This window comes from Novosphingobium kaempferiae (genome assembly GCF_021227995.1).
GTDB lineage: Bacteria > Pseudomonadota > Alphaproteobacteria > Sphingomonadales > Sphingomonadaceae > Novosphingobium > Novosphingobium kaempferiae.
Genome location: NZ_CP089301.1, coordinates 57,672 through 973,352, shown reverse-complemented (window position 1 = coordinate 973,352; position 915,681 = coordinate 57,672). Strand labels below are relative to the sequence as shown.

Annotated in this window: 840 protein-coding genes, 9 tRNA genes, 2 other RNA genes, 10 pseudogenes, 1 riboswitch and 1 other annotated feature (2 of these 863 running past the window's edge); of the genes and pseudogenes, 454 read left to right on the top strand and 407 right to left on the bottom strand. The window is 65.0% G+C overall.

Annotation, left to right across the window (positions count from 1 at the left end; translation table 11 throughout):
- The 5 genes from LO787_RS04575 to LO787_RS04555 form a co-directional block, all read right to left on the bottom strand.
- Nucleotides 1-1,112, bottom strand: partial view of a nitrilase-related carbon-nitrogen hydrolase gene (locus LO787_RS04575; RefSeq protein ID WP_232494668.1) — the 5' portion only. The gene continues 913 nt to the left of window position 1, outside the view; the window shows 1,112 of its 2,025 coding nt (coding positions 1-1,112); the start codon lies at nt 1,110-1,112; its stop codon lies off the left edge, out of view.
- A 142-nt stretch (nt 1,113-1,254) separates the two neighbouring features.
- Complete coding sequence (locus LO787_RS04570; protein ID WP_232494667.1) at nt 1,255-3,384, bottom strand: xanthine dehydrogenase family protein molybdopterin-binding subunit; 2,130 nt, start codon at nt 3,382-3,384, stop codon at nt 1,255-1,257.
- Nucleotides 3,384-3,857: a (2Fe-2S)-binding protein gene (locus tag LO787_RS04565; protein WP_232494666.1), complete on the bottom strand. Its 474-nt coding sequence runs from the start codon at nt 3,855-3,857 to the stop codon at nt 3,384-3,386. The genes LO787_RS04570 and LO787_RS04565 overlap by 1 nt, the downstream gene beginning before the upstream one ends.
- Nucleotides 3,858-3,945: 88 nt before the next feature.
- Nucleotides 3,946-5,151, bottom strand: coding sequence for an MFS transporter (locus LO787_RS04560; protein WP_232494665.1), 1,206 nt, complete (start codon nt 5,149-5,151; stop codon nt 3,946-3,948).
- A gap of 44 nt (nt 5,152-5,195) precedes the next feature.
- Nucleotides 5,196-5,552, bottom strand: a complete 357-nt coding sequence (locus LO787_RS04555; protein WP_232494664.1) for a YciI family protein — start codon at nt 5,550-5,552, stop codon at nt 5,196-5,198.
- A 227-nt stretch (nt 5,553-5,779) separates the two neighbouring features.
- Between LO787_RS04555 and LO787_RS04550 the strand changes: the two genes are divergently transcribed.
- From LO787_RS04550 to LO787_RS04530, 5 genes are all read left to right on the top strand, one after another.
- Nucleotides 5,780-7,246, top strand: a complete 1,467-nt coding sequence (locus LO787_RS04550) for an MFS transporter (protein ID WP_232494663.1) — start codon at nt 5,780-5,782, stop codon at nt 7,244-7,246.
- A 135-nt stretch (nt 7,247-7,381) separates the two neighbouring features.
- Nucleotides 7,382-9,850 carry a TonB-dependent receptor gene (locus tag LO787_RS04545; RefSeq protein ID WP_232494662.1) on the top strand — a complete coding sequence of 823 codons (2,469 nt, stop codon included), beginning with the start codon at nt 7,382-7,384 and terminating at the stop codon, nt 9,848-9,850.
- A gap of 78 nt (nt 9,851-9,928) precedes the next feature.
- The gene (locus LO787_RS04540) at nt 9,929-11,341 is read left to right on the top strand and encodes an MFS transporter (RefSeq protein ID WP_232494661.1); all 1,413 of its coding nucleotides are present in this window, start codon (nt 9,929-9,931) and stop codon (nt 11,339-11,341) included.
- Nucleotides 11,334-12,071, top strand: coding sequence for a cupin domain-containing protein (locus LO787_RS04535; RefSeq protein ID WP_232494660.1), 738 nt, complete (start codon nt 11,334-11,336; stop codon nt 12,069-12,071). Before LO787_RS04540 ends, LO787_RS04535 begins: the two co-directional genes overlap by 8 nt.
- Nucleotides 12,068-14,011 carry a glycoside hydrolase family 3 protein gene (locus LO787_RS04530; protein ID WP_232494659.1) on the top strand — a complete coding sequence of 648 codons (1,944 nt, stop codon included), beginning with the start codon at nt 12,068-12,070 and terminating at the stop codon, nt 14,009-14,011. The genes LO787_RS04535 and LO787_RS04530 overlap by 4 nt, the downstream gene beginning before the upstream one ends.
- Before the next feature lie 95 nt (nt 14,012-14,106).
- Here LO787_RS04530 and LO787_RS04525 read toward each other — a convergent pair whose 3' ends face one another.
- Nucleotides 14,107-14,919 carry a helix-turn-helix domain-containing protein gene (locus LO787_RS04525; RefSeq protein WP_232494658.1) on the bottom strand — a complete coding sequence of 271 codons (813 nt, stop codon included), beginning with the start codon at nt 14,917-14,919 and terminating at the stop codon, nt 14,107-14,109.
- Complete coding sequence (locus tag LO787_RS04520) at nt 14,916-15,683, bottom strand: helix-turn-helix domain-containing protein (protein WP_232494657.1); 768 nt, start codon at nt 15,681-15,683, stop codon at nt 14,916-14,918. The genes LO787_RS04525 and LO787_RS04520 overlap by 4 nt, the downstream gene beginning before the upstream one ends.
- 314 nt (nt 15,684-15,997) lie before the next feature.
- Here LO787_RS04520 and LO787_RS04515 point away from each other — a divergent pair, with 314 nt between their 5' ends.
- The 4 genes from LO787_RS04515 to LO787_RS04500 all read left to right on the top strand — a co-directional run bounded on the left by LO787_RS04515 (nt 15,998) and on the right by LO787_RS04500 (nt 19,328).
- Nucleotides 15,998-16,852: an MBL fold metallo-hydrolase gene (locus LO787_RS04515; RefSeq protein ID WP_232494656.1), complete on the top strand. Its 855-nt coding sequence runs from the start codon at nt 15,998-16,000 to the stop codon at nt 16,850-16,852.
- Nucleotides 16,853-16,928: 76 nt separating this feature from the next.
- Nucleotides 16,929-17,807, top strand: coding sequence for an alpha/beta fold hydrolase (locus LO787_RS04510; RefSeq protein WP_232494655.1), 879 nt, complete (start codon nt 16,929-16,931; stop codon nt 17,805-17,807).
- Nucleotides 17,804-18,565, top strand: coding sequence for an alpha/beta hydrolase (locus tag LO787_RS04505; protein WP_232494654.1), 762 nt, complete (start codon nt 17,804-17,806; stop codon nt 18,563-18,565). Before LO787_RS04510 ends, LO787_RS04505 begins: the two co-directional genes overlap by 4 nt.
- Before the next feature lie 79 nt (nt 18,566-18,644).
- Complete coding sequence (locus LO787_RS04500) at nt 18,645-19,328, top strand: isochorismatase family protein (protein WP_232494653.1); 684 nt, start codon at nt 18,645-18,647, stop codon at nt 19,326-19,328.
- Here LO787_RS04500 and LO787_RS04495 read toward each other — a convergent pair.
- The gene (locus LO787_RS04495; protein WP_232494652.1) at nt 19,316-20,110 is read right to left on the bottom strand and encodes a helix-turn-helix domain-containing protein; all 795 of its coding nucleotides are present in this window, start codon (nt 20,108-20,110) and stop codon (nt 19,316-19,318) included. The two genes, LO787_RS04500 and LO787_RS04495, sit on opposite strands and share 13 nt — an antisense overlap.
- Nucleotides 20,111-20,329: 219 nt before the next feature.
- Between LO787_RS04495 and LO787_RS04490 the strand changes: the two genes are divergently transcribed.
- The 5 genes from LO787_RS04490 to LO787_RS04470 all read left to right on the top strand — a co-directional run bounded on the left by LO787_RS04490 (nt 20,330) and on the right by LO787_RS04470 (nt 25,298).
- Nucleotides 20,330-21,187, top strand: a complete 858-nt coding sequence (locus tag LO787_RS04490) for an isocitrate lyase/PEP mutase family protein (RefSeq protein ID WP_232494651.1) — start codon at nt 20,330-20,332, stop codon at nt 21,185-21,187.
- 18 nt (nt 21,188-21,205) lie between these two features.
- Complete coding sequence (gene leuC, locus LO787_RS04485) at nt 21,206-22,642, top strand: 3-isopropylmalate dehydratase large subunit (protein ID WP_232494650.1); 1,437 nt, start codon at nt 21,206-21,208, stop codon at nt 22,640-22,642.
- Between the two features lie 2 nt (nt 22,643-22,644).
- Complete coding sequence (leuD, locus tag LO787_RS04480) at nt 22,645-23,238, top strand: 3-isopropylmalate dehydratase small subunit (RefSeq protein WP_232494649.1); 594 nt, start codon at nt 22,645-22,647, stop codon at nt 23,236-23,238.
- A 34-nt stretch (nt 23,239-23,272) separates the two neighbouring features.
- Nucleotides 23,273-24,034, top strand: coding sequence for a maleate cis-trans isomerase family protein (locus LO787_RS04475; protein WP_232494648.1), 762 nt, complete (start codon nt 23,273-23,275; stop codon nt 24,032-24,034).
- Between the two features lie 64 nt (nt 24,035-24,098).
- Entirely contained in the window at nt 24,099-25,298 is a 1,200-nt protein-coding gene (locus tag LO787_RS04470; RefSeq protein ID WP_232494647.1) for an FAD-dependent oxidoreductase, read from the top strand.
- Between the two features lie 67 nt (nt 25,299-25,365).
- Here the strand turns inward: LO787_RS04470 and LO787_RS04465 are convergent, their stop codons facing one another.
- Nucleotides 25,366-25,662 carry a putative quinol monooxygenase gene (locus tag LO787_RS04465; RefSeq protein ID WP_232494646.1) on the bottom strand — a complete coding sequence of 99 codons (297 nt, stop codon included), beginning with the start codon at nt 25,660-25,662 and terminating at the stop codon, nt 25,366-25,368.
- Nucleotides 25,663-25,666: 4 nt separating this feature from the next.
- Complete coding sequence (locus LO787_RS04460) at nt 25,667-25,969, bottom strand: putative quinol monooxygenase (protein ID WP_232494645.1); 303 nt, start codon at nt 25,967-25,969, stop codon at nt 25,667-25,669.
- Nucleotides 25,970-26,274: 305 nt separating this feature from the next.
- Between LO787_RS04460 and LO787_RS04455 the strand changes: the two genes are divergently transcribed.
- Nucleotides 26,275-28,767 carry a TonB-dependent receptor gene (locus tag LO787_RS04455; protein ID WP_232494644.1) on the top strand — a complete coding sequence of 831 codons (2,493 nt, stop codon included), beginning with the start codon at nt 26,275-26,277 and terminating at the stop codon, nt 28,765-28,767.
- Between the two features lie 171 nt (nt 28,768-28,938).
- A complete protein-coding gene (locus LO787_RS04450) occupies nt 28,939-31,050 on the top strand; it encodes a PQQ-dependent dehydrogenase, methanol/ethanol family (RefSeq protein WP_232494643.1) in 2,112 nt (703 codons plus the stop codon).
- Nucleotides 31,051-31,189: 139 nt separating this feature from the next.
- Here LO787_RS04450 and LO787_RS04445 read toward each other — a convergent pair whose 3' ends face one another.
- On the bottom strand, nt 31,190-31,627 hold the full coding sequence (locus LO787_RS04445) for a nuclear transport factor 2 family protein (RefSeq protein WP_232494642.1): 438 nt from the start codon (nt 31,625-31,627) through the stop codon (nt 31,190-31,192).
- A gap of 16 nt (nt 31,628-31,643) precedes the next feature.
- A complete protein-coding gene (locus LO787_RS04440; protein ID WP_420847789.1) occupies nt 31,644-32,345 on the bottom strand; it encodes a TetR/AcrR family transcriptional regulator in 702 nt (233 codons plus the stop codon).
- Nucleotides 32,346-32,605: 260 nt separating this feature from the next.
- Here LO787_RS04440 and LO787_RS04435 point away from each other — a divergent pair, with 260 nt between their 5' ends.
- Entirely contained in the window at nt 32,606-34,936 is a 2,331-nt protein-coding gene (locus LO787_RS04435) for a TonB-dependent receptor (protein ID WP_232494640.1), read from the top strand.
- A gap of 422 nt (nt 34,937-35,358) precedes the next feature.
- Here the strand turns inward: LO787_RS04435 and LO787_RS04430 are convergent, their stop codons facing one another.
- On the bottom strand, nt 35,359-36,861 hold the full coding sequence (locus LO787_RS04430) for a tetratricopeptide repeat protein (protein WP_232494639.1): 1,503 nt from the start codon (nt 36,859-36,861) through the stop codon (nt 35,359-35,361).
- A gap of 17 nt (nt 36,862-36,878) precedes the next feature.
- Between LO787_RS04430 and LO787_RS04425 the strand changes: the two genes are divergently transcribed.
- The 11 genes from LO787_RS04425 (at nt 36,879) to LO787_RS26325 (ending at nt 47,506) form a co-directional block, all read left to right on the top strand.
- Nucleotides 36,879-37,196 (top strand): putative quinol monooxygenase, encoded by a 318-nt coding sequence (locus LO787_RS04425; RefSeq protein WP_232494638.1) that lies wholly within the window; start codon nt 36,879-36,881, stop codon nt 37,194-37,196.
- Nucleotides 37,193-37,972: an SDR family NAD(P)-dependent oxidoreductase gene (locus LO787_RS04420; protein ID WP_232494637.1), complete on the top strand. Its 780-nt coding sequence runs from the start codon at nt 37,193-37,195 to the stop codon at nt 37,970-37,972. Before LO787_RS04425 ends, LO787_RS04420 begins: the two co-directional genes overlap by 4 nt.
- A complete protein-coding gene (locus tag LO787_RS04415) occupies nt 37,969-38,727 on the top strand; it encodes an SDR family NAD(P)-dependent oxidoreductase (protein WP_232494636.1) in 759 nt (252 codons plus the stop codon). The genes LO787_RS04420 and LO787_RS04415 overlap by 4 nt, the downstream gene beginning before the upstream one ends.
- Nucleotides 38,728-38,757: 30 nt before the next feature.
- Entirely contained in the window at nt 38,758-39,216 is a 459-nt protein-coding gene (locus tag LO787_RS04410) for a cupin domain-containing protein (protein ID WP_232494635.1), read from the top strand.
- Nucleotides 39,213-40,526, top strand: coding sequence for a M24 family metallopeptidase (locus LO787_RS04405; protein WP_232494634.1), 1,314 nt, complete (start codon nt 39,213-39,215; stop codon nt 40,524-40,526). Before LO787_RS04410 ends, LO787_RS04405 begins: the two co-directional genes overlap by 4 nt.
- 142 nt (nt 40,527-40,668) lie before the next feature.
- Nucleotides 40,669-41,685 carry a thiamine pyrophosphate-dependent dehydrogenase E1 component subunit alpha gene (locus LO787_RS04400; RefSeq protein ID WP_232494633.1) on the top strand — a complete coding sequence of 339 codons (1,017 nt, stop codon included), beginning with the start codon at nt 40,669-40,671 and terminating at the stop codon, nt 41,683-41,685.
- A gap of 14 nt (nt 41,686-41,699) precedes the next feature.
- A complete protein-coding gene (locus LO787_RS04395) occupies nt 41,700-42,692 on the top strand; it encodes an alpha-ketoacid dehydrogenase subunit beta (RefSeq protein WP_232494632.1) in 993 nt (330 codons plus the stop codon).
- Between the two features lie 9 nt (nt 42,693-42,701).
- Nucleotides 42,702-42,944: a biotin/lipoyl-containing protein gene (locus LO787_RS04390; RefSeq protein WP_232494631.1), complete on the top strand. Its 243-nt coding sequence runs from the start codon at nt 42,702-42,704 to the stop codon at nt 42,942-42,944.
- Between the two features lie 61 nt (nt 42,945-43,005).
- Nucleotides 43,006-44,421, top strand: a complete 1,416-nt coding sequence (locus LO787_RS04385) for an outer membrane protein assembly factor BamB family protein (RefSeq protein WP_232494630.1) — start codon at nt 43,006-43,008, stop codon at nt 44,419-44,421.
- A gap of 228 nt (nt 44,422-44,649) precedes the next feature.
- A complete protein-coding gene (locus LO787_RS04380; protein WP_232494629.1) occupies nt 44,650-46,995 on the top strand; it encodes a membrane-bound PQQ-dependent dehydrogenase, glucose/quinate/shikimate family in 2,346 nt (781 codons plus the stop codon).
- A gap of 352 nt (nt 46,996-47,347) precedes the next feature.
- A complete protein-coding gene (locus LO787_RS26325; RefSeq protein ID WP_476739347.1) occupies nt 47,348-47,506 on the top strand; it encodes a hypothetical protein in 159 nt (52 codons plus the stop codon).
- 31 nt (nt 47,507-47,537) lie between these two features.
- On the opposite strand, the gene LO787_RS04375 is transcribed toward LO787_RS26325, so the two are convergent.
- The 3 genes and pseudogenes from LO787_RS04375 to LO787_RS04365 form a co-directional block, all read right to left on the bottom strand.
- Nucleotides 47,538-47,783, bottom strand: coding sequence for a hypothetical protein (locus LO787_RS04375; protein ID WP_232496438.1), 246 nt, complete (start codon nt 47,781-47,783; stop codon nt 47,538-47,540).
- On the bottom strand, nt 47,719-47,931 hold the full coding sequence (locus tag LO787_RS04370) for a helix-turn-helix domain-containing protein (protein ID WP_232496261.1): 213 nt from the start codon (nt 47,929-47,931) through the stop codon (nt 47,719-47,721). The genes LO787_RS04375 and LO787_RS04370 overlap by 65 nt, the downstream gene beginning before the upstream one ends.
- Before the next feature lie 310 nt (nt 47,932-48,241).
- A pseudogene (locus LO787_RS04365) lies at nt 48,242-48,564 on the bottom strand (transposase); the annotation flags it as partial.
- Between the two features lie 65 nt (nt 48,565-48,629).
- Between LO787_RS04365 and LO787_RS04360 the strand changes: the two are divergent.
- Both LO787_RS04360 and LO787_RS04355 read left to right on the top strand, forming a co-directional pair.
- Nucleotides 48,630-48,967 (top strand): annotated as a pseudogene (locus LO787_RS04360) (transposase); the annotation flags it as partial.
- 268 nt (nt 48,968-49,235) lie between these two features.
- The gene (locus LO787_RS04355; RefSeq protein ID WP_232494628.1) at nt 49,236-50,240 is read left to right on the top strand and encodes a LacI family DNA-binding transcriptional regulator; all 1,005 of its coding nucleotides are present in this window, start codon (nt 49,236-49,238) and stop codon (nt 50,238-50,240) included.
- Nucleotides 50,241-50,269: 29 nt separating this feature from the next.
- Here LO787_RS04355 and LO787_RS04350 read toward each other — a convergent pair whose 3' ends face one another.
- The 3 genes from LO787_RS04350 to LO787_RS04340 all read right to left on the bottom strand — a co-directional run bounded on the left by LO787_RS04350 (nt 50,270) and on the right by LO787_RS04340 (nt 55,106).
- Nucleotides 50,270-51,235, bottom strand: coding sequence for an alpha/beta hydrolase (locus LO787_RS04350; protein WP_232494627.1), 966 nt, complete (start codon nt 51,233-51,235; stop codon nt 50,270-50,272).
- 41 nt (nt 51,236-51,276) lie between these two features.
- Complete coding sequence (locus tag LO787_RS04345) at nt 51,277-53,904, bottom strand: glycoside hydrolase family 3 C-terminal domain-containing protein (protein ID WP_420847788.1); 2,628 nt, start codon at nt 53,902-53,904, stop codon at nt 51,277-51,279.
- Between the two features lie 104 nt (nt 53,905-54,008).
- Complete coding sequence (locus tag LO787_RS04340; protein ID WP_232494626.1) at nt 54,009-55,106, bottom strand: glycoside hydrolase family 43 protein; 1,098 nt, start codon at nt 55,104-55,106, stop codon at nt 54,009-54,011.
- Nucleotides 55,107-55,288: 182 nt separating this feature from the next.
- Between LO787_RS04340 and LO787_RS04335 the strand changes: the two genes are divergently transcribed.
- Nucleotides 55,289-57,238 carry a sialate O-acetylesterase gene (locus LO787_RS04335; RefSeq protein WP_232494625.1) on the top strand — a complete coding sequence of 650 codons (1,950 nt, stop codon included), beginning with the start codon at nt 55,289-55,291 and terminating at the stop codon, nt 57,236-57,238.
- 63 nt (nt 57,239-57,301) lie between these two features.
- Nucleotides 57,302-59,383, top strand: coding sequence for an alpha-L-arabinofuranosidase C-terminal domain-containing protein (locus LO787_RS04330; RefSeq protein WP_232494624.1), 2,082 nt, complete (start codon nt 57,302-57,304; stop codon nt 59,381-59,383).
- 65 nt (nt 59,384-59,448) lie between these two features.
- On the opposite strand, the gene LO787_RS04325 is transcribed toward LO787_RS04330, so the two are convergent.
- Together LO787_RS04325 and LO787_RS04320 are read right to left on the bottom strand one after the other, a co-directional pair.
- Nucleotides 59,449-61,356: an NPCBM/NEW2 domain-containing protein gene (locus LO787_RS04325; RefSeq protein ID WP_420847787.1), complete on the bottom strand. Its 1,908-nt coding sequence runs from the start codon at nt 61,354-61,356 to the stop codon at nt 59,449-59,451.
- Between the two features lie 45 nt (nt 61,357-61,401).
- Entirely contained in the window at nt 61,402-62,940 is a 1,539-nt protein-coding gene (locus LO787_RS04320) for a glycoside hydrolase family 43 protein (RefSeq protein WP_420847810.1), read from the bottom strand.
- Between the two features lie 396 nt (nt 62,941-63,336).
- Between LO787_RS04320 and LO787_RS04315 the strand changes: the two genes are divergently transcribed.
- Entirely contained in the window at nt 63,337-64,305 is a 969-nt protein-coding gene (locus LO787_RS04315) for a LacI family DNA-binding transcriptional regulator (protein ID WP_232494622.1), read from the top strand.
- On the opposite strand, the gene LO787_RS04310 is transcribed toward LO787_RS04315, so the two are convergent.
- Nucleotides 64,269-65,900 (bottom strand): glycoside hydrolase family 43 protein, encoded by a 1,632-nt coding sequence (locus LO787_RS04310; RefSeq protein WP_232494621.1) that lies wholly within the window; start codon nt 65,898-65,900, stop codon nt 64,269-64,271. The two genes, LO787_RS04315 and LO787_RS04310, sit on opposite strands and share 37 nt — an antisense overlap.
- Nucleotides 65,897-67,150 (bottom strand): MFS transporter, encoded by a 1,254-nt coding sequence (locus LO787_RS04305; protein ID WP_232494620.1) that lies wholly within the window; start codon nt 67,148-67,150, stop codon nt 65,897-65,899. The genes LO787_RS04310 and LO787_RS04305 overlap by 4 nt, the downstream gene beginning before the upstream one ends.
- A 271-nt stretch (nt 67,151-67,421) precedes the next feature.
- On the opposite strand from LO787_RS04305, the gene LO787_RS04300 reads away from it, so the two are divergent.
- The 5 genes and pseudogenes from LO787_RS04300 (at nt 67,422) to LO787_RS04285 (ending at nt 74,584) form a co-directional block, all read left to right on the top strand.
- The gene (locus LO787_RS04300; protein ID WP_232494619.1) at nt 67,422-70,367 is read left to right on the top strand and encodes a TonB-dependent receptor plug domain-containing protein; all 2,946 of its coding nucleotides are present in this window, start codon (nt 67,422-67,424) and stop codon (nt 70,365-70,367) included.
- 53 nt (nt 70,368-70,420) lie between these two features.
- Nucleotides 70,421-72,523, top strand: coding sequence for a right-handed parallel beta-helix repeat-containing protein (locus LO787_RS04295; RefSeq protein WP_232494618.1), 2,103 nt, complete (start codon nt 70,421-70,423; stop codon nt 72,521-72,523).
- A gap of 168 nt (nt 72,524-72,691) precedes the next feature.
- Nucleotides 72,692-73,000: a helix-turn-helix domain-containing protein gene (locus LO787_RS04290; RefSeq protein ID WP_232496258.1), complete on the top strand. Its 309-nt coding sequence runs from the start codon at nt 72,692-72,694 to the stop codon at nt 72,998-73,000.
- A gap of 60 nt (nt 73,001-73,060) precedes the next feature.
- Nucleotides 73,061-73,210: pseudogene (locus tag LO787_RS26220) on the top strand (OB-fold nucleic acid binding domain-containing protein); the annotation flags it as partial.
- Between the two features lie 348 nt (nt 73,211-73,558).
- A complete protein-coding gene (locus LO787_RS04285; RefSeq protein ID WP_232494617.1) occupies nt 73,559-74,584 on the top strand; it encodes an IS110 family RNA-guided transposase in 1,026 nt (341 codons plus the stop codon).
- A 450-nt stretch (nt 74,585-75,034) separates the two neighbouring features.
- Here the strand turns inward: LO787_RS04285 and LO787_RS04280 are convergent, their stop codons facing one another.
- Nucleotides 75,035-76,450, bottom strand: coding sequence for an MFS transporter (locus LO787_RS04280; RefSeq protein WP_232494616.1), 1,416 nt, complete (start codon nt 76,448-76,450; stop codon nt 75,035-75,037).
- A 317-nt stretch (nt 76,451-76,767) separates the two neighbouring features.
- On the opposite strand from LO787_RS04280, the gene LO787_RS04275 reads away from it, so the two are divergent.
- From LO787_RS04275 to LO787_RS04215, 13 genes and pseudogenes are all read left to right on the top strand, one after another.
- On the top strand, nt 76,768-79,152 hold the full coding sequence (locus tag LO787_RS04275) for a CaiB/BaiF CoA-transferase family protein (RefSeq protein ID WP_232494615.1): 2,385 nt from the start codon (nt 76,768-76,770) through the stop codon (nt 79,150-79,152).
- Nucleotides 79,153-79,361: 209 nt separating this feature from the next.
- Nucleotides 79,362-80,873 (top strand): acetyl-CoA acetyltransferase, encoded by a 1,512-nt coding sequence (locus tag LO787_RS04270; RefSeq protein WP_232494614.1) that lies wholly within the window; start codon nt 79,362-79,364, stop codon nt 80,871-80,873.
- Between the two features lie 71 nt (nt 80,874-80,944).
- Entirely contained in the window at nt 80,945-81,874 is a 930-nt protein-coding gene (locus tag LO787_RS04265) for a LysR family transcriptional regulator (protein ID WP_232496257.1), read from the top strand.
- Nucleotides 81,875-82,107: 233 nt separating this feature from the next.
- Nucleotides 82,108-82,896 (top strand): enoyl-CoA hydratase/isomerase family protein, encoded by a 789-nt coding sequence (locus LO787_RS04260; RefSeq protein ID WP_232494613.1) that lies wholly within the window; start codon nt 82,108-82,110, stop codon nt 82,894-82,896.
- 49 nt (nt 82,897-82,945) lie between these two features.
- The gene (locus LO787_RS04255; RefSeq protein ID WP_232494612.1) at nt 82,946-85,330 is read left to right on the top strand and encodes a TonB-dependent receptor; all 2,385 of its coding nucleotides are present in this window, start codon (nt 82,946-82,948) and stop codon (nt 85,328-85,330) included.
- 555 nt (nt 85,331-85,885) lie between these two features.
- Complete coding sequence (locus tag LO787_RS04250) at nt 85,886-87,121, top strand: cytochrome P450 (RefSeq protein ID WP_232494611.1); 1,236 nt, start codon at nt 85,886-85,888, stop codon at nt 87,119-87,121.
- Between the two features lie 445 nt (nt 87,122-87,566).
- Nucleotides 87,567-87,767, top strand: a complete 201-nt coding sequence (locus LO787_RS04245; protein WP_232494610.1) for a hypothetical protein — start codon at nt 87,567-87,569, stop codon at nt 87,765-87,767.
- 296 nt (nt 87,768-88,063) lie between these two features.
- Nucleotides 88,064-88,984 (top strand): PAS domain-containing protein, encoded by a 921-nt coding sequence (locus LO787_RS04240; RefSeq protein WP_232494609.1) that lies wholly within the window; start codon nt 88,064-88,066, stop codon nt 88,982-88,984.
- 293 nt (nt 88,985-89,277) lie between these two features.
- Nucleotides 89,278-89,700: pseudogene (locus LO787_RS04235) on the top strand (GAF domain-containing protein); the annotation flags it as partial.
- Nucleotides 89,701-89,813: 113 nt separating this feature from the next.
- Nucleotides 89,814-90,260: a PAS domain-containing protein gene (locus tag LO787_RS04230; RefSeq protein WP_232494608.1), complete on the top strand. Its 447-nt coding sequence runs from the start codon at nt 89,814-89,816 to the stop codon at nt 90,258-90,260.
- Between the two features lie 281 nt (nt 90,261-90,541).
- Complete coding sequence (locus LO787_RS04225; protein ID WP_232494607.1) at nt 90,542-91,471, top strand: GNAT family N-acetyltransferase; 930 nt, start codon at nt 90,542-90,544, stop codon at nt 91,469-91,471.
- Between the two features lie 44 nt (nt 91,472-91,515).
- Nucleotides 91,516-92,481, top strand: coding sequence for a non-homologous end joining protein Ku (gene ku, locus LO787_RS04220; protein WP_232494606.1), 966 nt, complete (start codon nt 91,516-91,518; stop codon nt 92,479-92,481).
- A complete protein-coding gene (locus LO787_RS04215; protein ID WP_232494605.1) occupies nt 92,478-92,738 on the top strand; it encodes a hypothetical protein in 261 nt (86 codons plus the stop codon). The genes ku and LO787_RS04215 overlap by 4 nt, the downstream gene beginning before the upstream one ends.
- Before the next feature lie 4 nt (nt 92,739-92,742).
- Here the strand turns inward: LO787_RS04215 and ligD are convergent, their stop codons facing one another.
- Nucleotides 92,743-95,262: a DNA ligase D gene (gene ligD / locus LO787_RS04210; RefSeq protein WP_232496256.1), complete on the bottom strand. Its 2,520-nt coding sequence runs from the start codon at nt 95,260-95,262 to the stop codon at nt 92,743-92,745.
- Nucleotides 95,263-95,520: 258 nt separating this feature from the next.
- Here ligD and xth point away from each other — a divergent pair.
- Nucleotides 95,521-96,325, top strand: a pseudogene (xth, locus tag LO787_RS04205) (exodeoxyribonuclease III).
- Between the two features lie 166 nt (nt 96,326-96,491).
- Nucleotides 96,492-96,914 (top strand): cupin domain-containing protein, encoded by a 423-nt coding sequence (locus LO787_RS04200; protein WP_232494604.1) that lies wholly within the window; start codon nt 96,492-96,494, stop codon nt 96,912-96,914.
- A gap of 623 nt (nt 96,915-97,537) precedes the next feature.
- On the opposite strand, the gene LO787_RS04195 is transcribed toward LO787_RS04200, so the two are convergent.
- From LO787_RS04195 to LO787_RS04180, 4 genes are all read right to left on the bottom strand, one after another.
- Nucleotides 97,538-97,837, bottom strand: a complete 300-nt coding sequence (locus LO787_RS04195) for a leucyl/phenylalanyl-tRNA--protein transferase family protein (protein WP_232494603.1) — start codon at nt 97,835-97,837, stop codon at nt 97,538-97,540.
- A gap of 693 nt (nt 97,838-98,530) precedes the next feature.
- Nucleotides 98,531-98,905, bottom strand: a complete 375-nt coding sequence (locus LO787_RS04190) for a hypothetical protein (RefSeq protein ID WP_232494602.1) — start codon at nt 98,903-98,905, stop codon at nt 98,531-98,533.
- Nucleotides 98,906-98,985: 80 nt separating this feature from the next.
- Nucleotides 98,986-100,437 (bottom strand): L,D-transpeptidase family protein, encoded by a 1,452-nt coding sequence (locus LO787_RS04185; RefSeq protein WP_420847809.1) that lies wholly within the window; start codon nt 100,435-100,437, stop codon nt 98,986-98,988.
- 61 nt (nt 100,438-100,498) lie between these two features.
- The gene (locus tag LO787_RS04180) at nt 100,499-101,164 is read right to left on the bottom strand and encodes a murein L,D-transpeptidase catalytic domain family protein (RefSeq protein WP_232496255.1); all 666 of its coding nucleotides are present in this window, start codon (nt 101,162-101,164) and stop codon (nt 100,499-100,501) included.
- Nucleotides 101,165-102,268: 1,104 nt separating this feature from the next.
- Between LO787_RS04180 and LO787_RS04175 the strand changes: the two genes are divergently transcribed.
- The 4 genes from LO787_RS04175 to LO787_RS04160 all read left to right on the top strand — a co-directional run bounded on the left by LO787_RS04175 (nt 102,269) and on the right by LO787_RS04160 (nt 109,701).
- Nucleotides 102,269-105,130: a PAS domain S-box protein gene (locus LO787_RS04175; RefSeq protein ID WP_232494600.1), complete on the top strand. Its 2,862-nt coding sequence runs from the start codon at nt 102,269-102,271 to the stop codon at nt 105,128-105,130.
- Between the two features lie 205 nt (nt 105,131-105,335).
- Nucleotides 105,336-105,896 carry a PAS domain-containing protein gene (locus LO787_RS04170; protein WP_232494599.1) on the top strand — a complete coding sequence of 187 codons (561 nt, stop codon included), beginning with the start codon at nt 105,336-105,338 and terminating at the stop codon, nt 105,894-105,896.
- Between the two features lie 113 nt (nt 105,897-106,009).
- Nucleotides 106,010-109,354: a CheR family methyltransferase gene (locus LO787_RS04165; protein ID WP_232496254.1), complete on the top strand. Its 3,345-nt coding sequence runs from the start codon at nt 106,010-106,012 to the stop codon at nt 109,352-109,354.
- Complete coding sequence (locus LO787_RS04160; RefSeq protein WP_232494598.1) at nt 109,351-109,701, top strand: response regulator; 351 nt, start codon at nt 109,351-109,353, stop codon at nt 109,699-109,701. Before LO787_RS04165 ends, LO787_RS04160 begins: the two co-directional genes overlap by 4 nt.
- Nucleotides 109,702-109,729: 28 nt before the next feature.
- Here LO787_RS04160 and LO787_RS04155 read toward each other — a convergent pair whose 3' ends face one another.
- Nucleotides 109,730-110,110, bottom strand: a complete 381-nt coding sequence (locus LO787_RS04155) for a response regulator (protein WP_232494597.1) — start codon at nt 110,108-110,110, stop codon at nt 109,730-109,732.
- A gap of 156 nt (nt 110,111-110,266) precedes the next feature.
- On the opposite strand from LO787_RS04155, the pseudogene LO787_RS04150 reads away from it, so the two are divergent.
- Nucleotides 110,267-110,688, top strand: a pseudogene (locus LO787_RS04150) (IS3 family transposase); the annotation flags it as partial.
- Nucleotides 110,548-110,664 (top strand) — a sequence feature (AL1L pseudoknot). Its footprint overlaps the pseudogene before it by 117 nt.
- A gap of 99 nt (nt 110,689-110,787) precedes the next feature.
- Here LO787_RS04150 and LO787_RS04145 read toward each other — a convergent pair.
- Nucleotides 110,788-111,606 (bottom strand): DUF1206 domain-containing protein, encoded by an 819-nt coding sequence (locus LO787_RS04145; RefSeq protein ID WP_232494596.1) that lies wholly within the window; start codon nt 111,604-111,606, stop codon nt 110,788-110,790.
- A 449-nt stretch (nt 111,607-112,055) separates the two neighbouring features.
- Between LO787_RS04145 and LO787_RS04140 the strand changes: the two genes are divergently transcribed.
- The gene (locus LO787_RS04140) at nt 112,056-112,580 is read left to right on the top strand and encodes a hypothetical protein (RefSeq protein ID WP_232494595.1); all 525 of its coding nucleotides are present in this window, start codon (nt 112,056-112,058) and stop codon (nt 112,578-112,580) included.
- Between the two features lie 559 nt (nt 112,581-113,139).
- Here the strand turns inward: LO787_RS04140 and nhaA are convergent.
- From nhaA to infA, 6 genes are all read right to left on the bottom strand, one after another.
- Nucleotides 113,140-114,450: a Na+/H+ antiporter NhaA gene (nhaA, locus tag LO787_RS04135; RefSeq protein ID WP_232496253.1), complete on the bottom strand. Its 1,311-nt coding sequence runs from the start codon at nt 114,448-114,450 to the stop codon at nt 113,140-113,142.
- Between the two features lie 838 nt (nt 114,451-115,288).
- Nucleotides 115,289-115,546 (bottom strand): hypothetical protein, encoded by a 258-nt coding sequence (locus tag LO787_RS04130; protein ID WP_232494594.1) that lies wholly within the window; start codon nt 115,544-115,546, stop codon nt 115,289-115,291.
- On the bottom strand, nt 115,543-115,755 hold the full coding sequence (locus LO787_RS04125; RefSeq protein ID WP_232494593.1) for a hypothetical protein: 213 nt from the start codon (nt 115,753-115,755) through the stop codon (nt 115,543-115,545). The genes LO787_RS04130 and LO787_RS04125 overlap by 4 nt, the downstream gene beginning before the upstream one ends.
- A gap of 77 nt (nt 115,756-115,832) precedes the next feature.
- Entirely contained in the window at nt 115,833-116,042 is a 210-nt protein-coding gene (locus tag LO787_RS04120) for a cold-shock protein (RefSeq protein ID WP_232494592.1), read from the bottom strand.
- A 197-nt stretch (nt 116,043-116,239) separates the two neighbouring features.
- Entirely contained in the window at nt 116,240-116,440 is a 201-nt protein-coding gene (locus LO787_RS04115; RefSeq protein WP_232494591.1) for a hypothetical protein, read from the bottom strand.
- Between the two features lie 260 nt (nt 116,441-116,700).
- Nucleotides 116,701-116,967: a translation initiation factor IF-1 gene (gene infA / locus LO787_RS04110; protein WP_232494590.1), complete on the bottom strand. Its 267-nt coding sequence runs from the start codon at nt 116,965-116,967 to the stop codon at nt 116,701-116,703.
- Between the two features lie 533 nt (nt 116,968-117,500).
- Here infA and LO787_RS04105 point away from each other — a divergent pair.
- Nucleotides 117,501-120,866 (top strand): response regulator, encoded by a 3,366-nt coding sequence (locus LO787_RS04105; protein ID WP_232494589.1) that lies wholly within the window; start codon nt 117,501-117,503, stop codon nt 120,864-120,866.
- Between the two features lie 676 nt (nt 120,867-121,542).
- A complete protein-coding gene (locus LO787_RS04100; protein ID WP_232494588.1) occupies nt 121,543-122,523 on the top strand; it encodes a PAS domain-containing protein in 981 nt (326 codons plus the stop codon).
- A 2-nt stretch (nt 122,524-122,525) separates the two neighbouring features.
- Here LO787_RS04100 and LO787_RS04095 read toward each other — a convergent pair whose 3' ends face one another.
- Nucleotides 122,526-122,825, bottom strand: coding sequence for a hypothetical protein (locus tag LO787_RS04095; RefSeq protein ID WP_232494587.1), 300 nt, complete (start codon nt 122,823-122,825; stop codon nt 122,526-122,528).
- Between the two features lie 176 nt (nt 122,826-123,001).
- Here LO787_RS04095 and LO787_RS04090 point away from each other — a divergent pair, with 176 nt between their 5' ends.
- From LO787_RS04090 to LO787_RS04050, 9 genes are all read left to right on the top strand, one after another.
- Entirely contained in the window at nt 123,002-123,445 is a 444-nt protein-coding gene (locus LO787_RS04090) for a nuclear transport factor 2 family protein (protein ID WP_232494586.1), read from the top strand.
- Between the two features lie 334 nt (nt 123,446-123,779).
- Entirely contained in the window at nt 123,780-124,196 is a 417-nt protein-coding gene (locus tag LO787_RS04085; protein ID WP_232494585.1) for a cupin domain-containing protein, read from the top strand.
- A 454-nt stretch (nt 124,197-124,650) separates the two neighbouring features.
- Nucleotides 124,651-124,950 carry an EthD domain-containing protein gene (locus tag LO787_RS04080; protein WP_232494584.1) on the top strand — a complete coding sequence of 100 codons (300 nt, stop codon included), beginning with the start codon at nt 124,651-124,653 and terminating at the stop codon, nt 124,948-124,950.
- Between the two features lie 42 nt (nt 124,951-124,992).
- Entirely contained in the window at nt 124,993-125,817 is an 825-nt protein-coding gene (locus tag LO787_RS04075; protein ID WP_232494583.1) for an oxidoreductase, read from the top strand.
- 50 nt (nt 125,818-125,867) lie between these two features.
- Nucleotides 125,868-126,716, top strand: coding sequence for an alpha/beta fold hydrolase (locus LO787_RS04070; protein WP_232494582.1), 849 nt, complete (start codon nt 125,868-125,870; stop codon nt 126,714-126,716).
- A 56-nt stretch (nt 126,717-126,772) separates the two neighbouring features.
- Nucleotides 126,773-127,303: a VOC family protein gene (locus LO787_RS04065; RefSeq protein WP_232494581.1), complete on the top strand. Its 531-nt coding sequence runs from the start codon at nt 126,773-126,775 to the stop codon at nt 127,301-127,303.
- A 69-nt stretch (nt 127,304-127,372) separates the two neighbouring features.
- On the top strand, nt 127,373-127,681 hold the full coding sequence (locus LO787_RS04060) for a hypothetical protein (protein WP_232494580.1): 309 nt from the start codon (nt 127,373-127,375) through the stop codon (nt 127,679-127,681).
- Nucleotides 127,682-127,696: 15 nt separating this feature from the next.
- Nucleotides 127,697-128,365: an alpha/beta hydrolase gene (locus tag LO787_RS04055; protein WP_338045431.1), complete on the top strand. Its 669-nt coding sequence runs from the start codon at nt 127,697-127,699 to the stop codon at nt 128,363-128,365.
- Between the two features lie 30 nt (nt 128,366-128,395).
- Nucleotides 128,396-128,938: a GNAT family N-acetyltransferase gene (locus LO787_RS04050; RefSeq protein WP_232494579.1), complete on the top strand. Its 543-nt coding sequence runs from the start codon at nt 128,396-128,398 to the stop codon at nt 128,936-128,938.
- Here the strand turns inward: LO787_RS04050 and LO787_RS04045 are convergent.
- Complete coding sequence (locus tag LO787_RS04045) at nt 128,892-129,755, bottom strand: LysR family transcriptional regulator (RefSeq protein ID WP_232494578.1); 864 nt, start codon at nt 129,753-129,755, stop codon at nt 128,892-128,894. The genes LO787_RS04050 and LO787_RS04045 overlap by 47 nt on opposite strands.
- 204 nt (nt 129,756-129,959) lie before the next feature.
- Here LO787_RS04045 and LO787_RS04040 point away from each other — a divergent pair, with 204 nt between their 5' ends.
- From LO787_RS04040 to LO787_RS04025, 4 genes are all read left to right on the top strand, one after another.
- Complete coding sequence (locus LO787_RS04040) at nt 129,960-130,463, top strand: sigma-70 family RNA polymerase sigma factor (protein ID WP_232494577.1); 504 nt, start codon at nt 129,960-129,962, stop codon at nt 130,461-130,463.
- Complete coding sequence (locus LO787_RS04035) at nt 130,453-131,094, top strand: NrsF family protein (RefSeq protein ID WP_232494576.1); 642 nt, start codon at nt 130,453-130,455, stop codon at nt 131,092-131,094. The genes LO787_RS04040 and LO787_RS04035 overlap by 11 nt, the downstream gene beginning before the upstream one ends.
- Before the next feature lie 111 nt (nt 131,095-131,205).
- Nucleotides 131,206-131,787, top strand: coding sequence for a DUF308 domain-containing protein (locus LO787_RS04030; RefSeq protein ID WP_232494575.1), 582 nt, complete (start codon nt 131,206-131,208; stop codon nt 131,785-131,787).
- 26 nt (nt 131,788-131,813) lie between these two features.
- Nucleotides 131,814-133,097, top strand: coding sequence for an aspartyl protease family protein (locus tag LO787_RS04025; RefSeq protein ID WP_232494574.1), 1,284 nt, complete (start codon nt 131,814-131,816; stop codon nt 133,095-133,097).
- A gap of 149 nt (nt 133,098-133,246) precedes the next feature.
- On the opposite strand, the pseudogene LO787_RS04020 reads toward LO787_RS04025, so the two are convergent.
- Nucleotides 133,247-133,498, bottom strand: a pseudogene (locus LO787_RS04020) (tyrosine-type recombinase/integrase); the annotation flags it as partial.
- A gap of 152 nt (nt 133,499-133,650) precedes the next feature.
- Here LO787_RS04020 and LO787_RS04015 point away from each other — a divergent pair.
- The gene (locus LO787_RS04015) at nt 133,651-134,016 is read left to right on the top strand and encodes an Hsp20/alpha crystallin family protein (RefSeq protein WP_232494573.1); all 366 of its coding nucleotides are present in this window, start codon (nt 133,651-133,653) and stop codon (nt 134,014-134,016) included.
- 203 nt (nt 134,017-134,219) lie between these two features.
- On the opposite strand, the gene LO787_RS04010 is transcribed toward LO787_RS04015, so the two are convergent.
- From LO787_RS04010 to LO787_RS04000, 3 genes are all read right to left on the bottom strand, one after another.
- Nucleotides 134,220-134,501 (bottom strand): hypothetical protein, encoded by a 282-nt coding sequence (locus LO787_RS04010; protein WP_232494572.1) that lies wholly within the window; start codon nt 134,499-134,501, stop codon nt 134,220-134,222.
- A 74-nt stretch (nt 134,502-134,575) separates the two neighbouring features.
- Nucleotides 134,576-134,845 (bottom strand): usg protein, encoded by a 270-nt coding sequence (locus LO787_RS04005; RefSeq protein WP_232494571.1) that lies wholly within the window; start codon nt 134,843-134,845, stop codon nt 134,576-134,578.
- Complete coding sequence (locus LO787_RS04000) at nt 134,842-135,078, bottom strand: hypothetical protein (protein WP_103098421.1); 237 nt, start codon at nt 135,076-135,078, stop codon at nt 134,842-134,844. The genes LO787_RS04005 and LO787_RS04000 overlap by 4 nt, the downstream gene beginning before the upstream one ends.
- Nucleotides 135,079-135,349: 271 nt before the next feature.
- Between LO787_RS04000 and groES the strand changes: the two genes are divergently transcribed.
- Together groES and groL are read left to right on the top strand one after the other, a co-directional pair.
- The gene (gene groES / locus LO787_RS03995; RefSeq protein ID WP_232496251.1) at nt 135,350-135,664 is read left to right on the top strand and encodes a co-chaperone GroES; all 315 of its coding nucleotides are present in this window, start codon (nt 135,350-135,352) and stop codon (nt 135,662-135,664) included.
- 55 nt (nt 135,665-135,719) lie between these two features.
- Nucleotides 135,720-137,339, top strand: coding sequence for a chaperonin GroEL (groL, locus tag LO787_RS03990; RefSeq protein WP_232494570.1), 1,620 nt, complete (start codon nt 135,720-135,722; stop codon nt 137,337-137,339).
- Nucleotides 137,340-137,832: 493 nt separating this feature from the next.
- Here groL and LO787_RS03985 read toward each other — a convergent pair.
- Nucleotides 137,833-138,803, bottom strand: a pseudogene (locus LO787_RS03985) (IS110 family RNA-guided transposase).
- Between LO787_RS03985 and LO787_RS03980 the strand changes: the two are divergent.
- Nucleotides 138,687-139,064, top strand: a complete 378-nt coding sequence (locus tag LO787_RS03980; RefSeq protein ID WP_232496437.1) for a hypothetical protein — start codon at nt 138,687-138,689, stop codon at nt 139,062-139,064. The pseudogene LO787_RS03985 and the gene LO787_RS03980 overlap by 117 nt on opposite strands.
- 51 nt (nt 139,065-139,115) lie before the next feature.
- On the opposite strand, the gene LO787_RS03975 is transcribed toward LO787_RS03980, so the two are convergent.
- The 4 genes from LO787_RS03975 to LO787_RS03960 all read right to left on the bottom strand — a co-directional run bounded on the left by LO787_RS03975 (nt 139,116) and on the right by LO787_RS03960 (nt 144,462).
- Nucleotides 139,116-140,621, bottom strand: a complete 1,506-nt coding sequence (locus LO787_RS03975) for a DHA2 family efflux MFS transporter permease subunit (protein WP_232494569.1) — start codon at nt 140,619-140,621, stop codon at nt 139,116-139,118.
- A gap of 32 nt (nt 140,622-140,653) precedes the next feature.
- A complete protein-coding gene (locus tag LO787_RS03970; RefSeq protein ID WP_232494568.1) occupies nt 140,654-142,048 on the bottom strand; it encodes an OprO/OprP family phosphate-selective porin in 1,395 nt (464 codons plus the stop codon).
- 225 nt (nt 142,049-142,273) lie between these two features.
- Nucleotides 142,274-143,548, bottom strand: coding sequence for an MFS transporter (tcuC, locus tag LO787_RS03965; RefSeq protein ID WP_232494567.1), 1,275 nt, complete (start codon nt 143,546-143,548; stop codon nt 142,274-142,276).
- A 41-nt stretch (nt 143,549-143,589) separates the two neighbouring features.
- Nucleotides 143,590-144,462 carry a substrate-binding domain-containing protein gene (locus LO787_RS03960; RefSeq protein ID WP_232494566.1) on the bottom strand — a complete coding sequence of 291 codons (873 nt, stop codon included), beginning with the start codon at nt 144,460-144,462 and terminating at the stop codon, nt 143,590-143,592.
- Nucleotides 144,463-144,628: 166 nt separating this feature from the next.
- Between LO787_RS03960 and LO787_RS03955 the strand changes: the two genes are divergently transcribed.
- Nucleotides 144,629-145,903, top strand: coding sequence for a cation:dicarboxylate symporter family transporter (locus LO787_RS03955; RefSeq protein WP_232494565.1), 1,275 nt, complete (start codon nt 144,629-144,631; stop codon nt 145,901-145,903).
- Here LO787_RS03955 and LO787_RS03950 read toward each other — a convergent pair.
- Nucleotides 145,823-146,758 (bottom strand): LysR family transcriptional regulator, encoded by a 936-nt coding sequence (locus tag LO787_RS03950; RefSeq protein WP_232494564.1) that lies wholly within the window; start codon nt 146,756-146,758, stop codon nt 145,823-145,825. The two genes, LO787_RS03955 and LO787_RS03950, sit on opposite strands and share 81 nt — an antisense overlap.
- 101 nt (nt 146,759-146,859) lie before the next feature.
- On the opposite strand from LO787_RS03950, the gene LO787_RS03945 reads away from it, so the two are divergent.
- Nucleotides 146,860-147,282 carry a hypothetical protein gene (locus LO787_RS03945; RefSeq protein WP_232494563.1) on the top strand — a complete coding sequence of 141 codons (423 nt, stop codon included), beginning with the start codon at nt 146,860-146,862 and terminating at the stop codon, nt 147,280-147,282.
- On the opposite strand, the gene LO787_RS03940 is transcribed toward LO787_RS03945, so the two are convergent.
- From LO787_RS03940 to LO787_RS03910, 7 genes are all read right to left on the bottom strand, one after another.
- Nucleotides 147,236-148,819 carry a serine hydrolase gene (locus LO787_RS03940; protein WP_232494562.1) on the bottom strand — a complete coding sequence of 528 codons (1,584 nt, stop codon included), beginning with the start codon at nt 148,817-148,819 and terminating at the stop codon, nt 147,236-147,238. The two genes, LO787_RS03945 and LO787_RS03940, sit on opposite strands and share 47 nt — an antisense overlap.
- Nucleotides 148,819-149,910: a hypothetical protein gene (locus LO787_RS03935; RefSeq protein WP_232494561.1), complete on the bottom strand. Its 1,092-nt coding sequence runs from the start codon at nt 149,908-149,910 to the stop codon at nt 148,819-148,821. The genes LO787_RS03940 and LO787_RS03935 overlap by 1 nt, the downstream gene beginning before the upstream one ends.
- 1 nt (nt 149,911) lies before the next feature.
- Complete coding sequence (locus LO787_RS03930; protein ID WP_232494560.1) at nt 149,912-150,967, bottom strand: N-acetyltransferase DgcN family protein; 1,056 nt, start codon at nt 150,965-150,967, stop codon at nt 149,912-149,914.
- Between the two features lie 3 nt (nt 150,968-150,970).
- Nucleotides 150,971-153,205: a TonB-dependent receptor gene (locus LO787_RS03925; protein ID WP_232494559.1), complete on the bottom strand. Its 2,235-nt coding sequence runs from the start codon at nt 153,203-153,205 to the stop codon at nt 150,971-150,973.
- Between the two features lie 112 nt (nt 153,206-153,317).
- Nucleotides 153,318-154,568 carry a peptide MFS transporter gene (locus tag LO787_RS03920; protein WP_232494558.1) on the bottom strand — a complete coding sequence of 417 codons (1,251 nt, stop codon included), beginning with the start codon at nt 154,566-154,568 and terminating at the stop codon, nt 153,318-153,320.
- Complete coding sequence (locus tag LO787_RS03915; protein ID WP_232494557.1) at nt 154,565-155,557, bottom strand: dipeptide epimerase; 993 nt, start codon at nt 155,555-155,557, stop codon at nt 154,565-154,567. Before LO787_RS03915 ends, LO787_RS03920 begins: the two co-directional genes overlap by 4 nt.
- Nucleotides 155,557-157,593, bottom strand: a complete 2,037-nt coding sequence (locus LO787_RS03910) for a serine hydrolase domain-containing protein (protein ID WP_232494556.1) — start codon at nt 157,591-157,593, stop codon at nt 155,557-155,559. Before LO787_RS03910 ends, LO787_RS03915 begins: the two co-directional genes overlap by 1 nt.
- 129 nt (nt 157,594-157,722) lie before the next feature.
- Here LO787_RS03910 and LO787_RS03905 point away from each other — a divergent pair, with 129 nt between their 5' ends.
- Nucleotides 157,723-158,412 (top strand): helix-turn-helix domain-containing protein, encoded by a 690-nt coding sequence (locus tag LO787_RS03905; protein ID WP_232494555.1) that lies wholly within the window; start codon nt 157,723-157,725, stop codon nt 158,410-158,412.
- Nucleotides 158,409-159,665 (top strand): dipeptidase, encoded by a 1,257-nt coding sequence (locus LO787_RS03900; RefSeq protein ID WP_420847786.1) that lies wholly within the window; start codon nt 158,409-158,411, stop codon nt 159,663-159,665. The genes LO787_RS03905 and LO787_RS03900 overlap by 4 nt, the downstream gene beginning before the upstream one ends.
- A gap of 426 nt (nt 159,666-160,091) precedes the next feature.
- On the opposite strand, the gene LO787_RS03895 is transcribed toward LO787_RS03900, so the two are convergent.
- Nucleotides 160,092-162,074, bottom strand: a complete 1,983-nt coding sequence (locus LO787_RS03895) for a xanthine dehydrogenase family protein molybdopterin-binding subunit (protein ID WP_232494554.1) — start codon at nt 162,072-162,074, stop codon at nt 160,092-160,094.
- On the opposite strand from LO787_RS03895, the gene LO787_RS03890 reads away from it, so the two are divergent.
- A complete protein-coding gene (locus tag LO787_RS03890) occupies nt 162,030-162,299 on the top strand; it encodes a hypothetical protein (RefSeq protein ID WP_232494553.1) in 270 nt (89 codons plus the stop codon). The genes LO787_RS03895 and LO787_RS03890 overlap by 45 nt on opposite strands.
- Nucleotides 162,300-162,306: 7 nt before the next feature.
- On the opposite strand, the gene LO787_RS03885 is transcribed toward LO787_RS03890, so the two are convergent.
- The 4 genes from LO787_RS03885 to LO787_RS03870 form a co-directional block, all read right to left on the bottom strand.
- The gene (locus LO787_RS03885; protein WP_232494552.1) at nt 162,307-162,993 is read right to left on the bottom strand and encodes an Isoquinoline 1-oxidoreductase subunit; all 687 of its coding nucleotides are present in this window, start codon (nt 162,991-162,993) and stop codon (nt 162,307-162,309) included.
- A complete protein-coding gene (locus LO787_RS03880) occupies nt 162,990-163,460 on the bottom strand; it encodes a (2Fe-2S)-binding protein (protein WP_232494551.1) in 471 nt (156 codons plus the stop codon). Before LO787_RS03880 ends, LO787_RS03885 begins: the two co-directional genes overlap by 4 nt.
- Nucleotides 163,461-163,540: 80 nt before the next feature.
- Nucleotides 163,541-164,335, bottom strand: coding sequence for a MipA/OmpV family protein (locus LO787_RS03875; RefSeq protein ID WP_232494550.1), 795 nt, complete (start codon nt 164,333-164,335; stop codon nt 163,541-163,543).
- Between the two features lie 78 nt (nt 164,336-164,413).
- Complete coding sequence (locus LO787_RS03870) at nt 164,414-165,769, bottom strand: MFS transporter (protein WP_232494549.1); 1,356 nt, start codon at nt 165,767-165,769, stop codon at nt 164,414-164,416.
- 52 nt (nt 165,770-165,821) lie between these two features.
- On the opposite strand from LO787_RS03870, the gene LO787_RS03865 reads away from it, so the two are divergent.
- Nucleotides 165,822-166,817, top strand: coding sequence for an AraC family transcriptional regulator (locus LO787_RS03865; protein WP_232494548.1), 996 nt, complete (start codon nt 165,822-165,824; stop codon nt 166,815-166,817).
- 611 nt (nt 166,818-167,428) lie between these two features.
- Complete coding sequence (locus LO787_RS03860; RefSeq protein WP_232494547.1) at nt 167,429-168,361, top strand: SDR family oxidoreductase; 933 nt, start codon at nt 167,429-167,431, stop codon at nt 168,359-168,361.
- A gap of 16 nt (nt 168,362-168,377) precedes the next feature.
- On the opposite strand, the gene LO787_RS03855 is transcribed toward LO787_RS03860, so the two are convergent.
- The 3 genes from LO787_RS03855 to LO787_RS03845 are packed head-to-tail and all read right to left on the bottom strand — an operon-like array spanning nt 168,378 to nt 170,544.
- Nucleotides 168,378-169,193: an NAD-dependent epimerase/dehydratase family protein gene (locus LO787_RS03855; protein WP_232494546.1), complete on the bottom strand. Its 816-nt coding sequence runs from the start codon at nt 169,191-169,193 to the stop codon at nt 168,378-168,380.
- On the bottom strand, nt 169,190-169,654 hold the full coding sequence (locus LO787_RS03850) for a MarR family winged helix-turn-helix transcriptional regulator (protein ID WP_232494545.1): 465 nt from the start codon (nt 169,652-169,654) through the stop codon (nt 169,190-169,192). The genes LO787_RS03855 and LO787_RS03850 overlap by 4 nt, the downstream gene beginning before the upstream one ends.
- A 50-nt stretch (nt 169,655-169,704) precedes the next feature.
- Nucleotides 169,705-170,544, bottom strand: coding sequence for a helix-turn-helix transcriptional regulator (locus LO787_RS03845; protein ID WP_232494544.1), 840 nt, complete (start codon nt 170,542-170,544; stop codon nt 169,705-169,707).
- Nucleotides 170,545-170,643: 99 nt separating this feature from the next.
- On the opposite strand from LO787_RS03845, the gene LO787_RS03840 reads away from it, so the two are divergent.
- Nucleotides 170,644-171,537 carry an SDR family oxidoreductase gene (locus LO787_RS03840; RefSeq protein ID WP_232494543.1) on the top strand — a complete coding sequence of 298 codons (894 nt, stop codon included), beginning with the start codon at nt 170,644-170,646 and terminating at the stop codon, nt 171,535-171,537.
- Nucleotides 171,538-171,686: 149 nt separating this feature from the next.
- Here LO787_RS03840 and LO787_RS03835 read toward each other — a convergent pair whose 3' ends face one another.
- The 6 genes from LO787_RS03835 to LO787_RS03810 all read right to left on the bottom strand — a co-directional run bounded on the left by LO787_RS03835 (nt 171,687) and on the right by LO787_RS03810 (nt 182,010).
- The gene (locus LO787_RS03835) at nt 171,687-172,619 is read right to left on the bottom strand and encodes a formylglycine-generating enzyme family protein (RefSeq protein ID WP_232496249.1); all 933 of its coding nucleotides are present in this window, start codon (nt 172,617-172,619) and stop codon (nt 171,687-171,689) included.
- Nucleotides 172,620-172,746: 127 nt separating this feature from the next.
- Nucleotides 172,747-174,306 carry a sulfatase gene (locus tag LO787_RS03830; RefSeq protein WP_232494542.1) on the bottom strand — a complete coding sequence of 520 codons (1,560 nt, stop codon included), beginning with the start codon at nt 174,304-174,306 and terminating at the stop codon, nt 172,747-172,749.
- Nucleotides 174,307-174,353: 47 nt separating this feature from the next.
- Nucleotides 174,354-177,167 carry a TonB-dependent receptor gene (locus LO787_RS03825; RefSeq protein ID WP_232494541.1) on the bottom strand — a complete coding sequence of 938 codons (2,814 nt, stop codon included), beginning with the start codon at nt 177,165-177,167 and terminating at the stop codon, nt 174,354-174,356.
- A gap of 199 nt (nt 177,168-177,366) precedes the next feature.
- Nucleotides 177,367-179,253 carry a family 43 glycosylhydrolase gene (locus LO787_RS03820; RefSeq protein WP_232494540.1) on the bottom strand — a complete coding sequence of 629 codons (1,887 nt, stop codon included), beginning with the start codon at nt 179,251-179,253 and terminating at the stop codon, nt 177,367-177,369.
- A gap of 4 nt (nt 179,254-179,257) precedes the next feature.
- Nucleotides 179,258-180,394, bottom strand: coding sequence for a hypothetical protein (locus LO787_RS03815; RefSeq protein ID WP_232494539.1), 1,137 nt, complete (start codon nt 180,392-180,394; stop codon nt 179,258-179,260).
- A gap of 41 nt (nt 180,395-180,435) precedes the next feature.
- Nucleotides 180,436-182,010, bottom strand: coding sequence for a sulfatase family protein (locus LO787_RS03810; RefSeq protein WP_232494538.1), 1,575 nt, complete (start codon nt 182,008-182,010; stop codon nt 180,436-180,438).
- Between the two features lie 186 nt (nt 182,011-182,196).
- Here LO787_RS03810 and LO787_RS03805 point away from each other — a divergent pair, with 186 nt between their 5' ends.
- The 7 genes from LO787_RS03805 to LO787_RS03775 all read left to right on the top strand — a co-directional run bounded on the left by LO787_RS03805 (nt 182,197) and on the right by LO787_RS03775 (nt 196,150).
- Nucleotides 182,197-183,867, top strand: a complete 1,671-nt coding sequence (locus tag LO787_RS03805) for a sulfatase family protein (protein ID WP_232494537.1) — start codon at nt 182,197-182,199, stop codon at nt 183,865-183,867.
- Between the two features lie 111 nt (nt 183,868-183,978).
- Nucleotides 183,979-186,696, top strand: coding sequence for a TonB-dependent receptor (locus LO787_RS03800; RefSeq protein ID WP_232494536.1), 2,718 nt, complete (start codon nt 183,979-183,981; stop codon nt 186,694-186,696).
- 48 nt (nt 186,697-186,744) lie between these two features.
- Entirely contained in the window at nt 186,745-188,448 is a 1,704-nt protein-coding gene (locus tag LO787_RS03795) for an arylsulfatase (protein ID WP_232494535.1), read from the top strand.
- Between the two features lie 105 nt (nt 188,449-188,553).
- Nucleotides 188,554-189,915 (top strand): sulfatase family protein, encoded by a 1,362-nt coding sequence (locus tag LO787_RS03790; protein ID WP_232494534.1) that lies wholly within the window; start codon nt 188,554-188,556, stop codon nt 189,913-189,915.
- A gap of 227 nt (nt 189,916-190,142) precedes the next feature.
- A complete protein-coding gene (locus tag LO787_RS03785) occupies nt 190,143-192,851 on the top strand; it encodes a TonB-dependent receptor (protein ID WP_232494533.1) in 2,709 nt (902 codons plus the stop codon).
- 5 nt (nt 192,852-192,856) lie between these two features.
- Entirely contained in the window at nt 192,857-194,155 is a 1,299-nt protein-coding gene (locus LO787_RS03780; protein WP_232494532.1) for an MFS transporter, read from the top strand.
- Between the two features lie 42 nt (nt 194,156-194,197).
- Nucleotides 194,198-196,150, top strand: a complete 1,953-nt coding sequence (locus LO787_RS03775) for a glycoside hydrolase family 2 protein (protein WP_232494531.1) — start codon at nt 194,198-194,200, stop codon at nt 196,148-196,150.
- Between the two features lie 862 nt (nt 196,151-197,012).
- Here LO787_RS03775 and LO787_RS03770 read toward each other — a convergent pair.
- Nucleotides 197,013-197,825 (bottom strand): SDR family NAD(P)-dependent oxidoreductase, encoded by an 813-nt coding sequence (locus tag LO787_RS03770; protein ID WP_232494530.1) that lies wholly within the window; start codon nt 197,823-197,825, stop codon nt 197,013-197,015.
- A gap of 323 nt (nt 197,826-198,148) precedes the next feature.
- On the opposite strand from LO787_RS03770, the gene LO787_RS03765 reads away from it, so the two are divergent.
- The 4 genes from LO787_RS03765 to LO787_RS03750 all read left to right on the top strand — a co-directional run bounded on the left by LO787_RS03765 (nt 198,149) and on the right by LO787_RS03750 (nt 202,476).
- On the top strand, nt 198,149-199,477 hold the full coding sequence (locus LO787_RS03765; protein ID WP_232494529.1) for a cytochrome P450: 1,329 nt from the start codon (nt 198,149-198,151) through the stop codon (nt 199,475-199,477).
- A 59-nt stretch (nt 199,478-199,536) separates the two neighbouring features.
- Nucleotides 199,537-200,289 (top strand): SDR family NAD(P)-dependent oxidoreductase, encoded by a 753-nt coding sequence (locus tag LO787_RS03760; protein WP_232494528.1) that lies wholly within the window; start codon nt 199,537-199,539, stop codon nt 200,287-200,289.
- 91 nt (nt 200,290-200,380) lie between these two features.
- Complete coding sequence (locus LO787_RS03755; RefSeq protein ID WP_232494527.1) at nt 200,381-201,430, top strand: NAD(P)H-dependent amine dehydrogenase family protein; 1,050 nt, start codon at nt 200,381-200,383, stop codon at nt 201,428-201,430.
- Nucleotides 201,427-202,476, top strand: coding sequence for a phosphotransferase family protein (locus LO787_RS03750; protein ID WP_232494526.1), 1,050 nt, complete (start codon nt 201,427-201,429; stop codon nt 202,474-202,476). The genes LO787_RS03755 and LO787_RS03750 overlap by 4 nt, the downstream gene beginning before the upstream one ends.
- 50 nt (nt 202,477-202,526) lie before the next feature.
- On the opposite strand, the gene LO787_RS03745 is transcribed toward LO787_RS03750, so the two are convergent.
- Nucleotides 202,527-203,207 (bottom strand): TetR/AcrR family transcriptional regulator, encoded by a 681-nt coding sequence (locus LO787_RS03745; protein WP_232494525.1) that lies wholly within the window; start codon nt 203,205-203,207, stop codon nt 202,527-202,529.
- Nucleotides 203,208-203,459: 252 nt separating this feature from the next.
- Between LO787_RS03745 and LO787_RS03740 the strand changes: the two genes are divergently transcribed.
- The 3 genes from LO787_RS03740 to LO787_RS03730 all read left to right on the top strand — a co-directional run bounded on the left by LO787_RS03740 (nt 203,460) and on the right by LO787_RS03730 (nt 207,341).
- Complete coding sequence (locus LO787_RS03740; RefSeq protein ID WP_232494524.1) at nt 203,460-205,856, top strand: TonB-dependent receptor; 2,397 nt, start codon at nt 203,460-203,462, stop codon at nt 205,854-205,856.
- A 58-nt stretch (nt 205,857-205,914) separates the two neighbouring features.
- The gene (locus LO787_RS03735; RefSeq protein ID WP_232494523.1) at nt 205,915-206,232 is read left to right on the top strand and encodes a 2Fe-2S iron-sulfur cluster-binding protein; all 318 of its coding nucleotides are present in this window, start codon (nt 205,915-205,917) and stop codon (nt 206,230-206,232) included.
- A 233-nt stretch (nt 206,233-206,465) separates the two neighbouring features.
- On the top strand, nt 206,466-207,341 hold the full coding sequence (locus tag LO787_RS03730) for an SDR family NAD(P)-dependent oxidoreductase (protein WP_232494522.1): 876 nt from the start codon (nt 206,466-206,468) through the stop codon (nt 207,339-207,341).
- Between the two features lie 508 nt (nt 207,342-207,849).
- Here LO787_RS03730 and LO787_RS03725 read toward each other — a convergent pair.
- A complete protein-coding gene (locus LO787_RS03725; protein WP_232494521.1) occupies nt 207,850-208,848 on the bottom strand; it encodes a Ros/MucR family transcriptional regulator in 999 nt (332 codons plus the stop codon).
- Nucleotides 208,849-209,144: 296 nt separating this feature from the next.
- On the opposite strand from LO787_RS03725, the gene LO787_RS03720 reads away from it, so the two are divergent.
- Entirely contained in the window at nt 209,145-209,525 is a 381-nt protein-coding gene (locus LO787_RS03720; protein WP_232494520.1) for a DUF6771 family protein, read from the top strand.
- Nucleotides 209,526-209,915: 390 nt separating this feature from the next.
- Here the strand turns inward: LO787_RS03720 and aac(6') are convergent, their stop codons facing one another.
- The 3 genes from aac(6') to LO787_RS03705 all read right to left on the bottom strand — a co-directional run bounded on the left by aac(6') (nt 209,916) and on the right by LO787_RS03705 (nt 211,602).
- Nucleotides 209,916-210,386 (bottom strand): aminoglycoside 6'-N-acetyltransferase, encoded by a 471-nt coding sequence (gene aac(6') / locus LO787_RS03715; protein ID WP_232494519.1) that lies wholly within the window; start codon nt 210,384-210,386, stop codon nt 209,916-209,918.
- Nucleotides 210,387-210,471: 85 nt separating this feature from the next.
- On the bottom strand, nt 210,472-210,747 hold the full coding sequence (locus tag LO787_RS03710; protein WP_232494518.1) for an HU family DNA-binding protein: 276 nt from the start codon (nt 210,745-210,747) through the stop codon (nt 210,472-210,474).
- Nucleotides 210,748-211,104: 357 nt separating this feature from the next.
- Nucleotides 211,105-211,602 (bottom strand): hypothetical protein, encoded by a 498-nt coding sequence (locus tag LO787_RS03705; protein WP_232494517.1) that lies wholly within the window; start codon nt 211,600-211,602, stop codon nt 211,105-211,107.
- 376 nt (nt 211,603-211,978) lie between these two features.
- Here LO787_RS03705 and LO787_RS03700 point away from each other — a divergent pair, with 376 nt between their 5' ends.
- The gene (locus LO787_RS03700; RefSeq protein WP_232494516.1) at nt 211,979-212,398 is read left to right on the top strand and encodes a hypothetical protein; all 420 of its coding nucleotides are present in this window, start codon (nt 211,979-211,981) and stop codon (nt 212,396-212,398) included.
- Here LO787_RS03700 and LO787_RS03695 read toward each other — a convergent pair.
- The 21 genes from LO787_RS03695 to LO787_RS03595 all read right to left on the bottom strand — a co-directional run bounded on the left by LO787_RS03695 (nt 212,395) and on the right by LO787_RS03595 (nt 234,540).
- Complete coding sequence (locus LO787_RS03695; RefSeq protein WP_232494515.1) at nt 212,395-216,156, bottom strand: conjugal transfer protein TraG N-terminal domain-containing protein; 3,762 nt, start codon at nt 216,154-216,156, stop codon at nt 212,395-212,397. The two genes, LO787_RS03700 and LO787_RS03695, sit on opposite strands and share 4 nt — an antisense overlap.
- Before the next feature lie 8 nt (nt 216,157-216,164).
- Nucleotides 216,165-217,580 carry a conjugal transfer protein TraH gene (locus tag LO787_RS03690; RefSeq protein ID WP_232494514.1) on the bottom strand — a complete coding sequence of 472 codons (1,416 nt, stop codon included), beginning with the start codon at nt 217,578-217,580 and terminating at the stop codon, nt 216,165-216,167.
- Nucleotides 217,581-217,825: 245 nt separating this feature from the next.
- Nucleotides 217,826-218,407: a hypothetical protein gene (locus LO787_RS03685; RefSeq protein ID WP_232494513.1), complete on the bottom strand. Its 582-nt coding sequence runs from the start codon at nt 218,405-218,407 to the stop codon at nt 217,826-217,828.
- A complete protein-coding gene (locus tag LO787_RS03680; RefSeq protein WP_420847785.1) occupies nt 218,404-219,300 on the bottom strand; it encodes a conjugal transfer protein TraF in 897 nt (298 codons plus the stop codon). Before LO787_RS03680 ends, LO787_RS03685 begins: the two co-directional genes overlap by 4 nt.
- On the bottom strand, nt 219,297-219,902 hold the full coding sequence (locus tag LO787_RS03675; protein WP_232494512.1) for a S26 family signal peptidase: 606 nt from the start codon (nt 219,900-219,902) through the stop codon (nt 219,297-219,299). Before LO787_RS03675 ends, LO787_RS03680 begins: the two co-directional genes overlap by 4 nt.
- Entirely contained in the window at nt 219,874-220,746 is an 873-nt protein-coding gene (locus tag LO787_RS03670) for a type-F conjugative transfer system pilin assembly protein TrbC (protein WP_232494511.1), read from the bottom strand. Before LO787_RS03670 ends, LO787_RS03675 begins: the two co-directional genes overlap by 29 nt.
- A gap of 4 nt (nt 220,747-220,750) precedes the next feature.
- Nucleotides 220,751-221,815: a conjugal transfer protein TraN gene (traN, locus tag LO787_RS03665; RefSeq protein WP_232494510.1), complete on the bottom strand. Its 1,065-nt coding sequence runs from the start codon at nt 221,813-221,815 to the stop codon at nt 220,751-220,753.
- A 53-nt stretch (nt 221,816-221,868) separates the two neighbouring features.
- Nucleotides 221,869-223,725: a hypothetical protein gene (locus LO787_RS03660; RefSeq protein ID WP_232496247.1), complete on the bottom strand. Its 1,857-nt coding sequence runs from the start codon at nt 223,723-223,725 to the stop codon at nt 221,869-221,871.
- 251 nt (nt 223,726-223,976) lie between these two features.
- On the bottom strand, nt 223,977-224,990 hold the full coding sequence (locus tag LO787_RS03655) for a TraU family protein (RefSeq protein ID WP_232494509.1): 1,014 nt from the start codon (nt 224,988-224,990) through the stop codon (nt 223,977-223,979).
- Nucleotides 224,987-225,652 carry a conjugal transfer protein TraW gene (locus LO787_RS03650; RefSeq protein WP_232494508.1) on the bottom strand — a complete coding sequence of 222 codons (666 nt, stop codon included), beginning with the start codon at nt 225,650-225,652 and terminating at the stop codon, nt 224,987-224,989. Before LO787_RS03650 ends, LO787_RS03655 begins: the two co-directional genes overlap by 4 nt.
- A complete protein-coding gene (locus LO787_RS03645; protein WP_232494507.1) occupies nt 225,649-225,888 on the bottom strand; it encodes a hypothetical protein in 240 nt (79 codons plus the stop codon). Before LO787_RS03645 ends, LO787_RS03650 begins: the two co-directional genes overlap by 4 nt.
- Complete coding sequence (locus LO787_RS03640; RefSeq protein ID WP_232494506.1) at nt 225,885-226,154, bottom strand: hypothetical protein; 270 nt, start codon at nt 226,152-226,154, stop codon at nt 225,885-225,887. The genes LO787_RS03645 and LO787_RS03640 overlap by 4 nt, the downstream gene beginning before the upstream one ends.
- Nucleotides 226,155-226,207: 53 nt before the next feature.
- Nucleotides 226,208-228,751, bottom strand: a complete 2,544-nt coding sequence (locus LO787_RS03635; protein ID WP_232494505.1) for a TraC family protein — start codon at nt 228,749-228,751, stop codon at nt 226,208-226,210.
- Nucleotides 228,748-229,380 (bottom strand): TraV family lipoprotein, encoded by a 633-nt coding sequence (locus tag LO787_RS03630; protein ID WP_232494504.1) that lies wholly within the window; start codon nt 229,378-229,380, stop codon nt 228,748-228,750. Before LO787_RS03630 ends, LO787_RS03635 begins: the two co-directional genes overlap by 4 nt.
- Nucleotides 229,381-229,412: 32 nt before the next feature.
- Nucleotides 229,413-230,738, bottom strand: coding sequence for a TraB/VirB10 family protein (locus tag LO787_RS03625; RefSeq protein WP_232494503.1), 1,326 nt, complete (start codon nt 230,736-230,738; stop codon nt 229,413-229,415).
- Nucleotides 230,735-231,523: a type-F conjugative transfer system secretin TraK gene (locus LO787_RS03620; RefSeq protein ID WP_420847808.1), complete on the bottom strand. Its 789-nt coding sequence runs from the start codon at nt 231,521-231,523 to the stop codon at nt 230,735-230,737. Before LO787_RS03620 ends, LO787_RS03625 begins: the two co-directional genes overlap by 4 nt.
- Nucleotides 231,513-232,142, bottom strand: coding sequence for a type IV conjugative transfer system protein TraE (locus LO787_RS03615; protein ID WP_232496245.1), 630 nt, complete (start codon nt 232,140-232,142; stop codon nt 231,513-231,515). Before LO787_RS03615 ends, LO787_RS03620 begins: the two co-directional genes overlap by 11 nt.
- An 11-nt stretch (nt 232,143-232,153) precedes the next feature.
- Entirely contained in the window at nt 232,154-232,420 is a 267-nt protein-coding gene (locus LO787_RS03610; protein WP_232494502.1) for a type IV conjugative transfer system protein TraL, read from the bottom strand.
- A gap of 165 nt (nt 232,421-232,585) precedes the next feature.
- A complete protein-coding gene (locus LO787_RS03605; RefSeq protein WP_232494501.1) occupies nt 232,586-232,903 on the bottom strand; it encodes a hypothetical protein in 318 nt (105 codons plus the stop codon).
- Between the two features lie 198 nt (nt 232,904-233,101).
- The gene (locus LO787_RS03600; RefSeq protein WP_338045407.1) at nt 233,102-233,902 is read right to left on the bottom strand and encodes a DsbC family protein; all 801 of its coding nucleotides are present in this window, start codon (nt 233,900-233,902) and stop codon (nt 233,102-233,104) included.
- A gap of 350 nt (nt 233,903-234,252) precedes the next feature.
- Entirely contained in the window at nt 234,253-234,540 is a 288-nt protein-coding gene (locus tag LO787_RS03595) for a hypothetical protein (protein WP_232494500.1), read from the bottom strand.
- A 275-nt stretch (nt 234,541-234,815) separates the two neighbouring features.
- Between LO787_RS03595 and LO787_RS03590 the strand changes: the two genes are divergently transcribed.
- The 5 genes from LO787_RS03590 (at nt 234,816) to LO787_RS03570 (ending at nt 238,639) form a co-directional block, all read left to right on the top strand.
- Complete coding sequence (locus LO787_RS03590) at nt 234,816-235,226, top strand: helix-turn-helix domain-containing protein (protein WP_232494499.1); 411 nt, start codon at nt 234,816-234,818, stop codon at nt 235,224-235,226.
- A gap of 14 nt (nt 235,227-235,240) precedes the next feature.
- Nucleotides 235,241-235,861, top strand: coding sequence for a GntR family transcriptional regulator (locus LO787_RS03585; protein ID WP_232494498.1), 621 nt, complete (start codon nt 235,241-235,243; stop codon nt 235,859-235,861).
- Nucleotides 235,862-236,017: 156 nt separating this feature from the next.
- Nucleotides 236,018-236,152 carry a benenodin family lasso peptide gene (locus LO787_RS03580; RefSeq protein WP_232494497.1) on the top strand — a complete coding sequence of 45 codons (135 nt, stop codon included), beginning with the start codon at nt 236,018-236,020 and terminating at the stop codon, nt 236,150-236,152.
- Between the two features lie 84 nt (nt 236,153-236,236).
- On the top strand, nt 236,237-236,890 hold the full coding sequence (locus LO787_RS03575; RefSeq protein ID WP_232494496.1) for a lasso peptide biosynthesis B2 protein: 654 nt from the start codon (nt 236,237-236,239) through the stop codon (nt 236,888-236,890).
- Nucleotides 236,891-238,639, top strand: a complete 1,749-nt coding sequence (locus LO787_RS03570) for an asparagine synthase-related protein (protein ID WP_232494495.1) — start codon at nt 236,891-236,893, stop codon at nt 238,637-238,639.
- 38 nt (nt 238,640-238,677) lie between these two features.
- On the opposite strand, the gene LO787_RS03565 is transcribed toward LO787_RS03570, so the two are convergent.
- The 5 genes from LO787_RS03565 to LO787_RS03545 form a co-directional block, all read right to left on the bottom strand.
- Entirely contained in the window at nt 238,678-240,678 is a 2,001-nt protein-coding gene (locus LO787_RS03565) for an Atxe2 family lasso peptide isopeptidase (RefSeq protein ID WP_232494494.1), read from the bottom strand.
- Nucleotides 240,679-240,826: 148 nt separating this feature from the next.
- The gene (locus LO787_RS03560; protein WP_232494493.1) at nt 240,827-243,355 is read right to left on the bottom strand and encodes a TonB-dependent receptor; all 2,529 of its coding nucleotides are present in this window, start codon (nt 243,353-243,355) and stop codon (nt 240,827-240,829) included.
- Nucleotides 243,356-243,476: 121 nt separating this feature from the next.
- The gene (locus tag LO787_RS03555) at nt 243,477-244,562 is read right to left on the bottom strand and encodes a FecR family protein (protein ID WP_232494492.1); all 1,086 of its coding nucleotides are present in this window, start codon (nt 244,560-244,562) and stop codon (nt 243,477-243,479) included.
- Complete coding sequence (locus LO787_RS03550; RefSeq protein WP_232494491.1) at nt 244,559-245,137, bottom strand: RNA polymerase sigma factor; 579 nt, start codon at nt 245,135-245,137, stop codon at nt 244,559-244,561. The genes LO787_RS03555 and LO787_RS03550 overlap by 4 nt, the downstream gene beginning before the upstream one ends.
- A gap of 1,310 nt (nt 245,138-246,447) precedes the next feature.
- On the bottom strand, nt 246,448-248,754 hold the full coding sequence (locus LO787_RS03545; protein WP_232494490.1) for a TonB-dependent receptor: 2,307 nt from the start codon (nt 248,752-248,754) through the stop codon (nt 246,448-246,450).
- A 393-nt stretch (nt 248,755-249,147) separates the two neighbouring features.
- Between LO787_RS03545 and LO787_RS03540 the strand changes: the two genes are divergently transcribed.
- A complete protein-coding gene (locus LO787_RS03540; protein WP_232494489.1) occupies nt 249,148-249,594 on the top strand; it encodes a c-type cytochrome in 447 nt (148 codons plus the stop codon).
- Here LO787_RS03540 and LO787_RS03535 read toward each other — a convergent pair.
- Complete coding sequence (locus LO787_RS03535) at nt 249,572-250,594, bottom strand: AraC family transcriptional regulator (RefSeq protein ID WP_232494488.1); 1,023 nt, start codon at nt 250,592-250,594, stop codon at nt 249,572-249,574. The two genes, LO787_RS03540 and LO787_RS03535, sit on opposite strands and share 23 nt — an antisense overlap.
- 243 nt (nt 250,595-250,837) lie before the next feature.
- On the opposite strand from LO787_RS03535, the gene LO787_RS03530 reads away from it, so the two are divergent.
- The 6 genes from LO787_RS03530 (at nt 250,838) to LO787_RS03505 (ending at nt 259,349) form a co-directional block, all read left to right on the top strand.
- Entirely contained in the window at nt 250,838-252,340 is a 1,503-nt protein-coding gene (locus LO787_RS03530) for an aldehyde dehydrogenase family protein (protein WP_232494487.1), read from the top strand.
- A 301-nt stretch (nt 252,341-252,641) separates the two neighbouring features.
- Complete coding sequence (locus LO787_RS03525) at nt 252,642-254,906, top strand: TonB-dependent receptor (protein ID WP_232494486.1); 2,265 nt, start codon at nt 252,642-252,644, stop codon at nt 254,904-254,906.
- A 23-nt stretch (nt 254,907-254,929) separates the two neighbouring features.
- Nucleotides 254,930-255,439, top strand: a complete 510-nt coding sequence (locus LO787_RS03520) for a hypothetical protein (protein ID WP_232494485.1) — start codon at nt 254,930-254,932, stop codon at nt 255,437-255,439.
- Complete coding sequence (locus LO787_RS03515; protein ID WP_232494484.1) at nt 255,436-256,989, top strand: GMC family oxidoreductase; 1,554 nt, start codon at nt 255,436-255,438, stop codon at nt 256,987-256,989. The genes LO787_RS03520 and LO787_RS03515 overlap by 4 nt, the downstream gene beginning before the upstream one ends.
- 71 nt (nt 256,990-257,060) lie before the next feature.
- The gene (locus LO787_RS03510; RefSeq protein WP_232494483.1) at nt 257,061-257,966 is read left to right on the top strand and encodes a ketopantoate reductase family protein; all 906 of its coding nucleotides are present in this window, start codon (nt 257,061-257,063) and stop codon (nt 257,964-257,966) included.
- A 96-nt stretch (nt 257,967-258,062) separates the two neighbouring features.
- Nucleotides 258,063-259,349 (top strand): spinster family MFS transporter, encoded by a 1,287-nt coding sequence (locus LO787_RS03505; protein WP_232494482.1) that lies wholly within the window; start codon nt 258,063-258,065, stop codon nt 259,347-259,349.
- Between the two features lie 69 nt (nt 259,350-259,418).
- On the opposite strand, the gene LO787_RS03500 is transcribed toward LO787_RS03505, so the two are convergent.
- From LO787_RS03500 to LO787_RS03485, 4 genes are all read right to left on the bottom strand, one after another.
- Nucleotides 259,419-260,537, bottom strand: coding sequence for a major royal jelly family protein (locus LO787_RS03500; protein ID WP_232494481.1), 1,119 nt, complete (start codon nt 260,535-260,537; stop codon nt 259,419-259,421).
- Nucleotides 260,534-261,529 carry a 3-hydroxybutyryl-CoA dehydrogenase gene (locus LO787_RS03495; RefSeq protein ID WP_232494480.1) on the bottom strand — a complete coding sequence of 332 codons (996 nt, stop codon included), beginning with the start codon at nt 261,527-261,529 and terminating at the stop codon, nt 260,534-260,536. The genes LO787_RS03500 and LO787_RS03495 overlap by 4 nt, the downstream gene beginning before the upstream one ends.
- Nucleotides 261,516-262,598, bottom strand: a complete 1,083-nt coding sequence (locus tag LO787_RS03490) for an NAD/NADP octopine/nopaline dehydrogenase family protein (protein WP_232494479.1) — start codon at nt 262,596-262,598, stop codon at nt 261,516-261,518. Before LO787_RS03490 ends, LO787_RS03495 begins: the two co-directional genes overlap by 14 nt.
- Before the next feature lie 100 nt (nt 262,599-262,698).
- Nucleotides 262,699-263,220 carry a MarR family winged helix-turn-helix transcriptional regulator gene (locus tag LO787_RS03485; RefSeq protein WP_232494478.1) on the bottom strand — a complete coding sequence of 174 codons (522 nt, stop codon included), beginning with the start codon at nt 263,218-263,220 and terminating at the stop codon, nt 262,699-262,701.
- Between the two features lie 329 nt (nt 263,221-263,549).
- On the opposite strand from LO787_RS03485, the gene LO787_RS03480 reads away from it, so the two are divergent.
- The 12 genes from LO787_RS03480 to LO787_RS03425 all read left to right on the top strand — a co-directional run bounded on the left by LO787_RS03480 (nt 263,550) and on the right by LO787_RS03425 (nt 274,125).
- On the top strand, nt 263,550-264,611 hold the full coding sequence (locus LO787_RS03480; protein ID WP_232494477.1) for an alpha-hydroxy acid oxidase: 1,062 nt from the start codon (nt 263,550-263,552) through the stop codon (nt 264,609-264,611).
- A 184-nt stretch (nt 264,612-264,795) separates the two neighbouring features.
- Nucleotides 264,796-266,124 (top strand): MFS transporter, encoded by a 1,329-nt coding sequence (locus tag LO787_RS03475; protein WP_232494476.1) that lies wholly within the window; start codon nt 264,796-264,798, stop codon nt 266,122-266,124.
- Between the two features lie 2 nt (nt 266,125-266,126).
- Nucleotides 266,127-266,873, top strand: coding sequence for a class II aldolase/adducin family protein (locus LO787_RS03470; protein WP_103096348.1), 747 nt, complete (start codon nt 266,127-266,129; stop codon nt 266,871-266,873).
- Between the two features lie 2 nt (nt 266,874-266,875).
- A complete protein-coding gene (locus LO787_RS03465) occupies nt 266,876-267,802 on the top strand; it encodes an AraC family transcriptional regulator (protein ID WP_338045406.1) in 927 nt (308 codons plus the stop codon).
- An 81-nt stretch (nt 267,803-267,883) separates the two neighbouring features.
- The gene (locus LO787_RS03460) at nt 267,884-269,035 is read left to right on the top strand and encodes an amidase (RefSeq protein WP_232494475.1); all 1,152 of its coding nucleotides are present in this window, start codon (nt 267,884-267,886) and stop codon (nt 269,033-269,035) included.
- Nucleotides 269,032-270,201: an acyl-CoA dehydrogenase family protein gene (locus LO787_RS03455; RefSeq protein WP_232494474.1), complete on the top strand. Its 1,170-nt coding sequence runs from the start codon at nt 269,032-269,034 to the stop codon at nt 270,199-270,201. Before LO787_RS03460 ends, LO787_RS03455 begins: the two co-directional genes overlap by 4 nt.
- A gap of 20 nt (nt 270,202-270,221) precedes the next feature.
- Entirely contained in the window at nt 270,222-270,587 is a 366-nt protein-coding gene (locus LO787_RS03450) for a hypothetical protein (RefSeq protein WP_232494473.1), read from the top strand.
- Nucleotides 270,584-271,099, top strand: coding sequence for a nuclear transport factor 2 family protein (locus LO787_RS03445; RefSeq protein WP_232494472.1), 516 nt, complete (start codon nt 270,584-270,586; stop codon nt 271,097-271,099). Before LO787_RS03450 ends, LO787_RS03445 begins: the two co-directional genes overlap by 4 nt.
- A gap of 22 nt (nt 271,100-271,121) precedes the next feature.
- Nucleotides 271,122-272,378, top strand: coding sequence for an aromatic ring-hydroxylating oxygenase subunit alpha (locus LO787_RS03440; RefSeq protein ID WP_103096318.1), 1,257 nt, complete (start codon nt 271,122-271,124; stop codon nt 272,376-272,378).
- Nucleotides 272,375-272,875, top strand: coding sequence for an aromatic-ring-hydroxylating dioxygenase subunit beta (locus LO787_RS03435; RefSeq protein WP_232494471.1), 501 nt, complete (start codon nt 272,375-272,377; stop codon nt 272,873-272,875). The genes LO787_RS03440 and LO787_RS03435 overlap by 4 nt, the downstream gene beginning before the upstream one ends.
- Complete coding sequence (locus LO787_RS03430) at nt 272,872-273,618, top strand: SDR family NAD(P)-dependent oxidoreductase (protein WP_232494470.1); 747 nt, start codon at nt 272,872-272,874, stop codon at nt 273,616-273,618. The genes LO787_RS03435 and LO787_RS03430 overlap by 4 nt, the downstream gene beginning before the upstream one ends.
- A 63-nt stretch (nt 273,619-273,681) precedes the next feature.
- A complete protein-coding gene (locus LO787_RS03425; RefSeq protein WP_232494469.1) occupies nt 273,682-274,125 on the top strand; it encodes a flavin reductase in 444 nt (147 codons plus the stop codon).
- A 1-nt stretch (nt 274,126) separates the two neighbouring features.
- Here the strand turns inward: LO787_RS03425 and LO787_RS03420 are convergent, their stop codons facing one another.
- A complete protein-coding gene (locus LO787_RS03420; protein WP_232494468.1) occupies nt 274,127-275,104 on the bottom strand; it encodes a ketopantoate reductase family protein in 978 nt (325 codons plus the stop codon).
- A gap of 215 nt (nt 275,105-275,319) precedes the next feature.
- Nucleotides 275,320-275,796: an Lrp/AsnC family transcriptional regulator gene (locus LO787_RS03415; protein ID WP_232494467.1), complete on the bottom strand. Its 477-nt coding sequence runs from the start codon at nt 275,794-275,796 to the stop codon at nt 275,320-275,322.
- Between the two features lie 161 nt (nt 275,797-275,957).
- Between LO787_RS03415 and LO787_RS03410 the strand changes: the two genes are divergently transcribed.
- Nucleotides 275,958-277,148, top strand: a complete 1,191-nt coding sequence (locus LO787_RS03410; RefSeq protein ID WP_232494466.1) for an aromatic amino acid transaminase — start codon at nt 275,958-275,960, stop codon at nt 277,146-277,148.
- Between the two features lie 75 nt (nt 277,149-277,223).
- On the opposite strand, the gene LO787_RS03405 is transcribed toward LO787_RS03410, so the two are convergent.
- Nucleotides 277,224-279,983, bottom strand: a complete 2,760-nt coding sequence (locus tag LO787_RS03405) for a M14 family zinc carboxypeptidase (protein WP_232494465.1) — start codon at nt 279,981-279,983, stop codon at nt 277,224-277,226.
- Between LO787_RS03405 and LO787_RS03400 the strand changes: the two genes are divergently transcribed.
- The 3 genes from LO787_RS03400 (at nt 279,976) to LO787_RS03390 (ending at nt 284,158) form a co-directional block, all read left to right on the top strand.
- Nucleotides 279,976-280,302 carry a hypothetical protein gene (locus LO787_RS03400; protein WP_232494464.1) on the top strand — a complete coding sequence of 109 codons (327 nt, stop codon included), beginning with the start codon at nt 279,976-279,978 and terminating at the stop codon, nt 280,300-280,302. The genes LO787_RS03405 and LO787_RS03400 overlap by 8 nt on opposite strands.
- Nucleotides 280,303-280,595: 293 nt before the next feature.
- On the top strand, nt 280,596-282,809 hold the full coding sequence (locus tag LO787_RS03395; RefSeq protein WP_232494463.1) for a TonB-dependent receptor: 2,214 nt from the start codon (nt 280,596-280,598) through the stop codon (nt 282,807-282,809).
- Nucleotides 282,810-282,919: 110 nt separating this feature from the next.
- Nucleotides 282,920-284,158 (top strand): metal-dependent hydrolase family protein, encoded by a 1,239-nt coding sequence (locus tag LO787_RS03390; RefSeq protein WP_232494462.1) that lies wholly within the window; start codon nt 282,920-282,922, stop codon nt 284,156-284,158.
- A gap of 114 nt (nt 284,159-284,272) precedes the next feature.
- On the opposite strand, the gene LO787_RS03385 is transcribed toward LO787_RS03390, so the two are convergent.
- The 5 genes from LO787_RS03385 to LO787_RS03365 all read right to left on the bottom strand — a co-directional run bounded on the left by LO787_RS03385 (nt 284,273) and on the right by LO787_RS03365 (nt 290,288).
- On the bottom strand, nt 284,273-284,710 hold the full coding sequence (locus LO787_RS03385; protein WP_232494461.1) for a type II toxin-antitoxin system VapC family toxin: 438 nt from the start codon (nt 284,708-284,710) through the stop codon (nt 284,273-284,275).
- Nucleotides 284,703-285,020: a hypothetical protein gene (locus LO787_RS03380; RefSeq protein WP_232494460.1), complete on the bottom strand. Its 318-nt coding sequence runs from the start codon at nt 285,018-285,020 to the stop codon at nt 284,703-284,705. The genes LO787_RS03385 and LO787_RS03380 overlap by 8 nt, the downstream gene beginning before the upstream one ends.
- A gap of 56 nt (nt 285,021-285,076) precedes the next feature.
- Nucleotides 285,077-285,877: an IS21-like element helper ATPase IstB gene (gene istB, locus LO787_RS03375; protein ID WP_232494459.1), complete on the bottom strand. Its 801-nt coding sequence runs from the start codon at nt 285,875-285,877 to the stop codon at nt 285,077-285,079.
- Nucleotides 285,877-287,163 carry an IS21 family transposase gene (gene istA, locus LO787_RS03370; protein WP_232494458.1) on the bottom strand — a complete coding sequence of 429 codons (1,287 nt, stop codon included), beginning with the start codon at nt 287,161-287,163 and terminating at the stop codon, nt 285,877-285,879. The genes istB and istA overlap by 1 nt, the downstream gene beginning before the upstream one ends.
- Before the next feature lie 353 nt (nt 287,164-287,516).
- On the bottom strand, nt 287,517-290,288 hold the full coding sequence (locus LO787_RS03365; protein ID WP_232494457.1) for a putative bifunctional diguanylate cyclase/phosphodiesterase: 2,772 nt from the start codon (nt 290,286-290,288) through the stop codon (nt 287,517-287,519).
- Nucleotides 290,289-290,596: 308 nt separating this feature from the next.
- On the opposite strand from LO787_RS03365, the gene LO787_RS03360 reads away from it, so the two are divergent.
- Nucleotides 290,597-291,775, top strand: coding sequence for a GGDEF domain-containing protein (locus LO787_RS03360; RefSeq protein WP_232494456.1), 1,179 nt, complete (start codon nt 290,597-290,599; stop codon nt 291,773-291,775).
- A 123-nt stretch (nt 291,776-291,898) separates the two neighbouring features.
- Here the strand turns inward: LO787_RS03360 and LO787_RS03355 are convergent, their stop codons facing one another.
- From LO787_RS03355 to LO787_RS03330, 6 genes are all read right to left on the bottom strand, one after another.
- Complete coding sequence (locus LO787_RS03355) at nt 291,899-292,294, bottom strand: type II toxin-antitoxin system VapC family toxin (protein ID WP_232496242.1); 396 nt, start codon at nt 292,292-292,294, stop codon at nt 291,899-291,901.
- 10 nt (nt 292,295-292,304) lie between these two features.
- On the bottom strand, nt 292,305-292,964 hold the full coding sequence (locus tag LO787_RS03350; RefSeq protein ID WP_232494455.1) for an AbrB/MazE/SpoVT family DNA-binding domain-containing protein: 660 nt from the start codon (nt 292,962-292,964) through the stop codon (nt 292,305-292,307).
- Nucleotides 292,965-293,160: 196 nt separating this feature from the next.
- Nucleotides 293,161-293,703 (bottom strand): JAB domain-containing protein, encoded by a 543-nt coding sequence (locus LO787_RS03345; protein WP_232494454.1) that lies wholly within the window; start codon nt 293,701-293,703, stop codon nt 293,161-293,163.
- 32 nt (nt 293,704-293,735) lie between these two features.
- Complete coding sequence (locus LO787_RS03340; protein WP_232494453.1) at nt 293,736-294,176, bottom strand: hypothetical protein; 441 nt, start codon at nt 294,174-294,176, stop codon at nt 293,736-293,738.
- Nucleotides 294,177-294,226: 50 nt separating this feature from the next.
- Nucleotides 294,227-294,559, bottom strand: coding sequence for a hypothetical protein (locus LO787_RS03335; RefSeq protein ID WP_232494452.1), 333 nt, complete (start codon nt 294,557-294,559; stop codon nt 294,227-294,229).
- A gap of 58 nt (nt 294,560-294,617) precedes the next feature.
- The gene (locus tag LO787_RS03330; RefSeq protein ID WP_232494451.1) at nt 294,618-295,181 is read right to left on the bottom strand and encodes a helix-turn-helix domain-containing protein; all 564 of its coding nucleotides are present in this window, start codon (nt 295,179-295,181) and stop codon (nt 294,618-294,620) included.
- Between the two features lie 237 nt (nt 295,182-295,418).
- On the opposite strand from LO787_RS03330, the gene LO787_RS03325 reads away from it, so the two are divergent.
- From LO787_RS03325 to LO787_RS03295, 7 genes are all read left to right on the top strand, one after another.
- Entirely contained in the window at nt 295,419-295,910 is a 492-nt protein-coding gene (locus tag LO787_RS03325; RefSeq protein ID WP_232494450.1) for an RNA polymerase sigma factor, read from the top strand.
- A 290-nt stretch (nt 295,911-296,200) separates the two neighbouring features.
- Nucleotides 296,201-297,139, top strand: a complete 939-nt coding sequence (locus LO787_RS03320; protein WP_232494449.1) for a DUF7146 domain-containing protein — start codon at nt 296,201-296,203, stop codon at nt 297,137-297,139.
- Between the two features lie 33 nt (nt 297,140-297,172).
- A complete protein-coding gene (locus LO787_RS03315; protein ID WP_232494448.1) occupies nt 297,173-299,176 on the top strand; it encodes a ParB/RepB/Spo0J family partition protein in 2,004 nt (667 codons plus the stop codon).
- Nucleotides 299,177-299,486: 310 nt separating this feature from the next.
- Entirely contained in the window at nt 299,487-299,681 is a 195-nt protein-coding gene (locus tag LO787_RS03310) for a hypothetical protein (RefSeq protein WP_232494447.1), read from the top strand.
- Nucleotides 299,682-299,786: 105 nt separating this feature from the next.
- Entirely contained in the window at nt 299,787-300,032 is a 246-nt protein-coding gene (locus LO787_RS03305; RefSeq protein ID WP_232494446.1) for a hypothetical protein, read from the top strand.
- A 238-nt stretch (nt 300,033-300,270) separates the two neighbouring features.
- Nucleotides 300,271-301,467: a DUF932 domain-containing protein gene (locus LO787_RS03300; RefSeq protein ID WP_232494445.1), complete on the top strand. Its 1,197-nt coding sequence runs from the start codon at nt 300,271-300,273 to the stop codon at nt 301,465-301,467.
- Between the two features lie 149 nt (nt 301,468-301,616).
- Nucleotides 301,617-301,820: a hypothetical protein gene (locus tag LO787_RS03295; RefSeq protein ID WP_103096922.1), complete on the top strand. Its 204-nt coding sequence runs from the start codon at nt 301,617-301,619 to the stop codon at nt 301,818-301,820.
- Nucleotides 301,821-302,037: 217 nt separating this feature from the next.
- On the opposite strand, the gene LO787_RS03290 is transcribed toward LO787_RS03295, so the two are convergent.
- Nucleotides 302,038-302,709, bottom strand: a complete 672-nt coding sequence (locus LO787_RS03290; RefSeq protein WP_103096920.1) for a nucleotidyl transferase AbiEii/AbiGii toxin family protein — start codon at nt 302,707-302,709, stop codon at nt 302,038-302,040.
- 5 nt (nt 302,710-302,714) lie between these two features.
- Nucleotides 302,715-302,978 (bottom strand): hypothetical protein, encoded by a 264-nt coding sequence (locus tag LO787_RS03285; RefSeq protein WP_103096988.1) that lies wholly within the window; start codon nt 302,976-302,978, stop codon nt 302,715-302,717.
- A 780-nt stretch (nt 302,979-303,758) separates the two neighbouring features.
- On the opposite strand from LO787_RS03285, the gene LO787_RS03280 reads away from it, so the two are divergent.
- Nucleotides 303,759-304,052: a hypothetical protein gene (locus tag LO787_RS03280; protein ID WP_232494444.1), complete on the top strand. Its 294-nt coding sequence runs from the start codon at nt 303,759-303,761 to the stop codon at nt 304,050-304,052.
- 748 nt (nt 304,053-304,800) lie between these two features.
- Here the strand turns inward: LO787_RS03280 and LO787_RS03275 are convergent.
- From LO787_RS03275 to LO787_RS03265, 3 genes are all read right to left on the bottom strand, one after another.
- Entirely contained in the window at nt 304,801-305,067 is a 267-nt protein-coding gene (locus LO787_RS03275; RefSeq protein ID WP_232494443.1) for a hypothetical protein, read from the bottom strand.
- A 327-nt stretch (nt 305,068-305,394) separates the two neighbouring features.
- Entirely contained in the window at nt 305,395-305,601 is a 207-nt protein-coding gene (locus tag LO787_RS03270; protein WP_232494442.1) for a hypothetical protein, read from the bottom strand.
- Entirely contained in the window at nt 305,601-305,795 is a 195-nt protein-coding gene (locus LO787_RS03265) for a hypothetical protein (protein WP_232494441.1), read from the bottom strand. Before LO787_RS03265 ends, LO787_RS03270 begins: the two co-directional genes overlap by 1 nt.
- 97 nt (nt 305,796-305,892) lie before the next feature.
- Here LO787_RS03265 and LO787_RS03260 point away from each other — a divergent pair, with 97 nt between their 5' ends.
- Both LO787_RS03260 and LO787_RS03255 read left to right on the top strand, forming a co-directional pair.
- Entirely contained in the window at nt 305,893-306,078 is a 186-nt protein-coding gene (locus LO787_RS03260) for a hypothetical protein (protein ID WP_232494440.1), read from the top strand.
- Nucleotides 306,072-306,341, top strand: coding sequence for a hypothetical protein (locus LO787_RS03255; RefSeq protein ID WP_232494439.1), 270 nt, complete (start codon nt 306,072-306,074; stop codon nt 306,339-306,341). Before LO787_RS03260 ends, LO787_RS03255 begins: the two co-directional genes overlap by 7 nt.
- Nucleotides 306,342-306,676: 335 nt before the next feature.
- Here LO787_RS03255 and LO787_RS03250 read toward each other — a convergent pair whose 3' ends face one another.
- From LO787_RS03250 to LO787_RS03235, 5 genes are all read right to left on the bottom strand, one after another.
- Complete coding sequence (locus LO787_RS03250; RefSeq protein ID WP_232494438.1) at nt 306,677-307,576, bottom strand: PD-(D/E)XK nuclease domain-containing protein; 900 nt, start codon at nt 307,574-307,576, stop codon at nt 306,677-306,679.
- A gap of 2,522 nt (nt 307,577-310,098) precedes the next feature.
- On the bottom strand, nt 310,099-310,428 hold the full coding sequence (locus LO787_RS03245) for a PilZ domain-containing protein (RefSeq protein WP_232494437.1): 330 nt from the start codon (nt 310,426-310,428) through the stop codon (nt 310,099-310,101).
- 77 nt (nt 310,429-310,505) lie between these two features.
- Nucleotides 310,506-310,631 carry a hypothetical protein gene (locus LO787_RS26075; RefSeq protein ID WP_255700834.1) on the bottom strand — a complete coding sequence of 42 codons (126 nt, stop codon included), beginning with the start codon at nt 310,629-310,631 and terminating at the stop codon, nt 310,506-310,508.
- A gap of 349 nt (nt 310,632-310,980) precedes the next feature.
- Nucleotides 310,981-311,628, bottom strand: a complete 648-nt coding sequence (locus tag LO787_RS03240) for a YoaK family protein (RefSeq protein ID WP_232494436.1) — start codon at nt 311,626-311,628, stop codon at nt 310,981-310,983.
- A 19-nt stretch (nt 311,629-311,647) separates the two neighbouring features.
- Nucleotides 311,648-311,896, bottom strand: a complete 249-nt coding sequence (locus LO787_RS03235; protein ID WP_232494435.1) for a hypothetical protein — start codon at nt 311,894-311,896, stop codon at nt 311,648-311,650.
- A gap of 839 nt (nt 311,897-312,735) precedes the next feature.
- Between LO787_RS03235 and LO787_RS03230 the strand changes: the two genes are divergently transcribed.
- Nucleotides 312,736-312,939, top strand: a complete 204-nt coding sequence (locus tag LO787_RS03230; RefSeq protein ID WP_232494434.1) for a hypothetical protein — start codon at nt 312,736-312,738, stop codon at nt 312,937-312,939.
- A gap of 254 nt (nt 312,940-313,193) precedes the next feature.
- On the opposite strand, the gene LO787_RS03225 is transcribed toward LO787_RS03230, so the two are convergent.
- A complete protein-coding gene (locus tag LO787_RS03225; protein WP_232494433.1) occupies nt 313,194-314,087 on the bottom strand; it encodes a GGDEF domain-containing protein in 894 nt (297 codons plus the stop codon).
- 1,016 nt (nt 314,088-315,103) lie between these two features.
- On the opposite strand from LO787_RS03225, the gene LO787_RS03220 reads away from it, so the two are divergent.
- Complete coding sequence (locus LO787_RS03220) at nt 315,104-315,550, top strand: ferritin-like domain-containing protein (RefSeq protein ID WP_232494432.1); 447 nt, start codon at nt 315,104-315,106, stop codon at nt 315,548-315,550.
- 321 nt (nt 315,551-315,871) lie between these two features.
- Here LO787_RS03220 and LO787_RS03215 read toward each other — a convergent pair whose 3' ends face one another.
- Entirely contained in the window at nt 315,872-316,102 is a 231-nt protein-coding gene (locus LO787_RS03215; RefSeq protein ID WP_232494431.1) for a hypothetical protein, read from the bottom strand.
- A 261-nt stretch (nt 316,103-316,363) separates the two neighbouring features.
- Between LO787_RS03215 and LO787_RS03210 the strand changes: the two genes are divergently transcribed.
- Complete coding sequence (locus tag LO787_RS03210; protein WP_232496241.1) at nt 316,364-316,837, top strand: Hsp20 family protein; 474 nt, start codon at nt 316,364-316,366, stop codon at nt 316,835-316,837.
- 215 nt (nt 316,838-317,052) lie between these two features.
- Nucleotides 317,053-317,685 carry a plasmid pRiA4b ORF-3 family protein gene (locus LO787_RS03205; RefSeq protein ID WP_232494430.1) on the top strand — a complete coding sequence of 211 codons (633 nt, stop codon included), beginning with the start codon at nt 317,053-317,055 and terminating at the stop codon, nt 317,683-317,685.
- A gap of 405 nt (nt 317,686-318,090) precedes the next feature.
- Here the strand turns inward: LO787_RS03205 and LO787_RS03200 are convergent.
- The 3 genes and pseudogenes from LO787_RS03200 to LO787_RS03190 all read right to left on the bottom strand — a co-directional run bounded on the left by LO787_RS03200 (nt 318,091) and on the right by LO787_RS03190 (nt 320,560).
- Nucleotides 318,091-318,921: pseudogene (locus LO787_RS03200) on the bottom strand (nucleotidyl transferase AbiEii/AbiGii toxin family protein).
- Nucleotides 318,922-319,032: 111 nt separating this feature from the next.
- On the bottom strand, nt 319,033-319,611 hold the full coding sequence (locus LO787_RS03195) for a hypothetical protein (protein WP_232494429.1): 579 nt from the start codon (nt 319,609-319,611) through the stop codon (nt 319,033-319,035).
- A gap of 766 nt (nt 319,612-320,377) precedes the next feature.
- On the bottom strand, nt 320,378-320,560 hold the full coding sequence (locus LO787_RS03190) for a hypothetical protein (RefSeq protein ID WP_232494428.1): 183 nt from the start codon (nt 320,558-320,560) through the stop codon (nt 320,378-320,380).
- A gap of 746 nt (nt 320,561-321,306) precedes the next feature.
- Between LO787_RS03190 and LO787_RS03185 the strand changes: the two genes are divergently transcribed.
- Both LO787_RS03185 and LO787_RS03180 read left to right on the top strand, forming a co-directional pair.
- Nucleotides 321,307-321,846, top strand: a complete 540-nt coding sequence (locus LO787_RS03185; RefSeq protein WP_232494427.1) for a DUF736 domain-containing protein — start codon at nt 321,307-321,309, stop codon at nt 321,844-321,846.
- A gap of 82 nt (nt 321,847-321,928) precedes the next feature.
- Entirely contained in the window at nt 321,929-322,942 is a 1,014-nt protein-coding gene (locus tag LO787_RS03180) for a DUF2493 domain-containing protein (RefSeq protein ID WP_232494426.1), read from the top strand.
- A 154-nt stretch (nt 322,943-323,096) separates the two neighbouring features.
- Here LO787_RS03180 and LO787_RS03175 read toward each other — a convergent pair whose 3' ends face one another.
- Nucleotides 323,097-323,423: a hypothetical protein gene (locus LO787_RS03175; RefSeq protein ID WP_232494425.1), complete on the bottom strand. Its 327-nt coding sequence runs from the start codon at nt 323,421-323,423 to the stop codon at nt 323,097-323,099.
- A gap of 467 nt (nt 323,424-323,890) precedes the next feature.
- Here LO787_RS03175 and LO787_RS03170 point away from each other — a divergent pair, with 467 nt between their 5' ends.
- The 8 genes from LO787_RS03170 (at nt 323,891) to LO787_RS03135 (ending at nt 334,847) form a co-directional block, all read left to right on the top strand.
- Nucleotides 323,891-324,193, top strand: coding sequence for a hypothetical protein (locus LO787_RS03170; RefSeq protein ID WP_169476413.1), 303 nt, complete (start codon nt 323,891-323,893; stop codon nt 324,191-324,193).
- Nucleotides 324,190-326,238, top strand: coding sequence for a type IV secretion system DNA-binding domain-containing protein (locus tag LO787_RS03165; protein WP_232494424.1), 2,049 nt, complete (start codon nt 324,190-324,192; stop codon nt 326,236-326,238). The genes LO787_RS03170 and LO787_RS03165 overlap by 4 nt, the downstream gene beginning before the upstream one ends.
- Nucleotides 326,235-329,219: a MobF family relaxase gene (gene mobF, locus LO787_RS03160; protein ID WP_232494423.1), complete on the top strand. Its 2,985-nt coding sequence runs from the start codon at nt 326,235-326,237 to the stop codon at nt 329,217-329,219. The genes LO787_RS03165 and mobF overlap by 4 nt, the downstream gene beginning before the upstream one ends.
- Nucleotides 329,209-329,763 (top strand): lytic transglycosylase domain-containing protein, encoded by a 555-nt coding sequence (locus LO787_RS03155; protein ID WP_232494422.1) that lies wholly within the window; start codon nt 329,209-329,211, stop codon nt 329,761-329,763. The genes mobF and LO787_RS03155 overlap by 11 nt, the downstream gene beginning before the upstream one ends.
- Nucleotides 329,764-330,189: 426 nt before the next feature.
- Nucleotides 330,190-332,748, top strand: coding sequence for a GAF domain-containing hybrid sensor histidine kinase/response regulator (locus LO787_RS03150; protein WP_232494421.1), 2,559 nt, complete (start codon nt 330,190-330,192; stop codon nt 332,746-332,748).
- 224 nt (nt 332,749-332,972) lie between these two features.
- Nucleotides 332,973-333,194, top strand: coding sequence for a response regulator (locus LO787_RS03145; RefSeq protein WP_232494420.1), 222 nt, complete (start codon nt 332,973-332,975; stop codon nt 333,192-333,194).
- Nucleotides 333,195-333,282: 88 nt separating this feature from the next.
- Nucleotides 333,283-333,438 (top strand): DUF1289 domain-containing protein, encoded by a 156-nt coding sequence (locus LO787_RS03140; protein WP_232496240.1) that lies wholly within the window; start codon nt 333,283-333,285, stop codon nt 333,436-333,438.
- Nucleotides 333,439-333,881: 443 nt separating this feature from the next.
- The gene (locus tag LO787_RS03135) at nt 333,882-334,847 is read left to right on the top strand and encodes a YihY/virulence factor BrkB family protein (protein ID WP_232494419.1); all 966 of its coding nucleotides are present in this window, start codon (nt 333,882-333,884) and stop codon (nt 334,845-334,847) included.
- A gap of 418 nt (nt 334,848-335,265) precedes the next feature.
- Here LO787_RS03135 and LO787_RS03130 read toward each other — a convergent pair whose 3' ends face one another.
- Nucleotides 335,266-335,490, bottom strand: a complete 225-nt coding sequence (locus tag LO787_RS03130) for a hypothetical protein (RefSeq protein WP_232494418.1) — start codon at nt 335,488-335,490, stop codon at nt 335,266-335,268.
- Nucleotides 335,491-335,693: 203 nt separating this feature from the next.
- Nucleotides 335,694-336,008 carry a hypothetical protein gene (locus tag LO787_RS03125; protein ID WP_232494417.1) on the bottom strand — a complete coding sequence of 105 codons (315 nt, stop codon included), beginning with the start codon at nt 336,006-336,008 and terminating at the stop codon, nt 335,694-335,696.
- A gap of 491 nt (nt 336,009-336,499) precedes the next feature.
- Here LO787_RS03125 and LO787_RS03120 point away from each other — a divergent pair, with 491 nt between their 5' ends.
- Complete coding sequence (locus tag LO787_RS03120) at nt 336,500-337,294, top strand: hypothetical protein (RefSeq protein ID WP_232494416.1); 795 nt, start codon at nt 336,500-336,502, stop codon at nt 337,292-337,294.
- Here the strand turns inward: LO787_RS03120 and LO787_RS03115 are convergent.
- The 6 genes from LO787_RS03115 to katE all read right to left on the bottom strand — a co-directional run bounded on the left by LO787_RS03115 (nt 337,205) and on the right by katE (nt 345,490).
- The gene (locus LO787_RS03115; RefSeq protein WP_232496239.1) at nt 337,205-338,128 is read right to left on the bottom strand and encodes an iron-containing redox enzyme family protein; all 924 of its coding nucleotides are present in this window, start codon (nt 338,126-338,128) and stop codon (nt 337,205-337,207) included. The genes LO787_RS03120 and LO787_RS03115 overlap by 90 nt on opposite strands.
- A 513-nt stretch (nt 338,129-338,641) precedes the next feature.
- Nucleotides 338,642-339,778: a glycoside hydrolase family 130 protein gene (locus tag LO787_RS03110; protein ID WP_232494415.1), complete on the bottom strand. Its 1,137-nt coding sequence runs from the start codon at nt 339,776-339,778 to the stop codon at nt 338,642-338,644.
- Nucleotides 339,775-340,533 (bottom strand): SDR family oxidoreductase, encoded by a 759-nt coding sequence (locus LO787_RS03105; RefSeq protein ID WP_232494414.1) that lies wholly within the window; start codon nt 340,531-340,533, stop codon nt 339,775-339,777. Before LO787_RS03105 ends, LO787_RS03110 begins: the two co-directional genes overlap by 4 nt.
- Nucleotides 340,530-342,782: a hypothetical protein gene (locus tag LO787_RS03100; RefSeq protein ID WP_232494413.1), complete on the bottom strand. Its 2,253-nt coding sequence runs from the start codon at nt 342,780-342,782 to the stop codon at nt 340,530-340,532. Before LO787_RS03100 ends, LO787_RS03105 begins: the two co-directional genes overlap by 4 nt.
- Nucleotides 342,766-343,323 (bottom strand): ankyrin repeat domain-containing protein, encoded by a 558-nt coding sequence (locus LO787_RS03095; protein ID WP_232494412.1) that lies wholly within the window; start codon nt 343,321-343,323, stop codon nt 342,766-342,768. Before LO787_RS03095 ends, LO787_RS03100 begins: the two co-directional genes overlap by 17 nt.
- Nucleotides 343,316-345,490, bottom strand: coding sequence for a catalase (katE, locus tag LO787_RS03090; RefSeq protein WP_232496238.1), 2,175 nt, complete (start codon nt 345,488-345,490; stop codon nt 343,316-343,318). Before katE ends, LO787_RS03095 begins: the two co-directional genes overlap by 8 nt.
- 392 nt (nt 345,491-345,882) lie before the next feature.
- On the opposite strand from katE, the gene LO787_RS03085 reads away from it, so the two are divergent.
- The 5 genes from LO787_RS03085 (at nt 345,883) to LO787_RS03060 (ending at nt 349,872) form a co-directional block, all read left to right on the top strand.
- Nucleotides 345,883-346,410: a hemerythrin domain-containing protein gene (locus LO787_RS03085; RefSeq protein WP_232494411.1), complete on the top strand. Its 528-nt coding sequence runs from the start codon at nt 345,883-345,885 to the stop codon at nt 346,408-346,410.
- Nucleotides 346,411-346,514: 104 nt separating this feature from the next.
- Entirely contained in the window at nt 346,515-347,261 is a 747-nt protein-coding gene (locus LO787_RS03080; protein ID WP_232494410.1) for a Crp/Fnr family transcriptional regulator, read from the top strand.
- A gap of 235 nt (nt 347,262-347,496) precedes the next feature.
- On the top strand, nt 347,497-348,174 hold the full coding sequence (locus tag LO787_RS03070; protein ID WP_232494408.1) for a DUF6766 family protein: 678 nt from the start codon (nt 347,497-347,499) through the stop codon (nt 348,172-348,174).
- Between the two features lie 125 nt (nt 348,175-348,299).
- Nucleotides 348,300-348,857, top strand: coding sequence for a PRC-barrel domain-containing protein (locus LO787_RS03065; protein ID WP_146037351.1), 558 nt, complete (start codon nt 348,300-348,302; stop codon nt 348,855-348,857).
- Between the two features lie 70 nt (nt 348,858-348,927).
- On the top strand, nt 348,928-349,872 hold the full coding sequence (locus tag LO787_RS03060; RefSeq protein ID WP_232494407.1) for an NAD(P)/FAD-dependent oxidoreductase: 945 nt from the start codon (nt 348,928-348,930) through the stop codon (nt 349,870-349,872).
- Nucleotides 349,873-350,151: 279 nt separating this feature from the next.
- Here LO787_RS03060 and LO787_RS03055 read toward each other — a convergent pair whose 3' ends face one another.
- The 3 genes from LO787_RS03055 to LO787_RS03045 form a co-directional block, all read right to left on the bottom strand.
- On the bottom strand, nt 350,152-350,778 hold the full coding sequence (locus LO787_RS03055; RefSeq protein WP_232494406.1) for a cysteine hydrolase family protein: 627 nt from the start codon (nt 350,776-350,778) through the stop codon (nt 350,152-350,154).
- A 13-nt stretch (nt 350,779-350,791) separates the two neighbouring features.
- Complete coding sequence (locus LO787_RS03050; RefSeq protein ID WP_232494405.1) at nt 350,792-351,067, bottom strand: hypothetical protein; 276 nt, start codon at nt 351,065-351,067, stop codon at nt 350,792-350,794.
- A gap of 875 nt (nt 351,068-351,942) precedes the next feature.
- Complete coding sequence (locus tag LO787_RS03045; RefSeq protein ID WP_232494404.1) at nt 351,943-352,428, bottom strand: hypothetical protein; 486 nt, start codon at nt 352,426-352,428, stop codon at nt 351,943-351,945.
- 750 nt (nt 352,429-353,178) lie between these two features.
- Here LO787_RS03045 and LO787_RS03040 point away from each other — a divergent pair.
- Nucleotides 353,179-353,412 carry a hypothetical protein gene (locus LO787_RS03040; RefSeq protein WP_232493377.1) on the top strand — a complete coding sequence of 78 codons (234 nt, stop codon included), beginning with the start codon at nt 353,179-353,181 and terminating at the stop codon, nt 353,410-353,412.
- An 800-nt stretch (nt 353,413-354,212) separates the two neighbouring features.
- Here the strand turns inward: LO787_RS03040 and LO787_RS03035 are convergent.
- Genes LO787_RS03035 through LO787_RS03025 form a run of 3 tightly spaced genes read right to left on the bottom strand, consistent with a single transcriptional unit; the run spans nt 354,213 to nt 357,891 of the window.
- A complete protein-coding gene (locus LO787_RS03035) occupies nt 354,213-356,417 on the bottom strand; it encodes a xanthine dehydrogenase family protein molybdopterin-binding subunit (RefSeq protein ID WP_232494403.1) in 2,205 nt (734 codons plus the stop codon).
- Nucleotides 356,414-357,394, bottom strand: coding sequence for an FAD binding domain-containing protein (locus LO787_RS03030; RefSeq protein WP_232494402.1), 981 nt, complete (start codon nt 357,392-357,394; stop codon nt 356,414-356,416). Before LO787_RS03030 ends, LO787_RS03035 begins: the two co-directional genes overlap by 4 nt.
- A complete protein-coding gene (locus LO787_RS03025) occupies nt 357,391-357,891 on the bottom strand; it encodes a 2Fe-2S iron-sulfur cluster-binding protein (RefSeq protein ID WP_232494401.1) in 501 nt (166 codons plus the stop codon). Before LO787_RS03025 ends, LO787_RS03030 begins: the two co-directional genes overlap by 4 nt.
- 481 nt (nt 357,892-358,372) lie before the next feature.
- Here LO787_RS03025 and LO787_RS03020 point away from each other — a divergent pair, with 481 nt between their 5' ends.
- The 3 genes and pseudogenes from LO787_RS03020 to LO787_RS03010 all read left to right on the top strand — a co-directional run bounded on the left by LO787_RS03020 (nt 358,373) and on the right by LO787_RS03010 (nt 360,838).
- Nucleotides 358,373-358,807, top strand: a complete 435-nt coding sequence (locus LO787_RS03020; RefSeq protein ID WP_232494400.1) for a hypothetical protein — start codon at nt 358,373-358,375, stop codon at nt 358,805-358,807.
- A 32-nt stretch (nt 358,808-358,839) separates the two neighbouring features.
- Complete coding sequence (locus LO787_RS03015; RefSeq protein ID WP_232494399.1) at nt 358,840-359,724, top strand: cation efflux transmembrane domain-containing protein; 885 nt, start codon at nt 358,840-358,842, stop codon at nt 359,722-359,724.
- A 62-nt stretch (nt 359,725-359,786) separates the two neighbouring features.
- A pseudogene (locus tag LO787_RS03010) lies at nt 359,787-360,838 on the top strand (YihY/virulence factor BrkB family protein).
- Nucleotides 360,839-360,896: 58 nt separating this feature from the next.
- Here LO787_RS03010 and LO787_RS03000 read toward each other — a convergent pair.
- From LO787_RS03000 to LO787_RS02990, 3 genes are all read right to left on the bottom strand, one after another.
- Nucleotides 360,897-362,033, bottom strand: coding sequence for a glycoside hydrolase family 130 protein (locus LO787_RS03000; protein ID WP_103094834.1), 1,137 nt, complete (start codon nt 362,031-362,033; stop codon nt 360,897-360,899).
- Nucleotides 362,030-362,788, bottom strand: a complete 759-nt coding sequence (locus LO787_RS02995) for an SDR family oxidoreductase (protein WP_232494396.1) — start codon at nt 362,786-362,788, stop codon at nt 362,030-362,032. The genes LO787_RS03000 and LO787_RS02995 overlap by 4 nt, the downstream gene beginning before the upstream one ends.
- Nucleotides 362,789-363,078: 290 nt before the next feature.
- Entirely contained in the window at nt 363,079-363,696 is a 618-nt protein-coding gene (locus tag LO787_RS02990; RefSeq protein WP_232494395.1) for a cysteine hydrolase family protein, read from the bottom strand.
- 791 nt (nt 363,697-364,487) lie between these two features.
- Here LO787_RS02990 and LO787_RS02985 point away from each other — a divergent pair.
- Nucleotides 364,488-365,234 carry a dienelactone hydrolase family protein gene (locus LO787_RS02985; protein WP_232494394.1) on the top strand — a complete coding sequence of 249 codons (747 nt, stop codon included), beginning with the start codon at nt 364,488-364,490 and terminating at the stop codon, nt 365,232-365,234.
- A gap of 29 nt (nt 365,235-365,263) precedes the next feature.
- Here LO787_RS02985 and LO787_RS02980 read toward each other — a convergent pair whose 3' ends face one another.
- From LO787_RS02980 to LO787_RS02965, 4 genes are all read right to left on the bottom strand, one after another.
- Nucleotides 365,264-366,181, bottom strand: a complete 918-nt coding sequence (locus LO787_RS02980; RefSeq protein ID WP_232494393.1) for an NAD(P)H-hydrate dehydratase — start codon at nt 366,179-366,181, stop codon at nt 365,264-365,266.
- Nucleotides 366,174-366,935 carry a histidine phosphatase family protein gene (locus LO787_RS02975; protein WP_232496237.1) on the bottom strand — a complete coding sequence of 254 codons (762 nt, stop codon included), beginning with the start codon at nt 366,933-366,935 and terminating at the stop codon, nt 366,174-366,176. The genes LO787_RS02980 and LO787_RS02975 overlap by 8 nt, the downstream gene beginning before the upstream one ends.
- A gap of 22 nt (nt 366,936-366,957) precedes the next feature.
- A complete protein-coding gene (locus tag LO787_RS02970; protein WP_232494392.1) occupies nt 366,958-367,878 on the bottom strand; it encodes an iron-containing redox enzyme family protein in 921 nt (306 codons plus the stop codon).
- Between the two features lie 2,285 nt (nt 367,879-370,163).
- Complete coding sequence (locus LO787_RS02965) at nt 370,164-370,451, bottom strand: hypothetical protein (protein WP_232494391.1); 288 nt, start codon at nt 370,449-370,451, stop codon at nt 370,164-370,166.
- A 641-nt stretch (nt 370,452-371,092) separates the two neighbouring features.
- Between LO787_RS02965 and LO787_RS02960 the strand changes: the two genes are divergently transcribed.
- From LO787_RS02960 to LO787_RS02945, 4 genes are all read left to right on the top strand, one after another.
- The gene (locus LO787_RS02960) at nt 371,093-372,169 is read left to right on the top strand and encodes a catalase family protein (RefSeq protein WP_232494390.1); all 1,077 of its coding nucleotides are present in this window, start codon (nt 371,093-371,095) and stop codon (nt 372,167-372,169) included.
- Between the two features lie 12 nt (nt 372,170-372,181).
- Complete coding sequence (locus tag LO787_RS02955) at nt 372,182-374,446, top strand: FdhF/YdeP family oxidoreductase (protein WP_232494389.1); 2,265 nt, start codon at nt 372,182-372,184, stop codon at nt 374,444-374,446.
- A gap of 411 nt (nt 374,447-374,857) precedes the next feature.
- Complete coding sequence (locus LO787_RS02950) at nt 374,858-375,817, top strand: histone deacetylase family protein (RefSeq protein WP_232494388.1); 960 nt, start codon at nt 374,858-374,860, stop codon at nt 375,815-375,817.
- Nucleotides 375,818-376,474: 657 nt separating this feature from the next.
- A complete protein-coding gene (locus LO787_RS02945; protein ID WP_103094846.1) occupies nt 376,475-376,726 on the top strand; it encodes a DUF6894 family protein in 252 nt (83 codons plus the stop codon).
- A 601-nt stretch (nt 376,727-377,327) separates the two neighbouring features.
- Here the strand turns inward: LO787_RS02945 and LO787_RS02940 are convergent.
- The 4 genes from LO787_RS02940 to LO787_RS02920 all read right to left on the bottom strand — a co-directional run bounded on the left by LO787_RS02940 (nt 377,328) and on the right by LO787_RS02920 (nt 381,504).
- The gene (locus LO787_RS02940; RefSeq protein ID WP_170065837.1) at nt 377,328-377,495 is read right to left on the bottom strand and encodes a hypothetical protein; all 168 of its coding nucleotides are present in this window, start codon (nt 377,493-377,495) and stop codon (nt 377,328-377,330) included.
- A gap of 414 nt (nt 377,496-377,909) precedes the next feature.
- The gene (locus LO787_RS02935; protein ID WP_232494387.1) at nt 377,910-378,119 is read right to left on the bottom strand and encodes a response regulator transcription factor; all 210 of its coding nucleotides are present in this window, start codon (nt 378,117-378,119) and stop codon (nt 377,910-377,912) included.
- A gap of 1,181 nt (nt 378,120-379,300) precedes the next feature.
- The gene (locus LO787_RS02925) at nt 379,301-379,813 is read right to left on the bottom strand and encodes a DUF1543 domain-containing protein (protein ID WP_232494385.1); all 513 of its coding nucleotides are present in this window, start codon (nt 379,811-379,813) and stop codon (nt 379,301-379,303) included.
- Complete coding sequence (locus tag LO787_RS02920; protein WP_232494384.1) at nt 379,810-381,504, bottom strand: FAD/NAD(P)-binding protein; 1,695 nt, start codon at nt 381,502-381,504, stop codon at nt 379,810-379,812. The genes LO787_RS02925 and LO787_RS02920 overlap by 4 nt, the downstream gene beginning before the upstream one ends.
- A gap of 149 nt (nt 381,505-381,653) precedes the next feature.
- On the opposite strand from LO787_RS02920, the gene LO787_RS02915 reads away from it, so the two are divergent.
- Complete coding sequence (locus LO787_RS02915; RefSeq protein ID WP_232494383.1) at nt 381,654-381,917, top strand: DksA/TraR family C4-type zinc finger protein; 264 nt, start codon at nt 381,654-381,656, stop codon at nt 381,915-381,917.
- A gap of 293 nt (nt 381,918-382,210) precedes the next feature.
- Here LO787_RS02915 and LO787_RS02910 read toward each other — a convergent pair whose 3' ends face one another.
- Both LO787_RS02910 and LO787_RS02905 read right to left on the bottom strand, forming a co-directional pair.
- Nucleotides 382,211-383,476, bottom strand: coding sequence for a tyrosine-type recombinase/integrase (locus LO787_RS02910; protein ID WP_232496236.1), 1,266 nt, complete (start codon nt 383,474-383,476; stop codon nt 382,211-382,213).
- 143 nt (nt 383,477-383,619) lie between these two features.
- Nucleotides 383,620-383,693 (bottom strand) — tRNA-Cys (locus tag LO787_RS02905).
- Nucleotides 383,694-383,886: 193 nt separating this feature from the next.
- Here LO787_RS02905 and mobA point away from each other — a divergent pair.
- Nucleotides 383,887-384,417: a molybdenum cofactor guanylyltransferase gene (gene mobA / locus LO787_RS02900; RefSeq protein ID WP_232494382.1), complete on the top strand. Its 531-nt coding sequence runs from the start codon at nt 383,887-383,889 to the stop codon at nt 384,415-384,417.
- Between the two features lie 3 nt (nt 384,418-384,420).
- Here the strand turns inward: mobA and LO787_RS02895 are convergent, their stop codons facing one another.
- Nucleotides 384,421-385,158, bottom strand: a complete 738-nt coding sequence (locus tag LO787_RS02895; RefSeq protein ID WP_232494381.1) for a winged helix-turn-helix domain-containing protein — start codon at nt 385,156-385,158, stop codon at nt 384,421-384,423.
- Between the two features lie 149 nt (nt 385,159-385,307).
- Entirely contained in the window at nt 385,308-386,507 is a 1,200-nt protein-coding gene (locus LO787_RS02890) for an LL-diaminopimelate aminotransferase (protein ID WP_232494380.1), read from the bottom strand.
- 191 nt (nt 386,508-386,698) lie between these two features.
- Here LO787_RS02890 and LO787_RS02885 point away from each other — a divergent pair, with 191 nt between their 5' ends.
- The 5 genes from LO787_RS02885 (at nt 386,699) to lptG (ending at nt 392,918) form a co-directional block, all read left to right on the top strand.
- Nucleotides 386,699-388,558: a PHA/PHB synthase family protein gene (locus tag LO787_RS02885; protein WP_232494379.1), complete on the top strand. Its 1,860-nt coding sequence runs from the start codon at nt 386,699-386,701 to the stop codon at nt 388,556-388,558.
- Nucleotides 388,559-388,838: 280 nt separating this feature from the next.
- The gene (locus LO787_RS02880; protein ID WP_232494378.1) at nt 388,839-389,903 is read left to right on the top strand and encodes a phasin family protein; all 1,065 of its coding nucleotides are present in this window, start codon (nt 388,839-388,841) and stop codon (nt 389,901-389,903) included.
- 192 nt (nt 389,904-390,095) lie between these two features.
- The gene (gene clpS / locus LO787_RS02875; protein WP_232496235.1) at nt 390,096-390,431 is read left to right on the top strand and encodes an ATP-dependent Clp protease adapter ClpS; all 336 of its coding nucleotides are present in this window, start codon (nt 390,096-390,098) and stop codon (nt 390,429-390,431) included.
- 160 nt (nt 390,432-390,591) lie between these two features.
- Nucleotides 390,592-391,818: an LPS export ABC transporter permease LptF gene (gene lptF, locus LO787_RS02870; RefSeq protein ID WP_232494377.1), complete on the top strand. Its 1,227-nt coding sequence runs from the start codon at nt 390,592-390,594 to the stop codon at nt 391,816-391,818.
- A 2-nt stretch (nt 391,819-391,820) separates the two neighbouring features.
- Nucleotides 391,821-392,918, top strand: coding sequence for an LPS export ABC transporter permease LptG (lptG, locus tag LO787_RS02865; protein WP_232494376.1), 1,098 nt, complete (start codon nt 391,821-391,823; stop codon nt 392,916-392,918).
- A gap of 12 nt (nt 392,919-392,930) precedes the next feature.
- On the opposite strand, the gene LO787_RS02860 is transcribed toward lptG, so the two are convergent.
- Nucleotides 392,931-394,025, bottom strand: a complete 1,095-nt coding sequence (locus LO787_RS02860) for a fatty acid desaturase family protein (protein ID WP_232494375.1) — start codon at nt 394,023-394,025, stop codon at nt 392,931-392,933.
- A 146-nt stretch (nt 394,026-394,171) separates the two neighbouring features.
- Here LO787_RS02860 and LO787_RS02855 point away from each other — a divergent pair, with 146 nt between their 5' ends.
- A complete protein-coding gene (locus LO787_RS02855; protein ID WP_232494374.1) occupies nt 394,172-395,332 on the top strand; it encodes a GNAT family N-acetyltransferase in 1,161 nt (386 codons plus the stop codon).
- Nucleotides 395,333-395,383: 51 nt separating this feature from the next.
- The gene (locus LO787_RS02850) at nt 395,384-396,196 is read left to right on the top strand and encodes a shikimate 5-dehydrogenase (RefSeq protein WP_232494373.1); all 813 of its coding nucleotides are present in this window, start codon (nt 395,384-395,386) and stop codon (nt 396,194-396,196) included.
- A 152-nt stretch (nt 396,197-396,348) separates the two neighbouring features.
- On the opposite strand, the gene LO787_RS02845 is transcribed toward LO787_RS02850, so the two are convergent.
- Both LO787_RS02845 and lipB read right to left on the bottom strand, forming a co-directional pair.
- On the bottom strand, nt 396,349-396,666 hold the full coding sequence (locus tag LO787_RS02845; RefSeq protein WP_232494372.1) for a hypothetical protein: 318 nt from the start codon (nt 396,664-396,666) through the stop codon (nt 396,349-396,351).
- The gene (gene lipB / locus LO787_RS02840; RefSeq protein WP_232494371.1) at nt 396,663-397,346 is read right to left on the bottom strand and encodes a lipoyl(octanoyl) transferase LipB; all 684 of its coding nucleotides are present in this window, start codon (nt 397,344-397,346) and stop codon (nt 396,663-396,665) included. The genes LO787_RS02845 and lipB overlap by 4 nt, the downstream gene beginning before the upstream one ends.
- Before the next feature lie 79 nt (nt 397,347-397,425).
- Between lipB and LO787_RS02835 the strand changes: the two genes are divergently transcribed.
- Nucleotides 397,426-398,241, top strand: a complete 816-nt coding sequence (locus LO787_RS02835; protein WP_232494370.1) for a DUF7847 domain-containing protein — start codon at nt 397,426-397,428, stop codon at nt 398,239-398,241.
- A 313-nt stretch (nt 398,242-398,554) separates the two neighbouring features.
- On the opposite strand, the gene LO787_RS02830 is transcribed toward LO787_RS02835, so the two are convergent.
- The 6 genes from LO787_RS02830 to LO787_RS02805 all read right to left on the bottom strand — a co-directional run bounded on the left by LO787_RS02830 (nt 398,555) and on the right by LO787_RS02805 (nt 403,917).
- Nucleotides 398,555-399,187 carry a class I SAM-dependent methyltransferase gene (locus tag LO787_RS02830; RefSeq protein ID WP_232494369.1) on the bottom strand — a complete coding sequence of 211 codons (633 nt, stop codon included), beginning with the start codon at nt 399,185-399,187 and terminating at the stop codon, nt 398,555-398,557.
- A 117-nt stretch (nt 399,188-399,304) separates the two neighbouring features.
- Nucleotides 399,305-399,649 carry an arsenate reductase family protein gene (locus tag LO787_RS02825; protein WP_232494368.1) on the bottom strand — a complete coding sequence of 115 codons (345 nt, stop codon included), beginning with the start codon at nt 399,647-399,649 and terminating at the stop codon, nt 399,305-399,307.
- On the bottom strand, nt 399,646-400,191 hold the full coding sequence (locus LO787_RS02820; protein ID WP_232494367.1) for a (2Fe-2S)-binding protein: 546 nt from the start codon (nt 400,189-400,191) through the stop codon (nt 399,646-399,648). The genes LO787_RS02825 and LO787_RS02820 overlap by 4 nt, the downstream gene beginning before the upstream one ends.
- A gap of 3 nt (nt 400,192-400,194) precedes the next feature.
- A complete protein-coding gene (locus LO787_RS02815) occupies nt 400,195-400,929 on the bottom strand; it encodes a metallophosphoesterase family protein (protein WP_232494366.1) in 735 nt (244 codons plus the stop codon).
- 26 nt (nt 400,930-400,955) lie between these two features.
- Nucleotides 400,956-402,986: a TonB-dependent receptor gene (locus LO787_RS02810; RefSeq protein WP_232494365.1), complete on the bottom strand. Its 2,031-nt coding sequence runs from the start codon at nt 402,984-402,986 to the stop codon at nt 400,956-400,958.
- A 238-nt stretch (nt 402,987-403,224) separates the two neighbouring features.
- Nucleotides 403,225-403,917 carry a fumarylacetoacetate hydrolase family protein gene (locus LO787_RS02805; RefSeq protein ID WP_232494364.1) on the bottom strand — a complete coding sequence of 231 codons (693 nt, stop codon included), beginning with the start codon at nt 403,915-403,917 and terminating at the stop codon, nt 403,225-403,227.
- 161 nt (nt 403,918-404,078) lie between these two features.
- Between LO787_RS02805 and LO787_RS02800 the strand changes: the two genes are divergently transcribed.
- Nucleotides 404,079-404,588, top strand: a complete 510-nt coding sequence (locus tag LO787_RS02800; protein ID WP_232496234.1) for a YqgE/AlgH family protein — start codon at nt 404,079-404,081, stop codon at nt 404,586-404,588.
- Nucleotides 404,589-404,879: 291 nt separating this feature from the next.
- Here LO787_RS02800 and LO787_RS02795 read toward each other — a convergent pair whose 3' ends face one another.
- The 3 genes from LO787_RS02795 to LO787_RS02785 form a co-directional block, all read right to left on the bottom strand.
- Nucleotides 404,880-405,770, bottom strand: a complete 891-nt coding sequence (locus LO787_RS02795; protein WP_232494363.1) for an SDR family NAD(P)-dependent oxidoreductase — start codon at nt 405,768-405,770, stop codon at nt 404,880-404,882.
- Between the two features lie 143 nt (nt 405,771-405,913).
- Nucleotides 405,914-406,990, bottom strand: coding sequence for an LLM class flavin-dependent oxidoreductase (locus LO787_RS02790; RefSeq protein WP_232494362.1), 1,077 nt, complete (start codon nt 406,988-406,990; stop codon nt 405,914-405,916).
- A 23-nt stretch (nt 406,991-407,013) separates the two neighbouring features.
- On the bottom strand, nt 407,014-407,910 hold the full coding sequence (locus tag LO787_RS02785) for a TauD/TfdA dioxygenase family protein (protein WP_232494361.1): 897 nt from the start codon (nt 407,908-407,910) through the stop codon (nt 407,014-407,016).
- 218 nt (nt 407,911-408,128) lie between these two features.
- On the opposite strand from LO787_RS02785, the gene LO787_RS02780 reads away from it, so the two are divergent.
- The gene (locus LO787_RS02780) at nt 408,129-408,857 is read left to right on the top strand and encodes a TetR/AcrR family transcriptional regulator (protein ID WP_232494360.1); all 729 of its coding nucleotides are present in this window, start codon (nt 408,129-408,131) and stop codon (nt 408,855-408,857) included.
- A gap of 104 nt (nt 408,858-408,961) precedes the next feature.
- Here LO787_RS02780 and LO787_RS02775 read toward each other — a convergent pair whose 3' ends face one another.
- From LO787_RS02775 to LO787_RS02755, 5 genes are all read right to left on the bottom strand, one after another.
- The gene (locus LO787_RS02775; RefSeq protein ID WP_232494359.1) at nt 408,962-409,516 is read right to left on the bottom strand and encodes a nucleotidyltransferase family protein; all 555 of its coding nucleotides are present in this window, start codon (nt 409,514-409,516) and stop codon (nt 408,962-408,964) included.
- Nucleotides 409,513-410,517, bottom strand: coding sequence for an XdhC family protein (locus LO787_RS02770; protein ID WP_232494358.1), 1,005 nt, complete (start codon nt 410,515-410,517; stop codon nt 409,513-409,515). The genes LO787_RS02775 and LO787_RS02770 overlap by 4 nt, the downstream gene beginning before the upstream one ends.
- Nucleotides 410,517-411,149 (bottom strand): TetR/AcrR family transcriptional regulator, encoded by a 633-nt coding sequence (locus tag LO787_RS02765; RefSeq protein ID WP_232494357.1) that lies wholly within the window; start codon nt 411,147-411,149, stop codon nt 410,517-410,519. The genes LO787_RS02770 and LO787_RS02765 overlap by 1 nt, the downstream gene beginning before the upstream one ends.
- 226 nt (nt 411,150-411,375) lie before the next feature.
- Nucleotides 411,376-412,092 carry a murein L,D-transpeptidase catalytic domain-containing protein gene (locus tag LO787_RS02760; protein WP_232494356.1) on the bottom strand — a complete coding sequence of 239 codons (717 nt, stop codon included), beginning with the start codon at nt 412,090-412,092 and terminating at the stop codon, nt 411,376-411,378.
- A 267-nt stretch (nt 412,093-412,359) separates the two neighbouring features.
- The gene (locus LO787_RS02755) at nt 412,360-412,803 is read right to left on the bottom strand and encodes a hypothetical protein (protein WP_232494355.1); all 444 of its coding nucleotides are present in this window, start codon (nt 412,801-412,803) and stop codon (nt 412,360-412,362) included.
- A gap of 199 nt (nt 412,804-413,002) precedes the next feature.
- Between LO787_RS02755 and lptB the strand changes: the two genes are divergently transcribed.
- The 3 genes from lptB to LO787_RS02740 all read left to right on the top strand — a co-directional run bounded on the left by lptB (nt 413,003) and on the right by LO787_RS02740 (nt 416,284).
- Nucleotides 413,003-413,800, top strand: coding sequence for an LPS export ABC transporter ATP-binding protein (gene lptB, locus LO787_RS02750; protein WP_232494354.1), 798 nt, complete (start codon nt 413,003-413,005; stop codon nt 413,798-413,800).
- Nucleotides 413,801-413,826: 26 nt separating this feature from the next.
- Nucleotides 413,827-415,326, top strand: a complete 1,500-nt coding sequence (rpoN, locus tag LO787_RS02745) for an RNA polymerase factor sigma-54 (protein WP_232494353.1) — start codon at nt 413,827-413,829, stop codon at nt 415,324-415,326.
- Between the two features lie 271 nt (nt 415,327-415,597).
- Nucleotides 415,598-416,284, top strand: a complete 687-nt coding sequence (locus LO787_RS02740) for an energy transducer TonB (protein WP_232494352.1) — start codon at nt 415,598-415,600, stop codon at nt 416,282-416,284.
- A 101-nt stretch (nt 416,285-416,385) separates the two neighbouring features.
- On the opposite strand, the gene LO787_RS02735 is transcribed toward LO787_RS02740, so the two are convergent.
- From LO787_RS02735 to LO787_RS02725, 3 genes are all read right to left on the bottom strand, one after another.
- Nucleotides 416,386-417,795 carry a thiol-disulfide oxidoreductase gene (locus tag LO787_RS02735; RefSeq protein ID WP_232494351.1) on the bottom strand — a complete coding sequence of 470 codons (1,410 nt, stop codon included), beginning with the start codon at nt 417,793-417,795 and terminating at the stop codon, nt 416,386-416,388.
- A gap of 125 nt (nt 417,796-417,920) precedes the next feature.
- Nucleotides 417,921-418,328, bottom strand: a complete 408-nt coding sequence (locus tag LO787_RS02730; RefSeq protein ID WP_232494350.1) for a thiol-disulfide oxidoreductase DCC family protein — start codon at nt 418,326-418,328, stop codon at nt 417,921-417,923.
- Nucleotides 418,325-418,522, bottom strand: a complete 198-nt coding sequence (locus tag LO787_RS02725) for a hypothetical protein (RefSeq protein ID WP_232494349.1) — start codon at nt 418,520-418,522, stop codon at nt 418,325-418,327. Before LO787_RS02725 ends, LO787_RS02730 begins: the two co-directional genes overlap by 4 nt.
- A 393-nt stretch (nt 418,523-418,915) precedes the next feature.
- On the opposite strand from LO787_RS02725, the gene LO787_RS02720 reads away from it, so the two are divergent.
- The gene (locus LO787_RS02720) at nt 418,916-419,551 is read left to right on the top strand and encodes a hypothetical protein (RefSeq protein WP_232494348.1); all 636 of its coding nucleotides are present in this window, start codon (nt 418,916-418,918) and stop codon (nt 419,549-419,551) included.
- Between the two features lie 20 nt (nt 419,552-419,571).
- On the opposite strand, the gene LO787_RS02715 is transcribed toward LO787_RS02720, so the two are convergent.
- The gene (locus LO787_RS02715) at nt 419,572-420,198 is read right to left on the bottom strand and encodes an SOS response-associated peptidase family protein (RefSeq protein ID WP_232494347.1); all 627 of its coding nucleotides are present in this window, start codon (nt 420,196-420,198) and stop codon (nt 419,572-419,574) included.
- 407 nt (nt 420,199-420,605) lie between these two features.
- On the opposite strand from LO787_RS02715, the gene thiC reads away from it, so the two are divergent.
- Nucleotides 420,606-422,465: a phosphomethylpyrimidine synthase ThiC gene (gene thiC, locus LO787_RS02710; protein WP_232494346.1), complete on the top strand. Its 1,860-nt coding sequence runs from the start codon at nt 420,606-420,608 to the stop codon at nt 422,463-422,465.
- Nucleotides 422,466-422,597: 132 nt separating this feature from the next.
- Here the strand turns inward: thiC and LO787_RS02705 are convergent, their stop codons facing one another.
- Entirely contained in the window at nt 422,598-422,906 is a 309-nt protein-coding gene (locus tag LO787_RS02705) for an alkylphosphonate utilization protein (RefSeq protein WP_232494345.1), read from the bottom strand.
- A gap of 104 nt (nt 422,907-423,010) precedes the next feature.
- Here LO787_RS02705 and LO787_RS02700 point away from each other — a divergent pair, with 104 nt between their 5' ends.
- Nucleotides 423,011-423,319 carry a hypothetical protein gene (locus LO787_RS02700; protein ID WP_232494344.1) on the top strand — a complete coding sequence of 103 codons (309 nt, stop codon included), beginning with the start codon at nt 423,011-423,013 and terminating at the stop codon, nt 423,317-423,319.
- Entirely contained in the window at nt 423,316-424,056 is a 741-nt protein-coding gene (locus LO787_RS02695; RefSeq protein ID WP_232494343.1) for a DUF72 domain-containing protein, read from the top strand. The genes LO787_RS02700 and LO787_RS02695 overlap by 4 nt, the downstream gene beginning before the upstream one ends.
- A 467-nt stretch (nt 424,057-424,523) precedes the next feature.
- Here LO787_RS02695 and LO787_RS02690 read toward each other — a convergent pair whose 3' ends face one another.
- Nucleotides 424,524-425,150, bottom strand: coding sequence for a hypothetical protein (locus LO787_RS02690; protein ID WP_232494342.1), 627 nt, complete (start codon nt 425,148-425,150; stop codon nt 424,524-424,526).
- 237 nt (nt 425,151-425,387) lie between these two features.
- Here LO787_RS02690 and LO787_RS02685 point away from each other — a divergent pair, with 237 nt between their 5' ends.
- The 5 genes from LO787_RS02685 to LO787_RS02665 all read left to right on the top strand — a co-directional run bounded on the left by LO787_RS02685 (nt 425,388) and on the right by LO787_RS02665 (nt 427,718).
- The gene (locus LO787_RS02685) at nt 425,388-425,837 is read left to right on the top strand and encodes a helix-turn-helix domain-containing protein (RefSeq protein WP_232494341.1); all 450 of its coding nucleotides are present in this window, start codon (nt 425,388-425,390) and stop codon (nt 425,835-425,837) included.
- Nucleotides 425,838-425,935: 98 nt separating this feature from the next.
- Nucleotides 425,936-426,535, top strand: coding sequence for a hypothetical protein (locus tag LO787_RS02680; RefSeq protein WP_232494340.1), 600 nt, complete (start codon nt 425,936-425,938; stop codon nt 426,533-426,535).
- Nucleotides 426,536-426,575: 40 nt separating this feature from the next.
- Entirely contained in the window at nt 426,576-426,878 is a 303-nt protein-coding gene (locus LO787_RS02675; RefSeq protein ID WP_232494339.1) for a YciI-like protein, read from the top strand.
- Nucleotides 426,875-427,255 carry a nuclear transport factor 2 family protein gene (locus tag LO787_RS02670; RefSeq protein ID WP_232494338.1) on the top strand — a complete coding sequence of 127 codons (381 nt, stop codon included), beginning with the start codon at nt 426,875-426,877 and terminating at the stop codon, nt 427,253-427,255. The genes LO787_RS02675 and LO787_RS02670 overlap by 4 nt, the downstream gene beginning before the upstream one ends.
- A gap of 100 nt (nt 427,256-427,355) precedes the next feature.
- A complete protein-coding gene (locus LO787_RS02665; RefSeq protein ID WP_232494337.1) occupies nt 427,356-427,718 on the top strand; it encodes a hypothetical protein in 363 nt (120 codons plus the stop codon).
- Here LO787_RS02665 and LO787_RS02660 read toward each other — a convergent pair.
- Both LO787_RS02660 and LO787_RS02655 read right to left on the bottom strand, forming a co-directional pair.
- Nucleotides 427,715-428,185, bottom strand: coding sequence for a hypothetical protein (locus LO787_RS02660; protein WP_232494336.1), 471 nt, complete (start codon nt 428,183-428,185; stop codon nt 427,715-427,717). The two genes, LO787_RS02665 and LO787_RS02660, sit on opposite strands and share 4 nt — an antisense overlap.
- Nucleotides 428,186-428,387: 202 nt before the next feature.
- Entirely contained in the window at nt 428,388-428,660 is a 273-nt protein-coding gene (locus LO787_RS02655) for a hypothetical protein (RefSeq protein ID WP_232494335.1), read from the bottom strand.
- A 388-nt stretch (nt 428,661-429,048) separates the two neighbouring features.
- Here LO787_RS02655 and LO787_RS02650 point away from each other — a divergent pair, with 388 nt between their 5' ends.
- Together LO787_RS02650 and LO787_RS02645 are read left to right on the top strand one after the other, a co-directional pair.
- Nucleotides 429,049-429,411 (top strand): COG3650 family protein, encoded by a 363-nt coding sequence (locus LO787_RS02650; protein WP_232494334.1) that lies wholly within the window; start codon nt 429,049-429,051, stop codon nt 429,409-429,411.
- Nucleotides 429,412-429,725: 314 nt separating this feature from the next.
- Nucleotides 429,726-430,061, top strand: coding sequence for a hypothetical protein (locus tag LO787_RS02645; protein WP_232494333.1), 336 nt, complete (start codon nt 429,726-429,728; stop codon nt 430,059-430,061).
- Between the two features lie 150 nt (nt 430,062-430,211).
- On the opposite strand, the gene LO787_RS02640 is transcribed toward LO787_RS02645, so the two are convergent.
- From LO787_RS02640 to LO787_RS02630, 3 genes are all read right to left on the bottom strand, one after another.
- On the bottom strand, nt 430,212-431,363 hold the full coding sequence (locus LO787_RS02640) for a glycosyltransferase family 4 protein (RefSeq protein ID WP_232494332.1): 1,152 nt from the start codon (nt 431,361-431,363) through the stop codon (nt 430,212-430,214).
- A gap of 147 nt (nt 431,364-431,510) precedes the next feature.
- The gene (locus tag LO787_RS02635) at nt 431,511-431,981 is read right to left on the bottom strand and encodes a hypothetical protein (protein WP_232494331.1); all 471 of its coding nucleotides are present in this window, start codon (nt 431,979-431,981) and stop codon (nt 431,511-431,513) included.
- A 212-nt stretch (nt 431,982-432,193) separates the two neighbouring features.
- Nucleotides 432,194-432,550, bottom strand: coding sequence for a hypothetical protein (locus tag LO787_RS02630; protein ID WP_232494330.1), 357 nt, complete (start codon nt 432,548-432,550; stop codon nt 432,194-432,196).
- A 245-nt stretch (nt 432,551-432,795) separates the two neighbouring features.
- Here LO787_RS02630 and LO787_RS02625 point away from each other — a divergent pair, with 245 nt between their 5' ends.
- The 6 genes from LO787_RS02625 (at nt 432,796) to LO787_RS02600 (ending at nt 438,856) form a co-directional block, all read left to right on the top strand.
- On the top strand, nt 432,796-433,062 hold the full coding sequence (locus LO787_RS02625; protein WP_232494329.1) for a hypothetical protein: 267 nt from the start codon (nt 432,796-432,798) through the stop codon (nt 433,060-433,062).
- Between the two features lie 164 nt (nt 433,063-433,226).
- Entirely contained in the window at nt 433,227-433,955 is a 729-nt protein-coding gene (locus LO787_RS02620; RefSeq protein ID WP_232494328.1) for a response regulator transcription factor, read from the top strand.
- Nucleotides 433,955-435,280 carry an ATP-binding protein gene (locus LO787_RS02615; RefSeq protein WP_232494327.1) on the top strand — a complete coding sequence of 442 codons (1,326 nt, stop codon included), beginning with the start codon at nt 433,955-433,957 and terminating at the stop codon, nt 435,278-435,280. The genes LO787_RS02620 and LO787_RS02615 overlap by 1 nt, the downstream gene beginning before the upstream one ends.
- 139 nt (nt 435,281-435,419) lie before the next feature.
- Nucleotides 435,420-436,109, top strand: a complete 690-nt coding sequence (locus LO787_RS02610; RefSeq protein ID WP_232494326.1) for a carbonic anhydrase — start codon at nt 435,420-435,422, stop codon at nt 436,107-436,109.
- Entirely contained in the window at nt 436,106-437,659 is a 1,554-nt protein-coding gene (locus LO787_RS02605) for a SulP family inorganic anion transporter (protein WP_232494325.1), read from the top strand. The genes LO787_RS02610 and LO787_RS02605 overlap by 4 nt, the downstream gene beginning before the upstream one ends.
- A 345-nt stretch (nt 437,660-438,004) precedes the next feature.
- Nucleotides 438,005-438,856 carry a TorF family putative porin gene (locus tag LO787_RS02600; protein WP_232494324.1) on the top strand — a complete coding sequence of 284 codons (852 nt, stop codon included), beginning with the start codon at nt 438,005-438,007 and terminating at the stop codon, nt 438,854-438,856.
- A 61-nt stretch (nt 438,857-438,917) separates the two neighbouring features.
- On the opposite strand, the gene LO787_RS02595 is transcribed toward LO787_RS02600, so the two are convergent.
- Complete coding sequence (locus LO787_RS02595; RefSeq protein WP_232494323.1) at nt 438,918-439,535, bottom strand: YitT family protein; 618 nt, start codon at nt 439,533-439,535, stop codon at nt 438,918-438,920.
- A 132-nt stretch (nt 439,536-439,667) separates the two neighbouring features.
- Nucleotides 439,668-441,500 carry a translational GTPase TypA gene (gene typA / locus LO787_RS02590; protein ID WP_232494322.1) on the bottom strand — a complete coding sequence of 611 codons (1,833 nt, stop codon included), beginning with the start codon at nt 441,498-441,500 and terminating at the stop codon, nt 439,668-439,670.
- A 261-nt stretch (nt 441,501-441,761) separates the two neighbouring features.
- Here typA and LO787_RS02585 point away from each other — a divergent pair, with 261 nt between their 5' ends.
- A complete protein-coding gene (locus LO787_RS02585; protein WP_232494321.1) occupies nt 441,762-444,449 on the top strand; it encodes a TonB-dependent receptor in 2,688 nt (895 codons plus the stop codon).
- A gap of 231 nt (nt 444,450-444,680) precedes the next feature.
- Entirely contained in the window at nt 444,681-445,148 is a 468-nt protein-coding gene (locus LO787_RS02580) for a DUF805 domain-containing protein (protein WP_232494320.1), read from the top strand.
- A gap of 10 nt (nt 445,149-445,158) precedes the next feature.
- Here the strand turns inward: LO787_RS02580 and LO787_RS02575 are convergent, their stop codons facing one another.
- Both LO787_RS02575 and LO787_RS02570 read right to left on the bottom strand, forming a co-directional pair.
- Complete coding sequence (locus LO787_RS02575) at nt 445,159-447,651, bottom strand: ABC transporter permease (protein WP_232496233.1); 2,493 nt, start codon at nt 447,649-447,651, stop codon at nt 445,159-445,161.
- Between the two features lie 37 nt (nt 447,652-447,688).
- The gene (locus LO787_RS02570; protein WP_232494319.1) at nt 447,689-448,408 is read right to left on the bottom strand and encodes an ABC transporter ATP-binding protein; all 720 of its coding nucleotides are present in this window, start codon (nt 448,406-448,408) and stop codon (nt 447,689-447,691) included.
- Between the two features lie 50 nt (nt 448,409-448,458).
- Here LO787_RS02570 and LO787_RS02565 point away from each other — a divergent pair, with 50 nt between their 5' ends.
- The gene (locus tag LO787_RS02565; protein WP_232494318.1) at nt 448,459-449,157 is read left to right on the top strand and encodes an arylesterase; all 699 of its coding nucleotides are present in this window, start codon (nt 448,459-448,461) and stop codon (nt 449,155-449,157) included.
- 6 nt (nt 449,158-449,163) lie between these two features.
- On the opposite strand, the gene recF is transcribed toward LO787_RS02565, so the two are convergent.
- Complete coding sequence (gene recF / locus LO787_RS02560) at nt 449,164-450,252, bottom strand: DNA replication/repair protein RecF (protein ID WP_232494317.1); 1,089 nt, start codon at nt 450,250-450,252, stop codon at nt 449,164-449,166.
- A gap of 42 nt (nt 450,253-450,294) precedes the next feature.
- A complete protein-coding gene (locus tag LO787_RS02555; protein WP_232494316.1) occupies nt 450,295-451,047 on the bottom strand; it encodes a queuosine precursor transporter in 753 nt (250 codons plus the stop codon).
- A 98-nt stretch (nt 451,048-451,145) separates the two neighbouring features.
- Here LO787_RS02555 and LO787_RS02550 point away from each other — a divergent pair.
- The 3 genes from LO787_RS02550 (at nt 451,146) to LO787_RS02540 (ending at nt 453,046) form a co-directional block, all read left to right on the top strand.
- A tRNA-Arg gene (locus LO787_RS02550) sits at nt 451,146-451,222 on the top strand.
- Nucleotides 451,223-451,386: 164 nt separating this feature from the next.
- A complete protein-coding gene (locus LO787_RS02545; protein ID WP_232494315.1) occupies nt 451,387-451,653 on the top strand; it encodes a PilZ domain-containing protein in 267 nt (88 codons plus the stop codon).
- A gap of 139 nt (nt 451,654-451,792) precedes the next feature.
- Nucleotides 451,793-453,046: an MFS transporter gene (locus LO787_RS02540; protein WP_232494314.1), complete on the top strand. Its 1,254-nt coding sequence runs from the start codon at nt 451,793-451,795 to the stop codon at nt 453,044-453,046.
- Between the two features lies 1 nt (nt 453,047).
- On the opposite strand, the gene LO787_RS02535 is transcribed toward LO787_RS02540, so the two are convergent.
- The 8 genes from LO787_RS02535 to LO787_RS02500 all read right to left on the bottom strand — a co-directional run bounded on the left by LO787_RS02535 (nt 453,048) and on the right by LO787_RS02500 (nt 457,909).
- Nucleotides 453,048-453,842, bottom strand: a complete 795-nt coding sequence (locus LO787_RS02535; protein ID WP_232496232.1) for an NUDIX hydrolase — start codon at nt 453,840-453,842, stop codon at nt 453,048-453,050.
- Nucleotides 453,843-454,171: 329 nt separating this feature from the next.
- Nucleotides 454,172-454,501, bottom strand: a complete 330-nt coding sequence (gene grxD / locus LO787_RS02530) for a Grx4 family monothiol glutaredoxin (protein WP_232494313.1) — start codon at nt 454,499-454,501, stop codon at nt 454,172-454,174.
- 30 nt (nt 454,502-454,531) lie between these two features.
- Nucleotides 454,532-454,765, bottom strand: coding sequence for a BolA/IbaG family iron-sulfur metabolism protein (locus LO787_RS02525; protein ID WP_232494312.1), 234 nt, complete (start codon nt 454,763-454,765; stop codon nt 454,532-454,534).
- Nucleotides 454,766-454,772: 7 nt separating this feature from the next.
- The gene (locus tag LO787_RS02520) at nt 454,773-455,090 is read right to left on the bottom strand and encodes a DUF1476 domain-containing protein (protein WP_232494311.1); all 318 of its coding nucleotides are present in this window, start codon (nt 455,088-455,090) and stop codon (nt 454,773-454,775) included.
- A 126-nt stretch (nt 455,091-455,216) separates the two neighbouring features.
- A complete protein-coding gene (leuD, locus tag LO787_RS02515; protein ID WP_232494310.1) occupies nt 455,217-455,816 on the bottom strand; it encodes a 3-isopropylmalate dehydratase small subunit in 600 nt (199 codons plus the stop codon).
- Nucleotides 455,816-455,995, bottom strand: coding sequence for a hypothetical protein (locus LO787_RS02510; protein ID WP_232494309.1), 180 nt, complete (start codon nt 455,993-455,995; stop codon nt 455,816-455,818). The genes leuD (LO787_RS02515) and LO787_RS02510 overlap by 1 nt, the downstream gene beginning before the upstream one ends.
- Before the next feature lie 17 nt (nt 455,996-456,012).
- Nucleotides 456,013-457,461, bottom strand: coding sequence for a 3-isopropylmalate dehydratase large subunit (gene leuC / locus LO787_RS02505; RefSeq protein WP_232494308.1), 1,449 nt, complete (start codon nt 457,459-457,461; stop codon nt 456,013-456,015).
- 73 nt (nt 457,462-457,534) lie between these two features.
- Nucleotides 457,535-457,909 carry a hypothetical protein gene (locus LO787_RS02500; protein WP_232494307.1) on the bottom strand — a complete coding sequence of 125 codons (375 nt, stop codon included), beginning with the start codon at nt 457,907-457,909 and terminating at the stop codon, nt 457,535-457,537.
- A gap of 183 nt (nt 457,910-458,092) precedes the next feature.
- Here LO787_RS02500 and LO787_RS02495 point away from each other — a divergent pair, with 183 nt between their 5' ends.
- Nucleotides 458,093-458,608, top strand: a complete 516-nt coding sequence (locus tag LO787_RS02495) for a sterol desaturase family protein (protein ID WP_232494306.1) — start codon at nt 458,093-458,095, stop codon at nt 458,606-458,608.
- A 273-nt stretch (nt 458,609-458,881) separates the two neighbouring features.
- Here LO787_RS02495 and LO787_RS02490 read toward each other — a convergent pair whose 3' ends face one another.
- Together LO787_RS02490 and LO787_RS02485 are read right to left on the bottom strand one after the other, a co-directional pair.
- Nucleotides 458,882-459,241, bottom strand: coding sequence for a YbaN family protein (locus LO787_RS02490; protein ID WP_232494305.1), 360 nt, complete (start codon nt 459,239-459,241; stop codon nt 458,882-458,884).
- Complete coding sequence (locus tag LO787_RS02485; protein WP_232496231.1) at nt 459,242-459,652, bottom strand: SufE family protein; 411 nt, start codon at nt 459,650-459,652, stop codon at nt 459,242-459,244.
- A 199-nt stretch (nt 459,653-459,851) separates the two neighbouring features.
- Between LO787_RS02485 and LO787_RS02480 the strand changes: the two genes are divergently transcribed.
- Entirely contained in the window at nt 459,852-461,912 is a 2,061-nt protein-coding gene (locus LO787_RS02480; RefSeq protein ID WP_232494304.1) for an NAD(+) synthase, read from the top strand.
- 828 nt (nt 461,913-462,740) lie between these two features.
- Here the strand turns inward: LO787_RS02480 and LO787_RS02475 are convergent.
- From LO787_RS02475 to LO787_RS02445, 7 genes are read right to left on the bottom strand one after another with little or no spacing between them, the layout of a single operon-like run.
- Entirely contained in the window at nt 462,741-462,992 is a 252-nt protein-coding gene (locus LO787_RS02475) for a hypothetical protein (RefSeq protein WP_232494303.1), read from the bottom strand.
- Nucleotides 462,989-463,294 carry a hypothetical protein gene (locus tag LO787_RS02470; RefSeq protein WP_232494302.1) on the bottom strand — a complete coding sequence of 102 codons (306 nt, stop codon included), beginning with the start codon at nt 463,292-463,294 and terminating at the stop codon, nt 462,989-462,991. Before LO787_RS02470 ends, LO787_RS02475 begins: the two co-directional genes overlap by 4 nt.
- On the bottom strand, nt 463,294-463,614 hold the full coding sequence (locus tag LO787_RS02465) for a hypothetical protein (protein WP_232494301.1): 321 nt from the start codon (nt 463,612-463,614) through the stop codon (nt 463,294-463,296). Before LO787_RS02465 ends, LO787_RS02470 begins: the two co-directional genes overlap by 1 nt.
- Nucleotides 463,615-463,625: 11 nt before the next feature.
- Nucleotides 463,626-463,910 (bottom strand): hypothetical protein, encoded by a 285-nt coding sequence (locus tag LO787_RS02460; protein WP_232494300.1) that lies wholly within the window; start codon nt 463,908-463,910, stop codon nt 463,626-463,628.
- Nucleotides 463,911-463,944: 34 nt separating this feature from the next.
- On the bottom strand, nt 463,945-464,343 hold the full coding sequence (locus LO787_RS02455; protein ID WP_232494299.1) for a PspC domain-containing protein: 399 nt from the start codon (nt 464,341-464,343) through the stop codon (nt 463,945-463,947).
- A gap of 27 nt (nt 464,344-464,370) precedes the next feature.
- Nucleotides 464,371-465,183, bottom strand: a complete 813-nt coding sequence (gene pspA, locus LO787_RS02450) for a phage shock protein PspA (protein WP_232494298.1) — start codon at nt 465,181-465,183, stop codon at nt 464,371-464,373.
- Nucleotides 465,180-465,386, bottom strand: coding sequence for a hypothetical protein (locus LO787_RS02445; RefSeq protein ID WP_232494297.1), 207 nt, complete (start codon nt 465,384-465,386; stop codon nt 465,180-465,182). The genes pspA and LO787_RS02445 overlap by 4 nt, the downstream gene beginning before the upstream one ends.
- Nucleotides 465,387-465,546: 160 nt before the next feature.
- Between LO787_RS02445 and pspF the strand changes: the two genes are divergently transcribed.
- From pspF to LO787_RS02410, 7 genes are all read left to right on the top strand, one after another.
- Nucleotides 465,547-466,569, top strand: a complete 1,023-nt coding sequence (gene pspF / locus LO787_RS02440) for a phage shock protein operon transcriptional activator (protein ID WP_232494296.1) — start codon at nt 465,547-465,549, stop codon at nt 466,567-466,569.
- Between the two features lie 90 nt (nt 466,570-466,659).
- Complete coding sequence (locus LO787_RS02435; RefSeq protein ID WP_232494295.1) at nt 466,660-467,652, top strand: acyltransferase family protein; 993 nt, start codon at nt 466,660-466,662, stop codon at nt 467,650-467,652.
- A 168-nt stretch (nt 467,653-467,820) separates the two neighbouring features.
- Nucleotides 467,821-468,393: a ribosome maturation protein RimP gene (gene rimP, locus LO787_RS02430; protein ID WP_232494294.1), complete on the top strand. Its 573-nt coding sequence runs from the start codon at nt 467,821-467,823 to the stop codon at nt 468,391-468,393.
- A 3-nt stretch (nt 468,394-468,396) separates the two neighbouring features.
- Nucleotides 468,397-470,016, top strand: coding sequence for a transcription termination factor NusA (gene nusA, locus LO787_RS02425; RefSeq protein ID WP_232494293.1), 1,620 nt, complete (start codon nt 468,397-468,399; stop codon nt 470,014-470,016).
- On the top strand, nt 469,997-470,740 hold the full coding sequence (locus LO787_RS02420) for a DUF448 domain-containing protein (RefSeq protein ID WP_232494292.1): 744 nt from the start codon (nt 469,997-469,999) through the stop codon (nt 470,738-470,740). Before nusA ends, LO787_RS02420 begins: the two co-directional genes overlap by 20 nt.
- A gap of 22 nt (nt 470,741-470,762) precedes the next feature.
- Nucleotides 470,763-473,522 carry a translation initiation factor IF-2 gene (gene infB, locus LO787_RS02415; RefSeq protein ID WP_232494291.1) on the top strand — a complete coding sequence of 920 codons (2,760 nt, stop codon included), beginning with the start codon at nt 470,763-470,765 and terminating at the stop codon, nt 473,520-473,522.
- A 386-nt stretch (nt 473,523-473,908) separates the two neighbouring features.
- Nucleotides 473,909-474,445, top strand: coding sequence for a DUF1697 domain-containing protein (locus LO787_RS02410; protein ID WP_232494290.1), 537 nt, complete (start codon nt 473,909-473,911; stop codon nt 474,443-474,445).
- Between the two features lie 49 nt (nt 474,446-474,494).
- On the opposite strand, the gene LO787_RS02405 is transcribed toward LO787_RS02410, so the two are convergent.
- The gene (locus tag LO787_RS02405; protein WP_232494289.1) at nt 474,495-474,821 is read right to left on the bottom strand and encodes an RcnB family protein; all 327 of its coding nucleotides are present in this window, start codon (nt 474,819-474,821) and stop codon (nt 474,495-474,497) included.
- A gap of 110 nt (nt 474,822-474,931) precedes the next feature.
- Here LO787_RS02405 and rbfA point away from each other — a divergent pair, with 110 nt between their 5' ends.
- A complete protein-coding gene (gene rbfA, locus LO787_RS02400; protein ID WP_232494288.1) occupies nt 474,932-475,336 on the top strand; it encodes a 30S ribosome-binding factor RbfA in 405 nt (134 codons plus the stop codon).
- Between the two features lie 4 nt (nt 475,337-475,340).
- Here the strand turns inward: rbfA and LO787_RS02395 are convergent, their stop codons facing one another.
- A complete protein-coding gene (locus LO787_RS02395; RefSeq protein WP_232494287.1) occupies nt 475,341-476,906 on the bottom strand; it encodes a DUF1963 domain-containing protein in 1,566 nt (521 codons plus the stop codon).
- Nucleotides 476,907-477,027: 121 nt separating this feature from the next.
- Between LO787_RS02395 and LO787_RS02390 the strand changes: the two genes are divergently transcribed.
- From LO787_RS02390 to pnp, 5 genes are all read left to right on the top strand, one after another.
- Nucleotides 477,028-477,618: a thymidine kinase gene (locus tag LO787_RS02390; RefSeq protein WP_232494286.1), complete on the top strand. Its 591-nt coding sequence runs from the start codon at nt 477,028-477,030 to the stop codon at nt 477,616-477,618.
- A gap of 65 nt (nt 477,619-477,683) precedes the next feature.
- The gene (locus tag LO787_RS02385) at nt 477,684-478,190 is read left to right on the top strand and encodes a DUF2239 family protein (protein WP_232494285.1); all 507 of its coding nucleotides are present in this window, start codon (nt 477,684-477,686) and stop codon (nt 478,188-478,190) included.
- Nucleotides 478,190-479,119, top strand: coding sequence for a tRNA pseudouridine(55) synthase TruB (truB, locus tag LO787_RS02380; protein ID WP_232496230.1), 930 nt, complete (start codon nt 478,190-478,192; stop codon nt 479,117-479,119). The genes LO787_RS02385 and truB overlap by 1 nt, the downstream gene beginning before the upstream one ends.
- Nucleotides 479,120-479,124: 5 nt before the next feature.
- Entirely contained in the window at nt 479,125-479,394 is a 270-nt protein-coding gene (gene rpsO / locus LO787_RS02375; RefSeq protein WP_103098845.1) for a 30S ribosomal protein S15, read from the top strand.
- A gap of 204 nt (nt 479,395-479,598) precedes the next feature.
- Nucleotides 479,599-481,902: a polyribonucleotide nucleotidyltransferase gene (pnp, locus tag LO787_RS02370; RefSeq protein ID WP_232494284.1), complete on the top strand. Its 2,304-nt coding sequence runs from the start codon at nt 479,599-479,601 to the stop codon at nt 481,900-481,902.
- A gap of 64 nt (nt 481,903-481,966) precedes the next feature.
- Here pnp and LO787_RS02365 read toward each other — a convergent pair whose 3' ends face one another.
- The 3 genes from LO787_RS02365 to LO787_RS02355 all read right to left on the bottom strand — a co-directional run bounded on the left by LO787_RS02365 (nt 481,967) and on the right by LO787_RS02355 (nt 485,344).
- Entirely contained in the window at nt 481,967-483,769 is a 1,803-nt protein-coding gene (locus tag LO787_RS02365) for a hypothetical protein (RefSeq protein ID WP_232494283.1), read from the bottom strand.
- A 178-nt stretch (nt 483,770-483,947) separates the two neighbouring features.
- Nucleotides 483,948-484,628: a peptidylprolyl isomerase gene (locus LO787_RS02360; protein ID WP_232494282.1), complete on the bottom strand. Its 681-nt coding sequence runs from the start codon at nt 484,626-484,628 to the stop codon at nt 483,948-483,950.
- Nucleotides 484,629-484,645: 17 nt separating this feature from the next.
- Nucleotides 484,646-485,344 (bottom strand): GcrA family cell cycle regulator, encoded by a 699-nt coding sequence (locus tag LO787_RS02355; protein ID WP_232494281.1) that lies wholly within the window; start codon nt 485,342-485,344, stop codon nt 484,646-484,648.
- A 96-nt stretch (nt 485,345-485,440) separates the two neighbouring features.
- On the opposite strand from LO787_RS02355, the gene LO787_RS02350 reads away from it, so the two are divergent.
- Together LO787_RS02350 and LO787_RS02345 are read left to right on the top strand one after the other, a co-directional pair.
- Nucleotides 485,441-486,334, top strand: coding sequence for an ABC transporter permease (locus tag LO787_RS02350; RefSeq protein WP_232494280.1), 894 nt, complete (start codon nt 485,441-485,443; stop codon nt 486,332-486,334).
- 103 nt (nt 486,335-486,437) lie between these two features.
- Complete coding sequence (locus tag LO787_RS02345) at nt 486,438-488,654, top strand: putative bifunctional diguanylate cyclase/phosphodiesterase (RefSeq protein ID WP_232494279.1); 2,217 nt, start codon at nt 486,438-486,440, stop codon at nt 488,652-488,654.
- Nucleotides 488,655-488,657: 3 nt separating this feature from the next.
- On the opposite strand, the gene hspQ is transcribed toward LO787_RS02345, so the two are convergent.
- A complete protein-coding gene (gene hspQ / locus LO787_RS02340; RefSeq protein ID WP_232494278.1) occupies nt 488,658-489,038 on the bottom strand; it encodes a heat shock protein HspQ in 381 nt (126 codons plus the stop codon).
- Between the two features lie 155 nt (nt 489,039-489,193).
- Here hspQ and LO787_RS02335 point away from each other — a divergent pair.
- Nucleotides 489,194-489,283 (top strand) — tRNA-Ser (locus tag LO787_RS02335).
- Nucleotides 489,284-489,336: 53 nt separating this feature from the next.
- On the opposite strand, the gene LO787_RS02330 is transcribed toward LO787_RS02335, so the two are convergent.
- Nucleotides 489,337-490,281 (bottom strand): AraC family transcriptional regulator, encoded by a 945-nt coding sequence (locus LO787_RS02330; protein WP_232494277.1) that lies wholly within the window; start codon nt 490,279-490,281, stop codon nt 489,337-489,339.
- A gap of 96 nt (nt 490,282-490,377) precedes the next feature.
- Between LO787_RS02330 and LO787_RS02325 the strand changes: the two genes are divergently transcribed.
- The 5 genes from LO787_RS02325 (at nt 490,378) to rclC (LO787_RS02305) (ending at nt 493,950) form a co-directional block, all read left to right on the top strand.
- Nucleotides 490,378-490,716, top strand: coding sequence for a carboxymuconolactone decarboxylase family protein (locus LO787_RS02325; protein ID WP_232494276.1), 339 nt, complete (start codon nt 490,378-490,380; stop codon nt 490,714-490,716).
- Between the two features lie 18 nt (nt 490,717-490,734).
- Complete coding sequence (gene rclC, locus LO787_RS02320; RefSeq protein ID WP_276574172.1) at nt 490,735-491,331, top strand: reactive chlorine resistance membrane protein RclC; 597 nt, start codon at nt 490,735-490,737, stop codon at nt 491,329-491,331.
- Between the two features lie 288 nt (nt 491,332-491,619).
- On the top strand, nt 491,620-492,351 hold the full coding sequence (locus LO787_RS02315) for an isochorismatase family protein (RefSeq protein ID WP_232494275.1): 732 nt from the start codon (nt 491,620-491,622) through the stop codon (nt 492,349-492,351).
- A 28-nt stretch (nt 492,352-492,379) separates the two neighbouring features.
- Nucleotides 492,380-493,363 (top strand): dicarboxylate transporter/tellurite-resistance protein TehA, encoded by a 984-nt coding sequence (gene tehA / locus LO787_RS02310; protein ID WP_232494274.1) that lies wholly within the window; start codon nt 492,380-492,382, stop codon nt 493,361-493,363.
- 14 nt (nt 493,364-493,377) lie between these two features.
- A complete protein-coding gene (gene rclC, locus LO787_RS02305; RefSeq protein WP_232494273.1) occupies nt 493,378-493,950 on the top strand; it encodes a reactive chlorine resistance membrane protein RclC in 573 nt (190 codons plus the stop codon).
- Here the strand turns inward: rclC (LO787_RS02305) and LO787_RS02300 are convergent.
- From LO787_RS02300 to LO787_RS02290, 3 genes are all read right to left on the bottom strand, one after another.
- A complete protein-coding gene (locus LO787_RS02300; protein WP_232494272.1) occupies nt 493,947-494,831 on the bottom strand; it encodes an SMP-30/gluconolactonase/LRE family protein in 885 nt (294 codons plus the stop codon). The genes rclC (LO787_RS02305) and LO787_RS02300 overlap by 4 nt on opposite strands.
- A 176-nt stretch (nt 494,832-495,007) precedes the next feature.
- Nucleotides 495,008-496,030 carry an aldo/keto reductase gene (locus LO787_RS02295; protein ID WP_232494271.1) on the bottom strand — a complete coding sequence of 341 codons (1,023 nt, stop codon included), beginning with the start codon at nt 496,028-496,030 and terminating at the stop codon, nt 495,008-495,010.
- A complete protein-coding gene (locus LO787_RS02290) occupies nt 496,027-496,860 on the bottom strand; it encodes an amidohydrolase family protein (protein WP_232494270.1) in 834 nt (277 codons plus the stop codon). The genes LO787_RS02295 and LO787_RS02290 overlap by 4 nt, the downstream gene beginning before the upstream one ends.
- Nucleotides 496,861-497,029: 169 nt before the next feature.
- Here LO787_RS02290 and LO787_RS02285 point away from each other — a divergent pair, with 169 nt between their 5' ends.
- The 4 genes from LO787_RS02285 to LO787_RS02270 all read left to right on the top strand — a co-directional run bounded on the left by LO787_RS02285 (nt 497,030) and on the right by LO787_RS02270 (nt 502,424).
- Nucleotides 497,030-497,875, top strand: coding sequence for a fumarylacetoacetate hydrolase family protein (locus tag LO787_RS02285; protein WP_232494269.1), 846 nt, complete (start codon nt 497,030-497,032; stop codon nt 497,873-497,875).
- A gap of 68 nt (nt 497,876-497,943) precedes the next feature.
- Nucleotides 497,944-498,672: an SDR family oxidoreductase gene (locus LO787_RS02280; RefSeq protein WP_232494268.1), complete on the top strand. Its 729-nt coding sequence runs from the start codon at nt 497,944-497,946 to the stop codon at nt 498,670-498,672.
- A 147-nt stretch (nt 498,673-498,819) separates the two neighbouring features.
- The gene (locus tag LO787_RS02275; RefSeq protein WP_232494267.1) at nt 498,820-500,841 is read left to right on the top strand and encodes a right-handed parallel beta-helix repeat-containing protein; all 2,022 of its coding nucleotides are present in this window, start codon (nt 498,820-498,822) and stop codon (nt 500,839-500,841) included.
- Complete coding sequence (locus tag LO787_RS02270; RefSeq protein ID WP_232494266.1) at nt 500,838-502,424, top strand: alpha-L-rhamnosidase-related protein; 1,587 nt, start codon at nt 500,838-500,840, stop codon at nt 502,422-502,424. Before LO787_RS02275 ends, LO787_RS02270 begins: the two co-directional genes overlap by 4 nt.
- Nucleotides 502,425-502,813: 389 nt before the next feature.
- Here LO787_RS02270 and LO787_RS02265 read toward each other — a convergent pair whose 3' ends face one another.
- From LO787_RS02265 to LO787_RS02215, 11 genes are all read right to left on the bottom strand, one after another.
- Nucleotides 502,814-504,868: a glycoside hydrolase family 2 protein gene (locus LO787_RS02265; RefSeq protein ID WP_232494265.1), complete on the bottom strand. Its 2,055-nt coding sequence runs from the start codon at nt 504,866-504,868 to the stop codon at nt 502,814-502,816.
- A 10-nt stretch (nt 504,869-504,878) separates the two neighbouring features.
- Entirely contained in the window at nt 504,879-506,495 is a 1,617-nt protein-coding gene (locus LO787_RS02260) for a rhamnogalacturonidase (RefSeq protein WP_232496228.1), read from the bottom strand.
- Nucleotides 506,496-506,915: 420 nt separating this feature from the next.
- Complete coding sequence (gene lldD / locus LO787_RS02255; RefSeq protein ID WP_232494264.1) at nt 506,916-508,046, bottom strand: FMN-dependent L-lactate dehydrogenase LldD; 1,131 nt, start codon at nt 508,044-508,046, stop codon at nt 506,916-506,918.
- A complete protein-coding gene (locus LO787_RS02250; protein ID WP_232494263.1) occupies nt 508,043-509,014 on the bottom strand; it encodes a kinase in 972 nt (323 codons plus the stop codon). Before LO787_RS02250 ends, lldD begins: the two co-directional genes overlap by 4 nt.
- Nucleotides 509,011-509,970 (bottom strand): 2-hydroxyacid dehydrogenase, encoded by a 960-nt coding sequence (locus LO787_RS02245; protein WP_232494262.1) that lies wholly within the window; start codon nt 509,968-509,970, stop codon nt 509,011-509,013. The genes LO787_RS02250 and LO787_RS02245 overlap by 4 nt, the downstream gene beginning before the upstream one ends.
- Nucleotides 509,967-511,136, bottom strand: a complete 1,170-nt coding sequence (locus LO787_RS02240) for a fumarylacetoacetate hydrolase family protein (RefSeq protein ID WP_232494261.1) — start codon at nt 511,134-511,136, stop codon at nt 509,967-509,969. The genes LO787_RS02245 and LO787_RS02240 overlap by 4 nt, the downstream gene beginning before the upstream one ends.
- Nucleotides 511,137-511,139: 3 nt before the next feature.
- Nucleotides 511,140-511,910, bottom strand: coding sequence for an enoyl-CoA hydratase/isomerase family protein (locus LO787_RS02235; RefSeq protein ID WP_232494260.1), 771 nt, complete (start codon nt 511,908-511,910; stop codon nt 511,140-511,142).
- The gene (locus LO787_RS02230; protein ID WP_232494259.1) at nt 511,907-513,028 is read right to left on the bottom strand and encodes a type 2 periplasmic-binding domain-containing protein; all 1,122 of its coding nucleotides are present in this window, start codon (nt 513,026-513,028) and stop codon (nt 511,907-511,909) included. The genes LO787_RS02235 and LO787_RS02230 overlap by 4 nt, the downstream gene beginning before the upstream one ends.
- Nucleotides 513,025-514,215 carry a CaiB/BaiF CoA transferase family protein gene (locus LO787_RS02225; protein WP_232494258.1) on the bottom strand — a complete coding sequence of 397 codons (1,191 nt, stop codon included), beginning with the start codon at nt 514,213-514,215 and terminating at the stop codon, nt 513,025-513,027. The genes LO787_RS02230 and LO787_RS02225 overlap by 4 nt, the downstream gene beginning before the upstream one ends.
- Nucleotides 514,216-514,229: 14 nt before the next feature.
- Nucleotides 514,230-514,976, bottom strand: coding sequence for an SDR family NAD(P)-dependent oxidoreductase (locus LO787_RS02220; RefSeq protein WP_232494257.1), 747 nt, complete (start codon nt 514,974-514,976; stop codon nt 514,230-514,232).
- Nucleotides 514,973-516,151, bottom strand: coding sequence for an aldose 1-epimerase family protein (locus LO787_RS02215; RefSeq protein ID WP_232494256.1), 1,179 nt, complete (start codon nt 516,149-516,151; stop codon nt 514,973-514,975). The genes LO787_RS02220 and LO787_RS02215 overlap by 4 nt, the downstream gene beginning before the upstream one ends.
- A gap of 76 nt (nt 516,152-516,227) precedes the next feature.
- Here LO787_RS02215 and LO787_RS02210 point away from each other — a divergent pair, with 76 nt between their 5' ends.
- Nucleotides 516,228-516,587 (top strand): L-rhamnose mutarotase, encoded by a 360-nt coding sequence (locus tag LO787_RS02210; protein ID WP_232494255.1) that lies wholly within the window; start codon nt 516,228-516,230, stop codon nt 516,585-516,587.
- Between the two features lie 100 nt (nt 516,588-516,687).
- Here LO787_RS02210 and LO787_RS02205 read toward each other — a convergent pair whose 3' ends face one another.
- Nucleotides 516,688-517,431: a FadR/GntR family transcriptional regulator gene (locus LO787_RS02205; protein ID WP_232494254.1), complete on the bottom strand. Its 744-nt coding sequence runs from the start codon at nt 517,429-517,431 to the stop codon at nt 516,688-516,690.
- A 163-nt stretch (nt 517,432-517,594) separates the two neighbouring features.
- Between LO787_RS02205 and LO787_RS02200 the strand changes: the two genes are divergently transcribed.
- From LO787_RS02200 to LO787_RS02190, 3 genes are all read left to right on the top strand, one after another.
- Nucleotides 517,595-518,761: a mandelate racemase/muconate lactonizing enzyme family protein gene (locus LO787_RS02200; protein WP_232494253.1), complete on the top strand. Its 1,167-nt coding sequence runs from the start codon at nt 517,595-517,597 to the stop codon at nt 518,759-518,761.
- Nucleotides 518,758-520,038 carry an MFS transporter gene (locus LO787_RS02195; RefSeq protein WP_232494252.1) on the top strand — a complete coding sequence of 427 codons (1,281 nt, stop codon included), beginning with the start codon at nt 518,758-518,760 and terminating at the stop codon, nt 520,036-520,038. Before LO787_RS02200 ends, LO787_RS02195 begins: the two co-directional genes overlap by 4 nt.
- Before the next feature lie 81 nt (nt 520,039-520,119).
- Nucleotides 520,120-522,924 carry a TonB-dependent receptor gene (locus LO787_RS02190; RefSeq protein WP_232494251.1) on the top strand — a complete coding sequence of 935 codons (2,805 nt, stop codon included), beginning with the start codon at nt 520,120-520,122 and terminating at the stop codon, nt 522,922-522,924.
- Between the two features lie 58 nt (nt 522,925-522,982).
- Here the strand turns inward: LO787_RS02190 and LO787_RS02185 are convergent, their stop codons facing one another.
- Nucleotides 522,983-523,756: a DeoR/GlpR family DNA-binding transcription regulator gene (locus tag LO787_RS02185; protein ID WP_232494250.1), complete on the bottom strand. Its 774-nt coding sequence runs from the start codon at nt 523,754-523,756 to the stop codon at nt 522,983-522,985.
- 73 nt (nt 523,757-523,829) lie between these two features.
- Nucleotides 523,830-525,248, bottom strand: a complete 1,419-nt coding sequence (locus tag LO787_RS02180) for an FGGY-family carbohydrate kinase (protein ID WP_232494249.1) — start codon at nt 525,246-525,248, stop codon at nt 523,830-523,832.
- 99 nt (nt 525,249-525,347) lie between these two features.
- Here LO787_RS02180 and LO787_RS02175 point away from each other — a divergent pair, with 99 nt between their 5' ends.
- Together LO787_RS02175 and rhaI are read left to right on the top strand one after the other, a co-directional pair.
- The gene (locus LO787_RS02175; protein ID WP_232494248.1) at nt 525,348-527,483 is read left to right on the top strand and encodes a bifunctional rhamnulose-1-phosphate aldolase/short-chain dehydrogenase; all 2,136 of its coding nucleotides are present in this window, start codon (nt 525,348-525,350) and stop codon (nt 527,481-527,483) included.
- A gap of 24 nt (nt 527,484-527,507) precedes the next feature.
- Entirely contained in the window at nt 527,508-528,800 is a 1,293-nt protein-coding gene (gene rhaI / locus LO787_RS02170) for an L-rhamnose catabolism isomerase (RefSeq protein WP_232494247.1), read from the top strand.
- 33 nt (nt 528,801-528,833) lie between these two features.
- Here the strand turns inward: rhaI and LO787_RS02165 are convergent, their stop codons facing one another.
- On the bottom strand, nt 528,834-529,748 hold the full coding sequence (locus LO787_RS02165; RefSeq protein ID WP_232494246.1) for an EamA family transporter: 915 nt from the start codon (nt 529,746-529,748) through the stop codon (nt 528,834-528,836).
- Between the two features lie 86 nt (nt 529,749-529,834).
- On the opposite strand from LO787_RS02165, the gene LO787_RS02160 reads away from it, so the two are divergent.
- Nucleotides 529,835-530,314, top strand: a complete 480-nt coding sequence (locus LO787_RS02160; protein ID WP_420847807.1) for an Lrp/AsnC family transcriptional regulator — start codon at nt 529,835-529,837, stop codon at nt 530,312-530,314.
- Between the two features lie 57 nt (nt 530,315-530,371).
- On the opposite strand, the gene LO787_RS02155 is transcribed toward LO787_RS02160, so the two are convergent.
- The 3 genes from LO787_RS02155 to LO787_RS02145 all read right to left on the bottom strand — a co-directional run bounded on the left by LO787_RS02155 (nt 530,372) and on the right by LO787_RS02145 (nt 535,067).
- On the bottom strand, nt 530,372-531,709 hold the full coding sequence (locus tag LO787_RS02155) for an anti-phage deoxyguanosine triphosphatase (protein ID WP_232494244.1): 1,338 nt from the start codon (nt 531,707-531,709) through the stop codon (nt 530,372-530,374).
- A 208-nt stretch (nt 531,710-531,917) separates the two neighbouring features.
- Nucleotides 531,918-533,330, bottom strand: a complete 1,413-nt coding sequence (locus tag LO787_RS02150) for a hypothetical protein (protein WP_232494243.1) — start codon at nt 533,328-533,330, stop codon at nt 531,918-531,920.
- A 153-nt stretch (nt 533,331-533,483) separates the two neighbouring features.
- On the bottom strand, nt 533,484-535,067 hold the full coding sequence (locus LO787_RS02145; RefSeq protein ID WP_232494242.1) for an EAL domain-containing protein: 1,584 nt from the start codon (nt 535,065-535,067) through the stop codon (nt 533,484-533,486).
- Between the two features lie 141 nt (nt 535,068-535,208).
- Between LO787_RS02145 and LO787_RS02140 the strand changes: the two genes are divergently transcribed.
- Together LO787_RS02140 and LO787_RS02135 are read left to right on the top strand one after the other, a co-directional pair.
- Nucleotides 535,209-537,590: a GH92 family glycosyl hydrolase gene (locus LO787_RS02140; RefSeq protein WP_232494241.1), complete on the top strand. Its 2,382-nt coding sequence runs from the start codon at nt 535,209-535,211 to the stop codon at nt 537,588-537,590.
- Between the two features lie 85 nt (nt 537,591-537,675).
- Nucleotides 537,676-538,338: a response regulator transcription factor gene (locus LO787_RS02135; RefSeq protein ID WP_232494240.1), complete on the top strand. Its 663-nt coding sequence runs from the start codon at nt 537,676-537,678 to the stop codon at nt 538,336-538,338.
- Nucleotides 538,339-538,460: 122 nt separating this feature from the next.
- On the opposite strand, the gene rpsA is transcribed toward LO787_RS02135, so the two are convergent.
- Entirely contained in the window at nt 538,461-540,173 is a 1,713-nt protein-coding gene (rpsA, locus tag LO787_RS02130) for a 30S ribosomal protein S1 (protein WP_232494239.1), read from the bottom strand.
- Between the two features lie 384 nt (nt 540,174-540,557).
- On the opposite strand from rpsA, the gene LO787_RS02125 reads away from it, so the two are divergent.
- On the top strand, nt 540,558-541,499 hold the full coding sequence (locus LO787_RS02125) for a homocysteine S-methyltransferase family protein (RefSeq protein ID WP_232494238.1): 942 nt from the start codon (nt 540,558-540,560) through the stop codon (nt 541,497-541,499).
- Nucleotides 541,500-541,754: 255 nt separating this feature from the next.
- Nucleotides 541,755-542,255: an Mpo1 family 2-hydroxy fatty acid dioxygenase gene (locus LO787_RS02120; RefSeq protein WP_232494237.1), complete on the top strand. Its 501-nt coding sequence runs from the start codon at nt 541,755-541,757 to the stop codon at nt 542,253-542,255.
- Nucleotides 542,256-542,265: 10 nt separating this feature from the next.
- On the opposite strand, the gene LO787_RS02115 is transcribed toward LO787_RS02120, so the two are convergent.
- Nucleotides 542,266-542,898 carry a (d)CMP kinase gene (locus LO787_RS02115; protein ID WP_232494236.1) on the bottom strand — a complete coding sequence of 211 codons (633 nt, stop codon included), beginning with the start codon at nt 542,896-542,898 and terminating at the stop codon, nt 542,266-542,268.
- Nucleotides 542,895-544,211, bottom strand: coding sequence for a 3-phosphoshikimate 1-carboxyvinyltransferase (aroA, locus tag LO787_RS02110; protein WP_232496227.1), 1,317 nt, complete (start codon nt 544,209-544,211; stop codon nt 542,895-542,897). The genes LO787_RS02115 and aroA overlap by 4 nt, the downstream gene beginning before the upstream one ends.
- Before the next feature lie 220 nt (nt 544,212-544,431).
- Between aroA and LO787_RS02105 the strand changes: the two genes are divergently transcribed.
- The 9 genes from LO787_RS02105 to LO787_RS02065 all read left to right on the top strand — a co-directional run bounded on the left by LO787_RS02105 (nt 544,432) and on the right by LO787_RS02065 (nt 549,886).
- Nucleotides 544,432-544,752, top strand: a complete 321-nt coding sequence (locus LO787_RS02105) for a TIGR02300 family protein (RefSeq protein ID WP_232494235.1) — start codon at nt 544,432-544,434, stop codon at nt 544,750-544,752.
- 166 nt (nt 544,753-544,918) lie between these two features.
- Nucleotides 544,919-544,994, top strand: a tRNA-Ala gene (locus tag LO787_RS02100).
- 162 nt (nt 544,995-545,156) lie between these two features.
- Complete coding sequence (ffh, locus tag LO787_RS02095) at nt 545,157-546,611, top strand: signal recognition particle protein (RefSeq protein ID WP_232496226.1); 1,455 nt, start codon at nt 545,157-545,159, stop codon at nt 546,609-546,611.
- Nucleotides 546,612-546,648: 37 nt separating this feature from the next.
- Nucleotides 546,649-547,107 carry a 30S ribosomal protein S16 gene (gene rpsP / locus LO787_RS02090; RefSeq protein ID WP_232494234.1) on the top strand — a complete coding sequence of 153 codons (459 nt, stop codon included), beginning with the start codon at nt 546,649-546,651 and terminating at the stop codon, nt 547,105-547,107.
- 3 nt (nt 547,108-547,110) lie between these two features.
- A complete protein-coding gene (rimM, locus tag LO787_RS02085; protein WP_232494233.1) occupies nt 547,111-547,626 on the top strand; it encodes a ribosome maturation factor RimM in 516 nt (171 codons plus the stop codon).
- Complete coding sequence (gene trmD, locus LO787_RS02080) at nt 547,623-548,369, top strand: tRNA (guanosine(37)-N1)-methyltransferase TrmD (protein ID WP_232494232.1); 747 nt, start codon at nt 547,623-547,625, stop codon at nt 548,367-548,369. Before rimM ends, trmD begins: the two co-directional genes overlap by 4 nt.
- Nucleotides 548,366-548,734, top strand: coding sequence for a 50S ribosomal protein L19 (gene rplS, locus LO787_RS02075; protein WP_232494231.1), 369 nt, complete (start codon nt 548,366-548,368; stop codon nt 548,732-548,734). The genes trmD and rplS overlap by 4 nt, the downstream gene beginning before the upstream one ends.
- 373 nt (nt 548,735-549,107) lie before the next feature.
- Entirely contained in the window at nt 549,108-549,380 is a 273-nt protein-coding gene (locus LO787_RS02070) for an HU family DNA-binding protein (RefSeq protein WP_091148293.1), read from the top strand.
- A 92-nt stretch (nt 549,381-549,472) separates the two neighbouring features.
- Entirely contained in the window at nt 549,473-549,886 is a 414-nt protein-coding gene (locus LO787_RS02065; protein WP_232494230.1) for a GFA family protein, read from the top strand.
- 7 nt (nt 549,887-549,893) lie between these two features.
- Here LO787_RS02065 and LO787_RS02060 read toward each other — a convergent pair whose 3' ends face one another.
- Both LO787_RS02060 and LO787_RS02055 read right to left on the bottom strand, forming a co-directional pair.
- Nucleotides 549,894-550,712 (bottom strand): hypothetical protein, encoded by an 819-nt coding sequence (locus LO787_RS02060; protein ID WP_232494229.1) that lies wholly within the window; start codon nt 550,710-550,712, stop codon nt 549,894-549,896.
- A 33-nt stretch (nt 550,713-550,745) separates the two neighbouring features.
- On the bottom strand, nt 550,746-551,573 hold the full coding sequence (locus LO787_RS02055) for a TrmH family RNA methyltransferase (protein WP_232494228.1): 828 nt from the start codon (nt 551,571-551,573) through the stop codon (nt 550,746-550,748).
- Nucleotides 551,574-551,756: 183 nt separating this feature from the next.
- Between LO787_RS02055 and LO787_RS02050 the strand changes: the two genes are divergently transcribed.
- From LO787_RS02050 to LO787_RS02040, 3 genes are all read left to right on the top strand, one after another.
- Nucleotides 551,757-551,842, top strand: a tRNA-Tyr gene (locus LO787_RS02050).
- 127 nt (nt 551,843-551,969) lie between these two features.
- Entirely contained in the window at nt 551,970-552,719 is a 750-nt protein-coding gene (locus LO787_RS02045; protein ID WP_232494227.1) for a phosphatidylserine decarboxylase, read from the top strand.
- Nucleotides 552,716-553,606 (top strand): CDP-alcohol phosphatidyltransferase family protein, encoded by an 891-nt coding sequence (locus LO787_RS02040; protein ID WP_420847784.1) that lies wholly within the window; start codon nt 552,716-552,718, stop codon nt 553,604-553,606. The genes LO787_RS02045 and LO787_RS02040 overlap by 4 nt, the downstream gene beginning before the upstream one ends.
- Here LO787_RS02040 and LO787_RS02035 read toward each other — a convergent pair.
- Nucleotides 553,533-553,793: a hypothetical protein gene (locus LO787_RS02035; protein WP_232494226.1), complete on the bottom strand. Its 261-nt coding sequence runs from the start codon at nt 553,791-553,793 to the stop codon at nt 553,533-553,535. The two genes, LO787_RS02040 and LO787_RS02035, sit on opposite strands and share 74 nt — an antisense overlap.
- An 853-nt stretch (nt 553,794-554,646) precedes the next feature.
- Between LO787_RS02035 and rpsB the strand changes: the two genes are divergently transcribed.
- From rpsB to LO787_RS02020, 3 genes are all read left to right on the top strand, one after another.
- Nucleotides 554,647-555,402 carry a 30S ribosomal protein S2 gene (rpsB, locus tag LO787_RS02030; RefSeq protein ID WP_232494225.1) on the top strand — a complete coding sequence of 252 codons (756 nt, stop codon included), beginning with the start codon at nt 554,647-554,649 and terminating at the stop codon, nt 555,400-555,402.
- Between the two features lie 120 nt (nt 555,403-555,522).
- Nucleotides 555,523-556,446 (top strand): translation elongation factor Ts, encoded by a 924-nt coding sequence (gene tsf, locus LO787_RS02025; protein WP_232494224.1) that lies wholly within the window; start codon nt 555,523-555,525, stop codon nt 556,444-556,446.
- 200 nt (nt 556,447-556,646) lie between these two features.
- Entirely contained in the window at nt 556,647-557,186 is a 540-nt protein-coding gene (locus LO787_RS02020) for a carboxymuconolactone decarboxylase family protein (RefSeq protein ID WP_232494223.1), read from the top strand.
- A gap of 303 nt (nt 557,187-557,489) precedes the next feature.
- Here the strand turns inward: LO787_RS02020 and LO787_RS02015 are convergent, their stop codons facing one another.
- The gene (locus LO787_RS02015) at nt 557,490-558,098 is read right to left on the bottom strand and encodes an NAD(P)-dependent oxidoreductase (RefSeq protein WP_232494222.1); all 609 of its coding nucleotides are present in this window, start codon (nt 558,096-558,098) and stop codon (nt 557,490-557,492) included.
- Nucleotides 558,099-558,152: 54 nt separating this feature from the next.
- Here LO787_RS02015 and LO787_RS02010 point away from each other — a divergent pair, with 54 nt between their 5' ends.
- Entirely contained in the window at nt 558,153-558,590 is a 438-nt protein-coding gene (locus tag LO787_RS02010) for a winged helix-turn-helix transcriptional regulator (protein ID WP_232494221.1), read from the top strand.
- On the opposite strand, the gene LO787_RS02005 is transcribed toward LO787_RS02010, so the two are convergent.
- On the bottom strand, nt 558,591-559,445 hold the full coding sequence (locus tag LO787_RS02005) for a hypothetical protein (protein WP_232494220.1): 855 nt from the start codon (nt 559,443-559,445) through the stop codon (nt 558,591-558,593).
- Here LO787_RS02005 and pyrH point away from each other — a divergent pair.
- The 11 genes from pyrH (at nt 559,444) to LO787_RS01950 (ending at nt 570,015) form a co-directional block, all read left to right on the top strand.
- Complete coding sequence (pyrH, locus tag LO787_RS02000; RefSeq protein WP_232494219.1) at nt 559,444-560,166, top strand: UMP kinase; 723 nt, start codon at nt 559,444-559,446, stop codon at nt 560,164-560,166. The two genes, LO787_RS02005 and pyrH, sit on opposite strands and share 2 nt — an antisense overlap.
- Nucleotides 560,167-560,170: 4 nt before the next feature.
- Complete coding sequence (gene frr / locus LO787_RS01995) at nt 560,171-560,728, top strand: ribosome recycling factor (RefSeq protein ID WP_232494218.1); 558 nt, start codon at nt 560,171-560,173, stop codon at nt 560,726-560,728.
- A gap of 31 nt (nt 560,729-560,759) precedes the next feature.
- The gene (gene uppS / locus LO787_RS01990; RefSeq protein ID WP_232494217.1) at nt 560,760-561,449 is read left to right on the top strand and encodes a polyprenyl diphosphate synthase; all 690 of its coding nucleotides are present in this window, start codon (nt 560,760-560,762) and stop codon (nt 561,447-561,449) included.
- A complete protein-coding gene (locus tag LO787_RS01985; protein ID WP_232494216.1) occupies nt 561,436-562,209 on the top strand; it encodes a phosphatidate cytidylyltransferase in 774 nt (257 codons plus the stop codon). The genes uppS and LO787_RS01985 overlap by 14 nt, the downstream gene beginning before the upstream one ends.
- A gap of 17 nt (nt 562,210-562,226) precedes the next feature.
- Nucleotides 562,227-563,378 (top strand): 1-deoxy-D-xylulose-5-phosphate reductoisomerase, encoded by a 1,152-nt coding sequence (locus LO787_RS01980; RefSeq protein ID WP_232496224.1) that lies wholly within the window; start codon nt 562,227-562,229, stop codon nt 563,376-563,378.
- Nucleotides 563,379-563,391: 13 nt separating this feature from the next.
- Nucleotides 563,392-564,771: an RIP metalloprotease RseP gene (gene rseP / locus LO787_RS01975; protein WP_232494215.1), complete on the top strand. Its 1,380-nt coding sequence runs from the start codon at nt 563,392-563,394 to the stop codon at nt 564,769-564,771.
- 175 nt (nt 564,772-564,946) lie between these two features.
- The gene (gene bamA / locus LO787_RS01970) at nt 564,947-567,616 is read left to right on the top strand and encodes an outer membrane protein assembly factor BamA (RefSeq protein ID WP_232494214.1); all 2,670 of its coding nucleotides are present in this window, start codon (nt 564,947-564,949) and stop codon (nt 567,614-567,616) included.
- A complete protein-coding gene (locus LO787_RS01965) occupies nt 567,616-568,332 on the top strand; it encodes an OmpH family outer membrane protein (protein WP_232494213.1) in 717 nt (238 codons plus the stop codon). Before bamA ends, LO787_RS01965 begins: the two co-directional genes overlap by 1 nt.
- 19 nt (nt 568,333-568,351) lie before the next feature.
- Nucleotides 568,352-568,804, top strand: a complete 453-nt coding sequence (gene fabZ / locus LO787_RS01960; RefSeq protein WP_232494212.1) for a 3-hydroxyacyl-ACP dehydratase FabZ — start codon at nt 568,352-568,354, stop codon at nt 568,802-568,804.
- A 157-nt stretch (nt 568,805-568,961) separates the two neighbouring features.
- Nucleotides 568,962-569,189 (top strand): 50S ribosomal protein L31, encoded by a 228-nt coding sequence (rpmE, locus tag LO787_RS01955; RefSeq protein WP_232494211.1) that lies wholly within the window; start codon nt 568,962-568,964, stop codon nt 569,187-569,189.
- Nucleotides 569,190-569,445: 256 nt separating this feature from the next.
- Nucleotides 569,446-570,015 (top strand): superoxide dismutase family protein, encoded by a 570-nt coding sequence (locus LO787_RS01950; RefSeq protein WP_232494210.1) that lies wholly within the window; start codon nt 569,446-569,448, stop codon nt 570,013-570,015.
- 144 nt (nt 570,016-570,159) lie between these two features.
- Here the strand turns inward: LO787_RS01950 and LO787_RS01945 are convergent, their stop codons facing one another.
- Nucleotides 570,160-570,792 carry a prolyl hydroxylase family protein gene (locus tag LO787_RS01945; RefSeq protein ID WP_232494209.1) on the bottom strand — a complete coding sequence of 211 codons (633 nt, stop codon included), beginning with the start codon at nt 570,790-570,792 and terminating at the stop codon, nt 570,160-570,162.
- A gap of 179 nt (nt 570,793-570,971) precedes the next feature.
- Here LO787_RS01945 and LO787_RS01940 point away from each other — a divergent pair.
- The 10 genes from LO787_RS01940 to LO787_RS01895 all read left to right on the top strand — a co-directional run bounded on the left by LO787_RS01940 (nt 570,972) and on the right by LO787_RS01895 (nt 579,408).
- Nucleotides 570,972-571,048, top strand: a tRNA-His gene (locus LO787_RS01940).
- 134 nt (nt 571,049-571,182) lie between these two features.
- The gene (gene ccmC / locus LO787_RS01935) at nt 571,183-571,917 is read left to right on the top strand and encodes a heme ABC transporter permease CcmC (RefSeq protein WP_232494208.1); all 735 of its coding nucleotides are present in this window, start codon (nt 571,183-571,185) and stop codon (nt 571,915-571,917) included.
- Entirely contained in the window at nt 571,917-572,057 is a 141-nt protein-coding gene (locus LO787_RS01930; RefSeq protein ID WP_232494207.1) for a hypothetical protein, read from the top strand. Before ccmC ends, LO787_RS01930 begins: the two co-directional genes overlap by 1 nt.
- The gene (gene ccmE, locus LO787_RS01925; protein WP_232494206.1) at nt 572,057-572,515 is read left to right on the top strand and encodes a cytochrome c maturation protein CcmE; all 459 of its coding nucleotides are present in this window, start codon (nt 572,057-572,059) and stop codon (nt 572,513-572,515) included. The genes LO787_RS01930 and ccmE overlap by 1 nt, the downstream gene beginning before the upstream one ends.
- Nucleotides 572,512-574,473, top strand: coding sequence for a heme lyase CcmF/NrfE family subunit (locus LO787_RS01920; RefSeq protein ID WP_232494205.1), 1,962 nt, complete (start codon nt 572,512-572,514; stop codon nt 574,471-574,473). The genes ccmE and LO787_RS01920 overlap by 4 nt, the downstream gene beginning before the upstream one ends.
- The gene (locus LO787_RS01915) at nt 574,470-575,039 is read left to right on the top strand and encodes a DsbE family thiol:disulfide interchange protein (RefSeq protein ID WP_232494204.1); all 570 of its coding nucleotides are present in this window, start codon (nt 574,470-574,472) and stop codon (nt 575,037-575,039) included. Before LO787_RS01920 ends, LO787_RS01915 begins: the two co-directional genes overlap by 4 nt.
- Nucleotides 575,036-575,449, top strand: a complete 414-nt coding sequence (locus tag LO787_RS01910) for a cytochrome c-type biogenesis protein (protein ID WP_232494203.1) — start codon at nt 575,036-575,038, stop codon at nt 575,447-575,449. The genes LO787_RS01915 and LO787_RS01910 overlap by 4 nt, the downstream gene beginning before the upstream one ends.
- Nucleotides 575,446-576,114: a tetratricopeptide repeat protein gene (locus LO787_RS01905; protein ID WP_232494202.1), complete on the top strand. Its 669-nt coding sequence runs from the start codon at nt 575,446-575,448 to the stop codon at nt 576,112-576,114. The genes LO787_RS01910 and LO787_RS01905 overlap by 4 nt, the downstream gene beginning before the upstream one ends.
- Nucleotides 576,115-576,238: 124 nt before the next feature.
- Nucleotides 576,239-578,185 carry a potassium transporter Kup gene (locus tag LO787_RS01900; RefSeq protein WP_232494201.1) on the top strand — a complete coding sequence of 649 codons (1,947 nt, stop codon included), beginning with the start codon at nt 576,239-576,241 and terminating at the stop codon, nt 578,183-578,185.
- A gap of 104 nt (nt 578,186-578,289) precedes the next feature.
- Complete coding sequence (locus tag LO787_RS01895) at nt 578,290-579,408, top strand: TonB family protein (protein WP_232494200.1); 1,119 nt, start codon at nt 578,290-578,292, stop codon at nt 579,406-579,408.
- 24 nt (nt 579,409-579,432) lie between these two features.
- On the opposite strand, the gene LO787_RS01890 is transcribed toward LO787_RS01895, so the two are convergent.
- On the bottom strand, nt 579,433-580,104 hold the full coding sequence (locus LO787_RS01890) for an extensin family protein (RefSeq protein ID WP_232494199.1): 672 nt from the start codon (nt 580,102-580,104) through the stop codon (nt 579,433-579,435).
- Nucleotides 580,105-580,302: 198 nt separating this feature from the next.
- Between LO787_RS01890 and LO787_RS01885 the strand changes: the two genes are divergently transcribed.
- The 3 genes from LO787_RS01885 to LO787_RS01875 all read left to right on the top strand — a co-directional run bounded on the left by LO787_RS01885 (nt 580,303) and on the right by LO787_RS01875 (nt 584,261).
- The gene (locus LO787_RS01885) at nt 580,303-581,448 is read left to right on the top strand and encodes a phosphoserine transaminase (protein WP_232494198.1); all 1,146 of its coding nucleotides are present in this window, start codon (nt 580,303-580,305) and stop codon (nt 581,446-581,448) included.
- 182 nt (nt 581,449-581,630) lie between these two features.
- The gene (serA, locus tag LO787_RS01880; protein ID WP_232494197.1) at nt 581,631-583,214 is read left to right on the top strand and encodes a phosphoglycerate dehydrogenase; all 1,584 of its coding nucleotides are present in this window, start codon (nt 581,631-581,633) and stop codon (nt 583,212-583,214) included.
- A gap of 126 nt (nt 583,215-583,340) precedes the next feature.
- On the top strand, nt 583,341-584,261 hold the full coding sequence (locus tag LO787_RS01875) for a bifunctional helix-turn-helix transcriptional regulator/GNAT family N-acetyltransferase (protein ID WP_232494196.1): 921 nt from the start codon (nt 583,341-583,343) through the stop codon (nt 584,259-584,261).
- A gap of 10 nt (nt 584,262-584,271) precedes the next feature.
- Here the strand turns inward: LO787_RS01875 and LO787_RS01870 are convergent, their stop codons facing one another.
- Nucleotides 584,272-585,045, bottom strand: a complete 774-nt coding sequence (locus LO787_RS01870; protein ID WP_232494195.1) for an EF-hand domain-containing protein — start codon at nt 585,043-585,045, stop codon at nt 584,272-584,274.
- Nucleotides 585,046-585,199: 154 nt separating this feature from the next.
- Here LO787_RS01870 and LO787_RS01865 point away from each other — a divergent pair, with 154 nt between their 5' ends.
- Complete coding sequence (locus tag LO787_RS01865; RefSeq protein WP_232494194.1) at nt 585,200-586,324, top strand: ATP phosphoribosyltransferase regulatory subunit; 1,125 nt, start codon at nt 585,200-585,202, stop codon at nt 586,322-586,324.
- Between the two features lie 93 nt (nt 586,325-586,417).
- Here LO787_RS01865 and LO787_RS01860 read toward each other — a convergent pair whose 3' ends face one another.
- Complete coding sequence (locus tag LO787_RS01860; protein WP_232494193.1) at nt 586,418-587,275, bottom strand: alpha/beta hydrolase; 858 nt, start codon at nt 587,273-587,275, stop codon at nt 586,418-586,420.
- A gap of 248 nt (nt 587,276-587,523) precedes the next feature.
- Here LO787_RS01860 and LO787_RS01855 point away from each other — a divergent pair, with 248 nt between their 5' ends.
- The 7 genes from LO787_RS01855 to LO787_RS01825 all read left to right on the top strand — a co-directional run bounded on the left by LO787_RS01855 (nt 587,524) and on the right by LO787_RS01825 (nt 594,811).
- On the top strand, nt 587,524-588,813 hold the full coding sequence (locus LO787_RS01855; protein WP_232494192.1) for an adenylosuccinate synthase: 1,290 nt from the start codon (nt 587,524-587,526) through the stop codon (nt 588,811-588,813).
- A 5-nt stretch (nt 588,814-588,818) separates the two neighbouring features.
- Nucleotides 588,819-589,319, top strand: coding sequence for a L,D-transpeptidase family protein (locus tag LO787_RS01850; protein ID WP_232494191.1), 501 nt, complete (start codon nt 588,819-588,821; stop codon nt 589,317-589,319).
- Nucleotides 589,320-589,754: 435 nt separating this feature from the next.
- Nucleotides 589,755-590,207: a MarR family transcriptional regulator gene (locus tag LO787_RS01845; protein WP_232494190.1), complete on the top strand. Its 453-nt coding sequence runs from the start codon at nt 589,755-589,757 to the stop codon at nt 590,205-590,207.
- The gene (locus LO787_RS01840; RefSeq protein WP_232494189.1) at nt 590,204-592,270 is read left to right on the top strand and encodes an FUSC family protein; all 2,067 of its coding nucleotides are present in this window, start codon (nt 590,204-590,206) and stop codon (nt 592,268-592,270) included. The genes LO787_RS01845 and LO787_RS01840 overlap by 4 nt, the downstream gene beginning before the upstream one ends.
- Nucleotides 592,267-592,482, top strand: a complete 216-nt coding sequence (locus LO787_RS01835; protein WP_232494188.1) for a DUF1656 domain-containing protein — start codon at nt 592,267-592,269, stop codon at nt 592,480-592,482. The genes LO787_RS01840 and LO787_RS01835 overlap by 4 nt, the downstream gene beginning before the upstream one ends.
- The gene (locus LO787_RS01830; protein WP_232494187.1) at nt 592,479-593,390 is read left to right on the top strand and encodes an efflux RND transporter periplasmic adaptor subunit; all 912 of its coding nucleotides are present in this window, start codon (nt 592,479-592,481) and stop codon (nt 593,388-593,390) included. The genes LO787_RS01835 and LO787_RS01830 overlap by 4 nt, the downstream gene beginning before the upstream one ends.
- A gap of 2 nt (nt 593,391-593,392) precedes the next feature.
- Complete coding sequence (locus LO787_RS01825; RefSeq protein WP_232496223.1) at nt 593,393-594,811, top strand: efflux transporter outer membrane subunit; 1,419 nt, start codon at nt 593,393-593,395, stop codon at nt 594,809-594,811.
- Between the two features lie 101 nt (nt 594,812-594,912).
- On the opposite strand, the gene LO787_RS01820 is transcribed toward LO787_RS01825, so the two are convergent.
- Entirely contained in the window at nt 594,913-595,092 is a 180-nt protein-coding gene (locus LO787_RS01820; RefSeq protein WP_232496222.1) for a DUF1674 domain-containing protein, read from the bottom strand.
- A 54-nt stretch (nt 595,093-595,146) separates the two neighbouring features.
- On the opposite strand from LO787_RS01820, the gene LO787_RS01815 reads away from it, so the two are divergent.
- On the top strand, nt 595,147-596,379 hold the full coding sequence (locus LO787_RS01815; RefSeq protein WP_232494186.1) for an RsmB/NOP family class I SAM-dependent RNA methyltransferase: 1,233 nt from the start codon (nt 595,147-595,149) through the stop codon (nt 596,377-596,379).
- A gap of 82 nt (nt 596,380-596,461) precedes the next feature.
- Here LO787_RS01815 and LO787_RS01810 read toward each other — a convergent pair whose 3' ends face one another.
- Complete coding sequence (locus tag LO787_RS01810) at nt 596,462-597,364, bottom strand: M48 family metalloprotease (RefSeq protein ID WP_232494185.1); 903 nt, start codon at nt 597,362-597,364, stop codon at nt 596,462-596,464.
- An 82-nt stretch (nt 597,365-597,446) separates the two neighbouring features.
- Here LO787_RS01810 and LO787_RS01805 point away from each other — a divergent pair, with 82 nt between their 5' ends.
- Nucleotides 597,447-598,112 (top strand): TetR family transcriptional regulator, encoded by a 666-nt coding sequence (locus LO787_RS01805; protein WP_232494184.1) that lies wholly within the window; start codon nt 597,447-597,449, stop codon nt 598,110-598,112.
- Nucleotides 598,113-598,137: 25 nt separating this feature from the next.
- Here the strand turns inward: LO787_RS01805 and LO787_RS01800 are convergent, their stop codons facing one another.
- Nucleotides 598,138-599,313: an amidohydrolase family protein gene (locus LO787_RS01800; RefSeq protein ID WP_232494183.1), complete on the bottom strand. Its 1,176-nt coding sequence runs from the start codon at nt 599,311-599,313 to the stop codon at nt 598,138-598,140.
- Nucleotides 599,314-599,496: 183 nt separating this feature from the next.
- Here LO787_RS01800 and LO787_RS01795 point away from each other — a divergent pair, with 183 nt between their 5' ends.
- A complete protein-coding gene (locus LO787_RS01795) occupies nt 599,497-600,477 on the top strand; it encodes an NAD(P)H-dependent flavin oxidoreductase (RefSeq protein ID WP_232494182.1) in 981 nt (326 codons plus the stop codon).
- A 21-nt stretch (nt 600,478-600,498) separates the two neighbouring features.
- Complete coding sequence (locus LO787_RS01790) at nt 600,499-601,281, top strand: enoyl-CoA hydratase-related protein (RefSeq protein WP_232494181.1); 783 nt, start codon at nt 600,499-600,501, stop codon at nt 601,279-601,281.
- 42 nt (nt 601,282-601,323) lie between these two features.
- On the opposite strand, the gene LO787_RS01785 is transcribed toward LO787_RS01790, so the two are convergent.
- Nucleotides 601,324-603,873, bottom strand: a complete 2,550-nt coding sequence (locus tag LO787_RS01785) for a TonB-dependent receptor (RefSeq protein WP_232494180.1) — start codon at nt 603,871-603,873, stop codon at nt 601,324-601,326.
- A 304-nt stretch (nt 603,874-604,177) separates the two neighbouring features.
- Nucleotides 604,178-605,419: a CaiB/BaiF CoA transferase family protein gene (locus LO787_RS01780; protein WP_232494179.1), complete on the bottom strand. Its 1,242-nt coding sequence runs from the start codon at nt 605,417-605,419 to the stop codon at nt 604,178-604,180.
- 146 nt (nt 605,420-605,565) lie between these two features.
- Here LO787_RS01780 and LO787_RS01775 point away from each other — a divergent pair, with 146 nt between their 5' ends.
- Nucleotides 605,566-606,348 (top strand): SDR family NAD(P)-dependent oxidoreductase, encoded by a 783-nt coding sequence (locus LO787_RS01775; RefSeq protein WP_232494178.1) that lies wholly within the window; start codon nt 605,566-605,568, stop codon nt 606,346-606,348.
- A gap of 196 nt (nt 606,349-606,544) precedes the next feature.
- Here the strand turns inward: LO787_RS01775 and LO787_RS01770 are convergent, their stop codons facing one another.
- Nucleotides 606,545-607,456, bottom strand: coding sequence for a GGDEF domain-containing protein (locus tag LO787_RS01770; protein WP_232494177.1), 912 nt, complete (start codon nt 607,454-607,456; stop codon nt 606,545-606,547).
- 186 nt (nt 607,457-607,642) lie between these two features.
- Here LO787_RS01770 and LO787_RS01765 point away from each other — a divergent pair, with 186 nt between their 5' ends.
- On the top strand, nt 607,643-608,128 hold the full coding sequence (locus tag LO787_RS01765; RefSeq protein ID WP_232494176.1) for a VOC family protein: 486 nt from the start codon (nt 607,643-607,645) through the stop codon (nt 608,126-608,128).
- 120 nt (nt 608,129-608,248) lie between these two features.
- The gene (locus LO787_RS01760) at nt 608,249-609,529 is read left to right on the top strand and encodes an MFS transporter (protein ID WP_232494175.1); all 1,281 of its coding nucleotides are present in this window, start codon (nt 608,249-608,251) and stop codon (nt 609,527-609,529) included.
- Here the strand turns inward: LO787_RS01760 and LO787_RS01755 are convergent.
- Entirely contained in the window at nt 609,466-610,389 is a 924-nt protein-coding gene (locus LO787_RS01755; protein ID WP_232494174.1) for a substrate-binding domain-containing protein, read from the bottom strand. The genes LO787_RS01760 and LO787_RS01755 overlap by 64 nt on opposite strands.
- Nucleotides 610,390-610,584: 195 nt before the next feature.
- Here LO787_RS01755 and LO787_RS01750 point away from each other — a divergent pair, with 195 nt between their 5' ends.
- On the top strand, nt 610,585-611,772 hold the full coding sequence (locus LO787_RS01750; RefSeq protein WP_232494173.1) for an acyltransferase family protein: 1,188 nt from the start codon (nt 610,585-610,587) through the stop codon (nt 611,770-611,772).
- A 174-nt stretch (nt 611,773-611,946) separates the two neighbouring features.
- Here the strand turns inward: LO787_RS01750 and LO787_RS01745 are convergent, their stop codons facing one another.
- The 8 genes from LO787_RS01745 to LO787_RS01710 all read right to left on the bottom strand — a co-directional run bounded on the left by LO787_RS01745 (nt 611,947) and on the right by LO787_RS01710 (nt 620,406).
- Nucleotides 611,947-613,110 carry a thiolase family protein gene (locus tag LO787_RS01745; protein ID WP_232494172.1) on the bottom strand — a complete coding sequence of 388 codons (1,164 nt, stop codon included), beginning with the start codon at nt 613,108-613,110 and terminating at the stop codon, nt 611,947-611,949.
- Nucleotides 613,110-613,514, bottom strand: coding sequence for a Zn-ribbon domain-containing OB-fold protein (locus LO787_RS01740; RefSeq protein ID WP_232494171.1), 405 nt, complete (start codon nt 613,512-613,514; stop codon nt 613,110-613,112). Before LO787_RS01740 ends, LO787_RS01745 begins: the two co-directional genes overlap by 1 nt.
- Before the next feature lie 91 nt (nt 613,515-613,605).
- A complete protein-coding gene (locus LO787_RS01735) occupies nt 613,606-614,526 on the bottom strand; it encodes a TIGR03619 family F420-dependent LLM class oxidoreductase (RefSeq protein ID WP_232494170.1) in 921 nt (306 codons plus the stop codon).
- A 42-nt stretch (nt 614,527-614,568) separates the two neighbouring features.
- Entirely contained in the window at nt 614,569-615,771 is a 1,203-nt protein-coding gene (locus LO787_RS01730) for a CaiB/BaiF CoA transferase family protein (protein WP_232494169.1), read from the bottom strand.
- Nucleotides 615,764-616,924: a CaiB/BaiF CoA transferase family protein gene (locus tag LO787_RS01725; RefSeq protein WP_232494168.1), complete on the bottom strand. Its 1,161-nt coding sequence runs from the start codon at nt 616,922-616,924 to the stop codon at nt 615,764-615,766. The genes LO787_RS01730 and LO787_RS01725 overlap by 8 nt, the downstream gene beginning before the upstream one ends.
- Nucleotides 616,921-617,676 carry an SDR family NAD(P)-dependent oxidoreductase gene (locus LO787_RS01720; protein WP_232494167.1) on the bottom strand — a complete coding sequence of 252 codons (756 nt, stop codon included), beginning with the start codon at nt 617,674-617,676 and terminating at the stop codon, nt 616,921-616,923. Before LO787_RS01720 ends, LO787_RS01725 begins: the two co-directional genes overlap by 4 nt.
- Nucleotides 617,673-619,103, bottom strand: a complete 1,431-nt coding sequence (locus LO787_RS01715; protein ID WP_232494166.1) for an aromatic ring-hydroxylating oxygenase subunit alpha — start codon at nt 619,101-619,103, stop codon at nt 617,673-617,675. The genes LO787_RS01720 and LO787_RS01715 overlap by 4 nt, the downstream gene beginning before the upstream one ends.
- Before the next feature lie 19 nt (nt 619,104-619,122).
- Complete coding sequence (locus tag LO787_RS01710) at nt 619,123-620,406, bottom strand: amidohydrolase family protein (protein WP_232494165.1); 1,284 nt, start codon at nt 620,404-620,406, stop codon at nt 619,123-619,125.
- A gap of 233 nt (nt 620,407-620,639) precedes the next feature.
- Here LO787_RS01710 and LO787_RS01705 point away from each other — a divergent pair, with 233 nt between their 5' ends.
- From LO787_RS01705 to LO787_RS01690, 4 genes are all read left to right on the top strand, one after another.
- Entirely contained in the window at nt 620,640-620,975 is a 336-nt protein-coding gene (locus LO787_RS01705) for a 2Fe-2S iron-sulfur cluster-binding protein (RefSeq protein ID WP_338045405.1), read from the top strand.
- 95 nt (nt 620,976-621,070) lie between these two features.
- Nucleotides 621,071-622,402, top strand: a complete 1,332-nt coding sequence (locus LO787_RS01700) for a cytochrome P450 (RefSeq protein ID WP_232494164.1) — start codon at nt 621,071-621,073, stop codon at nt 622,400-622,402.
- Nucleotides 622,403-622,450: 48 nt separating this feature from the next.
- Entirely contained in the window at nt 622,451-623,308 is an 858-nt protein-coding gene (locus tag LO787_RS01695; RefSeq protein ID WP_232494163.1) for an SDR family NAD(P)-dependent oxidoreductase, read from the top strand.
- A gap of 42 nt (nt 623,309-623,350) precedes the next feature.
- Nucleotides 623,351-625,717 carry a TonB-dependent receptor gene (locus LO787_RS01690; RefSeq protein WP_232494162.1) on the top strand — a complete coding sequence of 789 codons (2,367 nt, stop codon included), beginning with the start codon at nt 623,351-623,353 and terminating at the stop codon, nt 625,715-625,717.
- A 163-nt stretch (nt 625,718-625,880) separates the two neighbouring features.
- On the opposite strand, the gene LO787_RS01685 is transcribed toward LO787_RS01690, so the two are convergent.
- From LO787_RS01685 to LO787_RS01675, 3 genes are all read right to left on the bottom strand, one after another.
- A complete protein-coding gene (locus LO787_RS01685) occupies nt 625,881-626,666 on the bottom strand; it encodes an alpha/beta fold hydrolase (RefSeq protein ID WP_232494161.1) in 786 nt (261 codons plus the stop codon).
- 171 nt (nt 626,667-626,837) lie between these two features.
- Nucleotides 626,838-627,590, bottom strand: coding sequence for an SDR family NAD(P)-dependent oxidoreductase (locus tag LO787_RS01680; protein ID WP_232494160.1), 753 nt, complete (start codon nt 627,588-627,590; stop codon nt 626,838-626,840).
- Nucleotides 627,591-627,808: 218 nt separating this feature from the next.
- Complete coding sequence (locus LO787_RS01675) at nt 627,809-628,300, bottom strand: flavin reductase family protein (protein WP_232494159.1); 492 nt, start codon at nt 628,298-628,300, stop codon at nt 627,809-627,811.
- Between the two features lie 394 nt (nt 628,301-628,694).
- Between LO787_RS01675 and LO787_RS01670 the strand changes: the two genes are divergently transcribed.
- From LO787_RS01670 to mmsB, 6 genes are all read left to right on the top strand, one after another.
- Nucleotides 628,695-630,119 carry an aldehyde dehydrogenase family protein gene (locus tag LO787_RS01670; protein WP_232494158.1) on the top strand — a complete coding sequence of 475 codons (1,425 nt, stop codon included), beginning with the start codon at nt 628,695-628,697 and terminating at the stop codon, nt 630,117-630,119.
- A gap of 85 nt (nt 630,120-630,204) precedes the next feature.
- Nucleotides 630,205-630,696, top strand: a complete 492-nt coding sequence (locus tag LO787_RS01665) for a hypothetical protein (RefSeq protein WP_232494157.1) — start codon at nt 630,205-630,207, stop codon at nt 630,694-630,696.
- 31 nt (nt 630,697-630,727) lie between these two features.
- Nucleotides 630,728-631,870 carry an acyl-CoA dehydrogenase family protein gene (locus LO787_RS01660; protein WP_232494156.1) on the top strand — a complete coding sequence of 381 codons (1,143 nt, stop codon included), beginning with the start codon at nt 630,728-630,730 and terminating at the stop codon, nt 631,868-631,870.
- A 10-nt stretch (nt 631,871-631,880) separates the two neighbouring features.
- Complete coding sequence (locus LO787_RS01655) at nt 631,881-632,936, top strand: enoyl-CoA hydratase/isomerase family protein (protein WP_232494155.1); 1,056 nt, start codon at nt 631,881-631,883, stop codon at nt 632,934-632,936.
- A complete protein-coding gene (locus LO787_RS01650; protein WP_232494154.1) occupies nt 632,933-633,718 on the top strand; it encodes an enoyl-CoA hydratase-related protein in 786 nt (261 codons plus the stop codon). Before LO787_RS01655 ends, LO787_RS01650 begins: the two co-directional genes overlap by 4 nt.
- A 205-nt stretch (nt 633,719-633,923) precedes the next feature.
- Nucleotides 633,924-634,793, top strand: coding sequence for a 3-hydroxyisobutyrate dehydrogenase (mmsB, locus tag LO787_RS01645; protein ID WP_232494153.1), 870 nt, complete (start codon nt 633,924-633,926; stop codon nt 634,791-634,793).
- An 88-nt stretch (nt 634,794-634,881) separates the two neighbouring features.
- Here the strand turns inward: mmsB and LO787_RS01640 are convergent, their stop codons facing one another.
- The 5 genes from LO787_RS01640 to LO787_RS01620 are packed head-to-tail and all read right to left on the bottom strand — an operon-like array spanning nt 634,882 to nt 637,798.
- Nucleotides 634,882-635,112 (bottom strand): hypothetical protein, encoded by a 231-nt coding sequence (locus tag LO787_RS01640; protein ID WP_232494152.1) that lies wholly within the window; start codon nt 635,110-635,112, stop codon nt 634,882-634,884.
- Entirely contained in the window at nt 635,112-635,666 is a 555-nt protein-coding gene (locus tag LO787_RS01635; protein ID WP_232494151.1) for an NUDIX hydrolase, read from the bottom strand. Before LO787_RS01635 ends, LO787_RS01640 begins: the two co-directional genes overlap by 1 nt.
- The gene (locus tag LO787_RS01630) at nt 635,663-636,346 is read right to left on the bottom strand and encodes a TPM domain-containing protein (RefSeq protein ID WP_232494150.1); all 684 of its coding nucleotides are present in this window, start codon (nt 636,344-636,346) and stop codon (nt 635,663-635,665) included. The genes LO787_RS01635 and LO787_RS01630 overlap by 4 nt, the downstream gene beginning before the upstream one ends.
- A 1-nt stretch (nt 636,347) precedes the next feature.
- A complete protein-coding gene (locus tag LO787_RS01625) occupies nt 636,348-637,178 on the bottom strand; it encodes a TPM domain-containing protein (protein ID WP_232494149.1) in 831 nt (276 codons plus the stop codon).
- 5 nt (nt 637,179-637,183) lie between these two features.
- Complete coding sequence (locus LO787_RS01620; RefSeq protein ID WP_232494148.1) at nt 637,184-637,798, bottom strand: LemA family protein; 615 nt, start codon at nt 637,796-637,798, stop codon at nt 637,184-637,186.
- Between the two features lie 200 nt (nt 637,799-637,998).
- On the opposite strand from LO787_RS01620, the gene mscL reads away from it, so the two are divergent.
- Together mscL and ssrA are read left to right on the top strand one after the other, a co-directional pair.
- Entirely contained in the window at nt 637,999-638,469 is a 471-nt protein-coding gene (gene mscL, locus LO787_RS01615) for a large conductance mechanosensitive channel protein MscL (RefSeq protein WP_232494147.1), read from the top strand.
- A 51-nt stretch (nt 638,470-638,520) separates the two neighbouring features.
- Nucleotides 638,521-638,884, top strand: a transfer-messenger RNA (tmRNA) gene (gene ssrA / locus LO787_RS01610).
- Nucleotides 638,885-639,036: 152 nt separating this feature from the next.
- On the opposite strand, the gene LO787_RS01605 is transcribed toward ssrA, so the two are convergent.
- Nucleotides 639,037-639,306, bottom strand: a complete 270-nt coding sequence (locus tag LO787_RS01605) for a hypothetical protein (RefSeq protein WP_232494146.1) — start codon at nt 639,304-639,306, stop codon at nt 639,037-639,039.
- 297 nt (nt 639,307-639,603) lie between these two features.
- Here LO787_RS01605 and LO787_RS01600 point away from each other — a divergent pair, with 297 nt between their 5' ends.
- Both LO787_RS01600 and LO787_RS01595 read left to right on the top strand, forming a co-directional pair.
- Complete coding sequence (locus tag LO787_RS01600; RefSeq protein ID WP_232494145.1) at nt 639,604-641,709, top strand: malate synthase G; 2,106 nt, start codon at nt 639,604-639,606, stop codon at nt 641,707-641,709.
- Between the two features lie 113 nt (nt 641,710-641,822).
- Nucleotides 641,823-642,173, top strand: a complete 351-nt coding sequence (locus tag LO787_RS01595) for a PilZ domain-containing protein (protein WP_232494144.1) — start codon at nt 641,823-641,825, stop codon at nt 642,171-642,173.
- Here the strand turns inward: LO787_RS01595 and LO787_RS01590 are convergent.
- Nucleotides 642,170-642,574, bottom strand: a complete 405-nt coding sequence (locus LO787_RS01590) for a winged helix-turn-helix transcriptional regulator (protein WP_232494143.1) — start codon at nt 642,572-642,574, stop codon at nt 642,170-642,172. The genes LO787_RS01595 and LO787_RS01590 overlap by 4 nt on opposite strands.
- Nucleotides 642,575-642,680: 106 nt before the next feature.
- Here LO787_RS01590 and LO787_RS01585 point away from each other — a divergent pair, with 106 nt between their 5' ends.
- Nucleotides 642,681-643,454, top strand: coding sequence for an SDR family oxidoreductase (locus LO787_RS01585; protein ID WP_232494142.1), 774 nt, complete (start codon nt 642,681-642,683; stop codon nt 643,452-643,454).
- A 7-nt stretch (nt 643,455-643,461) separates the two neighbouring features.
- Here LO787_RS01585 and LO787_RS01580 read toward each other — a convergent pair whose 3' ends face one another.
- The 3 genes from LO787_RS01580 to LO787_RS01570 form a co-directional block, all read right to left on the bottom strand.
- Entirely contained in the window at nt 643,462-643,905 is a 444-nt protein-coding gene (locus LO787_RS01580) for a nuclear transport factor 2 family protein (protein ID WP_232494141.1), read from the bottom strand.
- 11 nt (nt 643,906-643,916) lie between these two features.
- On the bottom strand, nt 643,917-644,603 hold the full coding sequence (locus tag LO787_RS01575; RefSeq protein WP_232494140.1) for an SDR family oxidoreductase: 687 nt from the start codon (nt 644,601-644,603) through the stop codon (nt 643,917-643,919).
- 280 nt (nt 644,604-644,883) lie between these two features.
- On the bottom strand, nt 644,884-645,582 hold the full coding sequence (locus tag LO787_RS01570) for a TetR/AcrR family transcriptional regulator (RefSeq protein WP_232494139.1): 699 nt from the start codon (nt 645,580-645,582) through the stop codon (nt 644,884-644,886).
- 263 nt (nt 645,583-645,845) lie between these two features.
- Here LO787_RS01570 and LO787_RS01565 point away from each other — a divergent pair, with 263 nt between their 5' ends.
- From LO787_RS01565 to LO787_RS01550, 4 genes are read left to right on the top strand one after another with little or no spacing between them, the layout of a single operon-like run.
- Nucleotides 645,846-646,373, top strand: a complete 528-nt coding sequence (locus tag LO787_RS01565) for a nuclear transport factor 2 family protein (protein ID WP_232494138.1) — start codon at nt 645,846-645,848, stop codon at nt 646,371-646,373.
- A 29-nt stretch (nt 646,374-646,402) separates the two neighbouring features.
- Nucleotides 646,403-647,728: an aromatic ring-hydroxylating oxygenase subunit alpha gene (locus tag LO787_RS01560; protein ID WP_232494137.1), complete on the top strand. Its 1,326-nt coding sequence runs from the start codon at nt 646,403-646,405 to the stop codon at nt 647,726-647,728.
- The gene (locus tag LO787_RS01555; RefSeq protein ID WP_232494136.1) at nt 647,728-648,276 is read left to right on the top strand and encodes a VOC family protein; all 549 of its coding nucleotides are present in this window, start codon (nt 647,728-647,730) and stop codon (nt 648,274-648,276) included. The genes LO787_RS01560 and LO787_RS01555 overlap by 1 nt, the downstream gene beginning before the upstream one ends.
- A gap of 15 nt (nt 648,277-648,291) precedes the next feature.
- A complete protein-coding gene (locus LO787_RS01550; RefSeq protein WP_232494135.1) occupies nt 648,292-648,711 on the top strand; it encodes a nuclear transport factor 2 family protein in 420 nt (139 codons plus the stop codon).
- Nucleotides 648,712-648,751: 40 nt separating this feature from the next.
- On the opposite strand, the gene LO787_RS01545 is transcribed toward LO787_RS01550, so the two are convergent.
- On the bottom strand, nt 648,752-649,117 hold the full coding sequence (locus tag LO787_RS01545; protein ID WP_232494134.1) for a putative quinol monooxygenase: 366 nt from the start codon (nt 649,115-649,117) through the stop codon (nt 648,752-648,754).
- A gap of 137 nt (nt 649,118-649,254) precedes the next feature.
- On the opposite strand from LO787_RS01545, the gene LO787_RS01540 reads away from it, so the two are divergent.
- Nucleotides 649,255-650,013 carry a glucose 1-dehydrogenase gene (locus LO787_RS01540; protein WP_232494133.1) on the top strand — a complete coding sequence of 253 codons (759 nt, stop codon included), beginning with the start codon at nt 649,255-649,257 and terminating at the stop codon, nt 650,011-650,013.
- Here the strand turns inward: LO787_RS01540 and LO787_RS01535 are convergent.
- From LO787_RS01535 to LO787_RS01525, 3 genes are all read right to left on the bottom strand, one after another.
- Nucleotides 650,010-651,236: a glycosyltransferase gene (locus tag LO787_RS01535; protein ID WP_232494132.1), complete on the bottom strand. Its 1,227-nt coding sequence runs from the start codon at nt 651,234-651,236 to the stop codon at nt 650,010-650,012. The two genes, LO787_RS01540 and LO787_RS01535, sit on opposite strands and share 4 nt — an antisense overlap.
- 6 nt (nt 651,237-651,242) lie before the next feature.
- Nucleotides 651,243-651,815: a helix-turn-helix domain-containing protein gene (locus LO787_RS01530; RefSeq protein ID WP_232494131.1), complete on the bottom strand. Its 573-nt coding sequence runs from the start codon at nt 651,813-651,815 to the stop codon at nt 651,243-651,245.
- An 84-nt stretch (nt 651,816-651,899) separates the two neighbouring features.
- Nucleotides 651,900-653,681: an ABC-F family ATP-binding cassette domain-containing protein gene (locus LO787_RS01525; protein ID WP_232494130.1), complete on the bottom strand. Its 1,782-nt coding sequence runs from the start codon at nt 653,679-653,681 to the stop codon at nt 651,900-651,902.
- A 245-nt stretch (nt 653,682-653,926) separates the two neighbouring features.
- Here LO787_RS01525 and LO787_RS01520 point away from each other — a divergent pair, with 245 nt between their 5' ends.
- From LO787_RS01520 to LO787_RS01505, 4 genes are all read left to right on the top strand, one after another.
- Entirely contained in the window at nt 653,927-654,229 is a 303-nt protein-coding gene (locus tag LO787_RS01520) for a PepSY domain-containing protein (protein ID WP_232494129.1), read from the top strand.
- A 92-nt stretch (nt 654,230-654,321) separates the two neighbouring features.
- Complete coding sequence (locus tag LO787_RS01515) at nt 654,322-654,999, top strand: response regulator transcription factor (RefSeq protein ID WP_232494128.1); 678 nt, start codon at nt 654,322-654,324, stop codon at nt 654,997-654,999.
- 58 nt (nt 655,000-655,057) lie between these two features.
- Nucleotides 655,058-656,374, top strand: coding sequence for a sensor histidine kinase (locus LO787_RS01510; protein ID WP_232496220.1), 1,317 nt, complete (start codon nt 655,058-655,060; stop codon nt 656,372-656,374).
- 99 nt (nt 656,375-656,473) lie between these two features.
- Entirely contained in the window at nt 656,474-656,677 is a 204-nt protein-coding gene (locus tag LO787_RS01505; RefSeq protein WP_103094562.1) for a hypothetical protein, read from the top strand.
- A gap of 141 nt (nt 656,678-656,818) precedes the next feature.
- Here the strand turns inward: LO787_RS01505 and LO787_RS01500 are convergent, their stop codons facing one another.
- The gene (locus LO787_RS01500; protein ID WP_232494127.1) at nt 656,819-657,121 is read right to left on the bottom strand and encodes a chorismate mutase; all 303 of its coding nucleotides are present in this window, start codon (nt 657,119-657,121) and stop codon (nt 656,819-656,821) included.
- Nucleotides 657,122-657,229: 108 nt separating this feature from the next.
- On the opposite strand from LO787_RS01500, the gene LO787_RS01495 reads away from it, so the two are divergent.
- Together LO787_RS01495 and LO787_RS01490 are read left to right on the top strand one after the other, a co-directional pair.
- The gene (locus LO787_RS01495) at nt 657,230-658,246 is read left to right on the top strand and encodes a polyprenyl synthetase family protein (protein ID WP_232494126.1); all 1,017 of its coding nucleotides are present in this window, start codon (nt 657,230-657,232) and stop codon (nt 658,244-658,246) included.
- 68 nt (nt 658,247-658,314) lie between these two features.
- Complete coding sequence (locus LO787_RS01490) at nt 658,315-659,082, top strand: energy transducer TonB (protein ID WP_232494125.1); 768 nt, start codon at nt 658,315-658,317, stop codon at nt 659,080-659,082.
- 9 nt (nt 659,083-659,091) lie between these two features.
- Here LO787_RS01490 and LO787_RS01485 read toward each other — a convergent pair whose 3' ends face one another.
- Nucleotides 659,092-660,969: a putative bifunctional diguanylate cyclase/phosphodiesterase gene (locus LO787_RS01485; RefSeq protein WP_232494124.1), complete on the bottom strand. Its 1,878-nt coding sequence runs from the start codon at nt 660,967-660,969 to the stop codon at nt 659,092-659,094.
- Nucleotides 660,970-661,189: 220 nt separating this feature from the next.
- Here LO787_RS01485 and hrpB point away from each other — a divergent pair, with 220 nt between their 5' ends.
- The 12 genes from hrpB (at nt 661,190) to LO787_RS01425 (ending at nt 673,784) form a co-directional block, all read left to right on the top strand.
- Nucleotides 661,190-663,640, top strand: coding sequence for an ATP-dependent helicase HrpB (gene hrpB, locus LO787_RS01480; RefSeq protein WP_232494123.1), 2,451 nt, complete (start codon nt 661,190-661,192; stop codon nt 663,638-663,640).
- A gap of 45 nt (nt 663,641-663,685) precedes the next feature.
- The gene (locus LO787_RS01475) at nt 663,686-663,964 is read left to right on the top strand and encodes an ETC complex I subunit (protein WP_232494122.1); all 279 of its coding nucleotides are present in this window, start codon (nt 663,686-663,688) and stop codon (nt 663,962-663,964) included.
- Nucleotides 663,965-664,017: 53 nt separating this feature from the next.
- Entirely contained in the window at nt 664,018-664,272 is a 255-nt protein-coding gene (locus tag LO787_RS01470) for a type II toxin-antitoxin system Phd/YefM family antitoxin (protein ID WP_232494121.1), read from the top strand.
- A gap of 7 nt (nt 664,273-664,279) precedes the next feature.
- Nucleotides 664,280-664,549 (top strand): Txe/YoeB family addiction module toxin, encoded by a 270-nt coding sequence (locus LO787_RS01465; RefSeq protein WP_232494120.1) that lies wholly within the window; start codon nt 664,280-664,282, stop codon nt 664,547-664,549.
- Nucleotides 664,550-664,585: 36 nt separating this feature from the next.
- Nucleotides 664,586-664,682: signal recognition particle sRNA small type (gene ffs / locus LO787_RS01460), an RNA gene on the top strand.
- A 109-nt stretch (nt 664,683-664,791) separates the two neighbouring features.
- A complete protein-coding gene (locus LO787_RS01455) occupies nt 664,792-666,690 on the top strand; it encodes a DNA polymerase III subunit gamma/tau (RefSeq protein ID WP_232494119.1) in 1,899 nt (632 codons plus the stop codon).
- A 1-nt stretch (nt 666,691) separates the two neighbouring features.
- On the top strand, nt 666,692-667,027 hold the full coding sequence (locus LO787_RS01450; RefSeq protein WP_103098110.1) for a YbaB/EbfC family nucleoid-associated protein: 336 nt from the start codon (nt 666,692-666,694) through the stop codon (nt 667,025-667,027).
- A 362-nt stretch (nt 667,028-667,389) separates the two neighbouring features.
- A complete protein-coding gene (lon, locus tag LO787_RS01445) occupies nt 667,390-669,738 on the top strand; it encodes an endopeptidase La (protein WP_232496219.1) in 2,349 nt (782 codons plus the stop codon).
- A 314-nt stretch (nt 669,739-670,052) separates the two neighbouring features.
- Entirely contained in the window at nt 670,053-671,426 is a 1,374-nt protein-coding gene (locus tag LO787_RS01440; RefSeq protein ID WP_232494118.1) for a DUF418 domain-containing protein, read from the top strand.
- Nucleotides 671,427-671,489: 63 nt separating this feature from the next.
- Nucleotides 671,490-672,515: an aspartate-semialdehyde dehydrogenase gene (locus tag LO787_RS01435; protein WP_232494117.1), complete on the top strand. Its 1,026-nt coding sequence runs from the start codon at nt 671,490-671,492 to the stop codon at nt 672,513-672,515.
- A gap of 32 nt (nt 672,516-672,547) precedes the next feature.
- Nucleotides 672,548-672,991 carry a GFA family protein gene (locus LO787_RS01430; RefSeq protein ID WP_232494116.1) on the top strand — a complete coding sequence of 148 codons (444 nt, stop codon included), beginning with the start codon at nt 672,548-672,550 and terminating at the stop codon, nt 672,989-672,991.
- Nucleotides 672,992-673,025: 34 nt separating this feature from the next.
- On the top strand, nt 673,026-673,784 hold the full coding sequence (locus LO787_RS01425) for an alpha/beta fold hydrolase (protein WP_232494115.1): 759 nt from the start codon (nt 673,026-673,028) through the stop codon (nt 673,782-673,784).
- Nucleotides 673,785-673,882: 98 nt separating this feature from the next.
- Here the strand turns inward: LO787_RS01425 and LO787_RS01420 are convergent, their stop codons facing one another.
- From LO787_RS01420 to LO787_RS01390, 7 genes are read right to left on the bottom strand one after another with little or no spacing between them, the layout of a single operon-like run.
- Entirely contained in the window at nt 673,883-674,578 is a 696-nt protein-coding gene (locus LO787_RS01420) for an ATP12 family chaperone protein (RefSeq protein ID WP_232494114.1), read from the bottom strand.
- Entirely contained in the window at nt 674,575-674,808 is a 234-nt protein-coding gene (locus LO787_RS01415) for a hypothetical protein (protein ID WP_232494113.1), read from the bottom strand. Before LO787_RS01415 ends, LO787_RS01420 begins: the two co-directional genes overlap by 4 nt.
- A complete protein-coding gene (locus tag LO787_RS01410) occupies nt 674,805-675,455 on the bottom strand; it encodes an HAD-IA family hydrolase (protein ID WP_232494112.1) in 651 nt (216 codons plus the stop codon). Before LO787_RS01410 ends, LO787_RS01415 begins: the two co-directional genes overlap by 4 nt.
- A gap of 11 nt (nt 675,456-675,466) precedes the next feature.
- Nucleotides 675,467-676,747, bottom strand: coding sequence for an RluA family pseudouridine synthase (locus LO787_RS01405; RefSeq protein WP_232494111.1), 1,281 nt, complete (start codon nt 676,745-676,747; stop codon nt 675,467-675,469).
- Nucleotides 676,744-677,151 carry a CrcB family protein gene (locus LO787_RS01400; RefSeq protein ID WP_232494110.1) on the bottom strand — a complete coding sequence of 136 codons (408 nt, stop codon included), beginning with the start codon at nt 677,149-677,151 and terminating at the stop codon, nt 676,744-676,746. Before LO787_RS01400 ends, LO787_RS01405 begins: the two co-directional genes overlap by 4 nt.
- A gap of 53 nt (nt 677,152-677,204) precedes the next feature.
- Nucleotides 677,205-677,591, bottom strand: a complete 387-nt coding sequence (locus LO787_RS01395; RefSeq protein ID WP_232494109.1) for a type II toxin-antitoxin system VapC family toxin — start codon at nt 677,589-677,591, stop codon at nt 677,205-677,207.
- On the bottom strand, nt 677,588-677,821 hold the full coding sequence (locus LO787_RS01390; protein ID WP_232494108.1) for a type II toxin-antitoxin system Phd/YefM family antitoxin: 234 nt from the start codon (nt 677,819-677,821) through the stop codon (nt 677,588-677,590). The genes LO787_RS01395 and LO787_RS01390 overlap by 4 nt, the downstream gene beginning before the upstream one ends.
- Before the next feature lie 225 nt (nt 677,822-678,046).
- Here LO787_RS01390 and rpsU point away from each other — a divergent pair, with 225 nt between their 5' ends.
- The 6 genes from rpsU (at nt 678,047) to gatB (ending at nt 682,959) form a co-directional block, all read left to right on the top strand.
- Nucleotides 678,047-678,253, top strand: a complete 207-nt coding sequence (gene rpsU, locus LO787_RS01385; RefSeq protein WP_008832565.1) for a 30S ribosomal protein S21 — start codon at nt 678,047-678,049, stop codon at nt 678,251-678,253.
- Nucleotides 678,254-678,421: 168 nt separating this feature from the next.
- Complete coding sequence (locus LO787_RS01380) at nt 678,422-678,973, top strand: FKBP-type peptidyl-prolyl cis-trans isomerase (protein WP_232494107.1); 552 nt, start codon at nt 678,422-678,424, stop codon at nt 678,971-678,973.
- Entirely contained in the window at nt 678,973-679,497 is a 525-nt protein-coding gene (locus LO787_RS01375; RefSeq protein WP_232494106.1) for an FKBP-type peptidyl-prolyl cis-trans isomerase, read from the top strand. The genes LO787_RS01380 and LO787_RS01375 overlap by 1 nt, the downstream gene beginning before the upstream one ends.
- Nucleotides 679,498-679,674: 177 nt before the next feature.
- Entirely contained in the window at nt 679,675-679,977 is a 303-nt protein-coding gene (gene gatC / locus LO787_RS01370; protein ID WP_232494105.1) for an Asp-tRNA(Asn)/Glu-tRNA(Gln) amidotransferase subunit GatC, read from the top strand.
- Complete coding sequence (gene gatA, locus LO787_RS01365; RefSeq protein ID WP_232494104.1) at nt 679,977-681,461, top strand: Asp-tRNA(Asn)/Glu-tRNA(Gln) amidotransferase subunit GatA; 1,485 nt, start codon at nt 679,977-679,979, stop codon at nt 681,459-681,461. The genes gatC and gatA overlap by 1 nt, the downstream gene beginning before the upstream one ends.
- A gap of 1 nt (nt 681,462) precedes the next feature.
- Complete coding sequence (gene gatB / locus LO787_RS01360; protein WP_232494103.1) at nt 681,463-682,959, top strand: Asp-tRNA(Asn)/Glu-tRNA(Gln) amidotransferase subunit GatB; 1,497 nt, start codon at nt 681,463-681,465, stop codon at nt 682,957-682,959.
- 299 nt (nt 682,960-683,258) lie between these two features.
- Here the strand turns inward: gatB and LO787_RS01355 are convergent, their stop codons facing one another.
- The 3 genes from LO787_RS01355 to LO787_RS01345 all read right to left on the bottom strand — a co-directional run bounded on the left by LO787_RS01355 (nt 683,259) and on the right by LO787_RS01345 (nt 686,996).
- A complete protein-coding gene (locus tag LO787_RS01355; protein ID WP_232494102.1) occupies nt 683,259-683,564 on the bottom strand; it encodes a hypothetical protein in 306 nt (101 codons plus the stop codon).
- 11 nt (nt 683,565-683,575) lie between these two features.
- Entirely contained in the window at nt 683,576-686,410 is a 2,835-nt protein-coding gene (locus LO787_RS01350; protein ID WP_420847806.1) for a M16 family metallopeptidase, read from the bottom strand.
- A 130-nt stretch (nt 686,411-686,540) separates the two neighbouring features.
- Entirely contained in the window at nt 686,541-686,996 is a 456-nt protein-coding gene (locus tag LO787_RS01345; protein WP_232494100.1) for a nuclear transport factor 2 family protein, read from the bottom strand.
- Between the two features lie 268 nt (nt 686,997-687,264).
- On the opposite strand from LO787_RS01345, the gene clpB reads away from it, so the two are divergent.
- The gene (clpB, locus tag LO787_RS01340) at nt 687,265-689,844 is read left to right on the top strand and encodes an ATP-dependent chaperone ClpB (protein ID WP_232494099.1); all 2,580 of its coding nucleotides are present in this window, start codon (nt 687,265-687,267) and stop codon (nt 689,842-689,844) included.
- 177 nt (nt 689,845-690,021) lie between these two features.
- Here the strand turns inward: clpB and LO787_RS01335 are convergent, their stop codons facing one another.
- Nucleotides 690,022-693,021, bottom strand: coding sequence for a TonB-dependent receptor domain-containing protein (locus tag LO787_RS01335; RefSeq protein WP_232494098.1), 3,000 nt, complete (start codon nt 693,019-693,021; stop codon nt 690,022-690,024).
- Between the two features lie 473 nt (nt 693,022-693,494).
- Between LO787_RS01335 and LO787_RS01330 the strand changes: the two genes are divergently transcribed.
- The 4 genes from LO787_RS01330 to LO787_RS01315 all read left to right on the top strand — a co-directional run bounded on the left by LO787_RS01330 (nt 693,495) and on the right by LO787_RS01315 (nt 696,668).
- Entirely contained in the window at nt 693,495-694,280 is a 786-nt protein-coding gene (locus LO787_RS01330) for an SDR family oxidoreductase (RefSeq protein ID WP_232494097.1), read from the top strand.
- 6 nt (nt 694,281-694,286) lie between these two features.
- Complete coding sequence (locus tag LO787_RS01325) at nt 694,287-694,925, top strand: TetR family transcriptional regulator (protein ID WP_232494096.1); 639 nt, start codon at nt 694,287-694,289, stop codon at nt 694,923-694,925.
- Nucleotides 694,925-695,188, top strand: a complete 264-nt coding sequence (locus LO787_RS01320; RefSeq protein ID WP_232494095.1) for a hypothetical protein — start codon at nt 694,925-694,927, stop codon at nt 695,186-695,188. The genes LO787_RS01325 and LO787_RS01320 overlap by 1 nt, the downstream gene beginning before the upstream one ends.
- Nucleotides 695,189-695,528: 340 nt before the next feature.
- Complete coding sequence (locus LO787_RS01315; protein ID WP_232494094.1) at nt 695,529-696,668, top strand: helix-turn-helix domain-containing protein; 1,140 nt, start codon at nt 695,529-695,531, stop codon at nt 696,666-696,668.
- 55 nt (nt 696,669-696,723) lie between these two features.
- On the opposite strand, the gene LO787_RS01310 is transcribed toward LO787_RS01315, so the two are convergent.
- The 7 genes from LO787_RS01310 to LO787_RS01280 all read right to left on the bottom strand — a co-directional run bounded on the left by LO787_RS01310 (nt 696,724) and on the right by LO787_RS01280 (nt 704,087).
- On the bottom strand, nt 696,724-697,737 hold the full coding sequence (locus LO787_RS01310; protein ID WP_232494093.1) for a type II secretion system F family protein: 1,014 nt from the start codon (nt 697,735-697,737) through the stop codon (nt 696,724-696,726).
- A gap of 10 nt (nt 697,738-697,747) precedes the next feature.
- Nucleotides 697,748-698,719 carry a type II secretion system F family protein gene (locus LO787_RS01305; RefSeq protein WP_232494092.1) on the bottom strand — a complete coding sequence of 324 codons (972 nt, stop codon included), beginning with the start codon at nt 698,717-698,719 and terminating at the stop codon, nt 697,748-697,750.
- Between the two features lie 15 nt (nt 698,720-698,734).
- Nucleotides 698,735-700,000 (bottom strand): pilus assembly protein CpaE, encoded by a 1,266-nt coding sequence (locus LO787_RS01300; RefSeq protein WP_232494091.1) that lies wholly within the window; start codon nt 699,998-700,000, stop codon nt 698,735-698,737.
- Nucleotides 700,001-700,005: 5 nt separating this feature from the next.
- On the bottom strand, nt 700,006-700,644 hold the full coding sequence (locus LO787_RS01295; protein ID WP_232494090.1) for a CpaD family pilus assembly protein: 639 nt from the start codon (nt 700,642-700,644) through the stop codon (nt 700,006-700,008).
- Between the two features lie 17 nt (nt 700,645-700,661).
- Nucleotides 700,662-702,212: a type II and III secretion system protein family protein gene (locus tag LO787_RS01290; protein WP_232494089.1), complete on the bottom strand. Its 1,551-nt coding sequence runs from the start codon at nt 702,210-702,212 to the stop codon at nt 700,662-700,664.
- Nucleotides 702,213-702,256: 44 nt separating this feature from the next.
- Nucleotides 702,257-703,273, bottom strand: coding sequence for a Flp pilus assembly protein CpaB (cpaB, locus tag LO787_RS01285; protein ID WP_232494088.1), 1,017 nt, complete (start codon nt 703,271-703,273; stop codon nt 702,257-702,259).
- 103 nt (nt 703,274-703,376) lie between these two features.
- Nucleotides 703,377-704,087 carry an A24 family peptidase gene (locus LO787_RS01280; protein WP_232494087.1) on the bottom strand — a complete coding sequence of 237 codons (711 nt, stop codon included), beginning with the start codon at nt 704,085-704,087 and terminating at the stop codon, nt 703,377-703,379.
- An 83-nt stretch (nt 704,088-704,170) separates the two neighbouring features.
- On the opposite strand from LO787_RS01280, the gene LO787_RS01275 reads away from it, so the two are divergent.
- The 3 genes from LO787_RS01275 (at nt 704,171) to LO787_RS01265 (ending at nt 706,620) form a co-directional block, all read left to right on the top strand.
- On the top strand, nt 704,171-705,133 hold the full coding sequence (locus tag LO787_RS01275) for an alpha/beta hydrolase (protein WP_232494086.1): 963 nt from the start codon (nt 704,171-704,173) through the stop codon (nt 705,131-705,133).
- A 132-nt stretch (nt 705,134-705,265) separates the two neighbouring features.
- Nucleotides 705,266-706,357 carry an NAD(P)/FAD-dependent oxidoreductase gene (locus LO787_RS01270; protein ID WP_232494085.1) on the top strand — a complete coding sequence of 364 codons (1,092 nt, stop codon included), beginning with the start codon at nt 705,266-705,268 and terminating at the stop codon, nt 706,355-706,357.
- Nucleotides 706,358-706,437: 80 nt separating this feature from the next.
- Nucleotides 706,438-706,620: a YegP family protein gene (locus LO787_RS01265; RefSeq protein WP_232494084.1), complete on the top strand. Its 183-nt coding sequence runs from the start codon at nt 706,438-706,440 to the stop codon at nt 706,618-706,620.
- Between the two features lie 3 nt (nt 706,621-706,623).
- Here the strand turns inward: LO787_RS01265 and LO787_RS01260 are convergent, their stop codons facing one another.
- The 4 genes from LO787_RS01260 to ispH form a co-directional block, all read right to left on the bottom strand.
- Entirely contained in the window at nt 706,624-707,739 is a 1,116-nt protein-coding gene (locus tag LO787_RS01260; RefSeq protein WP_232494083.1) for an FUSC family protein, read from the bottom strand.
- A gap of 167 nt (nt 707,740-707,906) precedes the next feature.
- The gene (gene rnhA / locus LO787_RS01255; protein ID WP_232494082.1) at nt 707,907-708,341 is read right to left on the bottom strand and encodes a ribonuclease HI; all 435 of its coding nucleotides are present in this window, start codon (nt 708,339-708,341) and stop codon (nt 707,907-707,909) included.
- Nucleotides 708,338-709,324: a homoserine kinase gene (gene thrB / locus LO787_RS01250; protein ID WP_232494081.1), complete on the bottom strand. Its 987-nt coding sequence runs from the start codon at nt 709,322-709,324 to the stop codon at nt 708,338-708,340. The genes rnhA and thrB overlap by 4 nt, the downstream gene beginning before the upstream one ends.
- Nucleotides 709,325-709,328: 4 nt before the next feature.
- On the bottom strand, nt 709,329-710,303 hold the full coding sequence (gene ispH, locus LO787_RS01245) for a 4-hydroxy-3-methylbut-2-enyl diphosphate reductase (RefSeq protein ID WP_232494080.1): 975 nt from the start codon (nt 710,301-710,303) through the stop codon (nt 709,329-709,331).
- A gap of 68 nt (nt 710,304-710,371) precedes the next feature.
- Between ispH and LO787_RS01240 the strand changes: the two genes are divergently transcribed.
- On the top strand, nt 710,372-711,031 hold the full coding sequence (locus tag LO787_RS01240; RefSeq protein ID WP_232494079.1) for a hypothetical protein: 660 nt from the start codon (nt 710,372-710,374) through the stop codon (nt 711,029-711,031).
- Nucleotides 711,032-711,272: 241 nt separating this feature from the next.
- On the opposite strand, the gene LO787_RS01235 is transcribed toward LO787_RS01240, so the two are convergent.
- The 6 genes from LO787_RS01235 to LO787_RS01210 all read right to left on the bottom strand — a co-directional run bounded on the left by LO787_RS01235 (nt 711,273) and on the right by LO787_RS01210 (nt 715,039).
- Nucleotides 711,273-712,022: a lysophospholipid acyltransferase family protein gene (locus LO787_RS01235; protein ID WP_232494078.1), complete on the bottom strand. Its 750-nt coding sequence runs from the start codon at nt 712,020-712,022 to the stop codon at nt 711,273-711,275.
- Between the two features lie 19 nt (nt 712,023-712,041).
- The gene (locus LO787_RS01230) at nt 712,042-712,485 is read right to left on the bottom strand and encodes a Fur family transcriptional regulator (RefSeq protein ID WP_232494077.1); all 444 of its coding nucleotides are present in this window, start codon (nt 712,483-712,485) and stop codon (nt 712,042-712,044) included.
- Between the two features lie 188 nt (nt 712,486-712,673).
- On the bottom strand, nt 712,674-713,120 hold the full coding sequence (locus LO787_RS01225) for a Ros/MucR family transcriptional regulator (RefSeq protein ID WP_232494076.1): 447 nt from the start codon (nt 713,118-713,120) through the stop codon (nt 712,674-712,676).
- A gap of 174 nt (nt 713,121-713,294) precedes the next feature.
- Complete coding sequence (locus tag LO787_RS01220) at nt 713,295-713,753, bottom strand: GNAT family N-acetyltransferase (RefSeq protein WP_232494075.1); 459 nt, start codon at nt 713,751-713,753, stop codon at nt 713,295-713,297.
- A complete protein-coding gene (gene tsaB / locus LO787_RS01215) occupies nt 713,750-714,430 on the bottom strand; it encodes a tRNA (adenosine(37)-N6)-threonylcarbamoyltransferase complex dimerization subunit type 1 TsaB (RefSeq protein ID WP_232494074.1) in 681 nt (226 codons plus the stop codon). The genes LO787_RS01220 and tsaB overlap by 4 nt, the downstream gene beginning before the upstream one ends.
- A 33-nt stretch (nt 714,431-714,463) precedes the next feature.
- On the bottom strand, nt 714,464-715,039 hold the full coding sequence (locus LO787_RS01210) for a NifU family protein (protein WP_232494073.1): 576 nt from the start codon (nt 715,037-715,039) through the stop codon (nt 714,464-714,466).
- A gap of 118 nt (nt 715,040-715,157) precedes the next feature.
- Here LO787_RS01210 and LO787_RS01205 point away from each other — a divergent pair, with 118 nt between their 5' ends.
- The 5 genes from LO787_RS01205 (at nt 715,158) to LO787_RS01185 (ending at nt 724,430) form a co-directional block, all read left to right on the top strand.
- Nucleotides 715,158-718,115 (top strand): M16 family metallopeptidase, encoded by a 2,958-nt coding sequence (locus LO787_RS01205; RefSeq protein WP_232494072.1) that lies wholly within the window; start codon nt 715,158-715,160, stop codon nt 718,113-718,115.
- A gap of 271 nt (nt 718,116-718,386) precedes the next feature.
- Nucleotides 718,387-719,760, top strand: a complete 1,374-nt coding sequence (locus LO787_RS01200; RefSeq protein WP_232494071.1) for a class II 3-deoxy-7-phosphoheptulonate synthase — start codon at nt 718,387-718,389, stop codon at nt 719,758-719,760.
- Nucleotides 719,761-720,160: 400 nt separating this feature from the next.
- The gene (gene egtB, locus LO787_RS01195; RefSeq protein ID WP_420847805.1) at nt 720,161-721,387 is read left to right on the top strand and encodes an ergothioneine biosynthesis protein EgtB; all 1,227 of its coding nucleotides are present in this window, start codon (nt 720,161-720,163) and stop codon (nt 721,385-721,387) included.
- Between the two features lie 4 nt (nt 721,388-721,391).
- Complete coding sequence (gene egtD, locus LO787_RS01190; protein ID WP_232494070.1) at nt 721,392-722,378, top strand: L-histidine N(alpha)-methyltransferase; 987 nt, start codon at nt 721,392-721,394, stop codon at nt 722,376-722,378.
- Nucleotides 722,379-722,528: 150 nt separating this feature from the next.
- Nucleotides 722,529-724,430 carry a CocE/NonD family hydrolase gene (locus LO787_RS01185; protein WP_232494069.1) on the top strand — a complete coding sequence of 634 codons (1,902 nt, stop codon included), beginning with the start codon at nt 722,529-722,531 and terminating at the stop codon, nt 724,428-724,430.
- A gap of 187 nt (nt 724,431-724,617) precedes the next feature.
- On the opposite strand, the gene LO787_RS01180 is transcribed toward LO787_RS01185, so the two are convergent.
- Both LO787_RS01180 and LO787_RS01175 read right to left on the bottom strand, forming a co-directional pair.
- Nucleotides 724,618-726,366: a chloride channel protein gene (locus LO787_RS01180; RefSeq protein ID WP_420847783.1), complete on the bottom strand. Its 1,749-nt coding sequence runs from the start codon at nt 726,364-726,366 to the stop codon at nt 724,618-724,620.
- Between the two features lie 189 nt (nt 726,367-726,555).
- On the bottom strand, nt 726,556-727,350 hold the full coding sequence (locus tag LO787_RS01175; protein WP_232494067.1) for an SDR family oxidoreductase: 795 nt from the start codon (nt 727,348-727,350) through the stop codon (nt 726,556-726,558).
- 211 nt (nt 727,351-727,561) lie between these two features.
- Here LO787_RS01175 and LO787_RS01170 point away from each other — a divergent pair, with 211 nt between their 5' ends.
- Both LO787_RS01170 and LO787_RS01165 read left to right on the top strand, forming a co-directional pair.
- The gene (locus LO787_RS01170) at nt 727,562-728,068 is read left to right on the top strand and encodes a nuclear transport factor 2 family protein (protein WP_232494066.1); all 507 of its coding nucleotides are present in this window, start codon (nt 727,562-727,564) and stop codon (nt 728,066-728,068) included.
- A 60-nt stretch (nt 728,069-728,128) separates the two neighbouring features.
- The gene (locus LO787_RS01165) at nt 728,129-728,926 is read left to right on the top strand and encodes a transporter (RefSeq protein ID WP_232494065.1); all 798 of its coding nucleotides are present in this window, start codon (nt 728,129-728,131) and stop codon (nt 728,924-728,926) included.
- A 1-nt stretch (nt 728,927) separates the two neighbouring features.
- Here the strand turns inward: LO787_RS01165 and LO787_RS01160 are convergent, their stop codons facing one another.
- The 8 genes from LO787_RS01160 to LO787_RS01125 form a co-directional block, all read right to left on the bottom strand.
- Nucleotides 728,928-731,309, bottom strand: a complete 2,382-nt coding sequence (locus tag LO787_RS01160) for a TonB-dependent receptor (RefSeq protein WP_232494064.1) — start codon at nt 731,307-731,309, stop codon at nt 728,928-728,930.
- Between the two features lie 116 nt (nt 731,310-731,425).
- Entirely contained in the window at nt 731,426-731,878 is a 453-nt protein-coding gene (locus LO787_RS01155; RefSeq protein WP_232494063.1) for an Rrf2 family transcriptional regulator, read from the bottom strand.
- A 122-nt stretch (nt 731,879-732,000) separates the two neighbouring features.
- Nucleotides 732,001-732,654, bottom strand: coding sequence for a YjbE family putative metal transport protein (locus tag LO787_RS01150; protein WP_232494062.1), 654 nt, complete (start codon nt 732,652-732,654; stop codon nt 732,001-732,003).
- Nucleotides 732,651-733,733, bottom strand: a complete 1,083-nt coding sequence (locus LO787_RS01145; RefSeq protein ID WP_232494061.1) for a D-alanine--D-alanine ligase family protein — start codon at nt 733,731-733,733, stop codon at nt 732,651-732,653. The genes LO787_RS01150 and LO787_RS01145 overlap by 4 nt, the downstream gene beginning before the upstream one ends.
- On the bottom strand, nt 733,726-734,781 hold the full coding sequence (locus LO787_RS01140; protein WP_232494060.1) for an AbrB family transcriptional regulator: 1,056 nt from the start codon (nt 734,779-734,781) through the stop codon (nt 733,726-733,728). The genes LO787_RS01145 and LO787_RS01140 overlap by 8 nt, the downstream gene beginning before the upstream one ends.
- A gap of 120 nt (nt 734,782-734,901) precedes the next feature.
- Nucleotides 734,902-736,203 (bottom strand): CitMHS family transporter, encoded by a 1,302-nt coding sequence (locus tag LO787_RS01135; protein ID WP_232494059.1) that lies wholly within the window; start codon nt 736,201-736,203, stop codon nt 734,902-734,904.
- Nucleotides 736,204-736,236: 33 nt separating this feature from the next.
- Entirely contained in the window at nt 736,237-737,721 is a 1,485-nt protein-coding gene (locus tag LO787_RS01130) for an OprO/OprP family phosphate-selective porin (RefSeq protein WP_232494058.1), read from the bottom strand.
- Complete coding sequence (locus tag LO787_RS01125; protein ID WP_232494057.1) at nt 737,718-738,830, bottom strand: ABC transporter substrate-binding protein; 1,113 nt, start codon at nt 738,828-738,830, stop codon at nt 737,718-737,720. Before LO787_RS01125 ends, LO787_RS01130 begins: the two co-directional genes overlap by 4 nt.
- Nucleotides 738,831-738,926: 96 nt before the next feature.
- On the opposite strand from LO787_RS01125, the gene LO787_RS01120 reads away from it, so the two are divergent.
- Nucleotides 738,927-739,604, top strand: coding sequence for a response regulator (locus LO787_RS01120; protein WP_232494056.1), 678 nt, complete (start codon nt 738,927-738,929; stop codon nt 739,602-739,604).
- A gap of 4 nt (nt 739,605-739,608) precedes the next feature.
- The gene (locus LO787_RS01115; protein WP_232494055.1) at nt 739,609-741,030 is read left to right on the top strand and encodes a sensor histidine kinase; all 1,422 of its coding nucleotides are present in this window, start codon (nt 739,609-739,611) and stop codon (nt 741,028-741,030) included.
- 10 nt (nt 741,031-741,040) lie between these two features.
- Here the strand turns inward: LO787_RS01115 and rlmN are convergent, their stop codons facing one another.
- A complete protein-coding gene (gene rlmN, locus LO787_RS01110) occupies nt 741,041-742,357 on the bottom strand; it encodes a 23S rRNA (adenine(2503)-C(2))-methyltransferase RlmN (protein WP_232494054.1) in 1,317 nt (438 codons plus the stop codon).
- A gap of 309 nt (nt 742,358-742,666) precedes the next feature.
- On the opposite strand from rlmN, the gene LO787_RS01105 reads away from it, so the two are divergent.
- Nucleotides 742,667-743,338: an outer membrane protein gene (locus LO787_RS01105; protein WP_232494053.1), complete on the top strand. Its 672-nt coding sequence runs from the start codon at nt 742,667-742,669 to the stop codon at nt 743,336-743,338.
- Between the two features lie 68 nt (nt 743,339-743,406).
- Here LO787_RS01105 and LO787_RS01100 read toward each other — a convergent pair whose 3' ends face one another.
- The 4 genes from LO787_RS01100 to greB all read right to left on the bottom strand — a co-directional run bounded on the left by LO787_RS01100 (nt 743,407) and on the right by greB (nt 746,493).
- Nucleotides 743,407-743,901, bottom strand: a complete 495-nt coding sequence (locus LO787_RS01100) for a hypothetical protein (RefSeq protein ID WP_232494052.1) — start codon at nt 743,899-743,901, stop codon at nt 743,407-743,409.
- Between the two features lie 240 nt (nt 743,902-744,141).
- Nucleotides 744,142-745,131 (bottom strand): TauD/TfdA dioxygenase family protein, encoded by a 990-nt coding sequence (locus tag LO787_RS01095; protein ID WP_232494051.1) that lies wholly within the window; start codon nt 745,129-745,131, stop codon nt 744,142-744,144.
- A gap of 97 nt (nt 745,132-745,228) precedes the next feature.
- On the bottom strand, nt 745,229-746,017 hold the full coding sequence (locus tag LO787_RS01090) for a TSUP family transporter (RefSeq protein WP_232494050.1): 789 nt from the start codon (nt 746,015-746,017) through the stop codon (nt 745,229-745,231).
- Complete coding sequence (gene greB, locus LO787_RS01085; RefSeq protein WP_232494049.1) at nt 746,014-746,493, bottom strand: transcription elongation factor GreB; 480 nt, start codon at nt 746,491-746,493, stop codon at nt 746,014-746,016. Before greB ends, LO787_RS01090 begins: the two co-directional genes overlap by 4 nt.
- A gap of 115 nt (nt 746,494-746,608) precedes the next feature.
- On the opposite strand from greB, the gene LO787_RS01080 reads away from it, so the two are divergent.
- Complete coding sequence (locus tag LO787_RS01080; protein WP_420847804.1) at nt 746,609-747,970, top strand: glycoside hydrolase family 27 protein; 1,362 nt, start codon at nt 746,609-746,611, stop codon at nt 747,968-747,970.
- Between the two features lie 3 nt (nt 747,971-747,973).
- Here the strand turns inward: LO787_RS01080 and LO787_RS01075 are convergent, their stop codons facing one another.
- Nucleotides 747,974-749,962, bottom strand: a complete 1,989-nt coding sequence (locus tag LO787_RS01075) for a lytic transglycosylase domain-containing protein (protein ID WP_232494047.1) — start codon at nt 749,960-749,962, stop codon at nt 747,974-747,976.
- Nucleotides 749,963-750,062: 100 nt separating this feature from the next.
- Here LO787_RS01075 and dapA point away from each other — a divergent pair, with 100 nt between their 5' ends.
- Nucleotides 750,063-750,944 (top strand): 4-hydroxy-tetrahydrodipicolinate synthase, encoded by an 882-nt coding sequence (dapA, locus tag LO787_RS01070; RefSeq protein ID WP_232494046.1) that lies wholly within the window; start codon nt 750,063-750,065, stop codon nt 750,942-750,944.
- 34 nt (nt 750,945-750,978) lie between these two features.
- On the opposite strand, the gene LO787_RS01065 is transcribed toward dapA, so the two are convergent.
- Nucleotides 750,979-752,922, bottom strand: a complete 1,944-nt coding sequence (locus LO787_RS01065; protein ID WP_232494045.1) for an alpha/beta hydrolase family protein — start codon at nt 752,920-752,922, stop codon at nt 750,979-750,981.
- A gap of 161 nt (nt 752,923-753,083) precedes the next feature.
- Between LO787_RS01065 and LO787_RS01060 the strand changes: the two genes are divergently transcribed.
- The 8 genes from LO787_RS01060 (at nt 753,084) to LO787_RS01025 (ending at nt 762,870) form a co-directional block, all read left to right on the top strand.
- Complete coding sequence (locus LO787_RS01060; RefSeq protein WP_232494044.1) at nt 753,084-753,518, top strand: hypothetical protein; 435 nt, start codon at nt 753,084-753,086, stop codon at nt 753,516-753,518.
- Nucleotides 753,519-753,620: 102 nt separating this feature from the next.
- Nucleotides 753,621-754,103, top strand: a complete 483-nt coding sequence (gene smpB / locus LO787_RS01055) for an SsrA-binding protein SmpB (protein ID WP_232494043.1) — start codon at nt 753,621-753,623, stop codon at nt 754,101-754,103.
- 18 nt (nt 754,104-754,121) lie between these two features.
- A complete protein-coding gene (locus LO787_RS01050) occupies nt 754,122-754,709 on the top strand; it encodes a DUF2062 domain-containing protein (RefSeq protein ID WP_232494042.1) in 588 nt (195 codons plus the stop codon).
- A gap of 22 nt (nt 754,710-754,731) precedes the next feature.
- Nucleotides 754,732-757,137 carry a hybrid sensor histidine kinase/response regulator gene (locus tag LO787_RS01045; protein WP_232494041.1) on the top strand — a complete coding sequence of 802 codons (2,406 nt, stop codon included), beginning with the start codon at nt 754,732-754,734 and terminating at the stop codon, nt 757,135-757,137.
- Nucleotides 757,138-757,259: 122 nt separating this feature from the next.
- Complete coding sequence (recA, locus tag LO787_RS01040) at nt 757,260-758,330, top strand: recombinase RecA (protein WP_232494040.1); 1,071 nt, start codon at nt 757,260-757,262, stop codon at nt 758,328-758,330.
- A gap of 502 nt (nt 758,331-758,832) precedes the next feature.
- A complete protein-coding gene (gene alaS / locus LO787_RS01035; RefSeq protein WP_232494039.1) occupies nt 758,833-761,481 on the top strand; it encodes an alanine--tRNA ligase in 2,649 nt (882 codons plus the stop codon).
- The gene (locus LO787_RS01030; protein ID WP_232494038.1) at nt 761,478-761,933 is read left to right on the top strand and encodes a hypothetical protein; all 456 of its coding nucleotides are present in this window, start codon (nt 761,478-761,480) and stop codon (nt 761,931-761,933) included. The genes alaS and LO787_RS01030 overlap by 4 nt, the downstream gene beginning before the upstream one ends.
- Before the next feature lie 49 nt (nt 761,934-761,982).
- Nucleotides 761,983-762,870 (top strand): glutaminase, encoded by an 888-nt coding sequence (locus tag LO787_RS01025; protein WP_232496217.1) that lies wholly within the window; start codon nt 761,983-761,985, stop codon nt 762,868-762,870.
- On the opposite strand, the gene LO787_RS01020 is transcribed toward LO787_RS01025, so the two are convergent.
- Entirely contained in the window at nt 762,867-763,814 is a 948-nt protein-coding gene (locus tag LO787_RS01020; protein ID WP_232494037.1) for a DMT family transporter, read from the bottom strand. The genes LO787_RS01025 and LO787_RS01020 overlap by 4 nt on opposite strands.
- 74 nt (nt 763,815-763,888) lie before the next feature.
- Here LO787_RS01020 and LO787_RS01015 point away from each other — a divergent pair, with 74 nt between their 5' ends.
- Complete coding sequence (locus tag LO787_RS01015; RefSeq protein ID WP_232494036.1) at nt 763,889-764,365, top strand: Lrp/AsnC family transcriptional regulator; 477 nt, start codon at nt 763,889-763,891, stop codon at nt 764,363-764,365.
- Here the strand turns inward: LO787_RS01015 and LO787_RS01010 are convergent.
- Both LO787_RS01010 and LO787_RS01005 read right to left on the bottom strand, forming a co-directional pair.
- Nucleotides 764,362-766,140 carry a cation:proton antiporter domain-containing protein gene (locus LO787_RS01010; RefSeq protein ID WP_232494035.1) on the bottom strand — a complete coding sequence of 593 codons (1,779 nt, stop codon included), beginning with the start codon at nt 766,138-766,140 and terminating at the stop codon, nt 764,362-764,364. The two genes, LO787_RS01015 and LO787_RS01010, sit on opposite strands and share 4 nt — an antisense overlap.
- Nucleotides 766,141-766,328: 188 nt before the next feature.
- Nucleotides 766,329-768,410, bottom strand: coding sequence for a molybdopterin-containing oxidoreductase family protein (locus LO787_RS01005; protein WP_232494034.1), 2,082 nt, complete (start codon nt 768,408-768,410; stop codon nt 766,329-766,331).
- Between the two features lie 159 nt (nt 768,411-768,569).
- Here LO787_RS01005 and LO787_RS01000 point away from each other — a divergent pair, with 159 nt between their 5' ends.
- From LO787_RS01000 to ligA, 5 genes are all read left to right on the top strand, one after another.
- The gene (locus LO787_RS01000; protein WP_232494033.1) at nt 768,570-769,364 is read left to right on the top strand and encodes an outer membrane protein assembly factor BamD; all 795 of its coding nucleotides are present in this window, start codon (nt 768,570-768,572) and stop codon (nt 769,362-769,364) included.
- Between the two features lie 1,050 nt (nt 769,365-770,414).
- Nucleotides 770,415-772,910, top strand: a complete 2,496-nt coding sequence (locus LO787_RS00995) for a TonB-dependent receptor (protein ID WP_232494032.1) — start codon at nt 770,415-770,417, stop codon at nt 772,908-772,910.
- A gap of 500 nt (nt 772,911-773,410) precedes the next feature.
- Complete coding sequence (gene recN / locus LO787_RS00990) at nt 773,411-775,075, top strand: DNA repair protein RecN (RefSeq protein ID WP_232494031.1); 1,665 nt, start codon at nt 773,411-773,413, stop codon at nt 775,073-775,075.
- A complete protein-coding gene (locus LO787_RS00985; RefSeq protein WP_232494030.1) occupies nt 775,072-775,458 on the top strand; it encodes a putative quinol monooxygenase in 387 nt (128 codons plus the stop codon). Before recN ends, LO787_RS00985 begins: the two co-directional genes overlap by 4 nt.
- A gap of 41 nt (nt 775,459-775,499) precedes the next feature.
- Nucleotides 775,500-777,647 carry an NAD-dependent DNA ligase LigA gene (gene ligA, locus LO787_RS00980; protein WP_232494029.1) on the top strand — a complete coding sequence of 716 codons (2,148 nt, stop codon included), beginning with the start codon at nt 775,500-775,502 and terminating at the stop codon, nt 777,645-777,647.
- Between the two features lie 95 nt (nt 777,648-777,742).
- On the opposite strand, the gene sciP is transcribed toward ligA, so the two are convergent.
- Nucleotides 777,743-778,045 carry a CtrA inhibitor SciP gene (gene sciP, locus LO787_RS00975; RefSeq protein WP_232494028.1) on the bottom strand — a complete coding sequence of 101 codons (303 nt, stop codon included), beginning with the start codon at nt 778,043-778,045 and terminating at the stop codon, nt 777,743-777,745.
- Nucleotides 778,046-778,317: 272 nt separating this feature from the next.
- On the opposite strand from sciP, the gene LO787_RS00970 reads away from it, so the two are divergent.
- Nucleotides 778,318-778,554, top strand: coding sequence for a PilZ domain-containing protein (locus LO787_RS00970; protein ID WP_232494027.1), 237 nt, complete (start codon nt 778,318-778,320; stop codon nt 778,552-778,554).
- 7 nt (nt 778,555-778,561) lie between these two features.
- Here the strand turns inward: LO787_RS00970 and LO787_RS00965 are convergent, their stop codons facing one another.
- Nucleotides 778,562-779,464 carry a 50S ribosomal protein L11 methyltransferase gene (locus tag LO787_RS00965; protein ID WP_232494026.1) on the bottom strand — a complete coding sequence of 301 codons (903 nt, stop codon included), beginning with the start codon at nt 779,462-779,464 and terminating at the stop codon, nt 778,562-778,564.
- The gene (gene bla / locus LO787_RS00960; RefSeq protein ID WP_232494025.1) at nt 779,461-780,372 is read right to left on the bottom strand and encodes a subclass B3 metallo-beta-lactamase; all 912 of its coding nucleotides are present in this window, start codon (nt 780,370-780,372) and stop codon (nt 779,461-779,463) included. The genes LO787_RS00965 and bla overlap by 4 nt, the downstream gene beginning before the upstream one ends.
- A gap of 151 nt (nt 780,373-780,523) precedes the next feature.
- On the opposite strand from bla, the gene sdhC reads away from it, so the two are divergent.
- The 6 genes from sdhC to LO787_RS26135 all read left to right on the top strand — a co-directional run bounded on the left by sdhC (nt 780,524) and on the right by LO787_RS26135 (nt 786,095).
- The gene (gene sdhC / locus LO787_RS00955) at nt 780,524-780,919 is read left to right on the top strand and encodes a succinate dehydrogenase, cytochrome b556 subunit (RefSeq protein WP_232494024.1); all 396 of its coding nucleotides are present in this window, start codon (nt 780,524-780,526) and stop codon (nt 780,917-780,919) included.
- 13 nt (nt 780,920-780,932) lie between these two features.
- Entirely contained in the window at nt 780,933-781,319 is a 387-nt protein-coding gene (gene sdhD / locus LO787_RS00950; protein WP_232494023.1) for a succinate dehydrogenase, hydrophobic membrane anchor protein, read from the top strand.
- A complete protein-coding gene (gene sdhA, locus LO787_RS00945) occupies nt 781,319-783,127 on the top strand; it encodes a succinate dehydrogenase flavoprotein subunit (protein WP_232494022.1) in 1,809 nt (602 codons plus the stop codon). Before sdhD ends, sdhA begins: the two co-directional genes overlap by 1 nt.
- A 144-nt stretch (nt 783,128-783,271) precedes the next feature.
- Nucleotides 783,272-783,859, top strand: a complete 588-nt coding sequence (locus LO787_RS00940; protein WP_232494021.1) for an HdeD family acid-resistance protein — start codon at nt 783,272-783,274, stop codon at nt 783,857-783,859.
- A gap of 56 nt (nt 783,860-783,915) precedes the next feature.
- A complete protein-coding gene (locus LO787_RS00935) occupies nt 783,916-784,314 on the top strand; it encodes a BlaI/MecI/CopY family transcriptional regulator (RefSeq protein ID WP_232494020.1) in 399 nt (132 codons plus the stop codon).
- Entirely contained in the window at nt 784,311-786,095 is a 1,785-nt protein-coding gene (locus LO787_RS26135) for a M56 family metallopeptidase (RefSeq protein WP_276574171.1), read from the top strand. The genes LO787_RS00935 and LO787_RS26135 overlap by 4 nt, the downstream gene beginning before the upstream one ends.
- 56 nt (nt 786,096-786,151) lie before the next feature.
- On the opposite strand, the gene LO787_RS00925 is transcribed toward LO787_RS26135, so the two are convergent.
- The 3 genes from LO787_RS00925 to ypfJ all read right to left on the bottom strand — a co-directional run bounded on the left by LO787_RS00925 (nt 786,152) and on the right by ypfJ (nt 788,572).
- Complete coding sequence (locus LO787_RS00925; protein WP_232494019.1) at nt 786,152-786,868, bottom strand: hypothetical protein; 717 nt, start codon at nt 786,866-786,868, stop codon at nt 786,152-786,154.
- 110 nt (nt 786,869-786,978) lie between these two features.
- Nucleotides 786,979-787,635: a hypothetical protein gene (locus LO787_RS00920; protein ID WP_232494018.1), complete on the bottom strand. Its 657-nt coding sequence runs from the start codon at nt 787,633-787,635 to the stop codon at nt 786,979-786,981.
- Nucleotides 787,636-787,693: 58 nt separating this feature from the next.
- Nucleotides 787,694-788,572 (bottom strand): KPN_02809 family neutral zinc metallopeptidase, encoded by an 879-nt coding sequence (gene ypfJ / locus LO787_RS00915; protein WP_232494017.1) that lies wholly within the window; start codon nt 788,570-788,572, stop codon nt 787,694-787,696.
- A gap of 207 nt (nt 788,573-788,779) precedes the next feature.
- Between ypfJ and LO787_RS00910 the strand changes: the two genes are divergently transcribed.
- The 4 genes from LO787_RS00910 to LO787_RS00895 all read left to right on the top strand — a co-directional run bounded on the left by LO787_RS00910 (nt 788,780) and on the right by LO787_RS00895 (nt 793,893).
- Nucleotides 788,780-790,330, top strand: a complete 1,551-nt coding sequence (locus LO787_RS00910) for a M28 family peptidase (protein WP_232494016.1) — start codon at nt 788,780-788,782, stop codon at nt 790,328-790,330.
- Nucleotides 790,331-790,690: 360 nt separating this feature from the next.
- On the top strand, nt 790,691-792,148 hold the full coding sequence (gene guaB, locus LO787_RS00905) for an IMP dehydrogenase (protein ID WP_232494015.1): 1,458 nt from the start codon (nt 790,691-790,693) through the stop codon (nt 792,146-792,148).
- A 22-nt stretch (nt 792,149-792,170) separates the two neighbouring features.
- A complete protein-coding gene (locus LO787_RS00900; protein ID WP_232494014.1) occupies nt 792,171-793,337 on the top strand; it encodes an RsmB/NOP family class I SAM-dependent RNA methyltransferase in 1,167 nt (388 codons plus the stop codon).
- A 13-nt stretch (nt 793,338-793,350) separates the two neighbouring features.
- Entirely contained in the window at nt 793,351-793,893 is a 543-nt protein-coding gene (locus LO787_RS00895; RefSeq protein ID WP_232494013.1) for a tetratricopeptide repeat protein, read from the top strand.
- Nucleotides 793,894-794,181: 288 nt separating this feature from the next.
- Here LO787_RS00895 and LO787_RS00890 read toward each other — a convergent pair whose 3' ends face one another.
- The gene (locus tag LO787_RS00890) at nt 794,182-794,664 is read right to left on the bottom strand and encodes an RNA pyrophosphohydrolase (protein ID WP_232494012.1); all 483 of its coding nucleotides are present in this window, start codon (nt 794,662-794,664) and stop codon (nt 794,182-794,184) included.
- A 269-nt stretch (nt 794,665-794,933) separates the two neighbouring features.
- Between LO787_RS00890 and LO787_RS00885 the strand changes: the two genes are divergently transcribed.
- The 3 genes from LO787_RS00885 to LO787_RS00875 all read left to right on the top strand — a co-directional run bounded on the left by LO787_RS00885 (nt 794,934) and on the right by LO787_RS00875 (nt 798,946).
- A complete protein-coding gene (locus LO787_RS00885) occupies nt 794,934-796,895 on the top strand; it encodes a 2-oxoacid:acceptor oxidoreductase subunit alpha (RefSeq protein WP_232494011.1) in 1,962 nt (653 codons plus the stop codon).
- A gap of 16 nt (nt 796,896-796,911) precedes the next feature.
- A complete protein-coding gene (locus LO787_RS00880) occupies nt 796,912-797,925 on the top strand; it encodes a 2-oxoacid:ferredoxin oxidoreductase subunit beta (RefSeq protein WP_232494010.1) in 1,014 nt (337 codons plus the stop codon).
- Nucleotides 797,926-798,007: 82 nt separating this feature from the next.
- Nucleotides 798,008-798,946, top strand: coding sequence for a metal-dependent hydrolase (locus LO787_RS00875; RefSeq protein WP_232494009.1), 939 nt, complete (start codon nt 798,008-798,010; stop codon nt 798,944-798,946).
- Here the strand turns inward: LO787_RS00875 and LO787_RS00870 are convergent.
- Nucleotides 798,915-799,619: a phosphatase PAP2 family protein gene (locus LO787_RS00870; RefSeq protein WP_232494008.1), complete on the bottom strand. Its 705-nt coding sequence runs from the start codon at nt 799,617-799,619 to the stop codon at nt 798,915-798,917. The two genes, LO787_RS00875 and LO787_RS00870, sit on opposite strands and share 32 nt — an antisense overlap.
- 42 nt (nt 799,620-799,661) lie before the next feature.
- Here LO787_RS00870 and LO787_RS00865 point away from each other — a divergent pair, with 42 nt between their 5' ends.
- The 3 genes from LO787_RS00865 (at nt 799,662) to LO787_RS00855 (ending at nt 803,288) form a co-directional block, all read left to right on the top strand.
- Entirely contained in the window at nt 799,662-801,026 is a 1,365-nt protein-coding gene (locus LO787_RS00865; protein ID WP_232494007.1) for a cryptochrome/photolyase family protein, read from the top strand.
- 153 nt (nt 801,027-801,179) lie between these two features.
- Nucleotides 801,180-801,911, top strand: a complete 732-nt coding sequence (gene mddA / locus LO787_RS00860; protein WP_232494006.1) for a methanethiol S-methyltransferase — start codon at nt 801,180-801,182, stop codon at nt 801,909-801,911.
- Between the two features lie 87 nt (nt 801,912-801,998).
- On the top strand, nt 801,999-803,288 hold the full coding sequence (locus LO787_RS00855) for an SAM-dependent methyltransferase (RefSeq protein WP_232494005.1): 1,290 nt from the start codon (nt 801,999-802,001) through the stop codon (nt 803,286-803,288).
- A gap of 152 nt (nt 803,289-803,440) precedes the next feature.
- Here the strand turns inward: LO787_RS00855 and LO787_RS00850 are convergent, their stop codons facing one another.
- From LO787_RS00850 to LO787_RS00825, 6 genes are all read right to left on the bottom strand, one after another.
- Complete coding sequence (locus LO787_RS00850; protein WP_232494004.1) at nt 803,441-803,785, bottom strand: PilZ domain-containing protein; 345 nt, start codon at nt 803,783-803,785, stop codon at nt 803,441-803,443.
- Between the two features lie 76 nt (nt 803,786-803,861).
- Nucleotides 803,862-804,590: an SDR family NAD(P)-dependent oxidoreductase gene (locus tag LO787_RS00845; protein WP_232494003.1), complete on the bottom strand. Its 729-nt coding sequence runs from the start codon at nt 804,588-804,590 to the stop codon at nt 803,862-803,864.
- On the bottom strand, nt 804,587-806,032 hold the full coding sequence (gene purF / locus LO787_RS00840) for an amidophosphoribosyltransferase (RefSeq protein ID WP_232494002.1): 1,446 nt from the start codon (nt 806,030-806,032) through the stop codon (nt 804,587-804,589). Before purF ends, LO787_RS00845 begins: the two co-directional genes overlap by 4 nt.
- Before the next feature lie 147 nt (nt 806,033-806,179).
- A complete protein-coding gene (locus LO787_RS00835) occupies nt 806,180-806,632 on the bottom strand; it encodes a tRNA (cytidine(34)-2'-O)-methyltransferase (protein WP_232494001.1) in 453 nt (150 codons plus the stop codon).
- Nucleotides 806,633-806,710: 78 nt separating this feature from the next.
- Entirely contained in the window at nt 806,711-807,079 is a 369-nt protein-coding gene (locus LO787_RS00830; RefSeq protein ID WP_232494000.1) for a hypothetical protein, read from the bottom strand.
- Between the two features lie 62 nt (nt 807,080-807,141).
- Nucleotides 807,142-807,975 (bottom strand): alpha/beta fold hydrolase, encoded by an 834-nt coding sequence (locus LO787_RS00825; protein ID WP_232493999.1) that lies wholly within the window; start codon nt 807,973-807,975, stop codon nt 807,142-807,144.
- Nucleotides 807,976-808,094: 119 nt separating this feature from the next.
- On the opposite strand from LO787_RS00825, the gene LO787_RS00820 reads away from it, so the two are divergent.
- The 5 genes from LO787_RS00820 (at nt 808,095) to LO787_RS00800 (ending at nt 812,469) form a co-directional block, all read left to right on the top strand.
- Complete coding sequence (locus tag LO787_RS00820) at nt 808,095-809,336, top strand: lipoprotein-releasing ABC transporter permease subunit (RefSeq protein ID WP_232493998.1); 1,242 nt, start codon at nt 808,095-808,097, stop codon at nt 809,334-809,336.
- A complete protein-coding gene (locus LO787_RS00815) occupies nt 809,329-810,012 on the top strand; it encodes an ABC transporter ATP-binding protein (protein WP_232493997.1) in 684 nt (227 codons plus the stop codon). The genes LO787_RS00820 and LO787_RS00815 overlap by 8 nt, the downstream gene beginning before the upstream one ends.
- Nucleotides 810,013-810,089: 77 nt before the next feature.
- Entirely contained in the window at nt 810,090-810,383 is a 294-nt protein-coding gene (locus tag LO787_RS00810) for a hypothetical protein (protein WP_232493996.1), read from the top strand.
- A gap of 21 nt (nt 810,384-810,404) precedes the next feature.
- The gene (locus tag LO787_RS00805) at nt 810,405-810,902 is read left to right on the top strand and encodes a glutathione peroxidase (protein ID WP_232493995.1); all 498 of its coding nucleotides are present in this window, start codon (nt 810,405-810,407) and stop codon (nt 810,900-810,902) included.
- 175 nt (nt 810,903-811,077) lie between these two features.
- A complete protein-coding gene (locus tag LO787_RS00800) occupies nt 811,078-812,469 on the top strand; it encodes a carboxylesterase/lipase family protein (RefSeq protein ID WP_420847782.1) in 1,392 nt (463 codons plus the stop codon).
- A gap of 3 nt (nt 812,470-812,472) precedes the next feature.
- Here the strand turns inward: LO787_RS00800 and LO787_RS00795 are convergent, their stop codons facing one another.
- Complete coding sequence (locus tag LO787_RS00795) at nt 812,473-813,678, bottom strand: GGDEF domain-containing protein (protein ID WP_232493994.1); 1,206 nt, start codon at nt 813,676-813,678, stop codon at nt 812,473-812,475.
- Nucleotides 813,679-814,021: 343 nt separating this feature from the next.
- Between LO787_RS00795 and dnaE the strand changes: the two genes are divergently transcribed.
- Nucleotides 814,022-817,621, top strand: a complete 3,600-nt coding sequence (dnaE, locus tag LO787_RS00790) for a DNA polymerase III subunit alpha (RefSeq protein ID WP_232493993.1) — start codon at nt 814,022-814,024, stop codon at nt 817,619-817,621.
- Nucleotides 817,622-817,776: 155 nt separating this feature from the next.
- Here the strand turns inward: dnaE and LO787_RS00785 are convergent, their stop codons facing one another.
- The 3 genes from LO787_RS00785 to LO787_RS00775 form a co-directional block, all read right to left on the bottom strand.
- A complete protein-coding gene (locus LO787_RS00785) occupies nt 817,777-818,061 on the bottom strand; it encodes a hypothetical protein (protein WP_232493992.1) in 285 nt (94 codons plus the stop codon).
- A 61-nt stretch (nt 818,062-818,122) separates the two neighbouring features.
- Nucleotides 818,123-818,920 carry an enoyl-CoA hydratase/isomerase family protein gene (locus LO787_RS00780; RefSeq protein ID WP_232493991.1) on the bottom strand — a complete coding sequence of 266 codons (798 nt, stop codon included), beginning with the start codon at nt 818,918-818,920 and terminating at the stop codon, nt 818,123-818,125.
- A 58-nt stretch (nt 818,921-818,978) separates the two neighbouring features.
- Nucleotides 818,979-820,049, bottom strand: coding sequence for a PA0069 family radical SAM protein (locus LO787_RS00775; RefSeq protein ID WP_232493990.1), 1,071 nt, complete (start codon nt 820,047-820,049; stop codon nt 818,979-818,981).
- A 191-nt stretch (nt 820,050-820,240) separates the two neighbouring features.
- Here LO787_RS00775 and LO787_RS00770 point away from each other — a divergent pair, with 191 nt between their 5' ends.
- Together LO787_RS00770 and LO787_RS00765 are read left to right on the top strand one after the other, a co-directional pair.
- Nucleotides 820,241-820,825 carry a TetR/AcrR family transcriptional regulator gene (locus LO787_RS00770; protein WP_232493989.1) on the top strand — a complete coding sequence of 195 codons (585 nt, stop codon included), beginning with the start codon at nt 820,241-820,243 and terminating at the stop codon, nt 820,823-820,825.
- Nucleotides 820,826-820,942: 117 nt separating this feature from the next.
- The gene (locus LO787_RS00765) at nt 820,943-821,788 is read left to right on the top strand and encodes a TauD/TfdA dioxygenase family protein (RefSeq protein WP_232493988.1); all 846 of its coding nucleotides are present in this window, start codon (nt 820,943-820,945) and stop codon (nt 821,786-821,788) included.
- Between the two features lie 98 nt (nt 821,789-821,886).
- Here the strand turns inward: LO787_RS00765 and LO787_RS00760 are convergent, their stop codons facing one another.
- The gene (locus LO787_RS00760; RefSeq protein WP_232493987.1) at nt 821,887-823,110 is read right to left on the bottom strand and encodes an NADP-dependent isocitrate dehydrogenase; all 1,224 of its coding nucleotides are present in this window, start codon (nt 823,108-823,110) and stop codon (nt 821,887-821,889) included.
- Between the two features lie 158 nt (nt 823,111-823,268).
- Between LO787_RS00760 and LO787_RS00755 the strand changes: the two genes are divergently transcribed.
- From LO787_RS00755 to LO787_RS00725, 7 genes are all read left to right on the top strand, one after another.
- Nucleotides 823,269-824,042: a crotonase/enoyl-CoA hydratase family protein gene (locus tag LO787_RS00755; protein ID WP_232493986.1), complete on the top strand. Its 774-nt coding sequence runs from the start codon at nt 823,269-823,271 to the stop codon at nt 824,040-824,042.
- A gap of 163 nt (nt 824,043-824,205) precedes the next feature.
- Nucleotides 824,206-825,513: a DUF418 domain-containing protein gene (locus tag LO787_RS00750; protein ID WP_232493985.1), complete on the top strand. Its 1,308-nt coding sequence runs from the start codon at nt 824,206-824,208 to the stop codon at nt 825,511-825,513.
- Nucleotides 825,514-825,624: 111 nt separating this feature from the next.
- Complete coding sequence (locus LO787_RS00745; RefSeq protein WP_232493984.1) at nt 825,625-826,671, top strand: glycosyltransferase family 61 protein; 1,047 nt, start codon at nt 825,625-825,627, stop codon at nt 826,669-826,671.
- A complete protein-coding gene (locus LO787_RS00740; protein WP_232496215.1) occupies nt 826,619-827,227 on the top strand; it encodes a serine O-acetyltransferase in 609 nt (202 codons plus the stop codon). The genes LO787_RS00745 and LO787_RS00740 overlap by 53 nt, the downstream gene beginning before the upstream one ends.
- Complete coding sequence (locus tag LO787_RS00735) at nt 827,224-828,795, top strand: AMP-binding protein (protein WP_232493983.1); 1,572 nt, start codon at nt 827,224-827,226, stop codon at nt 828,793-828,795. The genes LO787_RS00740 and LO787_RS00735 overlap by 4 nt, the downstream gene beginning before the upstream one ends.
- A gap of 13 nt (nt 828,796-828,808) precedes the next feature.
- The gene (locus LO787_RS00730) at nt 828,809-829,045 is read left to right on the top strand and encodes an acyl carrier protein (protein WP_232493982.1); all 237 of its coding nucleotides are present in this window, start codon (nt 828,809-828,811) and stop codon (nt 829,043-829,045) included.
- Nucleotides 829,042-830,331, top strand: a complete 1,290-nt coding sequence (locus LO787_RS00725) for a type III PLP-dependent enzyme domain-containing protein (protein ID WP_232493981.1) — start codon at nt 829,042-829,044, stop codon at nt 830,329-830,331. The genes LO787_RS00730 and LO787_RS00725 overlap by 4 nt, the downstream gene beginning before the upstream one ends.
- 43 nt (nt 830,332-830,374) lie before the next feature.
- Here the strand turns inward: LO787_RS00725 and LO787_RS00720 are convergent.
- Together LO787_RS00720 and cpdR are read right to left on the bottom strand one after the other, a co-directional pair.
- Nucleotides 830,375-830,449, bottom strand: a tRNA-Val gene (locus tag LO787_RS00720).
- Between the two features lie 165 nt (nt 830,450-830,614).
- Entirely contained in the window at nt 830,615-830,989 is a 375-nt protein-coding gene (cpdR, locus tag LO787_RS00715) for a cell cycle two-component system response regulator CpdR (RefSeq protein WP_232493980.1), read from the bottom strand.
- Nucleotides 830,990-831,148: 159 nt separating this feature from the next.
- On the opposite strand from cpdR, the gene LO787_RS00710 reads away from it, so the two are divergent.
- Complete coding sequence (locus LO787_RS00710; RefSeq protein WP_232493979.1) at nt 831,149-832,102, top strand: N-formylglutamate amidohydrolase; 954 nt, start codon at nt 831,149-831,151, stop codon at nt 832,100-832,102.
- 264 nt (nt 832,103-832,366) lie between these two features.
- On the opposite strand, the gene LO787_RS00705 is transcribed toward LO787_RS00710, so the two are convergent.
- Together LO787_RS00705 and LO787_RS00700 are read right to left on the bottom strand one after the other, a co-directional pair.
- Entirely contained in the window at nt 832,367-833,161 is a 795-nt protein-coding gene (locus LO787_RS00705; protein WP_232493978.1) for a SapC family protein, read from the bottom strand.
- A 124-nt stretch (nt 833,162-833,285) separates the two neighbouring features.
- Nucleotides 833,286-834,719: an FAD-binding oxidoreductase gene (locus tag LO787_RS00700; RefSeq protein WP_232493977.1), complete on the bottom strand. Its 1,434-nt coding sequence runs from the start codon at nt 834,717-834,719 to the stop codon at nt 833,286-833,288.
- Between the two features lie 159 nt (nt 834,720-834,878).
- Between LO787_RS00700 and LO787_RS00695 the strand changes: the two genes are divergently transcribed.
- Nucleotides 834,879-835,469, top strand: coding sequence for a hypothetical protein (locus LO787_RS00695; protein ID WP_232493976.1), 591 nt, complete (start codon nt 834,879-834,881; stop codon nt 835,467-835,469).
- A gap of 165 nt (nt 835,470-835,634) precedes the next feature.
- Complete coding sequence (locus LO787_RS00690; protein WP_232493975.1) at nt 835,635-837,044, top strand: DEAD/DEAH box helicase; 1,410 nt, start codon at nt 835,635-835,637, stop codon at nt 837,042-837,044.
- A gap of 89 nt (nt 837,045-837,133) precedes the next feature.
- On the opposite strand, the gene LO787_RS00685 is transcribed toward LO787_RS00690, so the two are convergent.
- Nucleotides 837,134-838,222 carry a choice-of-anchor A family protein gene (locus tag LO787_RS00685; RefSeq protein WP_232493974.1) on the bottom strand — a complete coding sequence of 363 codons (1,089 nt, stop codon included), beginning with the start codon at nt 838,220-838,222 and terminating at the stop codon, nt 837,134-837,136.
- 195 nt (nt 838,223-838,417) lie between these two features.
- Nucleotides 838,418-838,948 carry a peptide-methionine (S)-S-oxide reductase MsrA gene (msrA, locus tag LO787_RS00680; protein ID WP_232493973.1) on the bottom strand — a complete coding sequence of 177 codons (531 nt, stop codon included), beginning with the start codon at nt 838,946-838,948 and terminating at the stop codon, nt 838,418-838,420.
- A 132-nt stretch (nt 838,949-839,080) separates the two neighbouring features.
- Between msrA and LO787_RS00675 the strand changes: the two genes are divergently transcribed.
- The 4 genes from LO787_RS00675 to LO787_RS00660 all read left to right on the top strand — a co-directional run bounded on the left by LO787_RS00675 (nt 839,081) and on the right by LO787_RS00660 (nt 841,617).
- Nucleotides 839,081-839,941 carry a class I SAM-dependent methyltransferase gene (locus tag LO787_RS00675; protein WP_232493972.1) on the top strand — a complete coding sequence of 287 codons (861 nt, stop codon included), beginning with the start codon at nt 839,081-839,083 and terminating at the stop codon, nt 839,939-839,941.
- Between the two features lie 175 nt (nt 839,942-840,116).
- Nucleotides 840,117-840,992, top strand: coding sequence for an N-carbamoylputrescine amidase (gene aguB / locus LO787_RS00670; RefSeq protein ID WP_232493971.1), 876 nt, complete (start codon nt 840,117-840,119; stop codon nt 840,990-840,992).
- A 23-nt stretch (nt 840,993-841,015) separates the two neighbouring features.
- Complete coding sequence (gene folK, locus LO787_RS00665) at nt 841,016-841,513, top strand: 2-amino-4-hydroxy-6-hydroxymethyldihydropteridine diphosphokinase (RefSeq protein ID WP_232493970.1); 498 nt, start codon at nt 841,016-841,018, stop codon at nt 841,511-841,513.
- A gap of 28 nt (nt 841,514-841,541) precedes the next feature.
- Nucleotides 841,542-841,617 (top strand) — tRNA-Lys (locus LO787_RS00660).
- Nucleotides 841,618-841,658: 41 nt separating this feature from the next.
- Here LO787_RS00660 and LO787_RS00655 read toward each other — a convergent pair.
- The 6 genes from LO787_RS00655 to LO787_RS00630 all read right to left on the bottom strand — a co-directional run bounded on the left by LO787_RS00655 (nt 841,659) and on the right by LO787_RS00630 (nt 850,458).
- Nucleotides 841,659-841,922 carry a hypothetical protein gene (locus LO787_RS00655; protein ID WP_232493969.1) on the bottom strand — a complete coding sequence of 88 codons (264 nt, stop codon included), beginning with the start codon at nt 841,920-841,922 and terminating at the stop codon, nt 841,659-841,661.
- The gene (locus tag LO787_RS00650) at nt 841,919-843,430 is read right to left on the bottom strand and encodes a PepSY-associated TM helix domain-containing protein (protein WP_232493968.1); all 1,512 of its coding nucleotides are present in this window, start codon (nt 843,428-843,430) and stop codon (nt 841,919-841,921) included. The genes LO787_RS00655 and LO787_RS00650 overlap by 4 nt, the downstream gene beginning before the upstream one ends.
- A complete protein-coding gene (locus LO787_RS00645) occupies nt 843,427-843,720 on the bottom strand; it encodes a hypothetical protein (RefSeq protein ID WP_232493967.1) in 294 nt (97 codons plus the stop codon). Before LO787_RS00645 ends, LO787_RS00650 begins: the two co-directional genes overlap by 4 nt.
- 2 nt (nt 843,721-843,722) lie before the next feature.
- Nucleotides 843,723-845,861 (bottom strand): TonB-dependent receptor, encoded by a 2,139-nt coding sequence (locus LO787_RS00640; RefSeq protein ID WP_232493966.1) that lies wholly within the window; start codon nt 845,859-845,861, stop codon nt 843,723-843,725.
- A gap of 187 nt (nt 845,862-846,048) precedes the next feature.
- A riboswitch (cobalamin riboswitch) is annotated at nt 846,049-846,288 on the bottom strand.
- A 170-nt stretch (nt 846,289-846,458) separates the two neighbouring features.
- Complete coding sequence (locus LO787_RS00635) at nt 846,459-847,898, bottom strand: aromatic ring-hydroxylating oxygenase subunit alpha (protein WP_232493965.1); 1,440 nt, start codon at nt 847,896-847,898, stop codon at nt 846,459-846,461.
- Between the two features lie 262 nt (nt 847,899-848,160).
- Nucleotides 848,161-850,458 carry an ATP-dependent helicase gene (locus LO787_RS00630; protein ID WP_232493964.1) on the bottom strand — a complete coding sequence of 766 codons (2,298 nt, stop codon included), beginning with the start codon at nt 850,456-850,458 and terminating at the stop codon, nt 848,161-848,163.
- Between the two features lie 115 nt (nt 850,459-850,573).
- Between LO787_RS00630 and LO787_RS00625 the strand changes: the two genes are divergently transcribed.
- Nucleotides 850,574-851,191, top strand: a complete 618-nt coding sequence (locus tag LO787_RS00625) for a hypothetical protein (RefSeq protein WP_232493963.1) — start codon at nt 850,574-850,576, stop codon at nt 851,189-851,191.
- Between the two features lie 702 nt (nt 851,192-851,893).
- Here the strand turns inward: LO787_RS00625 and rsmD are convergent.
- Both rsmD and LO787_RS00615 read right to left on the bottom strand, forming a co-directional pair.
- A complete protein-coding gene (gene rsmD / locus LO787_RS00620; RefSeq protein WP_232493962.1) occupies nt 851,894-852,451 on the bottom strand; it encodes a 16S rRNA (guanine(966)-N(2))-methyltransferase RsmD in 558 nt (185 codons plus the stop codon).
- On the bottom strand, nt 852,448-853,788 hold the full coding sequence (locus tag LO787_RS00615) for a pseudouridine synthase (protein ID WP_232493961.1): 1,341 nt from the start codon (nt 853,786-853,788) through the stop codon (nt 852,448-852,450). The genes rsmD and LO787_RS00615 overlap by 4 nt, the downstream gene beginning before the upstream one ends.
- Nucleotides 853,789-853,885: 97 nt before the next feature.
- Between LO787_RS00615 and LO787_RS00610 the strand changes: the two genes are divergently transcribed.
- Nucleotides 853,886-855,205, top strand: coding sequence for an AmpG family muropeptide MFS transporter (locus LO787_RS00610; protein ID WP_232493960.1), 1,320 nt, complete (start codon nt 853,886-853,888; stop codon nt 855,203-855,205).
- A gap of 7 nt (nt 855,206-855,212) precedes the next feature.
- Here the strand turns inward: LO787_RS00610 and LO787_RS00605 are convergent, their stop codons facing one another.
- Genes LO787_RS00605 through trpB form a run of 4 tightly spaced genes read right to left on the bottom strand, consistent with a single transcriptional unit; the run spans nt 855,213 to nt 858,839 of the window.
- Nucleotides 855,213-856,526 carry a bifunctional folylpolyglutamate synthase/dihydrofolate synthase gene (locus tag LO787_RS00605; protein ID WP_232493959.1) on the bottom strand — a complete coding sequence of 438 codons (1,314 nt, stop codon included), beginning with the start codon at nt 856,524-856,526 and terminating at the stop codon, nt 855,213-855,215.
- A gap of 38 nt (nt 856,527-856,564) precedes the next feature.
- A complete protein-coding gene (gene trpA, locus LO787_RS00600; protein WP_232493958.1) occupies nt 856,565-857,341 on the bottom strand; it encodes a tryptophan synthase subunit alpha in 777 nt (258 codons plus the stop codon).
- Complete coding sequence (locus tag LO787_RS00595) at nt 857,341-857,592, bottom strand: hypothetical protein (RefSeq protein WP_232493957.1); 252 nt, start codon at nt 857,590-857,592, stop codon at nt 857,341-857,343. Before LO787_RS00595 ends, trpA begins: the two co-directional genes overlap by 1 nt.
- A complete protein-coding gene (trpB, locus tag LO787_RS00590) occupies nt 857,589-858,839 on the bottom strand; it encodes a tryptophan synthase subunit beta (protein ID WP_232493956.1) in 1,251 nt (416 codons plus the stop codon). Before trpB ends, LO787_RS00595 begins: the two co-directional genes overlap by 4 nt.
- A gap of 305 nt (nt 858,840-859,144) precedes the next feature.
- On the opposite strand from trpB, the gene LO787_RS00585 reads away from it, so the two are divergent.
- A complete protein-coding gene (locus LO787_RS00585; RefSeq protein ID WP_232493955.1) occupies nt 859,145-859,612 on the top strand; it encodes an outer membrane beta-barrel protein in 468 nt (155 codons plus the stop codon).
- 74 nt (nt 859,613-859,686) lie between these two features.
- On the opposite strand, the gene LO787_RS00580 is transcribed toward LO787_RS00585, so the two are convergent.
- Nucleotides 859,687-860,331, bottom strand: a complete 645-nt coding sequence (locus LO787_RS00580) for a phosphoribosylanthranilate isomerase (RefSeq protein WP_232493954.1) — start codon at nt 860,329-860,331, stop codon at nt 859,687-859,689.
- A gap of 74 nt (nt 860,332-860,405) precedes the next feature.
- Between LO787_RS00580 and LO787_RS00575 the strand changes: the two genes are divergently transcribed.
- Nucleotides 860,406-860,804: a DUF4019 domain-containing protein gene (locus tag LO787_RS00575; protein ID WP_232493953.1), complete on the top strand. Its 399-nt coding sequence runs from the start codon at nt 860,406-860,408 to the stop codon at nt 860,802-860,804.
- Here the strand turns inward: LO787_RS00575 and LO787_RS00570 are convergent.
- The 8 genes from LO787_RS00570 to radC all read right to left on the bottom strand — a co-directional run bounded on the left by LO787_RS00570 (nt 860,801) and on the right by radC (nt 867,370).
- Nucleotides 860,801-861,544: an SIMPL domain-containing protein gene (locus LO787_RS00570; protein WP_232493952.1), complete on the bottom strand. Its 744-nt coding sequence runs from the start codon at nt 861,542-861,544 to the stop codon at nt 860,801-860,803. The genes LO787_RS00575 and LO787_RS00570 overlap by 4 nt on opposite strands.
- 290 nt (nt 861,545-861,834) lie before the next feature.
- Nucleotides 861,835-862,512 carry an orotidine-5'-phosphate decarboxylase gene (gene pyrF / locus LO787_RS00565; protein ID WP_232493951.1) on the bottom strand — a complete coding sequence of 226 codons (678 nt, stop codon included), beginning with the start codon at nt 862,510-862,512 and terminating at the stop codon, nt 861,835-861,837.
- The gene (locus tag LO787_RS00560) at nt 862,509-862,841 is read right to left on the bottom strand and encodes a LapA family protein (RefSeq protein WP_232493950.1); all 333 of its coding nucleotides are present in this window, start codon (nt 862,839-862,841) and stop codon (nt 862,509-862,511) included. Before LO787_RS00560 ends, pyrF begins: the two co-directional genes overlap by 4 nt.
- A gap of 107 nt (nt 862,842-862,948) precedes the next feature.
- Nucleotides 862,949-864,259: an adenylosuccinate lyase gene (gene purB, locus LO787_RS00555; protein WP_232493949.1), complete on the bottom strand. Its 1,311-nt coding sequence runs from the start codon at nt 864,257-864,259 to the stop codon at nt 862,949-862,951.
- Nucleotides 864,260-864,338: 79 nt separating this feature from the next.
- Nucleotides 864,339-864,668 carry a hypothetical protein gene (locus LO787_RS00550; RefSeq protein WP_476739340.1) on the bottom strand — a complete coding sequence of 110 codons (330 nt, stop codon included), beginning with the start codon at nt 864,666-864,668 and terminating at the stop codon, nt 864,339-864,341.
- Nucleotides 864,635-865,507, bottom strand: coding sequence for an SGNH/GDSL hydrolase family protein (locus LO787_RS00545; RefSeq protein ID WP_232496436.1), 873 nt, complete (start codon nt 865,505-865,507; stop codon nt 864,635-864,637). Before LO787_RS00545 ends, LO787_RS00550 begins: the two co-directional genes overlap by 34 nt.
- A gap of 419 nt (nt 865,508-865,926) precedes the next feature.
- Nucleotides 865,927-866,682, bottom strand: a complete 756-nt coding sequence (locus tag LO787_RS00540) for an NRDE family protein (protein ID WP_232493948.1) — start codon at nt 866,680-866,682, stop codon at nt 865,927-865,929.
- 4 nt (nt 866,683-866,686) lie between these two features.
- Nucleotides 866,687-867,370, bottom strand: coding sequence for a RadC family protein (gene radC, locus LO787_RS00535; protein ID WP_232493947.1), 684 nt, complete (start codon nt 867,368-867,370; stop codon nt 866,687-866,689).
- Here radC and LO787_RS00530 point away from each other — a divergent pair.
- The 9 genes from LO787_RS00530 to LO787_RS00490 all read left to right on the top strand — a co-directional run bounded on the left by LO787_RS00530 (nt 867,281) and on the right by LO787_RS00490 (nt 874,342).
- Nucleotides 867,281-867,475, top strand: coding sequence for a hypothetical protein (locus LO787_RS00530; protein ID WP_232496435.1), 195 nt, complete (start codon nt 867,281-867,283; stop codon nt 867,473-867,475). The genes radC and LO787_RS00530 overlap by 90 nt on opposite strands.
- A 59-nt stretch (nt 867,476-867,534) precedes the next feature.
- Entirely contained in the window at nt 867,535-870,732 is a 3,198-nt protein-coding gene (locus tag LO787_RS00525) for an intermembrane phospholipid transport YdbH family protein (RefSeq protein WP_232493946.1), read from the top strand.
- Between the two features lie 47 nt (nt 870,733-870,779).
- Complete coding sequence (locus LO787_RS00520) at nt 870,780-871,022, top strand: YnbE family lipoprotein (protein WP_232493945.1); 243 nt, start codon at nt 870,780-870,782, stop codon at nt 871,020-871,022.
- On the top strand, nt 871,022-871,411 hold the full coding sequence (locus LO787_RS00515) for a YdbL family probable chaperone protein (RefSeq protein ID WP_232493944.1): 390 nt from the start codon (nt 871,022-871,024) through the stop codon (nt 871,409-871,411). The genes LO787_RS00520 and LO787_RS00515 overlap by 1 nt, the downstream gene beginning before the upstream one ends.
- Before the next feature lie 334 nt (nt 871,412-871,745).
- Nucleotides 871,746-872,066 (top strand): AtpZ/AtpI family protein, encoded by a 321-nt coding sequence (locus LO787_RS00510; protein ID WP_232493943.1) that lies wholly within the window; start codon nt 871,746-871,748, stop codon nt 872,064-872,066.
- Between the two features lie 54 nt (nt 872,067-872,120).
- Entirely contained in the window at nt 872,121-872,903 is a 783-nt protein-coding gene (locus tag LO787_RS00505) for a F0F1 ATP synthase subunit A (protein ID WP_232493942.1), read from the top strand.
- A gap of 39 nt (nt 872,904-872,942) precedes the next feature.
- Nucleotides 872,943-873,167: a F0F1 ATP synthase subunit C gene (locus tag LO787_RS00500; RefSeq protein WP_008833283.1), complete on the top strand. Its 225-nt coding sequence runs from the start codon at nt 872,943-872,945 to the stop codon at nt 873,165-873,167.
- 103 nt (nt 873,168-873,270) lie between these two features.
- Nucleotides 873,271-873,765 carry a F0F1 ATP synthase subunit B family protein gene (locus LO787_RS00495; protein ID WP_232493941.1) on the top strand — a complete coding sequence of 165 codons (495 nt, stop codon included), beginning with the start codon at nt 873,271-873,273 and terminating at the stop codon, nt 873,763-873,765.
- Entirely contained in the window at nt 873,758-874,342 is a 585-nt protein-coding gene (locus tag LO787_RS00490) for a F0F1 ATP synthase subunit B family protein (RefSeq protein WP_232493940.1), read from the top strand. Before LO787_RS00495 ends, LO787_RS00490 begins: the two co-directional genes overlap by 8 nt.
- Before the next feature lie 306 nt (nt 874,343-874,648).
- Here LO787_RS00490 and LO787_RS00485 read toward each other — a convergent pair whose 3' ends face one another.
- The 7 genes from LO787_RS00485 to LO787_RS00455 form a co-directional block, all read right to left on the bottom strand.
- Complete coding sequence (locus LO787_RS00485) at nt 874,649-875,437, bottom strand: alpha/beta family hydrolase (RefSeq protein ID WP_232493939.1); 789 nt, start codon at nt 875,435-875,437, stop codon at nt 874,649-874,651.
- A gap of 53 nt (nt 875,438-875,490) precedes the next feature.
- Nucleotides 875,491-876,129, bottom strand: coding sequence for an inner membrane-spanning protein YciB (locus LO787_RS00480; protein WP_232493938.1), 639 nt, complete (start codon nt 876,127-876,129; stop codon nt 875,491-875,493).
- Nucleotides 876,129-877,079 (bottom strand): signal recognition particle-docking protein FtsY, encoded by a 951-nt coding sequence (gene ftsY / locus LO787_RS00475; RefSeq protein ID WP_232493937.1) that lies wholly within the window; start codon nt 877,077-877,079, stop codon nt 876,129-876,131. The genes LO787_RS00480 and ftsY overlap by 1 nt, the downstream gene beginning before the upstream one ends.
- Nucleotides 877,076-878,254, bottom strand: a complete 1,179-nt coding sequence (locus tag LO787_RS00470) for a MiaB/RimO family radical SAM methylthiotransferase (protein ID WP_232493936.1) — start codon at nt 878,252-878,254, stop codon at nt 877,076-877,078. The genes ftsY and LO787_RS00470 overlap by 4 nt, the downstream gene beginning before the upstream one ends.
- The gene (dapF, locus tag LO787_RS00465) at nt 878,251-879,081 is read right to left on the bottom strand and encodes a diaminopimelate epimerase (protein ID WP_232493935.1); all 831 of its coding nucleotides are present in this window, start codon (nt 879,079-879,081) and stop codon (nt 878,251-878,253) included. The genes LO787_RS00470 and dapF overlap by 4 nt, the downstream gene beginning before the upstream one ends.
- 130 nt (nt 879,082-879,211) lie before the next feature.
- Nucleotides 879,212-880,846, bottom strand: a complete 1,635-nt coding sequence (locus LO787_RS00460; RefSeq protein WP_232493934.1) for a putative bifunctional diguanylate cyclase/phosphodiesterase — start codon at nt 880,844-880,846, stop codon at nt 879,212-879,214.
- A gap of 136 nt (nt 880,847-880,982) precedes the next feature.
- Entirely contained in the window at nt 880,983-881,918 is a 936-nt protein-coding gene (locus LO787_RS00455) for an isopenicillin N synthase family dioxygenase (RefSeq protein WP_232493933.1), read from the bottom strand.
- 99 nt (nt 881,919-882,017) lie between these two features.
- Between LO787_RS00455 and LO787_RS00450 the strand changes: the two genes are divergently transcribed.
- From LO787_RS00450 to LO787_RS00440, 3 genes are all read left to right on the top strand, one after another.
- Nucleotides 882,018-882,425, top strand: a complete 408-nt coding sequence (locus LO787_RS00450) for an EVE domain-containing protein (RefSeq protein ID WP_232493932.1) — start codon at nt 882,018-882,020, stop codon at nt 882,423-882,425.
- A 121-nt stretch (nt 882,426-882,546) separates the two neighbouring features.
- A complete protein-coding gene (locus LO787_RS00445) occupies nt 882,547-882,729 on the top strand; it encodes a CsbD family protein (protein WP_232493931.1) in 183 nt (60 codons plus the stop codon).
- 173 nt (nt 882,730-882,902) lie between these two features.
- Entirely contained in the window at nt 882,903-883,118 is a 216-nt protein-coding gene (locus tag LO787_RS00440; RefSeq protein ID WP_232493930.1) for a hypothetical protein, read from the top strand.
- Between the two features lie 100 nt (nt 883,119-883,218).
- Here LO787_RS00440 and LO787_RS00435 read toward each other — a convergent pair whose 3' ends face one another.
- Nucleotides 883,219-884,532, bottom strand: coding sequence for an MFS transporter (locus LO787_RS00435; RefSeq protein ID WP_232493929.1), 1,314 nt, complete (start codon nt 884,530-884,532; stop codon nt 883,219-883,221).
- Nucleotides 884,533-884,655: 123 nt separating this feature from the next.
- Here LO787_RS00435 and pgsA point away from each other — a divergent pair, with 123 nt between their 5' ends.
- Nucleotides 884,656-885,249: a CDP-diacylglycerol--glycerol-3-phosphate 3-phosphatidyltransferase gene (pgsA, locus tag LO787_RS00430; RefSeq protein ID WP_232493928.1), complete on the top strand. Its 594-nt coding sequence runs from the start codon at nt 884,656-884,658 to the stop codon at nt 885,247-885,249.
- 8 nt (nt 885,250-885,257) lie between these two features.
- Here pgsA and LO787_RS00425 read toward each other — a convergent pair whose 3' ends face one another.
- The 3 genes from LO787_RS00425 to LO787_RS00415 form a co-directional block, all read right to left on the bottom strand.
- Nucleotides 885,258-886,154 (bottom strand): hydrogen peroxide-inducible genes activator, encoded by an 897-nt coding sequence (locus LO787_RS00425; protein ID WP_232493927.1) that lies wholly within the window; start codon nt 886,152-886,154, stop codon nt 885,258-885,260.
- A 123-nt stretch (nt 886,155-886,277) separates the two neighbouring features.
- Nucleotides 886,278-887,483 carry a ribonuclease D gene (gene rnd, locus LO787_RS00420; RefSeq protein ID WP_232493926.1) on the bottom strand — a complete coding sequence of 402 codons (1,206 nt, stop codon included), beginning with the start codon at nt 887,481-887,483 and terminating at the stop codon, nt 886,278-886,280.
- A gap of 65 nt (nt 887,484-887,548) precedes the next feature.
- Complete coding sequence (locus LO787_RS00415) at nt 887,549-887,866, bottom strand: hypothetical protein (RefSeq protein ID WP_232493925.1); 318 nt, start codon at nt 887,864-887,866, stop codon at nt 887,549-887,551.
- 202 nt (nt 887,867-888,068) lie between these two features.
- Here LO787_RS00415 and aspS point away from each other — a divergent pair, with 202 nt between their 5' ends.
- On the top strand, nt 888,069-889,898 hold the full coding sequence (gene aspS / locus LO787_RS00410; protein WP_232493924.1) for an aspartate--tRNA ligase: 1,830 nt from the start codon (nt 888,069-888,071) through the stop codon (nt 889,896-889,898).
- A 12-nt stretch (nt 889,899-889,910) separates the two neighbouring features.
- On the opposite strand, the gene LO787_RS00405 is transcribed toward aspS, so the two are convergent.
- Complete coding sequence (locus LO787_RS00405) at nt 889,911-890,882, bottom strand: TRADD-N-associated membrane domain-containing protein (RefSeq protein ID WP_232493923.1); 972 nt, start codon at nt 890,880-890,882, stop codon at nt 889,911-889,913.
- Between the two features lie 286 nt (nt 890,883-891,168).
- On the opposite strand from LO787_RS00405, the gene LO787_RS00400 reads away from it, so the two are divergent.
- The 3 genes from LO787_RS00400 to mltG all read left to right on the top strand — a co-directional run bounded on the left by LO787_RS00400 (nt 891,169) and on the right by mltG (nt 893,799).
- Complete coding sequence (locus LO787_RS00400) at nt 891,169-891,405, top strand: acyl carrier protein (protein ID WP_007679564.1); 237 nt, start codon at nt 891,169-891,171, stop codon at nt 891,403-891,405.
- Between the two features lie 149 nt (nt 891,406-891,554).
- Nucleotides 891,555-892,814, top strand: a complete 1,260-nt coding sequence (gene fabF / locus LO787_RS00395; RefSeq protein WP_232493922.1) for a beta-ketoacyl-ACP synthase II — start codon at nt 891,555-891,557, stop codon at nt 892,812-892,814.
- Between the two features lie 10 nt (nt 892,815-892,824).
- Complete coding sequence (gene mltG / locus LO787_RS00390) at nt 892,825-893,799, top strand: endolytic transglycosylase MltG (protein WP_232493921.1); 975 nt, start codon at nt 892,825-892,827, stop codon at nt 893,797-893,799.
- A gap of 1 nt (nt 893,800) precedes the next feature.
- Here the strand turns inward: mltG and LO787_RS00385 are convergent, their stop codons facing one another.
- The gene (locus tag LO787_RS00385) at nt 893,801-894,211 is read right to left on the bottom strand and encodes a sugar transporter (protein WP_232493920.1); all 411 of its coding nucleotides are present in this window, start codon (nt 894,209-894,211) and stop codon (nt 893,801-893,803) included.
- 99 nt (nt 894,212-894,310) lie between these two features.
- On the opposite strand from LO787_RS00385, the gene LO787_RS00380 reads away from it, so the two are divergent.
- Both LO787_RS00380 and LO787_RS00375 read left to right on the top strand, forming a co-directional pair.
- On the top strand, nt 894,311-894,874 hold the full coding sequence (locus tag LO787_RS00380) for a 2'-5' RNA ligase family protein (RefSeq protein ID WP_232493919.1): 564 nt from the start codon (nt 894,311-894,313) through the stop codon (nt 894,872-894,874).
- Nucleotides 894,875-894,975: 101 nt separating this feature from the next.
- Nucleotides 894,976-895,052, top strand: a tRNA-Met gene (locus LO787_RS00375).
- 30 nt (nt 895,053-895,082) lie between these two features.
- Here the strand turns inward: LO787_RS00375 and malQ are convergent.
- Nucleotides 895,083-897,068: a 4-alpha-glucanotransferase gene (malQ, locus tag LO787_RS00370; RefSeq protein ID WP_232493918.1), complete on the bottom strand. Its 1,986-nt coding sequence runs from the start codon at nt 897,066-897,068 to the stop codon at nt 895,083-895,085.
- Nucleotides 897,069-897,218: 150 nt separating this feature from the next.
- Between malQ and LO787_RS00365 the strand changes: the two genes are divergently transcribed.
- A complete protein-coding gene (locus LO787_RS00365; RefSeq protein ID WP_232493917.1) occupies nt 897,219-898,085 on the top strand; it encodes an alpha/beta fold hydrolase in 867 nt (288 codons plus the stop codon).
- On the opposite strand, the gene LO787_RS00360 is transcribed toward LO787_RS00365, so the two are convergent.
- Complete coding sequence (locus LO787_RS00360) at nt 898,072-899,289, bottom strand: glycosyltransferase family 87 protein (protein ID WP_232493916.1); 1,218 nt, start codon at nt 899,287-899,289, stop codon at nt 898,072-898,074. The two genes, LO787_RS00365 and LO787_RS00360, sit on opposite strands and share 14 nt — an antisense overlap.
- 320 nt (nt 899,290-899,609) lie before the next feature.
- Between LO787_RS00360 and LO787_RS00355 the strand changes: the two genes are divergently transcribed.
- Nucleotides 899,610-900,446, top strand: coding sequence for an arylamine N-acetyltransferase family protein (locus tag LO787_RS00355; protein ID WP_232493915.1), 837 nt, complete (start codon nt 899,610-899,612; stop codon nt 900,444-900,446).
- A 77-nt stretch (nt 900,447-900,523) separates the two neighbouring features.
- Complete coding sequence (locus LO787_RS00350) at nt 900,524-900,985, top strand: VOC family protein (RefSeq protein WP_232493914.1); 462 nt, start codon at nt 900,524-900,526, stop codon at nt 900,983-900,985.
- A gap of 3 nt (nt 900,986-900,988) precedes the next feature.
- Here LO787_RS00350 and moaB read toward each other — a convergent pair whose 3' ends face one another.
- The 3 genes from moaB to LO787_RS00335 form a co-directional block, all read right to left on the bottom strand.
- Nucleotides 900,989-901,516, bottom strand: a complete 528-nt coding sequence (gene moaB, locus LO787_RS00345; protein WP_232493913.1) for a molybdenum cofactor biosynthesis protein B — start codon at nt 901,514-901,516, stop codon at nt 900,989-900,991.
- A complete protein-coding gene (locus LO787_RS00340) occupies nt 901,500-903,233 on the bottom strand; it encodes a lytic transglycosylase domain-containing protein (RefSeq protein ID WP_420847781.1) in 1,734 nt (577 codons plus the stop codon). The genes moaB and LO787_RS00340 overlap by 17 nt, the downstream gene beginning before the upstream one ends.
- Before the next feature lie 113 nt (nt 903,234-903,346).
- The gene (locus tag LO787_RS00335) at nt 903,347-904,165 is read right to left on the bottom strand and encodes a uracil-DNA glycosylase family protein (protein ID WP_232493912.1); all 819 of its coding nucleotides are present in this window, start codon (nt 904,163-904,165) and stop codon (nt 903,347-903,349) included.
- Between the two features lie 24 nt (nt 904,166-904,189).
- Between LO787_RS00335 and LO787_RS00330 the strand changes: the two genes are divergently transcribed.
- From LO787_RS00330 to LO787_RS00295, 8 genes are all read left to right on the top strand, one after another.
- Nucleotides 904,190-905,839 carry an electron transfer flavoprotein-ubiquinone oxidoreductase gene (locus LO787_RS00330; RefSeq protein ID WP_232493911.1) on the top strand — a complete coding sequence of 550 codons (1,650 nt, stop codon included), beginning with the start codon at nt 904,190-904,192 and terminating at the stop codon, nt 905,837-905,839.
- Nucleotides 905,840-906,014: 175 nt separating this feature from the next.
- Nucleotides 906,015-906,836: a 4-(cytidine 5'-diphospho)-2-C-methyl-D-erythritol kinase gene (locus LO787_RS00325; RefSeq protein WP_232493910.1), complete on the top strand. Its 822-nt coding sequence runs from the start codon at nt 906,015-906,017 to the stop codon at nt 906,834-906,836.
- A gap of 45 nt (nt 906,837-906,881) precedes the next feature.
- Nucleotides 906,882-907,619 carry an N-formylglutamate amidohydrolase gene (locus tag LO787_RS00320; protein ID WP_420847780.1) on the top strand — a complete coding sequence of 246 codons (738 nt, stop codon included), beginning with the start codon at nt 906,882-906,884 and terminating at the stop codon, nt 907,617-907,619.
- Between the two features lie 14 nt (nt 907,620-907,633).
- Nucleotides 907,634-908,188, top strand: a complete 555-nt coding sequence (locus tag LO787_RS00315) for a DUF805 domain-containing protein (RefSeq protein ID WP_232493909.1) — start codon at nt 907,634-907,636, stop codon at nt 908,186-908,188.
- Nucleotides 908,189-908,295: 107 nt separating this feature from the next.
- The gene (ilvD, locus tag LO787_RS00310; protein WP_232493908.1) at nt 908,296-910,152 is read left to right on the top strand and encodes a dihydroxy-acid dehydratase; all 1,857 of its coding nucleotides are present in this window, start codon (nt 908,296-908,298) and stop codon (nt 910,150-910,152) included.
- A 202-nt stretch (nt 910,153-910,354) separates the two neighbouring features.
- Complete coding sequence (locus tag LO787_RS00305; protein ID WP_232493907.1) at nt 910,355-910,720, top strand: hypothetical protein; 366 nt, start codon at nt 910,355-910,357, stop codon at nt 910,718-910,720.
- Nucleotides 910,707-912,134 carry an NAD(P)H-hydrate epimerase gene (locus LO787_RS00300; RefSeq protein ID WP_232493906.1) on the top strand — a complete coding sequence of 476 codons (1,428 nt, stop codon included), beginning with the start codon at nt 910,707-910,709 and terminating at the stop codon, nt 912,132-912,134. Before LO787_RS00305 ends, LO787_RS00300 begins: the two co-directional genes overlap by 14 nt.
- 39 nt (nt 912,135-912,173) lie before the next feature.
- Nucleotides 912,174-913,433, top strand: a complete 1,260-nt coding sequence (locus LO787_RS00295; RefSeq protein ID WP_232493905.1) for a class I SAM-dependent RNA methyltransferase — start codon at nt 912,174-912,176, stop codon at nt 913,431-913,433.
- Nucleotides 913,434-913,440: 7 nt separating this feature from the next.
- Here LO787_RS00295 and LO787_RS00290 read toward each other — a convergent pair whose 3' ends face one another.
- The 4 genes from LO787_RS00290 to LO787_RS00275 form a co-directional block, all read right to left on the bottom strand.
- On the bottom strand, nt 913,441-913,713 hold the full coding sequence (locus tag LO787_RS00290; protein WP_232493904.1) for a hypothetical protein: 273 nt from the start codon (nt 913,711-913,713) through the stop codon (nt 913,441-913,443).
- 32 nt (nt 913,714-913,745) lie between these two features.
- Entirely contained in the window at nt 913,746-913,976 is a 231-nt protein-coding gene (locus LO787_RS00285) for a hypothetical protein (RefSeq protein WP_232493903.1), read from the bottom strand.
- 254 nt (nt 913,977-914,230) lie between these two features.
- Nucleotides 914,231-915,202, bottom strand: a complete 972-nt coding sequence (locus LO787_RS00280; RefSeq protein WP_232493902.1) for a threonine ammonia-lyase — start codon at nt 915,200-915,202, stop codon at nt 914,231-914,233.
- Between the two features lie 157 nt (nt 915,203-915,359).
- Nucleotides 915,360-915,681: the 3' end of a DUF2490 domain-containing protein gene (locus LO787_RS00275; RefSeq protein ID WP_232493901.1), read on the bottom strand. 371 nt of this gene lie beyond the right edge of the window; the window shows 322 of its 693 coding nt (coding positions 372-693); its start codon lies beyond the right edge, outside the window — the gene reads right to left on this strand; its stop codon occupies nt 915,360-915,362.

Here is a 915,681-nt window from a genome sequence, read left to right as displayed (position 1 = left end):
CCGATGCCGCCGGGGCCGGTGAGCCAGAACTCAGGGAACACCACCAGCCGGACCGACGGGATGTTGGCCCGCGATTCCGCCAGTCCCAGCGATTCCGCGAGGTTGCGCATGATGATCTCGCGCGAGTTGTTGACGCCGAGCGGGATCAGGCGCGGGACAGACTGGATCACGCAGATGTCGTACTGTTCCTCGTACTTCTCGCGCTTCGGCCCGACGCGCGCGGCCTCGGCGTCCATGCGGCGCCTGGCTTCGGCGAGCCATCCGGCGCGGCTGTCGGGGCGGGGCAGTTCGCCCGCTTCGGCGGCCCACTTGCGGTAGCCGCGCGCATAGACGTCGGCGCGCACGATGGCGGGCATCGAGCCCTGCGGCGTGGCGCGCTTGCGGCGCATCATCTCGATGTCGAGTTCGACGAAGACGAAGCTCTCGTCGCCGATAGCGGAGACGACCTCGCGCTCCCAGTTGTAGAGCGCGGTGGAGGTCGGCACCTTGAGCGCGATGCCGTCGATCTCGACGGTGCGCGGGCTGGCCGAGGCGACATAGCCGGCGGAATCGGTGGCGCGGCCCCAGCGCGACATGCGGCGCGCGGGCGTCAGCGGGTCGGCGGCTTCGGTGGTGGGGTTGAGGATCACCTCGGCCCCGTTGAACACCAGCGCGCGGGCGTAGTGGCTGAACAGAACATCCTCGCCCAGCAACATGCCTACTTGCGCGAAGGGCAGCTTCGCGACCGGGAAATCGGCCTCGGCGGCAGGGAGGGCCTGCGTGTCGCCGAAGCCTTCGATGAGATCAGGCGTGATCTTGCCGGTGCGCAGCGAGAGCGCGCCGTCGGGGGCGAACACGAAGCCCACCGTCGCGACCGCGCCGCCTGCGGCGGGCTCCACCGCGAGCGATCCGGCGAGGTGGATGGCGTGGCGCTTCGCGGTGGCGGCCAGCGCCTCGAACGCTTCGGTCTCGGGCCAGACGACGCCGGAGTGGGGGAGCAGCAGTAGCATCCAGCCGTCGCCGCTCTCGCCGCCGTCACCGCGACGACGCGCTTCGATCACGGCGGCTCCGGCGATCTGGCCGAGGCGGGCGGGATCGCCGGCGGACCAGGCTTCCTGGGACAAGATCAGCATTCGCACACACTCCAAGTGGGACTCTTCATGCCATGCTTCTGGCGCGGTGGAAGCGGGCTTGCAGCTTTTGCCGAACGCGCCGTTCATGGTGCGGACGGGGAGCTTCGACAGGCTCAGCCTGAGCTTGTCGAAGGCCCATCGGTCAGCCGCTAAGCCCCGCCTGCAGCGGCAGCGTGCGCAGGCGCTTGCCGGTCAGGGCGAAGAGCGCGTTGGCGGTGGCGGGCATGGCGCAGGGGGTGCCGGTCTCGCCCACGCCGCCGGGCGGGGCGGTGGAGGGCATGACGTAGGTGCGCATCTCCGGCGTCTCGGCGAGCAGGAGCACGCGGTAGTCGGCGAAGGTGGACTGCTGCGTGACGCCCTGATCGATGGTGATCTCTCCGTGAAGTGCGGCGGAGAGGCCGAACACGGTGCCGCCTTCGACTTGCGCGATCACGTTGTCGGACTGCACGGCAAGGCCGCAGTCGATCACGCTGGTCGCGCGGTGGATGCGGATCTCGCCGTCGGTCACGGACAGCTCGATCACCTGCCCGAACCAGCTTTCGTAGCAGTTCACCACCGCGACGCCGCGCGCGCGACCCTTGGGCGCGGGCTTGTCCCATTCGGACAGGGTGCGCAGCTTCGCCATGACGGCGGCCATGCGCGGGTCGGTCAGGTGCGCCTGCCGGAAGTCGAAGGGATCGGCGCCCGCCGCGTGGGCAAGCTCGTCGACGAAGCTCTCCGCCGCGAAGGTGTTCTGCGACTGCGCGACCGAGCGCCAGTAGCCGATCGGCACTGGCGGGCGCACTTCCACCCATGCCGCGCGGGTGGCGGGCAGCTTGTAGAACTTCGGGACGAGGCCGTTCTGCACGGTCGGGTCGATGGGCGCGTTGGGGCTGTCGAACAGCGGCACCCGGCTGCGCAGGATCGAGGGGCCGGAGATCGTCACGCCGTAGTCGGCGATCCGGCCCGAGGCGTCGACCGCGCCCTTGCAGCGCATGGCATAGGCCGAGCGGTAGGGATCGCGCTTCATGTCCTCCCCGCGCGACCATTGCAGCCGGACGGGGGCCTTGACCCGCATCGCGATCTGCGCCGCCTGCGCGACGAAATCGCTTTCCGAACGCCGCCCGAAGCCGCCGCCGAGCAGGGTCTGGTGGATCAGCACCGCGTCGGGCGAGAGGCCCGATGCCTTCGCGGCGGCGGCCTGCGCGCGGAAGACCGCCTGCGTCGGCGCCCACATCTCCAGCCTGCCGTCATGGAACCACGCGGCGCAGCTCATCGGCTCCATCGTCGCATGGGCGAGGAAGGCGACCTGGTAGTCGGCCTCTACCATCTTGAGGCCATCGGCGGCGGGCGGTTCCCCGGCGACGGCAAAGGCCCGGCCCGGCTGGCCGAGCGCTTCGACCAGTGCGGTCTTGTAGGCATCGCTCGACGCGGGGGAGGGGCCTGCGTCCCACGCCGGCGCGGCGGCCTCCAGCGCCTTCATCGCGCTCCAGGTGTCGAGCGCCACGGCGACGAGGGTGGTGCCGTCGATCACGAACATGTCCTTCACGCGCGGATCGGCGAGCGCCGCGTCGCGGTCATGCGCGGTCAGCGCGAGGGCGCCGTAAGGCCCCTGCGCCACTGACGTGTAGAGCATCCCCGGCAGCTTCACGTCGGAGGCGTAAGTCGCTGCGCCGCGCACCTTGTCGGGCACGTCGCGCCGGGGCTGGGAGCGGCCGATCAGGGTGAACTGCCCGGCCTCCTTCAACGTGACCGCACCCGGCGCAGGCAGCTTCGCGGCATCGGTAGCGAGTTCGCCGTAGGAGAGGCTCGTCGCGCCATCCGGGTGGAGGACGCGGCCTTTCGCGGTGCGGCAGTCGGCGGCGGGGACGCCCCAGCGCGCGGCAGCGGCGCTCGTCAGCTGCATCCGCCCGCGCGCCGCCACTTCGCGCAGGCGGGTGAAGTAGCCGCGCGTGGAACTGCTGTCCGACGTCACCAGCATGACCGGCTTGTCGAGCGGCACGCGTTTCGCGGAATCGAGGGGGACGATCTCCACCCGGTCCCAGTCGGCGTCGAGTTCGTCCGCCAGCACCAGCGGCAGCGCGGTCGAGACGCCCTGACCCATCTCCGCCATGAGCGATACGATGCGCACGCGGCCATCCGGCAGGATCGCGATGAGGGGCTGGAGGTCGATGGCCTCGGCACCCTGCGCAGGCGTCATCGCCTCGGCCAGAGCACGCGGGATCGCCAGCGTGAAGGCGCCCGCGAGAATGCCGCCGAGCGCGGTGCGGCGCGAGAGGCGCAGGGCGTCCATCACTTCGCCTTCATCGCCGCGCGCGCCTTGGCGATGGCGTCGCGCATGCGGGGATAGGTGCCGCAGCGGCAGACGTTGCTGATCGCGCCGACGAGGTCGTCGTCGCTGAGCGTCGGGCTGTTGGCGAGGAGGTCCGCGACCTGCATCACGAAGCCCGGCTGGCAGTAGCCGCACTGCGGGATATCGGCGGCGATCCATGCCTGCTGGACGGGGTGGAGTGCCTTTGCGTCCAACCCCTCGCCCAGCCCCTCTATCGTGGTGACGGCACGGGCGCCGACCTCGCTGACGGGCAGGACGCAGGATCGCTCCGCCGCGCCGTCGATGTGGACCGTGCAGGCCCCGCAGACGCCGACGCCGCAGCCGTACTTGGTGCCGGTCAGCCCGGCGGCCTCGCGGATCGCCCAGAGGAGCGGCATGTCGTCGGGCACGTCGAGGCGGTGCGGCTCGCCGTTGATCGAGAGGGAGATGCTCATGCCGGAAGGCTAGGACGCGGCCGCGCGGCTCTCAAAAGCGGTGCGGCTGAGCGTTCGTCATGCGGGCGGGGCGTCATGCGGGCGGCGCTCAGGCGGGGGAGGAGCGCCCCGTCGCCCGGTCGAGCAGGAAGGCCACCGCGCCCACCGCCAGCAGGCACAGCGCGCCGAGCAGGAAGCTGTCGGTCAGCCCGATCCGCTGCGCGATCTGGCCCCAGGCGAAGCTGCCGATGCCGAGCCCGCCCGAGAACACGATCAGCACCACCGCGATCACGCGCGAACGGTAGTCGGCCCGCGCCTCCAGCAGCATGTGGCTGTTGATCCCGGCGGAGACGCCGATCCAGCCGAGCCCGGCGATGAAGAACCCGCCGAGCGTCAGCGGCATCGATTGCGAGACGCCGATGATCGCCAGCGCCACGGCGGAGAACACCGCGCCGATGGCGAGGACCACGCCGAACCGCGCGGTCGAGGTCAGCCGCCGGTTGAAGCCGCCGATCACCGCGCCGATGCCGAGCGCCATCAGGAACAGCCCGAAGATGCGCGTGTTGCCGTGGGCGAACTGGCGCGCGATCAGCGGCGCGAAGGCCCAGAGCGGCGAGATGGCGAGGAAATAGAGGCTCGTCAGCGTCAGCGGCTGGCGCATCGCGGCGTGGGTCCAGACGTAGCGGATGCCCTCCATCGACTGACGGTAGATCTGCACCCGGCCCATCGGCTGGCGCTGGTTGCGCCAGAGGTAGAGCACGATGCCCACCGCGAGGCACGACACGGCATAGCTGGCGATGGCCGCCACCGGCCCGAACCACGCGAGGATGAAGCCGCCCAGCATCGGCCCGATGGCGCGGCTGCCGTTGTAGCCGACCGCGCTCAGCATGACCGCGCCGCGCACTTCGTCCTCGGCGACGATGGAGGGCAGGATCGCCTGCCGCGTCGGCGCGGAGATCGCGGCGAGGGTGCCGTGGACGAAGGCGAAGCCGATCACGCCCCAGACCTCGATCCGGCCCATCCCGACGAGCACCGCGAAGATCGCCAGCACCGCGACGAAGGCGCACTGCACCGCGACGAGGAAGCGCCGCCGGTCGACTGCGTCGCCGAACGCGCCCGCAGGCAGCGAGAACAGGAATGTCGGCAGCATCCCCGCCGCCGGGACCAGCGCGACCAGCGAAGGCGAACTGGTGAGGCCGGCGATCAGCCAGCCCATCGTGAGATCCTGGATCCAGAAACCCAGGTTGGAAAGCAGCGTCGCGCCCCAGAGCAGCGCGAACGTGCGCTGCCTGAGCGGCCCCAGCAGATTCGACATGTAGGTAATCGCCCCCGAAACCGACCCCGAAAACCGATGCTGGCTCAGCGCCCGCCGACGCGCTCGACCGGCGTGAAGCGCGGGACGAGATCGGGGTTGCGCTCCAGCAGCCACGCGGGCGCGCGGGCATAGGCGGCGTCGAGGAGGTAGAGGTTCAGCTCCTTGATCTCGATCTCGGCATAGGCGCCCGCCTTGGTGAAGGGATCCTCGTAGACGTAGTGGTTGATCGAATCCCACGTCTCATGCCCCGAAATGGCAAGGACGCCCGCCATCTTGCCGTCTTCGTCGATGAGGTTGCTGGAGACGATGGTGCGGCTGTACGCGGCGATGTGGTCGTTGTGGGCCTGCTCCAGTCCCGCGACCAGCTTCGAGACGTTTTCGACGTGGCGTCGACGCACCATGAACATTCGCTTTCCCTTTCTCATGCCCGAAAGGTCGGGCGACCTTGGCCGATGCATGCGCTCTTGGCCGAGAGGGTGCGCGCATGGTCGCGCAGCGCGTCCATCTGATGAACAGAGGGTCTTGTCCTCATAGTGGTCATCGTGCGGCAGTTGCGTTGAAACGCAGGCGCTGAGCCACTCTAATCCCGGTAATAGTGCTGCGTTGCAGCGAACGGGGTCCGAAATCCATGCTCGACGACCGACTGAACCACAAGACCCGCTTCGCCTTCGGCGCAGGCGGCATTCCCGAGACCTTGAAGAACTCGGTCTGGGACATGTTCATCCTGTTCTACTTCACGCAGGTGCTGCACCTGCCCGGATCGCTGGCGGGCGTGGCCATCGCCATCGCGCTGACCGTGAACGCGCTCGTCGATCCCTCGATCGGCAGCTACTCGGACGCGATGCCGGTGACGAAGCTGGGGCGGCGGCAGATGCTGATGGCGATCGCCTCGGTGCCCTTCGCGATCAGCTTCACCCTGCTGTTCTGGGCGCCGCCGAGCTTCGGCCCGGTCGCGACCTTCGCGTGGCTGGTGGGCTTCTCGGTGATCGCGCGGGTGGCGATCTCCTTGTTCACGATCCCGTACTACGCGCTGGGCGTAGAACTCAGCCGCAACAAGTTCGAGCGGCCGATCCTGACCTCGTTCCGCTCGGTCGGCACTTCGCTCGGCCGGATGGTGATGCCCATCGTGGCGTTCACCTTCTTCTTCGCGGCGAGCCCGGAGTTTCCCAACGGCCAGCTCAACCGCGCCGCCTATCCGAAGTTCGCGCTCGCCATCTCGCTGGTCTCGCTGGTGCTGATGGCGTGGTGCATCTGGGGCACCAACGCGCGCTCCAAGGAGATCGAGCGGCGGGTGATCCGCACCGGCGCGGTGCGCAGGGTGCCCTCGCTCGCGGTGACGTTCGGGCAGATCGCCCATGCCTTCCGCTCCACCCGCAACGTGCGCTGGCAGGTGCTGCTGGGCGTGTTCATGTTCATCAGCCTCGGCGTGCTGAACGTCTATACCCTGCACCTTTGCACCTATTACTGGCGCCTGACGCCCGAGGACATCCGCAACGTCAGCGCCGCGCTGCCGCCGGGCGGCCTGCTCGCCGCTCTGGTCGCCCGCTACTACGTGCCCTACTTCGAGAAGAAGCGGCTGATGCTGACGTGCATCGTGCTCTACGGCCTCGTCGTGCTGGTGCCGATCGCCGGGCCGCTGACGCCGCTGTTCCCGCAGCCCGGCACGCCGCTGCAGGCGCCGCTGCTGATCGGCTTCAAGTTCATGGCGGGCTTCTTCTACGGCGCCTTCCTGACCACCTCCGCCACCGTCGCGGGCGACGTCGCCGACGAGCTGGAACTCAACAGCGGCGAGCCGCGCCAGGCGCTGCTGTCCAGCTTCACCTTCTTCACCATGTTCGCCGCGAGCGCGGTGGTGAACATCGCGGCGGGCATATTCCTCGACCTCATCGCCTTCCCCGTGGGGCTGCCGGTGGCGCAGGTCTCGGTGGCGACGTCGGACAAGCTGGCGATCTTCTCGTGCATCGTGATCGCCTTCGCCGTCTCGGGCGTGACCTACGTGGTCAGCCGGCTGGAGATCTCGGCGGAGAAGCAGCGCCTCATCAACGAACAGCTCGAGGCGCGCTACGCGCTGGCGGCGCAGGGCGCGTCCGCATGATGAGCGCGGGGCCGTCCGCCGTGTGACGGTTTAAAGTATAGATTCTAGGGAGGGGAAGACAAACGCCCAGAACCGGCAAACGGTTCCAGAACAGGGCGGATGGCAAGGGCGAAATTCATACCGATGGGGGTATCCATGAACTTCAGTAACCTGCGTGCCGACTACCGTGTTCTACTTCTGGCGACCGCCGCGGGCCTCATGCCCGCCGCCGCTTCCGCCCAGAGCGCTCCCGCTCCTGCTGCCGAAGAGCCGGTGAACGAGGGCACCATCACCGTCACCGCGCGCAAGCAGGCGGAATCGCTGGTCGAGGTGCCGCTGTCGATCCAGGCGTTCTCGGCCGAGGATCTGCGCCAGACCAACGTGCGCGACCTGCAGGATCTCTCGAAGTTCACGCCCGGTCTGTTCTTCGTCAATGCCGCACAGGGGCAGGGCGCCCGCACCATCTCGGAAGTGCGCTTCCGTGGCCTGTCCACCTCCAACCCGACGCCGACCAACCAGTCTGGCTCGGTCTTCGTGGACGGCAACTACGTGCTGAGCGGCGCGCAGTCGCTCGATTTCACCGACGTGCAGCAGGTCGAAGTCATCAAGGGGCCGCAGGCGGCATATTTCGGTGGTTCTACTTTCGCAGGTGCGGTGAATTTCATTACACGCGATCCCTATGACTATCTGCACGCCGATACGCTGCTCGATTACAGCCCGCGTTACGGTTCGTACCGCATCTCCGCGAGCATTGAAGGCCCGATCGCGGGCGACATGCTGACCGCCCGCCTCAGCGGCACCAGCAGCAAGCGCGGCGCACAGTTCAGCACCAGCGACGGCGGCAAGCTGGGCGAGCAGCTCACCAAGTCGGCCAACCTGACGCTGGTGTTCAAGCCCGCCGCCGGGCTCAAGATCAAGCTGCGCGGCTCCTACATCGAGGACGAGGACGGCCCGTCGGCGGGCGGCTACTACGCCTACAACGCGCGCGGCAACTGCGCGGTCGGCACGCCGGTGACGATCAAGACCACCGGCGGCGACCTCAATACGACGCTCAACCGCCGGTTCCAGTGCGGCAACATCCCGTACTCGCGCGATATCATGGACAAGAACACCTCGTTCTTCACGATCCCCGCGACCGGCAACCTGCCTGCGGTGAACCTCTACGACGTGCTGGTGCGCAACACGCTGAACGACCCGCTGCTGGCGGATGCGCCCAGCCTCGACCACTTCGGTCTCCGCGCGATCACCTACCGCCTGTCCGGCAACCTCGAATACGACTTCGGCAACGGCCTCACCTTCAGCGGCAACGCGGCCTACAACAAGAAGCGCATCAACGCGATCCAGGACACCGACGGCACGCCGAACCCTCAGGGCTATCAGGCGATCCCGATGGACTTCGAGGACGCCGGCTTCGAAGGTCGCCTGCGCTACACCAACGACAGCTGGCTCTCGGCGACGGCGGGCGCGAACTACTTCCTGCAGAACATCACCGCCAGCACCGACACCGGCGTCACGGTCAACAACCAGGCGCAGTCGGGCACGACGATCACCCGCACGGCGGCAAGCTCCACCACCAACCAGAACGACAAGATCCGCACGCTCGGCCTGTTCTTCGGTGTCGACATCAAGCCGGTGGAGTGGTTCACCCTGACCGCCGAAGGCCGCTACCAGTCGGACGACTACACGACCTTCGGCGGATCGAACGCCACCGGCAACCTCGTCGCCAGCACGGTCAAGACCAAGCGCTTCACGCCGCGCCTGATCGCCAGCTTCCACCCGATGCCGGACACGACGATCTACGCGAGCTATTCCTACGCCTACCAGCCGGGGCTCATCAACTCGTCGTTCCTCGCGCAGACGCCCGCCAACCAGGCGGCGATCCTGGCCGCCTTCCCCGACTTCCAGCTGCGGCTGGAGCCGGAGAAGCTGACCAACTACGAAATCGGCCTCAAGAAGAGCTTCGACGTGATGAAGGCCTATTTCACCCTGGCCCTCTACAAGATGGACTGGGACAACATCAAAACCTCGAACGCGATCATCGTCCCGCAGCTGGCCAACCCGGTCTACAGCGTGACGGTGCCGGGCACGGCCGAGATCAAGGGCTTCGAGTTCGAGGCGGGCATCACCCCGGTTGAGCAGCTCTCGCTCAAGGCGACGGCGGGCTTCAACGACGCCAAGTACACCGACTACGCCAACCGCGCCTACAACGGCTACTTCACCGGCGTCCCCACCGCGAGCACGTACCTTGCCGATGGCAACAAGCTGCCCCGCACGCCCGCATGGTCGGCATCGGGCAGCGCCAGCTGGCAGGACGAGCTGACCGGCGACTGGAGCTACCGCCTGCGCGCCGACGTGCTCTATCAGGGCAAGCAGTATACCGACGAAACCAATCTGACGACGCTAGCCGCCTTCACCACGGTCAACGCCGGGATCGAGGTCTTCACCGATGAGCTTTCGGTGCGCCTCTACGCCAACAACCTGTTCGACAAGCGCGCCTGGCTGACCGGCCGCCGCTACACCGACCTGTCGAACATCCCGTCGAACTTCGCGACCGCGGGGCAGGGCGCGTTCCTGTCGCCCAACGACGGCCGCGAGATCGGCCTGCAGATCCGCAAGAGCTTCTGATCTTGCGCCTTTCCCTCCCGCTGCCGCTCCCACCGGCGGCGGGAGGGGAGCCCGTTTCCAGCCTGACAGGATCGAGCCATGCCCGCGACGCCGCAAGCCATGGGTGACGAAGCGCGTCCCGCAGATCCGGGCGCCGTCACGCGCCTGCCGACGGGTCTGTGCCTCGGCTTCGGGGTCGGCTCGCTCGGCATCGCGATCCTGCTCAATACCGTCACGATCTATTTCCCGGTGCTGATGACGACGGTGCTGGGCCAGTCCGCCGCGCTGGCGGGGATGCTGCTGACGGTCTCCAAGCTCTACGACGTCGTTGCCGACGTGGCGATCGGCATGGCGAGCGACCGGGTGCGCTCGCGCTGGGGCCGCCGCCGCCCGTTCATGCTGGCGGGCGCGCTGGTGGCGGGGCTGAGCTTCGTGCTGATGTTCGCGCCCCCGGCACTGACCGGCGCGGCGCTGACGCTGTGGATGATGGCCGCGCTGATCGTCTATTCCACCGGCTACGCGCTGTTCACCGTGCCCTACATCGCCATGTCGGGCGAGATGACCGACGGCTATCACGAACGCACGCGCCTGCTGTCGTTCCGCGCCTTCTTCGTGAGCCTGGGCCAGACCTTCTCCGCCGCCGGGACCGCCGCGCTGGTGGGCTGGTTCGGCGGCGGCTCCACCGGTTACGCCTGGATGGGCGCGGTTTCCGCGCTGGTGCTGAGCGCGAGCATGATCGCCTGCTTCGCCTCCACCGCCCGCGCGCGCAGCGTGGAACGTCCGCCGAGCCCGCCGCTGCCGCGCGGCGCGGCGATCAGGGCGCTGGGCACCAATGCGCCGTTCCTGCTGCTGATGGCGATCAAGATCGCGCAGTACATGGCCATCGCCGTCATCACCACGACCAAGCTGCTGTTCCTGCTCAACGTGCTCAAGCTGGGCTACGCAGGGATGGCGCAGCTGACGCTGGTGCAGAACATCGTCGCGGCCGTCTCGGTGCCGCTGTGGGTCGCGCTCGCCCGCCGCATCGGCAAGCGCACGGCGTACCTTGCGGCAAGCGTGCTGCTGATGCTGGTCTACGCCAGCTGGTACGTGGCCGAGCCGGGCCTGCCGATGGCCGAAGTCTGGCTGCGCGGCGCGCTCAACGGCATCGCGGCGGCGGGCACGACGCTGATGAGCATCTCGATGCTGCCCGACGTCATGGAATTCGACCGCCTGCGCACCGGCCTTCGCCGCGAGGGCGTGTTCTCCAGCGCCTACACTATCGTCGAGAAGCTGGCCTTCGCGCTCGGCGCCGGGCTGATCGGGGTGCTGCTGACGGCGGCGGGCTTCGTGCCGACGCTGCAGGGCAAGCTGGTGGAGCAGCCCGCATCCGCCATCGCCGCGCTCTACGCCGGGGCCTCCATCGTCCCGGCCGCGCTGGTGGCGGTGAGCGCGGTGCTGATGCTGTTCTACCGCCTCGACGACCGCCGCCTTGCCGCCCTGCGCGCCGAAGAGGAGCCGATCCTTGGCTGAGGCCCCGACCATCGTTGCGGACATCGCCGCGCTCGACTGGCGACCGATCGTGCCGGGTCTCAGCGCCCGCTCGCTCCACGTCGATCCGCAGACCGGCGCGCGCGTCGCGCTGATCCGCATGGCGCCGGAGGAAGGCTACGTCGCCCCGCCGATTGCGCATTACCACGAGACTTACGAGGAAATCCTCGGCCTTCAGGGGCGCTTCACCTTCGACGGGCTCGTCTGGCTCGGCCGGGCGAGCTACGTGCTGCACCCGGCGGGGACCGTCCACGGCTTCGCCAGCGCGGTAGTGGAGGACAGCGTGTTCCTCTCGCGCGTCGGGCCCGGCCACAAGGCGCTGCTGGTGCCCGAGCCCGAGGGTGACGAGATGTATTCGATGCCCGGCTTCGCCCCGGCGCGCGCGGCGCTGGCGGTCGGCGATCCGGCCGGGTGCTTTGCCGTTGTCGAAGCCCCACTGCTCGGCACGGCGGCGCGCTGGCGCCCGCTGGGAGAGGGCAGCCCGGCGGCGCTGGTGGAGCTTCCCGTCGGCTGGGTCGCCAACGCCGCGACCTGTGACGCGGACCTCCAGATATTCGTCCTCGACGGGACGCTCGACTTCGGCGGCACGCGCATCGGCGGCGTCGAGGGCGGCTTCCTCTCGCTTCCCGCAGGCAGCGCGCTGCCCGCCATCACCGCCTCGGACGACGCCCTGCTGTTCGTCGCGCAAGGCACGCCGGAGCCCATCGCATGAAATCCACCTCGCTGCTGCTGGCGACGCTCGCCGCCGCCACCTTCCTGTCGACGCCGGTTGCCGCGCAACCCGAGATCGGCGCGCGCGAGAAGCCCGCCATCGCGGTCGACGGCAAGCGCTTCCATGACCTCGACGGCGACGGCAGGCTGTCGCCCTACGAGGACTGGCGCCTGCCGCCCGAGCGCCGGACGCAGGATCTCCTTGCGCGCATGACGCTGGAGGAGAAGGCCGGGATGCTGGTGCAGGGGACGCCGCCCAACATCGGCGGCGGGCTGATGGGCGACTGGGACATCGCCGCGCTGCGCCCGACCATCGAGACGCGGCACATCCGTTACTTCATCCACCGCTCCAGCGGCGACGGCGCGAAGCTTGCCGAAGCGTCGAACGCGGTGCAGGCGCTGGCCGAGCGCACCCGCCTCGGCATCCCGGTGGTGCTGAGTTCCGATCCGCGCAACACCTACCGCGCCTCTTTCGGCATCAACGTACCCGCCGGGCAGTTCACCCGCTGGCCGGAATCGCTGGGCCTCGGCGCGCTGGGCGACGCCGACGTGGTGCGCCGCCTTTCCGCCATCGCATCGCAGGAGATGCGCGCGATCGGCATCCGCATGACGCTTTCCCCGCAGGCGGACCTGTTCACCGATCCGCGCTGGGGACGCGGCAACGCCACCTTCGGCGACGACGCGGCGCTCGTCTCACGGCTTGCCGGGGCGGCGGTGGAGGGCCTCCAGGGCGGGCGCGACGGCGTCGGCCCGCAGAGCGTCGCCGCCGTGGTCAAGCACTGGGTCGGCTACGGCGCGCAGCCGGAGGGGCTGGATTCGCACAACCCCTATGGCCAGACGATGACCTTCCCCGGCGGCGGCTTCCCCGCCTTCGTGCGTGCCTTCGACGGCGCCTTCGCGGCGCACGCGGCAGGGGTGATGCCCACGTACAGCCGCCCCGTCGGGCTGGTGCTCGACGGCAGGCCGGTGCCCTCGGTCGGCGCGGGCTTCAGCCGCGAACTGATCGACGGACTGCTGCGCAGGCAGGCGCGCTTCACCGGCGTCGTCGTCAGCGATTTCAAGATCACCGACGACTGCGAGAGCGAATGCCAGGCGGGCACCATGAAGGTGCCGCTGCTCGGCATGCCCTGGGGCGTCGAGCATCTGTCCAAGGCGGAGCGCTACGCCATGGCCTTCGACGCCGGGGTCGATCAGGTCGGCGGCGCGGAGGACGTGGACCTCATCGCCGAAAACGTGCGCAAGGGCCGGACCTCGCAGGCGCAGCTGGACCTCGCGGCGGGGCGGATGCTCGAACTCGCGTTCCGGCTCGGCCTGTTCGAGAACGCCTATGTCGATCCCGCGAAGGCGCAGGCGACATTGGGCGCGGCGCAATCGGTGGCGCTGGCGCAGGACGTGCAGCGCCGCTCGATGGTCCTGCTGCGCAACGAAGGCGGCGTGCTGCCGCTGGCGAAACCGCGCAAGGTCTGGCTGTGGAACGTGTCCGAGGAAGCCGCCCGCGCCCACGGCCTCGAACCGGTGGCGGACCCGGCCCAGGCCGAAGTCTCGATCCTGCGCATCGCCGCGCCCTACACCAGCCACGCGGCATACTTCTTCGGGCAGGGCCAGCACGAAGGCCCGCTGTCATTCCCGCCCGGCAACGCCGACCTCGCCGCCGTCGAACGCGCCGCCGCGGCTGGCAAGCCGGTGATCGTCAGCGCCTACCTTGACCGTCCGGCGATCCTCGGCCCGATCGTGGCGCATGCTTCCGGGCTGCTCGCGGACTTCGGATCGAGCGACAACGCGGTGCTCGACGTGGTGCTCGGTCGGGCACGACCGGAGGGGCATCTGCCGGTCGAACTCCCCTCGTCGGACGAGGCTGCGACACGCCAGTCGCCCGATCTGCCGTCGGACTCCGCCAACCCGCTGTTCCCGCGCGGCTTTGGGCTGTCCTATACGCGCTGAGGGACGCTCAGGTGCCGCTAGGTGCCGTTCAGTGCATGGCGGGATTCGATCCTGAAAACCCGTCATCTCTGTGCAAGGGTGACGGGAAAAGGCTGCTAACTCAAAGCCATGCGGTCGGTTGGCGTGTCGTAGATCATCGCCCCGGTCTGGATGATCCGCCCGGCCAGCACTTCCGCCGCATCGCGAAGCTGATCGGCATATCGCGCCATGATCTGCTGGCGCGCATCGAGCGTCCCGTGCATCCGCATGATGAGCGCGCAGGAGATCGCGCCATGGCACCAGACCGGCACCGCCATCGCGCTGTGCGTGTCGAGATGGAGGTGCGCATAGCCGTGGCGCTGCGTCTCCGCGACCTTGTCGATCACGTCCTGCGCGCTCATGCCGAGCCGCTCCATCGTGGCGGTATCGGTGGCGAGGACGTGGTCGATATAGCGCCGCGCCTGCCCTTGCGGCAGGAACGCCATGTGCAGGTAACCGGCCGTGCTGACCAGCGGCGCGACCTCGGTTCCCGCGCAATCCCGCCGTTCCAGCATCTGCGAACCGTGGTCGGTCAGCGCCTCGATGATGAGCGCGCGGTCGTGCAGGCGGATCACCGCGAGCGGCCAGATCAGCTCCGCCTCAAGCTCGGCGAGGAAGGGCTTCACGACGCTGCGCAGCCAGGTTTCCTCCTCGTATCCGCAGGAAAGATCACGCAGGCGGCGGGTCGCGCGGTAGCGTCCGTCGGACTCCGAACGCATCACGTAGCCCGCCCCGCTCAGCGTGTTCAGCAGGCGCAGCACGGTCGGGCGCGGCAGGTCGACGAGGCGGCTGAGTTCGGTCGCCTGCAGCCCGTTGTGCCGGTTCAGGGTGCGCAAAATCGCCAGCGACCGGTCAAGCGCGCGGACATGGTAGCGGGCGCCCTCGCTCAATGCATCGCTCCGTCACGGTGGCCGAGGCTCTCGCTGATCCGCGCGGCGGTGGCGGTCAACGGGCCGAGGAAGCGCTCCACCGCGTCGCTGTGGCGCATCGCGGAGTTGAAATAGCGCAGGGCCAGCGCCGCAACAGCGTGGCCGGAAGCGTCCACCACCGGCACCGCCAGCGCCGACTGCCGGCCATGCGGCATCGGCAGGACATCGTACCCGCGCGTGCGGATCACGCCGCTGATCGTGTCGAATTCCTCCCCGCAGGTTCGGCCAAAGGGGCTGACCCCCTCGGGCTGGCAGCGCAGGTAGTCGATCAGGGTGCGCTGCTTGCGTTCGGGGGCATAGGCCAGCAGCACGCGGCCAGATGCGGTGTCGAGCATCGACATGCGATAGCCCGGCTTGGTCTCGGAGAAGACGAGGGTGCTTTCGGCGTCGGTCGTCTCGCGAACCAGCGCGATGCTGCCCGACTGCTCGCTCAGCGTCACCGGCCAGTGAACGCTGCGGCCCAGTTCGCGCATGATCGGGCGGGCGACCTCGCAGGCCCAGTCGTCGTCGAAGCCGTGGCTGAGCGTGCGCACCTTCTGGGTGATCCAGTAGCGGTTCTGGATGCGCTCCACGAGGCCGGAATTCTCCAGCGTGAACAGCATCCGGTAAGCCGTGCCGCGCGGCAGGCCGGAGCCTTCCGCAAGCTCCGTCAGGCTCTGCCCCGTCCTCATGTTGAGCAGGCGGAGGATCTCCAGCCCGCGTATCACCGATTCCACATTCGCCATCGAACCACACCCCCGGCAATTCAACTAAGCGCTGTCAGTAAGCCTCCCCGAAGGTGGCCGCTTCCGCCCTGAGCCCAAGGATCGTGAATCGCGGTTTACCGAAAGAATAGTGACATGTGTTCCGGCTATCGCGCAACCTGTGGGCCGGGGCGTTTCTTTGCGCACCCCTTGCTGACGCGAGTTGAACAAACTGCGCGGCGCTCTCCGATTCCCTTTTTACGATTCGTCCGCAGGGCGAACACGGCGTCCGCAGCGCGGACATTGATGCGCGTGCAATTGGCGGGGGCGGGGGCGGCAGTGCGAGCCTTGCACGCATGGAACCCGTAATCCGCCCGCTGATCGACGAGGACTGCTTCGAGATCGGCCTCAACCACATCTTCCCGATGGCCGACGCCGCGCGCATTGCGGGCGAGGAGTCGTGGCTCTGTCCCGATCACCTCGACCCGGCGATGGAGAAGGTGCGCCTCGGCATGAAGTCCTGGCTGGTGCGCGCAGGCGGGCGCACGATCCTCGTCGATACCTGCATCGGCCAGCACAAGGAGCGTCCGCGCCATGCCGCCTGGCACCGGCGCGGCAGCGACCGCCTGTTGCGCGATCTCGCGGCCGAGGGCCTGGCGCCGAACGACATCGACCTCGTTCTCTGCACGCATCTCCATGCCGATCATGTCGGCTGGAATACCCGGCTGGAGGACGGCCGCTGGGTACCGACGTTCCCGCGCGCCCGCTACGCCATGTCGCGCCGGGAGGTGGGGGACTGGCGCGCCCTTGCTGCGGCGAGCGACGTGCCGGTCAACCACGGGGCCTTCGAAGACAGCATCCTGCCGGTCGTCGACCATGGCCTCGCGCTCTACGTGACGGCGGGCGACGAACTGGCCGAGGGCGTGACGGTCGAGGCGTTGCCCGGCCACACGGTCGAGCATTTCGGGCTCCACCTGCATCGCCGTGAAGGTGCCGCGCTGTTCTGTGGCGACGCCATCCATTCCCCCATCCAACTGCGCGTGCCCGAATGGACGAGCGCCTTCTGCGGAGATCCCGATCTTGCCGTCGCCACCCGTATCGCCATGCTCGACCGTGCCGCCGAGGAAGGCATCGAGCTTTATCCCGCTCACTTTCGTGGCGCTGGCAGCCTGCGCGTCCGCCGCGACGGCAATGCCTTCGGGCCCGCCTGATGGTCAGGCCGGGTTTTCCGCGAAGGATGCTCCAACTGCGGCTGCTAGACCTGCAGGCCAGACAGGGAGGCAATCCGTGAACACGCTCGAAATTCTGCGCGAACGCTACGCCACGTACCGCTCGCGCTTCGCTGTGCTGGGCGGGGTGCCGCTACATTATACCGACGAGGGCGCGCGCGGCCCGGATGCGCCGGTGATCGTGCTGGTCCACGGTTCGTTCCTCGACCTTGCATCTTACGAGCCGTGGCTGGCCGCGTTTCCCGAGTATCGCGTGGTGCGCTACGACCGCCTGCGCTGGGGCCTGACCGGGCAGGGCGACGGGCCGACGATCACCTACGACGACGAGGAAGCGCTGCTCGCCGGGTTGGTCGATCACCTCGGCCTCAAGCGCTTCGTGCTCGCCGGATCGTCGAGTGGTGGGATGACGGTGGCGGCTTACGCGGCGCATAATCCGCAGCGCGTCTCGCGACTGGTCCTTATCAACTTTCCGCTCGGGCACGGACGCATCAACAACGCCTCGGAGCCGAAAAAGCCCGCGCCTGTGCCACTTCCCCCGGTAGAGGCCATGCGCAACCTGCTCAACGCGAACTTCGCAGATCCCTTGCTGGTGACCGAGGCGATGGTGCAGCGTTACGGTGATCTCATGAACCGCGAGGATCCGACCGGTTCGATCCGTTCCAGCTATGCGCAGGCGGCGCTGTTCGGCGAGGCGGAGCGGGCGAAGCTGCTCGGGCAGATCGCAACGCCGACGCTCGTCATGTGGTCGCGGCACAACCGCACGCTGGCGGTCGAACACGGCGTCGCCGCCTTCGAGGCGGTGGGGGGGGCGGAGAAGCAGTTCACCATTATTGAGGGCGCGGGGCACATGCTGCCGCTGGAGAAAGGCGCGCTGTCCGGCCACGTCGCCCGGCGCTTCGTGGATGGCGAGACCCTGCCGCCCGCCGTCGCGGAATGATCGCGACGTCCACCGTCCGGCTGGCCGCGAGCGGCGGCAGGGCGGTGGACGTGACGATATGCGCGCCGCTCGACTTGCCAGACGATCCGATCGGCATCGTCTTTTCGCACGGGGTGAACGCCGCGCCCTCGCGCTATGGTGTACTGCTGACGCGCTGGGCGCGGGCTGGGTTCGTGGTCTGCGCGCCGATGCACCTCGATTCCGAGGAGCACGGCGCGCGAGTCATCGACGATCCTTCGAAAGTCCGGCGCACCCGCGTCGAGGATTTCGCGCTGGTAAGCGCAACGCTCTCTCAAGGTATCGTCGGGTTGCCGCCCATCACGCGCCATGCGGCGGTGGGACACAGCTACGGGGCGTTGATCGCGCAGGTCGCGGGCGGGGCGCTACTTGATCCGGCGACCGGAACAGACCCGCTGCCTGGCCCGGAACCGCTCTGCGTTGTTGCCCTGTCCCCACCGCCGCCGATGCCGGGGGTGATCGACGCGGCAGGCTGGAGCCGCTGCACGCTGCCCATGCTCTGCGTCACCGGCACCGCCGACGTGATGCCCGGTTTCGTGGACGACTGGCGCCAGCATCTCGTCTCCTGCGATGCCGCGCCGCGCGGCGTGCCGATGGTGTTCGAAGGGATGGACCACTACTTCGACGGCGCCTTCGGACGCCTGCGGCCCGGCGACGCGAAGCGCGGCGAGGTGGTGGAGCGGCTCAACGCGGGTGTGGTCGGGTTCATCCGCGCCTGCGCCGGGCTTTCCACTCCATGAGGACAGCGCTGCGCAGGGCTTGCGTGCGGTGTGCCCGCCGCTAGCCCGATATGCTACCTATCCCAGCACCGGAGCACACATGACCCTCGTCGGCACGCATATGGTCGAATCGCCGCTGACCGCCCGCCAGTATTTCGAGCAGGTCATGGCCAATCCCGCCCGTCGCCCCTTCGGGTTCGGCAGCAAGCTCGCCATCGTCAACGTAGACATCCAGTGCGCCTACACGCGGCTCGACCGCTTCGTGACCGCATACGAGACCGACCCGCGCCAGATCGAGCACGTCAACACGATCTCCCGCTTGGCGCGTGAGAAGGGGATGCCGGTGATCTGGACGCGCGTCGCCTACATGGCGGGCGGCGCGGACTGCGGCGTCTGGGGCATGCGCGAGGATGGCGAGGACGCGCTCCAGTCGATCCGCGTCGGCAGCGAGCGCCACGCCTTCGACCCGCGCTGCGAGGTGGACGAGAGCGTGGACGCGGTGTTCGACAAGCGAATGGCATCCGCGTTTCACGAAACGCATCTAAATAGCCTGCTGACGTGGCACGGTGTCGATACGGTGGTCGTCACCGGCGGCTCGACCTCCGGCTGCGTGCGTGCGACGGCGGTGGACAGCGTCAGCCACGGCTACCGCACCATCGTTCCCATCGAGACGACGGCGGACAAGCACGAAAGCCCGCACTTCGCCAACCTGACCGACATGCAGCTCAAGTACGCGGACATTCTGCCCGTCAGCGCGGTGGTAGACTGGCTTCAGGCGCGCTGATCGGCTTCGGGCTCTCCGTCCGGCAATTCGGCGTCGATCGACAGTTCGGCGCTGATCGCGGCGGCGCAGGTGCGGATGAGTTCGGAGAAGCGGCTCACCGCGTCCTCCATCTTCATGGCCGAGGCGAAGAAGGCGAGCGAGATCGTGCCGACCGGCCGCTCGCCCTCGAACACGGCGGCGGCCAGCGAGGACGTCTTGCCGGGATTGCGGGTGAAGCGGTTGAAGCTGCGCGTCGCGTAGCCCTGATCGCGCAACTGGGCGAGGAAGCCCTGATCCTCGGCAAGTCCGATGGCGTGGTCCCATTCCGGGTTTTCGAGCACCTTCATCGAGGCGACCAGCGCTTCGCGCTCCGCTTCGTCGATGGAGGCGATGTAGATCAGTCCGGCGGCGGTCTCCAGCAGCGGGCTGGCGTAGCCGGGGAAGTATTCGTTGAAGGTCAGCGCACTCAGCGCATGGGTCGAATCGCGGATGACCATCGAGTGACCGACGTGCGTCGATAGCGTGATCGGCCAGCCCACCATCCGCGTCAGTTCGACGATGTGCGGGCGCGCAGCTTTCACCAGGCGAGCATCGCCCTGGAACCCATGCGCGAGGGTCTGGACCAGTGCCGTCGGACGATAGCGACGGCGGTTCGGCTCGCGCTCGATCAGGCCTTCGTGCTGGAGCGACTGGACCAACCGCGAGACGGTCGGAAACGGCAGATTGCAGGCCTTTGCGATGTCGGTAAGCGTCGCCGAGCCGCTCCGGTTGATCGCCTGGAGCACGGCGATGCCACGTGACAACGAGCGGATTGGAATTCCATTGTCCAAAGTCTGCGGCCCTCATGTTGGCGGCCGCCTGTAAGCGGTCCGACGCGGACATCATGCCAATGCTGCACTGCAATGTCCACAGGGTGAACATGTGCCGTAATCGCGGTTCGGCTGCGGCCGATCCCGGAATAGGACGGAAGGCGACAAGGGACGCCCGAGCGTCCGCACGCTTCACATCGAGACGAGGACACCATGGCGCAGCCGATCCTGAGACAGATGCTTGCCGAAGGCAGGTTCGTGACCGCACCGGGTATCCAGGACATGATCTCCGCCGTCGTCGCCGCGCAGTGCGACTTCGAGGTCGTCTACGGTTCAGGGTACTGGCTGACGGCCTCCGCGCATGGCCTGCCCGATGCCGGGATCGCATCGGTCACGCAGATGACCGATCGCATGGCGACGCTGGTGCAGTCGTCCAAGGCGGCGGTGATCGCGGATGCGGACACCGGCTTCGGCGGCCTGCTCAACGTCCACCACACCGTTCGCGGCTACGAGGCGGCGGGCGTCACCGCGATCCAGATCGAGGACCAGGAGTTCCCGAAGAAGTGCGGCCACACGCCCTTCAAGCGGGTGATCCCGGTCGAGGAGATGGCGCGCAAGATCGAGGTCGCCTGCGATGCGCGCTCGTCCGAGGACTTCCTCGTCATCGCCCGCACCGACGCGCGCCAGTCCGAGGGCTACGACGGCGTCATGCGCCGCATGGAGGCCTATGCGAAGGCTGGTGCCGACGTGCTCTTCCCCGAAGCGCTGACCAGCCATGAGGAAGTGCGCGCGATCACGTCCGCCTTCGACCTGCCGATGCTGGCGAACATGGCGCACGGCGGCCTGACCCCGATTGTCTCGCCAGCCGAGCTTGAGGCGTTGGGCTACTCCATCGCGATCTACCCGGCGATGGCATCGCTCGTCGCCGCGCAGGCGATGGAGCAGGCGTTCCGCCGCCTGCGCGCGGGCGACGCGCCAAGCAACGACGAGATGTTCGACTTCAAGCGCTTCTGCAGCCTGATCGGCTTCGAGGACGTCTGGGCGTTCGAGAAGCGCTGGGCGCAGGACTGAGCGAGGGGATCGAGAACCATGACCGCACGTACCCTCTACGAGAAGATCTGGGACGCACACGTCGTCTCCAGCCGCGATGACGGCACTAGCCTCATCTACATCGACCGTCATCTGGTCCACGAAGTCAGTTCCGCGCAGGCCTTCGAGGGGCTGCGCAAGGCCGGGCTGCCGGTGCGCCGGACCGACCTGACGCTGGCGATGCCGGACCATAACGTGCCGACGACGCCACGCGTCGATGCCTCCGGCGCGCTGATCCCGGTGGAGGATCCCGCCAGCGCTGCGCAGCTCGCCGCGCTTGAGGCGAACGTCGCCGAGTTCGGCGTGCCGTTCTTCACCGCGACCTCGCCCGAGCAGGGCATCGTCCACGTCGTCGGGCCGGAGCAGGGCTTCACGCTGCCGGGCTGCACTCTCGTCTGCGGCGACAGCCACACCGCCGCGCACGGGGCGCTGGGCGCGCTGGCCTTCGGCATCGGCACCACCGAGGTCGAGCATGTGCTGGCCACGCAGACGCTGCGCATGGCGCGTTCGAAGTCGATGGAGATCCGCGTCGAAGGCAGGCTTGGCCATGGCGTCTCGGCGAAGGACGTGATCCTCGCCGTCATCGCCCGCATCGGCGTCGGCGGCGGCATCGGCCATGTCATCGAGTATCGCGGCTCCGCGTTCGAGGGGATGACCATCGAGGAGCGCCTGACCGTCTCCAACATGTCGATCGAGGCGGGTGCCCGCGCCGGCCTCTTCGCGCCGGACGAGACGACGTTCGCCTACCTCAAGGGCCGCCCGATGGCCCCGAAGGGTGAGCAATGGGAACGCGCCGTCGCGCACTGGCGCACCCTGCGCAGCGATGACGGCGCGGTGTTCGACAAGTCGGTCGTCATCGACGCCGCGGAGATCGCGCCCAGCGTCACCTGGGGCACCAATCCCGAGCAGGTCGTCGCCATCACCGGCGCCGCGCCGAAGCTGGAGGACATCGCCGACGAGGGGCGCCGCGCCGCTGTTGCCCGTGCGCTCGATTACATGGGCATCGCGCCGGGGCAGGCCATGGAGGAGGTCGCGGTCGACCACGTCTTCATCGGCAGCTGCACCAACAGCCGCATCGAGGACTTGCGCGCCGCCGCGAAGGTGCTCGAAGGCCGCCACCTGTCGGAGCGCATCCAGTCCGCCATCGTCGTGCCGGGCTCGGGCCTCGTCAAGCTGATGGCCGAAGCCGAAGGACTCGACCGCATCTTCCTCGACGCCGGGTTCGAATGGCGCGAGCCGGGCTGCTCGGCGTGCCTCGGCATGAACCCGGACGTGATCCCGCCGCTGGGTCGCTGCGCTTCCACCTCCAACCGCAACTTCGTCGGCCGCCAGGGCCCGGACGCGCGCACGCACCTGATGAGCCCCGCGATGGCGGCGGCGGCGGGCGTCGCGGGGCACCTTGCCGACGTTCGCGACTACCTTGGAGAAACCGCATGACCATGACCGTGGTTGAAGGGCGCGCCTATCCGCTGGGCCTCGCCAATGTCGATACCGACCAGATCATCGGTTCGGACTGGCTCAAGACGATCAGCAAGGTCGGCCTCGGCGCGGGTGCGTTCGATGCGCTGCGCGAGAGCGGCGTCACCGTGTTCGGCGATCCGCGCTGGAAGGGCGCGCCGCTGCTCGTCGCGGGGGCCAACTTCGGCTGCGGATCGAGCCGCGAGCATGCCGCCTGGGCCATTGCCGACATCGGTATCCGCGTCGTGATCGCGCCGAGCTTCTCGGACATCTTTTCCAGCAACGCCTTCAAGAACGGCATCCTCACCGCCTTTGTCGACGAGGCGGCCATCGCACCGCTCATGGCGGTGGCGCAGAACGACGGCGCTGCCGGCACGCTGAAGGCCGACCTCATCGAACAGGTGATCGAGACGCCCGACGGTCAGCGCTGGCCGTTCCGCATCGACTCTTTCCGCCGCGCCTGCCTGATCGACGGCCTCGACGAGATCGCGCTCACGCGCGGCGAGGACGATGCGATCAGCGCTCACGAAGCGCGTGTCGCGACCGCAGAGCCATGGCTCGCGGGCGCGGTCTGAAATCCCCCCGGCTCCACCTCTTACGGAGAATGACATGACCACCATTCGCAGCAAGGACAGGCAGGGTTATCGCATGAAGTTCGGCGTGCTCGGGCCGTCGACCAACACCATCGTCCAGCCCGACTTCGATGACCTGCGCCCGCGCGGCGTGACCAACCACTACGCCCGCATCCACGTCGACAACGCGCAGGCGGTCTCCAACGAGACTTTCATGGCGGGTGCGTGGAAGATCAGCGAGATGACGCACGACGCCGTGCGCCGCGTGCTGACCTGCGAGCCGAACTATCTCGTCATGGGCATGTCCGCCGTCACCTTCTTCAACGGCGCCGAGGGCGGCCGCAAGTGGCGCGAGCAGGTGGAGGAAGTGTCCGGCCTTGGCGTCTCGACCGGCGCGGAAGCGACCGTGAAGGCGCTGGAAGCCTACGGCGGGATAAAGAAGGTCGCCTTCCTCTCGCCCTACTTCCCGACCGCCAATGCCGAAGTGAAGAACTTCCTCTCGGACTACGGCTACGAGACGGTGCGCGATGTCGCGCTGGAGCGGCCGAGCTGGATCGCCATCGCCGAGACGACCGAGGCCTCGCTGCGCGAAACCTTCAAGTACCTCGACGGGGATGACGTGGACGCGCTGATCCAAGTCGGCACCAACCTCGACTGCATGCGCTTCGCTGCCGCCGCCGAGACCTGGCTGGGCAAGCCGGTGATCGCGATCAACACCGCGACGTACTGGCACGCCCTGCGCGCCAACGGGATCGACGACCAGATCGACGGTTTTGGCCGCCTGATGGCCGAGTTCTGACAACGACTTTGAATCCGATCCGCGCCCGGCCTTGAATGAGGCCGGGCCAAGGAGAACAGGGAAAATGACCAATATCAAGCGGGTGCAGGTCGTCGTCGCGGGGGCGGGACCGGTGGGCAGTGTCGCCGCGATGTATCTGGCGATGAACGGCGTGGACGTGATCCTGGCCGAGACCGGTGCGGACAATGCGGCGGACCTTCGGGCCTCCACGTTCCATCCGCCGACGCTGGAGATGCTCGACCAGATCAAGGTCACCGACTACCTGATGGGCATGGGCCTCAAGTCGCCGGTGTATCACTGGCGCGACCGCAAGTCGGGCGAGATCTATCCCTTCGACTTCGGCGAACTGGCGGGCGACACCAAATATCCTTTCCGCCTGCAGTGTGAGCAGTACCACCTGTCGCGCAAGCTGTCTGACCGGCTGACCGAGGAGCCCAACGCCGAGGTGCTGTTCAACCACCGCCTCGTCTGGTTCCAGCAGGACGACGAGGGCGTCGACGTGGCGCTGGAGACGCCGACCGAGATCGTGCGCGTGCGCGCCGACTATCTGATCGGCGCGGACGGCGCGAGTTCGATCGTGCGCAAGTGGCTCGGCATCGAATTCGACGGGTTCACCTATCCCGAGCGCTTCCTGTGCCTGTCGACCGAGCAGGAGATCCGCGACGAGATCCCGGACCTCGCCTACGTCAACTACGTTTCGGATGCAGACGAGTGGATGGTGCTGCTTCGCGTGCCGACGCTGTGGCGCGTGCTTGTCCCCGCCAACGAGGAGACGACCGAGGAACTGCTGTCCGAGGACAAGAAGAACCGCGTCTTCGGCGGCTTCCTCAAGGACGGCGAGAGCGTCCAGACGCGCCACCGCACGATCTATCGCGTCCATCAGCGCGTGGCGAAGCAGTTCCGCAAGGACCGCGTGCTGCTGATCGGCGACTCCGCGCACCTCAACAACCCGCTGGGGGGCTTCGGCATGAACAGCGGCGTGCATGACGCGTTCAACCTGTGCGAGAAGCTGGTCGACGTGCTCAAGGGCGCGGACGACGAACTGCTCGACGTGTTCGACCGCCAGCGTCGCACCATGACGCACAGCTTCACGCAACAGCAGACCATCGAGAACATGGAGATCATGCGCGGCGGTCAGGGCGAGGCCCATGCCCGTCGCCGCGAGAAGATGCTCTCGATGCAGACCGACGACGATGCGCGCCGCCAGTACCTGCTGCGCCAGTCGATGATCGCAAGCTTGCGCGAAGCGGCGGCGATCGTCTGAGGCCGTAAAACCGCGTCATTGCGAGCGCAGCGAAGCCTGTGGCTCGCAATGACGACGGCTTATCTGCTCACGGCAGCGAGCGGTAGAACTCCAGCTTCATGTCCTCGGCCACGCATTCTAGGATCGGCGGGACCAGCCGGTCGTGGAAGTCGATGTGCATGTGCTTTTCGTAGGCGGCATCGTCCCGGAAGGTGGCGACGACTTGGAAGAGATCGGGATCGGCCTCCGACTGGAACAGTTCGTAGACGAGCGCGTCCGGCTCGTTCTCGAAGACGAGGCCCTTCAGTTCGGATTGCAGCGCGATCATGTCGGCGCGCTTCTCGGGACGGGTGCGCAGCTGGGCGATGAAGCTCTTCGCGGGCATGGGCTCAGGCTCTCCCGTGCGGAGCAAGGTCGAACAGCAGTTCGCGTTCGTAAGTGCCCTCCATGCAGCCGACGATCTTCTCGATCAGCGGCTTGTTGTGGTCGTAGGCCATGTGCGCCTCGTCCGCGGCCTCGTCCACGAAGCTCTCATGCACGGCGAACATGCCGGGTTCGGCGAGGCGGAAGAACTTGTAGGCCAGCGTGCCGGGTTCCTGCTTGGACAGTTCCTCCATTTCGCGGGCGAGGGCGATGAAGTCGTCCTGCCGGTCGTCTCGGACGCGGAAGCGGGACAGGAAGCTGAAGGCCATGTGCCGGTCTCTCCTTTCAGCGCGGGTGCGAGTCGCGTCCCGCAGGTCTCTCCGATGCCGCGCCCGTACCGGCGCGTGCTCTCGCTTCGAGCATATGCGATCGCGATATAAAAACAATCATGAATGCACGTTATATTGAGTTTCCGGGCCTTCCTCCGCGTTTGTGCGCAACCTTCGTCAATGCCGCGCAAGCGTCATGAAACGGCACATCAAAAAAACATACATGAATGATTGCCAAACCGCATCTTCGTGATAATCCTTGAGGCAACCCGCAAACAAATGGCGGGGCACAAGGAGAGAGAGGCATGTTCACCAGGCAGCTTTACTGCTCGTCTTGCGCGTTCGCGCTTGTGGCCGGATTGGGCGCAGCGCCGGCCTTCGCACAGGACAGCACCACCGACGCCGCGACGGCCGCCGAAGCACCGCCCCAACAGAGCGCCCAATCTACTGGGGGTCTGGCTGAGATCGTCGTCACCGCCACCCGACGCGCGACCGATCTCCAGTCCACCCCGGTCTCGGTCTCCGCCGTCGACAGCACGCTGATCGCGCAGGCCGCGCCGCGCGACCTTGGCGACATCGCGGCGTTCGTGCCGAACTTCTCGGCGGCGACCATCGCCAACTTCAACGCCGCCAGCTTCGCCATGCGCGGCGTCGGCCAGACTTCGATCATCGTCTACTTCGAGCCGCCGGTCGCGGTGCTGGTGGACGACTTCGTGGTGCCGTCGGTCCAGACGCAGCTTCTCGACACCTTCGACATCGCGCAGGTCGAAGTGCTTCGCGGCCCGCAGGGCACCCTGTTCGGCAAGAACACCACGGGCGGCGTCGTCACCGTGCGGACCAAGCGACCGCAGATGGAATACGTCGGCGTCGATGCGCGCGCCGAGTTCGGCGACTTCGGCCAGAAGAAGGTGCAGGCCGCGATGAACGTGCCGATCGGCGACATCGCCGCAATCCGGCTCGTCGGCGGGTACGAGAAGTCGGACGGCTTCTACCGCAACGGCGCCTGCTACGGCCCCGTCACCGGCTTCGTCGCCAACAAGTTCCAGGGCGAGCAGGGCTGCCTTGGCGGGGAGCGGCTCGGCGGCAAGGACGTGTGGCAGGCCCGTGCCAAGCTGCTGGTGGAACCGTCGCCCAACTTCAGCGCGCTGTTCCAGTACGAGTGGATCCGCGACCGTTCGGACTCCGTGCCCTCGGTGAACGAGAACTATCTCTACACCGGCACCAATCCTTTCGTGACCGACCTGCTCGGCCTGACGGACCCGAATGCGCAGGGCACCGATCCGCTCAAGCGCGCGGGCTATACCGGGCGGCATGACGGCCTGCTGTTCATGGACAAGGGTCAGCGCATCTCGGTCGACGGCTTCTACGCCAACCTCGAATACGACACCGGCATCGGCACGATCACCTCGGTGTCGGGATATCGCAACCAGCGCTCGCGCATCCCGAACTCCTACGCGGGCGCGACGGCGGTGGCGGATGATGGCCAGTACCTCTCGTTCTTCGACGCGACGCGCGACGACAATCGCAAGACCTGGCAGCAGGAACTGCGCTTCGCTTCCGACTTCAAGGGGCCGTTCAACTTCGTTGCGGGCGGGTTCTACCAGCGAGACAAGATCGACTTCTGCGTCGCGCAGATCCTCGGCTTCCTTGACCTGACGTCCGGCCCGCTGCCGTTCGGCAACTGGAACGACACGCCTTACGTGCTGTGCAACGCGCAGCGCGCCAAGTCGCGCGCGGTGTTCCTGGAGGGCACGCTGAAGCTGGGCGAGAAGCTGACCATCGCCGCGGGCGGCCGCTACACCTGGGACGACAAGACCTGGCTGGGCCGCCAGCAGACCTTCATTCCGGCGCTGAACGGCGGCTTCGACCCGTCGATCACTATCGACGAGGCGCTGGACGCCAGCGTCTACAACTATCCGGCGAACGTCGTCAGCGTGGATGGCAAGTGGCGCGAACCGACTTACCGCGCCAGCATCAGCTATCAGGCGACGGACGACCTGTTCGTCTTCGGCGGCTATTCGCACGGCTACAAGGGCGGCGGCTTCAACGACCAGATCGGCGGCTTCGCTGCCTTCGGCGCGGACCTCGACGCTTTCCGCGCGGCGGCGCGACCGACCGATCCGGAGAAGGCGGACAGCTACGAACTCGGCCTCAAGTCGCAGTTCCTCGACAACCGCCTGCGCTTCAACCTCACCGGCTTCTACGTGAAGTACAAGGATCTCCAGAAGCAGCTTAACGTGCCGATCGTGGTGAACGGCCAGCCCAATCAGGTCACGCTGTTCGTCAACGCCGCCAGCGCCACCGTGAAGGGCATCGAGGCGGAGCTTTCGGCCAACCCGGTCGAAGGGCTGACCCTGCGCGGCGTGCTCGGCTACCAGGATGGCAAGTACAAGACCTATACCGCCGAGAACGCGGGCTACGATCTTGCTTCCGCCCCGCTGGACCGTGCGCCCAAGTGGCAGTGGACGCTTGACGGCGTGTACTCGCTGCCGCTGGGAAGCGACTACAAGCTGACGGTCAACGGCAACGTCGCCTACACCGGGCGCAACCTCAACACGCAGGCGATCGACGATCCGCTGGGCAACACCTTCCTCAACGCGAGGACGCTGGTGAACGGCTCGATCACGCTCGCGCAGGCGGATGACCGCTACTACGTGCGCGTGATCGGCAAGAACCTGACCGACAAGCGCTATCGCATCGCGGTGCAGAACGTCGCGGGGCTGTGGCTCAACTCGCAATACGGCGCGCCGCGCTACTTCGGCGTCGAACTGGGACTGTCGTTCGGCGACCATCTTTGAAGCTGAAAACCATGGGAAGCGCGGGGGCATGAACCCCCGCGCCCAACGAGAGGTGGCTGAGTGGTAATTGACACCAAGGCGCGATCATTCCGTTCCGTTTCGTCATTGCGAGCGCAGCGAAGCAATCCAAGGCGTCGAGGCTCTTTGCTGGATTGCTTCGCTACGCTCGCAATGACGGCGTTGGGGAGCCTTGCGCTCGCGGCCTGCGGATCGGCGGACCAGCAGGCGCTGGCCGGCAAGCAGGGCGCGGAGGGCTGGGAGGTCCAGCTCGATGACGCCAGCGACGGCGACGACTGGCCCGCCTTCGGCCGCACTTACGGAGAGCAGCACTACAGCCCACTCGACCAGATCAACGAAGGCAACGTCAGGGATCTCGGGCTCGTCTGGGCGGTGGACCTGCCGCCCGGCAACCCCGCCACCGGGCCGATCTCGGTCGGCGGGACGGTCTACCTCGCCAGCGGGTATTCGGTGGTCCGCGCCATCGACGTCGCCACCGGCAAGGTGAAGTGGGAGCACGATCCCAAGGCGCCCGAAGCCTCGGGCATCCGGCTGCGGCAGGGCTGGGGCAGCCGCGGCATCGCCTACTGGAACCACAAGGTCATCACCGCCACGCAGGACGGCCGCCTCGTCGCGCTGGACGAGAAGACCGGCAAGCCGGTCTGGACCGTGCAGACGCTGGAGGAGGGCGCGCCGATGTTCATCTCCGGCCCGCCGCGCGTTTTCGACGGCAAGGTCATCATCGGCAACGCGGGCTCGGACGAAAGTGCGGTGCGCGGCTTCGTGACCGCCTTCGACGCGGACACCGGCAAGCAGCTCTGGAAGTTCTACACCGTCCCCGGCGACCCGGCGAAGGGCTTCGAGGACGAGACGCAGGAGATGGCCGCGAAGACCTGGAGCGGGGACTGGTGGAAGTACGGCGGCGGCGGTTCGGTGTGGAACGCCATCACCTACGACAAGGCGAACGACCAGATCCTGCTCGGCACCGGCAACGGCGCGCCGTGGAACCACAAGATCCGTTCGATGGGCAAGGGCGACAACCTGTTCGTCTGCTCGATCGTCGCGCTCGATGCGAAGACCGGCAAGTACAAGTGGCACTACCAGATCAATCCCGGCGAAAGCTGGGACTTCAACGCGGCGATGGACATGGAACTGGCCGACCTCACCATCGACGGCAAGCCGCGCCAGGTGGTGATGACGGCGCCGAAGAACGGCTTCTACTACGTGATCGACCGCAAGGACGGGAAGCTGATCTCCGCCGAGCCCTTCGTCGAAGTGACATGGGCGAAGAAGATCGACCTTGCCACCGGGCGTCCGGTGGAGAACTCCGGCGTGCGCTACGAAAGCGGGAAGACGACGTTCCGGCCGACGCCTCTGGGCGCACACAGCTGGATGCCGATGGCCTACAGCCCGAAGACGAAGCTGACCTACATCCCCGCCATCGACCTGCAGGCGCACTTCGACGACACCGGCATCACGCGCGAGAACTTCAAGTTCGCCGAGGGCATGGCGCTGTCTCCGGGCGTCGGCTACGCGATCGATGCGGGCGGCAAGGACGTGACCGGCTGGCTCGTCGCGTGGGATCCGGTGGCGCAGAAGGCGCGCTGGAAGCTGCCGATGCCGACCCACGGCAACGGCGGCATCATGGCGACGGGCGGCAACCTCGTGTTCCAGGGACGGCCCGACGGCGGCTTCTCCGCCTACAACGCGCAGGACGGCAAGCGGTTGTGGAACTATGACGCCCGCGCGGGCGTGGTGGCGCCGCCGATCACCTATCGCGTGAACGGCAAGCAGTATGTCACCGTGATCGCCGGGATAGGCACCAGCGTCGGCCTGTTCGGCCCGATGTTCGCCAAGTACGGCATCGACTACCGCACGCAGGCGCGCCGGGTGCTGACTTTCGCCATCGGCGGCAAGCAGCAGCTACCGCCGCGCGAACCGTACAAGGCGGTCGCCTTCGACGATCCGGGCTTCAAGGCCGATACGGCCAAGGCGGCACGGGGCGAGGGCATCTTCGGCGGGCGCTGCGCGGTATGCCACGGCACTTCGGTGATCGCGGGCGGCACCGCGCCGGACCTGCGCACCTCGCCGATCCCGGCCAGTGCGGAGGCATTCGCCGAAGTCGTGAAGAACGGCGCGCTCGTCCCGGCGGGAATGCCGCAGTTCGGGGAATTCACACCCGACCAGATCGAGGCGCTGCGCCAGTACATCCGCACCCGCGCCGAAGTCCTGCGCAGCGGTAGGGCGGACAGCGCGGTGGGCTCCGCGCACAAGACGGGGGAATGACCCCAATTCCTCCCCGAGCTTGTCTCGGGGAGGTGGCAGCGACGTAGTCGCTGACGGAGGGGGAATTGCTCAGCCTCTCCCCCTCCACCACCGCTTCGCGGCGGTCCCCCTCCCCGAGACAAGCTCGGGGAGGAATTTGTCAGGGCCACAGTATCCTCAACCCGATCCGCGCGAACTTCCACCGCCCGTCCACGCGCACGTATTCATCGTCGTAGCGCCCGATCAGCAGTAGCGGGTTCGCCGCGCCGCCCTGCGTGACGATGGCCGAGCCTTCATGCTGGCGCGTCACCAGGTCGAGGAGCAGGCAGTGCCCGCGCGCGGTGTCGGGGCCGGTGATCTCGATTGAGTGGTTGGCGACGTAGTGCAGCGTCTCCAGCGGCGCGCGCAGGTGCTTCCAGTGTTCCCGGAACAGGCCGAGCACCGCCTCCACGCCCTCGTAGCGGTCGGGATAGTCGCACACCACGTCATCGACGAAATTCCGGCGCACCAGATCCTCGTCCATGGTGTCGAACGCCGTCGAGTAATCGACGCGAAGCTGGCGGATGGCTTCGCGCGCGGTCAGTTCTTCCAGGGTCATCGCTCTCTCCTTTTTGTCATCCCTTTGCCTGTGCGCGCCGCAGCCGGGCGATCTTCTTCTGGATCGTCGCCAGCTTGCGCAGGTATGTCTCGCGGATATCGCCGATCAGGAGCAGCGCCGCGCTCTGGAGGAAGCAGGCGTGCAGTTCGAGGCGGCACACGTCGCCCGCGCACTGGCCCAGCGACCAGCGGCGATAGACGAGGAATTCGTGCATGACGTGGGTGTCCACCAGCGTCGGCAGGTCCAGATCGCTGCGCAGATGCCCCTTGGCGCGCTCCAGTTCCAGCCAGGCCGAGAAGCGCGCATGCGCCACCGATGTCAGCTCGCGCACTTCCAGTTCGCGCGGTTCGGAGGCGAACACGAAGTCGATCACCACGCGGGCGTAGAGGCTGTCGCGCTCAAGCTCGCTGACCATCCAGTCCAGTTCGCGGAACACCACGTCCAGCGTATAGGTCGCGCCGCGCCGGGCGATGTGTTCGCGCACCTCGATCATTCGGTCGACCACGGTGGCGCTGATGACGCCCTCCTTGTCGCCGAACAGGCGGTAGAGCGTGCGCTGCGCGACCCCGGCATCCTCCGACAATCGCCGGATCGTCAGCGCCGCGACTCCCCCTTCGCCGAGGATGCGGTGCGCGGTGTCGACGATGCGCGCGCGCCGCTCCGTCATCGCCGGACTCGTGTAGCGGCGGCGAATCGCCGGCGTTTTTTTCTCGGTCACTTCTTGCATCGCAGCAACGCGCGCGGGCGTGGCGGTTCTCTTTTCATTACCGCGAGAAAGTAGAGTTTCTCCGCGTTCCAAGACAATCCCCCTCGCCATTCCACCGCTGCATTGCGGCAAAACAAATCATACATGAATGTTTTTTCTGTCTTCACAAAAATGAACATGTGTACTCATTTATGCCTGTCCGGCGAAAACGTCGGCAAGTGATTCGAACTGCCCATGACCAAACGAAGGCAGTCGGTTCGGAGGGGAAGAACATGATCGGCAAACGACACCTGAATTGCGTCTTCAACACGCTTGCCACGGGGCTTCTGGCGAGCGTGAGCACCACGGCGATGGCCCAGAGCGCGCCCGAGACGGCCGCCCCGCAGGCTGAACCGCCGCCGCAGCAGGGCGGGCTCGAGGACATCGTCGTCACCGCGCGGCGCATCTCGGAATCGCTGCAGGACACCCCCGTCGCGGTCTCCGCGTTCACCGAGACCGCCATCCAGAACAAGTTCGCGACCGACATCCGCGCGCTGGCGGGCGACGTGCCGAACGTGGTCATCACCAACGTGCCGGGCTTCAACGCGGCCTCCATCGGCATCCGTGGCCAGTCGACCGGCGACATCATCCTGACCTTCGAGCCTGCGGTCGGCGTGGTGGTGGACGACTTCGTGCTCGCCCACGTCCAGACCCAGCTGTTCGACCTGTTCGACGTGGAGCGGATCGAAGTGCTGCGCGGTCCGCAGGGCACGCTGTTCGGCAAGAACACGGTCGGCGGCGTCGTCAACGTCATCACCAAGAAGCCGGAGCCCGGTTTCAGCGGCGAAGTGCGCCTCGGCTACTCCAGCTTCAACACCAAGGACGTGAAGGCGGCGATCAACATCCCGCTGGCCGAGAACCTCTACTTCCGCGCGGCGGGCTCGTTCCAGGAGAGCGACGGCTACTACCGCCTGACCAAGAACAACGATGTCGACGGATACGAAGGCGTGCCGGGACGCGGCCAGCGCTGGGGCGGATCGCGCTTCTTCAGCGCCCGCGCCAAGCTGCTGTGGGAACCGACCGACGACACCAACATCCTGCTCACCTACGAACTGCTGCGCGATCGCGGCGACAGCCCGCCGTCCGTCAACGAGACGCCTCCGGGCTTCCTGATCGACGTGGTCGGCTTCCCCGGCATCCAGACCACCGGCCAGAGCCCGTTCAAGACCGGCACCACGCTGTGCGAGGGTTCGTCCAGCGCACCGACCTGCCCGGGCACTCTCAGCGGCCATCGCGTCGACGTGGACGGCGTCTACCTTCGCGGCGAGCATTCGATGGACGATGTCGGCACGATCACCGTCGTCGGCGGCTGGCGCCGGGTCCGCTCGGAACTGCCGTCCGACTACACCGGCGAAAACGCCTACCTCTTCGTCTCCACCCGCGAGGATACGCGCAAGCAGTATAGCCTTGAAGCCCGGTTCAGCTCCGACTTCTCGGACGTCATCAAGTTCACCGTTGGCGGCATGTACTGGGGCCAGAAGCTGGACGCCAACGCCACCAGCTTCCTCGGCTTCCTGCGCTTCCTCGGCGATCCGACCGCGCTGACCGATCCGAACCAGTCCACCGCCAACTACAAGGTGGACAGCTATGCGGTCTTCGGCGAGGCGGAGTACAAGGTGGCCGACCCGTTCTCGGTCTTCCTCGGCGCGCGCTATACCAAGGAAAGCAAGGACTTCTCGGTTCGCCCGCAGGTCCGCCGCTCCACCATCGCGACGGGCTTCTGGCCCGAATACAGCGACAGCGCGAAGTTCTCCAAGCCGACCATGCGCGCCGGTTATCGCTGGGAGATCGCGCCGGGCATCAACAACTACTTCACCTACAGCCAGGGCTACAAGTCGGGCGGCTACAACGAGCAGGCGATGTCCGCCACCTCGGCGCTGCCGTTCCGCGAGGAGACCGCCGACAGCTTCGAACTGGGCTTCAAGACCGAGACGGCGGACCGTCGCCTGCGCGTCAACGTCGCCGCGTTCTACGTGAAGTACGACGATCTCCAGCGCGATGCGGTGGTGCCGTTCACCGATCCGATCACCGGCCTGCCGGGGCAGGAGACGCGCACGACCAACGCGGGCAAGGCCGAAGTGAAGGGCATCGAACTCGAAATCTCGGCAGCACCCGTGACGGGGCTGACACTCGGCGCATCGGTCGGCTGGCAGAAGGCCAAGTACAACGAGTTCAGCACCGACGTGAACGGCGACGGCATCAACGACGACGCCTCGTATCTCAAGCTGCGCAACGCACCCAAGTGGACCGCCAGCGGCAACGTGCATTACGAATTCCCGCCGACCGACTGGGGCATCGTCTCGCTCAACGCCGACATCAACTATCAGGCGCAGTACGAATCCACGACGCTCAACGCCGACTACTCGCAGGGCGAAGCACGGACGCTGGTTGGCGCGAGCATCGGCTGGACCGATCCGGCCGAGCGCTATCGCATCGCCGTGTTCGGCCGCAACCTGCTGGACGAGGTTTACCGTGTCTCGGCCAACTCGGTTGCGGGGCTGTTCAACTTCACCAACTACGCGCCGCCGCGCAGCTTCGGCGTCGAAGGCTCGGTGAAGTTCTGACGATGGCGGCGGCGGTCTCCCCCCGGGCAGGTGCGAGCCTCCGCGACGCCGGCCTTCCCCCACGGTTCGCTGCACCGTGGGGGAAGGTCACGGTGCCTGCCCTCCCTGTTCGTCATTGCGAGCGCAGCGAAGCAATCCAGCGTCGTCCTATGCCGCTGGATTGCTTCGCTGCGCTCGCAATGACGAACAGGGGTGGTGGTGGCGGATCTTCAGCGCTGGCCATGCGATCGGAGGCCGATGAAGGAAGTGACGCGCCAGCGCTTCTTTCCGGCGTACACCCGCTCCATAACCTCGGCCTCTCACTTCGTCATTGCGAGCGTAGCGAAGCAATCCAGCGCGGTTTGCACGACGTTGGATTGCTTCGCTACGCTCGCAATGACGAAGGTGGGTTGGGGAGGCGCAGGTGGCCGAACGTTGATTTTTCAGCGCAGCTTGTGCGGACGGCCTACGCCCTTGGGAACGAGGTCGAAGGCGAAGCTGATGCGCTCCCGCTCGCCGCCGAAGGGCAGGGTGGCGTGCCACAGGTAGGACGGGAACAGGATCATCCGCCCCGCGCGGGGCTGGTGGATTACCGGCGTGCCGCCGCCGCCCAGTTCCTCGGGCAGGAGGCCGATGGCGAAGGCGCCGTCCTCGCTCCCGGCTTCGAATTCGGCAAACTCGGGATAGTAGACGCCCGACAGCCAGTTGGGTGCATGGATGTGCGGGCCGACTTCGCCGCCGGGGCGCAGGATCGTGCCCCACAGCGTCAGGCTCCATTCGGCGGGCAGGGCGCGCAGGAAGGGGTGGTCGGCAGGCTCGGCGGCAAGGCGCGCATGGGCGGCGGCAAGGTGCTCGCGGGCCAATTGCGCCAGTGCCTTGAGCGCGGGCGTATCGGCATCGGCAAGATCGTCGCTCTGTCGCCCCTGCCGGGTGACGAGACCCTCGGGCTCGAAGGTGAGCGAAGGGTGCGCGCGCAGCTCCCTGACCAGCGCGGCGTTGAACGTGGCAAGGTCGGCGAAGCCCGGCGCGGCCTCGATATCGTGGACGGTGACGAAGCGGTCGAGCGCCATCAGCTTCGCCTGATCCTCGCTCCAGCCCAGCTTATGCTGCGCAGCAATTCCAAGCGCCAGCGGTGTCGTGACGCTGGGCTGTGTACCCACCAGCGTACCGCAGACGGCCAGCGCATCGCGTGCCTCTCCGGCCCGGATCATGCTGCGCACAAGATTGACGCCGAGGGCGTGGTTCGGCGCAGCAGGATCGAAGGCCGCGCGCATCGCCGAAACGGCTCCGGCGAAGTCGCCCGCCTGCTCGCGCAGGAGCCCAAGCTGGTTCGCCGCACGCACATTGCGCGGCTGCGCGCGCAGTACCTGGCGGACGAGATCTTCGGCCTCCACCCGCTGCCCCGAACCGGACAGCGCATCGACCAGATTGAGCGCAGTATCGAGATGACCGGGGCGCAGTTCGAGCGAGCGGCGGTACTTTCCGACCGCCTCGGCATGACGGCCCAGCCGGGCCAGCGCCACGCCGCTGTTGGTGAGCGCATCGGCGTTGTCAGGTGCCCCCTGGAGCACCTCAAGCGCCTCTTGGTGCCGTTCAGTACCGATCAGGCACGAGCCCAGATTTGCCAGCGTCGGCGCATGTCCGGGGCGCAGGTCGAGGGCTGTGGCGAAGGCCTCCAAAGCCTCGTCGAAGGCCGCCGCATTCTTGAGCGCGACGCCCAGATTCTGGTGCCGCGCAGCGTCGAGAGGCGCGGAATCCCTCGCTTTTCTGAAGGCATCCAGCGCCTCCTCCACGCGCCCCGTCCGCTGCGCCACGATGCCCGCCAGGGTCAGCGCATCGGCATCCTCGGGACGCTCCGCCAGCAGGCGATCCACCAGCGGCCGGGCGCTCTCGGGCTCAGGCCCCTGAGCAGCCCGCGCGGCCTCTGCCAGCAATTCCCCCCACATGACGAAAGGCCCTCTTCGTGATTGCAGTCATCATGCATGTGCGCACCAAGCCGGACAAGACGTTGCGTTTCATGGAGTTGATCACCCAGCTCCAGATCGACGTGCGCGCCAACGAGACCGAGACGCTGCTGTTCCAGGTCATGCGCTCGCAGGACGATCCGAACGCCTTCGCCTTCGCCGAAATCTTCACCAGCGAGGAGGCCAAGGAGGCCCACGCCAACCGCCCCTATCACGTCGCCATGTCGGCCGAAGGCTACGCCTGTCTCGACGGTGATCCCGACATCCGCGTCTTCGACATTCTGGGCGAAGCCGCCAAGGCAGGAGTACACGCATGACCCGTTCCCTCGAAGGCCGCATCGCCCTCGTCACCGGCTGCACCGGCGGCATCGGCAGCGAGATTTCCCGCACTCTGGCAGAGGCCGGCGCGACCGTGGTCGGCGCGGACCTGCCCGCCGATGCGGGCAGCTGGACCGGGGATTCCTACCTCTCGCTCGACGTGACGGACGAGGGATCGTGGCAGTCCGCCATCGGCGCGGTGGAGCAGCAGTACGGGCGGCTCGACGTACTGGTCCATGTCGCAGGTATCGTCGTCGTCGAGAAGATGGAGAATACGACGATCGAGCAATGGCGCAAGCAGATGGCGGTCAACGTGGACGGCGTGTTCCTCGGCACCAAGGTGGCGGCGCAGCTCCTGAAGCGGTCGGGCGAGAGCCTGCCGCACGGGGCCTCCGTGGTCGTGATCTCCTCGGTCGCGGGGAAGATCGGCTCGCCGCTGCATGTCGGGTACTGCACGTCCAAGGGCGCGGCGACGCTGTTCGTGAAGGCCTGCGCGATGGAGTTCTCCGCGCTCGGCTACAAGGTGCGCGTCAACTCGGTGCATCCCAGCGGGGTGAAGACCGGGATGGTGGACCACATCCTTCAGCGCATCGTCGATAACGGCTTTGCCAGCACCGTGGAGGAAGCCGCCGCCGGGCTCGCCCCGGCGCACCCGATCGGGCGCATGGCCGACCCCATCGACGTCGCCAAGACCGTGCGTTTCCTCGCCTCGGACGAGGCGGGTTACATGCACGGATCCGAGCTGATCGTCGACGGCGGGTTCACCGCGCAATGAGCGTCGCAGGCAAAGTCGCGCTCGTCACGGGCGGCACCAGCGGCATCGGCGCCGCCGTCTCGAAACTGCTGGCACAGGCGGGGGCCAGGGTCGCCGTGCTGTCCGATGCGGCGCAGGCCGATCTCGACAGGGAGGTTGCAGGGGGCACGCTCGCCCATGCGGTGCATGTCGACATCGCCGATGCGGATGCCGTCGCGGCGGCGGTGAAGGGGATCGAGGACAGCCTTGGCCCCGTCACGCTGCTGGTCAACAACGCGGCGGTCTGGGCGCCTAATCCGGTGCCGGAGAGCCCGCTCTCGCTGTTCGACCGGCACATCGACGTGAACCTCAAGGGCAGCTTCTACGTCACGCAGGCGGTGCTGCCCGCGATGATCGCGGCAGGCGGCGGCGCGGCGGTGTTCATCGGATCGGTGAGCGGCACCGCAGGTCGCGCGGGCGACAGCGCCTACAGCGCATCCAAGGCGGGCGTCGCGATGCTGGCACGCACGCTGGCCGCCGAACTCGGTCCCAAGGGCATCCGCATCAACTGCGTGTGCCCCGGCGCGGTGGCGACGCCGCTGACGGCCAACCTGCGCACGCCGGAGGGCGAGCAGGCCATCGCCGCGCTGATGGACGGCCATCCCAGCCCGCGCCGCAAGTTCTTCATGGACCCGGAGCAGATCGCCGAACTGGTCTGCTTCCTGCTGGATGACAAGTCGAGCGCGCTGCACGGCGCGGTCATCCCTGCCGACGAGGGCCTTACCGCAACGATGTGAGCCATACGAATACGAGAGAGGAGAACAACCATGACCGTTCAGCACGATGCCGGAAAACTCGGCGACCTCATCGTCAATATCAACGACTGCCACGAAGTCGCGCTCGGCACCGGCACCACCATCCGCCTGCTGCGCTACAGCGAGGAAACCGGCGACTGGGTGCTCTGGGTCCACATGGAACCGGGCGCGACGTTCGCCCCGCACTGGCACCTCGGCCACGGGCAGTACTTCGTGACCAAGGGCGAGCTGATCTACGACGTCGGCTCCGCGCCTGCGGGCACTTACGGCTACGAACCCATCGGATCGCGCCATAACGAGGCGCGCTGCGACGAAGTGACCGAATACCTCTTCATGGGCCACGGCGCCGTCGCGTTCCTCGACGATGCGGGCGAGATCCGCTTCATCCTCAACCACGAATTCCTGCGCGACGTGGCGAAGGGCGAGGTCATTTCCAACGTCGCCAACGAGGGGCTGGAGGAGGCGGCATGACCGCACCTTCGAACCCGCGCGCCGACCGCCTCCGGTCGATGATGGCGGCGGAGGGGCTGGATGCGGTCGTTCTCAGCCATCCGCACGATGTCCGCTATGCCGTGGGCTATCACTCGATCCTTGAGCGCTGGCAGCAGATGGAGCCGATGGCCGCCGCCATCGTCTACGCCGACCCGGCCAAGCCGCTGACGCTGGTAATCCCGGAGGCGAACCTCGGCCTCGTCGCGGTGCTCAACAGGGACGACGACGCCTGCACTTTCGCCGAAGTGCGCACGTTCGACATGCTCAACTTCTGCGAGGTCAGCCGCTACATCGACCCCGATCGCAACGGCGGCCAGCTTGCCGAGGATGCGGCGGGGATGCTCGGCGCCATCGCCGGAACCTGTCAGCCGGACGTCGCCGCCGCCATCGCCGAAGGGCTTGCCGATCACGGCATGGCGGGCAAGGCCATCGGCTTCGACGAGCACCGCGTCTCCGCCCGCATTTCCGGCAGGGTGCCGCACGAATATTCCGACGTGCTCGACTTCATGATGCGCGTGCGCGTGGTGAAGACGCCGGGCGAACTGGAACGCTACCGCAAGGTCGGCAAGCTGGCCGACCGCATCATCGCCCACGCCGGATCGCTGTTGCACGAAGGCGCGGACTGGAACGACGTGCAGGCGCGCATCTGCGACTTCATGGTCCGCAACGAAGTGATTCCGGTGGACGAAGGCGCTATGCTGTTCGGCGGCGCTTACGAGGCCGACGAGTTCATCCCCGACCTTTTCCGCACGCGCGGCAACCGCGCGCTGCGCCGGGGCGACATCGTCATCCTCGAGACGCAAGGCATCCACGACGGCTTCTGGGTGGACATCAACCGTACCGCCGTCCTCGGCAGGGCGAGCCCGGAATACCGCCACCAGCATGACGTGCTGCGCGACGCCTTCCTCAAGATGGTGGACCGGCTGCGCCCCGGCGTCTCCACCGCCAGCCTGCCCGCCATCGGCTACGAGCACTTGAAGGCCAACGGCATCGCCACGCCCGAAAAGCTGCTCGTCGTCGCCCACGGGATCGGCCTGATGCCGCTGGAAATCCCGCTGGCCTTCCCGGCGGCGGGACTTGCCGGGGTGAAGGACGGATTCGTGATGGAGGAGGGGATGCTGATCTCGCTCGACAGCCTCTACTTCGGCGCGAAGCTCGGCCCCTGCCACATGGAGAACGTCTACGCGATCACGGCAGGCGCTCCCGAACCGATGTACGCGGCCCCGCTCGAACTGTTCGAGGCGCAAAGCGAGGAGCTTGGGGCTGCGGAACCCGCAGATGCGACGTGAAGGCCGCGGGCGCCGCGCTGGATTGCCGCGCGGCTGCGCCGCTCGCAATGACGAATAGGGAACCCTCTTTCGTCATTGCGAGCAAAGCGAAGCAATCCAGCGCGTCCAACGATGACGCCGTGAAACAAACAAGGAGAGAGCGATGACCGCCATCGGCGACAATGACCGCAGGCTCGAAAAGTACCGCCGGATGCAGCGCATCCGCCAGTTCGAGACCAAGGCCGAGACCATCCACGCAGCGGGCGAGATCCCCGGCGCTCTGCATACTTACGCGGGGATGGAGGCATCGGGCGTCGGCGCCTGCATGGCGCTGCGCGACGACGACTACATGGTCGGCACGCACCGCAGCCACGGCCATCCCATCGCCAAGGGATCGACGCTGCGCCCGCTGATGGCCGAACTGCTCGGCAAGGCGACGGGCGTGTGCAAGGGGAAGGGCGGCTCCATGCACCTCTCCGACTTTTCGATGGGCAGCCTCGGCGAGACCAGCATCGTCGGCTCCGGCGGTCCGGTCGCGGCGGGCGCGGCTCTGGGCGCGAAGCTGCAGGGGCTGGACCGCGTGGCGCTGTGCTTCTTCGGTGACGGCGCATCCAGCGAAGGCGCGATCCACGAAGGCATGAACCTTGCCGCCGTGTGGAAGCTGCCCGCGATCTTCGTGTGCGAGAACAACCGTTTCGGCATGTCCACGCCCACCTCCTCGGCGGTGGCAGGGGCGAACGTCGCGGACCGCGCGCACGGCTACGGCATCCCCGGCGTCATCGTCGATGGGCAGGACGTGGACGCGGTTGAGGACGCCGTGCGCGAGGCGGTCGACCGTGCCCGCGCGGGCAAGGGCCCGACGCTGATCGAGACCAAGACCTACCGCTATTCCGACCATGCGGTGAACATGGGGCGCGACCTGACCCCGCGCGGGCCGGAGCATGAGGAATGGGTGGGCCGCGATCCCATCGCCCTCTACCGCGCGCGCCTGGTTTCCGACGGTGTGGCCGAGGCAGACCTTGCCGCGATCGAGAACGCCATCGCCGACGAAGTGGCTGACGCGCTCAGCTTCGCACGGGAAAGCGCCTACCCGACATTCGAGGAGGCTTTCGACCACGTCTTCGTCGAGCGCCTGCCGATCCCCGCCGACGTCGCCGCGCACGCGAACCTTGGCGCCTGAAAGGAGATACCATAATGGCCCGGATCACATTCCTCGAAGCGATCTATCAGGCGCAGGCCGAGGAGCTTGAGCGCGACCCCGCCGTCTTCATGATGGGCGAGGATATCCGCTGCAACGTCTTCGGCACCACCACCGGCTTCGTCGAGCGTTTCGGCGAGGAGCGCATCCGCGACACGCCGATCTCCGAGAACGGCTTTATCGGCGCTGCAGGCGGCGCGGCGATGGTGGGCATGCGGCCCATCGTCGATGCCACGCTGTCCTCGTTCCTCTACCCGGCGATGGACCAGATCTGCTCGATCATCGCCAAGTCGCGCTACATCTACGGCGGGCAGGCGCGGCTGCCGCTCGTGATCCGCTCCTGCATGTTCTACGGCAATTCCAACGCGGCGCAGCATTCGGACCGGCCCTACCCGATGTTCATGAACATGCCGGGCCTCAAGATCATCGCTCCCTCCGACGCCGCCGACATGAAGGGCCTGCTCAAGGCCGCCATACGCGACGACGACCCGGTGATGTGCTTCGAGGACGGCACATGCTGGATGAACAAGGCCGAAGTGCCCGACGATCCCGACTTCGTGGTTCCCATCGGCAAGGGCGACATCAAGCGCGAAGGCACGGACATCACCGTCATCGCCATCGCCGGCGGTGTGAACGTCGCGCTGAAGGCGGCGAAGCAGTTGCAGGGCGAGGGCATCTCGGTGGAGGTCATCGACCCCCGCACGCTGGTCCCGCTGGACCGCGAGTTAATCCTCAAGTCGGTCCGCAAGACCGGTCGCGCGATCTGCGTCGATCCCGCCAACCGGACGTGCAGCGCGGCGAGCGAGATCGCCGCCACCATCGTCGAGGAGGCCTTCGACGCACTGCGTTCGCCGGTTGTCCGGATCACGACTCCCGATACGCACCTGCCGTTCAGTCCGCACATCGAAAAGCCGCTCTACCCGTCGGTTGAGCGCATTGTAGATGCCGCTAGGCGCCTCGTAGGTGCCGTTCAGTACCAGTCAGCCTGAGGAGCGAAAATGGCCGAATTCACGATGGTCCTGCCGCAATACGGCATGGGAATGCAGGACGGCGAGATCGTGCGCTGGCTCAAGGAGCCGGGCGACCGGGTGGAAGAAGGCGAGAATCTCGTCGAGGTGGAAGCCGCGAAAACCACCGTCGAAGTGCCTGCTCCGGTATCGGGAACGCTGCTGCGGATCGTCGCGGAAGTGGGGGAAACCGTGGACGTCCGCGCTGCGATCGCGGTGATCGAAACGGGCTGAACACCGCGGTTTCGGCCGGATTTTCAGCATAAGGGCAGACGTTCCGGGAGAGGACGCGAGGATGAAGGGTGACAAGGAAATCCGCTGGCCGCGCTGGCTGGCGGCAGTGCTGCTGCTCGCGATCGGGGCGGTGCTCGTCCTCGGCGGGGTGAAGCTGCTGATGCTGAGCGGATCGCCCTACTATCTGCTGGCCGGCCTCGCCTGCCTGGGCTCCGGCATCCTGCTCTGGCGCGGCGATGCGCGCGGACTTTCGGTCTATGCGGTGATGCTGCTGGTCACGGTCGTATGGTCGTTCTGGGAGGTCGGCACGCAGTTCTGGCAACTGCTGCCGCGTCTCGCCGGACCGACCGTGATCGGCGGTTTTCTGCTGCTTTTGCCGTTGCGCCGCTCGGCTTCGGAACCCGGAAAGCCTGCCCGTTGGGGGCTGGGAGCGGTGACGCTGATCGCCGCTCTGGCACTCATCGGCACGTTCCTGACGGTGCCGGTCTTCGACGTTTCCTCCATCCGCGCCATTGCTCTCAAGGCGATGAACCCGCGCAGCGCCGAATGGACGGATTACGGCGCAAATCTCGCGGGAAACCGCCATTCTCCGGCAGCCGAGATCACGCCGGCGAACGTGCCCCAACTCGAGCAGGCATGGTCGTTCGAGACCGGCGACACCAAGGCGAAACGGCCGGAAATCAAGTCCATCTCGTTCATGGCGACACCGCTGATGGTGGACGACAAGGTCGTGTTCTGCTCACCTACCGGCAAGGTCTTCGCGCTCGATGCCGACACCGGAAAGCAGGTCTGGCTGCGCGATCCCCACACGAACATCGGCAACGCGCAGATGCTCAACTGCCGCGGCGTCTCGTATCATGCGGACAGCGCCGCCATTGGCCTTTGCGCCAAGCGCATCCTCAGCATGACGGTGGACGGCCGCCTGCTCGCCAGCGACCTCGCAACCGGCGCGCCATGCCCCGACTTCGGTAAGGGCGGCACGATCAACCTCGACGAAGGGCTGGGCGATGTCGATCCTTTCCGTTCCTATACCTCCTCTCCGCCGGTCATCGTGGGCGGTGTCGCGGTGCTTGGATCCTATGTCCGCGACAACTACACCAAGGACGATCCATCGGGCGTGGTGCGGGCCTACGACGTGAAGAGCGGCAGGCTGCTCTGGGCATGGGACAGCGGACGCCCGGACGATGCGCCGATGCCCGGGCCGGGAGAAAGCTGGACGCGCGGCTCCGTCAACGCATGGAGCGTGTTCAGCGCCGACCCCGCACTGGGGCTGGTCTACCTGCCCACCGGCAACGCCACCCCCGACCATGTCGGCACGCACCGCTCGCCGATGCTGGAGCGCTATGCGAGTTCCATCGTCGCGCTGGACGTCAAGACCGGGCGTATCCGCTGGCACTTCCAGACCGTCCATCACGATACCTGGGACTATGACATTCGTCAAGCGCCCGCGGAGATGAACCGCATTCAAAATATTTGATTTATTACAATAATTTATGAATTGGCTGATGCGTGCAATTGCGACGTCTGATCATCGCTAGGAGCCATATAGGAGCCAGCCAGATTTCAATTCCGGCGAACCACGACGTACTTAGGCGTAGCATATGCCCACTTTACTTTAAGATTGTTGCTTTGGTGCTCGGGGCGAAGAAAGCGATTTGATAAACGATCGCAGGCCCGGTTGCTCTGGAGAGGGAACATTGCGGATATGGTAACGACGAGCGGAAAATGGGTGCGATTGCTAATCGCCGCGGTGCTGCTCGCGATCGGCGCAGTGCTGGTCGTCGGCGGTGCCGAGCTGCTGACCCTTGGCGGTTCGTCCTACTACTTCGCGGCGGGGCTTGCCTGTGTAATGTCCAGCGGACTGCTGGCACGAGGCAATCGGTGGGGACTTCTTGTCTACGCCGCCATGCTGGCCTTCACTGTGCTCTGGTCCTTCTGGGAAGTCGGCGCGCAATTCTGGCAGCTTCTCCCTCGACTTGCCGGCCCAACGGTGATCGGTTTGCTGCTGGCGTTGCCGCAGATCCGCCGGCGCCTGACACCCGTTACCGATGCTGGGACGCGCTGGGGGCTGGGTTCGGTCGTCTGCTTGGCGGCACTTGTGCTGCTCGGCACTTTCCTGACCGTGCCGGTTTTCGACGTTTCATCCGATCGCACGATGGCGCTTTCCGCGCCCAGTCCTGCCGGCGCGGAATGGACCGATTACGGCGCGAACGTTTTCGGCACTCGCCATTCCCCGGCAGTACAAATCACACCCGCGAATGCCGCGAAGCTGGAACAGGCTTGGTCCTTCGAAACCGGCGATACCAAGGCGAAGCGGCCCGACATCAAATCTATCTCGTTCATGGCGACGCCGCTGATGGTGGATGACAAGGTCGTGTTCTGTTCGCCGACCGGCAAGGTCTTCGCGCTCGATGCGGATACCGGCAAACAGATCTGGCTACGCGATCCGCACACGCGGATCGGCAATGCCCAGATGCTCAACTGCCGGGGCGTATCCTATCATGCCGATCCCGCTGCAACGGGCATCTGCGCCAAGCGCATCCTCAGCATGACCGTTGACGGCCGCTTTCTTGCCAGCGATCTTGCGACTGGCACGCCGTGTCCGGACTTCGGCAAGAACGGGACTGTGAACCTCGACGAGGGGCTGGGGGATGTGGACCCGTTCCGCTCCTACACCTCATCACCCCCGGTGATCGTCGGCAACACCGCAATTCTCGGCGCCTACGTACGGGACAACTACACCAAGGACGATCCCTCAGGCGTCGTGCGTGCGTTCGATGTGAAAACCGGCATGCTGCTTTGGGCCTGGGACAGCGGCCGTCCTGACGATGCGCCACCGCTCAAGCAGGGAGAGAAGTGGACGCGAGGCTCGGTCAATGCCTGGACGGCGTTCAGCGCCGACCCAACGCTTGGTCTTGTCTATGTGCCCACGGGCAATGCCACTCCGGATCACGTCGGTACTCATCGTTCGCCGATGCTGGAGCGCTATGCGAGTTCGTTGGTCGCGCTGGATGTGACGACTGGACGTGTGCGGTGGTCGTTCCAAACGGTGCACCACGACCTTTGGGACTACGACCTGCCGGCTCAATCGAGCATTGTCGATCTCGCGCTGAACGGTCGCAAGTCAGCGGCTTTGATCGTGCCGACCAAGAGGGGTGAGATATTCGTTCTTGATCGTGCGACTGGTAAGCCGCTGACCCCTGTCGAGGAGCGGCCGGTGCCCCGCGGCACTTTGCCCGGCGAACGCTATTCGCCCACGCAGCCCTATCCGACCGGGTTCGCGTCTTTCGCTCCGCCGCCGCTTACCGAGGCAGAAATGTGGGGTGCGACCCCGCTCGATCAGATGTGGTGCCGCATCCGCTTCCGCTCGCTGGATTACAAGGGCATGTTCACACCGCCCTCCGAACGCGGCATGCTGCAGTGGCCGGGCACCTTCGGCATCCTCAACTGGGGCAGTGTCAGCATCGATCCGCAGCGTCAACTGATGATCGTGAACTCCGCTGCGATCCCCCAGGAGGTGCGCCTATTTCGTCATGGCGCAAAAACCGATCGTCCGGCTATGGCAAAGGACTCCCACGCGCCCGGCTACCTGCCGCAATACGGAACGAATTACGGCGTCAGTCTACTGCCTATGCTCTCGCCATTGGGCATTCCTTGCGAGGCGCCGCCATGGGGTAAATTGGCCGCCGTTGACCTGCGGACCGGGCGGATCGCCTGGAGCCGTACCTTCGGCACCTCAGCTGATACTGCTCCGTTTGGCGTGGCGGTGCCGGGAGCCTTCAATCTTGGCGGATCCGCTACTACCGCTGGCGGCGTCACCTTCATTGGGGCAGCCATGGATAACTATCTGCGGGCCTTCGACACGGCAACCGGGAAGGAACTATGGAAGGGGCGGCTACCTGCAGGCGGACAGGCGACACCAATTACATATGTATCGCGAAAAAGCGGGCGGCAGTACGTTGTAATTGCCGCCGGCGGTCACGCGTACATGCGGACTAAGCCTGGTGACGCAATTGTTGCGTTCTCGCTTTCCTCAAGCACTCAGCGATGAATGTGGCTTTGTACTCGTGTAATCGAAAGAGCGTCGATCTGGTCATTTCTGAAGGTCGTTCAGGCAATAGAGAAGCCCAGCGGCCAAATTTAGCTCTGCTAATCCGTCTATCGGTGGCCTCGTTCTTTACCCGGTATCTCCGGCTGCATCGTAATCCCCGATCGAGAGACTTCTTTAGCGGCGTCGTTATGACCGTCTCATGAGATTATCGTCATCAGGCTGGCGTTCTCAATCGGACGGTTACCCTGCAGCATTGTATGCAGCAGGAATTCGTCCCGGTCGGAAGCATACTCACGTGCCGGTTGCGGCTAGCGCCTTATTGGTCAGTTGCTGATCTCGAAACAAATGCGACATTCATGCGCGCGGCAAGGCGGGCTATGCTCAGCGCACCACCCAGTCCTTCGTGGACGATCCTGAAGCTGAGACAGATTTCGAGTTTCAGGACCTAGCGGCGCAGCATGTCGGTGCGGGCTCCGAACGCATCGAAATTGGTACCTGCCTTCGCTGCTAGCGTAACCGATCGCTTGCACCCTATTTACGCGTCACAGGAAGGCAAGCTTGGTGGGCGGGCAGATCTGGCAATTGCGGCGGGAAAGGATGTTTCCGGCGTATCGACTGTCCTCGGTGTGCGTGCGAGTCTCTGATTTTCCATAAGATGCATGATCGGAGGGAGAGGCGAAAAGTTCGGGGCGTGGAATGCGCGTGGCCGCGCCCGAGCAAAATTCAAAACTGAGATGTGCTGTCGAACCTGCGATCTTCAGCCCATTTTTGAAGATCGGCTTGGTCATACAGAACTCGTCTTCCAAATTTTCTGAATGGGGGTCCTCCTCCTACAACCCTTTGTTTCTCAAGTGTCCGAGGGGACAAGCGGAGGAAATCTGCAGCTTCAGAGTTGGTAAGGAAAGAGTTGGAATTCCTAATGTCGTCGCGGTCCATCTTGCTTAGGAACCTTTGCTTCTTGAGGAAGGTATAGGCGTCATGGTTTTGCATGAGCCATTCTTCAGGAGACGTACATAGGGAAGGCATTTAACTGCCGGTTGTGACATTTCTCGCCTCTTATTGCTTCAAGCTTTTCCGCGGGCGTCAAAGACGAATTTCGACTTAGGGTGTCGAGATCGAAGCTGATCAATTGCGCGCCTCTCCAAAGACGTTGTCCATCCACCGCCCTCGACCATCCATGTTGATGCGGACCTCGGCCTCGCGCAGCACGCTGGTGAGGCTAGCGAAGTAAACTGGCTGCCCTGAGGTGAGCAGGTTCGACCATCGCCCGCCTCCGGTCCACGCTCATCGACCGAAGGTTTTCGCTAAAAAATCCCGTTCGACGACCAGTTGCCCGATCTTGGCGTGCAGCTTCTCCACCTCGCTCTCGCTGACCGCCTTGGCCGCATCGCCGGCGCCGGAGAACGTGCTCGCCATCCCATCAATGGCCTGGCGTTTCCACGAGGCGATCATCGTGTGGTGCACGCCGTGCTTGGCCGCCAATTCCGCCAGCGTCAGGTCGCCCCGGATCGCCTCCAGCGCAACCTTGGCCTTGAAATCCGCGCTGTAGCGCTTCCTCGTCGTCTTCATTCCCGTACCATTCCATCAGGTCGGGAGTAGCTTAACACCCTGTCGAGAAAACCGGCACTACCTCAGACCGTGATGGCGCCATTGACCTGCTCAAGGATGTACGCTGGCGCTTCCCTGGCTGAGTCATATCTTTGCCAATGGCGGTTACGCCGGTGACAAACTCAGGAAAGCCCTCTCCAGCGCGGGGGATTGGACGATCGAGATCATCAAGCGCTCCGATCGAGTTAAAGGCTTCGAAGTCCTGCCCCGCCGTTGGGTCGTCGAACGCGCATTCGCCTGGCTGGGCCGCTGCGGCCGTCGCGCCAAGGACTGGGAGGCAACCGTTGCATCCTCAACCGCATGGGCCACGATAGCATCCATCAAAAAGCGCATCTGCAGAGCCGCAAGCTATTGCTACACTTGAAGAACTTTTGAATCAGGCACTAAGACTCTCGTTATGACCGAGGGACCGCAGGGGGGGCAGGTCAATGCCGTAACTCTTCTTGCTTACGCTTTGGCTGGCAGGCAATATTCCGTTCGAGAGGGTTGTGTGACGCCGATGCTTGTTATCGTTAACGTACTTTTGGTCAAAAAGGGCACAAATGAAGACTGGCCAGTATGATGCAAACGTCCGCGGTCGACGGGGAGCGCCAACGATCATAGATGTCGCCGAACACGCAGGTGTCTCCCCCATGACAGTCTCCCGCGTCATCAATAATCACATTGGCGTTCGCGAACTTACACGGCAAAAAGTCGTACGTTCCATCAATGCCTTGAATTATGCTCCAAACCCGGCGGCGCAGTCCCTCGCGGGGGGTGACGAGATGCGCATCGGTCTGCTCTACAGCAATCCCTCGTCATCTTATCTCAGCGAAGTGCTTGTGGGTTGCCTCGCAGAAGCAAGCCGTAGCAATATGGACCTGACGGTCGAACAATTTGACGATGCAATTAAACTCGATGAATTGGTCGATCGCCTGAGGCGTGGGGGGGTGAACGGGATAATTCTGCCTCCTCCGCTTTGCGACTCGCCCAAAATCCTGGCAGCGTTTCAGGCTGTCGACCTGCCGACCGTCCTCATGGCCACTGGTACGGGCCCAACAGGGACTGCGGCCGTGAGCGTCGATGATTTTCGCGCCGCCTACGAAATGGCAACCCATATCGTCGGGCTCGGGCATACGCGTATCGGATTCGTGCGTGGCAATCCAAACCAGCGCGCCAGTGAATTGCGGTTTAAAGGCTACGTGGCGGCGTTGGAAGCGGCAGGGATCGTTCCAGAAAGCATGTTGGTGGCGCAAGGCTACTTCACGTATCGTTCGGGACTGGATGCTGCGGAACAAATCCTTGACCTGACCAATCGTCCAACCGCAATTTTCGCGAGCAACGACGACATGGCCGCCGCCGCGGTGGCTGTCGCCAATCGTCGTGGCCTTGACGTACCGGGCGACCTGACGGTCTGCGGCTTTGACGACACATTGCTCGCGACCACGATCTGGCCGGAACTGACGACCATTCGACAGCCTATCAGCGACATGTCGCGCACCGCGGTGAATCTGATGGCGCGCCAGTTGCGCGGCGGCACCGCTTTTGCCGGGCAGGACGGGACGCAAGGCACACATGTCCAACTCGACCATTTCCTGATCCGTCGGCAATCAGATGCCGCCCCGCGCCGCCGGCCCCGCCATCGCGACGGCAGCTGAGGCGGCGGACAGCGGGGCGTCGCGGGAGTTCAGTTGCGGCGTCTGAGCATACCGTGCATATCCAGCCATGCGACGAAGGCATCATACCAACCGGTGCTGGTGGTCGCCTTCTTGTACATGCCAAAGCCATGCCCGCCGCGTTCGTAGAGGTGAAATTCAACGGGGCGTTTCGCGGCCCGCCAGCTATCTATCAGCTCGAAGCTCTTGTCTCCGAAGAGGGGGTCGTCCGCAGCGATCACGACAAAGAGAGGCGGCGCGTCGGCAGAAACAGTGGCCGGACCGAGCGGGCCGTAGATGTTGCCAATGAAAGCGGGCTTGGCATCATGGGCTTGCAAAGCGGTCGCCATCGTCAGCATCGCACCGGCGGAGAAGCCGATCATTCCGATACGGTCGGGATCGACGTTCCAGCCTGCCGCACGCTTGCGGATCAAGGCGAAGGCCGCACGGGCATCCTCGATCTGCGGCGCAAGATCCGCGGCGGGGCCCGTCGCAGCGATCTTAGGCGCAGACTTGGGAATGCTGGAGAACATTTCCTTCATCGCGCGTTCGAAGCCAGGCATGTCCGCCGGGGTCTGCCGCAGCCGATACTTGAGGACAAAGGCAGCGACGCCCCGCCCGGACAAGGCGCGGGCGAGATCCCATCCCTCATTCTGCATGGAAAGAGTGCGGAAGCCGCCGCCCGGGGCGATCACGACGGCGGCCCCCGTCGCACGCGCCGGATCAGGAAGGAAAGGCGTCAGCGTTGCGATCGTGACGTTGCGCGTGAACGTGCTGCCATATTGATTGTACCAAGTCTCCTTCACGGTTTTGCCTGGCAGTGGGCCGGTGTCGAGGACGATCGCATCGGGTTGTGGGGGCGCGGCAATGGGAGTCATCGCGTCCTTCGCCTGTGCCAGTGCCAGGCCCGGCAGGCCGGCAGTGAGGACGACGGCGAGGATGCCCGCCGCGATCGACCTGCGGCTGATCGGGCTAAACGAGGTGCTGCTTTGACGCATGAGTGCCTCTCCTTAACTGGGTAGATTGTATTGCCGGACAGTCACTTCGGTAGGGATACCTTTCTGGCAACCGTATAGGCCGCGCTCTGCTGTTGGGTGGTGGTGCCCGGCTGGCCGCTGCCGATCGTGACCTGGTAGCTGCCGGGGATCATCGCCCGCTCGCCGTCCCGGGTGACGAAGCTAAGGTCGCGTGGGGACAGCATGAATTCAACGGATCGGGTCTCACCCGACTTCAGCGAAAGGCGCTGGAATCCGCGCAATGCGGTTCGCGGGGCCCCGTCAAAGCCCGGCGGCGTCAGATAAGCCTGCGCGACCTCTTCGCCGGCGCGTTCGCCGGTATTCGTCACCGAAGTGCGCACGCGAAGGCCGTTCTCGATGGAACCGCCGATGGGCTCGACCGTCAAAGGTGCATAGCTGAACGTCGTATAGCTCAGGCCATAGCCAAAGGGATACACCGGCGTTCCCCGGAAGTACCGATAGGTCCGTCCTTCCATCGTGTAGTCACTGAAGGACGGAAGGTCGGCAACCGACTTGTAGAATGTCAGCGGCAAGCGGCCACCGGGGTTCGTCTTGCCTGCGAGGACGTTCCCGATGGCAAGACCACCTGCCTGTCCCGGATACCATGCTTCCACAATGGCGGCGGCGTTGTCTTTTGCCCAGGAAAGATCAACAGCGCTGCCGTTCATTGCGATCAGGACGATCGGTTTGCCCAGTCCCTTGGCCTTTTCGAGGAAAGCCCGCTGGTCGGCGGGAAGGTCGAGCGTGGTGCGATCGCCTCCCGAAAAGCCCTCGACGGTCACGGGCATTTCCTCGCCTTCAAGATCGGAAGTCAGGCCGACCACCGCGACAATGACGTCTGCATCCCGGGCTGCGGCGGACAGGTCACGGTCAAGGCTGTCGGTGATCCGCTTCCAGAAGATCGCGGCACCGGCGGGGTTGCCGCTTTCGGCCTGCAGCCGGATCGGATAACGCTGGCCCTTCACCAGGCGGACGTCTGTCAGCTTCAGCGGCTCGGCCCAGCGCGAATACTCGGTGGCGGCGATGATCGGCTTGCCATTCATCGCGATCTCGCCCTTTACGCCCGTGAGTGCAAGGCGATACAATCCGGTCTCCGGGGCTTCGAGGTAGCCCGTCCACACGACTTTGTTTCGTTCGGAAATCTGGCGGAATTCCGATGCGCGCGATACGATGCCGGTCTCGGTGCGGGTAAGCGCCGGTTTCGACGCAAAACCGTCAGAACCCTGGGCGTTGAAGTATTCCGCGCGGATACCAGGCTTGCCGTCGGGCGTCCGCAGAGCGCTGCCGGGTACCAGATCGCCATCGGTGATTGAGGCGGTGAATGGCACGACGGTGACCGAAGCGCTGTCGAAGACCTGCTTCAGACCTTCCGCGACGGAGATCGGCGTTCCACTGCGCGAGGATGAATAATTGCCCCGCAGCACCCGGGTGGCATCGGCCAGTGGTCCAGCGACTACGATGCGGGAGCGAGGTTTGAGTGGAAGGATGCCCCCTTCGTTCTTCAGGAGGACAAGGCTTTTTTCCGACGTCGCAAGCGCCAGGGCCTCATGCTCGGGTGTGCCGATGGCCCGGACCGGCGTTGCGTTGGGTCGCCGGGAGGACAGACCCGGCAGGTCGCCGTTGCGGTAGCGCGCCGAGAACAACCGCACGAGTGCCGTATCCATGTCGCTGACCGACATGTAGCCATGGTCCAGCGAATCCCTGTACCGCTGGCCGAGACCCTTTTTGCCTGCGACGGTGCCATTGTTGCATTCGTTGTCGACGCCGCGGCGCAGCGCGACGGCTACCCCGGTCGCGGAATCGGGGGCGTATTTGTGGTGATCGTAGATGTCGACGACGGCGTCACAGTCGGATACGACGTAGCCCTTGAAGCCCCAGGCATCGCGCAGATAATCCTTCAGCAACATCGGGCTGCCGCAGGCTGGTTCCCCATCGACGCGGTTATATGCGCACATTACCGAACCTGCCTGGCCTTCGACGATCGCAGCACGGAAAGCGGGAAGGTAGGTATCCTCCAGGTCGTGCGGCGTGGCGAAAATGTTGTCGATGTGGCGCGTTGGCTCGGGACCGCTGTGAACCGCGAAATGCTTTGGTGTGGCGACGACATCGGGCAGCGCCGGATTGTCGCCTTGCATGCCGCGCACGAAAGCAACGCCGATGCGCGCTGTCAAGAACGGGTCTTCGCCGTATGTTTCCTGGCCGCGGCCCCAGCGCGGATCGCGGAAGATATTGATGTTCGGCGACCACGTATCCAGCCCGGTGCCGATGCGTCCCAGATGCCCCGTCTGGCGCCCCAACGTGTGCAGTGCCTGAACTTCGGTGCTGATCGCGGAAGCCACGTTCTGGATAAGCGGCGCATCGAACGTCGCGGCGAGGCCGATGGGTTCAGGAAAATTGGTGGTGGGCACCGCTCCGATCGCGCCATGCAGGGATTCGGTCCACCAGTTATACGCCGGAATACCGAGCCGGGGGATCGCCGGCGCGACATTCAGCAACTGATCCACTTTCTCGTCGATCGTAAGTTGGCTGACAATGGCGCGGGCCTTGGCGTCCGCCTCGGACCACGGATCGTCGGCCTGAGCATAGGCAGTGGTGGCGGTGCCGGCCAGGAAAACAGCGCTCAAGGTACGCGTCATGAATTTATGCGTCATCGCTCATCCTTGCGAAAGGTGGGACCGTTTGGAACGAAAGCGCAGAGTCCGACTGCGCCGTGTTCGCGACTGTCTGATCGGACCCATTGCCGGTGGGCAGGGCGTCAGGGTGCTTTGGGCGAAGTGAACGGATTGATCGTGCGGATGGTCCCGTCCGCAGCATAGTGCAGTTCGGTTACCTTCACGTTGCGTAGCCGGGTCTGACCCGACAGTTGGCTATCTGCATAGAACAGCCACCAGCGCCCGTTCCACCGGACGATCGAATGATGGGTCGTCCAGCCTTCTACCGGTTCAAGGATTCGCCCTTTGTAGGTAAACGGACCATAAGGAGATTCGCCGATGGCGTAGACGAGATAATGCGTGTCACCCGTCGAATAACTGAAGTAGTACTTGCCCTTGTATTTGTGCATCCAGGATGCTTCGAAGAAGCGGCGGTCGTGATCGCCACCCAGGAGCGGCATGCCCTTTTCATCGAGGATTTGAACCGGACGCGGCGGTTCGGCGAATTCAAGCATATCGCCGGTCATGCGCGCGACGCGCGGTGCCAGTGCGGGCTTGTCGTCCTGCCCCAAGTCGGTCTTCGATCCATTCGGGTCGAAACGACCGTTGACGTTGCGCTGCAACTGGCCACCCCATATTCCGCCGAAATACATGTAGCTGGAACCGTCGTCGTCGGTGAATACGGCGGGATCGATCGAATAACTGCCCTTGATCGGGGCGGGCTGCGGCTTGAAGGGGCCCATCGGGTTGCGCGACGTGGCGACGCCGATGCGGAACGCGCCGTCCCGGTCTTTCGCCGGAAAATAGAGGTAATACGTGCCGTTCTTGACCGCCGCATCGGGCGCCCACATCTGCTTGTCCGCCCAGCCGACGTCCTTCACGTCGAGCGCGACGGGCCCCACCCTGACCGGGCCGCCGATCTTGTCCATGGATAGGACCCGATAGTCCCGCATTTCGAAGTGACTGCCGAGATCATCCTGTTTCGTCGGCCCATCGACATCGTGGCTGGGATAGACGTAGATTTTGCCGTTCCAGACATGCGCTGACGGATCGGCGGTATAGATTTCCCTGACGAGCGGCTGAGAGAGATAATCGGGCGCCGCGCGCCGAACCGGGCTCGCATCCTCCGACTTTTGCGTCTGCTGCCCGCAAGCTGCGGCCAGCACCGTTATCGTCAATACGCCCGCTGCCCATCGCTTCATCTTCTCTCTCCCGTTATTACCCGCAAGGATAGCGTTGCCGGTATGATAGCGCAATCAGCAGAAAAGCATTATATTAGATTGCGATAACAATAACGCTTGTCGGCACCGGCAAAATGGGGTTTCGTCGCTGTCGCGGCAAAAGCGCAACAGGCGGAGTCGCACTGTAACGGGAGAATGGACGAGTGCCGCGCCAAACGCATCGGCTTCTTGCAGCCGCCCTCGTCGCGCTGGGAGCTGAACCCTCGTTCTCAGCCACGCTAGACCCACAGTTCAGTGATCATGCGGTAATCCAGCGCGGCCACCCCGTCACTGTAACCGGCCGCGCCGATGCGGGCGAGACGGTGACCGTCACACTGGGTCAGGCCGACCGGAAAGTACTTGCCGACAAAGCCGGTCGTTTCGCCGCGCGATTTGATCCTCCGGGAGCGGCCGGGCCGGTGGCGCTTTCGCTTCGGAGCGAATCTGGCGACGCGGTTGCCCGCGACGTGGTGGTGGGCGACGTCTTCCTGTGCTCCGGCCAATCCAACATGGAGCTTGAAACGCGCAATGCCCAGGATTCGGCGGGACAGATCGGCAAGTCCGCCGATGAAGGCCTGCGGCTGTTCCTCGTTCCGCGCGCGGTCGCCGAAATGCCGCAGCGCGATTTCGCGCGAAGTGTCAGCTGGAAAGCCGCCGGGCCGGACACTGTACCCGAATTCTCCGCCGTCTGCCTTTACATGGCTCAGGCGTTGCGGGCCTATGCCGGGGTGCCGGTGGGAGCCATAGCCAGCAGCTGGGGCGGCTCGCAGATCGGTGCCTGGATGGGCGAGGGTGCCCAAGCCACGATTGGACGGGCCGACCAGACCGCGATGATGACGCTTCACGCCCGTGATCCGATCGCCGGAGAGCGCGCGGCCTCGGCCACGTGGGAAGCTTGGTGGCGGCGGGAAACGGGTGACGTTGCGGGCAGCGAGCCGTGGCAGGTCGATAGCGCGCTCTCCTGGGCGGGGGTTCCCGGGATCGGCCCCTGGGACAACTGGGGAGTGCCTGCTCTGGTGGATTACAAAGGCATGGTCTGGTTCCGGCGCGCCATCGATCTGACGCCAGAGCAGGCCGGACAGCAGGCTACCCTGTCGCTGGGCACGATGGACGACGTCGGGCGCGCGTGGATCAACGGGAAACCTGTCGGCATGAGCCCCCGCAGCTGGTCGCCGGCGGCGTTCACCGTGCCCCCGGGCCTGCTGCACGCTGGACGCAACGTCATCGTCCTCAACATCCAGAACGGGTATTCGACCGGTGGCCTGCTCGGCCCGTCCGCCGATATCGCGCTGCGATTTGAAGGTGACGACGATGTGGCGCTGGGGGAGGGGTGGGACTATGCCGTTGCCGTGAAGTCGCCTGCCGGGGCGCCGCGCGTTCCCTGGAGCGATGTGACCGGCGCGGGCACCCTTTATAACGGCATGATCGCGCCGCTCGGCGACTTCGGGCTCAGAGGCATTGCCTGGTATCAGGGGGAATCGGATGTCGATATCCCTGGTTACTCGCAACGCATGGCGGCGATGATGGCCGACTGGCGCAGGCAGTTCTCCGCGCCTGATCTTGCTGTCGTCGCCGTTCAACTGGCATCCTACGGCAGGCCTGCCACGCGCCCGGTCGAAAGCGGCTGGGCCGCAATGCGCGCGACGCAACAGCTTGCGATGGCGCAGGACGCGCATGGCGGACTGGCGACGGCGATCGACCTCGGTGATCCATTCGACATCCATCCCGGAGAAAAGCACGAGATCGGCCGACGGGTGGCGATGGCGATGCAGTCCACCGCCTATGGTGACGCCACGCCGCGACTGGGCCCGCAGGCGACAAGCGCGACAGCGACGGCCGATGGCGGAGCGATGATCGCATTTTCGGGGCTTACCGGGCAGTTGCACGCGCGCAGCTCGGCACAGGCAATCGGGTTCGAGCTGTGCGGCGCGGCGGCAGGAACATGCCGTTTCGTCCCTGGTCTGGTCGAGGGTTCGCGAGTAAGGCTGGCGGGTGACGGACTCCCCGCCACGCGCGTTCGCTACGCCTGGGCCGATGCACCGGTCGTCAATCTTTATGACGAGGCCCCGCTGCCGGTGGGCCCGATCGAACTGCCCATCGTATCGGGTCGCTGACCCGTCTTGCATGACAGGGCGCCCGAAACGTCAGTAGCGCGACCAATTTCGAGGGAGAAAGAGATGCGAGGGAATTTACGGCTGGGGGCCGCCTGCTGGCTTACGCTTTCCGGCACGCGAGCACTCGCGCAGCCGATCACTGCGACGATCGACGCCACGATCCGCAGTGCGCCGGTTACCGCTTATGAATACGGCATGTTCATCGAACCCATCGGTGGGCTGGTCAACGAAAGCCTGTGGGCGGAGATGCTGGACGACCGAAAGTTCTACTATCCCGTCGTTCCGCAAGGGCGGGACCCGGTGGTGCCCGACACCGTCGAGGGCCGCAAAGCTCCCACCTTCCGGAAATGGCGGCCGATCGGAGGCGACGATGCGGTCGACATGGACACCCGCGACGCTTTTGTCGGTGCGCAAAGCCCGTCGGTAATGCTGGCGGGAGGCACGCAGCGGGGGTTTGGACAGGCTGGCATCGCACTGGTTGCGGGCAAGGACTACACCGGGCGCATCCAGCTGAGCGGCGACGCTTCGGCCAAAGTCGAAGTCGCTCTGGTGTGGGGCCCCGGCAAGGCCGATCGCCAGATCATCGCGCTTCCCGCGCCGACCGGAGGCTGGACCGAAGTCCCGCTTGCCTTCAAACCGCGCCGTTCATCAGCCGACGCCCGCTTTGAAGTGACCGGGACGGGAGCCGGGTGCTTTCGCGTGGGCGCTGTTTCGCTGATGCCGGCGGACAACATCAACGGCTGGCGGGCGGACACCACCGCGATTGCGCGATCGCTCAATTCGGGGTTCTGGCGGCTGCCTGGCGGGAACTTCCTGTCCAATTGGGACTGGCATCAGGCGCTCGGTCCCCGCGACAGGCGCGTGCCGATGTTCGATCATGCCTGGAGCGCCATGCAGACCAATGACATCGGCATGGATGAATGGATGGATCTGACGCGAATACTTGGGGTCGAACCTTATGTGACTGTAAACGCCGGGCTGGGCGACGCGAACTCGGCGGCGGAGGAGGTTGAATACCTCAACGGCTCAGTGACCACCGAATGGGGGGCCAGGCGCGCCGCCAATGGCCGCCCGCAACCCTACCGGGTCAGGTGGTGGAATATCGGCAATGAGCCTTATGGGTGGTGGCAGATCGGGAAGACATCGCTCGATTATTACATGATGAAGCATAAGGATTTCGCCAAGGCCATGCGGGCCAGAGACCCCGGCATCGTCCTGCTCGCCTCGGGTGCGATGCCGGACCAGTTGAAGCCCAAGGGCACCAAGGAGAACGCCTCCCTCGAAAGCATCCAGCACAAGTTCGGTACGGAAGAGGACTGGACCGGAGGTTTTTTCGCCCGGGCCATGGGCACTTTCGACGGTATCACCGAACATTGGTACGACAGGGGCGAAGATCGGCCCGACGCCTCTCCCCAGCAGGACCTGATCGAATTCGCACGTTCCCCTGCGAACCAGGTGCGGATGAAGGCGGAAGAATGGAAGATTTACCAACAGCGCTTTCCGGCCATCAGGGATAAGGGCATCTTCCTTTCGATCGACGAATACGCGTACATGGCGAAGGATGGGGCGACGCTCAGGTCCGCGCTGGCCTATTCGATGGTGATGCAGGAAATGCTTCGCCACAGCGACTTTCTGAAGATGGCCGCTTTCACGTCCGGAGCATCGACGATGGACATCACCCCGACCGATTCGGTGATGAACACCACGGGACTCGTATTCAAGCTCTACGGTGAACATTTCGGCAAGGGGGTCACCCCGGTCGCGCTTACCGGCAACATGCCCCAGCCTGACCCGCAATATGCGGTCGGTTTCAGCCATCCGAAAATCAACTCCGGCAGCGAGACATATCCTCTGGACATGATCGCAGCGCTGAGCCCGGACGGCAGGTCGCTACGCGTCGGCATCGTCAACGCCACTCTGAAATCCCAGAGCGTGACTTTCGCAAAGTATCCGCGAACGAACGGAGCGGGAAAAGTGTGGCGGCTCGCTGGCCGCACGCTCGACGCGGCAAACAAGGTCGGCAAAAAACCGCAGGTCGCGATAACCGAAAGCCGTGTGCCCCCGCTTGCGGATCAGTTGACGGTGCCGGCGATGTCGACATCCGTTTATGAATACAGGCTGGAAGCCGAACCTTCGGCTCGATAGACATCGTCGAACGACACCTGGATCGCTATAAATGCGGTGCAGGCGTCGTTCGGTTCGGCTTGGGGTCAGCGCAGCAGGGCGGCTCCACCCCATGTTACGGGTACGGCATTTCCCTTCGCATCCGGCGCCCGGGCGACCATTTCGACAATGGAGATCCCACGTATATCAGCCGAAAGCGGGCGCGCCGGCTCTCCGCGACGAAGGGGGGGCGTATTGGCGAGCGGCTTGCCGTCGCCATAGAGGAAGAACTGGACAGGCTGACCGCCATCTTCTGCACTGTCATCCACTCCGACGTCCGCGCTGAACCGTGCAAAACCCTCATTGCGCACTTCGATCCGGGAATTTGCCAGGACACCCACGCCCGCCGGGTAAGGCTTGCCGGCTACAACCAACGGCTGGTTGTAAGGTGTGGCATCTGGCATCGCGCCGCCCCAGCCCGCATAGATCGGTCGTTCGCCCATACCCCGCGTGCCGCGCCAGCCGGGAACCGATCGGTAGATGGTCGGGTCGGGCAGAGGGTTCACGGTGCCGTCGTCTGCGGGATTGACCCGGCCTGGCTGTTCGGAAAGGTACAGTCCGGAAGCCAGTTGCCGGGTTCCGGATGCGCGGAAAACCAGCGTCTGACGCGGTTCGACATGCAGTTTGGCCTCCTTCAGGAACCGGCTGACTTCGCCGGTCCACAAGTCACGCAAGGTCACTTCGCGGGTGCCGGAGAACTTGAGATGATCCGACGTGAGAACCGCGTCCACCGGTGCCATCCCCCGGTTGAACAGGGCCACGGCCTTTTCTCCATTGGCCAGGGTCTTTACCAGGATCTGCAACGCATCGCTGTCGAATGCGACCACGGCCTGGTTGCCTGCGGGGTCCTGATTGACGGCGATCAATTCCGCATTGCCAAAAATGTCAATGAGAGCCTGCGGCGTCTTTCGCAGGTCCGTCCCGATCAGGAGCGGCGCGTTCATCATCGACCAAAGCGCAAAATGCGACCTCGCTTCGATAATATGGTTCTCGTCGAAGTCGCCTGTACCGATAAAGAGCATGTCAGGATCGTTCCACGATCCGGGATGCGCATAGAAAGCACGCCGCACGGCGCTATCGTAATTGGTGAGCATTCTGCTCCAGTTGGCAGAGATATCGTCGCTGGTGCGGGATATGTTGCCCACATCCTTTCCCCACGCCCTGACGTTGGCACTGCCCCAGATGCATAATGAAAGCATGTAGTCGCTATCGGGGCTGTACCGCCCCAGTGCGCGGTTGATGTCGGCAAACAGTTCGCGCACGGCGGGCACATCGGAGCGTGTTACCGAGGCCTGGTCGATGAGAGGCTTCAGCGCTCGAAACCTGCCCGATCGAACGATTTCTTCGTCCGGCGAGAAAGCGCGGATGCCGCATCCATCGATCTTTATCGCATCAAACCCCCAATCGGCGAAAAAAAGGCGGATATCCTGATCGACATGGCCGTAAAGCCCCACTTCCCGTTCCGCGACCGTACCTTGCGGCAGTTGCTCGCCTCCTGTCGCGTAGGCCTGGGAGCAGGTATTGCGTCCAAGGTCGGAATATATGCCCGCCTTAAGACCCATCGCATGAATGCGATCGGTGAGAGGCCGGAAGGATGGAGTACCTGACCGGTTCCGCGTGGACGGGAACTTGTCATCGCGGATCAGCAGCTTGCTGTCGGTGGTTCGGCGCTTAAGGGCCCATCCGTCATCGATGTTCACGTATCGATAGCCTTTGCGTGAAAGACCGCTTTCGACGATCTTGTTCGCGGCACCGAGCAGCTTTTCCTCATCAATCTGGGTGAAGAAGGCATTCCAGCTGTTCCAGCCCATCGGGGGTAGCGCGGCACTCCCGGCTTCGTTGGCGCTCCATCGACCGGTAGGGCCAAGCGGATCAGGGGTCTGGGCGGAAAGACCGGCGCTTCCCGCCAGCATCACCAATGAGATCAGGATACGACCTTTGCTGATCATCTGCATACTACTCTGTTGTACCTTAGCGAGAGCGGCCCGGGGTCCGGGAATTCACTGATCTGACGGAAGTTTTGAAAGCGTGAAGCTGTCGATGTCGAGATAGCCGCCCGAAGCACCGGGATTGTAGCAGGAGATGGCGAACTGCTCCCCTTGGAATGTCCCTGTGCGCCAGTCGTAGAGAAGCGGAAAGCTACCCCCGACCCCGTTCCAGTTGCGATTGTCCGTGCTGTAGGACAGACGCCCCTGCTTTTCGTCGAAGTTCATGTCGGTGCGCAGCCACAGCGTTGCACTGTCGATGCGAATGCCGCCTTCGCGTTGGACGGTATGGGGACCATCCGCGCGGGCATCGGTCATCTGCATCAAAAGAGTTCGCCCGCCGTTCCTTCCGCCCTCGACCGCAAGTTGCGCGCTGATCTTGCCGAAGGTTCCGAAGCCGCAAGTATCTCCTTGCCGGAGGCCGCTGATATCCACCTTCACCGTGCCGCGACTTTGTGGCCCCTGGCCTTTCTGAATCAGTGTATCGCGAGCAGCCCAGATGTTGCTGGCCCTGGTTGCGTGGAGGCGCAGGAATCCCGGTCGATCCGTCAGCGACCAGCGCGTATCGTCCGGGTTATGGTTCCACTGCCATTGCAAGCCAAGAACCGGCCGAGAGAAATCATCCGAAGTCGGAGGCTCGGCGAAGGACTTTCCGTCAATGGGCTTGGCCGCCCGCATCGGTACGCGCCCAGGTGCTTCGGGCGTGCCCCATACCGGCCAGTCGGCCTGCCAATGTATCGGGCTGATGTTGGTCATGCGTCCGATCGGCCCGGCATCGACCATGACGAAGCCAAACCATGTCCCGTCCGGAAGATCGACCAGCGCGCCCTGATGGCCGCCCGTGGTATCGTCGATTTGCGGACGTGTTTCCCAAGGACCCGCAAGATCGCGCGCACGCGAAACGGTGAGCGCCAGTTTGGAAGGAATTGCGTTGAACAGATAGTACCATCCATTCCGCTTGATGATCTTGGCCCCTTCCGCGCCCTTGTTATAATAGATGGTCTTCGCGGACGTTACGGCATCCAGCGTGTCAGTGAGAGTCAGCAGGGTGACCGTCCCGTCCGTGCCGATGGACGAAACCACGTAGTTGCGGCCATCGTCATCGAGGAACAGCGCGGGATCGAACGCTTCCCTGTCAAGTTCGGCATATGTCCATGGACCGTTTATCCGCGGCGCTCGATATATGCGGGTACGATGGCCCACCGGCGTCACCGCTACGTAGAATATCCCGTTTTTATGACGGATGCTCGCGGCGTAGAAGCCGCGCCGATAGGCATGTCCTCCATCAAGATCATAGTGCGGGTCGCCATCGAGACGATCTACAACATGACCGGCGATCGTCCAGTTCACCAGATCCCGGGAGTGCAGAACTACGATGCCAGGAGAGTTGGCGAACGTCGTCGAGACGAAATAGAAATCTTCGCCTACCCGAATGATATCCGGATCGGGATAGTCTGCGAACAGCACGGGGTTTCTATATGTTCCGTCGCCCTGATCCGCGCGCCATACCTGGGCATGAAGCCCACAAATGGGCAGAGCGATGCCGATCAACACAAAAATCAGCTTAACTTTGCGTGTCAATGTTACCGCTGCGCGTCGTGCCGGAGAGGGGCATAGCGGCTCGGTCCGTTTCAGGGCGCCGAAGACCCTGTCTGTCCTCATGATGTAAACGCGATCGATTCCACGCCCCACTGCATCAATTCCTCCCCAGATTTATCGTAGAGATTGTTAACGTTATCACATATGCTTGTCGATGGTTTTTGCCGGCTTGTGGCAAAGAGGCATTCGTGCGACGGACTGTGAGATGATGATTGAACCTGTGTTCCTAGTTCAACTGTTTGACGCGATTATCCGATCGTATCGTCTAGAGAGAGATTAATGACGAAATCAGCGCCATCTGGGCGGGGTGCAACGCTGGTCGACGTCGCAGCGCGGGCGGGCGTGTCTTCGATGACGGTATCGCGCGTCATAAACGGGCGGTCTGGAGTCAGCCCGGAAACGCGCGCTGCAGTAAAGAAGGCTATCAAGGCCCTCGCCTATATACCCAATGTGGCGGCACGCAATCTCGTCACATCGAACGAACTGCGCATCGGAGTCATCTATTCCAATCCGAGTGCGGCATTCATGAGCGACTTTCTTACCGGAGTATTCGAGGAGGCGTCGGCACGCAGTGCAAGGCTGGTCCTGCTCAAAGGTCGCGACGGCTGCCCGCCTGGAAGAGAGGCCGTGAAGGAGATGCTCGCATCAGGAATGAGCGGCGTACTGCTGGCCCCCCCTTTGGGAGAATCTCCGGAAATACTGCGCACTTTGCGAGAGGCTGGTTGCATCATGGCGGCGGTCGGTGCCTATCAAACGCCTGAAGCCGTCTGCGTGCGGATCGATGATCGTGGCGCGGCGTATGAAATGACGCGTCATCTGATCGGTCAGGGACACAAGCGTTTGGGATTTGTGCTGGGTAATCCCGACCAGGCCGCCAGCGCGGAACGCATGGCGGGCTTCTATGCCGCCGTACGCGAAGCCGGTGGCATTGACGTTCAGGTTGTCCAGGGGGATTTCACATACACCTCGGGACTCATGGCTGCAGAACAGTTGCTGAATGCGCCCGTCCCGCCCACCGCCATATTCGCCAGCAACGATGACATGGCCGCTGCCGTGGTCTCGGTCGCGCATCGCAAGCATCTGGACGTTCCGTCGCAACTGGCCGTCGCCGGCTTCGACGACACTACTGTCGCCACCACGCTCTGGCCGCCGTTGACGACCATCCGTCAGCCCGTCCGCGAAATGGCCGCCGAGGCCATGGGAATGTTGATCGCCCAGATCGGTTCACGCAGCCCCGCCCGCCCCGCGATCGAACGCATACTCCAGCATGAATTCGTGCAGCGTCAATCGACGATGCCGGAGTTCCCTTCCTCGACGTAAACGAACGACGCAAAGTCCGCAGGTGTGCCGGCACCGGAAAGATCCTGGCAGGCCATGCCTACGAATGCGCCAGTGAAGTTCGGCAGACCAGGCGAGGTCACCTCGTCCGACAGGATCGTTGCATCCAGCCGATGCGGCAGCCATTGCCATGCAGTCGCTCCCGCGACTCTCCAACCGAATTTGGCTACGGTCGTGTCGACCTCGATCCGCAGTTCATAGGGGCCATCCGGCAGATCACAGATGACTTCCAGCGTCGTCCCCGGGTCTTGTTCGGGCGATGCCTGCATCAATTGCAATTGCGGTATTTGACCCTCAGCGGTGACGTGCAGATAATAGAACTTTGTACTGTTATAGTAGTAGATCAACCCAGCTGCCTGTTGAAAGGACTGGGGAGCGAATGTCATTTCGGTTGTGGCTCTGAATTTGAAGTCCGTCTGTCGGCGGGCGACAAGTGCCTGTTCGAAGACGCTGCCAACCGTTTCGCGACCGTAAAGCCGCAAGTAGCCCGGATTGGCGGTGAGACTGAATAAGCGTTCCCCGTAAGGCGACCGGAGCCACTGGAATTCGCTCGGCAGTGTCTGCGTGTCGAATCTGCCATCCCATCGCTCTGCCGGCCATGGTGCGAGCGGCAGTTCAGGGCCGCGCGGTGTCAACTCCGGGCGGGCCCGGGCGGCTTTTGCCCGTAGCCAGCCATCGTGTCCCCACACCATTTCCTGAATTGCTGTTTCGCGTCCCATGATGCAGCGCGCGGTGCCGGACGCGGGCCTGCCGCATAGATAGGCCATCCACACCGTGCCGTTCTCCATTTCAACGAGGTCGCCATGGCCCGCGCGGGTCAATGGTCCGTCCGTGGACCCCGCCGCTGTGAGTACCTCACCATCAGGATGAACTTCATAAGGGCCGAGAATGTGACGCGAGCGCGCCATGACGACCGCATGGTTCCAGCCCGTACCGCCCTCGGCGACGAGAAGATGAAACCACCCGTTCTTTTGATACAAATGAGGACCTTCGGTAAATCCCCGTTCCGTGCCCTCGAAAATGGTGGTCGGTTCGCCGACCAGAGCCATCGTGTCCCGGTCAAGTTGCTGGATCTGGATGCCGGCGAAACGTCCCCGCCCGGGGCGGTGATCCCACAACATGTTCAGAATCCAGGTCTGGCCATGCTCGTCGTGAAAAAGGGACGGATCGAACCCGCTACTGTTGAGATGCACGGGATCCGACCAATCGCCGTCAATATGGTCTGACCACACCAGGTAGTTCGGAAAATCTCGGAGCGAAACGCCGGCAGCGCCGTTGACTGTGGTCATTCCGTACCGCTTGACGTCTGTGAAGACGAGCCAGAAGCGGCCATGAGCATGAGTCAAATCCGGTGCCCAGACACCGCAAGAATCCGGGTCTCCCCGCATGTCCAGTTGCGAGGCTCGGCGCAATGGCCGGGCGGCCAGACGCCAATGGACCAGGTCGCGACTATGGTGGATCTGGACACCCGGAAACCATTCGAACGTCGAAGTGGCGATGAAGAAATCATCCCCGACACGGACGATCGACGGATCAGGATTGAAGCCCCGAAGGATTGGATTGGAAATATTTGTCATTGGGGCTTGCGTATCAGTATCCAAAGGAGGGCGGCACCGACCAGGTCGAGCACACCGAGCAGTGCGAAAAAGGGACCGTAACCAACGGTGTCAACCATTTGACCCAGCATGAGCGAGAATACCAGAACCCCGAGGTTACCGGCCGCTCCGGCCATTCCAGTGGCCGTCGCGACTTCGTTACGTGCAAAAAGGTCCGAGGCCATCGTAATGACGGTGACCGACAGCGTCTGGTGCGCAAAGCCACCGAGGCAAAGCAGCGCAATCGCGGCATAGGGATTCGAAGCTAGGCCGACAAAGGCCATGCCCGTCATCATCAGCGCCCCAAGCGAGAAGGCCCAGCGTCGGGCATCGATCAGATGGATGCCGCGACGATGAAGGAAGGCGACGACGGCGGGGCCGAAGAGGCATCCGAGGTCGGCGGCAAGGAATGGCAGCCAGGCGAAAAGCGCGATCTGACCCAGGTCAAAACCGCGAACCCGTGCAAGATAGAGCGGCATCCAGAACGAGAGCATGCCCCATACGGGATCTGCAAGCAGGCGGGGCAGGGCGATTCCCCATAACTCCCTCCGTTGGGCCAATGTCATGAACGACGGGCGTTCGGCCCGGGCGACAAGCCGTTCCTCCTGGCCTGCCAGAATATAATCGAGCTCATTCTCGGTGATCGCGCGATGACGGCGAGGCGTGTTATAATGGATGTACCAAATAACCGCCCAGATCAGGCCGATCAGACCTGCGACCACGAACGCCAGCCGCCAACTGTGGACCATGACCGCCCAGGCCACGAGTGGAGGAGCGATCACAGCACCAAATGAGGCGCCGATGTTGTAGATTCCCCCTGCAGCGCCACGCTCTTTGGCCGGAAACCATTCCGCGATGAGCTTTTGCCCGGCTGGCTGCGCCGATCCTTCAGCGATGCCGAGCATGCCACGCAGCGCGGCGAAACCGAACCAGCCACTTACGAAGGCATGGCCCATCGTGATCGCCGACCATACCGCCACGCAGACGGCGAAACCCATGCGCAATCCTGCGCTGTCCAGAAAATAGCCAGCAAGCGGCTGCACCATGACGCCGATCTGGAACGCCCCGGTGATCCACCCGTACTGCTCGCTGCTAATCGATTGTTCGGCCAGAATGGCCGGCGCCGCGACCGACAGGATCGATCGGGCGAGATAATTCAGGATCATCGCTCCAACAAACAGCGTCACGATTTTCCAGCGAAGACCGAACCGACGCTGGCTACCCACGGACATCAACCGATAACGCAAACATGGTCGTTTCATCCCAATGTGATCGCCTCTGGGCGCTTCCGTGCCTTAAAAGCCTTCGCCATCGCCGTCCAGCGGCCTTGTAAAATCCCGTTCGGCAAGAACAAATCTTGTAGGACTATTGACAAACAAAATCAGCGACAGCAATACCGGTGTTATCGCTAACCATAGCGATTCTTCTCGATGAAAAGACGAAGTCTGCGCGGCATGCCGTGACGGGCAACTCGAGAGGGCAAGGTCGGGAAGGGGAGAGGACATGAGAAATTCAGGTTGCGCGACAGCTTTGAACCGGCTGGCTGCAGTGAGCGGGCTCGCCATGGCAGCAACTTTGCTCGCGATGCCTGCGCATGCACAGGCAGGCAGTTCCGAAAGCAAGCCGACGGCGCAGAATCGCGAGGAACCCGCATCAACGGCCGATATCATCGTGACGGGATCGCGCATTACGGCAAGCGGCTTCAATGCGCCCACGCCTACTACGGTGATCGACGCCGGAACGATTGCGGCAAATGCGCAGCCCAATATTTTCAATACGATCGCCCAGCTGCCGTCACTCCAGGGGTCGAGCGGCACTTCCGTCAACACGTTCAGCACATCGAGCGGCCAGCAGGGCCTCAGCTCGTTCTCGCTGCGCGGCGTGGGCGCTATCCGGACGTTGACGCTGCTCGACGGCCAGAGGGTCGTCGGCGCCAACGTAACAGGCGTGCCTGACATCAGCCTGTTTCCACAGCTCCTGATCCAGCGTGTCGATGTCGTGAACGGCGGCGCGTCGGCATCCTATGGGTCGGACGCGGTCGGCGGCGTCGTCAACTTTGTCACCGATACGCGCTTCACCGGGGTCAAGGGCAACGTTCAAGGCGGCATTACCCGCTATGGCGACAACGATCAGGTCCTGGTCCAGCTTGCCGCGGGCACCAGTCTTGCCGATAACCGTCTCCATCTGGTCGTCAGTGGCGAGTATGAGGATCAGGACGGCGTAGGTGGCGGAGATTTCGGACTTGAGCTTGCCGGCGGTCGAGACTGGTTTCGCCAGACAAGTCTGATCGACCGGGGTGTCGTCAACGACGGATCACCGCGTTATGTGCTGCGCGATCTGGCCCAGGCGTACAATTACACGAAGTACGGGCTGATCACCGCCGGTCCTTTGCAGGGGACTGCCTTCGACCAGTCGGGGGCGCCGTTCCAGTTCCAGTACGGATCCGGCGGCGTTCCCGCGCGCGACGGTACGACCAATGTTCGTGGATGCTTCCCCGGCTTTTGTATCGGGGGAGACCTTTCGGGCAACGTCGATGCCGGCCGTTCGCTGCAGTCATCGATCGAGCGGATCAACGGGTATGGTCGGATCGGCTACGATTTTGCCGACGACAGCGAAATTTACGCCACGTTCAACTTTGGACAGGTCAAGACCCAGAACCAGCCCGTTGGCGGCATGAACCGACCGGGCCTTACCATCCAGTGCGCGAACCCGTTTGTTCCTGCTCTGGTCAAAAGCGCATGCACCAGCGCAGGGATCACCAGCTTTACTTTCGGTACGAGCAATGCCGCGCTCGGCGATACGCAGGTTCATACGGACAGGCGCCAATATCGGGGGGTCATCGGCGCAAAGGGTCGTCTCGAAGTCTTGGGGACCGACTGGACTTATGACGCCTACTACGAACATGGTGTCAACTATACCGATATCGACGTTTCCAACATACTCCTCACGAATCGCTTCAACCAGGCGATCAATGCAACGACGATCGGGGGGGCGGTCGTCTGCGCCGATGCGGTCGCGCGGGCCAATGGCTGCCAGCCGCTCAACGTGTTCGGCGGCAATCCCTCGGCGGCCGCGCTGTCATATATCATGCCCGAAAACGGACCTTTTCAGCGGACCCGGCAAACCCAGGACGTAGTGAGCGTGAATCTCTCGGGTTCACCCGTGGATTTGTGGGCAGGGCCGTTGTCGATAGCCTTTGGCGCGGAATACAGGCACGAATTCTATCGCGTTCACGCCGATCCGTATGGTGCGGGTTTTGATAACAGCCCCGTAACTCCAGAATATCCGGCTGATCCGCTTCTGCTGAATGCCGGAAATAACTGGTATGCTGGCAACTACAAGAACGGCAATGGCGCTTATAGCGTGAAGGAAGCCTTTTTCGAAGCCGACCTTCCGATCATCAATTCCGACACCCTGGGGCGTGCCAATATCAATGGCGCCGTCCGCGTTACCGACTACAGCACTTCAGGAACGATCTGGGCATGGAAGGTCGGGGGCACCTGGAACCTGCCGATCGACGGGCTGCGCATTCGCGGGGTCACTTCGCGCGACGTTCGCGCGCCGAATCTTTCGGAACTGTTCGCGGCGCCCGTCACGACCACGCTGCCTAACTTCTTCGATCCGTTCCGGGGCGTTAACGTTCTGGCAATCCAGAACACCATCGGTAACCCTGCACTGCGCCCCGAGACCGCCCGCAACACCACCTTCGGCATCGCCCTTTCCGGAGCTTCCTGGCTACCGGGCCTGAGCCTCTCGTTCGACTATTACAAGATCAAGATCGACGACGTGATTTCGAGCATCGGGGCGACCGACATCGTCAACCTATGCTTCCAGGGACTGGTCCCGGAGACCTGCAGTGCATTCAATCTTGCGAATACCAGTGGGCCGAACTTCATAAACGTTCAGGCGTTCAATCTTGCCTCTATCGATACGAGCGGCTTCGACATCGAGGCAAGCTATCGCTGGCAGCAGCCGTTCGGCCTTCCCGGAAGCTTCACCGTCCGGGCCCTGGCGACGCACATCAACAAATTCGTCACCGACACGGGCCTGCCCGGTACTATTCCGGTGGATTCGGCGGGGGTCAACACGGGCAACACGCCTGACTGGAAGTGGCTGGCCATCCAGACTTATGAGAACGACAAATTCTCCATCCTCGTTCAGGAGCGCTGGTTCAGCGACGGCGTACTTGGCCATCAGTATGTCGTCTGCGAAACGGGACAATGCCCTGCTTCCACGCCGAATGCGCCGACCATCGACCAGAACTTCATGCCGGGTGCATTCTATATGGATGTCGGCGCCACCTATAACCTGACCAAGCAGGTGACGGCCTATGTCAAGGTCGACAATCTGTTCGACCGGGATCCCGCGAAGTCGCCGTTCTTCGTCAACCCCAACCTCTATGACGTGGTCGGCCGCACCTACCGTGCGGGCATCCGTTTCCGCTTCTGAAACACCGGACAATTACAGTGGGTCGGCCGGTCTGTTCGTAGCGGCCAGGAGAGATGGCATTGAGGCAGGCATTGTTCGGAGCGATCGCATTTCTTGTTCCCGGGGCTTTGTCGGCGCAGGAGCTTGCCTTGCCCGACCTGCCCGCCGCTTCCACCACACCGCGGATCGCGGAGCAGGCACACAAGATCGTCATCCCCAATCGACCGGCGCCGGTGCCGGTAGAAATTTATCTGGCACCTTCGGGACCCGATGAGGGCGATGGTTCCCCCGACCGGCCTTACCGCAGTTTCGAGAGCGCCCAGAAGGCGGTACGGGCCAACAACCGCGATCACGACGTCACCGTCAAACTCGCGCCCGGGACATATCGGCTCGAACAGCCGCTCCGCTTCTCTCCCGCCGACGGCGGGCAGAACGGATTCACCGTGAGATGGGAAGGAACCGGGACGGCGTTTCCGGTCCTCTCCGGCGGCCTTCCGGTGAGCGGCTGGTATCTGGCCGACCGCAAAAGGGAGATCTGGGCGGCAAAAATTCCCAAGGGGCTCGCTCCCCGGCAAATCACGGTGAACGGCCGCCTTGCGCCTCGCGCCGCAATCGAAATCCCGCGCAATGCCGTGACCTTCCATACCTGGGGCCTGCAGATAACCGATGCCTCCTGGGGAATGTTGGCGAGCCTGCCGGGCCAGCATCGGATGGAAGTGGAGGGTATGAGCTGGTTCACGCATCGCCATGCCGTCGTCGATCGCATAGAGGGCGACCGCATCGTCATGCAACAGCCTGGATGGCGCAACAATCTGGTCGGCTATGACACGCTCGCGCGGCCTGTCTCCGCCGACGTCGCCCGCATGTTCCTGGGCAATGCCCTCGCTTTCCTGCGTGAACCGGGCCAGTGGTTCGTGGATGCGGATGCCGGGCTTCTTTACTATCGCCCGCGTCCGGGGGAAGATATGATCCGTACCGAGGCGATCCTGCCCCGGCTCGATCATCTCGTTTCGATCAGCGGCACTTATGAACAGCCGGTTCGCGACCTGCAGTTCCGGGGACTTCAGTTCAGCCACACGAGCTGGGAAGGGCCATCAGGCCCGGGAGGCTATCCCAGCCAGCAAAGCGGCTCCTATCTGGCCGGAGAGCTGACGGATTATCCCGCCGACCCCATCCGCGACTGCAGTTGGGGCTGCTGGCCATTCGAACGGATGCGCAACAAATGGAAGCAGCAACCGGCGGCAGTGCAGGTCGCAGCGGCGAGGCGCGTGGCTTTTGACAACGATCGCTTCTCTCAGCTGGGCCAGATCGCGCTGGGCATCGGCAACAATCCCGAGGCGAATGAAAGCGGTATCGGGCTGGGCACATCAGCTATCGAAGTCACCTGCAGCTGGTTCTCCGATCTGGCGGGAGGGGCGATCATGGTCGGCGGCATCGAGCCGGACGCGCATCACCCTTCGCGGCCCGAAATGGGTCTTCGCGACATCCTCATCAGAAACAACCGGATCGATCATGTATCCGCCGACTACAAGGAACAGTCGGCAATCCTTGTTACGTATGCATCCGGGGCTCTCATTCTCAATAACGAGATTTCGGATACACCCTACGACGGGATCGACGTGGGCTGGGGCTGGGGCGCGAACGATCCGGGAGGGAGTGCGGAATACTGGCGTCAACAACGTGGCTACTATGACCAGCCGGGCAATATCGTCTACGATACGCCGACCACCTTGCGGGACACCGTCGTAAAGGGGAACCGGATCGCTCGGGTAAAGCAATGGTTCCCGGATGGTGGGGCGATCTATCACCTCTCTGCAGACCCGGGCGCGTTGATCACCGAAAACTATATTACCGATGTAGCGGGTTCCGGCGGGATCGCCATCTATCTCGACGAAGGGTCGCGTTATGTGACCGTGCGCGAAAACGTAATCGACAAGGTCGGCGGTGTTTGGCTCAACCTCAATTCGCAGTCGCATATCGCGCCCCGGCGCACGGCCATGGACAATTCGGCAATGGGCAACTGGTACAACAGCGGTCGGCTCAATGGTGAATGGAGCGACTACCTGAACAATACGATCCGGGACAATACCTCTGTGAAGGAGGATAGCTGGCCCGCGACCGCGCGCGGAATCATTTCCGCCAGCGGCGCGGGAAACAACTGCGGTTCGCACCATTGACCACTTTACGATGGACGCAGCCGTACACGGCAGCGGCGGGGGGCGCTTGCCATGCCGCATTTCTGGTGCAGGCAGCTTTGGGCAGGACGAAAGGTGATCGGCAATGGAAAAGAGGAGTATCGTTTGCGATGCGACGTGAGAGTGATGCAAGGTAACGGCAAAGTGCATATGGATGACGGCGGCGTTCATGCAGGTGAACCGGAGCTGCCGGATTTTTCCATCCTGACGCCTACGCAGATCAAGGTTCTTCGCTGCGTCTGTTCGGGCCTCTTTAATCGACAGATTGCGCAGGAACTGGGCATTGCCGAAGGGACGGTCAAAGTCCACGTTTCCGCCCTCATGCGTCGTCTCAAGGTGCGCAATCGTACCCAGGTCGCGATCGTCGGCGGCCGGATCGGGTCCGCCGATAGACGGCACAGGTTTGAAGCGCGCGAGGGCATTTCGTCAGCGATCGAACAAGCCGACGGTACTCCCTAGTTCGTTATTCGCATCGTGGATTATCATCCGATATTCGCTTGTTCGAGCAGCGCTCCCCAAGCAATAGGCGTGCTCCTCATCACGATCGAGGACGAACCCGGAATCGCCAACGGAGTCCTCTGGCCCGACCGCTTTGAGGCCTAGCGCCGTGCCGTGATGTCCACCTCGATGGTTGGGCTGAAGGGGCGGGTGCAGAAGAAGGGCGAGGTGCCCATCCCGGAAATAAAGCGGGTGCATTGCGCAGCGACCTTGGTAAAAGCCGCAGATCGCGGTCTGACGCTGCTAGAAATCACGCTCATCACGCCGACCGGTACACTTCCGAAGCGGACGCGCTTACCCTTCAGAACCATCCCAAAGCTTTACCCATAGACCAGCGCGTGGGGCCCGCGGGTTCCTGCACTGGAGGCTTTCGTACGCAAGCGCCCGAAACATGGGATAATCGCGGGAGCGAGTCGTCCTGACGCCCGGTGGGTGTAGTAGCAGGTGACTGTTCCCCGATAGGATGAAGATACGGGCTCACGATGGACACCGGGCCCAAGCATCCATGGAGGAACAGTCTTGGCAAAGTATATCGGACTCGACGTGTCGATGAAAGAGACCGCGGTCTCGATCCGGTGCGAAGGCAAGCGAATATGGCGCGGCAAGTGTGCCTCCGATCCCAAGGTCATTGCCCAGCTCGTGCGTAAGCGTGCGCCCGGGGTCGCACGGATCGTTTTCGAGACTGGTCCGCTCTCCGTGTGGTTCTGGCATGCGCTAACAGCTGAAGGGCTACCGGCGATTTGCATTGATGCGCGACATGCGGCCAAGGCGCTCGACATGGCACCCAATAAGACCGACGCGAATGACGCGGATGGATTGGCCCAGCTTGCCGAGATTGGCTATTTCAAGCAGGTAAGGGTGAAGACCTTCGACAGCATGTTGACGCGCGCGCTGGTCGCGGCCCGCACGCGATTGGTACAGATCACGGTTGAGCTATCCAATCAGATCCGCGGCCTCATGAAGACCTTCGGTCTCGTTGTCCCCGCCGGTCGAGGAAGCGTCTTCGAGAAGAACGTCCGGGATCTATTGGCGGAGGAGGCCTCTCTGGCTCGGATCATTCTGCCCCTTCTCGAAAGCTGGCGCAGCCTGCGTCAGCATGTGGCTGAACTGAGCCGCCAGTTGATTAGTGAGGCGCGGCAAAGCCAAGACTGTCAGATCCTGATGTCGATCCCAGGAGTCGGTAGCATCACTGCCACTTCGTTCATGGCGGCCATCGAAGACCCGGCAAACTTCAAGAAATCCCGGTCAGTGGGAGCTTGGCTCGGGCTGACGACCCGACGTTATCAATCGGGTGAGATCGACTACGACGGCCATATTTCCCGACGCGGCGACAAGCACCTTCGCGGATTACTTTACGAGGCGGCAGTGACTGTTCTCACCCGCAGCCAGGCCGATAGCGGTCTGCGAGAGTGGGGGCTGAAGCTCAGGGAACGGATTGGCTTCAAGCGGGCTGCGGTCGCCGTTGCCCGCAAGCTGGCCGTAATTATGCATACCATGCTCAAATCGGGCGAACTCTTCGACCCTGCCATAGGTGCAACAGCATGACTGCCCGCGTTTTGCTCATTTCTCCTTGGCGTTCATGATCTGACCGCCGGCGTCATGTCCCTGCCGGGGACGTGGGCCGAGCCATTCCGCTCGAAGGGTTGCACAGCTATTTAAGCTGAGTGCGCCCGAAACATTGGAAGGCTCTTCCCGCGAACCCCATCATGCGGCGGCCAATGCCGACCGCGAAGACGACCCTGCTCCCGGCATACAGCGATGGCGCCATGACGCTGAACAACAACCAAACACAGAAAGGACTTGCTCTATGACGCGCGATTAGACGACCCTTCACACATCGAGCCGTTCCCCAACCTCTGCCGGAACGGCGGCTTTTGCCGTCTGCGGACCGGCAGGTTTGGAGTTTACAACATGGGATGCTGCCATCGCGGCGTTACAAATCGAGGGGGACGAAATCGACAAAACTCCTCAGTACATACCACCAGTGCGCAGCCATCAATCGGGCCCGATATTAAGCTTATTGCCCGTTTCTTGATTAGTGAGAGGTTCAGCACGACCAACGTATTGTAAAGTAATTGCCGACATATTATTTTTAATTATCGGACACCTCCGCGACGCGTATAAAAGTAACAATGTGATGGCGATCGTGCATATGCCTGCCATAAGCGAAAGCGAAGTCGCCAGCGGGTATGATACCTGCGTTATGGAAATGGCATCGCTCAAACTGCCGACCGCCAGCGGCCCCATTCCTGTGCCGATGAACGCAGCGAAAATCGACAGGACGGCCAGCACCTTTGCGCGCAGTTCGGCCGGCGCGATGAGTTGGAAGGGGATCGAACTCATGCTGATCACGGCGCTGAGGATGAAGATCGCCGGCGTCAGCAGGGCGATGGTCTGAACCAGGCTGTTCGCCATCGGCGCGATGACCGCCGGTGCGATCATCGCGAAGGTGCCGCCGCACATCAGGCGTGTCGTGCGCCTCAGCATATGCTCACCGGGAAAACGGCCAACCACCCACCCAGCGATGATGGTCCCCAAAGCGCCCGCGATGATAAAGGCTGGGCCAAAGGATGCTCCGACGGTCGCTTCGTCCACCCCATGCCGCTGGATCAGGACGGTGGGCATCCATGACACGATCGCATTGAGCAACGTGACGAGCAGCGCGATCGCGAGCATGTATGGCAGGCAGAACGCCTTGTTCTCGGCAAGAAACGCAACGAGTGCATTCCTTGCGCTCGCCACCGGTAGAGAAGGCGCAGCCGTTCGGGGTTCGCGCACCGCGAGCAGCATGAGCGGTGCAAGGACAAGGCCCGGTAGGCCGGCTATCAGCAGAATAGCCTGCCAGCGCTCAGGGGTCCACAAGCCTGCGAGCGTCGGCATGTCCCATGCCGCCGACGCCGCGTAGAGCTTGCCGCCCAGCATCAGGGCCAGCCCTCCGCCAACGAACGGCGCGAGCATGAAGATCGAGGTTGCGCGTGCCAGACCGCGCCTGTCGTGCAAGTCTGCAAGCAGGGACTGCGCGGCGGGAGGGAGCCCGGCTTCGCTCACGGCGACGCCGACCCTGGCGACCATCAGCGCGGCAAAGCTGAAGGCCATGCCGGACGCGCAAGTGGCGATGCTCCATGCGACCATACAGATCGCCATCAGCCTGGGGCGATGGGCACGGTCGGCCAGCGCTGCCAGCGGCAGGGTGGCCAGGACATTGAAGATCGAGAAGCTTACCCCTTGCAGGATACCGATCTGGGTATCGCTCATGTCCAGTGACAGCTTGATCGGGGTTACCAGCAGGCTCAGGATCTGCCGGTCGATATAGGACAGCGTGAAGGCAAGCGACATGGCAACCGTGGCGATCCAGGCCGCGGCACGCTGTTTCGCGCGCCGCGCGATCGGCTCGGCGCTGGCTGTGTTCATCAGGCTCTCTCGCTCGGTTTATTACAGCCGCATCGGATTGCACGGCTTCGAAGGTACCTCGGGTACACAGTGCTGCGGCGGGCATCCAATATGTTTGAGAAATCTTTTGATAATCGATGTCTTATCAAAAGTTGATCGCCTTTATGTGGCATTAAGCCACTCCAAGAGTGCTGTCATTGATATGAAATCCTTATCGACTTTCGCCGTTTGCGTATTGGACAGGAATTAAAGCGTTCCGGATTGTTCCCGAGCTTCTTTCGATAATAGCCTTGGGAAACGTGGATGACTGCAATGGGTGCAGCGCGGTGTCAGCCGTGATGTTGGATGACGGCTTCAATTTCGCCGCCGGGCCGCTCGCGGGGCTGACGGTTCTCGATATGCTGGACAGGCCGGTGAGCGCGATCACGCGCATCTATGCCCAATTGGGCGCGCGCGTGATCCAGCTTCAGCGCGATGAAACGCCGTCCGTCCCGTCCGATGGCCGGGAGGCGATCGCGCGGGCCGTGGCGGATGCCGGTAAAGAGCGCATATGCATCGATCCCGATACCGCCGATGGCGAAGCGCGGCTGCGCAGTCTGGCACAGCAGGCGGATCTCGTCATCGTGAGCTATCCACCGGCGGCGGGGCTGAATAGCGTTCAGCAGCGTCTGTCGGCAGGGCTTGCCGACCGCGCTGCGTGGATGACCGTCAGCATGTTCGGCACCGGCAATGCCTGTTCCGACTGGCAGGCGACCGATCCTGTTCTGCATGCCCTTTCGAGCGAACTGTCCCGTTCCGGGCTCGCCGGGCGCGCGCCACTGCTGCCGCCCGGAAAGCTGGCCTTCAATTGCGCGATGTCGCAGGCCGCCTACGTCGGGATGGCGGCGCTCTATGCCGCGCAGGCGACGGGGCGCGGCGATCACATCGATTTCTCGATTCTGGACGGTGCGGTGCAGGGGCTTGATCCCGGCTTCGGTCTGGCCGGCAGCGCGACGTTGGGGCGGCCCGCCCGGAACCTTCCGCCCGGCCGCCCCGAGCCGGGAACGCTCTATCCGATCTTCCCTTGCGCCGATGGCCATGTGCGCCTGTGCGTGCTGGCGCCCCGGCAATGGCAGAACATGCACCGCTGGCTTGGTTCTCCGGTAGAGTTTTCCGGACCGGAGTATAACCGTATCGATGTGCGGCAGGCGTCAGGCGAACTGGCCCTATGCCTCGCGGACTTCTTCGCCGACCGCAGCTGGAGTGATCTGGAGAGCGAGGGGGCCCGGCAGGGCGTGCCCATTTCCGGCGTTCTGTCCCTTGAAGAGTGCCTCGCGACCGATCACGTGAAGACGCGCGGGGTGATTGGGGAATACCCGCTCACCGATGGCCGTGTCCTGCGCATGCCGCGCGGGGTGATCGGCATAGACCGCGGCGTTCAGACGCGACAGGAAGCGGCTGGCGAACCCAAGCGCAGGGGCCGGGGCACGCCTGCGCAGCCCCTGGCGGGCCTGAAGGTGCTCGACCTTGGCGTGATCGTGGTCGGCGGCGAGCAGAGCCGGCTGCTTGCCGATCTGGGCGCAGACGTCGTGAAGATCGAAAGCGCGTCTTTCCCGGATGGCACGCGGCACACCTATCTGCCCACCGGGCTGTCGGTGGGGTTTGCCGCAGGGCACCGGAACAAGCGCAGCCTCGGCCTTGATCTTCGCCATCCGGACGGCAAGGCGCTGTTCCTGCAGTTGGCCGAGGAAGCGGACGTCATCCTGTCCAATTTCAAGCCGGGAACGATGGAATCGCTGGGCTTTGGCTACGACGCGATCCGCCGGGTCAATCCGGGTATCATCATGGTCGACAGCAGTGCGTTCGGCGCGGATGGGCCCTGGGCGGGCCGCATGGGCTATGGCCCGCTCGTCAGGGCGGCTTCGGGCCTGACAAGCAAGTGGTGCTATCCGGATGACGCGCAGGCCTACAGCGACACCGTGACGATCTATCCCGACCATGCAGCCGCGCGCTACGGCACCGTCGCGGTGCTGGCGCTGCTGTACCGCAAGCTGCACACGGGCGAGGGGGGAACGGCGTCCATCGCGCAGCTGGACGTGATGCTCGATCACTTCGCGGCAGAGATCGCCGGGCAGGATCAGGGGATCACGGATTGGGAAACGCCCGGCGATGCGCCCTGGGGCGTATTCCCGGCGCGGGGCGACGATGCGTGGTGCGTGGTCACGGTGCGGGGCGACGACGACTGGCAGGCGCTGGCGACGGTGATCCAACCGGTCGATGCGCCATGGCCGTCAGCCTTTGCCGATCGCGAGGCACGATTGCAGCACCGGGCTTACATCGAGGAATGCGTGCGTGGGTGGATGTCCGGTCAGGGTGCGGACGAGGCGATGCACAGGCTTCAGGCCGCCGGCGTTCCTGCGGCGAAAATGCTGCGGATCGCGGACCTGCCGGAATTTCCCTACTTTCGTGAGCGCGGCCTGCTGCGCGTCGAGCATCACCCCCATCTGGCCGAAGAGGTGATTGCCGAACGGTTTCACGCCGTATCGGCCAATATCGGCGAATTGCCCAGCACGCCCGCACCCTTGATGGGGGAGCATAGCCTCGAGGTCGTGCGCGACTGGCTGGCACTTTCCGAAGAGGAGATTGATCGCCTCGTCGTGGCCAAGGTGCTGCGGGGAGTGGCGCCGGACATCGCGGGTATGGTCGCACGCGGCGAGGGGCGTGGTGAGGACATCGCCGCCTGAAGACCTAGCACAAGTAACAGCCAACCTGTTGTGACGCAGATTTGACTCTTCTTCCTTCGGCCAGATAGCATCCTTTCCCATAAACGAAGGAAGAGGATGAACGGCCGAAGGGCCGTTGGTGATGATGTTCCGGGCAGCGAACCGGGATGCATCGGGAAAGGTTCGGATATCTGCGTCGTCCACAAGCTAGCCTTGAAAAGGAGAGATGCATGAATTCCAATGTCGATGAAACGAGAGTCCCGGTCCTTATCGGTATCGGCGAGATTCTCGACCGCCCCGAGAACGATCTCGACGGGCTCGATTCCGTTGGCCTGATGCTGGCGGCGCTCAAGGCGGCAGAGGCCGATGCCGGTGTGGCCGTGCTTGATGCCCTCGACTGGCTGGGCGTGGAGGATCAGATTTCCTTCCCGGACCCCGCCCCGCAGGAGCAGCTTGCCGAGCGCATGGCAGTCCGTCCCGCGCAGCGCGTCAAGACGTACGAGGCCAGCGGCGACGGGCCGATCAAGCTCATCAACGATGCCGCGAACCTGATCGGCAAGGGAGAGATTCAAATCGCGGCGACCGTAGGCGGAGAAGCCCTGCGGACCGCCGCGAAGCGCGCACAGGCCGAGATCGCGGCCGGCCGCGAGCCCCCGAAAGTCTCGATCAGCGACGTTGCCGAAGCGGCGGCCAAACCCCTGGCCCGCCTGCATGGCCTGTTCACGCCCATCGATGTCTACCCGCTCTACGAGAACGCCGCCCGCGCGGCTTGGGGGCAGACGCTGGCGGAAGGGCAGGCGGAAAGCGGCGCGATCGGAGAGAGCTTCTCAGCGGTCGCGGCGGCAAATCCGTATGCCTGGCTGCGCAAGCCGGTTAGCGCCGAGACGATCGCCAGCGCCACGCCCGAAAACCGCATGGTGAGCTTCCCTTACACCAAGATGATGGTCGCCAATTCCAGCGTGAACATGGGGGCGGCGATCCTCATCACCAGTCTGGCCAAGGCGCGCGAACTGGGGGTGGACGAAAGCCGGATCGTTTATGTCGGCGCCGGCGCGGCGGCGCACGAGCATGACGATTTCCTGCTGCGCGACAGCTATGCGCGCGCCACCAGCCTGGAGACGACGGTGACGTCGGCCCTGGAGCGCAACGGTCTGGAGACGCGCGACATCGATCATGTCGAGCTTTACTCCTGCTTTCCCATCGTGCCCAAGCTGGCCCGCCGGGTGCTTGACTGGCCGCTGGACAAGCCGTGTTCGGTCTATGGCGGCCTGACGTTCGGCGGCGGCCCGATCGGCAACTGCATGATGCACGCCGCGGCGCGCATGGTCGCCAAGCTGCGCGAAGGCGGCGAACACGGGTTAATCGTGGCGAACGGGGGCTATGCGACGCACAGCCATTCGATGGTGTTCAGCCGCAAGCCGGTTCCCGCCGGAACCTTCCCGCAGGACTACAACGTTCAGCCGCAGGCCGATGCCCGGCGGGGCAAGGCGCCGGAGCTGCTGCAGACCTACGATGGTCCCGGCACTATCGAAACCTTCACTATCCCCTTCGACCGGTACGGCAATCCGCGTCACGCCACGATCGTCGGACGGTCTCCTGCCGGTGCGCGGTTCCTGGCGCGGGTGCCGCAGACCGATGCGGAGGCGATCGCCTTTCTGATGTCGGACGAGGGCCAGCCGGTGGGCGCGCAAGGATCGGTCGCCACGGGCGAGGACGGTCTGGCGATCTGGACCATGGCCTGAGGCGATGATGAAACGAGCACGGACAAAGCCCGGATAAACGGGCGTCCTTTAGGAGAGGAAGCGCAACGGTGATGACGATAGATATTCGACAGGTCCGCATGTTCGTGGCGGTTGCCGATGCGCTTTCCTTCACGCGGGCGGCCGAGAAGCTGCACGTCGCCCAGCCCTGGCTTTCGGTCCAGATCCGCAAGCTGGAGGAGCAGATCGGCTTTCAGCTGTTCTTCCGCAACCGCAACCGCGGCGTGGTCCTGACCCGGCAGGGCAAGGAGTTTCTCGAACCGGCGCGCCTTTACGTGGAGGCCGCGCACGATGCCGCTGAAGCGGCGCGCGAGATTCTCGGCCAGCAGGCGCAGTTTCTGAAGCTGGGCGCTCCGGATTTCTCGGGAGAAATACCGGCGCGCAGCATGCTGATCGACAGTTTCGAAAGCCGTTACCCGCGCATGGAGCTGGAGATCGTCAACGCCTGGACGTCGCAATTGCTGGACGCTCTGGCCCAGCACGAAATCGACATGGCCTTTACCGTCGGGCCGATCGACCGGCGTGGCTGCAAGATCCTGGATATCGCGCGCTATCGCTGGGCCGTGCTGGTCGAGGCGGAACAGGCGGCGGGCTGGGGAGCGGAAATACCGCTGTCCGCCCTTCGCGGCCGGCAGGTGGCGAGCTTCCGGCGCAAGATCAATCCGGCGTTCTTCGACAGCTTTGCCCTGCGACTGGCCGCGCATGACATCGAACTGGTGGCTCTGCCGGAGCCGTCGACCTGCGGCATTCGCCAGCATGTCGAAAAGGCGCATATCCCGGTTCTTGTCAGCGAGTGGCATGTGCCGTCGTTTGCGGCGCCCAACCTCAGGGTCGTCCCGATCGACGAGCCCGATTTCAATTTCGCGCTGCACCTTGCCTGCCGCGAAGATGATGAACGCCCGACCGTGAATGCGCTTTGGGGTCTGGCCGAAACGTTCGTGAAGCACAGCCTTGATAAGAATATGATCTCAACGGCGCACTGATACATATTAGACGTCTTGTGCCGCGGCCCATAGCATCGACAGGTAAGATGGCGCCGGGAAGAGCGCTTTCTACAAGAGTTGTTGAGGATGTCCTGGCGTTGCGTATTCGCGCAACCATCGATTTCACGCAATCGGGGTGATGTTGGTCATCATTCCGATCGGGACTTTTCTTCAACTTGCGATCGAGGCCGGCCGATGGTCGGCGCCTGAACCGGTTGGCGTTGGAGCGATGAATGATCGAAATGGTGGATGACGTTGTGCTTTTCGAAGTCGTCGATGAGCATATCGGGCTGGTAACGCTGAACCGTCCGGCAAAGCGCAACGCGATTAACGGCGCCGTGGCGCGCATGATCGACGATATCGTCAAGCGCACGGAGGCCGATCCGCAGATCTGGGCGGTCGTCATAACCTCGGCGGAAGGCCCGACCTTCTGTGCCGGTGCCGACCTTGCCGAAGTGGCGGCAGGGCGCGGGCATGAACTCAGCACCCCGGACGGCGGCTTTGCCGGCTTCGTGGAATCGAAGCGGGTCAAGCCGTGGATTGCTGCGGTTAAAGGCAGCGCGTTGGGCGGCGGTCTGGAAATATCCCTGGCCTGCGACATGCGGGTCGTTGCCGACACCACGGTCCTGGGCCTGCCGGAAGTCAAGCGCGGGCTTATGGCGGGCGCGGGCGGCATCTACCGTCTGCCGCTTCAGGTGCCGCGCGCGATCGCCCTCGAAATGATCGCCACCGGCGAACCCATGGCGGCGGATCGAGCCGCAGCGTTTGGCCTCGTAAACCGCGTCGTGCCCGCCGACGAGGTGGTCGGAACGGCCCTCGACCTCGCTCGGGCGATCTGCGGCAATGCCCCCGTCGCGGTGCGGGAAAGCTTGCAGGTCGCGCGCGCAGCTGCGGACATTCCCGAGCACGAATCCATTCTTGCCACGCGCGTGGCCTTCGAGCGCCTGTCGCAGACGGAAGATTACGCAGAAGGGCCGCGCGCTTTCGTGGAGAAGCGCGCGCCGCAGTGGACCGGACGATGAGGTAGCGCCCGCCAGCCCGGTCCGGGCGGTAGGAGACTGAATAGCACGATTGAAGATCGGACAGCCCGTGCCGGCAACCTTGGCGGCGCGACAGGAAAAGTGCGCGCTGATCCAGACTGGTGAGGCGGCTCGGGCCAACGGCAATAACGAGGGGAGAGATAACACAATGAAAAAGAGATACCTGCTCGCGGCCAGCATGGTCGCCATCAGCGCATCGCCGGCATTTGGGCAATCGGGGACTCAATCCGCACCGCAGCCCAGCGCCCAGACCGGCGCGGATGCCGTGGGGATCGGCGAGATCATCGTCACCGCCCGCGCGCGCTCGGAATCGTTGCAGACCGTGCCTGTCGCCGTGGCGGCGATGGATGCCGCGATGATCGAGCGCAGCTTCATTCCCGATGTGGATTCGATCGAGCGCTTCATGCCGAACGTCGAACTGGGGCGGCATCCCTTTACCGGGGGCGGCATGTCTGCGTCCATTCGCGGTATCAGCTTCGGCGATCTGGACCGGGCTTTTGAACCTGCCGTTGCTGTGTCGATCGACGGCGTCTTCCTCGCCTCGAACACAGGCGCGATGATGGACACCTTCGACCTGCAATCGGTCGAGGTCCTGCGCGGTCCTCAGGGAACGCTGTTCGGGCGCAACACCATCGGCGGCGTCATCAGCATCAAGCGTACGAAACCGACCATGGACTGGGGCCTAAAGGGGCAGGTCACGGTCGGCAGCTATGGCGTGCGCGAATACAAGGCCATCGCCAACGCGCCCATCGTCGAGGATGCCGTCGGCCTCAAGATCGGTGGCTACCGCGAGCGCAGCGACAGCTTCACGCGGCGCCTCAGCGACGGAAAGCATGAGGATGGCATCGATCGCTACTCGCTCTTCGGGGCACTGCGGGTGAAGCCCAGCGACACGTTCGACGCGACGCTGTCGATCGATCATATCAACGACAAGTCGCACTATCCCAGCCTGGTGCCGATGTCGGCCAGCAATCAGACTTTCTGTATCGCGTTCGGAGCCTGCATTGGAACGCAAGGCCAGACGATCCGGGACAGCGGCTATAAGGTCGCGCTCAGCGACTACCCGTTCTTCTCCACCCTGCGGCATACCTCGGGGACGTTGAACGCGAAGCTCGACGCGATCGACGGCATTTCGATCGAATCCATCACCAACTACACAAAGCAGCGCGACTCGCTCAACGTGGAGAACACCGGCGGGGCTCCGCTGGCGAGCGGCGCGCAAATCTATATCGCGCGGCGCGATCAGACAGCCAGCCAGTTCAGCCAGGAATTGCGGGCGATCAGCAACTTTGGCGGCGCCTTCGATTTCGTGGCGGGCCTGTTCTACATGAAATCGAAGTTCGATCTCGTCGCGTCCGCAGCCGTCGCCGGCGCGCCCTCGCAGCTTTACGACGCGGGCCAGAACCTCGACGCCTATGCCGCCTACGCGGAAGCTTACATCGAGCCGGTCGATCGCCTGCACCTGACCATTGGCGGGCGCTACACGTACGAGCAGAAGGAATTCTACATCCGCTTCCGCAATCCCACCAGCGGCGCGATCACCGGCCAGTGCCCCGATGCCACCTCACCTTACGGTCCTTGCTCGGACCCGTCCGTCACGTTCCGCAAGTTTACCCCGCGTGTAACCGTCGATTTTCGGTTCACGCCCGATATCATGATCTATGCGGGCTGGTCGCGTGGCTACCGCTCGGGCGGATGGAACAGCCGCGCTACTGTCACCACCGCGATCGGGCCTTACGACCCGGAAACCGTGGACAGCTACGAAGCGGGTCTGCGCACCAGCTTCTGGGGGAACCGCGCCCGCGCGAACGTCACTATCTTCCGCGCCGAGTATAAGGACAAGCAGGAAGAGGTTATCAGCGCTTCGCCGACCAATCCGCTGCTCACGCAGACACAGGTCCAGAACGCCGCATCGGCAACCCTGCAGGGTGTCGAGGGTGAATTCCAGCTGGCGCCTACCGGCTGGCTGAACTTCCGCGCGGCCGTCGGCTACATCGATGGAAAGTACGATTCCTTCCTATCCGGCGGCGTCGACATCAAGAACATGCGCAATCTGCGCTATGCGCCGAAATGGTCGGTCAGCTTCGGCGGCGACGCCACGATCCCGCTCGATGCGACCGGTGGCGAACTGCTGCTGAACGCCAACTACAAATGGACCGACAAGTTCGCGACCTCGATCATCCGCGATACCACCGGACTGAACCGCGATTTCATCAACGATTATGCGACCGTGGATGCCTCGATTGGCTATCGACACGAACTGGATGATCGCAAGAAGTTCAATCTCTCGGTCTTCGTGCAGAACGCCTTCCACAGCGATGGCCGCCTGTATCGCAAGGTGATCACCGGCCCCTTCGCGTTCGCAAGCCGCGAGGTCGCCCGCACTTGGGGGATTTCGTTAGGCTTCGAATACTAAGGGTCCCCAACCCTTATCCGCTATCGGTGCAAGGATACTTGCCTGATCGTTGGGCTCACAACCTCCCGTGACCCATTGAAACTTGAAGGAGCATGGCGCTCTCATGCCCCTTCATTTTTCCATTGTTAGGTTTAGTCTTGCAAAGATGCACGATTGATCTGGAAGTCTCCGTGGCGTCACTCACCCGGAGCCTTTGTTCTCTTGGTAAACGATCTTTGAATTCGAAGCCCTGACTTATTGCTAACGACAGTGGGCCTCGCCGATCGGGGCTCCGAACTGGCGGACGCCTTCATAAGCAGCAACACACGGTAATAGCCCCTTGGCCATCTACGACTGGTTTCAGGATCTCAGCTTGGCGAGATGTACGACTGAATTGGGCGCGAGACCGAGACTGTCTGCCTCTTTAACCACGCGACCTGCAGCCGTTCTGAAAACGCCCAACGCAGCCTGCAAACAGCACCACCTCCAAAGTGCTAGCTTGTCTGGGCACAATGGCCGAAAATACCATGGGAGTGGAGCGAAGCGCTGGTCACGAGCGCGATTGGAGAGAGAACCATGACTGATCCAAACGGGGCGCCGACAATGGCGCCCGGCACCGCGTCGATCCCGACACACGTTCCCCGCGACCGCGTGATCGATTTCGACGTGTTTTCGCCGCCAGGCTCGCAGGCGGACTATTTCGGCGCATGGATGAGGCTTCTTAACGGTCCCGACCTCGTCTGGACGACGGCCAACGGCGGCCACTGGATCGCAGCGGGTGGTTCGACCGTCCGCGGTATCTGGGAGGACGCTATGCGCTTCTCAAACGAGGCGTTGGCGGTGACGCCCGGGCTCGGCGAGGTCATGCAGTTCATTCCGCTGCAGCAGGACGCCCCCGAGCACAAGCCGTTTCGCAGCGCGGTGATGAAGGGCTTCGCGCACCAGTACATCGTCGCCACCGAGCCGCTAGTGCGTGAAGAAACAATCCGGCTGATCGAGGCCATACGCGCCGTTGGTGGTTGCGACTTCATGGCCGAATTCGCCGAGATCCTACCAGTTCATACCTTCCTTTCGGTGATCGGCTTGCCGCCCGAAGACCGGGTCCGGCTGCGGCCGCTCGGCCGCCAGTTGACACGGCCCGACGGCAGCATGACGGTCGTCGAGTTGCGCGATGCGGCGGACGCCTACCTCGAGCCCCATATCCGCGAACGGCTAGCTAACCCCGGGCCCGACCTTTTCAGCCGCATTCTTTCGGTCCCCATCGAAGGGCGCGCATGGACTTTCGAGGAGTCGCAGCGCATGTGCCGCAACCTGCTGTTCGGCGGGCTCGACACTGTCGTCGCGATGCTGGGCAACATAATGATGCACCTTGCGCGCCATCCTGCGGAGCAGGAAGAGCTGCGGGAGGCCCCGGGCATGATCCCCGATGCCGCCGATGAACTGATGCGCCGCTATCCCACCGTCGCAGTGACCCGCAACTGTGTCGAGACCTGCGAGATTGACGGCGTCACCATCGAGCGGGGCGACCTCGTTTACCTGCCCAGTGTGCTGCACAATCTCGACCCGCGCAGTTTCGAAACGCCCGAGAAGGTCGACTTTGCCCGCAAGCTGACCCAAGCCAGACACTCGACTATGGGTGCGGGACCACACCGCTGTGTAGGCGCGGCGCTTGCGCGAATGGAGGTAATCGTGGTTATGGAGGAATGGTTGGCGCGCATGCCCGCCTTCGCCCTAGACGAGGGTGCCCAGACTACATTTCGCGCTGGCAACGTGGGCGCGCTCGACCAACTTGCACTGAACTGGCAGACCTGATGGTCACGCCGAACGGAATCGGTGCTGAACCTAGCCGCTGCAAACGCTATCAAGGCGCGGGAAGGAACAGCTCCGGACCAGCCCAAGACATCCGAGACCACCACCCGCTGGGCAGGCGTCGAAGACATGCTAGCGCTGAGTGCGTCAATGCCGCCTGCTCCTCCCGATGGTCGTCGCGAGCCATAAGGTGTTAACCTCAGGTTCGCCACTTTAACCGGAGAGGTCACAATCGTCCCATAAGCAAAAGGTCCGCTTCCAAGCGCAGCAACATTACTATTGAACGACCCACTTGGGCGCAAGTCGTCTGTCGTGGGCTTGATCCAAGTTATTGAGAAGAGCCTCGCTGTCCGTAAACTACGTCATCGCTGGCTCCTTTTGGGCATGCTGGCGACTGAGAGCCAGCAGACTTTTACGTGCTCCCGCCTTTTGGAATCGGAGGGGCGTGATGGCATTGTTCAGTATTTTCCCGATACACGATATGAACAACATTATTGAGATCGAGACATCCGACCCATCGGTCGCGTTGCAACGGATCGATGCAGATCGCCTTGGTGAGGTGGATGTGTTCCAAGACGGTGTCTATTCGTTCTCATGCCAACCGCTCTATGACGAGGCCTGGAGAATTTTTGGCCGACGGATGGGGTGACCACTTTTGGGCGTTAGCCGTTCTGCCGCTTTTCCGTTTTCAGAAAAAATGACGCAAGCCTTACCCAATAGCTGCTTCCAAGAGATTGGCGAGCCTGCGGATGGCGCTAACGGGTGCGGTGCCTCTCCCCGCACAATGCGATCAATCGCGTATTAGGTGTTTGGCTATCTGTTCGACATCCAGAGGCTCGTCCTGTCCGACGTCAAACTTCATCCAGATTATGGAGAGGCAAATCGGAGCATGCTACGCAAAGCGATGGCGCGCTAAGTCGCTGAAATTGGGTGAGGGTCACAAGCATGGTGAGCGCTTCTTTCAGGGAGCTACTGGAAAAATCTGTTACTGGGCAGGAACTCGCCAGGACAAATTGGGGCAACACCTCGGTTGGAGACATCGGCGGATGGTCGGCGCCGCTGAAAACCCTGGTATCTGCCGTGCTCGCATGCCCTACTCCCATGTTCCTGGCGTGGGGGGACGAGCTACTCTCGTTCTTCAATGACGCCTACCGGCCCATCCTCGGGCAGCGTGCAGAGGGTGGCATCGGCATGCCTTTCCATGCGCTCTGGCACGATACCTGGACCGAGATCGGTCCACTCGTGAACCGAACTCTCACCGGCGAGAGTGTGGAGATGATCGATGCCCGGCTCGACATCGAGCGTCAGGGGAAGCCTGTCGAAAGTTGGTGGACGTTCAGCTATTCTCCAGTCACGAATGAAGAGGGCGTCATCGCGGGTCTTCTGTGCGTCACCCGCGAAACCACGCAGCATGTGCTTGCCACCATGACGCGGCAAGCAGCCGCCGAACAATTGCATGCAGCGCTGGCGAAAGGCGACAGGATCGGCGCCTGGGACTGGGATGTGCTCAATGACCGTCTCACGGCCGACAGGAGCTTTGCTCTGATCTACAACGTCGATCCGGTTAGCGCGGCGCGGGGTACCGGAATAGCCGAGTTTTTGGGCTGCATCCATCCGGATGACCTGCCGTTCGTGAAGGCTCAGATCGACGCTACGATAAGCTATGGCGACACTTACTGCGCCGAATACCGGATTCTGAATTCGAGCGGCGATGTGCGTTGGGTATCCGCACAGGGCAGGGCGGTGATGAATGACGACGGCAAATGCGTGCGTTTCCCGGGTGTCAGCTTCGACATTACGATCAACAAAAAACTGAAGTCACATCCGTGCAAAACAGCGCGGTCTGAGCATTACGCATCTAATTAATGCTCTCCACGTACTGATGTGCTTTAATATTCTCTATAGGGCTCATGAAGTTATCGGCTGTAGCGTATGTAAAACTCTAGAAACCGACGTCATTCGCACGGGAAGTCCGGCACTTAGCTGGACCCTAAACTTCGGAGGCGCTGCCAGTCATCTGAACGGGTCTCGCGACCGATGGGATTCGCGCGACCCCACCCTGTCGCAAGGCAGTGTTTTACAAGCACTAAACCTATGTTATCGCAGCCTTTTCGCTGATTCAGGGTTTAGTCGCTAGCCGTTCCGACATTCCAAAGCAGATGTTCCCCAGCGAGATGACACAACCCGTCCAGTTTGAAGCTGCACGTATTGCCGCTTTGTCGCGATACGAAATCATGGATACGCCGCGCGAGCCCGCTTTCGACGAGATCGTCGATCTGCTGGCCGAGGCTTGCGAGGCGCCCATCGCGGTGATCAACTTCGTCGCCCGCGGAAGGCAGTTCTTCAAGGCGGAAGTGGGGCTCGGCGTAGACAGCACGCCGCTTGCTACCTCGTTCTGCGCGCACGTCTTGCTCGAAGAGGAGTTCCTCGTGGTTCCGGATACCACTCTGGATCCGCGCTTCGACTGCAATCAGCTGGTGACCGCCGCGCCGCATATACGATTTTACGCCGGCGCTCTCCTCAAGACCGCGGAAGGCTTTCCGATCGGCACGCTGTGCGTCCTCGATTATCGCCCCCGCACTCTCACCGACCTGCAGCACAGGACGATACGGGTGCTGGCTCGGCAGGTCATGGCCCAGCTCGACCAACGCCTGAACCTCGCGCGGAACGCGCCGAGGCGAGGCAGCGTGCGATCGTGGACAGCGCCAGAGACTTCGCGGTGGTGGCCGTGGACCTTGAGGGCACGATCATCGAATGGAGTCAGGGTGCCGAACGGATCATGGGATGGAGCGAGGCGGAGGCGCTCGGACGCGAAGCTTCGCTGTTCTTTACCCCGGAAGATCGCGAAGCCGGCCGGCCCGCCCTTGAAATGCGTGAGGCGCGGCAGCACGGCAAGGCGAACGACGAGCGCTGGCACCTGCGCAAGGGCGGCGGAAGGTTCTGGGCAAGCGGGGATACGTCCCCTCTGACGGACAGGTCCGGTACGCACATCGGCTACCGGCGCACCGCTTTCAGCGTTTCGGATTATATGGACCATACCGCGTCTGGTCCGGCATTCCTTGAATGCCGCATGGTGATGCGGACCAGGCCCTTTGCAATGGAAGCGTTCGCAACCAGGGTTCGGAAGATGACCAAATGCTGACTGGCGGCGAGAATGCCTCGCGACTGCCCGCCGCATCGCGGTTCCGCCGCGATCGATGACCAGCGAAGGCGGAAGGGCCATCAGGGTTAGAAGTGCCATTCAAGCGTTCACCAAACCCCCTGCCAAGTCGTCAAAGGAGCGCTCGAGCCTGCGTGGCCCCCGCAACGCTTCGCGCAGTATCGCGTTTCCTTGGTCCTGAAGGAGAGCCAAATTGGCAGACAACGCAGATGCCCGCGGAACGCAGGACTGTTCAAGAATTGCGATAGCGGGTCGACGCATCCGTGAGTGACGAGCGTGATCCCGACTTTTCCCTGCGCGAGATGGCGCAACATCGCGGGTTCAAGCTGCTGAAATCCCGGCGGCGCAAGCCTGGCGCCGGAGACTTCGGGCGGTTCGGCCTCAGCGACGCTGCAGGCAAACCTGTCATGGGTGTAGGGCCCGGCGGCCTGACGGCTCTGCCTGACGAGATCGAAGCCTTTCTTCGCGCGGGCGCGCTCGACAGCTGGAAAGCCTCGGCAAAGGCGGCGCCCGATGCGCCCAGATCACCCAAAGCAGTCCGCGATCACGATGACACCGAGAAGGAGGGGTTAAACCGGCGCAGTGGCGCCCACGCCGAGCGCAGCGAAGACCGGCCGGCGCGCCGGATCTGGAACACAAAGCAGCCCGACCTCCCTCGCAGCCCCAGACCGACCAAAGCCCGATTGGAAAAGCACGCCCGTGGCGGCGCGCAAAAAGGGTCTGCGCAGTCCCGGGGGAGCGAGCTGGCACCGCCAACGGCTCTCACCATCAGAAAACCCAGGAAAGAGGATGTCGCTGCCATCGCTGCCTTGCTCGGAGAATTACCAGGCGTCGATCGCACAGCGCAGGACGTATCTGAAGGCATGGCGACTGCCCGCAAGGCTGGCGGCGGTGTGCTGCTGGCCGATCAAAATGGCACGATCGGCTGCATCGCCTGGGTATTGCTGCCCACCATTCACCGCGGCACAATCGGGCGGATTACCGCCCTTGTCGTGACCTCCAAGAAGCGGCGCAAGGGCATCGGTCGCAAGCTCGTCGATGGCGCGCTCGAGGCGCTTGCCCACGCGGGCTGCGACGAGGTGGAGGCTATGAGCGATATTGACCTGCGCAACGCCCATGGTTTTTTTCGCAGTCTCGATTTCGTGCAAGCAAGCTACCGCTTCACGCGATCGCCGAGACCAAAGGGAACGTAGGCGGCTACCGGGGATTTCTCGCTCGAGAACGAGAGGAAGTTTTCATGGCAGCACGTCCCTATTGGAAAGGCCAGATACGTCTGGCCCTCGTTTCGATCCCGGTCGAGGTCTACTCCGCGACCAAGAGCGGCGCGACCATCGCGTTCAATCAGATCCATGAGCCCTCGGGCAAGCGCATCAGGTATGAAAAGGTGGTGCCTGGCATAGGTCCCGTCGACCTCGACGAGATCGTCAAGGGCTTCGAATATTCCAAGGGCGAATATGTCCTCCTCGACGAGAAGGAGATCGAAGGCGTCAAGCTGGAGAGCAAGAAAACGCTCGAACTCACCCAGTTCGTCGATGCGCAGGACATTGATATGATCTATTTCGAAAAACCCTATTATGTCGTTCCAGCCGACGATCTGGCCGAAGAGGCATTCATCGTGCTGCGCGAGGCCTTGCGCCGCAGCCGCAAGATCGGGCTCGGACAACTCGCCATGCGGGGGCGCGAATATGTCGTCTCGGTCAAAGCGTGCGGACGCGGGATGGTGATGGAGACACTGCGCTACGCTGACGAGGTCAACAAGGCGGCGAGCTATTTTCGCGATATCGGCGACAGCGATCCCGACGAGGAATTGCTCGATCTCGCGACCACCCTGATCGACAAGAAGACCGGCAAGTTCGACGCCAGCGAGTTTCACGACCGCTACGTCGATGCGCTGAAGGATCTTATCGAGCGCAAGAAGAAGGGCAGGACCCTCAACATCGACGATGAGGACAAGGGCACCGGCGATCCGCGCGGGAGCAATGTGGTAGATCTCATGGCGGCGCTCAAGAATTCCCTGGGCAGCGGTGGGAGGTCCGGTGGCAACCGAAGCGCGGGCACGAAATCCGCGAGCAAGACGCCCCCCAAGAAGGCTCCGGCCCAGAAGGCTCCGGCCCAGAAGGCTCCGGCCCAGAAGGCTCCGGCGAAGAAGGCTCCGGCCAAGAAGGACGCGGCAAAACCGTCAGCGCGCAAGCGGGCTTCATGATGGCCGGATCAGAGGTCGATATGCCCACGTCCGATGACAGCGACGCCGCCTTCGCCGAGGGCGCGATCACGCTTTGGGCCAACTTCCTCACGTTGATGGGTACGCATATGGTCGATAGCGGCACGTCGCGAGAGGAAGTGCTCGGTATGCTGAGGATGCTGCACGAGACCAATGAGGAAACGATCCCGTCGCCCCGGGCCCGGGCCAGCGCCTCGCGGCATCTGATGGCGGTTTACCGCGCCCTCGCGCAAGCGTGAGGGGTCACAGGTCGGGCAGCACCTGATCGGCACGACCCCAGTTCTTGAGACTTTTCGAGGTCGCGCGCTCCACCAGCTGGGCGGCGTCGCCGATGTGCCAGCGTGAAGGTGTGTCGAGATCGCGAAGTTCTTCCCAGGTGAGCGGGACGGCAACGGGCGCGAACTCGCGCGAGCGGACGCTATAGGGCATTACTGCCGTGGCTCCGCGCTGGTTGCGCAGATAATCGACGAAGATCTTCCCCGATCGCCGGGCCCTCGCAAGCGCTGCCGTGAAACGATCGGGCTGGCTTTGCGCCAGGGCAAGCGCGAAACGGTGCGCGAAATCCTTGACCTGCGGCCATTCGGCCTGGGGCGTCAGCGGCGCGATGACATGGACGCCCTTGCCGCCGGTCACCATCGGAAAGGTGGAAAGGCCCATCTGCGCCAGAAGGTCCTGGACGTGGAACGCGGCGGAGACCACATCCTTGAAATCGAGGCCCTCATCGGGATCGAGGTCGAAGACGAGCCGATCGGCTTTTTCGACATCCTCGATCCGCGCGCCCCAGCCATGAAATTCAATCGTGCCCATCTGCACGCAGGTCAAAAGGCCGGCGGCGGAATCGATGAAGAGATAGGGCTCGTCATGGCCGTCCTTTTCGCGGATGGCGACCTGCTTCACCGCCTCGCCGAAGCTTCCCGCATCGTGCTTTTGAAAGAAGCATTTCTTGGCGCGGCCCTGCGGGCAGCGAACAAGGCTGATCGGGCGGCTGCCGGCCCAGGACAGCATGATCGGGGCGACGATTTCATAATAGTCCGCAAGCTGGCCCTTGGTGAGCTTGCCTTCGGGGAAAATCACCCGTTCCCGACTGCTGATCTTCACGCCTGTCGCTGCGCGCTCCCGTGCGGTGACCTCCCCGACCGGTCGCTCGGTTTCGATCACGACGGCCTCGGGCTTCTTGTCCTGGCGCAGCCCTAGATAGCTGGGATGACGCAGGACGCCTTCGGCCGTGAACTCGATGAAGGCGATCTCGGCGACGAGCCGGGGCTTGATCCAGTGCGCGCCGCGAACCGCTGCGCGGGGCGCTTCGACAGTAGGAGCCTTCAACTCGAGCGGCGCCATCAAGGTCATGAGCCGCTCGATCTCGTCACCGCTGAAGCCCGTGCCCGCCTTGCCCGCATAGCGCAGCTTGCCGTTCTCGTTGACCCCGAGGAGCAGCGAGCGGAAACCGCGTTGCTTGTCCGAGGGCATCCACCCGACAATCACGAACTCCTGACGCCGAATGCACTTGGTCTTGAGCCAGGTGCCGCCGCGTGATCCGTTATATGTGGCGTCGGCGCGCTTGGAGATCACGCCTTCCAGCCCGGCCTCGCAGAAGGTATCGAACAATTCCTCGCCGCGCCCGGCGATGTGGTCCGAATAACGGATATGGGGCGAACCTTCGCCGATGAGAGCCGCCAGCCGCTCCTTGCGTTCGAGAAGCGGTTTGCCGGTCAGGTCCTCACCATCAAGCGCTAGAAGATCGAATGCGTAATAGAGAATTTGCCCCGGATCTCCCTTGAGAGCCGCCTGAAGCGCCTGAAAGCTGGTCTTTCCCCTTGCATCGACGACCACAGCTTCGCCATCGATCAGTGCCGAACCGGCGTCGAGGCAGATCGCGTCGCCGATGATCGACGCGAAGCGATCCGACCAGTCGAGGCCAGACCGGGTATAGGCACGGCCTTCGCCGCCGCCGACCGCGATCAGCGTCCGATAGCCATCGAATTTCATCTCATGAAGCCAGCGGTCGCCGGGCGGCACATGATCGACCAGGGTAGCGAGCTGGACAGGCTGGAAAGGCGGGGGAGGGCCCAGGGCACGTGAACCGTGCCCGGTCTTTTTGCGTGGCGCTGCGACGGGCGATTTCGCCTTGCTCGAGATGCCGCCTGCAGCCTTTGCCGCCGCGCCGGTTGCGATTTGCGCCATTGTCCGGCCGCTCGTTATGCTGGTGAGATGGGTGGCCACCAGATCGTCGGAGCCGCCGGAATATTCATCGGCGATCTTTCGCAGGAGCCAATTCTCACCCTTCTCCTTCCCGCGGGGCTTCAGCCGGATCATCAGCCATTCGCCCTTCATCCGGTGGCCATGAAGGACAAAGTGCAGATGACCCTCGGCAAACGTCTTGACCGGGTCCTTGCCTGGTACCGGCTCCCAGGTTCCGTTGTCCCAGAGCATGACCGTGCCGCCGCCATATTCGCCCTTGGGTATCGTGCCTTCGAAGCGCGCGTAGTCGAGCGGATGGTCCTCGGTGCGAACGGCGAGCCGCTTGTCGTCCGGATTGAGGCTGGGCCCCCGCGTCACGGCCCAGCTTTTCAAGGTGCCGCCGAGCTCGAGCCGAAAATCAAAGTGGAGGCGGGTTGCCTCATGCTTCTGGACGACGAACCCGTTACCACCGGAAGTCGAGGTGCTGCCCGAAGGCTCGGCCGTCTTCTTGAAGTCGCGCTTCGAGCGATACCGAGCCAGGCCCTCGAGCGATTTGACCTCTGTCGCCGGCGCTTTGCGTGGCATCGAAACGTCCTTGCTGATCACCGAATAATTCGTTCCGCGCCCTGATCGTTCCCACATCGTTTTCTTCGTACCGTAGATGTGAACGCGAAGCGCGTATGCGCGTTGAGTGTTCCATGGAAACCCGGCTGACCGATAACACGCCCATTTCGTTTGCACGCTGACCAGATCACGCGTGCGGTGCCGGGCAAAGCTTTCTTGTCACGGACTCTTCCTCGGCGAAGGTATCCTATCGCTTCTCCTGCCCGAAAACGCTCGAACATGAAAATCGCTACCTACAATGTGCACGAGGTCAATGGTCGTCTGCCGGTGCTGCTGCGCTGGCTTGAGAAATCGGAGCCCGATGTGGTGGTGCTGCAGGAATTGAAAGCCCCGCAAGAGCGCTTTCCCGTGAGTGCGATCCGGGACCTTGGATACGATGCCATCTGGCATGGCCAGAAATCCCGGCGTCGCCATGCTGAGCCCGGCCGGAGAAATTCATGAGACGCGGCGCGGACTGCCCGACGATCCTGACCCAAGCCAGAGCCGTTACGTCGAGGCGGCGGTCAACGGCATCCTCATCGCCGGGCTCTATCTTCCCAATGGCAATCCCCGCCCCGGCCCCAGGTTCGAATAAAAGCTACGATGGCTCGACCGGCTGGTCGCTCATGCCGGCGGGCTGCTCGAGACCGGGCTGTCAGTGATGCTTGCCGGCGACTTCAACGTCATGCCGACCGATCTCGACGTCTATAAGCCCGAGCGCTGGCGGGATGATTCACTGTTCGCGCCCGAGGTGAGGGCAGGCTATCTGCGCCTGCTCGACCAGGGCTGGACAGATGCGCTCCGCACCCTGCATCCCGGTGAGGTCATCTACACGTTCTGAGATTATTTTCGAAATGCCTATGCGCGTAATGCGGGTCTTCGGATCGATCATCTGCTGCTGAGCCCGGCGCTCGCCGATCGGCTCGTCGATGCGCAAGTCGACGAACACGTGCGCGCGTGGGAAAAGAGCAGTGACCATGCGCCGGTGTGGATCGACCTTGCGGACAAGCCGAAGCGCAAACGCGCGAAGAAGGACGCCGGTTGATGAGAACGGAGAGCTTCCTGCTCGCCGAGAACAGCTCGGTGCCTGACAACGCCCGGCTGCCGTTCGCGCGCTATCGCGGCGCCGTGGCGGGTGAGGGTGACTATCTGGCCGAGCGGTTCGAGGCGTTGTCGCGGACAATGGCTGGCCTCCCGACTGGCGCGACGTCGTGTTCGACTACCATCATTATCATTCGGCCGCACATAAGGCGTTCGGCGTATTCGCCGGATGGGCGACGCTCGAACTCGGCGGTCCGCAAGGGCGGCGGCTTGAGGGCACAGCAGGCGATGCGCTCATGTTGCCGGCGGGCACCGGCCATCGCCGTGTCAGCGCAAACGAGGATTTTCAGATGGTCGGTGCTTACCTGACCGGGATTGAGTTGGGATATCTGCTGCGAAGCGCCCGACGATGCAGCGCGGGCGCGGATGGCGGCCCTGCCGGATCCACATCGCGATCCCGTTACCGGCGAAACGGGCGCGCGGACCGGGGCGTAAGCAAGATCAGTCGCAGCCGAGCGTCGATTTTCACCGCATCTATGCACATCGAGCCCGCGGCTTTGGTCAAATTCTCGGCCGAGGATTCGTGCTGGTAGCGTCGAGAGATAGCATGGTTACGAGCCGGTTCCCTTCTGATTTAGAGGAATCCCGATGCGCACCAGGGAAAAGTTAGCAGACGTAGTCGCCGGGCAGTCGGGGCGGCAGCAGCGTAAGCAGTTTGTTCGATCGCCTAAAGAGAAGGCCGTACGCGCAGTCTGACAGCTTCCGTAACTTTTGCCGTGGGCTGGGTTCTCAAACGGATGTTCGAAAGTTCGGTTGCCGATGCCGCGAAAGAAGGCGCGGCGGAAGGGGCTCAGCAAGATGCGCATGGGCAGGATTCTTCACCCGCAATTGAAGGTGCTGGGAAACGCGCAGAGTGACATTTGCGGGTGCTACGAAACCTCTAGCTCATGTTTCATATGGGGCCGGCCCGGGCGTCTAGCCCACCCCGAGTAGCTCGACGCGCAGCGTGCCCTGCCTTCGGCCGAGCTCAGCTTCGTCCACGCGCGTAGTGATGCGCAGACCGCCCGGGTTTCACTGTTCCAGGCGCTTGGAGGCGATTGGACCGAGACGGATGCCATCGCCATCGAAGCAGCCAACATTGCTAGCAAGTGAGAAAGCAATCTCCACGCGCGAGATCGCCATTGCTGCACCCGCTCGGATATCTGAACGGCGGCTCTCAGGTCCGTTTGGTCTGCCATTGATTGTCTGGGAAGGGCGCGTTCCCCCCCGTGAAGGCTAAAAGCTCGGGTGGGCAATCGGAACACTGCTCCGTCGCATCGAGGTCCCCGCGACGGTCGCTTTCGCTTAAATGCCGCAGCGTGCGAGCGGCGCGGCGGCTGATGCGGACGTCCGTCGGCTTACGGATTGCTCTGATGTCGGGAGAGGCGACGATCTGCGCACGCGCCTCATCGCCCTTGACGAAGGCGATTGCGTTCTCGATCCCGGCCATAATGCCTTCGAAGTTTTCGTCCGTCATTTTTCCAGCCCTTCCGTCAGCATGCCGATAGCTACCTTGACCGCATTCTCCTGAGCATCGGTCAGTGTCTCGTCATCCGACTTATCGATGATCCAGAAGATGGTACGGGACCGAGTTGGGATAGGTCTGCTTCGTCATTCCGGCCCTATGGGACGCCATCGCTTGTGCTCGACCCGATAGAGATCGATACCGCACCCCTTGCATTTCCCTACGAAATGAAGGCCATCCCATTCCACCCGGCGTCGATTAGGTTCGTGCTGGCCAAATGCGCATTTCCATGTCTGTGGCAGTATTTGCATTCGACGAAACCTGCCTCCGGTCATAAACCTAAGGTGATCGCAGGCAGCCCGTGGGACGGTCTGCCAACTTTATGGGACGCTGCGAGCCGGATTCGATACCGGCTATCGAGAAGGCCCCCCTTACTCGATCCTGCCCCTCTCAGCAGAGGCCGGGCACAACCATCCGTGCAGTCGCAGCACAACTTTCTGGCCTGATAACTTAGAGATTTGAATAAAATGTTTCTGATCAGTTCGCTGCGCTGCGATAGGCATTTTCGATCAATCGCGGCGGCATGAAGGTTGATGCGGGCAAGGTCAAGCGGTCACCGTTTCCATTTTCAGATCAGTCCTGAAACCGCCGCTCTTGTCCAGGCGATGGGTCACTTACGCGATCAGCCACATGGTCCCATGGACCTCAGGCTTGAACCCAGCGGCCGCAGCGCGAGCCTCTGGATAAAACATCGGCCCGGCCGAGCGCGAGGGTGATATCGAAGTTGGCAGGCGCGCGCTGCAACCGCCGCTGCTCGGCCTTGGCGGCGCGTTTGGCCGAGGCCTCGTCATGGGAGACCTTGCGCAACGTCTTGGCGCCGTGCGCCTTGCCCTCGGTCACAGTCTGCCTCTTCGCCACCTTGCGATCGTGCCACGTCGCCGAGACGCCCTGCTGCCCGTCACGCTTCTGGCGCTGCCACAAATGCCCATCGCCGTCGCGGCGACGGATGGTGAAGGTGGGGAGCGATCGCCCGTCGCTAGTCTGTCCGGCGCCTTTGGGCGCATTATGCTGCCCCGACATCTCCAATGGTGGTTGTTTAGCCCGCCCGGTCGGTTCCGGGTCGCCAGCACCGCATGCAGGCGATCCTTCCTCGGTCGGGCTCAAGGCCCGACGTCGGTGCCAGAAGTGCGCAGCCGGTAGGCTTGGCTGGAAGAAAAGCCTAGCGCGGCGGCCACGGGGTCGTTCCAACCGTAGGGGTCGGAGCGGATGACGGGCTCGCCATCTTCGCCGAGCACAACCGTTTGGTAGAGCAGTCTGACTGGAATCTCACGCGTTAGCGTGACGAACGTCTCCTTGCCGGTAGCGCGCGCCCTGCGCCATTCCTCAAATACACCCTCGTCCTTCGCGAGCATCTCGGCAAAGCCCAGCGCATCGTCCACCCGAACACAGCCGTGACTGCGCTGGCGCTGGACTTCTTGGAACAACTGCTTGGCTGGAGTGTCGTGCAGATAGATCTGGTGCTCGTTCTCCATGTCGAACTTCACCAGACCCAGCGAATTTTTGGGTCCTGGCTGCTGGACGACCCAGCCGTCCTTCCATGCCATGTTGTTGCGCTGAAGGTAGGCGCTACCCTTGCCGGCGATCTCCTTGTTCTGGATCGAGCGCGGCACTGTCCAGGTTGGATTGGCGACAAGGCGATAGATTGGCGATCCCAGCTGTGGTGTTTCGTTCTCGGGCTCGCCTACGACCACCTTGCGGCTATCGGCGACCTTGCCGTCTCGCCAGTATAGCAGCCGACCCGCGGCGACATTCACGTCGATGCGGGTGGAAGCGGGATTGCGCTCGAGCCAGCGCAGCCGCTCCATAGCCACGGCCATCGTCCGCGCCCGGTCCGCGTCCGACAGGTTCAGGATTTCGAGCGCATCGGCGCCGATGACGCCGTCCGGCTTGATCCCGTAGTCCGCCTGCATGCGCTGCACCGCGCGGACCATCGCTGGGTTGTAATTGGTGCCTTGCGCGGCAGAGCGGTCGAGGTAGTCTGAGGCGACTAGCTGGCGCGCGATCGCAGGGACCCGCGCGTCGGTGGCGCCTGGCTTCAGAGGCTCGCCCTTGTCGGGGATCGCGGAAGCGGGCGCCTCGGCCTGCTTGCGCAGCGCGAGGTATGCCTTGGACAATGCGCGGTAACCGTCGTCCTGCGGCGCCAGAGCGTCAAGCCATTCGCCCAGCTTCCCATTCTTGAGAGCTGCGCCGAGGCCGTTCAGCAGGTTCGGGTTGGGGCGTGCGACGGTATAGACGTCGTAGAGCTTGGCCGGATCGGATGACCCACGCGCAAGCGCCGAGGCATAACGCAGCGCGCTCTGCGTCAGGGCGCGGTCGCCTTCGGCATTTCCTGGCTGACCGTCCACAGCGAACTGCACTCGGTCGAGGCCATGCGCGGCGCGGCGGCCGATCGCGTCGCGCAACTGGCGGACCGCCTCGTCGTTCCACTGCACCTGCTCGATGCTGATCGGCGGCGCCTCGGCGGTCTGGGAAGTATTGTCGGGCTTCGAATGGCACCCGGGCAGTGCGACCGTCAGGGCCAGCAACGAGCAAGCGATCACACCTCTATACACACGGATCTCCTGGTAAGAACCGTGGGACAACTTGTGGAAATGCTTTAGGTTTCAGCCCATCTCAAGCACGCGCCGCAAAGACCATCCGTCCTTCGCCGAGGAAGCTGAAGACGTCGCTGAGCTTGTTCTCGCCCACCGCGAAGCAGCCTTGGCTGCGGCCCAGCTTGCCATGGGCGGGGATCATGTCGTCGTTCGCATACCAGGCGCTGTGGATGACTATGGCGCGGCTAAGCGCATTGTTGTTCGTCGGGTCGAGCCCCACCAGACGCTGTGAGCGGCCGTGCTTGCCGGTGTAGTAATCGCCCGTCAGGAAAGCGCCCTCGCTCGAGGCATTAGAGCCGAAAACGTTCGAAAACCGCTCGAGGAACCCGGTATGGCCGGGATCCGAACCGGAACCGTGCGCGACCAGAAGCCGCGAAGCCTTGCCGCTCACCACATCGAGAAAATGCAGGCGCGCATCGGACGATGGCGCGGTGAAATCGACGATTGCCATCCGGTCGCGCGCCTTAACCGATCCGGAGTGCTGGTCGAGCGCGGCGAGAGCCCGGCGCAGGAGCTCCGAGTCCACAGAAAAGCGTGCCGCATCCAGCGATGTCTGCGGCATACCCGGAGCATTGTGCGGTGCCGCCGGGACTGGGGCCGGGCGGCGTGGGTATGACGATCCTAGAAACGGCTTGGCGGCTGGCACGGTAAGCGCAGCGACCGCAAAGCCTGCACCCGAAATCATTACGGCGCGCCGATCGGGTCGAGAAGGAAGTTCAGGCATAACCCTAATGATGGGCATATGAGCCTGAATTTAAATAGCTTTTGACCGTCCTTTTTGGATCACTTCTGCACTTAAGGGGTGAACCGCCCTTGATTTGCGACAGGCTGCGCTAAATGTCCCGTTCGCACCGGAACCAATCTCTCGAAGCCCAAAATTTGAAATTGTCCACAATCACCTACTATCATCACGAAAGATCGCGCAGAGTTCCCGGACTACGGCTCCGACGTTTAAAGGGGGCAATGTACAAGGCAAACATCTGATAGCATGTGTGGTATTCTCACCCTGCGATCTCGTTAGTGCCGGCACCTTCGGATGCGGAACCTTGCTTCGAGACCCCCGAATCCTGTGCCGCCATGTCTTGCTGAGCGCCTTCCGCCGCACCCTCTTTCGCCGCGTCAGCGACTGAATTTTCGAACATCCTTTTGAGGACCCATCCTACGGCAAAGGTAACAGACGCTGTCACCACCGCGCGAACTGCAGTTTCCTTTAGCGAGCGAACGAACTGCTTGCGCTGCTGCCGCCCCGACTGACCAGCGACTACGTCTGCTAGCTTTTCCCTGGTTCGCATGGAAATTCCTTTAAATTTTTAGATGATCATCGGACAACGCCTAAGTGCAGCACTGGATGCACCGGCCGTTTGACACATAGCGAGAGAATGCAGGAACTCAGAGGTTGCTGGCGGCACCCGACCAATAGCCGGACATGCAGATCACCCGGTGAAGTCATCTTCACCTAGCAGAAGCCGCCGATCCCACGCCACGAGGCGGACCGTCGGGAAAGCGCCCCTATCGGACGCTCAGCCGTCAATTCTCGATCACTAGGTGCGGACGGTCCGCAACCAACCGTTCGCGGTTGGGACGCGTCCTTCATCTTGTCACCAAATCTCCATGGGCGGCCAGGTATGACGCGCCCAAACCGATTGCTGTGTGCCGCAGGAGAGAATGCCAAAGAGCTTGGACGACGCGCCCCTCTAAACTCTTTAGGAGATCAATTTTTCGTGGCGAAGTCGGGCACAAAAATGCGCGACAAGCGTTTCTCGGGCAAAATGCCCGGGGTGGTTTTGCGATGGACGAACTGACTGCGATCTTTCCTGGCAATAGCGAGATGGCGCGCGCCATGCGCGAGAAAGATTGGAGCGTAACCGCCTTAGGCGATCCGCGCTCATGGCCCGATGCTCTCAAAACGCCATTGCGGATGCTGCTGACCACCCGCTTCGAGATGTGGCTGGGGTGGGGCGACGAATTAAGTTTCTTCTACAACGACGCTTACATACCGACGCTCGGGATGAAGCACCCTGAGATGCTTGGCCGTCCGTTTCGCGAGGTGTGGGCCGAAGTCTACGACGATGTCGCCGACCAGGTCGAGCGAGTGCGCGGTGGTGAGGCCACCTGGAACAAAGCCTTGCTTCTGCTTCTTGAACGCAGAGGGTTTCCCGAGGAAACCTATCACAGTTTTTCCTACAGTCCGCTCTACCTTCAGGACCGATCCGTCGGTGGTCTGCTCTGCATCGTCAGTGAAGAGACAGCCCATGTTATCGGTGAGCGGCGTCTAGAGACCCTGCGACGGCTCGGTCTCAATCTGTCCGAGATTAACGACCCCGAGGGTATTATCCGAGGTGCCGAGGCAGCTTTCGCCACCAACGGTCGGGACTTCCCTTTTGTCGCTCTCCAACTGAACGATTGGGATGAGGACAAAATTTCATCCGACGGAAAAGTCGAGATAACTGAAGTGGGGAGCAATCCTGAACAGGAGGGCCGGGCCTCGTCGCGAGCATTGTTCTCGAAGCTCGCCTCAATATTGCCGGGAGCCGTCCCCGAAACAGGTATGCTGTTTGATCTGCCGCAAGGCCACGATTGGCCAACGGGTGACTGGGATCTGCCGCCGGTCTCGGCAATTGCCATCTCGATACCTTCTGCAGGATCGAGAACGATGGCGGGTACGATGGTGCTCGGAATCAACCCGTACACCGCCGATACCGCTGATCTGATTCCTATCGCCCAGCTTCTCGCGGGCCAGATCGGTGGAGCGGTTGCGAATGTCGCGGCGCTTGAGGCGGAGCGGCGCCGCGCGGATCGTATGTGGAGTGTCTCGCGCGATCTGATGGTGATCGTCGACGCCGAAGGCGTGTTTCGCGCGGTCAGCCCATCATGGTCCCGAATTCTGGGACATCCGGTCGAGAGCGTTATTGGCAGACCGTTCGCCGAGTTCATGCATCCAGACGACGTCGAGCCCAGCAATGCTGCGCTTGCCGAGGCGCTGGATGCTACCGAACTCAACAATTATGAGAACCGATTTCGCGCGGTCGACGGCGGCTACCATCGCATCGAATGGCACACAACGCTCGAAGACGGTCAGGTCTATGCCTATGGGCGAGATATCACTGACCGCCGGATGGTCGAGGCCAAATTGTCCGAAAGCGAGGCGCAGTTTCGTCATCTAGTCCAGGGTGTGACCGATTACGCGATCTACATGATTGATCCGGAAGGCAAGGTTTCAAGCTGGAACGAGGGAGCTCGCCGTATCAAGGGGTATGAGCCCGAAGAGATCATTGGATCACATTTCTCGCGTTTCTACACTCCAGAGGATCGCGAGAGGGGCGAACCGTCTCGCGCTTTGGAAACAGCGCGTTCGGAAGGTCGTTTTCTGGCCGAGGGATGGCGCGTGCGCAAGTCAGGCGAGCGCTTTCGCGCAAGTGTCGTCATCGATGCAATCCGGGATGATAAGGGCAAACCTATCGGCTTCGCGAAGATCACTCGTGATGTGACCGAGCGTGAACAGGCGCAAAAGGATCTGGAGGCTGCGCGCGAAGCCCTCTTCCAGGCGCAGAAGATGGAAGCCATAGGTCAGCTGACCGGCGGAGTGGCGCACGACTTCAACAACCTGCTGATGGCGGTTTCCTCGAGCCTTGATCTTCTCAGTCGTCGAATCGGCGACGACCCAGGGGCACGGCGCCTTCTCAACAATGCGATCGAAGGGGCGCAGCGCGGAGCGACACTCACCCAACGGATGCTGGCCTTCGCCCGGCGACAGCAACTGGAGGTGAGTCATGTCGATGTTCCGAGGTTGCTTTCAGGAATGAGCGACCTTGTTCAGCGGTCGATCGGACCGGAATGGCCCATATCGGCGAATCTTCCGTTGAGACTACCCTCCGTCCGCGCCGATGCCAACCAACTGGAAATGGCGTTGCTGAACCTCATCGTAAATGCGCGTGACGCGACACCCGGCGGAGGTCCAATCCTTATTTCCGCCAGCTGCGAGGATATTTTCGAACACAGCTCAATACGGCTACCCGCAGGCAGCTATGTCAGATTGGCAATCAAGGACTGCGGTCAGGGCATGGACGAGGAAACCTTACGGCGGGCCACAGAGCCATTTTTCACGACGAAGGGTGTCGGTAAGGGCACAGGTCTGGGTTTGCCGATGGTGCACGGTATGGCCCAGCAAATCGGTGGAACTTTCGAACTACTGAGCGAGCTTGGCCAAGGAACGAGCGCGGTATTGTGGCTTCCAGTGGCTGAGACTGATCCCGTCAATGCCATGCCGCAGGAAACGGAGGAGCAGCACCCGCCAAAGTCCTGTGGCCTGACCATTCTCGCCGTGGATGACGATCCGCTCGTGCTGATAAACACAGCAGCTTTGCTTGAGGATTTGGGGCATTCTGTCATCGAGGCAGGTTCAGGGGCGCGGGCAATAGACTTTTTCTCGGAACGGGCAGACATCGATCTGCTTATCACGGACCAGGCGATGCCCGGTATGACCGGCATTGATCTCTTCGCCTCGTTGGACGCCATCCGGCCCGGAATGCCCGTGATCATCGCCAGCGGATATGGTGAAGGGGTAGAGACTTCCGGTCGCTCCGTGGTCCGGCTCGGAAAGCCATACAATCAATCGCGACTTGCTGAGGCAATTGCCGAGGCAATGGGGTAGGGAAGGCTCAATGTTCAATCTGCACGGGGTGCAGCATCAATAGCGCGGCAATCAACTCCCCTTGCTTTCACCTCGAATTTCGCCGAAGCGGGCAGAAGGCCCGTGACCCGTCCGCACAAATCAGGCACATACGGCTCCGCAACCTGATCGGATCGCTGGGTTGATGTGCGACAGAGTGCAAGTGACGCTTGCAGGAGATATTGAAGTGCAGGACCTGAGCGTACCCGACGAGCTCAAGACGTTTTTCGAGAACTCGCCGATAGCGCTTGCTATCGCTCTTCCAGACGGAGACCACCCGCTGGCGCTGGTGAACCGCAGGTTCGTGGAACTGACCGGTTATCCGCCTTCGGAATTGATTGGGCGCAACTGTCGCGTGCTCCAGCGCGACGCCGAAGAGGGTGAAGCTCGGGCCAAGCTGCGCGCCTTTCTGGAAGACGACCTTTCTCCCAACGTGCGCACCCCGATCCTTAACTTCCGCAAGGACGGGACGCCATTCGTCAACCTGCTTTACATGTCCCGGCTCCGGTCACTCGCTGGCGAGACACGGTACATCTTTGCGTCGCAGTTTGACGTCAGCAGTGCCCAGCCAGAGCGTCTTCAGGGTTATGATCAAGAACTGAACCAGACGCTGACACGCCTAAGCCCCGTTGCTGCGGAAAGCGGGATCATCGTCGAGGGCACCTTGACCACAATTGCCAATTCGGCCGCGATGATTGCACAGGCCAGGCTTACCCTCGCTCACCTCGACGACAGTTCGATCCTTTGAGCTACAACGACAATCCGGATGATGTGGCGTTGCGGTCTGAGGGCACGTCTTCGATAGCGGTGCCGGTGGTCGGCATTGGTGCTTCGGCCGGTGGGCTTGAGGCGCTGCGTGAGATGCTGTCGGCTGCGCGCCGACCCACTGACATGGCATTCGTGATCGTCCAGCATCTCGATCCGAATTACGAAAGCATGCTCGCGCAGTTACTCGACCGGGCGTGCCCGCTCGATGTGTTGCAATGCGAGGGCGGCGAAACTTTGTTGCCCGATCGGGTGTATATCATCCCACCCGGTCGAGGGCTGGCGCTGCAGGACGGCAGGCTGCAACTGACCGAGTTCGCGCAGCCGCGCGGGCTGCGTCGGCCAATCGACGACTTCTTTATCTCACTGGCAACAGACCAGCAGGCGAATGCAGCCTGCGTCATCCTATCGGGGACCGGGGCCGATGGATCCACGGGCCTGCGCGCCATCAAGGAGCATGGCGGCGTCTGCGTCGTCCAGCAGCCCGAAACGGCACGCTATGACGGCATGCCGGTGTCGGCGGTTGGCACGGGTCTGGTGGATTACGTCAAGCGGCCGGCGGAAATCATCGGCTGCCTTTCCGCATTCTTTGAACGTCGCGGCGGCGAGCCTCGCGAGCAGCAGGCTGAACTTGTCGCCGATCATGTCGATGATCTGTGCGGCACGCTGCGGTCGGCGGTGGGGCATGATTTCTCCGGCTACAAGCGCTCAACGCTCGTGCGGCGCGTGGAAAGGCGGATGCACGTTCTGTCCATTGCCTCAGCGCGATCCTATCTGGATCGCGTACGCAGCGATCCTGCCGAATGCGAGGCGCTGTTTCGCGACCTCCTGATCAACGTCACGCGTTTCTTCCGTGATCCCGAGATGTTCGAGGCGTTGCGGACCCAGGTCATCCTCCCGCTCCTGCGCGACCGCGAGACCGACGACGAAGTTCGCGTCTGGGTGCCGGGCTGCTCCAGCGGCGAGGAAGCCTATACGCTGGCCATGCTATTCGCCGACGCTGCACGCGAGAACGGGTTCGCCAACCCGGTGCAGATTTTCGCGACCGACATTGATGAGCAGATGCTGCAGGTCGCGCGCGAGGGTAGCTATCCTGCTTCCGCGCTTGCCGACATTCCCAGCCCCTTGCGCGAACGATGGACTAACCCGCACGGCGAACGCTTCTCGATTGCGAACCAGATCCGCGATCTCATTCGGTTTTCCAATCACAGCGTGGTCAAGGATCCGCCATTTTCACGGATAGACCTGGTATCCTGTCGCAACCTACTGATCTACTTCGATGACCGCCTCCAACAGTCCGTCATGCCGATCCTGCATTACGCGATCCGGCCCGGCGGCTACCTGTTCCTTGGTCCGTCAGAGAGCATCGGCCGTTTCGATCACCTGTTCCCTCCCGTCGATCATCACGCCCGCATCTTTGAGCGGGGTGCCGGCAGCCCGAGCTATCCGATCGATCTTCCCGTCAGCGACCGCAATACTCAGCGGCAGCGTCAGGTGCCGAGCCGGATGGCGGTCGGGGGCAGGGCAGCAGAGAGTGAAATTGCCATCCAGCGGCTAACGGAACTCTACGCACCGCCCTCGATGGTACTGAACCAAGACGGCGCGGTGTTGGCCGCCTATGGGAAGCTGAGCCGCTACTTCGACTTTCCCGTAACCCGTACCGGCGGCGTAAACGCCATTTCACTCGCAAAGCCCGGCCTTCGCGACGTGCTGGGGCCGCTCGTGCGCCAGGCGCGTGACGGCAAGAAGCGCACCGTCGCGCGGGAAGTCGAAGTCAGGTCGGACTACGGCCTGCAGCCAATCGAAGCGGTTTGCGAGCCGCTGCCCGATGGCACCCTTCTGCTCGTGTTCCGCGACCGCGCGCCGTTCCGCCCCTTCGATGAGCATGAAGCCGCGGAGATCGAGGACGGCGAAGACCACATGGAGGCGCTGGAAGAGGAATTGCGCCTTACCCGCCACAAGTTGCGGACGGCAGTCGAGGAGCTGGAGACGGCCAACGAGGAACTCAAGAGTTCCAACGAAGAAATGATGTCGATGAACGAGGAGCTTCAGTCGACGAACGAGGAATTGTCCACCGTCAACGACGAGCTCAAAAGCAAGGTCGACCAGCTTACCGTCGCAAATTCTGACCTGCGCAACTTCTTTGAATCTACCGACCTTGCGGTGATCGTTCTCGACCGCAACCTGCGCATCCGGAGCTTCACCGAGGCCGCGACCAGCATCTTTCCGCTGCGCCCCACCGACCGGGGGCGGCTGCTCGCAGACGTCGCGACGCGGCTCGACGATAACGGCTATCTCGACGATGCGCTTCAGGTCGCCGAAACCGGAGAATCTCTGCAGCGGCGGGTCCATACGCGCGAAGGGGGACGTACGCTGGCACTGCGCGTGCTGCCCTATCGTACACAGCACGGAGGAGTGGACGGCGCCACGCTGGTGCTGACCGACATCACCGTAGCGCTGCTTATGGAAAGCGATCTTGCTGCCGAGCGCGAGCGACTCGATCTTGCGATCACGGCGGGTGGCATCGGCGTCTGGGAGTACTGCGAGAAGACCGGCGAACTCATTTGCGATAGCACCAATCGCATCCAGTTGGGCTTGCCGGTCAAAGGCGAAGTGACGGTGGCGGACGTGCTCTCGCGCATCAACAGCGATGACCGCGCTACGGTTGAGGAGGGCCTCCGCCGCGCTGCTTCGGGTGAGAAGGACTTCGCTGTCACGTTCCGCGTGCCGCAGCAGGACAAGGACGGAGCTGTTTCCGATCGCTATCTCAAAACCTTCGGGCGTACGATCGGAGGTTCGAACCCGCTGCGTATGGTGGGTGCCGCGATCGACATCACTGCCGAATACGCCCTTGCCGATGCGCGCGGCCTGATGCTGCGTGAGATGAACCACCGCGTCAAAAACCTCTTTGCGGTGGTCAGTGGCATGATTGCTGCGGCGAGCCGAACTCACGACGATGTCCGGAGCCTGTCGCTGGACCTGCGCGAGCGGATTTCAGCCTTGGGCACAGCGCATTCGCTAGCCGCCCCGGCGGGCGAGCCGCGACCGATATCATTGAAGGAGCTGATCGAGACGACGACTGCGCCTTATTCGGGTCAAGCGAGTATCGAGATTGACGGCCCTGACGTCACAGTCACGCGCACCTCGCTGTCCTCGCTGGCCCTCATCCTGCACGAATGGACGACCAATGCGGCGAAATATGGCGTGCTGGGCGCGCGAACCGGCAGCCTTTCGATCACGTGGGCGTTACGCGACCGGACCATCTCGATGGAATGGACAGAAGCAGGCGAGAATGAGATCGACGTGACGGAAGGCAAGGGATTTGGGACGTTGCTTGTGGCTACGTCGGCCCGTCAGCTCGGCGCGAGTATCGAGCGCACCGTGGAAGGCGGCAAGCTGGTACAGCGGATGGAACTGCCTGGTTCGGTGATTGCCGGATGACTTGCGCTGTCCTGATTGTTGAAGATGAACTGTTCGTGGCGCTTGATCTGGAAGACACTGTCGAAGCGCTTGGATACTCCATAGCGGGCACATGCGGGACGCTCGCCGGCACTTTGGCCGCGATCGAGCGCCAACTTCCGACGTGCGCCATTCTCGATGTTCGCTTACCGGATGGGGAGGTGTTTCCTGCCGCCGACCTGCTCAGGGACGCTGGTGTCCCGTTGATCTTCCATTCCGGCCATGCCGACGAAAATCAGCTGAAGACTCGCTATCCCGACGCCCAGGTTTACTCAAAGCCCTGCTCTCCCAACCGTCTGCGCGAGGCCTTGCTGCGCGCGGCAGCGTGATCATCTTCTGGCTCTATCGGGCGCAGTTCTAAAAGACTTTTCGGTTCTGCGCATGGGCATCGCGCATCACGCGCACGAGGTCGTCAAGCGAATAGGGTTTTTGCAGCAGGGGAAACCCATGCCGCATGTCTTCCGCAAGCACGTGGCTGTATCCGCTGGTGAGCACCACGGTGAGGCCCGGCCAGCGCGCGCGAATACGTCGGCATAGCTCCACGCCGTCCACGCGGGGCATGACGACGTCGCAAAACACGATGTCGATCTCGTCATGCTCGGCCTCAAGAACGGCTAGCGCGTCTCGCGCGTTTCCGGCCCGGCGTGCTGTGAAGCCTAGGTCGGCCAGCAGCTGGGCGGCGAAATCCCCGACCTGCTGATTGTCCTCGACGATAAGGATCCTCGCGTCGGTGACCATGAACTGATGCGGTCATCTAATCGCAACTCCGTTGGCAAGCAGATTTTGAGCTGACCGTATGCCGGGTTCAGGGTCGTCTTCGCAATCAGCATAGGCTGCCGCATGAACCGCCCCGGAATTGCCGGAGGCCCGAACTCCTGAGAGTGAGGGTCTACGATGAGCAAGACGACGAACAAGTTTGCCCCTGAGGTTCGGCAGCGAGCGATCCGGATGGTACTGGATCACGAGGGCGATTATCCCACTCGCTGGGCTGCGATCACATCGGTGGCCGAGAAGATCGGGTGTTCCGGGCACACGCTGCTGGAATTGGTGAAGAAATCCGAGGTGGACAGCGTCAAGCGCGGAGGCGTGCCGACGGAAACCGCTGAGAAACTCAAAGCACTGGAGCGTGAGGTCCGCGAACGGCGGCAAGCCAACGAGATACTGCACAAGGCGTCGGCATATTTTGCCCAGGCGGAGCTCGACCGTCCGTTCAAGCGATGATTGCCTTTATAGACGAGCATCGCGATGCATATGGGGTCGAGCCGATCTGCCGGGTTCTGCCGATCGCCCCATCCACTTATCACGAGCGCCTTGCCTCTGTATACTACGAGACAGGGTTCCCCAGCCTCAGGCGATCATGTGGTCTAGCCGGTAGAGTTGATTTCGAGACTACGAGCGGTTTGATTCGGCGAGGTTCAAAGCTGCAAGGGCCCCTGTACCTGCGGAACGGAAATGCGCCGGAAACGCGCTTCAACGAGACTGAAGACGCCGAACAGCATTAGCCCAACACCAATTATCGATAGAACCGCCACGCCTTTTGGTTGCGCGCGAAGTTCTTTCAATGCGTCCCCTAAACCGCCAGCCCGGGCGGGATCATGATGAAGCGCAGCGGCAATCAAAAGCCAACCGACCACGGCAAAAACCACAGCGCGCGAGCCGTATCCGAACCTGCCGATCCATCTCACATAAGCCGGGGCTGGCACATCTCCGCCCAGTTCATCAAAACTCGCCTGATATGCTTTGTGCGCCTGCGCAGCGGCGACAATAAACAAAACGATACCTACTCCGATCAACAGTGCCAGACCGCCAGGCATGTCGAGTACCCACGCCGACCAATTTTGCGCGGTCTCGTCCCCCGGACTACCTTGTCTTCCAGATGTCCGCTGTAGAGCAAGTTTTCCCGCTAGGAGGCAGAGCGAGATGTGAGCAGCTCCGCTGATGAGATAGGAGATGCGCTCCACTTTGCCTTTCATGGTACTGCCGCGACCCTCGGGGTCGAGGATACCCTCTGCAATTCTCCAAAAGGCATAACCTGCAAAGCCGACCGCGCAAATCGCCAGCATGACATGGCCCAGTGGCTTTTCGCTGAGGCTGCCGAGCGCGCCCTGGTTGTCGCTCGGTTCTGCCCCTGTCCGCGACGCGTTGAGCGCAAGCCATCCAATCACGATGTAAACGAGCCCGCGAGCAGCGAAACCGAGCCGGGCAAGCGCCGTCATTTTATCGCTGTATGCCATGTCTTTCTCCCAACGCATCCGAAATGCATGGAAGCAACCCGCGTTCCAGGAGCGCGCGTCAACCGGACCGTAGAGCTCACTGGCGACCTCGGCACCCGCGAGTAGCCAGGAGTTCGCTGATGAGTCCCGTTCTCCGCCCGCTGCCGAGACATGGCGCAAACGGTGGAGCTATCGAGGCCGAAGTGAACACGGTCAGCGATGGTTCCGACCTACGTGACCGACGCCGCCTTCCAGATCCCAGCCTCTATCCACCGCCGCAACCGACAATAGATCGTCTTCCAATTCGTGGTGGGTGGAGCCGACGAGCGAGCGGAGATGGAAAGGATCGCTCAAGTCCGCCAGGTTGTCAGCCGCCAGAATTGCACCTTCATGAGAACTGACGAGAACGAGGAACGCAAAGGCGTTTCGTCGCGTTTCTCCTGTGCCACTGCGTCGATGGGAAATGAAAGATGAGATCGCCCGCTTTCATTACAAGCGCGCTGATCATCGGCGTCGTGGGCGCAACCGCACTCGGACTGATCGCCGCGACCACCGTACCCACGCAAATCAGCTCAGTCGAGGACACCTGGCGCGACCGCTATGGCTGGAAAGCCGATATCACTTACGATGGCGGTTCGCAGGAGATCGAGAGCGATGCCCTCGCTGACAACGTGACGCCGACGTGGCTTTTCAATCCTGCATCGCTGCCGACCGGCTTCGTGCAGGACGATCGCGATATCTCGTACAATGACTATGCGCTGCCGTCAGATCGCTATGACTATGTCGAATATCCCGTCGATGATCTGGCCGGGGCTATGACCGCCAGCTACAATGCCGAATCGCTGGCGCTGGAGGATGCGGCCGAGACCGCTGCCCGGTCGGCAGAACAGGTGACGCGCGAGGTGCGAATGGCAGAAGCAGCGCCTGCGGATGCGCAGCTTCACGAGCCGGCGCCCAATTCGGGGGCGGATGCGCGTCCGGTCGGACGGCCCTGAGAACGCGGCCAGCCGTCCAGGCAGGACGCAAGGCTGACCTGCATGCTCGGCGTCGCGTGCTATATCAGTTAGCTCCGTCCTTGGAAGCGATGGATCATACCCATATCGTTCGCATTCAAGGCGTCTTTATCCGGGTTAGCGGCTTGCAATCATTCGCGACCCTCAGCCGTTAAGCCACCAAACGTCTTCCGGGGTGCGGACACTGCGCTTTCCCGCTGGGAAGCAATACGTAATTCATTGAGCGTCGGTTTTGGGAAAGGCAGTTCCCCATTCGACTTTTGCCGAAATTTCATTCATGATCGACGCAGCTATCTGGATTTAGGCGGAGTATAGGACCCTTCACTTTGGTCATTGCCCTTGGGGTCGAAATCTGTGAGGGCTGGCTGCGGTTGACGCGCCATCGTGGCGCTGGTCAGCGAATAGATTAGCTCGCTGCCCAGCCCAGTGGGGCTAGCTCGTCTGCAACATTTTGGATCGACGAGAGGACGCGGCCTTCACGATCGACGACCGCGGGTCGAAGATCGACGGCAGCGGCGATTCCAACGCCCTTCGTTACGGCTCACGTCTTCGGGCGATCACCTGCAAACCGAAGGAAGACATAGCCTGCAAGACCAGCCACTGCCGACGCGGCCAACGTCCCGAGGGATGCCTGCTCGACCAATCTGCTGTCTGCAAATGCCAGGTCGGCTATGAACAGGGAGATCGTGAAACCGATACCGGCAAGGCTGCTCATTGCGAGAACCATGCGCCATGTCACGCCGCTCGGCAGACGGGCAATTCCGGTCCGGGTTCCAAGCCACGAAGCAAACAGAAAGCCGATCGGTTTGCCAAGAACCAGAGCGACGACGACCGCCGGGGCGAGGGGCGATGCTACTGCGTCGGCAAGGGCATCAGGGGTGATAGCCACATGGACATTGCTCAGTACAAACAGCGGCAGGACGAAATAGCTGACCCAGGGGGTCAGGAGCCCGACGAGACGATCGCCGGTGACTTCGGTAGCCGCCGTCATCTCGTCGAGGTATCCGAGGTGCGCCTCAACCTCATGATGGACAGCGCGGCCTGTGCGATCGTCGCCATCGGCCTGGCGCAGCTGCCGGTAGGCATCCTGGAAATCATCGACCTTGCGTTGCACCCCGCGTGAAAAGGCATCCTTGTCCAGCCTCGGGCGGACAGGTGCGACGAAACCGATGACGACGCCGGCAATCGTGGCATGAATGCCGGATGCGAATATCCCGGCCCAGGTTGCTATCGACAGCAACACGTAAGGGAAAGATGAAAACCAGCGCAGCTTGCGCAGCAGCAGCATGATGCCGAACGAGACTGCCGCCACGACAAGGCCGACGACTTCGATCTGCCGGGTATAAGCGCCGGCGATGACCAGCAGTCCGCCGACGTCGTCGATGGCGGCAAACGCCAGCAGCAGCGCGCGGAGACCGGGCGGGAACCGGTCGGACAAGATTGCCAGCAGGGCGAGGCCGAACGCGGTGTCGGTGACGACAACCGTTCCCCATCCCGCCGCTTCCGGACCCTGGCCGGCAATCGCGAGGAAGAGGCCTACCGGCACCATCATTCCTCCGATGGCCCCCAGCAGCGGAAAAGCGGCCGAACGCCATCGCGAGAGTTCGCCCGTGCCGATTTCGCGTTTCATGTCCGTGCCGATGATGACGAAGAACAGAGGCAGGAGCGCGTGGTCGATCCACTCCGCCAGCGAGTGGGAAAGGGAATGCGCGCCCAGACTGATCTCCAGCGACAGGCCCCAGAAATCCTCCCAGCCCGACGCGAGAGGTGAACTGCTCAAGGCAAGCGCGACAAACGTTGCCAGCAGCATCGGCCCGCCGGAAATCTCGTTGCCCGCGAAAAGCGGTTCCACTTTCTTCAAAAAGGCCCTGGAGATAGGAGATGTGACAGCGCGGGCATGTTCGCGCCCGGCGATGCGCGGCCTTATCGCCATGAGCGAGCTTGGCGATACGACGGGCAGGCTGAAAACGGCACTCGTTCCGATCGGGTGAAAGGCAAGTCGGTACGTGGGCGTTTCTTTCCGAGCATAGAGGAGCCAACCGCCGGAGCGGCCGAGCGTTCCAGAGCAGATTCTCAGCGGGTTTTCTTAGGAGCCCCGTTTTTCAACAGCAAACCCGATCTTCGGTTTCGTTCGATGAAACCGCGGCGCGGATGTCTGTCATCGTTGCCCGGCAGTTCCGGGGCTATGGGAGTGCTGTGCGCCGTCGCGCCTAGAATGGATTACCTGAGGGTTCGAGAACGTTCGCGCGAAATGCCGGGCGAGCGCAGGTCTCGACTGCGCTGATTGTGGTCCCGGTGGTACGTTTAGCCAATAAATGGCGCCCAGACTTGGTTGCCCCGAACGGCCGCCTAGAGGCGATGTTGTCTCGCCTTCTACGGCCGAAATGGGCGCGTAAACGCCCTTGCTGCCCTCGACCCATCCCAGCCGTTCAGAGGCGATTTTTCGATTCCCAGGTGCAGACGGGCAGCTTTCCCATTTGGGATACGTTGGACTGGCCGGTAGGCGACTATCCGGTTCGGAGCCGGGTAACGGGATAGCTGACACTCGATCGGAATAGGCTGCCGACCACTTCCGGATGTTCGCAGATTAGCGCGTCAAGAGACGCTACTGCCGAACCCACCATCGGCGCTTCCCGCCGCTGCCAAGAAAGCAAAACTGCGGCTACGATCCTGATCGTTACCGTCCCAGGCTACTTCGGTGCAATGACGCCAGCAAACAACAGATCAAGGTTCAACTGCAAATCCTGGACAGCAGGGTTTCCGGCGTATTTCGGCAGGCCGAACGGGAGGCTCATACTTTCATACATGGCCGAAGTCTCTCCGTCCGTCAGGAAGTCGCGCATCCGCAAAATGTTGGCAAGGCAGACGATCCCATTGATCGCGGAAACGTCCGACGCTTCGTGAGCTTCAATCAGGTTCTTCTCAGTAAGGGTCGGGTTTTCGGTCATTGTGGGACGCTGCTCCATTGGCCTGCAGCAAGTTTCTTCTGAACGGCAAGCTCGCGGCCGCGCGCGACTTCGAGCACCTGGTTGGCCATCGTCCGCCACGCTGTTTCCGAGCGCAATGCGCGTTCCCGCACGTTTACCAGCACAGAGCATGCTGCTTCCTGCGCCGCCTGTTCCGCGCGTTCAATGAGGAAATCGTAGGAAAGTGCCATAAGCATCCACTCCGGGCGCGGGGCAAGAGTTAAGGTGTTCCAGCAATCCCCAAATTGAATGCCAGAACACCCATTGATCAGTCGGCGTTGCTGAGATTAATCGCCGATTCCTTGCCATTGCGGTCGGCCTCAACGTCATAGGACACGCGCTGGTCCTTGCTCAAAGTACCCAGGCCAGCCGCCTGCACGGCAGAGATGTGAACGAAGCTGTCCTTCCCGCCGTTATCAGGCTGAATGAAGCCATAGCCCTTGCCTTCGTCGAAGAATTTTACGGTTCCGATAGTCATGTTCGTTTCCCTTCAAGAAACGGAAGTTGCCGTTAGCGATTGCGGACGGTGTCGTGCGTCAAGTTGTTACTTGAAAGGAAGTCGTCGTCTTGCAGGAATGGAAACGGAGTTTCCAGTTCTGAAATCAAATCGTCGATACCCGCCGAATTTCAACGAGAGCAGGATTGAGGCACCAGCATAAGGCTGGCGAAGTGCTGTCAGGCGGGTACACGCCCAGCAACCTGGGTCATGCTCCATGCGCAGGCTGCTGCGGCGCCCAGTTCACGCTGAAAGACGCTGATCCGGTTAGCTATGGACGAGGCCTCGGCGAGATGCGCCCGGCGATCGTCGTTGCACGCCGAATGATCGGCCCGCATAAGCGCATGCTGGTGAGCAGCGTATTCTTTGTTGATATCCAAGGGCAATCTCCTGCCGGGTGCGGTCATGCCTCGGCTCGACCGCAGGTGTGTTTTTGTTCAGTCGACCATCGCAGCGACGAGACGTCGCAGTTCGAGGGTCGAAAGCATGGCGGAGAAAGACGGGCGCCGCTCCCTGGGCTCGTTGCCCGCCGAATTTTTACTCGACGAGGTGGTGTGGCGCCAAGCAGCGCCAGTATTCATACAATTCATTATATTCCTGCGCGCAGCGGTTTTGCCGCCGCCTTTTTGTTGAAATAGAGTCATTGCCTGATCACACGGCGCCGGACGCCGCCCGGACCTCGCCCGGGTGTCCGTTCGCGATAGATGATCCGACCTCTGGTCAGACCGTCGGGCGTCATTTCCACGTGTACGTAGTCTTCAACGACCGAACGGACCCGGTGAAAGCGCATTTTCCCTGCCGTGTAAGCGATGATCCGATGCCCATTATCGAGTGTCACGCTGAAGCGTCCGTCGGGCGAGATCTCGTTGATCTTGCCCTCCACTGTCTTGAGCTCTTCTTTCGCCAAACCAGTTCCTTGCGCACAAATAATCGCCCGCGAACGGGCGTATCCCGGCACGGAGCCATGAGGATTGAAAAGGAAGAGGTAGGCCGACGAGGCGGCTATCAAATTCCGTCGCAAAAAACGATTAGCTATTTTCTATATAGAGCTATGTTCAAAAAATTGCAAGCTATAACACCAACTGGTCTGAGGCACCCGTTATTGCTTCGCGGCCTCTTTTTTTTAATCGCACCATGCTCCCTAGATCTCCGACCCAAGGAGAAGACATATTGTTGTCGAACACCTTGGGTGGCCGCAAACCGACGACGGCGCCTGACCAAATTGCGAAGTTCGCGGGTCATCAGGCGGAGGCCGGTACACGACAGAATTTGCCGTTCACTCATATAGGCGACGCGAACGGGGCGGATGCGGCTAAAATAGACTTGAACTCGCTCCCTTGACCACGCAAGCGACCTTCTCCTGCCTTCCGCTTTGGAAACCACATGCCCTTCACCTCCATGCGTCCCGCTTCCCCCCGAACTCCTGGTCCTGGGAGAGCAATGTATCGCTGGACCGGGGTCGGGCTTGTTCTGACTATTCTGTTTTTTGTAACCAGCGGATCCGTCGCGTATTACAATGTAAGAGTTCTGCGAGACGATATGCACAAAATCATCCATTCGCACGAGGTGATCGTGGGAATGAACAAGCTCGCTGCTTTGATGCAGGATGCCGAGACGGGGCAACGCGGATATCTTCTGACGGGGAACGACAGATATCTGGATCCATACCGCAGGGCGGTGTCGGATATCGACGCGCAGTTGGACAGGATCGCCGTGCTGATCAGGGACAATGCGGCGCAGCAGGCGCGCCTCCGGCCCTTGCGGATACGGATCGGCGCGAAACTGGCGGAATTGAACGAGACTATCGAAGCCGGCAAATCGAACGGGGTCGCTGCGGCATCCGCGATCGTGAACAGCGACCGCGGCAAGAACGAAATGGACGAATTCCGGACTCAGCTTGAAGTGCTGACGCACGAGGAGGTCCGTTTGCGTGCCGAACGCATTGGCGAAATGGAACGCGCATACCGCTCGGCTTGGGTCAGCGGACTGCTGTCATGTGCGCTGGGAATCCTTCTTACTCTGGTCATCGGCATTTTGATCCGCAGAACGTCGATCGCGACCCAAAGGCAGCAATGGCTGCAAATGGGGCAGGTCGAACTCGCGGCGGCCATGCTCGGTGACCAGACGATCGATGCCTTGGGTGATAGCATCCTGGGCTTCCTCACGCGCTTCGTCGGCGCGCAGGCGGGCGCGATCTTCGCAGCGGAGAACGGACACTTTCGCCGCGTCGCATCCTATGGCGTCGCGCCCGACGCAAAGATCGTGGAGCGGTTCAACCGAAAGGAGGGCCTGCTGGGCCAGGTGGCTGAGAGCGGGGCGCCGGTGGTGCTTGCCGACATTCCTGATGGCTACCTCACCATCGGTTCTTCGCTAGGAAGCGACAAGCCGCGCCATCTCATCATCGCTCCTGCAATTTCGGACGGCGCGGTGCAAGGTGTTTTTGAACTCGGGTTTTTCCAGCCGGTGGGAGAAGACGCGTTGGCCCTTATGGCTGAGGCCTCGAACGGGATTGGCAATGCGCTGCGCTCCGCCCGCTACCGCTCGCAGCTTCAGCACCATGCCGAAGAACTGCAGGTGCAGAGCGAAGAACTGCGCGTCTCCAACGAGGAACTGGAGGAGCAGGGCCGCGCGCTCAAGGAATCGCAGGCGAACCTCGAACAGCAGCAGGTCGAGCTGGAACAGACCAACTCGCAGCTGGAGGAACAGGCGCAGCTGCTGGAAAACCAGCGCGACGATCTCGCCCGCTCGAACGAGGCGGTGGAGGCCAAGGCGGCCGAACTGGAGCAGGCGAGCCGCTACAAGAGCGACTTCCTGGCGAACATGAGCCACGAACTGCGCACGCCGCTGAACTCGCTGCTCATCCTGTCCAAGCTGCTCGGCGACAATCGCGGCGAGAACCTGACCGACGAGCAGGTGCAGTTCGCACGCACCATCGAGTCGGCGGGCAACGACCTGCTGGCGCTCATCAACGACATCCTCGACCTGTCGAAGATCGAGGCGGGGCACCTTCAGATCCGGCCGGAATCGGTGCTGGTGGAGCGCTTCGCGAACGATCTGCGGCAGGTCTTCCAGCCCATCGCCGCCAACCGTGCGCTCGCCTTCGAGATCGCCGTCGCGCCGGGCACGCCGCTGGAAATCGAGACGGACCGCCAGCGGCTCGAACAGATCATCAAGAACCTGCTGTCGAACGCCTTCAAGTTCACCGAGCGCGGCAGTGTCCGCCTCGAAATCGCGCCCGAGGCCGATGGACGGCTGGCGATCGCGGTAAGCGACACCGGCATCGGCATTCCGCCGGAACAGCAGAAGGCGATCTTCGAGGCGTTCCGGCAGGCGGACGGCACGATCAGCCGCAAGTTCGGCGGCACCGGCCTCGGCCTTTCGATCTCGCGCGAACTGGCGCGCCTGCTGGGCGGCTCGATCGCGCTCACCAGCGTGCCGGGCGAGGGCAGCCGCTTCACGCTGACGATCCCGGCGGTCTACGACGCCGCCGAGGTGCAGGCCCCGACCGTCCCGGTCAGCGCCCCGGCCCCGCAGGCCCCCGCCGCGCCGACGGCCCCCGCCCGCGCCGTGCCGATCCAGCGCCAGGTCGAGGATGACCGCGACACGCTCGCTCCCACCCAACGCGTGCTGCTGGTGGTGGAGGACGACGCCAGCTTCGCGGGCATCGTGCGCGACATCTCGCGCGAGATGGGCTTCCAGTGCCTCGTCACCGGCACCGCCGAGGAGGCGCTCAACCTTGCGCGCACATTCAAGCCGCATGCGGTGGTGCTCGACGTCGGCCTGCCCGACCAGTCGGGCCTTGCCCTGCTCGACCGGCTCAAGCGCGATGTCGAGACGCGGCACATTCCGGTCCATGTCGTCTCGGGCAGCGACCATACCCAGACCGCGCTGGCGCTGGGCGCGATCGGCTACCTCATCAAGCCGGTGAAGCGCGAGGAACTGGCGGGCGTGCTGGAAGCGCTGGCGGCCAAGCTTTCGTCCGAAGTGCGCCGCGTGCTGATCGTCGAGGACGACGCCGTGCAGCGCGATGCGGTCAGCCGCCTGCTCGCCACCGGCGATGTCGAGACGGTGGGCGTCGCCAGCGCCGCCGAGTGCCTGGAGGCGCTGCGCGAGGGCACCTTCGACTGCATGGTGCTCGATCTCAACCTGCCCGACGCCAGCGGGTTCACCCTGCTGGAGACGCTGAGCCGCGAGGGCGCCTATGCCTTCCCGCCGGTGATCGTCTACACCGGGCACGAACTGTCGCCCGCCGACGAGCAGCGCCTGCGCCGCTATTCGGATTCGATCATCATCAAGGGCGCGCGCTCGCCCGAGCGGCTGCTGGACGAGGTCTCGCTGTTCCTGCACCAGGTCGTCACCGACCTTCCGGCGGAGCAGCAGACGATGATCCGCGCCGCGCGCAACCGCGACGCCATCCTTGAAGGCCGCCGCATCCTCGTGGTGGAGGACGATGTGCGCAACGTCTTCTCGCTCACCAACATCCTCGAACCGCAGGGCGCGGTGGTGGAGATCGCACGCAACGGGCAGGAGGCGCTCGACGCGCTGGAGGCGGCCTCGGGCGACGATGCGAAGCGGATCGACCTCGTGCTGATGGACGTGATGATGCCGGTAATGGACGGCCTCACCGCCACCCGCGCCATCCGCAAGGATCCCCGCTGGGCGCGGCTGCCGGTCATCACGCTGACCGCCAAGGCCATGCCCGACGATCAGGAACGCTGCATCGAGGCAGGCGCTAACGATTACATGGCCAAGCCGCTCGACGTCGACAAGCTGCTCAGCCTCGTGCGCGTGTGGATGCCGCGATAGGATGCGGAGCCTCGATGATGAACGATGTCCGAGGCCGGTAATTCCCAGTTCCACTTTAAGGCGGAAGCGGTATGTTCAGAAATATCGCGTTCATCGGCGCAATCGTGGTTGCGACACCTGCACTCGCGCAACTTGCCCCAGGGGTCCGGATGGTTCCGGAGATCGGCGCGGCGTATGGGAGGCCTGGGCAAAGCGGAGCGGAAGCGGGCAGCACATCGCCCGTCAAACGACCATCGCGAAGGCAATGGGAGAGCGCAAACTTCCGCTCTCCACCCAATTGCGCCGCTGCCGATCGCGCTAGCCAGGGGAAAGCGGACCTGCAGGTGTCGGAAACGTCAAATCGCCCATCTCACGACCGACTTGGGCGCTCAACTGCCTTTCTTGAAGCCAATTAGTCGGCCCAAAAGGCCGTCGTTGGACTCCTATAAGGCTAAGGCGCCAGTATGTTAGGACATGGCCGATCTCAACGGACACTTTACTATCAGAGACACGAGCGTCCGTCCTTGTTCGATGACGTAATCTCAACGGGAAACCAGAAGGGCTCATTCCATCAGCTGTTGATGATCTGAATCGATCGCGCAAGAAAAGTGATAAGCCTTTTGACGGATGGTCAACCGGGGTCGCATGCAACCGTCTGGTAGCGGTAGAGTTTGATGCGCAGGCGACCTAACCGTGTATGATGGATTTCATGGCAACTCTTCCAGAATTTTCTCCAGCGTCGCTTTCTTCCGTCTCGCTCGCCAGTGTGCTTGATCAAAGCGTCGATTGTGTGAAGCTCGTCGGGCTGAGGGGCGACGTTCACTACATGAACCCTAACGGCCAGTGCGCGATGGAAATCGATGATTTCGATTTGGTGCGTGGCAAGCAATGGGTCGATTTCTGGCCGGAGGAAAGCAAGGCTGAAATCTTAGCTGCCTACGTAAAGGCCGCTGCGGGCGAGGTCGTGCGCTTTCGTGCGTTTTGTCCGACGATGAAGGGCGCTCCCCGGTGGTGGGACGTGACGGTATCCGCTGTTTTGAACGAGGAGCAGCAGCATGCCGGATATGTGGCTATTTCTCGTGACGTTACGGAAAATCAGCAACGCCTGGACACGGCCATCATAACCGCAGACGAACTGCGGCATCGCCTATTGAATTCCTTCTCGGTAATGTGCGCGGTCATGAACCATTATGCGCGTGGAGACGCCAGCCGCGGGGCCTTTGCGAAACAGATGTCGCTCCTGTTTGCAGCCATGGGGAGGGCGAAGACGCTGTTTGCCAACATGCAAGCTCCCCGCAATGTCGATGAGCTGATCTCGGCTGTCTTGTCGCCGTTTGAAAATACCGAGTGCTCCATCACCATCGAACAGCTACCCTGTGCCACGGTTGATCTTGAGTGGGCCAATGCGCTTGCCTTGGTACTTGGCGAGCTAGGCGTGAATTCGACCAAGCACGGTGCCCTTGGATCAGGCGGCAGTATTGTGATCACCGGCAAGCGTACCGAACATGGCTTCACGGTGGTATGGACGGAAAAGTCAAAGAAGGCGGTGCAATGCACCGAGCGCGATGGCGGCCATGGCATGCAGATTATGCAGCGGACCATGCGAACGCGCGGCGGCGCACTGGATATGCGCTGGAGGCGAGATGGGCTGACCGCAGAAATGGCAGTACGTTTCTGAAATCAGTCCGCGAGCATTGCCTCGATAGGCCATTTGAGCCGCATGACGTTAATAGTCACCGACATGCAAAGCCTTGGGTCTAGTTTGGGACGCTTCGTTTCCGCCGCAGCCACGGATTTCAGGTCGGTCATGAGCCCGATGAGGTGCCCAAGCTGAGCACTTATCAGCCCGGCGCCCATTTTCGCCAGCATGTTGTGCGACGGATGGTGCCAGGTTGCCATGAGTTTGACGAAAGCGCACGCGCTTCCTCTACGAACGACAGATAACCACTTATCTTTGCCGCTGGTGAACGCGACGGGCATGGGATACCGGACCGGCGGGTTCTGAGGTCCGCCAAAAAAGGCAGGAATGACCGACAAGGACGCAAAGCGGCTGGCAGATTGCGACCAACTATTGCCGCTCAGTAGGTCGGGTGCACCAAGCGCCCCAGTAGCGAACGTTGGAATGGACTGGTAGAGTTTCGACAAAGGAGAACCATATGCGCTGTCTTGCTGTACTTTGCGCTTCGGTCGCAACGTTGGTCACGCCGGCCAAGGCACAGGTGAGCGACGCGGTCCGGACGGAGATCGTCGAGGCAGAGGAATTATGGCGACAAGCCCGCATCAACGGCGATGTAGCTTTCCTTGAACACTTCTATGGGAAAGAAGCGCGCATCCAGGGAATGGACGGCAAGGCTCTCACGCGCGAGGCCGACATAGCAATGTTCAAGACTGGGCAGATAAAGCCTAAGTTTATCACACATGGCCCGCTCGAAATCCGAACTTATGGCGATATCGCGATAGTCACTGGTGTCGACCACCTCGGTGGAACCGCGTTTGGCCGCTACGGCGAGATGTTCCTGCGCTTCACCGACGTGCTCGTTAAGCGAGACGGGCGCTGGCAGTTGATTGTGCAGCAAGCCACCAGCACGACCGGTTTCTAGCGAAGGCTTCCCAACCCACTGTGGCCATTCCGGCCGGTCCGAGATCGCCCATCTCGCTCAAACCGAACAGGCCGAATCTGAACGTTATCTTCCCGTTGCCGTTGAACAAACCGGGTCGTTGCCGACGGTGCAGCGAATGGCAGCTCCGCTCAAACTGTCGGTGGTACGGTGGGGAGCCTTGTATGGTGTTTTTGCGGATAGAGGGCTATAGCACGGCATTCTTCGGACGCCCCGCCGGCGGTTGCCGTGCTGGTCGCCGGTCTTTCCGATGCTTGGTGGGCATTGCTGAACTCCTGAATAAACTTGCGAAAAGTGTCGGTGCGGAGGCCTGCAAATGCTTAGATACCTTTTGCCAGCGGCACTGACCATAATGGTGGGAGCGCCAGCAACGGCAGAAGAGCAGGACCCATTCGAGGCTGTTGTGGCTGCGCCAGCGAGCCATCATATCCTGCTCGAAACCGATCGGGTGCGCGTCCTGCGGGTTTCAGTCCCGCCGGGTGCGACTGAGCCCGTCCATGTTCACAAGTGGCCGAGCGTAATGTATTTCGAGCAGGCTCAGCCCATCACCTACATCACCTATGATCTGATCGGCGGAAAACCGATCGAGAGAGCCCGCGTGGACGTTCCCGCAGAGGCGTTGTCCGGCGCGGGAACGGCCGATCCCGAAGGTCTGCACGCCGTTCAAAACCGGGGAACGCAGCTATTCCTCGCGTTGAGGGTTGAGCTCAAGGATGGTCGCCCTTTGAAGTAACATCGCTTCAGCTTCCCCGAATTCAGATGCCGATGCTGCTGTTCCACGATGACCTTTGAACGACAACAAAGTTCCACGAGCTTCTGGCATTTCTCGACCAAAATGCGTCGCTGGGCAGTCGCGCTTCCAACGGCAGCTTCCGCCGAATCCTGTCGTTAGCACCGCTGGCGCCGGAGAACGATAGTGTACGCGCAATGCTCGGCATCAATGGTGGCATACGACCGGTCTGAAGGATTTGCGCTCCCGGAGATGGGCAGACATCAGACCGCAAAGGCCGGCGGCCCGAGCCCTTAGACCACCCGAACAAATCTGAACGGCAAGCGTGCAATGCTGGACGTTCAAGAACAGATTCAAGCATCTAAATTGCCGTCATCGTCGGAAAGGAGCCGATCGAACTCGAGCCGGTACGGATTGGCGGGGGAGATTCGGGCGCTCGCGAACAAGGACTTCGAGGATGATCACGATGCTGGTGACCTATGCGGGCGATGTGCACACGCCGTTCGACCGCGACTATTGGATCAACGTGCACTTCCCGCTCGTACGGGAAAGTTGGGCTCCCTATGGTCTCATCAGTGCGGCTGGCTTCTTCCCGCAAGCTGACGACGCCGGGCTGATCGCCGTGGGCGTCGTCAACTTCCGAGACAAGGCGGCCATGGAAGCGGCGCTCCAGGCGCCGGAGACGGCTCGGGTCCTGGCCGACGTGAGCATCGTCACCGCCGTCCAACCCCAGCGCAGCGTCCTGCAGCCGCTCTGAGCGGCGTGCCGTCATCGCCTTAAAACCAGTGGAGCGTATCTCATGAAAACTTGGCTCATCACCGGCTGCTCGAGCGGCTTCGGCCAGCGGCTCGCCCTCGCCGCGGCACGGCGCGGCGAGCGGGTCATCGCTACGGCGCGCAACGTCGAGACGATCGCGCATCTGGCCGAGCCGTTCGATGGTCGGATGCTCACCCTGCCGCTGGACGTGACCGATCCGGCAGCAGCCAGGGCAGTTGTCGCGCAGGCCGTCGATGCGTTTGGCGGGTTCGACGTGCTCGTGAATAATGCCGGCTACGCGCTGTTCGGCGCGATCGAGGAAGCCACGCCCGACGAATATCGGCCGATGTTCGAGGTCAATGTCTTCGGGCTGATCGAGACTACCAGAGCCGCCCTGCCGGTCCTGCGACGCGCGGGCGGATTGATCGTCAACATGTCGTCCGGTGCCGGCATCGAGGGGCGGGGCGGCGGGGGCTATTACCATGCCGCGAAATTCGCGGTGGAGGGACTTTCCGAGGCGCTCGCCGGCGAACTGAAGCCGTTCGGCATCCGCCTGCTGATCGTCGAACCCGGGCCGTTCCGCACCGATTTTTTGGGCAGGTCGATCGCCATGGCGGGCAACGAAATGCCCGAATATGCCGCGAGCTCGCGCAAGCAGTATCGCGACACGGGAAACGGCAACCAGGCGGGCGATCCGGACAAGGCGGTCACCGTGATCCTGAAAGCGGTCGACGCCGAGGACGCCCCGCTCCACCTGCCGCTCGGTCCTGCGGCGCACGCGATCGCCGAGCGGAAGCTCGCCGCCTTCCGCCGCGACATTGACGCCTGGCGCGACATCACGATCGCCACCGATTTCGATCGCGGCTGAGCAGGGGGCCAGCGCTCCGTTTGAACAGCCTATTCTGTGGGAGAGCGATCATGATCGCAGCACTACCGGGCTTTGTCCAGCAACTGGTGCCGGCGAACGGCATCAGTATCAACGCCGTCACCGGCGGCTCCGGCCCGCCGATCCTGCTGCTCCACGGCTGGCCGGAGACCTGGTGGGAATGGCACCAGGTGATGCCGCGGCTCGCCGAGCATTTCAGCGTGGTGGCGATTGATCTGCGCGGCGCGGGTTTCTCCGACTGCCCGCAGGGCGGCTATGACAAGGCGACGATGGCGCAGGATGCGCACGGGGTAATGGCTGCCCTTGGCCACGCACGCTACGCCGTGTGCGGGCACGATATCGGTGGCATGGTTGCATTGGCGCAGGCCGCGCTCTACCGAGACGCCGTCACCCATCTGGCGGTCCTCGATGTGCCGCTCCCCGGCTGGACCCAGTGGAAGGCGACCATCGCAGGCCTCTGGCATTTCGGCTTCCATGCCAACCGGGATCTGCCGGAACGCCTGCTCCATGGCCGGGAACAGCATTATATTGCGACCTTCATGGCCGAGCGCTTCTACGACCACAGCGGCTTCGATCCGGCGGACATCGAGATCTATGCGAGGGCGATGGCGCTTCCCGGCCGCACCCGTGGCGGCATGGAATGGTATCGCACGCTCGACGCCGACCATGAAGCCGCGCTCGCGTACAAGGAGCGGCCGCTTGAGATGCCGGTGCTCGGCCTCGGCGGAGACCAGCGTTTCGGTGCGCGGATGGTGCCGATGCTTGAGGAGTTCGCCACCAAGGTGACCGGCGGCGCGATCGCGCGGTGCAGCCATTATGTCGCGGACGAGCGGCCGGAAGAAGTCGCAGCCTCGCTGATCGCCTTCCTCAAGGCCGGATGAACCGGCGCCCGAGCCAATCCCCGCGTGCAATCGAACCAGCAACGAAGGAGACTGTCATGACCGCACCCGTCATTCGCGGCGTCAATCATATCGGCATCACGGTGCCCGACATCGAAGGCGCCAAAGCCTTCCTGGCCGAGGCCTTTGGCGCCCAGCTGATCTACCAGTCGTTCGGCCCGCAGGATCCGCCGCGGCACGGGGCCGAGTTCGAGCGCGCCGTGGGCGCGTTCCCAGGTACGGTTGTGCGCGCGCAGGCAATGGTCAAGATCGGCACCGGACCCGATATCGAGCTCTTCGAGATGCACGGACCCGAACAGGCCCCGCCGATCCGTGCGAGCGACTTCGGCATCACCCATTTCGCGCTCTACACCGATGATATCGATGCATCGGTCGCGCGCTTCGAGGCGGCGGGCGGCACCCCGCTGACGGCGCCGCGTGCCATTCCCTATGCGACCGAAAAAGGCCCCGGAAACAAGGTCTGCTATTGCCGCATGCCCTGGGGCACGACCATGGAGTTCATCACCACGCCGGATCGCATGGCCTATCATGACCAGACCGATCTGCGCAGGTGGCAGGACGACGATTGAGGAGAGCGGGCGAGGAGCCCGTATCCTCATTGTAAGACACGGAAAATCAACCAATCGAGGTTCGCGCTCATGGATGAACAAAGCTTCGGCGTGCGGTTGCCCGCCCGCGTGTTGCCCGCTCCACAATCAATCAGCGCGGAAGCGCGGGCCGCGCTGGACCGTCTGGTCGACGCCGATGGCATCCCGATCAATGCCAAGCACCCGCTGCCCGATCCCAAGGATCGTGATGGCTGGGTCCGGATCAAGGCGGCGGTGGATGCGCACTATGCCGCCGGCATCAAGGATCTTGCCGGCAGTTTGCGCGCCAGCGTCGAAACCGTCCAGCTCGGCGACACGGTCGTCCACGTCGCCACGCCCGATACCGCGACCATCGCCTAAGGGGCCTATCTTGATCTGCACGGCGGCGCGCTGGTATTTGGCGGAGGCGAGGCGTGCCGCGTCGGCGCGCAGATGCAGGCGGACTTACACGGCCTGCGTTGCTACGGCGTCGACTATCGGACGCCGCCCGCGCATCCCTATCCTGCGGCACTGGACGATACGCTGGCGGCCTATGCCTATGTGCTGGAACGTCACAAGCCTTCGGACGTGGTGATCGGCGGCAGGTCCGCAGGCGGCAACCTCGCTGTTGCCATGTTGCTGCGGGCGCGGGAGGCGGGGCTTCCCATGCCCGCCGGTCTCGTCCTGCTATCCCCCGAGGTGGATCTGACCGAGTCCGGGGACAGTTTCGCAGTGAACCGCCTGGTGGACCTGATGTTGCCCCTGCCGCTACGCGCGGCGAACCTGCTCTATGCCGACGGCGCAGACCTCTCCGAACCCGCGCTGTCCCCACTGTTCGGCGACCTGACCGGCCTGCCGCCGACGCTGCTGCAATCCGGTACCCGCGATCTGTTCCTCTCCAACACCGTGCGCATGCATCGCGCCCTGCGGAAGGCGGGCGTTTCCGCCGAGCTTCACGTCTTCGAGGCGATGCCCCACGGTGGCTTCCTGGGCTGCACGCCGGAGGATATGGAGCTGAGCGGCGAGCTCGTCCGCTTCGTCCGCAGCTGCTTGCGCGGCAGCTGAGGCCGTTGGCGCACTTCTTCCAGGACCCATATGATCGCCACCGAACGGCTCCTCCTGCGTTCCTATGAACCCGGTGACGTGCCGGCGATCGTGACGCTGGCGGCCGATCCCGCCGTGCGCAAGTTCATCGGCAATCTCCCCGACTCCGAGGAAGGCGCCTGGACAAGGGTGCTGCGCTGCGCGGGCCATTGGAGCCTCTTCGGCTTCGGCGCGCTCGCGGTCGTCGAACGGGCCGGCGGCCGCGTCATAGGCGAAGTCGGTGCGGGCTTCTTCCGGCGTGGTGTCGATCCGATGCCCGACACTGTGCCCGAAGCCTCGTGGCTCTTCTCGTCCGACGTCGGCGGGCGGGGTTTGGCGTTCGAGGCGATGACCGGCCTTCTGCGCTGGCTGGCACAGGCAACGTCCCATGATCGCGTCGCCTGCCTGGTCGAGCCGGTCAACCTTCCCTCGCTGAAATTTGCCGAAACGCTTGGGCTCCGGCAGATCAAGGATCTCTCCTACCGGGGATGGCCGTTCGTCCTGTTGGCTAGCCCGGCCCGACCTCCCGCAGGTGCTCGTCCAGCACCGCGATGAACGCGCGGAGGCGCTGCAGATGCTTCAGATCGCGATGATAGCCCATCCAGATGTCCCGGCTCGGCGGCGCCTCCGGCAGGTCGAGCAGGCGCAGCCCCGGGGTCTGGCTGCCGACGGCGCGGGGAAGGACGGCGATGCCGATCTCCTGTCGGCACATGCGCGCCTGCACATTCCGGTTGTTCGAGCGCATCACCGTCGTCGCGTTGGGGAAGCTTTCCAAGAGCCAGGCGATATCGGGAAAATGGCCCGTGGAGGTATCATGGGTGATCAGCCGGAAGCCGGTGCCGTCGCCGAACACCGGCTCGGGTGCGCTCGCGGCGATGTAGACGCCGTAGTGCAGCCGGGCCAGCCGCCGCTGCACGATGTCGGAGGTGTCGAAGGGCACGATCCGGAAGGCGATGTCCGCCTCGCGCTGCGCAAGGCTAAACAGGCGCGTGCCCGTCAGAATCTCGACATCGACGTCCGGATGCGCGCGCGTATAGTCGGCGACGATCGGGGGCAGGACATAGGCACCGAACCAGTCGGCCGAGGAGATGCGCAGGCAGCCGCGCAGATTTTGCTCCTGCCCGGCGAGCCGACGCTCCATCGCCAGCGCACCTTCCTCCATCTGCTCGGCCAGCGAGACGATCGCGCTCCCCTCCTCGGTGAGGATGAGCCCATCGGCGGTACGCTGAAACAGCGTCTGGCCGGTCGCCGCCTCGAGCGCGCGCAGCCGCCGGCCGATGGTAGGATGGCTGAGGCGCAGCGCGCGCGCCGCGCCGCCCAGCGTGCCGACGCGCACCACGGCCAGGAAGATACGGACGTCGCTCCATTCCATGGCCTGTCCTTACGCGTTGCCGATGCGGTGTACACCCTCCGGCAGAAAAGTTCGACCCAGAGTGACCGGGATCGTGTTGCGGGCGAATAAGGATTCATGCGCCCGGACTTTCTTTCGAGACTCATCTCAAGGCCGCCCTCGGGGGCGCCGCGGTCAGCGCGCACGCGGCCTTCCGGCATGGCGCCCGACAGCTGGAGCGGCCTGATGGAAGCGGCCCAGAACGGGCATGGCGGCGCGTATCGGCGGCTGCTGGGAGAGACGTCCGAATGGCTGACGCGCTACTTCGAGCGGCGGCTGCCGCCGGGCGAGGTCGACGATGCCGTCCAGGAAACCTTGCTCGCCATCCATCGGCGGCGCCACACCTATGATCCGCGCTATGCCTTCGCCCCCTGGCTCGCGGCGATCGCCAAGAACAAATGGGTGGACCAGCTGCGCAGCCTGGCGCGCCGTTCGGCGGACGAATTGCCGGATGCGATCGCCACCGGCGATCACGAGGCGGCGGTGGTCAGCAGCTCGGTTCTCGCCAGCCTGTTCGACCAGCTCCGCCCCGCCCAGGCCCGAGCGATCCTGCTGGTCAAGGTGCAGGGCTATAGCATTGACGAAGCCTCGGCTCAGACCGGCCTATCCCCGTCGGCCGTGAAGATGAATATACACCGCGGCCTCGCCCGCCTGACGGCATTGATCGAGAAGACCACCGATGTCGAATGAAGCCCTGATCCTCGACCTGTCGTCCGACCTCGCGCCGGTCCGGCGGCGCAGCATGGTCCGGGAAGGCGTGCTGCTCCTCGCGCTGTGCGCAACGGAGCTCGCCCTTGCCCCGGCTACGGGACTGATGCGTGCCGACATGCACCATATGGGTTGGGCACCCCATCTGATGTGGCGGGTAGCGAGCCTCGGCCTCCTCGCCCTCGCCGCCTGCGTGCTGGCGATCCGATCCTTCTCGCCTACGGCCCGGTCACGGAAGGGGCTGATTCTCGCCTGCGCGCTCGCAGCGCTGGCGATTGTCGGGGGTGCGTTCGTCACGCCAGAGGGCATGGCCGAGCTGGGGCTGCTCGACCGTATCAACCCGATGAGCGGCATGCGGTGCGCGACCTCGATCTTCGTGCTCTCGCTGCCGACCCTCTTATTGCTCGGTGCTCTGATGCGCCGGGCCGCGCCAACCCGGCCCCGGCGGAGCGCCCTCGCGAGCGGCATCGCCGCCGGGGCCTGCGGTGCCTTCGTCTTCGCGTTCTGCTGCCCGTTCAACGACCCCCTCTACGTGGTGGTCTGGTACAGCGTCGGGTGCAGCGCCGTGGCGGCCGTGGCGCGATGGTGCCTGCCGCAACGCTTCCGCCTCTAACCATCGCCCGGGGCCGATCACCCGCCGCACACTTCCTCCAGCGCCGACGATCGACCCACCCGGCTTGCCGGGCGGGCGACGTGCGCCTGCATCACAGAAAGGAATTACACCATGGAAACCATCACCGACGCGAAGTCCCCGGACCGCGATTGGCTCAAGACCTATTACTATCTGCGCTTCGCCGTCGCCGCGATCTGGGTCGTCCTCACCTTCGGCGTTGCCAGGACCATGCCGCCATTGGCCGCGGTGATGCTCGTCGCCTATCCGGCCTGGGACGCGCTGGCCAACTATCTCGACGCCCGCCGGAGCGGCGGCCTGGCGCGGAACAAGAGCCAGATGCTCAACTTCGTCGTCAGCATCGGGACCGCCGTCGCGGTCGCCATAACCCTGCCGCACGGCATGCACGCGGTCCTCCAGATCTTCGGCGTGTGGGCGGTCCTCTCCGGCCTGTTCCAGCTGCTCACCGGCGTGCGGCGCTGGAAATCCTATGGCGCGCAATGGGCGATGATCCTGAGCGGTGCCCAGTCCGGCCTGGCCGGCGCACACATGCTCAGCAAGGCGGCGGGCGCCGCCCCGGTCAGCATTGCCGACATTGCACCCTATGCGGCGTTTGGCGCCTTCTACTTCCTGGTCTCGGCGGTCTCGCTGACGATCAGCGACGTGCGTCGCCGCGCCAAGGCCCTTGCAGCGTGATCGGACTGGGATTGGGAGGCCACGGCATGGTGGTGCATGCCATTCTTACCGTGGCGGCTGCCGCCGCGACGCCCTCCAATGCCGCGTCGCCAGCTGAGAACCTGCTCCCGGTCGACGCCGCGCTTGCGCGATGGGATATGGCCGGCGCGCGTATACTGGCGCAGGCGATGCCGAAGGGCGCCGAGCGCTGCGCGGTGGAGGGGATCATCGCCAGCCGCGACAACCGTCTCGAGGAAGTGTCGAAGTCGCTCCCGCGATGCTTGGCAATATTGGAACAGACCCATTCTGCCCACGCACATGCCGCTTTTGAGGCGCTGCTGGACTCCTATGCCCGGCAGGGTGCGTACAGGAAGGAACATGCGTTGATCGTGCGGTGGCTCGCGGCCCATGGCGAGCCCGTCGATCCCGATGAGCTTGCCGATCTGCGTGAGGCGCTCGGAACGGCGGCGGTGTTGCGCGACGTGTCCAGCCCCAAGGCGACAGGCAGCAGCTCCGCGACCTTGCACAGTTACCGCAATGTGCTGGGCACGCAGAATGTCGATCTGACGGTGCGCGGCGTCACGCTTTCGTGGAATATCGATACAGGTGCCAACCTTTCCGTTGTAACCGAGAGTGCGGCCCGACGTATGCGATTGGCGGTTCGCGATACCGGCGCACGAGCGGTGGGATGGACCGGCCATTCGGTCGCAACACGAATCGCTGTCATACACAGGCTTCCGGTTGGCGGTGTGACCCTTCGGAATCTAATGGCGATCGTGGTACCGGACAGCGCATTGTTCATCCGGTCTCCGCTAGGCGACTATCAGATCGAGGCGATACTCGGCTGCCCTGCGCTCGGTCAGCTAGGTCGATTCAGGATCGATGCCGACGGCACGTTTGCGATCGATCGAGCGGGGCCGTTGCTCAGGTCTGGGGCGACGCTCTACATGAAACAACTGACACCTGTGGCCGAAGTGGAGATCGCGGGGCGCACGGTCTTGATGAGCATCGACACGGGGGCAAACCGAAGCAGCCTCCACGCGAGCTATGCTACCCGCTTCGCCGATCGCGCGCGCCTCTGGTCCAGCGAGCGAGACACGACGTTCGGTCTGGGTGGCAGCACCGAAGGCGACGTTGCAATCGAACCCCGAATGACGATCACGGCAGGCGCGGCAACCGTCGTCGAACAGGACGTGACCGTTACGTTGGAGGGCGACAAGACGGCGCCCGTTCTTGGCAACCTTGGACAGCGCGCGTTGACGGCCAGGGGCAGCTACACGTTCGACTTTCGTGCGATGCGGCTGTTGCTTGGGCCAGAGGCTTCGGATTGATGCGCGGCCCGCTTCGTATCTGCGTAGTTAGAAGCAACCGCTGAACGTCGGCCTTTGGCAATAACGGATGTTGAACTTATCGCCACCCAATGACGGCTTCGTCCCAGCGCCCGTGCCCGGCACGCCCCACGGCACGGGCGTCAGCAGGTTCAGATCTCGGTGTTCTCGGCAAGCGCAAGTGCGTCTTCCACGTCGATCCCAAGATAACGCACCGTGTTCTCGATCTTGCTATGGCCGAGAAGGATCTGGACGGCACGAAGGTTGCCGGTGGCCCTGTAGATGATCGATGCCTTCGTTCGGCGAAGTGAGTGCGTGCCATACTCACTCCGCATCAGACCGACACCAGGCACCCATTCATCGACAAGCCGAGCATACTGCCGTGTGCTCAGGAGATGACCATCATGGCTTTTCGTGATCTCATTCCCTAGAGTCGGCAGTAAAGCCGTCTCCCCGTCCCGGTCAGCGCCGAGCGCGGCCGCGACAATGGTAACCCACCCGTTGCTGTCGCTCTACCGCGAGGTGAACCGGCTGTTCGACGACGTCTTTTTGCGGCGTGCCCGCATTAGCCGGGTTCGACCGCGCTGTCGGCTGGCCCCATGCCGAGTTCGGCGAAACCGACAAAGAGATCTACGTCACGGCGGAACTGCCGGGTCTCGACGAGAAGGGCGAGGAGGTTACCGTCGAGGATGGTGCGCTGACGCTTCGCGGCGAGGAGCGGTCCGAAGTCGAAGACAAGGATCGTGGCTATACCGAACGCGGCTATGGACGCTTTGAACGCCGTATCGGACTGCGCCAGGGCATCGACCGTGACCACGCCGCCGCAACTTTCAGGAACGGCGTGCTGACCGTCACCCTGCCGAAGACGGAGGAGGCGAACGAAAATGTCCGCCGCATCTTGGTCAATGGCAAGGCGGCCTGACGATCTGGCCCGGGACTTCGGTTCCGGGCCATTCGCCAACGATAATCGCACTGTGCCATGCGCGTCGAGCGCGCTACCGGAAGCCTATCGGCCGCCGTGTTCGTCATGGGCCGCATCTCCGGCGTGCTTCTCGCCGGCCTCGCTGTCCAGTTCGTCTTCGACGGTCTCGCGGCCGCGCCGTTCCTGACCGGTGGAATCCGCCGCTATGCGGCCTCGTCCAATACCCGAAAAACTCGATCGAGCATCGCGGCGTTGGAAGCGGCCTTGGGCAGTTCGCGGCGGGCGAAGCGTTGAAGCGGCGCGAGGTCCCGTCGCGGCAACCGCAGCTTTATCAGGCTCTGCCCCAACGCATCGCGCGGGATGCGCTGCGCTGCCTTGCCGGAACGCAGGAAATGGTCGAGGAGCCGCTTGCGGTCGGCAAAGGTCCAGCCCAGCGTCTCAAGCTCATCAGGCGGCACTGACAGCAGCGCGAGCGCAAATCCCATGATGTCGTCGAAGGCAAGGGCGAGGCGGACCGTCCGTCCGCCTCGCCGGCGCCAGCGCTCGCCATGACCGCATATCATGGGAGCGGGATGATGCCATCGACCGCGCGCCATTCGGTAGGTCCGACCAGCCGGCCATGGGCGATCCGGACCGAATGGAGCGCGGCCTCGATCTCGCGTCGCCAATGGTCGAGGAAATCGAACAGCATAGGGAAGTCGGGCGCAAGATCATATTCCTGCCATATGAACAGCTGGAGAAGCGACGGCGCATCGGGCCGGTAATAATGGATTTCGGCGGTGGTGAGACTGTAGCCCTCCAGCTGCGCGATGAAGTCGCGATCACTCATTGCAGCGGTCGGCCGTCAGTCCGCTGCTCATCGAGCGATCGCATGGCGGCGAAGACCTCATCGATCGGAACGGCGCGCTTGGCGCCGGGCGGCTTTCGCATCGCCGGCTGGTCCTTCACCGCGGAGCGATCGGACGCCCAGGATGCCAGAATGGCGCGTTTTACTTCCGGCTCAAGGCTCGGATGGTGCGCAACGTCGAAGGGGTGCAAGAAATGGGAAAATGGCTGCGACATGGCCGTGGCTCCTTTCCTTGTGTCGCTCCTTTCTCATGCGTGCAGTGCCGCACGCGGCTCAAGATTTTGGTGCTGATCCGAGTCGCGTCAAGAGGGATGATGTCATCGCACGTTACTCAGAATGGCCGGTTTGGCACTCGGAGGAGATGAGTGCCAAAAAATTCCGTTCGCCCTCTTGACCCAAAAAATCTCTTTTCCTAGTTCACGCGAACCTGTTGTTCAGATGAACGGCAGGGACATCACAACCTGTTTTGCATCTGGAGGTTTTGCCATGCATTTCCGCCCCTTGCACGACCGTGTGGTCGTCCGTCGCATCGAAGCCGAGGAGAAGACCTCGGGCGGCATCATCATCCCTGACACCGCCAAGGAAAAGCCGCAGGAAGGCGAAGTCGTCGCCGTCGGACCCGGCGCCCGCGACGACAGCGGCCAGCTCGTCAAGCTCTCCGTCAAAGCCGGGGATCGCATCCTGTTCGGCAAATGGTCGGGCACCGAGGTCAAGATCGACGGCGAGGACCTGCTCATCATGAAGGAGAGCGACATCCTTGGCGTGATCGACAACGTCGTGCCTCTCAAGCAGGCGGCCTGATCGGTCGTCCTTATCCCTCGAACATTCAGGAAGGAAAGAGAAAGGAGTAGCAGCGATGGCTGCCAAGGAAGTGAAGTTTGCGTCGGACGCGCGCGACCGTATGCTGCGCGGCGTCGATACGCTGGCCAACGCCGTGAAGGTGACGCTCGGTCCCAAGGGCCGCAATGTCGTCATCGATAAGTCGTTCGGGGCTCCCCGCATCACCAAGGACGGCGTCACCGTCGCCAAGGAAATCGAGCTTGCCGACAAGTTCGAGAATATGGGCGCGCAGATGCTGCGCGAGGTGGCGAACAAGCAGAACGACAAGGCGGGCGACGGCACTACAACCGCCACCGTACTTGCCCAGGCGATCGTGCGTGAGGGCTCGAAGGCTGTCGCCGCCGGCATGAACCCGATGGATGTCAAGCGCGGCATTGATCTCGCGGTCAACGCCGTCGTCAAGGATCTCGAAAGCCACGCCAAAAAGGTCGGCGCCAACAGCGAGATCGCGCAGGTTGCCACCATCTCGGCCAACGGCGACGGGGAGGTCGGTCGCATCCTCGCCGAGGCGATGGAGAAGGTCGGCAACGAGGGCGTGATCACGGTCGAGGAGGCCAAGAGTCTTGAGACCGAGCTCGAGACGGTCGAGGGCATGCAGTTCGACCGCGGCTATCTGTCGCCCTACTTCATCACCAATGCCGAAAAGCTCAAGGTCGAGCTCGACGATCCCTACATCCTGATCCACGAGAAGAAGCTCTCTAACCTTCAGGCGCTCGTGCCCCTGCTCGAGAAGGTCGTCCAGTCCGGTCGGCCGCTGCTGATCATCGCCGAGGACGTCGAGGGCGAGGCGCTCGCGACGCTCGTCGTCAACAAGCTGCGCGGCGGGCTCAAGATAGCGGCGGTCAAGGCGCCGGGCTTCGGCGATCGCCGCAAGGCGATGCTCGAGGATATCGCCATCCTGACGGGCGGCAACGTTGTTTCCGAGGATCTCGGCATCAAGCTCGAGAATGTCACGATCAACATGCTCGGCCGCGCCAAGAAGGTGACGATCGACAAGGACAACACGACAATCATCGACGGTGTAGGCCAGAAGGACGATATCGATGGCCGCGTCGCGCAGCTGCGCCAGCAGATCGAGACTACTACGTCCGACTATGACCGCGAGAAGCTGCAGGAGCGCGTGGCGAAGCTCGCCGACGGTGTCGCAGTGATCCGCGTCGGCGGCGCGACCGAGGTCGAGGTCAAGGAGAAGAAAGACCGTGTCGACGACGCGCTCCATGCGACGCGCGCCGCGGTGGAGGAAGGCATCCTGCCGGGGGGCGGCATCGCACTGCTCCGTGCGATCAAGGCGCTCGATGGGCTTAAAGCTGCCAATGACGACCAGCAGTCCGGCATCGACATCATCCGCCGGGCGCTGCGCGCGCCCGCGCGGCAGATCGCCGAAAATGCTGGTGAGGACGGCGCCTATATCGTCGGCAAGCTGCTCGAAAGCTCCGATTATAACTGGGGCTTCAATGCCGCGACCGCTGAGTATCAGGACCTCGTCCAGGCGGGCGTGATCGATCCGGCCAAGGTCGTGCGCACCGCCCTCCAGGACGCCGCGTCGGTCGCTTCGCTGCTCATCACGACGGAGGCGCTCGTCGCCGAGCTTCCAAAGGAGGAGAAGGCCGCGCCGATGCCGGCGATGGATTATTGATTGGGGGAGGCCCGGCCACCCGGGCCTCTTCTGCCCGGGGGGGCAAAGTAAAGTCGTGAATGCCCTGCTTCAAACACCGCACAACTATTCGGCCACGGGGAGCTCGATGGCCTTAGATACACTTTTACCCGACCGTTATACGAGGATGACAAACTCACGTCCCGTCTTCTCGCGACCCATTATAGACCTTCAGGCAGTGAATTTTCGCATCCAAGTGCAGACCGTTCTCTGTGGATGGCTCCCGCGTTGTAAGTACAACTTGATGCTTTGACGTTCGGTCGGTTGCAGTCGTCTGTCCGGCTTACTGTTGCAGTCGGGAGGGACTGCTGGCCCTGATGGGGTCCGCGAACCAGGTCACAATCGGCTTAACAGGCTATAACGCCTCTGACAGTCCATGGGTTGTCCTGTTTCCCGGTCTGACCGGTATCGCCATCACATCGCATCGCGCTTACAACGTCGTGAAGCTGATCTCCTCAGCTCGAGCTCTTAGATGTCAGCCCGCCAGCATTGGGTTATGGCGTGCCTGATAGGTTTTCCCGCGCGTCATGAGCGCCCAGATGACCCTGGCGATCTTGTTGGCCATGGCCACCGTCGCGACCCTGACCGGCTTCTTTGCCAGCCACGCGAGAAGGCGCGGATCGGCAGTGTCGGGTTTGTATTTGGCATATCGGACCGATGCGGTTGCGCCGATGACGAGCAACTTGCGCAGATACTTGTCGCCCATCTTGGTGATACGGCCGAGACGATCCTTGCCCCCGCTCGACTTCTGCAGCGGTGTCAGACCCAGCCAGGCTGCAAACTGACGCCCCGACCTGAACTGATGGGGATCGGTTACCGACGCAGCAAAAGCCGTCGCGCCAACAGGTCCAATGCCGGGGATGGTGGACAGGCGTCGTGCAAGGTCGTCACTACGTTGCAAGGCGCCAAGGCTCTTGTCGATTTCCCGGAGCCGGACATGTGTGTCGATCACTTGCTGCGACAGCATGGCAACCACCATCGTTGCCTCCACGGGAAGGCCTGTATCGACTTCTCCATCAACAATCTGCCTTGCCATAGAAAGCGCCTTCTCAAGGCCTTCCGGAATGGCGATCCCGAACTCCGCCAACATACTTCGCATCATGTTCACCAGCTGCGTGCGTTGCCCCACCAGCAAGCTTCGGGCGCGATGCAGGGATAGCGCGGATTGCTGCTCGCGCGATTTCACAGCGACAAACCGCATCGTCGGGCGCGTGACCGCCTCGCAGATCGGACAGCGTCATTCTTACCGCGTTTAACATACGGTTTGACGTAGGCCGGTGGCATTAGACGCACCTCGTGACTCAACCCGATCACCTCGCGCGCCCAGTGATGGGAGGTGCCGCAAGCCTCGATTCCGACCAAGCATGGCGGCAAGTTCCTGAAGAACGGGAGCAACTGGGCTCGGCGCAACGCTTTGCGGACAACGACCTTGCCTGCTGCGTCTATGCCGTGAATCTGGAAAACATTCTTGGCCACATCCAGGCCGATCGTGGTAATCTCCATGGCGAATGGTTCCTTTGCTCGGGTTTGCCTTACAGCAAACCATCTTGGCACCTAGATGCCGCGAGCGGGAGCCATCCATCCCATCCGCTTTCGCGTTCCAAATGGCCGAAATCCGAAAGACATTACTTGGCCCCCGTTAAGCAGGCTGAGAAAAATGAAGCTGTCCGCTGCCGCGCCGGCCGCGTTTTCGCGAATGGCTATTGACCATAGTTCGGCAAAAAATCCGCGCTCGCATATTCAGTAAATTGTGGCATATCATCGTCGAGTTTGCGCAACATCTCGCAGAGCCGATATTTCCTCCTGGGGGGAGCTGCTTGCGCTAGATCCACCGTTCAGTTCTCGGCCTGCGTTGGAACTAAACCTTCGATTCCAAATCAACGCGCAGCCTGAAATGCAGGTGACCACAAGGAACGCCATCGTGAAATCGTCCAGAGACAGCGTCGTCCGGCCCGCCACGCGCGGCGTGAGTTCCAGTGTCGTCGCCGCCAGGCAGATGCCCAGAGACATGCTCAACTGCTGGAAAGTGGCATAGAAGCTCGTCGCCGAACTCATCCGCTTGTCGTCGATGTCGGCATAGGCGATGGCGTTGTAGGCGGTGAACTGGAACGAGGTGAAGAACCCAGCAACCAGCAGCACGGCGACGATCAGCGGTATCGGCCAGTCGGGTCGGAATGCGCTGCACAGCGCGTAGCCCGCCGTGCCCACCAGCCCCGACACGATCAGGCTCCGGCGAAAGCCCCATCGGCGCAGGATACGAGGGGCAAGTGCCTTCATCGCCAACCCGCCAATGGCGACGGAAACGGTCAGCGTGCCGGTCACCGCGGCTGAGTAGCCGAAGCCCAGCTGGAACATCAGGGGCAGCAGGAACGGTTGCGCTCCCTGCGTGATGCGCGCCAGCGATCCGGCTATGACCGAGAGGCGGAAGTTCTTCGTCCGCAACAAGGCGGGATTGAGGATCGGGCTGTCGGTGCGGCGAGCGTGGACAAGGTAGGCAGCTGCCAGCAGACTGCCACCTGCCAGCAGCGCTACGGCAACGCTTCCGGTGCCGCTGCGGCTCGACAGTTCCAGCCCAAACAGGATGCAGGCCAGCGCGGCGCCCGAAAGGACGAAGCCGATCCAATCGAACCGTGTCCGCACTCCGTGGACATTGGGCACCAGAATTAGCGCGAAGACGATGCCAGCAAGCCCGATGGGCACGTTGATGTAGAAAATCCATCGCCAGTCCACCCACGTCACGATCATACCGCCCAAGGGCGGCCCGAGGATCGGACCGATCAGCGCAGGCATGACCAGCCAGGAGAGGGCCTGGACTATCTCGCTCCTGTCAACGCTGCGCAGTACCACAAGCCGTCCGACCGGGACCATCATCGCACCGCCGATCCCTTGAAGGAAACGCGCCGCGACCAGCGATGGCAGATTGAACGCCATCGCACAGGCAATGGAGCCGATCAGAAAAATTGCGATGGAAAGGCAGAACACGATCCGCGATCCGAAGCGGTCCGCAAGGGTGCCGCTTGCCGGGATGAACAATGCCAGCGCGACGAGATAGCTGGTCAGCGCCAGGCTGAGCGTCGGCGCCGCCACGCCGAGGTCCCGCGCCATGGTGGGCAACGCCACCGTCAGCACCGTGCTGTCCAGTTGCTGCATGAACATCGCCGACGCGACGGCCAGCGCCGTGCTTCTGAACGTGCGGGGACGAGCCGCAAGGCGTGGCAAAAGCCCGCCAGGACTTTCGATCGCGTTATCCGTGTTCTCGTTCAATCCTAGATCCGATGCCTGTTGCCTGCCGTCCCTCAGAACGAGATCTGGGCCCGACCCAGAACCGTCTGTCCGTGGTCGTAGCCGACGTAAACGCCCGTGGGGTTGTTTACGGTCCAGTCCATGGCGTTCAACTGCAGTCGCACGAAATTGTTGAGATACCAGTTGATGCCCAGCGTCGCTGCCGTGCCCTTCCCGGCGGTCGGGTTGTCGCTGTAGTCGATCTCTTCGTAGCGCACGGCGACCTCGATCGCGCCGCGTCCGCCGTTCGTTACCGGATCGATTACGTTGGGCCGGCTCCAGACGCCGCCGCGCGCGAGATAGGGCGTGGTCTCGCCGGTGAGGAACCACCCGGCGGAAAGCACCCAGGCGGACTGATCCGTGGATGCCGCCGTGCGGCTCTCAAGGTGCCGGTGCCCCATTTCACCGTAAGCCCAGAGTGAACGATGGAACAGGCCCCCTTCCAGCCCATATGCGGTTCCGGAGTCGGGGTTCGCGAAAGTGCCGGGGGATACGCGCAGGTTGTCATTGTAAAAGCCCCCCACCGCGATGGAGCGTGTCGGACGGGTGGCGTCGCTGGCGATCCTCTCGTGGAAGCCCCATACGCCCAGATGGACGATGAGATCGGCGGTCTTCGCCGGGTTCCAGTGCATGCGCCCCGCCACGGTGAAGCCGTCGCTGGCCGTGCCCGGATTGGAGATGTCGTCGCCAGAGACCTGCACGCCGACGTGCCAGCGCTTTCCGTAGATGCGCGCCGCTGCGCCCAGTCCGAAGAAGCCGCGCACGGGGATGATGCCCTGTCCCACCACGTTACGCTCGATGAAGGGCACCGAGATGGTGCCACTCGATCCATCGATGCCGCGATCGTTCAAACGGTTGCCCAGCGCAAATTCGGCTTGCTGGCCCGCAAGGCGCGTGGTCCAGGCAAGATAGGCGGACTTGATCGCAACTTCGTTGTCCGCGAAGTCGCCCTCCAGAACATAGGACAGATGCTTGCCGATCGAGCCTTCCATGCCAAGACGCAGCGAGCGGGCCTGCGTGGCGGTGATGTTGCGCGCATCCGACCTGGAATTAATGGTGCGTCCCAGATCGATCTGGATACGTCCGCGCGGGCGAAAGGTCAGGTTGCCGTCGCTGCTCGAGAATTCGGGCGTGCCCTTGGACCAGTTGACGTGGACCATGTCCTTTTGCGCCGCCTCTATCTGTGCGAGGCGTGCGTCGAGCGGAACCGGGTGCGCATCGGATGGCAGCGGGCGACCGAGAGGCGCCGGCTCACGCCGTTTGCGGGCGGCCGGTGCAGGCGTTTGCGACATTTCGGTGGCGGCGACCTGCGCTTGCGGTGCGCTGGCGGATCGCATGGCCGCGACCATCTTTTCCATCGTCGCCAAACGGCTTTCCAGATCGGAGATCCGCGAACGCTGATCTTCCACGACCTGTTTCAACTGGGATACCTCGTTTGCCTCCTTCGCGGCGGCTGGCGAGACAAGGCAGGTCGTGGCGAGGAGTGTAGCCCAGGGAACATGGCCCTTATGGATCATGGGATCCTCTCTCGAGAGCGGAGCTTTGCGACCCGCTTCTTTATTGTGTCAATTATGGGAACCGTGCGGGCCATCTTCGGAAAGACGACCCGCACGGCGGTTGGGAGAGCGAAAAGATCAAGCCTTGGCCCAGCGGGCGCGCTGCGCCCCGACCAGAAGCGCGATCAATGACAGCAAGGCCGCTGCGGCGCACCATGCGCCCGGGATCGCCTTGTCACCGGTGGCGCCGATCAGCGCGGTGCTGATCGCGGGGGTGAAGCCGCCGAAGATCGCGGTCGCCAGGCTGTAGGCCAGGCTGAAGCCGACGGTGCGGACATGCGCCGGGATGATCTCGGTCAGGTAGACGATGAAGGCTCCGTTGTAGGTGGCATAGATCGCCGCCAGTAGCAGTTCGACCGTCAGCAGGCGCCCGAAGCTGGGCGCAGAGACGAGCCAGCTCATCAGCGGATAGGCGAGAATGGCACCCAGCAGCGTCGCGGTGATCAGCAGCGGCTTGCGACCGACCTTGTCCGAAAGCGCGCCCATGATCGGCAGCAGCGTGAAGTTGGTCAGACCGACGCAGGCGGTGACGAAGAGGCTCTCACCCGAGGAAAGGGCCAGTTCCTTGCTGCCGAAGGTCGGGGTGTAGGCGGTGATCATGTAGAAGAACACGGTCGTCATCACGGCCATCAGCGTGCCCTTTAACACAAGGCCCCAATTGGCGGCCACGATGCCCACGATCCGGTTGAGCTGCGGGTGCTCCTTGCGGTTGAGGAACGCCTCGGTCTCTTCCATGTGACGACGGATTATGAAAAGGAACGGGATCATCACGCAGCCGATGATGAACGGTACGCGCCAGCCCCATGCCTGCATCGTCTCGGGATCGAGCGAGGTCGACACCAGCAGGCCGATCAGCGCGGCGAAGACAACCGCAGCCTGCTGGCTTGCCGACTGCCACGAGCAGAAGAAGCCCTTGCGGTGCGGCGGAGCGATCTCGTTCAGATAGACCGAAACGCCGCCGACTTCGACACCAGCTGAAAGGCCCTGCACGAGGCGACCGATAAGGATGATGATCGGCGCGGCAAGGCCGATCTGGGCATAAGTGGGGGTGATGGCGATCGCCAGCGTACCCAGCGCCATGAGGCCGAGCGTCAGCAGCAGACCCTTGCGGCGTCCGTGATTATCGATGTACGCGCCCAGCACCAGCGCGCCTACCGGACGCATCAGGAAGCCCGCGCCGAAAGTCATCAGCGTCAGCATGAGCGAGGCGAATTCGCTGCCGGTAGGAAAAAACGCCTTCGAGATGTAAGTGGCGTAATAGCCGAACACCATGAAGTCGAACATCTCCAGGAAGTTGCCGCTGGCAACGATGAAGATCGACTTGAAGGCCGAACTGCGGGACGCCGGAGACATGCCCGGAGTCCCCTCTTGGGGGTATGCGATGGAAGCTTGGGTCATGGCTGGACCTTCTGCGATGCTGGCTCGAGCCCGCTTTCACGGATCACGGCATAGGCTTTGGGAGAGGCGAGGTACGCGATCAGCGCCTTCGCTTCGGCAGGGTGGGGCGAATAGGAAACGACGCCGGCGGAGAAGGCCGTGACCTTCTGCAGTTCAGCCGGCAGCAGCCCGACGATGCGGATGCCCTTCACGGGCTTGAGTTCGCTGAGCTGCTGAAAACCGATTTGTGCCTGGCCGCTGGCGACGATCTGGCCGACGGGCGTGGCGGGAATCATGCGGCCTTTGGGACGGACCTGATCGGCGACGCCAAGCTTGTCGAGCATGGTCGTCTGGATATAGACGCCCGAGGCGCTGTCCGACCATGCCACCGACTTGGCAGCCAGCAGCGCCGAGCGCACCGCTGCGGGGGTGCTGATATCCGGGGCCGGAGCGCCGGCCTTCACGGCAACGGCGATCTTGGAAAGAACAAGATCGGTTTCCGTACTCGGCACGATGGAACCGCCCGAAGTCAGCTTGTCCAGCGAGGAACGCGCCAGGATCACGACGTCGGCGGGCTCCTTGCGAGCAAGGCGGTTGGGGATCGCCTGCGGCGTGTCGCCCATCGAGGGGCCGTGTTCGGTGACGATGTGGATGCCGGTTTCGCGCTCATACTGTTGGGACAGGAGCGCAAAAGCGGAGGTGAAGCCGCCCGAGGTCATGACCCGCAGTTCCTTCTGCGGCTGCGTCGGCGCTTCTGCCTGCGTGCCGGCGGGGGTGTTCGCGGCACACCCCGCGAGCGCTGCGGCCGGCAGCAGCAGCATGGCCAATCTGCGGCTCAGCTTTTCCTGCGTCTTGCGAACACGCGGGAGCACGATAGATGGAACTTTCATGTATCCTCTCTCTGCTTGCTGGACGCGACAAGGCACGCCAATCGTTGGCAAAGGCTGCAGAGCCTCCGCGACGCCTATAGAAAGTCAGAATATGTGCCTTTCATCCAATGCAACGATCGGCGCACTTTATGCGTCAGGCGCATAAATTCATGGTGGGCGCGCTTCGATGATCCTAGCGATCCTGCGCCGGCTCTACGTCCAGATGCTAATCGGCATCGCCGCGGGCGCGCTGGTCGGCTGGCTGTGGCCCAGTTTCGGGGTAGAACTGGCGCCCCTGGGCGTGGCCTTCGTCAAGGCCATGCGGATGATGGTGCCGCCGGTCATATTCTGTACGATCGTCGAAGGCATCGTCCGGCAGGGCGAAGCGCGGGGCGTCGGGCGCACGCTTCTGCGCAGCATCGCCCTGTTCCTTGCAATCACGGCAGTGGCGCTGCTATGCGGATTGATCGCGGTTACCCTGTTCAAGCCCGGACAGGGTCTGGACATTCCACCGCCCTCCGCCGCGCTGGAGGAGATGCAGAGGCAGCTGGGCGTGCGCGGCATTGCAGGACCCGGCGACTTCCTCATTCGAATGATACCCGAAACGCTTTTTTCGGCGTTTACCAGCGGAGACGTGCTGCCCGTTCTTCTGGTCGCCGGGCTCGTCGGCTTCGGACTGCTCCAGATCAGGGACCATGCCCAGCCCCTGATCCGCGGGATCGAGGCAATGACCAAGCTGCAATTCGCGATCTTCGGGTTCCTGATCCGCGCCGCGCCGGTGGGCGCATTCGGCGCACTGGCGTTCACTGTCGGCACCTATGGCCTGGAATTCATCGGTTCGCTCAGCCTGATGATCGCTACGCTGGCGACCGGCTGCCTGATGTTGGCGGTTATCCTGCTCGCCTCCGTGCGCATCACGACGGGCCTGAGGATACGAACCCTGGGCCGTACCTTCCGGGACGAGATTGTAGTCGTTCTGGGTACCTCGTCCACCGAAGTGGTGCTGCCGCGCCTGATCGCCAAGCTGGAGACGCTGGGCTGCCCGCGCAGCATCGTCGGTCTTACGGTCCCGCTGGGCTATACGCTCAATCTAGCGGGTACTGCAGTCTATCTGATCGTCGCCACGATGTTCCTTGCAGAAGTCACCGGGCACGACCTTTCGGCCGAGCGCATCGTCGCCTATCTTGCGCTGATGCTCGTCACCTCGAAGGCTGCGGCCGGCATCATCGGCAGCGGCTTTTCGGCGTTGCTGCTGACGCTCTCGGTCATGCCGGACATTCCCGTCGCCTCGGCTGCGATGCTTATCGCGGTGGACCGCCTTATGTCCGAAATCCGCGCAATCACCAGCGGCATCGCCAATGTCAGCGCTTCGCTGCTGATCTCACGCTGGACCGGCGTCGTCTTTGCGCCGCACGCGCCAGGCGTCGGAGATGAGCGCGAGCAGGCGGCTGGCCGCGGGTGAAAGCTCCACCGACGGGCGGCGAAGCACCCCCAGCGTCCGGAAGATCGTAGCGCCCTGCAGCGGCTTCCAGACGAGATCGCGCGCCTCCGGTCCTTCGCACGCGAGCCTCGGCAGAACGGACGGGCCAAGCCCGGCATTGACCAGCGCCAGCGCCGAACTGAGCCGCGTGACCTCGTAGAACCACCGCAAGTCCAGCTTCAAGGGTGCCAGCCCTGCATCCAGTGTGGTGCGGTTGCCGCTCCCCGCATGGATCGTGACCAGCCGCTGCCCAAGCAAGTCTTCCCAGCGCGGGTTTTTCAGCGCCGCCAGCGGATCGTCCTTGCGACACACCAGCCCATAGTGATCGTCGTAAAGCGGTTCGTAAACCAAGTCAGAATCTCTTGAGACGGGAAGGGCGATCGCAAATTCCGCCTCGCCCGTGCGGACTGCTTCGGCGCATTCGGTCGCCGACAGGTCCAGCACGCGTACTCGCACGTTGCGGTAGTCACGCCCAAATTGCTCCAGAACTTCGGGAAGGAAGCGGACCGTAGCACTCGGCACGCTTGCCAGCACGATGCGTCCTTCCTGCCGCTCACCGACCGCCATCTTGCCAAGAAGCGAATTGTCGATCTCATCGAGCAGGCGCCGGACTAGCGGCATGATCTGCTGGCCTGCCGGCGTAAGCCGGACACTACGGGTACTCCGCTCGAACAGGGCCTCGCCGATTAGTGCCTCAAGTTTCTGAACTCGGCGGCTCAGCGCGGGCTGAGACAGGTTCAGTCGCTGCGCAGCACGCAGGAAACTGCGGCCTTCGGCAACCGCGACGAGCGCCCTGAGGTCGAGTATTTCGCAATTGAGCAAGTTCACCTTAGCCATCTAGCACGCAACCTGTGAGAGCGAAGCGTTATCACTGCATGGTTGGCGTATGCTGTCTCGGGGAAATTCTAGGTTTCTCTTCCCATGCAGACGGAAAATCGATGATTCCGGGTGCGTTTCAGTTTGGGATCATTCGACCCTTTGTGGCCATTCAGGAGCAAAATCCTAACCCTCAGGTGCGGACGGTCGCTATCCCGGCACTTCGCGACCAATTCAATCTTCTGCGCAGTGTCCGTATCAATTGTCCTTCACGCCGAACCACGCTTTCCTATTTTTCTAACGGTTGTGCGGCAGTGCGCGCCTGTCACCGTACAGCGGCTCAGTTTGATGGGCTCCTGACCGGTCATTCATTTAGGTTAGGTGTATTGAATACCCCACAAGACGCCGCCAGGCGTGATGGCGTCGAAACAGCCATTTCACCGTGTATCGATAACCTCGATTTTTCAATGTCTGCGCAGGATTTCGCAATCCTCGAAATTACTGTTCAGCAGGCTCGAACAGCAGATCGCCGTAGTCGAAACTGAAATCGGCGATCGGCGAGACCGGCTTGGCGGTGACCCGCGCAACCTTGCCATCGGCGTCGAGACCGAAGGTGAGGTAGGCTGGCTCGATCCCGGCGTCGTTGAATTTCGCGACGAAAGTGTCGTACTGGTAGTGCGTCAGCCGCCCTGTCATCCCCGGCGTCGTCGTGAAGTCCACGGTAAGACCCTTCTCATCCGATCCGACCTTTAAGGTGCCGTACCAAGCATCCTCGTAGCTGCCGGCGTAACGCGCCCGTGACAGCGAGGGGCCGATCTTCGCGGGCGCTGCCGCCTGCTGCTTCACCGCCTCCTCGGCCGCAGCGATGCGCGCGCGGCGATATTGGCCAAAGCGGGTGGGCCAGTCCTGGGAGGGAAGGCCGAGGTAATGGTCGATCAACTCGTACATCAGCCCGTAGCGCGGCTCGATCTCCTCGCTGTTGATGGTGATGGCGAAGCCGACGTCGCGCTCGGGGATCATCACAACAACGGTGGTAAAGCCGAATAGGCCCCCTGCGTGCCATACGATCTTCGAGCCCCTGTAGTCGCGCACCTCCCAGCCGAGCGCATAGGCGTCGAAGCCCGGCGTCGCGGCTTCGACGGGGGCGGGCATCGGGCTGATCGGCATCGGCGTCACCGGCGCCCACATTTCGTTGCTCGCCGCCTCGCTGAACAGGCGACCCTTTCCTTCGGGCAAGGCGCCGTGGGCAAGCTGGATCTGCAGCCAGCGGGCGAGGTCGGCGGCGCTGGCGGCGATGAGGCCGGCGGGCGCTCCCGCCTGTCCCAGCCGGTCACGCTCGTCGAGCAGCTTCATCGGCCCGGTCCCACGCACCGCGCCGCCATAGCGTGCATGGGGCTGCGCGCGGTCGGGGGTGGTGAGCTGGCGCTCCATCTCTGCCGTGGCGTTGCGCAGGCCGGCGGGCGCGAAGACATGGTCGCGCATGTACTCTTCCCAGGGCTGCCCGCTCACCTGCTCGATCAGCGCGCCCGCGACAATGTAGAGGATGTTGTCGTAGGCATAGCCGCTGCGGAAGCTCGTCGCGGGCTTGATGTAGCGTAGCCGCGCCACCGTTTCCGCGCGGGAGAGCTTGCCGCGCGGGACCATCAGCAGGTCTCCCGCGCCGAGGCCCAGCCCGCTGCGGTGGACAAGAAGGTCGCGCACCGTGATCTCGCGCGTGACCCAGGGGTCGTACATCTGGAAGCCCGGCAGGTGGTCGATCACCTTGTCGTCCCAGCCGATCTTGCCCGCATCGACCAGCGTGGCGAGCGCGGCGGAAGTGAAGGCCTTGCCGGTGGACCCGATCATGAACAGCGTGTCGGCGTCGACCTTCTCGGGCGCGCCCAGCCTGCGCAGGCCGTAGCCTTTGGCGAGGACGACCTGGCCCTGCTCGACGATGGCGACGGCCATGCCGGGCGTGCCGGAGGCCTCGCGCAACTGTTCGATCCGCGTGTCGAGGTCTGCGGGCGGGGCGGCAACCGCGGGCGTGGCTGGGATGGGGGCGACAGCGAGCAGGGGCAGGGCGAGAAGCGCGCGCAGTCTCATCAAGGCGTCTCCGGAAGCGGGAAGGGGCGGCGGCGGAATACCGCCATCGCCATGAGCGGAACGACGTAGATGGCGATCAGCGTCCAGGCGAGGACGCGGTAGCCCGAGGCGATCAGGCTGACGAGGCCGATGCGGTCGGCTACCAGCATGCAGGGGGCGAGCAACAGCAGCGCCGCTCCGGCGCGGCGCGCGCGGGACAGGGTGATACCGGTGCGGGCGATACGCTCGTTGATGGCGTGGACCGCGCCGGTCCCGCTTTCCAGCAGCGCGGCGAAGATCATCGCCTGGAACAGGACGTGGAACGCCGGATGGCCGAGGCGCGAGAGGATGTCGTCCGAGGGCAGGACGGCACTTGCGATCTCCGGCAGGAAAGCGGTCATTCCCGCGAAGAACAGCAGCGCCGGAGCCATGGCCAGCGGCCCGGCAAGGAGCCCTGCGGCGACGGCATCGCGGCCGCTGCGGAAGTGGCGGGTCACCGGCAGCACGATCACGGCGCCGACGATGTTGTATCCGGCATAGGTCACGCCGCCCAATGCCCAGTCTCCGGACGGCGGCGGCGCTGCGGCGAAAGCGGCGGCGATGCGCTCTCCCGTGGACGACACCGAGAGGTAAAGGAACGCGCCGTAGGTGGCGTATAGAAGCACCGAGACCCACAGGAACACCCGCTCGACTCCGGCATTGCCGAAAGCCACGCAGCCGACGATGCCCAGCATGAGCGCGCACGTGCCTAGCAGGGCCGGGGCGGCGAGCATCGCCTGTGCGATCGCTCCCGCCGCGGCGCCGAACACAGCGAGGATGATGATCACGAACAGGCCATAGGCGACCTCGAACAGGATCCAGGCCCGGCCCAACAGCGACTTGAAGAAGTGCCTGTAGTCGCGTGCGCCGACAGCGTGTGCGAAGCGAAAAGTGGCGGCTGCGACCACCGACCAGATCACCGTCGCCAGCATCATTGCGGCCAATCCGCCCCACGGTCCGGCGGGGAGGAAGAATTCCGCGATCTCGCGCCCCGTCGCATAGCCGCCGCCGATGACCACCGCCTTGAACGCGAGGCCGGGAAGCAGCAGGCGGCGGAAGCGGTCGGCGGCCATCTCAGAGGCAGGCGTCGAGGAGTTGCTCGAACGCAAGCCCGCCGCGGATCGGATCGGCGGCGGGCAGGCCGAGGCGCCGCGCGGTCTCGACGATGACCGTGTCGGCCTCGACGTCCGTCATGCCGCCGGTGTTGAGGCTGATCCCGGCGCAGCGGATCGCGGGGTTGGTCAGCTTGCCGGCCATCACAGTCTGCTCGATCACGGCTTCGATTGAGGGCACCGGATAATGCGCATGGCCCAGGATCGCGGTGCGGCCCGGCTGGTGGCAGACGACGAAGAGGTCGGGCTGGCTGCCGTGCAGCAGCGCGAGCGAGACCGGCGCGTAGGCAGGGTGGAACAGCGAGCCCTGACCCTCGATCACGTCGAGATGATCCGGCGCGGCATCGGGGCTGAGCAGTTCGGCAGCGCCCGCGGCAAAGTCCGCGACCACCGCGTCGATCGCGATGCCCGAGCCCGCGATCATGATCCCGGTCTGGCCGCTGGCCCGGAACGTCGCGTCGATGCCGCGCGCGACAAGGCCCCGCGCAATGGCAAGCGCGGTGTATTTCTTGCCGAGCGCGCAGTCGGTGCCGACCGTCAGCAGACGTCGTCCGCTGCGCTTGTGCCCGTTGGCGATGGGCAGGCGAGGGGGCGGTACGCGAAGGTCGATGAGATGGCGCCCGAGCCGCGCGGCGGTGCCCTGCAGCACGGGAATGTCGGCAAGGCGCGCGTGCATTCCGGCCACGATGTCGAGCCCAGCCTCCAGCGCTTCGACCAGGGGGGGCAGCCAGGAAGGCGGGATCACGCCGCCCTGGTTGGCGACGCCGATCACCAGCGCCCGAGCCCCGCGTGCGGCGGCTTCGGACGGCGTCAGGCGCGGCAGGCCGGTGGAGACGGTAGCGGCGGCCAGGGCGTGTTCGGCGATGCAGCGATCGCCCGCCCAGTCGCGCAGACCGAACGCGGTCTTGGCGAACCCCGCCTCGGTCGTATCGCCGAGGAACAGCAGGTACGGCGAGGGCAGCGCATGGCCGCCTGCGCGCGCCGCGACCGTGGTATCGACTTCAACCGCGATGGCCATGGCTCAGAACCCCGCTCCGAGCGTGACGCCGAACGTGCGCGGCCGGATCAGGCCGACACCCGCGGCGCCGTTCGGAAGGCCGCCGCTGTAGTCGGCGCTGGTGACGCCGCGCACGTCGGCGAGGTTCTTGGCATAGACCTCGACCGAGAAGCGACCGAAATCGACGCCCGCGCGAAGGTCGACCACTTCGTAGCTGGGCAAGGTGATCTGCCGCCCGAAGGTGGCGAGATAGGCGGGGTTGTAGTTGCCGCTCTGCTTGCCGAGCAGGCGGATCGAGCCGCCGACGAAGGCCGTGGCGTCGTTGCCCAAGGACCACTCGTAGTCGCCGTTGAGCGCGACCGACCACTTGGGCACGAAGGGCAGCGCGTCGCCCTTGCGACCGCCAACCGCGATGGGATCGGTGTCGTCGGACAGGCGCGCGTCGGTATAGGCGCCGTTGAGCGAGACGGTCAGGCCCGCATCGGGTCGCATCGTTGCGGTGAACTCAACGCCGTCGCTCTTGGCGGATCCGCCATTGGTGTTGACGCCGTAGTCGTTGACGACTGCGTAGAGCTGCACGTCCTTCCAGTCGATGTGGAAGGCAGTGACGTCGATCGCGAACGTGCGATCGCCTGTCTCGGCCTTTACGCCGATCTCGTAGCTGATGAGCGAGTCCGAATCGTAAGTCGACGGCGTGCCGGCCGGCGCGCCGGGCGGCAGCAGGTTGGGGCCGCCGGGGCGGAAGCCCTTCGCCGCGCGGGCGTAGATCGCGGTATGCTCGCCGATCTTGAACTTGGGCGCGACCGACCAGGTGAACACGTCTTCGGATGATTTCGCGCTCAGTGCCTCAGGCGCCAGCAGGCCGGTGCCGCCCTGTGACGCGCTCTGTGAATTGTGGCTGTAGCGGCCGCCGAAGGTGAGGTCGAAGCGCTCGCCAAAGTGGAGGGTGCCGTTGGCGAAACCGGCGAATTCCTCGTACTTCGAACGCAGGAAGATGTCGGCGAGCAACGGGAAGCCGACCATCGGCGTCGTCGTGCCGGGATCGTAGGCTTCCAGCACCTGCAGGATCGCGCCCTTCTCGTGCGTGTAGTAACCGCCGACCATCCAGTCGAACATCCTCTCGCCGCTGGAGGACAGGCGCACCTCCTGCGTCACGCGCTCGACATTGGTGTCCTGCGGCTGGCCGATGTCGCCGAAGGCGGTGCCGGTTTCGGGATCGTAGAGCCCCAGCAGCGAACCGTAGAGCACGGTGTTGTCGTCGCGAAGGTGCTGCTTGAGCGTACTGTAGCTGGTCGACGACAGCAGCTGCGCAAAGCCGAGGTCGGCGCTGATCGTGCCGTTGTAGAGACGGTACGCGATGTTGGTGTATTCAGGCACGAACTGCGACTGGCTGAGCGTGCCGTAGAGCGGCTTCAGCGTCTGGGGGTCCGCCTCGACCAGCGTCGACGCGTCGGTGTTGAGGTTCTGGAGCACGGCGGTCAGGCGGATCGAGAACGCCTCGCTTGGCTTGAATTGCGCGGAGATGCGGCCGCCGTAGCTCTTGCTGTCGTTGATGTTCTTCTGGACGTCCGAACCGCCGGTTCCGATCGAATCGATGAACCCGGCGTAGCTGCGATAGAAGCCCGAGGCGCGGACCGCGAGGCTGTCCGAAAGCGGCACGTTGACCAGCGCGGAGCCCATGTAGGACGCCTTGCCGCCCTTCGCCGTCTCGGCGCTGCCACGGGCGCGCATCTCGAACCCGTCCGTGCTGGGCTCGCTGGTGACGAACTTGATGACGCCGCCCAGCGAACTGGCGCCGTAGAGCGTGCCCTGCGGCCCGCGCAGCACTTCGAGGCGGGCGACGTCGAACGTGTCCAGCTCGCCCGAGAGGATGCCCGAGTTGACGAGGCCGCTGGACGATCCGAACGGCGTCTCGTCGATATAGGTTGCGACCGTGGCGGAGACGCCGCCGGTGTTGATGCCGCGCAGGACCACGCGCGCTTCGCCGGGATTGCTCTGCGAGACCTGCAGGCCGGGGATCAGCTTCAGGTAGTCCTGGAAGGTGATCGCCTGGTTGCGCTCCAGCGTGTCGCCGTTGACGACCGAGACGGACTGGGGCACGTCGAGCAGCGCCTGCTCGCGCTTCTGCGCCGTGACCACGATCTCCTCGGAGGCGGGGCGGGCGCTGTCCGGAGCATCGTCGTCCGCGCGGGCGGTGCCGGCAGTGAGCAGCGCAGCCATGCTGGCGGATATCGACAAGGCGAGCCGAAGTGTCTTCATCGCGTGTGTCCCCCCTATGGAACCTGTTCGATCCTGACCACCCGGACGGCGTTGGATCGATCTTGATATGAAAATTATTGTCTCAATCAGAAAAATGTCAATCGGATTCGCGCTATCCGGCCGTGCGAGCGTAACTATCGATCAGCCGCAGCAGCAGCGCGGCGGCTCCGGCGATGGCGGCGAGCAGGAGGAAGTAGGCGGAGTGCGCCATGCCGCTCCACAAGGTGCCGACGAGCCCGGCGAACAGGCTCCCCGCGAATGTCGCCAGATACCACGCCGCGACAGTCGTCGTGCCGAGGCCCTCGGGTGCGAGGCGGGCGAAGAGGCCGAGCCCGGTGGGCAGGATGAACAACTCCCCGAAGGTCAGGATGGCGAAGAACAGTGCGAGCCACAGCCAGTGCGCCGGGCTGCCCGCCGCCTCCAGCATCGCCAGCAGCAGGTAGGCGCCGCCCACCACCAGCGCGCCGAGCGCCATCTTGCGCGCGGGGCGTTCGATCCGCCCCGCCTCCGCCCGGCGACGCCACCACGCGAGCAGCGGTGGCGTCATCAGCATGACCAGCAGCGGGTTGAGCGACTGGAACCACGTCATCGGGATCATCGCGGTCCCGGCGCGGCGATCGACCCCCGCGTCGGCCCAGAGCGCGACGGTATTGCCGACCTGCTCGTAGGCGCCGCGGAACACGGTCACCGCCAGCGCCACGGCGACGAGCAGCAGCAGGGTGTTGCGGGGGAAGCGGGCGCGGGGGGCGGCATGGCGCTCCACCGCCGGATGCCGTGCCTGCTCGGGCAGGTAACGCTGGCCCCACAGGTAGATGCAAAGCCCCGCGACCATGCCGATGCCGGCCGCGCCGAAGCCCCAGTGCCAGCCGTAAAGCTCGCCCAGCGTCCCGCAGATCAGCGGCGCCAGGAAGCCGCCGATGTTCACGCCGACGTAGTAGACGTTGTAGGCCCAGCCGACGCGCGGGTCGCCCGGTTCGTAGAGGTCGTCGATCTGGCTCGGCAGGCTCGGCAGGAACAGGCCGTTGCCGATGGCGATCGTGCCGAGCGCTACGTAGAACAGCGGCTCGAACGTCATCATGAAATGACCGAGCGCCATGACCGAACCGCCGATCACGATCGCCCGCCGCTTGCCGAGGAAGCGGTCGGCGATGACGCCGCCCAGGATCGGTGTGAAGTAGGCGCATGCCGTATACGTCCCGTAGACCAGCGAGGCATGGCCCTGACCCAGCATCAGCTGCCGGGTCATGTAGTAGACCAGTAGCGCGCGCATCCCGTAGTAGGAGAACTGCTCCCACATGTTGGTCAGGAACAGGACCGTCAGGCCCTTGGGCTGTCCGAACCAGGTCCCCCCGCTCGTCGTCATGCCGCGCCCGATCCCCAGACTTCCGGCCCGGAAAACAGCGTGCCGTCGGCGTAGATAACGGAGGGCGCGCGGTCTTGCGCAAGGAACGTCGGCCCATCGAGGTCGACGAGGTCGGCCACTTGCCCCAGCACGAAGCCCGGCGCGGTGGCGAGGCTGGTGCCCACCATCGTGCCGACCATCACGCCCAGCCCCAGCTCGCGCGCGGCGGCGGCCATCAGCAGCCCCTCGGTCAGCCCGCCGCACTTGTCGAGCTTGATGTTGACGACGTCGAAGCGACCTTTGGCCCCCGCGACGTCCGCCAGCGAGACGAGGCTCTCGTCCCCCGCAATCGGGATCGGTGAATTGAAGCCCTCCAGCTCCGCCTCGGCCCCTCGCGGCAGCGGCTGTTCGAGCAGCGCGACGCTGTGTTCGGCCAGCGCCGCCGTCAGTGTCTCGAGGTCCCCGCGCGCGAAGCCCTGGTTGCCGTCCACGCCGAGCCACACGTCCGGCCGCGCCGCACGGATGGCCGCGACGCGGGCAATGTCGAGCGCCAGTTCGCCGGTCAGTTTGACCTTGATCGAGCGCGCTCCGGCATAGCTCACGGCCTTCGCCGACATCGCCTCCGGCGTGTCCGCGCCGATGGTGAAGGTGGTGACGATCGGCAGAGGCTCGGGCAAGCCCGCGAGTGCCCATACCGGCTTTCCGGCGCGCGCTGCCTCCAGTTCCCACAGTGCGGCGTCCACAGCGTTGCGGGCGCCGCCCGGCGGCATGATGTCGCGCAAGTCCTCGCGGCTCACGCCCGCTTCGATCTCGGTGCGCGCCGCCTCGATGGCGGCGCGCATGTGGGCGAGATCGTCGCCGAGGTAGTAGACGCCCGAGGCCTCGCCGCGCCCCCGGTGCGTCCCATCTTCGAGCGTGGCGACGAGCACGTCGGCCGTCTCGAAGACATAGCCGGAGATACGGAACGGCTCGGCCAGCCGCAGCGTCTCGGTCTCGACGGTCAGGCGCATCAGTAGTTCACCGAGAACGCGAGCAGGTGGAAGGCCAGCGCCACATACAGGATCACGAGGCCCGAGAGCAGCACCGCCACGCTCCACAGCTTCGCGGGCCAGCGGCGGCCGTCGCGCCAGGTCAGGCAGGCGTTCCAGCCCGCGACGAGGACCATGCCGAAGAACGCCACCACGCCCGCCGCCTTGAGGCTCCACAGCATCCAGTCGTTGCCGCTGGAGAGCATGTCGAGGTCGGAGAACATCGCGATGACGAGCCCCGTCCAGCCGCCCAACGTCGCCAGCGTCAGCAGCGCCATCAGGCGCGTTGCGCGGTAGGCGGCGCGGGCGCGGCCCTCGACCTTGAGGACTGCGGCGAAGCGCCAGCGGGTGAAGGCGGCGACCGGCCACGACAGGAAAGTCAGCAGCAATACCGCGAGGCTCGCGTAGATCGCCGGCATGATCCACGCCGCCGATCGCGACGCGGGCACACGGTCGTACATCGTGAAGGGCGAGATCATGTCGAAGCTCCAGCGCACGACCTTGCCGTCCACCACTTGCGCGGCGAGGCGATCATGCCCGAAGCGGGCGCGCCAGACGAAGGGCGAGATCTCGTCCCACTTCTGCGGGGCGCCGCCGGGGCCGTGCAGCGCGGGCACTAGCAGGCCGCCGTCCTCGTCCACGGTCACTTCGGTCTGGCCGAACAGGTTGAGCACGTCGACGAAGTTCGAGTGGCCCCGGCGGCTGGCATCCCACAGGCCGGACATCATCCGGGCGTGCTCGGCGGCGGTCTTCGCATCGACCCGGCCGTCCTTGCCCGTTGCGGCGAAGTAGCGGTCGGCAAAGTCCTGGAACATCTGGCTGCGCACCAGATGCGCGCCGCCCTCCTTGCCCGCGCTGTTGAACGAGACGTAGAAGCCCACGCCTTCGCGCATGAATAGGTGCAGCGAGGTGTGGAAGTTCTCGGTATCGCCAAGGTGCGCGATGACCTGCCGGCCGTTGATGTTGGTCTCGAAGAAGCCCAGTTCCATGCGGTTGAGCGGCGGAATCAGTGAGCGTGGGTTGACCTTGCCGAGCGGGCTGTCGTGCATCATCGCCGCCGTCTCGGGACGCAGGATGCCCCGGCCGTTCTGGAGGTGTGCGATCATGAACTTCGCCATGTCGAGCCCGGATGCGGAGAGCGAACCGGCAGGCGCGGGCACGACCACCTCGAACGCGTCCGCAGGCTGTGAAGCGCGCGGATAGCCGATGGCGGAAAGCGGGCGCAGGCTCGGCTGCAAGGGCTGGCGGAAGCTGGCGGTCTTCATGTCGAGCGGCTTGAAGATGCGGGCCTCGACATAGTCGTCGAAGGGCATTCCGGACACGCGCTGGACCACGTAACCGGCCAGCGTCGTCGCCCAGTTCGAATAGGCCGGGGTGGTTCCGGCATCGAAGATGCGCGTCGGCACCCAGCGCTTGAGGTAGACGTCGATCGGGATCGCGCCGTCCTGCCGGTAGGTGATGAGGTCCTTCATCGCCTCTTCGAACCCGGCGGTGTGCGTCAGGATCTGGCGCATCGTCACCGGCTTGCCATCGCGGGGCGGAATCTTGAAGTCGAGGTAGGTGTTGACGTCCGCGTCGAGGTCGATCTTGCCCGCCTCGACCTGCTGCATCACCGCCGTCCACGTCACCAGCTTGGACACCGAGCCGGGGCGGAACAGGGTTGTGGGGGGGTCGACGGGCTTGCGCCTGGCGATATCGGCATAACCATAGCCGCGCGCGGCGATGACCTGTCCGTCCTTCACCACCGTCACCACGGCCCCGGCAAGGTCGTTGCTGTGCAGCGCGAAGGGCATGTAGCCGTCGAGCCAGCTGTCGAGGTCGGCGGCGGTCAGGTCACGGGCGCCGGTGGGGGCGCCAAGGGGCTTGGTCGGAGTCGCGACCGCCGGGGTCTGCTCGGTGGGCGAGGGGGCACTCGGCACTTGCGCCAGCGCAATGCCGCCGACGGTCAGTAGCGCGCACGCGGCTATGCCCTTGGACCGCCTCGAAAGTCGCCGCCAGAATGATCCCGTGTTCCCCATTGCCCATCCTTTCGCATCTCCCCCGTTGCACCCCGAGCAATGGGGCGATACTATTGGGGAAAGGTGTTCCAATTAGGACGATGTTATCCTGATTGGAAAATTCGTCAATGGTGCTGAAAGGAATGCCGGGTGCCGACCTCGCCGCCGACTTTGGGAGCATTGCTGCGCGGTCTGCGCTCGAGGGAGGGCTGGACGCTCAAGGAGATGAGCCAGCGCAGTGGAATCCCGGTCTCCACCCTCTCCAAGATTGAGCATGACCGCCTCACGCTGACCTACGACAAGCTGCAGTCGCTCGGGCAGCGGCTGGGCCTTCGGATGTCCGAACTCTTCGCCGAGCCGGGCGAGGACGTGACGCAGCCCGTCACCGCGCGCCGCAGCCTTGGCGATCTTGCCAGTTCGGTGCGGGTCGAGACGGCGAACTACGACTACTACTACCTCTGCACCGAACTGCGCCGGAAGCGGATGATCCCGGTGGTGACGAAAATCCGCGCGCGCTCGGCCGAGCAGTTCGGCGATCTCGTGCGCCACTCGGGCGAGGAGTTCATCTATGTCCTGAGCGGCAGCATCGTGGTCGAGACCGAATTCTACGATCCGGTCGTTCTTGAGGCCGGGCAGTCGCTCTACATAGATTCGAGCATGGGCCACGCCTACCTCGCCGCCGAAGGGTGCGAAGAGGCCGAAGTGCTCGGTGTCATGTCCAGCGCGGACGACACGCTGATGGAAGCGATGCTGCACATCCACGAAGAGCAGCGCCAGAACGCCGCGCCGGCCAACGAGGACACCCCGCCATCCCCGCGCCGCCGCGCGAAAGGAGTATGATGATCCAACCGCTGCCTGCTCTCGTCATGCTGTCGAGCCTGGTCGCCGCGGCGCCCTCTTTCGCGGCCGCGCCCGACGCGGACTTCGCCGCGCGCGTCGCCAAAGTGCTGCGCTCAACGCCGCTCATCGACGGGCACAACGACTGGCCCGAAGCCCTGCGCGAGAACGAGGGCGACAAGCGCTGGGATCTCGACCTGACCGACCTTTCCGCCACGCCCGGCCGCTACAACACGGACATCGCGCGGCTGCGCAAGGGCATGGTCGGCGGGCAGTTCTGGTCGGTCTGGGTTTCACCCGATCTGCCGGGCGACGAGCAGGTAATCCAAACGCTCGAGCAGATCGACCTCGTGCGCTCGATCGTCGGACGCTACCCGCAGGCCTTCGTGCTGGCCCGCACCGCCGCCGATGTTCGCCGCGCCCATGCCTCGGGGCGCATCGCCTCGATGATCGGGGTGGAAGGCGGCGGGCAGATCGACGGCAACCTGTCGATCCTGCGCACTTACGCGGCGCTGGGTGCGGGCTACCTGACGCTCACCCATTCGCGGACGATCGACTGGGCCGATTCCGCCACCGACAATCCCCGGCACGGCGGGCTCACCGACTTCGGCAAGCAGGTGGTGCGCGAACTCAACCGGCTGGGCATGCTGGTGGACCTCGCCCACGTCAGCGAAGGCGTGATGCGCGATGCGATCGCGGTGTCGAGCGCGCCGGTGATCTTCTCGCACTCCAGCGCGCGGGCGGTCGACGACCATCCGCGCAACGTGTCGGACGACGTCCTGCGACTGCTCAAGGCCAAGGGCGGCGTGGTGATGGTGAACTACGCGACGCCTTACGTGTCCGACGCCTATCGCCGCTGGGCGGCGGATTCGGCGGCGGAGAAGACGCGCCTCAATGCGCCGCCATTCGGCGGGCTCGACATCGGCCAGCCCGAGAAGGCTGCCGCCGATTACGCCGAGTGGTTGAAGGCCCACCCGGCGCCGCGCGTCACGCTGAGCGAGGTCGCGGATCATATCGAGCATATCGCGAAAGTCGCCGGGGTTGATCACGTCGGTATCGGCTCGGACTTCGACGGCGTAGGCAACCAGTTGCCTGAGGGGCTCTCGGACGTATCGACCTATCCGACACTGCTGGCGGAGTTGATGCGCAGGGGCTGGAAAGACCAGGACGTGGCAAAGCTGGCAGGCGGAAACCTGCTGCGGGTCATGGAAGCCGCCGAGCGCGCCGGCACCGTCCGACCAACAGAGAAGTATTGACGCATCCCGACGCCTCGGATGACCGTTAGGGGAACGTCAAACTTACCGTCGCACCAAAAAATTGATTGGAACAGGCCCTCTGGCTCTGGACCAATGCGAAACGCAGGTTTCTTGGATATGCCTGTCTGAGGCCGACATTCTGAACAATCCCAACCCAAAGTGTTTCACTCCGTGTGATAGACGACCCATTCTTTCCGTTCCTGAGCCAGATTTCGATCCCCAGGTCCGGACCGGCAGGTATTTCGACGGCCGTCGACCACCTTCCGCCGTTAAGCGGCGATGGCATGAACGTCCGCTTGTTTCGCGACCTGCCGTTCTTCGCTCGTGGAGTTCCCCGGCAGATGAAGACTTCCGGCAAGGGCAATGCCGCAGTTGAGAAAGCCTGTCGGTTTCATCCACTGTCCTTTTACCGCCAACGCCCGGAGGTCACAGGCCACCATTACTGGTGGCCTGGTTCTTAAGAAAAGGCAGGCTTTCGGTCGGGTGTCCGGTCAGAGCCAGCACCGCGTTGGCGACCGCCGGCGCAATCGGTGTAACGCCGGGCTCGCCCATGCCGGTCGGTTTGTTGGCAGACGGCATGATATGCGTCTCGACGTGCGGCATCTCGTTCATCCGCATCACCGGGTAGCTGTCGAAATTGCGTTCCTGGACGATCCCGTCCGTGAGTGTGACCGCGCCGAATAACGCGGCAGAAAGACCGAAGCCGATCCCGCCTTCCATCTGCGCCGCGATCTGGTCGGGCGCGACGGCGAGTCCGCAGTCGACCACGGCGACGACGCGGCGCACCACGGGGCGTTCGCCGTCCAGACGGACCTCCGCAACCTGACCGACAAGGGTTCCGAACGCCTCATGGACGGCCATGCCGCGCGCCCAATCCGGCTCGATCGGCTTGCCCCAGCCGGCCTCGCGGCACAGCCGGTCGAGCACTGCCAGCCGGCGCGTATCTCCCGCCCTGCGATACAGAGCGCGGCGATAGTCGGCCGGATCGCGTCCGGCCCGGCGCGCGAGCTGGTCGATGCCATGCTCCATCACCATCGCCGTGTGCGAATGGCCGACCGATCGCCAGAAGGTGACCGGCACGGGGAAGGAGGGCGTGTGGATCTTGCCATCGACGGTGGTGGCGGTCGAGAAATAGGGCGAGTCCGTGATCCCTTCCGTGGCCGTGAAATTGGGCCCGGCCGGCAATAGCCCCTGACACACGCTGTGAAACCGCCAGCGCGCGGGAAAGCCATCGGGGCGCAGCTGGACGGAGACGCGGTGATGCGACATCGGCCGGTAATAGCCCGCCGCCATCTCGTCCTCGCGCGTCCACATCAGCTTGACCGGGCGACCGCCCGTCCGTTGGGCGATCCGCACGCATTCGACCAGATAATCCGAGGTGAAGAGCCCGCGCCGCCCGAACGAGCCGCCCGCCGGCACTACCTCGATATCGACCTTGCCGGGAATGGTCCGCGCGGTCAGCGCCGCCTGAACCTGATCGACGGTGACGAGATGCGCGCCCGAGGTGATCCTGACGTCCCAGCCATCGACCTGGGCCACGCAGTCCATCGTCTCCATCGGCGCATGGGCAAGGTAGGGAAAGTCGAAGGCGAACTCGGCGATCGGGCCGTTGAACGGCGCCTCCGCATCCTCGCCCTTCATCGCGAAATCGGCTGGTTCGACATCGCAACGCCCGGCGGCAATATCGTGATACCAGCGCACAAGGTCCGCGCTCGAACGCGTCTCGGCTTCGCTGTCGTCCCATTTGAGGCGAAGGGCGTCACGGCCCCGCCGCGCGGCATAGGTCCCCTCCGCCACCACCGCGACGCCGCTCTCGATCGCGAACACGTCGACCACGCCCTTGATCTTGCGAGCGTCAGTCGCGTCGAACCGCGCCAGCCTGCCCCCGAAGCGCGGGCTGTGCGCGACCATGGCCACGAGCATGTCGGGCCGCCGGATGTCCTGACAATAGACCTGCGCGCCCGTGCTTTTGGTCAGGCTGTCCTTGCGCCGCACCCGGTCGGTGCCGACCAGCAGAAAATCCTTGGGCTGCTTGAGGGTCGGCTCTTGCGGCGTGGCCTGACGCGCAGCATCGGTGAGCAACTCTGCGAAGCTTGCCGATCGACCAGAGCCAAGATGCGAGACCACCCCGTCGCGCACCTCGATCTGGCTGCGCGGAACATGCCAGCGCAGCGCAGCCGCCGCGACAAACATGGCGCGGGCCGCCGCGCCGGCCTTGCGCATCGGTTCGAAGTTGGAGGCGATGGCGTTGGACCCTGCGGTCATCTGCACGCCGTAGGCCCGGAAATTGCCGCGCGAATCAATGACGCGCACGCGGTCCCAATCCGCGTCGAGTTCCTCGGCGATCAGCGCGGCGAGCCCGGCATGGATGCCCTGGCCGATTTCCTGCTGCTTGTTGACGATCGTCACCCAGCCATCGGGCGCGATGCGGATGAAGGGGCCAAAGGCGCTCGGCTCGGGATCACGGCCGCCGCCGCTCAGGATCGCGCCACCCAGTTCCATCGGATGGGTGACGCCATAGCCGACGACGAGTGCGCCGCCGAGCAGGCTCCCGCCAAGAATCATCTTGCGGCGCGTGAGGCGCAGGCCGCGCCGTGGCGTCTCCGTCTCGCTCATGCACGGCTCCTTTCGTGAAGGGGGATCAGGCGGGGCATCGCGCGCCCGTTTCGAGCCAGGCCTTGATGAGTTCGCCGAACTGCGCCTGGCTCCCCGGCGCGGGCGTGCGCTCGCCACCCGGATGCCAAGCCCAGCCGACGAGTTCGTCCTGCGCCATATGGTGCAGCAACGCGTCGCGGCGCATATGCGAACGGGCAGGATCGAGCAGTTGGCGGCAGATGTCGCCCAGGCGTTTGCCCTGCCAGGCCATTTCCGGTGGGGCGAGCGCCCATTTGGGATTGCCTGGAACTCCCGAAGGCTCGGCATTGGCGTCGCCATGGCAGGTCGCGCAGCGCAGCAGCGGCAGCCCATGCCCGTCCTCACCGCGCAGCACCGCGGGGCTGTGCGGGCGCATCGCACCGGTCTGGGTCGGGCGATCGCTGCGCGGGTGGCAATTGAGGCAGCGCGGATGCTGGATCACGCGGCCCGCCTCTTCGAACAGCGCTACCGAGCGCGCAGTTGGATCGGCGATGGCGGCGAAGGCCGACACGGGTCGCAGGTCGACGCGCTGGACCTGGACACGTGCTGGTGGCAGCGTCTGGCTCTCCGGCAGTTCGCGCGGGCGCAGCAGGATCGCGAGTAGCAGTACAACGGCCGCAATGACCAGCGCCAGGATCGGCAGGCAGCCGAAGCGTCGGCGGCGCCGTTCGCTGCGCGGCCGGCGCCGCTTCACAGGTTCGCACCCCCGCTCGCCTGGGCTGCGTCGTGGATCGCGGCACGGATCCGGTTATACGTCGCGCAGCGGCAGATATTGCCGCTCATTGCGGCGTCGATTTGTTCATCGGACGGCGCCGGTACTGTGCGGAGCAGCGCCAGAGCGCTCATCATCTGGCCCGACTGGCAGAAGCCGCACTGCGGCACATCCCGCGCAACCCATGCGCTGCGCAGCGCATCTGCCTGCGGCCCGCTAATCGCCTCGATCGTCTCGACGGGAGTGTCTCCCACGTTATCCAGGGGCAGCGCGCAGGAACGCACGGGCAGACCTCCGACATGCACGGTGCAGGCGCCGCATTGCGCGGCCCCGCAGCCATATTTGGTGCCTGTCAGCTCCAGCGTATCGCGCAGGACCCAGAGCAGCGGGGTCTGGCCGTCTTCATAGACGTGATAGACCCGACCATTGACGGAAAGAACAAAAGCCATTGTTCAAGATTATCTCCGTGCGCGTGTCATGCGAACACCCGATCCTCCAGAAATGCTGCCCGATCCTGCAGCATTGCGGCTCAGAAGCGATAGGAGAGCATGAGCCCGCCGGCCGGTTGCCAGCGCCGCCCCTCCTCGACGACGGGGCTGTCGGCCATGTCGCCGACAAGATAGGTCGCGCCGGCACGCGCGATCACGCCCAACCGTTCGCTGAGCCAATAGCCCGCAGTGACGCCGCCACCCACGTCGCGGAAGCCCGATCCCGGCCGATAGGCGGCAAGGCCGCTTGTCGCGGCGCCAGCCTGGTCGATCCCAAAATAGGTGCGCGAATAGTTCGCATTGGCAAAAGTTGTTTGCAGATCAAACGAGACGAACATGTCCTGGTTCTGCATGGCGGCATAGCTCGCGCTCCCGGTCGCCAGCAGGCCGTCATGGGTGTTCGAGATATCGTGGACGAGCGAAAGCTCGAGCTGGACCGCGCCCTGACCGAACTGGTCACCGCCGATGCGATAGCCGACAAACCCGCCTGCCTCGATCGCAGTGTCGATCTCGGGGAGAAAGCCCAGGCGGCCATCGGCATCGTTGCGGGGGAGACGAAGGGCGACAACCGGGCCAAACGCAAAACGTGGATCGGAGACCAGGTCGACACGGACTCCCGGACCGCGGATTTGGAAGTTCACGCCGCTCCAGCGAATATCGGCGGTAGCGAAGGGGAGCGGGCGGACATCTCCCGATCCATCGAACTCAGGAACCACGCCGGCGCCGAGCGCCACCATGCCGTGGGGCGCGCCGTCATCGCGCGCGACCTGTTGGGCTTGCGCGTTCGTGGCCGTGGCCAAGGCGCAGGCGAACGGGATCAATGTCAAAAGGCGCATTCAAGTCTCCATGTCGGTCGGGAAGAATTGGGCCGCCGAAGGTGCCCGATGGTCGGGCTACTCCTCGGCGGCCTCTGGTCAGACCGATGGGCGGGGGCGGCCATGGTCCGAAGCGGGTGCGTAAGTGAGAAGATCCGGTGTGATGCGGCGATCGGCGATGCGCACCGCAAGCCCTGCCCCGATGCTTGCGACGGGGCCTATGAGAAGCCCGAGGCCCAGACCATTCGGGACGGCATTGGCGCTCGCCCAGTCGCTCACCATGCCGACGAACAACGGCGCCAAGGCGGGGCCGAACAGACCCGAGGTGATCAGCAGAAGGCTGGACGCCAGCGCCTGATGGCCGGCGCCGGCAATCAGATGGGCCGCTCCGAAGGCGCCGGGGAGCAGGAACGCGAACGACAGCATGCCAGGCACGAACAGCGCGATAGACAGCGCGCCATGGGGGGCGAAGAGCGCGGCCGCGGTCGTGAGCCCGGCGAGGATGAGCAGGATCGAGGGCGGCCCGAGCAGCCGCCCGTTGCCGCGTTGCACCGCGCGGTCGAACAGGCGGCCGCCAGTGAGCGTGCCGACGATCCCGATCGCGCCTTGCAGGAGGCCGAAGCTTAGCCCGACTTCGCTTGCGCTATAGCCGTGCGTGCGAATGAGGAATGGGGCGGTGAAGGAGTAGAAGGCGGCTGAAGCGAAGCCGAGTGCCACACTGCCCAGCATTAACCAACGAAAGGCCGGCACGGCCAGCAGCCTGCCGCTGGCGGCGCGCGCCGATTCGTTGTGCGCGAGCGTGGCCGCATGCGGCGGCGTCGGACCCGTGACCAGCCAGACAAGGCCGGCGAGCACTCCGCCGATCACACCGGCACCGACCAGCGCGATGCGCCATCCTAGGCTGTCGGCGATGGCCCCGCCAGCGGCGAAGCCGACCATCGTGCCGATCGGAATGCCCATAGAGACGATGGCGATGGCCATGCCGCGCCGTTTCGCGCCGATCCGGCGGGTGATGAGGGCATGGGCCGAAGGAATGGCGCCGGCTTCGCCGAGCGCGACGCCGAAGCGGGTCGCCGCAAGCAGCGCGAAGCTGCCAGCGATGCCGCCCAGCGCCGTCATCAGGCTCCAGACCAATATGCATGATACGAGAATGCGCCGCGGTGAACCACGGTCTGCGGCCCGGGCCAAAGGCAACGAGAGTAGCGTGTAGCAGACCGCGAAAGCGATCCCGGTCACCAACCCGATTTGGGTATCGCTGAGCGCCAGTTCGGTCTTGATTGTCTCCGCCAGGATGAAAAGCAGTATCCGGTCGACCTGGCAAAGTACGCTGACCAGAAACAATACAGCAAGAAAGCCCGCGGTGTGCCGCTTGATTATCAATGAAGGGATTGAGAAGGCGCTGTCATCTGACGACCACGCTAGTATGTCTGTTGCATTCTTAGCGGAGAGCGGCATTATAGAGGCACTCCTCGGCTGATTGGGACCATCAAGCTATAAGGAGTGTTCGATGAGCAGAATGCCGGAAACCGCAAGAATCTTGCCTTTTCCTACAAATGACGCCCGCGCGGTGCTGCCGCGTGCCTCGGAGAATCGTCTGCCGCCGCAATTGCGGGACAGCGTGCTCGCGCATGTAAATGCGCTCGGCGGCGGCGAAGGCCAGTTCCCCCTGCCGATGCCCGGCGTCAACGTGATCCGCGCCAAGCGCCACGTTCCAGCCAATCCACAGATCTACAAGCCGTCGCTTTGCATCGTGTTCGAAGGCCTCAAGCAAATCGAGTTCGGTGGCCAGTCGCTTGAATATGGCGTGATGGAATGTCTGATCGTCAACATGGAGATCCCGGCAACGGGGCGGATCGTCGGCTCCAGTCCCGATGAGCCCTTTCTCGGAATGGTCATCGAGTTCGACGCTGAGTTGCTGCGCAGCGTACTCGAACAACTGCCCAAGCCTCCCGCGCCCAGAAGCCATGACGGCCCAAGCCTGTTCGTGACCAAGATCGGCGACCAGCTTACTGATTGCCTGGTGCGGCTGATGCGAATGGCGCAGACGCCAGAGGCGGTGCCGATCCTCTATCCGGCGGTGATGCGCGAGATCTATTATTGGCTACTCACCGGTCCGCATGGCGGCGAGGTCAGCAAGCAGGTGATGCCCGAAAGCCATCTTGAGCGTGTCAGCCGGGCGATCCGGGTGATGCGCGTGAATTTCGCGCAAACGCTGCGTATCGAGCAACTGGCCGATATTGCTGGGATGAGCCCGTCCTCCTTCCATCAGCATTTCAAAGCGCTCACCTTGATGACCCCGGTCCAGTTCCAGAAGCAGTTGCGCCTGCTCGAGGCACGGCGGCTTATGATCGCCGAAGCCGCCAATGTGACCGACGCCGCCTATCAGGTCGGCTATGAAAGCGCCTCCCAGTTCAGCCGCGAATACAGCCGCAACTTCGGCATCGCGCCAAAGCGCGACGTGATGATGCGCCGGGCGCTGCTAGCCGAGGTCGGTGCGGGCTAGTCGGCAGCCCGGCTGCTGATGGGTCAGCAGCGATCGGTAGATAGGTCGATCTGCACCCGTTACTTGTCGACCTTCGTGCCGGCCCACTGCCAAGCGTGGTTGCCGAACATGAGCGGCGATGGCGGGTCGTCCTGCGATGCAAGCGTTGCGATCCGCGCGGCAAGCTGCTTCGGATCGCCGGGCCGGTCACGTCAGGCCGTGGCCCGGTTCGACGACCGTGACCTGCGGGTCGCAGCCGCGCTCCAGGGGTTCGGCGTCCTCTACATTCTGGAACATCGGGTAGCTGCGCCGATTGCCGATGGCCGTCTCATCTGTCTGCTCGAGACATAGTGCGAGCCGTTCGCCGGCTACCACCTCTATCACCCCATCGGGAGGGAACGACGGACTTCGAACTTTTCAAGGAGACGCTTCGAGCAAGTAAGGTCGGCAAGGGCTAGGCCAGTCGTTTAATCTCGCACGGCGATCTCGCGCAGCATGGCTATGTCTGCCTCACGGGCAGCGTCGCTCCAGTTTCGCAGGATCGTGCAGGTTTTTCCCGGCTTCGGGCATGCGGCAAACGGGCCCACGCTCTACCTCTTCATCAACCATCCAAGTTGACGAGAGGCACTGCCATGTCCCGCTGGACATCCGCCAATATTCCCCCGCAATACGGCCGCTCGGCCGTCATCACTGGCCCGGGCGGGCTCGGTTTCGAAACCGCGCTGGCGCTGGCGCGCGCCGGTGCGGAGATCATCCTCGCAGGCCGTAACCCGGCAAAGGGCGCGGAGGCGGCCAATGCCATCCGCGCCGCGGTGCCGTCCGCGACGATCTGCTTCGAACGTCTCGATCTCGCGGACCTGACTTCGGTTACCGATTTTGCCGACCGTCTGCACGAGCAGCGCAGCAGTCTCGATATCCTCGTCAACAATGCGGGCGTCATGCGACCGCCCGAATGGCAGGCTACCGCCGACGGGTTCGAGCAGCAACTGGGCATCAACTATCTCGGCCATTTCGCGCTTACCGGCCGGTTGATGCCGCTGCTCATGAATGGCGCCAGGGCGCGTGTCGTTACGCTTTCAAGTATCGCCGCCAGGCAAGGCGCGATTCATCTCGACGATATCAACGCGCAAGGCTGGTATGATCCGATGCCGGTCTATTGCCAGTCGAAGCTTGCCTGCCTGATGTTCTCGTTCGAACTCGAGCGCCTCAGCATGGCGCACGGCTGGGGGGTCTCGAGCATCGCGGCGCATCCTGGCGTCTCCCGCACCGACCTGCTCCACAATGCGCCGGGCCGGCGCAGCGCGATCGGCGTCGCCCGGTCGCTACTCTGGTTCCTGTTCCAGCCTGCAGCTCAAGGCGCATTGCCGTCCCTATTCGCGGCGACTGCACCACAAGCCAAGGGCGGTGGCTATTATGGCCCAGACAGTCTCGGCGAGACGCGCGGCCATCCGGTGCCCGCGAAGATTCCGCCGCAAGCGCTGGACCAGACGGTTGCCACGCGGCTGTGGGAGATGTCGCAGGAACTGACGGGTAATCCGTTCGCCCGCACCGTCCCACCAGCCTGAGCGTCGCGCCGATCCGCTACATCAGGCTTTCCTCGACCGCCTGATAGACGGTCCTGACGCTTGGCCGAAAACCCAGTCGCCGCGCAAGCGTGCCGTCGGCCTGCATGTACCAGGGATAGGCCAGCGGCTCCGCAGAGGGGGCCATCGCCTCGCCGACGAGTTCGCAAAGCTCGAACAGCGACATTGGTGCCTCATCGACGAGGTTCACGATCCGGCGGTCCATCGCGCCGTCGAGCGCGAGGGTTATGGCAACCGCTATATCGCGATGATGGATCATGCTCATTCGCTGCGCCGGGTGAAAGCCAGCCTGGACCGCAAGCTTGGGCAAGGTTTCGAGGTGCCCGTCGCCATCACCATAGACGAAGGAGAAGCGCAGGATCGACCAGGTGAGACCGCTGCTCTTGAGCGCGGCTTCAGCAGCAAGCTTGCTTGCGGGATAGGCTTGGACGGGCTCGGACCGGTCCGTCTCGCGTCCCGGGCGGCCGGCATCCTTGTCATAGACGAGGCTGGTGCTTGCCATGATGAGCCGCGCATCGGGAGCATGGGCCTTTGCCGCATCGATCAGGTTGCACGTCCCCTCAAGATTGCTTTTCCAGATTAGGTCGGTGTCCGGCGTGCGAAAGACCGCTGCAAGGTGGATGATCGTGCTCGCTCCCGTCAGCGCCTCCGCCAAAGTTGCAGGATCGAGCAAATCCCCTTCAACCGCCTGACAGCCATCGGGAGCCGCTTTCCCCGAGCGCAGCAGCGCCTTGCAGGGGACACCCTGCGCGATCAGCCGTGGCAGGAGGCGCGCGCCGACAAGGCCGGTCGCGCCTGTGATGAGGATTGTCATTGCGAGGGTCCTTTCCGGGACAAGGCGTCGAGCCGCTCGGTCGCGATGCGCAGCACCCGTGCTGCGGTTTCGAGATCGGCATCGTCGAACCCTTCGAAGGCGGTGTGATGGATGAGCGAAATCGGATCGGGAAGCGTCGCCCACAGTGCGGCGCCGGACTTCGTCAATTGCAGCCGTTTCTGCCGCTGGTCGATTTGATCGGGAATCTGTTCGACAAGGCCGGCGCGCACCAGCGCCCCGACCACGCCGCTCAGCGTTGCGCGTTCGATCTGCAGGATACGCAGCAGATCGCGCTGCATCGTCGGGCCGTCATGCGCCAGCTGGTAGAGGACGTACCATTGCGTCGATCCAAGCCCATGGGGGCGCAGCATCGTCTCCAGCACGGCGCGTCCGGCAAAATAGCTGCGCTTGGCCCAGGCCGCCACAGCGCCACGTTTCGAACTGTCGAGTTTGCTAGCCACCCAACAATATTGTTAGGTTCCAAACAAAAAGTCAATGCGAGGCGCCCCGGTTAAACATCCCCATCTGCGAAGCTTCCTTTCGAGACATAAGCTGCGATCCGTTCGGCGGTTTCGGGCATGATCGGATTGTAGACGACCATGGCCAGATCAGTGCGGCCGTCGACCGCAAAGGTGGAAAATTCGAGCTCGATCAAGCCGATCTTGCTGTGATGCAGCCGCTTGAGCCCGTCACCTTGGCCGGTAATGTCGTTGTCGTTCCACAGCGCCGCGAATTCTGGGCTCATGCGCGAAAGTTCCTTGGCCAACTGCGCAACCTCGGCGCTTGCGCCTGCACGGACGGCATCGGCGCGCAATCCTCCGACGACGAAGCGCGCGACCGCCTGCCAGTCGTCCTGCGCAGCACGCACATGTGCATTGCTGAACATCAGGCGCAGCACGTTGCGCTCGCCGGGCGGCAGTTTTCCGTAGTCAGTCAGCAGCAAGGCGGCCGCCTTGTTCCAGGCGAGCACATCCCAAGTCGGCGTCTTCACGATTGCGGGGCTGGTCGTGAGCGCATCGAGCACGCGCTGCAACCGCGGCGACACGCTGTCCGCATGATGATAGCGCACTTCCGGTGGCCGGCCGAGGCCAAGCATGAACATATGTTCGCGTTCGGCCTGGGTAAGCATGAGGCCCGAGGCGATCCGATCGAGCACGTCGGCCGAGGGCGCCCCGCCGCGCCCTTGTTCGAGCCAAGTGTACCAGGTCGGGCTGATATTGGCGCGCTGCGCTACCTCCTCGCGCCGCAGGCCGGGCGTGCGGCGGCGCCCGCGGGCAAAGCCGAAGCTGGCCGGGTCCAGCCGCGCACGGCGATCGCGCAGGAAAGCACCGAAGTCTTTGCTGTCATCCATCGGGGCATCCAGTTGAAGATTATACCATGATAAAGTCACTACTTTAGCACGATAGCTTATGCGCCGAGAGTGAGGGCCCAGCAATCATGGAGTGATGGCATGCGTGTCTTTCTAACGGGTGCTACAGGGTTTATCGGCGCAAAGGTGGCGCAGGAACTGATCAGGGCCGGCCATCAGGTGCTTGGCATGACCCGGTCGGATTCTGGCGCAAAAGCGCTCGCGATGATGGGCGCCGAGGTCCATCGAGCGGAGCTTGGCGACCTCGATGCTATGCGGGCAGGAGCAGCGCAGGCCGACGCCGTCATCCACACCGCCTTCGATCATGATTTCAGCCGTTATGTGGCCAATTGCGAGCAGGACCGTCGCGTGATCGGGGCGCTCGGTGCTGAACTCAAAGGTTCGGCGCGTCCCCTCATCATCACGTCTGCGGTCGGGATTGGCGAGCGGGGAAATAGCGAGCCAGCGATCGAGGCCGTACTCAACCTCGATCACCCGGTTCCGCGGATCGCATCCGAACTTGCGGGCAATGATGTGTTGGCGAGCGGCGTCGACGTTCGCGTGGTGCGCCTGCCTCAGGTGCACGACGATGTGAAACAGGGCCTGGTCACGCCTTATGTTGCGCTGTGCCGCGAGAAGGAAATGGTAGCTTTTGTCGAAGAAGGGGCCAATCGCTGGTCGGCCGCACCGGTCGCCGACGTCGCACGACTGTTCCGCCTGGCGATGGAAAGGGGCCAGGCAGGCGAACGCTACAATGCCGTCGCCGAAGAGGGTGTGCCCTTCCATCAGATCGCAAAGGCGGTGGGCAGAGGGCTTGGCAAGCCGGTGGTATCGATCCCCACCGAGGAGGCGCCAAGCTATTTTGGCTGGTTCGCCATGTTCGCAAGCCTGGATATGAGCGCATCGAGCGCATGGACCCGCAGCCGACTGGGATGGGAATCAACCGGTCCCGATTTGCTTGACGACATTGCACGAATGAGCTTCTTTTTGCCCTAGCGCTACTTTGAAGGCGTCCGCTTCTGCCGTAACTCGCCGTTCACCTTGCGCAAACCGGTCGGTTTTCTGTGCGCCCTGTGTCGCCGTACGGCGGCCCACTTCCGGCTTTCGGACGCGGCCATTCGGTCCGGCTTGGACAATTTTCACGTTTAACTATCGCGGGATACGCATCGAAACCCGATGTGGGACGTCGCGGAGTCAATCATTTCCGGGTGCCGCGCAGCCGGACGATAGCGTTGGCAGTAGTTCTCGGCGCACAAATGGGATCCGCCCTTGAGTACCTTTCGACCGATCCTGACCCCAGGATGGGCTGGGTCGAAGCTGTCACTCAATTTCGCGCCGCGCGGGTTTCTCGCCATGCAGCACGATTTTGACGCAGGAGCCTTTCTGGCGCCTCGCGGAGTTTGGCTCCACCAGTCGCTGGTCCACTCCCAAGTGTTGCCGATCATGTCGAAAAGGCCGTACCCGTTCGCCGGATATGTCTTGACCGGGGACGTGCGCTCCCACCCGTCGAGCATCTGGTTGGCAAAGGGGAACAGGCCCTGCCAGTAATTGGCCATCATCGCGCCGTCCGGAGCCAGGGTGTCGCCCCAGGCATAGTCTGCGGCTTCGAGGCCACCGCGTGCGGCGAATTCGAATTCCGCCTCCGAGGGCAGTTCCTTCCCGCTCCACCGGGCATAGGCTTCCGCATCGGCATAGGCGACCTGGACGACAGGATGGTCCCACAGCCCCAGGCTTTCGATGTCGCTGCCGGGGCCGAGCGGATGGCGCCAGTCCGCGCCGAATTCGAACCGCCACCAGTTGCCCGGGTTCGAGGTATCGACCGGGACCGGGCTCTTGTGGAAGACCAGCGACCCGGCGCGGTCCATGCCCGGCAGCATATCGGGGTAGTCCCTGGGGTCGGGCGCGATCTCGGCGACCGTCGTGTAGCCGGTCGCCTCCACGAAAGCCGCGAACTGTCGGTTGGTCACCGGAATCTCGTCGATCCAGTAAGCGTCGACGAAAACGCGGCGCAGCGGAGCTTCCTCGGGATAGAACCTGTCCGATCCCATCGTGAAGGTGCCTGCGGGAATCAGGACCATGCCCGCAGTCGATGCCGCTTCCACTTCCACTTCCACTCGTCCTGCTACCTCAGTCTGCCTTGGCAAGATCCCGCCCCATGTCCCCGAGGACGCCCCCGAGTGTCAACCGCAGTCTCGGGACAAGCGGTCAGGCTTTGCCCTTCGGCTTGGGCAGCGGCTTGGGTTTGGGCTGGCGGTCGAGCACGGCGTCGAGTTCCTTCACGACCTCGGGCTTGTCCGCCGCCATGTTGCGGGTTTCGCCCGGATCGTTGACGAGGTCGTAGAGTTCGAACACCCGCTCCCCCGTCTGGTCGTGGGTCCAGCGCACGAGGCGGAACTGCTCGGTGCGGATCGCCTGGCCCCAGCGATGCGGGCGGTTGTAGAAGTGGTAGGCGTAACCGCGCAGGCGTGTCGCGCCGTTCTCCAGCACGGGCTTCAGGCTGATGCCGTCCATCGGCTGCGGACCCTTGGGTGCAGGCAGCCCGGCCAGCGCGGCAAGCGTCGGGTAGATGTCGACCGTCTCGGCGGGCTGGCGGGTCGATGCGCCCTTCGCCACGCCCGGACCTGCGAAGATCAGCGGCTGGTGCGCCGCCTGCTCGTAATTGGTGTGCTTGGTCCAGATTGCATGGTCGCCGAGGTGATAGCCATGGTCGCCCCAAAGGACGACGATGGTATTCTCGGCAAGGCCGGTGCGCTCCAGTTCGTCGAGCACCTTGCCGATCTGCGCGTCGGTATAGCTGACGCCCGCGTAGTAGCCGTGGATCAGCTTGCGCTTGAGTTCATCGGGGTACTGCGCCTCGGGCGTCTCCGGCGGGACCGGGGTATAGGCGTTGATCTCTCCGCCGACCTTGCCCGCGAAGGCGGGCGCGCCTTCGGGCATACGCTCGAACTGCGGCATCGGCAATTTCGCCGGATCGTACATGTTCCAGTACTTCTTCGGCACCGAGAACGGCAGGTGCGGGCGCGCGAAGCCGACCGCGAGGAAGAACGGCTGCTTCGAGCCCTTCAGCGCATCGAGGCGGCCGATGGCATATTGCGCCGTCCGCCCGTCCGCATAGGCGTCGTCGGGCACGTCGGGGTCTTCCCAGGCGACGCCTTTGGGCAGCGTGCGCGAGAATTCCCAGACGTCCTCGTCAGGCAGTTCGAACTCGTTGAACAGCGCCTCCTCGCGCGTATGGCCCACCGCCAGCGCCTCGGGCGAGACGTATTCGATGACGTGATCCTTGTGCGGCGGGACGGAGAAGCTCTGCGGGTCGCCCACCGTGCCGTGGCCGATGTGGAAGACCTTGCCCATGCTTTCCGCGCGGTAACCCGCCTTCATGAAGTACTGCGGCAGCGTGACCGTGTTCGGCATGAAGTCGCGCAGGTTCATGCCGAAATCGTAGATGCCCGAGGACGTCGAACGCGCCCCGCTCATCAGGTTGAGGCGGCTGGGCGCGCAGACCGCCTGGTTGGCATACGCAAGGTCGAACCGCGTGCCGCGCGCGATCAGGCGGTCGATGTTGGGCGTGATGGCGGTCGGGTCGCCGTAGCCGTGGATCGCGGGCTTGAGGTCGTCGATCAGGATGAAGAGGATGTTGGGGCGAGCCGCCGCCTGTGCCTGCGATGCGACCGGAGCCTCCTTCGCGAAAGCCTGCGGCGCGCCGGTCAGCATCGTGAATGCCAGCAGCGAGGTGACGGCGCGGCGCGTTCTTCTGCCAAGGTTCATGCGCATTCCCTTTCGTATCTCATCCCGTCGACGACCCGTAGTCGCCCTTACAGCTTGCCCCGCACGCCGAACACGAAGCGGCGGTCGGCGGCGCGGTACTGCCCGATCGGGCCGTCCGCGAAGATGGCGCGCTCGATGCTCGGCTCGTTGGTCAGGTTGATCGCGGAGAAGGTGACGGCGAACCGGTCGTTCACGTCGTAAGAGACGCTGGCGTTCACCTGTGCGCGGTCGTCCTGATACCACGGCAGGTTGTTGCTGAGGTCGGTCGCCTCGGTCCGCAGGAACGGATCGCGCTTCGTATAGCGTACGCGCACGTTCAGGCCGTATTTTTCGTAGAACAGCGTGATGTTGTAGTTGTTCTTCGAAAGGTCGCGCAGGGGCAGGGGAAGCACCGCCGCCGTGCCGCCACCCGCCACGATGCCGGGCACGGTGAAGGTCGCGTCGCGCTTGCCGTCCTGATAGGTGTAGTTGGCAATGACGCCGAACCCGTCGAGGAACCCCGGCAGGTAGGTGAAGCTGTGCTGGAAGGCCACTTCGAGGCCCTTCAGCGTCGCGCCGCCCGCGTTCTGCGGCTGGTTCACGCCCACACACTTGCCGACGTTTCCGGTCAGGTCGACCGCCACCGGGTTGAAGATGCCGGTGGCGCAGTTGTTGGGATCGAAGGGGCCACGGGCAGGGTCGATGAGCGTGGGCGAAATCGCCACGGTCGTCACGAGGTCATGGTACTTCTTGTAGAAGCCGCCGATCGACAAGATCGAATTGCGGTCGAAGTACCATTCCACCGCCGCATCGAACTGGTCCACGGTCTGCGGCTTCAGTTCGGGATTGCCGGTGCCGACATAGACGTCGCCCACCAGCGGGAAGTTCACCGAAGGCGAAAGCTGCGCGAAGTCGGGACGGCGCATGGACCGGCCGTAGGACGCGCGCACGATGACCTTGTCCATCGGTTCGATGGAAAGCATCGCGCTCGGCAGCCAGTACTTGTAGTTCTTCCTGTCGACGATCTGTGAGATCACGCCGCTGGAGATCGCATTGCCGATGGTGGTCTGGTCGGTGCTGACCCAGCGCACGCCCGCGTTGCCGCGCACCGCCATGCCCGCGATCTCGGTATCGAGGTTCGCCTTGGCATAGAGCGCGACGGTCTTTTCCTTCACCCTGAAGCTGGCGGCATAGTCCTGCGGCGCCACCGGCAGAAGGCTGAAGGCTTCGCGCGCGGCAGTCGGATCCTGCGTCACCGATGCGGGCACGACGAAGCCGCCGATGTACTGGTATCCGGTGTCGGCGAAGACGTCGTCCTGGGCGATGTCGAACAGGTCGGGGCGCTGCGCGGCGCTGAAGCCGGGGAACGTGCGTGAAGCCTGCGTGAAGCGGTCACGCTTCGAATTGGACTGGTTGAGGCGGGTGCCGAACTCGATCGAGCGCAGCGGGCCAAGGTCCGCATCCCACTTCAGGTCGAGGCGCTGGGCGTTCTCGACGTTGCGGAACCGCGTCTCGTTGTCGCGCGCGATGAACGCGCTCCAGTAGGCGGGGTTCGCCTTGTTGGCCCACAGCGGACTCGACGGATCGGGCGCGAAGTAGAGCAGGTCGTCGGTCATCTCCAGGATCACCGGCGGGCTGATCTTGCCGCGTTCGTTGTTGAAGTTGGGGCCGGTCGGATCGCTGTACTGCGACACCATTTCGAAGCCCGCCTCGTCGCTGGTGGACCCGGCGCGGCTGGCCTCGAACTTCACGTTGAGCGCACCCCTGGTCCATTCGCCGCCGGCAGCCGCGATGTAGCTTTCGGTGAAGCGGGTGGGGCTGTTGTTGCGTGAGCGCAGGCGGGTGTCACCCACGAGGCCGCTGGTCATCAGGCTGTAGTCGAACCCGCCCGAACTCATCGGGTCGATCTGCGCCTGCGAGAGATAGGGCAGTTCCGAGATGTCGCTGGGCTGGTGGAAGAAGACGCCGTATTCCGCGCCCGTCACCGACTGGTCGATGTACGTGCCGTCGACGAAGAGCTTGAGCTCGGGAGATGCCTGCCACTCGATCGAGCCGGTGAGCGACTTGTTCTCGCGGTCGCGCACGGTGTTGAACTGCTGCGCGTAGTTGGGGCGCAGGTACGGATCGCTGGTGCCGTCGCCGTCCAGGTCCACCGTGGTGCGCGCGGCGTAGCGCACGTTCAGCGCATCCTCGCGTACGGTCTGCTTGCTGTAGCCGGCGGACAATACCACACCGATCTCGCCGATGCCGGTGTCGAAGCTCTTGCCGAAGACGGCGGAGATGCGCGGATTGTAGCTCTCGGAATACTCGGCATATTCCATCTCGGTGCGGATCGAGGCGATCGGTGCCTTGAGGCCGAGGCCCTTGTAGGTGCGCAGGTCGACGATGCCGCCCACCGAACCTTCAAGCTGGTCTGCCGTCGCCACCTTGGTCACCGCGACCGAGGCGATAAGCTCGGCCGGAACGTCGCCGAAGCTGATGCCGCCGCGGCTGTCGCCCGAAGGCGTCGTGGCCCGGCCGTTGATGAGCACGAGGTTTTGCGAAGAGCCGCGGATCGAAACGTTGCTGCCCACGCCCTGCGCACGGTCGATCTGGATGCCTGAGATGTTCTCCAGCACTTCGGCAAGGTTCTGGTCCGGCAGCTTGCCCACGTCGTCGGCGTTGATGACGTCGACGATGTTCACGGTGTTGCGCTTTTCGCCCAGGGCGTTCGCCAGCGATGCGCGAATGCCGGTTACGACGATGTCCTGGCCCGCCTCGGGTTCCGCAAGTGTCGTCTCGGTGCCGTTCTGTACACCCTGTGCGCACGCCATACCGGCGTTGAGCGCGGCAAAACCGGCTCCGAGCATGAGGATGCGACGAGTGCCCCTGGAATTCAGCATCAAACTTCCCCCATTTCCGACACCGGGATGCGGCGGTCGGTGAATGCCGGCTACTCCCGTTGTCGGGTTGTGGCGCAGCCGTTGCGGCCTGATAGGCAACGGAAAGAACGGGCGTCAAGTATTAATATTATAAATAGTAGCTCTTGAGCGCGCACTTTCGATCCCGCTCTAAATGGCGCTTTTCCGTCATATTGGCCTGTCACTTACCGCTGGCGTCGAGGCGCGGAATGCCGATCGCCTCCAGATCGCCGATGTCGATGGGCACTAGACCGAAATGCATCCGCCACGGGGCGGTCACGTCGTTTCCGAACATGGTGTACCAATACCGGCCCTCCTTGTCCCTGAACGGCGTCCCGTGCCCGCCATGCGGCGCCCCGATCCGGCGCTGGCTGTACGGCCCCATCAGGGTCTTCGAGGACGCATACATCATGTCGTAAGTGCCGTGCGTACGCAGCGGCCCGTTCCATTCCGCGCCGGTGAGGAAATAGACGCCGCCGACCTTGATGAGTGCATTGCCTTCGTAGCCCACCGCGTCGCCATCCACGTCCACCAGCTTGCGCACCGGTCCGTCGAAGCCGCTGCGCGCGGCGTTGAGTTTGCCGATCCTGCCCCCGCCCCAGAGCATGTAGAAGCCGTCCTCATCCTCGAACGGGAAGCCGTCGATTCCTTCGACGAGAAAGCTCTTCGCGGTGTTCGTATAGGGCCCTTCCGGCTTTCCGCTGGTCGAGCGGTAGAGCCAGGTCTTGCCGCCGACGCCGCGTTCCATGACGGAAAACGCAAGGTAATAGGTCTTGTCGCGCGCGCTCCAGTGGATTTCTGGCGCCCAAAGTTCGGCGACATGGTCCTTGAAATCGTAACCCATGCCTTCCCAGTGGAAGACGAAACCTATGTCTTCCCAGTGCTCCAGATCGGCAGAACGCCACAGTTTCACGCCGCCGTCCGGGCGCTGCTTGCCGAAGCCGCCGAGCGTGCCCGCCAAGTAGTAATTGCCGTCGCCGCCCAGCGTGACCGATGGGTCGCGGATCGTCTCGCTGGTGACGAGCGGGTGGCGGGAGGCGACTGCGCTGTCCTCGGTAATGACGGCGGCGGCCTGCCGCAGCCGGCCGTCGGGTGCGCGTTCCAGCGGGACGAGGCCGACCTGCTCGCAGAACAAGGCAAAATCATCCTCGCAGCGCGGGTTGTAGACCGTGGCCAGCGTGCCGTCATCGAGGCGGAGGATCGAGGGCTTCCCGGCATGAGGCGCGGCCAGCATCCGCATCGAGAATGGGCCGTAAGGCGTCGGTCCTTCGGCGACGAATACGTCTTCGGTCGCGGTGCGCAGGCGGCCGGTGACTTCACTGGCGGCAAGCAGGTAGCGGTCGCCATCGCGCAGCATCATCGCCCCGCGCCGACCCACCCGCGTGCGCACCGGCCAGTCCTTTCCGACCGGCGGATGCTTGGCGAACAACGCCTGATCAGGCTTGAGGAAGCGAGGCGTCTCCGCAAGCCCGGCATATCCCGGTGCGAGCTTCGCGATGATGCCGCCACCCCACAGGAGGTAGCCGGTGCCGTCCTGGTCGATAAACAGCGATACGTCCTCGGCCCCGTCGACGAGGCAGGGAGAAGCAGTGAACGCACCCTGCGGACTGGCCGCCGATCCTGTCGCTATGCGAGCGCAGCCGCCCTTGTCGGCGAAGGCCAGGTAGAGCCGGTCTTTTGCCACGGTGACGGACGGGGCGATATAGCGCTCGGCAACCTCGCCGGGAACTATGCCGGGGCCGGTGATCCGGGCGGGGCCAAGGTTCTTCCAGTTCCTGCCGTCCGGCGAGGTCCACAGTTCGACGCCATGCCGATCGCCGTTGCGCAAGCTCGTGCCGGTCAGGATCCAGCCGCCGTCCGCCAGCCGCGCCATCGAGGCATCGCCGATGGAGCGCGCGTCGAACACGGCCCTGACCGGCTTTGCGTCGGCGGCGGGCATGACCGCAGCGTTGCGGTCCATGGAAGGATGATCGAGGAAGATGTCATCCGCGACCTTGGCCGGGACAGCGGCGAAAGCGAGTGTCGGAACGATCAGGGCGGCGACGCCGCTGAGCAGGGTCTTCTGCAACGTGTCAGTCCTTCTGTTCGGCGATGAAATCGTCGATCCATGCATAGCTGGGCGCGGCGCTTCCATCCGTGTCGGGCTGGATGGTCCGTCCCGTGAAGACGCTGTTGAGCAGCCATGGCGTCTTGTTCGGTCCCCATTCGGCGGACATCGAACGTCCCTGCTTGAACCCGTAGGTGGCGACGGCCAGCCGTCCGGTGTCGCGGAAGATTTTCATCTGGTTGCGGATGTAGTGCCTGCGTGTCTCGAACCACGGGCTGAGGCGCAGGAAGTCGTCCCACTGCGTCTTGGGGAACGGCGCCTTCAGCGCGGCCGCGATGACCTGCCAGTTTTGCGTGCCTGCGGGCAGGTTGTACCGCGTGGCATAGGCAGGAGACACAGCCTGTTTCATCTGTTTCTTCCACCACCAGACGAGCGAAAATTCGGTGACGGTGAACTTCTGATCCGGCCGTATTCGCGGAAGGATGTAGTCGAGGAAGGCGCGCGAAACCGCGATATCATCGATGTGCGGATGGATGTTGACGCCGTCGAGTTCCGGCGTCGCCTTGACGAAGGCGAGCCAGCGCTCGGCCGTGGGGGTGCGCCAGTCCGGCTTTTCGAGCTGGTTGAGCGCACCCATGTACAGGCGCGTCCTGCAACCTGTGCCGCAATGATCCCGTCGCCGGTCGATGACTCGTCTTGCAATCGTCTCGTAGAAGACGTTGAAGTCCTCGTCCCAGTCTTCGCGTCGGCTTTCGATGAGAGGCTCGTTGCCGATGACGAGGATATCGATCTGGCCCACCACCAGCGGAAGCACGGCATCGACACGCGCCAGTTCCCGAGCCATCGCCGGGGAGCCAGGCTTGGGGAAATCCTTGCGATTGTACGGGAACTTGAGCGTCAGCATAGTATGATAGCCGCGCTGCCCGACCTCAAGAATAGTTCGCACGGCGCCATGCCGCGCGGCGCCTGCATCGACCTGCGGCATCGGCAGGAAGATACGCACCCAACGCGTGTGCGCCCTTTCGAGATCGCGATAGTCCACGTCCTCGAAATGCTCGTTGTAGTTGGCGCCCAGCGCCGCCTGTGCATGGACCGTGGAGGGCGCGGCACCCGCCAGAAAAAGGGCGAGCACGCCCGCACCCGCGTCCTTCAGATATCCCATCGTTTGCTCCCTTGAATGTTCGTTATCGGCTATCGGCCGGTTCAGGGACGGCTGCGTCCTTCCCGTTCGATCCTGTCGAGCCAGGCCGCCAACTGCGCCGCGCGCCGTGGCTGCGAAGCGGCGAGGTTCCTGGTTTCGCCTGGATCGTCGGCAAGGTTGTAGAGCTGGTTTTCCGGTCGAGTACCGATGGGGTTGCCATGAAATTGCTGCGGCTCGACGCTGCGGCGGATCAGTTTCCAGTCGCCCGCTCGGATCGCCAGTATGCGCGAGCCGCTGCTGGCGACGGTAGCGCCGGTCGTCACCATGAGCTTGGTGTCCTCGACCACGTATTCACGCCCCCTGTGGGTCTGGCCGAGAAGCGGGGCAAGCATGTCGAAGCTGTCGACGGCCGAAGCATGGGGCAGTTGCTGCCCGACAAGCGCCGCAAGCGACGCGATCATGTCGACATGATCGACCAGTGCGGATGAAACGTGACCCGGGCGAACGTGCCCCGGCCAAGCCGTTATCATCGGAACGCGGGTTCCGCCTTCGAGAATGCTGTATTTTCCACTGCTGAAGGGGCCTGCGGGACGATGCGCTCCGGCGAGTTCCACGGCCCTGTCCTCGTATCCGTCGAAGAGGATCGGGCCGTTGTCGCTGCTGAAGACGACCATTGTGTTCTTCGCGATGCCAAGCCGGTCTAGGGCGCGCATGAGTTCTCCAACCGTCCAGTCGAGCTGGAGGATGGCGTCGCCGCGCGGACCCATGCCTGACTTCCCGACGAAGCGCGGGTTGGGCGCGCGCGGTACGTGAGGTTCGTTGACGGCGTAGTAGAGAAAGAACGGCGCGGCCCGCTTTGCGGAGATGAAATCCACCGCCTTTTCCAGCAGAAGGTCGCTCAGGTTCTCGTCGTTCCACCGCGCGGACTTGCCGCCCGTCATGTAGCCGATGCGGCTGATACCATTGACGATGGTGTTCGAATGTTCCGGATCGGCGCCGTAGCGAAGCATTTCCGGATGCTTGGCGCCGGTCGGCTCGTCGCCCATTTTAGCGCCGTAGCTGACCGCGATCGGGTCGTTCTGGTCGAGATTTGCCACTCGGCGCCCGTCGATGAGCACGGTAGGCACCCGGTCCAGCGTCGCCGGCATGAAAAAGCCATGGTCGAAGCCGATGTCGAGCGGCCCAGGACCGATCTCTCCATTCCAGTCGACCTTTCCATCGCCGAGGCCAAGGTGCCATTTGCCGACGAAACCGGTGTTGTAGCCGGCCTGTTTCAGCATGGCGGGCAGCGTGTAGCGGCCGGGTCGGATGAGCGCGGCTGCATCGCCCGGCAAGATCTGGGTGCCGGAGGTTCGCCAAGGATATTCGCCTGTCATCAGCGCATAGCGGGATGGCGTACACGTAGCGGAAGGCGAGTGGGCGTTTACGAACCGTGTACCCTGTGCCGCCAAGCGATCGATGTTTGGCGTACGGATCGTCGTTGACCCGTAGCAGCTGAGATCACCGTATCCGAGATCATCCGCATAGACCACGACGATATTTGGCTTTGCAGCAGTGATCGCGGACATCGCTTTCGATGCAACGACGGCAGCTGCGCCTGCCAGCAGGAGGCAGCGACGGGTGATCTTTGAGTTCATGCTTCTTTAGAAACTCAGGCGGTGGCTTTGCGAATTAACATAGACTTATAAATATGATAAAAAAGTTTGACAATACAAATACAGACATGGCAGCCTTTTGGTGTCGGGCGAGAATGCGCCTTGAACAGAACAAATTTGGGATCATGCGCGGCACCGCGTCGGCATGAGAGTACGAGGACAGCATCCATGCCAGCCGACCCCGGCGAAGCCGCCTTCATCCGGCGGCGCGACTTTCTGCGTTGCGCTTCCGTAGGCGCGATCGTCGCCTCGGTTGCGACGCCGGCCATGTTGCAGGCGGCAGCCAGAGCGAACCCTTTGAAACCGGGCGCGGGCGGGCGCAGGCCCAATGTGATCCTCCTGCTGACCGACCAGCAGCCCGCGGGACTGACGAAGCGTTCCGGGTTTCCGTTCGACACGATGCCGACGATGGATCGGCTGGCAGGCGACGGCGTCGATTTCGCGCGTGCCTACTGCACGATGCCGGCGTGCACGCCGAGCCGCACCTCGATGCTGACGGGGCGCTGGCCTTCCGCCCATCGTGTGCGCATGAATTATCAGGCCGACGCCGCCTTCTTCGAGAAGGACGTGTACCAGGTCGCGCGCGAGGCGGGCTATCGCACCGGTCTGGCTGGCAAGAACCACACCTACCTCAAGAAGGACCAGGTCGATTTCTGGCGCAACTACAGTCACGAAGTCGGGGACGAGACCGGCGGCGACAAGGCGCAGAACGCGGCTTATGAGAAATGGCTCAAGGAACTGAGCTTCAACGTCTCGACCAAGCCCACGCCTTTTCCGGTCGACGTACAGTTTCCCTATCGGATCGTGTCCGACGCTATGGACTTCATCGATCAGTCCGGCACGCAGCCCTTCTTCCTGCAAGTCTCCATCCCTGAGCCACATAATCCCGAGCAGGTGCCGGAGCCTTACTGGGACATGTTCCCGCCGGCTGCTCTGCCCGAGCGCGGCGCCGGGCTTGAGGCGCTTGAGAAGCTCGGCGACCGGGCGCGGTGGCTGCACCGGCTCGAAAACTATGGCTATCGCGATACCGAGAAGAATTGGCGGCGTTATGTCTCCAATTATCTCGGGATGCTGCGCCTGATTGATGACCAGGTGAAGCGGCTGGTCGGCCATCTCGAAGCCAAGGGCGTGTTGCAGGACACCATCATCGTGCGCGTCGCGGATCATGGCGACTATCTCATGAAGTATGGCCTCGGCCGGAAGGGCGTCGGCCTTCCCGAGACACTGGTGCACATCCCGATGGTCTGGCACGGGCCGGGCATTCACGATCGCGGCAAGGTGGGCGAGACCTGTTTCGTGTCCATGGCCGACGTGATGCCGACGCTGTGCGAGGCGATGGGGGCGCCGATCCCGCACGGTGTTCAGGGACGCAGCCTGCTGCCGTTGATGTGCGGCGAAGCGTATCCCGAAGCCGAGTTCCGCAGCATCTACGCCGAGGCCGGGCTCGGCGGCCTGTACTATGAACAGAGCGACAATGTCCCGCCTTCGATAGCGGGCAAGCAGGACGACGGTTTCGACGAACTGAACATGGTCACCCAGAGCGGCAACCAGAAGATGGTTCGCATGGGCAAGTGGAAGCTCATCTACGACATGATGGGCTATGGCCAGTTGTACGATCTCGACCGCGATCCCGATGAACTGACCAACCTTTTCAACCGACCTGAAGTGGCGGCCGAGCAGGGGACGCTGCTGGCCGAACTGCTGATGTGGACGGTCCGCAACCAGGACAGCCTGCCCACCGGGCCACAGTTCCGCAAGTACCAGACCAAGTGGCCAACGCAGCACAACTGGTATGCGCCGCATCGTCACGCAGAGCCGGGAATGCCCTTCGTTCCCTGAGCCGCACTACCTTTGAAGGCGCCCTTTACCGGGCAGGCGTGGGGGCACGCCGCAGACCGCTTCGGCGGGACAATAAGCACTCAAGTCGTTAAACAGGGGAGAATTTCCAACGTGACCGCTCGTAAAGTTCGTTTGTTCCTGACTGCCGTCGGCCCGGCTCTTGCACTGGTGACGCTGGCCGATACATCCTCGGCGCAGGAGGCGGCAGTGCCGCAGGGTGTGCGCGCCGAGGCTCCGGCAACAGGGGAGATTGTCGTCTCGACCTTCCGGGCCAGCCTTGAAACGGCGCAGGCGGTCAAGGAGGACTCGGACCAGATCGTCGATTCGGTGGTGGCCGAGGATATCGGCAAGCTGCCCGACGTGACCGCCGCGGAATCGCTGGCGCGTGTTCCCGGCGTGCAGGTCGACTGGGCGCAGGGCGGCGCTTCAGGCGTGCGCGTACGCGGCCTGCCGGACCTGACCACGACCTACAACGGGCGAGAGATCTTCACTGCCGAAGGGCGCTCGGTCGCGTTGCAGGACTTTCCGGCCAGCACGATCGCGCGGATCGACGTCTTCAAGTCCGCCAGCGCCAACCTGATCGAGCCGGGCATCGCCGGGCTCATCGACGTGCGTTCGCGCAAGCCGCTGGATTTCAAGGGCGACCGCATCGCCGGAGGCATCAGCGGGCTGCACTGGTATCAGTCGCAGAAGATCGGACTCGACGCCAATCTGCTGGTGTCCAAGCGCTGGAATACCGGGATCGGCGACATCGGGTTCCTGATCGAAGGCTCCTATGCCGACGTGAACTTCCTCGATTCCGCACGCAACGTCAGCCAGACCATCCTCAACCGCAACGTGCAGGGGCTGGGCGTCATCCGCTACCCCTCGTTCGTCAACATCGACTACCCGACGGCCAACCGCTTCCGCCCCTCGGTCGCCTCCGCGCTGCAGTGGCGGCCGAGCGACCGGCTGGAATTCTACGCCGACTTCCTGTTCCAGGGTTTCCGGGGCAAGGGATCTGGGCGCAACCTGCAGATCAACTCGGGTGACGCGGCGGTGCTGTCGGACATCGAGTTCTTCCCCGGCACCAACCTCGTCAAGAGCATGACCGCAAGTGCCGGCGGGATCCCAACCGGCGCGCAGAACGTGATCGATGCGAAGACGGACACCTACCAGGGCGGCGGCGGTTTCATCTGGAAGGGCGACCGGCTGCGCGTCACCGGCGATGTCGCCCTGACGGACTCCACCTATACCCAGTACAGCTTCGGCATGAACTATGCGCTGCGCACGCAGCCGACACGTCACTTCGAGTTCGACGCCGATGCGGGCGATGGCGGCGGCACCGTCACGCTATCGAACTTCGATCTGTTCGACCCGACGAACTACCGCATGTCGGGCCTTAACGAGAACGGCGTACGCAATCACGGGCGTGACGTGCAGGCGCGGCTCGATCTCGACTACAAACTCGATGCCGTCGGTATCTCCAACATCCAGGCCGGTGCGCGCTTCAATACGCGCGACGCGGAATCCTACACCTACACTCGCAGCGCCACTGCGCCCGCCGGGTTGTTTTACAACACCCTGCCGCTCGACTACGCTCGAGTCCCACCCGGCTTCCGGGGTGACGATGCGGCAGGCATCCGGACGTTCCTGACGCCCACCCGCGGCAGCATCGTCGAGAACATGGACACCCTGCGCGGGCTGGTCGGCTGGGCCGCCGGGCGTCCGCAGTTCGGTGATCCGGTCTACTATGGCAACGAAAAGGCCTATGCCGGTTACGTGCAGGCGCGCTACGTCTTCGATGTGGCGGGGATGCCCCTCGACGGCCTGTTCGGCCTACGCGCGATCCGTACGGAGGACACGATCCACGGTTTCAACCGCGCTACCGCGAACGGGGTAACCACCGTCACGGCCGTCACGCGTGAGAATGCCTACAACGATTTCCTGCCCAACGTCAGCGCGCGCCTGCGGATCATGCCCAAGCTCCAGATGCGCCTGGCCTACACCCACACCCGCAGCCGTCCCGCGTTTGGCCAACTCAATCCTTCACTCACTATCGGTGCGCCATCGCCGGTCTGCAACACGGAGCCGACTTCGCCGGACTGCGTGCGCACGGCAAGCGGTGGCAATCCCGATCTCAAGCCGATCGACTCGAAGAACTACGATGCCTCGCTTGAGTGGTATTTCAACCGCAGCGGTTCGCTCACCGTCGGCGCGTTCCAACGCGACGTGGAAGGGTTCATCTCGAACTTCACCGTCGATGTCGAGGATTCCGAGTTCGGCCGTCTGCGCATCACCCAGCCGTTCAACGGCGGGAAGGGCCGGTTGCGCGGCGTCGAGGCTGGGTTCCGCACGTTCCTTCGCGCGCCCTTCTTGCCCGAATGGACGCAGGACTTCGGCGTCCTGGCGAACTACACGTACATCGACCATGCATCGCAACTGCCCGAGGATCTCGCCGCGACGCTGCCCGGTATGCAGAAGATTGCAGGCGTTTCCAGCCATCTCGCCAACCTTGCCGCCTTCTACGAAAAGCCGGAGTTCTCGCTGCGCGTTTCGTACAACTACCGGTCCAGCTACGTCGTCAGCTATGGCCGGGTGAACGATCCGGCGCTTGGCGCGGGCGTGCTGGGGCCGACGCTGCCGGTGGTCGAGGACGGGCGCGGCATCCTCGATTTCTCGGGCACGGTGAACCCGACCGAGAGCATCACGCTGTCGTTCACCGCTTCGAACATCCTGGGTGCGGCGGCGACCAACCAGCGCCAGTTCAACGCCGAGGGACAGGCTTATCCGTGGCAGACCCGCTTCCTTGAGCGCGTCTATCGCCTGGGCCTGCGTTTCCGCTTCTGAGCATCGGCGGGAGGCGGTTCGCACCTGAACGGAGATGGAGAACAGCGCATGAAGACGACGAAACGCATGGCCCCCTTTCTGCAAAGTCTGGGCGGTGCAGCCATCGGGCTTGCCGCCTGCGTCCTGCCGGCGCAGGCGGCGGACAAGCCGCAGCCGACGCGGCCCAACGTCGTCGTGATCCTGCTCGACGACGTGGGTTTCTCCGACATCTCCAGCTTCGGCAGCGAAGTGCCGACGCCGAACATTGATGCGCTGGCGAATGGCGGGTTGTCGTTCACCCAGTTCTACAACACCGCGCGATGCAGCCCGTCGCGGGCCTCGCTGCTGACCGGGACATACCCCCACCAGGCCGGGCTGGGCCATCTGGAGGGCGTCGACATCCCCGGATCGAAGGGCCTCCGCAGCAAGCTGCTGGACCGCGTGGTCACGCTGGCAGAAGTGGCGAAGTCGACGGGCTATTACACCGCAATGGCGGGCAAGTGGCACGTCGGCATCGGCCATGGCGTCGGCCCGTGGCAGCGCGGTTTCGACCGGTCGCTGACTTCCGCCTTCGGCTCGCTCTACTATCCCGGTCAGGCGCAGCCCCCTGCGACGCGCTTCCTGTACATCGACGGAGAAAAAGTGCCGACCCGCTCGCCAAGCGTGGGGAAGGGCAGATGGTACGCTTCCGACATGTTCGTCGAGTGGCAGACGAAGTTCGTCCATGAGGCGCAGGCGCAACGCAAGCCGTTCTTCCTCTACATGCCGTTCACCGCCGCACATTTCCCGCTGATGGCCCCGCCCGAGGACGTGGCGCGCTTCAAGGGCCGGTACATGCGCGGCTGGGAAGTGATCCGGCGCGAAAGGTTCGAGCGGCAGAAAGCGCTGGGTATCATCGCCGCCGACGCCGAACTGCCGCCGCCGTTGCCCAACACGTACGATTGGGACAAGCTGTCCGCCGCCGACAAGGACAGCTTCGACACAATGATGGCGGTCTATGCCGCCGTCATGAGCCATGTGGACCGCTCGATCGGCACGCTGGTCCGGAACATCGAGCAGGCCGGAGAACTCGACAACACGCTGATCCTGTTCATGTGCGACAACGGTGGCAATGCGGAGAGCGGCCCCGATGGCAGGCTGGCGGGCAAGGGCGCTCCGGGCAGCGCGCAGTCGAACGTCTGGGCCGGGATGAACTGGGCGACGCTCCAGAACACGCCCTTCCGGTACTTCAAGCATTTTACCGAGGAAGGCGGCATCGCGACGCCGTTCATCGCCTATTGGCCGCGCGGCATCGCACCTGCGTTGAGGGGAACCAAGGTCCGCGATCCGGGGCACCTGATCGACGTGATGCCGACGCTGGTGGACGTCACCGGTGCAGCGTATCCCGCGAAGTTCGGCGGTCACGAGATCATCCCGATGCAGGGGCGTTCGATGGCCCCGGCGTTCTCGGGCAAGCCGCTGAGCCGGGACAGGCCGCTGTTCTGGGAGCACGAGGGCAACCGGGCGGTCCGGGACGGGCGCTGGAAGCTGGTCGCGCGGTTCCGCCAGCCGTGGCAGCTTTTCGACATGAACGCCGACCGCGCGGAACTGCATGACCTTGCCGCCGGAGAGGCGGACCGCGTCGTCCGCATGGCGCGCCAGTGGGATGAGTGGGCCGCCGCAAGTGACGTCGATCCGTGGGACGAGGCTTACGACAACCATCTCAAGAGCCGCGTACGCATGAACTGGGGCGGAGCCGACACGATCCAGCGGCCCGAAGCAGTGGTAAAATAGAACGCGACACGGACGTTACCAGCAAAAACGGGGAGATATCGGATGCCAGGGTTCAGAAAGCGTCACCTTCTTCGGTCGTCGACCATGCTTGCCCTTGCGCTGTCATTGGCAGGACCGGCGATCGCGCAAGAGGCCACCGCCGATCCGGCCGCAAGGCCTAATCTGGTGATCTTCCTGGCGGACGATCTCAGCTATGCCGACGTTCCGATCGGTGGCGATGCGAATGCGCGGACCCCGGCGTTGCAAAGACTGGCGTCTGAAGGCGTATCGTTCGACCGGGCCTTCGTCGCTTCGCCCGCTTGCGCGCCGAGCCGCGCCGCGCTGCTGACCGGGCTGATGCCCGCCCGCAACGGCGCCGAGGGCAATCACGACCGCGCGAACGCCGCGATCCGCAAGCTGCCATCGTACCTGCAGGAGCAGGGCTACGAGGTCGTCGCCTTCGGCAAGGTTGCGCATTACCAGCATAGCGGCACTTACGGGTTCGACTATTACGCCAACGACACGTTCCACGATCACAAGGGTATCCCTGCCGCCGCAGAATGGCTCAAGGCGCGCAAGGACAAGCGGCCGCTGGCCCTTTTTGTCGGCACCAACTGGCCGCACGTTCCTTGGCCGCGCACCACCGAGGGCTATGACCCCGCTGCCATGAAGCTGCCGCCCAAGACTGTCGACACGCCGATCACCCGCGATGCCCGCGCGCGCTTCTATGCCGCGGTCTCGCGCATGGATCAGGACCTTGCCGCGACCATGGATGCGGTCGATGCGGTGCTCGGTAAGGATACTTTCGTGCTCTATTCGACGGACCATGGCACCCAGTGGCCGTTCGGCAAGTGGAACCTCTACGATACTGGCACACGGGTGCCGATGATCGTGCGCTGGGGCGGACACGTAAAGCCGGGCACGCGGACTGATGCGATGGTGAGCTGGGTGGATATCCTGCCCACGCTCGTGCAAGTGGCCGGCGGCAAGGCGCCCGCGGGCATCGACGGCATTTCCTTCGCCGGGGCGCTCGGCATGGAGCACGGGCCGGTGGGTCGCAAGGAGATCTTCACGACGCATAACAACGACGTCAGGGTCAACGTCTTTCCTATGCGCAGCATCCGTACCGACCGCTGGAAATACATAGAGAACCTGCACCCCGACTGGACCTACACCACCCATATCGACCTCAAGGTGCAGCGCACCGATTCCGGTGCCTATTTCCCGTCCTGGCGTGAGGCCGCCGACAAGGATCCCGCAGCAAAGGCCGTGGTCGACAGCTATTACAGGCGTCCGGCGGAGGAACTGTACGATCTTCAGGCAGACCCGGATGAGAAGCTGAACCTGGCGACCGACCCCCGTTACGCGAAGCAGTTGTCGGCATTGCGCAACCGCTTGGCGGCGTGGCGCAAAGCGCAGCACGACGAAGGCGTGGTGCCGGTGCAGCCGCGACTGGAGCGTGGCCCCATGGAGGGCGAGGGCGAATGAACTCAGCGGCAGTAGCCAATACGGTTGCCGAGCTATCACTATTATAATATTTATATTTTAAGAATCGCTCAAAATTGCGATCGGGCGCGAAAGGCGCCGAACAAGGGGAGAGATTTATGCGGAGTATTCTGCTTGGCGCCGTGTCAATTACAGCGGTCTTCGTTTTCATTTCGGGTGCTGCTGCTCAGGAGACGACGCCCTCGGAAAGCACGGCGCAGACCGGGAGCGTGAGTGCCGACGTGGGTGCCGATGGGGTCGCGGACGGGGGGCCGGACATCATCGTCACCGGCGTTCGCCAGTCGCTGGAACGCGCTGCCGAAGTGAAGCGCAATGCCGTGCAGGTGGTCGATTCCATCGTCGCGACGGACATCGGCAAGCTGCCTGACCCGACCGTTGCCGCTGCCCTCCAGCGCGTTCCCGGCATTCAGGTCCAGAACGACCGCAACAACGAACTGTCCACCGTGCGCATTCGCGGCCTGACCGATATCCTCACGACCGTGAACGGGCGAGAGGTCATCACCACCACCGGGCGCGGCTTCGACCTGCAGGATGTTCCGGCTGAGGCGCTGGCGCGGATCGACGCCTTCAAGTCGCAGACATCGGACCAGATCGAGGGCGGCGTCGCCGGTGCGATAGACCTGCGGCTCAACCGCCCGTTCAGCTTCCGCAAGCCGACCCTGGTGCTTACCGCGCGCCAGAACTACGCGACCATCGCCGATGCGAGCAACCCGCAGTTCGGTGTGCTCGCGGCCGGCCAGACGGACACCTCCATCGGCGAGATCGGCGCACTGATCAATGTCACATATTCGCAGGCGGAGAACATCCGCAGCGTCACCAACCTGGGAGAACGCCGCTATTCGGGCGGAACACCCCTCGACGTGCCGGGCCTGCTGATCCCGCAGGTGCTGCGCAACATGCCCGATGTCGGAGACATCACCCGCGTCCAGGCCAACGCCGCCGTGCAGTGGCAGGCCACACCTTCGCTCCAGTTCTATGCGGATGGCCTGTATACGAAGTTTCGCAGCACGACGGGCTTCGTCGGCTTCAACCCGCAGCCCTTCACCAACGGTTCGCGAATTTCGGAGATCACGCCCAGCGATTACTGCTTCGATGCCCGCGTCAACGCCGGTGGCACCAATCCGCAACTCGTCAACAATGCCGACGGCACCGTGGGTATTCAGCCTTTCACCGTGCAGCGGGTGTGCGAACTGAAGAGCGCACGTTTCGACAACGTCGTCATCAACCAGAACAGCTCTTCGGAAGACGTCACGCAGCGCAACAAGATGATCGCGGGCGGCCTGAATTTCGAGCAGGACCGGGCCAAGCTGGTGCTTGACGTGGCATACCAGACCTCGCGCTCGTTCCTCCAGAACTTCAACGCTGAAGTCGGGCAGCGCGTGCCGACGGTCTTCGTCGAATTCAACGATCACAACGGCCCGTCGTTCACCATCGACCCGTCGATTCCATTGAGTTCGGAAAACCTGTCGCTGCGCAACTCGATCAACCAGAACTACACGCTGGGGCAGGGCAAGCTGTTCCAGTCTCGCCTTGACGGGGAGTACGAGGTCGGCGGCATCCTGCCCAGGATCAAGGCGGGCCTGCGCTACGCAAAGCGCGATGCGCGGTTCCAGGAAGTGCGCCAGACCAACACGGTGCAGTCGATCGGCTTCGGCAACATCGGCACCCCGACCGAAGTGAACGCGCGGCTGATCTCCAGCCTGCCGCTCTCGCCCGACTTTCTCAGCATCATCGGCGTGGCGCCACGTCTGAACGGCGGCGTACCGTTCCTGGGAGTTAACCCTGCGTACCTGCGTTCGGAACGTGGACGTAACGAACTGCGTTCGCTGTTCGGCCTGCCGCTGCGCCAGCCGGACTTCGATCCGACGAAGGAATTCAACGCTCATGAAACCACGTATGCGGGCTATGTGGAGGGATCCTACGAGATTCCGCTGGGTTCGCTGACCCTCGACGGCGTCATTGGCACCCGCGTCATCCGGACTGAGCGCACAATAGCCGGGTTCGAGCGACAGGGGGCGACACTCAGCCCGATCACCGCGAAAACGTCCGATACCGACATCCTTCCCTCAGCGACCGCGCGTTTGCAATTTCCGGGGTCTTTCCAGACGCGCGTGACGTATTCCCGCTCGATCCGGCGGCCCGACTTCGCCTCGCTCAATCCCAGCGAGTCCCTGACGCTGGTAGGCAACGTGTTCCTGCTCAACACCGGCACGCGCGGAAATCCCGCGCTGAGACCGCAGAAGTCGGACAGCATCGACATCACGGCGGAATACTATTTCCGCAGCGGCTACATCTCGGTGGCCGGGTACTATCGCTCCATCAAGGATCGCGTCGTCACCTCGAACACGCAGGAGACGATCGACGGTTTGAACTACCTGATCTCGACGCCGCGCAACGTGGGGTCGGTCGATCTCAAGGGCGTGGAAGTCAGCGCGCAGTATTTCTTCGACTTCCTGCCCGGAGTGCTGTCCGGACTGGGCGTGCAGGGCGCTTTCACGATGGCCGATTCCAAGATCAAGGGTGACGACAACCTTGCCGGCTATCCTCTGGTCGGGGTATCCAAGTACAACTACACGGCAGGTCTGCTCTACGACAAGCACGGGTTGAGCGGCAGGCTGATTTGGACCCACCGTTCCAGCTACATCAACGCCGACAACACCGGCGGCGTCGCGCTGCGGCCGTTCGACGCGGACCGGGTGAACGATCCTTATGTGCCGGTGTTCCTGACATATGTGCGCCCTGCCGGTCGCCTGGACTTCAGCATCGGCTACGATGTGACCGAGGCCCTGCGTCTGGACATCGGCGGCACCAACATCCTGCGCAGCAAGACGTCGAGTTACTGGGGCGACAAGCGCGTGGTCTTCCAGCTCAACGGGGACGAGACGGTATACAGCCTCGGCGCGCGGGTGAAATTCTGACCGGCATGGCAAGTTGCAGCTCTTCCGAACCGCCCGCGCCGCTGGAAGACATCGGCCGGATCACGCTCCGGCGCATCACCTGGCGCCTGATGCCTCTGCTCTGCCTGCTGTATCTCGTCGCCTACATCGATCGGCAGAACGTTGCCTTCGCCAAGCTCCAGATGGTCGGCGACCTCGGGCTCAGCGAAGCGGCGTACGGGTTGGGATCGGCGCTGTTCTTCCTGGGCTACTGCATCTTCGAGATCCCCAGCAACCTGATCCTGGAGCGGGTCGGGCCGCGCCTGTGGTTCGCGCGGATCATCGGGGGCTGGGGGCTCGTCACGCTGGCGCTGGCCTTCGCATGGACACCTGCGAGCTTCTATGCGCTGCGCTTCCTGCTCGGTGTCGCAGAGGCCGGCTTCTTTCCCGGGGTGCTCTATCTGCTGACCTTGTGGTTTCCGCAGGGGCAACGGGCAAGGGCGATCGGCCTGTTCTTGCTCGCGAGCACCTTTGCCAACGCGGTAGGCGCCGGGCTTGGTGGCCTGCTGCTCGAACTCGACGATGTCGGCGGCCTGCGCGGTTGGCAATGGGTTTTCATCGCCACTGCGGTTCCCGCGCTCCTGCTGGTCCCCCTCGTGCTCACCCGGTTGCCGCGCCGCCCGGAAGACGCACCCTGGCTGACCGGGCAGCAGAAGGCATGGCTGGCGTCTACACTGGCGGCGGAAGGTGGATCGCGGGATCATGGCAACCCCTTGCGCGCGCTGGGCGATCGCCGCGTCATCGTGCTGTGCCTGGCCTTCGTCGGCTTTCCGCTTGCGGCCTATGGCCTGAGCTACTGGCTGCCGACCATCGTTCGCGGGTTCGGCGTCGGCGACGCCACCAACGGGTTGTTGAACATGATCCCCTGGCTTGTCGTCGCAGCTGCCCTGTGGGGCCTTCCGGCCCTGGCGGCGCGCAGTTCGGGGTTCCGCCGCTTCATCGTCGCCCCGGCTTTCCTCGGAGCTTTCTGTCTGGTGATGACGACGGTGGTGCCATGGCCGGCGCTGCAATTCGCGGCGCTGTGCGTCGCGGCCGCCGCGATCTTCGCCGGGCAGCCTTTCTTTTGGGTGCTCCCCGGCCGTTTCCTGAGCGGGGCCGCTGCGGCGGCCGGGTTCGCCGCGATCAACTCCGTGGGCAATCTCGGCGGGTTCTTGGCCCAGACGATCATTCCCCGCATTCACGACGCCACGGACAGCGATCTTGCGCCGATGCTGTTCCTGGCCACCATGCTGGCGCTGTCGGGCTCCGCCATTTTCCTGACAGTGCGCCTTATTCCACGCTCCTAGCGTAATTTCATTCGTTTCATTTGCACCATCAAGGAGGATTGGATGTTTCGCTCTTCACTGTTGTTGGGGGTCGCGCTCATCCTCGGCATTGGCCAAAATGCCGCCTATGCACAGACTGTCTTGCCGCCTGCGGCATCGGTTGGCGGCGAACCGAGCTATGTCGGCCCGATCATGACCCGCTGGGGTAAGGCGGTCACCGCCGAGAATGCCTGGCGCAGCTATCCCCGCCCACAACTGGAGCGGGACACCTGGATGAACCTGAACGGCCATTGGGATTACGCGATCCGCCCCGCGAACGCGCCGCGACCGGAAACCATGGACGGTAAGATTCTCGTCCCCTTCGCGGTTGAATCCCGGCTGTCCGGAGTGGCGCGCAAGCTGCTGCCGGGAGACCGGCTTTGGTACAAGCGCACGTTCGCTCTCCCGGCAAAATGGCCGGGCCAACGAACGCTCCTGCATTTCGGCGCGGTCGACTTTGAGGCAACCGTCGTCGTCAATGGCGCCATCGTGGGCAGTCACAAGGGCGGCTCCGACCCGTTCAACTTCGATGTGACGGCCTACCTGCGCCCTGGCGACAACGAACTCGTCGTGCAGGTGACCGACCCGACTTCGACCGGCGACCAGCCGCGCGGCAAGCAGACACTTGATCCGCAGGGCATCTGGTATACGGCAGTAAGCGGGATCTGGCAGACCGTGTGGCTGGAGCCTGTGGCCGACCTTCATATCGCCGATCTGCGCGCGGTGCCGGACATCGACAAAGGCGAATTGACCATCGATGTGGCGCTCAGTGGCACTACCACGCCCGCCGATGCCGTTCGCGTCACCGCCCTCGACAAGGGCAAGGTGATCGCGAGTACGGTGATGCGCGGCAATCGCCAGGTAAAGCTGAAGATTCCGGGCGCCCGGCTATGGTCGCCCGACGATCCCTATCTCTATGATCTCAAGGCCGAACTGGTGAAAGTCGCACCTCCGCAGGGCGGGGCGGGCGGCAGGCCCGGCTTGCCGCCGATGACCACCGAGGAGCGGCAGGCCTACGCGAAGGCATCTGTCGTGGGGGAACCTTTGGATACCGTCAGAAGCTATTTCGGCATGCGCAAGATTTCCACCGGCATCGACCCGAGGACCGGCAAGTTGGCGCTCCTGCTGAACAACAAGCCGTTGTTCCACAACGGTACTCTCGATCAGGGATGGTGGCCCGAAAGCTTGCTGACCCCGCCGTCGGAAGAGGCCGCACGAAGTGACATCGTCTTTCTCAAGAAGGCGGGATTCAATATGCTGCGCAAGCATATCAAGGTTGAGCCCGCGCGGTATTACTACGATGCAGACCGTCTCGGCATCCTGATCTGGCAGGACATGCCTTCGGGAGCCTTGGGTGATCAGGCCGTGCGCCGTGGCAGCGAATGGCAGACGACGTTCTCCTCGGCGGGCATGGCCCAGTACCAGCAGGAACTGGCGCGGATGATCGGCGCCTTGCGGGCGTTCCCCTCGATTGTGATGTGGGTCACCAATAACGAAGGGTGGGGGCAATACGATGCGAAGACCGTTGGTGGTATCGCAAAGAGCATGGACCCCAGCAGGCTGGTCAATACCGCGAGCGGGTGGCTCGACGTGGCGGACAGCGGGTCGGACGTTTACGATATACACACTTACGAGGAAGTGCCCCTTACACCTGGACAACAGGCTGACAGGCCGATCGTGACGGGAGAATACGGCGGCGTGGGCCTCCCGGTTCCGGGTCATGTGTGGTTCACCGATCGCGACGCGCGCATCTATCAGTTCGCTGCCGACACCGAAGATTTCCGGCGGCGCTACCGGATCAAGTTCGATGCCATCGTTCGTCAGGCGAAGGAGAACGGGCTCGCGGCATCCGTTTATACCGAAACGACCGATGTGGAAGGAGAGCTGAACGGGCTCTTGACCTATGATCGTATGGTCGAAAAACTCCCAGCCGAGGAGTACGCGCGCATGGCGGGTCCTTTATTTATCGGGAAATGAATAGGTGATGTTCGAGTTGGGGTGCAAACCCGCGACGCCAATGTTTCCCATGGCGGCTCTCCCGATCGGCAATTTGCCGTTTGCCTCAGCTATGCTTATGCCGGAAGCCGACCCGCATCTATCTGGTGCATGCGACCGGTAAGCTGAACTTCCGAAATCGGCCAGCCATTCCGGTTCCCTGCCGCTGCTTGGGTCACCCAGAATGTCCGGTGTTCGGTTGAAAGTCGCCCGTTCGACGCTGATCCGGGAATGACGGCAATGTCCCAGGCCCTGCCAATCCCTCTACGCGACCGATCCCGATGGCGAGCCGGAGGAGAAGCAAAGGCTCGAAGACTACGGCCCCGGCGGTTTCCGCAGCCTCCCCGCGGGCCTGCGTTCGACGAAACTGAGGCTGGGCGTGGTCTTCATGGCGTGTTCCGCAATATGCTTCTCTGTTGTAGCGTGGGCGGCGCATCCGATCCAAGGCTGGATCAGGCAGGCTCCGGTGCGGCAGGCCCGTTTGAACCAGGGCGCGGGCCTCGTGTTTATTGTGCTGGCCGCAAAACTTACCTTGGCGTGATTGCCTCCGCAGGTGGGCCTTCCAATTTCATCATGGCTATCGAGACAACCATTTAATGGCAGCTACCGGCTGCTCGCTTTCGTGGGCCCAAGCCGGGCAGAATCAACTCAAATACGCAATCCGCCTTGATAAGCGCTCAATACCGAAGGTCTCCTCTCTGCCATCGGCCGCCAGGCCGATGGCGCTGGCCGATCGACAACGACATCAGCGTCATCATGACCGACAGGCAGAAGGTGCTCTTGGGAAGGCCCGAGCACCGCTGAGCTGATCCTGATCTTATAGCGGTGCTCGAACGGCACCTTTCTATGCGGCAATCCCACCATCAAGCAGAAGTGTGCTGCCAGTCATGAACATCGAAAGATCGGAAACACAGAACAGGATGGCACGCGCAATATCATCCGCAACACCGACACGGCCGAGACGGCTGGCGCCAATTCCCGGGATCGGGCTATTCTTGACAGTTTCCTCGTCCCAATGGGCTATGAACATGGTCTTTTCCGTCAGGGAGAACCCTGGGGCGACGCCCAGCACGCGTATAGCCTTAGGGCCTAGTTCGATGGCCATCTGCCTGGTGAGACCAACAACTCCGTGCTTTGAAGCACAATAGGCAGCCTGGTTCTCCGAAATTCCCATCACCCCGGCCAGAGAGGCGACGTTTACGATGACCCCGCCGTTTCCATCGGCGATCATGTGACGGGCCGCTTCGCGAGCACCGACGAAGGTGCCACGAAGGTTGATGCCGGTCACCTTGTCGAATTCTTCCGGCTCCAGTTCGAGCAGAGGAGTGAACGAAGGCACGCCCGCATTGTTAACCCAGATATCCAGCTTGCCGAATGCGCTTCGCGCGAGTTGAGCCACCGCAGCGATCGATTCGACATCACTGGCATCCATACGCGCAGAAATTACATTGGCGCCGTAAGCGGCCGCAATCTCGCGAGCAGTTGCCGCACCGCCTTCTTCATCAATGTCTGCGATCAGGACGGAGGCGCCGGCCTCCGCGAGCCGCCGAGCGGTCGCCTTGCCCAGCCCCCAGGCGGCACCGGTCACCACTGCACCGCGTCCGCTTAGGGAAATAAGCTCACTGATGGAGTGACGCGAAACATCCTGTACTTTCATGGACCACCTCCTGAACTGCTCTCATTAGCCATTTGGCGTTAAATCTGCCCTGACACGCACACGGGCCCGGAGGGTCTCCTGACGTGAGCACCATGGAGTCGTCTATGCAACCATAAATTGCATAGATTGACCCACTGTATGGTGTCGTCACCATTTTCGACACGCCAGTCCATCATCGCGGGGGTGAAGAATCGACCCCGTCGGAAGGGAAGTGGATCGTCACCAGCTCGTCGCCATTGACGACTTCGATTTCCATCACCTATGCAATCACAAGTTGCATAGATTCGCGCTCAAGCGCGACGTAAGGGTTAGGAGTGGGTCAGATGCAGGCCATGGAAGAGCGCGATTATTTCACTGACTACGAAATCCTGAAGGATCCATACGCGTTCTTCGAGGCCATTCGCGCGCATGGGCCTGTCTATCAGCCTCCCGGCCGGGATTACCTGATCGTCACGGGATTCGATGAAACGTTGGAGGTCCTCAAGAACACCGTGGACTATTCGGCAATCATCGGGTTGCAGGGCGCCGCGGCGCCACTGCCGTTCGAACCTTCCGGACCAGACATCACCAATGAGGTCGAGGCTCATCGGGACCAGTTCCTGGGGGGAGACCTGCTGGTCAATTACGATGATGAACTGCACACCAAGATGCGTTCGCTTCTCAACAAGCTGTTCACGCCTTCGCGGCTGAAAGCGAACGAACAGTTCATCGAGGAGTATTCCGACAAGATCGTCAGAGAAATGGTCGCCAAGGGCGGTTGCGAGATGATCTCAGAGGTGGCGACACCTTTCGTTACCCTCGTGATTGCCGATTTGCTAGGAGTTCCGGCCGAGGATCGGCAGTTGTTCATGGACGTCATTGAAGCCGCGCCGCCCCCGGGTAGCCTCGATGCAGGGCAGAACGACTTCTCGTCAGCGACCCACCCGCTGGTGGTGATGGGTGGCTACTTCGCTGGTTACATTCAGGATAGGCGCGCCAACCCGCGCGAGGACATCCTTACCGAATTTGCGCATTCGACGTTTCCGGACGGAAGCATTCCCGACCTCAACGAACTGGTAAAGATGGCGACTTTCCTTTTCGGTGCCGGGCAGGACACGAGCGCCAAGCTGCTCGGAAACTCGATCCGCTACATCACCGACCAGCCCGGACTGCAGGCAAAGTTGAGGGCCGATCCGTCACTGATCCCGCAGTTGCTTGAGGAAGTATTGCGACTGGAAGGGTCGACCAAGCAGACGGCAAGGCTCGCGCGCCGGGATACCCGCGTTGGCGGTATTGAGATTCCGGCAGGCACCAAGCTGCTCCTTTCGCTGGCTGCAGCCAATCGAGATCCGAGGCGCTGGGACAGTCCCGAGGACTTCAAGCTCGATCGTCCGCGGATCAAGGAACATGTGGCTTTCGGGCGCGGCAAGCATGTTTGCGCCGGTGCGCCATTGGCCCGGGTTGAAGTACGCGTCATACTGGAGAAATTCCTCGCGCTTACCTCCGACATCGACCTTGACGAGACGGTGCACGGCCCTCGCGGGAACCGTGATCTCAATTACGACGCGAGCTTCATCGTCCGTGGTCTGTCTGAGCTTCGAGTCAAATTGAAGCCCGCTCCGAGGGTTGATCTCACCGCGCTCGCTTACGGCCTCGGCCTCAAGGAAGACTGACGAGCCGGTGTTGTCGCCTTTTAGGCCCACAGAACAGAAACAATTGGAAGAGGCATTTCATGACAGAGGATCGCGTCGTCGTCGTGACCGGCGGTGCATCGGGCATCGGCCTTGGCATCACGCAGCTCTTCGCCCGCAAGGGGCATCCCGTGGCGATGCTCGACGTTCAGGAGGATGCGCTGGAGCGCGAAGGGGCCGCCCTGCGTGCTCAAGGTGCAAACATACTAGCCCGAAAGGTCGACGTCTCCAAGCGGGAAGAAATCGAGGCGGCCTATGCGGTAATTCGCAACCAACTGGGCAAGATCGCCATTGTCGTGGCGAACGCCGGTATCTCTGAAGGGATCCCGTTTCAGGATGTGTCAGTCGAGATCTGGCAGCGCATGGTCGACATCAACCTCACCGGGGTCTTCCATACCGTCCAGGCATCGCTGCCCGACATGCTCGAAGCGAAGTGGGGGCGCATCATCACGATTTCGTCTCATGCTGCCCAGTCGGGCGCTGCGGACCGAGCACATTATTCGGCGGCCAAAGGCGGCGTCATCGGCCTGACAAGGGCTCTTGCACGCGAGTTCGCGGCTCACGGGATCACGGTGAATACGATTCCGCCATCGGTCGTCGCCACGCCGATGGCGGACCAGGGCATTGCGGCGGGGACGTTCCCGCCATTGGACGTGATTTCGCAGCACATTCCCATCCCGCGACCAGGCACGCCGGAGGACATAGCGGCAGCGTGCGAGTACCTCGCCTCGGACGGGGCCAGTTACGTCACTGGACAGGTCCTCGCAGTCAATGGCGGCATGTTCATTGGTTGAGGGCGGCGCTCAACTATCCTGATTAGAAGCCGCGGGCGTTGCGGAGTGAAAAGCAGCGTCGCCCCTTTGCTGCCCTGAAGGAGACAGAGTGATGACCCAGCGTTCCGTGAACAGGCCCATTCGCGTGGTTCAATGGGCCACCGGGACAGTCGGGAGTGCGGCTATGCGCGCCGTCCTGACACACCCGGATATGGAACTCGTAGGCGTCAAGGTCTATTCCGAAGCCAAGGAAGGCGTGGACGCAGGCACACTCTGCGGGTTGCCGGAAGTTGGCTTGCCTGCCGTGCGCGATCTCAGGTCCATCATCGCCCTGAACCCGGACTGTGTTCTCTATATGCCAGAGCGCACCGATTATGACGATGTCTGCGCGCTCCTCGAGCACGGGATCAACATTTCCTCGACCCGCGCCGAGTTCTTCCATCCCGCGAGCATGCCCACAGACGTTCGCGCAAGGATCGAGGCTGCTTGTGCAGCGGGAAACAGTTCGCTGCACACTTCGGGCAGTAGCCCGGGTTTCATTACTGAAGCGCTGCCGATCGTCCTGCTTTCGCTTTCCCGCAGGCTGGATTTGCTGACCATCGATGAGTTCGCAAACTGCATCGACGGCTGCTCTGAGGAGATGCTGCTTGGGGTCATGGGCTTCGGGGAAACGCCGGAGGCGTTCGCGGCACGCCAATTCTACGAGCGCGATGAAGTCTTCAATCACTCGCTTCTCGCACTTGCGGAAGCGATCGGCATCGCAATCGATGGCTTCGAGGTGACCAGCGAGGTCGCGCTTGCCATGGCCCCGACAAGGCTGCACGAAACGTCCATCGCCGCCGGCACGATCGCGGGCCAGCGCATGGTGACCACCGGCTTGCGCGATGGCCAACCGGTCCTGCGGTTTCGCTGCAACTGGTTTGTCACGCAAGACATCGACAAAGCCTGGGACCTGCGCGCTGACGGGTGGAGGGTCACTGTAGAGGGCGATACGCCGTTCGAAATCAGCATCGGGTTTCCGATCCCGGAGGATAAGCGGCGGACAGTCCTGCCCAACCTCACCGCGCACCGCCCGGTCAATGCGATCCCCTATGTTTGCGCAGCATCCCCCGGAATACTGACGACGGCGGATCTGCCACAGGTTGTGGCCCAATTGTCATGACCACTGACGAGAGAAGCACCGGCGTACCGATACCTGCCACGATGGAGGAGGCTATCGATCCCGATTGGCTATCCTCTGCGCTCGCAGGTTTGTCGGGCGGTGCGCCAGTAGTGTCGGTCGAGTTGGCGGAGGTTATCCGCACGATGGCATCAAAAGTGCGCATCCGGGTTCGTTTCGAGAATACGGCGAATATCGAGCACGCCTTTTGCCTCAAGGCGTTCTGGGGAACTCCCGGTGGCGGCGGATTGACCACAATTCGGGAAGGCAGGTTCTATCGTGAGATCGCGCCGCTCACCACCATGCGCCTTCCGACCGTGCCGGCGATACTGCTCGACGAGGAACGAGGCGAAGGCATCCTCGTTATGGACGATCTGGTGGTCGCAGGCGCGCGCTTCTGCACGGCGCTGGAGCCGTTCACACCGGAACTTGCGGTACAGAGCCTCGACCAACTCGCTCGCCTGCACAGCCTCACAGCACCGCTGGAAACCACCGACTGGCTTCCCAATCGCATCGAAGCCATCGCGGCCCGGCCACACTATTCAGCAGAGCGCCTCCAGGCGCTGCTTGATGACGGCAGAGCCTCCGGTCTACGATCCCGTACGCGAAGCGCAGGCCTGGTGCACGACGCGATGCGCTCGCTTGCGGTCCGCAACAGAAGCAAGAGCCGAGGGCTTGTCCACGGTGACTGTCATGCCGGAAACCTGTTCCAGCTCCCGGACGGGCTGGGTTTCACCGACTGGCAACTCATCCAGAAAGGGCACTGGGCACTTGATGTGGCCTACCATATCAGTGCGGTGCTGACAGTTGGCGAAGCGGAGATCCATGAAAAGGCACTGCTTCGCGAGTATCTCGCGCTGCTGGAGAGGCACGGCGCTGCTGCTCCTGACTGGGACGAGGCCTGGTCGGACTATCGGGCCGCGCAAATCTATGGATACTATCACTGGGCGATTACGACACGTGGCGAGCCACCAGTTATGAAGATCTTTACGGAGCGGTTAGGGGCATCTGTCGAGCGTAACCAGACATTTGACATCTTGGGCATCTGACGAACCAACCGCCCGCTCCACTGTTGCGCCCATGGCAACAGTACACCTAATCACTCAGAAGTTTTCTTGACGGTTCTCTTGGGCTTCCTCGCCGGACGAGCGATCGCACTCATAATCAGCTCGTTGAGAATCTCGGCGATTTGCTGAGGTGAATATGAGTCCTCTTCTGTGGTTAGCCACCATGAAATCGTTTCGACGATGATCGCAGTACTGCATATGATCGAAAGATCGTGCGGAAGCCATGTCTTTCGGCCAGTATATTCGGAAGCGACTGTTTTCGAAAGCTTGATATAGCGATCTCGCATGATGCCGCTGGCACCGCCAGTCAGCAGCGCCGACCACAAGGTTCGGTTGGCACGGACATACTCACACAGCGCGATGTAGCCTTCAAGGCCGTGCCCGGAGGGGATCGATGCGGCCACGAGCCGATCAATTTCGTCCTGCGCGAGGTAATCGAAAAAGGCCCTCTTATCCGAATGATGACGAAAGAATGTCGTATTATTGACGCCGGCTTCTGCAACTATCTCGCGAACCGTTATCTCATCGAAATCCTTCTGTTCAAGAAGCCTGAAAAGAGCGTTTCGTAACGCCAAGGCGCTGCGTTGCTGCCGTGGGTCCGTTCCCCTTGACGGGTTCGCTTGCAACAATCTATGCACCTCCAAGTTGCTTAGATTGTGCAACTCCGAATCGCTTAGTTGAGGTGACGATGTCTGGCTCTTGGCGGCTTTCACGGGTTCGGCTCCTAGCTTCTTCCAACGTTGAAGAAGCAGCGCCGCTCGTTCGTCAATCGCTAAATGCGCGGACAGCCAAGTAGCGCCCTTGGCGCCATTGGGCTGAAAACCCGAGAGCTAAACGGATGACAATCAACGATCATCCGCAATGAAAACCCTTAGTTTTCAGGATATGGGAGAGAGACTTTGAGCCTTCGTGGAATTCAATCCGCGCTTCTCGCTACAGCGAGTTTGTGCACCGCGACTCCATCTTTGGCTCAGGAAGAGGGCAACGCCGGCGATATTATCGTCACGGCGCGCCGCGTTGAAGAACGACTGCAAGACGTCCCGATCTCGATGACGGTCTTCAATCAGACACAGATTACCGAGCGCAATGTCGTCAAGGCAGAGGACCTCGCGAGGTTCACTCCGTCTCTCGCCGCCAATAGCAACTTCGGCAGCGACAATTCGACCTTTGCGGTACGCGGCTTCGTGCAGGATATCGGCACAGGCCCCTCCGTCGGCGTCTACTTCGCCGATGTGGTGGCACCGCGCGGCGGGAACCCGGCGCTTCCAACCGGAGATGGCGCCGGCCCGGGCAGTTTCTTCGATCTCCAGAACGTTCAGGTCCTTAAAGGGCCACAGGGCACGTTGTTCGGACGCAATACGACCGGAGGCGCGGTCATCCTGGTTCCGCAGCGCCCGACCGATGTGTTCGAAGGTTATGTCGAAGGTTCGATCGGCAACTACGATTTGCGACGGGTTGAGGCCGTGGTTAACATACCTTTGGCAGATACGTTCCGCGTTCGCCTCGGCATGGATCGCCAGAAGCGCGATGGCTGGCTGCGAAATCGCAGCGGCATCGGGCCCGATGATTTCGCCGATGTCGATTACCTGGCTTTGAGAGGCAGCATCGTCGCCGAGCTGACACCGACGCTCGAGAATTACACCGTGGTGTCCTATAGCAGGTCCAATACGAACGGGCCGTTACAGAAACTTACGGACTGCAATCCTGCCAGTTTCATATACGGTGCATTTGCCTGTCCGCAGTTGATGGACGCCGCCGCCAAGGCAGAGGGCTTCTACGATGTCCGCAGCTCTTTCCAGTCCCCCGGCTCTCGACTGGCAAGCTGGCAGATTTCCAACACGTTGGCCTGGAACGCGACCGACCGGCTGACGATCAAGAACATTGCCAGCTACGGTCAGCTGAAACAGAATATGCAGTCTGCTCTATTCGGAACTCAATTCTACTCCATCCCTGTAGCAGGCGAGCCTGCGCGCCCGTTTCCCTTCTCGGCATTCTCGCCCTCGCCGGATGCAAAGGGCGTCGCATATCAGTCGACCTTCACCGAAGAACTCCAGTTCCAAGGCAGGTCGGGAGACAATCGCCTGACGTGGCAGGCTGGGCTCTATTATGAGCGCGCTTCACCGCTCGGTCCCGTTGGATCGATGTCGCCGACATCGCTTTACTGCACCGACGTTCAGGCATTGCAATGCACAGACGTCCTTGGCTTGTTCCTGACTGCGCAGCTTGGGTTTCCAGTGCAGGTTGGCACCGTGAACTACAACCGGAACCGTCTGATCACGCAGAGTATCGGAAGCTATCTGCAGGCAAGCTATGAGATCACCGACCAGATCAAGGTCACTGGCGGATTGCGCTATACTTGGGATCTGCAGCGCAGCTCAAGCTCGCAGATCGCCTATAGCTTCGCTCCCGTCGCAGGCGGTGGCCTGGCCACCCACTATTGCCCGCGGCCGACGACTGAATTGCCGCAGTGCGCTCTCGATCTGGAGCAGAAGTCATCCGCGCCGACGTGGCTGGTAGGCCTCGACTTCAAGCCGACGGATGACGTACTCCTCTATGCCAAGTATGCGCGCGGCTACCGCACCGGCGGGATCAAACCTGACGCTCCGGTACAATATCAGCGTTTCCGCCCTGAAAAGGTCGATACTTTCGAGGTCGGCGCAAAGGCGTCATTCAATGGGGCGGTCAGAGGCAATTTCAATATCTCTGCCTTTTACAACGACTTTGCTGACCAGCAAATCCAGGTCGGTTTCGGCGACAATCAGGCCGTTGCCGGGACCGTCGCAGCCACGACCGGACCGGTCAACGCAGGAAAGTCGCGAATTTACGGCGTGGAGGTCGAAGCGGCCCTACGCCCGGTGGCGGGTCTCTCGCTCAATGCAAGTTACGCCTATTTAAACACCCGCATCAAGTCCATCACTGCGGTCACGCTGCCAGCCAATGATCCCTATATCGTCGGGTCGGCAGTGATTGAGGGAGACCGGCTTGCCCTGACGCCAACTCACAAACTGGTGCTCTCGGGAGCCTACACCCTGCCCCTGGGTCGGCAGATCGGCGAGATCAGTTTCGGAGCGACCTACAGTTACACGGGCGCTCAAAGGGCGAGCTACGCATCGCGCGACCCGGCCAGTATCGCACTTTTGGGGCGCGATATCGGGATCATCGCCCCGATCAATCTCGTCAGCCTCAACGCAGGCTGGAAGTCAATCGCGGACACGCCCGTGGATCTGACTGCATTCGTCACCAATCTGACGAAGGAACGCTACTTTACCTATGTCACCGGGCTCTGGTCGTCCACCGGGTTCGAGACCGCCACGCTCGGCGAGCCACGGATGTACGGCGCGCGCCTTCGTTACAGCTTCTAAAATTGCCGATGCGCCGTTGGACGGCGTGCACCAATCTTCAAAGCATCGAGGAAATGCTATGCCCGAACTGATTGTCACAGATCGCGCCGGAAACGAGCGTGCCATCGTATCTCCCCCGGACCGGACAGTCATGGAGGTGATCCGCGACGCTGGTTTCGATGACATGCTGGCGCTGTGCGGTGGCTGCTGTTCATGCGCTACTTGCCATGTCTTCGTTGACGCGGCTTTTTCGGATCTAACCTCGTCAATGAGTCCAGACGAAGATGACCTTCTCGACACCTCGAGCCACCGTGATGAGAGGTCGCGGCTCTCGTGCCAGATATTATTGACTGAAAGTTTGTCCGGCCTGCGTGTAACACTGGCGCCCGAGGATTAAGCTGGCTGCGTAGAGGTGAACTGGTTGACTGAAGCAGCACCTGCTCACGCTATCCGGCATCCGTCCGGTTTGGTCTGATCGCGCAGTACATTGTCGAATATAAGCTAACAGCCCGCAATACAGTGCACGTGCGGCATTACCGGTTCACCGTGGCTTCCATCGACCTGTCGCAAGTCACACTATGACCTAAGTTTCTCAGGCGCACGTCAATTCTCTTTGTGACGGAGCATTCCTTGGACGAGTTTCCCACAGCTATCATTACAGGTGCCAGTTCCGGGTTAGGTAGGGCTGCTGCAGCCGAACTCGCCCGGCGAGGCTATCGGATCATCGGGACCGGACGCGACCTTTTTCGCACCGCTGAGGCCGAACGGGAAATCAGGGCCTATGCCGAGCCCGGTGCACGGGTGGACCTGTTCTGCGCGGACTTCTCGCTTTTGAAAGAAGCTTCGCGCACGGCGGACAGGATCATTGCCATGACCGACCGGATTGACCTGCTTTTCAATAACGCAGGAGGTATGGTCGACAGGCTGCAGATGACAAACGAAGGCCTCGAGAAGAGTTTTGCTACCAACCATCTCGCGCACTTCGTAATAACCTCGCGCCTAACACCGCTTATTGAACGCACGGCAATAAGGGCGCAGGCAGGGTCGGTGCGGATCATATTCACCTCTTCGGGTGCGAGTGAGGCGGCACCGCCGATCAACTTCGAGGACATACAGGGTCTGTCGACATTCTCGACCGGGCTCGCTTACTGTATCGCCAAGCTAGCCAACGTTATGCACGCACGTGAATTGGCGAAGCGACTCGCAAGCAAGGCGATCACCGTGCACATCGCGGCGCCCGGCCCGGTCGCGTCACGCTTCTTCGATCGTGCTTCTCAGGAAACCCGGGATCACGTGCGCGAACTACCGATGATGACATCGGAACAAGGTGCCGCCTTGCTACTGCACCTCGCTGTGGGTGACCTGCTTCGATCCACGCATGGTGCATACTGGAAGAACGGGATCGAGGCTCAGCCCCATCCACAGGCGATGGACGAGGCGGCTTTGACGAAATTCTGGATGGAGAGCGAAAAACTCGTCGCGCAAGCTTTGGGTGCCAGCTCTTAGACTCCTCACTTCCTTGATCGCGAACCAAATCGAGCTGGCACGCAAGTTAGTTGGCTCCAAGCACGGAAATCAATTTGGCGGTGTGATTGTTGGGGTGCCCCAAAGACATTGCCGATCCATAGGCTGCATTTTCGGCGCCATATGGTGCCCAGAATTGATACGCCTCGTCCAGAAGAGCGGTAGACGCGATTGTCTCAGCCCCGATCAGAAGCAAAATGTCCATTCATAGGAGCGCTGAATTCCCAGTTGTACGGTCTGGAGTGGCCGCATTGCCGCCCTACCGCCAGTAGGATTCTGCAGGTCCGTGAATGACCGCTCTCCTCGGTGGGCTTCTCGAAAGCCGACAGTCGCGAATGCCCCAAGCCCTGTCGCTAAGCAATTACCGAAATTTACCGTCCTGCCCGGTCGACTGCCATCACAGGCGCAGTGAAAATCAGCAGCGATAGGTTTGGACGTTGCTTGACCAGTGAATGGTGGGGGCCGCTTGACGCCGGCCCCCGCTTTACGATCACACGTCGTTACCACCGTCCGTTGCAGGGGTAGGAGTTTTCGGTGCGCGTGCCATGCGCTTCGCCCGTGGCGTCTTCTTTTCCGCTTTGTCAGTTGCTTTGTCTGGGGTGGCAGGCGTTGTTTGGTCTGCCACAGTGCTCTTGGAGTCCGTTTCCTCCCGGTTGAATAGTCCGAGCTTCCCACGCCGTTTCGGAGCTGGTTTCGGATTTTCGACTGGTGCATCAGATGGTTTGACCTCGCTTACTTCCTGCACCGCTTTGGGTTTGCGAGCGGCCGACTTCTTGGCCGCAGGAACCTTCGCAGGCGCCGTGCTCCCCTTGAACTTTGCTGAAGCCTTCTTCTTCGGCACTGTTGCTTCAGGGTCCTTTGCAGGTTGGTTCGGCGGCGTATCAACGGTTACACCGGAATCGGCGATCGCTTCCCGCGGCGCAGCCTTGCGTTGCTTGCGAGCGCTGGTCTGCTTGACCTTCACGGGAGAAGCATTCGGCAGCGGTGCATTCGCCACTTCTACCTTCGGCGCTTGCGCATCGACAGAAGTTGCCGGAGGAGCTTCGGATGCCGATGCGCTTGCCTCGGTCTCCCCGACCGCGGAATTGCGATTGCCCAAGCCGATCTTCTTGGCGATCTCGCGACGCTGGGCAGCGAAACCCGGTGCAACCATCGGATAAGTTGCGGGTAGGTTGTAGCGTTCCCGGTATTCCGCAGGAGTCAGCCCATGACTTGTCAAATGGCGCTTGAGGGCCTTGTAAGGCTTTCCATCGATAAGGCTAATGATGTGGTCGTCGTATGAAAGGCTTTTACGCACCGATACTGCAGGTTCATACGTCGGTGCCTCAGGCTCCGCCGACGACGACGCTGTATCCTCGGTGAGAGCAGCGCGCGTCGAGCGAATGAGGCCGGCGAGATCGTCAGCGCCGACGGTGTTGTTGCCCAGATATGCACTCAGAAGCTGTACGGTCAGAGCGGCGATATCAGAAGTCGGTTCGGTATCAGGCATCGATATTGCCCCTCTCGATATTTCTGGCGCCTAAAGACGCTTATGCCCCTATGGCAATGCTTGATGCATTGCCCCGATTACGGCGCTTTTCAAGTGCATTCATCGTCCTAGTACCATAGACTGAACGGGAAGATGCCCCATTACGGGCCAAACGCCGTGCCGCACAAACCTGGCCTTCCGAAGACAGGCTCAGATATCAAAGACCATCCAGTTCGTCACCTACCCGTCGATCATCGCGTCCCACTAGCCAATGTCGATCTATGTTCAGCACGCAGTTGCAGAACGCGGGAAGCCCCATGCGTCAATTGCACTGGTCCTCGGAGCTGCCATCACCCACATTGCGGCTGCCTTTCAGGCATCCTCTCCCAAACTTTGTAGCCGGCCTTAGTGCCGGCTTTTTCTTTATTGCCGGTCTTGCAACCAAGGATGGAAGCACTGACGGTCCGGTTTCCGCACTGCGGGCACTGCTGGACAGCCCGGGATGGTTAGGTCATAGGCTCGGCATGACAAAGGATCTTACGCCCATCATCCGTCACGTTCTCGAGCGGGCGCCGCAATGGGTCCGGCGCGACCTCGAGGCCAAAGATTCAGCCATCCGCGCTCGGGCGGAAGACACCTTGGCCGCAATGATCAGCAGCGCCCTGCAGGATGATGGAACGGAACCGGACAAGGTCTGAATTCCATCACGGGCCAAGCGTCCGGCGGACCATTGGCGTGATCAAGCGCAGCCTGACGAGCGAACCCGCGTGCGGCAACCCCTCGCAACGTCTGCTGGCTCGCTTATACCGGGTTCTGTCCCTCGATGCGTGCAGCGGCGTACATGCAAAGGCAGCTTGGGATCGAAAGCAGGACAGCCAGGGTGAGGAACGGCAGAGCGAGAACAAACCTCAACGTCGGGTTCATGGCAACCTCTCCATATCTATGGTGAGGCTTTAACGGACGGCGGTGCAAACGGTGCCGGGGGCCGCAATATTCGCTAAGAATCCGCTACCGATAATTTGTTGATACTGCTGAGGAATATGTCGCGGTTTGAGCTGATTGGGGGGAATGTCCACCGTGCCCGCAACTTAACTCAAGCGTGGCGCCGGATCGAGAACCTTGCGAAAGAACACCACCCGCTCGGTTTCCTCGAAATCAAGCGCCGCGTGCATGGCGTGGGAAACCGTGTTCTCCATAAGGGCATCGGAAGCCATTTCGGTACAACCCTTGAGCCGAGCCCATGCTTCGACCGCTTCGACGAGCCCGCGGCCGATGCCTTGGCGGCGACACTCCTTTGCAACAAAGAGCCCTTCGAGGAACGCGACGGGGGATGTCTCGCATCCGTTGACGTAGTCGATCCGCAAGGCGGCTTCGGCAAACCCGACCAAAGTGCCCCGCAGATCGCGCGCAAGGAAGCCGACGATAGGTTGATGCTCGGCCATCAAGTCGACCAGATCCTTCCGGTGCTCCGCCGTTGAGCCATCCGGCCAGAGCGCGGCGCGTAGGGCAGCCCAATCATCGAGGTCGGTGGCGCCCGCAAATTCGATGCGTACGATCATGTCCGCTCGTCCCCGGGTATGCGCCTTCAGTATTGAAAAAGCCTGCAGCGCCAGCTGTCAGCGCGGCACCGCAGGCCTCTTCGGTTTAAGCGTTGAGCTTGTCCTTCACGCCCTTGGCGGCCGTGAAACCGAGCTTCTTCGACGCCTTGATGGTCATGGCCTCGCCCGTCGCAGGGTTGCGGCCTTCACGCTCCGGGCTGTCCTTGACCTTGAACTTGCCGAAACCGTTGAGCGAAACCTCCTCGCCTTTCGCCGCCGCGTTGCCGATGGCGTCGAAGACGGCATCGACGATCTTGCGGGCATCGGTCTTGGCGAGGCCGTGATCGGCGGCGATAACGTCTGCGAGCTCGCTGTTGTTCATGAGAAGTTCGTCCTGTCGAAGTCTGTGTTGCGCCGCCGGATCATTGTTTTTGACCCGTGACGTGCGCTCACCATGACGCAACCAGATGACCGATCAAGGCGTGCTCAGGTGCTCAGGCTTTCTGGAGACCAGTTGTCCACAGCCTGCGGACAGCGATAATGAAATCGGCAATCTCGAAGGTACTTGCCCTTTTATCGTCTGGCGGGCCCGCAGCCACCGTCAGTGCCGGCGAGGCGTCGATGTATATATTTGCCATGCCCCCGGCATTGAAGGCTATGTCGCCACGCAACCTCCCCCACGGCCGCAAAGGCTTCAGGCGGCAGAAACTCAACAACAATAATTGTAATCCTCTGGCCGTTACATGTCAGCGCGGTCGTTCGTTTTTATTTCGATCATCTGACCAACCACTTCGATTATCGATAGTACGTTTTCAGATATCTGCCTGGAGTTCATTACGGATAGGATGCGCGCCTGTCCAAAATTGCGGCCTGCCGCATGGTGGCGCGAAAGCTCCGGCAGTATGCCCGCAAATTCCGGTGTTGGCGGCGGCATGCCGAACGATGAGGCTAGCGCCATTGCAGCTTCAAGATCGCGACCGAGATGGCGGTCAATCCAGTTTTCGGTACTATCGGAATAGAGGAGCGCAGCTTTCAGTGCGAACTGTAATGCATACGCCGCGTTCTTGATCACCTGGGAGGGGCGCTGCTCAACCATGTTTAGATTCATCAAATTGATGAATTCCAAAGCGCGAAAATACGTGTCTGCAGCCAAAACGCGGTAATGATTGGATGAGCCGAAGTGCTCGATGCTATGATCCTTGGGCGGCAGGTTGCCGATAACCGGATTACGCGTCACGCGAACCTCCACTGCGCATCCGGCGAGGACGATCCAAGAGTGACAGGAAGGATGCGTGCGTTCCCGAAACTCCCGCGCGCTAGGCACGGGAGTCACCGGGGCTGGTAAGATGAACAATCGAACATCCGCCGCCGCTTTTACCCGCGAGGGCTGGACATATGCGACAGCACCCCGAAAACTGAGAGTTTTCGGAGGCAATCGATTGTTCGGGATTACCAGTCCCGGCGCTGCCCTTTGCGCAACGCGGAGAGACCATAGCAGACTCTTCCAAGAGAACAAATGGGGGACTTGGTAACGTCGCGACTATTCGCAATCAGTCGATATCGCGTGTCACAAAACCACAATCATGATAAATTGATTGAGAAAGGATCGCAGGATGGAGACCGACGGCGCTGGTCACGATGCGAAGAAGGGCCTAGAGTACCCGCGCGCAGCGAAATGGATTTGGGCCCCCTGGTACGCAAAATTCTGGTGGTCTGCGACACCTTGCTGGTGGCTGGGTATGGCGGGATCTGCTTACTTCGATATTGCGCAGTTCTATAGTACTGCCTTAGCTGGCGTCATGAACATATTCTTCTTCCCGCCAGTCGTATTTATGCTGTTGGGCATCGGCTTTTTTCGCGAATGGTTCGATCGCTTGATAAATAACGAGGGGCTGATTTGGCTATCGGATCCTGATCCAGATTTCATGGATGACAGCTGCGGGCTAGGTAATCCGATGGATCCGAGATCTGGCCCACTTTGGATTGGCAATACCCTTGATCCGCATAGCCCTAACTATACGGGCCCGCGCTAATCCTTAGGCGCGCGTTTACTTAAGAGCCTTCCATCGCCGAGGCTTCCATCAATGTCGTTGGAGAAGCGTCCTTCGGAAAGAACGGAATTCTGTTCCAACGAAGTAAGCGGCCCTGTGAGATCGAATGTCGCTCGACCATTGTCGGCATCCTCAAGGTAGCGTTGTCGAATACCGCCGGTCGCCATTATGCCCTCTGATAAACTTTGAGAAAACGCGGAAGCGGGGTCAGGTGACATGCTCGCCGTACGTTCCGCTGCGCCAATTGCCTGTCGAATATCGTAGTTCACGACGTCGAGCGTGGCTTGTGCGTTCTCGGAAGTCATGCCGACGTCCCGACTTTCAAAAGCTAGTTTCGAACCAACGCCACCGGCAGTCTTGCGACCAGCGCGTGTCGGCGCACTCATTGCTTGCCGCCGCCCGGCGCCTTTAACGGATGGTTGGCTTTCCGATGCCGCCAAACTTGCGTTAACATCGAAGCTGATATTTGTGCCCATAAAGTTTTGATCTTGCGCAGTTCGCGTAAGATTCCTTATCCACCCGGTTTGCGATATGATGGCCTGTACGTCGCGCTGTAGGGTGTCTGCGACTTGTGGCTTTAGACGCCATTCGCCCTTGCGGTTCATTTCGAAGCCGCCGCGCAGCCAGTTGGCCAGCATCTCCTGTCCTTCCTTGCCACCGCCCATGAAATGCTCGATCGTGTCTGGCCCAGCCTGCTTGCCGGCCTCGAACCGCGTGCTTGTGTCGCTGCGTGCCGATTTGCTGAAGGCGGTGCCGCTGGAAACCAGAAGATCATTGTGCGCAAAGCTGAAGCGCGCGTTGCCGCCATTTGCGATCGCGCCAAGCTGGCTCTCGTTGATCAGGCCCGCCTTCCACATTGCTGCTGCCGTCTGGGGAGTCAGGTTGAGGCTGAGGTCGCCGTTCTGGTCCATTGCGATCTGACGCCTGCTGAGATCGATGCCGTTGTCGGCCAGCAGGCGCTGCATGCGGGTCAGCCGCTCGCGATCCACGATGGATGTCAGGCGCTCGTTCCGCGCGCGGTCGGCGATCCCGGCGGCGCCGCCCTCTGCCATGTCGACCTGATTGCCTGCCGTGCGCGTCAGCGCCTGAATGAAGCTGTCGAGGCGCGCCGCCTCGCGGGTCGATACGCCCGCTGCCGAAGCACCTTGCGCAAAACCGAAATTCTCCGACTGGCGCCGCTGCTCGCCAGTGCGGGCGGCGTCACGCGTTCCCGAGGTCCCGACTTCCCGCTGGGCGTCGAGCTTGCCGGAGCGTTCCGCAAAATCGTAGCCCGCCGCCTCGCGTGTGCGGCCATAGACACTCGTACCCTCCCGTCCTGCCTCGGCAGTGGCGCCATCCGCCGTGCCGACCTGCACAGCGGTATTATAGCGCTCAAGAGCGGCGAGAACCTGGGCGTCGTTACGCCCGGTCGAGCGCGCCAGCTGCGAGATCGCAGTGCTGCGCGCCTCGCCCGAAAGCGCATTGATGAAGCCGATGCGGCGCGATGTCTCGTCAACGGACAGGCCCAGCATTCCCGCCGCCTGACGCTGCCCTCGGTTACCGCCGGTTCGCCAGCCTTGTTCGGTCGCAACGTTCGCGCGCTCGTCATTTGCAACTTGGGTGCCTGCATGATCGCGTCGACCCTCCATCGCGCCAACCTGGACTTGTGCGGCCGTGAGATCATTCTCCAGCATCTGCTCCTGCTGCCATGCGTTGGCGATTAGCTTGGCATAGGTCGGATCCGCCTGCGCTTCCGCGATCACCCCAGAAGCCTTGAGTTCGGCGTCTGCAGGCGAATAGCCCGCTCTTTCGAAGTGGCGTGTGGCCGCCTGCTTCATCATGCCATAGGCCCGGTTGTCGCCAAATGCCCGCCACTGGACAAGGTTCTGGCTGAAAGCCGCGAATGCCTTCTCGCCAGCCTCGCCCGTCCCGAAGTAGCCCGTACCAAGGTCGCGCAGCGCGTCCTTCTCGGCGAACTGGTGGATCGCAGCGGTCGCGGCGTTCGCCTGCACCGCGCGGGAGACCGCCGGGTCTGAGAGGTCACGGCCATCGAGAGCAGGGGCCAGGCTCCCAAGCTGACGCGCGCCTTCGATATCGCCAAGTGCAAAAGCGGCCGTGCCGGATGGGGCAGGGCGTTCCCCAAGGATGTGGCCTGCCTCGCCGAACGCGCGATTGCTGCTGAAACCGGAGCGCTCGCCGAAGTCGCCAAAGCTGGACGCGGCAGAGGCGCGCGCGCGGGTGCCCATGGCCGAAGCCTGGGCCTCGAGGGCCGATGCCTGCCCCTCGGCCGTTCCCATCACCGAGGCCGCCGCGGTTCCCTGGCCTGCGATCCCGAGCGAGCCCGACGTAAATGCCGTGAACATGTTGCCGCTGAAGCGGAAGACGGTGAAAACGAACGCGCCCGCGAGCCCTGCAGCCGCGGTCCTGAAGCTGCCGAAGATTGCGAGCGCCTTCATCGCTGCGGACGGGGCAAGGAACCAGGCATTCGCCGCGACCGCGTTGGAGCGCAGCTCCTCAAGCGTCGCCAGAGCGCGCCCGAGCGTGAGCTGGTAAATCCCGGCATCGATCACACCCCACAGCGCCACGAACACGAACATTCCCAGTGCAAAGCTCGCAACCCTGAGGTTTATCGGCGTCAGTACGAAAAGCAGCGCGACCGGGATCATGAAAAGCATGATGCCGAAGACCGTCGCGCGGATTGTCGGCATCCACTCGTTCGCAACCGACATCGTCGCGAGACCGCTGGAAATAACCGCCCGGTTGGCCATTACCCGCGCCGCGCTTGCAGGCGAGTCCTCGAACAGGACATCGCCGATGCTGTTGCCGAGCAGGATGTGCGTCATCAAGCCTTGCGCCGTGAGCGGGCGGTCCAGCATCATCTGCCCCATCTCCCCGAGCTGCTGACGGCATCGCGTCATCTGCTGGGTATTCTCGAGATCGTAACCGGTGCGCGCGCAGACCTGCCTGGAATAGCCATCGAAAAGAACCGGATCGCCAAGCCTGTCCGAGATGTGCGCCCACGCCTCGGTGCAGCTGACCGTCGTTCCACCCTTGTCGGTCTCTGTATAGACCGTCGAGAATGTCGCTGGTCCGGCCATCGCCGCAAAGGCGGCGGGAAGGTCGCTGGCGCTGCGCAGGAGCTTGTCGTCATCGATGTCGTAGGCCGGCGAGACGCGGGCGACCGGATAGCACTGGCGCACATAGTCCTTGATCGTGCTGTCGAGAAAGACGTCCGTCATCGGCCCGCGCGGCGAGACGGCGTTGAGGAATAGATCGAAGCTGTGCCCGCCCGCCCCGAATTCGATTTTGGCGCGGGGATCGAGGGTATTATCGTCGATCGTCTCGACCAGCGCCCGCTCCATCATGTTGGTCGCGCCGGCCACCAGGACGAGAAGGTTGGGCACATCGCCAACCGGCTGATAGGCATTGCGCACCCGGTCGTAGACATGAACGGTACCGGTGGCCGCGATGAGACCGACAAACAGCCCGACGCCGATGAGGATCTGGAAGCCGAAGGCAACGATGCCCATTCCGGTGCCGCGCACGCTGGCGATGATCGCGCCAAGGCCGATCCCAACCGTCGCCACGATCATGACCAATGTTTCGTATCTGGGATCGCCAAAGATCATCGAGACAAGACGAAACGCATCCACCGTCTCGGCAAAGCCGTCGTAAGTGTGAAAGCTGGCGTCGACAGCCTGGGCAGGCGCGCCGGCAAGGAGAAGGGGAAGGGCGGGAAGGGCTTTGAGCCGGGCGCGCATGGTGTTGTCTACTGGCTGCGAGCAGCGGCGCCCGCGGCATTGCGCGCGTCATGGTCGCGATCGCGCAGCAGGCCCGCATAGCTCGCCGACAGATTGGCCTGGTCCAGCGCCGCCATGTAGCTTTGCCGCATCTGCGCCCGTTGCCGCAGAACCTCGTCGCGTAGAGTGCCAAGCTGTTCGATACCTCTCGATAGTATGCGCGTCTGGCACACATTGGCATCGTTGCCATCAGCCGAACCCGCCAGTGCCGCGCCCCGCTCGGCATTGGTGAGCGTGAAGTCGATGGTGCGCGTGAGGTCATTCAGCATCTGATAGGCCAGCGTAAGTGCGACCAGTTCGTCGGTATCGGCAATGACCGAGTCCGCCACGCCCTGGCGAACGCCCCACTCCAGCATTCGGTAGACGGGCAGCGTGCGGACATTCGCGACGAACTGGCGTTCTTCGGTGGTCAGAGCGGTGCGGGTGCGGATTTTCGTCGCTATCGACAGCATCCGCTCGCGGGCCAGTACGAGAGCACCCCGCCCCGAGCCGTCCCTTGTGCAGTCCGCCCCGGTCGGAGGCAGGTTCAGGCCACGGCGCTGAACCCTTCCTGTCAGGAAATCCTGCGCGCTCTCGGTGTCCTGGCCAGCGCATTGCGGGATCGCGGTGAACAGCGGCACCTTGTCCCCGTCGTCCCAGCGCATGTAGATGTCACCGACCCGGGCCCGCATCACACCTGCCCAGTCCGCGGCACCGACGCGCGAGGCCGCATGCGCGAGCAGGGAGCCCGTTCGAAAGATATCCCTGACCTCGGCCGGGCAATTGGCGAGCGCTTCCTTCAGGTCCTCGGTCGGATTGTTTTTGTTCGCCTCGATCTTCTCGCGGCTCTGCTGATAGCTCTTCGCAAAGCCCTGCTTTACCGACCGGTATCCCGTCATTTCCTCGATAATCCCCGAAATATTATCATCGCCTTTGGCGATCTGGACCATACGGTTGGCAAGCCGGCAGTCGTTGACTTGTATGGAATTGAGAAAATTGGTCGCCGCTTCCATTTTCGAGATGATATTTCCCATTTTTTCATCGAGCGTTTCCAGAAGATACTGGAAGGCGACTGCCGGGGCCGCCTGGAGTATGCTTTCGAGTTTCTGGACAAGGTAATCGGGATCGAGGAAAGACATCCCTCCCAGAAACATGTCGATGCCCCCGCAACCTGCCCGGACCTTGGGCAGGCTCATCGACATCAGATAGTCGTTGTGGACATCGACCCTTCCGGACATGCCGCCGGCCGTCACATAACCACGGGTCTGATCCTCGAAGCTCCCTGGCGACGTATAAGTGACATTGTCGAACCAGGACTCCGCCCAGCTCTGGGCGTGTGACGATGGTGCGAACGCTGACGCGAGCAGGATCGCCGGGACCTGCAGATAGCGGATCGACCTTTTCATGATAGCGTCTCCTTGACTGTGCGGACCGGATGATGGGGTGCGATGTTCTCGGCTTTTGCGGTTTCAAGGTCAGGGCGGGGCCAGCAATGTGCGGATTTCGAGTGTCCGGCTCGCCAGCTTCGTTCTGGCTGAAAATGGTGCCTGGCCTGGGTCTTGGTATGGTTTCGGCGCCGGTTTGGACCTGGGCTGGAGATCGGGGTTGCTCCGAGACCGGCGCGACCTGCCGGCGTTTCCGGGCCCGCGCGTTATTGTCTTTGCGGGGCTGGCGGTCGGGGAAGCCCGACGATGCCGGTGAACTTGGCCATGGCCCGGACCCCCACGGCGGGCTTCACACCGCTCAGTATTTTTGCAGCAAGATAGAGATTGCGGGCAAGATTGGGCGCATGATCGGTGCCGATCGCGACGGGGATCAGCCGGCCCGTGTCATCGACAGGGCGGACCCAGACCACCGGATGGCCCACCCACGGCAGTCCCAGCCGTCCCGAGCGCCGCAGGGCATCCTCATGGCTGATCGTGCGCACCCGCCAGCCGTACCGCGCGCCCAACGTAGAGAGCTTTTGCCACGCATCACCGCACGGAAGGCAGCCTGGCGCAGTGGTCATCTCGGCGATGAATGCCGGGCCGTGGCCGCGCAACGTCGCTTGAAAGTCATCCGGAAAGTAGCGGGTGACAGGCACCCGCTCCAGCCAGGATCGCATCGCGCGCGGATCCGCCACGGGATGGATCGCGGCGCGCTGCGCGTCCTGACGGCTTGGCGGCTTTGCATAGGCCGAAGCGGCAAGGGCGATGGCGGCCAGCATGGCGAGCAGGATCAGCGCCCGTTTCATGGCGTGATCTCTGCGCTTGGAGCCATAGAATCGGCGGCCGCAGCTGCGGGTTCGCCCGCCGAGACGGGACCGTTGGCGAGCGCATCGAAGAAACCGCCTTCCTCTCCCGCCCCCGTCAGGAACTGTTCGGGCCGTATGTCGCCGCGCAGCAGGCGCACGGCCTGATAGGCCGTTTGCGCCAGCGCAGGGTAGGCTTCGACGCCCGAGGCAATGATCATCCGCTGCGCGCTGCCCCGCCGGATGACCATGGTCGTCGGCGTTATCTCGACCCCGAACCTCTCCTTCACTTCGGGCCGTCTGTCGAGATCGAGGAGCGTGACCTGCCAGCCCATTTCCTCCTGGAAGCGCTGGACGATCCGCCACTGCACCCGGCAATAGCCGCAGCTCGATCTCGAAAACATGACCAGCGCAAACTCACCGGCGTTCGCGCCCAGGTACGATCTTCGCTGGGCATCCTTTTGTGCGCCAAGCTGCGAGCGGGCATCGCCGACCATGGGGTTTGCTGATCTGGAATTGAGTTCGGGGTGCTGCAGCATGGCAAGCTGCGTGACCCCGGCGAATGCCCTGGCCTTGCGCCGGGCAAAGTCCTGCAGACGCCAGAAATCCGCGACGGCATCGACCGTGAGCACGGTGGCCGCGTAGTCTCGCTGCCTCGCGATGAGATCGCGGATCCGTGGCGGTGTCCAGGTCGCCAGCTGTTCCATGGGCGGGATGTGGGGGCGCTCGATGGTGGCATCGTCGCGATCGGCTTCGGGTTCAGGTTTCGGTGCTTCGTACCACCAGTAGCCGTGCCTTTGACCGGGCGTCGAGGGTTGCTGTGCCGCTACTGTGCCGCCCGAGCAGAGCAAGGCCAGGGCGCCGATGAATGCGGCAGGAGGGCGCCGCAGTTTCACAGTATGCGCTCCATGCGGGTCAGCCTCGCAATGGGAAGCAGGCCAAGATAGCGGCTGTCGAACCCTCGAGGATGGGGCGATCCGACATAGGCCAGGCCCGGCGGGATCACCCCGCTCCAGTTCATGTGTTCGAGTTTCAGGCCGCCGCGCGCTTCGGGAAGGCTGACCCCGAGCAGCCTGCCGTTGCAATAGTAATGGACGCCCGTTGCCGAGGGGGCGTGCGCGGAGGGTCGTTCCGATAGCGTGAGCCGATCGCCCGGGAGACACAGGGCATGCTTGGTTACCTGGACGGCATTGGGTCCCGCGACGGGGTGGCGAAGCGTGAACATCACATAATCGCCGCGTCTGATCGGTCCCGGACTTACACGAACTGCGTAAGCATCGATCGAGGGCGTCATGACCAGATGTATCCGCGGCATGACGAGAGCCGCAAACAGGGCGCTGGGAAGCACGACCAGCAGGACGAGGGTGAACCGGGCCGGACGTGCAGGCTGGTCACCGTCCGCAGCCCCCAGCGCGCTCGCCGCCTGCCGCGGCAGCTGACCCAGCGCGATCCAGGCAGCTAACAGGGTTCTAGCGAATACCAAGTAGAGCCTGAGCACCGCGCACCTCCTCCTTGCCGCCAAGGCGGGCGTATTCCTCAAGAAGTCCGCTGAGCGCGGCGTCGCCGTAGACGATGTGGGATGCGCGCAGGCTGTCGTCGTCGCGCTCGCAATAGGTCTGGGTCGGATCCCCCGGGATCATCGCGAGCGCCGGCACCCGGGTGATCGCGTGCTGGCGAAACACGATCGGATCGACGACCAGCTGGACATCGCGCATGCGGCACGCGGGGCCCTCGCAGCCCGGATCGAGCCGCAGAATCTCGGCCGAGAGCTTTGCCATCGGGCCCATCTTCTCAAGACCGCCCGGCACCCCGCGCAGCGCCATTACGCCGTGAACTGGCTCGAGCTGCGCCGCATAGCTGCGCAGCATCGCCAGCGGCATGGATGAGGAGACGAACACCACGGGAACCCATTGCCTGCCCGTGCCGGCGGGTTGGGCGGGATCAGCGACGGATAAAGCGCGTTCCTCCGATGGTTCCAGTCCCAGCGCCACCCGCAGGGCCCTGGCCTGGCGTTCGCGCTCTGCGGCAAGACCGGCCGCCCCCTGCGCGTGCGCTGCCCGCGCCCGTGTCTCGAGGTCTTTTGAAATGGCCCGGCGATGCAGCCCGTCGAACGCCCGGCGCTCAGCGTTCTGGTCGCTGCCTTGCGGAAGGACAGGGTCGGGAAGTTCCTCCACCTCTTGCCTCGTGTTGCCGATGGCGCTTTTGAGCCTCTCGAGGGAGGCCTGTCCCTGATCGGAGACGGACTGCCGCGCGCCGCGACTTGAAGGCGCAGGCGCAATTGGCTGGGCGAAGCAAAGCGGCATGATCAGTTGCGCCACCACGCACGCTGCGGTGACGGCCACAGCGCTAGGGATCGACGGCATCGACGTACGCATTGACGCGGTCCTCCATGTCAGTCCGGATCTCGGCCTGCGCGCGGGCCTCGATGTCGGCATAATATTCGGTGAGGTCGATCCTGCTGAAATCGAGCGCCTGGAATTCCTCGGGCGTGAAGCCGCGGCACATCGGTCGCCTCGGCGTGCCCCAGGGATCGGCGTTGAAGGCCCTGAGCTGCGGGCGGCCCTGTTCCTGGATGATCCGGCCGATCCTCGTATTGAAGCAGCAATGACCGCGCGCCTTCTGCAGGCAAACGCCCAGCACGCTCGCCGTGCAGTATGTGCCCACCTCGTGGCACATCCCCGAAGAGCGCAGCAGCGCCGTCTCCATGTCCTGCTGGTCGCAGCCGGAAAGCAGCAGCTCCATCATGAGATTGATCGCCAGACTGACCGCGATCGATGTCGGGTCGATGCCAACGACCAGCGCATTCGCTCCGGCACTGGCGGCCTGGCTTGCGGTCGCACCCGCCCTGAAGGCCGCGTATGCTGCCTTCATCCCCGTAAACACGCCCTTGGCAACGGCGATCTTCGTGCCGATCGAGGAGATGGATGAGCCCATCCCATCCTTGACGATCTTCCCCTGCTCCTTGCAGCAGTTCGACAGGGTCGTTGATAGGCCGGCCGGGCGACACCGCATGCCGCGGCCCGAGAAGATCTCGATCTTTCCCAGACAATTGCCAGCGGCGTCCATGCCGCCGTTCGCTTCGGTGCCCGGATCGTCGATGGGCGGCTCTTCGACGATGGGGTTGGCGGCGAGATCGATGCAGGCGTTGGGGGAGCAGGCGGGAGCTGCGCCCGGCGCCTTCTCGTGACAGGCGAACCGCGGGTCGGCGGGACAGCTATAGGCGCCGGCCGCATCACGCTCGCACGCGACTTCGTGGATGGGGCACAGACCTTCGCCATCGCTCGTTGCCGAGCAAGTCGCCTGCTCGCCCGGATCGGCGGCATCACCGTTGCCGTTCAGATCGACGGCGCAGATTCGTTGCGCATGGGCCGGTACTGCGGCAGCCAAGAAAAAGATGCATGCGATGATCATAGATGTCCGCAAGCGCCTGAAGCCGGGGCGGGGGGCTAAGGTGTGCACGCCCGTCACGGCGCGGCCCCGGTGCATACCATGTCTGCGCCGGCAAGGCGCAGCGTCTGCATCATCGCCGCCGCCTCGGGAAAGTCATCGAGGCATCCGCACGCCGCAACCAGCTCTTCGCCCGGACCCATCGGGCAGCGGTTGTCGCCGCTGCATGCGTGGTAGAAGGTGTCATACCCGGTCGGGACATTTTGCCTTGCGGCCACCACGCCATCGAGCGCCACCGCGTCGTTCGCCTTGGGCGCGCGCGTCTTGCAGACCGGTTCGCACTGCGCAACCTGACCTCGATCGGGAAGATTGAAGCTTCTGGTCGGGGTCGCATATCCCCCGTCCGATCGCCTGATCCGATCGGCAAGCAGGACCTCTGTCGAATGATCGATGATGTAGGCGCCGCGGCTCGTGTCCGGCCGGGCAAGAGCCTCCAGGGTGCAACGATAGGTTCGATCCTTCTGGAAGAAGTCTCTCGTTATCTCCCCGGGACACGACGCGCCTCCCACGAGGCGCGTCTGCGGCAGCGGCTTCAGCCCGGTGGCAATACCATTGACCCAGGTCTGCACCCCGTCCACGAGTTCGCTTTCAAGCCTGCAGGCCGGGTCGGCGCCGATCGGCGTGCAGCCATCGACCAGGTGCTCGTCCGTCCTGCAGCTGTCATCGACCTCGACATGTATCTGCGCGAATGCCTCACCTTCGTTGGCGACGGCTGCCCGGAGCCAGATTTCATGATCTCCGGCCGAAAGATACGGACGCAGATCAAGCCGGGGGTAGGAATGGAAGGTCTTCTTCAACTCGCACTTGCCGGGCGGGAGACCATGTGACGACCAGGGCGTAGGGCCAGATCCGATCAGTTCGCCATCAATCCTCACCTGCGCCCAGTCGTCGGCGAAGAAATGGGTAAGCCTTGCATCCCTGATCCTGTCCGGCTCGCTGACCCGCAAGGTCATCCGAAAATCCACCAACGAGCAGGACCCACCGCTCAGGCTGTTGTCGGCAGGCGAGCCCATCAGGAAATCGAATGCGGTGCCACTGCCTATGGTCGCGTAGCCACCCGAGGTTCGGGAGATCACTTGGTCGGGCTGAGGTTTGAGGACCGTTATCCTGCGTTCGATCTTGCAATGGCGAGAGGTGAGAGCGGTCCCCGTACCGATCGTGGAACCCTTGAGAGCCTGGAACACCGAACTGCTGCTCGAAGCCGAATAGGCGTCGGACGCAATCAAGGCGGGGTTCGCGCGATAGGAGGACTGCGGCAAGGAGGGATTGGAGGCGCAGGCCGTCGACTGGGCGCCGACATAACGGATGACGGGGCCATCGATCACGGCTTCGGCAACGCCGAAACGCGGATCCGCGGTTGTCAGCGCGCCGATAGCGCCGCCCCCGATGTCACGCAGAACCGACGCGATGTTGGACCAGGCAAGGTTGGAGCCGCAGCTGGCATTGATGCAATAGCAGCCTGCGAGCGCGGACAGGTCGACCTTTTCAAGGGCAGGGGCTGCCGCTTGGTCAACGGTCCATCTGAAGGGGGAGCAGGCCTGCCAGGTGCCTGGCGAGCAGGACACCACGCCGTTGGCGCAGATGCCTGATACCGGAACGGGCAGGTTGAAAGTCCGGTCCAGCGTCCCGTCAAGGTCGGTGTCCCGTGCGATCACGACCCGTCTCAAATCGCCGGTCGTGCGGGGCTGCACCATCACTTCGAGCAATGTCGCCGTCTTGCTGCAGGCGAGGTTGGGCGTGAAACTGCGGCTGTTATCGACTGTCGCGATTGCCTGGCCTGCGAGCCCCGGCGTCACATAGTTTTTGCGCAGGGCTTCGCTGTCGCTCGACTTCGCGCGCGCGGCCTCCGCCGCGGCCCGCGCTCTGTCTTCCATTGTCTGCGCGTGCGCCGGCAGGGCGTCGCACGCTCCCAGGACTACCGCCACGACGGAGCATCTCCAAAGCGCAATGCGCTGCGGGCCGTGCGGGGGTGTAGTCCTTCTCGGAACGGGTGGAGCGGCGCCGCCCGGGGGGCGGGGCGACACCGCTCCTTTCTCGCGCGGCAACCACCGGCCCCGGGGGACTTGGCGGACAGACCTCGGATGATGGCGAGTGCCTTGCGCGAGAATGGGGTGATCGAGGTCGCTCACGGCGCCGGCACCCCGGCGCAGCAGATGACCTTCTCGAAGAGCATGAACTGGGCATTGTCCTTGCCGGGCGCGTGCTTGGCGGACGACCACAAGGCACCGGGACGCCCGATGTTGACGCACTTGCCGCCCTTTACCGGCTCCATGATCTGCAGCTTGTAACGCGACTTCGTCCACACAGGCTGGGGAATGAACGAGCATCCGTCGGCCGAACTCACCGTCAGGGCGCCCATCCGGCCCATCATGAAGACGCCGCGCGCGGCAAGGCCCGCCCATGCCTCGACGCTGTCATCGAAGTGGATGTCGCCCGCGATGGGATACGTCGCGCCCCACGATCCCATGCACCAGAACAAGGGGTCGATGACCTTGCCGGCGGCCGCAGCGGCGCTGTCCGCCATGCAGGCGAGCCCGGCAGCCGGGTTGCCGAACAGGATGCCTTCGGGCTGGATGATCGCGCCGAGGGTTCCCGATTGCCAGGTCGGCAGCACCTCGGTGATCATGGCAACGTCGAACCCGTCGTTTTCCAGACAGGGAAGGTCGGTGAACATGTCGAGCATCGCCCAGACCGGCGCGATGTAGTAATGCATCTGGGCGAACATCTTGCGGGTGTTGGTGCCGTCCGCGATCGACGACTGGCTTCCCTGCAACTTGCCGCCCGTCGGCATCAGATCCGTGCCAAGCGCCATCATGCAGCCCGGTTCGGTCACGATGTCGATCATCCGGTTGGGAGACCAGTAGGAGACCTTCACGCCGAACCAGACCTCGACGCCCTTGCGGCATGCGCACAGCGGCTTCGACGCTGATTGCGCATCGAGTTGCTTGTCGAGCTTGTCATAGCTACCGACCCGCACGCCGCCGATCGTGATGGGGAAGATGCAGTTCCACCGCACTTTGGTGATCGGGTTGAAAACGGTGCCCGCCTCGCATCTGGAGGCGCGTGCCTCACCTGGCAGCGTCAGGGCGACAGCGAGGGTAAGCGCCGAAAGGCTCAGGAGCAGAAGGCGGGGCCTCATCGACCGGCATCCTTGGGAAGCGCCCGGCTCTTTGGTCCGTATTCCGTGAGGACGAGGCGGGTGCCCTGTTGCTGGACGATGACCGGTGCCACCTGAAGACCCAGTCTCTCCTTGACACGCTGCTCCAGAATATAGATCGCCCGCCCGGTCTTCTCGGTGAGAGCGATGGCATCGGCGTTCTGCCCGGCATCCGCGCTGAGCAGAATGAAATCGGAAGAGCGCGCAGTTGCCAGCGCCCAGGCAAGATCGCGCGCGTGGACGACAAACAGACGCTGGGGGAGCTTCACATAGGTCAGGGGGTTGAACGTGAAGCCCCTGGGGTAAAGCGTCCTGCCGTCAGGAAGGGTGATGTCGAAGTCCAGCGTGTAGAAGGGTACGACGCTGCGCACCCTGTCCGACGGGGCGGTAGCGAGCGATGCGGACTGCAGCGCCCCCCATTTCGAACGAGGGCCGAACGCCTGACGCATGTCAGCGGGCAGGGTGGCCGCCTTCGCCTCGATTTCCGTCAGCGCATCCGGCTCCGCAATCGCCCAGGTGCGGCCGATGGTACTTGCAGCGCCCGCAATCGCCGTCCGGGCACGAGCATCGGGGAACAGCGATGTGGCGAGCGCTGCCACCCCCAGCCATGATAGGCGCCGTGCGATTTTGAGGAGGTCGCTCATCGCGGGGTTGCTCCGGCGTCCCGGCCGGTATCCTTGCCGGTCTCCGGGATCCCGACGAGGGCGACCAGAAAGGCGAGCGTGGCGAGACCGGTCAGGAACCAGATGAGCATGCTGGTAGTGGCGTCGAGATCCGGGCTGAGAAGCAAAAGGGCACTCTGGGTCAGCAGCAGAAGAAACCCGCTGACGGTGAGGCGCACGGCCGAAGCCGTTGGTCTGGATGAAAGTAGGCCGTTCATCGGGGCCTTCTCCCTCGAATGCGATGCAGCACCTTCGTCGAGATCGCCGACAGGCCAACCAGAAGCAGCCCGGTGACAAGGCAGGATCCGGCAATGAGCACCGAAGCGCGGACCACCATCATGAACGGCTGCTTGAGAACGAGGCCCGTGGCGAGCACGAGCAGGCCCATTATGACGGTCTCGATCGCGATGAGGCGCATGCGCCAGTGAAAGGATTCCGCCTCGAAGCGCTCGGCAAGGCGAGCCTCGACAAGACGTTCGATCATGTCATCGTCGGACCCGTGCGGGTTTAGTCGCTCGCAATGCTGCTTGTGAGCGCTCATCGCTCGTACCCGCCCGCAGAGCCGGAGGCGGTGTTTGTGGCTGAGCCCGCATCCGCGCCAAGGATCGTCGCGGAATCGATGCCGGCAAGTCGGCACACCGCCTCGAGCGGCGAAAGGCCCTGCCGCATCAAGGCCTCGAATGCCGCAACCTCATCGGGCGCGGACGTGTTGATCCAGTAGGAGAAGGGATCGACCACGAGGCGGGCAATGCCTAGACCCAGCGGGGAGTCGATGAAGACTTCGCTGTAATGGGGCTTGGAGTTGCGGACCGATTTGAGCAGGTCGAGGACAAACCCGGAATAGTCGAGTATCTTGTTGTCGACGGCCCGCCCATAGGTCGAGCCCTGGAGCAGGAAGCGGGTTGCCGCATTCTCGAGGATGACCTGCCCCGTGCCGCCGAACAGCGTGAGATCGTTCATGCTCTGCAGTACGATGCCAAAGGAACCGCGATACTTGCGCGCGCGGCGGTAGCCTTGCCCAAATGCTTCCGCGAGCCTCGACAAGTCCTGCCCCTCCGTTCGGGTCATGAACTGGGCTGCCTCGTCGCACAGCACGAAGCGCGGGCGGTCGCGTGCGGAAAGATAGAGTTCCTGCGTGACCGCGTTCACCACCACCATGACGATGACGTTGAACAGGTCGGGCATGGATTTCAGCCGCTCGAGTTCGAGTACCACGAACTCGTCCGAGCGGATGTCGAGGGTCGATGGCCCATTGAAGTAGTGGCCGTACGCGCCGTCCGACCCGAAATCGCGCAAGTTGAAGGCGAGCTCGCGCGCGGTCGGAACGAGATGCGAGACCTTGTCCAGATCGCTGCGCACTAGCTCGGGATAAGTGCCCAGCCATTCGCGGACCGCGTCGATACCGCGTTCCGCGCGCCCCGTGTCGATCGTCCACTGCACCGCGGACTTGAGCAGGTTCCACTCGGACGTACTGACGCCCTTGCGTGTCGACGCATTCGCCATCTCGGCGACGATCGCGACTGCCATGGTGATCGCCGATTGCTTGTCGTCGCCGTCGAGCGCCAGACCCATATCGAAGGGATTGAGCACCAGGTGCTCCTCACCGATGTCGATGTACCGGCCCGAGCACAGCGTGCACAGCTTCCTGTAGCTCCCGCCGATGTCGATGACGCGGATAAGGGCACCCGAGGCATAATACTGCTGGCACAGGTTGTTGAGGAGGAAGCTCTTGCCCGCCCCGCTTTCGGCCGAAACGATGAAATTGTAATTGTTGATGCGCGGATCGAACAGATCGAGCGTGATCAGCTGCCCCTTGCGGCCGGTGTAAAGCAGGGCAGGGCGCCCGCCCCCGCGAAAGTCGGTCTGGATGGGGGCCATCAGCACCGCAGCCTTGACCGGCATACGAAAATCCCTTTCCAGCAACCGCAGGGTCGTGCGATCGGGATAGAGACCGAAGGGCAGGCTCAGGACCAGAAGCGTTGGATTGAGATAGCTCTCTTCCTGCATCGAGAAGGGCAGGGGCTCTCCTTCCCAGAGCCGCTTGGCCCGCGCGGCGAGGTCCCGGGCATGGGCACGGTCGCGGCCGAACACCCAAAGCGTGGGAATGACCCGAACGAACTTGCTGTTGCCCGCCTCATCGAGGATCCAGCCGATTTCCTCGATCTGCTTGCCGACCTCGACCGCGAAACTGCCCGCAGCCTTCTGTGCCGACAGGATCTGCGCCCGCTTATGAATCTCGAATTGCGAATGGTCGAAAAGGACATTCAGGGTATAGAGAAACGGTCCGCCGATCTGGTCGCTGTCTTCCGAGGCCCCCCGCATGCCGCCCATCAGGCGGTTGGCCCGCTCGGCCGTGATACGCCGGGCCGGCGCCTTGGGGGTCAGGCATCGCGCGACCTGATTGCCCAGGAACACTTCCGCGCCCTCGAAGACAAGATCCGGCCCGGCATCGATGATCTGCCGGGCGATCGGGGGAGCCCCTGTCGTGGTGCCGTCGGTGAAGACGCCCGGTGCCTGCGCGGCGACCCCATTGAAGATGCGCCGATAAAAGGAAACCATCTCCGCGGGGGGCAGCCTGCGGATCCCGAGCTTGGAGAGTTGTTCTTCGACCTGGCGTCTCAGGTCCTCACCGAGCGGCCGCCTTGTCTTGATCGACAGGAGCGTACGGAAATTGCGCACCGGAATGCCATGAAGCGCCTCCAGCCCATGCCTGCCAGCGCTGAGATAGGCATGGGCGTGACGCGCGGAGGCCTGTATCAGCGGGTCGTCGCGGGTCTTCATGTCGAGAAAGGCATCGAGCGCATCGTCGATGAGCGGATCGGCGAACGTATGAAGCTGCAGTACGGTGCCGTCCGGAAACTGGATGTTGAAGAGGCCCAGCAGCGCGCCCTCTACATGCGAGAAAAGGTAGGCCGCAGGTGTCAGTTCCCACGCGTGCCCCCAGCTGTCATCGATGCACAGGAACGCCTCGGTTTGGGCCTCCCACGCGACGAGCGGCAGATAGTCCGAGAAGCTGTCCCGGCGCACCGCCCTGCGCAGCCGCGAGTAAGTAAGCGCGCTGCTGTTGCTCGCGCCGCTCATGGCCGTTCCTCCTTCGCGGGCTGGGCAACCGGGGAAGGACCCATCGGGCCGGGGCGAGTAATGGAACCCTCACTGCCTTCTCGCTCACTGGTCTGCCCGAGCACAGGCGCTGCCGCGCGATAACCCGGCGTTTCCACGAGGGTATCGCCGATAACCCAGGCGGGTTTGTCGAGCACCGAGTAGACATAGCGCGGCATGTAGAGCCGGTCGGGCCGCTGCCTGTCGGCGTAGGGAAGAATAAGCGTACGAACCGTCCGGGCAGGTTGCAGCATCGGCGTGGCTGGCGTCTCGATAAGACTACGCAGTTCGCGATAGACACTGTCCTTGTAGTTGCTGAACGCATCAGTGCGGCCGGTCCGGCGTGAACGCCCGGTCGAACCGGATGTCGTCCCGCGAGCAGCGGCGCGGGCGTTGGTTACGGCAGGATCCGATTTCGACGGGATGTCGGCAACGGCATCGGCATAGGCCTTGTCCGGATGAATGCACTGGCCGTGATCGTCATTCTTGCAGGAGAACGTCTCGGGATAGGGAGACATCAGCGAGCCGAGGCTCGCGCATCCTCCGACAAAGTGCACCAGGCTAACACTGAACAGCGGCAGCAGCACGCTGCGGCACGAAGGAATTGCCATGACAGATACTCCTTGGCGAAATAGCCGCGGCATCAGAATTTGCCCTCGACCGACGGTTTGATTTCCAGCGCAAGCCCCTCCTGGACGACGACGACGACGTCCTTGGCCGCGCCTACCTCGACGACCGGACCTGCCTGCCTCGCGAGATCGAGATAGAAGTCGGTGAGCTTGTCGGACGAGCGCGACAGGCCGCCGGCTATTCCCGCTTTTGCGGCATCACCGGCATCGAGCGAACGCACGCTGCCGAGCGCCGAAGTCGAAAGGTTGCCGAACGTGCCTTCGACGGTTTGCGAGATCCCGGAGATGGTGCCGGCTAGGAACGAGCGGGCAAGTGTTGCTCCGGCGCGTGTCACGACTTTGCCGGAAAGGCCCTTCTTGCCATCCCCGTCGACGAAGAAGCCCTTTATCGCCTGGTCGACGACGGCATGCTCGTCGAAATCCACGCAGGACAGCGAGACCAGCTGGACTTCCACCCGTTCCTTCGCGAGGCTGCCGGTCGCGTTGCCGATGACAAAGCATCCGGCGAGGTTTGCCTTCACGTCGTTGGGCAGGACCGCCGGCGCCTGAACGCGGGCAATGATCGGCTCGGGATTACTGGTCGCGTCCCGGCTCGCCAGTGCGTCGACCCCGGTCAGGAGCCGGGCCTTCATGAAACCAGGAGGCAAATAGATCGTCCGCTTGCCTTTTTTTGACGTGGCTGTGCCGCCTGCTCCTCCCGCCGGGCTACCCGTGCTGACCGCCGCGCCAATGGCGCCGACCTGTCGCTCGCTGGGGGGAGCTGGCGGCGCGGATGGAGCCGTTGGCGCAATCGGCGGCGCCGGGATTTCGTCCTGGCTCATCGCTGCGTCGGCGGGAGCCGGCGGAAAAGCCGGGATATCGCCGGGCAGTGCGGGCGGAAGGTCGCCGTCTGCTGCGCTCGATGCGCCGTCGCTGCCGCCGCGAGGCATGATCTTGCCTTCCTCGATCGCACTGACCCTGTCGCCCAGCAGCGTCTGACCGTCCAGAACCTTCTGCAGATCGCCGCGCAGCTTCAGTTCCAGGCTGTCGCCGCGAAGCCCCGCCCCCATGTCGAGGTTGGTAGCCTGGGCCGGCGTGGGCGCAGCCTCCTTGCCGCTTCTGCTGGCGGTGTAGAGACCCATGCCCACCAGCGCGATCGCCGAGACGACGCCGAGCTGTTTGACGCGCAGTCTGTGATCCGATGACAACCGGCTCCATCGCGCCTTCATATCGAGGAGCGGGGAGCGGCCTTCGAAAGCAGCCGTGCCGGGCGAGGTGCCTGGTCCGCCCACGCTCGAGACGGGCTCCTGCGTCGACGCCGTGGCCGGCCCGGAGTTCGGCTTTCCCGTCGGTTGCGTCATGACCGGACACTCCGGCGCACGACGATGAGCCGCGCGACGTCGCCAGGTTGCAGGCTTAGGCGATCGAGTGTGACGGCGAAGATGTCGTCGCCGAGTGCCACATCCAGAAAGTCGCGTTCGTCGAGCACCGTGGCGGCTGAGGCGCGTACGAGATATTCGCTTACGGAAATTCCGGCGCCTTCCACCTCCAGTCGGCGGCGCTCGGTGAGCGCGGCGTATGCCAGACCGGGAAGAATGAGGCTATCGCGCCTTGGCGCTGCTTCGGAAAAGGAGGCCGGGATGCGGTCCTGAAGGACGGCAAGCGCGACGCCAACGGCGCGTTCCTCTGCGGACATCGCGCCCATCAGCACGTCATTGGCACGCGCGCGCTGCAATTGACCCGGGACCAGATTGACCGTCTGCGCGGGAATATCCGACGGCTCGGCATAGAGCGGATAGATTGCCCCGTTGCACGACACGAAGAACTCTGCCGGGCTGGTGACATAAGTACGGGTCTTGAAAGACGCGTCATCGGTCTCGAGCACCAGGAACTTGATCCAGGCATCCGAACCGCCGCGTTCGACCGCGAGGCCTTTCTCGGCCGAGAACTTGACCTCCTCGATCTCCCCGCCCACGCAAACGACGTGGTTGATGTCGCGGTTGGAAAGCTGGATACGGCTCGTCTGGTCAGGCAAGGCCATGACGACCTGACCGATAGCGGGGGCGCCGCTCGCCAGGTTCGCCAGGAGTGAGCCGGCAACACAGGCGTGCCGCAGCCGTTGAAAGCCCGTCGATCTAGCGCGCATCTGCATCGAAATTTTCCTCCTGAAGTGCCGTCAGCCAGAAGCGGCCGTTCTCGAGCGCGTAGCGAATGCGCAGATTGCCCCGGAATTTGCGGATGACGCCGCCGATCACCCGGACCTTTTCGATAGGTACGAGGATTTCGGCTCCCGATCGGGTCACGGCCTGATCGGAACGGATGTATGTCGCGATCGATAGGGTAGGGTTGCTGCGCAGTTCATCGAGCAGCCGGTTCAGGCTGTCGCGCACCTCGTTATAGGCGCTAGGGTGAACGATCCGCAGCAACTCCTGGAACTGACGGTCGGCCGAATAGGCGGAATAAGTGCCAGCAAGGCCCACGACGTTGAACGTGATCGAGCGCAGATAGCCTTCCGAAGGTCGATTGCCGGTAATGAACAAGTCGCCATCAGCGCCGAACGGCACGATGACCGTGCGGGCATTCTGGTTCGAGGTGTAGATCAGCGCTCCGAGGACGGCCGTGATGCCGAATAGACCTGCGACCGCGATCTTGAGCAGGCGGTTCTCTTCGAAGAGGTTGGCCGAGCCCTGCAGGTAGCGGTGGAGGTGCCAGGTGGGCCGGATATCGCCGACGAGGTCACTTGCCGGCTTTCGTCGCAGGAACATCGCCAACTTTCCTATTCGTAGAAGCGGGTCTGCGTCGGACCCGGATAGTTGCGGAAGCGGGCAAGACCCCAGCGCCAGGCTAGATGCGGGATGAACCCGCGCGGCTTGCTGCGCTTCCAGGGAATGAACAGGAGAAGGACGCCGATGAGGAGCCATCCGATGGTCCCGCCAACGATGACCGCGACGAATATCGTGGCCATGACGACGATGAATTCCTGACTGTCGAACCAGAGTATCTGGACCGGCCTGTGCAGGAACTGGGGCAGGCGTTCATCCACGTCCTTCTCCCTTGCTTCACCACGCCCCTGGAAGTGCGTGGTGTTCACGAAAGGTGACAGTCACCTCCCGTCTGGTGGAGCAGGGACCGACGAACCCGGCACCTGCCCAATGCTCAGATCGCGTGTTCAGATCGCGCCTTCAGGGTCCGGCCTCAGATCACGACCTCAGACAACGAGGCCGAAAGTCTGAAGAATGGAATCGGCCTTGATCAGACACACGGCCGCGACGATCGTGGGGATGCCGATCATGATGTTGGAAAAGAGGCGCGAGACGCCAAACAGGAAGGCAGCGACGCCGCCCACGAAGCCCAGCGGCCCCTTCACCCCCTGGTTCACGACGATGTCGTAGATGTCGTAGCCGAGATCGCCCACCGAGGGTGCCGCGAACGCATGGGCCATGCCGGCACCGGCGAACGCGGCCAGAATGAAAAGGATCGCCGCATCTGCCGTGCGGAACGCCTTTCCTCGAAGCAAAGTCACCATAACGAGTTCCCTTCTTATGCGGAGCCGTCGCGGCTTTTCGGGTATCTGGCCCCATCGACCGATCAGGGCGCTGGCCGTTCCCGGCCGGCAAGTGCGCTCGACGGCCCCTGAAGGCACGCACTCGACGGCAGCTTCGTTATTGACGGCGGAAGTGCGTGCCAGCGGGCCCGCAGGCTGCCAGATCCGGCAGCGATCGGCTCACGGCCCGGCAAGGGAAGCGCTGGCGTGCCCTGCGAGGTACTCCTCGAGCTCCCCTTGCTGGAAACCGCTGATCTGCCGTCCCTCGATGAAGAGCGTGGGCGTCCCGGAGACCCCGACCTTTCGGCCGGTGTTGGCGTCCTCGGTGACTTTTCTGGCGCCCGCTGGACACTTGAGCAGCTCGGTCGGTTCAACGCCCTGGTAGAGCGCACTGAAGGCAACCACCGGATCGGGTGAACACAGGATGTGTTCCGCTTTCGCGGCCGCCTGAGGATGAATCGCGCTCATAAAGTAGATGTGGCGCTGCACCACCTTTCCTTCGGCCGCCTTCGCTGCCCAGAACCGGTCGAGCGCACGGCAATACGGGCAATCCGGATCGGTGAACTCGATGACCTTTGGCGCATCCCGGGGCCCGATGACAAGAGCACTTTGCGGGTCTATCGCGGCGAGGCGCTTCCGTGCGCTGGCATCCTGCGCAAGAGCGGTCAGGTTGACACCGTTCTTGTCGTAGACCGCCGCGAACAGGAGATGCTCGCTCTCAGGAGCGAAATAAAGCATCCTTCCACCCGCGACGGCCTGGAAGATCGGCCCCTTTACCGGCGCGGGAGCGAAATCCGCGAACGCCAGATTGGTAAAGGTTTGTCGAAGCTGGCGTTGCGCCGCATCCACTGCCTTTTCCATTTCTGGACCTGGACTGTCTTGGGTTGCGGCGACGTCTTGCGCTCGCAACTCACGGGCGGGAAGGGCGGTGGCCGCCAGTGCTGCAATCAGGGCGGTGTGATACAGGAATCCTGCGGACATGGGCGTAAGGTTCCTCGATGTGTCTGGCTTTGAACCGCAAGGTTGAAGGCACCGTTCGAACGCTACGTGGCGCATCCGCTGTCTGTAGCGTCCGCTTCGATGTGATCTTGGGGGTGGCGGGAACAGGTTGAAGCCGCAACCATTGGGGCAGTAGAATTCCCTGAAGGGGCAATGGGCTGCCGCAAGTCGGCACTTGTCTTCCGAATTGCGGAATTGCCGGTCCGAAATCTTCTTCTATTCGTGGCGGATGACCATTGGCTTAAACTTGCTGAAGCATCGCGCCTGCAGACCGTGATTCGGGAAGTTTCCCCAGAATTGGCAAATGGAGAGAGGCGGTGGTGAAGGTCCGATCACGCGCTTACAAACTTCAACTTTCTCCGTCCGGAGTGCGTCTTTTCCTGCAATGTCATTGCCGCCTGTGCCATGCGGTGGGTGACTTTCTGCCGTATGGCACAACGCTTCTCGTCGCCGTCACCTTGCTTCATCAAAGTACGGCGGAAATCGCGGCGCAGGAATTGCTGTCCCCTGAAATCGCGCGCCATGGCGGACGCCTGGTTCGGTTCGTTGGCACATCTCCTGCGCTGGCGGTGATGGTCCAAGATATTGCAGTGACAGTCGAGAAATCGGGACTGGTTCATCCAGCGCCAGCCGTCTGGAAGATCTTTCTCGCAGCGCTGGGTCGGATGGAAACCGCGACCGACCGCGACCTTTTGCAAACATTGAGCTCGAGTAGAGCTTCACCAGGTCGCGAAATGAGATAGTCGCACTTCCGGTAGTATTTTCCGGGAGACTGGAAGGTATGGTTGTCCTGACGGGACCTATCGTTCGTTGACCCAAGGTTTTTTGTGCAACAGTCTCGTTCGCACAGGGCGATGTGTTTGTGTTTTAGAGCCGCTGACAGGGAGACCTGCAGATGACGCTGCACGCAACGCAAGCAAGTGACGGTGACATACTGAACGCAATCAAACTCATTTCAGGAAAGTTGATCGAGCGGCGCCGACGCCGCGATCATATCTCGCAACGCGAACTGGCGATGAAAATCGGCCGCAGCGATAGATGGGTTCGCGAAATCGAAGGGGGGCTCCCGGCTTCCGCGCTTGATGATCATATCCGCTGCGCTCGCGCGCTGCAGATGACCACTATTCACCTTTTCCTTCCCTTGATCGCAGTGGAGCATGAAATGGACGTACCGCGCGAACTGCTGATGCAGGATGATTTGTGGGACCTTCAATGCGAACTGCTCGAAGCGGTCGCCCGCCATCAGGAATCGGCAGCAGTACGCCATTCAACGCGCAGCGCGCGCGACGCGATGCGCCGGCGCTGACCCGAGCAAGGCCAATGGCTCCTGAACCTGTCGCTGCGGAACGCGCCTATAAGCTGCTTAAGTCCGACCTTCTTGCCGGTCGCTTTAAGCCTGGATCTCCCATCATCGAGCGGCAGATCGCGCTGGAGTACGGCATGTCCATCTCTCCGCTGCGCGACGCCGCCCACCGGCTGGTCGGTGAGCGGATGGTGGAAATGGTAAAAGCGGGCGGATATCGCGTGCCGTATTTCACCGCGACGGCGCTGCGCGATCTGTATGTATGGCACGGTCAACTCGTGCGATTGGTTCTCAAGGATTTCTCACAGTCAGACCCCGTAATGGCTATGCCGGACCTGGCGATCGGTCCCGGACAACCGGTAGCGGCTGCTGCCACGGCAGTCTTCCGGTCACTCGCAGATTTCGCGCAGAACAAGGAACATGGCCGCGCTCTCGCAAGCGCTAATGATCGACTTACCCCAACCCGGATATTCGAAGATGAGGCGCTGATACAAATCGACGAGGAACTCGCAAGTGTTGCGAATGCGATTTTCGGCTCCAGTCCGGACCGGCTTTCGCTCCTGCGGGCATATCATCGACGCCGTATCCGTCGCGCAGGCAAGATCGCCATGATCGCAAATCAAGGCGGAAGTCTTTGATCCTGCGCGACTTCATTTCTCCAGGCAATACGTTCCAGCTGCTGCGATACCTCCCATTCGCCAACGCGAGACCTTATAAGCTCGCCTCGTTCTTCTTCCGCCATCTATCCTTACTGCGGCTGCGATCTTGCGGCTGAATTCGAGAAGGAGGCTAATATGGAACGTCAAGACCATCTGGAGGCTGAACTCGTCGATCTGGGCATGGTAACCGAGGAAACCAAGGGCCCCGGGCCGGTCGGTCTCGACACCCTCGGTCCTCAGCGGACTCAGACGGGGATCTCCGACGACTGACGAGCAATGGGCACGCGGGCTTCGCCGCCCGCGTGCCTCCTGACCCCAAGAGGTTTCCCGATGGGCTTTAGACTTCGCGAGGGCATGCACTTCTGCATCGCCGGTGAGCGTGTCATCCTCCTGGACCCGGGCGGCGGCCGTTATCGGGCGCTGACACATGAACAGGCTCCGGCCTTTCGACGGTGGGCACTCGGGGCAGCGCTCATCGGGTTGGACCACGAGCGGCTGCTTGAATTGAAGGATCGTGACGTCCTGGCGGTGAGCGATCAGGACCAGCCGCCCATGGCGATGACATCTGCCAGGATCGCGCTCGCGGACACTGCACTCGATCCCGCATCGGGGAATGTCTCGAGCTGGCTCGTTTTCGCAGCTCTCACCACCCAGCTGGTGTGGAGTAGGCGCGTGAAGACCTGGCCGCTTGAACGGCTGCTCGCCGTATTGAAAGGCCTGGGATCTAACGCCGGTCAGGTTCTCCCCCGGACCAGGCTTGCGGATCGCGACGCTATTGTTCGGGCCTTCGCCAGGGCGGACATGCTGCTCGGGAGCAACAATCGGTGCCTGGCGCGATCGCTCGCGCTTGCGGCATCGTGCCGCAAACACGGCCTCGCCTCTACCCTGGTCATCGGCATCCAGCCAAACCCCTTCGCCGCGCATTGCTGGGTGCAGGACGAAGGCCTCGTCCTGAATGACAGACCGGATCGCGTCCAGATGTTCGCTCCTATCCTGACGGTGTGTTGAATGCGCTACCTACTGATCGTTCCGAATGTCGAGGAAGCCATGTGCCCGCACCAAAGCGAGCAGCTGGCGGCATGCATTGGCTTGAGGGTGGTCCATCACACACCCGAGTTCGTTCTCCTGGCAGACGGACCAGCCGACGCGATCGTCGCGAGCGACGCGGGAGGCATCATCGTGGGCAATCTCTTTGCGCGCCACGGTCCACCCGAGCAGGTCCGCAGCCTCAATGACGATGACAGTCGGCGCGCAAGTCTCACTTCCGGCCGGCATCTCGTGGAGCGTTTCTGGGGAAGTTATGTCGCTGCGTTCAGGTCGGCCACGGGCATCACCGTTCTGCGTGACCCATCGGGGGGGCTTTCCTGCTATTATGCCCAGGGAAAACTCGGAACAGCGTTCGCTTCCGATTTCACACTGCTCGTGACCGCAGGTGTTACTGTTGCCGCAGTCGATTGGGACGTGGTCGGCAGGTCCCTGTTATTGCCGCATCTACCTTTTGAGAAGACCGCAATCCATGGGGTTGCCCAATTGCTGGCGGGTTGTTCCCTCGATGTCGCCGCGCCGTTACCCGCAGCGCGACGTGTGTGGAGTCCCTGGGACCATATCGATCCCTGGTCGGGCAATGAGCCGGCCAGCGATCGATTAGGCCGCGCCGTGCGAAGCGTTCATAGCGCATGGGCTTCCGGTTTCGCGCGTCCCCTCGTCGGGCTCTCCGGAGGATTGGATTCCTCGATTGTCGCTGCCTGCCTTGCCAGGGCGTCGCCATCAATCTCGTGCGTCACGTTAAGTACCTCGGATCCGGCCGGAGACGAGCGCATTTACGCCCGCGAGGTGGCGTGCGCTTTCAACGCGAATCTGATCGAAGCCTTCCATGCGGTGGAAGCCATCGACATGGATGTCTCGGTTGCAGAAGGCGTGCCGCTGCCCTGCGGCAAGCTCCACGAAATGGCTTATAACCAGGCTGTCCGGGAGGCGGTAAGCCTCTGCGAGGCCGACGGCTTTTTCGTAGGCGCCGGGGGTGACAACGTGTTCTATCTCACGCATTCGGCGCGACCGGTAATCGATCGTTACAGCAAGGAAGGTTGGTCGCGCGGCACACTTTCCACTTTCAAGGACGTTTGCGCGCTGACCGGCTCCAGCCCGTGGCAAGTGCTTGATGAGGCGATGCGCGTATACCGCGCTCGTGGAAAAGGGATGGGTTGGAAAGCAGATCCCGGTCTGCTCCATACCGACTTCCTTGCCGCACAGAAAGACCAACCGGTCGAACACCCCTGGTTCGATCATCCAAGCGATACGCCACCAGGGAGGATCGGGCACGTGACACTTCTCCTGCGGGCCATGAACCATATCGAGCACCGTGACAAAAGTCTTGCAGTCCCAATGATCAGCCCTCTGCTGTCGCAGCCGATTGTCGAAATGTGCCTCGGCATTCCGTCCTGGGAGGTGTGCGAGGGCGGCGTCGATCGTGCGGTAGCTCGCAGGGCGTTCGCATCAGCACTGCCCCCTAAAGTTGCTGCGCGTCAGGGTAAGGGAACACCCGAAGGTTTCGTGGCCAATTTCATAGAGCAGCGCCGGTCCGAGATCGCCGAAAGACTGATCGATGGTGAGCTTGCAAGAAAGGGAATAGTTGATCGCGTGCAACTTGAGGGCCTCTTCAAGCGTGAAGGCGATGTTGGAGACGCCCATCGCCCCCGATTGATGGCGTTGCTCGATACCGAGGCGTGGGTCAGGCGATGGGGCAGCGTGGGGTCGTGACGCGGGCGGGGTCGCCTGGACGACTTGGGCTTATGAAATTAATGCCCTTCGGACCTTTCGGCTGCGGCCGCGCGCTTCCCGGGAACTGAAGGCTTCCATACCTTGCGCATTTCCTGCCATCGCAGCGCTTCCTCGCGCTCTGTTTCATCGGCGGGCAAGATCCCTCTCAGCCAGAAATCGAACCAGGCCCTGTTGCGTTTGTAAACGGAAAGCTGATGGGCAGGTTGACGCTTCAGGTGGAATTCGTCGGGGAAGATATAAAGGTCAGTGGGCACTCCGGCCTGGCGCAGTGCAGTGTAACTCGGCGCTGCTGCCAGATACTCGTTGTCCGCAGCTTGAAAGAGCAACGGAAATCTCACCTTTTGCGGTTCACTCCAGAGGGATACCTGCTTCCAGATTGCGGCATCGCCATCAGCCATCTTCGGCCATCCGACCTCATGGTATTGCCCCGCGATCATCGGCCCCAGGAACGCATCCTGCATGGGATCGAGGCAACAGCCACTGAGAGAGCCGGCCGCGAAGAGCAGGCTATGCTTTGCAGCGAATTGTACAGTGAGGGATCCGGCACTCAGCCCGCTGATGCCGATACGATCCCTGTCCACCAGGCCCCGTTCGATCAGTGCAGTCACCTGGCTTTCGATGCCCGCGAGGACGCCCCTTACTCCGGCCATTTCATGCTCATAGGCCTTTTGCAGCGCGGCCGCACTTTCTTGATCACCCACTATGGCCTCGGCATCGCGAATATCCGCAACCAGTACGAAGTATCCGCGGTTTGCCAGCGCCTGAATCGCCACTTCGTCGCCGGTGCCGCCACGCAGGAACCCCTTTGAACGGTACTGTACGACGACAAGAGGACGCCGACCGTTGCCGGGGTAGCCGACCGGATAGACCAAATCCCCATAGAAGGCGACGCCAGACGGATTACGCCATTGAAGGCGCTCGACACGCCCCAGCGCGAGCGCTGAAAATTCGATGTTCGGATCGAAGATCAGCCGAGGGCGATCGTTAGCCAGGCCGAGGGTAACGAGCCGTCGCGGCTGAGTTGAGCTTTCGCGCAGGCACAAAAGGTCGTGCCCCAGCGGGGCGCAATCGGTCAAGGCATCGGGCGTCAAAAGAAGACGACGAGGCGCCTTCATCTCGGGTGCCCACTCATAAACGCCCGTCAGGCTGTCCGCCCATCCTTCTCGCCTTGTGAAACGCAGCCGGCCGCCGTCCGCAGTCCACCATAAGCGGGAGAGCGGGCCGGCGCCACAGACCGCTGCGGAACAGACCTTCCGTTCTCCTTTCGCCGATTGTACGATAAGGTCATGCGGAGCGGGAATGCGCGAGCCGCTCTGCGGCTCTATCCACGCCAATTGCCCGCGACTGGCCGCAAAAGCCGTCGCCTCGGACGGGACGCCTGTCGGCCGGGCGAATTGAGCGACTTCCGCTTCAGACGCCTCACGCATTGTACCGTTCGCCACGTCAATGGCGAAGTAGCGCCGTGGTACCGTCGGCGTCTGCGGTCGCGGCCCACGAAGAGGCAGAAGCCGGGCATCGGCTCGCCACCCCCTGCGACCTTCCTGATCAATCGCAGCGATTTGATCGGAAAGATCAGACCTCGCCGCGTACAGGACCGTCCGGCCATCGTCCGTAATCCGCAGATCCTCCACATCCGCTTTGGAATGCGTGAGTTGGCGAGGGTCGCCGGTGACGCTGTTGGCGACCCATACCTGCGTCGATCCGCGAACGCGTTTCAAATAGGCGAGCGAACGTCCATCGGGAGCCCAATGGGGCGTGACGGGGGCGGAAACACCTGTTTCGAATGCGGCCCAATTGAAGGCAGGCGAGCGGTCCAAGATCAATTCGTCGCTGAAATCGACGATGATGGGCTTCGCGCCCTTTCGAACTGGGATTACAACCACCGCAGAGCAGTATCCGTTCGTTAAGAAGTTTCCTTGATGCAGCTCGAAAGCGGCCACCTTACCATCGGGAGACACCGCAAGAATGGGACGCGTCGCGTCAGCGCGATAGATTGGACCGATATCCCGCAGGCCCACCAGCGTCTCCTCGGTGACTGGCTCCGTTCGATCAGCTTTCGCTTGAGTAAGCAGAAGACCTTCGCACGGCGTTGCCGCTATGGCTGGGGTGGATACTCCCACACAGACGGTTGCCGCCAGGCCGTTAAGGAGAGATAAGCAGGCCATATCACCAGGCCTTCATCAGAGTAATCGTGACGACGCGGCCCAACATTGACTGGTTGAGTGAATCGAACGGCGGAAGCGATGGCAGGCTCGTTCGGATCACGGCCGGCTTGGCATCCAGAAGGTTCTGGACTACCACCCTCCACTGCAAGTTGGCCAGCATTCCGCGCTGTGCCACGCTGCGGATGGACGCCGCGGCATCGAGCGTGGTGAATGATCCGACCCTGACCGTGGGATTGTAGCGGTTATCGGTCGTTCCGCCGACATAATTGCCAATCACCGTGGCTGTGACGTTGTCGCGCTCCCAGCTTGCCGTCATTCGTGCGCGCCAGTGCGGCGGGGTGAAAATCACACCCGACTGCGGAACAACGGGCAAAGTAGCCGTCACTTTCCGCTTACTGTCGATATAGCTGGCCGAGCCTTTCACCGACAGACGGCTGTTCTGCGCGAAATGGTGATCGTAGCTCACCGCGACATCGACACCGCGCGATGATTGCAAAGACACGTTCTGCAGGTTGTCGCGCACTATCGCGGACACCGCGCCGGGGTCAAATTCGCCATCTGTCAGGTTCTGGAAGACGCCTGTAACGCCCTCGATCGCTGAAAGAACCTCGTCCGCACTTGGGTTGAGCTGGACGTAATCGGCATATACGGGGCGGAACGCCTGCAAGGAATTGAGCAGTGGCTCGGCGACCCTGCCACGGTATTTTATCTTGAAGTAACTCACTTCCGCCTTGAGACCCTCGAGCAAAGCGGGCGCGACGGCACCGGAGATGTTCCATGTCGTCGCTCGCTCCGGTGCCAGGTTGGGGTTGCCCCCAAACAGATACAGAACCGGTAGGGAACTTGGCGGCGCCGGCGTGTACATGGCGGCGGTGACGAGTTGGGCATTGCTCGCCTGACCCAGTTGGAAGAGGGTTGGTGCCTTGAACGACTTACCCCAATTGGCTTTGATCTCAATGCCCTGCGTCGGAGAGTATACGAGACCTATTTTGGGGGTCGTGACACGATCGATACCCTCGTGATCCTCGAAACGGATCGCCCCAACAAATTGAAGGGTATTGATCAAGGGCAACGACGTCTGCGGCGAGACAAACGGAAGGAACAGCTCGCCGTAAGCAAACCCGACGTTGCTTGTCTGCTTGAAGACGCCGATCGGGCTCTCCGCGCCGTTCACGTAACTGCGTACATCGTAATCCAGCCTGCTTCCGCGGTAGCCGGCACCGACCGCTAGGCGTGCTTCACCGCCGGGAAGGTGGAACAGGGGACCTTCCAGACCCAATTCCACCGATTTCAGATCGTTGTCGTAGTTCGGCCTGTAAACCGCCGTTTCCTCCGCGCCGACAATGTTACGGGTGGTGATGGACGTCTTGCTGCGGCTGTACGTACCTGCAAGCCGTGCGAGCCAATCGGATCCAAGGTCCAGTCGCAAGGTAGGCGAGAACGACCAGCTGTCGACGACCGAGGAGACGACGCTGCCATTTTCGTAGCAGCTGTTCGGGGCAACCACGGTAACCGTGAGGCACTGCGGCAGGGAACGGTGCAGGTAGTTGCCGTCCATCTCAAGCGTGAGGCGGTCCGTCAAATTCTGATAGCCAGCCACTACAATGCTGAACTGCTTCTGTCCCGCTACGAGTGTTCCATCCGGTGACAGTCGGCTTGTGTAGGAGCGATGCCGCCCGACAATTTCACTAACCTGCCGGTAGTTCGCGGCCGCCATGAAACTGCCCGACGACCAGCTTGGCCCCGCTACAAGATCGAACTGCCGGGTCACAGCCCCGCCCGCAGTGGCCGCCCCAAGGGTTGCCGACGTAATCACGCCTTTTACCCGTCTGCGCAGGATCACATTGGCAACGCCGCCAACCGCGTCGGAACCATACAAAGCGGATGCGCCGTCTGCCGTAACATCGACGCGCTCGATCGCGGCAAGCGGGATCGCGGAAATATCGACGCCCTGATATACCGCATCGAAAGCCAGCCGGTGGCCGTTGACCAGCGTCAGTGAGGCATCCGGCCCAAGCCCGCGCAGATTGATCGCGGACGAGCCCGTCGTGTTCTGCGTTCCGCCCTGTCCCGGCCCTGCAATGGTCGGGTTCTGGCCACCAGCAAAGTTCTGGGGCAGGTCCCGGACAATTTGCCCCAGATCGATCTGGCCGCGGGACTCTGCGTCCTCTCGGCTTATGGTGGTTATCGGCGATGTCGAAGGAGCTCCGCGGATGCGGGTACCAGTCACCAGAATAGTGTCCTGTGCATCACTTGCCTGAGCTGGCGCGGGCGGAAATCCGGTTTGAATAAGGATGGTAGCTCCGCGCTGTGAAACCATGAGACCAGAACCGCGAAGAAGAATGGCGATCGCTTCGTCCGGGCTGTAAGTGCCATCCAGGGCAGGGCTTTGTTTCCCTTCGACAGTCTCGACCTGAAACATTATCTCTCGGTTCGACGTGCGACCAACTGCGCGCAGTGCGGTGCCGAGATCCTGCGCAGGCAGATGATATTCCTGGCGATCCTCCTCGGCGCAGGCCGGTGCTCCCATGACCACCGCCAAACCTATTGCAGATATCAAGAGCCTTGCTTTGAAGTTCCCCATGACGCTCCCTGTGTTTCACGACCGAAACGATCGGCCTTCCGGGGAGACGACAACTGCGTGGCGCGATTTATGAGGGCGGCTGACAAGTTTCTCGATCAAAGCCGTTGCAGGAACGCGTCAGCATCAGGGAGGTCGACGAAGTTACCAGGGAAAGGCCGAGTAACTGGGCCAGACTTCGCGCCAATTCGTGTGGTTCGGCTAACCTGAATGTTCCGGACACCGTCATTGTATCCAGATCGCTTGAGGCCGTGTGGACCGGGAGCAAATTGGTGCGGTTTGCCTCGGACAAAAGGTCGGCAAGGCGCACTTTCTCGTATTCTCGTACCCTGGCGGAGCCTTGCGTGGAAACCTTGAACTTCCGCATCCCGAGTTCGGGCTGTGCCCGAGGAACGTCCGCGAAAGCGAAGTGTTCGCCGGGCCGGAGGCGCACGCGATTGGGCCTTCCGTCTTGGCCGTGATGGGGAAAATCTACGTCCACGGAACCTTTGAGCAACTCCACCGTAACATCGTGGCTCGCTGCAACGGTGACGTCAAAGATCGTGCCCCGCGCAGTGACCGCCCCCCGCCCGGCGGCGACCATGAAAGGGCGGGCTTCGTGCGCGACCTCGAAGCGGACGTGGCCGCTGACGACGCGCAAATTTCGATGCTGCTCATCGAACGAGACAAGCAGGACGCTTCCAGTGTCAAGCATCACCGTTGAGCCATCGATGAGCTGGAACGAGCGGCGCGGCCCAAGTTTGTTCGTCAATGTCGTGGAATTCGCGTTAGGCTTCTTCAACGCGAACCCGCCAGCCACATTGGGGCTAATGGTCGCGGTGGGGGCGGCCCACAAGAAGGACACGGCGCAGCAAACCACGATCACGGCGCCCAAAGCAAATGCAGCACGGACCTTTCTTCCGCGAATGCCGCGCGAACCTTGCGTGTTGCAGGCTGTTGCCTTCGATAAAGCCTCGTCGTTTTTTAGAAATTTGCCGTAGCTGAAGGTCTCGGCGATACGATTGTAGGCATGGCGATGCGCGGGACTCGCTGCAAGCCAGGCATCGAACTCGGAGCGGCGGTGTTCGGCATCCGGACCGCGCATGACTGCAAACCATTCCGCTGCCGCGTTCCTGAAGGCGCTGTTGTCCGCGGCTGGTTGCTTGCTGTCCATCATCCCTGCTCCAGAGCGGTGTCAATGTGAGCAAGGGCGCGCGCAACGTGATACTGCACCGTCGGGATAGATATTCCGAGCCTTTCTCCAATCTCTTTGTACGTCAGCTCATCCACCCGGTGAAGGAGAAAAACCTGCCGCGTCTTTTCCGGGAGTTCGCTCAAGGCCCGGCGGTAGATCCGCATCATATCTTCGACCTCGATACGGTCACATTGATCGGGTTTCGAGGCATGCTCGTAGCCGTCGTCGAAGGAGACGTGATACGGCGCCAGCTGGTTCTCGAGGCGCTTGCTGCGATTGAAAAGCAGATTGCGGGCGATGCGCTGAAGATAGGCGGCAGGGCGTTGCGGCCGCTCGCGTGCCATGACGCGCAAGAGGCGCGCGAATGCCTCCTGTACGAGATCGCCTGCTTCATCGCCACTGCGTAGGCGTGCGCGAAAGTACTTCCGCAGTCGCGGAGCCTCCACCGCATAAATGGAACTGATGTCCGTCTCCTCAACCGGTGTTGCGGGCGGTTGTCCGCATTGATCTTGATACGTGAGATTGGGCACCCGCGAATTCTCGGCATCAGCTGTCATCGGGGCACGCTTTCAATAAAGGCGGCGCGATTGCCATGGGTACTTCGGGCTCGGGCGGAACTGCACAAGCTGACGGGTTCGCATGACCCCCATTTAAAAACGATCTCGAACGTTCGCGTTCAACAATTGTTGTCGCAAAAGAACGGGTCCGTCCTCGATCCGTGATCAATTTCAGTACCATGACGCAGAGTTAGTACCCAATCAAGAGCAAGGTACTAAAATGATGGCAGTACGAGCCCTGGTGGGGATCTATCTCCATTTGCGCCGGACGGGGCTCGCAGGCATGCCGCCCGATGACCCGCACGCAATGGTGGGGCAGCGGATCCACGCACTCAGGAAAATGTGTGTCTTCATCAGCGCGCATATCGCCCAGCTGACCCGCAGTATCTATGCGTCGCGCGGTCCGGGCTGGGGAGAACCCGCAGGTCACCGTGCGCTGCCTGACGCAGTCGGACTTCAACAACTCTATCGAAGTCTTTAAAGGGCCTCCACGAACGCTGTTCGGCGGCCTATCGCGACCGGTGGCCTGGTCAATACGTTGGTCGTCGAGCCGAGTTACCGCCGAATCTCCGGATTTGGGGATGTGCGCTATGGCCGATTTGACGAAACCAACGCCGCAGGCGCCCTCGATGTATCGCTTGGCGAGCATGCCGCCGTGCAGGCCTCCGCAGACTATGGTCGCCTGCAGCTACGGGAAGAACGCCTATCCAAAGGGCGTGGCGGCCGGTGCACTGCCCATTCTCGGACCTCCCGGCGCTCGGCACGCGCCGTGCTGCGAAAACGAGGGGCGGAGGCGAGACCTGCGCGGACCGCCTGCAGCTCCAAGGCCGAGCCGGTCGATACCGTGACGTTCCGCCTCGTGGGTCAAGGCGCGCACCGGAAACTTACCTCCGCGCCCATACCGCGGCGCCTGCCACCGGCACATGCGAAGCGCAGGGACGCCTGATCCGGCCCGAACGCGCCGCGCCGGGCGAGCCATGCCTGGCGATGGGGCCTGAAGGCGGGAAGTACACGAATTTCGCGGCGATTGCCTTCACGGGTCCATCCAGGAGGTTCTCCGGATCGCTAACAGGCTTGCCCAACGTCAGATCGAGCCGGCTTACATCATCCCATGCTCATGCTGCCGGCCGGCCCGCCAAGCCGCAGCCCAACGCGCTCATGTAAAATGGAAAAATGCAACCGTAATGCCGGCGGCTGAAGCCAGAGTTGTGGCCTGCGCCATTGGCGCGAGACGGATCTATAGTGTGCTGGATCGGGTGCCCCATTGTATGGGGCACCCGGATTTCGGCAGTTTTCGAGTGACGAAGGGCTCAACGGAAACGGAAGCTTCCGGTGACGCCGTAAGTCCGCGGCCGCCCGGCGTAGCGCATCGCTGCGTCGGGGCCGTTGAAGGCCACGTTGTTCCAGTAATAAGTATTGCCCAGATTGCGGACGAAGCCGGAGACACGCCAGCTATCGTCCTCGGCATGAACGCCGAAACGCAGGTCGACAAGGGTATAGGCCTTCACGTCGAAGAGCGGTTCCTCGCCCAGCGCGGCATTGGTGCTGCTTTGGTGTGTGGCGCTGGCTCCAAAGAAAGCGTTCATGCTGTCGCTGACCGGGAAGTCATACTGCGCATCGCCTGAAAGCTGCCACTTGGGGGTGAGCGGGAAGGCTTCGCCGCTCATCAGCTTTTCGGCGCCTAGCGGGGTGTAGTTGGTGAAGTTCCCCTGGATCTTGGAATCCACGTAAGTGGCGCCGCCGTTGAAGGTCAGGCCCTGCACCGGCTCCCAGATCAGTTGCAGCTCGGCACCTGCAATGCGCGACTTGGGAATGTTGATCAGGCGGTTAAGGCCGCCCAGGGTGGGATCGATCACGCGGCCGCGGATCTGCTTGTCCTTGTAGTCATAGTAGAACCCGGCACCGTTGAGCTGCAAGGTGCGCCCAAGCAGGCCCAGCTTGAAACCGGCTTCGTAAGCGACGACGGATTCCTGCGTCGCCGGTTCCAGCTGTGCTGCAAAGGTAGCGCCAGTGGTGATGAACAGGCCGTTCTTGTACCCTTTGCTGACACTTGCGTAGAGCAGCTTGCGCGGATCGACCTGCCAGTTGACCCCGGCCTTCCATGAAAGGTTCTTCTCGTTCAGCGAGTCGGCGAAGATGCCGGGCTTGAAGGTCACCGAATCCAGTGTGACGCAGGCACCGGGCGCAATCGTGGTGGGCGTGCCGCTGAGCCGGGTGGAAGTGGCAGCGACAGCGGCGGAAAGGTCGCCAGCGCCAGAGTCGTACAGGCAGCCCACGTAATCGCGGTTCTGCCAGGTATAGCGCAAGCCCCCGTTGAGCGTGACGTCGGGGACGACTTCCCAGTCGACGTTGCCGAACACGGCGTAAGTGTCGATCTTGTTGGCGCCCACGGCGGTGGCGATATCGAACGGGAAGCTCGAATCCTGCGCGTGGGGAGAGAACGCGTCGTTGGTGCTGTCGTGCTGGTAGTTGCCGCCGATCATCCAGTCCACGGTTGCCCCGGCTTTGCCCGCGACGCGCAGTTCCTGAGAAAACGTCTTGATCGAACCCACGTTGCGCGCGGCGAAGTTCTGCACCGGCGTACCATCGGCATCGACATAGGTATCGCGCCGCATTTCCTCGTAAGCGCTGATCGACGTGACGGTCAGGTCATCGGTGACTTCGTAGTCGGCCCGCAGCGAAGTCTGCCAGAAGCTGTCGTCGGTATAAAGATCGGCGCCTTCGTCCCAGTCGGCGATGCGCGGGCTGCCGATGGTCAGGGGCTGGGCCCGCAGCGCCGCAGGCGCGCGCGAACTCAGGATGCCGACGAATTGCCCGGCCTGGCCATCGGACTTGTCCTGCCAGCCGTTGACATTGAGCGAGAGGGAGAGGCGGTCGGTAGCGTCCCAGTCCACCAGCACGCGGCCTTGCACGCGGTCGGTCCCGCCCATCGAATCGCCAGGGCGTGAGGCGCTTTTCTGCCAGTCTCCGCCGTATTCCTTGCGCACGGCGACGCGCGCACGCAGCGTATCGCTGAGCGGGCCGCTGACGAAGGCGCTGGTATCGATCTGGTCGAACCGGCCGACGGTGAGGTCGAATCCCCCTTCCAATGAGGTGGTCGGCTTGGCGGCGATGTAGTTGATCGCGCCGCCAGTGGAGTTCTGGCCGAACAGGGTGCCCTGCGGGCCCTTCAGGACCTCCACGCGTTCCACGTCCAGCGCGGCACCCTGGGTCATCGCGGAATAGGGCAGGGGCACTTCATCGACGTAAACCGAAACCGTCGGCGATGCGGCCAGCGTCGTCTCGTTGAAGCCGATGCCGCGCAGGGTAAAGATGGGCGAGCCGTAGATGCTGCGGGTGAAGTTGAAACCGGGGACGATTTTCACCAGCTGTTCGGGACTGGTTATGCCCTGCTGGGTCAGCGTGTCACCGGTGAAGGCGTTGATCGACATGCCGACGTTGTTGCTGGTTTCCTGCCGCTTGCGGGCAGTCACCACTATATCGCCGACGCCGCGCTGTTGGGCGCTGTCATCTGTCGCTTGCGGGGCCGCATCCTGCGCGAAGGCTGCCCCGGCCATCATCAGCGAACAGGCGCTGCCGCCGAGCAGCAGTACACGCGCGAAATTCCTCATGCTCATGGTACTCCCCTTGGGATTTTTACGCCGCCATTCCTCCTGCGCGGAACGGGTAAGATATTATGCTTTTCACTTAATCTTGATCATTTCGCAGGATTGTCAAGCGCTATCCGGAGTGGTTGTCTGCGCAGCCTGAGAGCCTATTCGAACAGGCCGTCCGGCTCCGTTGGAACCGCACAAAACGTGGGATTTTCGGCGTGACGGGAGGACGCTCTTTACCAGTGCTGCGATCCATGATACATGATAATTCAAGAAAATATGATATTTATGTCACAGGTCGAAAGCGGGCGTCACGCCTGCATGCCCCCATGCGCGCATCGTTCGCAGGACGCGCGGTGAATCCGATCGTCGGTTCCCTGCTTAAAACGAACGATGCTTGCGCGATGTGGATAGCGCGTGTGCAAGCTGTTCTGGTCGAAGGAGGCGTACTTCCTGCCAGAAAGGGTCGCGATGCGCTTTTCTTTCGACACTGCCCGGATTGCGGCTGCAGCAGCGTCTTTCGTCGCTTTGGGATCGGCCGCGATCGGTGCCCCGGATGCGCCGTCTGGCGAAGCCTTGTTCAAACAGCGCGGCTGCACGGTCTGTCATTCGCTGACCATGGGGAAGAATCTGAATGGCCCTTCGCTTGCGGGTGTCTACGGAAGGGCGATGGGCAAGGCGGCTGGGTACAAGTATTCGCCCAACCTCGGTGCGGCGAAGGGGAAATGGGACGCGGCCACGCTGGATCGCTGGCTGGCCGACCCGCGCGCGATGGTGCCGGGTACGAAGATGGCGGTAAAGGTTGCCTCACCCCAAGACCGGGCGGCGCTTATTGCCTATCTCAAGAGGGCACAGACAAAGTAGACCGGCGGTTGCGCAGCGTTTCGGAGGGGCTGCAACCGTACTGCTTCCGGTAGTACTGTGCATAGCGCCCGAAATTGGTGATCCCGCAATCGAGCATCTTCACGGTGATGCTCGATTGCGGATCACCGGTGCTCAGCGCGGTATGCAACTGCTCCAGCCGGTGCCGCCGCACGTATTCGACGGGCGTAAGGCCAAGGAACTGGCGAAAGCCGTTCTGCAGGCTTCGCACGCTGACCCCCACCTGCATGGCAAGATCGGTGACGGAGATGGTATCTTCCAGGGCGCCATGGATGATGTCGCGCGCGCGCCGCACGTGCCATGGCGTGATGTCGTTCCCATGCAGCGAAAGCTGATCGGAATAGCTGTTGGGATAATGATTGAGCAGCAAGTCCACCATGACCGTCGCATACTGCCGCTGGGTTTGCGGAGAGGCCATCAGTGCGGGCGCGATTTCCAGTTGCGTGATGATGTGCGAAAGCAGGTTGCGCCAGACTTGCGGCAGCTCGCGGCCACTTTCGGAACCGGCGCGAAAGCGCACCGGGCGACTGGCCGGGATATGCATGCACCGCGTCAGGTAATCTTCGAACGCGCATGAGGCGATCCGTACGGTAAGGTGGCGGCATTCGCGGGTCATGCGGATGCGGGTACCTTGTCCGGGGCAGCTGATGTAGAGGTTATCCGGCTGAATGAAGTGTTCCACCCCGTCCCCCCAGACCGAGGTACGCCCCTGCATCGCCGCATGGATCAGGAAGTGCGAATCCAGATCGATCGCCTCAATCGCCACATCGGCGCCATAAGCGATATCGACCAGATGGGCCTGCGCAATCTGGAAGCTGCGCAGCTTGAGGTCCATCGCCTCCGGGTGGGGCATGTCCATCCCGTGTGGCGCAAGGCTGCGGCCGACATAGTCGACGATTTCGTCTGCATTGCGTGAACGAAAGTCACTGACGGCAGGTGGTCTTGCAGTGGCGGACGTCATGGTGGTGGTTGCAGTAAGCACGGCTCCTCCTTGCCGTCATCGGGTGGTGACGGATCGATTCGAGGCAGTATTTCGAGCCTGGATTTTCTTCCCTGATCACCAAGGAGAACGCGATTTAGTTGAATTGTCAAGCGCTCATCGAGGATGCGGAGCGCACAGCGTTTATCTGCCAGATCGGTACTGGGACTGCGCTTTGCGCATAGCGGCGTCTGCACGGCGGCTTAGGCTTGACGGGGCTGTTCCATTAGCTCCCGAGAGGATTTCATGCGCGAAACCGCTGATCAGACCCGCCTGCTTTCGGAGGCCGGGCGGGCCTTCGTCTCCACGCCTCTGTCCATGCTTATCGACGGTGAGTGGACCGCGTCCGAGACGGGGCGCACCATCGCCGTAACCGACCCGGCAACGGGCCTTGCAATCACAACCGTTCCAAAAGGTTCCGATGCCGACGTCGGTCGGGCCGTCGCGGCGGCGCGGCGGGCGTTCGAGGGACCCTGGGCAGCCACCCGGCCGGTTGAGCGCGAACGCCTGCTGCTGCGGCTGGCCGACATGCTTGAAGCGCGTGCCGACGAGTTCGCGGAACTGGAGACGCTGGATAACGGCAAGATCCTGATGATGGCGCGGTATGGCGATCTCAGCCTTGCGGTGGATTCGCTGCGCTACATGGCGGGCTGGGCGACCAAGATAGAGGGCACCACGATATCGCCTTCCTTCGCATATGTGCCCGACATGCGCTTCACGTCCTATACGCTGCGTGAGCCGGTGGGCGTTATCGGCCAGATCATCCCGTGGAATTTCCCGCTGGTGATGGCGATCTGGAAGATCGCGCCGGCGCTGGCGGCGGGCTGCACGGTGGTGCTCAAGCCCGCGGAAGACACGCCGCTCAGCGCACTGCGGCTGGGCCAGCTAATCTGCGAGGCGGGCTTCCCGGATGGCGTCGTCAACATCGTGACCGGTGACGCGGAACCGGGGCAGGCGTTGGTCGATCACCCGGATGTCGACAAGATCGCCTTCACCGGCTCGACCGAGGTGGGCAAGATCATCCAGCAGCGCGCCGCGGGCACGATGAAGCGCCTGTCGCTGGAACTGGGCGGCAAATCGCCGGTGGTGATCCTGAAGGATGCCGATGTCGGGGTGGCTGTGCAGGGCGCGGCGCAGGCGATCTTCTTCAACCATGGGCAGGTCTGCACCGCGGGGTCGCGGCTGTTCGTCGAGCGGCCGATCTACGATGCGGTGGTCGACGGGTTGGCGCAAGTGGCGGACGGTTTCCGGCTGGGATCGGGCTTCGACCCCGAAGCCCAGATGGGGCCGCTGGTATCCCCGGCGCAGCGCGCGCGGGTGCAGGGTTTCCTTGACCGGGGCCTTGCCGAAGGTGGCCGTCTGGTCGCGGGCGGTGGCGAGGTGGACGGGCCGGGCAATTTCCTGCGCCCGGCGGTCTTCGCGGACGTGAGCCCGGACATGACGATCTACCGGGAGGAGATCTTCGGGCCGGTCCTTGCCGCCACGCCTTTCGACGATGTCGATACGGTAACGGTCCTTGCCAACGACAGCAGTTACGGCCTGGGCGCCAGCGTGTGGACGGGCGACATACGGCTGGCCAATCACTTTGTCCGCAAGCTCAAGGCGGGCAATGTCTGGGTCAATGCGCACAACCTGCTTGACCCTGCAGTGCCGTTCGGAGGCTATCGCATGTCGGGCTATGGCCGCGAACTCGGCCATGCGGCGCGCGATCTCTACACCGAATCCAAGTCGGTAACGATGGCGCTGTGACTGAATGGGCGCGCGCGGGCAGTTATGGGCATTAGCTGCGCGCGCCCTTATTTCCATGCCCAAGGTGTATAAGCGCTGCGCAATCGGGATAGCCGGCGCAAGCGCAGCCTGACAGCATCACCATGCAAGATCGGCATCAAGACCGAAAACGCCCGCAGGACGCGCCGCCGCAGCGGCTCAGGGCCAAGAACCAAGTGCTTCGCAGGATCATCGATCACGCCTCTCGTCGGGGAAACGGTCCCGTCGGGGCGACAGGGTTTCAGGGGGAAATCACATGACACTTGCCACAACACGAAAAGCAATGCGCCTGCGCTGCGTCATCGGGATGCTTGCAATGGTCGGCGGCGGGGCAGGGTGCGCTGCGCCGGCATTGGCGCAGGACACCGCCGAAGCCGACGGGCTGGAAACGATCACCGTCACCGCGCGCAAGCAGACCGAGAACCTTCAGTCCACGCCGATATCCATCACCGCCTTCAGCGCAGAACGGCTGGAGGCGCAGGGGATCACGCAGGTCAATCGCATCCAGGACTTCACGCCGAACCTGACTTTCGCGAACATCCCGTCGAACAGCGGTATCGCTTCCAACGCGGCGGTCTATATTCGTGGCATCGGCCAGAACGACTTTGCACCCACGGTTGAGCCGGGCGTGGGCATCTACATCGATGGCGTCTACCTTGGGCGCACGGCAGGCGGTGTGTTCGACCTGATCGACGTGGCATCGATCGAGGTTTTGCGCGGGCCGCAGGGCACGCTGTTCGGCCGCAACACGATCGGCGGCGCGATCAACCTTACCACCTTGCAGCCCGATGACACGCTGCGCGCCAAGATGGACATGAAATACGGCACCGACGATCTGGTGAACGTGCGCGCGATGGTGTCCGGGCCGCTGGCGGATGGGCTGTTCGCCAAGGTCAGCGCCGGGATTTCGCGCCAGGACGGCTATGTCGATGCACCCAACCTTGGTGTGAAGTTCGGCAACAAGGACACCAAAACGGTGCGCGGCGCCTTGCGCTTCGCCCCCGGCGGCAGCCCGCTGGAGGTGACGCTCGCGGGGGACTATACCCGCGACAAGAGCAACGGCGCGCCGGTAGTCGTCACCGGCATCGACGAGACGGCGACCGGCAGCTTCGTGACCCTTGCCAACGTGATCGGCAGCGGCACCGGCAACCCGGGTGACTGCCTTATCGCAGCGGCTGCCAGCAACACCGCCTGCTACAATTCGCGCCTTTACAGCCGCGATACCAACTATGCCACCGATCCGACCTTTTCCGACCTTGAACTGTGGTCGGCCGCGCTCACCGTGTCCTACCAGCTGGCGGACGAGATCGAGGTCAAGTCGATCACTGCGCTGCGGCGGATCAACGGCACTTTCGCGCAGGACCGCGACGGGTCGAACCTGGGTATCAACTACGTCTACGACACCTTCACCCAGAAGCAGTTCAGCCAGGAATTCCAGATCGTCGGCAAGGCACTGGACGGCCGCCTGAACTGGGTCACGGGCCTGTACTTTTTCAAGGAGAAAGGCAAGGATATCAATCCGATCGACTTCCTTGTCGTCTACGCCAATTCGGGCGGGTACTACGATTACAAGAACTGGGCGGCCTTCGCGCAACTGGGCTTTCAGATCACGGACGGCCTGACGCTGACCGGAGGTATCCGCTATACCGACGATCGCAAGTCCTACCTGCCGGATCAGTACGTCATATCGACGCTGGAGCCGTTCCTGTCGATCCCCACCGGAACGCGTATCGTTCCTTATGAATGGGTCGATGCCAACGTGAAGAAGTGGACGCCGATGGCGAACCTTTCTTGGCAGGCAACCCCCGACCTGATGGCTTATGTAACGTATTCGCAGGGCTTCAAGGGCGGCGGTTACACCCAGCGGGTCTTCCCGCCGGAGCAATCGCTGCCCAGCTTCCGGCCGGAAACGGTCGATTCCTACGAAGCAGGCTTCAAGCTGATGGCACTTGGTAACCGGCTGCGCTTCAACGGAGCGGCGTTCTACACCGATTACAACGACATGCAGTTGCTGGTTGCCGACGCATCGCGCGTGGGACCGTTCATCACCAACGCAGGCAAGGCGCGCATCCAAGGCTTCGAACTGGAAACCAACATCGCGCCTGGCGGCGGCTTCAGGCTCAACGCGGCGGTCGGCATGACCGATGCGAAGTTCAAGCGGCTGGAAGATGGCGTGCAGGGCCTGACGCTCGATTCCAAATTCGTGATGGTGTCCAAGTGGACGGTGAGCGCATCTGCCGAGAAGGAATTCCCGATGGATGCGGCAGGCACTCTGACGCCGCATCTGGACTGGTCCTATCGATCCGGCTTCTACACCAATGCCAATGGCATCAATACGCCCGAACTTTATCAGCCGGGCTACAGCGTCTTCAATGCCAACTTGCGTTGGCAGGATGAAGGGCAGCACTTGTCGCTGACGCTGGGCGTGGACAATATCGGCAATCGCAAATTCCGCACTTTCGGCGATTACCAGCCGTCTTTCGGCTTCTACATGCAGGCCTTCGATCGCGGCCGGCAGTATTACGCAAAGCTTGCCTACAGCTTCTGATCAGGGACATGACGATGACTTTCATGCTTACCCGCCGCACCGTGGTGGGCAAGATGGCCCTGGCCGCAATGCTGCCAGCCATCGCCGCCAGCCCGCTGTCCGCAATCGCTGCTACGGCCACACCAAAGCCGACGCCGGAGGAGTTGGCCACTGCCGCGCTGCTGCACACAGCGTTCCCCCACGCCCGCCTGGATGCGGCATTCTATTCAGGGGTCGCCGGCCGCTATCTGGCCGAGATCGCGAAAGACCCCGCCGCGATGGCCGAGCATCGCCGCGGGCTGGCGCTGCTTGACGGCTCCTACATCGCCCCCTTCGCGCAACTGCCTGAAATGGTGCGTCGCTCGATGGTGGCCAGGTATGATCAGGAACCGTTCTTCAAGGCGCTCATCTGGCGCGGGGCGGAGCTGATCTATCGCGATGCGGCAGTCTGGAAGATGGTCGGCTACGAAGGGTCGTCGGTCGAATACGGCGGCTACATCGAACGCGGCTTCGACGATATCGACTGGCTGCCCGCTGCGGGAGGCGCGAAATGACGCATTTCTCGCTGGATGACAGTTCGGTCTTCGTCGTCATCGGTTCGGGTGCGGGTGGCGGCGTTCTGGGCAACGAACTGGCGCAAAAGGGGCATAAGGTGGTGTGCCTTGAGGCCGGGCGGCGGCTTGAAATGTCGGACATCGTCAACGACGAGGCCGCGATGTTCGGCAAGCTCACCTGGCTTGACAGGCGCATGGCGACCGGCAAGCCGGACCCCAACTTTCCGGTATGGGGCTGCAAGACGGTGGGCGGCACGACCATGCACTGGACCGGGGCCTGCCCGCGCTTCGAACCGCATGAAATGCGGGCGCGGACTACGTACGGCGCGCTGCCGGATACCACGCTGGTGGACTGGCCGGTGACGCCCGAGGAAATCGCGCCGTGGTACGACAAGGCCGAGGTGCGCTTGGGGGTGACCGGGCGGCAGGGCATGCCGTTCCTGCCGCCGGGTAACAACTTCAAGGTGCTGGAAGCGGGCGCGCGCAAGTGCGGCTATACCGACATCGACACCCACAACATGGCGATCAATTCGATCGAGCGGGACGATCGCCCTTCGTGCCATCAGTTGGGCTTCTGCACGTCGGGTTGCGCGGTCGGCGCGAAGTGGTCCACGCTCTATACGGAAATCCCGAAGGCGGAGGAGACAGGCCGCTTCGAACTGCGCCCCGAATGCATGGTGACGGGTATCGAACTGGGGCCGGATGGACGCGTTTCGGGCGTCACGTATCTGCATCAGGGCAAGCGGGTGACGCAAAAGGCGCGGGCGGTGGCGGTGGCGGGCAACGTGGTGGAAACCACGCGCCTGCTGCTCAACAACTCCAGCGACCGGCATCCGCAGGGACTGGCCAATTCCAGCGGGCTGGTGGGGCGCAACTACATGCGCCATTTCACGATTCAGGTCATGGGCGTGATGCCCGGCAAGGTTCACTTCCACCGCCAGACGCATCTTGCGGGCGTGGTCCGGGACGAGCGCGGCCACCGGCCGGAGCGCGGCTTTGCGGGCGGCTTCCTGATTTCGACAGTGCCCTTCACGCCTGAAATCCTGGCGAAGAACATGATCACCGGCGGCTGGGGGCGCGATCTGACCGAAGTGCTCGACAAGTATGACCAGCTTGCCGGGATGCTGCTGACGGGGGAGGATCCGCCGCAACTGTCCAACCGCATCACCCTGCACCCCACCGAGCGCGACGGCTATGGCCTGCCGGTGCCGGTGATCCATTACGAGGACCATCCCAACACGATCGCGATGAAGGAATATGCCTGGAAGGCCGGGCGGCGCATCTACGAGGCGCTGGGAGCGGAGAACGTGATCGAGATGGGCGATTACATCCCCGCCACCCACAACATGGGCACTGCGCGCATGGGCGATGACCCCAGGGCAAGCGTGTGTTCACCGTTCGGCCGCACCCACGATGTCGCCAATCTCTACATCGCCGACGGCAGCCTGTTCCCGACGGCCGGCGGCTGCAATCCCACGCTGACGATCGTGGCGCTGGCCTTGCGGCAGGCGCAGCACATCGACCGCGAGGTCGCGGCGGGGAGGTTGTAGAAATGGCTTAACATGCGGTGGCTGCCATGCGATGTAACTTGAAACTTCAACTAAAATCGTGTGGGGCGCGCATGAAGATTGCAGTCGTTGGAGCAGGCGCAATGGGCGCGCTGTTCGCCGCGCGCATGGCGGCTGGCGGGCTGGCCGTCACGCTGGTCGATGTCGATCCGGTGCGGATCGCGCAGATTGCCGCCGATGGCCTGCGGGCAAGTGTCGCAGGGCAGGCGCTGTGCAGCGACACCCTTTGCGTGGCGCCCGCAACGCTGGGTTCCGGACAGGATCTGATCGTCCTGTTCACCAAGTTCGCCGCCCTGCGTCCGGCTCTGACGCAGGCGTGCCATGCCCTTGCGCCCGACGGCATCGTGGCCGTGCTGGCGAACGGGCTGGATGCGGCGGGGCAACTGGACGGGCTTGTGCCCGCCGAACGGCTCGTCATCGGCGTTACCGACGTGGCGGCGGACTTGCGAAATGGCATCGCCCATAGCGACGGCTCGGGCGTGGTCAAACTGGGCATGGGCGATCCGGCATCGTCGGCCCGTCCCTGCGGGCGTGTTGCGGCGTGGCTTGAAAGGGCGGGCTTTGCGGTATCACAGCAGGCGGATATCCGGACTGCCGTGTGGGAAAAGGTGGCGTTCAACGCCGGCTTCAATGCGCTGGCAACACTCGCCGATGCCTGCGTGCGCGATCTCGACAATGAGCCTGGACGGCGGATCGTCGGTTCGGTGCTGGACGAAGTGGCCGCCGTCGCCAAAGCCGCTGGAGTGCCCTTTGACCTGGGTTCGGTACGCGCGCGCGTGGATGCGGCGTTCGCGCTTCAGGGCGGGCACCGCCCCTCCATGGCGCAGGATCGCCGGGCGGGCAGGCGCACGGAAATAGAGGCGATCAACGGCGCCGTGGCCGCCTGTGCCCAGCGGTTGGGAATGGCCGCGCCGGTCAATCGGACGCTGACCGATCTGGTCCTGTTGACCGGCGGGTAAGATGATTTCGGGCACGCACAATTTTACTTGAAATATCAATTGAGACGAAGCAGCATGCGGCCACAACCAAACATATAAGCACCTTCGGGGGGTAAAGTGGCTCAGCAACAGCATCGGCGCGCCTGGCTGGTCGTGGCGCTATGCATGATCGCCTACGTGTTCTCTTTCATCGACAGGCAGATCCTTGCGCTGCTGATCGAGCCGATCAAGGCCGACCTCTCGCTTAGCGATACGCAGTTCGGGCTGCTTCAGGGGTTGGCGTTCTCGTTGTTCTACGCGACGATGGGCATACCCATCGCCAGCCTTGCGGACCGCTATCCGCGTCCGCTGATTATTGTTGCCGGCGTCGCCTTCTGGAGCGTTGCGACGATGGCCTGTGGGTTTGCGCGCAGTTTCGGGCACCTGTTCGCGGCGCGCCTTGGTGTCGGGGCAGGGGAGGCCGCGCTGTCTCCGGCAACGTATTCGCTGATCAGCGACCTGTTCCCGCGTGAGAAACTGGGGCGCGCGGTTGGCGTCTATTCCATGGGATCGTTTCTGGGTGCGGGGATCGCGTTCCTGGTCGGCGGCAGCGTGATCGGCATGGTCGCTTCGCTGCAGGGGATGGAAGTGTTGGGGCAGCCGATGGCGTCGTGGCAACTGGTCTTCGTGATCGTCGGCCTGCCGGGCGTTGTGCTTGCCGCGATCATCGCCCTGCTGGTACGAGAACCGCGCAGCGCCACGGGCGAAGTGCGCGGAAAGGACGTGCCTTCCACCCCGGCGGTGTTCCGGTTCCTGTGGAGCAGGCGGGCGATCTTCGTGCCGCACATGCTGGGCTTTTCGCTGATGGCGACGTCGCTTTATGCGGTCCTTGGCTGGTCCCCGGCCTATCTGATGCGCACCTTCGGCATGACGGCTGCGGAGTGCGGCCTCAGACTGGGCGTGGCTGCACTGACGGCGGGCGCAGCCGGCGTCTTCGCCAGCGGCTGGTTCATGGACCGGCTTACGATTGCCGGGCGGCGCGATGCGCCGTTTGTTACCGGCATCGTTGGCTCAGTGGGTGCCATTGCTTCGGTCGCGGCGCTGCCGTTCACGACTTCGGGCAACGTGGCGACGGTGCTTCTGGGCTGCGCGCTGTTCTTCGTATCGACCCCGATGGCCCCTTCCACCGCCGTGATGCAGGTAGTGCCGCCCCCTTCCATGCGATCGCGGGTTTCGGGCATCTTCCTGTTCTTCAACAGCTTCGTGGGACTGGCGATGGGCTCTGCCGTGGTTGGCCTGCTGAACGACAAGGTCTTCTCCGGCGTGGGCCAGTCGGTAGTGACGATCGTGGTGCTGGCATCGATCCTGGCGATCGCGCTGCTGAGTGCGGGGCGCAGGCCCTACGCCGCAGCGGTGGCAGGCTGAATGCAGATCGGCCCGGCTTTTTTCGTGGAGGAAGGCCGGGCCGACAGAGGGAAAAATTGACGCTGCGCGTTACTTCAGATCGGTCAGCCTGATCCGGTAGATGGTAGCGACCCCGCGTTTCGGCAGCGAATTGGCGAAGACCTTTTCCGACAGACGCGCATCGGCGATGTAGAGGTATCCGCCCGCCACGGAGAATCCGTCCCCCCAGGCGATCGCTTCCGTTTGCGGCACCACATGCGATGCCAGCGTCCTGCCGGTGAAGCGCAGGCCGACGATGCCGCCATGTTCCAGATCGCCGCCATAGAGCGTGCCCTCGGGTGTCATGATGATCCCGCCCGTGATCGGGCCTTTGCCAAGGAACACCACACTGGCAGCGAGCTTCGCGGCGGGCAGCGCTGCATCCGCCAGTGCGGCGGCGGGCACGCGCCAGTAGTTGTGGTCGGTCAGCGTGCGATAGTAGACCCACTGGCCATCGGGCGACATTTCTATGCCGTCCGCATGGACTAGCGGCGGCTTGCCGCTGCGCAGCAGGCCGACCTTGCCGCCGATGTGCAGGTGTTCTGCCGGGTCTGCGCGGGTAGAGCGGTCTGCTATCAGCACCTGCCGTGCCTCGCCGGTCTTTAGGTCAAGCACCACAAGGCTGCCTTCGCGGTCGATGTTGGTAAGGTAGGCCAGCCCGCGCCGGTTATCGATCCTGAGATCGTTGAGCGAATCCCCGGCATCAACCGCACCTTCGAAATCGTATGTGCGTTCCACCCGGTTGCCCGCCAGGTCGAATTTGACAAGCTTCGCCGGACCGGTCGGCGCGGGCGAGGGGAGGGTCGGGCGGCCTGAATCCAGCACCCACAGGGCGCCGGCATCGTCCACCCACAGCGCTTGCGGCGCGAACCAGCAGTGCCGGGTGTCTTGCCCCGATACCTGCCAGCCGGCGGCGGGAAAGGGGGTGATTGCGCCGGTGCGGGGATCGATCTCGATCACCTTGTCGCCACTGGTCGCGGCGGGAGCGCTGGCGAAGATGCGCCCCGCCGGGGTGACGGCGACCCCGATCAGGCTGAACCCGTCCAGCTGCCGCACAACTTCCAGTCGCCCGGCAGTAGGCGCCGGTGCGTCGGCAAGTGCGCTTCCGCCCCTCGCGAGACCGCCCGCCAGCACCAGTGCGACGGCCAGCAGCGATGCCCGCGCCTTCATTGCACCGCTCCCCGGATCGCAGGCATCATGTCGCGGTGGCGAAGCATGGCGACGAATTCGCTCAGCCGTCCGGCACGATAGGCGGCAAGATCCATGTCCTGATAGTCATAGAAGCCCTTGCCGTCGCGCACGCCGTTGTGCCCTTGCGCCATGTTGCGTTCGACCACTTCGGGCGCGGCGAAGCGCTGCGGGTCAAGCGTGCCGGAAAGGTAGCGGCTGGCATGGAACAGGATGTCGCCGCCGCCCCAGTCGATGAATTCCAGCAGGCCGAGCACGGCGAAGCGGAACCCGAAGCCGACGCGGATGGCGGTATCGACATCCTCCGCACTCGCCACGCCTTCCTCTACCAGTCGCGCCGCTTCGTTCATGGCCAGCGCCTGGATGCGTGGCACGATGTAGCCGGGTGACGAACGGCACACAACGGGTACTTTGCCGATGCCGCGCAGGATCGCGCACAGCGCCTCCACTTGCGCGGGATCGGTGACGTTCGCGGGGCTGACCTCGATCAGAGGCACAAGATGCGCCGGGTTCAGCCAGTGCGCGTTCATGAAGCGCTGCGGCCCCGGCAACATCTCTGCCAGCGTATTGGCATCGATGGTGGACGTCGTCGATGCGACAAGGGCATCGGCGCGCACGGCCTCCCCGATCGCGGCGAAGGCTTCCTGCTTGGCCGGGATGGTTTCGGGCACGGCTTCGAAAACAAGATCGCAGCCAGCCAGAAGCGCGGACGCCTCTGCGGCCGGAGCGACAAGCAAGTCGTCCAGCACGCGTGCCATGGTTGCGGCGTCAAGCAAGCCCGCTTCCGCAAGGAAAGCCACGTCGCGTTCCACGTCGAGGCGAGCGGCGGCGGCAAGGTGCGCAAAGTCTTGCGCACTGCGCTGGCGCAAGTCGAGCAGGCGCACCTGATGTCCGGCCAGGGCAAAGGCGGTGGCGATGCCCCGGCCCATGCGCCCCGCTCCGACCACGCCGATCACCGCGTCAGAACCCGTCATGGAGACGTTCCTGCAAGGTTGCCCGATCGCAGTCCGCAAGGCCCAGACGTTCCAGCGTGCGCCCCGCGGCATAGAGGTCTTCCCCGGTGATCGCGGAGGCCAGCGCCAGCAGTCCTTCGCCCACTGGCATCGGCTTGCCCGCCCAGCGTGCGATAGAGGTGAACAGGGAAAGCCCGATCGCGGTGTCTTCGCGCATGTAGCGGTGGGTCTGCAGGTTGATCTTCTCGCGCCAGTCGCCGCTGTCGGTCAGCTTTTCATGCGCGGCATTGCCGTACATCCACTCATCGCCATCCGGGCTGTAGTGGTCGGCCAGCGGGAAATGCGGAGCGGCATACCCAAGATGCTCGCGCACTGCGATGCGCTCGGCATCCAGCGCATTGGTGACCGCGCGGATCGACGGCTGGGTGCCTTCGTTGTGGATGTCCCATGCGTCGAAATGCTCAAGCGGCCCAGCGTTCATCATGATCAGCGGAGGGTGGATGATCGGCCCGGCATTCATGAGCGCGCCGGAAAGCACGTCACCGGCAGGCTCGACGGAGGGGTAGGCCTGCTGCAGTAGCGCGATCACCTCGTCCGCATCGCGCGCGGGGAACACGCCGGTCGGCAGGCGCGTGGCATAGACGCTGACGACGATGCTGGCGGGGCCGTGCTTGCGCACCAGGTAGGGCAGGGTGCCGGTTTCGGCGAAGCGAACGCGGGCCTCGTTTCCGGCGGCGCGGGCGGCCTCCACGAAGATCAGCGAACCCAGTGTGCCGGGCGGCAGGAACACCACCTGCCCATCGCGCCAGTGCGGGGCGCAGGCCCTGGCAAGATCTTCATGCGCGGTGGCAGGCAGCGGGATCACGACCAGTTCGGCTGCCGCCAGAGCCTCTTCCAGGGACGAGGTGAGGTGGGCGATCGGCAAGGTGCGCGTTCCCGCATGATCGCGCACTTCGATGCCGCCCTGCGCTTCGATGGCGGCGAAGGCACCCGCATCGCGGCGCCAGAACCAGACCTCGTGACCCCTCTCGCTCATTTCCGCCGCGGCGGCGTAAGAGCCGTGTCCTCCGCCCAGTACTGCGATACGCATGATGCTCTCCTTGATGTGATGGAGGGCATTGTGTGCAGGCGCGCCGCCATGTGCTATCCGCTTCGCGCAACACCGTGCGCGAGGTGCAGCAAAATGCGGCTCAATCGTCTTCGAGGCGTACCACCACCTGACGCAGCTGACGGTTCAGAGCGTCGAAGTCCATGCCTTCATCCCCCGTGAACACGCGCGAGAAGATCTTGCCCGCCGTCTGCCAGGCGCGGGTGCGGGCGGCCAGACCGTCCTTGGTCAGCGAAACGTCGGTGACGCGCCCGTCGGTGGCGCGCGCCTCGCACGAAACAAGGCCCTCTGCCTCCATGCGCTGGATAAGCTTCATCATGGTTGGCAACTTGACGATGGCCAGTTCGGAAATCTCGCTCACGCTCAGTGCCTGACCGGGCTGCACGCACATCAGCACGCGCCAGCGGCCGATGTCGAGGCCGACCTTCTTGAGCCCGCGCTCAAGCCTGCTGAGGTAGAGGCCGGTAGCATGAGTCAGCCAGAAGAACGGCCATTCGCGCGCGTCGAATTCGCTGCCGTCCGAATTCGGATCGGGCGGGGTCGCGCTGCGTCGCTTTGCCTTTGTTGCCTTGGTGACCATAGGCTCCTGCTCCACGTCCTTCATTTTTACTGTCTTTCTCCGAGTATCCGATCGCCGTGCCTGAGTGAATGCCCGGCATATCTCACTTGAAATATCAATTATTATGCGGCAGCCATACCAGAACAGGGTAGGCTTCTGCAAACCTGTGCGATTTCCTTGGGTTTCGCGCCCATTCAGGCGACGCCGGGCCGGTCGGCGAATCTTCAGGTAAGCGAGGACGAGTTGAAAATTCGGGCGGGCCGATCATCCAAATCCGGGCATCATCGGTGCTAGGCGCGCCGCTTCTGCCCTCGCGCCGGTATCGCCTTCGCGGTGATCCGCAGCGGGCGCTGTCGATCGCCGAATTGCGCGCCATGGCGCTGCATCGATTGCCTGCGCTGGCGGCGGAATATCTTGAAGGCGGGGCCGAAGACGAGATCGCGCTTGCCGCCAATCGTCAGGCTTTCGACCGCTTGCGGTTCCGACCGCGTCTTGCAGAGGGTGACGCGCCTTCGGGCGAGTGCCGGTTTCCCTACGTTATAGCACCCACCGGGCTCAACGGCCTTTACTGGCACGGAGCCGACTTAGCGCTGGCGCGTGCCGCTGCGAAGGTCGGGGTGCCTTTCACGCAAAGCACCGTCTCCAATGTGCTGCTGGAGGATGTGGCAAAGGTGCGAGGGCTGGAGCACTGGTTCCAGCTTTACATCTTCAGCGAGATGGCGCTGGTCGAAAGGCTGCTTGGCCGGGTGGCAGCGGCTGGTGTGCGAACCCTTGTCGTGACGATCGATGCCAACACCTTTGGCAACCGGGAATGGAATGCGCGGCTCTACGCGGCAGAGGGGCAGGCAACGCTGGCCGCACGGATGGATGCGCTGCGCCACCCCCGCTGGATGGCGCAGGTCTTCCGCAAGGGGCTGCCGGGCTTTCCCAACATCGCCGAATGGTTGGGCGCCGGTTCCGCCGATCTGCTGGAGGCAAGCCGCTGGCTGCGGCAGAATATCGCACCGACCGTTTCCTGGCGCGAACTGGAGCATGTGCGGGCGCTCTGGCACGGGCGGATGCTGATCAAGGGGATCGGGCACCCTGCTGACGCGCGGCGTGCCGTTGACATGGGTGCTGATGGCGTCGTGCTGGGCAACCATGGCGGCCGCCAACTTGATGGAGCCGCCCCCGGCCTTGAACTGCTGCAGGCGACCCGCGCGGAATTGGGCGCGGACGTTCAGGTGCTGGTGGAAGGCGGTGTCCGGCGCGGTGCCGATATTCTCAAGGCATCACTGCTGGGCGCCGACGGGGTGATGGGCGGCCGCGCAACGCTCTATGGAGTGGCGGCGGGAGGCGAAGCAGGCGCGACGCGGGCGTTGGCGATACTTGAACAGGAATACCAGAGGGCGCGCATCCTGCTGGGTGACGGCGACATGGCCTGCGAGAAAATATAATATTCAATTGACATTGGTATAATACTGGGCATGCTGCGGCACTCAGGGAGCCAGCCCGGCAGAGGCGGCACGGCAACGCGCCCCGGGGAGGTGTCCGGGCATTGGTGTTCAGGCAGGAGGGCTGTTTGATGATCTCGTGGATGTTCCCGCGCCGGCGCTGCAGCGCGGCCGGGCGGTTCAGGTCGTGAGGGACGTGGTATCGCTGCGATACGCGCTTGATGACGGCCCCTGGACCCGCTTCCAGAAACAGGCGGGGATCCTTGCGATTCTCGCAGTCGTTCTCGACGGGTTCGACATCCAGCTGATCGGCGTAGCAATCCCGGCGTTGATGAAGGCGTGGTCGCTTCCGCGGGAGGCGTTCGTGCCGGTGTTGGGGCTGGGGCTTGTCGCCATGAGCCTGGGGACGGCGATCAATGGCTGGCTGGGCGACAGGATCGGTCGCAAGGCAACGCTGCTGGCCAGCATGGTGGTGTTCGGGCTGGGCACCCTGGCGTCGGCATTCGCGGGAGGCATGACGCTTTTCCTGGCCAGTCGTCTCGTCGCTTCGGTGGGGCTGGGCGGGGCGATGCCAAGCGCCGTGGCGCTGCTTTCCGAATTCACGCCCGTACGCCGCCGCAGTTTCATGGTGACCTTCGGGATGATCTGTACCCCCGTGGGCGGCGTCATGGCGGGCCTTGTCGCGGCATGGCTATTGCCTGCCCACGGATGGCCCGCGCTGTTCCTTGTCGGCGGCGCCCTGCCGCTGGTCCTTGCACTTGTCATCGCGATAGTCCTGCCGGAATCGCCCCAGTTCCTTGCGACCCGTCCGGCGCGCTGCGCAGAGCTTGAACGGATCGCACGACGCCTTGGCGCGGCAAACGCAAGCGACTTCGGCCCCTTCGCCGGGCAGGCGCCCGCCGCAAGGGCAGGCTACGGCGCTTTGCTGCAAGGGGAGGAACGCTTGCCCAGCATCATGCTGTGCATCCAGTTCCTTGGGGTGCTGACGGCTGCCTACACGGTGTTCAACTGGCTGCCGGTGTTCAGCGTAAGCCGGGGGCTGGACATGGCGGCGGCAGGCACCTTGCTGGCGGCCTTCAATTTTGGCGGCATGGGCGGGGCGCTGATCGGCGCGCTGCTGATCGACCGGATCGGATCGCGCAAGCTGACGCTGACGTTCGCGATCGGCGGCGCACTGGGTTGCCTGCTGACGCTTGCGGCCTTTGCGGCAGGCGCTTCGATGCCGGTGCTGGTGGCGGGGCTGGCGCTTGCCGGACTGTTCATCGCCGGGTTGCAGCCAATGCTCTTTGCGATCGCGGCCAACGCCTATCCTGCTTCGATGCGATCGACGGGCATCGGCGCTGCGCTGGCGATCGGACGGTTCGGCGCGATCGCCAGTTCCTTCATCGGCGCGATGCTGGTCGGTGCTGGGGCGGGCGCGTTCTTTGTATTTCTGTGTGCCATGATGCTGATCGTGACGGGCGCCCTGTGGTTCATGCCAAGGCACGTACCGGGCCGCAGCCAGACGGGAGAATGACCATGACCACCTGTTCCGACGAGGAGTGGAAGCTGCGCCACGATCTGGCGAACTTCTATCATCTGATCGAGTATTTCGGCTGGCACGAGATGATCATGAACCACATCTCGGTGCGGTTGCCGGAGGGGGATCGTTACCTCGTCAATCCGTTCGGCCTGAACTATTCCGAGATCACGCCCGACAACCTCCTGGTGGTCAATGTCGACGGCGAACTGGTGGGGGAATCCGAATACTGGGCCAATCCGGCGGGCTTCGCCCTGCATGGCGCGATCCACACGCATCGCCATGACGTGCACTGCGTCGCCCACACGCACACCATCCCGATTTCGGCGGTGGCGATGAAGGATGCTGGCTTCGACCATAACAACTTCTACGGCGCACAGCTGATCGACCGCGTCGGCTATCATGAATTCGAAGGCATCACCCTGTTCGCAGACGAGCGTGACCGCATGGTCGCCAGTCTTGGCGACAAGCACGTGCTGGTCCTTCGCAATCATGGCGTCGCCGTGTGCGAACGGGACATTCCATCGACCTTCATGCTGCACTACATCGTCCAGCGGGCCGCCGAAGTGCAGTGTCAGGCGGGCATGATCCCCGGCCCCGACCGCAAGATCGGCCCCGAAGTCATGGAGCGCTGCCGTACTTCGGCCGCTCGCCTCAACGAAAGCAATCGCTTCTCGGCACTGCTGTTCGAAAGCCAGGTGCGTGCCATGCGCAAGGCGAAGCCTGTCGACTGGTATCGGCCCTGACCATGCGGCAGACCCTCGCCGCCTTGCCGCAGCGGATCGAGACGCGCGATGCCGACGCAGTGGTCGCGATGCTTTCGCGCATACTGGCCCCGCACGAGATGGACATGCGGGAAACAGGCCGCACGATCCGCGCGCAAGTGCGCCACGTTGCGGCAGGGCCGTGCCGTCTGGCCGACCTTACTTACGGAGCGCCCGTGCGGATACGCTCGCGCGTGCCGCAGGGGCGGATACTTGTCCATGCCGTTGCCGAAGGGCGCAGCCGGATGGCTCTGGGCGATCGCAAGGTTGCCGTGCTGGAAGCGGGCATGATGCACGTGTCCCCTCCGGGATCGCCGCTGGACATCGCATTCGAAAGCAGCAGCCGGCATTTTACGGCAAACCTGCCGTCCGGTCTGTGGCCTGCGGTATCGGGGCGTTACGACGCGCTTGCCGGCGGTGAGGCGATGGTGTGGATCGATCTCATGCGCTTCATGCTCGGCTGGGCGGAGCTTGGTCCCGGAATGCCGGACCTGTTCGGGGACCGGGCGGCAAGCCTGATCACCGAATTCCTGCGCGACAGGACACACGTGTCGAGGCCCGAGGTCGGCGCAGCCGTGCCGTGGTTCGTGAAGCAGGCAAAGGCGGCAATCGCCGGTCTTGTCGCGAATGGTGCGCACACGATTTCCCTGTGCGAGATCGCGGCCGATGCGGGTGTAAGCGTGCGAACGCTGCAGTCCGGGTTTCGGCGCTTCCTTGGTCACACGTTTGGAGAGGAAGTGCGCGAGCAGCGGCTGGAACGGCTCGATCACCTGATCGTTGAACGGGGTGACCAGTTTGACGTCACCGCATTGATGCAGGCTTGCGGAATCGTCAGCATGGGCCGGTTCGCAGGATACTATCGCGACCGATTCGGCGTGGCGCCATCGGACCGTCTGCGCCGCCGACATTGATCGCCGGAACGCGCGCGGATCAGCGGAAATCCGCTTACGGTATAAATTGACATTTCAAGTGAAACAAATATGAGTCTGGATATGTCACGCAACAACGCCATCTTCACGCCGGTCAATCTGGGAAGCGGTGCTGTCACCGTTGCGGTCAAGGACTGCATCGATATCGCAGGGATGGCAACGAAGGGCGGCAGCGCCGCTCTTGATGAGGCACCTGCCGCCGAAGCGAATGCCGCAGTTGTCGAAGCGCTGCTGGCGGGCGGCTGCCGGATCGTCGGCAAGGCGAACATGCATGAACTGGCTTACGGTGTTACCGGCATCAATGCCTGGACGGGTTCCGCGATCAATCCGCACTTTCCCGATCGCGTCCCCGGTGGTTCGTCAAGCGGATCGGCTGTCGCGGTGGCCGAAGGACTGGTGGACTTTGCCATCGGCACGGATACCGGCGGCTCGATCCGAACGCCCGCCGCTTGCTGCGGCGTGTTCGGGCTCAAGCCCACGTTCGGCAGGGTAAACCGGGCCGGGGCTTGGCCGCGCGCATCGTCGCTGGACTGTATCGGGCCGTTTGCCCGTTCCATGGCGCAGATCGAGGCGGCAATGCGCATCATCGCGCCCGGCTACGCGCCGTCGGCAGATCCCCCGCCACGTTTCGCGATCGTCCAGGCAGAGGGCGTCGATGCTGCCGTGCAGGCGGCGTTCGATGAAGCGGTGGCGTGGTTTTCTGCGAATGCGCAGGTCAGCCTGGCACAGCTACCGGCCGCCTATGCCGCCAACATCGCGGTGATCGCGGCGGAAACTTACGCTGCCTTCGGGCATCTGCTGGCGGGTGGGAAAGTCGGTGCGGACGTGGCGGCGCGGCTTACCGCGGCGGCAAACGTCGATGCGGAAAAGCTGGCGCAGGCCGAAGTCGTGCGCACGCGCTTCACCGCTGAGGTCGATGCGCTGCTTGAACAGCATGAACTGCTGGTGATGCCGACGATGCCGTGTTTCCCGCTGGCGCTGCCCGAAGCCGGCGATGCTGCCGCCGCGCTGCGCATGACGGCGCTGGTGCGCCCGTTCAACCTTTCTGGCCATCCGGCACTGACCGTTCCGGTGCTTGCCGCAGAAGCGCTCCCGATCGGCATTCAGGTGATCGGCCGGCATGGTGAAGATGAGGCCGTCTGCGCCTTTGGCCGCATGCTGGAAAATACAATTTCCGTGATCAGGGACCCAGCAGGGGAGGATACGAACCGATGACCGTTGCCGATATCTCCAGGCCGGGCGAGGCGGCGCCGGGCAAGGCTGAAGCGCTGGAGCGACTGCTTGCCGCCGCGCGTGAACGCCATGCGGAGTTTGCAGGGCAGACCCATGTAAGCGCCGACGTGATCGAACTGATGAAGCAGGCCGGCGTCTACCGCGCCATGGTGGCCAGGCGGTTCGGCGGGGATGAAATGCACCCGTCCGACTTCCTGCGCCTGATCGAGACGATCAGCGAAGCGGACGGGTCGACCGGCTGGGTAGCCAGCTTCGGGTTCTCTGCCGTCTATCTCAGCTCGCTGCCGTTGCCGACCCTTGAAAAGATGTACGCAAACGGCCCGGACGTGGTCTTTGCTGGCGGTATCTTCCCGCCGCAGTCCGCCGTTCCCGTAGAAGGCGGAGTCGAAGTTTCCGGCCGCTGGAGCTGGGGTTCGGGCTGTCGCGGCGCCGACGTGATCGGTGTGGGCATCAAGGTGGAAGGCGGCGGCCCCACCGGCGGCCTGCCGCTGATCGCGGTCATGCCCGCATCCAGCATCGAGATCGTCGACAACTGGAACGTCACCGGCATGCAGGGCACCGGCAGCCACGACATGGTGGTCGACAAGGTAGTCGTGCCGCAGGAATGGACGTTTATCCGCGGCGGTGCATCCAGTCTGGATACCCCGCTCTATCGCTATCCCTCGATGCCGCTGGCGGCGCAGATGCTGGCGGTCGTCGGACTGGGTGTGGCGCGTGCTTCGCTGGACTGCTTGATTACGCTGGCGGGCGGGCGCACTTCCATCACCGGGGCTCCGACACTGGCCGACCGCGCCTATGTCCAGACCGATATTGCCAAGGCCGAGGCGGCGCTGCGTTCGGCGCGCGCGTTCTTCTACGAAACGACCGATGCGGCCTTTGCCCAGCTGGAAGCGGGGGCGGAGGAACTGGACCTGACCACGCGTTCCCTGCTCCGGCTTGCCTCCACCAATGCGGCCCATGTCGCGGCTGATGTGGCGGGCACGGTCCACAGGCTCAGCGGCACCACCGGGATCGGCGCGGATCACCCCATCGCGCGCTACTTGCGCGATGCGATGGTGGTGCCCCAGCATGCCTTCCTGGCCGATGGCACCTGGCAGAACGCCGGCAAGATTATCCTGGGGCTTGAAGCGGCTCCCGGCTTTCCCTGATCGAGAAGGATGCAAAAGACATGACCGATAGCCCTTCCACCAAGCCCCTGCGCGTCCTGTTCTGCGGCGCTGTGCTGCAGAACTTCTTCGACCTGCCCGCTGCCGAGATTGGCAAGGTCTGGGCCGCGACCGGAGAAATGCTCAGGGGCATCCGCGACCTGCCCGGCGTGACCGTGCTGGGCACGCTGGACGATGACGAAACGATGGTTGGCACCTCGCCCAACGGCTGGCCCTGGACGTTCTATATCCTTGCCGACGTGCCGGACCGCGCCACTGCCGTTGCCGCCTGCAACCTGTTCCGCACGATCGAGGTCGGCGAATACCGTCTGTGGAAGTATATGCGGGTAGAGGCGCGCATCGGCCGGGAACTGGTCATCCCTGCATGAACGAAATGGCTCTTCTGGCCCGGCGGGTCGCGCTGCTGGAGGCGGAAGTGGCGGTGCGCCGCGTGGCCATGCGCTACTTCCGCCTGTGCGACACGCTTGGCCCGGAAACGCCTTTCGACGAGTTGGGCGACCTGTTCGCTGCGGATGCTGTGTGGGAAGGACGCGGACGCTACCGCAAGGCTTTTGGGCGGCACGAAGGGCGCGACGCGATCGTGGCGATGCTGGCAAGCTATGCAGACCCGCCCCACTTTGCGCTCAATGCCCACTACCTTTCGTCCGAGGTCATCGAGGTTACCGGCGATGACCGCGCTACCGCGGGCTGGATGATGCTTCAGGTGTCAACTTACCGTGATGGACGCTCGGACTTGCGCAGCGCGGCCCTGACGCTGGATTTCCAGCGTCAGGACGGCGTCTGGCGCATCGCCCGCTTCGTTACCGAGAACATCTTTTCCCGCGATGTCGGGCCGTGGAACGACGAGGCGCCGATCTCGGTGCCGGACGCATCAGAATAACGACACACATCAGGAGGCAGCTATGAGCGACCATGACTACGCCACGCTCGTCCGCGAAGACCGGGTCCACACCTCGCTTTATCGCGACGGGACCATCTTCGACGAGGAGATGGACCGCATCTTCAAGAACACCTGGGTCTGGGTCGCCCATGAAAGCGACGTTCCCGTAAAGAACAGCTTCAAGACATCGTGGGTCGGCCGCGAGCCGGTGATCGTTACCCGTGACCGCGAGATGAAGGTCAACGTTCTGCTCAACCGCTGCCGCCACCGCGCGGCCAGCGTGTGCGAGAAGAAGAAGGGCAAGGCCAGCGTCTTCGTGTGCCCCTACCACGGCTGGAGCTACGATCCCGACGGCACCTTGCGCAAGGTGCCGCACGCCGCCGGTTACCCGGAAGATTTCGACAAGAGCGAATTCCCGCTGATCTCGCTGCGCGTCGAGACGTACCAGGGCATGATCTTCGCCACGTTCAACAATGATATCGAACCGCTGGTCGATTACCTCGGCCCGGCGCGCAAGTGGATGGACCTGTTCATGAAGCAGGGCGCCGGTTACGGCGTGAAGACCCTTGGCGAACACAAGTTCCGCTTCCCCGGCAACTGGAAGATCCAGCTGGAGAACACGACGGACGCCTACCACTTCCCGATCGTCCACAAGACCTTCCTCGACAGCCTCGATGCCGAGACCGAGAACGTCTTCGATGTGCTGGGGCAGGGCGGCTGGGTCGAGGATCTGGGCAATGGCCATTCGGTCATGGTGATGATCCCCGATCTTATCGACCTTGAAGACAACCTCGACGCGCCGATCCCCGATCGCTTCGCGGAACTGGCGCAGGAACTGCGTGATGAAGGCCACGATGACGCCACGGTGCGCAAGGTCGTGCGCGCGGTGGGCGGTTCGGGCTTCAACCTCAACCTGTTCCCCAACGTCGCCTGTTCAATGGCGTTCTTCCGCGTGCTTCGCCCGGTCACTGTCGAGGAAACCGAGATCATGCACGTGGCGATCGGGATGGACGGCGGCCCGGCGGCGGGCAACCGCGAGCGTCTGCGGCTGCACGAACACTTCCAGGGCCCGATGGGCTTCGGCACCCCCGACGATGCCGAGGGGTGGGAGCGCGTCCAGCGCGGCGCCCACGCGGGCGAGGACTTGTGGATCATGCTCAACCGCGGCGTCGATGCGCCCGCCGGCGTTGCCGAGCCGGGCCATAACGCGGGTGACGTCAGCGCCGAAACCGGCATGCGCGCCGCCTACCAGCAGTGGAAAAGGATGATGACGGCATGAGCGAGGCGCTGGAAATGACCGCAACGATCACGCTGGCCGAAGCCACACAGTTCATCTGGGCCGAAGCGGACCTGCTTGACCGGCTGGACTACAAGCCCTGGCTCAAGCTGTGGACCGAAGGCGGCAAGTACATCATCCCGACCGAGCGCGATCCGGCCGACTACGCCGAAGTGCTCAACATCGTCTACGACAACAAGGTGATGCGCGAAGCCCGTGCCAAACGGTTGCTTTCGGGCTTCTCGATGTCGTCTGCGCCGCCCGCGCGTACGGTGCGCACGGTGTCGCGCTTTGTGGTGACGGCATCGGGGTACGACTTCATCGAGTTGCGCGCGGCGCAGATGCTGGCCGAATACAAGTATGGCCACATGCGCTTCCTCCCCGCCGATATGCGCTATCGCATCGTGCGCGCCCCGGATGGAGCCCTGCTGCTCGATGAGAAGATCGTCACTCTCATCAACGCTGAAGATTACCAGTTCGGTATCGGGTACCTGCTATGAGCAGCACCCGAACCGTTCTGATCACTGGCGGCGCGCAAGGGCTGGGGGCGGCGCTATCCGCCGCCTTCCACCGCGCGGGCTACCGCGTGGGCGTATCCGATATCGACGAAGCGGCGGCGATCGCCTGTGCCGAAGCCCTCGACCCGACCACGGAAACGGCGGTCGGCTTCGCGCTCGACGTGCGCGATCAGGCCGCCTTCGAGGCCGCGCGGGACCGGCTCGTCGCGCTATGGGGTTCAGTCGACGCGCTGGTGAACAACGCCGTGGTCACCGTGGCGCGCCCGGTACTTGAGATCGACCCGGACGAATTCGACCGCGTGGTGCAGGTGAACTTGCGCGGCACGTTCGTAGGTTGCCAGGTCTTCGGCCGCTACTTCAAGGAGCGTGGAGTGGGGCGGATCGTCAACATGGCCTCGCTGGCGGGGCAGAACGGCGGCACTGCGACCGGGGCGCACTATGCCGCGTCCAAGGGCGGGATCATCACGTTGACCAAAGTCTTCGCGCGCGATCTCGGCCCGTTCGGGGTTACGGTCAACGCGATCGCGCCGGGGCCGCTCGACAGCCCTGCCGTGCGCGCGCTGGTGCCGCAGGACAAGCTGGCGGGCATCGTCGCGGGCATTCCCGTGCAGCGGCTGGGCTCCCTCGATTATGTGGCCGACACTGCCGTGCATCTTGCCGGTGAAAACGCGTTCTTCGCCAATGGCGCCACCTGGGACGTCAACGGCGGGCTGTTCATGCGCTGAGGCCGCTGCGCGATGATCGAAAGTCCGGACTTCCGCGCGGCCATGGCCCGGCTTGGCGCTGCGGTGAACATCATCACTACGGACGGGCGGGGCGGCCAGCATGGAATGACCGCTTCGGCCGTGTGCAGCATCAGCGATACGCCCGCCTCGTTGATGGTGTGCATCAACAAGAGCGCGCGCATGCACGCTCTTGTCGAGGCCAACGGCGTTCTGTGCGTCAATGTGCTCAGCGCAGGGCAAGAGCCCCTCTCGGCACTGTTCGCGGGACATGCGGCAAGTGCGGATGAACGTTTTGCGCAAGGATCGTGGTCGGCCATGGCCAACGGTGCCGCAGCCTTGTCCGGTGCGCTGTGCACATTTGGATGCCGGGTTACCTCGATCCACGAAATCGGGACGCACAGCATGTTCGTCTGCGCGGTAGAGGAACTGCGCATGCGCGAGGACGGCGATGGGCTGGTCTATTTCGGCCGCGCCTATCACCGTTTGCCGCAGACGGTGACAGGCTAGGCTAGCCTTCGCTGCGTCCTTGCCCGGACCGGAAGCGGCACAGGTCATGGACCAGGCGCGCCACGGGCATGGCAACGCCTGCCTCTTCGGCCAGATCGAAGACCGACTGGCAGATCGCGCCCAGTTCCAGCGGTGTGCCGCGCCGATAGTCCTGCGCCATCGACGTGTAGAACGGCCCGGCCCGCCCGCCGATCTCAAGCATCTGTTCCAGAGTGAGGCTGGGCTCGATCCCGTGCGCGCGCGCTACCCGGATGGCCTCTTCGAGGGCCGAGATGACCACCGGCCGCAGCGAGGGCGAATGGAACTGCTGTTCCAGCGTGGCATCGGCAACCACGGACAGCGGATTGGTTGCAAGGTTGAGCGCCACTTTGGCCCAAAGTTCCGGGCGCAGGTCGGACACCGTGCGAACCTCTATCGGGGTGTCCTCGAACAGCGCGGCAACGGTCCGGGTGCCCGCGATTTCCCCGCTTACTGCGGGGCCAAGGATAAGGCGTTCCGCGCCGCGCACGTCGATCGCGCCATCCGCAGCAAGGGCACTTGTAAGGAACACGACTGATCCCACGATGCGGTACGGGTCGAATGCCGCAGCCAAAGCGCCTTCCGGGTCGACCGCCGTAATGGGCGCGGCCGCGTGCGGCTGCCGATACCACCAGGGGATGCCGTTGATCAGCGGCACCAGCAGGGTGCGGGACCCGACGAACCTCAGCAGGTCGGAAAAGCCCGCGGGAAGATCGCCGCTCTTGAGCGCGATGAAGACGATATCCTGCGGTTCCACATCGCCGGCCGTGCGCGCGTGGACCCTGACGGTGTGGTTGGTCCCATCGGCGCCGCGCATGCGCAGGCCGTTGGCGGCGATGTCCAGGAGACGCGCGCCGCGCGCTACCACTGTCACTTCCTTGCCGGCCAGCGCCAGTCTGGCCGCCACCATCGTGCCGATGGCCCCCGCGCCCATCACGCAAATGCGATGCGCCGTGTTCATCGGTGCCTCGCAACGCCTATCTGTTGCAGCAGGTGTGGTAGTACAATGTCGGACACGGTGCTTTCCCGGTTGCGAATGGGCTTTAGGCGAGAACTACGCAAAAAACCGTGCGTCGGGTGTGCGTTATCACGCCGTTCTTCCTGGATTTTGCAACGAGCGTGCATGATTGCCACTTGTCGATGCAAGCGCCCCTCACGCCTGCCGGCCCGGCTCGTTCAGCAATATTCCAGGCTTAGTGCTGTCGTGCTCTTGAGCTGCTGCATGATGATGAAAGTGCGCACGGTGTCGACCTCGTTGCCGGCGAAAAGCTTGGTATTGATGAACTCGCTGTAGGATTGCAGATCCTTGGTGTGGACGCGGAGCATGAAATCGATCTCTCCGGTGGTGTAGTCGCACGATACGATTTCAGGCAGCGTATCCACCCGCTTGCGAAAGGACTGCACCAATTCCGCGGCCTGCGATCTTAGCCGCACCGAAACATAGGCTGAGATTCCAAGGTTCAGCTTTTCAGGATTGAGGATGGCTGCCGTGCGTTCGATATATCCTTCTTCCCGCAGCCGCTGCAGCCTTCGCGACGATTGAGAGGGTGACAGGTGGATGAGAGTGCTCAGTTCGCTGGGGCCAAGGTCGCCGTTGCGTTGGACCAGTTCCAGAATCTTGCGGTCGAAGTGATCGAGGCGGTCCTTGGGCACAATCGAGCTCCTGTTTCGAAAAGAAGATGCGGACTGTGTGCGCATATTTCCGTGATTATGAGCGATCCGTGTGAGTTATCGGCTTGCGACGCGGAAAAAGCAAACCCTACGCAAGCCCATGAGCGTACAAGGCCCCAAGATTTTGTCGATCAGGGAACGCAATGTTTTTCAATTGTTTGAATGCGCAGAAGCCCGACCCCTTGTTGTCGCTTATCGAAGCCTTCGCCAAGGACCAGCGGCCGGGCAAGCTGGATCTCTCGGTCGGGGTCTATCGCGACGATCACGGCCGCACGCCGGTCATGCGCGCCGTCAAGCTGGCCGAGGAGCGGCTTGTGCGCGATCAGGCTTCTAAGTCCTATCTCGGTCCCGACGGGGATCGCCGTTTTGCCGAATGTCTTGGCGAGCTCGTGCTTGGGCGCGGCCTTTCGGGTCATGCGCGCGGAATACAGACGGTGGGCGGAACCGGGGCGCTCAGCGTCGCGGCGGGGCTGCTTGGCGCTGACGGTATGCCGCGCACCGTTTGGCTGGCGACGCCGACCTGGAGCAACCACCTGCCGTTGTTCGCGGCAGCGGGCCTGCCGATCCGCACCTATTCCCATGTCGACGAACAGGGGGGTAGCTTCGCTCTGGACGCATTTCTTGCGGCGGCGCAGCAGGCCAGTCCCGGTGACGCCTTCCTGCTGCAAGGATGCGGTCACAATCCGACCGGCATCGATCCCGACCTTGCCATGTGGAGGGAGATTGGTCGCGCGCTGGCCGACAAGGGGCTGATCCCGCTGATCGACCTTGCCTACCAAGGCTTCGGCGTGGGTGTCGAAGAAGACGCACGCGGCATGCGCGATCTGCTCGGGCTCGTGCCGGAAGCTGTCATCGCGGTGTCGTGCAACAAGACCTTCGGGCTTTATCGCGACAGGGTCGGTGCGCTGCTATGCTATGGAAACGATGTGGCGGGGTTGAATCTGGCGATGGCCAACGCGCGCGCCTCCGCCCGGTCTTCATACTCCATGCCACCCGATCACGGTGCAGCCGTGGTACGCACCATCCTTGACGATGCCGGTCTCGCCGCGATGTGGCGTGAAGAACTGGACGCCATGCGCAACCGCCTGCGCGCGACACGCCGGGCACTTGCGGCTAGTCCCGGTGTCGACGCCCTCGGCCTTGGCGCTGTGGCAGGGCAGGGAGGCATGTTCTGTCTGTTGCCCCTTGATGGTGCGCAGGTGGAGCGTCTGCGTTCGCGCTTTGCCATCTTCGTGGCGCCCGACGGGCGGGTCAATCTTGCCGCCCTGCCGCTGGAGCGCGTCGGCGCATTCACTGAAGCGCTGGCAGACGTTGCGCTGCGGGTCGCTTCATAGTTCCGGGCTAAGGCGCAAAGAAAAGGCCGAGAGTGGGGGGGCACTCCCGGCCTTTTTCATTTGTCCGGGTCTTCCTCAGCGCTGGCCTTCGGGCACCGGCGGCGGGGCAGAGGGCGGGGCATCGGTTACGCCCAGCTGCTTCCAGTTGAGCATGGCGTTGTAAAGCATGCGGAATTCGCCGAAGTTCTGCCAGCGCCAGATCGGGTTCGTGGCGAACATCAGGATGCGGCCGTTGCCCTGCGGCACGTTGATGATCGCCGCCCGGTCCTTTACCGCTTCGGCTTCGCGCATGAAGCCGCTCATCACCCCTGCCTTGCCGCCGGGGAACTGCATCAGCACCTGCCCTTTCAGGCGATCTGGAAGGGCGTACAGGGTGTTATCGGCCCAGCGCACCGGCATTTTTGCGTCGGTCATGTCGCCCTGATAGCCGTAGAATATCGGGCTTTCGGGCTTGAGCACCTTCGCCGATACGATCGGGCCGGGCGCATAGAAGTCCTTCGGCGGGGCGCTGGTGGTGATATCATCGACAAGGCCGAACTGCACTGGTACCGCGCTGGCGTTGCCCGTGGTGATCAGCGTGCCGCCTTCTTCGACGAACTTGCGAAGCGCCATCAGACCTTCCAGACCCATACCGCCGCGGATATCTTCGGTAGAACCGAAGTCGCCTGAAAAACGGTACTTTTCTGTTTTGGTATAAGGCAGCGGCTTGCCCTTCATCGGCAGGTCGAAGACGATGTCGCGCGCGGACTTGCCCTGATTGGGAAGGATGATCACGTCGAAATCGGCGCGCAGGTTCCCCTGACGCACACGCTCCTTGTAGATCAGGTCGTAGTCGATGTCCTGCTGGTCGAAGGCGTATCGCAGCCAGCCCACCTTTTCGGTGGCACCCCATGTGCTGAACACTGCGGTGCGTGGCAGCGTGCCGTCATGGGCGGTGACCGATCCGGATCTGCCAAGGCTCACCGCCTTGAGGCCAAGTTCCTCGACCTGCGGCTTGAGCGTGGCGTAAGCGCTGCCCGGCACCAGGAACGACCCCGCCGGGATCGTCTGGCTACCGGCCTTCATGGGTGCATCGACAATGCGCACGCTCACGTCTTTCAGGCGATAACGCAGTGTCGCCATGTTGACGGAGCCTTCGTCGAGCACCGCATAGGTCGCTGCGCCCGGAGCGCTGATCGATCCGGCCAGCACCGCCTTCGCATAAGGCGTCACCGGTACGTCGAGCACGGCCTTGTCGGTGATTTCGACGATCTTGGTGTGGGTCATCAGACCCATCGTCCATGCAGCGTCGTCGTAAGTCATGAGCTTTTCGTCAGGGTAATTATCCTGCAGGCGCAACAGCATCTTGGCAAGGCGCCCATATGGCTGGTTCAGCTTCACCACTAGCGAACCGGCGGGGTACGAGGCGTCCTTCAGCCTGATCGCCTGGCCTGCCCGGCCGATCTCGATACCCTGCATCTGCAGCACGTCGGTGACGAACTTAAGGCGCGCTTCATCCGCCTGTCCCGCCGGGATGATGTAGGCATAGGGAGCGTCCTTGGTGCCTGCCTCAACCGCGTTAGCGCTCTTCTTGTAGAAGTTTTCAAGAATTACGTTGGGAAAGCGCGATGCCAGATCAAGCGCGGTCAGCACCCCGGTTTCCATGTAGTTGGTATTGTTGCGCATCGACCACATGACCTCCTTGTAGGGAGGCAGGGGACGGTACCAGTCACGCTTGGTGTAGTCGCCGCCGCGCACGGAAGATTGCACTTCCGGCGCGACATGGCGCAGCATTGTCGTCGCCCCGGCGTTGCCGAAGGTTTCGTACATGCGCAGCATGCCGTTGTGGTTCGACGACATGAAGGCAAGGTACCCCGGCGTCCAGGCATCGACGAAACCGTGCGTCCACACGCCCGGCATGCCGTACTTGGTCATCTGCGCCATCTCGAAGTTCGAGAACCAGGGCAGTTCGCCGAAGAGAATGGGGTCCAGATCGGGGTTCTGCGGCGCCTGCCCTGAATAGGTGTACATGAAAGGTACGGATTCATGCAGTTCGTGCATGATCGGCGGATGCCAGTCGAGGTAGAACTTCATCAGTTCGCGGGCACTGACGTCCGAGAAATTGATATCACGGTTGTTGTCGTGATAAATGTACTTTCCCCAGTACGGAGGCCCGCCGGGTTTGTTCATGTCATCGCGTTCGTCGATAAGGTTGCGATAGTACCAGTCGACGTAACGGTCGCGCCCGTCGGCTTCAAGCACCGGCGTAAGTGACACGACGAGGTTTTCGCTGATGGATTTCATCAGCGGGCTGTCTTCCGTCAGCAGGCGATAGGCCAGCTCCATCAGCATTTCCGGCGGCCCGGTTTCGGCCGAGTGCAGGCCGCCCGAGATGTGATAGATCGGCTTCGTCGCGGCGATGATGTCGGCCGCTTCGGCGGCGTTGATCTGGCGCGGATCGGCAAGACGGCCAAGGTTCTGGCGGTAGGTATCGAGCTTCGCGATGTTGGCCGGCGAGGAGATCATGACGACCACGTTTTCGCGGCCTTCTTCGGATTTACCGATTTCGATAATCTTCACCCGGTCAGGGGCTGCTGCGGCGAGCGCGCGATAATAGCTGATGATCTGTTCGTAGTAGTGCAGCGTGTTCGGCGCGCCGATGTGCTGGCCCAGTACCTGCTTGGGCGACGGGATGGTGGACGAGGCGGGAAGATGATCGACCAGCGGGCTCATGAACTCGGGCTTGGTGGTCCAGTTCTTGACGGAACTGGCGAAATCGCCGTCCATTTGCTGTGCGGATGCTGCGCTGCACAACAGGACGGCGGTTGCGGCCGCGGCAAAGCTCTTAGTGATCATCAGTCCTCCTGTTTCGAAATTGCACCGGCTGGAACCCGCTCCGAATAAGGCGTCGCCAGGGTGTTCCCTCAGGTATGGTCGGTATGGTTGCCCGCAGGCATCTTTTCCTTTTGGCGGTCTGGATGCAACAATATTTCTGTTTTTTGCCACAGGCTTGGCTAATCCTTCGCGCAATCCTGCGGCAAAAATCGGTCCTCAGGGCATTGTTTTGCCAATGATCGGCATAAAATGGATTAATGACGCAAGAAAATTCCACCTATCGTTTGAAAAAAGTGATTTGGATGCGAATTTATGGGGAAGTTCCGAAATATTTTGTTGACCTCCCTTTGCTCATATCCCACGCTGGTCCGGCCTAAAGAGCTGGGAACAGCATTGGGCCAAGCCACCGGAAATGAGGCGGCATCATGGGGAGCGACCGTCCGGTCCAGCAACACGGGGTCATTGGAAGCTTCGTCAGGTGGCCATCGCAGATAGGGGCGATGGTGGGAATATTGCGCCCGCGAGACATGGTGGGCGTGGCAACATGAGGGGTTAAAGATGTCGAAATCGAAGTTGCGTCCTGCGTGCGGGCGCCGAGCTCTTGCGACCGCGCTGCTGTTCGGGGCGGCCGGATTGGTTCCTTTTTCAGCCACCGCTCAGGAAATCGCGGAACAGCCGGCAGGCAACGAGATCGTCGTCACCGCGCTGAAGCGCAGCACGACACTGCAGGAAACCCCGATCTCGATTTCGGCGATCACCGGGGACACGCTTTCGAAGTCCGGCGTGCAGAGCATCGGCGACCTTTCGGCAACCACGCCAGGCCTCAATCTGGTCGACGGCGGCCCTTCGCAGCGTCGTGTCGTGATCCGCGGCATCCAGGGCGCAGGCGAGCCGATGATCGGCACCTACTATGATGAAACCCCGGTCACAGGCATGATCGGCGCCAGCAATGACGCGGGTGGTTCCACGCCGGAACTGCGTCTGTTCGATGTGGAACGCGTGGAAGTGCTCCGCGGTCCGCAGGGCACGCTTTACGGCGCGGGTTCAATGGGTGGCACCTTGCGCATCATCTACAACAAGCCAGTGCTCGACAAGGTCGAAGGCACGCTTGATGCGGGCCTTTCCAATACCGATCACGGCGGCTGGAACTACGAAGGCAGCGCGATGGTCAACGTGCCGCTGGCGACGGGCAAGGTCGGCGTGCGCGCGGTCGGCTTCTATCGCCGCCAGGATGGTTTCATCGACAATACCGCGCTGGATATCGACAACATCAACGTTCTCAAGAGCTACGGCGGCCGCATCATGCTACGCATGATGCCTTCCGAACGTTGGACCTTCGACGTTGCCGCCTTCATCAACCGCACCCGGACCGATACTGCTGGCTGGGTGGAGCAGGCGGGCAAGTACAAGTCCGATGCATATACCCGCCAGCCGGTGCGCGACGATGTCGAACTTTACAGCATTACTTCGAACTACGAATTCGATTTCGCCACTCTGACCGCTGCGGGCTCCTACATGCATCGCGAACTTTCATCGGTCAGCGATGTGTCGCGCTATATCAGGGGGCAACGGACACAAGCGCGCTGTCAGGCGCTCGTGGGCGGCGGGTCTCCGTGCAGCAACACGCAGCTTACCAACTTTTACGATCTGGTGGATTCACAATCGACCTCCGCGCTTTATCCGCAGCAGGAGATGGACGCCTGGACTGCCGAACTGCGCCTGAGTTCGAACGGCGACGGCCCGCTGAACTGGACGGTTGGCGGTTACTATTCCGATCGCAACATCTACGTACAGAACCCGCAGGTGAATGCAGATCCGACAACCGGCCAGGTCGTCCGCCCTCTGGAAATTGCCACTATCCGCACCATCGACGACACCCTGACCCAGCTTGCCGGGTTTGGTGAAATTTCGCTCGACGTGTTCGAGGGCTTCAACCTGACAGCCGGGGCACGGTATTTTCACTATGAAAAGGACATCGTCGGCGAAACGACCATCCCATCCATCCTCGTCGGCGCAAGGGTGACACCGCCTACGCGGGTGGCATCTTCGGAAAATGGCTGGGTGTTCCGCTTCAACGGATCGTACAAGATCACGCCCGACATCATGCTCTATGCGGAAGCGGCGCAGGGCTTCCGTCCGGGCGGTGCGAATCAGGTGCTCGGTCTCGACGCCGCGCTGACTGCCTACAACTCGGACAGCCTGTGGAACTATGAAGTGGGCCTCAAGACCAGCTTCCTCAATCGCATGGGCACTTTCAACGTCGACCTCTATCGCATCGACTGGAGCGATATGCAGATCACGCTGCGTACGCCCAACGGTGCATTCTCATACCTCGGTAATGCCGGTAAGGCGCGCGTTGAAGGTGTCGAGGCGGAACTGGGCCTCTTCCCGATCGATGGTCTCGCCATTCAGGGCAACCTGACGTACATCGATGCAAGGCTTACCGAAGACCAGAACACGGGCGTGACCGCGACTTCGGGCCTCGATGGCGATCGCATCCCATACGTGCCAAAGTGGATGAGCGGCGGATCGTTCCAGTACAGCTGGGCGCTTACCGAGAAGCTGGGGGCGATGGCCCGCGTCGATGGAAGCTACGTCGGGGGTTCCTGGTCCGACTTCCGCCACACCTACGTCTATGCGCGTGAAGTGGACGGTTACGCGCTGGTCAATGCCCGCGTCGGCATCGAAGGGCCGGGCAAGGCTTGGGGCGCTTACCTGTTCGCCACCAATCTGTTCAACGCCACCGCCATCACCCGCGCCAGTTCAAGCGCAATCGCGGTCGGCCGCACGCTGGTGAACAGCGCCACGCCGCGCACGATCGGCATCAACGTACGCCATAGCTTCTGACGCCGCACCCGCTTTCCCTGCATTTACGGATAGATACGATGAATGTTTCGATATTGACCAGGTCCCTGGCCCCGGCGATCGCTATGCTAGTTGGTGCATCCGGTACGGCAATGGCGCGCGATGTTGTGATCCACGCTGGGCAACTTTTCGACGGAACCGGAAGCGCGATGCGCGCGAAGGTTTCGGTGATAATACATGATGACAGGATCGTCTCGGTGGAGGATGGCTTCGTCACGCGTGACGGCGCGGAGGTCGTCGACCTTTCAGAAAAGACCGTGCTGCCGGGCCTGATCGACACGCACGACCACATCACGATGGGATACAGCGGCAAGAACCCTGTGGCCGAGCGAGCGCAGGAAAGCTCAATCGACAACGCCTATGGCGCGGTCGGCTATGCAAAGGCGACACTGGATGCGGGCTTTACCACAATCCGCGACGTCGGCGCCGAAACGAAGGTGATTGTCGGGCTAAAGAAGGCGATCGCCGCAGGCAAGTTGCCCGGGCCGCGCATCTGGGCGGCAGGGTATCCGCTCGGCCCGACCGGGGGCCATGGCGATCCGCAGAACGGGATGAGCCCGGAACTGGACTTTCATTCCGAGGGGCGCGTCATCGACGGCGCGAATGAAGCCGCAAGGGTCGTGCGCGGAATGCGGCGCGACGGTGTTGACCTGATCAAGATCATGCCCAGCGGCGGTGTCCTGTCGATCGGTGATGATCCGAATCATCAGACGATGACCGACGAGGAAATTCGTGCCGTCGTCGATACCGCGCACGGGCTCGGCATCAAGGTTGCGGCGCATGCGCACGGGAAGGCGGCCATCCTTCACGCCTCGGAAATGGGCGTCGATTCCATCGAGCATGGTTCATTCGGGGATGCGGAAACCGACCGCGCAATGAAGGCGCATGGCACGTATCTGGTGCCGACGCTGCTGGTCGCGAATACCGTGGTGCAGATCGCCAGGACGCATCCGGAAACCCTAAACCCCTCTTCGGCGGCGAAGGCGCTTGAAGTTGGCCCGATCGTGATGCGTAACCTGAACCGCGCCTACAAAGCCGGAGTGAAAATTGCCTTCGGCACCGATCAGGGGCTTTCGCCGCATGGTCAGAACGCGAAGGAATTCGCGCTTATGGTCAAGGCAGGGATGACGCCTCTCGACGCTATCAGGGCGGCTACGGTGAATGCTGCGGACTTGCTCGGGGCGAGCGATAAGGTGGGTTCAATTCAGCCTGGCCGTTACGCCGACATCATCGCTGTGACTGGTGACCCTCTAGTCGACGTCAGCAGCCTTGAGCATGTCGAATTCGTGATGAAGAGCGGCGCGATCTATCGCGAACTTTCTCGCCGGTAAGGGAATTCAACTCAGGCCCTCCGTCCTGGCATCCTGCAGTTTCCAAATGGTCGGCGCAATCATCAAAGGCGCATCTTCGAGTCTCGGATGCAAGGGTGAGCCCAGGGAATGCATTCAGTGCCCCGGTTGTTTCTCGTCCTGTCGTATCGCCTCGATCTCAATGCCGATCTCAAGAGAAGCCCAGGCGCTATCGGCTGTGACCGCCACTGCTGCTTGAGCCATCGCCAGGGCAAGGCAGGACCGATCTCCTAGCGACAATCCCTTTCCGTGTGTGTGGCTACGTAGCTTGGCTCCCATGTCAGCCTGCTCACGATCTGCCGCAACGATGTGGATATCCAATTCGCCAAGCAGCAAACGGGCTTCCTCCGCCTCGACGCCGCGATCGATCAGCTTTGCCAGAACCTCATGGTAGCTTACCGCTGACACTAAGGCACGGCCTAGGCGCTCCTCCACCTGGTCACAGCCCGGCTCGCCAAACAGCAGGCAGAGCAGCGCCGAGGCATCCAGCACATATACCGGCTCAGGCGTCGGCATAGTCAACCGCTCAGGCACGCGCGGCTTCGGCCCGGCGCTCTGCAATCAATTCCTGCGATATCAGCCCGTCGTCGGGAGCAAACGTACGTAGCCGCTCCTGCGCTCGCCGAATCTCCGCAGACAACGCGATGCGTCCGCCCGCGATAACCTTGCCCCGTACTATCGCCATGTCACTCGGTCCAAATCCCGTAGCATCGTGGGGCTGATACCACGCACGGCATTTGGGTATCAAAGCGCTCGGTGACCAGCTGCCGTCGTGCAACAAGCTTACGACCTTCAGGCTGTCTGCCACCACCAAATCAATCAACAGCGCGAGGGCATCGCGCATTCTGTCAAACGAACTGAGGATTTGACCCCTTGGGCGAAGTGAAGAACTGACCCCTTTCATGAAGTGGCGGCGTTGTTGATTTCGAGCGCAGATCCGGCCTTCTGCAGAAGGCCGGATCTGCGCTTTTCGCGAAGGCGATAGCTGTCTCCGCGAATGGTGATCACCGTGGAGTGGTGCAGCAGCCTGTCGAGGATTGCGGTGGCAACGACAGGGTCGCCGAAGACGCTGCCCCATTCGCCTACTGAACGGTTTGACGTGATCAGGATCGAGCCTTTCTCGTATCGCCGCGAGACCAGCTGGAAGAATAGATGGGCGGCGTTGGCCTCGAAGGGCAGATAGCCCAATTCGTCGATGATCAGGAGTTTGGGACGGCTTAGCTGGGTCAACTGTTTGTCGAGCAGCCCGTCGTCGTGGGCCTTGGCCAGCATCGCTACCAGGGTCGCCGCGGTAACGAACTGGACCGAGTAGTTCTGCCGGATGGCTTCCCGGCCCAGGGCGACGGCTAGGTGCGTCTTGCCGGTCCCGGGCGGCCCCAGGAACAGCGTCGTGTCGCCATGCGCGATCCACCGGCAGGTCGCGAGTTCGCGGATCTGCCCAGGATCCAGCGAGGGCTGCGCATCGAACTCGAAGCCGTCCAATTCACGCACGAACGGGAACTGGGCGAGCTTGCTCGCCATCGATATGCGCCGCTCGTCACGCCGGGCAATTTCGCGCTGGACGAGGAAGGTCAGGGACTCGCGCAAGGTCATTTCCGAACGCGCGGCCTCGTCCAGCAGGGTGTCGAGCTGGTCGCGGATCGCGGTGAGCTTGAGCCGGTCGAGCATAGCCACCAGCGCTTCGTGATCGATGGTCGCCATCACCAGCCTCCTCCGGCTACCGCCTCATACTCGGCGAGCGGGCGCAGCAAGGCCGGCGCCTGTACGGCTAATGGCGCCGCTTGCCGGACCAGACCAGTACCAACCAGCCCCGCCAGGTGGGCTTTGTCGGTGATCTGCTGGCGGCGGCCCTCGCAAACCGGGTGATCGGCTACGACTTCGCCGGCATGACGCACGATCACGCGGCCAGCCAGAACCACGACCTGCACCGTCTCACCGACCAAGCGCCAGGGGACCGAGTAGCTGTTGGTATCGAGGTCAATCGCACAATCGGGGCGAACCTTGCGGATCAGGTCCCGCAGCTGGCCGAAGGGAGCGCGGCCGCCCAAGGGTCGAAGTGCCTTGGCCTCATCGGCGAACCGCACGATGGGTAATTCGCCGGTCGTGCCATGGACACGCTGGTCGGCGATCTCCCGGTTCCACTGGTCGAGGTGCGCAACAAAGGCGCCCCAGGACGGGAAGCGGCGCCCGGCGATTGCATTGTGCTTCACGTAACCGACGCCACGTTCATCCTTGCCCTTGGTGCGGGCCCGATAAGGTGCGCATGCACGGGGCTTGAAGCCCCAATACCGGGCAAAGGCGTGAAGCCGGCCGTTGAAGCGGACCTCGCGTGTCGCGGCATCATGATGCTCGACTAGCGCCCTGGCATTGTCGAAGAGGACCTCGGTGGGCACGCCTCCGAAGCGTAGGAAAGTCCCCTCCATGCCTTCGAACCAGTCGATCTGGCGCTCGCGAAGCGATGGGCGGATATGCATTCGACGCGAGTAGCCAAGCGTTGCAACAAACATATGCACGCGGATCCGCTCGTCGCCGATCCAGACCCGCGCCTCGCCAAAATCGATCTGCAGTTGATGGCCGGGAGGCGTCTCGAAGCGCACCGTCGCCCGTTTCTGCGCCTTCAACTCCCGGCGCCAGCGCTGAACCCGAAGCTCGACCGACCGCAGGCCAATCTCGATCCCGTGCTCGCTGGCCAGTTCCTGACGCACGACATCGGCATTGCCGCCATGCCGGAAGAAACGTTCGCGCAGCCAGTCATCGAGCCCGTCGAATGCTGTCTTGCGCGTCGGTTTGTTGAAGGGGGCCGCACCGCCCGCACGAAGATAGCGGCGGACCGTGTTGCGCGCGCAGCCAAACTCCTTCGCAAGCCGCTTGGCTCCCCAGCCCAGTTCATGCAGCCGCATCATCGCGGCCACCTCCTCTGCCTGAAGCATTTCCTCTCCCTGCATCGACCTCAATCGTGCGGGAAACTCTGAAACACCTGTCGTCATCTGTCCCTCCTCTCGTCAAACCCGAGGGGGTCAGTTCTTGGATTCGTCAGGGGGGCAGTTTGTCAGTTCGGGTGACACATTCGGGGCGTGAGACTGAGATCAGTGCGTCGATGGTCGAGCGTATCTCCGCGCGGCGCTTCACTTTCCTGTTCAGACGTTCCAGCAGATTGGTAACCGGTATGAGGGTGTCGGTACCGATGTTTCTGCCGCGGCTCAGGTGTTGGCGGTATGGCGCGACCTGACTTTGGCTGATAGGAGCCGCTTATGCGACGCGTCACTGGCATTGATATCCTCTGAACCTTTGGCGAGGTGGTGATGCGGCAGAAAGGGCGGCTCAGGAATAAGCGCGGCCATTAACCTGCGGTGAGGACAGGAGCCCATCTTGCGGCATTCATTCCTGAGGCGATGACGGATAGCGCGGCCGGGGCGCTCCAGTCCAATACGACATCGTTGACATGGGCGGCGGCCATGGGCCGACCGAAGAGGTACCCCTGCGCTATATCGCACCCCTGGCGCGCGACGTGCGCCGCTTGGAACGGCGTTTCGATGCCTTCCGCGACGGTGGTGATGCCCAGGTTCCTGGCCAAATGTATGACCGCGCTGACAATGGCTGTATCTTCGCGGTCACGCGCATCGAGCCGGGATATGAACGAGCGATCGATCTTGAGCGTGTCCACCGGGAACTGCTTGAGATGGGTGAGGGAAGCATAGCCCGTTCCGAAGTCGTCGAGGGCAATCTTCACGCCGGCCCGGGAAAGGGTAGCAAGGGTCTGGCTGACCGTTTCGGTCAGTTGTCCCACGAACACGGATTCAGTCACCTCCAGCTCGAGGAGGGATGGTGAAAGTCCCGCATGCGCTAATCGATTCAGTATCCGATCCGCAAAGTCACCTCGTTGGAAATCCCCCGAGGCACCGTTGATGGCAATGCGCCCCACTTGGATGCCGCAGTCTAGCCACAATTGCAAGTCGGCGATGACCCGCTCGATCATGCGATCGGTAAGCTTCGAAGAAATGTCGGTATCATCGAGAGCAGCACTAATGGCGCCAGGTGAGCGCAGGCCGCCGTGGTGGTGCCAGCGCAGAAGGGCTTCGAAGCCCAGGCAGGCCCCGGAGCGAAGACAGACCTTGGGTTGATAGAAGGGAACGATACGGTCATCGTGCAGAGCTTCGCGCGCGTCGTACAGCATCTGCGTCTGCCGTTCCGCAGCGGTCTTCAGTGCGGGCTTGAACCAACAGACCTGACCGGGGCCCTCGCTCTTGGCCGCGTATAGTGCGAGATCGGCATTTTTATGGAGCTCTTCAGAAGTTTGGCCATCACAGAAGGCTGTCGCTGAACCCCCGCTCAGGCTCACATCGAGCTGGCGACCGTTGAAGGTCATCGGCGCGCTCGCTGCCGCAAGCACCTCTTGAACCGCAGTGACCGCGAGTTGGTCGTCCTGGGTGCCTGGGCAAATGATCGCGAATTCGTCCCCGCCCAGACGTGCTACGGTTGCGCGGGCTGGGGCGGCTTCGAGGAGCCGGGCAGCGATCTCACACAAGAGGGCGTCTCCCGCATCATGCCCAAGCGTGTCGTTCGTGGCCTTGAATCGATCAACGTCCAGAACGATCAACTGGACCTGACCGCCACTACGGCGCGCCTCATGAAGCACCGTCTCAAGACGCTCGCTGAACAGGACACGGTTCGGCAAGTTTGTCAGAGCATCATAGTGAGCCGCCTGCCGCAGTTTCTCTTCGTAGCGCTTTTGGCTCGTTACATCCTGGAGAGAGCCAATGAGCCGAGCGGGCCTACCATGCGAATCGCGCACGACGTAACCACGGGCAACCAGATGCAGGTAGGCCCCATCACCGGCCAGGAACCTGAATTCCTGTGTCCACTGCGTGAGGTCCGGCGCATCCAGGTTGTGCAATTGCCCTAGAACGCGCTTGCGATCATCGGGGTGAAGGCGCTCCACCAACCAGCCTCGCGACGTGCCATGCAGCGCTTCGGGATATCCAAGCACTGTTGCCGCGGCGCCGCTCCATTCGATCCGATCATGGCCGAGCGACACGTCCCAGATCACATCGTTGGTGGCAAGGGAGGCCAGGCGGTAGCGCTCCTCGCTCGCCTGCACGGCTTGTTCAGCAGCAACCTGGTCGTCGATGTCTTCTAGGTTCCCGTACCAGGAGAGGATCTGACCGTCCGCATCGAGGCGGGGAAGAGCACGGGCGCGGAACCAGCGAAAATCGCCAGCGGCAAGCCGAAGGCGATATCGAACGTCGGCATGTCCGCCCCCATCCGAGCATTCCAATGCAGCGGCCCAGATTTCCTGGACGTGCGGCAGATCGTCACTGTGAACCGCGGCCGTCCAACCCCAGCCGAGAGCTTCCTCACTTCTCATACCGGTCAGCTTCGTCCAGCGGGGACTAAGTTCGATAACGGCGCCGGTCTTGTCAGTGATCCACGGGATCTGCGGGTTGAGGGCGACGGAGTGGCGGTAGTGTTCCTGACTGGATTGAAGAGCATCGATGAGGGCACTCATCTCCGAACGCGAGTGCAGAGTTTCCCGGAAGGCGGCGTGGCTTTTGGAGAGCGATCGCAGGATGACGCCGGACGCTACAAAGAACGTGAGGCCGATGCCCATAAGATAGGTGTCGGATGAAAACACCAGTCGCGCCGTGACGGGGAGAGCGCCGAAGAGGAGGACGCACCATCCTGCCACCGGCAGCGCATGCAGACAGTAGCAACAGCTGATGGACCCCACAAAGACAAACAACGCTATCGAAGGAATACCGACAGGCTCGGCTTCGCTCATGAGCAGATACCCCCAACCTCCGAACGCGGAACTCAGGAGTACCGATGCCGCGACCGTGCCCATTAGGTAGCGACGAATTCTGGCGGGATCGGGATTTCTTCCGCGACGAAAGAGCCAGGCCGCGGCCCGAACCCCAATCAACGTGCAAAGCACACCCGGCACCCCGACGCTATGGGCGGACGGAACCTGCCCGTACGTCGCGGCCGTCAGGAAGAGCACGTTGACGGCCATGAGCGCGTACATCAGCGGAATTTGCGTCCGCAAAGCAGAGTATTGCGCCTGAAGAACCGCATCGGAGCCATGCGCGATCTGATTACGCGGACTGAATTTCATTGGCGGCATCACTATTTGGCGACTCTACACGGCCTGATAGAGCCGTTCGGTTAAAAATGAGTGTGGGTTATAGTGATCATAGAGGTTCTTGGGCGGAGGTGAGTGCCTACTAGGCCAAGCGCCTGCGCCCCGGGCGATTACCCTTCTCGGATTATGCACGGAGGCGCCAGCGATGCTGCTCCAATGCTGGGAAATCGTCGGCAAAGGCGCAACGGTTCGCCGCAGCAGTAGGTTTGTCTTAACCTCTCGGCGGGAGATGGTGATCGATGGAGAGAAGACGAGAAGCGCAGGGGCGAAGGGGAGGGGGTATGATGCCGTGGTCCGGACGCGGCGGGGTTCCGGTCTCGGACGAGGTCTATCGTGACCTGGTGTCGACCCTCTTCACCATGCGATTGCCCATAGCCGGTTTCGGCGCGCTCTACGCAATTGTCGGTTTGTTGATCTACCTGAAATGGACCGACACAATGATAGCCGGTTTGACCATTGCCGCAGTCGCGGTAACAGCTGCACGCGTCGTTCTCATCAGTCGCTATCATCGGTCTGGTGGTGCTTCCCAGGAGGTCGCCGCCCTGCGACGCTGGGAGTCCGCGTATGAGCTGCTGACCTATCTGTTCGCAATTTTGCTGGCGGCTCTCAACGTTCGGGGGCTCACCGCCCACGCCCCCCTGATCCATCTGGCGACGATTAGTCTTGTCTTCACGTTCGGAGCGGGGATCGTCTCGCGGACCTCCTCGAGATTGCGCCTTTGCATGGTGAGCGTCACAATCGCGGTGCTACCGACGGTGACCGCCATGCTGGTCCACGCCGCCAGCGATCATGCCGAGCGGCTCCATTCCGAATTCTTCTTCCTTGAGGCTTTCCTGCTAATTGCTGTCGGGCTGATGAGCCTGCAATCTGCAGCGCACCTCCACGCATCGGCCGTAGAGCACCTCTCGACTAAGCAGGACATGGCGAAGCTTGCAAAATATGATCCGCTGACCGGCTTGCCAAACCGCCTCTTGGTGCGCGAAGCCTTTCACGAGCTCTACAGCTTATCCCGCCTGTCACAAAGCCAGCTTGCGGTGCACTACATGGACCTGGACGGCTTCAAAGCGGTGAACGATCATTTTGGTCATCCCGCCGGAGACAAGCTGCTGGTCGAAGTGGCGCAGCGCTTGCGATCGACGATCAGAGCCTCTGATTTGGCATGCCGGCTTGGCGGCGACGAGTTCCTCATCATCCAGTCTGATGTCCGCCACCGAGATCAGGCCGAGTTAACGGGACGCCGCATCATTAGGCAGATCAGCGAAGCTTATGAATTTGAAGGTGTTACTATGCAGGTCACGGCCAGCATCGGGATCGCCATGGTACCGGAATGCGGGATCGAATTGGAGAAATTGATCGGCTGCGCCGACGCGGCCCTATATCAGTCGAAAGCGCGAGGCAAAGCACAGGTGCTATTCTTTGATCCTGATGATGATCCGCTTCCAGGGCGGGCAGCAGCCTGAGAAAGGTGTAAGACACTAGGCGCAGATGCCCCCCGCCCGGGCGCCGCTGCTCGAGGCGGAAAAAGTTTCGCTAACGCAGCAGGGTGACTTAATCTCTGGCTTTGCGTTATGGCTGTCGTCCTGTCACTGCACAGCCTCGATCGCGATGCCGATTTCAAGGGCAGCCCAAGAACTGTCAACGGTGACCGCCACTGCTGCGCGCGACAGTGCCAAGGCGAGGCAGGACCGATCGCCGAGCGACAGTGCAATCCCGCGTGTCGCGCCGCGAAGCATGGCTCCTGTATCGGCCTGCTCGCGATCCACCGCAACGATGTCGATATCGAGTTCGCCGAGCAGCAATCGGGCTTCCTCCGCCTCGACGCCGCGATCGATCAGCGTTATCAAGACTTCATGATAGCTTACCGCTGACACTAAGGCGCCGCTCAGTCGCTCCTCCACCTGCTCACAGCCCGGCTCGCCAAACAGCAGGCAGAGCAGCGCCGAGGCATCCAGCACATATACCGGCTCAGGCGTCGGCATGGTCAACGGCTCAGGCACGCGCAGCTTCGGCCCGGCGCTCTGCAATGAATTCCTGCGAAACCAGCCCGTCGTCGGGAGCAAACGAGCGCAGCCGCTCCTGAACGCGTCGCAATGCGGACTTGGCGGGTCTGATCCTGACTTCATCGCCTTGAAGCTCGAAAAGCACGGTATCGCCGTTTTCAAGGCCGAGCGCTCGCCGCATCTCCGCAGGCAACGCAATGCGTCCGCCCGCGATAACCTTGCCCCGCACTATCGTCATGTCACTCGGTCCAAATTCCGTAGCATCGTGGAACCGATACCACGCACGGCATTTCGGTATCAAGGCGCTCGGTGCCCCGCTGCCGTCCTGCAAGAGGCTGGCAATCTGCATGCTGTCTGCCGCTACCCGATCGATCAACGGCGCCAGGGCTTGGCGCATAGGGGGTGTTAGACTAAGATCAGTACGTCGGTGATCGAGGGTATCTCCAGTTCTTCTGATGGCACCCAGCTCTTCGAGCCGTCCCGCACGGCGATGCGCCTTCGAGGCAACCTCGTCGACCGTCAGGCAGGCCTGGAAGAGCTTTCGTCCCTCCAGTTCGGCGAGGTAGATGCTGAACAGGGAATAGAAATATGGTTTCGCGGAGAGGACCGGACCCATGCGCTTGCCCACTTCCTCCTCGAACTGCAGCATTAATCGGCAAATTGCTGCGCGCGCCTGTGACGAGAGGTGGTCATCCCGCGTGCCCCCGTCCGGCAAAGGCGTCGCTCCTATCATTTCCACGCCACTGTCCTGATATGTGGCAGGTGTTGGTCCCGGCGATCTGACAGCAAGTGCCAGGCGACAGCGCAGCCGCAACAAGGCGGTGGAGGCGAGAAAAGTGGCCCGTTCATTTCAGATATCCGGCACGCCGGAAACTTACCACGCCGCCCCGCGCGACGATAAAGTGGTCGTGGATGATAATGTCGAGAGACCTTGCTGCCTGAGCGATGCGACCCGTTGTATCACGATCGATCTGTAAGGGTTCCGGATTTCCCGACGGTCGGTTGTGTGCAAGGATGATGGCGGTCGCTCCCAGCTCAATACATCGTTTCATGACCTCGCGTGGATAGACGTGCACTGCCGAAACCTTTCCGACGGCCATCACTTCGTCCGCGATGAGTTCGTTGCTTGCATTCAGGAAAAGTATCCGGAATTGTTCGACGGGATCGAATGCCATCACACCGCGCAAATAATTCACCACATGCGTGTCGCCTGGAAGCAGGGGGCGGGCTGCGATCTGGTCTCGCAGCAGGTGTCGGACGGCGGCGGATACGCGCTGAAACGTCTCTTTGACCATGCTCGCATCACCCAGGATCATCGTGCGGTCGCGGCGCCGCGCGGCCAGCGTACCTCCCAGTGAACCGAACCTGCCCAGCAACTGTGAAGACATGAATCCGGCATGCTCGGGGTGAGTGATGCCGATCAGGTCTTCCAGGATGCGTCGGCACCCCACAGACCCAACCGTCTGCAGTGCCGCCGGGTTGCCACGAGCAGAAGGACCTGTGCGATCCAGCTCCACATCGCCGCAGCTGTCATGTAGGCCGCCCAGTCCGAGCCGGGCGCGAAGAGAACGCCAATGTGAACCAGCACTTCTGCTCCAAGAAGCGCCGTGATCCAAAGCGGCCAGAAGCGGGTACTTCGGATGGAAAGCCATAGAAATATACCCCATATCGCAACGTCGGTCACGAGGATGCCGGTCTCGATCTGATAGAAGCGTGATCCCGCCGGCTTCACCATCAGAGCGCTGGTCCAGGCGCCCGCAAAGAGAGTCAGCGCGCCGATCTGCTCCGGCCTGCCGCCTCGGATCAGCGCGTAAAGCGTGCTGAATGCGAGCAGCCCAAAAAACAGGAGATGTCTTGTCACGAACCCCCCAGGAATAGGGGCGGGCGGCTTTGCGCGGCCCGCCCTGGGTTTCAGACTACGTGCAGCTGTGGCAACTCGGCCGAATTCGGTTTGATGAGATCGCCATAGCTGGTCGGGGGCAACCCGATCTCGTCACTGGCATACTTGAGGTTCGCATGGGCCGCGACGATCTTGCTGCGCGTTTCGACCACCAGCATCAAGGCAGATGCCGAACTCAGGATAGCATCCTGACCGACGATCGCTGATATCCGGCCATCAAGCCGGGCCAAAGGCAACGCGGCGTTCAACTCGGCAATACGGGCCACTGCGAGATCAAGGGCGTCTTCGGCGGCGAAAAGTCGCTCGGCGACCGTACGGGCAATGGCTTGGCGTTGAGCACGCATGGTTTCTCCTTTTCCGCTCCTTTGGGAGACGGGCGAATGCGATTGGATGAAAAGGTGCTCAGGGACGCAGCAGACTGGTCAGTCCCGTGAGCAGCGATGCGGCGGATCCGACCCCGACGATAGTCCCGAGGGTCATAGCGCCGATGACGATCATGGTATGGACGGTCGTCAGGTCATTCTGCGATCTCCCGCGAATACGCATCGGCACGAGGTCCATCAAACCTGGAACAGCTGAGACAACGAAGTGATCTTGCTGCTGCTCTGTGAGCTCGATTGCAGGTGTGTCCGCGTCGTTGGTGACGGTCACACCTGAGGGAAGATCAGCCGGATCGGAAACACCCAGAAACTGGGGGGGTAATTTCTTACCCATTTCATCCTCGGAAAGTTGCTGCTCCCAAAGCGCGAGGTAGCGAGCCGCCTGTCCGCGGGCGGGCACACCAAGCGTCTGGCAGGCAGAAGAGATATGTTTGTACGCAACGCCGACGGAGATCCCCAGCTTGATTGCGATCTCCTTGGTTCGATAGCCGTTCGCGACCAGTCGCAAGCAGTCTCGCTGGCGGGGAGTGAGGCGCTGCAGCAGCGCCTCATTTTCACGGACCCAAGTCATCGCGTGCTTGTCCACTACGGTCTCCTGCGTAGGACCTGCCCCCGGCCAGCCGCAGGTTGCAGGTCAACTCTATCTTCTCTCCCGCTCACCAAAATTTATCGTTCAGACGTAACTCCATAATCCGGCGGAGGTAAATACCGGACGGCGTAGCTCACGTATCCTTACTTGCCCAGAAACCATATCTTTCGACGGAGCGTGGCACAGGAGGGAAGGGGGGCGGAACCGGTAGGTTTACTCTCCGGGAGCCCACCCATGACAACCAAGCATGGCCATATACTGCGCAAATACATTCGCGCGGTCGTCAGACCACCGCGACGCCTTCTGGATATCATCCGCCGGGGAAGTCGGAAGATCATGCGATCACGTGTCAAGGCCGCGCTCCCTGCGCTGAGGGCACTTTCAGCCCGCCCAGTGGCGACCCTTAAGCCTGAACCCAAAGCGCCGCAGCAATGGCGCATCGGTACCGTACTGTCATTACCGCATGCGCCGGGCCGGGCGGGTCACCGATCCGGCGATGGTCCACGTGTTAGCGTCACCCCCATGGCGAGGCAGATCGCCCGCATGCAGGAAACCCTGGACAGCTTGCCAAAGATGACACGCGCCATCTTTATCGCGCATTGTCACGACGAACTCACATTCGAAACGATTGCCCAGCGCTTCGGCATCCCCGTTTGCGACGTAGTGCGCGAAATCTCGCTTGCGCTTGTTGCCCTTGATGGCGTCGACAGCGAAAAGGATGTCTGAAGGGCGGCATAATCCGTCCCCCTTCCAGCCAGCAGCGTCGTGCGTCTGCCGGCGACCCTCCCGCCATTCAACCTCACGCATCGCCGCAACCGGTGCCCAGGTCCGCGAACATGTGGCGAACCGCCGACAGCAGGGTTGGCGAAGCGCCCCTGGCAATTTCCGATGCCCGCTTGTGCAGCTGTCAGTGGGCACCGCGCTGAGGGTCATCCTCGATACTCCATACCCTTCAATCGCCACCGGACCGCCGCTCGAGGTGGCGGCACGGCGCATTTCTGGACAGGAGCGTTCCCATGTTCTTTCACTGCTCTTTAAGAAATCCCGACCTCGAAGCCCTGGGCGCCGAAATCGTGACGCGCCTTGGCGGAACCTGGCGGCCCGGGAAAGGCCTATGCCGGTGCCCTGCCCACGATGATCGGCGACCTAGCCTCTCGGTCCGGGTAGGTGAGCGAGCCTTGCTCTTTAAATGTTTCGCCGGCTGCGACACCCGCGATGTGATCCGCGCGGTGCGCACTTTAACCGGAGAAGCCCTCTCACGCGGTGAATACCAAACTGCGCCCGGCGGGTGGATGAGCCCGGAGTTATGGCGCCGCCGGCGTGCCCTGGCAGTGTGGGAAGAGGCGGCAGAGATTTTCGGAACCCCCGCGCAGTTCTACCTTCGGCGGCGCCACATTACGATCCTGCCCCAAGCTCTGCGTTTCCATCCGCGCACCCCGATCGGGCTCGGCTCCGCGCTCGAATATCGCCCCGCGATGATAGCCGCCTTGTGCGAGGTCGATGCGTTCGGCAGCAAGCGCTTCCACGCGATCCAGCGAACCTTCTTCGATCGGAAGGACGCGCGGCGCGCACGCGATCTGCCGGATCCTCGCATGACGCTGGGGCGGCCGGCAAATGCTGCGGTGATGCTGGCCGAGGCCACCTCGGAGCTGGGGCTTGCCGAAGGTGTCGAGACAGCGCTGTCGGCTATGATGCTGTTCGGTATCCCGGTCTGGGCGACACTTGGCAGCGACCGCCTCCATCAAGTCACGATCCCCTCGAACGTGACAAGGCTGATGTTGTTTCCCGACAATGATCCGGCCGGTGTGCTCGGCAGTATGAAGGCAATGCAATCTCACGGACGACCGGGCCGCACAATCGAGACCGCGTTCCCGCCCGGACTTTTCAAGGACTGGAACGACGTGCTTCGGGTCGGAGGGGAGGGAGTGGGGGAGTGGTGGCGGCAAGGGGCCTGACGGTCAGGCTGTCACCGCCAGGAGACTACCGACATGACCCAACTTCCTATCCTTGTTCGGGCATCGAATCTCGCCAAGTCGCCGAGCAACGTGCGCACTGTCAGCGATGCGGTGGCCGATGCCCAGCTCGAGGCGAACATCGCTGCGAAGGGCGTGCGCCAGAACCTCATCGGCGTGCCCGTTTCGCGAAAGAAGGGGCACTACCGTATCATTGCCGGCGGCCGCCGCCTCGATGCGGTCCATCGACTGATCGCCAAGGGCGTGTTCGACGCCGACTATCAGCTCGCCGTGCTGGTTCTGGGCAACGCGAAGGACGCGATCGAGACCAGCCTCGAGGAGAATTTCTTCAATCTCACCATGAATCCGGCTGACACATGCCGGGCCTTCCAGGACATCATCGAAAGCGAGGGCAAGACGCCCGAGGACGTGGCCAAGCGCTTCGGTCTCACCGAGCGTTTTGTTCGCAGCCGGCTTCGCCTCGCTGATCTCGCCGATCCGGTCTTCGAGGCACTGCACAACGGCGAGATTACGCTGAACGTGGCGGTGGCCTACGCCAGCAACAGCGACCGGGCGCGGCAGGCGGAAGTCTTCGAACTGCTCAAGGACGGCTACTACCGGACCAACGTCAACGAGATCAAACGCCAGCTCGCCGAAGACACATATGTCGGCAGCGATCCCAAGGCGCTGCTGGTCGGACGCGACGCGTATATCGAGGCAGGCGGCCGGGTAGATTTGGACCTCTTCTCCGACTCGACCACCGAGCGCTGGATCGATGGTCACCTCCTCAATCGTCTTGTTGCGGACAAGCTGGCGGTCGCGGCCGAAACGCTGCGCGAACGCGAGGGGTTGGCGGAAGTCCGGATCATCCCCGCGACTCATGTCACCTATAACGAGACCTGGGATCTGCGCCCGCTCAAGGGCGAAACGCCCGAGCTGACCACCGAACAGCAGGCGCGTCTCGAGCAACTCGCGGTTGAAATCGAAGCGGCCAACGAGGCCTGGGATGAGGCCGATGGAGAGGGCCGGGCCGACCTGGCGAACCATGTCGAGTTGCTCGAGACGGAATATCGCTCGATCGAAAACCCGGCGCCGATTCTGACCGACGAGCAGAAGGCCGGGGCGCTCGCCTATGTCGTCATTGGTCATGACGGAGAGCCCCGGCTCCACGAGCAGCTTTACATCGCGCCGGTCGAGGAAGAGGCCGACGAAAACAACCTCGAGGAAGGCGGGGACTACGATGCGGTCGAGACTGCGGTCGTCGCTGCAGCGGGCAAGACCACCTACAGTCAACGCCTTTCGCAGGAACTGGCTGAGATGAAGAGCGAGTTGCTGCGCGTCCATATCGCCAGCGATCCGCGCTTCGCCCTCGACCTGGGTACCTTCTGGATGGTCGACAAGGCGACCCGGCATTCGGGCGGTTATGACCTCGCGACCGAGCTCACGGCCGACAAGCCCTCGTCGCCCCTGACCGGGTTCCAGAGCGGTACGTTGGCCGCCGAGGAATGGGGCAAGATCGACGAAGCGCTCGATCGCAGCTGGACGGAGGCGGGCGACACCAGACATCGCTACGACGCGTTCTGCGCGCTTCCCGACGAGGCGCGCGCGGCGTGGCTCGCCTGGGCAGTTGCCCGAACGCTGCATGCGGTCACCGCGGACAGCAAGGCGGTCACCTTCGTCAATCATCTCGGCATCAAGCTCGACATCGACGTCGCGGCCTGGTGGCGCCCGACCGCGAACAACTATTTCGACCGCCTGAGCAGCAAGGCCGCGATCCTTGCCCATCTCGACGAGATTGGCGGGCAGGAGCTTTCGAGTCGTTATGGAGCATCGAAGAAGCACGATCTCGCGACCTCGGCCGAGAAGATCTTCGCAGGCACCGTGCCGGTCGAAGCGGGAATCCAGGATGCGGCGCTCGCCTGGGTACCCGATGTCATGCGCTACGCCCCGGTGCCAATCGTTGACGAAGAAGTCGAGCTGTCGGCGGTGAACGTCGAGGGGCATGATCCGACTGAGGACGAGCTGCCCCAGGCTGCCTGATCGCCCCTGAAAGTTCCGGGGTCGTGGCGATGCTGCGGCCCCGGGGCTTTTGGCGTTCGATCGCACTAGTCTATTTCGCTCTGACATAGGCGGTAAACGCCTCATCCAGCCGTTCCCGCATCGCTCCTTCGACTGGCTCGGCCTCGTGCCACGGCCCTCCTCTTTTGCCGCAGCCCGGCTGGGAGGGAAGGGGGAGCAGGGCTGGCGGACCGAGATGGTCCAGATTCAACCCGGAGTTTGACCCCATGTCCCACCCTCTGTTTGCGCTCGTCCCTTCCCACCAGCCTGAAACCACACCGGCGCGACCCGCATGCAGGCGATCGCGATGCGGGCAAGCCTTTGGCAGGATATCGATCGCAATGAATTTCAAAAGCTTTGGGAGGCAGAGGCAAGCGAGACCGAGGCGAGGGTCGAAATCGAGACCGTCAGTGTCGCGACCGGCCTCCTGCTTCCCGTCTGGCACCGGCTGCCACAAAAACGACGTTCGTGTCTGGCAGATCGATGATGGCGAGGGCACGTCGATCCTGGGGCGGTTGATCCCGGTTGATGCCGTGCGGGCCTGCGGTCGGCGTTCGGTCTTGATGGCAAGCTCGAACTTACCGGCACTGAAATGATCGCGGCCGCTCAAAAAGGACCGGGCATCGCGACACCGGGCCTTGGTGGCGCAATCCTGGCGCCGGCTTTGGTCAATGGCACGCGCCGGCTCGAGATCCGCAATTACCGGCCTGAAGATCACGAGCGGCTGAAGGCGCGCGGTGCCTTCAGCGAGGTCATTCAGTACAGGACCCGGCTATTCGTGCCGCTGGACCAGTCGAACGAGGTGGTCGAAGCGATCGTGGCGATGACACGGATTTGATTTGGGGGACGGCTCTGGCCCGCCAACAGCTCAGAGCGCGTCGAGGTCATGACGGGTGACCCATGCCGACATCCATCGGCTCGCAATATGATCCTGACGGGCGCCTGCTTCACGAATGGCTGAGCAGGCAAGCCGCCTTCGACTGAATTCTCGGCGCCAACGGTGGGTGGAGGGAAGGGGGTGGGGATGAATTGGCCTGTCCGAAGCGGATTGGCCTTCACATCAAGGAGATCCTCTCATGGCAACGCTTGCTCAGCAAAATGATGCGCCTCGAGATTCCGGAGCATACAAGGTCGATATCACCCGCGGTCGCAACATCGGGCGGGTTTCGTCCGAATGGTTTTCGCGTCCCGATGACGAGAAGTTCCTGTCGCTCGATGCGCTTTACGACAATGTGCGCCGCCGCGCCGAACGCGCTCACACTCGCGTGGTCGAAAGCCGCGACGTGCGTATCGAGGCGAGCATGGATAACCCCGAGCGCCTGAGCCTTATCGTTCCGGGCGAGGCGGAACCGATCGCGCCGACAAACTGGTCCTTCGGCCAGCTCTCCAGTCTGGTGGGCGCACCCGCCTCCTATCTCCGCAATCTTCCGGCGGCTCTTGCCGGGATCAATCTCCAGCACGGCCTGCTCAGCCACCGGGACGAACAAGTGAAATTGCTCAAGACCCATGAAGGCCGCGCCGAACTGCGGGCCGTTACCGGCCCTGATTACGGACGCATCTGGGATCACGAGCTGGTCGCAGCCGCCATGAAGATCGCTGGCAATGGCGTTTCGGATACACGCTGGAAGGTGCCCGGCGTCCTCGACTGGGGTTCCATGCAATACAACCCCTATGTGGACGTCACCCGCGAGACGACTACGCTCTACGCATCGGATCGGGATGTTTTCCTGTTCCTGGTCGACGACACGCATCCCATCGAAGCTGGCAAATTGCCCAATGGTGAGCCCGATCTCTTCTTTAGAGGCTTCTATTGCTGGAACTCAGAAGTCGGCTCCAAGACTTTGGGAGTCGCGACTTTTTACCTCCGCGCCGTGTGTATGAACCGCAACTTGTGGGGCGTTGAAAATTTCAAGGAGATCTCGATCCGGCATTCCAAGTTCGCAGCCAACCGTTTTGCCCATGAAGCCGCACCCGCTCTCGAGACCTTTGCCGACAGCTCAGCCTCGAGCTTCGTCGAAGGCATCAGGACAGCACGTGGCCGTATCGTCGCACGCACCGGTGAAGATCGCGAAAATTTCCTGCGCAAAAACGGCTTCTCCAAGTCCGACACGGCAAAGATCATCCAATCGGTGATCGCCGAGGAGGGGCACCCGCCCGCCAGCCTGTTCGACTTCGTTCAGGGCATCACCGCTCACGCGCGGGCGAAGTCCCATCAGGACACAAGGCTCGAAATCGAAGGAAAGGCGCGCAAGCTCTTCGCCAAGGCGAACTGAGGTCACCTTTCGGAAGGGCTCCGCCAAGGCTCTCCGCATTGCCCGTGTCCACCACCGGACCGACGGTCCTCCAATCTTCCCAATGACCCATCGCGAGGCGGCTTCGACCTAGGTCGGAGCCGCCCTTTTCGTTGCGAAAGGATCAAATCATGCACATTTCTGCCCAGACCGAGTTGCACAGCTTCACCGTCGACGTCGAATTCTCGAGCGGCGGCGAACCATATGCTACGGAGACTTACAATGTCGAGGCCAGCGACTGGTATCGCGCTCAGCGCGACGCGCTCGAGATGTCGGTCTTGAGTGCCTACGACAATGTTCGCATCCCCAATCTCACCCGTCGCGTGATCGTCTGATAGCGCAACCAGCTTCTCCTGCGGTCCTCCGGACCACGGGAGAAGTGTCGCTTCCCACCTGGCTGTTGCACCAAACTAGCCACAAAAGCGCGGGTCCGGCGAGGCTGGCGATATGGCCAGCGCTGTGGCGCGATGATCGCCACGATACCAACTGGAAGAGGCGGTCAGGTAGGGCCCCGCGCTGCGCCAATGGCGCAAAAATAGGGCAGGTTCGTGCTCAGGCGAGAGCAGCTTCCAGAGCCGATCGGGATATCGAGTGAGCGAGGGCGATGAGGTGCCGATTGTGCTCACGGTACATCAGTTGGCTCGTGATCGCCTCGACCGCTTTCGGGTTGACTTGCCTTATTGTCGCGAGCGCGATCTCGCAGCGATCCGCGCCGCATTCCCTAAGCGCTGCGGCAACGTAATCCATGCCATGGCTTTCCGTCACGGCGGCAAGATCGAACATGTCCCGGGGTTGGAAATTCCGACCCCGAAAATAGACCTTCTTCGCGATGATCTCCGCCGGCGTTTCAAGGTCCACGGGCTGTCCCCGTATGTCCTTTCGGTTCGCTGAGCGATCGAGGATGGGGTGACAGCAGATGAAGTCGATTTCGCCGAGACTTTCGAACGCAAGCTTCAATGCCCGCGTGCCATCCGTCTCGTAACTGTCCGGGTGCCGCGAGAGCGCATACTCCTGAGTTTCCGGGTTGAGATAGGCAAGCAGCTGTGGATCGTCGATGAACACGTCGATGTCATGGCTCTCGCGATGATCGATCTGCAGCATAAGCGCAGTTCCGCCACCAAAGCTCCACGATGGCCTGATGCCCGTGCTTTCACGCAGCCGGTCCAGCAATTCAATCATGATGTCGAACAGGACCGGCCATTCACTGGGCCGCCGCGCTACCATTGTATTCAGGCAGCCAGAGGAAGCGTGTAACCGGAAAGCTGCGCGAACTGACTAGCCACGGCACTTACCTGCTCGCTATCCACGCCCATGCCGGCTATGAATTGCTGCTGAAGCGCGGGAGAAACCTCGGAAAAGAACGCAAAAACCGACGCGTTGAATTCGTGAGCACTGCCGGGGTCGGCAATAAGGGCGGCGAGTTGATGCGCGGACAGGTCCACCCCGTAAGGGGCGTTCACGGTCGTCAGCACCAGGGTCTCTACGTCGCTCATCACTTTCCCATAACGCGACACCGGCCGCGTTCGTTTCCCCGATATAACTCGCCATCATTTACAAAACAAGAATGGTGGGAGCACCGGGTCAAGCGACGGGGTGCTGAGAACTCGCGGCCAACTTGCTTCTTCTTCCATGTAAAGCGCTGGGCAGAACGCGCGGATCCAAGCCATGCCTGCTCGCTGATGTGTTGTCATCGACGGCCTGACCCACAACCTCCAGGATCACACGCACCGTAGATGTGCCCGGCGGTCATTACGTATCACAGCCGTTCAATCCACGTTCGCTCACGCCATCCAGTCCACCGGGGTCCGCGCTTGCGCGACCTCGTTGGCGAACGCGTCAGCCTGACAGCACGATATTGATCGATCCGTTCGATAACCACCAGTCCCGCAACTCCCAGCCGGGCGATCAGCGCAGCTCGGTCTCTGTGCGATCGACCGAGCCCGATCCTCCCGAGCGAGCTATAGAAAAGGGTCTCGTTGCCCGAGCCGTGCTTTTCCGGCGCTGCAGGAATTTCGCGGGACTGGAAGGAACATCGCACTCCCATAAAGGTATCGCCCTGCGGGGGACGGCGCGGTAAATGGCGCGCGACGAGGGCTTCGACCTGTCCGGCGCCGACAAGCGCTGCTGTGAAGCGCCATCGCAGGCGGCCAGCCTGGGCTTGAGTTGTCCCGGAACTCTTTGCACTATTCGTCGCCCGGAATCTGCAGTTGCCACGCCTAGCCGTTCGTTCCCTCTTATCCAGCTCTATTGTCATCTGCTGAAAGGACCGACCGATGGAATACCGCCAAAAGCTTGTCGATGCGGCCGTTGAGCAGCTTCGCTACCTTACCGGTGAACAGGTCGACCAGCACGGCACGTTTGTGCAGGTCGAAAGCGGTTTCAAGATGGCGCGGCTGATCGAGGCGGTGATGCGGGTGGCGTTCGATCATAACGAGCCGCTGGTCCGCGAACTGGCGATCAGTATCACTCCGCCCGGCGAAGACTGGACGAACTATCGGGACCAGGCCGCTGACGGCTTGGTCGCTGTGCGCGGCTCCATCCTGTCGCAGCTGGATCCCTTGCCGTGAGGCTGGCAACCCCGCTGCCTTATGCGGGCAACGATGGCACGATCTGGGGCCAGCCTGAGCCCGGTGCCGACCTTTCCATGCGACAGCTCACTCCGCCTGCTTAATCATAAAGCGTGTGTTCCCCGCAGTTTCAGCGCCCGCGCGCGGTTCCAAACCGCCTCTCCGCGCAAACTAGTAAATCCGCTTTTTGCAATGCTCGGAGCAAGAGGCGCGATGCGATCCACCAAGGGTGCCACTTCTCGGCGGGATCGGCGACATAGTCCCATCCGACGGAAAGACGAGGCACAAGCCCGCCTGTAGCTACCTCCGCTGCAAGTGTCTGACGGGTCACCCAGGGCCATGTTTTCACGCATCTCCCTTCGCGCCGCGAAAGCTGAGACCCGTTGTCAACATTCCGGGATTGCCGCCGCATCGGTTGCAAAAGCCAGGCACTGAACCTTTCTCGGAACAACGGAAATTGCCGCCCGCTGGTTACCTGCTTGTCCTATCCGGGGAGCACAGACTGCCTCACGCGTCCAAAATTGAGTACTACGCCGCAAAGCAGGGCCGCCGCTCTGGCAGGTTTTACTGGATAGTTGGTCTCGACATTGCGCTCTGGGCCATACTCGGCGGCATCCTCTTTGCCGCTACCCGATAAAGCAAGATGGCCCAGCACTGCGGGGCAGGCCGGGCCAGTTGATTGCAAGGGCATAACGCTTCGGGTCGCAACTGGATCATGCGTCAGCGCTGCGACAATTTAAAGACGAAATCAGGCGCTGATACCCTTGTCCAGAATTACATCGATCATGGCGCCCCAAGCTGCGGTCATGTCGGCGCGATCAACACAATGACCGCGTTCGTCGCCGAGCAGCTTTTCGCCGGGGATGCCGACGTCGGGCGTCGCATCGAGCAGGGCGGTAAGCACGGCGCGGACATCGCGCTTCAGATACTCTTGCGCCATCGGCGCGAGATCGTCGCGCTCCTCAGCGGTTCGTTCGTAAGCCAGCACTCGCGCCGCGTGCGCGAGCAGGACCATCCATTGATCTCCATGTCCGGCCGCGAAAATCTATCACCGTCGAGCATTCCCGCCGGCCACAAGCTTCCACCGATTGAGGTGGATCTGAAAGTTGCGGGTCCTGCAGTACGGGTCCATGCCGTGGTTACCCGGCGGTTTCGTCAGGAAGGTCCAGAACCACTCGACCCGCGACCCTTCGACGACGCCATTGATTGCCAGCCACGCCAGCGCCAGGCGCACTTCGGGTCGCGGCGAAATCGGTGCCTTGTCCGCCTCTACGGCCGCGGCGTCGAGGATGTCAATCGCGAGTCGTTCATGCGAGAGGGCGAGGGCGGCGGAATGGACGCCTTAGCCATCGTGCGCGGGGTCGCGATGCGCGACCTTCAGGAACGCGGCGGCATATTGCCGGAACATCCGCTGCCAATAAGGCCCGGCCAGTTCCCACGGTTCCCATTCGCTGCCGGGGTCGCTGTCGATGCACGACGCCCACATCTCCTGCGCAAGCTCGTCGGTCAGCGCCTCGTGGTCGTTCGTGGTGCAAATCCGGCAGGCCATCAGTCGCGCTCCACCGGCAAGCATTCGACGTCACGACGTCCGCACGCCCTGGACTTCAGCCGCGCCTTGATGGCCGGCATGCGGGTGTCGAGGCCCTTTGTAATGCAGCTTTTGGAGGTGGCCTTCGGATCGAGCCGGGCGGTATGGCTGCAGGCGCATTGCACGCCGACATCGACGCCTTCCTTGCATTCCAAGATGGAGTGATTCTGAAATGCCCCACCTCGCCAGAATGGATGGCCCGCTCGACCTTGGAGCCTGCGGGACCAGAACGAAGTCGCTGCCTTTTGGTCGATGGATCCTGGAACAAACCGAGCGGGGCGGTTCGTCGGTCAGCTTGCGTCCATCGCAAAGTCGGATCGCGGTTTTCCAAGAGACGGCACCCCGGATGCGGTGCGCAAGCGCCTGGGCGACACCGGCGCCGATCCGGAGATGTTCGAAGCCGTCGACGCCGCCGAACTGGATTGGGTGTCATGGTGACCGACGAAGAACTGATCGCGCTGGCACAGCATTGCTTCGAGCAGGCCGATCGCGCCGATGCCACGCAAGGCGACTGTCGGCAGCTCCGCGACATCTTCCCGGCAGTGCTTCAGCGCCTCCGCGAGAAGGTGGAGATCACGCGGCATCTCATCGAGCCCGACCGCACGGTGATCGCCGGGCCAAAGGGCAAGGAGAAGCAGGCCGCTTTTGCTGACGCTTCGTCGGATGACGACCAGATGCAGCTCTCGCTGCTTCCGCTCTGAAATCGGGCCAAAGGCGCAAAAGGGCAACGTAGGGTTGTCGGAAATCTGATTGGCCGAAATCATGGCGAAGTGCGTGTCGCCCGGCGATGCCTGGATACGCTCGCCTGGATCCTGTAAAAGACCTGGATCCTGTGAAAGGAAGCGTCCACGCTCCGGCGTGTTACGGCATTTTCGCTCGGCGCTGATCAGTCGCTCGGCGATGGCAGACGGGCTCGACCAGGAGGCTGGCTGCTGTGGTTGTTCGCCAATTACGTAATGGCCAGCCTCAAGATCCTTCCGATGACACAGCCGTCGCATTGCTGGCGCCCGGAACCGGGAAGACGACAACGAGACGACTATGTATCTGCTGAACTACCGTCAAGCGGGGACCACGGGACGCGTCGGTTCCGCGGCGGGATCATGCCCGGCCGCTGGACGAAGATGACATCTCGTATTCGCAAGTCTCGTTGACGAAGTGCAGAGCGCAAAGTGTCGTAGCGCTCGGAGTGAGCGACGTTGCTGTCATCGTAAATATAAACAATCATCCGACCCCAGCGCGGCAGGTCCATGAAATAAAGACCCAAATCCCCTGCGAACTCCTCCTCGATCTTGCTGAAGTCACTCGCGGAGCGGGCCATCTTGACCTCCACTATGGTCTTCAGCCTCCGGACCCCGAAATCGAAGCGTGGCTGTTTCTGCCCGAAGCCCGGCAGATATTGCTCGTCGACCAGGTCGTCCCCGAAACGAGGCTCGAGGATCGCCCAAAGGAAGGCCTGAACATGTGCTTCGGAATCGATCAGCCAACGCGCCGGACCGATTTCCCTTCTGTTCGGTCGTGCATCCCAAACCCAGCGTCGGAAAGCCGATTGTGTGGCTTCGAGCATCACCGCCAGGCTGTCAAAGTCGGGAACGAGTTCAGCGGATATCCGATTTACGAGCAAATCGAGTGCCGACAGCCAGATTGCCGCGCGCTCGAGCTCACCCTCGGCGGGGCTGGGGGAAGAGAGCAGGGCCGTCACCAGGTCCCTTAGCTGTTCCACCGAAAGAGGCGGTACAGTTACAAAGGCGCCGGGCCAGCGCTTGCGCAATACCAGGTCAGTCGCCAGCACATCGGCCGATCCCTGCGGATCGGCGCGTAATTGGCCGGCGCCGTCAAGCAGGTCGGCCGCCAACTGTCGAGCCCGATTGGACCAAGCATCGGGTTCGATATTCTCGTTGGCGACATCCCGCAGCCATGTTCGGCGCTCGGCATTCATGCCATCCGTGTCGTCGGCCTTTGCGATGCCGGCGGCGATACCCAGCAGGGCAAGATCATCGCTGCAAGCGGGTCGCGCCCACTTCTCGATCGACCGCGTAGCCGATCTGCCAATACTGCGCGCCTTTCAGTCACCTGGGTCATAGATCGCATATCCGGTGTCTACAATCCACGTCGATCGGCCCTTGTCGCCGACCAGTTCGAGTAGGCTCCGAAGTGCCGACGACGGGTTGGCGCTCGCTGCTGCGATGCCGATGAAGATCGACCTTCACGGCGATGCTGCCCGACATGACCGACAGTTCTGCGCGCGGGACCTACTTTCCTGTCGGTATGCCCCAATTACGGGCGTCAGCTCAAAGACAATGAGTGGGTGCCAGACCCAGGGACTGGTGGAAACCAAGCCTGACACCCACGATGCTGCAAACCGGCCAGGTCACAGCACCTTTTGTCGGCCTTAGCCGGGGATGTCGCACATGCATAGCGGTCGTTTTGGATTAGGAGGCCTTCAGCGCTCTTTGCCTCAGGAAAGTGCTGGCCCAGCGCCGCGGGGGGAGGGTGACTGGTCGCTGGGCCACAAGTCTGCGACTGGCTTGTTCTGTTTGGGAGATCAACGGAACTTTCGGCTTTTGCGTTCCTGATCGATATGCAGTTCGTCGCATATTCGGAGTGCTCCGAAAGGTGGGCCTGGCCGTCGCAGTGGGCCGAGATGCCCAGCGGCCGCGCCCGAGTATCCAGGCTCCGGAAGAAGCGACTGGATGAGGGTCGCCGGCCAAGTCCGCAGAAAGCTGATCAAACTGTTTGGATCACCCGTTTGCTAATTGATCCTGGTCGATCCGTTTGCGTCATTGCCCGTGTTTAGGGGCCGGGGGCACGACCATGCGGTCCACTTGCCTCTCAGGCATCATAGCGCGCGCAGCCAGGACCATAATCACGACCGTCATCGCGGCGATTGCCGCGACAAGGAACCGTCCTTTGGACGTATACTTCCCGTTAAGTCCCGACAATCCGACCTCCCTGTTTCACGGCAGCGTGAACTCCCTTAGCTAAGAAGACCTGAGCGCAGCTTGAGTTCCACTTCCTGGTTGATGTCACGGCCACCGGCCGGGCGAGGCAAGTGCCGCCCGCCGCACGATGGCGAAGGGCACACCACGCCGTGGCAGGATTTGTAACATACACCTAGGACGGGCGGGGCTATGCCTCCGCATTGTTCAGGGCATGGCACTTTCGGGCAGTGGAATGGGCTCCATCCGCCCAAACGAAAATCGAGGGCGAGTCGATCGATGGCCGGTAGAGTTCACTCGCGACCAAAGGCGGGGCGGCGTTGCGCGGCCACGGCGCGAAGCCCTTCAAGCATCTGACCATCCGCAGCTCACTGCCTCCATCCCAAACCACACTCAGCCCGTGGCAGGGACCACCGTCGAGCAGAACGGTTTTGCGAAACACGCTCATCTCCTCTGATTGTTGCCTCAATCGGCATCTCCAACATCATGGGCCGGTAGCCGTTCCGGAAGAAGACTTGAAAAGGCTTCACTCGCCGCACGCAGGTAGCAATTCGGCTCAGCTGCAGGGCCTGGCTCGATGAATGAAGGTTATCGCCGCCCGCTGCACCCGCAACATTCACAGTCTGGCGGCATCCAGAGCCAGGTTGGCTGACAGTGCTTGAGGCCCATGAGTGGACGGGCATCGCTGCCGCCGACTCTTCGCGGTTTCATGATGCCAGTCTTGGTCGCTTCACCGGGGATCGCCTCACGACCATCCTCGATCGCCCTGCCGGCGATGGGCATGTGTATGTTTCGATCGGGCCTCATCCACGGCACTTACCTGCGCATGTTTATGCTCATGGAGGTTTGACGGCGCCACCCTCCATCCAGTCACGCGCCCACACGCGATGTGATTTTCGGCGGATCGCGCTGCCGCAATGGCGGCAGGTGCCGACATAGTTCAGCCCATCCCAAGTGACCCCGGACCGAATTGGCGAGTGCCTGTCAAACAGGCAAAACGGTACAGACAAACGCATGCTTGACCCTTAGAGCTTTCTGCTATCGCGCCCGGCAGGATCATCTCCCATGCAATGGTTTCACGGTCATTACCGCCTGGGGCAGAATATGCTGCCAAACCTGCTCCGGCAACCCAGTCGCAGAACCCCACAAACCTTGAAAGGACAGCGTCAGGAAGGTAAAGCTAGGGACCTGTAGCTCAACCTCGACCTGCCTTGGCAATGTCATCGCCGAGGCACTTTTTATGGTATCTCCATAGGACGACCATACCTCGAAATTGGTGGCTAAGCATCGACCCTATGGGTCCCGTTTCTCGGTTGGAGAACCCGGCAGGCCGCTGGACCACGCCAAACCTAAGGTAAACGCAGACCACGCAATGCATGCCAGGTTGCCGCCCCTGCGAGAAAATGCCCCGGCAAGATAGCCTTGCCAGGGCAAGTGGGTCGCTAGACTGTCCCGGTAAGAGGACAGCGCTTTTTTACGTACCGGCAATGAATCGGGCAACAAATTTCGTGACGGCGCGATGCTAAGGCGGGCCGGGCTTCTCAGCACCGAGCGTGGCGATAAGGTTCGCGAAGTCATTCGGCGAAATGAGCCGTTCAAATTGAAATCCAGCCCTGCCACCATGACGCCAAACGACGTGGGCCTCGATCCGGCCAATCGCCGGCAGCCTGATCGTCAACCGTTCACCGGGCATCAAGTCAGGTTCTTGGTCCACCATGAACCCGTGCGGTGATATGTTTGCCATATGCATATCGATCTCACCGAACTTCGCATGCTCGGCGAGAAAGCGATAATCGACCGGCTGGCGGACGATCCGTCTATCATCGACGGGTGGAGAGCGACGGCGACGCACTGAAGGCTCCAGAAATTGCAGGCCTATTCTCGGGGCGAAACCTTACCGGAATGATAATTCATACCACCCGCGCCCTTTCAATACAGGCTGAGTTGCCGTGCAGAGTATTCTTCAGCATGCCACTCAAGCGAAAGCGCTTCATCATCAAGCCACCCGATCACATCCGCCACTAGGTCGCCGCTCGGGCTTTCGATGGTTCCCACTTATCGGTAGTGGAAGAACAGCCCGTATCCGGGATGGGAGCGGGGCGCGCTCTCGGCTGGTGCTGTACATTTTGCAGATGGGCGATGGCTGACAACTGGAGCGGAAAGACTTACCCATGTCGCCCTGGTCGCGCGCGCAGAGAACTGGTTTGTCGTATCCGGACGCGGGTGGACCAGGCCCTGCACCCAAAGGCCGTCAGGGTCGGCGACCGGCTGATAGCGATGCGGTTTCGCTGCCCCGAAAGCCTTGCTGCCAAATATGCTCCGACCCTCGAGCGAGTAGCGGAACGCCTACAGTTTCCCGAGGTTGCCTACTGACCGTGGGGTGGTCACGCGCAATCTGGCATTCCTATGGCGCTCGCCTGGATGCTTCCGCCATCGCAGCATAGGCAGCGCTTGCACCCGCGGCCAATACCGCCACCCAGATCGCGACGTTACCCGCCCGGATAAAAGTGAAGGCACCCAAGGAAGCCCCGCAGACCAACGATGACCACAAAAACAGATAGGGCGTCCAATTCCACTTCGGGCCGCCCATGAAAGCCGACGCGATATGCTGCCCCAGCTTGACCAACGCGCCGGTCATGTACGTCACACCGATCGAAACTTCGCCGTTACGCTGGAAGACGGCATTCTCCGCGCCCATGGCCGCCGCGAGAACCATTGCAACCGGCAGATGGGAAGTCACTTCGCTCAAGGATGCGGCGGCGGTAAGAAGCCCGGTCACGAACGCCAGCACGGCGGGCTTACGATGTCGGGCGGCGCGCGAAGCGACGAAAGAACCTGCGATCACCCCGGACACGAACGAAAGGACCAGAAATCCTGCAACGAACGCCGCCGGGAAGTCCCGAACGAGCCCAACCGCCACGCGCGTCGAATTGCCACTCATAAATGAAACGAAAAAGCCGCCAAGGCTGATGAAGCCGATCGCGTCAACGTAGCCAGCCAGAGCCGCGAGCATCGCTGCCAATACCCAAAACCGCGTCTCGTAGGCAATCATAGTCGGGGCCCTGCACGGATCAGTGCTTGTGAAACTTCGGCAGGTCACCCGCCATGCTCGACAGCATCCCGGACCACGCGGCCAGAATGAGGCCTTCTTCCCTGCTGGTCTCCGCGCTGATCACGCCATAGATGCCGAGCTTGCCACCGAGTTCCTCCATCGACAGCAGGCCTTCCCTCTGGAGCAGGGTGGCGATCATCAGGATCGCACCTCCGGTGGCCCGAACGATCGCCTGTTCCGTTTGCGAGAGTGAAGTGGCATCCGTCATGTCGCTTGACCTTTCACCTTGGGCCGCCCGTCGAAGGGCGCAAGGGTATTGAACCATAGGGCCTTGCCCTCCGACAAGGGCTTCGGCCACCATCAAGGCCTGGGCCGGCCCGCAATCGGATCCTATGCCGATGACTGTCCGAAACGTTGGCCAGGAAGGCGGCGCAAACATGCCGCCTGCGCCCGGAACAATTGTTCGCGCCAGCCTATCAGCATGTCTGTCATTGGAGATCAGCGCCAGACATGCATCCTGCAACGGCGACGCCAGTCCAGCCGATATCGGTGACCGTGGCCGTGATGTGGCCGTGATATCGACCGCAACTCCACGACTTCGATCGCTCCCTTGGAGCGCTTGTCGGCTGGGTGGTGGGGGCGGAGCCTGAACACAAGGCGGACCTTATTTCGTCGCCTCTCTATCGTTCCCATCGCGACCAGTGACGTCCGCGCGAGCGCTGATGCCCCGCACGCATTTCTCGAGTAATGAGGGTTGTCTGCCTCCGCACTTGGCCTGACCGTGTCCGAACCGCGCTGAGCGGAAAGCTAGCGCCTTGAAAAGGATGGCAATTTGCGCAATTATTCGGGCGCGGCGAGTCGCTTGCCGCACGAGGAGAGTTGGAAGAAAGGAGGCAACGCAATGTCCCTCTCCAAATTTCATCATCCGCTTGGCCCGGTCGTGCACCCCCAGTTCGAACATGAAGTCAAACGCGCCATTCTGCAGTCCTGGGCGTCAGATGTTTCCTCGGAAAGCGATCGGCGACCTCCCAGGCAGGCGCAAAGACAATCCCGACACAAGTCCATGAGCGCGGTGGTTCGGCGGCACGCCGACCGAAAGGTGTAACCATGGCCGAGAAGCTGTTCGACTTGTTCCGCAAGGAACGGATGCGTCTGGAGCTCGCCCTTGCTGAAGCCGCGGCAAGGGATTGCACCGACCATTCCGAAATTCGGCGGTTAAAGGCTCTCCACGCTGCCGTCGGCGATCAGATCGTCAGTTGGAGGCGCGATCTCTACGGATCGGAACCCCCGGAAATGGCGACCGCAGCCTAAGCGACCGATGGGCCGGAACGACGGTCTCGCACCTCCGGCCCATCATCCCGCTGACGCAAGTTATCCGCCAACCGGGGTAAATACCGGCTGGTGGATGCCCCGACCAACATGCACTACGGCCTCGTGAACTCAGGCTCCTCTGTGCCCGCGGTGCGTTGAAATAACGGGGTGCCTTCGGTGGTGGCCCTGCGCGGTGCCACACCCTTGCGGTGACGGACAGCATTGGGATCCGCGCGCTGGAAGGGGAGGCCGGGCTAGACCTGAAAACGCCACGTCCCCTTGCCGGCAGACTTTGCCGCGTAGAGGGCATCGTCAGCGACACAGAACGCCGCACCGAGGGTGTTTTGAGCGGAAGCACCAAGGCTGCAGGTCGCCTCTGATCGCTGCTTTGTCAGTGCGGCTGAAACCCTTTCATGAATTTCCTGACATTTCTTCTTCGCTACGTGCTCGTTGGCAACAAGCAGGCAAAAAGCAAACTCATCACCGCCAATTCGTGCCAGGGCGTCGTCCTGGCGGGTGGCTGCCCGAAGAGCGCCCGCTGCGAACCGTAGCGCTTCGTCCCCGGCAGCATGCCCGTGAAGGTCATTGACCTGCTTGAAGTTGTCGATGTCAATCAGCCCGCACAGAAGGACCGGGTTATCGGGATTTCGCTCGCGGCTAAGCCGTCGGCTTTCTATCACGAACGAGCGCCGGTTCCCAAGTCCAGTCAAAGGATCGACGCGTGCAACCGCTCGTTCCCGGTCGAAGGTTCGCCGAAATGCCCCGACGAACAATATGACGAAGACTACTGCGAAAATGCGCATGCCCGCATTCCACACTGCGACCGTCACCGGAATGCTCGACGCCTGTGCGGAAAGTCCGTCGCCAAACCCGTTCATCACGAGAGTCAGGATCACGCCGGCCCCGCCCGACAAAAGACCTGCTACCCGCCCCAAACACCATGTGGTGAAGCGCAAGGGCAGCAGATACAAGCTGCTGACGGAAACCAGGCGGCCGGTGCTGGCATCGAGCGCAAGAACGCCTGCCCAGAGCAAAACGAGGAGCACCGATGCCCTCGAGGCCCGCAAGGCCGATGTCCATTCAAACGCACGCTCCAACGGTGAGCCGGCGTAGGCGACTGGAACGTCTTCGTTCGAGGCAAAAGGCATGGATCTGCCCTATCGCACAATGGTTAATGGCAGATGGAGGTAATGTGGCCGGTAGTCGTAAATCAGGAGGTGCGGCGAGATCACGGGACAAGTGATCTCGCCGCGAGGTGTAAAGGCAAGCGGGTCACGCGCTGCCCAGATCTTCGACGGGTATCCCCCCCCGTTTGAAGCACGCGGCTCATATCATGCGCTACCGACATTTCAAACGAAATAAGATTACATTAAAGCCTACCCGGGCGCCCGATATCCCTCTTATCCGCGCTTCCCAGCGACAAGGCCTGCGGCTTGTCGATACCGCGGGGCTCACGCCGATGCTGGGAGGGGCGAGGACTGTCGCATGCTAAGGGGACGGAGTCGGTGTGTCGCCTCCCCTGTGCGAGCAAAAGAGGTCCAGTATGGCGTCTGTCAACAACGCCAGCGCCCGCGGCACGGTGAAAGCGCCGCGGGAAAGGGACATGAAAATTGCCATAGTGCCCGCGAAAACAGAGGTCTGGCCGGGAGAGCTCATGCCTTCATTGGTCCATCGCTGCCTCTATCACTGCCGCGCCAGCATTTTGCACAGGCTTGTGCCGAGTTGAAACGCGAAGGCTTCCTCTGGACGGCCTCGTGTCGTCCATGAAGGCCAGGCATCGCGTGGCCATTAGCGACGAGTAGGGTCGATAACCAGGTTTCCCCGGACTGGCGGAGTCCTGGTGGATTACACCTGCGAGGTGTCCTGCGACGGCGCGATCGGGTCGACCTAAAAGCGAGGCGCAGACCGACCAAACTTGAAACTGGAAAATTGCGACCGGCGGGTCGAAGAGGGCGTAGCAGGTTCATGCCGTCATGCTGGTGGCTGCTTTTATGGAAGGTGCCTTACGCGGTGGCGGTGACCCACGTTCATGGGTGCACGCCAGACAAACGCGCCCGTCCCGTCAAGCTTTCATTCGTCGAAGCGGGGGCAACAGCTTGTTTCCGCCCGAATGGATCAAGTTCGCCCTTAGATGGTTAAACCACTTCCCCACAAGGAGAACATCATGACCACCGATAGCACGATCGCCACGCTTAACGGCCTGATCAAAACGACCCTCGATAGCATGAAGGGCTATCAGGACGCCGCCAAGGATGCGCACAGCACCCAGTTCGCCACGATGTTCGCGGAGTTCGCCCGTGACCGTAGTGCGGCGGCGACCGACCTGCAGGCCGAAGTTCGCCGACTGGGCGGAACCCCGGAGGACGACAGCAGCTTTCTGGCCGCTGCGCACCGGACCTTCATGGATCTGAAGCAGGCAATTACCGGCAAGGACGACAAAGCGATCATTCAGGAAGTCGAGCGTGGTGAAGACCACATCAAGGCCAAGTTCGAAGACGCCCTGCGCGACGCAGACCTGGATCCGTCTTCACGTCCCGTAGTGGAAAAGGCTTTCGTTTCGGTCAAGGAAGGCCACGATAAAATGAGCGCGCTCAAGCACAGCATCGCATGATAACTTGGGGCCGCCCCTTGCGGGCGGCCTCATGCCGTATCGACCACGGTTCACCGTCTGCGTCATTCATTGGGTTGAGGGGCAGTGAATTTATGGCCACGACGAAAAGCGAGGCCGTGCACCCTGCCGGTGGGCGAGCGTCAGCATCCCCACGCGGGCGATCGTTCGTCGGTTTCGGTTCAAGCCCCTGCGTCAGCATTTTTTGGCGCAAATGGTGGCTTGATCCCGGCACCTGTGTTGCGTGAAGCTGGCCGCCCTGAGACATGAGGAGCCAATGGTTCTCAAACTATCGGATAAAATGGCGCCGCAAGGCGCAGCCAGTTAAGTAGCGTCTGCTTCGGCTCCCACAAACATCCCATACCATTGTCCGGTAATGGTGCGGATCATTAACATCTCCCTATCGTCTCCCTCGGGCTGAAGTCGATAGCGGTCGTGATCAGCATTGTTCCCCAGCCATTCCCGCGCCCAGGTCATCGCTGCAAACTTGCTATCGAGGTCGCCCTTCCTCACCGCGATGCTGCCGCTGTCCTCGCGAACCAACTTCCACTCCATTGCCTCGAACCTCCTTTCTCAGGCTGAATCGCGGGGTAAATTTCCGAAGCCATATCAGGTTCCCGCCCGCTTGCTGACGCCTCGGCAGCGCAGTGCCCGCCCCTCTGCTTATTTTCTTGGTCGAAACACCTTGAAAGCCGAGTGACGAAAATTAGCTCAATGAAACCGGACGCCAAATCGGGTCCGGTTGGACATCGAGAGCGCCGGCTCTTGGTTACCGGCGCATCCCATGCCCAAATTGCTTCATTGGAGGATTTGGAAATGAGACCGAACTTTGATTTTACCCCCTATCGCCGATCGACGGTAGGCTTCGACCGATTGTTCAACCTGCTCGAAGCGGGGGCGCGCGAGGACGAGGGCTACCCGCCCTTCGACATCGAGCGGCTCGACGACGACAATTTTCGCATCACCGTCGCGGTCGTCGGCTTCAAGCCGGAGGATATCGAAATCGTCGCGCAGCAGAACCTGCTCACAGTGACCGGAAAGCATGTCGATGACGCCAACAAGGGCGAATACCTGCATCGCGGTATCACGACCCGGGCATTCGAGCGGCGCTTCCAGCTCGCCGATTTTATCGAGGTGGCCCAAGCGAAGTTCGAGCACGGCCTCCTAACGATCGAACTGACGCGCGTCGTGCCTGAAGCCATGAAGCCGCGTCGGATCGAGATCGGGGGCAGGGCGTCCGACACCAAGCGAGTGGGCGAGTTGAAGGAGCAGGCGAGCGAAGTGACCTGATCCGCGCGCGCATTGGCCTGCCGGCGCCGCCTCCGGCCACCCCGGTGCGCGGCGTTCGGCGGGTTCGGCCTTTCATCCAGCCAGAAAAGGAGATGTCATCTTGGCAATGCGTGACAACCCACGGAGATTGCAAGGGTAGTTCGCCGATCGCGCGGATGTGTAATTGACGCGATCACCGGTTGCCTGCGTCAACCGCGCACGGCATCCTCCGGCACATGCTCGATCCCTTTGCATCCGACAGCTTCATCGTACGCGCCGAGGTCCATATCCTCGAGATCGAGCCCAAGATCACCCGCACTCTCGAGCTGCCAATGGCTCTGAACTTCGCCGAACTCCATGAAGTGCTTCAGGCCGCCTTTGGCTGGACCGACAGCCATCTTCATCAGTTCAATGTCGGCGGCCTCATATTCGGTGCACCGGAGTTCGATCAGGACGGGCTGTTCGACAACCGAATTTTCGAAGCCACCGAGCTAAGGCTCATCGATTTCGTTTTTCCTTACGACCCCGATGGCCAGCCACTTACTATCGCCTACGAATACGACTTCGGCGACAACTGGCGTCACTTGCTCCGCCTCCAAAGGCTCCCACGCGAAGAGGGCGTCAAGTATCCGCGATGCGTCGCCGGTGCACGCTCGGGTCCACCGGAAGACGTCGGCGGCATTGGCGGCTATGCAGACTTCCTGGACGCCTGGGTGGATCCCGATCACGAGGACCATAAGGCCATGCGTCGCTGGGCCGGTCGAAAATTCCATCCCGAGCAGTGCAATCTGGACGCCATCAACAAAGCCATTACCAGAGCCATGCGCGTCGCACGCGGCGACTACAGGTTCCGCCAGGACAAGGCATGATGATCGGCGCCATCCGGACGCCGTGACTGTCGTTGCACATGCGATATCAATCGTATTCCGGGGGCCCCGCGCCGCGATTGAACCGGACTGGGGCCATGGCGTTGCCATGCATCGAAAAGGCGGCGGAGAAATCGAGATGCCAGCTCGTTCCCCAGACGTGCCTGCGGCCCCCGGAACGAATCGTGTGTCGACATTGTCTCTGAATGCAATACTTCAACCGGTGCAAGGCCGCTCAGGACGGGGCTGCCTTGACGCGGCGTCTGGGCTGCGTACAGCGTGGAGCCGGGGGGCCGGCGCGGAACGCGACCTCGTTACCCGTCGCGGGCCCCTTGCAGTCCAAGCGCATTTCACTGGCCGGGGGACCCGAGGTTCTCGTCTTGCAGCACAAGAGCCTGCGCTTTGGCCTCAGAGCCGCCCTGCGTGGTCGCCGATCCTCTGCATGAGCTCGCCAAATTCGGGCTGTCCACGGTAATAGAGTGCTCGCGTCGACCGGTAGGCGCGCTCGAACAATGCGCGCGTATCGGCATCGCTCAGGCGGAAGGCGGGGTTTTCGGCAATGTTCGTGTTGTCGGCGAACCAGGTGTTCTTGTGCGCGATGTAGTCTGTCGAGCCGATGAATGCCTGAACCTCAGGGTCGCCCAGCAGGCAATATACGTCGTAATAATGGCGCAGGAAGTTTTGCGGCATGCTGCTGTCGGCGGCATGCTTGCGGAACTTTGTCGAGATTGTCTGCAGCTTCTCGACCAGCGTATAGCCGGGGAGGTAGCAGGCCACTTCAATCGCGCGCTTGTCGACGAGGCCCGGCAGCCCTGCTGCGGCGGCGCGATCATAGGCCCACGAGCTGATCAGGCACGGCCGGTTCGGCGCCACCTGAACGAACCCGGCCTCGAGCAGGATGCCTGCCTTGACTCCTTAGGGAAGGGCATGGGTGCTGGGGTAATGGAGCCGGATGCCGGCGCTGCGCATGCGGACATCGTCGAATGCGGTGTCACGTTCAGCACCTTCAAAGCCAGGGATGCGCAAGTGCCCGGGCAAGCCGTCGTAGAAGCTGCGGCGGGCATCGACATGGGCGGCCTTGTTCTGGTTCCTGCCCATCGGGAGGTCGCCGCTCGGATGAATGAGGATGTCGATATCCTCAGAGAAGCGATGGATCAGGCCGTATCCCTTGGATAGCGAGGTTCCGCCCTTGAGCTCGAATGTGAAGCCGAGCTGCTGCAGGCCCCACAGGCCATGCATGATCCAGTAGTCCTTTTCGACAAGGCCAGGATCGATCGCCTCGTCACGCGCGACGACGGCAAGCAGATCGGCAAAGTCAGGGCTGTCATGCAGTAGCATCGCCTTCGGTCGCTACGCTGTCTGAAGGATGGGCGCGAGCAACCGCTCGGCACGCGCCGAGCCGAAGTCCTTCACCGCCCGCGCAAGCAGGCTACGATCCATTTCGCCGGCCTTTGCGAGTGCTCTTGGAAGGACCGCCTCCTTGTCCTCCGGCAACCGGTCGAGGTTGTGCAGGAGGTCGACGAGCAGCACTTCGCGGGACAGTCGCCTGGGTACGCCGGAGCGCATGCGAAAATCATACATCCGCCCGTCGAGCTTGAACCGGCCGTGGCGCTTTCGGTTGTAGACCACCGGTTCATTGTGAAGCTGCGTCGTTCCGACGCCGAGGCTGTTGAACGCACTTGGCGAGACCAGCAAAAATCGATCGTCTCCCAGGAAGGTCTCGACGAGCTTTTCCGTTTTCGCAGGCGCCGCGCCAAACCGGGTCCGGCGCGGCGTCATATAGACCCCTGCCGAGACTTTCTCGAGGCGCCCTTCATCGACCAGTTGACGCAGATGACGATCGACCGCGTTGGACCAGCGCGCAAGATCCTTGCGGCGATAAACCTGGCCAGGGCGCAAGTGGCGCTTGAGTTGGGCGAGAGCTGACATGGCGTGTTTTCCTTAAGTAAAACATAAGACGATGTCTCCAGAATTGCAATAATTCTTATTGAGAATTCATGCAATGAAGTTGTCTGTAAATGGCGAGATAACGGTGCGCCCGTCGATCTGGCCCGGCATGGCAATGGCAGACGGCCAGCGCCAAGGCCGGATCGAACGGGTTTGCCCAGAGCCGTTTGCGCAAAAGGGTTCGGCTGCCATGGCCTTGCCGATGATGGCGGGCACTCCGGCGTCGGAGTGGCCCGTCTGCTCAAAATACTCGCGGCCTGCGGCGGGGCGCCAGCGTTGCGCGCGGCTCCGGGCTCTTCGAGCCTGTCTGTCTCGCGCCCCGCCATCGCCTCAGCCTTCGATCTTTTAGCCGATCCGGCATCACTGCTCCGTTTCCGCGAGAAGTCGCGGCGGAAGCAGGGCGCATCGATGAAGATTGGCCGATGCGCTAGCTGCTGGCGACTTTCATCGCATCCAGTGTCTGCGGTGTGATGGTGCCGGATACCCGACCAAGGGACTGAGCCAGCCCCGGCCGACGACGCCGAGGAAGGCTGGGAAGCGAGCGCGTGAAAGGGCGGCGGCCTGTTTTGCCTCCGTTTCATGTTTGTCGTTACTGCTGTGCTGCCTTCCATGTCGCAGTGATCGGGGCGGGGCAGGGCGCTGATCCGGTCAGATGAAAGGTCCCGCCTCGCGCAGCTGCCACCCTGTGAAAGCAGCGGCGGAGCGCTCGGACGGGCCGGGGTGGTGCGGGCGGCTCGAGGGCTGGCTGTCACGCTTTCGCTCGCTGCCGCCTGAGGCAGGGATCGAGGCCGAACCCTTCCGCCCAGTCACGGGCCTCGTCCCAGGACTGCTTTGGGAGATAGCCGATGATCGGTACCCAGGCGGCGAGTAATCCGATGGCAAGGCCAATGGCCTTGCGCGTGATCTCGCCGTTATCGGCGATATCGCGCACGGCCCGAGCTGCCCAAAACAGCGGGCTGCCCACTTGTAGCCATGGTGGATATCGGCGTTCGGCAGTGGCGTGGATCCGATCGCAGGGCATCACAGAGGGGCGGATGCCCGCAGGCGGGGCACCGGGCTCTATCTTCGCTTCGCTGCGACCAGGCCCCCTTGCGGGGTCTTGGCGGCTGACGCCGTAACGATCCCTTCCGCAGGGGTGCTGGGAAGCGCAGGCTCCTGCCGGGGCGTCAACGCACGCGGCGTGATCGATGCCATGGAGACTTCGCCTGGGGAATCGCGCTGGCGCGCGATGCGGATCGTGGAGCCAGCAGACACGCCATCACCCCCTTCGCCGCCTCTCAGGATCCGTGCGTTGCAGAACCGGTTTCAGACACAACGAGTTGCGTCGGGGCCAGGCTGCGCTAGGTGAAAAGGCGCCGGCGGCTTTTGTCTGTTGTCCGCAGAAGCGCCGGCCCCTTTTCACCAAGCTTCGCCAGGCCCCTCCCGTGCCTGTTGTGTCCAAGAGCCCGCTCCTGCGCCTTCGGACCTGCGAGGGCGGCTCCGGGTGCGATGGCGTGTCAGCCGGTCCGCGCTCCCTTTCCATTCAAGCAGGACCGGCCGCAGGCGGCCGGTGCGCCTTCGTCGTCTGCGGGCCGCTGGTCGCGGCCGGTGGATGCTCGGGCTCACCAGGCACGATGGGTTTTCTGTCAAGAAATCAATGACATGGAGGTTGTGAAGAGGAGGGGGTAGAATAAGGGCGTGGCCGGGAAAGAGAAGCGGCCACGCTCCAAGAGAAAGGATCAAGTCATGAAGATCGGTTCATTCAAGTTCGACGAACGCGCCAGTGACATCATCGGCAAGATCGCCACGCGCGAGCTGCGTTTTCCCTATCTTATCATGCGCCGCGTCGAGGATCGGCAAAGCGAAACCGCCCCCGTCTACGAGATTTACGAAACCAACCGCGCGGGTGACGAAATCCAGGTCGGCGTCGTCTGGGAACGCAAGATGCGCGCCAATGACGAGGTGTTCCTCTCCGGCATGATCGACGATCCCAGCTTCCAGGTACCGCTTTCCATCGCCTTGTTCGGGGACGAAACCAACGGCTTCGACGTCCAATGGCGGCGCGAGCGGGAGCGCGACGGGCAGGGTGCGGGCTTTGGCGGGCGCGGCAATGGCGGGCGTGCGGGCGCAGGGTTCGGCGGACGCACCGGGGGCGGTTTTTCCGGTGGTAGCACGGCAGGACCGGACGGCGGCTATACCGGCGGCACCCGCAGCCTCGACGACGAAATCCCCTTCTAGCCGTCAGAAAAAGGCGGGTCCGGGGGAGCGCTGGAACGCTTCCCCGGACCCTTGACCGTCACTCGTCATCAGGAGCCCTCCCATGAACAAGCCGACAGCCCTCCCGGGCGTTAGCAGTTTTGCCGACCTGCCGGAACTCTATGCCACGTTCACCACGACGCCCGAGTTTATCGCCTCGTTCGGCGATCCGCTCCCGCTGTCCATCGTCGAGCCTGACGGTGAACCGGGCGAATATTGCATGCCCGAACCCGTCGCCGCACAGGCGGAATGCGGCGGTATCGTTGCCGCCATTTTCGACCTGCTCGGCGATACCAGACTGGACCCTCTCGCAGCCGAACTCGCATGGGGCTTCGTCAACAGCTTCCACTTCGTCGCGAGCAAGCTCGAACGGCGAGAGGATCAGCTGGCCGACACCCTGCGCGACATGACCCGCCGTCTGGAACCGGGCGAGGTATTCACCAAGGAACTGGAAGACACCCAGCTGGAATGCCAGTCAGTCGCCGAACAGCGCGAGGCCATGGAGGCCATGCGGGACTATGCCGCCGCCATGTATCGCGCTTATGCCGGTCGGCCATGGTCCCCCGCCAAGGGATCGCGCGCATCCCACGTCACTACCGCAAGCCAGATTTCCGCGCTGGATTTCCTGCGGGCAAGGTCCGAAAGGCGGCGCGACCGATATGACCCACAAGGCCCCGTCGTCGTCGTTTCCGGCCCGCAGGACTGGCACGACTGGCGCATAATCTGGAACCGCCTCGACCAGATCAGGACGCGCATTCCGCATATGGTGCTCGTGACCACCGGGCAGCGCCTTGGCGTCGATGCCGCCGCCGCCGCATGGGCCGCCCAGCGCGGTGTCGTGTGCATCGCCTTCGGTCTTTATGGCAGGGCCAAGGGCAAAGGCTTCAAGCGCAATCGAGATATCGCCGAACTCATGCCGGTCGAGGCGCTGCTGTGCGAAGGCTCGGGTATCCAGTCGAGCCTCTACGACCTGTTCAACCCGCAGCAGGGGCACCGTGTCCCCACCCATGTCTTCATGCGCGGCGATCAGGAACCCGCCGTGCCGTTCAAACGAAAGCGCCGTGTGATCGCTGCCTGATTGAGGCAAACGGAAGAACTACTGGGCCGGGGGCGGGGAAACGCTCCCGGCCGCTTGTCGTGCCTGTGGCACGAGCGGTGGAAACCCGAACGGTTTCCCCCGCGCCGCTCCTTTTGCCGGACGTTCCGCCCGCCAACGTCGCTCCCCTTTTTCGCTAAGGATGCGAACCGGTAGACCTGTGAGCGCCTTCTTCGGGCACCATTGGCGAGCGCCTGCGTGAAGGGTTCTGCGCCCTTTCCGTCTGCGCACCGGCTGCAGCCAGTCCCTTCAGCGCGGCAATCGCAGCCCCGCCGCCGACCCGGATCGACTGGGTAAGCACGTCGCGAAATTCCCGTTCGCTCAAACCCTCTACCGGCAATTCCGTGACCAGCTTTCCATAGTGCGCGCGCAATCTACGCCGCACCGTCTCTGCTTCCTGAGCAAGACTATGTTGATCCGCTTCGATCTTCGCGAGCCGCTCACGCTCCGTCATCTTGGGCATACTCTAAACTCCTTCGTAAAGGAGGTCTGCTCGCCGCTCTCGACTATCGATCAAGGTTGCTCGCCATGCAATGCCTTACCCATGAGCAGTGCAGATTTGCCCAGACCTGGCTCCCCGCTGGGGAGGTCCGCCCCGACCCGGGCCGGGCAGGCGCAGCGGGCAGGCGCGCTGCGGAGGACGGACGCACGCCGGAGGCGGTTGTAATGCACCCCACGCACGGGTGCTGCGGGCGTGAATCGACCCGATTTCCGCCGCTTTCCGTCGGCACAGCGCGGCAGTCGGTTCGGCGCTGATCGGCTGCTGCTGGCAGCCAGGCTATGCGGTATCGCAGGCTAAGTAGCTGATCACGCTGGGCACTATATGGCTGCCAGCGGCAGTTCTGGTAAATTCTTGAGATCGCGATGTAATTCAAGTATAAGGAAGACGCTTCACCACGTTGCTGGCGTGCCGGACAAGGAGTCCGCCGCTTGGCACGCATCACAATCCGCATAGACGATGACCTCTATGCGCGCCTTACCGTACAGGCACGCAATGCCGGTCTCGGTGCTGCGACATATTGTCGCGACATCCTCGAGCGCTTCGAAGGCACCGATCCGTCGGGCTATCATGCCCGCTTCGACGAACTCCACGCGACCGCCATCCAGGCCTTCGCGATCCTCGCGACGTCGGTGGGTGAGCGGTCTCCCGACATCCTCCAGAAAGGGTTGGGCGAAGCTCGCCGCCTCCTCCGCGAAAGGGGGCTGCTCGATCCCGAGCAGGACCGGCCGTGAGTATCTTTCGCCATGACACGCTGGGCTCCTGGACGAGGGGCGGCCAAGCCATTGTCCACAACGTCCGTATGACCACCCAGGTCTTCTACCAGACCTTCCTCGCCGGGCTGGTGATCTGGATCGGCGGCACCCTCTGGTACGCGCTCGAAAAGTCGTCCGAATATGAGCGCTTCGTGATGCTCAAGGTCACCCAGGCCTACTTCATGGGCGACTCGCTTCCCGGCAATTCCACCCCGATCCTTTTCAAGACGCCAGCCGGCAAGCAATATTGGACCACACCCAAAGGGCTCGTCAGTTCTGGCGTCGCGCACAAGACGCTTGCCGCGTTCGAGACCTATCTGCTCCACGGCGCGCTGCTCTCCGGCCTGTTCGCTCTCGCCATGCTCGGGTGGGCCTGGTTTTATTTTACCCGCACAGGGAGAGGGCTCGGCTCCAACCAGTTCCTGCGAGGCGCGCGCTTCGGCACGGTGCGGCAGGTCCGTCGGACACTGTGGCGCTACGCCAAGGGCAGCTTCGACATCGGTGGGGTCAATGTGCCTGACGCCTTCGAGCCGGAGCACATCCTGCTTTGCGGGGCTCCCGGCACCGGCAAGACGAACATCATCGTCAAGATGCTCGACGGCATCCGCAAGCGGAAGCGCCGCGCGATCGTCTACGACACCGCCGGGACCTTCGTGGAGAAATTCTACCGGCCCGGGATCGACGTGCTGCTCAATCCTCTCGACGCCCGGGCCGACTGCTGGTCGCCCTGGGTCGATGTGCCGCGGGACTATCACTATGACCAGATCGCCGAGTCGACGATCCCCGACAAGGCCGGCGATCCCTTTTGGGCGAAGGCTGCGCGTGGCACGCTGGTCGCCGTCATGCGGAAACTGGCGCGGCAGGAGCGTACCCTCGTTTCCATCCTGCTCGATACGCTGCTGCGCTCCAAGCTGAAGGAGCTCGCCGCCTTTGCCGCAGGCACCGATGCGGCAGCTTTCATCTCCACCGAGGGTGAGCGCACCAGCGCCGGCATCCAGGCAGAGCTCGCCTCGGTGATGCGCAGCTTCTCCTATCTCGACGATACCGCCGATGGCTTCTCGATTCGCGACTGGGTCGCCAACGAGAAGGACGACAGCTGGCTCTTCATTACCGTCAAGGCGGACCAGCTGCCCTCGCTGCGCCCCCTGATCACGGTATGGCTCGATATCGCGATCAGCGCGATCATGAGCATGGCGCCCGATCGCAACCGACGCCTCTATTGCGTGATCGACGAACTCCCCACGCTCCAGCGTCTGCCCTCGCTTGGCGACTTCCTTGCCCGCGCGCGGAAATATGGTGGCTGCGGTATCCTCGGCTTCCAGAGCTACCCGCAGCTCGAGGCTACCTACGGCATCCAGGATGCCGCCGCGATTACCGGCTACTGCTCGACCTGGGTGGCGCTGCGCGCCAACGACACCCCCACCGCAAAGCATGTCAGCGAGAACCTGGGGCAGGTCGAACAGGTCGAGGCCAATGAGGGCATGTCCTATGGCGTGAACGACATGCGCGACGGTGTGAACCTTTCCCGGATGCAGGTGACCCGCCCGCTGGTCATGCACACCGAGGTCACCAACCTGCCCAACCTGATGGGCTATCTGCGGTTCGGGCGTAGCCTGCCGGTGGTCCGTTTCGAGGACAGCTACAACAAGGTTTTATCCGTCGCCGAGGCTTTCGAGGAGCGCCAAACCGCTCCGGTGCGGATGGCTGTGCCGGAACCCGCAGTGTCCCCCACGCCGGCATCGTCGCCACCACCGGCCGCGCCGAAGGCGCCTTCCGCGAAGCGGCGTCGCGGGACCCAACCTGATCCCGGCGCTGAGCTACCGTTCGTTGCGCCCGAAGAAGCGATGGGTCGGGAAATCCGGCCAGCGATCGACGAGCCTGCTCCGCCGCCCCCCCCCGCTGCGGAGAAAGGGGAACCGACCGAGCCGCCGCCTCCACTCGAGTTGTTCGGCAAGCCGGCCGGCTTCCGCCTCAGCCAACACGGCCGTCATGACGGCGCACGCAATGCAGCCAGGCCGGCATGATCAACCCGATCCGGCTTAAGGGCAAACCCGCCAACATCGCACGCTATTATACGGTCGGCGATTATTACACCAAAGGCGCCGAGGAGCAGTCTCAATGGGGCGGGAAGATCGCCGCCGAACTTGGCTTGGAGGGCGGGGTCGATCCCGGCACCTTCAAGGAATTGCTCGCTGGTAAGGTCGGCGAGCAACAGCTTGGCCGTCGGCGCAAGGACGGCGAGATCCAGCATCATCCCGGATGGGACTTCGCCGTCAACGCGCCCAAATCGGTGTCGATCATGGCTCTGGTGGCGAACGACAAGCGGATCGTCGACGCCCATGAAAAGGCCGTCACGGCGGCGCTCTCCTATCTGGAAGAACATGCGCTCATGCGCCATCGCGTGGATGGCGAAGTCACCGAGAGGACGACTGGGCGTCTGATCTGGGCGCGCTTCACCGAGCATGCCTCTCGCGAGCTCGATCCGCACCTCCACACCCATGTCGTCGTCATGAACATCACCGATGAGCGGGATGGCGCGAGGAAGGTCAGCCTCGAAACCCGGGCCATGTTCGCCGAGCAGATGACGGCCGGGCAGGTCTATCGGAATGAGCTCGCCCATCTCCTGCGGGAGCGGGGCTACGACGTCGAGTTCGACCCGCGCCAGGGCCTTTTCGAGATCCGGGGCGTGCCCAAGGGACTGATCGCCGAGATGTCCCAACGGGCCGAGCAGATCGATGCCCATGCAAAGGAGCATGGTCTGGATGGGCAGGCGGGACGCCAGAAATCCTTCTATGCCACCCGCGGTCCCAAGCAAAAGGTGTCGCTCGAAGGACTGCACGAGCGGTGGGAAGGGGGCCTGGGACAACATGCCGAAGCGGTGCGGCAGACTCGGGCCGACGCCGAGAAGATCGGTGAGCGACCGGTCGCCGTGGACGCCCCGACCGCAGCCCGAGCAATGCTGTTTGGAATCAGACAATCGGAAGGCAAGGAGGCGGTCAACAATCTCGGTCGGCTATTGCGGACGGCGCTTGCCTCTCATGTCGGCGAGGTTCGCCTGTCGGATGTGCGTCCCGTTGTCGAGCAGCATCAAGACCGCGAGAAGCTGCTCGCAACGCGCGAGCGGACGGGCGACGAGATCCACACGCGGGGCCGAACAACCCGCAAGACCGCTCGCCTTGAAATCGCGCTATCGGATCAGCTGGCGCTTGCGCTGAATGATGCCCGGCCGTTGGCGTCTGTCGAGGCGTTGCGCGACGCCGGGGTCGCCCGCGATCTCAAACCCGAACAAAGGACAGCGCTCCTCCATCTCGGCACATCCGACCACCGGGTCGTCGCGGTGCATGGCGTTGCTGGGTCGGGCAAGTCGACGATCATCGGTGCATTGCGTGAGGCGGTGGGGGATGGGGCGACGCTGATCGCCCTGGCTCCCACCTCCTCTGCCGCCAGCGAACTGGGACAAAAGGCCAATATCGAGTCGCGCACGGTGGCGAGCCTGCTTTCTACCGGGGGAGCGAAGCTCGACGACAGCCATGTCCTGGTTGTCGACGAGGCGGGCCAGCTCGGCAACCGGCAAGCGATGCGGCTGCTCGAGATCAGCCGTGCCAGCGGAGCGCGTCTGATCCTGCTCGGCGATACCCGGCAGACGGGAGCGATCGAGCAGGGCAAACCCTTCTGGTTGATGATGCGGCTCGGCATGCCGAAGGCTGAGCTCAAGGATCCCGTTCGTCAGGAGAATGAGGGGATCATGCAGGCGGTCCGCCTCGCCCGCCTCCAGAACTACGACGGATCGCTCAAGGCGCTCGAGTCGGTCATCAGCGGCGCGAACAGCGAGGACCTTGCCAAGGCGCTTGTCGCCGACTGGACGAAATTGAGCCCCGATCAGCGGGCACAGACCAACATCCTCGTCCTGGAGAACGCGACCCGTCTGATCGTCAACACGCGGATCCGCGAGGTGCTGAAGACGGAGGGCGGGCTGGCTGCTGAAGAAGCTCGGCTGTCGATCCTGTCGCCGTCGGGCATGACGGACCAGGAGAAGCATTTCGCGCGCTTCTATTCCCGAGGGCAGGTCGTCGTGTTCTCCCGCGACAATGTCGGTCTCGGCGTCGCCCGAGACGCCGAATACAAGGTGATCGGGGTCGGGCGGGACGCGCGCGGGCGCCAGACGGTCAATCTGGTCGACGAACACGGCAGGACCATCCAGTGGGACCCCCGGCTTGGCCGTGCCTCTCAAATCAACGTGTTCAAGGAGGAGCAGCGGGACCTCGCCGCTGGGGACCGTATTCAATGGCGCCTGGGCAACAAGGAGCTTGGCCTCAAGAACGCCGAGCGCGGCACGGTGGAACGCCTCGACGGCCCGGTCGCAACAATCCGATGGGATCGCGCTGGGCGAAGCCAGGAGATCGACCTGTCTCAGCACAAAACCTGGGACCACGGCTACGGCGAAACCGTCTACTCTGCCCAATCCAAGACCTACGATCACGTCTATGTCCTGGCGCCCGTCAACTCGCCACTCGTGACCGGCCAAAACTACTATACTGCGATCACGCGGGCCCGCTTCGGGGCGAGGCTCTGGACGGAGGATCGGGAGCGACTTGTTGATCGTCTCAGGACCCGATCCGGCGAAAAGACATCCTCGCTTCAGGGATTGGGCCGCATCGAGCGGGGCAGCGTCAAAGGGCGAACAGCAAAACATGGAAAGCGTTGGGACCGACTTCGCGAGGAGCAACGCGCTCAGCGGGACGCACGAAAAGATCAGTTTCTAGCCGAGCAGGCGGAGCGGTCAGCACCTCCCAGAGATAGCCTTGCGCGCTATTTTGCCAATCGTGCTCAGGCCGCCGCAAGATCTCTGGACCATTGGCTCTCCAGCCTGCTTGAACGCGCCCGCGGCGGCGTCGATCGAGTAGGCGACGGCCGAGACGCTGGTCGTGTGCAGGCTTCATTGACACCCCTGCCACAACGAGCCGCATCAGACGGGGCGGAGCATGGAGGCGGTCATGACCGCTAACCGCCTGCAGTTCGCGTGGCTGGTGCTGATGGCGATTCTCGCTCTGGCTATCCAACCGGCCAGGGCGGCAATTAGATCGTCGCCCAAGCATGAAGCTCATCTCGCCGTGTGTATTCGAAATGCCGCCGGCGGTCGCGCTTGGCTCGAAAAGACCCTGTGGGGGCTGCGCGATCAGGAGGGGGGCTGGATCGGCGCAGAGGTCCAGAACGGCAACGGCAGCCACGACCTTGGACCACTGCAGGTGAACAGCTTCTGGATCCCGAAGCTCTCGAAGCTGACCGGACGCCCGCCGACGGAGGTTCGCAGGTGGCTGATAAACGATCCGTGCTTCAATGTGCAGGCAGCGCGATGGATATTCCTGTCCGGGCTCCGAGTAACCCATGACTACTGGAAAGCTGTAGGTGTATATCATAGCCCAACACGCGAGAGGCAGCTTCGATATCGGATAAGGGTTGCGCAACGCCTGGTGGCCAGATTTGGCAGAACGGTGTTTCCACCCGGAAGTGACCAAATCGAACTGAAATCAACCAAGCGAGCTAGGTAACGCGTTCCGACCGGCCCGCGCGGTGCGCGCGATGGCCCACATGGGCCGGTAAGCGAATGTGCGGATTGAACCCGGAATGCGATCATAGCTGACGCTCACGCGGAGGCACTGCCGACCTCCCTAATTGGTTCGTGATTGGGTCAAGGGGGGCTTTTACGTGCCGACAACGTGCCGAACGTTTTCCTGGCCTTGCTAAGCCCGGAACGGTCGAGGAGTGCCAGGAGGCCGTCTACAGCGCGAGAGCGGAGATTGACGATGGTACGGAAACATCAAATCTCCTAGCGCGTTCGGCACAGATGCGCGGAAGTCGTGTCCCGCAGATGGCTTTGCAGAGAAACGGTAGATCACCTTGGCATCAGTTTCGTCAGACGGACCAGCGTGATGACGGCCGGTCGCATAAACAATCACTCCCGAACTTGGACGGAGATGGAGCGCCTCGAAAGCCTCGTGCAGGCAGATATCCTCGACACGCCAGCGGAGCGGGCGTTCGACGATATCGTTTGGCTGGCCAAGAATTCGTGCGTCACGCCGATAGCGCTTGTCAGCTTGGTCGACAGACATCGGCAATGGTTCAAAGCAAAGTTCGGTGTCACCGCCGTAGAGACGTCCATCGACACATCCGTATGCGCGCTGGCCATCCAGGGCTCGGGCCTTTTCGAGATACGAGACCTCGCCACCGACCCTCGAACCGCAAACTTTTCGCTGGTCACCGGCGAACCTCACATCCGCTTCTACGCTGGCGTACCACTCCTCACGTCGGATGGCCTGCCGCTCGGCTCGCTCTGTGTCATCGATACAGTTCCGAGACCTGAAGGTCTTAGCGAGGTTCAACGCGAAACGCTGATCGCCCTGGCTGCCCAGGCGACCGCCCAGATCGAGCTGCGCGTGTTACAGCGCAGAAGTGATGCGATGTCGCTCGCTTCCCGCACAGTGGGAACGTGGGACTGGAATGTGGGCGATGACCTCATCGTGTCGGACGCGCGGCTGGCCTTGCTCTACGGCGTGGATGTGGAGCGCGCGGCTCGAGGCACGCGACTGGATGACTTCTTTGCACGGGTTCATCCGGATGATCTGCCCGGATTGGCGGCTCAAATCGAAAAGGCCGCTGAGGAACTCGGACCCTTCGCTTGCGAATATCGGCTGATCCAGCCGGATGGATCAATTCGATGGGTTGCGGCCGAAGGGCATTGCAGCTTCGCTGCCGACGGAGTCACCAGGCACCTCCCGGGCGTGAGTTTCGATATCACCGACCGGCGGGGAGCCGAGGCTCGCCAAGCGGCCCTCCTCCTTTTGACGGACGTGCTGCGCGAGTTGGACAGCCCTGCGGACATTGCGTTCGCTGCTTCCGAAATTCTCGGGACCACGCTCGGTGTCAGCCGGGCTGGTTACGGTACGATTGATCCGGTGGCTGAGACGATAACAGTGGAGCGTGACTGGAATGCGCCCGGTGTAACGACCATCGCAGGGACGTTGCATTTTCGCGAGCACGGCAGCTACATCGAAGATCTGAAACGTGGCGAGACTGTGTTGTGCGCCAATGCCGATGTCGATCCGCGCACGCGGGATCAGGCCGATGTCCTGAAGAAGATCACTGCCCATTCGTTCATCAACATGCCATTGCTCGAGAACGGTGCGTTCGTTGCTCTGATCTATGTCAACAACGGCGCCCCGCGCACCTGGTCCGGTGACGAAGTAATTTTCATGCAGGAGATCGCGGCTCGTACACGTGCCGCAGTTGAACGGCGGCGAGCCGAACATGACCTGGCTGCTCTCGCCCAATCGCTCGAGCAGCAGGTGGAAGAGCGCACCAGCAGCCTGATGGCGGCAGAGGAGCAGCTTCGGCACGCACAGAAGATGGAGGCGGTCGGCCAGCTTACCGGCGGCCTGGCGCACGATTTCAATAACATGCTTGCCGGTATCGTCGGATCGCTGGAGATGATGCAGGTCAGAATTGCTCAGGGCCGGATCGGCGAGCTGGAGAGGTATGTAACGGCGGCCCAAGGAGCATCCCGCCGTGCCGCCGCGCTGACCCACCGCCTGCTGGCATTTTCCCGAAGGCAGACCCTCGATCCCAAACCTACCGACATCAATCGGCTAGTCGCGGAAATGGAGGAGCTCATTCGGCGAACCACAGGGCCGGCGATCCAGCTTGAAGTGGTCGGGGCGGCCGGCCTCTGGACAGCGATGGTTGATCCGAACCAGCTCGAGAATGCGCTGCTCAATCTTTGCATAAATGCGCGAGATGCGATGCCGGAAGGGGGCAGAATTACGATCGAGACAGCGAACAAGTGGCTTGACCCTCGCGCCAGTCGTGAGCGCAACCTTCCGGAAGGGCAGTATCTCTCGTTGTGCGTGTCCGACACGGGCACCGGCATGTCGGATGAAACAATGAAGCGGGCATTCGATCCCTTCTTCACGACCAAGCCGCTTGGAGAGGGGACGGGTCTCGGCCTCTCCATGATCTACGGGTTTGCGCGGCAATCAGGGGGACAAGTGCGCGCCTACAGCGAGCTCGGCATGGGCACTACCATGTGTATCTATCTACCAAGGTATTACGGCAACATCGATGCCGCTGAGCCGCTCGAAGTAGCATCTGCGCTTCCTGAGACGGGTAAGCGGACCATTCTGGTCGTGGATGATGAGCCGACGGTCCGCATGCTCGTATGTGAACTCCTGGAAGAAATGGGACACGTGACGCTCGAGGCGGATGATGGACCGACCGCGATGACGCTGCTTAATTTAAATGCACCGATTGACCTGCTGATTACGGACGTCGGCCTGCCGGGCGGACTGAACGGACGCCAGGTTGCCGACGCTGCAAAAGTCACCCGGCCGGATCTCAAGGTGATTTTCATCACGGGCTTTGCGGAGAACGCAGTCGTGGGCAACAGTCAGTTGGAGCCCGGCATGCGGCTTGTCACGAAGCCGTTTGCACTGGATGCCCTGTCGGCCCAAATTGCCGATCTCCTGGCGGGCGACGATTAACACCGTTGCGCTCTTTACCGACCCTCGCTCGACCGTCGTGATGTCCTAGCGCCGCCAAAGGGCCGCAACTTGCCGGCTTTCAGTGCTTACGATCACGGCGCCGATTTAATGTGCGCTAATGTCGAAATCAGCTCTATGGCTTCGGTTGCCTTAGCTTTGCGGGTTGATCCTCCGCCGGCAACATCTCCGCTAAGCGATCATATAGCACTTCGGCGCTTAAGGGCTTGTTCGCGGTACTGGACATCAACCTTGGCGATCAGGCGAGCTTCCCGGTCGCAGATCGGCTGCTGGAGAAGCGCGTGCCGTTCCTCTTTGCCTCCGAGTACGGAGAGCAGGCGAAACTGCCGGACGAGCACCGGGCCCGCATGGTGATCCAGAAGCCCTATACGGCTCACAATCTGGCACGCGCTGCCGAGGAATTGCTGGGGCTGGACCCTACGCCTTGACGGGCTGGCAGCCTGAGACGTAACTGCCAGCGAACGGCGTCATGCATCAAGGGCACGGAAGTTGAGCATCAAGGATCCGTGCATTTCGGTGTGCCAGTTCGAAGGCCGCTCGGGGTGGTGCCGCGGATGCGCGCGCACCCTCGACGAAGTTCGAAAGTGGCGAAAGATGCAGCCCCATGGGCGCAAGTCGATCGAGCGGGAGCTGCCTCGCCGGTTGCAGAAGCTTGCTGAGCGGGCTGAATGAGGGCCTGAATACGGCGGCTCCCACGCCGGTCCCTCAGCGCATCAATACGGTGTGTGATCAGGCAGCGATCTCAGTCCAGAAATAGCAAGAGGGCCGTCATCATAACGGCCCTCTTATCGAGGTGCGGCTCTGGCGGGGGTAATCGCTATGCCGATCCGGACGCTTGTGTGCAGCCTCATGCGATAAAACACCGGCTGGCCCACCGAGTTCCTGCACTACGCGATCTACGCTGCCAGCTTACACGCTCGCTGCTCAGATCCGGGAACTGACCAGTGCGGAAGCATTGTCGTCCTGATGTGATCGGGCACCCGGTCAGGCGAAGCGGAGGCCATCTTTTCCCATTTCCCGGACAAAGACGATCGAGAACATGTTGGCGGTAAATGTTGCGAATGCAACGTATTGCCCGTCCACCTGTTGGCTATATCCAACAGGAGAAGTAAACATTGCCACAGATTGATCCCAAAGCTTCTCGCGGTCTGCACGCGACCACCCCTACTGCCATTCCAAGATCGGGCTGGAGGCAGGTGGTCGTTCGGGCTTGGCAGGAAGCGAGTAAGGACAATCTCAGCCTGATCGCTTCGGGGGTCGCCTTCTGTGCGGTGCTCGCCCTAGTACCAACACTTGGCGCCATCGTGCTGACCTATGGTCTTGTGGCGACCCCGGAAACCGTAGCGTCGAACATAGCATCACTCACATCCATGATGCTCGACGAGGCAGCAAAGTTGATTGGAGAGCAGCTCTCCAACGTCGTGCAAACCTCAGACGGCAAAAAAGGTATTGGCCTGGTCATTGCCTTGGGCATCGCTCTATACGGTGTGATGAAGGGCGCATCGGCGCTGATCGTGGCCCTCAACATCGCCTATGATGAAGAGGAAAGTCGCAGCTTCGTTCGCCTCAACCTGCTGTCTCTCGCGATCGCTGCGGGCGGCGTGCTCATCGCCATCCTCGCTATGATCGCTATAGCAGGCCTTTCCGCGCTCAGCGCCAGTTTTAGCGGCGCGCCACCGTTCTTCGCCGTTCTGATCACGATCGTTTCGTATCTGCTTGTTGGAGCCGGGGGCACCGCCTTGGCCGCGGTCATCTACCGCTTTGGCCCCAATCGGGCCCACGCGAAATGGCGGTGGCTGACACCCGGTTCGCTCTTTGCATCCCTCTCGTGGATGCTCATGACGTTCGGTTTTGGGCTCTACGTCGCGAATTTCGGCAATTATGACGCCACCTACGGATCGCTGGGCGCTGCAATGGTACTGCTCACCTGGCTGTATCTTTCAGCTTATGTACTCTTGCTCGGTGCGGAGCTGAATTGCGAGCTGGAGCGGCAGACGTCGCGTGACACGACCACTGGGGCGGAACAGCCGTTAGGCAAGCGAAAGGCTTATGCCGCAGACACGGTTGCGCATACCGGCTGACGGCTTGACCAGAGGCGGCGGCTTTCAGGGATTGCTTCGCAGCGGCTGAGCGGCCGGCATGGGCGCAATATTGCCGCGCCCCACATTGCCCGGAGCTGGCCGGTTCGGGAAATGTTCGGTTGAAAGTGGGGATATCCCGATAGTTGCCGTTTGCTTTCGTCGGATACCAACCGAATCAAGCCATCTCAAGGCCCGCGTGTAAACGGTCGCTGCCTGTCCTACCCCTTCCTTCTCGCTTTAGCGTGCGCCGACCGACGTTGTGAAATGTGAGACGGTCGCGGACGACACCCCTCTCCGAAGCAATGTGCGATGCTCGGGGACAAAGGTGCGAGATCGCTTTGTTATCGATGCGCCGCTTGCTGATAAATGACGAATACGCAGAAACGGATGGGCAGCGTTCCTACGCTGGCCAAGGCGTTCAATTGCTGCCGGTGGGCCTACCATTGGCGATCACGCCGTCTACATACGCGACCAAAGCGTGCGCGCCGTCCTCCATTCTGACTAATTCTTCTTGTATCGCAAACAGTTCCTGCACGTAGCTTTCAGCAATTCGGAAGGGGAGCGTCGCACCACTGTCGGGCAGGTCATCAAGCACCTCGCGGATCACCCTCCGGACGTCTTGCTCTGAAATCAATTCGAGCAATTGTGTCGCTACCTCTCGTAACGCGAGAAGCGCACCTTCCGTTTGTTCACGCGACGGACCACCGCTCCCGTAGGCAGGCAAATCTCTTCCAATCTATTTTTCTAGGCGCCCATCGCGTGTGCAAGCATGCAGCGGCACGGCGACATAACACGCCGTGCCCAAACTGCGAAGTCACCTTCGATTCTCCGCGAAATAAGCCGAGGTCAACTTCGGCGAAGTCTGCTGAACAGGCCCGAGCTCCGTGGCCGTGCGTGCTCAACCTCGTCGGCGATCGATTCAAGCGCGTCACGGTAACCTGCGATCCGATCGGCGCCGAGGCCCGGATCGAGGTCATCAGCCTGTGCTACCAAGGACCGCATGAGCTGATCGTAATCCGAAGTCGGCAGCCGGCTCAATGCGCGGGCTAGGACGTCGTGCAGCGCATAGTGAGCGCCTTCAGCATGTAGCATCGCCTTCTCTATCATTTTGATCCGGTCGTCGTTCTTCCACGACCCCACGCCTCCGAAAATGGGCAACAATTACGAATGCGGCCTGTTAGCGTGATATTTTCGAACCCGCGACAAAACCAAATTAACCTTGGTTAAGTCTCTGATAAATCTATTCGATGAGCCGATTCTGGCGCCATCGCTATTCGACAAATCTCTCAAAGCCCGCGAATCCTCCGAAATGGCTCCGGTCTGCCCGATGAATTGGTGGGGCACCATGTCAACGAGTTCGTCATTGGCTAGGACCATGACGAGACCAATCACGCCGTGCAGGTCACGGAGGGCGGCAGTGAGGTTCGGATCGTAAACCAGTATCTCCACAAGGACGGGTCGATCCGCTGGATTTCCTGGGTGGGAGCTCCGAGCGGCGGCAGGACCTATGCGACGGGCTGAGACATCACCGCTGACGTTGAAACCGCGAAGCCCTGCGCCTGAGCGAAGAGTCCCTGGGTCAGTCCCAAAAGGTCGAGGCCATTGGGCAGCTCACGGGCGGAGTCGCACATGGCTTCAACAATCTGCTGACCGTGATCCGGGGATCCGTCGTTCTCCTGCGCAAGCCCGAACTGCCAGAAGCGCGCAAACTCCGGTACATCAAGGCCATCGCCGATACGACCGATCGCGCCACCCGCCTGACCAGTCAGTTGCTTGCCTTCGCGCGCCGATCGGCCCTTCAGCCGCAGATCATCGACGCGCGAAATGGCGTGGAGGTGCTGGCGCCCATGCTGCGGAAACTTTCAGGTTCACGGATCAAGGCTATTCATCGCATATTCCGTCGTCTGACGCAGGCGCATGTTTCTTTCATGAAGGCTGAGTCGGTCAACGGCGATCGGGTTTGCGCCGCCACGGATGGAGGGCGTCGCCAACGGCTCGACGTGAATTGCTCCCATCCCGGCCGGGAGATCAATCGGAATCATCTCGTCGCGGCGGATCCGGGCAGCCTCGAAAAGCAGTTACTGCATTCGCTCGGGAAAAGGGAGCGGCCGGCGAAGGGAAGGCGGCACCGGACTCTTATCCCGAGGAGTAATGCTCATCAAACTCCTCAGTCTGCTTACGCTTGGTTCCGATTGGAAGTGCCGGGTCAACGCCCTCCAGCAGCCTTCCCCCGGACCACATCACAGCAATCGCGACCACAAACACCGTTAAAAGCGCGACGCCAAGAAATATCGGCGTCCGACCTGAGCCGCCCTCATGAAAGGGTAGGTCCTTGCGATCATAGTGCGTGTCGCCGCTCAGGCCGCTTCAGCGCGGGCAGGCTGATCAGCCCACAAATGGCTGCGGTACCGTTCGAAGCACCGCTTTCCGCACAGGAGGCGCATTAGCGCTCCTTCTGCTATTGCCACGGCGCGTCTCGAATCTTCTTCGACCAATGGACGCAACGCCTCGCGGTTCCATGTTTCGCTGTGCTTCACGTCCAGTACCGCATGCAGGTCGAAGTATCGCCGTTCGCGGTTGGATAAACCAATCCGCCGCAGCCCCTTTGCTACGAGTGCTGAACGACCCGGTGCTGTCAGCTCGATTACCCCCAGCGCGCCGACCGAATGCCAGGCATAGCGCCGGGAAGTCGCGAGACCGGTCATAGTATTGGCTAACGCCAGGCTTTCGGGGACTGTGGTAGGGATAGACGGTTCGACATCGAGAGCTTCGGATACGACGGTAAGCATCGGTCCGTGCATACCCTTAGGGTTACCGCAGCCCATCTCGTCCCAATAATTACGCGCCAGCTCAATCTTTGCCCGATCGGGCAGCTTGACTTGGGTGAGGGCGACAAGGTCGTCGAAGCCAGCTTCGCCGGCTGCCTCTTGCTCGAAGAACCAGCGCAATTCTTCGCGCGTCGCATGGTCTGCCAGCCACGGGAATAGCGGGTCGTTCTGTCCCGGCCCGGTTTCGATCAGACCTTCGAACCAGGACACGAAGGCATCGGGATTGGTGGGTATGTCTGCGACGTCAGGCTGAATGGCAGCACGGAGATGTTCTAGAAATTCCCCTTCGACCGCCTGCATTCTGGCGTCTTCGGTGAGGGTTTCCGCCCAATTGTCCGTCGGAAATTCCGGTGCGAGACGCCTGTGGTTCCAAAGCGCGAGCGACTGCTGGAATGCGTCGGAGAAATAAAATTCGCTTGTGTAGCCATTTCGTGCCGGTTGTAATTCTTGCATCGAATAATCCTCGAGCGCCTTGGCCTGGAAAACGTGAGAGGGTGGTAGGGAGTGTTTACTGCAAATCTGCGCGCCTTTAATTGCGCTGCCCGGGGCGGGTCGACGGACCAAATTTTCCGGGAGAGGAATATTCACGTCCCTGCATGATCCAGTTAGTTACGACACCGTATCGCTTAAGGTCTTCAACCAGCAACCCGAGGCAGGATTTGTCTTTGGTTAGATAGATAAAGGCCGCGTCAGGCATTTCCTCGCCGAACATCGCTAAGGCGTCCCACGCGGTACTAAACGACCGAACATCGTAGCCGCCGCGTTTTAACTGCGCAGCTTGGAGGCTACGAGGCTCATCTGCCTGCGCAACGACCATCGCGACCGGTCTCGTTTGCGAGCGTCTCTCCATGCACGTTAAATGCACAAGCGCTGTGAGAAGCTCCCGTCGTTTGGACAAATCGGACTGATCTGGATTAACTGTCTGCCGGAGGGATGAGCCGTCATCCGCGATCATGACCACGTCGATCAGCTGCCGTTAAACCTCGTTTTGGGTATGTGAGTTAGCCTGCAGGCGAGATCTGCCTCGCCAGACGCGACCACGTAATGCTCACCTGTATCAACAATCCCTGTCGTGAAGACGATATCGCGCACGTACATGAGGTCCTGGATCGGCTCGGTAAGCTCGGCGCTTGCCTCTAGAACCGGCGCATGTTCGGTCCGCAACACGATGCTGGGATCGTCCTTGTCGAGCAGTGACCAATATGTCCGGTAAATGCCCACGATCTCCTTTGGCTCGACACCGTGCCAAAGCGTGAGCCAGCCGTCATCGGTGAGAATCGGCGGCGTCCCTCCGCCGATGCGCGCCGTTGCCACGGTCGCGGCATGTGGGCGAATGCCAGGCTTATGCCAAGGCTTCCAAAACAGCGCGTCGGGCGAATGAGCCAGGTTGATGGAAGGCCCCGCACGCCATCCACTACCCGGCGGATAAGCGAAGTACAGGTCGCCCAATGGCCGCGTCTGCGCCCAATATTGGCCGTCGATCAGCCCTTCGAAGATGAGCATGTCCTTGTTCTGATGATCGAGAACGATCGACTCGAACGTCCAATCTAGGCCGTCGCGCGAGGAATAGAGCGTCGTGGAATGGCGTTCCGGACTGACTGAGCAGGTCGTCATCAGATAGCGTTCACCGACCCGGCTGATCCGCGCATCCTCGATACCATAGCATTGAAAATCATTGGCGGGCGCGATCGCCCTGTCGTAATGGATGGTCACGATCGCAAGGCCGTCCGGGGTCAGCTCGACAGGCAGTAGCCATGACAGCGAAGTCAAGGCCATGATCTTCCAGCCGCCGTCCCGCAGCAGAAATTTGCGCGGATCGGCGGTATCGGCATGCTCAAGCGCCCAGGCGTCCAGAACGTATCGGCCGACGCCGTTGTCGCGACGCTCCCATCGTATGGCATGGACATGTGCGTCCCGGAGGGGATGGCGCAACGCTTCGGCGATACGCACCATCATGAGGAGATTGCCGTTGGCGAGCCGGGTCAGGCCCGGATTGAACGCGCCGAGGACATAGGTTTCGGCGCTGAGATGGCCGGCAAGCGGCGATCGCGCGAGATCGATGTCGGCGGGCGTCAGGACCAGCCGGTCGACTGCGAAGCTCATTCTCTATCCTGCATGCGCGGCGCGATGGTGAGTTGCTGCACGACCGCGCGGCGCGGCTGGGTCAGGAGATAGTGGACCCCGACCGCGATGTCCTCGGCGCGTAGCATCGACTCTTCTTCGATCATCTCACGCTGCTTTTTGGCCGGAATATCGGGATATTGGAAGTCGGCGCCGGTCTTTCCGGGTTCGACCAATGCCACCTTGATGCCTTTGGGGCCGAGCTCCTTGCGCAGCGCTTCCGAGAAGCCTGCAATGCCGGCCTTCATCCCAGCATAGACGGTCGAACCCGGCCCCAGAACATGCGCCGACATCGAGCCGATAAGAACGATGTCGCCTCTGTCCTCGAGCAATCGGGTGCCGGCATGCGCGCTCATCACATAGGCGGTGAAGTCGGTGGCTAGAGCATAGCGCAGATCCGTGTCGGACATCTCCGACAAGCCCTTTGCGGGCACGGCCGCGTTGATCACGACGATATCCGCTGCGGGAAGATAGTCGGCAGCCGCGGCAAAGAAGCGATCGACGCCATCGGGCTCGGCAAGATCGAGAGCGATGCCATCGCCTTCGCCGACTTCGCGAATGCGCTCCAGCGCGTCGTCCAGATGTTCAGGCGTCCGGCCACAGATGAACACCTTCGCGCCCTCGCTCGCGAGGAGAACAGCGATCGCGCGTCCGATCCCGGTCGTGCCGCCCGATATGATGGCCTGACGACCCTTCAGGCTAGGCATGGCAGTGTGCGCGTCTTCGATATCCGTCATGCCTTGTCCTTCGCTTTTGCCCAGCGGATGGTGATCCGGCCGCTGGCGGGGATGGTGAAGCCGATGCGCTCGTCGCTATCGTGCGTCGGGCGGATGCGATCACCTCCGGCAACCTCGACCGTAAAATCAGGGAGGCGCGCGCGGCCGCGCCGCACTAGCGCGAGCCGCGCCTGGCAGCCGTCGCCGCCATCGAGCCTGATCGTCACCGACTGGGCGCTATTGCGCTCGCTCGCCATGAGGAAATGATCGCAATATATTTGGAAGTGCTCGCCCTCGACCGAATGAAAGGCGCGGCTGGCGAACACGAAGGCCGCGCCGGCGCCGTAAATCTCCTGGCCGACCTGCCCGGCCGGCTGGCCGTCATGATAAAGATCTTCGAGCGGGAAAGAGAGCGCGGCATCGATATGCCCGTTGCGGATCTCGGTCGCGAGGCAATCAGCCGGAAGCGCGTCGGGATAGTAAAACCAAGCGCGATGGAGGGCGTAGCGACAATATTCGCTGATGAGCATACGCGCGGCCGGATCGAGGTCGGGACCGCTATCCTTCAGATAGCGCTCGAACGCAGCGAAGCTATCGAAGCATTCGTAGATCGCCATGTAAGGGCCATCGTGGAGGCAGGTTACGCCGAGGAAATTGCTGTAGTGGCGCGCAGCCTTGATCTGCGATTCCCAGATAGCCGAATTATGGAAGAAGCTCGCCAGATAGACGTAGCTGTGGCGCAGATAATAGTCTTCTGCCGTGATGCGCCAGAGCCGCATGCAGGCAGCGGCGCCCCAAGCGGTGAGGTTCGCCTGATAGTTGAGCTCGAAGCGCATGTCCTTCGCAGCATCGATCGCGGCGCGTGCCTCGTGGAGATATTGCTCCTTATTACTGAGCTCATAGGCTTGGAGCATGACATAGGCGTAGAGGCCGCCAACGTCGGTCTGACCGAGACCATCATCGTTTCGCGCCTCGACGATCACCGAAAAATCGTCGACCTTGAACTGGATCGGCCAAGCATAGTCGAAATGATGTGCCGCTTTGATCGCATAGTCCAGCGCACCGAGGAAAAGGCGCTTGGCGCGGGCTTCGCCGTCGAGGGCGAGCCGCCCAAGATTGAGCATGGGGTGGTAGAGATACCAGCTGTCAACCGCGTCCTTGTCCTTATCCTTGCCGACGTTCGGGAGGTAGCGGCGCAGGGTCTTGAGCTTGGCGTCGCGGAACTTGCCGAGGCCCGCCATAAACTCCGCTTCGAGCGCTACGGGCTCTTTCCGCCAGACAGCGAAGTCGTGCAGCGCACCGATGAGCGACATCTGCACCATGATGTCGGGATATTCGGCATCCGTGTAAGGGTGCGCATAGCGGTGGCCATAGTGGCGGATCGTCGCCTCATCTGCCTGATCGAGATCGCGCAGGGTCCGATCGGCGCGCGAGACCCAATCGCGAAAGTCGGTGTCGGGGAGGTCGAGCTTGCGATAGGCCGCACCCAGCATCTGGATAAAGCGGCGGCCCATGTCCTGGCCGTTGGACGCGACATCGTCATGAAAGACGATTAAAGCATCCGAGATCGTCGTCGCCTTGCCTTCGGGCAGCGGGTTGACCGGCGGGGTGCCGCTCTGCGGCGGCGATGGCCGCAGATATCCGAGCTCCGGCCACTCGCCGCCGACGGCGCCGTCGGGCGTCGTGTCGGTCGCCGCGAAATAGTCCGCGAGAGCGGTAAAATTCTGGACATAGAGGACGCTGCCAAAGGCAGGTTCGTCCAAGTGGAAATAGATGAGGCCGGTGTTGAGGCCGCGCTGCGCCGCTTCCACCCGGCCGACCGCGCCGATGGGATCGTCATTCTCGCCCAAAGGATAGAGATCGCGTGGAAGGAAGGGGATGAGGAGCGGCGCGGCGGGGGTTAGCGTCGTCGTGAGGCGCAAAACCGAAAGTTCGGCATCCGCCACGCTGAACCGGACGGTCTGTGCGCCCATAGGGCCTTCCAGATCGATGCGACAGGTTTCGCCCGGGTCGGCGCGGACCTTACGCGGCTTCGCCGCGCCGCCGGGGAGATGCGCCGCGCGGATCGCGAGGCTGCCCTTGCCGGGTCGGCGAACGATCGCCCAGAGCGCGTCGCGGCCTTCGAGGATATCGACCTCTCGGACCGCCAAGGCGAATGTAGCAACAGGACGCATCGCGCCCTGCATCAATTCGTGCCGGAGCGCCAGAACCTGCGCGCTGACGCCGTCTGGCCTCTTCGTCGGAGCCGCAGACCTATCCATCGAGCGCATGGATCGGCGGGGAAGCTGTCTCGAGCAAGGTCGTCATCGCCGCGTTACCCTGTATGCGAGAGAGAGACTTGGCGCTGTTTCCGGCAGCATCGGTGCAGTCTATATCTGCGCCAGCAGCGATCAGAGCTTTGACGATCTCCGCATGGCTGAACATCGCCGCCATCATCAAGGCGGTCTGGTCTGCGCGGTTGCGCCGATTTACTTGCGCGCCAGAGGCAAGAAGATGATGCGCGATGGCGCCATAGCCCTTGAACGCCACGCCCATCAGCGCTGTATTACCCCGGCCAATGTCCGGCGCGTCGACCTGCGCACCCGCCTCCAGCAGCGCTTCCGTGGTCTCGAGCGAGCTATGATAGCTAGCCAGGATAAGCGCGGTATAGCCTTTGGGATCATGTGCTTCGAGGTCAATCCCGGCGCTGACCAGTGCCGGGATCATGTCCGCGCGGCCGAGCCGCGCTGCGTCGAACAGCAGCTCTTGCAGCCGCTCGGGCGACGGAATCGGACGCAGGGCTCCCGTCACTGGCTCGTCATGCTCAGGCATCGGGCTGGGCATCGAGATCGACAGCCAGCTCGCGCGGCCAATGGCGCACCTGGACACATGCAGCGAGGAAGGCGTCGACGTACTTGGCCGAGCCGAGCGGCAGGCAACCCTCGTCCAGATCTTCGGTCAGGCCCGCCTTGTCGAACAGCGGCGCCGATGCAGCGCCGATGCCGATGAACTTGCAGTGCGCAAAGGCATCGGAGACGAAGTCCTTGGCCGGCTTGTCAATCGCCAGCAGCGCCGCGCCTTCGGCCGAAGGGAGCACCGCCACCGCGTCGAAAAGGACTGACGGACCGCCGTCGATCTTGTGCTTGGCGGCGAGGGGCGTGCCGTCCGACAGCGTTACGCCGCCGACCTTTGGCGCCACCACCTCGAAGACTGCATTCTGCGCGTCGAGCGCCTTGGTAAGCGCCGCGAACAGCGCCGCGTCGCTGCCATCGGTAAGGAGAATGCCGAACTTTCGGCCTTCGAGGCTGGGGGGACCGTTCTTGATGATGCTGAGCGCGTCGGAGGGCGGTAGGTCCTGGATCGTCGGCCGGGCGGCCACGGCGGGTTCGGGTAGGTCGAGCGCCAGGCCGTCCGCCACGGTCCGGGCGAGGACGGGATCGATGTTGATGAGGTGAGAGACGAGCCTGGCGCGGATATCGACGCGCTCGACCTTGGAGAGCTCAAACACCAGCGCATCGCCGATATGCTTTTGCTCGATCGGCGTCTGGCTGACGAAGAACTGCCGCGCTTGGCTGTAGTGATCGGCGAAGCTTTCCGGGCGGATACGAAGCTTCGGACCTTCGGCCACTTCCGCGAAGCTGCGGAACCCCCGTACCGAATCCTCGCGCGGACCGCCAATTTCCGTGCCCCAGCTATTGGGCTCGTAATTCGCGCGACCGACTGGGTTGCGTATCGCCATATGCCCGTCCTGCTGGAAGTTCGCGACCGGACACTTGGCCGCGTTGATCGGGATATGAGTGAAATTGGGCGATCCGAGGCGCTTCAGCTGCGTGTCGAGATAGGAGAAGTTGCGACCCTGCAGCAGCGGGTCATTCGAGAAGTCGATCCCCGGCGGCACATTCTGCGTGCAAAAGGCGACCTGCTCGGTCTCGGCGAAGAAATTATCGACCACCCGGTCGAGGACGAGACGGCCAACAACGCGGACGGGCAGAATTTCCTCGGGAATGATCTTGGTCGCATCGAGTACATCGAAGTCGAAACTGTTGGCGAACTCGTCGTCGAAGAGCTGCACGCCGAGTTCCCACTCCGGGAAATCGCCAGCGTTGATTGCATCCCAGAGGTCGCGCCGATGGAAGTCGGGATCAGCACCGTTGATCTTGACCGCTTCATTCCAGACGACCGACTGAAGGCCCAGCTTAGGCTTCCAATGGAATTTGACGAAGGTCGAGCGGCCCTCGGCGTCGAGCAGGCGGAAGGTGTGGACGCCGAAGCCTTCCATCGTGCGGAACGAGCGCGGGATGGTCCGGTCGGACATGATCCACATGATCATGTGCATCGACTCCGGGGTCAGGCTGATAAAATCCCAGAAATTGTCATGCGCGGTCTGCGCCTGAGGGAAGGCGCGGTCGGGCTCTGGCTTTGCCGCGTGGACGAGATCGGGGAACTTTATCGCATCCTGGATGAAGAACACCGGAATGTTGTTTCCGACGATGTCCCAGTTGCCCTCCTGGGTGTAAAGCTTGACGGCGAAGCCGCGCACGTCGCGCGCTAGGTCCGCCGAGCCCTTGGAGCCGGCGACCGTCGAGAAGCGCACGAAGGCGGGGGTTCGCTCGCCGACGCGCTGGAAGATGTCGGCGCGGGTGATGTCGGCGAGGCTGTCGGTCAGCTCGAAGAACCCATGCGCCCCATAGCCGCGGGCGTGGACGACGCGCTCCGGAATGCGCTCATGATCGAAATGGAAGATCTTCTCACGAAGATGGAAATCCTCGAGGAGCGTCGGTCCGCGTGCGCCCTGCTTCAGGCTGTTCTGATCGTCAGCCACGGGTGCACCTTGGGCCGTGGTGAGGGTCGGCGCGCTGCTCTCGCTGGCCTGATGCGTTTCGCCGCCTTCGCCCTGCGGTTCGGCAAAGCTTCTTGCGGTCTTGGTTGCGGGCGGCAGTTCGGGTGCCCTATTGATGGTCTCGCCCTTGGCTATGGGTTCGCTCGGGGTCTTCGCCATGGTCACACGATCCTTGTCGTTCGCGGGTCGGGTCGGTTTTCGTCGGCTCAATCTGGTCAGGCGAGCCGCGGGGAGTGCCGGCTCAACGCGCGCCGGGTTCGTGGGAAAGTGCGCCGGGTGCACGGACGTCCTTAGAACTTCGTATCGACAACGCTCGCCAATCGAATCCGCAATCGATGGAAGGCGCAGGAGTTGCCTCGTGCACCTCAATACTAATCTAAGTCAGGTCGATTGTTGGCGACCCTCAGCACGCGACCGCCGCAAAGCTATCAAATCTGCAAAAATCGTCCTGATAGAGATTAGTTTTTGGCTGAGCGAAGTTCCGAACCGGTGGCTGAACCGTTGTTCCAACGACATCGATCCACATGAGGTCGAGCGACGAGGAGCATCCCATGCTCGAAACCAAGACCACAACCGAAGCCAAGCCGAAGACTGGCTCCAAGACAGCCCGCAAGACCCAGAGGGCCGCCGCGAAGCCTGCCGATGCAATCAAGCTGCTGAAGGCCGATCACCGCGAGGTGGAGGGCTATTTCAAGGACTATGAAAAGCTGGATGACACGGCCGAGAAGAAGGCACTCGCCGAGCGTATCTGCCTGGCGCTGACGGTCCACACCCAGATCGAGGAAGAGATTTTCTACCCAGCGGCCCGCGAGGGCATCGATGATGACGATCTCCTCGATGAAGCCGAAGTCGAGCATGCCAGCGCCAAGCAGTTGATCGCGGAAATCCGCGCGATGGAACCAGGCGAGTCGCTCTATGATGCCAAGGTCACCGTCCTTGGCGAATATGTTTCGCACCATGTCGAGGAAGAGGAGAGCGAAATGTTCCCGGAAGCCCGGGACAGCGACCTCGATCTCAAGGCCCTCGGCGTCCAGCTTGCCGAACGCAAAGCCGAGCTGATGGCGGAGGCCGGGCAGTAGTCGGGAAGACCGCGCTTCGCCGGGAACCCCTTGGGCGCCCCCGTCTTTTGGGGGCGTCACAAGCGGCGCGCTCAGCGCCGATCGGAGGAACGAGCGAGGCAAACATGGTTACAGAACGCTTTTTGAGAGAACGGCGCGGCGTCGTTTTGGAACCTGCCGAGCGTGCTATGCTCGAGGATGCCATTGCCGAAGTCAGAAAAGTGGGCCCGCGGGAGATCATCGTTCGAGCCGGTGAGCGGCTCGAGCAGAGCACTCTGCTCATCGAAGGGTTCATGTCACGCTATATCGACGACCGTCGTGGATTGCGGCAGCTCGTGGCGGTCCATGTGCCTGGCGACTTTGTCGATCTTCATTCCTATCCGCTCAAAACCCTTGATCACGATGTCGCGACGATGACGGCCGCTACCGTGGCGATCGTACCCCATACCGCGCTCGACCGGATCAAGACCGACATGCCCGCGCTCGTCGACAAACTCTGGTTCGCTACCCTCATCGACGCTGCCATTCATCGGGCCTGGCTCTTTCGTCTGGGACGTCTGGATGCACTGGGCCGGGTTGCCCATTTCCTTTCAGAAACGAACGCGCGGCTCATATCAGCAGGGTTGAGCGATGGCAGGCGCTTCGCGCTGGGGCTTACGCAGAATGACCTTGCAGAGATTTGTGGCCTCACCAGCGTCCATGTGAACCGCATCATGCGGCAGCTACGCGAGGAGCAGCTCTGCACGTTCCGATCCTCGCTCGTCGAAATCCCCGATCCCGAAAAGCTGGCCCGTCGCGGTGAGTTCGACCCTGCCTATCTCTACATCGCGCCCGCGTTCGCGCCGGGCGAAGCACGAAAGGCGCAAAAATGAGCATTCCAGATACTGTTCCCCAACCCGAGACTGAGCCCGGCGTCGCAACTGCGGAGGCCGGGGTTGTCATCCTCGAAGGCCCCGACGGCGTGGCGGTTACGATGACTGCCGATGCTGCGACCGGTACTGCCCATAGCCTCATATCGGCTGCCGAGGCCGCACGCGGCCAAAGCCGGCAAGGCGACGCTAGGGCTTAATTGGCCCGCCCTCGGGCGGCCGGCGGTCTCGACGGTGAATGGAGAAAGAGAGGCCCGATATGCAGTTCTTGAAGAATAACGGGCTGACCCTGGTCCTATTACTCCTGTTCGCAGGCTCGATCTTTGGCCAATGGCTTGCGGGCTGGCACGTCGCGATGGATGATGCACGGAGACACAGCCAGCCGATCCTCAGCCTTCTGGCCTATACGATTAGCCCGGAATTTCTCTCGAGCGTGTTCGAGAATTGGGAGAGCGAATTTTTGCAGATGGCGACCTATGTCGTCCTCACTGCCTGCTTCATCCAGCGCGGTTCCGCCGAGTCAAAAGATCCGGACGAACCGAGGCGAGATGCAGACCTTGTTACGCAAGCGGGCAAGCCCGGCGCGCCTGCGATCCTGCGCTGGGGACCACTCTGGCGAGCACTCTATGCGCGGTCCCTGGGAAGTGCTCTGGCGGGGCTGTTCCTGATGTCATTCGTCATGCACTGGACTCAAAGCGCTCGGGTCGCCGCCCAGGATGCCATTGAACATGGTGAAGTCGCACCAACGGTCTGGGCCTATCTCGGCGATGCACAGCTTTGGTTCGAATCCTTCCAGAACTGGCAAAGCGAGTTCCTCTCGACTGCAGTTCTGGTGGTGCTGTCTATCTTCCTGCGCCAGCGGGAATCGCCGGAATCCAAAGCGGTGGCAGCGCCGCACAGCCAAACCGGCGAATAGGCGCGTGTCTCGCCCAATCTCCGCTTCCGTTTGGCGCCCAGCACATTGGACCGCATTTTGGTCGTTCAAGAAAAAAGGAATTCATTCTGGAAACGCTTGCCGGCTGGGTTGCCCCTGTCGCCACAATGATCGCTGCGATGATGACCGCTGCCAATCTTGGGGCGCGTGTCACCGGGTGGGGGTTCGTGATCTTCACGGCTGGATCTCTTGCCTGGTCACTCCTCGGTTTCGCAACCGGGCAGACCAACCTCCTCGCCACCAACGTTTTCCTGACCTTCGTCAACATTGTCGGCATCTGGCGGTGGCTTGGCCGGCAACGCGCCTATGAGGACGGCGGTAAGTCGGCCGAGGCGGCAAGTCGCCGATCACGTCACCCCGATCTTTTCACCGCCACGGGCATCAGCGGGATGCCGGTCGTAACCGCAGATGGCCGGGCCGTGGGCAAGGCGGTCGAGGCGCTAGTGGCGTGCGAGACGGGGCACGTCAGTTATGTGGTGGTGGCCTCGGACGGCGTCGGTGGCATCGCAGAGACTCTCCGAGCGGTCGCGCGCGCAGATATCCGCTTCGCCTGCGAGAAACTCGAACTGGTCTGTGCCCTCGATCGCTTCGAGGCGCTCCCATCTTTGAAGGAAGGCGATTGGCCCGCAGCGCCCGTCGCCGTTGAGCGGAAACTGATACGATGACGCAGGCACGCAGTCTAAGCGAAACGCCCTTTACACTGCCGGGGGCGCCAGGCCTGGGCGACGTCGCATCATGACGATCTTAGCTTCAGACGCGAGGGACGAGGACCCACCGCTCGACTGCTTGATCATCGGCGGGGGGCCTGCCGGGCTGACGGCGGCCATCTATCTCGCACGGTTTCGACTTTCGATCCGGATCGTGGATGCAGGCGGAAGCCGAGCGTCGCTCATACCCCTGACCCACAATCATGCCGGATTTCCCGGTGGCATCACGGGGCCCGATCTGCTCGCGCGGATGCGCGCGCAAGCTGGAGAGTTCGGGGTCAACGTCGTGTCGGGGGCCATCGAGTCTCTTGCACGGGCGAAAGCAGGGTTCATGGCGAAGAGCGGTTCGCGGAGATGGCGTGCGCGTTCGGTCTTGCTGGCGACGGGCGTCGTCAACAACCGTCCGCCAATGGCGCTGGACATTCATGACATCGCCCTGCGGCGGGGACTGTTGCGCTATTGCCCTATCTGCGACGGCTATGAGGTAACGGACAAGCGCATCGCTGTCATAGGCACACAGACCCACGGCCATAACGAAGCCCTGTTTTTGCGAATGTATTCGCGCGACGTCACGCTCGTCTCTCCGGCGGGTGATCATGCGCTCAGCGACATCGAACGGCAAAGACTGGTCGATGCCCGAGTGGTGCTCAAGGACGGACCTTGCGAACCTCTGGTCATCGAGGGCGACCAGATTATTGTGCCTGTCCCTGGCGGAAAGGCGCGGTTCGATACCGTTTATCCCGCGCTCGGGTCCGCGATCCGATCCGAGCTTGCTACCACCCTTGGGGCGAAGGCCACGGACGAGGGATGCCTTGTCGTCGACCGGCATCAACGCACCACGATCGCCGGCCTCTACGCAGCGGGCGACGTCACCAAAGGGCTCGATCAGATCAGCCATGCGATGGGGGAGGCTGGCGTCGCAGCGACTACGATCCGCAACGATCTGGCAACGATTGCGCCGCTCCTGCGGTGATGCGGCGCGCAGGATCGGGCTTTTGGGGTGCGAGGGTTCGGCTCGCTTACGGGCGTCAGACCACGGGCATGTCCTGCGCGTTGCTGTCTGGCCAGCATCAACTGCGGTAAGAGACGTGCGGCCGCGAGCTGAAGACCGTTCGACGAGGGTTCATCATCTCCCCTTGGCCCATGGCAGGAGCACGCTTCGGATCGACGGGACGACGCCACGCTGCGCTTTTAATTTGCCGGCCTTGTAAGCAACCAGCACAGCAGGACTTTGGATGATAGGCTCCGCAGATCAATCGGCTCGTTGTCCCCCGTGCGAGGTGCGGTCCCACTCGGCAAGCGTGAGGTCGGTTGTAGACCGGACCTCGGCCTTGGTAGCGCGTTCCATTATGCTGAGCGCAGCATCATGCTTTTCTTGAGTGTCAGCGGCGATGGCGTCGGACGGCACCCACAGAGCATAGTCACGCATGGCCGCATCGGCGGCAGTGAACAGCACGCACATGTCGGCGGCAATGCCGGTCAGCATCAATCGCCTTACGCCTAACTTTGGCAGAAGCACGCCGAGATTTGTCGAGTAGAAGCCCGAGTATTGCGGCTTGATAATGAAATAATCTTCACCACGCGGCTTCAAAAGTCTGGCGGTCGGGCTGTTTGCGTCGATGGCCTGCTGAACGAGCTTTGAGGCTTCCGAATGCCACTCCCCGAAATTGTCATTGACGTAGATGACGGGACACTGCGCCGCGTCGGCCTGATCGCGCAAGAAGCGAATGGCGTTTGCCGCCTGCTGGGCGCGGGGTGCGAGCAAATCGGCGCCCTCGAAATCGAAGCAGTTGATCATATCAAGAATGACCAAGGCAATTCTGTCATCGCCGCTGTCGTGGAAGGGCGCGGTGGGGCGAACTGTCGAGCTGGCCGTCATAGGATGCTCATTCTCATAATACTCGAACGTTGTCCGGCCCTTTTCGATGAAAATGTGACTTTGCGGGAATTCCCACGGTCAGGTCATGCGCCCGAATAGCGGCGATACTCCTCGTCATAGTGCAGACTATGCGATCCTGTTCGGCGGCATCCGGCGCTTCCGCGAGCTGCGCAAACCAGGTGCCTTCCTCGGAGTAGATATGGAGGGCAACCGCGCCGCGGATATGCTCGAGCTTGTCGAGATAGTCCTGGCTCATCGGATCGGTCCGCTGGAGGGGACCAAGCTCCATCTTCGCCGCCGACTGCTCCTGATAGGCAAGTGCGGCATGGGCGACCTGATGATCGTTTGCGCGCGGGATAGACCGCTGCTTCCTCCGCGAGCGCGTGACCGGTCAGAAGAAGGCTTCGCGCCTTTTCTTCAGCGCGGCGGCTCTGCGCGTCGGGGGCAGCGCGCACCGCTTCGAACTGCGCCTCAATGCCGCGATGGTGATCGAGGATTTTCCTAAGCCAGCCGCCGGGCGTGGCAATGCTCTCGGCATTCCGGCGTGCTTTCTGGCGCGCCTCTTCGCTTTCCGGAGGTGTGATCGCAGCGATCGCCTTGTCCAAAAACGTCATGTCGGTTCCTTTCCAAAAATTAGTCGCGCAAGCCATCGGCTTGGCTCAGGTAGCCAGGTACGCCGTGTGCTAGCCAAGGTCGTGGTCTGGGTTGGGATCCGCTTTGCTGAGCGCATAAGTCGAAGCGGCCCTGGGTCGTGCAGTTGCTGGCGCGCAAGAAGGTCAAGGTTGCCGCCGCGGCGCTCGCCAACAAGAATGCCCGCATGATCTGGGCGATGATGAGCAACGACGAACGGTACCTCGAGCCGCAATTGCGCTCAGCGCTTACGAGGTTGGGAAGGGCGGACAGGAGCGAATGCACAAGTCGGTTGAAACCGCCGGATCGGGAAAACTCATGTTTAGCCCCAGCACCTCGAGTACGCGAAAATGGTCGGGACCCGAGCGGCGCTAATGGCATTATGACCAGCAGCACATATGCTGCATTAACAGGTCGGACACACGGCCGCACCAACCAACGACGCAAAGCTCAATATGCCGCATGCCAACGGAGAGCCGTCCACACTGGGTCGTTCATTCCGACAGGTGAGCCGCGCGGCTGGCGACACTACCACTAAGACGTCGGGAACGGCGGGGATTGGTAGATGAGCGGCGGGACGCGCGCACCGGGTGTTCCGATTACCACATGCTCATAGATTGACGCGGCGATCGTACTGCGGCCCAATGTCTCAGTGGCCAGTTGTAAAAGCAGGAGTGAAGCAAGGCCCAGCCACCACGCGGGATGCACCTTCCCGTATCGGCGTTTGTCCCGCACGATACCCGCCACCGGAAATGCGATCATACCAATGAAGACTGCCGTCAGCATCGAATACATCAGCAACGGGGCGGGCAGCAGCCTTCCAAATGAAGGGCCCATGATAGCTGCCATCCCGCATATGATCAGGCGTGGATGCCACTCGCGATCGCGCCGCTTTACCACCCCGCCGATCAAAAGAGACGCGAACAGCAGAGAAAAAGCGATAACATTAATGAGCGCCATGACTATGGCCGTGATTGCGAAGAAGCGCGTCTCGGCCCGCGAAGAACTGCCGATTTGCAATCGCTGTATCCATTACGCTCTTCCCCGCAGCTTGAACCTCACTTGCAGCTCTATAGTACTACAGTCCTTCTCATGCGTCGAGCATTTGCCGCGGCTTGCTGAGCGACGGCCAGGACGCACAGAGCATCAAGAGCGTGTGATGCCTTATCGAACCGCGACTACGAGTCCGCGATAATGACGTGGGCATGGAGGGGATAAGGCTGGCGCGAGTCCCTGCAACAACATTCATCGCGCGCGAGCCTCGTTTCATGCCCTTGCGCTGAAGCGACAAGACTAAACTCGGAACTGATTTGTGTCCTCGGCATTTTCCGGCCCGGAATGCCACAACTTCACGCCACCCAAAAATGATACGACACGACAAATACGCCCTATGACCACCGAACGTGCCTCCACTCGATCTACCCAGATCGTCGCCGCCGCCGACGCGGACCATGAGCCGAGCGATGTGAACCAACAGGCTCAATGGGCGACTCGCGTCATGCAGGCGTACCGAGCGTCGCTCATCAATGTTCACCGGCAACTTGCTCCCTTACGCAGCTGACGACTGGGTGTGGCGCACCCGGTGGCAGCCCTTCCATACTGATCGGATTTCGAAGAGCGTTGTCGCGGGATAACGGCGTTGTCGCTCGGCGGAGGGAGGTTGTGGAAAGGCCAATCCATCCCGAGTGGCATTCATGTAAAAGCCCGCGTGCAACCGATGCGGGTTGGCGGAGTTGACGGCAGTACAGACAACAATGTGAGGTGAGGTAAATGGCTGATCGCAATCCGTCGCACACGACCACCGTCGTCGAAACTCGCCGCAGCTCCGGCGCTAGTGTCGTCATCGCAATCGCCGTGCTGCTGGCCGTGATTGCAGGCGTTTTCTTCGTGAGCCAACTCACTGGCAGCGAAACCGCGAAGAACAACGCGATTACCAACGCCGCCGACAGCGTGAGCAATGCCGCAGACAAAGCCGGCGACGCCGCTGAAGGCGCAACCAAGTAACACTACAGGCGATCCGGCGGCCCGTTGGCAAGGAACGATCGGCAGCGGCCTGCGCTTCTCACCACCCCTACAATCTCGATGTAGGGCAGCGGTGTTGAGCGTCACTAATTGTGTGCTAGTTGCCGCCGCCACTGTTGTGTGGGGCGATTAGCCGCGCGATGACACGGGTTAACGGCGGCAGCTTTTCCGACTCCAGATCCTGAACCGCATTGCACAGGATAAGCGTCCGGCTCGACCTGTGAAACATGTAGCATTCGCAAAAGACCGAGCCGCCACGCAGTAGGCCCTGGTCGACCTCGCCCCGCCAGTCCGGTGGTGGGACATCTACCCGTTTTCGATCGTTGGGCACCTTCGATACGCGCACCTGTAGGCGATCGGATAGACCCGGCACGGCCCATGTCGTCGCCTCGGGAAAAGCGTGCTGCCAGTCCGCGAGAAGGGTCCAATGTGCGTTGTGGGCGCCGCGAGATGGCGCACAGATCTCAGCTGCGCCAGCGCGGATTTCAGTTCCGGTGTGAAAGCGACTGGTGAATGAAGGATCAGCGCCGCGTCCTCGAGCCGAATAATCGTTCGTATCGGCAAGGACATCCCGCCGAGACCATTGTGTCATCAACGATCCGAAGATCCTTCGCCATCGGCTTCGGAATGCGGAGGGGAGAGTAACCCACATGTTGGGGCTCCCCGACGCCTGTGCGCGACGCCCAGAATTGACAGAAGGCCACGGACCCCACGCCGCCATGCGGCACACTCCCGGCTATTGTGAAGCTTCGTTCGCGAGGCATCACGGCTTCCTCTTCCGCTTAGATTTCCGGTAAACCGACCAGCACCTTGTCCGGCGTGATCGGAAAGCTGCGGACCCGTACGCCGCTCGCGTTGTAGACGGCGTTCGCAATGGCACCGGCGGCGCCGCAGATGCCGAGCTCGCCGACGCCCTTTGCTTGCAGCGGGCTGCCAGCGGGATCACGCTCTTCGACCAGAAGCACGTCGAGGTGCGGGACGTCGAGGTTCACCGGAATGTGGTACTCGGCGAAATCTGGATTGACGATGTGTCCATCTCGAGGATCGAAGGTCAGCCCTTCGGTCAAGGCACTGCCGATACCCCAAACCATGCCGCCCATGCACTGCGACGTGGCAGTCTTCGCATTGAGCACCCGGCCGAGGGAGAACGCTCCCGTAAAACGGCGCAGCCGCACCTCTCCCGAATAAGCATTCACCCCGACTTCGGCAAAAAGCGCGCCATACATGGCAGCGGAGAACGCTTCGGTAATCTTGCCGGGTTTGAAATGGCCGAGCTGGACCACATCTACGCCCCCCAGCAGATCAGAAAGAGCGACCTTGTCGGCCCCTGAGAAAGCATGCCCATCCTTCAGTTTGAGGGCTGCCTCCTCGCAGCCCAGCTTCGCTGCCAGCGCAGCGCGAACGCCTTCGCAGGCCTCGAGGACTGCCGAACCGGTGGAGCACGCCCCCCAACTCCCCCCGGAGCCGGAGCCTGGCGGAAAGCGGGTATCACCAAGCCGCACCGTGACAACAGCAGGATCGAGCCCGAGCATTTCGCCGGCAATCTGGCCAAGAATCGCATAAGTGCCGGTGCCGATGTCGGTCATGTCGCTGGCGACTTCGGCGGTCCCATCTGACCGCAGGGTGACGCGGGCATGGGCTTCGTTGAGATTATGCACGCGCGCTGCCGTGGCCATGCCGGTGCCGACCCACCATTCGCCCTCGCGCCGAAGGCATGGTTTACGGGGGCTCGCGTCCCATCCGAAGCGCTCTGCGCCGCGGCGCAGGCATTCCTCCAGTTTGCGAGAGCTATAGGGAGTTCCCTCGCTGGGATGCTTCTCGGGAATGTTGCGCAGTCTGAGTTCAACGGGATCGATCCCGATCGCCTCCGCCAGCTCATCCATCGCCGCTTCCAGCACCTGCATGCCGACCGCTTCACCAGGCGCGCGCACGGACCCTGCCGTCACGCGGTGGATGCGACCGAGTTGCAAATCAAGCACCCGGTTCTCGCCAGCGTAGAGGAATTCGCTCGCCTGCAACACCGGCTCAGCGAACTCCTCGCCCGGCAGGTTGGTAACCCAGGCCTCGTGCCCAAAACCATTCAGTCGGCCTTGCGTATCAGCGGCAAGGCGCACGCGCTGCCGTGTTTCGGAGCGGCGCATCACGCATTGGAAAACCTGTTGGCGCAGCATGACAACACGGACAGGTCGCTTCAGTCGGATCGCCGCCACCGCTGCGGCGACACCCTCCGGGCTGATGCCAAGCTTTGAGCCAAAACCGCCGCCGACGTATGGCGAAACGAGCCGGACCTGTTCCGGATCGATGCCCAGGGCGTCGGCCAGTTCCTTGCGATTGAAGCGCAGCATCTGCAAGCTGGAATGGAGCGTGAGTATCTTGCCATCCCAATCGGCGATACTGGCGTGTGGTTCCATCGCGGCGCTGTTGTGGCCTTCCGTCGTGTATGTCACATCGACAGTATGCGCAGCTTCGTTGAGGGCTTTGTCGAGGTCGCCCTGGATGATGGGCTCCTCGAACTGCTCGAAGGCAATCGCGTCATCCTGCGCGTCCACCAGAGCAGCGGCATCTTCGCGATATTCGATCCGCAGCGCCTTGGCGGCGTGGCGGGCTTGCTCGAATGTCTCGGCGACCACCAGCGCGATTGGCTGGCCGTAGTACCGGACCTCCCGCACCTTGCGCACCGGGGACTTGCCTGCGCCGCCCTGGGCTGCCCGGGCAGTCATGCGATCGTCGCTGATGACCGCGATCACGCCCGGCAAATCACGCACAGATGCCTCATCGAAGACAGTTACTTCTCCCTTGGCAATGGTCGCAGTGACCAGAACGCCCTCGATGCGGCCGTTCATACGGTATTCCGCAGCGTATGTGGCCGTGCCCGACGTCTTGAGCGGACCTTCGGGCCGGTCAAGGGGGCGGCCGATAACCCCTTGTGCCATGGCGTCGAGGCGATTGCGCTCGTCGGGTTCATCCATGATGTAGGAGCGCGTCATGCCTGCATCCCCGTTGCTTCGCGCAGCACCGCCTTGAGCACCCGGCGCGTCATGCCAATCTTGAAATCGTTCTGGCCGTAACCGCGGGCACCATCGAGCAGCAGATCGGCGACGGCTTCGAACAGCGTGTCGGATGGTGCCTTGCCGGTAAGCAGTTCGTCCATGTCGGAATCGTGCCAGGGCTTGTGGGCCAAACCGCCGAAGGCGAGGGCGGCGCTGGCGATCCGTCCTTCGTCCATCTTCAGCACGCAGGCAATAGACACGAGCGCGAAGGCGTAGGAGGCCCGGTCGCGCACCTTGCGATAGATTTGTGTGCCGCCGACCGGGGCGGGAAGCGTCACTGCCGTGATGACATCGCCCCGCTCCAGCACGTTGTCGCGATCCGGTGTGTCGCCTGGCAAACGATGGAATTCGCGCACCGGTATGCTTCGCACCGATCCGTCCGGCGCGGTCACCTCGACATCGGCATTGAGCGCGGCCAGGGCGACGGCCATGTCACCGGGATAGGTCGCGATACAGTCCTCGCTGGCGCCGAGAATCGCGTGGATGCGATTTGCGCCCTCAAGCGCACTGCAACCGCTGCCGGGATCGCGCTTGTTGCAGGCCTGATCGCGATTGTAGAAGTAGTAGCACCGTGTTCTCTGGCACAGATTGCCGCCGGTGGTGGCCTTGTTGCGCAGCTGAAAAGTCGCGCCGGCAAGGATCGCGCGGGAAAGCACCGGATAATGCCCACGAACTCTTGGATGGGCGGCGCAGGCGCTATTGGTGACCAGCGAACCGATGCGCAGGCCGGCACCCGATTGCGCGATATTTGCGAGGTCGAGCCGATTGATGTCGACGACTACCTCGGGAACCTCGATCTCCAGCTTCATCAAGTCGAGCAGATTGGTCCCGCCGGCGATGAGGCGGGCACCATCACGCGTCTGCTGGCAGGCATGCGCTACCGCTGCGGCGCGGCTATAGGTAAAAGCCCTCATCGCTTTGTCTCCAGGATTTCTGTGACGGCGTCGACGATGTTCGAATAGGCCCCGCAGCGACACAGGTTACCACTCATGCGCTCGCGTATCTCGTCTGTCGTGAGCTTTACGGGCTCGAAAAGATCGGCAGTCACAAAGCTCGGCCAGCCGCTTGCGGCCTCATCGATCATCGCCTTGGCAGAGCAGATTTGGCCCGGCGTGCAATAACCGCACTGATAGCCATCGTGCCGCACAAACGCCGCTTGCAGCGGGTGAAGGTTTGACGCGGTACCCAAGCCTTCGATCGTCGTTACCTGATCATCTTCGTGCATGACCGCGAGAGTCAGGCAGCTGTTGATGCGCTGGCCATTGACCAGAACAGTACATGCGCCGCACTGACCGTGATCGCAGCCCTTCTTGGTACCGGTCAGGCCGCATTCGTCCCGCAGGTAGTCGAGCAGAGTGGTCCGGGGATCGCCGATGAAGTCGTGATCGGTTCCGTTGATCGTCAGTGGCATCGTTCCCTCGTGCTAGCGCCGGCCTCTCGAACGACGGCGGGCCGGACAGCATGGCAGTCAGTCAGGCCAATCCTGGCAACTTTAGCGCTGCGGGTTTGTTGCATCCGACTAACCCAGATCAATGTGCTCGCCGCAGCGACTGTATGGGTATTGCCGAGGCGACGTAGCTCCCATTAGTCATACGAGTGGAGCCGCGTCGTCGGCTTGTTACCAAAGCCTGGTCCAACCTGTAAGTGCGCGCCGCGCGACGGTCTCAAGCGGGTGACGAGCGACTTTCGCATCAAACTTCATGCCACGGGCAGACGTCGCGCCTTCATGGGATCTGGGTGACCGCGAACTCGCCCGTTGATGCCGGGAGGCGCCCCGGCGAGCCTCCCACACATGTCTGTGGTCGCATCGTTATGTTGACGAAACAAGACCAGAGGTCGCCCGTTCCTTGAAGACCAGAATAACAAGCGTGGCAGATCACATGAGATGGATAATGGCCTTCGCCTTACCGCTTCTTCTTTCCGCATGCGAAGGTCTGCCACGGGACCCGGCCGGGACCCTGGCCAGGGTCGAGAAAAACCATATCTTCACGGTTGGATTGGTGGCGGGTGCATACGAGAGTCCTGCGGCGCGAAGACTGCTGGCGGAGATCGCGAAGCGAACACGAGCGCGTCCACAAGTCATTCATGGCCCCCAGGAGGTGCTTCTTGAGCATCTTTCGCAGGGACGAGCCGATCTCGTCATCGGCTCCTTCAGCAAGGGCAGCCCGTGGGAGACCGAGGTGGCTTTCGGTCCCGCGCTCGCCTCGCAAGGAGCCGGCAAGCACGCGATTGAGCTGAAGGCCGCCATGCGTAACGGAGAGAACCGGTGGATCATGCTGGTCGAGCGGGCCTCGCGGGCCGTGTCTCGTGAAGCGAGCGGCCAATGACGAATAGTCTTCCGAACGAACTGCGCGACACTATGCGCGCCGCCATCAGGCTGGAGTACTGGAACCTCTTCTGGACCGCGACGATTGTTGTCGTGATGGGGCTGGTAATGGGCCAGAGCGAAACCATGAAGACGGCCTGGGTGGAGGATACGCTGGGCGTGGTCCCCCCGATAATGTTCCTTATCGCCGCAAGGATGGAACTGACGGGCAAGCGATCGAAACGGTTTCCCTTCGGCTTCGAGCGGGTGAACGGTCTTGGCTTCTTCGTCGCCGCCGTCGCCCTTACCGCGGTCGGCCTGCTACTGCTCTATAACGCCGCCACCGCGCTGGTCGCAGCCGAGCACGCAACCGTCGGCTCGATCGTTCTTTTCGGCCATGACCTCTGGCTGGGATGGCTGATGATTGGGGCCCAGCTCTATTCCCTCGTTCCTCCGATGCTGATCGGGCGCAAAGAACTTCCGCTTGCCGAAAAGCTGAACGACAAGCTGCTGCACACCGATGCATTGATGAACAAGGCGAACTGGCTGACCGGAGCCGCCGGACTCGCTGGCATCGTCGGGCTGGGCCTTGGCTGGTGGTGGGCGGATTCGGTTGCCGCCGCCATCATCTCGATCGATGTCATCAGCGACGGGGTTAAGGCGCTGCGGTCCTCGACGGCCGAGCTTGTGGACGGTTCGCCTCGTGCGCTTTCGGGCCCGGAACTGTCGGGCGATGCGCTGGCGTTGGAAGAGCGGCTTCGTAGCGAGTTCCCTTCGGCGACCATTCGTCTGCGCGAAACCGGGCGGCTTATCCGTGCCGAAGTGCATGGCGTGCACCCTCCGTGCGAGCCCAGACATCCCCGCCACTACTGGCCAAGGGGGAAAGAGCGGGCTTGGAGGCTGGCCCAGGTGAGCTTCGTTCCGCCCGATCAGGAGTGATAAGCGCGCCTGCGGCACGCTTGCTGCTTTTCGCTCATCCTTATCCAGGCACTGGTCAGGCGATGGGCCGTGCCTTCGGGATACAAAGTTTCGCGACCATGCAACGCGTTGTTCCGCAAGCTGTTTGCTATCGCAAGAGGAGAAACAGCGTGCCCGAAATCGATGGCGATGCCGCTGCAGGTCTGAAGGCGACTACGCCGTTGGCCATTCCGTCTTCCGGATGGAAGCAGATCATCATGCGGGCCTGGCGCGAGGCAAGTAGCGACAATCTGGGTTTGATAGCCTCCGGCGTTGCGTTTTGCGCAGTCCTCGCGATGGTGCCGACGCTCGGTGCCATTGTCCTCACTTATGGGCTGGTCGCGACACCGGAGACAGTCGCGTCCAACATCGCGTCGCTTACGGCGCTGATGCCGCAGGAGGCGGCACGGCTTATTGGCGAGCAACTCGGTAATGTCGTGCAGACCTCCGACGGAAAGAAAGGAATAGGTTTGCTGATCGCCATGGCCATTGCCCTATACGGCGTGATGAAGGGCGCCTCGGCGCTCATTGTCGCGCTCAATATCGCCTATGATGAAGAGGAAAGCCGCAGCTTCATGCGTCTCAACCTCGTAGCTTTTGCGATCGCATCCGGAAGCGTGCTCGTCGCAATCCTCGCGATGACGGCGATCGCCGGCCTCTCGGCGTTGTCCGCGCTTTCTTCATCGGCTCCCGGTTTCGTTGCCGTCCTTTTGACGATCCTCTCCTACTTGCTGGTCGGCGCTGTCGGCACGGCGCTTGCTGCGACGGTCTACCGGTACGGCCCTGACCGGGCGCAGGCCAAATGGCGATGGTTGACGCCGGGGTCGGTTTTGCGGCGGTATCATGGATGATCATGACGTTCGGGTTCGGCCTCTACGTTGCCAACTTCGGCAACTACGACGCAACCTATGGCTCGCTGGGTGCGGCGATGGTCTTGCTGACATGGCTGTATCTCTCGGCTTACGTCCTGCTCCTTGGCGCTGAACTGAATTGCGAGCTTGAGCGCCAGACAGCCCGCGACACGACGACTGGCCTGGAGCAACCTTTGGGGGAGCGCGGAGCCTATGCCGCCGATACCGTCGCGCATGTCGGCTAAAATCAGCGAGGGCCGCTCGGCCTGCCTTCGCACGTGGACACCAGAAGCACTTCGGCAGCTAAGACGAGCGGAAGCGTGACTTGGGGACGTGCGTGATGCGGCAGGCGAGATCGGCCTCCCCGGAAGCCACGACGTAGTGTTCGCCGCGATCGACGATGCCGGTCGTGAAGACGACATCGCGCACGTACATCAGGTCTTCCAGGGGGCGGGTCAGCTCCGGGTTCGCTTCCAGCAGCGGCTTATGTTCTGTCCGGATCACGCTGCTGGGATCGTCCCGGTCCAGCAGCGACCAGTACGTGCGGTAGATGCCGACAATCTCGTGCGGCTCAACGCCGTGCCATAAGGTCAGCCACCCCTCGTCGGTCAGGATTGGTGGGGCGCCGCCGCCCATGCGGGAAGTGGCGATAGTCGCGGCGTGCGGGCGGATCCCCGGCCTGTGCCAAGGTTTCCAGAACAGCGCGTCCGGAGAATGGGCAAGGTTTATCGACGGACCGGCGCGCCACTCGCTGCCCGGCGGATACGCGAAGTACAGATCGCCAAGCGGACGGGTCTGCGCCCAGTACTGACCGTCGATCAAACCCTCGAAAATCAGCATGTCCTTGTTCTGGTGATCGAGCACGATTGCCTCGAAACGCCAGTCAAGCCCGTTGCGAGAACTGTACAACGTCGTGGAATGCCGCTCCGGACTGACGGAACATGTGGTCATGAGATAGCGATCGCCCACACGGCTAATCCGCGCATCCTCCACGCCATAGCACTGGAAGTCGTGCGCAGGGGCAATCGCTCGATCATAATGAAAGGCCACGATCTGCAGCCCATCCGGGGACAGTTCGACCGGCAACAGCCACGAGAGTGAGGTCAGCGCCATCACCCGCCAGCCACCGCCCCGCAGCATGAACTTGCGGGGATCAGCAACGTCGGCATGCTCCAGCGGCCATGCGTCCAGCACATAGCGGCCACCATCGCCGCTGCCCGCTTCCCAGCGGATGGAGTGTATATGCCCCTTGCCGATGGGATGACGCAGTGCTTCCGCGACCCGTACCATGGCCATGAGATTGCCGTTGGGGAGGGAGGTCAGCCCCGGGTTGAAAGCGCCCAGCACGTAAGTCTCAGCGTCCAGATGTCCTGAGAGAGGCGAGCGCAACAGGTCAATGTCGTGCGGGGTGATGACCAGGCGATCGATCGCGTACCTCATTCGCCTTCCAGCGCACGGGGCACGATCGTCAGCTGCTGCACGACCGTTCGGCGCGGCTGGGTCAGCAGATAGTGGACACCGACCGCGATGTCTTCGGCGCGCAGCATGGTCTCGGCTTCGATCATTTCGCGCTGCTTTTCGTCCGGGATGTCCGGATACTGCATGTCGGCCCCTGTCTTGCCGGGCTCGACCAGCGAAACCTTGATACCCTTTGATCCAAGCTCGCGGCGCAGCGCCTCCGAAAATCCGGCAATGCCAGCTTTCATCCCCGCGTATACGGTCGATCCTGCCCCCAGCACATGGGCGCTCATCGACCCGATGAGCACGATGTCCCCCTCGCCGCGCAAGACATGCTCAGCGGCGTGGGCGGTCATCAGATAGGCGGTGAAGTCGCTCGCGATGGCATAGCGGACCTGCGCCGCGCTCATCTCAGACAGACTGCCGGCAGCCACCGCGGCGTTGACCACCACGACGTCGGGCGACGACACGTATCTGGCAGCGGCGTCGAAGAAACGCTGCACGCCGTCAGGCTCGGCAAGATCGAGGGCAATGCCGTCACCTTCGCCCACTTCCCTGATACGCTGCAGCGCGTCTTCCAGATGCTCAGGCGTCCGGCCGCAAATGAACACCTTCACCCCCTCGCTTGCGAGCAATACCGCGATCGCCCGACCTATGCCGGTAGTCCCGCCCGATATGATCGCCTGTCGCCCCCGAAGCGAAGGCATATGGGTATGGGCATCGGCAAGGTCGGTCATGATGGCTCCTGCGTGGTGCTGACCCTTTTCAACAGCATGCAAGGCACCGCCGTTCCCGAGGTTATGCGCATTGGAGACTCACGCGCATATTTCCTGATCGCGTTTCAATGACGCCCGCTTTTTCAGGTCGTTGAGCTCGTTTGGTTCAAAATGGCGATCAGTGGCCGAATTCGCATGGCATCCTTCCGGCACCCGCGCGGACTTAGAGGCGATAGAGGCCGTGGCCACAATCGGTCTATGTTCCCCTCCTCGGTGATGATGAAAGGAGCATACGGGCGCTGGTCCGGTGATCAGTCTTCGAGACTGGCGAGCCACTCATCCACGGACAGCTCTGATGTGGCAGCAGTCTGCGCACCCAGACTCTGCGCCATTATCTGTAGTGCCCATTTTCCCCGCTTGTCGTCTTCGGCGGCCACGGCATCTTGCGGTACCCACAGCGTGTATTCACGCATATGCGCATCCGCAGCTGTGAACAGTACGCAGATGTCGGTCGCAACGCCAGTCAGAACGAGTCGGCGCACGCCGAGCCGGGGCAGAAGCACCGGAAGATTCGTAGAGTAAAATCCGGAGAACTGCGGTTTGATGATGAAATAATCCTGATCGGACGGCTGTAGAAGCCGGGTGACCGGGTTATCGTTTTCCAAAGCTCGGGCAATCAGCCTGGAAGGCTCTGAGTGCCATTCCCCGAAATTGTCATTGACGTAGATGACCGGCCATTCACGCTCGTGAAACTGCTGGCGCAGGCGGTCCGTGGTGAGGGCCGCCCGGAGGGCCTGCGGTTCGAGATCGTCGGCGCCTGGAAAGTCGAAGCAATTGACCATGTCCAGGATCAGCAGGGCAGCGCGGCCGCCGCTCGTTTCGAGCTTGCCGGCACTCATCTCATGGTCTCTGGGGATGATGACCTGCAAGTTAAGGCCGACCTCATCAGTCAGCCCCGACCCTATGCTCTTGCGATCCGGACCGCCATTGCATCCAGCTTCGCGCGATCGTTGCCGAGCGCTTGGGCGAAGTAGTCGATCTCGTAGTCTGCACCGCTCGCGACGCGGCGCCGGTCCGCCGCACCTCATCTCCCATGTTTTTGCCTTTCATTTTTTCCCTCTGATGCCAACCCGCTCGAGCTCGGCCGGGTTCCCCGCGCGGTTGCCGTCATCCAGGTTCCGATTGCCGGCGAGAACCCGGTCGTTGGTCGAGTTTCCTCCAAGGGGAATTTGCGGTCACCGCCATGCCTTTCTAGCGCCATGGTTCGTTTCTTCTTCTGCCTGATCCTTGATGTGAGGCTGGCAGGATTGACTGCGGCCAATTACTTCGCCCGGTTTTATCTCTCGGTAGCGGCCGTAGACGCCCGGGAACGCCGGTCTGCCCCGATCCCGTGCACTCATAACAATGCAGGCTACCCGGGTGGGGTCTCGGCAAGAAACTTCTCCGTGGCTCCGGCTCCTGGAGCGCATCGAACCGTACAGCCCCACGCTTCGCCGGGAAAAGTCGCCTGAACAGCGTGAGAAAAAATCGCTGTGTATTGAGGTCGATTGGGTAGCGCGGGTTACTGGAAAGCGCATCGTTTTTTTGGTGATCGGACGATGCTCCGGCTTGGGACTACCGTGGTGCGCCGGGCACGGCGTACCGTGATCGTGCGCGATTGCTGCGAACCTCGACCACGCTCGGCTGTTCAAGAGCAAAGGTTCGAAAAGGAAATGCGATAGTGTGTGATCCGCGCAGCGGCCAGGTAGGCCAACTCCACGTTTACAACGACGGCGATGTCACTCTTCATGGCGAGATTTACCCTCCCATCGGCGCAGGCAATGGTCGCGCAGCCCTGATTGTCCATGAAGCCGATGGCATCGGTGGCAATGTTCGGCATCATGCCCGCAAGCTTGCAGAGCTGGGCTACTTCGCCTTTGTAGCAGACATGCACGGCGGGGGAGCGGTCCTGGAAGGTGAAGCGATCCCGGAGGCTCTCAAGCGCTTCCGGGCCGAGCCCGATAGGCTGCGCAGTCGAGTCCAAGCCGCGCTCGCCGCGCTCAGCGACATTTCGGGACTGGAGCCTGAAGACATCGTCGGGCTTGGGTATTGCTTCGGCGGGTTCTGTGTCCTTGAGCTCGCTCGTAGCGGCGTCCCGGTTCGCGCGGTTGCAAGCTTTCACGGCCTGTTGAACACTTCTCGCCCTGCGTCGCGCGACACGCTAAAAGCGCGGATCGCGGTGTTCACGGGAGGGCTCGATCCGCTCGTGCCGCCCGACCATATCGCGGCATTTCAGGCAGAAATGGCCCTGGCAGCAGCGGACTGGCAGCTGAGTATCTATGGCCGCGCCCTCCATAGCTTCACTAACAGCTCCGTTGATGCACTTGGCGATCCGACAATGGGATATCACGCCGAAGCGGATGAGAGCTCATGGGCCGCGATGCTGCGGTTCTTTGACATTTCGTTCAAACGCTCCGACAGGGGGTGACGTCGACCGAAGGGTGGCTTGACGGGCTGTCAGGATTGCCCCGCTGAATGCATCAGACCGGGAATGAGCGGAAGCAGGTCGCTGGCAAGGAAGCCGAGGGGCGCTATTGTTTCGGCACACCGGCGTCCGGCCTCGCCATGGAGCCAAACCGCCCACAGCGCTGCGTCCAGCGGCTCGCAACCGCGGGCAAGCAACCCTCCTGCTATGCCGGCAAGCACATCGCCCGATCCGCTGGTCGCCAGCCCGGTCGTGCCTCCATTGAAGCCGTAGATTGCCCCTGAGGGATTGGCGATGGTCGTGCAGGAACCTTTGAGTACGACAACGGCATTGAACCGCCGGGCGGCGAGCATGGCGATCGAAACTGCGTCCGATGCAAGATCTGCCCCGTCAATGTCGAGCATTGCGGCGATCTCGCCGGGATGAGGGGTCAAGAGGGCAGGGCGCGTGCGTTTTTTCAGCCGGTCCGCGTGCTGCGAAAGCGACATGAGCGCGGCAGCATCGATCACAACCCTATGGTCGAGCGTAATGCTGTCGAGGAGCGTATCGACAAGGCGCGACGCGTGATGCCGGCACGACATGGCTGGACCGACCACGATTGCATCGCACTTGCCCACGAGCGGTGAGATTTCGGACGCAGAAGCGGCGATTTCCCCTGACGCGCTGGCGGGAAGGGCGGTAATGGCCGCTTCCGGAAAGAGCGTGCCGATCATATGGGCAATCGGCGCGACAGTCGCGATCCTGACCTTGCCGGCGCCCGAACGCAAGGCGGCCTCCGCGGTGAGACGCACGCCGCCTGGTACCTCGAGACATCCACCAATGACCGTTACCCTGCCTCGGGAATTCTTGTCGACCTCGCCCGAAGGCATCGGCAACGGGTGATCGCGCAGAGTAGCACGATCCAGCGGCGCTACGACCGGCGGGGAAACGGGCGTCCCCTTGTCAGCCACGCGCAGCAACTATGGAGTCAGGCGCCCGCGTTGTTGCCGTACCTTCGCGCTTGAGAGGCGCTGTGACATTGTATCGCTGCAGGGTGAGGTGGTCATCCGCCGGCTCCAGGTTGTACTGGGTGATGCTGCAATTGGCGACATCGCCAAGCGCGTCGATCTCCAGTATTTCCGCTTCGGACAAATTCTCCAGGACATAGCGCATGCATAACACCACGACCTGGTGCGCTACGATCATCACGCGCTTGCCTGCGTAGTGCAAGGATACGGTATCCATTAGCGCGCGCAGGCGGAAAACGACATCCACCCAGCTTTCTCCGCCCGGCGGGCGATGATAGAATTTTCCGAGAACTTGCCGAAAATGAGCCTGCTCGGGCTGGAGCTCGCGAATTCCGGCGCTCGTCAACCCGTCAAGGATACCGAACTCCTTCTCGCGAAGTCGCTCGTCCAGGCAAATGCGCAGGTCTGCCGAACATCCGCCCGCCTCGCGGAAAAGTGCAGCCGACTGGACCGCGCGAAGATAGGGACTGGACAGTATAACTTCCGGCCGCTGACCTTCATGTCCGTCCGCGAACCAGTGGCCCAGCGCACGGGCCTGCTCTTCGCCCAATCTCGATAAAGGCATATCGACGTCGCGATGCTCGAGCGCGATACGGGCATGTCCCTGTGCATGAGCCTCATCGCGCGCCACGTTACCGGCGCTCTGGCCATGACGTACCAGCCATAAGGTTCTCGGCCACCGGTGTGATGCTGGCATACGTGCCATGGGGTCAGGCTCCTCAGGCTGCCAAGCTGCGATCAGTTCCGTTTGCCCAAAGTTTGGCGCGGTACCGCTCGAAGCACATCTTGCCACACAGAAGCCGGATCAGCGCGCCTTCCGCGATCGCCGCTGCGCGGTTGCCATCTTCGGATATGAGCGGTCGCAGCGCCTCTTGATTCCAGGTCTGGCTATGCTTGACATCAAGAACTGCGTGGAGATCGAAGTATCGCCGCTCTCGATTTGACAGGCCAATCCGCCGCAGGCCCTTTGCCACTAGCGCGGAACGGCCCGGAGCTGTCAGTTCGATCACCCCCAGCGCACCGACGGAATGCCACGCATAGCGTCGTGAGGTGGCCATAGCTGTCATCGCGTTCGCAAGCGCAAGGCTTTCCGGCACCGTGGATTGTATCGAGGGTGCGACATCCAGCGCTTCAGCCACAACGTGCAGCATGGGGCCGTGCATTCCCTTGGGATTGCCACAGCCCATCTCGTCCCAGTAATTGCGGGCCAGTTCCATCTTCGCCTGATCGGGGAGCTTGATCTGCGTCATCGCCACCAAGTCGTCGAAACCAGCTTCGCCCGCAGCCTCCTGCTCGAAGAACCACCTCAAATCGTCACGGGAGGCCGCCTCGGCGAGCCACGGGAATAAGGGGTCGTTCTGCCCTGGTCCGGTTTCCGCGAGGTTCTCGAACCATTCGACAAACGCGGCCGGATCAGTGGGTGCTTCCATTGCCTGCTTTTGGACGAGCCCCCTCATGTGCTCGATGAAGTCCCCTTCGAGCATCTGCATCCGCGCGTCGTTTTGGAGCTCTTCGCGCCAGTTTTGGCCGGGAAACTGCGGTGCGAGTCTTTTCCGATTCCAGACAGCCAGCGATTGCTGAAAGTCGTCGGAAAAGTAAAAATCTATCGACCGATCGGATTGGGCGGCAAAGGCCAGCATCGGTGCATTCCTCAATTTTATTGCGGTTCGTGGGTGTTCTGAAGTCATGACGAGCGGATGCGCTCATGTTCGAGACCGGGGTGGATCAAGGCCGTGGCGTGCCGACGAGGTGCGTGGATGTCGGATGGACGCGGGCCTCCATTTCTCAGGCGACCTTGCATTGACGTACGAAACCGGGATGCCGTACCGCTCCAGATCCTCGATCAGGAGATCGAGGCAAGGGGTGCGCGGTGTCGTTCCGATGAACGCCATTTCCGGGAACGCGGTGCCGAACATGGCTAGGGCGTCCCACGCCGTTCTGAAATGCTGGACGGTATGGCCTTCACGTTCAAGCTGCGCTCTTAAGGCGTTCGTTTCCTCTGGCTGCGCTGCCAGGAGAAGCACGGGTGGTGGCATGGTTGAATTTGGCATATACGGATAAATCCGCTGCGCCCCTGCCGCTCCCCCGTTCATCTGAATAGAGGTGCCGATAAGACGAGCAGACCCAGACGAAAGACAGGATGCGGCTTGCTCTACTCGCCTCTTGCTGTCTCGTGTGCCTCCCATGAGCTGAGCGCCTTGCGGCTTTTTTGGTTGACGTGCCGACCTTATCTTTGGTGCTGTGACGAGAATATTATGAGCACGGCCGGGTGGCAGCTACGTACAGGCGCGGGATATTGTTACATAGAGGCCGGGTGATAACGGGTCTCGGTGTGCGCTTCGCGCATTCACCGGGACCCGGAAGGTCTGCAGTCGGATGGCCGTCTTCGCCAATTCGGCGAGCGCACTATCCCGACCGAATTCGCGATGAGGAAAGGCTGCTGGACCAAAAAACGGTGGGGTTGGATTGTGGTGTGAAATTACGAGCTTGAAGCGGCTCGGCAGTGGCGCCCCTTCCTATGGGCAAGTCTCGCCATGATACATGAGGAGCGCTTTCGCTTGATACATTACGGCTTTCTCGCGGTGCGCGTACACTGCAGTGAGGCACCTGCCGCGCCGGAGCGCATCCTCGGCCTTTCGGGCTTCTTTCTTTGCTCTGCGCAGCAGTCGTTCAGCAGCAAGCTTCACCGGCGTCTCCTGGCGAATCAATGTCCTGATGTTAGCGTTGGATATGACGCAGGCATTTCGATAGTGCCGAGTTGACGGGCCACTGCGCCCGACTGAGGATTGAAACGATCATTCATAGATGAGAGCAGGCTGTTGAAGGGGATCGCGACTAACCGCGAGACCTGGGTATGGGGCGTCATGCTTTCTGGGGAGGAAAGCGATTGTGGCGGGTCCCAGCTTTGGTGCAGTAACAAGGGGTCCAAGAGCGATCGTAGACGTCTCGCGTCTCAAGCCGACCGATGTCAGTGATGAGCGGAACCGACTTGCCGGGCCGGCCATGCCCAGCGATCACGTGAAGATACAGTCGTAAGGCCATAGTCGAAGGGGTAAATCTTCGGACTGGCTCGCTTTGTTGCTGTCTCGCGCCGCTTAGCGCGGCGACCTCTGGATGACGATCAGCTTAAGGGAGCCTCGCGCGGCTTGCACGTTTGAAGAAACCCGCGCCCATCGGTTCTTGGCGAATGCCTCATCGAACCGAGCCGTCCCGCCGACCCGCGCTCCAAACCGTTCGGTACCGGCGCCGGTCGCAACATGACGGTGACTCGTCGCCAGCGCCGAACCCATCCCAACATAGATCAATGGCTGTTTCGGCTTTTGTTCCTAACTAAGCTTCGCTGTCAGACCCGCGAGGGTAACCGGAGTACATAAGTTGTCGTCGCACTCACCAAAAATCCTGCGCGATGCCGCTCGAGCTGCGGCATCATTCCAGCGATCTGCATTAGGTTACTTGCAACACTCGGAGTGGGAGGCTCGTATTCGAAAAGACGCGGACGAACTTGTGTGTGTTCTGCAGGAAATGGGGTTCCGTCCCTCCAACCCGCCGAACGATTGATCTGCGAAATGGGAGCCGTCCAAGACCAGACGTGTGCCGTGATGACGGTCCGAGCGATGATATGTGGAGAAGGTCAGCCCGACCGGCGGTGAGTGGTGGAAGCGCAGTCGGGCTAGAGGATCGCATGCTTTTGGCTTTTTTGCTTTGCCCCAACAATTCCTCAAGGACCGAAGGGTTCCCGGGAAAATCGCTCGCGTTTAAACCGCAAGTCTGAGGGGGTGTATCGACGTCGGAACTACCTATGGCGGCGATTGAGGGATGCGCGTGGGGGGCCGAGCTCAGCACGCGCATCATCAGGTAGAAGGGATTTACGGCGCCAACAAGGCACCGATAGCGACGTCCGGCTGACGTGAAAAGCGATCACGGATCAACTGTCGGAGACATTGCCGAGTGCCTCGCGGATCGCCTGATCCTTGTCGGCATCATTGATGTCGACCGAGATCGTTATCTCGCCCGCGAGCGGGGAGTCAGTGCGCTCGTCTTCCAATTGTGCGCGAGCATCTCCTCCACCGGGTTTCTTGCCTGCACTGTTGTCCTCATTGGCCGTAGTTACGAATATGTCGCTACGGGACAAGCCCACCTGCTGGACGAGGCGCTCGACAGCCCGGTCAGCTTCAGCCCGCGTGGCGTAGCTCTTTTCAATGCTGTTCTGCATGTTGCGGCTCCGCACTCAGCTTGCGACGCCGAAAGGCTGTCGCGACGGTTCGACTGTCACCGGGCGGAGGCCTTCGAGATCCTCCGGTGGCACAGGTCCATGCGGATCCGGACGAAAATGGGGATCGGCGCGACCAGCATGGTTACGAAGAGGGACGCGGTCGAGGTCAGTCGGGGCATGACCAACCGAAACTGCTTTGCCAGAGGGCGACGAGCGAGCAAGTATCTTTTTGCCGGCATATGTGGCGAGGCCCAAAAGGGCGAGCTTGCGGATCATTCCCGTTCCTTTCGTATTTGTGAGACGCTCTCGTTAAATACGCGCGGAAGCATGAGTTCCGTGAATTGCGCCCAAGTCGGCATCCCGCATGATCAGCCGAGAGAAGGGTGTCGTTCGATCGACCCGGCTAATCCGACATTCCCGTCGACGGAGAAGCTGGCGGGGGAAGCTACTGCCTTGCCTTCCGTTAGAGCGTGACACCGAACGGGCACCTATCCGCGAATGCCTGTCGGAAAGCGGGTAGTCAGCAACCTGCCACAGCATGCTTCCTGAAAGTCAGGCACTTAAGCGTGCCCAACTTGTTATCCTTTGCACAAGCGGGGCTGGGCGGATGCCAAGGTGCCTCGCCTCAGGAGCAGTGCCCCATGACGCTTTCGCCGCCGCTACCTTATTCCCCCGAGATCGAAACGTTGCAGGATGACGAGGGCGAAACGCTTGCCTCGATCAATGCTTCTTTCGACAAGATCCTTCAGACTACTTATGAAGATTACGGTCGCGCCGTGCGCGCGGTCCATGCCAAGGCGCACGGCATACTTGAAGGTACGTTCAGCGTGGCCGAGGCCCTACCGCCCGAACTGGCGCAGGGGCTCTTCGCAACGCCGGGCAGCTATCGTGTCTACTTGCGCATCTCGACGAACCCCGGCGATATCCTTGACGATGCCGTGGCACTGCCGCGCGGTCTGGCTCTCAAGGTCTTGAGTGTAGAGGGCGAGCGCCTGCCCGGTGCGCAAGGATCCACGCAGGATTTCATCATGGTCAACGGCCCGGTCTTCACCGCGCCCGACGCGAAGAAGTTTGCCGGAAGCCTCAAGCTGCTTGCCAAGACGACCGACCGGGCAGAGGGAGCAAAGGTTCTGGCGTCCAAGATACTGCAGGCGGTGAATGCAACGCTGGGCGCGGTTGGCATGGAAAGCACCGCGCTCGCAGGCCTTGGGGGTGCACCTCAGGTGCATCCGCTGGGAGAAACCTACTTCAGCGTCACGCCCTTTCGCTACGGCGAATATGTGGCCAAATTCCGGCTGCGGCCCGTCAGCGCAAACCTTACCATACTGACCGACAGAAAAGTTCGAACGAAGGGCCATCCCAACGCCATCCGCGAGGCCGTGCGCACCGACATGGACGGTATCGATGCCGAATGGGCGTTCGAGGTCCAATTGCGACGCGACGCCAATCGCCAGCCGATCGAAGATGCCTCGGTCGAGTGGAAAGAGGATGACGCGCCCTTCATCGAAGTTGCCCGTTTGCGAGTGCCGCGTCAGGACAGCTGGGATGCCGAACGGGTGCGTGCAGTCGACGAGGCCATGCGCTTCTCGGTCTGGACGGGCCTTGCCGCGCATCGACCGCTGGGAGGCGTCAACCGTGCCCGGCGCGGTGCCTATCAGCACTCTGCCGATTTTAGGGCAACGGCCAATGGCTGTCCCATGCATGAACCCACTGCCTGAAGGAATATCGGCATGGACGAAACGGCAAAGCCAAGGAATTATGATGGCGCCACCGGCGGGTGGGGTTCGCTGAAAGGAATGGTCCGGGTCGAGCGCGACGCCAAGGCCTCCCCTGCCGCACTGCGCACCCTGGCCGAGCAGAACAAGCCCGAAGGCTACATGTGCAGTTCTTGCGCCTGGGCGAAGCCTCCCAATCCACACGTTGCCGAATTCTGCGAAAATGGCGCAAAGGCTACCGTCTGGGACCTGACTTCCGAACGGTGTACCCCCGCGTTCTTCTCCGCGCACACTGTAGCCGAACTGGCGGCATGGTCCGACCATGATCTCGAGATGGCCGGTCGTCTGACTGAACCCATGCGCTACGATGCAAAGACCGATCGCTATGTACCCGTCTCCTGGGACGAGGCTTTCGCGGCCATCGGTCGAACCCTGCAGCGACTGGAGCCGAAATCGGTTACATTCTACGCATCTGGCAAGGCGGCTCTGGAGCCATCGTATCTCTATGGCGTCTTCGCGCGCATGTACGGGCACAACAATCTGCCCGACAGCTCCAATATGTGTCACGAGACGACCTCGGTCGGACTGACGAAGGTCATTGGTTCACCGGTGGGAACCTGCACTTTCGATGATCTTTCGCACTGCGATGCCATCTTCTATCTTGGGCAGAACCCCGGGACGAACAGCCCCCGCATCCTCCATCCACTCAAGGACGCAGTACAACGTGGCTGCAAGATCATCGCGTTCAATCCCTTGCGCGAGAAGGGACTGCTCGAGTTCGTCGATCCACAAAATCCGTGGCAGATGACGCTCGGGAAGCCGACGAAGATCGCGCACCAGTTCCTGCAGGTCCGTCCGGGTGGAGACATTGCCGCGCTCATGGGCGTGTGCAAGCGCGTCCTCGAGCGCGAGGCGCGCGAAGGCAACGTCCTCGATCGTACCTTTCTGGATGAACACTGCACGGGTGAGACCGATTTCGTCGCCGAGGCCGAGGCGACCGGCTGGCCCGAGATAGAGCGCGTGAGCGGCCTTACCCGCGCCGAGCTGGAGGCGGCAGGTGACGTTTATGCGGAGGCGAATAACGTTATCGGTATCTACGGCATGGGATTGACACAGCAGGTCCATGGCTCGCAGGCAATTGGAATGCTGGTCAACCTTCTCCTCCTTCGAGGTAATATCGGTCGGCAAGGCGCCGGGTGCCAGCCCATTCGCGGGCACTCCAACGTGCAGGGCCAGCGCACCGTGGGAATTTCAGAAAAGCCAGAGCTGGTGCCCTTGGACAAACTTCGTGAAATCTTCGGATTCGATCCGCCCACTGAAAAGGGTCACACGACCGTCGAATTCCTCGAAGCAGTGCTCGATGGCAGCGCCAAAGGGTTCATCGGGCTTGGCGGCAATCTGGCGCGCGCGGTTCCGGACCAGTCGCGCATTCACCCCGCGTGGCGGGATCTGGAACTGACGGTGCATATCGCCACGCGGCTCAACCGCACGCATCTGCTACCAGGCAATGAGTCTTACATCCTCCCGTGCCTCGTCCGTGCGGAGGAGGACATGCAGGAAACGGGCCCGCAGACCGTCACCATAGAAGACAGTTTCAGCCACATCTACGGCTCGGTCGGTCGCCGTGAACCGGCCAGCCCGGATCTGAAATCCGAACTCGCTATCGTCGCTGCGATCGCCAATGCCACCCTGCCGCATCATCCGCTTTGGCATTGGGAAGAATGGACAGGTGACTATGGCAAAGTCCGCGATCTCATCGCCCGCACTTACCCGGACGAGTTTCACGATCTGAGCGCGAGGATGCACACGCCCGGCGGCTTCTATCGCGGCAACCCGGCTCACGACCGGATCTGGAAGACACAAAGCGGCAAGGCCGAGTTTACCGTGCCCGATACGCTTAGCACCAATGCCATCAAGGACGCCGCCGGACGCTACACGCTGGTTACGCTGCGCTCCAACGACCAGTTCAACACCACTGTGTACGGCCATTCGGACCGCCTGCGTGGCCTTGAAGGCTCCCGAATGATTGTGCTGATGAACCCCTTCGACATTGCGCAGGCGGGGCTGGAAGAAGGCGCGTTGGTGCAACTCGAGACAGACAGCGAAGACGGCATCAAGCGCATCGTACGCGGACTTGCGGTAACGCCTTACGACATCCCTTGTGGCAGCCTCGCCGGTTACTTTCCTGAGCTCAATCCTCTCGTACCGCTGGATCATCATGATCGCTTGTCGAAGACTCCTGCAGCAAAGGGCATTCCCGTCCAGATCCGACCAGGCTGATCGCGCGTCCGATGTAAGGGTTGTAAGGATCAGGTGGTTACGTCACTGAGGACCCGCGAGGCCATCGCACCTTCGCGTTGACACGTCTTACCATACCCCACGAAATGCTCACATGATCCGAGCCTTTCAAGGCATGGCTAGCGGCGTGCCACATCGGCGTGGCGCGCTTGAAGCTGTGCGGCATGGCCGGCCATTCCTAGCCGCACTTCGTTGACGACTGGAGGGGATCGCTGACGCCGTCCGGTCCGCGATAAGCGCCGTTGTCTCCACCGTAACGAAAAATCTCCCGTTTAAATCTTGAAATGCGTCGGCGTTCATCTTGTCCCACACACGCCTTTTGTAGAGGCGTCAGCCCCCTACGCCCAGCAATGCTGCTCGACCTGCGCGCCTTGGCATTATACCTGCCAGGCCATGCTGCATGTCGTTCATCATCCCGGTTATGTGGTCGAAACCGACCGCACCGGCACTTTTCCGCATGACAAGTATGCGCTGGTGATGCGCGCGCTGAGCGAAAGTGGCGTCCCAATGACGGTCCATGCGCCCGAGATCATGCCAAGAGAATGGCTCGAGGCTGTCCACGACCCCGCCTATGTCGGCGAAGTCATCAGTTGCTCAGTGCCAGCGACCAAGCAGCGTCGGATCGGCTTTGCGATCGACGAGCGGATTTCCCGGCGGTCGCAACTCTCCCCCGGAGGAACATGGCTCGCGGCTAAGCTGGCGTTGCAACATGGGTATGCTGCAAATTCCGCCGGCGGCAGCCACCATGCCCTGGCCGACACTGGCGCAGGCTATTGCGTGTTCAATGATCTGGCGCTCGCCGCCAACCGGATGATCGAGGAGGGTGACGTCTCGCGCATCCTGATACTCGATCTCGACGTGCACCAGGGCGACGGCACTGCGGCCCTTACTGCAGGGCGCAGCGAAATATTCACCCTGTCCATTCATGCCGAGAAGAACTTCCCCACCCGCAAGGCCCGCTCATCACTGGATGTCGGGCTACCCGATGGAACAGGCGATGCGGTCTATCTGGAAGCTTTGGCCGGATCGCTGCCGATGGTCCTCGATCATTTCGCACCGGAACTGATCCTTCTGCAGGCCGGCGTCGACGCGCATGCAGACGACAAGCTTGGTCGGCTGTCGCTGAGCGACGGGGGCCTTGCGGAACGCGATCGATTCGTGGCGACAGAAGCCAGGCAGCGCGGCGTTCCGTTGGCGAGCACGCTGGGCGGCGGTTACGGCGCGGACCGCGAAGCCGTGGCCATGCGGCACGCCCATACGATCCTCACGCTTTGCGCCGCGATCAGCGCGGGGGATGCTGCCCGATTGCGCGGGGATAGGAGATCTTGGGCTCGGATTTCATCTCGAGATTGATCTCAAAACCGGCACCGGGCGGCACCGGGCTCGGCGGACAGCAATAGACCTCGCATCGATCGTATTTGGTGATACGCCTCGCCGCCCGTTGATCGTTTACCTCAAGGCGTGCCCGGGCTGGGCGCGAGGTATTGCAGGGGGACGATGCGCCGAGCCTCAACGGCGCCGAAAATCGTTGATCACGCGGAACATGAGCGCGCCTCGTAAGGAAAGCGCTACATTCGCACTGAGATAACCTGGATGAATGACAGAACCAGCCGATGAGCCCTAACTTGGTTCAAACGCTGGAGGACGCATGTGTGAAGTAAAGCTTCGTGCCGCTACTGAAGCCGACGTTATCGCGGCACTTGGAAATACCTCGCTTTCCCATTGGCTAAAACATGAGCGTGAGATTTTGGAGGTGGTCAACCTCGTCATCCGCGAACTTGAGCCGGACGTAGCGCCTACTGGTGCAGCTGGAGACCCGTACCGATTTCTCTCCCGAATCCGTTAACGCAAAGAATCGGGGCCATTGCGGGCAAACATTCGACACCCGCACGCGTGGCGCATTGAATCTGTCGCATGCGGGCAGCGTCGGGCGGTTCCGCAGGGAACTTCGCATGCCGCTATTGCACTATCGCTTAAGCGAAGGGGAAAAGTCGTGACAAGGACGAGAGTTTGCAAACATTCCATTTCAATGCCTTCAACGGAAGCGCCACGCCGGACCCAACCGGAACGGAACTGGAAGACGTAGTCGACGCAAAGTGCAATGCGATGCGGTATGTTGCGGAGATTCTCACTGAGAAGGCCTCGAAGCGACAGGGATGTGACGATCTTCGCGTTGAGGTGACAGACGACTCGGGATTGATCCTGTTCACCGTGATTGCGTCGATCATCGACGCACCCGCCATGGGAGCAAAGACGGACTGATGTCGTCAGGCGATGGTATCGCGGTTTCCATTTTCAGCGTGAGCATCGGGCCTTTCAGGAGCGCGTCGCCGAGTGCGGGCTACCTGCCTCGCGCCACTGCATAGGGGCTCTCAACCAGCAGCCGGCGCGCGAGTTTGCCGAGCAGTCGACACATCAGATGATCAGTAGGCCCGAAAGCGTGAAGTAAGTGGCAGGCCCAGGTACTGGTGGAAAATAAGCCTGACACCCACGATACTGTGAACCGCTCGGGTCACATTATTTCCCGGCGCATGTACGTCGGGATATCTGGCATGCATGCTGCTCTGTCCTCTTAGAAAGGGGAGCACAGAGCCGTTTCTGAAGTGAGTAAAATGGTGGCCCAGTTCCAACGGAGGGAGTGGTGGGAGCAAGAACCGGGCCACGAGGCTGCGACTGGTTTGGTCTGTTTGATTTATAAACGGGTCTTAAAGCATCGCCGTTCCCGACTCGGTCATCGGTTCGTCGCGTACTGGAAGCCCTCTGGGCCCAAGTGTCCAGCCTTTGGATGAAGGTCGTCGGCGCAACAGATCCGGCGCATCTTTTGTTGGTCAACCGGCACGCAAAATTTTTGATGATAAGTGGGTCAGGCGAGCGCCAGACCGAGTGCGATTGCCGCCACGCCAACAGCCCTGAGGACGATCCTGCCCCACAGCGGCAAACCAAAGTCGCCCATTATGGTGCTTGCCACGGCAATCACCCCGGCCGCGCTAAGTGTAAGCATTCCTGGGGACAGTGAATCGATATGTGACATGCGCCCCCTTTCACACCCGCAACCCACTACTCGTGCAGCTCTCTTATTCGGCGGCGCAATAACATAGATCATGAAGCCGGAATGCTCTTAGTCAGATCAGCGATATCGCGAGCTTGAGAGATTTTTGCCCGGTGATCGCACCTGCAAGTCAAATGAAATTCGCAGCATCAATAGGCGTGGTCTGGCATTGCCTTCGCCTTTTTCTTCCGGTCCGAGATAGAAACAACGTCCAAACCGATGCCAATTGCGCACAGCTGAACGACGATTTCTCAACCGAATCCGGCGATACAAATGTAATTGAAATCTGGCTGGACGTTTCTTGGGTTGTCCGAAGATTTTCGTCCCGTTAGAGGCGCAACCCGGACGGCACCGCGAAGCGCGACCACGCTCAGTGCCGTCCACCCCCCGATGTGATTAGATCAGTTGCGCCGTCATGACCTGCGCGATCATGTGCGCGCGATTTCGCGAACGCGTCTTGAGCCTTACGTTCTCGACATGACGCTCGACGGTGCAGGGGGCAATTTCGAGACGAATTGCCGCCTCTTTCGCGGAGAATCCATCGGCAACCAAGCGAATGACTTCGGTCTCGCGTAGAGTAAGTGTCAGCGTTGGTATCAAAGACATGAGTGGCCCCTCATTTAAGGAGGCGGTGTTGTGCGCACGAAAACGAATTAAAGGATATCAGTATTTTTTGCAGTTAACGATAAGGTTAGGAAATGTGGCGGAAAATCGTGGATAGAATTATAGATATCGGGCGTTGTCATTAGCAAAAATGCCCACTCAGTCCTCGGAGAAAACCTAATCGAGTTGATCTATGTTAATATTATTGACGCCTCGGAAAATTGGACCTGTCGATTCGTTTCGCTGTTGGGGGAAGATTCAGTGGAGGCTGAATCGTCTCATGTTGAACCTGAGAAGTGACGTGCAGGATTATTGCTGACCAATTCTCTTCTGCGTCAAAGTTTTGAGTCTGGCGGAATGCAGTCCGACGCAGAACATCGACTCAGTGGAAATCCGCTGAATTGAATACCGTAAAGCCCAGCTTCCGACGCGAGCGCAGCAGGAATGAAGTGCTACGCTCGCGTCGTAGCCAAAGGCGGTTGCGGTCGCCTTGGCCAAGCCGTTGACGGAGGCGCAGTCGGCCCATGAGATCGCGCCTCGATCATCGCAGAAATGCCATCGGCAAGTACGGCACTTCTGAATCGAGATGATAACAGAGAACTCTCGCGCCGGATTAACCCACATCAATATTGCGATGTTTAAGGTCACGAGCGGCGATCCGGCGTTTTCAGATCGAGATCGACACGGAAAGGTTGATTCTTGGCGGACGCGGCATCGACCATTGCATAATAAACGGACAGACAATTACCGGACGGTGCCGAATGCCTCGCATTCTCGTGACATCATGCCGTTCGGGCCGCATACCAGGCTGCATAGGGTGTGTTCCGCGCCATATGGCGATTGAGGTCAGTAGCTCCGTCGTCCCACCAAACCGGTCCCCGTTCTCCCAGCAGACGCTTGGCCGCTTCCACTGCGGCGTGCGCCTGATCCTCCGCTGCCTTATCCTTTGAACGCCGGGCAGTCGCTATCGCACGGCGGGCGGTCATCAGGTCACTCACCAGTTGCGCCCGCCGGTCTTCGGGCAGGCGCGGGTCAGACAGTCGCCATAGCCTGCCGCGGACCACGAAGTAGCGTCCGTCGGGCGTGACGGGATAATTACGCGCAGTGGCCGCTCTGTCAGCCATGGCGCGTACTAACGACCGTTGCCCGCGACCGGTCCGGTCGCCGCTGCACAATCTGATATCTCAACTGTTTTTCCGGATCGGTATGTATTGACAGATGAAGCTAGGCTCGGCGGCGGCAGAGCTTCGCGTCAAATGGACGAACAGGCGCTCGCCGACCGACTGGTCCGTCAGGCAGAAAGCCTCTTCAGCTTCGTAAAGATCGTCCTTGTGCGGATCGGCCCAGTGTCTGACCGCCTTCATCGCGCGCGACTTCGCTTGGCGCTCGCTTTCCGCGACGACGAAGATGTTGCGGTGGCGTTCCGCGAACTCCCCGGGCTCATACCCGCCCAGATTGACGAAATAGAGTTTCTCGGGCCCGGTGAATGGCTCGGCGCGCAGAGACACGTCGTAGCCGTCCGCGTGGGTGATATGCGCCCAGCAATCAATGTGCAGACTGCGAGGTACGCCCCACCAATCGCGACGCAGCGCCGTGTAAGTTTCCTCGATCGCATCGGCAACGACGAAACGCACGTCGTGGACTTCGATATTGGCACCTGGAAACTCGCCGCCGATGTAGATCGCAAACAGCTTCATGACACTGCCGCACTCTTGGTCTGAATTGCAGGCACAAGCGTGCCGGGTCGCTCCCGCGCGAGGGCAGCAGCAAGTTCGGCGCCTACGATGCGGCCCATCTCGCAGGAACTCGTTATACCTTGGATGAAAGGGTGCCGGCCCATGATGAACGGCAGGCTGAGGCAGAACAGCTGGTCCGTTGGAATGTCCGGCGAGATCGGGTGGAACTGGTCGTCGACAACGATCCCGCGCGAAGGGGGCCGCGAGGAACCCGCCGACGGGCTAGCTGCTACGTCGCGCACGATGCCCTGCTCACGTAGCGATGCGAATGGAAAGTCCTTGGCAGGCAGGGCGCGTTGGCCCGTCGCCTCGATGAAGACGGGGAAATGAATCTCATCGCCATCCAGGTGGAGGACGGCACCGCTTTCCGCCGCGTAGCTGTCGATCCTGTAGTCTTCTCCGACCCGCATGACATCAAGCTTGCCTGCTTTGTGAAGCGCTAGCATCCGCTTGATGGATTCATGTGGGACAGTGGCGTAATCGTCGACGAACACGGGCTTAAAAAAGCGGGAGAACCGCCGGAAATCGGCATCGTCGAGAGAGGGTATCAGGCGTTGGATGACCTCATGCATGCGCAGGATCGCGTAGCGCCAGCCAACGGTGCGACCCGCCTGATAATTCCCCTGCGCTTCCGCCAGATTTCGTTCGGCCCATACGAATGGATCGGCGGCCATGCGCTCGGCAAAATAGCCATCGCAGAATTCTTCCATGCTCAGGTGCTCAAGGCTGACCTGCCGGGCATAGGCACTGTCCGCTGCGGCCAGTTCCTCCTTGAACAGGCCGAAAGCGTGATCGAGCAGATCCTCCGGCTGCGTGGCTAGCAGTTTGTCGATCGCCTGGTCCGTGCAGATGGCGAGCGGTTCGTAGGGTATCGGGAAATAGAAGTCCGCTTCGGGAAGCAGGCCCTTGCGCGACAACATCGTCATGTGGAAGCTGTCTGTGTCTGCGCCGGGCGCATAGACCAGATCACCCTCGCTATCCTCGACGAACTTGCCATGGCTCACCGCCAGCGCCACCGCGGCGTCTATCGCGGTGAGAGATGAGCCGCGAATGCCGATCCGGCAGGCGGGGATCTTCTCGATTTCGGACGCTGGCCAGGGGCTTAGGAAATAGCCCGGCCGCACCTCCGGCTGGTCAGGCCATTGGTGGCCCGTTGCCAGCACGACGTGGTCGAAGCGTGCCTCGCAAACACTGCCGTCCTCGGGGCGGACGAGCAGAGTCATTCCATCGTCGGCGCTGATGGCGTCGACCACTTCGCACCGTGTCCGTACGTCGACCACCACTCCCGAACGCACCGCCCGTTCCAGCATCGCATGAAGCTGTTCGTAGAAGTATTCGCCGAGAAGCACGCGCGGGTAGAAGGCCCGATCGTCGATTTGCTCTCTGCTGATGTGTAGTTCGACAAGCCTTTCGTTGCTTTGCCGATCAAGCCACTCGACGAGCGGCTCTTCCAGCGGCGGAATTTCGACGCTGGCTATGTTGGACAGCATTGCCGGATCGTTCCAGCCGGGCCGATAAGGCGTGCCTCGCCCGACGTTCGCCTGCTTCTCGAACACGGTCAATTCGAACGGGCCCACTTGCTCCTGCAACAGGGCATGCAGCGTGTATATCGTGGTCGGGCCGGCGCCGACGAACGCAACGGATCGGGTCATCCCGGAAAAATGCTCAAGAGATCGGGCTGGCTCCCAAAAAAGAGCTAGATCCAGGTTAATTTGACAGTCTTGGTGGCATTAGGTCGAAGTGCGAGTGGTGCAAACGCCGTCCCACTCCCTATCTTGTACTCAAAGAAAGGGTATGTGGTATGGCGAACGGCTGGGCGCCCGACAGCGCCGTTCAGGATCAGATTGAGGACAGCCTCAACGATGCCGTATCGGCTGCGCGTGCCCGGCTACCAAAGGGTCGCGGAAGCGCACAGTGCGAGGAGTGCGGCGAAGCAATTCCAGAAGCAAGGCGTCGCGCAATGCCAGGGGCACGGACTTGCGTTGTCTGCCAGTCTGCACGGGATAAGCTGCCAGCCCGTTCTATGTTCAACCGACGCGGAAGCAAGGACAGCCAGCTGCGCTGACCTTGTGCCGTAAAATCGTCATTTGAATTTGTGGTAGCCTTAGCCGTCCGGACGTTGCCGCCGAGTAGTGCGGATTGATCGTCATCTGCCGCTGCAGCGGACGGTCTGCCCTGAGCGTCGGAGTTTGGCGATTGAAAGGCAGGTGGGTGCTGGTTGCGATATGATGCGCAAATCCACACCCAGAAACTACGTGAGAATATAAAGTAGAAGTTTGTTTTTGAGATTGGTATTAAAGCATATTCATCTATATGATTTTATAAAGTGCGCGATATGGATAGATAATTCAGATGATTTCATGATGCGCTGTGTCCAAAGCGAGGTCTGATAATTTCAGCGCCGCTGCGTAATTGATCGATGTGATCCGACCAGTGCTGCATCATCCGTTCTCTTTCGGACCAGTACTGCCCACGGGCATAGGCTCTCCTGATGGAGTTGCCGTCTGCATGGGCCAACTGTCGCTCGATAGCGTCTGGATTCCAGATCCCCATTTCGTTGAGCAAGGTTGCTGCCAATGCTCGAAATCCATGTGCGGTCATTTGATCTTTCGCAAAGCCCAACCTGCGAAGCGCCGCGTTGAGTGTATTGTCGGACATTGGCCTGGACAGGGATCTCAGGGACGGGAAGAGGTATGAGCTGTAGCTTGCGTCATGCTCAATCTCGCCAAGGATCTCGATCGCTTGAGCGCTCAAAGGCACGGAGTGTGCGACACCCATCTTCATCTTGGGGCCTGGAATGGTCCAGACCTTTCGTTCGAGATCGAATTCCTTCCATTCGGCCCAGCGCAACTCACCAGGTCGGACGAAAACATGAGCGAGTAATCGAAGCGCCGTTCGGGTAAGGGGCATCCCGTCATAATCGTCGATGGCGCGTAGCAATGCTCCTGCCTCTTTTGATGTGGTGACCGCTGCACGGTGCTTTGTCTTCGGCGTGATAAGGGCGCCGCGAAGGTCTGCAGCTACATCTCGCCCCGCGCGGGCGCTGACGATGGCGTAACGAAAAACCTGGCTACACGCTGTGCGGATTCGGTTGGCGGTATCGTACCGCTTCGTCGCTTCGACTTTCTTGAGGGCAAGCAGCAATTCCGGTGCCGAGATTTCGGCAATCGGTCGCTTGCCGATCGATGGATAGATTTTGGCTAACAGCCACCGCGCCTTCTTTACGGTCATGGGGGCGGCGCCTTCGGTTTCGATCTTGGCGATCCACTCGTCGGCGATGGATTGGAAGGTGTTGGATGCGGCGAGCGATTGCTCGATTTTCTCGAGCCTCGCCTGCTCAAGCGGATCGATGCCTTTTGCCAGCAGGCGGCGGGCGTCTAACAGAAGGTCTCGTGCTTCACTCAGCGTGATTTCTGGCCAGCGTCCGAAGGACAGGGTACGCTGTTGCCCTCCAAAGCGATAATTCATCCGCCAGTATCGAACGCCGCTTGGCTTGACCAACAGGTAGAGCCCGTCTCGGTCGGACAGCTTGAACGCCTTGTCTCTTGGCTTTGCGTTCTTTACCGCGATGGCGCTAAGGCCGTTTTTTCCTGACGTCTCTGGCACTGATGGACCTCCGAGCATTGTCGGGCGGGGGTCCATCATCGGGACCATCAATGGCCATGGATGCGGCTGAACCCGTCCGGATTGGAGCGGAGATTATACCAGTAAAAACGGCGGAAAACAGCCATTCTCCGGACGTCCGTGGACGTCTCCGGAGAGGGGAATGGAGGCCCGAGCCGGAATCGAACCGGCGTGCAAGGATTTGCAGTCCTCTGCGTCACCACTCCGCCATCGGGCCATCCGTGTGGAGGAGTGCGCGCCTAGCAACCGATCGGAGCGAGCGCAATGGGGTTTGTGACCATCGGCGGAAATAGTCTGCGCATCCCGTCATCTTGCTACGGAACCGGGCGGCTTTCCGCTCGCTTTTCAGGCGCGGATGCCGGAGCGACGTTCGCGCAGACCCGTGTCCCCGCTCGTGAAAGGCGTCCCAAATGATTCTCGGAGCAGTTCTCGCCGGTGGTTTGTCCAGCCGCTTCGGCAGCGACAAGGCGCTGGCGGAAATCGGCGGGCGCACGCTGATCTCGCTTGCGGTCGATGCGCTGTCGGGCTGGTGCGAGCATGTGGTCGTCACCGGCCGCGAGACCGCGCCCGCGCCTACGCTGCCCGACTGGCCGCATGCCGGGATGGGGCCTCTGGGCGGGTTGGCCGCCGCGATGCACTACGCGCAGGACGAGGGATTCGAGGCAGTGCTGAGCTGCGGGGTCGATGCGGGGCTGCTTCCCGACGATCTGCCTGCACTGCTTGGCAATGCCCCGGCGTGCCTGGCCGCTCAGCCGGTGATCGGCCTGTGGCCCGCATCCGCCGCCCCGCAGCTCGAAGCCTTGCTGCAGGGCGGGGAGAGCCATTCGATGAACCGGTTCGCCGACCTTGTCGGCGCCCGGCGGGTGGAGATTGCCCCCGCCGTCGCCAACATCAACACACCGGAAGACCTCGCCCGCGCCTCAGCGCGGATCGTTTCCTAGCGGTCAGGCGGAGGCGGCCTGCATGGCGAGCGCTTCCAGCAATGCGGGCGTGAAGACGACCTCCGGGCGGCGCGACGTATCACCCGACGGCACGAGACAATAGCCACCCGCCGGAGCCGTGGCGACCATGCCCGACAGCCCGACGAACGCCAGTTTGCGACGCAGGCGGGACATATGGACGGCGATGCTGTTCGTCTCCGGCACGAAGCCCATCCGCCAGACATCCTGGATCAGATCCTGCTTACTGACAGCCTCGCCCGGAGTATCCGCTAGACGCCAGAGTAGCGCGAATTCGCGCGGGTTCAGGTTGAGCGTCTTGCCCCGGCCGTATGCCTCGCGCACCAGCAGGTCGAGTTCAAGCTCGCCGAAGCGGCGATGGCGCGGCAACCAGCGCGTCAGTTCCGCAAGTCGGCAGGCGCGGGCTTCGAACTCTCCGGCTTCGATCGTGTTCGCCAGTGCTTCGCCGAAGCCGGCCTGCAGAAGTTCGGCCCGCTCGCAGGCGGTGCTTACCCCGATCACCATGATGAAGCGCCGGATCTCGCTCGGCACCGCGAGCATGCGCTGCCAGCCGCTGCAGTCCAACCGCCCGGCGGGCATTACGCCCAGGCAACTGCTCGAAGGATCACCCGCGAGGTCCAGCGCCCAGCCGCTGTCCCTCAGGTCGTAGTCCGCCGGCACCCGCCCCGAGTCCAACCATCGAAATCTATAAGGCGACTCTCGTCGCATGAGCAGGTCCGCCATCTGTCCCCCAAAATGCACGAAATCGTCGTGCGACAGGAGAAGCAGATGGCGGTCTTTTGCCTAGCGGGACAACACGTATAATATTACAGGATAGCGCCTGTCTTAACCTTCATATCCCGCATGAATTCGGCCTTTTCTGCCGATATAGGTTAAGATGACGGTGTGTTTACACCCATGGAAACGAGGTAGCGCTTAACATTCCGCGCCGCCTGACGGAGACGCTGCTCGTTCTCCACCATGGCGATGCGCACGAAGCCTTCGCCGTCCTCGCCATAGCCGACGCCCGGCGCGACCGCGACTTCGGCGTGGGTCAGGAGCTGCTTGGAGAACTCAAGGCTGCCCATCTCCTTGAGCGCCGGGGGCAGGGGAGCCCAGGCGAACATCGAGGCTTTGGGCGGGGGGATGTCCCACCCGGCGCGGCCGAACGCCTCGACCATCACGTCGCGGCGCTTCTGGTAGAGGTCGCGGTTGCGCTGAACGATGTCCTGAGGGCCGTTCAGTGCCGCACAGGCCGCCGCCTGGATCGGCGTGAACGCGCCGTAGTCGAGGTAGGACTTCACGCGGGTCAGCGCCGCGATGAGCTTCTGGTTGCCGACCGCGAAGCCGATGCGCCACCCGGCCATCGAGTAGGTCTTGCTCATCGAGGTGAATTCGACCGCGACGTCCTTGGCCCCCGGAACTTCGAGGATCGAGCGGGTCGGGTTGCCGTCGTAGTAGAGCTCGGAATAGGCAAGGTCGGACAGGATCCAGACCTTGTTTTCCTTCGCCCAGGCGACGAGCCGCTCGTAGAACGCGAGATCCACAGTCTCGGCGGTCGGATTCGACGGGTAGTTGACGATCAGGATCGACGGCCGCGGTACCGTGAACGCCATCGCGCGGTCGAGCGAGCGCCAGTAGTTCTCGTCTGGCGTGGTCGGCACCGAGCGGATCGTCGCGCCGGCGATGATGAAGCCGAAGGTGTGGATCGGATAGCTCGGATTCGGGGCCAGAACCACGTCGCCCGGCGCGGTGATCGCGGTGGCGAGGCTGGCGAGGCCTTCCTTCGAGCCCATCGTCACGACGACTTCGCTCTCGGGATCCAGCTCCACATTGAAGCGGTTGGCGTAGTAGTTCGCTTGGGCGCGACGCAGGCCGGGAATGCCCTTGGACTGCGAGTAACCGTGGGCATCGGGCTTCTGCGCCACCTCGCACAGCTTGTCGAGGACGTGCTGGGGCGGCGGCAGGTCCGGGTTGCCCATACCGAGGTCGATGATGTCCTTACCGGCCTGGCGGGCTGCGTGCCGCATCGCGTTCACTTCGGCGATGACATAGGGCGGCAGTCGCTTGATGCGGTAGAACTCGTCTTCCATGACCTCAAATATCCAGTAGCTTCGGCGGCAGGATCGCCGCACGGTCCCTGTAGGGGATTACGTCGTTCGCGCAAATGGTGTGTGGCGAAAGATAATTGCAGAAATTGTCACGACGAAGCGTGCGAAGGGGGCTCGACAGGGCTTCCGGGCAAGGCCAAACCTCTATCGAATTTACAGGAGAGCGATTGCCGATGGCCACCGACGCCGATCTCATCACCGACGTCATGAAGGTTCAGGCCCAGGGGCTCACGACCCTGTTTGGGCAGATGATCCCGGCGGAAGGCTCGCCCGAGGCGGAGGCCACCGTGCAATGGGCCGAGGTCGCGGGGCGGCTGCATTCGATATGGACCGATTTCCAGGTCGAGCAGTTGACCAAGGCTGCGGGCGAAAAGCCGCCGCACTTCGCCGACCCCGTCAAATGGATAGGCACGGCAGAGGCGGTGATGCGCCAGCTTCCCTTCGCCAATCCCGAAATTCAGCAGAAGCTCTGGAACGAAGGCCTCTCGCTCGTCAATGCGGTCTTCGGCCAATATGGCCTCGGTCCCCGCGGCGAGCAGGCGCATGAAGAGCCCGAACTGCCGCGCCGCGACCATCGCTTCTCCGCCCCCGAGTGGCGCAGCCAGCCGTTCTTCGCGGTGCTCCACCAGCTCTACCTCATGATGAGCGAGCAGGTGCTCGGCATGGCCGATGCGGTCGAAGGGCTGGAGCCCGCGCGCAAGGCACAGCTGCGCTTCGCGACGCGCACCGTGGTCGATGCGCTGAGCCCCGCGAACTTCCCGCTGACCAATCCCGTGGCGCTGGCGAAGGCCACCGAGACCCGCGGCGAGAGCATCGTGCGCGGGTTCGAGAATCTGCTCGACGATATGCGCAAGGGCCAGCTTACCCATACACGCCCCGGCGCCTTCGTGCTGGGCGAGAACATCGCCGTGACACCGGGCAAGGTGGTTTTCGAAACCCCGCTCTATCAGCTCATCCAGTACACGCCGACGACCGAGAAGGTGCTGGCGACGCCGCTGGTGATCTTCCCGCCGTGGATCAACCGCTTCTACATCCTTGACCTGAACGCGCGGAAAAGCTTCGTGCGCTGGGCGGTGGAGCAGGGCGTGACCGTGTTCATGGTCTCGTGGAAGTCTGCCGATGCTTCGATGGCGGATCTCGTGTGGGACGACTACATCACCGCGCAGATCGAGGCGGTGGACTTCGTGCGCGAACGGCTGGGGGTGCCTTCGGCGCATACCGTCGGATACTGCGTCGCGGGCACGACACTTGCAGCCACTCTGGCTGTATTGGCGCGCAAGGGGCAGGCAGATCGGATCGCCAGCGCCACCTTCTTCACCGCGCAGGTCGATTTCGAGGATGCGGGCGACCTCAAGAACTTCATCGACGACCAGCAGATCGAGACGGTTGGCCGCCTTTCTCCGGAAGGCTACCTCGATGGGCGCTATCTTGCCGCGACGTTCAACATCCTGCGCGGCAACGACCTCATCTGGAACTATGTCGAGCGCAATTATCTCAAGGGCGAAGACTATCCGGCGTTCGACCTGCTCCACTGGAACGGTGACGTCACCAATCTGCCGGCGCGCTGGCATGGCAACTACCTGCGCGACCTCTATCGCGACAACCGGCTGGCGGTGGCAGATTCGCTGAGTGCGTGCGGCGTCCCGATTGATCTCCACCGCATCGCCACCCCCACCTACATCCAGGCCGGGCGCGAGGATCACATCGCGCCGCCGACCAGCGTGTGGAAGCTGACCCGTTATCTGGCGGGCCCGTGGACGTTCCTTCTAGCAGGCTCCGGGCATATCGCCGGCGTGGTCAATCCCCCCTCGACGGGCAAGTACCAGTACTGGACCAACGACGGCTCGCCGGACACTCTGGCCAGCTTCGTCGATGGCGCGACCGAGCATCCGGGAAGCTGGTGGCCGCACTGGATTGAATGGCTGCGTGCGCTCGATTCGGCGCAGGTGCCGGCGCGCGGAAAGCGCAAACCCGGTGGACGCGGGGACAAGGTGATCGAGGACGCGCCGGGGCGTTACGTCGCCTCGCGCTGAAACTAGGTCCATTTCGAATTTTTAATCGCGTGACCAGCACGGTTAGGCGTGCTGACACACGTCTGTAACCCGGCTTCGCCACCCTTCGGAGGCCGGAAATCTGCGAAATTGTGCGATGCAGCAAAAAATGGTGCATCGCAACATGATTGAGTTGACTTCGCTTGTGCAAAAACCTATTTTGCACCGCAGCAACGGATTGTGCGAATCGTAACTCGCACCAGGAATTTCCGGGGTGACGCCCGGCGGAACTCGAAGTTTTCACCTGAGGTTGGATGCACCGATGGCCGATAACGAAGACCCGAAGAACAAGGTCGCTCCTGCGCCTGCTGCCAAGCCGGTAGAGGCGAAGGGCGATGTAGTAACCATCAAGCCCAAGGCCCCTGCGGCCGACAAGCCGGACGAGCCTAAGCCCGTCGCGGCCGCTTCCGTGGCAAAGGCGCCCGAACCGGTTGCGCCTGCGCCGGTAAAGCCGGAGGCGCCGAAGTCGGTCGAGGTGAAGTCGGCAGCAGAGCCCAAGCCGGTGCCTGAAATCAAGGCTGCACCTGCCAAGGCAGAGCCCGTCAAGGCGGCGGCGAAGCCGGTTGCGGCGCCCAAGCCCGTGGCGGCCAAGGTGCCTGTCACCAAGGCTGCGGCGCCGAAGCCCAAGATCAAGCCCGCTCCGGTCAAGCCGAAGCCGGTTGCAGAAGTTGTTCCGGTCAAGGCCGCTCCGGCCAAGACCACCCCGGTAACGGTCGCTGCGACCGTGCCGGTCACCAAGGTTGCCGAGGAAATCAAGGAAGCGGTTGCGACCGTTCCGGTTCCGAAGGCGGCCAAACCCGATGCGGCACCCAAGACCGCACCTAAGAAAGTACCGGGCAAGCCCGTCTTCGCAGGACTGTTCTCCAATTTCATGCTCGAGGAAACGACAATGGACATGAGCGCTAACTTTACCGGTTTCCAGGATGCCGTGACCGAGGCTCAGGCCAAGGCCAAGGCCGCTTTCGAAAAGGGCACCAGCGTGCTCGGCGAAGTCAGCGACTTCGCGAAGGGCAACGTTGAGGCTGCCGTCGAATCGGGCAAGATCTACGCCGAGGGCGTTCAGGCCCTGGGTTCGGAATTCGTCACCGAGAGCCGCGCCGCCTTCGAGAAGATGTCGGGCGACATCAAGGATCTCGCCGCTGCCAAGTCGCCGACCGACTTCTTCAAGCTGCAGAGCGACCTCGTCCGCAAGAACTTCGACACGGCCGTCGCCTACAGCTCGAAGAACAGCGAAGCCATGCTCAAGCTGATGAGCGACACTTTCGCGCCGATCTCGGGTCGCGTCAGCATCGCCGTCGAAAAGGCACGCTCGGCCACCTCGCTCTGACGAGCGCCGGGCTCGACTGACCGGGTGAGCGTTTCATCCGGTCGATTGGGCCGCCGAACTGAGAATATGGGCCGGGGCACTTGTTATCAGGTGCCCCGGTACGATATTCTGGACACCATGAATTCCCCCATCGCCGATTCTGACCTGCCGCTCCCCTTGCACGTGCCCGCCTCTATCGTTGGGCAGGTGGTGATGGCGGATGATGGCGATTCCGATCGTGGAACGGGCGACGACCATCAGGTCGGCATCGCCACCAAGACCCGCGCCAAGCCCAAGAAGCCCAGCCAGTTCAAGGTGCTGATGCTCAACGATGACTACACCCCGATGGAATTCGTGGTGCTGGTCCTCAAGCGCTTCTTCAACATGGATCTGGAGCAGGCGACGCGCGTTATGCTGCACGTCCACCAGAAGGGCGTCGGTGTTTGCGGCATCTTCCCTTACGAGATCGCGGAGACCAAGGTGAACCAGGTGATGGATTTCGCCCGGCAGAACCAGCATCCGCTCCAGTGTACGCTGGAAAAGGCCTGATCGCATTCCTGCGGAGGCCGGAAACCTTGCTGTCCTCCCGACGTTGAACCGCCCTGCCGACTTGTGCACGATGCTCTCGGCAAGCCCTGCGACAAATCGCTTTGTCCTCCCGGCGCAAGCCGTTAAGGGCGAGGGAGAACGGTTGAGTGACGACGCCTAAGTGAAGTTCATCAGCGCCCTAGACCGGTACATCCTTCGCCTCGTGCTGATGCCGATGCTGGGCATATTCCTGCTCGCCGCATCGCTGCTCGTGCTCGACAAGATGTTGCGGCTTTTCGATTTCGTCGCGACCGAAGGCGGCCCGATCGGCGTCGTCTTCAAGATGCTCGCGAACATGCTGCCGGAATATGCCAGCCTTGCGATCCCGCTCGGCTTGATGCTCGGCATCCTGCTCGCCTTCCGCAAGCTTGCGACCAGCAGCGAACTCGACGTGATGCGCGCGGTGGGCCTCAGCTACACCCGCATGCTGCGCGTCCCCTACATCATCACGCTGGTGATGGTGATCGCGAACTTCGCCATCGTCGGCTACCTCCAGCCGCTCTCGCGCTACTATTACGAGGAACTCAACTACGAGCTCAAGTCGGGCGCCCTCGGCGCTTCGATCAAGGTGGGTGAGTTCACCGCGCTCAAGGACCGCATTGCCCTTCGCATCGACGAAAGCCGTGACGATGGCCGCAAGCTGATCGGCATCTTCGCGCGCCTGTCGAATGACAAGGGGCAGGTGCTGTCGATCTCCGCGCGGGAGGGGCGCTTCCTTGCGCTCAAGGACAATCCCGACACCATCATTTTCCGGCTCGAACAGGGCCAGATCATTCAGGACCAGCCGGGCGAACCATCGCGCGTGCTGACCTTCACCCGTCACGATCTCCCGATTGAACTTCCCGCGATCGAGAAGTTCCGCCAGCGCGGTGGGCAGGAGCGCGAGTATCTGCTGCCCGAACTGCTCAAGCTCGGCTGGAACAAGGACGCCCCGGCCGACGAGCGCGTCTCCAGCCAGGCGAACTTCAACTACCGTATGGTCGAAGTGGTGATGATGCTGCTGCTGCCGCTGCTTGGCGTGGCGCTGGCGATCCCGCCCAAGCGCTCGACATCGGCCCTCGGCCTGTTCGTGTCGATTGTGATGGTGGTGGCCTATCATAAGGTCAACCAGTACGCGAACGACGTCGCCTCGCTCGGCAAGCTGAACCCGATCCTCGGGCTGTGGGGGCCGTTCTTCGTCTTCGCGGCCATCATCCTCTGGATGTACTGGCGCGTCGCCTATGTGCCGGGCGGCCAGGCCATCGGCTGGCTGGAGACGGCGTCCGACAAGGGCGTGAAGCGCCTCAAGTCGCTGCTGCGCCGTAACCGGCGCGGGCCGATCCTGCCGACGCCTGCGGACCAGACCTGACCATGAACCTTGAATTCTTCCCGTCGCGCACGCTCACGCTGTATCTCGCACGGCTGTTCCTGACGCGCATCGTCGCGGTGCTCATCATGCTGGTGCTGGTGCTGCAGGTTCTCGACCTCCTGGGTGAGAGCGGCGATATCCTGGCCTACAAGGGCAATGGGCAGATGCAGCTGCTCTATTACGTAAGCCTGCGCGCGCCGCAGCTGGTGGCGCGGTTTCTGCCCTATTCGGTGCTGCTGGCGACGATTATCACGCTCGCGACGCTGAACCAGAACAGCGAAGTCATCTCGATGAAGGCCTCCGGGCTTTCGGCGCATCAGGTGCTGGCGCCACTGATCCTGACCGCGCTGGTGATCTCCGGCGCGAGCTTCGCTTTCAACGAACGCGTGGTGACGCGTGCAACGTCAACCCTCGATGCCTGGGCTGCGGTCGACTACGGCCCGGTCCCGAAGGACGCGAGCCCCAAGGCGAACCTCTATCTTGCCGACGGAGCGGAGCTTCTGTTGGCGCAATCGCTCTCGGGCGAGGGCGCGGCGATGACGCTGCACGGCGTCACCTACTACAAGCGCGATGCCGACGACATGATCGTCGAAATGCTGCGCGCCGACACCGCCACTTACGCCAATCCCGGCTGGAAGCTCGACCGCCCCGTGAAGTTCGTGGTCGCCGATACCGTGACGACGCGCCTTGCATCGGCGACGGTTGCGCCGGGGATCACGCCGGCGAAGATCTATATCTCGAAGGTCGATGCGGACTCGCAGGACATCTTCACGCTGGCCGGGTCGATCAAGGCCGTGCACGAGGCGGGACGGCGTACCAGCGAGCTTGATGCGGCATGGTGGCACAAGCTGTCCGGGCCGCTCGCATCGGCGCTGATGCCGCTGCTGGGCGCCGTGGCGGCGTTCGGCCTGGCACGCTCGGGTGCGCTGCTGATCCGCGCCGTCATCGGCATGGCGCTCGGCTTCGCCTACTTCGTGTTCGACAATGCAGCGCTGGCGATGGGCAACTTCGGCGGCTACCCGCCGCTCATAGCGGCATGGGCTCCGTTCGTGCTCTTTGCCCTAATCGGCGAAACGGTGCTGATCCGCACCGAGGAGTGACCGAAGGCGCGCTCAGCGCGCCTTCATCGTGCTGCTGACCAGCCGTCCGAGCAGCGGCGACAGGCCGGGATAGCTGGCCTTGCCATAAGTCGATCCCGCTTCGAGGTGGGCGGTCAAGCGGCGGTGCGCCTCGGCAAGCGAGTGATAGGGCATCGAGGGTAGCAGGTGATGCAGCGCGTGGTAGCGCAGGCCTACTGGAGCCCACATCGCCGCGACGAAGCCCGGCGGCGGCACGTTCACCGAATCGAGGTACTGCGCGGTGACGGTCATCGCCTCGCCATCGTTCTCCCACAGGTGGGCGACGAGCGTGCGGACCTGATTGAGCAGGGCGGTGAAGGACACGACCGCAATCGCGATCAGCAGCGGACGCCAGCCCCAGGCGAAGCTCGCGGCGAGCACGCCAATGGCCCATACCGAACAGCCCAGTTCCTGCCAGAACACCAGCCGTGCGAATTCGCCCTCGGGCTTGCGGCGCTTGTACTGAGGGTTGATCGCAAGCGCGGAGGCGCGCTCCCACACCAGCGTGCGCAGCGGCGAGATGATGGCGCCGAGCGGCACCAGCACCGCCGAGCGGATCAGCAGCGCGGGCGGCAGTAAAATCGCGGTGAGCGCGAAGACCGGCAGGCTCCACGGCTTCATGAGCGCCAGCGGCAGGTACTCCGGGTCATCCACCGTGCCGTAGCGGGTGCGCGCGTGGTGCTGGGTATGCACGCCTTCGTACATGAAGGACGGGATCAGCATGGGAATGCCGACCAGCAGGTTCCAGCCGAAGCGGAAGCCCGGCAGGGCGTCCTTATGGATGTGGGTCAGTTCATGGATGAACAGCAGCGCGCGGTAGAGCGCCAGCGACGAGATCACGCCCAGCAGCACCGCGACGATCGGATTGCCGACCAGAATCGCGCCCGCGAGCGTAGCATAGCCGACGAACGCGCTCGCCAGCATGTCGCCCCAGTAGATGCCCGGGCGCGCGGTGGAGAGGTCGCGCGTCAGTTCGACCGCGGCGCGCAGCATCGCCTTGTCGTCTGGCATCTGCGAGTGCCACGTCGATCCGCTCGCGGCATCGCGCGGCTGGGAGGAGGGCAGGTCGATCGCTTTCTGGGCATTCATCGGGCAAGATTTCCAAAGTGTTTCCGGGCATAAGCCCGCCCGGATCAGGCTTCACCGCGAATCGCCGCGCGGTCCGGCTTGACAACGCACCGCCTGCGGCAGCACGTCGCGCTCATATTCCGTTACGCCAGAACAAAGGCAGCATCGTGGCCGAACTAGTCATCACTCCGATCTCCAGCAAGGCCGACATCGCCGCTTTTGTCGATCTCGCTTATCGACTCAATGCGTCAGATCAAAACTGGGTGCCCAATCTGCGCTCAGAGGAGATTTCCAAGTTCACCCCCGGCAAGAACCCGTTCTTCGAACATGCGCGGGTGCAGCTTTTCCTGGCGAAGCGCGATGGTCGGGTGGTCGGGCGCATATCGGCACATATCGATGAACAGGCGCTGAAACAGCCGCTGGAGCAGGGCATGGGCCCCGGCACCGGCAACTGGGGCGCGATCGAGGCCGAGGATGCCGAGGTCGCTCACGCCCTCATCGACCGGGCCGAACAGTGGCTGCGCGAGCAGGGCATGACCCGCGTGCTGGCGCCGATGAACCTCTCGGTCTGGGAAGAGCCCGGTATCCAGGTGCTCGGCCACGACCACGCGCCGATGGTGATGATGGCGCACCATAATGCGGCCTATCAGGGCTGGATCGAGAGCCAGGGCTACAGCCGCGTCAAGACGGTGCATACCTACGAACTCGACGTAACGAAGCAGTTTCCGCCGCTGATCCAGCGCATCGTCTCCTCGGGCGAGAAGAACGCCAAGATCAACGTGCGCGGCGTGGAACTGAAGCATTTCGATCGCGATGCCGCGATAATCTGCGAGATTCTCAACGATGCCTGGTCGGATAACTGGGGTTTCGTGCCGTTCACCGACAAGGAGATCGAGTATACCGGCAAGGCTCTGAAGCCGCTGGTGCATCCCGAACTGATCCTGATCGCCGAGTACGAGGGTGAGCCGGTTGCGTTCATGATGACGCTTCCGGACCTGAACGGCGTGCAGATGAAGGTCAACAAGCGCAACGGAAAACCGTCGATTTTCGGGCTTCTCAAGCTGCTGCTGTGGCTGCGCAAGCCCAATCCCGCCGACATGCGCGTGCCGCTGATGGGGGTGCGCCGGAAGCTGCAGTCGTCGCGTCTGGCCAGCCAGCTGGCTTTCATGATGATCGAGTACATTCGCCGCTCGGCGGTGGCCAAGTTCGGCGCGAAGCGGGGCGAGATCGGCTGGATTCTCGAGGATAATCAAGGGATGGTCGCCATTGCCGACGCCATCGAGAGCAAGATCAACCGCGAATATGCGATCTACGACAAGCCGCTCTGAGGCGGTACTGAAAGACACCTAACCGCACCCGAGCTGTACCGAGGAGTACCCATGAAGCCCCTGATCGGACGCGACACGCAGCTGTGCATGTCGCTGTCGGCCCGGCCCGGCAACTTCGGGTCGCGCTTCCACAATCGGCTCTACGAGCTGACCGGACTGGACTTCGTCTACAAGTCCTTCACCACCACCGACCTGCCCGGCGCGGTCGGCGGGATCAGGGCGCTGGGCATTCGCGGCTGCGCGATCTCAATGCCGTTCAAGGAGGCGGTGATCGCGCTGCTCGACGGGATGGCTCCTTCGGCGGCAGCCATCGACAGCGTGAACACCATCGTCAACGACGACGGGGTGCTGACCGGGCACAACACCGACTATGGCGCGGTGGTCGATCTGGTCGCCGACCTCGATCGCTCGACCTCGTTCATGCTGCGGGGGTCAGGCGGGATGGCGAAGGCGGTCGCGGCGGCGTTGCGGGATGGCGGGTTCGCCGACGGCACCATCGTCGCGCGCAACGAGCAGGCGGGGCGGGCGCTGGCCGATCTCTACGGCTATCGCTGGTTGCCCGAACCGGAGGGCAGCGCGGCGATGCTGATCAACGTGACGCCGCTCGGCATGACCGGCTCGGATGCCGGTATGCTGCCGTTTCCGGCCGATGCCATCGCCGCGTGCGACATCGCCTTCGACGTGGTGCAGTACCCGCCCGCGACGCCGTTCCTGCGCGCCGCCGCCGAGGCGGGCAAGCGCCGCATCACCGGCACCGAGGTGGCGACGCTGCAGGCGCTGCAGCAGTTCGTGCTTTATACCGGCGTCACGCCCAGCGAAGCGCAAGTCGCCGATGCGGCGGCCTTTGCGCGGGCCAACAGCTGAGAACCACACCTTTTCGTCATTGCGACCCCGGCGAAGGCCGGGGGAAGCAATCCAGCGGCATCGCGTCGCGCTGGATTGCTTCACTACGCTCGCAATGACGAAGTGGGGAGTGACGAAGCCACGGAGCGTGGAGCCCGCGACCGATGCCCGGCTCAGGGCGTCGCCGGCGGCGAGGGCGGCGCGGCTTCGATCACGGGGACTTCCTCCACCGGATCGGCGGCTACGTCGTCTTCCGGCGCGGACGACGGGGAGACCGCCGGGCCGCCCGGGCGCACCGGACCCAGCCCCGCGTCGGGGGCCGAGAGCGATGCCTGCGACTGCACGGTGTCGTAAGGCAGCATGTCGTCGCCGACCGAGCGTGGCAGCAGTTCGCCGCCCGCCGCCGCCTTGGGCTGGTCGTCGGTCTTCTTGCAGCCGCCGAGCGCGAGCGCGCAGAGCGCCACTGCGGTGAGGAGAGGGGCCTTCATCATGCGGTCTCTCCACTGGTAACAGGCGGGCAGGGGCTTTCCAGCGAGGCGAGGAACGCCGGGGCGCGGGCGATCAGCGCGGCGTCGAAGGCGGCGAGGTCCACCGCCTTGCCCAGCCGCGACAGGCTGGTGACGCCGAATTCGTCGATTCCGCAGGGCACGATGCCGGTGAAGTGCGACAGGTCGGGCGCGACGTTCACCGAGAAGCCGTGCATCGTCACCCATTTGCGGATGCGCACGCCGATGGCGCCGATCTTGGCCTCGCGCCCGTCGACGTCCTGCGTCCAGATGCCGATGCGTCCGTCCGAGCGGAACCCTTCCACGCCGAAGTCGCGCAGCGTCTCGATCACCCAGCCTTCGAGGCCGTGGACGAAGCCGCGCGCGTCACGTGCGCGCTTCCTGAGGTCGAGCAGGACATAGCCGATGCGCTGGCCGGGACCGTGGTAGGTGTAGCGCCCGCCGCGCCCGGCCTCGACCACTTCGAAGCGGGGGTCGAGCAGTTCGGCCACCGCCGCGCTGGTGCCGGCGGTGTAGACCGGGGGATGCTCCAGCAGCCAGACGAGTTCGCGCGCCTCTCCGGCGGCGATTGCGGCGTTGCGGGCGGTCATTTCCTCCAGCGCCTCGCGGTAAGGCACGGGCTCGGTGGAGATGCGCAGTTCGATATCACCGGGAAGCGAAGTCATGGCGCGTTGCGTGGCGTCATTCCATGCGGTTATCAAGAGGTATTGAGACGACCGCCGGTTCGGGCGGTATCAGGAGCGCATGATGAAGTTCGACAGCAGCCGGGCCTGGAGCCAGGCGTCACAGGCCGTTTCCGCCAATCGCGAGGTCGTGATCGCGCTGGCGGGGGTCTTCTTCCTCCTGCCGCAACTGGTCTTCGCGATCTTCTTCCCACCGCCGGAAACCGGCGCGGGCATGAACGAGCGGCAGATGATGGCGGCGCTCCAGGCCTATTACCTGTCGATTGCGCCGGTCATGATCCCGATGGCGCTGTTTCAGGCGCTCGGCTCGCTCTCGCTGCTGACGCTGCTGGACAGCGAGCGCCGCCCCACCGTGGCCGAGGCGATCCGCGCCGGGGTGAAGGGCGTGGTGCCCTATCTCCTCGCGCAGATCCTGACCGGCATGGCGCTGGCGGTCATCGCGCTTCTCTTCGCGGGCCTGCTGGGCGCGGTGGGCGGCGTCGTCGGCGGGGTCATCGGGCTGGCCGTGGTGCTGCTGTTCGCCATCGTCATCGGCGTGCGCCTGTCGATCGCCGCGCCGGTGATCGCGGTGGAGAACGTGTTCAACCCGGTGACTGCGCTGGTGCGCTCGTGGCAGCTCACCAAGGGTAATACCGCAAGGCTGCTGGGCTTCTACGCGCTGCTGGTGGTGGCGATGCTGGTGCTGCTGATCTTCGCCAACGTGCTGACCATGCCGGTGGCGCTGCTGGCCCCGGTGGAGGTGGCGCGGTTCGTTTCGGCGGCGGTCGAATCGCTGCTGGCCTCGATCATGGCGCTCTACTTCGTGGCGGTGATCGCGCAGGTTCACCGCCAGCTGGCGGGGCCGTCGGCGGAAGCGATGGCGGATATGTTCGAGTGAACCCGTCGTCCCGGGCTCGACCCGGGACCGTGGGCCGTCTTTAGGCGCGCCCTGCACGCGGAGGCTTCGACAAGCCCAGCCTGAGCGGGGTTGAGAGAAAGCCCTCACCCCCTTCCATCGTCATTGCGAGCGCAGCGAAGCAATCCAGGGCGGTTTACGCGGCCCTGGATTGCTTCGCTGCGCTCGCAATGACGAAGACCTCTAAACTCCGCCCAAGCTGAGCTTGTCGAAGCCCCCGGCGGCAGGGCGCACCGCCAAAGGGCGCGCCTAAAGATCGCCCGCGGTCCCGGGTCGAGCCCGGGACGACGCCCGCTCAGTCCTCGTCCTTCCAGCCCCACCACATGAAGCAGGGGGGGACGTTGATCGGCTCGATGGCGTCGTCGATGCGCTTGAAGTGCGGGGCCATGTAGCTGCGCGCCTTGGGGCGGAACTGGTAGACGAGGAACGCGCCGCCTTTGCGGATCACGCGGTAGGTGGCCGAGGCGATGGCCGGGGCCACGCCCTTGGGCAGCGTGGAGAACGGCAGGCCGGACAGCACGTAGTCCGCCTTTTCATGGCCGTGCGCGCGCACGATCTCTTCGACGTCCGCCGCCGAGCCGTTGACCGCGACGAAGCGGCTGTCGGTGATCGTGCGGCGCAGATAGTCGATGAACATCGGATTGGTGTCGATCACGATCAGCATGCCGTCGCGCGGCAGGCGGTCGAGCACCGGCTGGCAGAACGTGCCGACGCCGGGGCCGTACTCGACGAACAGCTTGGTGTTCGCCCAGTCGACCTTCGACAGCATGCGGTTGATGGTGAATCGCGAGGACGGGACGATCGAGCCGACCATCACCGGGTTGCGGATGAACCCTTCGAGGAACACGCCCCAGGGGCCCATCCCCTGCTTGATCTTGCGCCTGATCCGCTGGGTAAGGGGCTGGCGGGCAAGCTCGGTGCTGGTCATGCTGAGGGAGGCTCTCGCAGTATTATCATGTCACGGATTTGCAATGCGGTGGCAGATTGTCCCCGCCAATGCAAGGCGATGGCGCGTTGCCGGAACGCGCCGGGCGGGGAAACCGGGTCAGAGAATCTGGTGAACCGTTTCCTGCGGGCGACAAAGCCGCACGCCCTTGCCGGTCTCCACCAGCGGGCGCTCGATCAGGATCGGGTCGGCGGCCATGGCGGCAAGCACGGTGGCGTCGTCGGCCTGCGGCAGCCCGCGTTCCTCCGCATCGGTGCCGCGAATGCGCAGGCCCTGCTGCGGGGTGATCCCGGCATCGCGGTAGAGCTGCGCCAGCTTCTCGGCGCTCGGCGGGGTCTTGAGGTATTCGATCACCTCGACCTCGACGCCCGGCGTCTCCTCCAGAATGGCGAGGGTTTTGCGCGAGGTGCCGCACTTGGGGTTGTGCCAGATGGTGGCCTTCATGGGGTCTGTCCTTTCGTGGCGCCTGCCGGGGCAAGCGCGGGTATGCGTCCGGAACCGCCGGGAACCGGCGCGGCGTCGATCTTTTCCTCCCGCCGGGCGACCGCGGCGGCGCGCTGGATGGCGCGCACGAGGCGGGGCTGGACGCCGCAGCGGCACAGGTTCGGGATCGCCGCCTTGATATCCGCCTCGGAGGGGTTGGGATTGGCCGAGAGCAGCGCGGCGGCGCTCATGACGATCCCGGGCGTGCAGAAGCCGCACTGGATCGCCTGTTCCGCCACCATCGCCTGCTGGACCGGGTGCGAGCGGTCGCGCGACAGGCCCTCGACCGTGGTGACGAAGCGGCCCTCGCACTCGGCCAGCGTGATGAGGCAGGATCGCAGCGCCGCGCCGTCGACTAGGACGGTGCAGGCACCGCAGTCGCCCACGCCGCAGCCGTACTTGGTGCCCGTAAGGTTGGCCGCATCGCGCAAGGCCCAGAGCAGCGGGGTGCGCGGGTCCATCTCGAACTGGACGGGGCGGTCGTTGACGGTGAAGCGGGTCATGGCTCAGGCGTATCCGGTCGCCAGCGCGCGCGCCCAGTCGTCGCGACCGTTCGCGGCGGCGAGCGCGGAGGCGGCGTCCCAGTCGTAGGCGACGGTGAGAAGGTGCGGGATCCATCCGTCCGGGCCGCGTTCGACCAGCGCATAGCGTGCGTGGGGCGTGCCCGATTCGATGGCGTAGGGATGGGGATGGTCGTCGGCGAAGGCGGGCAGGCCGACCGAGCCGGGGTTCACCACCAGCCGTCCGTCCTCCAGCCGCACCGCACGCTGCTTGTGGGAATGGCCGCAGAGGATCAGCGCGGCGTCGATCCCGGCCACCCGCTCGGCCACTTCCGCCGGGGTGGCGGCGCGGCAGCCGCCGGGCTCGACGGTCTCCAGCAGGAATTCCAGATCGTCGCGCGGGCTGCCGTGGCAGGCGTAGAGATCGCTCTCCAGCCACATGTCCACCGGCATCGCGGAGAGCCAGTCGCGGTGGCGCGGCTCCAGCACGGCATCGGTCGCGGCGTCGGAGAGGTTCATCGCCGCGCGCGGCTGCTCCAGCAACTGGCGTTCGTGGTTGCCCCGGATCGTTTCGAGGTCGAGTGCCATCAGCCGCTCCGCCGTGCCCGTGGAATCGAGCGGGCCGCTGAGGATGTCTCCAAGGTTCACCACCCGCTCCACCCCGCGCTCGCGCGCATCTGCCAGCACTGCGTCGAGCGCGCCGAGGTTGCCGTGGATGTCGGAGATCACCGCGATGGCCATGCCCTCGCGGTGCCCCAGTCCGGTTCTCAGCGCAAGCCCAGCCTGAGCCCCGCCCACAAGGTACGCGGCTGGCCAAGGTCGATCGAGCCGCCCGCGTTGCGCGTCACGATCGCCTCGTCGGTCAGGTTCTCTCCGCGCAGCACCAGCGCGGCGAAGCGGGTGATCGGCACTTGCGCGTAGAGATCCACCGTGGTCGCCGCGCGCAGGGAATCGACCTGCAGGTCGTCCTCGTATTGCGCGCCGGTGTGGCGCAGCGTCGCGGCAAGGCGCCAGCCGTCGCGCGGTGCCCACGCCACCGTGCCGCTGGCCGAGAGCCTGGGCACTTGCGCGGGCCGCTTGCCGTCGAGCGCGGCCTGCGCGGTGTCGGCCTTCACTTCGGCATCGGTCCAGGACAGCGAGCCCGACAGGTCGACGCGGCCGAGGTTCAGGTCCGCGCTCGCCTCCACCCCGCGCGCGTGGATGGCGTCGACGTTCTGCCGCTCGCGGATGGTGGAGGACAGGGTGACGTTGGCGATGGCGTCCTTAAGGCGGTTGTCGAAGGCGGTCAGCGACAGGTTCAGCGCGTCGCTCGGGTGGAAGTCCACGCCCGCCTCGAACCCGCGCAGCCGCTCTGGCTTGAGCGCGGCGTTGGCGCGGGTGGTGATCGGGAAGACCACGAAGGGGCGGTACAGCTCGTTCAGCGTCGGCAGGCGCAGCCCGGTATAGGCGGCGGCGCGCAGCGAGACGGCGGGGGCGGCGTTCCACACGATCCCGCCGCGCGCATTGCCGTTCCAGCCGTCACGGTCGGCATAGGCGGTGTTCGTGGTGGTTACACCGGCCGCGTTCACCTCGTGATAGTAGCCGTCGGTGATCGTCCAGCGCTCTGCCCGGCCGCCCGCTGTCAGCACGAACTGGCCGATGGTCCAGTCATCCTCGATATAGAGGCCGAGGTCGGACTGCCTGCCGCCCGCCTTGCGGAACGCGGTGGCGAGGCCGGTGACGGCGCTGTAGGGCGCTTCCACCAGATTGCCCTCGGACCAGCGGATGTCCGCGCCGATGCGCAGGACGTGGTCCGGGCCGACCGGCGGGCGCAGTTCCGCCTTGCCGCCGACCGCCAGCGTCGGGGTCTTGGCCTGATCCAGCGTCTTCCTGAAGCTGGTGGCGCTGATGACCACGTTGGAGAAATCCTGCGCCTGCACATAGCCCAGCACGTCGAACTGCCAGTCGCCCCTGCCGACGAAGCGCAGCGACCCCTGCTGGCCGGACGAGGTGGAGTCCGCGCCCTTGAAGCGCAGCGTGCGCGCATCGTCGTAGACGAGGCCGGACGCCTGCACCTCGATCGTGTCGGTCAGCGGCGCGACCGCGCGCAGCGAGCCGGACCAGCTTTCGTACTGCGCCCGCGCGGTGGCGGCGACGCGCTGGTCCTTGGGCGTCGTGTAGAAGCCCTGTCCGCGATCCCACTGCACGCCCGCGACGACGAAGCCCTGGCCCAGCCGCGGCGCGAGGGTGAGCGAGCCCTGCGTCTCGCCCCGGTCGTTGACCAGCGCCTGCGCGCCGAGCGGGCCGAGTTCGTCGGGACCGGCGCTTTCCAGCTCGATCGTCCCCGAAACCGCGCCCGCGCCGAACGCGCCCATGCCGCCGCCGCGCGTCACCCGCACCGATCCGAGCCGGTCGGGGGTGAGCGCGCTGAACGGGATGTAGCCGAAGAACGGGTTCGCCACCGGCACCCCGTCGAGCAGCACCTGCGCGCGGCTGGAGGCGTTGCCGCCCAACGCGCGCAGCGTCACGCCCTGATTGGAAGGGTTGGAGGCGCGGCTGTCGGAGCGGCGGAACTGCTGGATGCCTGCGACCGACGAAAGCACGTCCTCGATCCGGCCCGAGGCGCTGGACACCAGCTTGTCGCGGGCGATGGTCTGCACGTCATAGGCGGGTGTCGCCGGGCCGTCCGACAGGCCCTTGCCGGTGACGATGATGGGATCGCGCGGGGCTTCGTCGTCCGCTTCCTCGGCATGGGCGGGGACCGTGAGGACGAGAAGCGGCAGCGCTAGGAGGGCGGGGGTGCGACGGTTCGTTTTCATGATTATCCGGCTTTGAGGCATCTCTTCCACCTCGCTGTGTCCGGCAAAGCGCAGGCCGTGACAAGGCGCGGAAATGCCTATTGGCCCAAGGGATGACGGGATCACAAATTCCTCCCCGAGCTTGCTCGGGGAGGGGGACCGCCGCCGCAGGCGGTGGTGGAGGGGGAGAGGCTGGGCAATTCCCCCTCCGTCAGTCGCTGCGCGACTGCCACCTCCCCGAGACAAGCTCGGGGAGGAATTACTCGGCCTCGCCTATTTCCAGCCGCAGCGGTTCAAGCCCTTCGACCGCGCCTTCCAGCACGTCGCCCGCCGCCACCGGGCCGACCCCCGCCGGGGTGCCGGTGTAGATCAGGTCGCCCGGCGCGAGGTGGTAGAGGCGCGAGAGGTCGGCGATCAGTTCGGGGATCGACCAGATCATGTCGGACAGCACGCCGTCCTGCCTGACCGCGCCATTCTGCGTCAGGGTGATCGCCTGCCCGGCGAGCGTGAACCCGGCGGCGGGGGTGATCGGGGCGATCACCGCGCCGTTCTCGAAGTCCTTGCCGGTGTCCCACGGATAGCCCTTGGCCTTGGACGCGTTCTGGAGGTCGCGCCGGGTCATGTCGAGGCCGCAGGCATAGCCGTAGACCACCTCCATCGCCGCTTCCGGGGCGATGCGGAAGGCGGGGGCGCCGATGGCGACGACCAGTTCCATCTCGTAATGGCAGTTCGTGGTGCCCGGCGGATAGGGGATCGCGCCGCCCGCAAGGCACAGCGCGGCGGGGGCCTTGTTGAACCAGATCGGCGCCTCGCGATCGACCGCGTTGCCCAGTTCCAGCGCATGCGCGGCATAGTTGCGCCCGACGCAGAAGATCCGGCGCACCGGATAGGCGGCCTCGCTGCCGACGACGGGGACGGACGGGGTTTCGGGCAGGTCGAACAGCAGGGTCATGAGGCGGGGGTCTCCTTTGCGGGGACCGGACATAAGCCGCTCCGTCGCATCGGGAAAGCGCTCTCTCGGGTTCTGCTTGTGGTCGGGGCGAGGGGGGCTAGAATGCCTGCGTGACTCAGGAACAGTATCTTACGGGGCGCCTCCTGCTGGCCATGCCGGGCATGTTCGACCCGCGCTTCGAACGCTCGGTCAACGTGATGTGCGTCCACGACGAGAACGGCGCGCTGGGCGTCGGCATCGGCCATGTCCGCGAAGGCGTGCGCTTCCACGACGTGCTGGAGGAACTGGACATCGACCCCGGCGTCTCCCCCAACCGCGAGATCATGCACGGCGGCCCGGTGGAGCCCGGGCGCGGCTTCATCCTCCATTCGACCGAGTGGGCGGGCAGCGATTCGATCACCGTGGGCACGCTCTGCGCGCTGTCCGCCTCGATGGACGTGCTGCGCGCCATCGCCGAAGGGCGCGGCCCGGCGCACTGGATCATGGCGCTGGGCTATGCGGGCTGGGGCGCGGGGCAGCTTGAGGGGGAGATGCGCCACCACGGGTGGTACGCGGCGGAAGGGCACCGCCAAGTGGTGTTCCAGTCCCCGCCCGAGGGGCGATGGTCGGCGACTTGGCGGGCCGAGGGGATCGACCCGGCGCTGCTTTCGAACGAGACGGGTAGGGCGTGACGTCGTCCCGGACTTGATCCGGGACCGCTGGCCGTCTTTAGGAGCGCCCTGCCGACGGGGCTTCGACAAGCTCAGCCTGAGCGGTTTTGGAGCTTCGTCATTGCGAGCGCAGCGAAGCAATCCAACGTTGCGGGCCGACCGTGGATTGCTTCGCTGCGCTCGCAATGACGAATGGGGGTGTTCCCGCTCAGGCTGAGCTTGTCGAAGGCCCCGCGTGCGAGGCGCATCGCTGGCAGGTGGGATGTTCACGGCCAGCGGTCCCGGGTCAAGCCCGGGACGACGGGCCGATCCTCACACCCCCACCAGCCTTGCCCCATGCGGGTTCGCCTCGGGCGTGCCGTGCCGCGCGTGCCACTCGTCCGCCGCGTCGTAGCAGGCTTCCACCACCGCCGAGTACGTGCGGCGAAAGTGCGCGCGCTGGTCGGGGTGGTCGAACACGAAGCTGCGGTTGTGGCGCACCGCATCGAGCACCATCGGCGCTATCGCTTGGGGCGTGTAGAAGTCGTGGTTGTGGGCGACGCTGGAGGCTTCGGTGACGTGGACCTCGCCCTCGCCGGGGCCGCCGAAACGGGCCGGGCGGTAGCGGGCGTTGTTGTCCTTCATGCCGGTGGCGACGCCGCCGGGGCAGTAGCTGGTGGTGTGGATGCCATGCTCGGCGAGTTCGAGGCCGAGGTTCATCATCAGCCCGATGATCCCCGCCTTCGCCGCCGAATAGGGCGCGTGGACCGGGATCCAGCCCGGCAGTAGCCCCGCCATCGACGCGGTGGCGCAGATGTGCCCCTCGCCCCCCGCGATGAGGTCCGGCAGGAAGGCGCGGGCGGTGTTCATGACGCCGTGGAGGTTGACCTGAAGGATCCAGTCGACGTCGTCGTCGCTCATCTCCACCAGCGGATCGAACGAGGTCGCCCCGGCGTTGGCGAAGACCAACTGCACCGGCCCGAAGGCACCGTCGATCGCCGCCTTCATCGCCCGGATCGAGGTTCGGTCGCACACATCGCATTCCAGCGCGATGGCCTCGCCGCCCGCCTCGCGGATCGCGGCGGCGACGGCCCGGGCCTTGTCGGCCATGATGTCGGCGACGGCGACGCGCGCGCCCTGCCGCGCCAGTTCCCTAGCCAGCCCCATGCCGATGCCGCTGCCCCCTCCGGTGACGACGGCGGTGCGGCCGGTGATCTCGGTCATGTCTCTCTCCTCTCCCTCGTCATTGCGAGCGACCGCAGGTCGCGCGGCAATCCAACGGTATGCGATGCCCTGGATTGCCCCGCTCTGGATTGCTTCGTCGGCTTCGCCTCCTCGCAATGACGACGAAGGCGGTCAGGCCCAGTCTACGCCGGCACCGGCTCTTCCGCCTTCAGCAGCGGCATGACCTTGTCGGCAAAGAGTTTCATCTGCTCGTACACGTCCTCGTAGGGCATGCCGCCGAAGCTGAAATTGGCGATGATCTCGTAATCGCCGACCATGGCCCTGCGTTCGAGGTGCTTGTCGTAAAGTTCCTCGGGCGTGCCGATGAGGTTGCCGCCGACATAATCCTTGTACGCCTTGTCCGGCCCGCCGCGCGCCGCCGCCATGTCGCCCATGTAGGCGTAAGTCGCGTAGCTGGGCAGTTCCCGGAAGTGCGGGCTCATGAACTCGTAGTGGTTGGCCACCTGCAGGAACTGCGCGGCGAAGTACTTGTCGGTATAGTCCGTCACCTTCGCGCGGTCGGCGAAGCAGACCATGAAGTCCGAGATGATGAACGGTGGCGCGGCCTTGCCGTGCTTTTCGCGGAAGGTGGTGCGGTACCTGTCGATCTCGGGCATGGCCTGCGCCCAGTCGCCCTGGCTGAAGCGCAGGGCCTTGAGGCCATAGTCCGCCGCGACCTCGCACGATCCGGGCGACATCGACACCATGACGCAGCGGTCGCGCGTCCAGCCCTGAGGGCGCGGGCGGATCTCGGCGCGGGGCTGCTTGTACCACTTGCCGTCCGCCTCGACGACGCCGGTTTCGAGCCCCTCCATGATGATGAGCGCCGCCTCGTCGAACATCTCGCGGCTGTCGGCCAGATCGCGCCCGAACTTCGCGAACTCGCGCCGCGCCGCCCCCCGCCCCATGCCAAGGTAGAGCCGCCCCTCGCACAGCGCATCGAGCATCGCGACCTTCTCCACCACCCGTAGCGGATCGTTCCACGGCAGGATGACGGCGGCGGGCATCAGCTTGATGGTCTTGGTCTTCGCCGCCACCCAACTCAGCGCCTGCAGCGGGTCGGGGCAGGCGGCGTAGTCGGTGAAGTGGTGCTCCACCATCGCCGCGAAGTCGAAGCCCATCGCCTCCGCCTCGACCGCAAGCTGGGTTTCCTTGCGGAAGAACTCGTAGTCGGGAAGCCCGTGAAGGTTCTGGTAGCCCAGATGTACGCCGACCTGCATCCGTCTCTCTCCTTGTTGTGCTGTCAGGCCACCGTTGCCGCCGCGCGCGCAGATGCCAGATCTGGCGCGGTGATCGGTTCCTCTCCGTTGAGGGTGCAGCGGTGGAATTCGCGCGTGCTGCCCGCCTCGAAGGGCATGGCGCGGTGCATGGTGCCGGTGTTGTCCCAGATGGCGAGGTCGCCCGGCGTCCACTTGTGGCGATAGGTGTACCTGTCCTGCGTCGCGTGAAGCATCAGGCGCTGGAGCAGGTCGTGGCTCTCCGCCGGGTGCATCTCTTCCACCCACGCGCCCGAGGTGCTGAGCACCAGCGAACGCCGCCCGGACTTGTGCTGCCAGACCAGCGGGTGCGAGCGCTGCGGATAGCTGGACCAGACCGCGAATTCCTCCGCCGTGCAGTCGCGCTTGGCCGGGAACAGCGCGGCCTGCATCGTGTGGACGACGCGCAGGGTGGCAAGGTCATCCTGCTCGGCCTGCGGCAAGTCCTCAAACGCGGCGTAAGTGCTGGCGAACATGGTGTCGCCACCTTCGCGCGACAGGCGCGCAGGGGTGAACAGCGTCGCGAAGGGCGGGACGGGCTCGTATGTACCGTCCATGTGCCACAGCAGGTTGCCGAACAGGAACTTCGCGTAGTCCGGGTTCACCTTCGGATCGAGGCTGACCTTGAGTACGCCCCGGTCGCCCTCGGTCAGCACCTTGCCGTCCGCCCCGCGCTTCGCCGAACCGATGCGCAAGTCGCCGAGCGAGCGGGCGACGGTGCGCAGTTCCTCGTCGTTCAGATGCAGGCCGCGGAACACCAGCGCCCCGCGCGAGACCAGCAGTTCGCGGATGTCTGCGGCATGGTCGCCCGCAAGCAGCGCGGCCTTGTCCAGACGGACTTCGGACCCGATCCGGGGTGTCAGTGCGATCGACGTGAGCGCCATCGTCTTGTCCTCTCTCCAGGAGGTCGGCGCGGGCTTTGCGTCCGTCACCGTATGTTACCTTGATCGTTTCATAACATCGATTCGGCACCCGGTCACGTTCTAAATTCGCACATATGTTTCGTGTATCGTTTCATATCGTCGTTGCAGTGGCTTTGCGCCCGCGCTAGGATGCGCCTCGGGGATGCAATGGGACGAAAGTGCGCGTGTCGGACAGCGAATTGCCTGAGAATGCCGCCGATACCGGCCGTCGTCGCCCCGGCCGTCCGTCGCTGAGCAACGAGGAACTGCTCGACAAGGCGCTCGACCTGTTTCTGGAAAAAGGGTTCGCGGGCACCAGCATCGACGCGATCTGCGCGACCGCTGGCATGGCCAAGCGCACCGTCTATGCCCGCTATGGCGACAAGGAAACGCTGTTCAAGGCTGCGCTGTCCCGCGCGATCGAGGACTGGCTGGTCCCCATCGACACCCTTCGCGCGCAGGAGACAGAGGATTTCGAGGCCAGCCTGACCCGCATCGGCGCGCTGCTGGTGGAGAACGTTCTCGGCCCGGCGGGGCTGCGGCTGCTGCGGCTGACCAATGCGGAATCGGTGACGATGCCCGAGATCGCGATGGAGAACGTGCGCCTCGGCACCGAGCCGACGCTGGCTTATCTGGCGGATCTGTTCCGGCGGCATCTGGGGCTCGAGGATGCGCAGGACGCGGCGCAGGCGTTCCTCAGTCTCGTCGTCGGCGGTCCGGCCAGCAATGCGGCCTGGGGGATGCGGCTCGATCCGGGGTCGGTGGAACGGCACGTGCGCTATTCGGTGCGGCTGTTCCTCCACGGCGTCCTCGACCGCGCCGCGCAGACGGGGCAGGGCGACCTGCGCCGCCTGCTGCGCGAGGCCGAGGACGGGATGGCGCTGGCGCGGCAGAAAGTGGAGCAGGCCGGGCGGCTGGTGGGGGATTGACCAGCACCTTTCGTCATTGCGAGCGTAGCGAAGCAATCCAGCGGCATCGCGCACCGCATGGATTGCTTCGCTACGCTCGCAATGACGAAGCGGAATAGAAATCCTCAGGCGCGGCACAGATCCTCGGGCCGATCCACGTCGAAGTGGATCGCGGGATCGTCGCAATCGACCAGCACGACATCGCCGCGTTGCCGCAGCAGTCGCCCCGCGCCTTCGTCGCCGGTGAGCGTCGCGATGTCGGCGAAGGCGGCGGCGGAGAGCAGGGCCGGGTGGCCGGGTTTGCCCCCTTGGCGCGGCATCGCGGCATAGGCGGGGCCGACGGCCTCGGCCAGTTGTGCGGCGACGCTATGCGGAATGCGCGGCATGTCGCCGAGGAAGACGAAGACGCCGTCCGCGCCCCCGGCGGCGGCGATGCCGGTCTTGAGGGTCTCGGACAGGGCATCGCTGGCGAGGCGCAGCGTCTCGACCTCCGGCGCGCCGGGCCAGTCTCCCACATCGAGGTGGGGCCTCGCCACCACGATCACCCGCTCGACCGGCGCGGCGCGGGCGGCGCGGATGGCATGGTGGAGCAGCGGCTGGCCATCCAAGACGGCGGAGAGCTTGTCGCTGCCGAAGCGCGTCGCGCGGCCCGCCGCCAGCACGACGGCAACGTAGCTCAAGCCCGCTCCCGCGCGGGGTTCAGCGCCTGCATGATCTCGGCGAGGATGCCGGTGGCGACTTCCCAGGGCGACTTGCCGAGGCCGGGCACGCCGGGCGACAACTGCAGCCGCGCCAGTTCCTCCGCCGTCGCGCCTGCCGCCTCCAGTGCGCCGAGGCGCTGTCCCGCGCGGGACTTCGCGCCGATCATGCCGACGTAGCCCGCGCCGCCGCGCAGCGCCGCAAGACAGCCGCCAAGGTCGTGGTGATCTTCGTGCGTGGCGCCGAGGTACGCCGTCCAGCGGTCCACCTTGAGCCGGGCGAGCGCCTCGGCGGGCTCCTCACGCAAGTACTGGCTGACCGGGAAAGGAGGCGGCGCGTGGGGGCCGCCGGGGCGCAGCAGGATCGTCTCGAACTGCGCCATCGCGCCCAGCTTCGCGGCGGCGAGCGCGCCGGGATCGCCGCCCGAGACGATCAGGCGGCGCGGCGGGTCGTAGCGGCGGGCGATGCGGAAGGGCTCTTCGGCCAGGTCCAGCAGCGGGCCGCGCCCCTCGACCACCTCCTGCACCTCGCCGTCGCTCACCCACGCGCAGGAGCGGCGTTCGGCGGCATGGTCCAACAAGGCCCGGACGGTGGTGGAACCGGGCTCGACCCGCTCCAGCAGCACATGCAGCGCGCCGCCGCAGCGCAGGCGCAGGTCGATCCACGGACTGCCCATGCCGTAGTGGAGCCGCCGGGGTCGGCCGTCCGCCAGCACCTGCCCGGCATGGTTGGCGACGTCGCCCTCGATGCAGTCGCCCGAGAAATAGCCGTTCGCCGAAACTGCGCCGTCGCTGCCCGCCGTGAACAGCATCTGCGCGCCGGGACCGCGCGGGGCGCTGCCCGCGACCTTGTAGAGCGTCGCCAGCGCGGCGGGGCGGCCAGCCGCCATGGCTTCGGCGAGCGCGGGGCGCACGTCGTCGACCCAGCCGAACTCGGGCCAGTCCGCGCCCTCGATCTCGCCGGTGAGCACGAGCGTGGACATCACGCGGTCGCCGCTTGGCGCTCCATGGTGTCGCCGACCAGCGGGGCGATGACGAGGCGGTGGAGGATCGTGGCGACTTCGGCGGGGCTATGCGCGGAGCCCGGCCTAATGGCTGACGTCTTGTCGCCGCCCTGCGCCAGCCACCAGGCGAGGATGTCGATGGTCGCGCCGGTGCCGTGGATGGTGCCGAGGTCGGACGGCAGCCAGGGATGGCGCGATTGCGTGCCGACCGCGAGGCCGAGCGCCTGGCGGATGAACTCCTCCCGCACGATGCCCGCCGCGCCGCCGGTCAGCAGCGCCGCCCAGAGCAGCGCGTGCTCGTGGACGTGGCGGCACAGTTCCAGCGTCGATTCGTAGCTGTTGCTGGCGTAGAGGATCGGGATCGTGCGGCCGAGAAGATCCTCGATCTCATGCGCGGCGACGTCCGCCAGCAGCGCTTCCTTGGTGGGATAGTGGCGGAAGAACGTGGCGTAGCCGGTGCCGGCGCGCGCGGTGATCTCGCGGATGGTGAGCTGGTCGAAGGGTTTCTCCTCCAGCAGCGCCAGCAGGGCCGAAGTCAGCGCATTGCGCGAGCGCACCTGTCGGGCGTCGGTAGGGGCCTCGCGCTTGAGGCCGGTCAGGCTGGTGTCCATGATACGACCCGTATCATTGCGACGGGGCCGTGTCTAACCGGCGACGTTATGCGAATGCCGCAACGCGGCGATGAGCGCCACGACACATTTGACCGTGACGGCAATGGCTTTCCTGCCATCTCCGTTCGTCATTGCGAGCGTAGCGAAGCAATCCATGGTCGCCCCGCGCGGCTGGATTGCTTCGCTACGCTCGCAATGACGAGGTTGGAGGGTGCGGTGGAAAGCCTCAGCCCTCGCCGATGCGGTCGGCGAAGAGCAGGCGGCCGCCCGAGAGGTGCCACAGCGCCTCGTTGAAGTCGGCGTTGCTCATGGCGAAGCAGCCTTCGCTGCGGCCGAGCTTGCCCCACTTCTCGACCATCATGGTATCGACGTACCACGCCGGGTGCATGACGATCGCGCGGGGGAGCGCCATCGAGTTGTCCTCGTCCAGTCCGACGAGGCGGATCGAGGTGCCGTACTTGCCCTTGTACCACTCGGCGGTGAGGTAGGCCCCGCGCGAGGTAGCCTCCGAACCGGGGACGTTGGAGAAGCTCTGCAGCCAGCCGCTGTGCGCCGGGTCCGAGCCGCGACCGTGCGCGACGAGGAACGAGCGCATCGTCCCGTTCTCGAGATTGGCGAAGTGGAGGCGCGGCTTCGACGAGGGCTGGGCGAAATCGACGATGCCCACCACGTCGGCGCGCCACAGGTGATTGCGCGTGCGCGACGCCTGCTTCGACGCGACATCGAGCACACGGCGTTCGTAGAGCGACAGGCCGGTGGGCGAGGCGGGAACGGCGGAAAGGCCGGTCGGGAAAGTGCCTGCAAGCGGTGCCGTGTTCTCGCCCGGCATGATCGAGTCGGGTGCTACGCCTTCCGATGCGAAAGCCCGCGACGGCAGCGCCAGACCGATGCCTGCCGCGATGCCGCCCTTCAGAATTTTACGCCTGCTGTGGTTGCGATCCATGTGGCCTGTTTACCACAATCGATCCCGATGTTCCACCGTATCATCGCATTGCCGACGCTGCGGCGGAGCGTTCCGGCGCAAAATCCGTTCTGCGCGCGGCGGGTTGGGGGCAGGCAACTTTACTCATACCCTTCGCCCCTGCGCATGCAGGGGCCTATCCCAACCTCGCCGCCTCACACCGAGCAAGGTGCTGTGGCGATGGACCTGATGGGCCCCTGCCTGCGCAGGGGCGACGGGATATTGAAGGCGAGCGGAAGCGTGGCGGTTCTACCCCGCGAACACCAGCGCCAGCCCCTTGAAAAGCGCGGTCAGCGCGAAGGGCAGGCCGATCGCCAGCAACCACAGCGCCATCCTGTCGCGCCGGTAGTAGGGCGCGAGCGCGGGGTCGTGTGCCTGCTCGTCGGTCAGGCGGTTCCAGCGCGATTCGAAGCGGCGGCAGGCGGGGATGATCGCCACCACCAGGATCACCAGCGCGAAGTAGGGCAGCAGCGATCCGCCGTGCGCCTTGAGCGCGCCGATGGTCACGAAGATCTGCAGCGCGGTGTAGACCAGCAGCGCATAGGCGATGTGGTCGCTCATCTTGCGCCGCCAGTCCGTCACCGGGGCAGCAGCAGGCAGGCCGTGATCGTACATGCCCGAGTGCGACACCTCGGGGTGGGAAGTGGAACCGCGCACCGGTTGATGCGCTGCATGGTCCGTCATCCTGTCCATAAGGGCGATTCTCCTCGTCCTCTTGACTGGCAATACATCACTGAAAGCCGTTCATGACAAGTTCAGTTCCATATTCCGCAACCGCGAAGGCCTTGCCGCAGCGCCGCATGACGACTCATGCACGAAACCTGCCAATTGCAATGCCTAAGCGGAAATGCCGTCTTGCGGCGCAATGCCCGCCTGCGGTAAGCCCCGCGCGATGACGGCAGAACACACGCAGGGCGGCGACGCCACGGGAACCCCGGCAGCCATCGACGCCGCGCTTCTGGCGGAGAACGGCGGGCTTGAGGTCATCTCGATCGCCAAGAGCTACGACAAGCGCGCGGTGCTGACCGACATCTCGCTGTCGGTGGCGAAGGGCGAGGTTCTGGGCCTGCTCGGGCCGAACGGCGCGGGCAAGACGACCTGCTTCTATTCGATCATGGGACTGGTGCGGCCGGATTCGGGCCGCATCCTGATGGACGGCGTCGACGTCACCCGCCTGCCGATGTACCGCCGCGCGATCCTCGGCCTCGGTTATCTGCCGCAGGAAACCTCGATCTTCCGCGGCATGACGGTGGAGCAGAACATCGGCGCGGTGCTCGAACTGAACGAGCCCGACCGCGACGTGCGTCAGGCGGAACTGGACCGCCTGCTCGACGAATTCGGCCTGACGCGGCTGCGCTCCAGCCCGGCGATGGCGCTTTCGGGCGGCGAGCGTCGCCGCTGCGAGATCGCGCGCGCGCTGGCGGCCAAGCCCTCGATCATGCTGCTGGACGAGCCGTTCGCGGGCATCGATCCGCTGTCGATCTCCGACATCCGCGATCTGGTGAAGGATCTCAAGACGCGCGGCATCGGCGTGCTCATCACCGATCACAACGTGCGCGAGACGCTGGATATCGTCGACCGCGCCTGCATCATCTACGGCGGGCAAGTGCTCTTCGCGGGCAGCCCCGAGGCGCTGGTCGCGGACGAGAACGTGCGGCGGCTCTACCTGGGCGAAGGCTTCACCTTGTGAGGCCGCGCTTCCGGGGGATCTGATCCATGGCGCTGGGGCCGCGCCTCGATCTGAGACAAAGCCAGTCGCTGGTGATGACGCCGCAGCTGCAGCAGGCGATCAAGCTGCTGGCGTTGTCCAACCTCGAGATCGAGACGTTCATCGGCGAGGCGCTCGACGCCAATCCGCTGCTCGATGTGGGGGCGCAGGCGCCTGCCGCCGAGACGGTGGAAGCGCCCGCCGAGGCGCGCGTGACCGCGCTCGAAACCTCGGGTGTCGACCGCCTGATCGGCGAGGGCCGGGCCGAGGACGACCGCCCGCTCGATATCGATGCTTCCGCGATAGACCGTGACCGCGACACCGGCGACGGCTCCGTGCGCGACGAGGCGGCCTGGGGTGCGGACTTGCGGACCGGCGGCGAGGACGGCCCCGGCATCGACGACCGCGCCGCGCTCTCGGGCACGCTGGCCGAGCATCTGGAGGCGCAGGTCGGCGCGGCGGCACGCGATCCCTTCACCGCGGGGCTGGCGCGCTACATCATCGGCCAGCTGGACGAGGCGGGCTACTTGCCGGTCAACCTGTCCGAACTCGCCGCTGATCTCGGCGTCGAGCTTGCCGAGATGGAGGCGGGGCTGGCGCTCGTCCAGTCGCTCGATCCTACCGGCATCGGCGCGCGCAGCCTGTCGGAATGCATCGCGCTGCAGGCGCGGGAGGCGGACCGCCACGATCCGATCATGGCCAAGATGATCGACAACCTCGACCTCCTCGCACGCGGCGAACTGCCCCGGCTCAAGCGCATCTGCGGGGTGGACGACGAGGACTTCGCCGACATGCTGGCGGAACTGCGCGGCTACGACCCGAAGCCCGGCCTGCGCTTCGGCGGCGAGCCGAGCGGCGCGGTGACGCCCGACATCCTCATCGGCCCGCGCACCGATGGCGGCTGGGACATCGCGCTCAACCAGGCGACGCTGCCGCGCCTGATCGTCAATCGCAGCTACTACGTGGAGCTGAAGGGCGAGTGTGACGACAAGGCGTCGCGCGCGTGGCTGTCGGACAAGCTGGCGGACGCCAACTGGCTCATCAAGGCGCTCGACCAGCGGCAGAAGACCATCCTCAAGGTCGCGGCCGAACTGGTGAAGCAGCAGGACGGCTTCTTCCGGCGCGGCGTCGCGCACCTGCGCCCGCTGACGCTGCGCTCGGTGGCGGAGGCGATCGGCATGCACGAATCGACCGTTAGCCGCGTCACCTCGAACAAGTTCCTCAACTGCCCGCGCGGGACATATGAACTGAAGTACTTCTTCAGCTCCGGCGTCGCCTCGGCGGACGGGGAGGGCGGCGCTTCGGCGGAGGCGGTGAAGGCCGCGATCCGCCAGCTGATCGACGCCGAGGATCCCAAGGCGATCCTGTCCGACGATGCGCTGGTGGAACTGCTGAAAGCCAAGGGCTTCGAACTCGCCCGCCGCACGGTCGCCAAGTATCGCGAGGCGATCGGGCTGGGTTCATCGGTCCAGCGGCGCCGGCAGAAGGCGCTGGCCGGGGCGCGGTAAGAACCCTTCGTCATTGCGAGCGCAGCGAAGCAATCCACGGTCGGCCCTCGCCGCTGGATTGCTTCGCTACGCTCGCAATGACGACGATTGGGGCTTGGTGATATTGCACTGCACCACGAAGTAAGCATGGCGATAATAGTCACGCTGAAATAAATGCTTGGTATCCTTAGTAAAAACTCGTTCCCAAGTGAATTGGTTGTGATATCTTCCAGCTGACCGGTGCCGTACCTGCGGTGAGCGTCAGGCACGGGCCGCTGCTGAGGAGAAGCCCATGTCTTACGCCGACGGGAATTCCGGAAGTAAACACAAGGCCCTGACTGGCGGTGTCGTCGCCATCATTCAGGTCGGCATCGCATTCGCGCTGGTCAACGGCCTCGCCGTGAAGTTCTTCGAGAAGGATCCGCCGAAGAACCTCGCCAGCCAGTTCTTCCCGACCAAGCCCGTCACCCCCGATCCGGTGGACCCTCCCAAGGCACAGCCGGAGAAGGCCGTGGTGCAGGACACCCGGATCACCGCGCCCAAGCCGAAGATCGACATCGTTCCCATCGCTCCGACGACCGGCGTCGCCATCGACGACCTGCCGATGACCAATGGCCTCGACACCGGCACCAAGCTGATCGTGGGGCCGGTCATGCCGACCGAGCCGCCCGCCCGTTTCGCACCCAAGTCCGCCAAGCCGCGCGGCAACGTGGCGGGCTGGGTGACGACGCAGGACTATCCGACGGCCGATATCCGCGCGGGCCACACCGGCACCGTGCGCTTCCGGCTCGCCATCGATGCCAGCGGGCGGGTGACCGACTGCACCATCACGCAGTCGAGCGGCTACGCGGGCCTCGATGACGCCACCTGCCGCAACGTGACGCGCCGCGCACGCTTCGATTCCGCGAGCGACGGCATGGGAGAGAAGACCGCCGGCACCTACAACGGGACCATCCGCTGGGTGATCCCGAACGACTGACATTCCCCTGGCGGCCTTCGGGTCGCCCGGCCGGAGCGCGGCCTGTTCCGCCAACCACCCTGGCCCGCTCCGGCCGACATGTCAGGCAGAGAAGCCCCCGTTCAGTGCGTGCAGACCTTCGGGCGGGCCGGGTCGACCTGCTTGAAGATGAGCAGCTTGCGCTCCAGCCACCATGCCGCCTCGACCGGGAGGGTGGCCGCCGTCGCATTCTCGATGAGCTGGCCGTCGTGGATATAGCTGACCCACTGGTCGGGGTGGCGGCGCAGGTACTCCTCGATCGAGAACAGCACGTTCATCCGCCCCTCGCGCGCCGTCTTGCTGAGCGAGGGACTGGATGAGGCGACCACCTGCACAACCTCCTGCTGGTAGTCGAACAGGTAGGGCGGGCGGCTGAACATCAGGTGGTTGGTGGTGCCCCCCTCGGTATGCAGGTTGCTGAACATGTTGATCGAGCTTTCGGTCTTGAGCCCGACATAGGGCGACAGGCAGCTCACAAAGAAGAGCGTCGGGACGATCCAGTTCCACGCCGCGTAAGGGCTGCGGCCCGAGGACCCGCCGCGATAGGGGAGGTACACCATCGCCGCGTAGATCATCGCGGTCATCGCCACGCCGCCGACCACCGCCCAGGTCAGGATGAAGATCGAGTGCAGCAGCATGAGCGCGGGCCGTCCCGGATTGGCGAGCGCGAGCAGCAGCACCACCAGCGTCGCCGCCAGCAGCAGGCCCGCCGCCGGGGCGAGGATGCCGACGCGGCCGAACAGGCTGCGCAGCGGCTCCACCAGATGGCGGCAGGTGATCTCGTAGATCTTCGCGCTCGCCTCGCGCGGCATCGTCAGCATGTAGAGTGCGAAGACGAGGCTGGAGAAGTCCATGTACCAGCTGTAGGCCGAGATCGGGATGATGTAGTGGAACACCAGCGCGCTGGTCAGGCCGATGGCGAACCACCGCTTCCAGAACAGCGCGACGATGGCGATCCCCTCAATCACGAAGGTCGACCAGATCGCGAGATAGCGCCCGAACAGATTGTCCTCCAACCCGAACGGCTCCGCCAGCGGCTTGTACAGGCCGACCGCGCAGCTGACCGTGGGGTCGAGGAAGTCCGTGTTTATCTTGTGAAAGATCCCGTAGAAATACATCGTCGCCAGAATCAGCCGGGCCGGGGTGCGCAGGGACTCGTACAGGCTCTGCCGGTCCAGCGATCCCTTCGACGCCAGCACCGCCGCGCTCAGCAGGATGCACAGATCGAACACCGTGGTGATCGTCTTGTTGTTGGACGCCACCGGCAGGCGCATGGCGTAGAGCAGCACCGTGCAGGCGGCGAGGGCGACGAGCGCCCAGGTCTTGCGCGGGAACAGGATCGTTACCGCGCTCGTCCCCACCACCGACCACGCCAGCAGCATGTAGAGCGCGCCCTCGCGTCCGATCAGGCCCCACGGATCGCCGACGATGCTGAACAGCGCCGCGACGCCCCAGCACGGGGCCACGGCGGTCAGGCCGTCGAACGCGGGCATGGCGACGTCCTGCGACGGCCTGCGCCATGCGATCGGGCGGAAAAGCGGAGTGCTGGATGCCGACGACATAAGTTTCCCCCGGTGTCGCTAGGTGCCTGCAGGTGATCGGGCTGGCCGTTCCATGCTCATTCCCCCGCCGTGCCGGACTGCGCGATGAGCTTGCGCCCGCGCAGCCACAGCGTCGCCCTGCGCCCGGCTTTCAGCCACGGATAGCTGAGCCGGGCGATGGTCGGCCGGGAAAACAGGAAGGCGTTCATGCGGTTGAACAGGCTCGACGGCGACGCCAGCAGCGCCAGCGCGTGGACCGCGTCCGAGCCGTGGTAGATGCGCTCGCGGTAGGAGAAGATCATGCCGTGATCGAGATCGAAACCCTGCGCCGCGACCGCCTGCACCCGCGGGTCGTCGCTGCGCGCGTCGACCAGTTCGACGGGGCCGACGCTGTCGCGCAGCCTGAGCATCCGCACGTAGTTCTGGCAGAAGATGCACTCGCCGTCGTAGATGACCAGCGCTTCGGCGGGCGTCTCGGCGCTCACGGCACGTCCTTGCCCAGTTCGCCCGGCGGGTCGCGGAAGGACTCCTTCCGGCAGTCGCCGTAGAAGGCGCAGCCGGACACGACCGGGATGTTGTGCAGCGCATCGACGATGCCCACGAGCGTCAGGGCGATGCTGGCATAGACGACCGCGCGCTTGAACGGCGGCAGGCTGTCGGGGGCGGTATGATCCTGCACGGCTCGAAATCCTCCACGGCGGCGTGGGCGATACGCTCCCGGTTCACGTCCTAGTACCGAGTGGGAGATTTTCAGACTTGGCGCGGCGCGGCAATCGTATCTGAGTGGCTAACCCCTTCGGATAGCGTGGCGGTGCTGCGCGGGAACCTTTTGGCGTAGTGCGTGTTTCTGGATTGTGTACCCCGGTCAAGGGCGGCTCCATGCGGGTCGCCCTTACTCGTTTCCGGCCCTCGGGTGGGTGTTCGACTGCTCGGCTTCGGACGAAACGCTTCCCTGCTCCCCATCATTCGCGTCCAAATCGGCTCCATCGTTTCGATGGGATTTCGGCTTGTGCCTTATGCTGGCGGGGTCGGTGCAGGGCATCGATTCCGTCCGGTTGAAGGGGAGCGTTGCATGCCGATGAGGTATACGTGGATCACCGATCCACCGATCGAAAGACTGGTGCTCGCCGCAGACGTCGTGGTCGCCGCCAACGCTCTGGACCATATCGTCAACTTGACCACCGGCAGCCTCGACGCGAACCTGCTCGATCTGAATAGCAGCGTCCGGTATTCCGACATCTGCGAGGATATGCGGGACCGCGCGAACAACCATTTCGGCGACTACGAATTCTACGTCTACCGGATATCGGGCACGCCGGTGGTGCTCATGGCGATCTCCACCATCGCCAAATATCAGGAATATATTCCCGGTGGCGGCGTCTGGATCGAAGGCACGATTGCCTCGCCTTACGTCGTGGGCGGCGGCATTCTCATGAAGGAATACGCGGTCAATCTGTCGCGGCAGAAGGGTTACGCGGGTCGCATCGGTTGTGCCGCTGCTTCCGACGAGGCGCAGAGCTCGTGGGAGCGGATGGGCATGGAGGCCACGGGACGCATGTACGTGGAAGAGAACGACGGCGATCAGTACGAATTTCCGGTGCTGTTCCTCGATCCGGCCACCAAGCCCGCCATCTGGGAGCCGCATGGCGGCGGCTGGATATTCCGCAACATGCGCTACACGATGTCTTCGGAGAAATCGCTGGTCTGAGGCTGACTGGCGGGCTCCGTTCAGCCTGCCTGACGCATCTCCAGCAGCGAGGAGGAGTAGGGCGTGACCAGCGCCTTCGCCCGGTCCCAGCCGCCGCGCAGCCATGTGTCCTGCACTGCCGGATCGGGCGGCAGGATCACCGGCATCGTCTCGCGCCCCTCGGCCTTGAGCGCTGCGTTCGCCTCCACGGCGATGAGCGCGAAGGAGGGGATTTCGCTGTCCTTCCACACCGCCGCCATGGCGAAGACCGGCTGGTCGGCGCAGGTGAACCAGCACTGGCGGCGCTTGCCGTCGGTCGGGGAGGGGCGACCCCATTCCATGAAGGCGGTGGCGGGGATCAGGCAGCGGAACTCGCTGTTGCGCAGGTTGCCGATCCAGAACGGGCTGTCGAGATTGCGCACCGAGAGGATGCCGCGCTGCTCGTGGACCGAGGGTGGCGGCGGCACGCCCCAGAGGCGTGGGATCATCCGGCGCGGCGTCCGGTACTCCGGCCTCGGCCCCGCGATGGCCTCGCGCCCCGCCGTGATGACCGGCGCGAACTGTCCGGGCGCGACATGGCCGCCGTCCCACGGATCATTGCCCGATTCCGCTCCGAAACGGCGGGCAACCGCAGGCGCGGCTGCGTCGAGGCGATAGAGCATGGGCATCGGCGCGGGCTTTAGACGAGGCGGGTTTTTCCTGCACGACAAAACCCTCCGTCATTGCGAGCGCAGCGAAGCAATCCAGAGGCGAGGGCCGACCGTGGATTGCTTCACTGCGCTCGCAATGACGAAAAGGGGGATAGGCTCCTGCCTTCGATGGGCCGCTCCTTCGCAGGGGCGACGGATGCGGCGGGCGCTTCACACCCTCTGGACCTCCCCCTTCACCATGGCTATCATCCGCCCCGTCCCCGGGGGGCCAAGCATATGGCTGAGAGTTGTGGGTATGCTCCACAAGACCCGTCGAACCTGAACCCGTTAGCACGGGCGGAGGAAGTGGAGCGTCGGGTTGGAATGCCATTCAACACCCGCAGTCCGTCTCTTTTTCCGTCCCATGGAAAGAAGAGAGGCAATCCATGGCAGACATCAATTCCAAGCTTGAGATCGGCGTAACCACCGGACCCATTCGCGGGTCGCGGAAGATCCATGTCGGCCCCCTCGGGGTCGCGATGCGCGAGATCCACCTCGAACCCGGCAGCGGCGAGGCGCCGGTGCGGGTCTACGATACCTCCGGCCCCTACACCGACCCGAACGTCACCATCGACATCGCGGCGGGCCTGACGCCCAAGCGCCGCGAGTGGATTCTCGCCCGCGGCGACGTCGAGGACTACGCCGCCCGCGCGGTGAAGCCGGAGGACAACGGCCAGCTCGGCCCCGACCGCTCCGGCGGCGTCCCGGCTTTCCCCAACGTCGTGAAGCGCCCGCTGCGTGCCAAGGCAGGCATGAACGTCAGCCAGATGCACTACGCCCGTCGCGGCATCATCACGCCCGAGATGGAATACGTGGCCGAGCGCGAGAACCTCGGCCGTGCGATGCTGAAGGAATACGCGCGCGACGGTCAGGACTGGGGCGCATCGATCCCCGACTACGTGACGCCCGAATTCGTGCGCGAGGAAGTGGCGCGCGGCCGTGCCATCATCCCCTCCAACATCAACCACCCCGAGAGCGAGCCGATGGCGATCGGCCGCAACTTCCTGGTGAAGATCAACGCCAACATCGGCAACTCCGCCGTCGCCTCGGACGTGGCGAGCGAGGTCGACAAGATGGTCTGGTCGATCCGCTGGGGCGCGGACACGGTGATGGACCTCTCCACCGGCCGCAACATCCACGACACGCGCGAGTGGATCATCCGCAACTCGCCCGTCCCCATCGGCACCGTGCCGATCTACCAGGCGCTGGAGAAGGTCGGCGGCATCGCCGAAGACCTGACCTGGGAGGTGTTCCGCGACACCTTGATCGAACAGGCCGAGCAGGGGGTGGACTACTTCACCATCCACGCGGGCGTGCGCCTGCCCTTCGTGCCGCTGGCGGCCAAGCGCGTGACCGGGATCGTCAGCCGGGGCGGCTCGATCATGGCCAAGTGGTGCCTTGCCCATCACCGCGAATCGTTCCTCTACGAACGCTTCGACGAGATCACCGAGATCATGAAGGCCTACGACGTCGCCTACTCGCTGGGTGACGGCCTGCGCCCCGGCTCCATCGCCGACGCCAACGACGAGGCGCAGTTCGCCGAACTCTACACGCTGGGCGAACTGACCAAGCGGGCCTGGGAACAGGACGTGCAGGTCATGATCGAGGGGCCGGGCCATGTGCCGATGCACAAGGTCAAGGAGAACATGGAGAAGCAGCTCGAGGCCTGCGGCGAGGCGCCGTTCTACACCCTCGGGCCGCTCGTGACCGACATCGCGCCGGGCTACGACCACATCACCAGCGGCATCGGCGCGGCCATGATCGGCTGGTACGGCACCGCGATGCTCTGCTACGTCACGCCCAAGGAGCACCTCGGCCTGCCCGACCGCGACGACGTGAAGGTCGGCGTCGTCACCTACAAGCTGGCCGCCCACGCCGCCGATCTGGCGAAGGGCCACCCCGCCGCCAAGGTCCGCGACGATGCCCTCAGCCGCGCCCGCTTCGAATTCCGCTGGCGCGACCAGTTCAACCTGTCGCTCGATCCCGACACCGCCGAGCAGTACCACGACCAGACGCTTCCCGCAGAGGGCGCCAAGTCCGCGCACTTCTGCTCGATGTGCGGGCCGAAGTTCTGCTCGATGAAGATCAGCCAGGAAGTGCGTGACTTCGCGGCGAAGCAGAACCAGCCCAGCACCGAATTCCTCGCCGCCGAGGAAGCCGAGGCCGGGATGGCGCAGATGAGCAAGGTGTTCAGGGAAACCGGCAGCGAACTCTACATGGGTGCGGGTGGCCGCGAGCACGATTGACGTAGCGTCGTCCCGGACTTGATCCGGGACCGCTGGCGGTCTTTAGGCGCCCGCAAGCTGAATGTGCCTCCCCGCGAGGCGGGCCGTTCACGGCCAGCGATCCCGGGTCGAGCCCGGGACGACGTTACCTGCTCACCGCTTCCTCACGAACTCCGCCCGCAGCACCAGCCCCTTGATGCCGGGATAGCGGCAGTCGATCTCCTGCGCGTCGCCGGTCAGGCGGATCGAGGGGATGACGGTGCCGCGCTTCAGCGTCTGGCCCGCGCCCTTCACGTCCAGATCCTTGATGAGCGTCACCGAGTCCCCGTCGGCCAGCGGATTGCCCACCGCGTCGCGCACCTCGACCGTATCCGCCGCCGCGCGCTTCGCCGCCAGTTCCGAGGCGGGCAGCCATTCGCCGCTGTCCTCGTCGTACACGTAGTCCTCGTCGTCGCTCGCCATGAACCTGTCTCCTGCTGTCCCGCGAGCCCTTGGCAGCGCCGCGACGGTTTGACCAGTTCCATGGCCGTGGCATACCCTGCGTCCATCACCCAAGGAGGCCGGACATGCGCCGCACCCCTAAAACCGACTGGCCGACGACGGACTGGATGAAGCTCGCCCACGACAGCTACTGGCTCTGGGCCGAGAGCATGATGGTCATCGGCATGCGCACTACCGACATGATGACCGGGCGCGGCAGCGACCGCGAGAACCGGCTGATGGTGTCGGAAAAGGTCAAGGCCGCGACCGACATCGGCCTGAAACTCGCCACCGGCGGGCTCGCATCGCCCGAAAGGAGCGCGCAGAAGGCGGTCAGCCACTACCGCCGCAAGGTCACGGCCAACCGCAAGCGCCTCGCCCGGAAGAAGTCATGAGCGGCATTCATATCGGCATCGGCGGCTGGACCTACGAGCCCTGGCGCGGCCTGTTCTACCCCGAGGGACTGCCGCAGGCCCGCGAACTCGCCTATGTCGGCGAACACCTGACCGCGACCGAGATCAACGCCACCTTCTACCGCCGCCAGAGCCCCGCCAGCTTCGCCAAGTGGCGCGACGCCGTGCCCGCCCACTTCCGCTTCGCGCTGAAAGGCAGTCGCTACTGCACCAACCGCAAGGATCTGGCCGAAGCGGGCGAGAGCGTGGCCAACTTCATGGCACAGGGCCTCGTCGAACTGGGTGACAAACTCGGCCCGATCAACTGGCAACTCGCCGCCACCAAGAAGTTCGAGCCGGACGAGATCGCCGCCTTCCTCGCCCTGCTGCCCGCCACCCACGAAGGGCTGCCCCTGCGCCACGCCATCGAAGCCCGGCACGAAAGCTTCGACGATCCCGCGTTCTTCGACCTGTGTCGCAAGTCCGGCACCGCCGTGGTGCTGGCCGACTCCCCCAAGTACGCCGTGCTCGACGCACCCGACTGCGCCCCCTTCGTCTACGCCCGCCTCCAGAACGCCCGCGCCGATCTGGAAACCGGCTACCCCGAAGCCGAACTCGACGCATGGGCGGAACGTGCGCGCGGCTGGGCAAGCGAAGGGCGCGAGGTCTTCGCGTTCTTCATCAACGGCGCGAAGGAACGCGCACCGGCAGCGGCGATGGGGTTGATCGGCATATGTTGAATGCTCCAATCGCCCCAAAAGTTGACATCATGATGCAATCGTTATTCTTACTATATTTTAATTTGAAGTGATTTGGAGTGTTGGTCTTTTTCAGCATCAGTGCAAAAACTTAGATCGCTACCTTGCTAGTTTGTATGTCGCGTCTAAGTTATTATCGGTTATGAAAGAGGGGCCAAATGTCTAGAATTACCGAAAATGAAGTTGCGCTTGCGGTTATGAAAATTGCCTCTGCGAATGCAGTAGGCGTCTGCACTTTTGATGCGGCTCGATCGCAAATTCCGACTATGCTAAATTTGTCTCGAGGTGATTTAGCTGGCTCTCCTACACGAGCAGGAGAGCCTCTGTGGCATCAGCTAATTAGAAATATACAATCTCACCATGGGGTGGAAGGAAATTACATATATGAAGGGTACTTGGAGCATGTGCCCGACACTGGATATCGTATTACCGAAAATGGGCGCAAATATTTAGAAAAGCTCGGGTTCTAATATTTCTCGGTTGGCCTTGCCTCCTTTTTTGTAAATAGGAGGCAGCCAACAAAGTTCAGTTCTTTCTTTTTGATCTTTGTCCCAAACAAACCAAGCATACGCTGTGGTTCCAGAGCCTTTTATATCGGCTCCAGCAGGATAAAAGGTAATTCTTTCACTAAAAACCCAGACTCGCGCGGGCGGATTTTTTAAAAAAATCGTCTTCTGACGGTTAACCCCCTCAAGGAAGGCGAGTCTCAACAGCAGGGCAAATTTCTTATTTGCGAGTTCAAGTCCTTTATGCACGAAGCCTTCGGCAGAATTGTATGGAGGATTTGTTATAATATTATCAAATGGTGTATTTGATTCTAGAAAATCAATACCGCCATCGCCATATCCTCGATCATGCAAGTCGGAACTGTAAACTTCTGTCGAAACCTTTTTTAAGACTTCGGACATCGCGCCGTTACCACATGCGCATTCCCAGATCGGGCCAGAGAATTGCTCATTATCGATCAGCGCCTCAGTTGCCCAAGCTGGCGTAGGAAAGAAATCTGCGCCTTGAAGATCGGCGAATCGTTTTGTGGTGGGCTTGAAGCTGCCATTGAGGTGGTATGTAGGATCCATACATAAATATTAGCAGAATCAATGTTTTGGTCAAATTTCGATAAGTGATTCCAAAGTTTGAACTTTCTGCGCTCCCGTGATGTTTCGGGTAAAAGTTGTTTAGTCAGCAGCCCTTGTCGTAGCGGTCTCATCAAACGGCCATTCCCGGGAGCGCGAGGGTAATAACCCTCGCACCTTCCTTGCCTCTTCCCACGAACCGTTTTCCTACAACCCCCGCCGCGCGCTACCCTCGCGGCCATGCCCCGTCCCGACCCTGCGCCTCGCTGGCCTGCGTACTTGCGCATCGCGCCGTTCGTCCCGGTCCCCATGCGTTCGCGGCGGGACGGGTGGACGCCGGAGCGGCAGGGGGCGTTCATCGGCTGGCTGGCGGAGACCGGCTCGGTGGTCGAGGCGGCGGCGCGGGTGGGGTGTTCGCGGGAGAGCGTCTACCGGCTGCGGCGGCGCGAGGGGGCGTGCGGCTTCGTGGCGGCGTGGGACTTCGCGGCCTCGGCTGACGAGGCTCTGGCGCCGGCGCGGAAGTTCACACCGGAGGAGCGCGCAGCGGCGGCTTTCGACGGGGCGGTGCATGTGGTCATGCGGCGCGGGCGCTATGTCCGCGCGAGGCTGGAAGTCAGCAATTCCGCGCTTGTCGCGCTCATGCGGCAGTATCTGCGGGCGGGCGCGCGGTGGCGTCGGGGGCTTGGCTGAGGCATCGGTCGCAAGACACTTTCGGGCCGGTCTGATTTAACCAGAGTTCACCTGCGAAGTCATGCAACGTTCAGCCGGGGACGGCAGTTAGTGACGGCATGAAACACTTCGCTTCGCTGACCGCCATCGCCTTCCTCTCGCTCGCCGCCTGTTCGTCGGGGCCGGAGGAGCCTTCCGCCACTGCCTCGGCCAGCGCCGATGTCGAGGACATCGCCACCGAGGCGCCCTCCGCAGATGCGAGCGAGGCGGCTCCGGTGGCCGCCCCGGCGGCGGTGCTCGGGCTGGAGGGGCTAGGCGACCTGAAGATCGGCAAGCCGGTGCCCAAGGGCAGCACCTGGGCCGAGCGCGGCGCGCAGACGAGCGACGCCTGCCGCACGGTCAGCTCGCCCGAGTACCCCGGCGTCTACGCCATCGTCGAGGACGGCGCGGTCCGCCGCATCACGCTGGGCCAGAACTCGAAGGTGAAGCTGGCCGAGGGCATCGGCGTCGGCGCCACCGAGAAGGAAGTGCAGGGCTGGTTCGCCGGCTTCCGATCCGAGCCCCACAAGTACGAGAGCGCCCCGGCGAAATACCTCACCGCCCCGAACGCCCGCCCCGGAGAATCGGCGCTGCGCTTCGAGATCAAGTCGGACGGCCGCGTCGGCCTGATCCACGTCGGCGAGATGCCGGTGCTGGCCTATGTCGAAGGTTGCGCCTGAGGGGGTTTCCCTCGGGCGGGATCGCGGGCAGGGTCGGGCGATGAACCACTACCTGCTGATCTACCACCTCGGCCCCGGCTACCTCGAGCGCCGCCCCGAGTTCCGCGCCGAACACCTCGCGCTGGCGTGGGACGCGGCGGAGCGCGGCGAGCTGCTGCTCGGCGGGGCGGTGGAGGATCCGCTCGACACCGCGATGCTGCTCTTCGCGGGCGAGGGGCCGGAAGTGGCCGAGGCCTTCGCGGCTGCCGATCCCTACGTGACCAACGGCCTCGTCGAGCGCTGGAACGTCCGCCGCTGGGTGACGGTGGTGGGCGAAGGCGCCTCGGCTCCGGTGCGTCCTTGACCGAGCTGGCGATCCGCGCTCGTCGCGCCGCCTTCAACCGCGCCATCGCCGAGGGCGACGCGGCCGCGATCGCGCCGCTGCTGGCGAAGGACTGCGTGATGGTGACGGGCTCCGACAGCGCCGTGATCGCGGGCCGCATGGCGCAGGTGAAAGTCTGGAAGCGCGAGTTCGCCCACGCCGGGCGGCTGGTCTATGTTCGCACGCCGGAAAGCGTCACGCTCTCTCCGGTCGAGCCGATCGCGATGGAGCACGGGCGCTGGCAGGGTACGGAGGCGGGCTCCGACACGCCGCTGGCCTCAGGCACTTACGCGGCCAAGTGGCGCGATGTGGCTGGCGCCTGGGTGATCGAGGCGGAGGTCTTCGTGACGATGACGTGAGCGGCGCCTGAAAAGGTTTCCATGGAGGGCGAGTTCGACTAAGGAGCCTCCCTCTACCCGGCGCGCCGGTCGAGCGCATCGGGAGCTTTTCCGAGGATGCATGACGAAGGCGACCGGCCTGCCGGAACACGCGCAACCCTTGCGCGCGGGCAGGGACGAAGGACGCGTGCCGATGATGCAGGACAACACCGCCGAAGCCTTGCTGCGCGATACGGGCAAGCTGTGGGTAGAGGCGGGCTCCGTCATCGCACTGCGCACCGCGCGCATCGGCTGGGGCGATCCCGATGCCGGCGACGAGATGGTCCGCATGGTCACCGAGAAGGTCTGGGCCAACCTGGAAATGGGCATGGCGCTGGCGACCGGGCAGTGGGGCTATGACCCCGAGACGCTGTGCCATCGCACGGTGAACCACTACCGCCGCACTGTGCGCGAGAACCTCGATCGGTTGTCGGCCAACGACTAAGGCGCGTTCTCGGCGGCGATGACGTCCTGCGCGGCATCGGCGGCGCGGGCGGCGGCATCGGACGCGGAGTCTTCCCGAGGGGCAGGGCGCGGCGCTTCGGGCGCTGGGGCCGGGACATACTCCTCGCCCGAATATGCGCTGCGACCACCGTACTGGCCGCGCTCCCACGAACCGTCGCCGTAATCGTCCGGCGCGCCGTAGCCGTAAGGCGCATAGCCATCGGGCGGGGGCACGGGGTGTTCGGGTTCGCGATCATGGGCGCCGCGCCCAAAGGGCCACGCAGGCGAATCCAGGGCGGAGAGCCCCTCGTCGAGCCATGAGCGGTGGGATGAACTGCCCTCGATCGTGACGGACCGGGCGTGTTCGGGGCTGGAGAAATGCGGCAGCGAGCCGGTCGTCAGCGTCGCGAAGGCCGCTCCGGCGAGACCGCCCACGACCAGCAGCAGGGCCAGTTTGCCCGCGCTCATCGAACCTGACCGATGCCGTACCGCATAAGCCTATTCATAGGTCGCCGCGCCTGTCGGGCGGCTTAACGCAAAGAAAAAGGCGCCGTCCCGCGCGATGGGGGACGGCGCCTGGTTCGGCGCTCAGCATTTCCCGGGCGTTGGGAGAGGAGGACTGCCCGGAAAGCGCGAGCGCGCGATCAGTATGCCCGATCGTTGGTACCGATTACTGGCCGAGGTTCAGCTTGGCAGCTTCGGCGGTCGTGAACGACACGTAACGGCTGTTGTAGGTGCCGGTCACGCGGCCGCCCTTGACGTAGAGGCGGAAGGGAACGCCAGCCGAGGTTGCGCCGTCGATGACGGTGACCTGGCCCTTCTGGGCGGTGGTGTAGGTGTAGTTGACGCCTTCGTGCGAGAACGCGCGGCTGTCGTCGGCCTGAGCGACGGCGGGAACGGCGAGGAGAGCAACGGCGGCAGAGGCGAGAACAGTCTTGAACATAGGAAAATCCTTAAATTCTGAAGAGGCTCATCGCCTCGGGCGACATTTATCTTGTGCGATGCAGCAAAAGCGGATGTTGAACGTTTGAGCAATTTCAATCACCGAACCCAGTGGTGCATAATTTGCAACAAACTCTGAATGTGCCTGTTTTTTAAGCAATTGAGGTAACGCTAACCTCGGAAAAAAACATGCATGACGGAAAAACTTTCGTATCGATTCCCGGAAATCGGCGAATCATCGCCTTGGAAACAGCGAATCGCCGTGAATGTGGTTGTGTGGTCTGGCCCTGCCGCGTAGCGCGGAACGCATGTCACGCCTTGGCCGCCTTCGATCCGCAGCGCTTCCGGCGCTTCTCGCAGTTGCAGCATGTCACTCGGCGTCAAAGGATGTGCCCGGCGATGCGGCCGATCACCGCCCGTGGAACGGGATCACCGCGCAGGAAACGGTGCATTTCATGGGAACCGAGCCCTTCTGGAACGGGACCGTCGGTCCACGGGGTCTGACTTACGCCACGCCGGGTGACGAAAAGGGTGAGACTGCTCCGGTCACACGCTTTGCCGGGCGCGGCGGGGTGTCGTTCAGTGGCGTGCTGTCGGACAAGCCTACGACTCTCGTGGTGACGCCCGGCGAGTGCAGCGATGGGATGTCGGACGCACGCTATCCGTTCATCGTTACCTTGCGGATCGGCGAAACGACGCTCAAGGGCTGCGGATGGACCGATCGTGAGCCCCGGAGCAGGACGGGCGGTTAAAACCGGACTGCCGCTCCCGGGCTGATTATGACGGCTGTGCGGTTGCGAAGGAACTGTTCGCCCCAGCGATGCTCGGGTTGCCGGAAGATTGCGAACCGGCAGTCAATCCGCCGTCTTTCCGGGCGGATATCCGGATATGACGCCGGTATCCGGCGGCATATCGAGCGTTGCGCACTGCAAAAACCGCAGAAATCCTAAGCTTCTTCAGGATTGTTCGCTTTGTCGGCGACAGGCTGCATGTTACGAACTGCGGCAAGGGATGATGGCTCGCGAAGACGTGCCGCACCTGACGAGGATGCCGAGAGGAGCACGTCATGAAGCGATTCCTGACAGTATTGCATGTGGGGTTCGCCCTGCTCGCAATGACGACGGCGGGAGCGGCGCAAGCTGCCGATGCGCCGGTCGATCAGGCCGCGATGACGGGTGCCTATTATATGCGTGATACGCTGATCCCCCGGACGGACGATCTCGCCCTCATCCAGCGCAAGCCCGCGCTCTACCTTGCCAGTTTCAACGATGGCATGGCGACGGTGGCCTATTCGCTGGAGAACGGGCGGATCGTCTACCGCGTGGTTCAGGGTGAGATCGGGGATGGCGCGCGGGCGGAAATCGACCGCGCGCTGGTCCGCCTCCAGCGCAAGATCGCATGACGGATTAAAAGCAGAACGACGCAGGGAGAACGTGGCGCGGAGGTCGGCTGGCCCTTCGCGCCGGAGCCGAGGGAAGGGAGAAGCGCAAGGCGCGGCGGAGGAGCCACCCCGCCGCGCCTTCGTTTTTGCGTGGTTCCCGGGCCTTGCGCCTTAGCGGCGCGACTTCTGACGGATCAGGCGCAGATAGGTGTCCGCGACTTCCTGGTTGATGCGGTCCCAGCTGAACTCGCTTGCGCGTGCGACGCCGGCGTTGCCGTGGTTGCAGCGAAGTTCAGGGCTCTCGATGTAGCTCTTGAGGGCTTCGGCGAACTGGTGGATCGCGCCGGGGGGGATCAGGCGACCGGATACGCGATCGTCGACGAGGCTCTGGCTGCCGGTGGCGGCTGCGGCGACGACCGGCAGCCCGCAGGCCATGGCCTCTAGCGTGACGTTGCCGAACGTCTCCGTGACGGAGGGGTTGAACAGGACGTCCATCGAGGCGACGGCGCGGCCGAGGTCGGCGCCGCCCTGGAAGCCGACGAAGGCGGCCCCGGGGATGCGTTCCTCGAACCACTCGCGCGCCGGGCCCTGGCCGATGACGAGAACCTTGTAGGCGACACCGCGGCGGCGCAGTTCGTCCACCGTGTCGGAGAAGACGTCGAGGCCCTTCTCCATGACGAGGCGGCCGAGGAAGCCGATGGCGACTTCGTGGTCGGCGATGCCGTGGCTGCGGCGCCATTCGAGGTCGCGGCGGCCGGGGTTGAAGATCTCGTGATCGACGCCGCGCGACCAGATCGAGACGTCGTAGTTCATGCGCTGTTCGCGCAGGAGTTGCGCCATGCTCTCGGAGGGCGCGACGAGCGCGTCGCAGCGGCGGTAGAAGCGGCGCAGGATGGCTTCCACCACCGGTTCGCCCCACGCCATGTTGTAATAGCGCAGGTAGGTCTCGAACCGGGTGTGGACCGAGGAGAGCACCGGGATGCGGCGGTTGCGCGCCCAGGTTACGGCCTGATGGCCGACCGGGTCCGGCGAGGAGACGTGGACGACGTTCGGCGCGAAGGCAGCGAGATCGCGGCGGGCCTTGCCGGATATGGAGAAGGGGAAGCGGTACTCCGGGCGTCCGGGGATCGCGAAGGAGCGGACGCTGACGAGATCCCCGGTGGGTTCGAAAGCGGGTTCCGTCACTGTTGGCGCGTAGACACGCACTTGCGCGCCCTGGCGCAGGAGGTAGCCGACGAGTCGGTTGAGCGCCTGGTTGGCGCCATCACGAACGTAGTTGTAATTGCCCGAAAACAGGGCGATGCGCAGGTCTGCGGTTTGCATGATGGAGCGCCCCATAGCCGCCCCCGCCCCACTTGGCGAGGGTGCTTCGGACGGCGCTCCCCAAAGTTCGCGGGGATGCGCGTCACGGCTGACGAAAGGCGTTTCCGGCCGTTCGCCGAACCGTGAGCCGTGCATCGTCGTTAGCTATCAGCGGCGGCGATAGTCGCGGCGGTCCCAGCGGTCATCGCGCCGATCCCATCTGCGATCGCGACGATCCCAGCGACGGTCGCTGCGCCAGTCGCGGCCGCGATCCCAGCGGTCCCGTCCGCGGTCCCAGCGGTCGCGATCGCGATACCAGCGCGAGTAGTCGCGGCTGTAGTAGCGGTCGCGGTAGTACCGGTTGGGATAGCCGTCGTAGTAGTAATAGTACCCCGGACGGTCGCGCACGGTCACGTAGCGGCGCGAGCCCCAGTAACCACGGTCGTTATAGTAGCGGTCGTCGCGGTCGGCGAGCGCGGCGCCGAGGGCGAGGCCGATCACGCCCGCACCGATGGCGACGGCGGCGGTATTGTCGCCGCGGCCATAGTAGCGGTCACGCGCTTCGGCGGGCGAGGATGCGGCCAGCACCGAGGCCGACAATGCGGCTCCCAGCGCCAGTTTCTTGAGCAAGGCTTTCATCAATTGGAACTCCCTTTCCGGGCCAACCGGGTAACGGCGGTTGCGGCGGGCACTGTGGGAAAGTGGGCCTTCCGGACTGAACCGCGAGTGAATTCGTCGCAGGATGTGTCGAACTTGCGACGAGCTACATGCGAAGACGCCCGGCCAGGAGGAGGGCCGGGCGTCTCGCGGGCCGGGGAGGGGGATACCCGGCTCCGCGTTTCGGTCAGAGGTCAGTAGCCGCGGCGCCAGTCGCCCCGGTCGCCGTTGTAGCCACGGCGCCAGTCCTCGCGCTGATTGCGGAAGCGATCATAGTCGCCGCGCGAGTAGCGGCGGCCGTCGCGGTCCCAGTAGTACCCGTCGCGATACGACCAGTCCGAGCTGTAATAGCGGTCGTCGTAGCGGTCGCGATCGCGGCTGGACGATGCGGCGATGGCGCCCACGGCAAGCCCGAGGATGCCCGCGCCGATGGCCACGGCGGCGGTGTTGTCGTTACCGCGATGCCAGTCGCGCGCCATGGCGGGCGTGGTCGTGGCGAGGGCCGTGGCGGCGAGGCCGGCGGCGAGCGCGGTCTTCCTGAATACGTTCATGGCTTCTACTCCGTGTTCGGGGAGGCGGATCAAGGAAGCCGTTGTCCCCGTGTTGAGTTTGGTGTAGTCCATGACTGCTGAACCGAAGCGGAGCAGGTTCGGCAGATTCCATTCACGATTGTACGCAATTGTAAGCGCTTGCTGTGCAGGTCGCTGCTGGCAACGTTTCGTAACGCCCCAGACCAAATTGCGACACGTCCGCCCCCCAATCTGGCGTCAATCAATTGCCAGATTGGAGAAACCCCATGATTTCCGCCGCTCTTCTTGCCCTCGTTTCGCTCTCTACCCCCGGCGCCGCAACGGTTGCCTATGCGGGCGAAAGCATCGGCGCCGCGAAGGGCCACCCCACCGTCGTCGCGCGCGGCACCGCCAAGTCGGCTTCCGCCCCCACCGTCTGCCATCCCGATCCGTCGAAGGGCCGCGCCTGCCGCCACACCATCGTCCAGGCCGAGCAGGCGCAGCGCCCCGTGTTCGCCGTAGCGGATGCCACGACGGCCGCGAAGCAGGACTGACACCGGCTCACCACCTCCGGCGCGGGATATTTCTTCGCGCTGTGGAAGATGGCGGGACATTTTCGACCGGCGCGGTTCCCCTGACCGCGCCGCTCCCCTATACGGCAGCAGAGACAAACAGCACGATGACGGTCGCCCCCCGGTACAGACTCCCCCAAGAGACGATGACAACCCCTCCCACCATTCTGCTCGTCGAGGATGACGGGGCGCTCCGCACCCTGACCGCGCGCGCGCTTCGCCAGAGCGGGTTCAACGTGCTCACCGCCGCCACCGGCGCGGAAATGTGGGTGACTCTGCGCGAGGCGACGGTGAGCCTGGTCGTGCTCGACATCATGCTGCCCGGCACCAGCGGCTTCGACCTGTTCCGCCGCCTGCGCCGTGAAAGCGACGTGCCGATCATCTTCGTCAGCGCGCGTGGCAGCGAGGAGGACCGCGTTCTGGGCCTCGAACTCGGCGCGGACGACTATCTTGCGAAGCCGTTCAGCACTCGCGAACTCGCAGCCCGCGTCAGCGCGGTCTTGCGTCGCGGCGGCGGCCTCGATTCGTCGAGCGAGCCGGTGCCCGAGATGCGCTCGGCCGATTCCATCCAGTTCGATGGCTGGGCGGTGTCCATGGCGCGTCGCGAACTGCGCTCGCCCAGCGGCGCCATCGTCGATCTGACCGGGGCGGAGTTTGACCTGCTGTCCACTTTCCTCGGCTATCCGCAGCGCGTGCTCGGTCGTGAGCGCCTGATGGAGCTGTCCCGCTCGCGCATCGGCGACAGTTCGGACCGCTCGATCGACGTGCTCGTCAGCCGCCTGCGCCGCAAGCTGCAGGCCGAAGGTGCGGAATCGCCGATCGTGACCGTTCGCGGCGTCGGCTACATGTTCAAGGCCGAAGTGATCCGCAACTGATGGCAGGCAGGCTCGTCGCCCTGTTCAGGCGGATGGGCCTGCCGGAGCGGCTGCTCGCGGTGCTGCTGCTCGTCGTCATCATCGACTTCGCGGCGAACTCGTTCCTGTTCGAGCGCGTCGATTCCTTCATGCTGCGGCGGGACGATGCGGAGCGCATCGCCGAGAACCTCGTCCTTGCCCGCCGCACCCTCGAACATGCCGAGCCGGACGAGCGCGACGACGTCGCCCACGTCCTCAGCACCGAGCGGTTCCAGCTGCACTGGTACGCGCCCGGTGCGCGTCGGCGTGGTACGCTGGGTCTCTCCAATCTGCGGGCGCAGGTGGTGGAGATGCAGCCCGAACTGGCGATGGCCGACCTTGAGCTGCATCTTGAGGAACTGCCCGGCAAGGGCAACATCGGCGGCTCGATCCGCCTGTCCGACAACAGCCTCGTCCGCTTCCATACGCATGCCAATGCGGCGTGGAAGCTGACCGTCGGGCGCATCATCAGCCTGATCCTGCCGACCCTGCTGCTGTTCGCGCTGGCATGGGTGCTGGTGCGCACGACGCTGAAGCCCCTGCGCACGCTGATCGGTGCGACCCGTCACCTCGGATCGGGGCCGCCGCGCCCGGTGCCCGAACGCGGGCCGGACGAACTGCGCGAACTGATCCGTGCGCTCAACGAGATGCAGGAGCGCATCCACCAGTCGCTGGTCGATCGCACGCAGACGATGCTGGCCATCGGCCACGACCTCAAGACCCCGCTCGCGCGGATGCGCCTGCGGCTCGACGACGAGAGCGTCGACCCGGAAGTGCGCGAGGGCCTGAACCACGACATCGAGGAGATGCGCATGCTGCTCGACTCGATCCAGGCCTATGTCGACAGCGATGGGCGTTCGATCCCTGCCGAGCGAATCGACATCGCCGTCATGGCCGAGACTCTGGTGGACACCGCCGCCGACCACGGCGCGAATGCGACATATTCGGGTATCTCCAGCCTTGAAGTGAAAGTCCGTCCGGTGCCGATCCGGCGGGCGCTGTCCAACCTCATCGAGAACGCCATCCATTACGGTGGCAATGTGCGGGTCAGCGTGCGGCGCGACGGTGGCGGCGTGGAGATCATCGTCGACGACGATGGCCCCGGCATCCCGGACGACCGGATTACCGATGCGCTGCAACCCTTTGTCCGTCTCGACACGGCGCGCGCGCGCGATACGGCGGGAATGGGCCTCGGTCTTCCCATCGTCCGCAAGGCCGTGCGGACGGAGAATGGCACCCTCGATCTGCGTAATCGCCCGGAGGGAGGACTACGCGCGACGATCCGCCTTCCGATTGGGACCGACTGAATCGTGAAGCGATCCACGCTGCATCGCAGCAAACTTTCGTAACGTTTGGGCACGAAGGGCGAAAATCACGACACCTAATTTTTCCCACTGAGCCGAGGTGCGTGCGCCGACGGCAGTGGATAATAGAAAGGTGTTCAAAGTGAACGAGCTCATCGGTCGCGTCTTCAACTTCGAGAAGACCCTCTTCCCCGCCAGCAGCGAGCTTTTCGGCAAGCTCACCACGCATGGCCAGTCCCCCAAGGCACTGATGATCTCCTGCGCCGACTCGCGCATCGTGCCCGAGCAGATCATGCAGGCCGAACCCGGCGACCTCTTCGTCTGCCGCAACGCCGGCAACATCGTTCCGCCCTACGCCACCCAGAACGGCGGCGTCACCTCGACCGTGGAATACGCCGTGATGGCGCTCGGCGTGCGCGACATCATCGTGTGCGGCCACTCGGACTGCGGCGCGATGAAGGCGCTGGCCGACCCCACCGGCCTCGAAGCGATGCCGAACGTCGCCGCCTGGCTCAAGCACGGCGCCGCTGCCGAGAACATCGTCAGCAGCTGCCATTCCGACCTGACAGGCAAGGAGCGCGTCCGCGCCGTCACGCTCGAGAACATCATCGCCCAGATCAGCCACCTGCGCACGCACCCCTCGGTCGCCGCCGCGATCGCCAAGGGCGAAATGACGCTGCACGGCTGGATGGTCGACATCCACGCCGGTCAGGTGCTCGGCCTCAACGGCGACACCGGTGAGTTCGTGCCGCTGCGCGAAGACCGCGACCTGCCCGTCGCGCTCGCCGCCCGCACCCGCTTCGCTACCGAATACGCGGAAGCAGCGGAATGAGCACCGCACCCTCCAGCACGGGAGACGGCCGCTCAGGCCTCTTCTCCCTGTTCGGGCCGAGCTTCGGCCGGGACTTCACGGCGTCGATCGTCGTGTTCCTCGTCGCCATGCCGTTGTGCATGGGGATCGCCATCGCTTCGGGCGTGCCGCCTGAAAAGGGGCTCGTCACCGGCATCATCGGCGGCATCGTCGTCGGTGCGCTGGCGGGTTCGCCCCTGCAGGTCAGCGGCCCGGCTGCGGGCCTTGCGGTCATCGTCTTCGAGTTCGTTCGCGAGAACGGGCTCGAGGCGCTTGGCCCGGTTCTGCTGCTGGCGGGTGTGCTCCAGCTCATCGCCGGTGCCCTTAAGCTCGGCGGCCTGTTCCGCGCGATCAGCCCGGCGGTCGTCCACGGCATGCTCGCGGGCATCGGTGCGCTGATCGTCATCGGCCAGTTCCACATCCTGTTCGACGCCAAGCCGCTGTCGAGCGGTCTCCAGAACCTCGCAGCGATGCCTGCGCGGGTCTTCGGCCTCGACTTCTCGAACGCTGCGGCGACCGAGATGGCGCTGCTGATCGGCGTGCTGACGATCACCGTCATGCTCGCCTGGGAGAAGATGCGGCCCAAGTCGATGGGTCTCGTTCCCGGCGCGCTGCTCGGCGTGGTCTCGGCCACGCTGGTCGCCTGGGGCATGGGCCTCGACGTCGCCCGCATCGAAGTGCCCGTGTCGATCGCGGCCGCCTTCACGCTGCCCACCAGCGCGGAGTGGTTCGCCCCGCTCGGCAACCCGGCACTGATCGTCGCCGCCATCGCCATCGCCTTCATCGCCAGCGCCGAAACGCTGCTCTCGGCCGCCGCGGTCGATCGCATGCACGACGGCGTGCGCACGCACTATGATAAGGAACTGCGCGCGCAAGGCATCGGCAACTTCCTGTGTGGCATCTTCGGCGCGTTGCCGATGACCGGCGTGATCGTTCGCTCGTCCGCCAATGTGCAGGCGGGCGCGAAGACGCGTGCGTCCACCATGCTGCACGGTGTGTGGATCCTCGCATTCGTCGCACTGCTGCCCTGGTTGCTGCGTGAGGTGCCTATGGCTGCTCTAGGTGGCGTTCTGGTCGTGACCGGATGGAAGCTCGTCAGCCTCAAGCACGTCCGTCACCTGTTCAAGGCGCACGGTCCGCTGCCTGCGGCGATCTGGGCGGTGACTTTCGCGCTCGTCGTGACCACCGACCTGCTGACCGGCGTTCTCGTCGGCCTTGCGCTCTCCGTGGTCGAACTGCTGCCCCACGTCCGTCACCTGCGCCTCAAGGTCGCGGAGCATGACGAGGGCGAGGCGACCCGCGTGGAACTGAACGGCGCGGCCACTTTCGTGGGTCTCACGCGCCTCAACGCTGTGCTGGAGAAGCAGCCGGCGGACCGCCCGGTCCACCTCGACCTCGGCCACGTCAAGGCGATGGACCACACCACTGCGGAGACGCTGTCCGAATGGATCAGCCGTCGCCGTCAGGGCGGCCAGCGCGACCGGGTGACCGGACCTGCCGCGATCCTGCGTCCGCTGCCCCTGGCAAGCTGACGCCGACCTTACACCTGGCGGGTCGGGAACCCTCACACCCGGCCCTCTAACCTTCCGGGCGGAGCGCTAAGCGTTTCCGCCCGGCTTTCTTTTCTTCGCAGGGCGAAGATCGCACGACTTCAGGCTGGCAAGTATCGCCGCGACGTAGTTTGTGTTGCACTGCGAGCACACATGTTGCGTTGCAGAATTAAGCAATAGTTCGTTACACTCAGGAAATATTAGGGACAGCTTCACGCCATATCCATTGACGTGCCGGCGTGAAACGGGCTCGCCAAGCAGCGATAGCCCGGCGCGCAGGCCGCAGGACGGAACATGCTACAACAGTAACATGAGGGTGTTCCGACTATGAAGTTTCGTCTCTTTGCCGGCGTCGCCGGCCTCGCCGGTGCGTTTCTCGCGACGGCGACTCCCGCGATGGCGCAGGAGGAAGCCCCTAGCGAATTCACTGTCGCAGGCAGCGTTGCACTCGTCACCGACTACCGTTTCCGCGGCGTCTCGCAGTCCGACAAGGAACTCGCGGTGCAGGGCGGCGTCTCGGTGAGCCACGCAAGCGGCCTCTACGTCGGCACCTGGGGCTCGAACCTCTCTGGCTGGGGCACCTTCGGTGGCTCGAACACCGAACTCGACATCTACGGCGGCTTCGCGACCGAAGTCACCCCCGGCCTCAAGGTGGATGTCGGCGTGACCTGGTACATGTATCCGGGCGGCGCTTCGGAGACGGACTTCGCTGAACCCTACGTCAAGGTTTCGGGCACCGTCGGCCCGGCCAGCCTGCTCGTCGGCGCGGCCTACGCGCCCAAGCAGGAAGCGCTCGGCCGCTGGTATCTGGACGCCGATTCCTATGCCGAGGGCACCCCTGACGCTCCCGGCGCGAAGTCGCACAACTTCTACCTGTGGACCGACGCCAGCGCGGGCATCCCGAACACCCCGCTGACGCTCAAGGCGCACCTCGGCTACTCCGACGGTAACTCGGGCCTTGGCCCGAACGGCACCAGCGTCGCGCCGACCGGCAGCTACGTCGACTGGATGCTCGGCGCGGATCTCGCCGTCGGTCCGGTGGTGCTGGGCGTTGCCTATGTCGACACCGACATCTCGAAGTCGGAATCGGCCTACCTGACGCCGAACTTCGCCTCGACCAAGAACGGTTCGTCGATCGCCGGATCGACCGTGGTGTTCTCGCTCTCCGCAGCGTTCTGATCGCCACCGGAAACGGATGACAGGGGGAGGCCCGGTCGCGGATGCGGCCGGGCTTTCTCGTTCAGTAGCCGGTGTAGCGTCCGGGCCGGTGCCAGGCCCACAAGATGCCTGCAGTGGCCGCGACGCCGAGCAGCGACCAGCCCATGCGTGCCGCATCGAGCCGCGAGGCCGCGAACAGCAACACGCTGCCGTCGATCATTAACTGCGTGCGCCCGGCGTTCCACCCGCGGGTGCGGTATAGCCACAGTACCAGCGCTCCCGAGCCGCCTGTCGCCGCGCCGTGGCGGGCAAGCGCCAGCGCCCCCATCCCGATCACGCTGCCGCCGACGAGGGCGGCGACGGGATCGCTGACCCAGTCGATCCTGATCCCCAGAGGCGCCAGCGCCGTCATTGCGAACAGGCCGAGCGTGACCACGCCGGTCTTTATCAGGAAGCGCCAACTCATCGAGCGCAGCGTGATGGCCATGAGCGGGGCCGAGATCAGCGCATAGAGCAGGCCCACCGGCCAGCCCGTCGCGTAGCTCAGCACCAGCGCCACACCGGCCACACCGCCCGTTGCCAGCCCCGCCGCGCGCAGCAGCACTAGCCCGACCGCCAGATGGATCGTCCCTACGAAGAGGGCGTATATGTCCTCGCCATGGCCGTGCGGCGTGGGCGAAGGTGCATTCGAAGACGTCATCGCAGTGTGCCCCCTGCGTTCAAAACAGAGAAAGGCCGGAGCGCCCGATGGCGCCCCGACCTTTCATTCAACCGATAATGCATCCCCCCGCAGTCGCTTTTCTTGAAAGCCCGACCGCAAGGGGAGGGCAGATCAGGCCGCGTCCTTCTTGCGGCTCGCCTTCTTGCGCTCGTTCGGATCGAGGATCGCCTTGCGCAGACGGATCGACTGCGGGGTCACTTCGACCATTTCGTCGTCGTCGATGTAGGCGATCGCCTGCTCCAGGGTCATGACCTTGGGCGGGGTGAGGCGGATGGCGTCATCCTTGCCGGTCGAACGGAAGTTCGTCAGCTGCTTCGACTTCATCGGGTTCACTTCGAGATCGTCGGGCTTGGCGTTCTCGCCGATGATCATGCCCTCGTAGATCTTTTCCTGCGGCTTCACGAACAGGATGCCGCGATCTTCGAGGCTGTTCAGCGCGTAGCCGACCGCTTCGCCGGTGCCGTTCGAGATCAGCACGCCGTTCAGGCGGCCTTCGATCGGACCCTTGTGGCTGTCGTACTTCTCGAACAGGCGGTTCATGATGCCGGTGCCGCGCGTGTCCGAGAGGAACTCGCCGTGGTAGCCGATCAGGCCGCGCGATGGGGCCGAGAAGGTGATGCGGGTCTTGCCCGAGCCCGACGGACGCATGTCGGTCAGCTCTGCCTTGCGGCGCTGCATCTTCTCGACGACCGTGCCCGAGTATTCGTCGTCCACGTCGATCACGACGGTTTCGTAAGGCTCGGTGCGGCCGCCGGTCTCGTCGGTGCCGAACAGCACGCGCGGACGGCTGATGCCGAGCTCGAAGCCTTCGCGGCGCATCGTCTCGATCACGACGCCCAGCTGGAGTTCGCCGCGACCGGCGACTTCGAAGCTGTCCTTGTCGGCCGATTCGGTGACGCGGATGGCGACGTTGGTTTCCGCTTCCCGCATCAGGCGGTCGCGGATCATGCGGCTGGTGACCTTGTCGCCTTCACGGCCCGCGAGCGGCGAGTCGTTGACGGCGAATCGCATCGCCAGGGTCGGCGGATCAATCGGCTGCGCCTTGATCGGCACGGTGACCTGCGGGTCGGCGATGGTGTTGGCGACGGTCGCCTTTTCCAGACCGGCGAGCGCGATGATGTCACCGGCACGGGCTTCTTCCACGGGAACGCGGTCGAGACCACGGAACGACAGCACCTTGGTGGCGCGGCCCACTTCGATAACCTTGCCGTCGGCGTCGAGCGCGCGGATCGGGTCATTGACCTTGAGCTTGCCCGACTGGACGCGGCCCGTGAGCACGCGACCCATGAAGTTGTCGCGGTCAAGCAGGGTGGCGAGGAAGGTGAACGGGGCTTCTTCGTCGAGGCTCGGCGCCGGGACGTGCTCGACGATCTTCTCGAACAGCGGGGTCAGCGTGCCTTCGCGCGCGTCCGGATCGTAGCTGGCGTAGCCGTTGCGGCCCGACGCGTAGAGGGTCGGGAAATCGAGCTGCTCGTCATTGGCGTCGAGGCTGACGAAGAGGTCGAACACTTCGTCCAGCACTTCGGCGTGGCGGCCGTCGGGACGGTCGATCTTGTTGACGACGACGATCGGCTTCAGGCCGAGGCCCAGCGCCTTGCCGGTGACGAACTTGGTCTGCGGCATTGCGCCTTCCGAGCTGTCGACCAGCAGGACGACGCCGTCGACCATCGAGAGGATGCGCTCGACTTCGGCGCCGAAGTCGGCGTGGCCGGGCGTGTCGACGATGTTGATGCGATAGCCGTTCCACTCGATCGAGGTCGGCTTCGCCAGAATGGTGATGCCGCGCTCCTTTTCGAGGTCGTTCGAGTCCATCGCGCGCTCTTCGATGCGCTGGTTGTCACGGAACGTGCCGGACTGGCGGAAGAGCTGGTCGACGAGGGTGGTCTTGCCATGGTCGACGTGCGCAATGATCGCGATATTGCGCAAGGGAAGCGGGGCGGACATTGTTCTACTCTCGATAAGAGGGGCAGGGCGAGCAGCCCTGTGCTGCACCGCAAAATTGGCGCGCCCTTAGCCGATCATAGCGATTCCGGCAAGTCGTGTACGATGTGGCGATACTGCAACAATGGTGCGAATTGTCCGCAGGCATGTGCGTGTCCTGATTGTTCGCAACGATTTAAAGTCCTAGAAGATCGCTCTTACCAATTTGCGACGAGCTTCGCGCATCACGACGCGGGCAGTCGTGCAGTAGGGACAGGGGATACCATGAAGGGTGTTTTGGCGGGCATCGGCGCGCGGGAATCGCGCATCTTCATCGAACGCAAGGTCGCGTTGCTGGCTACGGTCGCGGTTGGACTGGCATGGGCTCCCGCGGCGATGGCGCAGGACGCGGCTCCGCAGGCCGGTGCCGAAGAATATACCGACACCATCATCGTCACCGCCACCAAGCGCGAACAGACGCTGCAGGACGTGCCCGTCGCCGTCTCGGTGACGAGCGGGGCGACGCTGGAGCGCGCGCAGATGCGCGACCTCAAGGATCTGCAGACGCTGGTGCCGTCGCTGCGCGTGAACCAGTTGCAGTCGAGCGCCAACACCAACTTCTACATTCGCGGTTTCGGCAACGGCGCCAACAACGCGGGCATCGAGCCTTCGGTCGGCCTGTTCATCGACGGCGTGTACCGCTCCCGCTCGGCCTCGATGATCGCGGATTTCCCCGATGTCGAGCGGATCGAGGTGCTGCGCGGGCCGCAGTCCACGCTGTTCGGCAAGAACGCCTCGGCGGGCGTGATCTCGATCGTCACGAAGAAGCCGCAGTTCGAATTCGGCGGCAATGTCGAGGCGAGCTACGGCAACTACGACGCCATCGTCGTCAAGGGCATGGTCACCGGCCCGCTCAGCGACACCATCGCGTTCAGCCTCGCGGGCGGGCTCAACAAGCGTGACGGCATCGTCAAGGATCTCGCCTCGGGCGGGCGCACCAACGAGCGCGATCGCTGGTTTTCGCGCGGGCAGCTGCTGTTCGACAACCACGACGGCCTCGAACTGCGGCTGATCGGCGATTACGGCAAGATCGACGAGAACTGCTGCGCCGTCGTCAATCTGCGGCAGGCGACGCCGACTGCGGCCATTTTCGCGCTTGGCGGGGCGGTCAACCAGCCCGGCGAGAAGTATGACGACATCGCCTATTACAACTTCCAGTCCTCCAACAAGATCGAGAATTGGGGCGTTTCGGGCGAGATCGACTATGACCTGAACGGCACCAAGCTGACGTCTATCACGTCCTATCGGCGCACCAACGCGCTTACGAACCAGGACTCGGACTTCTCCAGCGCCGACCTGCTGGGCCGCAACTGGCAGGACCTGCGGATCAAGACCTTCACCCAGGAACTGCGCGCCAACTTCGAAGTGGGCGATCGCATCACCGGTCTCATCGGCGGGTACTACTTCAACGAGAAGATCGACCAGGACAACGAAGTCTTCTGGGGCGACGATGCGCGGCCTTACGCGAACCTGCTGGTGCAGAGCCTGTCGGGCGGCGCACTCAGCGTGCCCGCGCTGGAGACGGCCTTCGGTTCCTACGAAGGCAATCCGGCCAAGTACACCGGGCAGTTCTTCCGCTCCGGCACCGGCCTGACCGAAGCCTACAAGCTCAAGAACGAGGCGTGGTCCGCATTCGGCCAGCTCGACCTCGAGGTGGCGCCGGGGCTCATCGTAACGGGTGGCCTGAACTACACGCATGACAGGAAGCGCTTCGCCACCGGCACGACATCGAACGACGTGTTCTCGGCGATCAACTTCGACGATCCGCGCTATTCCGCCTTCCGCCAGCAACTGCTGCTGGGTGGGGCGCTGCGCTCGGTCGGCGTCAATCCGACTAACACGGCGCAGGTGATTGCCTTCGCGAGCAACCCGGCGACCGCGCCGGTCTACCAGCAGCTCGTCGCCTTCGCGAATGGCAATGCCAACAACCCGTCGGCGAACCCGCTCAACCCGCTGCGCGCGCTTCAGTATTTCCCGCAGTTCATGAACGTGCCCAACGCGGTCGAGCCGGGCAAGGTGAGCGACGGCGACTTCAGCTACACCGCCCGCATCGCCTGGGACATGACGCCGACGCTGAACCTCTATGCGGCCTACGCGACCGGCTACAAGGCGGCCTCGATCAACCTGTCGCGCGACAGTCGCCCGACTCCGGCCGACCTTTCCGCGCTGCGGGCGCAGGGGCTGGCGGTGACGAACCTTACCTCGGGCAGCCGCTTCGCCAATGCCGAGAACTCGACCGTCTACGAGGCGGGCCTCAAGGGCAACTGGGGCATCGTCTCGGCCAACGTCGCGGTGTTCAAGCAGGAAATCCGGAACTTCCAGTCGAACATCTTCACCGGCTCGGGCTTCTTCCTCGCGAACGCGGGCAAGCAATCGGCGTTCGGCATCGAGTTCGAGGGTTCGGCCAAGCCGATCGAACAGCTGACGCTGACGATGGCGTGGACCTACCTCGACCCGAAGTACGACACCTTCAAACTGTCCGCCTTCGGTGACTTGTCCGGTACGACCCCGGCGGGCGTCTCGCCGCTGTCGGCGACGTTCTCGGCCGAGTTCGTGCAGCCGGTCGGCGGCAACGGTGATCGCGTAATCCTGCGCGGCGACTACCACTACGAATCGCAGTTCCGCCTCGTCGAAGGGCTTCCCGGCCTCGTCGTGCGCGATGCTGCGGGCAACGTCACCAGCGTCGATGCCGCGCTGGCCGCCGCGCGCGAGTTCAAGCAGGACATCAACGACATGAACGCCTCGCTGACATACGCGATGGCGAACGGGCTGGAACTGACGGTCTGGGGCCGCAACCTGCTCGACGACCGCACCATCCTGCAGATCTTCGACAGCCCGGCACAGCCCGGCTCGATCTCGGGCTACCCGAACCAGCCACGCACTTACGGCGTGGCGGCACGCTACCGGTTCTAACCGGAGTGTGAACCGCGCACCCGCCGCGCCGTCTCTGGGAGGAGATGCGGTGAAGAAGCGGGGCGCAAACTGGAACAGGGGCGCGAAGGCCAAGGGCTTTCGCGCCCCTTTTTCTGTCCGATGCGACGGATCAAGTCCTCGGTTGCCCGTCAAGTCTTTGACTTTATAGTCCCAAGCGCAAGGCAAGCGTGAGGCGCGGGAAGATGCGTCCATGTGCAATAGGGGAAAGACATGCTCGACTACATGTTCATGCCGCTCAGGCGCTATGCGGATTTCCAGGGGCGCTCCCGGCGGATGGAGTTCTGGTCCTTCGCGCTGTTCAACTTCATCGTCTATACCGTGCTCACCATCGTCGGCGTCAGCATGGGCCTGTCGTTCAGCGCCTTCACCAGCATGGAGAACGGCGGCGGGGTGCCTTCGGCCATGTTCGGCGGCGGGCTGATGTTCATCTTCGCGATCGGCGGCATCTACATGCTCGCCACGCTGGTGCCCAACATCGCCGTGGCCGTGCGCCGTTTCCATGACCGCGACATGAGCGGCTGGTGGTATCTCGGCTTCATCGTGCTCAGCCTGATCCCGCTGGTCGGCTGGATCGCCAGCATCGTCCAGCTCGTTCTCTTCTTCCTGCCCGGCACGCCCGGCCACAACCGCTTCGGCCCGGATCCCAAGGATCCTGCGGGCGCGGAGGTCTTCGCCTGAGTCCCGGGGCCTAAAGCTCCCTGAGCGTCCTCGCCGGTTTCGCCCGCAGCAGCGGCAGCGTACCGGCGAGCGCGAAGCCGAGGATCAGGACGAGCCCTGCTGCCAGCACCGCCAGCACGCGGGGCCAGTCCGGCATCCAGGTGAATTCGAACAGCTTGACGATCACCGCCCAGGCCATCGCACTGCCCGCCGCCAGCGCCACGATGGCGAGCACCAGCGCGATCAGCCCGTACTCGGCCATCTGCAGCACCAGCAGCTGCGCGCGGCTGGCGCCCAGCACGCGCAGGATCACGGTGTCGTAAGTTCGGCTCGCCTTTGCCGCCGCGATGGCGCCGAGCAGCACGGCAAGCCCTGCCAGCACGGCGACGGAGGACGCGGCAAGGATCGCCGCCGACATCTGGTCGAGCAGCGCGCGTGCATCGCGCAGCAGGCTGCCGGTCTCGATCACCGAGGCCGAAGGGAACGCATGCACCAGTTTCGGGAGCAGCCCGGCGGTCGATGCGCCCGGCGGCACCTCGATGGTCGCGGCAAGGTTGTGCGGCGCGTCGGCCAGCGCATTGGGCGAGAATACCAGCACGTAGTTGAAGCCGAGGCTGTCCCAGTCGATCCGACGCAGCGCGGCGATGCGGGCGTTGATCTCCACGCCGAGCACGCTGAGCTTCACGTAATCGCCTACCTTGACGCCGATGGCCTGCGCCAGCTGCTCGTCCAGCGATACCAGCGGTTCGCCCCGGTAAAGGATCGGCCACCACTTGCCGGACGTCACCGCGCTGCCTTCGGGCACGCCTACGGAATAGGTCAGCCCGCGCTCGCCGCGCAGGGCCCAAGCGCCGTCCGGCAAGTCCTTGCCGAGGCTGGACACGCGGGTCATGTGGTCTTTCGGTCCGTAGGCGAGGATGCGGCCGCGCAGGTTCGGCACCAGCTTCACCTTGGAGGCGGGAACGGTGCGCTCGACGGCCTCGCGGAAATCCCCCGCCTTGGCCTTGGGCACGTCGAGCACGAAGAAGTCGGGCGCACGCTCGGGCACTGTACGGCGTATGTTGGCGTCGAGGCTGGTCTGGACCGCCGCGATCAGCACGAAGGCGGAGAGCCCGAAGCCGAGCGCGGTCACCAGCGCGCCGGTCTGAGCACCGGGGCGGTGCAGATTGGCGAGGCCCGCGCGCAGCATCGGGCCTCGCGGTCGGGGCAGATGGGCGGCGGCCTTGCGGATGCCGAGCCCGATCAGCGCCAGCACCGCCAGCATGGCGGCGGACGCTCCGAGGAAGCCCAGCGTCACCAGCGGCTGCGCGGCGTTGACCAGCGCCAGCGCGACGATGGCGGCAAGGCCGAGACCGACGGGCAGCGCCAGAGCCTTGCGGTCGGCAGCGAGCGGAGAAACGCGGGCACGCATCAGCGCCATCGCTGGCCATCCGCGCGCACGGACCAGCGGCGGCGCGGCGAAGACCAGCGCAACGAGCAGGCCATAGGCCGCTGCCGTCGCCAGCGCGGCGGGCGAGATGGTGAACCCGGCCTCGACCGGGAGCAGGCTCTGGAGCGCGGAGGAGAGCAGCGGCGTCACCAGCACCCCTGCCGCAAGGCCTGCGAGGCTGCCGACCACCGCCGCCGCGCCCACCTGCAGTAGGTAGATGCGCGCGATGTCGCCGCTCGTCGCACCCAGAACCTTGAGCGTCGCGATCGAGGTGCGCCGCGCCTCGAGATAGGAAGAGACGCCGCCGCCGATACCGATCCCGGCGATCACCAGCGCGGCGAGGCCGACGAGGACGAGGAACTCGCCCATGCGCGTCACGAAGCGCTCGGTCGAGGGGGAGGCGGCCTTGCGGGTGCGGGTCTCGAAGCTCTGGCCGAAGCGCTCCTTCAGGGCATCGACGACGGGTTCGGGATCGCGCTGCGGATCGGTGAAGCGCACGCGCACGACGCTGCGGTACATCGCTCCCGGTGCGGTCAGCCCCGCGCGGGCGGGGAGGTCGAGCGCGACCACGGCGGTGTCGCCGAGCGCGAAGCCCTCGCTCATCTGTTCCGGGTCGGAGGCGATCACGCCGCCTACGGTTACGGGCACGCCGCCGATGGCGATGCGCGCGCCCTTGGCCACCCCGAGCCTTGCGGCGGTGCCCTTGGCGATCCATGCGGTCCCGCTCTGCGGCGCACCCACGCGGCGACCGTCGACCAGTTCCAGCCTGCCGTAGAGCGGCCAGCTGTCGTCCACGGCCTTGAGCGCCACTGGCGCGGTCGCATCGCCGCGCGTGGCGATGGCCTGCATCCTGAGGCCGTGCGAAACGTGGCCGAGGCGGGCTAGGGCGGCGTCTTCCTCTTGGCTAAGCGCCCGCTGCCAGACGCGCAGTTCGATATCTCCGCCGAGGATCTCTCGCCCGCGCGTCCCCAACTCACGCTCGATCGAGCCTGTCAGCGTCCCGATCGCGGCAATCGCGCCGACGCCGAGGAACAGGCAGACGAGCAGCAGCCGCAGTCCCTTGAAGCGCGCGGACAAGTCGCGCCGGGCGAGCATCCATGCGGTGCGCCAGGGCAGGGCTTTACGAAGCGCCTCAGGCAAGGGTGTCGCTCGCGATCCGGCCGTCACCGATTGTCACGACCCGCTCGCAGCGATGGGCGAGGCTCTCGTCGTGGGTGATGATGAGCAGCGTCGCTCCCGTCTCGGCGCGGCGGGCGAAGAGGAGGTCGATGATGGCGGCACCGGTTGCGGCGTCGAGGTTGCCGGTCGGCTCGTCGGCGAAGACCAGCGCGGGCCGGGGCGCAAGGGCGCGGGCGATGGCGACGCGCTGCTGCTCGCCGCCCGAAAGCTGCGCGGGGTAGTGCGACAGGCGATGACCGAGGCCCACTGCCGTCAGTTCCGCCTCGGCCCGCTCGCGTGCATCGGGCATTCCGGCGAGTTCGAGCGGGGTGGCCACGTTCTCCAGCGCGGTCATCGTCGGCAGCAGGTGGAAGGCCTGGAGGACGATGCCGATCCGGCCCCGCCGCGCGCGGGCGAGGGCATCCTCTTCCATCCCGGCGAAGTCCTGCCCCGCAACCTCCAGTGTCCCCGAACTGGCGCGCTCGAGCCCGCAAAGCACCGCCATCAGCGAGGATTTGCCCGATCCCGAAGGGCCGAGCAGGGCGAGCGTCTGCCCGTCCGGCACGGCAAGGTCGATCCCCTTCAGGATCTCCACGGCGCTGTCGCCGGAACCTAGCGTCAGCCGCAGGTCTCTGGCGAGAATGGTGTTCGAAAGGGCGATGGGGGAATGGGCAGGGCTTGTCACCGTCCCCATATGGGATAGCACCGGTGCATCCGACAAGTCGGCCCTTTCAGGAGAATGCCTTGCGCCTCGTTTCCCTCGCGCTCCTTGCCGTCTCGACCATCGCGATTTCCGCCTGCGGTCAGGCGCCGCAGGAAACACCTTCGCAGTCCAGCGAGGCCTCTGCCGATGCACCGCCGCAGATCCCGGTGATGGGGTCGGAGCGTTCGATTCTCGCCTTCGGGGATTCGCTGCTGGCGGGGTATGGGCTTGACGATGGGGAGAGCTACCCTGACCGGCTGGAGCAGGCGCTGCGGGCGCGGGGCGTGAACGCGAAGATCGCCAATGCGGGGATTTCGGGCGATACCACCGCGGCGGGGCTCCAGCGGCTAGACTTCACGTTGAAGAACCAGCCGGTGAAGCCGGAACTCGTCATCATCAGCCTCGGCGGCAACGACATGCTCCGCTCGCTCCCGCCTGCAGAGACGCGCGCCAATCTGGAAAAGATGCTCGAACGGCTGAAGGCTCAGGACATCCCCGTCGTCCTGCTCGGCATGTTGGCCGCGCCCAATCTGGGCAAGGACTACGCGGCGAAGTTCAACCCGATCTACCCGCAACTGGCCGAGAAGTACGGCGCTGTGCTGGTGCCGTTCTTCCTCCAGCCGGTGATCGACAAGCCCGATCTCATGCAGGGCGACCATGTCCACCCCACCGCCATCGGCATTGACGCGATCGTGGCGGCGACGGTGGACGACGTAGCGGACGCGCTGCCGAAGAAGTGACGGCCGTCAAATACAGCGCACTGTCCCCGCACTGACTTCCCACACCGCAGCCTCGCTCGCGATCGCCTCGAACGGGGCGATCTCGGTGCCGGTGAGCCAGACCTGGGCCGAGCCCGCGCGCAACCGGTCGAACAGGGCCTCGCGCCGCAGCGGATCGAGGTGGGCGGCGACTTCGTCCAGCAGCAGCAGGCGCGGGCGGCGTTCGCCGTCGCCTTCCAGAAGCTGCGAATGGGCAAGGGTGATGGCGATCAGCATCGCCTTCTGCTCGCCCGTGGAGCAATCGGCGGCGGGTTGGGCCTTGCCTGCCATGGTGACGGCCAGTTCGTCGCGGTGCGGGCCGGTGAGCGTGCGCTGCGCTGCCCGGTCCCGTGCCCTGCCTTCGCGCAGGGCTATGGCCAGGGCACCAGCCTCCACCGGGCCGCCGGGCTGGTAGGCCAGCGAAGGCCGGGCGAACGGGGCATCGGGCAAGGCGGCGAGCGCCGCTTCCAGTCGCAGGACCAGACGCGCACGGGCCGCCGCGACGAGCGCGCCCGCCTCGGCGATCTGCACCTCGATAGCGTCCAGCCAGTGCGGGTCCGGCGCGCGCTCGTCGGAAAGCAGGCGGTTGCGTTCGCGCACCGCAGTTTCCAGTCTTGCCGCATTCCCGGCGTGAGCGGGATCGATGGCGAGCACCAGCCGGTCGAGGAAACGCCGCCGCGCGCCCGCGCTTTCCACGAAGAGGCGATCCATCGCCGGGGTCAGCCATCCGATCGAAAGCCACTCGGCAAGACTGAGCGCGGATGCCTGCGCGCCGTTGACCTGCACCAGCCGTCGTCCGGGGCGCTCCGCAGCGACGCCGGTGCCGAGCCGCACTGCCTCCCCCTCCGGCATCGCCAACGCAGCGTTCACCGCAAAGCCGCCATCGCCATCCTGCGCGGGAACGTCCGCCAGTTGCGCACGGCGAAGGCCGCGACCGGGGGCGAGCAGGCTGATCGCCTCCAGCACGTTGGTCTTGCCCGCGCCGTTCTCGCCGACCAGCAGGTTGAACTGCGCCGTGCCTTCCACCGCAGTCTCGCGGTGGTTGCGGAAACGGGACAGGAGGATGCGGTCGAGCATGGTGCGGCGGGGCCTAGCCGGTCAGGCCGACCGGCTCAATGTTCAGACCGAGCGCGCCTTGGCAAAAGGCGAGAAGTCCACATTGTCGTCGAACACCTCGACGCCCTCGCGCGCCTTGAGCCAGCCGACGACCACATAAGTCAGCGGGGTCAGCACGGCCTCCCACAGCACCTTCATGCCCCAGTTGGTGACCATGACGGTCAGCACCTGCTCGTGCGTCCATGTGCCGAGGAAGGCGATGGGGTAGAACAGCGCGCTGTCCACCGCCTGCCCGAACACGGTCGAGCCGATGGTGCGCGTCCACAGATGCTTGCCGCCGGTCATCAGCTTCATCTTGGCGAGCACGAAGGAGTTGACGAACTCGCCCGCCCAGAACGCAGTGAGCGAGGCCAGTACGATGCGCCAGGTGGAGCCGAACACGGCCTCATAAGCGGCCTGCCCCGTCCAGCCCGCGTCAGGCGGCATGGCGACGACGACGAAGCTCATGAAGGCCATGAAGATCATCGCGAAGAACCCCGCCCACACGCAGCGGCGGGCGTTGGCGTAGCCGTAGACCTCGGTCAGCACGTCGCCGATGACGTAGCTGACGGGGAAGAACAGGATGCCCGCGCCGAAAGTGACGCCGCCGAAGTTCGCCAGCTTGGATGCGCCGATCAGGTTCGACAGCAGCAGGATGGCGACGAAGGCTGACATCACGTAGTCGAAATAGCGGAAATGCCGCCGCGCACCGGCAAGGCCGTCGATGCGTGACAGGTGGGCTGGATTGTCGGGGGCGTCGTCGGTTCCGGCGTTCATTGCCTGTGCGTAACGTGGCTTTGCTGCAGCGCAAAGCACAAGTTTGCGCGCGGCGACGGTTTGCGCGGGGACGCAAGCGCGCTATGGGAACCCGGCGCGCGCCCGTAGCTCAGCTGGATAGAGCACGAGCCTTCTAAGCTTGGGGTCACAGGTTCGAACCCTGTCGGGCGCGCCATTTCCAAGGAAAATGGTCGCCCAGTCTTCGAAGAGGAGTTCGAACTGTGTTCGAACGGGCCGCGCCATTTGTCGCGGTTTAAGCGATGTTAACCTGACCGGCTTACCTTTCCACGCATGACTCGCCAGGTTCTTCCCCGACGTTCGCAGCGACGCTCCGTCGCGATGGCCGTCCAGTGCCGCACGCAGAGCGGCCTCAGGGACGATGGCGAGATCTCCGATATCTCGGCCGAGGGGTGCTGCCTGCGGATGCGCGGCATCTATTTCCGTGTCGGCACGCGCCTGATCGTGCGGCCCTCGGGCATGGAGAGCATGTCGGGCGTGGTGCGCTGGGTCAGCAGCGACCTCGCCGGAGTGGAGTTCGACCGCCCTCTGTACGGTCCGGTGCTGGAGCACATCGCGGCCACGCACGCCGCGCATATCCGCGCCTGATCCACGCGCCACGTCGCCCCGGCGAATTCTCGTTCATCTGGCCTGAAAGCGCTGGCCAAGCCGCAAGACCGCCCCGCACACTCTCCCGATATGACCGGCAAGAAGCCGCCGGCGCGCTTCAAGCATCGGGAGAGAGAGCTTGGCACTACACACCGGCCCGGCCAGCGAGGCCCCCAATCATCCGCTCGCCGTCCGCATGGGCGTGATCGCGGGCGTATCGCATAACGTCGTCATCGGCACCGTCATGGGTTCCTTCGGGCTGATGCTCGCGTCGGTCGAGCAGCGGCTCGGCGTCAGCGCGGAGCAGGCGGCGGCGGGGATACCGCTGGTGCTGGTCGGCTCCTCCATCCTCGCACCTTTCGTTGGCGTGCTCATCGCCAAGGTTTCCTTGCGGCTCCTGCTGCTGGTCGGCGCGCTGCTGACGGTGGCGGGATACCTGACGCTGGCGTGGACGCAGAGCTACGCGCTTTACCTCCTTGCTTATGGCCTGTGCTTCGGACCGGCGATGAGCCTTGCCGGATCGATCGGCCCGGCGACGCTGGTGACGCGCTGGTTCAACCGCAATCGCGGACTGGCGCTCGGCATCGTCCATCTGCCGGTGGTCATCGCCATCGTGCCGTGGACGCTGGAGAGGGCGCTGTCGGTCGTCTCGCCGAGTGCGATCTACCTGTCGATCGGCGTCATCGCAGCGGTGCTGCTGCTGCCGCTGATCCTGCTGACGGTCGACCACCCGCCGGGCCACACCGAGACCCCAGCGCCGGAACCGGAGGCAAAGCGGACCGCCGATGGCTCCTTCAGCGTGGCGCAACTGCTGGCGCGGCCGCGCTTCTGGGCAATCTCGCTGGCGGCGGTGGCGAGCATGACGAGTTCGGTCCTGCTCGGCTCGCTGCTGGTGCCGATGGGCATGTCCTGGGGCTTCACCCGGCCCGAGGCGGCGCTGCTGCAGTCGATCATGTCGCTGGTCGGGATCGCCGGGTCGGTGCTGTTCGGGTGGATCGCGGACCGTCTCGGCGGGGCGAAAGCGCTGGCGCTGATCGGCTTCGATTGCGCGGTGCTCTGGGCGATCCTGCTCCAGCATCCGCCGTTCTGGCTCGCCGCCGTAGTGATCGGCCTGATCGGGATGCACGGGGCGGGCGCGATCCCGACGCTGGGCAAGGGGCTGACCGATGCCTTCGGGCAGGCGAGCTACAGCCGTAGCTTCGGGCTCAACACGCTGATCGGGCTGCCGTTCATCGCCGTCGCCGTGGTCGGTTCGGCGCGGGTGCATACGATGACGGGAAGCTACGACGGCGCGATCCTGGCGATCAGCGGCTTCTTCGTGTTGGCGGTGGTGCTGGGGCTCTATGCCGCGACTGGGCCGAAGGTGCCGGAGGCGATCCCGGCAGCGGCATGAATCAGCCTCTTCGCGCGGTCGCCTTGAGCTGGCCGAGAACCGGGTAGCCGAGACCCTCGGGGATCACCAGCCACTCGCCGTCGTCGCGCTGCTCGGTATGCGGATTGATGCGCGAGACCGGGTGCGCGGCGATGTCGGCGAGCGCCTCGGCATGGCTGGCGTATTGCGCCAGCCGTTCGAGGTTGCGGCGGGTCGGGAAGATCACGGTGATCTCGCCGCTGTCGGCCATGGCGAGCGCATCGGCGGCGCTGGTCCAGAACAGGCGCGAGTTCTCGGTCGCGTCCACCGTCACGTCGACCGCCCCGGTGCCGAGGTCTACGACGAAGAAGCGGGTGTCGAACGCCTTTTCCCACAAGGGGCACCAGTGCGCGAAGAAGGTGAGCGACTGCGGCTCCAGTTCCCAGCCGAAGCGCTCCAGCACGATGTCGAGGCGACCCACCTCCATCAGCAGCGCGCGGGCTTCGCGGGCCTCCTGCGCGGTGACGGGCTGGCGGGTGGCGATCATCAGCCCGCTTTCCTCCAGCGTCTCGCGGATGGCGGCGATGCGGGCCGCAGCGATCTCCTCGGCTTCGCCCGGCAGGATGCGGCGGGCGAGTTCGCGGTCGGCAGGATCGACGCGGCCGCCGGGGAACACTGCCGCACCCCCGGCAAAGCGCATGCCGTCGGAACGCTGGAGCATGAGCAGTTCGGGCGGTCCGCCCTCGGCGGCATGGCGGAACACGACCACCGTGGCGGCGGGGACGACCGAGGGGCCATCGGCGGACATCGGCTGGTCGGAAGGGGGGCTGCGGAACATCATGAGGATGTCGCGCGTGGGGCAGGCAGTCGCAAGGGCAAAATGCTTGCGGGAATCGGCAGGACTGTCGGCAGGATTTACAACCTGCGATTGGCGGCCCGACAGTCGCGCGGACGAAACGGCTGATTTCCTAAGAAAATCAAAACTGGCACGCGCCATGCTTATGGAGTATCGTACCTCGAGAGAAAGCAGTCTCGATAGAGGCGGGGCCGGACAGTCTCCCGGACCCGCCTCCCCGGGGTTCCCCTTCACCAGCGGCGCACAAGCAAAAGGCCCGGGAATTGCTTCCCGAGCCTTTATGACATTCGGCTGTGTGCCGGATCAGCAGATCAGCCTTGGGCAGCGATCCCGCTTTCGGTCATGAGCTGGTGCAGTTCGCCCGCCTCGTACATCTCCATCATGATGTCGCTGCCGCCGAGGAACTCGCCCTTGACGTAGAGCTGGGGGATCGTCGGCCAGTCCGAGTAGGCCTTGATGCCCTGGCGGATTTCCATGTCCTGCAACACGTCGACGGTCTCGTAAGCGACGCCGAGGTGGTCGAGGATGGCGATGGCGCGGCTGGAGAAGCCGCACTGCGGGAACAACGGGGTGCCCTTCATGAAGAGGACCACGTCGTTGCTCTTTACGATGTCGCCGATACGGGCGTTGACGTCGGACATTTCAGTAAAACCCTTGGATATGTTGCAACGTCAGTTGGGGACGGCAGTGGTGAGTTGCAAGGCATGCAGAACGCCGCCCATGCGGCCGCCGAGCGCTTCGTAGACCAGCTTGTGCTGGGCGACGCGCGGCTTGCCCGTGAAAGCGGCGGAAACGACGTGCGCGGCGTAGTGGTCGTTGTCACCGGCGAGGTCGGTGATCGTGACTTCCGCATCCGGCAGCGCGGTGCGGATCATCGTCTCGATCTCGGTTGCGGTCATGCCCATCGGAATATCAACCCAGGAACTGGCGGCGCGCTTCGGCCTGCTTGGCGGAGAGCGCGGCGCGAACTTCGGCTTCAGTGGTATCGACGCCGGCGGCGGTGAGGTCGCCCAGCAGCTTGCGGATCACGTCCTCGTCGCCGGCTTCCTCGAAGTCGGCCTGAACGACGGCCTTGGCGTAGGCGTCGGTTTCCGCCTGCGAGAGCTTCATGCGCTCGGCCGCCCATTCGCCGACCAGGCGGTTGCGACGCGCCTGAATGCGGAACAGGGTGTCGGCGTCATGCGCGAACTTGGCCTCTTCGCCGCGCTCGCGGTCCTGGAAACTCGTCATCGGGCAACCTCGGGTTGGATCAGTCCTTGCCGATAGGGAAGCGCGCGCGCCGGGGCAATCCCGATTCGTGAGGAGTGGCCCATAGGCCGAGGACATCGTCCCGGGGCGAGCCCGGGACGACGGGGGTCAGGCGGCCAGAACGGCCTTGGCGAGAAACGGCAGCCCGTCCTTCGCCTTGCCTTCATAGGACGAGATGGCATCGCCCTGCGCGATCGTCAGGCCGATCTCGTCGAGGCCGTTGAGCAGGCAGTGCTTGCGGAACGGGTCGATCTCGAAGGTGAAGCGGTCCTGGAACGGGGTCGTCACCGACTGGGTTTCGAGGTCGATGTCGATGGGGTCGGTCAGTGCGACTTCCATCAGGCGATCGATCGCCTCCTGCGGCAGCGCCACGGTCAGGATGCCGTTCTTGAAGGCGTTACCCGAGAAGATGTCCGAGAAGCTCGGCGCGATCACGCAGGTCACGCCCATGTCGAGCAGCGCCCAGGCCGCGTGCTCACGGCTGGAGCCGCAACCGAAGTTGTCGCCCGCGATGAGGATCGGCGCACCGGCGTTGGCCGGGTCGGTGAAGACGTTGCCTTCTTCCTTCTTGACCGACTCGAACGCGCCCTTGCCGAGACCTTCACGGGTGATGGTCTTGAGCCAGTGCGCCGGGATGATGACGTCGGTGTCGACGTTCTTGCGGCCGAATGGGATCGCCTTGCCGGCGACGTGGTTGATCGCCTGCATCAGTCGGTCTCTGACGGAAAGTGCGGCGCCGTGTTCGTCTTCGGCGGCGCTTCGGTCTTCTTGCGGTCGCTGCGGCGCTTCACGAAGAGCAGGGCGGCGGCGATGGCGGCCGAACCGATGGCGGCACCGGCGGCGAGCGCGGCCTTTCCGGCCAGCGAGTTGTCGGAATCGTTGGACATGAAACTATCCTATCAGTTCAGGCCGGTTCGGTCACGGGCGCCAGATCGCGCACGTCGGTCAGCTTGCCGGTGACGGCGGCGGCGGCGGCCATCGCCGGGCTCATCAGGTGGGTGCGCGCACCTGGACCCTGACGGCCGGTGAAGTTGCGGTTGCTGGTGGAGGCGCAGCGTTCGCCCGCCGGAACCTTGTCCGGGTTCATGGCGAGGCATGCCGAGCAGCCCGGCTCGCGCCATTCGAGGCCCGCATCGATGATGATCTTGTCGAGACCCTCGGCCTCGGCCTGCGCCTTGACCAGACCCGATCCGGGGACGACGATCGCCCACTTCACGTTGTCGGCCTTGTGGCGGCCCTTGAGCACTTCGGCGGCGGCGCGGATATCCTCGATGCGGCTGTTGGTGCAGCTGCCGATGAAGATGTTCTGCACTTCGACGTCGGTGAGCTTGGTGCCGGGCGTCAGGCCCATGTAGTCGAGGCTGTGCTTGACCGCATCGCGCTTGGAGGCGTCGGCGAAGTCTTCGGGGCTGGGGACGACGCCGCCGATGCCGGAGGTGTCCTCGGGGCTGGTGCCCCAGGTGACGGTCGGCTGGATGTCCTCGGCGCGGATGAAGACGGACTTGTCGTAAGTCGCGCCTTCGTCGGTCGCGAGGCTCTTCCACCAAGCGACGGCCTTGTCCCAGTCCTCGCCCTTCGGCGCGTAGGGGCGGCCCTTGACGTAGGCGAAGGTCGTCTCGTCCGGCGCGACCAGACCGGCGCGGGCGCCGCCCTCGATCGACATGTTCGACACGGTCAGGCGGCCTTCCACCGACATCTCGCGGAAGACGTTGCCGGTGTATTCGATCACGTAGCCGGTGCCACCGGCGGTGCCGATGACGCCGATGACGTGCAGGATCACGTCCTTTGGGGTCACACCTGCGCCGAGCTTGCCCTCAACGCGGACCTCGAAGGTCTTCGCCTGCTTGAGCAGCAGCGTCTGCGTGGCGAGGACGTGCTCGACTTCGCTGGTGCCGATGCCGAACGCCAGCGCGCCGAGGCCGCCGTTGCAGGCGGTGTGGCTGTCACCGCAGACGATCGTCGCGCCGGGCAGCGAGAAGCCCTGCTCGGGACCGACGACGTGGACGATGCCCTGTTCCGGATCGGCGTCGCCGATGTAGCGGATGCCGAAGGCGGGGGCGTTCTTTTCCAGCATTTCCAGCTGCTGGGCACTCTGGGGATCGGCGATGGGCACGCGGTTGCCGTTGGCGTCGCGGCGTGCGGTGGTGGGCAGGTTGTGGTCGGGCACCGCAAGGGTAAGGTCGGGACGGCGTACCGGGCGGCCGGCGGCGCGAAGGCTTTCGAAAGCCTGCGGACTCGTCACTTCATGGACGATGTGCCGGTCGATATAGATGAGGCAGGTACCGTCGTCGCGCTTGTCGACGACGTGGGCGTCCCAGATCTTCTGGTAGAGGGTGCGCGGATTCGTTGTCATGATTGGGCGCGAATAGGCGCGCTCGCCACGCAATTCAAGCGGTGCGAGCGCGCCCTTTCAAGTAATTTTGTTATCAGCCGCGGCGGCGGTCATAGTCGTGGCGCTCCATGCGCAGGGCGACGTAGACCTTGTTCACGCGGTTGCCGAGGGTGCGGGTCTCCTGAGCGGAGAGGCCGCCGCGCGAGTACTGGCCGTAGAGGCGCTGGATGTCGGCGACGTCGCGGCGCAGGCCGCTGGCTTCGCGCTGCGAGATCGTGCGGCGGGCGGCGGCGCGGTCGATGTTGGCGCGCAGGCCATTGATGTCGCTGCGGATGTCGTAGTGGCGCGCGGCCTGCTGGCGGCCACCGTTGTGGTGGTAGGGCGCGGCCTCGGCGATGGCGGGCGCGACGGCGGTGAGGCCCAGCGCGGCGACGAGAGCGGGGGCGATCAGCTTGGTGAACTTGCGCATGGAAGGCACTCCTTTGACTTGGGCCCTTTGTCCTGGGCCTGTAGAAATCCGGTTCGGAGCTGTTGTTCCGATGGGTTCAGATTTAAGCCTCTCAAACTGAACGCCAGATAGATGGGCCGTCGCAGGAATGTGTGCGATTGTAAGAGAGTGTCGCAGGCGAGGTTTGGGTCTATAAGCGCGGCCATGTCCGTCCTTGCCGCCGTCCTGATCGTCCTTGCCACCGTAGCCGCCATGGAGTTCGTCGCCTGGTCGAGCCACAAGTACATCATGCATGGCTTCGGCTGGGCCTGGCACCGCGACCATCACGAGCCGCACGACAAGGTGCTGGAGAAGAACGACCTCTATGCGCTGTTCGGCGCGGCGATCAGCATCGGCATGTTCGCGCTCGGCTCGCCGCTGGTGATGGGGGGCGGCGCGTGGGAACCGGGGACGTGGATCGGGCTTGGCGTGCTGATCTATGGCGTCATCTATACGCTGGTGCATGACGGCCTCGTCCATCAGCGCTATTTCCGCTGGGTGCCCAAGCGCGGCTACGCCAAGCGGCTGGTGCAGGCGCACAAGCTGCACCATGCGACCATCGGCAAGGAAGGCGGCGTCAGCTTCGGCTTCGTCGTCGCCCGCGATCCGGCCGCGCTCAAGCGCGAACTGCGCGAACAGCGCCAGCGGGGCATCGCCGTGCTGCGCGAGGCGGTGGACTGAGCGGCCAGGCGGCGCACGCAGCGATCCGCCTCGAAAGCGTCTCGATTCGTCCTGACCGGCCCTCCGCCCCTCTTTGTCTTTCGGCCGGGAGGGATATCCTGCGCACATCGAATCCGGCCGCGCAGCGGTCAGCCGTGTTTCCGTCAGCTTCTCTACGACCGCGCATCGGTCGTGCTGAAAGCCACCTAAGTCCCGGTCGCCGCAGGGCCTGCCATGCCCCCCACGGCAAGCGCCCCGCGATCGGGAGAGGAGCTGACGGAAAACTCTTCGGCGCTACTCCGCTCGCGTCCAGATCCACGTCCCCACCGTCGCCAGCACGGCGAGCGGGATCAGTGCCCACATCTCCCCGGCAGTGGCCCAGACGATGGCGACGCTCAGCGCCATGGTGCCGAGCGCGGCGATCTTGCCCTTGCGGCTGATCGCCCGCCGGTCGCGCCACTCACGCAGGTGGCGGCCATACTTGGGATGCTGGTAGAGCCGCTCTGCCCATTCCGGGTGGCTCTTGGAAAAGCAGCCCGCTGCGAGAATCCAGAAGATCGTCGTCGGCAGCAACGGCAGGAAGATGCCGAGCGTGCCGATCCCGACGAGGATCACCCCGGCGGCGATCCAGAGGTATTTCTCCGCCCGGTTCATTCAGCCCTGGGCATAACGCGCGGCCGTCTCCCGGATCAGCGCGATCATGTTGGGCACGCCCTGCGTCCGGTTGGACGAGAGCTGGTTCTTCAGGTCGAACGGTTCCAGCGCGGCGGCGATGTCCGTTTCGGCGACGGTCGCGGCGGGCTTGTCCTGCACGGCGGCGATCACCAGCGAGACGATCCCCTTGGTGATCGCCGCGTTGCTGTCCGCCAGGAAGTGCAGGGTGCCGTCTTCCTTCGCCATCGGATAGACCCAGACGCTGGCCGAGCAGCCGCGCACCTTGGTGGCGTCGGTCTTGAGCGCGTCGGGCATGTCGTCCAGTTCGCGCCCCAGTTCGATGAGGAGCCGATAGCGTTCGTCGCCGTCGAGAAATTCGTACTCTTCGCGGATATCGTCGAGGCTGCGCATAGGCTTCGGCATTTAGAGGCGCGCGCGGCGAGGGCAAGGGGTTATTGCGAGCATTTCTCAAAGTCTAATCGTCGTCCCGGACTTGATCCGGGACCGCTGGCGGTCTTTAGGTGAACGTCATCGCGCAGGGCGCCCTGCCGACAGGTGGGCTGTTCACGGCCAGCGGTCCCGGCCTTCGCCGGGATGACGAATTCGAGGAATGCCGATGGCCGAGCAGGATCACCCGTTCTTCAGCATGCACGAGCACGGCTTCGTGCGCGTCGCCACCTCCACCCCGCGCGTGCGCACGGCGGACGTCGCTGCCAACCGCGACGCCATTCTGGCCGAGGCGCGCCGCGCGCATGAGGCGCATGTCGACCTGCTCGTCTTCCCCGAACTGTGCTTGTCCTCCTACGCCATCGACGACCTGCACCTGCAGGGCGCGATGATCGAGGCGGTCGAGAGCGCCATCGCCGATATCGTCAGGGCCAGCGCCGACCTGTCGCCGGTGCTGCTGGTCGGCGCCGCGCTGGAGAGGAAGGGGCGGCTCTACAACTGCGCCGTCGTCATCGCGCAGGGTCGCCTGCTGGGCGTGGTGCCCAAGTCGTACCTCCCCAACTACCGCGAGTTCTACGAGAAGCGCTGGTTCGCCAGCGGCAAGGCGATCCGCAATGCCACCATCGCGGTGAACGGGCAGGAGGTGCCGTTCGGCGTCGACCTCGTCTTCGCCTCGCAGGTGCTGCGCAACTTCCGCTTCTTCGTCGAGATCTGCGAGGATTTCTGGGCACCGACGCCGCCAAGCTCGCTAGGCGCGATGGCGGGGGCGACGATTCTCGCCAACCTTTCCGCCTCCAACATCGTCATCGGCAAGTCTGACGAGCGGCACATGCTCTGCCGTGCGCAGTCGGCGCGGGCGGTGGCGGCCTACGTTTACTGTGCAGCGGGGCACGGGGAGAGCACCACCGACCTCGCGTGGGACGGGCAGGGCATCGTCTACGAACTGGGCGACCTGCTGGCCGAGTCCGAGCGCTTCTCGCTCGCGCCCGAACTGTGCGTGGCCGACGTCGACTGCGACCGCATCGTCATGGACCGCCTGCGGGTGCCGACCTTCAACGATGCCGCCGAAGTCTCGGGGCGGCCGGAGGATACATTCCGGACCATCGCCTTCCGCCATGCCCCGGCGGGCGGCGACATCGGCCTCAAGCGCCCGGTCAGCCGCTTCCCCTTCGTGCCCGCGCGCGCCGACAAGCTGGATGCCGACTGCTACGAGGCGTTCAATATCCAGGTCGACGGCCTGATGCGCCGTATCGAATCGACCGCGGCGAAGTCGCTGGTGATCGGCATCTCGGGCGGGCTCGATTCGACCCACGCGCTGATCGTCGCCGCGCGCGCCTGCGACCGGCTGGGCCTGCCGCGCGAATTCATCCGCGGCTATACGATGCCCGGCTTCGGCACCAGCGACGGCACGAAGTCGAACGCGTGGAAGCTGATGGACGCGGTCGGCATCACGGCGGCGGAGATCGACATCCGCCCCACCGCGACGACGATGCTACAGGACATCGGCCACGCCTTTGCGGATGGCGAACCGGTCTACGACGTGACGTTCGAGAACGTGCAGGCGGGCCTGCGCACCGACTACCTGTTCCGCCTCGCCAGCCAGCACAACGGCTTCGTCATCGGCACCGGCGACTTGTCCGAACTGGCGCTGGGCTGGTGTACTTACGGCGTCGGTGACCAGATGAGCCACTACGCGGTCAACGCGGGCGTGCCCAAGACGCTTATCCAGTACCTCATCCGCTGGTGCGCCACGACCGACCAGTTCACGGCCTCCACCGAAGAGATCCTGCTGGCGATCCTGGCGACCGAGATCTCCCCCGAACTGGTGCCCGCAGGCGCCGACGGCGCGATCCAGAGCACCGAGGCGAAGATCGGGCCTTACGAACTGAACGACTTCTTCCTGCACCACATCATGCGCTTCGGGCAGAAGCCGTCGAAGGTCGCGTTCCTCGCGTGGCATGCGTGGCGGGATGCGTCGGCCGGGACGTGGCCGCATGCCTTCCCGGACGCGAAGAAGAACGCCTACGATCTGGCGACGATCCGCTCGTGGCTGGAGAAGTTCCTGCGGCGCTTCTTCGCGTTCAGTCAGTTCAAGCGCTCGGCGATCCCGAATGGTCCGAAGGTTTCCACCGCCGGAGCGCTGAGTCCCCGCGGCGACTGGCGCGCACCATCGGACGCCAGCGCGGCGGTGTGGCTGGCGGAATTGGAACGGAAGGTGCCGTGACGCAAAATTCCTCCCCGAGCTTGCTCGGGGAGGTGGCAGCGACGAAGTCGCTGACGGAGGGGGATGGCGCGAGGTTCTCCCCCTCCACCACCGCCTGCGGCGGCGGTCCCCCTCCCCGAGACAAGCTCGGGGAGGAATTGGCGTTATCTCCACCCACATTTCGTCATTGCGACCCCGGCGAAGGCCGGGGGAAGCAATCCAGCGGCATAGAGCGGCGCTGGATTGCTTCGCTGCGCTCGCAATGACGAACGTCTTGGCTGGACACACGAAAACGCCCGCTGGCGAGTGCGGGCCTAACGCCGGGGGAAGAAACGCGAGGATCCGAGAGTGAACATCGGGTCGGCGTCATGAACGTCCGGACGGGACGCGGGGTTTTTGTTTCCACAGCGCGTTGCGAGTGGCCGGGTAGGTGCGGAGTGCAGCCCGGCTCGACCTGTATTCCATCGGACCTGTCCGGTATGACCGACGTTGGGGTTCGCGTCGGTATCGGTCATGGGACTTCCGGGAGAGCCGCTCCCAGGCCGAGATGAACTCGGTTGGGGGAACGGCCGGGCCAGAGCCTAGAGGACGGTCCGGGTCTTCGACTGGACACCGTGGTGCGCGATCGCGGCTTGATACCGCATCCCGGCCCACGACGCCGACCCGATACACCGCCGAACCCTTGTACGTCAGGCCCGGCGGATGCTGGGCCATATAACCTATTTGGCGATATTTGTCAAGCGTCGCGCCGTGCCTAGGGGGCTTCGACAGGCTCAGCCTGAGCGGTTTTGAGAGGTTGTTGCTCTACGTCGCTCACCCTGAGCTTGTCGAAGGGTCATGCCCGCAACCTCAGTCCCGCAGCGCGTCGATCTCGCGCGCGAGATCCTTGCCGCGGCGTTCGTCGGTGGCGATGCGTTCGAGGACGGCGATGCGCTTGCGCATGGCCTCGACCTCGCGCTCCAGTTCGTGTTCGCGGGCGGTGTGGTCGTAGTTTCCGGTTTCACGGCTGCGCTTGTCGCCGAGCGCGCGGTAGCGCTGGGCCTTGAGCCAGGTGACGCAGCCGATGGCGAAAAGGACGACGACGGCAGTCCAGAAACTCATTGCGTAGTTACCTTGATATGGTCGCCAAGCGGCTCGGTGCCACGCAGCGCCTCGATCTGGCGGGCGATGTCGTGGGTCGAGCCTCCATCGGTGATGATACGTTCGAGCACGCGGACACGATTTTCAAGCTCGGTGTTGTGCGTGGCATACTGCGCCGCCTTCTCGGCAGTGGCGCCGGCGGTGATCTCCAGCTTGCGCTCGAGAAACGCGAGGCGGCGCTTGTAGGCGTTCGCAAGGATGGCCCAGAAGCCGATCATCGTCAGCAGAACGGCCGAAAGGCCCATGAATTCGCCGAATTCCATTACGCGCCGACCTTTCCGTTGATCGCGATCGGACGCCCGTCGCGCAGGTTCTCGATCTGTGCGGCGGTGCTGTAGCCGCTGTCGGTGACGATGGTTTCCAGCGTGGCCGTGCGGCCTTCCAGCGCTTCGAGGCGGGCGCGAAGCTGGGCGTTCTCCTCGGCCAGCCGGGCGGCGGCGGAATGGTCGGGCCGCTCGGTCTTGCCGCCCCACTCATCCTCCAGCGCGTAGCCGTGGCGCGCGCGTATCCAGTTGTTGAACACCCAGCCGCCGCTGCAGATGGCGATGATGACGAGTACGAACTCGGGTCCACCCCAATTCATCGTCCGTCTCCTCAGTTGATCTTGGGTTCGGAGGCGCGTGCCGCCTCGACCCCGCGCGTGTCGCGCAGCGCCTCGATCTGGAGGGCGGTGTCGTAGCCGCCATCGGTGATGATGCGTTCCAACACCCGCACGCGCTCTTCCAGTTCGCGGCTGTGCGAGGCGTATTGCGCGGCCTTCTCGGCGGTGGCCTGCACCTGCAGCTCTGCCATGCGGCGCTGGTGCCTGGTCCAGATCGCGAAGCCGCCGACGATGAACGGCGCAAGCGGAATCAGCAGCGCGACGATACCTGCATCCATGACGTGTCCCCTATGTCCCCGGAAAAGCCGCGTTTCAGCGCAGCGAGTCGATCTCGGCCGCGAGGCGCGAGTTGCTGTTGGAATAGTGCGCTTCCATGTCCGCGATCCGGCGGTCCATGTCGGACAGGTCGGAGCGCAGGTGGCTCGACGTGCCGCGCGGGGCGAAGTTCAGCCCCTTGCGCGCGCGGCGACGCTCCATGCGGCGCAGCAGGCGCATTTCCTCTTCCTCGGAATAGAGGCCCATCGGCTTCTTGTCCGCGAGGAATGCGATCGCAAGGTAGATCGGGATGACCACCGGCGAGACGAAGATCAGCAGCATCACCGCCGCGAGCCGCACCCAGAAGGCGTCGATCTCGGTATAGTCGGCGATCCCGGCGCAGACGCCCATCAGCTTGGCGTTCGACTTGTCGAGATAGAATTGTCCGCGAGACATTGCCTGTTTTCCCTTCCCTCGAATGTCTTACTGATCGGCCGGCTTGTTCATCTGCCGCTTCATCTCGGCGAGTTCCGCGTCGATCGAGTCGCCATCGGCCAACGCCGCGATTTCCTCGGCGAGCGTCGGCTGGCGGCGGTCCGAAAGGCTCATGGCCTCGGCGCGGCCTTCCGCGTAGTCGACGCGGCGCTCAAGCTGGTCGAACCGGGCCATGGCCTCGTCCACGCGCTCGTTCGACAGGAGCGTGCGCAGTTTGACCCTGTTTTCCGCGCTCTGCAAGCGCGCCGCGATGGATGACTGGCGGCTGCGGGCTTCGCGAAGGCGGGTCTGCAGCTTCTCGATGTCGGCCTCGTAGGCGCGCAGGGCGTCGTCAAGCACCAGGATCTCGGCGGAAAGCTGCTCGCCCATGTCGGCGGCCTTCTTGCGCTCCAGCAGGGCGGCGCGCGCCAGATCCTCGCGGTCCTTGGACAGCGCCAGCTGCGCCTTGTCGGCCCAGTCGGCCTGGAGCTTCTCCAGCTTGCCGACGTGGCGGCGCAGTTCCTTCTGGTCCGCGATGGTGCGGGCAGAGCTGGTGCGCACCTCGACCAGCGTCTCCTCCATTTCGAGGATGATGAGGCGGATCATCTTGGCCGGGTCTTCCGCCTTGTCGAGCAGGTCGTTGAAGTTGGCGGCGATGATGTCGCGGGTGCGGGAGAAGATGCCCATGGCGGTATGTCCTGTCGTGAAATGCGTGCTGCGGGTCTGGCCGGTCGAGGCTGCGTCGAAGCGGTAGGCGCGGTTGGTACCCGGGATGTGCCCCGGATTCTGGAGCACTTCGATCTCCGCGTCGAGCCTGCTCATGCGAGCGGCGCTCCGCAGCTGCGCACCACCGGGGCTGCGTGGGCCTCGGGCACGGCGACCTTGTCGGCCAGCGCGACGAGGTTGAGCGCGCCCATCGACAGCAGGCTGACGATGATCGCCCAGTCGAGCTTGGTGCGGGCCAGTGTCGAGCGGGGGGCGGTGAAGCGTCCCTGGCCGGTGGTGTTGGCGGTGATCGGGAGCATTGCGAAGTTTCCTCTGATCCTGAACTTGGTCTTGCCACGATAATAGCAATGGCCGTGCCAAACTGTACGAATGGCGGATTTGCGTGGGTTCAGGCTAACCGTGCAGAAGTGCGCGGAAAATGAATTGCCAATGAATGGGAAATTTCGCTAACTTTCAGGAATGGAGCGAGACGTCCATTTCATCGGCCAGTCCACGGCCTTCCTCGACGCGGTCGAGCGGGCCAGTCGCGCCGCCGCCGTGCGCCGCCCGGTGCTGGTCATCGGCGAGCGTGGGACGGGCAAGGAACTGATCGCCCAGCGCCTGCATCACCTCTCTCCCCGCTGGGGCGAGCCGCTGGTGACGCTCAACTGCGCCGCACTGCCGGAAACGCTGATCGAGGCCGAGCTGTTCGGGCACGAGGCGGGCGCCTTCACCGGTGCGACGCGGGCGCGGGCCGGGCGCTTCGAGGAGGCGGATCGCGGCACGCTGTTCCTCGACGAACTGGGCAACCTCTCGATGGCCGCGCAGGAGCGTCTGCTGCGCGCGATCGAGTATGGCGAGGTCGTGCGCATCGGCTCCTCGCGCCCGGTGACGGTGGACGTGCGCATCGTAGCCGCGACCAATGCAGACCTTCCGCGCATGGCGGAAGAAGGCACGTTCCGCGCCGACCTGCTCGACCGCCTGAGTTTCGAGGTCATCACCCTGCCGCCGCTGCGGGCGCGGGAAGGGGACGTGGCCGAACTTGCCGACTATTACGGCCGCCGCATGGCGAGCGAGCTGGAATGGGACCGCTTCCCCGGCTTCTCGGCAGAGTCGATGGAGGCGCTGGAAGCCTACGAATGGCCGGGCAACGTGCGCGAACTGCGCAACGTGGTGGAGCGCGCCGTCTACCGCTGGGGCGACGAGGAGCGGCCGATCGGAGAGGTGGTGTTCGATCCCTTCGCTAACGCATGGGGTCTGCGGACGATGGCGGACGCGCAAATCCCTCCAGCCTTGGCATTACCATGCGCGCCGGAGCCCAATGTCGCCGTCGCCCCGTCATCCTTGCGCGAGGCGGTGGAGGCGCACGAACGCGGTCTCCTGCTCGCGGCGCTGGAGCGGCTGCGCTGGAACCAGCGCAAGGTGGCGGGCGCGTTGGGGCTGACCTATGACCAGTTGAGACACTGCCTCAAGAAGCATGGGCTACATCAGGGGCGGGGGTGAGATGATGGTGGCCACGTTTGGCCCCGTTCCCCGCCGACAAGGGGTTGTTTCGCGCAGAGCTTCCCGGTTACGTCATGCGGAGGGTATGGGGTGGAGCTGTTCATGCCGGAAATTGGTGTGCTTGCGCGGAATGAGACGGTTTCGTCGAAGGGGGCGTCAGAAATGCCAGCCCGTTCGTCGTTGCTTGGAGTGGACCTGCTGCGTCATGTTCTGACGATTGCGGTGATCTACCAGCACATGATGTCACGTTCGCGGTATTCGGAAGGCGTAGCCGACGCACTGGATTACTGGGTTCCGTTGGTCGATGGAGCCGTGGCGTGCTTCTTCATGCTGTCGGGATATTTCTCACGGCCCGGACTGACGGGTGCCCGTGTCATTGTGACGGCCCGGCGTTTGCTGGTGCCCTATTTTCTGTTTTGCCTCGTTTACGCAGTCCTGTTGGCGGCTCTTGGCAAATTGAGTGCTGTGGAGGCTGTCGAACGGACGTTCACGTTTGCCGGGGTCGGGCCGCAACTTTATTTTCTCCCTTATCTGTTTGCGGTGTCTGTCGTTGTCACGAGTGTTATCGACCGTATTCCGTCCGGCCTTGAGAGGCCCCTGACGGGCGTGCTGATCCTGGTTCTGTTTTTGGCATATCTCGCTTTGCCAACCGAGCGGTCGACCGGACCTGAATTCCGTCTTCTGGCTCTGTATGCTCTGGCTTACGCACTGGGAGTCTATCGGGCGAGAAATGCCGGCAAGCCAGAGTGTCTGGCGGCGATTGTGATCGCTGGCCTGGCGTTGATCCTCCTGCCGTGGCAGCAACGTGAATGGGATCTGGCGCTGATCGTTCTGCTCGTCGAAGTCGCTCTTCGAGGATCGACATTGATCGGTCGGACTGGTCGATTGCCTGGGAGCGGGGGCATTTACCTGCTTCATACGCCAATCCTGAATTACGGCATTTCGGTCGTCCTGCTTAAATTTGGTGTCGGCGAAGTGGCCAACGTGGTCCTGGCCCTGGCGTTGACCTATCTGATCGCTCTCGCAATCACGCTAGGCGTCATCCACGCGATGCCTCGTTTACGTCCTTATCTGCTGGAATGACGACGGCGGGCGTCGTTCCGTCATCCCCCTTGCATTTTTCAGGAATCGCGCCTATCTGGCCGTCATCCCGTAATTGGTGAAACAAGGAACGGGCTGGCGCCGGTAGGGGCCGGCGCGAAGCCGCGTTGCATCAATGACGCTTAGAACTCATACGAAACGGAAGCCAGATTGGTCGATATCGCACGCCTTACCGAAGTCATCGAGCCGGAGGTCAACGCCCTGGGCTTCGATCTCGTGCGCGTGCGCATCTTCGGCAAGAGCGAAGTCGGTGACGACGAGATCGCGCTCCAGATCATGGCCGAGGATCCGAAGACAGGCCAGCTCGTGCTCGACGATTGCGCGGCCCTGTCGCACCGCATCTCCGATCGCATGGATGCGCTCGAGGAAGCGGGTGAGGTGCTGATCGAGGAGGCGTATCGTCTCGAAGTCAGCTCGCCCGGCATCGACCGTCCGCTGACCCGCCCCAAGGACTACGCCAGGTGGGCGGGCCATGAGGCGAAGGTCAATCTCGTCAATCCCGTGGAAGGCAACCGCAAGGGCCTGCACGGAAACCTCGTCGGTATCGCCGGCGAGACTGGCAGCGAAGTGGTCACGCTGGAGGACAAGAAGTCCGGTCAGGTGTCCTTCCCGCTCGCAGACATTCAATCGGCCCGCCTGATCCTGACGGACAGGCTGATCGCGGCAAGCCGCCCGCTGGATACCAGCGGTGCGGACGACATTCTTGAGGAACAGGAAGACTAAGTCATGGCCAGTGCGATTTCCGCCAACCGCGCCGAGCTGCTCGCGATCGCGAACTCGGTCGCGTCGGAGAAGATGATCGACAAGTCGATCGTCATCGAGGCGATGGAAGAAGCCATCCAGAAGTCGGCCCGCAACCGTTACGGTGCCGAGAACGACATCCGTGCGAAGCTCGATCCGCGCACCGGCGACTTGCGCCTGTGGCGCGTCGTCGAAGTGGTCGAGGAAGTTGAGGACTACTTCAAGCAGGTCGACCTCAAGCAGGCCGAGAAGCTCCAGAAGGGCGCTGCGCTGGGCGACTTCATCGTCGATCCGCTGCCCCCGGTGGACCTCGGCCGCATCGACGCGCAGTCGGCCAAGCAGGTGATCTTCCAGAAGGTCCGCGACGCCGAGCGTGACCGTCAGTACGAGGAATTCAAGGACCGCGCGGGCGAAGTCATCACCGGCGTCATCAAGTCGGTCGAGTTCGGCCATGTGATCGTCAACCTCGGCCGCGCCGAGGGCGTGATCCGCCGCGACCAGCAGATCCCCCGCGAAGCCGCCCGCGTCGGTGAGCGCGTGCGTGCGCTGGTCCTGCGCGTCGAGCGCCAGAACCGCGGCCCGCAGATCTTCCTCAGCCGCGCGCACCCGGACTTCATGAAGCGCCTGTTCGCGCAGGAAGTGCCCGAGATCTACGACGGCGTGATCGAAATCAAGGCCGCTGCCCGCGATCCGGGCTCGCGCGCCAAGATCGGCGTCATCAGCCACGATCACTCGATCGACCCTGTCGGCGCCTGCGTCGGCATGAAGGGCAGCCGCGTTCAGGCCGTCGTGCAGGAAATGCAGGGCGAGAAGATCGACATCATCCCCTGGAGCGAGGACACCGCGACCTTCGTCGTCAATGCGCTCCAGCCCGCGACCGTCAGCCGCGTCGTCATCGACGAGGAAGAAAGCCGCATCGAGGTGGTGGTGCCCGACGACCAGCTCTCGCTGGCGATCGGCCGCCGTGGCCAGAACGTGCGCCTTGCCTCGCAGCTGACCGGCTCGCAGATCGACATCATGACCGAGGCGGAATCCTCGGAGAAGCGTCAGAAGGAATTCGTCGAGCGCTCGAAGATGTTCGAGGAAGAGCTGGACGTCGACGAGACGCTCTCGCAGCTGCTGGTCGCCGAAGGCTTCAGCGAGCTGGAAGAAGTCGCCTACATCGACGTCGCCGAACTGGCGAACATCGAAGGCTTCGACGAGGAACTGGCCGAGGAACTCCAGAGCCGTGCGCACGAAGCACTCGAGCGCCGTGAGGAAGCCAACCGCGAAGCCCGCCGCGCGCTGGGCGTCGAGGATGCGCTGGCCGAGCTGCCGCACCTCACCGAAGCCATGCTGGTGGTTCTGGGCAAGGGTGGCATCAAGACGCTTGACGACCTGGCCGACCTCGCGACCGACGAGCTCATCGCCAAGAAGCGCACCGAGCAGCGTCGCCGCGACGGTTCGGTGAACCGCCGCGCCCGCGACGAGGACAAGGGCGGCGTGCTCGGCGAGTACGGCCTGACCGAAGAGCAGGGCAACGAGATCATCATGGCCGCTCGCGCCCACTGGTTCGACGACGAACCGCAAGCTGAGGAGGCCGCCGATGCGGAATCCTCGCAATGAGCGCGTAAGCTCCGACATCGACGGCAACACGGCGGAGAGGACTTGCATCCTCTCCGGCGGGAAAGCTGCGCGGGGAGAGTTCATCCGTCTGGCGATCTCGCCTGACGGGCTGGTGCTCCCCGACGTCCACGCGCGTGCCCCCGGGCGCGGCGCGTGGATCGGCGTATCGCGCGCAGACCTTGAAATCGCGATGTCGAAGAACAAGCTTAAGGGAGTACTGGCGCGGGCCTATAAAGGCGCGCCGCTCACCATTCCCGACGACCTGGCGGATCGGATCGAGGCTGCGCTCGTGCGCGCGCTGACCGACCGGCTGGGCCTCGAACTGAAATCGGGCAGGCTGCTCATGGGCTCGGACCGCATCGCGCAGAACGCGCGTGAGGGCCGGGTGGAGTGGCTCGCCCATGCCGCCGACGCGCGAGAAGACGGCTCGCGCAAGCTCGATCAGGCCTGGAGGGTCGGGAGCGAGGCGGAAGGAAGCGGTCTTAAAGGCGTAACCTTGCCTCTGGACCGGGACACGCTGTCTGTGGCATTGGGCCGCGACAACGTCGTTCACCTGGCGCTGAACGATCGCGGAGCGGCTGAACGAGTCGATACGCTGCTGCAGCGCCTTCTGCATTTCCAGGGGCAGATCCCCGCAGGGGACAATGCTGGCCGGGCATCCGGCGCGACCGGCTTGGATGATGGCAACGGAGCGGCATCGGCCGTGTCCGTCACGACGAATTGACCGAAGGGCGAAGACGAGAAATATGAGCGAGACCGACAACAAACCGACCCTGGGCCGCAAGCCGCTTGGGCTTAAGCGCTCGGTGGAAGCGGGTGAGGTCAAGCAGACCTTCAGCCACGGCCGCACCAACAAGGTGGTGGTCGAGGTGAAGCGCCGCAAGCTGATCGGCAAGCCCGGCGAGGGCGAGGCGACTCCGGCTCCGGCGGCTGCCGCTCCGGCCCCCGAGCCTGCTCCGCAGGCCGCTGCGCCGCGTCCGGCTGCGCCCCCGCCGCCGCCGGTCAAGCGCCCCGCGCCCTCGAACGAGACTCCGCAGGAGCGCGTTGCACGCCTCCAGCGCGAGGCCGAGGAAGCCCGCATGCAGATGCTCGAGGAGGCTACCCGCCGCGAGCAGGAAGAGCGTGTCCGCGCCGCCGAGGAAGAAAAGCAGCGCGCCGAAGCCAATCGCCGCGCCGAAGAGGAAGCTGCCGCTGCCGCCAAGGCGGAAGTTGAGGCTGCACAGGCTCCCGAGCCTGCTCCGGCGCCGGTGGTCGAGGAAGCGGCCGCGCCCGTCGAGACGCCGGCTCCCGCTGTTGCGGAGCCTGTCGCCGAGGCTCCCGTGGAAGCACCGGTCGCCAAGGCGGCCGAGCCTGCTCGCGCCGCTCCGGCTGCGCCAGCCCCCGTCGCGGCTCCGGCTCCCGCCCCGCGCCGCTTCACCCCGGTGCAGCGCCCCGAACCGCGCCGCGCCGAGCCGGCCGCACCCGCCGCATCGACCGCGAGCAGCGGCAGCAGCACCGGTGGTGGCGCCGCCAAGGCTCCGCTGGGCGCGAAGAAGGGCCCGGCTGCTCCGGCACGCCCGGCTTCCAGCCAGCAGAACGACCGCAACGCCAAGGGCGGCGACCGTCGCCAGGCCGGCAAGCTGACCGTCAGCCGCGCGCTGAACGACGACGAGGGCGCCCGCGCCCGTTCGCTCGCCGCACTCAAGCGTGCGCGTGAGAAGGAGCGTCGCTCGCACTTCGGCGGCCGCCAGCAGCAGCGCGAGAAGCAGGTTCGCGACGTCATCGTCCCCGAGGCGATCACCGTTGCCGAACTGGCGAACCGCATGGCCGAGAAGGCTGCGGATCTCGTCAAGTCGCTGTTCAAGATGGGCATGATGGTCACCGTCAACCAGACGATCGACCAGGATACCGCGGAGCTGCTGGTCGAGGAATTCGGCCACAACATCCAGCGCGTTTCCGAAAGCGACATCGACATCGACCACACCGTCGACGTCGATCCGGAAGAGACGCTCAAGCCGCGTCCGCCGGTCGTCACCATCATGGGCCACGTCGACCACGGCAAGACCTCGCTGCTCGACGCACTGCGCGGCACCGATGTCGTGCGCGGCGAGGCGGGCGGCATCACCCAGCACATGGGCGCCTACCAGATCAAGACGAAGGGCGGCGACCTCGTCACCTTCCTCGACACCCCGGGTCACGCCGCGTTCACGCAGATGCGCATGCGCGGCGCCAACGTCACGGACATCGTGGTGCTGGTGGTGGCGGCCGACGACGGCATCATGCCGCAGACGGTCGAGGCCATCAATCACACCAAGGCCGCCGGCGTGCCGATGATCGTCGCGATCAACAAGATCGACAAGCCCGAAGCCAACGCCCAGAAGGTGCGCGAGCGCCTGCTCGAACACTCGATCGTGGTCGAGGAAATGTCGGGTGACGTGCAGGACGTCGAAGTCTCGGCCAAGACCGGCAAGGGCCTCGACGACCTGATCGAGAAGATCCTGCTGCAGGCCGAGCTCATGGAGCTCAGGGCCAACCCGGACCGCATGGCCGAAGCCACCGTGATCGAAGCCAAGCTCGACAAGGGCAAGGGTCCGCTCGCGACGGTGCTGGTCAACCGCGGCACGCTCAAGGTCGGCGACATCCTCGTCGTCGGCACCGAGAGCGGTCGCGTGCGCGCCATGCTCGACGACAAGGGCCGTCAGGTGAAGGTCGCTCCGCCCGCGATGCCGGTCGAAGTGCTCGGCATCGGCGGCGTGCCGATGGCCGGTGACATGCTCACCGTCGTCGAAAGCGAAAGCCGCGCGCGTGAGGTTTCGGCCTACCGTCAGGAGCAGGCGACCGCCAAGCGCACCGCGATCGCGCCCGCCAGCCTCGATACCATGTTCTCGGCTCTGGCCGACAAGCAGAAGGTCATCGAGTACCCGGTGGTCGTGAAGGCGGACGTGCAGGGTTCGGTGGAGGCGATCAACGCCGCGCTGCACGCCCTGTCGAACGACGAGATCAAGGTTCGCATCCTGAACTCGGGCGTGGGCGCCATCACCGAGACCGACGTGACCCTGGCTGCGGCCTCGGGCGCGCCGATCGTGGGCTTCAACGTGCGTCCCAACGCCAAGGCCCGCGAACTGGTCGAGCGTACCAAGACGCCGATGATGTACTACGACGTCATCTACGAGCTGACCGCCGAGGTCGCCAAGCAGATGGCCGGTATCTGGGGTCCGGAGCGCATCGAAACCGTCGTCGGCCGCGCCGAGGTCAAGCAGGTCTTCCCGGCCGGCAAGCGCGACAAGGCCGCCGGTCTGCTGGTGCTCGAAGGCTACATCCGCAAGGGTCTCAGCGCGCGTCTCACCCGCAACGACGTCATCGTTTCGGCAACGACGATCGCCTCGCTGCGTCGCTTCAAGGACGACGTGGACGAAGTGCGCGCCGGTCTGGAATGCGGTGTGGTCCTGGCCGACACCAACGACATCAAGCCGGGCGACCACCTCGAAGTCTTCGAGGTCAGCCACCGCGAGCGTACGCTGGGCTGATCCCGGGCGCACAACGGATAAGGACGGCCGTCGTCGGGGAAGCCCGGCGGCGGCCGTTTCCGTTTGCAGGGATTTAATCCGCTAGCTGTCGGGTGCGCAGCTATGCCCTTCGCGTCGCAACTGGCGACGGAAGGGTGGTGATGTCATGTGAACATAGAAGTTGTGGTTATGCTGGTTCTTGGAGCGGCGACCTTTCTGGTCGCGCTGCTTCAACTTGTGGTGAAGCTCATCGAGTTGGGCCGCAAGTAGCCGGTAAGGAGGCTGGCGCTGGAACGTCAGCCTCCGATATGCGATGAGCCCGAGTGCTGGAACACCCGGGCTCAGGCAGTGATGTGAACATCAGTAGTGGTGCCGCTTTTATACATTCACCGAACGGAACATTCAAGATGACTCGCTATTGCGCCTTCTTCGCCTCGATCAACGTGGGCGGCAATCGCCTGACCATGGCGGACTTGCGCTATGCCTTCGAGCGGGAGGAATTCGAGAACGTCGAGACGGTGGTCGCCAGCGGCAATGTCCTGTTCGATTTCGACGAACGTCCGACCGACGGTCTGGAAGACTTGTTCGCGCACATGATGCTGGACCGCTTCGACATGAAGACCTTTGCGGCGGTCCGCAATCGCGAGGAGGTGCGCTCGGCGGTGGAGGACAACCCGTTCACCGGCATCGGCCAGGATCATTTCGTCCATACCCTCTTCCTCGAACGCGAGGCGGAGCGCGAGAAGTTCGAGAAGCTGGCGGCGGATCACGCGACGCGGGGGCCGGAAAAGCTCGCGATGGGCCCGCGCTGCCTTTACATCGACTATGTCGATGGCGTCGGTCCCTCGAAGCTCACCAATGCCTTCATCGAGCGCCGCCTTGGCTGCCGCGGCACTGCCCGCAACGTGCGTTCGCTGGCGCGCATCCTCGCCAAGATGGCATGAAAAAGGGCGGGTCGTGTGATCCGCCCCCTTCGATCAGCCTGCAGATCTATCAGCGGAACATGCCACTCGTCACCGCCGCGATCACGCCGCTGGTGATGCCGACCAGCAGGAGGTCGTTGCCTGAACGGACGTAGTGATAGCCGCGCGGCGGGGCCTTCACGTTGCGGTACTTGCGATAGTCCACCGTCTGGTAATTGCGCGCATAGCGGCGGTCGAACTTCTCGCCCTTGCGGAAGGTCTTGTAGGTCACCTTCTTGGTCACGACCGTCTTCTGCACATGGCGATCTTCGTGACGCGGCGCGGCCATGGCGGGCGCGGCGGCGAGGCTTGGGACCAGCAGGGCGGCGCTGAGCAGGGCGGTGGTGAAGGTCTTCATCGTGCGACTCCTTTGACGGCGGGTTTCATCCGGGATAACGCCGAAAGCCGGGCCAGGAGGCGTAACACTTTGTTGCAAATTGTCGCGCCCGGCCCACATGGACGCAGCAGATGGCAAAACACCAGACAACTCCCGAACAGCACTCCGTCCGCCTCCTGAAGGTGGGCGAGCAGGTGCGCCACGTCATTTCCGAGATCCTCACGCGTCAGCAGGTGCATGACGCCACGTTGAGCGCGCACTCGGTTTCCGTCACCGAAGTGCGCATGACGCCCGACCTCAGGCAGGCGACCGTCTACGTGAAGCCCTTGCTGGGCGAGGACGAGGAAGAGGTGCTCAAGGCGCTGCGGACCAATACGGCCTTCTTCCAGCGTGAGGTTGCGCAGCGGCTCAAGATGAGGTTCGCAGCGAAAATTCGCTTCCGCTCGGACGAGACTTTCGACGAGGCGAGCCGCATCGACGCGCTGCTCAACGACCCGCGCGTGAAGCGCGATATCGAGGACAGCGCCGAAGACTGAGCATTCAGTCGGTTTCGAAAGTCAGCCTCGCCGCGTTCCAGTCGCCTGCGGCGAGGGCCTGCGGGTCGATGCGGAAACGCCAGGCACCGGTTTCCTCCCAGGCCCATTCCATCATGTCGTCGTAGCCGAGTTGCAGGAGCAGCACGGTGCCGTCCTCGACATCGAGCATCCTGTGCTGGTGGACGGGCGGCAGGCGGTATTCGCGGTTGATGCGCAGCAGCGTGGCGTCGGACACGGCGGCCAGCGTCTCGGGTGGGCCGGAAACCATCGTGCGCAGCGAGATCGTGGCGAGTTGCGCCAGCGTTCCCGGCACATGGTCCTGCACAGCCTCGCCGTAGCGTTCGTGGATTTCGGCGAGGATGTCGCCGACGATGGCCAGTTCCTCCGCGCTCAGCAGGGCCAGCGGCTCGCGTCCGGCGACGAACTGGTCGAGCGCGGCCACCATCTCGGGCAGGGCGGCGCATTGTTCCTGGAGCAGCGCATAGTCTGCCTCCATCTGCTCGGCGATCTCGCGTGCGTCTTCCAGAGCGTAGGGGATCGCGGCGGAATCGGTGCGCAGGCGGGCGATCTCGGCATGCTGGCGGGCCAGATCCTCGCGGCGGCGGGCGAGCAGGCGCGGAGCATCGTCGAGCGCTTCGTGAAGCTGGTCGGTGAGGTGCAGGACCGAGAGCCACCACAAGGCCTCGACCGGCGCGCCGACGCCCGCCGCGTAGAAGGGATGGTCGCGCAGCGGCGTGCCGAGTTTGGCCGCCATCGCGGTCTCATCTTCCGCCGCGTCATCGTTCAGCCCCACAGGCGTAACCGGCCAGAACGGGAAGAACCAGCGCGTCAGGCGCGAGGCGCGTGCGGGGAAGGGCAGGCCGCCTTCGTCGTAGGCGGGTGGCAGGTCGCTCGGCGGATCGGTGAAGTCGTGCTGGCCTTCGGGCACCGCGACGACTGCGCCGGAGCCGAGGAAGAACGCCAGCGATCCGCCATGCGGCAGTGGCGCATCGGGCCTTGCGGCGCCGAGTTCGGCAAGGTCGATCTGTGCGGCGAAAGGCATCGGCGTGCCGTTCTCGTCACGCGGCCAGGGCGCGTCGCCAAGGCGCGGGAGGCCGCCGAGCCAGCTTGCGTCGCCGAACCAGTCACGCCGCCGTTCGCGCTGCTTGCGGACGAGGACTACCGTGGCGGACGCGAGCGGCGGAGCCGGCTCGGGCTCAGGTTCCGACGCGATCTCGGCCACGTTATCGACAAGCGGAAGTTCTGCCTCGTCCTCTTCGGGAGACCATGGCGGGGTAGGTGCGGCTTGCAGCCCACGGCGACGGCGGCCGAACTCCTGCGGCGGGACGTCGGACTCGTAAGTCAGGCGCTCCGGACCCTTGCTGCGCACTGCGAGCGCGGCAAGCGCGGCGAGGCCGAGGCCCACCAGCACCAGCGCGAAGACGGCGGCGTTGCGGCCCTGCATGGCGACGACGCGCTCCGCCAGCGGATCGAGCGAGGCGAACTGTCCGCCCAGCGGCGCAAGCGCCAGCCAAGCGGCGGCGATCGCAGGCAGCGCGAATGCCGCCAGCGCGGCGAACAGCTTCTTCATGCGCGCGGCCTCATCGGTTCTCCCTTCCGTCGTCGGTTCCGAGTGTTAAGGGCAATCGAGCCGGGGAGAACCCCGGGAAAGGCCGTGCGCTGCTTTCGGGGCGGTGTTATCCCCAGAACCGATGGCCAAGCTCTATTTCTACTACGCCAGCATGAACGCGGGTAAGTCCACGACGCTGCTGCAGGCGAACTTCAACTATCACGAGCGCGGCATGCGCACGATGCTCTGGACCGCCGCGATCGACGATCGCAGCGCGGAGATGGGCGCCGACCATGCGATCGAAAGTCGCATCGGCCTTCACGCCGCCGCGCACCGCTTCGGGCCGAGGACGGACCTGCTCGATCAGGTGCGCGCCGCCCATGCCGTCGAGCCGATCTCCTGCGTGCTGGTGGACGAGGCGCAGTTCCTGACGCGCGAGCAGGCGTGGCAATGCGCCGATATCGCCGACAAGGCCGACGTGCCGGTCATCTGCTACGGCTTGCGCACCGATTTCCGGGGCGAACTGTTTCCCGGCGCGGCGGTCCTGCTGGGGATTGCCGACGCGTTGGTCGAACTGAAGGCGGTCTGCCACTGCGGGCGCAAGGCTTCGATGAACCTGCGCGTGGACGATACCGGGCGCGCGGTCAGCGAGGGCGCGCAGACCGAGATCGGCGGCAACGACCGTTACGTCGCGCTCTGTCGCCGCCATTTCAGCGAGGCGCTCGGCAGATAAAATTACCCGGATATATTGACAATTTAATCCGGGTAAATGTAGAGGCGCGTCCGAAAGGATGCTTCATGCCCGTCACCGTGTTCTACAAGGACGAGATCATCGCGCGCGGCTCTCCGGCGGATTTCGTCGGGGCCTTGCGCGATCTCGGCCCGCTCGCCCGCAGCAGCGACCTGCTTGCCTTCGACGACGATACCGGTCGTCAGGTCGATCTCGATCTGGCCGAACCCGCTACGCCGCGCCCGCGCGGGCGGCCTTCTCTGGGGGTTGAGGCACGCGAAGTGACCTTGCTCCCCCGCCATTGGGAATGGCTCGCTGCGCAGCCCGGTGGGGCGTCGACCACGCTGCGCAAGCTGGTGGAGGCTGCCATGCGCGCCGGGCGCAGCGAGCGTGAATGCCTCGACGCGGCCTACCGTTTCCTCACCGTCATGGCGGGCGACCGGCCGGGCTACGAGGAGGCGATCCGCGCGCTCTACGCCGGGGATCGCGAGAATTTCGACGCCTTGTGCGTGCTCTGGCCGACGCCGATCGCCAAGCACGCCCGCAGGCTTGCATGGCCGAGGGAGGCCGCATGATGGCGCACGGCTGGATCATCCTCGACAAGCCCGTGGGCCTCGGCTCGACGCAGGCGGTCTCGGCGGTGAAGCGCAATTTGCGCGAGGCGGGGTACGGCAAGAAGGTGAAGGTGGGCCACGGCGGCACGCTGGACCCGCTCGCCTCGGGCATCCTGCCCATCGCGCTGGGCGAGGCGACCAAGCTGACTGGGCGGATGCTCGATGCGAGCAAGGCCTACGAGTTCACGATACAGTTCGGTCGACAGACCGACACACTGGATCTCGAAGGCAAGGTCGTGGCCACGAGTGATTTCCAGCCCGGCTTCGGCGCGGTCGAAACGATCCTTCGTGAACGTTTCACAGGTGCAATTGACCAAGTTCCGCCAGCTTACTCCGCAATCAAGGTGGATGGTGAGAGGGCCTATGACCTGGCCAGGGCAGGGGCGGAAGTGGAGCTTAAGTCCCGTCGCGTCACCATCTACGGCTGGGAATACATCGCCGAAGGTTTTGCAGGCGAATGGGATGCGAGCGAGCAATATGTCACATTGCGCGTAAAGGTCTCGAAGGGCACTTATGTCCGCAGCCTTGCGCGGGACATTGCCATCGCTCTGGGAACGGTTGGGCACGTCACCATGCTCCGCCGCATCCAGGCCGGGCCGTTCGACCTGTCTCACGCGATTTCGCTGGACAAATTGAACGAATTCGGTAAGGGCGCGCCTCTTGAACAGATACTCTTGCCGCTGGAGGCGGGGCTGGACGACATCCCGGCCATCGACCTCACCCCGGAGCAGGCAAGGGCGGTCCGACAGGGCCGCGTTCTGACCGGAATGCCCCATGAAGACGGGCTCTACTGCGCGTTCGAGGGCACCGTCCCCGTCGCTCTGGTACAGCTTTCGGACCACGAGGTCCGCGTCGTTCGGGGGTTCAACCTATCCGATGTCGCGGAGTAAATGAAATGTCGGTTACCGCTGAAAAGAAGCAGGACATCATCACGGACAACGCTCGCGTCGCTGGCGACACGGGCAGCCCGGAAGTCCAGGTTGCGATCCTCACCGAGCGCATCAAGAACCTGACCGAGCACTTCAAGGCTCACCACAAGGATAACCACTCGCGTCGCGGTCTGCTGGCCATGGTCAACAAGCGCCGCTCGCTGCTGGACTATCTGAAGAAGAAGGACGTGGCGCGCTACAACGCCCTCATCCAGAAGCTCGGTCTGCGCAAGTAAGCACCGAGACGACGGCCCGCTTCGGCGGGCCGTTTTGCATTTGTGCCCCGCGATGTGATATTGGGGCACCCGAAATTCCGGGCATTCCAGCAATTCGGCGGGAGAGCCCAGGGGCGACGAAAAAGCCCTACACCGGACCGGGACGGTATCCCCGGCAGTAAGCCCCGCATGGCAATAGGGCCGCGCGGGTCAAGGAAATCGAAAATGTTCGACGTAAAGACCGTAAGCATGGAGTGGGGCGGCAAGACCCTCACCCTCGAAACCGGCCGCATCGCCCGTCAGGCCGACGGCGCCGTCCTCGCAACCTACGGCGAGACCGTGGTGCTCTGCGCGGTGACCGCCGCCAAGTCGGTGAAGGAAGGCCAGGACTTCTTCCCGCTGACCGTCCACTACCAGGAGAAGTTCTCCTCGGCCGGCCGCATCCCCGGCGGCTTCTTCAAGCGTGAGCGTGGCGCGACCGAAAAGGAAACGCTGACCAGCCGCCTGATCGACCGTCCGGTCCGTCCCCTCTTCCCCGAGGGCTTCTACAACGAAATCAACGTCATCGCCCAGGTTCTGAGCTTTGACGGCGAGACCGAAGCCGACATCGTCGCGATGATCGCCGCTTCGGCTGCGCTGACCATCTCGGGCGTGCCCTTCATGGGCCCGATCGGCGCCGCGCGCGTCGGCTTCGTCGACGGCGAATACACGCTGAACCCGAAGCAGACCGCCGCCCTCACCGACGGCCGCCTCGACCTCGTCGTCGCCGCCACCGGCGATGCCGTGATGATGGTGGAATCGGAAGCCAAGGAGCTGACCGAGGAAGAGATGCTTGGTGCCGTCGTGTTCGCGCATGACGAGATCAAGAAGGTCGTGAACCTCATCATCGACCTCGCCGAAAAGGCCGCCAAGGAGCCTTGGGACGTCGACCTGTCGGACAACACCGCCGACATCAAGGCGAAGCTCAAGAAGGCCGTCGGCAAGGACGTCACCGCCGCCTACAAGCTGACCGACAAGTCGAAGCGCTCGAACGCCCTCAACGCGGCGCGCGCCAAGGCCAAGGAAGCCTTCGCGGACGAGACCCCGCAGACGCAGATGGTCGCCATCAAGACCATGAAGAAGCTGGAAGCGGAAATCGTGCGCGGCGCCATCCTCAAGGACGGCAAGCGCATCGACGGCCGCACGCTGGAGCAGGTCCGCCCGATCGAATCGATCGTCGGCTTCCTGCCGCGCACCCACGGTTCGGCGCTGTTCACCCGCGGTGAAACGCAGGCGATCTGCACCACCACGCTGGGCACCAAGGACGCCGAGCAGATGATCGACGGCCTCGAAGGCCTGTCGTACTCGTCGTTCATGCTGCACTACAACTTCCCGCCCTACTCGGTCGGTGAAGTGGGCCGCTTCGGCGCCCCGGGCCGCCGCGAAGTCGGCCACGGCAAGCTGGCATGGCGCGCGCTGCATCCCGTGCTGCCCTCGAAGGAGGACTTCCCCTACACGATCCGCGTTCTCTCGGACATCACCGAGTCGAACGGTTCGTCCTCGATGGCCACTGTCTGCGGCGGTTCGCTCTCGATGATGGACGCCGGCGTGCCGCTGGCCCGTCCGGTGTCGGGCATCGCCATGGGCCTGATCCTCGAAGGCAAGGACTTCGCCGTCCTGTCCGACATCCTGGGCGACGAGGATCACCTCGGCGACATGGACTTCAAGGTTGCGGGCACCGAAGCCGGCATCACCACGATGCAGATGGACATCAAGATCGCGGGCATCACGCGCGAGATCATGGCCAAGGCGCTGGAGCAGGCCAAGGCCGGCCGTGCGCACATCCTGGGTGAGATGACCAAGGCTCTGGGTGCCTCGCGCACCGAGCTGTCGGCCCACGCACCGCGCATCGAAACGATCCAGATCGACAAGTCGAAGATCCGCGACGTCATCGGCACCGGCGGCAAGGTCATCCGCGAGATCGTCGCCGAGACCGGCGCCAAGGTCGACATCGACGATGAAGGCGTGATCAAGATCTCGTCCTCCGACATCGCGCAGATCGAAGCCGCCAAGAAGTGGATCCTCGGCATCGTCGAGGAAGCGGAAGTCGGCAAGATCTACCAGGGCAAGGTCGTCAACATCGTCGACTTCGGCGCTTTCGTGAACTTCATGGGTGGCAAGGACGGCCTCGTCCACGTCTCCGAAATGAAGAACGAGCGCGTGGAAAAGCCGACCGACGTCGTCAAGGAAGGCCAGGAAGTCTACGTCAAGGTCCTCGAGATCGACCAGCGCGGCAAGGTCCGCCTGTCGATGCGCGTCGTCGACCAGGAGACTGGCGCCGAGCTGGAAGACACCCGTCCGCCCCGCGAACCGCGTGAAGGCGGCGACCGTGGTCCGCGCGGTGGTGGCGATCGCGGCGGTGACCGTCGTGGCCCGCGCCGTGACGGCGGTGGTCGCGGTGGCGACCGTGGCGGTCGTGGCCCGCGTCGCGATGGCGGCAACGGCGGCGGCAACCCGGACCACATGCCGGCCTTCCTCAAGGAAGACTGATCGGTCCGATCCGCAAGGAAACAGGGAAGGGGCTGCGCGAAAGCGTGGCCCCTTTTCGTATGCGTTATCGGCGCGTTATGCGCGGTGCGCCGGTGGCGGGCGCGTCGGCACGCGGCGGTTGCCTGCCGTCCCGACCGCTGAACTCCACCAGGACGTCGGAGCCGATGAGGCCGTGCCAGGTGATCGCACGATCCGTCCTGCGGTCGGCGGCGACTGCGGCTGGCGTCGCGGTGGCGATCAGCCGCACCTTTATGTCATCGGTCGCGACGCCTGTCATGCGGCAGGCGATGATGAGATAGGCGAGTTCGGTACGATCCGTGACCATCTCGATATCGAGGTCGAGGCCACGCGATCCTCCGGGCGTGGCCGTGCCGTCGCCGATGACGAGCGTGGTGTCGATGGCCTTGATCCTGCCTGTCAGCCACGAGCCGAGGTAGCCCCGACCGCTGTTGCGGACGACGATATCGATCCGCCCCGGCTTCACCGGCAGCGCCGCCAGTGTTCCGGGCGCGCCCGCACGAGCCGGCTGGCCAGGCCCCGGAGCGCTGGCCTGCACGCGACGGCGGTCGAAGTATTCGCCATCGAGGCCGAACGCGCCGCCCGACTTGCCCTGGATGCCGTAACAGTCGACGATCTCGACACCGACCATCCGACCGCCGCCGAGCCCGGTCCAGCCCTCGATACCGCTAAAGCAGTCGCTGATGTGCGCGCCTTCCACATCGACCATGCAGCCGTTGGGGTTCAGGCCCTGTCCGTTGGAGTGCGTGAAGCTGGAGTTGCGCACCGTCAGTTTCGCCGACGGATCGCCGGATGAATAAAGGGTCTCACCGCGCCAGCCGGTCATCTCGCAATCGAGAATCGTGATGTCGGCTCCGCGCACGTCGGCCTGACAGCGGATGCCCTTGTGCGTGATGTCCCAGCCGGCGCCGTCCGAAGGGCGCGCAGGCCAGCCATAGAAACCGCTCTTGCGCGTGCCGCCGTCGATTACGAGGTGCTCCAGCGTCAGCGATTGCCGGGGCATGGTCCGATCGATGCGGCGCCAGTCCACCTTTGCTTTCGACGGCAGGTAGAAGCCGCTGCCGCGCCAGACCTTGCCGCCGACGATGTGAAAAGCCTCACCGGCGTGCGTTCCGGCGGGTGATGCGCCGCCGGGAGCGAGGAAGCGCAGCCGCGTGCGTGCCCGCGCCAGGCCGACGAAGTGCAGGCGCTGGTCGGCCGCGAGCACGATTGTATGGCCGTCGACGGCTTCCTGACCTGCAGGGGAGGTCCGGAGCGGGGTCCAAAGGCTGTAAGTCGATGCGGCCAGCCCGATCCGCTCGACCCCGACCACCGCCGCGTAGTCGACGGCGGCTTGAAAGGCGGGGCGATCGTCGATCCGGCCGGTTGCGCCGGGATCGCCTTTCGCTCCGGCCTGTTCGACCGTGATGAGGCCGCCTGAAGGCTTCAACCGGAAGCATCGGCCATTGCGTGTGACCACGCAGAAGCGAGGGTGCTGGCGCGCCAGATCGGGCGTAGCGAGGGCATCCGCCACGTAATCGGCGGCTCCGCTACCGGCCTTGTCCCAACCCTCGGTGCGCAGGCTGGCCACGCCCCGTGCCGGCGACAAGTGCGCGAGGTCGGAGAACAGCCCGGCGTCGTCCGGTGCGGCGACGGCGCGACCCGCGGTAATCCGGTGTGCAGCGACAGCCCGTCCGGACGCGTTGAGAAGCTCGACATGATAGTCGGCGGTGGTGTCGAGGAAGATCGCGGGGAAGTGCCCCAGCATGTCCGTCGGCAACGGGTTGGGGAGATGTTCCAGCAGGTCATGATCGGCATGGATCGTTGCAAGCAGCGATCCGGGGTCTGTCCGGCTGAACCGGAGTGCCATGCCGGGACAGGGAGCGAGCGCTCCCGCGTGGGCGTGAAGGAGCGGACTGACGTACTGCGTAGCTTTCAAATGGACCTCGTGAAGCGCTGCACCGCCAGTCTGTCTGCGGGCAGGCCCGGCGTCCATGTGCTTGCGGCGATCCGCAGTGCTGCTCCGGCAGGGGGAGCAGCCGGAGTGCTCAGGGTGCAGGTGCCTTCGTCCGCCGGGCGGTGAGGATCTTCACGTCGCTTTCGAGGATCTGGCCCTTCATCACGCCTTCGCCCTTGGTGGCGGAGCGCGGCAGGTTCCAGATCGCCTTCACCACGTCCATGCCCGAGGCGACATGGCCGAAGGCGGCGAAACCGGCGCCGGGATCCTTGCCCTGATTGCCCGCCTCGGCGTCGAGTGAGGTCATGTCGGAGAGCAGGATCAGGAAATCGGCCTGCGCCGTTCCGACCGCGAAGCGCGCCATCGAGACGGTGCCCGCAACATGGCTGATGCCGGTCTTGCTGGTGGGTTCGTGCGCGACCGGGGGCAGCAGGTTGGCGCCGTTGCGCACGCCGCCCTGGAGCAGCCCCTGCTGCGGGTCATGGTCGAGATGCATGGCCCGGTAGAACACGGCGCCATCCATCTTCTTCGAATCGACGTATTTCAGGAAATTGGCCGTGGTCAGCGGCGCATGGGTCTTGTCGAGCGCCAGCGTGACGACGCCCTGGGGCATCGTCAGCGCGACATAGACGTATTCGACCGGAACCGGAGCAGGTGTTGCCGCTGCAGCCGGAGCGACCGGCGCAGGAGGAGGCTCCTGCGCGACGGCGGGTGAGAGCGACAGCACAAGCGGCGCGACGAACGCCGCCAGCATGGCCCTCGACCCGCGCATCGGATCAGCGCACTCGCTTAGCGAACACGGGGGCCACCGAACGGCAGCGGCGGCGGCGCACGGCGCGCACCGCGCGGGAGCTGCGCCTGATAGGCGCGGCCGCAGTGCTCGACGCAGTAGGGGAACCCGGGGTTCACCTTGTCACCGCAGAAGTGGAAGTCCGGCTCGCCCGGGTGGCCCATCGGCCAGCGGCAGATGCGGTCGTTGAGGTCGAGCAGGCTGGTCTTGCCGGCGATCTCCGCGCTCGGCTTCGCGGGCACGAGGCGGCGCGGCGGAGCGGGCGGGATCGGCTGCTGCTGGTCGCCGGGGCCCTGGCGCAGGAAGCCGCCGGGGCCGACCGAGACGATGCGCGGCTGCACGGGAGCGGCCGGGGCAGCATCGGCCGACGGAGCGGGCGAGGGCTCGGCGCGGGGTGCGGGAGCCTGCGGGGCGGGCGCAGCGGCGCGGGCGGCCGGAGCCTCGACGCGCGGAGCAGGGGTCGGCTCGGGCGCGGGCGCAGCCTCCACCGGCTTGGGCTTCTTCGGAGCGGGCGCGGGACGCGCGGGCTTCTCGTTCGGCTTCACTGGGGACGGGCGCGCCTTCAGACCGAGGCGATGGGCCTTGCCGATCACCGCGTTGCGGCTGACACCGCCGAGTTCGTCCGCGATCTGGCTGGCGGTGGACCCACCCTCCCACATCTTGGTCAGCTTCTCGATCCGCTCGTCCGTCCAGCTCATTCCAGTTCCATCACTTCAAGGAAGGCGATCAGAGAATCGCCCCCGATTTCCAGGCGCCGCTTGCCTCGGAAGGCGTCAGCCGATAGTCGCCGGTACATGCCCGATCAATCCTATTCGACCGACCTGCCGGACGCCTCCGGGATCATCAACCCCGATGACAGTACGGCGCGCCGATTTCCGGCAAAGGGAGAGCCGATCATCCACCAGGTAAACTGGGTGGGGCTCAAGACGCTCTATATGAAGGAGGTTCGGCGCTTCTTCAAGGTCCAGACCCAGACGATCTGGGCCCCGGCCATCACCACGATGCTATTTCTGGTGATCTTCACCGTCGCGCTGGGGCGCGGCGGGCGCGAGGTGCTGGGCGTCAACTTCGCGACCTTCGTGGCGCCGGGCCTGATCGTCATGGGCATGATGCAGAACGCCTTCGCCAATTCCAGCTTCTCGTTCCTTGCCGGCAAGGTGCAGGGCACTATCATCGACTTCCTGATGCCGCCGCTGACCGAGGCCGAGCTGATGCTGGCGATGATCGGCGCAGCGGTGACGCGTGCGGTGCTGGTTGGCCTCGCGCTGACGCTGGCGATGCTGCTGTGGCCGGGCGTCGACCTGTCGGTGGCGCACCCGTGGGCGGTCGTGTGGTTCGGGCTTGCCGGTTCCACCTTCCTCGCGCTGCTGGGCCTGCTGTCGTCGGTCTGGGCGGAGAAGTTCGACCACAACGCGGCGGTGACCAACTTCGTCATCGCGCCGCTCTCGCTGCTGTCCGGCACGTTCTACGTGATCGACAACCTCGCGCCCGCTTTCCAGGCGATCAGCCGCGTCAATCCGTTCTTCTATGTGATCTCGGGCTTCCGCTTCGGCTTCCTCGGCCAGAGCGACATCGGCGACACCAACATGGCCGTGCTGCACAGTGCGCTGGGTGTTGGTCTGCTCGACGCGGCGCTGGCGACGGTCGTTTTCCTCGTCCTGCGGTCAGGCTGGAAGCTGAAGGGCTGATTTCCGCCGCTCCGACTGCGAAAATGCCGCCGCGGAGAGGCTTTCGTTAATAAAAACTTATCTGCTCTGGTGCAGGCATGCCGATGTGGCGTCCCGATTGGCCTTGAGCGAAAGCCGAAAGAAGACGGTCGTGCGCTTCACCGCGCCGATCGTGCTGGCGGCCTTGTGCATCCTCGTATTGATCCTCGGCCTGCTGGAGTGGTCCGGGCGCGAAGTCGATCGCATGGCGCGCAACCGCGACCGGGCCATCGTCTCGCTGGTCCTCTCGCAGAGCATAGAGCGGATCGCCCATGCTCAGGAATCCTCGACCGTCTGGGACGAGGCCGTGCGCGAAGCGCGCAAGCGCCCGCTCGATGCGCGCTGGCTCGATCTCAATCTCGGCATCTGGTTCGAGAACTACGCCGGGATCGACGAGGTCTACCTGCTCGATCCCGCAGGAGCAGCGATCTACGCCATGCGCGGTGGCAAGCGGACACGGCCCGAGGACTTCCTTGCTATCAAGGCCATCGCGGCTCCGCTGCTGGCCCGGCTGCGCCACACGCAGACCGTCAGGCGGCGCACCGAGGCGGACGTCGCCATGCTCTCGCCGGGGCAGGCCGACATCGCGGTAGTCCGGGGCCGCCCCGCCATCGTCAGCCTCAAGCCGATCGTCACCGACAGCGGCACGCTGCATCAGGTTCCCGGAACCGAGGCGGTGCATGTCGCGGTGGTCTATCTCGACGCCGAGTTCTTCGCCGGGATCAACGAGCAGTACGGTCTGGCCCAGGCGCACTATGCCCCCGTTCCGGCGAGCGGTGACAACCTGCGGTCGATCCCGCTGCACGACCGTGCGCAGCGCACCGTCGGCTATCTGGTTTGGCGCCCTTTTGCGCCGGGTAGCCAGGTCATCTCCGCGCTGGCCCCGGTGCTGGCGATCGTGCTGCTGGTGATCGCGGCGGTCATGTTCCTGCTCGCCAGCCGGCTGGCGCGGCGCACGCACGATCTTGAGGAAAGCCGCATCGACGCGCAGCACCGCGCCATGCACGACGAACTCACCGGACTCGGCAACCGGGCGATGTTCGAACAGCGGCTGGACGAGGCGCTGTCGCGCTCGCGGCGGCACAAGTCGCTGCTGGCGCTGCTCTACATCGATCTCGATCGCTTCAAGCAGGTCAACGACACGCTGGGCCATCCGGCGGGCGATGCGCTGATCCGGCAGGTGGCGCGCCGCCTGGTCGCCGAAGTGCGCGGCTATGACATCGTCGCGCGACTGGGCGGGGACGAGTTCGCCATCCTGATCGGCGAGCCCGACGACCTCGCCGCCATCGACGGTATCTGCACGCGCATCGTGGCGGAGATCGAGCGACCGTTCGACCTGTCGGGCTCGCAGGCCTTCATCGGCGCCAGCATCGGCGTCGCCGTCGCACCCTCGCACGGCCTCGACCGTACCGAACTCACCCGCAAGGCCGACATCGCGCTTTACAAGGCCAAGACCGAAGGACGCAGTCGCTTCGTGTTCTTCACGCCGGAGATGGACGTCGATGTCCGCTCGCGTGAGGAGACCTACCGCGAACTGCGCCTCGCCCTGGCCGACTGCGACCGGCAGCTTGAAGTCCACTACCAGCCGATCTGGGCGGTGGCGGATCGCCGCATGATCGGGGTGGAGGCGCTGCTGCGCTGGCAGCACCCGCAGCAGGGCCTTGTCGCGCCGGTGGACTTCATCCGCTCGGCCGAAGAGACCGGCCTGATCGCCGTGCTGGGCGAATGGGTGCTGCGCCGCGCGATAAAGGACGCGCGCGCCTGGCCAGACTTGCGCGTCGCAGTCAACGTCTCGCCGATCCAGCTACGCAGCCGCAAGTTCGTCGACACCGTGCGCGAAGTGCTGGCGGCGGGCGGGGTGAGCGCCGACCGGCTGGAGCTGGAACTGACCGAGACGGCGCTGATGGGCGCGTCGGGCGAAGTGGCGCGCTCGCTGGCCGAACTGCGACGGCTGGGCGTCGCCTGCGCGCTGGACGATTTCGGGACGGGCTATTCCTCGCTCAGCCACATCCGCGACTTCGCGGTAGACCGGATCAAGATCGACCGTTCCTTCGTCAACGCGGTCGACACGATCCCCGGTGCGGCGCTGGTGGAGGCGATCGTCGGCCTCGCCCGCGCGAACGGCCTGCGCCTGACGGCCGAGGGCGTGGAGACGGAAAGTCAGCTCGCCTTCCTCGACCGCGTGGGCTGCCCGGAGGTTCAGGGCTACTTGCTGTCGCGCCCCGTGCCCGCCACGATGATAACGAAGCTGCTGGCCGCCTCGCGGCTGGACGAGGCCTACCGCCCCTCCGCGCCGTTCTGAAGCTTAGTGGGCGAGGCCGCGACGCAGGCGATAGCGCCCGTTGCTGAAGTCCTCGAACATCTCCGAAAGCGAAGGATGATCCACCGGGCCGCCGTCGGCATCGTCGGTCAGGTTCTGCTGACTGACATAGGCGACGTAGCTCGATTCCTCGTTCTCAGCGAGGAGATGGTAGAAGGGCTGGTCGCGTTTGGGGCGGACTTCGGCCGGGATCGACTGATACCATTCCTCGCTGTTGGCGAAGACCGGATCGATGTCGAAGACGACGCCGCGAAAGTCGTGATGCCGGTGGCGAACGACATCGCCGATGGCAAACCGCGCCCGGGTCCGGAGCGGCGCGTCGATGACGCGTCCGGCCTGAGGGGAGAAGAAGGACGCTCTGTTCATGGGCGAGATATAGTTTTCATCCACAGGTCAAACAAGCGAACCGGAGGCGCTGTTCCCGGAAAAATGAAATCAGGGCTTGGCAAGCTCGAAAAGGTCGGCTAACGGCGCGCTTCCCGACCCGGTGGAAGCCTTTTCCACCGCACACATCTTCTAGCGGAGAGGTGGCAGAGTGGTCGAATGCGCCGCACTCGAAATGCGGTGTACGGGTAACCGTACCGTGGGTTCGAATCCCACCCTCTCCGCCAAGAACTCCTTGCAACCGACTGAGTTGCAAGACCTTTCCCCGGTCTCCGCCAGCTTACACCGATGCCTCCGCGACCCGCAGGGCGCCGGGGCGCAGGCCGAAGCGGCGCAGGATGGCCTTGCTGAGTGCGCTTTCCGAGGTGTAGCCGACGTCGGCGGCGATCTTCGCGATGGGATCGGACGTACCGGCGAGGCGCTGGCGGGCGATCGTCAGGCGCAGGTCTGACAGGAACGCCATCGGGCTGGTGCCGCCGTGGCGTCGAAAGCTGCGGATTAGGCTTGCCCGTGAGGTCACGGCGATCGTCGCCATTTCGTCCAGCGTCCATTCGCGTGGCAGGTCCGCCAGCACGGCGAGGACCACGCGCGCCGTCGTGCGGTCGCGCAGAAGGGAGAGGGCGCCGTCGTCGATCGCGGTCGTCGTGAGGTGGTCGCGCAGCATCAGGACGAACAGGGCGCGGGCAAAGTCGGAGGCGACGATCTCCGATCCGGCGAGACCTCCGTCGAGTTCGTCACGGATGTCGGTCAGCAGGCGCCGGAAACGCTCCATCACCGGAGCGTCGGCGGTGCGGATGACGATCTCGTCGGGCAGGGCGGACAGCAGTGGATTGCGCTCGTCCGCCTCGAAGACGAGCCTGCCGCAAAGAAGTTCGGTGTCCTGCTCCGCCCCCGACGTCGAGCGGTCGCGCACGCCGTTGCGGAATTCACTGGCGATCGGCCTGCGCACGCCCGCCAGGCGGCTGCGGACGACGTGGCTGTCGCCATGCGGGAGCAGGAGGATGTCGCCGGCGGCCAGAGTTATTGGCTCCCGCCCGGGCCGATCGATGATGCAGGCGCCGCGGGTGACGATGTGGAACTGGGCGAACCCTTGTCCCAGAGGCGCGTGCGGCGAGTCCCAGGATCCGCCGAAGCGGCAGAAGTCCTCGATCTCGGGCCTGATGCGCAGCAGCGGTGCCATCGCCCTGAGCAGTTCGGCCGCGCCATCGGACATGCTGGTGTTCATTTGATCCGCCCGGACATGGAATCGCGCCGCACGGACATGTCCCGAAGCGGCCCGGTTTCCCAGATGGTCTCCTGCAATTGATACATGGAGACTGCAATGTCGATGCTGGATTGGAATGCGTATCGGGGTCAGGTCGTCGCCGGCGTCGGCGAGATCGCCAGCCTCAGCCCTGACACCGTGAAGGGGTATGCCGCGCTGAGCGGCGCGGGCGCGAAGACCGGCCATCTGGACGGCAAGACCCGCGAACTGATCGCGCTGGCCGCCGCCGTCAGCTTGCGCTGCGACGGATGTATCGCCGTCCACACCGCCGAAGCGAAGAAGCTGGGCGTGACGCAGGAGGAGATCGCGGAGGCCCTCGGCGTGGCGATCGCCATCAACGCAGGCGCGGCGCTGGTCTATTCGACCCGCACGCTCGACGCCTTTGCCGCAGCCTGAGAACGGAGGAAAATCGTCATGAACAGCTCGATACGCCGCGTTCTCTCGCTGGTCGCCGATTCGCAGTCGAACCGACTGGGCATCGCCGCGATGAAGATCGCCATCGCCGTCATCTTCCTGTGGATCGGCGCGCTCAAGTTCGTGCCCTACGAGGCGGACAGCATCACGCCGTTCGTCGCCAATAGTCCGGTCATGTCGTTCTTCTACGAGCACCCGGAAGAGTACAAGGCGCATATGACGCATGAAGGCGAGCTCAAGCCGGAGCAGCGCGCATGGCAGACGGCCAACAATACCTACGGGTTCTCTGACGGGCTGGGCGCGCTGGAACTGGTGATCGGCGGCCTGACGCTTGCCGGGCTGGTATCGCGCCGGCTGGGGATCGTCGGCGCAGCGCTGGCCTTCGCTACACCCTTCGTCACGATGTCGTTCCTGGTTACGACGCCCGAGGCATGGGTGCCTGCGCTGGGCGATGCCCATCACGGCTTCCCGTACCTGTCCGGCGCGGGGCGATTGGTCCTGAAGGACACCGCGATCCTTGCGGGTGCTTGGCTCATCATCGTGGACACCGCCAGGGCGTTGCTTCGCGATGGCGGCGCGGAGAAGGGGCGCGCGTAAACGGGTCCGCACGACCTGCCTCTCACAAATGCGTGATCTAGCCCCGCCAGCCGGATGTCCCGGCCGGCGGGGCTTTTTGCAGGTGAGCGGAAAGTTGTGACGGTTCCCTTTCAAAATCAGATTTTACAACGATTTAAATGTCGCAATCACGGTCCTGAGCCATGTTGTCCGCAACAGAGATCGAGCAGACGCCATCTGGATTGATAGTGGGCCGGTAGTTGGCATTACCGGCGCTCGCGGGTCGGATTCCGGCGTCTATCGAAAGCAAAAGCTGTGAGGGAACGCGCAATGAAGCCGAACTATTCGCCGAAGTCTGCCGAACTCTATGCCGATACCGAGACTCCCGCGCTTCCCGCGACGGACATGACGCTGGACAGGCAGCGGGTGGCGTTCGTGGTGATCGACCCGCAGGTTGACGTCATGAGCGAGAAGGGGCTGGCCTGGGCCGCCGTCGGAGAGAGCGTCACCGAGAACAATCTCGTGCCCAATCTCGTCGAACTGTTCGGGGCGGCCAAGAAGGCGGGCATCGTCGTCGCCGTCTCTCCCCATTACTACTATCACTGGGATCACGACTGGCGCTGGCAGGCCCCGCTGGAGCGGTTCCAGCACGATGTCGGCGCCTTCGATCGGACCGGCCCCTACGAGGTCGGCGATTTTCGCGGATCGGGCGCCGATTTCATGGAGGAGTTCAAGCCCTTCATCGAGGATGGCAGGACCATCATCTGCTCGCCGCACAAGCTCTACGGTCCGCAGGCGAACGACCTGAAGTTCCAGCTCGGGAAGCAGGGCGTGAACCAGGTCATCCTCGCGGGGATGCTGGCCAACATGTGCGTAGAATCGCATATGCGCGACCTGCTGGAAGCGGGTTTCGAGGTCGCCGTGGTGCGCGATGCGGTCGCCGCGCCGAAGCTTCCCGACGGTGACGGCTACCTCGCCGCGCTCATCAACTACCGCTTCATGGCCAACGCGGTGTGGAGCACCGACGAGACGGTCGAAAAGCTGCTCGGGATGGCGGGCTGAGGCTGGTTTCCGAGCGGGAGCACAGGCGATGAAATTCCCGACCGTCCCGGCATCGTACTTCGGCATGGTGCTGGGGCTGACCGGGCTCGGCAACGCCTGGCGCGGGGCGCATCTCGCGTGGGGCCTGCCGGCTGCGGTCGGCGAGTTGGTGATGCTCGTCGGGGGCGTGGTCTGGGCGCTCGTCACCGTCTGCTATGTCGCCAAGTGGATCGTCGCGCGCGAGGATGCGCTGGCGGAGCTGGTGCATCCGGTGCAGTGCTGCTTCGTCGGGCTCGCCGGGGTGGCGACGATGCTGGTGGCCGGCGGTCTGGCGCCCCATACGCGCGACGCGGGGCTGGCGCTGTACGTCATCGGCGGCCTGTTCACCTTCGGCTTCGCGGTGTGGCGGACGGGTGGCCTCTGGCTTGGCGGGAGAGACCCGGACACCACCACGCCGGTGCTCTACCTGCCGACCGTGGCGGGCAGCTTCGTAGCGGCCATCGTGGGGAGTGCATTCGGGATCGGCGATCTCGGACAGTATTTCCTCGGCATGGGACTGTTCGGCTGGCTGGCCATCGAATCCGTGCTGCTGCACCGGCTGCTGACGCAACCTGGCATGGCGAGCGCGCTGCGCCCGACGCTGGGCGTGCAACTGGCGCCCCCGGTGGTCGGGGCGGTGGCGCTGCTGGCAGCGGTGCCTCAGGTGCCCTTCGCGGTGGCCCACGCCATGATCGGCTACGGCATCCTGCAGGTGCTGGTCCTGATCCGGCTGCTGCCGTGGATATTCAGGCAGCCCTTCGCGCCGTCCTACTGGGCGTTCACCTTCGGCATCACCGCGCTCGCCACCGGTCCGATCCGGCTCGTGGCGATGGGGGACCACGGCGTCGTCCGCGTCCTTGCGCCGATCCTCTTCGGCCTCGCCAACGTCGTCGTCGTGCTGATCGCGGTGGGCACGCTTTACCGCCTGCTGGGCGCGGGCAGCCATTCACCCGCGGCGGCTGCCGTTCCGGCACCATCGACCCCTGTAACCTGACGAGAAGGCCAGCGATGAAAGAGCTTTACCTCAAGATACTCGGCCTCGTCGCAGGCAGCAGGTCGCACGCCATCGGCATCGCGGCGATGAAGATCGCCATCGCCGTCGTCTTCCTCTGGATCGGCTGGCTGAAGTTCATCCCTTACGAGGCGGACAGCATCACGCCGTTTGTCGCCAACAGTCCGTTCATGTCGTTCTTCTATGCCCATCCCGCCGAGTATGCCGCCCATCTGACCCGCGAGGGCATGCTGAACGAGGCGCACCGTGCATGGCAGGTCACCAACGGAACCTATACGTTTTCCCGTGGCCTTGGGACGGTGGAGATCATCATCGGCCTTCTGACGCTGTCCGGCCTGTTCTCGCGCAGGGTGGGCCTTGTCGGGGCGCTGCTGGCCTTCGCGACGCCCTTCGTCACGCTGTCGTTCCTGCTGACAACGCCGGAGGCGTGGGTGCCCGCGCTCGGCGATGCGCAGCACGGATTTCCCTATCTTTCGGGAGCGGGGCGGCTCGTCCTCAAGGACACCGCTCTCCTGGCAGGCGCCTGGCTGGTGATCGTGGACACGGCGCGGCGACTGCTTGCCCGTTAGATTGAGAGGCTGCGCAGCAGGTCCAGCCGCGTGCGCGCTCCCGCAAGTCCGGGGATTTCTACCGGCATGCGCAGGATCGCGCCCTTGCCGCGGTTCTCCGCATTGCCGCCGGTAGCGATGTAGAGCGCGGACGGGTCGTCGGCGCCGAAGTCCAGGCTGACGATGTGGGGGTAGGGGAAGGACAGCGAGCGAAGAAGGTCTCCCTGCGCGGAGAACTGCACCAGTTTCCCGGTGCGCCACCCGGCCACCCACAGGTTGCCTTCGACGTCCGCGACCATGCCGTCGCTGTCGTCCATTTCGATGAGGACTTCGCCTTCGCCGGGCCGTCCCGCACCGTCCAGCGGATAGCGCCAGATGCCGCGCAGGGTCTCCGAATGGTAGAGCCACTTGCCGCAGGGGCTTAGCGCGAAGCCGTTCGAGGCGATGACGTCACGGCGCAGGACAGTGACTTCGCCCGCCGCCGACATGTGGAACAGCGTGCCCGGTCCGGGAGCGCCGCCGGTCTCGAAGATCGAGGCGAAGTCTATGGTTCCGGCGAACAGGCCGCCCCAACCGTCGGCCTCCATGTCGTTGACGGCGATGACCGGGCTGCCCTCGATCTCGGGCAGGATGGCGCGGGTTTTACCAGTCGCGGGGTCGAGCGCGGCGATGCCGTCGCGGCCGCTGCACAGCACCATGCCGCTCTCGTCGAAGACGATGCCGCCCACCCACTGCCTGCCGGGCAGCATCGTTTCTGCCGCGTGCCCTGCGCGCTTGCGGTGGACGCCGGTGCCGGTCAGGTCGGAGAACCAGATGTCGCCTTCCGGGGAGACGCGCGGCGCTTCGATGAACTGATAGCCTTCGACCACGACCTCGAAACGGTCCGTCACCGTCGTTTCCATTCCGCTCTCCCCTGATGCGTCGGCTGTTTTCTATGCGCTCCGACCGGCAAGTACATGGCGACAGGCGCCCGAACAGTTTCGTTGAGCCTGCCGCATCCTTGCTGCGCGCATTCCATGGCTTGCGCAAATAGCCATTGTGAGGGGGACAAATGGATCAGGTGCGCCGGATCGCTTCGCTAGGCTCGCAACGACGAGGGGAGCATGATCGCGCGCGGATCGACCAGACCGGCTTCCGACAGGGCGGCCCAGAACGCATCCGGGATCGCATGCGTCATTAGGGCTGTCGCGGTAGCCAGTTCGTCCGGCGTCGCGATGCCGGGAATGACGGCCTCGACCACCGGATGCCGCACGGGGAACTGGAGCGCGGCGGCGGGGAGGGGGACGCCGAATGCGGCGCAGATGTCTTCGATCCGGCCTACGCGCTCGACCACGGCGGCAGGCGGCGCGCCGTATTCGTAGTGCGCGGGCGGGCCGCTGCGCACCCCGCGCGCGAGTATGCCGGAGTTGAACGGCGCTCCCGCCACCACCCGCACGCCCCTTTGCGCACAGAGCGGGAAGAGGCTGTCGAGCGGCGTCTGTTCGAGCAGCGTGTAGCGTCCCGCCAGCAGGATCACGTCGAGGTCGGCGTGGCCGAGCACTTCCTCGCACACCGCCGTCTCGTTGACGCCGAGGCCGATGGCGCGGACCGCGCCGCCGTCGCGCAGTTCCTGCATGGCGCGCAGGCCGCCGCCCAGGAACTCGCGCATCCGCGCTTCGTGGGCCTCGCCGTGGGCGTAGCTGCCGATGTCGTGGGCGAGCAGCACGTCGATGCGGTTGCGGCGCAGGCGCTTCAGGCTGGCCTCGTAGGAGCGCATCACCGCGTCGTAGGTGTAGTCGAACACGCTCTCGAACGGCTCGGGCGAGACGAAGCCCTGCCGCACCGCCGAAAGATCCGCGCCGGACATTGGATCGAGGCGGCGGCCGACCTTGGTGGAGATCACCGCTTCGCCTGCCAGGTCCAGTTCCGCCAGCGCGTCACCGAGGCGCTTTTCGCTGAGGCCGAAGCCGTAGTGCGGCGCGGTGTCGAAATAGCGTAGCCCCGACGCCCACGCGGCCTCGATCACGGCGAAGGCGTCGGCGTCCGGGATCGCGCGGTAGAGGTTGCCCACCGCCGCCGCGCCGAAGCCCAGCTTTCCGGGGAAGAACGGCTGCGTCATCATTGTTCCAGTCCGTAGAATTCGCGGGCGGCGCCTTCGAACAGGCGGGGCAGGTCGGTGTTGCCAACAAGGGCCAGCGTATCGTCTATCCAGTCGGCGTAGCTGTCGCCCATGTGCAGCAGGACCGGCCAGTCGCTGCCCCACATCGTCCTTCCGCCGAAGTTGGCGAGCACATGCTGCACATAGGGGGCGAGCGCGGCGGCGTCCTGTCCTTGCGCCTGCTGGGTGCGCAGACCGGAGAGCTTGCACCAGACGTTCGGCAGTTCAGCGAGGGCGGCAAGATCGGCGCGCCACGGATCGAGGACGAGGTTCGCCGCGTCGGGCTTGCCCGCGTGATCGACGACGATGGCAAGCTGGGGATAGCGCCGTGCCAGTGCTGCAATGGCGGGCAGGTGGCGCGGCTCGACGAGCGCATCGAAGCGCAGGCCGTGGGCCACCATCGCCGCGATCGCGGGGGCAAGGTCTTCGCGCAGGATCCATTCGCTGTCGGCGATGGATTGCAGCATGGGACGCAGGCCGACGCACTTGGGATGCGCGGCCAGTGCGGCGATGCGCGCGGGGGCGTCCAGCGCATCGAGCGCGGCCCATGCGACGACGCCCAGCATCATGGGATCGTCGGCGGTGAGCGCCAGCATCCAGTCGGTATCGCGGTCGTCCGGCTGCGACTGGACGAGGACGGAGCCCGCGAAATCCAGACCTTCGGTGGCGGCGGCAAGGTCCGGCGGCAGGAAGTCGCGGTGGAGCAGGGGCCAGTCGGCGTCGGGCCAGGTGCATTCCGGGGCGTCGATGCGCCAGAAATGCTGGTGGGCATCGAGCACGCGCGGGCGGGTCATGCACGCATCTCCGGCGCGGTGATGAAGGGGCGCCGGATAGGGTCTTGCTTCGCCGTCATGTCCTCTTCCATACCTTCCGAGCTTGCACCCGGTTTAAACATACGACATCATACAATATCAATTGCGGCTGTCCATGCCGCCGATCCATCATGATGAAAGGATGCCACGAATGAAACTGTGCCGCGTCGGGGAACCCGGAAACGAGCGCCCCGCGATGATCGATGCCGATGGCGGCATCCGCGACCTGTCGGGCCACGTCGGCGACATCGGACCGGACGCCATCGGGGCCGAGGGTCTCGCCGCGCTTGCCGCGATCGACCCGGCCTCGCTGCCGCTGGTCGAAGGGCCGGTGCGCTATGGTCCCTGCGTCGGCGGGACGCGGCAGTTCGTGGCGATCGGCCTCAACTATGCCGACCACGCCGCCGAATCCAACCTCCCGATCCCCGAGCAGCCGGTGGTGTTCAACAAGTGGGTGAGCTGCATCCAGGGCCCGAACGATCCCGTCACCGTGCCGCTCGGCTCGCGCAAGACCGACTGGGAAGTCGAACTCGGCGTCGTCATCGGCACCGAGGCGTTCAACGTCGATGAAGCCTCCGCCCTCGACCATGTCGCGGGCTACTGCGTCATCAACGACGTGTCGGAGCGCGAATGGCAGATCGAGCGCGGCGCGACCTGGGACAAGGGCAAGGGCTTCCCCGGCTTCGGCCCGATCGGCCCGTGGCTGGTCACGGCGGACGAAGTGGGCGATCCGCAGGCGCTGTCCATGTGGCTGGATGTCAACGGCAAGCGCGTGCAGGACGGCAGTTCCTCGACGATGATCTTCACCGTGGCGCAGATCGTGTCCTACCTCAGCCAGTTCATGCGCCTGCTGCCGGGCGACGTCATCACCACCGGCACGCCGCCGGGCGTCGGCCTCGGCCAGAAGCCGGAACCCTGGTATCTCAAGCCGGGCGACGTGGTGGAACTGGGCATCGAGAAGCTCGGCACCCAGCGGCAGGAGTTCGTCGCTCCCTGATGGCCCGTTGACAGCACTCGCCCCATGCGCTTAATTCATCATACGTATTATATGAAGATGGAGAGAGCATGGGGCGTCTAGCTGGGAAAACCGCACTGGTCACGGCTGCCGGACAGGGAATCGGCCGGGCCAGCGCGGAGGCCTTCCTGCGCGAAGGGGCGCGGGTGATCGCCACCGATATCCGCGCCGAGCCGCTCGCGGACTTTGACGGGGCGGAGACGCTGGTGCTCGACGTCACCGACGCGGACGCGGTGAAGGCCGTCGCGGCGGCGCATCCCGAGATCGACGTGCTGTTCAACTGCGCGGGCTTCGTCCACCCCGGCACCATCCTCGACTGCGACGAGGACGCCTGGGCCTTCTCCAACACCCTCAACGTCACCGCGCAGTATCGCATGATCCGCGCGGTACTGCCGAACATGCTGGCGCTGGGCGGCGGGTCGATCATCAACATGTCCTCGGTCGCCTCCAGCGTGAAGGGCGTGCCCAACCGCTTCGCCTATTCGACCACCAAGGCCGCCGTGATCGGCCTCACCAAGTCGGTCGCGACGGACTTCGTGACCAGGGGCATCCGCTGCAACGCGATCTGCCCCGGCACGGTGGAGACGCCCTCGCTGCTTCAGAGGCTTCACGACACCGGCGATTTCGACAAGGCCTATGCCGAGTTCACCGCAAGGCAGCCGATGGGCCGCTTCGGCGGGGCGGGCGAGCTGGCGGCTCTGGCGGTCTACCTCGCGTCGGACGAGTCCGCGTTCACCACCGGCGCCATCCACGTCATCGACGGCGGCTGGACGGCCTGACCGTGATGGTCCGGTCCTTCTTCGTCATTGCGAGCGTAGCGAAGCAATCCAGGGTCAGCCTGCTCCGCTGGATTGCTTCGCTACGCTCGCAATGACGAAGTGGGTGGGTCGGATGCATGACCGACTTAGAAAAAGAGGGAGAGGGAAATGATCGAGGCTCGCCGCATCGCGCGCCATCTGGCCGTTCTGGCCGCAAGCGCCAGCGCGCTTCCCGCCATCGCGCAGGAGCGCGCGGTGGAGGTCCACGTTTCGCTGCAGGGGGACGACCGCAATCCGGGCACGGACGCCCGCCCGGTCCGCTCGCTCACCCGTGCGCAGGCACTGGTGCGCAAGAGCAACGCCAAGGCCGACGTCACCGTGCTGCTGGGCGAGGGGACATGGCGGCTCGACGCGCCGCTGCTGTTCCGCCGCGCCGACGGCGGGCAGGGCGGCCATGCGGTGACGTGGAAGGCGGCGGCGGGCGCGCATCCGGTGATCTCGGGCGGCATGACGGTGAGCGGCTTCAAGTCCTACGACGCCGAGCGCCGGATCTGGGTGGCGGACGTGCCCAAGGGCCTCGACACCCGGCAGGTCTGGGTCGACGGCACGCTGGCCGAGCGCCCGTGGATGGAGATCCGCGCCGCCGACGTGAAGTTCGACGCGCAGGGCTTCACGGTGACCAACCCCAAGCTCGACTGGCTCGGCAAGCTGACCGCGCCGGGCCGCGTGGAACTGGAGGCGACCGGCTTCTTCACCGACCGCGTATCGCCGGTGAAGTCGATCGAGGGCAGCCACATCACGATGCAGCAGCCCGCGTGGGACAACAACACCTGGGGCTACGATACGATCTCCAAGCCGATCTTCCCCGACGACAGCCGTCTGTTCCTCGTCGGCGCGCTGGAGTTCGTGGGCAAGGCGAACGACTGGCATTCGCGGCCCTACCAGTGGGTGATCGATCCGCAGGCGGGCAAGCTCTACCTGCGCATGGGACTGGACGAGGACATCGCCACCCGCGAGGTCGTGGTGCCCCGGCTGGAGGCGCTCGTCTCCATCGCCGGCACGCCCGACGCCCCGGTGGAGCGCCTGCGGTTCGAGGGGCTGCGCTTCTCGCACACCAGCTGGCTCGGCCCCTCGCGCCCGACCGGATACGCCAACCAGCAGAGCGGCGCGTTCCTCTACGAGACGTCGCCCCTGCGCCCCGCCGACGCATGGCAGAGCTGCGGCTGGGGCTGCGTCGAGTTCGAATCCATGCGGCAGAAGTGGCACCAGATGCCCGCCGCCGTGCAGGTTGCCGCCGCGCGCGACGTGACCTTCGCGGGCAACACCTTCTCGCAGATCGGGCAGGTGGCGCTGGGCATCGGCAACGATGCCAACGCCAACCTCTCGGGCGTCGGCCTCGCCACGCAGGGCATCCGCGTGACGCGCAACCGCTTCGCCGTGCTGGCGGGCAGCGCGATCATGGCGGGCGGCGTGCGGATCGAGGCGCATCACCCGGACGACGCGAAGCTCGTCAACCGCGACCTCGCGATAGAGGACAACACCGTCGTCACCGTCAGCCAGGACTACAAGGACAACGCGGCGATCCTGACGACCTACATCTCCGGCGCGCGCATCGCCCACAACGACGTCAGCGACGCGCCCTATGACGGCATCGCGGTCGGCTGGGGCTGGGGCTACAACGACGCGGGCGGCAACCCGAACTACGACGAGAACGCCAAGGGCTACGTCCACAACACGAAGTTCACCACGCCCACGACGCTGCGCGACACCGTGGTGGAAGGCAACCGCATCCATGGCGTGAAGAACTGGTTCATGGACGGCGGCGCGATCTACAACCTTTCGGCCAACCCCGGCTCGGTGATCCGCGGCAACCATATCTTCGACATCGGCAACAAGATCGCGATCTATCTGGACGAGGGATCGAAGCACTTCGCCGTGACCGGCAACGTCGTCGAGACCGGCGGCAAGTGGCTGAACATCAACACCGCGGGCGGCATGTACAAGCGCCGCATCTCCACCGACAACACCGCGACCGGCAACTGGCACACCGTCAACAGCACCGGCGGCCGCTGGCTGGAGGAGATCGGCAACGTCGCGAAGGACAACCCGCTGGTGCCCGACCGCGACTGGCCCGCCGAGGCGCGCGCGGTGATCGACAACGCCGGGGTGCGGCCCGAGGCGCAACCGTGAACCGTCGCGGACTGCTCAAGCATGCGGGGCTGATCGGTGCGGTGGCGGGCCTGCCGCTGCGTCCGGCACTGGCGCAGGAGGCGGGGCTGCGCATCGTCGACCTGCGGGCCGAAGGGCTGGTCGATCCCATCGGCATCCAGGATCAGGACGTGCGCCTGTCCTGGCGGCTGGAGGGCCAGCGGCGAGGCATCACCCAGACGCGGTGTGAAGTGCAGGCCGCCTCCACTCGCGCGCTGCTGGAGGCGGGCACGCCGGACCTGTGGTGGGCGGGCGAGGTGCTCATCCGGCGCAGCATGGACATGGGCTGGCTGGGCGCGCGGCTGGCCCCGCGCCAGAAGGTCTTCTGGCGCGTCGTCGTGCGCGACGACAATGCCGTGCGTGCGACGAGCGCGGTCGCGACGTTCGAGATGGGCGCGCTCGACGGCAGCGCGCCCGGCGTGCCTGCCGCCTGCACGCAGACGGCGCGGCCATTGTTCGACAATGCCGCGATACAGGGCCTGTGGCAGAAGGGCTTTGCTGCGGAAAATGCTGCACTCTGCGATTCCGCGCGCGGGGCTCTAAATGCAGCATTCTGGGACGGCGCGGCCTTCGACGTGGACGTGCGCGCACTCGCCCGCCGCAGCATGGCGGGGCTGACCGAGCCTGATCGCGAGGACATGACCATCCTGCTGCCGTGGACGCTCTGGCAGCGCTACGGCGACACCGCGCTGGCCGAACGCAACTGGGCGGCAATGGTGCGGCACTTGCGCACGATCGCCGAGGCAAGCCCCGGCAACATGAGGCGCGGCACCAAGGGCTACACCGATCCGGACGCGCCGGACGCCTCGACGCCGGGCGACCTTATCGCCATGGCCCTGTGGAAGCGCGCGGTCGATGCCATGGCCGCCGTCGCTCATGGCGCCAAGCGCCAGCCGGAGGCGGAGCGCTATGATCAGCTTTCGCGCGACATCGCCGATGCTTTCGCGGCGACCTTCGTCAAGCCGGACGGCACCGTCGGCGGCGGATCGCAGGGCGCGCAGGCGCTGGCCTTGCGGTTCGGGCTGGTGCCTGAGGCTTTGCGCGATGGGGCCACGGCGAAGCTGGTGGCGGACATCCGCCAGCGCGGTGGCAGGCTCTCCACCGGGCGGCTTGGCACGGTGCCGGCGCTCGATGTGCTCGCCGACGCGGGCGAGGCGGCGCTGGTCCATGACCTGCTGCTGCGCGGCGATCTGGTCGGCGGCGATGCGCTCTCGGGCTTCCTGCTGCGTCGCGTGGCGGGGATTGATCCGGTGGAGCCGGGCTTCCTGAAGTGGCGCTTCGCCCCCGTCCTCGACCCGCGCCTGCCGCGCGGTGGGGCGAGCTACGACAGCGTGCTGGGGCGCATCGTCACGGACTGGACTTATTCGCCGGGGCGGTTCGAGGCGCGGATCACGGTGCCGGGCAATTCGCGCGCCGAGGTGTGGCTGCCTGCGGCGTCGGTCGATGCGGTGCGTGAGGGCGGCCGGGCTCTGGGGTCGGTCGAGGGCGTGACCGTCGTCGGTGTGCGCGATGGGCGCGTCGTGCTTGAGGTCGGCTCGGGCGAGTACGTGTTTACGATTGCCTGATTGGTGGCCGTGCGAAGGCGGGGCACATCTCCCGGTCTGGCCACATCACACGGCAGGAGATGGGTTCCCGCCTTCGCGGGAATGACGGGCTTTTGAGCATAAGCCACGTATCCCTTCACGTCGCCCCTGCGCAGGCAGGGGCCGACGGGGTGGAAGGCCGGCGCAGAACTCGTCGTCCCGGACTTGATCCGGGGCTTCGACAAGCTCAGCCTGAGCGGGAACACCCACTTTCGTCATTGCGAGCGCAGCGAAGCAATCCAGCAGTAGCGCGTAACGCTGGATTGCTTCGCTGCGCTCGCAATGACGAAACCTCTAAACACCGCTCAGGCTGAGCCTGTCGAAGCCCCGCGTTTCAAGCCGATAGCAAGGCCGATACCGACTAACGCACCCTAAGGCCGCGCCGTCCAGTTCCACTGCACCGCATCGGCGAGCGCCCCGGCCCGCGCCTCCACCTTGTTCGCGCCCGGTGCAAGGTCCACGGTCCAGGCGGCGATGTGGTCATCCGCCGCCACCTTGGTCCATGCCCCGCCGTTCAGCCGCAGCTCCACTTCGGGGCGGTTGGTGAAGACCTGCACCACCACGCGCTGCGTGCGCTTGTTGACGTCGCGGCGGCTGGCGATGTGCAGCATGGGCTTGTCGGACCAGTTGGCCTGATACCAGTACCAGGCGTCCTTGCGGATCTTGCGGTCCTCGGTGACGAGGCCCTTGTCGTTGATGGCGGGACGGTCGCCCTCGTTGCGCTTGAACGAGGGGAAGTCGATGCCCACCCACACGAAGCTGGACCACAGGAACGGGCGCTTCTTCATCTCGCGCCAGTGCTTTATGTGGAAGTCGGTCTGGTACTGTTCGGGGTGCCAGTAGCCGTTCGATTCCGGGCGCTTGACCACCGGGTCTTCCTGATGGAGCACGCTGGCGCCCGCGCCGTATTCGCTGACCCCGATGGGGCGGTTCGGCAGCTTGGCGTGGAGTTCGTCCGCCCAGGGGCCGATGTCCTCCGACTTGGTCCAGTACCAGCCGAAGTAACGGTTGTAGGACACCGTATCGCTGTGCTGCGCGATGGGATCGTCGTCGTTGAGGCAGCAGTGCGCGTATGTCGTCGGGCGGGTGGGGTCGAGCGACTTGGCGGTGGCCTGCAGTTCGGCGAGGATGCGGTTGGAGGCGGCGTCCGACTTGCGGATCTCGTTGCCGATGCCCCAGAGCGCCACCGAAGGATGGTTGCCGGTCTGCGCGATCAGTTCGCGCATCTGCTGGACCAGGTTCTCGCGGAAGGCGTCGGAGGGATCGTGGTCGTCGATCAGCGGGACTTCGGTGAGCACCAGCAGGCCGAGTTCGTCGGCGCGTTCGTAGACATGGGCGGGGTGCTGCATGTGGGCGAGGCGCACGCCGGTCGCGCCCATCTCGGCGAAGAGGCCGAGGTCTTCGTCGATCTCCGCATCGCTCACCACCGGGCCGCGCCCGAAGCGGGTGGGCAGTTGCAGGTTGACGCCGTGCAGCGGGTAGGGCGCACCATTGAGAAGGAACGTGCCGTCGGGCTTCACCGCCACCGTGCGTACGCCGAGCGGCGCGGTCTGGCTGTCGATCACGCGGCCGCCTTCGGCGATCTCGGTGACGACGCGGTAGAGGTAGGGCGCCTTGGTGCCCTGCCACAGCGTCGCGTTGCGCAAGCCCAGCGTCTGGTCGAGCGTACCGGTCGCGCCCGCCGCAAGCTCCATCGGCCGCGCAGACTTGGCGACGACCTTGCCCGAGGCGTCGAGCACGCGGGCCGAGATGGTGAAGCGCGCCGGGGAGGCGCGGTCGTTGCGCAGCGCGGCGGAGAGGCTGACGGTGGCGCCGCGGCCCTTCAGCGCCGTGGTGCGCACCGCGAGGCCCGGCCCGGCATTCGCCAGGCGGTCGAAGCTGAGCGCGTCCTCCTCGATCAGCCCGACCGGGCGGGCGAGGCCGCCGAACACGTTGAAGTCTCCGTTGAGCGGCGAGATCTGCGTGTCGCGCGCGTTGTCCACCCGCACCGCGAGCACGTTCGCGCCCGGCTTCAGCGCCCCGGTCGCGTCGAAGCGGAAGGCCGCGTAGCCGCCCTTGTGGATGCCGAGCCGCTGGCCGTTCAGCCAGACTTCCGCCTTGAGCGAGACGCCGCCGAAGTCGAGGAGGTAGCGCTTGCCCGCCTCCACTTTCGCGTCGAAGCCGAGGCGATACCACGCCGGGCCGCGATAGTAGACGCCCTCCGGCTCGCCGCGCGCCTTGGCCCCGCCGATGCCGGAGTCGGCGGCGTTGTAGGTGTGCGGCACGGAGACGGTCTGCCACGCGCGGTCGTCGAAGGCGGGGGCTTCAGCGCCTGCGACATCGGACTTAACGAAGTGCCAGCCTTCGGTCAGTGGGCGCTCGCTGGCGGCGAGGACGGGGAGGGGGGCGGTCGCCAGCAGGGCGGCGAGGAGGGGGCGCAGGATCATCGTCGGTCCTTCAGGAAAGCTGGGTCACGGTGCCCAGCGCGATGCCGGTGCTGGCGGTGGAGCGGATCGCCTGCTTCGGATCGCGCGGGGAGCGCAGCCCGTCGACAACGGCGCCTGCCACATCGTCGAACACCACGGCGGGACGCGCGTCGGGGGCGTCCACGGCGAAGCTCACGTCCTTGAGCACCACGTTGCGGGCGTGGCGCACGTAGAGGCCGTGGGCCGGGAAGGCGCCCATGAAGCTGGGTTCGAGGCTGGACTTGGGCCGCTCCGGGATATCCCGCGCGGCCTGTTCCGCCGTGCCGCCGCCCGCCGAGCGGACGTGGACGTCGATGAAGGTCACGTCCTCCACCGGCTCGCCCGGATTGCCGACGACGCCGCAGGCATAAGGGCCGGGCGCGCCCGAGACGTTGATGCCGGAGAACCGCACGCGCCGCACTTTCGAAGGCCCGGTGCCCAGCGGCGAACGGTTGCGGGCGGCAAGGCGCACGAAGATCGGGTGGTTGACCGGGTTCTTGAGGTTGATGTCGCGGAAGGTCACATCCTCCAGCACGCCGCCGTCGATCGCGCCCAGCTGCAGCCCGCGCGTATTCTCGCAGGTGCAGTCGGCGATCAGGATGTTGCGGAAGCCCGTCGCGGAATCGGTGCCCAGCTTGATGCGGCCGAGCACGCCCACGTCGTCCACCGACTTGTAGGGCGAGGGGCGATAGCTGCCGTCCACCAGCGCGCCGAGGTCGTAGCCGCTGGTCTTGCAGCCGATCACCGAGACTTCCTCGCAGAACAGCGGCTCGTTCAGCGCATAGCTGCTCTTGAGGACGATGGCGTCGTCCTTGGGTGCGTTGACGGTGCAGTTCGTCACCCGCACGTCGCGGCAGCAGTCGATGTCGATGCCGTCGCGGTCGGTGTCGACGGTCAGGTTGTCGATGGTGACGTTGCGCGATCCCAGCACGTAGCAGGCGAAGTGGCCGCCCTGGAGGATCGTAAAGTCGCGCAGCAGCACGTTGCGGCAGCGCTTGAGCGCGACCGCCTTGTTGCCGCGCCCTTCGTAGGCCATCTCGCGCGGGATGGCGCGGCGCGCGGCGTCGGGCGAGAGGCCGAGTTCCTTCGGCGACTTCCACCCCTCGATCCCGTGCCAGCGTGGCGCGGGGCCTTCGCGGTCGAGGCCGAGCCCGTGGATCATGCCGCGCCCGATCACCGCCACGTCGGTCAGGTCTATGCCGTAGATCAGCGCGTTGCGGAAATGGGCGACGCCATAGTCGACGTACTGTTCGTCAAACACGCCTTCGGGCAGGTCGTACTGGCCCTTGTGGCGGCGCGGGTCGGCAGCCTCGATCACGCTGCCGGGCATCAGCAGCAGGGTGACGTGGCTGCGCAGGCGGATCGAGAAGCACAGGTAATGGCCGGGCGGGACGATCACAGTGCCGCCGCCGGCATCGCTCGCGGCGACGATGGCGCGGTTGATGGCGTCGGAATCGATGGCCGCGCCGTCGCCCTTGGCGCCATGGTCGCGCACGTCATGGAACCCCGACAGCGCGCCTGCCGCCCGCACCGGGACGGCGCTCATGGCAAAGGCCGCGCCCATGCCGAGCGTCACGGCGCGGCGGCTGAACTCCGCCCGTTCGATCACGCGGGTCAAATCCTGCTCCCTCAGATTTATGTTGTATGATGTATTACATAGAGGATGCGGGATGCCAACCCTTTCGTCATCCCGAACTTGCTCCGGGATCGCTGGCCGGGAGCAGCATCGGCCAAATGCGCGCCCTGCTGATGGGGCTTCGACAAGCTCAGCCTTAGCGGAGCGGAGAGCGAGCTAGCCGCCCCAAATCCCGTCGCCCCTGCGCAGGCAGGGGCCTATCGCCCCTCTCGCCACGACACCTTGCTTACTACGAGGCGGCTAGGTTGGGATGGGCCCCTGCCTGCGCAGGGGCGACGGGGTGGGTGTTCTCCCGTCGTCATTGCGAGCGTAGCGAAGCAATCCAGCGGCCAATCCGGCATGGGGGGCGACCCTGGATTGCTTCGCTACGCTCGCAATGACGAACCGGGGCGTTCAGACCAGCATATCCCGCCCGATGCGATCCACCGAAGTCACCCCGCTCAGCGCCATGGTCAGCTTCATGCCCTGCGCGATCAGGTCGAGCAGCTTGGCCACGCCCTCCTCGCCGCCCGCCGCCAGCGCGTAGATGTAGGCGCGGCCCAGCAGCACGCCGCGCGCGCCGAGCGCCAGCATTCGCACCACGTCGAGCCCGGTGCGCACGCCGCCGTCGACCAGCACGGTCAGCTCGTCCCCCACGGCGTCGGCGATGGCGGGCAGCGCTTCCGCCGTGGCGAGCGCGCCGTCGAGCTGGCGGCCGCCGTGGTTGGACACGATCACGCCGTCCGCGCCGAGGCGCACCGCGTCGCGCGCGTCGCCGGGGTCGAGCACGCCCTTGACGATCATCTCGCCCTTCCAGAAATCGCGGATCCATTCGAGGTCGGACCAGGTGATCGAGGGGTCGAAGTTCGCGCCCAGCCAGCCGATGTAGTCGGCAAGGTCGGTGGGCTTGCCGCGATAGTCGGAGACGTTGCCGAGATCGTGCGGACGGCCCAGCAGGCCCACGTCCCAGGCCCAGCGCGGGTGCGTCATCGCCTGCAGCATGCGGCGCATCGGCGCGGCGGGGCCGCTCATGCCCGAATGCGCATCGCGATAGCGGGCGCCGGGCAGTGGCATGTCGACGGTGAAGACCAGCTTGGTCACGCCCATCGCCTGCGCCCGCTCCAGCGCGTGCCGCATGAAGCCGCGATCCTTGAGCACATAGAGCTGGAACCAGATCGGCGCGCCGCTCGCCGCGATGACGTCTGCCAGCGGGCAGACGCTGACGGTCGAGAGGATGTAGGGTACCTGCGCGGCGCGGGCGGAGCGGGCGACCTGCAACTCGCCGCGCCGCCGCATCATGCCGCCAAGGCCGATGGGCGCGAGCATCACCGGCATCGCCATCTTCTCGCCGAAGATCTCGGTTTCGAGGCTGAGCGCGGAGACGTCCTGCAACACCCGCTGGCGCGGCCGCACCGAAGTGAGCGCGCTGCGGTTGGCCTCCATCGTCTCTTCCGAGAACGCGCCGCCATCGACGTAGTGGAACAGGAACGGCGGCAGGCGGCGGCGCGCGGCCTCGCGGAAGTCGAGCGGGGAGGAGACGATCATGACGGTTCCCTGAGGGCTATGCTGCGGTCTGGTTCGAGGCGGAGCACGAGGTCCGCGCGGGGCGGCATCTCGGTAAGGATATGGCGGGTGAGGCGTTCGTAATGCTGCACGAAGCGGTCGAGCGCGGGGCCGTCCATGACGCGCGATCCGTGCGCTTCGCCTGCCGCGACGCGGGCGCGCAATTCGTCTTCCTGCTGCCCGCGCCAGCCGCGCACGACCTCGAAGCCCGGCGCGGCGAGGAGGACGAGGCGGTCGATCCGCGCGAAAAGATCGGCGTAAGGCCCGGCGAGGGCGGCGTTGACGGCGTTGCGCCACACGGCGTCAACGTCCTCCTCGCGTTCGAGGGCATTGACGGGGGCGGCGAGCGCGGCGGCGTCCTGCGGCTTCGCGCCGACGCACCAGCCTTCGAAGATCAGCAGGTCGAGCGGGCGCCCCTGATCGCTCGCCCCCTTGTCCGTCATTCCCGCGCAGGCGGGAACCCATCTCCCGACATCGCCTGTTGCACTGGCATCAGTTGGGTCCCCGCCTGCGCGGGGATGACGGGGTGAGGCAGAGGCGGGATTCTCCGTTTCGGCAAGGCGCTTGCCGGGCACCGGCTGGCCTTCGGGCGCGGGTTCGTCGCGGGCCTTGTCGAAGCGGGGCAGGGTGACGGGCTGCCCGGCGCGGATCGCGTCGATGAGGGCGATGCCTTGCGCGACATCGTGCGTGCCGGGAACGCCGCGCGTGGCGAAGAGGGGGTGGACGGTGCGCGCAAGGTCGGCCCGCGCCTCATGGCCGAGGTAGAGATCGTCGAGCGATAGCACGGCGATGCTGCGCCCCTCCGCCTTCAGTGCGCTGCACAATGCTGCGGCCAGCGTGGACTTGCCCGACCCTTGCGAACCGCACAGGCCGAGGACTAGCGGGCCGTCCCGGTCCTCACCCAGCCAGACGCGGACGGCGGCGAGGACGCGCTCGGCGGACGGGGTCAAGCGACGGGGTCGAGCAGCGGCTCGCCGGCGAAGAAGCGGTCGAGGTTGTCGGCCACCTTCATGCCCATCGCCGTGCGCGCCTCGATCGTGGCGCTGCCGAGATGGGGCAGGAGGACGACGTTGGGCAGGTCGACGAGCGCGGGGTGGACCTTCGGCTCGGCCTCGTAGACGTCGAGCCCGGCGGCGGCGATGCTGCGGGCCGCCAGCGCCTCGGCCAGCGCGGCCTCGTCGATCAGGGTGCCGCGCCCGGTGTTCACCAGCACGGCATGTGCGGGCATGCGCGCCAGCAGCGCGGTGTCGACCATGTGCCGCGTCTCCGCTCCGCCCGGCGCGTGGAGAGAGAGCACGTCGGCGCGCTCGGCCAGTTCGCCGAGGTCGGCGAAGTAGGCATCCTGCGGCATGTCGGGCGCGGGGCGGCGGCTGTGATAGGCGATGCGCATCCCGAACGCCTCCGCCCGCTTCGCCGTCGCCCGCGCGATCCGGCCGAAGCCGACGAGGCCGAGCAGCTTGCCCGAAAGCGACTGGCCGACAAGGTGCGTCGGCCGCCACCCGGTCCACGCTCCGGCGCGCAGCTCCCGCTCGCCCTCGCCCGCGCGGCGCATGGCCATGAGGATCAGGGTGAGGGCGATGTCGGCGGTGGCCTCGGTCAGCACGTCGGGCGTGTTGCTGACGGCGATATCCTGCTCGCGCGCGGCGGCGAGATCGATGTGCTCGAACCCCGCTCCGTAGTTGCCGATGATGCGGGCGCGGCGTCCCTCTACGGTCAGGACGGCGCGGGTGATCTTGTCCGTCACCGTGGGGCACACCGCGTCGTTCTCAAGCATCGCCTGTGCCAGCTCTGTCTCGCTCAGTGGCGTGTCAGTGCCGTTCAGTACCACCTCGTAAGTGCTTGAAAGACGGGCCTCCACAGCCTCCGGCCAGCGTCGGGTGAGCAGGATCTTCGGCTTCGAACTCACAGCAGACCGCGCCCCGCAAGGTTGCGCATCAGCGCGGAAGTGCCGAAAATCCACGGTTCGCAGCGGTCGGTCGGAGCCACCCGGTTGACCAGCGTGCCCAGCTCGGCACAGCCGATCCGTACCACGTCGCCCACCTTGTGCGTGAACCCGCGCCCCTGCTCGTCACGGTCCTGAACCGGCGCGAAAAGGGTGCCGAGGAACAGCGCCAGACCGTCCGGATAGCGATGGTGCGCATTGATCGCCTGCGCCGCAAGATCGGCCGGTTTCCGGCTGATCTGCGCCATTTCCGAGCGTCCCTCCATCACGAAACCGTCCTCTGCCCCCGTCACTGTTAGCGCTATGCTTAGGGCCTCGACCGCGGCAAGGTCAAACCCCTCGTCGAACAGCCGCACGAAAGGCCCGACCGCCGCCGCCGCATTGTTGTCCTTGGCCTTGCCCAGAAGCAAGGCCGACCGCCCCTCGACATCGCGCAAGTTGACGTCGTTGCCCAGCGTAGCGCCCACGATTCCGCCATTCGAGCCGACGATGAGGACCACTTCGGGCTCGGGATTGTTCCAGGTGGAGGCCGGATGCACCCCGATTTCCGCCCCCGCGCCGACGCTCGCCATCGGCTGCGCCTTGGTGAAGATCTCGGCGTCGGGACCGATACCGACCTCGAGATACTGGCTCCATGCCCCGGCCTCGATCAGCGTCTGCTTGAGCGCCATGGCCTCGGGCGAACCGGGCCGCAGCGCGCGCAGGTCGTCCCCCACCAGATCGCGCACCTGAGCCCGGATTCCGGCGGCAGCGTCCGCATTTCCGCGCGCCCGCTCCTCGATCACACGCTCTAGCATGGACGTGACGAAGGTGACGCCCGCCGCCTTCACCGCCTGCAGGTCGATGGGCGAAAGCAGCCAGGGCCGGGCGGGATCGCGGGTTAGCGGGTCGGTGTTGGCGAGCACGCCCGCCAGCGTGCCGAGGTCTTCGCCCTCGGCCCCGCGCAGCGCGGCGGCGGGGTCGGTCTGCTCGCACAAGTCGCGCGCGGTTGGGAACGCGGCGGTCACGTCGGTCAGGCGTTCGCCATCGACGCGGACGAGCGAGGGGCCGCTGAGGTCAGGACGCCAGACCCGGCCGAAAAGCAGGGCTTTCGGGTCTGCGGGCAGGACGGCGGAGGGGGACAGGTCCATCGTTCAGCGCCTCCGGAACACGGGCGCTCGGCGCTCGGCGAAGGCGGCGCGGCCCTCGGCGGCGTCGGCGGTGCCGAAGCAGATGGCTTGCAGGTCACGCTCGTACTCGATGGCCTTTTCGTAGGGCATCTGGTGCGCGGCGCGCAGGTTGAGTTTGGCGGTTTCCGCCGCGATCGGCGCACGGGCGGCTATCTGTCCGGCGATCTCGCGGGCGCGGGGAAGCAGGGATTCGGGCGCAGTGACTTCGCTGACGAGGCCCCATGCGGCGGCACGCTCTGCGTCGATCATCTCGCCGGTGTAGAGCATCAGCGCCGCGTTCGACATGCCGATGGAGTGCGACAGGCCGACCGCCATGCCGCCACCTCCGATCCAGCCGAGCTTGATCTCGGGCGCGGCGAAGCGGGCATTGGCCGAGGCGATGCGGATGTCGCAGGCCATCGCCGTCTCCAGCCCGCCGCCCAGCGCATAGCCGTTGACCGCCGCGATCACCGGCTTGCGGCAGGCGCGCAGGGCGTCGCAATAGTCCTGCCGGTTGCGGAAATCCCATGGCGTTTCGTAGGCGTCGAGGGTCGAGATGTCCGACCCCGCGCTGAACGCCTTCTCGCCCGCGCCGGTGACGATGACCACGCGCACGTCGTTGGAGGTGTTGCAGGTGGAGACTGCCGCGACCAGTGCCTCGGCCATGTCCGGGGTCATGGCGTTGAGCTTTTCCGGGCGGTCGAGCGTGATGGTGGCGATGTGCGCGGCGATGTCGAAGCGCAGGTTGGCGCTCATGTTTCGGTTCCCTGTTGGTGGTGGCGGGCGAAGGCGGCTTCGATATCGGCGAGCACCCGCGCGGCAGGCTCGCGGTTCAGCAGTCCTTCGCGGAGGCGAGCGGAGGCTTCGGTCTGGAAGGCGATGGCGCCGTCGTGGCGCGGGCGCAGCGCCGCATTTTCGAGCGTGGCGCGGGTGGCTGAGTAGAAGCCGCCCCATTCGGCATCGACCGCCGGGTCGGCCCATGCGCTGCGCAGGGCTGGCTGGCCTTCATGGGCGGGAATGAAGCCGCGCTGCGCCTCTTCGCCCATCAGCCAGGCGAGGTGCGCGCACAGTTCGTCGGTCACCTTGCAGCGGCGCGAGACGGCGATGCCGGTTCCGCCGAGGATCGAGCCGATGCCTGCAGGACCGCGCGGTGCATCGGCGAAGGCGACGCCCTGCTTCGCATAGTTCACGTAGCCATAGACGAGCGGCACCAGTGCCAGGTCTTCGCCCGATGCCAGCGCCTCAAGCAGCGCGATGGGGTTATGGCCGACGCGAGCGCGCGTTTCCTCGCCGGTCAGCGCGGCCATGATCGCATAAGCCTCGGCGCCGATCTCGGGATCGACGAAGGCGTTATCCGGCCTTCCTGCACCATGCAGCGAGGCCACGACGGACTGGAACGTCAGCGCGGAATGCGGCCCGGACAGCGACAGGGCGACGGGCGCACGGGCGGCAAGATCGATCACTTCCGCCCACATCGTCGGCGGCGTATCCACGCGGCCCGGCGCGTAGGCCATGACCTGGCTGGCGGCGTCGAGCGGCAGCGCCCAGTGGCGTCCGGCATAGCGGTAGCTGGCCAGCGAAGGCCCGATCGCCGCCGCGCCCAGCGTCTCCACCATGGCCTCGCCCATGACTTCTTCCACGGGCACGAGGCAGTCGTGGGCGACGGCCTCCCCCACATGCGGATGGTCGAGGACGATGAGGTCGTAGCGCTCGGCAAGGTCGGCGATGGGGTGGGATTCGAAGCCCTCCAGCGGATGCCGGTCCCACGCGATCGTCAGGCCCTGCGCAGGCGCGATGGCTTCTGCCGCCGCCTCGAGCGCACGGTAGCCGCGCGGGTGGTCCCAGGTGAGGCCGCGATACTGGATCCCGCTCATGCGTGCTGGCGGACCACGCCGGATTCGATGAGCTGGGCGATCTCGTCGGCGCTGCGGCCGCTCTCGCGCAGGACTTCCTCGCTGTGCTCGCCCACCAGCGGTGCGCCGCGCGTGATGGCGGACGGCGTGCGTGAGAAGCGGATCGGGAAGCCCGGCACCTTCACGCGGCCTTCGGTCGGGTGGTCGTATTCCACGAAAGTGCCGTTGTGCTTGATCTGCGGGTCTTCGACGAGGTCGGCGTAGCCGTAGACCGGGCCGCACCAGATGTCGGCGGCGCGGAACTTCTCCAGCCAGTGCGCGGTGGGCTGGCGGATCAGGTGCTCGCGGATGCGCGCGAAGATGGCGTCGCGCTGGGTCCAGCCCTCGCGCTCTTCTTCCATCCCGGCGAAGAACGGATCGTCGAGTTCGCGCGCCAGCGTCTCGAAGCGGGCCATCGCCAGCGTCATGTAGCCGTCCGCCGTCTGGAACACACCGTAGGGCGAGCGGATGTAGCTGTGGGCGTGCGGCTCGGCGGAGCGGGCCTGCGGCTTGTTGCCGACGGTGAAGACCGACAGTTCCTGCATCTGGATCGTGGTGATCGCGTCGAGCATGTTGACCTGCACGAGTTGCCCTTCGCCGGTCCGCTCTCGGTGGAACAGTGCGGCCAGCGCGCCCTCGAAGGCGCTGTAGGCGGCGATGGCGTCGACGAGGTACTGGCCCGCCGGGGAGGGCGGCGCGCCTTCCGCTCCGGCCGATAGCATCGCGCCCGACATGCCCTGAAGCAGCAGATCCTGCCCCGGCAGCATACGGTACGGCCCGTCCTCGCCGTAGCCCGACATCGAGACGTAGACGAGGCGCGGATTGATAGCGCTCAGCGTCGCATAATCGACGCCGAGCCGCTCGGCCACGCCGGGACGGTAGTTCTGGAGGAAGACGTCGGCGTCCTTCACGAGATCGAGCAGCACCGCCTTGCCCTCGGGCGACTTGAGGTCGATCGCCAGCGAGCGCTTGTTGCGGTTGAGCGAGAGAAACGAGACGTTGATGCTGTTGCCGACCGCGCCGCCTGCGGAGGCATGGCGCTGCCATTCGCCGCTGGTCGGCTCGACCTTGACCACGTCCGCGCCCATGTCGCCGAGGCGCTGGGCGGCGAACGGCCCGGCCATGGCGATCGAGCAGTCGAGAACGCGGATACCGTTGAGGATTGTCATGCGAATACGGTCCTTCAGGACATGGTCCAGCCGCCGTTTACGTGCAGCGTCTGTCCGGTGATGAAACCCGCCTCGTCGGCGGCGAAGAAGGCGATGGCGTGGGCGATGTCGGACGCGGTGCCGCGCCGTTTCACGCTCTGCGCGTCGAGGACCATGCGGTTGTAGCCCTCGGGATCGGGGTGGATCTTCTCGGCGTCGGTCGGGAAGGCGCCGGGCGCGATGGCGTTGACGGTGACGCCCCAGGGGCCGAACTCGCGCGCCCAGGCACGGGTCAGGCCGACCAGCGCGGCCTTGGACGCGACGTAGGGGGACAGGTTAGCCCAGCCCCCCGAGATGGTGATGCTCGATACGTTGACGATCCGCCCGAAGCCCTTCGCGCGCATCCCCGGCAGCGCGGCCTGCACTGCGACGATCCCGGCATCGACGTTGATGCGCTGGACGAACTGGTGCTCCTCGACGGTGTAGTCTTCGAACGGTTTCGAAGGATAGACCGCCGCGTTGTTGATGACGACGTCGATGCCGCCGTGCTCCTCCATCAAGGCATCGAGCGTGGTGCGCAGGGCGGTGAGGTCGGCAAGGTCCGTGCGCGATACGGTGAGGCGGCCGGGGCCTTTTCCTGCCGCTGCGGCGGAGAGGCGCGCGATCTTCGCATCGTCATTGTCGAGGGCGATGACATGCGCGCCGCGCTCGATCAGCAGCAATGTGGTGTCGAGCCCGAGCCCGCCCGCCGCGCCGGTGTAGAGGACGGTGCGGCCCTTCACGCGGCACCTGCGATGGCGGGGTAATTGCCGGTGGGGGCGGGGTATTCCTCCTGCGGCTGGAGCGCGACGCCCTCGATCCGCGCCACGGCGGCGGAGACGGCCTCGGCATCGGGCAGCACGCGCAGAACGGTGTCGTAGCGGCGCTCCTCGCCATGTTCGAGCAGGATCAGTTCGCCGCGATCCCGCGCGAAGTCCTTGCCGAGAACGTGGTTGGTGGAGGGCTCGATGCCGACCGCGTAGTGGCCCGCGTGGAGGTTCTGCCACTCGAACATGCAGGGGAACTGGTCCTTGCGGGTGGTGACGGAGAAGCCGAAGCCCAGCGCCTCGTTCACCAGCGCCACCTCGACGCGGCCCTCGGCGTCGGGAGCCATGTCGTGCTGCCAGACCTGTTCGTGGAAGTTGACGATGGGCGCGGGCAGGGTGCGGTAGCCGACGCCCTGCTTCTGGTAGTCGTCGGCGTGCGCGGCCCACAGGACCTCGCGCACCGGGGCGACGTAGCGCGCGCCCTCGGCGACGACGGGGTGGCCGACGTTGATGTGGTAGCAGAACATGTGCGGCGTCGTGTAGAAGCCGTGGTTCACCACCCGGTCGGTCATGCGGATCTCATCGCCGCCAAGGGTAGCCTCGATCCGGCGGATGAGGTGCAGGTCTTCGCCGAAAACGGTGGACTGGCGCACGATCCCCTCGGCCCAGAAGGTGCAGGCATCGCCCTCCCACTGCTCGCCGTAGCCGGTCAACTGCGCCGGGATCGTGCCGACGCGGCCGTGGAGCGAGGACGAGACGACCTCGCGCGGGCCGTAGTTGTAGTGGCCAGCCGGATCGTCGTGCATGAACAGGATGTGGTCGAGGCCGCAGGTGATGTTGAGGCCCGACATCGAGCGGAACCAGCCGAGGCCGCTTTCGCCCTCGTAGTCATGCAGGGCAGGGTTGCGGAAGCCCGAGGGCGAGTGCCAGCCGACGGCGCGGCCTGCGTGGTCGCACTCGGCGATGTCCATCGCGCGGTCGACCAGCACCGTGAAGCGCAGGCCCGATCCGGTGCGGAATTCCAGCAGGCGCACGCCGCGTTCCACGCCGTCGCCCAGCGTCATCAGCCGGACCCCGGCGAACTGCGACAGCGATCCGGTACGCTCGGCGAGGTGTCTTTTCGACATCGTCGCGCCATAGAGCAAGGCCATGCCTGCTTCCCCTCCATCTTGTAAGACGTATGATGAATACGTAAGGGAGGGGGAGGCGTCAACCGGGGAGAGGGAAATGAACGCAATCGTCCGGCGGTGCTTCGCCGTGGATCTGGTGAACGAGCCGGAGATGATCGCCCGCTATCGTGCATGGCACGCGCCGGGCGGGCCGCCTCAGGCAGTGACGGACGCGATTCGGGCGGATGGCGTGCGCGATCTCCAGATCTGGCTGGTGGGCGACCGCATGTTCATGATGATCGAGCAGGACGCTGCCATGGCCGCCGATGCAGAGGGTAAGGCGGCGCGCGATGCGGCGAACCCGGACGTGCAGGCATGGGATGCGCTCATGCGCACCTTCCAGCAGCCGCTGCCCTTTGCGCCGGATACTACGTGGGTAGAAATGGAGCAGATCTACGCGTTGTCGAAGCAGCCGTGAATTTGCTGGGCGCCGTCACCTGCGATCGCCCAAATCCCCGTCGCCCCTGCCTGCGCGGGGGCGACGGGTGTTAGAGCAGAGGGCTAGATCAAGGTTGCCCTCAACCCTGCGGCCCGTGCGCCCGGCGGCGCGTCCAGGACGATTCGATATGCTCGCGCATGGCCGCCGAGGCGCCCTCGGCGTCGCCGTCCACGATCGCCTGATAGACCTTCCGGTGTGCGGCATGCGTGTTGCGGACATGCTCGACGTTGAGGGTGCCCGAGTAGCCGTGGGTGTTGAGCGCGTGCGACTGGATGCCGTCGATGATCGCCTTGCTCAGCCGGTCGCCCGACATGCGCATGATGACGTCGTGGAAGTTCACGTCCTCATGCACGTAGGCGGCGGGAGTCTCCACCAGCCCTTCCAGCTTCTCGATCTGCGCCTTGAGTTCGGCGCGGGTCTCCGCCGTGGCGCGTTTCGCTGCCTTGCCCGCCATTGCAGCTTCCAGCGAGGAGCGGATTTCCGACAGGTTGTCGAGATAGGCCAGCCCGTCCTCGCTGCGGAAAAGCGCGGCAAGGATCACCGGGTCGAGCAGGTTCCAATTGTTCTGCTCGCGCACGATGGTGCCGCGCCCCTGCATCGAGACGACGAGGCCCTTTTCGGTGAGCGCCGTCGTCGCCTCGCGCACGACGGTGCGGCTGACGCCGAAATGCTCGCACAGCATGTTCTCGGGTGGGAGCGCGCTGCCGGCGGGGTAGACTTCGGTGACGATGGCGTTGACCAGTTCCTCCACCACCGCTTCGGCAAGGCGCGGTCTGCGCCGCACGCGGCTGGGAGCTCCGAGGCCGACGACCCGATCGTTCATGTGTTTTCTACGCCCCTGAATCACTGTGTCAGTTCATGGTGGTGCGCATCGTTTGCGCCTAATTCACGCTGAACCCACTTGACGTGGCGCGTCAAGGCTTGTCAAACGACATAGATCATACATAATATGAATTACAGACAAGGCTTGGGGTAGAGGATTCCCGATGAAGATCACAGGCTACCGCAGCCTTACCGCATTCCATGACTGGCGACGGCCCGTTGGCGACGTCAATGGAATCGTCGAATCGGGAATCACCGAAGTGCCCGTGCTGCTGCTCGAAACCGACGGCGGGTTGACCGGCATCGGGCTCGGCTCGCATCGGGAAATCGACCGGCTGTTCCCGGCGGTCGACGGCGCCGATCCGCGCGGGGTCTCCACGCTATACGATTCGATGCTCTCTCATGTGTTCAAGAGTGGACATGCCGGGGCGACCTTCGGCACCATCGCCGCCATCGACATGGCGCTGTGGGACTTGAAGGCGAAGATGGCGGAAGAGCCTCTGTGGCGCATGCTGGGTGCGGGCGACCGGTACGTGGCGGGCTACGCCTCGGGACTGTGCTATGGCCTTGGCGAAGAGGCCTTCGCGGACCACTACACGCAATGGGCCGACCGCGGCTTCACCGCCGCCAAGATCAAGGGCGGGCGCGATCTCGACCGTGACATTGCGCGGCTGGAGACGGTGCGCGACATCCTCTCGCGCAACACCACGCGCCCCGCACTGATGCTCGACGTGAACGAGGCGTGGAACACCAAGCAGGCGATCCGCCATCTTGCCGAGATCGAAAAGTGCCTCGACCTTACCTGGATCGAGGAGCCGGTGCGCCGTTGGGATGCGACGGGCCATGCCCAGATTTCCCGCGCGGTGACGACGGCGGTGGCGACTGGAGAGAACCTGACGGGGCTTGAGCAGTACGCACCGCTGCTTGACGCGCAGGCGGTCGATATCGTGCAGGCGGGCAGCGTATGGGGGATCACGCACTTCATGCGTGTCGCCATGGCGGCGCACGCACGCTCGCTGCCGGTCTCGCCGGTGGCCTACAACGCCAACCCGGTGGCCCATGCGGCGGCGGCGGTGCCGAACATGATTGGCATCGAGGTGCAGGACTTTGCGTTTCCCACCGGCTTCGACGTCGACCAGCAGATCGTCGATGGCGGCATCGTGCTCGGTGATCGCCCCGGCCTCGGTATCGAGATCGACGAGGCGGCGATCGCCCGGTCGGTCGCATCGATCGGCTGGGGCGAGCGCGGCGGCCCGCATCGCCGTCCGGCAGGCGCGGGGCTGCGGCTTGTTCCCGAAGCGCGTGTCGAAACCGGGCGGGCGGCGGAATGATGCACGGGTCCGTGAGCGGCTCCGAGACGGGCACCGGCGGGCAGGCCTGGGTCGACGGCGCGACGCGCTGGCGGCTGCAACTCTCGCTGATGGTCAACTTCTTCCTGCTGATGGCGCTCTATAGCGGCGTTCTGGGCGTGCTGCTGCCCAACCAGATCGCCGAACTCTCGCCCGCATCGAAGGAGAACAACCTCGCGCTGCTCTTCGCGATCACCTCGATCTTCTCGACGCTGGCGACGCCCATCGCTGGCGCGCTGTCCGACCGGACGCGCAGCCGCTGGGGTCGGCGCGCGCCGTGGATCGCCATCGGCTCGCTGATCGGTTCGGCAAGCCTGTTCGGCGTTTCGTGGACGACCGGGTTCTGGTCGCTGATGGTGCTGTGGGTGATGGCGGCGGTTGCCTACAACTCGATGCAGCCCGCGATGACGACGTTGATCGCCGACCGTTTCGCGCCCGAAACGCGCGGGAGCGTGTCCGGCATCGTCGGTGCGGGCATGACGGCGGGGCTGACGGCGGGCACGGTGGTCGCAGGCTATCTCGCCTCGGAGCGGGTGCTGGCCTACGGCCTCTTCGCAGGCGCCATCGCCGCGTCGTGCGTCGCCTTCGTGGTCCTCAACCGCGAGCCGCCGAGCGACGCGCAGCCGCATCGCCCGATCCACTGGGGCGCGTTCCTGAAAAGCTTCTGGATCAGCCCGCGCGAGCATCCCGATTTCGCCTGGGCCTTCGCGAGCCGTTTCACCATCTACATGGGCTACCAGGCAGTCGCGGCCTACCTGCTCTACATCCTGCGCGACTACATCGGGCTGGGCGACGATGCCTCGAACGTGGCCATCGCCAACCTCGCGGTGGTGACGCTGGTGTGCCTCGTCGTGTCCTCGCTCGTTTCGGGCTGGCTGTCCGACCGCTGGCAGCGGCGCAAGCCCTTCGTGATCGGCGGCAGCCTCATCATGGGTGCGGCGATGGTCGCGCCGCTGGTGGCGCCTTCGATGACCGGGATGTGGGTCTACGCCGCCGTCATCGGCATCGGCTACGGCATGTTCATGTCCATCGACATGGCGCTGATGACGCAGGTGCTGCCCAAGGCCGCGTTGGGGGACGAGGGCAAGGATCTCGGCGTGCTGACCACCGCCGTGAACATCCCGCAGATCATCAGCCCGATCATGGCGGCGGTGCTGCTGAGCCTCTTCGCCGGAGACTACCGCGCGATCTTCATTGCGGCCGTGATCTTCGTGTTCGGATCGGCGCTCTGCGTGCTGCCGATCAAATCCGTCCGATAATTCATAATACGTATGATGTAGTTTGACATGCGATCTTTGGCGGGTCATAACGCTCGCAAAGAAATTTGAGGGAGAGTCGAAATGCCTAAGGAGGGAAGGCTTCACAGCGCGGCCAGGACAGCGCTGCTCGTTTCGGCAGTATCGGTGCTAGCGCTGGCAACCAGCGCGCAGGCGCAGGAAACGACGGGCACCGAAGCGGGGGCTTCGGAAGCCGCGGACGCTGAGAACGTCATCATCGTCGCCGGCATCCGCGCCAGCCAGAAGGCCTCGATCGACATCAAGCGCGATTCCATCGCGGTGGTGGACTCGATCGTCGCCGAGGATCTGGGCAAGCTGCCCGACCAGAACGTCGCGGAATCGCTCCAGCGCATCGCGGGCGTCACCATTGAGCGTAACCGCGGCGAGGGCCGCTACATCACCGTTCGCGGCTTCGGTCCGAAGTTCAACGCGGTGACTGTCAACGGCCGCACGCTTGCCACCGACAACAACGGTCGCGAGTTCTCGTTCGACGTCATGCCGTCCGAGATCATCGCCGGCGCCGACGTCTACAAGTCGCCGCAGGCCAACATCAACGGCTCCTCGATCGGCGCGACCGTGGATGTGAAGACCCTGCGGGCCATCGACCAGAAGGACCAGTTCGCCTTCGCCGCGTCTGCCGGACAGATGTGGGCGGAGTTGGCCGACAAGTTCAATCCCGAAGTCTCGGGCGTCGCCTCCTGGCGCAATGCCGACAAGACCTTCGGTGTCTCGCTCTCGGCGGTCTACACCAAGCGCGACACCCGCAATGACGAGTTCACCATCGGCGCGGGCCATGTGAAGCGCGGCAGTCTGGCGGCGGACCCAGCGGCTGGTCGTCCTTCCAACGAGTACTTCTTCGGCCGTGTCGGCCCCGGCGTGACTCCGTTCACACAGGTCGACATGCCGTCAAACCTGTCGCCGTTCTTCTTCGAGCGTAATCTGGAACGCTACGGCTTCTCCGGTTCGGTCCAGTTCCGCCCGACCGACACGCTGACGATCTCAGTGGATGGCCTCTATTCGAAGGCGAAGTTCACCGAGCAGCAGACCGGCCTTGCATACGATTTCGCCGGTGGCCGCATCGTGGAGCAGATCGTGGAGGGCGGCAGCGTCGTCAACGGCGTGCAGACCGGTGGGGAGGTGGCCTACCAGCGGATCCAGGGCGGGTTCGTCGATCAGATCATCCAGTACGACCAGCGCAACGTCATGACCAACCAGTTCGGCGCGAACGTCGAATGGAAGCCGGTCGATACGTTCAAGCTGCGGCTCGATGTCTCGCGCTCGAAGGCGGAGCGTCGGGGCAAGGAGAACAACCTCTTCACGACCATCCGGCGCAAGAACGTCGATCTGTTCTATGACCGGCGGTCGGACAGCCCCATCTACGATTACGGCTTCACCAGCCCCAATTATCCGAATGCCGCCACGAATCCGCAGGGTATCACCGCGCACTATTACATCTGGGGCGGCGGTACCGATGTGGACGACAAGATCGGCGAATATCGCGCTGATGCCGAATGGAATGCCACTTCCAACCTGACGTTTTTCGTCGGCGGCATGATTGCCAACCGCAAGAAGACGCTGACCGGCGACGAAATGCCGTTCGGTGAGCAGTGCGCCTATTGCGGCTCCGATCGCGTCCTGCCGACATCGCTGTTTAGTTCGACCAACCGCAACTTCTTCCAGGGCGGAGGGCCGAGCAACATCATCCGCGACTGGTTGATCTACGATCCGCTGAAGCTTGTGCAGACCGTGGACCAGTTCGCGGCTCAGGATGGTCGCGCCTTCAATCCGGCCGTCTTCTCGCCTTCCGCTTCCTCGGTGATCGATGAGAAGGTCAAGATCGCCTACATCATGGCGAACTTCGAAACGGCGCTGGGGTCGATGCCGCTGACGATCAACGCCGGCCTGCGGTACGAGAATACCGACTACACCTCGACCGGTGCGTCGCGCACGATCCTCAGCGCGGTTCGCCGCGTGGATGCCAACGGCAATCCGACCGGGCAGAACGATATCGTCGTCTCGCCGGTCGTGCCGGTGGGGTTCCGTGGCAAGTACGACGACTGGCTGCCGTCGCTGAACGTCAAGCTGGAGGTGACCAACGACCTGTTGTTGCGCCTTGCAGCATCCAAGGTCATGACGCGTCCGACGCTGACCGACCTCTCGCCGCGTCAGTCGATCCAGACGAACCCCGGTAACGAGACGATCAGCCGCGGCAACCCGGACCTCCAGCCGTTCCGCGCCAAGCAGATCGAAGCGGGTGTGGAGTGGTACTTCACCGGCAACTCGCTGCTGTCCGCCGCTGCGTTCTACAAGAAGATCGACTCGTTCGTGACGCTGGTGACGACGCCGCAGCTGGTCGATCAGGTGACCTTCCAGGTGACCGTGCCGGACAACGGCAAAGGCGCGACGGTGAAGGGCTTCGAACTCGGCTATCGTCAGGCCTTCACCAGCCTGCCGTCGCCGTTCGACGGGCTCGGCGTGCAGACGAGCTTCAACTACACGAAGTCGAACGCCAACTACACCAACCAGGTCGCGGGCGTGTCCTACGGGCTGGAGGGGCTTTCGAAGACCTCGTACAGCCTCGTCGGGTTCTACGAGAAGTACGGCGTGCAGGCGCGCGTGGCCTATACCTGGCGCGACAACTTCCTGCAGGTCGCCTCGGGCCGCAACGGCGAACCTGAGTACTTCGACGCCTACGGCCAGCTCGACGCGGGCCTGTCCTACGAGGTGACGCCGGAGTTCACGATCTTCGCGGACGCGCTCAACCTCAACAACGCCAAGGAGTTCATCTACTCCGTGAGCGAGGACCGCACCAAGGAGTACCGCAAGACCGGTCGCCGCTTCTCCGGCGGTGTCCGGGTCCGCTTCTGACCGGGCGTTTCTGGCGGGGGATGGCCGGGAGCTTCAATGCTCCCGGCCTTTCCGTCGGTCAGACGATGACGAGCCTGACGCCCAGCGCGCGCAGGCGTTCGGCCATGGCGGGCGGGATGCCTGCATCGGTCACGACGGTGCCGATCTCCTCCAGACCGCAGACGATCGCGCCGGAGGAGGAGGTGAACTTGGTGCTGTCCACCAAGAGAACCACTTCCTCCGCCCTGTCCATGAAGCGTCGCTCGGCAGCGACGAGGATGACGTCCTGCTGCATCACTCCCTGCGGGCCCACGGCAGCCGCGCCCATGAACAGCTTGGGCGCGTGGAAGCGGGGCATCGATTCCTCCCCGGCGGGGGCGAGGATGATGTTCTGCTCCCGGAAAACCGTGCCCGAGGGCAGCAGCACCCGCGTCCCCGCCTGTGGAAGCAGGGCATCGACGATGTACAGCGAATTGGTCAGCACCTGGCATTCCAGCCCCGCGAGATGCGGGCACATCTGGAGCGTGGTGGTGCCGCCGTCGATCATGATCCCCTCGCCGGGATGGCAGAGCGCTGCGGCGGCGCGGCCGATGGCTTGCTTGGCGGGCAGGTTGAGCATGATCGACTGTTCGAACGGCGTGCCCGACAGGCCCTGCTGCGGGGCGGGGCGGTCCTCCGGCAAACGGGCGCCGCCGTGGACGCGCAGGATGTGGCCTGCTTCCTCCAGCCGGGTCAGGTCGCGCCGGATCGTCGCGGGAGAGGCGTCCAGCTGCGCTTCGAGCGCGCGGTAGCTGACGAAGCCGGTGTCGCTCACCGCTTCGAGGATCAGGCGTTCACGCTCGGTCGAATGCATTGCGGTCCTTCTGCTTGATGGAACCGCCTATGGACCGGAATTCGATCAGAATCCATCATCTGCGATCAAAAAGTCAGGCCGGCACGCTCATGACCGCCTCGTGCCACTTCGCGCGGTAGGCATGGAGATCGCCGTCGAGCGGCTCCACGCGCCGCAGCCCGCCATTCGCCTTGAGCAGCGGATTGACCAGCCGCAGCGCGCCGAACGACACGTCGTTGTGCGCATTGGCGACGAAGACCTCGGTCTCCGGGCGCAGCGCGGCGAGGGCGCGGACGAAGACTTCCGCCTCGGCGAAGCGCCCCTCGATCAGCAGGCGCTCCTTCGATCCGATGAGGTCCAGCGCGGTATCGGCCACCAGCGCCGCGTAGAGGCAGATCCCCGCGCGCCGCGCATACCACGTACCCGCCCACTCCGCGGGAGCATCCAGCCAGCGCGCCTCGCCATGGGGGAAGGGACCGAAGCCGGGGGCCAGCGTGGGCAGCATCATCGTGCCGCGTTCCAGCAGCGTGGGCACCGCTTCCATGAGCTTCGGCTGATCCGGCCTGATATCCACGCGGCGGGTATCGAGCTGGATCACGCTCTCGATTTCGCGCCCGCCCATGAACCGCGCCGAAGGCACCGGCCAGCCATAGGCGTCGACGTTGACGAGCGTGTCGCGCGCTTCGGGCAGGTCGGCGGTGGAGGTCGCTTCCGCCGCCAGCCGCATCGAGATGAACCACGTCCCGGTCGAGAGGATCGTCGCTTCCTTGCGCGCGATCTCCGCAAAGCCGCGCGCAGCGAGCAGGGCGGCGTTGGAATCGTGCAGCCCTGCCAGTACCTTGGTGGTAGCAGGAAGCCCGGTTTCCCGCACGATATCCGGTCGCAGGGTGCCCACGACATCGCTCGCGCTCACCACCGGCGCGAACCGCTCCGCCCAGCCGAGGCGCTGCGCCATCGGCGAGAAGCGCGCCTCTCCGGGTGCCCAGAGGTCGGTGTGACAGCCGAGGCTGGTCACCTCGCTCACGGCGCGGCCGGTCAGGAACCAGGCCCAGTATTGCGCCCAGGGGAGCAGCGTGGCGCGCGCCATGGCTTCCGGATGGCGCTGCGCCATCCACCAGATCTGCGCGCCGAGGTTGAGCCCGTCGGGCAGGGCGGGGGAGCCGGTGACCGCGAAGGCATCGCGCTCCGCCCGATAGGCGGCGACGACATCGGCGGGGATCGGTTGCTCGTAGTCCAGCGGGGCGAACAGCAGGCCGTCCTGATCCACTGCCGCGAAGCCCGCGCCGTGCGCCACCGGGATGATCGCCTCGACCGGATGCCCCGACCAGCCGCGCAGCGTCGCGCGCAGCCAGCGGCCGGTGCCCTCCGCGTCGAGGCAGCGCACGCCGTCCTTCTCGCAAGGCGCGTTGGGTCGCACCTGACGGTCAAGCATGCGCCCGCCGCGCGTCCAGAGCGTCACCTTGCTCAGGGTCTTGCCGATATCGACGACGATGAAGGCGCCTGTTCCCGTCATACTCTCCGCCACGTTCATTCGTGGTGTTGTGTGATTGAATATGATTGTTTAGTATCGAATCAGATTGAACGTGAAAAGAGGGAATGTTAGAGGGTGCCCATGGATACGATCACCGCTCCCGCGCCGAAATCGGCCGCCGGCCCCGCACTCACCTTTGCCGTGCCGGGCAGCCGCTGGGACGACTCGCTCGCCGCGACGCTCTCCCCGGCCGAACTGCTGCTGTACCGCTCCAACCTGCTGGGATCGGACCTGACGGTCACCAATTTCGGCGGCGGCAACACCTCCGCGAAGCTGGAGGAAATCGACCCGCTGACCGGCGAAAAGGTCGAAGTCCTGTGGGTCAAGGGATCGGGCGGCGACATCGGATCGATGAAGATCGACGGTTTTGCGACGCTCTACCAGCACAAGCTGCTCTCCCTCGAAGCGCACTATGGCGGACCTGACGACGACGACAAGATGGTCGGCTACCTGCCGCATTGCACCTTCAACCTGAACGGGCGGGCGGCGTCGATCGATACGCCGCTGCACTCGCTGCTGCCGTTCGCGCATGTCGATCATGTTCACCCAGATGCAATCATCGCGCTCGCCGCAAGTTCGGGCGGAGAGGCGGCGACGCAGGCGATCTGGGGCGGGCGGATCGGCTGGCTGGGGTGGAAGCGCCCAGGCTACACGCTGGGCGTCCAGTTGCGTGACTACGTGGCGAAAAACCGGCATCTTGAAGGGGTTATGCTCGCGGGCCACGGCATCATCTGCTGGGGCGACAGTGCGAAATCCTGCTACGAACATACCATCGCGCTCATCGCCGATGCGGCGGAACATCTGAATTCGAAGCTCGCCGGGAAACCGGCGTTCGGTGGCGTCTCCTTCTCCAATGACACATCCTCCAGGGAGCGCGCCGCCATCGCTGCCGACCTTATGCCGCGCCTGCGCTCGTCGATGACGGGAGCGCGGCGTAAGGTCGGCCATTTTTCGGATGACGCGGAGGCGCTGGAGTTCGTCAATTCCGTTGATTTCGAAAGACTTGCGGGTCTAGGCACGTCCTGCCCCGATCACTTCCTCCGCACGAAGATCGCGCCGTTGACGCTCGATCCGGCGCAGGTACTGAACGACACCTACATCGCACAGAAGGTGACCGACTACCGCCAGATGTACGCCGAGTACTACCAGCGGTGCCGCCGCGAGAACTCTCCGGCGATGCGCGATCCGAACCCGGTCGTCGTGCTCGTTCCGGGGGTAGGTCGCATCACTTTCGCGACCGACAAGACCACCGCGCGCCTCGCCGGTGAGTTCTACGGCAATGCCATCAACGTCATGCGCGGCGCCGAGGCGATCGGCGACTACATCGCGCTCGACGAGCAGGAGGCGTTCGACATCGAGTACTGGCTGCTCGAGGAAGCCAAGCTCCAGCGCATGCCCGTTCCCAAGCCGCTGGTCGGCCGGGTGGCGCTCGTCACCGGCGGCGCGGGCGGCATCGGTGCGGCGACGGCGGCGCGGCTCATGGCGGACGGCGCCTGCGTCATGCTCGCCGACCGTGACGAGGGCGCGGTCGAGGAAGTCCGCGCCGGTTTCGCCGGGCAGTTCGGCAAGGACGTGGTGCGCGCGGTGACCTGCGACGTCACCGACGAGGCGCAGGTGGCCGACGCCTTCGCCGCCGCCGCGCGCGAATTCGGTGGGCTCGATATCCTCGTCGCCAATGCGGGCATCGCATCGTCCGCGCCGATCGAGGAGACCACGATCGAATTGTGGAACCGCAACTACGACGTGCTCGCGCAGGGCTACTTCCTCACCAGCCGCGCCGCATGGCCGCTGCTCAAGGGGATGAAGGAGCAGGGCGGCACTTCGGTGGTCTTCATCGGCTCGAAGAACGGCGTTGCCGCGGCGACCAACGCCAGCGCCTATGCCTCGGCCAAGGCGGCGGCGAACCACCTTGCGCGCTGCCTTGCGCTGGAAGGTGCAGCCCACGGCATCCGCGTCAACGTCGTCAACCCCGATGCCGTCATCAAGGGCAGCCGCATCTGGGACGGCGACTGGCGCAAGGAGCGCGCGGGCGCCCACGGGATCGACTCCGGCAAGGAACTGGAGGAGCACTACCGCCAGCGTTCGATGCTGAAGCGCGACGTGCTGCCCGCCGACATCGCCGAGGCCGTCTACTTCCTCGCGGGCGACCAGTCCGCCAAGTCGACCGGCAACATGATAAACGTCGATGCGGGCAACGCGCAGGCGTTCGCGCGATAAGAATACGGCGAGAGGATTGAGACCATGACGCAGCTACCGATTTCCGCCGACCTCATCGCCGAGGCCAATGCCCGCGCCGCCGAGGCGCTCGACGACGAATATGCCGCGCTCGGCCGCAAGCTGGAGCGTTCGGGCATCGCCATCGACGCCATCAAGGACAAGGTCGCCGCGTTCTCGGTCGCGGTGCCGACATGGGGCGCGGGGCGCGGCGGCACCCGCTTCGCCAAGTTCCCGATTCCCGGCGAGCCGACCAACATCCACGAGAAGCTGGAGGACTGCGCGGTCATCAACCAGCTCTCCCGCCTGACCCCGCGCGTCTCGCCCCATTTCCCGTGGGACAAGGTGAGCGACTACAAGGGCCTGCGTGAAGAGGCCGCCGCGCTCGGCCTCGGCTTCGATGCGGTGAACTCCAACACCTTCCAGGACCAGAAGGACCAGGCGCAGACTTACGCCACCGGCTCGCTGTCCTCGACCGTCGCCGCCACCCGCGCGCAGGCGGTGGAGCACAACATCGAGTGCATCGAGATCGGCCGCCAGCTCGGCTCCACCGACCTGACGGTGTGGGTGGGCGACGGCACCAACTTCCCCGGCCAGCAGGATCTCGGCCGCAGCCTCGACCGCTATCTGGACGCGGCGGCCGAAGTCTACGCCGCGCTGCCCGACGACTGGCGGATGCTGCTGGAACACAAGATGTTCGAGCCCGCATTCTACTCCACGGTCATCAGCGACTGGGGCTCGTCCATCCTTGCGGCGCAGGAACTGGGGCCGAAGGCGAAGTGCCTCGTCGATCTTGGCCACCATGCCCCCAACGTCAACATCGAGCAGATCGTCGCGCGCCTCCACCGCTTCGGGAAACTGGGCGGGTTCCATTTCAACGACAGCAAGTACGGCGACGACGACCTCGATTCCGGCTCGATCAACCCGCACCAGTTGTTCCTCGTCTTCAACGAACTGGTCGAGGCGGAACTCAGCCCCCGTGACGGCTTCCGCCCCGCCTACATGATCGACCAGTCGCACAACGTGACCGACCCGATCGAATCGATGCTGTCCTCCGCCGAGGCCATAGGTTCGTGCTACGCCAAGGCGCTGCTGGTGGACCGCGAGGCGCTGCATCTCTCGCAGGAAGCCAACGACACGATGATGGCCTTCCAGGCGCTGCGCCGGGCCTACAACGTCGACGTCTCGCCGATCCTCGCGAAAGCGCGCGTCGAGGCGGGCGGCGCGGCGGATGTGCTGGGCACCTATCGCGAAAGCCGCTGGCGCGACCGCAAGGCGCAGGAGCGTAATGCGGTGGGGCTGGGCGCGGGCATCGTCTGAGCCGGATCCTCCCCGGAACGGGGAGGAAATGGCTTACTGCCCCGGCGGCACCTCGGGGCTCAGTTCCTTCGGCGCGCCGCCGAGCACCACCGAGCCGATGGATGCCGCCACCACCAGCGCGATGGCGAGCCATTGCAGCGCCAGCAGGTGCTCGCCCAGCAGCACCGCCCCGGCCACTGCGCCGACGGCGGGTTCGAGGCTCATCAGCACGCCGAAGCGGTTCTCCGGGATCTGCTTGAGCGCGATCATCTCCAGCGAATAGGGGACCGCGCTCGACAGGACGGCGGTGACGAGGCCGATCAGCATCAGCGAGGGGGCGAGCAGCGCCGTGCCCGCCTCATAGATGCCGAAGGGCACCACCACCAGCGCGCCCGTCGCCATGCCGAGCGCGACCGCCTGCCCGCCGGGAAGGTGCGTCGTCTTCTTGCCGAACACGATGTAGAGCCCCCAGCACAGCCCCGCGAGCAGCGCGAAGCCCACGCCCACCGGATCGAGCGAATGCGGCGTGTCGCGGATCGGCAGCAGCAGGAGCAGCCCCGCTGCCGCCATGCCGACCATCGCGAAGTGCGCGGGGCGGCGCGAGTGGAGCAGCGACACGGTCAGCGGGCCGAGGAACTCGATGGCGATGGCGAGGCCCAGCGGGATCGTGCGCAGCGCCATGTAGAAGCTGAGGTTCATCAGTCCCAGCACCGCGCCGTAGCGCATCGTCGCGAAGAGGTCCGCACGGGTCAGCCGCATCCGCCATGGCCGGAACAGCAGCACGAGGATCAGCGCGGAGAAGCCGACGCGATAGGCGATCGCCCCGGTCGCGCCGACGCTCGGAAACAGTTGCTTGCCGAACGACGTACCGACGCAGAACGCCACGATCGACCCGGCCAGCGCCAGATAGGGCACGGCCCGCAGCAGCGGCGAGGGGACGGTCGGGGCGGGTGCGGATACCGTGGTCATGCCCTCCCTATATCGAATGCCCGCTGGCGATGGCTGGCGAAATTCGCCATTGAGTGACGGATTTCGTCACAGCGAAGGACAGTATGATGGAAACCGTCGAGATCGACCAGTTCGATCAGCGAATCATCGAGATCGTCCGGCGCAACAACCTTGCGCCCGCACGCTCGATTTCGGCCAAGGTCGGCCTGTCCGAAAGCGCGGTGCTGCGCCGGTTGCGGCGGCTGCGCTCCTCGGGCGTGATCGTGGCCGACGTGGCGCTGATCGACCCGGCGCGGCTGGCGCCCGCGATCACCATCCATGTCCTCGTCGAACTCAACCAGTCGGGCCTGCGCATGGAACAAGCCTTCGCCGCGCGCCTCGCCGAGCGCCCCGAGGTCATCGGCGCGTGGAACGTGACCGGGCGAACCGACTTCCTGCTGATGGTGAGCGTGCCCACCATCGAGGCCTACCAGCGCTTCTCCGACGAAGTACTCGCCTCGGACGAGAACGTGCGCGATTTCGAGACGCTGGTGACGCTGCGCGAGATCGTGCGGCGCGATCCGCTGCGGGCCGGGCATCCGGTGTGAGTGTTGGAGTGGGTAGGGTATCGGGCGTGATGTCAGGCGCAATGCCGGTCAGGCCGCTCAAAGCCGGTCGAACACCGATCCCATGCGCGGGCTGAACAGCCGCTCGTAAGTGCGCAGAAGATGCGTGTCGGTCATCGAGGCGACATAGTCGCAGATCACGCGCACGCTGCCGTCGGCGGCCTCGAACAGCGCGCAGACGTCGCGCGGGAGGAGGCGGTGCGGGTCGGCTGCGAGGGCCTCGAACACGGCGACGACCATCGTTTGCCCTTTCAGCTCCAGCTGCTGGACCTCGGGGCTGAGGATCACCTCGCGCACCACGAAGCCCTGAAGGGCGTCGAGGAAGGCGCGCTGGCGGGCGGGAAGGGCGACGCGCCAGCGCAGCAGCGGCTCGCGGAAACCCTTCTTCTCGACGAAAGTGGCGCCGGTCAGGAAGTGGTGGACGAGCCGGCTGACGAAGCGCTTGCGCGTATTCGCGCCGCCGAACAGCCCCTCGACCATGTGCGAGAACACGTCGTTCTCGCTCTCGCCGGGGTACTTCTCCTTGAGCGCGTCGAGGAACGAGCCGCAGTGGCCGTCCATCGCTTTGGTGAAGGCGTCCTTGCTCACCAGCCCCAGCGCGATGGCGTCCTCAAGGTCGTGGACGCCGTAGGCGATGTCGTCCGCCACATCCATGATCGTGCAGTCGAGCGACTTGTGCAGCGTGCGCGCGTGCTTGCCCTCGACCGGCTCCAGCGCCTGGAACTTCGTGCGGTCGGCGGCGGAGAGGGGATCGAGGATCCAGTCCACCACGTCCTGCTCGCCGTCGAAGTGGCACTTGGGCGGCTTGCACGCCTTCGGGTCGAGCACGCGGATGGTGGAGGGGCCGTCCATCAGGCGCGGTTCCAGCGCCGGGTTGCGCGCCTTCGACCATGCGACCGGGTACTTGAGCACCCCCAGCAGCGTGCGGCGGCTTAGGTTGGCCCCGGCGTTGGCGGAGAACGTCTCCAGCCGGGCGAGGATGCGCAGGGTCTGGCCGTTGCCCTCGAACCCGCCCGCGTCGCGCATGCAGTAGTTCAGCGCCACCTCGCCGCCGTGGCCGAAGGGCGGATGGCCGAAGTCGTGCGTGCAGCCGATGGCGTGGATCAGGCTGCGGTCGGGCAGCAGCGCGCTCGCCACATGGTCGGGAAACGACTTCGCCAGCTGGCGCGCAAGGCCGCCCGCGATCTGCGCGACTTCGAGCGAATGGGTGAGGCGGGTGCGGTAGAAGTCGCTGTCGCCCAGGTTGAGGATCTGCGTCTTGCCCTGCAACCGCCGGAACGAGGCCGAGTGGATGACGCGCGCATAGTCGATGTCGCCATCCTCGCGCGCGTCCTCGGCCTGCGGGGTCCAGTTCTCGCGCCGTGCGTGCCAGCTCATGCGTTCACCATAGGCACGGGGTATTCCAGCCGTGGCGGCCGAGGGCAATGCGGGCGCTGTGGAAAAGGCGGGATCGTCCCCACACGCATCGTCGCTCACCGTTCGTCATTGCGAGCGTAGCGAAGCAATCCAGCGGCGCGGGCCGACCTTGGATTGCTTCGCTACGCTCGCAATGACGAAGCGGGGGTGAGGGTGGTTGCCCGCCCCTCTACCGTCCGATCAACCCCAGCGCGTGACGGGCGAAGGCATCGCGGTCGAGCACCCATTCGGCGGAAGGCGGAAGGTCTGGGTCGGTGTAGGTCCAGCCCTCGGGCGCATAGACGCGGCGGATCGTGCCGCTCGTGCCGAACGCCAGCGAGACCATGCGCTGCTGCGCGCGGGTGGTCTCTCCATCGCCGTCGACGTGCGACCCGTCCGCACCCAGCCGGTTGCCGGTCTGGCGCAGCGCGAAGACGTGCGGTTCGGGCCGGAAGCTCTCGACCGTGGTGTTGAGGAAAACCGAGAGATAGACCTTGTCGAGCGCGGTCAGCGGATCGGCGGGCATCCGCCACGAAGGGTCGGCGATCACCGGCCAGGGGTAGAGATCGGGCTCGCCGTAGCGGATGTCGGTGCGCAGGTCGACGAGGGTGTCGCGCGGGCTCTGCGCGGGCTGCATGCGCTCTATCCGCAGGCCGTCCGCCCAGGTGAAGCCGAACGCGGAGGCGTCGATCAGCGGCATCGCGGAGGGCGTCGATCCCTGCGGCACGTTGGAGACGGTGACGTTTTCATAGATGCGCAGGTACGCCTTGTCCTTCAACTGGTGCCCGCTCGCCATGTCGCCCCCGGCGCGCTGGCCGTGGAAGACGGTGTTGCGGAAGTGCGAGACGAGCGTGCCGTTGATGTAGGTGGTGTGCTCCTGATCGACATTGGTGCCGACGTTGCCCGCGATGTCGCTGTCCTCGACGTAGATCATCGTCTGCCCGTTGGGCGCGAAGAGGCCGTTCTTGCCGCCGTAGATGCGCGAGCGGCGGATGACGGCGGTGAACAGGCCGGGCTTCCGCGTCTCGGTCACTTCCAGATGGAGCGCCGCCTTGGGCTGGATCGCCTGCGGGAAGTCCAGTTCGACGTCGCGCATCTCGAAGTGGACGCGCTGCGTGCCGACGCCGAACAGGCGCAGGTCCACGCTCGCCCAGTCGTAGTCGGTGCGAAACGAGACGCGGTGGCCGGGCATGGAGGAGCGCAGGATGTACTGCGTGCCCTGCAGCGATCCTGTCACCTGCGGCAGCCACGGTGCGAAGGGGTAGACGCAAGGGCGGCCCTGACCGTCCAGCGCGTCGTAGACCAGATCGAACCCGCCTTCGGCCCGCCCGCCCAGATCGTCCGCGCCTCGCCCGTAATAGACCTCCTTGCCCGCCGCGCGCGAGGCGTCGCACTTCACCTTCAGCGTGACGGCAGGGGCGCGGAAGCCGTCCATCGGCATGTAGAAGGGATAGAGCCGGTCGCGCTCCTCCGGCGGCGGGCTGTCGACCGGGGCCGGTGCGGGTGGCTGCGTCGGCGCGGCGATGGCCATCGGCGCGGTCATGTCGAGCAGCAGCGGCAGCGACAGGGCGAGCGTAGTTCTCAGGCGACGGTAGGAAGGCAAGGGTATCTCCGCAGGACGAAACACCGCTCGTCATTGCGAGCCGCAGGCGAAGCAATCCAGCGCAGTGGGAGGCGGTGGATTGCTTCGCCTGCGGCTCGCAATGACGAGCTCAAAGATCAGGCCCTACCGCAAATTGGTGAACGAAGACCTGCCTCAGCTGGCGATGGCGGTGAGGAAGGGCGACACCCGCTTGCCGTTGGTGGCCTGCTGGAAGGCGAGGAACGCCTTGGCATCCAGCGCCTTGGCATAGAGCCAGCCCTGCGCGAAGCCGACCCCGGCGGCGCGCAGGTAGGCTTCCTGCTCGGGCGTCTCCACCCCCTCGGCGACGATCTTGAGATTGAGGCCGTGGGCGATCTCGATGATGTGCGGCACCACCACGCTCGTCGCCGCGCCCTGGCCGATGGCGTCGACGAAGGACTTGTCGATCTTGAGCGCGTCGAGCGGCAGCGCTTCCAGCAGCGCGAGGCTGGAGTAGCCGGTGCCGAAGTCGTCGATGGCGACGAGGTGCCCGGCGGCGCGGGCCTGTTCCAGCGTGCCGCGCGCCTGCGCCGCGTCCATGAAACCGCGCTCGGTCGCCTCCAGCCAGATCTGCTGCGGCGCAACGCCGCTTGCCGCCAGCGCCTCGGCCAACACCGGCAGGAAGCGTCCGCTCTGGATGTCGGTGGCGGAGATGTTGATCGCGACGTGGACGCTGCGCTCGCGCCGCAGCATGTCGGCAAGGTCGGCGACGACCTGCTCGATGACGAGATCGGTCAGCGGCGCGATCAGCCCGTTCTGCTCGGCCAGCGGGATGAACACCTCGGGCGACACCGCAGTCCCGTCCGGCTGCTCCCAGCGCAGCAGCGCCTCGGCGCCGACGCACAGGCCCGTCGCAAGCTCCATGATCGGCTGGTAGAGCACGCGGAACTCGCGGTTGCGGATGGCGAGTTCCAGTTCATGCTCCAGCGACATGCGCTGGCGCGACAGCCACACGATCAGCCCGACGAGGAAGGCGGAGATCGCAAGGCCGAGCGGGACCAGCACCCACAATTCGCGGTCGATCCGGCTCTGGATCAGCGCGCGGTCGGTGATCGCCACCGCCTCGAAATTCGGGCTGCGCACGGAGGTGTAGACATGCGCGCCGAGGTGGCCGAAGCCGCCTTCGCCGATGGCCTCGCGCGCAATTGCTTCGCCCGCGTCGCCGTTCACCGCGATCAGTTTGCCGTCGAGTGTCGCCAGTGCAAGCGTCATCGGCGTGTCGGTCATCACGTCGACGAAACGCTCGCGGTTGACGAGCACGTTGTAGTCGCCGTGGGTGATGGCGATCACGATGTTGCCGCCGCTGACCTTGGGGCGCACGTTCATGAAGAACCCGTAGCCGCCGGGCACCCGTGCATCGGGCGTGCCGTGGCCGATGTCCTGCCGGACCATGCCCCAACTGGTGCAGGCGAGCTTGCCGCCGATGAAGTAGCCGACCTCTTCCACCGCCGCAGAATCGAGCGCGAGTTGGCGCATCCGGGCGATGTGCGCCTCGGAGCACGACTTCCATCCGTCGCCCTCGACTTGCGCGAAGACCTCCTTGACCCGATCGAAGTTGCGTTCCGCACGGCGCAGCGTCCAGTCGGCGTATTCGGTCAGGTGCGTCCGCTCGGCCTGCGTGGCGCGGTAGCGCGCATAAGTCGCGATCCCCGCCAGAGGCAGGACCGCCGCGAGAACCGCGAGGAAACCGGCGATCAGGACGATGCGGCGGCGTTGCATCGGGGCACTATGTCAGAAAAGCTACGTGATTCTACTTAAGTTTGCAGCGCCGTGCATCGCGGCGCGCGCTTGTTGACAACGATGTCCACGCTTGTCGCAGAAGGGTTGAACGCGGGGCGGGGCCATGCTCAACCACCTGCCATGAAAGCCCTTCGCCCCCCCGTCTCCCTGCTCGCCGGTGTCATCGCCGTTGCGCTTGCCGCCCCGTCCATTGCCGATTCCGGCGCGAAATCCGGTCTGCCGGACGCCGATCCGATCAAGTGGGTGGACCCGATGATCGGCACCGGGCCGGAAGGGCACACCTTCCCCGGCGCCAGCGCGCCGTTCGGCATGGTGCAGCTTTCGCCCGATACCGACGCGACCTGCAAGGTGCGGGACTGCTACGCCCACGCGGCGGGCTACAGCTATCACGATACGACGATCCAGGGGTTCAGCCACACGCACTTTTCGGGGGCGGGGCACTCCGACCTCGGCGACTTCCTCGTCATGCCCGCGGTGGGCGCGGCGGATGCGGTGAAGCTCGATCCCGGCACGGCGGACAAGCCCGGCTCGGGCTATCGCCAGCGCTTCTCGCACGACACCGAGGTGGCCGAGGCGGGCTATTACGCGGTGACGCTGGCGGACAGCGGCGTGCGGGCGGAGATGACGGCGGGCACCCGCGTCGGCGTCCATCGCTATACGTTCGCCAAGGGGCAGGACGCGCACCTCGTCCTCGACATGCGCAGCAGCCTCTACGACTATCCGGGCAAGGTGCTGTGGTCGGGCCTGCACCTGCACCCGGACGGCACGCTGACCGGCTTTCGCGAGACGCGCGGCTGGGCGCCGGGGCGCAAGCTGTTCTTCGCCATGCGCTTTTCCGCCCCGCTGAAGGGCCACGCCTTCGTCGATCGGGACGAAGCGATCGCCTACAAGGGCTTCCAGGGGCCGGGCCGGGGCACCGCCACTCTGGACGAGAAGCTGGGCAAGCTGCTGGAGGCGCGGCTGGATTTCGGCACGCTCGACAAGGCGCTGGAAGTGCGCGTCGCGCTCTCGGGCGTGGACGAGCAGGGGGCCATCGCCAACCTCGATGCCGAGGGGGCGGACTTCGATACCGTGCGCGCCCGCACGCAGGCATCGTGGCGCGCGGAACTGGGCCGCGTGCAGGTCGAGGCGCCCGCGCCGACGCGCACCAACGTCTACACCGCGCTCTACCACACCCTCCTTGCGCCGAGCGTGTGGAGCGATGCCGACGGGCGCTATCGCGGGCCGGACGATCAGGTGCATGAGGGCCGCAGCGGGGGGAAGGACTTCACCTTCCGCTCCACCTTCTCGCTCTGGGATACCTTCCGCGCCGAGCATCCGCTGCTGACGCTGGTGCAGCCGGAGAAGACCACTTCCGACGTCGTCAACTCGCTCATCGCCAGCCGCGAGCACAGCCCCTGGGGCATCCTGCCGGTCTGGCAGTTCGCCGGGCGGGAGACGTGGACGATGATCGGCTACCACGCCGCGCCGGTGATCGCCGACGCCTACCTCAAGGGGATCGGTGGTTTCGACGCGAACAAGGCGCTCGACGCCATGGTCGCCAGCGCCGACTACGCGCCCTACGGCGGCCTCGGCGACTATGTGAAGCTGGGCTACGTGCCCATCGACCGGGAGCCGGAAGCCGCTTCCAAGACGGTCGAATACGCCTACGACGACTGGACCATCGCGCGCATGGCCCGGGCGATGGGCCGGGCCGACGTCGCCGCGCGGTTCGACAGGCGCGCCGGGTTCTGGCGCAATTCCTTCGACGCGAAGAGCGGCTGGCTGCGCGCGCGCAAGGCGGACGGATCGTTCCGCACGCCGTTCGATCCCACCGCGATCAACTACGGGTCGGACTACACCGAGGGCAACGCCTGGCAGTACAGCTGGTTCGTGCCGCAGGATCAGGCGGGCCTGTTCCGCATGTTGGGCGGCGAGGCCAAGGTGATGCAGCGGCTCGATGCGATGTTCGATTTCGACAACTCGAAGATCGACTACAGCCATGCCGAGGATATCTCCGGCCTGATCGGCCAGTACATTCACGGCAACGAGCCCAGCCACCACGTCGCCTACCTCTACGCCTACGCGGGCGCGCCGTGGCGCACGCAGGAGCGACTGAAGCAGATCGTCGACAGCCAGTACAAGCCGACCCCGGACGGCCTTTCGGGCAACGACGACCTCGGCCAGATGTCGGCGTGGCTGGTGTTCACCTCGCTCGGTTTCTACCCGGTGACGCCGGGCGCGAACCAGTACGTGATCGGCCGTCCCTTCGTCAGCCACGCGGCGATCACGCTGCCCGATGGCAAGCGCTTCACCGTCGATGCCGAGAATCTCTCGGACGCCAATCCCTACGTCGGCCGGGTGGAACTGAACGGTAAGCCGCTGGCGCGCGCGTGGATCACCGACGCAGAAGTGCGCGCCGGAGGCACGCTGCGCTTCGTCATGCAGGCGAAGCCGGACAAGGCCTGGGGCGGCGGGCAGGGCGCAGCACGGCCCTATTCCTCGTCCACCGCGAAGGACTGAGCCCTCCGACCTGCCGCCCCGCGCACAAGCGGGCCGCATTGCTGCGTATCGACAAGCGGCAGCCGCCGTGGGACGATCCCGGGCAATGCGGACTATGGTGATGGGATCGGAAACCAGTGCTCTGAGCGGCGGTGGCCGCGTCCATGTCGTGGACGACGACCCGTCGCTGCGGGCCGGAATGGTGCGCGTTCTGGCTGCCGCCGGGCTCGATGCTGTGGGCCACGCCTGCTCGGCGCAACTGCGCGACGCTCTGTGTGACGATGGTCCCTGCTGCGTCGTCCTCGACGTCGGGCTGGCGGACGAGGACGGCCTTGCCGTGCAGGAGGCGCTGCGGGGAGACGGCAGCACGGTCCCGGTGATCTTCGTCACCGGCTACGGCACCATCCCGATGACGGTGCGGGCGATGCGCGGCGGGGCGGTCGAGTTTCTCATCAAGCCGGTTGCGGACGCGGTGCTGGTCGCCGCTGTGCGCCGGGCGCTGGATCTCGACGCGGGAACCGTCGCAGAGCGCCGCACCCATCGCGACCTCGCGCTGCGCCACGCCTCGCTCACCGATCGCGAGCGGGAGGTGATGGCGCTGGCCATCGGCGGCCTCATGAACAAGCAGATCGCCGGAAGCCTCGGGGTGACTGAGATCACCGCCAAGGTCCACAAGCGGCACGTCATGGAGAAGATGGGCGCCCGCTCGCTGCCCGACCTCGTGCGCATGGCCGAGAGTCTCGGGATCACCGCCACGCGCAAGCGGTGAGGGGTTTGGCGCTCTATCGCCTAGGGTGGAGCGAGGAAGCGATCCGCACAAAGCAAAAGCCCGCCCGGATCGCTCCGGGCGGGCTTTCACTGTTTCAGCTTCGATGAAGCCGAAGAACGCTCTTACGAGCGGTTCTTCAGAGCCTCGCCGAGGATGTCGCCGAGCGAAGCGCCCGAGTCCGACGAACCGTACTGCTCGACTGCTTCCTTCTCTTCGGCCAGCTGGCGGGCCTTGACGGAGAAGTTGGGCTTCTTCGAGCGGTCGAAGCCGGTGACCATGGCGTCGAGCTTCTGGCCGACCTGGAAGCGGTCCGGACGCTGCTCGTCGCGGTCGCGGCCGAGGTCCGAGCGCTTGATGAAGCCGGTGGCGCCATCGTCGCCAGCCTGGACTTCCAGGCCGCCGTCGCGGACTTCGAGGACGGTGACGGTGACGACCTGGCCACGGCGCAGGTTGCCTTCGGCCGACGAACCGGTGCCGCCGGCAGCCGGAGCGCCACGCTCAAGCTGCTTCATGCCGAGCGAGATGCGCTCCTTCTCGACGTCGACGTCGAGAACCACGGCCGAAACCTGCTCGCCCTTGCGGTGCAGGGCCAGGGCGTCCTCGCCCGAGATGCCCCATGCGATGTCCGACATGTGGACCATGCCGTCCACGTCGCCGTCGAGGCCGATGAACAGACCGAATTCGGTCGCGTTCTTGACTTCGCCTTCGACCTGCGAGCCGACCGGGTGACGCTCTGCGAACGCTTCCCAGGGGTTCTGCTGGGCCTGCTTCAGGCCGAGCGAGATGCGGCGCTTGTCCGAGTCGACCTCGAGCACGACCACTTCGACTTCCTGCGAGGTCGAGACGATCTTGCCGGGGTGGACGTTCTTCTTGGTCCAGGACATTTCCGAAACGTGGACGAGGCCTTCGATGCCTGCTTCCAGCTCCACGAAGGCGCCGTATTCGGTGATGTTGGTGACGGTGCCCGACAGCTTCGCGCCGACCGGGTACTTGACCGATGCGCCTTCCCACGGATCGCTCTCGAGCTGCTTCATGCCGAGGCTGATGCGCTGCGTGTCCGAGTTGATGCGGATGATCTGGACCTTCACGGTGTCGCCGATGGCGATCACTTCGCTCGGGTGGTTGACGCGCTTGTAGCTCATGTCGGTGACATGGAGCAGGCCGTCGATGCCGCCGAGGTCAACGAACGCACCGTAGTCGGTGATGTTCTTGACGACGCCGTCGATGACCTGGCCTTCGCTCAGCTTGTCGATCAGCTCGCTGCGCTGTTCGGCGCGGGTCTCTTCGAGGACGGCGCGGCGCGACACGACGATGTTGCCGCGGCGACGGTCCATCTTGAGGATCTGGAAGGGCTGCGGCACGTCCATGAGCGGGGTGACGTCGCGCACGGGGCGGATGTCGACCTGCGAGCCGGGGAGGAACGCAACGGCGCCGTCGAGGTCGACGGTGAAGCCGCCCTTGACGCGGCCGAAGATCACGCCTTCGACGCGCTTGCCTTCGCCGAACTCGCTCTCGAGCTTGTCCCAGGCGGCTTCGCGGCGTGCGCGGTCGCGCGACAGCATCGCTTCGCCGTCGGCGTTCTCGACGCGGTCGACGTAAACTTCGACTTCGTCACCGACCTTGAGGCCGTGGTCGTCTTCGCCACGAGCGAATTCGCGCAGCGACACGCGGCCTTCGCTCTTGAGGCCCACGTCGATGACGGCCTTGTCGTTTTCGATTGCGGTGACGGTGCCCTTGACGACGCGGCCTTCGAAGCCGTCATCGGCGACGCCGCCGAGCTGTTCGTCGAGCATTTTCGCGAAATCGTCGCGAGTCGGATTGGCAACAGATGCCATCAACACATATCCTTCGTTCGATTTTTCCGGCCTGGCGGTTGGGTCCGCCGGTCTTTCTCCGCCTCGTCCGCACCATGCGGAAAAGCGGGCCAAAAGGGCCGAACTGCCGCGGCGGCCGGATGCCGGTCGCGGCGCCCGTCGAGGCCGGAGCCTTTTCGGACCGGCGGCACTTACGCGTGGGGGGCCGGAAATGCAAGGGAATTGGCGGGGCGGGGCGGCGTGCTTCATCAGCGGGTGGAGAGGTCGGACGCGGGTCGATTTCGGTGCCGTCACCCTTCGCGCGGCGGCCTGAGTCCGGCTTTGGAAGCGCCGACGGATGCGGTAATGTCCCGGATCGAGTCCCTGACGGCATAAGCGGGTATTCGAATGTGAGGGGAATACGCGATGGCTGGATTTGCACCGCAGCGCGAGGGAATATTCTATCTGACGGAAGGCGGCCAGGAGACGGAGATCCAGTACCGTCACGGGCATGACCTGCCCGAGTTCGCCATGTACCCGCTGTTGGAAAATCCCGCTGCGATGGCCGATTTGAAGGCGATGTACAGTCGCGTGCTCGATGTCGCCGCCGAACACGGCTTCGTCGCGATGATCACCGGCCTCGATTATCGCGGCAGTTCCGACTGGGGCGAGAAACTCGGCTATTCGCGCGAAGGGCTGGCGGATGCGATCGAACGGTCGATCGCCTTTCTCCGCGACGTGGCCCGGCCCTATCGGGAGCAGGGCGTGCAAGTCCTCATCGGCGGACAGGTCGGTCCGAGAGGGGACGCCTACGAACTGAACCGCACGATCACCGCGAATGAGGCCGAAGACTATCACGCTTTCCAGCTTGGGGTTCACAAGCGTGCGAACGTCGATTTCTCCTGGGCGGCGACATTCAACAACGTCCCCGAAGCGGTCGGCGTCGCGCGGGCGGCTGCGCGGATCGGCCTGCCGCTCACGATCTCGTTCACGCTCGACAGCAATCACCGCCTGAAGTCGGGGCCCAGCCTGCGGGAAGCCATCGAGGCGGTGGACGCCCAGACCGGGGACGACAGGCCGGACTTCTACGGCATCAACTGTTCGCACCCGATCGAGTTCGAGCCCGCGCTGGAGCCGGGAAGCTGGATCGAGCGCATCCGGAGCGTGCGGCCGAATGCGAGCGCGAAGGACAAGATCGATCTCTGCCAGCTCGGACATATCGAAGATGGCGATCCCGTCGACCTCGGCCATCGCATCGGCGTGCTGGCCCAGCGCTATCCGCACATGGACGTCTTCGGCGGGTGCTGCGGGACGTGGGCGCCGCACCTGCGGGAGATCGCCAGGAACGTGCGCCGATCGTCGATGTAGGGGGACGCTTTCCTACACGCCTGCCCGTTCGATAGACTGCGCGCCATGTCCCGTCCGACCGCCATCTGCCTCGCAAGGTTACACCGCAAGGCGACACCTGCCCTCTGCAAGGCGACACTGTCCGGCCCAAGGCGACACCTTTCCCTTCTGGACCGTGTAAACCGTGTAAACCGTGTAAACGCGGTGTCTCCTCATCGCGAAACGGCTCTGGCCCAATTCCCGCAGGGCGCTATCATGGCGGCGGGAGAACAAGAGATGTCCGAAGGACTCGTGCGCCATCTGGCGCAATATGCGGCCTATCACCGGGACCGCCGCAACGTCGCCACGCACATGGTCGGAATACCGCTGATCGTGCTGGGCGTGGAGGTGCTGCTCTCGCGCCCTCAGTTCGCGATACTGGGCGTGCAGCTGAGCCCGGTGGACTTCGCCATCGTCGCGGTGTGCTGCTTCTACTTCACGCTCGACCGCAGGCTGGCCTGCGGCATGGCGGTGCTGCTGGCGGCAGGGGCGGTGATCGGCGGCAAGATCGCGGAACAGGAGGCGGCGCTGTGGCTCGGCTGGGGGCTGGGCCTGTTCGTGGTCGGCTGGCTGTTCCAGTTCCTCGGCCACGTCTGGGAAGGGCGCAAGCCCGCTTTCCTCGACGACCTGCGCGGCCTTATCATCGGTCCGCTGTTCGTGCTGGCCGAGGCGGTGTTCCACTTCGGCAGGCGGCTGGAACTGCGCCGCAAGATCGAGGAGCGACTGGCGGCTGAGTGAACGGCCGCTCTTACCCTTCGGCAGCTTGCGCCAGTGCATCCACCGCTGCGATGGCGGCGGCGATGGCTTCCTCGCGCTTGAGCTTCGAGGTGTCGATCACCACGGCGTCGGGGGCGGCGATGAGCGGGGCGTCCTTGCGGTTGCGGTCGCGCTCGTCGCGGGCGGCGAGGTCGGCGGCGATATCCTCCAGCGACACGTCACGGCCATGGGCCTGCATTTCGAGGAAGCGGCGCTGGGCGCGGGCTTCCACCGAGGCGACGACGAAGAGCTTGGCCGGTGCCTCGGGCGCGATGACGGTGCCGATGTCGCGTCCGTCGAGCACTGCACCGCCCGGCTGCAGGGCGAAGTTGCGCTGCCGGTCGTAGAGCGCCTGGCGCACCGCCGGGTGGATCGAGACGCGGCTGGCGAGCCCGCCGGTCGCTTCGGAACGCAGTTCGGGGTCGCCCAGCAGTTCGGGCGCGAAGGCGCAGGCGGCCAGTGCGTCCGCCGGATCGTCCGGATTGCCGCCGTCGAGCAGGCACTGGCGGCCCACCGCGCGGTAGAGCAGCCCGGTGTCAAGGTGCGGCAGATGGAAATGCGCGGCGAGGGCCTTGGCGATGGTGCCCTTGCCCGAAGCGGTCGGTCCGTCGACGGCGATTATCATGCGACGAGGCCCTCCAACATGGACTCGAACATGGGGAAACTGGTGGCGATGGGGCGCACGTCGTCCACTTCCACGCCCGCGCGGCTGGCGAGGCCCGCGACCGCCATCGACATGGCGATGCGGTGGTCGAGGTGCGTGGCGATGGCGCCGTTCGTACCGACGAGCGGGTCGCCGCCGGTGCCGGTGATGACCATGCCGTCCTCGGTCTCGCGCACGGTCGCGCCTGCGGCGGCGAGCGCGGTCGCCATGACGGAGATGCGGTCGGACTCCTTGACGCGCAGTTCCTCGAGGCCGGTGCAGGTGGTGACGCCATCCGCCAGCGCGGCGGCGACGAAGAGGACGGGGAACTCATCCACCATGGCGGGAACGATGGCAGGATCGACCTCGATGCCCTTGAGGGTCGAGTGCTTCACCAGCAGGTCCGCCACCGGCTCGCCGCCGACCTCGCGCGGGTTCACCTCTTCGATGGAGCCGCCCATCTGGCGCAGCACTTCGACGATGCCTGCGCGGGTGGGATTGAGGCCCACGTTCTCGATGAGCACTTCGCTGCCCGGGATGAGCAGGGCGGCGACGATGAAGAAGGCGGCGGAGGAAGGATCGCCCGGAACCTCGATGGTCTGCGGCTTCAATTCGGCTTCGCCCCGGATCGAGATCACGCGCGCGCCGTCGGCATCGGTCTCCACGGTCAGGTCGGCGCCGAAGCCACGCAGCATGCGCTCGGAATGGTCGCGGGTGGGGACGGGCTCGATCACGGTGGTGATGCCCGGCGTGTTGAGACCCGCGAGCAGGATCGCGCTCTTTACCTGCGCCGAGGCCATCGGCAGGCGATAGCGGATCGGCACGGCGGGCGATGCGCCCTTAAGGATGAGGGGGAGGCGGCCGCCTTCGGAAGCCTCAAAGCTCGCGCCCATCGTCGAGAGCGGATCGATCACGCGGCCCATCGGGCGCTTCGACAGCGATCCGTCGCCGATGAATGTCGCGGTGATCGGGTGGCTGGCGACGAGGCCCATGAGCAGGCGCGTCGAGGTGCCCGAGTTGCCCATGTCGAGCGGCGCTTCGGGTTGGAGAAGGGCGCCCACGCCGACGCCATGGACGGTCCACGCGCCTTCGCCCGTCCGCGTGACCGTCGCGCCCATGGCGCGCATGGCGGCGGCGGTGGACAGCACGTCCTCGCCTTCGAGCAGGCCCGTCACCGTCGTCTCGCCGACGGCCAGCGCACCCAGCATGATCGAGCGGTGGCTGATCGACTTGTCGCCCGGCACCCGGATTCGCCCTTTCAGCGGCCCGGTCGGCAGGAAGCGGCGGGGGCGCATGTTCAGGGTATCATGACTCACGGTATCGGCTCTTTCCGGGACGGGAGGGCTGGGAAATCGGGGCGGCTTTTGACAGCGCCTGCCCTCTATGGCAAGGCGCGCGCCCTGATGCGGCCAGCACGCTTGATTTTGCCGGGCTTGATTAAGTAGGCAGGCTTTCCCATCAAGACACGGATTTATTCGCCCGCTCCATCAGGGACGGGCCAGACGAGGACTTTCCATGGCCAAGCCTGAATGGGGCGCCAAGCACGGCTGCCCGAAATGCGGCACCCGCTTCTACGATCTGGGCAAGGACGACCCGGTGACCTGCATCGAATGCGGCAACGAATGGACGCCCGAGCCGGTGCTCAAGTCCAAGCAGCCGATTCCCTATGAGGAAATCCAGAAGAAGGAAAAGGTCGAGACGGAAGACTCCGATCTGGCCGAGGACGATCTGGACATCGATGAGGACGGCGATTCGCCGGACAACGACGTGGACCTCGGCGGTGACGACGACCTCGGCATCGGTGGCGGTGACGACGACGAAGACCACGACAACTGATGTTCGCAGGGGCGTCGGAAAAAAATTCGACGCCCCTGAATTTTCCTCTTGCCAACTTTTTCGAGCGCCACTAGATGGCGGCCTCCCAAGCGGAGGCGCTTCTGAGAAACGCCGGAAAGCAAGGGAAACGGGTTGGTTCTCCCAGAACTAACTTGCTGAAATGATTGGGGCCTTAGCTCAGCTGGGAGAGCGCCTGCATGGCATGCAGGAGGTCAGCGGTTCGATCCCGCTAGGCTCCACCATTTCGATACATTGAAGTTTCGCATGATTGCGACACGCTGGTTGACGAGGTTTCGTCCACCGGCGTTTTTCGCTATCAGGTCATGCACACGCCGGTCAGCGAGGTTTCGCCCACCGGCGTTTTTGGCGTGTTTTGCGCCGGGTTTGATGGAGTGAACGGCCTGATGTTCGACAGCCTGTCCGATCGTCTCGGTGGTGTGTTCGACAAGCTGCGCGGTCGCGGCGCACTGAAAGAGCAGGACGTCCTCGACGCCATGCGCGAAGTGCGCATCGCGCTGCTTGAGGCCGATGTCGCGCTCCCTGTGGTGCGCCGCTTCATCGACACCGTCACCGAAAGGGCCGTCGGTCAGAACGTCCTGCGCTCGGTCACGCCGGGCCAGCAGGTCGTCAAGATCGTCAACGACGCGCTGATCGAGACGCTGGGCGGCGAAGAGACCCCCGGCCTTGATCTCGAAGCCGTACCGCCGATCGTCATCATGATGGTCGGCCTCCAGGGCTCGGGCAAGACCACCAGCACCGCCAAGATCGCCAAGCTCCTCAAGGAGAAGCAGGGCAAGAAGGTGATGATGGCCTCGCTCGACGTGAACCGTCCGGCGGCGCAGGAACAGCTCAAGGTGCTAGGCGAGCAGGTGAGCGTCGCCACGCTCCCGATCATCGCCGGCCAGCAGCCCACCGAGATCGCCACCCGCGCCATGCAGGCCGCGCGCCTTCAGGCCGTGGACGTGCTGCTGCTCGATACTGCGGGCCGCCTCCACGTCGATCAGCAGCTCATGGACGAGATGAAGGCGGTCGCCGCCATCTCGAATCCGCGCGAGACGCTGCTCGTCGTCGACTCGCTGACGGGTCAGGACGCGGTCAACGTCGCGCAGTCGTTCTCCGGCCAGGTCGATCTCACCGGCGTCGTGCTCACCCGCATGGACGGCGATGCGCGCGGTGGCGCGGCGCTGTCGATGCGCGCCGTCACCGGCAAGCCGATCAAGTTCGCGGGCACCGGCGAGAAGATGGAGGCCCTCGAGGTCTTCCATCCCAGCCGCGTCGCCAACCGCATCCTCGGCATGGGCGACATCGTCTCGATCGTCGAGAAGGCGGCGGAAGCGGTCAAGGTCGAGGAGGCCGAGGCGCTCGCCAAGCGCATGGAGCAGGGCAAGTTCGACATGAACGACCTGCGCATGCAGCTCAAGCAGATGCAGAACATGGGCGGCCTCGGCGCGCTCGCGGGCATGATGCCGGGCATGAAGAAGGCCAAGGCGGCGATGCAGCAGTCGGGCATGGATGACCGCGTGCTGCTGCGCATGGATGCGATCATCGGCTCGATGACGCCGAAGGAGCGCGCCAACCCTGCGCTGCTCAACGCCAAGCGCAAGATCCGCGTCGCCAACGGCTCGGGCACCCAGGTCCAGGACGTCAACAAGCTGCTCAAGATGCACCTCGAGATGTCCAAGGCGATGAAGCAGATCAAGAAGATGGGCGGGCTCAAGGGCCTCGCGGCGCTGTTCGGCAAGGGTGGCCTCGATGCCGCGATGCCCGGATTGGGCGGTGCGGGCCTCGGCCCTTCCGCCGGGGGCTTCCCCGGTCTTGGCGGCGGTGCCCCGGATCTCAGCAAATTCCTGAAAAAGTAAACTCAAGCATTTCCAGAATTATAGAAAGGTAAGTCTCATGTCCGTTTCGATCCGTCTCTCGCGTGGTGGTGCCAAGAAGCGCCCGTACTACAAGATCGTCGTCGCCAACTCGACCGCGCCGCGTGACGGCAAGTACCTGGAGCAGGTCGGCACCTACAACCCGATCCTCGCCAAGGACGACGAGAACCGCGTGCGCCTGATCGAAGACCGCGTGCGCTACTGGCTCAGCGTCGGTGGCCAGCCGACCGACCGCGTTGCCCGCCTGCTCGACAAGGCCGGCATCAAGGAGCGCGCCGCCACCAACAACCCGAAGCAGGCTGAGCCCGGCAAGAAGGCCAAGGAGCGCGCTGAAGACCGCGCCACCAAGCTGCGCGAAGCCGAAGAAGCCGCTGCCGAGGCTGCTGCTGCCGCTGCTGCCGCCGCTGCTGCTCCGGCCGAGGAAGCTCCGGCTGCCGAAGCGACCGAGGAAGCTGGCTCGGAATCGACCGAGGCCTAAGCCTTGGTTGACGGCAAGAACGACCGCCCCGTCACGCTCGCCGCCGTCTCCGGTGCGCATGGCGTGACGGGCGAGGTTCGCCTCAAGCTGTTCGGTGAAGGCGTGGTGGCGCTAAAGCGCTACCGCGCCTTCAACAATTCCTCGCTCACGCTGGTGAAGCTGAAGGACGACGGCAAGGGCGGCGCGATCGCCCGCTTCGACGAGGTGAAGGACCGTAACGCGGCCGAGAAGCTGCGCGGTACCGTGCTCACCGTCCCGCGTTCGGCGATGCCCACGCTGGAAGAGGGCGAGTACTACCACGCCGACCTTCTGGGCCTGCCTGCGGTTTCCGAAGAGGGCGAAGCGCTCGGCATCTGCATCGCGGTCGAGAACTTCGGCGCGGGCGACGTGCTGGAGATCGAGCGCCCCATGGGCGAGGACGGCAAGCGCCGCCGCTTCATGGTGCCGATGATTCCGTCCGCCGTGCCCGAGTGGAACGAGCAGAGGATCGTCCTCAACGCAGCGTTCGCCGAAGAATGACCTTCAACGCCACCGTCCTGACGCTCTACCCTGAGATGTTTCCCGGCCCACTCGGCGTCAGCCTTGCAGGCAGGGCGCTGTCCGAGGGGAAGTGGTCGATCGACCCGGTCCACATCCGCGACTTCGCGATGGATCGCCACCGCACGGTCGATGATACGCCTGCGGGTGGCGGGGCAGGGATGGTGCTCAAGGTCGATATCCTTGCGGCCGCCATCGACCATGCGCGGGCGAGCAATCCGGACGCGCCCGTGATCGCGATGACACCGCGCGGCAAGCCGATCTCGCAGGAGCGCGTGCGCCAGCTTGCGGAAGGCCCCGGCGTTATCCTCCTGTGCGGCCGGTTCGAGGGCTTCGACGAGCGCATCTTCGAAGGTCGCGACGTCGAGGAAGTCTCGGTCGGCGACATCGTCCTATCCGGCGGAGAATGCGCCGCATTGATGGTACTCGATGCTTGCATTCGCCTGCTTCCCGGCGTAATGGGCGCGCCTTCCAGCGGGACCGAGGAATCGTTCGAGGACGGCCTTCTCGAGTACCCGCATTATACCCGACCCACCGAGTGGGAAGGGCGCACGATCCCTGAAGTGCTGCGATCGGGGGATCATGCGAAGATCGCCGCCTGGCGGAAACAACAGGCGGAGGACGATACACGGTCACGCAGGCCGGACCTCTGGGAGCGTCACAGGGACGCTCGGGTTCAGCCTGCCTCTGGCGCGCGGCGAATGAAGAAGGATTTGGGTTCATGAACCTGATTCAGCAGATCGAAGCCGAGGAAATCGCCAAGGCCGGCAAGGATATCCCTGAATTCCGTCCGGGCGACACCGTCCGCGTCGGCGTGAAGGTCGTCGAAGGCACGCGCACCCGCGTCCAGGCTTACGAGGGCGTGTGCATCGCGCGTTCGAACCGTGGCATGGGTTCGAACTTCACCGTCCGCAAGATGAGCTTCGGTGAAGGCGTGGAGCGCGTATTCCCGCTGTACTCGCCGAACATCGATTCGATCACGGTCGTCCGTCGCGGCGTCGTGCGTCGCGCCAAGCTGTACTACCTGCGTGGTCGTACCGGCAAGCGCGCCCGCATCGCCGAGCGTCGCATTACCGACGCCAACGCGTAAGCGAAGGCACCGACCCCGTCCTTGGACGGGGTTGCATCAAGGGGCGGTTCGGATTCGGGCCGCCTTTTTTTGCGACTCCGGGCTCCGCGTGTTTCGCATCCGAAACCGACCGCAGCCCTCCATTTCCGATCCATCCCGTTGTTGCACTGCGGCAGAATCACGTTGGCAAGAGGTTGGCATGCCAGCGCCTGCCAATTGCTGCATCGCACAACGCTTTGTCTCTGTGAAAACGGCGGAAAAACGCGATTAGCTGCGACTTTTGGCTCTATTTGGGCCTTGCCACCCGCAGGAAAACCCGCTCAATTCCGTCCCTTCCGAGGCGATTCAGTTTTTCCAACCATCCGCTCCACTGAAAGGTAAGGGGGTTCCCATAATGAACAAGAACGATCTCATCAGCGCAGTCGCCGATTCGAGCGGGCTGACCCGCAGCGACGCCACCAAGGCCGTCGAGTCCGTGTTCGACGCCATCTCGGGCGCGCTGAAGAAGGGCGACGAAGTGCGCCTGGTCGGCTTCGGCACCTTCTCGGTCGCCAAGCGCAAGGCTTCGACCGGCCGCAACCCCCGCACCGGCGAGCCCATGGAAATCAAGGCTTCGGCTCAGCCGAAGTTCAAGGCAGGCAAGGGCCTGAAGGACGCCGTCAACTAAGACGGCAGACAACCTGCAACGCCTCGCAGGTTGACTCGAACACGCCGTGCCAGCCCATCGGGCAGGCGCGGCGTTTTTCGTTGGAGGGACGCATGATTGTCTCGACCCTGACTGGTCGTTGCCACTGCGGAGCCTGTGGTTGGACGCTGTACGGCGATCCTGGCCCGGTGACGGCCTGCAACTGCTCGCTGTGCAGCCGTTACGGCACGCTTTGGGCCTACGATTTCGAGAACGAGCGTGTCTCCGTCGACGGCGAATTGCGCGCCTATCGACGACCGGGCAAGGACGATCCCTCGCTGGAAATCCTGTTTTGCCCCACTTGCGCAGGCGTGATCGCCTGGCGCGGACTGCGCCTCGAACCGGACGGACGTCGGCGCATGGCGGTGAACCTGCGCATGGCCGATGGGGAAGCAGTCGCGCACCTGCCGATCGAGCACTTCGACGGTCGTGATACCTTCGAGGATGTCGGTCAGGACGGTCGCTCCGTGCGCGACATGTGGTTCTGAGCGGGGTTCAGCGCCCCAACTTCACCAGCGCGGTCGGCGCCGCCGCCGTGCGCGGATTGACCTTCCACGACAGCGCACGGCCGCCCGGCGCGGCCTTCGGGCCCTCGTCGGTGTTGTTGGCGAGTATCTCGCCATCGGTAACGAGCGCAAACGTGCCGTCCGCCATGGCCGCCGGTCCCTTGCCTTCATCGCTGCCCTGCGCGAGCCCGGACATCATGCCCGCCGCCGCGCCGCCGCTGGGCGGACCGAAGCCCGGCGCGTCCATGCGCACCGTTCCGTCCCCGCGCGCGAAGACCTGCACGAAGGCATTGCTCATCGGAAAGCCCTCGATCGTCGGGAACGTGAAATCGTGGTCGAGCCTGCCGGAGACGGCGAAGTCGACATCGAACTTGCCGTCGCCAAGATACTCGACCTTCTTCCAGCCCGCCTGCCGCCGCAGCCGCGCGGCAAGTTCCCGGCCCGATTCAGGGTTGCTCGGATCGATCCCGCCGAGGAACGCGCGCGCCGTTTCGGCGTCGTTCTTGCGCTTCTGCTCGCGCGTCTGCTCCCAGTCGGTCTTCTGCTGCGCGAGTTCGTCTGCGGTGCAGGCGCGCTCGTCGTAAGTCTCTTCGTCATGGCAGGCGGAGGGGATGAACGTCTCGTCCTTGTCCGTCTTCATCAGCGGCACCATCAGGATCTCGCCGGTGTAGCGGAACGCGAAGCTGCGATCCTTCTTCAGATCGAGTTGCGCATCGAACTTGCCCGGTGCGAGGATGCACGCGGCAACCAAGAGCGCCAGCACCGTAACGGCGAGCACCCGGTAGGCGCGTTGCGGCATCGAGAACATGATCTTCCCCCTCGCGTTATCAGGTGACCAGCCTTACTCCGTTTCGCGCGTCGCTGCCGCATACAGCGCGATGGCAGCGGCGTTGCTGACGTTGAGGCTCTCCATGGCCGCGCTGATCGGCAGCTTGGCGATGGAGTCGCAGTGCTGCGTGATGTTGTGGCGCATGCCATCTCCCTCGGCGCCGAGCACCAGCGCGACAGGACCGGCGGGCAGGGCCTCTGCGAGCGTGGATTCGGCTTCGCCGTCCAGGCCGATGCGCCAGTACCCGGCTTCGGCGATCTCTTCCAGGGCGCGGGCAAGGTTCACCACGCGGACCCACGGCAGCACTTCGAGCGCGCCCGACGCCGATTTCGCCAGCGTGCCCGATTCGGGCGGCGCGTGGCGGTCCTGCGTGACGATGCAGCAGGCGTCGAACGCGGCGGCCGAGCGCATGATGGCGCCGACGTTGTGCGGATCGGTCACCTGATCCAGCACGACGACCGGGCGCGACGGATCGCCATCGAGCACATCGGCAAGGAAGATATCGTCGAGCGGCGCGCATTCGAGGACGAGGCCCTGATGCGGTGCATCCTTGGCGACGAGGCGTGCAAGGTCGACGGGCTGGGCCCATTCGACGGGGAAGTCGCTCGGCAGTTCGCCGTCGAGCGATTCGACGCCCTCGCGAGTCGCCCAGAGCTTGCGATGGCTGCGGTCGGGATTCTTCAGCGCGGCCTCAACCGCGTGACGGCCCCACAGGCGCACCATTCCGGTCGAAGCCCGCCCGCTGCCGCGGCCGTTCTTCATGCGCCCGGCGCGGCCGCGCAGAGCCTTGGCAGGGCGCTCGCCCTGGGGGCCTCCCTGTCCATCGCCACGCTTGGTCATCTGTCGTCCTTTCGAAATACAAGAAATGCAAAAATCTTGCCCCCTCTGGCAGGGAGGGCATTGACAGGCAAGGCTCGCTTCGGCAAAGGCGCGGCTCCTCGGCAACGGGGCACCTTTTGGGGCCTCGACCAACGCCGGAATTTCGCACTTTTGTGGGGATTTCCAGCCGCCAGCAACTGGTGTGGACAGGTGGCCGAGTGGTTAAAGGCAGCAGACTGTAAATCTGCCCGTGCAAGCGTACGCTGGTTCGAATCCAGCCCTGTCCACCACCATTGCTCTCCCCTCCGCGACAGGAGGGAATTCTCCAAAAGCTATCCCCGCCAAATGGCGCCCCAAGGGAACTGCGGCATGCCCGGCGGCATTGCGGTAGTGATACACACTGGCTAGACGAGAGCGATGCCCGGAAACATTCTCGATAATCAAGGTCGCGGCGAAGCGTCGTGGCAATGGCCCGCCATCCATAAGGAAGGCCGCAAGTTCGGCGCTATCGCCGGCGTCGCGGCTGCCATCGTGTGGATTTTGTGGGGTCCGTGGTTCGGCTGGCCGCTGGTCGTGCTGACGGCCTGCGTCCTCGCCTTTTTCCGCGACCCGATCCGCGTCACCCCGCAGGACGAACGCGCCATCGTCGCGCCCGCTGACGGCCTCGTCACGCTGATCGGCAAGGTTTCGCCGCCGCGCGAGCTGACCATGGACGATGGCACCGGCTCGGCACCGCTGTCGGCCGAATCGGTGACGCGCATCTCGATCTTCATGTCGGTGTTCGACGTTCACATCAATCGCTCGCCGATCGGCGGCACGATCAAGCGGGTGATCTACATCCCCGGCAAGTTCGTGAACGCCGATCTCGACAAGGCGAGTGAGGAGAACGAGCGTCAGCACATCCTCGTAGAGCGGGGCGACGGTCTGCGCATCTGCTTTACCCAGATCGCGGGTCTCGTCGCACGCCGCATTGTGCCCTTCGTGAAGCCGGGTGACATCATCGCCGCCGGTCAGCGCATCGGCCTCATCCGCTTCGGCAGCCGCGTCGATGTCTACTTGCCTGCGGGCGTCGAGCCCAAGGTGCTGATGGGTCAGAAGATCATCGCGGGCGAAACCGTGCTCGCCGAACTCGGCAGCGCGCCGCTGATCGAGGGCATCGCGCAGTGATCGACAGGCGGGACGGCGACGAACCGGAATTCGATCACGCGGATTTCGATGCCGGAGCCGAACCCGTCCGGCGTCGCCGTCTGGCGCCGGGGCTTTCGATGCGTGCGGTTGTGCCTAACGCCATCACCGCGGCGGCACTGTGCTCCGGCCTTACCGGCATCCGCTTCGCGATATCAGCCTATGAGGGCAATGCCGAGCATCTCGAGAAGGCGGTTCAGGCGATCATTCTCGCCGGCCTGCTCGATGGGATCGACGGTCGCGCTGCGCGGCTGTTGAAGGCGCAGACCCGTTTTGGAGCCGAACTCGATAGTCTTGCCGATTCGATATCCTTCGGCGTTGCACCGGCACTGATCGTCTATCTGTGGACGCTGCATCAGGTGCCGAGCTTCGGCTGGATCGCAGCGCTCGCATTCGCGATCTGTTGCGTCCTGCGCCTTGCGCGTTTCAATGCCCGGCTCGACATGCTCGACCAGCCGCACAAGGCGGCAGGTTTCCTGACCGGCGTCCCTGCGCCGCTTGGCGCCGGGCTCGCGTTCCTGCCGCTCTACCTGTGGATCGCGACCGGGTGGTCCGAATTCGCCAATCCGGTGGCGGTGAGCATATGGATGGTGCTGGTCGCCTTCCTGATGATTTCCAGCATCCCGACGCTCGGCTGGTCGCGGTTGCGACCGCCCAGCCATTTGCGGCTCGGCGTGATTGCGCTCGTAGGGCTGACGATGGCGGCACTGCTGACCGAGCCCTGGTTCACGCTGGTCGTCGTCACCATCGTCTATCTGGTGCTGATCCCGGTCGGCCTCGTCATCTACGCGAAAGTCAGGCGGCAAGATCCAGCGATGCACCCGGCCATTCTAGGCGGGCCGGAACGCGACGGGTCGGACGCTTCCTGAGCGTCGCGAGCGCGAGCACCGGCACGCGTTCGATCACTTTCCATGACAGGACCATCGTACCGGGGCAGGCGGCGAGTTGCGAGCGCAGTGCCATCGCTTCGGCGCCGTGATGACGCATGGTCGCCACGATCGTCAGTACGGAGGCCAGAGTGGCGAGGCCAAAGAGGCAGGCGGCAAATGCAGTCATAACCGTTCCTTCCGAAGCTTCGCCCGCGGCTCGCTGGCTGTGGACATCTTGTGGAAAAAGAGAATCTGTTCTAACAATGTTCCGATAGGGACGTAGTTCTCTTTTTGTTCCAGCCGAGTCAAGCGCATTTTTCGAGCCGCTGCTGCGGATCGGCGCTGAAGCCGAATACCAGCCTCTCTGGTTCTTAGGCCGCGTGCATTCGGTGAGGATATCTGTGCAGCCGATGAGTAGCGGGCTTGGGCTGCAATCTGCGGCGCGACCGCTGATGTGTCGGTTCCGGAGCAGTCTTCCGGAGATCGAGAGTGGACACCCGGATCGCACCAATCGTCTGCTCTTCGACAAGCGCCATGCGCAGGGCACGGATCGAGGGGAGGGCTGCGATGATACTGGATCGTATGATAGACACCGCAATGACGGCGGCGACTGCGAACAGGATGGATGCAACGATACTCATGAGCGAGCGACCTTCTTCCTGCGGTTTCGCTGCCACCCCGTCGTCCTGACGCCTCCCCCGGCACGAAACCTGAGTAATTTCCGATGTTTGCTGCGTTAGCCAACTTATCACCGGGTTTGCCTTGAGAAAACACCCAGACGGGACGAGTTCCTGTTCAGGCCCTTGATTCAAGGAAGAATCGGCTGATTTGACGGTGAATTGACAATCGTTTGCGATGAATTGGGACTGGATTTCCGTCTTCAACGCGTCTAAGGGCGCCCGGTCCGCGAGGGATCGGGCCGGAATGTCCGGTGCGACTCGATGCAGACAATCCACATGGAAGGCGCACATACCGGTGCCGAAACGGGGTCTCCGTTCGGTTCCTGCCTTCCAGAGGTCCAACCGGAAAGGAATTGAATTATGGCGGCTCCCGTCGTCACCATGTCGCAGCTCATCGAAGCCGGCGCTCACTTCGGTCACCAGACCCACCGCTGGAACCCGCGCATGAAGCCGTACATCTTCGGCGCGCGCAACGGCATCCACATCATCGACCTGTCGCAGACCGTGCCGCTCTTCGCGCGCGCTCTCGAGTTTGTGCAGTCGACCGTTCAGGCCGGCGGCAAGGTTCTGTTCGTCGGCACCAAGCGCCAGGCGCAGGAGCCGATCGCTCAGGCCGCTCGCGCCTGCGGCCAGCACTTCGTCAACCACCGCTGGCTGGGCGGCATGCTCACCAACTGGAAGACCATCTCGGGCTCGATCAAGCGCTTCAAGGCGCTCGAAGAGCAGCTCGCCGGTGACACCGCGGGCCTGACCAAGAAGGAAGTCCTTCAGCTGACCCGCGAGCGTGACAAGCTCGAGCTGTCGCTGGGCGGCATCCGCGACATGGGCGGCATCCCGGACGTGATGTTCGTGATCGACGCCAACAAGGAAGAGCTGGCGATCAAGGAAGCCAACGTCCTCGGCATCCCGGTCGTCGCCGTGCTCGACACCAACGTGAACCCGCAGGGCATCGCGTTCCCGATCCCGGGCAACGACGACGCCAGCCGCGCTGTGCGCCTCTACTGCGACGCCATCGCCAAGGCTGCGACCAAGGGCGGTCGTGAAGCGGTGATCGACAGCGGCGCGGACATCGGTTCGTTCGACGAGCCGGTCGCCGAGGAAGTTGTCGAGGCGTAATAGCCCGGCACGACGACACTTTCGTCACGGAATTGTCGCGCGCCGGGTCCATGTGGCCCGGCGCGCATCTGTTTTAAGGAGCCTTCGACGGGCTCCCCACTCAACAAGAGGATTTGAGCGATGGCTTACACCGCCGCTGACGTGAAGAACCTGCGCGAGCGCTCGGGCGCCGGCATGATGGACTGCAAGAAGGCCCTCGACGAGACCGGTGGCGACATCGAAGCCGCGATCGACGCGCTGCGCGCCAAGGGTCTGGCCGCCGCCGCAAAGAAGTCCAGCCGCACCGCGGCCGAGGGCCTCGTCGGCGTTGCCGTGACCGGCACCAAGGGCGTTGCCGTCGAAGTCAACTCGGAGACGGACTTCGTCGCCAAGAACGATCAGTTCCAGGACTTCGTGCGCAAGACCACCGAAGTCGCTCTCGGCGTTGCCGGTGACGACGTCGAAGCGCTGAAGGCTGCTGCCTACCCGACCGGCGGCACCGTTGGCGATGCGCTGACGAACAACGTCGCGACGATCGGCGAGAACCAGCAGGTTCGCCGCATCAAGACCGTCGAAGTCGCGCAGGGCATCGTCGTTCCCTACATGCACAACGCCGCTGCGCCGAACCTCGGCAAGATCGGCGTGCTCGTCGCGCTCGAGTCGGAAGCACCTGCTGCCGCGCTCGAAGCCCTCGGCAAGCAGATCGCGATGCACATCGCCGCTGCCTTCCCGCTGGCGCTGAATGCCGACGATCTCGACGCCGAGCTGATCGCTCGCGAGCGCAAGATCGCTGAGGAAAAGGCTGCCGAATCGGGCAAGCCCGAGGCGGTTCAGGCCAAGATGGTCGATGGCGCGATCGCCAAGTATGCCAAGGAAAACGCTCTGCTTTCGCAGGTTTTCGTGATGGACAACAAGACCCCGATCCAGCAGGTCGTCGACCAGGCTGGCAAGGAAGCCGGCGCGAAGATCGTGCTCAAGGACTACGTCCGCTTCCAGCTGGGCGAAGGCATCGAGAAGGAAGTCACCGACTTCGCGGCGGAAGTCGCGGCGGCTGTGGCTGGCTGATTTCAGCCACTTTTCGCTGAAATTTCGAGCGGGCCGGGGAGCGCAAGCTTCCCGGCCCGTCTTGATTCCGGCGCGATAAAAAACATTCATGATTGACTGATCGAGGCTTCGGCGTAGCTTTTCCCCATGGTGCACTGAACGACACCTAGAAGGGCCCGGGCGTCACCTGCACGTCACTGGGCGCAACCGGAGAGGAACTCATGCGCGTCGAACTCGCTCCACAGCCGCACAATCCGATACCCGACCTATCGGTCCAGTACTCGCCCGAGATCGTCCGGGCCTCCGGCGCCTTCGCCATGGCGCCCTACCAGTATTCCAAACTGCCGCTCCGCCTGTTCGAAGCGTGCCGCATCGCCACCGCCGTCATCAACGGCTGCACCGTCTGCATGAACTGGCGCGCCCAACGCGACCTTCGCATCCTCGGCTACGATGGCGGCGTGATCGACCAGGCCGAATCGCCCGACGAGGCGATGTATCAGGCAGTCCTCAATGGGGATCTCGGCGGCCTCACCGAGAAGGAACGCCTCGCCGTCCAGTACGCGCAGAAGATGGGCACCGACCCGCGCGGGCTGGCCGAGGACGAAGCGTTCTGGCGGGCGCTCAAGGGCGTGATGTCCGATGCCGAGATCGTCGACCTCACTCACTGCGTTGCCGCGTGGATGGCGATGGGGCGGGTCGCGCATGTGCTGGGGGTGGACGGGGTCTGCTCTATCGGTGGGCCTTTGGCCGAGGCGGCCTGAGGAGGAAGGGCAGGGCAGGGGTTTACCACCCCTGCACCCCGTGTTCCGTCGAGATTGCGCGCGCAGCTATGTCATGCGTGGCGGCTGCTTCGGGAGACTAATAGCCTCCGGCGGCTAAAAATTTTCGTCATTGCGAGCGTAGCGAAGCAATCCAGGGCCGATCCACCGCGCTGGATTGCTTCGCTATGCTCGCAATGACGAAGGGGTGGGCGGCGCAGCCCATGCCCGACGCCGCTGCACGCACCACGCCGACAGTAACGGGGTCTGGGGCAATGGCCCCAGGACTTCCCCTTACCTTCTCCCTCAATACCCCGCCGTAAACCGCGCCTTCGGATGCCGATGCGCTTCCAGTTCATCGACCATCGCGATCGCGTAGTCGGCGAAGCTGATCCGGCTTTCGCCCGCTTCATCGGTGACGAGCTGGTCGCCGCCGGTGCGGTAGGTTCCGGTGCGTTCGCCTTCGAAGATCAGCGCGGCGGGGGAGAAGAACGTCCAGTCCACGTCGTCCACCTGCCGCAGCGTGTCGAGGAAGGTGATGCCGCCCATGGCGAAGACCTTCCATTCCTCGGGGAAGTCGGGGGTGTCGATCAGCCGCTTGCCGGGGGCGACTTCGAGGCTGGCCGCGCCGCCGGTGACGAGGAGGCGGGGCACGCCCGCTTCGCGAATCGCGGCGAGCAGGGTTTCGACTGCGATGTCGAAGTGCAGGGCGCTCACCACCGCGTCGCTGCCTGCGAGCAGCGCGGCGAGGGCGTGTGGGTTGGAAGCGTCGCCTGAGGCCGGGGTGATGCCGTCACCGCCGGGGATTTTCACCGGGTTGCGGGCGATGGCGAGCACCTTATGGCCGCGGGCGGCGGCTTCGCGGGTGATTTCCGATCCGGCGCGACCGCTGGCGCCGAGGACTGCGATCTTCATATCGATTCTCCACTAGGTATCCAATAGTGACCAAGTGTGATAGGGAGCTCGCCCATGCAAGAAGGCACTTTCACCGCACCCGGTTACGCCGGGGAAACCGCCTCCGTCCCGGGGCATGACCCTGACGTCTATGCGGCCGACTGCCCGACCCGCCAATTGCTCGACCGTATAGCCGACAAGTGGAGCGTACTGATCCTGACGACGCTGGGGGCGGGCGAGATGCGCTTCAACGGCCTCAAGCGGCGGATCGACGGCATCTCGCAGAAGATGCTGAGCCAGACGCTGCGCTCGCTGGAGCGCGACGGGCTGGTGGCGCGCGCGGTGGTGCCGACGGTGCCGGTCTCGGTCAGCTACGCGATCACGCCGCTGGGCCGCGAACTGCTCGACGCGCTGCAGGCGATGATCGACTGGGCCGAACGGCGGATGAGCGCCGTGGCGCTGGCGCAAGTGGCGTATGACGACCGCGAGCGGGAACTGGCGTTGGCGGTGTAGTCAATAAATTTCCGCGAACTGCCAGCCGGTCAGCTTCAGCATTGTTAGGCCAGCATCCCGGATAGGTCCTTTCGATGGGCTGAACCGTTCGCCAAATTTGTAGTTTCCGCTTTGGGCGGATTCGAAAATCCATCGTGCGCCATCGATACCAACCATGCACTCTTCCGGATCAGCGCTGAAAAGGTCAGATGCGAGAGCGTTGTCGATTTGCTCTTTCTCCGGTTGTGCGAGCAGCCGGTCCAACGATTTACCTGTTGTTCCTGGCTCATAGCCTCCCATGCCGGAAAGTTCACGAGCGATCAGGCGATACTCGTTGCCGGTGATGAGGACCCTGACGGTCGCGGGGTGATGAAAGGTGGGGAGCCACGTAAAGCGGATCTGTCTTACGCCAGCTTGGCCGCTCCGTGATGCAGCATAAAGCGACGGCTCGCCGGATGCAGCGAGGTGTTGTGAGTACCATGCCATGACGAAGGGGGAGAGCCGAGGAGCGCACCTGCCAGAACACCATGTCCCTTGCCTTGCCCATTCCTTGGGAAAGAACTCCGGTTTGGGCAGTTCGCTCAGGAGTTTTGCGTCGTCGGGGTGAGGTTTCGGGGAGCACAGGCCGGTCTGCGCAGGCGGTTGGGACGATTTGCCGCAGCCGATGAGAGAGAGCGCTGCGCAGGCGACCGCGCCGGACAGGGCAAGGCGTCGCCGCCGGGGTGGCTTATGCAGACAAGTTGCTCCGTTATCGCGCAGTGCCCATCGTCGCCGATGCTTCCACAGCCCAAGCCCCTTGGCAACCGCCGCTTGCGCTCCTAAAGCCGGGGCGATCCCGGTAATTCCCGCCCCCGCCATCAGGAGACCCAGCGGCATGTCATCCTCCCCCTACAAACGCGTCCTGCTCAAACTCTCGGGCGAGGTGCTGATGGGGAGCCAGCAGTTCGGAATCGATCCCGATTTCGTGGCCGAGCTGGCGAAGGAAGTGAAGGCGGCCAAGGAAACCGGGCTGGAGATCTGCCTCGTCATCGGCGGCGGCAACATCTTCCGCGGCATGGCGGGCGCGGCGCGCGGCATGGATCGGGCGCAGGCCGACTACATGGGCATGCTCGCCACGGTGATGAATGCGCTGGCGATGCAGAACGCGCTGGAGCAGCTGGGCGTGGAAACGCGCGTGCAGTCCGCCGTGCAGATGGACCAGGTCTGCGAGCCGGTGATCCGCCGCCGGGCCGAGCGCCATCTGGAGAAGGGCCGCGTGGTGATCTTCGCCGCGGGCGTGGGCGCTCCTTATTTCACCACCGATTCCGGTGCCGCCCTGCGCGCCGCCGAAATGCGGTGCGACGCCCTGCTCAAGGGCACCAGCGTCGATGGCGTCTACGACAGCGACCCCAAGCGCAACCCGGACGCCAAGCGCTACGAAACCGTCGACTACGACACCGTCCTTGCAGACAACCTGCAGGTGATGGACGCATCCGCCGTGGCCCTGTGCCGCGACAATTCGATTCCGATCGTCGTCTTCTCCATCCGCGAACAGGGCAACCTTGCCACTGTGCTGGCGGGCGGCGGCACCAAGACGATCGTCCAGAAGGGAGCCTGATTCCATGGCAAAGTACGACAAGGCGGACCTCGAGCGCCGCATGAAGGGCGCCATCGACGCGCTCAGGCACGACCTTTCGGGCCTGCGCACCGGCCGCGCGAACACCGCGCTGCTGGAGCCGATCACCGTGACCGTCTACGGCAGCGCGATGCCGCTCACCTCGGTCGCCACGATCTCTGCGCCCGAGCCGCGCATGCTCTCGGTGCAGGTGTGGGACAAGTCGAACATCGGTCCGGTCGAGAAGGCGATTCGTTCGGCGGGCCTCGGCCTCAACCCGATCAACGACGGCAACACCCTGCGCCTGCCGATCCCGGATCTCACCGAGGAGCGCCGCAAGGAACTCGCCAAGCTGGCCAGCTCCTATGCCGAGAAGGCGCGCGTCGCCGTGCGCAACGTGCGCCGTGACGGGATCGAGAACCTGAAGGCCGACGAGAAGAAGAAGGAAATCTCGGAAGACGACCGCAAGCGCGGCGAAACCGAGGTCCAGAAGCTGACCGACGAGATGGTGAAGGGTCTCGACGAGGTCTTCGCGGCCAAGGAAAAGGAAATCCTCGGCAAGTGAGGCCTCCGCGCTTCGCCGAGAAGGGAGCCTGATGGCCAGGGAAGAACAGGTTCGCGCCCGTCATGTCGCCATCATCATGGACGGCAACGGGCGCTGGGCGAAGAAGCGCCTGCTTCCGCGCGCGGTGGGGCACCAGCGCGGCGTGGAGGCGGTGCGCCGCGTCGTGCACGGCGCACGCGAGCTGGGGCTGGAGGCGCTGACGCTCTACGCCTTCTCGACCGAGAACTGGCGGCGGCCGGAGGACGAGATCTCCGACCTGATGAGCCTGATGAAGCGCTTCATCCTCTCCGACCTCGACGAGTTCGCGGCGGCGGGCGTGCGGCTCAAGATCATCGGCGATTACACCGCGTTCAAGCCCGAGCTGGTCGAGCTGGTCGAAGGCGCGATGGCGAAGACCGCACACAACACTGAAACGACGCTGGCGGTGGCGCTGAACTACGGCTCGCAGGACGAGATCGCCCGCGCCGCCACCAAGGCCGCAGCGAAAGGTCCGATCACCCCCGAGACGATCGCGGCGGAGCTGGACACGGCGGACATGCCGCCGCTCGACCTGCTGATCCGCACCTCGGGCGAAGTGCGCCTGTCGAACTTCCTGCTGTGGCAGGCAGCCTATGCCGAGATGCTGTTCACTGACGTGCTCTGGCCGGACTTTACTGCCGATCATCTGCGCGATGCACTGAGCGCCTTCACCACTCGGGACCGTCGCTATGGCGGGCGCTGAGCCTCCGAAAAAGGGCGTGTCCGACCTTGGCGTGCGGACCGTCTCGGCGATCGTCATGGTCGCGGTTGCGGGCACCGCGCTGTGGCTGGGCGGGCCGGTGTGGATCGCCTTCGTCTGCGCCGTTTCGGTCGGCGTGCTGTGGGAGTGGATTCGCCTTGCCCGCCGCGCGACGCCGGGGCCCGGGGCGCGGGCGGCGTGGAACTTCGCAGGGATGCTCTACGTCGGCATCGGCGCGGCCATGCTGCTGTTCCTGCATAACGAGGCTTTCACCAACGCCCCGATCCTGACCCTGCTGGCGACCGTGATCGCGGTGGACGTCGGCGCCTATTTCACCGGGCGCACGCTGCGCGGCCCCAAGATCGCGCCGTCGATCAGCCCGTCGAAGACCTGGTCCGGCCTGATGGGCGCGGTGCTGGGGGCGACGCTGGCGCTCTTCACCGCCGCGCGGTTGTGGCAGGAGGGCGCGATCCGGCTGACGCCCGACGTGTCGGCGGCGAACGCCGTCTCCTGCTTCGGCACGCAGCCCTGCTGGTACGCGAGCGCGGGCGCGGTGCCGCTGTTCCTGACCTGCCTTGCCGCCGGTGCGCTCGTCGCCGTCTGCGCGCAGGCGGGGGACTTCTTCGAGAGCTGGATGAAGCGCCGGGCGGGCCTGAAGGACTCGGGCAATCTCATTCCGGGCCACGGCGGGTTCTTCGACCGGGTTGACGGATTGCTGGCGGTGCTGTTCCTGCTCGCCGTGGCTATCGTGTTGCTGTCGTGACCCTTCGTTCCCTCACCGTGCGCTCCCTGACCGTTTTGGGCGCTACCGGCTCGATCGGCGCGTCCACGCTCGACCTGATCCGCCGCAACCGCGAGGAATGGCGCGTCGTCGCGCTGACCGCGCATTCGAACGCCGCAGACCTTGCGAAGCTGGCGCGTGAGTTCGCTGCCGAAGTCGCCGTCGTCGCCGACGAGGCCCAGCTTCCCGCGCTGCGCGAGGCGCTGTCCGGTTCCGGCATCGAGGCCGCAGGCGGCCCCGCCGCGCTGGTCGAGGCGGCTGCGCGCGGGGCGGACGTCACCGTTGCCGCGATCGTCGGCTGCGCCGGGCTGGCCCCGACGATGGCCGCGATCGAGCAGGGCGGCGTGATCGCGCTCGCCAACAAGGAAGCGCTGGTCTCCGCCGGAGAGGTCATGATGGCCGCCGTCGAGCGTCATGGCGCGACGCTCCTGCCCATCGATTCCGAGCACAACGCGATCTTCCAGTGCCTGACCGGCAACGACGCCGCGCACGTCCGCTGGATAACCCTGACAGCCAGCGGCGGCCCGTTCCGCGACTGGTCGTGGGAGCGCCTGAGCGTCGCCACGCCTGCGGAAGCGGTCCGCCATCCCAACTGGGACATGGGCGCGAAGATCAGCGTCGATTCGGCGACGATGTTCAACAAGGGTCTCGAACTGATCGAGGCGCACCACCTGTTCCCCGTCGGCCTCGATAAACTCCGCATCATCGTCCACCCGCAGTCGGTGGTGCATTCGATGGTGGAGTACCGCGACGGCTCGACGCTGGCGCAGCTCGGCCCCTCGGACATGCGCGTGCCGATCGCCTCGGCGCTGGCCTGGCCCGCGCGGATGGACACGCCCTGCGCGCCGCTCGATCTTGCCGAGATCGGCGAACTGACCTTCCGCAAGCCCGACGAAGTGCGCTTTCCCGCCACCCGTCTCGCGCGCGAGGCGGCGCAGGCGGGCGGGGCGATCCCGGCCGTGCTCAATGCCGCGAACGAAATCGCGGTTGCCGCGTTCCTTGGCGGTCAGATTTCGTTCACCCGTATCGCTGCACAAGTGGAAGACGTGCTAGGTTCCTATGCGCCGCCGCCGCCCGGCTGCCTCTCCGACGTCCTCGAAGTGGACGGCGAGGCGCGGGCGAGGGCGCGTATTCTCGTGACCAGCACCTGAAGAGAGAGCAAGCTTGACCGGTTCACCAGGACTTCTGACGACGATCTTCGCCTTCCTCCTGGTGCTTGGGCCGCTGGTCCTCATCCACGAGCTGGGCCACTACCTCGTCGGCCGTCTGTTCGGCGTGAAGGCCGATGCCTTCTCGATCGGCTTCGGCAAGGAACTGGCGGGCTGGACCGACAGGCGCGGCACCCGCTGGAAGCTCTCGGCGCTGCCGCTCGGCGGCTACGTGCAGTTCGCGGGCGACATGAACCCGACGAGCGCGCCGAGCGCCGCCGACGATCACCTGACCCCCGCCGAACGCGCGCAGACCTTCCACGCCAAGCCGCTGTGGCAGCGCGCGCTGATCGTGCTCGCCGGGCCGATGACCAACCTGCTGCTCTGCGTCGCGATCTTCGCGGCGTTCTACGGTACGTATGGCCGCGTCGTGAATGATGCCGAGATCAGCGGCTTCACCGAAAAGTCGGCGGCTCAGGCCGCGGGCCTTCGCGTGGGCGACCGCATCGTCGCCATCGACGGCGACAGGATGGACGGGGCCATCGACGTGGCCGGTCGCGCCGCCTACTTCCCGGGCAAGACGCTGCAGATCGCGGTAGAGCGGGAAGGGCGCACGCTCGTCCTGCCGGTCACGCTGGCCAACCGCGAACTGACCGACCAGTTCGGCAACAAGGCGCGCATCGGCGATCTCGGCATCGAGATGGTGCCCCCCGTCGTCGGTGGCTTCTACGGCGATTCGCCTGCCGAGAAGGCCGGGATCGAGGTCGGCGACCGCATCCTGTCGGTGAACGGCAAGACCGTCTCCGGTTTCGACGACATTCCCGAACTGATCCGCCCCAATGCCGGTCGGTCCGTCGCGATCGCCGTGCAGCGCGGCAGCGAGGTTCTGACGGTCCCCGTGCGCATCACCGAGGCGGTCATGCCCGGCGCGCAGGGCAAGCCGCAGAAGGTCGGCCAGATCGGCATTCGCGCCGGGCGTCTGGAACAGGTCGGCCCGGTGCGCGCCATCGCGCTCGGTTTCAACCAGAGTTTCAAGGTCATGGGCGACATGGTCACCGGAATCGCGCAGATCTTCACGGGTGACCGCTCGGTTCGCGAACTCGGCGGACCGGTCAAGATCGCGCAGTATTCCGGTCAGCAGTTCACGCTGGGCTGGGAGGCCTTCGTGTCCTTCGCCGCACTCATTTCGATTAACTTGGCATTCATCAACCTCCTGCCAATTCCTGGCCTCGACGGCGGACATCTGGCTTTCTACGCGGCTGAACTGGTCCGGCGCAGGCCCCTGGGTGTACGCAGTCAGGAATGGGCTATCCGGACGGGTGTGGCGCTGGTGCTGGCGCTGATGGTCTTCGTCACGGTCAACGATCTGGCTTCTCTGCCGATTTTCGGGGGATAGCCTGGAGGAATCATCCAGCGATCACAATGTTGCCGGGTTTTGTCTGCTTGATTGGATCGGTTCCATCGGGCAGATGGCTGCGATTGCCTGCGGGTCTGGGTGCGCTCCCGCTGGGTGGTCTGTTTTTCATCGCGAAAGCGAATACGGGATTTTGCGTAGAATGATGGGACGGGAAATGGTTCGCAGCACGGGTCTGCACCGCGCTCCTCAGATCGCGGCCGTGCTTCTGGGAACCACGATCCTCGCGGCTGTGCCCGTGGAAGCACTGGCCCAGCAGGCGCCTGCCGCACGCCGTCCGGCTCCGGCACCTGCGCCCGCCGCCGCACCGGCGGCGCCGGTCGCGCCTGCAGAAGTCGCGCAGCCGATCCAGACGATCGTGGTGAAGGGCTCCGAGCGCCTCGAGGCGCAGACGGTGCTCTCCTACATCAAGCTGCGCGTCGGCCAGGACTACACCAAGGCCGCCGCCGACCAGGCGCTCAAGGATCTCTACGGGACCGAGCTGTTCAAGGATGCGCAGGTCGCCTTCGACGGCGGCGTGGTGACGATCACGGTTCAGGAGAACCCGGTCGTCAACCGCATCATCCTTGAAGGCAACAAGCGCATCAAGGACGACAAGATCCTGCCGGAGATCAAGGTCGCCCCGCGCCAGATATTCACGCGCTCCAAGATCCGCGCCGACGTGGCCCGCATCATCGAGCTCTACAAGCGCCAGGGCCGCTACGCCGCGACCGTCGAGCCGAAGATGGTCTCGCTCGACCAGAACCGCGTCGACATCGTCTTCGAGATCACCGAGGGCGACAAGTCGAAGGTCCGCCAGATCAACATCATCGGCAACGAGAAGTTCTCCGACGGCGAGCTGCGCGGCCAGATGGTGACCAAGCAGGCGCGCTTCACCCGCCTGTTCAGCTCGGGCACCAGCTACGACCCGGACCGCATGGCGTTCGACCAGCAGAAGCTGCGCCAGTTCTACCTGACGCAGGGCTATGCCGACTTCCGCGTGGTTTCGGCGGTCGCCGAACTGACGCCGGACAAGAAGGACTTCATCATCACTTACGTGGTGGAGGAAGGCCAGCGCTACAAGTTCGGCGACGTCAAGGTCGAGAGCCAGCTGCGCGACTTCGACGGCGAGAAGATGGCCGGCAACCTGCCCATGCACAAGGGCGACTGGTACAACGCCAAGCAGGTCGAAGACACGATCGAGAGCCTGAACGAGACGGCGGGCGCCTTCGGTTACGCCTTCGCCGACGTTCGCCCGCAGTACGATCGCGACAAGGAAAACCTCACCATGGGGTTGACCTTCGTGATCCAGGAAGCGCCGCGCGTCTATGTCGAGAAGATCGACATCAACGGCAACACGCTGACCCAGGACAAGGTCATCCGCCGCGAGTTCCGTATCGCCGAGGGCGACGCGTTCAACTCGCTGCAGGTCAAGCGTTCGACCAACCGCATCAAGTCGCTCGGCTACTTCCAGGAGAAGTTCGAGGTCGAGCAGAAGCCCGGTTCGGCGGACGACCGCATCATCCTCGAAGCCAACGTCGAGGAGAAGCCGACCGGCGAACTCCAGCTCTCGGCCGGTTTCTCGAGCCTTGAAAGCTTCATCTTCCAGGCCTCGATCCGCCAGCGCAACTTCCGCGGGCGTGGCCAGACGGTCGGCCTGTCGGGCAGCATCTCGCGCTATTCGAAGAGCGTCGAGGCGAGCTTCGTCGAGCCGTACCTGTTCGACAAGAACATCTCGCTGGGCGTCAACGTCTACCGCCGCGACTACAGCAACTTCGGCTACCTGAACTCGAACCGCAACTCGACCTACGATCAGTCGACCACCGGCTTTCAGCTGCGCGCGGGCGTGCCGCTGACCGAGTACCTGACCGCCGTCGGCAGCTACACGCTGAACTACGACGACGTCAGCCTCGATCGCGGCACCTACTACTCGGACCGCCAGAACCCCGGCACGTTCGAGTGCGACCCGCTCTTCGCAGGCCGCTACCTGTGCGACGCGATCGGCAAGCGCCTGAGCTCGATCCTCGGCTTCTCGCTGATCTACGACACGCTCGACAACCGCATCCGCCCGACCCGCGGCCTCACCGCGTCGATCAACGCGGACTTCTCGGGCCTCGGCGGCGACGTGAAGTATGCCCGCCTGCGCGGAAACGCCTCGCAGTTCTACAATCTGGGCAAGGGCTTCATCTTCTCGCTCTCTGGCGAAGGCGGCATCATCAAGGGCCTCGCCGGGCAGGACATCCGCCTGACCGACCGCTTCTACCTGGGCGAACCGCAGATCCGTGGCTTCGCGATCCGCGGCGTCGGTCCGCGCGTGCTGCGCAAGTTCCTGAGCGACAGCGACGATGCGGATACCATCCCCGACACCGTCTCGACCAAGCGCAGCGAATGGTCGGATGACGCGCTGGGCGGCAACTACTACTACAAGGCCCGCGCCGAACTCGAGATCCCGCTGGGCTCGGGCGCGCGCGAGATGGGCCTGCGCCCCTCGATCTTCGCCGACGTCGGCGCGGTCTGGAGCGTCAAGCGTCCCGCGCTTACGCAGTGCGACACGGGCTGTATCCCGACTTACTACGTCCGCAACACGGACGGCACCAACTCGACCGCGACGACCACCGTCGCGACCGACGCAACCACCGGCATCGGCAACACCCCGACGGGCAACTACCAGTACTACTTCGTCGAGGAATTCGTCGGCGATACCTGGAAGCCGCGCGTCGCCGTCGGCATCGGCGTGAACTGGAACTCGCCTTTCGGCCCGTTCCGCATCGACTTCTCGCGCGTCCTGCTCAAGCAGGACGGCGACGATCCCAAGGCCTTCACTTTCAACGTGGGAACCCAGTTCTGATGACTACCAAGAACATCCTCGCGCTGGCCGCTGGCCTCGCGCTTACCGCCGTCGCATCGCAGCCCGCGCTTGCGCAGAAGAAGGGTGCCGCTGCTGCCGCTCCCGCCGCCGGTGGCAACATCGTGCAGGGCCTCGGCGTTGCCAGCTTCGACGCCGTGATCGCCAACTCGAACGCGTTCAAGACCGCCGAGACGCAGCGCCAGACCACCTTCAAGGCGCAGTTCGACCAGGCGCAGACCCGCCAGACCGCGCTCAACGCCCAGATCAAGCCGCTGATCGACAAGTTCAACGCCGACCGTCAGGGCGGCAAGGTCGCTCAGGCCGCTCTCGAGCAGCAGGCCGGTTCGATCCAGCAGATCCAGGAGAACGGCAAGGCCGAACTCCAGCGCATCCTGCAGCCCGTCGGCCTCTCGCAGGCCTACGTGAACGAGCAGATCGAGGACAAGCTGAACGACGCCGTCAAGGCGGCGATGACCAAGAAGGGCGTCTCGATCCTGATCTCGCCCGACGCGATCCTCGCGGTCAACGGCGGCGCCTACAATCTCAACCAGGACATCCTGAACGAGCTGAACACGGCGATCCCCTCGGCGCAGCTCGTGCCGCCCGCCGGCTGGGAACCGCGCCAGGTTCGCGAACAGCGCGCGCAGGCCGCCGCTGCTCAGGGCCAGGCTGCTCCGGCTGCCGGCGCCCCCGCGACGCAGCCCTCGGGCCGCTGATCCGGAACGGACGCAGGGCATGAGCGAAGAGACCCCGCTGGTCTACGATACCGCGAAGATCCTGGCGGCGCTTCCGCACCGCTATCCGATGCTGCTCGTCGACCGCGTGGTCTCGATCTCCGATGAGGAGATCGAGGCGGTCAAGGCGGTGAGCTTCAACGAGGACTTCTTCCAGGGACACTTCCCCGGTCGTCCGATCATGCCCGGCGTCCTCCAGATCGAGGCGCTGGCGCAGGCGGCGGGGATCCTCGCGATCGAAACCCTCGGCCTCGCCGGGACCGGCAAGCTGGTGTACTTCATGGCGATCGAGGACGCGAAGTTCCGCGCCCCCGTGACCCCGGGCCACCTGCTGACGCTGCGCACCGGCTTCGTCCAGAAGCGTTCGCGCGTCTGCAAGTTCTGGGGCAAGGCCTCCATCGACGACAAGGTGACCTGCGAGGTCAACTTCACGGCGATGATCGCGGACGCCTGATTGCTTGGTGCCCGGCGCATTGCGCCGGGCATGCGACACCTGCCGCTCCCGGACGTTAGTCCGGATAAGCATATTGCATTTTCGGCCGCTTCGCTGTAAGCGCGCCGCTTTCCAAGCCAGGCCGGTCGGAACCGGCCACATGCGAAAGAGACATACCATGAAGGCCGATACGCATCCCGACTATCACACCATCACGGTGCAGATGACCGACGGCAGCACCTTCCAGACCCGCTCGACCTGGGGCAAGGAAGGCGACACGCTGGTTCTGGACATTGATCCCACCTCGCACCCGGCATGGACCGGCGGCAAGGCCCAGCTTCAGGACGGTGGCCGCGTGGCCCAGTTCAACAAGCGTTTCGGCGGTCTCTCGCTCAAGAAGAACTGATCGCGCAAGGCCCCTGCGGGCCGCGCCATCATTCACGAAGAAGGCGGTCCCTCGGGCCGCCTTTTTTGTTGCCCGCGTTCCGCACGGAACTTTCCGCAAGAGTTGCGATTGCCTTTCATGTGCAGCGCTTTAGGTTCCCTTCGCGACACGCCGCGCGGGGAACGTCCATGTGCGCGGCAGCGTTCTGCGGTCATCCTCAACCGCCATCCTTACCGGGGCCGCCAGCCTGGGTGGCCCGCAAGACCGGAGACATGACATGAAGCGATCCTCCCGCATCCTGGCCGCATCGGCGGCGTTCCTGTCCCTCGCGGGCACGGCGCAGGCTGCCGACGAGCATACCGGCCACTCGGCCGCCACCGCTGCGGCGGCGCCGATGATCCATGCCGACGTGATCGGCCTCGACGGCAAGAAGCTGGGCATGGTCATGCTGCAGGAAACCCCGGCGGGCGTCCTCGTCAGCGCCGACGTCAAAGGCATCCCGGCGGGCGAGCACGGCTTCCACTTCCACCAGAAGGGCCTGTGCGAGACCGCGACCAAGTTCGACAGCTCGGGCGGCCACTTCACCGGCGGCGACCACCAGCACGGCTATATGGTCGCGACCGGCCCGCACGGCGGCGACATGCCCAACCAGACGGTCGGTGCGGACGGCACGTTGAAGACCCAGATCCTCAACACGGGCGTGACGCTCTCGCCGGGGCCGAAGTCGCTGCTCGACGCGGACGGTTCGGCGCTGGTGATCCATGCGGGCGTGGACGACTACACCAGCCAGCCTTCGGGCAATGCCGGTGGCCGAATCGCCTGCGCGGTGATCGCTGCGGCGAAGTAAGGCGAAGTAAGAAGATGGCGTCGTCCCGGACTTGCTCCGGGACCGCTGGCTGTCTTTAGGCGCGAAGTGACAGCGAGACGCCCAGCCGTTGGCAAGGCTGTTCACGGCCACCGGTCCCGGAGCAAGTCCGGGACGACGGGGTTTTCACCCCCAGTTCCGTTCGCGATACCACTGCGTGATGACGTACTTGCGCCCCTTGCGCACCTTCATCGCATGGTGGAGCGTCGCGGCATTCGGGCTGCCGTCGGCGCGGCGGTTGTTCCAGCCGATCAGCTTGCCGGTTTCCGGCTGGATCACTTTGTCGATTACCTTGAAGCGCGTGGCGCCGCCGGCCTCCACGTCGTTCAGGTAGATCATGAAGGTCCAGGTGCGCTGGCCGGGCACCGCGCAGTACTTCTCGAAATCGGCGCTGTTCGGCTCGAAGTAGTCGGTGTGCGCCTTGAACTCCTGCCCCACCTCGTAGCGCTGGCCCTGCAACGGTTCGGCATGGGCGAGGTCGATGCCGGAGAGGTCCGACAGCGCCTGCGCCAGTTCGGAGACGACCGGAAACTCGGGCGAGAGGTCGCAGGTCGAACTGGTGCGGAAGGCATCGTCGCCGTTGTAGTCGGCGAGGGTGGAGGGGCGATTGTTCGTTTCGATGAGGTCGACAAGCTGCGCGCAGCGATCCGCGCTCAGGAAGTCCTTGAGGATGAACAGGTCCAGCCGCGAGGAGGGGAAGCGCTGCACGCCGGGGTGGGAAAGCAGTCTTGCAGCCGATGATTCGCCGGGTACGGTCATGGCGGTGACATTAGCCATGGGCGGCCGGAAGGAAATCGAGCGCGCGGCCTTTGCGGTGAATTTTCGCGCACCCGCATTTTTGCTTTGCAAGAATCCGCATGCTGTGCAAAAGGCGCGCTCCGCACCGGACGCAGCAGCCTCCGATGCAGGACGCGGTGTCCCCTTGGGGCGCGCATGTGGCGATCGTAGCTCAGTTGGTTAGAGCGCCGGTTTGTGGTACCGGAGGTCGTGGGTTCGAACCCCATCGATCGCCCCATCTTTTCCTTTTACCACAGCATGATGTCCGGTTTGTGGACCTCATACCAAAAGCCTGATTGGCGCGCGAAAAGCGCTGTGCTTTGATCTGAGTCACTTGCTCCTTTCAACACGCACTATAGAAGCGCGCCTGTCATGCACGGCTTTGCCAATCCCGCCCGTTTCCTGCGCATCGCCCGCTGGCTGATGCCCCTGTGCATGGGCGCGGGGCTGGTCGTCGCCACGCTGGCTCTGGGCTGGGGCCTGTTCGTCGCCCCGGCCGAGAAGCTGCAGGGAGAGACGGTGCGCATCGTCTATCTCCATGTGCCCGCCGCATGGCTGGGCATGGCGGGCTGGATGGGTATCGCGGGAGCAAGCTTCACCGAACTGGTCTGGCGTCATCCACTCGCGGCCATCGCGGCCAAGGCCTGCGCACTGCCGGGCGCGGTGTTCACTGCCGTCTGCCTGCTTACGGGATCGCTGTGGGGACGTCCCGCGTGGGGAACCTGGTGGGTCTGGGACGGGCGGCTGACCTCGATGCTGGTACTGCTGTTCCTCTACTTCGGCTGGATGGCGCTGTCGCAGGCGAGCGAGGCATCGGACGGCGGCCAGAACCGCGCCCCCGCAATCTTCGGGCTGGTGGGCGCGGTGAACGTGCCGATCATCCATTATTCGGTGATCTGGTGGAACAGTCAGCACCAGCCGCCGAGCATCACCATGGGCAAGTCGGCGATGTCCGGCGATTTCCTCTGGCCGCTGCTCGCCGCGATGCTGGGCTTCACGCTGATCTTCGCAGGCGTGGTGCTGGCGCGGATGCGGGCGATCCTCGCCGAGCAGCAGGCCGAGGCACGCCTGCGCCGCAAAGCCCGGGCCGAAGTGGAAGCCTTCTGATGCGCGAGATCATGAACCCGTGGACCTTCGTGGTCGCCGCCTACGTCGTGGGCGTGGGGGCGACGCTGGCGATGGTCGCATGGTCGCTGCTCTCGATGCGACGGGCGGAAAAGCGTCGCGATATGGCAAGGAATCGTTGATGGCGACGGCAGTGAAAGCCAAGCATCAGCGGCTCATCCTGCTCGTCGTCGCGCTCGTCGTGCTGATCGGTGCGGCGCTGCTGGCGGCGTGGGCTCTGCGCAACCAGGCAAGCTATTTCTACGTGCCGAGCGAGATCGTGGCCAAGCCGCCCGAAGCGGACCGCGCCGTGCGCCTTGGCGGCATGGTGGAGAAGGGCTCGCTGAAGACGGCGGCGGACGGGGTGACTGTCAACTTCGTCGTGCAGGACGGCAAGGCGCGGGTGCCGGTGACGTTCCGGGGCATCGTGCCCTCGCTCTTCGTCGAGGGATCGGGCGTCGTCGCCGAGGGAAAAATGGGCGCGGACGGCACTTTCGTTGCCGACAACCTGCTCGCCAAGCATGACGAGAATTACGTGCCCCGCGAAATGCAGGACATGACGAGGGAACAGGCCGAAAAGGTCATGCAAGAAACCAAATGATCGCTGAATTAGGTCTTGCCGCCCTCTGGCTGGCCGCCGCGCTGGCCGGCCTCCAACTCGTCGCCGGGGGCCTCGGGCTGACCACGCGCGGCGCGGTGCTGGGCGAGGCGGTGCGACCGGTCGCGGTGGTGCAGGGGCTGCTGGCGCTGATCGCCTTCGCCTGCCTGATCTACGTATTCGCGGTCACCGACCTGTCGGTGAAGCTGGTCGCGCTCAATTCGCATTCGATGAAGCCGCTGGTCTTCAAGATCGCCGGAGCCTGGGGCAACCACGAGGGCTCGATGCTCCTGTGGGTGACGGTGATGGGGCTGGGCGGGGCCTTCGTGGCGCTCGTCGAGAAGCGCCTGCCCGAGCGCACGATGCTGGCGACGCTGGCGGGTCAGGCCTTCGTGAGCCTTGGCTTCTACGCCTTTCTGCTGATAGCTTCCAATCCGTTCGAGCGGCTGTCGCCCGTGCCGATGGAGGGCAACGGGCTCAATCCGCTGCTGCAGGATCTCGGCCTCGCGTTCCATCCGCCGACGCTTTACCTCGGCTATGTCGGCCTCTCCATCGCGTTCAGCTTCGCCATCGGCGCGCTGGTGACGCGCGAGGTCGGGCCTGCCTTCGCCAAGGCCATGCGTCCGTGGGTCTTGGGCGCATGGATCTTCCTGACGGTGGGCATCACCGCCGGTTCCTACTGGGCCTACTACGAACTCGGCTGGGGCGGCTGGTGGTTCTGGGATCCGGTCGAGAATGCCTCGCTGATGCCATGGCTGGCGGCGACCGCGCTGCTGCATTCGTGCGGCGTGCTGGCGGCGCGCAATGCGCTCAGGGCCTGGACGATCATGCTGGGCGTCGTCGCGTTCTCGATGTCGATGATCGGCACGTTCCTCGTCCGCTCGGGCATCCTGACGAGCGTGCATGCCTTCGCGGTGGACCCGCAGCGCGGAACGTTCATCCTCGCGCTGCTGGCGATCTACATCGGCGGCGCGCTGACGCTGTTCGGCCTGCGCGCCTCGACGGTGACGGAGGGCGAGCGCTTCGCTCTCGTCAGCCGCGAGGGGGCGCTGGTGTTCAACAACGTCATGCTCTCGGCGATCCTCGGCATCGTGCTGTTCGGCACGCTCTATCCGCTGGTGGCCGAGGCGATGGGGGCGAAAGTCTCGGTCGGGCCGCCGTATTTCAACCCGATGGGCGCGCTTTTCGCGGTGCCGATGCTGGTGGTGCTGATGGTCGGGCCACTGCTGCGCTGGCGGCAGGACAAGTTCGCGCGCATCGGGAAGGGGCTGGTGATCCCGGCGATGCTGGTCGCGGCGATGGCGCTTGGGCTGGTCGTCGTGGGCGGCGTTGCGCTGCTGCCGTTCCTCGGCCTTGCGCTGGCGGTGGGGCTCGCTTTCGCCAGCCTGCTGCCGCTCAGAGGCCGCAACCTGCGTCGCACGCCGCTGCCGATCTGGGGCATGGTCGTCGCGCATTTCGGCATCGCCGTCGCCCTGTTCGGGATGAGCAGCGAGAGCGCGTTCTCCATCGAGAAGCTCGTTGCCGTGCGGGTTGGCGAGGTCGCGCAGGTGGGGCCGTGGGGCGTGAAGCTTGATGCGGTGGAGCCGGTCGCCGGGCCGAACTGGACGGCGATGGAGGCGCGGTTGCTGGTTCGGTATGGGGTTGGTGGCAAGGTTTTGCGCGTGTTGCCGCAGTCGCGAAGCTTCTGGGCGCCGCCGCAGCAGACGAGCGAATCGGCGCTGCTGACCCGCTGGAACGGGCAGTTTTACGCGGTTCTCGGCGGTGAAGCACCCAAGGCGGAAGGCGGCGATCGCTGGCAGTTGCGGCTGTGGTGGAAGCCTTTCGCGCCGCTGATCTGGATCGGCGGACTGATGATCGCTTTCGGTGGATTCCTGTCACTGATCGGCCGCGTAATGGCGGATTTGCGCCGTATCATCGCCAAGGACAAGATCGCCTGGCGCCGCGAAAGGCAGGGGCGATGAGCGACACCGAGCATGCACTGAACGGCACCAAGCGCAACCTGAGGTGGGCCCTGTGGCTACCGCTGGTGCTCTTCGTGGGGTTTGTCGCGCTCGTGATGGTGGGCCTGTACCGACCGGCCGACCGCAACGTCGCCTCCGCCCTCGTCGGCAAGCCGATGCCGCAGTTCGACCTGCCCGCCGCGCTGCCGGGTCGCCCCGGTCTCGACAGCAAGGTGCTGGCGAATGGCAAGCCGCATCTGGTGAACATCTTCGCCAGCTGGTGCATCCCGTGCCGCGTCGAGGCGCCGCAGCTTGGCGCGCTGGCGAAGGCGGGGGTGCCGATCGAGGGCATCTCGGTGCGCGACACGACCGAGAACCTCCACGCCTTCCTCGACGCGAACGGCGACCCGTTCCAGCGCATCGGCGCGGATGACGACGGCAAGGTGCAACTGGCGCTCGGATCGTCGGGCGTGCCGGAAACCTATGTGGTCGATGGCAAGGGCACGATCGTCTACCAGCACATCGGCGAGATCCGGCCCGAGCATCTCGGCCTGCTGCTGGAGAAGCTGAAGGAGGCGCAGCGGTGAAGCGCCTCATCGCCTTCATCGCGCTCGCCCTTGCCGCGCCCGCCTTCGCGCAGGAGGAGCAGTCCACTGCGCCTTATGCCTATCGCCAGCTGAGCGATCCGGCGAAGGAGGCGAAGGCGCAGGATCTCATGGAGACGCTGCGCTGCCTGCAGTGCCAGGGGCAATCCATCGCCGATTCGGACGCCCCCATCGCCGGCTCCATGCGCTCGCTGGTGCGCGAACGCATCGCCGCCGGGGAGACGCCCGAGCAGATCCGCACCTGGCTGATCGAGCGCTATGGCGACTATGTCAGCTATGCGCCGCAACTCACCGGGCTGACCTGGCCGCTGTTCGCGGTGCCCGCCGTGCTGATGCTGATCGCGTTCCTGCTGCTGCGCCGCCGCTTCTCGAAGAAGGGAGGGGCGCAATGACCTGGGTTCTCGTCATCGGTCTCGCCCTTGTGGTGCTGGCGCTGCTGCTGTTCGTGCTCAAGGTGCCGAAGGGCACGCGCGAGGCGGTGGCCTCCGCGCTGCTGCTGGGCATCGCGGGCTACGTCACGCAAGGCTCGCCCAGCCTTGCGGGCGCGCCCAAGGATGCGACCGAATCCGTCTCCGCCGATCCCGCCGCGCTTGTCGAAGGGCGTTCGAAAGTCACCAACAGCGGCATCCCGACCAGCAACCGCTGGGTGGTGATCGCCGACGGCCTCGCCCGTAACGGTCGCTACGCCGATGCCGCCGAAGTCCTGCGCGGTGCTGTGGCCGACGATCCGAAGAACGCCGACGCCTGGCTGGCGCTCGCCAATTCGCTTGTCGCCCATGCCGACAACATGCTGACGCCGCCCGCGCTCTATGCCTACCACCGTGCGATCGACGCCGAGCCCGATGCACCCGGCGCACGCTTCTTCCTCGGCCTCGCCTACGCCCGCGAGGGCAAGCTGGCCGAGGCGCGCGACCTCTGGGCCGATGTTGTGAAGACTGCACCCGCGGATGCGCCATGGCGCATGATGCTGGGCGAGCAGCTGATGCGGCTCGATGCCGCCATCGCCGCGCAGAAGGGCGAATCGCCGCCCGTTCAGCCCGGGCCAGTCACTCCCTGAACGGAACATTGCCCCGGCCCGACAGCCTTGCAAGTTTCGTTGCCTGCCCCCATCCATGCTGCTAACGGCGCTCGCCAACCGCAGCCGCTTCAGCGTGCCTGCGAGTCCATTACAGGACGCATGAATGAGTGAATCTCCAGCGGGCGCGCCCTATGTCCCTTCGACGGCGGGCGAGTCGCACGGCTCGGGCCACGGCAACGGGACCGGCAACATCACCAAGCTCGCGCTTGGCGCCGTCGGCGTCGTCTTCGGCGACATCGGCACCAGCCCCCTCTACGCCTTTCGCGAAACCTTCGTCGGCCCGCATCCGCTGGCGATCGACGAACTGCATGTGCTGGGCGTCGTCAGCCTGATCTTCTGGTCGATGACGCTCGTCGTCTCGGTGCAGTACGTCGGCATCCTGATGCGCGCCGACAACAAGGGGCAGGGCGGCAGCCTCGCGCTCGTCGCGCTGATCTCGGGCGCGATCCGCAAGTCGCGCTACGGCGGCCTCGTCGTGCTGCTGGGCGTTTTCGCGACCTCGCTGTTCTACGGCGATTCGATGATTACCCCGGCGGTCTCGGTGCTTTCGGCGGTCGAGGGCCTCACCGTCGTCCAGTCCGACCTCGCGCCGTTCGTGCTGCCGATCGCGCTGGTGCTGCTGATCGCGCTGTTCGTCATCCAGAAGAGCGGCACCGCCCGCATCGGCGCGCTGTTCGCGCCGGTCATGGTCACGTATTTCACCGTGCTGGCGGTGCTGGGCATCTACCATCTGGTGCAGATGCCCGAAGTGCTGGTGGCGCTGAACCCGTGGTACGCGATCCAGTTCTTCCTCACCGACAAGATCCTCGGCTTCCTCGCGCTCGGCTCGGTCGTGCTGGCGGTGACGGGCGCCGAGGCGCTCTATGCCGACATGGGGCACTTCGGTCGCGGGCCGCTGCGCCTGTCGTGGTTCGCCTTCGTGATGCCGTGCCTGCTCATCAACTACTTCGGGCAGGCGGCGATGATCCTCGGCCTCGACGATGCGCAGGCGGCGGTGGCGATGGAGAACCCGTTCTTCAACCTCGCCCCCGAATCGCTGCGCCTGCCGCTGGTGATCCTCGCGACCTGCGCCACCTTCATCGCCAGCCAGGCGGTGATCTCGGGCGCGTTCTCGATCACCCACCAGGCGATGCAGCTGGGCTTCATCCCACGCCTCTCGACCCGCCACACCAGCGAGCACGAAGCCGGGCAGATCTACATCCCGTTCGTGAACTGGGCGCTGATGACCGGCGTGATCGTGCTGGTTCTGGTGTTCCAGAACTCGTCCAACCTCGCCTCGGCCTACGGCATCGCCGTCACGGGTGCGATGCTGATCGACACCTGCCTCATGGCGGTGCTGGTGATCGTGCTGTGGAAGTGGAAGCTGTGGCTGGCGGTGCCGGTGATCGTCACCTTCTTCGTGGTCGACGGCGCGTACTTCGCCGCGAACGCCACCAAGATCCCCGACGGCGGCTGGTTCCCGCTGATGATCGGCGGCATCGCCTTCACCCTGCTGACGACGTGGAACAAGGGCCGCCGCCTCATGCGCGATCGCATGACCGAGGCCGCGCTGCCGCTCAACGTCTTCGCCAAGAGCGCCCACGGCAGCGCCGCGCGCGTGCCCGGCACGGCGATCTTCATGGCGTCGAGCAACATGGGCGTGCCCTCCGCGCTGCTCCACAACATCAAGCACAACAAGGTGCTGCACGAGCGCGTGGTGGTGCTGACGGTGGAGGTCCAGGACGGCCCCTACGTGGAGCCGGAGGACCGCTTCACCGTCGTCGATCTGGGGCAGGGCTTCTATCGCCTGACGCTGCGCTACGGCTTCATGGAGGAGACGGACATTCCCGCCGCGCTCGCCCATGCGCCGTTCTGCGGCGGTCCGTTCGAGATGATGAAGACCAGCTTCTTCCTCTCGCGCCAGACGCTGGTGCCGTCGGAGAAGCCGGGCATGGCGATCTGGCGCGAAAAGCTGTTCGCGTGGATGATGCGCAACGCCGCCAGCGCGATGGAGTTCTTCCGCCTGCCCACCAACCGCGTGGTCGAACTGGGCAGCCAGCTGGAGATTTGAACCGGATCGGAAATGGCGGTGAACCGGCTCCGGTCCCGCTGCATCCGTCCTTGTTCTGTCGTGCCGGGATGTTAGCCTGATTTCCTCGGATCAGGGGAACAGGCATGTTGGCGGCGGCTCTGGCAATTCTGATGGCGGTGGCGGTGCCGCCTGCGCCTCCCTCTGTGCCTCCCCCTGCGGTGGCTCCCACGCAGGCGAACGAGCGCGGCCTTGCTGTCTGGACGCCCGGCGAAGTGCGCTGCGAAGGCGGCGTCGCCGTTGCCGGGGAACCGATCCGCCGCCCGTGGAGCAGCATCGGCTGGACCGGGGCGACGAACCGCCAGCCGGTGACGCTCGGCTTCGATATCGACGCTACCGGACGGCCCGTCTCGATCCACCGCGACGACCGGCGGATGCCGCCGAACCCCGACATCGCTCCGGCGCTTGCCGCCAGCCGCTTTCCCGCCGTTGCGCGCAAGGGATGCTCGGTCAGCTTCGCCAGCCGTGTCGAACCCTTCGCGACCGCGCCGGTGGCGGACCTCGTATCCTACACGGTGACGCCGACGACGGGGCGCCTGCCGCAGCAGGGCTGGGCGCGCATCTTCCGGGAAGGCACTTGCGCAGAGGCGCCGCGACCGGCGCCGCTGCTGCGCGCCTATCCCAACTTCGCGAAAGTGCCCGGCACGCCCGGCGTCAAGGACTGGACGCTGATCTCCTACGACACCGATGCCGATGGCAGGCCGGTCAACGTGCGCGTGAAGACGGGCACCGGCAGCAAGCCGCTCGACGATGCGGCGGTGGAAGCGATGCGGCAGTCGCGCTTCACCGGCGGGGCGCGGACCGGGTGCAGCTATCCCTACTGGCACCAGCCCGAAGTGATGCCCGCGCCGCCGATGCCGGACAAGAGCGCCTTCGCCCCCGCCGCCGCCTGCCCCGCCGGACGCGAATGGGCGAGTGCGCCGGTGCTGCGCTTCCCGCAGGCCTACAACCGCCGCCGGATCGAAGGCTGGGCCATCGTCAGCTACGACATCGCGCCGTGGGGTGAGGTCGGCAACGCTAGGGTGCTCGCCGCGCAGCCCTCGGAGGACTTCGGCCAGCAGGCGCTGCAGGTGATCCGGTCGGCCAAGGCACTGGCCTCGGAGAAAGGCCGAAGCGGCTGCGTGGACCGCATCCGCTTCGTGATCCGCCCCGACGCCGCTTCGGACGACGATGCCGACGATGAACCGATCATCCTGACGCACTGAGGCGGGCCGTCTGTTCGGCGCGGGCTAGCGGCAGAAATTCGCCCCGTCGGCCTCCAGATGGAAGTGGTTCTCGTGCGCGGCGTTGTAGTCGGGGCCCAGCGTCGTGCCGAAGCGCTTGCAGGCGCTGTCGTGGACCACGCGCAGGAAGCGGCGCTCGGCGGGGGAGCCGCCGTTCCATCCGCCGAGCACGCTGATGCGCCGTCCGTCACCCAGCACGAAGGCGGAAACGTCGATGGCGTTGGCGCTGGCATGGCCCGAGCGGCGGCTGGTTCCCGCGACGTTGCGGCACGAATAGCTGCCGTAGGTCTCGATCTTCACCAGCCTGCTGCCGAGGATCTGCTGCGCCGCGCGGTCCACGCCATAGCGCGCCCAGGCGGCGAAGGGTGTGGATGCTGCGCAGGTGACGGGGCCGAGGCCGGTGACGCTGATCGTCGCGCTGTCGGTGTTGAGCGCCGCCAGCTTGACCGTGCCGACCGTCGAGCAGGCGCTGCCGTACCAGCGATCCTCCACCGGCGTGAACACCGCGCGCTGCGCCGTGAGGTTCGAGAGGCACTGGCGCAGCTCCGGGCGCGGCGGGGCGGGCGGGCGACTCGACGTGCGACTCGGCTGCCTCTTCTGGGGCGAAGGCCGGTCGATGCACCCGCTCGCGAGGGCGAGGAGGGGCAGGACCAGTAAAAATTTCCGCGATACAGACATGTCGGGTCAAACTTCCGGGGGCTCGCTTAACCTGCGCTTACCCGTGCCTTGGCGCGCGCCGGGGCGCCATGCCTGCGCGGTCGTTTTGCACAGCCCATTGGCCTGCAAGGCGATTGACATATCCCGGCGCCACATTAGGAGCGGCTCCGGGCCACGCGGTCCCAACGCCGCGCGTGCTCTCTGCAAGGAGAGTCAGAAATGACTGATGGTATTACGCTTCCGGCGCGCAAGCCTGCGCGTCCGCATTTCTCTTCCGGTCCCTGCGCCAAGCCGCCGGGCTACTCCCCCGAAAAACTGAACGTCGAATCGCTGGGTCGTTCGCATCGCGCGAAGATCGGCAAGACGCGCCTCGCCTACTGCATCGACCTGATGCGCGAAGTGCTGCAGCTGCCCGACACCCACCGCATCGGCATCGTTCCAGGTTCCGACACCGGCGCCTTCGAGATGGCCATGTGGACCATGCTCGGCGCGCGCGGCGTGACGACGCTGGCGTGGGAAAGCTTCGGCGAAGGCTGGGTGACGGACGCTGCCAAGCAGCTGAAGCTCGATCCCACCGTGATCCGCGCCGACTACGGCCAGCTTCCCGACCTGACCCAGGTGGATTGGAGCACCGACGTGCTCTTCACCTGGAACGGCACCACCTCGGGCGTGCGCGTCCCCAACGCCGACTTCATCCCCGACGACCGCGAGGGCCTGACCTTCGCCGACTCGACCTCGGCGGTGTTCGCTTACGACATCGACTGGTCGAAGATCGACGTCGCCACCTTTTCCTGGCAGAAGGTTCTGGGCGGCGAGGGCGGTCACGGCGTCCTCATCCTCGGCCCCCGCGCGGTCGAGCGTCTGGAAACCTACACCCCGGCATGGCCGCTTCCCAAGGTGTTCCGCCTCGTTTCCAAGGGCAAGCTCGCAGAGGGCGTGTTCAAGGGCGAGACGATCAATACCCCCTCGATGCTTGCCGTCGAGGACGCGATCTTCGCGCTGGAATGGGCCAAGGGCCTCGGCGGTCTGGAGGGTCTGAAGGCCCGCTCGGACGCCAACGCTGCCGCGCTCGGCAAGATCGTCGCGGAGCGTGACTGGCTCGGCCATCTCGCCCCCGACGAGGCGAGCCGCTCGAAGACCTCGGTCTGCCTGACCGTCGAAGGCGCCGACGCGGACTTCATCAAGAAGTTCGCCGCCCTGCTCGAAAAGCAGGACGCCGCCTACGACGTCGCCGGATACCGCGACGCCCCGGCGGGGCTGCGCATCTGGTGCGGCGCGACCGTCGACGCAGCGGACATCGAGGCGCTCGGGCCGTGGCTCGACTGGGCCTACGCCACCGTCAAGGCCGAGCAGGCCGTCGCGTAAGCAATACCCGCGTTAGAAATACCATCGTCATTCCCGCGAAGGCGGGAACCCATCTCCTGAGTTGTCCCATTCGATGGACCTGGAGATGGGCCCCCGCCTTCGCGGGGGTGACGAGGATGTTTGCTCCGTGATTTTCACTCCGCCAGAGCCGTGCTTACGGCCAGCGTGAAGGAACCCATTCCATGACCAAGCCCAAAGTCCTCATTTCCGACAAGATGGACCCCAACGCCGCCCGCATCTTCGCCGAGATGGGCTGCGACGTCGACGTCATCACCGGTGAGACGCCGGAACAGCTGATCGCCCGCATCGGTGACTACGATGGCCTCGCCATCCGTTCGTCCACCAAGGTGACCAAGGAAATCCTCGCCGCCGCGAAGAACCTCAAGGTCATCGGCCGCGCCGGCATCGGCGTCGACAACGTCGATATCCCGGCTGCCTCGGCGCAGGGCGTCGTCGTGATGAACACGCCGTTCGGCAACTCGATCACCACCGCAGAGCACGCCATCGCCCTGATGTTCGCGCTCGCCCGCCAGCTTCCCGAAGCCAACGCCCAGACCCAGCAGGGCCTGTGGCCGAAGAACGGCTTCATGGGCGTCGAAGTCACCGGCAAGACGCTCGGCCTCATCGGCGCGGGCAACATCGGCTCGATCGTCGCCAGCCGCGCACTGGGCCTGCGCATGAAGGTCGTCGCCTTCGACCCGTTCCTGACGCCCGAGCGCGCCGTGGAAATGGGCGTCGAGAAGGCCGACCTCGAAACGCTGCTGGCGAAGGCGGACTTCATCACGCTGCACACGCCGCTGACCGACCAGACCCGCAACATCCTCTCGGCCGAGAACCTCGCCAAGACCAAGAAGGGCGTTCGCATCATCAACTGCGCACGCGGTGGTCTGGTGGACGAAGCCGCGCTGAAGGCGGGCCTCGATTCGGGCCACATCGCGGGCGCCGCTCTCGACGTGTTCCAGACCGAGCCGGCCAAGGAATCGCCGCTGTTCGGCACCCCGAACTTCATCTGCACCCCGCACCTCGGCGCATCGACGACCGAAGCGCAGGTCAACGTCGCGCTTCAGGTCGCGGAGCAGATGGCCGACTTCCTCGTCAACGGTGGCGTCACCAACGCGCTCAACATGCCGTCGCTGAGCGCCGAGGAAGCCCCGAAGCTCAAGCCCTACATGAAGCTGGCGGAACTGCTCGGCTCGATGGTCGGCCAGCTGACCCGCGATTCGGTTCCGCGCATCTCGATCCACTGCGAGGGCGCTGCCGCCGAACTGAACCAGAAGCCGATCGTCGCCGCCGTGCTCGCCGGTTTCCTGCGCGTCCAGTCGGACACGGTGAACATGGTCAACGCCCCGTTCCTCGCCAAGGAGCGCGGCCTTGAGGTTCGCGAGATCAAGACCGAGCGCGAGGGTGACTACCACACGCTGATCCGCGTCTCGGTGAAGACCGAAGCAGGCGAGCGTTCGGTCGCGGGCACGCTGTTCAACAACGTCGAGCCGCGCCTCGTCGAACTGTTCGGCATCAAGGTCGAGGCCGAGCTGGACGGCTCGATGCTCTACATCGTCAACGAGGACGCGCCGGGCTTCATCGGCCGCATCGGTACGCTGCTGGGCGACAACGCGATCAACATCGGCACCTTCAACCTCGGCCGCCGCGAAGCCGGTGGCGAGGCGGTGCTGCTGCTGTCGGTCGATAACCCGGTGGCGGGCGACGTGCTCGACCAGGCAGGCAAGCTGCCCGGCGTGAAGCTGGTCAAGGCGCTCGCGTTCTGACCTGACGCCTCACAGGCTCCCAACGGAAGAGGGGTCGGCGCCATGGCGTCGGCCCCTTTTTCGTGCGCGCTCGGGGTAGCACGCATTATTGTTGACTCAGTCAACATAAAGGCGGAAGGCGTGGGCATGGACCATGCCATCGACGCCATCCGCACCTTCAACCGCTTCTTCACGCAGCACGTCGGCGCCATCGACGCGCGCTTTCTCGACACCGACGCCAATCTTCCCGAGGCACGCCTGCTGTTCGAGATCGCCGGGCGCGAGCCGGTGCTGGCGAACGTGCTGCAGGCCGCACTCGGCCTCGATCGCGGCTATCTCAGCCGGATGATCGCGCGCTTCGAGGAACGCGGCTGGGTCACGCGCGACAGGCTCGACAGCGATGCGCGCGCACGTCCGATCCGGCTGACTCAGGCCGGGCGCGAGGCGTTCGACGAGATCGACGGACGGCAGCGCGCCGCCGTCGCGCACGATCTGGGCCGTTTGACTACGACCGAGCGGGACGATGTGGTGCAGGCGCTGACGCGGGCGCGGCTGCTGCTTGACCCCGATGCGAGCGACGGCTTCACGATCCGCACCGCGCTGATCGGCGAAGTCAGCCAGGTCGCGGCGCGCCAGTCGATGCTCTATGCCGCTAGCCACGGCTGGAAGGAGGAACTGGAAGCGCTGGAGGCAGAGACGGTCGCCGCATTCCTGCGCAACTTCGACCCCGAGCGCGAACGGTGCTGGATCGCCGACATGGGCGGCGTGATGGCGGGTGCGGTGTTCCTGACGGACGAGGGGGAGGGCGTGGGTCGCCTGCGCCTGCTTCACGTCGAACCCTTCGCGCGGCGTCGCGGCATCGGGGATGCGCTCGTCAGCGGATGCCTCGGCTTCGCGCGGGAGAAGGGATACGGGGAGGTCGTGCTGTGGACGCATACCGTCCTCGAAGCCGCGCGGCGAATCTACGCGCGCAACGGCTTCGAATGCATCTCCACCGAAGTGCATCACACGTTCGGCGAGCCGATCCAGGGCGAGACGTGGCGAGCGGTGCTGCGCGCCGCGCCCTGAACTTTGCGCCTCAGCGCGGCGGCAGGTCGCCCATGGGTCCGCCCATCGGCCCGCCCATCGGCTCACCGGGCATTCCGCGTCCGCGCATGCGCTCGCCGTCCTTGCCCCTCGGGCGCAGCTCTTCCATCGAGAGGTAGCCGTCGTGGTCGGTGTCGGCGGCGTCGAACAGCTTGCCTTCGTAGGCCAGCAGTTCCTCCAGCGAGACGCCCGCGTCGTAATTGGTGTTGGCGCGGGCGATGACGGTGCCGCTGAGCGGCTCGATCAGCGCGGGGAGCAGACGGTCTTCGCGCTCGTCGCCGACTTCGGGCATGACCGCCTCGGCGATCGGGCCGGAGCGGTCGCCGGTCGCGGCGTCCTCGCTGGCGGCGGCGGAGCCCATTTTGCTCTGCCATGCGGTGAATTCGGCCATGGAGATCGCGCCGTTGCGGTCGGTGTCGACGGCGGCGAAGCGGTCCTTGATGATCGCGGCGCGGCGGGCTTCGACGAGGGCGTGGAGTTCGTCGAGGGTGACGGTGCCGTCGCGGTTGGTGTCGGCAGTGCGGAACATGCCGGTGACGATCTTGTCGAACCGCTCGCGCTTGATCGGCTTGGGCGGTTGCGGCCCGCGCATGCGGCCACCGCCTCCGCCGGGAGGGCCATCGCCGCCTCCCATGCCGCCCATACCTCCGCCGCCCATGCCGCCATCCATGCCTCCGGGCATGCCCTGGGCGAGTGCGGGGAGCGAAAGCGTCATCGCCAGCGCGGCGACGATGGATGCAAGCGGACGGGCGGCGTGCAGGGTCATGCCTTGAAAGTCTCCGGTGTAAGGATCGTCCCGCCAGACGTTGGTCTGCGGTCTAGCCGCTGACCGCCGCGCCGCCGACCGAAAATTCGTCGCCAATCGTCGCAGATTTGCGCATTCGACAAGCGCGCGCGGGCGGGCTAAGGGCGCGGCCACTATGCAGGAAAACGACCGCGATCTTCTGCCCGAGGGCTTGGGCGACCGTCTGCCGCAGCAGGCATGGGCTTCCCAGACGGTGCGCCGCGCCGCGCACGACGTCCTCGCCAGCCATGGCTACGCGCGCGTCGAGACGCCGGTGCTGGAGTTCGAGAAGGCGCTGGCGAGCCGCATGGCGGGCGTGCAGGTGCGCCGCATGTTCCGCTTCGTCGATCCCGTCTCGGCGCGGATGCTGGCGTTGCGTTCGGACATGACCGCGCAGATCGCGCGCATCGCCGCGACCGGCCTGTCGCCGTCGCCGCGCCCGCTGCGCCTGTCCTATTCGGGGCAGGTCGTCACCATCAAGGGCGACGGCCTCGACCCCGCGCGCGAACGCCTTCAGCTTGGCGCGGAACTGATCGGCGCCGATTCTACCGAGGCGGCGGCCGAGATCGTCGAACTCGCCATCGAGACGCTGCGCGCGGCCGGGGCTACGGGCGTGTCGGTGGACTTCACGCTGCCCGACCTCGTCGACGCGCTGAGCGCCGGGACGTTGCCGCTGCCCTCGCACAACATCGAGACGGTGCGCCAGATGCTCGACGCCAAGGACGCGGGCGGGCTCGTCGATGCTGGCGGCGAGGCGTACCTGCCGCTGCTCTACGCGGTCGGCCCGTTCGAGACCGCGATCGAGCGGCTGGCCGAGTTCGACGTCGGCGGGGCGCTCGCGGGCCGCATTGCCGCGCTGCGCGCCATTGCTGCGCGCGTGAACGGCAAGGCACGCCTGACGCTCGACCCCTCGGAGCGCCACGGCTTCGAATACCAGTCGTGGTTCGGCTTCACGATCTATGCCGATGGCGTTCCCGGCAGCCTCGGGCGCGGGGGTACTTACGCGATCCTCGGCCAGACCGGGCGCGATCCGGAGGCGGCGACGGGCTTCTCGCTCTATCCCGATCCGCTGATCGAGACGCTGTCCGCCGCGGCGGGCGAGGAGCGGCGCCTGTTCCTGCCCCTCGGCCACGACCGCGAAGTCGCCGCGCGCCAACGCGCGATCGGCTGGGTGACGGTGGCGGCGCTCTCCGAAGCGGACGACGCGCTCGCACTCGGCTGCTCGCACCGCCTCGAAGGCGGCGAGGCAGTGGCGGTCTGACGCTTCAGTCTCGTCATTGCGAGCGTAGCGAAGCAATCCACGTCGGCCCACGCCGCCGGATTGCTTCGCTACGCTCGCAATGACGACGGGGGGTTAGGCGAACACCTTCGCCAGCCAGCGGTCGACCACGCCGGTCGCCGCGTAGTCAGGGCTGCCGAGTTCGCGGTTGATCTGCATGTGGCCGCGCAGGCCCTGACCCGGCACCGACTGGCGCTCTACCGGCGTTCCCGCCTTGCGCAGCGCGGCTTCCAGCGCCTCGGCCTGACGCACGCCGTCGGCGCGCTGGACGTGGAGGAGCAGGAACGCGGGCGCATTGGGCGCGGCGGCCTGCAGCGTCGGCGAAAGCGCCCGCTGGCGCGCCGGATCGTCGCCGAACGCCTGCCGATACGTCCCGCCCATCACGCGCGGCCCCTCCTGCATCTGCCCGGGCACGTCGTAGGCCGCGCCGTCGAGCGGGATCACGCCCCGGATATCCGCATAGGACAGCCCCGCCTTGCGCAGATACTGCGGGTCGGTGCCGAGCAGCGCGACGAGATGCGCACCCGCGCTGTGCCCCATCAGCACGACCTTGCCCCGCGCGATGCCGAGCGAATCGGCACGCTTCAGCAGTGCGGCGAGGGCATCGGCGACATCCTGCGCCTGCTGCTCCACCGTCGCCTCGGGGACGAGGCGGTAATCGACGCTGGCGAAGGCATAGCCCTCTGCCGTGTAGTGCGCGGCCTTGTAGCGTCCGGTGGCATTGTCCTTGCTCCCGCGCTTCCAGCCGCCGCCGTGGACGAACAGCACCAGCGGGGCAGGGCCCTTCCTTGCGGCGGGCCAGAAATCGAGGTTCTGCAACCGTTCGGTGCCGTAGCTGATTGTGGCGGCCTGCTCCTGCGCATGGGCGGTCGTTGCCGTAACCAGCAGCAGCGCGCCGATCAGCGAAAGGGCGGGAAGGCGGGGTTTGTTCATGGTCGCGCACCTCGGTTGTCTGCGGCGCAGGGTCGCAATCGCGCCCGTGTCCGGCAAGCAATCAAGTGTATCGAAGGGTAACGCCCCCGCGACGGCCCCCACGACGGGGCCCCTTGACTACCGGCCCGCCTTCCCACTAGGGCGCGACCGAAAAGCCGGGGCGACCCCGCCCCAAGAACAATCCATATCGCCGAGTCCTGTCGAAGGGCGTTACTGGATCCACCGAGGCAGGGTGGAGGAGCATATCCATGGCAAACGTAACCGTGATCGGTGCCCAGTGGGGCGATGAGGGCAAAGGCAAGATCGTCGACTGGCTCGCCAGCCGTGCGGACGCCGTGGTTCGCTTCCAGGGCGGCCACAACGCGGGCCACACGCTCGTCGTCGGCGACCAGGTCTACAAGCTGAGCCTGCTGCCTTCGGGCATCGTCACCGGCACGCTCTCGATCATCGGCAACGGCGTCGTGCTCGACCCGTGGCACCTCAAGTCCGAAGTCGAGAAGCTGCGCGGCCAGGGCGTCGAGATCAATCCCGAGAACTTCGCGATTGCCGACAACTGCCCGCTGATCCTGCCGGTCCACCGCGAACTCGACGGTCTGCGCGAAGCGGCTGCCGGTGCGGGCAAGATCGGCACCACCGGTCGCGGCATCGGCCCGGCTTACGAGGACAAGGTCGGCCGCCGTGCGATCCGCGTCTGCGACCTTGCGCACCTCGACGCACTGGAGCCGCAGCTGGACCGCCTCTGCGCGCACCACGACGCTCTGCGCGCCGGTTTCGGCCAGCCCGCCATCGACCGCGAGGCGCTGCTGAACGAACTGCGCGAGATCGCACCATTCGTGCTCCAGTTCGCGCAGCCGGTGTGGAAGCGTCTCAACAAGGTCCGCAAGGCCGGTGCGCGCATCCTGTTCGAAGGCGCGCAGGGCGTGCTGCTCGACGTCGACCACGGCACCTATCCCTTCGTCACCAGCTCGAACACCGTGTCGGGCACCGCCGCCAGCGGTTCGGGCCTCGGCCCGTCGGCGACCGGCTTCGTGCTGGGCATCGTCAAGGCCTATACCACCCGCGTCGGTTCCGGCCCGTTCCCGACCGAGCTGGAGGACGAGACCGGCCAGCGTCTGGGTGAGCGCGGCCACGAATTCGGCACCGTCACCGGCCGCAAGCGCCGCTGCGGCTGGTTCGACGCGGTGCTGACGCGCCAGTCCTGCGCCATCTCGGGCGTGACCGGCATCGCGCTGACCAAGCTCGACGTGCTCGACGGGTTCGAGAAGGTGAAGATCTGCACCGGCTATCGCCTCAAGGGCAAGGTGCTGGACTACTACCCCAGCCACGCTGCCGATCAGGCCGCCGTCGAGCCGATCTACGAGGAAATGGACGGCTGGCAGGGCACCACCGCCGGCGCGCGTTCGTGGGCGGACCTGCCCGCACAGGCGATCAAGTACATCCAGCGCGTGCAGGAACTGATCGAGACGCCGGTGGCGCTCGTCTCCACCAGCCCCGAGCGCGAGGACACCATCCTCGTGCGCGATCCCTTCGTGGATTGATGGCGATGCGGGGCGTCCTTCGGTTCGCCCCGCTGCTCCTGCTGCTCGGCGTCACTGCCGCCGAGGCGCAGGAGCCGCTGAAACTGCCCGACATCGACCTGATCCGCGTGCGCAAGGCGGCGCGGATCATGGAATTGTGGTCCGCCGACCGCCTCGTCCATGTGATCGAGCATATCCAGCTCGGCGACGAGCCGGTCGGCCCCAAGCGCTTCGAGGGTGACGAGCGCACGCCCGAGGGCCGCTACGTCATCGACTGGGCGAACCCGAACAGCGCCTACCATCTCTCGCTCCACATCTCCTACCCCAACGCCGCCGACCGCGCCTTCGCGGCGGGGCAGGGCCGTTCTCCCGGCGGCATGATCATGATCCACGGCCAGCCCAACGCCTGGCCTGCCGGCCGCGTCCCCGGCGACTGGACCGACGGCTGCATCGCCGTCTCCGACGAGGAGATCGAGGCGCTGTGGGAGGCGGTGCCGGACGGCACGCCGATCGAGATCGAGCCCTGATACTGGACCTGAATGATCCGTCGTCCCGGACCTGATCCGGGACCGCTGGCCGTGAACAGCCCAGCTATTCGGTAAGCCCCCGCCGATGGAACTCGCCTAAAGAGGACGAGCGGTCCCGGGGTGAGCCTTGGACCAGCCGGGCTAAACCCCGGTTCGTCATTGCGAGCGCAGCGAAGCAATCCAGCGTCGTGAGCCGACCATGGATTGCTTCGCTGCGCTCGCAATGACGAGGTGGAGGAGAGTGGCCGTGGGCAGGCCGCAATATCGCAACATGCTGGGATTACCGACGCACAGTCGAAGCGTATCCCGTCCCAACGTCCCGCTTGCGCAAATTGCAATTTCCGGCATTGCTGCATTGTAAAACGCACGGCAACCCCGGTTGCGACGAAATAGTTAGGAGCCTAAGTACCCGCCGCCCCATTCTCCCATGGATACATGACCGACCGTTCGAGCCTCGCCCACGATCTCGCCACGCAACTCGCGCCTGTCGCGCGGGTGTGGCGGCAGCTTGCCGACCGTATTCTCGCCTCGCTGGAGATATCCAACTCGGCGGGCTGGGCACTGGTCCATCTGGAGCGATTGGGCGCGGGAGCGCGGCAGGCGGACCTCGCGCGGGCCATCGGCATCACCGAAGCCTCGCTGACGACGACCGTGCGCCAGCTGGAGCAGGCGGGCCTCGTCGAGCGCCGCGCCGATGCGGAGGACCGCCGCGCCAACCGCCTTCACCTGACCACCGAAGGCGCGCGCATCGCCCGCAAGGCCGAGGCGCGGCTGGTGGCGCTGCGCGGCGAACTGCTCGACGGTATTCCCGACGCCGACCTCGAAGCCGCCGTGCGCCTGATCGCCACCGTGGGCGAGCGGGCCGCCGCAATGCGGGGGCGTCCATGAGCCTGGGCCTGAACTCGCCCGCGCTCGCACGCTGGGGCGTGCCCGCCGCGATTTTCTCGATCAAGGCGCTGATGGCGGCGATGCTGGCCGCCTACATCTCGTTCTCGATCGGGCTGGAGCGGCCGTACTGGGCCTTCATCACCGCCTACATCGTCGCCGCTCCGCTGGCGGGCGCGGTCGTGTCCAAGGCGCTGTTCCGCGTCGTGGGCACCTTCGTCGGCGCGACGGCATCGGTGCTGATGGTGCCGCCGCTGGCGCACAGTCCCGAACTGCTGTCGATGGCGATCGCCTGCTGGCTGGCGCTCTGCGTGTTCGTCTCGCTGCTCGACCGCACGCCGCGCGGCTACATGTTCGTGCTGGCGGGCTACACCGCCTGCCTGATCGTGCTGCCGACGGTGAACGCGCCCGAACTGATCTTCGAGGACGCCGCGCTGCGCGTGCAGGAGATCACGCTGGGTATCCTGTGCGGCAGCCTGATCCACGGCGTCGTGCTGCCCGGCTCGGTCTCGACCTTCCTGCTCGGCCGCGTCGCCATGATGCTGCGCGATGCCGAGCGGTGGAGCCGCGATTCGCTGGAGCTGGAGCCCGATCCCTCGGTCGACGCGGAGAAGCGCCGTCTTGCGCAGGACGTGACCGAACTGCACCAGCTTTCGATCCACCTGCCGTTCGAGACGAGCCGCCCCGCGCCGCGCGTGCGCACGGTGCGGGCATTGCAGGACAATCTCTCGCTGCTGATGCCGCTGGGCGCCGCCGTGGCCGACCGGATCGCCGCGCTGCGCGAGCGGGGCGCCATCACCGACGAGGCCGACCGGCTGCTCGCCGACACCCGCGCCTGGCTCAAGGACATCGAGACCGACCGCGAGACGCGCGAGCGCGTGGCGGACGATCTCAAGGCCCGCTGCGCCGCGCTGGAGCCGGAAGTGACACCGGGCGCGGGCTGGGACGACCTGCTCCAGCTCAGTCTCGGCTCGCGCCTCGCCAGCCTGATCGAAGCGCACCTCAACTGCCGCGACCTTGCCGAGCAGCTGGGCACGCTGAACCGCCGCCCCGTCTCGGCGCGCATCCCACAACTGCTGGAAGGGCGCCGCAACCGCGAGGTTCACCGCGACTATCGCGGCGCGCTGCGCGGGGCGTTCGGCGCTTGGCTGACGATCGTGCTCGGCTGTACGCTGTGGATCGGCAGCGGCTGGCATGATGGCAACACGGCGGTGATGCTGGCGGGCGTGTTCCTCGCGCTGTTCTCGGCTTCGGACAACCCGCTGCTGCCGCTGCGGCTGTTCTTCAACGGCACCCTGATCGCGACGATCCTGGGCATGATCTACGCCTTCGCGATCCTGCCCCGGGTCGAAGGCTTCCCGATGCTGGCGATGACGCTGGCGCCGCCGCTGCTGGTGCTGGGCGCGTTCATGCACTCGCCGCGCTATGCCGGTGTCGCGCTCCCCGCGCTGCTGGGCATGGGCAGCCCCTTCATCATCGCCGAGAAGTACAACGACAACTTCGTCGCGTTCAGCAACGGCGCGCTGGCGCAGCTGCTGGGCACGCTGTTCGCGATCGTCATGGCCATGCTGCTCCAGACCGCCGGGCTCGACAGCGCGATCCGCCGGACGCTGCGTGCGGGCTGGCGCGACATCGCCGAGCGCGCGAACCTCTATGGTGCGCCCGACGTGCGCGGCTGGATCAACCGCATGCTGGACCGCATCGCCGTGCTCGCCCCGCGCCTGGCGCTCTCGGGCAAGCATCCGGGCGCGCCGCTTTACGACGTGCTGCGCGATCTGCGCACCGGCGTCGCCATCGGCGAACTGCGCGAACTGCGCCTGCACCTGCCGCCCGCCCGCAGCGCCCCGCTGACGAGCGTGCTGGCCGACGTGGGCGACTACTACCGCCGCATGGAGCCGGATCACCGCGCGCCTGCCGCGCCGGAACTGCTGGGCGACATCGACACCGCGCTCCACGTCTTCTCCGGCGACGAGGACCGCTCGGTGCGCCGGCAGGCCGCGCTGGCGCTGGTCTCGCTGCGGCGCAACCTCTTTCCCGAAGCCGCCGCGCTGAAAGGGCAGCCATGAACGGCGAAGTCTCCATCCTGGGCGTGTTCATGCCCACGCTCCTCGTCATCGGAGTGATCGCCTCGGTCCTGACCATGCTGCTGATGCGGCTGGCGGACTTCGCGGGCTTCTACCGCATCGTCGCCTATCGCGCGCTCGTCGACCTGTGCCTCTACGTCATGGTCTTCGGCGCACTCGCCTTCCTCGCCACCTACTCCGGTCTGCACCCATGAAGAACCTGCTTCCCGCCCTCGGCCGCAGCGCCGCCACCATCGTCATCGTCCTGATCGCGGCGTTCATCGCCTACTGGATGTGGATGCACTACGAGCGGACCCCGTGGACCCGCGACGGCCGCGTGCGCGCCGACGTGGTACGGGTGACGCCCGACATCGGCGGCCTCGTCACTTCGGTGGAAGTGCGCGACAACCAGACGGTGAAGGCGGGCGACCTCCTCTTCGTGATCGACAAGCCGCGCTACTCGCTGGCGGTGGAGCAGGCGCAGGCGTCAGTGGCGAGCGCGAGGGCGACGCTGGGGCAGGCGAGCCGCGAATCCTCGCGCGATCTGGCGCTGGGCGATCTGGTCGCCACCGAGACGCACGAGCAGAACGTCGCCCGCGTCGCCACCGCCCGCGCCGCGCTGGCCGAGGCGGAGAGCGCGCTCGACGGGGCGAAGCTGAATCTCGAACGCACGCAGGTCCACGCCTCGGTCAACGGCACCGTGACCAACCTCGACCTGCACCCCGGCGATTACCTTGCGGCGGGCAGCCAGGCGATGGCGCTGGTCGACGACGATTCGATCCGCGTGGAAGGCTATTTCGAGGAGACCAAGCTGCCCTTCATCCGTCCCGGCGCGGCGGTGACGGTCAAGTTGATGGGTGAGGGCCAGCTGCTCAAGGGCCGCGTGGAGAGCATCGCGGCGGGCATCAACGACGACACCCGCAGCGATTCGGGCAACCTGCTGCCGAATGTGGAGGCGACGTTCTCGTGGGTGCGACTGGCCCAGCGCATCCCGGTGCGCGTGAAGCTGACGCATGTGCCCAAGGACGTGCGCCTGATCCTTGGCCGTACCGCCACGGTGACGATCGAGCAGCATGATGCGAAGCAGCGGCCCAAGGCGCAGCAGGCGGGGGCGCAGAAGTGACCCTGCCGCGCTTCCTGTCCTCGGCCGCGCTTGCGCTCGCCCTGTCGGCCTGTGCGACGGCGGGGCCGGACTATCATCCGCCGGAGAACGCCGTCTCGAATGCGCCGACCGCTCAGGGCGCGTTCGCATCGGCCAAGGGGGAGGGGTTCTCGCAGGAGCCGTTGCCCGACCGCTGGTGGCGGCTCTACGAAGACCCGCGCCTCGATGCGCTGGTGGAGCAGGCGCTGACCGCCAATACCGACTTGCGCGTTGCCGAAGCCAACCTGGACCGGGCCGAGGCGGTGCTGCGCGAAGCCGCTGCCGCGCGCAGGATCTCGACATCGGTGACGGGCGGTGTCGACCTGTCACGCCAGTCGTCCACCGGGCGGCCGCTGCCGGGCGTGGTGACGGACAACCTTGGCCTTGCGCTGGCCTATCCGCTCGACCTCAAGGGCAAGCTGCGCCGCGCGATCGAGGCGAGCGCCGCCGATGTCGAGGCTACCGAGGCAGCGCGCGACGCCGTGCGCGTCGGCGTCGCGGCGGCCACCACCAGCGCCTACGCCAAGGTCTGTGCGGCGAACTACCAGCTCGGCGTGACGCAGCGGGTGGTGCAGTTGCAGCGCCAGACCCTCGACGCGACGCGCCGCCTGCAGAAGGGCGGGCGCGGCACCGCCTTCGACGTCAGCCGCGCCGCCGCCGCCGTGGAGGCGAGTGCGGCATCGCTCCCCGCCTTCACCGCCGCGCGCCAGAATTCGCTCTATCTGCTGGCGACGCTGCTCGGCCGACCGCCTGCCGAGTTCCCCGCCGAAGTGGCCGACTGCGCCACACTGCCGCGCCTTGCGGGCGGTGTTCCGGTCGAGGATGGCGCCGCGCTGATCCGCCGCCGCGCCGATATCCGGCAGGCCGAACGCACCATCGCCGCTGACACCGCGCGCATCGGCGTGGCGACCGCGGACCTCTACCCCTCGGTCAGCATCGGCGGATCGCTGGGCCTGTCCGGCCCGATCCACGACTTCGGCAGTGGCGAGAGCTTCGGCTTCAGCCTCGGCCCGCTGCTCAGCTGGAGTTTCCCCAACCGCCCCGCCGTCCGCGCCCGGATCGACGCGGCGGATGCGCAGGTCCGCGCCGACCTCGCCAACTTCGACGGCACGGTGCTGGAAGCGCTGCGGCAGGCGGAATCGGCGATGGAGACTTATGCGCGCGACCGCGAGCGGGAGGCGGCGCTCGGTCGTTCGGCGGATGCGGCGGGATTGTCGGCCTCGCAGGCGGGCAAGCTGTTCCGCTTCGGCCGCAGCGATTTCCTCGATCTGCTGAGCGCGCAGGGCAGTTTGGCGTCTGCGCAGGTCAGCCATGCCTCCGCGCAGGCGGCGCTGGTGGATGACCAGATCGCGGTGTTCCTGGCGCTTGGCGGCGGGTGGCAGCAAGATACGCCCGGAAACTGACCGCCAGTTCGTCATTGCGAGCGTAGCGAAGCAATCCAGAGAGGCGCCGCGCTATGGATTGCTTCGCTACGCTCGCAATGACGAAGGGGATGGCCCCCACGTCAGAAATCGATCGCGATGCCCTTCGACACCCAGTCGCCGTAGCGGGTGGGGGAAAGCCCGTCGGGGTCTTTCTCGTCCTTGGCCTGCACCGGGTTGGGCGCCGGCTGGGGCGCGGGGTCGTTGGTCCAGTGGGCGGGCTTGGTGAAGGCCGCCGGACGTTGGGTGGCGCGCTGGGTCATGAATGCCATGTGGTGCGGGTGGCGGAAAAAGGCAATCCGGTATAGGGGGCCGCGATGGACATTCCCGGCCTTCCCGCGCGCCGTGCCGCGCTGAACCTCATCGATGCCGTTCTGCGCAGGGGCGAGACGCTCGACCAGGCGGGCGGTTCCGCGCTCGCCCGCGTCAAGGGCGACGCCGACCGCGCGCTCGCCCGCGCCATCGCCGGGGAGGTGCTGCGCTGGAAGCAGGATCTCGATGCCCTGATCGACAGCGCGACCCGTCTGCCGCTGGCCGACGATGCGAAGGCGCGCGCGGTGTTGCAGATCATGCTGGCGCAGGTGCTGCGGCTGGAGACGCCCGCCCATGCGGTGATCGCCACCGGTTTGCCGCTGCTGATGGGCGGCCCGCGTCGTCTGGCGCATGGCGTCTTCTCTACCCTGACCAAGCGCGAGGTGACGCTGCCCGAAGTGCCCACGCTGCCCGATGCGGTGATGGAGCGCTGGGGCGTGCGCGCCGAGGCCATCGCCGCCGGTCTGTCCGAGCCGCCGCCGCTCGACCTCGCGCTGCGCGACGCTGCGGCGACGGCGGAGTGGGCGGAGAAGCTGGGCGGCGTCTCGCTCATGCCCGGCCATGTGCGCCTGCCGCGCGGGATTGCGGTGGAGCACCTCGAAGGGTTCCGCGATGGTGCGTGGTGGGTGCAGGATCTGGCCGCCAGCCTGCCCGCACGGCTGCTCGGTGCGGGCGAGGGCAGGCGTGCGCTGGACCTGTGCGCCGCGCCGGGCGGCAAGACGATGCAGCTTGCGGCGGCGGGCTGGCAGGTCACCGCGCTCGACAACGCCAAGCGGCGGCTGGAGCGCCTGCGCGAGAACCTCCAGCGCACCGGGCTTGAGGCGGATGTCGTGCAGGCCGACGCGCTGGCGTGGGAGCCGGAGGAGAAGTTCGACGCGATCCTGCTTGACGCGCCATGCACCGCCACCGGCACCTCGCGCCGCCATCCCGACGTGCTCCACCGTATCGGCGCGCGCCAGATCGGGGAGATGACGGAGATCCAGTCGAAGATGCTGGAGCGCGCGGCGCAGTGGCTCAAGCCCGGGGGCGTGCTGGTCTACGCGGTCTGTTCGATGGAGCCCGAGGAGGGCGAGGAGCAGGCCGCGGAGGTTGAACTGACGCCGGTGCCGGTGACGGCCTCGGAACTGCCCGAGGGTCTGGCCGCGAGCGGCGAGGGCTGGCTGCGCACCGATCCGGGGATGCTCTCCGAAGCGGGCGGCCTCGACGGCTTCTTTATCGCGCGGTGGGCTAACACCTGATCGTCATTGCGAGCGCAGCGAAGCAATCCACGGTAGGCCCAAGTCGCTGGATTGCTTCGCTGCGCTCGCAATGACGAAGTGCTCAGCCCCTCCGGTTCGGGTCCAGCGCCGAACGCCCCGCACTGCGCGGCACCGATACCGTCGCGGTTCGCGGCGCCAGCGAACCGCCGTCCATTGCCATCAGCGCGGCGATGCGCTTGTCGGTCGCCGGGTGGGTCGAGAACAGGTCCGAGACCGAGGACGGCACGATGTAGAGCTGCGCCGCCGCCGGGTTGCGCTCCACGGTGGGGTTGCGCAAGTGCGCGGCGGGACCGGCGATCTTGGCGAGGGCCGAGGCAAGGGCGCGCGGATTGCCGCTGATCTCGGCGCCGGCCTTGTCCGCGCCGTACTCGCGGGTGCGGCTGATCGCCATCTGCACGATCATCGCGGCGAACGGGGCCATGACCATGGCGGCGATGGCGGCCATCGGGTTGGGGCGATCCTCGGAATTGCCCATGTGGCCGAAGAACATGCCGAAGTTGGCGATCATCGAGATGGCGCCCGCGATCGTCGCGACCATGGTCATGACGAGGGTGTCGCGGTTCTTAACGTGGCCGAGTTCGTGCGCCATCACGCCCGCCACTTCCTCGCGGCTGAGCATGTTGAGCAGGCCCGTGGTCGCGGCGACGGCGGCGTGGTCCGGGTCGCGGCCGGTGGCGAAGGCATTGGGGGCCTCGGTGTCGATCACGTAGACGCGCGGCATCGGCAGCTGCGCGCGCTGCGCCAGTTCGGCGACGAGGCGGTGGAACTCGCTCTCCGGCCCGACTTCACGCGCGTTGTGCATCTTCAGGACGATGCTGTCCGCGTTCCAGAAGGTGAACAGGTTCATGCCCGCCGCCACGACCAGCGCAATGATCGCGCCGCCGGTTCCGCCGAACATGTAGCCCAGCCCCATGAACAGCGCCGTCAGCGCCGCCAGCAGCATGGCCGTCTTCATTCCGTTCACTTCCATTGACTCCTTGAGCGTTCCTGCGCTGGAATCTAGGGGTGGGGACAAGGGTTTCAATGGCGCGCCGCCAGCCCGACACATGCAGTCACGCAAGCGCAACTGGCAGGAAAGATTGGCGAACCTCGAACCCAAGCCGAAACGTCGCCGCCGTTCCTCCGAGGAAGTGGCCGACCGCATCCTGGAAGCCGCAGCCGAGGAGTTCGAGGCAAGCGGCTATGCAGGCGCGACGACCGCCGCCATCGCCCGCCGCGCGGACGTGACCGAGGCGCAGATCTTCCGCTTCCACGAAAGCAAGCAGGCGCTGTTCCGCGCGGCGATCTTCACGCCGCTGAACCGCCATTTCGCGGACTTCCAGGCGCGCACGGCGGGCGGCGGCGCGCTTGAGGGCAAGGACGTGGCGCGGGCCTACATCGGCGAACTGCTCGACTTCATGGCGAGCCATTCGAAGATGTTCCTCTCGCTGGTGGTCGCCAATGCCTATTCGCCCGATGCGACCAAGGGGATCGACGCGCTCGACGGGTTGCAGGACTATTTCCGCAAGGGCGAGGCGATGTCGCAGGCGCGCGTGGGGGAGAGCCCCCGCATCGCCCCGGAACTGATGGTGCGCGTGTCGTTCGCGGCGGTGCTGGCGAACCTGATGTTCCGCGACTGGCTGTTCCCGCCCGGCATGGCGAGCGACGGCGAGATCAGAGACGCCATCGCCGCGTTCGTGATCGAGGGGATCGAGGCCAACGGGCCGGTGTAGCTCCTCCCCCGTCGGGGGAGGAATTTCAGATGTCGAACCCGAACACCCGCGCCGCATTCTCCGACAGAGTCCTGCGCGTGTCCTGCTCGGTCAGGTCCGCCGTCATCTTCAGCGCCACGTCGCGCGAATGCGGCCAGATCGTCGCGGAGTGGGGATAGTCGGACGAGAACATCGTCATGCTAGACATCCACGGCCACAGCCCGGTCTGGATCATCTGGTAGCCGCAGTAATCATCCACGTTGGTGGTGAAGACGTTGCGGCCGATGAACTCGGTGGGCGAGTGCCTGAGCTTCACCGGATGCCATGAGTTCTGGATTTCCCAGTGGTGCTCCATGGTCTGCACCCAGAACGGGGCCCAGCCGCAGTCGACCTCGGCCCCGACCATCTTGAGGTTGGGATAAAGGTCGAAGATCCCCGCGAAGATCAGGTACGAGAACGGCTTGAGGCACGAGAAATAGCGCGTGACGATGCCGCCGATGGAGACCTTGTCCTCCTGCAGCCGGTCCCAGTCGGTGGCGTCGGGCGGGCCGCCGTGGTTGCGGTGCATGCACAGCGTCAGGCCCAGTTCGTCCGCCGCCTGCCAGACGGGGTGGTAGTGCGTGGGGTGGTTGTAGGGGATGGTCGGGTTGCCGGGGATGTACATCGCCCGCGCGCCCTTCTTGGCGCAGCGGCGCATCTCGGCGACGGCGTGCTCGATGCCGAGTTCGGTGGGGTTGATGGCGAGGCCGCAGAGGCGACGGGGATCGGCGGACTGGAAATCGTCGAGGATCCAGTCGTTATAGGCCGCGAAGCCCGCCGCCGCGACTTCCTTGTCGGGGTGCGTGTAGAACGAGGGCGTGAAGCCCGGATACGTCACGGAGGCCCAGACGCCGTCGATGTCCATGTCCGCCAGATGCGCCGCGCCGTCGTAGTTGCCGCGCCGCAGGTCCGCATGGCGCAGGCCCGACATGCGGTATTCGCTCTTGTCGAATCCTGCCATGCATTCAAGGCCGTAGGTGCGTTTCGGCGGGGTGCCGTCGACGCTCCAGCCTTCGCCGCCGTCGCGCCCCTCGATCACGCGGGGGGCCTTGTCCTTCAGGTGCGCGGGAAAGCGGTCGATGAACAGGTTGCGCGGCTCGTTGATGTGGTTGTCGGCGCTGATGAGCTTGATGCCGAGTTCCTCGATACGATCCTGCGGACGTTCCAGTGCGGCGGTGGCCATGGCGATTCTCCCTTCTCGTTTGGGCAGGATCATACACCCGTTTAATTATGTAGCAAGCGCTTGGTATGTGTTCGCTGCCGCGATGGACAAGCCCCTTGGCCGCCGCCGCACCTGCGCGCGCTTGAAGGCGTCCGCGCCATGACATAGCCCCGATGGCAACAGCGAGAGGGAGCAGCGAGAACCATGCCATTCAAGACCCGCGTCACCGAGATGCTCGGCATCGAGCACCCGATCGTCCAGGGCGGCATGCAGGGCGTGGGCTATGCCGAACTGGCGAGCGCGGTGTCCAACGCCGGCGGCCTCGGCACCCTGACTGCGCTGACCCAGCCCAGCCCCGAGGCACTGCGCGAGGAGATCGAGCGCTGCCGGTCGATGACCGACAAGCCCTTCGCGGTGAACATCACCGTGCTGCCCACGATCCTGCCGCCCGACTACAAGGCCTATGCGCAGGCGGTGATCGACGGCGGCGTCAAGATCGTCGAGACGGCGGGCACCCAGCAGGTGCGAGAGATCTGGGAGATGGTGAAGCCGCACGGCGTCACCGTGCTCCACAAATGTACCGCCGTGCGCCACGCTCTTTCGGCAGAGAAGCACGGCTGCGATATCATCTCGATCGACGGGTTCGAGTGCGCGGGGCATCCGGGCGAGGACGATATCCCGGGCCTCATCCTGATCCCCTCGGCGGCGGACAAGGTGAAGATCCCGATGCTGGCGTCGGGCGGCATCGGCGACGGGCGCGGCCTCGTCGCGGCGCTGGCGCTGGGGGCGGAAGGCATCAACATGGGCACCCGCTTCTGCGCCACGAAGGAAGCGCCGATCCACGACAACGTGAAGGCCAAGTACGTCGAGAACGACGAGCGCGGCACCAACCTCATCTTCCGCAAGTTCAAGAACACCGCCCGCGTCGGCAAGAACGAGGTGTCGGACGAAGTGGTGACGATATCCGAGCGTCCCGATGCCACGTTCGACGATATCCGCCATCTCGTGGCGGGCGCGGTGGGGCGCGAACTGCTTCAGAGCGGCGATCTGACCAAGGGGATCTTCTGGGCCGGGATGGTGCAGGGCTTGATCCATGACGTGCCCACCTGCAAGGAACTGATCGAAAGGATCGTTGGCGACGCCGAGGCAATCGTGAAGGAACGGCTCGGCGCAATGCTCGCCTGATCGCACGGAGAGGGAGATTCCATGAGTTACGAGCACATCCTCTATTCGCTGGAGGACGGCGTCGCACGCATCTCCCTCAACGATCCCAAGACCATGAACGGCGTGACCGAGGCCATGGGGCTGGAGATGGTCGACGCGCTCGACATTGCCGCGCGCGATGCCCGCGCGGTGCTGCTGACCGGTGAGGGCAAGGCGTTCTGTTCGGGCGCGAACCTGTCTGCCGCGCAGGATATGCTCACCGACCCGATGCGCGACGTCGGCGGCCAGCTCGACCGCGCGTTCAACCCGGTCATCATGCAGATCAAGACGATGGAGCAGCCGGTCGTGACCGCCATTCGCGGCCCGGCGGCAGGTTTCGGCGCGGGGCTGGCGGCGGCTGGCGACGTGGTGCTGATGGCGGAAGGTTCGTACTTCTTCTGCGCCTTCTGTCACGTCGGTCTCGTCCCCGATGGCGGCGCGACGTACCTGCTGGCGCAGGCCGTAGGCCGCGTGCGCGCGATGCAGATGATGCTGCTGGGCGAGAAGGTCGATGCCGCCACCGCGCTTGACTGGGGCCTCGCGACCAGGGTCGTGCGCGAGGAGGAACTGGACGCCGAGGCGATGAAGCTGGCGAAGCGGCTGGCCAGCGGCCCCCGCTCGCTCGGCCTCATCAAGCGCATGGCATGGGACGCGCTGGACTCCAGCCTCGAAACCGCGCTTCAGGCCGAACGTCGCGGCCAGCGCGAGGCGGGGCGGACCGAGGATTTCCTCGAAGGCGTCAACTCGTTCCTCGAGAAGCGCAAGCCTGCGTTCAAGGGACGCTGAGGGAATACGTCGTCCCGGGGCGGGCCCGGGACGACGACAGACTCACCCCCCGAAATTCACCTTCAGCCGCAGGCCGTACATGCGCGGCTCGCCGACCGAGGCGGTTTCGAACCCGACTTCCGGTGAGCCCAGACCGGCGGCGAAGGTATAGTACTTCTCCTTGGTCACGTTGGTCGCGAACAGGGTCAGGTCCACCGGCGAACCGGCGATCCCCTCCCATCCGAAGTTGAGGTTCAGCAGGCCAAGCGAAGGCAGGGTGCTGAACGCGGCGATCGCGGGATTGGGGTTCTCGCGGTCGATGTAGTTCACCAGCATCTTGGTGCGATAGGTGTAGTCCGCCCCGAACGAGATGCGGCCGATGCTGTCGTCGAGCGGCAGGGTGTAGCGGCCGGAGATGGTGAACTTGTGCTTGGGCGAGAGCACTTCGGGATCGCCCACCTCGAACGGCGCCGCCAGCGTGAAGTTGGGGTCCGAATAAGTCAGCAGCGCCTCGGGCACCGATTTGATCTCGGTATGGAGGTACGTGTAGCTGCCCGAGAGCGTCAGCCCGGCGAAGGGGTTGATCGACGCTTCCGCCTCAAGCCCGTAGATCTCCGACTTGCCGGCATTGACCGGCGCGGCGGTGGAGGCCTGCCCGCTACCCTGCACGGCGTTGAAGCCCACCTGCAGCTGCTGGTTCTGGAAATCGTTGTAGAACGCCGCAAGGTTCAGCGTCGCCGGGATCGCGCCGTGGAAGCTGCTCTTGAAGCCGATCTCGTAGCTGTCCACCCGCTCCGGCCCGACGAGGTTGAGCGGCGCGGCGACGTTGGGGGCGATGGTGGCGGCGCGATAGCCGCGCGCGTACTTGGCATAGGCCATCGCATCGGGGGTGAAGTTGTAGTCGAGGTCGATCAGCCAGGTCGGCTTGTTCGAGTTCTGGTTCAGCGTCGCCACGCAGCCGCTCGCCACCGAGGTCGGGTCGGTGCAGCGCGGGTTCGGCGCGCCGGGCAGGCTGGGGAACGGGCCATAGGCGGGCGGGTAGGCCAGCGTGTAGGTCTGGCGCAGGCTGGTGTTGCGCTGCTTGTCCCAGGTGTAGCGGATGCCGCCGGTCAGCTTGAGCTTTTCGGTCAGCGCATAAGTCGCCTGCGCGTAGAGGCCGAAGTCCTGGAAGTAGGTGCGGCCCACCGTGTAGTTCACCGAGCCGACATGGATCGGCGGCAGCGTCGCCGGGTTCGCGCCCGCGCTGATCGCGCCGAGGTAGCTCAGGAAGCCGATCGGGTCGTTGCACTGGAAGTTCGCGCCCTGATCGGTGCAGGACGCGAGGAACGGCGACTGGCTGCCCGCCGTGCCGAGCGGACGGCTGATCTCGGCATAGCCGCCGACCTGCCAGTTGAGCTTGCCGTCGCTCGACTTGCCCTGAAGCTGGATCTCGTCGGTGAAGGTGTACTGGTCCGCGGTCTTCAGCCCGGGCGGCGGCGAGATCTGCGTGAAGGGCACATTGTAGGAGCCGATCGGTAGTTGCCCGCCGGTCAGCGCGTTGAAGTCGATCGTCGCCATGACGCCGAACTCGGGCGCGTTCAGGGTCTGCTTGTATTCGGCGTAGCTGGCGATGTTCTTGACCGTCAGCGTGTCGGACGCGCGCCAGGTGGTGGTGTTGATGACCTGCCACTGGGTGATCTTCGAGTACGATTCGTCGAGCGGGTTGATGACGTTGTAGAAGCCCGTCCCCTGCCGGGCGAGCTGCCCCGCGAACAGGCCGCCGAGGCCCTCGCTCGGATCGACCGCGACCAGCTTGGTGATCGGCCCGCGCGTGTCCGAATGGATGTACGAGGCGACGAGGTAGTTCTCGAGGTCCGGCGTCAGGTCGGCGACGACGCTGAGGCGCAGCGAAGTGTAGTCGACGTCGTTGAAGTCCTTCGGGCCGATGCCGCTCTGGTTCTTGAGGTAGCCGTCGCGCACCATGCGGTCGCCGGAGAGGCGGACCTTGAAGGTGTCCGACAGCGGCACGTTGATCGCGGCCTGCACGCGGCGCATGTCGTAGTTGCCGATGGAGCCCTCGACATAGCCTTCGAGCACGTCGGTCGGGCGCTGCGGGACCAGCAGCACCGCGCCGCCGGTGGTGTTGCGGCCGAACAGCGTGCCTTGTGGGCCCTTCAGCACCTGCACGTTCTGGAGGTCGAAGAAGCTGCCCGGCAGCACGCCGTCGCCGGTCGGCAGGCCGTTGGAAGCACCGCGCGGCGTCACGACTTCGGCGAAGTAGGTGCCGACCGAGGGCAGGGTGCCGATGTCCTGCGCGAAGCCGCGGATCGCGAAGGTCGTGTTTTCGGTGCCGAAGTTGGTGTTGGACGACAGCGAGGGGGTGTAGGTCGCAAGGTCGTTGGCATTGACGACGTTGCGCTGCGAGAGCTGCTCCTGGTTGAACACCGTGATCGAGATCGGCACGTCCTGCAGGCGCTCCTCGGCGCGGCGGGCGGTGACGACGATGTCGTTGGCGCCGATCACCGGCTGCGCGGACTGAGGCCTGGGCTGGGGATCGCTCTGGGCGAGGGCGGGCGTTGCGAAAGTGAGCGCGGTGGTGGCGCAGAGCACGGCACGCAGGTGCATCGTCTTCATGGTGTTCTCTCCCGGACGACGCTTCCCATCCACAACGATCTGAGTCGTCTTGGAAACGCCGTTCTCGCTATATCGTATTGCCCGATTGTTGCCGGGCAAGAGGATCGGTGCGGCGGGAACTGGTCGAACCGAAGCGCGGATTGGTCAGGGAGGTGAATACAACACGTTGTTTTGACGCGGTTTCATGATCCGTCCGGGTGCCGGACGGATTGATACATCATATCGCAGGGGGGAATTGTGAGCCGGATGTCCCCGTATGGGGACGCCCGTTCGAGCCGGAGGATGGGGGTGGTCGGACCGGTCCTCAGACCACTTTCGCTTCGCGCAGCGCCGCGATCTGCGCCTCGTCGTAGCCGAGTTCGGACAGTACCGCGTCGGTGTGCTCCCCCAGCATCGGCGGGGCCATGCGGATCGTCGCGGGGCTGGCGGACATTTTCGCGAGCGGGCTGGCGATGAGGTCCACCGAGCCGCTTTCGGCAAAGGCGTGCGGCGTCGTCGCGCGTAGGCCGCGATGCTGCACCTGCGGGTCTTCCCAGACCTGGTCCAGTTCGTTGTAGCGCGCCGCCGGAATGCCCACTCCGTCGAGCATGGCCTGCACTTCCGCCACCGGGAAGCGGCCGCTCCAGCCGTTGATGATCTCCATCAGCTCGGCCCGGTTGGTCTTGCCGCGCTTGAGGTTGCTGTCGAAGCGCGGGTCGGTGTTGAGTTCGGGCTGCTCCATCAGCACCGTCAGGCGGCGCCAGTGCTCGTCGGTCCCGGCGGTCAGGTAGATGATGCCGTCGGCGCAGTGGATCAGGTCCGCCGGACCGCCGCCGTTGCCCCCGTTACCGAGGCGCGGCGGGGCGTTTCCGCTGATGAGATAGTCCTGCATGATGTGGCTCACCATCGCCACCGAGCTGTCGAGCAGGGCGATGTCGATGTACTGCCCCTCGCCGGTGCGGGTGCGGTGCATCAGCGCGCCGAGGATGGCGAGCGCGGTATTGTGCCCGGTCACGAAGTCGACGAGGCTCGGCCCGGTCTTGAGCGGCCCGGAGCCCGGCTGCCCCTCGGGAATCCCGGTCACCGCCATCATGCCCCCGGTCGCCTGGAACAGCCCGTCATAGCCCGGCAGCGCGGCCATCGGCCCGGTCTGTCCGAAGCCCGTCACCGAGCAGTAGATAAGGCCCGGATTGATCTCCCGCAGGCTGTCGTAATCGAGGCCGAAGCGCTTGAGATCGCCGACCTTGTAGTTCTCGATCAGCACGTCTGCGGTCTTCACCAGATCGCGCAGGATCGCCTGCCCCTCCGCCTTCGAATGGTTGAGCGTGATCGAGCGCTTGTTGCGGTTGGAGACGGTGAAGAAGCTGGAATGCCGCGTCTCGATCCCGTCCTTTCCGGGCACCCATGAAAAGCCGTAACCGCGCCCGTCGTCGCCCACGCCGGGGCGCTCGATCTTGATGACGTCCGCGCCGAGATCGCCGAGGATCTGCGCGCCTACCGGGGCGGCGAAGACGCGGCTCATGTCGATGACGCGGATGCCTTCGAGGGCAGCTTTGGGAGTGCTCATGGTGCCTTGTCGCTCGTTCGATTGAGCCTTCTGCCTACCCCTCCCGAACGTGTGGGCAAGGCGCGCGCCGGCAATACCGCCCGGGCGGTTCGACGCTCCGCAGGGCGCCCGCTAACACGGGGCCAGAACGTGGGAGGACAGGCGAAGTGAAGGTAGCGATCATCACCGGCGCGGGCAGCGGCATCGGCCTCGAAACCGCGAAGATCCTGCACGCAGAAGGCTTCGCGATCGTCGGCGTCGGGCGCAGCAGGGACAAGCTGGCGACGCTGGAGGCCGAGATCGGCAATCCCGACCACGTCCTCGCCATCAGCGCCGACGTGACCGACCCGGCGGCTCCGAAGGCCATCGTCGAGCAGGCGCTGGCGAAGTTCGGGCGGATAGACGCGCTGGTCAACAACGCGGGCGTCGGTAGCCCCAAGCCGCTCGATGAGACCGACGACGAGACGCTGGACGGCTTCCTCGACATCATGCTCGTCGCCCCGTTCCGCCTGTGCCGCGACGTCATCCCGCACCTTGGCGAAGGGGCGAGCGTGGTCAACGTGACCAGCACTTTCGCGCATATCGGCGGACGGCGTGGCGGGGCCTATTCGGCGGCGAAGGGCGGCCTCAAGTCGCTGACCGAGCATATGGCCTGCGAATACGGCCCGCGCGGCATCCGCTCCAACTGCGTGGCGCCGGGCGTCACCATGACCGACATGGTGCGCCACCGCTTCGAGGACGAAGGCTTCAAGCGCAACAACGTCGAGACCACGCCCTATCCGCGCCTCGCCCAGCCGGAGGACGTGGCCTCCGTCATCGCCTTCCTGTGCCTGCCGGGGAGTGAGATGATAAACGGTCAGTCCATCGTCGTCGACGGCGGCTGGACGGCGACGAAATACCTCTCGCCGAGGGTCACGCGCACGACCTGGGTGGAGCCGGTGGGGGTGTAAGTCTCCACTGGTTCGCGCTCAGGCTGAGCTTGTCGAAGCCCCGGCGGCGTAGCGCCCAGTCTCGGGGGCTTCGACAAGCTCAGCCTGAGCGGATTTCAAATCTTGTTTCGTCATTGCGAGCGTAGCGAAGCAATCCAGCGCCACGGCCCGACGATGGATTGCTTCGCTACGCTCGCAATGACGAGAGGAGTAGGACTCAAGCCGCCACGCGCAGTACGTTCCGTCCGCTGCGCTTGGCCGCGTAGAGCGCCGCATCGGCCGCCGCGAAAGTCTCTTCCGGTGTACCGCCAGCAAAGGCCAGTCCGGCGCTGACGCCGATGGGGATCAGCGTTCCCCGCCATTCCACGCGGGTGACGAGGCCATTCAAGCGCCGCCGCAAGCCAGCCTCCAGCGCGGGCGCCGGAACGCTCGAAGGGAGCAGCATCGCAAACTCGTCGCCGCCGATGCGGGCGATCAGGCGGGCGGCGGGGAAGGCGCTGGCGAGGCGTTCGCCGAAGCGGGCGATGCAGGCGTCTCCGGCGGCGTGGCCCCAGCGGTCGTTGATGCCCTTGAACCCGTTGAGGTCGAACACCGCCAGCGCGCCGATCCGCGCCAGCCGTTCCGACCCGGCGGGCAGGTCGAGGAATTCGGACTGGAAGCGCGCGCGGTTGCCGAGGCCGGTGAGCGGGTCGTTCTCCGCCAGCCGCCGCAACTCGTCCCAGCGCAGGCGCTCCAGCGTGATGTCCTGCTTCATGCCGTAGAGCTGCACCGCGCGGCCGTTCTCGACGCAGGTATTGGCCGCCAGCCGCAGCCAGCGCAGTTCGCCGCCGGGCTGGCGGATCTGCGCTTCCATCGAGAAGCCGGAGCCCGCCTCGATCGCCTGCGCGCGCAGGCGCAGCATGATGTCGCGCGATTCCTCGCAGTAGAGCGCAACGGTGTCGCGGCGTTCGAAATGGGTGTCCTGTGGCAGGCCGAAGATGTCGAAGACGCCGTCCGACCATTCGAGCTGCTCGGTCGCGAGGTCGCAACTCCACGCGCTGAGGCCGACCAGCGCGGCGGCCTGCGAGACGAGGCGACCGTCGGTGAGCGGCCGTATTGCGGATCGATGCCGGTCGGTCTGAAGGTACAAGTCTGGCCCCCTTGCGCGATCCACCCGCCAATGGATCCACAACGGCTTAATCTCTTATGGTAAAAAGTGAACTAACGGAACTGCCTATCCAAAAAGAGGGGCTGCTCCGGTGGGGTCAAGCATCCGGCGTTGTCACTTCCCTCCGCCCTGCGGATAGTCTCGGGTGAAAAGGGCAGGGAGAGCGCCATGATCCGCGGCATCCACCACATCGGCATGAACTGCCGCGATCTCGCGCGGATGAAGCGCTTCTACTGCGATGCGCTTGGCTTCGAGCCGGTGGACGAAGACGGCTTCGGCTGGGCCGACGAGCCGGTGATGGACCACATCGTCGACCTGCCGGGCTCCGCGGCCAAGGGCTGCATGCTGCGCGCGGGAAGCTGCTACATCGAGATGTTCGAATATGCCGCGCCGCCTTCCGACCTCGACCGGCCGCTGCGGCCCAACGACCGGGGCTACACGCACTTCTGCATCGACGTGACCGACATCGCGCGCGACATCGCCCATCTGAAAGCCTGCGGCATGACCTTCAACGAGCGCGATTTCGTGGACGTGGGGCATGTGAAGACGCTCTACGGCTACGACCCGGAGGGCAACGTGATCGAGGTGCAGCAGTGCGCCCCCGCCAACGGCTTCACGCTGGAAGAACTGCGCGAGCGGGTGCCGGTGCTCTGAAAGCATCGCGCCAAACATCGCGGGCGCGGCGTCGAGGCGTGATGGTTTGCTCGCGCCCCTGTCGATAGGCACAGTCCGCTCCGACACCGGAAAATCGGGTGCGCACGGGAGGCAAGGATCTTGGGAAGCGAAGTGAAGCTGACCGCGATGCAGGAGTTCGCGCGGCACTGGCGCATGGTGCTGGCGGCGGCCATCGGCTTCTCGTTCACCTCCGTGATGACCGCCGCGACCGGGCTTTTCATCGGCCCGATCAGCCGCGAATTCGGCTGGAGCATCACGCTGGCGTCCTCCGGCGTGTCGATCGTGGCGCTGCTGACGTTCCTGTTCTCGCCGCTGTTCGGGGTGTTCATCGACAAGTGGGGCGTCCGCCGGCTGGCGATCCCGGGGCTGGTGCTGATGGGGCTGGTCATGGCCGCGCTCAGCCTGCTCGACGGGTCGGTGTGGCAGTGGTTCGCAGTCTGGACGGCCTATTCGCTGGCGGCGCTGATGACCAAGTCGACGGTGTGGACGGCCTCCGCCAACAGCACCTTCACTTCTGGGCGCGGCGTCGCGCTGGGGCTGGTGCTGTCGGGCGCGGCGCTGGCGCAGGCGTTCACGCCGCTCGTCACCGAGTACCTCATCCGCGTGCACGGCTGGCGCATGGCCTTCGTATGGCTGGCAGTCGGCTGGGGATCGCTGGCGGTGGTGATGTGCCTGCTATGGCTGCGCGACGGGTACGAGATCAGCCGGGAGTCCAAGGGCACGAGTGCGGGGCCGCTGCTCGACGTGCCGGGGCTGACCGTGCGGCAGGCGCTGCGCGATCCGGCGGTGCTGCGCATCGCGGGCTCCACTTTCCTGGTGCTGATGGTGACAATCGGGTTGGTGGTGCACCAGTTCCGCATCCTGACCGGCTCCGGCTTCAGCGCGCAGACGGCGGCGCTGGCGGCGCTGCCTGCGGGGCTGGCGGGGATCGCGGGCAAGCTCGTCACCGGCGTCCTGCTTGATCGCTATCCGGCGCGCTGGGTGGGCGGGCTGACCATCGGCATCTCCGCCGTGACGTTCGTGGCGCTGCTGGTGCCGCAGGCGCCGGTCTGGGTGGTGGTGGGCGCGCTTATCGTCAACGGCTATGCCAGCGGGACCAAGCTGCAGCTCGTCGGCTTCCTGACCGCCGCCTATACCGGAATGCGGCAGTTCGGGACGATCTTCGGCCTGATGGCGAGCCTCATCGCGGCGGGATCGGGCCTTGGCCCGGTGCTGGGCGGGTGGATCTACGACACCTGGCACAGTTATACGCCGGGGCTCTGGGCAGGCGTGGTGCTGACGCTGGTGAGCGCGTGGCTGCTGCTGGGCCTGCCTGCCTATCCGAAGTGGGACGAGGCGCGCTCGACCAGTTCGCCCTCGAACGAAACCGGCGGCGCCTGAGCGTCCGAAAGGACGCGCCGCGCTGCCTCCTGCCCGATCCGCTCCCACGGCACATGCACCGAACTGAGCGCAGGCAGCGCGCGGCGGGCGAGGGGGGTATCGTCGAAGCCGACCACCGCCAGCGCATCGGGCACCGCGATCCCGGCGCGTGCGGCGGCGTGGAGCAAGCCGAGCGCCATCGCATCGTTGCACGCCAGGATCGCGGTGGGGCGCGGGCTGATTTCCAGCAGGAGCAGCCCGGCCTCGATCCCGGACTCGAACGTGTCGTCCCCCGGAACGATCAACGCGGGGCCGCGGTCGAGCCCGTACTCCGCCATGGCGTCGAGATAGCCCAGTTCCCGCTGCTGCGCGCTCGGCGATCCTTCTGCGCCGGAGACGAGGCCGATCCGCGCATGACCGGCGGCGACCAGCCGGGCCACGGCGACGGCGGCGGCGCGGCGCTCGTCGCAGGCGAGGTCTCCGGTCACGCCCAGCCGCAGGCAGCGCACCTGCGCCCGCGCGCAGAGGGCGGCGAGATCGTCGCTGCCCGACAGCGGCGGGACGAGCACCACGCAGGCGGGGCGATGCCGTTCGAGGAAACGGGTGAAAGCCCCCGCCGTCATGTCCGGGGCGAACCTGTGGCGGGCGATCAGGTGGCTGTCCTCGATCCCCGTCGCCAGCCCGCTCTCGACCAGATCGAGCACATCGCCGTTGCGCCCGTCGTGAAGCAGCAGGACGACCGGTGGCGGGGCTAAGGCTTCCACCGGGCGCGCCGCGCCCTTTCGCGGGAGCAGGTCGGGCACGTAGTTCGCCCGCTCGATGACGGAGGCGCGCGGGTTGCGGACGGGCAGGGGCACGACGGGCGCGTCGGATCGGTTCATGGCGCGATGTTCGCCGCTGGAGGGCGGCTCACCAACCCCAGTTGTCTCCGAACCCGAGGAAATCGGTGCGTGGCGGGGTTACGTTCTGTTACAACCGTGCGATTGCAGAGACGTGACAACGCGCCTAATGAGCGCCCCATACACCGGACCCATGCGTGCAGGAGCGCGTAACGGCCAAGTCGATTACGGAATGCCATGAAACCCGCCACCAGCCAGCGCCACTACGGAATGGATTGGCTGCGCATTGGCGCTTTCGTGCTCCTGATCTTCTACCATGTCGGCTTCTCGTTCACGCCCTGGGGCTTCCAGACGCCGACGCGCGGCGTGGTGCAGTGGGCGGAGATTCCGCTGCTGGGCCTCAGCGCATGGCGGCTGGCGCTGCTCTTCGCGATCTCCGGTTACGCCAGCGCGGCGCTGTTCGCGAAGGATGGGGATACCGTCAGTTTCCTGAAAAGCCGCCTGCTGCGCCTCGGCATTCCGCTGCTGTTCGGCCTCACCGTAATCGTGCCGCCGCAGCCCTACATGGGCCTGCTCAACAGCGGCTACACGCACGGTTACGGCTACTTCCTGTTCCACGACGCCTTCAGCTTCCGCCGCGTGATCCACGAGAACCTGCCCGCGATCATGCACTTGTGGTTCGTGATCTACCTGCTGGTCTACACCGTGGTGCTGTGCCTGGCGCTGATGGTGCTGCCCGCAAGCTGGCGCGCGGCGCTGGCGCGGGGCAGCGAGAAGGTGCTGGCCGGGCCGCTGCTGCTGCCGCTCGGCTGCCTGATGACGTATGCGGTGCGCTACCCGGGCGACGGCTGGACCGATACGCACAGCGTCCTCACCGACATGTGCGCGCACCTCCATTACGGAGGCATGTTCCTGTTCGGCTTCCTGCTGCGCCGTTCCGACGCGCTGCGGCAGGCCATCGCGTTGCAGTGGAAGCCCGCGCTGGCGGTCGGCCTTGCGGGCTATGCCTTCGTCGCGCTGGAGGCTTGGCACTTCCCCGGCAATGTGCGCACCCCGCGCGCGTGGATGGAGCCGCTGGACTTCGCCAAGTCGGTGCAGTGCTGGGGCACCGTGATCGCGCTGTTCGGCATCGCCGACCGCTTCTGGAACCGCGACGCGCGCTGGCGCACCACGCTGGTGGAGGCGGTGTTCCCGGTCTTCATCGCGCACCAGACGGTCATGGTGCTGGTCAGCTACTGGCTGCGCGACAAGGGCCTGACCGCGCTGCCCGAGTTCCTGACCCTGTGCATCACCGTGGCGGTGGGGTCTTGGGCGTTCTACCTGATCGGGCGAGAGGTCGGCCCGCTGCGGCCGCTGATCGGCTTGAAGCGGGCCAAGTCGGTGAAGCGGGTGGATGCCGGCGCCTTGCCTTCGCACGTAGCGTGATCGGTGCGCTGATACCTCAATTCGTCATTGCGAGCGTAGCGAAGCAATCCAGCGGCATGGGCCGTACTTGGATTGCTTCGCTACGCTCGCAATGACGAAGGTTTTTCAAAGCAGTTTCGCGAAAATCTCCCATCCCCGACCTCGCGGGAGGAGAGCCCGCGAGGTCGGAGCCGTCTAATCCTTCGCCAGCAGCAGCGCCGCCGCCAGCGGGCCGCCGCCCGATGTCGCCACCGCCACGCGGGGATCGCCCGGTATCTGCCGCGCGCCCGCCTTGCCGCGCAGCTGCGTCACTGCCTCGTGCGCGAAGCCGAAGCCGTGGAGGCGTCCGGCGCCAAGCTGGCCGCCCGCGGTGTTGAGCGGCAGTTCGCCATCGCGCGCAATGCGGGTGCCGCCTTCGATGAAGCGGCCGCCTTCACCCTTCCCGCAGAAGCCGAGGGCCTCAAGCCAGGTGATCGGCAGGAACGCGAAGCCGTCGTAGAACTGCGCGGTGTCGACGTCGGCGGCGGTGTAGTCGGTGCGCGCCCACAAGTCCGGTCCCGCGTCGTAGGCGGCGGGCCATTCGACCTGGTCCCACGAATAGCGGTCGACCGAGCCCGACATCGCGGCGATGCGGATCGGCTCGCACCTGATCTCGTCGAGCGCGTCACCGGCGGAGACGATCACCACCGTCGATGCGTCGGAGAAGCGGTCGCAGTCGTAGAGGCACAGCGGGGTCGAGATCATCCGCGCCGACATGTACTTGTCGAGCGTCAGTTCCTCCTTGGTGATCGCGCGGGCGTTCGGGTTGAGCATCGCGTTCTTCGATCCGTTGATCGCGATCTGGCCAAGCTGCTCGCGCGTCAGGCCGTACTTGTGGACGTGGCGCGCGGCGTATTGCGCGGTCCAGCAGGCGGCGGAAGTCGCCCAGAACGGGCTGGTCCACTGCGACGCGCCGGAAACGGTGTCGGGCCGGGCGGGCATGTAGGTCGCGGGGTCGGCCATGCCGCCTGCCTCGTAGACGGTGCGGTAGCACAGCACATGGCGGCAGATGCCTTCCTTCACCGCCCATGCCGCCATGCCGATGGCGGACAGCTGCGCGGGCTGCTCAAGACCGCCCATCTGCCATTTCGACTTGATGCCCAGTGCCTCGATCACCTCGTCGGTGCCGACGGGCGAGAACGCAAGATAGCCATGGCTCTTGCCGGGGAACGAGAACACGCCGTCGATCTGCTCGAAGGTCAGGCCCGCCTCGGCGATGGCCTCCTTCGCGGCGTCGAGCGTCAGCAGCAGCGGATGGCGCGGCAGTCGCACGCCGACTTCGGACTGGCCCACGCCGGTGATGTAGGCTTCACGCGCCATCAGTCGGCCTTCTCGAACAGGGGATAGAACACGCCGTCCTGCTCCTCGAACACGACGCGCACCGGATCGCCGAAGCCGACTGCCTCGACCGGGCAGTTGACGATGTTGGTGGTGAGGTAGACCCCCGGCACCCCGTCGAGCGCGACGCGGGCGATGACGTAGGGGACGGGCAGATCCTTGGCCCATGGCTGGTGGTTGACGGTGAATGTGTCGATCACCCCGGTCCCCGCGACGGGCTCGGCGGAGACGTTCTCCGACTGGCAATGGCGGCACAGGATGCGGGGCGGGTGGGTGTAGTTTCCGCAGTCGCCGCAGCGCACGATGCGCAGCTTGCCCTCTGCACCGCCCGTCCAGAACGCAGAGTTCTCCTGATCCAGCTTTGGGCGTGGCCTTGGTAGGCGCATGTGTCGCTCTCCCCGTTCTAGGTGTCGTTCAGTCCCGCTTGTGTGCAGCGCCGTCAATACCGCCCCCGGCAGGCATCGCGGCGACGTTCGCTCACCTGACGGCGGGCATGATCTCCTCGGCGATCCACTGGGTATAGTCGTAGTAGGCCGCGATGTCGGGGAGGGGCGGGATAGGGATCGAACTCCACGTAACTCCCTGATCTTGCAGCCATCCCAGGCGATCGACGATCTCCTGCCGGGTCTGGCCGGGACGGGCCGTGGGATCGTCGATCACGGCGTGACCCTCGCCGACGCGGGCGGTCGCCATGCCGTAATATACGTCCGAAAGCTGGCCGTTGTGGTCAGGTTGGGAGCGGATGAAGTCGATCCGCGCGGCGATGTCCTCGGGCTTCGTCAGGAACGGCCACCAGCCCTGCGCATGGCGCGAAACGCGCCGCAGGACGGCATCCGCATCGCCGCCGAACCACACCGGAATGTGCGGTTTCTGCACCGGCTTCGGCTCGAAGGCGACATCGCGGAACGAGACATATTTCCCTTCGAATTCAGGGTTTTCCTCGGTCCACAGGGCAATGATGGCGCGGATGTATTCGTCCGCCATCGCGCCGCGTTCATGGAACGGAACGCCCAGAATCGCGAACTCCTTCGCCAGCCAACCGACGGCAAAAGTGATCGTCACCCGCCCGCTGGACAGCCAGTCCATCGTCGAAAGCGCCTTGGCGGTGACGATCGGATGCTGGGCGGGCAGGATGGCGATGCACGAATTGACGCGCACCCGCTCGGTCGCCCCGGCGATATAGGCCATGGCGGTATAGGCGTTGAAGTAGAACGGTCCGGAAAGCTCGACGTGCTGCCGGGGGATGACGTGATGCTCGGGCACCGCGATCATCTCGAAACCCAGCTTTTCCGCCCATTTGGCGAGGCTGGTCTGGTCGGCCCCGGTGACCTGCGTTTCCCACGGCTGCATCGTCGCCTTGAGCCGCAGCATGTGCGGCATCGCGAAGCCCAGTTTCATGCGCGTCCTCCCCCGTCGCTGGTGTCGCCGGGACTTGTGCCCCTAGTCGATCACCTTGCGCGCGATCAGATCGTCCATTTCGTCTTCGCGCAACCCCAGCAACTCGCGGTAGACGTAGGCATTGTGCTCGCCGAGCAGCGGCGCGCCGCGCTCGATGAGGGGCGGATCGGGGTCGATGCGCCAAGACGGGCCGATGATCGGTCGGGTGCCGGTACGGTGGTCGCTGACCATGCGATAGGCTTCCCGCGCCCACAGGAAACCGTCGGTCGCGAGGTCGAGCGAACTCATCGACTTGAACGCAGGAACGCCCGCTTTCCTGAGCTTTTCGGCCAGTTCCGCCGCGTCATGAGGGCGGGTGAGGGCGCCCAGTTCCGCATCGAGCAAATGACGATTGGCAAGGCGCTCGGCAAGGCTGGCAAAGCGCGGATCGACGGTCAAAGCGGGCGTTTCCAGTACCTCGCACAGTGCCCGCCATTCACCCTCGTTCGCCACCGCGATACTTGTCCATGCCTCCTGTGCGCAGGGGTAGGCGCCGTGCGGGCACATCTCCGGATGGAAGTTGCCGTCCGCCTGCGGCACCTCACCGGTGACGCTCCATGCGAACAGGCTGTCGCCGACGAGGCTGGTCATCGCCTCGACGGCGGAAAGGTCGATGAACTGGCCTTCGCCGGTGCTCTCGCGATGGTGCAGCGCCGCCACGCAGGCAAGCGCGGCGCATGCCCCTGCGGTGGAATCGCCATAGCGGATGTTCATGCCCCTGGGCGTCTCGCCCTCGTGCCCGACAAGTGCGGTGAGGCCGGAAAGCGCGGCGAAGCAGGGTGCGTAGCCCGTCTGGTAGCCGAGCGGGCCGTCGGTGCCCCACATCTTGATCGAGCACTGGATGAGATCCGGCTTGATGGCCTTCAGGCTCTCGTAATCGAGCCCGGACCGCTCCATCGCGCCGGGGCGGATGTTGTCGATCAGGATGTCGGCAGTGGCGATCATGCGCTTGACCAGATCGAGTCCTTCGCCGGTCTTCATGTTGACCTGAACGGAAAGGATCTCCTGGTTGATCGACAGGAAATAGGGTGCCGCGTCGATGTCCACGCCGCCGTAGGCGCGCATCTCGTCGAGGTTCGATCGGCTCTCGATCTTGATGACTTCCGCGCCGAGGTGGGCGAGCAGCTTGCCCGCGTAAGGCCCGGCCCAGACCTTTGTCAGTTCGACGACGCGGATGCCTTTGAGCGGGCCGCCCCTGTCACGCATCGCCGACCTGCCGCTGGTCTGCGCCGAGCGCGGGGGCGTGGGTGCGCACGCTGACGGGTGTCGCGCTCATGCGGTAGCAGGCGCCGGGGTAGGCCACTTCTCCGAAGGCCGGGTGCTGCGCCTGCTGGAAGAAGCCGCGATGCGCGAACTGTTCGTGGCGGGGCAGGTCCGCCGCCGTGTTTACCGGCACCATCGCGACGCCGGCCTTCTGCGCGGCCTCGGTGACGGGCAGCTTTTGCTGCGTCGCGATCCATGCCGAGAACCCGGCGCGGAACTGTGCGACGTTGGTGGGCGTGCAGTCGAACTCCAGCCAGTCCTCGCGGAAAGCGGTGGCCCACTCCGGCTCACTCATCAGCGCGCAGAGAGCCTTCCAGTGATGGCGCGTGGTCATGAACAGGAAGACGTGGCCGTCGGAGCAGGCGAAGGACGCGCCGGGGCCGCCCATGTCGTAAGCGGAACGCGCGTCGCTCGGGTCGGCTTCTCCTGCCAGCATGCGGTCCAGCACGGCGTCGATGCGGTTGAGTTGCACCTCGACCTCCGACACATCGATGGACTGGCCCTCGCCGGTGCGCCGCAGCCGCAGGAGCGAGGCGAGGGTACAAAGCGCCGCGTCGATGCCCGCCTCGTAGTCCGACAGGAAACGGCCTGCGCCCTTGAGCGGAGGCTTGTCGGACGGCGTCTCGCTCGGGCTGTGATAGGCCCAGCCACCGGCGTTGATGACGTTGATCGGGCGGAGCCGCTGCAACTCCTTCGGCGCGCCCTGCCCGAACGGCGTGACCAGCGTGTGGACGATGGACGGATGCCGTTCTGCGACCGCTTCTGGGGACAGGTCCGTTCGATCAGTCCAGGCCTCGTCATGATCGTCGATCAGGGCATGGGCGCGCGCGAGAAGACGGTCGAGCAGGGCGCGTTCCTGCGCGTTGGCGAGGTCTAGAACGACCGACTGCTTGTTCGCGTTGAGATAGGCGAACAGCGTGCTTTCGCCCTTGTGAAATGGCCCCATGGCGCGCGTCGGCGCACCGCCGGGCCGCTCGACCTTGATGACCTGTGCGCCGAGATCGGCCAGCAGCTTGCCGGTATATTCGCCGCTGACCCGCTCGGCAGTCTCGATCACGATCAGCCCGGCAAGGGCGCGGGGTGTGTCGCCGGTCATAACGATTGCCCGTCGTCGATGGTGAACGTCGCGCCGGTCACTTGCGCCGAGGCATTGGAGAGCAGGTAGAGCAGCATCGGATCGAGCGCGTCCGTGTCGAGCAGGCGGCGACGGTTGAGTGTCTCGATGTCCGCTCTGCCGCGCTCGCTGGCGAACCACTCGGCGTTGATCTCGGTCGGTATCCAGCCGGGCTGCAGGGTGTTGACGTTGATGCCCTGACGTATCCACTCACGCGCGAACTGGCGCCCGAGGTGGGCCAATCCCGCCTTGCTGGCGGCGTACAGTGCATCGCCGGTGCCGTTCTGTTGTGCCGTGATGGAGCCGATCAGGACAATGCGCCCGTCGCCGCGCTCTGGGCTGCCGCTTGCAATCAGCCGCCGTGCGCCTTCGCGGGCGACGAGATAGGTGCCCAGCAGGTTGGTATCGAGAACGCCCGACAGTGCGGCAGCCGGGACGTCGGTGGACCGGCCTCCAGTGCCGATCCCGGCGTTCGCGACAACCCCATGGACCGTGCCGAACCGCGCCTCCGCAGCATCGAAGGCCGCGATCAGGGATGCTTCGTTGGTTACGTCGAGTGCCACTGCCATGGCCTGCGCCCCGATTTCCGACGCCAGCGCCTGCGTGCGTTCGAGCCTGCGCGCGCCAAGCACCACGCGCCCGCCCGCTGAGGCTATGGCTCGCGCAAAGCCAGCGCCGATGCCCGAAGAAGCTCCGGCGATCAGGGTCGTGCGTCCTTGCAGGGAGAAGCTCACCGGCCTTGCAGCGCTGTCCAGTCGGGCAGCTTGGGCGGCATGGCGACGTACTTGTCGACCGCGAGTTCGAAGTGCCGGATACGGATTTCCTGATAGTCGCCGAGCGTCAGGCTGGGCTTGGCGGAGGCTTCCAGCCCTTCCTGCTGCGCATGGAGGTTGTCGGTGTCCTGATCGAGGATCACGCCGAAACCGGGGTCCATCCCGTCCGCCTCGGCGAAGGACTGGCGATCTTCCAGCACCTGCACTTCGGCGGTCTCCACTTCGCTGCCGTCGCGCGGCTTGGGGCGCATGAACATGACTTCGTAGATCGTGCGGCGGTGGTCCTTCGCATCCGGGCGGAAGCGGTAGATCATCGGCAGCGAGATGCCGGGAAACAGGAACAGGTTGGGGAAGAACGTGTAGCTGTAGGTGTCGAGCAGCTCGGTGTCCGATATGCCCGAAAGATCGGCCTTGGTGGCAGTCTCAAACATCGAGCGGAACATGTCCGCCATGACCTGCCGCGCGCGTTCGCCGTCCTTCAGTTCGGGCTTGCTGCCGCCGAGCGAGGAACTGTCGCCCAGCGTGAAGTTGTCGATGATGTCCTTCTCGGAATACCTGTCGCGCAGCTTGGGGCTGACCACGCCCAAGGTCGAGATGAAGCGGTTCACATGGGCGCCGTAGACGTCATACTGCGAATTCACGTCGCCGTTGGCTGGCGCGACCTGCGGGTGGGTGTCGCCGACGTGGTAGGCCTCCATGAAGGCTTCCATCGTCAGCTTCCAGTTGGCCGGGTAGCTTTTCTGGACGTGGAGATAGATGTAGCGTTCCTCCAGCTTCCATGCCGCCATATGCGCCATGATTTCTGGCCCGAGATAGTCGGCGAGGGCGGGCGCCAACGGGTCCATGTTGATCCACACGAAGCCGCCAAGCAGTTCGACACGAGCCTGCGGGAGACAGTTCCTGCGACCTGCGGTGTGGGCGAAGTCCCACTTCTCCGGGATTTCCTTCAGTGACCCGTCAAGGTTCCAGGTCCAGCCGTGGAATGGGCACTTGAGGTTCATCGCGTAGCCTGCCGTGGCTGAGGGCTTGAGTTTGGTTCCGCGATGCAGGCAGGCGTTGAAGTGGGCGTGAATATCCCCCACGTCGTCGCGCGTCACGACGAAGGAGTAGGGGCCGATATCGTAGACGTAGTAGTCCCCCGCCTCCGGAATGTGGTCCTCCCGACAGGCCATCTGCCAGGTGCGGGTCCAGAGGCGTTCGAACTCCGCGGTGGCGAAGGCGGGATTGACGTAGCGGTCCTTGGAAATGTCCTCGCTGCCGAGATATTCGTAGCTCTCGCTGGCGGCCCATGCAGGCGCGGCGACGCGGTCGCGGGCGATGATCTCCTGCGTGGTCTCGGCCGGGCACCGGGCCTCGCCGGGTTGTAGCATGCCGGTTTCGACGTTCATTCCTTGCTCCCGCTCAATATCATTCCGCTGCCTGGAGAACGGGCGTATGGCCCGTTGCCGGTGCGGGAAGGGTGGATTTCTGGACCGCGCCGCCCTTCATCACGAAGACGACCTGCTCCGGCCCGGAGAGCACGGAGATGTCCGCAAGCGGATCGCCATCGACGAGGATGAGGTCTGCCAGCCTGCCCGGCTCCAGCGTGCCGAGATCGTCGTAGCCCATCGCCAGCCCGCCGTTGCGCGTGGCGCAGACGAGCGCATCGGCAGGCGAGTAGCCATAGTGATCGACGAAGAACCGGAGGTCGCGGCCCTGCGTGCCCTGTTTGCTCCATCCGAAGCCGTAGTCGCCGCCGATCAGGTGACGGATGCCGCGCTTGCGCAGTTCGGTGTGAGTGCGGATCGAGTTTTCGAGCAGTTCGGGAATGTTCATGTAGCCGCCGACTTCCGGCGTCAGTCCGTGCGCCGATGCCTCGCCCGCCATGATCTGGGCGAAGAGGCCGACGGTCGGCACCACGAAGATGCGCTCCCGCGCTTCCTCCATCATGTCGAGCAGTTCTTCGTCCGCGTATTCGGTGTGGAACAGGGCGTCGACGCCCGCGCGAATGCAGTGCTTGGAGCCTTCGATCGAGCGGGTATGGGCATTGATCTTCCGGCCGAAGGCATGTGCCGTCTCGGCTGCGACGCGGATTTCCTCGAAGGTCATCGGCGTCGTGTGGCCGGGGGTGTTCGGATAGAACGGGTCGCCCGACACATCGAGCTTCACGTTGTCCACGCCCTCGCGGCAATGCAGGCGCACGGCCCGGCGCATCTCGTCCACGCCGTCGACGATGGTGGAGGGGCCGATGCGCGGGTTATGCAGCCTGCTCTCGTCGCCCATGCCGCCGGTGACGGTGATCTCCAGCCCGCCGGCGCGGATGCGCGGGCCGGGCAGGCGTCCGGCGTTCACCTCGTCACGCACGGCGACGGCCAGCTTCAACTTGGCTTCGGAGGCTCCGTAGGCGCTGGTGAAGCCCGCCTCGATCAGCGCTTTCGCCCCGCGCGCGGCGGTGAAGACCTGAGTTTCCGGACAAGGGGTGATGAGGTCTTCGGTGGCGCATACGTTCTCGAACGAGAGGTGCGCGTGGCCCTCGGTCATGCCGGGCATGCAGAAGAGGCCGGTGGCGTCGATCACGGTGTCGTCGGCGCGGATCTGCGCGGCTGCGCCGACCGAGACGATCCGCTCGCCGTCGACGACGAGGTCGCCCTTGGAAGCTGCCGCGCCGGTGGCGGTAAACAGCATTGCGTTGCGGATCACGGTGCGGGCCACGGGTCTCTCTCCTTGCGGGGTCGAGACTAGGCGGGGCATTTCCGGCGGCAAATGACTGGCCGGGCAGGGCCGGTATCCTCTGGCGGCGCGGGCTTCCGGGCCAGTCAAAAGCCGGGGCCGCGCAGGCAGTTCCAACGCCCCCGCGCTCAGGGCATCAAGGAGTTGAGGTTTGTTTTATGGCGAATTACTATTCGCCAAATAGAACCATACTATCGAGAGGACAGCGCAACCCGATGGGCACCCTGACAGTCACCATGACCGATGTCGATGGCGAGACCCGCACTTTCGAGGGCATCGAGGAAGGCATCAGCCTCATGGAAGTCGGCCGCCAGAACGGCGTTGCCGGGATCATGGGGGACTGCGGCGGGGGCTGTGCCTGCGCGACGTGCCATGTCTATGTCGATGAAAACTGGCAGGAAAAGGTCGGCGCGCCGGACGACATCGAGTTTGCGATGCTCGACATGGTGGCGGACGTGATGAAGGACAATTCGCGCCTCGGCTGCCAGATCCGCATGTCCTTCGAACTCGACGGACTGCAGGTCACGGTCGCCCCGGCTTCCTCCTACTGAGTGCAGATCGGGACAAGCGCGCGTTCGAGGGCGGGCATGGCCGCGTCCCCGGCGGGCGTTCATAACCGGGCCGGAAGCAGGATGACAGGACGGACATGGCAACCCAGATTTCGCAGGACCGCATTTCCGAGCGGCAGGCGCTGAGCCCCGAGCAGGAGCAGCTGCTGGCCGAAGGCTCGCTCGCCGATACCGCGATCCAGGCGCGGCCGCGCGATTTCTACGCGGCGATGCGCCATGGCGACCCGATCCACTTCGATGCGCGGCTGGGTTCGTGGCTGGTGACCCGGCACGAGGATATCTCCGCCGTGCAGTCGGACCCGGTGACGTTCTCGGTGCAGCACGGCTATTCCGAGCAGCAGGCGCGGGGGATGCGGGGCGAATTCGAGGCCTATCTGCGCGAGCATGGCGGCGGTTACTTCCCCGACGCGATCATGTCCGACCCGCCGTATCACACGCGAATCCGCCGATTGATGGAACAGGCCTTCACCGCCCACCGCGTCAAGGAACTGGAGCCGCGCATTACCGAGGTGGTGCGCGGGGTGATCGCCGAGGCCATCGCCAAAGGGGACGGAAAGTGCGACGCGGTGAAGGACATCGCGATCCCGCTGACCATCCGGGTGATCGTCGAGCAGCTTGGCCTCGATCCCGGCATGGAGGCGCAGATTTCGCGCTGGTCGGTGGCGGTGACGGCGCAGATCGGGGCGATGCAGACGCGTGAGACGATGCTGGAGAATGCCGCGCAAATCGCTGAATTGCAACGCTATCTCATCGCCAAGATGCAGGCCTGCGAGGAAAATCCGAGCGAGGACATGATCTCCGACCTTGTCCATGCCGAAGTCACCAACGCCGACGGAACCCGCGAAAAGCTGACGTTTGCGGAGGCGGTCTCGCTCGTCCGGGCCACGCTGATCGCCGGGAACGACACGACGGCGACCGCGATCGGCAACCTGTTCTACGTCCTCACCACCAAACCCGAAATGGCGGAATTGCTGGAAAAAGTGGTCGATGACGAGCGCCAGCTCAACCGTTTCATCGAGGAGCACCTGCGCAACGAGCCGCCGGTGCGCGCGCTGTCGCGGATGACCACGCGCGAGGTCGTGGTGAACGGCACGACGATCCCGGCGAACGCGCACATGCTGCTCGTCTACGGGTCCGGCAACGATGACGAGAGCGTGTTTCCCGAGCCGCGCAAGTTCGACATAACCCGCGCAAATCTGGGGCGTCACGTCGCTTTCGGGGGTGGTCCGCACCGCTGCATCGGGCTCGCCCTGGCGCGCATGGAGGTGAAGGTGGCGGCGCGCGAGATCGCCCGGCAGATGGCGAACATCCGCCTCGCGATCCCGGAAAACGAGATCCGCTACACGCCCAGCGTGGCCACCCACACCATCGAATCGCTGCCGATCACGTTCGAAAAGCGCGTGCACTGAACTGAACCTAAGCCGCACAGAACGGTACAAGAGGGGGACTGAAGCGCAGTGGAACAGGAACTGGCGGGCAAAGTGGCGGTCGTGACCGGAGGCGCCGGAGGAATCGGCCGCGCGACGGTGGAACTGTTCGTCCGGCAAGGTGCGAAAGTGGTCATCGCCGACCTTGCCGACGAGGCGGGCGAAGCGCTTGCCGACCGGCTCGGCGACGCGGCGATCTATCGCCACACCGACGTCAGCGAGCCCGAGGCGATGCAGGCGCTGGTGGACACCGCCGTCGATCGCTTCGGCGGGCTCGACGTGATGTTCAACAACGCCGGGATTTCGACCCGGCCCTATCCGAGTTTCCTCGACGATCGGCTCGACGATTTCGACCGGGTGATGCGCGTCAACGTGCTGGGGCCGATGCTGGGGACGCGCAACGCGGCGCGGGTGATGAAGGCGCAGGGGCGCGGCGGGGTGATCCTCAACAATGCCTCGATCGCGGGGACGCTGGCGGGCCTCGGCATGATGACCTACCGCGCGTCCAAGGCGGCGCTGATCCAGTTTGCCAAGTCCTCCGCCATCGATCTTGCGCAGCACGGCATCCGGGTGAACTGCATCGTGCCGGGCCATGTGCGCACCGAACTGTCCTCGTTCGGGCAGGCCGGGGCCGACGCGGCGCTGGCGGCCCGGATCGAGAGCGGGGTGAACGCGGTCTACCTGTCGAACCAGCTCATCAAGCGGCGCGGCGAGCCGGATGACGTGGCCGAGGTCGCGCTGTTCCTGGCGAGCGACCGCGCGCGGCACATGACCGGCGCGGTGATCCCGGTCGAGGGCGGGGTGACGGTTGGCGATCCGGTCAACCACCTGCAGGACATCCTCGACGCCCGCGCGGCGGCGATGACGGTGGAGGATGCCGAAGTCTGAGATACGACTCCGCACCAGCGGGGCACATTGGGGAGAGGAACGATGAGGACCATCTTCGCGGCCGCGCTGGCCGCCGGGACCATGCTTTCACCCGTCGCTGCGGTTGCCCAGTCGGCATCGCCGCCTGCACCGCAAGCCGCAGCGCCCGAAATCCATGAGGGCGACATCGTCGTCACCGCGCGCCGCCGGGACGAGGCGCTGTCCACCGTGCCCGCCGCGATCACCGCGCTCGGCAGCGACGATCTCATCGAGCGGGGCGTGCGCACCGATTCCGATCTTCAGGCGGTCGCGCCGGGGCTGACGATCCGGCAGACGCAGGGCAACAACTCGCTCACTTACTCGATCCGTGGCCAGACGGCGGACACGTTCTCCGGCTCGCCCTCGGCGGTGATCGCCTATCTCAACGAAGTGCCGCTGACGATCAACGGCGCCTCCTCGTTCTACGATCTGGAAAACGTGCAGGTGCTGAAGGGCCCGCAGGGCACGCTGTTCGGCCGCAACGCCACCGGCGGCGCGGTGCTCTACAACTCGGCCAAGCCCACCGACCGGCTGGAAGGCCTGATCCGCGGGCGCATCGGCAACTACGACCTGCGCGAAGTGGAGGGCATGCTCAACCTGCCGCTGATCGAGGACAAGGTGCTGCTGCGCGGCGCCTTCGACGTGGTGCGCAAGGACGGCTACATCCGCAACCTGTTCAACGGCGACCGCCTGGGCGACGTGAAGCGCGACGGCGGCCGCGTGACGCTGACGCTCAAGCCGACCGAGACGATCAGCAACACGACGATGGTGCAGTACACCCGTTCGCGCGGCACCAACACCGGCGCGTCGTACACTTACAGCGTCTACGGCTGCGGAGACACCAACAACGGCTTCGCGCTGACGTGCGGGGCGGGGCTGCTGTTCGGGCCGGGGCTCGACAGCGTTGCCGGGCCGGGCGCATGGGACGCCTATCTTGCCGCGCATCCCGGGGCCTATGCGCCCGGCCTGATCGCCTATGTCGACGAGCAGCGCCGCATCGGCCCGTACCGCACGCGCCATCCGGGCGGGGCCAGCCATCGCGGGCGCGACTGGTTCGTCACCAACACCACCGAGATCGAGCTGGGCGACAATGCCACGCTGCGCAACATCGCGGGCTTCTCCAACTCGCGCACGCGCTCGGAACAGCCGCAGCTCGGCGCGCCCTTCGTCACCATCCTCACCGCCAACGCCGCCTCGGGCGAGTACGGCAACCAGCTGCGCGTGCGCTCCTTCTCCGAGGAACTGCAGCTGGTGGGCGAGGCGATGGACGGGCGGCTGGACTACATCTTCGGCGCGTACTTCCAGCGCCAGCGCAGCGACACCATCTGGCCGCAGACCTATTTCGACGTGTCGCCGGTGCTGGCACCGGCCTACGTCACCAACGCCTTTCGCCTGCGCAACCGTACCGATGCGCTCTATGGCCAGCTATCCTACGAGATCGTCCCCGACCTCAAGCTGACCGGCGGCCTGCGCTATACGTGGGAGCGCGTGAAGATCGCGCAGCTGCCGCAGGCGACGTACACGTTCGGCGCGCCCGACCAGAAGAAGACCTTCTCCGACCCGTCGTGGGAAGTGGGGCTGGAATACAAGGTGAGCGCGGACTGGTTCGCCTATCTCAAGACGCGCGGCAGCTTCCGTTCGGGCGGCTTCAACGGCGCCGCGCCGCCGGTGAACGCCACCGCGACCGATGGCGGCAACCTGTTCGATTCCGAGCATACGCAGGACATCGAGGCGGGTCTGAAGTTCGCCGGCACCGTCTTCGGACGGCCCGCCAACTTCGCCAGCGCCGTCTTCGTGCAGTGGATCCAGGACGTGCAGCGCGTGGAGTTCCCCGATCCCGATGGTCCCGGCGGCCTCGCCTCGATCGCGGTGACGGCCAACGTCCCGTCCAGCCGCATCTGGGGCTTCGAGGCGCAGGGTTCGGTCCGGCCCGCCGCGTGGCTGGAGATCGGCGGATCGGGGGCCTACACCAAGGCCACCTTCACCAACGGGAATATCTCCCTTTTCGGCAATCCCTATTCCTACGGGCCGGTGGGCGACACGCCGAAGTTCTCCGGCACCGCCTATGCGCAGGTCTCGGTCCCGGTGGGCGAGGCCATGGGTGACGTCTCCCTGCGCGGCGAGGTCTACGGACAGACGGCGCAGTACTTCTCCAACGCCGCCGCCTCGATTGCGCCGGGCACGCGCCTGCCGGGCTATGCGCTGCTCCACGCGCGGCTGGACTGGAAGGACATCGCGGGCTCCGACTTCTCGGCGGCGCTGTTCGCCAAGAACCTGACGGACAAGGCCTACTTCGTTGGCGGCATGACGCTGGCGGCCGCCCTCGGCCACAACGCCGCCGCCGTGGGCGAGCCGCGGACCTACGGGCTGGAACTGAGCTATCGGTTCTAGGGGCGGGGGTGGCCCTTCGCGGCATCCCTCCTTTCGTCATTGCGAGCGCAGCGAAGCAATCCAGCGTCGTGGGCCGACCGTGGATTGCTTCGCTGCGCTCGCAATGACGAATGTGGGTGTTTCCGCTCAGGCTGAGCCTGTCGAAGCCCCCGGCGGGCGGGCGCTACCCCTCCAGAAGAAACGCTTCGATCTCCCGCGCGATCACGCCCGGAATTTCGAGGTTCAGCATGTGCCCCGCCTCGGCATGGTCGATGCGCTTCACGGCCTGCCCCATCGCTGCGATGGCATCGGCGATCATCCGGAAATCGAGCGTGTCGCGCCCGCCTGTCAGCAGCAGCGTGGGCACGGTCAGTTCGCCCAGCCGCTCACTGTCGGGGAGGGCGGGGCGGTGGGTGTCCTGCACCCACTGGCGGCCGTGGAACGCCTCGATCGAGGCGCGCATGGCCTCGGCGGCGGGGCCTTCGCGCACCGCGTCGAAGAGGGGGTGTCGCCACCACAAGTCGCGGGCGAGCGCCATGTCTCCGGCGCGGGCGGCGCGGCCGATGGTCTTCCAGCGCTCGATCCAGTCGGCGCTCCACGACCAGCCGACCATGAGCGGGCTGACCAGCACCAGCCGCCGCACGCGCTCCGGGTGGTCGAGCGCGAAGTTCAGCACCGTCGCCCCGCCCAGCGACATGCCGCACAGGTCCGCCTGCGCGATGTCCAGCGCGTCCAGCAGTGCCAGCAGGTCGTCGGCGTGGGAGTAGGGCGCGTCGTGCGCCGTGGATGCGCCGAAGCCGCGCTGGTCGTAGCCGATCAGCGCGCGTCCGGGCGAGAGCGCCGCGACGAGCGGATCCCAGTCGCGCCGGGAGCCGCCGAAGCCGTGGACCAGCACCAGCGGCGTGCCGGTGCCGTTGCGGCGTTCGGCGGCGAGGGTGGCGCCGGGGATGGGGATGGTGAGGGGTGTCATGGCGGTAGGCTAGGGCACCTGATGCGAGGATGAAATACCAAGCCCGTCATCCCGGCGAAGGCCGGGACCGTGGGCAGTGAACGGCCCACCTCGCGTTCAAACGCCCTTGCGCAAGCTCGCGCCTAAAGACGGCCCACGGTCCCGGCCTTCGCCGGGATGACGAGGCAGCCCTCAAGCCGAACCCATATACCGCCCGCCGTTGGTGCTGATGGTCTGCCCGGTCATGTAGCTGGCTTCCTCCGAGGCGAGGAACGCCGCCGCCGCCGCGATGTCCGCGACCTGGCCGAGACGGCCCACCGGCAGCGATGCGCCATAGGCGTCGGCGTCGATCGGGGCGCCGCGCAGCATCGGGGTGTCGATCGATCCGGGCGGAATCATGTTGGCGGTAATGCCGGTCTTGCCCAGTTCCATCGCCAGCGCCTTGGTCAGCCCCAGCAGCCCGCCCTTGGAGGCGACGTAGTGGCTCTGCGCGAAGGAGCCGGACTGCGTGGAGGACGAGGTGATGTTGATAATGCGGCCCCAGTTGGCGGCCAGCATGTCGGGCACGATTTCCTTGGTGACCAGCCACGGGCCCTTGAGGTTGACGCGGATGACCTTGTCGAACTCCTCGTCGTCCACCTCCATGAAGGGCGTGAACGGCGCGATCCCGGCGTTGTTGACGAGGATTGTGATGGCGCCGAACGCGCTGCGCGTCGTGTCGGCGGCGGCCTTGATCGCGGCCTTGTCGGAGCAGTCGACGGTCACGGCCATGGCCTTGCCGCCTGCCGCCTCGATCTGCCTGACGGTCTCCGCCGCGCCCTCGGGGTTGAGATCCCACACGGCGATGGCGGCCTTGTCCTCGGCCAGCCGCAGCGCGATGCCCCGGCCGATGCCCGAACCCGCGCCGGTGACGACGGCGACCTTGCCGTCAAGCGAACGTGTCATGATGAATGCTCTCCCGCACTGAATGCTGAACGTGTGAACAGCATCGGTGCGGGGAGGTCAAACCGTGGGTGCGATGCCGACGGTTGGCGTGATGATGCAGGGGGCTTCGACGTGTCGGGCCCCCACATTCGTCATTGCGAGCGCAGCGAAGCAATCCACGCGGTTGGGGCCGACATGGATTGCTTCGCTGCGCTCGCAATGACGACGAAAGACGTTCCTTACATCTTCTCCGCGAAGCTGCCGTAGCGGCCGCGGTGGAACAGCATCGGCTCGTCCTCGCGCACGGTTTCCATGCGCAGCACCTCGCCGAGCACGAACCAGTGGTCGCCCGCTTCGGTGACGGAGTAGAGCTTGCACTCGATCGCGGCGATGGAGTCGGCGATCACCGGCAGGTTGTGCTCGGAGATGGCGTATTCCACGCCGACGAACTTCGCCTCGCCCTTGGCGGTCACGGCCTTGCAGACCGGTCCCTGGTCGCTCGCCATGACGTTGACGCAGAAGTGACCAGCCTTCTCGATCAGCGGCCACGAGGTCGAGGACTTGTCCGGGAAGAAGCCGACCAGCGGCGGGTCGAGCGACACCGAGGTGAAGCTGCCGACGACCATGCCTGCGGGCTTGTCGTCGTCGAGCGCGGTGATGACGCACACGCCGGTGGGATAGCTGCCGAGAACCTTGCGGAACTCTGCCGGATCGATGGTCGTCTCACTCACGCGCCTGTCACCTTTTTCTGTTGCCCCGGCGGCGACCCCCGCGCGCCTGATGGTTCCCGATATCGAATAAGCGTTGGCATATCCGAACGCCAGCGCCATCGCGATATCGTCGCCCCCTAGTGCCCGTAAGGCCTGTGCCGGGCAAGGGGGCACCGGTATTCAGCACAAATCCCTCCGGTCCGCGACCATTGCGCCGGATGCCTGATGACATGAGGTTTTTGCAAGCTCAGGATTTAATCGCTCGCTTAATTAAACTTGCGCCTGCCTCGCCAAAGGTGCAGGTGAGCATGGTGTGGCGGATCGCCTAACTCGGGAAACGAGGGACGATCCGGATGCCAGCTTGAACGCGGGGCCTGACGGACACCTGCGCGCTGAACACAAAGGGAAGATGGACATGGCTACTGCCGAACTGATCGCCGAAACGCCCGTTGCCGCCGAAGTCGCCGAACTGGTCGCCCGCTCCCGCGCGGCGCAGGCGCAGATCGAGAACGCCACGCAGGAACAGGTCGACCGCTGGATTCGCGGCATGGTCTACGCCGTGTGCAAGCCCGGCATGGACGAGGAAATCGCCCGCGAGACCGTGGAAGAGACGCAGCTCGGCAACTACGAGGGCAAGTTCAAGAAGATCTCGATCAAGACCCGCGCCACGCTCTACGACATCATCGACGACAAGTCGGTGGGCATCATCGACGAGATTCCCGAGCGCAACATCGTCAAGATCGCGAAGCCCGTCGGCGTGATCGGCGCGCTCTCGCCCTCGACCAATCCCGAGGCGACCCCGGTCATCAAGGCGATCAGCGCGGTCAAGGGCCGCAACTCGATCATCATCTGCCCGCACCCGCGCGCCAAGTTCGTCAACGCCAAGATCTGCAACCTGATGCGCGACGCGCTGGTGAAGATGGGCGCGCCCGCCGACCTCGTGATCCCGATCGAGCAGCCCTCGGTCGAGAAGACCAACGAAGTCATGAAGCAGTGCGACCGCATCCTCGCCACCGGCGGCACGCCGATGGTGAAGGCGGCCTATTCCTCGGGCACCCCGGCGCTGGGCGTGGGCGTGGGCAACGCTGTCATCACCGTGGACGACACCGCCGACCTCGATGACGCCGCCGCCAAGATCCTGCTGTCGAAGACGCTCGACAACGCGGCCTCATGCTCGTCCGACAATGCGGTGATCCTGCTCGACGCGATCTACGACACCATGCTGGAGAAGCTGAAGGCCAAGGGCGGCTTCATCATCGAGGGCGAGAACAAGACCAAGCTGCAGAATGCGATCTGGGAAGACGGCGAGCACATCAACGCCAAGGTCGTCGCCCAGTCGGCGCAGTTCATCGCCGATTACGCGGGCTTCGCGATCCCCGAAGGCACTGCCTTCTTCATCGTGCCCGAAACCGGCTACGGACCGGACTACAAGTTCTCGGGCGAGAAGATGACCGTCACCATGGCGCTCTACCGCGCCAAGGACATCGACGACGCCATCCGCCTGACCAACGCCATCCAGGGCTATCAGGGACAGGGCCACTCGGCGGGCATCTACTCGCAGAGCGACGACAACATCCTCAAGCTGGCGTTCGGCACCAAGACCAGCCGCGTGATGGTGAACCAGCCGCAGTCGGCCTCGAACTCGGGCAACCTGTGGAACGGCATGCGCCAGACCTTCTCGCTGGGCTGCGGATCGTGGGGCGGCAACGCCACCAACAACAACGTGACGTGGCGCGATCTCATCAACGAGACCTGGGTGTCCAAGCCGCTCGCGCAGCACAAGGTCATCCCCTCGGACGAGGCGCTGTTCGGAAAGGACATCATCGAACTGGTGGGCTGACCCTATCGCGGCAACCGGATAAGGGGCGGTGCGTTTCTGCACTTTTATCCGCTTCCTTGTCCGGGGCCGCGAATGGAGACGACCGATGACCCGCACGCTTCCGCTTCTCACTCTCACCGCCGCGCTGGCGCTGGCTGCCTGCTCGAAGCAGCCCGAGGCCCCTGCGAGCACCGCCGCGCCGACCGAGACCGAGGACGTGTTCCAGGAATCGCCCGCGCCGGTGGAAGCGACCGAGGCGGGCGAGGGTGCGGCGGTCGGCATGTCGGAAATCCCGGAGACGATCCGCGGCCGCTGGGGCCTCGTCGCCGCCGACTGCACCAGCACCAGGGGCGACGCCAAGGGCCTGCTGGAAGTGTCGGACGACCAGCTCAAGTTCTACGAATCGGTCGCGAAGCTGGGCGAGATCAAGGAAGCGGGCGAGAGCCGCATCCGCGCCACCTTCGACTATACCGGCGAGGGGCAGAGCTGGACCAACGACGTCGTGCTCGATGTGCAGGACGACGGCAAGACGATGATCCGGCGGGATTACGGCAAGGACGCCATGCCGGGACCGCTCAAGTATACCCGCTGCGCGTGAGGGCAGCGGCCATGACCAAACAGGGATGCAGATGACCGAACAGTTCGGACTCACCGAAGACCAACTCGCGATCCAGGAGACTGCGCGCAAGTTCACCGCCGACCGGATCACGCCCTTCGCGGCGGAGTGGGACGAGAAGCACCACTACCCGGTCGACGTGTGGAAGGCTGCGGGCGAACTGGGCTTCGGGGCGATCTACGTGTCCGAGGAAAACGGCGGCATCGGTCTGTCCCGCCTCGACGCGGCGCTCATCATGGAGGCCATGTCCTACGGCTGTCCCGCCACCAGCGCCTACGTCTCCATTCACAACATGGGCGCGTGGATGATCGATGCGTTCGGCGACCAGCAACTCAAGGACCGTTACCTGCCCGAACTGGTGACGATGGAGAAGATCGCCTCCTACTGCCTGACCGAGCCCGGCTCCGGTTCGGACGCGGCGGCGCTCAAGACGACCGCGCGGCTGGACGGCGATGCCTATGTTCTCAACGGCACCAAGCAGTTCATCTCGGGCGGCGGCGTCAACGACGTCTACCTCGTCATGGCCCGCACCGGGGAGCATAAGTCGCGCGGCATCTCCTGCTTCGTGGTGGACAAGGACACGCCGGGCGTCAGCTTCGGCGCGCCGGAGAAGAAGCTGGGCTGGAATGCCTCGCCCACCGCGCAGGTCATCTTCGACAACGCCCGCGTGCCGGTCGAGAACCGCGTCGGGGCCGAGGGCGACGGCTTCAAGTTCGCGATGGCGGGCCTCGACGGCGGCCGTCTGAACATCGGCGCCTGCTCGCTCGGCGGGGCGCAGCGCTGTCTCGACGAGGCGGTGCAGTACGCCAAGGACCGCAAGCAGTTCGACCAGCCCATCGCCGAGTTCCAGAACACCCAGTTCCGGCTGGCAGACATGGCCGCCGAACTGGAAGCGGCGCGCGCGCTGCTCTACCTCGCCGCCGCCAAGGTTTCCGCCGGGGCGCCCGACAAGACGCGGTTCTCCGCGATGGCCAAGCTGATCGCCACCGACACCGGATCTTCCGTGGTCGACCGGGCCTTGCAGATCTTCGGCGGCTACGGCTACCTGCGCGACTATCCGATCGAGCGCTTCTGGCGCGACCTGCGCGTCCATCGCATCCTCGAAGGCACCAACGAGGTCATGCGCATGATCGTCGGCCGCGACCTGCTGAAGTAAGGGGGCTCCTGTGACTGACGAAGTGCTGTTCCGGCGCGAAGGCGTCGCGGGGATCGTCTCGCTCAACCGCCCCAAGGCGATCCACGCGCTGACGCTGGACATGTGCCGGGCGATGATCGGCCAGCTCACCGAATGGGCTGACGACGATGCGGTGAAGGTCGTCCTGATCGAGCACGCCGAAGGGCGCGGCTTCTGTTCGGGCGGCGACATCAACCTGCTGCGCCAGTCCGCGCTGAATGACGGCGGCGAGGCGGGGCGGCAGTTCTTCTTCGAGGAATACCGCCTCAACCACCAGCTGTTCACTTATGACAAGCCGATCGTGGCCTTCATGGACGGCATCACGATGGGCGGCGGCGTCGGCATCTCGCAGCCCGCGAAGTACCGCGTGGCGACCGAGAACACCCGCTACGCCATGCCGGAGACGGGCATCGGCCTGTTCCCCGACGTCGGCGGCGGCTGGTATCTCTCGCGCCTCGACGGGCGCGTCGGCCAGTTCCTCGCGTTGACGGGCGCGCGGTTCGACGGGGCGGAATGCCTCTGGGCGGGCCTTGCGACGCACCACCTGCCCGCAGAGGCGCTGGCGGACGCCAAGAGCCGCATCGCGGCGGGCCACGAGATCGGCGGCGTGCTCGCCGCGCTCTCGACCAAGGCGCCCGAGCCGAAGGTCGCCGCCAACGCGGGCGCGATCCGCAGGCACTTCGCCTTCGACACGCTGGAGCAGGTGCTCGCCTCGCTGGAGGCGGATGCCAATGAAAATGGGAGCGAGTGGGCGGCGAAGGAACTCGCCACCCTGCGCACCAAGAGCCCGCAGGCGTGCAAGGTCTCGCTGCGCCAGCTGGAGGACTCGCTGACCCTCGAAACCTTCGCGCAGAACATGGCGATGGAATACCGCATCGGCAGCCGCGTGCTGGTCCTGCCGGACTTCGCCGAGGGCGTGCGCGCGGTCATCGTCGACAAGGACCAGAGCCCCAAGTGGCACCCCGCCGCGCCCGAGGGCGTCACCGAAGAGATGCTGGACGCGATCTTCGCGCCGCTTGCCCCTGAAGAGGACTGGAAGCCGCTATGAGCACCTACGAAATGATCCTGGTCGAGCAGAAGGGCGGCGTCACGCTCATCACGCTCAACCGTCCGCAGGCGCTCAACGCGCTGAACTCGAAGGTTCTGGCCGAGCTGATCGAGGCTTTCGCCGCGTTCGAGGCGGACCAGTCGCAGGGCTGCGCGGTGATCACCGGCTCGGGCGAAAAGGCTTTCGCGGCAGGCGCCGACATCAAGGAGATGTCCGACAAGCCGAGCGCGGAGTTCTATTCGGAGGACTTCTTCGCGGGCTGGACCAGCCAGATCGTCAAGACCACCCGCAAGCCGTGGATCGCGGCGGTCAACGGCTTCGCGCTGGGCGGCGGGTGCGAACTGGCGATGATGGCGGACTTCATCATCGCCTCCGAGAACGCCAAGTTCGGCCAGCCCGAGATCAAGCTGGGCGTCGCGCCCGGCATGGGTGGATCGCAGCGCCTGACCCGCGCGGTCGGCAAGTCTAAGGCCATGGACATGTGCCTGACCGGCCGCATGATGGACGCCGCCGAGGCCGAGCGCTCGGGCCTCGTCAGCCAGGTCGTGCCGCTCGCCAGCCTGCTGGAAACGGCGATGAAGTCGGCCGAGACGATCGCCGCGATGCCGCCGCTCGCCGCGACCATGAACAAGGAAATGGTCAACCTCGCCTTCGAGACCACGCTCGACACCGGCCTCGTGCTGGAGCGCCGCATGTTCCAGGTGCTCACCGCCACCGAGGACAAGGTCGAGGGCATGGCCGCCTTCGTCGAGAAGCGCCCCGGGGTGTGGAAGGGGAAGTAAGCCTGCCTCCCCAAAGGTTCGTCATTGCGAGCGCAGCGAAGCAATCCATGGTGGCTCACGCCGCTGGATTGCCGCGGACCTTCGGTCCTCGCAATGACGAATCCAAGGGAGGGGCCACGTCGTTGACCTGCCTAGCCGAAAGGCGGGCTGGTCACGGCCTGCGGTCCCGGATCAAGTCCGGGACGACGAATCTGGAGAGCATGCAATGAAGATCGCATTCATCGGCCTCGGCAACATGGGCGGCGGCATGGCCGCGAACCTCGTGAAGGCCGGGCACGAAGTCCACGCCTTCGACCTTTCGCCCGATGCGCTGACCAAGGCGGCGGAGAACGGCTGCGCGACCTACACCGCCGTGCCCGATGCGGTTGCGGACGTGGACGCGGTCGTCACCATGCTGCCCAACGGCGGCATCGTGAAGGCGGTCTACACCGCCGACGTGATCGGCAAGGCCCCGGCGGGCGCGCTGTTCCTCGACTGCTCGACGATCGACCTCGCCACCGCGCGCGAAGTGGCGGAACTGGCCGTGGCGGCGGGCTACGAGATGGTCGATGCGCCGGTGTCCGGCGGCATCGCGGCGGCCAACGGCGGCACCCTGACCTTCATGGTCGGCGGCTCCGAGGCTGCGTTCGAGAAGGCGAAGGTGGTGCTCGAACCGATGGCCAAGGCGGTCATCCTAGCGGGCGAGAGCGGTGCGGGGCAGGTCGCCAAGATGTGCAACAACATGCTGCTGGCGATCCACATGATCGGCACCTGCGAGGCGCTGGCGCTGGCCGAAAAGGCGGGCCTCGATCCGCAGAAGTTCTACGAGATCAGCTCCAAGTCCACCGGCTACTGCTGGTCGCTCAACGACTACACGCCCGCGCCCGGCGTCGGTGCGGCGAGCCCGGCGGACAACGGCTATACGGGCGGCTTCGCCTCGGCGCTGATGCTGAAGGACTTGCGCCTCGCGATGGGCGGCGCCGAGACGGCGGGCGCGACCGTGCCGCTGGGCGAGCACGCGACGAAGATCTACGAGGCTTTCGTCGAGGCCGGAAACGGCGGCAAGGACTTCGGCGCGATCTTCACGACGTTGTGACCTCAATTCCTCCCCGAGCTTGCTCGGGGAGGGGGACCGCCCGCGAAGCGGGTGGTGGAGGGGGAAGGGTCAGGAAAATCCCCCTCCGTCAGCGCTCCGCGCTGCCACCTCCCCGAGACAAGCTCGGGGAGGAATTACGTCTCTCCACCTCGAACCTTGGCAGCTTCATGCCCTTGGTCCGGCTGGTGAGGTGGTACGCGCGGCACAGTCCGCACTTGTACGCGCGCAGCGGAAACGGCGCGCGCTCGGCCACTTCCAGCGCCTCGGCCTCGGTGGCGTAGCGCGCCTTGCGACGGCAGATGCCGGGCCGCGTGCGCATCAGGCGAGGAGGCCCGCTCCCAGCAGCATGAGCAGCTTCACGTCCATCGCGTAACCCTGCGCGCGCCACTGCGCCACGGCGACGGCGATGCCCGACAGCGGGACGCGGTGGACCACGATGTCCTCGCTGTCGACGCCGCCGCCGTCGCCGACCTTCACCAGATCGCGGGCGCGGAACAGGGTGAAGCTCTCGCTGACCATGCCGGGGGAGGAGAAGAACTCGCCCACCGTCTCCATGCGGCCCGCGTGGTAGCCGGTCTCTTCCTCAAGCTCGCGCGCGGCGGCGACGGACGCGTCCTCGTCCGCGTTGTCGTCATGGTCGCCGACGAGCCCGGCGGGCAGTTCGATGCACCGCTTGCCCAGCGGCACGCGGTACTGGTCGACGAGGATGACGTGATCTTCCGGATCGACCGCCAGGATCACCGCCGCCCGGATCCCGCGCGAGCGGCTGACGTATTCCCAGCGGCCTTGCCGCTTGGCGGTGATGAAGCGGCCCTCCCACATCGTTTCCAGCGGCTTGTCGGCATCGTGGTGGTCGGAAAGCGCAGAAGTCATACTTCGATCAGCCTGTCGGGAAGTTCGTTGACGTCGCCCGGCAGGCGGGGGACGTGGAGGGAGAGGATCGCGCCGACCTTGCCGACGCCCGCGACCATGGCCTCCGCCGTGCGGCCCTGCCGCAGTTCGGCGAGCATGGCGTTGATCGCATCGGCCCAGACGCCGGGCTCCACCTTGCTGGCGATGGCCTCGTCCGCAAGGATCTCGACGCGGTGCTCGCGCATGGAGAGGTAGATGAGGATGCCGGTGCGCCCCGTGGTGCGTTTCTCCGCGCCGATGCGATAGGCCCGCATGGCGCGGTCATGGACGCGGCGGGTGCGGATCGGCGCGGGGATCAGGAAGAACTTGAGCGGCTGCCACAGCTGGAGCAGCAGCATCGCGCCGAACTTGATCGCCACCACGCCGAGCGCGAGCGAGAGGATCATGCGCGGCGTCCACTCGTGCCCCCAGTCCGCGATCAGCAGGTCGTAGAGGCCCATGTAGAACTGAGGCGCGAGTGCCAGCGCGCCGAGCGCGAGGAACCCGACGAAGGCCGCCCACGCCAGCGCGACGTCGGTGTAGCCGTCTGAACGGTCCGCCAGGATCGTGACGATCTCTCCCGAACTGAGCAGTTCGGCCTCCGCCACGGCAGCGGTGATGCGATCGTGGTCGGCCTCGTTGAGATACTTGGGTGTCGCCATGTTACCAGCTCCCGCTCGCGCCGCCGCCACCCGAACTACCGCCTCCGCCGGAGAAGCCGCCGCCACCCCAGCCTCCGCCGCCTCCACCGAAGCCGCCCCAGCCACCGCCGCGATCGTCGTCGTCATCGCCGCCGAAGCCGCCGGGGAACCAGATGATCGGCGTATCGAACCCGCCGTAGCGCCCGCGCCGTCCGCCGCTGCCGACCGAACGCATGATCGGCAGGACGAAGAAGAAGACGATAAACAGAATGAAGATGACGGTCCCGAACGGGATGCCGCCGCCGCCGCTCTTGCGCGCCTGGTCGGCCTCTGCGGCGACCTTCTGTGCCTCCTCGGGAGGCAGCGTGAGTTGAGTTATCAGCGCGTCCGTGCCTGCAGCTATGCCGCCTGGCATATCACCTGCCTTGAAGCGAGGAAGAATATCGTTGTTGATTATGAGGAAGGAAAGACCGTCGGTAATCGTGCCTTCAAGCCCATAACCAGCCTCGATGCGGACTTTCCGATCATTCGGTGCCACCAGAAGAAGCACGCCGTCATTGCGCGCTTTGTCGCCCAGCTTCCAATCCCGGAACAGGCGGTTTGCGTAGTCGGAGATCTCATAGCCTTCCAGCGAGGGCAGCGTCGCCACCACCAACTGGCGGCGCGACTGCTTCTCCAGCGCCTCCAGCTTCTGCGTGAGCTGCGCTTCCTCGGCATCGGGGATGATGTTCGCGGCATCGACGACGCGGCCGGTCAGCTTGGGGAAGGTCTGCGCGAACGCCCCCGTCGCCCCCGAAGCGAGGGCGACGAAGACCAGCAATACGGCCAGCGAGGCGGCCCGGACGCGGGCCATCGGAATCAGAGCTTTCCTTCGAGGCTCGGGGCGGCTTCGGCGCCGGGCGTCACGGCCTTGTACGGGACCAGCGGGTCCGCGCCGCGCAGGCGCGCGCCGATCATCGAGGGGAAGGTGCGGACTTCGGTGTTGTAGTCCTGAACCGCGCCGTTGTAGTCGCGGATGGCGACGCGGATGCGGTTTTCCTGACCCTCAAGCTGGCTCTGGAGCATCTGGTAGTTGGTGCTCGACTTGATGTCCGGGTACGCCTCGACGCTGGCGAGCAGGCGGCCGATCCCGGCACCAAGCTGGGCCTGCGCCTGCTGGAACTGCTCCATCTTCTGCGCGTCGCCAAGGTCGTCGGCATTGATCTGGATCGAGGTGGCCTTGGCGCGCGCCTCGGTCACGCCGACGAGGATCGACTTCTCCTGCTCGGCCGCACCCTTGGCGACGGCGGCGAGGTTGGGGACGAGGTTCGAGCGTTCCTGGAACGCGGCCTCCACGTCGGCCCACTTGGCCTTGGCGGCCTCCTGCTTGGTCGGCACCGAGTTGAACCCGCAGGCGCTCAGCGCCAGCGCGGCCGACAGGGCCAGAACGGTGCGGCCGCCGAAGGCTTTGGGGCGGGCATTGATGAGCGTCATCGACGTAAGTCCTCCACATGGCGCGCCGGACGAACCGGCGGCTTCCTCGCCGGAATAGATAGCGCCCCGCCATGGCGGATCAAGGACGCTCGCTGTCGCGGGGCAACCCGGAGGGTTAACAAACGTTTGAGGGGCGCAGGCGAGTGTGCCAAAACGCACTCAGGCAATTTTCCATAGCCGGCAGAAGGGGAACCAGGCGCATGGCAATCGTAGACGAATTCAAGAAGTTCATCGCGCGCGGCAACGTGCTCGACCTCGCGGTCGGTGTGATGATCGGCGCGGCCTTCGGCAAGATCGTGTCCTCTCTCAACGAGAACCTCATCATGCCGGTGATCGGCTGGCTGTTCGGCAGCATCGACTTCTCGAAGTACTTCTTCCAGCTGGGCGAGGCTCCGGCGGACTACAAGGGCAGCCTCACCGACTACGCCGCGCTGAAGGCGGCAGGCGTGCCGATGATCGGCTACGGCGAATTCATCACGCAGGTGGTGAACTTCCTCATCATCGCCTTCGTGCTGTTCATGCTGGTCCGCTCGGTCAACAAGATGATCGATTCGGTGAAGAAGCAGGAAGCCGAAGCCGCCGCCAATGCGCCGGCAGAGGAGGCGCCGGTCGATCCGCAGTTGATCGCGCTGAAGGAAATCCTCGAGGAACTGCGCAAGCCGAAAGCCTGATTTCGGCCGCGTGCCTGCCTCTGCCGTGGTCCGGTGGGGGCAGGCCGTCTTTCACTTCACATTCAGGACGAAAGCCCTATATGGGGCCTTGCCGGTTTCGACCGGCTATGAGGATAAATTGCCCCGTGCAATAGACGCAGCGGACCCGGGGGCGGTACCCGGCGGCTCCACCATCACCCGTTTCCCTTGGGAAACAACCCTGTTGTCGCAGGGGTGATGACGGGGCCGAACTAGGATCGACGTGTGTTGAAAAGCGGTGTTTTCTTCCGGGCTGAGTAACCCGTTCAAGGCTCAAAACTCATAAGTGCCAACGACAACGAAGCACTTGCTCTCGCGGCGTAATTCTAGGGGCTAACGCCCTGAAGTTACAAAGTTAGAACACGGTTGGACCCACCGGGTAACAGAAGCGGATTCCAGGGGCTGGGGGCGAGCCTGTCAACAGAATCGCCCTACTTTCCAAATCATCCGGGCATTTATTTCGTCATTGTGAGCGCAGTGAAGCAATCCAGCGTCGCGAGCCCACAGTGGATTGCTTCGCTGCGCTCGCAATGACGAAGCAAGGTGTCGTCACGCTGCCCTGCGTTCCGGTTCCGGGGCGACGACCTCCGCTTTCGCGAGCAGCGCGGCCTTCTCGTACTTCAGGCAGTCGAGGATCTTGGCGCCGGCCATGAACACCGCGCCGGTGCAGGCGAGGAACAGCAGCTTGCCGCCGAAGCCGGGATAACGGTCCAGATAGACGCTGCCGCGCTCGATCGCTCCCAGGGCCAGCGCATAGATGATCATATACGCCTCCCAGTTGCTCTTGATGACGAACAGGCGGCCGACTTTCCGGAGCATTTTCATCCCTTTGGTTCCAGTCAGCTAACAGCAACGACCGTGCCAACCCGGCGTTCCCGCCGAATCCCGTGCTTAACGGAACCTTGAATGTAAGGGTTTCCGACATTTAAGAAAGTCCGGGAAAGGCACGGGCGGCGTCCCGGTTTGCAACTGACTGGTGCGTGACGGGATTTTCCCGCGGTTGCCAAGCCGCTCGGCATCGGCCATAGGGCTCACATCCTTCCCCAGGGCATTTTGGTATTCGAGTGAGAGCGTGGCACGATGGCGTGCGCGTTCCAAACCAGTGCGAGGAAGGTAATGACTGAAAGGGTTGATCGTTCGGGTCTGCAGGTCGACGCAGGACTGGCGAAGTTCGTGGAGGAGCAGGTTCTGCCCCCCATCGGACAGGACGCCGCCGCGTTCTGGCAGGGCTTCGCCGCGCTCGTAGCCGAGTTCGCCCCGCGCAACCGCGCGCTCCTCGACAAGCGCGATGCCTTGCAGGCGCAGATCGATGCATGGCACGTCGAGCGTGCCGGAAAGCCGATCGAGCAGCGCGAATACCAGGCCTTCCTGCGCGAGATCGGCTATCTGGTCCCCGAGCCGGACGCCTTCACCATCGGCACCACCGGCGTCGATCCGGAGATCGCGACGATGGCCGGGCCGCAACTCGTCGTCCCGGTGCTCAACGCGCGCTTCCTGCTGAATGCCGCCAATGCGCGCTGGGGCAGCCTCTACGACGCGTGGTACGGCACCGACGCGCTCGACGCCGCGCCCGCGCAGGGGCCGGGCTACGACGCGGCGCGCGGCGCGGCGGTGATCGCGGCGGGGCGCGCGTTCCTCGATCAGGCGGTGCCGCTCAAGGCGGGTTCATGGGCCGATCTGGAAGACCCGGAAGTCCTCGAACTCGCCAACGAGCGCCAGTTCGTCGGTGAGACCGAGCAGGGCCTCCTGTTCAGCAACAACGGGCTGACCATCGAAGTCGTCTTCGACGCGACAAGCCAGGTTGGCAGCACCGACAAGGCGGGCATCTCCGACATCGTTCTCGAAGCGGCGCTGACCACCATCGTCGACCTTGAGGATTCGGTCGCCGCCGTCGATGCCGAGGACAAGATCGCGGCCTACACCAACTGGCTGGGCGTCATCCGCGGCGACCTGACGGAGACCTTCAAGAAGGGCGACCGGACGCTCACCCGCGAACTCGCGGCGGACAAGGCGGTCACGCTGCCGGGCGGCGAACAGGCCGCCATGCCCGGTCGTTCGCTGCTGTTCGTGCGCAACGTCGGCCATCTCATGACCAACCCGGCGATCCTGCTGCCCGACGGCTCGGAAATCCCCGAGGGCGTCATGGACGCGGTCGTCACCAGCGCGATCTCCACGCAGGACGTGAAGGGGCTGACAAAGCACGGCAACAGCCGCGAAGGCGCGATCTACATCGTCAAGCCGAAGATGCACGGCCCGGAGGAATGCGGTTTCACCAACGCGCTGTTCGATGCGGTGGAAGACCTGCTCGGCCTGTCGCGCCACACCGTCAAGGTCGGCGTCATGGATGAGGAGCGCCGTACCTCGGCCAACCTCGGCGCCTGCATCGAGGCGGTGAAGGACCGCATCGTCTTCATCAACACCGGCTTCCTCGACCGCACGGGGGACGAGATCCACACCTCGATGCGTGCGGGGCCGATGATCCGCAAGGCTGCGATCAAGGGCTCGGCGTGGATCGCCGCATACGAGAAGCGCAACGTCGCCATCGGCCTGCGCCATGGCCTCTCCGGCATCGCGCAGATCGGCAAGGGCATGTGGGCCGCGCCCGACATGATGCGCGACATGATGGAGCAGAAGGTCGGCCATCCGAAGACCGGCGCGAACACCGCATGGGTGCCGTCCCCCACCGCGGCGACGCTCCACGCGATGCACTACCATCAGGTCAACGTCTTCGGGCTGCGAGAGGACATCGCGGCGCAGGAAATCCCCGGCCTTGACCTGCTGCTCTCGGTCCCGCTGGCCGAGGGCACCAACTGGTCCGAGGAGGAAGTGCGCGAGGAACTCGACAACAATGCGCAGGGGCTGCTCGGCTACGTCGTGCGCTGGATCGATCAGGGCGTCGGTTGCTCCAAGGTGCCGGACATCAACGACGTCGGCCTGATGGAAGACCGCGCGACGCTGCGCATCTCCAGCCAGCACATGGCGAACTGGCTGCTGCACGGCGTCTGCTCGCCCGAGCAGGTGATGGAATCGTTGAAGCGCATGGCGGTCAAGGTCGATGCGCAGAATGCGGGCGATGCGCTGTATGAGCCGATGGCGGGCAACTGGGATACCAGCATGGCCTTCCAGGCGGCCTGCGATCTCGTGTTCAAGGGCGTCGAGCAGCCCAATGGCTATACCGAGCCGCTGCTGCACGCATGGCGTCTGAAGAAGAAGGCGGCCTGAATTTCGCCGCCGGTCCGTCCTTGTGGCGGACCGGCGGCTGAACGGGATTTAACCCCATCTTAGGCATTGTCGCGCTACTCTGTCCCTCGGGTTCGTACAAAAGGGACGGCGGCATGTTCATTCAGCGGCAACGGATGGAATCGCGCACGATGCTGGCCGTGAAGGCGACGATGCGCGTCGCCGGCCGCTCCGTCGACGCGACGATCGCCAATGCCTCGTCGCGCGGCGTGCTGGCCATGGTGGATGGCGCTCCGGTGCGCGGCACGCCCGTCGAACTGGTGATCGCAGGCCGCGTGCTCAAGGGGCAGGTCCGCTGGCGCGCGCATGACCGCTGCGGCATCGCCCTCAAGGAACAGATCGACGTCGCCGAACTGATCGAGGGACGGGCCATCCCGGTAGTCTACGTGCCCGAACGGCTCGCCCGCCGCAGTGCGATGGAACTGCTGCGCAGTTTCCTCGGCTAACGCGCGTCGAAATCCTCGCGGGCGCGCTCGACTCTCTCCAGGTTCGCCTCCGCCCATAGCCAAACGCCGCAGAACGCTTCGCCAAGGCTCGCGCCCAGCGGGGTGAGGGCATAGTCGACGCGCGGCGGCACGACCGCGTGGACCTTGCGGGTCAGCATGCCGTCGCGTTCCATGCGGCGCAGGGTCTGGGTCAGCATCTTCTGGCTGATGTCGGGCACCAGCCGCGAAATCTGCGTGAAGCGCAGTTCCCCGTGCTCTTCGAGGATCTCCAGCAGGATCATCGTCCACTTGTCGGCCACGCGGCCGATAAGCTCGGTCACCAGCGCCTCGACGCGCGGATCGATCTCCTCGCACGGGCGTTCATCGGGCCGTATCATATCGGATTGGGGGCGGGCGGCCATGGTGTCACTCTCTTTCGGGTAAGTATAAATCTTTTGGGTGCCTTCTTTCTGATCGAAAGTGGGATGCTACATCGGTTCCGTCAATGAAAATGAAGGAGTGTCCATCATGAAGACGACCGGAAACACCATCCTCATCACCGGCGGCGGCTCGGGTATCGGCGAGGCGCTGGCGCAGCGCTTCCACGACCTCGGCAACACCGTGATCGTCGCCGGGCGCAGGCTCGACGCGCTGGAGGCGGCCTGCGCGGGCCGCGAGAACATGCACGGCATCGTGCTCGACGTCGAAAGCGCCGAGGGGGTCGCGAAGTTCGCCGCCGAAGTGCTGGAGCGCTTCCCCGGCCTCAACGTCCTCGTCAACAATGCCGGCATCATGCGCTACGAGCGGCTGGACCGCGCGCGTGACCTGTCGGATGCCGAGGCGACGATCACCACCAACCTGCTCGGGCCGATCCGTCTGATCGATGCGCTGATCGACCATCTCGTCGCGAAGGGCGACGGCGCGATCGTCAACGTGACCTCGGGCCTTGCCTTCGTGCCGCTGCCGGGGACGCCGACCTACAACGCCACCAAGGCGGCGATCCACAGCTACACCCAGTCGCTGCGCGAGATGCTGCGCGGGCGGGTCGAGGTGATCGAGTTGGCCCCGCCTGCGGTGCAGACCGACCTGACGCCGGGGCAGAGCACCCGCGAAGGCTACCAGCCGCTCGGCGAGTTCTCGGACGAGGTCATCGCCCTGTTCGGACAGCAGCCGACGCCTGAGGAAGTTCTGGTCGAGCGCGTGAAGCCTTTGCGCTTTGCCGAAGTGCAGGGCAATCAGGCCCAAGTCATCGGCAATCTGAATGCAGTCACGCTCAAGATGTTCGAGCAGCTGGGCCTTTGATCGCTGCCTAATCCTCGCGCGCGTCGAAGGTCGTGTATTCGCGGCGCGTGAACAGCCACGCGCCATCGATCTTCGCCAGTTCGTCGATATAGCGACCACGCAGGCGCATCGTCTTGCCGGAGGCCGGATCCTCGAAGATCTCCGAAGTATAGGAGATCGCCGAGGCCCGGTCTCCGTCGACGCGGATTTCGCCGGGGTGGGCGACGTAGACCATGGGCTTGGCGGCATTGCCGCCGAGGCCGTAGTTCTTCATCGATTCCACCCACGCCGAAACGATCGTCTCCTTGCCCGTAAACCCGCCGAGATCGGGGAATTCCGGCAAGGCCCAGTACGAGTCTTCCGCCCAGGTCGAGGCCCATGTTTCGGCGTCGCGGGTCATGACGCCGTGGGCGTAAGTGTCGAGCAGTTCGCGGATGAGGATGCGGTCCTCCAGCGGTCCAGTGAATGCCATGGCGCCGCTCCTTACCAGGGGTGCCTTTCGCCGTTCCACTTGTAGAACTCGCCGGAATCCTCGAGTTTCCAGCCATCGGTGAGCGCCACGATCTGCGCCGCGCTGTCGTCCGGCGTGATGTCCGCGCCCGATCCGCCCATGTCGGTCTGGACCCAGCCGGGGTGGATGATGCCGACGATGATGCCCTTGTCCTTGAGGTCGATCGCGACCGAACGCATCAGGCGGTTGAGCCCGGCTTTCGCCGCGACATAGGGGTAATATCCGCCGTAAGGCCAGGTCGAAGCCGCCAACTGGCTGGAGAAATTGATGACTTTCGAGCCGTCGCCAAGGCGGGACAGAAAGGCACCTAGAACGCGCAGAGGGCCCTTGAGCATGATCTCAATGGCCTCGTCGAAGTCCTGCCAGTCGATCGAGTCGAGCTGAGGCTCGGTCTTCCCGGAAACGCCCGCGACATTGTACAGAACGTCGATCCGGTCGCTGCCGGTCGAGGCCGCAGCCGCCGCGACAGAGGCGTTGTCGGCGACGTCCATCTTGTGAATCGTGAGCTTGCCGCCGGAGGACGCCGCGAGGTCGTTAAGCTCGCCTGCAACGTCCGGGCTGCGCACCAGCGCGAGGATGGTGTCTCCCCGGCCGAGGTGCTGCTTCACGAGTTCGAGGCCGATGCCGCGTCCTGCGCCGGTGATTGCCACGTTCGCCATCAGGGTTCCTTTCCGTGTCGTTCTTGGATTCGTTGGCGCGAAGTCTGCAAGGGGGATCGCCGCAGGGACACCTGTGACTTTTGAGAGAACGACCGAGGCCGTTCATTGCCTTTCCTCTCGTTCGTCCCCTCTCGTTCGTCATTGCGAGCGCAGCGAAGCAATCCACGGTTGGCTCACGACGCTGGATTGCTTCGCTGCGCTCGCAATGACGAGGGGAGGGGGGAGGTCGGGCATCCCATTGCTGCGCTCGCAATGACGAACGGTGGGGTTGAGACAGCCCTCACGCCCCCGACGACGTTTCCTCGCTTAGCCGCTGCATGGTACGGGCGGCGAAGTGGCGCAGGCGGTCGAGGCGGTCTTCGCTGGCGAAGATCGGCTTGTGCAGCAGCATCCCGGCGTGGATCGCGCTGGTGAAATCGTGCGCCAGCTTGAGGTTGTCCCAGTCCTCGCGCCACTGGGGGAAGGCCTCGATCATCTCGCTCGTCCAGACCGCGTCGTAGCGGCGTGCGGCAGGCTCGAAGATGGCGGCGAGTTCGGCGTCGGTGCGCGCGGCGACCGCCAGTTCCAGCCACGCCGCGTAGTCGCGCGTCTGGACCGAGCGCCAGTGCGCGTCGCAGGCCAGTTCGATCATCGGCTCGTCCGTCCGGCGCGATACCGCGTCGAAGTAGTCCGCAAGGAAGGTGCGCATGCGGTGGTAGACGACATGGTCGACGACCGCCGCGACCAGTTCCATGCGCGTCTGGAAGTGGTGGTGCATCGCCCCGCGCGACACGTCGCAGGCGGTGGCGACGGCGGCGGTGGTGAGGCCGGGATAGCCGTCGCCGACAAGGCAGTCGATCGCGGCGGAAACCAGCCGGTCGCGCATCAGGGCGCTCTTGCGCTGCTGCCATTTGCCGGGCGCGGCGCTGTCGGGCAGGCGGGCGTGAAGCTCCGGCATCAGGGCGTTCAGCATCCTGTCCTGCAGCGCTTCGGCCTTCATTTCGGTCCCGTTCCCTTTGGCCGTTTCCCGGCCCGTTCGCCTTTTTCCTGCGGCAAGGCCGGTCCGGCGGGAACCTAACCAAAGTCGCAGGTCGGCAAGTGCGGCGGAGCGTAGCATAAAAAAACCGGCAGTTGAGTCGGTTTATTTGCGACAGGCTGCACACAAGGCTGAAAGGCGCGCGATCACAGACGTGCCCGGCCGGGAACGGGAGACTGCAAGGGCATGCCCAGCACACGCGCGCAATCCGTCCGGAGGCACCTGCCTTGGACGCTCTGACTACAGCCCGCTTCGATATCGAGGCCGAAGTCCGCGACCTTGCCGCGCGGCGCGACATTGCCGATGCGGCGGCGCGCTACATGCGCGGGCTCGACCGGCTGGAGCCCGAACTCCAGCGCAGCGCCTTCCACGACGACGCGGTGGTCGACTGCGGGCTCATGAAGGGCAGCGCCGACGAATTCGTGGCCTTTGCGCAAGGCTTCCTCGCCGACATGAATGCGACGCACCACCTGCTCGGCCAGTCGCGCATCGCCGTCGACGGCGAGACGGCCACGGGCGAGTGGTACTTCCAGGCGTGGCACTCCGTCTCGCAGCCGGACGGGGCGTTGCGCGACCTGTTCATTTCGGGCCGCTACCTCGACGATTACGCCTGCCGCGATGGCGAGTGGCGCATCGTCGCCCGCACCCTCGTGACCGACTGGGTCAAGGACGATCCCGGCACGCTCGACTTCTTCGCCGCCAATCCCGGAGCGCCGCGCGGAGGCCGCGCGGGCGCCGATCCCAGCCAGAAATAAGAACGCGAAAACACAGGAAGCCTGAAGCCATGAACATCCAGACCAAGGTCTCGCGCTACTCGCAGGAATTCGATCCGCCCGTGCGCGGCGACACCATCACCGCCGACCGCTACATCTCGAAGGAGTGGATGGACGGCGAGATGAAGAACCTCTGGCCGAAGGTCTGGCACCTTGGCGGCCTGCTGGCGGAACTGGAGGAGCCGGGCGACATCATCCGGCACAACTTCGCCAAGGAATCCGTCATCATGGTCAGGCAGGAGGACGACTCGATCAAGGCGTTCTACAACTCCTGCCCGCACCGGGGGAACCGCCTGATCCTGGGTGAGATGACGAGCGTGCCGCGCATCGTCTGCGGCTATCACAACTGGACTTTCGACCTCGACGGCACGCTGGCGAAAGTACAGGATCCCGACGATTTCGAGGGCGGCACGCCCTGCGGCAAGGTCCACCTCTCCGAACTGCGCTGCGAGACTTGGGGCCCGTTCGTGTTCTGGTGCATGGACGACGACGTCGCCCCGCTGCACGAATGGCTCTCGCCGTTCCCTGAGCGTCTCAAGGGCTACGGCATCGAGAACTGGGTGCGCGTGCTCAACGTCTCGGCAGACGCGGACTTCAACTGGAAGATCATCCGCGACAACTTCAACGAGAGCTACCACCTCCCGACCATCCACCCGGAACTGGCGACCTTCATCAACGACGGCCTGCCCGACACGCTGTTCGAGATGTACCCCTCGGGCCATAACTCGATGTGGATGAAGGGCCATCAGGCGACCACCCGCGTCGATTACCACACCTCCGAAGTGCCCGCTCCGCTGGGCGAGGCGGCACGGGCCTGGGACATCGATCCCGAGGAATACAACGGCCGCACCGGCGACCTGCGCGAAGCGATCATCGAGGCGAAGCGCCGCCTCGGTCCGGGGCGCGGCTACACCAATTACGACAACATGAGCGACCAGCAACTGGTGGACTACTTCCACTGCACGCTGTTCCCCAACCTCACCCTCACCATGAGCCCCGAGCAGCTGCAGGTGCTGCGCACCGAGCCGCACCCGACCGACCCGGAAAAGTGCGTGTTCCAGCACTGGTGCCTCTATCCGCCGGTGGATGGCATGAAGGAGGTGTTCACCCCGCTCGGCATGCTGCCGCTGGAGCATGACGCGGTGGCGCGCCACTCTGTCTATGGCGACGGGGTTTCGGTGGGCTACGTCGCGGATCAGGATCTCTCGATCGGCACCAGCCAGCAGCAGGGCCTCAACTCGCGCGGGTTCAAGGGCTGCATCCTGCCGGGACAGGAAAAGCGCATCCAGCGCTTCCACGAACTGCTCAACGACTATGTGAAGGGCGCGCCAGTCTAATGGCTGCGCCCGGCGTTCCGGGCTCCCACGTCATGCAGGTGGCTTTCATGGTCGAAGACCTCGAAGCCGCCTGCATGCACTGGGTGCGCACCACCGGGATCGGGCCGTTCCTCACCGTGCCGCATGTGGTGCTGGAGGAATATTCCTATTGTGGCAGGCCGGCGTCCGGCCTCGATTTCTCGGTCGCCATCGCCCAATCGGGCGGTGTGCAGATCGAACTGATCCAGCAGCACTGCGACAACCCTTCGGCCTATCGCGACACCGTGGCCAAGGGGCAGGGCGGCTTCCACCACCTTGCCGTCTATACCGACGACTACGCGGCGACTTACGCCCGCTATGTCGACCAGGGCTTCGTCGTCGCGGTGGACGGCAGCTTCGGCGGCTTCCGCTTCAGCTACATCGACACCAGCGCGACGCTTGGCTGCATGATCGAACTGATCGAGGAAAACCCGCTCCAGAGCGATTTCTTCGCCCGCATCGCCAGCGCCGCAGTCGGCTGGGACGGCGCCGAGCCGATCCGCCCCGGCTTCCCCATGATGGCGCAATAGAGAGGATACCCCGAAATGACCGCCTGCCCCATCGAGGATCGCCTGGCGATCCAGGATCTGCTCGTCTCCTACGCCCACGCCGTCGACAGCCTGCACGACCTCGACGGCATCTGCGCCGTCTTCGTCGAGGACGCGGTGTTCGACCTGTCGGGGATCGGCTTTCCCAGCCTCAACGGACACGCGGAAATCCGCAAGTTCTTCGAGGACACCTTCGCGGCGATGTCCGCGCACGCGCACTACCTGACGAACTTCGCGGTGACCGCCTACGACGGCGATACCGCCTCGATCCGCGCCTATGTGATCGGCATGGGCAAGTACAAGGCGGGCGGCGGGATCACCGTCAACGGGCGGTACTACTTCGACGTCGTGCGCACGGCGGACGGGTGGAAGGCGAAGCGCTACACGATGGACTTTCTCATTCCGATCGAGGGGTGAGGTTCGACGCACTTCCCGCCTCCACGGGGGCGGGCGTACCCTACACCCCCGCCAGCGTCACCCCGAAGATCTCCTTCCGCGGCCAGCCATCCTCGGCGTAGACCGCCTCCACCCCGGTCGCGCCGTAGAGCTGCACGCCGAAGCCGGTGATCTCCCACTGCTCCAGATGCGCGCGCATCTTCGCGTAGGGCGGGTCGGCGAAGTGCTGGAGCAGGTCCACTTCACTCTCCCACTCCTCGTAGACCTGGATCACGCCGGGATCGAGCGGGTCCACCGCCCAAGTGTAGGCGAGGCAGCCCCGCTCCTCCCGCGCGGCGAGGATGTGGTCGCGGCCGGTGGTGATGATCTCGGTGCAGGTCGCGTCGTCGCCGGCGTAACGCAGCCATCCGGCCACGATGATGCGCATGGGTCTGTTCCTCTCGCTCGTTGTGAGGCGGAGGCTAGGGGGCGTGCGGGACAGGCGCCGCTCTCACTTTGCACAGGTGGCCGCAAGGGCGCGCGGGGGCCAAGTCAGGCCCGATAACAGGCGCGGGAGAATGCGGCATGACGGGACGGATCGAAGGCAAGGTGGCGCTCGTCACCGGCGGCGCCTCGGGACTGGGCGAGGCCATCGTGCGCCGCTACGTGGCCGAGGGCGCGTCGGTGCTGCTGGCCGATATCGACGCGGAGGCGGGCGAGCGACTGGCCGCCGAACTCGGCGACGCGTCGCGTTTCGTGCCCCTCGACGTGACGCAGGAAGCACAGTGGATCGCCGCCTTCGCGCAGGCGGACGCGCTGCATGGGCGGCTCGACGTGCTGGTGAACTGCGCGGGCATCACCACGATCGGCTCGGTGGAGGCGCTGACGCTCGATGCCTTCCGCCATGAACTCGACGTCGACCTGCTCGGGCCGTTCCTCGGCTGCAAGCACGTCGTCGCGCTGATGAAGCGCACCGGCGGCTCGGTCATCAACATCGCCTCGATGGCGAGCATCCGCGCCGCGCACTACCTTGCCGCCTACAACGCCGCAAAGGCGGGCGTCACCCACATGACCAAGTCCATCGCGCTGCACTATGCGCGCGAGAAATACGGCATCCGCTGCAATTCGGTGCATCCCGGCGTGATCCACACGCCGATACTCGACAAGGTTCTCGCGCAGTCGGACCAGCCGGATAAGCTCTACGCCGAATGGGTCGCCGGGCATCCGATCGGCCGCCTCGGCCAGCCGGAGGAAGTGGCGGCGCTGTGCCTCTACCTCGCCAGCGACGAAAGCGCCTTCGCGACCGGAGCGGAGTTCGTGCTGGACGGAGGCTCGTCGCTCTAAAGTGAGTCCGCTTCCTGCGGCTCCTCGGCGGGCGCGTCCTCGCCCAGAACGCCTCTCCAGAAGCGCACGATGTTCTCGGCGTTCACGCCCCACGAGAAGCGGCTGACGTGTTCGGCCACCTCGTCCTGGCTCGGCGGGTCGGACAGGATGTCCTCGACGGCGGCGGCGATGGCTGCGGGCGTGCGCTCGGCGATGCGGCCTGCGCTGGCGTCGCTGACGATCTCGCGCGCGCCGCCGATGTCGGGGATGACGATGGGCGTGCCGCAGGCAAGCCCCTCGACCCAGACGTTGGCGAGCCCCTCGCTGGCGGACGGAAGCACCAGCACGTCGGCGGCGCAGAGCACATGGGGCAGCAGTTCGTGGTCGATCAGGCCGAGGAACTGCACCCGTTCGGACACGCCCAGCTTCAGCGCCAGCGCCTTGAGCCGCGCCTCGTCCTCGCCCGCGCCTGCCAGGGCAAGGTGCGCGTCGGGCAGGCGGGTCAGCGCCTCGATCACCAGAGCCTGACCCTTGCGCGGGATCAGCGCGCCCGGCGTCACCAGCAGCGGACCTTCGGGCCAGATCTCGAGGTTCGGCATGGCCGACACCAGCGCGCGGGCGGCGCCGCGCTCGATCGGATGGAACTTCTCGCGGTCGAGGCCGGTGTAGTGGATCTCGATCCGGTCGGCCGGCATGCCGAGCGCGATCATGTCCTCGCGCAGCGCCTGGCTGACCGCGAGGAGGCCGGCCGACTGGTTCGCCGCCGCCAGCATCTGCTTGAGCGCGTGCGGGCGCTGGCCCCAGAAGTGGATGTCCGCCCCGCGCGACTTGATCGTCAGCGGCAGGCCCAGTTCCCGCGCGATGATCGCCGCAGCCGGGCCGTCCGGGAAGAAGAACTGCGCATCGACGAGGTCGAACGGCTTTTCCTTGTGCAGCTTGCGCACCAGCGGCAGCACGGCCTTCGCGATGCGCCCCGGGTTGGTGTCGCCACCGACCTTGGGGAAGGTCGTGAACCGGGGGTAGTGGACCCGCAGGCCCACGTCTTCGCTGCAATCCGGGATGCGCTTGAGCCGCGCATAAGGCTCGCGGTTGGAGAGCGGCCACGGCGGAATGCCGATGGGGCTCACCATCGTCAGCTCGATCTCACCTTGCGCGACGACCGCGCGCATCTGGTTGCCGACGAAGACCCCGAACGAGGGCTTCACCGGGTTCGGGAACAGCGTGGCGATCGAGAGGACGTGCATCGGGGCCTAGAGCTTGCGGACGAGCATCTCGGCAACTGCCAGCCAGGCGGGTTGTTCCACCGTCACCGGGCTCTTGCCGGTGGCCGGAGGCAGCAGCGTGACGGACTCCGCAGCACCTTCCATCAGCCGCCCGAAGGCGAAACGGCCGCCGGGCAGGGGGGCGAGCACATCGCGGTTGAGCAGCGCAGAGGCTTCGTCCGGGGTGTGCTGGCGCAACCAGAGCTGGTCGCCCTCGCGATAGGCGCCGACGGCAGTATCGACCGAAACCACCAGCCACGGCGCGTCGGCGGAGAGGTCGTTGGGCAGCACCGCGTCGATCGGCTTGCGCAGCGCTTCCGCGCCTTTGACGCCCAGCGTCGCGACGAGACGGGCAGGCTCCGCACCCTCGGACCGCAGCAGCGTTTCCGGCTCCACCTGCAGCGCGGCGGCGATCCGGTTCATCCATACGAGAGAGAGATTCCGCATCCCCGTTTCGAGCCGGCCGATGGTCTGCGCCGTGGTCGGCGGGTCGCATGCCGCCGCCACGTCGGCGAGCGTCATGCTCTTCTGGCGACGGATGTCGCGAATGCGGTTTATCATACTTGCCCCTGAAACCGATATGGTTTTCGATGGTTTTGCAACGAATTGCGCGGTTTTGCAAGGGTTACGAAGGTTACGACCGGGTTACCCCTCCACCTGCTCGGCCAGTTCCAGCCAGCGTTCCTCGGCGGCGTCCTTGTCGGACCGGGCCTTGGCGATGGCGTCGGACAGCGCGGCGAACTTCTTCGGGTCGCGCGTGTAGAGCGCCGGATCGGACAGCGCCTGCTCGTCGCGCACGATGGCGGCTTCCAGTTCCTCGATCCGCTTGGGCAGCAGTTCGTAGTCGCGCTGGTCCTTGTAGGAGAGCTTGGTCTTCTTCGCGGGCATCGGCGGGGGCGGGGCGGTTTCGGCCTTCGCCTTCTTGGCCGCGCCCACCGTGCGCTCGCGCCGCTTGGCTTCCCAGTCGGCATAACCACCCGCGATCACGTCGATATGGCCCGAGCCGTCGAGGCCGAGCGTCACGTTCACCGTGCGGTCGAGGAAGTCGCGGTCGTGGCTGACGATCAGCACCGTGCCGTCATAGTCCGAGATGACTTCCTGAAGGAGATCGAGCGTTTCGAGGTCTAGGTCGTTGGTCGGCTCGTCCAGCACCAGCAGGCTGGAGGTGCGGGCGAACTCGCGCGCGAACAGCAGGCGCGAGCGTTCGCCGCCGGACAGTGTGCCGACCTTGGCCTCGACCAGACCCGGATCGAACAGGAAGTCCTTGAGGTAGCCCTGGATGTGCTTGCGCACGCCGCGCACGTCGATCCAGTCGCTGCCTTCGGCCAGCACGTCGCGGATGCGCATTTCGGGGCTCATGCGGCTGCGCTGCTGGTCGATCACGGTGGCGTCGAGAGTGGCGGCCTGCGTCACGGTGCCGGAATCGGGCTGGATCTCGCCCATCAGCAGCTTGAGCAGCGTGGTCTTGCCCGAGCCGTTCGCGCCGACGATGCCGATGCGGTCGCCGCGCTGGATACGCAGCGAGAAGTCCTTGATGACCGTGCGGTCTCCGAACTTCTTGGTCACCTTGTCGGCGACGATGACCGACTTGGTCTTGCTGTCGTTGGCGACCACGGCGAGCTTGGCGGCGCCCTGCGGGCCGACCATGGCGGCGCGCTCCGCACGCATCTCCCACAGCTTGGCGAGACGGCCCTGGTTGCGCTTGCGGCGGGCGGTGACGCCGCGTTCCAGCCAGTGCGCCTCGATCTTGAGCTTGGCATCGAGCTTCTGCGCGGCGCGCGCTTCCTCGGCGTAGACTTCCTCTTCCCACGCCTCGTAGCCGCCGAAACCGATGTCCTTGCGGCGCAGGCCGCCGCGATCGAGCCACAGCGTCGCATTGGTCAGGCGGGTCAGGAAGGTACGGTCGTGGCTGATGACCACGAAGGCGCCGTTGTAGCGCTGGAGCCAGCCTTCCAGCCAGTCGATCGCGGCAAGGTCGAGGTGGTTGGTCGGCTCGTCCAGCAGCAGCAGGTCGGGCTCCATCGCCAGCGCGCGGCACAGCGCGGCACGGCGACGCTCGCCGCCCGACGCGCTCTTGGCCTCGCGCGAGAGGTCGATGCCGAGCTGGTCGGCGATGGCTTCCACCTCATGCCGGGGCGGGGCGTCGTCGCCGTGGATGGTGAAGTCCAGCAGCGTGTCGAAGCCGGTGAAGAACGGATCCTGCTCCAGCGTCACCACGCGCGTGCCCGGCTGCACCGAGCGGGTGCCCTTGTCGGCATCGACGATTCCGGCGATCAGCTTGAGCAGCGTCGTCTTGCCCGCGCCGTTGCGGCCGATCAGGGCCAGCCGGTCACGCGGGGCGATATTGATGTCGAGGCCCTGGAAGAGCCAGCCGGAGCCCTGGACGAGGCCGAGGTTTTCCCAGCTCAGGATTGGTGCAAGTGCCATGCGCCGCGCCCTACAGGTGCTTTGAGCAGATTGCCAGACGTAGCGCTGTGCAGCGGGCTAGCTCACACTCGTCGTCATTGCGAGCGCAGCGAAGCAATCCATGGTCAGGCACCGCCGCGGGATTGCTTCGCTGCGCTCGCAATGACGAGGTGCGTTGCTTCAACGCCACACCCGAAACCTGTCTGCCACCTTCCGGCCACATTCAGGACTTGTTCAACGGTTCAAGTTTAGGCACCCAAGCCGTGATGAAAAGGATTTCCACCCTGCTTGCGGCGCTGGCCGTGCTTCCTGTTCTCGCTTCGCCCATCGCCCACGCCGATTCCGGCGGCGAGCAGGGCGAGGTGCGGCGCGAGCGTCGTGCCGGCAACGTGATGCCGCTGCGCGAGATCGAGCGCGAGGTGCTGCCGCGCATGTCTGGCATGCAGTACCTCGGCCCCGAATACGATCCGGCGGCGATGGCTTATCGCCTCAAGTTCATCAAGAACGGCAAGGTCTACTTCGTCGATGTCGATGCCCGCACGGGGCGCATCATCGGCCAGTCGCGCTAGCGGCGTGCAGAGGGAACCAAGGAGGTTTCCGTTGCTTGACCGTTTCGGCCTTTGCGCCCATCTCAACTCCGTTCATGTAGGAGGACGGTAAATTGCGCATCCTGATCGTCGAGGATGAGCCCACCCTGGGCAACCAGCTCAAGACCACGCTGGAGCAGAACGGCTACGCCGTCGATCTCTCCGCCGATGGCGAGGACGGGCACTTCCTTGGCTCCACCGAGGACTACGACGCGGTAATCCTCGACCTCGGCCTGCCCGAGATCGACGGCCTGACCGTGCTCGGCATGTGGCGGCGCGAAGGGCGCACGTTCCCCGTGCTGGTCCTCACCGCGCGCGACAGCTGGTCGGACAAGGTCGCGGGGCTCGACGCCGGCGCCGACGACTATCTGGCCAAGCCGTTCCAGACCGAGGAACTGATCGCCCGCCTGCGCGCGCTGATCCGCCGCGCTTCGGGCAACACCTCCAGCGAGCTGACCGCGGGGCCGGTGCGCCTCGACACCCGCTCGGGCCGCGTCACGCTGGCCGGGGAGCCGGTCAAGCTGACCGCGCAGGAATACAAGCTGCTGTCGTACCTCATGCACCACAAGGGCAAGGTGGTCAGCCGCACCGAACTGATCGAGCATATCTACGATCAGGATTTCGACCGCGATTCGAACACGATCGAGGTCTTCGTCACGCGCATCCGCAAGAAGCTGGGTGCCGACGTCATCACGACGATCCGTGGCCTTGGCTACAGCCTCGACGACCCCGCCGAACCCGGCCGCGGCTGAGCCCGAAATTGACGCACGCGTGAAGCGGCCCGCCAGCACGGGCTCGCTCGCGCGGCGCATGATGCTGATCGCGGCGGGGTGGATCTCGTTCCTCCTTCTCGCGGGCGGGCTGGCGCTCGACAGCACCGTCACCGGTATCGTCACGCGCAATTTCGACGAGCAACTCGGCTACATGCTGACCGGCATGATCGGCTCGGCGGAGATCGGTCCGGACGGAGAGGTGTTCTTCATCCGCCCGCTCGGCGACCAGCGCTTCCTCGAGCCGAACTCAGGCCTCTACTGGCAGATCCGGGCGAAGGGGCACGAGGACTTCCCCTCGCGCTCGCTGTGGGATCGCACGCTGAACGTGCCCGACGGGCATTTCGACACCGAGACCCACGTCTACGACAGCTTCCAGTTCGAGGGCGAGCCGCTGCGCGTGATGGAGCGCTCGATCATCCTGCCGGGTAGCGATACCCGCTGGATGTTCACCGTCGCCGCCAGCCGCCGCGATCTCAACGAGCAGATCAAGATGATCCGCTCGATCCTCGTCTACAGTTTCGTCGCGCTGGGCTTCGGCCTGCTGCTGATGGCGGGGATGCAGACGTGGTACGGCCTGTTCCCGCTGCGTCACGTCCGCCGCGCGATCCAGAAGCTGCGCACGACCGGCGCGAGCCGGGTCAACGATCCGCTCCCGCGTGAGGTCGAGCCGCTGGTCAACGAACTCAACGCGCTGCTCGCCCATACCGAGCGGCAGGCAGAGGAGGCGCGCACCCATGCGGGCAACCTCGCCCATGCACTCAAGACGCCGCTGACGGTGGTGATGAACGCGGCTACCGCCAAGGCGCCTGACCTTGCCGACACCGTGATCCGGGAGGCGGCGGTGATGCGCCGCCAGGTCGACCACCACCTCGCCCGTGCCCGTGCCGTCGGTCGCCGCGCCGTCGGCCAGTCGCGCGCAGAGATCTGGCCCAGCCTCGAAGCGGTGCTGCGCGCGGTCGAGAGGCTCTACGACCAGACCCGCTTCGACCTCGACGGCAACCACGACGTCACCGTGGCGCTGGAGAAGCAGGATCTGGAGGAAATCCTCGGCAACCTGATCGAGAACGCGGCCAAGTACGGCGGCGGCAGCGTCTTCGTGACCGTGGACACCGGCAAGGACGAGCGCTTCTGCGAGGTCTGGATCGAGGACGACGGCATGGGCATCCCCGAGGCCGAGCGCATCCGCATCTTCGATCGCGGCGCGCGGCTCGACACCGGCAAGCCCGGCACCGGCCTCGGCCTCGCCATCGTGCGCGACGTGGTGGAGATCTACGGCGGCACCGTCGAACTCGACGAGAGCGAGGATCTGGGCGGGCTGCTGGTCAGGCTGAAATTGCCGCGCGTGGTCGGCTGAGATATTTGCGCGGTACATTTCGGGGTAAGCCGCCTCGTACCGGGTTGCGGTCACGGGCAGGGGGGCTATCTGCGGCGCATATCGGAATCAGGAGTACCCATGAGCAAGCCCATCAACGTTCCGCTGACTTCGGACGAGATCGAAATGCTGGTCGACGCGCTTGAGGTTGATCTCGAGGGTTACCTCGAATCGGCCAAGGAAGCCCGCGGCAACGGCAACCGCGACGACGTCGCGACCTTCACCGAAGCGGCGACGCGCATCCAGACCCTGATGGCGCGCCTGCAGGATCTGGTGGAAGAGTAAGAAGGACCAACTTCCTCCCCGAGCTTGCTCGGGGAGGGGGACCATCCGAAGGATGGTGGAGGGGGATAGGCCATCCCATTCCCCCTCCGTCAGTCGCTTCGCGACTGCCACCTCCCCGAGACAAGCTCGGGGAGGAACGTGTCAGCCCTCGCTCTTGGCCCGTTCGTGGTGGCGGATCACTTCGTCGATCACGAAGCGGATGAACTTCTCGCCGAAGTCCGGATCGAGGTGCGCGTCCTCGGCCAGCTTGCGCAGGCGGGCTATCTGGCGTTCCTCGCGGCCGGGGTCGGAGGCGGGCAGGTCGGTCTTCGCCTTGTATTCGCCCACGGCCTTGGTGATCCGGAACCGCTCTGCGAGCATATGGATCAGCGCGGCGTCGATGTTGTCGATGCTGGCGCGGAAGCCGGCGAGAACCGGATCGATCGAAGGGGTGTCCTGAGTCATCGAACCGCGCGCTAGCACGGCATTCCCGTCTCTGCCAATCGGGTTGCACACACGACCTGAACCGTTTGCACTTGCGTTGCAGGCGGCTTGCGCCCAAAGCCCCGGACGATGAGTGCAGATGTCGTCCCCCTGCAGACGCGCAGGCAGCAACCCTCCCTTGCTCCCATGCTGGCGCTTACCGCGCCCGGCATGAACAGCGTCAATGCCGTCATCCTCGACCGCATGCAGAGCGAGATTCCGCTGATTCCCTCGCTCGCCGGCCACCTGATCTCGGGGGGCGGCAAGCGGATGCGTCCGATGCTGATGGTCGCCGCTGCCGAACTGTGCGGCTACCAGGGCACGCGCCACCACAAGCTGGCCGCTGCCGTGGAATTCCTGCACACCGCGACCCTGCTGCACGACGATGTTGTCGACGGTTCGGACATGCGCCGTGGCAAGGCCGCCGCCAACATCGTCTTCGGCAACCCGGCGACCGTGCTGGTGGGCGACTTCCTGTTCACCCGCGCCTTCGAACTGATGGTCGAGGACGGCAGCCTCAAGGTGCTCAAGGTCTTCTCCAAGGCCAGCTCGATCATCGCCGAGGGCGAGGTCGACCAACTGACCGCGCAGCGCCGGATCGAGACGAGCGAGGAGCACTACCTCCAGATCATCGGCTCCAAGACCGCCGCGCTGTTCGCCGCCGCCACCCGCATCCCGGCCATCGTCGCCGAGAAGAGCGAGGCGGAGGAGCAGGCGCTGGATGCCTACGGCCGCAATCTCGGCATCGCCTTCCAGCTTGTCGATGATGCGATCGACTACGATTCTGAAGTGGGCGAATCGGGCAAGGACAAGGGCGACGACTTCCGCGAGGGCAAGATGACCCTGCCGGTGATCCTCGCCTATGCGCGCGGCAATGCCGAGGAGCGCAAGTTCTGGGAGGACGCCATCGCCGGCTTCCTTACCGAAGACGAGCACCTTGCCCACGCGGTCGAACTCATCAACCGCCACGGCTGCGTCGAGGCGACCCGCGAGCGCGCGCGCCACTACGCCCAGCGCGCCATCGACGCCATCGCCGGCTTCCCGGCGGGCGAGGCACGCACGGCCATGGCGGAAGCGGTCGAGTTCGCGGTGGCGCGTCGTTACTGACGCTTTGCGACAGTCTGCAACAAAGCCGTAATTGCGGCGTGTCCACGGCTCGCTTATGGAGGCGCGCCATGCCTTCCTACGCCGATGGGGGCGCTACCGGCTACCAGTCCGGTTCGCCCCGCCAACGTCTGATATCTTCGCTGCTGTCTGCGGCGATCATCGTGATCGCTCTGCTGATCGCGCTGTACCAGACTGCCGTCGCGCCGCAGCAGAAGAAGGCGCGGAATCCCGTCACCTTCAACATCGAGGGTGAGGACGCCGACAGCGGCAAGAAGGCGCCCGAGAAGGCGAAGAAGGCCGAATCCGTCGAGAAGGACCAGCCGCAGCAGTCCGAAGTCCGCGTCGAGACTCCGGTTCCGCCGGTCGAGAAGCCCACCGAAACGCCGGAGAAGCCCGCGTTCAGCTTCCTAAAGGTGTCGCGCGCGGACATGGCAGCGGCGGATATCGGCGCGATGAAGCGATCGGGCAGCGGCGACGCCGGGCTGGCCAAGGGCAACAACGGCTCGACTTACGGCCCCGGCGAGGGACCGGGCGGCGCGGTGCTCTACAACGCGGACTGGTTCAAGGAGCCGACCGACGCCCAGCTTGGCGGCTACATACCGACCAACGCGCCGCCAGCGGGATGGGGCATGGTCGCCTGCCAGACGATGGACCGCTACCGCGTCGACAACTGCCAGATCCTCGGCGAATCGCCGCGTGGCTCGGGCTTCGGGCGTGCCGTGCTCAACGCCGCGTGGCAGTTCCAGGTGATCCCGCCGCGGATCAACGGCAAGCCGCAGGTCGGCGAGTGGGTCCGTATCCGCATCCAGTACGGATCGCGCAGCAGCGCAGGCTGAGCGATCGCGTCAGGCGCTCCACCGCAGCGCGCCGGGCTCCGCGATCTGACCAAGCAGCTTGTCCAGTGTCATGGGCCGGGCGATGAAGTATCCCTGCGCCAGCGAGAACCCGGCAAGGCGCGCGCTGACAAGCTGGTTCTCGGTCTCGATCCCCTCGATCACGCATTCCAGCGACAGCGAACGCGCGAGGTGGCGGATGGCGGTGATGAGCCGACGGCCGGCAGCCTCGTCCAGCCGTGCCGCGAAGCTGCGGTCGATCTTCACCATGTCGAGCGGCAGCTGGTGCAGAGACGAGAGGCTGGAATAGCCCGTGCCGAAATCGTCGAGCGCGATCCGCATCCCGGTCTCGCGCAGGCGTTCCAGCGCAGCGCTGGCGGTATCGAATTCCGAGATCAGCGACGATTCGGTGATCTCGATCAGCAGGCGTCGCGGGTCGCAGTCGGACGTGGCGATGCGCTCCAGCAGCGCGTCTATCGTGTCCGGGTTGCAGATATCGTTGCCCGAAAGGTTGAACGAGACGCGCAGCGTGGACGGCAATTTTCCTACGGCATGAAGCGCCTTGTCGAACAGCGTCAGCGTTACTTCGCGGGCGCGGCCGACGCGCTCCGCCGACGAGATCAGCAGTTCCGGCGAGATGTCGCCGAGGCGCGGCGAGCGCCAGCGGGCGAGGCATTCGACGCCGATCGTCTCAAGATCGTGCGTGGCGACGATCGGCTGGAAGTTGAGCGACAGCTCCTTGACGAGATCTGCCCCCTGCAAGGCCGCGTCGAGCGCCTGCTCGGTGCGGATCAGCCGCTCCAGCTCCGTCGAGAACAGCACGCACTGGCCGCGCTTGTGGTTCTTGGCGTGGTAGAGGGCGAAGTCGGCGCGGTCGAACAGCAGGTTGGCCGTGGTCGCGGTGTCCGGGTAGACCGCAAGTCCCGCCGAGCAGCCGACCGAGACCATGATGTCGCCGATGCGCGCCGGTTCGCGGATGGCGCGGCACAATTCGTTGGCGATGCGTTCCGCATGGCGCGCGCCGCCCATGACGATGAGCCCGAATTCGTCGCCGCCGAGCCGGGCGACGATGGCGTCGGCAGGGCACCCGCTGGTCATGCGCGACCCGATGATCTGCAGCAGCCGGTCGCCGTGCGCGTGGCCGTGGGTGTCGTTGATCGGCTTGAACCGGTCGAGGTCGATCAGGCCGACGCTGAACACCTCATGCGGTTCCGACTCGTCCAGCAGGTTCTCCAGCGTGGAGAAGAAGTAGCGGCGGTTGGGCATCCCCGTTAGCGCATCGGTCTGCGCGAGGCGGGCGTTCTCCTCGCCCAGTACCTGCGCCTGCCGCCGCTCGGCGTGCAGGTCGCGCTGGGAGGTCTCGAGCTCCACGAACGAGCCGTAGGAATCGCGCAGGATCTTGAGGATGCCGATGGCGACTAGCGCAATGTTCCCGGCGATCGCGATCAGCACTTCGGCGCCGATCACCAGCGAATAGGCAAGGAAGGTGCCCAGCACCGTCACGCAGACCGCTATCGCCGCGCGCGGCAGGAAGCTCAGGCAGAACACGCAGCCGAGCACAGTGACCGATACGAAGACCGCGACGTGGCCATGCTCGTAGGGCCCGCCATACTGGTCGAGCGCCAGTGCCCAGGCGACGAACGCCATCGCGAAGGCGACGGCGAAGAAATGCGTGCGGCGCAGGCGGACGCGGGCCGCTTCTGGCTCGAGGTCCGTCGCCTTCACCGGCTGGCGCCACACCACCATGCGGGTCAGGCACGCGGCGATGAGGATCGTGGGGATCGTGTAGACCAGCAGCGTCGGCGCGATCTCGCGATGCGTGAATGCGAGTACCACCGCGTTGATCGACAACAGCCCGTACAGCGGCGGGATGTGTTCGCGCAGGCGCAAGTATTGCGCGACGCTGAGAGGATACTGTCCGGCAAGATGCATGGGGCGCTGGGCTAGGCTCTGTCGTGGACGGGGGGATCCCAAGTGATCTTCCCTAGAGCCTAAGTCTTTATGAAGGGTGGACGTGCCCGAAGATTACTCCGATCTGGAAATAACCCGTCCCGCATCCGTTTCGTGCCGGCGCTTTCCTCACGGCCATCGGGCGATTAAAGGCCCCGGCGTGAGCACGCTTCCGATCCATGCCGTCCTGCCCGACCTGCTTGCCGCGCTGCGCGCGGACACGGCCGCCGTACTCATCGCGCCGCCGGGCGCGGGCAAGACCACGGCTCTGGCGCCTGCGCTGCTGGGCGAGGACTGGTGCAACGGGACCGTGATCCTGCTGTCCCCTCGCCGCGTCGCCGCCCGCGCCGCCGCCGAGCGGATGGCGGAGCAACTCGGCGAGCAGGCGGGCGAGACGATCGGCTACGTCACCCGCCTCGACGTGAAGCGATCCGCTCGAACACGGGTCATGGTGATGACCGAGGCGATCTTCGTCTCGACGATCCTTGCCGACCCGGAACTTCCCGGCGTTTCCGCGGTGCTGTTCGACGAGGCGCACGAACGTCACCTCGACAGCGACCTCGGCCTGGCGCTGGCGATCGAGAGCCGGGCGGTCCTGCGCGAAGACCTGCGCGTGGTGGTGATGTCCGCCACCATCGACGGCTCGCGCTTCGCCCGCCTGCTGGGCGAGGGCACGCCGGTGATCGAGAGTGCGGGCAAGGCCTGGCCGCTCGAATTGCGCTGGCTCGGCCATGCGCCTGACCGGCGGATCGAGGACGCGATGGTCTCGGCGCTGCTGACCGCATGGCGCGAGCAGAAGGGCGACGTGCTCGCCTTCCTCCCCGGTGTGCGCGAGATCGAGCGCGTGGCGGAGGGGCTGGCGCAGAAGCTGCCGTCCGCTCTGGTCCTGCCGCTGCATGGCCAGTGCGAGCCGTCTGCCCAGCGCACGGCGATCCGGCGCGATGCGGACGGGCGGCGGCGGATCGTGCTGGCGACCGCCATCGCCGAGACTTCGCTGACTCTGGATGGGGTGTCGGTGGTGGTCGATGCCGGGCTGTCACGCCGGGCGGAGTTCGACAAGGCGGCGGGCGTCACGCGGCTGGTCACGCATCGCGCGAGCCGTGCCTCGGCGGCCCAACGCGCGGGTCGCGCGGCGCGTCAGGGGCCGGGTGTCGCCTATCGCCTGTGGGAAGAGGCCGCGCATGCCGGACGACCGGAGTTCGACCCGCCCGAGATGCTGACCAGCGACCTCGCGCCGCTGACGCTGGCGCTGGCGCAGTGGGGCGCGGGCGATCCCGAGGCGATGGCCTGGCTCGATCCGCCGCCGGTTCCGGCGCTGGACGCCGCGCGCAAGGGGCTGGAAGTGCTCGGCGCGCTGGACGGCGAGGGGCGCATCACCGCTTTCGGTCGCAAGGTCGCCAGCCTGCCGATGGACCCGGCGCAGGCCGCGATGATCCTCCGCGCGACCGAGCATGGTGCGGGCGATGAGGCGGCGCGACTGGCGCTGCTGCTGCAGGAGCGGGGCCTCGGCGGGCGCAGCGATGATCTCGCGCAGCGCCTGTCACGCTGGGACGCGGACCGTTCGCCCCGCGCGCAGGCGTCTCGCAAGCTGGCATCGGGCTGGGCACGGCGCGCGCGTGCTCTGGTCCAGGCTGGGGAGCCGGACATGGTCCCGCCGGGTATTCTGCTCGCTCTCGGTCGCCCCGACATGGTCGCGCGGCGGCGTGACGCTTCGGGCGAGACGTGGCTGAGCGCGGGGGGCAGGGGCTACGTGCTCGACCCGGCCTCGCCGCTCGCCTCGCGTGAATGGATGGTCATCGGCGACGCGCAGGGGCAGGCCAAGGGGGCGCGCATCCTCTCCGGCGCCTCGCTGGAAAGTGCCGAGGTCGAGGCATGGCTGGGCGATGCCATCGAGCGCCGCACGGTCCTGCGCTGGAACGAGGCGGATGCCCGCGTCGAGGCGCGGCTGGAGCGGCGGCTGGGCGCGATCACCCTCGCCAGCGGCCCCGATCCGTCGCCCGATCCCGAGGCGATCCGCGCCTTCCTGATCGAGCGTATTCGCGCCAAGGGCCTGTCGCTTGTCCCGCTGGGCAAGGGCGCGCAGGCTTTCCTGCGCCGCGCCCGCTATGCCGGGATCGAGGCGATGTCCGAGGAGGCGCTGCTGGCCGATCTGGAGGACTGGCTCGGCCCGCTGTTGGGTCGCAGGCTCGATGCGCTTGATGGGGGCGCGGTGTCGCAGGCGCTGCGCAACCGCCTGACCTGGGATGACCAGCAGGCGCTGGAGCGGCTGGCCCCCGCGGAGTTCCGCAGTCCGGCAGGCTCGACCCATCCCATCGATTACGAGGACGAGGGCGGCCCTTCGGTCGAAGTGCGGGTGCAGGCGCTGTTCGGGCTCGACCGGCATCCGGGCTTCGGCCAGCCTTCTCAGCCGCTGCTGCTCAAGCTGACCTCGCCCGCCGGTCGCCCGATCCAGACCACGCGCGACCTGCCGGGCTTCTGGCGCGGATCGTGGCGCGACGTGCAGCGCGACATGAAGGGCCGCTACCCCCGCCACCGCTGGCCGGACGAACCCTGGACCGAAGACCCCAGCCTCAAGACGCGCAATGCTTTCGAAGCAAGCCGAAAGGCGTGATTCGCGCTTGCTTTCGGGCTCGATTCGGGGGCAAAGCGCTGGCTCATGAGTGCACGCATTTATCAACGCCCGAAGAACGCCATGCAGTCCGGCAAGGCGCTTCTCGACCTGTGGACCCTCGAATTTGCGCCCGCAGAGGCGAAGAAGCCTGATCCGCTGATGGGCTGGGCCGGTTCGGGCGACACGCAGCAGCAGGTGATCCTGCGCTTCCCGACTGTGGACGAGGCGAAGGCCTATGCCGACAAGTACGGCATCGAGGCTGAAGTTCACGCCACCCCGCCGCGCCGCCTCAAGATTCAGGCTTATGCCGACAACTTCCGGTAAGACAGTTTTGAGCACGTCTTGACGTTGTACAGATTTATGTACATATTCGTCGCATGGATGTGCTCTCGTTCTCCGAAGCGCGCGCCAATTTCAAGGCGCTGATGGATCATGTGGTGGACGATCGTTCGCCCGTGATCGTCACGCGCCAGAAGGCGGAAGCGGTCGTGATGGTTTCCCTGTCCGACTGGAACGCCATGGCCGAAACCATGCATCTGCTTTCCACGCCCGCGAACTCGCAGCGGCTCCGCGACGCTGTTCGGGAATTCGATATGGGCGAGGGCGAGGAACACGATCTCGTCCAGCCCTGAGGCGCGCATGAAGATCGTCTTCGCTTCCCGCGCCTGGGAAGATTATCAACATTGGGTAGCGAACGATCGCGCGACGCTGGAGCGCCTAAACGCGCTGGTCGAGCAATGTCGGCACACTCCGTTCAAGGGCACCGGCAAGCCCGAGCCGCTCAAGGGCGAATTGCAGGGCTGGTGGTCCCGGCGGATCAATCAGGCGGATCGGCTGGTCTATCGTGTCGCGGGCACCGGTGCCGAGCAGCGGCTCGAAATCGCGCAATGCCGGTTCCATTACGCCTGACGCTTGCATTCCGGTGAAACCCTCGCCATAGGGCGCTCCGGGAGTCGGACGGGCGCTTGCGTCCGCCAACTTGGTCAGGTCCGGAAGGAAGCAGCCACAACGGGTTGCGGCGGGTCGTTCGGCTCCTTCATTTCTTCACATCGCTGAATATGCATGCCTTTGTGCTCATCGCGGCGCGAAGGCTGTGGAACATGGCGCTTTCCCCCTGACATCCGGGCCGCCAGTCCCTAGTTTGCGCGACGATGGACGATTCACGCGACATGTTCGGCGACACGCCCCCCTGGGATGACGATGACCGGGACGACGATGCGCCCGACGCCGCCGAACTGGAGGCGGCGGGGCAGCAGTCGATGTTCGGCGATCCCGAGCCTGCGCCGGAGCCGAAGCCGAGCGCCGCGGAACTCGAAGCCGCCGGGCAGGCGGCGATGTTCGCCGAAGCGCCCAAACCCGCTCCCGTCCCCGCTCAGGCCGAGCCTTTCGAAGCCCCCGCAGCCAAGGCTCCGTCCGGCGCTCCCGCGCAGCCCTACCGGGTACTCGCGCGCAAGTATCGCCCACAGACTTTCGCCGAACTGATCGGGCAGGAGGCGATGGTGCAGACCCTCGCCAATGCGATCAAGCGCGACCGGCTGGCGCATGCCTTCCTGATGACCGGCGTGCGCGGTGTCGGCAAGACCTCGACTGCGCGCCTCATTGCCAAGGCCCTGAACTGCATTGGCCCCGACGGGCAGGGCGGTCCGACGATCGACCCTTGCGGCAAGTGCGAGCCCTGCATCGCCATCGCCGAAGGGCGCCACATCGATGTGATCGAGATGGATGCCGCCAGCCACACCGGCGTCGACGACGTGCGCGAGATCATCGAGGCCGTGCGCTATGCCGCCGTCTCTGCGCGTTACAAGATCTACATCATCGACGAAGTCCACATGCTCTCGCGCAACGCCTTCAACGCGCTGCTCAAGACGCTTGAGGAGCCCCCGGCGCATGTGAAGTTCCTCTTCGCGACGACCGAAGTCGACAAGCTGCCGGTGACGGTGCTGTCGCGCTGCCAGCGCTTCGACTTGCGGCGCATTCCCGCCCCGATGCTGGCGGGGCACTTCGCCAATGTCTGCGCCAAGGAAGGCGTCGAGGCCGAGGCCGAGGCGCTCGCCATGGTCGCCGCGGCTGCCGAGGGCTCGGTGCGTGACGGCCTGTCGATCCTCGACCAGGCTATCGCCCATGCCGATCTGGACGGCGAAGGCCAGGTCCGCGCCGACAAGGTGCGCGACATGCTCGGCCTTTCGGACAAGAGCGTGCAGAGGAAGCTCATCGCCGCGATCCTCGACGGCAAGGGTGGCGAACTGCTCGATCTGGTGGCGCACCAGTTCGCGCTCGGCGTCGAGCCGATCGCGCTGATGCGCGGGCTGATGGAACTGACGCACCGGGTCGCCGTGGCGCAAGTCAGCGGCAGCGCCGAGGCGCACTCGACCGAGGAGCGCGAGGCGATCGAGGGCTGGGCCAAGGCGCTGCGCGCCGGCCAGATCCATCGCCTCTGGCAACTGCTGCTCAAGGGGCATGACGAAGTGAAGTCCGCGCCCGATCCGCTGGTTGCGGCGCAGATGGCGCTGCTGCGGATCATGCACGCGACCGACATGCCCGATCCCGGCGCGCTGGTGCGCAAGCTGGAGGAGATCGCCGCGCGCGCGCCTGCGGCTCCGGTCGTGCAGGACGGCGGGGCTGCGCCTTCCGGTCCGGCGGCTTCGGCTCCGGCAGCGGTTTCCCCGCGCTGGGAAGCACTGGTCGACGATGTCGAGCATGCGGGCGAGATGTCGGCGGCCAACACCATGCGGATGCAGGTGCGCGTGGTGGAGCTTGCCCCGGGAATCCTGCGCTATACCCAGCCGCCCGGCTTCAACGAGGATATCGTCGGCGTACTGCGCGGCGGGCTTCAGGCGGCTACCGGCGAACGCTGGCAGGTGGAGAAGGTCTCGGCCGAAGGCGCGCCCACGCTCGTCGAGGTCCATGAGGTGAAGAAGGCTGCCGACGCCGATGCGCTGCGCACCTCGCCGCTCGTCGAGGCGACGCTGGCCGCGTTCCCCGGCGCCGAATTGATTCAGGAGGACCGTCAGGCCGCCATCGGTGGCGGCGGTCGCAATTGGAGACGTTGAGATGAAGTCGATGGAAGAGATGATCCAGGCTGCCCAGCAGGCCGCCGAGACCATCCAGAAGCAGATGAACGAAACCCAGGGCAAACTCGACCAGCTCGAGGTCGAGGGTCTTTCGGGCGGCGGTCTCGTCAAGATCCGCTGCTCGGCCAAGGGCCGCGTGATCGGCGTGGCGATCGACGACAGCCTGATGGTCGCCAGCGAAAAGCCGATCCTCGAGGATCTGATCGCCGCCGCCTACAACGACGCGCGCGTGAAGGCGGACTCGGTCGCCAACGAGGAGCTCGCCAAGGCGCAGCAGGGCATGGGCCTGCCGCCGGGCTTCAAGCTGCCATTCTGAGAACGCTCGGAAAATTTCGGGGCGGGCGTTTCGCGGCATTGCGTCGCGCGCTCGCCTCGAGCTTGCATGGGGGCCGTGCATGGCTCTCGCGAGCAATGGGTCCATACCCGTCGGAAAATTCACTCGGATTCGGACCCGGCTCTTGATGCCTGGTCCCGTTTCGGGGCGTAGATACCAGTAGCGAACGGCCCGGTTTCCACGGCCTTTCACCTACAAAAGATTGCATGGCGGCGCAAAGACCCCATATTCTGCGCGATAGCCGGGGGAGGGCCGCAAGGCGTTCTTCCGCGCGTGATGAACTGGATACTGCTTTGAACCTGCTTCCGCTTCTGCCGCTGCGTGACATCGTCGTCTTCCCGGGCATGGTCGTGCCCCTCTTCGTTGGCCGTGAGAAATCCGTGGCCGCGCTCGAAGCCGCGATGGCCGGCGACAAGGACATCTTCCTGCTCGCGCAGCTCGATCCCGGCTGCGACGACCCGGATCGCGACGATCTCTACGACACCGGCGTGGTCGCCAGTGTTCTCCAGCTGCTCAAGCTGCCGGATGGCACCGTGCGCGTGTTGGTCGAGGGCCAGGACCGCGCCCGTCTGGAGACGCTGCGCTCCGAGACGACGGAAGAGGGCGAGATGCTGGTCGCCGGTGTCGAGCTGATCGAGCCGACCGAGGCCGAAGGCACCGAAGTTGCGGCGATGATGCGCACCGTCGTCGACCAGTTCAACGAATACGCCAAGCTCAACAAGAAGCTGAGCCAGGACGCGGGCGAACAGCTCGGCGACATCGAGGACGCGGCTAAGCTGGCGGACACGGTTGCAGCGCAGCTGTCGGCCAAGGTGTCCGACAAGCAGGCCGTCCTGTCCGAGGCCGACCCGCTCAAGCGCCTGGAAATGGTCTATTCCTTCATGGAAGGCGAACTCGGCGTCCTGCAGGTCGAGCGCAAGATCCGTGGGCGCGTGAAGCGCCAGATGGAAAAGACCCAGCGCGAGTATTACCTCAACGAGCAGCTCAAGGCGATCCAGTCGGAGCTCGGCGGCGGCGAGGGTGACGAGGGCAACGAGCTTCAGGAGCTCGCCGAGAAGATCGAGAAGACCAAGCTCTCCAAGGAAGCCAGGGAAAAGGCGACCACCGAGCTGAAGAAGCTCAAGTCGATGCAGCCGATGAGCGCCGAGGCGACCGTCATCCGCAACTACCTCGACGTGCTGCTGGGCTTGCCGTGGGGCAAGAAGAGCAAGCTCAAGCGCGACATCTCGTCGGCGCAGGAGATCCTCGACGCCGATCACTACGCGCTCGACAAGGTCAAGGACCGCATCGTCGAGTATCTGGCGGTGCAGGCGCGCACCAACAAGCTGAAGGGGCCGATCCTGTGCCTCGTCGGTCCTCCGGGCGTCGGCAAGACCTCGCTGGGCAAGTCGATCGCCAAGGCGACCGGGCGTGAGTTCATCCGCCAGTCGCTGGGCGGCGTGCGCGACGAGGCCGAGATTCGCGGTCACCGCCGTACCTATATCGGCTCGCTGCCGGGCAAGATCGTCACGAACCTGCGCAAGGCGGGCAAGTCCAACCCGCTGTTCCTGCTCGACGAGATCGACAAGCTTGGTCAGGACTTCCGTGGCGATCCGGCCTCGGCGCTGCTCGAAGTGCTTGATCCGGAGCAGAACGCCAAGTTCCAGGATCATTACCTCGAACTCGACATCGACCTGTCGGACGTGATGTTCGTCTGCACCGCGAACAGCCTGAACCTGCCGCAGCCGCTGCTCGACCGCATGGAGATCATCCGCCTCGAAGGTTACACCGAGGACGAGAAGGTCGAGATCGCCGAGCGTCACCTGATCCGCAAGCAGGTGGAGGCGCACGGGCTCAAGAAGGGTGAGTTCACGCTGACCCAGGATGGCCTGCGCGATCTGATCCGCTACTATACCCGTGAGGCAGGCGTGCGCACGCTGGAGCGTGAAGTCGCGCGACTGGCGCGCAAGTCGCTGCGTCAGATCCTCGAAGGCAAGGCCAAGCAGGTCACGATCACGCCGGAAAACCTCGCGGAGTTCGCGGGCGTGCGCAAGTTCCGCCACGGCGTCGGCGAGGAAGAGCATCAGGTCGGTGCGGTCACCGGACTCGCCTGGACCGAAGTGGGCGGCGAACTGCTGACGATCGAAAGCGTGACCGTTCCCGGCAAGGGCGCGATCAAGGCGACCGGCAAGCTGGGCGACGTGATGAACGAGTCGATCTCGACCGCGTTCAGCTTCGTGCGCGCCCGCTCGCCCGCCTATGGCATCAAGCCGAGCGTGTTCCACAAGAAGGATATCCACATCCACCTGCCCGAAGGCGCGGTGCCCAAGGATGGTCCTTCGGCGGGCATCGGCATGGTGACGTCGATCGTGTCAACGCTGACCGGCAATCCGGTGCGCAAGGACGTCGCCATGACCGGCGAAGTCACCCTGCGCGGCCGGGTGCTGCCGATCGGAGGGCTCAAGGAAAAGCTGCTCGCGGCCCTGCGCGGCGGCATCACCACGGTGCTGATCCCGGAGGAGAACCGCAAGGATCTGGCGGAAATCCCCGACAACGTGAAGCAGGGACTCGACATCATCCCCGTCAGCCACGTCGACGAGGTGCTGGCCAAGGCACTGACCGAACCGCTCACCGCGATCGAATGGACCGAGGCGGACGAACTGGCCGCGGCACCGCAGCCGCATCAGCCGTCACCGGCCGCGACCGCGCACTGAACGTAGTCCCCCTCTCCTGCACGCGGGAGAGGGGGACTACGAACGTCTATCGGCTTGCTCGATTTCACGGATACGCCGTCGCTCGTCGAGCACGGCGTATTTTTGTGTTATATACGCTCTCGTTCTGATTGCTCCGGCGACATCGCGTCCAACATTCAGAATGGTTTAAGACGGCCCAAATGGACCTGTTTCCAGAACTCTGAATAGTTCCACATCCAATCTGGCAGCATTTGTCATCGGTTGGTGTTTTTCGTCCGATTGACCGGTGTCCGGCGCACACTTACACTCCAGCGATAAATATCGGTGGGGCAGCTATGGTGGGCGAAGCCGCAGATTTCGGCCCGGTGAGGGGGCGTGCGCGTATCGACGTCATCGACGTCACGCGGGGGATTGCCATTCTCGGCATCCTCTACATGAACATCCCTTTCATGGGCACCAATGTCACGGCCTGGATGAACGACATCCGCCGCCTTTCATGGAGCGCCGCCGATCAGGTCACATGGGCGACCATCCAGATCTTCTGGGAAGGCACGCAGCGCGGACTGTTCGAGATGCTGTTCGGCGCGGGCGTGATGGTCTTCACTGCGAAGGCCATGAAGCCGGACGATCCGGTGGTTGTCGCCGACCTCTACTATCGCCGCAACCTCCTGCTCATGCTGTTCGGCCTGCTCGACATCTTCGTCATCGCCTGGATCGGCGATATCCTGCTTACGTATGGTCTGGCGGCCTTGCTGCTGTTCCCGTTCCGCAAGGCACCGCCCAAGGCTCTGCTCGCCATGGGGCTGGCCTTCGCAGCCATATCCGCCATCGGCTGGCCGGGCGGTGGCGGTGTGGTCGGGTACAACGAACGTGTCGGCAAGATCCATCAGGCAGAAGTGCTCGAACGCAAGCAGGCGTCCGGCGCGAAACTGTCCGCCGAGGACAAGAAGACGCTGGAGAAATGGCAGGAGAAGCGCGCGTCGCTCAATCTCGCCAAGCCGCCCAGTCCCAAGGCACAGGCGATGATCGATGCCGAGCGCAAGGCGCGCGACGGCTGGCCGCATCAGTACGTCCTCTATTCCTGGTTCGTCTGGAACAAGGTCTTCGGTGACGGCAACGGTACGTTCTTCAGCGTGCTGGAGGCAGTCTGCGGCATGTTCATCGGCATGGCGCTGTTCAAGTGGGGCGTCATTCAGGGCGAACGCTCGGCGGGTTTCTACGCAGCGCTCGCTATCGCCGCCTATGCCGTGGGCTGCGGGCTCAGAGCGTGGGATGTGACGCAGATCTTCCGCTTCACGCTGGCACCGCACTCGGGCTGGATCACCGGGGAGTTCGCGCGGCTCGCCGTCACGCTGGGGCATGTCGGGCTCATTAACCTGCTCATGAAGAGCGGCGTCGGGCGAGGGCTGCTGTCTCCCTTCAAGGCGGTCGGGCGCACGGCATTCTCGATCTATATCCTGACCAGCATCGCCACCTTGTGGTTCGTCTTCGCGCCCTGGGGCCTTGGCCTGTGGAACCGGTTTGGCTGGGCGGAACTGGCGTTGGCCGCGACCGTGATCGACATCGTGATGCTGGTCCTCGCCAACATCTGGCTGCGCTTCTACCTCAGCGGGCCGCTGGAATGGGTGTGGCGTTCGCTGACCTACTGGAAGCGGCAACCCTTCGTGCGGCGAACCGTGTCGACTTCCGAGGTTTCTGCGGCGGCCTGACTTGCCCTTGTGCTGCCGGACGACTACTTCGCGCCCGTCCAGGCTGCGCGAAAGGATCTTGCCATGGGTTACCGGGTTGTCGTCGTCGGTGCGACGGGGAATGTCGGCCGCGAAATGCTCAACATTCTCGCGGAGCGTGAATTCCCGGCGGATGAGATCGCGGCGGTCGCCTCTTCGCGTTCGACCGGCATCGAGATCGAGTATGGCGAGACCGGCCGCATGCTCAAGGTGAAGAACCTGGAGCATTTCGACTTCACCGGCTGGGACATCGCGCTCTTTGCTGCCGGTTCGGCCGCGACCAAGGTCTATGCGCCCAAGGCAGCGTCGCAGGGCTGCGTGGTGATCGACAATTCCTCGCTCTATCGCATGGACCCGGATGTGCCGCTGGTCGTGCCCGAGGTGAACCCCGATGCGATCGACGGCTACACCGCGCGCAACATCATCGCCAATCCCAACTGCTCGACCGCGCAGATGGTCGTTGCGCTCAAGCCCTTGCACGACAAGGCGAAGATCAAGCGCGTGGTCGTCTCGACCTACCAGTCGGTCTCCGGCGCGGGCAAGGACGGCATGGACGAACTGTTCGAGCAGAGCCGTGCGATCTTCGTCGGCGATGCGGTGGAGCCGCGCAAGTTCACCAAGCAGATCGCCTTCAACGTGATCCCGCACATCGACGTGTTCCTCGACGACGGTTCCACCAAGGAAGAGTGGAAGATGGTGGTCGAGACCAAGAAGATCCTCGACCCGAAGATCAAGGTGCAGGCAACCTGCGTGCGGGTGCCGGTCTTCGTCGGCCACTCCGAAGCGCTCAACATCGAGTTCGAGGAAGAGATCAGCGCCGAAGAAGCGCAGGACATCCTGCGCGAAGCACCGGGCGTGATGCTCGTCGACAAGCGCGAGGACGGCGGATACGTCACCCCGATCGAGGCTGTGGGCGACGGTGCCACTTACGTGAGCCGCGTGCGCGAGGACTCGACCGTCGAGAACGGCCTGGCGCTGTGGTGCGTTTCCGACAACCTGCGCAAGGGCGCGGCGCTGAACGCGGTGCAGATCGCCGAACTGCTCGGTCGCCGTCATCTCAAGAAGGGGTGACTGGTGTATGGCGGCGGGGTAGCCTCGTCGCCATGAGCACCACCATGACCGGCGGCTGCCAGTGCGGCCGCATCCGCTATTCCGCCGAAGTCGAGCCCGAGACGGCCTATCTCTGCCATTGCAGGATGTGCCGCCGGGCGACCGGCGGGGTCTCCATCGCCTTCATCAACGCGCCCCGGGACAAGGTGCGGTGGGAGCCCGAGCCGGACTGGTACCAGTCCTCACCCATCGCGCACCGTCCGTTCTGTTCGAACTGCGGAACGCCGCTGGGCTTCGCGTTCCTCGACGGCGAGAACATCGACATCACCGTGGGCAGCTTCGACGATCCCGCGCCGTTCCGTCCGAACCAGAACTACGCGACCGAAAGCATGTTGACGGCATGGACCGACGTGCGGCACTTGCCCGGCATGACGAGCGTGGAAAACCCGAGCGTCACCGACAGGTGGAAGGCCGCTGGCCTCGAGCCGCCTGAATGATCCAGCACCGATGATCCAGTAAAGCGAGTTTGCCGTGACCGATGTGAAGACCGATTTCGTCGATGGCTTCGGCGGGGCGAAGCTCGCCGTTCATACCATGGGCGACACCGGCGGGCGGCCGCTGGTCCTGCTCCACGGGCTGTTTTCCAGCGCCGAGGTCAACTGGATCAAGTTCGGCAATGCGAAGATCCTCGCCGATGCCGGGTTCGAGGTCTTCATGCCCGACCTGCGCGCGCACGGGCAGAGCGCTGCGCCGCACGAGCCCGAGGCTTACCCTTCCGACGTGCTGGTCCGCGACCTCAAGGCCGTGACCGCCGCGCTGAACCTGACCGAATACGATCTTGGCGGCTTTTCGCTGGGCGCACGGACCGCAGTGCGCGGGGTGCTGGCAGGGCTGGTTCCGAACCGGCTGGTGCTGGGCGGCATGGGGCTCACCGGGCTGTCTGGCTGGGCGCGTCGCAGCGCGCATTTCATCGACGCGATCGATCGCTTCGGAACCATCGAGCGTGGCGACAAGGCCTTCGTCGCGCAGGCGTTCATGAAGTCGATGAACATCGACCGCGTCGCCGCACGGCTTCTTCTCGGCTCGGTCGATGATACGGCGCCGGATGCGATCGCGCATGTCACGATGCCTACGCTCTGCGTCAGCGGGGCGGAGGATCACGACAACGGTTCCGCCCAGGAACTCGCCGGGGTGCTGCCTGATGGCACTTACATCGAAGTGCCGGGCAATCACATGTCGTCCGTGACCTTCAAGGATCTCGGTCGCGCTATGGCGGCGTTTCTGGCTTAAATCTCAGATCGTCATTGCGAGCGTAGCGAAGCAATCCACGGTCCGCTTCGGGCGCTGGATTGCTTCGCTACGCTCGCAATGACGAACGACGGTTCTGGCTAGGCGCGGGAGAGTTCGGCGAGGCTCATCGCCAGCCTGAACGCTTCGAAGCGCGCGGCGCGGCGTTCGGCGGCTTCCCAGTCGTCGCCCCAGAGTTCGACCTGCCAGTCGGCTTCCAGTTCGGCGGCTTTCCAGAGCAGGTCGGCGTCGGCGTCCGGCTGGATGGCCTCCAGCGCGATCACCAGCGAGGCGGCGAGGCTGGACAGCATCTTGAGCGCGGCCAGTTCGAAGTCGCTCCGCGCGGCCAGTTCTGCATTCAGCCGGGCCAGAGTCTCGGCAGGCTGCTGCTTGTGAATGATGCCGGAAATGCGCGCGAAGGTCACGCCAAGGCGGGCTTCGGCGGTGGTGAGCAGCGGCTCCCAGACTTCCTGCTGCCGTTTGTACAGTGCTTCGTCTGGATCGGCGCGGTAGCAGAGCGTGTCGGTCTCGGCATAGGGCACGAGTTCGGTGATGACCGTCGCGCGCGCGGGCGCAACCGCGTCGATCGCGAAGTCGGCAAGGTCGCGGTAGTGGAAGGTCGTGGTGTCGATCTTCTCACCCTGTGCTGCCCATTCCGCCGCCAGCGCTTCGGCCAGTGCCTGCGTGGGGACGACCTGTGCGCGACCTCCGGCGGTGCGGATCGGGCGACCGTCGAGAGTCACGCGCCAGCCGCCTTCTGTCGGCTCGGCTGCGGCTTCCTTGTAGAAACGCTTCATCGGGGAGTGCGCCACTTTCTGACGAGAATCACGGGGATGACGAAGGCGTCGACCAGCCCGTTGGCGATGAGGATGTAGGCGATCCAATCCGGCAGGCCCGCGAGGATGCGGTCGGTGGCGATCAGGATGCCGAGAACGATGCAGGCGACGCCGGCGATGCGCACCAGGTTGATGATGGCGAAGCGCGCCATCGCGGGGTCATGGCCGCTGTCGTGGGATGGCGAGCTCACTTGAGGAGGTGCTCCAGAAGCTGCGCCGGGGTTTCGACCACGATTTCCGCACCGGCTTCAGCCAGTTCGCGCGGGTGGTGATAGCCCCAGTCGACGCCGATGGCGCGGACGTGGGCGCTGGTGGCCATCTGCATGTCGTAGGCGGTGTCGCCGATCATCACTGCTTCGGCGGCGGCGGCTCCGGCCTCGAACAGCGCCTCTTCCAGCATCGCCGGGTGCGGCTTGGAGGGGTGGCGGTCGGCGGTCTGGAGCGTCACGAACAGGTCCGCAATCCCGTTCGCCTCAAGGCAGAAGCCGAGGCCACGGTCCGACATGCCGGTGGCGACGCCCAGCGTCCATCCGTTTGCGTGAAGGCCGCGCAGCGTGTCCTCGATGCCGGGGAACAGTGGCTGTGCGACGCGGCCCTGTTCGCGGGCGGTGCGGAACGAGAGCTTGTAGACTTCGGCCATAGCCTGCTGCTGCTCGGCATCGGAAGCGGGTAGCAGCTGCCGGATCGCCTGCGGCAAGGACAGCCCGACCGCGCGCCGGATCGCCCCGCGCGACGGCGCGGGGATCGAGAATGCGGCGAAGGCAGCCTCCATCGCCTCGCAGATGGGCGCCTGCCCGTCGACGAGGGTGCCGTCGCAGTCGAAGACGGCCAGCTTCACCGGCCCGCCTGTCACCGACCGCGCCCGCGCGGCGCACCACCGGGCTTCGCGCCGGAACGCGGGGCCGAACGGCTACCGGTGGGCTTGCCGGTGCCGGGACGCGAAGGCTTGCCGCCCGGCTTCCCGAACGATTTGCCTGCGGGCTTTCCGGCCGGTTTCCCGCCCGGCTTGCCCGAAGGCTTGCTCAGCCGGTTCTGTCCCGAAGACGGCCCATCGCTACGCTTGCGGCGCTCGCCACGGCGTTCCTTGCGGTATTCCTTGGCGTGCTGCTTGGCGGCGCGCTTCTGGTCCTCCTTGGTGAACTCGATGGGCGCCTCGATCTCGACGTCACCTTCCGATTCCACGAAGCCGAGCGATTCGAGCGAATTGGCGAAGTGCTCGGGCAGGGGGGCGGTCACGTCGAGCGGGGCGCCGTCCGGATGCTCGATGATGAGGCGGCGGGCATGCAGGTGCATCTTGCGGCTGATCGAGCCAGTAAGGAAGGCTTCCTGACCGCCGTACTTGCCATCGCCGACGATGGGGTGGCCGATCGCCGCCATGTGGACACGCAACTGGTGCGTGCGCCCGGTCAGCGGGTGCAGTTCGACCCATGCGGCGCGGTTGCCGGCGCGGTCGATCACGCGGTAGCGCGTGCGGGCGCTCTGGCCTTCCTTCTCGTCCACATGCATCTTCTCGCCGCCGGTGCCTGGCTGCTTGGCGAGGGGCAGTTCGATCATGCCGTCGTTGATGCTCGGCACGCCGACCACCAGCGCCCAGTAGATCTTCTTGGCCGAGCGGCCCGAGAAACGCTTGGAGAAATAGGCGGCGCTGCCCGGAGTGCGGGCGATGAGGAGGACGCCCGAAGTGTCCTTGTCGAGCCGGTGGACGAGGCGCGGGCGCGGTCCCTTGTCGACATAAGCGTCGAGCAGGCCGTCGACGTGCTCCTTCATGCCCGAACCGCCCTGCGTGGCGAGGCCGGGCGGCTTGTTGAGCACGATGGCGGCGCGATCCTGCGTCAGGACCATCGAATCGGCGAGTTCGATCTCTGCCTCGGTCAGTTCGCGCCGGGGGCGCTCGCCGTTTGCAGAAGTCTTCTGTTCGCCGCCGGGCGGCACGCGCAGAACCTGGCCTGCCTCAAGGCGGGTGTCGACGTCGGCGCGCTTTCCGTCGACGCGGATCTGGCCGGTGCGGGCCCAGCGCGAAACCATCGCGAAGCCGACCTTGGGCAGGTGGCGCTTGAACCAGCGGTCGAGACGGACGCCGTCGTCATCCTGGCCGACGGTGAACTGACGGACGATATCGATATTGCTCATGCCACGCTCCGCATAACAAAGAGGCCGAGGAACAGGCCGCCGAATCCGGCGAGCAGTGACAGGGCGGTATAAAAGGCAGCGGTGGCGATCTCGCCGCGCTGGATCAAAGTGGCGAAGTCGAGGCTCATCGACGAGAAGGTTGTGAAACCTCCCAGCACGCCGATGCCAAGCAGCAGGCGCGTGCCTTCGCTGCCATGGCCGAAGCGGGCGAGCCAGCCGGCCAGAACGCCCATCAGTACACTGCCGACGACGTTGACGGTGAGCGTGCCATAAGGAAAGACACCGGCACGCACGGGGCCGAGCGCTGCGGTCCAGCCGCGCCCGACGAGGAAGCGCAGCCAGGAGCCGAACGCGCCGCCGAGGGCCACGTAGAGCGAGGCCGCAAGAAAGGAAGGTTGGGGCATGGCGCCGCCTTAGCCGCGAATCGGTGGAATTCCAATCCGGGCTGCCGCAGCGGCTACCACAAACGTTGTACGGCGAACCCGTCGAACAGCGCCTCGTTGGAAATCAGCACCATGTCCTCGGCCTGCGCCTGCGCGATCAGCAGGCGGTCGAACGGATCCTTGTGGGCGATGTTCATCTGTCCGGCGAGGCGGGCATGGGTGATGCTGATCGCCAACTCGTCGAAGTCCTGCGCCGCAACGATGCTCTCGAAATCCCGGGCGAGCAGGGCGGCGCCGTCCAGCTTGCCGATGCGATGCTTGGTGGCGATCTCCATTGCCGAAGCCGCGCTGACGGCAACCGTATTGGCGGCATCGGCTATGGCGTCACGGGCGGGGAGCGATAAATGTTCGTCGCCCGCGAGCCACCAGAGCAGTGCATGCGTGTCGAGCAGCAGTCTCAAGGGAAATCCCAGCCGTCGAGTTCATCGGCGGGCAGGGGGTCGAAGAAGGCGGCATCCACGCTGATTGCGCCCTTGAGCGCGCCGAACTTGCGCTCGCCGACCGGGTTCACCGGGACCAGCCTTACGGCCGGAATGTTGCCGCGTGCGATCACCACCTCTTCGCCCGCCAAAGCGCTGGCGATCAGGCGGGAGAGATTGGTCTTGGCCTCGTGGACGGAAACCTGAGTCATCGCCGCGCTCCTTAGCCAGATATATAGCTAAGTGCGCGTATCGCGGCAAGCTGCAGCCTTCGCGGGCGATTGGCCTTGTCTTCGACCCGTCACTTTGCTAACGGGCCGCTCAATCAGCTGCCTCCGAGTCCGGCGGCGGCCTTGTTTTTGGCTCAAGATTCGCGGCTCGCCACGCCAAACCGGATGCGTGGCGGCCCCGTCTGTTTTTGTGAGGTGTTTCGGTTTATGCAGATTCTCGTCCGCGACAACAACGTCGATCAGGCTCTTCGTGCGCTCAAGAAGAAGCTGCAGCGTGAAGGCGTGTATCGTGAGATGAAGCTGCGCCGTCACTTCGAGAAGCCGTCGGAAAAGCGCGCTCGCGAAAAGGCTGCCGCCGTTCGCCGCGCCCGCAAGCTTGAGCGCAAGCGCGCCGAGCGCGACGGCTCGAAGTAAGCGAGCTTTCCTGCGCTTTTGCGCAGGGCACCTTTAAATCTGGAGCAGCGGCTTGAATGCCGCGCCGGGTTGAGCCATGAGGGCGCGGAATCACCATTCCGCGCCCTTTGTGCATCTGCAAGGGATGTCCTGCCCGGGCGCTTCATATGAGTACGAGGGCCACCGACGATGACAGAGATCACCCGCGTTGCGCTGCAGCCGATCGAAAAGGGCGCCGTTTCCAAGATCTGGCTGGGTGTCGTCGCCATCGCTCTGGCCTCTGCCGGTGTGGCCTATGCCGCGCTGCCGCCCGCGCCGACCGTCAAGACGCTGACCGCCGGCACCGGCGATTCGCCGACGATGGAAGACGTCGTGCTCATCAACTACAAGGGCATGCTGACCGACGGCACCGTGTTCGACCAGAACAAGAACTACCCCAACCCGGTGGCGCAGTTCGTGCCCGGCTTCTCCAAGGCGCTCCAGAAGATGCAGCGCGGCGGCAAGTACGAAGTCGTCATCCCCTCGGAGCTGGCCTACGGCGCGACGCCGCCCGCCGGATCGCCGATCCCGGCGAATGCCGACCTCAAGTTCGAAGTCGAACTGATCGACTACAAGAGCCTTGCTGAAATCCAGCAGCAGCAGCGCATCCTGCAGCAGCTCCAGCAGATGCAGCAGCAGGGCGGCGCGGTTCCGGGCGCTCCGGGTGCGATCCCGGGTGCTCCGGCTCCCGTCCAGCCCTGATGACCATGCTTCGACTGGCGGCGCTGTTCGCGCTTGCGGGCGCGCCGGTCATGGTCCATGCCCAGGCAGCACCGGCTCCCGCTCCGGCGGCGACGCCTGCTGCGCCGCAGGTGAAGGTTGAGGCGATCACGCCCGGCACCGGCGGGAAGCCGCCGGAGCACTCCTACGTGCTCATCAACTACAAGGGCATGCTGACCGACGGCACCGTGTTCGACCAGAACGAGCGGATGCCGATGGCGCTGGACGAAGTCGTTCCCGGCTTCGCGCAGGGTCTGGTCCAGATGGAGCGCGGCGGCCGCTACAAGCTGACCATCCCGCCCGAACTGGGCTACGGCGCGCAGGCTTCCGGCCCGATCCCCGCCAACTCCACGCTCGTCTTCGAGATCGACCTGATCGATTTCAAGACCGCCGAGGAACTGCAGGCGATGATGGAGCAGATGCGGGCGCAGCAGGCCGCGCAAGCTCAGGGCGCGCAGGGCCAAGGCGCTCCGGGTGAAGCCGCTCCGGCGCAACCGGCGAAGTGACCCCGCGCTCGTCATTGCGAGCGTAGCGAAGCAATCTGGCGGCGGCACTGCGCCTCACGATTGCTTCGCTACGCTCGCAATGACGAAGCTGGATGATCGCACCCCTGCTTGAAGCTGGCGAGCCCCGCTGCTAGCTGCTCCGCAACCGAATTTACATACTACGCAAAAAGGAAAGCCATGTCGGTCGATACCGCAACCGTGGCGAAGATCGCCAGCCTCGCGCGCATCAAGGTGAGCGAGCAGGAGCTTGAGGCGATGGTGCCCGAGCTGAACGGCATTCTCGCCTGGGTGGAGCAACTCGGCGAAGTCGATACCTCCGGTGTCGAGCCGATGACCGCCGTCATCCCCAACACCCTGCGCCTGCGCGACGACGTGATCGACGCTGATCCGCTGACCGGCGGCGACAAGCGCGACGCCGTGCTGGCCAATGCCCCCGCCGCCGAACACGGCTTCTTCGGCGTGCCCAAGGTGATCGAATAATGACCGAAATTACCGAACTTGGCGTAGCCGCCATCCGTGACGGCGTTGCCGCCGGCACTTTCTCCGCCGTCGAAGTGGCCGAGGCGTTCAACGCCAACGTCGCCGCCGCGCAGGACGCGCTGAACGCCTTCATCGTCGCCACACCTGAAAAGGCCATCGAGGCGGCCAAGGCCACCGACGCGAAGCGTGCGGCGGGCGAGGCGCTTGGGCCCATGGGCGGCGTGCCGATTGGCATGAAGGACCTGTTCGCCACCAATGGCGTGCAGACGACCGCCGCCAGCCACATCCTCGAAGGTTTCGTTCCGCAGTACGAATCGACCGTCTCGCAGAAGCTGTGGGATGCGGGCGCGGGCCTGCTGGGCAAGCTCAACCTCGACCAGTTTGCTATGGGCTCCTCGAACGAGAGCAGCCACTTCGGCTCGGTCGTGTCGCCCTGGCGTCGTCCCGGCAGCAACGCGCCGCTGACGGCGGGCGGTTCCTCGGGCGGTTCCTCTGCCGCGATCGCGGCGCGGCTCGTGCCTGCCGCCACCGGCACCGACACCGGCGGCTCGATCCGCCAGCCTGCTGCCTACACCGGCACCACCGGCATCAAGCCGACCTACGGGCGCTGTTCGCGCTGGGGCGTGGTGGCCTATGCCAGCTCGCTCGATCAGGCGGGCGCGATGGCGCGCGACGTCACCGACTGCGCGATCATGCTGGAGAGCATGGCCGGGTTCGACCCCAAGGACGCGACCAGCCTCGACCTGCCGGTGCCGAACTGGACCGCCGCGCTGTCGGGCGATCTCAAGGGCAAGAAGGTCGGCATTCCGAAGGAATACCGCGTCGACGGCATGCCCGCCGAGATCGAGGCGATCTGGGAGCAGGGCATCGCCTGGCTCAAGGACGCGGGCGCCGAAGTGGTCGAAGTCTCGCTGCCGCACACGCAGTACGCGCTCGCGACCTACTACATCATCGCCCCGGCCGAAGCCTCGTCGAACCTCGCACGCTATGACGGCGTGCGCTATGGCCTGCGCGACCTGCCGGACGGTGCGGGCCTGCAGGACATGTACGCCGCGACCCGCGCCGACGGCTTCGGTGCGGAGGTCAAGCGCCGCATCCTGATCGGCACTTACGTGCTGTCGGCGGGCTTCTACGATGCCTATTACACCAAGGCGCAGAAGGTCCGCGCGCTGATCTCGCAGGACTTCGCCAAGGCGTTCGAGCAGGTCGACGTCCTCCTGACTCCGACCGCGCCGAGCGCCGCGTTCGCGCTGGGTGAGAGCAACGACGATCCGATCGCGATGTACCTCAACGACGTGTTCACGGTCCCGGCCTCGCTGGCGGGCCTGCCCGCGATGTCGGTGCCCGCAGGCCTAGACGCGCAGGGGCTGCCGCTGGGCCTCCAGATCATCGGTCGCCCGCTCGACGAGCAGGGCGTGCTGAACGCCGGCCTCGCCATAGAAGGCCGCGCAGGGTTCACGGCAAAGCCGGGGAAGTGGTGGTAATATGAGCACGTATCGCATCCAGGGCGCCACCGGGGACTGGGAGGTCGTGATCGGCCTCGAAATCCATGCGCAGGTCACGTCCAATTCAAAGCTGTTCTCCGGCTCGGCCACGGCGTTCGGCGCGGAGCCGAACACGCAGGTCTCGCTCATCGACGCGGCGATGCCGGGCATGCTGCCCGTGCCGAACCGCGAGTGCATCCGGCAGGCCGTGCGCACCGGCATGGCCATCGACGCGCAGATCAACAAGTGGTCGCGCTTCGATCGCAAGAACTACTTCTACGCCGATCTTCCGCAGGGCTACCAGATCAGCCAGCTCTACCACCCGCTCGTCGGCGAAGGTTCGCTGACGATCGAGGCGGACGAGAAGGCGGGCATCCCCGAGGACAAGGTCATCGGCATCGAGCGCATCCACGTCGAGCAGGACGCGGGTAAGCTGATGCACGACCAGCACCCGACGATGTCCTATGTCGACCTCAACCGTTCGGGCGTGGCGCTGATGGAGATCGTCAGCCGCCCGGACATGCGCTCGCCCGCAGAGGCGGGGGCCTACGTGTCGAAGCTGCGCACGATCCTGCGCTACGTCGGCTCGTGCGACGGCAACATGGACCAGGGCTCGATGCGCTGCGACGTCAACGTCTCGGTCCGCAAGCCGGGCGACGAGTTCGGCACCCGCACCGAGACCAAGAACGTCAACTCGGTGCGCTTCGTCATGCAGACGATCGAGCACGAGGCGAACCGCCAGGTCGACGTGCTCGAAGCCGGTGGCAAGATCGTGCAGGAAACGCGCCTGTTCGATCCGAACACCGGCTCGACGCGCTCGATGCGTTCGAAGGAAGACGCGCACGACTATCGCTACTTCCCCGATCCAGACCTGCTGCCGCTTGAACTGGACGACGCGTTCCTCGAAGCCTGCCGCGCCTCGCTGCCCGAACTGCCGGATGCCAAGCGCGCCCGCTACGAGGGCGAACTGGGCCTGTCCGCCTACAACGCGGCGGTGCTGACCACCGACGTCGACACGTTCCAGTGGTTCGAAGCGCTGCTCGGCGAAGCCGCTTCGGCGCAGGGCAAGGCTCCGGCGGACGTCGCGAAGCAGGCGGCCAACTGGCTGATCTCCGAGTTCTTCGGCGCGCTTAACAAGCTCGGCAAGGGGCTTGAGGACTCGCCGGTCAGCCCGGTTCAGGCGGCGGAACTGCTGGCGCTGATCGGCAAGGGCACGATCTCGGGCTCGATCGCCAAGCAGGTGCTGGAGATCATGCTCGAAACCGGCGACGGGGCCGAGGCCATCGTCGAGCGTGAGGGTCTGAAGCAGGAATCGGACACCGGCGCCATCGAAGCCAAGGTGGACGAGATCCTCGCCGCCAATGCCGACAAGGTCGCCCAGTACAAGGACGGCAAGGTCGCGCTGTTCGGCTTCTTCGTCGGCCAGACGATGAAGGCGATGCAGGGCAAGGCCAACCCGCAGGTGGTCAACGAGATCCTCAAGACCAAGCTGGGCTGATTTTCGTTACGAAACAGGACGCGCCGCCGGGCTCCATGCGAGTCCGGCGGCGTTTCTGTGTCCGCAGGGCAACTAATCATGTGCCGTTAGTGGACGGTCCGCAATAATACGCTTGTCTTCACCCGCTGCGATGTTATCGAACGCGCGAGAAGGCTCAGGGGGCTTTCAGAGAATTTCACGGCATCGACGCTCTGCACGCAGCGGCATCGGAAATTGCCGATAGGGCTCACCTGGGGGGGTGAGGGGTCCGGCACTGCGCCACAGTGGAGCGCGCGGTGCCGGGCTTACCCCTCCGGCCACTATGCCGCCCGGCGCGTTCCCGTCAGTTCCATCGATCCGAACATGCCCGCCTTGACTGTGCCGGTGAGGGCATCGCCCTCGACCGTGGCCGAGCAGTCGAGGTCCATCGGCATCGGCGACGTCATCTTCATCGACCACGTCAGCGTCTGCCCGGCGATCCGGCCATCGGCGACGTCCATGCTGCCGAGGTCTCCGGTGATGTTGCCGGTGAAGCTGTCGTCGTCACCGGGGATGATCGTCAGCACGCCCTTCTGGCGGCCGAGCGGGGTATTCGTCACGCAGTCGTAAGTTCCTGCAACCGACATGGATATGCTCCTTATTCGCCTTGTTCCGTTGCGGCGCCAGCTGGGGCTGGGCGCACTTCCACGGGCAAACCCAGACCCTTGAGCTGCGGTTCCACCACCTTGCGGTCGCCGACGATGACCCAGGTCAGGTCGGCGGGCTGGAGATAGCGCGCCGCTGCCGCGCCGATGCCCTTGGCGTCGATGCCGCGATAGGTCTGCGCAAGGCGCACGTAGTAGTCCTCAGGCCGCCCCAGCCGGTCGTTCTTCACGATCGCCGAGAGGACCGCGCCGTTGGTCTCGAACTGGTTGGGCAGCGCGCGGATCGCGCCTTCGGTGACGCGCTGGTACTCTTCGGAGGATACCGGCTGCTTCGCGGGGAACGCGCTCATGTCCTTGACGATGGCGCGGATCGAATCGCCGGTACGGTCGGCCTGCACCGGGGCCATAACCTGCAGGAAGCGCGGGCCGGTGGACTGGCTGACGCCCGAGCGCACGCCGTAGCTCCATCCCTTGTCCTCGCGGATGTCGGCGTTCAGGCGCGAGAGGAATCCATTCCCGACGACATCGTTCGCCAGCATCAGCGGTTCTTCGTTCGCGGTGCGGCCGGTCAGCGGCAGGACGCGCCCGGCAAGGATGACCGACTGCGGCGAATTGGGCCGGTCGATCAGGACGATGCGCGAGGCCGGGGCGGGGGTGGCGGCATCGAGCAGCTTGGCGGGCCTGGGGGCCGCAGGCGCCTTCCACCCTCCGAATGCCTTCTCGAGCATGGGCTTCAGTTCCGCCATCGTGACGTCGCCGACGACGGTGATGCGGGCGAGGTCCGGGCGCAGCCACTTGGCATGGGCTGCACGCAGGGCTTCCGGCGTCAGCGCCGCGAGCGAGGTTTCGGTGCCGAGGCCGTCGCCCGGTTGCGCATAGGGGTGCGTGCCGAACAGCTCGCCACCAAGCGTGCGCGATGCCAGCGCGCTGGGCGTGGACTGGGCCTGTGCCAGTTCGGCCTGCGCCTGCCCGCGTGCGCGGTCGAAATCGGCCTGCGCGAAGGCTGGGTGCAGGAGCACGTCGGCTGCCAGCGAGAGCGAGGGCGAAAGGTTGGCGCTCAGCGCGCTCATGGTCAGGCTGCTGCTGTCCAGGGTCGCGTCGGTGCCGATCGACGCGCCCAGACGTTCCTGCTCCTCGGCGATCTGGGTGGCGTTGCGGCTGGTCGTGCCTTCCTCCAGCATGTCGAGCATGAGCCCCTGCGTGCCGGGCGTATCGAGCGCGTCGGCGACGTAGCCCGCGTCGAAGTCGATCGACATGACCAGCTTGGGGACCGCCGTGCGGCGTGCGAGCGCCACTGGGATGCCGTTGGAGAGCGTGGTGCGCTCGATCGCCGGGAACGCGAGTTCGCCCACGGGCGCGACTTCGGGGAAGCTGCGCTTGGGGGCGGGGGCAAGCTTCGGCGCCTTCGCGCGCTTGTCCGCGGCTGCGGGCGGGTTGGTGGCCTCATCGCCCCAGCCGCCCATCTTGGCGCCGTCTTCCGTCCGCTGTCCGGGAACCACCGCGATCTTGTAGACGGGACGACCGAGCCACTTCTGCATCGCGGCGCGCACCGCGTCAGGGGTCAGGGCGGCGATGGCCTCGAGGTCTGCCTTGTACTTCGCCGGGTCACCCGAATAGACCTGACCTTCGGCCAGTGTCGCGCCCTTGCCGGAGAAGCCGCCGACCTGTTCAAGCCCGCCGATCTCGCCAGAGAGCGTGCTGACGACGGCGCGGCGCACTTCGTCCTCGCTCGGCCCCCTGGCGAGGAAATCGGCGATAACCTTGTCGAGCGCCGCTTCGGCGGCGGCCCGTTCGACGCCGGGCTTTACGTCCATGCTCGCGTCGAGGAAGCTGACCTGCTGGAAGATCTGCGCCGAGGCGCTGACCGAGACCGCAAGCTGCTGGCCGCGCACCAGTTCGTTGTCGAGCCGTGAACTCGCGAGCCCGCCGAGGATGTGCATGCCGATGCGCAGGGCGGGCGCGTCGGCGTCGTTGAGGCCGGGGCCGCTCCAGTCGCGGCTGAGCCGCAGCACCGGCACCTGGTCCGCCATGTCGCGCGAGATCGGCGCGGGCAGGGTGACTGGTCCGGCGGCAACCGGGGCGATCTCCGGCCCCTTGGGAATGGCGCCGAACCACTGCTCGACCTTAGGGCGGGCGGTGGCGGCATCGATGTCGCCCGAGAGCACGAGCACGACGTTGTTCGGGCCGTAGTGATCGGTGAACCACTTGCGCACGTCGGTCAGCGTCGCGGCGTCGAGGTCGGCCATCGAGCCGATCGTCGAATGGCGGTAGGGGTGGCCGACGGGGAACAGCCCTTCGGAAACCACGTATTCGGCAAGGCCGTAAGGCTGGTTGTCGCCCTGACGCTTCTCGTTCTGGACGACGCCCCGCTGCTTGTCGAGCTTGTCCTGCGTCACCGCCGGGAGCAGCGCGCCCATGCGGTCGCTCTCCATGAACAGCGCAAGGTCGAGCGCGCCGGTCGGGACGGTCTCGACGTAGTTGGTGCGGTCGTACCAGGTCGATCCGTTGGTCGGCGTCGATCCCGCGCCCTCGAGCGGGATGTCGAAGTTGGGCACGTTCGCCGAGCCGCCGAAGAACAGGTGCTCGTAGAGATGTGCGAAGCCGGTACGCCCGCGCGGCTCGTTCTTGGAGCCGACCTTGTAGTAGGCGGTGATCGCGACGATCGGCGCCTTGCGATCGGTGTGGACGATGGTGGTCAGGCCGTTGGCGAGGACGAACTTCTCGTAGGGGATGTCGACCCGGGCCACGAGTTCCTGTGGGGACGCGGCAGGTGGCTGTTGGGGGGCGCTTGGTGCCGCTGTGGTCGTGCTAGGTGCCGTTGAGTGCATGCCCGAAGGCGTGCTGGCGCAGGCGGAAACGAGAAGGGCGGCGGCAAGAGCGCTGAGGCTCGACGGTGCTAGGGAACGCATGAGGCGAGGTTAGCAGCTTGTCAGGACGAGGCCAGAGCCAAACCGCAGCTCACCCCCGTTTGAATATCTGCCCTGAATCGAAAAGCGAAATCCGCCATTCCCCGTCGGTTTCGCGCCTGCATTCCATCCGCACATCGGCCACGGCGAGGGGGTCGCAGTACTTGTCGAAGGGGCCATCGCCCAGAGCTGCGAAGAAAACCAGCAGATATCCGACGCTGGCATGATCCTCACTGTCGAACCCAACGCGCAGCGAAGTGATGATATGCCGCATCGTCATGAGCCCGGCACCGGCCTTCATCGTCTCCGCACGGCCCTTGTAGAAGGCCTCGACCTCCTTCAGTCCCTCGCGCCACTGGCCGCCGACGTTGTAGCGCACGTCTTCCGAGAGGCAGTCCGTCTCGCGCATCGCAAGGCCGTTGTGGATGTCGAGTTCGTCGCCCCACTCGTAGATCACCTGCTTTATCGCGAGGACGTCCGCCGCCTGTTGCGGTGTGAATTTCGCCATGTGCCTCTTCCCGTCGGTTGTCGCGGGCAGGCTAGGGCAGCGGGTCAGGGGCGGCTAGGGAGCCGCGATACTTTACCGCCCCGGCGAAGCGCCCTCTGGCAATCCGGACGCGCGCACCCATCTTTCCCATGCGCCGGTTCCGGCGTGATCTTGTTGCGCCGGATCAAGGTATTCGGGCATTCCGCAGGGCAATGAAAATTCGGGGGCCGACCCCTTGTGTTGCATAATAGCAACACCATATCGACGAGGTCAGGAGGCACATCTACCCATGAATCTCGAAAAGTTCACCGACCGTGCAAAGGGTTTCCTTCAGGCCGCACAGACCGTCGCTATCCGCCTGAACCACCAGCGCATCGCGCCGGAACATATGCTGAAGGCCTTGCTCGACGATTCCGAGGGCATGGCCGCAGGACTCATCAAGCGCGCGGGCGGCAATCCGGTCTTCGCGACGCAGGAACTCGACAAGGCGCTGGCAAAGATTCCGGCGGTTTCGGGCAGCGGTGCGGCAGGCGCGCCGGGTCTCGACAACGATGCCGTGCGGGTGCTCGACGCCGCCGAACAGGCCGCGACCAAGGCGGACGACAGCTTCGTCACCGTCGAACGGCTGCTGCTGGGCCTCGTCCTCGCCACCACCACGCCGGCTGGGCAGGCGCTCAAGGCCGCCAATGTCTCGCCGCAGGCTCTGGAAGCCGCGATCACCGAACTGCGCGGCGGCCGCACGGCCGACAGCGCCGGTGCGGAGAACGCCTACGATGCCATGAAGAAGTACGCCCGCGATCTCACGCAGGCGGCGAAGGACGGCAAGCTCGACCCGGTGATCGGCCGTGACGAGGAAATCCGCCGCACCATCCAGATCCTCGCGCGACGGACCAAGAACAATCCCGTCCTGATCGGCGACCCCGGCGTCGGCAAGACCGCCATCGCCGAGGGCCTGGCGCTGCGCATCGCCAACGGCGACGTACCGGACAGCCTCAAGGACCGCAGCCTCATGTCACTCGACATGGGTTCGCTGATCGCGGGCGCCAAGTATCGCGGCGAGTTCGAGGAGCGGCTCAAGGCCGTGCTCGACGAAGTGAAGGGCGCCGATGGCCAGATCATCCTGTTCATCGACGAGATGCACACGCTGATCGGCGCGGGCGCGTCCGAAGGCTCGATGGATGCGGGCAACCTGCTCAAGCCCGCCCTCGCGCGCGGCGAACTGCACTGCATCGGCGCGACCACGCTCGACGAGTACCAGAAGTATGTCGAGAAGGACGCCGCCCTCCAGCGCCGTTTCCAGCCGGTCTTCGTGGGCGAACCGACGGTCGAGGACACGATCTCGATCCTGCGGGGCCTCAAGGAAAAGTACGAACTTCACCACGGCGTGCGCATCACTGACGGGGCGATCGTGGCGGCAGCGACGCTGTCCAACCGCTACATCACCAACCGTTTCCTGCCCGACAAGGCCATAGACCTCATGGACGAGGCCGCCAGCCGTATCCGCATGGAAGTGGAGTCGAAGCCCGAAGAGATCGAGAAGCTCGACCGCCGCATCATCCAGCTCAAGATCGAGGAAATGGCGCTCGGCAAGGAGAGCGACGAGGCGTCGAAGGACCGCCTGGCCAACCTGCGCGCCGAACTGGGCAACCTTGAACAGCAGTCGAGCGAACTTACGACCCGCTGGCAGAACGAACGCGACAAGATCGCCGCCGAGGGCAAGCTCAAGGAACAGCTCGACGCCGCGCGCATCGAGCTGGAGCAGGCGCAGCGTGGCGGCGACTACGCGAAGGCGGGCGAACTGTCCTACAGCACGATCCCCTCGCTGGAGGCGAAACTGGTCGAGGCGCAGGCCTCTGCGGGGAACGCGCTGCTGCGCGAGGAAGTGACCGAGGACGATATCGCTGGCGTCGTCAGCCGCTGGACCGGCGTGCCGGTTGACCGCATGTTGGAAGGTGAGCGCGAGAAGCTCCTCAAGATGGAGGAGGTGATCGGTGCGCGCGTCATCGGCCAGACCGATGCGGTGGCGGCCGTTTCCAAGGCGGTGCGGCGCGCGCGGGCGGGCTTGCAGGATCCCAACCGGCCGCTCGGCTCGTTCCTGTTCCTCGGCCCCACGGGCGTCGGCAAGACCGAACTGACCAAGGCGCTGGCGGGCTTCCTGTTCGACGATGACACCGCAATGGTGCGCATCGACATGTCGGAATTCATGGAAAAGCACGCGGTCGCCCGCCTGATCGGCGCGCCTCCCGGCTACGTCGGTTACGAGGAAGGCGGCGTGTTGACTGAAGCGGTACGGCGGCGGCCTTATCAGGTCGTGCTGTTCGACGAGGTAGAGAAGGCGCATTCCGACGTCTTCAACGTGCTCCTGCAGGTGCTCGACGACGGACGCCTGACGGACGGGCAGGGACGTGTGGTGGACTTCACCAACACGCTCATCATCCTGACCTCGAACCTGGGCAGCCAGTACCTTGCCAGCCTGGACGAAGGGCAGGATGTTGCGACGGTGGAGCCGCAGGTCATGGAAGTGGTGCGCGGGCATTTCCGGCCCGAGTTCCTCAACCGCCTCGACGAGATCGTCCTGTTTCACCGGCTTGGACAGGAGCACATGGCGCCGATCGTCGATATTCAGGTCGCACGGGTTCAGAAGCTGCTCAAGGATCGCAAGATCGTGCTCGATCTCACCGATTCCGCCAAGCGCTGGCTGGGCCGGGTGGGCTACGATCCGGTTTATGGTGCAAGGCCGCTGAAGCGCGCGGTGCAGCGCTATCTGCAGGATCCGCTTGCGGAAAAGCTGCTGGCGGGCGAAGTGCCGGACGGTTCGCACCTGCGGATCGGGGATGGCGACGGAGCGTTGGCGATCTCGGTCGAGTGAGCTTGAAGCACGGTAAACAGCAAGGGGTCGCGGGAAACTGCGGCCCCTTTTTCGTGCATGCAAGCAACTGCGTGTGCGGCTGGCTGTCGATCCTTCTGGGCTGCGGAGCCTTAACGGGGCAAAGAAAAAGGGCGGGCTCTTGCGGGCCCACCCTCAATCTTTCAGCAGAATTTCGACTTAGAAGCCGAACTTCACGCCAGCCTTGAAGTAACGGCCAAGGATGCCTTCGCCGCCCTGGATCGGGTTGTAGCCGTGCGCACCATAAGTGATGGTGTCGATCGGGGGCAGGTTGTCGAACAGATTCTGCACGGTCGCGTAGAACGTGAACTTGTCGTTCAGCTTCACCTGACCGTTCAGGTCGAACGTGATGTAGCTGTCAACCTTACAGGGGATGCTGCCGTCGTTGAGGCCGCAGTCCTTGTAGCCCGTGCCCTGGTCCATCGCCGAGGTGTCATACCCGTCGAAGTAGTTCAGGGTGCCGGCAAGGGTGAACTTCTCACCGAACGACAGCGCGGTCGTCCAGGTGCCCTTCCACTTCGGCGTGCCGCTGCCTGCGGTTAGGTTGAAGTTGCCCAGAGTGCCGTCATAGCGCTCCTTCGAACCATCGGGGAACACCATCTCGAGGCGACGGATGAAGGTGGCTTCAGCGAAGCTGCTGATCGACACCGAGTCGGTGATCGGCAGGTTGACTTCGGCGCTGAAGTCCAGACCGTCGGTCTTCATGGTGTTGGCGTTGATGAACATCGACTGCACGAACGCGATACGCGGGGTGGCGCCTTCGTTGTTCACATCCGGAGCATCCGGGATGACCGCATAGCCGTCGGGGATCGCCGCGCCGGAGTAGTACGCCAGAATGGCAGGCGCATTGTTCGCGGTCGTGATGACGTTGGTCTTCTTGATGTTGTAGTATTCAACAGCAAGCTTGACGCCACGCAGCGGGCGCACTTCGACACCGCCGGTGAAGCTGCGAGACTTCTCGGGCTTCAGGTCAGGGTTGGAGACCGAGGTCGAACCGTAGCTGGCACCGGTGATGTAAGTCGGGCAGCTCGTGTAAGTGTCACGCGAGCAGCCGTACTGGGCCAGGAACGAGTCGGTATAGATACCGGCGTTGGCGGTTACGTAACCGGTCGTCGGGAAGGTGGCATCCGATTCACCGAAGCTCGGGATACGGAAACCGCGCGAGTAGGTGCCGCGCAGCGACAGTCGCTCATCCGAGAACGGCTGGACGACGACGCCGACCTTGGGCGAGAAGTTGTCGATACCGTTCGGGTAACGGTCATAGCGACCCGAAAGGTTGACCGTCGCCTGCTCGATGATCGGCGCGTTGACTTCGGCATAAGCCGAATAGACCGAACGGCTACCCTTCAGCGCGAAACCGTTGAGGCGGAAGTAACGCTCCGTACCACCGTTGATGTCCGAGTTGAGGCTCGGCGAGTCCACGGCTTCGTAACGGTACGAAAGGCCGACTGCCACCTGCAGCGGGCCGCCCGGCAGTTCGGCAAGGGTGCCGGTCACGTTCGCATCGACCTGGACGAGGTCCGAGGTCGAGGTCGCGCGTGCTTCAGGAGCGAGGTAATCCAGCGTTTCCTGGCTGTTGGCGGAGGGATCGCGGAAGTTGTAGCTGCCGTCTGCGATCACATCGAGCAAGTGCTGGATGTAGACGTAACCATTGTTGCGACGCTGGAGGTCCATGTGCATCGCGGTTGCGTTGAAGTTGTAGTTCCAGTTGTCGGTGATCTTGCCGTTGATGCCGAACGCGCCGCGGAATGCGCGGGTGCGGCTACGGTTGTCCTCGAACAGGTTCGGAATGCGACCGGTGATCGCAGCGTTGTAGCCCTGAGCCGCATACGGGTTGTTCGGGTTCAGCGTGCCGTTGGCCGCGGTGCAGGCGCCGATCGTGCCGCGTGCGCAGACGTAGACCGGCAGCTGCAGGATCGTGTTGTTGCCGTAGTAGGCTACGTTCGCCGAGGTGCTGTAGCGCGGGAAATAGAACGGCGCTGGAGCGTTCGCACGGATCGTTGCAGGCAGATAGGTGTCATGCGACGAGGACTGCACGAAGTTGAAAGCGGCGTAAGCTTCGGTGTCGTCGTTGATCCTTGCGGTGATGCGCGACGAGAAGCCGAAACGCTCGATCTCGGGCGAGATCATGCCGTAACGGTTAGTGACGTCTTCCTGGCAGACCGGGCCCGACGCGGGGGCTGCGACGTTTTGCGGAAGAGCCAACTCAGCCGGGGTCGGCGTGTAGGTGGGCAGGTTGCCGCAGCCATTCAGATACTGGTAGCGCGAGGAAACGCCGGTGATCCCACCGCCAGTGGCCGCATCGCGGGGACGGACCATGAACGGCGTGGTGATGCCGAAACCGCCGGTGAAGCCATCGGGCTGCAGGCCGTTGATGACGCCATTGATGCCGCAGGTGCCGTCGTTGCAGACGGTGCTGAAGTCGTCGGTGCTGTATGGTGCCGGACGCTGGCGGTTATACAGCGGATCCGAGTGGTAGTAGAAGCCGCTGATGTAAGCGTTGAGGCCATTGGACTCGAGATCACCGAAGCCGGCGGTCAGCGAGAGGCGTTGCGTGGCGGCATCGCCACGATCGGAGATGCCGGCTTCCACGCGGCCCGAGATGCCCTGAATTTCCTTCTTGGTGATGATGTTCACCACACCGGCGATCGCGTCGGCGCCGTAGGTCGACGATGCACCGTCGCGCAGGACTTCGAAGCGCTCGACGATATCGTCGGGGATCGTGTTCAGATCGACGAAGTTACGCGTGCCGTCGTCTGCCAGCGGGTAGAAAGCCGCGCGCATGCCGTCGAACAGGACCAGCGTCGAGTTGGTGGTCAGACCACGCAGCGAGACCGCCGAAGCACCGGCAGCGAACGCGCCGTTTGCCGTGAAGGAGTTGGTCAGTGCCGGGCCGTTGTTGGCCGAAATGCGCTGAATGCCTTCCTGGATGGTGCTGATGCCGCGCTGATCCAGGTTCTCGGTCTGGATCGAGGTGACGGGCGAGGGCAGTACCGGCGACTTGAGGATCGAGCCGGTAACGATGATCGCATTCGAATCATCGGTGGTATCAGCCGCCTGCGGAGCCGCATCTTGCGCATAGGCAGTGCCGCAAAGCAGGGCGAACGCCGTAAGGCTGGTCGCACCGCGCAGGGCGGCCTTCTGGATGGTTGTCTTCACGTTATGTGTCCCTTGTTGCTTCGTCCAGCAGTCGAATGCGTGACCAATTTCGACCGATGACCCGTTGCCGGCTACCCAGTGTGCGAACACACTACGACGCCATGGGGAAATCTTGTTGCGCCGAGCGGGCGCCCTTTCAACGAAATTTGCCGGGACATGCAAATTGCGTCCACGCATGTTGCAATGTCGCAACAGGCGCATCGCTCACTCTGTGATCGTGCGGCGGGGCGTCAAGGATTTCTGCGCATTAGCGATGGTAACAGAGCTGTTGCAAACGAGCATTGTCCACATGGTTTCTTGCTCCACTTATCGCCGCTGTGAAATCCTGTTGCGCGAATTGTGTTGCTGAACGCCAACGGATTGACCGTTGCACTCAACCGATTTAATCGATTGATTAAATGGCCTGTCCTAAAAGGTTGTTCCGTATGGTCGGGTGGGAATAGGGGGCGTCAGATGGTGCGAAAGGAAGCGGAATGAAGCTGGACAACACTGTGGCGGCCATTGTGACGGGAGCAGCTTCCGGCCTTGGTGCTGCTACCGCGCGCGCGCTGGCTGATAAAGGCGTGAAGATTGCCATCTTCGACCTCAACGCGGATGCTGGCGAGGCACTTGCAACCGAGATCGGCGGCCTGTTCTGTTCGGTCAACGTCACCGATGAAGACAGCGTGGTCGCCGGCTTTGCAAAGGCGCGGGCGGCGCACGGGCAGGAGCGCGTGCTTGTCAATTGTGCTGGCATCGCGCCTGCCGCCAAGACTGTCAGCAAGAACCGTGAAACCGGCGAGCCGCGTGCGCATGACATGGCGCTGTTCGAGAAGGCCATCGCCATCAATCTCGTCGGCACGTTCCGGTGCATCAGCAAGGCGGCGGCGGGCATGGCTACTCTGGAGCCGTTTGACGACGCGGGATCGCGCGGAGCGATCGTCAACACCGCCAGCGTCGCGGCGCAGGACGGGCAGATCGGCCAGGCCGCATACGCTGCGTCCAAGGGCGGTGTGCTGGCGATGACGCTGCCGGTCGCGCGCGATCTCATGGGCGATGGCATCCGGGTCAATACGATCCTGCCCGGCATCTTCGAAACGCCGATGATGGCGGGAATGCCACAGCAGGTGCAGGATGCCCTGGCGGCGATGGTGCCGTTCCCGAAGCGTCTCGGCAAGCCCGAGGAATACGCGAAGCTTGCGCTGTTCATGATCGAGCATGACTATCTCAACGGCGAATCAATCCGCCTCGACGGTGCAATCCGCATGGGACCGAAGTAAGCGGCGATGAAGGAACGCCCTGCCTCCGCCGTCGAAGTTGCGCCTCCCGGGGCGCGGGCGCTGCTGCTCGACACGGCGAGTGCGATCATGCGTGAAGGCGATGTCATCGACATCTCGTTGTCGGAGTTGAGCCTGCGCTCGGGGCTGAATTCGGCGCTGGTGAAGTATTACTTCGGCAACAAGGCGGGGTTGCTCAAGGCGCTGCTGGACCGCGACTGGGAGGCGATCGTCGCCAGCGTGGACGCGCTCGTGGCCAAGGATGGCTGGGAGCCGGAGGCCAAGCTGAGGCGGCACTTGTGGAAGGTCGTCGATACCTTCTACGAAGTGCCCTATCTCAACCGCCTGACCATGCGCATGGTGCGTGAAAGCGACGATACCGAGGCGCGGCGCATCGCCGACTGCTACCTCTCGCCGATCTACCGCGCCTACGAGCAACTCATCGGCGACGGCGTGCGGGCGGGGGTGTTTCGCGAGATCGATCCGCAGCTGTTCTACTTCACCGTCACCGGCGCGGTGGACCGCTTCTTCTCGGCACGGCTGGTGCTCAAGCACTGCTTCGATCAGGATACGCTGACCGAGGAATTGCGCGACCGGTATCGCGAGCACACCATCGACATCATCATGGCGGGCATCCTCGCGCACTGATGGCGAAGCGCAGGAAGCGATACCTCACCGCGACGATGGCGGACGGCTACGTGAAGACGATCGGGCCGACCGCCGATCCGTTCACGCATTACTGGCGCATCGTCGCCGAGCTGGAGAACGGGAAGACCGAGGTCTTCTGGGGTCATACCCGCTCGCTTGGCGAGGCGAGGAAGAAGCGGACCGCGCTGGATGAGGCGAAGAAGATGCGCGGGTGGAAGAGCTTCGCGTTCGAGGTGGTGGAACTCGTCGAGACCGACGCCTGAGCCGATTGCATCGAACGCAAGTTGATGAAGTGCATGCGGGGCGGGTGCGTCCCTGGGGCCAGGCATGTCCGCGCGGGCGGCGGTACAAGGAGCCGTTCGGATTTTAGCAGCGACGGGGCCTGTAGGAAAACGTTTCGAAACAGTGCCGGTCGATGGGCGCGGTCGAATTCCGTTTTCGTATTAACAAATCGCGCTAGTATCGCGGTCGGACGGACCCGCGAGAAAGGCTATGGCGACCAGGCTTTCAGAAAATCCGACGTATTTCGGCCCGTTTCGTCTTTATGCGGATCGACGAGAGTTGTTCTGCGGCCCCGATCTGGTGCCGATCGGGCATCGGGCGATGGATGTATTGACCGCTCTTGCCGACGCCAACGGTCGGCCTCTGACCAAGGAACAGCTTCTCGAAGCGGCCTGGCCCGGAATTTTCGTCGAGGAGACCAACGTCAAGGTCACGATCTCGGCGCTCCGCAGCGTGCTTCGCAGGCACTGCCCGGATTCGGAGTTCATCAGGACGATCCACGGCAGAGGCTACTGGCTGGCGATCAACCGGACCACTACGGGCGGGATCACGCCGCCCCCGCAGGCGCCGGATTCGGAAACGGCTCCCTTCGATACCATGGGCAGTCGAAGACTGGATACCTGCCGGACGCTCGAACGGCGCGACGACTGGACCAACCTGGTCATCGAGCATCGCACCAACGGCGCGGGGTCCCACCCGGCCCGGTCATACCCCTGCAACGAACTCATCATCATGCTATCGGGACAGTCCATCGTGCGGCGCACCGGAGCGGGGATCGTCGAGCAATCCCTTGCACGCGCCGGAACGGCGTGGACCGGGCCGGTCGGCTTCCACGAGAAATGCGAGATCGAGAAGCCGCTCGACTGCCTGCACATCTGCCTGCCACCGACCCTGCTGGAGAACACGGCGCTGGCGGATTACGATGTCGATCCCGCCAAGGTCGAACTGTCCTTCGCCGGCGGCTTCGTGGACCCCACCATCAACCATCTGTCGCAGGCCTTCCTGCACCTGCTCGCGTCCCCGCCGCAGCCGACCGACCAGCTGTTCGCGGATGGCCTGACGACGGCGCTCACCGCTCGCCTGATCGCCGTCTACACCATCGACCGCTGGAAGCGCCCGGCCACGACGCCGACGTTCGATACCCTGCGGCTCAAGCGCGTGCTCGAATATATCGAGGAGCATTATGCCGAAGCGATAGACCTCGATCGCCTCGCGACCGAGGCCGGTCTCAGTCCGTCCCATTTCCTGCGCCTGTTCCGGCAGACGATCGGCTCGACGCCGCATCGCTATGTCACGGATCGGCGGATCAGGGCAGCGCGGGAGGCGCTCGAACGCGGCAAGGCGTCGATCACGGAAATCGCCTGGGAAAGCGGCTTTGCCTCGGAGGGCAACTTCACGCGCAACTTCCGGGAATCCACGGGCGTCACGCCGGACCGCTATCGGGATAGGGACAAGTCCTGAGGGACCGGAGCGCGAGGGTCTCGACCCTCGCCTGACGCTCCCTTCGCTCCGTGACTTACCCCGCCTTGCCCGGCCCGCTGCCGGAGAAGGCGTCGGAGATCGAGCAGGCCGCCGGGCCGAGGATGACGACGAACAGCGTCGGCAGGATGAACAGGATCAGCGGCACGGTCATGATCGCGGGCAGGCGCGCGGCCTTTTCCTCGGCGCGCATCATGCGCTCGTTGCGGAATTCGGCCGAGAGCACGCGCAGCGCCGAGGCGAGCGGGGTGCCGTAGCGTTCGGTCTGGACCATGGTGGTGACGACGCCCTTCACCGCGTCGAGGTTGACGCGATAGGCAAGGTTCTCGAACGCCGCGCGGCGCTCGGTGAGGAACGACAGCTCGATCGAGGTCATCGAGAATTCGTCGCCCAGTTCCGGATAGGCGCGGCCCAGTTCGCGCGAGACGCGCTCGAAGGCGGCGTCCACGGTCAGGCCCGCCTCGGCGCAGATGACGAGCAGGTCGAGCGCGTCGGGCAGGCCCTTGCGGATCGCGTCGGTGCGCTTGGATATCATGTTCTGGATGTAGACGTCCGGGCCCTTGTAGCCGGCGAGCACCATGAACGCGAAGGCCATGAACTTCTTGAAGGTCGACCAGTCCGGGAAGTAGTTGATCCCGTAGATCACCGTCGCGGCGATGGCGCCCAGCACGATCGGCGCGACGAGGCGGGCGAAGACGACCGCGACGGCCCATTCCTTGTTGCGGATGCCCGCCTGCGCCAGCTTCTGCTCGATCGTCTTGATCTGGCTGTCCTGGAGCATCTTCGCCTTGCCCAGGAACGCGCCCATCTTGTCGGTGGTGTCGTTCCGGCGGATCAGGCTCTGGCGCTTGCGGGCGGTGGTGACGATGCCCGCCTTGAGCTGCTCGCGCCGGGCGTTCAGCGCCTTGACGCGCTTCTGCATCGGGTCGCGGATGGTGATCGCGGTGTAGATCGCGAACAGCACCGCGGCGGCCGCGACGATGGTGAGCAGCGTGCCGATGTACGTGACATCGAAACCGAGGAGGGTGGGACCGGCGGGTTGATCGAGCATGTGCTGGTCCTCAGATCTCGAAGCTGACCATCTTGGCCATGATGAAGGCGCCGATACCCATCCAGATGGCGCCGCCGATACCGGCGACGATCAGGCGCTCGTCGATGAAGAACTGGCCGATGTACTGCGGGCTGATCCACCAGATCAGGCCGAAGACGATGAACGGCAGCGAGCCGACGATGTAGGCGGATGCCTTGGATTCCGAACTCATCGCGCGGATCTTGAGCTTCATCTGCGCGCGCTTGCGCAGTACGTCCGACAGGTTGGCGAGCGTCTCCGCAAGGTTGCCGCCGGTCTCGCGCTGGATGGCGAGGGTGATGCAGAAGAAGTTGAATTCCGGCATGTTCAGGCGGTCGGCGGTTTCCTGGAGGGCGTCCTCCATGGTCTTGCCCACCTTCATGCGATCGGTGATGAGCTTGAATTCCTCGGCCACCGGGCCGGGAATTTCCTGCGAGACGATGGTGAGCGTCTCGGACACCGGCAGGCCGGAGCGCAGGCCGCGCACCAGCAGGTCGATGGCGTCGGCGAACTTGACGGTGAAGGCGTTGCTGCGGCGCTTGATGAAGTGGCCGACGACGAGGTGCGGCAGGCCCGCGCCGACGAAGACGCCGAAGGCGAGCGCGAGGAGCAGCGCACCGCTCTTGAGGAACAGCAGCAGCGTGATGATCGCGCCGAGGCCGATCGAGCCGTAGAGGTACTGCTGCATCGTCCACGGCAGGCCCGAACGGTGCAGGCGCAGCGCCAGCGCTTCCGCGCGCGAGGCGGAGCCCGCGATCTGGTGGATGCGCGGCTTGCGGGCGGCGACGGCACGGCGCATCTGCGCCTCCAGCCGGTCGCTCGCGCGGTCCGAATGGCGGAAGCGCACGGACTTCAGGCGGCGCGTCGATTCCTTCTGCGGCGACGGTCCCGAAAGGATCGCCCAGAGGAGCAGCGCGGCGCCGGTCAGCCCGGTCGCGACTATGATGACCTGAAGGAAGTTCATAGTCTTTCCCGACCCTTACGAGGTGGCCTGTACCTTCTTCTTCGCCTTGGGCATCATCGCCTTGAGGTCGAACTTGCCCAGCAGCGACGGCTTGGCGACGACCACGTCCTCACCGGTGTCGGCGATCTCGCGGGCGAGGTCGCGCAGCACGGCGCCCGCCTTGGTCGCGCGGTTGGCGTCGGCGAACGTCTGGCCGAGCTTCGCGGCCATCGACGCGGACTTGAGGTCGTAGGGGATCGACAGATCGACCTTCGTCTCGATCGAGGCTTCGAAGTCCGCCTTGCCGATCTCGGCCAGCGCCGTCTGCACCTTGTTCGCCACCACGATCACGCGGGTCTGCGGCGCATGGGCGCGGAACCACGAGAGCAGGCGGATGGTGTCGCGCGCGGATGCCAGCGTCATCTCCGTCACCAGCACCGCGACGTTGAGGTCGGCGACGAGCTGGGGGAAGTTGATGAGCATGTTGCGCGGCATGTCGATGACCGTCATCTCGAACGCCTGGCGGAATTCCTCCTCCAGCTGCACGAAGGCGGAGCCGTCGGTCAGCAGCGGCGCGTTGATCGGCGCCTCGGCGGAGAGGATCGCGAGGTTGTCGTTCGCGCGGATCATGGCGCGCTCGATGAACAGGCCGTCGATGCGGCTGGGATTCTCGATCGCGTCGGTCAGGCCGCGGCCCGGTTCGAGGTCGAGGCACAGCGCGCCGGTGCCGAAGTGGATGTCGAGGTCGAGCAGCGCGGTCGGCAGCTTGAAGTCGGCGCTGAACAGCCATGCCAGCGAGGTGGCGATGGTCGAGGCGCCGACGCCGCCGCGCGTGCCGATGACGGCGGTCGAGATATGCGACTTCGATCCCGCCGCGTCGGCGACGCGCGGAGTGGAGAACACCGCCTGCGCATGGGCCAGCGCATCGCGCACGGCGGCGGGCTGGAGCGGCTTGAGCAGGTAGTCGTGGATGCCGCTGGCGACGAGGTCGCGATAGAGGCGCACGTCGTTGACCTGGCCAACCGCGACGACGACCGTGCCCGGCTCGCAGACTTCGGCGAGGGCGTTGATGTCGCTCAGCGGATCGCCGCTCTCCGACAGGTCGACGAGCAGGATGTTGGGGCTGGCGGAGATCGACAGCGACTGGACCGCGTTGCGCAGGCCGCCCTTGTGGCACTTCTCCTGCTGCCAGCCCATGTCGCTCGCGATCGGGCGCAGCACTTCGAGCGACGCCTCGTCGCACAGGAATGCCGCGAACTGGTCGCGCCCGCCGGGGCCGCCCGACTTCCAGGGTGCGTTCATGGCCATCAGTTCCCCTTGCTGCCGGTCTGCGCGACCGCGTTGCCCTTGCCGGTGGTCGGCGCGTCACGGTATGCGCCGATGGCCTTGTTGGAGGTCATCACCACGGTCGATCCGGTCTCGGTCTGCCCGTGGACGAGATCCTCGGGGTTGGCGACCATGGCGGCGAGGTTGGAATTCACCGCGCAGCCGTAGTTGGTCGAAGTGGCGTTGTTCGGGTTGAAGTCGCTCTTGGCCGACCAGTCCGGGCAGCCCGGGACCGAGGCCTTGGCGCGGCTGATCGTGATGCGCGCGGTGCCCGCCGGGACGGTGCCGGTCGAGACCGTGGCGTCGTCCAGCACGAAGCCGTAGCGCTGCGCGACGGCGGCGACGGCGGCGCGGGTGGCCGGGCTCGAATCCGGATCGTCGACGACGATGTGGTCGCCGTACTTGAGGTTCATCGCCTCGAACCAGCCGGCGAGGCGGCCCTGCTCGCCATAGGCGAGGCCCGAGCCGCTCGTCGTCACGTCGAGCGCGAAGGAGGTCTTCTCCACCACCGGCTGATGCACCGAGTACATCGAGCGGTTGGTCGGCACCCCGCCGCACGCCGAAAGCGCGAGGCCGAGCGTCAGGACGAGAGCGGCGGATGCGATGGAAGTCTTGCGCATGATGGTCACCTGTCCCGTTAGAAGCTGAAGCCGGGCTTGGCGGCGTCGCTGGAGGCGGTCCGCTTGGCCTTCTTGCCGCCGGCCTTCGACGGCACGCCCTTGTCCGCCGCGCCGACGCCGGGTCCTGTCGCGCCGGAGGGGGCCTGCGTGGGCTCGGGACGCCTGGCCCCGCTCGCGCCGTCGCTGTCCATGTTGCCGAGCAGGCGCTGGAGTTCGTTCGGCGAATTGAACCCGTCGGTCGGCAGGGCCACCTGCGAGGCCGAGTTCATCGGCTGGACGAGGTAGGGCGTGACGATGATGACCAGTTCAGTCTCGCCGCGACGGTAGCCGGTCGAGCGGAACAGCGAGCCGAGGATCGGCAGGTCGCCCGCGCCCGGCATCTTCTGGATGGTGTTGGCGGTGTTGTTGCTCAGCAGGCCCGCGATCATGAAGCTCTGGCCCGAGCCGAGTTCGATCGTCGTCTCGGTGCGGCGCACGGTCAGCGCGGGCACTTCGTAGCCGTTGAGCGTGACCGAGCCTTCGCTCGACAGCTCGGAGACCTCAGGGCGCACGCGCATCGAGATGCGGCCGTTGGTCAGCACGGTGGGCGTGTAGCTGAGGCTGATGCCGTACTTCTTGTACTCGATCGAGGTGGTGCCGAGCGCCTGGCTGATCGGGATCGGGTATTCGCCGCCCGCGAGGAAGTCCGCCGTCTCGCCCGAAAGCGCGGTGAGGTTGGGCTGCGCCAGCGTGCTGACGAGGCCGACCGTCTCGCCCGCGTCGAGCGCGCCGAGCAGGTCGAGGCCCAGCACCTTGCCGGTGAGGCCCAGCGTCGTGCCGTTGGTGCTCGGGATCACGTTGGTGATGCCTTCCGAAGCCTCCTGACCGATGCCGAGCGGGCCGCCGGGGACGTACTGCGGGAACTTGCCCGAGCCCTGGCCGATCACGAACTTGGTGCCCGAGGTTGGGTCGAAGCTGGCGATGTTGACGCTCAGCGACTTCACCAGCGAACGGCTGACTTCGGCGATGCGGACCTGCAGGTTGACCTGCAGCGGCGTCGCGATCTTCAGGCGGCTGATGACGTTGGCTTCCTTGCCCGCGTAGGCCTGCACCAGACGTTCGGCTTCCGCCGCGTCTTCCGGGTTCTTGATCGTGCCGGTGAGCAGGAACGTGCCCGAACCCATCGTCGAGACGCCGATGCGGGCATCCGGGATGGCGAGGCGCAGCATCGAATCGACGCTGTCGAAGTTCGAGCCCACGCGCACCGTGCCCGACCAGACGACCGCGCCCGAGGCGTTGCTGGCGTAGACCGTGGTGGTGCCGCCGGCCTTGCCGAAGACGTAGAACTGCTTGGGCGACTTCACCTGGACGTCGGCCACGGCATCGTTGGCGACGAACACGTCGGTCATCGAACCGGGAACGTTGATGAGCTGCCCGTTGCCGATCGAGAGGGTGACGTCCTGCGTCGGGCGGACGACCGACCCGGCGGTCTGGGCATCGGCCGAAGCGATACCCGTGACGGCCAGCGGCGCGAGTGCGGTGGCGGCCAGGGTGGACTTCAGCATGGACTTGAGAAGGCTGCGCTTCATCGTGATAGCCCCAAAGGGTGAGAAACAGGCGGCAGGCGCGGTCTTCACGGCTTGCCTACGGATTCGACGGTAGTGTCCTTGCCGCGTGTCACGCGCACGACAGGGCCGGTGCGCACGGGCACGGCGGCGACCATCTGCGGGGCGGGGCCTGCCGCCGGAGCGGCGGGGGCGGGCGCGGACGAGCCCTGCGCCGGGCGGCTGGAGCGCTGGAAGCGCGAGACGTCGGCGCCGGTGACGTAAGTGGTGGCGCCGTCGAGCGGGCGGTTCATCGCCTGGCTCATGAACTTCTCTTCCTGCTCGCGCGTAGCGCCTTCGGGCACCTTGACGTCGCCGCTGGCGAGGATGCGGTCGAATTCGCCCTGGTTGTCGGCGATCGAGCGCAGCGAGAGGCTCAGCTGGCCGATCTGCTGGGCGACGGCGACCTTCTCGGCGATGCGCGGGGTGACCTCGATGGTGACGGTGCGGAAGCCCTGGACCACGGTCTTGCCGTCCTCGACGGTGCTGGCGGTGGCCTGGTCGGTGGCGAGGACGCGCAGGTTGCGCAGGATCGTCTCGGCGGTGCGCAGCGATTCGCCTTCGCCCTTCACGTCCTGCGTGAGGACGAGGTCGATGCGGTCGCCCGGGAACACGAAGCCGCCGACGCCGGTATCGGCCGAGACCGAGATGGTGACGGCGCGCATGCCCGGCCCGAGCGCGGCGGCGAGGAAGCCGCGATCGCCCGGCGCGACGAGCGCGCCCTGGGTCAGCGGCTGGCCGGCGGTGATCGGAAAGCGCACGACGGTGCCGAGCAGCTTGGTCATGTCGGCCTGCCCGTCGACGTAGTAGGCGTCCTGGACGAGGTTGTTCGGCCAGCTCTGGAAGGAGACCGAATCGGCAGTGATGATCGTGCCGACCGGAAGCGCGCGCTGGGCGACCAGTACCTTGGGGCCTGCCGGGTCCACGGCGGGGACGGCCCCGGCCTGCGGCGCTGCGCCGCCCGCGAACATCGACCTGGCGGCAAACGCGGTGAAGGCTGCGACGAGCAGCGCCACCGCGAGCAGCATCACTTTCTTCCTGTCCATGGCTATGGAAGCCCCTTGCAAAAAATCCCCGAACTCTTCGGGCTTATGCGGTAAATTGGTTAAGAACGGGTTCACCCCGTTCTGTGCGTAAACCGGGTTAGTTTCAGCCCGTCAGCGCGGCGAAGCGCGCGGCGGCGAGGGTGTGCGCACCCATCACCCAGAGCGACGCGGCGGCGATGGCGATGCCGTAGGGAACCTCGATCCTGGACCTCTGGCGGCGCATGATGTGGCGCATCCCGAACAGGAACCACGCCATCACCACGAGCGCGATCACCGGCACCACCCAGATGCCGGGCAGGGCGGCGGCGATCGCCTCCATCGTCGCGGGCGCAACCACCGGGCGCTTCATGGCGACGGCGAAGACGATGGCGCAGGCGCACCAGACCCAGGCGAAGGCGACCAGCCCCGCCAGCGTGTCGCGCACCGATTCGCGGCGGCCGGGCGTCATGTTGAACGCCGCCATCGCCAGCGATGCGCCGCCGCCCAGCACCGCCATCAGCACGACGAGCTGCATGAAGGTGGCGGGCGTGAACCACAGCGCCAGCGCGGTCAGCAGCTTGACGTCGCCGCCGCCCATCTGGCCGATGGCGAAGAGCGCACAGGCCACCGCGAAAGTGGCGAGCGCGAGGCCGAGCTGGATGCCGATGTCCATCGGCCCGAATCCCATCGCCAGCCACCACAGCGGCGCGGCGATCGCGATCCCGGCGTTGAGCCAGTTGTCGATGTGCCGCGAACGCAGGTCGGTCAGCGCCGCGACGAGCAGCGCCGTTGCCAATGCCGCCAGCAGTGCGTAGGAAAAAAGAGCGCCCGTCATGCGTTAGTCCCCATCGGATCGGGATCGCTCTACTCCGGGAACCGCTACCAAATAGTAACCACGACCTGAGGCGCCCGAACCCCGTGACTTCCGCCGTCGAGAGTCTCCTTCACTCCCCCGCCCGCCGGGCGATCCCGGCTGACGCCCGCGAATCGCGCTGGGCGCCTCCCGACGGGCACCTGCTGCGCCGGATCGACTGGACGAGTGGCAGGCGCGGCTCGATCCTGTTCATGCCGGGGCGCGGCGATGCCTACGAGAAGTGGCTGGAGACGCTCGACGGCTGGCACCGCGAGGGATGGCACGTCACCGCGGCGGACTGGCGCGGACAGGCGGGCTCCGGTCGTCTGGGCCGCGACGCGACCACCGGCCACGTCCCCGACTTCGCGCTCTGGGTGGAGGACTATGCGGCGCTCTTCGCCGACTGGGCGGCCTCGACGCCGGGGCCGCACGTCGCCGTCGCGCATTCGATGGGCGGGCAGATCGTCCTGCGCGCCGTGGCCGAGGGCAGGGCGCGGCCCGATGCGCTGGTGCTGTCCGCGCCGATGCTGGGCATCCATCCGCAGTGGGTGCCCGCCAGCGTGCTCCACCGCGTCGCGCGCGGCATCGTGCGGCTCGGCGATCCGCGTCGTCCGGCGTGGAAGGGCGGCGAGAAGCCCGGTGCGCAGCCCCGCGCCCGCACGCTGCTCCTCACGCATGACGAGGGCCGCTACGACGACGAGGACTGGTGGCGCCACGCGCGCCCCGCCATCGCCATGGGCGCGGCAAGCTGGGGCTGGATCGAACGCGCGCTCGCCTCGATCCGCTCGCTGGAACGGCGCGGCGTGCTGGAGGCGGTGAACGTGCCCGTGCTGCTGCTCGGCACCAGCATCGACGGCCTCGTATCCTGGCGCGCGATCCGCCGCGCCGCCGCACGGCTGCCCAAGGGTGAACTCGTCGCCTTCGGCAGCGAATGCCGCCACGAGATCCTGCGCGAAGTCGATCCCGTGCGCGACCGCGCGCTGGCGGCGATCAGGGACTTTCTCGATCGGCGCGCGCCCCGGCCCTGATACGCATCCCTGTCGTCATTGCGAGCGCAGCGAAGCAATCCAGCGGCATAGCGCTGCGCCGGATTGCTTCGCTGCGCTCGCAATGACGAGGGGTTTCAATCGGCCGCCATATTGCTCTAGGGGCTGAGCGCAATGGAAGCAGCGTTCGATATCGCCATCGTCGGGGCCGGCATGGCCGGGGCATCCCTGGCCGCCGCGCTGTGCGCGAAGGGCGTCGGACGCGTGCTGCTGCTGGAGGCGGAGGAGCGCCCCGGCTACCACGCGACCGGCCGCTCCGCCGCGTTCTGGACCGAGAGCTACGGCGGCCCCGGCGTGCAGCCGCTGACCACCGCCTCCGGCCCGATCCTGCGCGACCTTGGCGTGGTGACCCCGCGCGGCGCGCTGACGCTCGGTCGGGCGGGGCAGGAGCGTGAGGTCGCCGCCTTCGCCGCCCGCTATCGCGCCGCCGGGGTCGAAGTCCACCTGCTCGATCGCGCCGAAATCGCCGCCCGCGTTCCCGCCCTGCGCGGCGCATGGACCTGCGGCGCGCTGGAGCCGAGCACCTGCGACATCGACGTTGCCGCACTCCATCAGCACTACCTTGCCGAAGCACGGCGCGGCGGCGTGGAACTGTGGTGCCGCGCCGGGCTCACCGCCGCGGAGCGCACTGCTGGCGGCTGGATGCTCACACTGGCGGACGGCCGCGTCGCGCAGGCGGGCATGCTGGTCGACGCTGCGGGCGCATGGGCGGACGGCGTCGCGCGGCTGGCGGGCCTCGCGCCCCTCGGCATCGCACCCTATCGCCGCACCATCGCGCAGGTCGCGGTCGCCGCGACCGTGCCCGACGATCTGCCGCTGGTGCTCGATGTCGCCGAAAGCTTCTACTTCAAGCCCGAGAGCGGCCGTCTCTGGCTCAGCCCGCACGACGAGACGCCGAGCGCGCCGTGCGACGCCGCGCCCGAGGAGATCGACGTCGCCCTTGCCATCGACCGTTTCGAGCAGGTGGTGGACTGGCCGGTCGAGCGGGTCGAGCACCGCTGGGCGGGCCTGCGCTCCTTCGCGCCCGACCGCCTGCCGGTCTACGGCTTCGCACCGCAGGACGCGGCATTCTTCTGGTTCGCCGGGCAGGGCGGCTTCGGCATCCAGACCGCGCCCGCCGCCGCCGACCTCGCCGCCCGCCTGCTCACGGGCGAAGCGCCGGGCGCCGTCGATCCCGCGCCCTACGACCCCCGGCGCTTCGGTTAACGCGACCGTCACCGAACTTGCATCGAGGCGTGCGACTTGCTTCTCTCCGCACGGGAATGAACCCCAGGAGGAGAGTCGCGATGGCCCACCGTTTCGAGATCCGGAAGAACAAGGCCGGAGAGTTCGTCGCCTATTTCTGCTACAACTCCGAGACCATGTTCTGGACCGAGGGCTACTCCAGCAAGGCGAGCGCGAAGAGCGCCATCGAATCGCTCAAGAAGAACGGCCCGGCCGCCGAAGTGGTCGACACCACGACAGATTAGGCCTCACTCCGCGTTGGGGGCGTCGGGAACGGCTTCGCGATTCCTGCGCCCCGGCGCGACGAAGTGCCAGGCGAGCAGCACCGGCTCCAGCACCGCCATGCCGATGAACACGCTGAGCAGGCGTTGCAGGCCCGGCGCGATATGCGCATCCGCGTAGCTGTCGGGCACCAGCACCACCATCACTGCCAGCGTGAACTGGAGGCCGAGGTAGGTCACCTTCGGCATCCCGTTCTCGATATGCCGCCCGATGACGATGCCGATGCAGGTGCCGAGGATGAGTACCGGCGCGCTGCCCTGCGCCGCCAGCAGCACCACCAGCGCCAGCGCCCCGCCTGCAAGGCAGCCGACCGCGCGATGCAGCAGGCGGCGCGAGACCGGCACGAAGCCGCTCGCCCCGATGCCGGCAACGGGCACGATCATCACCGCCATGATCGTCACCGCCGCCTGCGCCATCTGGGGAATGTCGAACAGCGCGTGGAGCAGCGGCAGCGTCGCCATCGCAAGACCCGCCTGCGAGGCATGGCGCGCTGCGTGCGGGTGCCAGCCCATCCGCTCCGGCGGCGCCTTGCGGTCCATCCACCAGCGCTTGCCCGCCAGCGCGCCCGCCGTCAGGCTGACCAGCGTGCAGGCGACGGTCCCCGCGACCACCTCCAGCAGCCGCGTCTGCGCGAAATGCATCGTGTCGAGGTGGGGGCGCTCGATCTTGTCGAACAGGATCATCTCGAAAGTCAGCCCGAACAGCAGCCACGCATAAGCGCGCCGCGCGGTCAGCATCCCGTAGAGCCCGACAGCGCCGACGACCTCCGCTGCAACCATCGCCAGCGGCACCGAGCGCGCCGCGTAAGGCACCACCAGCAGCGCAAGGCCCGATCCCAGCGCCGTCCCGACGATCCGCATCACCCCGCGCACCAGCGTTTCCGCCACGTCGCTCTTGAGCAGCACGAAGGCGCTGAATGCCGCCCACGACACCATCTCCGCGCCGATGGCATGGGCGATCACGATGGCCAGCAGCACCGAGGCGACGCACGCCCACTCATCCGCCATCCGCGGCCCGGGCGTGACGAGCGCGCGCAGTTCGGTGTTCAGGGTTTTCGTCAGGGCCGGTGACAGGAGGGGCATCGGGAAACCGTAGTGATTGCGCCCGCCCAGTTGAACCCCTGTCGCCGCAACTTCGTCAATGCGAGTGCGGCGGAGCAATCCGGAGTTGCATCAGGTCGCGCTGGATTGCTTCGCTGCGCTCGCAATGACGAAGCGGGGGAGGACGCAGCTCTGAACCGGAGAAGACCTCAGGCCGCAGCCTTCGCCGCGTCGCTTGCCAGTTTGTCGACGCGTTCGTTTTCGACGTGGCCGGCGTGGCCGCGGACCCATTGCCATTCGACCTTGTGGCGGGCGGCGGCTTCGATCAGGTCGTGCCAGAGGTCGGCGTTGCGGACCGGCTGCTTGCTGGCGTTGATCCAGCCCTTCTTCTTCCAGCCGTGGACCCACTTGGTGATGCCGTCGATCACGTACTTGCTGTCGGTGAAGAGGGTGACGTCGCAGGGCTCGATCAGGGCGTTGAGGCCCTTGATCGCGGCGGTCATCTCCATGCGGTTGTTGGTGGTGTCCGGCTCGCCGCCCGACATTTCCTTCTCGTGCGGGCCCATGCGCAGCAGCACGCCCCAGCCGCCGGGGCCGGGATTGCCCTTGCAGGCGCCGTCGGTGAAAATCTCGACCTGCTTCATGCGAATACCCCTGCGTTCGCCGGGTTCGCGTAGAATTCCAGCCTGCGCGCGAAGGCCATCGGATCCTTGGGCGTCACGAGTGCGTCGGCGGGCGTGTTGAGCCAGTCGTAGGCGCGGGTGGCGAGGAAGCGCATCGCCGCGCCGCGCGCCAGCACGGGCAGCGCGTCCTGCTCCGCCGCGGCCAGCGGGCGCACGGCGATGTAGCCTTCGAGAAGGGCGTCGGAAAGCGCAGGGTCGAACCGCGCGCCGTCAGGGCTGAAGCACCATGCTGCGTGTGTCACGGCAACGTCGTAAGCGAAGAGATCGGTGCAGGCGAAGTAGAAGTCGATGAGTCCTGTAACCTTGTCGCCGAGCATCAGCACATTGTCGGGAAACAGGTCCGCATGGATGACGCCGCGTGGCAGATCGGTGGGCCAGCTTGCCGCGAGCAGCGCCAGTTCGCGCTCCACGATCGCCCCCAGTTCAGGGTGGATCGATTCGAGCCCTTCGCGCCCGCAGTCCTTCAGCAGTTGCTGCCAGGCGGGGAGGGCGAGCGAGTTCTCACGCGAAGCGGGGAAGTCCTCCGCCGCCAGATGGATCTGCGCCAGCGCCCCGCCGACCGCGCGGGCCTGATCGGGGGTCGGTTCCGAGACAGAGACGCCCGGCAGGAACTCGATCAGCGCGAGCGCCTTGTCGCCATCGGGCGTGCGGTGCAGGCGGTGGCTCGCGCCGTCGCGGTCGTGCATCGTGCGCGCCACGGGGGCGCCGTGCCCGGCCAGATGGTCGAGCAGGTCGAGGAAGAACGGCAGGTCCGCGATTTCGGTGCGGCTCTCGAACATGGTCAGGATGAAGCGGCGGGCGGTGCCGTCCTGATCCGTCTCGATCAGCCAGTTGGAGTTCGAGACGCCTTCCGCGATGCCCTTGGCCGACGTCAGCGTGCCGACGTTGAACGCTTCGATGATCCCGGCCATCTCTTCCGCGCCGAGCCTTGTGTAGACTGCCATCGTGTCAGCGCACCAGCTGGCGGGGGAGCTTGAAGGTCATGTGCTCCTGCGCGGTCACGATTTCCTCGGTCGCGACGGTGCGCAGTTCCTTGATCCGGGCGATGACCTCGTTGACCAGTTCTTCCGGAGCGGATGCGCCCGCCGTCAGGCCGACGGTGGCGATGCCGTCCAGCCATGCCGGGTCGATGTCGGTGGCGCGCTGGATCATCCGCCCGGGAACGCCCGAGCGCTCGGCCACTTCGACGAGGCGCAGCGAGTTGCTGCTCTTGGGAGAGCCGATCACGATCACCAGTTCGCACTGCGGCGCGATCTGCTTGACGGCGGCCTGCCGGTTGGAGGTGGCGTAGCAGATGTCCTCGGCCTTGGGTGCGACGACCTGCGGGAAGCGCTCCTCGATGGCGCGGATGATCGCGTGGGTATCGTCGACCGAGAGCGTGGTCTGCGACAGGTACGACAGTTCCGTCTCGGGCGTGAAGGCGAGGGCGGCGACATCCTCGACCGTCTCGACCAGCGTCATGTTGCCTTCGGGCACCTGTCCGAAGGTGCCGATGACCTCGGGGTGGCCGGCGTGGCCGATGAACAGGATGTGGCGGCCCGCCTCGATCTGGCGCTCGGCCTGGCGGTGGACCTTGCTGACGAGCGGGCAGGTGGCGTCGAGCCACTCCAGCCCGCGTGCCGAAGCAGCGGCGGGAACCGACTTGGGGACGCCGTGGGCGCTGAAGATCACCGGAACACCGTCGGGCACTTCGTCCAGTTCCTCGACGAAGATCGCGCCCTTGGCCTTCAGGCTGTCGACCACGAACTTGTTATGGACGATCTCGTGGCGGACGTAGACCGGTGCGCCGTAAAGCTCGATCGCGCGCTCGACGATCTCGATGGCGCGGTCTACTCCGGCGCAGAAGCCCCGGGGAGCGGCGATCAGGAGGCGGATCGGGCTATCGGAACCGATCTGCGTCGTGGACTGAAAGGGCGCGTTCATGTTCGTCCCCCTAGCGCTTTGCCGCGCGCGTCGCTAGGGCAAGCGCACGCCATTCGAGGAAGTTCACGATGAATGCACGCCGCCTGTCCCTGACTGTCCTGTGCGCCGCCGCCGCGATGACCGCGCTGAGCGGGTGCAAGACCAAGGGCGAGATCGTGGTTGACCAGGGCGTCGGCATCACCGCCGTGCGTTCCAAGTGCCCGGCGGTGGGCATTCCGGACTACACCGGCGACATCACGACCTTCCGTGGCGCCGCCAAGACCGCCGACGCGATCGACGTCGTCGCGGCGATGACCAACGTGCGCCCGACCTGCAACGAGGCGGTGGGCGAGAAGGTGACCTCGACCGTGACCTTCGACGTGCTCGGCCGCCGCAGCGATACGGCAGGCGCGCGTCAGGTGACGCTGCCGTTCTTCGTCAGCGTGCTGCAGGGCGGCACCTCGGTCGTCAGCAAGCGCGTGGGCAACGTGACGCTCAACTTCGCGGACGGGCAGGCCCGCGCGCAGGCGACCGTCTCCACCAACGCCTTCATCGATCGCGGTGCCGCCACGCTGCCGGACGAGATCCGCGCCCGCATCACCCGCAAGCGCAAGGCCGGCGACACCGACGCCGCGCTCGATCCGCTGGCCGATCCCGAAGTGAAGGCCGCCGTCGCGCGCGCCTCGTTCGAGGTGCTGGTGGGCTTCCAGCTCGACGACGGCCAGCTCGCCTACAACGCGACGCGCTGATTCCTCTACGCAGGTTTACAAGGTTTACACGGTCCAGAGGGCAAACATGCCCTCCGGTCCCGATATGTGTCGCCTTGTGAGTTCGAAGTGTTGCCTTGTGGCGAAAACCGTCACTTTGGGTGTCGCCTTGTGCCCGTGAAGTGTCTCCTTGCGCTTCTTGCAAGGAGACAGGTGAGGCAGGTGTGCAGGCTTGCGGCATGGCCTCGAAATACCATGCCCGAGCGTCTGTAGGAAAACCGCCTCAGGTGGCGCGCGCGGCCTCTATCGCCGTGCGCGCGGCGGTCGCCATGCGCTTGCGGTCGGCGCGGTCTTCGGAGGAGAGCGGCGGCAGGAAGTGGATCGTCAGGTCCACTGGACGCACCCGCGCGAGGATGGCGAGCGCATTGTCCAGCCCCGGTTCCTCGCCAACCCATGCGATCCTGCGGGTTTCCGGGCCGTAGTCGAGCCAGACCGGCTGGACCGGGATGTCGAAATCACCCTCCATCGCCGACAGCAGCGAGGACTTGAACGCCAGCGTGCCGGTGCCGTCCGAGGTGGTGCCTTCGGGGAAGATCGTCAGCGCGCCGGTGTCGGCCAATGCGGTGCGCACCTGCGCGACCTGGGCGGCGACGCTGCGGCGGTCGTGGCGGGCGACGAAGACGGTGTCGTTGAGGCGGCAGAGCCAGCGCAGCGGGCCGATCTGGGCGAGCCCGTCATGCGCGACGAAGGCGGTGCCGGTGCTTCCCGCAAGGCCGAGAATATCCAGCCATGTCACATGGTTGGCGAGGAAGAAGGTGTGCCGCGCAGGCCTTGCGCCGCGCGTCCGCACGCGCAGTCCCGCGATGAAGCCGACGCCTTGCAGGAACCTGCGCGGGATCGGACGGCGGGCACTGAACGGCACCGAGAGGTAGTGGAGCGGCACGCAGAGCGCCAGCAGCGCCGCCATGGAGAGCAGGCGCAGCACGACGAGCGGCCAGCCCCAGAGCGCGATACGACGCTTCGGAAAGGGCATCGCCGCCGTCATGCGGACATCACCGGCGAGTGATGCTCTCGCCGTCCTCGCGGTCCAGCTTGACGCCGAACAGTTCCATGCGGTGGTCGACGAGGCGGAAGCCGAGGCGTTCGGCGATCTGGCGCTGGAGCGATTCCAGCTCGGGGTCCACGAATTCGATGACCTGGCCGCTCTCGACGTCGATCATGTGGTCGTGGTGGGCTTCGGGCGCGGCCTCGTAGCGGGCGCGGCCGTCGCCGAAGTCGTGGCGGTCGAGGATGCCGGCCTCCTCGAACAGGCGCACCGTGCGGTAGACCGTAGCGATGGAGATGCCGGGGTCGATCGCGGTGGCGCGTTCGTGCAGCTTCTCGACGTCGGGGTGGTCGGTGCTTTCCGAAAGGACCTTGGCGATCACGCGACGCTGTTCGGTGATGCGCAGGCCGCGTTCGGCGCAGAGGGCTTCGATGTCGATGGGTTGGTTCACGATGGACCTGTAGATAAAGAGAGAGGCGCACCGCCTAGATAAGGCGATGCGCCTGCGATCACAACCGAGTTGGGCGGCCGGTCACGGGACCATGGCAATCGATCGCACCTTTTGTCCCCGGAAAATCGCTGTTTCCGTAACGCGAGTGCGGATGCGTCGGGCCGTCAGTCCCGCGGCCGCCCGAGAGATCAGGCGGCTGCCGTCTTGGGCTTGCGACCGCGACGGGCGTTCGACTTGCGGCCCAGGCCGATCTTCTTCGCCAGTTCACGGCGCTTTTCGGCGTAGTTGGGAGCGACCATCGGGTAGTCCGCGGGCAGGTTCCAGCGCACGCGATACTCTTCCGGCGTCATGTTGTAGTGCGTCATCAGGTGACGCTTGAGCATCTTCAGCTTCTTGCCGTCTTCGAGGCAGACGATGTAGTCCGGCTTCACCGAAGCGCGCACCGAAACAGCCGGCTCGGGCTTTTCTTCCTCGACCACCACGGGACCGCCAAGACCGGCGAGGGCGCCGTAGACATTGGTGATGAGCGTGGGCAGATCTTCGACGGAGACGCTGTTGTTGCTGACATGAGCGGCAACGATGTCCGACGCGAGCGTGATCAACGTCTCATTCATGTCGGTCTGGATAGTTTCCATTTGTACTACGTCCTTTGGTGCGACCATTTTCTTCGGGGGGTTAACGGGCGTTCATTAAAGCCCGCTGATCGGCAGCATTGGACGATTTCGGATTGAAGTGCAAGTTACAATCAAAGTTGCACGCGACTTGCATTTATCCAAAAACAATCGGGAAATACGGTGAAACGTCCCGATTTAGCTCATGTCATACGCAAAAGTGATGGCGTCGAGCCGCTGTCCGCTTGGCGTTCGATAGTATTCGCGCCGTTCGCCGATCGGTACAAAACCGAAGTTCGTGTAGAGCGTTTCGGCGGGATTACCTTTTCTCATTTCGAGAAGGAGGCGGCGGGCACCGCGACTGGCGGCGTCGATTCGGAGGCGCTCCAGTAACGCACGGCCAATTCCCCGTCCGCGATCTTCGGGAGAAACGGCGAGGAGAAGCAGTTCCTCTTCCTCGAATCCGGTGCGCGAAAGAGAGAAACCGGCAGCGGATTCGCCATCCGCCGGTGTGTGTCCCTGGGCACAGAGCAGGTAATAGTGGGTATTGCCGAACTTCAACGCATCTTCGACTTGGCGGCGGTTCCACGCTTCGCCGTAGACCGGATCGAAGGCAGTGCCCATGACTGCCATGATCCTGTCGAGATCGTCGATCATGCGGCGCCTGCCGCAGCTTTTGCGGGCAGCTTGGCATCCGGGCCGCGTCCGTAGAGCGGGTGGATGTCGCTCGACAGCGCACCTGCGGGCAGTAGCGCAAAGGCGCGGGCATCGGGCAGGAGCGGCAGGGCATGGCCCGATCCGCGCGCGGCGACGAGCGCCTCGGCCTGACTACCGACCACGAAGTGCGCGCCGACAGTGGCGGCAGCGGCATCCGGGCGCTGCGATGACAGCGGGCTGGTGCTCGTACCTTCCGCATCGAAGGTCTCGACGAACCATTCGCCGTGGCCGCCGGTCGTCACCACCGCGAGCGGCTGCGCGCCTTGCGCATCGCGCGCCATCGCGGCGATCAGGGAGAGGGTGGGATAGCCGAGGACATCGGCACCCCATGCCAGCCCGAGGGCCCGGGCAGCGGCGAGGCCGACACGCACGCCGGTGAAGCTGCCGGGGCCGAGTGCGACGGCGATGCGGTCCGCACGGCCCTTGTTCGGAAGCGCCGCGATCATCGGCACCAGCGCCTCGGCATGGCCGCGCCCGAGCAGGCGGTATTCGCCCGCGACGAGCGTATCGCCTGCGAAAAGCGCCACCGAGCAGGCCTCGGTCGCGCTGTCGATCACCAGGGTCGTGGGCTCGGGCCGCACCGGGGACGGGGGGGAATCCTCGGGAGCGGCCGTCACGCGAATGTCTCGCGCCGCTTTGTCATCGCGCGATCAGGCCGCGCGGACTTCGCTGACTTCGGGGACGTAGTGCTTGAGCAGGCTTTCGATGCCCTGCTTGAGCGTCGCCGACGAGGACGGGCAGCCCGAGCAGGCACCCTGCATCGAGAGATAGACGACGCCCTCGCGGAAACCGCGATAGACGATGTCGCCGCCGTCGTTGGCAACGGCCGGGCGCACGCGGCTCTCGATCAGATCCTTGATCTGCGCGACGATGTCGGCATCGGCGGGATCGTCGCCGAAGTCCTCGTCCTCGGCCGGGACCGAGAAGCCGCTGGCGCTGCCACCCGCGAACAGGGGCGCTTCCGACACGAAATGGTCGAGCAGGATCGAGACGACCTGCGGGCGCAGCGAGGCCCATTCGACGCCGGGCGCGGCGGTGACCGAAACGAAGCTGCCGCCGAAGAACACGCCGATGACGTCGCCGAGGTCGAACAGCGCCTGCGCGAGCGGCGAGGCTTCCGCGTCCTCCGGAGAGAGGAATTCCCGCGTTCCCGCAGTCATGACCTGCCGTCCGGGCAGGAACTTGAGGGTCGAGGGGTTCGGCGTGGCTTCGGTTTCGATAAACATAATGCTCGCGATTTAGGTGAAGTGGACGGAGGGTCAAGTCCAAGACGGGTGAAACTGGCGTCGAAGTGACAGCGCTATTCACTGGCCCTTAAGGAGTCGCCTCCCTATACCTTGCTCGATGACGACCCCCACGCGCGCCGCCCGCTCGCTCCTTTGCCTGCTTCTTCTCGCCCAGGCTCCGATCCCGCTGCTGCTGGTGCCGGAGGCTCAGGCGCAATCCGCGGATGCTGTTCCGACCGGGGTGCCGCTGGGAGTACCGACCGCCGCACCGACCGTCGGTCAGGCCGATCCGTGGCTCTATCGCGGCAGCGACATTCCGCGCGATCTTGAATGGCACTTCGGCGAACTGCCGAATGGCCTCAAGTATGCAGTGCGCAAGAACGGCGTGCCACCGGGGCAGGTCTCGATCCGCATCCGCGTCGATGCCGGTTCGCTCTACGAGACCGATGCCGAGCGCGGCTATGCGCACCTGCTGGAGCACATGCTGTTCCGCCAGTCCAAGTACCTGCCCGAAGGCACCGCGATCGCCGCGTTCCAGCGCCTCGGCGCGACCTTCGGCAGCGACACCAATGCGGTGACCTCGACCACGCAGACCGTGTTCAAGCTCGACCTGCCGAACGCGACGCCGACTTCGCTGGACGAGACGTTCAAGCTGATGAGCGGCATGGTGACGGCGCCGACGCTGTCCGCATCCAACCTCAAGTCCGACCTGCCGATCGTGCTCTCCGAAATGCGCGAGCGCGGCGGGGCGTCGAAGCGCGTGCAGGACGCCATGCAGAAGGTGCTCTATTCGGGGCAGCTTCTGGCGAACCGCGAGCCGATCGGCACCGTCGAGTCGCTGACTTCGGCGACGCCGGACAGCGTGCGGTCGTTCTATTCGCGCTGGTATCGCCCGGACAACGTCGCGGTGATCGTCGCGGGTGACGTCGATCCGGCGATGCTGGAAGGCTACGTCAAGAAGTGGTTCACCGACTGGTCCTCGGCTGGTCCCAAGGCGGTGGCGCCGAGCTTCGGCGATCCGGTTGCGCCCGAGGGTGCGGACCCGAAGAACCCCGTCGGCGAGACGCGCGTGCTGGTCGAGCCCGACCTGCCGCCCTCGCTGATGTACGCGGTTCTGCGCCCGTGGCGTCAGGTGACGGACAACATCGCCTATAACCAGGGCCTGATGACCGACGCGCTGGGGCAGGCGATCATCAACCGCCGCCTCGAATCGAAGGCGCGGGCAGGGGGCAGCTTCCTCTCGGCATCGGTGAACCAGGACGACGTGTCGCGCTCTGCCGACGCGACGTTCGTGTCGGTGACGCCGCTCGGCGACGACTGGCAGGGCGCGCTGCGCGACGTGCGCGCGGTGATCGCCGATGCGCTCACCCGCGCGCCGACGCAGGCGGAGATCGACCGCGAGGCCGCGGAGATGGAAGTCGCCTTCCAGGTTCCGGTGGAACAGCAGCGGATTTTGCCCGGCTCCAAGATCGCCGACGACCTCGTCAACGCGCTCGACATCCGCGAGACGGTGGCCGCGCCGCAGGACGTGCTCGACATCTTCCGCAAGTCGAAGCCGCTGTTCACGCCGCAGGCGGTGCTGGAGCACACGCGCAAGCTGTTCACCGGCAACGTCACCCGCGCGCTGTTCACCGTGCAGAAGGACGGCGTGGCGACGGACAAGGAACTCCAGCTTGCACTCGCGCAGCCGGTGCAGGCCGATTCCAGCGTGCGCCTTGCCGCCAAGCCGGTCTCGTTCGAGAAGCTGCCCGCCATCGGTGCGCCCAAGCCCGCCGTCAGCGACGCGCCGACCGGCCTGCTGGAGATCGAGCAGCTGACGTTCGCGAACGGCGTCAAGGTCATGCTCTGGCCGGTGGCCGAGGAGCCGGGCCGCGTGATGGTCAAGGCGCGCTTCGGCGGCGGCTATCGCTCGATCGACCCCAAGGACGCGGCCTACATCACGCTCGGCAACTACGCGCTCGTCGGTTCGGGCCTCGCGACGCTGGGCCAGGACGACCTCGACCGTATCTCCACCGGTCGCAAGATGGGCTTCGACTTCCAGGTGCAGGACGCCTCGTTCCAGCTTTCGGCGGAGACGCGCCCGCAGGATCTGGCCGACCAGCTCTACCTCTTCGCGGCAAAGCTCGACCTGCCGCGCTGGGATGTCGCGCCGTTCACCCGCGCCAAGGCGGCGGCGAAGATCCAGTACGCGACGTACGCCACCTCGCCGCAGGGCGTGTTGAACCGCGACCTGCAGTTCTACCAGCGCGGCGAGGACCGCCGTTTCGCGACGCCGAGCCCGGCCGAGATCGAGGCGACGACGCCGCAGGGCTTCAAGCGCGTGTGGGGCAAGGCGCTGAAGGAAGGCCCGGTCGAGGTGCAGATCTTCGGCGATTTCGACAAGACCGCCGCGATCGCCGCGCTCGAGAAGACCTTCGGGGCGCTCAAGTCCCGCCAGCCCGCGCCGGTCACCGCCACCGAGGCGAAGGTCGACGTGCCGCAGCCTTCGGACAAGCCGATCAACCTCATCCACCATGGCGACCCGGATCAGGCGGCGGCGGTGATCTCCTGGCCGACCGGCGGCGGCGCCATGGGCATCCGCGAATCGCGCCAGCTGGAAATCCTGACGCAGCTCTTCACCAACCGCCTGATGAACGCGGTGCGCGAGAAGCTGGGCGTGTCCTACGCGCCTTACGTCTATTCGCAGTGGCCGGTGGACCTTGCGGCGGGCGGCTCGATCACGGCCATCGCGCAAGTCGATCCCAAGTCGGTGCCGGTGTTCTTCCAGACTGCCGACGAGATCGCGCAGGATCTCATCGCCAACCCGCCCTCGGCCGACGAACTCGCGCTCGTCACCGAACCGTTGCGCCAGCAGGTCACGCGCGCGGCGTCGAGCACCTCGTTCTTCATGAGCCAGCTCGAAGGCGCCACCAGCGACCCCTCGCGCATCGGCACCGTCCGCTCGGTGCTGAGCGACTACACCGTGACCACCCCGCAGGCGATGCAGGCGCTCGCCGCCCGCTACCTCGGCCGCGACCATTCGTGGCGGCTTGAGGTCATGCCCGAGGGCAAGGAGTCGAAGGTCGCGGCGAAGTAGGCGTCTCCATCAACCGATCGTCATTGCGAGCATAGCGAAGCAATCCAGCATGTATGACGCTGATCTGGATTGCTTCGTCGGCTTCGCCTCCTCGCAATGACGAGGGTGAAGGAAACCCCTCCACGCAACCGATCACGCTGATCGGCAAACGCGGCTTTGCAAAAATTACCGGCAGGGGCTATGGGCCGCCCCTTGCTTGCGCCGCCTGGAGGACTTCGCGGTGCATGGAAAAGCCCGTGCAATCCCGCAGCGGGCCTGAGGAGTACGAATAGTGGCTACCAACTGGACACCGGAGAGCTGGAAGACGCAAGAGGCGCGCCACCTCCCGGTTTATGGCGATCAGGCGAAGCTCAGCGAGGTCGAGGCCACGCTTGCGAAGTTTCCGCCGCTCGTCTTTGCCGGTGAAGCCCGTGCTCTGAAGGCCGATCTTGCCGAAGTTGCCGCCGGTCGCGGTTTCCTGCTCCAGGGCGGCGACTGCGCCGAGAGCTTCGCCGAATTCAGCGCCGACAACATCCGCGACAGCTTCCGCGTGCTGCTGCAGATGGCGGTGGTGCTGACGTTCGCCAGCAAGCAGCCGGTGGTGAAGCTGGGCCGCATGGCGGGCCAGTTCGCCAAGCCGCGCTCGGCCCCAACCGAAATGGTCGGCGGCGTCGAGATGCCCAGCTACTTCGGCGACATCATCAACGGGATCGAAGGCAACGCCGAGGCGCGCCGCAACGATCCTGAGCGCATGCTGCGCGCCTACACGCAGTCGTCCGCGACGCTGAACCTGCTGCGCGCCTTCGCGCATGGCGGCTACGCCAACCTGCGCCAGGTCCACCAGTGGACGATGGACCACATCGGCCGCAGCCCCTGGGGCGAGAAGTTCGCGCAGATGGCCGACCGCATCGGCGAATCGCTGGACTTCATGGCCGCCTGCGGCGTCGACCCGTCCAGCGTCCCGCAGCTGCAGGGCACCGACTTCTACACCAGCCATGAGGCTCTGCTGCTTCCCTACGAGCAGGCGCTGACCCGCCGCGATTCGCTGACGGGCGACTGGTACGATTGCTCCGCCCACATGCTGTGGATCGGCGACCGCACCCGCTTCGAGGGCTCGGCCCACGTCGAGTACCTGCGCGGCGTCGGCAATCCGATCGGCATGAAGTGCGGCCCGAGCCTTGAGCCGGACGCGCTGCTGCGCATGCTCGATACGCTGAACCCGGGCCGCGAGCCGGGCCGCATGACGCTCATCAGCCGCTACGGCCATGACAAGGTCGAGGCCGGGCTGCCCAAGCTGGTGCGCGCGGTGAAGCGCGAAGGTCATCCGGTGGTGTGGTCGTGCGACCCGATGCACGGCAACGTCATCAAGTCGGAAAGCGGCTTCAAGACCCGTCCGTTCGACCGCATCCTGTCCGAAGTGCGCGGCTTCTTCGCGGTCCACCGCGCCGAGGGCACCCATGCGGGCGGCATCCACATCGAGATGACCGGCCAGGACGTGACCGAATGCACCGGCGGCGCCATCGCCATCACCGATGAGGCGCTGGCCGACCGCTACCACACCCACTGCGACCCACGCCTCAACGGCGCGCAGTCGATCGAACTGGCCTTCGAGATGGCGGACCTGCTGAACCTCGAAGCCACGGCGGGCCAGAAGCAGGCGGCCTGAGCCTGCGCTGACCCGGCGTTCGTCATTGCGAGCGTAGCGAAGCAATCTAGTGCGGTGCAAGCCGCTCTGGATTGCCGCGGGCCTGCGGCCCTCGCAATGACGAGGGTAGTGGCGCTCCCGTTCCTAAACCCCCGTCGCCCCTGCGAAGGCAGGGGCCCATCCCAACCTGGTCTCCTCGCCGTGGGCAAGGTGTCTGGGCGATAGACCTGATGGGCCCCTGCCTTCGCAGGGGCGACGGGGTTTTTTGGGTTTCGGGTGTCGGCGCCCGTGGGCGCCCGCAAAGCCCAAAGCCCAAAGCCCAAAGCCCATCCGCGCAATCCACGCGCAATGACGCAGCCCTTGCCCATCCCGTCTTTACCATGCATCCTTCCGGGCGTTCGTCCGTTGGGGGTGGATGGAGATGTCGACCAGCCGCACGCCGACCGGGCACGTCTCCGCGACGATGGAGCGTTTCGCCACCGTCCGCACATTGACCGAGGCGCTGGTCGCCCCGCTTTCCGACGCCGACGCCACGATCCAGTCGATGCCGGATGCCTCTCCGGCGAAGTGGCATCTGGCGCATACGACATGGTTCTTCGAAACCTTCGTGCTGCGCGATCACTTCCCCGGTTATCGCCTGTTCGACGAGCGCTGGCCGTTCCTGTTCAATTCCTATTACGAGGCCGAAGGGCCGCGCCATGCCAGGCCGATGCGTGGGATGCTCTCGCGCCCCTCGCTCGACGAGGTGCTGGCCTATCGCGCCCACGTCGATGCGCATGTCGAGCGGATGCTGGACCGGTCCGACCTTGCCGCGCTGATCGAACTCGGCCTCAACCATGAGCAGCAGCATCAGGAACTGCTCCTCACCGACATCAAGCATGCCCTGTCGCTGAACCCCCTCGCGCCCGCCTACGCCGCCGCGCCGCAGCCGGTGCGCGTCAGCGGCGAGATGGGCTGGGACCAGCATCCCGGCGGCGTGGTGCGCGTCGGTCATGAGGGAGACGGCTTCGCCTTCGACAACGAAGGGCCCGCGCACGATGTCCTGATCGGGCCCTTCGCGCTCGCCCGCAGGCTGGTGAGCAATCAGGAGTGGGCCGAATTCGTCGATGACGGCGGCTATCGCGACCCCTCGCTATGGCTTTCCGACGGCTGGGCCTGGGTGCAGGCCGAGGGCATCGCCGCGCCGCTCTACTGGCATGAGGATGCCGCCTTCACGCTCTCCGGCATGGCGCGCCGCCGCGCCGAGGCTCCGGTGACGCACGTCTCGTTCTACGAGGCGGATGCCTTCGCGACGTGGGCGGGCCTGCGCCTGCCGACCGAGTTCGAATGGGAATACGCCGCCGCCGACCACGATCCCGCCCGGGGCGTGCAACTCGATACCGCGCAGGGCGTCCAACCGAGTGGATCGCCCGGCCTGTTCGGCGACTGCTGGCAATGGACCCGCTCCGCCTATCTCCCGTACCCGCGCTTCCGCCCCGCGTCCGGCGCGGTGGGCGAGTACAACGGCAAGTTCATGTCCGGCCAGTGCGTCCTCAAGGGCGCAAGCTGCGCCACGCCGCGCGGGCACTCGCGCACCACCTACCGCAACTTCTTCCCCCCCGAGAAGCGCTGGCAGTTCACCGGCGTGCGTCTGGCAAAGGACTTGTAGACCCATGGCGACCGCCTGCCGCGACCTGATCGACACCTCCCGCGACACCCTGCGCGCCCAGTTCCGCCGCGATGTGCTCACCGGCCTCTCCCAGCAGCGCAAGGCGATCCCCGCCCGCTGGTTCTACGACCACCGCGGCAGCGAACTGTTCGAGGAGATCACGCGACTGCCCGAATACTACCCGACCCGCACCGAGACCGGCATCCTCATGGCCCACGCCACGCGCATCGGCCGCATGGTGGGATCGCGGCACCACGTCGTCGTCGAGTTCGGCGCGGGCAGCGCCACCAAGACGCCGCTGCTGCTCGATGCGATCTGGACCGCCGCCTACGTGCCCATCGACATCTCGGGCGAGTTCCTGAGCGAATCCTGCGAGGCGCTGGCGGCGCGCTATCCCGACCTGCCGATCCACCCGGTCGAGGCCGATTTCAGCCACCCGGCGACGCTGCCCGCCGAAGTCGGCGCGCACCCGCGCCTCGGCTTCTTCCCCGGCTCCACCATCGGCAACATGGAGCCGCTCGCTGCCGCCGACCTGCTGCGCTCCATGCGTGAGACGCTGGGGGCGGGAAGCCTGCTGCTGATCGGCTTCGACCGCATCAAGGACGAGGCCGAACTCGTCGCCGCCTACGACGATGCGCAAGGGGTGACGGCGGCGTTCAACCTCAACCTCGCGGCGCGGATCAACGGCGAACTCGACGGCGCCATCCCGCTCGACGCGCTCGCCCACCGCGCCATCTGGAACGACGAGCGCGCGCGGATCGAGATGCACATCGAGGCCACGCGCGACATCGCCTTCGACGTCTGCGGCACCCGCTTCACCATGGCGGCGGGCGAGACCATCCACACCGAGAACAGCCACAAGTACGACCCGCGCAGCGCGGATACGCTGCTGCTCGCGGGCGGCTGGGAGCCGCTGCAGGGCTTCGGCGATGCCGGGGACAAGTTCATGGTGATCCTCGCGCGCGCCATCGGGGACGACCTGACGGCGTAACATTCTTTTCGTCATTGCGAGCATAGCGAAGCAATCCAAGGTCGGTCCGCGACGCTGGATTGCTTCGCTATGCTCGCAATGACGACGGGTGCACCTCGGCGCGCACCACACCGCTTGACGCGCACGTCCTGCCGCGCCAGCAATGCGTTCATGACAAAGCATTTCCGCCCCCGCGCCGCTTTCACCACGGGCCTTGCGCTCGCCTTCGTTCTTGCCGCGGCTGCCTCCGCGCAGGACGCCGCACCGACCGACACGATGCTCAACGAGCAGGTGAAGTCCTACGACTGGGTGCGCCCACAGGCGGACTACGTGCGCAAGGTCGTGATGATCCCGATGCGCGACGGCAAGAAGCTCTATACGGTCATCGTCCACCGCAAGGGCGTGACGGACGCGCCGATCCTGCTGAGCCGCACGCCCTACAACGCCGACAAGTCCACCAGCCGCAACCGCAGCCAGAAGATCGAGGAAATCCTGCCCGTAGCCGACGCCGAGTTCGTCAACGACGGCTATATCCGCGTCTATCAGGACGTGCGCGGGCTCGACGGGTCCGAGGGCGATTACGTCATGAACCGCCCCCTGCGCGGGCCGTTGAACAAGACGAAGGTCGATCACGCCACCGACGCCTACGACACGATCGACTGGCTGGTGAAGAACGTGAAAGAGAGCAACGGCAAGGTGGGCATCACCGGCTCGTCCTACCTCGGCTTCACCTCGCTGATGGCGCTGATCGATCCGCACCCGGCGCTCAAGGCCGCCGTGCCGCAGAGCCCGATGGTCGACGGCTGGATGGGCGACGACTGGTTCCACAACGGCGCCTTCCGCATGTTCGGCTTCGACTACGACCTCGGCCAGACGGTGAAGAAGGGCGGCGGCGTCGTCCCGCGCGGTGGCGGGGACGATTACACCGCCTACCTCGAAGGCGGCTCGGCGATGGACTATGCCAAGGCTTACGGCCTGCTCGACCTGCCGGTGGTGCGCAAGGTGCTGGAGCATCCCAGCTACGACGCATGGTGGCAGGGGCAGGCGGTCGACAAGTTGCTCGGCGAACGCAAGCTGACCGTACCGACGATGCTGGTGGTCGGCCAGTGGGACCAGGAGGACAGCTATGGCGCCCCGGCGGTCTATCAGGCGCTGAAGGCGGGCGGGAATGACAACGTCAGCCTCGTGATCGGGCCGTGGCGGCACTCTCAGGTGAACTACGAGGCGCGTGAGCTTGGCCCGCTGAAGTGGGAGGGCGATACCGGCCTCCAGTTTCGCACGCGATACATGAAGCCGTTCTTCGACTGCCACCTCAAGACGAATGCTCCCGCCTGCGACACGCCGCCGGTGCTGACCTATGCGACCGGCGCGAACCGCTGGGAAGTCTCGCAAGGCTGGCCGGCGGGCACCTATACGCCGCTCTATCTGGGCGCGAGCTCCGGCCTGTCGTGGACCAAGGGCGAGGCGGGCACGGACAGCTACGTGTCCGATCCGGCCAAGCCGGTGCCGATGCTGCCGCGTCCGGTGACGATGAAGGGCGACGAATGGCGCACCTGGCTCGTCCACGACCAGCGCTTTGCCGACGGCCGCACCGACGTGCTCAGCTACCAGACCGGCGTGCTCGACAAGCCGCTGCACATCAAGGGCGCGCCCAAGGTGGATCTGCGCGCGGCGACCTCGGGGCGTGACAGTGACTTCGTGGTCAAGCTGATCGACGTCTATCCGCAGGAGAACTCGGCCGATCCGACGATGGCAGGCTATCAGCTCGGCATCGGCATCGAGATCTTCCGTGGCCGCTACGTCGGCGGGTTCGACAAGCCGCAGCCGCTGGAGCCGGGCAAGATCTACGACTTCAAGTGGGCGCTGCCCAATGTCGACCATGTGTTCCTGCCGGGCCACCGGATCATGGTGCAGGTGCAGTCCAGCCTGTTCCCGCTCTACGACCGCAACCCGCAAAGCTGGGTGCCCTCGATCATGGACGCCAAGCCCGCCGACTACGTGAAGGCGACCGAAACGATCCACCGTGGCGGCGACGCGGCGAGCGCGGTGTGGCTTCCGGTGGCGAAGGACTGAGGAGCAGACCATTCGTCATTGCGAGGGCCGAAGGCCCGCGGCAATCCAGAGCGGCTTAGTGCTGCTCCGGATTGCTTCGCTACGCTCGCAATGACGAAAAAGGGCATCGTCCCGGACTTGCTCCGGGACCGCTGGCCGTGAACAGCCAGGCTGAGCTTGTCGAAGCTCCGTCGGCGGCGCGCCGCCTTCAGTTCTCTCCGTACAGCTCCCGCTGCGAGGCTTCGATTTCCTCGAAGTAGCGCCGCCTCGCGTGCCGTTCGGTGACCACGCCGACGACGTTGCCGACACCATCCACCACCGCCAGTTCGTCCGCCACGGCCAGGTCGAACGCCTTCAGCATCGCGCGGATGTCGGTGACGGGGGACAGGGTGTTGCCCTCCAGCGTCGCCAGCGTGCCGACCGGCGCATCCGGCGCAAGCTGCGGGTTGTAGGCGGCGGCGGTGGTCACGATCCCGGCGTAGTGGCCCTCGTCGTCGAGCAGGATCGCCTTGCTGGTGGAGCCGAGCGGAACCCTTGCGCGGAAGTCCGCGACCGAAAGGTGCGCGGGCGCGCTCGTCCAGTCCTTGCGCATGATGCGTCCGGCGGTGAGCGCCAGCATCCAGCCGATGTCGCGGGGGGACCGGATGATCGAGCCGCGGATGTGCAGGCGCCAGGTGGAGAACGAGTAGCCGAACGTCTCGCGCGTGAAGGCGCTCGACACCAGCGAGGCGGTGAGCACCACGCCCATCAGCGCGAAGTCGTGCGTCGTCTCCAGCATCAGCATGGCGAGCGTCATCGGCCCGCCGACGACCGATACGGCGAGCGCGCTCATGCCGACCAGCGCGGCGTCGTTGATGTCGAGCGCGATGCCCGCCATCCCGGCAAGCGCGGCGAAGATCAACCCGACCAGCGAGCCGAGGAACAGCGAGGCGAAGAACAGCCCGCCGCGAAACCCGAAGCTGAGCGAGATGGCCGAAGCCAGCACCTTGAGCACGAGCACCATGACGAGGAACTGGAGCGGAGGTTGCATCGCGAGGTTGAGGTGCATCGCGCCGTGCCCGGCGGACAGCGTCTGCGGGGTCATGATGGCAAGCGGCATAAGCAGCACGCCGCCGATCACCGGCTTCCACTTCGCAATGCGCTCGACCTTCTGCACCTGCTGGTCGGTGAAGGTGACAAGGCGCATCAGCACGATGCCCACCAGCGCGCAGGCGAGGCCGAGGATTGTGTAGATGAAGTAGTCGCCCGTCGTCAGCACGCGGTCGGCGCTCGACGCGATGAGGTAGGGCTCGACGCCGAGCGCGCGGGTGACGAAGGCGGCGCCCAGCGCGGCGGCGACGACCGGGGCGATCGCGGCGGGCGTGTAGGTGCCGATAACGATCTCGAAGGCATAGAACGCGCCCGCCAGCGGCGCGCCGAACGCGGCGCCCACGGCAGCTCCCGCGCCCGCGCCGACGAGGGTGCGCATGTCGGTGCGGCGCAGCTTGAACCAGTGGCCGATGACGGAGGCCATGCCGCCGCCCATCTGCGCATAGGCTGCCTCCAGCCCTACCGACGCGCCCGCGCCGTTGGAGACGATGGTCTGGGCCGAGATCACAAGGTTGTCGGTGAAGGGAATGCGCCCGCTGTGCAGCGCGTTCGCCTCCACCACGTCGATCGGCGCGCGGCGACGGTGGCGTAGCAGGTGCGCCATGCCGACCAGCGCCAGTCCGCCGAGCGGCAGCGCCAGCAGTCGCCAGTGGTTGTGGATCTCGCCCAGCGCGCTCAGGCGGTTGGTGCCGATGCCGTAGAATATGCGCTGGATGCCGTGGGCGATGAAACCCTGCAGGTTCGTCAGCGCGCCCGCGACCAGCCCCGCGATGAGGGCCAGCACGATGAACGCCATTTCGCTCGACCGTAGCCGCTGTCGCTGGCGGATCGCCAGCCCCTTGAGCGTGTGAAGTCCCATGCGTCGCATCGGGGCGATTGGGCCGGGTGGGGAGGGGGAGTCAAGGTCTTGCGGATTTGGTCGTCTACTTGGGTCGGACCAAATCCGCCATCGACCTGACCCGTCATCCCCGCGCAGGCGGGGATCCATCTGATGTCGGCGCGAAAGGCGATGCCGGGAGATGGGTTCCCGCCTGCGCGGGAATGACGAGGGCGAGAGTTACTTCGGCGGCATGCGGATCGCACCGTCGAGGCGGATGCACTGGCCGTTGAAGTAGATGTTGCGCACCAGTTCCAGCACCAGCGAGCCGAACTCCTCCGGATTGCCGAGGCGGCGGGGGAAGGGGACCGCCTTGCCGAGGTTCTCGTAGACCTCGGGCGCGTGCTCCTTGACGCGCAGCATCGGCGGGGTGGCGAAAGTGCCGGGCATGATCGCGTTGACGCGGATGCCGAGGTCCATGAGATCGCGCGCCATCGGCAGGACCATGGCGTTCACCGCGCCCTTGCCGCCGCCATAGGCGACCTGGCCGATCTGCCCGTCCTGCGCGGCGGCCGAGGAGGTGAGGATGATCGTCCCGCGCTCGCCGTCGTCGTTGAGAGTATCGGCGGTCGCCATGCCGAGCGCCGCGATCGAGGCGACGCGGTAGGATGCGGTGAAGATGCCTTCCGCCGACCTGGCGATCTGCTCGGTCGGGGTGCGCTTGTAGGCGCCCGCCTTCTTGTCGAACGAGACGGTCTTGCCGCCGCCCGCGACGACGGCGCAGTGGACCACGATGCGTTCCTGCCCATGCGCCGCGCGCGCCTTGGCGAAGCCCGCCTCGACGCTTTCCTCGCTGGTGATGTCGACGTTGCAGAACACGCCGCCGATCTCCTTGGCGAAGGCCTCGCCGGCTTCCTCGCTGATGTCGAAGATGGCGACCTTGATGCCCGCATCCGCCAGCGCCAGCGCGCTCGCGCGGCCAAGGCCGGAGGCGCCGCCGGTGACGACCGCGGCAAGGGTGTTGTCGATCTTCATGTGTGCTCTTCTCCCCGAATCGTATCGAGGGTCTGGCTAGCGCAGCGCGCCGAGCCCTGTCCCGGCGCGGATGCTAACCTGCTGCAAGTATCGCTCGGGCGGGTCGGGAATGGTCCGGAAGGGCAATGGAAATTGCACCTCGCGCTCCGCCCGTTGCGCTGTGGCCGGTGCGCGCCTTGGATCGCTGGAACAGCGATACGGGAGAGTGCCGATGGCCGACCGCGAGGACATTATCGAACTGGTGAACCTCTACGGATTCGCCATGGACACGCGGCGCTGGGATCTGTTCGACCGGATATTCACCGAAGACGTGGCGGCGGATTACGGGCCGACCTCCAGATGGACCGACCGCGCGCGGTTCAAGGCGGACTTCGGCGGCTTTCACGAACTGTTCGATGCGACGCAGCATGTCATGACCAACCACCTCGTCCGCGTGGAGGGCGACCGCGCTTTCGCCCATACTTACGGAAGCTGGCGGCTGGTCCGCCATGCTGCGGGCGATCCGCCAGTATGGGACGGCAGCGGCTGGTACGACGACCGGCTTGTCCGTACTCCCGAGGGATGGCGCATCGACCGGCGCGTGTGCCGCGTGGTGTTCTGGACCGGCAATCCGAAAGTGCAGACCCCGGTGGAGGACATGGTGTTCCAGCTGGACCTCCATGCGCTGCACACCGAGGAGCGGGCGGGACGCTCCGGCTTCGCGAAGGCGCTGGGCTGAGCGGCTGGAACCGGAGGGCGCGGGCGGATTTCTCCGCCTCGTACTTTCGAGGAAACCGCCATGCGCCGCCACCTGTTCGCCGCCCTGTGCCTTGCCGCCGCGCCATCCGTCGCGCAGGCGGCGGACCGGGAATATTGCCCGGATCGCCCCGGCATCTCCACACCCGCCTGCACGCTGTCGCCGGGGACGTGGTCGTTGGAAGTCGGGCTCGGCGACTGGACGCTCGACCGGGATTCGACGCAGCGGCAGGACGTGCTCCTGCTCGGCGATACGCTGGTGAGGCGGGGCATTGCGGACCATGCCGAAGTGCAGGTCGAGTGGGCGGCGCTGGGGCTCGCTCGGACGCGCGATCGCATTGCGGGCGGGACGCAGCATGTGACCACGGTGGGCGACGTGACGCTGGCGCTGCGGCGCAATCTCGTCAGTCCGGACGGGTCCGGGCTGTCCGTCGCGCTGATGCCGTTCGTGACGCTGCCGGTGGGCCGCGAGCCGGTCGGCGCGGGAGACTGGAGCGCGGGGCTGCGCCTGCCGCTGTCCTACGAGATTTCGGACAGCCTGAGCCTCGTCACCACCGCAGAGATCGACGCCGCCGTCGACGAGGATGGCCACGGCCGCCACTTCGCGTTCGACGAAGTGGTGGGCGCGGCGGTCAAGCTGGAGGACAATCTGACCGCCACCACGGAATACCAGATCACCGCTGACCATGACCCACAGGCGCACCACGTCGAGCACCTCGCGGGCCTGTCGCTCGACTGGATGGCGAACGACGATCTCCAGTTCGATGTCGGCGCCAACGCGGGGCTGGACCGGGACGCGCCGGACGTGGAAGTCTACCTCGGCGTGTCCCGGCGGTTCTGAATTACTGCCAGGCCTTGAAAGTCACCCCGAACATCTGCGGATCGGACGGCGTACCAAGGATCAGGCCCGAGTTACCCGCCTGCACGGTCAGGTTCTGGATGTAGTCGCTGTCGAACAGGTTGCGGGCGAAGATGTCCACTTCCCAGCCGTCCGCGCGGTAGCCGACGACGGCGTTGGTCACGTTGTAGCCCTTGATCCAGGTGTAGCGCGACAGGCTGGGGTCGCCGTAGTAGCCGCTGCGCGAACTGCTGTCTGCGTGGAAGATCAGGCTGCCGCTCTCGCTGACGGGCAGTTCGTAGTCGATCCCCAGCGTACCCGCCCAGCGCGGCAGGCCGGAGAGGCGTTGGCCGGTGAGCGAGCATGCGGTGGTGGCGGAGCCCTGCAGTTCCAGCGGGCAGGGGCCTGCGGGATAGTCGGTGTACTCGCCATGGGCGTAGCTGCCCGAGGCGCGCAGGGTGAGGCCCGGCAGGATCAGCGCGGTGGCGTCGGCCTCGATGCCCTTCACGGTGACCTTGGGAATGTTGGACAGGTAGCCGCGCAGTGCCACGGTCTGCGTGCTGTCGACGATGGTCGCCTGGAAGTCCTCTACCTCGGTCCAGTAGCCCGCGAGGTTGAAGACGAGGCGGTTGTCGAACAGGCTCGACTTCAGGCCGACCTCGTAGGTCGTGTTCTTCTCCGGCCGGATGACGGCGGTGGAGAGCACCGGGTTGTTCTGGTTGTCGAGCGGCAGGCCCGACATGTTGATCCCGCCCGACTTGAAGCCGCGCGCGTAGCTGGCATAGGCCATGACCTGATCGGTGAACTGCCACGATACGTTGGCGCGGCCCGACAGGCTGCCGTCCTTGTCGCTCGCCGAGTAGCTCTGCGGGCGCAGGACCGAGAGCTTGGCATTGTTGAGTGCGGTGCTGCTGGTCTGGAGGCCGCCGAAGACGGTGCTGGTGTAGCTGCCCTCCTTCTCCTCGTAAGTATAGCGCAGGCCGCCGGTCAGGGTCAGGCGGTCGGTCGGCTTGAAGTTCACTTCGCCGAAGGCGGCGTAGCTGTCGGTCGCGAAGCGGGTGCGCCCGTCGGTGCCGTAGCCATCGAGCAGGTTCCCCGGCACCGGTGTGGCGTTCGCGCCCGTCGTCGGCCCGATCAGCCAGTACGCCGCGAGCGGACCGTAGATGCTGATCGGTCGCCCGGTGATGACCTGCCGGAAGTAGTAGAGCCCGCCGACGTAGCTGAACGCCCCGTCGCCGTTGGAGGCGATGCGCAGTTCCTGGCTGTACTGGTCCTGGCGCGAGGGGATGTGCTGCGACATCTGGATCGGCAGGCCGGTATAGTCGCGGTCGTTCTCCGCATCCCAGTTCCAGAAGCGCCATGCCGTAACTGAGGTCAGTGTCGCGCCGCCGATGTTCCAGTCGGCGATGGCGGAAACGCCGCCCTCGTTGGTGTCGACCTTGAGGTCCGCGTCGATGTCGGTCACGCGGTCGTAGGGGTTGGTGCTGGCGGGGGTGTAGTTCTGCCCTGCGGCCAGCGCCGGGTACTGGCGCGAAGGGCTGCGCAGGCTCTGGCCGACGCGGAGGTAGACCTGCGTGCAGCAGTCGCTTTCGAAGTTGGCGTAGTCGGCGGAAACCCGCAGCGAGAAATTGCTCGACGGGGTGAACAGCAGTTGCCCGCGCACCGCCTGGTTGCCGATCTGGTTGAGATCGCGCCCGTCGCGCACGTTGCGGATCACGCCGTCGCGGCGGGTCATGAGGCCGGAGACGCGGAAGGCCAGCGTGTCTGTGATCGGGCCGGAGCCCGAGGCCTTCACCTGCAGGAAGTCGTTCTCGCCGACCGAAATCTCTTCACGCGCTTCGGGGATGAAGGTGGGCGCGCGGGTGGTGATGTTGATCGCGCCCGCCGTGGTGTTCTTGCCGAACAGCGTGCCCTGCGGACCGCGCAGCACTTCGATCTGCTCGATATCGGTGAAGTCGAACGCCGCCGTCGCCGGGCGCGCGTGGTAGACCTGATCGACGTAGAACCCGACGCCGGGTTCGAGCCCGTCGTTCGCCTGGCTCACCGCGACGACGCTGGAGCCGAGGCCGCGGATGGTGAAGGCGGTGTTGCGCGGGTTGGCGGACGAGTAGTTGAGGCTCGGCACCAACTGGCTGAGCAGGCTGGTGTTCACCGTGTAGGAACGGTCGAGCAGCGCGCCGCCGACGACCGAGATCGCGGCGGGAACGCTTTGCGCATCCTCCTCGCGGCGACGGGCGGTGACGGTGATCGTCGGCAGGCCGTCGCCGGACGAGGCGCGCTCGGCGGCGTCCGGCGCGGCTTCGTCGGCCTGTGCGAGCGCGGGCAGCGCGGCGGCGATCAGGCCGACGACGGACAGGACGACGGCGCGACGTTGCGTGAATTGCATGGATGGTCCCTGACTATCTATATTCTTTGGGATACGGATATCGCGGGCAGGCACGCTCCACCAGTGCAATTTCGCAAATGCGGCATTGCACGCGATTCAACGTCGCGGTGTAAGGTTCAGGTCAGTTCGCGGCGTTCGGCAGGGGGTGCGAAGTTGCCGAAGATGTGGCGCAGGTCGTCACGGCGGACGAGGGCGTCGGCCAGCGTGTAGCGGTCCAGCACCGCAAGGAACGCCTGCGTCGCCTCGTTGAACACGCGGGGGAGGGTGCAGGCGGGAGCGACGATGCAGGTCGTGCAATCGACGAGCTGGAAGCTGGTTTCCGTATGGCGGACGATCTGGCCCACGGTGATCTCGTCGGCCGGGCGGCCCAACCGCAGCCCGCCGTTGCGGCCGCGTACCGTATCGAGGAACCCGGCCTGCCCGAGATCCTGCACCACTTTCATCAGGTGATTGCGCGAGATGTCGTATGTCTGCGCGATCTCGGCGATGGAGGAGAGGTCGCCTTCGTCCCGCGCGCCGACGTGCAGCAGGACGCGCACGGAATAGTCGGTGAAGCGGGTCAGTTGCACGAACAGCAGCCGGTCTTGATCATTGCATGTTCATGCAATGCAAAGGCGGCCCGACGCAAGCCGGACCGCCTTCGGTTCATCGATCAGTGATTATCGGACGATGCAATCCGTAAAACACTGTATCAAAACAGGGCAATGATGCCGCGCGACGGGTCGACGAGGCCTTCCCAGATCATCTTGCCCGCAACCCACAGGATCACGGCGAGGCCGATGTAGGCGATCCAGCGATAGCGCTCGATCACGCGCGCCAGCACGTTGGCGGCGACGCCCATCAGCGCGACCGACAGGATCAGGCCGACTGCGAGGATGCCCGGATGGTCGCGCGCGGCGCCTGCAACGGCGAGCACGTTGTCGATGCTCATGGAGACGTCGGCGACGGCGACGGCCCACGCGGCGGCGGCGAAGCTGCGCGGCGCGGCCTTGGCGAGCGCGGTGTCGGGCTCGTCGTCGGACGGATCCTCGCGCAGTTCACGCCACATCTTCCACGCCACCCAGACCAGCAGCAGGCCGCCCGCGAAGACGAGGCCGACGATCTGCATCAGCTGGCTGACCATCAGCGCGAAGACGACGCGCAGCACCAGCGCGGCGAGCACGCCGATCATGATGACCTTGCGGCGCATCGCGGCGGGCAGGCCGGCGGCAAGCGCGCCGACGACGATGGCGTTGTCGGCGGCCAGCATCACGTCGATCAGCACCACCTGCCCGAAGGCCGAAAGCGCGGCCGGGGAGCCGATGTTGGAGAAGTCGGCAACGATGTGCTGCCACAGGTCGGTCATGCGGTATTGTCCCTGTTGGTCCACGCGCCGCGGATCGTCGCGACGAGCAGGTCTGCATAGCGCCAGCCGATAGCGGCAGCGGCGATGGTGGAAAGGCTGTCCTCGTCCTCGCGGCCCGGGCGTCCGGAGCCGGTGAGGTTGGGCTTGATGTTCACGTCGAAGAGCAGGAACGCGCCGGTCACGTCCTGTCGGCAGTCGATCCGCATCGGGGTGCGGATGCCGATGAGCGCGGCGGCCCGCTCGCAGGCGGCGGTGACGGCGACGATCGCCGGGGTGGCGCATTCTTCCGGCGTCATTGCCGCGCTGTTGGTGCTGACGGGCACGTCGCCGTTGTACGGGGCGACGTCGTCATGCTGGTCGAAGCGGCGGACCGGGGGCAGGGCGAAGGGGCCGGTTGCGCCGTCTCGTGCTGCTGCGGGCATGACGGTGATGGTGATCTCCTGCCCCGGCAGGAACTGCTCGATCATGATCGCTGTGCCGAACTTGCCACCCTCGACGATGGCCATGGTGCTCGCGATCATATCTTCGAGGCTGCGCGCGACGCTGACGCCCTGACTGCCGCGACCGCGCAGGGGCTTCACCACCAGCGGCAGGTGCCCGGCGAAGGCAGCAAGCTGCGCCTCGATGTCGGGCGCGGCGCCGTCGACCACCCAGGAGCCGGCAACTGGCAGGCCCTCGGCCGAGAGGCGGGCGTTGGTCGCGGCCTTGTCGTCGACTTCCTGCATCGTGCGCGGATCGGCGCTGACCACCCATGCACGGCGGCTGGCGGCCTCGATGGGGTGGCCGTCGAACACGACGGTGTTGGCCCAGAGCAGCGTTGCGCCCGCCGCCAGCGCGGCGTCGATGCCCTCGGGCGTATCGGGCCAGACCCAGTCGAACACGCTCGTCGGGCTCGGCTCGGCGGCGGGCGTCACCAGCGTGCAGCCGACCGAGCGCAGCGCCACGCCCATGTCCGCGCCGCTGTCCGAGTAGCCACCGGGCTTTGCGTCCTTGCGCTGGCCATCGATCACCGGCGGCTCGATCGCCTGATAGAGGATGGCGATCTTCTCGGCGAAAGGATCGGGCCGGGGATCAGGCATCGGGGGCTCCCATGAACTTGAACGCGAAGGGCGCGCCGATGATGACCAGAACCACGCGGACGAGGTGGTGGACGATGACGAAGCTCGCCTCCAGCGCGAGGCTGAGGGCGACCATGCTCATCTCCGCCACACCGCCGGGCGAATAGGCCAGCGTGACGAGCGCCGGGTCGAGCCCGGTAGCCCAGCCGATGCCGAATGCCCAGCCGAAGGTTATGACGAGCAGGATCGCAGTCGATCCTGCCGCCAGCATGAGGGTACGCAGCAGCGTCGGCAGGTCCAGCCCGACGAAGCGGCAGCCGATGGTGGCGCCGAGCCCCACTTGCGCGGCGGCGATGGCCCACGCGGGCAGGTGGAAGTCGCTCATGCCGGTGAGGTGGACGACGGCGCTCGCGAACAGCGGCCCCATCAGGTGCCACGCAGGCAGCTTCAGCGTGCGGCCCAGCGCGGAGCCGAGGATCATGCAGCCCAGTGCCCAGGGTAGCAGGCTCCAGTCGGCCACGCCCGAAACCTGGGGAGGAAGCGGGGCGTGGCCGGTCTCCGCCTCGAACAGGCGGATGAGGAAGGGGAGGATGAAGACGACGAGGAAGATGCGCGCGCCGTGGATCAGGCCGATGGTGCGCTCGTCCGCCCCGCGCTCGGAGCCGAGGACGACCATCTCGGCGATCCCGCCGGGCATCCCGGCGAAGTAGGCGGTCGGCGGATCGAACTTCGCGATCTTGCGGAAGTAGATCACGCAGGCGACGGCGGCGCTGGTCAGGAACAGGGGCAGCAATGCGATCGGCACGATCCACTGCGCGGCCTGCGCGGCGAGGCCGGGATGGAACGAGCTGCCGAGCACGACGCCGAGCACCGCCGACATCGGCCTGCGCGTGGCGGAACTTGCCGCGATCGGCAGGCGCGCGATGCTGCCCGCCGCGCACGCGGTCATCGATCCCAGCACCCACGGCAGCGGGGCATGGATCGTCCAGAAGAGAAAGCCCCCCGCCGCACCCACGCAGAGCGCGGCGAGGAAGCGTAGGATCACGCCCAGCGTGCCGGATTCGCGCATGATCCCTCGCACCGTCATTGCGAGCCCCGCAGGGGCGCGGCAATCCAGTGCGACATGTCGGCACGCTGGATTGCTTCGCTATGCTCGCAATGACGATGACTGGGAGGATTCACGCCTCACTCACCCCACGAACGGGAAGGCCAGCACGGCCATGCCGACGATGGTCATGACGAGGCAGCACAGCGCCGCCGGGACCAGCGTGAACTTCTGGTGGTCGGCAAGGTCCACGCCCGCAAGGCTCACCAGCAGGTAGGTGGAGGGCACCAGCGGGCTCAGCAGGTGGACCGGCTGGCCCATCAGCGAGGCGCGGGCGATGGCCATCGGCTCGACGCCGTAGTGCGCGCCGGCTTCCGCGAGGATCGGCAGCATGCCGAAGTAGAAGGCGTCGTTCGAGATGAAGAACGTGCCGGGCAGGCTGATGAGCGCGGTGATCGGCGCCATGTAGGGGCCGAGGACCGGCGGGATCACGCCGACGACTTCCTTGCTCATCGCCTCGACCATGCCGGTGCCCGAGAGGATGCCGGTGAAGATGCCCGCTGCGAAGATCAGCGAGACGACCGAGAGGACGTTGCCCGCATGGGCGCTGATGCGCTCCTTCTGCGACTTGGTGTCGGGATAGTTGGCGATCATGGCGATGGCGAAGGCCAGCATCATGAGGATCGGCAGCGGCAGCACGCCCCAGACCAGCAGCACCAGCAGCGCGATGACGAGCGCGGCGTTGAACCACAGCATCTTCGGGCGGCGCGCCTCGGGCCACTGCGACACGGCGAGGTCGCTGGCTTCCAGCGCGGCGAGGTTCTCGACCTTGCCGATCCGGCGGCGTTCCTTGCGGCCGAAGTAGATGGCAAGGCCGATCAGGAACGCGAGGCCCGCGATCATGCCGGGGATCAGCGGCAGGAACATCGCGGCGGGGTCGAGCTTGAGGGCGCTGGCCGCGCGGGCGGTCGGGCCGCCCCACGGCGTCAGGTTCATCACGCCGCTCGTCACCATGAGCAGGCAGACGAGGTAGAGGCGGTTCATGTCGTATCGCTTGTAGAGCGGCAGCATGGCGGCCATCGTGATGATGTACGTGGTCGAACCGTCACCGTCGAGGCTGACCACAGCGCAGAGCACGACCGAGCCGATCAGGATCAGCATCGGGTCGCCGTGGACCAGACGGATCAGCTTGCCGACCAGCGGGTCGAACAGGCCGGTATCGGTCATGGTGCTGAAGAACAGGATCGCGAACAGCAGCATAACGCCGGTCGGCGCGAGGTTCTTGACGCCGTCGATCATCATGTCGCCGAGCCCCGCATGGAAGCCAGCGAGGAGCGCGAAGATCGTGGGCACGACGCTCAGCGCGACCAGCGGGGTCATCCGCTTGGTCATGATGAGCGTCATGAAGGTGGCCACCATCAGGAAGCCGATAAGGGCGAGACTCATTGTTGGTCCCCGGTCATGGTTCTAAGGAAAGGATTAGAAGGTGACGCCGACGCGGGCCGAAAGGGTCTCGCCGTCGTCCTTGCCGGTGAAGGATCCGGCGGTGTTCTCGGCGCTCCAGTGGATCGCGTTGACCTGGAAGCGCGTGAAGCTGTTGAGATACCAGTTCACGCCCAGCGTCGCGGCCCAGCCCTGCGACGGGGTGACGATGTCCTTGAAATCGAGGTTCTCGTAGCGCGCGGTCAGCTCGATCGCGCCCGGGCCGCCGTCGAAGATCGGGCGCAGCACCTTGGGCTGGCCGAAGCTGCCGAGGCGCGGGTTGTAGGGCGGCAGGTCGCCGGTGATGAAGAAGCCGCCCGACAGGCTCCACGCCTGCGTCACGAAGTCCGGGCGTCCGTTGTCGAGCCGCGCGTGGCGCTCGCCCGCTTCGGCCATGATCCACAGCGGGCCGGAGTAGCCGCCCACCTCGACGCCGTAGCCGGTGGTGCCGGTGCCGCCGACCAGCGTGCCGGTCGAGAGGCGCAGCGCGCCGTTGAAGCGGCCGCCGATCACGGTGTTGCGGGTCAGCGTGTTCTTGCCCGGCTGGAGATGCTCGTCGAAGCCCCAGATGCCGAGGTGCAGCACCTGCCGGTCGGTCTTGATCGGGTTCCAGTGCGCGCGGCCGATGACGGTGCGGTTGTCGGACGTGCTCTGATCGCCGTCGATGCGGTCGCCGGTGAGTGTGAGCGAGGCGTGGCCGGTCTTCCAGAACAGGCGCGGCATGATGCCGAGGCCATAGAAGGCACGCTGCGGGATGATCGCGGTGGCGACGACGGTGCGTTCGAGGAACGGCGTCGAGTCGGAGCCGGTCGAGCCTTCGAAGCTGCGGTCGTTGAACAGGTGGCCGATGCGGACGTCGTAGTCCATGCCCGGCGCGATGCGGTTGCGCCAGCCCATGAAGGCGGTGACGACGTCGACCTCGTTCTCCGAGAAGTCGCTCTCGAACTGGTAGAAGAAGTGCGTGCCGACGGTGCCTTCAAGGCCCATGCGCAGCGCGCGCATGCCGGTGGTGGTCAGGTTGCGGCCATCGTACTTCGAACCCGTCGTGGTGCTGACGTCGGTGATGATGCGGCCGCGCGGCTTGAAGCTGAACACGCCGTCCGCCGAGTGGAAGACCGGCAGGCCCTGGCCCCATTCGGTGGTGCCGCCGGTGGCGGCGCGCACGCGCTCGATGTCGCGCTCGGCCGGGCCGGGGGGGAGGAGCTGAGGGGCGTAAGGCTGGGTGACGACCACGGGCGGGGCCTGCTGCGGCTCGGCGGCGGCGACCTGCACGGGCGCGCTCTGCTGCGGGGCTGCGGCGACGGCGGCGGGCGCCTTGCGTTCCGCTTCCAGCGCATCGACGCGCTGGCGCAGCGAGGCGATCTCGGCGGCCTGCGCGCGTACCAGATCGGCAAGTTCGTCGCGGGTAGGGGCCTGCGCCAGCGCGGGATTGGCGGCCACCAGCGCCACGAAGGCGGCGCCGGTCATCAGAAAGCGTGTCATGGTTTTTGTTCTCTCCCAGAACCTTGGGTGGACTTGGCGAGGCTGGCGTTCCATTCGCGCAGGAACCGCTGCCGGGTCAGTTGATCCAGATTGACGAGAAGTTGCGGGCCGACGCGCACCACGCGCGTCTGCTGGGCGGGAAGGCGCCGGGCGGGCACGTCGGTGCGCACCGGCCAGAGGCTGTGCCGGGCAAGCTGGGCCTGCCCGGCGCGCGAAAGAAGGAAGTCGAGGAACAGCCGCGCCGCCGCCGGATGGCGCGCATCGCGGCTGATGAAGGCGATGCGCGAGGTGACGAGCGTGTAATCCTTGGGGAAGACCACGCCCATCTGCGGATTGCGACGTGCCTGCTCCAGCGCGTAGGAGCCGATCACGTTGTAGGCGATGGCGAGCTTGCCCGAGGCGACGCCCGCCAGCATCGGCTGCGTGCTGGTCTCCAGCACCGGCGCGGTGGCGCCGATGGCCTCCACCAGCGAGCGGGTGTCGCGCGTCGCGAGGAAGTCCTGCGAGAGATAGAGGTAGCCGGTGTGCGAGCGGGCCGGATCGAACGTCGCGACCTTGCCGGAGAACTCGGCGCGGCGGCGGCGCAGCAGTTCCTCCAGTCCCTGATGGGTGCGCGGAACCTGCGCGTCGGGCACCAGCCTGCGGTTGTAGACGAAGCCGATCGGCTCCGCAGTGACGCCGAAGCCCATGTTCTTCCACACCGCCGTCTCCGGCAGGGAAGGCTTCTCCGGGCTGGCGTACTGCTGCGCGTAGCCGTCGTTGATGAGCTTGATCTGCTGGTCCATGGCAGAGGACCACACGATGTCCGCCGAGTACTGCTTCGCGCGCGTCTCGCGGGTGTAGCGCTGGTACATCTCGGTCGAGCCGATGTCGGCGTAGTAGACCGCGACGCCGGGGAAGAGCCGTTTGAACTCCGCCACCACCGGCACCATCTCGGCGCGGTCGGCGTTGGCGTAGATGCGTACCTTGCCCTCGGTCCGCGCGTCGGCGATCAGCGCGTCGTAGCTGCGCGGATATCCGGTCGGACGCTGGGGTGCCTCGGCTTTCTGCGCAACCGCAGGGCCGGCCAGCAGGACCGTTAGTGCCATGACAGGGGTTAAGATACGCATTGCCGACTCCTCTCGCTTTCCGCCTCTGAAGTCGGATAAGCAGCGCTCGATGATCTACGTTTTCAACCTGTCACCCACCTTTCATGGATTCTGTCGATGAGAATCCTCATCGTCGAAGATGACGCGGCGCTTGCGCGGGGCATCGTTTCCTTGCTCCGGACGGCTGGGCATGCGGTCGATCATGTCGCGGACGGGGAAGAGGCGCTGTCCGTCTCGGCGACCGAGTCGTACTCGCTGGTGATCCTCGATGTGGGGCTGCCCGGCATCGACGGCTTCCAGGTGCTCGCCCGTCTGCGTTCGCGCGGGGACCAGTGCCAGGTGCTGATGCTGACCGCGCGCGACGGCCTCGACGACCGCGTGCGCGGGCTGGACCTCGGCGCCGACGACTACCTGCGCAAGCCCTTCGAGGTGGAGGAACTGGAAGCCCGCGTCCGTGCGTTGGGCCGTCGCCGAGGGGGCGACGCCGCGCCGGAGATCGCCATCGGCGCGATGACGGTCAACCGCTCGACGGGCCGGGTCGAGGTGGCGGGCCGCCACATCGAGCTGCGCCGCCGCGAATGGGCGGTGCTGGAAGCGTTGGCGGCGCGTGCAGGCCAGATCGTCTCGCGTGAGACGCTGCAGGCCGAAGTCTTCGGGTTCGACGATCCGGTCGGCTCCAACGCGCTGGAGGTCAACGTCACGCGCCTGCGCAGCAAGCTTGCGCCCGACGGACCCGCGATCCGCACCGTGCGCGGGGTCGGCTACATGCTGGACCCTTCGAAGGGCTCTGCCTGAGCGGATGTCGTCCCAGGCTCCCGATACCACGCAGGCTGAGCCTGTCGAAGCCCCAAACGGCAGGACGCGCGCGGTATCGCTGCGCCATCGCCTGCTGGTGGCGATGGTCGGGCCGCTGGTCATCCCGGCGGTGGTGCTCGGTCTCGTCGGCTGGGCGCTGATTTCCGATGTCGTGCGTCGCACCAACGACCGCGTGCTCGGCGGTGCGCTCGGCGCGATTGCGGAGACGGTGCAGGTGGAGCGCGGCGAAGTCACGCTGGACCTGCCGCCCGCCGCCTTCGGGATGCTGGAGAACGGCGAGCGCGACAACGTCTACTACCGCATCGCCGTGGGCCGCGACCTGCTGACCGGCTACGCGGACCTGCCCGCGCCCGACATCCCCACGCTTTCCGCCGAGGAGCCGCGCTTCCGCTATGCCGACTTTCGCGGCCAGCGCATCCGCATCGCCGAAATCCGCCGCAACCTGCCGCGCATCAATGCGCCCGTCGTCGTGCAGGTGGCCGAAACGCTGGAGAACCGCCGCAGCCTGCGCGACCGCCTGATGACGGCGCTGCTGATCGGCGAGTTCGTGCTCATCACCATCGTGCTGCTGCTGATTCGCCCGGCGCTGGGCTGGAGCCTGCGCCCGCTGTCGGACCTGCGCCGAGTGGTCGAGGCGCGCGACACCCGCGCCGCGCCGGACCTTTCGCCCCTGCGCACCGGCCCGCTGCCGAGCGAGCTGCGCCCGCTTTCGCGCTCGTTCAACCGCCTGCTCTCGCGGCTGGACGACGCCACCACCGGCATGCGCCGCTTTACCGCCGATGCCTCGCACCAGATGCGCACGCCGCTATCGGTGCTGAAGGTGCAGGTCGCCCTCGCGCGGCGCGGCTCGTCGGAGGCGCTGCACGAGATCGAGGAGGCGACCGATCGCCTCGAGCGCCTGCTGACCCAGTTGCTGACGCTGGCCCGCGCGGACGAGGCGGGCGTGCTGCCGCCCGACCACCGCATCGACCTCAAGGAACTGAGCCAGGCGGTGATCTCCCGCCGCATCCGGCAGGCCATCGAGGCGGACGTGGAACTGCTGCTCGAATGCGGGGAGGGCCCCTACATCATCCAGGGCCACCGGACGCTGGTGTTCGAGATGCTCTCGAACCTTGTCGACAACGCGATCCGCTACAACCGCGCGGGCGGCATGGCGCAGATCGAGCTGGTCGCGGACGAGCACGCGATCCGCCTCGTCGTCACCGACACCGGGCCGGGCATTCCGGCGCGCTTGCGCGACCTTGCGATGTCGCGCTTCGCGCGGCTTCAGGGGGAGCAGGGGCCGCCGGGAAGCGGGCTCGGCCTCGCCATCGTGCGCTCCACCGCCGAGCGCATGGGCGCGCAGCTCGAACTCGGCGACGCCGAGCCGGGCCTGCGGGTGACGGTGACGTTCGCGGTGCGCTGACGCGCCGGGCTCAGCCCAGCGCGGCTTCCTTCTCGGCGAGCAGGCGGTCGATCTCGGCGCGGCTCTTCTTCTCGGCGGCGGTCTTGAGCTGGCCGCAGGCGGCGTCGATGTCGCGGCCGCGCGGGGTGCGGACCGGCGCGGAGATGCCGCCTTCGAAGATGATGTCCGAGAACTTGCGTATCCGCTCGGGCGTCGAGCACTCGTAGGGCGCGCCGGGCCAGGGGTTGAACGGGATCAGGTTCACCTTGGCGGGCAGCTTGTAGTGCTTGAGCAGGCGGACCAGTTCGCGCGCGTCATCGTCGCTGTCGTTCTTGTCCTTGAGCATCACGTATTCGAAGGTGATGCGACGCGCGTTCGACGCGCCGGGGTAGTCGGCGCAGGCCTGCAGCAGCTGTTCGATGCCGTACTTCTTGTTAACCGGTACGATCTCGTCGCGCACTTCCTTCGTCACCGCGTGGAGCGAGACGGCAAGGTTCACGCCGATCTCCTCGCCGCAGCGCTCCATCTGCGGGATCACGCCCGAGGTGGACAGGGTAATGCGGCGCTTCGACAGGGCAAGGCCGTCACCGTCCATCACCAGCTTGAGCGCATCGCGCACGTTGTCGAAATTGTAGAGCGGCTCGCCCATGCCCATCATCACGATGTTCGTCAGCAGGCGGCCGTCCGAGGAGTAGGAACCCTCATCCTCGTCGTCATCGAGGCCAGCCATCGTCGCAAGGCGGGTGTCGGAGGCGTTCTTGGGCCATTCGCCCAGCGAATCGCGCGCCAGCATGACCTGTCCGACGATCTCGCCCACCGTCAGGTTACGGACGAGGCGCATGGTGCCGGTGTGGCAGAAGCGACAGTTCAGCGTACAGCCTACCTGCGAGGACACGCAGAGCGTGCCGCGGTCAGCGTCGGGGATGAACACCATCTCGAAATCGTGGGCGTCCGCCGTGCGCAGCAGCCACTTGCGGGTGCCGTCGCTGGAGTGCTGCGCCTCGACGATCTCGGGGCGGCCGATGACGAAGCGTTCGGCGAGCCACGGGCGCATGATCTTGGCGATGTCGGTCATCGCCTCGAACTCCGTCACGCCGCGGTGGTAGAGCCAGTGGTACACCTGCTTGGCGCGCAGCTTGGCCGCCTTGGCGTCGAGCCCGGCGCCCTCGAACAGTTCGGCGATGCGCTTCTTGGGCAGGCCGATCAGGTCGGTGCGGCCGTCCTCGCGCGGGGTCACGCCCTCGACAAGCGAAGGACGCGCCACGGTCATCGGGTCGACGTTGCCCGGGATCGGCGTGAGGCCGGCGGCGGTCGAAACCGCAGCGGTGGAGATGTTCTGCTCTGACATGATCGGCGGCCATATAGTGCATCTTGGCTCAAAACGGAAGATGCGGGCCCGTCCGCCTGCAACGCCCGCGCGCAGGGGCCTGCGCGAACGGCGCGGGCCTTGTCAGGTTCCGGTCATACATCGCGCCACGAGCTCCGTTCGTCGCCTGACTGTTGCCGAAAAACATCAATGATTTCGTTGTGTTAGGTTCAGGAAACTCCGGGCCTTCGTTCAGCTTTTGACCAGTCCGAGGCGGGCAGAACCCGCTGACCGGCCCGATGGGCAAGCGGGAACAGCCCGCCCCACGGGATCGTTTTTGGAGTACCGTTTATGAAGAAGACCCTTGTCATTCTCGCCGCAGGAAGCGCGATTGTCTCTGCCGCTCCCGCCATGGCGCAAGACGCCGGCGCAGTGCAGCCGTTCTCCGGCGTGCACGTCGAAGCGCTGATGGGCTACGACGTCAGCAAGGCCGGCAGCAGCATCGACGACGACGTGAACGAGGACAACGACCAGTCCATCGACGGTCTCGCCTACGGCGTCGGTGCGGGCTACGACATCCGCATGAACAACTTCGTGTTCGGCCCGGAGGCGGAAGTCACCTGGTCCACCGCGAAGACCAAGTTCGATGACGGCGACTTCGAGGGCTTCGGCATCGGCAACGTCAAGACCAACCGCGACCTCTACGTCGGCGCGCGCCTCGGCTACGTCGTGTCGCCCAAGACCATGCTCTACGCCAAGGGCGGCTACACCAACGCCAAGTTCGACGTGCGCAACTCGGTCGGCACCGTGACGACCAACCGCGACATCGACGCGGACGGCTGGCGCATCGGCGCGGGCGTCGAGCAGCAGGTGACGAACAACGTCTTCGCCAAGGTCGAGTATCGGTACTCGAACTACAGCAAGGGCGAACTGGACTACACCGGCGACTTCCCGGACGGCGACCGCTTCAACCTCGACCTCGACCGTCACCAGGTGATGGCGGGCGTGGGTGTGCGCTTCTAATTCATCGTCTCATGGCGAGGGAAGGGCGGGGCTTCGGCTCCGCCCTTCTTGCATCCGGCCCTGACGAATTACCTGAGCCTGGCGCAGCCGATCAGCGCCGCGTCCATGGCCGAGGCCGCGCCGGGCAGGGCGTAGATATTGGCGAACGAGCGCCCCCGCGCGTCCCTCGACCCGATGGTCATCGTCCCCGCAGAGCGCATGGCGGCGACGATAGCGGCATTGTCCGTATCGCTGCTCGGCCACGCATCCCCGCCGCCGCCGGTGAGCAGGATCCGCCGGTCGCCGATGCGCAGCGTGATCGTCGCGTTCTGCGCCAGTTTGCGCGACAGGCGGAAATGCACCTGATTGCGCGCGCCGCGCCGGGGCCATGTGCCGATGGCGGCATAAGGCTGGTAATCGCGCTGCTTGGCGCTCGGCTCGGCCATGGCGATGGCATAGCAGCGCGGGATCAGCGGATCGCGGAACGCCCCCCACTTGCCGTAGAGGCCAAGGCTCTCACGCGCATGGGCGGGCGTAGCGAGCAGGACGGGCAGCAGGGCGAGGCACACGAGCGGTCGAAGCATCGCGCGAGGCTATAGGGGGCAGGCGGCAGGTCGGGCAACAACCGTCGTCCCGGACTTGCTCCGGGACTGGTGGCTGTCTTCAGACACGATCCCCCTTACTCTTTGCATCATCCCTGCGTCCGTTATCCCCGCGAAGGCGGGGATCCAACTGACGGCGGTTCAATAGGCGCCGTCAGGAGATGGGTTCCCGCCTTCGCTGGAATGACGGGTTGGGTTTCGATCGAGCCTATCGGGACTACGCTAGGCAATCTCGCGCTGGACCTCGCCGATCTTCTTGCCGTCCTCGAAATAACCGCGGCCGTAATCGCCCTTGATGGTGGTGCGCAGGGTCTGCCGTTCGTACTTCGCATCGCAGCCCTCGACCGCGTGGAGCATGCGGTGGTTGTCCCAGATCACCATGTCGGTGGGCTTCCAGTCGTGCCAGTAGGCGCTGGTGCCTTCTCCCAGACGGTTGATCGCGTGGGCCGCCCTGTCGAGCAGGCGGTCGCCCTCGGCATCCTCCTGATGTTCGAGGCCGACCGCCATCCATGCGCCGAAGTGCATGACCTTCTCGCCCGTTTCGCGCGTCCAGATCGCCGGGTGCATCGCGCGCGGGAAGGTGGAGGCTTCCTTCAGCAGTTGCGGAGTGGAGGCATATTCGGTGAGCGGCGTGAAGTTGACGCCGTACTTCATCGTCGAGAGGCGGGTGTCGAGCGTGTAGATGACGTTGCGCCCCTCCAGCCGGTCGCGCAGGTCCTGCGGGAACTGGCGGTAGAGTTCCACGCCGTCCATGAAGCCGGTGCGCCCGCCGACCGGCGCATTAATCGGCGCGCGCAGTACGCCTGCGTAGTTCAACTCGTCGTTGTAGCAGTGGTCGAAGTGCCAGGGAGAGAACCGCGCCACGATCGCGCCGTCCAGTTCGACGAGGCCCTCGCCCTTGGCCACCTCGTCGCTGGGGCGGTAGTGCATGTCGATGACGCCCTGCGCCTCGTCGCCGGTCTCGTCGTCACGGGGGGTGGTCTGCGTCGGGTGGTCCTTGAGCGGGCCGAAGATCCGGCTGAGCGCGACCTGCATCCTGGCGCTCGGTTCCATGTCGCGGAACACGATCATGCCGCGTTCGACGAACAGGGCGCGCAGGCGTTCGCGCACGGCCTCGTCGGTGATGGTGTCCCAGTCGAGCCCGTGGACCTCGGCCCCGAAGCTGAGGTTCTCGCCAAGGTCGTTCACGACGATGCCCGCCATCTCTCTCATCCCGTCCGTTATTGTCGCGGCATTTGCTCATCGCGACTCCCGGGTGCTCAAGCCACGGGGCGGAACGGGGACTTGACCGTGGCGGAGAGGATGGAGGCTAGAACAGGCTCCAGAGCGGGTTCTTCGGATCGGACAGCAGCTTGATCGTCAGGGCGAAGGACATGACGACGAGCAGCGGCCGCACCCCCTTGCCGCCGTATCGGATGGCGAGCCGCGCGCCGACCTGGTTGCCCGCGACGTTGGCGGCGGCCATGCCCGCGCCCAGCAGCCACAGCACCTTGCCGCCCGCGATCATCGCGAGCAGTCCGGCGACGTTGGTGGACAGGTTCAGGAATTTGGTGTTGGCGATGGCGCGGACCAGCCCGAGCCCGCCCAGCGCCACCAGTGCCGTCGTCAGGAACGATCCGGTGCCGGGGCCGAAGAAGCCGTCGTAGAAGCCGATCCCGGTCGTCACCATGGTCAGGCCGATGCGGCCCATGCGCGCATGGCGGTCAACCTCGCTCATCGGCGGGGCGAACAGGAAATAGAGCCCCATCGCGATCAGCAGCACCGGCACGAAGGCGGACAGGAACGCTGGGTTCACGAACTGCACCGCCGTCCCGCCCGCCACCGAACCGATGAACGCGCCGAGCGCGGGCACGGCGAAGGCCTTGATGTCGACATGCCCTGCGCGGTGGAAGGTCAGGAAGGCGGAGGAGGTGCCGATGGTGCTCTGCAGCTTGTTGGTCGCCAGCGCCGAGACCGGTGGCACGCCCGCCGCCATCAGCGCCGGGATGGTCAGCAGCCCGCCGCCGCCCGCAAGCGCGTCGATGCCGCCCGCGACGAAGGCGACGGCGATCAGGAACGCGACGGCTTCCGGCGCAAGGTTCAGCAGCGGCTCGATCACGGGTAGCTGATCTCCATGACTTCCCACTCCTTCTGCCCCGAGGGCAGGCGCACGATGCGCAGGTCGCCCACTGCCGCGCCGCGCAGGGCACGGGCGATGGGGGCGCTCCAGCCGATGCGGCCGGCCGATGCGTCCTGCTCGTCGTCGCCGACGATGGTGAGGGTCAGCCGCTCGTCGTCCTCGTCGGCGAGTTCGACGGTGGCGCCGAAGAAGACCTTGCCCCGCTCGGTCTGGTCGGCGGGATCGACCACGCGCAGCGCCTTCATGCGGCGGGCGAGGAAGGCCAGTTCGCGGTCGATTTCGCGCATCCGCTTGCGACCGTAGAGATAGTCGCCGTTCTCCGACCGATCGCCGTTGCCCGCCGCCCATGATACGATCTCGACGATCTCGGGCCGCTCCTTGCCGAGCAGGTGGTCGTAGCGGGTGCGCAGGGCAGCCATGCCTGCGGGCGTGATCGGGGGACCGGCGGGTTTCATCGCGCCGTGCTTAGAAAGGCGGGCGATGTCGGCCAAGGGAAATTGCGTCGATCTCCCCGGTTGCGTTAGCGCTATTACTCGGACAAATATCGCCCGAACCGAATTGGGGAGAGCGATCGTCATGAATATCTCGCGCCGCACCGCGCTGCTGGCTGCTGCTGCCGTCCCTCTGGCGTCCAGGGCGCATCAGGCCACGGCTCAGGACGGGCTCAGTGCCGCCTCGGTGCCGTTCAGGCTCGCCATGCGACCGCCGATGGGCTGGAACTCGTGGAACAGCTTCGCAGGGACCATCACCGAGGCACAGGCGCTGGAAACCGCTGAAATCATGCGGGAAAAACTGCTGCCTTTCGGCTACGACACCTTCACCGTCGACATCCAGTGGTACGAACCCGAGGCGAGCAGCTACACCTACAACGCGAACCCCGTCCCGGCGCTCGACGCCAACGGACGGCTGATCCCCGCGCCCAACCGCTTCCCCTCAGCCGCGAAAGGCCGCGGTTTTGCGCCGCTTTCCGCGAAGATCCACGCGATGGGCATGAAGTTCGGCATCCACGTCATGCGCGGCATCGCCCGCCATGCCGTGAAGCAGAACCTCCCGATCCTCGGCACGAAATACCGCGCGCAGGACATCGCCGACACCTCCAGCATCTGCTCCTGGAACCCGGACATGTACGGCGTCGACATGACCAAACCCGGCGCGCAGGAATACTACGACGGCCTGTTCAAACTCTATGCCTCATGGGGCGTGGACTTCGTGAAGATGGACGACATGAGCCGTCCCTACGACGCCCACGCGCCTGAGATCGAGGCTGCGGCCAAGGCGATCTCGCGCTGTGGACGGCCCATGGTGCTCAGCCTGTCGCCGGGCGAAACGCCGGTCCAGCGCGGCGATCATGTGCGCCGTCATGCGCAGATGTGGCGGATCTCCGACGATTTCTGGGACGAATGGCCGCAGCTTCTCGCCCAGTTCACGCGGCTGGAGAACTGGACGCCGTACCGTGCGCCCGGCTCGTGGCCCGACCCCGACATGCTGCCGCTTGGCCGTCTTGCGCTGGGGGACCGCGACACGCGCTTCACGCCGGACGAGCAGCGCACGCTGATGAGCCTGTGGTCGATCACCCGCGCCCCGCTCATCATGGGCGGCGACCTGCGTCACCTCGATGCGCCGACGCTGGCGCTGCTGACCAATCCCGAGGTGCTGGCCGTCAACCAGTCGAGCCGCGACAACGCGCCGCACTTCCTTGAAGACGGCCTGCGCGTGTGGTCGGCCTCCAGCGAGGACGGCCGCGCGCGCTATCTGGCGCTGTTCAACACGGGCGACACCGCCCGCGAGTTCTCGGTGCCGCTGCGCACGGTGGGCATCGAAGGGAAGGTGCCCGTCCGCGACCTGTGGGAACGCCGCGATCTCGGCACGGTGGAGGGCCGGATCACCGCGACCCTGCGCCCTCACGCCAGCATGCTCTATCGGTTGGGTTAAACGTCAGCCGGGCGAACGCTTGCCCGGCATCAGGCGGGACAGCTTGTTGGCGCCGTTGTAGTCGGATTTCTCCGGGTACATCGTCTCGTAGACGACGGCGTTCTCAAGCACCCGCTGGACGTAGTTCTTGGTCTCGTAGATCGGGATCTGCTCCAGCCAGTCGAGCCACTCGATCGAGCCGGTGCGCGGGTCTCCGTTGGCGCGCAGCCACTTGTTCACGTTGCCAGGGCCTGCGTTGTAGGCGGCGATGGCAAGCGGCAGCGCGCCGCCGTAGTAGTCCTTCATGCGGCGGAAATAGCCGTCGCCGAGCAGGATGTTGTAGCTCGGATCGGTGACGAGCGAGCCCTCGTTGTAGGCGAGCCCCATCTTGCCTGCCTGCTCGCGCGCGGTGCCCGGCATCAACTGCATCAACCCGCGCGCACCGGCGTGGCTCAGCGCGTTCTGCGCGAACTGGCTCTCCTGCCGGGAGAGGGCATGGACCATCGTCCAGTCAGTTCCCTGCGGTGTCGGCACCAGCGGGAAGGAGATCTTGCCGAACTGGTCGAACCCGCCTGCATGCGCGCTCTGGCCCATGATGACGGCAAGGTCGCGGCGGCCGATCTGCTGCGCGAGATCGGCGACGAGCACGTAGTCCTCGGCGGTCTGCGCCTGATCGGCGATCTCCTTGTAGAACTGGACGCCGGTGCGCCATTCCGCATCGCGCGCGACATCGCGCACCGCCTGCGTGATCGGCAGCGCGGTGAACGAGGCGCGCTGTGCTGCGCTCGGCACGGCGGTCGGGCGGGTATCGAGGTTGGGGATCGGCCGTCCCAGTCTTTCAAGCGAAAGCTGCCCGTAGAAGTACTGCGGATACTGCGCCGCCATCTCGAAGTAGCGGTTCGCGCCCGCCGTATCGCCCGCCATCGCCAGCGCGCGACCGGCCCAGTAGAAGCCTTTCGAGCGCGTCCCTGGAGTCTGCGCCGCAGCGCCGTAGCGATAGAACAGCGGCGCTGCCTGCCGGGAATTGCCGAGGCTCCACAGCGCCTTGGTGCCGCCGAGCCAGACGAGCGTCGTGTAGTCGTCGCGCACGCGATAGGACTGGCGGCTGACGTCGGTGCCCGGCGCGAAGGCATCGTCGATGGAAGCGGCTATCTTCACCGCGCTGGTCGCGTCGGCGGCCCGTGCTGCTGTCAGCAGTTCACGCACCCACAGTTCGGGCTGGGGGACCGGCCCGGACAGCGGCGGGCGATTGGCGAGAAGCGCCACCGCACCGGACTGGTTGCCGCTGCGCCGCGCTTGCACCGCGCGGTTGTAGACGTAGCCGGGATCGGAGGCGATCGACGGCGGCAGCGTCACGCCCAGAGTGCCGGGGGCCGATCCCTGCATGAGCGTCAGCCGTTCCATGAACTCGGACCGCCGCGCGGCCGAGACGAAGGAAATCTGCCGCTCCGCTTGCGCCGTCTCGCCCTGCCACAGCAGGGCGTCCATGCGCGCATCGTGGTCGGCAGTGGTGAACTGGTTGCGATAGAGGCCGAGGAGCGCGGCCTCGTCCGCGTCGATCAGCGCACCCTTGCGCCAGGCGGCGACGGCGCTCGTCTGCGCATCGGCGCGGCGCAGGCTCGACAGCGCCACCGCGTATCGCCCGGCGGCGCGGCTGCCGAGCGGTGCGAAGCGGTCGAAGTAGTCGACCACCGTCTGCGGCGCGGGGGACTCGGTCAGCAGCGCCTTTTCCGCATAGCCACGGATCTTGTCCTGCTGCGGATAGCCCGGATAGGTCAGAAGGAAGCTGGTGTAGGCGGAGAAGCCCATGCGGTCGTTGCTCGACAGCAGTTTCCAGCGGTCGATCGACTGGTGGACCGCCATGTCGTGCGACTGCATCGACTGCGCCCGCGCCGCATCCCACTCGCGCCCGTCGCTAGCGGCGGGCGGCGCGTATTGCGCGAATGCGGGAGTGGCTAGAACGGCGAAAGAAATGCTCAGCATCAGGTGGGTGGCGCGCAACATGCTGGACATTTTCGGGATAGGCTCCTTATCAGGCGCTGAACGTGACGTTCGGCAGGCAGGGTTGTTCCCCGTTCGGACGATCATTGAGCATCGCTAAGAGGTAAAGTCCATGTTCTCCGGCTCGATTCCCGCGCTTGTCACACCGTTTCGCGATGGGGCGTTCGACGAACAGGCCTTCCGGCGGCTGGTGGACTGGCAGATCGAATCGGGTTCCTCGGCGCTCGTTCCCTGCGGAACGACGGGCGAGAACTCGACGCTTTCGAACGCCGAGCATCATCGCGTGATCGAAGTCTGCATCGAGCAGGCGGCTGGCCGCGTGCCGATCATCGCCGGTTGCGGCAGCAACGATACGATGAACGCGCTGCTGCATATGAACTTCTCGAAGAAGTGCGGCGCCGCCGCCGCGCTGCTGGTCGCGCCCTATTACAACCGACCGAGCCAGGCGGGTCTGCTGGCGCACTTCAGCTATCTCGCCGAGAACAACGACTTGCCGATCGTGCTATACAACGTGCCGGGCCGGACCGTCACCGACCTGCTGCCCGAGACGGTCTGCGAACTTGCCCGCCGTTTTCCGGGCCGCTTCATCGGCATCAAGGACGCCAGCGGCGACCTCAGCCGCGTGACCGATCACCGCATGGGCATCGGCAAGGACTTCGTGCAGCTTTGCGGTGATGACGAACTGGCGCTGCCATTCAACGCAGCGGGCGGCGTCGGCTGCATCTCCGTGACCGCCAATGTCGCACCCGCGCTCTGCGCCGAATTCCAGGCCGCCTGCGCCGCCAACGATCTCGAAAAGGCGCGCGAACTCAACGACCGGCTCTACCCGCTGCACTACGCCATGTTCGAGGACAGCTCGCCGGGGCCGTGCAAGTACGCGCTGGCGCAGGTCCACGACTGGATCGAGAACGAACTGCGCCTGCCGCTCGTCCCCTGCGGCGACTCTGCCCGCAAGTCGGTCGACGAGGCGCTGGTCCACGCCGGACTGGTCTGAGGCGTTCGGGCAGGGTTGACCCCGCCCGCGCAAGTCAATCCGCCGGGTTGTGCTTTTGCACGAAGCGCATGGTCTCTGCGAGCATGCGTTTGCGCGTCTCCTCGCGCGACAGCCAGTGGTCCTCTCCGGGCAACGTGACCATCTCGTAAGGCTTGCCCGCGTCCTTCAGGGCGTCGGCCATGACGAGGCTCTGGCGGTAAGGCACGACGGTGTCATCCTTGCCGTGGATCAGCAGCACGGGCGCATCGGCGCGCTCGCCGAAACGGCGGGGTGACACCTCATCGTAGCGTTTCGGATCGCCGAGCTGCTCGCGCAGGGATTTGCTCAGCATCTTCGAATCGCCGCTTTCGCGAAGGTCGGTGGAGTACATCAGCTTGATGTCGGCGACGCCCGCGACCGAGACGGCGCAGCGGTAAAGGCCTTGCTGCAGCGTGACTCCAGCCAGCGCGGCGTAGCCGCCGTAGCTCGCCCCGACGATGCACGCGCGCTTCGGGTCGACCATGCCGCGCTTTACCAGCTCCGCGAGGCCGTCCGAGATGTCGGTCTGCATCTTGCGGCCCCATTCGCCATCGCCTGCATGGCGGAAGGCGTCGCTTGAGCCGGTCGAGCCGCGGAAGTTCGGCTGGAACACCGCATAGCCGCGCGAGGCGAAGGCCTGCGCCCACCAGTCGAACGATACGGTGTCATGCGAAGCCGGGCCGCCGTGGGGGAGCATGATAAGGGGCAGGTTCTTCGCTTCGCGCCCAGGCGGCAGCGTCAGCACGCCTTCCATCTCCAGACCGTCCTGCGCCTTGTAGGGGATCAGGGAGATCGGCCCGACCTGCTCGGGGTTGATGTCCGGCCGTTCGGTGCCGATCGGGTTTGCCTGGCGCTGCGCCACGTCGACGAGATACCAGGTTCCGCTGTCGTTGTTGCCGCTGGTACGCAGAAGGACTTTCGAGAACTCCGGCGTCCAGTCGATCAACCGGGGCTCGCGGCCGGAAAACGCTCTGAATATGCGGGTGAGGGCGCTCTGGTGCGCGCGGTCGTCCATCACCGTGGTGTGGTTCTCATCGGACAGGCGGTGGCCGATCAGGTTGCCGGAGCGACGGTCGACGAAGATCCGGTCAAGCGAGACATTCGCGAAGATTTCCGCAGCCTCGCCACCCGCCAGCGGCACTTCGAACCACCGCTGGTTCCCCTCGGCATCCTCGATCCGGTAGATCACCGTCGATCCGCCCTTGCCGAAGCAGATCAGGCTGACGTCACCGGTCGGATCGATGCCGCGAACGAGTTCTCCACCCTTGGTTCGGTAGATCTTCCAGAGCCCCGATTCTTCGGAAATGTCGAGGATCACCGACGCTGCGCCTGACGCATCCACCAGCCAGTCGCGGTAATGCCCTTCCGATGCTGCTGGAGCGGCGAGCCGAGGGCGGTTGGTCTTGATATCGACGGCGTAAAGCGTCGTGCGGCTGTGGACGAACCGGGGTTCGCCGCCACTGTTGTCGAGCGCGATGCCGCCGAAATAGCCGACCGTGCGCCCTTCGATGGTCCGAATGCCGTAGCGGCCTCGCGTGGTTCGGGCGATCTTGTCTCCTTTGCCGAACACCATCCCCGCTTCGCCGCCCGGTTTCATGGGAAGGATGATCGTCCCGTTGAGTTCGGCCTTGTCGGTGGTGAAGCCGTAGAGCGGTACGGTGGCGCTGTTGGTGAGGAGGATGGTGTCGCTGTCTGCCCACTCGATCGCGCGGACCTTGCTGGCGCCGGAAGAGGCGTTGAAGATCAGCTTGTCGTCCTTGTCGATGACGAGAACGCGGCGGTCGCCCTTGACCTGCACAACGCTGGCGATGGACCCGCCGTCCGGCGCGATCGCGGCATCTTCCACGCGCGGCAGTTCGCCATAGGCGTCGAGCGGCGGCGGTTCGACGGCGGCCGCGAGAAGCGGCGACTGCGCGATAAGAAGCGCAGCCGGCAACGCCGAGCGAAGTGTCCTGCCCATCAGTGTAATTCCCCCGAATATTTCGGGTTTATTCATCGACTTCGCGGCGCTTGCAATGGGCTTGCCAAATTTTCATGCCGATGCCGCCAGTCCTCCCCGCACGGGAACTTGCGCAACTGTCGGGACAGAAGGACAGTCCGTGAAAAGCAAGGAGAGGAAGCATGGCCACGATCTCCCGCCCGTCCACCTGGACCGAGCGCGATACCGTCACCGGCGAATATGCGCGCAAGGTTCTGGCCTATACCGACTGCATCAAGCGCACCGTGGAGGCGGCAAAGGCTCCGGGCTTCGATGAAAGCGGCTGGGACGAACTTGCGGAGCTGCTCGATGTCGACCGCTTCGAGCGCGTCGGCAACGACAAGGTCGCAATGGGCTGGGCAGTCTACCGCAACCTCCTCATGCAATGGGCGACGACCACGGACTTCTGGGCCGAATTCCACCGGATCAGCGAAGCCGGGAGCCGCGTCTTTCTTGAACTGACCGAGCATAACCAGCCGCGCGGGCATCCGGAAACGGTGGTCAATTCCTGCACGGTCTACCAGTTCGACGACGAGGGCAGGCTGGTTCATCTCGACATCTACCTCCAGCACGACTGACACGGCGCGTCGCGTCTTCGTGGCGGTCGGACGAAATAGGCGGCTGAAGCGGATCAAAGGGGCGTTTTCTTTTGCCGCGCACATGCCTACATGCGGCTCATCATGGCACGCCCTCAGAACTCCCTATTCGACAAGGTCAAGACCGTAGCCGAGAACCGGAAGGCTCGGTTCGACTATCATATCGAGGACAAGTTCGAGGCGGGAATCGCCCTGACCGGCACCGAGGTGAAGTCGCTCCGTTTCGGCGAGGGTTCGATCGCCGAATCCTTTGCCGAAATTCGCGGCGGGGAGTGCTGGCTGGTCAACGCCAACGTGCCCGAATTCAGCCACGGCAACCGCTTCAACCATGTGCCCAAGCGGCCGCGCAAGCTGCTGATGCATGAGCGCGAAATCTCGCGCCTGCAGGGTGCCGTGGAGCGCAAGGGCATGACGCTGGTGCCGCTGTCGATCTACTTCAACAGCCGCGGCCGCGCCAAGGTCGAGCTCGCACTCGCCAAGGGCAAGAACGCCGCCGACAAGCGTCAGACCATCAAGGACCGCGACTGGAAGCGCGATCAGGCCCGCATCATGCGCGACCATGGCTGAGCCGGGAGCAAGCGCGCAGTGAGCGGCCTTCTCCATCGTCTTTCGGTCTTCCTGCACCGCCAGATGCCGACGCACGCGCAGCTGGAGGCAAACCGCTTCACCGCGCCTTTCGCGCGTCGCCAGGAACTGTTCCGCTTCACCCGCCGGTCCGTGCCGCGCGGCATGGCAGTGGGGATGTTCATCGGCATCTTTGCTTTGATCCCCGGTGTGCAGATCGTTGGCGCGGCGCTGATGTGCGTGCCGTTTCGCGGCAATATCCCGCTGGCAGCGGCAGTGACCTTCGTCAGCAACCCCGCGACGACACTGCTCATCATCCTCCCGCTCGCCGTCGCCATAGGCAACAGCTTCGGCTACCATGCCGACATCGCCACGGTGAACACCATGGTCAAAGAGGGCGCGGGGATCGAACAATGGTGGCACTGGCTGCTTTCCGACACGGCTCCGGCAGTGGTGATCGGCCTATTCATCCAGTCCGTCATCGCTGCCTTCGTCAGCTATTTCCTGACGGTGTGGTTCTGGCGCTGGTGGATCGGGCACAAGCACCGCGCGCGCCGCAACCGCCCTCTGCGGGAGCGCGCCGACGCCGGATCGGAAACTCCTGCGTGAGCATGTGCGCGTGAACACAGGCATGGCGCCGGCCCGCCGGACCGACGTGCTGGTCGTTGTCGTTGCTCTCGTGCTGAGTGCGCTGCTGGTATGGGTCGTCTCCGGCGACACCCTGCTGATGACGGTGTTTCTTGCCGCGCTCGCCGCTTTCGGTGCAGGCGCGTGGGCGCTGTCGCGGCGTCGTCCGGCGGCTGCCGAAGTCGAGTTCGCGCAGCCCGACTGGTCGGTCACGGTCGCCGGGATCGAGCGTCCCGACATGGCGATCGCGGTCACCGATCGCGCGGGCCGGCTGACGTGCGCCAACACCAGCTTCGAAAGCTGGTTCGGCCCCGCCAGCGCTCCGCCGAGCCTTCCGGTCGTTCCGGCCTCGCTCGAACGCCTTGCCGACGCCACCCGTCGCGCCTGGCGCGACGGGCACGGTACTGCCGAGATCGTCAACGAGGATGGCGCCCACTGGCGCGCCGACGTGCGCCGCACCGGACGCGGTGACGACTTCCTCGTCTGGCGCATCACCCCGGTCGGGACGAGCGATCCGGTAGGGGAACTCGTCGTGCAACTTGACGGCAAGCTCGGTCGCGGTCTTTCCAAGGCAGGAATTGCTGCGGCTCTCGTCGATCCCGATGGCACCATCCGTGCCGCCAGCGCCGGTTTCGCCATGCGCGCGACCGGTGATGCTCACGCTGACATGACCGGCGCCGATTTCGTCGCGCTGCTCAACCAGGAAGAGGGCGAACGCATCGGCTGGGCGCGCGACGGCGGGCGCGGCGGGGCGCTGGTGCTCTATCACGTCCCCGTCACCGACCCCGATCGCAGCGACGACGCCGATCCCAACACGACGCCTTCGCTCATGCTGGTGGTCGAGGCCTCGCACGGCATCGGCACGGGCGGCGGCGGTACCGGCTCGGCCCCGCATCTCGAAGCGCTGCTCAGCCAGCTTCCGCTTGGCCTCGCCATGGCGGATCGCGACGGACGCCTGCTCTTCGCCAACCCTGCCTTCATGCGTGCTGCGGGCCATGAAGGGCAGGAGCCGCCGACCTACCCGACCGACCTCGTCGTGAAGGAGGACAAGCGCGCGCTGTCCGAAGCTATCCGCCGCTTCGCGCAAGGCCCTGCCGCTGCGGGCGATCTCGCCATCCGATTGACCAGTCAGCCGGAGGATCCCGTTTCGCTCAGCCTCGCGGGTGTGCGTGGGCTGGGCGAGGCGGCGGTGCTGCTCGGCCTGACCGATACTTCGGAAGAAATGCGCCTCAAGCGGCAGGTCGCACAGGCCACCAAGATGCAGGCTGTCGGCCAGCTTGCGGGCGGTGTGGCGCATGACTTCAACAACGTGCTCACCGCGATCCTCGGCACCTGCGACCTCATGCTGATGCGCCATACGCCGGGCGATTCGGACTACGACGACATCCAGCAGATCCGTGCCAACTCCAACCGCGCGGCCTCGCTGACCCGCCAGCTACTCGCCTTCTCGCGTCAGCAGACCCTGCGTCCCGAGGTATTGCAGCTTCCTGACGTGGTGGCGGATGTATCGCAGATGCTGCGCCGCCTGATCGGCGAGAAGATCCAGCTTTCGGTCACGCATGACCGCGATCTCGGCCCCGTCCGCGCAGACCCGACGCAGCTGGAACAGGTCATCGTCAATCTCTGTGTCAATGCGCGCGACGCCATGCAATCGCGCGGTGACGGCTCCGGTCGCCTGGCGCTGGCCACCCGCCGCGTCACCACCACCGACGTGCGCGCCATGCGCTCGGAGATCATCCCGGCGGGCGAGTACACCGCGCTTATCGTCGAGGATACCGGCGGTGGCATCCCCCCCGAAATCCTCGGCAAGATCTTCGAGCCGTTTTTCACGACGAAGGAACAGGGCAAGGGCACCGGCCTTGGCCTCTCGACCGTCTACGGCATCGTCAAGCAGTCCGGCGGTTTCATCTTCGCTGAGAGCGAAGTGGGCAAGGGGACGCGCTTCACCGTCTACCTTCCTGTCCATCATGCCGCACCCGGCAGCGTCGCCGAGAAGGCGATCACCGCACCCGAACCTCCACCGACGCAATGGGCGGGCGGCGGCTCGATCCTGCTGGTCGAGGACGAGGATCCTGTCCGCATCGTCGCCGAACGCGCGCTCACCCGGCAGGGCTATCAGGTCACCTGCGCCCGCGATGGCGAGGAGGGGCTGGAACTGGTGCAGGAGGGCGGGAAGTTCGACCTCGTCGTCTCGGACGTGGTCATGCCGACGCTCGACGGTCCTGCGATGGCGCGCGAGATTCGCCGCTTCGCCCCTGACCTGCCGGTGCTGTTCATGTCGGGCTACGCCGAGGAGCAGTTGCGCAAGCAGATCGGCATCGCCAACGCATGGTTCATGCCCAAACCGTTTTCGGTCCAGCAACTCTCTGAAAAAGTCGGGGAAGTTCTGGCACGTACCGCCCAAGGCTGATTCTGCCGTTAAAAAACGGAAATTTGCCGAAGTTCCCCTCTTGTTCACGTAGAACGAAGCAAGTACACAGCTTCGCATGACGTTGACCTTTCCGGTCACGCCGGTAGCAGGAGGGTAGTGACATGGCTGCTCAGCTCAAGCTGATCCAGGAAGGCAAGGAAAAGGACGCAATGGACCGTCAGAAGGCGCTCGAAGCCGCACTCGCGCAGATCGACCGTGCGTTCGGCAAGGGCTCTGCGATGAAGCTGGGCTCGAAGGAGACCATGCAGGTCGAGGCCATCTCGACCGGCTCGCTCGGGCTTGACATCGCACTCGGTGTCGGTGGCCTGCCGCGTGGCCGCGTGATCGAGATCTACGGTCCGGAAAGCTCGGGCAAGACCACGCTGGCGCTGCACTGCATCGCCGAAGCGCAGAAGACCGGCGGCACCGCGGCCTTCATCGACGCCGAGCACGCGCTCGATCCGGTCTACGCCAAGAAGCTGGGCGTCAACATCGACGAACTGATCGTCTCGCAGCCGGATACGGGCGAGCAGGCGCTGGAGATCACCGACACGCTGGTCCGCTCGAACGCGATCGACGTGCTGGTGGTCGACTCGGTCGCCGCGCTGGTTCCCCGCGCCGAAATCGAAGGCGAGATGGGCGACAGCCACGTCGGTCTCCAGGCCCGCCTGATGAGCCAGTCGCTGCGCAAGCTGACCGGCTCGATCAGCCGTTCGCGCTGCATGGTGATCTTCATCAACCAGTTGCGCATGAAGATCGGCGTCATGTACGGCAACCCGGAGACGACCACGGGCGGCAACGCGCTCAAGTTCTACGCTTCGGTCCGCCTCGACATCCGCCGCACCGGCGCGATCAAGGACCGCGACGAGGTCGTCGGCAACGCCACTCGCGTGAAGATCGTCAAGAACAAGGTGGCCCCGCCGTTCAAGCAGGTCGAATTCGACATCATGTACGGCGAAGGCGTCTCGAAGATTGGCGAGATCCTCGACCTCGGCGTCAAGGCCGGGCTCGTCGAGAAGTCGGGCGCATGGTTCAGCTACGATTCGATTCGCATCGGCCAGGGGCGTGAGAACGCCAAGACCTACCTCAAGACCAACCCCGAAGTCTGCGACCGCCTCGAAAAGGCGATCCGCGCCAAGACGGAAGGTCTGGCCGAGGAGATGATGGTCGGGCCTTCCGAGGACGACGATTGATCGAGCTTGAAGCCCCGGCAGGAATGTCGGGGCTTTTTGTTTGAAGGGTAAGTCGAAGGAGAGGGTCGACGCCCTCGCGGTGTCGTGCCCTTCAGTCTTCGCGGTTGTGGTTCAGAGGTGAAGCAAGGCGAGCACGGCACCCGCCATGGTGACGGCGGTGCCGACACCAAGCTGTATGGGATTGACGTAGCGCCGAAGCGGCAGGGCGAGCGATTGTTCGATCCTGGACATTGCGCGAAGATAGCCCCGGCGGGCCGCAAATGCTTTCGGGCAAAGCCGCTCACAGTCATGGGCTTTGTCGCTGAGGCGTAGCCCTATTTTAAGGGAGGGCTTGGTCAATACGGTCAGGCTCGCTCAGCCATCGTAAAAGGTAGGACAGGCGGTCCCGCGTAACCCGCCTGCCACGACAAAACCAAAACCGACGCATCGTCGCAATTTCCCACCAGTCTGACAGCATACTCCCGCTTGCCGCCGCGCTTCGTGTGCCTTATCGGCGCGGATCATGCACACGACCAACGAAATCCGCCGGTCCTTCCTCGACTATTTCGCCAGCAATGGTCACGAGGCCGTTCAGTCCGCGCCGCTCGTTCCCTATAACGATCCGACGCTGATGTTCGTGAACGCCGGCATGGTGCCGTTCAAGAACGTGTTCACCGGCCTTGAAACGCGTTCCACTCCGCGCGCGACTTCGTCGCAGAAGTGCGTCCGTGCGGGGGGCAAGCACAACGACCTCGACAATGTCGGCTACACCGCGCGCCATCACACGTTCTTCGAGATGCTCGGCAATTTCTCCTTCGGCGATTACTTCAAGGAGCAGGCGATCACCCATGCGTGGACGCTGCTGACGAAGGAGTGGGGCCTGCCGGTCGAGAAGCTGCTCGTCACCGTCTATCACACGGACGACGAAGCGTTCGACCTGTGGAAGAAGGTCGCGGGTCTGCCCGACCAGAAGATCATCCGCATCCCCACCAAGGACAACTTCTGGGCGATGGGCGACGAAGGCCCTTGCGGTCCATGCTCGGAAATCTTCTTCGACCACGGCGACCACATCTGGGGTGGTCCTCCGGGATCGCCGGAAGAGGACGGCGATCGCTTCATCGAGATCTGGAACCTCGTGTTCATGCAGTTCGAGCAGGCGGCGGGCGAGATCGTCGGCAACCTGCCCAAGCCCTCGATCGACACTGGCATGGGTCTGGAGCGTATCTCCGCCGTCATGCAAGGTGTGCACGACAACTACGACATCGACACCTTCAAGGCGCTGATCGCCGCGTCCGAAAACCTGACCGGCGTCGTTGCCGAGGGTGAGCAGCGCGCCAGCCATCGCGTGATCGCGGACCACCTGCGCTCGACCAGCTTCCTGCTGGCCGATGGCGTGTTGCCCTCCAACGAAGGCCGCGGCTATGTCCTGCGCCGTATCATGCGCCGTGCGATGCGCCATGCGCATCTGTTGGGCGCGAAGGATCCGCTGATGCACCGTCTGGTGCCCGCGCTGGTCGCTGAGATGGGCCAGGCCTATCCCGAACTCGGCCGGGCGCAGCCGCTGATCGAGGAAACGCTGGAGCGCGAAGAAATCCAGTTCCGCCGCACCCTGTCGAACGGCATCAAGCTGCTCGACGAGGCGACCGCCGGAATGGGCGAGGGCGGCGAACTGCCCGGAGAGACCGCGTTCAAGCTCTACGATACGTATGGCTTCCCCTACGACCTTACCGAAGACGCCCTGCGCTCCCGCGGTATCGCCGTCGACAAGGCGGGCTTCGACGCGGCCATGGCGCAGCAGAAGGCCGCCGCGCGTGCTGCGTGGAAGGGCTCGGGTCAGGCTGCCGACAGCGAAGTGTGGTTCGACATCGCCGAGCGCGAAGGCGCCAGCGAGTTCACCGGCTACACCTCTACCACTGGCGAAGGTCAGGTCGTGGCGCTGGTGAAGGACGGCAAGGAAGTCGAGTCTGCCACGGCGGGCGAGGCGGTCGTCGTGCTTACCAACCAGACCCCGTTCTACGGCGAATCGGGTGGCCAGGAAGGTGATCGCGGCACCATTGCCGGTGCGAATGGCCTCAAGATCACCATTACGGACACCGGCAAGCCGCTCGGCCGCCTCCACGCAATGAGCGGTACGGTGGAAGCTGGCACGATCAAGGTCGGCGATGCTGTCGCCATGACCGTCGATGTCGCGCGCCGCGATGCGGTTCGCGCCAACCATTCGGCGACGCACCTGCTCCACGCTGCGCTCCGCAACCGGCTGGGCGATCATGTCACGCAAAAGGGCTCGCTCGTTGCGGCGGATCGCCTGCGCTTCGACTTCTCGCATCCCAAGGCGCTGTCCGAAGAGGATATCGGCGCGATCGAAGCCGAAGTGAACGCCGAAATCCGCGGCAACGAGGCCGTGCTCACCCGCCTGATGACGCCGGACGACGCCATCGCGGCGGGCGCCATGGCGCTGTTCGGCGAGAAGTATGGCGACGAAGTGCGCGTGCTCTCGATGGGGCGCCACTCGGGTGATCGCACGTATTCGGTCGAGCTTTGCGGCGGTACGCACGTTCGCGCGACGGGCGACATCGGCGTGTTCCGCATTGTGTCCGAAAGCGCGGTCTCTTCGGGCGTGCGCCGCATCGAGGCGATGACCGGCGAGGGTGCACGCCAGTGGCTCGTCGGCCGCGAGGATGCGCTCAAGAATGCCGCCAGCCTGCTGCGCACTACGCCGGAGGACGTGGAGGCCCGCGTCGCCGCGCTGCTAGACGAGCGTCGCAAGCTGGAGCGTGAACTCGCGGAAGCCAGGAAGGCGCTCGCCCTCGGTGGCGGCGGTGCGAAGGCCGAGGCTGCCGACGAGGAAGTCAACGGCATCAAGTTCTCCGGGCAGGTGCTCGACGGGCTCGACCCCAAGGAACTGCGTGGGCTGCTCGATCAGGCCAAGCAGCGCCTCGGTTCGGGTGTTGCGGCGATCGTTGCGGTGAACGAGGGCAAGGCGAGCATCGCCGCTGCCGTCACGGAAGATCTCACCGGCACGGTCAGCGCCGTCGAACTCGTCCGCAAGGGCGTCGAGGCGCTCGGCGGCAAAGGCGGCGGCGGCCGCGCCGACATGGCGCAGGGCGGTGGCCCGGACGGAGCGAAGGCGGCGGACGCCATCGCGGCGGTCAAGGCGGCGCTGGCGGGGTGATCCGCACGGGGGCGCCTTTCCTTGCCGCGTTCGGGTTGCTCATCGGCAGTCCGGCCATCGGCAAGGAAGCGCCCTGGCCCAAGGGCATCTACAGTTCGGTGCGGATGTCCGAGGAAACCGGCGATCTTGGCGGCATGGAACTGCGCTTCTTCGCCGATGCCGGAAAGCCGATGGTCGAGGCGGTGATCTGCGAGGGCTGGTGCAACGAATCCTACACCGTCCCGCTGGAGCGCATCGCCGAGGGTTTCGCCTTCGGCTTCGTCGAACGCTACGAAGGCGGTGAGGGCGTGACCGAAGAGGCCCTGCGCGTGACGCTGCGGCCCGAGCGCAAGGGCTTTCGCGCACACCTCACCGCGCAAGCCGATCCGAACGCGCCGCTGTGGGAGGAAGACCCGCTGTTGCGCCGGATCGGGCGACCGTTCGGTCTCTCGGTGGTCCACAGCGAGAAGTAGCGTGGCCACGCATCCCGTTTCCCAGATCGTCGCCGAAATCGCCGAGGAAATGCGCGGTGCCGAGCATCGCGGCACGGTGGCGAGCTACATCCCGCCGCTGGCTTCGGTGCCCGTCGCCAAGTTCGGCCTTGCCGTCGTCATGGCGGATGGTTCGGTCCATGCGGCGGGGGATGCGGAGGAGGCGTTCTCCATCCAGTCGATCTCCAAGGTCTTCGCGCTGACGTTGGCGCTCGGCGCGGTCGGGGACCAGCTGTGGAACCGGGTGGGGCGCGAGCCTTCGGGGTCCGCGTTCAATTCCATCGTCCAACTTGAGACCGAGCACGGCATTCCGCGCAATCCGTTCATCAACGCGGGTGCTATCGTCGTTTGTGACGTGCTGCTTGGCCGCCTCCAGCCGCGCGAGGCGATCGGGCAGATGCTGCGCTTCGTGCGCGAACTGGCGGGCGATGACACCATTTCCATCGACGAGATCGTGGCCCGCGCCGAGCAGGAGACAGGTTTTCGCAACATCGCGCTCGCCAACTACATGCGCGCTTTCGGCAATATCCATGGCGAGGTGGACCTCGTGCTGGGCACCTATTTCCATTTCTGTGCGCTGGCGATGAGCTGTCGGCAGCTTGCCATGGCCGGGCGGTTCCTGATGGGGGACGGCCGGGTCGACGGGCATCGCGTGGTCACGGGCAAGCGGGCGCGGCGTATCAACGCGGTGATGATGTCCTGCGGGCACTACGACAATTCGGGCGATTTCGCCTATCGCATCGGTCTGCCAGGCAAGTCGGGCGTCGGTGGCGGCATTCTCGCCGTAGCGCCGGGGATCGCTAGTATCGCGGTGTGGTCGCCAGGGCTGAATGAGGCGGGCAACTCGCACCTTGGGCAGATGGCGCTGGAGCGGCTTGTCCAGCGTACCGGCTGGTCGGTGTTCGAGCCGCGCGGTTAGCGTTTCCGCCGATGGGCTGACAGGCAGGTGACGACGCTCGCCACCACCAGTCCGAAGGCGGCCAGTTCCATCACCGTCGGCCAGCGCTGTTCCCACAGGAAGCCGTAAAGCAGCGCGAAAAGCGTTTCGAACAGGATCATCTGCCCGACGAGGGTGAGTGGCAGCAGGCGGCTCATCCGGTTCCACAAGGCGTTGCCGAGGATCGAGGCGAGCAGCGCGACGGCGAGGCAGACGCTGCCGAAAGTCAGCCACTCCGTTGCCGTTCGGGTCCAGTCGTCGAGCAGCAGTGAGACGGGCACCAGTAACAGCGCCTGCGCTCCGGTGACGAGGCCGAGCAGGAGGTTCCATTCATGCTCCGACACCGAAGTCCGTGCGAGGCAGCGCGCGTTGCCTATGGCGAAGGCGGTCCATGATATCAGGGCGCCGATGGCGCAGCCGAGCCCGGTCAGTTGCGCGATGCTCGATCCCGAGGCCGGTGCAGCGAGCGCCTGCCAGCCGATGCACACCGCGCCTGCGGTACAGAGCATTAGCGACGGCGCAAGACGACGCAGCGGTACGGCGTCATGGTCGCGGCTGCCGACGATGGTGACGGCGACGGGCAGGAAGCCGATCACCAGCGATGTCATCGCCACGCTGCCCGACTGCACGGCGGCGGCGAGGAAGACGAAGTAGAGCGTGTTGCCCGCCATCGCGAGCCATCCGAGGCTCAGCCACTCGCGCCGGGTCAGTGCGGCGAAGACGGTCCGCCATCGCGGTGCGATCAACACGGCGGCCATGGCGCCGTAGCAGAGGTAGCGCCCGATGGTCAGTTGGAGCGGACTGAACGCGCGCGTGAGTTCGGGCGCGAGGAATACCAATCCCCACAGCGCCCCCGCGCCCATGCCGCAGAGCACTCCGGCAAGGGTGGCATCGGTTCGCGGTGTCCGGGTGAGGGCGGTGTCCATGAGGAAGCGAATATCACCGCCCTTGCGGGTTGTGCGCTCTTGATTCGGGCGTGAAACGCAACAAAAGCTTGGCGATGCCCCGCAAGCCTGCCTCCCTCGACGCTTTCGACCGTGAAATCCTGCGGATTCTCCAGCGCGACAACAAGACGCCGCAGCGGGTGATCGGGGAGAGGGTGAACCTTTCGGCGGCGGCGGTGCAGCGGCGGATCGCGGCGATGGAGCAGGCGGGGGTGATCGCGCGCAATGTCGCGGTGGTCGATCCCGACGCGCTGGGCCTTACCGTCACCGCCGTGGTCGAGGTGTTCCTGCGGGATGAGCGCACCGCCAGCATCGACCGTGCCAAGGCGCTGTTCCGCGAGACTGCGGAAGTACAGCAGTGCTATTATACGACCGGCGGCACCAGCTTCGTGCTCGTCGTCGTGACCACGGACATGCGCGCCTACGAGGTGCTGACGCGGCGGCTGTTCTCCGACCACGAATGGGTGGCGAGTTTCCGCACGCTGGTGGCGCTCGACCGGGTGAAGAGCGGGGCCGGGGTGGTGGTGCCCTAGCCTTGTCCGGCCTCGCGTAACTGCGCCGTTTTCAGCGACGGCTTTTCCGCCAGCCCGCCGCGCTCCATGATCATCTCGCGGAATTCGTCGCGCTTTTCGTGGACCGAGGCGATGATCGGGCCCATCGCGACGCCGGTTTCGACGAGCGCGGCCTCGGACAGTTGCAGCGAGCTTTCCAGCGTTTCGGGCACTGCATAGCTCGCCCCGGCGCGGTAGAGTTGGGCGGCGTGATCCGCATCGCGGGCGCGGGCGAGGATCGGCAGGTCGGGGAACTGGAGGCGCAGCTTGCGCACGATGCGCTGGGCGGTGACGGGCTCGTCCATGGTGAGGATTACCGCTGCCGATTCGCTCGCTCCGAGGCGCAGCAGCGCATCGCCCCGGCCCGCGTTGCCGAACGCCACCGAATAGCCGAGGCGGCGGCCATGGGCGACGAGATCGGCGTCGCTGTCGATGGCGAGGTAGGGTCGTCCGTGCCGGGTCAGCATGTCGGCGACGAGGTGGCCGACGCGCCCGAAGCCGACGATCAGCGTGCGTGGACGGGTGCCGTCGTCGGCGGGGCGGTGGGGTGTCTCCACGCCGTCGACGCGCTTGGCCATGACCTTGCCCGCCATCGCGAGCAACGGCGTCACCGTCAGGCCGAGCGCGGTGACGATCTGCCAGAACTGGGCGGTGCCCGGCTGGATCAGCTGCGCGGTCCCGGCGGCGGTGAGCACGATCAGCGTGGTCTCCGACGGACTGGACATGAGGATGCCCGCCTCCGTCGCGGTGCCGCGCCGGGCGCCCATGATGCGCAGCATGACGCCGGTGACGACCGCCTTGAGCACGATCACCGCCACCGTCGCGATCAGGATCGAGCCGAGGTTTTCCCACACCACGGCAAGGTCGATGCTCATGCCGATGGTGATGAGGAAGACGCCGAGCGCAAGGCCCTTGAACGGCTCGGTGATCTGCTCGACCTCCGAATGGTACTCGGTCTCGGCGATCAGCAGCCCCGCGACCAGCGCGCCGACGATGGGGGACAGGCCCGCGGCGGCGGTCGCCAGCGAGGCGACGATCACCACCAGCAGGCTGGCGGCGAGGAACAGTTCGGGGCTCTTGGTGCGGGCGGCCTGTGCGAACAGCGGCGGCAGCAGGTAGCGCCCGAAGATCAGCAGCCCGCCGACGACCACGGTGCCCCACAGCAGCGTGTTGAGCAGGTTGTCGACGCCGCTTCCCGCATGCGGCCCCAGCGCGCCGAGCAGGAAGATGATGGGGACGAGGGCGATATCCTCGAACAGCAGCATCGCCAGCGCCGCCTTGCCGACCGGCGTCGTCGTCTCGGTGATCTTGAGCACCAGTGCGGTCGAGGACAGCGCAAGGGCTAGGCCCAGCGCCATCGCGCCCGAGAAGCTCTGCCCGATGGCGGCAAGGATGAACGTCAGCGAGGCGGCGATGACGATCAGTTCCAGCGAGCCGAGCCCGAAGACCATCCGCCGCATCTCCCACAGGCGCGCGAAGGACAGTTCCAGCCCGATCGAGAACAGCAGCAGGATGATGCCGAATTCCGCGAAGATCTCCAGCCCGTCCGGGTCGGTGATCGTCACGTAGTGCAGCCAGGGCATGTCGAAGACGTGGCGGCCCATGCCGAACGGGCCGACCAGCAGGCCGACGAGGATGAACCCGATGACCGGGGTGATGCGGAAACGGTTGAACACCGGAATGACGATGCCCGCGGCGCCCAGGATCACCAGGGCGTCGGACATCATGGGGGAATAAAGATCGCTGCTGCCTGCCATAGGAATAACGTAGGGCAGGGGGGCGGTGGAGGGAACCGCCTTGTTTGCATGAAATGCACTTATGGACTCGCTGGCCCGGACTTGATCCGAGACAGGTGGCCGTGAACAGCCCACCTGTCAGTGCGAAACGCGTGGGGCTTCGACAAGCTCAGCCTGAGCGGGATTTAAAGGTATTCTCTCAGAACCGCTCAGGCTGAGCTTGTCGAAGCCCCCGCCGCGCGCACCGTTATCGGAATGCCGGTGTAGCGCACCATGCCCGTCATCGGGTCCACGACGCCCGCATCGGTCAGCAGGTTGACGTTGGCGCTGCCGTGGCCGTGCGGGATCGAGGCGACGCCGGGGCGGATCGTTTCGCTGACGTTGGCGATGAGGGTGATCGTGCCCCGCCCGGTTCTGACCTCGACCGCCGCGCCATGGGTCACGCCCAGCCTTTCGGCATCGCGGGGGTGGAGGATCAGATCCACCGGTGCGCCGAGGAAGTCGAGCGAGGCGTTGAGCTTGCGGCGCTGACGGCGGGATACGAAGACGAGGCTGCCGGGGCTCTCCAGCCGGGCGAGATCGGCGGCGTGGATATGCCCAAGGAACGCCAGCAGCGGCTCGGGCGCGAGGTTCCACCCGCCGAAGCGCTCGATATGGGCATCGACCCAGGGCGCGGGGAACTCCAGCGGCTTTTCGACGTAGCCGCTGGCGGCGACCTCCTCGAAAGTGCAGCGCGCGCCGGGGCCGAAGTGGGCGGCGAGCATCGCTTCGTCGGCGCCCGGCTCGCGGTCGTCGGCAGGGACATGCGCGGGCACGTCGAGGTTCAGGCGGCGCATCAGTTCGGCGACCACCCACCACCCGGCGCGGCGCTCGCCCATCGGCGGGACTACGGCGGGGGAATACTGCATCGCCACCTTGAAACCGAGTGTATCCCACAGCGAGACCTCGGGCCGTTCCAACTGGTCGCGCGTCGGCAGGACGTGCGAGGAAAGCGCGGTCGTTTCGTTCTCCACGACCTCGAAGGTGACGAGCGCATCCAGCTTCGCCAGCGCCGGGGCGAGGCGGTTGGCGTCGGGGAAGGAGCGCAGCAGGCTGCCGCCGAAGTTCACGACGGCGCGGATGTTGCCCGCCTCGATCTCTCCCGGCAGCGCGGCGCATGGCCAGTCGCCGATGAGGCCCGAGACATGCGGCATCGTCGGCGCGCCGGGGGTGAACGGATTGTCGAGGATCGGCAACTCGAACGAATCGAAGCAGGTGAGGAAGCCGGGATGAAACCACGCGCCGCCCTTCCGGTTCATCGCACCGGTCAGGATCATCAGCACCCAGCTCAGCCAGTGGGTGAGGTTGGCGCTGTCCGCCATGGTGACGCCGGTGCCGGTCTCCACCACCAGCATGTCGGCGGCGAGGACGGCGCGCAGCAGGTCGGCGAGGTCGTCCTCCGCCACGTCGGCGATGCGCGCGGCGTGGGCGCGGGTGAAGGGATCGAGCGCGACGCGCAGGGGTTCCAGTCCGCGCACGGCCTGCACCGGGCGGTGCATCGCGGCGTCGATCACCTCGCGCACGAGCCAGGCGAGGATCGCGTAGTCGCGTCCCGGCAGCGGGGCGATATGGCGGGTGGAGAAGCGGGCGGTCTCGGTGAACAACGGATCGATCGTCCAGACCTGCCCGCGCGCGGCGACGGCGCGGATCTTCTCGGCGGGCTGGTACATGCCGGTGTTGTGGCCGTGGCTGACCATCGGGTTGCTGCCGACGTAGAGCAGCATGTCGGCGTTGTCGTAGTCGGTCTTGGGGTTGAGCCCCGGAAACCCGCCGACGAGGCTGGAGACGAGCACCTTGGCGGTCCCGTCGATGGTCAGCGGCGAGAACTTGGGGCCGTGGCCGAGCGCGGCGTGGAACTTCTCCGCCATGCGATAGCCCGACGAATCCATGCCGAGGCCCGACCCGAAGAACATGCCGACCGCGCCGGGGCCGTGCTCGTCCACGACCTTGCGGATGCGGGCGGCGGCGTCGTCCAGCACCGCGTCCCAGCCCGCAGCGATGCGCTGGCCATCGCGGCGGATGTAGGGCTCGACGATGGCGTCGGGGTGATGATGATTCTCTCCCGCGGCGCGACCCTTGGGGCAGGTGTAGCCTCTGGTCAGCGGGTGGGCGGTATCGCCGCGCACCTTGACCACCCGGTCGCCCCGTGTCTCGATCACGGTGCCGCACTGGGTCGTGCAGATCTTGCAATAGCTGCGCCGCGTCTCGCTTTCCTGCGCCGCGCCGCGATCAAGGGTGGGGGCCGTCGCCATCCCATTCTCCTCAGGGCCTCTCTTGCCGGCAGAGTGCGCGTCGGCGGGGCAGGCCACAATTACCGTGTGGGGACGGCGTGACATGCTGCGACAATTGCCCTGCCACAAGACGCGCAACTTCACTTGGCGTTCAGCCAAGCGCTGGTTATAGACCCGTCCATGTTCGCACGTTCGTCGCTCAAGACCGCCATCCTCGCCGCCGCCACCGGAGCGATCGTTCTCACTGCCGGTTGCGGGGGCCGCGCGAAGAACCGCGACACCGCCTACGTCGCGCGCGACGTGGACACGCTTTATGCCGCCGCGCAGGAGCGCCTGAACACCGGCCGCACCAAGCAGGCCGCCGCGCTGTTCGACGAGGTCGAGCGCCAGCACCCCTATTCGCCCTGGGCCCGCCGCGCGCAGCTGATGAGCGCGTTCAGCTATTATGCCGCGCGTGACTACAACAAGGCGATCCAGTCGGCGCAGCGCTTCCTGTCGATCCACCCGGGCAACAAGGACGCGCCTTACGCCTATTACCTGATCTCCATCTGCTACTACGAGCAGATCAGTGATGTGACGCGCGACCAGAAGACGACGCAGCAGGCCAAGCAGGCGCTGACCGACGTCATGCGCCGCTATCCGGGCACGACTTACGCCCGCGATGCGCAGCTCAAGATCGACCTCGTCAACGATCACCTCGCGGGCAAGGAAATGACCATCGGCCGCTCCTACGAGCGCGGCGGCAAGTGGCTGGCGGCAACGCTGCGCTTCCGCAACGTGGTCGACAACTTCCAGACCACCAGCCACACGCCCGAGGCACTGTACCGTCTGGTCGAAGGCTATCTCTCGCTGGGCATCCCGGATGAGGCGCAGAAGGCTGCCGCCGTGCTCGAGCGGAACTATCCCGGCAGCGAATGGTACGCCCGTGCGTACAAGCTGATGGAAAAGCACGCCCCTCAGAACGTCACGGCCTGATTTGGCCGAATTCCTCTCCGAGCTTGTCTCGGGGAGGTGGCAGTCGCGCAGCGACTGACGGAGGGGGAATGGCGCGAGGTTCTCCCCCTCCACCACCGCCTGCGGCGGCGGTCCCCCTCCCCGAGACAAGCTCGGGGAGGAATGGCGATACTGACACACGTCATTGCGAGCGCAGCGAAGCAATCCAGCGGCACGGGCCGACCGTGGATTGCTTCGCTGCGCTCGCAATGACGAACGTCTTGGCTGAACACACGAAAACGCCCGCTGGCGAGTGCGGGCCTAACGCCGGGGGAAGAAACGCGAGGATCCGAGAGTGAACATCGGGTCGGCGTCGTGAGCGTCCGGACGGGACGCGGGGGTTTGTTTCCACAGCGCGTTGCGAGTGGCCGGGTAGGTGCAGTCAGCCCGGCTCGACCTGTATTCCATCGGACCTGTCCGGTATGACCGACGTTGGGGCTCGCGTCGGTATCGGTCATGGGACTTCCGGGAGAGCCGCTCCCAGGCCGAGATACTCGGTTGGGGGAACGGCCGGGCCAGAGCCTAGAGGACGGTCCGGGTCTTCGATGGACACCGTGGTGCGCGATCGCGGCTTGATACCGCATCCCGGCCCACGACGCCGACCCGATACACCGATACGACGTGATCTGCGTCGAACCGGATGTCGCGGAGTATAACCTATACGGTTCATATTGTCAAGAATGGCGCCGAATAGCCCGCTTCGCCGCGACGATCCCTGCTGTTGCACACCTGCAATTTCCCTTTGCCCTCTGATAGCGGAAATTCTATTGTCCACTAATTAGGTTGAGATTAGGAATGCTCAACAAGAGGCGAAACGGCCTGCAGGAAATTCATATGAGGGTTTGCGCGGTCTGACCAGCGCGGCGTTCCGATGAAGCTCCGGGCCTGATCCATGCCAGCCGCATCCGGCGAAGGAGCGGCAGGCGCGGGGCCTCAGGAACATTCCTGCCGGTCCTGAGAGGGGTGGGCCGTGCAGCAGGTGCAGACCGGACGGACCGGATGCATTCAATTCCCTGACAAAGGATTTGAAGAATGACTTCGTTCGTCCGCAGAACTCTACTGGCCACCACGGTCCTCGCTTCGGCGACGGTCGGCCTTCCGTCGGCGCATGCCGAAGAAGCCGCCGCTCCGGTCGCAGCCACTGCTGCCAATGCCGCGAGTGCCGAGGAAGAGGGCGGCTCGCCCACCTCGGTCGGCACCGGCGCTCATGACCGTGGTAGCGACATCGTCGTCACTGCCCGCCGCCGCCAGGAATCGAGCCAGGAAGTGCCGCTCGCGATCTCGGTCGTCGGTGGCGAGCACATCGATTCGACCGGCTCCTTCAACGTCGGCCGCCTGCAGCAACTGACCCCGACGCTCCAGTATTATTCGTCGAACCCGCGCAACACCGCCGTCAACATCCGCGGCCTCGGCGTGCCGTTCGGCCTGACCAACGACGGCATCGAGCAGGGCGTCGGCATCTATGTCGACGACGTCTACAACTCGCGCGTGGCATCGGCGACGTTCGACTTCCTCGACGTGGCGCAGATCGAGGTTCTGCGCGGTCCGCAGGGCACGCTCTACGGCAAGAACACCACGGCGGGCGCGATCAACATCACGACCAACCAGCCGACCTTCGATTTCGAGGGCAAGGCCGAGGTGTCGATCGGCAACTACAACTTCAAGCAGGCCAAGGCCGCGATCTCCGGGCCGCTGTCGGACACCCTGGCGGCGCGCATCGCGGTCTCGTCCACCAGCCGCAAGGGCACGATCTACAACGTCGTCTCCAACGAGCACATCCAGAGCCAGGACAACCTGGGCCTGCGCGGCCAGCTGCTGTGGAAGCCGATCGACACTCTCGAAATCACTCTTGCCGGCGATTTCAGCAATCAGGACGCCAATTGCTGCGGCTCGGTCTATGTTCGCACCGGCCTGACCCAGCGCGCGCTGAACCGCCAGTTCGAGGCGCTCGCGGCAGCGCAGGGCTACGCTCCGGTGAGCCGCAACGCGTTCGATCGCCTGACCGACCTCGACACCGAACTGCGCGCCAAGAACAAGGTCGGCGGCGCTTCGCTGCGCGTGAAGTGGGATCTGGGTGAGGGCACGCTGACCTCGATCACCGCATGGCGCTTCTGGGACTGGGATCCCTCGAACGACCGTGACTTCACCGGCCTGCCGATCGTCAGCAAGTCGCAAAACCCCTCGCAGCAGGACCAGTACACGCAGGAACTGCGCTACAACTACAGCAGCGACGCGATCGACTTCGTCGTGGGCGCCTTCGGCTTCTACCAGCGCATCGATACGCAGGGCACCGAGGAGCACGGCGCCGCGTCCAGCCGCTGGAACATCGCGCCGTCGAACGCCCTGTCGAACGATCCCTCGGTGCTCAACGGCCTCGTCGCCTACAACACGCAGTATCTCAAGAACACCAGCGCCGCGCTGTACGGCCAGCTGAGCTGGCACGTCACCCCGGAACTGACCCTGCAGCCGGGCGTGCGCCTGAACTACGACAAGAAGGAAGGCTATTATCAGCGCCGCGTGTTCGACGGGCAGGGCAACGAAGTCCTGATCACCGGCCCCAGCAACGCCCGCAAGACGGCGCAGCTGGCGATCTTCACGCCGCAGGAAATCTCGCCCGAGTTCAGCGACTGGAACTTCAGCTACGACTTCACCGCCAGCTACAAGATCGCGCCGGACATCCTCGTCTACGGAACGTATGCGAAGTCGTTCAAGTCGGGCGGCATCAACCAGAACGGCGTGCCGGTGGATGGCGCGAACAACCCGATCCTCGCCACTGCGACGGTGAAGCCCGAATCGGTCCACCATTACGAAGCCGGCATCAAGACCCAGTTCTGGGACCGCAAGGCGACGCTCAACCTCTCGATCTTCCGCACCGACATCAAGAACTACCAGGCCAACGTGAACAACGGCCAGTTCGGCGTACTGCGCGGCTACCTCGCCAACGCGGGCGCGGTGCGCTCGCAGGGTGTGGAGGCGGACTTCTCGATCCGTCCGAGCGAGCGGTTCAACGCCTATGCCAATGGCGCCTATACCGACGCGACTTACCGCAAGTTCACCGACGCGCCGTGCCCGCCGGAGCTTTCGGGCGGCACCACCGTCACCGGCAGCCAGACGCCGAGCGCACCCGGCACCCCCGGCGGTCTCAGCCCGGCAAACTGCGACATCTCCGGCCAGCGCCTGCCCGGCGTCTCGGAGTGGTCGTTCTCGTTCGGCGCGGAGGCCAACACGCCGGTCACGCTGCTGGGCAAGGAGGGCGAGGCCTACTTCGGCTACGACGGCAGCGTGCGTTCGAACTTCTCGTCCAACCCGTCGCCCTCGGCCTACACCTGGATCGACGGGTACAGCCTGCACAACTTCCGCGCGGGCTTCCGCACCGAGAGCGGGTTCGACGTCTACGGCTGGGTGCGCAACGCCTTCAACGAGAACTACTTCGAGCAGCTCATGGTCGGCCCCGGCAACACCGGCCTGATCGCGGGCCTGCCGGGCGATCCGCGAACCTGGGGCTTCACGATCAAGTCCAACTTCTGAGGTCAGCCCACCGGCTTCGAAGGTATCTACCCCGCATCGCCTTGCGCGATGCGGGGTAGACTTATTTTTGCTGCCTAGGAACTTTTTGGACGGGCTGATCCGAGAAACGACTGAAATCGATTGCCCTATGAACCTTTAGTAATTTTACATCCAGAATGGTTATCCTTATGCGAGCCTTTACCACTTAAGGTTAGTCGGAATAAGGGGGCGGAGCGGAAGACCGCCCCGAAATGCTGGTCACGGGTCGCACGTTCCATGGACATGAATCACGATTTTCCCCCCAAGCCAAAAATTCGGCCCGACATACGCGGCAAGCCGGAGCGGTGCCGAATCTGGCCTGAAATCCTGGCTGTCGGCGCCATCTTCGTCGCGTTGTGGGTTGCGTTCGGGCTGTATTATCTGTGCTCGTTCACGATCTGGTAAAACCTGCCGGTAAACTGCGGAAGCCGCGCGAAGCGGGGTGACGGGGCTTTTTCCTTCCGCTAGAACGCTTCGCGAACATGCTTAGCCGGCTCTCCATCCGCAACATCGTCCTGATCGAGGCGCTCGACCTCGATTTCGCCCGTGGCCTCGGCGTCCTCACGGGCGAGACGGGCGCGGGCAAGTCGATCCTGCTCGACGCGCTGGGGCTCGTTCTCGGCAATCGTGCGGACAGCGGACTGGTCCGGGCGGGGGAGGATCGCGCCAGCGTCACCGCCAGTTTCGATGTATCCGCGCTCCCCGCGTCGGTGCTCGCGACGATCGACGACGCCGGACTGGAGATCGAGCCGGGCGAGCCGCTGATCCTGAAGCGCCAGCTCAAGGCCGATGGCGGATCGAAGGCTTTCCTCAATGACCAGAGCGTCGGCGTGGCGCTGCTGCGCGAGATCGCGCCCGCGCTCGTGGAAATCCACGGCCAGCACGACGATCGTGGCCTCGTCAATGCGCGCGGGCACCGTGCCCTGCTCGATCGTTTCGCCGGGGGCGAGGTGGCGGGGGTGGAGGCCGCATGGAAAGTCTGGCGCGCCGCGCAGGACGCGCTCGACCTGGCGCGCCAGCGCGTCGCCCGGGCCGCTGAGGATCAGGATCTGCTCCTCGCGCATCTGGAGGAACTGACCAGCCTTGCGCCCGTCGCGGGCGAGGAGGACGAACTCGCGGGCGCCCGTGCCGACATGCAGAAGGGTGAGAAGCTGGCGGACGACCTTTCGGCCCTCCAGCACTTGTGGACCGGCTCCGATTCGGCGCTTGCCGAACTGCGCGGCGCGGCGCGGCGGCTCGACCGCATTGCCGGGGAGCACGAACTTCTGGGTGAGGCGCTCTCCGCGCTCGACCGCGCGCTGATCGAGGCGGGCGAGGCAGAGGAAAAGCTGGAGAAGGCCGCCGATGCGCTGGCTTTCGACCCCGCCGAACTCGACCGGATCGAGACCCGCCTGTTCGAACTGCGTGCGGTTGCCCGCAAGCACGGCTGCCAGGTGGACGACCTGCCCGAGAAGATGGCCGAGATGCGCGGCGCGCTCGACGACATCGAGGGCGGGAACGAGCATATCGTCGAACTGGAAAAGGCTGCGCAGAAGGCCGCGCTGGCCTATCGCGAGAAGGCCGGGGCGCTCCATGACCTGCGCCGCGCGGCGGCGAAACGGCTCGATGCGGCGGTTGCGGTGGAACTCGCCCCGCTCAAGCTCGATGCCGCGCGGTTCCAGACCTCCGTGATGCGTCTTCCCGAGGAACGCTGGGGCGCGACCGGCATGGACGCAGTGGAATTCCTCATCAGCACCAACCCCGGCTCCGACTTCGCACCGCTCGGCAAGATCGCCAGCGGCGGCGAACTGTCGCGCTTCATCCTCGCGCTGAAGGTGGCGCTGGCGGAAGAGGGCGGCGCGGCGACGGTGATCTTCGACGAGATCGACCGCGGCGTCGGCGGCGCGGTGGCGGACGCCATCGGCGAGCGCCTGTCGCGCCTTGCATCGAATGGGCAACTGCTCGCCGTCACCCACTCGCCGCAGGTCGCCGCGCGCGGGGACCGGCACTACATGATCGCCAAGTCCAGCCAGGGCACCGTCACGCGCACGTCGGTCACGCCGCTGAGCGCCGCCGAGCGCAAGGAGGAGATCGCCCGCATGCTCTCCGGCGCGCAAGTCACTGACGAGGCGCGGGCGCAGGCCGACCGCCTGCTGGTCCGGGCGTGATCTCCGATCGCCGCACCGTCGTGATCGGTGCGGCGGCGATGGCGCTTCTGCTGACGGGGAACCGGCCGCTTATGGAAGAGATCGACGAGGACTCGCTGTTCGGCCTCATTGGGCAGATCAAGGCGTCACCGGGCAAGCGTGACGAATTGGTCGGCTATCTGATCGAAGGCTCCGGCAAGATGCCGGGCAACATCGCCTACCGCGTCTGGAAAGACCGCGAAGACGCGGATGCGGTGTGGATCGTCGAGGTCTGGGAGACCGAGGCGGCGCACAAGGCCAGCCTTTCGCTGCCGCAGGTCCGTGAAGCGATCCGCAAGGCGCGGCCGATTATCGCCGGGTTCGGCGTGAATGCGAAAGTCACGCCTGCGGGCGGGATGGGGTGAGGCTCTACCCGCCGCAGCAGAGTTGATGCATAGGTCGGCCCATGACCGCCGATTCCCCCAGCACTCTTCCCTCGGAAGCCGAAGCCGCCAACGAACTCATGCGCCTTGCGCGGCAGATCAACCGCGCCAACCGGCTCTACCATGCCGAGGACGCGCCCGAGATTTCCGATGCCGAGTATGACGCGCTGGTGCGCCGCAATGCCGCGCTCGAGGAAGCTTTTCCGCATCTGATCCGGCCGGACAGCCCTTCGAACAAGGTGGGCCACGAAGTCGCCGCCTCGCCGCTCGGCAAGGTGGCGCACGAGGTTCGCATGATGAGCCTCGACAATGCCTTCACCGACGAGGAAGTGGCCGAATTCCTCGCGCGCGTGCGCCGTTTCCTTTCGCTCCCGGCGGACGAGCCGCTGGTGGTGACGGCTGAGGACAAGATCGACGGCCTGTCCTGTTCGCTGCGCTATGAGAACGGCAGGCTGGTGCGTGCGGCGACGCGCGGCGACGGGCAGGTGGGCGAGGACGTCACCGCCAACGTCGCCCACATCGCCGACATCGTGCAGGAACTGAAGGGCGAGGGCATTCCCGAAGTCTTCGAGGTCCGCGGCGAAGTCTACATGGAAAAGGCCGCGTTCCTCGCGCTCAACACGCAGCTGATGGACGAGGCCCGTGCCGCCGCCGAGGCGAAAGGCGAGGCATTCGACGACAGCAAGGTCCGCCAGTTCGCCAACCCGCGCAACGCTGCCGCCGGGTCGCTGCGCCAGAAGGACGCAAGCGTTACCGCCAAACGCCCGCTGCGCTTCTGGGCCCACGGCTGGGGCGCGGCGAGCCACGTGCCGGGTGAGACCCAGCACGAGGTCATCCGCCGTATCGAGGGCTGGGGGCTGCCGGTTTCGCGCCAGTTCCGCCAGTGCCACTCGCTCGACGAGATGCTCGCCGCCTATCGCGCGATCCGCGACGGACGCGCGGCGCTGCCGTTCGAGATCGACGGGGTGGTCTACAAGGTGGACCGGCTCGACTGGCAGCAGAGGCTGGGCTTCGTGGCCAAGGCGCCGCGCTGGGGCATGGCGCACAAGTTCCCGGCGGAGCGCGCGGAAACGACGCTCGAATCGATCGACATCCAGGTCGGGCGCACCGGCAAGCTGACCCCCGTGGGCCGGCTCAAGCCGGTGCTGGTGGGCGGCGTGACCGTCACCAACGTCACGCTGCACAACCGCGACGAGATCGCGCGCCTCGGCGTCCGTCCGGGTGACCGAGTGGTGCTCCAGCGTGCGGGCGACGTCATCCCGCAGGTCGTGGACAACCTCAGCCGCGAGGAGGATCGCGAGGCCTACGCTTTCCCCGATCACTGCCCCGAATGCGGCTCCGAGGCGGTCGCGGCGGAGGGCGAGGTGGACGTGCGCTGCACCGGCGGCCTGATCTGCCCGGCACAGCGGACCGAGCGGCTCAAGCACTTCGTCAGCCGCGCCGCGCTCGACATCGAGGGGCTGGGCGAGAAGACGATCGACGAGTTCTTCGCCAAGGGCTGGCTGGAAAGCCCGGCCGACATCTTCCGCCTGCGCAAGCGGCGCGAGGACATCCTCGCCCTCGAAGGGTGGAAGGACAAGTCTGTGGACAACCTGTTGGCAGCTGTGGAAAGCAAGCGCCAGCCGGATGCGGCGCGGCTGCTGTTCGGCCTCGGCATCCGCCACGTCGGCGCGGTCACGGCGCGCGATCTAATGAAGCGCTTCACGACCTTGCCCGAACTGCGCGCACTGGCCGAGCAGGCGCAGGTCAAGCAGGGCGAGGAGGAAGTGAAGGCTGCCAGCGACGCCTACGCGGAACTCATCTCGATCGACGGCGTCGGTCCGGTGGTGGTCGAGGCGCTGGGCGACTTCTTCCATGAAGAGCACAACCGCGCGGTGTGGGACGACCTGCTTAGCGAAGTGTCGCCGCCGCCCTATGTGGTCGAGACGAAGGAAAGCCCGGTCTCGGGCAAGACCGTGGTGTTCACCGGCAAGCTGGAGACGATGAGCCGCGACGAGGCCAAGGCGCAGGCCGAACGGCTGGGCGCCAAGGCGGCGGGTTCGGTCTCGCCCAAGACGGATCTCGTCGTGGCGGGGCCGGGTGCGGGGTCGAAGCTGAAGAAGGCCGCCGAACTCGGGATCGAGGTGATCGACGAAGCCGCATGGGCGGACATCGTGAAGGCGGCCGGGTGACCTGATGACGAGGCTTCCGCGCCGCGGGCAGGGGGTTGCCGCGGCGCGAATGCTCTATCTTATGGCCGTATGCGCATTTTCAGGACGAAAATGGCTCAGCTGAAACGTCCGCGGCGCTCGTGCACCTGGCGGTAGTGCTGGACGCGCGTGGCGCGCAGTCCCGCCATGCCCTCGCGTTCGATCGAGCGCTGCCATGAGGCAAGCTCCTCAAGCGTGAGGTCGTAGCGTTCGCAGGCTTCGGCGATCGTCAGCAGTCCGCCGTTGACTGCTGCAACCACCTCGGCCTTCCTGCGTACTACCCAACGGGAGGTGCTGGGCGGCGGCAGGCTGTCGATGCTCATCGGCTCGCCGAGCGGGCCGGTGATGACCGCGGGGCGGTCTGTTTTAACGTCTTCCATTGGTTGGCCTCGTGATGCTGGCTGCCAACCCCCTGTCAGCTACGTATTCTCACGGGTATTCGTTAAATTGCCCACAGCACGAATGGTTAATGGATATTTACGATATTATGCGTAAGTCATTGCGATAACTGTGTAAAAATTCTTCGGAATTGTGGCGAATTTATTTACGCTGCATTTACCAGCGTTAATTACCTTTCGGTATGAGCCAAGCCACTCAGACGAACGAGGTAACTGTGCCCAGCCGGCGCCGGCATTCCGCATATGCATCCGCTGTGGCGCAGCACGTCTCTTCGGACGGGTGTCAGTTCGTGGTGGAACGGGAAAACCTGTCACGCGGGCAGCGGTTCAGCTTCGCGCTCGACGGCTATCCACCGGTGCTGGGAACGGTGCGCTGGGTCGTGAAGGACCGTGTCGGCTTCGCGTTCGACCGCCCGATCTCACGCGATGCGCAGTCGGCCATGCTTCGCCGCAGCCGCGTGGTGCAGGGGCTGGACCTCTACCTGTCCTGAGCGGGGCTCAGCCCCGCCGTTGGCGCATCCACAGGATCGACCAGTCGCCGTTCACCATGCGCGCGGCGAGCCGCAGCCCGGCCTTGCGGCAGGCGGCGCGCACGGCGGCCTCCTGCGTCTCGAGCAGTCCCGCCAACAGCAAGTGCCCGCCAGGGACCAGCGCCTTGCCGAAATCGGGCGCAAGATGGACCAGCGGCCCGGCAAGGATGTTGGCGAGGATGAGGTCGTAGGGGCCGCGCGCTTCCAGCACCGGATGGTTCATGCCGTCCGCCACCGTCATGACGAGTTCGCCACGCCGGGCGCCCATGGTCACGCCGTTCGCCTCGGCATTGTCCTCCACCACGTTGACGCATACCGCGTCGATGTCGCTCGCTGTCGCCAGCGTGCGCGGCCAGAGCGAGAGCGCCGCGAAGGCGAGCAGGCCGGTGCCGGTGCCGATATCGGCGCAGTTGCGGACGACGAGGCCCTGCGCCTTCATGTGCGTGAGCATCGCGAGGCAACCTGCCGTTGTCGCGTGATGGCCGGTGCCGAAAGCCTGGCTGGCAGGGATCGCGAAGTCGAACACGCCGGGTTCGTCCACGCCCGGATGCTCGGGCGTGTGGACGTAGAAGCGTCCGGCGCGGATCGGCTCGAGGCCTTCCTGGCTGACGACGAGCCAGTCGGTCTCGGGCAGTTCCTCGACGATCAGCTTGGGCTTGGTGCCCTCGAACAGCGCAGTGATCGCGGCCTTGTCGGCCTTGGTCGGCTTGCGGTCGAGCCAGGCTTCGAGGGTCCAGTCCTCGGGCTGGTCCTCGGCGATCTCGCGCCCGGACAGGACGATATCGTGGTCCCAGTCCCACGCATCCTCATGCGCGACGAGCGCGCCTTCGATGACGGGGCGCGGAGCGAAGACGGTGACTTTCCAGCTCACTTGCCGCTCTCCTTCGCGAGACGGTCGGCAAGCCGTCCTTCTGCAGCGGCGACGTAGGCCCGGCAGGCATTGGCATCGACCAGCGGCTTGGTCCCGGCGAGGCGCTCCATCAGCGCGCTCTGGCTCGGGTGCGGGGTTATGAGGATGTCGCAGGGCAGGGCGGCCATTGCGGGCAGCCCCTTGCGGATCGCCGCCACGCGGTCGGGATGGTCGGTGAAGCGATAGCCGTCCGACGAGATCGTCGAGGAACTGTCCGCATAGGCGATCATCTTGCAGTCGAACCCGGCGGTGCAGGACTGCCATGTCCAGCTCGTCGAACCCGGCGCGTGGACCGGCGTGGCATGGGCGGTGAGGACGACCTTGCCGACGACGACGCTGTCGCCGTCCTTCAATACGCGGTCGACCCGGACCGGCGCGATCGGGTCCAGCCCGGCAAACTGCGGATCGTCGGAGGCAGGCTTGCCGGTTTCGAGCGCCGCTTTTTGCGCCGGGAGGGCTGCAACTTTTGCACCCGTCGCCTTCTGCAATGCGGCAAGCGCGCCGACGTGGTCGAAATGCTCGTGCGAGGCGACGATCCAGCGCACGTCCTTCGGGTTGAAACCCGCACGCTTTATGTTTGCGAGGACCAGCGGAGCGGCCTTGGTGACGCCCGCATCGACAAGGACGTGGCCCTTGTCCCCGGTGATGAGGATCGCCGAAATTCCGCAGGTTCCCACGTACCAGGTATTGCCGAAGAGGCGGGCGGGCGGCGCCGGGTCGGCCCACTCGTCCTTGCCCTCGCAGGCCTTCGCCAGCGCAGCAGGAGACAGGGTCTCGGCAGTCGCTGCCTGCGCGCCGATGGGCAGTGCGATCATGGAGGTCAGGGCCGTGAGCGAGGCCAGCGCGATTGCCAGGGAGGTGCGACTCATGGGCGAATGCTTTAAGGCGCACCTGTGAGATAGGCCAGCCACCCTGCGATGTTGCGGTGCGACAAGCTTGCGCCCCGCCTCGATTTGTCTAAGGGGGCTTGCAATAGGGCAGTTCATGACACTGCCGCAGGCAAGGGGATTCGTAAGCGCCATGGCAAACGCCGGGACCAAGAACCGTCCGCTCTCGCCGCACCTCCAGATCTGGAAGTGGGGCCCGCACATGTTCGTGTCGATCCTGCATCGCGTCACGGGCGACGGCATGGCTTTCGCCGGCCTCGCCGTGCTGCTGTGGTGGCTCGGTGCGCTCGCAGGAGGCCCGGCTTCCTATGCGACCTTCGCGTGGGCGATGACGACGCCGATCGGCTATCTGGTGCTCGTGGGCATCTCGTGGGCGTTCTTCAGCCACATGGCGAGCGGCATCCGCCACTTCTTCCTCGACGTGGGCGCCGGTTTCGAGCTGAACGCCAACCGCCTGTGGTCGATCCTGTGCCCGGTCATCGGGGTGATCCTCACCGTCGCCTTCTGGGCGCTCCTGCTGCTTCGCTGAGAGGGTACGAACAATGGGTAACGGAACCTCCATCGGCCGCGTTCGCGGCCTCGGCTCGGCAAAGGGCGGCGTCCATCACTGGCTGCTGCAGCGCTTCACCGCCATCGGCAACCTGCTGTCGGTGCTCTTCCTGATCGTCTCGCTGGTCCTGCTGCCGGACTATACCTACGGCACCATGGTCGAGTGGATCGCCAAGCCGGTCCCGGCCGTGGCCATGATCCTGCTGGTCGTGACGACCTTCTGGCACGCGCGCCTCGGCCTGCAGGTGCTGGTCGAGGACTACCTGCACGATCACGCCAACAAGTTCGCCGCCATCGCCGCGCTGAACCTTGCCGCTTGCGGCGGGATCGCGTTCGGCGTGTTCTGCATCGTCCGCATCGCGCTGGGAGCACACGCATAATGTCCGCGCCTGCTTACAAGATCATAGACCACACCTACGACACCGTCGTCGTCGGCGCCGGCGGCTCGGGCCTGCGCGCCACGATGGGCTCGGCCGAAGCCGGCCTGAAGACCGCGTGCATCACCAAGGTGTTCCCCACCCGCTCGCACACCGTTGCGGCGCAGGGCGGCATCGCCGCCTCGCTCAAGAACAACACGCCGGACCACTGGACCTGGCACATGTACGACACCGTCAAGGGGTCGGACTGGCTGGGCGACCAGGACGCCATCGAGTACATGGTGCGCGAGGCTCCGGCTGCGGTCTACGAACTGGAGCACGCCGGCGTGCCCTTCAGCCGCAACCCCGACGGCACGATCTACCAGCGCCCGTTCGGCGGCCACATGCAGAACATGGGCGAAGGCCCGCCGGTCCAGCGCACCTGCGCCGCTGCCGACCGCACCGGCCACGCCATGCTTCACGCGCTGTACCAGCAGTCGCTGAAGTACGACGCGGACTTCTTCATCGAATACTTCGCGATCGACCTCATCATGGACGGCGGCAAGTGCGTCGGCGTGATCGCGCTGTGCATGGATGACGGCACGATCCACCGCTTCCGCGCGCAGGCCGTCGTGCTCGCGACGGGCGGCTATGGCCGTTCGTACTTCACCGCGACTTCGGCCCACACCTGCACCGGCGACGGCGGCGGCATGGTGCTGCGCGCGGGCCTGCCCCTGCAGGACATGGAGTTCGTCCAGTTCCACCCGACTGGCATCTACGGTGCAGGCGTGCTCATCACCGAGGGCGCTCGCGGCGAGGGCGGCTACCTGACCAACTCCGAGGGCGAGCGCTTCATGGAGCGTTACGCTCCCTCGGCCAAGGATCTCGCCAGCCGTGACGTCGTCTCGCGCTCGATGGCGATGGAAATCCGCGAAGGCCGCGGTGTCGGTCCGCACAAGGACCACATCTACCTGCACCTCGATCACATCGATCCCAAGGTGCTGGGCGAGCGTCTGCCGGGCATCACCGAGAGCGGCAAGATCTTCGCAGGCGTGGACCTTACCCGCCAGCCGCTGCCGGTCGTCCCGACCGTCCACTACAACATGGGCGGCATCCCGTGTAACTACCATGGTCAGGTGATGACCATCGGTGCGGACGGCGATCCCGAAACCGTGGTTCCCGGCCTGTTCGCAGTGGGTGAGGCCGCTTGCGTCTCGGTCCACGGCGCCAACCGCCTCGGTTCGAACTCGCTGATCGACCTCGTCGTGTTCGGCCGCGCCACGGGCCTGTACCTCAAGGAAAACATCAAGCCGAACGGCACGCAGGGCGAACTGCCCAAGGATTCGGCCGATCTGGCGCTCACCCGCCTCGACCACTTCCGCAATGCCAACGGTTCTTCCTCGACGGCGGAAATCCGCACCGAGATGCAGCGCACCATGTCGCTCCACGCGGCGGTGTTCCGCACCGACGAACTGATGGTCGAAGGCAAGGAAAAGCTCGCCAAGACCTACGAGCGCATGAACGACATCAAGGTCACCGACCGTGGTCTGATCTGGAACTCCGATCTGGTGGAAACGCTGGAACTGGACAACCTGATCTCGCAGGCGACCGTGACCCTGCATGGCGCGCAGAACCGCAAGGAAAGCCGCGGCGCCCACGCGCACGAGGACTTCCCGAACCGCGACGACGTGAACTGGATGAAGCACACCGCGACTTGGTTCAACGGCTGGGGCGGCAAGGGCGGCGAAGTCCGCATCGACTATCGCCCGGTCCACGAATACACGCTCACCGACGACGTCGAGTACATCAAGCCCAAGGCCCGCGTGTACTGATCTGACATCGGCGCAAGCTGAAAACGAGAGGAGGGCGGCGCAGCGGCAAGGCTGCGCCGCCCTTTTTCTGTTCCTCTCCGAGCAAGTTCCCGGAGGAACTGGTCAGGTCGCCACGCATTGCTGGAGGTGAAAGGAACCTCCAGCATGGACCGCACCCACATCGACCCGATCCTCGAACCCAAGGTGGAGCGCGATCCGCTCGTTCGCGAGATGGCGCGCGCGCCGGGCAGCACCTGGGGCTGGGTCATGGGCTACGGCGTGCTGCTGCTCGTCGCCGCGCTGATCGTGCTGCTCAATCCGCTGGTGGCAGGCGTGGCGACCGGGCTGCTTCTGGGCATCATGCTGGTGGTCTATGGCGTGGCCGCCATCGCTGCGGGGTGGACCTCGCTGTCGAGCCGGGCGCGATGGGTCGAGATCCTGCTCGGTACGTTGGCGCTGCTGGCGGGTATATTCGCCATTGCCGACCCGGTGGCGGGCGCGCTGTCGCTGGTCATGGCGATCGGCCTGTGGCTGCTGGTCTCGGGCGGCTTCCAGATCGCCTTCGCGCTCAGGGCCCGGCACGACAAGGGCTGGCGCCTGCTCCTCGGCGTACTCGATGTGGTGCTGGGGCTAGTGCTGCTGTTTTCCGGGCCGCTGACGGGGCTCGCGTTTCTCGCGATCATCGTCGCGATCAGCCTGACGGTGCGCGCGGTTTTCCTGATTATTCTGGCGCAGGCGCTCCGTAAATCCTGACTGGACATTCACCCGGCATTCATGTTTACAGACGTAGTCGATTACGTGTGTAAACAATGGAGGCATGGGTGTCGGATTCTGCCGAACAGCCTGAGAGGATTTCCGAGGCCGAGCATGCGGTGATGGAGGCGCTGTGGCAGCGCAGCCCGCTCACCGCGCAGGAAGTGTGCGAGGAAGTCTGCGGCCCGCGAGGCTGGAGCCTTGCCACGGTCAAGACGCTGCTGTCGCGCCTCGTGGTCAAGCAGGCGGTGGAGACCGAGCCCGACGGCAAGCGCTTCCTCTACTCCCCCCGCATCGAGCGTACCGACTACGTCGGCGCCGAAAGCCGCCGCCTGGTGGACCGCCTGTTCGGTGGGCGCGCGGGGCCGCTCTTCGCGCATCTTGCGCAGAGCGAGCAACTGACCGACGATGACATTGCCGAGATCGAAGCCCTTCTCAAGGAGCTCAAGTCATGATCGAGTGGCTTACCGATACGCTGCTGGCCACCGGCGCGCTGATGGCGCTGGTGCTGCTCGTCCGCCGTCCCGTCGCGCGCTGGTTCGGCCCGGGCGCCGCTTATGCGCTCTGGGCTCTGCCGATGATCCGGCTGGTGCTGCCACCGCTGGCCTTGCCGCGCTTCATGGCGCTGCCGAGCCTCCAGTTCGGGGTGGAGCAAGCCACTGCCTCCGCTGCCGCCGTTCAAAGCGCAGCGCCGGTCGAGACGGTGATCGCTCCGGCAGCGGCGCCAGCGGTCGATGCTCTTGCAGCGCTTCCTGCGGCTGAGGTCGTCAACGCCGCCCCGGTCGAGCCGAGCCTGCTCGCGCAAGTGCCGTGGATGACGGTGGCGCTCGCCATATGGCTGGGCGGTGCGGCGCTGTTCCTCATCTGGCGCACCGTGACGTACCGCTGGATGCGTCGCGATCTGCTCGATGGCGCCCGCGTCGTCGCCCATTCGGATACCGTGCGCATCGTCGAAACGCCCGCGATCAGCGCGCCGCTCGCCTTCGGGGTGTTCGACAAGGTCGTCGCCCTGCCGAGCGGGTTCCTTGCCGAAGCCGATTCCGAAACCTCGGACTTCGCCATCGCGCACGAGATGGAGCACCATGCGGGCAGCGACCTGCTGGCGCTGATCGCGATGCAGCCGCTGTTCGCGCTGCACTGGTTCAATCCCATCGGCTGGGCCGGATGGCGTGCCGTGCGGGCCGATCAGGAAGCGTTCTGCGACGCTCGCGTGATGGCCGGACGCAGTCGCGCCGAGCGTGCCCGCTATGGCCGCCTGATCGCCTCGATGGCGGGCGGCACCCGGCTCGGCCTTGCCGCGCCGATGGCAGGGCCGCTCTCGGGCGAGAAGCCGATCATCCAGCGGCTCAAGGCGCTGGGTGCGGCCGACGTGACCCCCGCCCGGCGCGTGCTTGCCCGTAGCCTCTTCGCGCTGGCCATCGTCGCCGTGCCCGCGACCGCGACGGTCAGCTATGCGGCGATGGACGGAGGCGACGGCGAACCTGCCGACGGCACTTACGCCCCCGCGCGCATTCACACCAAGGCTCCAATGGTGCCGCTCGCGCCGCAGCCCCCGGCACCTCCGGCTGCTCCGGAAGCATTCGCCGACGGCGAAATGCCGGATGTACCCGATGTTCCGGAGCAGCCTTTGCCGCCCGAAGTGGACATGGCGGACGCTATCGTGCCGCCGGCGCCGCCTGCACCTCCGGCTCCCCCGGCACCTCCCGCACCCTTCGCTTCGGCGGCACCGATGCCCGCTCCGGCTCCGAGGCCCGTCCGCGTCAATGCCCGGACCGTGACCTACCAGAATGTCCGGGTGCGCGATCAGGCCGACGCCTGGCGCATGAGTGCCGACGCGCAGCGCCGTGCTGCGGAAGCGCAGAAGATGGCGGCAGAGGCCATGGCGAGGGCACCGAAGGTCGAGGAGAAAGTCTCCGCCGATGGCCGCTTCCACACGATCCGCATCGTCAGCAAGGACGGCAATGTCCGGTCCGACCGCACGATGGTGCTCGACAAGGATTGCCCTGCCGACAGCCCGCACCGGGAAACGCGGACCGAGGCGAACGGCGCCACGACGCGCACGGTGATCTGCACGGGAGAGCCCAAGGCGGCAAGGACTGCGGCCTTGCAGGCGCTCAATACGGCGCGGGCCTCGATCGCTTCCAATACGGCGCTGAGTGCGAAGATCCGCGCGGAGATCCTGGCCGATCTTGATGGCGAGATCGCCGATGCCCGGCGCGAGGCCCAGGAAAACTGAGGTTTTTCAGGCAAAGGGAAGGGCGGCGGCCTGAGATCGCCGCCCTTTTCGCATGGTCAGGCCGGGCGGAGCTTCGCGTTCTCGATGTGCCAGCCTTGCGAGATGCCCATGCCGCGGTTGATCTGGCGCAGGGCGTAGCTGCCGGTGAAGCGCTGGCGGCGGCCGTCGTCGAGTTCGGCATCGACCGTGACCGGCACCGTCACGTAGATCGAACCGGCCCCGCCTTCGACGTCCGAAACCTTGCCGATGTCGACATGGGTGCGGCGGGTTTTCGCGTAACCTTCTGAAAAAGCGGTCAAAGTCTTGCCGCTGGTGCCACCGTCCGGGCCCCACAGGGCGTAGGCCGAGGCGTAGTCCCGGGCATTGATGGCGCTGTAGTAGCGCATCACCATGTCGGCGGCGGCTTCCCGACTGACCGGATCGAGGCTGCAACCTTCTGTTTTTGCAGCATCTTCTCCGAGAATCGCGCAGCCTCTCGCCACCTCGTTGCGGATCATTGCGCAGGAATTGGCGACGTTGCACGGTGGCCGCGTGGCGGGGGAGACGGCTCGGCATTGTTCCGCTAGCTTGCTCGCCGCCGCCTCGCCGATATCGGCCGCGCAGGAGATCGGACCGGCGGGCGCGGCGGCCATTTTCGATACCGATTGTGGCGCAATTCCGCCGGTTTCGGGCGAACTCGCCTCTGCTCCAGGCGCTATCGCTTCGCTAGAATCGGCCTCTGACGGTGGGTTTCCGCTGCATGCACTGAACAGCACCGAGACGGCACCGAGCATGGGCAGAGCGAAACGTAGCGAAACCATCCGGGCACCTCGACTAGTCATCGCACTCACAGGGCGAGTGCTTCAGAAGCAACGAGGCGACCGGGTCGATGTTTCCGCTTTCGTCAGTGCTTCGGCACGGGCTGGCGCGCGTCGGGTTCCGACTTGAAGGCAAGACCCTTATCGCTCTTATCGGCCTTCGCTTCCGCCTTGGCCTTCTTCTTGTCGGCCTTTTCCTTTTCGATGGCTTCCATTTCGTTCAGCTTCGCCTGCACGACATGGGCCGGAGCCGGGGCGGCTGGATAGGCGCAGCCCTTCGCCTGGCCGACGCCCTTGAGGAAGCCGCGCCGCGTCAGGCCTGCCTGGATCGCAGCATTGACCTTGCGGTCCTGCGCGTTGGCGCCCGAGACTTCGCGGATCAGCCCGCGGAAAGGAATGAAGGATGCAACCACCCATTTGCCGACGCGGCCCGCGTTGATGCGGTCGCGCTCTTCGGCGGGGAGGTCGATGTCGGGGCCGAGCACTTCGTCGAGATCCTTGATCGCGGCGGAAAGCTGGCGGCACTTGGCAAGGCCCTTGATGCGATAGGGTTCCGCCGTGGCCTGTATCAGCAGCGGCGGGATTTCGCCGTCGCGCCCGACGTTGAGGTCGTTCACCGGCGTCTTCGCCACGTCCATGGCGTCCGGATCGCGCGAGGTTATCGGTTTGTCTTCCTGGCGCGCCATGACGGGGGTCGCAACCAGACCCATCATGACGAACGCACCCACCAGCTTGCGGCGCATGTCCCTGTTCTCCTGTCCCCGGCGTTGCGGACGCCCGTTCGGGTCCGCGAATACACCGTCACTCTATGGACTTGAACGTGTCACAGGCATCCTCGTTCCCGGTATCGAGGCCGCGCTTGAGCCAGCGCATCCGCTCGGCGCTGGAGCCGTGGGTGAAGCTTTCGGGCGAGACTGCCTGCCCGGCGTTCTTCATCAGCGTGTCGTCGCCGATGGCGCTGGCGGCGGTCAGGCCTTCCTCCATGTCGCCCGGCTCGATGAGGTCGCGGTGCTTGCCCGCCCAGACGCCCGCGTAGCAGTCGGCCTGAAGCTCCATGCGTACCTGCAGCGCGTTCTCCTGCCGGGGGTTCTGCTGCTGCGCCTGCCGCACCTGACGCGCCGTCCCGGTGAGGTACTGGACATGGTGCCCGTACTCATGGGCGATCACGTAGTACCGCGCGAAGTCGCCCTTGGCGCCGAGTTGCTTCTCCAGTTGGTCGTAGAAGCTGACGTCGATGTAGATGCCCTGGTCGGCGGGGCAGTAGAACGGACCCATCGCGCTCTGCGCCGCGCCGCAGCCGCTCTGGGTGCCGCCGGTGTAGAAGGTGAGGGTGGGCTGCTCGAACGGCACGTTGGCCTGCCGGAACAGCGGCTCCCACGTCCTGTTGAGCGAGGACAGCGCGTTGCAGGCCTCCAGCGAATAGGCGTTCGAGCGGCAGATCTCCGACGTGCTGCGCTGCCCGCCGCCCGCCTGCTGCGCGGGGGCAGGGGCCTGCTGTTGCTGCACCCCCTCGATCGTGCCGAGCATCTGCCCCGGATCGACGCCAAAGACGAGCGCGCCGATCAGCACGATGACGAGCGTGCCGCAGCCGAGCTTGCCGCCACCACCGAAGGGCAGGCCGCCGCCCCGGCCACCTTCGTTGACGCGGATGTTGTCGGGGTCGAAATCGTCGAGCCGCATGGTCGTTCTGTCCCTGTTGTCCAATGCCGGTAAGACACGTCGTCGCGTGGAGATCAATTCCCAAACCTACCCCCTGTTCCGTGAGGGCTTCCGGGTGTTGCATCGCTACGCCATGTTGCACTTGCGGTGAGAAAAATGCTGCGTCTGCACGGGGGCGGACGAAAAATTCCAACCACCGTCGAATTTGTGTCGTATAGGTGGGCCGCAATGAATTCGGGCAAGTGGGCAGCAGGGACAAGTGCTTGGAAAGCGGCTGCGTTTTTCGCGCCGCTGGCCTTGGGCGTTGCCGTGCTCGGCGTCGCGCTGAGACCCACTTCCGTCCCCGCCGCCAGCGTCAGCCGTGCCGATCAGGAGATCGAGAATCGCCTGCGCACGCATATCCAGATTCTCGCCAGCGACGACTTCGACGGGCGTGAGCCCGGCACCGACGGCGAGGCGAAGACGCTGCGCTACCTCGCGAAGCAGTGGTTCGATATCGGGCTCGTCTCTGGCACCAACGATCCCGGCAACGAGTGGTTCGCCCCCGTCTCGGTGATCGCGCACGAGCCTGAAGGCGGCAAGGCGGTGTTCGCGCGCAAGGGCTACCGCGCGGTGATCACGCCCAAGGACGTGCTGGTCTTCACCTCGGGCAAGCGCGCGCTGGTGCGCAATGCGCCGCTGCTGTTCGTGGGCCGCGCGCGCAGCCAGGACTTCACGCGCAACGAACTGGCGGGCCGCATCGCGGTCCTGCTCGATGGCAACACGCCCGACAGCGCGCGGCAGAACGACCTGCTGGCGATGGGCGCATCGGCGGTGCTGACGGTGCTCGACGGGGAGCGCACCATTGCCGAAGTCGAGGCGCGGCGTCGGCGTTCCGGATACGCGCTGTCCGACGAGACGCTGGGTGGCGATCTCGAAGCCTTCGTGGGCCGTGCCACCATGGACACGCTGCTCAAGGGTACCTCGCACACGCTCGATGCTCTGGAAGAGGCAGCGGCCAAGGACGATTTCGCCCCTATCGTCCTCGACGTGACCGCCTCGCTCGAAGCGAGCACGAACGAAACGACGATTCGCACGCACAACCTGATCGGCAAGATTCCGGGGCGGAACAGGCGGGCCGGGGCGGTGCTCTTCGTCGCCCATTGGGACCATTTTGGAGAATGCGGCGAGGCCCCTGCGGAAGACATCATCTGCAACGGCGCGATCGATAACGCCAGCGGCGTCGCCGCGCTGACCGAAGTGGCGCGACGCCTTGCCCGCAATCCGCAGATGGACCGCGACGTCTACTTCCTCGCGACCACGGCGGAGGAACTCGGCCTGCTGGGCGCGCACGCCTTCGCCGACCAGCCGCCGGTGCCGCTGGAGAATTTCATCGCCGCGTTCAACATCGATTCGATCGCCATCGCGCCGAGGAAGACCCCCTTCGCCATCGTCGGGCGCGGCATGACCGGGCTCGACAAGGACATCGCCAAAGTGGCGAAGGCCGAGGGCTTCAAGCTGCGCGACAACGACGAAGCCAACGAATACGTCAAGCGGCAGGACGGCTGGGCGCTGCTCCAGCATGACATTCCCGCCGTCATGGTGACGACCTCCTACGGCGACATCAACCGCATGCGCGCCTTCTTCGACGGCGACTACCACCGCCCGAGCGACGACCTCTCTCACCCGCTCCAGCTCGGCGGGGCGACCGACGACGTGAAGATGCTGACCGCGCTGGGCCGCTGGTTCGCCGATACGCGCAAGGTGCCCGTCGGCGCGCCGAGGGTTCCGGCGAAATAGAGCATCATCCCGGCGAAGGCCGGGACCGTGGGCTGTCTTTAGGCACGCGCTATCGGGCGGGGGGCTTCGACAGGCTCAGCCTGAGCGGATTTGGGACAAAACCTTACCTTCATCGTCATTGCGAGCGTAGCGAAGCAATCCAGCGCCGCGCGAACTCCATTGGATTGCTTCGCTACGCTCGCAATGACGAACCTTGGATGCTCCCGCTCAGGCTGAGCCTGTCGAAGCCCCCGGCGAGATGGCGCAACACCTTCATGCGGCACCCGCGAAAAACATGGGATTCAACCCCTAGCCCTTTGCCCCCCCTTTGATTACATGAGCCGCCACGATTCTCCCCCTCGAAGACAATTGGTGGCGCATATGGATATCCAGCTCGGACTTACTTTCGACGACGTACTCCTGCGTCCCGCCAAGTCCGACATCGTGCCCACCCAGGCCGATACGCGCTCCATGCTGACCCGCACGATCGGGCTCAACATCCCCGTCATCTCGTCCGCCATGGACACCGTGACCGAGGCCGACATGGCCATCGTCATGGCGCAGATGGGCGGCATCGGCGTGCTGCACCGCAACCTCTCGATCGAGGAGCAGGTCGCGGCGGTCCGTCAGGTGAAGCGCTTCGAGAGCGGCATGGTCGTCAACCCGATCACGATCAGCCCCGATGCATCACTGGGCGAGGCGCAGGCGATCATGACCGCCAACCGCATCAGCGGCATCCCGGTGGTCGAGGCTTCGGGCAAGCTGGTCGGCATCCTGACCAACCGCGACGTCCGCTTCGCCGACAACGCCGCGCAGCCCGTGCGTGAACTGATGACGCACGAGAACCTCGCGACCGTGAAGGTCGGCGTCGGCCAGGACGAGGCGCGCCGCCTGCTCCACGCCCGCCGCATCGAGAAGCTGCTGGTGGTCGACGAGGGCTTCCACTGCGTCGGCCTCATCACCGTCAAGGACATCGAGAAGGCCGTCCTCTTCCCCGAAGCCACCAAGGACGAGGCAGGCCGCCTGCGCGTCGCCGCCGCCACCACCGTGGGCGACAAGGGCTTCGCCCGCACCGAGGCGCTGCTGGCGGCCGAATGCGACGTCGTCGTCATCGATACCGCGCACGGCCACAACAAGGACGTGGCGCTGGCGGTCGAGCGCGTGAAGAAGCTGTCGAACTCGGCGCAGGTCATCGCAGGCAACATCGCCACCGCCGAAGCCGCCAAGGCGCTGATCGACGCGGGCGCGGACTGCGTGAAGGTCGGCATCGGTCCCGGCTCGATCTGCACCACGCGCATCGTCGCGGGCGTCGGCGTGCCGCAGCTCACCGCCGTGATGGAAGCCGCCGAAGAAGCCGACAAGGCGGGCGTGCCGGTCATCGCCGACGGCGGCCTGCGCACTTCGGGCGACGCCGCCAAGGCGCTGGCCGCGGGCGCTTCGACCATCATGGTCGGCTCGATGCTCGCGGGCACCGAGGAAGCGCCGGGCGAGACGTTCCTGTACCAGGGCCGCGCCTACAAGTCGTACCGCGGCATGGGCTCGGTCGGCGCGATGGGCCGCGGCTCGGCGGACCGCTACTTCCAGGGCGACATCAAGGACCAGATGAAGCTCGTGCCCGAGGGCATCGAGGGTCAGGTGGCCTACAAGGGCCCGGCGAAGGACGTCATCCACCAGCTCGTCGGCGGCATCAAGGCGGCCATGGGTTACACCGGATCGCCGACCATCGAGGCGCTGCGCAAGAACTCCAAGTTCATCCGCATCACCAACGCAGGCCTGCGCGAGAGCCACGTCCACGACGTGACCATCACGCGCGAGGCGCCGAACTACCCGACGCGCTGAGAGGGCCGCAGGGCCTAAAACCGTGACCCCTGCCGCCCGCGTCCAGACCGCGATCGAGGTGCTCGACCTCGTGATCGAGGCGGCGCGCTCCAACGGGGCGCCCGCCGACCGGCTGATCTCCGAATGGTTCCGCGCGCGCCGCTGGGCGGGCAGCGGAGACCGGCGCGCGGTGCGCGAACTCGCCTACCGTGCCATCCGCGCCTGCGGTGAGATCCCCGCCAACGGCCGCGCCGCGATGCTGCGGGTGGCGGCGGACGATGCGCAGCTTGCCGCGCTGTTCGACGGTTCGCGCCATGCACCTGCACCCATCGACCCGGTCGAGCCCGTCGCTTCCGGCGGCGTCGCGCCTGCATGGCTGATGGCGCGGTTCGCCGCCAGCGGCGTCGACAGCCCTGAGGCGCTGCTCGACCGCGCCCCGCTCGACATCCGCGTCAATACGCTCAAGGCCGGACGTCTGGATTTGCCCGAGGGCGCGGTGAAGGTCGCGCCTGTGAACGGCTGGCGCTATCCGCCCGAGACCAAGATCGAGCAGTCCGAAGCCTATCTTCAGGGCATGATCGAAGTGCAGGACGCGGGCTCGCAGCTTACCTGTGAGGTCGTCGCGGCGCGGCCCGGCGAGACGGTGATCGACCTGTGCGCCGGAGCAGGGGGCAAGACGCTCGCGCTCGCCGCGGCGATGCAGAACGAGGGCGCGCTGATCGCCTGCGATGCCGACCGGGCGCGCCTTTCGCGCCTTGCGCCGCGGGCCGAGCGGGCTGGGGCGAGCAATATCGAGACAGTGCTGCTCGACGCCAATCGCGAGATGCAGGCGCTCGACCGCTTCGTCGGCAACGCCGACGCCGTGCTCGTCGATGCGCCGTGCTCCGGGACCGGGACATGGCGGCGCAACCCGGAAGCGCGCTGGCGGCTGACCGACAAGCAGCTCGATCGCTACGCGGCGATCCAGTCCCGCCTGCTCGACGTGGCGGCGACGCTGGTGAAGTCGGGCGGGCGGCTGGTCTTCGTGACCTGCTCGCTGCTCGACGCCGAAGGGGCGGATCAGGCGACGGCCTTCCTCGCCCGCCACCCCGGCTGGCGCGCCGAGCTGCCCGTGCTGCCCGCCGGGACCGTTCGCGGAAGCGGGCTCAGATTGTCTCCGTCCCATGACGAAACCGACGGCTTTTTCGTCGCGCGCTTCATTCGGCTGTGATAGCGTCACCGGCATGATGAGGACGAAGACCTCGGCCAAGGACCTGCTGATGCGTTATACGCCCGTTGCTATCGCTCTTTCCCTGCTAGCCGCCACGTCCTCCAGCGTCCTCCTGTCGCAACCGCCCGCGCAGCTCGACCCGCGCGCGTCCGCGCTGCTGACCGAAGGCCATGCCGCCGCCGCGGCGGGCAATCTCAACGGTGCGATCGACGCCTATGAATCGGCGCTGACGGTGGAGCCGGGCAGCGTCGAGGTGCTGCTCTCGCTGGCCGACGCCACGCGCCGCCAGGGCATGCAGGGCAAGGCGCTGCACTACTACCGCGTCACGCTCGCCAGCGATCCGCGCAATGTCGTCGCTCTTGCGGGCGAAGGCATGGCGCTGGCGGAGAAGGGCGCGACCGAGAAGGCCAACCGCAACCTCGCGCGTCTCCAGACCCTGTGCGGCAAGGATTGCGCAGAGACGCGCACGCTGGCCACGGCCATCGCCAAGGGGCCTGCTCCGCGCATGGTCACAGCAGATGCGGTGACGCCCAAGACGGCGGTTTCGGAAAACTGAGGCCTCGTCGTCCCGGACTTGATCCGGGACCGTGAGCTGTCTTTAGGCGGGTGTTCTCAGCGGGGGCTTCGATAAGCTCAGGGTGAGCGGCACACACACACCTTCGTCATTGCGAGCGTAGCGAAGCAATCCAGCGGCGTATGCCAACCGTGGATTGCTTCGCTGCGCTCGCAATGATTATGTGATAGAAACCCGCTCAGGCTGAGCCTGTCGAAGCCCCCACGCGCAGGGCGCGCCTAAAGACAGCCCACGGTCCCCGCCTTCGCCGGGACGACGCCAAGCGCGAATTCAGATCAGCGCCTTGAACTCTTCTACCACGGCCCGATAGACGCGCTTCTTGAACGGCACGATCAGGTCGGGCAGCAGTTCGGCGTCGATCCACTTCCAGTCGTTGAACTCGGCCGGCTGGTGCGCATTGAGGTCGATGTCGGCGTCCTTGCCCTCGAACCGGGCGAGGAACCAGTGCTGGCGCTGGCCGCGATACTTGCCCTTCCACAGCTTGCCCATCAGCTCGGCCGGAAGGTCGTAGAGCAGTTCCTCGCGCGTCTGGGACAGCAGCGTGGCGTGATCGCGAGAGACGCCGGTTTCTTCCCAAAGCTCGCGGAGCGCGGCTTCCTTGAGGTCTTCGCCATCATCGACGCCGCCTTGCGGCATCTGCCAGAAATCGCCTTCCTTGGTGTCGATACGCTTGCCCACGAAGACCTTGCCGTCAGCGTTGACGAGCATGACTCCCACGCAGGGGCGATACGGCAGGGACGAGAAGTCAGTCATGGAAATAGGCAAATCCGGAATGAATGGGAGCGGCTCTCTACGCGATTCGGCAGGAAATGCACCCGTGCGTCGGCCATGATGGCAAGATGGCCGAAGGGCGCGCGCTTGGCTAGCCGGTATTGACTGTCCGCAGTTGAGGTTCACACTCATGCCCATGGCGATAAATGCAATGTTTGTTCGCCCAAGGGAAAACTAATTTGTAAATGGGAACCTGAGTCCGCAGCCTCGTCACAAGAAAACCGGCGCGGACCGGCGCGAGAGGATCGAGCATGGCGACACTGGCCGCAGAGGACGGGTACGGGCACGATACCAGAGCATCCAGCGACACGCCCGAAGCGGTCGTCGTCCGCTTCGCAGGCGACTCGGGTGACGGGATGCAGCTGACCGGCGGGCAGTTCACGCTTTCCACTGCGCTGGCGGGCAACGATCTGGCGACCTTCCCAGACTTTCCGGCAGAGATCCGCGCGCCGCAGGGCACGCTGTTCGGCGTCTCCGCGTTCCAGATCAACTTCGGCTCGCAGGAGATCACGACGGCGGGCGACGCGCCGGACGTGCTGGTGGCGATGAACCCTGCGGCGCTGAAAGTGAACGTCGCCGCGCTCAAGCCGGGCGGGCTGGTGATCGCCGACACCGGGGAGTTCAACAAGCGCAACCTCGAAAAGGCGAAGTACGCGGAGGACCCGCTGGAGGACGGCAGCCTCGCGAAGTGGGATGTGCTGGCCTTCGACATCTCGGCGCTGACGCTGGAAGCGGTGAAGCCCTTCGGCCTCGGCAACAAGGAGGCGCTGCGCTGCAAGAACATGTGGACGCTGGGTCTGGCGCTCTGGATGTTCGACCGCGACCGGCAGCCGCTGGTCGACTGGCTCAACGCCAAGTTCGCGAAGAACCCGGTGCTGGCCGAGGCGAATATCGCCGCGCTCAATGCGGGCCATGCCTATGGCGAGACGGCGGAACTGGCCGGTCCGCTGAGGAAGCTGCACATCGACCCGGTGCCTTCCGAGCCCGGCCTCTACCGCACGGTGACGGGGGCGGAGGCGGTCTCGCTCGGCCTTGTCGCGGGGGCGCAGCTTGCGGGGTTGCCGATGTTCTTCGGCGGCTATCCGATCACACCCGCCTCCGCCGTGCTCCACAATCTCGTCAAGATGAAGGAGTTCGGCGTCACCACCTTCCAGGCGGAGGACGAGATCGCCGCGATCTGCGCCGCAATCGGGGCGTCTTATGCCGGGCAGCTGGGCGTCACGTCCTCGTCCGGCCCCGGCATCGCCCTGAAAGGGGAGGCGATGGGGCTGGCGATCATGACCGAGCTGCCGCTGGTCATCGTCAATTCGCAGCGCGGCGGGCCTTCCACCGGCCTTCCGACCAAGACCGAGCAGTCCGATCTCTATCAGGCGGTCTATGGTCGCAACGGCGATGCCCCGTTGCCGGTGATCGCGGCGCGCTCGCCGGCTGACGCCTTCGAATGTGCTATAGAGGCCTGCCGCATCGCCACGCGGTTCATGACCCCGGTGATCCTGCTGACCGACGGCTACATCGGCAATGCCTCCGAGCCGTGGAAGGTGCCCGATCCGGCGGCGTTCGAGCCGTTCCCCGTGGCGTTCCTGAGCGAACCCAACGGGCCGGAGGACAAGGTGCTGCCCTTCAAGCGGGACGCGCGCGGCGTCAGGCCGTGGATCAGGCCGGGGACGGCGGGGCTCATGCATCGCATCGGCGGGATCGAGAAGGCCATCGACACCGGCAACATCGACTATGCCCCAGACGTCCATCAGGCCCAGACCGATGCGCGCAAGGCCAAGGTGGAGGGGATCGCAAAGTCGGTCCCGCCGCAGGAGGTGGCGATCGGCGATGCGAAGGCGAAGCTGGCGGTGGTGGGCTGGGGCTCCACTTTCGGGCCGATCCATCAGGCGGTGCGGCGGGCGCGGCGCAGGGGGCTCGACGTCAGCCACATCCACGTCCGGCATATCTGGCCGCTGCCGGAAAACCTCGGCGAACTGCTCGGCGGGTTCGGCAGCGTGTTGGTGCCGGAGATGAACACCGGCCAGTTCAAGACCCTGCTGCGCGACCAGTTCCTGATCGACGCGGTGCCGCTCAGCAAGACCAGCGGCCAGCCCTTCGCCATCGCCGAGATCGAGGCCGCCATCGGCACCTTCTTTGATGTCATCCCGGATAACGAAGGCGGCGAGGTTCCGGTCAACGAAGCCCAGCTTCCCGCCCCTGAAATCGAACAGCCCTGAGCGAGAAAGGCCGATCATGAACGACATGACCCCGATCCAGACCACGCTCAAGGACTGGGAGACCGACCAGGAAGTGCGCTGGTGTCCCGGTTGCGGCGACTATGCGATCCTGAAGGCGGTGCAGCGCACGCTGCCGATGCTGGGCGCGGATCCGAAGAACACCGTCTTCGTCTCCGGCATCGGCTGCTCCAGCCGGTTCCCGTACTATGTGGAAAGCTATGGCTTCCACACCATCCACGGCCGTGCGCCTGCGGTGGCGACGGGGATCAAGCTGGCGAACCCGGAACTCGACGTGTGGATAGTCACCGGCGACGGGGACGGCATGTCGATCGGCGGCAACCACACGATGCACGTCCTGCGCCGCAATCTCGACTGCCAGATCCTGCTGTTCAACAACGAGATCTACGGGCTGACCAAGGGGCAGTACTCACCCACCAGCCGCGTCGGTACGCCATCGCCGACTTCGCCCATCGGCTCGGTGGATCGGCCCGCGAGCCCCTGCGCCTTCGCGCTGGGGGCAGGGGCGCGGTTCGTGGCGCGCGGGTATGACGTGTCGAAGGATCTGCCCGAAGTGCTGAAAGCGGCCTATCTCCACAAGGGGGCGGCGTTCCTGGAGATCTTCCAGAACTGCATCGTCTACAACAAGGACCGCTTCGACGACTTCACCGCCAAGGCCGTGGCGGCGGACATGCAGATCGTCTGCCAGCATGGCGATCCGCTGCTTTTTGCCAAGAGTACCAAAGGCTTGGCGCTCGATCTTGAGACGCTGTCGCTCAAGGTCGTCGATGTGGCGGACGGGGACTGGACGGCGGCGGGCGTGGCGGTCCACAATGTCCGCAACCGGGGCCTCGCGCACATGCTGGTGGAGATGCCCTTCGGCCCGTTCCCGATGGCACTGGGCGTGATCTACGATGATCCCGCGCCGACGTTCGAGAGCGCCGTCGTCGCCGAGCGGGCGAGCCTGATCTCCGGCAAGAGCGCCGATCTCGGCAAGCTGCTGGGCAAGGGGCAGACGTGGACCGTCGCCTGATCCGCTGACACCTTGTCCCCGGCACCTTGCTAACGCGCATCGCGGACCCGATAAAGGTTCGCGATGCAACTCCCTGCCTTTCATGGATAACCTCACGCACAGCCTCGTCGGCTGGGCGCTCGCCGAAACCGGGCTCAAGCGCCTGACCCGCAAGGGGCTGGCCGCCTGCGTGCTTGCCGCGAACATGCCGGACATCGATGTGTTCTTCGGCTGGTCGTCATGGGCGCCGCTGGCGATGCACCGCGGGTTCACGCATGGCCTCGTCGGCGGCGTGCTGCTGATGCCGCCGCTGCTGGCGGGGCTGCTGTGGCTGCTGGACCGCTGGCAGGTCTCGCGGGGGAGCGCTTTCGCCAGCGGCTTGCCGATGCGCTTCGGCTGGTTGCTGGCCCTGTGCTATCTGGGCGCGCTGACGCATCCGCTGCTGGACCTGCAGAACACTTATGCCGTCCAGCTGCTCTCCCCGGCGAGCGAGCGGTGGTTCCATACCGACGGCCTGTTCATCATCTCGCCCTGGCTGCTGGCGATGCTGGGCGCGGGGATCTGGCTGTCGCGGCGGCGGCAGTGGGGCGGGCCTGCGACGGCCGCACTGGCGGGCGTGATCGGCTTCATCGGCGTCAACATCGCCATTTCCGCGCAGGCATGGGCGGCGCCCGGGATTGACGCCGACCGCATCTTCGCCGCGCCCGAGCCGCTGCTGTTCTGGCGACGGGAGATGGTGTGGCGGCAGGCCGGGACGATCACGCACGCACGCTACGACCCGCTGGGGCAGGGGCTTTCGGAGGTCTCTGCGCCTGAGCTCGACAACATGGGCGACCCGCTCGTCCAGCGGGCGGCCGTGGCGACGCCGGAGGTTCGCAAGTTCCTTGCTTGGGCTCAGATGCCGGTGGCGCGGATCGAGCGGCGGGCCTGTTCCGCCACCGTCACTTTCGGTGATGCGCGGTTTTCCGGGCCTCGCGTAGTCGGCAGCTTCGCGGTTGCCGCCGATGTGCCTACGCCCGGTCCGGGCTGTCCGCCTCGCTGAGCTCCTCCTCGATCGCCTTTGCGGGCCGGTGGAGCAGGGCGCTCGCCAGGAAGGCCCAGCCGGCGCCGCCGAGCCAGCCTGCAATCACGTCGCTCGGCCAGTGGACGCCCAGCCAGACGCGGCTCCAGGCGATGGCGAGGCTGAGCGCCATGGCCGCGCCGATCAGCGTCCAACGCACGGAAATCCGCGGGCTCAGCGCTGCAAACGCCAGCGCCATCGCGATATAGACCACCGCCGCGCCGAAGCTGTGACCGCTCGGGAAACTGTGCCCGCCCGCTTCGGTCAGGTGCGGCACGATTTCCGGCCTCTCGCGCCCGACCAGTGCCTTGAGCGCGCCGCTGACCAGCCATCCGCTGATGACGGTGAGGGTGAAAAGCGCGGCTTCCCGGCGCAGTTTCAGGAACAGCAGGCCGACCACTGCGGCAATGGCGAGGAGGTTGCGCAGCAGCACCCCGCCGAGTGCCGTCACGTCGCGCACCATCTCCAGCAATTTGGTGGAACCGCGCGGGGCGAGCGTATCATCGCGCCAGAAAAGCAGGCCCGCCCGGTCCAGCATTTCGGCCTGTCCGCCATGCACCGCCAGCGTGCACAGAACGACACCTAGCCAGCACAGAGCGCCACAGAGCAGCGCCTTGCGGCGATCTATGCGAAACCCATGGGAACTTTGCGCCATCAGGCTATGGAACGCGCATAGAAAAGAGGCGTTGCGCTGCTCATGAGTTCACCCGTCATCGTCTGGCTGCGGCGCGACCTGCGCCTGTCCGACCAGCCTGCCATCGCCGAAGCCGCGCGCAAGGGGCCGGTCGTCCCTGTCTACATCTGTGACGACGAGACGCCGAAGCATCGCGCCATGGGCGGTGCCTCGCGTTGGTGGTTGCACCATTCGCTGGAAGCGCTTGACGCCGCGTTGCGTGAGAAGGGATCGTGCCTGATCCTGCGCCGGGGCCGCAGCGACGAGGTGCTGGCGCAGCTGGCCGAGGAAGTGGGCACGCGCGAAGTCCATGCGCTGTATCATTACGAGCCGTGGTGGCGCAATGCCGAGAGGGCGGTGGGCAAGGCGCTCGACCTCCATCTGCACCATGGCAACTACCTTGCTCCGCCCGGCTCCATCACCACCGGGTCGGGCGGGCTCTACAAGATCTACACTCCGTTCTGGCGGGCGCTGCGCGAACACATGCCGCCGCCTGAGCCGCAGCGCCGTCCGCAGACCATTGCCGCACCGACGCAGTGGCCGAAGTCCGACACGCTGGCCGACTGGAACCTGCTGCCGAGCAAGCCCGACTGGGCGGGCGGCCTGCGCGACATGTGGCGGCCGGGCGAGGCGGGGGCGCATCGCAACCTGAGCGCTTTCGTGGACGAGGCCGCCGCCTACGAACGCCAGCGCAACCTGCCGTCGGTAGAGGGCACCTCGCAACTCTCGCCGCACCTGCACTTCGGCGAACTCTCCCCGGCGCAGGTCTGGCATGCGGTGGCGGATGCGGGCGGATCGGTCGGCACGTTCCTGGGCGAGATCGGCTGGCGCGACTATGCGCAGAACGTGATCCTGCAGTATCCCGACTACGGCAGCCGCTACGCCCGCGACCCCTTCGGCGACTTCCCGTGGCGGCGCAGCCAGCGCGATCTGGAGGCGTGGCAGCAGGGGCGCACCGGCTATCCCATCGTCGATGCCGGGATGCGCCAGCTGTGGCACACCGGCTGGATGCACAACCGCGTGCGCATGATCGCCGCCAGCTTCCTCATCAAGCATCTGCTGATCGACTGGCGCGAGGGCGAGCAGTGGTTCTGGGATACGCTGGTCGATGCCGACTACGGCAACAACGCGGTGAACTGGCAATGGACCGCCGGGTCGGGCGTGGACGCCAACATGTTCGTGCGGATCATGGCGCCGCTGACCCAGTCGGAGAAGTTCGACGCGGCGGCCTATATCCGCGAGTGGGTGCCGGAGCTGGCGGACCTGTCGGACGCCGATATCCATGATCCGCCTGCGGGGAAGCGACCGAAGGGCTATCCGGACAGGGTGATCGAGCATCGTGAGGCGCGGGAGCGGGCGCTGGCGGCTTGGCAGCGGGCGAAGGGATAGTGCAGTTCCTCCCCGGCACGGGGAGGGGGAGGAATGGCGAAACCTTGCGCGACTCGCGCTTTCGTGATGCACTGCGTTTCATAATAAGGTGTCCGCGCCGTAATCGTGCGCGTGAGTGAGAACATATCCCGATCCCGAAAAGGAGTGCCCGTGATGAGAGGCATCTTTCTTCTTTTCGCCGTCGCGGCTTACGCGATCTTCTTCGTGACGTTTCTCTATCTGGTCGGTTTCGTGGGCAACCTGCCGCGGCTTCCGGTGACGGTGGATCGCGGACCGCAGGGCAGTGTCCTTGCCGCCGTGGTGGTGGACCTGTTCCTGATCGCGCTGTTCGGCGTGCAGCACAGCGTCATGGCGCGGCAGGGCTTCAAGCGGGCCTGGACGCGCATGGTGCCCGAGCCGCTGGAGCGCAGCATCTACGTCCTGTGCGCGAGCGTGGTGCTGATCGTGCTCTTCGCGTTCTGGCGACCGATCCCGGCGAACATCTGGACCGTGACGAACCCGGCGGGCGCGGCGGTGCTCTGGGTGCTGTTCGCCGTCGGGTGGTTGCTCGTGCTGCTGAGCACCTTCCTCATCAATCACTTCGAACTCTTCGGGCTCCAGCAGGTGTACCTCCATGCCCGGGGGCAGAGCGCCGCCGCGCCGCGGTTCCGGCAGCCGCTGTTCTATCGATTCGTGCGCCATCCGCTCTATTCGGGCTTCCTCATCGCCTTCTGGGCGACCCCGGCGATGAGCGGCGGGCACCTGCTGCTGGCGCTGGGCATGACGGCCTACATCCTGATCGCCATCGGCTACGAGGAGCGCGATCTGGTCGGGCTGTTCGGACGCGATTACGAGGATTACCGCGCGAAAGTCGGCATGCTGGCGCCGCGCTGGGGCAGGGACTGACCGGTCGGAAGCGCCTGCCGTCTCCTGCAATATGGCACCCGCACCTGAACAATTGCCCAACACGCTTTTCGAGTCCATGATCGGCGCATGAACGCGCAAGCGCCGGGCAGAGGTGGGGAACTGGTAGAAGGGGGACGCGCCATCGGCGTCGGCCCCCAATGGTTCGCGCGGCTGTGGTCCGGCGGGGTCCACCGCATTCTCGATCGCATCGACATGGGGCTGGAGCGCGGCTCGATCATGACGACGCTGCCCGGCGGCGAGACGCGGCTGCTCGGCGGACGGCAGCAGGGCTTCGACGCGACGGTCGATATCAAGAGCTGGCGCGCGCTGCTGCGTCTGGCGACTTCGGGCTCGGTGGGCTGGTATCAGGCGTGGGATCTGGGCGAATGGGAAAGCCCGGACCCGGTCCCGCTCTTCGCTCTGTTCATGGACAATGCCGTGGCGCTGGGAGACACCGGGCGCGCGCACGGGCCGTGGCGGCTGCTGTCGCGCATGCTCCATGCGCTTCACCGCAACACCCGGCGCGGGTCGCTGAAGAACATCCACGCGCATTACGATCTCGGCAACGACTTCTACGAGCAGTGGCTGGGCGAGACGATGCTCTATTCGAGCGCTCTGTACGAGGACGTGGAGCCGGGGCCGAACGCCTACAGCCAGTTCGTGACCGAACTCGACGTGGCGCAGTCGGCCAAGGCAGGCGCCATCATCGAGCGGCTGGAGCTAAAGGCCGGGCAGCGGGTGCTGGAGATCGGCTGCGGCTGGGGCACGCTGGCGGCCTTCGTCGCCAGCCACGACGCCGTGCATGTCGACGCGATCAGCCTCTCGGACGAACAGCTCGCCTTCGCGCGCGGCCGCTGGACGGCGGAGCAGGGCAGCGTCGACTTCCGCAAGCAGGACTATCGCGACGTCGATGGCCAGTACGACGCCATCGTCTCGGTCGAGATGGTGGAGGCGGTGGGGCGGGCCTACTGGCCGGATTTCCTCGACTGTATTGCGCGCAACCTCAAGCCCGGCGGGCGGGCGGCGCTGCAGCTGATCTCGATGCCGGATGCGATCTTCGAAGGCTATGCCCGCAGCGCCGACTTCATTCAGACCTTCATCTTCCCCGGCGGCATGCTCATCAAGGAGAGCGAGTTCCGCGCCTTGGCGAAGGAGCGGGGGCTCAGGTGGCAGGACCGGCGCGGTTTCGGGCCGGATTATGCGCGGACCTTGCGGCAGTGGCGCGAGAACTTCGATCAGGCCGTGGAGGAAGGCCGCCTGCCGCGCGGCTTCGACGAGCGCTTCGTGCGGCTATGGCGGTTCTACCTGATGTACTGCGAGGGCGGGTTCCTCGGCGGCGGGATCGACGTGGCGCAGGTGACGCTGGTCAAGGGGTAGGCGCTCGTCGTCCTGAGCGATCGCAGGGCGTCATTTCCCCTGCTTCGTCCATCTCCCCTTGGGTCGTCATTGCGAGCGTAGCGAAGCAATCCAGCGGCATAGGCCAACCCTCGATTGCTTCGCTGCGCTCGCAATGACGAGGTGTATGGAGGTCACCTCGACCGGCCATCCCCGTTCCAGCGGCTCATCACCGCATCCAGATCCATCGGCTCCAGCAGCTTCTCGAAAGCACAGCCGACCAGCCCGTTGTCCCACCAGGCGACCTTGGCCTGCAACGCATCCTCGCGCCCCGGCAGGGTCAGCCAGCACATCGTGCGCGGCGCGATGGGGGCCATCGCAGTCGCCGAGAAGCCGGAGAGCGAGAGGTCGCGCACCGCCGTCTGGAAGCTCTTGGAACCGGAGGGGCGCAGCGTGGCGGGAATCGAGATGCGATTGCGGATCGCGCTGCGGTCTTCCTGCGCCGCAGCGGCGTAACGTTCCTTCTGGGTGTCGACCATCGGCGACCTCACACGTTTCGACGGCTCAGAACCGTCAGTTCAGCGCAAGGTGTCCCAGAATGGGGTTACGATCCACTTACTGCGGCTGGTTAACGGTTTCCCGGTGTCCCGACGCGAACTGCTCGGACAGCAGGGCGACCATGCGGTTGGCCACCGCTTCGGGCGGCTTGACCGATGCCGGAGCCTCGCCCGGATAAGCCCGCGCACGCATGGCGGTGCGGGTGGCGCCGGGGTTGACGATGGCGACGCGGATCTTCGAGACCTTGGCGGTTTCCTGCGCGTAGCAGTCCAGCAGCACCTCGAACGCGGCCTTTGTGGCGCCGTATGCGCCCCAGTAGGCGCGGGGCGCTTCGGCGACCGTGGAGGTCATGCCGATGACGCGCGCGTCCGGGCTCTTCTTCAGCAGCGGATCGAAGTTCGCGATCAGCGCCTGCGTGGCGAGGACGTTGGTGGTCAGCGCCTTGTTGAAGGCGCGCTGGTCGATGTCGGCGACGCTGGTCAACTCGGGCAGGATCGCCGCGTTGATGACCAGTACGTCGAGCTTGCCCCAGCGGTCCTGCACGGCGCTGGCGAGGCGGGCGATGCCGTCCGGCTCGACCAGGTCGACCGGCGCGATGGTGGCCGATCCGCCCGCCTGGTAGATGCGCTCCTCGACGCCTTCCAGCGCCCTGGTGTCGCGCCCGGTCAGGACGACGTGCGCGCCCTGTGCCGCAAGCGCCACCGCGGTGGCCTCGCCGATGCCCCGGCTGGCGCCGGTGACGAGCGCGACCTGTCCCTCGAACTGACTTTCCGGGGCCTTGCTCACGCCGCGTTCAGTTCCGCGACGCGGTCGGAGAAGTCGGTCAGCTTGGTCGGATAGTCGCCGGTGAAGCAGGCGTCGCAGAACTGCGGGCACTTGTTGGCGCGCTTTTCCTCGCCCACCGCGCGGTACAGGCCGTCGATGGAGACGAAGGCAAGGCTGTCGGCCTTGATGAAGTCCGCCATCGCCTCGGTGTCCATCGTCGCGGCGAGCAGCTTGGAGCGCTCGGGCGTGTCGACGCCGTAGAAGCACGAATGCTCGGTCGGCGGGCTGGCGATGCGCATGTGGACTTCCGCCGCGCCCGCATCGCGCATCATCTCGACGATCTTCTTCGACGTCGTGCCGCGCACGATCGAATCGTCGATGAGGATGATGCGCTTGCCTTCCACGATGGCGCGGTTGGCATTGTGCTTGCGCTTCACGTCGGCATGGCGCGCGGCGTCGCCCGGCTGGATGAAGGTGCGGCCCACGTAGTGCGAGCGGATGATGCCCAGCTCGAACGGGATGCCCGACTGCTGCGCGTAGCCGATGGCGGCGGGGACGCCGCTGTCGGGGACGGGGATCACCACGTCGGCGTCGGCGAAGGCTTCCTTGGCCAGCTCCATGCCGATCTGCTTGCGCACCTGGTAGACCGAGCGGCCGTCCATGACCGAATCGGGGCGCGAGAAGTAGACGTGCTCGAAGATGCACGGGCGCGGCGCTGGGTTGCCGAACGGGCGGTGGCTGGAGATCGTGCCCTTGTGGTCGACCTGCACCAGCTCGCCCGGCTCGATCGAGCGGACGAACTCGGCGCCGATCACGTCGAAGGCGACGGTTTCCGAGGCGAAGACGGTGGCGTCGCCGATGCGGCCCATCACCAGCGGGCGGATGCCCAGCGGGTCGCGGCAGGCGATCATGCCCTCTGCGGTCGTGCAGATCAGCGAGTAGGCGCCCTCGACCATGCGCAGTGCATCGACGAAGCGGTCGAGCAGCGTGGGATAGCGGCTGGTGGCGACGAGGTGGATGATGACCTCGGTGTCCGAGGTCGACTGGAAGATCGAGCCCTTGGAAACGAGATCGCGCTTCAGCATCATCGCGTTGGAGATGTTGCCGTTGTGGGCGATCGAGAAGCCGCCTGCGGCAAGGTCGGCGAACAGCGGCTGCACGTTGCGCAGGCCCGAGCCGCCGGTGGTGGCGTAGCGCACGTGGCCCGAGGCCATCGAGCCGGGGAGGGTGTCCACCTCCTTCTGGCTGAACACCTGCGCAACGTGGCCGATGCCGCGATGCGAGTGGAACTCAGCCCCGGAGAAGCTGGTGATGCCCACCGCCTCCTGCCCGCGATGCTGGAGGGAATGGAGCCCGGCGGCGGTGATGGCCGCAGCTTCCTTGGCTCCGATAACGCCGAAAATCCCGCACTCTTCGCGCAGTTTGTCCCCATCGGCATCACGAAAGGGGTGAGTCATGTTCATGGTATCGTCCAGCCCGACTGGCGCGTCAAAACGCGTCGCGCATTTGGCTGCGATCGCTCCGAAAAGCAAGGGGGAAGGGATGGGCTGTGGATGGGGCGGCTTCCTGCGCCTGTCCCGTGACGGGAAGATGACGGGATGCCGTGCGGTTCAGCCCGGCAGCGTCCCCGTCTGCCGCAGCGCCTCGCCCAGCGCGAGCGCGGCGGAGGTGGCGAGGTTCATCGAGCGGACCTCTGGCCGCATCGGCAGGCGCACGCGGGCGTCGCAGGCGTCGGAGACCTCGGCGGGCACGCCTGCGCTCTCCTTGCCGAAGATCAGGATGTCGTCGGGCCGGAACGGGAAGGCATAGGCGGATTCGCTGCTCTTGGTGGTGAACAGCACCAGCCGCGCCGCGCCGACGGTCTCCCGAAATGCCGCGAAACCGGCATGGCGGGTGATGCTGACGTGGTCGATGTAGTCCATCGCGGTGCGCCTCACGCGGCGGTCGTCCCATGCGAATCCCATCGGCTCGATGAGGTCCACCGCCGCCCCCATGCACGCACCGAGACGCAGGACGGCGCCGACGTTTCCGGCGATTTCAGGTTCGAACAGGGCAATGCGCATCGCGGCTGATTGCCGGTGTCGGGTGCGTGTTGCAAGCCTGTGGGGGCGGTTTCGACGTGGAGAGTGCGGGAATGCGGGTCACTGCTCTCCAGCACTTACGACCGGGCGCGGTACCCAGATGGTGCATGATAACCCATCGGTTGCAGGCCCGCCGTCTGGCAGCCGAGTCCGCTTGAAGCAGCCTCCGAGCGGAAACTCGCGGCTGAGCCATCGGCCCTCGGGCGTATCCTGCTCGTAGGGTGGGAGTTTCGCATGCTCCAGAAAGGTCCAGAGCCGCGCGGCCGTGTCGCCCACGCAGATATATTTATGGCTGTCTTCCGTGTCGCTCACTTCGCCCGCAGCAACCGCGTTTTCCAGGCACGCTTCCATCAGACCGGGCACCTGCTCGGGAAAGGTGGGCGTGTCTGAAGCGGCAATTGCCATGGCGGCGGCAAGGATCAGGATCATGCAACGACCCTGCCGAGTTTGTCCAATGCGGACAAGTATCAAGGTTGTAAGCGGTCTGCCGGTTACAACGTGTCCGCAACGGTCGCGCCGTTGTTGCCCGCCTCGATCAGCAGAACCTCGGCAAGGGCATGGGGGCGGGTGTTCATCACCTGATGGCCGGCGTCGATCGTGACCGTGCGCTCCGTGCCGAAGCGTTCGGCGAATACGTTTTGCCAGGCAGGCGGAAGGATATTGTCACGCAGGCACAGCACGAAAGTCGATGCTACGGCGTCGAGCCCATCATAGTTCCATGCGGTGTAGGCGTAGGTCTGCAGCGGCCACTGATCACTTCCGAGCCTGCCGAGGAACGCGGCCTTGGTCGGCAGGTCCATGTCGTTGCAGAACATCGCATCGTAGCGGTGTTCCATCGGGGTGGTCTTCGGGTCCATCGGCCAGCCGACTTCGTCGGGGTTCTCTCCCCTGATGCCGTCACCGATCATCCGGGCCACGGATTGGTTGGGCAGGGGAATGGAGCAGGAAACGAAGATGCAGCGCCTGAACAGCCGGGGCCTGCGCGTCATCATCAGGGCCATCGCCTGCCCGGCCTGTGAATGTCCCACAAGGACGACGTCCGTCAGGCCGCTCGCTTCGATGTCTCCGATCAGCTCGTCGGCGACATCTTCAAGGGTCAAATCGTCCGAGCGGCGATCGCGCTTCGATCCGCATCCGGGCACGTCGAGGGTCAGGACATTGGCTATGTCGTTGCTGCCTTGTGCGTGCAGCGCCGCAATCGTCTCCGCCCAGACCCAGCTTCCCTGTCCGCCGCCGTGAAGAAATGCGAAGTTCATGGTCATGGCTCTCCTCCGCCGCGATCGTGGCCTTTCCGTGCGGTCGGGAAAAGCAGGGCGGCCAGTCATCGCTGCGGCGGCTGAGGGCGATTTCCCTCCACCCGGGAACCATCGCCGCCCCCCATGCCTTGCCAGCGACACTTGCGCATCCTAATGCCTCAACGCCTCTGCAAGACGGACCCCCTCGCTTGATCCTATCCCCTTTCGAATGGACGATCGCGAAGCGCTACATGCTGCCCGGCAAGGGTGAGCGCTTCATCGCCCTGGTCGCCGGCATCAGCCTCGTCGCGGTCATGCTCGGCGTCGCCGCGCTGGTCATCGTCATGAGCGTGATGAACGGCTTTCGCGCCGAGCTTTTCGACAAGATCGTCAATCTCAACGGCCACGCCATCATCCAGGCCTACGGCGGCCGCCTCGACAACTGGCAGGGCGTCCTTCAGGACGTGCGCAAGACGCCCGGCGTCGTGCGCGCCTCGCCGCTGATCGAGCAGCCGCTGCTGGCCAGCTTCAACGGCCGGGTCGAGGCGATCATCGTGCGTGGCAACACCAACGAGGACATCACCCGCATCGCCGACAAGGTGAAGGCGGGCAACCTCGGCGAACTCAAGCCCGACAGCGACAACGTCGCCATCGGCAAGCAGCTTGCCCAGAACCTCGGCGCGCAGGTGGGCGACGTCATCACCATCATCAATCCGCAAGGGCGCTCCACGCCCTTCGGCACGGTGCCGCGCCAGATCGCCTATCGCGTGGCGGCCGTGTTCGAGATCGGCGTCTACGACTACGACAACGCCTTCGTGGTCATGCCCATGCAGGACGCGCAGACGCTGCTGCTGACCGGCGACCAGATCGGCATGATCGAGGTGACGACCAGCAACCCCGACCGGGTGGGAGAGATCCTCGCCCCGCTTACCCGCCAGCTTGCGGGCCGCGCCGTGGTGACCGACTGGCGCACCATCAACGCCTCTTTGTTCGAGGCCCTGGCGGTGGAGCGGGTGGCGATGTTCGTGATCCTCTCGATCATCGTCCTCGTCGCGGTGTTCAACATCCTGTCCTCGCTCATCATGCTGGTACGCGCCAAGACGCGCGACATCGCGATCCTGCGCACGATGGGCGCGACGCGGCGCTCGCTGCTGAAGGTGTTCGTGACCGCGGGCTTCTGCATCGGCGCGATGGGGACGGTGGCGGGCGTGGCGATCGGCTTCGTGTTCCTCTACTTCCGCCAGCCGATCGTGCATCTGGTGGAGATCCTGACGGGCCAGAACCTGTGGGATCCCTCGATCCGCTTCCTGACCGAGCTGCCCGCGCGCTCCGACCCGGTGGAGATCGTCACGATCTGCATCATGGCGCTGGTGTTCAGCTTCCTTGCCACGCTCTACCCCGCCTACAAGGCGGCGAGCACCGATCCCGTGCAGGTGCTGCGCTATGAATGATATCGTTGACCCGGTCGTCCGCCTGACCGACGTGACCCGCAGCTTCGAGCAGGGCGGGGTGAAGATCGACGTCCTGCGCGGGGTGAACCTTGAGGTTCGGCCCGGAGAGATCGTCGCGCTGCTCGGTCCATCGGGCTCGGGCAAGTCGACGATGCTGCAGGCGATCGGCCTGCTCGAAGGCGGCTTCGGCGGCAGGATCGAGATCGCGGGCATCGACGCCAGCCGTCTGGGCAAGGACCAGCGCGCGGCGGTGCGGCGCGATCACATCGGCTTCGTCTACCAGTTCCACCACCTGCTGCCGGACTTCAACGCGATCGAGAACGTCGTGCTGCCCCAGCTCATCACCGGCAAGGGCCGCTCCGCCTGCGAGGCGCGGGCGACCGAACTGCTCGAAGCGCTCGGCCTCGGCCAGCGGCTGGAGCACCGGCCGAGCAAGCTCTCGGGCGGCGAGCAGCAGCGCGTCGCGGTGGCCCGTGCGCTCGCCAACCGGCCGCATATGGTGCTGGCGGACGAGCCCACCGGCAATCTGGACGAAGCGACGGCGGACCGCGTGTTCGCGCAGTTCCTCGCGCTCGTGCGCGGAGAGGGCAGCGCCGCGCTCGTCGCCACGCACAACGAGCGGCTGGCGGCGGCGATGGATCGCGTGGTCCGGCTTCACGACGGGGTTCTTACTTAACGGGAGGCGGAACCCCCGTTGCGCTCGCGTTTTTCTTTCCCACATCGAAATACCAGGTGAAAGAAAGGACAGCGCCCATGAGCGACACCCCGTCCACCATCGAGACCAGTGGCCAGACTGGCGGCAACACGCCGCCTCGCTCTTTCGGCTGGGACGACACCGCCGAACTCCACAGGTGCGAGGACGGTGGCGGCCTGTTCCACAACTTCAAGACGATCCGCCGCGGCACCGTGGCAGAACTGATTTCCTTCGTGATGAAGCTGCCGGAAGACAAGCAGGACGACTATGCCATCGAGAAGGACGGCGATCACACCTTCCGCATCGGCGAGATCCGGCACCTGTCGCGCCGGGCCGATTTCCCACTGGCCTGAACAATACAGAGACGTGAAAGCATGACCAAGGACGCCCGCACCATCGCGGACTTCACCGCGACCCTGCCCAATGGCGAGACGATCAGCCTCGCCGACCGGCTGGGCAAGGTGCTGCTGGTGGTCAACACCGCCAGCAAGTGCGGCTTCACCCCGCAGTACGCGGGGCTGGAGGAACTCTGGCGCAAGTACCGCGACCAGGGGTTCGAGGTCATTGCCTTCCCCTGCAACCAGTTCGGCAAGCAGGAGCCCGGCGGCGCGGACGAGATCGCCGCGTTCTGCGAAGTCAACTTCGGCCTCTCGTTCCCGCTGATGGGCAAGATCGACGTCAACGGCGACGCCGCCGCGCCGCTCTACGACTGGCTCAAGGCCGAGGCGCCGGGCCTGCTGGGCTCGAAGTCGATCAAGTGGAACTTCACCAAGTTCCTCATCGACCGCGAAGGCCGCGTGGTGCGCCGCTATGCGCCGACCGACAAGCCCGCCGCGCTGGAGAAGGACATCGAGGCGCAGCTTCGCGACTGAGGCATCCTGCCGAGGGGGCTTCGACAGGCTCAGCCTGAGCGGGCTTGGTAAGATACATCTGAATCCGCTCAGGCTGAGCTTGTCGAAGCCCCTGCTGCATACGATACACCGGCAATGCACGGGCCCCGGTCTCGGGATGACGAAAGCCTCGAAGACCGCCAACACGGAGTCGCATTTGAACCTTCTTCGCCTCGCGCCGCTGCTCGCGCTCACGGCTGCCGCCTGCTCCCCCATCGCCGCCGCCGGTCCCGTCGCTGCGACGAAGAGCGGGCAGGTGAGGGGCACGGTCGATCATGGCGTGGTAAGCTGGAAGGGCATCCCTTTCGCCGCGCCGCCGGTGGGCGAGCTGCGATGGCGCGCGCCGCAGCCGGTCGCGCCGTGGCAGGGCGTGCGCGATGCCGCCGACTACGGCAGCGACTGCATGCAGAAGCCGTTCCCCAGTGACGCCGCGCCGCTCGGCACGCCGCCCGCCGAGGACTGCCTCTACCTCAACGTCTGGAAGCCGGAAGGCGCGAAGGCGAAGCTGCCGGTGGTGCTGTGGATCTACGGCGGCGGCTTCCTGAACGGCGGTTCCTCGCCGCCGACGTACTCGGGTGCGGAGCTGGCGCAGAAAGGCGTCATGGTGGTGAGCTTCAACTACCGCCTTGCCCGCTTTGGCACGTTCGCGCACCCGCAGCTGACGAAGCAGGACGCCGACAAGGGCCTGCTCGGCAACTACGGCACGCTCGACCAGATCGCCGCGCTGAAATGGGTGCGGGAGAACATCGCGGCCTTCGGCGGCGATCCCGGCAACATCACGCTGATCGGCGAGAGCGCGGGCGGCGTCGCGGTCCACATGCTGCTGACCTCGCCGCTGAGCCGGGGCATGGTGCAGCGCGCGGTCATCATGTCGGGCAGCGACGGCAATTCGCTGATTAAGAGCGACATGGCCAAGGCCGAGCAGATGGGCACCGCCTTCGCCGCCAAGAAGGGCATCGCCGCCTCCGATCCGCAGGCGCTGGCGAAGCTGCGCGCGCTTCCGGCGGACGAGGTGGTGGACAACCTCAACCTCGAAACCATGTTCACCGGGCAGCGGCCTCCGTTCTCGTCCCCCTTCTCGGACGGGCGCATCGGCGTCGACATGCTGCAGGCCTATGCCTCGGGCCAGTTCACCAAGGTGCCGGTCATGGTCGGCGCGACCAGCGACGACATGGATGGGCCGCAAGGGCGCATGATAAAGGGCGCGCGCGATGTCGCGGCGACGCTGACGAAGGCGGGCGTGCCGGTCTACGCCTACCGCTTCTCCTACGTCGCCTCCTCGGTGGACACGCCGGGCGCGGCGCATGCGACCGACATACCGTTCTTCTTCGACACGCAGGCGATCAAGTACGGCAGGGCCGTCACCGCCCGCGACGATGCCATGGGCGATACGATCAGCAATGCACTGGTCGCCTTCGCGAGGACGGGCGATCCGAACGGCGGAAAGCTGCCCGCGTGGCCGCGCTACGATCCGGCGAAGGACGTCATCATGGACTTCGGCGCGGACGGCCACGCTCGCGCCGTGCGCGATCCGTTGACCGCGAAGTAGCGCTCAGACCCCGGCGGCGCGGCGTTCCGCAGCGGCGCGGAAATCGATGGGGTCTTCCTGCACCGGCAAGGGCGCCATGACCGTGCGGTTGCGGCCGAGGCGCTTGGCCTCGTAGAGCGCCTCGTCGGCGGCGGCGAAGCGGGCGGCATGGTCGTCCCCCGGCTCCAGCATGGCGACGCCGACGCTGGCGGTGCAGCGGCGCGAGATGTCGCCGCTGACGTGGCTCCGCGCCTCGAACGCTTCGCGCAGCTTCTCAGCCTTGGCCATGACCGCCTCGGGTGAGGGGGCCTCGATGATCGCGGCGAACTCCTCGCCGCCGACGCGGAAGACGTTGCCCGCGCCCAGCACCTCGCGCGCGACCATCGCCGCGCCGACGATCACCATGTCGCCGAAGCCGTGGCCGTGCTCGTCGTTGATCGCCTTGAACCGGTCGATGTCGAGCAGCGCCACGGCGGTGCAGCCGCCCCGCGTCCCGGTCTGTGCGATGGCTTCCATCCGGTCGTCGAGCGCACGGCGGTTGCCGATGCCCGTCAGCGGGTCGATCGAGGCGAGGCGGTAGTGCTGCGCCGCCAGCTGCTCCCGTCCGAGCGCGGTCAGGAACACGCCGAGCAGCAGGCCCTGCAGCACGATCAGGAAGTTGAACAGCGCGATCGACCAGACCTGCGTCTCCTTCGGCCCGAACGGTGCGGGCAGCGAAAGCGAGAAGGGCGCGCGCAGGATCTCGAAGACGCAGAACACCGCGAAGATCCAGTAGAGCGTCGTCGCCGACTGCAACTGCGGTGCGCGCATCCGCGCGAATTCGCGCGCGGCCAGCCCGTCGAACAGCGCGAAGAGCAGCACGCGCGGCAACATCCGCAGTTCGGGGAAGGCGCCGTCCGCGCCCACCGTCGCCGTGAAGAACAGTACCGCGAGGCAAGGCGCGAGCATCACCAGCGGCAGCGGCTTGCGCCCCGCCGTCACCCGCGCCGCGAGCCAGGCCGAGCCGTAGACCACTGTAAGCGCGAACCAGCCGAGCATGAGGCCGAGCGGCCCCGGCAGCACGTCGGGATAAGTCAGCAGCACACCGGCGGGCACGGCGATCCCGAAGGGCGCGAACTGCCAGCGTCGCTGCGTCGGGCGGCCGTCCTTGAACCATGACAGCAGGATCGCGATGCACATGATCGCGCCGAGGGCGGTGCTGCACGCGGCGATGGTGGTGATATCGGGCAAGGCGCGCGTCAGGCGGTCACTCGAAACGGCAGCGGCAATGCGATCATGGCTATCGGTCGATCCGTCTCGAACAGGGCGTGCGAATCGTCGCGGGACGACGATGTTCAAAGGTGCACATAGCAAAACGTCGTTAACGCTTTGTATTCGTTACGTGCAAGAGCTTCGGTGCGCAACATGTTGCTGGATTACGACTTTTCACGGCTGTTGTCGGGGTGCCGCGATACGTCGTCCGCGCTTCCCGACAGTGTCCCGAATGCCCGGCATTAACCATCCCGACCGGTATCCCCCGTCTTGTCGCACGGTGGTCTTGATCGGGGAGGGGGCGGATGCCTAGATTTACGGGATGCCGCATGCCCCCTTCGTCCCGCTTCGCATCTTCTCCAGCTTCACCATGCTGGACGGCGCGATCGACCCGAAGGCGATCGCCAAGCTGGCCAAGGAGCGCAAGTTCCCCGCCGCGGGCCTGTGCGACCGTAACGGCCTCTACGCCGCGCCGATCTTCGCGGGCGCGGCAAAGGGCGCGGGTGTGCAGCCGGTGGTCGGCACCTTCCTCGCCGTGGCACGGCCCGGTGCGGTCGCGCAGGGCCAGCAGCCGCCGATCGACTGGCTGGCGCTGTTCGCGCAGACCGAGGCGGGCTGGCTCAACCTGTGCCACCATGTCAGCCGCGCCCACCTCGACCGGCCTTCGGAGTTCGACCCGCATGTCGAGCTGGAATCGCTGCGCGGCTACACCGACGGCCTGATCTGCCTGACCGGCGGCAACGAAGGCGCTTTGGCGCGGCTCTATGCGGCTGGTCGCCACGAGCAGGCCGAAAGCTATTGCGACACGCTGCAATCGCTGTTCGGCGACCGCCTCTACATCGAGATCACCCGCACCGGCGAGCCCGAGGAGGACGAGAGCGAGGAAGACCTGATCGCGCTCGCCTACCAGCGCGACATCCCGCTCGTCGGCACCAATCCCGCGCAGTTCTCCGACCGCAGCTTCCACGCCGCTCACGACGCGCTGCTCTGCATCGCGAACTCGACGCAAGTGGACGCGGCGGACCGGCCGCGCTCCTCGTCCGAGCGCTGGGTGAAGCCTGCCGCCGACATGGCGGAACTCTTCGCCGATCTGCCCGAGGCGCTGGCGAACACGCTCGTCGTCGCGCAGCGCTGCGCCTACGTGCCGCCCCGCCGCAAGCCGCTGCTGCCCAGCCTCGCGGGCGACCGCGAGGGCGAGGCGCGGATGCTGGCGGACGATTCGCGACGCGGCCTCGCCATGCGCCTCGCGCCGTACTGGCCGGACGTGACGGAGGCCGAACTCGACGAGGCGATGGCCCTCAAGGGCGACGAACGCCGTGCCGCCTACGAAGTGCTGCGCGAAAAGGGCGTGACCGAGGATTTCCTCGACTACGCCGACCGCCTCGATTTCGAGGTCGGCATCATCGTCGGCATGGGCTTCCCGGGCTACTTCCTGATCGTTGCCGACTTCATCAAGTGGGCGGGCGAGAACGGCATCCCGGTGGGGCCGGGCCGTGGTTCGGGCGCAGGCTCGCTGGTCGCCTGGGCGCTGACCATCACCGGCCTCGATCCGCTCAAGCTCGGCCTGCTGTTCGAACGCTTCCTCAACCCCGAGCGCGTCTCGATGCCGGACTTCGACATCGACTTCTGCGAAACCCGACGTGGCGAGGTGATCCGCTACGTCCAGAAGAAGTACGGGCACGATCACGTCGCGCAGATCATCACCTTCGGCAAGATGAAGGCCCGCGCCGTGCTGCGCGACTGCGGCCGCATCCTGCAGATGGGCTATGGCCGCGTCGACAGCCTGTGCAAGATGGTGCCCAACCATCCGACCGATCCGTGGACGCTGACCGAGACGATCCAGGGCCGCAAGGCGCACGGCGTCACCAAGGATCCGCCGGTCGCCGAGTTCAAGCGCGAGTACGACAACGACGCCGAAGTGCGCCGCCTCGTCGATCTCGCGGTGCAGCTGGAGGGCCTGCCGCGCAACTCGTCCACCCACGCGGCGGGCGTGGTGATCGGCGATCGTCCGCTGGCGCAACTGGTGCCGCTCTACCGCGATCCGCGCTCGGACATGCCGGTGACGCAGTTCGACATGAAGTATGTCGAGGACACCGGGCTCGTTAAGTTCGACTTCCTCGGCCTCAAGACGCTGTCGGTGCTGCGCAAGGCGTGCGACCTGCTGGAGCGGCGCGGGATCACGATCAACCTCTCGACCCTCGCGTGGGACGATCCGGGCGTCTACGAACTGCTCAAGCGCGGCGATACCGTGGGCGTGTTCCAGCTCGAATCCGAAGGCATGCGCCGCACGCTGGCGGCGGTGAAGCCGACCAACTTCGGCGACATCATCGCGCTCGTCTCGCTCTATCGTCCCGGCCCGATGGACAACATCCCGCTGTTCGGCCAGCGCAAGAACGGCCTCGCGCCGATCGAGTACCCGCACGACAAGCTGGCGGGCATCCTGGGCGAGACGTACGGCATCTTCGTCTATCAGGAGCAGGTCATGCAGGCCGCGCAGATCCTGGCAGGCTACTCGCTGGGCGACGCCGACCTTCTGCGCCGCGCGATGGGCAAGAAGGTCCAGGCCGAGATGGACAAGCAGCGCCAGCGCTTCGTCGATGGCTGCAAGGAAGTCTCGGGTATCGAAGCGGCCAAGGCCAACGAGCTGTTCGATTTGATCGACAAGTTCGCGGGCTACGGCTTCAACAAGTCGCACGCGGCGGCCTACGCGCTGCTGGCGTACCATACGGCGTGGTTCAAGGCGCATTATCCGCACGAGTTCTACGCCGCGGCCATGTGCTTCGACATGCACCAGTCGGAAAAGCTGGCGATCTTCGTCGATGACGCGCGCCGCAACGGCATCGAACTCGCCGCGCCCGACATCAACAGGTCCGAGGCCGAATTCATCGTCGAGGAGACGGCGGAAAGCCATGCCGTGCGCTATGCGCTGGCAGGCATCCGCAACGTCGGTGAAAAGGCGATGGACGCCATCGTCGCCGAGCGTGAGGCGAACGGCCCGTTCGTCGATCTCGACGACGTGTTCCGCCGCGCACCCGCCGGTTCGATGAACCGCCGCCAGCTGGAAAGCCTTGCGGCGGCGGGCGCGTTCGATGCGCTGGAGCCGAACCGCGCCAAGGTTCTCGCCAATGCCGACACGCTGCTGGCCGAGGCCGACCGCTCATCGCGCGAACGCAATTCCACGCAGGGCGGCCTGTTCGGCGGCGAGGATCATGTCGAGCAGGGCCTGCGCCTCGTCGAAGCGGACAAGTGGGACCGCGCCGAGCAGATGGCGAAGGAGCGCGAGACTTTCGGCTTCTACTTCGCCGCGCATCCGGTGGAGGCCTATCGTGCGGTGGCCTCGGCCAACGGCGCGCGGACTTATTCCAGCCTGATGGCGGGCGGCGGCGGTGGCCGCACCGGCGCGGTCATGGCGGCGATGGTGGAGAACGTGCAGAAGCGCAAGACGCGCAAGGGCAAGGACTTCGTCATGGCCGAGTTCTCGGACTCGTCGGGCAACTTCTCCGCGTCGTGCTTCGAGGAGAGTCTGGTCGAGAGCTTCGTGAAGTGGTCCAAGGAAGGGGCCTGCATCCTGCTCAACGTCGAGCTGGATTCGCCCAGCCCCGACGAACCGCCGCGCGTCACCGTGCGCGGGGGCAAGCCGCTGGCCGAAGTGAAGGCCGACGCGCGCATGGTGCTGAAGCTCGATATCGACCGGGTCGAAGCGGTGCGCGAACTCGCGCTGCTGATGCGCCCCGGCGCGCAGGGTGCGGGCGAGGTGATCGTGACGCTCCACCTTGGCGAAGATCGCACGCAGAAGGTGCGTCTGGGCCGCGACTTCGCGCTCGACGGCGAATTCGCCGAGCATCTCCAGAGCGTCGAGGGGATCACCAACGTCTCGCTCACCGCCAAGCGCGGGCCGGAGCGGGTGGCGATGGCGGCCTAGCCACAGGCATTTAACCAGAACCCGTCGCCCCTGCGCAGGCAGGGGCCCATCAGGTCTAATCGCCACAACACCTTGCTCAATGCGAGGTGGCCAGGTTGGGTTGGGCCCCTGCCTGCGCAGGGGCGACGGGTTGATAGAGAAGGCGGTGGCCTTCCTTACTTGTTCTGCTGCACCGCATCCTCGGCTGCATTACCAACCTTGGTCGCGGCGTCGCCCACGTCGTTCGCAGCCTCTGCGATCGCGTTGTCCTTGGCTGCCTCGCTGTTGTGCTGGCTGAACAGATAGATGCCGCCGACGATGGCGACAAGCAGGATCACCGCCATGACGATGCCGGTGCCGCCGCCTGTGGTGCGGGTCTCGCGGATGATGGTGGTGTGGCCCGCCGGGGTCCGGTGGGTGGTCTGGGCCGGGGTTTCGGTAGTCACGGTTTCTTCGGCCATGAAAGGCTCCTGTCCCGATGGTTGCTGGCCGTACTAACGCCCGTCCGCGCTCCGGGTTTCCTCAGCGGTCGCGGTACTCGGGAGGGCGCTTTTCCCGGAACGCCGCAACACCCTCCGAAAAATCCTCGGACATCAGCATCATGACCTGCTGGCGGTCCTCCACCGCCATCGCATCCGAGAGCGACCGCGCATCGAGGTTGCGGTTGAGCGCGTCCTTGGTGAGCCTGAGGCCCATCGGCGCGTTGGCGAGCATCTCCGCCGCCAGTTCCAGCCCGGTGGCGAGCAGGTCTTGCGCCGGCACGATGCGGCTCAGCAGTCCGCAGGCGAGCGCCTTGTCCGCATCCATGAATCGCCCGGTGAGCATGTATTCCGACGCCACCGACGCCCCGACGAGGCGCGGCAGGAAGTAGCTGCATCCAAGGTCGCATCCGCCGAGGCCGACCTTGATGTATGCCGCGTTCATTCGCAGGTCCGGCGTGCCGAACCGCACGTCGCTTGCCAGCAGCAACGAGAACCCCGCGCCGCAGGCCGCCCCGTGGCCGAGGCCGATGATCGGCTGCGGGCAGGCGCGCATGAGTTCGATCACGCCGCCGATCGCGCGCTGCAACCGCCACCAGTGCTGGAGTTCGCCGCGCGATCCGTCGTTCTCCCACCCCGCGAGGTCGAGCCCGGCGCAGAAGGTGCGGCCCTCCGCCCGCAGGAGCACGACGCGCACGTCCGTCCGCTCGGTCAATCCGGCGAAGTAATCCCGCAGCGCGAAGGTCAGTGCTTCGTCGAAGGTGTTCAGCGCCTGAGGGCGGTTGAGCGAGACGATCTCCACCGCGTCGCGGCGCTCGATCAGGATAGGGGCGTCAGTCATCTGTCCACGATAGGCCGCAGCCGCCCCGGCGCAATGACCGAAGGGCAGCCCCGCTTGCTCACAGCAGCGAGAGTTGCCCGTCGACAGAGGGACGGCGGAACTGCGAGCAGTCCAGCGCGACGCTCGGCCGCTCGAAGCCCAGCCTCGCTGCGGCGACGCGGAAGCGGCGGCGGAAGAGGTCGGCCCAGACGCCTTCGGGCCTCATGCGGGTGCCGAAGTTCGGGTCGTTGTCCCGTCCGCCCCGGATAGAGCGGATCGTCGCCATGACCTTCCCCGCCCGCTCGGGAAAATGGGCGTCCAGCCATTCGCGGAACAACGGGGCGACTTCGTGCGGCAGGCGGATCACGAGCCACGATGCGGAGCGGATGCTGCGCGCGGCGGCGTCCTCCATGATCGCCTCCATGAAGCTGTCGGTGATCGAGGGGATGACCGGCGCGATGGAGACATGCGCGGGCACCCCCGCCGCCGCCAGCCGCCCGAGCGCCGCCATCCGCTTGGCCGGGGAAGCCGCGCGGGGCTCCAGCTTCTGCGACAGCACCGGGTCGAGGCTCGTTATCGATATGCCGACATGCGTGAGGTTGCGTGCGGCCAGCTGCTCCAGCAGGTCGAGGTCGCGCAGCACGCGATCTGACTTGGTGGTGATCGTCACCGGATGGCCCACTTCGAGGCACAGTTCGAGCACTTCGCGGGTGATGCGATAGCGTCCCTCGATCGGCTGGTAGGGATCGGTGTTGGTGCCCATCGCGATCGGCGCGGGGCGATAGCTGGACTTCGCCAGTGTCTCGCGCAGCAGCTTCGCGGCATTGGGCTTGGCGAACAGCTTCGTCTCGAAATCGAGGCCGGGGGAGAGGTCGTGATAGGCGTGCGTGGGCCGCGCGAAGCAGTAGATGCAGCCGTGCTCGCACCCGCGATAGGCGTTCACCGAACGGTCGAACGGCACGTCGGGCGACTTGTTGAATGAGAGGATCGAGCGTGGATGCTCCTCGGTCACGGTGGTGGCGGGATGGCGGGCAGGGCCGTCGACGGCCTCCGCCGCGTCGAGCCAGTCCCCGTCCACTTCCCGCACGAGCAGGTTGAAGCGCGTGCTCGCGGCGCCGCTGACTGCTCCTCTGCCCTTGATCGCGTCCATGGACTCGACGTGAACAAAATAGGAACAAAAGTCAACCGATGCCATCGCTCGTCATTGCGAGCGAAGCGAAGCAATCCAGTTCTATGCGTGCCGCTGGATTGCTTCGCTGCGCTCGCAATGACGAAGAGTTGGGGAGCACGGTTGATCTTGCGTCCCCGCCCCCCTAGGCGGGCTCGAAAGGGGAATAGTTCATGGCAGGCGCAGTGCGCAGGGTCGGAGCCGAGACGTCCGCGACGCGGGCGGTCATCGTCGAGGCCACCAACCAGTTGATCCGGGACGAGGGCTACGCTTCCGTCAGCACGCGGCGCGTCGCTGCACGGGCGGGACTCAAGCCCTCGCTGGTGCATTACTATTTCCCCACCACCGACGACCTGCTGGTCGAAGTCTCGCGGCAGGGCGCGGCGCAGAGCGACCGCATGATCGCCGAGGCGCTGGCTTCCGACGATCCGCTGCGCGCGCTGTGGGGCTTCTTCATCGACACCAGCCGCGTTGCCATGGCGCTGGAATTCATGGCTCTGGCAAACCACCGGCCCGCCGTGCGCGACTACATGGCGCAGCACAGCGAAGAGATGCGCAGCCGTCAGGTGGAAATCTTCACCGCCATGCTCGGCGACCGGATCCAGCGGCTGGAAGGCTTCGACCCGGCGGGGCTCAGCCTCGTTCTTGCAGGGATCGGCCGCGCCATCGTCATGGAGCAGGGGCTGGGCGTGAGCACCGGCCATGCCGAGGCGATCCGCATCGTCGAGGGCTGGCTGGACAAGCTGGCGCCGCGCTGACGGGCATACCGCGGCGGCGCTGTCTGGCGCGCTGAACGGTCGATCAGCTTGCTTCTTCCGAGGCTTTGGCGGAGAACGGGGTAACAGCGTTCTCACGCCGCCAAACGGGAGATTTCCATGACGGTCGCCACAACGGTCCAGATGCGGGCCGAGCACATCAAGCCGAAGATCGGCAGCCGCATCCTCAACTCGAAGGAAGAACTGCTGTCGGGCGAAATCGCCGCGCAGCTCCGCGAGGAACTGGAAGCGCGCGGCATCCTCGTCTTCCCGCAGATCAATTTCGACGACGCCGAGCAGATCGCCTTCACCAAGACGCTTGGCGCCTATGCACCCGAGGGGCCGGACGGCGGGCCGAGCAAGATCACCCTCGACGTGAAGGAGAACCCGGCGAGCGCCGAGTATCTCAAGGGCTCGCTCTACTGGCACATCGACGGCACTCGCAACGAGGTGCCGATCCTCGCCTCGCTGCTGTCATGCAAGGTGCCGAGCCCCAAAGGGACCGGCAACACCGGCTTCTCGAATACCTACGCGGCCTACGAAGACCTCTCTGACGAGGACAAGGCCTACTACGACGACCTGCGCGTGCTGCATGGGCCATGGGCATCGCTGTTCTACTACGAACCGGAACCGAGCCTCGCCAAGCTGAAGATCATGCAGGGCATCGGCGAGAAAGTGCTGCCGCTGGTGTGGAAGCACGCCTCCGGCCGCAAGTCGCTGGTGCTGGGCTGCACCTGCCACCACGTTCAGGGCGTCGACCACCTCGAAAGCGCGCGGATCATCCATGGCCTTCGCGAATGGGCGACGGGGCCGGAGTTCACCTACAGCCATGAATGGGAAGTGGGCGATCTGGTGATCTGGGACAACACCGGCACCATGCACCGTGCCGAAGCCTACGATCCCACCTGCGGTCGCATGATGCATCGCACCAAGCTGGAGGGCGAGGAGCCCTGGACGTTCGAGTGAGCATCCAATTCCTCCCCGAGCTTGCTCGGGGAGGAATAAAAGAAAAGGCCCGCCTCTCGTCTGAGAGGCGGGCCTTTCTTATCGAACTGACCGAAGGATCAGGCCCAGGTGGCCATTTCCGCTTCGAGGTTCTCGACGATCGCCTCGAAGAACTGCTCGGTGGTCATCCAGTTCTGGTCGGGACCGATCAGCAGCGCGAGGTCCTTGGTCATCTTGCCGCTCTCGACGGTCTCGATGCAGATGCGCTCGACGGTCTCGGCGAACTTCACGACGTCCGGGGTGTTATCGAACTTGCCGCGATAGGCGAGGCCGCGGGTCCAGGCGAAGATCGACGCGATCGGGTTGGTCGAGGTCGCCTTGCCCTGCTGGTGCTGGCGGTAGTGACGAGTCACGGTGCCGTGAGCCGCTTCCGCTTCGACGGTCTTGCCGTCGGGCGAGAGCAGGACCGAGGTCATCAGGCCCAGCGAGCCGAAGCCCTGTGCAACGGTGTCCGACTGCACGTCGCCGTCGTAGTTCTTGCAGGCCCAGACGAACTTGCCCGACCACTTGAGCGCCGAGGCGACCATGTCGTCGATCAGGCGGTGCTCGTAGACGATGCCGAGTTCCTTGAACTTCTCGGCGAAGCCTTCCTTGTCGAAGACTTCCTGGAACAGATCCTTGAAGCGGCCGTCATAGGCCTTGAGGATCGTGTTCTTGGTCGAGAGGTACACCGGCCAGCCGAGGTTGAGGCCGTAGTTGAACGAGGCGCGCGCGAAGTCGCGGATCGATTCGTCGAGGTTGTACATCGCCATGGCGACGCCCGGAGCCGGGAAGTCGAACACGTCGAGGTCGATCTTCTCGCCGTTCTCGCCGTCCCACACGAGGCGCAGCTTGCCGGCGCCCGGGATCAGGGTGTCGGTGGCCTTGTACTGGTCGCCGAAGGCATGACGACCGACGACGATCGGGTCGGTCCAGCCCGGAACCAGGCGGGGCACGTTCGAGATCACGATGGGCTCGCGGAAGACGACGCCGCCCAGAATGTTGCGGATGGTGCCGTTGGGCGACTTCCACATCTTCTTGAGGCTGAATTCCTCGACGCGGGCTTCGTCCGGGGTGATCGTCGCGCACTTGACAGCGACGCCGAATTCCTTGGTCGCGTTGGCGGCGTCGATGGTGATCTGGTCAGCCGTCTCGTCGCGCTTCTCGACCGAGAGGTCGTAGTACTTGAGGTCGATGTCGAGGTAGGGGAGGATCAGACGTTCACGGATCCACTGCCAGATGATCCGGGTCATTTCATCGCCGTCCATCTCGACGATGGGGTTAGCAACCTTGATTTTCGCCATTCTAAAAATACTCCCCTGGGGTGAGAATTGCGCCCGTCTCTAGGCACCGTGGCGGCGCATGGCAAGGCCATGACAGGGCAAAGATCGCCCGGATATCGGCTTTACAGGCCGGGTTGACCGCCTAGCCTGTCACTAATCGCAGGATGAGGAGAGGGGGGATGCCGATGGGCAATGGTGAGGAAGTGTTGCTGGCCGAGCGCGATGGCGTTCTGGAGGTGACCATCAACCGTCCCGAACAGCGCAACGCGATGACGAAGGCGGCGGCTCAAGCCATCGGCAGGGCGATGGACCGGCTCGACTCGGCCGACCACCTGCGCTGCGCGATCCTGACCGGGGCAGGCGGGACGTTCTGTTCCGGCATGGACCTCAAGGGCTTCCTGCGCGGCGAACTGCCGGTCGACGAACGCGGCGGTTTCGGGGGCATCTGCACCTGGACGCCGAACAAGCCGATCATCGCCGCCGTGGACGGCGCTGCGCTGGCGGGCGGGTTCGAACTTGCGCTGGCCTGCGACCTCATCGTGGCCAACGTCGGTGCGCGCTTCGGCATTCCCGAGGTGAAGCGCGGGCTGGTCGCGGCAGGCGGCGGAGTCGTGCAACTGCCGCGGCTGCTGCCCCGTCCGCTGGCTATGGAACTGGCGCTCACGGGTGATCCGATCGGTGCAGGCAGGGCGTTGGAACTGGGCCTCATCAACCGCGTCACGGACGGTCTTGCGATCGAGACCGCGCGCGAACTTGCCCGTGCAATTGCCGCGAACGGACCGCTCGCGGTCGCAGCATCCAAGGGTATCGTGCGCGACTCGTGGCTCTGGCCGACCGAGGAAATCAACACACAACAGACGCCTTACGTCGCCGGGGTCTTCACCTCGGAAGACGCGCGGGAAGGCGCTCTCGCCTTTGCCGAGAAGCGCGCGCCGGTGTGGAAGGGGCGGTAGGCACTCGCGCCCGTATCCCCAAACACGGTGCCCATTAGTCCCCATTTGTTACGGTGCAGCAAAAATATAGAAATGACACCGGGTGGACTTCGAGTGGGGAACGGGAATGGTTGGGGCAGGCGGTTCTCCAAGGCAAAGTCAGCGTCTGCAGCTTGTCGATTCGTTGCGAGGCTTCGCACTTTCGGCGCTGTTCCTCGTCCACGTGATGGAGGCTTACGAGCTTTACTGGCTGCGGCCTGATCCGGACTGGTCGAGCAAGCTGATCTTCACGCTGTTCATGGGCAAGTCGTTTCCGCTGATGTCGATCGGCTTCGGCTTCAGCTGCTACATGCTGATCGACCGTCCGGGGCGCGATCCGTCGCATACCGCAGGCTGGTTCGTGTGGCGCCTCGCGATTCTCGAGGTGCTGGGCTGTCTTCATGCGCTTGTCTATTCCGGCGACATCATCGAGATTCTCGCGACGCTGGGATTTCCGCTTCTCCTGGCGACGCGGATACGCGGACGTCGTATCCTCGCCATGCTGGCGCTGGTGTGCTTCCTACAGCCGCTGCAGTTGTGGGATCTCGCTCTTTCGATGCGTGAAGGTGCGGCTGCCGTCGTGCCTGCGAGCGGCAGCGATCCCGAAGGCTATACCTATCTCCATGGCGGCCTGCTCGACGTGCTTCGCGTCAACATGTGGGCCGGGCAGGTGACCAAGTGGAGCTTCATGCTCACCTCGGGTCGCATCTGCCAGATATTCGGCCTCTATCTTGTCGGGCTGATGCTCGGACGGTCAAATTTCTTCGGGCGACTGGAGGAACTGCGCATCGGTCGCCGTGTGGCGCTCTGCGCCTGCCTTGCCGTGGCCGCAGTGCTGCATGTCTCGCGTGCGATGGTGCTCGATGCGATGCTCGATGCGGGGGCGACGGTACGGACGGTCGCGCTGTGCCGGACCCTGTCGGAAGGGTGGGAGGATTTGGCCGTTACGATGGTCTGGGGGCTGTCGATCTGCGCCTTGTGGCAGGGGCCGGTGCGGGTGCTGCTGGCTCCTCTCGTCAATGTCGGACGGGCGACGCTCTCGCTCTATGTGCTGCAGTCGCTGGTCTTCGTTCCCTTGCTCTATCCCTTCGGGGCAGGACTCTTCGTCGTCTGGCACGGCCCCGCGCGCCTGCTGGTGGGCGTAGTCGGCATCGTCCTGCAGATCGGGATCGCAAACCTGTGGTTCCGGCATTTCCGGCAAGGGCCGCTGGAATGGGCCTGGCGTTCCGCCACCGATATGCGGCTGGACATCCGATGCGCATCGCTGCGGCACAGTCCGGACGATCCTCCGAACTGGAACCTGTCGCAAGCAACTGAAGAGTCGGCGGCGCGTGTTGCCGACGGCTCCCTGTTGCGCATCCGGCTGTTGGGCATCCGGCAATTTCGGAAGGGGCTTCGCCTAACGCGTACTCCGTTCCGGCAGCCAAGGATACGCAGCACACAGCGCCTGTGAAAATATTGCTTCAAGATGTCTCAACCGTAAATGGCGACTAGCGATCATGTGTCCTTATTGTTGCGCTGCAATATGTGGAGCACGTATTTCCGGTGGCCATAGGTGACCGGAATGGCGACCCTGCCGCGACCGTCAATTCGCCCGGCGATCAACGGTTTGTCCCGACTTCTCGGTCGCAAGCCCGACGACGTTCTGGCGCGTGCAACGGATTGCTGGGAAGTTGCTCCGGGAAGTACGGTCCATGTCCAGCCCGCGGCCATGCTTCCGGGCCAGATCGATCGCATTCGCGGCTCTGAATTCAGCACCGTCAGCGAAGTCTGCCGGGATTTTCGCGGTGGTTTCGACTCCGAACATGCGCCCACCATGGGCTACGCCTTTCGCAAGGCGCTCCTTATCGACGGCGTGCTCTATGCGGGCTCGGCAGCCCGCCATCTGCGCCCCCGGGCGGGCCGGCGGCCGCTCGGCCTGACACGGCGCGAGGGCGGCCGCGTGACATTCTACGAGAGCTGGGTCGGCAACCGCTGGTTCGGCAACTGGCTGAGCGATGATTGCCTGACGTACCGGCTCGCCGCGGGGGAGGGCGCACCGGTCACGACGCTGACCGCCAGCGGCCACCAGCCAGCTTACGAAAGGCGGCTGGGCATGGCGACGCGGCGGCTGGGCACGGGAATGTTCGATGAACTCGTCCTGTTCGACGACCGTTCTCACAACGCGGGCAAGCGCGACCGGGCGAACGACATGCGCCGACGGCTCGTCGGGCCGGAGCCTCGCCGCCACGGCGGTGTCTTTCTGCTGCGCGGGACGACTGGGGCGCGGCGCGTGCTCGGCAACGAGCGGCAGATCGCCGAGCATCTGGCGGCGCGCCGGGGCTTCCGGGTGCTCGATCCCTCGGGCGCGACGCTGGAGGAGATCGTCGATGCCTGCGCAGGCGCGGGGGTCGTTGCCGGGGTCGAGGGCAGCCATCTCGTTCACGGCCTCGTGATGATGCCCGCCGATGCACGGGCCTTCGTAATCCAGCCGCCATCACGCGCGGTGGCTGCACTCAAGCTGCTCACCGACCGCCAGGGGCAAGGCTATTCGCTGGTGGTGGGAACGGGAGGTGACGATGTTTTTAACGCGGATATCGACGAAATCGAACGAACCCTCGACCTCGCCTGACGTCGCGCTGGCGGCGGAAGTGCAGGCGCCGCCGGCCCCATCCTCGATGTGGGGGACGATGCGGGCCGACTATCGCCGCCACGGGTCAGAGGTGACGAGCGGTGCATTCATCTCGCTGTGCATCTATCGCTTCGGGCGCTGGGGACTGCAGCGGCGCAATCGGCTGGCGCGCGGTCTGGTGATGAAGACCTACGGCTTCATGAACCTGTTCGTCGCCAACTTCACCAAGATCTGGATCCCCCCCCATGTCACCATCGGGCGTGATTTCCACATCGTCCATCATGAGGGCTCGCTGTCGATCCACCCCGACGTCGTGATCGGCGACCGGCTGGGCGTGATGCACAACGTCACCATCGGCACGAATATGCGGGGAGGGGTGCCCACGATCGGCGACGACGTGTTCATCGGCACCAACTCCACCGTGCTCGGCCCGATCCGCATCGGCGACCGGGTGCGCATCGGCGCGAACTGCGGGGTGACGACCAACGTCCCCTCGGATTCGATCGTCGTCGGCTCGCCGGCACGCATCTACCCTCGTCTGGGGCCGTTCAAGTGAGCGCCGCCGTCCGCACCGTATTCGACCTGTTCGCCCACAACCTGCCGGAAGGCGGCGCGCGGACCTTCATCGTCGATCCCGACCGCGCATGGACTTATGCCGAGGTCGCGACCGAGGTCGATCGCGTCGCCGCGTTCCTTTCCGCCAGCGGGCTTGAGCCCGGCGACCGCGTGGTCGTGCAGGTCCGCAAGGGCGTGCGCGAAGTGGTTGCCATGCTGGCGGCAAGCCGGATCGGGTGCGTCTTCGTCAACGTCAACACCGTCTGGACCGGAGAGCAACTGCTCTACGTGATCGAGGACAGCGGCGCGAAGGGCGTCATCCTCGATGCGACCGGCGCGGCGACGCTGCCGCGCGATCACGGCATGGCGCTGCTGGTCGCGGGCAGGGGAAGTATGGTTCCGGAGGGCGTGCAGTTCTGGGACGAGCTTCCCGAAGCACCCGGCGCCGCTCCGGCGGCTCGCGCCGATGAAGACCTTGCGGCGATCATCTACACCTCCGGTTCTACCGGGCGGCCCAAGGGCGTCATGCTCAGCCATGCGAACATCGTCAGCGGCGCGCGTTCGGTCTCGACCTATCTCGGGCTCACTGCCGACGATCGCCTGCTGAGCGTGCTGCCATACAGCTTCGACTACGGCTTCAACCAGCTCACGACGACAATGCTGCTGGGCGGAAGCATCGTCCACCAGCCGGTGGCGATGGCGACCGAGATCGTGCGCGTCATCCGCGAGCAGGGCGTTACCGGCTTCGCCGCAGTTCCGCCGCTGTGGATCCAGTTCATCCGCCTGCTAGACGCCTCGGGCGAAGTGCTTCCCTCGCTGCGGCTCATTACCAACTCGGGCGGCAAGATCCCGCTCAACGTGCTGGAGCGAATGCCCGCGCTGCTGCCCGGCGTGGAGGTCTTCCTGATGTACGGGCTGACCGAGGCGTTCCGCTCCACGTATCTGCCGCCGGAAAAGTTCCTGTCGAAGATGGGCTCGATCGGCCAGGCTGTGCCTGAGAACGAGGTCTTCATCATCAAGGAGGGCGTCGGGGTCGCCGGTCCCGGCGAACAGGGCGAACTCGTTCACCGTGGAGCCTTCGTCAGTCAGGGCTACTGGAACCGGCCGGACGCGACGGCGGAGAAGATCAGGCCCTGTCCCGAACTGGCGACCCTGATCGGCGACGAGCCGGTGGTCTACAGCGGCGACATCGTGCGCATCGACGAGGATGGCGATCTCTGGTTCGTCTCGCGGCGCGACTCGCTCATCAAGAGCAGCGGCTTCCGCATCAGCCCCGACGAAGTGGAGGATCTGGTTCACCGCAGCGGCATGGCCTCCGACGTGGTGGTCTTCGGCGTCGCCGACGATCTTTTCGGCCAGAGCGTCCACGTCGCCACGACTCTGGCACCCGGCGCTACGCGCGAGGCGCTGCTGGCCTACTGCCGCAAGGCAATGCCCGCTTACATGGTGCCTCGCGCCATTCACGTCTGGAACGAGCCGATGCCGCGCACTGCCAGCGGCAAGCTCGCCCGCCCCGAAGTGGTGCGGCTCAGCACGCCGACACCCGAACGTCCTCAGCCATCTCTTTGAAGGAGTAACTTTCGTGGCTCTTACGACTGCACGCATCATTCAGAACCTCCAGGCCATTTCCGGCTTCGACGGGCCCGTCGACGACGACACCTGCCTGTTCTCCTCGGGGCTTCTCGATTCGGTGGCGATGATCTCGCTGATCGCCTTCGTGGAGCAGGAAGCGGGCATCGAGATCCGCGCCGACGAGGTGACACTGGAGAATTTCGATACGCCGGCCCGCATCACCCGCTTTGCCGGCGTGCGCGCATGAACGCTGCCGAGCGCGATGCATGGCTGGCGGCGGCGGCCGAGCAGTTCGGCACACCGTCCTTCGTGTACTTCACGGATGCCATCGCCGAACGGATCGCCTCCATCCGTGAGGCTTTCCAGGACAGCATGGCGCTCAGTTTCGCGGTGAAGTGCAATCCCAACCCGGCATTGCTGCGCTGGATGGTGGGACGCGTGGATTTGCTCGACGTGTCGTCCATCGGCGAGTTCCGGCTGGCGACGCAGGCGGGCTGGGATCCGGCGCTGCTCAGCTTCACCGGCCCCGGCAAGCGGGAGTTCGAGATCAGGGAGGCGGTGCAGGGCGGGATCGGCCTGATGATCCTGGAGTCGCTGCGCGAAGCCCGTATCGCGGACGGCATCGCCCGTGCCGCCGGTCTTGTGCAGCCGGTCCTGCTGCGGATCGCTCCCGACAGCGTGCCTCGCGGCTTCGGCGATCAGATGGCCGGACGACCCAGCCCCTTCGGCGTCGATCTTCCCGATGCACGCGAGGCGCTTGAACAGATCGCCGCGATGCCCGGTCTGCGCCTTGCGGGACTGCACATCTACTCGGGAACGCAGTGCCTCAAGCCCGATGCGATCGTTGAGAACTACCGAGGCTTCCTCTCGATCTTCAGCGATTTGTGCGAGGCGGTGGACCTGACGCCTGAGGCGCTGGTGCTCGGTTCCGGGCTCGGCGTACCCTATCACGACGGCGACACGTCGCTGGCATTGGATGATGTCGCCTCGGCGATCCTGCCGGATATCGCGCGGTTCCGGGAGAATCCGCGCTTCGCAAAGGCGCGGTTGAAGCTGGAACTGGGGCGCTATCTCGTGGCCGAAGCGGGGTATTTCCTGATCCGCGTGGTCTCGATCAAGCAATCGCGGGGCACGTCCATCGCGATCTGCGATGGAGGCATGAACAACCACCTCCCGGCCTCGGGTCATTTCGGCATGGTGATTCGCCGTAATTACCGAATGCACCGCGTCGGCGGCGGGGAGCCCGGCGGGCCCTACGACCTGTCAGGCCCGCTCTGCACCTCGATCGACAAGCTGGCGAGCGCGATCACCCTGCCGACGCTGGCAGAGGGCGATGTGATCGCAGTTCACAACAGCGGCGCCTACGGCCTCACGGCGAGCCCGATCCATTTCATCGGCCATGCCCCGCCAGCGGAACTCATGGTGGTGGATGGCGAGTTGCAGGACGTTTCGCGCTTCTTCGCGCAGACCGACATGCAGGTCGTGCCCAGTGCTCGTGCGAATGCCGGGCAGGGCGATTTCATCACCGCATAAGAAAAACCCCGCCTGGTCGCGAGACCGGCGGGGTTTTCTGGAATGGTGGGCGTAGCAAGGATTGAACTTGCGACCCCTACGATGTCAACATAGTGCTCTACCACTGAGCTATACGCCCATTCCATTCATGGTTTCCGGCGGCGAACCGTCAGTCTCCATCAGAGCGCTCCGGTGAGTGTCCCCGCCGGAGGACTGGCCCTCTAGCCGTGCTTGTTTGGGCTGGCAAGGGCCTTGTGACAAAAAATTTTGCGGCTGCTTTTTTCCTGCCGGGAGACCTGCGAAGTCAGAGTGTGGCGTGCTCGGCGAGGCCGAAGACGCGCTGCACTTCCATCACGATATCACGCAGGTGGAAGGGCTTGGAGAGCACCTTGGCCTGCGGTGCCTCGCGGCTGGCGCGCAGCGTCACGGCGGCGAACCCGGTGATGAACATCACCTTGGTCATCGGCGAAATCTCGGCGCAGCGCTGGGCGAGTTCGATGCCGTCCATCTCCGGCATGACGATGTCGGAGAGCAGCAGGTCGAAATCATCGTTCTTCAGATGGGGGATCGCTTCGGTCCCGCGATCGACCGCGACGACGCTGTAGCCTGCGTTCTGAAGCGCGCGCGCAAGGTAGGTGCGCATTGCGTCGTCGTCTTCGGCGAGGAGTATGCGGATCATCGCTGGTGTCCAGTCTTGTGGGTTGTCTAGCAAAGCGTGCGACGTTGTGTGTCTGTCCGTAAGCTTACAGCCCAACCATTTAAATTTCTTGCCCCCTTTCGGAGGTGACCGGTATCGGGACGCTTTGACAGAACGGTATGAAACGCACAGCTTCGGACCATGATCGAACGGCCGGATGAGAATGATTCGCAGGGCGAGCCGGGTGGCCGGATTCCCGGCGCTCCGGGTGTCGCGGCCTTCGTTTTGGAAGAGCGGGAGCCTTCCGCGATCCCGGTTCTGGTCGCTGCCCCGCACGGGGGAAGGGCTTACCCGCGCGCTCTCATGGCGGACCTGCGACATGGCCCGTCCGCTGCGATCAAGCTGGAGGACCGCTACGTCGACAGGCTGGCGCAGGGTGTCGCAGCGGCTACTGGTGCGAGCCTGCTGGTGGCCCATGCACCGCGCGCGATGATCGACCTCAACCGTGCGCCGGACGATATCGACTGGGAAATGTTCGCTCGCGATGCGCGGCCGCTTGAGGGCGGCACCGGACCGAGCCGCCGCGCGCGCAGCGGGCTGGGCCTGATTCCCCGCCGCTTGCCGCTGCTAGGCGAACTGTGGCGTCGGCGATTCGTCGCCGAAGACCTCGCAGACCGGATCGCCGGGATTCACGAGCCCTATCATGCTACGCTTGGTAGCGTGTTGGTACGTCTGCGGGAGCGTTGGGGTGCGGCGCTGCTGATCGACCTTCATTCCATGCCGCCGCTGCCATCGCGCCCCGGCGTGGCGAGCGCGCAGATCGTTCTGGGTGATCGGTTCGGCGCGACCTGCCATGGCAGCGTCGTCGCCTCCGCGTTCGCGCATTTCGCGCAGGTCGGACGGGAAGCCGCGCACAATCGGCCCTACGCCGGAGGTTATGTGCTGGAGCGGCATGCCAACCCGCGTGCGGGCATCCATGCGCTGCAGATCGAGATCGACCGCAGCCGCTATCTCGATCCGGCGCTGGTCGAACCGGGTGAGGGGATGGCGGACATGATCGAGGATCTGGCGGGTCTGGTGCGCCGCCTGGCGAGCGTCGTCGCCGAGCTTGGGCGCGATGCCGGAGCGCAGGGCTGGCCTCTGGCTGCAGAGTAAATCGCTGATGGCATTAAAAAACCACCTCGCGCGATGCGCGAGGTGGCCAAGGTTCAGGGAGGAGGTGCACGATGTGCACCAAACCCGAACGGGCCATGAGGGTAGCGCCGGTCGGGTAAACCCTACATAGGCCTACCAATTCCGACATTCAAGCGATTCGTGAAGCAGAGCCCTCAAGAAATGTCCAGCGATCTATTGGCGCTGCTTCTTGATTGGGGTGGGAGTGTGACAAAAGTGTCATAACTCCCACCCTTCGAAGGTGAATCAGGCGTTCACGTCAGCAATAGCCGGAGCCGGGCCGAGGTTCGGAACCTTGCCCTGCGTGGCCTGGCGACCGAAGATGTCGCGCACCAGTTCCAGCGAGAACAGGTGAGCATAGATCAGCGCGAGCATGCCGTTCTGATTCCACGTGCGCAGGACGTCGCCACGCACTTCGCGCAGCTTCGTTTCGTCGACCATCTGGAAGCCACGGTAGTTGTAGGGCTGATCCTGACCGACTTCGATGTTCAACTCGCCGTCCATGAGCAGCTTGTGCTTCTGGAGTTCGGCCATGAACTGCGCGGTCTTGGTGCCCGCGATCTCGAAGTTCTCGCAGAACTTGAGCATGTTCGTGGTGGTCTCGGTCGCCTGGCCGTCCTCGGTGAAGAGAGCTTCGCCTTCGTCGAGTTCGCCGACCAGGTCGCTGGTCGGATCGACGCAGAGCGACAGTTCGTCCGAATCTGGGCGCAGCTTCGCCAACATGAACGGATAGCGGCGAACGTAAGCCGGGATGTAGACGGGGGTGTTCACCGAGCCGTCGTCTTCCACGAAGACGTTGGCGCCCTCGTTCATGCCCATCAGCACCAGCGGGATCGGGTTCTCGCCGGCGGTGAAGATGATCGGGAAGTTGCGCTGGGCCTGCGGGAACTCCTCGACCGTCAGCGGCACCGAGTTGATGCCGGCAAGCCAGGTTGCCTTGTCCGTGGCGCGGGTCTTCCAGTTCGCGTGCTGCTGCGAATTGAGCGGGATGAGATCCCGGTAGAACAGGGGCAGTGCAGGATTCTGAGGCACGCTGGCCATTGATACTCTCCGCGAGGGGTGGGCAATTCTTGGAAGGCGCAGGCTTTAATAGTTGCGCGGCGGCGGCGCAAGCCGGAGACCCCCGGATGTCCGAGGATTTGACGCAGCCGGTTGCAGGGCTGCGTCAGATGAGCTTTCCGGGGTTCAGCAGGCCCTTGGGATCGAGCGCCTGCTTGACCGCGCGCAGCATCGAAAGCGCCACCGGATCCCCCAGACGTGCCAGTTCGTCGCGCTTGAGCTGGCCGATGCCGTGCTCGGCCGAGATTGAACCGCCCCATTCGGTGACTAGATCATGGACCCGGCGGCTGATCGCCTTGCCTTCGGTGGCGTTCCAGGCGCGGGCATCCTGCGCTTCCGGGGCGATCACGTGATAATGCACGTTGCCGTCGCCAAGGTGCCCGAAGGCGATGGCCTCCACGCCGGGGAACTCCGCTTCCAGCATCGGTGCGGTGGTCTCTACGAAGGCTGGCATCGCCTCGACCGGCACGGAAATGTCGTGCTGGACGGCCGGACCGCGCGCGCGTTCGGCGGCGGGGACGCTCTCGCGGATGAGCCAGAATGCCTCTGCCTGCGCCTCGCTCGCGGACATGGCGGCGTCCTCGACCAGTTCCTTCTCGAAGGCTTCGGCCATCATCGCCTCGCAGCGGTCGCGCAGGGTGTCGGCTCCGGCGCGGTCGGCGACGACTTCGATCAGGACGTGCCAGGCATGGCGGCCTTCCAGCGGCGGACGAGCGGTAGGAAGGTGTTCCACCACGGCGTCGATGCTCGCCTGCGGCATGACCTCGAAGCCTTCCAGCGCCTCACCCTCCATCGCGTCGCAGTGCAGCAGCAGCGTGCGGGCGGCAGGGAGCGAAGGCACGCCTGCCCAGATCACCACGCGCTCGGCGACGGCAGGCTCCAGCTTGAGCGTTGCGGCCGTGACGATGCCGAGGGTGCCTTCCGACCCGATCAGGAGCTGCTTGAGGTCGAAGCCCCGGTTGTCTTTCTTGAGCGGCGTCAGTTGCGAGAAGACCTGCCCGCCGGGCAGCACTGCTTCCAGCCCCAGCACCAGCGCGCGCATCGAGCCGTGGCGCAGCACCTGAGATCCGCCCGCGTTGGTGGAGATCAGCCCGCCGACCGTCGCGGAGCCCTTGCCGCCCAGCGTCAGGGGGAAACGCAGGCCCTGTGCCTCGGCCGCTTCGTGCAGGGTCTGGAGAATGACGCCCGCCTCGCAGGTGGCGCGCCCGGACTCGATGTCGATTTCCCGGATCGCGTTCATGCGCCGCAGGGAGAGCAGTAGCGCGGTGCCGCTCTCGTCGGGTGTCGCACCGCCGGACATGCCGGAATTGCCGCCCTGCGGGACGATCGGCACGCCATGCTCGCCACACAGGTGGACCAGCGCGGAGAGTTCCTCGGCGTTGGCGGGCGAGGCGAGCGCGCAGGCGCGGCCGGTGAAGCGTCCGCGCCAGTCGGTGAGCCAGGGCGCGACGAGTTCGGGGTCGGTCGTCAGTCCGCGCGGGCCGAGCAGGGCGGCGGCTTCTTCGAGAAAGCGGGCAGGGGTGGTCGCAGGTTCGATCATCGGTGCGGTATGGCACATGCCGGAAGCGGTTTCACCACCATGCGGACATAATCGCTGTGCTCGGGCTCAAGTGAGTTAAGCGTCGGTTCAACCTCTTGCCGTATGGGGAGTATGTCGGCATCGCGTGCCGGCTCGATATCCGGGAACCCGACCGCTGACATGAGTTTTACCGCCGCCCTGCTGTATCCGATCCTGCTGCTGCTTCCAGCGGCAGGGGCCGGCGACGGCGCGCGCGGTACGGATGAGGCACAGGTGGAGCCCGGCAAGGGGGCCGATTCGGCACTCTGGCCTCCCCTGGAATCGGTATCGCTGGTTCCCGACGCCCCCTTCGCCATCAGCCTGCTGCCGGAGGTCGTGCCCGATGATGCGGCTCAGGTGCGCATCGAGCAGCGCATGACGATCCGCATCACGCCGCGCGCCTCGGTGCCGATGCCCGAGATGTTCTTCGGTATGTCCGGCGATGGCGCTGCCCAGTTCACGGAGCGCAAGATCGGTAATTGCCTGCCGCTTGCAGGCATCGTCAGCGTCCGTCCCGATCGCGCCAACCGCCTGCTGCTGTTTATGCGGGACCAGAGGGTAGTCAGCGCTGAACTCGATCGATCGTGCCGGGCGCGGGACTTCTATTCGGGCTTCCTGATGGAGCGGAGCGACGACGGACGGCTTTGCGTGGATCGCGATACGCTGCTGTCGCGCAGCGGGATGAGCTGTACGCTGACCCGCATAAGGCAGCTGGTCGAGCAGGAGCACTGAGCAGGCCGGCCCCGGTTTCCGCTGCCTCTGGTGGATTTCCTTGACTTTCCCGCCTTTTTCCGCAAATGGCCGCCTGTCGCGCGACAGGCGTCGCGGGCGGCTCTTTGCCCGCCCCGGCTGAATGCCGCTGCACTGACCTAATTTTTCCGGAAAAACCAAACGCCTATGAGCTTTGCCGATCTCGGCCTGTCTGACGAATTGCTGCAAGCGGTGGAAGCCGCGGGCTATACCGAACCGACTCCCATCCAGGCCCAGACGATCCCGCCTGTCCTGATGATGAAGGATCTCATCGGCATCGCCCAGACCGGCACGGGCAAGACCGCCGCCTTCGTTCTGCCGATGATCGACATCCTCGGACATGGCCGCCGTCGCGCGCTGATGCCGCGCTCGCTGATCCTCGAACCGACGCGTGAGCTTGCCGCGCAGGTGGCCGAGAACTTCGAGAAGTACGGCAAGAACCACGACCTGAAGATGGCGCTGCTGATCGGCGGCGTGCAGATGGGCGACCAGCTCAAGGCCCTGTCCGCCGGTGTCGACGTGCTGATCGCGACCCCGGGCCGCCTGATGGACCTGTTCGAGCGTGGCAAGATCATGCTCACGGGTTGCGAACTGCTCGTCATCGACGAGGCGGACCGCATGCTCGACATGGGCTTCATCCCGGACATCGAGACGATCTGCTCGAAGCTGCCCGCCAATCGTCAGACGCTGCTGTTTTCGGCGACGATGCCGCCGGTCATCAAGAAGCTGGCCGACCGCTTCCTGACGAACCCGAAGTACGTCGAGGTGGCGCGTCCGGCGTCGACCAACACGAACATCGCCCAGCACAAGGTCGCTGTTCCGGCCCGCAAGAAGCGTGAGGCGCTGCGCCACATCCTGCGCACGGACAACGTGACCACCGCGATCATCTTCGCCAACCGCAAGACGACCGTGCGTGAACTGGCCAAGAGCCTCAAGGGTCACGGCTTCTCGGCGGGCGAGATTCACGGCGACATGGACCAGCCCGCGCGCAATGCCGAGCTGGAGCGTTTCAAGTCCGGCGAGATCAGCATTCTTTGCGCTTCCGACGTCGCCGCGCGCGGACTCGACGTGAAGGGCGTGAGCCACGTCTTCAACTTCGATACGCCGTGGCATCCGGACGATTACGTCCATCGCATCGGTCGTACCGGCCGTGGCGGCGCGACGGGCCGTGCGTTCACGTTCGTGGCGCCGGAGGATGCCGAGGCGATCGCCAACGTCGAGAAGCTGACCGGCGGACCGATCCCGGTGTTCCAGCTCGATCTCGACGGCGAGAGCGAACCGCGCGAAGCGAAGCCTGCCCGTGGCGGCAGGGCCGCTCGCGAGGATAAGCCGGTTCGTGAAGCCAGGCCTGCACGCGAGAAGAAGCCCGTCCGCGAGGACAAGCCCCAGCGGGAAGAGCGCGCCGAACGTGCGCCGCGTCGCGAGGCGCGTGCCGAAGAACCGCGCAGGGCGGAGAGCCGTGGCCGTCGCCGCGATGCCGAGCCGGTTGCCACGGGCACCGAGGGTGGCTGGAACGGTCCGGTGCCGGAATTCCTCAGCGTTTCCGCGCTGAACTGATGTCGAGGCGCTGCCGCTCGGCAGCGTTTCGCTTCGCTGGAACCAAGAAAAAAGCAGGGGTGTCGCCCCTGCTTTTTTCGTTTCAACGGTCAGGCGGCGACCCGCCGCTGGCGCCAGAACATCAGCCCGCCCACCGCGACGGCGAGCATCCCGAGCATACCGGGCTCGGGAACCTGCGTGCCGCCCGACGAGGTCGAGCCGCCGTCGACCGGGCCGCCCGGATCGCTCGGGCCGGGGTTGCTGGGGGCGGGGTTGTAGCCGCCGGTGTAGGTGCCGACGTGCATCTCGCCATTCTGGACGAGGCTGCCGAACACGGCGGAGCCCTGGATATAGTTCGCGGTGTTCGCCGCCGCCTGCGGGGCGAGCACCGAGCCGCCCCATGCGGTCGTCAGCGACAGATCCTTGGCATCCGGGAAGTTCCAGATCACGTGTTCGCCAAGGTTCTGCGTGCCGCCGAGGAAGTTGTCGTTCAGCGTGATCGACCCGCCCGAGACGTTGACGATGGCGGTGTCCGCGCCGTTCAGGTTGAACTGGATCTCGCCGATCTTGTCGAGGTCGGCCGAAGAGATGTTGAACACCGCGACGCCGTTTGCGTCCGGCTGGGCGTCGAAGGTGCCCTTGTTGCCGCTGATGGTGAGCTGGCTGTTGGCCGTCTGCTGGCTCATGGTGGTGCTCAGCCCCGTCATCGAGGTCGAGATGAGGCTGGCCTGCTGGGTCAGGTTCTGGCTGAACGACGGGTCGCTGGCGGAAAGGCCGGAGGTCACCGTGTTGTTGTTGACGTTGGTGTTGCTGATCGAGCCGCCGACCAGCACCGTCTGAGCCGCGCCGTTGAGGTTGAGCCCGCTGTTGACGTTGCCGCCGACGACGGCGCCCGAGCCGTTGTTGAGGTTCTTCGCGCCGCCGTTGACGTCGCCCACGACGGTCAGGCCGGGGGTGCCGGTGCTCGACGCCGCGATGGGCTGGATCTGGTAGTTCGACGAATTGCCGTTGAGGTTTCCTCCGACGAACGTGCGCCCTTCCACCTCGGACGACGAGGTGAGATCGCCCAGCACGACGAGGTTCCACGTCCGCAGCACATCGGTGCCCGCGATCATGCCGGAATCGGCGAGGACAGGGCTGGCGGCGAGAGCGACCGCGATTGCGGCCAGCGACAGAGAAGCGGAGCGGAAATGAGCCACGGCGTATATCCCGATTAGGCGGAAGTGCTTGCCGGGCTCAGTATATTTACGTGGCTATTTGAAAAGCGCGAGTTCCGCACCGTCCCTGCACGGAACAGGGTTTCGCTGGTTACTGCGGGATTCACGAATTGTGAACGAATCGGCTTAAGAGCGACGCGTCGTCCCGGACTTGTGCCGGGACGACGCTGACGTTCCTTATGCCTTCACCTTGTTCTGGAAGCTCTTGCGCAGCTTCATCAGCTTGGGCGGAATTACGGCGAGGCAGTACGGATTGCGCTGGCCTTCGCCTTCCCAGTATTCCTGATGATAGTCCTCGGCCGGATACCAGATGGCCGGGCCTTCGATCGTGGTCACGGCCTTCTCGCCGGGATGTTCGCCGTCCCAGCGTGCGATCGCCGCGGCAGCCTCTTCGCGCTGCGAGTCGCCCAGCGGGAAGATCGCCGAGCGGTACTGCGTGCCGATGTCGTTGCCCTGTCGGTTGAGCTGCGTCGGGTCGTGGGTGCCCAGGAACACGTCGAGCGCGTCTGCATAGGAGATCACGGCCGGGTCGTAAGTGATGCGGATCGCCTCAGCATGGCCCGTGTTGCCGGTGCAGATCTGCTTGTAGGTCGGGTTCTCAACCGAGCCGCCGATATAGCCGCTCTCCACCGTGCTCACGCCGACCACGTCGCGGAAGACCGCTTCGGTGCACCAGAAGCACCCGCCAGCCAGGATTGCCGTTTCCATCTTCGTCACTGTCCTCAATTCGAAAGCGTTGGCGGCTAGATAGGGTGCGTCCGCTCACTTGTCATTGCCCCGAGGTCGAGTAGTCTCGCGCCGTTCCGAATTGAGCGTTCAAATCCACGAGGAGAGAGCCTGATGCGCCGCGCCCTGCTGACCCTGACCTCGCTGCTTGCCCTCGTGGCGGTTCCGCTCACCGTGCAGGCTGCCCAGAAGCCCGCCAAGGTCGAGGACTGCAAGGGATGCAAGGCGGCTCTGGAGAGCGTCGCCGCCAACCCGTTGCGCCAGGCCGACCGCGCCCGCGACCAGTATCGCCGCCCGGTGGAAACTCTCTCATTCTTCCATATCACGCCGCAGTCGAAGGTCGGCGAATATGCGCCGGGCGGGGAATGGTATTCGCGCTTCCTCGGGCTCTACCTCGGCGAGCAGGGGCATCTCGTCGGCCTCTATTTCGATGCCACCAGCACCGCGTTCGACGCCAAGCGGCAGGAAGGCATCCGCAAGGGCGCTGCCGGTTACGCGGCCGATGTCGCCAAGTTCACCGGCATGCCGGCGGACCGCTTCGCCGCCTACACGCTCGACGCGGTGCCCGCGAGCGAGCAGGGAACCTTCGACGTCATCGTCATCCCGCGCATGATGCACAACATGATGCAGTGGAAGATGGCCGAGAGCGAGATCGCGAAGATGCGCGGCCTGCTCAAGCCCGGCGGCCTGATCGGTATCGAGCAGCATCGCGCCAAGGCGGATGCGCCGGACGCCTATGCGGACGGATCGAAGGGCTATCTGCGCGAAGCCGACGTGATCCGGTTCATGGAGGCACAGGGCTTCGACCTCGCCGGGAAGTCGGATGCCAACGCCAACCCGAAGGACAGCGCCAACTGGCCCGATGGCGTCTGGACCCTGCCGCCCACGCTCGCGCTCAAGGAGCAGGACAAGGCGAAGTATCAGGCCATCGGCGAAAGCGACCGCATGACCCTGCTGTTTCGCAAGCGTGGTTGATTCGGTTTAGCAAATCCGCCGCAGGCGGATTTGGCGGCACCGGCCCACGCCCCCACCCGACCACCCAACGGTAGTATCCTGCGGGTGGTCGGGTGGGGGCGTGGGCCGGTGCCGCAATACGACATAGACCGCGCCGGTCTGGACTTGGGGGCGCGCAATCCATAACTGGGGCGCCATGACCCAGAGCCCCCGCCAGATCACCGTCGCCGCCCTGCAACTCGCCCTCGGTTCGGCCGATGAGCAGGAAAACATCGCCGCCGTCTCCGCGCTGGTGGAGGACGCGGCCGGGAAGGGCGCACAGGTCGTGCTGCCGCCCGAGCTGTTCTCCGGCCCCTACTTCTGCAAGGTCGAGGACGAAGCTATCTTCGCGACCGCCCGCCCGACCGCGGAGCATCCCTCGGTGATCGCGATGAAGGCGCTCGCCGCGAAGCTGAAGATCGCTATCCCGACCAGCTTCTTCGAGCGGGACGGGCACCACTATTACAACACGCTCGCCATGATCGACGCCGACGGCGAGATCATGGGCACCTACCGCAAGAGCCACATCCCCGACGGTCCGGGCTATGAGGAGAAGTACTACTTCCGCCCCGGCAACGACGGTTTCAAGGTGTGGGACGTGTTCGGCACCCGCATCGGCGTCGGCATCTGCTGGGACCAGTGGTACCCCGAGGCCGCGCGCGTCATGGCGCTGATGGGGGCGGAACTGCTGTTCTACCCCACCGCCATCGGCTCGGAGCCCTACGACGCTTCGCTCGACACCAGCCGCATGTGGCGCCGGGCGATGGTCGGCCATTCGGTGTCGAACTGCATGCCGGTGATCGCCGCCAACCGCATCGGCGCGGAAGTCGAATGCGGCAGCGAGCAGACGTTCTACGGCCACTCATTCATCACCGACGAATGGGGCGATTACGTGGCGGAATACGACCGCGACGAAACCGGCGTCCTGGTCGCGACGCTGGACCTTTCGCGCGCGGCGACGCATCGTGCGGGCATGGGCTTCTTCCGCGATCGCCGGCCGCAGCTCTACACGCGCATCGCGCAGGATATCTGAACGCAAAAGGGGGAAGGGCGCGCATGGGCAAGCATCGCTATCTGGTGGCGCTGGGATCGAACATGCGCCACCATCGCCACGGCTCACCCCGCCGCGTCCTCGCCGCCGCTCTTGCGGCGCTCGATCGCGGCAAGCTGGAAGTCATCGCTGCGTCTCCGGTCGTGGAGAGCGCGCCGCTCGGCCCCTCGCGCCGTCGCTATGCCAATGCCGTCGCGCTGGTCCGTTCCAAGCGCGAGCCTGACGAACTGCTGCACAAGCTGCACCGCATCGAGCACAAGTTCGGCCGTCGCCGCTCCGGCCACCCCTGGTCGGCGCGCGTGCTCGACCTCGACATCGTGCTGTGGAACGGCGGCGCCTATGGCGAGGACGACCTCGTCATCCCGCACCGGGCCTTTCGCGAAAGGCGCTTCGTGCTCGACCCGGCCGTCACGATCGCGAGCCGCTGGCGCGATCCATTGACGAACCTGACTGTGGGACAATTGCGAGCCCGCTTGACCAAGCCGCGCGTCGCCCCTAGGTGACCCCGACCGGAACGCCTCGCGTCAACGGGGGCCCTTAGCTCAGTCGGTAGAGCAACTGACTTTTAATCAGTAGGTCGCTGGTTCGAACCCAGCAGGGCTCACCATTCCATTTTCATGTGTGACCATGCCACAAGCTCCTCGGCCTTCACCGGCGGGGTTTCGTCGGCGATGTTCGCGCGAAGATGGTCGGAAGCGCGGCCAGCGGCAGCACGCAGAACAACCAGAGCATGGCGCCGATGACTGCCGTTTCGCAGCACAAGGCCATAATGACACCTGCTATAGCGAGAAGGGCGGCTCCGGTCAGCTTGCTGGTGAGCGGGTGCTTGGTCACATCCTTCAAAATACCGCGCTGAATCGCGTGAAACCCTGCGGCGGCAAGCGGCAGCGCCGCGAACATCGGGTGCATCATGCCGCGATCGCCTTTCGTGATTCGATCTTCCGTGCCGCAAGCCACAATGCAGCGCCGAGCGCGATGGCGGTCAGGTCGGCTCCGGCGCGTATCCAGTCGCCTCGCGCCAGCGTGGTCGGAAGTGGCAGGCCTGCGAACGCGGTGCCTGCCGGGAGGAGCACGCAGAGCAGGGCGCCGACGCGCAACTGTTCGCTCCAGCCCTTCGACCAGGGGCGCAGGCCTGCGTGGATCAGACAGGCGAGCCAGGCAAGGAAGTAGATCGAGGCGGCGGTCGCGCGCCGGTCCGTCATTTCGATGGGCAGCATCCGTTCGCCATGGAGATAGGCGGCGCAGGCGATCATGTTGCCGGCGACTGCGGCCACGGTGATCCTGCTCGCCATCGTCTCGAATGCCGAAGCCGCGCGGCGGCTGCGCTTTTCGGTGAACAGCACCAGTCCTGCCGCGACCATTGCCGCGCTGCACAGCCCGGTCAGGAAGTAGAGCCACCGCGCCGCCGTGCCGCCCCATTCGATGAAGTGCAGTCCGGCGAGGAACGCCTGCGTCTCGCGCGCGTGGGAGCGCTGCACCTGCACGCGCAGCAGCCTGCCGTCGCTGCCGTCGAACGCGACGCGGTCAGGGAAGTTGGCGATGCGATCGTCGCGCTGGCGCCAGATCTCGACGGCGGCGTTGGCGCGATCGGGATGGCTTACGTAGATGTTCACGGCAGGGCCTCCGCCCCATGCCCGTTCGGCGCGCGCGACCAGGGGCATCAGGTCCACGGTGCGGCGGGGCGGTCCCGGCGGGGTCTCGACGTCGACGTAGCGCGATTGCGCGGCTTCGCGCTGATAGGCCTTGGTGTCGCCACCGTTGAGCATGGCGACGCCTGCGGGAATGTAGGCGTAATAGATCAGGACGAGCCCGGTATAGGCCATCATGACGTGGAACGGCAGCGGCAGCACCGAGAACACGTTGTGGGCGTCCATCCATGCCCGCTGGCGCGAACCGCTGGGGCGGAACACGAAGAAGTCCCGGAATATCCGCTTGTGGATGATGACCCCGCTGATCGAGGCCACGAGCATGGCGAGCCCAGCCGCACCGACGATCAGGAAACCGAGCTGGCTTGCCTTGCGGTCTATCCCCAGCGTGTAGTGATAGCGCATGAAGAAGAACCCGGCGTCCATGTCGCGCGGGATGCGTGCGCCGGTCTGCGGATCCAGCCGGTGCGTGGTCGCCTTGCCCTTCTGGTCGGTCCAGACGAGACGCAATACCGGTTCGCGCGGGGTCGGGATGACGATCCGCCATTGCCGCGCTTCCGGGGCAATCCGGGTAAGGTAGTCGCGCCCGATCCGTACCGCACGCTCCCGGCCGATGGCGACGGGAGAGCGCAGTTCGGGCGTCGTCCAGAGGTTCATCTCGGTGTAGAACACCGCGAGCGAGCCGGTCAGCAGCACGCCGAACAGCACCCACCCGAACAGCAGTCCGCACCAGGTATGCAGCCAGCCCATCGACTGGCGCAGCGTATCCTTCATCGGCTCGATCCCAGCAGCAGGCAGAGCGGCAGGGCCGTCCCCGTTAGCAGTTCCACCCAGACGCGCAGGGCGCTGCGCAGCGCGAAGGCTCGCAGCGCCACCACCACGAACAGGATGAAGGCGAGGCAGGTGGCGAGGATGTTGGCATCGACGCCGTCGATCGGCATGGCCATCGGCAGCAGCCGTACCGCCGCGCCGATCCATGCATAACACAGCGCATAGGCGCCGATGCTCGCCGCCAGCAGGCGAGGGACGATCTCGCGCCAGCCCGGTTCCCGCCTCGCCGCCATCGTCAGAACCGCTGCTCGAACGTCACCGCGACGCTGCGCGGTTCGCCCAGCACCCACTGCGAGGTGGAGTAGCTGTTCTGCACGTAGATCTTGTCGAACACGTTGCGCAGGTTGAGCGTGCCGCTGGTCTTGTCGCCGAAGTCGTAGCGGGCGGATGCATCGACCAGCGTGTACGCCGGAATGCGCCGCGTGTTCGCCGCGTCCGAATAGCGCTCGCCGACGTAGCGAAGCCCGGCGTCGAGGTGCAGCGGCTCTACGGGGCGCCATGACAGCCACAGGTTCGCCGCCTTCTCGGCGACGCCGATGGGCATGTTGCCGTCGCGGCTGACGAGCGTGGTGCCGACGAGTTCGGTAAAGTCGTCGTACTGCGCGTTGAGGATCGTGCCGTTGGCGAGGATGCTGAAGGTCTTCGTCACCGCCAGCCCGAACGAGGCTTCGACGCCGTAGGACGACTGCTGGCCGACCTGCACCGAAATCGTGGGGTCGTTCGCTGAGCGGGTGAGGATCTTCTTCTTGACGATGCGGTAGCCCGACAGCGTGAACTCGCCGCGCCCGTCGAGGAAGGTCGCCTTGAGCCCGGCCTCCCATTGCCGTCCGGTCGACACGTCGAAGCTGGTCTGCGCGAGCGTGGCGGTGAGGAGGGCGGTGACGGGATCGGCGGCGGCGGAGTACTGCGCATAGAGTGAGATGTTGTCGGCCGGGTTGTAGACCAGCCCCGCGCGCCAGCTCGTGCTGGGATAATGCGCGGTATAGTCCGCAGTCGGGTCGAGCGCGTCGTGCCGTTCGGTCTTCGGGCGGTCGTAGCGCAGGCCCGTCACCAGCGAGAGGCGGTCGGAGAACGACAGGCGGCTCTCCCCGAACAACGCCCATTGCTCGACATCGGTCTTGTACTTGTACCGGGTGCCGAACGTACCGTCGAGGAACGTGCCCGGCGTGTAGTCGTAGGGGTCGACGAGGTCGAAGCGGCTGTTGGGCGAACTGTCGGTGCGCAGCAGCGAGCCGGTGTTGTACTCGCCGCCAAGGCTCAGGCGGTGCTCCAGTCCGAACAGGGTATGGTCGAACACCGCGTTGAAGCGGTCGCCCCACTGCTTGGTCTTGTAGAAGATTTCGAGGTAGCTCGACCGCCGGATCTGGTCGCCGGACCAGGCGTAGCCCTCCGCATTGCGCCAGTGCTTGAAGCCGGTGAGGTAGTAGGCGACGTTGGTGATGGTCACGCCCTCGGCGGGTGTCCATTCGGCCTTCGCCTGCGTCCAGGCATCGTCGAAGCGCAGAGAGCGGTCGGCGACGTTGTAGTTTTGCTTGCGGATATCGCGGACCAGCTTTCCGTCGCGCAGCGGCGTGCCGTACCAGATCGTCGGGTCGAGGTCGGCCCGGTCGTGGGTCAGCGTCAGTACGAGGTCGTCGCTGGCCTGGTAGCGCAGTGCCGCCGACAGCGCGAGGCTGCGCGAACGGCCGCGCTCCATCCACCCGTCCGAGCGATTGTGGCTGAGATCGACGCGGTAGGAGAGCCGGTCCCCGATCGGCCCGCCAATGCCGCCTGCCGCGGCGTAAGTGTCGAAGGAGCCGCCGCTGAGGCGCACTTCGCCCTCGAACTCTTCGGTGTTGGGCTTCTTGCGCACGACGTTGATCGCGCCGCCGATGCCGCCTTCGCCGTAGAGCACGGAGGCCGCGCCGCGCAGTACCTCGATACGCTCCGCCATCCACGGGTCGGCGGGGAAGGTCTGCGTCGTGGTCGTGTAGACGCGCATCCCGTCATAGAGCTGCATCACCGAGGTGTAGCCGGTGAACCCGCGCGAACTCAGCGAGTAACCGAAGGCCGAGCTGTTGTTGATGAGGCCGGGCGCGCGTGCGGCGGCGGCAACGACGGTGCGGTCGCCGAGGCTGCGGATCATCTCCTTGGTGATGACGTCGACGCTGGCGGGTGTCTGCATCGGCGTCAGGCCGAGGCGGCTGGAGGCGTCGGCCTGCTGGCCGAGTTGCAGGACGCCGGCCTTGCGTGCGGTGACGACGATGTTCTCGGCGCTGTCCGGCGCGCCTTCATCGGCGGCTTCCTGCGCCTGGGCCGAAGTCGCCGCCATGGCCAGCGCGCAGCACGAAGCGCCCGCACGGATCACGGACGAAAGGAAAGTTCTCGTATTCATGAATGATACCCCCGTTGCGTTTCCCAGTCGAACGGACAGGTTCCCGCGTGAGGGCGATCCCCGCGCGAGTGCAGCGGCGGAATCCGGGCGCGAACGAGCGACCGGCGAAACCCGCCGTTGCGGCCTGGCCGCAAGTTCGTCGCTCAGACGGAGTACACCGTGCCGCGGCCATCCCCTGGACCAAGGCAAGAGCGACCGGACGCTGGCAGGTCTCCTGGCTCGCGGGTCATCGCTCGATGCACGGCCTTCCCAGGCCTCGCAGGAGTTAGCGTCCGGCCCAGTGGCTGCGGCAGGGCACCTTGGCCTGCCGCGATATGCATCGCGCTCACCGCTTACAGTTGCAGGGACAGCCTCGGCTTCGAGGGATGATCCCTCTCACCGCGTTCCCTTTTAAGCTCCTTTCGGAGCACCGGCGCGATCGATGTTGCGATTGGACTCATGTCCGTTCGCAACATCGCGTGCGTTACGTCGCGCGGGGACGTCGTGCAAGCGGATAAAAGGGGGAGGGTGGCCACGCCGGGCCGGGCATCGGCATGGCGTAACGGACCATCGCCCCCGTGCAGGCAGGGGCGATGGATTTTGGGACAAGCGCCGGGATCAGAACCCGAGGTCTTCGATCCCGCCATCGAAGTTGCCGCCCAGCTTGTTGTTGGCGGCGGCCAGCTTCTCGGCCGGAACGCCTGCCAGGTAGCCGTCGATGATGCGCTGGTAGTTGCTGATGAGCCCCTCGACGCGGCTCGACAGGCGCATGAACTCGAACCCGCTGGCGTGCAGGCCCTTCTGCTGGATCGGGATGTTCGAATAGTCCTGCCGCGGGATCGGCGGGAATTCCGCGCTGTCGAACGGGAGCACGATGGGCTCCATGACCGGCTCGGGCTCCTGCCCCTCGGGGAAGAAGGTCAGCGACCAGATTTCGAAGAAGCAGCTTTCCGGGCCGAGCGGGCGGATGCGGTAGGCCGACATCGAGCTGAAGTAGGGCAGCAGGAAGTAGTGCGGGAAAAGGAACTCCACCGCGTTGACCGGGTCCGACTGCGCGACCGAGATGAGGTCCGGGATGGGCTCGCCGCGCTCCTTCAGCTGGGCGCTGACCTGATGCATGACCATGCCCAGCCACATCATCATGGCCTGCCCCTTGTCCTCCGGCAGTCCCTGCGTCGCGTGCTGGAGCGACTTCGCGATCTCCACTTCCTTCTCGTGGAGCATGCCCGCCATGCCTTCGCTGAGCAGTTCCATGTTTTTGATCTGCGCGGCTATGTTCTCCTCGATGGTCAGCGCCGGATCGGCGAGCATCGGGTGGCGGTCCGGGTTTTCCGCCATCGCGTACATCGAATCGTACATGGTCGGCACCGCATGCTGGAGCTGCGGGTGCGTCTGCATGACGTGGTAGCCCTCCATGAAGGCTTCCATCGCGATCTTCCAGTTCGCCGGGAGTACCGTGCCGTAGCACCATTCCGCCTTCAGCTTGTGGAGGTTGTGCGCCTCCAGCCGCTCGGCGACGGGGCCGAGGCTCTCGCGCACCGAGGGGGCATCATGGTCATGGTTGATCCACACGCAGCCGCCGTAGACTTCGGCGCGGCAGGGGATGAGGTTGATGTCGTCCTCGTCCATCTGGCGTTCGGAGAACAGGTACTTGCCGTAGACCAGCGTGTTCTCGCCATCCATGTTCCAGCGCCAGCCGTGGAACGGGCAGACGAAGCCGGACTTCGCGCAGTTGCCGTGCGCGGTCGGGTGCGAGGAGCCGAGCGGCGATCCGCCCGCGAAGGGCACGCCGCGGTGGCGGCAGGCGTTGTGGAATGCCTTCACCCCGGTCTTCGTGCGCACGATGATGACCGACTTGCCGACGTTCTCGTACTCGATCCAGTCGCCGACCTCGGGAATCTGCTCCTCGCGGCAGGCCATCTGCCAGACGTGGGGCCACAGGTGGTCCAGCTCCGCCTGATAGAATTCCGCGTCGTAGTAGCGCTTTACCGGGATGCGTTCGGGATCGTCGATCGGGAACGGCACCGGGCGCAGGCCGCCGTCTGCTGATTTGAGCACTTCCCAATACCTCTCGCTTGTTACTCTCGTTCGTGTTGAACCAGTGTACAGGGCGAGGTGGGAGAGGCAATCGCTGCGGGGCTGCCGGTGATCGCAGGCGCGGTAATTGGGGTTGATCGGGAGGGCACATGTTCCTCCCCGAGCTTGCTCGGGGAGGGGGACCGCCGCGAAGCGGTGGTGGAGGGGGAGAGTTCAGGAAATTCCCCCTCCGTCAGTCACTACGTGACTGCCACCTCCCCGAGACAAGCTCGGGGAGGAATTATCAAGCCGGCTTCACGAAGCTGTCGAGCACGCGCTTGTTGCCGGCCTGCTCGAACTCGATCTCCAGCTTGTTGCCTTCCTGCGCGATCACCGCGCCGTAGCCGAACTTCTCGTGGAAGACGCGCGCGCCCACGGCGATGTCGGTGCGTGGCTTGGCGGCGAAGCTGGCGGCGCTGCGGGTGCTTTCGACCACGCGCTTTGGCGTGGCGTCGTATTCCTTAGCCGCCGCGCGCTGCCAGCCCGGGCCGCGCGTGATGGTGCGGGCTGGCTGCATGCGGGCGACGTCGGCGAAGGGATCGGTATGCTCCGACCACTGCGCGCGCCACAGCGAGGCGCCGCCGGACAGCGTGGTCTCGCTGTCGACATGCTCCTCGGGCAGTTCGGCGATGAAGCGCGAGGGGATGGAACTGGTCCACTGGCCGTAGATGCGCCGGTTGGCGGCGTGCAGGATCGTGCACTTGCGCCGCGCCCGCGTGATCGCGACGTAGGCGAGGCGGCGCTCTTCCTCCAGGCTGGCGAGCCCGCCTTCGCCGAGCGCGCGCTGCGAGGGGAACACGCCTTCCTCCCAGCCGGGCAGGAACACGTTGTCGAATTCCAGCCCCTTGGCGGCGTGCATGGTCATGATCGTGACCTTCTCCTCGTCCGCCGCATTCTCGTTGTCCATGACGAGGCTGACGTGTTCGAGGAAGTCGCCGAGGCTGTCGTATTCCTCCATGGCGCGGGCGAGTTCGGCGATATTTTCCAGCCGTCCGTTGGCCTCGGCGGTCTTCTCCGCCTGCAGCGCGTCGGTGTAGCCGCATTCGTCCATGACGGTGCGCAGCAGGTCGGCGGGGCCTTCGGTGGCCGACAGGTCGCGCCAGCGCGCGAAGTCGCGCATCAGGGCGAGGAAGGTGTTGCGCGCGCGGGCGGGAAGTTCGTCGGTATCGGCGATCTCGATCGCGGCGTTCGACAGCGGGATGCCGCGATTGCGCGCCAGCCGGTGCAGCGCCTCCAGCGCCTTGGCGCCGAGGCCGCGCTTGGGGGCGTTGTAGATGCGTTCGAACGCGAGGTCGTCGGCGGGCTGGGCGATGACGCGCAGGTACGCCAGCGCATCGCGGATCTCGGCGCGTTCGTAGAAGCGGAAGCCGCCGACGATGCGGTACTTCATGCCGATCGAGATGAACCGATCCTCGAACTCGCGAGTCTGGTACTGCGCGCGTACGAGGATGGCGATCTGGTCGAGCGGGGCGCCTTCGCGTTCGAGCCGTTCGATCTCGTCGCCGACGCGGCGGGCTTCCTCCGGCCCGTCCCAGACGCCGATGACGCGCACCTTGTCGCCCGCATGGCGCTCGGTCCACAGGGTCTTGCCGAGGCGCTGCGTGTTCTCGTCGATCAGGCCCGATGCGGCGGCGAGGATCTGCGGCGTGGAGCGGTAGTTCTGCTCCAGCTTGATGACCTTGGCGCCGGGGAAGTCCTTCTCGAAGCGCAGGATGTTCGCCACTTCCGCGCCGCGCCAGGAATAGATCGACTGGTCGTCGTCACCGACCACGCAGATGTTCTGGCGACCCTGCGCGATCAGGCGCAGCCACAGGTACTGGACCTGATTGGTGTCCTGATATTCGTCCACCATGACATACTTGAAGCGGTTCTGGTACTGCTCCAGCACGTCGCGGTGGGTGCGCAGGATGTTGAGCATGTGGAGCAGCAGGTCGCCGAAATCGCAGGCGTTCACCGCCTTCAGGCGATCCTGATAGAGCTTGTAGAACTTCTGGCCCTTGCCGTTGGCGTAGCTTTCGTTCTCCCCGGCGTCGAGGTCGGCGGGATTAAGGCCGCGGTTCTTCCAGCGGTCGATACACCCCGCCAGCTGGCGCGCGGGCCAGCGCTTCTCGTCCAGCCCCTCGGCCACGATCAGCTGCTTGAGGAGGCGCAGCTGGTCGTCGGTGTCGATGATCGTGTAGTTGCTCTGCAGCCCCACCAGTTCGGCATGACGGCGCAGCATCTTCGCGGCGATCGCGTGAAACGTGCCGAGCCAGGGCATCCCCTCCACCGCCGGGCCGACGAGGTGGCCGACACGCTCGCGCATCTCGCGCGCGGCCTTGTTGGTGAAGGTGACGCAGAGGATCTCGCTCGGCCAGGCAAGGCGGCTGCGGACGAGATGGGCGAGGCGGCGGGTCAGCGCCGCCGTCTTGCCGGTGCCCGCGCCCGCCAGCATCAGCACGGGGCCTTCGGTCGTCAGCACGGCTTCGCGCTGCGGCTCGTTGAGGCCGTCGATCAGCGGATCGCCGTGGCCGTCAGGGGAGGGGGCTTGCAGATTGTTCACCGTGAACAACTAGGGAACGGCGTGGCCCGGTGCAAGCCCGCTTCGTCGCAGCTCAGGAACAATCGCCGGCGGGTTTCGTCGTTTGAACAGCAAGACAAACCACGGAGAGTGAGAAATGCGTAACATGCTGCTGCTCGCCGGCTCCGCCGCGCTGGGCCTGACGGTGATTCCCGCCGCCATCCATGCCCAGAGCGCCCCTGCCGACCCCGCGACCACCGAAATGCCGACCCCGCCGCCGACGCCTGCTGCTCCCACCACCGCGCCGACATTGACCACCGAACAACAGGCGATGTTCGATACGTGGACCCCGGCGCAGAAGGCCGACTACGAAAGCTGGCCCAACGATTACAAGGTCTACTACTGGACGCTGAATACCGACCAGCAGAAGGGCTACTGGGCGCTCACCGCCGACCAGCGTGGCCAGATCTACAAGATGACGCCGGAACAGCGCCAGATGGCGTGGAATTCGGTGATCCAGCAGATGAAGGGCGAAACGCCCGCGACGCCTGCCGGGCAGGCCAATCCTCCGGGACCGGGCGTACCCACGGCGGGGGTGCCCGATCCGAAGACCGCCAACCAGGCCGCGCGTCCAGCCATGCCTGCGGACGAGAACTATCAGGGCGGTCCCTACAAGGGCGCACTGACCCCGCCGCCTGCGACCGCGATGGGCAAGGACTATCCGCGTTGCAGCAAGACTGTCACCGACAGTTGCCGCAATCGCGGGGGTGTGTAGGCGGAGCAATTCCTCCCCGAGCTTGTCTCGGGGAGGTGGAAGCGCGAAGCGCTGACGGAGGGGGATTGGCGCAAGGTTCTCCCCCTCCACCACCGCCTGCGGCGGCGGTCCCCCTCCCCGAGACAAGCTCGGGGAGGAATTGGCGTTACCCGCACCCACACTTCGTCATTGCGAGCGCAGCGAAGCAATCCAGCGGCATAGAGCTTCGCTGGATTGCTTCGCTGCGCTCGCAATGACGAACGTTTGGGCCGGACACACGAAAACGCCCGCTGGCGAGTGCGGGCCTAACGCCGGGGGAAGAAACGCGAGGATCCGAGAGTGAACATCGGGTCGGCGTCGTGAGCGTCCGGACGGGACGCGGGGGTTTGTTTCCACAGCGCGTTGCGAATGGCCGGGTAGGTGCGGAGTGCAGCCCGGCTCGACCTGTATTCCATCGGACCTGTCCGGTATGACCGACGTTGGGGCTCGCGTCGGTATCGGTCATGGGACTTCCGGGAGAGCCGCTCCCAGGCCGAGATACTCGGTTGGGGGAACGGCCGGGCCAGAGCCTAGAGGACGGTCCGGGTCTTCGATGGACACCGTGGTGCGTAGCTACGGCTTGATACCGCATCCCGGCCCACGACGCCGACCCGATACACCGCCGAACCCTTGTACGTCAGACCCGGCGGATGCTGGGCCATATAACCTATTTGGCGATATTTGTCAAGCTGTGCGGCGCAGCAGGTGCAGCCGGGCCTTGCCGACATCGCGCGTGGCGTCGGCCTCGAAGCCCTTGATCGAGACGTTCTCGCCCTTGGCGGTTTCCAGGCTCACCCAGGTGCCTTCGCCGATCCAGCCGAGCCGGGCCAGCTTGTCCACCGCCACCGCGCCTGCGCCGGTGTCGTAAGGCGGGTCGAGTAGCACCAGATCCAGCGGCTCCTTCGCCGCGCCCAACGACAGGACCGAGGATGCCCGCACATCGCTGCGGGTCTGCGCCTGCAGGTTGGCGATGTTCCTGCGGATGGCGCGGATCGCTGCGGCGTCCTGATCGACGAACAGGCAATGTGCTGCCCCGCGCGACAGGGCCTCCAGCCCCAGCGCGCCGGACCCGGCGAACAGGTCCGCGACCTTCAGCCCCTCGAAGTCGCCGAGGCGGCTGACGAGCATGGAGAACAGCGTCTCACGGGTGCGGTTCGCCGTCGGCCGCGTGGTGTCACCCTCTGGCGCGGCGAGCTTGCGGCCGCGCCACTCGCCCGCGACGATGCGCAGGTTTGCGCTCATGCTCCGGTCTTTCCGCCCTGGCCGCCCTGACCCGTGGCGAGGCTGCGCCGGAAGTTGTCGAGATCACGCTGCGAAATCTCGCCGGCCATGCCCTTGGGCAGATCGCCGAGGCGGAACGGGCCGTAGGCCGTGCGCAGCAGGCGGCTGACCTGCAGGCCGAGGGCCTCCAGAACGCGGCGGACCTCGCGGTTCTTGCCTTCGGTCAGCGTCATCTCGATCCACTGGTTGCGCCCGGTGCGGCGCTCCATGTTGGCGTCGATCTTGCCGTAGATCACACCGTCGACCTCGATGCCCTCCATCAGGTCTTCGAGCTGCGCCTGCGTGATGTCGCCGAAAGTGCGCGCGCGGTAGGTGCGCGGCACGCCGGTGGCGGGCAGTTCCAGCTGGCGCTTGAACTCGCCGTCGTTGGTCAGCAGCAGCAGACCCTCGGTGTTGAGGTCGAGGCGGCCGATCGGCATCACGCGCCCGGTGCCCGGGGGCAGGGCGTTGCGCAGCGCGGTGTAGATCGTCGGGCGACCGGCGGGATCGCGCTCGGCGGTGATGAGACCGGCGGGCTTGTGGAAGAGGAACAGGCGGGTGCCTTCCGCCTCGGCCACCGGGTTGTCATCCACCGTAACGCCGCGCAGCGACGTCAGCACGGTCGAGGGCGTCTCGATCACCGCACCGTCCAGCTTGACGCGGCCCTCGATGATCAGGCGCTCCACCTCGCGGCGGCTGGCGATGCCGGCGCGGGCGAGCAGCTTGGCGATGCGATCGCCTTCGCGTGCGGGGAGCGAGGGATCCTTTGGCGTCGGCGCGGCGGCGCGCGGTGCGGGGCCCGGTCGGGTATTGGGCCGGGGAGCGCGTGCTTCACCGCGAGAATCGGAGCGGGGCCCACGGAACGGACCATCGCGATAGCCGTCACGGCCAGCGTCACGGGCGCCATCACGGGCAGGGCCACGGCGGGGCGCACCGTCGCGCGTCGTCGCGCTGCGCGGGGCAGGGCCATCGCGGCGTTCGGCCGGTCGCTCGCCGCGACGTTCGGTTCGGTCGCCACCACGCGGCTCGGCGCTGCGAGGTGCGCCATCGCGTGCAGGCGCGCGGCGAGGCTTGCCGCCGCGCAGTTCCTCGCGGAAATCCTCGCGGCTGCCGATACGCGGCGCATCCCGCCGCGTCCCGTCGCGATGCGTGGCCCCGCGCTGGGAGCGGCTGCCACCGTCGCCGTCGCGCGGCGCGCTTCCCCTCGGACCGCCACGGGGGGCGCTGCCGCGTCCGCTGTCGCGTGAGCCGCCACCGGCTCCACCACGGGAGGGGCCGCCGCGGCCGGGGCCGCCTGATCTGCTGGGAGGTTTGGACATTCGAGCGCCCATACCTGTTGATCGCCTCTTCATCCAGCCTTCCCTTCGCGAAACCGCCCGCTAAGTTGCGATCCGGTTCGCATTGCAGGAGACAGGCGTGGACGCCGTTAGCACCGATGAGCGTCGCGGCGTCTGGGCCTCGATCAAACCTTATACCGAGAAGGAGTCGATCGCGGCCTTCATGCTGGGGCTGTCCTCGGGCTTTCCCTATGCGATGATCGGCGCGACGCTGACGACGCGACTGGCGCAGGACGGGATCGACAAGAAGACCGTCACCGCCTTCACGCTGGCGTTCCTGGTCTACAACCTCAAGATATTCTGGGCCTGGATCATCGACGGCGTTCACCTGCCGGTGCTGCATCGCATGGGCCAGCGCGTGTCGTGGATGCTGGTCTGCGGCGTGGCCGTGATTGCCGCCGTGCTGAACCTCGCGATGGTGGACCCGGCGGCGGACATCGGCGCGACCGTGCTGGCCGCCGTGCTGGTGGGCGTCGCGGGCGCGAGCTTCGACATCGTGATCGACGCCTACCGCATCGAGACGCTCAAGCCCTACCAACTCGGCACCGGGTCGGGGATGAGCCAGTACGGCTGGCGCATCGGCTCGGCAGGCGCGGGTGCGCTCGCGCTGGTGCTGTCGGCGCGCTACGGCTGGGGCGCGGGCTATGCGGCCTGCGCGATCTTCGCGCTGCCTGCCATGCTGACCGCGCTGGTATTGGGCGAACCGGAACGACGCAAGGTCGTGGTCGAGAAGAAGGGCCTCGCCGAAGTCTGGTCCTCGATCGCCGGGCCTTTCGCCGAGTTCTTCCGCCGCAACGGTGCGTTCCTCGTCCTGCTGTTCATCCTCGTCCACAAGATCGGTGACACGCTGGCGAACCTGACGTTCCGCCTGCTGTTCGACGACCTTGGCTTCAGCAATGACGAGATCGCGATCTACGATATCGGGCTGGGCTTTTGGGCCTACATGATCGGCGTGTTTATCGGCGGCGTCGCTTATGCGCGGTTGGGGCTCAAGCGCTCGGTCATGCTCTCGCTGGTGCTGATGGGCGTTTCCAACCTCAGCTTCGCTGCACTGGCTGCGGCGGGGCACAGCAACTGGGGCATGGCGGGCGCCATCGGGTTCGAGAACATTGCTTCGGGCTACGGCGGCGTGGTGGTGATCGCCTATTTCTCGGCCCTGTGCGACTTGCGCTATACGGCAGCCCAGTATGCGCTGATCTCTGCGGGCGCGAGCGTCGTCGGCAGGCTGGCGACCGGTACCACGGCGGGCGCGCTGATCGAGGCGATGGGCTACGTGAACTTCTACCTGCTCACCACGGTGCTGTCGCTGCCGGGCATCGCGCTGTTCTGGTGGCTGAGCCGCACCGGGCTGGTCGATCAGGCACTAGGGTCAGCGGGCGAGGTCGGGGCTGACGAATAGGACGTCGTCAGTCCGGCAGTTCTCCGTTCGTGCCCAGAACTGCGCCCGCCAGATAGAGCGATCCCGCAATCAGCACCGCGCGAGGCTGGCGCTTCTCCAGTTCGCGCAGGGCGCTAGCCACGTCCGGGGCGGTCGAGGTTTCGCCCCAGCCTGCGAAGGCTTCCGGCGCGTGGTGATCGTGGCCGGGCACGGGAACCAGCGTCACGCTCTCTACCAGCGGATGCAGCGGATCGAGCAGCGCGCCGGGATCCTTGCCCGCGATCATGCCGAGGATGAGGTGCGGGGCGATCTCGCGTTCGCGCAGGAACTTCTCCAGCGCCAGCCCCGCATCGCGGTTGTGTCCGCCGTCGAGCCAGACCGGCGTGCCGGGGACGATGCGGGTGAGGGGGCCGTCGCCCAGAAGCTGCATCCGGGCAGGCCAATGCGCGCTGCGGATGCCCTCGGCGTAGGCTTGCGGGTCGATCCGCAGCACGTCCTGCGCGCGCAGCATGGCGACGGCGAGCGCGGCGTTGTCGGCCTGATGCGCGCCGGGCATTTCGGGCAGGGGCAGCGTGAGCGATCCGTTACGATCCTCGAACCAGATGGCGTCGCGGGTGGCCTGCGCCTTCCATGCCTCGTCGCGGGAAGCGAGGGGCACGTCCTCCGATGCCGCGAGCGACTGGAGGAACGCGGCGACGGCCTGCGGATAGGCCTGTGTCACGAGCGGAACATGCGAACGGCGGATGCCTGCCTTCTCGAAGGCGATGCGGGTGAGCGGTTCCACCGGCGTGCCGTCCTCGGGCGCGAGGAGGAAGCGCTCGTGGTCGATGCCGAGCGTCGCGATGCCGCAGACCAGCGGCGCGGGCAGCACGTTGGTGGCATCGAACCGGCCGCCGAGGCCGACCTCGATTACGCACACATCCGCCGGGTGACGCGCGAAGGCGAGGAAGCTGGCGGCGATGGTCGTCTCGAAGAAGCTGACTTCGAGGCCCTGCGCAGCGTCCAGCACTTCGGCCAACAGGCTGGCAAGTTCATCGTCGCCGACAAGCTCGCCCGCGACGCGGATGCGTTCGTTGTAGCGCACCAGATGCGGGCTGGTGATCGCGTGGACCTTGTAGCCCTGTGCCTCAAGGATCGCGCGCAGGAAGGCGCAGGTCGATCCCTTGCCATTGGTCCCCGCGACGTGGAAGGCGGGCGGAATACGCAAATGCGGGTCGCCAAGGCGCGACAGCAATTCGCGAATCGCTTCCAGCCCGATGCGCCCTTGCGGCAGCGACAGGGCAGCAAGGCGATCCAGCTGCGCCTGGACGGCAGGTGCGTCCGACACGGCGAAATCCTTCATGGCATCCTCTCGAGCTTGTCGAAGCCCTTACGCGGAGCTTATCGGGCCGAATGGACCGCCTGTGCAAGCGATGCGGTGTAGTCCTGCAACGGACCCGGCGCAGCGTCACCGTACTGCTTGACGATGTCGATGAAGGCCGAGCCCACCACGACGCCGTCCGCGACCTTGGCGATGGCGGCGGCCTGTTCGGGCGTGCGCACGCCAAAGCCGACCGCGACGGGAATGTCGCTGGCAGCCTTGAGCCGTGCCACCGCCTCCTCGATCGATCCCTGCGCAGCCTGCTGCATGCCGGTGATGCCTGCGACCGAGACATAGTAGAGGAAGCCCGAGGAGCCCTCCAGCACCTTGGGCAGTCGCGCCGCGTCGGTGGTCGGGGTGGCGAGGCGGATGAGCGATACACCCTTTTCGCGCAGGGCAGGGCCAAGCGCGGCGTCTTCCTCGCTGGGAATGTCGACGCAGATCACGCCGTCGACGCCCGCCTTCGCGCATTCCTCGGCGAACCATTCGGGGCCGCGGATGGTCATCGGGTTGGCGTAGCCCATCAGCACCAGCGGCACGTTGGGATGGCGCTGGCGGAACTCGGTGGCGATGCGGAAGATGTCCGCCGTGCGCGTGCCCTTGGCGAGCGCGCGCAGGTTCGCTTCCTGAATCGCCGGGCCGTCCGCCATGGGATCGGTGAAGGGCATGCCCAGTTCGATCACGTCGGCGCCGCCCGCGACGAGCGCGTCGAGGTTCGATGCGGTGTCGCCGTCGCCCCCAGTGATGAAGCAGACGAGCGCGGGGCCTTTGGCGAAAGCGTTTGCGAAGCGGGTCATCAGGAGAACAGCGTCTTTCCGGAATAGCGGAGAATGGCGGCGGTCAGGCCGATGTAGACTGCAAGATAGGCAAGGCTGACGCCGATGTCGGTCCAACTGCCCCGGAACGCGAAGGCCCAGTAGTAGCCCGCGCCCGAAAGGTCGAATGACCGTGCCCTGACGAGGTCGGCGAGAACCCTGATTGCCGGGAACACCGCCATCCAGAGCACGGCGGCGTCGATCAGCGACCGCTGCCACCCACCCTTTTTCAAAGCTCGACCCCCAGCGCCTCGGCCACCGTGAAGATGTCCTTGTCGCCCCGACCCGAGACGTTGACGACGAGCAGCTTGTCCTCGTCCAGCTCGGCCGTCAGTTGCGGCAGCGCGGCGAGGGCGTGGGCGCTTTCCAGCGCCGGGATGATGCCTTCCAGCGCGCAGCAGAGCTGGAACGCTTCGAGCGCCTCGTTGTCGGTGATCGGCACGTAGCGCACGCGGCCTGCCTCATGCAGCCACGAATGCTCGGGGCCGAGGCCGGGATAGTCGAGACCGGCGCTGATCGAGTGGGCCTCGGTGATCTGGCCGTCCTCGTCCTGCAGCAGGTAGGTCTTGTTACCGTGGAGGATGCCCGGACGCCCGCCCATCAGCGAGGCGGCGTGTTGGCCGCTCTCGATGCCGTGACCGGCGGCCTCGATGCCGACCATCGCCACTTCGGCGTCGTCGAGGAAGGGGTGGAACATGCCGATCGCATTCGATCCGCCACCCACGGCGGCCACCAGCATGTCGGGCAGGCGGCCCTCGGCCTCCACAATCTGCTCGCGCGTTTCGGTGCCGATCACGCTCTGGAAGTCGCGGACGAGTTCCGGGTACGGGTGCGGGCCGGCGGCGGTGCCGATGATGTAGAAGGTGTCATGGACGTTGGCGACCCAGTCGCGCAGCGCCTCGTTCATCGCGTCCTTGAGCGTCTCCGCGCCGCTGGTGACGGGACGGACTTCCGCGCCGAGCAGTTTCATGCGGAAGACGTTGGGCTTCTGCCGCTCCACGTCCTTGGCGCCCATGAAGATCGTGCAGGGCAGGCCGAAGCGCGCCGCGACGGTGGCGGTGGCGACGCCGTGCTGGCCTGCGCCGGTCTCCGCGATGATCCGCGTCTTGCCCATGCGCATGGCGAGCAGGATCTGGCCGATGCAGTTGTTGATCTTGTGCGCGCCGGTGTGATTCAGGTCTTCGCGCTTGAAGTAGATCTTCGGACCCTTCCCGGCAGGCGCGAGCTTGCGGAAATGCTCGGTGATGCGCGGCGCGGGGTAGAGCGGGCTCGGGCGGCCGACGAAAGTCTTGAGCAGGTCGTCGAACTGCGCCTGGAACGCGGGATCCTGTTTCGCTCCGCGGTACTCCTTCTCCAGATCGAGAATGAGCGGCATCAGCGTCTCGGCGACGTAGCGCCCGCCGAACTGGCCGAAGTGGCCCGACTCGTCGGGGTACGAACGCAGCGAATTGGGCGAATTCACAGGGGTCTGAGCGGTCATGACACCGGCGCTTGGCAGAGCCCTTGGCGGTTGTCCAGCCGCCTTAGGGGCAGGGGCTGAGTTTGGATGAAATGGCGCGGAAAACCGAGCGCGCCTTCATGCGCATGGTAACCGCCTGACGGACATTCAATTGCAAACAATGCAACTGGAATGCGTCAAAAGCACCATAGTGGTCGTAAGTGGCAGTTTTGTGACGTTTTGAACGATTCCAAGAATTTACCGTTCATCTGGCTGCAAGGTGGTGGGTTCCAGCGGCGGGTCTCCCGGTGAGGGCCGGGATCGCAGGAATACTGGAGTTATAAAATATGCGTATTGCACTTGTTTCGCTCGCCGCGGTTGCTGCCGTGGCCGCTGCCACTCCCGCTCTGGCCAACGAAGCACGCGTCGAAGCACGCGGCGGCGTGATCTGGAACGGTAGCGACAGCGAAGCAACGGCTGGTGTCGCTGCAGGCTACGACTACGACCTGGGCGACAAGCTTTTCGTGGGTGTGCAGGGTTCGGCTGACAAGATCCTGACCGACAACACCCGCGTTTCGTGGGGTGCCGGCGGCCGCGTCGGCGTCAAGGTTCTCCCCGGCACCAAGGCCTATGCGCTGGCTGACTGGCAGTCGAAGAACACCCGCTACGGCAACAGCGCCGTGGGCGTCGGTGGCGGCATCCAGCAGGACGTCGGCTCGCGCTACTACGTGAAGGCCGAATACCAGCACCTGCTGGTCGGCGACAACACCCCCGACGCGGACCGTGGCCTCGTGGGCGTGGGCGTCAAGTTCTGATCCAAGGGATCTGATCGCTGCGTAACAGCAGCGTAAGCCAGGGAAGGGGCGGTCCGGAAGGGCCGCCCCTTTCTTCATGAGGCAGATCGTACAGCCGCGCAGAAAGCGGCGATGCGGGCCTCGTCCTTGACGCCGGGCGCGCTTTCCACGCCGGAGGATGTGTCCACCAGCAGCGCGCCGGTCAGCCGGATCGCTTCTGCCACGTTGCCGGGCTCCAGCCCTCCGGCGAGGCCCCAGGCCAGCGGTCCCTTCCAGTTGGCGACGAGGCTCCAGTCGAAGCTGAGCCCCATGCCGCCCGGCAGGGCGCCCTTGGGCGTCTTGGCGTCGAACAGGATGAGGTCCGCCGCTCCGGCATAGGCATCGGCGCGCGCAACGTCGGCTGCGGTGGCGACCGAGAGCGCCTTCCACACCGGAATACCGAAGCGCGCGCGAAGCTGCGCGGCTCGCTCGGGCGTTTCGGAACCGTGGAGTTGCAGGGCATCCAGCTTCGCCGCACCGACCGCATCGCCCAGCAGCGCGTCGTCGGCATCGACGAACAGGCCGACGCGACCGATCCGGCCCGCCACGCGCTCGGACAACCGTGCCGCTTCGGCCGGGCTGACCGCGCGGGGGCTCTTCGCGAAGAAAACCAAGCCGATGTACGCGGCGCGCGCGCGGATCGCGGCTTCGAGGGCATCGCCCGTGCTGATACCGCAAATCTTGATCGCCGCTGTTGGCATATGCGCGCCTTGCCCTAAAGCTGCGGTCCCGCACCGTTCAGGGGACGCAAGTGAATCGACTGGGCCGCTATCTAATGCCAATCGCCGCCGCGGCAATGCTCGGCGGGTGCGAGATCAAGGAGTCGATCCGGCAGGCGGATGCGGAAGTCGTGCAATTCCACCGCGAACTCGACGCAGGGCACTCGCAGGAGATCTGGGAAGCCACCGGCCCCGACATGCGCGAGGCGACCACGCGCAAGGATTTCGTGGCCATGCTGGACGCGGTGCATCGCAAGCTGGGCAACGTGAAGTCGAGCAAGCAGGTCGGCTGGAACAGCAATTCGGGCACCGGCGGCAGCTTCATGACCGTCACCAACGAGACGGTCTTCGAGCGTGGGCACGGCACCGAGCAGTTCGTCTTCCGACATGGAGAAGCCGACAAGCTCGCGCTTGTCGGCTATCATATCCAGTCGAACGAGATGATGGTGAATTAGGGCGCGAGTTCGAACTGCACGGTCACGTTGACGTTCATCTCAAGCTCGCCGGCGGCGACCGGCGGGGCGGCGGCCATGTCCATCGCGGCCTTGCGCACGTACATCACCGGCTGCGGCGAATAACCGCCGCTTTCGCTGATCGAGACGATGCGTGCGACGCGAAGGCCCGATGCCTTGGCATAAAGGTCGGCGCGGGTGCGGGCGGACTTCATCGCCTCGACACGGGCCTCGTCCATCGCCGCCTCCGGCTCGGAAAGCTGGAAGTTCGGGCCGTTCACCTGGTTTGCACCCGCCGTCACCAGTGCGTCGATGACCTTGCCCATGTCGCCCAGCTTGCGCTGGCGGACCGAGACGGTGTTGTTCGTCTGGTAGCCGACGATCTTTTGCGGGCCGTCCTCGTAGTTGCCGTCAGGCAGGCGCTTGGGCTGGGCGTAGACCGGGCTGACGCTGAGGTTGCTGGTCTGCACGTCCTTGTCGGCGATGCCCGCCTTCTTCAGCGCGGCGATGACCTTGGTCATCTGCGCCGAATTGGCCGAAAGCGCCTCGCTGGCGGTGGCGCCCTGCGTGGTCACGCCCGCGCTGTAGCTGGCAAGGTCGGGCTCGCGCGTGGAGGAACCCTGCGCGGTGACGGTCAGCATCGTGTGCCCCGCCTCGATGGCGGGCGCGGGGGCCTGCTGCGCGAAGGCGGCAGGGGCGGACGCGGCCATGGCGGTGGCGGCAAGCAGGCTCAGGGTCTTCATGTGGGGTCGCACTCCCGGGGGTTGTTCGATGCCAACGATCTGGCTTTCGGGAGGTTGCGAAGGGCTGAACGGTGAAGTGTGCTGTGGTTAAGGTGAAAGGCAGCGTGACGGGAGGGGTTTACCACCCCTGCACCCCGTAGACCGTCGAAGTCACGCGCGCGGCTTCGTCATGCGCTGACGATGCGTCGGGAGACAGATTGCCTGCGGCGCAATCCAGGCGTGACGCAACTGCGCGCGCAACGCCGACAGTCCGGGGTCTGGGGCAATGGCCCCAGATTTCCCTTTTCTTCTTAGAGAGTGGCCTCGATCGCCCGTGCAGCAGCGAGCGGATCCTCGGCGCGACTGATCGGGCGCCCGATCACGAGCACGCTGGCGCCCGCGTCACGGGCTTCGCGAGGGGTGACGGTGCGCTTCTGGTCGCCGACCTTGCCGTCTGCCGGGCGCAGGCCGGGCACGACGAAGTAGCCGTCCTTCCATTGCTTGTGGACCGCGCCGACTTCGTGGCCGGAGCAGACGATGCCGTCGAGGCCCGCGGAGTGGGCGAGGTCGGCGAGGCGCAGCGCCTGGTCGAAAGGGTTGGCGCCGACGCCGATGGCGTTGAGGTCATCGCCGTCGAGGCTGGTGAGTACGGTGACGGCCACGACCTTGCAGTTCTCTCCGGCGGCGGCCTTGGCGTCTTCCATCATCGCGCGTCCGCCTGCGGCATGGACGGTGACGATGGAGGGCTGGAGAACGTGGATCGCCTGCATCGCGCCCGCCACGGTGTTGGGGATGTCGTGCAGCTTGAGGTCGAGGAAGATCGGCAGGCCGACCTTGTGCAGTTCGTGGACGCCGTGATGGCCGTGTGCGCAGAAGAATTCGAGGCCCAGCTTGATCCCGCCGACGTGCCCCGCAACCTTGCGTGCCAGCGCCTCGGCGGCGTCCAGACGGGGGAGGTCGAGGGCGAGGTAGACGGGATTGTGGTTCATGATTTCTCGATTTCCGACGGCGTTTCGAGCGGCGTGACGACCGGCTCCGGGGTGGCGAGTGACGGCGCGGACGTGGCGCGCAGCGAATTTTCGAGGCTGGCGATGCGGCGGTTGAGCCTCCAGCGCACCGCGCGCAGGTAAGCCCAGACGGGCAGCATGCCGAGCCCGAAGAACAGTAGCGCGACGACGCCGACCGGCCATTCGAAGTGGATGTAGTTGCCGTCCGACAAAGGCCAGAAATTCACCGGCACCTTGGTCCAGTTCATCGCGATGAACGCGACGAGTACGGCCGTGAGCACGATCCACGCAATGGTGCGGATGACCTGCATTGTTCCTCCTGCTTCCCCCCGCGGGAGCGGGCGATGCTAGGCGGGAATACCGAGCATGGGAAGGGGCTTGCCGTGGTCCCGGAGCGGGTCCGGGACCACGGCGAAAATCAGCCGAAGACGCGGTTGAAGATCGTGTCGACGTGCTTGTAGTGGTAGTCGAGGTTGAACTTGTCCTCGATCACCTCGGCAGGCAGGGCGGCGGCGACTTCGGGGTCCGCCTTGAGCAGCTCGAGCAGCGAAAGCTGGCCGTCCGATTCCCACACCTTCATCGCGTTGCGCTGGACGAGGCGGTAGCTCTCGTCGCGGGTCAGGCCCGCCTGCGTCAGCGCCAGCAGCACGCGCTGCGAGTGGACGAGGCCGCCCATGCGGTCGAGGTTCTTCTGCATGCGCTCGGGGTAGATCAGCAGCTTGTCGATCACGCCGGTCAGGCGCGCCAGCGCGAAGTCGAGGGTGATCGTCGCGTCGGGGCCGATGAAGCGCTCGACCGAAGAGTGCGAGATGTCGCGCTCGTGCCAGAGCGCCACGTTCTCCATGGCCGGGACGACGGCGGAGCGGACCACGCGGGCGAGGCCGGTCAGGTTCTCGGTCAGCACCGGGTTGCGCTTGTGCGGCATCGCCGACGAGCCCTTCTGGCCGGGCGAGAAGTATTCCTCGGCTTCCAGAACTTCGGTGCGCTGAAGGTGACGGACTTCGACGGCAAGGCGCTCGATCGAGCTGGCGATGACGCCCAGTACCGCGAAGAACATCGCATGCCGATCACGCGGGATGACCTGCGTGGAGACCGGCTCGATCTCGAGACCGAGCTTGTCGGCGACGTACTGTTCCACCGCCGGGTCGGTGTTGGCGAAGGTGCCGACGGCGCCCGAGATCGCGCAGGTGGCGACTTCCTCGCGCGCGGCGAGCAGGCGCTTCTTGCAGCGGCTGAACTCGGCATAGGCTTCGGCGAGCTTGAGGCCGAAGGTGACGGGCTCGGCGTGGATACCGTGGCTGCGGCCGATGGTCGGCGTGTACTTGTGCTCCTCGGCGCGGCGCTTGATGGCGGCGAGCAGGGCGTCGAGGTCTTCGAGCAGGATGTCGGCGGCCTTGACCAGCTGGACGTTCAGCGTGGTGTCGAGCACGTCGGAGCTGGTCATGCCCTGATGCATGAAGCGCGCTTCGGGGCCGACCTGCTGGGCCACCCAGTCAAGGAAGGCGATGACGTCGTGCTTGGTGACGGCCTCGATGGCGTCGATTGCGGCGACGTCGATCTTCGGATTGGTCGCCCACCAGTCCCACAGGGCCTTGCCGGCGGATGCAGGCACGGTGCCCATCTCGCCCATCTTCACGGCGGCGTGAGCCTCGATCTCGAACCAGATGCGATAGCGCGCTTCGGGTTCCCAGATCGCGGTCATCGCGGGGCGGGCGTAGCGGGGGACCATGTTCGACTCCTTCTAAGCAGCGCGGGTGCCGCTAGGGCGGCACCCGCTTAAACGCAAGAGAATGAGTCGAATATCGACCTCAGGGGAACAGCGCCCGGATCGCGTCGGCGGCGCGTTTGCCGTAAATTTCATGCCCGCTGTCGATCGGGTGCGGGCCATTCTTGGTCGTGAGGAAGACCTGATCGCGGTTTGCCAGGCTTACCCAGTCGGATACGTCCACGGTGTAGGTGCCCGACACCTTGGCAGCCGATGCGAATATGGCATTGCGGCAGGACGTGAGGTGGCTGGAGTACTCGGCGTTGTTCCAGTCAGTGAATGGGCCGAGCACGATGATGAGCATGTTGGGCGCTCCGGCGCGCAGGGCCTGGAAGTACTTCAGGGCTTCATCGCCGACATCCTGCACCGGCATCCCCGCCGCGCTTGCCACCGTTCCGCAATCATTGATGCCGCCTGCAACGACAACGGCGTCGGGCGGGCTGCCGTTGATTGCCTTGAGAACGTCATCCAGAGTTCGCGGAAGTTGTATCCGGTAGCTTTGGGGAACCGGGCGAGGTAACCGGAACCGCCAACGCCGACGATGATCGGGTTGTCGATACCGAGGCGATACGCGGCCTGCATCGGCCACGTATAGATCACCTGGGTCGCCACTGATCCCGCAGTTATGCTGTCGCCCTGAAACACGAGATTGAACGGGGTCGCGCGTGTCGGCACAGGGTCGATCGTCGCGCCGGAAGGCAGGCGGAGCCCGGCGAACGATCGCCATCCCGTGGTGATTCGGATGCGACGCGCCTTCGAGGAGGCAGGCAGCGCAAACTTGGCATAGACGAATGTCGTATTCAGCGACCACCCGCTGTCGAACCCTTGATTGGACGCGAACGCGCCATCGACTTCGAGCTGGATCGGTGCATTGATCCCATCGCGAAACACTACGGCTTCGAATTCGTTCTGATTGGCCGGCAAAGTAAACTCGAAGCCGTTGTTCACGCCGCTGCGGTATTCGGACAACCCCTTTCCGGACATGACCGTGGGGTCGCCGTTCGTCCGGCCTTGGCCGATCACGGCGGTCGAGGATGGGTAACTCGTGCCCTTCTGAGCTTTGCCTCCAAGCAGGAAAATGCGCGGATCATCTGGCTGAACGGTCACTCCACCTACATACGTGCTGGTCGAAGAGTAGGTGGCCTGCACGGCCAGTGAGACAACTTTGCGCGGAGCGCCGGTGGCCATGGCGGCTTTGAAGCGATCCACCACGGAAGTGGGCGCCGGTGTCGGAGTCGGTGTCGGAGTCGGGGCAGGTGTAGGAGCTGGCGTCGGGGCCGGTGTTGGAGCAGCGGTAGGTGCCGGTGTCGGGGTGCTCGCCGTGGGATCATCACCTCCGCACGATGCAAGAAACAAAGGAAGTGGAAGCAGCATTATACTGAGACGATTTTTCACGAAACATTCCCCGATTGTTGCGTAGAAATATTCTCCTCTGCCCATCGGTTTATGTGAAACGCATCGGTTAGCGCGCTCTGCTAACGGCCGTTAACAGAGCGGATACGTAAATCTACGAAAAATCTACGTTGTTGTAAAAAATAGAGAAATGTAAGGAAATGTGTCTGGCGCTGCTTCCATTGCGCACGGCGAGGCAGTTCGCGTCCGCGATCCACCGGGGCGTCGTTCCTCAGATTTCACTTGATGTCGGCTGAACTCGTCGGCCAATCGAAGTTCAAATGAACCACTCCGATCTCCGCTCCTGTGTAATCGAAGCTGCGCTCAACTATCGATCCACTGCCGCGCCTGTCTATACGAATTACAGTACTGCAACGCGTGCCGTATATGGCGTCTCGGACGAATACCGGGGCGAAGCGCGGTTCCGGGCCGAGTCCCGGACGCTCGGGTGCCGGTGTCGGCGTGTCGTCGCGCAACGCCTCCAGTAGCGCGGCGCAATCGGGATCGCCGCGCGCCAGCCAATCCTCGATGGCGTGTTCGACTTGCAAGGTTTTTGGCCAAGGCACGTCGAAACCACCGTTTGAGAGCCCATGGATGCCGAGTTGCAGGCGGCGCAGCTCGACGTCGGGGTGGTTGGTCAGGAACCACGCCTCCCTCTGATCGGCGAGGATCAGATTGAACGGGTTCATCGCCGCCATGGGTTCGATCAGGCGTGCCGGCGCGATGCCGCCCAGAAGGTCCGTGACCAGCTTGCCGCGTGAGGGGCGGCCCGGTTGCGGCCCTTCCGGGACGCGGTAATTGGTGACGAGTGCGAAACGCCCTTGCTCGTTCACGCCCAGCCAGGTGCCGCCGCCGGTCAGATCCTTTCCGGCGATGGTTCCATCCGGCCAGCGCGACAGCGCGGCTGCGGGACGTGCGTGATACTCGTCACGGTTGCCGGCGACGATGAGCAGCCAGTCGGGGTGGGCATCCCATGCCACGGCAGCGACGCACATGGCTTCAAATGAGCCCCTTGGCGCGCAGCGAAACGTGCCCCTCGCGCCCGATCACGACATGGTCGTGGACGGTAACGCCCAGCAGCCGCCCGGCCTCGGCGATGCGGTTGGTGATGTCGATATCGGCCCGGCTCGGCTGGGGGGAGCCCGAGGGATGGTTGTGGACCAGGATCAGCGCCGTCGCGCCAACATCCAATGCGCGGCGGATGACCTCGCGCGTGTGGATGGCGGCCTCGTCGATGGAGCCTTCGCCGACAAGGTCGTCGAGGATCAGCATGTTGCGTGCATTGAGATAGAGCACCCGCACGCGCTCGACAGTGAGGTGCGCCATGTCGATCGTCAGGTAGTCGATGAGAGCATTCCACGACGACAGCACCGGCGCCTCGCGCACCTTCTGGCGCGCCATGCGGGTGGCGGCGACGGTGACGACGCGCAGCGCGGCGGCAGTCGCCTCGCCCATGTCAGGGTGGGCCGCGAGCGTGCGCGTATCCACCTGCAGCACGCCGGCCAGCGATCCGAATCGTTGGATGAGGCTGCGGGCCAGCGGTTTTACGTCGCGGCGTCGAATGGCCTGCATTAGAAGCAGTTCGATGACTTCATGGTCACCCAAAGCCTCATCTCCACCATCGAGCAGTCGTTTTCTCAGTCGGTTTCTATGGCCGCTCGGATCATTGCCGAAGTCGGACACAGGGCGCGTTTCGCCCAGACGGGCGGGGCGTTCGTCGAAGAGTGGGGGTTGTTCGTCCATGTTACGCACAAACAATTGCCTTTCCGGCGTGCCCGGCGCAAGTGAACGATCTGATGTCGCAAGAGCACGACCAGCCCCCCGTGAGTGATTGGACGGAAACCGACGTGGCAGGGCCCGGAGGCCCGGGTGCGCGTGGGCGACGCTGGCGCGGTCCCGTGCTCGTTGCGGGCGGTCTTCTGGTGGTGGCCGTCGGCGCGACCTGGCTCTCCCGCAAGGAGATCGCTGACAACCTGATCCAGAGCCAGCTCGATTCGCTGGGCCTGCCCGCGCGCTACGAGATCGTGCGCATCGGCCCGGCCGAGCAGGTGATCCGCAACCTCGTCATCGGCGATCCGAACCGGCCGGACCTTACCATCGCGGAGGTGCGAGTCGCGACGCGGCTGTCGTGGGGCCTGCCGGGGATCGGGCGAATCACCGTCGTCAAGCCGCGCCTCTATGGTTCCTACCGCGGCGGCAGGGTGAGCTTCGGCAGCCTCGACAAGGCGCTGTTCTCGGGCAAGGGCGGGCCGTTCGAGATGCCCGACCTCGACGTCAAACTGGTCGACGGGCGCGCGCTGATCGACAGCGATCATGGCCGCGTCGGGGTGAAGCTGGCGGGCGAGGGCGCCTTGCGAGGCGGTTTCTCGGGCGAACTGGCAGCAATTTCGCCGCAACTGGCGGCGGGCGGATGCCGTGCCGGGCGCACGACGCTCTACGGCAAGCTCACTACCTCCTCCGCGAAGCCGCGCTTCATCGGTCCGGTCAGGACGGACGGGCTGTCCTGCGCCGATCCTCGGCTGAAGCTGGCGAAGGCGGGCGTGCAACTCGATCTCACGCTCGATGAGGCGCTGGACGGGGGCGAGGGCAAGCTTGGCCTGTCGATTGGGGCCATCGGCTACGACGAGCAGAAGCTGGCGGGGCTCACGGCGGAAGGGCGGTTCAGTTACCGCAAGCAGGCCCTCAACGCGACCTATCGCGTGACCGGGCGCGGGCTTGAAACCCCGCAGGCGCGACTGGCTTCGGTCTCTTTCGAAGGGCGCGCGCGCTCGACCGGCGGCCTTTCTCGGTTCGATGTCGAGGGCGATCTTGCGGGCAAGGACCTCGCTATCGGCGATACCGTGGACCGCGCGCTGCGTTCGGCGCAGCAGGCTGCCGTAGGGACGCTGGGCGCGCCGATTGCGGCGCAGGTGCGGCAGGGGCTGGCACGGGAGATGCGCGGCAGTTCGCTCGCCGCGAACCTCATCGTGCGCAAGTCCGCCGATGGCTTGAGCCTTGTCGTGACCCGCGGTTCCGTGCGTGGCGGCAGCGGTGCGTCGTTGCTCGCATTGTCGCGCGTGCAGGCGCTGGTGGGCCGCGAAATGCCGCGCGTCACCGGCAACTTCACGACCGGCGGGCAGGGCTTGCCCCAGGTCTGGGGGCGTATGGAGACGGGTGACGACGGGCACCTGGCCCTCCGCGTCTCGATGGCGGATTACCGTGCTGGATCGGCCATGATCGGCGTTCCGCGCCTCGCGCTGGAACAGGGCACTGACGGTACACTGAACGCCACCGGGCAGGTACTGATGAGTGGCCAACTGCCCGGAGGCAGCACCAGGAACCTGCTGTTGCCGCTCGACGGGCACTGGGGAGCGGACGGGCGGCTGGCGATCTGGCGGGGCTGCACCGACGTTGCCTTCGACGCCCTCAGCTTCTCCAGCCTCAGCATCGACCGGCGCAAGCTCACCCTTTGCCCGTCGCGTGGCGGGGCTATCGTCGAGGGACGGCCGGACAATCTCCAGATCGCCGCCGGAGCGACCGCGCTCGACCTGTCGGGTCGCCTGGGCGAGACGCCGATTCGCATCGCCAGCGGTCCGGTCGGCTTCGCCATGGGAGGCAGCAGGCCGGGCGTCATCAAGGCCGGGGCGATCAAAGTCGCGCTGGGACCGGCGGACACCGCGTCGCATTTCACCGTCAGCCGCCTCGATGCCGAGATCGGCAACGACATCGCGGGCACGTTCGACGAGGCCGATATCCGCCTCGCCGCCGTGCCGCTCGACATGCGGCAGGCTGCGGGACGCTGGCGCTATGCGGGCGGCGTCGCGTCGATAGAGGGCGCGCGGTTCACGCTGGTCGACCGCCAGCCGGTCGCGCGATTCCAGCCGATGATCGCGCGTGACGCGACGCTGCGCCTCGCCGACAATCGGATCACCGCACAGGCCCTGCTGCGCGAGCCGACGAGCGACCGCGAGGTCGTGCGCGCCGACATCCAGCATGACCTCTCGAACGCCAGCGGGCGTGCCGACCTCGCGGTCGACGGCATCGTGTTCGACCAGAAGCTCCAGCCCGATGCGCTCTCGCGGCTGGTGCTGGGCGTGGTGTCCGACCTCAAGGGTGTCGTGCGCGGTACCGGGCGCATCGCCTGGAACGAGAAGGGCGTAACCAGCCGGGGCCGTTTCAGCACCGACGGCGTGGATTTCGCCGCCGCCTTCGGCCCGGTCCACGGCCTTTCGGGGCAGATCGAGTTCACCGACCTGCTCGGCATGGTCACCGCGCCGAACCAGTCCGTCCGCATCGCTTCCATGAACCCGGGCATCGAGGTCACCGACGGCACGCTCTCCTACGAGTTGCGCCCGGACTACAACCTCATCGTCCACGGCGCGAGCTGGCCGTTCATGAGTGGCACGCTGACGCTCGATCCCGCGAAGATGCAGATCGGCGCAGCAGAAACGCGCTACTACACGCTGCGCGTCTCGGGCCTCGATGCTGCGGACTTCGTGCAGCATCTAGAACTGACGAACATCAACGCTACCGGCATCTTCGACGGCGAGATGCCGCTGATCTTCGACGAGAACGGCGGGCGGATCGAGAATGGCTTCCTGCGCTCGCGCGATCCGGGCGGCAATGTCTCCTACGTCGGCGCGCTGACGTACAAGGACCTGTCGGCGATGGGCAACTTCGCCTTCGATGCGCTCAAGTCGGTGAACTACAGGAACATGGAGATCGGCCTCGGCGGCTCGCTCTCGGGCGAGATCCTGACGCGCATCAGCTTCGACGGACTGAGCCAAGGGCAGGGCGCGAGCAAGAACTTCATCACGAAGCAGATCGCGAAGCTGCCGATCCGCTTCATCGTCAATCTCAAGGCGCCGTTCTTCAGCCTGTTCGGCTCGATGCGCTCGCTCTACGATCCGGCCTACGTGACCGACCCGCGCGTGCTCGGCCTCGTCAACAGCGACGGCAGCCGTTCGCGGGTGGATGCGACGCTCAATCCGGCGCCTCCGCCTTCAGAACCCTCCAAAACTCAATCTGGCGCTATTCAGCCTCCAGTCAGCGAGAAAAAGCCATGATGCCCTCGGAATTGACCGGAAGCCTTCCGGCTGCAACAAGCCCGGCGATGATCGACGGGACTTCGACAGAGCAGCAGATTGGCGCATGGTCCGGCGGGCGCGCCGTTCGCGTCATGGTATCGGCCGCGATGGTGATGGCGGTCGCGTTCGGCCTCGGGGGCTGCATTCAGGTTGCAGCACCGGACAAGCCGATCGTGATCGAACTCAACATCAACATCCGGCAGGAAGTGGTCTACCGCCTCGCGGCCGATGCGGCCAAGACGGTGGAGCAGAACGAGGGCATATTCTGATGACGGGCATTGGTTTCACCGGGCGGTTCATCGGCGTCGCAGTCGCCATGGTTGTCGCCGTTGCGGGCGTTTCGACTGCGCAGGCGCAGCGCACCCCGGAATACGCGGCGGCACGCGCGGCCGGGCAGGTCGGCGAGCAGCGTGATGGCTACCTCGGTGCGATCGGCGGCGGTGCGGACATCTCGGCGATGGTGCGCGACATCAACAACAAGCGCCGCTCGGTCTACACCACGGCCGCCGCAGGCAAGAGCACGATCGAGGAATACGCCTTCACCACCGGGTGCAAGCTGATCCGCGACACCAAGCCGGGCGAGAAGTACCAGGGCCTCGACGGCTCGTGGAAGACGCGCGGCGGCGGCGATCCGGAACTCGATCCGCGCTGCCCCTGAAGCGATGAACGGACGGGCGGCCAAAAGTACTAGGTCAGCTCCGCTCAACAAGTCCGGAACCCGGATGACGAATCAAGAAAAGGCCGGAAGCGGGTTCGCTTTTCCGGCCTTTTTCGCGCCTCTTACGGGCGTATCGCCATTGCGGTATTGGCTCGGGCATGCGCGTTCTTCTTCGCCCCGGCCACATCTTGGGCGCGTCTCCTGTCAACAACGCGGCCGAAGCGGGGCCTGCCCCGGTTGACTCGGGATAAGCCCCACCCTAAGGGGGCGGCGCTCTTGGCGGGCAGCCGTCTTGTCTATGTTGCGTTCCTGTCATCGTGAGGAGGAGCACGACATGACTGACGAACCGTCCGCCCAAGACCCTGTTGGCGAGGATGCACGCATCGATTCGCTCGACGAAAGGCTGAAAGCCGTTCGCGAGCGTGAGGAGCAGCGCAACCGCCCGAAGGCCGGCACGGAAACCGATGCGAGTTACCGCATGGGCAACCGGGTGCTTTCGGAACTGCTGGGGGGACTTGCGGGCGGCCTGTTCCTCGGGTGGTTGATAGACCACTTTGCAGGAACATCGCCCTGGGGTCTGATGGTGATGCTGTTCGTGGGAATTGGCATTGCCTTCAGGAACATAATACGGATTTCGAACCAGCGCTCCGACTGACCCGCGAAATGGGGAGAGGGGCGCTGTCGTTCAATAGGCGACAGGGGTAATCGCGTGGCAGCCGAAGCGAAGCTCGATCCGATGCACCAGTTCCAGCTCGAGAAGCTGGCGGGCGCGGACTGGAACATTGCCGGTTACAATATCGCCTTCACCAACAGCGCGCTGTGGATGGCCATCGCCACCCTCGCGCTGATCGTGTTCGTTGCGGGCGGCATGAAGCGCCAGCTCGTGCCCGGTCGCTGGCAGATGGCGGTGGAGACCTTCACCGGCTTCATCGACGGCATGCTGGCCGCGAACGTGGGCAAGGCAGGCAAGAAGTACGTTCCGTACATCTTCTCGCTGTTCATGTTCATTCTCTTCGCGAACTTCCTCGGCCTGATGCCGCTGGGTGTGATCGGCGTTCACGCCTTCACCTTCACCAGCCACTTCTCGGCCACCGGCGTCCTTGCCGTGCTGTCGTTCGGCATCGTGCTGATCGTCGGCTTCGCGAAGCACAAGCTGCATTTCTTCTCGCTGTTCGTGCCGCACGGTACGCCGGTGCCGATGATCCCGATCATCTTCGTGGTCGAGCTGATCTCGTTCCTGGTGCGTCCGTTCAGCCTCGGCCTGCGACTGTTCGTCGCCATGATGGCCGGCCACGTGCTGCTGGAAGTGCTGTCGAGCTTCGTGATCTCGGGCGGCAACGCCGGTCCGGCGCTGTTCGTGATCGCAGGCCTGCCCAGCTTCGTGCTGATGGTCGGCATCTGCGCGCTGGAATTGCTGGTCGCTGGCATCCAGGCCTACGTTTTCGCTCTTCTCACCTGCGTCTATCTCAACGACGCCGAGAACCTTCACTGATCTTACCGCCACTCAGGTTTACCAAAGGGAGTTTTTGAAATGGACGCAGAAGCTGCAAAGCTGCTCGGTGCTGGTTTCGCCGCTATCGGCGCTGGTCTCGCCTCGATCGGCGTGGGCAACGTTTTCGCCAAGTTCCTCGAAGGCGCGCTGCGCAACCCGGGCGCCGCTGACGCCCAGCAGGGCCGCCTGTTCATCGGCTTCGCCGGTGCAGAGCTTCTCGGCCTGCTGTCGTTCGTCATTGCCGCGCTGCTGATCTTCGCCTGATCGCACGCGTTTGACCGGATTTCCGGCCGCCTGAACCCTTTGGTCGGCGGCCGGGATTTCGGCTTCAAGATTTTTCCGGCTACCTCGAGACAGGGCTGAACCCATGCCTCAGATCGCTCAGCTAGGCGAGTTCTACTCCAGCCAGATCTTCTGGCTGCTGATCTTCTTCGGGATCACCTTCTTCGTCGTCGGGCGGGGCATGGTGCCGAAGGTGATGGACACCGTCGCCAGCCGTGACAACCAGATCGCCGCCGACCTCAAGGCAGCCGAAGCCGCTCGTGCCCAGGCCGATGCCGAGGAGGCTTCCTGGCGCACCCGTGAGAATGCCAACCGCGCCGAGGCGCAGGGCACGATCGCCGAAGCACGTGGCCGTGCCGCTGCCGCAACCGCGCAGCGCCTCGCCGTCGCCCAGGCCGCCATCGACGCCACGCTCGCCGGTGCCGAGACCCGCATCGCCGAGGCCCGTCGCGCCGCTGCCGACGACATCGAGGGTGTTGCCGCAGAGGCGACCCGCGACATCGTCAGCCGCATCGCCGGCCTCTCGCTCGACGACGCTGCCGTGCGCGGCGCCGTGAAGGAGAACCTGGTCCATGGCTGATACCAACGCCACCGTAGAGCACGGCCTCGACCACGAAGCGGCCGAAGTGACCGGCGCCGAAGGCACTCACGCTTCGACCGAGCATCACGCCGAACCGCTGTTCCTCGGCTTCGCGCCGCCGGTCGCGGTGGTCAGCGCGTCGATGATCGTGCTCCTCGCGATCCTCGCGTGGAAGGGCGTGCCGAAGATGATCGGCAAGGGCCTCGACGCCAAGATCGCCGAGATCAAGGCGCAGCTCGCCGAAGCCAAGTCGCTGCGCGCCGAAGCCGAAGCGCTCCGCAAGGAGTACGCGGACAAGATCGCCAACGCCGAGAAGGACGCGGCCTCGATGCTCGAGCACGCCCGTCACGAAGCCGAAGCGATCGTCGCGAAGGCCGAAGCGGACACCGCCGAAGTCATCGCCCGTCGTGAGAAGATGGCGCAGGACAAGATCGCAGCGGCCGAACTCGCCGCCGTGACCGACCTGCGCAACCAGGCTGCCGCTGCCGCTGCCGCCGCCGCAAAGGGCCTGATCGCCGCCAACCACTCGGCCGTTGCCGACAAGGCGCTGGTCGACCAGGCGATCGCCGGGATCTGATCTTCCGACCCCAAGCGGGTGGTATCAAGAAGCCTCCGTCCTTGCGACGGGGGCTTTTTTGTTGCCCGCCGTCCGCCGAGGCAAGGCGACAGGTTTACACGGTTTACACGGTCCAGAGGGGAAACCGGTCGCCTTGGGCTGCCTTCGAGGTGCAAGGCGACACATTCGGCGTGAAAAGTGTCTCCTTGTGAGGAGAGGGCGTCATCTTGCGCGCGCACAGTGTCGCTTTGTGCGCGGCACGTGTGTCGCCTTGCAGTCCCGGGGGCGGGGCGGGTGTAGCTACAAAAAGGGCGGCGTTCGAAGGCATCACCCTGAGATATCGCAAGCTCCGCCGTGTAGGAAAGCATGCTGGGGTGGCCCGACTTCCGAGCCCGCGCCGTTCGCTGATGCCGGTTCGCAGGCGTGCCGCAGAAACCCCGCCACGGCCGCCCATGCGCGCTCGAACTCATCGTGCGACAGGCCATCGCAGTCGTGATCGCAGGCGAGCGAAATTACCTGCGCATCGCGGGGCAGGTGTCGCCGGAACTCGGCCGGATCGGAGCCGTAGGGGTCAGTGTCGCCTTGCACGATCATCAGCGGTTTGCCGACCGACGGCAGGTGCGCCGTCCGGAAGGCCTCAGGCCGATTGCCGGGACGCTGGAACGGATAACCGAAGCAGGCGATGCGGGCCACGCTGGGATGGTCCGCTATGCGCGTGACGGAAATGCCGCCGGCAGAATGGGTGACGAAATGCACTTCACCCTCGGGCGTTGCATCCAGAAGCATCCGCAACTGGCGCGCGTTGTTGGCGGGCTGGCCGAACAGCCGAACATAGAGATGGTCGAAGCGGTGGGCGTCGCCCGCGATCATCGCCAGCCGCAGCGTCACTCGCGCGAGGCGTCGGACCAGAGTGTCGTTCACCCCCCACGTCGCCAGCGACGGCCATCTGCGCGCGATCGTCGTGGTCATGCGGTCGTAGGAACGGATGTAGTCCGATTCGAACCAGTGCAGCCGGTATCCCTCGGCCTCCAGTCGCAACAGGATGCGCCGGATGGCGTCGGATTCGCGCGAGCGGTCGGTTCGCCCGACGACGATGATGGTGCCTGCGTCTGCCATGCGCCCCCCAGCGCAGCCTGTGGCGGCCGTGTCTCTACCGCAGGCGTTCGGTATCAGTCGTGCGGCAGGTTCTCGATCACTTCGTTCTTGCCGCTCTCGCCCATGCCGTGGCGCAGGACCATCGGCAGCTGCGAGAAGGTGAAGACGAACGACAGCACCGTGAAGCCCCAGAGCTTCGCCTGAAGCCAGGTGTCGAAGCTGACGGTGTAGACCAGCGCCGTGTTCAGCACCGCCAGCGCGAGGAAGAACCACGCCCAGTTGCGCGACAGGATCATCCAGCCTTCCTCGTCCAGCCCCTCGAACGCGGACTGGAGGAGGTACTTGAGCATCGCCTTGCCGCGCCACAGGCCGAAGAACAGCACGCCCGAGAACATCAGGTAGACCGCCGTCGGCTTGATCTGGATCCACAGCGGATCGTGGAAGATGACCGTCAGCGCCCCGAAGCCGAGGATCAGCACGGTCGTCAGCCACAGCATCGGCGAGATGTGCCCGAGCCGCCACTTCGATACGATCAGCGCGGCGATGGTCGCGATCATGAACGCCACGGTGCCCTTGATGACGGCGGCGACGGTGCCGAGCGGGTTGCCCTCGCCATCGGGCGCGTAGTGGCGGTAGGCGAGGAAGAAGACGAGCAGCGGCCCGAAATCGACGACGAGGTTGAGCCAGGAACTCTTCTTCTTGGGAGCAGTCATCACGCGATCCCTGCGATCACCCGCGCCAGCAGGTCGGGATTGAAGGGGCGAAGGTCGTCGATCTTCTCGCCGACGCCGATGGCGTGGATCGGCAGGCCGTACTGCTCCGCCGCCGCGACGAGGACGCCGCCGCGCGCGGTGCCGTCCAGCTTGGTCATGATGAGGCCGGAGACGCCCGCCACTTCCTTGAAGATCTCGATCTGCGAAAGGGCGTTCTGGCCGTTGGTCGCGTCCAGCACCAGCACCACGTCATGCGGCGCGGCGGGGTTGAGGCGGCCGAGGACGCGGCGGATCTTCGCCAGTTCGTCCATCAGTTCGCGCTTGTTCTGGAGGCGCCCGGCGGTGTCGACGATCAGCGCGTCGATGCCCTGATCGGTGGCCGCCTTGACCGCGTCGAACACGATGGAGGCGGGATCGCCGCCCTCGGGGCCCTTGACGATGGGGATCGACAGGCGATCCGCCCAGACGCCCAGTTGGCCGATGGCGGCGGCGCGGAAGGTGTCGCCCGCCGCCAGCATGACCGAATAGTCCTGCTCCTGGAACAGGTGCGCCAGCTTGGCGATGGTGGTGGTCTTGCCCGATCCGTTGACGCCGATGACGAGGATTACTTGCGGGCGCGGGAAGGCCACGACGTCGAGCGGCTTGGCGACCGGGCGCAGGATCTCGGCGATCTCGCGCGCGACGACTTCCATGATGGCGCGCTCGTCGGCGTCACGGTCGAACCGCTCGTCGGCCAGCCGGTCGCGAATGCGGGCGGCGGCGCGGGGGCCGAGGTCCGACATGATGAGCGCGTCTTCCAGCGCGTCGAGCTGGGCAGGGGTCAGGCGCGAACCGCCGCCGAGCCCTGCGAGATTGCCCGCGAGGCGCTCCGAGGTCTTGCGAAAGCCGCCGAAAAGGCGGTCGGACCAGTCGCTTGCTGCCTCAGTGGCGGGCTGGTCAGGGGTACTCATGCTTCCAGCATTCCTTCGACTATTCTTGCCGGGACGACCTCCACCAGCGCGCCGGGCGGCGTGCCGGGGGGAACCCGGACGGGTGCGAAGTCGGCCGCGTGGCCGCTCCCGCCTCTTTCGGCGAGCACCCATAGCGGCTTGCCCAGATGCGCGGCAAGCCATGAGTCCCGCATGGACGCGACCTTTTCGCGCAATTGAGCGGCGCGGGCGCGGATGATCCGGCGATCGACCTGCGGCATGCGCGCAGCTGGCGTGCCGGGGCGCTGCGAGTAGGGGAAGACGTGGCCGTGGACGACGCCCAGTTCCTCGATGATCGAGAGGTTGGCGGCGTGGGCGTCCTCGTCCTCGGTGGGGAAACCGGCGATGAGGTCTGCCCCGATGGCGATCTCCGGGCGCCGTGCGCGCAGGCGGCCAACGAGGTCGAGCGCATCGGCGCGACTATGGCGGCGCTTCATGCGCTTGAGCATCAGGTTGTGCCCGTGCTGCAGCGAGAGGTGGACATGCGGCATCACCCGCGCTTCGGAAGCGAGCAGCGCGAACAGCGCATCGTCCACTTCCGCCCCGTCGATGGAAGACAGGCGCAGGCGCGGGAGGGCGGGGAAGCGGGCGAGGATCGCCTCGGCCAGCGCGCCGAGGCGCGGCGTTCCCGGCAGGTCGCTGCCCCATGACGTGAGATCGACGCCGGTGAGGATCACTTCGTTCACGCCCGCATCGAGGTGGACGGCGATGTCCTCCAGCACCTCGGCGACGGTGTGCGAGCGGCTCGGGCCGCGACCTTGCGGGATCACGCAGAAGGTGCAGGCGTGGTCGCAGCCGTTCTGCACCTGCACGAAGGCGCGGGTGTAGCCCCGTACTTCCGGCGGGCGCGGGGCAGGGGCGACGTTCCAGGCGCGGGGATCGAGCTTGGCGGTGTTGGCGATCAGGCCGTCCACTTCCGGCATCGCGGCGAGGGCCTCGCGCTCTACTTCGGCGGCGCAGCCGGTGACGAGCAGGCGCGCGTCGGGGCGGGCCTTGCGGGCGCGGCGGATGGCCTGCCGGGTCTGGCGAACGGCTTCCGAGGTCACCGCGCAGGAATTGATGACGACGAGGTTTTCCGCCTCACCCAGCAGTCCGCGCAGGCGCTCGCTCTCGGCAAGGTTAAGCCGGCAGCCGAGCGAATGGACCTCTACGGTCAAATCGCGATCCTGAGATGCGCCCCGAAATCCGACGCCTCGAACGAGCCGCGGAACGCCTCGGTCGCGGGGCCGGTCATGACGATCTCGCCGTCTTCCTGCCACTCGATGACGAGGGGACCGCCGGGCAGGGTCACGGTGACGCGGCGGTCGACAAGGCCGCGCTTCATCGCGCCTACGGCGGTGGCGCAGGCCCCGGTGCCGCAGGCGCGGGTGAGCCCGGCGCCGCGCTCCCACACGCGCAGGGTGATGGCATCGCGCGCGGTGACGGCGGCGACGTTGACGTTGACCCGCTCGGGGAAGATCTGGTCGGTCTCGATCAGCGGGCCGAGACGGGCCATGTCGATCGCGTAGGGATCGGCGACGAAGAAGATCGCGTGCGGATTGCCGACGTTGACCGCGATCGGGTTCACCAGTTCCTCCCATGCGACCGGCATGGCGTATGTGTCCATGGCGTAGGCGAGGGGAATGGCGTCCCAGTCGAAGCGGGGCTTGCCCATTCGCACGCTGATGCCGGTGGCGGTGGGCGTGGAGGCGACGAGGCCGCCCAGCGTCTCGATCCGGGCCGGGCGCCCGTGGAGCAGGCCGACCGCGCGCGTGGCGTTGCCGCAGGCCTCCACCTCGCTGCCGTCGGCGTTGAAGATGCGCATGCGGAAGTCGGCGTCCATCGACGGTTCGAGGACGATCAGCTGGTCGCAGCCGATGCCGGTGTGGCGGTCGGCCAGCGCGGCAGCGAAGGCGGCGTCCATCGTCGGCAGGGGCCGCTCGCGCGCGTCGAGCACGATGAAATCGTTGCCGAGGCCATGCATCTTGGTGAAGTCGATCCGCATGACGCGCGATCTAGGAGTTGCGGGGGCTTTGGTCAATTTCCCACGTATTCGTCATTGCGAGCGCAGCGAAGCAATCCGGCCTTGTGCATGCTGCTGGATTGCTTCGCTGCGCTCGCAATGACGAAGGACGTCAGGCGCGCTTTGCCTCGGGTTCCGATGCATCCTTCGGTCCGGCTTCGATCTCCGGTTCGGCTTCCGGCTCCTCGCCCAGCCATTCGCCGAGATCGCGTGCCGGGCGCGGGCGGCCGTAGAGGTAGCCCTGGCCGGTGATGCCGCCGTACTGGCGCAGGTGGTCGAGCACGTCCTGCGTCTCGATCCCTTCGGCGGTGACCGGCATCTCCAGCCCTTCGCCGAGCGTGGCGACGGCCTTGACGATGGCGGCGCTGTCCTTGCTCTCCAGCAGGCTGGAGACGAAGCTGCGGTCGATCTTGATGCGGTCGAACGGAAGCTGGCGCAGCTGGCCGATCGAGCTGTAGCCGGTGCCGAAATCGTCGAGGCTGATGCGGATGCCCTGGTTCTTGAGGCTCGTCACCAGCGTGCGGACCTGCCCGAGGTTCTGGTGCAGGCAGCTTTCGGTGATCTCGATCTCCAGCCGCTGCGGCGGGAAGTTCGCCTCCACCAGCATGCGCAGCAGCTTCTGGGCGAACCACGGGTCGCGAAGCTGGATGGGGGAGATGTTGACCGCGAGCGTCAGCTTGGGATCCCACAGCTTCGCGTCTTCCAGCGCCTGCGAGATCACGCTGCGCGAAAGCTCGGCGATGGCGCCGATGTCCTCGGCCACGGGGATGAAGATGTCGGGCGCGACGATGCCGAACTGCGGCGAATCCCAGCGCGCCAGCATCTCGAAGCCGGTCAGTTCGCCGGTCTTCAGATCGACCTGCTGTTCGTAGAACGGCACGAATTCGCCACGCGGGATGCCCTGCCGGATGCCGGCCTCGAGGTCGGCGCGGAAGCGCATCTCGTGCGCCATCTGCGGCTCGAACCAGTTGAACTGGTTCCGGCCCTGCCGCTTGGCATGGTACATGGCGACGTCGGCCATCTCCAGCAGCGCCTGCGAGCCGGTGGTGCGCGATTCGGCGCGGGCGATGCCGATGGAGGCGGTCACGTCGATGGTCACCGACCGGATGCGCGAGCTTTCCGCGACTGCCTGGACCAGTCTTGCGGCCACCGTGTCCACCTCGTCCTGGCAGCGGCGGTCGAAGGCCAGCGCGACCGCGAACTCGTCGCCGCCGATGCGTCCGACGATGGCGTCACCGGGCAGCGCCTCGACGATGCGGTGCGCGCATTCGACCAGAAGGCGGTCGCCGGTCGCATGGCCGTTGTAGTCGTTGACCTGCTTGAAGTTGTCGAGGTCGATCATCAGCACGGCGACAGCCTGCCCGGCGGTGACCGTGCGGTCGATCAAAGCGTCGACGGTGAAGCTGAAGCTGCGGCGGTTATGGAACCCGGTGAGCGAGTCGGTCTCTGCCAGACGCCGGGCCTCACGTTCTGCCGCGCCGCGCAGCATGATCTCCTCGCACAGCTCGCGATAGCGGCTCCAGCCGAAGATGATGATCGCGATGTTGAGCAGGAAGGCGTTGAGCGTGAAGGCGTCCGGCCCCGCTCCCTGTCCGGTGAGCGAGCGTACCACGGACGGGCCGATCTCGCTGCCTGTCGCCACGAACAGGATGATCGCGGCGGCGACGATGCCGAGCGCCACGATGTCGACCGGACGGCGATCCGCATCGCTGTTCTGGCCGTTACTGAGGAAAAATGCTGCCTGCACGATGTGCCCCCCCACGGGCGTCGTTTTCAAGCATCTGCAGCTAAGCAGTTCCTCTGAAATATCAGTTAACATGAAAATCCCGGCACCTGCGAAGGCGCCGGGATTTCTGGGCATTACAGAGTTTTAACAGGGTAGTTTACATCTTGAGCCCGATCTCGCGCAGACGTTCCTGCAGGTAGTCGTCCGCCGTGATCGAAACGGGGTAGCGGTCCGGGTTCTCGTCGCTGACGCACTGGGCGAGAGTCTCGAACCGGAAGTCGCTGCGCAGGTGCAGGAAGAACGGCATCGAATAGCGGCTGTGCCCGGCGCGCGCGCCCTCCGGGTTGCGGACGCGGTGCGTGGTCGAGGGCAGGACGTGGTTGGTCAGGCGCTGCAGCATGTCGCCGATGTTGACGACCACCGCGCCCTCGGGCGGGGCGACCGACAGCCAGCGGCCGTCCTTGCTCAGCAGTTCGAGGCCCGCTTCCTGCGCGCCGAGCAGCAGGGTGATGAGGTTGATGTCCTCATGCGCACCCGCGCGGATCGCGCCGCCTGCTTCCGCGCTGACCGGCGGATAGTGCAGCAGGCGCATGACCGAGTTGCCATCCTCGATCGCCGGATCGAACCAGTTGGCGTCAAGGCCGAGGTCCACCGCGATGGCGGAGAGCACCTTGGCGCCCGCTTCATCGAACTGGGCATAGAGTTCGCGGAAGGTTTCCTCGAAGCCCTCGACCTCGGTCGGCCAGATGTTCGGCGGCATTGACGCGGCGAGCGGCGAATCGGCAGGCACGTCGCGGCCGACGTGCCAGAATTCCTTCAGATCCTTCTCGGTCGCGCCCTTGGCCACTTCGGTACGGAACGGCGTGTAGCCGCGCGCGCCGCCCTGGCCGGGGATGAAGTACTTCTGCTTGGTCTCGACGGGAAGGGCGAAGAACTCGGCGGTCTTGGCCCAGGCCTGCTCGATCAGCGACAGGTCGATGCCGTGGTCGCGGATCATCGCGAAGCCGAAGGTGCGGAAGCTTTCGCCGATGCGCGCGGGAAGGTCGGCGCGGTCGGCCTCGAGGCTGAGGACGGGGATTTCTGCGAGGTCCATGGTAGTGCAATCCGTAACGAGTCGGTATGCCGCCCCTTTAGAGCCCTCGACGGAAACAGTCTAATCGGGCTCGCCGGTCTGAACGGAAAGGCGCGTGCAATGGCATACTGGCTGATGAAATCCGAACCCGACGCCTACGGCTGGGACGACCTCGTCAGCGAGGGTGAAGGCACCTGGGACGGCGTGCGCAACCACCGCGCCGCCAACAACCTGCGCGCCATGGAGGTGGGGGACGAGGCGTTCTTCTATCACTCCAACATCGGCAAGGAGATTGTCGGCATCGCCACGATCAGCAAGGCCGGGATCACCGACCCGAGCGACCCGGAAGGCAAGTGGGCCGCAGTCAAGCTGAAGCCGGTACGCAAGCTGAAGCGGTCGGTAACGCTGAAAGAGATCAAGGCCGATCCGAAGCTGGCGGACATGGAACTGGTGAAGTTCTCACGCCTCTCGGTGGCGGTCGTGACGCCCGAGGAATGGGACTACATCCTCACGCTGGCCGGGGGCTGAGCCGTCCGTCGCTGCTGCGGCACGGATCGGCGCAGCGGCGGGCAACGCGGGCAAGGTCTTGGTGTTCTCCTTTCGTGACCGACGGCGAGCCGTTTCGCCGCGAAAACCAAGGAGATACGCCATGGGTGAACTCAAGGACACCGTGAAGGGCCTCGCCAACGAAGTCGCCGGCAACGCCAAGCAGGCAGCCGGCCACGTGCGCAACGACCCGGCCCAGAAGGCCGAAGGCAAGGCGCAGGAGAAGAAGGGCGAGCTTCAGCAGGGCATCGGCAAGATCAAGGGCGCTCTCGGCGACCGGGTCTGATCCCAGCTTCCTTCGGGAAAATCGGATAAGGGCTGCCTTCGGGCGGCCCTTTTTCTTTGGGTTTCCGACTCTTGTCCGGACTTGAGTGCAGCGAACCGTCCCGTTTCGGGAAGGCTGCGTAACGCGCTTTGCCGAATGGTAAACAAATCGTTAATGCGTCGGTTATGCGAAGCATGACACGTCGCGCACTCGTCCTCACGCAGGAATCCGCCGGGCACTGGTTCCGCCGCTCGCTGCCGCCTCACGTCTTTGCCATGCCGGTCGATGACGGCGAGGCGGAGGAGAACGCGGAGGCTGCGCGCAAGTGGCGTCTCAGCGGCGGCGACTGGCGTGGCTTTATCGGCGCTTACTGCGCCAGCTTCGTGGCGATCACGCTGTTCATCGCCTAATCCCTCAAATCGTCATTGCGAGCGTAGCGAAGCAATCCAAGCGTTAAACTACGCTGCTGGATTGCTTCGCTACGCTCGCAATGACGATTGTGGATGCGGGTCAGCCCGCCTTCGGGCACTTCTCGGCGCAGAACAGCAGGTAGCCGAGCCACGCTGCAGCGACGCAGCACAGCGAGACCACCAGAAGCTGCTGCGCGACAGCGACGCCCATCAGCGTCATCCCGCCAGTCGCCACCGATCCAAGCACCATCGCGCCCGAATTGACGATATTGTTCGCGGCGATGGTGCGCGCGGTCTGGGACTTGTCCACGAAGGTCGTGAGGAAGGCGTAGAGCGGCACCACGAACATGCCGCCGCAGATGGCGATGCCGAGCAGCGTCAGCATCAGCGGGATCGCCAGCGGCTGCACGACGAACACGCCGACGTCCATCAGTTCGTCGCCCCCGGTATGCGGCGGCCAGACGCGGCAGACCTGCTGGAAGGCGATGAGGAACGCGCCCATGCCGATCACCGAGATCGGCGACCAGCGGGCGGAGACGGTGCCCTTGAGCAGCGCGTTGATCGCCATCGAACCGATGGCGACGCCGACCGAGAAGATCACCAGGAACAGGCTGGCCACTTCCTTGCTCGCCATCAGCATGTTCTTGGCGAGCGGCGGGAACTGCACGAACAGCACGGTGCCGATGGCCCAGAAGAAGCTGATCGCGCAGATCGCGAGGAACACCCGGCGGTCCTTCATGGTCGTGCGCACGAGGCGGACGGAAGCGCGGATGACGTGGTAGTCCAGCGGTTCGATCTTGCCGAGCGGCGGGGCCGAGGGCACCTGACGCCCGGCGTACCAGCCGATGCAGGCGACCACGATCACGCCGATCGCGGCAGCATCGACGCTGATCCAGCCCGCGACGATGGTGCCTGCCAGAACGGCGATGTAGGTGCCGGCCTCGACCAGTCCGGTGCCGGAAAGAACTTCGCCGTCCTTGAGGTGCTGCGGCAGGATCGCGTACTTGATCGGCCCGAAGAAGGTCGAATGCACGCCCATCGCGAAGAGCGCGAGGAGCATGAGCGGGATCGCCACGCTGTCGAGCGCCTGCCCCTGCCATGCGAGCGCGAGACCCGCGCCGCCGACGAGCATGATGGCGATCTCGCAGGCCTTGATGATGCGGATCAGCCGCGCCTTGTCGCGCATGTCGGCAAGCTGCCCGGCCAGCGCCGAGAGCAGGAAGAACGGGATGATGAAGATCGCCGAGGCCAGCGCGCTGAACCGCGCCTCCTGCGCCTCCGAGTGATAGACCTCGTAGACGACGAAAAGCACCATCGCGTTCTTGAACAGGTTGTCGTTGAACGCCCCCAGCAGCTGCGTGATGAAGAGGGGGAGGAAACGTCGTGCCCGGATGAGTTGGGTCGTCGTGGTCATGATCTGAGGTATGCCGCCGGCCTTGCTCTCTGGTCGCGGCGACACTTAATGGCATGAGGCGAGGGCACAAGCCCCGTTGACCACTTTATTCCCTTGGCGATTGCGCGCTATGGCATTCAAATCATGCTGACCCTGCCGAACATCCTGACCCTGTCCCGCATCGTCACCCTGCCGCTGCTGGGCTTCCTGCTATGGTGGCCCCGCTGGGAGCTGGGCTACGGGCTCGCCTTCGGGCTCTACTGCCTGATGGGCATCACCGATTACTTCGACGGCTACCTTGCCCGCTCCAGCGGCACGGTGTCGAAGCTCGGCGTGTTCCTCGATCCCATCGCCGACAAGATCATGGTGGCGACGGTGATCCTCGTCCTGACCGCACAAGGCATCCTGCGCGGGCCTTACGTGGGCGACATGCACGTCATCGCGGGGCTGGTGATTCTCGTGCGCGAGATCGCGGTTTCGGGCCTGCGCGAGTTTCTCGGCGGGTTGCAGGTCTCCGTCCCGGTCAGCCGCCTCGCCAAGTGGAAGACGACGTTCCAGCTCATCTCGCTCGGCGCGCTGATCCTTGGCGTGGCGATGCCGTGGTGGAATCTCGATCTCGGCGCCATCGTGGTCAATGTGCCGCATACGGTGGGCCTGACGACGCTGTGGGCGGCGGCGGCGCTGACGCTCATCACCGGGTGGGACTACCTGCGCGTCGGCCTCAAGCACATGGACTGAGGGCGGCCTCAGCCCGCCCGCAATTCGTCCGCCAGCATCCGGAATTCGTCCGCGCGGGGCGAGTTCTTGCGCCACACCAGCGCGATCTCGCGATTCGCGTTGGGGGAGAGCAGAGGCCGCGCGACGACGTTGGTGCCGTTGAGGATACCCGCGTCGAGCGCCATTTCCGGCAGCATCGTCAGGCCGAGGCCATTGTCGACCATCTGCACCAGTGTGTGCAGCGACGTCCCGATCATCGTCGCACTGGCGCGCAGTTCGGGGCGGTTGCAGGCCGCGAGGGCGTGGTCCTTGAGACAGTGCCCGTCTTCCAGCAGTAGCAGGCGGTGCTCGTCGATGACGTCGGGGCCGACTTCGGCGGGCGGGTTGCGCGGGTCGTCGGCGGGGAAGGCGACGAAGAAGGCGTCGAGCTCGATCGTCTCCTTCTCCACCTCGCCGGTGGCGTAGGGCAGGGCCAGCAGTACGCAGTCCGCGCGGCCATGGTGCAGCGATTCCATCGCCTGCTGGCTCGGCTCCTCGCGCAGGAACAGCTTGAGGTTGGGCCGTTCGCGGCGCAGGCGCGGCAGCATCCGGGGAAGCAGGAACGGCGCGATCGTCGGGATCACGCTCATGCGCACTTCGCCCGAGAGCGGCTTGCCGCTGGACTGGATGAGGTCGGAGAGTTCCTCCGTCTCGCGCAGGATGCGGTGTGCCTTGGCAACCACCGAATTGCCGAGCGGAGTAAAGCGCACCGCGCGCTTGGTCCGCTCGACCAGCGTGACGCCGAGCAGCGTCTCCAGATCGCGCAGGCCCGCGGACAATGTCGATTGCGAGACGAAACAGGCATCCGCGGCGCGGCCGAAATGGCCATGCTCGTGAAGCGAGACGAGATACTGAAGCTGCTTCAGCGTCGGCTGGTAGACCGTCATGTGGCGGCTATCGCACGACTATCGAGCTTCGCCAAGTGTGCGGTTGTGCACTGCGGCAGGTGGGATCGGCCCTCAAGGATCGTCATTGCGAACGCAGCGAAGCAATCCAGCGGCGCGGGGCGATCAGTCCTCGCTAGCCTCGACCGCAGCGTCTTCCGCCACGTCCTCGACCCGCGTCATCTTGAGCTTGCCGTTCTCCACCGCGAAGGCGAGCTTGCCTTCGACGAGGTCGAGCGCATCGTGGCCGAACACGTCGTAGCGCCAGCCCTGCAGCATCGCGAGGTTCTTGCGAACGCCCGCCGCCAGCATTTCCAGCTCATCGCTGCGGGCAAGGAGGCGCGCGGCGGCGTCGATTTCGCGCGCGCGGATCTTGAGCAGGAGCTTGAGCAGGTCAGCCACCAGCGCGCCTTCCTTGCCGAGCGGTGCTCCGCGCGGGGCGCGGGGCGGCAGCTCGTCGTCGGTCAGCGGTTCGGCCTTGGCGATGGCCGTCATCAGGCGGCGGCCGATCTCGTTGTCCTTCCAGCCCTGCGACAGACCGCGCACCTTGGCGAGATCGGCCTGGCTCTTGGGCGGATGGCTGGCGATGTCGGCCAGCGTCTCGTCGCGGGCGATGCGGCCGCGCGGGATGTTCTTGCCCTGCGCCTCAAGCTCGCGCCACTCGGCGATGGCGCGCAGACGGCCCAGCACCTGAGGATTGCGACCGGGCGCCTTGATGCGGTGCCAGGCTTCCTTGGGATCGTTCCGGTAGTTCTCCGGATCGGCCAGCTTCTCCATCTCCTGGTCCAGCCAGGCGCCGCGCCCCGTCTTGATGAGGCGCTTGAGGATCTTGGGGAAGATCTTGGAGAGATAGGTGACGTCGCCGATGGCATATTCGATCTGGCGGTCGGTCAGCGGACGGCGCGACCAGTCGGTGAAGCGCGCGCCCTTGTCGATAGTGACGCCCTGCCACGATTCGACGAGGTTCGAGTAGCCGATCTGCTCCGACTGGCTGATCGCCATCATCGCGATCTGCGTGTCGAAGATCGGGTGCGGCGTGCGGCCGGTGAAGTTGAAGATGATCTCCACGTCCTGCCCGCCCGCATGGAAGACCTTGAGGACGTCCTCGTTGTTGGTCAGCAGTTCGAGCAGGGGGGTCATGTCGAGACCGTCCGCCAGCGGGTCGATCGCGGCGGCTTCCTCCGTATTGGCGATCTGCACAAGGCACAGCTCGGGCCAATAGGTGTTCTCTCGCATGAACTCCGTGTCCACGCTCACGAAATCGGATTTCGCAAGACGTTCGCACAGGGCGGCGAGATCGTCGGTCTTCGTTATCAGCGGATGAATTTTCATTGAACGAGGGCGTTACGCCCAACAGGCGCAGGGATCAACGCCCCGTGTTACGGTTTCGTCTCATGTTATTTGCGGCGGAGTATCCGCTGGATGAGGCTGGGTTTCTCGCTGGCCTGCAGTTCGGCGATGCTTTCGGGCGTGACAAGGCGCCGACGCAGCGTCGTTCCGGTGGTGTGGAGGCCGGGCGGGGGGAGGTGTAGCCCTTCCGGATCGTGGCCCGGATCCGCCTCGGGATCGGCGAGTTCCTGCAGGTCGAGCATGGCCGCATGGTCGGACGGCGCCTCCACCGGGGCGTCGGCCCAGGCGCGATAGCGCGAGGTGTCCTCGCTTGCTTCGTCGTCAGGGTGAAGGAGCGTTTCGCCCGGCTTGCCGTCAGCAAACATGTGCGTATCCCGATTCTCGTTTTTCAGCGCCACCCTTGCGCCGGATAGACCGCAAATGGTTTATTTGGAGTTACCGGACTTTCGCTGAGTGCGAACAGGCGCGGGATGAGGGGGATTTAGCGCGAATCCCCATCTGGAAATCGCGGGCCACCTCGACTAGTGGGGCGGGCAATTATTCCATGCGATTAAAAAAGAGCCCGACATGACCCATCCCTATCGCTCCCACACCTGCGGCGCTCTTGGCGCGGCCGAGGTCGGCCAGACGGTCCGCCTCTCGGGCTGGGTCCATCGCAAGCGCGACCATGGCGGCGTCCTCTTCGTCGATCTGCGCGACCACTACGGCATCACCCAGGTCGTGACCGACAGCGACAGCCCGGCGCTGGCGATCCTCGATTCGCTGCGCGCGGAAAGCGTCGTCACCATCGAGGGCACCGTGAAGGCGCGCTCGGAAGGCACCGTGAACCCGAACCTCGCCACCGGCGAGATCGAGGTCTACGCCCGCTCTGCCACCGTGCTGGGCAAGGCCGAGGAACTGCCGATGCCGGTCGCCGGCGAGCAGGAATATCCGGAGGACATCCGCCTCAAGTACCGCTTCCTCGACCTGCGCCGCGAGACGCTGCACGCCAACATCGTCAAGCGCACGCAGATCATCCGCGACATGCGCCGTCGCATGGAAGACACCGGCTTCACCGAATATTCGACGCCGATCCTGACCGCCTCGTCGCCGGAAGGCGCACGCGACTTCCTCGTGCCGAGCCGCATCCACGCGGGCAAGTTCTACGCGCTTCCGCAGGCACCGCAGCAGTACAAACAGTTGCTGATGGTCGCGGGCTTCGACCGCTACTTCCAGATCGCACCCTGCTTCCGCGACGAAGACCCGCGCGCCGACCGCCTGCCGGGCGAGTTCTACCAACTCGACCTCGAAATGAGCTTCGTCACCCAGGAAGAAGTCTGGGAGACGATGGAGCCGGTGCTGCGCGCCACCTTCGCCGAGTTCGCGGGCGACAAGCCGGTGACCCCGGCGGGTGAGTTCCGCCGCATCCCGCACGCGCAGGCGATGCTGGACTACGGTTCGGACAAGCCGGACCTGCGCAACCCGCTGCTCATCAAGGACGTGACCGAGCACTTCGTCGAATCGGGCTTCGGCATCTTCGCGGGCATCGTCGCCAACGGCGGCACGATCCGTGCGATCCCGGCTCCGGGCGCAGGCGCGGGCAGCCGCAAGTTCTTTGACGACATGAACGTCTGGGCACGCGGCGAGGGCTATTCGGGCCTCGGCTACATCAATATCAAGGACGGCGTCCCCGGCGGCCCGATCGCCAAGAACCACGGCGAGGAAAAGACTGCCGCGCTGATCGAGGCGCTTGGCCTCGGCCCGAACGACGGCGTGTTCTTCGCCGCGGGCAAGGAAGAGCAGGCGGCGAAGCTCGCCGGTCTGGCGCGCACCCGCGTCGGCGAGCAGCTCAACCTGATCGACAAGGACCGCTTCGAGCTGTGCTGGATCGTCGACTTCCCGTTCTACGAGTGGGACGAAGACAACAAGAAGGTCGACTTCGCGCACAACCCGTTCTCGATGCCGCAGGGCGGGATGGACGCGCTGGAGAATCAGGACCCGCTGACGATCAAGGCGTTCCAGTACGACCTCGTCTGCAACGGCTATGAAATCGCCTCGGGTTCGATCCGCAACCAGTCGCCCGAACTGATGGTCAAGGCTTTCGAGATGACCGGCCTGACGCAAGCAGACGTGGAGGAGCGCTTCGGCGGCCTCTACCGCGCCTTCCAGTACGGCGCCCCGCCGCACGGCGGCATGGCCGCGGGCGTGGACCGCATTGTGATGCTGCTGTGCGGCGCGCAGAACTTGCGCGAGATCACGCTGTTCCCGATGAACCAGCGCGCCGAGGATCTCCTCATGAACGCGCCGAGCCTGGCCGAGGCGAAACAGCTTCGCGAACTCCACCTGCGCGTGGTCGAGCCGGTCAAGCAGGCCGCTCCGGCTCAGGGCAAGCTCGTCGCGCCCGACGCGGCAGGCTGACGCGAAATCGGTTCAGGGCGGCGGCATGGCCGCTGCCCCCCTGGGCACTTTCAGCTTGGGCTTTGCCAGCGCTGCGATCCGTTCACCGGTCGGCAGCGCGTGGCGTTCGGGCAGGTCCGAGATCTGGATCAGCTGCTCGATAATGGCGCGCTTCGAGGCGTCGCCGTCGGTCATGCTCGCCGCGATGCGGAAGCAGAGGATCGCGGCGTGGCTCTGCATCTGGCGTCGGTAATAGAACGTCAGCTGCGCGATGGTGCTCTGGTAGACCCAGAGGAACAGCGCCGAGATCACCTCCACGATCACCGCGCCGATCAGCACCAGCGTGCTGAATTCCTGCGGCGGACGGCTGATCCCCAGCAGCTCGACTGGCCCGATGTAGAGGCCGATCCCGGCGATCAGGATGAGGAAGCCAAGCCACATCGCGATCGCGGCGTTCAGGAAGCTGCGCCGCGTCTGCGCCAGCGACATCGCGTAATAGGCGTCGAGCTGCGCGCGGCTGTAGCGCAGCAGCGGCAGCAGTCCGGCGGCGTCGCTCTGCTCCAGCTGGCGCAGCACGTCCGCCTCGGTCTCACGCACCTCGCGGCGCGCCTGGTCGATAGACATCGTCTCCTTGGTAATCGTGGCGCTGGAGATGAAGCCGGTGACGGCGGTGGCGGCCATCCCCCACCAGATCGGCACGCATCCCAGCATCAGCGAGGCGAACAGCGCCCCGATCAGCTTTATCACCGAGCCTCCCGCCCACTCCCAGACCTGTGGGATCAGGATGAACCACGAAAGCCATAGCAGCGGCGCGGTCAGCATCCACATGACCAGAACGACCAGCCAGAAGGCGAAGATCGTCCAGCGCCAGCGGTGGGCGAGCATGGTCACGACGCGGCGTGCCCGTGACGTGCCGTCGTCCGGTTCCGGCGGGGACGCTGCGGGCGTCGTCGCTGTCGCCGGGGCTTTCGTATCCACCACTGTGTAGAGAGAAGGGTCGGTCATACCGCCCTCCGGGTTCTGCCCCCCGGTTTCATCCATCTCCGATCCTTCCGCCTGTCGCCGCGTGTGTTGTGTGTTTATAAGCGACCGCGCAAAGCCGGTTTTGGCACCGGTTTCTCACAGAAAACCACAATCGGGTGGCGAATGCACGATTTTCCGCACCCGCCGTGGACGAAACGGCCGGACAACGGGGCTCAACCGTGAGCCAAGCCCCTTGCCAGCGCGGTCCCCAGTCATTAGGGCGACTGACGAGATTCAAACCCGCATATCTTTGAAGGGGTCTATACAAATGAGCGATACCGCCGATCGGGTTAAGAAGATCGTCGTCGAACACCTGGGCGTCGAAGCCGAGAAGGTCACCGAGGACGCGAGCTTCATCGACGATCTGGGCGCTGACTCGCTCGACATCGTCGAGCTGGTCATGGCCTTCGAGGAAGAGTTCGGCGTCGAGATTCCCGACGATGCCGCCGAGAAGATCAGCACCGTCTCCGATGCCATCAAGTACATCGAAGAGAACAAGGGCTAATCCCCTCAGGGCTGAATTCGGGCCCGCATTTTCGCGTTCCGCTCTTGAGGAGTGGGGCCGGAATGCAACATCGGATTGAAATCGACAGGCTCGCCCTCTAAGGGGGCGGGCCTGTTGCCTTTTGGGCCGAAGGATTTTCGGAGAACATAATGCGTCGTGTCGTCGTCACCGGACTTGGTCTCGTCACCCCCCTGGGTGCTGACGTGGAGACCGTTTGGGCCAACATCCTCGCAAGCAAGTCGGGCGCCGGTCCGATCACCAAGTTCGATACGACCGGCCAGAAGTGCCTGATCGCCTGCGAGGTGAAGCCGGCCGACCACGAATACGGCTTCGACGCCAACAAGCGCGTCGATCACAAGATCCAGCGCCAGGTCGATCCCTTCATCGTCTTCGGCATCGACGCCGCGGGCCAGGCGCTCGAAGACGCGGGCCTCACCGACATGAGCGAGGAAGACAAGCTCATGGCCGGTTGCTCGATCGGTTCGGGCATCGGCGGCCTGCCGGGCATCGAGAGCGAATCGCTGGTGCTGGCCGAGAAGGGCCCGGGCCGCGTCAGCCCGCACTTCGTCCACGGCCGCCTCATCAACCTGATCTCGGGCCAGGTCTCGATCAAGTACGGCCTCAAGGGCCCGAACCACGCGGTCGTCACTGCCTGCTCGACCGGCGCGCACTCGATCGGCGATGCGGCACGCATGATCCGCGACGGCGACGCCGACATCATGCTGGCCGGCGGCGCCGAATCGACCGTCTGCCCCATCGGCATCGCGGGTTTCGCGCAGGCGCGCGCGCTCAACTGCAGCTACAACGACCGCCCCGAACAGGCGAGTCGCCCCTACGACAAGGACCGTGACGGCTTCGTCATGGGTGAGGGCGCCGGCGTCCTCGTGCTCGAAGAGTACGAACACGCCAAGGCGCGCGGCGCGAAGATCTACTGCGAAGTGATCGGCTACGGCCTTTCGGGCGACGCCTACCACGTCACCGCTCCGCACCCCGATGGCGACGGCGCCTACCGCTCGATGCAGATGGCGCTGAAGAAGGCGGGCATGACCCCGGCCGACATCGACTACATCAACGCCCACGGCACCTCGACCATGGCTGACACCATCGAACTGGGCGCCGTGCGCCGCCTGTTCGGCGATGCCATCGGCAATGTCTCGATGAGCTCCACCAAGTCGGCCATCGGCCACCTGCTGGGCGGCGCTGGCGCGGTCGAATCGATCTTCTGCATCCTCGCGCTGCGCGACCAGATCGTGCCGCCGACGCTCAACCTCGACAACCCGGACGAGGGTTGCGAAGGCGTCGACCTTGTGCCGCACGTCGCCCGCAAGCGCGAAGTACGCGCCGTGCTCAACAACAGCTTCGGGTTCGGCGGCACCAACGCCAGCCTGGTGATGCGCAAGATCGACTAAGGCAAAACCCATGATCTCCCGGCGCGGATGCGGCCTGGCGACCGTCGTCGCCGTTCTCTTCGTCGGGAGCCTCTGGGCGTTCTTCGGCGGCTGGTACGGCTCCGGCCCGCTCGAGGCGGAAAAGCACTTCATCGTTCCCAACGGGTCCAGCCTCGGCGACGTGGCGGACCGGCTGGAAAAGCAGGGCATCATCGGCTCTGCGACCGGCTTCAAGCTGCGCGCTCGCGTGTTCGGCGGCGGCAGCGGGATCAAGGCGGGCGAATTCGCCATACCCGCCCACGCCAGCCCCTCACGCGTGCTGGCGATCATCTCCAGCGACGAGATCATCCGCCGCTTCGTGACCGTGCCGGAGGGGATGCCCTCGATCATGGTCTACGACCGTCTCAAGGCGCAGTCCGCACTGTCCGGCGAAGTCGCGGTGCCCGAGGAAGGCTCGATCCTTCCCGACACCTACACCTTCGAGAACGGCGAGCCGCGCGAGGAAGTCGTGCGCCGGATGCAGGCGGCGATGAGCCGCACGCTGAAGGAACTGTGGGCAAACCGCGCCTCGGGCCTCGTCGTCAAGACGCCCGAGCAGGCGCTGACGCTGGCCTCGATCGTCGAGAAGGAGACCGGCAAGCCTTCGGAACGCCGCATGGTGGCGGGGCTCTATTCGAACCGCCTGCGCACCGGGATGCTGCTCCAGGCCGACCCGACGATCATCTACCCGATCACCAAGGGCAAGCGCCTTGGCCGCCGCATCCTCCAGTCGGAGATCCAGGCGGTCAACGGCTACAACACCTACACGATGGTCGGCCTGCCCAAGGGGCCAATCACCAACCCCAGCCGCGAATCGATCGCCGCAGTGCTGAACCCGGCAAAGACCGATGCGCTCTACATGGTCGCCGATGGCACCGGCGGCCACGCTTTCGCGGGCACGCTGGCCGAGCACAACCGCAATGTCGCCAAGTGGTTCGCCATCCGCCGCGAGCGCGGCGAGCTGTGATCTAGCGCAGCGTCCCATCCTTCGCCTTCGCCCGTGCGTAGAGCAGCGAGGCGAGGGCGATGGCGAAGATCACGGCGGGGAACACCGCCGTCGACCAGCCCTTGGCCGCGATCAACCCGAAGCCGAGGAACGTCCAGCCGAACTGCGCGATCACGCCGACCAGCGAGAGCGCGAAGAACACCCAGGCGATCTCGCGCCGCAGAAGCAGCAGGATCGCGCCCAGCGTGCCGCCCCACACCGCCAGGGCATATGCGCCCCAGGCCCATGCGGGCATCGAATCGAAGGCGGCGGCGGTGACGGGATCGGCCTTCGCCATTTCGTCGAGATCGGCGTTCACCTGCATGAGATAGGCGGCGTCGCCCATCAGGTTCCACAGCAGGATCACGGTCGCGATGATCCAGAATGTACGCATCGGATTCCCCCTTTGCCTATGCCCCGCCGCGAACTTTTGCTCCCGGCGAAAGGTTCTGGCAATCGGTACGAATCACGTCCCGCCGATCGAAAGCCGACGATGTCCGAATCCTCTCCCGACTGGCCATCGCAGAACTGGATCGCGACCGGGCCCCGCAAGGCGGGCGCGCCGCTGCTTGTCACCGCCGAACTCCCGTCCGATGTCCTGAACTGGACCGGTGCCTTGCGGCGCGAACACTACCCGCCCGAGCGCAACCGCCTGCGTGCGCACGTCACGCTGTTTCATGCGTTGCCGCCGTCGGTTGAGGCCGAACTGATCGAGGTGCTCGGCGATCTTGCCCGCGCCGCGCCGCCGCCTGCACGAATCGACGGGCTGATGAAGCTGGGCACCGGTACCGCGCTTGCGGTCGAAAGCCCGGCGATGGTCGAACTCCATGCCGTCATCGCCGAACGGATGCATGGTCTGCTCACGCAACAGGACGCGCAGCCGCTGCGCCTGCATGTGACGATCCAGAACAAGGTTACGTCGCAGGCGGCAAGGGCGCTTCAGTCGGAACTCGGCCCCCAGCTCCAGCCGGTCTCCTTCCGCTTCCGGGGCTTCGGCCTCTATGCTTGGGAGGACGGATTGTGGCGCCCGATCAGGCTCTTTTCTTTTCGTGGTTGAAGGTGCTTTTTCGGTGTTGACCGATGCGAACCTTCCCCCTAGAGGACGCGGCCTGCGCTGCAGTAGCGGCGCACCAGATCGAGCCCATCGGGCTTTGATGTGGCGGAGTAGCTCAGCTGGTTAGAGCAGCGGAATCATAATCCGCGTGTCGGGGGTTCGAGTCCCTCCTCCGCTACCATTTTCCCAAATTCGTAATTGAAAGCCCATGTCACCGCGCTTTGCGGGCGTCGTTCAGCGCTTCAATTCGCGCGGCTGTTTCGCTTTGCGCCAGCAGGTCCGCCAGCGGCGCGTCGAGCCGCCTGCGCCAGTTCGGGTGCTCGGTGATGGTGCCGGGCAGGTTCGGCTGCTCGCGTTCGGCAAGCAGGTCTTCCAGCGGTGCGATGGCGAGCGCGCAGGGCGTGCGGCCGATGTGGGCGAGGGCCGCCTTCACCACAGGTGCGGCATCGTCCGGCGCGGGGCGTGGGGTGCTGTCGTGGGTGAGCGTCGCCCACAGCAGCCCACGGTCCCATGCACGACGCAGGGCGGCTTCTTCAGGCGTGGTGTCGGCGGGGAGGCGGCCTAGCGCCTCCGCCCATTCGAGATCGCGACCACTCCACCAACCCGCCACGGTGGCGGTGTCGTGGGTGCCGGTCATGGCGACGGCCTGCGCGTCGTAGTCCCCCGCGCCGATGAAGCCCTGATCGGCGGCGCGCTCGAACCAGAGCACGCGCATGCCCAGCATTCCGCGCGCGGTGATGGCGGGGCCGAAGCCACCGGGCATCGTGCCGAGGTCTTCGGCGACGATCAGCGCGCCCGCACGGTGCGCCTCCAGCGCGACGAGGCGGATCAGGTCGTGGAAGGGATAGTGCAGGTAGGCCCCGGCGTTAGACGGCTGGCCTTCGGGCACGACCCATAGCCGCGCGAGGCCGAAGGCATGGTCGATACGCAGCGCGCCTGCGGTGGAGAGCGCGGCGCGGATCGTCTCGATCCATGGCGCATAGCCGCTGTGCGCAAGGCCGCGCGGGGAGAAGCCGGTGAGCATCCAGTTCTGCCCCAGCGGGCCGAGCGGATCGGGTGGCGCGCCGATGGTCAGGCCCTGCAGCAGCGTGTCGCCCATGGCCCAGGCATCCGCTCCGCCGGTGTGGACGCCCACCGCAAGGTCCGCCAGCAGGCCCACCGCCATGCCCGCAGTTCGTGCCCGGCGCTGGACTTCGGCAAGACTTGCGCGTGCGAGCCATTGGGTGAAGAGGTGGAAGTCGACCTCTGCGGCATTGTCGCGGGCGAACTCCGCCACTGCGGTGCCCTCGGGATCGTGAAAGGCGGGGGGCCATTGCTGCCAGCCTTTCGCGCCTTGCGCGCGGAAGTGGACGTCGAGGGCATCGTAGAGGGCCTGTCGACGCAGGCCTTCGCCATGGGGCGCGTTGTCTCGCGCGATGCGTTGCCGTGTCGCGGGGTCGAGATCGGCGAAGACTACGCGCAACCGTTCGAGGCGGTGGGGAAGGGCGCTTTCCCAATCGATCAGCCCGCCGCCGACATCGGAGTCCTCCGGCAATGGCGGCAGGCCAAGCAGTTCCGGATCGCCCATCGCGCTGTTGAGGTAGAGTCGGCTCGACGGCGAATAGGGGCTGAAATCGCGTCCGTAGCCTGCGAAGAGTGCATGGGCGGGATTGATCGCCACCGCCTCCGCACCGCGCGCTGCGAAGGCTTCCACGGCTTCGGCGAGTTCGGCGAAGGTTCCGAAGGCGCGTGCCTTAGTACCGCGCAGGGCCGGGATCTGGACGGCGGGCCCCCAGATACGGTCGCGGCCGAGCGAGGCCACCGTGGGGCAGGATCGGGGAGCGACCGCCAGCGTCAGGGCATGGCCGTTGACGGTGAGCGGGTAGTAGCCCGGCTCGTCGATGGCGGGCAGCGTCCAGCGCGCGGTGTCGAGCTTCTGCCGGGTGCCGTCGGGGAGGACGATTTCGCCACCCGCGAGGCTGGGCGGCAATGCAGTCTCGACGCCGACGTCAGTGACGAGCATCGCGGGAGGCGCGGCGCGTTCGGTGGCGACTTGCGCGAGGCTCGCCACTATTTCAGTCTCTGTGGCGGCAGGATAGCCCAGCGCGGCGGCGATCGTGCGCAGCGAGGCATCGCTCACGATCTGCTCGCGGCCATCGACGTCCCACCAGATGCGTTGCAGGCCGATCGCTTCGGCAAGCGCGTGCAAGTCCTGCATCCGTCCGGCGGCTCCTGTTGATCCGGGGCGAGGCTAGCGTGCCCTGCGCACGGCGGCAATCGCGTCAACCGCGCGGGCGATCGTTCCGGCATGGGGACTTGCGCGTGCCGGTCACGCGATCGACGATCACGGCAAACACGGGAGACGGACATGCCAAGGATCGACGTCGGGGGGATCGGCATCGCCTACGAACTGCTCGGGCGGGAGGGCGATCCGGTGGTGGCGCTGACGCCGGGCGGGCGCTTCACCATGGACGTGCCGGGACTGCGCGAGATGGCGGAGGGCTTCGTGCAGGCCGGACGCCGCGTGCTGATCTATGATCGACCGAACTGCGGCCTGTCCGACGCCTGCCTGCTGGGCGAGAGCGAATCGGAGATGCAGGCGGAGGCGCTGTCGGGGCTCATCCGCAGGCTCGACCTCGGGCCCACGGTGATCGCCGGCGGATCGGGCGGCAGCCGCGTCTCGATGCTGGCGGCGGCGCGCGATCCGGAGGTGTGTTCGCACCTCGCGCTGTGGTGGATATCGGGTGATCCCATCGGCCTCATGCAGCTTGCCACCTACTATTGCGGGGAAGCGGCGACGCTGGCCAGCGCGGGCGGCATGGAGGCGGTGCTCAAGGCGACGAGTTGGGCCGAGAACTTCGCCAAGAGCGGGCAGGCGCACGACTTCATCCTTGCCCAGAACCCGGACCGGTTCATCGCGGTGATGCAGAAGTGGGCGGCCGCCTACGCGCCTTCGCCGATCACGCCGGTGCCCGGCATGACCCCGCGCGACTTTGCCCGATTGACCATGCCGACGCTGGTTTTTCGCAGCGGGCGCAGTGACCTGTCGCATACGCGCGCCACTTCGGAGTGGGTGCATCGGCTGGTGCCACACTCGCTTTTCGTCGAGCCGCCGTGGGAGGATGGCGAGTGGAACTACCGCTCGGCACAGACCATGGCTGGGACGGAGGGGCACACGCTGTTCCGGTCCTGGCCGAAGCTGGTGCCGCAGATCCTCGACTTCATCGGCGGATGAATGTCCGGAACTGCGCTCGGGCGTCCCACAGGATGAAGCCCGCGAGCACCACCGCGACGAAGGCATAGCGCGCGCGGAAGGGCACGTTGAGGACGGGATAGCGTGCCAGCAGCGGCGGCAGGTCGGTCCACGCCGGGATCACCAGCGCCAGCCAGCAGGCGAGGATTACCGCAGTTCGCAGCCAATGCGGGCGTGTCAGCGTGGCGGCGAGTGCTGCAAGGATCACCGGGTAGATCAGGACGTAGTGATACCCCCAGGCGTTGGGAGCGGCCACCAGCGAGGCACAGAGCAGCAGGTTGAGGCTGTCGAGCGGGCGTGCCTCTTGCGTCGCCAGTCCGTGCGCCATGGCGGCAAGGATGCCGAGCGCCAGCAGCGCCTTCGAGGCAAGCTGGACGGCATGGGGGATGGGCACGAAGTGCTGGACCGGTTGCCCGCCGCCCGCCGCGATATGCGTCGCCATGCCCGCAAGCGAATGCGCCACGCCGGGCATCGTGTAGCCCTGCGCGTGGGGCAGCAGTTCGAGGAAGTATTGCAGGTAGAGCCCCGGCGCGGCCCAAAGCAGGCCGATCACGGCGATGGTGGCGCTCGCGATCACGGTGGCTACGGCGGCGCGCCACTTGCGCGGGGTGAGGAACAGCGCGGGGACGAGGCCGGGATAGATCTTGAGCCAGAACCCCAGCGCGATGGAGAGACCGGCGCGGCCGGGCTTGCCGCTTGCCGCGAACCACATGCCCGCGACCGCCGCGCCCATCAGCAGGATGTTCACCTGTCCCGCCGCCAGCGAAGTGCCGATCGGCGCGATGGCGAGGGCGGCGATCAGGGCGGCGCTTCCGGCAAGGCGCGGCGCGTCGATCAGCCGCAGCACCATCCACGATGCCATCGCCAGCACCGCGAGGCAGATCGCGGTATGGATCAGGAACGCGGTGTCGATGGGCAGGCGCGACAGGAGGTTGAAGTAGGCGAGCGAGGGCGGCGGATAGACGAAGCCGCTCACGAATTCGTCGTTGTGGCAGATGTCGTAAGGCGTCGTCAGGTTCGCCGCGCCGCACATGTAAGTGCGGAAATCGAGCGTCAGCGCGGCCTTGCCGACACCCTCGCGCCAGACCGCGAGGAATTCCATGACGTGATGCACGATCAGCAATGAGCCCAGCGCCATCAGGCCGAGTGGTAGCCAGCGGGCGGGTCTTGCCCCGGTCTCGTTCACGTCGTTCCCCCTTGTGATGCGGAAAGGGCGATATCCTGCCGGTGGTTACGTCGAAGTGAAGACGGGGCGGGGAAGGCGTGGCTGGCGGTTGCGCACAGGTGGTCCACCGTTGATCCTCAGGTCATGCGCAGCTTATCCCTGAGTTATCCACAGGCTTGGGCGCGATAGGCACTGCGTTTGCTCGTGTCCAACCCAACCCATAACCCCGTCGCCCCTGCCTTCGCAGGGCCGGCGGGGATGTTGGAGTGACGGTAAGTTCGGACTGCACTCCCGTTCGCAATACCGGTTCAATCCGCAACCGCAGCGCTATAGGGGGAGGCATGGACATCGACCGCTACCTCGCCCGCATCGGCCTTGCGTCTCGCCCCAGCATGGACGCCGAGGGCATGGCAGCCCTGCAATCAGCGCACAGGCTTGCGATCGGGTTCGAGAACCTCGACGTCATGCTCGGCCGCCCGATCCGCATCGACGGCGCGAGCGTGTTCGAGAAGCTCGTGTCGCAGGGGCGCGGCGGGTATTGCTTCGAACAGAACCGCCTCTTCGCCGATGCGCTGGCGGCGCTCGGCGTCCCGAGCCGTCCGCTACTCGCACGGGTGCGGCTTGGGTTGTCGGAGGACGCCAAGCCGCCGCGCACGCATGTCTGCCTGCTGGCCGAGGTCGAGGGCCGGGCGTGGCTTGCCGATGCGGGCTTCGGGGGCAGCAACCTCGCCCCGCTGCCGCTGGAAGACGGGGCCGAGGCGCGCACGTCCGATGACGCGCGGCATAGGCTGCGTCGTGTCGGAGAACGCGGAGAACCGGGCGGCGAGTGGCTGCTGGAGCGCGCAGGGCCGGTCTCCGCCACCGATGGCCGCGCCGCCGCGCATGGCGACTGGCAGGCGCAATACACCTTCGACCTCTCCGATGTCGTGCCGGACGATCTGGAGCAGGCCAACTACTGGACCTCGACGCGGCCGGGCACGCGCTTCACCACGCTTCATGTGTCGAGTATCCCGCTCGCCAACGGTTTCGCCTCGATGGTGGACCGCGACCTGACCGTGCATGGCCCGGATGGGACCGAACGCCGCGAGATTGCGGATGCGACCGAATATGCGCGGACCTTGCGCGAGGTGTTCCGGATCGACCTTCCCGATGCGGAGCACCTGCCGCTGTTTCGCTGACGGGCAGGGCAGGGTTTTCCGACCCGTTTAACGCCTGTACAATCTGCCCCGCGCCGGTTGATGGACGGAGGCAGGTCATGCGGCATGTCGCATTCGCTTTGCTGTTGGTGGCGGCACCGGCGATGGCTCGGGTGGACAGCGCTCCGGGGCCGTTGGCGCGGGCCGATCATGTCGCGATCCACGTCAGCGATGCCGCGGTGAGCGCGGCGTTCTACCGTCAGGCGTTCAGGATGACGGACTTGCCGACGAAGCTGCCGAACGGGCGCTGGCTCGACATGGGCAACGGCCTGACGCTCCACATCATCGGCGGGCGAGGCACGGCGCCGCCGCCCGACCGCTTCGTCCACCTCGCGCTGCGCACGGACGATCTGGCGGCGAGCACCGCCTGGTTCGATGCCAACGGAATTGCGTGGTGCGATTTCACCGGCAAGCCGCGCAGCATCCAGACGCGCTTCGACGGCGTGCGGCAGATCTTCGTGCAGGATCCCGATGGTTACTGGGTCGAACTCAGCGACGCGCGGGGCACGCCGCATGACTGAGCGTCATACTTCGAGCAAACGCGGCATCAGTTCCACGAAGTTGCAGGGCCGGTTGCGGCTATCGAGCTGCTCCGCAAGAATGCCGTCCCAGCCGTCCTTCACCGCGCCGTTGGAGCCGGGCAGGGCGAAGAGGTACGTCCCGCGCGCCACCACCGCCATGGCGCGGCTCTGCACCGTCGAGGTGCCGATGGTCTTGTAGCTGAGCCAGCGGAAAAGCTCGCCGAAGCCGGGAATCTCGCGCCCGCCGAGACGGCCGAGCGCTTCGGGCGTCACGTCGCGCCCGGTAAGCCCGGTGCCGCCGGTCGAGACCACGGCGTCGACCTCGGGATCGTCGATCCACTGGTTGAGCAGGTCCGCGATCCTGCCTGCGTCGTCACGCTCGATGGCGCGGCGCACGAGGGTGTGGCCCGCATCCGTGATGCGCTGGGCGAGGATGTCGCCCGAGGTGTCGTTCTCGGCAGTGCGGGTGTCGGAAACGGTCAGCAGTGCGATATTGATGGGCTTGAATGTACGCTCAGGGTCGATTGCCACGCACGATCGCTCCGTTGGATGCCATGCGAACGCCCTGCGATCCCGAAAGGCCCGGGAAGGTCGGCCACAGGCCCTGCACCAGTTCCATGCGGCTCTCCGAAGGGCCGCCTGCCTGACGCTCGTACATCCAGTAATTGCGCATCACAATGTTCACGTAGCCGCGCGTCTCCCAATAAGGGAGCGATTCGATCCACAGCAGCGGGTCGCCCTGGCAGTTCACCTCGGTGTTCCAGCGGCGCACCGGCAGCGGACCGGCGTTGTAGGCGGCCATGACCTTGGGCAGCAGGCCCTGCGTGCCCGGATCGTTCTTGAGCGTTTCCAGATGGCGCTGGCCGAAGGCGAGGTTCACCTCCGGCTTGTTGAGGTCCGAGGCGTTGCCGGTGTAGCCGAGCGAACCGGCATGATCCTGCGCGGCGGCGGGCATGATCTGCATCAGGCCGCGCGCCCCTGCCGGACTGACGGCCCCGGCGCGGAACACCGATTCCTGCAGCGTGTGCGCGTAGACGAGTGCGGGATCTACCTTCCAGCCGCCGACCGGGGTCCACTTGGGCGTGGGGAAGCGCGTCGCGGGCTCAGGCTTGCCGCCATAGGGCGCGTTGTAGGCCATCCACAGCTGGGTGCCGGGCAGGCCGAGATCGCGGGCGAGGCGGGTCAGCGGCGCGTACTGTGAGGCATCGCCGATGCGCGCCTGATGGCGCAGCACTTCGTCGGCGAGGCCGTCCTTGCCGATCTCCGCCAGTTCCACGGCGGCGCGCACGTTGGGGCTGGCGCGAAGCTGCTGCCAGTCGGCCTGCGTGAAGTCGGCGGCGGCGTGCTGCTCGGGCATCTTGAGGCCGAGCTGTTCGGCGGCGAGCATGCCGTAGAGCGTCTCGTCGCGCGCGGCGGCAAGGCGCAGCGCGGCGCCCGCCTGCTCGGGCTTGCGGCAGCGGACGAGCGAGCGGCTTTTCCAGTAATGCCCGGCGGCGGTCAGTTCTGCGTTCTCGGACGAACCGGCGGCCTTGCCGAAGGCATCGGCCGCACCTTCGCAGTCGCCAAGGCGCCACGCGGCGAGCCCGGCAGTCCACCAGGCTTCGCCGACCCACGGGCCCTGACCCAGCGCGGCGATCTGCGCCATCTGGTAGGCCTGCGCGTCCTGGTTCTCGATGTAGAAGCTCCACGCCACCTTCTGCCGCCATTCGGCCTGGGTAGAGGGGCTGAGGCTGGCGTCGATCCCGTCGAGCAGCAGGCGCGCGCCCATGGGGTCGTCGTTCTTGATGCGATCGTTGATGCCGTTGGCGATCCCGGCGGGCATCGTGCCGTCGTCGATCGAGGAGGGGCGCACGCGCTTGGCGATAGTGGGCAGGCGGGCGAAGCTCTGTTCGCTCGGCAGCGAGGGGATGCTGGTGGCGCCGCGCTTCATGGCGAGGCGGCTGATCTGGTCGGCACCCGGCAGTTCGGTGCCCTGCGAGAGCCAGGTCTGGAGTTCGTTCAGCTCGATCTTGGGCGAACCGGAAGCGAGGTAGTATTCGGCGCGGGCCTGCTGGTGGAGGGGGCCGTCGGGACGGTCGGCCAGCATCTTCTGGACCGTCGACCAGTCCTTCGCGTCGATCGCGTCGAACACGGCCTTGTAGTAGGTGCGGTCATCCTGGCTGAGCAGCGAGGGGACGGCGGTGCGGTCGGCGCGGGTGCGGAAGTAGTCCACCGCGGCGCTGTTGGCGAAGGCCGGTGCCGCCGACACGGATGCGGCGATGCACGCACCCGTCAACAGCCCGGTCCTGAGGATTCGTTTCAAGTCTTGGTCCCCGCAATCCTGTGCGTCCCCCGCCTTGTTCCGGCCGGAGGACGCGGCCTTTAGGCCGTCGTCCAGTCCAGCCAGGCTTTCCAGAGCACCGGCTTGGCTCGCGGTTGCGCGAGCAAGGCAGGCAGCGCCCAGGCGGCGAGCAGGGGTATCGAGCCACCTTCATGATCGAAAGTTCTTAACATGGCAGGACGATGCGGCGATTCGTGGCCGATTAGCGGTAGGACGTTTCCACCAAGGATCAGGAGCCGCTTCGGGCCCACCAGACGCACGTGATGCGCCAGAACCTGCCCGATTCCGCGCTCGCCCATGGCAGCCCAGTTCACGCCCGGCGTGTGCCTCGGCAGGGCGCTGGCAAGGTAAACGTCCTCGCGGCTGGTGCCGAAGGCGGACAGCATGGCGTCAAGCAGACTGCCATGGATTCCTGACAGCAGTATTTCGCCGTCCTCGGCCTCCGGTTCCTCCACCACGATCATGAGTTCCGCGCCCGCCTTGCCCTGCGGCGCGACGCGCGCAGCGGGACCGCCTTCGCAGAGCAGCGGCTCCGCCAGCCACCACGGCGCGAACGCCGCGAGATCGGCGGGCAATGAAGCGGGATCGAGCTTCGCCGGGAGCGGCGCGGCGTCCGGGTCGGGTTTTGGCTCCGGGCGGCGGCGTTCCATCGGCGCGCCGCGCTCGGGTTCGGGTGGCGCGAGCCACTCCACCGGCTCGTCGAGAAAGTCGCAATCGACCCCGGCGTCCCGCCACCAGTCGAGCGCACCTGTGATATCGTCCAGAAATTCAGGATTTGGCCGCTGATCCATCGCGCGGGTCTTGACCTGCCGCGCGGGAGCAATCAAGGCATTCGTGAATTTAATCGCACGACTAATCACAAAAAGAATTCTTACGGGGCTCCCATGATCGAACGCGAAGAGATGCCTTACGACGTCGTTGTCGTCGGTGGTGGCCCTGCGGGCCTGGCGACGGCGATCCGGCTCAAGCAGGTCGACCCTGAGCTTCAGGTCTGCGTGCTGGAGAAGGGCTCGGAGATCGGCGCGCACATCCTTTCGGGCGCGACGATCGACCCCAAGGCGCTCGACGAACTGCTGCCGACCTGGCGCGAGGACGGCTGCCCGCTGGCGGAAACGCCCGTCACCGACAACTGGCACTGGCACCTGACCAAGAAGGGCAAGTTCTCCCTTCCGCACATCATCCAGCCGCCCTTCATGTCGAACAAGGGCAACTACACCGGATCGCTGGGCAACCTGTGCCGCTGGCTGGCCGAGCAGGCCGACGCGCTGGAGATCGAAATCTTCCCCGGCTTCCCGGCGGCAGAGATCCTCTATGACGACGCGGGCGCCGTGATCGGCGTGCAGACCGGCGACATGGGCGTCGACCGCGAGGGCAACCCCAAGGGCGACTTCCAGCCGGGCATGAACCTGCTCGGCAAGTACACCGTGTTCTGCGAAGGCGCGCGCGGCCACCTGACCAAGCGGCTCAAGGCGAAGTACGACCTCGAGGCGAACAGCCAGCCGCAGATCTACGGCATCGGCATCAAGGAACTGTGGGACATCCCGGCGGACAAGCACGTCCCCGGCCGCGTGATCCACACGCAGGGCTGGCCGATGAGCGAGAACGACGCCTGGGGCGGCGGCTTCCTCTACCATCAGGCGAACAACCAGGTGGCGCTGGGCTTCGTGACGGCGCTCGATTACAAGAACCCGTACATCTACCCGTTCGAGGAATTCCAGCGCTGGAAGCAGCACCCGGAAATCCGCGCCATCCTCGAAGGCGGCAAGCGCGTGGCCTACGGCGCGCGCGCGATCAACGAGGGCGGCTGGCAGTCGGTGCCGCAGCTGGCGTTCCCCGGCGGCGTGCTGGCGGGCTGCTCGGCGGGCTTCGTCAACGTGCCGCGCATCAAGGGCACCCACACCGCGATGAAGAGCGGCATGCTCGCCGCCGAATCCATCGCTGCCGCCATCAAGGCGGGTCGTGAGCAGGACACGCTGTCCGAATACGACACTGCCGTGCGCGAAAGCTGGATCGCCAAGGAACTGAAGCTCGTCCAGAACGCCGAGCCGATGGTGGCGAAGTGGGGCGGCGAACTGGGCACCATCCTTGCCGGTGCCGACATGTGGCTGCGCACGCTGTTCGGCTTCGGCCTCGCCAAGCCGATGAAGCATCACACCGATGCGAGCGAGACGCAGCGGGCGGACCTCTACAAGCCGATCGCCTATCCCAAGCCGGACGGCGTCATCAGCTTCGATCGCCTGACGAGCGTCTCCTACTCCTTCACCAACCATGAGGAGGACCAGCCGGTCCACCTCAAGCTGAAGGATCCCTCGATCCCGACTGCGGTGAACCTGCCGGTCTATGCGGGTCCGGAGGCGCGGTACTGCCCGGCGGGCGTCTACGAGTTCGTCGATCCCGACGGTTCCGGTCCCAAGCTGCAGATCAACGCGCAGAACTGCGTCCACTGCAAGACCTGCGACATCAAGGATCCCACGCAGAACATCGAATGGGTCACGCCCGAAGGCGGCGGCGGCCCGAACTACCCGAACATGTGACCCCCATTCCTCCCCGAGCTTGCTCGGGGAGGGGGACCGCCGCGAAGCGGTGGTGGAGGGGGAGAGTTCATCCATTCCCCCCTCCGTCAGCGACTGCGTCGCTGCCACCTCCCCGAGACAAGCTCGGGGAGGAATGGGATTGCCTCGTTTATTGCACCGCGCCATGGGTGCGGCGATGCTGACCGAAACCGCCCACGCCAAGATCAACCTCGCGCTCCACGTCCGCCGCCGTCGTGAGGACGGGTATCACGAGCTTGAGACCCTGTTCGCCTTCGTGGACGACGGCGATCGTCTCACCGCCGCGCCTGCCGATACGGATCACCTGACCACCCACGGCGAGTTCGCCGGAAAGATCGAAGACCCCTTCGGCAATATTGTCGCCAAGGCGCTGTCGGCCCTGCCGCATGGACCCGGCTGGGCGGTGGACCTCGAAAAGCGCCTCCCCGTGGCAGCCGGCCTCGGCGGTGGTTCGGCGGATGCGGGGGCGGTGTTCCGCATGGTCGAACGCGCCCACGGCCTGCCCGACGACTGGCGGGCGCGCGCCGCCAGGCTGGGCGCGGACGTGCCCGCCTGCGTCCTCTCCACCACCTGCATCGGCACCGGCACCGGCACCGACCTCGAACCCGTCGAGAGCGACCTCACCGGCACCCCGGTCCTGCTGGTCAACCCGCGCGAGGCGGTGCCGACCGGGCCGGTGTTCAAGGCCTGGGATGGGATCGACCGTGGCGCGATGCCGGGCTTCGGGCCGACCGGCTCCGTGCGCCGGATCGCCCTCGAAGGCCGCAACGACCTTGAGGCTCCGGCCATCGCGATCTGCCCCACCGTGGCCGATGTGCTTGCCGCGCTGCGGACCACGGACCCGTTCCTCGCCCGCATGTCCGGATCGGGCGCGACGTGCTTCGCGCTCTATGAAAGTGAGGCGCAATTGCACCTTGCGGCGGAAAAGCTGGCGCGCGAGCGTCCTGACTGGTGGCAAATGGCGGGCAGGTTGCGTTAAGCTGCACCACGGTATCACCGCGAGGCCGGATTGACGGAGGCAGGTTTGGCGCAAGTGGATCTCGACGAGGACGTGAAGCGACTGCTGGGCGCACCGCAGGCAGGCGGGCTGCTGGTCGTCGCCGACCATGCCTCGAACCGCGTGCCCGCCGACATCGACCTCGGCATCGAGGATGCGCTGCTCGACGAGCATATCGCCATCGACATCGGCGTCGCCGCGATCGCCGAGCGCATGATCGCGCCGGGCACCGCGGCATGGCTCGGCAACGTCAGCCGCCTCGTCTGCGACTACAACCGCAACCTCGGCGCACCCGGCATGATGCCCGAAGTGAGCGACGGCTACCCGATCCCCGGCAACGTGCTCACCGACGCGGAGAAGCAGGCCCGCGTCGAACGGTTCTTCCAGCCCTACCACGACGGTCTGACCGCGCTGCTGCGCGAACATCGCCCCGCGCTCATGCTGTCGCTGCACAGCTTCACGCCGGGCCTAGCCACCTGCGACCGCCCGCGCCCGTGGCATGTCGGCGTGCTCTACAACCAGGACGAACGCGCCGCGCGCCTCGCGCTGCCGTGGCTGGAAGGGCAGGGCCTCGTCGTCGGCGATCAGGAGCCGTACTCGGGCAAGCTGCTCAACGCCTCGATGAACCGCCACGCCGAACCCAACGGCATCCCCTACATCAGCATCGAGATCCGGCAGGATCTCATCGCCGAGGAAGCGGGTCAGGTCGAGTGGGCCGACGTCATGACGCGGCTTTGCACTGCGGTGGTTGAAAGGCTGGGCTGACCCTTATGATAGCCATGCATCTGCGGAGCCTTCGACGGTTCTCCGGCACCGAGACACGCGCGCAGTTCTGGCCGTGGGCAGGCATCGTCTTCGCCATCGCCATCCTGCCGTTCATCGCGACCATGATTCCGGCGCTCCTCGGCTCGTTCGGGAAGATGCAGCGTTTCGCGCAGGAACATTCCGATCAGGTCACTGTCAGCTCCGGTCCGGGGCACTATGAAATGCAGGTACACGGGCATCATCCGGAACTGATGCCGGACCTCACGCTGCCGATGATCGGGCTGGGCCTCGCTGCCACGCTGATGATCGTTCTACTCGGCGCCGCCGTCGCCCGTCGTCTGCGCGATAGCGGGCGGAGCGGGGCGTGGGGCCTCATGCCGCTGCCGTTTCTGGTGCTCGGCATGATCTTCATGCCGAGCCTGTTCGCCGCGACCAAGCCGGATCTGACCCTCTTTGGCATGATGTTCCTGAACAGCCTCGCGTACAATCTCAGCCTGCTCGTGCTCGTCCTGCTGTTGGCCCAACCGACGAAGCGTCAGGCCCGCGGCGTGCTTCCGGCGACAGCGTGAAATAAAATTTCTGAAACTGGCGTTGAATTGAAATCAATCACCGTGTAGGGGCGGCTTCATATCGCGCGAAGGTCCGCGCGCCCATGACCCTACTCGGAGTTCCTGCAATGCCCGCCCTTCGTTCCCGCACCTCGACTCACGGCCGCAACATGGCGGGCGCGCGGGGGCTCTGGCGCGCGACGGGCATGAAGGACGGGGACTTCGGCAAGCCCATCATCGCGGTGGTGAACTCATTCACGCAGTTCGTGCCCGGCCACGTCCACCTCAAGGATCTCGGCCAGCTCGTCGCGCGCGAGATCGAGGCGGCGGGCGGCGTCGCCAAGGAATTCAACACCATCGCGGTCGATGACGGCATCGCCATGGGCCACGACGGCATGCTCTATTCGCTGCCCAGCCGCGACCTGATCGCCGACAGCGTGGAGTACATGGTCAACGCCCACTGCGCCGACGCCATGGTCTGCATCTCCAACTGCGACAAGATCACGCCCGGGATGCTGATGGCCGCGATGCGCATCAACATCCCGGTGGTCTTCGTTTCGGGCGGGCCGATGGAAGCGGGCAAGGTCGTGCTGCGCGGCAAGGAGCAGGCGCTCGACCTCGTCGATGCGATGGTCGCCGCCGCGGACGAGAGCTACACCGACGAGGAAGTGAAGGCGATCGAGCGTTCGGCCTGCCCGACCTGCGGTTCGTGCTCGGGCATGTTCACCGCCAACTCGATGAACTGCCTGACCGAAGCGCTGGGTCTCTCGCTGCCCGGCAACGGCTCGACGCTGGCGACGCACTCGGACCGCGAGCGCCTGTTCCGCGAAGCCGGTCGCCTCGCCGTGGACCTGTGCCAGCGCTACTACGAGCAGGAGGACGAGAGCGTGCTGCCGCGCAACGTCGCCAGCTTCAAGGCATTCGAGAACGCCATGAGCCTCGACATCGCGATGGGCGGCTCGACCAATACCGTGCTGCACCTGCTGGCCGCCGCCGCAGAGGCGGGCGTGGACTTCACCATGGCCGACATCGACCGCCTGAGCCGTCAGGTGCCGTGTCTGTCGAAGGTCGCTCCCGCGAAGAACGACGTCCACATGGAGGACGTCCACCGCGCGGGCGGCATCATGGCGATCCTCGGCCAGCTTGAGCGGGCAGGGCTGCTGCACACCGACCTGCCGACCGTCCACAGCCGCACGCTGGGCGACGCGCTCAACCGCTGGGACATCAGCCGCACCAACGAGCCGTCGGTGCAGGAATTCTTCAAGGCCGCGCCGGGCGGCGTGCCCACGCAGACCGCGTTCAGCCAGTCGCGCCGCTGGGAAAGCCTCGACCTCGACCGCGAGAACGGCGTCATCCGCTCCAAGGAGCATGCGTTCAGCCAGGACGGCGGCCTCGCCGTGCTCTACGGCAACATCGCGCGTGACGGCTGCATCGTGAAGACGGCGGGCGTGGACGACTCCATCCTCAAGTTCACCGGCACCGCGCGCGTTTACGAATCGCAGGACGCGGCGGTCGCGGGCATCCTTGGCGGGCAGGTCGGCGCGGGCGACGTCGTGGTCATCCGCTACGAAGGGCCGCGCGGCGGGCCGGGCATGCAGGAAATGCTCTACCCCACCAGCTACCTCAAGTCGAAGGGTCTGGGCAAAGCCTGCGCGCTGCTGACCGACGGGCGCTTCTCGGGCGGCACCTCGGGCCTCTCCATCGGCCACGCCTCGCCCGAGGCGGCGGAAGGCGGCGAGATCGGCCTCGTCGAGAACGGCGATACCATCGAGATCGACATCCCCGGCCGCACCATCAACCTGATGATCTCGGACGAGGTCATGGCGCACCGCCGCTCGCAGCAGGAAGCGCGCGGGGCCGACGCCTGGTCCCCGGTGCATCCGCGCCCGCGCAAGGTCTCGGCCGCGCTGCAGGCCTACGCCGCGATGACCACCAGCGCCGCGCGCGGTGCGATCCGCGACGTGACCCAGCTCAAGCGGGGGTAAGACCGGCCGTCGTCCCGGGCTCGACCCGGGACCGCTGGCGGTCTTTAGGCGCGTGTTTGCGGCATTCTTCTTTCGTCATTGCGAGCGAAGCGAAGCAATCCAGCGCCTTGCGCGACCGTGGATTGCTTCGCTCCGCTCGCAATGACGAAGTGTTTTCCCTCAGACGGTTCCCTATCCCGCCCGCGCTGCCTAACTTGCGGGGATGGCAGACCATTTCCGCACCCCGCTCGCGCCGCTTGCCTGCGCGCTCCTGCTCGCCGCCTGCTCCGGTAACGAGGAACCGCCGCCGGTCGCGGTGGGGCTGGAGCACATCGACTGCGCGGTGGGCGGCTCGGCGGAGCTGAAGCCCGCCTGCTCGGTGGAGCGGATCGAGAAGGACGGCGGCCTCACCCTCGTCGTCCATCACCCGGATGGCGCGTTCCGCAGCTTCCGTGTGACCGACGACGGCAAGGGCCTGTCCGGGCCACCGGGCGCGCAGATCCGGCTTGTGGACCAGCGCCTCGACGTTACCGTGGGCGCCGACCGCTATCTCTTTCCCGCGACGGTGAAGCCCGATGCCGCACAGTGACCTGCTCCCGGCGCCTGACCAGATCCTGACCGCCCGCCAGATGCGCGAGGCCGAGGAGGCGCTGATCGCGGCAGGATCCAGCGTCGATACGCTGATGCAGGTAGCCGGGCGCGGGGCGGCGGAATGGGTCTGGCGCATGGCCGGACGGCATCGGGTGACGGTGCTCTGCGGCCCCGGCAACAACGGCGGCGATGGCTATGTCATCGCCGAGGCTCTTCGCGAGCGGGGCGGCCATGCCGTGGTCGTGGCGGCGAGCGAGCCCGCGACCGATGCCTGCCGCAAGGCGCGCGCGCTGTTCGGCGGTGAGGTGCTCGGCCCCGATGCGCAGGTGCAGGGCGAAGTGCTGGTGGACTGCCTCTTCGGCACCGGCCTGAAGCGCCCGCTTTCGGTGGAGCACGCGGCTCTGCTGGACCGGCTGGCGGCGGCGCACCCGCGCCGCGTGGCGGTGGACCTGCCGAGCGGGGTGCAGTCCGATTCCGGAATGCTGCTCAACGAGGGCCTGCCCGAATATGAGCTGACGATTGCGCTCGGAGCATGGAAATTCGCGCATTTCCTGATGCCTGCCTGCGCGCGCATGGGCCGCCAGCGGCTGGTGCCGATCGGCGTCGGCGCGGTCGAAGGCGCGGCGCAGGCCATCGGGCGGCCACGGGTCGGCGCTCCGGCAGCGGATGCGCACAAGTACCGGCGCGGGCTTCTCGCCGTCGTCGGCGGGGCGATGCCCGGCGCGGCGGTGCTGGCGAGCGTCGCGGCGCAAGGGGCGGGCGCGGGCTACGTGAAGCTGTTCGCGGACAGCAAGCGGAACGTCCCCGCCGATCTCGTCGTCGATCAGGGCGCGCTGGCCAATGTGCTGAGCGACGACCGCAACACTGCCGTGCTGGTAGGCCCCGGCCTTGGCCGAGACGCCATCGCGCGCGAGCGGCTGGCGGTGGCGCTGGCCGATGCGGTCCCGGTGGTGGTCGATGCCGATGCACTGGTGCTGCTCGCCCCGCGCCATCTGGCCGGGCGCGGCGCGCCGATGATCGCGCCAGTCATCGCGACGCCGCACGAAGGCGAACTGGTCGCGCTGGAGCGGGCCTTCGACCTCGACGGCGCGGGTACGCGGCCGGAACGCGCGCTGGCTCTGGCGGCGGCGAGCGGGATGGTCGTGGTTGCCAAGGGACCGGACACGGTGGTCGCCGCTCCCGACGGCAGGCTGGCCTGCGCCGCGCGGGCGAGTTCGTGGCTCTCCACTGCCGGGACCGGGGACGTGCTTGCGGGCGTCATCGCCAGCCGCGTCGCCACCGGGGTCGATGCGTTCGCGGCGGCCTGTCAGGGCGTGTGGCTGCACGGGGAGGCGGCCCGGCTCTGCCCGCCCGCGTTCACGGCGGGGCAACTGGCGGCGGCGGTGCCCGCTGCGCTGGCCGAGTGCCTGTAACTTGCAGGCGCGGCGCGTCGCAGGCATAGGCGCGCCACCATGACCGACTCCGAAGAAATCCTGCGCATCGCCTCCAAGGGCGACGGCGTCACCGCGTCCGGCCGCTTCGCCTGGGGCGCCGCGCCCGGCGACAAGCTGCGCATCGACGGCACGCTGGAGTGGGGCCCGCACCACGTCGAGCCGCCATGTCGCCACTTTGGCCGCTGCGGCGGTTGCCAGCTGCAGCAGTTGGACGAGGAGAGCCTGACCGCCTTCGTCGAGGGTCGCGTCGCCAATGCCTCGGCCGCGCAGGAACTGGGCGCGGAGCTGCTGGCGCCGCCGCATCTCTCGCCGCCGTCCTCGCGCCGCCGCGCCTCGCTGCGCGCCGAGAGTTCGGGCGGGCGCGTGGTGATCGGCTTCCGCGAGGCGAAGTCGCACCGGCTGGTCGAGCTGGAGGAATGCCCCGTCCTCGTGCCCGAGATCGTCGCGCTGCTGGGACCGCTGCGCAAGCTGCTCATCACCATGGGCAAGGCCGCGCCGGTCAAGAAGGGGCGGCACGGCAAGCCCGCACCCGGCAAGGTACAGGCCCGCATGGCCGCCGACATCGAGATGACGCTGGTGGACCAGGGGATCGATCTTGGCGTCAAGGGCCTGACCGCTGAGGGCCTTTCCGCGACCGAAGCGATGCTGGACTTCGCCCGCGAGCACAAGCTGGCGCGCCTGACGATGGACGCGGGCTACGGCTTTGAGACGGTGTGGGAGCCGGTGCCGGTCACGGTGACTTTAGGCGGCGTGCAGGTGCCGTTCCCGCCGGGCTCGTTCCTTCAGGCGACGCTCGACGGTGAGAACGCGCTGGTCGACGCCGCGCGCGAATGGCTGGCGGGCGCGCCGACCGTGGCGGACCTGTTCTCCGGCCTCGGCACGTTCGCCTTCGCACTGGCCGGGCCCGAGACGAAGGTGCTGGCCGCCGAAGCCGCGCGCGACGTGCATCAGGCCTGCAAGGCGGGCGCGGACCGGGCGCAGCTGCCGATCTTCTCGGCCCACCGCGACCTGTTCCGCAACCCGCTCCAGCCCGATGAGCTGAGCCGCTTCGCCGCCGTCGTCCTCGACCCGCCGCGTGCCGGTGCGCGCGAGCAGGTGGAGTGCATCGCCGATTCGACCGTCAGCCGCGTGGTCTACGTCAGCTGCAATCCGTCGAGCTGGTCGCGCGACGCCGCGCGGCTCATCGAGGCGGGCTTCCGGCTGGTGGAACTGCGCCCGGTCGGCCAGTTCCGCTGGTCCACGCATGTGGAACTGGCGAGCTACTTCGTGCGGGGGTGAGCCCCCGTCACACGTCCCCCGAGCCGCCTTCCATCTGGTCCATCATGTCCATGAAATCGCGGGCGGCGTTGCGCTCCTCCTCGTCCTTGAACGCGACATCGAGGTCGGGGGCGGAGCCGAGGATGTACATCAGCGTCCACAGCGCGAAGCGGCGGCCCTTGTCCTGCTCCATGCCGAAGTCGACCTTCATCCGCTCGATCCCCGCTTCGATCCCGGCGGGGGTGACGGTGGAGAGGTCGTCGGCCGCGAAGTAGCGGCGCATCTGGTCGTCGAAATCCATGGGCTCGCCCTAGCAGGCCAGCGGGTTCGTGCTCAACCCTTCTCGCCACCCCAGCCGCAGCACCCGCCGCACACCGGGTAGGCGACCGCGCCCCACGCGCTGGCGATGAAGCCGAGGAAGAACACGCTCCACCCGAGGCCCCAGTTCTCGCCGAGAACCACGTCCGCCAGCGCCGCCAGCGTGATGAGGATGAAGAACAGTTCCACGCCGATGAAGACGATCTTGAACGGCTTCAGCGCGTGGACGGAGATACCCTTGTCCACGATGCACTCCCGAAGTTTCTTGTCTTTATACCGGGAATATATCGCGCATCGGCTGGCGGTTCCATCGGGAGTTTTTGGGGGTCGGAGCGGTGTGCCGGGGCGGGACGCATACCCTTCGCCACCCACTCCCCGTCGCCCCTGCGAAGGCAGGGGCCCATCCCAAGCTGGCGGCTTCGCGGTGAGCACGGTGCTGTGACTAGAGGGGCGATGGGCCCCTGCCTTCGCAGGGGCGACGAGGGTTGGGGGAGGACTGCTCAGTCGTTCCCGGCCAGCACTTTTGCGAAGGCGTCCGCATCGGTGTTGCCGCCGGAGAGGACCACGGCGGTCCGCTCGCCCAGTTCCACCTTGCCCGCGAGCACCGCCGCCAGCGCCGCCGCGCCGCCGGGTTCCATCACGAGGCGCAGTTTCGCGAAGGCGAGGCGCTGGGCTGCGCGGACTTCCGCAGGCGTGGCGACGAGGCCGAAGGGGCAGCGGGCCTGAAGCACCTTGAAGTTGACCGGCCGCGTCGCGGGCGTCTGGAGGGCGTCGCAGGCGGTCGGCGGCGCGTCGGCGGCGACGCGCTCGATCCGGCCCGAGGCGAGCGAGCGGCGCACGTCGTCCCAGCCTTCGGGCTCGACCGGCACGATGCGCGCGTCGGGAGCGGCGAGGGCGAGGCCCGCCGTCAGCCCACCGCCGCCGCAGGGCGCGACGATCAGGTCCGGCGCGCCGCCCGCCCATTGCTCCATCTGCGCGGCGATCTCGATCCCGGTGCTGCCCTGGCCCTCGATGATCCACGGGTCGGCATAGGCGTGGACGAGGGTGGCGCCGCGCTCCGCGCAGACGCGGGCCGCCACTTCGTCGCGGTCCTCGCCGCCGGGGCGGTCGTAGAGCACGACTTCGGCGCCGAGCGCGCGGGTGTTGGCCAGCTTCACCTGCGGAGCGTCGACGGGCATGACGATGGCGGCGGTGATCCCCAACCGCCGCGCGGCCCAGGCCACGCCCTGCGCATGGTTGCCGCTGGAGACGCCGACGACGCCGCGAGGGCGCTCCTCGGCCGACAGGTCGGTCAGGCGATGCCACGCGCCGCGGATCTTGAAGGCGCCGACGGGTTGCAGGCATTCGGCCTTGCACCAGATCGTGCGGCCATCGACCTCCAGCGGGAGGAGGGGGGTGACGGGCAGGATCTCGGCCACCTTGCGGGCGGCGCGGGCGACGCCCTCGGCAGTCGGTTCGCGGGTTTCGGTCATGGCGGCGGTATCAGGCACCGGAACGGCGCGGGCAACCCCATACGCAGGTCGAGTACCTACCCTGTCGTCATTGCGAGCGCAGCGAAGCAATCCACGGTCGGCGCACGACGATGGATTGCTTCGCTGTGCTCGCAATGACGACGAAGGAGGGGGCGCGCTAGAAGCTGAACCCCAGCGTCATCGAAGCCGCATGGTCGTTGCTGTCGTCGGCATCGGGGCGGAAGCCGTGCTGGTGGAGGTAGCCGACCTCGAGGTTCACGTTCTTCGCCAGCGGGGTGGTGATCGCGATCAGGTTGCGCATGCGCTCCTCGCCCTGGATGCGCTGGAAGTTGGTGCGGTTGAGGTCGATGAAGCTTTCGTGGCTCAGCAGCAGCGCCGTCTTGCCGTCCTTGTGGAAGGGCAGGACGTACTTGATGAAAGGCCGCAGCCGGTACGCCGTGCCGCCCACGCCTTCACGCCAGCGCTCCTCGATGCGCATC

Coding starts and splice junctions, on each gene's coding strand:
- LO787_RS01435 (WP_232494117.1), top strand. CDS start 671,490: ATGGGTTACCGGGTTGTCGTCGTCGGTGCGACGGGGAATGTCGGCCGC.
- LO787_RS01380 (WP_232494107.1), top strand. CDS start 678,422: ATGACAGAGATCACCCGCGTTGCGCTGCAGCCGATCGAAAAGGGCGCC.
- LO787_RS04250 (WP_232494611.1), top strand. CDS start 85,886: ATGACTGATCCAAACGGGGCGCCGACAATGGCGCCCGGCACCGCGTCG.
- purB (WP_232493949.1), bottom strand. CDS start 864,259: ATGGTCCCCCGCTACGCCCGCCCCGCGATGACCGCGATCTGGGAACCC.
- LO787_RS02055 (WP_232494228.1), bottom strand. CDS start 551,573: ATGACCAAGCGTGGCGATGGACAGGGAGGCCCCCAGGGCGAGCGCCCT.
- LO787_RS00300 (WP_232493906.1), top strand. CDS start 910,707: ATGCCGCACAGTGACCTGCTCCCGGCGCCTGACCAGATCCTGACCGCC.
- LO787_RS04090 (WP_232494586.1), top strand. CDS start 123,002: ATGCGCTGTCTTGCTGTACTTTGCGCTTCGGTCGCAACGTTGGTCACG.
- LO787_RS02060 (WP_232494229.1), bottom strand. CDS start 550,712: ATGTTCTCGATGCCGCAACGCGCCTACCGGGTGCTCGCCGTTACGGTG.
- LO787_RS01045 (WP_232494041.1), top strand. CDS start 754,732: ATGGCGCCGGCCCGCCGGACCGACGTGCTGGTCGTTGTCGTTGCTCTC.
- LO787_RS04275 (WP_232494615.1), top strand. CDS start 76,768: ATGTTGGATGACGGCTTCAATTTCGCCGCCGGGCCGCTCGCGGGGCTG.
- mmsB (WP_232494153.1), top strand. CDS start 633,924: ATGAAGATCGCATTCATCGGCCTCGGCAACATGGGCGGCGGCATGGCC.
- LO787_RS01555 (WP_232494136.1), top strand. CDS start 647,728: ATGGCTGCGCCCGGCGTTCCGGGCTCCCACGTCATGCAGGTGGCTTTC.
- lipB (WP_232494371.1), bottom strand. CDS start 397,346: ATGACTTCGCTTCCCGGTGATATCGAACTGCGCATCTCCACCGAGCCC.
- LO787_RS00830 (WP_232494000.1), bottom strand. CDS start 807,079: ATGATCCTGATCCTTGCCGCCGCCATGGCAATTGCCGCTTCAGACACG.
- trpB (WP_232493956.1), bottom strand. CDS start 858,839: ATGACCGCTCAGACCCCTGTGAATTCGCCCAATTCGCTGCGTTCGTAC.
- LO787_RS04395 (WP_232494632.1), top strand. CDS start 41,700: ATGGCCCGGATCACATTCCTCGAAGCGATCTATCAGGCGCAGGCCGAG.
- LO787_RS02785 (WP_232494361.1), bottom strand. CDS start 407,910: ATGGCGCTCACGTCGATCGCACTGACACCCCGGATCGGGTCCGAAGTC.
- LO787_RS03420 (WP_232494468.1), bottom strand. CDS start 275,104: ATGAACACGGCGCATCGCATTTGCGTGATGGGCGCGGGGGCCATCGGC.
- LO787_RS00405 (WP_232493923.1), bottom strand. CDS start 890,882: ATGACCGACCCTTCTCTCTACACAGTGGTGGATACGAAAGCCCCGGCG.
- LO787_RS03560 (WP_232494493.1), bottom strand. CDS start 243,355: ATGGGAGCACCGGCCTGCGCCGAGGAGGATCGCCAGGAATATCATCTG.
- clpS (WP_232496235.1), top strand. CDS start 390,096: ATGGCGGATGATGGCGATTCCGATCGTGGAACGGGCGACGACCATCAG.
- LO787_RS03205 (WP_232494430.1), top strand. CDS start 317,053: ATGCTCGATCCCTTTGCATCCGACAGCTTCATCGTACGCGCCGAGGTC.
- LO787_RS04450 (WP_232494643.1), top strand. CDS start 28,939: ATGACGGCGTTGGGGAGCCTTGCGCTCGCGGCCTGCGGATCGGCGGAC.
- LO787_RS02315 (WP_232494275.1), top strand. CDS start 491,620: ATGAAGCCGAACTATTCGCCGAAGTCTGCCGAACTCTATGCCGATACC.
- LO787_RS03070 (WP_232494408.1), top strand. CDS start 347,497: ATGGAGAAAGAGAGGCCCGATATGCAGTTCTTGAAGAATAACGGGCTG.
- trmD (WP_232494232.1), top strand. CDS start 547,623: ATGACCTTCAACGCCACCGTCCTGACGCTCTACCCTGAGATGTTTCCC.
- LO787_RS01665 (WP_232494157.1), top strand. CDS start 630,205: ATGACCCGCACGCTTCCGCTTCTCACTCTCACCGCCGCGCTGGCGCTG.
- LO787_RS00880 (WP_232494010.1), top strand. CDS start 796,912: ATGAACGACATGACCCCGATCCAGACCACGCTCAAGGACTGGGAGACC.
- LO787_RS01755 (WP_232494174.1), bottom strand. CDS start 610,389: ATGAACCGATCCGACGCGCCCGTCGTGCCCCTGCCCGTCCGCAACCCG.
- LO787_RS04490 (WP_232494651.1), top strand. CDS start 20,330: ATGGCGCAGCCGATCCTGAGACAGATGCTTGCCGAAGGCAGGTTCGTG.
- LO787_RS02715 (WP_232494347.1), bottom strand. CDS start 420,198: ATGCCCATGCTCTATCGCCTCGACGCAGCCGCGCCTGCGGTTGCCCGC.
- LO787_RS02765 (WP_232494357.1), bottom strand. CDS start 411,149: ATGGACACCAGCCTGACCGGCCTCAAGCGCGAGGCCCCTACCGACGCC.
- typA (WP_232494322.1), bottom strand. CDS start 441,500: ATGTCCGCCCCGCTTCCCTTGCGCAATATCGCGATCATTGCGCACGTC.
- LO787_RS02420 (WP_232494292.1), top strand. CDS start 469,997: ATGCGGAATCCTCGCAATGAGCGCGTAAGCTCCGACATCGACGGCAAC.
- LO787_RS03080 (WP_232494410.1), top strand. CDS start 346,515: ATGGTTACAGAACGCTTTTTGAGAGAACGGCGCGGCGTCGTTTTGGAA.
- LO787_RS01875 (WP_232494196.1), top strand. CDS start 583,341: ATGGACCATGCCATCGACGCCATCCGCACCTTCAACCGCTTCTTCACG.
- LO787_RS03735 (WP_232494523.1), top strand. CDS start 205,915: ATGCCCGAACTGATTGTCACAGATCGCGCCGGAAACGAGCGTGCCATC.
- LO787_RS03765 (WP_232494529.1), top strand. CDS start 198,149: ATGCAGGCCATGGAAGAGCGCGATTATTTCACTGACTACGAAATCCTG.
- groES (WP_232496251.1), top strand. CDS start 135,350: ATGCATTTCCGCCCCTTGCACGACCGTGTGGTCGTCCGTCGCATCGAA.
- LO787_RS00690 (WP_232493975.1), top strand. CDS start 835,635: ATGAGCTTTGCCGATCTCGGCCTGTCTGACGAATTGCTGCAAGCGGTG.
- LO787_RS04265 (WP_232496257.1), top strand. CDS start 80,945: ATGACGATAGATATTCGACAGGTCCGCATGTTCGTGGCGGTTGCCGAT.
- LO787_RS03255 (WP_232494439.1), top strand. CDS start 306,072: ATGGTGACCGACGAAGAACTGATCGCGCTGGCACAGCATTGCTTCGAG.
- LO787_RS03780 (WP_232494532.1), top strand. CDS start 192,857: ATGGCAAGTTGCAGCTCTTCCGAACCGCCCGCGCCGCTGGAAGACATC.
- LO787_RS00775 (WP_232493990.1), bottom strand. CDS start 820,049: ATGGACGCGATCAAGGGCAGAGGAGCAGTCAGCGGCGCCGCGAGCACG.
- rsmD (WP_232493962.1), bottom strand. CDS start 852,451: ATGAGCGCAAACCTGCGCATCGTCGCGGGCGAGTGGCGCGGCCGCAAG.
- LO787_RS01705 (WP_338045405.1), top strand. CDS start 620,640: ATGGGCACCCTGACAGTCACCATGACCGATGTCGATGGCGAGACCCGC.
- LO787_RS01210 (WP_232494073.1), bottom strand. CDS start 715,039: ATGTTTATCGAAACCGAAGCCACGCCGAACCCCTCGACCCTCAAGTTC.
- LO787_RS00695 (WP_232493976.1), top strand. CDS start 834,879: ATGAGTTTTACCGCCGCCCTGCTGTATCCGATCCTGCTGCTGCTTCCA.
- LO787_RS02135 (WP_232494240.1), top strand. CDS start 537,676: ATGCGGACTATGGTGATGGGATCGGAAACCAGTGCTCTGAGCGGCGGT.
- LO787_RS00615 (WP_232493961.1), bottom strand. CDS start 853,788: ATGTCCAAACCTCCCAGCAGATCAGGCGGCCCCGGCCGCGGCGGCCCC.
- ccmE (WP_232494206.1), top strand. CDS start 572,057: ATGGCGACGGCAGTGAAAGCCAAGCATCAGCGGCTCATCCTGCTCGTC.
- ffh (WP_232496226.1), top strand. CDS start 545,157: ATGTTCGACAGCCTGTCCGATCGTCTCGGTGGTGTGTTCGACAAGCTG.
- LO787_RS01130 (WP_232494058.1), bottom strand. CDS start 737,721: ATGACACGCTTTCTGATGACCGGCGCCGCCTTCGTGGCGCTGGTGGCC.
- LO787_RS03195 (WP_232494429.1), bottom strand. CDS start 319,611: ATGTCAGCTCTCGCCCAACTCAAGCGCCACTTGCGCCCTGGCCAGGTT.
- LO787_RS02240 (WP_232494261.1), bottom strand. CDS start 511,136: ATGGACCTGTCCCCCTCCGCCGTCCTGCCCGCAGACCCGAAAGCCCTG.
- LO787_RS02005 (WP_232494220.1), bottom strand. CDS start 559,445: ATGCCGCTGGGTCTCCTGATGGCGGGGGCGGGAATTACCGGGATCGCC.
- LO787_RS01590 (WP_232494143.1), bottom strand. CDS start 642,574: ATGGCCGCCCGCCCCCAATCCGATATGATACGGCCCGATGAACGCCCG.
- LO787_RS01205 (WP_232494072.1), top strand. CDS start 715,158: ATGACGACCCCCACGCGCGCCGCCCGCTCGCTCCTTTGCCTGCTTCTT.
- leuC (WP_232494308.1), bottom strand. CDS start 457,461: ATGACAACGAATCCGCGCACCCTCTACCAGAAGATCTGGGACGCCCAC.
- LO787_RS03405 (WP_232494465.1), bottom strand. CDS start 279,983: ATGATCACTAAGAGCTTTGCCGCGGCCGCAACCGCCGTCCTGTTGTGC.
- LO787_RS04130 (WP_232494594.1), bottom strand. CDS start 115,546: ATGACCGAAAACCCGACCCTTACTGAGAAGAACCTGATTGAAGCTCAC.
- purF (WP_232494002.1), bottom strand. CDS start 806,032: ATGAACATGACTCACCCCTTTCGTGATGCCGATGGGGACAAACTGCGC.
- LO787_RS03835 (WP_232496249.1), bottom strand. CDS start 172,619: ATGGTCCTGATTCCCGCAGGCACCTTCACGATGGGATCGGACAGGTTC.
- clpB (WP_232494099.1), top strand. CDS start 687,265: ATGAATCTCGAAAAGTTCACCGACCGTGCAAAGGGTTTCCTTCAGGCC.
- LO787_RS01225 (WP_232494076.1), bottom strand. CDS start 713,120: ATGGAAACTATCCAGACCGACATGAATGAGACGTTGATCACGCTCGCG.
- LO787_RS04175 (WP_232494600.1), top strand. CDS start 102,269: ATGGACGAACTGACTGCGATCTTTCCTGGCAATAGCGAGATGGCGCGC.
- LO787_RS04295 (WP_232494618.1), top strand. CDS start 70,421: ATGGCATTGAGGCAGGCATTGTTCGGAGCGATCGCATTTCTTGTTCCC.
- LO787_RS04545 (WP_232494662.1), top strand. CDS start 7,382: ATGAACTTCAGTAACCTGCGTGCCGACTACCGTGTTCTACTTCTGGCG.
- nusA (WP_232494293.1), top strand. CDS start 468,397: ATGGCCAGTGCGATTTCCGCCAACCGCGCCGAGCTGCTCGCGATCGCG.
- LO787_RS02355 (WP_232494281.1), bottom strand. CDS start 485,344: ATGAGCTGGACGGACGAGCGGATCGAGAAGCTGACCAAGATGTGGGAG.
- LO787_RS01465 (WP_232494120.1), top strand. CDS start 664,280: ATGAAGATCGTCTTCGCTTCCCGCGCCTGGGAAGATTATCAACATTGG.
- smpB (WP_232494043.1), top strand. CDS start 753,621: ATGGCACGCCCTCAGAACTCCCTATTCGACAAGGTCAAGACCGTAGCC.
- LO787_RS01470 (WP_232494121.1), top strand. CDS start 664,018: ATGGATGTGCTCTCGTTCTCCGAAGCGCGCGCCAATTTCAAGGCGCTG.
- LO787_RS02680 (WP_232494340.1), top strand. CDS start 425,936: ATGAAACACTTCGCTTCGCTGACCGCCATCGCCTTCCTCTCGCTCGCC.
- LO787_RS04155 (WP_232494597.1), bottom strand. CDS start 110,110: ATGGTCACCGACGCGAGGATCCTTATCGTCGAGGACAATCAGCAGGTC.
- ligD (WP_232496256.1), bottom strand. CDS start 95,262: ATGCCACGCAAAGCGCCGGCGACAGAGGTCAAATCGCTCGAGGGCCTG.
- LO787_RS02300 (WP_232494272.1), bottom strand. CDS start 494,831: ATGGAAACGACGGTGACGGACCGTTTCGAGGTCGTGGTCGAAGGCTAT.
- LO787_RS04035 (WP_232494576.1), top strand. CDS start 130,453: ATGTCGAATGAAGCCCTGATCCTCGACCTGTCGTCCGACCTCGCGCCG.
- LO787_RS01765 (WP_232494176.1), top strand. CDS start 607,643: ATGATCCGCGGCATCCACCACATCGGCATGAACTGCCGCGATCTCGCG.
- leuD (WP_232494649.1), top strand. CDS start 22,645: ATGACCGTGGTTGAAGGGCGCGCCTATCCGCTGGGCCTCGCCAATGTC.
- LO787_RS02165 (WP_232494246.1), bottom strand. CDS start 529,748: ATGACCACGGTATCCGCACCCGCCCCGACCGTCCCCTCGCCGCTGCTG.
- LO787_RS00290 (WP_232493904.1), bottom strand. CDS start 913,713: ATGGATTTCGACGACCAGATGCGCCGCTACTTCGCGGCCGACGACCTC.
- serA (WP_232494197.1), top strand. CDS start 581,631: ATGACCAAGCCCAAAGTCCTCATTTCCGACAAGATGGACCCCAACGCC.
- LO787_RS03655 (WP_232494509.1), bottom strand. CDS start 224,990: ATGAGGCCCCGCCTTCTGCTCCTGAGCCTTTCGGCGCTTACCCTCGCT.
- LO787_RS04455 (WP_232494644.1), top strand. CDS start 26,275: ATGTTCACCAGGCAGCTTTACTGCTCGTCTTGCGCGTTCGCGCTTGTG.
- LO787_RS03335 (WP_232494452.1), bottom strand. CDS start 294,559: ATGCGTGCTCAACGCCAAGCCATTGCCCGTACGGTCGCCGAGCGACTT.
- LO787_RS02625 (WP_232494329.1), top strand. CDS start 432,796: ATGATTTCCGCCGCTCTTCTTGCCCTCGTTTCGCTCTCTACCCCCGGC.
- LO787_RS04530 (WP_232494659.1), top strand. CDS start 12,068: ATGAAATCCACCTCGCTGCTGCTGGCGACGCTCGCCGCCGCCACCTTC.
- LO787_RS02925 (WP_232494385.1), bottom strand. CDS start 379,813: ATGAAGCTGTTTGCGATCTACATCGGCGGCGAGTTTCCAGGTGCCAAT.
- LO787_RS04430 (WP_232494639.1), bottom strand. CDS start 36,861: ATGTGGGGGGAATTGCTGGCAGAGGCCGCGCGGGCTGCTCAGGGGCCT.
- LO787_RS03650 (WP_232494508.1), bottom strand. CDS start 225,652: ATGAGCGACCTCCTCAAAATCGCACGGCGCCTATCATGGCTGGGGGTG.
- LO787_RS03795 (WP_232494535.1), top strand. CDS start 186,745: ATGAAGACGACGAAACGCATGGCCCCCTTTCTGCAAAGTCTGGGCGGT.
- LO787_RS03570 (WP_232494495.1), top strand. CDS start 236,891: ATGCGCTACCTACTGATCGTTCCGAATGTCGAGGAAGCCATGTGCCCG.
- LO787_RS03320 (WP_232494449.1), top strand. CDS start 296,201: ATGTTCTTTCACTGCTCTTTAAGAAATCCCGACCTCGAAGCCCTGGGC.
- LO787_RS03615 (WP_232496245.1), bottom strand. CDS start 232,142: ATGTTCCTGCGACGAAAGCCGGCAAGTGACCTCGTCGGCGATATCCGG.
- LO787_RS02820 (WP_232494367.1), bottom strand. CDS start 400,191: ATGACCCGCTTCACCGTCAACGACCGCCCCGTCCAGTTCGAGATGGAC.
- LO787_RS01845 (WP_232494190.1), top strand. CDS start 589,755: ATGACCGACCGTTCGAGCCTCGCCCACGATCTCGCCACGCAACTCGCG.
- aguB (WP_232493971.1), top strand. CDS start 840,117: ATGACCCAGAGCCCCCGCCAGATCACCGTCGCCGCCCTGCAACTCGCC.
- LO787_RS00605 (WP_232493959.1), bottom strand. CDS start 856,526: ATGAAGGATTTCGCCGTGTCGGACGCACCTGCCGTCCAGGCGCAGCTG.
- pyrF (WP_232493951.1), bottom strand. CDS start 862,512: ATGAACCACAATCCCGTCTACCTCGCCCTCGACCTCCCCCGTCTGGAC.
- LO787_RS01680 (WP_232494160.1), bottom strand. CDS start 627,590: ATGACACGTTCGCTTGACGGCAAGGTCGCCGTCGTCACCGGCGCGGGT.
- LO787_RS03310 (WP_232494447.1), top strand. CDS start 299,487: ATGCAGGCGATCGCGATGCGGGCAAGCCTTTGGCAGGATATCGATCGC.
- LO787_RS03595 (WP_232494500.1), bottom strand. CDS start 234,540: ATGAACCAGTCCCGATTTCTCGACTGTCACTGCAATATCTTGGACCAT.
- LO787_RS00385 (WP_232493920.1), bottom strand. CDS start 894,211: ATGCGTACATTCTGGATCATCGCGACCGTGATCCTGCTGTGGAACCTG.
- LO787_RS03910 (WP_232494556.1), bottom strand. CDS start 157,593: ATGGGGAACACGGGATCATTCTGGCGGCGACTTTCGAGGCGGTCCAAG.
- LO787_RS02555 (WP_232494316.1), bottom strand. CDS start 451,047: ATGAACGCCGGAACCGACGACGCCCCCGACAATCCAGCCCACCTGTCA.
- LO787_RS04125 (WP_232494593.1), bottom strand. CDS start 115,755: ATGGCACTTTCCTACGATTTCCTCATTGAACGCGCGGAACAGGCGGCG.
- LO787_RS04070 (WP_232494582.1), top strand. CDS start 125,868: ATGATCGCAGCACTACCGGGCTTTGTCCAGCAACTGGTGCCGGCGAAC.
- LO787_RS01725 (WP_232494168.1), bottom strand. CDS start 616,924: ATGACCGGCGACACACCCCGCGCCCTTGCCGGGCTGATCGTGATCGAG.
- LO787_RS03945 (WP_232494563.1), top strand. CDS start 146,860: ATGATTCCGGGTGCGTTTCAGTTTGGGATCATTCGACCCTTTGTGGCC.
- LO787_RS04460 (WP_232494645.1), bottom strand. CDS start 25,969: ATGGCCTTCAGCTTCCTGTCCCGCTTCCGCGTCCGAGACGACCGGCAG.
- LO787_RS03300 (WP_232494445.1), top strand. CDS start 300,271: ATGGCAACGCTTGCTCAGCAAAATGATGCGCCTCGAGATTCCGGAGCA.
- LO787_RS02145 (WP_232494242.1), bottom strand. CDS start 535,067: ATGCAACGCCGCCGCATCGTCCTGATCGCCGGTTTCCTCGCGGTTCTC.
- LO787_RS03295 (WP_103096922.1), top strand. CDS start 301,617: ATGCACATTTCTGCCCAGACCGAGTTGCACAGCTTCACCGTCGACGTC.
- LO787_RS01260 (WP_232494083.1), bottom strand. CDS start 707,739: ATGCCCCTCCTGTCACCGGCCCTGACGAAAACCCTGAACACCGAACTG.
- LO787_RS02805 (WP_232494364.1), bottom strand. CDS start 403,917: ATGACCCTGCTGTTCGACCTGCCCGAAACCCCGTCCGTCCCCGTCGTC.
- LO787_RS00575 (WP_232493953.1), top strand. CDS start 860,406: ATGCCAATCGCCGCCGCGGCAATGCTCGGCGGGTGCGAGATCAAGGAG.
- LO787_RS01790 (WP_232494181.1), top strand. CDS start 600,499: ATGAGTTACGAGCACATCCTCTATTCGCTGGAGGACGGCGTCGCACGC.
- LO787_RS03530 (WP_232494487.1), top strand. CDS start 250,838: ATGCGCGAAACCGCTGATCAGACCCGCCTGCTTTCGGAGGCCGGGCGG.
- tsf (WP_232494224.1), top strand. CDS start 555,523: ATGGCTTACACCGCCGCTGACGTGAAGAACCTGCGCGAGCGCTCGGGC.
- LO787_RS03495 (WP_232494480.1), bottom strand. CDS start 261,529: ATGACGGGTTCTGACGCGGTGATCGGCGTGGTCGGAGCGGGGCGCATG.
- LO787_RS01525 (WP_232494130.1), bottom strand. CDS start 653,681: ATGGCACTTGCACCAATCCTGAGCTGGGAAAACCTCGGCCTCGTCCAG.
- trpA (WP_232493958.1), bottom strand. CDS start 857,341: ATGACCCGCTTCGCAAACGCTTTCGCCAAAGGCCCCGCGCTCGTCTGC.
- LO787_RS03870 (WP_232494549.1), bottom strand. CDS start 165,769: ATGCCGCTCTCCGCTAAGAATGCAACAGACATACTAGCGTGGTCGTCA.
- LO787_RS02920 (WP_232494384.1), bottom strand. CDS start 381,504: ATGACCCGATCCGTTGCGTTCGTCGGCGCCGGCCCGACCACGATATAC.
- LO787_RS01495 (WP_232494126.1), top strand. CDS start 657,230: ATGAGTGCAGATGTCGTCCCCCTGCAGACGCGCAGGCAGCAACCCTCC.
- LO787_RS00755 (WP_232493986.1), top strand. CDS start 823,269: ATGCCGATGGGCAATGGTGAGGAAGTGTTGCTGGCCGAGCGCGATGGC.
- LO787_RS02390 (WP_232494286.1), top strand. CDS start 477,028: ATGGCCAAGCTCTATTTCTACTACGCCAGCATGAACGCGGGTAAGTCC.
- LO787_RS03555 (WP_232494492.1), bottom strand. CDS start 244,562: ATGATGGACAGCAAGCAACCAGCCGCGGACAACAGCGCCTTCAGGAAC.
- LO787_RS02545 (WP_232494315.1), top strand. CDS start 451,387: ATGGCCGTCCAGTGCCGCACGCAGAGCGGCCTCAGGGACGATGGCGAG.
- LO787_RS03290 (WP_103096920.1), bottom strand. CDS start 302,709: ATGGTAGCGCGGCGGCCCAGTGAATGGCCGGTCCTGTTCGACATCATG.
- LO787_RS02470 (WP_232494302.1), bottom strand. CDS start 463,294: ATGGAATTCGGCGAATTCATGGGCCTTTCGGCCGTTCTGCTGACGATG.
- LO787_RS01295 (WP_232494090.1), bottom strand. CDS start 700,644: ATGCGCAAGACTTCCATCGCATCCGCCGCTCTCGTCCTGACGCTCGGC.
- LO787_RS02705 (WP_232494345.1), bottom strand. CDS start 422,906: ATGGCGAGCGACGACGAGGACTACGTGTACGACGAGGACAGCGGCGAA.
- LO787_RS04005 (WP_232494571.1), bottom strand. CDS start 134,845: ATGAGTGATCGCGACTTCATCGCGCAGCTGGAGGGCTACAGTCTCACC.
- LO787_RS01895 (WP_232494200.1), top strand. CDS start 578,290: ATGTTGGCGGCGGCTCTGGCAATTCTGATGGCGGTGGCGGTGCCGCCT.
- LO787_RS00325 (WP_232493910.1), top strand. CDS start 906,015: ATGCTGACCGAAACCGCCCACGCCAAGATCAACCTCGCGCTCCACGTC.
- LO787_RS02280 (WP_232494268.1), top strand. CDS start 497,944: ATGGGGCGTCTAGCTGGGAAAACCGCACTGGTCACGGCTGCCGGACAG.
- pgsA (WP_232493928.1), top strand. CDS start 884,656: ATGCTGACCCTGCCGAACATCCTGACCCTGTCCCGCATCGTCACCCTG.
- LO787_RS01535 (WP_232494132.1), bottom strand. CDS start 651,236: ATGCACGTCCTCTCGATCGCCACGCTGTTCCCGAACCCGGTGAAGCCC.
- LO787_RS02890 (WP_232494380.1), bottom strand. CDS start 386,507: ATGGAAGACGAGTTCTACCGCATCAAGCGACTGCCGCCCTATGTCATC.
- thiC (WP_232494346.1), top strand. CDS start 420,606: ATGGCAGACATCAATTCCAAGCTTGAGATCGGCGTAACCACCGGACCC.
- LO787_RS01780 (WP_232494179.1), bottom strand. CDS start 605,419: ATGAGCACTCCCAAAGCTGCCCTCGAAGGCATCCGCGTCATCGACATG.
- LO787_RS04475 (WP_232494648.1), top strand. CDS start 23,273: ATGACCACCATTCGCAGCAAGGACAGGCAGGGTTATCGCATGAAGTTC.
- LO787_RS02655 (WP_232494335.1), bottom strand. CDS start 428,660: ATGTTCAAGACTGTTCTCGCCTCTGCCGCCGTTGCTCTCCTCGCCGTT.
- LO787_RS03430 (WP_232494470.1), top strand. CDS start 272,872: ATGAGCAGCACCCGAACCGTTCTGATCACTGGCGGCGCGCAAGGGCTG.
- LO787_RS03855 (WP_232494546.1), bottom strand. CDS start 169,193: ATGACAATCCTCATCACAGGCGCGACCGGCCTTGTCGGCGCGCGCCTC.
- LO787_RS01115 (WP_232494055.1), top strand. CDS start 739,609: ATGTCGTCCCAGGCTCCCGATACCACGCAGGCTGAGCCTGTCGAAGCC.
- LO787_RS03520 (WP_232494485.1), top strand. CDS start 254,930: ATGCTTACCCGCCGCACCGTGGTGGGCAAGATGGCCCTGGCCGCAATG.
- LO787_RS03380 (WP_232494460.1), bottom strand. CDS start 285,020: ATGCGCGATGCCCTCGCGCTGTTGATTGATTTGGTGGTGGCAGACAGC.
- LO787_RS03110 (WP_232494415.1), bottom strand. CDS start 339,778: ATGAGCTTCGCAGTCGACCGGCTGGTCCTGACGCCCGCCGACATCGAT.
- LO787_RS02465 (WP_232494301.1), bottom strand. CDS start 463,614: ATGAATTGGGGTGGACCCGAGTTCGTACTCGTCATCATCGCCATCTGC.
- LO787_RS03030 (WP_232494402.1), bottom strand. CDS start 357,394: ATGAGGGCTTTTACCTATAGCCGCGCCGCAGCGGTAGCGCATGCCTGC.
- LO787_RS01550 (WP_232494135.1), top strand. CDS start 648,292: ATGACCGCCTGCCCCATCGAGGATCGCCTGGCGATCCAGGATCTGCTC.
- LO787_RS02230 (WP_232494259.1), bottom strand. CDS start 513,028: ATGAGCGGGATCCAGTATCGCGGCCTCACCTGGGACCACCCGCGCGGC.
- LO787_RS02915 (WP_232494383.1), top strand. CDS start 381,654: ATGGCGAACGGCTGGGCGCCCGACAGCGCCGTTCAGGATCAGATTGAG.
- LO787_RS02285 (WP_232494269.1), top strand. CDS start 497,030: ATGAAACTGTGCCGCGTCGGGGAACCCGGAAACGAGCGCCCCGCGATG.
- sdhC (WP_232494024.1), top strand. CDS start 780,524: ATGGCAAACGCCGGGACCAAGAACCGTCCGCTCTCGCCGCACCTCCAG.
- LO787_RS01540 (WP_232494133.1), top strand. CDS start 649,255: ATGACGGGACGGATCGAAGGCAAGGTGGCGCTCGTCACCGGCGGCGCC.
- LO787_RS02265 (WP_232494265.1), bottom strand. CDS start 504,868: ATGATCCTGCGCCCCCTCCTCGCCGCCCTGCTGGCGACCGCCCCCCTC.
- LO787_RS03100 (WP_232494413.1), bottom strand. CDS start 342,782: ATGCGCTCGATGGATAGGTCTGCGGCTCCGACGAAGAGGCCAGACGGC.
- LO787_RS01185 (WP_232494069.1), top strand. CDS start 722,529: ATGACAAAGCATTTCCGCCCCCGCGCCGCTTTCACCACGGGCCTTGCG.
- LO787_RS03240 (WP_232494436.1), bottom strand. CDS start 311,628: ATGATTGCCTACGAGACGCGGTTTTGGGTATTGGCAGCGATGCTCGCG.
- LO787_RS02975 (WP_232496237.1), bottom strand. CDS start 366,935: ATGCCAGCATCACACCGGTGGCCGAGAACCTTATGGCTGGTACGTCAT.
- LO787_RS03355 (WP_232496242.1), bottom strand. CDS start 292,294: ATGCCGACGCCTGAGCCGGTATATGTGCTGGATGCCTCGGCGCTGCTC.
- LO787_RS01650 (WP_232494154.1), top strand. CDS start 632,933: ATGAGCACCTACGAAATGATCCTGGTCGAGCAGAAGGGCGGCGTCACG.
- LO787_RS02825 (WP_232494368.1), bottom strand. CDS start 399,649: ATGAAGGCCACCATCTGGCACAACCCCAAGTGCGGCACCTCGCGCAAA.
- LO787_RS04065 (WP_232494581.1), top strand. CDS start 126,773: ATGACCGCACCCGTCATTCGCGGCGTCAATCATATCGGCATCACGGTG.
- LO787_RS04270 (WP_232494614.1), top strand. CDS start 79,362: ATGAATTCCAATGTCGATGAAACGAGAGTCCCGGTCCTTATCGGTATC.
- LO787_RS02015 (WP_232494222.1), bottom strand. CDS start 558,098: ATGAAGATCGCAGTCCTCGGCGCCAGCGGTCGCGCCGGATCGGAAATC.
- LO787_RS01400 (WP_232494110.1), bottom strand. CDS start 677,151: ATGCCCCAACCTTCCTTTCTTGCGGCCTCGCTCTACGTGGCCCTCGGC.
- LO787_RS00855 (WP_232494005.1), top strand. CDS start 801,999: ATGAACGCGCAAGCGCCGGGCAGAGGTGGGGAACTGGTAGAAGGGGGA.
- LO787_RS03545 (WP_232494490.1), bottom strand. CDS start 248,754: ATGAGCATGAGGAATTTCGCGCGTGTACTGCTGCTCGGCGGCAGCGCC.
- LO787_RS00540 (WP_232493948.1), bottom strand. CDS start 866,682: ATGTGCGTCGCTGCCGTGGCATGGGATGCCCACCCCGACTGGCTGCTC.
- rpoN (WP_232494353.1), top strand. CDS start 413,827: ATGGCGCTGGGGCCGCGCCTCGATCTGAGACAAAGCCAGTCGCTGGTG.
- LO787_RS00770 (WP_232493989.1), top strand. CDS start 820,241: ATGGCAGGCGCAGTGCGCAGGGTCGGAGCCGAGACGTCCGCGACGCGG.
- LO787_RS03450 (WP_232494473.1), top strand. CDS start 270,222: ATGACCGATAGCCCTTCCACCAAGCCCCTGCGCGTCCTGTTCTGCGGC.
- LO787_RS02950 (WP_232494388.1), top strand. CDS start 374,858: ATGCTGCATGTCGTTCATCATCCCGGTTATGTGGTCGAAACCGACCGC.
- LO787_RS00650 (WP_232493968.1), bottom strand. CDS start 843,430: ATGAAGGATACGCTGCGCCAGTCGATGGGCTGGCTGCATACCTGGTGC.
- LO787_RS02445 (WP_232494297.1), bottom strand. CDS start 465,386: ATGCTCCCGATCACCGCCAACACCACCGGCCAGGGACGCTTCACCGCC.
- LO787_RS02330 (WP_232494277.1), bottom strand. CDS start 490,281: ATGAACACCAGCATGTCCGATGGCGCGGCCGAACTGCTCAGGGCGATG.
- LO787_RS02290 (WP_232494270.1), bottom strand. CDS start 496,860: ATGACCCGCCCGCGCGTGCTCGATGCCCACCAGCATTTCTGGCGCATC.
- fabF (WP_232493922.1), top strand. CDS start 891,555: ATGCGTCGTGTCGTCGTCACCGGACTTGGTCTCGTCACCCCCCTGGGT.
- LO787_RS02935 (WP_232494387.1), bottom strand. CDS start 378,119: ATGTCTTTGATACCAACGCTGACACTTACTCTACGCGAGACCGAAGTC.
- LO787_RS00445 (WP_232493931.1), top strand. CDS start 882,547: ATGGGTGAACTCAAGGACACCGTGAAGGGCCTCGCCAACGAAGTCGCC.
- LO787_RS03605 (WP_232494501.1), bottom strand. CDS start 232,903: ATGGTGACTTTGCTTCGAGGAAAGGCGTTCCGCACGGCAGATGCGGCG.
- LO787_RS02830 (WP_232494369.1), bottom strand. CDS start 399,187: ATGACCAGCACCGAGCTTGCCCGCCAGCCCCTTACCCAGCGGATCAGG.
- infB (WP_232494291.1), top strand. CDS start 470,763: ATGAGCGAGACCGACAACAAACCGACCCTGGGCCGCAAGCCGCTTGGG.
- LO787_RS03155 (WP_232494422.1), top strand. CDS start 329,209: ATGACCGCTAACCGCCTGCAGTTCGCGTGGCTGGTGCTGATGGCGATT.
- LO787_RS01510 (WP_232496220.1), top strand. CDS start 655,058: ATGATGCTGATCGCGGCGGGGTGGATCTCGTTCCTCCTTCTCGCGGGC.
- LO787_RS04280 (WP_232494616.1), bottom strand. CDS start 76,450: ATGAACACAGCCAGCGCCGAGCCGATCGCGCGGCGCGCGAAACAGCGT.
- LO787_RS00765 (WP_232493988.1), top strand. CDS start 820,943: ATGACGGTCGCCACAACGGTCCAGATGCGGGCCGAGCACATCAAGCCG.
- LO787_RS04385 (WP_232494630.1), top strand. CDS start 43,006: ATGAAGGGTGACAAGGAAATCCGCTGGCCGCGCTGGCTGGCGGCAGTG.
- LO787_RS03935 (WP_232494561.1), bottom strand. CDS start 149,910: ATGGCCGCCGACCGCTTCCGCCGCCTGCTGCTTCCCGGCCTCGCGTTC.
- LO787_RS00355 (WP_232493915.1), top strand. CDS start 899,610: ATGGACATCGACCGCTACCTCGCCCGCATCGGCCTTGCGTCTCGCCCC.
- folK (WP_232493970.1), top strand. CDS start 841,016: ATGGGCAAGCATCGCTATCTGGTGGCGCTGGGATCGAACATGCGCCAC.
- LO787_RS01430 (WP_232494116.1), top strand. CDS start 672,548: ATGAGCACCACCATGACCGGCGGCTGCCAGTGCGGCCGCATCCGCTAT.
- LO787_RS02105 (WP_232494235.1), top strand. CDS start 544,432: ATGGCCAAGCCTGAATGGGGCGCCAAGCACGGCTGCCCGAAATGCGGC.
- LO787_RS00705 (WP_232493978.1), bottom strand. CDS start 833,161: ATGGCCAGCGTGCCTCAGAATCCTGCACTGCCCCTGTTCTACCGGGAT.
- fabZ (WP_232494212.1), top strand. CDS start 568,352: ATGAGCGAAGAGACCCCGCTGGTCTACGATACCGCGAAGATCCTGGCG.
- LO787_RS02210 (WP_232494255.1), top strand. CDS start 516,228: ATGAACGCAATCGTCCGGCGGTGCTTCGCCGTGGATCTGGTGAACGAG.
- LO787_RS02140 (WP_232494241.1), top strand. CDS start 535,209: ATGAAAGCCCTTCGCCCCCCCGTCTCCCTGCTCGCCGGTGTCATCGCC.
- ispH (WP_232494080.1), bottom strand. CDS start 710,303: ATGAACGCGCCCTTTCAGTCCACGACGCAGATCGGTTCCGATAGCCCG.
- LO787_RS01905 (WP_232494202.1), top strand. CDS start 575,446: ATGACCTGGGTTCTCGTCATCGGTCTCGCCCTTGTGGTGCTGGCGCTG.
- LO787_RS02175 (WP_232494248.1), top strand. CDS start 525,348: ATGGATACGATCACCGCTCCCGCGCCGAAATCGGCCGCCGGCCCCGCA.
- LO787_RS01150 (WP_232494062.1), bottom strand. CDS start 732,654: ATGACCGACCTGTGGCAGCACATCGTTGCCGACTTCTCCAACATCGGC.
- LO787_RS02385 (WP_232494285.1), top strand. CDS start 477,684: ATGCCCGTCACCGTGTTCTACAAGGACGAGATCATCGCGCGCGGCTCT.
- LO787_RS01235 (WP_232494078.1), bottom strand. CDS start 712,022: ATGCCCTTTCCGAAGCGTCGTATCGCGCTCTGGGGCTGGCCGCTCGTC.
- LO787_RS04445 (WP_232494642.1), bottom strand. CDS start 31,627: ATGACCCTGGAAGAACTGACCGCGCGCGAAGCCATCCGCCAGCTTCGC.
- LO787_RS03865 (WP_232494548.1), top strand. CDS start 165,822: ATGAGCAGAATGCCGGAAACCGCAAGAATCTTGCCTTTTCCTACAAAT.
- LO787_RS04380 (WP_232494629.1), top strand. CDS start 44,650: ATGGTAACGACGAGCGGAAAATGGGTGCGATTGCTAATCGCCGCGGTG.
- LO787_RS04180 (WP_232496255.1), bottom strand. CDS start 101,164: ATGATTTCGGGTGCAGGCTTTGCGGTCGCTGCGCTTACCGTGCCAGCC.
- rpsA (WP_232494239.1), bottom strand. CDS start 540,173: ATGGCATCTGTTGCCAATCCGACTCGCGACGATTTCGCGAAAATGCTC.
- LO787_RS02580 (WP_232494320.1), top strand. CDS start 444,681: ATGCTCGACTACATGTTCATGCCGCTCAGGCGCTATGCGGATTTCCAG.
- LO787_RS03455 (WP_232494474.1), top strand. CDS start 269,032: ATGACCGTTGCCGATATCTCCAGGCCGGGCGAGGCGGCGCCGGGCAAG.
- LO787_RS00400 (WP_007679564.1), top strand. CDS start 891,169: ATGAGCGATACCGCCGATCGGGTTAAGAAGATCGTCGTCGAACACCTG.
- LO787_RS01585 (WP_232494142.1), top strand. CDS start 642,681: ATGAAGACGACCGGAAACACCATCCTCATCACCGGCGGCGGCTCGGGT.
- aroA (WP_232496227.1), bottom strand. CDS start 544,211: ATGCGCCCCCGCCGCTTCCTGCCGACCGGGCCGCTGAAAGGGCGAATC.
- LO787_RS01640 (WP_232494152.1), bottom strand. CDS start 635,112: ATGCGCACGCGGCCCGGCATCTGCCGTCGCAAGGCGCGCTACGCCACC.
- LO787_RS03250 (WP_232494438.1), bottom strand. CDS start 307,576: ATGAATGCCGAGCGCCGAACATGGCTGCGGGATGTCGCCAACGAGAAT.
- LO787_RS01890 (WP_232494199.1), bottom strand. CDS start 580,104: ATGTCTGTATCGCGGAAATTTTTACTGGTCCTGCCCCTCCTCGCCCTC.
- LO787_RS00940 (WP_232494021.1), top strand. CDS start 783,272: ATGGACCGCACCCACATCGACCCGATCCTCGAACCCAAGGTGGAGCGC.
- LO787_RS04315 (WP_232494622.1), top strand. CDS start 63,337: ATGACGGTATCGCGCGTCATAAACGGGCGGTCTGGAGTCAGCCCGGAA.
- LO787_RS02535 (WP_232496232.1), bottom strand. CDS start 453,842: ATGTTCCGCAGCCCCCCTTCCGACCAGCCGATGTCCGCCGATGGCCCC.
- rpmE (WP_232494211.1), top strand. CDS start 568,962: ATGAAGGCCGATACGCATCCCGACTATCACACCATCACGGTGCAGATG.
- LO787_RS02695 (WP_232494343.1), top strand. CDS start 423,316: ATGAGCGGCATTCATATCGGCATCGGCGGCTGGACCTACGAGCCCTGG.
- LO787_RS01750 (WP_232494173.1), top strand. CDS start 610,585: ATGAAACCCGCCACCAGCCAGCGCCACTACGGAATGGATTGGCTGCGC.
- LO787_RS02365 (WP_232494283.1), bottom strand. CDS start 483,769: ATGGCACTCCGGTTCAGCCGGACAGACCCCGGATCGCTGCTTGCAACG.
- LO787_RS04160 (WP_232494598.1), top strand. CDS start 109,351: ATGACTTGCGCTGTCCTGATTGTTGAAGATGAACTGTTCGTGGCGCTT.
- LO787_RS03285 (WP_103096988.1), bottom strand. CDS start 302,978: ATGAGCGACGTAGAGACCCTGGTGCTGACGACCGTGAACGCCCCTTAC.
- LO787_RS02615 (WP_232494327.1), top strand. CDS start 433,955: ATGGCAGGCAGGCTCGTCGCCCTGTTCAGGCGGATGGGCCTGCCGGAG.
- rpsB (WP_232494225.1), top strand. CDS start 554,647: ATGGCGGCTCCCGTCGTCACCATGTCGCAGCTCATCGAAGCCGGCGCT.
- LO787_RS02635 (WP_232494331.1), bottom strand. CDS start 431,981: ATGAAAGCCTTGCTCAAGAAACTGGCGCTGGGAGCCGCATTGTCGGCC.
- LO787_RS04105 (WP_232494589.1), top strand. CDS start 117,501: ATGTATCGCTGGACCGGGGTCGGGCTTGTTCTGACTATTCTGTTTTTT.
- rplS (WP_232494231.1), top strand. CDS start 548,366: ATGAACCTGATTCAGCAGATCGAAGCCGAGGAAATCGCCAAGGCCGGC.
- LO787_RS01315 (WP_232494094.1), top strand. CDS start 695,529: ATGGATGTATTGACCGCTCTTGCCGACGCCAACGGTCGGCCTCTGACC.
- LO787_RS02605 (WP_232494325.1), top strand. CDS start 436,106: ATGAGCACCGCACCCTCCAGCACGGGAGACGGCCGCTCAGGCCTCTTC.
- LO787_RS04415 (WP_232494636.1), top strand. CDS start 37,969: ATGAGCGTCGCAGGCAAAGTCGCGCTCGTCACGGGCGGCACCAGCGGC.
- katE (WP_232496238.1), bottom strand. CDS start 345,490: ATGGCGAAGACCCCGAGCGAACCCATAGCCAAGGGCGAGACCATCAAT.
- pspF (WP_232494296.1), top strand. CDS start 465,547: ATGGAGCGAGACGTCCATTTCATCGGCCAGTCCACGGCCTTCCTCGAC.
- LO787_RS01595 (WP_232494144.1), top strand. CDS start 641,823: ATGTTCATTCAGCGGCAACGGATGGAATCGCGCACGATGCTGGCCGTG.
- LO787_RS02275 (WP_232494267.1), top strand. CDS start 498,820: ATGATCGAGGCTCGCCGCATCGCGCGCCATCTGGCCGTTCTGGCCGCA.
- LO787_RS00330 (WP_232493911.1), top strand. CDS start 904,190: ATGATCGAACGCGAAGAGATGCCTTACGACGTCGTTGTCGTCGGTGGT.
- LO787_RS01075 (WP_232494047.1), bottom strand. CDS start 749,962: ATGTCCAGCATGTTGCGCGCCACCCACCTGATGCTGAGCATTTCTTTC.
- LO787_RS03060 (WP_232494407.1), top strand. CDS start 348,928: ATGACGATCTTAGCTTCAGACGCGAGGGACGAGGACCCACCGCTCGAC.
- LO787_RS00480 (WP_232493938.1), bottom strand. CDS start 876,129: ATGACTGCTCCCAAGAAGAAGAGTTCCTGGCTCAACCTCGTCGTCGAT.
- LO787_RS01920 (WP_232494205.1), top strand. CDS start 572,512: ATGATCGCTGAATTAGGTCTTGCCGCCCTCTGGCTGGCCGCCGCGCTG.
- LO787_RS03175 (WP_232494425.1), bottom strand. CDS start 323,423: ATGCCCAAGATGACGGAGCGTGAGCGGCTCGCGAAGATCGAAGCGGAT.
- LO787_RS02720 (WP_232494348.1), top strand. CDS start 418,916: ATGCCGATGAGGTATACGTGGATCACCGATCCACCGATCGAAAGACTG.
- LO787_RS03725 (WP_232494521.1), bottom strand. CDS start 208,848: ATGCCTGATACCGAACCGACTTCTGATATCGCCGCTCTGACCGTACAG.
- LO787_RS02965 (WP_232494391.1), bottom strand. CDS start 370,451: ATGCAGAACAGCATTGAAAAGAGCTACGCCACGCGGGCTGAAGCTGAC.
- LO787_RS03880 (WP_232494551.1), bottom strand. CDS start 163,460: ATGGCTTTTGTTCTTTCCGTCAATGGTCGGGTCTATCACGTCTATGAA.
- LO787_RS03955 (WP_232494565.1), top strand. CDS start 144,629: ATGATCCTAGCGATCCTGCGCCGGCTCTACGTCCAGATGCTAATCGGC.
- LO787_RS02010 (WP_232494221.1), top strand. CDS start 558,153: ATGCAAGAAGGCACTTTCACCGCACCCGGTTACGCCGGGGAAACCGCC.
- LO787_RS03460 (WP_232494475.1), top strand. CDS start 267,884: ATGTCACGCAACAACGCCATCTTCACGCCGGTCAATCTGGGAAGCGGT.
- LO787_RS03575 (WP_232494496.1), top strand. CDS start 236,237: ATGCACTTCTGCATCGCCGGTGAGCGTGTCATCCTCCTGGACCCGGGC.
- LO787_RS04355 (WP_232494628.1), top strand. CDS start 49,236: ATGACAGTCTCCCGCGTCATCAATAATCACATTGGCGTTCGCGAACTT.
- LO787_RS03270 (WP_232494442.1), bottom strand. CDS start 305,601: ATGGCCTGCCGGATTTGCACCACGAACGACCACGAGGCGCTGACCGAC.
- LO787_RS03525 (WP_232494486.1), top strand. CDS start 252,642: ATGCGCCTGCGCTGCGTCATCGGGATGCTTGCAATGGTCGGCGGCGGG.
- LO787_RS04010 (WP_232494572.1), bottom strand. CDS start 134,501: ATGGGATTTGCGCTCGCGCTGCTGTCAGTGCCGCCTGATGAGCTTGAG.
- LO787_RS02205 (WP_232494254.1), bottom strand. CDS start 517,431: ATGAACGATCGGGTCGTCGGCCTCGGAGCTCCCAGCCGCGTGCGGCGC.
- LO787_RS04350 (WP_232494627.1), bottom strand. CDS start 51,235: ATGCGTCAAAGCAGCACCTCGTTTAGCCCGATCAGCCGCAGGTCGATC.
- LO787_RS03860 (WP_232494547.1), top strand. CDS start 167,429: ATGTCCCGCTGGACATCCGCCAATATTCCCCCGCAATACGGCCGCTCG.
- LO787_RS02675 (WP_232494339.1), top strand. CDS start 426,576: ATGAACCACTACCTGCTGATCTACCACCTCGGCCCCGGCTACCTCGAG.
- LO787_RS04470 (WP_232494647.1), top strand. CDS start 24,099: ATGACCAATATCAAGCGGGTGCAGGTCGTCGTCGCGGGGGCGGGACCG.
- LO787_RS03815 (WP_232494539.1), bottom strand. CDS start 180,394: ATGGGATATCTGAAGGACGCGGGTGCGGGCGTGCTCGCCCTTTTTCTG.
- recF (WP_232494317.1), bottom strand. CDS start 450,252: ATGCTCGACCGCATCCTCCTGTCCCGTTTCCGCAACCACCGCGAGACT.
- LO787_RS01885 (WP_232494198.1), top strand. CDS start 580,303: ATGACTGATGGTATTACGCTTCCGGCGCGCAAGCCTGCGCGTCCGCAT.
- LO787_RS01180 (WP_420847783.1), bottom strand. CDS start 726,366: ATGCGACGCATGGGACTTCACACGCTCAAGGGGCTGGCGATCCGCCAG.
- mscL (WP_232494147.1), top strand. CDS start 637,999: ATGGCAATCGTAGACGAATTCAAGAAGTTCATCGCGCGCGGCAACGTG.
- LO787_RS01865 (WP_232494194.1), top strand. CDS start 585,200: ATGCAGGAAAACGACCGCGATCTTCTGCCCGAGGGCTTGGGCGACCGT.
- LO787_RS00760 (WP_232493987.1), bottom strand. CDS start 823,110: ATGGCGAAAATCAAGGTTGCTAACCCCATCGTCGAGATGGACGGCGAT.
- ypfJ (WP_232494017.1), bottom strand. CDS start 788,572: ATGCGGCTCGACGATTTCGACCCCGACAACATCCGCGTCAACGAAGGT.
- ccmC (WP_232494208.1), top strand. CDS start 571,183: ATGCACGGCTTTGCCAATCCCGCCCGTTTCCTGCGCATCGCCCGCTGG.
- LO787_RS01330 (WP_232494097.1), top strand. CDS start 693,495: ATGAAGCTGGACAACACTGTGGCGGCCATTGTGACGGGAGCAGCTTCC.
- LO787_RS02640 (WP_232494332.1), bottom strand. CDS start 431,363: ATGCAAACCGCAGACCTGCGCATCGCCCTGTTTTCGGGCAATTACAAC.
- dnaE (WP_232493993.1), top strand. CDS start 814,022: ATGCCGCATGCCCCCTTCGTCCCGCTTCGCATCTTCTCCAGCTTCACC.
- LO787_RS00805 (WP_232493995.1), top strand. CDS start 810,405: ATGACCAAGGACGCCCGCACCATCGCGGACTTCACCGCGACCCTGCCC.
- LO787_RS03035 (WP_232494403.1), bottom strand. CDS start 356,417: ATGACGCGCTCCTACATCATGGATGAACCCGACGAGCGCAATCGCCTC.
- LO787_RS04435 (WP_232494640.1), top strand. CDS start 32,606: ATGATCGGCAAACGACACCTGAATTGCGTCTTCAACACGCTTGCCACG.
- aspS (WP_232493924.1), top strand. CDS start 888,069: ATGACCCATCCCTATCGCTCCCACACCTGCGGCGCTCTTGGCGCGGCC.
- LO787_RS04000 (WP_103098421.1), bottom strand. CDS start 135,078: ATGTCGCAGCCATTTTCCCATTTCTTGCACCCCTTCGACGTTGCGCAC.
- LO787_RS01265 (WP_232494084.1), top strand. CDS start 706,438: ATGGCCCACCGTTTCGAGATCCGGAAGAACAAGGCCGGAGAGTTCGTC.
- LO787_RS03660 (WP_232496247.1), bottom strand. CDS start 223,725: ATGGAAGACAGAGCGCGGGCCGCGGCGGAGGCCGCGCGCGCGAAGTCG.
- LO787_RS01580 (WP_232494141.1), bottom strand. CDS start 643,905: ATGGCATTCACTGGACCGCTGGAGGACCGCATCCTCATCCGCGAACTG.
- LO787_RS01140 (WP_232494060.1), bottom strand. CDS start 734,781: ATGCGCGAATCCGGCACGCTGGGCGTGATCCTACGCTTCCTCGCCGCG.
- LO787_RS26135 (WP_276574171.1), top strand. CDS start 784,311: ATGATCGAGTGGCTTACCGATACGCTGCTGGCCACCGGCGCGCTGATG.
- LO787_RS01505 (WP_103094562.1), top strand. CDS start 656,474: ATGAGCAAGCCCATCAACGTTCCGCTGACTTCGGACGAGATCGAAATG.
- bamA (WP_232494214.1), top strand. CDS start 564,947: ATGGTTCGCAGCACGGGTCTGCACCGCGCTCCTCAGATCGCGGCCGTG.
- LO787_RS02740 (WP_232494352.1), top strand. CDS start 415,598: ATGTCTTACGCCGACGGGAATTCCGGAAGTAAACACAAGGCCCTGACT.
- LO787_RS02125 (WP_232494238.1), top strand. CDS start 540,558: ATGGCTGGATTTGCACCGCAGCGCGAGGGAATATTCTATCTGACGGAA.
- LO787_RS02200 (WP_232494253.1), top strand. CDS start 517,595: ATGAAGATCACAGGCTACCGCAGCCTTACCGCATTCCATGACTGGCGA.
- LO787_RS02215 (WP_232494256.1), bottom strand. CDS start 516,151: ATGGCCTTGCTCTATGGCGCGACGATGTCGAAAAGACACCTCGCCGAG.
- LO787_RS03500 (WP_232494481.1), bottom strand. CDS start 260,537: ATGAAGGCGCGGGCATCGCTGCTGGCCGTCGCACTGGTGCTGGCGGGC.
- rnd (WP_232493926.1), bottom strand. CDS start 887,483: ATGAAAATTCATCCGCTGATAACGAAGACCGACGATCTCGCCGCCCTG.
- LO787_RS01520 (WP_232494129.1), top strand. CDS start 653,927: ATGAAAAGGATTTCCACCCTGCTTGCGGCGCTGGCCGTGCTTCCTGTT.
- LO787_RS01915 (WP_232494204.1), top strand. CDS start 574,470: ATGAGCGACACCGAGCATGCACTGAACGGCACCAAGCGCAACCTGAGG.
- LO787_RS03315 (WP_232494448.1), top strand. CDS start 297,173: ATGACCCAACTTCCTATCCTTGTTCGGGCATCGAATCTCGCCAAGTCG.
- LO787_RS01570 (WP_232494139.1), bottom strand. CDS start 645,582: ATGAAGGCCGAAGCGCTGCAGGACAGGATGCTGAACGCCCTGATGCCG.
- rclC (WP_232494273.1), top strand. CDS start 493,378: ATGAAAGAGCTTTACCTCAAGATACTCGGCCTCGTCGCAGGCAGCAGG.
- LO787_RS01405 (WP_232494111.1), bottom strand. CDS start 676,747: ATGAGCAATATCGATATCGTCCGTCAGTTCACCGTCGGCCAGGATGAC.
- LO787_RS00920 (WP_232494018.1), bottom strand. CDS start 787,635: ATGCGCCGCAAGCTGGTGGGTGCGTTCGTCATGATGGGTCTGGTTGCG.
- LO787_RS01950 (WP_232494210.1), top strand. CDS start 569,446: ATGAAGCGATCCTCCCGCATCCTGGCCGCATCGGCGGCGTTCCTGTCC.
- LO787_RS00780 (WP_232493991.1), bottom strand. CDS start 818,920: ATGACTGACGCCCCTATCCTGATCGAGCGCCGCGACGCGGTGGAGATC.
- leuD (WP_232494310.1), bottom strand. CDS start 455,816: ATGCAGGCGATCAACCACGTCGCCGGCAAGGCGATCCCATTCGGCCGC.
- LO787_RS01310 (WP_232494093.1), bottom strand. CDS start 697,737: ATGCTCGATCAACCCGCCGGTCCCACCCTCCTCGGTTTCGATGTCACG.
- LO787_RS01930 (WP_232494207.1), top strand. CDS start 571,917: ATGCGCGAGATCATGAACCCGTGGACCTTCGTGGTCGCCGCCTACGTC.
- LO787_RS04040 (WP_232494577.1), top strand. CDS start 129,960: ATGGAAGCGGCCCAGAACGGGCATGGCGGCGCGTATCGGCGGCTGCTG.
- LO787_RS01985 (WP_232494216.1), top strand. CDS start 561,436: ATGGCGGGCGCTGAGCCTCCGAAAAAGGGCGTGTCCGACCTTGGCGTG.
- LO787_RS00910 (WP_232494016.1), top strand. CDS start 788,780: ATGAATTCGGGCAAGTGGGCAGCAGGGACAAGTGCTTGGAAAGCGGCT.
- lldD (WP_232494264.1), bottom strand. CDS start 508,046: ATGATCGTCTCCTCCCCGCTCGACTTCCGCGAGGCCGCGCGCCGCCGC.
- LO787_RS02475 (WP_232494303.1), bottom strand. CDS start 462,992: ATGAGTTTCTGGACTGCCGTCGTCGTCCTTTTCGCCATCGGCTGCGTC.
- egtB (WP_420847805.1), top strand. CDS start 720,161: ATGTCGACCAGCCGCACGCCGACCGGGCACGTCTCCGCGACGATGGAG.
- LO787_RS03275 (WP_232494443.1), bottom strand. CDS start 305,067: ATGGTCCTGCTCGCGCACGCGGCGCGAGTGCTGGCTTACGAACGAACC.
- LO787_RS02020 (WP_232494223.1), top strand. CDS start 556,647: ATGCGCGTCGAACTCGCTCCACAGCCGCACAATCCGATACCCGACCTA.
- LO787_RS04410 (WP_232494635.1), top strand. CDS start 38,758: ATGACCGTTCAGCACGATGCCGGAAAACTCGGCGACCTCATCGTCAAT.
- lon (WP_232496219.1), top strand. CDS start 667,390: ATGGTCGTGCCCCTCTTCGTTGGCCGTGAGAAATCCGTGGCCGCGCTC.
- LO787_RS04145 (WP_232494596.1), bottom strand. CDS start 111,606: ATGGCATACAGCGATAAAATGACGGCGCTTGCCCGGCTCGGTTTCGCT.
- LO787_RS03410 (WP_232494466.1), top strand. CDS start 275,958: ATGTTTTTCAATTGTTTGAATGCGCAGAAGCCCGACCCCTTGTTGTCG.
- LO787_RS03590 (WP_232494499.1), top strand. CDS start 234,816: ATGACGCTGCACGCAACGCAAGCAAGTGACGGTGACATACTGAACGCA.
- LO787_RS01715 (WP_232494166.1), bottom strand. CDS start 619,103: ATGAACGTCGAAACCGGCATGCTACAACCCGGCGAGGCCCGGTGCCCG.
- LO787_RS01020 (WP_232494037.1), bottom strand. CDS start 763,814: ATGGACACCGCCCTCACCCGGACACCGCGAACCGATGCCACCCTTGCC.
- LO787_RS02155 (WP_232494244.1), bottom strand. CDS start 531,709: ATGAGCTGGCACGCACGGCGCGAGAACTGGACCCCGCAGGCCGAGGAC.
- LO787_RS03235 (WP_232494435.1), bottom strand. CDS start 311,896: ATGACGGATGCCACTTCACTCTCGCAAACGGAACAGGCGATCGTTCGG.
- LO787_RS00530 (WP_232496435.1), top strand. CDS start 867,281: ATGGTCACCCAAAGCCTCATCTCCACCATCGAGCAGTCGTTTTCTCAG.
- recA (WP_232494040.1), top strand. CDS start 757,260: ATGGCTGCTCAGCTCAAGCTGATCCAGGAAGGCAAGGAAAAGGACGCA.
- LO787_RS00875 (WP_232494009.1), top strand. CDS start 798,008: ATGGATAACCTCACGCACAGCCTCGTCGGCTGGGCGCTCGCCGAAACC.
- istB (WP_232494459.1), bottom strand. CDS start 285,877: ATGGCGACCATCGATCACGAAGCGCTGGTGGCTATGCTCGACCGGCTC.
- LO787_RS02495 (WP_232494306.1), top strand. CDS start 458,093: ATGTCCGTCCTTGCCGCCGTCCTGATCGTCCTTGCCACCGTAGCCGCC.
- LO787_RS03435 (WP_232494471.1), top strand. CDS start 272,375: ATGAGCGAGGCGCTGGAAATGACCGCAACGATCACGCTGGCCGAAGCC.
- LO787_RS04405 (WP_232494634.1), top strand. CDS start 39,213: ATGACCGCACCTTCGAACCCGCGCGCCGACCGCCTCCGGTCGATGATG.
- LO787_RS01280 (WP_232494087.1), bottom strand. CDS start 704,087: ATGACGGGCGCTCTTTTTTCCTACGCACTGCTGGCGGCATTGGCAACG.
- LO787_RS04140 (WP_232494595.1), top strand. CDS start 112,056: ATGAGATCGCCCGCTTTCATTACAAGCGCGCTGATCATCGGCGTCGTG.
- LO787_RS01025 (WP_232496217.1), top strand. CDS start 761,983: ATGCGCGGTGCCGAGCATCGCGGCACGGTGGCGAGCTACATCCCGCCG.
- LO787_RS04515 (WP_232494656.1), top strand. CDS start 15,998: ATGGAACCCGTAATCCGCCCGCTGATCGACGAGGACTGCTTCGAGATC.
- lptB (WP_232494354.1), top strand. CDS start 413,003: ATGACGGCAGAACACACGCAGGGCGGCGACGCCACGGGAACCCCGGCA.
- LO787_RS04195 (WP_232494603.1), bottom strand. CDS start 97,837: ATGACGGACGAAAACTTCGAAGGCATTATGGCCGGGATCGAGAACGCA.
- LO787_RS04260 (WP_232494613.1), top strand. CDS start 82,108: ATGATCGAAATGGTGGATGACGTTGTGCTTTTCGAAGTCGTCGATGAG.
- LO787_RS01605 (WP_232494146.1), bottom strand. CDS start 639,306: ATGCTCCGGAAAGTCGGCCGCCTGTTCGTCATCAAGAGCAACTGGGAG.
- pnp (WP_232494284.1), top strand. CDS start 479,599: ATGTTCGACGTAAAGACCGTAAGCATGGAGTGGGGCGGCAAGACCCTC.
- LO787_RS02665 (WP_232494337.1), top strand. CDS start 427,356: ATGACGAAGGCGACCGGCCTGCCGGAACACGCGCAACCCTTGCGCGCG.
- LO787_RS00305 (WP_232493907.1), top strand. CDS start 910,355: ATGGCAGACCATTTCCGCACCCCGCTCGCGCCGCTTGCCTGCGCGCTC.
- LO787_RS01840 (WP_232494189.1), top strand. CDS start 590,204: ATGAGCCTGGGCCTGAACTCGCCCGCGCTCGCACGCTGGGGCGTGCCC.
- LO787_RS03750 (WP_232494526.1), top strand. CDS start 201,427: ATGACCACTGACGAGAGAAGCACCGGCGTACCGATACCTGCCACGATG.
- LO787_RS03085 (WP_232494411.1), top strand. CDS start 345,883: ATGCTCGAAACCAAGACCACAACCGAAGCCAAGCCGAAGACTGGCTCC.
- istA (WP_232494458.1), bottom strand. CDS start 287,163: ATGACGACAGGTGTTTCAGAGTTTCCCGCACGATTGAGGTCGATGCAG.
- LO787_RS02035 (WP_232494226.1), bottom strand. CDS start 553,793: ATGACTGCATTTGCCGCCTGCCTCTTTGGCCTCGCCACTCTGGCCTCC.
- LO787_RS01065 (WP_232494045.1), bottom strand. CDS start 752,922: ATGGGCAGGACACTTCGCTCGGCGTTGCCGGCTGCGCTTCTTATCGCG.
- LO787_RS01175 (WP_232494067.1), bottom strand. CDS start 727,350: ATGAAGATCGACAACACCCTTGCCGCGGTCGTCACCGGCGGCGCCTCC.
- LO787_RS01160 (WP_232494064.1), bottom strand. CDS start 731,309: ATGCAATTCACGCAACGTCGCGCCGTCGTCCTGTCCGTCGTCGGCCTG.
- LO787_RS01700 (WP_232494164.1), top strand. CDS start 621,071: ATGGCAACCCAGATTTCGCAGGACCGCATTTCCGAGCGGCAGGCGCTG.
- LO787_RS04520 (WP_232494657.1), bottom strand. CDS start 15,683: ATGGCGAATGTGGAATCGGTGATACGCGGGCTGGAGATCCTCCGCCTG.
- leuC (WP_232494650.1), top strand. CDS start 21,206: ATGACCGCACGTACCCTCTACGAGAAGATCTGGGACGCACACGTCGTC.
- LO787_RS00580 (WP_232493954.1), bottom strand. CDS start 860,331: ATGCCAACAGCGGCGATCAAGATTTGCGGTATCAGCACGGGCGATGCC.
- LO787_RS01660 (WP_232494156.1), top strand. CDS start 630,728: ATGACCGAACAGTTCGGACTCACCGAAGACCAACTCGCGATCCAGGAG.
- LO787_RS03720 (WP_232494520.1), top strand. CDS start 209,145: ATGCGTCAATTGCACTGGTCCTCGGAGCTGCCATCACCCACATTGCGG.
- LO787_RS03900 (WP_420847786.1), top strand. CDS start 158,409: ATGATGATCCAACCGCTGCCTGCTCTCGTCATGCTGTCGAGCCTGGTC.
- LO787_RS00895 (WP_232494013.1), top strand. CDS start 793,351: ATGATGAGGACGAAGACCTCGGCCAAGGACCTGCTGATGCGTTATACG.
- LO787_RS01795 (WP_232494182.1), top strand. CDS start 599,497: ATGCCATTCAAGACCCGCGTCACCGAGATGCTCGGCATCGAGCACCCG.
- LO787_RS01135 (WP_232494059.1), bottom strand. CDS start 736,203: ATGAGTCTCGCCCTTATCGGCTTCCTGATGGTGGCCACCTTCATGACG.
- LO787_RS02960 (WP_232494390.1), top strand. CDS start 371,093: ATGACGCTTTCGCCGCCGCTACCTTATTCCCCCGAGATCGAAACGTTG.
- LO787_RS02295 (WP_232494271.1), bottom strand. CDS start 496,030: ATGATGACGCAGCCGTTCTTCCCCGGAAAGCTGGGCTTCGGCGCGGCG.
- LO787_RS01530 (WP_232494131.1), bottom strand. CDS start 651,815: ATGATAAACCGCATTCGCGACATCCGTCGCCAGAAGAGCATGACGCTC.
- LO787_RS02630 (WP_232494330.1), bottom strand. CDS start 432,550: ATGAACGTATTCAGGAAGACCGCGCTCGCCGCCGGCCTCGCCGCCACG.
- LO787_RS01815 (WP_232494186.1), top strand. CDS start 595,147: ATGGACATTCCCGGCCTTCCCGCGCGCCGTGCCGCGCTGAACCTCATC.
- LO787_RS04390 (WP_232494631.1), top strand. CDS start 42,702: ATGGCCGAATTCACGATGGTCCTGCCGCAATACGGCATGGGAATGCAG.
- LO787_RS04085 (WP_232494585.1), top strand. CDS start 123,780: ATGCTTAGATACCTTTTGCCAGCGGCACTGACCATAATGGTGGGAGCG.
- LO787_RS02645 (WP_232494333.1), top strand. CDS start 429,726: ATGAAGCGATTCCTGACAGTATTGCATGTGGGGTTCGCCCTGCTCGCA.
- LO787_RS03325 (WP_232494450.1), top strand. CDS start 295,419: ATGACAACCAAGCATGGCCATATACTGCGCAAATACATTCGCGCGGTC.
- LO787_RS00365 (WP_232493917.1), top strand. CDS start 897,219: ATGCCAAGGATCGACGTCGGGGGGATCGGCATCGCCTACGAACTGCTC.
- LO787_RS02160 (WP_420847807.1), top strand. CDS start 529,835: ATGGAAACCGTCGAGATCGACCAGTTCGATCAGCGAATCATCGAGATC.
- LO787_RS01830 (WP_232494187.1), top strand. CDS start 592,479: ATGAAGAACCTGCTTCCCGCCCTCGGCCGCAGCGCCGCCACCATCGTC.
- ilvD (WP_232493908.1), top strand. CDS start 908,296: ATGCCCGCCCTTCGTTCCCGCACCTCGACTCACGGCCGCAACATGGCG.
- LO787_RS00295 (WP_232493905.1), top strand. CDS start 912,174: ATGACCGACTCCGAAGAAATCCTGCGCATCGCCTCCAAGGGCGACGGC.
- hspQ (WP_232494278.1), bottom strand. CDS start 489,038: ATGAACAGAGCGTCCTTCTTCTCCCCTCAGGCCGGACGCGTCATCGAC.
- LO787_RS01300 (WP_232494091.1), bottom strand. CDS start 700,000: ATGAACGCACCCTGGAAGTCGGGCGGCCCCGGCGGGCGCGACCAGTTC.
- LO787_RS02070 (WP_091148293.1), top strand. CDS start 549,108: ATGAACAAGAACGATCTCATCAGCGCAGTCGCCGATTCGAGCGGGCTG.
- LO787_RS02940 (WP_170065837.1), bottom strand. CDS start 377,495: ATGTCACATATCGATTCACTGTCCCCAGGAATGCTTACACTTAGCGCG.
- LO787_RS03390 (WP_232494462.1), top strand. CDS start 282,920: ATGGCGCGCGATGTTGTGATCCACGCTGGGCAACTTTTCGACGGAACC.
- LO787_RS01625 (WP_232494149.1), bottom strand. CDS start 637,178: ATGGCCCGCGTCCGGGCCGCCTCGCTGGCCGTATTGCTGGTCTTCGTC.
- LO787_RS00740 (WP_232496215.1), top strand. CDS start 826,619: ATGTTTTTAACGCGGATATCGACGAAATCGAACGAACCCTCGACCTCG.
- LO787_RS04560 (WP_232494665.1), bottom strand. CDS start 5,151: ATGTCGAATCTGCTGGGGCCGCTCAGGCAGCGCACGTTCGCGCTGCTC.
- LO787_RS04550 (WP_232494663.1), top strand. CDS start 5,780: ATGCTCGACGACCGACTGAACCACAAGACCCGCTTCGCCTTCGGCGCA.
- LO787_RS03840 (WP_232494543.1), top strand. CDS start 170,644: ATGCGTGTCTTTCTAACGGGTGCTACAGGGTTTATCGGCGCAAAGGTG.
- LO787_RS01740 (WP_232494171.1), bottom strand. CDS start 613,514: ATGCGCCTACCAAGGCCACGCCCAAAGCTGGATCAGGAGAACTCTGCG.
- LO787_RS00725 (WP_232493981.1), top strand. CDS start 829,042: ATGAACGCTGCCGAGCGCGATGCATGGCTGGCGGCGGCGGCCGAGCAG.
- dapF (WP_232493935.1), bottom strand. CDS start 879,081: ATGCGGATCGACTTCACCAAGATGCATGGCCTCGGCAACGATTTCATC.
- LO787_RS03875 (WP_232494550.1), bottom strand. CDS start 164,335: ATGCGCCTTTTGACATTGATCCCGTTCGCCTGCGCCTTGGCCACGGCC.
- LO787_RS01455 (WP_232494119.1), top strand. CDS start 664,792: ATGGACGATTCACGCGACATGTTCGGCGACACGCCCCCCTGGGATGAC.
- LO787_RS02525 (WP_232494312.1), bottom strand. CDS start 454,765: ATGGGCATGACCGCAACCGAGATCGAGACGATGATCCGCACCGCGCTG.
- mddA (WP_232494006.1), top strand. CDS start 801,180: ATGAGAGGCATCTTTCTTCTTTTCGCCGTCGCGGCTTACGCGATCTTC.
- LO787_RS03625 (WP_232494503.1), bottom strand. CDS start 230,738: ATGACGCAACCGACGGGAAAGCCGAACTCCGGGCCGGCCACGGCGTCG.
- LO787_RS03210 (WP_232496241.1), top strand. CDS start 316,364: ATGAGACCGAACTTTGATTTTACCCCCTATCGCCGATCGACGGTAGGC.
- lptG (WP_232494376.1), top strand. CDS start 391,821: ATGAACCTTGAATTCTTCCCGTCGCGCACGCTCACGCTGTATCTCGCA.
- LO787_RS01475 (WP_232494122.1), top strand. CDS start 663,686: ATGAGTGCACGCATTTATCAACGCCCGAAGAACGCCATGCAGTCCGGC.
- LO787_RS03890 (WP_232494553.1), top strand. CDS start 162,030: ATGGATGCCCTGGCCGATTTCCTGCTGCTTGTTGACGATCGTCACCCA.
- LO787_RS03490 (WP_232494479.1), bottom strand. CDS start 262,598: ATGCGTATCGCAGTACTGGGCGGAGGACACGGCTCTTACGCCGCCGCG.
- LO787_RS03480 (WP_232494477.1), top strand. CDS start 263,550: ATGGCGCTGCATCGATTGCCTGCGCTGGCGGCGGAATATCTTGAAGGC.
- LO787_RS04570 (WP_232494667.1), bottom strand. CDS start 3,384: ATGGACGCCCTGCGCCTCTCGCGCCGCACCGCGCTCGGCGGCATTCTC.
- LO787_RS02885 (WP_232494379.1), top strand. CDS start 386,699: ATGGCCACCGACGCCGATCTCATCACCGACGTCATGAAGGTTCAGGCC.
- LO787_RS01015 (WP_232494036.1), top strand. CDS start 763,889: ATGCCCCGCAAGCCTGCCTCCCTCGACGCTTTCGACCGTGAAATCCTG.
- msrA (WP_232493973.1), bottom strand. CDS start 838,948: ATGGAAACGGCAATCCTGGCTGGCGGGTGCTTCTGGTGCACCGAAGCG.
- rnhA (WP_232494082.1), bottom strand. CDS start 708,341: ATGAAGCAGGTCGAGATTTTCACCGACGGCGCCTGCAAGGGCAATCCC.
- LO787_RS02835 (WP_232494370.1), top strand. CDS start 397,426: ATGATGAAGTTCGACAGCAGCCGGGCCTGGAGCCAGGCGTCACAGGCC.
- rpsP (WP_232494234.1), top strand. CDS start 546,649: ATGTCCGTTTCGATCCGTCTCTCGCGTGGTGGTGCCAAGAAGCGCCCG.
- LO787_RS03845 (WP_232494544.1), bottom strand. CDS start 170,544: ATGGATGACAGCAAAGACTTCGGTGCTTTCCTGCGCGATCGCCGTGCG.
- LO787_RS03550 (WP_232494491.1), bottom strand. CDS start 245,137: ATGACAGCTGATGCCGAGAATTCGCGGGTGCCCAATCTCACGTATCAA.
- LO787_RS00645 (WP_232493967.1), bottom strand. CDS start 843,720: ATGGCGGCGAGGCGGGAACCGGGCTGGCGCGAGATCGTCCCTCGCCTG.
- tehA (WP_232494274.1), top strand. CDS start 492,380: ATGAAATTCCCGACCGTCCCGGCATCGTACTTCGGCATGGTGCTGGGG.
- LO787_RS01165 (WP_232494065.1), top strand. CDS start 728,129: ATGCGCCGCCACCTGTTCGCCGCCCTGTGCCTTGCCGCCGCGCCATCC.
- LO787_RS00745 (WP_232493984.1), top strand. CDS start 825,625: ATGGCGACCCTGCCGCGACCGTCAATTCGCCCGGCGATCAACGGTTTG.
- LO787_RS00520 (WP_232493945.1), top strand. CDS start 870,780: ATGATCGACGGGACTTCGACAGAGCAGCAGATTGGCGCATGGTCCGGC.
- LO787_RS04240 (WP_232494609.1), top strand. CDS start 88,064: ATGGTGAGCGCTTCTTTCAGGGAGCTACTGGAAAAATCTGTTACTGGG.
- LO787_RS01600 (WP_232494145.1), top strand. CDS start 639,604: ATGACTGAAAGGGTTGATCGTTCGGGTCTGCAGGTCGACGCAGGACTG.
- LO787_RS03600 (WP_338045407.1), bottom strand. CDS start 233,902: ATGTCCGCAGGATTCCTGTATCACACCGCCCTGATTGCAGCACTGGCG.
- LO787_RS04330 (WP_232494624.1), top strand. CDS start 57,302: ATGCGAGGGAATTTACGGCTGGGGGCCGCCTGCTGGCTTACGCTTTCC.
- LO787_RS02360 (WP_232494282.1), bottom strand. CDS start 484,628: ATGCGCGGGTCGAGGGCCATGCTGGCGGCGTTCGTCGCGCCGCTTGTG.
- LO787_RS02490 (WP_232494305.1), bottom strand. CDS start 459,241: ATGAACCGGGCGGAGAAATACCTCTGGATCGCCGCCGGGGTGATCCTC.
- LO787_RS03440 (WP_103096318.1), top strand. CDS start 271,122: ATGAGCGACCATGACTACGCCACGCTCGTCCGCGAAGACCGGGTCCAC.
- LO787_RS00280 (WP_232493902.1), bottom strand. CDS start 915,202: ATGACCGAAACCCGCGAACCGACTGCCGAGGGCGTCGCCCGCGCCGCC.
- LO787_RS03305 (WP_232494446.1), top strand. CDS start 299,787: ATGATCGCGGCCGCTCAAAAAGGACCGGGCATCGCGACACCGGGCCTT.
- LO787_RS00675 (WP_232493972.1), top strand. CDS start 839,081: ATGCGCCGCGCCCTGCTGACCCTGACCTCGCTGCTTGCCCTCGTGGCG.
- LO787_RS01805 (WP_232494184.1), top strand. CDS start 597,447: ATGCAGTCACGCAAGCGCAACTGGCAGGAAAGATTGGCGAACCTCGAA.
- LO787_RS03980 (WP_232496437.1), top strand. CDS start 138,687: ATGGGAGGTGCCGCAAGCCTCGATTCCGACCAAGCATGGCGGCAAGTT.
- mltG (WP_232493921.1), top strand. CDS start 892,825: ATGATCTCCCGGCGCGGATGCGGCCTGGCGACCGTCGTCGCCGTTCTC.
- truB (WP_232496230.1), top strand. CDS start 478,190: ATGGCGCACGGCTGGATCATCCTCGACAAGCCCGTGGGCCTCGGCTCG.
- rbfA (WP_232494288.1), top strand. CDS start 474,932: ATGGCAAAACACCAGACAACTCCCGAACAGCACTCCGTCCGCCTCCTG.
- LO787_RS03760 (WP_232494528.1), top strand. CDS start 199,537: ATGACAGAGGATCGCGTCGTCGTCGTGACCGGCGGTGCATCGGGCATC.
- guaB (WP_232494015.1), top strand. CDS start 790,691: ATGGATATCCAGCTCGGACTTACTTTCGACGACGTACTCCTGCGTCCC.
- LO787_RS02910 (WP_232496236.1), bottom strand. CDS start 383,476: ATGCTCGGAGGTCCATCAGTGCCAGAGACGTCAGGAAAAAACGGCCTT.
- LO787_RS02410 (WP_232494290.1), top strand. CDS start 473,909: ATGACTCGCTATTGCGCCTTCTTCGCCTCGATCAACGTGGGCGGCAAT.
- LO787_RS01125 (WP_232494057.1), bottom strand. CDS start 738,830: ATGCGTATCTTAACCCCTGTCATGGCACTAACGGTCCTGCTGGCCGGC.
- LO787_RS00495 (WP_232493941.1), top strand. CDS start 873,271: ATGCCTCAGATCGCTCAGCTAGGCGAGTTCTACTCCAGCCAGATCTTC.
- LO787_RS00935 (WP_232494020.1), top strand. CDS start 783,916: ATGGAGGCATGGGTGTCGGATTCTGCCGAACAGCCTGAGAGGATTTCC.
- LO787_RS03025 (WP_232494401.1), bottom strand. CDS start 357,891: ATGCCACTGACGATCAACGGAACCGATCACGACTTCATCGGCGATCCC.
- LO787_RS01735 (WP_232494170.1), bottom strand. CDS start 614,526: ATGAAACTGGGCTTCGCGATGCCGCACATGCTGCGGCTCAAGGCGACG.
- LO787_RS02485 (WP_232496231.1), bottom strand. CDS start 459,652: ATGCGCAGCCTCGACGATATCCGCGAAGAGTACGAATTTCTCGACGGC.
- LO787_RS02500 (WP_232494307.1), bottom strand. CDS start 457,909: ATGCGCAAGTTCACCAAGCTGATCGCCCCCGCTCTCGTCGCCGCGCTG.
- LO787_RS02800 (WP_232496234.1), top strand. CDS start 404,079: ATGTTCGACCCGCGCTTCGAACGCTCGGTCAACGTGATGTGCGTCCAC.
- LO787_RS00585 (WP_232493955.1), top strand. CDS start 859,145: ATGCGTATTGCACTTGTTTCGCTCGCCGCGGTTGCTGCCGTGGCCGCT.
- LO787_RS04075 (WP_232494583.1), top strand. CDS start 124,993: ATGAAAACTTGGCTCATCACCGGCTGCTCGAGCGGCTTCGGCCAGCGG.
- LO787_RS03260 (WP_232494440.1), top strand. CDS start 305,893: ATGGATCCTGGAACAAACCGAGCGGGGCGGTTCGTCGGTCAGCTTGCG.
- LO787_RS01005 (WP_232494034.1), bottom strand. CDS start 768,410: ATGGCGACGGCCCCCACCCTTGATCGCGGCGCGGCGCAGGAAAGCGAG.
- LO787_RS03775 (WP_232494531.1), top strand. CDS start 194,198: ATGTTTCGCTCTTCACTGTTGTTGGGGGTCGCGCTCATCCTCGGCATT.
- ligA (WP_232494029.1), top strand. CDS start 775,500: ATGACCGCCGATTCCCCCAGCACTCTTCCCTCGGAAGCCGAAGCCGCC.
- sciP (WP_232494028.1), bottom strand. CDS start 778,045: ATGGAAGACGTTAAAACAGACCGCCCCGCGGTCATCACCGGCCCGCTC.
- LO787_RS04245 (WP_232494610.1), top strand. CDS start 87,567: ATGGCATTGTTCAGTATTTTCCCGATACACGATATGAACAACATTATT.
- LO787_RS02620 (WP_232494328.1), top strand. CDS start 433,227: ATGACAACCCCTCCCACCATTCTGCTCGTCGAGGATGACGGGGCGCTC.
- LO787_RS00510 (WP_232493943.1), top strand. CDS start 871,746: ATGACTGACGAACCGTCCGCCCAAGACCCTGTTGGCGAGGATGCACGC.
- LO787_RS00560 (WP_232493950.1), bottom strand. CDS start 862,841: ATGCAGGTCATCCGCACCATTGCGTGGATCGTGCTCACGGCCGTACTC.
- LO787_RS02190 (WP_232494251.1), top strand. CDS start 520,120: ATGCCTAAGGAGGGAAGGCTTCACAGCGCGGCCAGGACAGCGCTGCTC.
- LO787_RS01320 (WP_232494095.1), top strand. CDS start 694,925: ATGGCGAAGCGCAGGAAGCGATACCTCACCGCGACGATGGCGGACGGC.
- gatB (WP_232494103.1), top strand. CDS start 681,463: ATGAGCACGTATCGCATCCAGGGCGCCACCGGGGACTGGGAGGTCGTG.
- LO787_RS01420 (WP_232494114.1), bottom strand. CDS start 674,578: ATGAAGCGTTTCTACAAGGAAGCCGCAGCCGAGCCGACAGAAGGCGGC.
- LO787_RS02585 (WP_232494321.1), top strand. CDS start 441,762: ATGAAGGGTGTTTTGGCGGGCATCGGCGCGCGGGAATCGCGCATCTTC.
- LO787_RS03930 (WP_232494560.1), bottom strand. CDS start 150,967: ATGGCCATCGCGGTTGAAGTCGATACCACGGTCGCGGCGCGCGCAGGC.
- LO787_RS03510 (WP_232494483.1), top strand. CDS start 257,061: ATGAAGATTGCAGTCGTTGGAGCAGGCGCAATGGGCGCGCTGTTCGCC.
- LO787_RS01745 (WP_232494172.1), bottom strand. CDS start 613,110: ATGGCGCGTGAAGCCTACATCACCGGCGTGGGCCAGTCCGAAGTCGGC.
- LO787_RS00550 (WP_476739340.1), bottom strand. CDS start 864,668: ATGCCGGTGCAGGATGTCGGCGATGAAGCCCTGAAGTACTTCCAGGCC.
- LO787_RS03630 (WP_232494504.1), bottom strand. CDS start 229,380: ATGGCAATTCCTTCGTGCCGCAGCGTGCTGCTGCCGCTGTTCAGTGTT.
- LO787_RS03700 (WP_232494516.1), top strand. CDS start 211,979: ATGGAGACCGACGGCGCTGGTCACGATGCGAAGAAGGGCCTAGAGTAC.
- LO787_RS04370 (WP_232496261.1), bottom strand. CDS start 47,931: ATGGACCGCGACGACATTAGGAATTCCAACTCTTTCCTTACCAACTCT.
- LO787_RS02690 (WP_232494342.1), bottom strand. CDS start 425,150: ATGGATCCTACATACCACCTCAATGGCAGCTTCAAGCCCACCACAAAA.
- LO787_RS01690 (WP_232494162.1), top strand. CDS start 623,351: ATGAGGACCATCTTCGCGGCCGCGCTGGCCGCCGGGACCATGCTTTCA.
- LO787_RS00500 (WP_008833283.1), top strand. CDS start 872,943: ATGGACGCAGAAGCTGCAAAGCTGCTCGGTGCTGGTTTCGCCGCTATC.
- LO787_RS01290 (WP_232494089.1), bottom strand. CDS start 702,212: ATGAAGCGCAGCCTTCTCAAGTCCATGCTGAAGTCCACCCTGGCCGCC.
- LO787_RS02195 (WP_232494252.1), top strand. CDS start 518,758: ATGATGCACGGGTCCGTGAGCGGCTCCGAGACGGGCACCGGCGGGCAG.
- LO787_RS02880 (WP_232494378.1), top strand. CDS start 388,839: ATGGCCGATAACGAAGACCCGAAGAACAAGGTCGCTCCTGCGCCTGCT.
- LO787_RS03805 (WP_232494537.1), top strand. CDS start 182,197: ATGCCAGCCGACCCCGGCGAAGCCGCCTTCATCCGGCGGCGCGACTTT.
- LO787_RS01350 (WP_420847806.1), bottom strand. CDS start 686,410: ATGCACTCAACGGCACCTAGCACGACCACAGCGGCACCAAGCGCCCCC.
- LO787_RS00440 (WP_232493930.1), top strand. CDS start 882,903: ATGACACGTCGCGCACTCGTCCTCACGCAGGAATCCGCCGGGCACTGG.
- greB (WP_232494049.1), bottom strand. CDS start 746,493: ATGAAACCCGCCGGTCCCCCGATCACGCCCGCAGGCATGGCTGCCCTG.
- LO787_RS03365 (WP_232494457.1), bottom strand. CDS start 290,288: ATGAAATTCAGTCCGCGTAATCAGATCGCGCATGGCTCCGATGCGGTT.
- gatC (WP_232494105.1), top strand. CDS start 679,675: ATGTCGGTCGATACCGCAACCGTGGCGAAGATCGCCAGCCTCGCGCGC.
- LO787_RS03925 (WP_232494559.1), bottom strand. CDS start 153,205: ATGAAGACACTTCGGCTCGCCTTGTCGATATCCGCCAGCATGGCTGCG.
- LO787_RS02045 (WP_232494227.1), top strand. CDS start 551,970: ATGCCCGGAAACATTCTCGATAATCAAGGTCGCGGCGAAGCGTCGTGG.
- LO787_RS00485 (WP_232493939.1), bottom strand. CDS start 875,437: ATGGCAGACGCAGGCACCATCATCGTCGTCGGGCGAACCGACCGCTCG.
- LO787_RS02760 (WP_232494356.1), bottom strand. CDS start 412,092: ATGGATCGCAACCACAGCAGGCGTAAAATTCTGAAGGGCGGCATCGCG.
- LO787_RS02600 (WP_232494324.1), top strand. CDS start 438,005: ATGAAGTTTCGTCTCTTTGCCGGCGTCGCCGGCCTCGCCGGTGCGTTT.
- LO787_RS03580 (WP_232494497.1), top strand. CDS start 236,018: ATGGAACGTCAAGACCATCTGGAGGCTGAACTCGTCGATCTGGGCATG.
- LO787_RS02065 (WP_232494230.1), top strand. CDS start 549,473: ATGATTGTCTCGACCCTGACTGGTCGTTGCCACTGCGGAGCCTGTGGT.
- LO787_RS04310 (WP_232494621.1), bottom strand. CDS start 65,900: ATGACAAATATTTCCAATCCAATCCTTCGGGGCTTCAATCCTGATCCG.
- LO787_RS01145 (WP_232494061.1), bottom strand. CDS start 733,733: ATGCCTGATCCCCGGCCCGATCCTTTCGCCGAGAAGATCGCCATCCTC.
- LO787_RS00435 (WP_232493929.1), bottom strand. CDS start 884,532: ATGACCACGACGACCCAACTCATCCGGGCACGACGTTTCCTCCCCCTC.
- LO787_RS02520 (WP_232494311.1), bottom strand. CDS start 455,090: ATGACGAGTTTCCAGGACCGCGAGCGCGGCGAAGAGGCCAAGTTCGCG.
- LO787_RS01450 (WP_103098110.1), top strand. CDS start 666,692: ATGAAGTCGATGGAAGAGATGATCCAGGCTGCCCAGCAGGCCGCCGAG.
- LO787_RS04400 (WP_232494633.1), top strand. CDS start 40,669: ATGACCGCCATCGGCGACAATGACCGCAGGCTCGAAAAGTACCGCCGG.
- LO787_RS01670 (WP_232494158.1), top strand. CDS start 628,695: ATGGCTACTGCCGAACTGATCGCCGAAACGCCCGTTGCCGCCGAAGTC.
- LO787_RS02350 (WP_232494280.1), top strand. CDS start 485,441: ATGCCCGATCAATCCTATTCGACCGACCTGCCGGACGCCTCCGGGATC.
- LO787_RS00710 (WP_232493979.1), top strand. CDS start 831,149: ATGATCGAACGGCCGGATGAGAATGATTCGCAGGGCGAGCCGGGTGGC.
- LO787_RS03040 (WP_232493377.1), top strand. CDS start 353,179: ATGGCTGATCGCAATCCGTCGCACACGACCACCGTCGTCGAAACTCGC.
- LO787_RS00350 (WP_232493914.1), top strand. CDS start 900,524: ATGCGGCATGTCGCATTCGCTTTGCTGTTGGTGGCGGCACCGGCGATG.
- LO787_RS04025 (WP_232494574.1), top strand. CDS start 131,814: ATGGTGGTGCATGCCATTCTTACCGTGGCGGCTGCCGCCGCGACGCCC.
- LO787_RS03770 (WP_232494530.1), bottom strand. CDS start 197,825: ATGAAAGTACAGGATGTTTCGCGTCACTCCATCAGTGAGCTTATTTCC.
- LO787_RS03830 (WP_232494542.1), bottom strand. CDS start 174,306: ATGAACCTTGGCAGAAGAACGCGCCGCGCCGTCACCTCGCTGCTGGCA.
- LO787_RS02185 (WP_232494250.1), bottom strand. CDS start 523,756: ATGCATTCGACCGAGCGTGAACGCCTGATCCTCGAAGCGGTGAGCGAC.
- LO787_RS00995 (WP_232494032.1), top strand. CDS start 770,415: ATGACTTCGTTCGTCCGCAGAACTCTACTGGCCACCACGGTCCTCGCT.
- LO787_RS02995 (WP_232494396.1), bottom strand. CDS start 362,788: ATGACCGACCTTGCCGATGCCCATACCCATATGCCTTCGCTTCGGGGG.
- LO787_RS03920 (WP_232494558.1), bottom strand. CDS start 154,568: ATGACGACGAGCGGGGGGACCTGGTTCGGACAGCCCAAGGGCCTGACG.
- LO787_RS03280 (WP_232494444.1), top strand. CDS start 303,759: ATGGAATACCGCCAAAAGCTTGTCGATGCGGCCGTTGAGCAGCTTCGC.
- LO787_RS00865 (WP_232494007.1), top strand. CDS start 799,662: ATGAGTTCACCCGTCATCGTCTGGCTGCGGCGCGACCTGCGCCTGTCC.
- LO787_RS01390 (WP_232494108.1), bottom strand. CDS start 677,821: ATGACTCAGGTTTCCGTCCACGAGGCCAAGACCAATCTCTCCCGCCTG.
- LO787_RS04190 (WP_232494602.1), bottom strand. CDS start 98,905: ATGTCGGGGCAGCATAATGCGCCCAAAGGCGCCGGACAGACTAGCGAC.
- LO787_RS03015 (WP_232494399.1), top strand. CDS start 358,840: ATGCGCGCCGCCATCAGGCTGGAGTACTGGAACCTCTTCTGGACCGCG.
- LO787_RS00450 (WP_232493932.1), top strand. CDS start 882,018: ATGGCATACTGGCTGATGAAATCCGAACCCGACGCCTACGGCTGGGAC.
- LO787_RS01270 (WP_232494085.1), top strand. CDS start 705,266: ATGGAAGCAGCGTTCGATATCGCCATCGTCGGGGCCGGCATGGCCGGG.
- LO787_RS01685 (WP_232494161.1), bottom strand. CDS start 626,666: ATGACACCCCTCACCATCCCCATCCCCGGCGCCACCCTCGCCGCCGAA.
- cpdR (WP_232493980.1), bottom strand. CDS start 830,989: ATGATCCGCATACTCCTCGCCGAAGACGACGACGCAATGCGCACCTAC.
- LO787_RS03115 (WP_232496239.1), bottom strand. CDS start 338,128: ATGCAAGAATTACAACCGGCACGAAATGGCTACACAAGCGAATTTTAT.
- LO787_RS02405 (WP_232494289.1), bottom strand. CDS start 474,821: ATGAAGACCTTCACCACCGCCCTGCTCAGCGCCGCCCTGCTGGTCCCA.
- LO787_RS03950 (WP_232494564.1), bottom strand. CDS start 146,758: ATGGCTAAGGTGAACTTGCTCAATTGCGAAATACTCGACCTCAGGGCG.
- LO787_RS04305 (WP_232494620.1), bottom strand. CDS start 67,150: ATGTCCGTGGGTAGCCAGCGTCGGTTCGGTCTTCGCTGGAAAATCGTG.
- LO787_RS04345 (WP_420847788.1), bottom strand. CDS start 53,904: ATGACGCATAAATTCATGACGCGTACCTTGAGCGCTGTTTTCCTGGCC.
- sdhA (WP_232494022.1), top strand. CDS start 781,319: ATGTCCGCGCCTGCTTACAAGATCATAGACCACACCTACGACACCGTC.
- LO787_RS04050 (WP_232494579.1), top strand. CDS start 128,396: ATGATCGCCACCGAACGGCTCCTCCTGCGTTCCTATGAACCCGGTGAC.
- rclC (WP_276574172.1), top strand. CDS start 490,735: ATGAACAGCTCGATACGCCGCGTTCTCTCGCTGGTCGCCGATTCGCAG.
- LO787_RS01945 (WP_232494209.1), bottom strand. CDS start 570,792: ATGACCGTACCCGGCGAATCATCGGCTGCAAGACTGCTTTCCCACCCC.
- LO787_RS04030 (WP_232494575.1), top strand. CDS start 131,206: ATGGAAACCATCACCGACGCGAAGTCCCCGGACCGCGATTGGCTCAAG.
- LO787_RS01100 (WP_232494052.1), bottom strand. CDS start 743,901: ATGCTTCGACCGCTCGTGTGCCTCGCCCTGCTGCCCGTCCTGCTCGCT.
- LO787_RS02180 (WP_232494249.1), bottom strand. CDS start 525,248: ATGACGGGAACAGGCGCCTTCATCGTCGTCGATATCGGCAAGACCCTG.
- LO787_RS02685 (WP_232494341.1), top strand. CDS start 425,388: ATGCCCCGTCCCGACCCTGCGCCTCGCTGGCCTGCGTACTTGCGCATC.
- groL (WP_232494570.1), top strand. CDS start 135,720: ATGGCTGCCAAGGAAGTGAAGTTTGCGTCGGACGCGCGCGACCGTATG.
- LO787_RS00815 (WP_232493997.1), top strand. CDS start 809,329: ATGAATGATATCGTTGACCCGGTCGTCCGCCTGACCGACGTGACCCGC.
- LO787_RS01500 (WP_232494127.1), bottom strand. CDS start 657,121: ATGACTCAGGACACCCCTTCGATCGATCCGGTTCTCGCCGGCTTCCGC.
- ftsY (WP_232493937.1), bottom strand. CDS start 877,079: ATGAGTACCCCTGACCAGCCCGCCACTGAGGCAGCAAGCGACTGGTCC.
- LO787_RS03640 (WP_232494506.1), bottom strand. CDS start 226,154: ATGATCGAACGTCTTGTCGAGGCTCGCCTTGCCGAGCGCTTCGAGGCG.
- LO787_RS03960 (WP_232494566.1), bottom strand. CDS start 144,462: ATGAAAGTTCCATCTATCGTGCTCCCGCGTGTTCGCAAGACGCAGGAA.
- LO787_RS00885 (WP_232494011.1), top strand. CDS start 794,934: ATGGCGACACTGGCCGCAGAGGACGGGTACGGGCACGATACCAGAGCA.
- LO787_RS02810 (WP_232494365.1), bottom strand. CDS start 402,986: ATGAAAACGAACCGTCGCACCCCCGCCCTCCTAGCGCTGCCGCTTCTC.
- LO787_RS00890 (WP_232494012.1), bottom strand. CDS start 794,664: ATGACTGACTTCTCGTCCCTGCCGTATCGCCCCTGCGTGGGAGTCATG.
- LO787_RS03220 (WP_232494432.1), top strand. CDS start 315,104: ATGACCACCGATAGCACGATCGCCACGCTTAACGGCCTGATCAAAACG.
- LO787_RS03685 (WP_232494513.1), bottom strand. CDS start 218,407: ATGAAACGGGCGCTGATCCTGCTCGCCATGCTGGCCGCCATCGCCCTT.
- LO787_RS02455 (WP_232494299.1), bottom strand. CDS start 464,343: ATGTCTCGCGGACAATTCTATCTCGACAAGTCGAACGCCAAGCTGATG.
- LO787_RS03095 (WP_232494412.1), bottom strand. CDS start 343,323: ATGCCTGAGCATGACGAGCCAGTGACGGGAGCCCTGCGTCCGATTCCG.
- rlmN (WP_232494054.1), bottom strand. CDS start 742,357: ATGTCAGAGCAGAACATCTCCACCGCTGCGGTTTCGACCGCCGCCGGC.
- LO787_RS01835 (WP_232494188.1), top strand. CDS start 592,267: ATGAACGGCGAAGTCTCCATCCTGGGCGTGTTCATGCCCACGCTCCTC.
- LO787_RS04060 (WP_232494580.1), top strand. CDS start 127,373: ATGGATGAACAAAGCTTCGGCGTGCGGTTGCCCGCCCGCGTGTTGCCC.
- bla (WP_232494025.1), bottom strand. CDS start 780,372: ATGAGTCGCACCTCCCTGGCAATCGCGCTGGCCTCGCTCACGGCCCTG.
- LO787_RS01355 (WP_232494102.1), bottom strand. CDS start 683,564: ATGTCGGTTGCAGGAACTTACGACTGCGTGACGAATACCCCGCTCGGC.
- LO787_RS02460 (WP_232494300.1), bottom strand. CDS start 463,910: ATGGATGCAGGTATCGTCGCGCTGCTGATTCCGCTTGCGCCGTTCATC.
- LO787_RS03020 (WP_232494400.1), top strand. CDS start 358,373: ATGGCCTTCGCCTTACCGCTTCTTCTTTCCGCATGCGAAGGTCTGCCA.
- LO787_RS00870 (WP_232494008.1), bottom strand. CDS start 799,619: ATGGCGCAAAGTTCCCATGGGTTTCGCATAGATCGCCGCAAGGCGCTG.
- LO787_RS01575 (WP_232494140.1), bottom strand. CDS start 644,603: ATGGCGAACGTGGCAATCACCGGCGCAGGACGCGGCATCGGCCTCGAA.
- LO787_RS00850 (WP_232494004.1), bottom strand. CDS start 803,785: ATGGTCGACACCCAGAAGGAACGTTACGCCGCTGCGGCGCAGGAAGAC.
- LO787_RS02325 (WP_232494276.1), top strand. CDS start 490,378: ATGTCGATGCTGGATTGGAATGCGTATCGGGGTCAGGTCGTCGCCGGC.
- LO787_RS00825 (WP_232493999.1), bottom strand. CDS start 807,975: ATGACTGGCCGCCCTGCTTTTCCCGACCGCACGGAAAGGCCACGATCG.
- mobF (WP_232494423.1), top strand. CDS start 326,235: ATGATCAACCCGATCCGGCTTAAGGGCAAACCCGCCAACATCGCACGC.
- LO787_RS00810 (WP_232493996.1), top strand. CDS start 810,090: ATGAGCGACACCCCGTCCACCATCGAGACCAGTGGCCAGACTGGCGGC.
- LO787_RS00570 (WP_232493952.1), bottom strand. CDS start 861,544: ATGAAGACCCTGAGCCTGCTTGCCGCCACCGCCATGGCCGCGTCCGCC.
- LO787_RS01440 (WP_232494118.1), top strand. CDS start 670,053: ATGGTGGGCGAAGCCGCAGATTTCGGCCCGGTGAGGGGGCGTGCGCGT.
- LO787_RS04505 (WP_232494654.1), top strand. CDS start 17,804: ATGATCGCGACGTCCACCGTCCGGCTGGCCGCGAGCGGCGGCAGGGCG.
- rpsO (WP_103098845.1), top strand. CDS start 479,125: ATGTCGGTTACCGCTGAAAAGAAGCAGGACATCATCACGGACAACGCT.
- grxD (WP_232494313.1), bottom strand. CDS start 454,501: ATGTCCGACGTCAACGCCCGTATCGGCGACATCGTAAAGAGCAACGAC.
- LO787_RS01000 (WP_232494033.1), top strand. CDS start 768,570: ATGTTCGCACGTTCGTCGCTCAAGACCGCCATCCTCGCCGCCGCCACC.
- LO787_RS00315 (WP_232493909.1), top strand. CDS start 907,634: ATGCATCTGCGGAGCCTTCGACGGTTCTCCGGCACCGAGACACGCGCG.
- gatA (WP_232494104.1), top strand. CDS start 679,977: ATGACCGAAATTACCGAACTTGGCGTAGCCGCCATCCGTGACGGCGTT.
- LO787_RS04290 (WP_232496258.1), top strand. CDS start 72,692: ATGGATGACGGCGGCGTTCATGCAGGTGAACCGGAGCTGCCGGATTTT.
- LO787_RS03345 (WP_232494454.1), bottom strand. CDS start 293,703: ATGTCTTCACAGTTGCTGGGCAGGTTCGGTTCACTGGGAGGTACGCTG.
- LO787_RS04540 (WP_232494661.1), top strand. CDS start 9,929: ATGCCCGCGACGCCGCAAGCCATGGGTGACGAAGCGCGTCCCGCAGAT.
- LO787_RS01820 (WP_232496222.1), bottom strand. CDS start 595,092: ATGACCCAGCGCGCCACCCAACGTCCGGCGGCCTTCACCAAGCCCGCC.
- LO787_RS02510 (WP_232494309.1), bottom strand. CDS start 455,995: ATGTCCAACGATTCCGACAACTCGCTGGCCGGAAAGGCCGCGCTCGCC.
- LO787_RS02770 (WP_232494358.1), bottom strand. CDS start 410,517: ATGTCCACGCTCGTGCTCACCGGCGAGATCGAGGGCGCGGACTGGCCC.
- LO787_RS03000 (WP_103094834.1), bottom strand. CDS start 362,033: ATGAGGTACGCGATCGATCGCCTGGTCATCACCCCGCACGACATTGAC.
- recN (WP_232494031.1), top strand. CDS start 773,411: ATGCTTAGCCGGCTCTCCATCCGCAACATCGTCCTGATCGAGGCGCTC.
- LO787_RS04555 (WP_232494664.1), bottom strand. CDS start 5,552: ATGGTGCGTCGACGCCACGTCGAAAACGTCTCGAAGCTGGTCGCGGGA.
- LO787_RS04375 (WP_232496438.1), bottom strand. CDS start 47,783: ATGACCAAGCCGATCTTCAAAAATGGGCTGAAGATCGCAGGTTCGACA.
- pyrH (WP_232494219.1), top strand. CDS start 559,444: ATGTCATCCTCCCCCTACAAACGCGTCCTGCTCAAACTCTCGGGCGAG.
- LO787_RS01490 (WP_232494125.1), top strand. CDS start 658,315: ATGCCTTCCTACGCCGATGGGGGCGCTACCGGCTACCAGTCCGGTTCG.
- malQ (WP_232493918.1), bottom strand. CDS start 897,068: ATGCAGGACTTGCACGCGCTTGCCGAAGCGATCGGCCTGCAACGCATC.
- ku (WP_232494606.1), top strand. CDS start 91,516: ATGGCAGCACGTCCCTATTGGAAAGGCCAGATACGTCTGGCCCTCGTT.
- LO787_RS02795 (WP_232494363.1), bottom strand. CDS start 405,770: ATGACCGAGATCACCGGCCGCACCGCCGTCGTCACCGGAGGGGGCAGC.
- LO787_RS03710 (WP_232494518.1), bottom strand. CDS start 210,747: ATGAACAACAGCGAGCTCGCAGACGTTATCGCCGCCGATCACGGCCTC.
- LO787_RS02700 (WP_232494344.1), top strand. CDS start 423,011: ATGCGCCGCACCCCTAAAACCGACTGGCCGACGACGGACTGGATGAAG.
- LO787_RS04165 (WP_232496254.1), top strand. CDS start 106,010: ATGCTGTCGGCTGCGCGCCGACCCACTGACATGGCATTCGTGATCGTC.
- LO787_RS04465 (WP_232494646.1), bottom strand. CDS start 25,662: ATGCCCGCGAAGAGCTTCATCGCCCAGCTGCGCACCCGTCCCGAGAAG.
- LO787_RS01900 (WP_232494201.1), top strand. CDS start 576,239: ATGAGTGAATCTCCAGCGGGCGCGCCCTATGTCCCTTCGACGGCGGGC.
- LO787_RS03445 (WP_232494472.1), top strand. CDS start 270,584: ATGAACGAAATGGCTCTTCTGGCCCGGCGGGTCGCGCTGCTGGAGGCG.
- cpaB (WP_232494088.1), bottom strand. CDS start 703,273: ATGGACAGGAAGAAAGTGATGCTGCTCGCGGTGGCGCTGCTCGTCGCA.
- LO787_RS01545 (WP_232494134.1), bottom strand. CDS start 649,117: ATGCGCATCATCGTGGCCGGATGGCTGCGTTACGCCGGCGACGACGCG.
- LO787_RS01800 (WP_232494183.1), bottom strand. CDS start 599,313: ATGGCCACCGCCGCACTGGAACGTCCGCAGGATCGTATCGAGGAACTC.
- LO787_RS01730 (WP_232494169.1), bottom strand. CDS start 615,771: ATGCGTGACAGGGGCGGCCCGCTCAAAGGCATCCGCGTCGTCGAACTG.
- LO787_RS04120 (WP_232494592.1), bottom strand. CDS start 116,042: ATGACTATCGGAACCGTAAAATTCTTCGACGAAGGCAAGGGCTATGGC.
- LO787_RS03150 (WP_232494421.1), top strand. CDS start 330,190: ATGGAGCGCCTCGAAAGCCTCGTGCAGGCAGATATCCTCGACACGCCA.
- LO787_RS00515 (WP_232493944.1), top strand. CDS start 871,022: ATGACGGGCATTGGTTTCACCGGGCGGTTCATCGGCGTCGCAGTCGCC.
- LO787_RS04420 (WP_232494637.1), top strand. CDS start 37,193: ATGACCCGTTCCCTCGAAGGCCGCATCGCCCTCGTCACCGGCTGCACC.
- LO787_RS01120 (WP_232494056.1), top strand. CDS start 738,927: ATGAGAATCCTCATCGTCGAAGATGACGCGGCGCTTGCGCGGGGCATC.
- LO787_RS03465 (WP_338045406.1), top strand. CDS start 266,876: ATGCGGCAGACCCTCGCCGCCTTGCCGCAGCGGATCGAGACGCGCGAT.
- LO787_RS01635 (WP_232494151.1), bottom strand. CDS start 635,666: ATGACTTCTGCGCTTTCCGACCACCACGATGCCGACAAGCCGCTGGAA.
- LO787_RS02850 (WP_232494373.1), top strand. CDS start 395,384: ATGAAGCCCCTGATCGGACGCGACACGCAGCTGTGCATGTCGCTGTCG.
- LO787_RS01855 (WP_232494192.1), top strand. CDS start 587,524: ATGGCAAACGTAACCGTGATCGGTGCCCAGTGGGGCGATGAGGGCAAA.
- LO787_RS01095 (WP_232494051.1), bottom strand. CDS start 745,131: ATGAGAGAGATGGCGGGCATCGTCGTGAACGACCTTGGCGAGAACCTC.
- LO787_RS01375 (WP_232494106.1), top strand. CDS start 678,973: ATGACCATGCTTCGACTGGCGGCGCTGTTCGCGCTTGCGGGCGCGCCG.
- LO787_RS02595 (WP_232494323.1), bottom strand. CDS start 439,535: ATGACGTCTTCGAATGCACCTTCGCCCACGCCGCACGGCCATGGCGAG.
- LO787_RS02570 (WP_232494319.1), bottom strand. CDS start 448,408: ATGGGGACGGTGACAAGCCCTGCCCATTCCCCCATCGCCCTTTCGAAC.
- LO787_RS00835 (WP_232494001.1), bottom strand. CDS start 806,632: ATGCGCATTGCCCTGTTCGAACCTGAAATCGCCGGAAACGTCGGCGCC.
- frr (WP_232494218.1), top strand. CDS start 560,171: ATGGCAAAGTACGACAAGGCGGACCTCGAGCGCCGCATGAAGGGCGCC.
- rhaI (WP_232494247.1), top strand. CDS start 527,508: ATGACGCAGCTACCGATTTCCGCCGACCTCATCGCCGAGGCCAATGCC.
- LO787_RS02790 (WP_232494362.1), bottom strand. CDS start 406,990: ATGCAGGTCGGCGTACATCTGGGCTACCAGAACCTTCACGGGCTTCCC.
- LO787_RS03485 (WP_232494478.1), bottom strand. CDS start 263,220: ATGAAGGACGTGGAGCAGGAGCCTATGGTCACCAAGGCAACAAAGGCA.
- LO787_RS03620 (WP_420847808.1), bottom strand. CDS start 231,523: ATGCGCGCTAGATCGACGGGCTTTCAACGGCTGCGGCACGCCTGTGTT.
- LO787_RS03215 (WP_232494431.1), bottom strand. CDS start 316,102: ATGGAGTGGAAGTTGGTTCGCGAGGACAGCGGCAGCATCGCGGTGAGG.
- LO787_RS03350 (WP_232494455.1), bottom strand. CDS start 292,964: ATGCTGCAGTTCGAGGAGGAAGTGGGCAAGCGCATGGGTCCGGTCCTC.
- LO787_RS02395 (WP_232494287.1), bottom strand. CDS start 476,906: ATGAAGAAGCTGTTCGCCGCGCTGGCGGCATTCGCGCTGCCTGCGATC.
- LO787_RS03470 (WP_103096348.1), top strand. CDS start 266,127: ATGACCACCTGTTCCGACGAGGAGTGGAAGCTGCGCCACGATCTGGCG.
- LO787_RS03810 (WP_232494538.1), bottom strand. CDS start 182,010: ATGAACTCAAAGATCACCCGTCGCTGCCTCCTGCTGGCAGGCGCAGCT.
- LO787_RS02895 (WP_232494381.1), bottom strand. CDS start 385,158: ATGGCGGACCTGCTCATGCGACGAGAGTCGCCTTATAGATTTCGATGG.
- LO787_RS03360 (WP_232494456.1), top strand. CDS start 290,597: ATGATGCCGTGGTCCGGACGCGGCGGGGTTCCGGTCTCGGACGAGGTC.
- LO787_RS01870 (WP_232494195.1), bottom strand. CDS start 585,045: ATGACCCTGCACGCCGCCCGTCCGCTTGCATCCATCGTCGCCGCGCTG.
- LO787_RS03690 (WP_232494514.1), bottom strand. CDS start 217,580: ATGAAAAGGTCGATCCGCTATCTGCAGGTCCCGGCGATCCTGCTCGCG.
- LO787_RS00655 (WP_232493969.1), bottom strand. CDS start 841,922: ATGATGCACCCGATGTTCGCGGCGCTGCCGCTTGCCGCCGCAGGGTTT.
- LO787_RS01560 (WP_232494137.1), top strand. CDS start 646,403: ATGAACATCCAGACCAAGGTCTCGCGCTACTCGCAGGAATTCGATCCG.
- LO787_RS00425 (WP_232493927.1), bottom strand. CDS start 886,154: ATGACGGTCTACCAGCCGACGCTGAAGCAGCTTCAGTATCTCGTCTCG.
- LO787_RS01010 (WP_232494035.1), bottom strand. CDS start 766,140: ATGGCAGGCAGCAGCGATCTTTATTCCCCCATGATGTCCGACGCCCTG.
- LO787_RS04565 (WP_232494666.1), bottom strand. CDS start 3,857: ATGAGCATCTCCCTCTCGATCAACGGCGAGCCGCACCGCCTCGACGTG.
- thrB (WP_232494081.1), bottom strand. CDS start 709,324: ATGGCAGTCTACACAAGGCTCGGCGCGGAAGAGATGGCCGGGATCATC.
- LO787_RS01220 (WP_232494075.1), bottom strand. CDS start 713,753: ATGATCGACGATCTCGACAGGATCATGGCAGTCATGGGCACTGCCTTC.
- LO787_RS04215 (WP_232494605.1), top strand. CDS start 92,478: ATGATGGCCGGATCAGAGGTCGATATGCCCACGTCCGATGACAGCGAC.
- LO787_RS00700 (WP_232493977.1), bottom strand. CDS start 834,719: ATGATCGAACCTGCGACCACCCCTGCCCGCTTTCTCGAAGAAGCCGCC.
- uppS (WP_232494217.1), top strand. CDS start 560,760: ATGGCCAGGGAAGAACAGGTTCGCGCCCGTCATGTCGCCATCATCATG.
- egtD (WP_232494070.1), top strand. CDS start 721,392: ATGGCGACCGCCTGCCGCGACCTGATCGACACCTCCCGCGACACCCTG.
- traN (WP_232494510.1), bottom strand. CDS start 221,815: ATGATCATCGCATGCATCTTTTTCTTGGCTGCCGCAGTACCGGCCCAT.
- LO787_RS04095 (WP_232494587.1), bottom strand. CDS start 122,825: ATGCCCGTCGCGTTCACCAGCGGCAAAGATAAGTGGTTATCTGTCGTT.
- LO787_RS02115 (WP_232494236.1), bottom strand. CDS start 542,898: ATGATAATCGCCGTCGACGGACCGACCGCTTCGGGCAAGGGCACCATC.
- LO787_RS02735 (WP_232494351.1), bottom strand. CDS start 417,795: ATGCCCGCGTTCGACGGCCTGACCGCCGTGGCCCCGTGCTGGGGCGTC.
- sdhD (WP_232494023.1), top strand. CDS start 780,933: ATGGGTAACGGAACCTCCATCGGCCGCGTTCGCGGCCTCGGCTCGGCA.
- LO787_RS04300 (WP_232494619.1), top strand. CDS start 67,422: ATGAGAAATTCAGGTTGCGCGACAGCTTTGAACCGGCTGGCTGCAGTG.
- LO787_RS04045 (WP_232494578.1), bottom strand. CDS start 129,755: ATGGAATGGAGCGACGTCCGTATCTTCCTGGCCGTGGTGCGCGTCGGC.
- LO787_RS02970 (WP_232494392.1), bottom strand. CDS start 367,878: ATGCTGGCCTTTGCCGCCCAATCCGATCGGTCGATAGATTTTTACTTT.
- LO787_RS01325 (WP_232494096.1), top strand. CDS start 694,287: ATGAAGGAACGCCCTGCCTCCGCCGTCGAAGTTGCGCCTCCCGGGGCG.
- LO787_RS03105 (WP_232494414.1), bottom strand. CDS start 340,533: ATGACGGATATCGAAGACGCGCACACTGCCATGCCTAGCCTGAAGGGT.
- LO787_RS02845 (WP_232494372.1), bottom strand. CDS start 396,666: ATGATGAAGGCCCCTCTCCTCACCGCAGTGGCGCTCTGCGCGCTCGCG.
- LO787_RS03915 (WP_232494557.1), bottom strand. CDS start 155,557: ATGCGCCTGACCGTCGAGACCGAGACGCTGCGGCTGGCCGAGCCGTTC.
- LO787_RS00490 (WP_232493940.1), top strand. CDS start 873,758: ATGGCTGATACCAACGCCACCGTAGAGCACGGCCTCGACCACGAAGCG.
- LO787_RS03940 (WP_232494562.1), bottom strand. CDS start 148,819: ATGAGACTGCGCGCGCTTCTCGCCCTGCCCCTGCTCGCTGTCGCCCCC.
- LO787_RS03645 (WP_232494507.1), bottom strand. CDS start 225,888: ATGAACGGCCTACTTTCATCCAGACCAACGGCTTCGGCCGTGCGCCTC.
- LO787_RS02860 (WP_232494375.1), bottom strand. CDS start 394,025: ATGAATGCCCAGAAAGCGATCGACCTGCCCTCCTCCCAGCCGCGCGAT.
- LO787_RS01965 (WP_232494213.1), top strand. CDS start 567,616: ATGACTACCAAGAACATCCTCGCGCTGGCCGCTGGCCTCGCGCTTACC.
- LO787_RS02755 (WP_232494355.1), bottom strand. CDS start 412,803: ATGGACAGGATGACGGACCATGCAGCGCATCAACCGGTGCGCGGTTCC.
- LO787_RS03230 (WP_232494434.1), top strand. CDS start 312,736: ATGGCCGAGAAGCTGTTCGACTTGTTCCGCAAGGAACGGATGCGTCTG.
- LO787_RS03065 (WP_146037351.1), top strand. CDS start 348,300: ATGATCGCTGCGATGATGACCGCTGCCAATCTTGGGGCGCGTGTCACC.
- LO787_RS03825 (WP_232494541.1), bottom strand. CDS start 177,167: ATGCTGAATTCCAGGGGCACTCGTCGCATCCTCATGCTCGGAGCCGGT.
- LO787_RS03695 (WP_232494515.1), bottom strand. CDS start 216,156: ATGCGCGCCCGGCTCAAAGCCCTTCCCGCCCTTCCCCTTCTCCTTGCC.
- LO787_RS00785 (WP_232493992.1), bottom strand. CDS start 818,061: ATGGCCGAAGAAACCGTGACTACCGAAACCCCGGCCCAGACCACCCAC.
- LO787_RS03225 (WP_232494433.1), bottom strand. CDS start 314,087: ATGCCTTTTGCCTCGAACGAAGACGTTCCAGTCGCCTACGCCGGCTCA.
- dapA (WP_232494046.1), top strand. CDS start 750,063: ATGTTCTCCGGCTCGATTCCCGCGCTTGTCACACCGTTTCGCGATGGG.
- LO787_RS03585 (WP_232494498.1), top strand. CDS start 235,241: ATGGCTCCTGAACCTGTCGCTGCGGAACGCGCCTATAAGCTGCTTAAG.
- LO787_RS01345 (WP_232494100.1), bottom strand. CDS start 686,996: ATGGCGAAATTCACACCGCAACAGGCGGCGGACGTCCTCGCGATAAAG.
- LO787_RS02120 (WP_232494237.1), top strand. CDS start 541,755: ATGTCCGAAGGACTCGTGCGCCATCTGGCGCAATATGCGGCCTATCAC.
- LO787_RS02575 (WP_232496233.1), bottom strand. CDS start 447,651: ATGCTCGCCCGGCGCGACTTGTCCGCGCGCTTCAAGGGACTGCGGCTG.
- LO787_RS04325 (WP_420847787.1), bottom strand. CDS start 61,356: ATGCAGATGATCAGCAAAGGTCGTATCCTGATCTCATTGGTGATGCTG.
- LO787_RS02955 (WP_232494389.1), top strand. CDS start 372,182: ATGGACGAAACGGCAAAGCCAAGGAATTATGATGGCGCCACCGGCGGG.
- LO787_RS04500 (WP_232494653.1), top strand. CDS start 18,645: ATGACCCTCGTCGGCACGCATATGGTCGAATCGCCGCTGACCGCCCGC.
- LO787_RS03180 (WP_232494426.1), top strand. CDS start 321,929: ATGAACAAGCCGACAGCCCTCCCGGGCGTTAGCAGTTTTGCCGACCTG.
- tcuC (WP_232494567.1), bottom strand. CDS start 143,548: ATGTCTCCGGCGTCCCGCAGTTCGGCCTTCAAGTCGATCTTCATCGTT.
- LO787_RS04340 (WP_232494626.1), bottom strand. CDS start 55,106: ATGAAGCGATGGGCAGCGGGCGTATTGACGATAACGGTGCTGGCCGCA.
- mobA (WP_232494382.1), top strand. CDS start 383,887: ATGATTCTCGGAGCAGTTCTCGCCGGTGGTTTGTCCAGCCGCTTCGGC.
- LO787_RS02235 (WP_232494260.1), bottom strand. CDS start 511,910: ATGAGCGCCAACCTGCGCTTCGACATCGCCGCGCACATCGCCACCATC.
- LO787_RS02480 (WP_232494304.1), top strand. CDS start 459,852: ATGCCGATGGCCGAGCAGGATCACCCGTTCTTCAGCATGCACGAGCAC.
- LO787_RS00380 (WP_232493919.1), top strand. CDS start 894,311: ATGTCCGAATCCTCTCCCGACTGGCCATCGCAGAACTGGATCGCGACC.
- LO787_RS02225 (WP_232494258.1), bottom strand. CDS start 514,215: ATGACAATCCTCAACGGTATCCGCGTTCTCGACTGCTCGATCGCCATG.
- LO787_RS04100 (WP_232494588.1), top strand. CDS start 121,543: ATGATGGATTTCATGGCAACTCTTCCAGAATTTTCTCCAGCGTCGCTT.
- LO787_RS01240 (WP_232494079.1), top strand. CDS start 710,372: ATGAATGCACGCCGCCTGTCCCTGACTGTCCTGTGCGCCGCCGCCGCG.
- LO787_RS03635 (WP_232494505.1), bottom strand. CDS start 228,751: ATGAGCGGCGCGAGCAACAGCAGCGCGCTTACTTACTCGCGGCTGCGC.
- alaS (WP_232494039.1), top strand. CDS start 758,833: ATGCACACGACCAACGAAATCCGCCGGTCCTTCCTCGACTATTTCGCC.
- rpsU (WP_008832565.1), top strand. CDS start 678,047: ATGCAGATTCTCGTCCGCGACAACAACGTCGATCAGGCTCTTCGTGCG.
- LO787_RS02815 (WP_232494366.1), bottom strand. CDS start 400,929: ATGGCCATCGCGGTGATCTCCGACATCCACGGCAACCTCGGCGCGCTC.
- LO787_RS00640 (WP_232493966.1), bottom strand. CDS start 845,861: ATGAATACGAGAACTTTCCTTTCGTCCGTGATCCGTGCGGGCGCTTCG.
- LO787_RS01060 (WP_232494044.1), top strand. CDS start 753,084: ATGGCCACGATCTCCCGCCCGTCCACCTGGACCGAGCGCGATACCGTC.
- LO787_RS03515 (WP_232494484.1), top strand. CDS start 255,436: ATGACGCATTTCTCGCTGGATGACAGTTCGGTCTTCGTCGTCATCGGT.
- LO787_RS01630 (WP_232494150.1), bottom strand. CDS start 636,346: ATGGCGACACCCAAGTATCTCAACGAGGCCGACCACGATCGCATCACC.
- LO787_RS00925 (WP_232494019.1), bottom strand. CDS start 786,868: ATGCTCGGTGCCGTCTCGGTGCTGTTCAGTGCATGCAGCGGAAACCCA.
- pspA (WP_232494298.1), bottom strand. CDS start 465,183: ATGAGCAGGCTCGACGCGGAGATCGAAGTGCTCCAGAATCCGGGGCAC.
- LO787_RS03055 (WP_232494406.1), bottom strand. CDS start 350,778: ATGACGGCCAGCTCGACAGTTCGCCCCACCGCGCCCTTCCACGACAGC.
- LO787_RS01170 (WP_232494066.1), top strand. CDS start 727,562: ATGGCCGACCGCGAGGACATTATCGAACTGGTGAACCTCTACGGATTC.
- LO787_RS03755 (WP_232494527.1), top strand. CDS start 200,381: ATGACCCAGCGTTCCGTGAACAGGCCCATTCGCGTGGTTCAATGGGCC.
- LO787_RS00455 (WP_232493933.1), bottom strand. CDS start 881,918: ATGGACCTCGCAGAAATCCCCGTCCTCAGCCTCGAGGCCGACCGCGCC.
- LO787_RS01105 (WP_232494053.1), top strand. CDS start 742,667: ATGAAGAAGACCCTTGTCATTCTCGCCGCAGGAAGCGCGATTGTCTCT.
- LO787_RS00625 (WP_232493963.1), top strand. CDS start 850,574: ATGCGTAACATGCTGCTGCTCGCCGGCTCCGCCGCGCTGGGCCTGACG.
- LO787_RS00415 (WP_232493925.1), bottom strand. CDS start 887,866: ATGTTTGCTGACGGCAAGCCGGGCGAAACGCTCCTTCACCCTGACGAC.
- LO787_RS04080 (WP_232494584.1), top strand. CDS start 124,651: ATGATCACGATGCTGGTGACCTATGCGGGCGATGTGCACACGCCGTTC.
- LO787_RS01850 (WP_232494191.1), top strand. CDS start 588,819: ATGCGGGGCGTCCTTCGGTTCGCCCCGCTGCTCCTGCTGCTCGGCGTC.
- LO787_RS01785 (WP_232494180.1), bottom strand. CDS start 603,873: ATGAAGACGATGCACCTGCGTGCCGTGCTCTGCGCCACCACCGCGCTC.
- LO787_RS01860 (WP_232494193.1), bottom strand. CDS start 587,275: ATGAACAAACCCCGCCTTCCCGCCCTTTCGCTGATCGGCGCGCTGCTG.
- LO787_RS02660 (WP_232494336.1), bottom strand. CDS start 428,185: ATGAGCGCGGGCAAACTGGCCCTGCTGCTGGTCGTGGGCGGTCTCGCC.
- LO787_RS01620 (WP_232494148.1), bottom strand. CDS start 637,798: ATGACGCTCATCAATGCCCGCCCCAAAGCCTTCGGCGGCCGCACCGTT.
- LO787_RS03050 (WP_232494405.1), bottom strand. CDS start 351,067: ATGGAGCTTGGTCCCCTCCAGCGGACCGATCCGATGAGCCAGGACTAT.
- LO787_RS01305 (WP_232494092.1), bottom strand. CDS start 698,719: ATGAACTTCCTTCAGGTCATCATAGTCGCGACCGGGCTGACCGGCGCC.